The organism is Micrococcaceae bacterium Sec5.7, from assembly GCA_039636785.1.
Taxonomy (GTDB): Bacteria; Actinomycetota; Actinomycetes; order Actinomycetales; family Micrococcaceae; genus Arthrobacter.
This window is the reverse complement of record CP144169.1, coordinates 287,191-1,209,936: the sequence shown is the minus strand read 5'-3', so window position 1 is coordinate 1,209,936 and position 922,746 is coordinate 287,191. Positions and strand designations below refer to the sequence as shown.

The following is a 922,746-nucleotide window of genomic DNA, read 5'->3' as shown; positions in this document are numbered from 1 at the left end:
AACGCCGCATTCGAAACCGGACTGGCCCAGGGCGTGCTGTTTGAGCGACGCACCTTCCATTCCCTCTTCGCCACCGAGGACCAGAAGGAAGGCATGGCCGCTTTCACCGAAAAGCGCCAGCCGGAGTTCAAACACCGTTAGCCGGAATCGATTGCCCCGTATGTGCCCTTTTGCACGCTTAGAACGGCAGTTGCGGAGCAGCCGATTCCGACCTGCGGTGGGCAGCGACGGCTGCCTCCAGTTCTTCAGCCATCAGATCCGCGTTAATTGCGACGGCGGTCCACGCGCCGCCCGCTGCCGAAGACAGCACCTGGGCGCGGAGGTCAGTCACGTTTCCCGCCGCCCAGACGCCCGGAACGCTGGTGGCGCCGTCGGCATCCGACTCAAGGAATTCCCCCATGCCCATCGGGTGCGGTGAAGGCTTCAGCCCCAGGCCAGCGAAGGCGTCGGTCCGTGCCATGAACTGCGGCGCCACCACCAGAGCATCGGCCGCGATCACCTGGCCGTCTTTCAGCTCAACTCCACTGAGCTTGCCTTGCTCGGCCCGGATTGAGGCAACCGGGCCGCCCACCACCGTGATGCCCCGGGCGGCCAATTGCTCCAACTCGACGTCTGTGGGATGCGTCGAGTCGTTGAGGAACAGCGTGATGTTGCTGCTCCACTGGCGGAACAGCAGGGCCTGGAACGCCGCGAATGGTCCGGTGCCCAGAATGCCGATGGCTTTGTCCCGCACCTCCCAGCCGTGGCAATACGGGCAGTGCAGCACGTCCTTGCCCCAGAGTTCCCGCAGTCCGGTGATATCCGGCAGCTCATCCACTAGACCAGTAGTGATCAGAAGCCTGCGCCCCAGCACGATGCTGCCGTCCTGCAGCGTCAGGGCGAAACCGCCCTCCGAATGCTCGGCCGACACCACCTGCCCGTTGACCGTCCGGCCGCCGTAGGACCCAGCTTCGGCTCGGCCCACCCGGAGCAGCTCCGCGGGGCTCACGCCGTCACGTGACAGGAATCCGTGCACGCCGGCTGCCGGCGCATTCCGCGGCTCTCCGCCGTCGATCACCACCACAGAGCGGCGGGAGCGGCCCAGCATCAGCGCGGCACTCAAGCCGGCAGCACCACCGCCGACGATCACGACGTCGTACAGGTTTTTGTTATCTTCAGTCATTTGTCTACCTCCTCATCCATCATCATTGCTACCGGTAAAGGGTGGCAAACAACCTTGCCGGAATGGCAAACTGAGAATATGGATGAACAGATCGACGACGTTCTCGCCGGGGTGGGTCCCCGACTCCGCACGCTTCGACTGAGCCGCGACACCACACTTTCCGCTCTCTCGGAAGCCACGGGGATTTCGGTGAGCACGCTGTCCCGGCTGGAGTCCGGGCAGCGCCGGCCCAACCTTGAGCTGTTGTTGCCTTTGGCCAAGGCACACCGGGTGCCCTTGGACGAACTGGTGGGAGCGCCCGCCACGGGGGATCCGCGGGTGCATCTGCGGCCGATCGTCAACAAGCGAATGACCATTGTGCCGCTGACGCGTCGCCCGGGCGGGGTCCAGGCTTACAAAATGGTCCTGCACGCCGGCGGTCATGACGAACCCAGTCCGCAGGTCCACGAGGGATACGAATGGATTTACGTGCTCAATGGGAAGCTGCGGCTGGTTCTCGGCGACCAGGACGTTGTTCTGGCTGCCGGCGAGGCCGCGGAATTCGACACCCGTGTCCCGCACTGGTTTGGCCGCGCAGATGCCCACGCAGTGGAGTTCATCAGCCTGTTCGGGCGCCAGGGTGAGCGGATGCACGTCCGGGCGAAGGTTGCCAACAGTTGATTCCTCGCGTTGCCCGGAACGGTCAGCTTGAGCTCTGCTCGGTGGCTGGTGGGTTCCACACGCTCAATGCCGGCCCGTGTCGCTCGTGGGTCTCCCCGTAAGGGACTTCGGTGCTGACGGCGACGGTGAAGTTGGTGTACCCATGGCGGGTAACCAGAATTCCGTGCAGTCCCGACTGCACGGCGTGCTGGCGGGCTGTGTCGACCGCGTAGTTCAAGTCCTGTTCCAGAACATGCGGTTCGTGCGCCTCCACATGAAAGGTCCGGCCTATCTCGATGGTTCTGATCATCCTGCGATTCCTGACCTATTGGGCTGGTCGAAAGGGGTGGTGGTCCAGGCCGGCTCCACGGTCGATCTGATCGGAACGGGCCCATCGTGGAGCGACAAGTTAATACCTACGGCTGTGGCGGTGATTTCCTCGAGCGCCTCCCGGATTGAGACGATGGCAAAATGATTCATTGACCTTGCGGCCTCGTCGACGAATTGCCTGGAGCTAATTAGTTCATAGCGCTCCAGCAGGCAGTTCAGCTCCGAAATGAGGACGTGGATATCCGTCAGGGGTTGATCCAGCCGAATTCCGGGAGCCTGCGATACTGTCCGATTCAGGCTGTGAGCGGGGTTACGGCCCACGCGCCGGGCTGGCCGTCTTGGACGTCCGTCTGAAAGCGTGCTGAGTATCGCCTCGCCGTGCGTCTGGACAGATCGCGATTGCGGGATGGACATGTTCTCCTCCTGGATAGCTCGCCAACAAAGGGCACTACCAGGGTCCGGGGTAATAACCGGAGTATATCCGGCTCGGAAGCAGGCGCATAGCACCCGCAGAACTCACCCACGGCGCCGCGCCGCGGGTCCTGGCGTGGATGGTCCCGTCAAGCGGGCATAAACTGTAGGAATACCAGGCGCGTCCATCATGGTTTTGATGGCACGCAGACAAAGCCCAAGGAGGCGCAGCCCCGTGCCCCGTATTTCTTGCTGGACCGATGCCTGGCAGGCGCCACTCCCGGTGGCGTCAGCGGCAGGCTTCCGTTCCGCAGGCTCAATTGAGGCGATCGTTGCCCATGGTTGATGGGATCTCGCCAAGAGAAGACCGCGCGGACGCGGGCGTTTGCTCGGGTTTCCTGCAGTCGTTGCCTATCTCCGGGGTATCGGTCTCCGTCTTTGGTGGCATGGCGCCGGAGACGATGGTCTGCGCCAGCGACGCTGTCGCGGCCAGGATCGACGAGCTGCAGTTCGACTTGGGCGAAGGCCCGAGGTGGGACGCGCTCAGAACCCGGGAACCAGTTCTCCTTCCCCACGTACGGACTTCACCGCATGACGCCTGGCCCGTCTTTGCCAAGGCTCTGATGAAACTTGATGTCTCAGCCCTCTTCGTCTTCCCGCTGGTGCTCGGTGACATGGACATCGGAGTCGTGGAACTCTATAACTCCACGGCCGGACCGCTCAGCGCAGCTGATCACTCCACAGCTGTTGGACTCGCTGACGCCGCGAGCTGGCAATTGCTCCGACAAATCATGACGATTGCATCCGGCGAAGACACCGGTCCATTGCAGACCGGCTCTCCGCTGTCCCGACGGGAGGTCCACCAGGCAACCGGCATGGTCCTGGCGCAGGCCGGTGTCTCCGCAACGGACGCACTGCTGCTGTTGCGTGCACACGCTTTTTCCCTGGGACTCACCGTCCGCGAGGTGGCCCGCGACGTCGTCAACAAGGATCTGGATCTCACACCCCGCGACGGGTGACCCGTCAGCTCTGAAGTGCAGTAGAATTCGGGTATGGCGACCTTAAGCCGCGCCCGGCGCGTCAGCGCCGCTTTCGTCAAGATAGCGGACACTCTTGTGGCGGACTACGACGTCTTCGATATGCTGCACATCCTTGTGGATGAATCAGTGGGAATACTTGACGCCGCTGCCGCCGGGCTTTTGCTCGCCGACCCTACTGGCGACCTCCAGGTCGTGGCCTCCACAAGCGAGGAAAGCCAGCTGGTGGAGGTGCTGCAGCTAGAGGCCGGAGCGGGGCCGTGCGTTGACTGCTTTCGGACCGGTTCCGTTGTCTCGGTCGACAACATTTCGCGCGACGCCTCCAAATGGCCGAAATTTCAGGCGGCCGCGCTCTCCCAAGGCTTCTCATCAGTGCACGCCGTGCCGATGCGCCTGCGCAGCCGGACGATCGGTGCTCTGAACCTGTTTGGACGCGAGGCCGGCCCGCTCAGTGCTGAAGACGCCGCCATCGCCCAGGCATTCGCGCACATGGCGACCATCAGCCTCCTGCAGGAACGCGCGCTCCGTCAAAGCTCGCTGGTCAATGAACAGCTCCAGCGGGCACTGAACAGCCGGATCGTCATCGAGCAGGCTAAAGGCGTGATTTCGCACACGGCCAACGTAGACATGAACGGAGCGTTCGCGCTCCTGCGTGATCATGCCCGCGCCCATGGCCGGACCCTCTACGAAACAGCGGAAAAAGTCGTCAGCCGAACGATCAATTTTCAGGCCCGCTGACTCACTCTGTGAAGTCCCCGGCACCCTGGCGGAAACTGCCCAGGATCCGGATCAGCTGGTCGACGTCCGGGCCAGCGAAACCGGACTGGCCGAAGATCTCGGTGTTGAGCACCGCCGTCGCGCTTTTGGCCAGGGTCCGTCCCTCAGCGGTGAGCTGGATCAGCGTGGTCCTCCCGTCGGTGGGGTGCGGGGAGCGGATCACGAGTCCGGCGTTTTCCAGGCGGTCGACGGCGTTGGTCACCGAAGTGGGATGGACCTGGAGCAGGGCGCTCGCCTTATTCATGGGCAGGGCGCCGCTGCGGGCGAAACTGAGCAGGGCCAAGAGTTCATAGCGGGCGAACGTCAGGCCGAACGGTTTGAGGGCGGCCTCGATCCGGGCCAGCAGGATCTGCTGGGTGCGCATGATCGCCGTGATGGCCGCCATGGGCGCGGCAACATCCTGCCAGCCATGCTGCTCCCAGTTCCGCTGGGCGTCGGCAATGGGGTCGCGGGGAAGCGGGTTGCCCATCCTTGGACCTTAGGCCTGGCTCTTCAGGTTCGGGAAGTCCGCTTCCGAGTACTCCGTGCCCAGCACCGGGATATCGGCGCCCTCCGGAACGCTGACGCCGCCGTGCCTGAGTTCCTCGCTGTGCCGCAGCTCAACCCGGCGGATCTTGCCGGAAATGGTTTTGGGCAGTTCCGCGAATTCGAGGCGACGGATGCGCTTGAACGGCGCCAGATGGTCGCGGCAGTACCGGAGGATGTCCTCCGCCAGCTCAGGGCCCGGCTCATGGCCGGCGGCCAGCACCACAAATGCCTTGGGCACGGACAGTTTAAGCGCATCCGGGGAGGGGACGACGGCGGCCTCCGCCACCGCCGGGTGCTCGATCAGGACGCTCTCCAGCTCGAACGGGGACAGCCGGTAGTCGGAGGACTTGAAGACGTCGTCGTCGCGGCCCACATACGTGATAACGCCGTGCTCGTCCCGGCTGGCCATGTCACCGGTGTGGTAGTAGCCGCCGCGGAAGGCGTCGGCGGTCTTTTCAGCGTCACCGTAGTACGACTTCATCAGCCCCACGGGCCGGGGGTCCAGGCGCAAGCAGAGCTCGCCGTCGTCGCCCTCTTGACCTGTGGCGGGATCCACCAGCACAACGTCGTAGCCCGGCAGGGGCAGGCCCATGGCTCCGACTTTGACCGGCCTGCCGGGCGTATTGGCCACCTGCACCGTGGTTTCCGTCTGGCCGAATCCGTCCCTGATGGTCTGGCCCCAGGCGCGCTGGACCTGGCCGATCACCTCGGCGTTGAGCGGCTCACCGGCGGAGACCACCTTGGCGGGCGGGTTCTTCAGCAGCGTCAAATCGGCCTGGATCAGCATGCGCCACACCGTGGGCGGCGCGCAGAAACTCGTGACCTTTTCGCGGTCCATCTGCTCCATCAGTGCCCTGGCGTCAAAGCGCTCGTAGTTGTAGAGGAACACGCAGGCTTCCGCGATCCACGGCGTGAACACGTTGGACCACGCGTGCTTGGCCCAGCCCGGAGAGGCCACGTTGAGGTGCACATCTCCCGGCTCCATGCCGATCCAGAACATGGTGGACAGGTGCCCCACGGGGTACGAGGTATGGGTGTGTTCCACGAGCTTGGCCTTGGAGGTGGTGCCGGACGTGAAGTAGAGCAGGAGCGTTTCGTCCGCCTTGGTGGGGGCGTCCGGGGCGAATCCGGTGGGGGAGCCTGAGGAATCCCCGTACTGGAGGGCCGCCGTGGTGACGCCGCTGCCGCCGTCACCGATTTCAATGAGTGAGTAGCTGCCCGGCACCTCGGCAAACTTGCCGATGTTGGCACTTCCGACGGCGGCCCATGTCGCCTCGCCGCGCTCCACCCGGTCCTTCAGATCCGCGGGGCCCATCAATGTGGTGGTGGGGATCATCACGATGCCTAGTTTGATGCCGGCCAGCATCAGCTCCCAGAGTTCCACCTGGTTGCCCAGCATGATGATCATCCGGTCCCCGCGGCGGACGCCCTGGCTGCGCAGCCAATTGGCCACCTGGTTCGAGCGTGCTGAGAGCTCGGCGAAGCTGCGGCGCGTGGCCGAACCGTCCTGCTCAACAATCACCAGCGCAGGATTGCCGCCCTTGGCAGGATCCGCGGCGATCTGATCAAACCAGTCGAGGGCAAAGTTGAATTCCTCGAACCGCGGCCACTGGAATTCACGCCGCGCCTGGGCGTAGTCATTCCGCAGGGCAAGCAGCCGGTCGCGTGCGGCACGGAAGTCGTCGGTGACTGTCATGGGGCCCCTTAGTTTTGAGATGCACAGACTAGTGATCCGCATCACTGAATTATCAACTCTGTGCAATATACTAGGACATCCAAGGGTTTGGAAGAGCGAAGGGACTTATGCCCGTGCAGCCACAAGGACGTGACACCGGTCAAACTACTGAGTTGGCCCCGCCGCCGGAGGCGCTCCCAACGGGGTTCACAGCTCAGCCGGCGCCGCCCTTCCCGGACGCGGACCTGATGTACATCGTGGATCTGCTTCCTGAGGGGGAGCGCACCCGCTACCTGGAAATCCGCGAATTTCTGCAGTCCCGCGTCCGGGCCGCGTCCATCGAGTACTGGAACCGTGAGGAGTTTCCCTTCGGGCTGCTGGCCGAAATGGGAAAGTACGGCCTGGGTGGGCTGCAGACAGACGGCACATCCAAGCTGTTCAAGGGCCTGATGTACGTGGAGGTGGCCCGCGCTGACGTGTCGCTCTCTGCGCTCGTGGGAATCCACAACGAGCTGATTGTCGGCATGATTGATGAACTCGGCTCCGAAGAACAGAAACGCAAGTGGCTGCCCGGCCTCACCGCCTTTACGCAACTGGGCGCCTTTGCGCTGACCGAACCGGATCATGGCTCCGACATTGCCGGCGGCCTGGAAACCTCGGCCCGGCTGGACAACGGCGAGTGGGTCATCAACGGAGCCAAACGCTGGATCGGCGCCGGCACCATCGCGGACTTCGCGCTCGTCTGGGCCCGCGATGACGCGGACCGGCAGATCAAGGGCTTCATCGTCGAGACAGACCGGCCAGGCTACTCGGCCACCAAGATCGCGAACAAAATCGGGCTGCGCATCATGCAGAACGCGGACATCGTGCTGGACAACGTCCGCATTCCGGAGTCCAACATGCTGCCCGGCGCCACGGACTTTTCCAAGGCCAACGACCTCCTGCGGGATTCACGCGCCTGGGTGGGCTGGCAAGGTGCCGGAATCCAGCTGGCCGCGTTCGACATCGCGCGTTCCTACTCTTTGGAACGCAAGCAGTTCGGCAAGGAACTGGCACGGTTCCAGCTCATCCAGCAGCAGCTGGCCGAAATCCTGGGTAACGCCAGCGCGTCACTGGCGCTCATGGCCCAGCTGGCCCGGATCCAACAGGACGGCAAGCTGGAGATGGTGCAGGCAGCCATGGCCAAGTCCACAACCACCCGGCTGGCACGGGCTTCCGTGGCCATGGGCCGCTCCCTTATGGGAGGCAACGGCATCAGCACCGATTACGAGATGGGCAAGCTGTTCGGGGACGCCGAGATCCTGTACACCTACGAGGGCAGCTACGAAATCAATTCGCTGATCGTGGCCCGGGCAGTGACCGGGAAGTCGGCCTTCGTGTAGGGTCAAAACCGGCCGGGTTTAAGCCCTTTGGCATGATCTCCCGGCGGGGTTCCAGTTTGTCCTGAAGACCATGCCGGCGGCCTCTGCCGCCGAGCGGCCTCAGAGAACCTTGGAAAGGAATTCCTTGGTGCGCGCGTGCTGCGGGTCGGCAATGACCTGGCGCGGGTCACCGCTTTCCACCACGACCCCGCCGTCCATGAAGGTCAGCGTGTCGCCGACTTCGCGGGCAAACCCGATCTCATGGGTTACCACAATCATGGTCATGCCGGACTTGGCAAGATCCTTCATCACGTTGAGGACATCACCCACCAGCTCAGGGTCCAGGGCGGACGTCGGCTCGTCGAAAAGCATCAGCTCCGGTTCCATCGCCAGAGCGCGGGCAATCGCCACCCGCTGCTGCTGGCCGCCGGAGAGCTGCGCCGGATAGTGGTTGGCGTGGTTCGCCAGGCCCACACGGTCCAGCAGCTCCAGCGCCCTGGACCTGGCCTTCGCCCTGGACTGCCGCTTGACCTGGGTGGGGGCCTCGATGATGTTCTGCAGCGCGGTGCGGTGCGGGAAGAGGTTGAACCGCTGGAATACCATGCCGATCTCCCGGCGCTGGGCGGCGATCTCTTTAGCGGTCAGGTCATGCAGGCGGCCCCGGGCCTCGCGGTAGCCGATCAGATCGTCGCGGACGTGGATCCGGCCGGCGCTGATGGTTTCCAGCATGTTGATGCAGCGCAGCAGCGTGGACTTCCCGGACCCCGACGGTCCGATGAGCACGGAAACCTCGCCCTGCTTGACGGTCAGATCGATCCCGCGGAGCACATGGTGCTGACCGAAGTACTTATGGACCCCGTCAATGCGGACGAGGGTTTCCTTCGTCATGACGTCGTTGGTGATGGTCACAGTACCTCATCTCCTTTCTTGGATGCGTGGGCTGCGGCGGCCGCCCTGGTCGCCTTGACCGGGGCCGGGACGAGGTTGTCCACGCCCTTTCCGAAGTGGCGTTCAACGTAGAACTGGCCCACCATGAGGATGCTTGTGATGACCAGGTACCAGATGGCCGCCACGATCAGCAGCGGAATGGGCAGGTAGCTCCGGTTGGCGATTCCGTTCGTCACGAACGTCAGATCCAGGGTGAACGGCACCGCCAGCACCAGCGAAGTGGTCTTGAGCATCCCGATGGTCTCATTGCCGGTGGGCGGCACGATGACCCTCATGGCCTGGGGCAGAATGATCCGCCACATGATCTTGGACCTGCGCATCCCCAGGGCCTCGGCGGCTTCCATCTGGCCCGAATCAACAGACTTCAGGCCGGCACGGAAGATTTCGGCCAGGTAGGCGGACTCGTTCAGTCCCAGCCCCAGGACCGCGGCCATGAAGGCGTTGATCACGTCCTGGGTGCTGAAACTGAACAGCTCGGGTCCGAACGGGATGCCCATGGCGATCTTGGGATAAAGCACGGAAATCAGTCCCCAGAACACCAGCTGGGTGTAGACCGGGGTGCCGCGGAAGAACCAGACCCAGGCCCAGCTCACGCCGCGGAACAGCGGATTGTCCGACTGCCGCATGAAGGCCAGAAGTATGGCCAGCACAATGGCGATCACCATCGAGAGTACTGTCAGCAGCAGTGTCCAGCCGATGCCCTGGATTACCAGCACATCCATGAAGTACGTGCCCACAATGTCCCAGCGGAAATTCGTATTGGTGACCAGGCTCTGGCCCAGCAGTGCGCCGAACAGCAGGATGAGGACGGCACCGGCCCACCGGCCTGGATGCCGGACCGGAACGGCGTTGATCAGCTCCGGATTCCGGTGTGAGGACCCGGGCCGGCTAGTGCTGGTATCGGTGGGTGCAAAAGTGCTCAACTGCCGACCGCCGGGTTCACTTCAGACTTGGTGACAGCGCCCTTGGTGTTGCTCCATTCATCCAGGATTTTCCCATATGTACCGTCGGTGATCAGTTTGTTCATGACCTTGCCGACCAGTTCCGTCAAAGCCGTGTCCGACTTGGCCACAGCAATTCCCTGCGGTGCCCCGTCATAGACGTCGCCCAAGGTCTGGAGCTTGTCCCCGGTCTGCGACAGTGCATAGCCGATGACCGGCGAATCCGCGGACATCGCATCGATGCTGCCGTTGACCAGGCGGGTTGTGACATCTGTCTGGTTCTTCAGGGTGATGATCTCGATGGCAGGTTTGCCCTCCGCCACGCATTTCCCGGACCGGTCCGATACATCAGGGTCCTCCTCGACGGTGCCGGTCTGGACACCCACCTTCTTGCCGCAGATGTCCGCCAGGGAAAAATTACGGGGATTACCCTTCTGCACGGCCCACAGCACCCCGGCGTTGAAGTAACTGACGAAGTTCACCGTCTTCGCCCGTTCCGGGTTGATGGTGAACGAGGAAATGCCCAGATCATATTTGGGGCCCAGCGCCGGCAGGATGCCGGTGAATTCGGAGGTCTGCACCTTGGTGTCCAGTCCCAGGGTGGCGCCGATCGCCTTGGCGATGTCGACGTCGTAGCCCTGCGGGGTCTGGCCGTCGGCGCCGCCCAGGAACTCGGCCGGAGCGTAGGAGGTGTCCGAACCGACCGTGAGGATGCCCCTGGACTTCAGTGCACCGGGCACCAGCGCGGCGAGGGCATCATCCTTCTGGACCGCGGAGGGGTCAAAACCGGCAGGGCCAGAGGGTGAGCCGGTTCCGGCCTGCGAGGCGGTCGTGCAGCCGGCCAGCGCCAGCGCGGCGGCGACGGCGACGGTAACGAATCTAAGCGACAGTGTGGATGAAGACGGCATCTTTTTTACCCTTGCGTTAAGAATGCGAACGGAAATACGGTTGCGGCGCTGAGGCGCCGGCAGAACCAGCTGAACGGACTGGCTGGCATGGCCGGAGAGTAGCGAAACAACCCGGAGATGGTGGTCTCCGGCCTACGGCTGGCCGTCCAGTGCACCATGTCGTGGACATCGGCAAAGCGCGTCATTGCGCCTCCCACGTTGTGTTGTCAATCACCGTGGTAACCACAGTACGGATCGGTGATGTGCATCCTCAATTGTCGAAAGGCATTCTTTTCATTGAAAAAGTGCACAAAATGCTGAGGCTTGCGATACATTATGTTCATGACTGCTCTCACCGACCTTGACCGTCAACTCCTGTCGGCCCTGCGGGAGGACGGCAGGGCATCTGTGGCCAGCCTCGCCCGGAGGCTGGGTGTCGCACGAGCAACTGTGAACAGCCGGCTCGAGCGTCTTCTCAGCTCGGGAACCATCATTGGTTTTACGGCTCGAGTCCGCGACGAGCTCGACCCCCTCGCGATTCACGCAATCGCCCTGATTGCGGTGGAAGGCAGGACAACCGACAAGGTCATCCGTCAGCTGAGGGGATTTCCAGAGATCCGGACACTTCACACCACAAACGGCGGCTGGGATCTCGTCGCCGAGTTGCGCACAGAAAGCCTCATTGGCTTCGACCAAGTGCTGGGAAGGATCCGCGGCGTCGAGGGCATCGTCAACAGCGAGACAAGCCTGCTGCTCAGCTCCGTATTGCGGTAGACGCTGGAATCGTGCCTGGCAGCGTCGAAAATGCCGCGGCATTGAACACAATGTATCGACGGGCTCAGCATTTTGCGCACTTTTTCAACGAAAAGAATGCTCTTCGGCAATTGAGCCTGCATATCGCTGCCCCGTACGGTTGTGGCAACAGTCGTTTACAACGGAAAAGGGGGCGCAAATGACGCGCTTTGTCGATGTCCACAACATGGTGCGCTGGGCGGCCAGCCGCGGACCGGAGAACATCATCTCCGAGATGATTCAGTACCTCGAGGATGACTTCCGACGCTGGGAGTCGTTTGACAAGACCCCCAGAATCGCCAGCCACACGCCGTTCGGCGTCATCGAGCTCATGCCCACGAGCGACCACGAAACCTACGGATTCAAGTACGTGAACGGGCACCCGTCAAATCCTGCGCGCGGCTTCCAGACGGTCACAGCCTTCGGCGTCCTGGCCGACGTCCATAACGGCTACCCCACGTTCATGACCGAGATGACGGTGCTGACCGCACTGCGGACCGCAGCGACCTCCGCCATGGTCGCGAAGAAGCTCGCCCGCACCGACTCGCGTCTCATGGCGATGATCGGAACCGGCAGCCAGTCCGAGTTCCAGGCATTGGCTTTCCGCAGCGCCCTGGGTATCACTACGCTCAAAGTCTGGGACACCGATCCTGCCGCGATGGAGAAATTCCTTCGCAACATGACGCCACTCGGCTTCGATATCACCGTCGCCTCCTCGGCAGCCGACGCGGTGCAGGGAGCGGATGTCATCACCACCTGCACCGCCGATAAGGCGAATGCCACCATCCTCACGGCAGACCTCATTGAGCCCGGCGTCCACATCAACGCCATCGGCGGCGACTGCCCGGGAAAGACCGAGCTTGACGCCGCAATCCTGGGTCTCGGCGACGTTTTTGTAGAGTATGCTCCCCAGACACGGGTTGAAGGCGAGATCCAGCAGATGCCCGCCGGTTTTGCTGTCACCGAGTTTTGGCAGGTCCTTGGCAACCAGGCGCCGGGGCGTACCTCCGTTGGACAGATCACGATCTTCGACTCAGTCGGCTTCGCCATAGAGGATTTTTCTGCCCTGCGTTACGTGCGTGACTCGGTTGACGGCACGGACTACTTTGAGGACATCGACCTCGTCGCGAACCCGGAGGACCCCAAGAACCTGTTCGGACTCGTCGGTGCGCTCTCCCCGGTGGGATCCTGAGCTGCCATATGTCTGTCCAAGCCCCTTCCTCGGTCATCCTCATCCGGCCGCACCGATTCACTCCGAACCCGGCGACGGCTGCGGATAATACTTTTCAGGCCTCTGGAAACTCGCTGGATCCGGAAGTTCTCGCGGCCGCCGCGCATGACGAGGTCACGGGACTCGCCCTCGCACTCGAGACCGCCGGCATCACCGTGCACCTGTTCGAAGATTACGATCAAACACGTCCGGACAGCGTGTTTCCCAATAACTGGCTGTCGACTCACGCCGGCGGCCACGTTGCCACATTTCCGATGTACGCGCCGAACCGCCGGAACGAACGCCGGACCGACATCCTCGACCTCCTGAAAACCCGCTACAGGGTACAGGAGGTGATTGATTACTCGGGCCTGGAGCTGGACGATGTTTTCCTCGAAGGTACCGGCGCGATGGTCCTGGACCACGAAGGCCGTGTCGCTTACGCGGCCAGGTCCCATCGAGCGGATCCGGTTGCCCTGGAACGGTTCTGTACGAACTTCGGATATGAGCCGATGCTGTTCGATGCAACGGACGCCTCCGGAACCGCTGTCTACCACACGAACGTCATGATGTCCGTTGCGACCGAGTTCGCGATGGTCGGACTTGACATGATCCGTTCGCAAGTCCGCCGCCGCCAGATCGTGGAACGCCTTGCGGGGGGAGGACGGGCGATTGTCGACCTGGCTCATCACCAGATCCGGGATTTCGCCGGGAACGCGATCGAGCTGCAGGGCACCAACGGACGCCTTCTGGCCTTGTCGCGTCGAGCTTTCGGGAGCCTGACAGAAGCCCAGAAGGAGGTAATCCAGCGCAGCTGCACTCTACTCCCCGTCGACGTGCCAACCATCGAACTCGCCGGCGGGTCCGTAAGGTGCATGATCGCCGGCATTCACCTCAACCGCAGGCCTGTCTCCGTCGATGGCGCATTCCAGGACCACAGCCTGCGTGATCAGCCCGGCAAAGAGGAGCAGCGGCGGGATGGGATCCTGCCGCTGCTCCTGTGACCTTGCATGGCCATCAGCCGGCCCCTCGTGGCAGTTCGGATTCTATGGCCGGGGTGAGCCGGGTAGGCTCGGGCCATGGACGTTGTGGAGTTCCTGTCCGAGCGGATCGATGAAGACGAGGCGGCCGCGCTGAAGCTGCTGCGGGATCCGTTGGTATCCGAATCCGGGAGATGGTATGAACAGCGGCTGCTCCGCGAATGTGCGGCAAAGCGACGGCTTATCGCCATCATCGAATCGGCGCGGCAGGCGGCCCTGGCACGTGTGGTGGACACTGTGTCCTGGGATATCCGGTGGATTCCGGAAGCCATTGGATGGACGTCTCTGGCACTGAATGCCCTGGCCCTGCCCTACACAGACCATCCGGACTTCCAGGACAACTGGCATCTGCCCGAACCGGCCTGATCAGCCCTCTTCGCCAACTATGTAGTGGTGCTGCTGGCCATCTTCACGCTGGTTGCCTGGAAGCTGCCCGAAACCAGGGGCAAAGACCTCACCAGGTGACCCCGCCTTTTTATAGCCGGAAGGGCAGGGCCGTTTCCACGGCCCCGCCCTTCCGGCACAGTACTTTATCCGGCACAGTACATTAACTGAGCGGCGTGACGTACGCCCCCGAGATCCCGCCATCCACCAGGAACGTTGACGCCGTGATGAACGAGGCGTCGTCGCTGGCCAGGAACGCGACGGCGGCGGCGAGCTCTTCGGGCTCCGCGAAGCGCCCCAGCGGCACGTGGATGAGGCGGCGCGCGGCCTTCTCCGGATCCTTGGCGAAGAGTTCCTTGAGCAGCGGAGTGTTCACCGGTCCCGGGCAGAGGGCATTGATGCGGATACCCTGGCGGGCGAATTCGACGCCGAGTTCCCGGCTCATGGACAGCACGCCGCCCTTGGATGCGCTGTAGGAGATCTGCGACGTGGCCGCGCCCATGACTGCCACGAAGGACGCCGTGTTGATGATGGATCCCTTGCCTTGCTCCTGCATGTACGGAATCGCGTACTTGCAGCAGTAGTAGACGGAGGTCAGGTTTACTTCCTGGACCCGGCGCCAGGCATCGATGCCCGTGTCCAGGATCGAGGCGTCGTCGGCGGGGGAGATGCCGGCGTTGTTGAACGCGATGTCCACGCTGCCGTACGTTTCCTTGGTCTGGGCGTAGAGGTTCTTGACGTCTTGTTCGCTGGTCACGTCCACCTTGACGAACAAGCCGCCCACTTCGGCGGCGGCGGCAAGGCCGGACGTCGGCTCGATGTCCGCGATCACCACGTTGGCGCCTTCGGCGGCCATCCGGCGTGCCGTGGCGAGTCCGATGCCGCTGGCTCCGCCAGTGATGACTGCGCTGCGGCCTGCGAGGCGGTTGGAAACTACTGCTTGCATTGTTGCTCCTTAGGAAGTGCGTGCCGGGAAACGGCTGGCTTGTGGGTGCTTAGCGGAGATCGGTGGAAATGAAAACGTTCTTGGTCTCGGTGAACGCGTCCAGGGCGTCGGGTCCGAGTTCACGGCCCAGCCCTGATTGCTTGAAGCCGCCGAACGGGGTGGAGTACCGGACGGACGAGTGTGAATTGACGGACAGGTTGCCGGACTCGACGGCACGGGCCACCCTCAAGGCCCGGTCCACCTTGGACGTCCAGATGGATCCGGACAGCCCGTATTCGGTGTTGTTGGCGATCCTGATGGCGTCGGCCTCGTCATCAAACGGCACGACGGCGACTACCGGCCCGAAGATCTCGTCCGTGAACGACGGCGCATCCAGGTCCGGCGTGAGCACGGTGGGCGGGAACCAGAACCCCGCGCCTTCTGGGGCCTTCCCCTGAAAGGCGACCGGGGCGCCGTCGGGCACAAAAGCCGAAACAGTACTGAGCTGCTGGGCCGAAATAAGCGGACCCATGGTGGTGGCGGCGTCGGCCGGGTCCCCGACAGACATCCCGAGAACCGCGGGTTCCAGCAGTTCCAGGAAGCGGTCGTAGACGCTGCGCTGGACCAGGATGCGTGAACGGGCGCAGCAGTCCTGTCCGGCGTTGCCGAAGGCGCCACCGGGAGCCGCGGCTGCCGCGAGCTCCAGATCGGCGTCGTCGAAAATGATGTTGGCGCTCTTGCCGCCGAGCTCCAGGGTCAGCCTCTTCACCTGGTCCGCGCAGCCCGCCATGATCTGCTTGCCCACGCCCGTGGAGCCGGTAAACACCACCTTGCGCACTGCCGGGTGGGTGACGAAGCGCTGGCCCACCACTGATCCCTTGCCCGGGATCACCTGGAACACGCCCTCAGGGATTCCCGCCTCGAGCGCCAGTTCGCCGAGCCGGATGGCAGTCAACGGAGTCACCTCGGCGGGCTTGAGCACCACCGTGTTTCCCGCTGCCAGTGCCGGGGCGAAGCCCCAGGCCGCAATGGGCATGGGGAAGTTCCACGGGACAATCACGCCCACAACGCCCAGCGGTTCGTGGAAGGTGATGTTGACCCCGCCGGCTACCGGGATCTGCTTGCCGAAATGCCGTTCCGGGGCCGCGGAGTAGTAGTTGAGGACGTCGCGGACGTTGCCGGCCTCCCAGCGCGCATTTCCGATGGTGTGGCCCGCGTTCAGGACCTCGAGCCGGGCCAGGTTTTCCAGATCCGCGTCAACGGCTGCGGCGAAGCGGCGGAGCAGCAGCGAACGGTCGGCCGGGGCCACGGCCCGCCAGGATTCGTAGGCGGCGGCGGCTTTGGCGATGGCCGCGTCAACTTCGGCCAGGCCGGCGAGCGGAACCGTTTGAATGATCTCTTCGGTGGCTGGGTTGATGACGTCAAAGGCGGTGGCGGTCATGCGGGGGACATCGCTTTCATGGTGGTGGTGCTGGAGGTAGCGGCGGCAGCATTGGTGGCGTGGTCGGAGCGGTAACCGGCGGCGGCTTCCACGAATCCGCGGAACAGCCGCAGATCATCCGGGTTCTGTTCCGGGTGGAACTGGACCCCAAGGACCCATCCGCCGTCGGTGGTTTCCAACGCCTGGACGGTGCCGTCGTCAGACCCGGCCGTGACGCGGAGGCCCTCCGGCACGGCGTCCACCGCCTGGTGGTGGTAGCAGGGCGCAGTGGCGGAATCCCCGAGCAGATCCTGGATCAGACTGCCGGGCGTGGTGCTGAACGCGGCTTCCCCGAACACGCCCGGAGCCGGCTGGTAGTTGGCCTCCGGGTTGACGTCCGGAACGTGCTGGATCAGCGAGCCGCCCAGGGCCACGTTGAGGATCTGGGCGCCGCGGCAGATGGCGAACAGCGGGAGCCCGCGCTCAATCGCGGCACGCGTGAGCACCGTGTCGTGCGAGTCGCGCAGCGGCTGGGGCGCTGTTTTCGGATGGGGCGCTGCCCCGTAAAGGGAAGGGTCGACGTCGGGACCTCCCACCACGACCAGCCCGTCCACGAGGTCCAGGACGGACTCGTCGGTGCCTACCGGCGGCAGGAGGATGGGCGTTCCGCCGGCCGCGACGACGGCCTGGACGTACGTTCCGGGGAGGATGGCCGCCGTCGTATTCCACACGCCCCAGGACGCTTCCTGGAAGTAGCTGGTCAGCGCGATCCTGGGCCGGTATGCCTCAGAGCCGTTCGAAGCCACGGACGCGCTCCCAGTCAGTGATTGCGCTGTCGTAGGCCTTCAGCTCCACGGCCGCAGCGTGGACGTAGTGGTCCACCACGTCGTCGCCGAACGCCTTGCGGGCGATGCTGCTGTCCGCCAGCAGATCACGGGCGTCGCGGAGGTTGGTGGGCAGGCGCTGTGCATCCGAATCGTAGGCGTTGCCCTTGGTGATGGCAGGCAGCGGAAGATCGTTTTCCAGGCCGTGAATGACGGCGGCAATCAGGGCGGCAACCGCCAGGTACGGGTTGAGATCGCCGCCGCCCACGCGGTTTTCGGTGCGGAGTCCGCGGCCGTGGCCAACGACGCGGAGAGCGCAGCTGCGGTTGTCGAGCCCCCAAGCGACGGCGGTGGGGGCGAAGCTGCCTTCCACGAACCTTTTGTAGGAGTTGACGTTGGGAGCCAGGAAATAGGCGAATTCCCGCAGGGCCGCCAGCTGGCCGGCCACGAAGCGCTCCATGACCGGGCTGAAGCCGTGCTCTCCGTCGCCGGGAAGGACCGGCCTGCCTTCGAGGTCCGTGAGGCTGAAGTGGATGTGGCAGGAGTTGCCTTCGCGCTCATTGAATTTGGACATGAAGGTGATGCTCTTGCCGTGCTGGTCGGCAATTTCCTTCGCGCCGTTCTTGTAGAACGTGTGCTTGTCGCAGGCGGACAGCGCCTCGTCGAAACGGAACGTGATCTCCTGCTGCCCCAGGTTGCACTCGCCCTTCGAGGACTCCACCACCAGCCCGGCGGCTTCCATGTTGGTGCGGATGGAGCGGATGACCGGCTCCAGCCGGGCGGTGGCGAGCAGGGAGTAGTCCACGTTGTACTGCGTGGACGGTGCCAGGCCGGTGTAGTTCTTCTGCCAGGCCTGCCCGTAGGAATCGTCGAACATCAGGAATTCCAGTTCGGTTCCCACGAAGGCGCGGTAGCCGAGCTTTTCAAGCCGCTCCACCTGGGCACGGAGGATCTGGCGGGGTGAGGCAACCACGGGGGACCTGTCCGTCCACATCACGTCGCACTGGACCAGTGCGGTGCCTTCCAGCCACGGGACCAGGCGGAGCGTTGAGATATCCGGGAGCATCACCATGTCGCCATAGCCGGTTTCCCAGGAGGACATGGCGTACCCGTCCACCGTGTTCATTTCGACGTCGACCGCCAAGAGGTAATTGCAGCCCTCCGCTCCGTGGTCCAGAACGTCCTCCAGGAACGAGCGTGCCCCGCAGCGCTTGCCCTGCAGCCTGCCCAGGGCGTCCGTGATGGCGACGACCACCGTGTCTATGGTGCCGGCGGCTACCAGTTCCCTCAGTTCGTCGACGCTCAGCTGGCCTTTTTGGCCGGGCTTGGTGTTTTGATCATTCATGATGGCTCCGCAACGTGGGTTCTTCAATGGGTGGGACCGCAGTTTTCGTTCTGATCACAGTTTGAGTTCGGCTTCGGCCTGTGCCAGCCGGGCAAATTCCTCCTCAGGGGCGCCGGCGACGATCCGGTGCCGGCTGTAGAACCAGTAGTAGAGGAGGGCGGCTGCGAAGATCGCTGCCGTTATGGACGCGGCAAAGACGTCCACGACGAACGTTGCCGCCACTGCCACAGCGGACAGGACCAGGGCGATCGACGTTGTGACAATCCCGCCTGGTGTCCTGTAGCCGCGTTCCAGCTCCGGCTCCTTGATGCGCAGGACAATGTGGGAAAGGTTCAGCAGTACATAGGAGACAGTTGCACCGAACACCGCGATGTTGATAAGCAGTGCGCCGTCCTGCGTGGCGGCGGCAAGCACGAAACCGATGGTGCCGGGGACGATCAGCGCCCAGTACGGGGTGCGGCGTTTTCCGGTGAGGGAAAGCCAGCGGGGGAGATAGCCCGCCCGGGAGAGCGCGAAGAGCTGCCGTGAGTAGGCGAAGATGATGGAGAAAAAACTGGCCACGAGGCCGGCGAGCCCTGCGTAGTTGATGAAGTCTGCAAGGAAAGTGTTGCCGCCATAGGCGAGGCGGAGGGCCTCCGGCAATGGATTGTCCGAGGTGCTCATCGCCTGGGCCCCTGCCGCGCCGGGCACCAGGAGCAGCATCAGTGCACCGAAGACCACCAGAATGATGACCGCCACGATGATTCCCTTGGGCATGTCCCTCTTTGGGTTGGACGTTTCCTCGGCTGCCAGCGGAACGCCTTCAACAGCCAGGAAGAACCAGATCCCGTAGACAAGCGCCGCGAGTACTCCGCCGACGCCCATCGGAAGAAACGCGCTGGACGCAGGGGATCCGTCGGGGACAATGTCGAACAGCTTGGCGGGGTCGAACTTCGGCAAGAGACCGATGGCGGCAGCCAGCAGCGCCACGGTTGCAACTGCTGTGATCCCGAACATGAGCTTCAGCGCTTCGCCTACTCCGCGGATGTGGATCCAGATGAAAATCACGTAGGTGACCAGATAGACGGGCCAGGAGTTCGTGAGGCCGAACAGCCCCAGTGCCTCGATGTACCCTCCGATGAAGGTGGCAATGGCCGCCGGCGCCACCGCGTACTCAATCAGCACCGCAATGCCGGTGGCGAACCCTCCGAGCGGTCCGAGGGCGCGGCGGGCGAACGCATAGCCTGCGCCCGCCGTCGGAAGCGTTGAAGAGAGTTCTGCAAGTCCAAAGACCATGCACGTGTACATGACCGCCATCAGCACGAAGGCAATCAGCAGGCCACCCCAGCCGCCTTGTGCAAGGCCAAGGTTCCAGCCGGCAAAGTCACCGGAGATAACGTAGGCAACGCCAAGGCCTGCAAGCAGGACCCATCCGGCGGCCCCCCGCTTCAGGCTTCGATGCTGCAGGTACTCGTCTTCACCGCTGACAGCCTTGCTGCCGCCGGATTTCGCCGTGCTCACTGCCTTGTCCGCTGATTCCATGAGTGTCCCTTAATTAAGAGGAGAGTCGCCCAAGATCTTAAAGGACTGTTTTCAGTCCAAGAGCTTGGTTGAAAGTCTGGAACGACATTCGGGTTTCGTCAAGGGTTTTCCAATTAAAAGAACGTTTTTCGGACGAAACTGGGGTAATCAATGGTTTCTTACATGACCTTTGCGGTTACTGGCAGGTAGTATTGGGGGAGCGGTGACCCGTGTTCTGCGGGGCCCTGAGCGAACTGGAGGCAACCCGGTGACTGACTCTACCTTTGGCCAGTCCTACTCGATGCTGCGTCCGGTGCGGGGCGGAAACGCGTTCGAGGAAACCATCGAGCACATCCTGCAGACGATCAAACTCGGCATCTTTGCCCCGGCTGAAAAGCTGCCGCCTGAGCGCGAACTGGCAGAGCGGCTGGGCGTCTCGCGCGCCACCCTGCGTGATGCGCTGGGGGAACTGCAGAGTGCGGGCTACCTCGAGGTGCAGCGCGGACGCTACGGCGGCACGTATGTCTCCGGCACATCAGTGAATCCGAAGCAGGATCTGCGGCCGCTGGACCCGGCGGAAGTCCAGGATGTGCTGCTGTTCCGCGGAATAATCGAGCCCGCCGTGAGTGCCTTGGCGGCAAAATCCGATCTGTCAGCGGCCGCGCGCGGTCACTTGCAGGGATGTCTTTCTGAGGTGCGCAACGCATCCAACGACACGTACCGGCCCAGGGATGCACGGTTTCACATTGCCATCGCCGAACTCACGGGATCCCCGAGCCTCGTCGGCGCCGTGGCGGAGAGCCGCGCCAGGCTCAACGAACTGCTTGACCGCATCCCACTGTTGGGTACAAACCTTGAGCACGCCAACGAACAACATGCTGACATTGCCGATGCCATCCTCCGCGGGGATGCCGTGACGGCAGAGCAGGTAACCATCGAGCACCTCGAGGGCACGGCGTCGCTGCTTCGCGGGTTCCTCGCGTGAACTGCCCGGGCCGGACTGAGCCCGGCCCGGGCAGTCATAAAGCCGTCAGAGCGGACGAATGTTCTCTGCCTGCGGGCCCTTCGGACCCGCGGTCACATCGAATTCGACTTTCTGATTCTCTTCCAGGGAGCGGTAGCCGCTGCTGGCAATTGCCGAGTAATGAGCGAAAACGTCTGCGGAACCGTCGTCGGGGGCAATAAAGCCGAAGCCCTTCTCGGAGTTGAACCATTTAACTGTGCCTGTTGCCATTGCTGCTTCCTCTACAACCTTCCCTGCCTGCTTTCTACGGCACGCAGGGTGCGGAGACTGTCTTCCGCTTACACAAACGTAGGCGGGGCGCGCCGGGGGTGCAATGGGTGCGGTAATAATCGGTCTGACAGCCTGCGGCGTCGGGCGGTTCGGAAACGCGGCAAAGAGTCTTAACGCTACGGTGTGAGCAGCACCTTGATGGCCCGGCGTTCATCCATGGCTTTGTAAGCCTCGGCTGCCTCTTCGAGCGGCATTTCCACGTCAAACACCTTGCCGGGATTGATGGTGCCGGCAAGTACATCCGCCAGCAGCTCCGGGATGTACGTCCGTGCCGGAGCCATCCCGCCCGCAACCGAAATGTTGGTCTCAAAGAGGTAGCGCAGCGGGATCTCTGCGCCGCCGGTGGGGACGCCCACAAAGCCAAGCGCACCGCCCGGCCGGACACAATGCAAGGCCTGCTCCATGGATTCCTTGGTCCCCACGCACTCCAGTACTGAGTCAGCAAGCACCCCGCCCAGCAGCTCGCGGACCTTGGCCACGCCGTCGTCGCCGCGTTCTTCCACTATGTCCGTTGCCCCGAATTCCCTGGCAATGGCCTGGCGGTCAGCGTGGCGGGACATGGCGATGATCCGCTCGGCTCCGAGCCGCTTGGCTGCCAACACACCGCAAAGACCCACGGCGCCGTCGCCCACAACAACCACGGTCCGGCCCGCGGATACCTTGGCGCCCAGGGCTGCGTGGTGGCCGGTGGCCATGACATCGGAAAGAGTCAGGAGGCTGGCCCGCAGTGCAAGGTCCGGGTCGATGATCCCCGGAACCTTGACCAGTGTGCTCTCCGCACGTGGCACGCGGACGGCCTGGCCCTGGCCGCCGTCGATCGGCAGGCCGGCGTCGTCCTTGCCGCCCCAGCCAGCCAGATAATCGCAGGCAACGGTGACACCGTTCTTACACTGCGGGCACTCGCCGCAGCTGACCACAAACGGGGCAATCACAAAATCACCCACGGCCAGGGCCGTCACATCAGCGCCGGTGCTTTCGACCACACCAATGAATTCATGCCCGATGGCGGACGGCTTGTGCGTCGGTTTCACGCCCCGGTACGGCCACAAATCCGAACCGCAGACGCAGGACGCGGTGACCTTGACCACCACATCAGCCGGCAGCTGGATGGTGGGGTAATCCCGGTCTTCGACCTTGATGTCTCCGGGGCCGTTTCAACCTCTCGGTGGGAGATGCCGGCCCGCCCGTCCGGGCATCTCCGGCACCGGCCTGCTAGCGCATCCCCTCGCGGCGTATCGCGGTTGCGATCGCTGCGGCCCGGGTTTCCACGCCCAGCTTGGCGTAGATGTGCGCCAGATGCGTCTTGACCGTGGCCTCGGAGATGAAAAGCCGCTGGCCGAGCTCCCGGTTGCTGAGCCCCTCGGTCAGGAGGCTCAGCAATTCGGCCTCCCGCGGCGTCAGCACCTCTTCTGGGTTGCGCAGCTGCTGGAACAGCCGGGACGCCACCGGGGCACTCATCACACTCCTGCCCTGGACAGCACCGCGGACGGCGGAGAATATCTCCTCCGGCGTCGCGTCCTTGAGCAAGTACCCCATGGCCCCGGCGTCCACGACCCGGACAATATCGGCATCGGAATCATAGGTGGTGAACACCAGAATGGCCTGTTTGTTGTTGCGCCGGCGCAGCTGCTTGATCGCCTCGATGCCATCCATCCCGGGACCCATGGCAAGGTCCATGATCACTACGTCGGGGGAGCGCTGCTCCACCTCGCGCAGTGCCTCCTCGCCGGTAGCTGCCTCGGCCACGACGTCGATGTCAGGCTGGGTGCCCAGGAGCGCCTTAAGCCCGCTGCGGACCACCAGGTGATCGTCCACCAGCAGCACGGAAATGGCGCTCATTCCGGATCCTCCCCATCGGCGGCATGACGGTGGGTGGGCAGCTGAGCCGCCACGATGGTCCCTTCGCCGGGGGTGCTTTCCACCGACAATACGCCGTCCAGCTGTTCCACGCGCTGGCGCATGGCGCGCAGGCCGTATCCACCGGCTTCCGACGGCGGCGCCACGGCCGAGGCATCAAAGCCGCGGCCGTCGTCGTAAACATCCAGCGTGACGACGCCGGGCAGATAGCCCAGCGTCACGGTGGAATGGGCAGCCGCAGCATGCAGCCTGATATTGGCCGCCGCACTTTGCATGACCCGGATCAAGGCATGACGCACGTCCGCGGGGACGGTCCGCGGCTCACCGGTAACCTGCAGCCGGACCTCGGGGATGTACATAGACGCTGTCTGCTGCAACGCTTCGGCCAACGGCACTGAGTCAAGCCCGGGCGAGGCCAGATCGTGGACCAGGCTGCGGGTATCGGACAGGTTCTGGCGGAGCAGGCCGCTGGCAAGCCGGACATCTTCCCGCGAAGCAGGGCTCGGCCAGGAGCGGTTTGCCGCCTCAAGCAGGAGCAGGCTGCTGGCCAGGCCCTGCGTTACGGTGTCGTGGATTTCGCGCGAAACGCGCTCGCGCTCGGCGGCACCGCCGGCCTCGCGCTCACTTGCCGCCAGCCGGCCCTGCGCGCTGGAAACTTCCGCGTGAAGCGCAAGCTGCACAGCGGCGTCGTTCTCAATGCGGTCGTAGATCAGCGTCAACAGCGCTGCCACTGCCAGCGGCCCAAGCAACATGGCAATGTCCGAGGACCCGCTCAGGCGGAAGAGCCCGACGGCGGTGGCCGCCGCCGTCGCGCCGCCCGCCAGATACGCCACCCAACCCCTGAAAGCCGAGCGGCACAGGAAGAACACGGCGAAGGAACACCAGGCGAAGCTCGGCGCGACGGTCACCAGCACGGCCCACAGCGTCACGAGCGCAAACATCCACAACACCCACGGACGCCGGCGGCGGGCCCGAACGGCTATGACGGAATACAGCGCGCAGACGGCCGCAGCCAGGGCCAGGATCCAGACGTTGTCCGCGGGGCTGTGCCGCATCACGTACCGCACCACGGACGCCACCATAAGGACCGCAAAACTGAGGTGAACTACGGCGTCTATCCGGCCAAGGGGCCAGTGTGAGTCTGGAGGGGCGGGAGGATGAGCGGGGGTCATGGGGTTCCGGTTCCGGTGGCAGGAGTCTCTTTTACCATGCTAGGGCCCGCGACCGTGCTGGTCTCTCAGCCGTTTGGCTGATATATCCGGCCCAATGGCTGAGGCAGGTCCAGCCGGACGCCCGATGCGCGCGCGGAGGCCCGGGCGGCAGCATGGAGCTGTACCCGTTTCAGGCCCCACTAACGTCTGAATCCCCTCAAAAGGAGAACCCCGTGAAGAAATCCAACAAGATTTTCGCCGTTGCTGCAGCCGGAGCGTTGCTGCTCACCGGAGGCGTCACCGCTGTGGCCAACGCCGGCACCGCCCCGGCTTCGGCAGCATCAATTGTTTCCGCAGCGGTTCCCGCCGTGGACATCCAGCCCTCGCCGGAAAACGTGGTATCCCAGAACCGGATCAGTGTGGGCGCCTCGGCCGATGCTGTGAAAGCCGCCTTGGCGAAATGCCAGGCCGACAAGCTGCCGTTTGTCACTGTTGCATTGGTTGACCGGTTCGGCACGGTCCAGGCTCTGCTGCGCGGCGACAACGCCGCCGAACACACCATCGAGGCAGCCAAGCGGAAGGCCTACACAGCCGCCGCATTCGGAACGCCCACCAGTGAGCTGGCCAAGCGCATCAACAACCCGGGCCCCAGCATCGCCGACCTCCCCGGCACCCTTTTCCTGGCCGGTGGAGTTCCGCTCAAGGTCAACGGTGTGTCCGTGGCCGGCATCGGTGTGGGCGGCGCTCCCGACGGCAACCTGGACGAAGCCTGCGCAACGGCCGGAGCCAATGCCATCGCCGGAATCGCCAAGTAGCCTCTGATCATGTGTTGGTTCACTGCTCCCGGCAGGGCCCATCGACTGCCGGCAGCGGCCGCGGCAGCGGCGTTCGCCATTCTGCTCGCCGGGTGCAGCGCGGAAGGCGGGACGACGACGGCGACTCAAGGGCCGCCGTCGTCTGCTGTTCCAGCAACGGGCCCGACGGCGGCAGCCACCCCACCGTCCGCATCCTCCGTGCCACCGTCCGCCAGCACCCGCCCGGCACTGTCTCCGGAAACGCAATCAGATCTTGACCAGCGGCTGATTGTGGCAGCCAAGGCCAACGATCTGCATTGAGGAAATCACGAAGGGCGGGCACGAACTCGACACGAAAGTTGAGAACCTACTCGCAGCGCTGGGGCTACCACCGGGGATGCTCTCAGCTAAAACAGCCTGAAGACCTCAGAACGATAACTGACATAGTGAGTATCCGGTTTGCTCAGGTGTAGCTTGGCGGTGTGACACGACCGGATTTTCCGCAGTCGATTCTGGAGTTCCGGGCAAGGTTCGGTGATGAGCAGGCTTGCTTGGATTATTTGTTTGCGTGCCGGTGGCCCGCCGGGCGGTGAGGTCCGCAGTCCGGTGCTGGTCTCATCCCCGGCCCGCAGGGGCTGCAGGTTGCGCATCATGGCCTGGTGGGCGATGACGGCGGCGTCTTTGGCGTCCGTTTTGCCTTCCCGCGGTCGAGCCGGGGCGCGTGGTGGACGATCCGGCCCCGGATGTAGAGGATGTTCTGCCCGTGGGCAAGGAGCAGGGCGATCAGCAGCGCCGGTCCCCCGTGGTTCAGGTCGGTCACCCACACCAAATTGTCCCCTCTAAAAGCGCGCCAAATACCTCTGCGATTCACAGCACTAGCACTTGTTCGGTGGGGTGGAGCGGGGTCAGCTTTCGAAGGCGGTGCGGAAGGCGGCGAGGGCGGTGTCCCCTGCCTCCGGACCCTGGCCGCCGGAAGCGCCGGCCTCGAGGCCGATGACGCCGGTGTAGCCGGCATCCCTCAGCGCCGTCGCAACGGCGCGGTAGTTGATCTCCCCGGTGCCGGGTTCGAACCGGCCGGGAACGTCGGCGACCTGGATCTCTCCGATCCAGGGCAGGGCGGCCCTGACGAGTTCGATCAGGTTTCCTTCCCCGATTTGGGCATGGTAGAGATCCAGCATCATCTTCACGTGGGGGTGGTCAACGGCCGAGACCAGCGCCAGGGTGTCCTTGGCCCGGGCCAGCGGAATGCCCGGGTGGTCAAGAATTGTGTTGAGGTTCTCCAGGGCAAAGGTCACGCCGTGCTTCTCGCCTAGGGCGGCAAGGCGTTCAAGCGTGCGAAGACCGGTCAGCCACATCTGGCCGGTGGACCGGTGGACCGGACGGACGGCCAGGCCGCCCCCCCCGAGCTCGGCGGGGTGGACCACCATCCGCTCGACGCCGAGTTCCATTGCTGTGGGTATCAGCTTTTCCGCCGAGGCCAGGACCTCGGAAGCGCTGTCCGGGTCGATGAGGCTGCCGCCGAAGTAGCCGCTCATTGAGGAGAAGCGGGCGCCCGTGGCAGCGAGGGCGGAGATGTCCCGTTCCCGGGTGTCCCAGAGCTCCACGTCGAAGCCCTGCTCGTGGATCCGGTGCACGCGGTCGATCAGGGGCAGTTCGCCGTAGACCATCTCGGCGCACACAGCCAGGCGGAAGCTCATGCGCCCTCACCCGCCGGGTGGAGGTCGGGCTCGGCGGCCCGCAGTTCGGCGATGGACGCAATATCCACCGGGGCCCCGGTTTCGGCCGAGCGCATCGCCGCCAAAGCCACGGCCAGGGCATTCCGGGCATCCGTGCCACCGGGGCCCGGGGTACCGGGGGCCTGGAGGCCGTCGCGGCGTGCTTTCACGGCGTCGACGAAGTGAGCCAGTTCCATCGTGTAGGCGTCATGGAAAAGATCCACATTCAGCCGCACGGTCGCGGCGCCGATGCCGGCCGCGGTGTAGCTCGTCGCGCTGGAGGCCTGAGGTCCGCCCGCGGTAACCATGCCTGCGGATCCGAACACCTCACCGCGCACGTCGTAGCCGTACAGGGCATTGAAGTTTGCTTCGGCCACCGCGATGGCGCCGTTGCTGTACGTGATGGTGACGACTGCTGTGTCAAGCAGTCCGCCGGCCTTTGCCTCCGGGGCGACCAGTGCGTCGGCGACCGCATAGACGCGGACGGGAACGGCGCCGGGGTTCAGCCAGTTCAAGGAGTCGAAATCGTGGATGAGGGTTTCCAGAAAGATCGTGCCCGGCGGAGTCCGCTCCGGGTTGGCGATTCCTGCCTTGCTGCCCGGGTCGCGGGTCAGGGACCGCAACAGCTGCGGGGTTCCGACGGCACCCTCGTCGATGAGCTTCCGTGCTGCGGCGAAATCGGCCGCGTAGCGCCGATTGAACCCGAACTGGACAATCACCCCGGCAGCGTCAGCCGCGCCAAGGGCCTCGTCGAGTTCCTCCACGGTGCGGCCGCCCGGCTTCTCGCAGAACACGTCCTTGCCGGCCTGCGCCGCGGCCGCGATCAGCCCGGAGTGGAACCGTGCCGGTGCCGCGATGAGGACCGCATCGATGTCCGGATCGTTGATCACGTCGGCAGCGTCTGCGCTGATCCTGGTGACGCCCAACCGGCTTGCCAGGGCCTCCACAGCAGGCAGTGCCGGATCAGCGATGGCTTCAAGACAGGCGTGGGGAATCCGGTGGGCCACGGACTCCGCGTGGAAACTTCCAATCCAACCCGCGCCGATCAAAGCGATACGGACTGGCCGGTCTTCGCTGACCGGATGCTGAAGGTAACTCATGATGACTCCTGAAATCGAGCGTCTAGATCGTTCTAGTAGCCTTATGTTTGCATGTGAGGCACGTCATTGTCTAGATCGTTCTATAGACTGATCGCAACGAGGAGGAACATGACGGAACAGCAGCGCCGCCCGACCCTCATGGATGTGGCCGATGCAGCCGGCGTCTCACGGGCCCTGGTCTCGATCGTGATGCGCGGCGCGCCGGGCGCCGCGGAACCCACCAGGCAAAAAGTCCTGGAAGCTGCCCGCGAACTCGGCTACAGGCCGGACTCCCGGGCGAGGCTGCTGCGCAGCAGCAGGACCAAGCTGCTTGGCCTGAGTTTCTCCAGCTCCCAGCCCTTCCACGCAGAAATCGTCGACGCTGCCTACGCCGAAGCCTCGGCCAGGGGATACGAAATAGCTCTGAGCGCCGTGGCGAACGGACGGCCGGAGACGCGTGCCATTGAGGCGCTTTTGGATTTCGGATCCGAAGCGCTCATCCTGATCTCTCCGACCCTCAGCAACCAGGACCTGGCCGGATACGCGCGCCAGGTGCCCATAGTCAGCCTTCTCCGGGACGACGTCGATGAGCACGTGGATTCCGTAAGCAGTGACAACCACGCCGGCATCCGGATGGCCGTTGACCACCTCACCGGTCTGGGTCACCGCCGCATCGTCCATGTCGACGGCGGAACAGCCGTCGCCGCGAACGAGCGCAGGTCAGCCTTCCGAACCGAGATGCTGCGCCATGGCCTGGAGCCCGTCATTGTGCCCGGCGGCCCACATGAAGAAGACGGAGTGAGAGCCGGCCAATTCCTAAAGGCCGACATTCCCTCTGCTGTAATCGCTTTCAACGACAGGTCAGCCCTCGGCCTGATGGAGAGCCTTCGGGCGTCCGGGCTGCAGGTCCCTTCGGATGTATCCGTCCTCGGCTACGACGATAGCCAGTTCGCCCGGCTCAGCTACGTACAGCTGTCATCCATCAGCCAGGATGCCCCGCTCCTTGCCGCTGCTGCTGTTGGCCGCGCCGTCGACCGTATAGAAGGAACCCAATCGCCAACCCGTGTCGTCAGAACACCTCACCTGGTAGTCCGCAGGACCACAGCCCCGCCCCGGTCCCGGCAAGCCGCCGAAGTGCCCGCCAAGCCGCAAGCCGCAGCACCCGGTGAAGGCCCGGCATAGGCGACACCAAACCGCCAACTCCTCCTGCGATTTAACCGCCAACTCTGGCTAACAATCCCAGCTTGACCTCCATCTGGGTTTACCCTTACTCGTCACCTGGGGACACGAATAGGAGCACCGGGCCTACCTGACACACACCGTGCGACGTTTCGGCGAGTACGTGCTCGATCTCGCTCCTCCCGCCCGAGCGCGTCGGCCTCGTCCAGCTCACGGACGACGCTGCGGGCATCCGGGGCGTTTGCAGACTGCAGCGCCTCCAGGGAGCGGTCCTGGGATTCCTTGACGTCGTAACGGACTTCGTCGTAATCGGTTGCCACTTCGGTGATTCTCATTTCTGATGTTCTTCTCTGACGGGACTGCAACATACACCAATGCGCCGGTATTCCCCTGTCAGGAGAACCCGGGGGTGGGGTTTGAAGGCCGGAGCTAGCCGACGGCCCTGACCGGGGATCCCGTGCGGCATCAACGCCGGAGGGCTGTGCCGAAGTCCCGATGGCGTGCCCGTCGTCGCGGTCGTCAGCCTTCCGTGTCTTCGGTCCAGTCCAGCGCGGCGGTGAGCCGGTCGGCGTCGGGCAGTTCGTTGCGGACCTCGGCGGGCAGGGCGTCGTAGGTGTAGGAGGCGACGGCCATGGGAGAGGTGGCGCGGCCGAGGCTATAGCGGACGGTGTGGTCGTTTTTGCTGCCGCAGATCAGGATCCCGACCGTGTCGGCATGGGCCTGACGGCGGAGCCTGTCGTCGACCAGGGCGATGTAGAAGTTGAGCTTGCCCAGATTATGGGCAGCTGCGCATAATGCGGGGCAGCTGCAGTTCTATATTGCCGTGGACGAGGACCGGAATGGTTCCATGCGCGTCCCGATACGTGATGTCCCGGGCGAGGGGGGCCAGCTGAGCAATTACGACGCGCTGGGGGCCGAGGGCCAGACGCCGCCGCAAAGCTAGAATGTCGCACGAACGCTGTCCGTGCCGATCGTGGCTGAAAGCCCTAGACCGAGCACGGCAGTTGCCCTATCGTTGGGGAACCGATCACACTCGACCGGGGGCTCCGCAGCGGAGGTACATGATGGGAATCATCTCGTCCGGTTTTCATGGAAAACGGCAGACCGGCAATCCAGCGTTACCACCGGGCCAATACGAGACGGGAAGCTTTCCGGTGCTGACCGCCGGGCCTGCACCCCACATCCCCGCGGAGAACTGGGAATTCTTCATCACCACTGAAGCCGGTCAACGTCATGCCTGGTCGTGGGATGCGTTCATGGACCTGCCGCAGGTCGAGATCCGGACCGACATCCATTGCGTGACCAGCTGGTCCAGGCTGGGCACCTCGTGGCGGGGAGTATCCTTGGACACCTTGTTCGAGGATGTGGAATCGAGCTGTGAGTTCGCGACGGCCCACTCCTATGGCGGCTATACGACCAACATCCCGCTGCCGGACCTCCTGGACGGCCGGGCGTGGCTGGCCTGGGAATTCGACGGTGAGCCACTGGAGCGCGCCCACGGCGGACCCGCCCGGCTACTCGTGCCGCACCTGTACTTTTGGAAGAGCGCAAAGTGGATCAACGGCCTCGAGCTGACGCAGGGCGATATCCCGGGCTTCTGGGAATCCAACGGCTACCACATCCACGGCGACCCGTGGCGTGAAGAGCGGTACTCATGAGGCAGGACCGATGAGCCCGCTGTGGCGTATCGCCGATGTCGTCAGCGGCGTCCCCGAAACTGAAACGTCCAGAACCATCGGCCTCCGGGTTGAGGGTTTGATGGGCAACCTCGCCGGACAGCACGTCGATATCCGTCTCACGGCAGACGACGGCTATTCGGCCGTGCGCTCATACTCAGTGGCTACAGCCGGCATGGACGAAATCATAGGGATCACCGTTGATGAATTGGCCAACGGTGAGGTCTCCCCGTATCTGGTCAGGGATCTTGCCGTCGGCGACCAGCTGGAGATCCGTGGCCCTGTGGGCGGCTGGTTCGTCTGGCGGCCGACGGACACGAACCCGGTGCAACTGATCGCCGGCGGATCCGGCATCGTGCCGCTGATGTCCATGATCCGTGCGCATGAGGCATCGGAAAACACGGCACAGTTCCGGCTGCTGTACTCACTCAAGTCACCCGAGGCGGGGTTCTACCGCGAGGAGCTGCTCACCTTGAGCAGGGAATCCCCAAAGCTCACCGTCGACTACGTCTACACACGCAAAGCGCCATCAGACTGGCAGACCGCTCCGAAGCGGCTCACGGCGGACGTCCTCCTGGCGAGTATCCTGCCGGCGGACCCTACGCCCGACACCTACATCTGCGGTCAGACGGTATTTGTCGAAACGGTCGCAGAATGGCTGGTTCAGGCGGGCTATCCCGCCGCCTCGATCAAGACCGAACGCTTCGGCGGAACGGGAGGAACCCGGTGACTGTCAACAACGGCTCCGCTTCTGCGGGAGCTGAGGACCCGCGCCTCGAGGACCAGGACATCGCCGGAATCGCGGGCAATCCAATCCCCCATCTCGACGGAAACGCGGTGGCAGGACCGCTGTGGGAACTGTTCCGCATCGACATCATCGCAGCGATCGGACGGTGCAAGCATTGCGGCGCTGTCCGGGCCTTCGGGGAGGCAGCTGTCTATGCTGACGCCCCGGGAATCGTTGTGCGCTGCAGTTCCTGCCAGGGCGTCCTGCTGCGCCTGGTGGAGACTCCCACCCAGTTCTGGCTCGACGTAAGCGGACTCAGCTACCTGCAGATCGACCGCGAGGGCTAACGGCTTTGGCGCAGGATCCGCGGTAACGCCCCTTCAAGAAGACCCGAATAAAGACTCCTACAAGCGACAAAATAAGCGCAACTCTAGTACGACACGGCCTCGAGAACGCTGACGTAGTTGGCGATGCCCACGCCGCCCATGTTCTGGACTGCTGCCCGGCGGGGGCTTCTCAGCTGCATGTCGCCCGCGGTTCCGGTGAGCTGCATGGCGGCGATGACGTGCTGGGATACACCCGTGGCGCCCACGGGGTGGCCCTTGGCCTTGAGGCCGCCGGAGACGTTGATGGGCAGTTTGCCGTCCTTGAATACCCAGCCTTCCTCGATGGCCCGGGCGCCCTGTCCGGCTTCGGTCAGCCCCATGGCTTCATACATCAGCAGCTCGGCGATGGTGAAGCAGTCGTGGACTTCCGCGAAGTCCAGATCCTCCACCCCGAGGCCGGCCATCGCCAGCGCGCGCTGCCAGGACACCCGCGTCGCAGCAAACGCCGTCGGGTCCCGGCGTTCCGCCGGGAAGAAGTCGTTCGCGTGGCCGAAGCCGGCGAGGCGTACCGGGGCGGTGGCGCCGCTGGTCGTCGAGGTGCTGAGGACGACGGCGGCGGCGCCGTCGGACACGGGGGAGCAGTCGGTGCGGCGCAGCGGATCCGCGACCATCGGGTTCTTATCCGAGACCGTGCGGCAGAACTCCTCGCCGAGGTCCTTGCGGAGCTGGGCGTAGGGGTTGTCCACGCCGTTGCGGTGGTTCTTTGCGGCGATGGAGCCGAGGACGTCGCCGAGCTTTCCGGAGCCGTCGCCGAAGCGCTTCTCGTAATGCTTGGCCACGTCCGCGAAGAGCCCGGTGAAGCCGGTGGTGGAGGCCTTGCCGGCCATGTCGTAGTCGGCGCCGAGCAGGGCCGAGCCCACCACGTCCGCGCCGGCCTGCGTCATCTTCTCGGCACCGATGACCAGCACGGTTTTCGCGGTTCCGGCCAGCAGAGACTTGGTGCCCTGCTGGAAGGCGGCCGAGCCCGAGGCACAGGCGTTTTCCACGCGGGTGGCGGGAACGTTGGCCAGCTGGTCCGAGACCTGCAGGGCCAGGGAGGACGGGAAGGCCAGGGGCATCATGCCGGAGTTGAACTGGCCGAGGTAGATTTCATCGATCTGTCCGGGCTCGATGCCGGCGTTGGAGATGGCCTCGGCGGCGACCTGGACGATCAAGGATTCGAGGGTCTCGTACGTGAGTTTGCCGAAGCGGCTGTGGCCCCAGCCGGTGAGGAGAACGTCTTTGCCGAACTGTTCGCGCAGGCTCATGCCTGGGTTCCTTCCAATGCAGGGATATCGTCGAATTCAGGGGCTGCTTCCAAAGCGACGGTGAATTCAGCTTCGGTCTTCCCGCGGATCTCCTCCACGGTGACCCCCGGCGCGAGGCGCACCAGCGTGAGCTGCCGCCCGTCGTCGTGGTTCTTGTCCAGGTCAAACACGGCGAGGTCGCTGATGATCCGGTCCACCACTCCTAACCCGGTGAGTGGAAGGCTGCATTCCTTCACGATCTTGGCCGTGCCGTCCTTGGCATTGTGCTCTGTCAGGACCACCACGCGGGGCGTGCCGGCCACGAGGTCCATGGCCCCGCCCATGCCCTTGACCATCTTGCCCGGGATGGTCCAGTTGGCGAGGTCACCGCTGCCGGACACCTGCATGGCGCCCAGGATGGCCACCTTGACGTGGCCGCCGCGGATCATGCCGAAGGACGTGGCGGAGTCGAACATGCTGCCGCCGGGCAGGACGGTGACTGTCTGCTTGCCGGCGTTAATGAGGTCAGCGTCCTCCTCGCCCTCATAGGGGAACGGGCCCATGCCCAGCAGTCCGTTTTCGCTCTGCAGGACCACACGGACGCCGCGGGGCAGGTTGTTGGCCACGAGCGTGGGGATGCCGATGCCCAGGTTCACGTAGTCGCCGTCGTTCAGTTCCTCGGCCGCGATGGCAGCCATTTCGTTCCGGGTCCAAGCCACGGGACTCTCCTCAGGTTTCGGGTGCAGATGGGGTGTTTGGGAATGCAGGTGCCGGTCCGGCTACTTCGGAATGACCGGCGGTACAAACTCGAAGGTCATCCCCAGCAGCCAGACCAGCAGCAATACAACAGGAAGGTGGAACAGAAATTGTAGGAACGTGAAGCCCACCAGATCCCGGGCGCGCAACTTCAGTACCGCCAGCAGCGGCAGCATAAAGAACGGATTGACGAGGTTGGGCAGGGCCTCCGCGATGTTGTAGATCTGAACCGTCCAGCCAAGGTTCATGTTCACGTCCGTAGCAGACTGCATCACGTAGGGCGCCTCCACCAGCCACTTGCCGCCGCCGGAGGGCACAAACATGCCGAGAATGGCGGTGTAGATGGCGATGATGACGGCGAAGCCCCCGTTGCCGCCGATGCTGGTGAAAAAATGAGCCAGATGCTCGGAGACCGAGAGTCCCCCTGCCCCGGTGGCCTTGGTCAAAACGGCCGCCATCGCCGCGTACAGCGGGAACTGCACCAGGATTCCCGCTGTGGCTGGCACAGCTTTGGTCACGGACTGCAGGAATTTGCGGGGAGTGCCATGCAGCACCATCCCCAGCACCAGGAAGACCAGCAGATAGCCGTTCAGCGAACTGACCACACTCAGAATGGGCAAGGTCAGAAGCTGCGAGGCCAGCCAGCCCAGGGTGAGGACTCCCGCGAGGATGGGGAGGATCCGGCTGTATTCCAGCCATTCGCCCGGCCGCGATCGCGGTGCCGAGGCTTCGGGCTGGTCGTCCAGGTCAATACCCAGATCGGCGGCCGTCCGGATGGCGCTTCCCCTGGGGGCGGAGAAATGGGCGATCACGGTGGTGAGCAGCATCAGGATGGCCAGCGTGAGCAGGGACTGCCACGTAAAGATGGTGGTACCGAAGTCCAGGACACCGGTGATTTTCAGCAACCCCGGCGGAATGGATGCCTTCGTCGACTGGAGCTGGGCGGCCGAGGAGGAGAGCCCCAGGGCCCAGACCGCGCCGAGTCCCATAAAGGCGGCCGCACCGAGTGCCCTGTAATCGACGGTGAGATCCTTGCGCCGCGCAATGGCACGCGCCAGGAGACCGCCGAAAATCAGGCTCAGGCCCCAATTGAGGAACGACACAGACATGGCCAGCACGGCCACGAAGCTGACGGCAGACCGCGCAGTCCCCGGGATGTCCGCCAGGCGGTCAATCAGCCGCGCAACCGGGGGAGACGTTGCCACAACGTACCCGGTCAGCACCACCATGGACATCTGCAATGTGAAGGCTGTCAGGTCCCAGAATCCGTTGCCAAAGGAATCGACAACGGCCTTGGGGGATGCCCCGATTGCCAGCGCCGCAATGGAGACCAGAATGACGCCGGCCAGCGCAAAAATGAAGGCGTCCGGAAACCATTTCTGGGTCCACCGGGCCAGCCACTGCGCCATTCGGGCCAGGCCCTCCTGCTTGACATCCTGCTGCTCGAATTGCGTTGCAGTCATGAACAAATTCCTCTCCATCGAGTGTGTGTAAGGCGCTGCTCAGGCCGGGACAGGGATCGTTTCGGCGCGCGGCCGCACAGTGCGCTGCTCGATGTCCTTGACCCGGGCGCTGGCCTGGACCAGGCGCTGGACGTAGACGCCGGGAGTGACGACGTGGTTGGGGTCCAGCGCGCCCGGCTCCACGATCACCTCGGCCTCGGCGATGGTCACGGCTCCCGCGGTGGCCACCGCCGGGTTGAAGTTCCGGGCCGTGTAGCGGTACATCAGATTCCCGTCCGTATCGGCGGTGTGCGCGTGGACCAGGGCGACGTCGGCGCGGATGGAGCGCTCCTGGACGTACGTTTCGCCGTCGAACTCCGCGAGCGGCTTGCCTTCGGCAACCAACGTGCCCACACCGGTTTTGGTGTAAAAGGCGGGGATCCCCGAGCCGCCGGCACGCAGCCGCTCGGCCAACGTGCCTTGCGGCGTGAACTCCACTTCGAGCAGGCCGGCGAGGTATTGCTCGGCGAAGAGCTTGTTCTCGCCCACGTAGGAGGCGATGACCTTCCGGACCTGGCCGGCCTCGATCAGCACGCCCAGGCCCTTGCCGTCCACCCCCATGTTGTTGGAGACCACAGTGAGGTCCTTGACGCCGGAGGCGCGCACGGCCTCGATCAGATCCGCCGGGATGCCGCTCAGGCCGAAGCCGCCCACAGCCAGGGTCATGCCGTCATGCAGCACGTCCTGCAACGCAGCTGCGGCGCTGTCTTTTACCTTTGACATCGGATCTCCTCTTTGAGTTGCCAGTCATTCCACCGGCATGCATTCCACTTTGTGGACTTAGCGTCTGGAAATTGAGCGTACGGGCGGTCTCGTGATGCTGTCAAGGCACGATTGGCGCTGAATTGTAGGCATTTCTACAGTGTGGACGGTAGGCTCTCAGGAGTCCACAATATGGATATTTTAAGGGAGTTTGGATGAATCAAGCACCAGTGCAGGGAGCGCAGGTTGTCAGCCGCATCGCGGGACTGCTGCGGATTGTTGGCCGGACTCCCGAAGGCAGCCCGCTCGTGGACCTGGTCCGCGAGTCAGGCCTCACCCGGCCCACCGTGCACAGGCTCCTGACGTCGCTGGCGTCCGAAGGCCTGCTGGACCATGATGCCCGCAGCGGCAACTGGGTGCTGGGTCCCGAGATCTTGCTGATGGGGTCGGTGGCGTCGGCGCGCTTTCCAATGGAGGACATTGCCCGGCCCAGCCTGCGGCGGTTGGCCGAGGAAACCGGTGAGAGCGCGTTCTTCTCCATCCGGCGTGGCGGCGAGACGGTGTGCCTGCTGCGCGAGGAAGGCAGCTTCCCGGTCCGCTCCTTTGTGCTGCACGAAGGTGTGCGGTTCCCGCTGGGCGTGGCCTCGGCCGGCACCGCCATCATGGCTTTTCTTCCGGAGGGCGAGCAGGACGAACTGCTGGCCGGCTGGCCCGCGCACGCCAGGGCGTTCGCCGCGGTGCATACCGAAGCGGTGGTACGTGCGAATCTGGAACGGACCCGGTCCGCCGGATACTCGGTCAATCCGGGGCTGGTGCTGGAAGGCAGCTGGGGTATGGGTGCGGCCGTCTTCGATCAGCGCGGACGCCCCGCCTGGGCCCTGTCCCTGACCGGAATCGAACCGCGCTTCCGGGCCGACCGGCAGGAGTTCCTGGGCCGGCTTTTGATGGAGGAAGCGCACCGGATTTCCACTCTGCTGCAGCGGGCGCCGGGACGTCCTTAGCCGGTTCGGGCGGCCTCTGCGTAACTCTTCGTCCTGCCCGAAAATCCCTTGCCTACGCGCCGGTAGGGGCGGATGCTGGCAGTACCGGGGTCTGCGGATCGGCCGGGGAAATGCCAGTGTGCAAACGGCTCCGGGCAGCCATCCACGGTAAGACGCAATCCCCAGCACGTCCAGGGAGCGCAAGGTAATGAGCACCAAAATCTACTTTGAGGAATACGGCGGCCCAGAGGGACTCAAGGTGGGGGAGGAGTCCTTGGCAACCCCCGGCGAGGGCGAGGTCCAGGTGAGCTACCGGGCCATTGCAGTTAATCCGGTCGACTGGCAGCTTGCTGCCGGATATCTGCGGCAATGGGTTCCCCTCGATCTTCCGGTTGTGCCGGGCAATGACGCCGCCGGAGTGGTTAAGGCTGTTGGGCCGGGCGTCAGCCGCTTCGCCGTGGGCGACGAATTGATCTGGAACGGCTTCACCGGCGGTTACCGCGCGGCAGCCAACGTTCCTGCAGCCCAGCTGACGGCAATCCCGGCCGGACTCGATTTCGAACAGGCCGCGTGCATCCCGGTGGCAGGCGGCACGGCGTATTCTGCGCTGAAGCAGCTCGGTGTGGGCGAAGGGGACACCGTCCTGATCCATGCTGCGGCCGGGGGAGTGGGCTCAGCCGCCGTCCAGATGGCCAGGGACCTCGGGACCAGGGTGATCGGTACAGCATCGGAAGCCAACCACGAGTACCTGCGCGGGCTGGGTGCCGAACCTGTCACGTACGGTGACGGACTGGTAGACAGGGTCCGCGCACTGGGAGAAGTGACGGCGGTCCTTGACGCAGTCGGCGGCGAGGCCTCTGTCACGGCCACCCAGGAGCTCCTGCCTGACCTCAGCCGCGCGGTGACCACTGTCGCGGACGAGCACTCCATGGGTGCGGGCATTGCGGCTGTGCAGCAGCTGGACACCCGGGTGGCGGATGTTGCCGGGATGGCGGCTGACGGGAAACTGACTTTCAACATCTACGAGAGGTTGCCGCTGACCGAGGCGGCCCGGGCCTTCGAGATCAGCCAGGGAGGGCATGTCCGCGGCAAGATTGTGCTGATTCCCTAGTATTACTTAGTTAGGTTGGCCCTCGTGGGTGGCAGTAGGGGTCCGGGGTCAGCGCTCCGGCGCATTCTCCAGTAGTGACAGTCCCTGACGCATGGACGCGGCGATGGGCTTGCCGCGTGTTGCCCGAATGATGAACGCTGCCAGGCGGGCGGTGAACGTGGTGGGGGTGCGGTTCCAGACAATGTCGATTCGGCTGCCGCCATCGCTCTTGCCCGTGATGGTAGCGCTGACGTAGCTTCCCGGGGCGCAGAAGTTGCTCTCGCGGACGGTCCAGGTGACGGTGTCGGTGGCGGACCAGTCGTAGTGTTCTTTCGCCCAGAGGGAGGATCCGGGCAGCCTGCTGCCCTCCTTGATGTCGGCGTGGGTCTCGCCGACGTCGTACACCTCATACAGGGATGGTTCGATGCCTGGCCAGATTTGTGGGCGCCGCTCCGAAAAGTCCAGCAGCGCGGCGCGCACCCGTTCCGGGGACGCAGAGGTGTTCACTTCGATTTTCACCTCAGGCATCGCTGACTCCTCCTGTGCCGACTGGATTAGCAGAAGACTACACCCGGGCCCTGCCGCGTTTTCGAGCTCCGTCAGTTGTTCCGGTTCTCCGTCAAGGACGGCGTGAACCATGTTGGCGGCGAGGACCCGCGCGTCGTCGCCGTGGTCGTTGGCGATGCGTACAGCGAACTCGCGGAGGCGGGCAACAGTGTCGCGGGATTCGAGCAGCTGCTCGTTGGTGTTGGTAAGGACTCTTGCTGGCATGAGGATGCTCCTGGCGTGAAATTGGCTGCAGGCCACACGGAGATTTTTCCCTCCCAGGGGCCCGCTGACCCTCATGCGCACGGCCACGATGAAAAAGCCCGACGGTTCAATCTCGGTCTCCACGATCCCCTCATCAACCGAGACCAGACGCACAACGGGAGCTTCAGCAAAAGACCATCCCGGCACCGGAATCCATGCCCCAATTTTCCCGCATCAGCCGGGACCTAAAGGGCCGAGTCGCGCAAAACGACTACTGACCCACGCACCTAGATCAGTTGAACCCTCGTCCGGCTATCAGTATTCGGGGGGCGCGGGCGGCCCGCCGCCTTCGACAGGCAGGCCGGTCGCCGACCACTCGGGGTACCCATCCTCCAGCCGGGCGGCAGCAAGGCCGTGTTGCTGCAGCGTCCGGACCGCTTCGTCGGCGAACACGCAGTACTGCCCGCGGCAGTAGGCAACCACCATGCGGCCAGCGGGCAGCTCCTTCAATCTGCCCGGGAGATCCTTCACCGGGATCGAGACCGCGCCCGTGATGTGGCCGGACCGGAACTCCGGCTCCGGCCGCACATCGAGGACCACCACGTCGCCGGCCGCCATCCTCTGGTTCAGCTCCGTGCGGGTCAGGGTGTCCAGGGCCGATCTGTCTCCAAGGTAGACAGCGGCGAGTTCGTCGAGCTCTGCGACGTGTTCGGAGGCAACCCGGCGGACCGCCGCCCAAAGCTGAACCACTGCCGGGCCGCTCAGCCTGTAGTAGATACGGGTTCCCTGACGCCGGGTGATCACCAGGCCCGAACGCAGGAGCTGCTGGAGGTGCTGAGAGGTGTTTGCGGTACTCTGCCCGATCTCCATGGCGATCTCGTCGACGCCACGTTCACCCTGGGCCAGGACGTCCACGATCTCGGCCCTGCGGCCGCTTCCCAGCACCTTTGCCACCGACGCGAACGCGTCAAACAGCGTGACCTTGGCTGCTCTGTCGCCCATGTCATCTCCTCACCAACAATGAATTCAAGAAGGTACTTGACAACGTATACCCGTTGGGTGTGATATTCAAGTATCGACTTGAATAATAGCCCGGGGCCCGCGCCCGGTCCCACGGGTCAATCGGAAAAGAGGCGAACTGCAATGGGCACCACAGCAACCATCCGCAACGGCATCGACGTCGACCGTCTGCTGGAGACGATCCAGGGCATCCAATCAGATCCGGCGCAAGGCAGCTTTACATTCAGCGCGACCAGCACCTGGCACGAAGGCACGCACAACGTGGGACAGATCCTGGGATTCACCCATGCGGGCCAGCAAGACACCAGCCGGTCGGAAAGTTTCGCCCTGGAAGGCGACGAGCCTCCCGTGCTTCTGGGAAACAATTCAGGGCCAAACGCGGTCGAGCTGCTTCTGCAGGCGCTGGGCTTCTGCTACGCCGTAGGTTACGCCGCCAACGCAGCTGCCCGGGGCATCGACATCAGCTCGCTGGAGTTCCAGGTTGAAGGCGACCTGGATGTCCGGCCCTTCCTGGGCCTTGATGGCCCGCGGCCCGGATTCACATCCATCCGCGCACACGCAAGGGTCTCCAGCCCGAACGCCACCCGGGAGCAGCTGCAGGAGCTGTGCCGGTACGTCCAGGAAACGTCGCCCGTCCGCGACTGCCTGGCCAATCCGGTCCCGGTTGAAACCACCCTCGACGTCGTGTGAATCGCAGGCAAAGCCATGGACACGGAAATGGCGGTCGTTGACCGCGGGGAACTTGAAGCCAAGGTCAAACAGGTCTACCGGGCGGTGGCGCAAAACCCCGCCGGCAATTATCACTTCAGGATGGGCCGCGCTCTGGCCGAGCAGTTGGGCTACCCGCCCCGGCTGCTTGACGCGATCCCTGAAGGCGCCGTCGAGTCGTTCGCCGGTGTGGGATATTTCTTCGATCTGGCGGGCCTCAAGCCCGGAGAAAAGGTCCTGGACCTGGGCTCCGGTTCGGGGATGGACGTCTTCGCCGCCGCCGTCGACGTGGGCGAGGGCGGGGTGGTGGTGGGCCTTGACATGACCGAGGAACAGCTCGAAAAGGCCGAAGGCCTGAGAATGATGACGGGCTTTCCTCAGGTCACCTTCACTCACGGCCACATTGAAGACCTCCCCTTCGAAGATGCCACCTTCGACTGCATCATCTCTAACGGCGTCATCAATCTTTCCCCGGACAAACGTGCTGTCTTCCGCGAGGCGGCACGCGTGCTGCGCCCCGGAGGACGCCTGGCGATTGCTGACATCGTCACCGAGAGGCCGCTGACCCAACAGATCGTCTGCAACACCGACCTCTGGGCTGCATGCATCGGCGGTGCCGCACAAGAGGACACCTACCAGGAATTGATCGCCGGCAGCGGGTTCGCCCTTGAAAGGCTCAGGAGGAATCCGTATGAGTTCCTCTCCGACAGCGCCCGGGCCGCCACCACGAAGTACGGCGTCATGAGCGTCTCGATCCTGGCACATAGCAGCTGACACCGAACATATGGGCACGGCAACACCTGGCCCTGATAAGGAGCGACGATGCCGGAGATCATTACCATCGAGACCCCCACCCTCGGGGACCGCAGCTACCTGGTGCACGACGGCGCCGCGGCCATCGTGGTGGATCCGCAGCGTGACATTGACCGGGTCTTGGACCGGGCACGGGAAGCGGGCGTGGAGATCACCCATATTTTTGAAACCCACATCCACAACGACTATGTCACCGGCGGCCTGGCGCTGGCGCAGGCCACCGGCGCGCAATACCTCGTCAACGAGGAGGATGAAGTCTCCTTTGCGCGCACCCCCGTCAAGGACGGGCAGCGGATTTCGGTCAGCCCATCCATCACGATCACGGCGATGGCCACGCCCGGCCACACCTTCACGCACCTGTCCTATGTCCTGGAGTCCTACGGCGAGCAGATCGCCGTATTCACCGGCGGCTCGCTGCTCTACGGATCGACGGGCCGCCCGGACCTGGCCGGACCGGAGCACACGCATGACCTGGCGCGCCATCAGTACCGCTCCGTTCAGCGTCTCGCCGCGGAGCTGCCCGAGTCCGCAGAATTGCTGCCCACCCACGGCTTCGGCAGCTTCTGCTCCATCAGCCAGTCTTCCGTCACTGCCTCCACGATCGGGGAGGAAAAACGTTACAATCCCGTCCTGACACAGGACGAGGAGGACTACATCAAAGACCTGTTGGAGGGGCTGGACGCGTTCCCGTCGTACTACGCACGGATGGCACCGCTGAACCTTGCCGGACCATCGGCACCCGATCTGGAGTTTCCGGACCAGGCCGACGCCGCCGAACTGCGGAACAGGATCGCGGCCGGCGAGTGGGTGGTGGACCTGCGTACCCGGACTGCATTTGCCGCCGGGCATGCGCCCGGGACGCTGAACTTCGGACTGGATGGTTCCTTCGCCACCTACCTTGGGTGGCTCATCCCCTGGGGGACGCCGGTGACCCTCCTGGGGCCCAGCGTGGAGGACGTCGCCGAAGCCCAGCGTGAACTGGTCCGGATCGGCATCGACCGTCCAGCCGCCGCTGCCACGGGGGACCCCCGGAAATGGGCCCCCGGCGAACTGGGCAGCTTTCCCCGCGCCGATTTCAGCGAGCTCTCCGGAATCCGGCACCACCGGCAAGTGGCCGTGCTGGACGTGCGGCGCTCCGGCGAATGGTCCAGGACACACATCGACGGCGCTGTCCACATCCCGCTTCATGAACTTCCCGGCCAGCTGCATCAGCTGTCGGCGGGGGAAATCTGGGTGCACTGCGCCAGCGGCTACCGCGCCTCCATCGCCGCCTCATTTCTGGCGGCCAGCGGACACCAGGTGGTACTCATTGACGACAAGTTCACCCACGCAGCCAAGGCAGGCATTCCCATGGCCGGCTCCGAAGCGTCCGGTAGCCCTTGACGCACCGCCTTCAGCGCGTGCCGGGCCCCACGGCTTCGTGTGCTTCCAGCAGCCACTCCCTGATCCTGTCGTCCAGGTCGTCCGCGGACGTGACCGTGAACCGGTGGGTGTAGACCTTTTTGGTGGTGGGGAAGCTGGCGCGCAGGGCAGGATGCTCCACCCGCCGCTGCAGGTCGATCGCGATCTCCAGCCGTCCGGACAGGATGAACGCCGCCGCGAACACGCGCTTGGCCGCCCAGGCCACCTCGGTAGGGTGGACGCGCTCCTCGCACTCGCCGGCGTCGAGCACCTTGGTGCGGAACTGCTGGAAAAGTTCGACGGCGGCAGGGGGCTTCCCCGCAAGGTACGTCCCGACGTCGTGGTTCATTTCATGCCCTCCCGGCAGTTCCGGCAAGGTCCGGTGGAGCGCGCGCCGTCCTGGGGCACTTCGACACGAACACGCCGGGACGTGAAGCCCAGGGGCCTGTTTGGGCGGTCAATGTAGCCCACGACGGCGGCCGGCCAGTACACCTGCGGGTCAGGCGCTATTTCCACCAGGAGTCAAAAAAAGTGACAGGCACGGTGCGCTTGTGCCGGGTGCGGAGGAACTTTTCCTCGATCCGGGAAGCCACGGACTCCGGGACATTGCGGCCCTCGAGGTAGTCGTCGATCTGATCGTAGCTGAGGCCCAGTTCGTCCTCGTCGGTACGTCCGGGCCTGCCGTCCAGCAGGTCAGCCGTGGGCACCTTCTCCCAGACCCGGGCGGGGGCTCCGAGCTCTGCAAGCAGGGCACGGTTCTGGCGCTTGTTGAGGCCGAACAGCGGCAGGACATCCACGCCGCCGTCGCCGAATTTGGTGAAGAAGCCGGTCACGGATTCGGCACCGTGGTCCGTGCCGATCACCAGGTAGTTATGCTCGCCGGCCAGTGAATACTGGGCAATCATGCGGGCGCGCGCCTTGACGTTCCCCTTGTTGAAGTCGGAGATGGGCGAGCCGGTGGTCTTCTCGAACTCGTCCTCGAAGGCATCCACAGCCGCGGAAATATTGTAGCTCCACTCGGTCTTGGCCTGGATAAAGTCCAGGGCAGCCTGGGCATCGTCTTCGTCGTGCTGCACACCGTACGGAAGGCGGACCGCCACAAAATCTGCGTCAACGCCCTCGGCCTCCAGCTCTTCGACCGCCAGCTGGGCCAGGCGCCCGGCCAGCGAAGAATCGAGGCCGCCGGAGATGCCCAGCACGAAGCCCTTGGCGTGCGTGGCCTTGAGGTATTCCTTGAGGAATGCGACGCGTTTGCGCACCTCCCCTGCGGGGTCGATCCGAGGCTGTACGCCCATTTCTTCGATGATTTTGGCCTGAAGTTCACGCATGTGTCCCAGCCTAGCCAGCAGTGTCAACCGCACTCAACTGTGTCCCTGAAATCAGGCCTGTTGTGGCTTTTGGGGAGGCTGCGCGACAGGAGCACTCACCGGCGCCGGGCCGGTGGACGCCCTGACTGTCAGGTGTGTGGGCATGACGGCCAGCTTCCGGCTGACACCTCCGTAGATCGGGTTCAATTGCGAAAGCAGCATGGAAACCGCCACGCGTCCTGCCTGTTCAATCGGACTCGCGATGGTGGTAAGCGGCGGGTTACAGAAGTCAGCTCCGAAGATGTCGTCGCAGCCCACGATGCTGATGTCCTGGGGGACGCGGATGCCACGTTCGCGGAGCCGCTGCAGCATCCCGATGGCGAGCAGGTCGTTAAATACGATGCACGCCGTTGCGCCGGTGCGCACCGCCGCGTCCGCCGCCGCCGCGCCGGACGTGGTTTTCGGAACGAATGGGCCGATCCGGTTGGTCTCCAGGCCCCGCTGGCGTGAGTCTTCTTCGAAGACCTTCCAACGCATGGAGTTGGACCACGACGTCGGCGGGCCGCTGACGTAGCAGACCCGCTGGTGGCCCAGGGACGCCAGGTGCTCCAGAGCCTGGATGATGGCCGATGGTGTATCGATCACCACGGTGGGGGCGTTGGCCGACGCGCGGTTGATCGTCACAAGGGGCTGGGTGCCTGACACCTCCGCCAGCTGGGCGTCGGTCAGGCGCGATGCCGCCAGGATGAAGCCGTCAGCGGACTTGCGCATTTTCTGCAGGGCATCAAGCTCCATTTCCGAAGATTCCTCGGTATCCACCAGCAGCTGCGTGTAGCCGGCAGCCTTGAGCTGGTTCTGGGTACCGCGGATGATGTCGAAATAGAAGGGGTTGGTCACATCCGGCACAAGCACGGCGACCACATTCGTGCGTCCGGAGCTGAGGGCGCGGGCCTGCGAGCTGGGCACGTAGTCCAGTTGCGCGGCCACCTGCTCGATGCGTTCCCGAGTACGCCGGTTGACGCGGTCGGGGTTAGACAGGGCGCGGGAAACTGTGGACGTGGCAACACCTGCGAGCAAGGCAACATCGCGGATGGTGGGCACCTTGTCCGCTGTGTGGCCCGGCTGGACGGCTGCCCCTTCACCGGACGCCGCCTGTTTCTCGCCTGGCTCATGCTTCTTGGCCGGAGGCATTGATACACCCTTTCACTATCGGGACGGGAGCGTCTGCTCCGGGTAGCTGGTGCTTTCACAGTCAGTTACCAATCGATTTCACCATAAATGGCAATTTATGGCAATCGCTTGCATTTTAGAGTTGCCGCTTTTTAGACTGGGGATCGAATCACCCGCAGTGATGTGCGCCACAGGAAGTTGTGGCCTTGCGGGTGTCCCAGAGGAGAAAACAATGAAGTTTGCATCGACTACAGGGCTCGCCGCACTCATCACAGCTGCCGCGCTTGCCCTGACGGCGTGCGGTTCGGGTTCCGACAGCTCCGGCGGTTCCGGCAACTCCGGAGGAGCCGTCGATGGAAAGGGAAAGACACTGAGCGTCCTCAACGGCGTACTCAGCCAGTACCCGGAAGAGCAGAAGCAGTGGCAGAGCGACATCGCCGCGAAGTTCAAAGCACAGACCGGGGCCGACGTGAAGTTCGAGACCTTCGCCTCGGCCAACGACGAACTCACGCGCATCCAGACCTCGGTGGTGTCAGGCCAGGGGCCCGATATCTACGGACTCGGCACGACGTTCACGCCGACTGCCTTCGCCACGAAGGCCTTCGTCACCCTGTCCGACGACGACTGGAAGAAGGTGGGCGGCAAGGACCGCTTCAACCAGGCGGCCTTGGGTATTTCGGGTCCGGACAAGGACCACCTCGCCGGCATCCCTTTTGTCAGCCGCCCGTTCGTGATGGCCTACAACAAGGACCTGCTGGCGGCTGCCGGCATCGATAAGCCGGCCACCAGCTGGGACGAGCTGGCAGTGCAGGCCAAGAAGATGACCAAGGACGGCACCTTCGGCCTTGCCACCGGGTACAAGGACAACTTTGATCCCTGGAAGTTCATTTGGGCCATGTCCGTTCAGGCCGGCAATCCGCTGGTGGACGGCAAGAACCTCAAACTTGATGACCCCACGGTCAAGAAGGCCTATGAAACCTACTTCGGCTGGCTGACCAACGACAAAATTGTCGACCCGGCCTCGGTCGGCTGGAGCAACAGCAATGCCGTTGCCGCGTTTGCCAGCGGCAAGGCCGGCTACCTGATGATGACGACGTCGAGCTCAATCCCCACGCTCGACAAGTCGGCGGTGGCGGGGAAGTATGCGTATACCTTGATGCCGACCACGGCTCCCGGCGAATCCAGCCCGAAGGGCGACGGTGCCAACGCCGCCAGCATCCTCTCCGGCGACAACCTGGTGGTGGCCGACTACTCCAGGCAGAAGGACCTCGCCTTTGCCTATATCAAGCTGATCACCTCTACGGAAGAGCAGCTGAACTACCAAAAGACGTTCGGTGACCTGCCGGCCAATGCGGAGGCACTGAAGAGCCTGACCGACCCCAAGCTCAAGCCGATTGCCGATGCCGCAGCCAAGTCCAAGGCCACCCCGTTTACCGGTGCCTGGGGCGACATTCAGCTGGCACTGCTGAACGTGACCGTGCAGTCGATCCCTGACCTCTCCAAGGGCAGCCTGGACGAGGCTGGTCTCGAATCACGGATCAAGGATTCTCAGACCAAGGGCCAGGCGTCCCTGGACCGCGCTTCCAAAGGATAAGCACGATGTCTGACGCTTCCAACGAAGTCCGGGTTGCGGCGGAGTCCGCCGCAACCCGGGCCGCCCGGCCAGTGGCGGAAGTCTCCGGCCCGCCCCCTGCCGAGGACCCCACGGGGCGCCGCAAGGGCATCAGCGAGCGCAACCGTCCGCTCTGGATGCTTATCCCGGGCGGGGTGCTGATGCTGATCATCATCGTCGTTCCCCTGGTGCTCGGCATCTACATGTCCACGCTCAACCTGGATCAGTACACGCTGCGTCAATGGATCAGTTCGCCCTTTATCGGAGTGGAGAACTTCGTTGAAGCGGTCGGTTCGTCGCCGCTGCTGCACGCAGTCTGGCTGAGTGTCAGCTACTCCCTGATTGCCATGATGGTGACACTGCCACTGGGCATCGCCGCCGCCGTCGCCACCCAGAACGCCTTCAAGGGGCGCGCGGTGGTGCGCTCCATCTTCCTCATCCCGTATGTGCTGCCCTCCTTCGTGGTGGCCACCGTGTGGCGCACCATGTTCCAGCCCGGCGGTATCGTCGACCAGGCGCTGGGCGCGGCCGGCATCGACACCGGACTCTGGCTCAACGGCCCGCAGACCTTTTGGACGCTGATCCTCGTCCAGATCTGGGCGTCCTGGCCCTTCATCTACCTGCTGGCCCTTTCCGGCCTGCAGTCAGTGGACCACGAGGTACACGAGGCATCGGCGCTTGACGGCGCCCTCTGGTGGAACAAGCTCCGCTACGTGGTCTTCCCCTACCTGAAGGACCCGCTCGCGCTCGCGTTCCTCATCGGCATGCTGCACCACATCAACAACTTCACACTTCCGTATGTGCTGTTCGGTGTCCCGGCACCGTCCGACGTCGAGGTGCTCCCGATCCTCACCTACGTCACAAGTTTCCAGAGCTTCCGCTTCGGCCTCAGCGCGGCCATGGCTTTCGTGTCCCTCGTGCTGATCGCCATCCCGCTGTTCGTCTACCTGCGTGCCGTCAAACTCGACGACGCCGAGTCACCTGGAGGAAAGAAATGAGCATTTCCGCCGCAACAGCACGCCGCTCCTCCGACACCGACGTATTTCGCCCGGGATCAACCCGGCAGCATGAAGTGACCCGGCTGCTGCCCCGTCCCCTGCTGGCCATCATCCTGGTGTTCCTCGGCGCCCTGGTCCTCGTTCCGGTGCTGTACATCTTCCTGGCCTCCGTGAACTCGGATATCGGCGTTGCCCGGGGCGAGTTCTGGCCCTCGAGCGTCACATTCGAGAACTATTCGAGCATCTGGACCAGCGTTGGCCTGGCCACCGGCCTGGCAAACAGCGTGCTGGTGGCGGGAAGCACCGCCATCGTCTCGGCGGCCCTGTCGGTCTCCACGGCCTTCGTCCTGGTGCGCTACAGCTTTCGCGGCAGGCTCACCATCCTGCGCGGCCTGCTGGCCCTGCAGTCGGTGCCCGGAACCCTGATGGTGCTGCCGGTCTTTGTGCTCTTCTCCTCGGCGTCAACCTACCTCGGCATCCAGGTCATCGGGACGCAGTGGGGGCTCTTCGTCACCTACCTGACGTTTGCGATGCCGTTCTCCACCTGGGTCATGGTCACGTACCTGCGCGGCCTGCCCAAGGAACTGGAGGAGGCGGCCCGCATCGACGGCGCCAGCAACCTCGGCGTCCTGTTCAGGATCGTCCTGCCGCTGAGCTGGCCGGGCATCGTCGTCTCGGGCATCTTCGCGTTCCTGTTGGGCTGGAACGACGTGCTTTTCGCGTCAGTCATGACCCGGCCGGAAAGCCAGACTGCCGCCGTGGCCCTGCAGATCTTCGGCGCCTCGCAGGAAGGCGGGGCGATTCCCTACTACGGCCAGATGATGGCCGCGGCGTTGGTCTGCGCGGCGCCGGTGGTCATCCTGTACCTGATTTTCCAACGCTATCTAGTAGGCGGCCTGACCGCCGGAGGAGTGAAATAACTATGGTTTCGAACACTCAGAATCCGTGGCTGCTGTCTGGTTTCGGGGATGAGATTGACGACGATCCCGCCGTCCAGATTGCAGTGCTGCAGGCGCTTGGCGCCAACCACATCGAGGTTCGCAGCGCCTGGGGTACCAACATCGTGGATCTTTCCGACGAACAGCTGGGCCGGCTGAAAGATCTGCTTACCGAGAAGGACATGAAAGTCTCGGCAATAGCCTCGCCGATCGGGAAAGTCGATGTCAGCCTCCCCGTCGAACACGAGGTGGAACGGCTGCGCCGCGCGATCAACGCAGCCAAGGTGCTCGGCGCAAAATACATCCGCATCTTCTCCTTCTATTACGGCGGGTCTGTGCCGGTGGAAAGCATCCGCGACGAGGTCATGGAGCGGATGCGCGCCTTGGCCGCCGTCGCCGAGGAAGGAGGCGTGGTGCTGTTGCACGAAAACGAAAAGGACATCTTCGGGGATGTTCCGGACCGCGTGCTGGACATCATCGAGACGGTGAACTCCCCGGCATTGAAGGTGGCGTGGGACGCCGCCAACTTCGTGCAGGTGGGAGTGAAGCCCTTCGACGAGGCCTACCGAAAGCTTCGCCCGCACCTGGAATACCTGCAGGTCAAGGACGCTCACTTCGCCAACGGGCATGTGACGCCGGCAGGGGAGGGCGACGGCGATTTGCTGCGCACCGTTGAAGCGCTCAAGGCGGACGGGTACACCGGATTTGCCTCCCTCGAACCCCATCTCGCCGGTGCGCACGGCCTCGGAGGTTTTTCCGGCCCCACGGCCTTCGGCATCGCGGCCAGGGCCTTCGCAAAAGTTGCCGCAGAAGCAGGAGTCCAGACAGCATGAAAGACACTCTGAAGGTCGCCATCACGGGGTGCGGGGTCATCGGACGCACCCACGCCGTCGCCCTGCAGGAATTTCCGGAGGCGAGAATCGTCGCGCTCGTCGATGCCATTCCGGACGCCGCCGAAACCCTCGCGGCATTCATCGAGAAGAGCGGACGCCCGCGGCCTGCCGTCTACACAACGATCGCCGAGGCCTTCGCCGCCGACGACATCGATCTGATGGCACTCGCCACGCCCAGCGGACTTCACATCCAGCAGGGCCTTGAGGTCCTCGCAGCCGGCAAGCACGTCGTCATCGAAAAGCCTCTTGACGTGGACCTCGGCCGAGCCCAGGAGATCGAGGCTGCCGCGCAGGCAGCCGCCGAGCACGGGGTTGTTGCTTCCGTGATCAGCCAGCACCGCTTCGACCAGGCCAGCGTCGCAGTGGCCGACGCCGTTGCCAAGGGGCGGTTCGGCCGGCTCACCTCCGCCATCGCGTCAGTCGCCTGGTTCCGCAGCCAGGGCTATTACGATTCCGGCGACTGGCGTGGCACCTGGTCCATGGACGGCGGCGGGGCGCTGATGAACCAGGGCGTCCACACCGTGGACCTGCTGCTGTGGTTCATGGGGCGCCCAGTGGAAATCCACGCGCGCACCGCACGGCTGGCGCACGACCGGATCGAGGTCGAGGACACAGCCGTAGCCACCGTGACGTTCGAAAACGGCGGCCTCGCCGTACTGCACGCCACCACCGCCGCCTACCCCGGCCTGACAGTGCGCGTGCAGCTGATGGGTTCGGAAGGATCCGCCGTCGTCGACAACGACCGGCTGGCCTACTTCCACGCCCGGGTTGCCGGCGGCGAATCCGCCGACATGGGGCTGCAGGGCGGGGGGAACCAGGCTGAGGAGGAACTGGCCAAGTATCCGGTCGAGGACTACGAGGCCAAGGACCCCACCGTCTATCCTGCCGGGCACGTGCGCCAGTACCGGGACATTCTCGGGGCGATTGCCGAGGGCCGTGCCCCCGGAGTCACTGTCAGCGACGCGGTCAACGCCCTGGCGACCGTGCGCGCCGTCTACGTTTCCGCCACATTGAACGAGCCCGTGCTTTTCGATGACGTTCTCGCAGGCAAGTACAACGATCTGGAAGTCCGGACCGGCAACACCACTACAGAAAGCGTCTGAAGCCGATGAAGTTCTCAGTATTCACAGCGTCCACGCCGGACTGGACTCCGGAGGAGGCCGTGTCCGCACTGGCTGCCCAGGGCTGGGAAGGCATCGAATGGCGGGTCACGGACCAGGCCGACGCGCCCGAACCCGGCTTCTGGGCAGGGAACAAGGCCAATGTGCCGCTGACCGGACTGGAAGACAACCTGGAACGGATCGGGCGCATCACGCGCGAGTCGGGTCTCGAATTCTCCGGGATCGGTGGGTACGCGCGGTGCGACAACCACGACGACGTCGAACGCATGCTTGCGGCCACGGCCGCGCTGGGCGCACGGCAGGTGCGCGTGACAACGCTGCCGCTCGGAACGGCGGGCTGGGGCCAGGAGGGTCCGAGCGGCACTCCCTATCCCGTCCTGTTCGACAGTGCCCGGCGCGATTTTGAGTGGGTGGCGGAGCGCGCGGCGCACCACGGGGTGAAGGCCTTGGTGGAACTCCACCACCGCACCATCACCGCCTCCGCATCCTCAGCGCGGCGCCTTCTGGAGGGCCTTGATCCGCGGCATGTCGGCGTCATCCATGATCTTGGCAACCTGCTGATCGAGGGCCAGGAGGACTACCTGCCGGCCTTCGAACTGCTGGGCGACTACCTTGCCCACATCCATGTGAAGAACGCAGTGTGGGTGCGCCAGGACGAGCCTGATGCCTCCGGTGCAGCCGTGTACCAGAACGAATGGGCGCCCCTGCAGTCCGGCCAGGGCAGCGTCCTTGAGTACTTCAAGGCGCTGGCATCGTTCGGCTACGACGGCTGGGTGACCGTGGAGGACTTCTCCACGGAACTGCCACTGAAGGAACGTACCGCCGGAAACCTTGACTACCTGCGCCGTACGGCTGCCCTGGCCGGCCTCACGACGGGCGCCGGAGTGCGCTGACACCGGCAGCCATCCGCAGGATGCACGTACCCCGAACAGCCGGGAGCAGGTGCATCCTGCGGACTGAGGAACCCCCAGACAACAACGGCAACCGGAAGATAGCCGTTCACGACCTCCCGAAAGACTGAACCATGTCACAGCCGATAGCAGCCCACCCGGACAGGCTTCTCCCCGCGGATCCCGGGGTGCGGCGGGTAGCCCGCTCCCTGTTTTCCCGCGTGGAGAGCCTCCCGATCATTTCGCCGCACGGCCATGTGGATGCGGCCGTGATTGAACAGAATCTCCCTTTCCCTGACCCCGCGGCCCTGCTGGTTACGCCGGACCACTATGTGACCCGTCTCATCCACGCCGGCGGCGTTCCACTGGATCAGCTGGGACTCGGCTCCGCGCCAGCGGACTCACGTCGGATCTGGCGCAACTTCTGCGGGGCCTGGCCACTCTTCGAAGGAACGGCTTCCGGGTACTGGATCCGCCAGGAGTTTGAGCATGTGTTCGGCCTGCCGGACGAGCCCGGCGCCGACAACGCGGACCGGATCTTCGACGCCATCTCCGCCAAGCTGGAGGAACCAGGCTTCCGGCCGCGCCAGTTGTTCAAGGAATTCAATATCGAGGTCCTGGCCACCACGGACGATCCGCTGGACGCCCTGGACAGCCACGAAGCACTGGCCGCAGACCCGGCTTTTGCCGGCCGTGTCCTGCCCACGTTCCGCCCGGATGCCTACCTGAACATGGCCCATCCCGAGTGGCAGGCGAATGTGGAGCGCCTCGTCGGTTCCGCCGGGGAGGGTGCTTCGGGCTACGCCGGCTACATCACGGCGCTCGAAGGAAGGCGGCGCTTCTTTGTGGAGCGCGGTGCCGTCTCGGCGGACCATGGCGTCCGGACCCCTGCCACGCTCAAACTGGACGACGCCGATGCCGCACGGATCTTTGAACGGGCCAGGGCCGGCAAGGCCTCTCAGGAGGACGGGGAAGTCTTCGAGGCCCACATGATGTACCAGATGGCCCGAATGTCGGTCGAGGACGGACTCGTGATGACCATCCACCCCGGCTCCTACCGCAACCACCATGCCCCCACCTTTGAGGCCTTTGGTGCGGATACGGGCCACGACATCCCGTTCGCCGTCAACTACACGGAGGCCATCCGGCCGCTGCTGCAGGACTTCGGTACCGCAAAGGACTTCCACCTGGTCCTGTTCACCCTCGATGAGACCGTATTTTCCCGTGAGCTTGCACCCCTGGCAGGCTTTTACCCGTCCGTCTACATCGGCGCCCCGTGGTGGTTCCTGGACGCGCCTGATGCCATGCTCAGGTTCAGGTCTGCGGTGACCGAGACGGCCGGTTTCTCGCGGTCGTCGGGGTTCATCGACGACACCCGTGCGTTCTGCTCCATTCCTGCGCGGCACGATACGTCGCGGCGGATCGAAGCCGCATTTCTGGCCCGCCTTGTTGCCGAGCACCGCATCAGTGAAGAGCGCGCCCATGAACTCATTGTCGACGTCGTCGATTCCGCACCCCGCAGGGTGTTCAAACTATGACGGCCGGGCAGCTTCCCGCGCTCGCCCGCGGACTCAAGGCGCTTCCCAAGGCGCCGGTGCGCATCGTGCACCTCGGGCTCGGTGCCTTCCACCGCTCACACCAGGCGTGGTACACACAGCACGCGTCGGACGCTCCGGAGTGGGGGATCGCCGCCTTCACGGGCCGGCGGCCCGATGCGGCCCGTGCGCTCGCGGCGCAGGACGGCCTGTTCACGCTGATCGAACGTTCCGACACCGGCGACTCGTTCGAAATCGTCGGCAGCATCGTGGAGGCTGTCGACGGGGCTGACATCGCACGTTTGGCTGAGCTGGTGGCGGCACCCCGGATCTCTGTCATTACCCTGACCATCACCGAAGCCGCCTACCGCCTCGGTTCTGACGGCCGGCTGGACCGCACGGCGCCCGACGTCGTCGCAGAGCTTGCGCTGTCGGCTGACGGAAGCGCCGGAAACAGCAAGCCGACGACGCCGCTTGGCCGGTTGGTCTTCGCCCTCGCCGCCCGCAGGGCTGCTGGCGCCGGGCCACTCGCCGTCGTCTGCTGTGACAACCTCTCCAATAACGGCACCGTCGCGCACAATGCAGTGGTAGGCCTGGCCGGAGCCTGGGAGGCCGGACTCGCTACCTGGATCGATGCGAATGTCAGCTTTGTCAGCACCTCGGTGGACCGCATCACGCCGCGGACCACGGAGGCGGACCTTGCCGCCGTCGAGGCCGCCTGCGGCTACCGCGACAACTCACCCGTGGTGGCCGAACCTTTCCGGAACTGGGTGCTGAGCGGGGACTTCCCCGCCGGCCGCCCGCGCTGGGAAGATGCCGGCGCTGTGTTCGTGGACGACATCGAGCCCTACGAAAACCGCAAGCTGTGGCTGCTGAACGGCGCGCACTCAATGCTGGCCTATGCGGGCCAGCTTCGTGGACACACCACGGTTGCGGAGGCGCTGGCGGACCCGCTTTGCCTGCAGGCTGTGGAGAGTTTCTGGGACGAAGCCGCCGGGCATCTGCACGGCGGGGAGCTGCAGATCCCCGCGTACCGCGAGGAACTGCTGGCGCGCTTCCGGAACGCCCGGATCGCCCACCACCTGTCGCAGATCGCCATGGACGGCACCACCAAACTGCGCATGAGGGCGGAGCCGGTGTTGTCAGCCGAGCGCGCCCATGGGCGGTCCGGTTCCGCAAGTGCCCTCATGCTGGCAGCCTGGATCGATTATCTCGGCGCCACAGCGGAGCCGCACGATCCCCTGGCCGCTCGTATCACCGCAGCCAATGCACAGCAAGGGGACCGCCGGGTGGCTTCGTTGCTCGAACTCGTGAGTCCGGAACTGGCGGCGGATCCGGACACCGTGGCGCTGGTGCGCGGCCTCTGTGGAACTTTTGCCGGCGGCCCAACATCCGCCAACCCTATTACCGTGCCTGCACATCCCGGAAGGAACAGCTAAATCTTATGAAAATTGTTGCCGCGGAAGTCTTCGTGACGAGTCCCTCCCGGAACTTCGTGACCTTGAGGATCACTACCGACGACGGCGTCACGGGCATCGGTGATGCGACGCTGAACGGCCGTGAACTGGCTGTTGCCGCGTACCTGAAGGAGCATGTGGCGCAGCTGCTGGTCGGCAAGGACCCGCACCGGATCGAGGACACCTGGCAGTTCCTGTACCGCAGCTCGTACTGGCGCCGGGGCCCGGTCACGATGGCCGCGATCGCCGCGGTGGACATGGCGTTGTGGGATATCAAGGGCAAGGTGGCCGGGATGCCGGTCTACCAGCTGCTCGGCGGCGCGTCCCGGAACGGGCTGCGCGCCTACGGCCACGCGTCCGGCTCCGACACGGAGTCCCTGTTTGATTCCGTGCGTGAGCACCTGGAGCTCGGCTACAAGTCGGTGCGGATCCAGACCGCGGTCCCCGGCATCAAGGCCGTCTACGGTGTGGCCGCGCAGGCCCAGGCCTCCGGTGAGCGCTACGACTACGAGCCCGCCGGCCGCGGCGCGTTCCCGGTCGAGGAGGACTGGGACACCCGCGCGTACCTGCGCCACCTGCCGGGCGTGTTCGAGGCCGTCCGGAACGAGTTCGGGCCGGAGCTGCCGCTGCTCCACGACGGCCACCACCGGATGACGCCCATCCAGGCCGCGAAGCTGGGCAAGGCGCTGGAGCCGTATGACCTGTTCTGGCTCGAGGACTGCACCCCGGCCGAAAACCAGGAGGCCCTGCGCCTGGTCCGCCAGCACACCACCACCCCGCTGGCCATCGGCGAAATCTTCAACACCGTGTACGACTTCCAGAGCCTGATCAAGGAACAGCTGATCGACTACGTCCGGGCCGCGTCCACGCACTTCGGCGGGATCTCGCCGCTGAAGAAGGTCATGGACTTCGCGGCGCAGTACCAGATCAAGTCCGGTTTCCACGGCCCCACGGACATCTCCCCGGTGGGCTTCGCCGCGCAGCTGCACGTGGGCCTGGCCATCCACAACTACGGCATCCAGGAATACATGCCGCACTCCCCGGCCACCAACACCGTCTTCGAGCAGTCCATGACCTTCACCGACGGCTACCTGCACCCGGGCGAGGCGCCCGGCATCGGCGTCGAATTCAACGAGGAAGCAGCCGGCACCTACCCCTACCAGCAGGCCTACCTGCCCTACAACCGCCTGGTAGACGGAACGGTGCATGACTGGTGACCAACACTGAATCTTCTCGCTTGGATGCCGGGTCCACGCCGGGTTTCGCGGGTTTCGCGCCGACGGACACCAAGCCGCGCATCGTTGTCATGGGAGTCTCCGGCTGCGGCAAGACCACCATCGGCGCCCTGGTTGCGCATGAGCTGGGCGTGCCGTTCATCGACGGCGATTCCCTTCACCCTGTGGAGAACGTCGCCAAGATGGCAGCGGGAACGCCGCTGACCGACGAGGACCGCTGGCCCTGGCTGGCCACGGTAGGCAGAGAGCTCGCCGCCTCCGGTACCGCCGGACTTGTCCTGGCGTGTTCGGCACTCAAGCGCAGCTACCGGGACGCCATCCGCGCCAAGGCCCCGGACACCCTGTTCCTGCACCTGCACGGCAGCAAGGAAGTCCTGGGATCGCGGCTGGAGGGACGCAGCGGGCACTTTATGCCCGCCGCGCTGCTGGAATCCCAGCTCGCAAGCCTGGAACCGCTCGACGCCGATGAGGCCGGCAGAGCGGTGGACATCGCCTCACCGGTGGGCCAGGTTGTTGCCGAGGCGCTGGCAGGCCTTGCCGGTCCCGGCAACGCCGCACCGTCGCAGCCGGCCGCGGCAGAGTCCCGCCCGGGCCCTTTCCTAGTGGATCTGCAGGCTGTGCCGTTCAATCTCGACGACGACGCCATCGCTTGGGTGAACTCCACCATCGGTTCCATGACGCTTGAGGAAAAGATCGGGCAGCTGTTCATCAACCACAACAATGATTACTCTCCGGAGTACCTCGATGATGTGCTGAACAACTACCACGTGGGCGGCATGCGCTACCGGCCGGGCCCCTCGGCCGCGGTGCAGGAACATGTCCGCTATGCGCAGTCCAAAACCAAAGTGCCTCTGCTGGTGGCGTCCAACCCGGAAATGGGCGGCTTCGGCAGCTGCGACGACGGCACGTTCGTGTGCACGCACCTGCAGGCAGGCTCGCACCCGGACAAGAACATTGCCCGGCAGATGGGCGAGGTCGCCGGCGTCGAATGTGCGGCCATCGGCTGCAACTGGGCGTTCGCGCCCATCGTGGACATCCACTACAACTGGCGCAATACCGTCATCTCCACCCGCGCCTTCGGCAATACGCCGGAGATCGTGGTGGAGCGGGCCAAGGAGTACTTCGACGGCATCAGCGGATCCAACATGGTCTGCGCCATGAAGCACTTCCCGGGCGACGGCATGGACGAGCGCGATCAGCACGTGGTCACGTCCTACAACACGCTGGGCTACGACGCCTGGAACAAGACCTACGGCCACGTGTACCGGGAAATGATCGGGCACGGCGTGCAGTCGGTCATGATCGGCCACATCGGTGCGCCGGAGCTGTCCCGGCATTTCCGTCCGGGCATGGCGGACAAGGACATCCTGCCCGCCACCCTCGCGCCTGAGCTGCTGCAGGACCTGCTGCGGGGTGAGCTCGGCTTCAACGGGCTCGTCCTGACGGACGCCTCGCAGATGGTCGGCCTGACCCAGGCGATGAAACGCAGGGATCTGGTCCCGGCAGCCATTGCCGCGGGCTGCGATATGTTCCTGTTCTTCCGCAACCCGGCCGAGGACTTCCGGTACATGATGGACGGCTACGAGGCGGGGGTCATCACGGAGGAGCGCCTGCACGACGCCCTGCGCCGGATTCTCGCGCTGAAGGCCGCACTGGGCCTCCACCGAACAGCCCGCGAGGAGCTCGTGGCTCCGGTGGAGGCACTGGAGCAGATAGGGAGCGAGGCACACCTTGCCATCGCCGCAGAGATAGCCGACAAGACCGTCACCCTGGTCAAGGACACCGCCCACAACCTGCCCATCACACCGAAGACGCACAAGCGGATCCGCCTGTACGGCATCTCGGGCGGCTCGGACTTCACCCGTTCGGATCCGCTGGCCTACCTGGACACGGTCAGGGACGAGCTTGAACGGGCGGGCTTCGAAGTCCACGTGTTCAAGACGGCCGCCCAGCGCGAGGCTGCGGGGGAGACGGGCATCAACTTCATGTCAGTCATCTCCGAGGAAGCCACGGGCGATTACGCGGACAAGTACGATGCCGCATTTGTGTTTGCCAACGTCAAGGGCTTCGCGCAGGAAGCGGCCATCCGGATCAAGTGGTCCACGCCGATGGCCGCGGAGATCCCCTGGTACGTCACGGAGGTCCCTACGGTGTTCGTCTCACTCAACCAGCCCAACCACCTGATCGACGTGCCCATGGTCAGGACCGCCATCCATGCCCACGCCGGAACGCCCGAGGCCATCCGGGCAACCATCGAGAAGATCCAGGGCAAGTCGGAATTCCATGGAACGTTCAACGACAACGTGTTCTGCGATTCCTTCGACACCCGGCTCTGATCGCTGGTTTTCGCTGCGGAAGCCGCCTCCCGGCCACACTAAACTGGAAACCATGACTGCCACTCTTGACGCCGCCGCTGCCCGTGCCCGCCTCCTGGAACTGATCAAGGAACTGGCCGTGGTCCGCGGCAAGGTGATCCTCTCCAGCGGCGCCGAGGCCGATTACTACATCGACCTGCGCCGCATCACCCTGCACCACGAAGCCTCCAGGCTGGTGGGCCAGGTCATGCTTTCGCTGATTGACGACGCCGGCATTGACTTTGAGTGCGCCGGTGGACTGACGATGGGGGCAGACCCCGTGGGCACCGCCCTGATGCACTCCGCCGTTGACGCCGGACGCAACGTAGATGCCTTCGTGGTCCGGAAGGCGCAGAAGTCCTACGGCATGGGCCGCCAGGTGGAGGGGCCCTCCGTTGAGGGCCGCAAGGTCCTGGTGCTGGAGGACACGTCCACCACCGGCGGCTCCGCGCTGACCGCCGTCGAAGGTGTCCGCAACGCCGGCGGCAACGTTGTTGCCGTCGCCGTGATCGTGGACCGCAACACCGGTGCCAAGGAAAAGATTGAAGCCGAGACAGGCGTTCCGTACCTGTTCGCATTCGGCAAGGACGAACTCGGGCTCGACTAGACCGCCGAAGCCAGGGTGCGAACGCCTGGTTATGGGGGCCAGGATTTGAGCAGCGGGGGAACAACATTGCGTGAGCTGATGTTTCCCCGCGCCCTCGGCCGGAACTACCACTGGCTCTGGAGCGCCGCCACCATTGCCAATCTGGGCGATGGCATTCTCCTCGCCGCCGGACCGCTGCTTGCTGCATCCCTGACCCGCGAGCCTTTCGCCGTGGCCATGGCCGTGTTTGCCCAGCGGCTGCCCTGGATGCTGTTCGGCGTTCTGGCCGTTGCCATCATCGACCGGCTGGACCGCCGCACCCTGGTGATTGTGGTGGACGGACTGCGGGTGCTGGTCCTGGGCGGTCTGGCCCTCGCCGTTGCGCTGGATGCAATGGTCTCCCGCTGCTGTACATGGCACTCTTCCTGGTGGGCACAGCCGAATCCTTTGCGGACAACGCCGGCAACACCCTGGTCACGGCGGTGGTCAGCAAAGGTCAGCTCGGCATGGCCAATGCCCGGCTATTCGGTGCCTCGGTGGTGACCAACCAGCTTGCCGGGCCGCCGCTGGGAGCGCTGCTGTTCGGCGTCGGAATGGCTCTGCCTTTCGGCGCCAACGCCCTTTGTTATGCGCTTGCCGTGGCCTTGATCGTCCGCCTTCAGGGAATCCGTGCTGGGGTACGGTGTCCACCACGGTGCGGCAGAAGGCTGTTCCCGAGCACCTGCTGGGGCGCGTTATGAGCGTGTACATGCTGGGCGGGGTGGGAGCCATGGCAATCGGTACGTTACTGGGCGGTGTCATTGCCCAGGTCTGGGGTGTCCAGGGGCCGTTCTGGTTTGGCTTCGCGGGCTCTGCAGTGGCTACGGTAGTGGTGTGGAGGTCAATGGTGCACATAGTGCAGGCGGCCGAAAACCCGGAACGGGCCGCGAGCTGAAGCAACAGCCGAGCCAGGAGCCGGGCGGGCGGCCTGGCAGGAATGAACAGCCCGGCGAATCTCAGGCATGGCTGCTTAAGCATGCCGCCGATTTGAAGCGGTTCTCGCGCCGGAGCTTCCTGGCCGGCGCCGGTGCCTCCTCCGTCCTGGCAGCAGACATGCTGTTCACCCGGCGGGTCCAGGCTGAGCGCAGGGTCAACAAGATCCTGATGGTGCCCGATGACTTTGCCGAATCCTACTTTCCGAATGCCAGCTGGATCCTCTTTCCCGGGTACAAAACCAGCTGGGAGGAGGCGCAGTGGATCCTGAACTCGCTGCGCGGGGCGCTGCGCCAGCGCGGCCAGCTGGCCGCCGTCGGATATTCCAACACCGGGCTGGACATCGACGGGCTGGTGATTGCCATCATCGAGCACGTCCGGGCGCGCAACCTCACCAAGCTCTATTTCTACGGCCACAGTTTCGGCGGCATGGTGGCCACCCAGGTGGCTGCACGGCTTCGCGAACTGCACGGCGTGGAAGTGGTGTTCATCCTGCTGGACTCCAGCCCCTACAGTAAGTTCGATGTACTGGACCAGAGCTGGTTCGAAGGTGTGGTGTTCCTCTACGAGACCGGTTTCCGGGTCCCGTCAGTGTTGCGGGGCAGCTACGAACTGGGGGAGCGGGTGGTGCACAAGGACGAGCGCAGCTGGCGGCAGATCCTGGACCAGACCATGGAGCAGCTTTCCCCGATCGCGCCATCCAGCATCCTGATCCAGTCCGAATCCGCCTACATTTACCATTTTGATGCCACCAGGTTCGCCGAGCGGCTGGGCGAAACCAGGATGGCGTTTATCGGCAACCCGCGGGACCAGACCGTCAACTATCTGACCGCCCGCGCATCCTGGGCGCGGACCTTTCCCCTGAACATGGCCTCCGCCGGGCACCGCACCGACGGCGCACTGCCGGCCCACGCCAGCCCTGGGTGGAACCCGTTTGTGTACCGGCCCATCCTGGAGGACCTGCAGAACGAGCTCTTCCCGCTGCCCGGCGGCGGATCGAGGATGACACCGTATTAGATCTGGTTCTTCAGGTCCGCCGGGGATGACCCGTTTTAGATCTGGCTCTTCAGGTCCGCCACGGAATTCAGCACCTGGTTAGGACGGAACGGGAAGGACGCAATTTCGTCGCGCTGCGTAATGCCGGTAAGCACCAGCACCGTGTGCAACCCGGCTTCCATGCCCGCGATGATGTCCGTGTCCATCCGGTCGCCGATCATGGCGGTGGTTTCCGAGTGGGCGTCGATCTGGTTCATGGCTGAACGGAACATCATGGGATTCGGCTTGCCCACAATGTACGGTTCGCGGCCCGTGGCCTTGGTGATCAGCGCGGCAATGGCTCCGGTGGCCGGCATGGGGCCGTCCTTGGACGGGCCGGTGGCGTCAGGGTTGGTGGCGATAAAGCGTGCGCCGGCCAGAATGAGCCGAATGGCCATGGTGATGGCCTCAAAGGAGTAGGTGCGGGTCTCACCGAGCACCACAAAGTCAGGGTTCTGGTCGGTGAGGATAAAGCCTGCCTCGTGCAACGCCGTCGTCAGTCCTGCCTCACCGATGGTGTAGGCGCGGTTGCCGGAATCGGATCCCTGTACCTGGTCTTTGAGGAACTGTGCCGTGGCCAGGGCGGAGGTCCAGATGTTTTCCTCCGGGATCTCGAGGCCGGACGCCCGCAGCCTGGCAGCGAGGTCCCGCGGGGTGTAGATCGAGTTGTTGGTGAGCACAAGGAAGCGCTTGGACGTATCCACCCAGCGCTGGATCAGATCAGCGGCGCCCGGGACGGCCTGGTTCTCGTGCACCAGCACGCCGTCCATATCCGTCAGCCAGCACTCGATTTCCTGGCCGCTGCGGTAAACCGCTGCCGATGCCCGTACCTGGTCTGCTTCTGCCATGACTACCTCCGGCTGTGATTGTTGATACTCTGCGTCCGGTACCCAGTCTAGTGTTGAGGGGTGACTGACCAGCCCCGAAATACCGTTCCTGCCGAAACCACCGCTTCTCCCGTTCCCCCCGAGGAGGACGGGCGCGAGCCCAAGGCGGAGGTCGGCGTCGGGCCCTGGGAAGGCGAGCTGCCCGCGGGCGATCACTGGGATCCCGATCTGCTCGCGGACGGTGACCGACGCAACGTGGTGGACCAGTACCGCTACTGGAAGCACGACGCAATCGTGGCGGACCTTGATTCCAAACGCCACAATTTCCATATCGCGATTGAAAACTGGCAGCACGATCTCAACATCGGCACCATGGTGCGCACCGCGAATGCTTTTCTCGCCAAGGAAGTCCACATCATCGGACGACGCCGGTGGAACAGGCGCGGGGCAATGGTCACCGACCGTTACCAGCACGTCCGCCACCACCCCACCGTTGATGATTTTGTGGCGTGGGCGCAGGGGGAGGGGCTGGCGATAATCGGGATCGACATTTTCCCGGATTCCGTGCCGCTGGAGACCTACGAGCTGCCGAAAAACTGCGTGCTGGTCTTTGGCCAGGAAGGGCCGGGCCTGACTCCGGAGGTCCACGAGGCCGCGCTCGCCACACTGTCCATCGAACAGTTCGGCTCCACCCGCTCCATCAATGCGGCCTCTGCCGCTGCGATTGCCATGCACGCGTGGGTGCGCCAACATGTGTTCGGCCAGCACGTGTAGTCCCGGGCCGTGCTGGTGCTGAGCCGGCACTGCCGTGAATTTCCTTCCGGGTGAACTGCCGTGAGGTGCCTTCCGGGCCAACTGCCGGAAGTGTTACCCGTCCGCGTGACCCGAAACACTGTGCTGCCGCAGAAATGGCTAGGATGGTTCCTAGCCGACGAGGTTCACTCCAGGGTCAACAGAACCCACAGACGAAATTCACTTGAGGAGTCAGCATGCCCATTGCAACCCCAGAGATCTACGCCGACATGATCGACCGCGCCAAGGCCGGCGGCTTTGCATTCCCCGCCGTAAACGTCACTTCCTCCCAGACCCTGAACGCAGCCATCCGCGGCTTCGCAGAGGCAGAGTCTGACGGCATCCTCCAGGTTTCCACCGGTGGCGGCGCCTACTGGTCCGGCGCCTCCGTCAAGGACATGGTTGCCGGCTCCCTGGGCTTCGCTGCCTTCGCCCGCGAGGTTGCCAAGAACTATAACGTCAACATTGCCCTCCACACGGACCACTGCCCCAAGGACAAGCTGGACGGCTTTGTCCTGCCGCTGCTGGCGGCCTCTGAGGACGCGGTCAAGGCCGGCAATGACCCCATCTTCAACTCGCATATGTGGGACGGCTCCGCCGAGACCCTGACCGAGAACCTGCGCATCGGACGCGAACTGCTGGAACGAGCCGCTGCCGCCAAGATCATTCTCGAGGTTGAGATCGGCACGGTCGGCGGTGAGGAAGACGGCGTCGAGAACGCCATCAATGACAAGCTGTACACCACGGTTGAAGACGCCCTCGCAACTATCCAGGCACTCGGTGCCGGCGAGCACGGCCGCTACATCACGGCGCTGACCTTCGGCAACGTGCACGGCGTGTACAAGCCGGGCGGCGTCAAGCTGCGTCCGGAGATCCTGAAGGACATCCAGGCGCAGGTCGGTGCCAAGATCGGCAAGGCCAATCCGTTCGACCTCGTGTTCCACGGCGGCTCCGGCTCCTCCGAGCAGGAAATCGCGGACGCCGTTTCCTACGGTGTGATCAAGATGAACATCGACACCGATACCCAGTACGCCTTCACCCGCCCGGTTGTTGACCACATGCTGAAGAACTACGCCGGCGTGCTGAAGGTAGACGGCGAAGTGGGCAACAAGAAGCTGTACGATCCCCGCGTCTGGGGCGCGTCCGCTGAAGCCGGCCTGGCTGCCCGCGTTGTGGAAGCTGCCCAGCAGCTCGGCTCCACCGGCAAGACCTTCTCCTGATGTCCGACGAATTCCGCAAGAACCTGATGGGTCCCGAGTCCACGCTCCTGCCTGCCGAGACCGAGGTCTACGCGCAGCTGGACGCGGGCCAGGAGGCATTGGATCTGGTGGAGAAGCACCCCACGTCTTCGCTGTTGTGGGCTGTGCTGGCTGAGGAAGCGTGGAGTGAAGGCCGCACCATCGATTCCTACGCCTACTCGCGTGTGGGCTACCACCGCGGCCTGGACTCCCTGCGCCGCAACGGCTGGCGCGGAGTTGGGCCCATCCCGTGGGAGCACGAGCCAAACCGCGGCTTCCTGCGGTCGCTCTACTCGCTGGGCCGCGCATCTGCGGCCATCGGCGAGGCTGAGGAGCCGGAACGCATTGAAAAGTTCCTCACTGACTCCGATCCCTCTGCAAAGGCAGCCATCGAAGGCAAGAACTAAAGCAACGCGGGGTCACTTACGGCCCATTCCACCCGCTGGGATGGGCCGTAGGTGACCCCGCGTTGTGGTTAAAATTACGACGGCGGCTGGTCACCTTGAAAGGTGACCAGCCGCCGTCGTAATTTCAACACCGCTGGTTGAGCTTGCCTAAGCGCGGTAAAAGCTAGCTGGCTTCCGGCCGGGCGAGGCCAGTGCGGGCCATGGCGTCGGCATATACAACGTGCATTTCCTCGAGGTACTGCTCCTGGCGGGCGGGGGTTCCGGCGAAAGCGCGGCCGCTCAGTGAGCGCACCTTGTAGGTTTTCAGGCCGCGGCGCCACAGGAGCGGAACCTCGGTCTTGAGCAGCAGGCCGGCCAGCCGGTTGGCCTCGGTGCCGTGTGCCACAATCACCGATGCGCGGGGTACAACGGCCAGGAACTTCAGCAGCGGCTTGAGGCCGGCGGAAATCTGGTCCGGGGTGAGCTTGCCGTTCGGCTCGCCCGCGATGTGCCACGGGTGGACATTCCACGGCATCACAAACTCCGGGCGCAACCCGAGCTTCCACTGCACGCCGAGCATACGCGTGGCGGCGTCTTCGTCTCCGGCGGTGATAAAACCGGACTCGTCGGCCTCGCCGATGTTGGAGAAGAGGCTGATAATGCGGCACTCGTCCACGTCGTGGATGGGGTCTACGTAGGGGACTTCAGTGTGGGGCTTGACGCTCTGCAGGGAGTCGCACAGCTCGTTGACGGCTGCGACGTTGGGTTCGTAACGGCGGCTCAGAAGCTGCTCGCGGAATGATTCAGTAGCCAAGGCTGTCATATATTGCTGGTCTCCTGCGGGGATCGGTCACGCTGCCAATCCGGAAGCGGGCGCGCCAAGTCCGGGGTGGTTTGAAATGTGGTGTGGATCGATTCCTGGTCGATCTCTTCTAGTTTAGCAAGCCCCACGAAATGCGGGGGCTGTTCTGTGCCCTTTAGTTTCCGTGAGGGGGCGCGGAGCAGGCCCCGCAGCGGAGCTGAGCGTAACGCGGAACGGGTATGGGGCATTACCAGAGGCGCTTGGTGGCCCGGCGGTGAGCGCCTGGTTGCGAGGCGTGCGGTGCCCGGCGCGCAAATCGATAAGTCATTGTGCCGGGGTCAGGCGGCGCAGGAACTGTGCTGCGGGTGCATGATTCAGCTATGAAAAACAATGATTCCTCGGATGCCGCCACTGACGCGTTTGAAGGCGTCGCTGCAGACGCGGCCGGCGCCGGTGTGGTGCTTGGCCAGACGTTCGGTGCCCGCGCCCTGATGATCAACAAAAAGGCCATGGCCTGCCTGCACGGTGACGGAATGGCATTCAAGCTGGGCAGAGACTCTCCGGAACACGCCCGTGCCCTGTTGATTCCGGGTGCCGAGCTGTTCGATCCATCCGGCATGAAGCGCCCCTTCAAGGATTGGGTGGAAGTGCCTGTGGCATCGGCGGATGAGTGGCCGGGACTGGCCGAAGCCGCCTTGGCCTTCGCCGGAGCTCAGCCGTCCCCGTAGTGGTCCCCAACGCATGGTCAAAGCGGTGCTTGCCACTCCGATCCGCTAAACTTGGGTGGTAAGAGCCCCGGAACTCTTGCGTTTGCTGAACGGCCTCCACGGCGGACACAGCACAGCGGTTGAATTCGGGGCATTCTCATGAACGGCGCTGAGCTGTACTGGATTCACCTAGGTGAAGCAACTGCGGTTCGGCCCGAACGAATGGGGGAGGATCCCATGCCAGCAATCGTGATCGTCGGAGCCCAATGGGGCGACGAAGGAAAAGGTAAAGCCACAGACTTGCTCGGTCACCGGGTTGACTATGTGGTCAAGCCGAATGGCGGCAACAACGCCGGGCATACCGTCGTCGTGGGCGGTGAGAAGTATGAGCTCAAGCTCCTTCCCGCCGGCATCCTCAGCCCCAACGCGGTTCCCATTATCGGCAACGGCTGCGTGGTGAACCTCGAAGCCCTGTTCCAGGAGATCGACGGACTGGAGGCGCGCGGCGCGGACACCTCCAAACTCCGCATCTCCGCCAACGCCCATCTGGTGGCCCCGTACCACCAGGTGCTGGACAAGGTTACCGAGCGCTTCCTCGGGAGCCGCGCCATCGGCACCACCGGCCGCGGCATCGGCCCTGCCTACATGGACAAGGTGGCCCGCCTGGGCATCCGCGTCCAGGACGTTTTTGATGAGTCAATCCTGCGCCAGAAGGTTGAAGGATCGCTGCGGCAGAAGAACGAGCTCCTCGTCAAGGTCTACAACCGCCGCGACATCGTGGTGGACGAGATCGTGGATTATTTCCTCTCCTACGCTGAGCGGCTGCGTCCCCTGGTCATCGACAGCACACTGGTGCTGAACAATGCCCTGGACGAAGGCAAGGTTGTGCTGATGGAGGGCGGCCAGGCCACGTTCCTGGACGTTGACCACGGCACCTACCCGTTCGTCACGTCCTCGAATCCGACCGCCGGCGGCGCCTCCGTGGGATCCGGCATCGGCCCCACACGGATATCCCGCTCCATCGGCATCATCAAGGCATACACCACCCGTGTTGGCGCCGGGCCGTTCCCCACAGAGCTCTTCGACGAGATGGGCCTGTACCTGCAGAAGACCGGCGGCGAGTTCGGCGTCAACACCGGCCGTCCGCGCCGCTGCGGCTGGTACGACGCCGTCCTTGCCCGCCAGGCGTCCCGCGTCAACGGCTTCACGGACTACTTCGTCACCAAGCTGGACGTCCTCACGGGCATCGAGCAGATCCCGGTCTGCGTGGCCTACGACGTCGACGGCGTGCGGCACGACGAAATGCCCATGACCCAGACCGAGTTCCACCACGCCAAGCCCATCTTCGAGTTCTTCGAAGGCTGGACCGAAGACATCACGGCCGCCCGCACCCTGGAGGACCTCCCGGAAAACGCGCGCAACTACGTGCTGGCGCTGGAGAAACTCTCCGGCACCCGCTTCTCAGCCATCGGTGTCGGTCCGGACCGCGACCAGACCATCGTGATCAACGATCTGATCAGCGACTGACCCTCCGTACCTATCCAGTCGACTGCTCCGCAACTGCCCTTTTGAGCACTCATAACGGCAGATATGGAGCAGTCGATTGCGTTGAGAAACTTTTTTGAAAGTATTTTGGATTCCGCGTAACCCTGGGCCGGTGGGTGACGATTACCCCTATGAAAGCGCCGGGCTGGAATTTGTCCCCCATCATGTTCCAGCCCGGCACTTTTTTGCTTTAACACGGGTCCGCAGGGAGCTGTGTTGGGGCGGATGCTGGTTCAGGCAGTGCAGGCACAAGGTTACTCCGGGTAAACCTAAGGTCCCGGAGGCGTTCCGGACGCCAATCAATGGCCCTAGACTGATCTAGCCATCCTCCCCTGACCGAAAGCCGTACGTCCGTGAACGACGCACTGACTGACGATGCACTGCGCGCCCTCAGAGGCCAAGGTGCCGAGCTGTTCAGTCTCGTGTACCGAACGTACGCATCACAGGTTCTGGGCTATCTGACAGCCCGCGGCGTTGAGGATCCGGAGGCCGCCATGCAGGAAGTGTTCCTGGCCGTTCTGCCGCGGCTGGAGACCATACGCGGCGGCGTGAACGGATTGCGTACCTTCGTCTTCTCAGTGGCGCATGCCCGGATGGTCGACGATTTCCGGAAACAGAGCAGGGCCCCCGTCAAACTGCGTTTCGAGCCGGAGCTGGACGGCCGTGAAGACGTGTCCGCCGAGTCGGCTGCAATGTTATTGGTGTCACCCGGCGAAGTTTTGGAGCTGCTTGATGTGCTGGTGGAAGATCAGAAGGAAGTTCTCACCCTGCGCATCATCGGCGACCTCACAGTGGATCAGGTGGCCGAAATCATGGGGAAAAGTGCAGGAGCCGTGAAACAGCTTCAGCGACGTGCTTTGAACACGCTCCGTGAACATTCGGCTGTGAAGGAATATGTGGCGCCATGAGCCTCGGGAATAGCGATTGCGGCCGGACGGTGGACGAGCTGCTGCTCGATGCCGGTCATTCCGATGCCCCCGAGTTGCGGGCAGCCCTCATGTCGCTGGGATCCCTGGCCAATCTTCCGGCGCCCGCACCGAGTGCTGAGCTTGCCGCTCTGATGGCCGGCCCGCACACCGATCTCACCCGGCAGCGCTGGCTTCGCAAACACCGGCCGGCCGTCGTGGGCATCGCAGTCCTGACAGGCATGGGGCTTGGTGTCAGCGGTGTGGCAGCCAGCGGCCCCCAGTCCCCGACGTCTGATGTACGGGTCTCCATCCAGGACCTGGCTCAGGATTGGACCCCCGGCTGGACGATCCCGGCAGCGTTGCCTCCGGCCGCGGATCCGGCCGAGCAATCGGCCGCGGCTGCCGCTCCGGCCGGGCGGGTTCGGACGCCAGCCGCCCAGGCGGCCAAGCCGTCCTCTGGTTCGCCGGGACGCCAAGCGCAGGGCAACGACCGGCAGGCGAAGGATTTGAAGACACCGGCGGCCGCCTCGTCCAGGGGGAAGGCAAAGAAGAACGACGCCGGTGCTGCCGCGGCGTCAGCCGTTCGGGCCGCGGCAATTGCCGAGGCTCTGGAGGCAGCCGCGAGGGAGCGGTCCAGCGCCCAGCGTCTTCGGATCGAGTCATCACGGCTGGGTGTCGGCGTGAAACAGCTGCTGAAAAACGCCAGCCGCCTTTCCGCCGTGGGCAACCGCTCCGTTGGGCGGCACACGGCCGATCCCGGCACGAGCTGGCTCCAGAAGTTCCGCCACTGAGCACTGTCTTCGGCCAACACTTGTTTCCGCCAGTCTCTGCTACGCCAGAACCTGGCGCCTGGAAAAAATGACGCCGGTATCAAAACCGGCCAGGTGGAGACAACCATGAAAGCCGGCATGCTCGATCTTGACGCAGCGGTCCATCACCACGATGACTCCGGCAGCCTCCGCCTTGAGCGCAACATCCTCATGCCAGGAGCCCAGTTGCAGCCAGAGTGCCTTGGCGCCGGCCCGCCAGAGGGGACACCGTGCACACTGCCGTCCATGGGCTCGGTCAGGGACCATCCCGAAGGGCCCTGCTACGCGTAATATTGGTTCACGCCTCCCGCCCGGCCTGATGCCCGTTCATTTATTTGAAGGCGACGTGGAAGCCGTCCGGCGAGGTCCGCTGAGGCGGTCAGGGACTGAGGAGCCTGCCGGAGTAGGCTTGAATCATGGCCCATCTCAACGATCCAGCAGTCATCGAACGGCTTCTGCACACCAAGGGACGGTGGGCCATCGTAGGCCTGACCATCCATGAATGGCGCGCCGCCTATGACACCGCACTCTTCATCCGGGACCGGCTGGGCATGGAAATCATCCCGGTGAACCTCCCGGGCGACTCCGTCCACGGGGAAACCGGCTACTCCGAGCTCGCCAAGATCCCGGCAGAGAAGCAGCCGATCGACGTCGTTGACTGCTTTGTGAATTCCCAGAAGGTGGGCAGCGTGGTTGACCAGGCGATCGCGGCCGGCGCGAAAGCGGTTTGGTTGCAGCTGGGAGTCATTGACGAGGCGGCCGCCGAACGCGCCAAGGCTGCCGGCCTGGACGTGGTCATGAACACCTGCCCTGCGCAGCAGGCCTGGCATTACGACGTCTGACAACGACGATGCAAACGTGGCCACGGTGAATGCAGCCCCTGCGGGCCCGCCGCGTCAATGCCACCCGGCCAAATCCGCCCGACTAAATGACGCCCCGTGAAAGTAGGCTCGAGTCATGGACGTAGCTGCTCTCCGTGAGATCTGTCTGGGATTTCCCGGCGCCTTTGAGGACTTCCCTTTCGGCCCGGAAACCTCCGTGTTCAAGATCCGCGCCGCGGTGACCGGCGGTGCCCGGCATGAAGCCAAGATGTTCGCTGCGTCCTCGATGGACCCGGACGATTGGTCCGTCAGTCTGAAGTGCGAGCCCGCGTTGGCCGAACAGCTCCGCACCGCCAACCCCGAAATCACCGGCGCCTGGCACATGAACAAGACCCACTGGAACGGCGTGCGGCTGGACGGATCGCTGCCCGATGCCATGATCCGCGACATGGTGGAGGATTCCTACGATCTGGTGGTGGCCACCCTGAGCCGGAAGCAGCAGGAGCAGCTCGGCTGGGCGTGGCTCGCGAAAGAGCCCGCCAAAGAACCCGGAGAATACAAATGACCGGACAGCGTATGGCCCGCGGCGAACTCAACTACCCAGGCATCGGTTCCACGGAACACGGCCCTCCGCCAGAGGGTTATGAGCTGTTCACTGAGCGAGTCTCTCTGGGCCATGGCATGGCCACATACCGGCGGGTGGCCCAGGGTCTTCTGACGTGGCAGCTCCAGAAGAGCTCCGGTCTGCGCGTCCGCACAGACAACGCCTCCGTTGTCACCGGCGCGCGTGTGGTGAGCGGCTTCGGCGTCGGGCCCTTTCGGATAAACGCCCCCTGCGAAGTGGTATGGATCCGGCAGCCGGTGCCGGGGGACGGCCCGCAGTCAGCAGGATTCGGCTACGGCACACTCCCGGGGCATCCGGAACGGGGAGAGGAAGCGTTCGAGGTGGCGGTGGATGCAGAAGGGCGGGTCTTCTTCAAGGTCACGTCATTCAGCAGGCACTCAAACTGGTTTTACCGGGCCGGCGGCGCACTGGCGAAACGCGCTCAAAGATTCATCACTTCCCGTTACATTGAGAGTGCACACGAACTGGCCGCAGGTGAATGCTGATCAGGAGCATGCAGATGCTGAACCAAACAACCCTTGACCAACTGTGGAACTTTGACAATCCGGAAGTGTCCGAGGCGCGTTTCCGGGCCGCGATGGAGGACAAAGAGTACGACGCCGATGAACGGGGCGAGCTGGCCACGCAACTTGGGCGGGCCATCGGACTGCAGGGCCGTTTTGAGGAAGCCGACGCCCTGCTGGATTCGATCGACGGCGAGGAGGAACCGACCGTAGGGGTCCGGATCCTGCTGGAACGCGGCCGGGTGCTGAACTCCAGCGGACACGCAGCCATGGCGGTGCCGCTGTTCGAACAGGCCGCTGAACTGGGCGATCACCTGGGTGAGGAGTTCCTGGCTGTGGACGCGCTGCACATGCTGGCCATTGCGGACGCCGCCCATGCCGAGTCATGGACCAGAAGCGCCCTGGAGTATGCCTCCACGGTGCATGATCCCCGCACCAGGCGCTGGATGGTGGCGCTGCACAACAACCTTGGCCGGACGCTTCACGGTGCGGGCCGTCGCACGGAGGCCATGGTGGAATTCCAGTTGGCTGAACAGTGGGCAGAGCGCGTGGGCACGCTGAAGCAGCAGGAGCTGGCCAGGGAAGCCATTCAGGAATGCGAACGATCGCTGGCAGCGGAAGCGGCAACGTAGTCCGGTGGCCCGCACCGCCATGGCAAAGGAGCCCGAATGATTCCGCACGCAGCATGGTTCACCGAGGCGAGGCTTGGGATGTTCGTGCGCCGGGGGCCGTAGTACTCGCTGCCCGCCCGGCATGAAGCGGTGAGGAGCCGCGAGCGGACAACGGCGGCGGATTACGAGACGTGACGGCGAGGATGTCCCATGGGTGTCCCAGAGGAAGCGTGCCAGACGCTCAACGGCAGCTGGAGGTACCGCCGTGACAACCTCGACTGCGAAACACCGGGGATACTGGTCCGGATGCTCGTGGACGGCGTCTCCAAGAACGGGAACCTGCTGCTCAACGTGGGGCCGACGGCCCGCGGTGCGCTTGATCCACGCTCGACGGCGGACGGCTGTATCTGCACCACTTCGCCTCGCCGTTCCAGCACGTCCATCTGCCCGGATCGGCAGGAAAAGTGACGTATGCCCAGCTGCCCAATGGCGGCTCTGAGGTGGCCATTCCGGTGGAGCGACCAGACATCGCCGTGGCGAGAAGACGTTTCCCTCATCGGTTCAATATGGGGTTAAACGTCACCGTTACTGAGCTGTTATGATTTTTCCTGATTCAAACTAGCCCCAAATGTTGATTTCCGAGCATGCATGGTGAAATATGTCACATAGGGGAGGCGTCATTTTCGTCGTCGCCAAATGCGCTTGACGGTCAGCCACATGCGCGGTCAGCCGCGTACGGTCAAGTCAGCCATACGAGTCACTGGAAGGTATTGAGATGAATGTTCAGGGTGTGCCGCTTGCGCGGCGTGGGTTTCTTCGCGGGGCTTTGGCTGCGGCGGTTCTTGTTCCGATGGGTGGTGCTTTGGTGTCGTGTGCTGCGGGGGGCGGGGGCGGGTCCGGGGCTGTTTCGGGCGGGGTTGTTTCCGCCACGAATCCGTTTGGTATGGCGGAGAAGTCCGCGGTTGATGCCGTGATTTTCAAGGGCGGGTACGGGATTGATTATGTTGAGTTCGCGGGGAAGGCTTTTGAGTCGGCCCAGGCGGGGTCCACGGCGAAGATCGCTGCGTCGACGGATATTGCGCAGGAGTTGCAGCCGCGTTTCGTGGGTGGGAATCCGCCGGACCTGATTGATAATTCGGGGGCGAAGGCGATCGGTTTCAGCACGATCCTGGCGCAGCTGGAGGATCTGAGTGCGGTGATCGAGGCGAAGAACCTTGAGGGCGCCGTCATTAAGGACACGTTGTATGGCGGTGTCCTGGCGCCGGGGACCTTTGATGGGAAGCTGGCGGCCTTGAATTATGTGCTGACGGTTTTCGCGGTGTGGTATTCGGCGGCGTTGTTCCAGGAGAAGGGTTGGGTTGTTCCCAGGACCTGGGAGGAGGCGCTGGCTTTGGGCGAGAAGGCCAAGGCCGAGGGCAAGTACCTGTTCTGCTGGGGCAAGGAGGCTGCCACGTATTACCAGGAGATGGCGATTGCGTCGGCCATCAAGGAGGGCGGGGACGAAGTCCGTCTGGGCCTGGAGAACCTGAAGGAGGGCTGCTGGTCGCATCCGGCGCTGCAGGGTGTCTTCACGGCCCTGGAGAAGATCGTGAAGGCCGGTTATGTCAAGCCGGGCGGGTCGGGGACTGCTTTCACGGCGGCGCAGGCGCAGTGGTCCAATGCCGGTGAGGCGCTGCTGTATCCGTCGGGTTCGTGGATCGAGAACGAGATGAAGGACCAGACGAAGGCCGGCTTCAAGATGACCGGTGCCCCTGTTCCGACTGTGACTGCGGGTTCGAAGATGCCGTACACGGCGCTGCACAGTGCCGCGGGTGAGCCGTTTGTGGTTCCGTCCCAGGGCAGGAACGTTGCCGGCGGCAAGGAAATGCTCCGGGTGATGTTGTCCAAGGAGGCGGCGACGAATTTCGCCAAGACCAAGCTGGCGCCCACGATCGTGAAGGACACGGTCCCGGCGGACGGGTTCGGGTCCACGGCGCTGGTGTCCCAGACGAAGCTGCTTGAGGATGCCGGGACGGATATCTTCTCCTGGAACTTCGTTGATCTTTATGGCACGAACAAGGACCAGCTGGTGGTCTGGAACACGTTCCTGGACGGCAAGTCCGATGTGGCGACGCTGACCTCCGGGCTGCAGAAGATCTCGGACAAGGTCCGCAATGATCCCTCGGTGAAGAAGATTGAGGTCAAGTGACCGTTCTTGATACCAGGACCCTTTCGGGCGGCGGCAGGCCTGCCGCCGTCCGGCGGCGGAGGAAGCTGACCTTTGACCGGGTGAGTTTCTTTGCCGTGTTCCTCGGGCTGCCGCTGGCCATCTATCTGGTCTTCGTGATCTCCCCGTTCATCCAGGCGTTTTACTACTCGATGACGGACTGGTCCGGTTTCACGGCCACGATGAACTTCACCGGCCTTGAAAACTACCGGAAGCTGTTCGCGGATGAGATCTTCATGAAGGCCATGGCCAACAATGTGGTGCTGTGCCTGGTGCTGCCGGTCATCACCATCATCCTGAGCCTGGTGCTGGCGTCCATGATCACGGTGGGCGGCTCCAGCCGCGGGCAGGTCAAGGGCCTGAAGAATTCCAGCTTCTACCGGGTGGTGTCCTTCTTCCCCTATGTCATTCCTGCCATTGCCATCGGCATCATGTGGCTGCAGATCTATGATCCCTCCAACGGGCTCCTGAACGGCATGCTGACCTCGCTGGGTTTTGACCAGGCCAGCTCCTTCCCCTGGCTCGGTGATGAACGGACCGCGATGGGCGCCACGATGTTCGTGATCGTGTGGGGCTTCGTGGGCTTCTACATGGTGTTGTTCATCGCCGCGATCAAGGGCATCCCGGCGGAGCTGTTCGAGGCCGCCCGCATCGACGGTGCCGGGCGGTTGCGGACCGCGGTGTCCCTGACCATCCCGCTGATCCGGGACAACATCCAGACCGCCTACATCTACATGGGCATCCTGGCCCTGGACGCCTTCGTGTACATGGCCGCGCTGAACTCCGGCGGCGGCCCGAACAACTCCACCCTGGTGATGTCCCAGCAGCTGCTCTCCACGGCCTTCACCAAGGGCCAGTTCGGCTACGCCAGCGCCATGGGCGTGGTCCTGGCCATCGTCACGCTGATCTTCGCGGCGCTGGTGTTCCTGGTGAACCGGCTCACCGGCGGAAGTAAGGACACCTCGGGCTCATGAGAACAAAAACCCTGACACAGAACCCCGCCGGGAACCCCGCCACGGGACCGGGAACAGCCACGGGACCGGGAACTTCCACGGGACCGGGACGGTTCGTTGAACGCAGGCCGCGGTCCACCCGCGGCGACAAGGTGGTGGGGACCGTCTCCCACACCATGCTCATCATCTGGTCCGTGATCGTGGTCCTGCCGCTGCTGTGGACGTTGATGACCTCGTTCAAGACCAGCAGCGAGATCTTTGCCTCGCCCTTCGCCCTGCCCGTCACGTGGAACGCGGGCAACTACGTCACGGCCTGGAACACCGCCGGGATCGGGAACTACTTCCTGAACACCGTCATGGTGGTCGGCTCGGCACTGGTGGTCGTGATGGTCCTGGGCGCCATGTGCGCCTACGTGCTGGCCCGGTTCCAGTTCCGCGGCAGCCGCGCCATCTACTACCTGATGCTCGCCGGGCTGACGTTCCCGATCTTCCTGGCCGTCGTCCCGCTGTTCTTCATCCTCAAGAACATGGGGCTGCTGAACACCCTGCCGGGCCTGACCATCACCTACGTGGCGTTCGCGCTGCCGTTCACCGTGTTCTTCCTGTTCTCCTTCTTCAAGTCCCTGCCGAACGAGATCGCCGAAGCCGCGGCCCTGGACGGCGCCAGCGAATGGCGGACCTTCTTCCAGGTCATGCTGCCCATGGCCAAGCCCGGCATGGCCTCGGTGGCGATCTTCAACTTCCTCGGGCTCTGGAACCAGTTCCTGCTCCCCGTGGCGTTGAACAGCAACGAGAAGAACTACGTCCTCTCCCAGGGCCTGGCACGGTTCGCCTCCCAGGCCGGCTACAACGTGGACTTCGGCTCGCTCTTCGCCGCCGTCGTCATCACCGTCGCCCCCGTCCTGGTCGTCTACATCATCTTCCAGCGCCAGCTCCAGGGCTCCGTCACCCAAGGCACCTCCAAATAGTGCTTTTCTGAACGCCCGACGGCGGCCGGTCGCCTTTCCACGGAAGGTCACCGGCCGCCGTCGCAGCTCCTGCCGCGGCACCACCCCGTCCGAGCCCCGTCCGCAGATCCGGGCCTTGACGCCTCGGATGCGCGAACAAGCCCCTGACGCCCGGCCTCAGCACCGGGAGCTGCCGACTGGGCCAAGAACGAGGGTCCGGGACGTCGGTGCAAGAATGGAAGCCCAGACTTAGCACAACGGAAGGCATCCGCACGTGATCTTCATCGTGGTCAAATTCAAGGTCAAACCCGAATGGTCTGAGCGCTGGCCCGATCTGGTGGCCGCCTTCACCGCGGCGACGCGGCAGGAAGCGGGCAGTCTATGGTTCGACTGGTCCCGCAGCCTGGAGGATCCCAACGAGTTTGTGCTCGTGGAAGCCTTCAAGGACGACGCCGCCGGTGATCATGTGAACAGCGCCCATTTCAAGAAGGCCATGGCCGAGATGCCGCAGGCCCTTGCTGAGACGCCCCGGATCATCAGCCGTCAGCTCGACGGCGAGGGCTGGGACCGGATGGGAGAACTCACCATCGTCTAGCCCCTTTCCGTCGACTGCTCCTTATCTGCCCTTTGAGCACCCAAAACGGCAGATCAGGAGCAATCGATGATAATTAGTGGTGTGTGGATTGGATGGATTGAGTTCGATATTCTCCTGGGCGATGTTCACAGCCTCAAGGAGAAGCGTTCCCTGGTCAGGCCCTTGCTCGCCGAGCTGAAGCGCCGCTTCGAAGTTTCCGTGGCCGAGGTGGGGGGCCACGACCAATACCGGCGCACACAGATCGGCGCTGGCCTCGTGGCAGCAGAGCGAACCCACCTCGTGGAGGTGCTTGACGCCGTCGAACGCTTTGTGGCCGCGCTCCCGGAGCTGGAGCTGCTCAGCGCCCGCCGGCGCGAGCTCCACAGCGAGGATTAGCGCCTACCCCGCCGATTGCTCCGCAAGTGCCGTTTAGGGCACCCATAAGGGCACATATGGAGCAACCGATCGAGGGTGTGGATAACTTCTGCGCGCGTGGCTGAGTTCTGCTCTGATGAAGCCATGAGGACCGCACACCCGCTTCCGGAGGAATTCGAAAGCCGCCCGTTCACCGTATCCGAGGCCATCCGCGCCGGAATCACCGCCAAGAGGCTGCGCCACGGATCGCTGACGGCAATGGGTAGAGGCATCCGCAGCGCAGGCCCGACGGCGGAGCTTCCATTGAGCGTGCGTGTGCGGCCTTCATCGTGGTCAACGAGCGTTGCGCCGCGTCCCTCCCAACCGCCGCGGAGTTGCTGGAGCTCCCGCGGCGACGGCTTAAGGAGCCTGCAGTGACGCATCACACGTGAGCCGCTCGGAAGGTGAGGCACAGCTGACGCGGCCCCGGAATTTGTCAAGGCGAATGAGGCCAGTGGGAGTTAGGCTGCTGCTTTTGTTTCGTTTTTCTCGGCTGGTTTGTTGATCCATGCCGTGTCGGGGATGACCAGGATTTTGGGGTCCTTCCTGGTGGCGAATCGTTCGGGGTTCCTCTGGCGTGCTGCGGCCAGGGTTTTCGAGCGCTCGACGGCTTTGCCGGCGGCAAGGCCGTAGTGGACATCTGCGGGGGTGTTCAGGCCTATTCCGGTGTGGCGATGAGTGTGGTTATACCCGTCGACGAAGGACGCAATGAAGGTCCTCGCATCGGGCAGCGAGCCGAAGCGTTCAGGGAACACGGGAGCGAACTTCAGCGTCTTGAACCACGCCTCGCTGTACGGGTTGTCATTGCTTACCCGGGGCCGAGAATGCGACCGGGTGACCTCCAAGTCAGAGAGCAATGCGGCAACCGTTTTACTCGTCATGGACGTCCCACGGTCGGCGTGGACGATCTCCGGGATGCCGTGAATGCCGAAGATCTCCTTCATCATCTCCACCGCCAGCTCCCCGGACTCATGGGCGTGGACGTAGGCTCCGACAATGTAGCGGGAGTAGATGTCGATCATGACGTAGCAATCGAGGTATTTCCCCTTCACTGGACCGGCGAGTTTGGTGATGTCCCAGGAGTAGACCTGGCCGGGCCCTGTCGCGATGAGTTCCGGAATCGTCCTGGGGGGATGGCGTGCCTGCCGGCGGCGTTCCTTGACCTGGCTGTTCTCGGCCAGAACCCGGTAGAACGTGGAGATTGAACACAAATAGATCCCCTCGTCCAGGAGCTGGGCGTAGATCTGGACCGGCGGCAGGTCCACGAATCGCTCCGAATTCACCGTGGCCAGGATCCGTGCGCGTTCGGCTGGGCTGATCTTGTTCAGTGGGGCCGAGGCGGGCATCAAATCGGTCACCGGTGTCCGGGGCTTACGGGTCGCTGTGGCCCTCGATATCCCGGCCAGGAGGGCCGCTTCCCTGGTTGGAATGTCCGCCTTTGTAAGGTCGGTATAGGCTCTGGTCAGGGTTTCTTGTACCAGGGCTGTTGTTCCGCGCTTTCGGAGATATCCTCCAAAAGCTGTCGTGCTTTTTCCATAATCGATAACGCAGCTTCCGTCCGTGCCAGCTTGCGTTCACTCACCTCCAGCTGCCGGCGTAGACGAGCGATTTCTGCTTGTTCAGCAGTGAGTTTGCCGATCGTCTCACCGGGCTTTTTGCCCTCGAGCACGCCGGCATCACGGAGCTTGCGCCACTCGGTGATCTGCGAGGAATACAGGCCCTCGCTCCGCAGGTAGGCTCCGCCGCCGGTGCCGTCATCACAGGCCTGCTGGTAGGCGTCCAGGTGGGCTAATTTTTGTGCCGGAGTGAACGACCTTCGAGGACTCGGGCCACCGGCGCGGGGGCCAGGATTACTCATGGACCCATCTTCCCGCACCGGGGAAATTGTGGAGATAGACATTAGTGATGTTCCTGATTCTCGCCCTACGAATTAGACGAAGTTGCTATGAGGTACTGGCCTCACCCAACCCTGACACGTAGGGCCCCACGTAATTGTTCACCGCATGAAGCTATACGGGGACGAGGCGACCACGGTCCACGGCATCCCTGTCACCGTCCGGAAGATAAACGAATGCTCCGTAACAGCCCTTATGAGCGTTCATAAGGGCTGTTGCGGAGCAGTCGATGGAAGGAGCTAGCCGAAGTACTTCGGCAGCGTGGCCTCGTTGGCTTCGCGGAGGGCCTTGAGTGACATGGTCTCGACGCCGTTGATCTCCAGAAGGCCGCTCGCGGCATCCACCACGCCGATCCGGGTGTGCGCAAAGCCGCGGGCGGTGCACATGTCCTTGAAGCGGATTTCCTCGGAGCGCGGGACGGCCACGATGGCGCGGCCCTGGGTCTCGGAGAACAGTGCCGTGAACAGGTCCACGCCGTCGCGGTCCAGGACATCCTGCAGCGCGATCCGGGCACCCACGCCGTAGCGCAGCGAGGACTCAACCAGGGCTGCCGCGAGGCCGCCTTCGGAGAGATCGTGGGCGGAGTCAACCATGCCGTCGCGGGAGGCATTGACCAGGATCTCGCCCAGCTGGCGCTCCAATGACAGGTCCACAACCGGCGGCTGTCCGCCGAGGTGACCACGCAGGTTGGCCCACTCGGAACCGTCCATTTCCGCCGCCGTCGTACCCAGCAGGTAGATGGCCTGGCCGTCTTCCCTCCAGCCCGACGGCGTGCGGCGGGCGACGTCGTCGAACACGCCCAGCACGCCTACCACGGGGGTGGGATGGATGGCGACGCCACCAGTCTGGTTGTACAGCGAGACGTTTCCGCCGGTAACCGGGACGCCGAGTTCCATGCAGGCGTCGGAGAGTCCGCGGACGGACTCGGCGAACTGCCACATGACGTCCGGGTCCTCAGGGGAGCCGAAGTTCAGGCAGTCCGTGACTGCCAGCGGCTTGGCGCCGGAGGTGGCCACGTTGCGGTAGGCCTCGGCCAGTGCGGCGCGGGCGCCCTCGTACGGGTTCAGGTAGGAGTAGCGGCCGTTGGCATCCGTCGAGAGCGAGACGCCCAGGCCGGTTTCCTCATCCACGCGGATCACACCGGCGTCGTCCGGCATGGCCAGCGCAGTGTTGCCCTGGACGTAGCGGTCGTACTGCTTGGTGACCCATTCCTTGGAGCACATGTTCGGTGAGGAAATGAGTTCGACGACGGCGGCAGCCAGTTCTGCGGGCGCGGCCGGACGGCCTGCGTCCTGGACCGAACCCGTGAATCCGTCCGCCTGGACGGCGTCCTGCCATTCCGGGCGGTGGAACGGGCGGTCGTAGACCGGGCCGTCGTGGGCGACGGTGCGGGGGTCGACGTCGACGATTTTCTCGCCGTCCCATTCGATGATCAGGCGGCCGGTGTCGGTGACCTCGCCCAGCCAGGCGAACTCCACGTCCCACTTGTTCAGGATCGCCTCGAAAGCCGAAACGTTCTCCGGCGTGACAACAGCCATCATGCGTTCCTGGGATTCGGACATCAGGATTTCGCCCGGGGTCAGGGACGGATCGCGGAGCAGGACCGAGGTGAGCTCAACGTGCATGCCGCCGTCACCGTTGGAGGCCAGCTCCGAGGTGGCGCACGAGATACCGGCAGCGCCGAGGTCCTGGATGCCTTCAACAACGGAAGCCTTGAACAGCTCGAGGCAGCACTCGATGAGCACTTTCTCGGCGAAGGGGTCGCCCACCTGGACGGCGGGGCGCTTAGCCGGTTTACCGGAAGACGCAGCGTCGAAGGACTCGGAGGCCAGCACCGAAGCGCCGCCGATGCCGTCGCCGCCGGTACGTGCGCCGAACAGCACAACCTTGTTGCCGACGCCGGAAGCGTTGGCCAGGCGGATGTCCTCGTGGCGGAGCACACCCACAGCGAGGGCGTTGACCAGCGGGTTGCCCTGGTAAACGGAGTCAAAAACAACCTCGCCGCCGATGTTCGGCAGGCCCAGGCAGTTGCCGTAGCCGCCGATGCCGGAGACGATGCCGTGCACCAGTCGCGCGGTGTCAGGGTGGTCGATCGCGCCGAAGCGCAGCGGGTCCATCACGGCGACGGGTCGGGCACCCATGGAGATGATGTCGCGGACGATGCCGCCGACGCCCGTGGCTGCGCCCTGATAGGGCTCCACGAACGAGGGGTGGTTGTGGGATTCCACCTTGAAGGTGACGGCCCAGCCGTCGCCGATGTCAACGACGCCGGCGTTCTCGCCGATGCCGACGAGCAGGTGTTCCTTCATCTCGTCCGTGACCTTGTCGCCGAACTGGCGCAGGTGGTTCTTGGACGATTTGTAGGAGCAGTGCTCGCTCCACATGACGGAGTACATGGCGAGCTCGGCCGCGGTGGGGCGGCGGCCCAGGATCTCCACTACTTTGGCGAACTCGTTGTCCTTCAGGCCCAGTTCGGCCCAGGGGAGTTCGGTGTGGGGGGTCTTGGCGGCGTTTTCAACGGTGTCGATGTTGAACTTCTTGGTCTCGCCGGCGGTTCCGGTGATCGAGCCTGTCGAGATCTCGGTCATGCGTTGACTCCCACAATCTTGTTAAGAACAGAGGTGAAGAAACCCAGGCCCTCGGTACCGTCGCCGGATTCCGGTCCGTAGCCGGCTTCAACAGCGTGCTCCGGGTGCGGCATCAGGCCCACCACGTTGCCGGCGGCGTTGGAGATGCCGGCGACGTCGCGGCGTGAACCGTTCGGGTTGAAACCGACGTAGCGGAAGACAACACGGCCCTCAGCCTCAAGGGCGTCCAGCGTCTTTTCGTCGGCGATGTACTGGCCGTCCTGGTTCTTCAGCGGCACCGTGATTTCCTGGCCGGCGGCGTAGTCGCCGGTCCAGTCCGTGGTGTTGTTTTCAACGCGCAGCACCTGGTCGCGGCAGATGAACTTCAGATGATCGTTTTTGATCATGGAGCCCGGCAGCAGGTGCGATTCGGTCAGGATCTGGAAACCGTTGCAGATGCCCAGAACGGGAAGCTTCGCTTCCGAGTTGGCCGCATCAACGATGCGTGACATCAGCGGCGCGAAGCGCGAAATGGCGCCGGCGCGCAGGTAGTCGCCGTAGGAGAAACCACCGGGAATCACGACGGCGTCAACGTCACCCAGCGTGGTGTCCGCATGCCAGAGTGCCACGGGAGTGGCGCCGGCCAGGCGGACCGCACGGGCGGCGTCGCGGTCGTCCAAAGTACCGGGGAACGTAACCACGCCGATGCGGGCACCCGCGAGCCGTGGCTCGGCGGCGACGGCGATTGCCTCGCCGATCAGGGGGAGTTCAGTCATGTCAGGCCTCAACGACCTCGACGTTGACGACGTCCTCGATCACCGGGTTGGAAAGCAGGGTCTCCGCCGCCTCACGGGCCTGGGCCAGGATTTCCTCGGTCACCTCGCCGTCGACGGTGAGTTCGAAGCGCTTGCCCTGGCGGACAGAGCTAAAGCCGGTGAAGCCCAGCCGGGGGAGTGCACCCACGATGGCCTTCCCCTGCGGGTCCAGAATCTCGGGCTTGGGCATAACGTCAACAACGATCCGGGGCATCCGGTAACTCCTGTGCGTGAGCATTGGGTAGGGGCGCAGCGGAGGGATGCCGTCTCACGCTGTTCCGCTGTGTATTGGGGACAGCATGGACGAGCGCTCCGCGAGCTTGCTAGCCCATTCTACCGGCCGGAACGCTTCACTCTGTATTCGGGGTGCGTCGCGCATGGACCGTGAAAGTCATCTGTGAAGCACGACGCCGGCTCTGGCCGCGTGCGGCCGCCGTCAGTAGGATTGCGGCATGGCCGAAAAATCGAAATCCGTGCTGTTGCCGGTGGTAGTTGTGGCCGTATTTGCCGGCCTGGGCCGGATGGTCCTGCAGAAGATCAGGGCAGACCGCGCCGCCATGGAAAACAAGCTGGCCGGCCCTGTGGACGAGAAGACGCGTCAGTGGATCAGCGATGTGGTGAGGACGCCGCGCCAGTAGGGCCGCCGACTCCAGAAGGACCATCCGGGTGCTTCCGCCGGCGCTGCAGGTCAGCAACCCACTCAGCATCCCGCGCCGCGCGGACGGTGCCATCAACCTTTGACACGGCTGCGGCAGCTCCCTGTGGCCACTGACCTGCCGGAGCGACATTTGCGATGAACCCGGACCCCGATATTCTGCCGCCTATCTTCCGCTGGAAACAGATCCCCCGATTCTATCCCGCAGCCAAGGCCGGGGCAGCCGTTTCGGTGACCGTCCAAAATGGGCCCGGCCATGAGGAGACATGCGGGGATCGATGGAGAACGCGTGAAGGCCGATTCAAACCGACGCCGTGTTCAATGATGCCGCGGACCGGTGGATTCCAAGGGCCCTCTGGATGCTCCAGCTGCTTAGCGTCCGGCAGGCAGCGCGTCCGGTACAGGGTCAGGAACGCGGGATTGTTGCTGTCTGAATACCGTTGGGGGAACCCCAACGCGTTGTGTGAAGAGGCGCGCGAAATATGCGGGATCGTCGTAGCCGATCCGGCCAGCTATGGTGCCGACGGTAAGCCCCGTTTCCGCCAGTAAGACCTGGGCGTGGGAAATCCGGGCTTCGACGATGTAACTGAGCGGGTTCAAGCCCGTGGATGAGCGGATTATGGCTCGTAATTCGGGTAGGGACACCCCGACCAACCGGGCGCGGTCTGCCATCGAGATGGGCCGGGTTACATCGCTTTTCAGTCCGGACAGGACCTGCATTTCGCGCGAGACCGGGGCATCGACTGCGGGGCTCGACGACAGCATTTCCAGGAGCAGGCGCTGGGTGGCCACCGAGGCTTCAATGCTCCAGCGCAGTCCGATGCCCGATAGGGCAGTTCGGAGTCCGGCAAACAGTTCCGTGATGCCGTCCGCCCGTGCACGAAGGCTGACGACCGGCACATCCGGGTCCAGAAGGCCCAGCTCCCGGTACGGCTGGACTCCTGCCCCGTTGAACAGGACCCAGTGTTCGGACCAGCCGTCCTCGTCTGGTCCGTATCTGTGCTCGACGCCAGGAGGAATGGAGATGAGGGCGGGGGCCCGCACCGTCCTTTTCTTCTTGTGCGGGTCTCCTTGGGTGTACCAGCCGTCTCCTGATGATATGTAGACCAGGGCGTAGCTGGGCAGCTTCCGGTCACGGGGGGAGGGCCCGGCGCTGGCCTGCTCCCCGGCCCCGAGGCACACGATGGCGGATTGAGCCAACAACGGATTGGGCGTCGAAAACAGCGACCAATCGTTCGATTTATCCAAGGTGCAATCCTCACCTGCGAAAATCCAAGGATTTATACGGATAGTCCATGGAGGAATATCCAAGTTCATCAGATGATATCAGTATGGTTACTTCAAACGGGTACGTACTGGACGCCTCGCCGGCACGGCTCGGATACCTCGAGCCGGTCCCTGAAACAGAACGCGATGACCGGGATTCCCTGTGGTCCCGCATCCGCCGGGACGGGTACCTGTACCTGACGAACCACCTTGACCCGGGCGTGGTGGGGTCGTTCCGGGAGCACTACTTTTCGAAGCTGGCCGGAACGGGGATGTTGGCACCCGGATCAGACCCGGCGATCGGAACCAATGCCCCGGGTGAGGTCGATCGTGGCCTCGTGCGGGAGATCCTCTTCGGGGACATCGTCCCCGGTGCCGCCTACGAGGCGTTGACCAGCCATCCGGCCATCCGCGGCTGGTTCCAGTGGTTCTTGGATGGTGAGGTGCACCTTCACAAGCGGAAGATCATCCGCCACATCCGCCCGGGCGAAGACGGCATCGGCACGGCCACCCAGGCACACTACGACTTGATCTATTTGCGTGAAGGTAGCGAACGGGTCCTGTCCATGTGGATCCCGCTCGGCGATTGCCCCGTGGAGATGGGTGGGCTCACGTATCTCGAGGGCAGCCATCACTGGGCGATGGCGGATGAACGCGAACGGCGCGAGAAGCGCCCTGCTGTCTCGATGACGGCTGACTTGCCGGGACTGGCCGAGGAGCACAACAGCCGCTGGCTGCTGGCCAACTACCGTGCCGGCGACGTCATGGTCCACTCCTCGTACATGGTTCATGCAGGCAGCGACAACGTTGACCCGGAGAACCGGATCCGGCTCTCCACCGACATCCGCTACCAGCGGGCCTCGGAGCCCATCGACTGGCGCTGGCAGGAGCACTGGAACTACAACGACGGCCTCTGAGCCGTCGTCAACGTGCCCGGCTCAGGCGGCCATGCAACGCCACGCAACCTCGAAGATTGGAATGTATCGTGACTGGATTCACGGATAAAGGACCCAAGGACGGTGCAATCGGTGTCCATATTGACGGCCGTGACTACGTTGGGAGAACGTGACGCTCAATGATCCGGGCGATCGGGCATGGGCCAACCCGGGCGTCGCTGTCTCGCCCGGCGACACTATCTAGGGGTGGCTTGTGAAAAAGTGAAATATCCGACGCTAAGGTTTTGCGGATCGTCGTAGTGGCCTGTATTTGCCGGGTTTGATGTGGTTAGGGCGTGGCCAGGTGTAGTCCCCGGTGAGGTTGATGTGTTCCCAGCCCAGGGGCGAGAGGAACCGCAAGAGGTCCGGGTCCGTGGTGCTGCCGTCGCTGTCCAGGGTTGTGATGGTGCGGTCGAGGTAGACCGTGTTCCAGAGCACGATGGCTGCCGTGAGGAGATTCAGTCCGCTGGCCCGGTAGCGCTGTTGCTCGAAGGAGCGGTCGCGGATCTCGCCGAGTCGGTTGAAGAACACCGCCCGGGCCAGGGTGTTACGGGCCTCGCCTTTGTTCAGCCCGGCGGTGACTTTGCGGCGAAGGTCAGGATTTTGGAGCCAGTCCAGCAGGAAGAGGGTCCGTTCCATTCTTCCCAGTTCCCGCAGCGCGATGGCGAGCCCGTTCTGGCGGGGGTAGGCGCCGAGCTTGCGCATCATCAGGGAAGCTGTCACCGTGCCCGTTTTGATCGACGCGGCGAGTCGGAGGATCTCGTCCCAGTGCAGGGCGATTGTTTTGGTGTTGATGGTTCCGCCGATCAGGGGCGTCAACGTCGAACACTCCGGATCACTGGTGGGTGTGTAGAGGCGGGTGTCGCCGATATTGCGGATCCGTGGTGCGAACCGGTAGCCGAGCAGGTTCATGAGGGCGAAGAGGTGGTCGGTGAATCCGGCGGTGTCGGTGTAGTGCTCCTGGATCTGAAGTTCGGACTCGTGGTAGAGCAGCCTGGCCGGGACTTCACCCGGCGCAATTGCCTCTCATTCGTCTTGATTCGTTCGCGTCCCAGTACAAGATCTCGGGTGGTGGAGCGACTGGCATTGTTCCGGCCTTGGGGACCATTAGTACAGCCGTTGGCGCTAAGCCCTTGATCATGGTCGTCTAGCGCAGTCGATCCATGTTGGCCCGGTACTCCTATGGATGACCCAAGGTGACAAGTAGGGGACGAGATGTCCACAGCTGGCTGCACGGCGGATGGTTATGAAGCGGGGTGTTTTTACCTGCCGGTCTTGAGGTACTGGTAGATGGTTTCGCGGCTGACGCCGAATTCGCCCTCGCCGAACTCCAACGAGAACTCATCATCGCCAACACCCGCGACGGCCTCGCGGCCGCCCGGGTCCGCGGACGAACCGGAGGAAGACGCCCCAAACTCACCCCTGACCAGGCCCACCACGCCCAACAGCTCTACGACGCCCGGGACCACACCGTTCAGCGCATTGCCGATCTGCTTCAGGTCCCGCGCTCCACGATCTACGGCCATCTCAACAAAACAAGCATCGGACGACGCCCCACCCCAGCGCCGTGACCCGGGGTAACAGCGGTGCCGACCAGAACCCCTGCTACCTGGCCCCACCGGCTTAGCATGACTTTCCCGAGCATTGGTCCTCAAGCCCCCACTCAAGCAGAGATGCAGGACGGGCATTCGTCCTCGACGCCAGCGTTCCCGTGGACGGGCTAGCCCTCGTCAGGTTGCAGTCATGGAGGTGGTCGACGGCGCTCTGACTGCGCGCGGTCAGGCCCTGACAATTTCGTCGTTATCCGGCACCCAGACGGTGCCGCTACGTGACCGAAACGCGACGGGGAGGCCTTGCGCTCTGGGCCAGTCGGTGGAGTCGGAGACCTGGACGTGGATGTGAGGCTCGGTGCTGTTGCCCGTGTTCCCGCAGTCAGCGACACGATCCCCCGCCTGGACGTGCTGCCCTGGGCGAACTCGAACCGTGCCGTGCCGTAGGTGCGCCAGGAGCACGAACGGCCCCGCCGGCCGGATCGCGATCACGACGTGGTTGCCGGCGAGCCCAGTGACCCCCTCCTTGGCTCGCTCCGCCTGTCCCAGCATGTACGGCAGGAGTGTCAGCTGAGAGCGTCGCGCCTCGTGGTCCTGCTCGTCGTCATGGGTGAGCACGACGGTGCCCGACACTGGAGCGAGGATCGGTTGACCGAACCCTTCAAAGAGTTCCGGCGGTTCCGAGGCCACGAGACTCCGCCAGGTGCGTGGAGCGGACCGCCCTTGATCGTTGATCGCGACGAAGTCGATGGCGTGTGAGGTGCCGAAGAGGCTTGTGCCGTGACTGGGCACCCGTCGAGCCGGGCTGTTCTGGACCAGCCAGCTGCCCCTGAATGGAAAGTCGAGGACCACGGCGTCCGCCGGAGCGATCATGGCCTTGCTGCCTGACCCTCAGGTGCCTGCAGCCGGTAGAGGCCGCAAGCCGCAAGGGCAGCCACTAGTAAGACATTCCTTCGCGTTGGGTCCATTGCTGGCAACCTTCCCTATTGAGAGCATCGACGGCTTCCGAAATCATCAGGTTACCTTATAAGGTATCCTCACAACATGACCGCGAGGGAGGCGCCCATGTGCCAGCAGTTGTTCCTCCCGCAATTCCTCAACGCCGCCTTCGAGCGCATGATGAGCGATCTTCACGCCCATCTGACCGCCCATGGGTACGACGACATGCGGCCCACGCACTTCATGAACGTCTTTCGTTTCATGGACTGCGATGGCACACGCCCTGCCGAGTTGGCGCGCAGGGCCGGGATGACTCCGCAGGCGATGGGCGAGCTGGTGTCCCAGTTGGAGAAGCGCGGCTACGTCAAACGCGTTGCTGACCCTGGCGACGGCCGCAGCCGAACGGTGGTGTGGGCAGAGCGCGGACAGGCCGCAGCCGACGTCGCCAATGCGTTCTTCGAAGAGCTCGACCACGACTGGGCGACCGCTGTTGGCCAGGACGACCTCAACTCCATGAAGCAGGCCCTCCGCGTCCTCGTGGCTCAGCCGCCACGGCAGTCGCCGCCGCCCTGGCCACCCACAGAGGGAACGATGTTCGCAGACGTCCGAAGCGCAGGAAAGGCGTAGGTTGATGCGGGCTGGGCGTGGCAGCAGCGGTTGGCGGGCGCCCGCCAAGAATTGGTGGAAGCCCAGCGTCCGGGCACCCTGGCCGATCTGGCCGCCGACTGGGGCTTCTCCGATTCCGCGCACTTCAGCCACGCGTTCCGCCGGCGCTACGGCCATCCGCCGTCACTCCGGTTAACGACGCCAAGATGGCACTTGGTGAGGGTCTAGGCATCGCCGACCAAGACGTGAGGTCTCTGCGATTTAGCCGGGTGTTCTTGGGCGGTCTTCGTCATACAGCTCGATTGCGGTCGAGTTCGGGACATCCGATAGAAGACGCCGATGTCGCTAGGTTGTCTCCTCTCATGGTCGTCTAGCGCAGGCGATCCATGTTGTGCGGAGGTTCGTCGGAAGATCCTCGATCGATGGGTGGGGCGGCTATTGTCGGTTCATGCCAGTGGAATTTTTGACTGATGAGCAGGCTCAGGCGTACGGAGGGTTCGCCGAGGAGCCGACTCGGCCCGAGTTGGAGCGCTTTTTCTTCCTCGACGACGAGGACCGGAATCTGATCGCGAAGCGGCGCGGTGACCACAATCGCCTCGGCTTCGCTCTTCAGATGTGTACGGTCCGGTACATCGGGCTGTTCCTGGAGGACCCCTTGGCTGTGCCGTGGCCGGTTGTTGAGCATCTGGCCGAGCAGCTGGAGATTGAGGATGCCTCCTGCGTCAAGGAGTACGTCGAGCGGCTTAAGACGGCCTACGAGCACGCGTGGGAGATACGCGACGCGTACGGCTACCACCAGTACGAGGATCCCGCCCAGGGCAGGAAGCTCAGGGCGTTCCTGCACGGGCGGGCGTGGACGCACGCCGAGGGGCCGGTGGCGCTGTTCAACCACGCGGTGGGCTGGCTGCGTCGGCACCGGGTGCTGCTACCCGGGGTGAACGCTCTGGAGCGACAGGTTTCCGAGGTCCGTACCATCGCGGAGAAGCGGCTGCATGGGGCAGTCGCCAAGGCCGCCCTGCGGGCGGATCCGGGGTCCGAGGAGGATCGGTACGGAAATTCACGCTAAGCGGTCATGCGGCGTCGCCTGCGCGTTTGATGGCACGGTAGACGGTTGAACGCGCTACCGCGAAGAGTTCGGCAAGTTCCACCGTCGTGTGCGTCCCTGCCCGGTGAACGGAGACCAGGTGTGCTTCCTGTTTTTTCGAGAGCTTGGGCTGCTTCCCACGGAGGCGGCCCTTCGCCTTGGCGACCGCCATGCCCTCCCGGGTCCGTGCGCGGATCAGGTCGGCTTCGAATTCCGCGACCATGGCCAGGACGTTAAAGAGGAGCCGGCCTACAGGATCGGTGGGGTCGTGGACGGAGCCTCCGATGCTCAGCTTGACTTCGCGGCGGGTGAGTTCGTCGACAATGTCCTTTGCATCGCGCAGCGATCGGGCCAGTCGGTCGAGTTTGGTCACGACTAGGGTATCCCCGGCCCGGCAGGCGGCCAGCGCTTCTCTGAGTCCGGGCCGTGCCCGGTTGGCACCGGTCAGGCCCTGATCTGTGAACGTCTTCCCCGGCGTCACCCCAAGAGCGACCAAGGCATTCTTCTGGGCGGTGAGGTCTTGGTCGTTCGTGGATACGCGGGCGTATCCGATGAGGAGTCCGGTCATGGTGTTGAATGTACCGTTTAGCCCACCATCACCGGGCATTTTTGCGGGCGGGCCTTACGGGAATCGACCGACCCCGCAAACGCGGCGATCGTTGTCATTTTCCGAAGGCGAGTGCACGAATGTCCGAAGTCCTGCTCACCGAGTGTTTTTGTCAACAGTGGTCAGCACGGAAATTCAGGAGACCTCAGCACAATCCGCCGGTCCGTACCCGATAATCCTTGATTTCCTGCCGGTACGGAGAGGATCGTTGGACGTGGCCCGGTACGTGAGGTCGCGGCGTCGCCCGTAATTAAGTCCGCTGCACGAGTAGGGACTGGCATGGAACCGGAATCAACACCGATCAGTGGGCACGGTTTGCTGACCATGCCGGATGCGGTCTGGGAACTGGCACGCCGGCGGGCTGAAGTCATCGCGCCGTTGGCAGGGTTGAGCATCATCGGTAAACAGGCGCTCGACGAAGCGTCCAGGGAGCTGGGTATCTCCAGGCGGCATGTTTATCTGCTCATCAAACGCTACCGTGAGGGCAGCGGTGTGGTGACGGATGTTGCCCCCGGACACTCCAGCGGAGGCCAGGGCAAAGGCCGGTTGCCTGAACGCGTCGAGGCCGTGATTGACGAGCTGGTCCGTAAGCACTACCTGACGCGGCAAAAGCTTTCCCGGGCGGCGTTCTATCGCGAGGTCGTTCAGGCGTGCCGGACCCGGGAGCTTCCTGTGCCGGCGCTGAATACTGTCACTCGCAGGATCGCCCGGCTGCATCCGGTGGAGGTCAGGCGCAGCCGCGAGGGTAGGGACGCCGTCCGGCCGTTGCAGTCGGCCGGCGGGAACGTGCCGGCCATCGTGGCGCCGTTGGACCAGGTGCAGATTGACCACACCGTGATTGATCTGATCGTCGTCGATGACCGGGACCGGCAGCCCATCGGCAGGCCCTACCTGACGGTTGCCATCGATGTTTACAGCCGGTGCCTGCTGGGAATGGTCGTGACCCTGGAGGCGCCGTCGTCGGTGTCGGTGGGCTTGTGCATCGCGCATATGGCCTGCGACAAGCGGCCATGGCTGGAAACACTGGGCGTGGACGCGGCCTGGCCGATGAGCGGCAAACCCAGGGCATTGTTCCTGGACAACGCCGCGGAATTTAAGAGCGAAGCGTTGCGCCGCGGCTGCGAACAGCACGGCATCAGACTCAACTACCGGCCGCCGGGCCGCCCGCACTACGGCGGCATCGTGGAGCGCATTATCGGCACGGCCATGCAGCGGGTCCATGAACTGCCGGGCACGACCTTCTCCAATCCCGGCCAGCGCGGCGGGTACGATGCCGACAAAATGTCCGCCCTGACCTTGATAGAGCTGGAACGCTGGCTGACATTGGCAGTGGCCGGCTACCACGGCAGCATCCACGGATCCCTGAACCAGACACCGGCCGGGCGCTGGCATGAAGGGGTGAGGGAGTTCGGAGCGCAGCCTGTCGTTGCGCACCCCGCGGCGTTTCTCGTCGATTTCCTGCCGGTCATCCGGCGCAGAATCACCCGGACCGGTTTTGTCATCGACCATGTCCATTACTTCGCGAACGTGCTCAAGCCGTGGATTGCGCGGCGGGACCGGGAGGAAAAATTCATCATCCGGCGGGACCCGCGGGACATCAGCAGGGTCTGGGTGCTGGAACCGGAGGGAACGGCCTATGTGGAAGTGCCGTACCGTACGGTTTCCCATCCGGCGGTGACGTTGTGGGAACACCGGCAGGCGCTGGCGCGGCTGCGCCAGCAGGGACACGACCAGGTCAACGAGGAAGCACTGTTCCGCATGATCGATCAGATGCGTGAGATCACCGCCACGGCGCAACGGGCAACCCGCAGATCACGCCGGGATCTGCAGCGGCGGCGCCACCTCCCTGCCTCCGGGACCGCGAAGACCCCGGCGGCGCCCCCGGATGAGATGCTTCCGCCCACGAATGACACCGCAGCAGCCCGTCCTTTTGACGAGGTCGAGCAGTGGTGAGCATCGATGACTACCCTCCGCCGGATCTCTCCCACCTCCAGCCCTGGGCCCAGGCTATGGCCCGCCTGCCGGCGGAGGAACGGATCCGGCACATCCGGGCGGACCGCTGGATCGGCTACCCACGGGCCGTCCAGACCCTCACCCGGCTCGAAACACTCTATGACTGGCCCGGCAAACAACGCATGCCCAACCTCCTGCTGATCGGACCGACCAACAACGGCAAGTCCATGATCATCGAACGGTTCCGACGCCAGCACCCGCCACACTCCGCCGCGGACCAGGAACACATCCCCGTGCTGTGCGTCCAGATGCCCTCCGAACCGTCCATCCCGCGGTTCTACACGGCCGTGCTGGCCGCGCTCGGTGCGCCCACGGGACCGCGCCGGCGCGTAGCTGACCTGGAACAGCTCACCCTCGCCGTGCTGCGCCGCGTCGGCGTGCGGGTCCTGGTGATTGACGAACTGCATAATGTGCTCGCCGGCCGGGCCGATGTCCGGCGCGAATTCCTTAACCTGCTGCGTTTCCTGGGAAACGAGCTGCGTATCCCGCTGGTGGGGGTCGGCACCCGCGAGGCCTATCTGGCCATCCGTTCCGATGACCAGCTCGAAAACCGGTTTGAGCCCATGACGCTGCCCTTGTGGGAGACCAATGCAGACCTCTCGTCCCTACTGGCCAGCTTCTCCTCCTCCTTCCCGTTGCGCATGCACTCGAATCTGGCGGCCGAGGACATGGCCCGCTACCTCCTCACCCGCAGTGAGGGAACCATCGGGGAGCTCGCATCGCTCCTGACGGAAGCGGCAGTTGCGGCGGTGGACAGCGGCGAGGAATCCATCAACCACCGGACGCTGACCCTCGCCGGCTACGACGGTCCCAGCGTCCGGCGCCGGAAGTTCGAACGCGAACTCAGATGAGACCCCCGGAACGCTGGCCCCTGCACCCGGCACCTGCAGAAACGGAATCGCTGTCCTCCTGGCTGCGGCGGATCGCCGCCGGGTACGGCCTGCACTCGTACGAGCTGCTCGAACACGGACTCGGCCACCGGGAACTCAGCGACCCCGAGCTGGATCTGGACCCGCCGACGCACCTGCTCGAAGAGCTCGCCAGGCGCACCGGTCTTGACCAACACCGCGTAGACGCCATGACCATGGCCGGATGGGTGCCTTGGCTCTTCGACAGCCTCGTCCCTGCCCCCGGCGCCTACGAAACCTATGTGCACCAGCTCTCGGTGCTCCTGCCGCCCAAGCGGCGCAATATCTACGCCCCGCGGAAGTGGCGGCCGTGGCTCCCGGGCACCGGTGCGCGGCGGGGATGCCCGGACTGCCTGGAATCCAGCCCGACGGTACTGCTCTTCTGGCAACTGCCGGTCATGGCCAGCTGCCCGGTACACGGGCGCCGGCTCGAAATCTACGAAGGGCGTCCGGCGGACTACATTCTCTGGACCACCCCCGCCCACGACCAGCGGGCGCTTCCGGAGTCGTTGTCCCTAATGGACCGGCGCACCTGGCAGGCGATAACGACCGGTTCCGTTGACCTGCCCCGCTATCCGGTTCACGCCGGCATCTGGTTCCGGCTGCTGCGTACCCTCCTGGACGAACTCACCACCGCCCAGGGACGATATGGCCGGCAACTGGACGACGTGCGTCGTGTCTGGGAACACTGCGGGCACCCGTTCCGGGCAGGGCTGTATTCGTGGCAACCGTTCGAAACCCTCCATTGGACCGCCCAGCAGCAGCTGCTCGAAGCAGCAGCAGTCGCGATGGAACTGATCGAAGCCGGCTCACTGACTGCCCGGGGAACCTCCGCGCACCTCCTCAGGCCGGAACCCTCCTCCAACATCGGCGACGGAACCCGGCCTGCCCCCCTGACAGCAACCGCCGACGCACAAGAGAAGCCGACTCTGGACGTGCTCTGGAAACGGGCATTGGATTCACTGGACGCCGCCATCGCAGCAGCGAAAGAAGACCCGGTCGTCGCGAAGCAGCTCTTCGACGTCGCACGGTACGGACTCCGGAATGAAGAATCCGTGCGCGCACTCCGGGAAACCTTCGTCGAGCTTCAGATACCTCTCGACTTCCTGTCACAAACAAAAGATCAGCAGCCCTTTGCATGACTTAGAATAAATAACGGGTTAAGTGACATCTTCAGATTCCTGCGACACTTGGAATCACGTTGTCACTTAAACGAACGTATAAATGACAAAGGAGAACCCAGTGCTCGTCGGTTACATGCGCGTCTCAAAGACGGACGGGTCCCAGACCACGGACCTGCAGCACGACGCACTCCTGGCCGCCGGAACGGATGCCGAATCCCTGTACGAAGACAAGGCCTCCGGCAAGAAGGAGGACCGCCCCCAGCTCGCTGCCTGCCTCAAAGCCCTGCGCCACGGAGACACCCTGATCGTCTGGAAACTGGACCGGCTCGGCCGGGACCTGCGCCACCTGGTCAACATCGTCCACGACCTCACCGAACGCGGCATCGGGCTCAAAGTCCTCACCGGCCAGGGCGCGGCCATCGACACCACCACCGCCTCGGGGAAGCTGGTCTTCGGGATCTTCGCCGCCCTGGCCGAATTCGAACGCGAACTGATCTCCGAACGCACCCTGGCCGGGCTCGCCTCCGCGCGCGCCCGCGGACGGAACGGCGGCCGCCCCTACAAGATGACCCCCGCCAAACTTCGTCTCGCTCTGGCCTCCATGGGCAAGCCCGACACCAAGGTCAGCGATCTTTGCGCCGAACTTGGCATCACCCGCCAGACCCTGTACCGGCACGTATCGCCCAGCGGGGAGTTGCGACCCGACGGCGAGAAACTACTTTCCCGATAGCCGCGGACGACCTTAGGCACATAGTTGTGGAACGAAGTTATGTGGCGAGCCACTTCCCGAGTGAACAGTCCCCGGGCGTCCAACTTCCTCGGAACTGGGATGCCCGCAATAATCCGCACGGTTTCCACCGGCTAGGGTTGCCAGCATGGACATCTTGATTGGGGCGGTAGCGGTGCTTGGGGTGCCAGCCGGGTTAGCGGGCATCTGGGTATGGACCTCGCGAAGGAATCGACGAAAGGGCATTAAGCGCAGGGGTAGTGGAGAACTGCTCGGAATGGCGGATGAAATTTTCCGCCCTCAAACGCATCAGGCTCAGCAGATACAGAAGATCCAACATGAACTTCCAGCGCCGGCCCCGTTTCCTGGGGAGCCTCCGGCAGCCAAGCTCTAGGGAGCCAGCGAATCGTCACTCCGTCTGGCCTACTGCTAACGGGATACCGGGCCAACGTCCAGCCGGTGCAGGCGACTTCGAACATTTCCGTGCAGACGACTTCTGAAACTGACAGCAGCGCCGGGCCGTCCGGTGGACGACCGGCTATCGGACACCGTCAAACTGTGTTTGGTGTGCTGAGACGTCGTCGCGGTGAGTCTCGGACCAGAGTTTGAGCTGTCGGACCGTTTGGTGCAGGGAGAGCCCGAGGTTGGTGAGTTCGTAGGTCACAGTCACGGGGACGGTCGCGATCGCGGTCCGCGCGATCAGCCCGTCGCGTTCGAGGGACTTTAGTGTCTGCGACAGCATCTTCGGGCTCACCCCTGCCAGGACTCGAGCCAGCTCGGAATACCGCATCGGTCGCGGCTCACCATCACAGTCCGGCCCGCTCCCTAGCGCGGACAACACCAGGGTCACCCACTTGCCAGACACCTGAGCGAGCAACTGCTGGCTCGGGCACGCGGCGAGGAACGCGTTGTACTGCGTCTTCGCCTCCGCCTTCTTCTCCGCTGCTGTCATCGTCGGCATGGGCCCTCCCTCGGGTATCAACGCACTTCCAGGTAACTACTTCCCAGCGGGTAGCAGCTCATTCAGGATGGAGGGCAGCACGTTATTCCGCAAGCACCGAAAGGCACATCCATGAGCACCAACACCACCGACCTGCCCGGCGGCACCTGGAACCTCGGCGACACCACCGTTTCTCGCTTCGGGTACGGCGGCATGCAGCTCGCCGGCCCGTGGGTCGTCGGCCCGCCAAAAGACCACGACGCAGCCCTCGCCGTCCTCGGTCACGCCGTCGAAAGCGGCATCACCCACATCGACACCGCAGAAACCTACGGACCCCGCGTCGTCAACGAACTCATCCGCGAAGCCCTGCACCCCTACGCCGAAGACCTCTTCATCGCGACGAAGGCCGGCGGACGCCGCGACGCCCAGGGCAGCTGGCCGTCCGCGCGGAAGCCCGACGAACTCCGCGCACAAATCGACGACAACCTCGAAACCCTCGGCGTCGACGTCCTCGACCTGGTACACCTTCGCCTCGGGGACGCCAACGGGCCGGTCCCCGAGCAGATCAGCGAGGCGTTCGAGACGCTCGTAGACCTGCAGCAGCAGGGCATCATTCGGCACCTTGGCGTCAGCAACGCCACCGCGGAGCAGGTGAAGGAAGCGCAGTCGATCGCGCCGATCGTGTCCGTGCAGAACATGTACAACCTCGCTAACCGGTGGGACGACACCCTCATCGACCGCCTCGCCGTAGAAGGAATCGCGTACATTCCCTTCTTCCCCCTGGGAGGCTTCACCCCGCTTCAGTCCGACGCGCTGTCATCCGTCGCTACGCGGCTTGGCGCGACCCAGATGTCGGTCGCCCTGGCCTGGCTGCTGCACCGTTCCCCGAACATCCTGTTGATCCCGGGAACGTCGTCCGTGTCGCACCTCAGGGAGAATATCGCCGGCGCCGCACTCACACTGTCCAACGACGACCTCACCGAACTCGACCAGATCGCCAGCTAGCCACAGCACGGCGCATGGCGGGCGCAACGGCAGCGCCCTCAATGCGCCTACACAGGCGCCCGTTAGGGGATCGGGTTACGGGACGCTCAAGAATACCGATGCGGATCAAATTCAAGCGCGACACGTGAAGTTGCTCGTGCGGGTCGTGCTTGTAGGGTTACCTGTGCCACGCCTGCTTACAGAAAGTCGAGCGAATCACCTATGCCAGTGCATCATTTCAGTCCGCACCTTCACCAGTCCACGGCTCCTTTCTCGCATTTCGTTCAGCACGGCGCGACGGGCTATACGCTGGAATAATTGGTCAACGAACCGATGACGGTTCGCTAGTTTCGGGCGATGTTGCGGAGCAGTGCGAGGCGATGATGAACAACCTGAAAACACTGTTGGAAGAGCTCAGATTGAGCCTTTCGGATCTCCTGCGGACCACGATCTACTTGACAGACTACGAAGACTTTGAAGCGATCAACGCTGTTTATGCCAGTTATTTGTGTGAACCCTTCCCTGTTCGTACAACGGTTCAGGTAGCGGCGCTACCGCTCGGTGCAAAGGTCCAGATCGACACAGTCATCGCCCTGTAGTACGCGACCGCTCACCCTTCCCGTTACGGGATCCTCCAGCGGACAGACTCGGAGGTGTTTACAGGTGCATGCTGAGGACTGTTCGGACGGGGATGTTCCCGCCTCGGTCATCAGCGACGCGGTGCATTCCGATTTTCTCAGCTACCCGCTCAGAGGCTCGGTTATCCGGATGGATGATAGCTATCAGTTCCTTGGCTTCAATATGTTCTCGGGCGTAGTCGCGACAAGCAGTGGCTGCTTCTGTCGCGAACCCCTGGCCGTGTAGGTCGGAGCGCACGTGGTACCCGACCTCAAGCTTCTGCACGCCGTTCACCTGCTGCCAGGTCAGCCCGCAGTCGCCTATGAACTCTCCGTCATGCGTCTCGACAATCCATAGACCGTACCCGTGCTCCGCGTAGTTCTCCTGATTCCAATGAATCCAGCTTGCTGCTTCCTCCTGAGACTTGGGTGCAGGGTAGAAGCGCATCACCTCCGGGTCTCCGAGCAAGGCGGTCATGTTGTCGAGGTCGGCATCAGTCATCTCACGGAACTGCAATCGGTCAGTCGGTTGTGGCGCTAGCATCCAATGACTCTATGTCCAGTGCGTGGCTAAGGCCCGCAAGCCGATCCCCTCAGCGAGCACCTTCGATGCGGGCGAGAATTGCCCCGTGAGATCGCTGCCCGGTAGTTTTCCTTGCGTGCGTCTCGACCACATCGAAGCCCGCGGCTACCAGCTCGTCGCAGAGTTCACTTACCGGCCACCGGTATGCCGGGACGACCGCATGATCGAACTTTTCGAGGACGTGACTATCGAAGAAGCTGATCAGCAGCGCGCCACCTGGGCTGAGTACTCGACTGAACTCCAGGAGAGGAGTGCGGATCGTGTCTGGCTCATGGTGGATCAGTGAGTACCAAGCGAGCACCCCACCAACTGCCCCGGTACTGACATCGAGGGCGTCGAGGCTGCCTATCCGGAACGGAATGCCCGGATAGGCAACGCGGGCGTGCTCGATGAACTCGGGAACCAGATCCACTCCGAGGGCAGGAATCCCAGCTTCGCTGAGAAAGTTCGTCCATTGGCCCGGACCGCAGCCGGCGTCGAGTACCGCACCCTCGATACCATCCGCCCAAGTCGCCACCAGTTGACGATCTGAAGGGTGCACAGCCCCCATTGAAGCGAAGCGTTCGACGTATTCCGCCGCCCTGCTCGAATACGCATCGCTAACAACGTTGACCATGCGTTCGAGTCTAGGCAAGCTACGGATAAATGACCGGTAGCCGATCGGCTTACGGGCAGGCTGTTCGAAGCGGTGTCAGTTCCGAAGTCGTATGCACTGGATGTCCGAAGTCGCCTGCATTCCCTCCTTATCCATCAAGAGATGGAATCGGAAGGCTGTCAGCCCCGCAAGTGAGCAGGAGATCCGCGGCCCTAACCGCCAGCGTGCCGTCATCCGGATCGAAGACGTCCGACTCCGACGTCCCCTCTGCGCTCCTCTCGAAGACGAAGAATGATTTCTGTCTGTATACGGCGTACTCTCTGAGGTCGAACCCCGATTGCTCGACGATGACGCTTTCGCCGCTTCCAGCCGTCACCCTGATATATGTAGCTGCAGCAGCGTTGAGTCCGATGCCCACGAAATACAACAGCCACGGCACAGTTGCTGCGGCGGCCGCCAAACCCACCACGACACTGATCAGCCGCCGCAACCAGGTTCGGTGTATCCGCCCGATGAACGGCGGAACCAACAAAGCCAGTGCCGTCAATGCAGTCAAGCCGCTGATGAGATGGGCACAGAAAATGAGCGCCCAATCCGGCAGGACGAAAAAAATCAGACGGGCCGGGCCAGCCTCGAGAGCCCAGCCAAGGAACGCAAGCACGGTGAGGGCCGCTAACCCGGCGAGAAACGCCGCCACGAGGCCAAACGCCAAACGCCGGCGCCCCATGATGGGGACCCGCCGTGGTTGAGCCGAAGCCTCCGCGCTCACCATGGGTTGGCTCCGACGTCTAGGACGGATCCAGTAGTTAGGCCCGCCCAGGCGTCAGTCGAACGAAATGGATCACTCCCGATGCTGCTGCCCCCTCAGGGTCTTGTTCCGTACCCGGGCATTCCGGATCAGTCGCTCGCGCTTGCCGCGGCTGGGGATCTCTGCCACAAAAGTCTAGATGGCATAGGTCAGGATACTCGGCGCCCGGTGAAGGATCCCCCTGCGGGCACCCCGCAGACCGAGCGAGATGCGGCCACGAAACGCCTTGCCTGGGTGCGGAACGACTACTACCGTTATGCGCAGTGGGCCTGCGGACCGCTGGCCCCTCGTCGAGAGGACGCGCCATGCCAACCGTGATCGGCCACCACGATGTGAAGGACAAGGATCATTGGCTTGCCTCACCGAAACGCGAAGAGATCTTCGGACCCCTCGGCGTCACCAACATCCGGACGTTCGTCAACCCACAGAACCCAACGCAGGTGGCGGTGCTGATGGACGTTCCCGACATGGATGCCGTTATGGCCCTGATGCAGTCCGAGGCCGGGGCCGAAGCGATGGCGTACGACGGCGTGCTGCCCGAGACTTTGGTGATTCTCGTCGAAGCGTAGTTTCTTTTCTCGAAAAGCACGGGTGCGCGAAAACTGCGTATCGGCCGTGAACGACCTTATCTCGTGTCGCGATGGACGATCCCTCAACGGGCAAGACTTCATTGTCTTCGAAAGTCCTTCAGCATTACAGCGAGGAACCCGGCCCCGAGTGTTCTCGCGTCTGATCGAGCACAGTAGAGCCCATGTGGCCCGGGCGGTCACCGAAACTTGCCCAAGCCACAATTAACGCAACTACGACGACTACCAGCAGAAGAGCAGCAACAAGAATTCCGCGAGGTTTCATACCGGAACACTAATCGTCATCCCGTCTGTCAGGAGGCAATCCGTCGCTCAAAACGTCGCGCAAGGCCCAGAGTCCTAGTCGTCCCGTAAGCCGGTGGATCAGGAGACGCTCCACCGCCCGTTCAGGGATCCGCTTGCGGTCAGGGCGACTCTGCCTGCCCCAAAATCGTCCTCAGCGGGTTGGCGCCGCGGACAGGTTGCCGCCGGCCTTTAGGACTCTGAAACTTATCGATGAGTGCGCGGGGAACAATGGGGTTTGCTATCGTCGCAGAAGTGAAGACTTCTTCCCTGCCCCTCACCCTTGATCCCCGCGCCGCACTGGTGATCGTCGACGTCCAACAGGCCTTCGATGACGCCGCCTACTGGGGTCCGCGCGATAACCCCTCCTGCGAGGCGAACATCGCCGCCCTGCTGACGCGCTGGCGAGAAACCGGCCGCCCCATCGTTTTCGTCCGCCACAACTCCACCGCACCCTCATCACCCCTGCACCCGGACAACCCCGGCAACGCGTTCAAGGACATCATCACCGGCACCCCGGATCTCCTGGTGCGCAAGAACGTCAACTCCAGCTTTCACGGCACCCCTGACCTGCATGCCTGGCTGCAGGAGAACGGCATCAAGGAACTGGTCGTCTGCGGAATCACCACCAATCACTGCTGCGAGACTACTGCCCGAGTCGGGGGCAACCTCGGCTACCGGGTGTACTTCCCCCTGGATGCCACCCACACATTTGACCGCACCGCTCCGGACGGTGAGAACGTTGCCGCCGCTGTGCTGTCCCGGATGACCGGGGTGAATTTACACGAAGAGTTCGCCACGGTCGTCACCACCGCCGGCTTGCTCGAACAGGTACAGCAACCCGCCACCGCCCGGTAACCGGAGCGGACAGGACTGTCTGTCGCACGTTTCCCTGCGGGACGGCCACGCTGCGAAGTCTCAACGCCAGCACGCCTTGTTCGGCGGCGCGGTCCACGACCGGCTGAGGGTAGAGCTGAAAGGTTGGCGTCTCGAACGGAGCGAGAACGTGCTCGGTCCTCCATATTGGGCCGTTACCGCTCAGACGGATTCGTTCTGTCCTGAATCCGCCAGGGTGACGCCGGCGACGGACCAGTTCTCACGAGGGAGTTCGTGCAAAACCACCCGGATGGTGTCGGGGCGGATTTCCATGACTTCCGCGTATGCGGCCGTCAGCGCAGCGAGCAGTCGACGCTTTTTTTCAGTGGAGGAAGGGGATGCATTGAGAACCTGGATAAGCGGCATGTTCAGATTCTGGCACTGTCGCGAAGGATCAGGGTGGGTCACGCCCGTAGGCCCCGCATTGGAGGCGCAACAAGAGGCGGAGAGCCGCCGAACCGATACCGACCGGTGCCCCGGTAAAGGATCCCCCAACGGGCGGCCTGTGCAGACGACTTTGGACATTCTGTGCAGTCGACTTCGGAAACTGACAGTGAAGAAGGCCCAGGGGCGGCGCCGGGACGTCCGGTGGACGACCGGCTTACGGGCAATAGGTTTGAACGCATCAGTTGGAAGGCACTGGGATAGCTGGGTATCCCGTTTCTATAGGCGACAAGCCGGGGCATGGGTATATCTCACCAGGAGCCAGTGCCGGCGGAACTCCCGCGCATTCCACTGCCGGTTGTCCACTGAACCGGGAGTTCCCGGTCCCAGAGCTGATAACGAATTCACCTACGACGGTCTTGCCGGTCACGTCATAAACGGGGATGGCGAAGTCCTTACCGAGCCGGGCTTCCTGCCATGCGAGGGCTTCTGCAGGACTCTTGAAGGTCTTGATCGCAGCGGTACCGTCGGCGTCTTCAAGTTCTGTCCGATGGACGTAGCCTCTTGTCCCGTTGGTTGCTATGACGGCGACCATGTCAGGACTTCCGTTCTCGTTTTGCGCCCCGTAGGTGTCGCCGTCGGCGTTAGTTGCCCACTGGGTGGTTTCGGTGTTGACGTACTGGGCGGTGATTTTCCACCTGGCATCTGGGCTGGTTGTGATCGTGATACTTTCCTCCCCGGGCATGAGTGGAATCGTGTAGCCGGTCCAGTCCTGCGGGGTACCTACGTCCTTCGGGCTGCAGATGCTGTTGGCGCCGTTCCCGAACTCAAAGCGTCCAGGTGTTAGGCAGTTGAGCTGGATTTCGATGCCCGTGGTTTTTTCGGGCGGCGGCCCGAGTTGCACGGTTGCCGTTCCTGTGTGAGATTCCGTCACCGGCGATGCCAACGGCGTCACCTGCGTGGATCCCGGGGTGACGAAAAGGCCGTCGGCGGCGGCGCCGACACCGCCTAGGACGCCGATGCCAGCAAGCACCGCAGTACCGGCCCACAGCCTGGTGCGCTTTCTGGCGCGGGTAGGCGAAGCTTTCTCAACTCGTGTAATGAGTTCGGCGCGTAGGGCGTCACTGAACAGGTTGTCGACGCGGAGCTGGTTCACGGCCGTTCTCCTTCCAAAACTGGGGTTGGAGCGTTGGGTGGGGATATGGACGCATTGCCCGCTAGAGCGGTTCTTAGTCGTTGTCGGGCTCGGTGCATGCGTGATTTCGCTGCGGCCGGTGTCAGGTTCAGGACGGCGGCAGCCGCGGCGGTGGTGTGCTCTTCGAAAACGACCAAGCTCACGAGCTGCAGGTCCTCGACGCTCAATGTTCCGAGGGCTTGTGCAAGATCGTGGTCGAGCTGGTTCTGGTATCTGCGGTACGGATCTGTGGTGGGGTCGCCGGCTTCGTGGTTGCGGGGCAGAGAGTTCAAGAGCCGTTGGTAGCGGAGGGCAGCGCGGGCGCGGTTTCGGGCCATGTTCGTGGTCGTGACCAGTAGCCAGGGAAGGATGGATCCTTCGACCACCCGGACGTGCTTTCGACGCCGCCAGAGTTCAAGAAAAGAGGCCGCCATGATGTCTTCGGCATCGTGGTGGTTTCCGCACAGCCGGTAGGCGTGGCGGAAGACTCTGTCTCGGTGGCGGTCGTAGAGGGCGCCAAAGGCGTCGCCCTGGCCCAGAAGGCTCTGGCCCCACAGGCCTTCTTCCCCGGTTTCTTTGCTCCCCATGCCCTTTAGTGTCCGGCAAAGCCCAAAAGGTTTCCCAAAACTAGAAAATCTTCCGGTTCATGTCCAGAGTGCCCGGGAAAGGATCGTTTACTGGGTACCTAGCTCGTCGGAGTGCGCCGGGCTATCCAGACGCCACAGCTCGTTTCGCGATGTGCGATTATCCGAGGCTCTCGAACACCAGCGTCGCCTGAATGCGGTCACCGCCGCCGATCATTCCCTTGCTCCCGCTGCTGGCGGTGGTTATGGTGTGGAGTCTATAGCCCTTCGCGGCCTGATCGTTGATGGCCTTCTCCAAGGAGGTCAGGTTGCCCGAACCGGTTCCCCACAGTTTCTCTTTGAGGATCACCTGCAGGACGACATACTGCATGACACGACTTCCTTCCGTTGCTGGCCAATTAGGAGCAATGCTACTGGGATGCGGCGGGGCGCTCCTCGGGGCGTGAGCGACGGCGCCTCGAGGGTATCGACGGTGCGCGATGTCAGCGTCACGCCAGCGACTCTGAACAAGCGGCGCGACCAGGGCGCCTTCAATCGGTCGTTTTTGACCGTAGCGAATACGGCACCTTCACTGAGTGGACACTCTGGCCGATCCCTCGCTGGGTGCTGAGCATCCAGTTAGACTGAATTGACGCTTACGAAATGGGGAAATTGTGAGTACGTCAACAGTCCGGACACAAACGGCCGCCGGCCGAGTCAACAGGCTTGCTATCGCCGCCGTCATGCTCGCAGCCATCGCCGCTTCTGGGATTTGGTTCTTTGGCGTCGGGGTTCTTGCGGTCTTTGCGGTGGGAGCAGGACACGTCTCGCTGAATCAGATCAAGCTGAGAAACGAGAAGGGCCAAACCCTCGCCAGAACTGCCCTCGTTGTCGGATATGGGCTTGCAATCTGGGCTCTGTTCAACACGCTGTCATATATCCCAGCTGCACTCCAGCAGACGGCCGTCTAGGACTCGGATCCCCCCGGCACGGTAGAGGATCGGCTAACGGGCACTGTGAGGGCCCGATGAGCCACCGGCTTACGGGCCGAGGGAAGGGCCAGCCACAACGCCAAGCGATTCCGCCTTGGCGTAGGCGCGTCGGTATTGACGGTGGTGCAAGGATGTTGAGATGTCCTTCTTTGATGATCTTCCGGCCCGGCCCGAGAGGCCACGCCAGCCGAAGCACGTGCCACCCGTCTGGGCAGGGCCACCATCCGATGAACTCCCAGCTGTTGTCTCATTGGGGCAGTTCTTTCACCGGTCCGTACAGATGGTCATGGCCGCAAAAAGTGTCGAAGTTTTCTCCACCGGTTGCTTGATTGAGGTCGTATGGTCTGTCCGGCGGGCGGATGAGTCAGACAGCGACTGGAGCAGAGTCACTGACCAGTGCTTTAACCGTGGCCCTTACAGGCTGGATTCGGGCAACGGCCGCGGTGGCACTCTTCGATTCGGTGTCGCCTTTCCCGACGGGCGGAAGGCGACGACTGCTCAGTTGCACCCAGGGATGTTTGAAGGAGCGGAACCAGTGACGGGGCCGGTATTGATGATGGCGGGCGGTGGAGGTGGGTCCGGCAATGACGACGAGCTGTTCTCATCAAGCAAGTTCTGGCTTTGGCCGTTGCCCCTCGACGGGGACACGCGAGTCGTGGCGCAATGGGATGACCTTGGCATGAAGGAGGAATCCGTTTTCGTCACCGGCGAACAACTGGGAACGGCGGCCGCAAACGTGCAGAAATACTGGGTTTCCCCGCGTTCTGGGTAAGTACCTCCCTCGGTAGGGACCTATCTGGATCAAGCGGCCTTTAGCGGTGTCCGGTCAAGGATCCTCAACCGGTACGGCACTGACGGCACTGCTGCGCCAGTTGACCGGGCCTGACGAGGCGTAGACGTTTGAAGACCTGGAATAGGGTGATGTCTACGCGAATGCCAACGGGGCGCTGCAAATTACGGTCGACAGCGAGGACGGCCAGCCCGGGTAGGCCGATTTACCTCGGCGGGGGTGTTAGCAGATTCGCCTCGTCATCACGATGTTCCATGTGCTGCGCCACTGCCGGACAATCAAACCTCATTCTTCGACCATGGACATCGGCAAGCCGCCCCCTTGAAGGGAAGGGACGATGCTGTCCAGCTGCCACCCACTCGCGGACGCCCGGAATGTAGCAATCTGCGGGACCGCGTAGCCCGACGGGACGCTGCTGGGCCCATTGGCCGCCGAGGCTTGGTGTTCCTCGGTCAATTCCTTGAAATGGACGCTCGCCGTCGACCCGGTCACCTCCACGGATTCCACCGTGATCTTCGTCGAAAAGTCCGTGTACCAGAAGCCCATTGACTTAAATCCGGCCTTTGACCGGGCCACCACGGGAAGGTCCCGCGCACGTTTGGCCAGGTAAGCCGCCGTCGCCTGCTCATCGGCGAGCCGTGGAGCCGGGGGAGTGTCCAGGACGGTTCCGTTGCGGTCCTCGACAGCAGTCTGGATGATCGCCGTGAGCTCGGAGGATGACGGGCTGGGCACACCTGCTGCGGAGGATTCGACCGTGGGCGAACGGTCAGCAGGCTGGCACCCGGAAAGAGCAAAACCAAGCAGGACCGCTATGGCAGCCCACCAATGGCGGTATGTCATCGTGTCCCCCTCGTCCTCGATGTCCTCACAGCCTGCCCTGCCGGAACCACACGGTCAATGAGGCTCGCCATGATGACTCCTTCACCTAAGTTGCTAGGTAGCCGAAGCGCCCGTTAAAGGATCCTCTAGCGGGCACTCCATAGGCATGGGGGCAAGGGCCCCAGGCCCGGCCGCGCTTCTTTCAATTCGTTGGAACTGGGACACGGGGCTTGAGGACCAATGCTCGGGAAAGTCACGCTAAGCCGCTCGGGCCAAGGTAGTAGAGGTTTTGGTCGGCACTGCTGCTACGCCGGGTCACGGCGTTGGGGTGGGGCGTCGCCCGATGCTTGTTGTGTTGAGGTGGCCGTAGATCGTGGAGCGCGGGACGTGAAGCAGATCGGCGATGTACTGAACGGTGTGGTCCCCGGCGTCGTAGAGCTGTTGGGCGTGGTGGGCCTGGTCGGGGGTGAGTTTGGGGCGTCTTCCTCCGGTTCGTCCGCGGGCGCGGGCGGCCGCGAGGCCGTCGCGGGTGTTGGCGATGATGAGTTCTCGTTGGAGTTCGGCGAGGACGGAGAGCATCCCGAACATTGCCCGCCCTTCCGCGGTCGTGGTGTCGATGCCCTGCTCGAGGACACGCAATCCCACACCACGTTCCTGGAGGTCTGCGCCGAGGGTGACGAGGTGGAGTACCGACCGGCCGAGTCTGTCGAGGCGGGTGATGACGAGCTGGTCACCGGCCCGGTTGGCGGAGGCGAGGGCCTTGTCGAGCTCGGGCCTGCTGGCTTTGGCACCGCTGGCGTGGTCGAGGTAAATGTTGGCCGGGTCGACGCCGGCGCGGGCGAGGGCGTCCGTTTGGTGGTCGGGGTTTTGGTCGGCGGTGGAGACGCGCGCATATCCGATCAACATGTGTCGATAATACCCGTACCGCAGGGTTTGCCGACGTTGATTTCCGGCGCGGGTTTTCGACATGCATTTCGCGGCGTGTCGCCGACAGGGCCGGGGTGTCGGTAGATGGTCGTTTTCCGACACCCCTTAATGCCCGGTTTCGTTCCGTTGCCTCTCAGGCTCTTCTTACGCCTCGTTGCTGTCGCGGTGGTCGGGATCGCGCAGAGTGCGCCGGCCGCCGGCGAGGTCCGGAAGTTGGAAGGAGTAGTGACCGTGGACGTTGATGTGCCGCCGCACGTACGCCGACAGGCGGATGACATCGGCATCGAGCACCGGGTAGCCCTGTTCCCGCAGCGCGGTCAGGGCGTGGTCGAGGTAGACCGTGTTCCACAACGTCACACAATTCAAGACAAGGCCCAGGGCGCCGAGTTGGTCTTCCTGCCCGTCACGGTACGCCTGGTGGAGCTTGCCCTCGCGGCCGTGGAAGATGTGCCTGGCCAGGGCGTGGCGGCCCTCCTGGAGGTTGCGCATCGCTTTCATCTCCCGGCGGTAGGCCGGGTCATCGACGAAGGTGAGGACGTGCAGGGTCTTGAAGATCCGGCCGTAGTGAGCCACCGCGTCGCCCAGATCGGTCGGACGACCGTCGCGTTGCAGGATGCGGATCACATCGTGGGCGGAGACCTCGCGGGTGTGGATCGAAGCGGCGATCCGGCAGATGTCCGGCCAATGCCGGCGGACCTTCTCAACGTCGATCTTCCCCCGGGCGGTCCTGTCGAGCCGGCCGTAGTCGGCTGACCGGTTGATCCGCCACAGCTTGGCGTCGGGCAGGTCCGCGAGGACCGGCCGGTAGTCGAACCCCAGCAAGGTGACCAGTCCGAACACGATGTCGGAGTAGGAACCCTGGTCGGTGATCAGCACCTCGGGCCGCTGGCCGCCGTCGGGGTTGTAGAGCAGGTCCACGAAGTGAAGGGTGTCCTTCGGCGTGCCCGACACCACCTTGGCCGCCAGCCCGACGGACTGATCGGAGATCATGTTCAGCCAGGTCACGCCCTTCTTCCGGTGGAAGTACTTCGGGTTTGGGCGGGCGTCGACGGAGCGGACCGGCACGACGAACCGCATCCCGTCGACGGCGGCGACCAGCCCACCGCCCCACGCCTGCGCCAGGTCGCTGGCGCCCTGGGCATCGATGAGCACCGCGTTGGCTGCGGCGTAGGAGTCCGAGCCGAGGTAGTGCTGGTCGACGTGGGAGAGCCGGTCGCGGGTCAGCGCCGGAGCGTCGGCGATCACCGGTCCGAACCCGATGTTGAGCGCGTGCGCGGTCAGCAGGGCGGCGACCGAGACGTGCAGGTCGGTCAGCCGGGAGGACACTCCGGCTGCGGAGGTGAAGGAGGCGGTGAAGTCCGGGTGCCAGCCCATCACCTCGAGCACCAGTTCGGACAGATCCACGCGCGGGATCATGCCCGCCATACGGGTACGCAGGTCTTTCAGGCTGGGCGACTCCTCCAGGGCATCGTCCTTGCCGAGGTGCATCCGGCCGTCGGTGTCCACGGTGATGTCCCCGCCGGCGGTCATCCCGCCGGACACCGTTCGCCATGCCGCATCCAAGGTCCCGGCATGCTCGGCGAGTAAAGAGTCGGGCTGCTCCGGCAGCAGCAACGCGCCCAGCGCCGGGCCCTTCGCGTTCTCCCACGCCGGGCCAGACAGCAGCCGGGCCCGGGGATCTGACCAGCGGTCGGAGGTGGCCGCGAAGATGTCGCGGTGCTTGAGCGCGGTGTGGAACTGCTCCAGGACGCAGAACACGTAGGCGTTGCGGTCCACCGTTTCCTCGGGCCTGCCGGCGGGGAACACCAGCTTCTGCCACCAGCCCTTTGGCACCACTGACAGGTCGACCTTGCGGGCATCGAGGTACCCTTTGGGCACCTTCACGCTCTCCCTCAGGTCCAGCAAGTGCGTCAGGTCCTGCATCGCCGCAAGGATCTTGTGTGCGTCGGCGGTCGCCGCGAACCCGACTACCTCGCATAGCATCTTTGCGAAGCCGCGTACGGTGGCGTACCGCTCCACGACCGCCTCCCGCCACTGCCCCTCCGGTTCGGCCTGCGGCGGCGGGATGATCTCCCGGATTCCCTCCACCGCCGCGGCGATCTGCGCCCGGGAGCCCACCTGGTGCTCGATCATTTCCCACACCAGGCCCAACGGCATGGTCTCACTCGCTCCCTCGGCCTCGAGCAGAAGTTCCACCACCGCCTTGAGTACCCGGGCGTGCCGGGCGACCACCGGCGCCCGCTTGATTGTGGCCTTCTCCGCGGCCTTGTTTGCCCGCCCGATCAGCTCGTTGGACATGAATACGTCGAACAGTTCCAGGGCGTCGTCGGTGGCACTCACCTCCAGCCACCGCACCGTGGCCAGCAGCGTGGCGATCTTCTTCTCGTATGGCAACCGGCCAAGCTTGGTCGCCGTCTCGTTCCTGCCCTCCTTCGCCAGAGCGATCAACCGCCGCTTGGGCACCCCGGCCACGTCGACCTCTCCCAGGTGCATCCCGGCGATCTCCGATACCCTGTTCAGTGCCTTGACCATGGCGCGGCCGGTCGTGTTCTTCCCTGCCTTGCGCCACATCTCCAACTGCGACCAACGGCTCCGCTCGGGCACGTGCAGCAGGTTCTCCAGCTCAAGGGCCTGCTCGCCGGTCACCGCCCGCGCCAGGGCGGCGTACAGCCTGGTTTCCGCCTTCTTGCGGATGCTGGCCACCTGGTCCCGCAACGTCGTCACCCCCGGCAGGAGCGCCTTCCGTGCGCGTAACCATCCCACCGCCGCGTAGAACAGCGGCTTCGGTTGATCACCTGTCGTCCATGCCTGTCCGTCCAGCCAGCCGATCAACTCCGCCTCCGCCGAGGCGTAGGAAACGTAACCGTATACGTCGGCGATCTCCGCCTGGTGCTCAAACCGCGTCGGCCGCCGCTCCAGGTACCTCTTCAGGCACGACGGATCGGCCACCCCCACTTGTCCGGCCACATAATCCACCACCGTGGTCGGTACGTCGAGGGGGTCCTCCAGAAACGTGCCCAGGTGTCGGACGGTCACCAGCTGGAGACTGAACCCGAGCCGGTTGTGATCACCGCGCCGATTCGCGACGAGGTCCAGATCGGCGTCGTCCAGGAAGAAAAACCGCTCCAACACCGCCTGTTCCGGGGCCTGCGCCTCGAATCGCCCGTACGAGGCCTCCTCGGCCGCAGTCAAATATTTGTGTTTAGCCATACAGGCTCAACGAACCGAGGCAACCATCGTTACCACTGGGGATCGGCTTAGCGCGACTTTTCCGAGCATTGGTCCAACCCCGAATTGCGGTTCGGCGTGGGAGGTGGCGGCGAACTGGCCGCCGACAGGAACACCTTTGGGCTGCCGGACTGTGTCTGTGGTCATGCCCTGGTTGTGTGCGGCGGCGCCCGGACAGGGCGAAGGGCCCGGCCGGAGCCGGACCTTTCATAGTCGCCCAGTGGTTATCTCTCCGTTTACCCGGGCGTTGCCCCCTACTCGCGTAAGTAGGGAGCAACGCGTTGTCGGCGGAGGTGCGATCCTGCCCGATACAATTCCTGCACTAGCCGGTTACGAGTGACCCTCCGAGAGCGTTAGCGATGGTCCTGATCGAAGTGAAAAGGACAACCCAAGAACATTTATTGACGCCCTGGTCATGAACTGAGCCACAGTTGTAGGGGTCGCCGTAGAGTTCGCCCTGGATCATGCCCGAAGCGCCGACGTGAGTTCCGTCAGCGTTTGGAACGAAGACAGGCCCGCCGCTGTCTCCTTGAATGACGGCGATCTGTCCGGCCGTTTGCTGATCGCCGCGAATGTTTGCAACGTTGCCGTACCCGTCGTTGAACGAGACATACATGGAGGTGATCTTTATGTTGCAATGTACGCCGGAGTTACCCCCGCTAGTGCACACATGGTCTCCAAGGGAAACATCCGCGTAGCCGGACACTGTCTTGTGGTAGCCGGCTGTGTTGTTCCAGGCGCCGTCGAAGACGTACGGACTTCCGGTGGCTGTCAGCACCCTTGCCGCACCATCGGAGGACACGTAGCGAGTGCTGCCGTAGGAGGTGGCCGAGTTGTCCCTGTCGTACCACGGGGTTTCAACGCAGTGCCGTGCCGTCGTCGTCCAGTTACCACCGGCAACCCTGAGCGCGAAGCCAGAGGAGCAAACGCTCGTGCCGTTTTTCATGTATCCGCCCGCATTGAAGGGCGCCCAGTCGTTAGAACGGACGGCAGCTGTCGGCCTAGCCTCGACACCGCCCTTCACACTTACCGCCGTGCCGGATGCAGTGTCGACTATCGCCTTCACCTTTGGTGCGGCAGCTCCTTCGCTGGCCGTATATGTTCCCTCTACGGTGATAGAAGGACTGTCGAGCTGAAGCCCGACGACGTCAGCGAGCTGAAATCCTGCGTTCTTGAGCTTGGCTTCATTGGCCCAAATTCTGGCGGAGATGGCCTTGATCTCCGCCATTGACTGGGGTCGATCGCTGACGCTCACCGCAATACCCCGGCGTTTGGCTTCGGCGAGGACCTGCCCCCGCATGTCCGAGTTTCCGTGCCACAGAACAGTCGTTGACAAAAGTGATGCATCGTTGATCTGGTCAAGGTAGCCGGAGTCAGCAATGCCCGGCTGGTCCAGCACTCACGACTTGAACTTCATCAAGGTTTCTTGATGTTCGACGGCTGCCGTGCCGACGCTTGCAATGTAGGCGTCGCTGGCATCGGCACCCCTACGTGTCAGGGTTGGGTGAGGCCAGTACCTCATAGCAACTTCGTCTAATTCGTAGGGCGAGAATCAGGAACATCACTAATGTCTATCTCCACAATTTCCCCGGTGCGGGAAGATGGGTCCATGAGTAATCCTGGCCCCCGCGCCGGTGGCCCGAGTCCTCGAAGGTCGTTCACTCCGGCACAAAAATTAGCCCACCTGGACGCCTACCAGCAGGCCTGTGATGACGGCACCGGCGGCGGAGCCTACCTGCGGAGCGAGGGCCTGTATTCCTCGCAGATCACCGAGTGGCGCAAGCTCCGTGATGCCGGCGTGCTCGAGGGCAAAAAGCCCGGTGAGACGATCGGCAAACTCACTGCTGAACAAGCAGAAATCGCTCGTCTACGCCGGCAGCTGGAGGTGAGTGAACGCAAGCTGGCACGGACGGAAGCTGCGTTATCGATTATGGAAAAAGCACGACAGCTTTTGGAGGATATCTCCGAAAGCGCGGAACAACAGCCCTGGTACAAGAAACCCTGACCAGAGCCTATACCGACCTTACAAAGGCGGACATTCCAACCAGGGAAGCGGCCCTCCTGGCCGGGATATCGAGGGCCACAGCGACCCGTAAGCCCCGGACACCGGTGACCGATTTGATGCCCGCCTCGGCCCCACTGAACAAGATCAGCCCAGCCGAACGCGCACGGATCCTGGCCACGGTGAATTCGGAGCGATTCGTGGACCTGCCGCCGGTCCAGATCTACGCCCAGCTCCTGGACGAGGGGATCTATTTGTGTTCAATCTCCACGTTCTACCGGGTTCTGGCCGAGAACAGCCAGGTCAAGGAACGCCGCCGGCAGGCACGCCATCCCCCCAGGACGATTCCGGAACTCATCGCGACAGGGCCCGGCCAGGTCTACTCCTGGGACATCACCAAACTCGCCGGTCCAGTGAAGGGGAAATACCTCGATTGCTACGTCATGATCGACATCTACTCCCGCTACATTGTCGGAGCCTACGTCCACGCCCATGAGTCCGGGGAGCTGGCGGTGGAGATGATGAAGGAGATCTTCGGCATTCACGGCATCCCGGAGATCGTCCACGCCGACCGTGGGACGTCCATGACGAGTAAAACGGTTGCCGCATTGCTCTCTGACTTGGAGGTCACCCGGTCGCATTCTCGGCCCCGGGTAAGCAATGACAACCCGTACAGCGAGGCGTGGTTCAAGACGCTGAAGTTCGCTCCCGTGTTCCCTGAACGCTTCGGCTCGCTGCCCGATGCGAGGACCTTCATTGCGTCCTTCGTCGACGGGTATAACCACACTCATCGCCACACCGGAATAGGCCTGAACACCCCCGCAGATGTCCACTACGGCCTTGCCGCCGGCAAAGCCGTCGAGCGCTCGAAAACCCTGGCCGCAGCACGCCAGAGGAACCCCGAACGATTCGCCACCAGGAAGGACCCCAAAATCCTGGTCATCCCCGACACGGCATGGATCAACAAACCAGCCGAGAAAAACGAAACAAAAGCAGCAGCCTAACTCCCACTGGCCTCATTCGCCTTGACAAATTCCGCACTCCCCCCTACAGAAGCGGGATCATCCGCCGCGGCCACCGGACCCACGGCCGCCGTGCCTACGATGATGGCTGCAAGAGCAAAGGACGCCGCAAATCTGCCTCGCAGGATTTTGGGCATGGATGTATGAGTCATTTTTCCCCCATCAAAATGGTTGTGCTTCTTATTTGATCAAAAACTCAGACCTAAATAGTTGGTTTGGCTTCACCGACAGGCATTAGCCGGAAGTGGTGTCCCTTTTGAATTCGACGGTTCCTATCTCGTTTTTGAGTGTGTATTTCATGCCTGCCTGCGAATATGTGATGGGCTGACTGAGGAACTTCCTGACCCACTCTTCGTGATCGCCGTCAGCGCCGAGGCATCCCTTAGCTCCCCCGGCTATGGAGTTGGCGTCAGGGGTGATGAGCGAATCCGTGACGGTAACCGGCACGTTGAGGGCGTTGCAGGGCGTGACTATGACCATGGTCCTTGTGCCGTTCATCATGGCGAAGTTCATTTTGAGCGGCTTCTCAGTCACCCATGGCATGTCCTTCGATCCGGCATCAACGCCGGAGATGGAAGCGTATGTATCGCAGCCCAATGGCTGCGCTCGGTCACAGCTTGTCACTGGCGGGGAACTTGTTGAATTCGCGCCCTGGGCTGGTCCGGAGGCTCCTGAATTACCGCAGGATGTGGATGCCAGGAGCAGAAAGATCGAAAATACCGCCAACTGCCCGTATGCAGAAGTTTTCATGGTTTCCCCCTTGTGTATGAAATGTATAGCTAAATTCGAACGTTGACCAGACGTAATTTCCGGGGCTCTAACGCAGAGTCGAAAAGGCCCGCCCTTCAGGACCGACCTTTCCCCATATACCGGTCAACTGCCGGGCCGGAAACTGATTGCTTCCGCGACGCTCACGTTCCGGTCGGCAATGATGACGGCGAAGTCGTCGTGCTCCTGGCAGTGGAAGGCCTCGTGGCTGGCGGCGTCGATGATGTCCTGGCCGACCGCGTTACCATCAACATCCCAGGCGCCGTCGATCAGCTGGTTGTCCCCGTTGCGGTGAGTTCGAAGGTGTCGATGACCGGGAACTCGGCGCAGCTCCTGGGCGGCGGGCCATACCGTTCAACGCATTGCCGACCTGCTTCAGGTCCCGCGCTCCACGATCTATGGCCACCTCAACAAAACAAGCATCGGACGGCGCCCCACCGCCAGCACCCGTGACCCGGCATAACATCAGCTCCGACCGGCCTTAGCGGACGATCCCGTTGCATACCTACCAAGACCACAACTATCCGGCCCCCACAGGCTTAGCGTGACTTTTCCGAGCATTGGTCCTCAAGCCCCTATCTCAAGGGCTTGCTCTCGGCCGAGGAGCGGAAGAATTCCTGGACCCTGTCGGAGCGGGCCGGTCAGGCGATACCGGACCGGATGCAGCGGCTGCTCTCAACCACGGACTGGGACCCGGACGGGCTGCGCGATGACCTGCGCTCCTACGTCGTGAATCATCTCGGCTGCGCCGACGGCGTTCTGATCGTGGATGAGACGGGATTTTTGAAGAAGGGCACCCGTTCGGCCGGGGTGGCGCGGCAGTATTCCGGGACCGCCGGCCGGGTCGAGAACTGCCAGATCGGGGTGTTCCTGACCTACGCCACGCCGGCTGGCCGGACGTTCCTGGACCGGGAACTCTACCTGCCCAAGGCCTGGACGGACGACCGGGACCGGTGCGCGGCCTCCGGCATCCCGGCGGAGCGTGCCTTCGCCACGAAGCCTGAACTGGCGATCACGATGATCACCCGCGCCCTGGACGCCGGGGTGCCCGCGCGGTGGGTGACCGGGGACGCGGTCGACGGCCAGCACGCCAGACTGCGCACCACGCTGCAGGAGCGCAATGTTTCGTATGTGCTCGCGGTGCCGATGAACCAACGGGTCATTGCCAAAACCGGCGCCCTCGGCAGCGAGTTCCGTGCCGATGAGCTGATCGGATCCCTGTCAGGGCGGGCGTGGCGGACCCGGTCCGCCGGGGCCGGCGCCAAGGGGGACCGCCGCTATGCCTGGGCCAGGGCCCGGATCAACGGCGGCAACGACCCGAAAGGTGAGCACTGGCTCCTCGCCCGGCGCTCCCTGGCCGATCCGACGGACCTGGCGTACTACATCTGTCACGGTCCCAAGCGCATCGGGCTGGCCGAACTCGTCCGGGTCGCCGGCGCCCGGTGGGCGATCGAGGAAACCTTCCAGACCTCCAAAGGCGAGACCGGGCTGGACCACTACCAGGTCAGGCAATGGACGGGCTGGCACCGGCACATCACCCTCTCCATGCTCGCCCACGCCTTCCTCACCGCCACCCGGTCAAAAAAGGGGGCTCCCATCCCGCCAGCAGCGAGCTCATAGCCCTCACTCTGCCCGAAATCAGGCACCTGCTCACCCATCTGGTCTGGGCGCAGCCGCCCTGCCCGGAACACACCCTCAAACGCTCCCGCTGGCGCCGAAAACACCAGCAAACCGCCAAACGGCACCACTACCGGGCCCGAAACTCGGCCCTACAAAAGCGACTGTAGTACTAGGGGCAGCTTCCTGAATGCCGGCCACTGTGCACCGGATTTCACGGTCAGAACACAATGTCGGAATCAAGTCCGGTCAGAACCAGGAAATAGTCGTTTCTGCCCATCGGTAGGGGAGGGGCGCCCAGGAGCGGACGACGGGACAGACGCCGGCCGGGTTCAGGCGCGGCACCGGGTACCAGCCGCCGTCGTGCGCGGGTCGCTGACATCGGTAGGCGATACTCGATTCATGGTTATCAACATCAGGCTCAGCGACCGACAGACCGCCGATAGCGATGATCCGCTTGGACGTGATTGGTACGGCTACGACCCTGAGGCAACACCGGAGCGGCTCTGGGCTAACAATCGGGGTGACTGGTTTCTGAGCGCGAGGAGTATCTCAGATGAGCGTTGGGCAGCACTCAACTACCAAGGCCGGGTCGTGCTGGTCGCGGAACTCAAGGACCCGGATCACGAGATCCTGGTAGGTAACACACGGGCGCCAAAAAAGGCTCTCATCGGCCGCGTCCTGCCAGCCGGACATTCCATTCACCAAGCCCTAATCGGAACGCAGGTCGAATACGCGCCTGGCAGCAGGAACTCAATTTCGTATGGCCCGGACCCTGAGATGGCCGGAGTGGTAGACGCGGACCTACCTGAGGCGTGGGATTTACCCGGTCCGGGGGGCCAAGGGCTGCAAATGGACGCCGAGGTCCGCAGGGCGATTGAGAATGCTGCACAGGATCGCCTGATGCGCTACTACCGAGACCGCGGCTGGACCGTTACAGACACCCGGCAAAATCGCCCCTACGACGCTGAAGCGGTCAGGGGTGCTGAACGGATCTACCTTGAAGCGAAAGGCACCCAGAGTAGAGGAGACTCGGTTATAGTCACGCGCAATGAGGTCGATCACGCACGCCAGTATCCTGGACTTTGCGTGATGGGCGTGTGGTCCGGGATGCGGTTAGTGGACGGCGAAGTGGAGCCTGAGACGGGAGACTTCAGGATCGTTGACTTCAATCCAGAAGACCGGCAACTCCGTCCCCGTGACTTTGATTGGACGCTTCCCGGCGACGCAACATGACGACATCAGAGTGCCCCGCCGTCGTCCGCCGGAAGTCCGCCGTCCCAAGACGCCACTTAGAGGGTGAACAGCACTGAGTGGCACGGCGCCCGTCCATGAAGTGGATATGAGCGCCTGGGAGACAGAGCCTTACGTCCTATCAAAGGATCCTTTATCAAGACGAGCCAGCCGATTCGTCGAAGGTTGCACGAAGCCCGGACGCGAAAGACGTCGCCGTCATCGGGACAGGCAAGGATGCGCCCGCGACCTGCAGCCATTGCCTTCAGGGGATGAGACCAGCACCGGGCTGCGGGTCCTCACCTTCCGGCAGGTCGACAAGTCCGCGGGGCCGGGTCCAAGCGATCAACCGTTTGCAATCCACCGGGAGCCCGGCGCCCATGTCAAGGTGGGGCGGCCGAGGACGGCGGTCTTCCAATCGCTTGCGGCGCCGAGCGTAGCCTCTTCACGCGGCCAGCTCACGCTACCGCCGCGGTCCTCTCGGGAATTCCGTCGTGGTACCGCGCGGTGCTTCGCTTGAACACTTCTGCATAGATGGAGGATCGGGCCGAGGCCACGTCTTCCCGTTTCTGAAGATCGGCCAGCAGCAGCCGAAGGTCCTCCAGAGCGGCCACCGCCACCTGCGCCGCGAGCTGCTCGCCGGAGGAAAACGCCCGCCCGTGTTACCCCCGGGCGGGCGTTTCCGGTTCCTGCAGCAGATGACGATGCGCTGCAGGAGGCTTGTTCCGGTGTCTTTGCCATTGCGGTGAAGCGATGCGGCGAAAGGTCCGGGGGGCTTTGGGGGAGCCCGTGGCCGACGTATCCGGGCTACCGGGGTAGTGGTTGTTCCTGGCCGTCCGGGTACAGCAGGGAGGATGACATCCGGTAGCAGCTGGTCTCGGCCAGTTGCCGGGGTTCGACCCAGGCTTCGTATTTCAGGGCGGCTTCGTACAGGGCGCGCGGCTGGACGCCGTCGGCGGCGAGCCAGAGGGCTGAGGCGTCGGGCATGGCGTCTTCGACTGTGCCGGTTCTGATGGTGCGGCCGTGTTGGCGGATTTCGACTGTTTGAGCCGCCGCGGGGATTTCGGACAGCGGAATTAATGGATTCTTCTACGCTGCCAGGGCTGGCTGTTGATAACCATAGTGGATTTCGTTAGGCCGTCGGTAACCGAGCGCGGAGTGCCGGCGTCGACTGTTGTAAAACCCCTCGATGTAGCGGATAACGTCGCTGCGAGCTTGTGATTTGGTCGCGTAAACGGTCCGGTAGACGCGCTCATTTTTGAGCATCGAGAAGAAAGACTCCGCCATGCTGTTGTCCCAACACACGCCCGTGCGGCCCATTGATGAGCGCATCCCCAGACTGGTCACCAAGGCCCGAAACCCGGCCGAGGTATACACGCTGCCGCGGTCGGAGTGCCAGATCGCGTCGGGCTCAATCAGGGTCGTTGCGGCGGCGTTGTTGAGGGCGTCGGTGACGAGTTCGGTGCGCATGTGATCGGCGATGGACCAGCCGACGACCTTCTTCGAGTAGCAGTCGATGACGGTGGCCAGGTAGATGAACCCCTGCCAGGTGTGGATGTAAGTGATGTCGCCGACGAACTTCACCCCGGGACGCGTGGCGGTGAAGTCACGCTTGACGAGGTCGGGCATGTTGTCCGCGGCCAACGCGTCGGCTTCGGTTGTGACCCGGAATGGCCGCGGCTGGCAGGCCAGGAGGCCCTCCTGGCGCATGACCTGCCGCACGAGTTCGGGCGAACATTCAATCTGTTCCGCGGCGAGGTCGGCATGGATTCGGCGATACCCGTAGGTTCCTTCGGACTCCTCAAAATAGTGCTGGATCCGCGCTGTCAGTGCCTTGCGCCGGGTGGACGTCGCCGATTGCGGGCGGGTCAGCCAGTGGTAGAAACCGGAGGTTGAGACGCCCAACCAGCGGCACATCTTCACGACCGAATTCAGGTTGGCGGGCTCAGTTTTTTGGGTGCGCAGAGTCTCGGGGCCGACGCCGTATGCGGTGGCCACGTCCTTCATGGGCTTGGACGTGTTGATCACCTCACGGCACAACTCGTCCTTGAACTCCTGGGTGAAACGCCGTCGTGCTGCAGTCATGCTGATCTCTACTTTCAGTAGACCCCCATTTTAAGAGGGCCCACTGTCCGAGAACTCCGCGGCAGCTCAGCTTAGGCGGCCGCATGGAGCGTTGCCAGCCCAGAGCGATCAAGCTGCGGGAACCGCTAGCAGGCACGTGGCTGGGCAATTGCTTGGTCATGACGAAGTTGGCCAGGGGTAGCGGCAGTGCCAAAACGAATACGGCGTATGACTGGTTGATAGCCTGCGGTAGCAATCATTCAGAGAAAAGAGGGGCCGTGGAGACAAACCAGTTCGAAAACCATCCAATTTGGGAGAAACCGGATCAGGTCTCGAACGTTTTGGCCACCTTGGAACCCGCCATGAGTGAAAGCCAAGTCACTGCATTTGAACGCATCCGGTTCCTGACCGGGCTGTTGGCATCGTACAAGGCGGTAGATTCTCGGCTGTTCACTCTTGAGCAGTTGCGACAAGCAGACGAGCAGTGGCAGAACTCGGTTAGCTATCTGAGTAACGCTCGCAGCAATCCTGGCCAGGAAGGGCAGGCTGTCGTCTACGCGGAAGCATGGCTGCAAACCGCGGGAGGGTGGCACAAGCCCCAAAGCCCCAAAGCCCCAGCGCCAGGCTGGCGCAACAGGCCAAACTGGAATACGAAACCCTGATCGGCTCGTATCGGGAAGCCAACACTGCCCTTAGGCAAAAGCTAGCGGAAACCGAAGAAGCTTCCGCGAAAAACCAGGCAGCATTGGAGGGACGCGTTCAAGATCTCGGGCAAACACTCGCCCAGGCCCAGCAGTCGCTAGCAGCTATGCAGACGACGATCACGTCTGATCAGGCAGTGATGCAGCAGGCCTTGACGAATCAAGCAGAAAACTTCCGCGCCGCCCAAGAGAATCGCGGAACCGAATTTACGGCATGGCTGAAGGGCCAAGGTCAGGAATTCGTGGAACTCGCGCATCCCCACCTCGAAGCCATCAAGGCAGCGGAGGTAGATAGCGCCGCCGTGCTACAGCACATTCAGGCATTAGGAGATCAGACCGATGTAGCAGCAGGTCAAACCACGGGACACATTCTGGCCGAGAACTTCAAGACGTCTGCCAAAGAAGAGCTGCAGTCGGGTAATCACGCGTTCTGGACAGGTATCGCACTCTCCGTGGCCGGAGTCGGCTGGCTGGTCTACGTTGCGATCGTTGCCTTTTGGGAACGAGGCGAGTTCAACTGGACATGGCTGTCCTTGAAGTTAGCCCTGTCCCTGGCGCTGGGTGGTGTTGCAGCGATCCTCATTCGTCGCGGCCAGCATGCCCAAGCGACTTCGCGCGCCTACAAGCGTACAGAGCTGGAGCTGCGAGCAATCGGCCCTTATCTCTCGGACATAGAGGATCGGAAGGTTGCGGAGGAAGCCAAAGTGGCATTCCTCCAAAGGACGTTCGGGCGCGCCTGGGAGGACCATAGGGGATCAACGCAGGCAGAAAGCCTGGACGGAGAACACATCAAGAAGGCTCTGGAAGCAGTGTCCACCTTGGCGGACAAGCTACCAAAAGCAGGGTAATGCAACAGGCGGGCGTGTCATCGGCAGCACTGACCGCAGGTTCGGCCCATCAGTTTCGATTGTGTGGCGCGCATACGTCATGGCTCCCTTGGGCGGTACCGGAATCCGTCTCCTGTTCGACGCCGGATGTACGGCGTCGCGATTGCCGATAACAGCGCATATGACAAAGTCGTGGCTGTGGCCTGGAATGCGAGATCGCCGCCCATCTGCTCAGCCGGGCGACAACCGTTGTCCGAATGCGTAACCCTTCTCTGCCCTTCGGAACTGCTACTCCGCAGCGCCCTCGTCACAATCTTCCGTCACAGGAGGGCTGCTAGCCTTCGCACTCGATGCAGTAAGAGTGGCCGTTGCTTTCGCGCGCCAGTTGGGACCGGTGTCGAACGAGAAAACAGAAATAGCAGGTGAACTCGTCCGCGGCTTGAGGAATGACCTGAACGATGAGCTCCTCAGCGACGATCTCTCCCCCGGGGGTAAGTCCCTCATCAAGCGCATCGGCTTCTTCCAGTTCACTGACGACGCTGCGGGCATCCGGGGCATTGGCAGACTGCAATGCCTCCAGCGAACGGTCTTGGGATTCCTTGACGTCGGAACGGACTTCGTCGTAATCGGTTGCCACTTTGGTGATTCTCATTCTGATTTTCGTGTTCGTTTCTGACGAGACTGCAACGTACACCGGTTCGCCGATGTTCCCGTACCCGGCGCTTTCGGGTCTATCTATCGCGAGGGTGACACGCAGCGTGGGGTGCTCCCGTCCCGGAGTCTTCTGGCTGGCCGCGGCCTCAATTGGCGAAGCTCCGGTCAAATAGCGGTTGACCGGAGCTTCGGTACATTATGCATCCCTGCACCTTAGGACTACCTGTGAACGCCCGAAACAGTTCTATTGGTTCGGGTCCGGTTCCGTCCATTCGAGTGCGGCGACGACATGCCCCTCGTTGGGGAGTGCCTGTTGCTCAGCCGGAGGAAGCTTGTCGTAGGTGTACGCCGCGACGGCCATGGGTGATGTGGAGCGGCCGAGGCTGCACCGGACGCTGCGGTCGTTCTTGGTGCCGCAGATCAGGATCCCGACGGTGACGGCGTGGGCTTCGCGGCGGAGTTTGTCATCGACCAGGGCGATGAAAAGGTTGAGCTTGCCGGGTATTCCGGCTGGAACTTTCCGGTCTTAAGTTCGATGACGAAATAGTTCGTTGACCGCACTAAACCGAGTGTCGCTGAAAATCATCGCCCGCACAGGACCTGGAACAGGCTTTTACTTCTTCGGCTTCGTGCGTCTCTTTTGCACCGGGGGGACGTCCAGCTGTGGCACAGCCCGAAGCATGAATCGGTCGAAGTGGGGCACCGTGAATCCGGCGTAGCCGTGCGAGGGAGTGTACAACAATCCCATATTGATGAGCTCTGACCGGGTGGGGGCCAGCTGGGTGGATTCACGCCCCATGACTCCGGCCACATCCGCGGCCTTCTGGGAGTCGGGGCCGAGCTGCGCCATGGCACGCATGTAGGCAATCTGAAGCTGTGTAGCTCTGTCCAGCCGGACCCGGAAGAACGAGGAGTCCAGTTTTGCCTCGTATGCGTCTTTCGCGTCCTCAACATCTTCGAGCGTGATGACGTCACCGTCGGCAACCGCCCATACTTGATACCCCAGCTCTTGCACGAAGTATGGGTAGCCTTCCGTCAGTTCGAATGCCCGGACAAGCGCGTCGTCGTTGAAGTGCACGTGCTCGACGTGTGCGGGCTCCGCCAGGGCTTTCTTTGCATCTTCGAAATCCAGGGATCCGATCTTTGGAAACTTGAAGAGTCGCTCAGCGTAGGATTTTGCGTCCCCGGCCAGCTCGGCGATCTGGGGCAATCCTGCACCGACGAACGTTACCGGGAGCCTCCTTTGCACCGACTTGTGTATCGCCTGGATCACGGCTTCCAGCTGAGTTTGACTCAGGAACTGGACCTCGTCGAACAGCAGGACCAATCCCGTCCCGTGTTCCTTGGCGGCCTCCCCTATAGCGACCAGTACGTCAGTCAAGTCAAGGGTGAGATTACCGTGGTCCGCGAATCCCTCTGCAGCATCAACATCCAGCGACAAGGTGGGGGCACCGGACGAAGGATCGATGGAAAGGCTGAAGGACTGCAGGACCTGGGCGGCCTTCCTGGCTTTGTCTCCCCATTTTGCCTTTGGAGAAATCTGGTAGAGCGCCGCCCGAAGCTGTGAGTATATGGTCTGGCGAAAATGGTCGTCATCATGTTTGCTGGCCTCGAGTTCGAGGACCTTCCACCTGAACTCCTCGGCTATCTGGCGGAACTCTCCTAGCAGAACGGTCTTTCCAACACCTCGAAGTCCGGTCACGATCATGGACTGATTGGTGCGGCCTCGGTCGAGTCTGCGCAGGAGCACGCGGAAGTCCTCCAGGAACTCGTCACGCCCAATGACAATCTCCGGAGTGGCACCTGCATTCGGGGTGTAGGGATTGTCCACGGGGTCCATATGAACGATCTTACAAGAGTTATCTCACTTTATTGATTTCTAATAAAACTCGGATACATCAATAAACTCCCCGCAGCCACACGGAAGTGCTGAAGTTCGTCCCGGTCCCGCTGACTGAGCGTATTTCTGTGGGCGGAGCCGCAGGTGAAAGTGCTGGACGCGTCACTACAGGGTGGGGCCGCGGCGTCCGTGGTCGGGTCCGGCGCTGGGGCCGCGGTGTGCAGCCTTACGCCGTGCTTGCTCCGCGGCCTGTTCTTCCTGGGCCTTTCGGATTTGGGCCAACTTCTCGGCAAAGTCGTTGCTGGCCGCGGGCCGTTTTTGTTGTGCCGCTGCCAACCGTTCCTGCCACGACTTCCTGGCGTCCCCGCCGGCAGCTTCGCCGGTGGAGCGCTCTGACTCCCGGCGTGCGGCAATGTCCTTCAACGCCTCGTTGACGGCTTCCGGAGCCTGCTCCGGCGCCGGTGCACCGTGGCGGGCGTCCAGGTTCTCACGGACCTTGCGGGCCGTACCAGCAACCTGTTCTTCCCGTTCCTAATCGGGCGTCAGGGTGACGCGCCGCCAACGTCGGTGGATCAAGGCTTAGACTTTCGACTGGACCTGCTGTTGTCTCAGTCGCTCCCTTCGAAGTGTGCGCTTGCCCGCACCGTGCCCCTCGGCGGATCAACGATGATTCGCCGAGCTCTTGCAGCAAATGAATCGAGGTTCCCCGTGCAACGCAATCTTTCCCTCGTCGCCGTGCAGGCTCCGCCGCAGCTCATCGGAGCTCCCCTTGAAGCCTTTGCCGATGAGGCCGCCAGGGCTCTGGAGAGCAATCCGGGCACGAAGCTCCTGGTGTTTCCCGAGCTTCATCTCTTCGGCGACGGCTCTCCCGATCGCCACCGGACCGACGCTCTCCGCGCCGCCGCCGAGCCACTCGACGGACCCCGCATGGTGGGCCTTGCGGACCTGGCGCGGAGGCTGGGCGTCTGGCTCGTCCCGGGAAGCCTGTGCGAGACCGGGCCGCGCGGCGAGCTGTTCAACACCCAGGTGGTGCTGTCGCCCTCAGGCGAACTCGCAGGAAGCTACCGGAAGATCTTTCCCTGGCGCCCGCACGAGCCGTACGATCCCGGCGACCGGTTTGTCGTCGTCGACCTCGGCGGGGCAGGACGGGTGGGACTGAACATCTGCTATGACGCCTGGTTCCCGGAGGCTACCCGCCAGTTGGCCTGGATGGGTGCCGACGTCATCCTCAACGTCGTCAAGACGACGACGCCGGACCGCGCCCTCGAACTGGTGCTTGCCCGGGCGAACGCCATCGTGAACCAGGTTTTTGTCGTGAGCGTCAACTGCGGCGGCCCGACCGGGGAAGGCCGCAGCATCATCGTTGATCCCGAGGGCGCCGTCATCGCGGAGGCGCCCGACGCGGCGCCGATGCGGCTGGCGGCAAACCTGGACCTCGGTGCTGTCGACCGGGTGCGGGCGGAGGGCACTGCTGGAGTGACCCGCATGTGGTCCCAGTTCCAGCCCGGAGAGCCTGCCATCGAGCTGCCCGTCTACGGTGGCCGCATCGACCCGGCAACCTGGCGGCCGGCCCCGCGTTCCTGAGCCCGGGGGCCGGGCGGGGTGCGTTCGGGCAAGCGGCAGGACAATCGATGGACTAACGGCGGGCAGGCCTGCCGCCGGAGGAGCGGGCCGCAATCGCATTGATGTGCCTCTTGTCACAGGTGCCCTGAATCATTACTGTATACGTATGCACCTAACTTATGCAGATAAATCGCGCCTCTCCGGCGCCGTGACCGTCGTCCGCGAACCGAACCGTCCGGATGTGGCTGCGCAGTCCGACCCAAAGGTCATCTCCACCGTCTCCGCCATGCTCTCCACGATCGAAGCCGGGGGCATCGAAGCCGTGCGCGACTACGCCGAACGGCTCGATGGCTGGAAGGGCGGCACGGCGTTTGAAATCAGCCCTGCCGACGCCGACAAGCTCACCGCAGACCTCCCCGCCGACCTGCGGGAAGCGCTAGACGCCGGCGCCGAGCGCACGCAGCGCTTCGCCCACATGCAGCGGGCGCGCCTGACAGACTTCGAGGACGAAGTCATCCCGGGCGTCGTCTGCGGCCAGAAATACGTCCCGGTCGGCACCGTGGGCGCCTACCTGCCGGCCGGAAGGTTCCCCCTGCTCGCCAGCGCCTTCATGACCGTGGGCGTCGCTCGGGCGGCGGGCGTGCCGAACATCGTCTCCTGCACCCCGCCCTCCAAAAACGGTCAGGTCCACCCGGCCGTCCTCTACTCTGCCCGGGTGTCCGGAGCAGAGCGCATCTTCGCCCTGGGCGGCGTGCAGGCCCTTGCCGCGATGGCCTTCGGCCTCCTCGACGCCAGCCCGGCGGATATGATCGTCGGCGCCGGAAACGCGTATGTCGCCGAAGCCAAGCGGCAGCTCTACGGAACGGTGGGCATTGACGTCCTTGCAGGTCCCTCCGAAGTGGCAGTCATAGCGGACGACACCGCCAGCGCCGCCATGGTTGCGGCGGACCTGCTGGCGCAGGCCGAGCATGGGCCCACGTCCCCGGCATGCCTGGTAACGACCTCGCACCGCCTCGCCGCCGAGGTCGAGATCGAGATCGAACGGCAGCTCCGGGGACTCGCCACGGGCGAGATTGCGGGCGCCGCCTGGCGCGACTGGGGCTCGATCTACGTTGCAGACTCCCCCCAAACAGCCATCGAAGTCATGGACACCCTGGCCCCCGAGCACCTCGAGATCCTGACGGCGGACCCCGACTACTACCTCGACAACCTCCGGAACTACGGATCGCTGTTCCTTGGCCAGTGGTCCACAGTTGCCTACGCCGACAAGGGCATGTCGGGCACCAACCACGTCCTGCCCACCGGCCGTGGTGCCCGCTACACCGAGGGCCTGTCGGTGGCCCGGTTCCTCAAGCAGCTCACCTACCAGCGCGCCACACGGGAGGCCACCGTGGCGCAGGCCGGGCCGGTGGTGACCATCGCCGACTTCGAACAGATGCCGGCCCACCGGGACAGCGCCCAGCTTCGCCTCGACCTCATCCGTGCGCCGGACGCGAGCGGCCTTGTGGCAGCACCCTAGGCATACATACGTATAAACATCCAGAGTGGGTCAAAGTTGCCCCACTCCCGCCAGCACAGCACAGCACAGGAGACTAAATATCATGCGATTCCACAAACACCTCCGGACGGGCGCCGCGGCGCTCGCCGTCGTGGCCAGCCTCGCCGGCGTCACGGCATGCGGCGCAGGTTCGCGCAGCGGGGCCCAGGACGCGACGGCCGTGGCATGCGACTACACGATGCCCACTGCCGACACGACCGTGAACGTCCTTGCCTACAACTCGTCGGCGATCGATCCGTTTACCAACACGATGGTCAAGAGCTGCACGCGCGACAAAGTCACGCTCAAGCACGACCCCATCGACTTCGGCGGCCAGGTCACCAAGACGACGGCGAGCCTCGCCGGCGGCTCGGGAAGCTACGATGTCCTCGAGACCTACGGTTTCGTCGTTCCCGGCTTCGCCGCGAAGGGCAATATTGAACCGCTCGATGACTACGTCGCCAAGTACGCCGACAAGTACAAGCTCAACGCACTGAGCAAACAAATGCGCTCGGCGATGTCCTACGACGGCAAGCTCTACGGGCTTCCCATGCAGGCACAGATGTACGTGCTCGCCTACCGGAAGGACGTCTTCGATTCGCTGGGGCTCAAGCCGCCCACTACATTTGCGGAGATGATTGACGCCGCGAAAGCCATCCAGGCAAAGGGAGAGATCAAGTATCCGATCGCCCTGCCTTTGAACGCAACCGCCGACATCACAACGAACTACCAGGCGGCGATGAACTCAAACGGCAAGGACTTCCTGGATTCGTCCGGCAAGCCGCAGTTTGCGTCCAACGAGTCGCGGAAGGCGCTGGAGGGGATGAAGTCCCTCCGGCCCTACATGGATCCCCAGGTGACGACGTTTGACCAGCCAAAGGTCCAGCAGCAGATGTTCAACGGTACTGCGGCGATGGCTATCATGTTCTCAGGCCGCATGAACGACCTCACACTGCCGGCCAACACGAAGCTCGCGGACAAGTTTGCGTTCGCCGCTCCCCCCGCTGTCGAAGGCGGCGCTCCGTACCTTTACAGCCGACTTTCGGTGGATGGCTGGTCGATCCCGAAGAACACCAAGCTGGACAAGGACATGCTCTTCCAGATGATGGCGGCCTCTGTCAGCGAGGATGCCTCGAAGGCTTCCGTGCCGGCCGCCTACCCCGCCCGGGAAGGCATGGTCAGCGATGACAGCTCGAAGTACGCTGCGGCAGCGAACGCCACGCTCGGCAAGTCCATGCCGACGCCGGGGAACCCGTCGGCGGCTCCGGTCACCAACGCCATCCGGCCCATTGTGGTCCAGGTCATCACCGGCCAACTGGACATCGAAGCGGGCATGCAACAGATGCAGAGCATCGCTGAAAAGACCATAGCGGGCAGTTGACGGCGCGCCGTGGCCGGCGGACTGCCCAGCAGTCCGCCGGCCACGGCCGAACACCGCTGACATACTCGACACAATCGAGAGGAATTGAACGATGCGTAGACGCGAGTTCGCGCTACTGATGGGCCCCAGCCTGCTCGTGATGTTGGGCCTTCTGGTGGTTCCGTTGGTCCGCACCATTCAATGGAGCTTCCAAAAAGTGGAATACGGATCCCCGGGGGATTTCATCGGGCTGTCCAACTACGCCCAGGCAATGAGCGATCCCCGCTTGGGGCGCGCAGTGTTTTTCACTCTGCTGCTGACGGTCATCGTGACCGCAACGATCCTCGTGCTGGGTTACCTGATTGCCACCGGGATGAATGGCCTTGGAAAGCTCCGCCCTTACATCCTCGGTGCCATGCTCGTTGCCTACGTACTGCCGAACATCGTCGGTGCGGTCTCGTTTTCCTGGCTGTTCGACCAGAACTTTGGTGGCGCGGTGAACTACGTCATCCAGGCGCTCACCGGCCAGAACATCCTGTGGTTCACGGAAACGTGGCCAAACCGGATAATGGTCATCGCACACACTGTGTGGCACCTGCTGCCGTTTTCCATGCTCATGATCCTTGCTGGCCTGCAGGGCGTGCCCAAAGAGTTGCGCGAGGCGGCCCTCATCGACGGCGCATCGGGGAGAAAGACGCACTTGTACGTCATCATCCCCACCATCCGGGGTGTCCTGGGCTTCGTGTGCCTGATCACCATCATGGATGTGCTGCGCACCTTTGACAATCTCATTCCGCTGTCCCCGCAGGCGGACGCCATCGGCAACGAATCGATCATGCTCTACGTCTTTGACACGGCGTTCCGCGACGGATCCGCGCAACTTGGCCTCGGCAGCGCGATCAACGTGCTCGCCATCCTCCTCATCCTGGTTTGCCTCTTCCCGTTCATCCGGGGACTCCTCAAGGAAGCGAAAGCCAAAGCATGATCGCTGACACCATCAAGGCCCCTGCCGGAAGCGTCATCAAACCGGCCCCTCGGGCACGACGGCGGTCCGCCGCAAGCCGCATCTCTGCAGTCCTGCTCATCCTGACCGCCGTAGTCATGCTGGCTCCGTTCATCTGGACCGCGCTCTCGGTCACCAAACCGACCGACGTTGCCTTCGCCAACCCTCCCGTCCTCACCGGCTACACGCCAACCCTCAAGGCCTTCCAGGATCTGTGGGAAACGACCTATTTCGCCCAGTACCTGATCAACACCCTCGTGGTGGCCGTGCTGTCGACCATCGTGGCGCTGGTCCTGGGGATCCCGGCGGCCTATGCGCTCTCGCGCTTCCCGGGGTATGTTTCGGCAATCCTGCTGCTGCTGGCACTCGTCTTCCGGTCGCTCCCGCGCTTCTCCGTGGTATTGCCCATGTACGAGATCAGTAAATCGCTTGGGATTTATGACACGACGTTCGCCTTGGCGGCCGCCCTGGTGGCCATCAACCAGCCGTTCAGCATCTGGCTCCTGCGGAACTTCTTCGCTGAGATCCCGAAGGAGCTCGACGAAGCGGCAATGATTGATGGTTGCACCCGGTGGGGCACGCTCCGCAGGGTGATGATCCCGCTGATGCGGCCCGGCATCTTCACGGCGGGGATCTTCGTCTTCCTCTTCGCCTTCCAGGAGTACCTGACCGCACTCGTGCTTACAGACACGTCATCAAAGACCGTGCCCGTCTTCATCACGACGCAGCTTGGCCAAACCCTTCCCATGCTCCAGCAAGCCGGGGCAGCGGCGATGCTGCTCACCCTGCCGGTCATCGCCATCTCCTTCGTGGCCCAGAAGTACCTGGTGGCCGGCCTGAGCGACGGCTCCGTCAAGGGCTGAGCGAGGGCACAGAGACCTCATGCAACCATTCACCGAGGGTCCGCCGTCACCGACGGCGGACTTCCGCGTTCCCTTGGTCCTGCTCCCCGGCATGAACTGCACGGCCGACCTCTGGTCCGGCTGCGGGGTGGAGGGGTCAATCATGCCCACCCTTGACGAACCGAGCGTGGACGGCCAGGTCGAGGCCCTGCTGGACACCCTTCCGGAGCGCTTCGCCCTGGCCGGACTCTCCCTCGGTGCGATCGTCAGCATGGCGCTGTGCCGTCGGGCCCCGGAACGTGTGACGCGCCTGTGCCTCATGTCGACCAACTCAAAGGCCCCCACGGAGATGCAGCGTAAGGGCTGGCGTGTATGGCGGGACCGGCTTGCGGCCGACGACAGCCCCGGGGACCTGCAGCGCGAGATCCTCGACGCGCTCCTGAGCGGCCCGGCGCGGGACCGGGATCCTGACCTCGTGGAACGTGTACTGCGCATGGGTGATGATACCGGCGGGGCACGGCTTGATGCCCAGCTGCGCATGCAGGCCACCAGGATCGACGAGTCATCTGCGCTTCCGGAGCTGCGAATGCCTGTACTCGTCGTCTCGGGGTCGGTCGACGCGATCTGCCTGCCGCAGTTCCATAAGGACATCGCGGCGGCGGTGCCGGGGGCGCGGCTGGCCTCCATCAACGCCGGCCATCTTTCACCCATGGAACGCCCCGAAGAAGCGGGCCGGCTTCTCAGGTCGTGGCTGACCGCCTAGCAACGTCCAGAACGCTGCCGCAGGGACCCAAAAGAACCGGCCACCCCGCCCCCGCATGAATCAGCGGGACGGGGTGGCCGATTCTCTTGTGAGCTGGTCAGGTTGAGGGGACTGGACGTGGTTCCAAGAGCGCGGCAAACTGCGTCATAAGAGCCTGCGTGAGGTTGTACGCCACCATCTGTGCGCCATCGGCATAGGCTGCCGCAGCAGCCTCCGCGTCGCCCACGAGGTCCAGCCTCAACGACCCGGCCGAGGCAAGCGCCTCGTTGACACGCGCCCGAGATTCCGGCACCGACAGGTCCCCGGGGCCGCTGGACGCGGCCAGGTCAGCGGCTCCGAGCATCAGCCCGTCGAGCCCGTCGACGGCCACGATCTTGTCCACCGCCGATACCGCGAGGGGGGACTCAATCATGCCAATCACCAGGGTCTCCTCGGCCAGCCTGGCCTTGTGCTCCGGGCCGCTGACGGCTCCGTAGGACCCGGCCCGTCCATAGGTCGCGAAGCCCCGGCGCCCGCGCGGGGGATAGTGTGCAGCGGCGACGACGTCCCGCGCCTGCTCCGCGCTGTCAAGGTGCGGAGCAACCACCCCGGCAGCGCCACTGTCCAACGCGCGCAGGACCAGGGCGTCTTCGCCTTCCCCGACACGGACCAGGACGTCGGCGCCGTGCATTGCCGCCGCAGCGATGTGCTGGCGCAGGGGTACGGCATCTGAGGGCCCGTGCTCGCAGTCGATCAGGATGAAGTCGAACCCCGCCACTGCGAGCATCTCGACCAGTTCTTCCGAGGGCATGCGGAGGAGGACGCCGCAGACCCGCTCGCCGGCGAGGACACGCTCGCGCAGGGGACGCCGTTGCGGCCTCATGCGACCATCCCCCCCGAGAGGTCCACGTCGGCACCGCAAAGCCCGGGCATGCCGAGCATGGCGACCACCGCCGCGCCGACCTCCCCTTCGGTCACCATCCGGCCCAGGGCGGCGCGGGAGACAAAGACATCCTGCGCCTGTTCGTAGCTCGCCCCGGTCCGCTCGGCCTCGAGGCGGAAGTTGCGGTCCATCCGGGGCCCGTCCACTGGCCCCGGTGAGAGGGTGTTGACGTTCACGCCTGCCGGCCCGACTTCGAATGCCAGGGTCGAGCTGAGCCCGATCACGGCCATCTTGGAGGCACAGTACGGTGTCCGGCGAATGAGGGGCCGTTTGCCGGACACCGAGGCGAGATTGATGACGTCTCCGCTGCCGCGGCTGACCATCGAAGGCAGGAACGCCCGGCACATGAGAAATGTGCCGCGGACATTGACGTCGAATACCTCGTCCCATTCATCGGGCGTGATGTCGGTCAGCGGCGCGACAGGTCCGGCGATCCCGGCGTTGTTGACGAGGATCGACACGTCAGTCCCGCGCAGGCTTTTTTCGAGCTGATCCACTGAGGCCGGATCGGCCACATCCACGAGGCGCCAGCTCGCGCCGTCCCCCAGCCCTGATGCGACTTCCTGGAGGGGCTCCTGTCGCCGGCCTGCGACCACCACGTCGGCGCCGGCGCCGTGAAGGGCCCGGGCAATGGCCGCGCCGAGGCCCGTGCCGCCACCAGTGACGAGCGCCGTGCGGCCGGTGAGCGATGTCATCAGGCCGCGCCGGCGGAGGTGGTGCCCGCCAAGGCACGGTCGATCCATTCGAACTGCTCGCCGCCGTGGCGCCAGGCGCGAACGTCGCCCGAGCGGGCATGTCCCTCGAAGAGCTCAACGCGTGCAGCCCGGCCCAGGATCCTGCCCAGCTCGGCGGACGATTCGGCATTCTCGATGGTTTGGTATGTCACGGTCTTGAGGTATTTCCCGACCCACAGGCCGCCCGTGTACCTCGCGGCTCCGAGGGTGGGGAGGACATGGTTGGTGCCGATAACCTTGTCGCCGTAGGAAACACACGTGTTCTCGCCAAGGAAGAGGGCGCCGTAATTGTGCATCTTGGTCAGCGCCGCCGCGGGGTCCGCGGTGAAGACCTGAACGTGCTCGGCCGCGAACTGGTCCGCGACACTATAGGCCTCGTCAAGGTCGTCCACGACGATGACCTGGCCCCAGTTCCGCCATGCAGATTCGGCGAAGTCCTTCGTCGGCATGTCAGGCAGGATGCGTTCGATGTACTCGAGCGCCTCACGGGCCACCTTTTCGGAGGTTGTCACGAGGATCGCGGGCGAGTCCGGTCCGTGCTCGGCCTGGGAGAGGAGGTCGACGGCGACAACGAACGGGTCGGCATCGGCGTCGGCGATGATGAGGATCTCGGTCGGCCCGGCAAAGAGGTCGATGCCGATCTCGCCGAAAAGCTGCCGCTTGGCCTCGGCGACGTAGGCGTTGCCGGGACCTGCGATCATGTCCACGCGGTTGATCGATTCAGTGCCGAGCGCCATTGAGGCGACAGCCTGGACGCCGCCCAGCAGGTAAATCTCATCGGCACCTGCGAGCTTCATTGCGGCGATCGTCGCGGCCGGTATCTCACCGCGGATCGGCGGCGTGCAGGCCACGACCCGGGGGACGCCGGCGACCTTGGCGGTGATAATCGTCATGTGGGCCGAGGCCGTGAGCGGGTACTTGCCTCCGGGAATGTAGGCGCCGGCGGCCTGCACCGGAACGTGCCGGTGGCCGAGGAAGACACCCGGCAGGGTTTCGATCTCGACGTCTTGCATCGAGTCCCGCTGCGCCTGCGCAAACGTGCGGACCTGGTTCTGGACGAAGACGATGTCGTCGATGACCTGCTGGTCGAGCGTTCCCATGATCTCTTCGATCTGGGCGTCCGAGAACCGGAAGGACTCAGCTGTCTGCTTGTCGAAGAGTTCGGCGTACTTGCGGACGGCCGCGTCGCCGTCGGATCGGATTTCCGCGATGATCTGGCCGACGCGCTCGGCCACGTCGGCGTGGCTCGTGTCTGCGAAGGACTTGGACGGTGCTTGCTTCAGGTACTTGACCACAATTACTCCTCGTTGCTGCATACGTATGTCTATACTAGGAGCGGGCCAACGCGGAGGTCAATAGTCTGATTCGATAGAACCTTGCGGCGTCCGTGGCGTCGACGAGTGTAGGGAGAAGTAGATGACTGTCACCAGCCGTGATGTCGCGCAGCTCGCAGGCGTTTCACAGCCGACCGTGTCCCGCGCCCTGCGGGACGATCCGCGTGTCTCCGAAGCCACCAAGGAACGCGTCCGCACGGCTGCCGAGCGGCTCGGCTATGTCCCCAGCGACGCCGGGCGGGCCCTGTCCAGCGGGCGGACCAGGCGGATCGGGCTCCTGCTCACGGACCTTGAAAACCAGTTCTATCCGCACATCATCGCGCCCGCGTTCCAGCAGTTGGAGGCGCGGGGCTATCAGCTCATGCTCCACACCGAGGCAGCGGATAACGACGTCGTCGCAGAGCGGCTCATTTCCAACGGGCTCGACGGCGTGCTCCTGGCGACCTCCACGATCGACTCTGTGGTGCCGCTCAGGCTGCGGGACCGCGGACTTCCCTTCGTCTACTTCAACCGGACATCCGTGACCGTCCAGGCTGATTCGGCCGTGGTGGATCCCGCGCAGGGCATGGGCGAGGCCGCCGAAGCTCTCTTCGAGCGGGGCCACCGCCGAATAGCTGCGATCCTCGGTCCGGCCAACACGAGTACGGCTATCAACCGCGAAATTGCACTGCGCGAGGCACTCTCCCAGCATGGCATCTGGATCCCCGCGCACTATGTCCATCGAGGTCCGTTCGACACGGCCACCGGCCAAGCCGGCACGGAGCGTTTCCTGAACATGCCCGAGCCGCCCACCGCCATCGTCTGCGGCAACGACGTCGTCGCCTTCGGGGCGCTTAATGCCGCCCGCAGCGCGGGCGCCGACGTCCCGGGCGACCTGTCGATCGTCGGCTTCGACGACCTTCCTTCCGCCTCATGGCCCATCATCCGGCTGACCACCATCGCCTACGATTTGGATGCCATGGTGCGCCGGGCAGCCGACCTGCTTATCGAGCGGATCGAGAGCCCCGGTCGGCCCTTCGAGGAGTCCGCCTTCAGCTCGCGGATGGTCCTGCGCGACACACTGGGACGCGTTCCCTGACCCGTCGCTGACGGAAAAGTTCAGCAAAAAGGGGTTGCCAAGGCGTTGTGCATACGCATACACTCGCTTACATCCGTAGCGAAACCAGTCCTCCTGAAAGCGAGTGCAAGCGTGTCCCTCGACCCCGTTGCCTACCAGCCCTACAGCGATCCCGACGACTTTATCCGTGAGGTCACCGACTACATTTGGGTCGAACGCCAGATCGGCTTCATCCGTGACAACTACGAGCCCGACTCGATCGTGCACGGCTCGTACGGCACGTCGACTACGCGCCAGGAAGTTATCGAAGGATGCCTGATGCGCATCTCGCAGTCGCCGGATCATATCGGACAGGCCGGTGATGTGATCTGGGAAGCCCGGGGCAAGGACGCATTCCTCAGCTCCCACCTCGTCCTTTCCGGCGAGGCCGGCTTCAGGGTTGTAGGCTCTACCATCGCCAACTGCCTGTACCGCCGTGGCCGGATGGTCGAGGAATGGGTGGTCCGCGATGAGCTTGCCCATGCCCTCGACCACGGGCTCGACCCCGACGAGGTCGCACGCACCAAGGCCTTCCGCGGATACACCGGCTCTTTCACAGAAGCAGCACCGGCCGACGTCATTGCCGTAGGCGACTCAGGCCCCCGCCCGGACGACTACCGCAACGACGTCGAGAACGTCCTCGCGATGATCCAACAGGTGTGGAACGGCCGCGACCTGAGGAAGGTGGACGAGTTTTTCGTCCGCGACCTGACACTCCACACCGTCGGCAACAACCTCATCATCCGGCCGGAAGGCTACCGCCGCCAACTGCTCCGATTCCTTGACGCCTTCCCTGGCGGCCAGTTCGAGGTCCGCGACATCCAGACCCACAACGACCCGCGCTATGGCGGCCTGCGGGTCGCCGTGACATGGAAATTCACAGGCGACTACAACGGCCAGGCCCGTTACGGGGCCACTACCGGCAAGCCGGTGGACGTCCTCGGCATCTCGCAGTTCCTCGTCCAGGACGGCCGGATCGTCAACGAGGTCAAGCTGTGGGACGACATCGCCCTCCGGGCGCAGATCAATGCCACCCGCGGCGACGGCCCGGACCCGTCCGCCAATATCTACTGACCCAGCCCCACAAGCAACTTCCTCGAGGGAGGGACCATCATGACCAGCACCACCGCCTCCGAACTGACCGTTGACAGTCAGGAGATCCAGCGGCGGACCATCCGCCGCACTGACTGGGTCGCATGCAACGCGGCCTTCATCGACTGCCGGACCCCGGGATCGGACCAGAAGGAGAACTACGCCTTCATCGGCCCCGGCGTGTCCCAGAACCCCAACCAGTACGTCAACCTGACCCAGCCGCACGGCTTCAACACCGGCGCGGCCGGGATGCCCAATGGCATCAGCAACAACCTGCACCTGCACTTCACCGCCGAGGTGTTCATCAACCTTGGCGGGGAGTTCAGGCTCCGCTGGGGTGTAGACGGCAAACAGGGGGAGTACGTCGCCAGGGACGGCGACATCATTTCCGTCCCGACCTGGATCTTCCGTGGCTTCACCAACGAGGGGCCCGACGAGGGACTTCTTTACACCGTTCTGGGCAGGGACGACACGGGTGGCATCATCTGGGGGCCGTCCGTGCTTCGGGAGGCCGAGTCGTACGGGCTGCACCTCACGGCAGACAACCGCCTGATCGACACCGTCGCCGGCGACGATCTTCCGGAAGGCGTGGCACTCATCAAGCCGATGCAGCAGCATTTCATTGATGAGCTCACCAGCTACTCTCCCGAGCAGATGCGCTCCCGCGTGGTCCAGCCCGGGGACCGCAGGTACAGCCGGCATGCGCTCCTGTGCAACGCGCTGCCGGGCGGCGGCGCGGAACTGAGCCCCGTGATCGGCTACGGCATGTCCGAGGACCGCCGCCAGGTCCCGCCGATCCACGAGCCGCACAGCTTCAACCTTGCCTGGTTGCGGGCTCAGCCGGGCGAAGGCATGCTTCGGCACCGCCACGACCGGCCGCAGGTCGTCCTCGTCAAGTCCGGACGCTGGGCCGTCACACTCAACGGGGACGCGGGCACCACGCTGGAGCTGGGCCCGTCCGATTCATTCTCCGTTCCTGCCAACAGCTGGCGAGAGTTCCGTTGCCTTGAGGGCGGCGAGGCCGCAGCGACACCCGGCACCGGGGAGCTCCTGGTGATCAACCCGGGCGACGACCGCGTACGCCTTGAATGGGCGCCCGACGTGGCAGCCTCGGCCCACGACGCCGGCTGGGTTATCGACCCCAACGGCTACGTCGCACCCACGGCCGTCATGGAAGGCGCCGCCGAGGACGACTGACGCCCGACCGATCGAAAGGGGGAGGCCGTCGCGGTCTACGGCGCCCTCCCCCTACAGCCGGAGCCCAGCTGCTGTCGGCCTCTTCACCAGACCCACACTAGGAACAGCCATGCAACTTCCAGTCACTATCCGCCGGGGAAGCAGCCCCGGACAGCTCCTGCGCACCGGCGAACACTGCACTGAAACCGGGTGGTGGGCTCCGCTGGAGCGAGGCGGCCCGCGCTTCGTCACGCAGGGGAGCCTCATGCCCTCCGTTGAGGGCCAGCCCGTCCTCTGGGGCAGCCGCGGCGAGGCGGCCTGTGCCGCGTCGTGTCCCGCCAAGGCGTGTTGCCGTCAAGCGACGGGCCACGTGTTGCCTCCAATACCTCCAGGAAGAATGATTCGTTGTCACATCTGAAAACCTCCGGTTGACGGCTTAGTAGCCTCATTGAAAGCTCCGGGTCTTCAGTTGTTCCTGGCTCTGTTGATGGGTTTGGCGGGGGCGGGTTGTTTTGCCCGGGAGAGTGTTTCGAGCTGACCTGTGAAATTGTTCTGTCGCAAGTCCAATTTTCCCTGAAGAGACGGACATTGGGACTGCCCCGGCTGTGCTTGACTCCTGACTTGTGAGGATTCACTCCTTGCAGCAAGGATGTTCAATATGCCCAAGCCTTTCGCCGCTGAGTTCCGCCGTGACGTGGTCGCGGTGGCGCGGAAGCATGAAGCCCCGATCTCCCAGATCGCCAAAGACTTCAGGATTTCCGAAGCGACCCTGCACAACTGGCTGAAGAAGGCCGACATCGAGGGTGGAACCCGTCCCGGTGTGACGGAGAAGGAAGCGGCAGAGCTCAGGGATGCGAGGAAGCGGATCCGGCTGCTGGAGCAGGAGAAAGAGATCCTGCGCCGGGCAGCGGCGTTCTTCGCCCGGGAGCTGCCCCCAAAATGACGTTCCCGCTGGTCCTTGACCCTGCCGCGGACGGTATTCCCGTCGCGGTGGCCTGCCGGGTGCTGGGTTCTCCAAACACCGGTAGGGACAGAGAGTTCATACATGAACGAGGTCTATCTCGTCAAAGGATCCTTTATCAAGACGGGATGGCCGGTTCGTCGGAGGTTGGTCGAAGCCCAGCATTCGCGGCGGTTCCCGGGACCCTGTCTTGTCTCAGCAATGTGTCTCACTTACGCTATTCTCAACAAAAGGGAACTGAGCCTTTGATGAGTTTAGGGGGAGCGGGCATGGGGAGTATCGGATATGCCAGGGTCAGCACCGTGGACCAGAACGCGGATCTACAGCATGCGGCGTTGAATGCCGCGAGCTGCCACCGGATCTTCACCGACCACGGTGTGAGCGGAACGAGGGCCAGCCGGCCCGAGCTGGACAAGATGCTTGATCACCTGCGGGACGGTGATGAGGTCGTCGTCTGGAAGCTGGACCGGCTGGGGCGCAACACCCGCAACCTGCTGGCTCTCATCGATGACCTGGAACACCGGGGCGTGCACTTCCGCAGCGTCACGGAGGGCATCAGCACAACGGGGCCGATGGGCAGGGCCATGCTCACCGTCATGTCCGCGTTCGCCCAGCTCGAGCGCGACCAGCTGGCCGAGCGGACCAGGGCCGGCATGGCCGCGGCCGCCGAACACGGGCGGAAGGCCGGACGGCGGGAAGTCACCGCCGCTCATGCGAAGGTCAAGCGCGCCCGCGACCTGAAGGCCCAGGGGCTCACGCCGGCCGACATCGGGAAGATCATCGGGGCCAGCCGCGCCACCGTGTACCGCTACTTGAGCATGGGAACCGGCGAACTGGCTTGACGGGCGCCGAATGCAACACCGCGTACGACTGAAATAGACGCCAGGCCTACGATTCCGTATATACATGAAACTTCATGGACCGGTGCCTGACCTGCCCGGCGGAGGTTCCACAAACGGAACCCCAAAAACCGCCAACTTCCGCTGCGATTTAACCGCCATCCTGAACGAACAATCACACGCAAATCGGCGGTTTGGTCCGATATTTTTAGTCAGAACCCGTTCCCGGTATCAAAGCAGGTCAGAACGCGGGAAAGATGGTTTATGACGTGTTTTCGAACATGGGACGCCCTGATCATTGAAAGGTGGCCCCGTGACTCGGAATGTCATTGGCTATGCCCGAGTCAGCACGCGGGGGCAGACCCTGGATGCGCAGGTCGATGCCCTCGTGGGCGCCGGCGCCGTCAAGGTCTTTATGGAGCATGCCTCCGGAGCGACGCAGGCACGGGCGCGGTGGCAACAGGGCAACCCTGTACCGGCACCAGCAAGCCCATTCCGGCCACGCACCCGATCAGACGAATCGGCCGTGAAGGATCAGCATGGAACTGGAAGGTCAAAGCTCCATCGACGACTTGCTTGATACCCCGAGCGTCAGAGCCGTCACCACAGTCGCTGCCGCCGACGCCTTGCGGGTGTCCAAGACTGAGCGAGAGGAACCCGCCAGCGCGGCCCAGGAACCGCCATTGAAGTGTGAAAATACCGCCATTCTCGGCTAACAATCACAGGACTGGCGGAAGCGGTCGCGTACACCTTGCTCCAAGGAACGATGCTATTGCGTCCTAGGCACGGGCATTCGGGTCAACCTCTCCGGGTTTGATCTGGCGATTGGCAGCGCTGATCTTCGGCTGGGCCGGGCCTGCCGCCGGCCGCCCCGCGCCTGATGGCGGTGCGGCCGGACGGTAGGTGGATTGATTCCGCGTTCGGGGTGGCGTTACTGCGTGCCGCCCAGGTGCGCCGCCCACGGGTAGTACACGTACGCGAATGCGGCCGGCGCGCCGGTGATCCGTTTGTTCATCCAGACGGTGTTGTCCACTTTGACTCCGGGGGTCATCGGGAGAAGCTGGTCGTGTAGCGTCGTCTCGATGTCGGCGACAAGCTGGGCCCGCTTGTCAGGATCGGCCGTGCCGCGGGCCTCGGCGAACTTCGCGTCGACTCCGTTGTAGTTGTACTGGTTGAACAGGCCGCCGGAGACGGCGGTCGTCACGAGCCAGTCGAGGGGGTTGGGGATGTTGGGCCAGAACGCCGTGTAGAGGATGTCAACGCCGGCGCGGGTCGCCGGGTCGTAAAGGTAGCTCGAGTAGCCCGTGGTCGGGACCACCGTGAGTTCGAAGTTGAGGCCGATCCGGTTGGCCGCGTCCTTGACGGCGACGCCGATCTGCTGAGTCTTGGCCGTGCCGGGGACCACCATTTGAATCTTCTTTGCTTTGACGTCGGCGGGGAGGCCATCGACGATCTTCTTCGCGTCGTCATACCGGGCCGACACCGGCTCCGGGAGGGACTTTTCGAGTGCGTCGAGCTGCGTGCTGGCGAAGCCGAAGGCTGTGGACGGCGTCTGGAGTCGGGTCGGCTGGCCAACGCCGCCCAGGACCTGCTTGGCTATGCCATTCCAGTCGATGGCCATCTGGAGCGCTTTGCGGACCTGGGGGTTGCTGCCGGCCCCGTCCGGGTTGGCCCAGACGATGGTCTCGATGAGCGGAGCCGGTCCCTGGCTCAGCGTCCCGACGGGCGTGTTCTTCAGTTGCGTGATGCTCGCTGGCGGAACGTTGAACGTGCCGTCGATCTGACCTGCGAGGAGCCCTGAGGTGATGGCCGCGCTGTCGGTCAGGAACGTGAAGTCGATCTTTTTGGCCTTCGGTTTGAGGCTGGTGTTCCAATAGGAGTCGTTCCGGACTATGGAGATCGACTGGCCTTGGGTCCACTTGTCGAACTTGAACGGGCCCGTGCACATGACGCCGGTCGAGGGTGAGCCGAAGTCGGCATGGTGGGTTTCGAAGAACTTCTTCTGGACGACGACTCCGGCGTAGCTTGCGAGTTCGTCGTTGAACAGGTAGTCGGGGCTGCTGAGCGTCACGGTGACCTGGTTCGGGCCCGTGACTGCTATGTTCGCGACGTTGCCGTACAGGTAGTTGTAGAAGGTCGTCTTGTCGCTGAGGTTGTGTTGCAGACTGAACGCGACGTCCTCGGCTGTCATGGGAGACTCGTCCCAGAATTTGACGTCTGTGCGCAGGTCGTAGACCCAGTGCAGCGGATCCGGGTTGGATGCTTTCGCGGCCAGATTGGGCTTGATCTGGAAGTCCGGAGTCTGGGTGAGGAGGTTCTCGCACAGGTTTGAGTTGATCATGTTCGGCGTGTAGTCGGCCGACTTGAACGGGTCGACGGTCTTCGGCTCGCCCTCGAAGACGTTCCACGTGATCTTGTCGACCTCGGACGCGGCCGCGGCCGTCATGATGGTCGGGCCGCTGGAAGCGGAAGTGTCTTTCGCTTTCGTCTGGCCTCCCGCCGTGCATCCTCCGAGGAGGGCGGCGACGAGGAGGCCGGCAGCGGCAACGGCTGCGCGGGAAATCGCGCGATTCTGGTTCATGGCATGTTCTCCGTGATGGGGGTGTGTTGGTTTTGTGGAGTGGTGATTCCGGGCTGCCATCCCGCGTGGGGGACGCTGTCGCGCAGAAGCCGGGTGTAGGGATCGCGGGGGTCATCGAGCACGTCGGCGGTCTGCCCCTGCTCGATGACCTGTCCATGCCGCATGACGATGACCGTGTCCGTGATCTGCCGGATGACGGCGAGATCGTGGCTGATGAACACGTAGCTGATGCCGCGTTGTTCGCGGATGTCGGCGAGGAGGTTGAGGATTTGTGCCTGGATCGATACGTCGAGAGCCGAGACGGCCTCGTCCAGGATGAGGATTTCGGGTTCGGCGGCCAGCGCCCGTGCAATCGCCACGCGCTGGCGTTGGCCTCCGGAGAGCTCGCGCGGGAGCGATTCCAACTGGCGCTCGTGGAGGCCCACGAGTTCGCCGAGGTCCCGGACCCGCGTCTTGAGCGCCGCGCCGGTGAGCCCGAAGTGCAGGTGCACGACCTCGCCGAGGCAGTCCCCGATCTTCTGGCGGCGGTCCAGGGATGTGTAGGGGTCCTGGAAGACGATCTGGATGAGCCTGCCGCGCGCACGCAGGTCTTTGATCCGTCGGGCGGGCCGCGTGTGGTCTGCCCCGCCAATCAGGATCCGGCCAGCGGTGGGCTGTTCGAGACCGATCAGCATCCTTGCGGTTGTGGTCTTGCCCGATCCCGACTCGCCGACGATCCCGAGCGAGCCGCCCGTGCGGAGCTCGAATCCGATACCGTCAACGGCAACGGATTCCTTGCGCCCGCGGCCGAAGGTCTTCCGCAACCCTTCGACGGAGACGACGGGTGCCGTCGTCGTGCGCGCCGTGTCTGGTGTCGCGCTCATCGCTGCAGCTCCTTCCCGAGGGCCGTCCCGTTGACGGTGCTTCCGTCAGGGGCAGCGCCGAGGAGGAGTCGACCGCGAAGCTCGGACGTCCGGCGGCAGCGGCTGTACTCGTCTTCGGCGAAGCGTTCGAGGACCGGGAATGACTCCCGGCATGCTTGCTCTGCGTAGGGGCAGCGTGGGGCGAAGGGGCACCCCTCGGGTGCCTCGTAGGCCGACGTCGGGTGGCCGGGTATCGCCGGCAGGCGCGGGACCACGCGGTTGATGTCCGGGCGGGCCTGCATGAGTGCGGCGCTGTATGGGTGGAGCGGATCCGTTTGCAACTTTGAGGAAGTCTGTTGCTCGACCATCGCACCGGCGTACATGACGATGGTCTGGTCGCACACGGCGGCCGCGAGTTCGAGGTCGTGCGTGATGAAAAGCATCGCCATGCCGTACTCGTGCTGGAGGCGCCCGAGGATCGACATTACTTCGCTCTGGGTGGTGACGTCGAGCGCCGTAGTGGGCTCGTCGGCGAGAATAAGCCGGGGTTTCATGGCAAGGCTCGCGGCGATCATGACGCGTTGGAGCAGGCCGCCCGAAAGCTCGTGCGGGTACTGGCGCAGGCGCCGCTCTCCGTCGTGGATCCCGACTTCGCCGAGGAGCTCGACGGCGCGGCGGTTCGCCTCCGATGCGGAGACCCGGCCGTTGACGCGCAGCCCCTCGGTGAGGAAGTCCCCGATGCGGCGGACAGGGTTCGTGTGGGCGCGGGGATCCTGGAAGATCATCGAGACGTCGCGCGAACGGAACCGGCGCAGGGAGTCGCCACGGAGGTCCAGGACCGACTCGCCGTCGAACCTGATCGTCCCCGTGGTCTTTGCGCCTGGGGGGAGGAGGCGGGCGATGCTGCGCACCGTCATCGACTTTCCGGAGCCCGACTCGCCGACAAGTCCGAGGGTTTGGCCGGCCTTGAGGCTGAAGGAAACGTCTTTGAGGACGGTCCGCAGCACACCGTTGACGGGGAGCTGGACGTTGAGGCCATCGACCTCGAGCAGCGGGTTCATGCGCGTGCCTCCGATCGTTTGATGAGCTCGTCGCCGAGGCTGTTTGCGGCGGCTACGGTAATGACGATGAGCAGACTGGCCCAGAGGGCTTCTTGCGGTTGCTGCTGCATAATGCCGGCCATGCCGCTTCCGACCATGGCCCCCCAGTCGGCTGTCGGCGCCTGCACGCCGAGGCCGATGAATGACAGGGACGCGATGTCGATTAGCGCGAATCCGAACGAGAGTGTTGCATTCGCCCAGATGAGGCCGGCGATATTGGGAAGGATGTGCCGCAGGCTGATGGCGGTACCCCGCAGGCCTTGAACGCGCAGTGCCGCGACGTACGGAAGGGAACGCTCGCGAAGGGCCGCGCTGCGGGCGATGCGGGCGATGTATGGCGTGTAGGAGATGGAGAGCGCCACGACGGCGCCCTGAAGTCCTGCGCCGAAGATCGCCGTGGCCAGGATGGCGAGGAGGAGACCCGGGAAGGCGAACACCGCGTCGATCGTGCGGGCGACGACGGTGTCGAACCACCCTCCGATCCAGACCGCAGCGAGGGCCAGCGCAGTTCCGGCGGTGGTGGAGATCGCCACGACCAGGAGGGGACCGACAACCGATGTCCGGGCGCCCGACATGAGTCTTGAGAAGAGATCCCGGCCGCTCGCGTCCTGGCCGAGCAGGTGCCCGGAACTGGGATCGGCGAACGCGCCGGATAGGTCGACGGCGTTGGGGTCCGTCACGACGAGGACCGGGCCGAGTGCGGCCAGAAGGGCGACCGCGGTGAGCGCGGCTGCGGAGCACCAGCCGAGGGTGCTCAGGCCGCGGCCTCGCACGCGGCCCTTCCAGGCGCGACGGCGGGCGTCCATGACGGCGGCGAGGACGGTCATGACTTTCCTTTCCCGACCGAGACGCGCGGGTCCAGGACCGAGTACGCGAGGTCGATGACAGTGTTCAGGACGATGAAGGATGCAACGTAGGTAAGGCAGATGGCCTGCACGACGGGGAAGTCCTTTTGCTGCACGGAGCTCACAAGAAGGCTCCCGAGCCCGTTGAGCTGAAAGACCTGCTCGACGACCACCGTGCCGGAAATCATGCCCGCCAGGGTGAGGCCGAGGACGGTAAGCACGGGCAGCGCTGCGTTGCGCAGCACGTGGCGGCGGACGACGACGCCGTAGGGGAACCCGCGGCTGATCGCCGTTTGAACGTGGTCGGCGGAGAGTTCCTGCCGGATGGCCGCCTGGCTGAGCCTCGCGACGAAGGCGATCGATGCCAGAGCAAGCGCGAACGACGGCAGCACGAGGTGGTAGAGCGCGTCCGCGGGATCGACGCCGACACCGAAGACGGGGAACCATCCCAGCTCGACGGCGAACACGAGGGTGAGGACGACGGCGGCAACGAACGTGGGGACGGCCATCGCCGCGGTCGAGACCCCAATGAGCGTGCTCGCAAGGAGTCCAGGGCGGAGACCCGCGAAGATGCCGATGGCGAGCCCGATGAGAGCGACAAAGACCGCGCTCAGGGCCACGAGGGCCACGGTCGTCCCGATCCGCTGGGCCAGGAGGGGCCCGACAGGCTCCCTGTAAAGGATCGACTCGCCGAAGTCGCCCTGGACCACGCCGCCGAGCCACCGGATGTACTGCAGCGCGAAGGGTTCATCGAAGTGATATCGCTCGTTGATCTGTGCGATGGCGTCGGGAGCCATCGACCGACCCTGCGTGAGGAATGTGAGCGGTGAACCCGGCGCCAGATAAAGCGCACCGAAGACGACGAAGCTCGCAGCAAGGAGCGTAGCGGCGAGTCCGCCGAGCCGCGCCGCGATGAAGCGGACGGGGTGCCAGATGGAGCTGCGGTTCGCGGTGCCCCGGGCTGGGGCCGGCGCAGGTGGGCGTGCGGTGCTGGCTGTCTGAGCGCTCATCGGTGCACCGCCCCTTCCGTGGCGAGGACATCTCGCCCTGCGACGACGGTACGGATGACCCTGGCCTCAAGCAGCTCCTCAGCCTCGGTCCGGAAGACGTCCCGGTCGAGGACGATGAAGTCCGCGACCAGTCCGGCGGAGAGTCGCCCGAAACGGTCTTCAGCGCGGCAGGACCATGCGGCGTCCCGCGTCGCGTGAACGACGGCTTCTTCGAGGGGCAAGGCGTAGCGGGCGATGTTGGGCGGCAACGAAGGGTCGAAAGCGGATCGTCTCGTCGCGGCGACGAACATGTTGGGCAGGGGCGCGAAGGGCGAGGTCGGTGAATCCGTCCCGAAGGCCAGGGCCGCGCCTGCATCCGTTATCTCGGGCCACGGGAAACCGCGATCGATGCGCTCGTCGCCAAGCATGGCCCGCCAGTTGCCTTGGATGGCCGGGTCGGCGTGAACCGGCTGCATGCTCGCGACGATGCCGAGCGCGGCGAGCCGCACGATGTCGGCCTGTTCAACGACCTCAAGATGCTCGATCCGGTGGCGGCGCTGCGCAGGACCATTGGTCTGGACTGCATGTTCGACGGCAGCGATCGCGATGCGGACTGCCTCGTCGCCGATGGCGTGCATCGCGACTTGGAGGCCGGCGGCGTCGGCCGCCGCGACGACGGGGGCAAGGGCGGGCAGGTCCCAGATCGGCCCCGGGAGCGAGCCGTCCGCATATGCGCGGCCGAGGGTTGCGGTGCACCCGTCCACCGTGCCGTCGACCATCACCTTGATGCCGACTACACGCAGCCACGGCGAATCGTGCCGCGCGGCGAGCTCGACGGCCCGCGCGACCTGGGCGAGGTTCTCGGCCGGGTCCTCCGAGCGGTGGATCCGCCAATGGGCGGCGATGCGGGCGGTGAGCGTGCCGGCCTCCTCGGCCCTGACCATGGCGGCGAGGTCGCCCTCGTCCAGGCCCATGTCGATCGCGGCCGTCACGCCCACCGCGCGGTATCCCGCCAGGGCTGCCTCAAGGTGCCGGTCGCGCTCGGCATCGCTTGCCGCGCCGTCGAGCGCCGGCCAAACGAGCTGCTGCATGGCCGTCTCGTCGATGTAGCCGGTCGGCTCGCCGGATTCGTCCCGGGCGATCCAACCTCCCCGGGGAGCCACCGTGTCACTGTCGATACCGAGCTCGGCCAGGGCCGCGGTGTTGAGCCAGATCGAGTGGTAGTCATACGCCTGGACGTAGACGGGGCGGTCGGCAATGACCTCGTCGAGCATGTGCCGCGTCGGGCCGTCGCCTGGCACCGTGCCGTGGAGCCACCCCTGGGCACGCACGCGGTGGGGGTCCGGGTGCGCGGACGCCCACCGCGAGAGACGGCGTTGGATCTCCGCCAGGTCGTGGGCGCCCCAGAGGTCCGCCTGCCCTGCAGCCTCCCCCGTGGCCACGATGTGGGCGTGACCGTCGACGAAGCCCGGGAGGACCAGGGCTCCGTCGAGGTCTTCCTCGACGCAGTCGTCCCCGGCGAGGCGCCGAGCCGTCGCTCCGTCACCGACGTAGGCGATCTTGCCGCCCTCGACGATGAGGGCATCCGCCCACGCGGGCCGGTCTGCGGTGAAGAACCGCGCATTCATATACAACGTTCGGGCCACTCTGGGTCCGCCTTACCTTCTCGAGTGTTCAGGTTCTGTGATTCGGACGAGGAAACCGGAGAGTTCGCGTCAACGCTGACGATGGAGAACCTCGTCGGAGTAATTTGGGCTGACATGAGCTGTCCTTGGATTCATGGAAGAAAGCCGGGAAGAAGTCCCGGAAAAACTAGCGCTGTTAGTTAAACTATAGACCCGCCGGCTTCTTTTGTGAAGTCGCTCACGTTAATTCTCCGGCCCATGTAAGCCCTCCTGTGTGGTAGGGGAAATTCGCCCCCAGGATCATGCACAGGTCGATGTCTTCCCGAGATTCGGTCACCTGTTCGGAGAGCATGATTCGAATCTCCTCTTCCAGAGCCGAGAGCAGTTCTGCGCGGATTTCTTCAGGTTCAACGGGTGAAGGGCTTGGAAGCGAGGCAGCCGCTTCAGGCGAAATGGTTCCCTGGTCTGTGAGGTAGCCGGGCAGGTTCAGTGCGACTATCGAGTTCAGGCTGGAGCTTGAGTGGTCCCGGGACGGGTAGGCGCCATGGAGCGTTTGGCAGATGTGGTGCTGGACGCGCGGACCTATGAACTGCAGGAGGTTGAGCGGTGTCATGGGGAGACCGAGCGGGTCCAGGGCGTGGTCCACCGTCGCCGGATCGGCGCCACGGTCGATGTGCATCAACACCTCGGAGAATAGTCTGGTCAGGATGCGGTTGACGACGAAACCGGGGGTGTCTTTGACGACCACTGGTACTTTGCCCAGCAATGACGCCAGCTTTTGGGCTTTGGCAAGAGTGCTGTCACTTGTTTCCTGGCTGGGGACAAGTTCGATGAGCTGGAGGACGTCGACGGGATTGAAGAAGTGGAAGCCAATCAGCTGCCCGGGGTTCAGCAAGGCGGCGCTTATATCCTGGACGGAGAGTGAGGAGGTGTTGGTCAGGAGAATGGCATCTTCGCTCAGGTGGGGTTCCACTTCTGCGAAGACTGTTCGTTTGACTGTGAGCTCTTCGAAAACCGCTTCGATCACGACGTCGCATCCGCTGAAGTCTGCTTTGTCGATAGTTCCCGTGACGAGCGAGCGGACTACGTGAGCGTCGGCGCACGTGAGCTGTCGTCTTTTGACCTGTTTCTTCAGCTCTTCGTCGATCCAGTGCATGGCGGCGCTGATCCGGTCGGCGGACAGATCGGTCATGAGGACCGGGACGCGGAGTTGTCGGGCGAAGATGAGGGCCAGCTGACTGGCCATGAGCCCGGCGCCGAGGACTCCGACGGACTGGAACGATTTTGTCTCTGTGGCTGCTGCTTGGGTCTGGCGGCGTTTGACCTTCACCTGGCAGAGGTGGAATGCGTATCTGCTTGCGCGGGATTCGGTTCCGACGAGCAGCTCGCCGAAAATGCGGGCCACGGCGTCGTCGTCGAATTGGGCCGGGGGTGTGCTCGCGGCGCACGCAATAAGGTCAAGGGCTTTGTAGGGGGCAGGGGCGGCGCCGCGGAATCTGTTGTCCAGCTGCTGGCGGATGGCGTCAAGTTCTGCTGCCGCGGTCAAGTGTCGTGCGGTGCGGGAGCGTTGGCTTTGATGCTTGAGAATGTCCGTGGCGAAGGCCAGCGATTCTTCGAGGAAGTCATCCTCGGGCAGAACAGCATCAACGACGCCGAGTTGTCCGGCTTTTTCGGGGTCGAGTGTACGGTCTGACAGTGGATCCGTGACGATGAGCCGGGCCGCGGCCGTTGGTCCGATCAGTGCGGTTACGAGGGGGATGCCGTTCCAACCGGGTATCAGTCCCAGCCTGACTTCCGGTAACCCGAGCGTGGCGGAAGAAGCAACGGTGCGGTAATTGGCATGAAGGGCCAGCTCCAGGCCCCCGCCGAGGGCTGAGCCGTTCATGAAGGCAAAGGTGGGAATTGGAATGCTCGCCAGCAGTCGGAGTGTTTCCTGACCTGCGGAGGCAAAGCTGGCGGCTGCCTCCACGGTGGTGAGCTGGTCCATGTATTTCAGGTCTGCCCCTGCGCAAAAAACCGGGCCGGCACCGGTCACGGCGACGGCGTCAAAGTCCTTCGGGTTGAGTGCTTTGAGTGCCTCGGCCAGGTTTCCGAGGGACCGGGGTCCGAGAGTCACGGGCCGTCGTGGGTCTTTGTTGTCCAGTGTCAGGATTGCTATTCGGAAGTCGTCACGGACGACCGTGTCAGTAGCGACATTGGTGATGGTCTCCTCGTACATGCAGGTTCCCTTGTTCGTGAAGCGGGGCGGGGTAACGGCGGGGCGGTGTGGGCAGTCAGTCCCTGCGCGCGGTGAGCCGGCGCAGCGGGCGGACATCAGTGGACGCGTTGCAGCGCGCGATTTGGTAATGTGGCTGGCCGGACAGGCGGCAGTCAGAAGGTCAGGACTACTTTGCCGATGGTTTCGGGTCCGTCCAGGAGTTCGTGGGCCGTTCCAGCATCAGTGACGGGCAGGCGCTTGTGAATGACGGGGACAACGCGGCCTGAACGGAGCATCGGCCAGACGTTTTCCACGACCTCCCGGACCAGTTCGGCCTTGCTCCCGGCGCCCGTGGCGGGGCGTGTCCGGAGGCTTGCGGAGTGGATGCTGCCGCGTTTGGCCATGAGCTGCGGGATGTTCAGTTCCGCCTTGGCACCGCCCTGCATGCCCAGGACAATCAGGCGGCCGTCCAGGGCCAGGGCGGAGACGTTCCGCTTCAGGTAGTTTGCTCCCATGTTGTCCAGGATGACGTCGGCGCCTCTGGCGTCCGTCGCTGTCATTAGCTCGGCGACGAAGTCCGAATCCTTGTAGTTGATCGTGATCTGTGCCCCAAGATCCCGGCAAGCATCAAGCTTGAGCCGGGTACCCGCGGTCACAGCCACGGTGGCTCCCATCACCGCGCCCATCTGGATCGCATGTGTGCCGATGCCGCTGCCGCCGCCATGGACGAGCAGTACGTCGCCGGTTGAGAGCCTGGCGTGCGTGAACAGGTTGGACCATACGGTGCAGGCAGCTTCGGGCAGCCCTGCAGCGTCCGTCAGCTCAATTCCTTCAGGAACAGGCATGAGTTGGCCTGCGGGCACAGCCACCCGCTCGGCGTAAGCCCCGCCCGAGAGGAGGGCGCAGACCCGATCTCCAACACTCCATTGCCGGACTCCGTCGCCGACTTCGCAGATGATGCCGGCGCATTCCAGGCCCAATATTTCGCTGGCACCTGGCGGGGGCGGATAGTGACCCTGCCGCTGCAGAAGGTCCGCACGGTTCACTCCCGCTGCGGCCACCTGGACGACGACCTCACCGGGACCGGCGACGGGGTCCGGAACGGAGGCCCAGACCATGGCGTCAGGGCCGCCGGGGCGGGGAACCGTAATTGCATACATACGGGGGTTACTTCACGTCGGCTGCGGTGCCGGTAACCGTGGGGAGCAGGTTCTTGGCGATCTTGCCCACAAGGGTCCTGGGCAAGGTGTCCAGCCGGGAGTAATTGCGGGGAACCTTGTAGGCGGCGAGGTGCTCGCGGCAGTATGCATCGAGTTCTTTGTCGGAAATACTCGCGCCAGGTTCCAACGTGATGAACGCTGCGACGGACTCGCCCCGGTACTCGTCAGGGACGCCGACGACCGCAGCTTCCAGGACCCCTGGAAAACGGGTGAGGACCTGTTCGACCTCTGCGGGATAGACGTTGAACCCGCTGGTGACGATCATTTCCTTTTTCCGGCCGACGATGTAGAAGTACCCGGTTTCGTCCATGGTGGCGAGATCGCCCGTCAGGAGCCAGCCGTCCCGGAGGGCTTCCTCCGTGAGGTCCGGACGGTTCCAGTAGCCCTTCATGATCTGCGGTCCTTTGACGATCATTTCGCCGACTTCACCCGCCGGCAGTTCCTCGGTTCCGGCACCGTCCTTGTCAACGATCCTGACGTCTGTCAGGGGGATCGGGATTCCGATGCTGCCTACCCTGCGGTCGGCGAACAGCACGGGGTTCACGTGGGTCGACGGGGAAGCTTCGCTGATCCCGAAGCCCTCAATGATCTTTCCGCCGCTCTTGCGCTCGAACAGTTCCAGGTGTTCCCGGGGAAATCCGGCCCCTGCACTGTTGTAGATGGTGACCTTGTCGAGCCCGCTCTGTGCGACCTCCGGCTCGCGGTTCAATGCCGTGTACATCGTCGGTACGCCGCTGAAGACATACGGTTGTTCTTTTTTGATGATCCTCAGCATTTCGGCGGCCCTGAAATCGGAGACGAGGATCTGGTTCATGCCCGAGCGGACTGCCAGCAGCGTCACCGCAGTCAGTCCATAGACGTGGCAGGTTGGCAGAACGTTGATTGTCTTCGCCCCGGGAGGGGTTTCCAGCAGCCCGTAGGTCATTGCATAGCGCTGCTCGATGTTGGCGATGAGGTTGCGGTGCGTGAGCATGACGCCCTTGGGCGCCCCGGTGGTACCTCCGGTGTACTGCAGGACGGCAACATCGGTGGGCTTCCTGTCGCATACGACCGGCTCGCCGCCAAGGTGCGACGTCAGCGCGCCCAGCGGTGTTCCGGCGTCGGTCCCGGGGGCCCCTGTGACGTCGACCCGGAGCAGTTTTCTCCCCAAGAAAGTCGCCTCCCCCGGTGAACAACGCACGACGGCTTCATCCGTGGTGACCGCGAAGGTGGCTCCGGCATCGTCCAGGATCCTGCGCATCTCCTCGGCCGGGTAGCGGACGTTGACCTGGACAATGATGCCGCCGGCAAGCGCGGTACCGAAGGTGGCAAAGATGTATTCCGGCCGGTTCGGAAGTATGACCGCCAGCCGATCGCCGGAGGCAAAACCCTCCTCGAGCAGCAAACGGGCGAACGCGTGCGATTGTGCGTAGACGTCGTTGAAGCTCCAGGTGCGGCCTTCGAATGTGAGGGCCGTCCTGTCCCCGAACCGGCTGCCGGATTCGGCGAGCATGTCGCCCAGCGTCAGGTCCGGCACCGACTGCAGGGCACGCACGGAGTCGGGATAGAGCGCCATCCAAGGACGTTCCTGGGGCGTGGGCATTGGTGTTTCCTTTTCGAGATGGGGCATATATCCGGGTGGCATCAGGAGGCGTCGGCGTCCAGGTCTTGTTGCTGTGCCGTGGCGAGTTTCTGTTCGAGAATGGCGGCGTCGCGTTCGGGGTTTACCAGGACAAAGGTCAGGATGCCTCCGAGCAGGATCGCCGCACCGAAGATCTGGTACGACAGGGAGAAGCCTTCGAGGGGTGTCACTGCATTCTCGACCAGGATGCCGACCAGGCCGGGGGCGATGAGGCCGGAGACGTTTTGAAGGGCGAGGAAGATGCCCATCGAACTGGACAGCTGGGACGCCGGGACGATCTGGGAGATCACCGCATTCATCATCGGCAGCGCGACGCTCATGCAGCCATAGCCGAGAATAAGGACGCCAACAACCATGATGGGCTCCTTGAAGAGCGGAAGGCAGGCCAGGACCGCGCCGCCCGTGATCAAAAATACTGTCGTGGTTACTACCCGGATCTTTCCGGAGGAGCCGCGCCGGTTGCCGAGACGGTCAGTGAGGAGGGTAGCCCCGAACATGAAAACCACCGCAGCGATGCTCGGCAGCCCGAACATGATCCCGGATTCGAGCTGGGAGTAGCCCAGGCCCTTCTCGAAGTATGAGGGGATCCAGGTGATGGAGGCGGACACCACCCCGTAGACCGCGAACGTTGCCAGCAGTGCCCCGATGAAGGACTTTGATCTGAGAATATGCCAGCGGCCCAGCTTGACGGCTGGAGGCTGTGCCCTTCCCGTGGCGCCTGCGATCGAAAGGCCTGTCAAGGAGCGGGTCTTGGCGTAAGGCCCCTCCCTGCCGATCACGAGCCAGGCCGCGCACCAGACGAAACTGGCCACGGCCATCACAACGAAACCGGCACGCCATCCCGCGGCTACGACGACCACGGCCAGGGCAGGAGCGGCGAAGATCTTGGCGAAGGAGGACCCCGATGTCACAAGAGCCGAAGGAAAACCGCGCTTTTCGGGGGTAAACCATTGGAACACGGCGGTGGTTGCCATCGCTGTCGCCGGTCCTTCAAAAGCGCCAAGGGTTACCCGGCACAGGAGCAGGACGGTGAACGTTCCGCTGATCAGAATCGGGAACTGCACCAGCCCCCACAGTGCGGCAAGGGTGAGCAGGATCCAGCGGACCTGGAAGCGGTCGCCCAGCAGGCCGACCATGGCCCCGCTGACGCTGAAGAGGAAGAAGAAGGCACTGCCGGCAAAGCCGATCTGCGTGGCGGTAAGGCCGAATTCACGGGCAAGGGGCTGGGCCACGATGCCCAGCAACGCCTTGTCCGACCAATTGATCGTGGCAAAGAGAACGACCATGGACGTCACTGTCCAGGCCCGCAGCCCCGGGGGCTGCGCTTTTCCGACGTCGGGTGACCTCGTCGAAGTGATGTGAGCTGACATGAGCTTTCCTTGGATTCATGGAAGAAGGCCGGGAAGAGGTCCCGCAAAGAAACTAGCGCTGTTAGTTGAACTGTAGACCCAACTCGCTTTTTTGTGAAGACGCTCACGTTTAATTCTCGGGCCAGTCGACAGGATCGGGGGCGCTGGCTGTGGGAAGGTAGAGGGCATGGCACGTCCCCGCACCCCGATACTCTCTCCCGAACGCATCGTTAAAGAAGCGGCTTCACTTATTGACGAGGCCGGTCTTTCCAGCCTCACGATCCGCCGCCTGGCGGAGCGTCTCGGCGTCAAGGGGCCCTCAATTTACAACCACTTCCCCACGATGGATGCCATCGCGGACGCCGTAGTTGATTCACTGCTGGGCACGATCGACATTGAAATCTTTGAATCGGCGGGCTGGCGCGTGGCGCTTCCGGTTTGGGCGAGGGATTACTGGAGGGTGCTTCACGAGCACTCCGAGATTGTGCCGCTGCTGGCCCGGGGACCCGCGACGCGCACGGCCCAGCTGAGGCTGGCCGACGCATTCTACGGATCTCTCGTTGACGGGGGATGGCCGCGGCGGCAGGCAACAGAAGTGGCCATCGCAGTGCGCAACTTCATCGCCGGCTCCGCGTTGGGCTCGTACTCGGGAGGGTTTTCTGAACCGGCCGAGTTCTACTCCAGGGAGTTTCCCCATCTGGCGGACGCCTATCGCCTTCCCGAGTACAAGAACGAGCTGGACATCGCAGCTTTCGAGCGCGGCCTGTCCTGCCTCATGGATGGGCTGACGCTGCAATACGCGGCCGACGTGCTTGGCCGCGGCAAAAGAACCGATTCCGGCAAAAAGGCCTAGTAAAACTTTCACTGTTAGTTTAGAGTTTAAGGGACGACCTTATCCGGTCCGGCCTCGCCGGACGCATTGATGGAGCCCCTCATGACCTACGAATACATCCGCTACGAAGTCGACGGCCCGGTTGCCACGATTTGGCAGAACCGTCCCCAGCAACGGAACGCCCAGAACGAGCAGATGCTCGACGAACTGAACGACGCCATCCTTCACGCCGGCCAGGACACGGAGGTGCGCGCCGTCGTCCTCACCGGGGCCGGGGGACACTTCTCGGCAGGCCACGACCTGAAGGAAGGACAGATGAAGCGTCAGGACTTCACCCCTGAGGAACGCTGGGACTTCGAGTCACGCTTCTACATGGAGTACTGCCTGAACATTTTCAATCTGCCGAAACCCACCATCGCGCGCGTCGACGGTGCCTGCATCGCCGGCGCCTTCATGGTTGCAAACATGTGCGACATGATCGTGGCCTCAGAAGATGCATTCTTCGCCGATCCGGTCCTGCACACCATGGCTGTCGGCGCCGTTGAGGTCCTCGTCCACCCCTGGGTTATGGGGAGCCGTAAGGCACGGGAATTCCTGTTCACGGGCGAACGGATGTCCGCCCGGGAGGCGCTCGAGTGTGGAATGGTCAACCGCGTCGTTCCCGCCGCCGAGCTGGACACCGCCGTGGACGCCCTGGCGCGCCGGGTAGCCCAGGCCCCGCCGTTCGCCACCCGGGTCCTGAAGAAATCGCTGAACCGGACGCTCGAGGCCCAGGGCTTCCACGTCGCCCTCAGCGCCCATTTCGACGCACACCAGCTGACCCATTTCAGCGCCGAAGCCGCCCGCGGCAAGGCCGATGGCGGGTTCTCGAACTCCATCACCCGCCACAAGACCGGCGCATCAGTCAAATAATCCCGCTGTCGATGCATTCGCCACGAAAGGACGGCCGTGAAATGAAGACCTTCGACATCCATGAACTGCCGGCCGACAGCCGCGTAGTCACCCGCCACCGGGTCGGGCACATTTACCTCATCGGACTGAACCGTGTACCCAAACGAAACGCCTTCGATCTTGAGATGCGCTCCGAACTGGCGATGGCATACGCCGAAATGGAACAGGACGACCACGTGCGCGTCGGCCTGTTTTACGCTCACGGCGACCATTTCACCGGCGGACTCGACATGGCCAAGGTCGGCAACGCCCTCCGCGAGGGAAAGGGCGGGATCCCGGAGGGAGGCATAGATCCCAGGCAGCTGAGCGGTACCCAGCGAAGAAAACCCGTGGTCAGCGCAGTGCAGGGCTGGTGCCTGACCCTGGGCATTGAACTGCTCCTGGCCACCGATATCCGCATAGCCGCAGAAGACGCGAAGTTCTCCCAGATGGAGGTCAGCCGCGGAATCTTTCCCTTCGGCGGCGCGACCATTCGCTTCCCACGGGAGGTCGGCTGGGGCAACGCCATGCGCTACATGCTCACGGGCGACACCTTCGACGCCGCTGAAGCCCTCAGGATGGGCCTCGTGCAGGAGGTCGTGCCGGCAGGAACACAACTGTCACGGGCCTTCGAAATTTGCGAGGTAATCGCCCGGCAGGCACCCTTGGGCGTCTCGATGACCCTGCAGTCGGCCCGGCGGGCACAGCGTGAAGGTGAAGAAGCCGCCGCCAGGCAGCTGGTGCCGGAAATGCTCCAACTGCTTGACAGCCAGGACGGCTCCGAAGGCGTTGCATCGTTCCTGGAACGCCGCCCGGCGAAATTCACCGGCCGCTAACACCTCCGGCCGGCCCATCCCGTTCCCGCACCAAGCTGCGACCTCCCATCCAAGGACAAACATGGCTCACGATTCGATCGACACCGACTGCTACCGCCTCGAAGACCGGCTGACGGACACCGACCGCGCCATCCAGAAGCAAGTCCGCGCCTTCGTGGACAACGAAGTCCTCCCCATCATCAACGACTACTGGGAGCGCGCTGCCTTCCCGTTCGAACTCATCCCTAAATTCGCCGACCTGGGCATCGTCGGAACCACCATCGAAGGATACGGGTGCCCCGGCCTCTCACCCATGGCCGCCGGCCTGATCGCCATGGAACTGGGCCGAGGCGACGGATCAATGAACACGTTCTTCGGAGTCCACTCAGGACTGGCCATGGGAAGCGTGCACCTGCTGGGCAACCAGGAGCAAAAAGACCGGTGGCTCCCCCAAATGGCCCGCATGGAGCGCATCGGGGCCTTCGCACTGACCGAACCCGACCACGGCTCGGATTCAGTGGGACTGGAAACGTCAGCACGCCTCGACGGTGACCACTATGTCCTCAACGGGGCAAAACGGTGGATCGGCAACGCCAGCTTCGCCGACATCGTTGTGATCTGGGCCCGGGACGAATCCGACGGCAAGGTCAAGGCCTTCATCCTTGAAAAGAACGAGGAGGGCGGATATCCAGAGGGCTACACCGCCGAAGTCATCACGGGAAAGATCGGCAAACGCGCCATCCTGCAACCAGACATCACCATCCGCGACCTCCGGATCCCGAAGGAAAACCTGCTTGCCCACGCAACATCCTTTCGCGACGCCACCCGTGTTCTCGTCGCAACACGGAACAGCGCCGCCTGGGAATCCGTCGGACACGCGGCCGCCGCCTACGAAGCAGCCGTAGCGCACGCCCGGACCAGGATCCAGTTCGGCAAGCCCCTCGGCAGCTTCCAGCTCATCCAGAACAAACTGGCGAACATGCTCGCAGAACTGACCGCCATGCAACTGATGTGCTTCCGCCTTGCCGAACTCGCAGAAGCCGGCCAGCAAACCTCCACCATGGCCTCCGTGGCAAAAATGCACACCGCCCAAAAAGCCCGATGGATCTGCGCCGAAGCCAGGGACATGCTCGGAGGCAACGGACTGCTGCTCGAAAACCATGTGGCCCGCCACATGACCGATATGGAAGTCGTCTCCACCTACGAAGGAACAGACTCCATCCAGTCGCTCCTCATCGGCCGCGACATCACCGGAATCGCAGCCTTCGCATGAAAGAACAATTCGATCGCGAAGCGCAGGGTCCCTCGATCCCAGCCCTTTCCCAAGACTCAGCGATGACCGCCATGATCGTCGGATACGCCCGCACGCCCTTCTGCCGGTTCAACGGACAATTCTCTGACGTAGCAGCCACCGAACTCGGTGCGCACGCTCTCAGGGCAGCCCTGCGCCGGGCACGCATTGCCCCCTCCGACGTTCAATTCGTTGTAGCCGGACACGTCCTGCAGGCCGGCCTCGGCCAGAACCCCGCACGCCAAACCGCCGTCGCCGCAGGCATTCCACTGTCCGTCCCTGCAATCACCCTCAACGCCGTCTGCCTCTCCGGCATCGAAGCCGTGGCAACGGCGACACGTCTCATAACGTCCGGGGAGGCTGAAATTGTCGTCGCAGTCGGGCAGGAATCGATGTCCCGGGCCCCGCACGCCCTCCCCGTCAGGCCAGGACGGAAGTACGGAGCCATGCAGGCTTTGGACACGCTCGAAACGGACGGCCTGACCGACGCCTTCGAACAACGCTCCATGGGCAGCTCCACCGAAGAAGGAAACACAGAGTACGGGCTGGACCGACGTCCCCAGGACGAATGGGCAGCCCTGTCCCACCAACGCGCCGAGCAACACAGAACCTTCCACGCCGGGGAAATCGAACCCTACCCGCTAGACTCACGCGGCGGACAAATCCTCGTTTCGGACGACGACGGAATCAGGGCCGGGACTACCGCAGACTCCTTGGCGAGGCTGCGCCCGGCCTTCCGGGCCGACGGCACCATTACCGCCGGTAACTCATCGCAGATCACCGACGGCGCCGCAGCCATCGTCCTGGCCAGCCGCGCAGCATCGGAACGGCTCGGGCTGTCACCGCTGGCAAGTGTGGAAGCCCATGCCTTCGTAGCGGGACCCGACGTGCGGCTTCACAAGCAACCGGCCAATGCCATCTCTGCCGCGCTGAAAAAAATCCAGACCGACGCCGTAGCACTGTCGGCCATCGAGATCAACGAAGCCTTCGCAGCCGTAGCAGTCCAGTCCCTACGGGACCTCGGCGTGAAGCCGGAAATTGTCAACCAACACGGCGGCGCCATCGCGCTCGGACACCCGATAGGCGCATCCGGAGTCCGAATCGTCGGCACGCTCGCCCGGCAACTGGCACTCACCAGTCCTGGCAATCTAGGCGCCGCCGGAATCTGCGGTGGCGGCGGACAAGGCAGCGCTGTTATCTTGAAGGCAAACTAGCACCGGGCTGCCGTCAGATGCCCTGTTCGCTGGTGTCTATCACGACGCTGGGCAAGTCGCGGCTTTGAGACTGAAAACCGCCAAAGCCAACCGTGGAAAAACCGCCAAACGAAGTTAACAGTCACACCCGAGCGGCCCCCGACAACCCACGGCGCAGATCGGGGCCATGTAGGCCTCCTGCGCTGACTAACTCTCTTCAACAACCACAGCACCAAGACAATGCAGTCCTGACCCTGTTCAAAGGAAATGGCTGCCTGATCCAGGCACGGATCAACCTCATGTGATGAAGGATTCATGACCATGCAAGTAGCGTCGGATTGTCTCGTGATAACTGTTCAGACCCGAGCAGAATTAGATGCCGCCCTGAACGAAGCGGTTGATCTGTTGAGGCCCATGGCCATGACTGAACAGGTCGGCATCTCGGTAACGCGGTTAGCCCCCGCCCGCTTTGAAGTCTGCCTGGACAGTGAAGTTCCTTGCGGCACGACAGGGGAAAAGTGGGGTGGACCTGCGATGAGCCATGGTAGAAGCGGTGGCTCCAGTGAATCGACCGGCGGCGTATCGCAGAGCGCATGCGCCCCCTCCGATCTTGCTGCTTGTTCGTTGCGGAGAGCTGCTGTCGACGTAGCATGGAGGAGAAACGGGTCCAAGAATTCGCTAACAAGATGCGAAATTGAAGACTTCCTGTCACTGGCCCGCGGCCAACGCGTAGCCGTGAAAGATCACGAAACTGGCGAATTGTGGCGGGGCTCTGTGGATACGACTTTCCCGGACCGCGGATATGTATGGGTCTTCACCGACCTCGGGGAGCGCAAGCTGCTCGATATCAGCGTTCACACGGTCTGGCGGCCCAACAAGCCTAGAGCCTGTGGCAACGTCGGCTCAGAAGCTGGTAAGTGAACCTGGGTCAGACAGTCCGCCGCTGAGAGATAGTGGCGGATCCCCGGCTCGTTTTAGGCGTTCGCCGGATTCTCTGCGGTCAGCGTCTCTGGAGGCCGTGGAGGAAGGTGCCGGTACAGGCTGGAACGGGTGATGCCGGTGGCTTTCACCAGCTCTGAAATGGACAGTCCTTGGTCGCGGAGGTGTTCCGCATAGGCGAGCTTGGCCGGGTCCACCACGCTGGGCCGTCCGATTCGCTTGCCTTTGCTGGTGGCCACGGCCCGAGCGTGCGCGGCTCTCTCGATCGCATAGGTTCGTTCCATTTGGCCGAAGAGGGCCAGCATGACCACCGCCAGCTGCGACATCGGATCCTCCGGGTTTGCCGAGTCAACCCGGATCGGATCTGCGAGGTTCCGCACTCCCACACCGCGGCCGGCCAGGTCATGGATGAGGTTCAGGGTGTCCCGGACGGTGCGTCCTAGCCGGTCCAGGGTGTGGACCACGATCACGTCGCCGTCGCGGGCCTGGTCCAGGGCTTCATGGAGTCCCGGGCGGTTTGTTGTGGACCCTGATTTCTTGTCCACATAGATCCGCTTGTCGGGGATTCCCTCGCTGCGCAGCGCGTCGATCTGCCGGTCGAGGTCCTGTTTTGCTGTCGAGACGCGCGCGTACCCTATGTCCATGCACTGAACTGTACCGAAAGTTACTTTGTACGTTTTTAAAGGGACATCGATTTGGCAATAATTTTGGAACGGCAATCGAAGGCGTGTCGTTTTTCTTTCGTGTCATTTTCCGAAGTCGACTGCACAGAATGTCCAAAGTCGCCTGCACTAGTCCCTCAGCCTCCACGTCCCACGCCGGACACGAAATGGCGGCCCCCATATCCTTATTTACGAAGACGGGCCCCCTTCACGATCAAGTGGGTGTACCCAAAGAGCTAAATCACATACTTCCGAGGCACAGAGGTGTGGCAGATGCTCAGCCGCCTGCGGCACCGCGATCATCAAACAGAAGGGCATCTCAATGACAACGCGAGACAGCTACTCAGTCGGCGCGCCGTGCTGGGTCGACACTTTCCAGCCAGATCCGCGGGCCGCCATGGACTTCTACGGCCCGCTTTTCGGCTGGAGTTTCGACGATCCCACACCGATGCCAACCGGGCTCGAGGGCGACTACTTCGCTGCGCGCCTCCGCGGGCGACTGGTGGCCGGGATCGGCCAGGCGCCGCCGCTATCACCGCCGGTGTGGAACACTCACGTGCGTGTCGACGACGTCGCGCAGACCCTGGCTCGTGCCGAGCAAGCGGGAGGAACGCTCCTGGGAGGACCGTTCGGTGCCGGCTCAGATGGCCGCCTTGCTGTGCTCGCCGACGCCACCGGCGTCCCGTTCTGCCTGTGGCAGGCCGGCGAGAGCGACGGCGGCGCAGAGCTGGCCAACGAGCCGAACTCCTGGGCGATGAGCTCGCTGCACACCACAGATGTTGAGGGAGCGCAGGCGTTCTACGGCGCGATGTTCGACTGGGAACTGGGGTCGGTGCCGGATGCTGCCTTCTCGCTGTGGCGACGCTCGGGCCGAGTCGTGGCCGTCGTGACGGCAACGGACGGCGTCGCGGTCCCGCCGCATTGGAGCGTCAATTTCGCCGTCCGCGACGCCGACTCCATCGCCGAGCACGCCATCGCCTTAGGCGGCATCATCTTGATGGCGCCGATGAACACACCGGGATTTCGTAACGCGGTGATCGGCGACCCGCAAGGCGGCATCATCGCGGTCAGCGCAGCCGCCAGCTGAGCGCAATTCTGATCGCCATGGAAAGCTGGGATGGCAACACTGTGGCCGAGAGCGACGAGGCAGAGAAACCATCGACCAAGAGGTGGGTTCGCTACACGATCCCGGTCATGGTCGAGGTTGACTGCGAGAAGGATGAAATCACGCGGATCGTGGCATTGCCCGACGAAGCGAGGGAAGACCGCGACGACTGCGGCCATTTTCTTTTCTATGACGAACAGTTCGTCCGACAAGGAACGCGTCGGCAACTACGTCTTCGGCGTGGTCTGGGTGTGCGCGGCGTTGAACAAACCTAATGAGGTCTGGGTAGACCACTTCATACAGCAATCTGAAGGTGTGCTCCCGATCAGGAGCTTGCGAAAGGTGCCTCATGCCCTATACCTATCTGCCACCCGGCTAAGTGTGTCGCACGCAGGCAATTGATGCTGGGAACCAACCGTCGTGGTCGTCCCGTTTCAGGAACGCCCACCGGACCGGTGGGCGTGCGGGCAATCTCTTCTACAGATATAGGCTCCCAATCACGTGTTTGGTTCATAATCGAGGCATGAGAGTGGCTGGAATTCTCCCCGAGGACGCGCCCGACCCTCGTGTGGAGCAGGCTGAGCGCCTGAAACTCATGCCCATCCCGGTGATGGGACTCGTTTCCCAGCCCTGCCTGGAGGACACGGATACCGTCGGTCTGGGATACGGTCAGGACGCTCGTGGATACAGTGAAATGACAGCGACCGTCACCTATACAGTCTGGCGAAACCCGATTGTCCGCTCAGACCCGATAAACCTCGCGGACCTCGAAGAGCAGATGCGGAGGGCGATCGAGGATGTTCCGCCATGGCCGCGACCCGCGTGGCTGGTCGAGCAGGTGGAGCGAATGCGATACCCGCAGCTGTGGGGGGCCGTGCGAACTACCTGGCACCGTGACTCATCCGAGCGTTATTCGATCCGCAGCGTGCTGGTCGACCACGTCAACTACATCCTCATGAATCAGTACCGGCAGGAGCTCGGACTGAGCGGCAACCCCTGGGACCAACCCGCACCCGCAGTGACCGACCTGATGGTCAATGGTCAGGTCAGTGTCCTCGTCAATGTAGTCGAAGTGCCCGGCGCGGAGGTCGATACGGACCCGTTCGTATCCCCGAGGCCGGTTTTCACGGACGAGCTCGCCTGAGACGCTCTAGGCGATCTTCTTACGGTAGGTGACCATGGCAAGGGCGTAGGCGACGACAAGGATGCCGAGGCACCAGGCGAGAGCGGTCCAGATGTTGGTGCCGACGGGCTGTTGTGTGAACAGGGCCCGGATCGTGTTGACGATGGAGGTGACCGGTTGGTTTTCGGCGAAGGCACGTACCGGGCCGGGCATGGTGTCGGTGGATACGAAGGCCGAGCTGATGAATGGCAGGAAGATCAGCGGGTAGGAGAACGCGCTGGCACCGTCCACGGACTTCGCGGAGAGCCCGGCGATCACGGCCAGCCAGGTCAAGGCCAAGGTGAACAGGATCAGGATGCCGGCGACTGCCAGCCACGCCAGCACTCCGGCCGCTGTGCGGAAACCCATGAGCAGGGCGGCGAGCACGACGACGACGAGCGAGACCAGGTTGGCCACCAGTGAGGTCAGCACGTGCGCCCACAGCACGGACGGGCGTGCGATCGGCATGGATTGGAACCGTTCAAAGATGCCGCTCCTCATATCCAGGAAGAGCCGGTAGGCGGTGTAGGCGATGCCCGAGGCAATCGTGATGAGCAGAATGCCCGGCAGCAGGTAATTGACGTAGTTCTCGGTGCCAGTCTTGATGGCACCGCCGAAGACGTAGACGAATAGCAGCATGAGGACGATCGGCGTGATCGCGGTCGTGATGATGGTGTCCATGCTGCGCGAGATGTGGCGCAGTGACCGTCCCAGCAGGACGGCGGTGTCACTGAAGAAATGATTTTTCATCGTAGTTCCTTACTCGTCCATGCCGACGCGGAGTTCTCCAGCGTCGACGTCCTTGCCGTCTCTGCCGTCGTCACCGACGATGGCGAAGAAGACGTCCTCGAGCGTGGGCTGCTTCTCGACGTATTCGACCTTGGCCGGCGGGAGCAGCGCCTTGAGCTCGGCCAGTGTGCCGTTGACGATGATCCTGCCCTGATGGAGAATTCCGATCCGGTCAGCGAGTTGTTCGGCCTCGTCCAGATACTGCGTGGTGAGCAGCACCGTTGTGCCATGTGCGGCGAGTTCCTTCACGGCCTGCCACACCTCAATTCGCGCCTGTGGGTCAAGCCCCGTCGTCGGCTCGTCCAGGAAAATGACCTGCGGGTTTCCGATGAGGCTCATCGCGATGTCCAGACGACGGCGCATGCCACCGGAATACTCCGAGACTTTCCGCGCTGCCGCGTCAGTGAGCGAGAAACGAGTCAGCAGCTCATCGGCGATCGTCCCGGAGTTCTTCAGGTGCCGCAACCGGGCGACCAACACCAGATTCTCCTTCCCGGTGAGGATTTCATCGACGGCCGCGAACTGTCCGGTGAGGCTGATGGACTCCCGCACCTGTGCCGCCTGTGTGGCGACGTCGAAGCCGTTGACGCTGGCCGTGCCCGCGTCGGTTTTGAGGAGCGTGGCCAGGATGTTCACAATGGTGGTCTTGCCGGCCCCGTTCGAGCCGAGCAGAGCGAAAATGCTGCCCCGCGCGACGTCAAAGTCCACCCCGCGCAGTACATGCAGCTTCTTGTACGACTTCTCCAGGCCCTGCACGCGGATCGCAGGTTCCTTGACCTGATTGGCGCTCATTTGGATACCTTTCTCTCTTGTTCGTTACGATTCCGCGCCCGTGACGCTGTCGATGGCGTTGGTCAGCCGCTCCCGCTCTTTGTTGATCCACTGGCCCTCGGTGTAGTTCTGGAGGAACTCCTCAGCGAACTCCACCGGGTTCTCCCCGACAACTTCGCGGATAGGGGCCCCGCTCGCCGCGCTCTGCTCGAAGAGATCGGCAAGATCCTCCAGCATCGCCACCAGGACATCCCCCTTCGTGATCGCCCCGAAGTACATCAGGTACCGTTCCAGCGCTTCGATCGCCGTGCGATAGTTCGCGGGCAGCGCTTTCGTGCGTGCCTTGTACTGCCGGTATTTCTTCTTCTGTTCGAGCGATCCTGTGATCTGCTCGACCCATCCCATGTTCATATCTATTTCCTTCCTTCGTGGAGTTGTTCCAGTCGCTCGGAGAGGAAGCCCCATGTCTTCCAGAACTCTTCGAGATGTTCCTGCCCCTGGAGATTGAGTGAATACACCTTGCGTGGCGGGCCCTTTTCAGACGGGACCTTCTCCACATCGACGAGGCCGTTCTTTTCAATCCTGACCAGGAGTGCGTAAACGGTGCCCTCGGCAATATCGGAGAAACCCTGCTCCCGCAACCGCGCCGTGATTTCATATCCGTACGCGGGCTCTCCGGCCAGAATCGCCAGAACAATGCCCTCCAGCGTGCCCTTGAGCATCTCTGTCATCTGCTTGCCCATCGGACACCTCCTTCATGCTACTCAGTGTTATTGACTACCACTACATAGTAACACTGAATAGCGACGATGCAAGGTTGGGGGTTGAGTACTATCGGTACAGCCGTTAGCGCCAACGGCTGTACCGATGGTCCCCGAGGCCGGCATTGTCCTCGTTGAGTGAGGCGGCAATCAACAGTCGGGCTGTACCGCTGCCGTGGTGATTGGGTAGCACATAGCAGCCGCTCAATTCGACAGTCGAGCGGATAGTGATGGCCGCGGCGGTATCAGCCTGGTATGGCTCGCCGAATACCAGCATCGTATAGCCGAGCAGCCGTCCGCCCTCCGCATCGACGAGCGCGACCCGCTCGTCATCCGCGAGATTCTCGACGAAACGGGACTCGGATAGGTGGCGATCGATGAAATCTGCCGCCGCCTCATCCGCGGTGTCGGGCGGCAGGACGAGCGGCAGCGTGGCAGCCGCCAGCTCGGCGAGGGCGGGAGCATCAGCGGCCGTCGCTAGTCGGATCATGATCGCTGACAACCGTAGCGCACGCCCGCAGGGCCGTGCTCGCTCGAACGACGAGGGAAGGTTCAAACGTTACGACTTGATGCTCGTGCTCACCAACCGGCACTCGGATCTCGCTAATGAGCAGGCGGGCCGCCACCAGTCCGATTTCGCGTTACTCCTCGTCGGCCAACCACCCTGCGTCGACGGCTGAAACTAGCCGTGCTGGCCTCATCCGCCTTGACAAATTCCGGCGCGCGCCGGGTATTCTCTCTAAATCACGTTTGCGGGCACATTCAAGGGAGAAGACATGTCATTTCAGGCCTACCTCGACAACATCGAAGAGAAGACTGGGCTGACGCCGCGCCAGTTCATCGCCCTCGCCCATGAGAAGGGTTTCGAAGATCCGGCGACGAAAGCCGGGGTGATCGTCGGCTGGCTGAAAGCTGACTATGACCTCGGTCGTGGTCACGCGATGGCGCTCGTGCACGTGATCAAGAACGGCGCGAAGATCGATGCGAAGCATGTGGGCACCGGCACGGCGCACAGCGATGAGTCCGACACGCTCTGGCTTGACGGCAAGGCGAGCAAGCGGTAGCCACCCAACGCTGACGCTCGCTCCTCACTCAATCACTCGCTCATCCTTGAACGGACACCAATTTTGGCCAGTCTTTCATTCTGCGACCGGGGAGATGTGTGCGCCGCTGCATTGCGTGTGCCTGCAGGCCCATCGGTGTCCGAGCTCGGTTAGTCGTAGATGACCGCAAGGCCCCGGCGCTCCAGGTCGGCGAGGCCGTCTCGCATGACCTGCAACTGATCGGGCGAATGCCCCACCCAGTCCACCAGCTCGCCGACGATTTTCACAGGCTCCTGGGTTCGATAGGACCTGGTCGGATTGCCGGGAAACTTCTTATCCGTCACGTTGGGATCGTCTTCAAGGGTGCCCATCGGTTCCACGATGTAGATCCGCCCAGGGCCCTCGCCTGCCGCTAGTTCAGCGCCCCACGTTGCGGCATCCACGGTTGCAGTCACGTAGACGTGGTTCGCGGTCCGGCCCCCGCCGAAGTTCGAACGGCGTCCGGGCCCCAAGAGATCGCCCACCGCGAGGTTCGCTTTTGTCCCGTGAAACAGCGCCCCCGACTCGTGGACTTCGAACGGTTTCGGCTCGCTCATCATGCATACCCCCAACATATTTGTACCGGATCTTTAGCTCGGTCAAGCACATGGGCGTTATCCACGACCCTGCCGCCTACGATGACTCACTGACTTCGGAGAACAGCAATGTGCGGATCCAAGAAGAGCAGACAACGGGGGCGCCCGCAAGCGGGCCTTAACCGGGCACTCCCCCGTGGATCCTGTGGCCACAGCAGATCGTAGCCACGTCAATCCTGTGACTCGCGGCGATAAATGGCGGCCTTTTCGCAACGCTATTTGACGTCTCGCAGTCCGCAAGGGGATCCTTCACCGGACACTCCTGGCAGCCACCTGCGCCGTTGGTGCTACAGCGATAAGGGGACCGACCCATACGGCATAGGGTGGATTCATCGCCACCCGTTACCTTTTAGGTAGCCCCTTAATCGAGTAAGAATTGGGGGTTGTTGGCCTGTCGGTCCCGGCATGATTAAGTCCCCCAGTCATCAATGATCCGGGGGGTGTTGTCACCAGGATTCGATAGGCGCCAGGGGATCGCTAATGGGGACCGGACCAGCGCAATGAATGACCGCGTAGGCCAGCCGTAACGTGGATGCCGGGCCTTGCCGCCGCAGGACATGCCAACAGTGATTTGACGGACACAAATTCTGGGAGGTTTGCGTTGATCAAGGACCATGAACTCGTCGACATCTTTATCGGTGTTGATGTCGGCAAGAGCAATCACCACGCGGTGGCACTGGATAGAACCGGCAAGAAAGTCCTCGACCGGGCGCTGCCCCAGGACGAGGCAAAACTCCGCTCCATCATCAAGGCCGTCGCCGGCAAGGGACGGGTGCTGCTGGTCGTGGACCAGCCCTCCACCATTGGTGCCTTGCCGGTCGCGGTGGCCCAGTCCGAGGGCATCATGGTCGGCTACCTGCCCGGGCTGGCCATGCGCCGCATCGCGGACCTGCACCCGGGCGAGGCCAAGACAGACGCCCGCGACGCGGCGATCATTGCCGAGGCCGCCCGGTCCCTGCCGCACACGCTGCGCTCCATCGTCGTGGCCGACGAGCAGGCCGCCGAGCTGTCGATGTTGTGCGGTTTTGATGACGACCTGGCCAAGCAGGCCACCGCCACTTCCAACCGGATCCGCGGCCTGCTCACCCAGGTCCACCCGGCCCTGGAACGGGTCATTGGCAAGCACCTGGACCATCCGGCCATGGCCGAGTTGCTGATCAAGTACCCGACCCCGGACAAGCTCCGCAAGGCCGGCCAGAAACGGGTCGCGACGCTCTTGTCGCGCTATGCGCCCAGGGCCGGCAATGGCTGGGCGAAGGAGGTGTTCGCCGCCTTGGGTGAGCAGACTGTCGTGGTCGCCGGCACCAACGCCGCAGGCACCGTCCTGCCGCAGCTCGCTGCCATGCTCAAGCAGCTGCGCACCGCCCGGGATGAGATGCTCGCCCAGGTTGAGGCGCTGGTGGAGGCGCACCCTCTTCACCTTGTCCTGACGTCTATTCCGGCGGTCGGGGTCAGGACAGAAGCGCGCATCATCACCGAAGTTGCGGGCAAGGAATTCAAGACCGCCGGCCACCTTGCCTCGTACGCCGGGCTCGCCCCGGTGACGTGGCGATCGGGCACCTCGATCCGTGGCGACCACCCCTCCAAGAAGGGCAACAAAAGCCTCAAACGGGCGTTCTTTCTCTCCGCCTTCGCTGCGCTGAAAGACCCCCTGTCACGGGCCTACTACGACCGGAAACGCGCCGAGGGCAAACGCCACAACCAGGCCCTGATCGCTCTCGCACGGCGCCGCTGCGACGTCCTGTTCGCGATGCTCCGCGACGGCACACTCTACGACGGGCCCGCACCCCGAACTGCCTAACCGCACCGGCGCCGCACTGACGGAATGACCCTGTCAGTGCGGCGCGCCCTGCCCGAAAACCACTCGACCCGCCCGGCAAGAAAACCGGTCCCAATTGCTTGACAAAAAACATAGGGACACCCCCCAAGCTATCAACGGGCGCTGACCCCATACTGGAGTCATGATTTGTAGGATCAGGGCATGAAATTGGGGGTGTTGTGAAGATCTACTCGATGGACGATGATTTCAACGTGGAGGGCGACGCAGCCTCTTTAACTGGGCGGATCCGGACCTCTCTAGATGGAGCGGGACTGCGGACCAACCAGATCGAATCCGGAATACGAGCTCACGCCGGTTCAGATTTTCTGTTTCGACTCTTGGGGATACCGTTGGGCTCCAGTCAATTACCAGTTGGCATTGACGTCCGCCTCACGTCCGTCGGCGACGACACGCGGGTATCAGCGACCGCCTACGATCGCTTGGGCTGGTACTTCGATAAGAAGCTCTTCTGGGGCGAAGAAGTGGTGGACCGAAAACTCACGGGACTTCTAAACATGGTCCGGTCAGCTGCCGACCAGCCGATGCTCCCCGAACGAAAAGCGACGTTCAATCCCTAGGCTTGCAGTGTCCTTTTGAGGATCCTCGCCTGGGACGGTGCCCACAGCGAATAGGGCATCTCAGCTGTAGGTGGGTGGGAGTTAAGATTCAGATATGCCCGATGCTTTCGAAGAGTTTGTTGAAGCTGCGGAGTTGGCTGTATTTGCTCGCAAGAAGGCTTCCCTTGACGCGGCGGCAGACGCGGGCTTGCCGGGCAGGTTCGAGTCATTCCACATGGGCGGATTACGGGCAAGCATGGCAACCGCGGATCAATATGGTTTCCTCAACGCCATTGAAGGAGTCACCGATCAGTCAGTCGCGGTTCTGCCCGACGTACTCAGAAGGTTTCCGGACCCGCGTCGGCCAGCCATCGTCGCAGCGTTCCCATCGCCGGAACTCATCGACTGGCTGCTAGTCGCAGGTTACAAACCGGCACCCGCGCGACCACTTACCTACCTCCGCCCGGGCACTGACTTCCCCACAGCGGAAATGAGCGCCGAGAAGTGGCAGATACGCGAAGTTTCGACCAAAGAGGAGACCATGGTTTTTCTGGACCTCCTTGACGCCGGCTACGCGGCGACGAGGGAAGTGGGGGCTTTGATCCGGGCGGAGCACGCCCTTCCGATCATTCGTGGCTTCATTGCTTCTCGCAACGATCAGCCTCTCGCCGCGGCGGCCATGTCCTTGCACGCCACCGGAGCGGTAATTGGCGGTGCCTCCACGCTCCCGACTGCGCGAGGCACTGGAGCCCAAAGTGCCCTCCTCGCCCACCGGCTGCGACTGGTGGAAACTTTAGGCGTCCCGCTGGCCACGGCGACAGCGGCTTCCGGAACACCGAGCATCCGAAACCTCGCAAAACTGGGATTCACCATCATCGAACGCACAGCCTGGCGCTTCAATCGATGAACCGCGCACAAAAATGTCCCAGCCAGTTCTGCCCGGTGTCCTGGTAGGAAATCCCGTCCCTTAAGAAGGTCCCTTACCGGGCGATGCAGCACGAGGACATCCAGTGGCTCGGGTCAGAGGCCGAGCCGCCGCGTCATCCGGTAGTTGATCATTTTCACTCCGCGGGTGATGGGATGCTGCTCATCAACCACGATGAACCCGTGTCGTTCGAAGAACGGACGTGCGGTGATGCTCGCGTTGGTGGACAGCGCGGCCGTGCCGTCCGCCACAGCCCTTTCGTAAAGATATGAAAGAAGTGCGCTGGCTACACCGAGCCTGCCGAACCTCGGGGCCACGAACATCATGTCGATGTAGCCGGTATCGCTGACGTCGGAGAAACCTGCGACCTCGCCGCCGATGTCAGCCACGAAGGTGTTCAATGACTTCCTCGCGGAATTCCACTGATGGACGTCACGCTCTTGCGGCCGAGACCAGGCCGCGATTTGCTCCGGCGAGTAGTGCGGCGCCGCCGTCTCGGTCACCGCTGATAGGAACACGTTCAGAGTCGCTGGGGCGTCGGATTCAGCGTAGGAACGGATCTCCATCCCCTGATTCAATCATTCCCAGCGAACGCCCGTAAGCCGGTCGTCCACCGGACGGCCCGGCGCTGCTCTTTGGCCTTCTTCACATCCGCGCGTTTCCGCCCTTGTCGGATTCCCGTATACCCTGCCCGAATTAATGCCCGATGAAGGTGCCTTATACGCTACAGTCCGAAGCATGCTCATCGGCTACGCCCGCTGCTCGACCAGCACCCAAGACCTCACCGCCCAGCATCATGCCCTCCACGCCCTCGGCGTCGACGCCGAGATGGTCCACGTCGACCACGGATTCACCGGCACCAAACGCGACCGACCCGGACTGGAAAAGGCCCTCGCCGCGTGCCGCGGCGGTGACACGTTCGTGGTGACCAAACTTGACCGGCTCGCACGGTCCCTGCCTGATGCGAGGGATATCGCCGACGAGCTCACACGCAAGGGCGTGACCCTCAACATCGGCGGCAGCATCTACAACCCCCATGACCCGGTCGGAAAGCTGTTGTTCAACGTCCTGGGCATGGTCGCGGAATTCGAATCCGACCTCATCCGCGCCCGGACCCGCGAAGACATGGCGGTGGCGAAGTCCAAAGGCAAGCTTCGAGGTCGACAGCCCAAACTCACCAGAAAGCAGGAAGCACACCTCGTCAGCCTCCACCGGGGCGGCACACACACCACAACGGAGATCGCCGAACTCTTCGGCGCCGCCCGCTCCACCGTCTACCGGGCCATCCAGCGCGCCGCGCCGGCCACGTGACCCGCTCCCGCCAGCGAGCCGACTCCCGACCCAAAGTGACGCTTTGTGCAGGGGACTTCGGACACCAGATGTCCATACCCGCCTGCACAACTCCCGTACTTTCGGGGCAGCTTGTGCAGACTGCACTGGATGTCAGAAGTCATCTGCACTGGGATAGTCGGTCCGCAAAGAGAACCTTTACTGGGTGCGCGCCTATGGTCCATGCACCGTCGAGGGGACGAATAATAGTGATGGTAAGTCCACTACTAAGTGCCGTCTGCTGAGCCTGTGCTTGAAGGCCGGGAAACGGACTGGCAAGGCATCACCGCCCGGTGAGTTTCCAGCGAACGGGACTCAAACCATTGTGACCGTCGCCGACATCATCATTGCCGCCTGGATAGCTGTCCGGTCGCAGCAAAGCAACATGACAGGCAGGTCCTCCACCAGACGAAGAAAGACGTTGCTGATGCCCTCGTAGTCCTCGAAGATATTTAAACACGATCTACGGCCACCTCAACAAAACAATCATCGGACGACGCTCCACATCAGCGCCGTGACCCGGCGTAACAGCGATGCCGACCAGAACCTCTGCTACCTGGCCCCACCGGCTTAGCGTGACTTTCCCGAACATTTGTCCTCAAGCCCCAACTAACTATGGCCGTCAATTCCTCATTTCCGGTTGGGGCTGGAGGCATGCCACCGGAAACTCGATCAGTGCGAGAGGTGCACGGCCCTGCCCAAGACTCACCGTTTGGGACTTTGCATATTTTGCTTAGCATTGCGTCTTGTGCTCCTGTTTCAGCGGCCGTTACCGTATTTGTATAGCCATGCAAATCGATTGGTATGGCTCGAGGAAAGAGGCGACATGACGCGGGTCAGTATCAGCGATGTCGCCTTCGACGTGGGTGTGAGCGAAACGACGGTGAGCCACGCTCTCAGTGGCAGGCGTCACGTTGCGGAGGCGACCATTGTTCGGGTCCGCGAAGCGTCCGAGCGGCTCGGGTACCGCCCCAGCCAAGTGGCCCGTTCACTACGGACCCGGCGTACTTACACCACGGCACTCATCGTTCCGGATCTGTGCAACCCCTTCTACCCCTCGCTGGCCCGGGGACTACAGGACGTGCTCTTCGAGCGCGGGTACCAGACATTGATCTGCGACGCGGACAGCCGACCGGACCGAGAAGAGAAATTCTTCGATGAAGTGATCGAGCGTCAGGTTGACGGGGTTGTGATCGCCCCGTTATTGGGGACCGTGCCATCCAGGATTCTCACAGCGCCGGAATTAGCGGTCGTGGTGATCAATTCGTCTCAGAGAGGGCCGAAGTTGGCGATTCAGGCGGACACCGTGTCCACCAATGACGAAGCCGGAATGATGCTCGCCGCGCGGCACCTGATTCGCAAGGGGCACCGTCGAATCGGCTATATCACCGCGCCGATGCACGTCGGTCCCGCCCAGCGCCGGTTCGATGGGTTTCGCCGCGCTCTCCGTCAAGCCGGCTATCAGTATGACGATGGCATCGTCGCGGCCACTACGTTCACCCGGGAGGGAGGCTTCAGAGGTCTGGAGCAGATAATGCGGGCACCGAATCCGCCGACGGCCGTCCTGTGCGCGAACGACCTCATTGCGATCGGGGCCATGGACCTGGCTGCCGCGCGCAACATCCGCATCCCGGACGATCTCGCCGTCGTGGGCTACGACGACATCGAACCCGCTTCCCTCGTCTCCCCGCGGTTGACGACGGTACAAATCCCGACCCGCGACATCGGGAAAGCCAGTGGAGACCTACTGGTAGGGAGAATGACCGGCGCCTACAGGGGCCGCCCGCGGGAAGTGCAAATCGAGAACACCCTCATCACTCGCGACTCCACATAGAGGTACACGTAGACGCACTATCCGGACAATCGCACTTATTGGTGGCGATTTATACACGATCAAGACGAAGGAGTCTCTAAATCATGCTCAAAACTACCTGGCAGCGCCCTTTTAAGTCTCACCAAATGGGGTGGAAAATCGCGGCCCTTGGCCTCGGGGCCACCGTCCTGCTCACTGGTTGCACCCAGCCAAGCAACCAGGGGGGAGGAGGAGGTGTCGCGGGCGCCCTGACTCTCTGGTACCCCCTCCCGACCGGTGGCTCGTCCGCTGACGGCGCAGCGACCTACAAGACGTACGCGATCGACCCCTTCAACGCCCTCCATCCCGAGGTGAAGATCAATGCCGTTCCGAACAGTGTCGATACGATCGATCAGAAAATCCAAGTCGCCTTGGCCGCCGGGTCCGGGCCGGACCTGATACCCACACCGGGTTCATCGAATGTCGTTCCGTTCGCTTCAGCGGGCTATCTGGCGGACCTCACGCCAACCCTCGAGAAGTCCAACCTGAAGAGCCGACTTCTGCCCTGGGCGCTCGACATGGGGTACTTCAATGACAAGCTTGTAGCGCTGCCGACGTCGTACGAGAGTCTCGTGCTGTATTACAACAAGACCCTTTTTGCTCAAAACGGGTGGAAACCTCCGACCGACCGCGCCTCACTGGAAACCCTGGCCGGCGAGATGCAGTCGAAGGGAATCACGCCGTTCGCCGCAGGGAACGCGTCATACCAAGCCGGCACGGAATGGCTCGTGTCGGCGTTTCTGAATGAGGTCGCAGGACCGCAAAAAGTGCACGACGCACTCAGTGGGAAGATTCCGTGGACCGACCCGGCCATTGTGTCCTCGATCGAGCTGCTGAAGGAGTACTTCGACAAGGGATACTTCGGCGGTGGAGTGAAACAGTACTTCTCCACTCAGGACCCGCAGAAGTATGCCGCTTTCGCGGACGGGAAAGCGGGTATGTACATCTCGGGCAGTTGGGAAACATACTCCCTCCCGGAGTACTTCCAAAAGAACGGCAACACGAACGATTGGGATTGGGCTCCGCTGCCAGCCCTTGCCCCGGGCGTACCCAGCGACGTCTACCCGCTGGCCGTAGGCGGCACCATTTCGGTGAACGCGAAGTCGAAGGACATCCCGGCCGCCACCTCCTACATTGACTGGATGTACTCGGACACGAAGACCATGTGGTCCGCCGCGGAGGCCAATGGCTCGCAACCGCTGCCCATCAAGTTCACGGCCTCAGACGTACCCTCCGGCATCGATCCCCGCTACAGCTCGCAATATCTCGCAATCAACAAAGCCTCCGAAGAGAAGAGGGTTGGTTATGTCACCTGGACATCGTTCGGGGCGAAAGCAGAGACGTACATTATCGAGCACATCGACAAGGTCCTTAACAGTGATCTCTCCGTGGGCGATTTCACCGCCGGAATTGAGAAGGAGTTCAGTTCTGATAAGGCCGCCGGACTCGTTCCGCCTCTGTTTGAAACCGGAAAGTGACGATGCGGGTCGTGGCAATCACTGAAAGAAATGGGCCGGCTCCTGCGATGGTGGAACAAATACCGACCAGGCGGGTGAGCAGCATGGGACGATCGGTCCGCCGGCGCCGCCGCACCATTGCGTTCTTGTTCCTTCTCCCCGCGCTTGCGGTAAACCTCCTCGTCATAGGCGGGCCGGGGGCGAGTAGCCTGTACTACGCCTTCACGGATTGGAACGGTTTCACATCGCCAGAGTTCACCGGCTTCGCGAACGCCGCGAGGCTGGCCGGTGACGCGGACTTCTGGAATGCCATCGGACATAACTTCATCTATATGGTCTTTTTTCTTTCCGTGCCTTTGGTTATGGGACTAGCGGGTGCGTTTATGCTGTCCCGCATCCGACGCGGGGTGACTCTCTTTCGGGTTCTCTTCTTCATCCCCTACCTGATCGCAAGCGTCGTGAACGCCCAGATCTGGAAAAACCTGCTCGACCCGGTGTCCGGTCTCGCCCCGCAACTGAACGAGTTTGGGATCCACGCCTTGGATAACATCTACTTCTTCGGGGACTCGGACCTTTCCCTGTTGAGCGTCGCATTCGTCGACAACTGGCATTTTTGGGGCTTCCTGGTTGTCCTTTTCGTTGCTGCGATGCAGGGCGTGGACGGAAGCCGCTTCGAAGCGGCCCGCATCGACGGGGCAAATGCTTGGCAGGAGTTCTGGCACGTCGCTTTGCCAGGAATCAGACCGACCCTGATGTTCGCTGTCATGATGATCTCCCTCTGGTCGTTGCTGGCCTTTGACTACGCCTACGCGCTGACCGGAGGCGGTCCGGCCGGGTCGAGCGATCTCGTATCCCTTCTGGTGAACCGAACCGCATTCGGATCACTCGAGGCCGGGTATGCCGCCTTCATTGCCTTGGCGATGTCAGCGCTCGGGGCAGCATTCCTCGTGATTTTCGCCATCATCCGCCGAAATGAGGACGAGACAAATTGAGCCTAGATACCAGCATCATGCGTCGGCTGCGCCGCCAGAGCCAGCGATCCGATTCGCGCCCCGGCGGTATAGGCCGCACACCGGCCTCATACACGTGGCTGACGCTACTCGCCCTTTTCGCCGGCCTGCCCCTGCTCGTCCTGCTCTTCAACTCCCTGAAAAGCGGCTTGGAACTTGGACAGAACCCACTCGGACCTCCCGAAACCATCGACTGGGGCAACTACTCCACCGCCTGGGAAACGGGTAACCTCGGCCAGGGCATGCTCAATAGCCTCGTCCTCGTTATCGGAACTGTCATCGGTGTGTGGATCTGCGCCGGCCTGGCCAGCTACTCACTGGCGCGACTGGACCTGCCCTTCAAGAAAGCTTTCGGGTCATACTTCTTCATCGTGATTTCCTTACCCGTGCAACTCTTCCTCGTTCCGCTCTTTTTCCTTTGGTCAAACCTTGGACTGATTGACACCCTGCCCGGCCTGATCATTATCTACATCGCGCTCAACACCCCATTCGCGACCCTGCTCTTGCGGACCTTCCTCGTCGGCCTTCCCCGCGAGCTGGATGAGGCAGCCCGCATAGACGGTGCCAACGAATGGCAGATCGCCACGAGAGTCATCCTGCCCCTTGCCAGACCCGGATTCCTCACGGTCGGCCTGATCACCGCCCTCGGCGCCTACAACGAACTCTTCTTCGCCGTTACGTTCATGCAAACCCCATCCCAACTCCCCATCGCAGCAGCCTTTTTGCAGTTCAGCCAAGGGAACACGCAACTCTACGGGCTTGTGAACGCCGCCGGTGTGGTCATGATCATCCCCGTCGTCATTCTGTTCCTTCTGATGCAGCGACGTTTCATCAGTGGAATGGCATCTGGCGGCCTCAAGGGATAGACCACGGCCGTTTCCACCCCGGACCATCGGCGCCCTCCGACGCCTGGTACAACCTCGGACGTCGTCGACAGACGAACCAAATCCACCAACTGGAGCAACTTAATGAACGACAACGCAATCAACGAGAGCCCCAGCATCATAGCTGGAGCGGGATACGCTGAGCAGGTCTATGCTGGCCTGCTCGGAAAAGTCATCGGCGTGTATCTCGGACGTCCCGTCGAAAACTGGACCTATGAAAGCATCCAAGAGCGACTCGGGGACATCGAGTACTACGTGCACGACAAGCTGGGCGTGCCGCTTATCGTCACAGACGATGACATCGCAGGAACGGTGACGTTCCTCCGTGCCGCTGAAGACAGCGGTCGGGGGTACGACACCAGCGCGATGGACGTCGCCGCATGCTGGCTCAATTACCTGATCGAGAACCGGTCAGTTCTCTGGTGGGGCGGTGTAGGGAACTCCACAGAACACACCGCATACATGCGCCTCAAGGACGGCTACCAGCCGCCCTACTCCGGCTCCATCGAACTCAACAGCAAGACCGTCGCCGAGCAAATCGGTTCACAGATCTTCATCGACGGCTGGGCGATGATTGCACCCGGGTCCCCCAAACTCGCTGCCGAACTCGCCCGACGGGCCTCCACCGTCAGCCACGACGGTGAAGCGATCTACGGCGCACAAATGCTTGCGGCCATGGAATCGATGGCTTTTGCAACAGCAGACATCAACACCATTATCGAAGCGGGCCTGGCTCAGATCCCGACCGACAGCGTCATCGCCATGATGATCGCGGACATCCGCCGCTGGCACGACACGGAACCGAACTGGCGGAAGGCCCGGGAGAACCTCCAGGCCAGCTACGGTTACGAGCTCTATGGCGGTAACTGCCACATGGTGCCCAACCACGGTCTCATCATCCTTGCGTTCCTCTACGGAAACGGCGACTTCTCCCGATCCATGATGATCGTCAACACCGCAGGATGGGACACCGATTGCAATTCCGGCAATCTCGGATGCTTGATCGGCATCATGCACGGTCTCGCGGGACTCGAGGCAGGGCACGACTGGCGCGGCCCCGTCGCCGACCGAATCTACGTGCCAACTGCCGACGCCGGAAGCGGAATAACTGACGTCGTTCTGGAATCCCTGCGGATCACCAATATTGCCCGCGCCGCAGTCGGGCTCGAACCCCTGGCTCCGAAAAACGGCGCTCGGTTCCACTTCTCCTTTCCCGGGTCCATGCAGGGGTTCACTGTTCCGGGCGCGGGATCGGTGTGCAACGCAGAGCTCCCTGACTCGTCCGGGGAGCGCGGGCTGCTTATTACTGGCAGCGAACCAATATCGGTTGCTACCCCAACGTTCATTCCCCCGGAAGCCCGCACAATGCCAGGCGGTTACGCCCTTGACGTCTCTCCGACCATCTACAGCGGCCAGGAAATGACAATGGAGTTCCTCGTCGCCTCCGATGACTTCGACACCATCACCGACGTGACCGCTTTCGTGCGTCACTACAACGGCGAGGACGAGCTGGTGGAGGTACAAGGGCCGGCTCAGGCCGTCACCGAAGGACGGAACTCCCTCTCTTGGATCATTCCCGACACCTCAGGCCAGCCAATCGCCGACATCGGAATAATGGTCCGGCCGCGCCCCGGCAAGATCGCCCGCCTCTTCCTTGACCGGGTCGACTGGTCCGGGATCCCGACCATCAGCCTGCGCCGGCCGGCCGACGGCGGCACCATGTGGCGCCGCGCTTGGGTTGACAACCTGGATCACCAGGAATGGCAATGGCCTGAAAGCTTCCGTCTCATCGCAAACACCAGAGAACGACGCGTGATGATTACGGGGTCACTTGACTGGCAGGACTATGCCGTCGAGGCCGCACTCACCCCGCACATGGCTGACAGCATGGGAATTGCCGCCAGAGTGCAAGGCCTTCAGCGGTATTACCTCCTGCGGTGCGACCGCGGTGGCGAACTGCAGCTGATCAAACGCGACGGGGAAGACCGCGTCCTCGCCCGGGCCCCGTTCCACTGGCGCCCCGAGGAGCAGGTACGCCTACGGCTGGAAGTGAACGGGGGAAGCCTGCACGGATTCGTTGACGGGACGCTTATGCTTTCGGCTTCGGATGACTTGCGACCGCTGCGTACAGGCGGGGTGGCAGTTGCTTGCGAGGCCGGTCGCGTTGGCTGCGACGAGGTGAACGTTGAACCTCTGGTCCCCTCGGTCGAAGCCGAGGTGGCCCGTATGGACCTGCAGATCGAAGCGGACGCTTCGTTGTGAGTAACGTCGCCGTAGTCGGATCGGCCAACCTTGACCTTGTCATTGAAGTTGGCCGGCCCCCTGAAGCCGGTGAGACGGTCCTTGGGTCTGCTTACTCCGAGACCCCCGGCGGCAAGGGCCTCAACCAAGCCACCGCCTCTGCACGGATCACGACCACGTCGTTCATCGGAGCTGTCGGGACGGACACAGCGGGCAAGGACCTCACCGATCGGCTATTAAGTGGCGCTGTGGGCATCGGACAGTTGCGGCGCGTGGACCTTCCAACAGGGCGCGCCATTGTAGTCGTCACCCCCGAAGGGGAGAACTCCATCATCGTGCTCCCGATGGCGAACAGCGCATTGCAACCTGACCACGTCGGTCAGGCACTCACAGCTGAAGGACCCAGCGTCGTCATGTGTCAGCTTGAGATCCCGATCGAATCCGTAGCAGCCGCCGAAAGCTGGTGTGTGAAGAACGATGCCAGGTTTATCCTGAACCCGAGCCCAGTGGCGGACATTCCTCCGGTCCTCCTGAAATCCGCAGACCCCCTCGTCCTGAACCGAACCGAAGCAGAGGAACTGCTGGGCGCCGCGCACGGTCTTCATACAGGATCCGAACTTGCACAACTACTGGCCGCCCAAGCAAAGTCCGTTGTAGTAACGGGTGGCAGCAGCGGGGCATGGGTAGTCGACCAACGACAAACAGGTCACATCCCAGGACTGGACGTTCCGGTCAAAGACACGACAGGCGCTGGCGATACTTTCACAGGCACCCTCGCCGCCCACCTTGCCCTCGGTGCCGAGCTCATCGACGCCGTCACGCACGCAAACGCCGAAGCTGCCCGAATCGTTCAACTGGATCGCCTCGCCCGGTAGAGGTGGAGCCGCACCACTCAGTTACCCCGGCACAGGCCTGAGTATGTGCAGATACTGAAAGACATCTGGAGGAACCTCACATCGAAGCGGGCGGGGCGATCGGGAGCAAACCCAGCCGATCGCCCCGCCTTCCGCATCGGAGTGTCGACCTCACGGCAACGACGGTGGCTGGATTCGAAACAGACAAGAACTCTAAGAGAGACCGAATATGAACGAGGTTGTTTGCGTCATACACGCCATATCTTCAGCAGACATGGAGCAGCAGATCGAGGAAGCCGTTGTTAGGGCCCAAAGGCAAAGTACGGAGCGGCGAAGAGAGGGGATCGTAATCACACGCCACAGTCACAGCCACTTCACTGTGGAACTGGATTCTGACATCCCCTACGGCGAGACCCATGAGGGGTCTGCCCAAGGTTTAGTTGACAGTTTGGGCTGATATTTCGGCGACCGGTTGAGAGGTCTTGTTTATTGTCTCAAACTCGATCGGTGTTAGCTTGCCGAGTCGTCGTTGGCGGCGTCGGCGGTGGTAGGTTTTCTCGATCCAGACCACGATGGCCAGGCGTAGTTCCTCCCGGGTTTCCCAGCGTTTTTGGTTCAGCACGTTCTTTTGCAGCAGGGAGAAGAAACTTTCCATGGCGGCGTTGTCTGCGCATGCCCCGACCCGTCCCATGGAGCCCTGCAAGCCCGCTGTGCTTATCAAGCGGGTGTATTTCTTGGACCGGAATTGTGAGCCTCTGTCAGAGTTAAGCCGAATTCGGCTTAACTCGGATTAAGCCGAGGAAATCGTTAAGCCGAATGTCGGGCTTGTTGCGACGTCGTTTCGGGACTCCGGGGTAGTTTTCTCGGCTTAACGATTAGGCGCTCTTTGGCCCCTCTCCATCGCGAAGGTATCCCCACCGTTTACGCCTTCATACATTCGTCACGCTGGGCATGGCGAAATATGGCTGGATACCGCCGATTCCTCCATCAGCCAGTCTCACTGACGAGAATTGGTCTGGCGACAACAACCTACAAAAGTTCGACACTCCAGATGACCCACGAAACATTAAGCCGAGGAACAAGGCACAAACCCCCGGAAATACGGGCCCACAGAGCCAGTCCTCGGCTTAACGACTTCCTCGGCATAATCGGAATGTATGAGGGTTCCTTGCGGTGCGCGTTGACTAATCGCGGCCCGGAGCGCGTCAACAGCCAAGGAGGCCTTCATCCGTGAATCGATGGAGTAGCCCACAATCCTGTTGGAGAACACGTCCTTGACCGCACACAGGTACAGCTTGCCCTCGCCGGTGTGGTGCTCGGTGATGTCCGTCAGCCACAACAGGTTCGGCACCGTGGCGGTGAAGTCGCGCCGGACGTGGTCGTCGTGGACGGGCGGGCCGGCTTTCTTTCCCGTGCCGCGCCGGCGGTGAATGACCGAGAGGATCCTGTTCTCGCTGCACAGCCGCCCCACCCTGGTCTCGGAAGCCACCAGCCCCAGCTCGTGGACGAGTTCGTCATGGATTAGCCGGTACCCGAACGTGGGATCCTCAGCATGGACATCCAAGGCGGCATTGACCAGGTGGGCTTCCTCCCAGTCCCGATCGCTGACAGGGTTCGCACACCACTGGTAGAAGGCTTGGCGGGAGAATCCCAGTACCCGGCAGGTCACCGCGACCGGCACCCGCACAGGGGCTTCCGGGGCGGCCAGTTCAAGGACCAGCGGGTACATCATTTTGGGTTGACATCACGGGAGAGGTACGCCACCGCCCGGCGCATCACCTCCGCCTCCTGCTCGAGGAGCCTGATGCGTTTCTTCGCCTCACGCAGCTCGACGGATTCTTCCTTCGTTACCCCGGGAACCACCCCGTCCTGCACGTCAGCGATCTTCAACCACCGATGCAGGGCGGCCGGGGAAACACCAAAGTCCTTCGCGATCTGGACCAGGGATGATTCGCCCTTGCGGGCCACCGCGACCACATCACGGCGGAACTCTTCAGGAAAAGCTTTAGGCATGTTCAACATCCTTTCACTTGCGAGCCAAAAACTCACAAATCAGATGTCAATCAAACCTTGGGCAGACCCAGACGGACGCTGGTTCAGGTTAGATTCTCAGTGGAATTATTTGCTGGGCGAAGATCGAAAAAGGTTGCCCGACAGCCAGCAACAACAAATCCTAACGGAGAATAGAATCGTACATTTTGTCGGTCCAACTAAGCCATGGCAGGCTACATATCCTGACGACCGCTTTCGAAAGATGCATTCGGCAGTTCATTCTGCAACACATCAGCCGAAGAACTAGCTGGCGACTTGGCACCCGAAAGAAGAGTGTCCCGCCGCCATCGGCTCCACGCATAAGAGAAACTGATCGCAGCTGGGACGATGAAGAGCAGTAGCATCGGCGAAGAGGCGATCGAAGCCAAGGCACCTGTCAGAGCTGATGCTGCGGCCGTCGCGACCAGGCTCACGGCGACCATCAGGGAATACGCTCTGGCTAGTTCACCGGGCTCAACGACATCATCGAGAAGTGTCGAGAGGATGATCGAGATCGGTGCGATTGCCATGCCGCAAAGAAACATTGCTGGGACCAGCGAATACGGCCATAGCGATGCAAGCACTGCCAGGCTGAAAACCACTGTGGCTCCGATGAGGAACACGCCCAACTGCTCACGTCTGGGCCAAGGCCATGTGCGTGCGCCGTAGACGAATGCTCCGACGACTTCGCCAATGGCTAGGAATGCAAACAACAAACCGGAAAGTGCCGGGGCGTCTGCGCGCGTAGTTATCGCGGGCAATGCCACTATGAACACTCCGGATACAACTCCTATTGCGGAAGTCGTCCCCAGAACAGTGACCAGGCCCGATGGCCACTTTGGTTTTTTCGAGGATACCTCATCACGTTTGACGTGGGGGCGAGCCGGGGGCTGTTGTCTTACGAACAGAAGACAAGCCGCTGCGATGACAACGGCAGCGATGACTCCGGCTGTATCAGGAGTCGCGAAGATCAAACAGGCACTGACGATGAGGGGGCCAATGGTTACTGCGGCTTGGAAAAGGACGGAAAGGAGAGCATATGAAGCTGTCTTGTCGTCTTCTCCATCCAGAAGTTCCGGTAGAACCGCCCGCACCGCGGACGTTACCGCTGGAATACTAACACCGGCTATTAAAGCCAGTGCCGCAATCAGCGATACAGGCCCACCGGCGTTTCCTATCATCACGAAAGCAGCGATACTTGCTGCACAGGCCCCACCCGCGATCCCAATCACTATCCGGGAACCCAGACGGCCCATGAGGGCACCTTGGAAACCCAGCCCGCAGGCATTGCCCAAGCTAAAGAGAGCACTTACCGTTCCCGCCGCAGCTAGTGAACCGGTCCATCGTTCTACTGTTAGTACCATGGTCAGCGCCAACATGCCGATCGGTACAGCGCTGAGAAATACGGCTGCAAGTCGGGGTGACACACCGTGAGATTTAAGAACGGTCGCGTAGGAAAACGAGGTCACAAAATCCCCTTCGTGATTCCCACCCACCCGGGAGGATGTCTCCCTGACTCAAGGCTCATCATCGATCCTCTGATATGAGCCTACGCTAACGCGTTCGGTGGTTTGATGCTTGTTTGTCTTAGGAATCTTTAGCTTATTGAGACATCAAGTGTCCACCATTCTTCACCTCGGACAGTTGTCAGTTTCAGAAGTCGTCTGCACGGAATGTCAGAAGCCGTCTTCACCCGTATCGGTCACCGGTACGCTTCGATGGAGATCCAGTGGGCGTCAAGAAGGGGAAGCTCCGTGAACCCTTTTGCGGCCAACGGGCAATACATAGTGTGAACACAGACAGCGACATCATCAGGCGGTCCCGGGACAGCCCCGCAGCTTTCGGGGAGTTGTACGACAGACACGCTTCAGTCATCTACAGATACGCCGCCAGACGGGCCGGCGACTTCGCCGCCGACGACGTCACATCCGAAACCTTTCTGGTCGCCTGGGAACAGCTGGAAACCTACGACCTCGACAGGGATGACGCCCGGCCGTGGCTTTTCGGGATCGCCACGAATCTGCTCCGGCGGCACCACCGTGCTGAAGCGAAGATGCTGAAAACCACAGCGAAGGCGGCATCACGGGAAGCCGTGGCCGATGCCTCGGACCGGGTTGCCGCCCAGGTGGACGCGGTTGTGGCGACCGGACGCATCGCCCGCACTCTGAAATCCATGGCCGCCATCGACCGCGAAACGTTGCTGCTCTACGCCTGGGCAGATCTGACCTACGAGGGCATCGCCCTGGCCATGGACGTCCCTGTGGGAACCGTGCGATCCCGCCTGAACCGCGCCCGCCGAACACTGCGAACCCAGCTCAACCTCGAAATACTTGATGAAACGGAGAACGACCATGAACGACTTGCAACTGCTCCGCGAAATGCGTAGCGACATCGGCTCCGCCCCGCCGGCCACGCTGGCCCGCGGCCGCACCAAACTCATGGCCAAAGTCGGCTCCGCTTCCCGTCCCCAGAGCATCACGAGCACGCGTGCCCCCGCCACGGTGAGCCCGATCCGCGTCCGGCGCCGCATCGTGATGGCCTCGGCAGCCGCGGCCTTTCTCGTCGGCGCGATCGTGGCGGCCGATGTCGTCCTGCCCAACCGTCCGGGAGCGACTGCCGAAGCAGCCGAGGTCCTGAACAACGCCGCGGCGGCAACCATCCAGACCTCCGACCCGGTCGTTGGGCCCGGCCAGTACCTGAAGATCGAAACAACCGCCGTCTACGGCGCAAGCAGTGGGGGTATTGGGGGAAGCGTGTCCTGGCTGGAGAAGACCGGGGGCCAGGTCTATGTACCGGCAGACCGCGAGGGGGAATGGGTCTGGAACCGTGAAGACCGTGTCCCTATTCAGTTCTCCAGTGAAGCGGCCAAGGCAGTAGAAGCCGAAATTAGGAAAGCACAGCCGACGGAAGGACGGCCCCTACTGGTCGGAATTCTTCGTGCCCCAAGAGGGGCGTTCTACGGGAACGAGCAAACAGTCGTTAAGGGCACGCCTCTCACCGAGGCCAGTAGTCTGCCCAGGGATCCGCGGGCGCTGCTGGACGTCATCTATGAGCGGACAAAGGGCTCAGGGAAGTCTCCCGAAATAGAGGCCTTCGTGACGATCGCGGACGGCCTGCGCAGCGGAGTCCTCACCGCCGACGTGCGCGCCGCCCTCTACAAGGCGGCCGCGCTCATCACCGGCGTCACCGTCGTGGACAAGCAGGCAACAGTTGACGGCAGGACCGGGACCGCCATCGGCATCCCATCCCCGGATGGAGGATCCCGGCAGGAGCTCATCATAGATCCCGCCTCAGGCCTGGTGATCGGGGAACGGAACGTCCTGCAGAAAGATTACCCTGACAACCCTGCCGGAACTGTCATGTCCTGGACATCCGTGCGGACGTCCGTGGTGAACGCTGCGCCCTGAGCTCTGACGACCAGGGATGGCCGCCTAGGCGGCCATCCCTCGATCAACAATCACAGGGTCATCTTTCAACCAGAGTTACAACAATGCCGAGACGGCCGGTCACCATTGGGGGTTACCGGCCGTTTCTCTGGACTCCCCTAACGCGATCGCAAAACCGCCAAACCGAGCTGTGAAAAAACCGCCATTCCGAACCAACAGTCACAGCGTTTCCTGGGCCCGGGACCGTCTCAGAACCGCGGTCAGGAATACAGCAGCAACACAAAACGGCACCTCCCTCTGTTCAGGAAGCGGCGCTTTTGAAGCTGAGTGTGTCTGCTCCGCTCTTCCACTGAAGGGTGTCCTGGCCGAATGTCATGTTGACTGGACGTTTCAGGAACTCCAGGACCCACTGGTCTCGCCGGCCGAGCTCCTCGGGGCACCCTATAGCGCCGATTGCAATGTCACCGGCAGTCATGGTGTCCCCGGTGATTTCAACTGGCCCGCTGATGGGCGCGCAATCGGTCCTCACGCTCAGGTAAAGGTCCCCGTTTACGGAGTTCAGCTCAACCCTGAGGCTGCCCGATGCCACCCAGGGCAGATCCCTGCCACCCGCTGTTCCGGAAGTGCTGGCATATATGGCACACGGGACCGATGACAGGAACGACGCGCAGCTGGGCTGGGGCGGGGTGGAGCTAGTCGGGGAGGTAGCGGAATTCATAGGGATGGTCGGAGCGGGACTGAGGCTGGTCGAGGGAGGAGCCGGTACGGCAGAACCTTGTCCGTCCGAAGTCTGGGCTCCACAAGATGTCATTAATGTGCCGATCAAGACGAGAGGAACGCCATATTTCCAGACCCGAGTGCGCTTCATTGTGCTCCCTTGAAGGTGGACGCTGCTGGGAGCCTATCCGAGCGCAGCGGCTTTGTCTTGAAGCTGGCCAGAGGACGTGTCACCAGAGGTGGACCCGCTGACTGTTGCAGCAGCAGCCGCGCACAGCTGACACGAGTCGAGAAGGCGCCCGCTCAGGGTTCCGCAAACGGAACGGCAAAACCGCCATTTCAAGCTGCGATTTAACCGCCAAACGAACTTAACTGTGACTTTCAGCGATAAATGGCGGCCTTTTTGCAACGCTATTCGGCGCACAGTGGAGCCCGTAAGAGGATCGGCTTACGGGCGTGCTTGCTTCTCGATTCTTGGCTAGGCTCGTGGGGTGTCTACCGGTTGGAATCCCCAAGTGATCGTGCTGAACGGCGGATCGAGCTCCGGCAAGTCCTCAATTGCCAGAGCGCTTCAGGAAATCCTCCCGGGCATCTGGCTGACGTTCGGCGTCGACACTTTCATCGATGCCCTTCCTGGCGGGGGTGACAGCCCGCGCGCAGGAATTACCTATGAGCAGGGCGGCACGATCGCCTTCAGCACTGAGCATCGGGCTTTAGAGCGCAGTTGGTATACCGGACTCAGCGCTATGGCCCGGGCAGGGGCCCACTTGATCCTCGATGAGGTCCTTCTCTCTGGGGATGCCGGCCAGGAGCGTATCCGGTCAACATTCGGCGAAGCGGACCTGATCTGGGTGGGAGTGCATTGCGACCCGGACGTCGCCGCATCCCGCGAGGCACAACGCCTCGACCGTGTAGAAGGTATGGCGCGACAGCAAGCCCTGAGCGTGCACGCCGGGGTTGTCTATGACTTAGAGGTCGACACCACATATCGCTCAACCGATGACTGCGCACGTGACCTCGCGAGCCAGCTCTCGGTCGATGCGCTGCCCCGTTGAGGATCGGCTTACGAGTGCTTTGGGCGCTTGGCGTCCTCATAGCAACGTGACGTTATCCGCGGCTATTCGTTAGTCTGAACGAATGCCCTACAGGATTCGCCAGGCTGCGCCTGCTGACGCCGAAGCCATAGTCAGGATGCACACGGCTGCCCACGAGGAATGCTACGGACACTTGCTTCCATCGCAATTCTTTGCCAGCCGCCGAAACAGTATTACGGAACGTGTGAATCAGCGTAGGCCGTTCTTGGATAGCAAAGACCCCCGGCTCGTGGCCCATGATGAGGCCGGAACAGTAGTGGGAGTGGCAGACGCGGGCCCGGGAAGAGACCCTGATATGGCGGGCATCCCGGAGCTTTATAGGATCTATACCTTGAGCCGGACCCACGGTTCGGGTCTTGGCGCCCACCTCATGGAAGCCGCCATCGGCGATACTCCGGCTTACCTCTGGGTGCTTGAGGACAATCCGCGTGCCAGAGCCTTTTACCAAAAGTCAGGGTTCAGTCCGGATGGGGCGCGCAAGCTGTTGCCGCCTGACTGGAGCGAGCTGCCAGAAATCAGGATGGTCCGTCCCTGAGATGCGACGGAGTACGGTGAGGGATCGGCGGATTCAGGCGGTCATTGCAACAGGAGGTTTTCGATCAGTTCGATCGGTTTCCTGAACTCTAGTCTTTTCCGCGGCCGGTCGTTGAGTTCCTGGGCAACCCAGTCGAGATCTGCGGCGCTGTGGATGCTCAGGTCCGTGCCCTTGGGGAAATACTGGCGCAGCAGGCCATTGGTGTTTTCATTGAGGCCGCGCTGCCAGGGCGAGTGCGGGTCGCAGAAGTAGATCTCGATGCCGGTGTCGATCTTCACGGTTTTCCAGTCCTGCATCTCGATGCCCTGATCCCAGGTCAGGGAATGCCGCAGCGCCTCGGGGAGCGTCTTGATCTTCGCGGTCAGCGCATCACGCATCTGCTCGGCCTTGTACCCGTCCGGCAGGTGCACGAGCATCGTGTAATTGGTGGTCCGCTCGACCAGCGTCCCGATCGCGGACTGATTCCCCTTGCCGATGATTAAATCCCCTTCCCAATGCCCTGGCACGGCCCGGTCCTGAACCTCGGGTGGGCGTTCGGAGATATTGATCATCCCCGGGATCCGGTTCTTCCGCTGGCCGGCCTTCCTGCAGGGCTGCCTGATAGCCCGCCCGGTGCGCAAACACGCGGCCAGATCGCGGTTGAGTGCTCCGCGGGACTGAACGTAGAGGGACTGGTAAATGGTCTCAGGTGACACCCGCATCTCCGGCTCATCGGGAAACTCAACCTGCAGGCGTCCTGCGATCTGCTCCGGTGAGTACTTCTTTTTCAGGTCCCCTTCCACCTTCGCACGCAACACCGGATTGGTGTGCAGTTTCGCCGGTTTCGGCCGCGAAGCCCGCTCATACGCCAGCGCGTGAGCCGACGTCGCCCGGTAGGGCAATCCTGCCACCGAGTTGCGCCGCAGCTCCCTGGACACCGTCGACGCCGCTCTGCCGACCACGGCCCCGATCTGCCGCAATGATCGTCCCTGGGCGCGCAGCACCGCGATCTCCTCTCGCTGGGCGAAGGTCAGGCAACGGCCCTTCAGATCCCGGCCCCGCCGGGGCCTGACACCCCCGGCCTCCGCGAGAACCCGGCGCCCAGTCCGCCGGCTCGTATTGATCGGAGCCACGGCTTCGGTGATGAAATCACCCGCCTGCATCCCGGACCAAAAAACCTGCAAAAGATCCGGCCTCAAATAAATTGAATACCCCGCCATGACAACACCCATCCGCTAAGTGTTGCAATCACCGCAAGAACCCAAGGATCCTCTACCGGACACTGTTGGATGCGGGTCACCCCAGGACAAGCTCCGGTGTTTATCGTGTTGTTTTTCCGGTGATGAGTTGCCATGAGTGTGGTGCGGGTGAAGAAGCGCCGGTGATGGCGGCTAGGGCGCATGCGGCGCCTTGTTGGCGAAGGTTCTGTTGAACGGTGGTCACCTGTTTCACTGACGCGGCATCGGAGGCATCCCAGCCCGTCACGGCAAGGCTCCCTGGAACGTGAATGCCGGCTTTCGATGCGGCCTCTAAAGTTCCCAGGGCTAATTCATCACTCATCGCGAGAATGGTGTCTGGAGGATTCGGGCGAGCCAGCAATCGGCCGGCGGCTCGTGCTCCTTCACCAAAACTGTTGATGGAGCAAGAAGCCACTTCAACATTCTCCCATTGGAACCCTGCCGCGGTGAGTGCGTCCTGGTATCCCAGGAGCCGGTTACGCGTGACGGGGAACGTCGCTGTCGCCGGGTCAGGACCCATGCTGATCATCTCGACTCTTTCCTTGGTGAAGGGAAAGGTGATGATGGCAGGGCGTTGGCTCTGTTGTAGGCCTAATGCTGCGACCGCTTGTGCAGCGGCGCGATCGTCGATGCCCACCAGACCGAATGCCTTTTTCTTTGGTCCGGCATGGATGATGGTTGGCCTCCCAGTCAGGGCAAGGGCCTCAAGTACCGGGTCATCGTCCGTCGTGGTCCACACAACGAAGGCATCTACCGCTGCTGCGCGGATGCGCTGATCATCGTCAGCAGATCCGTTGGTCGGGAGAATGGTCATGGCCAAACCATGTTCCGCACAGACATCTGCGATCCCGGCAAGAAAGCGTGTCGCCTGGGGGTCATCGAAGGCGTAAGACAGGGTCTCTCCCAGAACGACCCCGAGAGCGCCGCTGGTTCCCGTGCGCAGCGACCGGGCGCTGGGGTCGGGCCCTGGATATCCGAGCACCTCGGCGGCGGTAAGGACTTTCTCCCGGGACGCTGCCGAGACGCGGGAGGGCGTGCTGTAGGTGTAGGAAGCGGTCATCACCGAGACTCCAGCCTCGCGGGCTACCTCACTGAGGGTGATTTTGGATTCCGGTGCTGCAGGTGACATAGGACCAGCCTACTTGTGTATCGTTACACATATGATTCGTTCCTCATCGCAGTCCGCTCATAGGTTGGCGTGGGCGTCCTATGCGTCCTTTGCAGCGTTCGGTGTTTTCTGGGGCACCTGGGGTGCGAGTATTCCAAGAATCAGGTCCCAAGCCGGCATCTCGGACGGGCAGCTCGGCGCGGCACTGTTGTTCATCGGAGCCGGGGCGCTGCCGGCGATGCTTCTGACCGGCAGGATCATTGACCGCTTCGGAGTGCGGATCACCGCGGCCGTCACACTCATTCTGCTGGGGGCCTCCGGACTGATCGTGGCCCTTGCCGCAACGGGATTCGCCAGCCTGTGCTTCGGGTTGCTCCTGGTTGGTGCGGCCAGTGGGGCAGCCGACGTGGCGATCAATTCGGCGGCAGGGTCCGCGGAAAAGCTTGCTTCCACACCAGTGATCACCCGCTCCCATGGCATGTTCTCCGCATTCGTGGTGGTCTCCAGCCTTGTTGTTGGACTGTTGACTGCGCTGGGCACCGGCACCACCTTCTCCTTCGTCCTGGTCGTTGCCGCGTCAATGATCGTCAGCGGGTATCTGCTCCATGCTTCTTCTGCTGAAGTGCCCAGCGATCGACAACGCATTAGGGCGGAAACGGGCGACCTGCGTCATCGCCGCGCCGACCCCGCTTCAGGTGTCCCTGTTCTGGCGATCTTGCTGGTGGGAATTCTTGGGGCGATGGCCTTTGCTAGTGAGAATGCCCATCAGAGTTGGGCGGCCGTGTTCTTCGAAGACGAACTCGGCACCGGGGCGGCCCTGGGTTCTACCGCTCCTGCGGTGTTCGCTGCCGTCGTCGCCATCACACGCTTCAGCACCGGAGGACTACAACCGGCCTACGCAACAAGAACACTGGTCCTCGGTGCCGCCGCGGCCAGTGTCGGTGCAGCAATGCTCTCCGCCGCGCCGAACGTTATCGTGGCCTTGATCGGACTGGCAGTAGCCGCCGCCGGCACAGCAGTGCTGTACCCAACGTTGCTGGGTATCGTCTCGCGCTCCACCGAAGAGGCCACCCGCGGGCGGACAACTTCCCTACTCACTACGATTTCCTATCTTGGATTCCTCTTGGGCCCCGTCTATGTAGGACTGTGGTCCGAAGCCGCCGGACTGCGCGCAGCGATGGCCGCCATAGCGGCCCTGTGTGCGGTCCTACTTGCCCTCACGCCGGTCCTCCTGCGGATCCGGCGGAAGCTCACCGATCCCTCCTCGCCACCGCACATTGCGAATACCGCGAATACCGCCCACCACCCGAAACAGGATGATGATGCTCGAGAACATGATCTGGCTGAATGAACCAGCCCAATGGGAGAACAACCCGAACGAACTCACCGTGGTCTCTGATCACGACACAGATTTCTGGCGGGAAACTTTCTACGGCTTCACGCACGACACAGGGCACTTCCTCCACCGTGAGGTGTGGGCTGCTGCGGGGATTTCGGACAGCGGAGTTGGTGTTTTCTCTTACGCTGCCAGTGCCGGCTGTTGGTAACTGTAGTGGACGTCGTTGGGGTATCGGTAATCGAGTGCTGAGTGCCTGCGCCGGCTGTTGTAAAAGCCCTCAATGTAGCGGATGACGTCCTTGCGGGCCTGCTCCTTCGTGGCGTAGACGGTGCGGTAGACACGCTCGTTTTTCAGGGCGGAAAAGAACGATTCTGCCGCGGCATTGTCCCAGCACACGCCGGTGCGCCCCATCGAGGAACGCATGCCCAGGTCCTCCACGAGGGCCCGGAAGGAGGCGGAGGTGTATTGGCTGCCACGGTCTGAATTAAGCCGAATTCGGCTTAACTCTGATTATGCCGAGGAAGTCGTTAAGCCGAGGACTGGCTCTGTGGGCCCGTATTTCCGGGGGTTTGTGCCTTGTTCCTCGGCTTAATGTTTCGTGGGTCATCTGGAGTGTCGAACTTTTGTAGGTTGTTGTCGCCAGACCAATTCTCGTCAGTGAGACTGGCTGATGGAGGAATCGGCGGTATCCAGCCATATTTCGCCATGCCCAGCGTGACGAATGTATGAAGGCGTAAACGGTGGGGATACCTTCGCGATGGAGAGGGGCCAAAGAGCGCCTAATCGTTAAGCCGAGAAAACTACCCCGGAGTCCCGAAACGACGTCGCAACAAGCCCGACATTCGGCTTAACGATTTCCTCGGCTTAATCCGAGTGCCAGATCGCCTCAGGGGCTATCAGGGTCGTTGCCGCGGCGTTGCGCAGCGCGGTCTCGACGAGTTCGGCGCGCATGTGGTCGGCGACCGCCCAACCCACGACGCGCTTGGAATAGCAGTCAATGACAGTGGCCAGATAAATGAATCCCTGCCAGGTGTGGATGTAGGTGATGTCCCCGACGAACTTGACCCCGGGCGCCTCGGAGGTGAAGTCGCGCTTGACCAGATCCGGGATCAACGCGCCGGCCTTGGCATCGGCTTCGGTGGTCTTGCGGAAGGGCCGCGGCTGGCAGGCAATGAGATTTTCATCACGCATGATCCGGCGCACCAGTTCAGCTGAACACTCGGTCCCGGCGGCGGCCAGGTCCGCGTGGATCCGCCGGTACCCGTAGGTGCCGTCGGAATCGTCAAAGAAGCGGTGGATACGGGCTGCCAGGGCGTCCCTGCGGGCCGCGGTGGCCGATTGCGGGCGCTTGAGCCAGTGGTAGAACCCCGAGGTCGAGACGGCCAGCCAGAGGCACATCTTCGTCACCGGATTCGTCTCGGACGGGTCATTCTTCTGGGAATCAATGTATTCATACTTGCTCACTACCGCTGCTCCCTCGCGAAGTAAGCGCTGGCTTTTTTCAAGAATAGATTCTCAGCCCGCAAGTCCTGGATTTCCTTCTCCAGTTCCTTCAACCTGGCCACATCGGCAACGGTCGCCGGGGTCTCGGTACCGCCATTGCTTTCACGGTATTTGATCAACCAGCGACGCAGGGTCTCGGCCCCGACGCCATAGGCCTTGGCGACCTCTACGACAGGCTTGGAAGTGCTGATGACCTCACGGCACAAATCGTCCTTGAAGTCCTGGGTAAATGTACGACGTGACGCAGACATGCTGCTGTTCTCACTTTCAATGGAACCCCCATTTTAGGAGGGCCCACTGTCCGAAATCCCCATAGCAGTCCAGTCTGATTCTCCACTGGTATTTGGCCGAAGTCCGTCCTCGGTTCAAAGTCGCCGGCCCGGTCCTCTTCTGTGATGAAGGCGGAGGCAAGATGAATTCCGGATCGATCCATTACCGGTTGCTGCACCTGTGCGAAGACGAGGCCGGGACCAATGCGCGGAAACTGGCGCTAAGGCTGGTGGGCGTGTTCGGTAACGATCGTTCGCGAGACACTCCGGAGCATGTTCAGCAAGTCGCGGAAACGCGGGGCCCATTTTGTAATGCTTCCCGTGTACTCGCCTATGTAACGTCCACCAAGGTTAGTGATACGTTTTGGTGATGCGAATCGGATACGGTCGGGTCTCCACCCATGAACAGCATCCTGAGGCCCAACATGATGCGCTGCTCGCTGTTGGCTGTGAGCAGATATTCATCGACACAGCCTCAGGAAAACTGGCCCGCAGACCGGAGCTCGACAAAGCCCTGCTCTCCGTCAACCGGGCCGGCGACCAGCTCGTCGTCACCAAACTCGACCGGCTCGGCCGGTCGTTGGAAAACCTCATCGAACTCTCCAACACCCTGCAGGGGCGCGGTGTGGATTTGGTGGTTCTTGACCAGGGCATCGATACTTCCACCTCCATTGGGCGGATGTTCTTCCAGATCCTCGGCTCGATCGCTGAATTCGAGCACTCCCTGATGTCCGAACGAACCCGGGACGGGCTGGCCGCGGCCCGTGCACGGGGCCGGACCGGCGGCCAGAAACCAAAACTCGGTCCCCGGCAGGTCAAGCTTGCCCGCGAAATGTATGAAGAAAAAGGCCCCGACGGGAAACGTGCCCATACCGTCGAGCACATCGCCCAGGAATTCGGCGTCACCCGGCCCACCATCTACCGGCACCTCGCGAAACCATGATCGGCGGTTCTTCGACGCCAGAGCACGACGACGGCAGGTCCGTGGGGCAAGACCATTTAGCAGATAAGGACTTCTGAGGTGGCTCTACGTTCCTTGCTCACGGCTGCCGAGCGTGGCCAGATCCTGGCAACACCCACCGGAGACGAGGACCTGGCAGCCCGCTACACGCTCAGTGATGCTGATATGTCCTTGATCCGGCAGCGTCGCGGAGAAGCGAACAGGCTGGGCTTTGCCGTCCAACTGTGCCTCCTGCGATACCCGGGAATCGGGATGGCCGAAGATACCAAGGTGTCCCCGGAGGTCATTTCATGGATGGCATCGCATCTGGCCGTTTCGCCGGAGGCCTGGGGAGAATATGGGTCCCGCGAGGAAACACGGCAGGAACATGGGCGGGAGCTCCGTTCGTACCTGAGCATGTCTGCGTTCGGAGTCGCGGACTTCCGCGGACTCGTGGATCATGTCGGCGAGGTGGCCGCACAAACAGACAAAGGTCTGGTCCTGGTCGAAAGCGCGAGAGACTTCCTGCAGGCAAGGAAAGTCGCCTTGCCTGGGGTCGGGATTCTTGAGAGGGCATGTGCACAGGCCCTGACCAGGGCAAACCGGAGAATTGCGGTCGTCAAGTTCTTGAGACAGTTCGTGGTTGATTCGAGTTACGCGGCCAGGGGTTCCTGGGCACGGGTCTGATGGGTGGCGAGGGCTTCTGCCGGAGGGATGCCGCCGGCCCGCCGGTTTGGCCGGCGGCGGTTGTACCAGCCCTCGATATATTCCATGACAGCGGTTCTAGCGGCGAGCCGGTTGCCGAAGGTGTGATGGTGGTACATCTCGGTCTTTAGGTGTGAGAAGAAATTTTCGGCGACTGAGTTGTCCCAGCACACCCCGACGGCTCCCATGGACTGGGTGACGCGGTTCCCGGCGCACCATTTCTGGAATTCGCCAGAGGTGTATTGGGAGCCCCGATCAGAGTTAAGCCGAATTCGGCTTAACTCGGATTAAGCCGAGGAAATCGTTAAGCCGAATGTCGGGCTTGTTGCGACGTCGTTTCGGGACTCCGGGGTAGTTTTCTCGGCTTAACGATTAGGCGCTCTTTGGCCCCTCTCCATCGCGAAGGTATCCCCACCGTTTACGCCTTCATACATTCGTCACGCTGGGCATGGCGAAATATGGCTGGATACCGCCGATTCCTCCATCAGCCAGTCTCACTGACGAGAATTGGTCTGGCGACAACAACCTACAAAAGTTCGACACTCCAGATGACCCACGAAACATTAAGCCGAGGAACAAGGCACAAACCCCCGGAAATACGGGCCCACAGAGCCAGTCCTCGGCTTAACGACTTCCTCGGCATAATCAGAGTGAAACACCGTTGTTTCTGCTTCGAGATACCCGTGGTCACGGGCCATTGCCAGCGCGTCGGTACAGAGCCTGGCGCGCATGTGATCGGCCATCGCCCAGCCGATGATCATGCCCGTGCACAGGTCGATCACGGTTGCCAGATACAGCCATCCCTCGCCGGTGCGCAGATACGTGATGTCCCCGCAGAGACGGGCACCGGGCACCGTGGAGGTGAAGTCCCGCTTCCCGTCCTGATCGAGCATGTGGTTGCGGATGTGCGCGGTCTTGGCCTGCGGGTCCTGCACGGTGGTCTGCTTCCACGCCCTGGTGCGTACGGCCCGCAGGCCCTGCTCGCGCATGACCGCCCCGACCGTGGGGGCGGAGACCTGCACGCCCTTGGCATTGAGCATCAGGGTCAGCTGGTCACGGCCAGCGCGGCCCTTTTCCTTCTCGAACAGGTCAGTAACCTCGGCAACCAGCCGCTGGTGCCGGACGGCCCGCGGGGAAGGACCCGCGGGGTTGCGCCACCGGTAGAAAGAGGCCCGGGATACCTTCAGGACCCGACACAACCAGGCGATCGGATGATTCGCCTTCTCTGCTTCGATGAACTCGTAGAAATCCTCTACCGTTGCTTCGCAACAAAGAAGGCGCTGACTTTTCCCAGGAAATCGACGTCCTGCTTCAGCCTGGCAATCTCAGCCAGCGCCTTCTGATGCTGCTCCCAAGACACCGGCGCCTTCTCCTGGCCAGCGGTTACCCGATCCGGATGATTCTCCCGGTACTTGCGCACCCAGTTCCCCAGCGTGCCTTCAAGGACGCCTATCTCCAGACACACCTGTGAGATCTGACGGCCAGAGGAAATCACCAGCTCAACAGCCTCATCCTTGAACTGCTGCGTGTACTTCTTACGATCGGTCATGCGGGAAAGAGCTCCTATCAAGCTGTCTCACAAAACCATACGGCCGCACAGCGACTGGAGGCCCCGAACCGGTGGAGCCCCTGCGGGGTCGCGCTGCACGATTATGGACGTGGCTCTGAAGGACGGCTCTGGGTTGCCGATGGGTACGGCCAGAGCCTCGTTCACTGTTTTTCCCCTGACGCAGAACTGCTGTGGACCAGCGATGGACAGGACAGCGGCATCGCCTTCAAGCAGCCACATGGTATTACTGTCGGCATCCGGGCAACGCCTCCACAGCTCCTTGTCGCCGACAGGGGAAACCGGCGGATCGTGGCGATGTCACTCGAGGGCCGTTACCTCGGAACGATTGGACAGGGCATCCTCTCCAGCCCGTCGGGTTTCGCCGTCGACGGAAACCGCTTATGGGTCACTGAGCTTCACGGGAGCCTTGCCATATTCGACGCCGATGATCAGGTCATCGGGCGGATAGGCGGCGACCTCCGCCGACGATCACCTGATTGGCCCAATATCCGACGCAGGGGTGCCATCACGAGGCCAAAGACCGCCCCGGGCCGCTTCCGGAGCCCCGACGGCATCGCAGTCACGAGCGAGGGTACCGTCGTGATCACAGAATGGCAGGCCGGCGGCCGCGTCACCCAACTGGTCCCCGCGAGCGGAAAGAGGCGATCAACATAGAACGCCTTGCTGATGAAGCGAACGGCGTCTGGAAGCCCATCGGCATCATTGGCGGACTCGGGCCAGTAGCATGCGCATTTCTACGAACGCCTTACGGAGCTGGCTGCAAGTCCGTTTGACGCACACCGTCCGCGTGTAGTCATGATTTCCGAACCGGGCATACCGAGTCGATTACTACACCGCAGCGGCATGGGCCGTCGCCGGTGCCGAAGCTTCTGGAAGTCTGTCACCAGGTGATGATGCCGGCGGAGAGCTGGGAGTTGCTGACGAATCCATAGGGGGTGCCCACCGGGGAAGCCTCAATTTTCGAGGACCCGGCGATGGAGACGAACTGGTCGGCCGTGGTGGTGGAATCCGTCGAGATTTTTGTCCGCGCCAGCGCGGACCTGGAGTCCGAGGAATCCACCGAGACCAGCGCCTGGTTCGGGATGGAGAGCTGATCGATGGTGGCTGCTGCGCTGCCGTCGATCCGGGTCACCGCAACCTCAACGGTATTCTTCGTGGTCACCGTGATGGCAGACGAAATCGTGACGTTGGGAACGTCGGCAAAAGTGGAGGTGTAGCTGGAGGCGTCCGCCTGCCCGGACAATGATTTGCCGTTCAGATTGTAGGAGATGATCCGGGGGGAGTCCGTGGCGGCCTGGACGGTCAATCCTTTGCCGTTGCTCAGGGACAGCGGAGTCGCCGGGTTGATCAGCGTGTACTGGCTGGGGGTCACCGGCGTTCCGGTGCTGTCCTTGGCGGCGTTCGTTGGGGGGTCAGGAAACCGGGCCATTACCGTTTTCGCGGCCCACGGATGGCGGATGATCTTGCGGCGGTGAAGGAATGCGTCCTCACCGAGAAACCAGGTAAACCAGCCGGCAACGCGGGATGGCGGCACATTGCGTTGAACTGCGGCCCGGGAACGCTTCCCAGAGCAGGGTCACCTCCCGGCGACGTCAGCCCGGTGCGGACCAGCATCCACTGGAAGTGCGCCCGCTTCCACAATACGAAAGGAACCCCCGCCCCGGAATGGACTTTGATGAGCAGGTTCTTGGACTCTCTGCAGGGGGCGCACTACGTCGTGGGCAAAGGAGAACTGCGGACTGTTGGGGCCGCCGGCCGCGTCGGCTTCAGCCGGAAGGCGGGTGTGGATTTTGTCCCGCGTGGAACCCATCGGCCCGCAGCTGTTGTTAACGGCTTGTTAATATGCGTGACTCCCATGGATATGGTTTGTGTTCTATGTCATATCTACCTCTCAGTCTGTACTGTTGTAACGGCTGACGTTCGCTGGGCTGACAAAATCTGTCATTTCTCGCCTACCCGGCCGCATGTGCCCGGCAACGTCGCCGGGACCGTTCCTTATGAAAGGTTCAAATCACTCGTGAAATCAGCAGGAAAGAGCTTCTTCCGAAGCCAGGGGTTCCGGAAAGCAGCGGCATTGTCTGTCGGCTTGCCTTTGCTCCTTTCATCCGTAGCCGTAATGCCAGCCACTGCCGCTCCTCTACAGGGGCAGGCTGCAGCGGCCCAGCAGAAAAACATCGATCCCAAGGACTACGAGGCGGGTCGCTACATAGTGGTGCTGGCCGAAAAGCCCGCGGCCACGTATGACGGCAGCACCCCCGGGCTCAAGGCCACCAAGCCCGAGACCGGCCGCAAGCTGGACGCCGACCGGCCAGACGTCCAGAAGTACCAAGCACACCTCGAAACGAAGCAGAACGAAGTAGCCAAGCAGGAAAGCATTCAAATCAAGCGCAAGTACACCGCCGCCATAAACGGGTTCTCCGCTGATCTGACGGCTGATCAGGCCGTGAAGCTGGCCAAGGATCCAGATGTGCTGGTTGTTGCACCTGACACTGAAAACGCTCCGGACTACTCCACCACGGACTTCCTGAAGCTCAGCGGCGCCAGCGGCTCCTGGAACACCGCTTTCGGCGGACAGGCTAACGCAGGCAAAGGCGTGGTTGTGGGCGTGATCGACTCCGGCTATACCCCCTCCAACCCGTTCTTCGCGGGCGAGGACGTACAGCCGCTGACGGGGGAACCGCAGGTTGGGGTGCCGTACCGCACGGACGACGGCAAGATCGCCATGCTCAAGTCCGACGGCGACACCTTCCTTGGCGAGTGCGAGAAGGGCGAAGGCAGCGGGGCGGCCTTCGATGGCAGTGCCTGCAACTCCAAGGTTCTCAGCGCCCGGTATTTCGCTGATGACTTCCTGAAGTATGTAGCACCGGAGCACCGTGCTCCCCAGGAGCTGCTCTCCCCCGTGGATGTGGGCAGCCACGGCACCCACACCGCCAGCACTGCCGCAGGCAACGCCAATGTGCACGCCAACCTCGGCGCCCGGGACATGGGCATCACCAGCGGGGTGGCCCCGGCTGCCAAGCTCTCCATCTACAAAATCTGCTGGGAGGATGACAACCCGGACACCGGTGGCTGCTACAGCTCCTCCTCCGTTGCCGCCATCAATCAGGCAATCCTGGACGGTGTGGATGTCCTGAACTACTCCATCTCCGGGACTACTTCCACCACCACTGACCCGGTAGCCCTGGCCTTCCTTTCGGCCGCATCAGCCGGTGTGTTTGTGGCAGCGTCCGCGGGAAACTCCGGGCCCACCGCCACCACTGTCAACCATGGATCGCCGTGGCTGACCACCGTTGCCGCCAGCTCGTTCTCCACTGAGCTGCAGGGCACGGCAGAGTTCGCGGACGGCACCAAGTTCCGCGGCGCCAGCCTGATGTCAAACAGCATTCCGGCCAGCAACGTGGTGCTCGCTGCTAATGCGGCCGCAACCGGGGCCGCCAGGCCTGAACTGTGTGCTCCCAACACCCTGGACGCCACTAAGGTTGCCGGCAAGATTGTGGTCTGTGACCGCGGTGTTGTTGACCGCACAGCCAAGAGTGCCGAAGTCAAGCGTGCCGGCGGTGTGGGCATGATCCTGGCCAACGTCACGTCCTCCTCGGAAGACGTGGACCGTCACTCGGTGCCCACCGTGCATGTGAACCCGCCTGCAACCCAGCAGATCAAGGACAAAATCGCGGCCAATCCGGGCATCAAGGTTTCCCTCGTCAACAAGGACACTACCGGCCTGCCGGTTGCTCCGCAGCCGCAGCTCGCAGGCTTCTCATCCCGCGGCCCGCTGATCGCTACGGGCTCTGACCTGCTCAAGCCGGACGTTGCTGCTCCCGGCGTTGCGGTCCTGGCGGGCGTTTCGCCGATCGGTTCAGGCGGAGACCAGTTTGGCATGATGTCCGGTACGTCCATGGCTTCTCCGCATGTTGCCGGTTTCGCCGCCCTGATCCTCGCCAAGAAGCCGCAGTGGTCCCCGGCCACGGTCAAGTCGGCCATGATGACCACCGCGGCTGACGTCAAGAACGAAGACGGCACCAAGAACAAGGATGTCTTGGCCACCGGTGCAGGCCAAGTGGATGTGGCCAGGGTGCTGGATCCGGGCCTGGTCTACGACGCCACTGAGGATGACTACCTGAAGTTCATCCAGGGCACGGGCCTTGACCTGGGTATGCCGGATCTGGGTATTACCAAACCGCGCGACATGAACCTCGCGTCGTTCGGGCTGGGCACCCTGACCGGCAAGATCGAGGTCACGCGCACAGTGACTGCCCTGACTCCGGGCCTGTACCGTGCGAAGGCCAGCGTTCCGGGCGTCAATGTGACGGTCACGCCGTCGGTCCTTAACTTCAGTGCCCCGGGCGAAAAGCGCACCTTCAAGGTCAGCTTCGAAAACACCAATGCGGCCTTCGGCCAGTTCGCCATGGGCAGCCTGGTCTGGCAGGGCGCGGGCAAGAATGTTGCCTCGCCTGTCGCAGTCCGGCCGCAGCCCGTCCTCGCTCCGGCAAACATCGCCTTCTCCTCAGAAGGCGGCACAGGCAAGGGCGACATTCCTGTTGTTTCGGGCTCAAACTCGCCGATCAGCGTCAAGCTCGATGGCCTGTCAAAAGCTGATGCCTCGGCGATCGAGCTTGTTCCCGGACCGCTGGCTCTGGCCTCGGATGCTTCCAACTTTGAAAAGGAAGTTACTGTTCCAGCCGGCGCCCCGTTGGCGAAGTTCTCCGTCTTCTCTTCCGATGAGACAGCTGACTTCGACATGGTGGTCTTCACCCCTGCGGGACAGGTCCTGACGGCGCAGACGGCATCCGCCAGCGAATTCCTTTCGGTGCAGAACCCGGCGGCCGGCGTTTACACGGTCTACGTCAATCTGTATGCCAGCCCGAACGGGCGGGCTACCAAGGCATCGGTTGATGCTGCCGTGCTGGGATCCAACGTGGGCAACGCAACGCTGACTCCCAACCCGCTGCGGCTGGCCAATGGCAAATCTGGCGTCCTTTCGCTCAACTGGAAGGACCTGGCCCTTGGCTCCTACATCGGGCGTGTGACGTACGGCGGCTCCAACGCCCCGACGTTCATCTCCGTGGTTGTCACCCCTGGCGGCACTGCCGTTGTTCCGGATGACGAGCAGAACGATGGAGATACCGGCGACGGCAACAGCCACAAGAAGGATGTAAGGGATAAGAAGGACAAGACCAAGAAGGAGAAAAAGAAGCAGGAGTTGCCTGAATTCTCGGGCAACGCCAACATGCAGCTTTAGTTCATAGTCAGGCAGAGGGCCGGTGGATCTATCAGATCCACCGGCCCTCTGCCTTGGCCTGGTCTAATTCCCTGCCGGGTGCTACTAAATTTCTCCTGTGGAGCCTGCGCTGGCGCCGAACAGCGGGGCCAGCGCCCGCCAGCGGGCTATCTCGCAGCCGTCTGTGCGTTTGAAACGGGCGTTCACCTGGCGCCCCTTGAAATGCCCGGTAACAACGGCCACCTGGGGTCCGCCATATTGCTGGGTGCACAGTTTTGGCGGCCCCGGCTTCGGGAAGAAGATGTCCTCACCGAACTTTTCCACGGCCTCCAATGCGGCGTCCGGATCCAGGACGGTTGACGCTGCGCCCGGGGAGCTGCCGTCCGCCACGAGCCGGAATTCGTACTCGCGTGCCCCCGGCGCCTCCGTGAGTTTTATGTGCAGATCAATCATGGACTGAACGGGATTGCCTGCGGTGGGCTGACTCATGCTGTGTCCCTACTGCCGAAATAAGCGGCTTCAGCGCCTGGGTGAGACGCTCCCGGAGCACGGCCGCCTCGGTTGAGAACGCCCGCTGGTGTTCAACATACGCTGCTTTGCCCCCGGCAGTCTCGATACGGATTGCGGGGTACCCCCACTCCGCCAGATCGTACGGCGACGCCTGCATATCCATGGCGCGAACGCGCCATGAGAGCTCAAAGCAGTCCATCACCAGTTCGCTCGGCAACGCCGGCGAGAGCTTGTAGGCCCACTTGTAGAGGTCCATGTTGGCGTGGAGGCAGCCCGGTTGCTCCATGGTCCGCTGGTTTTCGCGGCTGGGCGTCAGCTCATTGAGCGGCACCGCGTCCGGTGTGTAGAAGCGGAATGCATCAAAGTGGGAGCAACGGATCCTGTTGTCCTCCACCACGCGGTCCGTGCCTTCCGCACCGAGCCGCAGCTGAAGGTATTCGTGCCGTAGCTGGAACTTATCCTGCCGGTACACCATTGCCCATTCGTGCAACCCGAAGCAGCCGAACTGGGCAGGGCGGGCTGCCGTCCCACGCAGGATGATTTCTGCAAAGCGGAGTGCGTCCTGCCGCTCAGCGAGAAACGCAGTGCGGTCGAACGCAACTGCGGCGCTGCCTGCCGGCAGCCCGGCAACGGCGAGTTCGCCGTCGTTGAGGGCCCGGTAGAACTTCCAGCCGGAACGGGCGGCAGTGTCAGCGCCGGAAAGCACAACACCCTGGCCCGGGTGCCAGCGCATGAGCTGGCCGGGCTTCTGGGTGTAATACGTGAAGAGGAAGTCCTCAACCGGGTGCTTTCGACCGGCGGAGCGGCGGGCAAGGTAGGGCTCGGCATACCGGCGGACGCGTTGGTGATGTGCGGACTCGGCCGCGAGCCATTCATGCTGCGCCATGATCTGCAAAGAGGGCACAGGGTCAGACAGCTCCACCGGCTGTTCCCAGGACATCCTTGGCGGCGTCCCACGCGCCGATTTGGCAGCCATCAGTCCGGGAGAAGGAAGCGTTTACGGGCGTTTCGTCCACAATTCCTGTGACTGTGGCCTGCTGCGGCCCGCCGTACTGATCGGTGCAGGCGACGTCCTTGCCGCGCGGGGCCGGGCTAAGGAGCGCGGCGTTGTTCTTCAGCGCGGTGCAGGCAGCAGCGGCGTTGGGGTGCTGGCTTTCGGCTACCGGGATGCCGTCCTTGCACACCAGGGTGTAGTTGACGGCGGGCTCAGTGTCGGATGGCTTGACCATGATCGAAAGCTCCGCATTTCCGGCCCCTGGAGCAGCAGACGGGGCCGGGGGAGCCGGCGGTGAGGGCGCAGGAACAGTTGATTCCGAGTCAGGCGCTGGAGTGGTTCCCGATGGCGAGCTGGAAGGAGTGCTCGTGGAGGTGGCACCACCCGACGGTTCCTGGGTGCCGGTGCCGGGAGTGCACGCTGCCAGCCCGCAGACAGCAACAGCGGCGAGCAACGCCTGGATCAAGAGCTTGCGCATTTCCGGGTCTCCTCAGTTTCTCCTAATCTTATCGCCAAGCCGTTCAGGCCGTACGGGTGCCAGCAATTGAAGACGTCCGGAACGGCCGCACATTACTAATCCCAGAGTCTCGATTCTCTAGCTGCTGTCAGGTATCTTTCTTACATAACTGGATGTGAGGCAAGTCACGCTGGGGGCGGCTCCGCTGCGGGGCGGATCGTCCAGTTCGTGGGACCGGCAACTCCGCCGGTCCGCCCCGATGGAAGGCAGTCCCCGAATGTCGCACCAGCAGAAGGACTTCCGCCCAGGCCGCATCATCCGTGTGGCGGCCGCATTCACATTGGGCCTGGCGATGATCGCCGGCCAAGGTCTGGTAGTGCCTGCTCTGGCCGCGCCGGGCTCCGGACAAGGTGACGGCGACACTCATAAAAGCGAAACTTCCTTCGATGCCGGACACTACATCGTGATGCTCAAAGACAAACCGCTGGCCACCTACACGGGCGGTGTGGCCGGGCTTCCCGGAACTGCCGTGTCAAAGGGTAAAAAGCTCGACGCCGCCGCCGCCAATTCACGGAAGTACTCCGAGCACCTTAAGTCCAAGCAGAACCAGCTCGCCGCCGCCAGGGGGGTGGCCGTCGCCGGGAGCTACACCCTGGCCGTCAATGGCTTCAGTGCCGATCTTTCGGCCCAGCAGGCACGGGCACTGTCCAAGGATGGTGGCGTAGCGGCCGTGGTCAAGGACACCCTGCATAAGGTGGACTACTCCAGCACCGATTTTCTAGGTCTGCCAGGCAACAACGGAGTCTGGGCCACGCAATACAAGGGCGCAGGCAATGCCGGCAAGGGCATCGTGGTTGGAATGCTGGACACCGGCTATACCCCGACTAATCCGTTCTTCGCCGGCCAAAAGGTCAAACCGCGCTCGGGCAACTCGCAGGTCGGAGAGCCGTACAAAGCAGCAGGCAACAAGATCGCCATGCTCAAGGCTGACGGCACCACCTTTGTGGGGGACTGTGAAACCGGTGACCACTTCGGCGGGAACGAGTGCAACAGCAAGGTCATCAGCGCACGCTTCTACGACGCAGCATTCAAGGCGGCTGTCCCGCCACAGCTGCGGGCACCGCAGGAATCCTATTCACCGCTCGACGTCGACAGCCACGGCTCGCACACTGCCAGCACTGCCGCCGGCAACAGCAATGTGACCCAGGTGGTTGGCGGCCGCACCTTCGGCAAGGGCTCGGGTGTTGCCCCGGCTGCGAAGATCGCCGTCTACAAGATCTGCTGGGAAGGCACCACCCCGGCGACTACGGGCTGCTTCGGGTCCAGCAGCGTGGAGGCCATCGAGGACGCCATCACCGACGGTGTGGATGTGCTGAACTACTCCATCTCAGGCAACAACGATTCCACTGAAGATCCCGTGTCCATTGCTTTCCTCAACGCCGCGGCTGCAGGTATTTTTGTCGCAGCTTCGGCGGGCAACTCCGGTGAACAGCCCAACTCCGTCAACCATGCCGGACCGTGGCTCACCAGCGTTGCGGCCTCAACCCACAACAACAGCCTGCGCGGCACGGTGGAACTTTCCAACGGCAACAAATATGCCGGCGCCAGCGTGATGAGCTCCGGAGTCACCGGCAAGCGGATCGCCTTGGCAGTGGCTGTGAAGGCAGCAGCCGCCGCGAATGCCAATGCCGCACTGTGTGCGCCGGGTACCCTGGATCCCGCAAAGACCGCGGGCAGGATTGTGGTCTGCGACCGCGGCGTTGTTGACCGTGTGGCCAAGAGCGCCGAGGTCAAGCGTGCCGGCGGCGTGGGTATGGTGCTCGTGAACCTGACGCCCAGCTCGCTGGATACGGACCTGCACAGCGTTCCCACGGTCCACCTGGACAGTCCCGAAATCAAGGCAGTCGTCCAGGCGGATCCCACTCTGACGGCCAATCTCGTGGCGACCGACACGAGCGGTAGGCCGGCACCGCCGGTGCCCCAGATTGCCGGATTCTCCTCGCGCGGGCCATCGCTCGCGTCCAACGGCGACCTGCTGAAGCCGGATGTCACGGCTCCGGGTGTCGCTGTACTTGCCGCAGTCTCACCGATCGGCGCGCGCGGCGAGAACTTCGGCTTCCTGTCAGGTACGTCCATGGCTTCCCCGCACATCGCCGGCTTCGGTGCCCTGCTGCTGGGCAGAAACCCGCTTTGGTCCCCGGCAACGGTGAAGTCCGCCATGATGACCACCGCCTACGATCTGGTTGATCCCAGCGGGGCCAAGGTCCATGATGTCTTCGCCCAGGGCGCGGGGCACATTGATCCGGCCCGCCTTGCCACACCGGGGCTGGTCTACGACGCCGGAATCGGAGACTGGGTCGGTTTCCTGCAGGGTCTTGGCAACGAACTGCATGTTGCGCCCATCGCCGCCAAGGATGTCAACCTGCCGTCCATCGGCCTGGGCCGCCTGACCGGCGCCCAGACTGTGACGCGAAGGGTGACGGCGCTGACGGCCGGAACGTACAGGGCCTCCGTGGAGGTTCCGGGCATCAACGCCGAGGTCACTCCATCCGTGCTGAGACTGAAGGAAGGCCAGACGGCAACCTTCAAGGTGGAGTTCACCAACACCAGCGCTGCACTGAACGAGTTCACCACAGGATCGCTGACGTGGACCTCTGCCACGAATACGGTCAGGTCCCCCGTGGCCGTCCGTCCCGTGACAGTCATTGCGCCTGAAAGCGTGGATGCGAGCTCCGGCGGAACGGGCAGCGTTGAGATCCCTGTCACCGCCGGTACTTCGGCGCCGATCGATATCACAGTGAAGGGGCTGGCCAAGGCCAACACCGCACCGATCAGTCTGGTGCCGGGCCCCGCCGCCAGCACCGCGAACGCCTCCAACGACGTCCGTGTCTTCAACGTCGCGGCCGGGACCTCGCTGGCGAAGTTCTCGGTGAACTCCGCGGATCCGGCGGCGGACTTCGATCTCTTTGTGTTTTCGCCGACGGGGGTTCAGCATACGTCGGCCACGGGCGCAGCCAGCGAATCGGTGTCTGTCACCGACCCGGAGGCCGGTAACTGGACTGTTGTCAGCAACCTGTTCGGCAGCCCCGGCAGTGTGGCGACAGCTGCCACCGTTGAGGCATTGCTCCTCGGCGGCGACGCGGGCAATTTGAAAGTCCTGCCGGACCCGCTGACTCTGGCCAACGGCCACTCCGGCAAGGTCACCGCCAGCTGGTCGGGGCTGGCAGCAGGCAACTGGGTTGCTGTCGTCCGTTTCGGCGACGGTGCTTCCACCCAGCTCAACCTGACGGTTAAGGCCCCCTAAAGAGCAACTCCAGCAGTACAAGTACGACGGCGGCTCGCACCTTGGGAGGGGCGGGCCGCCGTCGGGCGCTGTAAGGGTTCTTAGCCAGCGTTCTTGGCCATCGCTTCCGTCAGGAAGCTGAATTCGTGGCGGCTATCAGACCCATCATGGAGGTGTGCAGCTGCGCTACCTGTTCGCGGGTGAGGCCCAGCCTGGCCATCATGGCGCCGGGAACTTCCGTGGCCTGTTGGCGCAACGCCGCACCGCTGGGCGTGAGCTCCACAGCGAGGGACCGCTCATTTCCTTCCACCCGGCGGCGGGTGAGGTGCCCTGCGGCTTCGAGCCTGCGGAGTAGGGGCGAAATGGTGGCGGGTTCCTGGGCCAGGGCATGGCTGATTTCCCGGACGGTGCGGGGGCTCGATTCCCAGAGACACAGCATCACCAGGTATTGCGGGTGGGTGAGGCCCAGCCGGTCCAGCACAGGTTTGTAGGCGCCCACCACGCTTCTGGAAGCTACCGTCAGTGCGAAGCACAACTGGTGTTCCAGCAGGAGATCGTCATCCGTGGCCGGATTCCCGGACGTGGCTTCCGTGACATCAGTCATTCCAACTCCCTTCCAATAGTTAGTACACTAATCATTAGTGTACATTGGCGTCAGGAAGTTGGTTCTGATCAAGGAGTGGTAGGCAGTGGGAAGAGAAAACGCCTCACAGCGGTTCATGCGGGCAACCGGCAAGCTCCGGGCGATTTTCGGCCCGGCCAACCGCAGTTCCCTGGTTCACGACATGACCCAGGAAAACCGGAAGCTCCTTGCCCAGCGCGAGGCCGAAAGCCAGCAGTGGGAAACCCTGCACCGGCCGGACGGCAGCACCTACGTTGTGCCCAAGAACCCGGACGACAAATCACTCCGCTGAAGCCATCGATTGCTCCGTGACGGCCCTAATGCGGCTCCATAACGGCACTTACGGAGCAGTCGATCGCAGATCCTTTATCCGCCCCCGGGCGTAAAATAGGGGCACTGGCACCACTCGGTCCCGGTTTCGCTGGATCTGTCAGCAGGGAAGGGGGTGGGAATGTGGGACATGCATTGAGCGGCTTCATGCAGCGCACCGATAGGTTGCGGTTTTTCTTCGGCCCCGCAACACGGAGTGATACGGATACGCCGGTCGTACACAGGCATGACGACTTCGAGCTGGCCTCGGAGGAGGATCTGGCCCACTTTGAAGTGGAGACCGATTCTGAAGGCCACCACTACGCAGTCCGCAGGGACGACCCCAAGTAGCGCGGCCTAGCGGCCGGTGCCGCCGTAAACGGTTGCTTCGTCCTCGCTGTCCAGCTCGAATGCCTTGTGGATGGCGCGGACGGCGTCATCCAGGAGGTCGGCGTGCGTCACCACGGAGATGCGGATCTCCGAAGTGGAGATCATGTTGATGTTGATTCCCGCTGCCGACAGAGCAGCGAAGAATCTGGCCGAGACGCCGGGATGTGAGCGCATGCCTGCACCGATCAGTGACAGCTTGCCGATCTTCTCGTTGTACTCGATGCTCTCAAAACCGATTTCCTGCTGTGCCGCACGCAGGGCGTTCAGGGCGTCAGCGCCTTCAACAATGGGCAGCGTGAAGGAAATATCGGTCCGGCCCGTGCCGTGGGTGGACACGTTCTGGACGATCATGTCGATATTCGAGTGGGCGTCTGCGATCACTTGGAAAATCGCGGCAGCCTTGCCGGGGATGTCCGGCACGCCTACCACGGTGACCTTGGCTTCGGAGCGGTCGTGTGCAACGCCGGAGATGATTGGCTGCTCCAAGGCAACTCCTTCTTGAGTGGTGATTTTGTCATCGGCGCTGGGCATAACCCAGGTGCCTTCGTTCTGGCTGAATGAGGAACGGACATGCAGCGGCACGCCGAAGCGCCGCGCATACTCAACGCACCGCAGGTGAAGGATTTTGGCGCCGGACGCGGCCAACTCCAGCATTTCCTCACTGGAGATCCGGTCGATCTTCTGGGCTGTCGGGACCACGCGGGGATCAGCGGTGTAAATGCCGTCCACATCGGTGTAGATCTCGCAGACGTCCGCTTCCAGCGCGGCGGCGAGGGCTACGGCCGTGGTATCCGAGCCGCCGCGGCCCAGCGTGGTGATTTCGTTGGTAGCGCGGCTCATGCCCTGGAAGCCGGCAACAATGGCGATGTGCCCCTTGTCCAGGGCGGTGCGGATGCGGTGGGGATCGACGTCGATGATCCGGGCTTTGCCGTGGATGCCGTCGGTGATCATGCCGGCCTGGGAGCCGGTGAAGGACTGGGCGGAGGCGCCGAACTTGTTGATGGCCATGGCCAGCAGGGCCATGGAGATGCGCTCGCCGGCGGACAGGAGCATGTCCATCTCGCGGGCCGGGGCAGAGTCGGTGACCTGGGTTGCAAGATCCAGGAGCTCGTCAGTGGTGTCTCCCATGGCGGAGACAACCACAACAACCTCGTTGCCGTCGTTCTGGGCATCCACCACCCGCTTGGCAACCCGCTTGATTCCTTCGGCATCGGCAACAGAGGATCCGCCGAACTTCTGCACAATGAGCTGCTTGGTGACGGCGGCGGGGGCAGGCTTCTCCTGTGGCTGCGGTTCGGTTGTCATTTCGGTAGTGGGCATACTCATGCGCGCACCTTCACTGAATCTATCGGCGTTCTGGGGCCAGGCGGCCATACGGCGCGACGGCGTAACTTGTCAGCCCAGTTTATCGCCGACTGCCGCCCGGCGTTGAATTGTGACCGAATCTTAGCCCGCGGGTGGATTCCGGCGCCGGAAGGCCCGGCGTACGATCAGATAGTCAGTATGCATTGAAATATTCGGGGGACAGGTGTTCGAAGCATGGCAGTAATTGAGGAAGCGGCGGCAGGCCAGCCGCAGGCAGCCGGCAGGAAATCCGGCGGCATCACCGCGACGGCCGTGAGCCGAAGTTTTGGTTCAGTCCACGCCGTCGAAAACATGGATTTCCATGCTCCGGCCGGCAAGGTCACGGCCCTGATCGGGCCCAACGGAGCCGGCAAGACCACGCTGCTCCTGATGCTGGCGTCGTTGCTGGCGCCTGATTCGGGCTCCATCGCCATCGGAGGACTGGACCCGCAGGACCACCGCGCCGAAGTTCGCATGCAGGTCGGTTGGATGCCCGACACCCTGGGCGTCTGGGAGTCGCTGACGGCGCGTGAGATCCTCACCCAGATGGCCCGTTTCTATCGGCTTCCCAAGGCCGGAATCGCTCCCCGGGTGGCTGAGATGCTGGAACTGGTACGCCTTGAGGAGCTGGCGGACCAGCCGGCACGGGTGCTGTCCCGCGGCCAGCAGCAGCGGCTCAGCCTGGCTCGTGCCCTGATCCACGATCCGTCCGTGCTGCTCCTCGACGAACCGGCCTCCGGCCTCGATCCGGGATCCAGGGTGGAACTGCGCAATATGCTCCGTCGGCTTGCTGCTGCCGGCAAGGCAGTGGTGGTTTCATCACACGTGCTTAGCGAACTGGACGAAATCGCGGACGGTGCGGTGTTCGTCAACCAGGGCCGCACGGTCAGGCAGCAGACCGTTGAGGAAGCGTCCGCCACGGGCCGGCGCTACGCCATCGCTGCTTCCAACGGGCCGGCCCTGGCGGCCAAACTCACCGAACTCGGGCTGGCGTTCCGTAACGAGAACGGACGGCGCCCGGCTGTCAGCCTCATGCTGATGAATGACGACGACGCCGCGCGCCTCCTCCGGGAACTGGTACTGGCGGACGTTGTGGTCAGTTCCTTCGCTCCCGCCTCGGGTGCCCTTGAAGAGACGTACATGAACCTCGAAGGGGGACGACGATGATCCAGACGACCGAAATCCAGCCGCATCCGGCTGCCGCACCGTCAGGCGCGGCCAAGTACTTCGGCGGCATCCGGGACGTTGTGGTCCTGGAGCTGAAGCAGCGGATGCGTTCTCGCGGTTGGTACATCATGCTTGGCATCTGGTTCGTTCTGACCGGCATCGTCACGTGGCTGACGTGGGCCAGCTGGAATGCCAGCCAGGAGATGCAGCGCGGTTATGCGGAATACGTGCCTGCCCAGCCCGCCGGCCCCGGGTCCATGATCTTTGAGGTGGTGCTGGCGTTTGTGCTGCTTTTTGCGCTGCTCGTGGCGCCCGCCCTGTCCGCCAACGCCGTTAACGGGGACCGCGCCGGCGGTACTCTGGCGATTCTGCAGATCACGCTGCTGACCCCGGGCCAGCTGCTGTGGGGCAAGTTCTTCGCGGCCTGGCTGGCCGCCCTCGCATTCCTGGCGGCCAGCACACCGTTCCTGATCATCGGGGTGGTGCTGGGCGGGATGACTCCCGGTCACGTATTTGTGGCGCTCCTGATGCTGGCCATTGAAGTCGGTGTTGTCTGCGCCGTGGGGGTGGGGATTTCAGCGCTCGCAGGTCGTCCGCTGTTTTCGATCGTGATCACGTATCTGGCGGTCGCCGGGCTGGTGTTCGGCACGCTCATTGCGTTCGGGCTGGGCGTCGGGCTGACGCAGGGTTCGGTGATGGCCAACCAGCCACAGTACGGGAACTACGCCGAGGCCGCGCCTGGGATTGGCACGCCGGAATACACCTGTGCCGGCCCGCTCCGCGAGCAAAGCGCCGCCCATACTGAGCGCATTGCCTGGCTGCTGGCCATGAACCCGTATGTGGTGGTGGCCGATGCCATTCCATACCCTGACCGGACGGGTCAGCAGGGCTACTACCCGGGCGGCACGATCGAAAGCATCAGCCAGGGTGCACGCTTCGTTCTGGCCGGGCCTGAGGGCACTTACCCGTGTGCCAACGGAGAGCCGAAACCGCAATATCTTGGGCAGACCACACCTATGTGGCCGCTGGGCCTTGGCCTGCAGCTGGCGCTGTCCGCGCTGCTGATGTGGCTCGGCTGGCGTTCGCTGCGGACACCGGCGCACAAGCTGGCCCGGGGGACCAGGATCGCCTAGACCTTAGGGTCATTCCCCACCTCTGGACATGCCCTTGGCCCGGCACCACGATCGGACGTATGGCCAACACGTCGCTTCGTGACTGCTGGCGCTGGGCATGTCCATCGGATTGGAGGCTCGTAGGGTGGCCGAAGATCAAGACCACAATGGACCTTGGCCCTCTGGCTGGCTGCTTCCGCTGTGATACTGGCGTCCTGGGGAATGGGTGTCTTGTTCATGATGGTTATCCTGCTGGCGGTGAGGCGGGCCGCCATCAGCTGATCCTGGTTGGCCGGTCAAGGCGGTACCGCCATGCCGGCAACCCTTTACCTCCGCTGCCCTGCCCCAACGGAAAGAAATGGTCCTGGGCGAAGCCCAGACTTTCCAGCAGGTTCCGGGAAGCGGTGTTGGGTTCGTATACACCGGCATAAACCGTTCTGATATCCCGGTTCGAGAACAACCAATGCAGCATGGCAGCGGCGGCCTCCCGGCCGTAGCCTTTGCCGTGCTGGTCCGGGTGGAGGACGTAGCCCAGGCTTGAATAGTCCGAAGGAATCTTGCCTGGCAATGGCGGCTCCGAAGTGTTCCACGTCCGGCAGTCGCCTATTAGCTCGCCCGTTGCCCTCAGTACAACGGCCCAGCCGAAGTGGAACCACTCGGGTGTTGACGCCTCCGCATGTTTTACCAGTTCGACCAGCCGGGCGCGGTTTTCCTCGGGGGACAAGGCATCGTGGGACAGGTACAGGGTGGCGCCATGGTGACCGCGGAAGCGGTGGACGGCGCCGGCGTCGTCGCTCGTTAGAAGACGCAATTCCAGGCGTTCGGTGAGGATCGGGGTGATCTGGTCCATGGTCACGGCCCGCGCTATCGGATCACGTCAGGGCGTTGCGGCGGCCTTCGAAGGCTCGGCCGAGTGTGACTTCGTCCGCGTATTCGAGGTCCCCGCCCACCGGCAGACCGGAGGCGAGTCTGGTGACGGCGATACCGATTGATTTGAGCATGCGCGCCAAATACGTTGCGGTGGCTTCGCCCTCAAGGTTGGGGTCTGTGGCAATGATGATTTCCTGGATGGCGCCGTCGTTGAGCCGGGTGAGGAGTTCGCGGATCCGCAGCTGTTCCGGGCCGATTCCGGCGATCGGGTTAATGGCCCCGCCCAGCACGTGGTACCGGCCACGGAAGGACCGGGTCCGCTCAACGGCGAGGACGTCCTTGGACTCTTCCACCACACAGATGATGGACGGATCGCGGCGCGGGTCCCGGCAGATATTACACAGCTCCTGCTCGGTGACATTGCCGCAGGCTGTGCAGAATTTCACTCGTTCCTTGACCATGGTGATGGCGTCCACCAGGCGTTTCATGTCCTGGGGATCGGCTTCGAGGATGTGGAAGGCCAGCCGCTGGGCGGACTTGGGCCCCACGCCGGGAAGGCGGCCGAGCTCGTCGATCAGCTCTTGAACTGCACCTTCGTACACAATTTCCTCGTTAACTGGACTGGGATGTTTGGTGGGTCAGGCCAGCTCAGAAGCGGGCCGGCAACGGGCTGCCGTCGAGGGAACGTTCCTCGATCAGCTTTCCGCCTAGAATACGCTCCACGGCGGCCCGGCCAAAGACTCCCGATTCCTCAATGGTTTCATCGTCGGCGCTGGGGATGTCCTGGACGTACTTTGTACCGGCGACAGCCGTGCGCGCCGGGGCCTTGGCGCGTCCGGCCTCGGCCTCGGGGCTGTTGGACAGGCGTTGGTACAGGCTCTGCCGGGCGGCGGCTGCCGACGGCGAGGTGGCAGGCGCCGCTTCCAGCGGAGCTGCCGGAGCCGGTGCGGCTGCCATGGCGTAAACGGGTGCCTCTGCCGGAGCCGGAGCCGCCTGCGGCATCTGGGCTGCGGCCGGTTCGTAGTGCGGCGCGGCGGGCTCTGGCGTGGCGGCCTGTTCCGAATCTTGCACCGGGGGCCTGGAATATGAGCCGACGTTGGTGCCAGCGCCGATGAGCCACACACCCGGTGCCTGCTCTACCGCGCGGGCCCACTGATCCTGGGAGGTATCCGGCTTTTCGGCTGCAACGGGTGAAACCGACGTGGCCGACTTGGGTCTGGACGTGGTGCGTGTCCTGGCGGCAGGCTTGGCCGTGCTGGTCTTCTCTGTGTCGGCCGGGGCCGTTGCAGGCATGGATTGAACGGGCGCCGAGGGATCCCAGTCCATGGGCGGTTCCTCGTCCAGCGGCGGGGCGTCCTCGTCCCGTGGGGGGCCCCAGTCGCCGTCCGAGTACGAAGAAGATCCCGCAGTCTCGGATTTCTGATCTGGTTCCACAGATGTTGGCTCGGCTCGGGCCGCTTCGCCTGCCCCGGATGGGGATTCAGGTGCGGCTTCCGCCGGTGGTGCGGCCGAAGTCGGCGCCGCCGAAGAAAGCGAGGCCGATGGTAGCGATGCCGGTGGCGTCGCCCGCGATTCGTAAGCCGTGGCTTCTGGCTCTGCTGCGGGAAGCGGTGCTGGTGCCGGAGCCACGGGTGGAACTGCGGCCGCCGAGGGACTCTGCTCCTCGGGCGTCAGGCCCCAGCCGGCATCGGTGGACGTGACCGGGACATCCCGGCTAGCGGGTGCTTTTGGGTTTGGCTCAGAGCTCGCTGAACCCTCTGCGCCACCGGCAACCGCCGTGATCTGGCAGTCGATGCCGATGGTTTTGTGGATTGCCTGACGCAGGTTCTCGGAATGGTCGGCCCGGCCGAAGGCACCGGCGAGGCCGGGGGTAGTGAAGGCCAGCGTCAGGACCTGGCCGTCGAACTGGCCCACCTGGGCGTTGGGCTCAACGAGCGCCCAGGTGCTGCGCTTGATTTTCGAGAGCGTCTGCAGGACTTCCGGCCAGGCCCGGCGAAGGACCTCGACGTCGGCACTTGAGCTTGCTGGAGCGGGTGTGACCGCTGGTGATAGGGCTTGTCGAGATCCAGGGGTTTCGGCAGGCTCAACCACCGGTGCGGGCGCGGGCCGGGTTTCGACGTCCGGTGATCGAGCTTGTCGAGATCCAGTGGGTTCTGCGGGCTTGGTTCCAGCTGCCTCGTCCACTGGCCAGTCGTTGGTGCTGATCCGTGGTGCGGTGAGCGGCTGGCGTGTCTCCGCCGCTGGGGGTTCGACGGGCTCAACCGCCGGTGCCGGTGTGGGCCGGGCTGCGGCCTCTGGCGATCGATCTTGTCGCGGTGCGCGGGTTGCCACAGGCTCAACCATCGGGGCGGGGGTTTGCGCAGGCCGTTCCCCATCAGGCGCAGCCACCGGGGCGGCGACAGGCGCAACGGCCGTTGCGGGAGCACCGACGTCGTTCCCGGCATAGTTCAGCCGGCGCTCAACGCGGTCAATCCGGGCGGCAATGCCGCGTTCCGTCTGTTCCGAGCTGGGCAGCAGGATGCGGGCGCAGAGCAGCTCAAGATGCAGGCGGGGTGACGTGGCGCCGGTCATTTCGGTGAGGGCGGTGTTGGTGACGTCCGCGGCGCGGGACAGTTCGGCGGCGCCGAGGTTATGGGCTTGGTTCTGCAGCCGGGCGATCTGGTCCGCCGGCACACCGCGGAGGATAGTCTGTGCGCTCTCCGGCATGGCCTGCACAATGATGAGGTCGCGGAAGCGCTCCAGCAGGTCCTCCACAAAGCGGCGGGGATCATGGCCGGTCTGGATGACGCGGTCCACGGCGCGGAACACCGTGACGGCGTCGGAGGCGGCCACGGCTTCGATGACATCATCCAGCAGGGAAGCGTGGGTGTAGCCGAGCAGCGCGACGGCGAGCTCGTAGTTCAGACCGTCCGCTCCGGCGCCGGCCATCAGCTGGTCCAGTACGGACAGCGAGTCACGGACGGAGCCGCCGCCGGCACGGATCACCAAGGAAAGCACGCCAGGTGCGACCGGAACGTTTTCCTGGTTGCAGAGCAGTTCCAGGTAAGCCATGAGGGGCTCGGGCGGCACCAGCCGGAAGGGGTAGTGGTGGGTGCGCGACCGGATGGTGCCGATGACTTTGTCCGGCTCCGTGGTGGCGAAGATGAACTTGATGTGTTCCGGCGGCTCTTCGACGATCTTCAACAGGGCGTTGAAGCCGGCCGAGGTGACCATATGGGCCTCATCGATGATGAAGATCTTGTAGCGGTCGCGGACCGGGGCGTAGGTGGCACGCTCGCGGAGATCCCGGGCGTCGTCCACACCGCCGTGGCTGGCGGCGTCGATCTCGATGACGTCCAGGGAACCCGAGCCGCCGCGGGCCAGCTCGATGCAGCTGGGGCATTTTCCGCAGGGCGTATCCGTAGGCCCATCGGCGCAGTTCAGGCAGCGGGCAAGGATGCGGGCGGACGTGGTTTTGCCGCAGCCGCGGGGTCCGGAGAAGAGATAGGCGTGGTTCACGCGGTTCTTGCGCAGGGCCGTCATGAGCGGCTCCGTGACGTGTTCCTGCCCGATAACGTCCGCGAAGGAATCGGGGCGGTACCTGCGGTAAAGAGCGGTAGTAACAGTCACAGGGAAAACCTACCTATAGGGACTGACATTTAAATAAGAGACCCCTCATGCACCCGCCAGAGCCCATCTACCCTTGCTACCTTCCGGTCCTGGGGGAGTTCAACAGGATGACGCCACATGAGGGGCCGTCGACAAGCTTACCCGAAGTTCCGGCGCCCCTCGAATCCGCTGGCCCACAAGGATTACAGATGTACGACGCGGCCGGCTGCGGTCAACGGGCAAGCCCGCGCTCGAGTGGATCCTGGACCGCTACCAAGTCACCACGCACAAGGAATCGCAGATCAGCAACGACCCCAACGACTACTGCCGTGAGGTGGGCGACCCCCGCTACATCATCGACCTCATCAAGCGGATCGTCACGGTGTCGGTGGAGACGAATAGGATCGTGAGAAACTTGCCGCACTTGGAGATTGCTGAATGAATGACGAAAAGAAACCGTCGCCGGCGTCCGAACTGATCGATACGGCGATCAGCTTCGCCAGCAGATTGTCCAAGGCTCGTGGTGACCAGCTCCACAGGAAAAATCCGGACGCGTCTGTTGAGAAGCTCGTGACGATTCTGGACCGTGATTTCGTGAACCTCATGACCGGACAGGGTGTTGCCACGGGTATTACTGCGGCGGTCCCCGGGGTTGGAACAGCGGTGGCGTTGGCCGTGTCTGGCGGCGAAGCTGTCGCGACAATGAACTGGACGGCCTTGTACGTGCTGGCGCTGGCGGAGGTTCACGGCGTCACGATCACCGACATCGAGCGGAAGCGGACCTTGTTGCTGTCCGTCCTGCTCGGTGGGTCGGCCCAGGGCGCCACCGCAAAGGTGGCAGGGCGCACGGGGAAATTCTGGTCCACAAAGATCGTTCAAAAAGTTCCTACGGGGAAGGCGACCGAACCCCTGGGGCTTACCGGCTTTCCGACGTAACGATTACCGGATCGGCCCACCGGCCGCCGTCTCCCGGAGACGTGCACAGCGACATGACCGCCCTGCTCGATTTCATCAACGAGGACGTTGACCAGAACTACGAACTTCTGAAGATAGCACTTGCCCATCATCGATTCGTGTGGATCCACCCGTTTGGAAATGGCAACGGGCGCGTCGGCAGGCTGCTGACATATGCGGCAATGAGGCGGCAAGGATTCTCCGAAGCCGTGGGTTACAGAGCGCTGAACCCCACCGCGGTCTTTGGCGACAACAGAGAAATGTACTACGAGAGGTTGGGGGACGCTGATTCGCTGGAGCCTGAGGCCCTGATCCGCTGGTCAAGTTATGTTCTGGAAGGGCTGATTGCGGATCTCGGAAAATTGTCGCTTTTGGGAAAACAGGACTTTGTGACCGAGGGCCTATTGCTGCCGGCGATTTCCCGGGGTCTTAGATCAGCACGCTTCACGGCCGAAGAGGCAAAGGCTCTGGCTATCATCGCGCGCAAAATTGAGGCGAAGGCCGCCCACCTTGAAGAAGCGTTTCCGGGGTCCCGGGCAACGCGAAGCCAAAGCATCAGAAGGCTGTTAGACCGAGGCATCATAGAACCGATAGGGGACGGAAAACGCACCTACCGGCTTCGGCTGGCACCCAGCGAGCTGACCACTCTCCTGGTCCGGCAACTCGACGAAATGCGCTTCCTGCCGCGGATTCTGCGTGACGCTGAATGAACAAGCCGATCACCGACACCCGTCAACCGGCCAGCTCATGAACGCCGGCTCCTCGTAAGGGTGCGCCGCCCGGAGGGCCTGTACAACGCCGTCGAGCATTCCGTCTTCAACCACGCACTCAATCCGTAGTTCCGGCACCTGCTCGGCCAAGCCGACACGGCCGATGAAGGGCGTCGCGCCGGGCAGGGGAGCGAACCGCCCCGTGCCCGGAGTGGTAAACGAGCAGTGTGAATAGTCACCGATCCTCCCTGCGCCGGCGTCGCCGATTGCTGCCAGAACGGCGTCGGCATGGGAAGCGGGAACGTAAGCCACCAGGGCATGCAACCGGGTCATGCAGCAATACTGCCAGCAACCTGAGTGTAAGCGCTGACACTTTTCATTGCTTATCGGCTCATCAGGGCGGACTATAGGTATGTACACCGAATGGGGCAATCTCAAGATTGTGAGCCGCAGGGCCTGGGTGGGAGGGCCGGACCCGGCAGCTCAACGGTGTTACCGGAGGAATGGGCGCATTGGGGGCGTCCATTTTGACGTTAAGCAGTGAACCCGACAGTCGGCGGCCCTGATCCGAGCGATTCCCGGCCGATCCGCTCAATTGGGTGATGCCGAAAAGTTCAGGTATTCTAGTATCTGCTTTTGATTCAGAAGCAACTGGAGAATTCGCCTAGCGGCCTATGGCGCACGCCTGGAACGCGTGTTGGGTTAACGCCCTCGGGGGTTCAAATCCCCCATTCTCCGCGCTTGGCCCCGGTCCTTGGACTGGGGCCTTTCTGCGTTCGGGGCCCTTTTGCGTCCGGGGGTGTTGAACCCGCCGCGAGCTACTGCGCGAGCTACGCCGCGAGACCGAGCCGGCGGATCCGCTGCCGGGCGGCTTGCTCGCTGGGACCAACTTTCCCCAGTGCAAGATGCACGACGCCCAGAGTCACCCTTGTTGCCAGTCTCACCGGCAGGGGTATGGGACCTAGCCGCGCCGTCCGGAGTCCGAGCATCTCGCGGTACTTCGGTTCCAGGCTGGTCACCGCCGCCGCGAAGAGGATCCGGTAGCCGGGCCGGAGCGCCGGGTGTAGTGGCGGGTTGCGGATGAAGGCCACGGTCTCGGCCACCTTGCCGTCGGAGCGGAGGTCGCCGTCGTCATACCACTTATCCAGCTGTTGACGCATCTCAGCCTCGCTGAGCGGGGGAGCAGCCACGCCCATAAGCTGGCCGGCCTGTGCCCATTCGCGGACATAGGCGTCCGGGCCGCCGGGAATGCTGCGTCCCCAGATCTTGTGGGCGGAGAGGAAGGCATCGGTAAAGGCGATGTGTACCCAGCGGAGGAGCTCGGGATCGTTGGCGTAGTAGCTGCGCGGGACGCCGTGGCCGTCCACGTAGCCGCCGCGGACGGATTCATGCAGGCGCAGCACCCCGTTGGAGGCCTCGCGCGCCGCAGTTGTGGAGCCGTAGGAGACGGTGAAGATCCAGCGGATAGTTCGAGCGAGTCTGCCGAGAGAGTCCTCACGGAAGTTCGAGTGATCGTAAACGCCTGCCAGTACGCCCGGATGCAGGGCCTGCATAAGCAGTGCCCGGATGCCGCCAACGATGGTTGGCATTGCGCCGTGAACAGCCCAGACGGCCGAGCCGGGCAGGTGGTAGCCGGCGTCGTCACCCTCCGCGAGCCGCAGCACCCAATCCGGGGCAGATTCCGGGTGCCCGGTAAATGCCCGCTTGAGTTCGGCCTGCCATTCCCTCAGGAAATTGCGCATGTTCCATTGTTGCGCACCGGTGGCGGACGGGTGCAGCCATCGTGTCACCCGGCGAGATCGCGGGTGCAGCCCGCATCGTGACGTCGCGATACGGGCCGCACGCGATTTCGGGCGGTCAGTCAGCCGGGAGAACGGCCTTCCGGCGGCGGGACGGCGCCGCCGCGACCAGCAGGGCCGCAATCGCCACCGCCGCGCTCAGGATCAGGCCGGGGCGGTACTGCGCCAGCATGGCAGCCGCGTCAACGGCCGACATGGCACCGGAACCAGACGGGCCGGAACCGGCGGCGGAAGCACCGCCGTCGGACGCGTTGCCGCTACCGCTGACCAGGGCGGTGGTGACCGCCAGAACCAACGCGGCTCCCACCTGGGTACTTGTCTGGATGAGACCGGCTGCCAGGCCCTGCTCTGAATTTCTGATGCCGGCAGTGGCCTGGACATTGATGGACGGGAAGGCTAGCGCGAAGCCGATGCCCAGCAGCACCACGGAAGGCAGGATGTCCAGCGCATAGTTGGGAGTAGTCCCCACCCGCAGGAACAACACATAGCCGAGAGCGAGCGACCCCAGCCCGGTCAGGATCAGCCGGGTGGCACCAAATTTCTCAATGAGCCGGTCAGCGAACGGCGCGCTCGACGCCACCAGCAGTCCTGCCGGCAACAGGGCCAGTGCCATGTTGAGCGGACTCCAGCCGAGCACCGTCTGCAGGAACAGGGTGACGATGAACTGGAAGCTCAGGTATGAACCGAACAGGCCCACGGCGCTCAGGTTGGCCCGCGCCACCCAGCCTTCCTTCAAAATACTGAAGCGGATCAACGGATGCTTCACACGGTTTTCGATCACTGCAAACGCCGCCAGCACGGCCACGGAAACCACGAACCCGGCGATAGTTGCCACAGATCCCCAGCCCTTCTCCGGTGCCGAAACCAGCGTGTAAACCAGGCCCAGCATGCCGAGCGCCAAGGTTACGGCGCCCCAGACATCGTGCCCGCTGTCCTGCTGCTGGTCTGCCGGGTTGTCCTTCGGAATGAACTTCCGGGCAAGAAATACAACGGCGACGGCGATCGGCACCGAAACCAGGAACGTCCACCGCCAGCTCATGGTGGTCATCAGCCCGCCCACCACCAGGCCCAGGGAGAATCCGCTGGCGCCAAAGGTGGTGAATATGGAAAGCGCACGGTTGCGTTCGCGACCCTCCGCGAAGTTGGTGGTGATGATGGAGAACCCGGTGGGTGCCGTGAATGCCGCGGCCAGTCCCTTGACGAAGCGGGTTGCGATGAGGAGGGTGGGGTTGTCCACCAGTCCGCCCAGCAGCGAGGCTGCAGCGAAGACGCTGAGGGCGATGAGGAATATACGACGGCGGCCCAACAGGTCCGCCATCCGCCCGCCAAGGAGGAGGAGACTTCCGTAGCCGAGCACATACCCGGAGACGATCCATTGCAGCGAATCGGTTCCCAGATTGAGTTCGCGGCCGATGGAGGGCAAAGCCACGCCCACCATCGAGACGTCCAGGCCGTCGAGGGCAAGCACGGTGCACAGAACCAGGAGCAGCATCCACTGTGCGCGGGTCCAGCGGACGGGGGTGTGACGTTCCCCGGCTGATCTTCTAAGGGTGGAAAGTGAGGTCATAGCGATCAATGTATATGACATGTCATTCAATGACAAGGAATATTATGACGTGGATTTTATTTTCGTCATGAACTAGAATCTCTGCATGGCAACACCCCAGGACCGGCAACTCGTTGAGGAATGGCGCAGCATCCAGAGCGCCTACTTCCGGACCGCCGGTGCAATCGACCGCGAGCTTGAAGCAAGATTCAGTATCGGCCTTAACGAATTCGAGATCCTGGACCTCGTGGCGGACAGCACCGAATCGGCCTGCCGCATGAAGCAGCTCGGCGAACGTACGCCCATGACCCAGAGCGCCATGTCCAAGGTGGTGGACCGGCTGCAGAAGGCCGGTCTGATCAGCAGGCATTCCTGCGAGGACGACCGCCGCTCGCTGTTCCTGGAACTGACCGATGCCGGCCGTACCCTCCATGCGAACGCCGCGGTGGCACACCGTGAGCTGCTGAAAGAGAACCTGGCCTGACGGAAGACGAAGCGGACCCCCCGTTTTAGGGGGTTCCCTCACCATTCGTATTGTGGTCACATTGGAAGACGCCGGTAGAGATTGGCTTCTGGCGGGTCACGTTCAGGAGAATTGTGTGGGGACTCACGGCGGCATCGGTTCGACAGCGCGGATAAGCGGCCCAGGCCGTCTGGTTCTGCGCGGTCTTTCGGCGTCCGTGGTCGTGGCACTTTCCATTTTTGCGTTTGGCTTCCGGGGACCTGCGGATTCCTTGGACAGCACACGAGCGGCCCCGACCGCTGCCCCCAGCGGCGTGGTTGGCCCGGGCCTCCTGGATCCGGGGCAAGCATTCTCCGGACGTGACGTGCCGGGCGATCTCACCGCTGATTCGTTGGCGAAACTTTCGTATGGCCGTACCGCGGTAGACACGACGTCCGAGGCAGCCGTTGCCAAGTCCAACGTAACGGCCAGGACTCCGGGCGTGGCCTCTGCGGTCCTGAAGCGCCCTGCGAACGGGTTCCTGATGGCCCCGTTGGAATTGCTCAACCCCACTTCCCCTTTCGGGTTCCGGCGCAGCCCGATCACCGGCGAGGCCGGTGAATTTCATTGGGGCCAGGACTTTGCGGCTGCCTGCGGCACTCGTGTCTATTCCGCTGATGCGGGCATAGTGAGGGCTGTGGGATGGCATCCGTGGGGCGGCGGCAACCGTGTAGAGATTGACCACGGCGACGGGCTCATCACCACTTACAACCACCTTCAGGGAATCTCCGTCAAGACGGGCGATCCCATCCGCGTGGGCGAGATCATCGCCAAGGTCGGCACAACCGGCTCCTCCACCGGATGCCACCTCCATTTTGAAGTGATCAAGAACGGCAAACACGAGAACCCGCTGAACTGGACTCTGATTCCCATCAGCCAGCTGGAGCCGCTGGTGCCGACCGTCATGACGAGTTACGATCCCGCGACGGCCAGTGCCGCCGGCTGGGCCATTCCCGTGGCTGCCGGCCCGGCTGACAATAGAGCGCCAGTGGGTCCGGCAGCGTCTGCGGCCAAACCCAGGCCGGCCGCGAGCTCCAAGCCCAGTCTGTCGACAAGCTCTTCCTCCAAGCCGACGGTCACGGTGAAGCCGAAGCCCGCCACCAAAACCACGGCGACTCCGACACCGACACCGACACCGACACCGACACCGACACCGACGCCGACGCCGACTCCCGCCGTGACGCCGACCCCGACGCCGACCCCGACGCCGACTCCCGCCGTGACGCCGACCCCGACGCCGACCCCTACGGTGACGCCTACCGAGACCCCGACGCCTACCCCGACGCCGACCCCTACGGTGACGCCTACCGAGACCCCGACGCCTACCCCGACGCCTACCGTGATTCCGACCCCCACGGCCACGCCGACGGAAACCGTTACAGCCACCCCCACCGCCGCGCCTTAGCAGAGGGTCACAACACCGCACCCACGGCGCTGCCGGGCATGGGTTCGCGCACCGGCAGCAGCCAACAGGAATGCGCCGGTAGTCTTGGCTGTTGGAAACATGACCAACTTAGCGAGGAAAAGCCCTGTGACTTCCCTGTACTCCATCCCGCTCACACTCAACGACGGCACCGAAACTGACTTCGGCCGTTTCAAAGGCAATGTGGTGCTGGTGGTCAATGTGGCGTCGCGGTGTGGCTTCACATCCCAGTACGGCGGACTGGAAGCACTGTACGAAAAATTCCAGGACAAGGGCCTCGAGGTCCTGGGCGTGCCCTGCAACCAGTTCGCAGGTCAGGAACCGGGCAGCGACGACGAGATCGCGGAGTTCTGCGAGCGCAACTTCGGCGTGACATTCCCGCTGACCGTCAAGGCCAACGTCCGCGGCAAGGACCTGCACCCGCTCTACGCCGAACTCACCAAATTCAAGATCAGTGTGCTTCCGGGCCTGGTGAAATGGAACTTTGAGAAGTTCCTGGTAAACCGCGACGGCGAAGTCGTGGCGCGCTTTGCTCCCACTGTTGAGCCTGACTCGGCTGAGGTTATTGACGCCATCGAGAAGGCGCTCGGCTGACAGTAGCGGCGGGCTGCCGCCCCAGACTGCCCGGGCGTTTGCCGGCACTGCCCACCAGTATTGTTTCCACCGTCGTTACGCCGTGTCCGGCGAGGTCCCTGGCAATGAACTCATGCCGCTCACTTCGAGATTCCGCAGCCACGCGGCCACGTGCAGATTCGCGATGCCGTGGCCGCGAATACGCCATGCCCTGCGGGGAGCCGGACAGGGCACGTCCGGCCGCGTCGAGATCCGCGGCGGCGCTCAGCCGGGCTTCGTCCGCCAACGGCGCGATGATTGAACCATCCGTCCTGGCCAGCCCGGGCGCTGGCCCCGTTGCTGACGTCGGCTGAAGCCTCGCCGCTTCTTCGTGGCTGAGTCCGCCCAGCCGGCGGTTCGACGAGTCCGAGAAGACTTTGATGATGGTCTGCGCCGCGACTGAAGTGTTGGCCGCTGTGGCTGACCGCGGCGTGACGGGGGAAAACTACGCCATCTCCATCCGCCCGGAGCGCCTCAAATTCAGGTCTGCTGCGGGAGCCGAAAACGGTGGTGAAGCCACGCTTGTTTCCTCCACCAACCTCGGCGCCAGCATCCGCCACCGGCTCACTGCCGGGGGCCACGAGCTCCAGCTGCGCGAGCCGAGCCCGGACGCCGCCGTCGTCGACTTTTTCAACATGCCTGCAAGCGTTAAGACATTGTTAGCCAAATGTCTGATTGGATGAAGTGTACTGAGAGGTACAAGGGAAGCGCCGCTTCCCACCAACCGCGAAGGCAGCAATGGAGCTCATCGAGGCCGAACACCCCCGGCCACGCCACTTTTTACTCCACCTGAGCGACCCCCACTTGTTGGGAGGTCCGGACCCCCTCCATGGCGCAGTGGACAGTGAAGCCCGCCTCATCCAGCTTTTCGAAGAGGTCCTTGCCTCCGGCGCCCGCCCGGAAGCCGTGATTTTCACCGGCGATCTGGCAGACCAGGGCGATCCCGAGGCCTATGCCAAACTCCGGGCCATTGTGGAACCCGCCTGCAAGGCTCTCAAAGCCAAGGTCATCTGGGCCATGGGCAACCACGACAACCGGGCCAACTTCCGCACCGGCCTGCTGGACCAGCCCGCCGACGATTCCCCCGTGGACCACAGCTACTTCATCAACGGACTCCGCGTCATCACCATGGACACGTCGGTTCCGGGTTTTCATCATGGCGAACTCAGCGACGCCCAGCTCGAATGGCTGTCCGCGGAACTGGCAACTCCTGCTCCGGACGGCACCATCCTGGCGCTCCACCACCCGCCGGTCCCCTCCGTGCTGGACCTCGCCGTTCTGGTGGAACTCCGCGGCCAGGCCGCGCTGGCCGCTGTGCTGCGCAACTCGGACGTCCGCACAATCCTGGCGGGCCACCTGCATTATTCGACGACGGCGAGCTTCGCCGGCATCCCGGTGTCCGTTGCGTCCGCCACGTGTTACACCCAGGACCTCAACGTGGCAGTCGGCGGAACGCGCGGCCGCGACGGCGGGCAGGCGTTCAACCTGGTGCACGTGTATGAGCACACGATCGTGCATTCGGTTGTGCTGCTCGGCAGTACCCCCACAGTAGGGGAGTATGTCAGCCCGGCGGAGACGCAACGGCGGCTAGCGGCGGCCGGCATCCGCATCCCTAGGAAGGCGAAACCCGAGGGTGTGGCGAAGACGCCGTCCCGCCGTCCGATCCTCACACGCAAGTAACCTGTGATTGAGCCTGCCGAAATCGCTGGGTCTCGACGAGCTCGACCACCGGGATGGTGCCCTACTTTTCCCAGGGAGCCTTGATGGGGTAGTACTTCTCCAGGAATTCGGTGACCAGTTGTGCCCTCTCTTCTGCTGGAACCTCGGGGAAGCTGCCGTCATTGAGGCAGAAGAAGTCCATATTCCGCTTGGAAAGCAGCTTGGGCAGGTAGTTCAGCCCGGCCCGGGCGGTGGTGTCCACGTACCGGACCCTCGCAGCAGTCTGCGTCACAGCCCGCCCGGTCAGCAGGGCGTAGTAGTGGTAGAACGAGTTGGTCACCGAGATGTTGTCCGCCGCGCGGAACCGGCTCGCCGCGGTCTTCTTGAATTCGGCCGGGAACTCGCGCTCCATCCTGGCCACCACGCTTCGCCGCAGCGGCGCCGCTGTGTGCTCGAGGTGACGGGTGGTGATGCGTCCGAACCGGGTCCACAGGAGTTTGCGGTTCACGCGGGCGGCGTTTTCAAAGCCGCTGCGCTCGGCGTCGTTGTCACCCAGCCCGATGCGCGTCTCGGCTTCGATGAACTTGGTGATCCCGCCCGGTGTGAAGAACAGGTCCGGGCCAACGGGGCGGCCGAAAAACATGTCGTCGTTGGAGTACAGGAAGTGCTCTGACAGGCCGTCGATGTTGTGGAGCTGGCATTCCACGGCCTGGGAATTGTGCGTGGGCAGCACTGACGGATCCGCGAAGAATTCCTCACTCCGGACAATGGTCACGGACGGGTGGTCCGCGAGCCAGGCCGGGGCGGGGGAGTCGGTGGCAATGAAGATCCTGCGGATCCAGGGTGCAAACATGTAGACGGACCGCAGCGCGTACTTGAGCTCGTCGATCTGCCGGAAGCGGGCTTCGTGGTCATCGCCTTCCCCCACCACAACGCCTTCCATGCGGGCACGGCGGGCGGCGACGTACTCAGGCGAACTTCCGTCCACCCAGGAGAACACCAGATCAATATCAAAGCTGATATCGCTCGCGTGGTCCGCGAACATGTTCTCTATGGTGGGCCAGGTGTGCCCGTACCGCTCAACGGTGCCGCGCACGGCGTCGTGGGTCAGCATGGTGCGGCGGGTCAGCGAGTTCTCGATCGGCAGGAGCAGCTGATCGTGCTCGAAGCTCCAGAGTTCCAGCTGGACGCCGGCGGAGGAGCCGAACTCGAAGCCGCCATCCGGTTCAACGCGCGGACGGTACAGACGGAAGATCCGGGCCTTGCGGTTGGGCGAGAGTTCGCCGTCAGCCACCAGCACAGATGATTTCTTCTTCGCGTCCACGGTCATGGAGTACACGGGCTCGTCGCGGCAGGCTTCCACGAGCGCTGCCCGCAGCTTCTTGCGGTCTTTCCAGTCCAGCGCGATGACCGGCCGGTGGTTGTTTCCACGCACCAGCAGGTAGTCGATGCCGGCGTCGGCCAGCACATTCCGCAGGAACAGCAGGTCTTCAACCATGGCCTGGAAAGGCGTCCGGTTGTGGTTTATCAGCGCATAACGGCCCCTGTGACGGATAACGTCAGGACGGTTTTTAAGGCGGGCAACAGCCGCCGGGGACGTTACTTCCGGATGGCTGCGGCCGTCGTCGGATGCCGGGCCGCCGTAGTAAACATCGTCCTGAACCGTTGTGTCTGTAATGGTGTTTCTCCGAGCTGAAAAAGGGAATACGTCTCTTATTGCATGATAGCGCGGGCAGAAAAACCGGGCTGGGTCTCGACAAGCTCGACCACCGGCGGCTCAGCAGCCCAGCGCTTCGCGCCAGCTTCGCAGGAAGGCCCCGCCGGCGTCGTCGTGAATCACATCAGTCCCCAGCCCCAGATCCGCAGCCGTCAGCACCGGGTACGGCTTGACCGGCACACCGTCCGCCGGGCGGACGTCAACGTGCTTCACGGGGTGATCGTTGTGGTGCAGCCAGTCGGCCATGGCATAGTCCGTGCGCGAATCGCCTACGGTCCGCCAGGCCTGCGGGGTGATTCCCTGCGCTGCCAGTAGCTCCACAGCCCGGCTCGCACCCAGATCCTTGCCCAGCCGCACCGACTCGATGTCCGTGGAAATGATGGTGGGGTCAACCCGGTAGTCCACCTGGTCATCCGAATCCGGGGCGTGGTGGTCCAGCATCACCACACCGAGCCCGTGCCGGGCCATAAGTTCCAGGGCATCGGCGTCGAACAGCTTCTGCTCGTCAAGGTAATCGGAACTGGGAACGGCGATGTGCTGCTCCACCGACACCATGGCCCGCTTGGTTTCGTCGAAGAACATGTGCGTTGAGTAATCCTCGGCCACGAGCCGGCGGACGTCATCGCCGTATGCCTTGGGCACGGCGAGTTCATGATCAACGTGGATGGTGCCCGGACCCGCGACGGTGTAGCTGAACCAGACCGCGCCCTTCTCACAGATGGCGTGAATGACAGTCCCGGCCGGCATCCCGGCGGCGATCATGGGCTCCATCACCTGTTCGCGGATAAACGCATCGGAGCGTCCGGTGTTGAAAATGACAGGGATCCCGGCGGTGGCCAGCGCCACCATGTCCGCAATGATTTCCGGCCTCACCTCGCGGGTGACGGGACTGGCCACGGGGCCGTCCACATCCAGCAGGAGGGCAAGTGCAGGGGCCGACGGCGGACGGGTGCCGGACGGAGATTCGGCGGAGGTCTCGGATGCAGTCATGGCTCCATTCTGCCAGCCGGTGTCCGCCGCCCGAGCGAAGCCGCCCCACCGTCCGGCAAATGACAGATGGTCACTGTTTGGCTACAACCTTGGGACGCAGGGGGCAACACATTCCCTTGAACCCACAAGCTGCCTAGGCTGGGATGGTGATATTCAAAGCTGTGGGCGAGGGACGCCCTTACCCCGACCATGGTTACAACACGCCCAAAGAATGGGCGGCGCTTCCCCCGCGTCCCGTCCGGCTGGACGAACTGGTGACCACCAAGCGGACCCTGGATCTTGAAGCGCTGCTGGCCGAGGATTCCACGTTCTTCGGCGATCTCTTCCCGCACGTGGTGCAGTACCGCGGAAGCCTGTACCTGGAAGACGGGCTGCACCGCGCGGTCCGCACCGCCCTGCACCAGCGCACCGCCATCCACGCCCGTGTGCTGGTGATCGATGGCTAGAAAACCGAAGGACGTCACAGTCCTGCACGGGCACCGCGTGGTCACCGGCCCGGAGCTTCGAGCAACCTTTGAGGAGCAGGACAGCGCCCTGGACAACCCCGTCCGGGTTCGCCACCGGATTGTGCACGGTGCGGTGCTGGTCCTGCTGGTGGGCCTCATCAGCTCTGGAATCATTGCCGCGCTGGGCGTCATGAACGGACAGATCAAACTTCCGACGGCGCTGGCCAGCCACGAGGCTGTTTCGCTGTGCCCGTCTGCAACCTTCGACTACACACCCAACGCGAAAATCAACCTCAACGTCTTCAACTCCACCACCCGCCCCGGACTGGCGCGGTCAGTGGCCGATGATTTCCGCAAGCGAAAATTCATTGTGGGCAAGGTGTCCAACACACAAACGTCCTACCGCGGTGTGGCCGCAGTGGTTTCCGGCGCCGCAGGCCAGTCCGCGGCCTTCAGCGTCCAGCGCAACCTTCCCGGATCCGACTACTTCCAGGATGACCGCTCCGATGCCACTGTGGATGTCATCCTGACCGGCGACTACAAACAGCTCGCCAAACCAGAGCTCGTGGACCAGACGCCCGGGATGCTCTCCTGCCCGCGCGAAAGCCGGCGGATTGCCGATGACTCGAAGTTGCCGGTCGTTCCGACGAAGGCTGCAAAGCCCTGATTCTTAGCTAGGCGGGCGCTTGGCTGGCCGTCGCGGGTGGCCGGCTGACGCGCAGGGGGCGGCCGTCGTCGTCGAACCTGGCCCCGGCGCCCAACTGGATGAACCGCACCGTCCGCGAAATTCTGTCCTCAAGGTCCTCCTCCCGGCCGCTGCCGCGTGCGGCGCTGGAGGACAGTGTGCCGTGGACCAGCTGCGCCTGCTGCTCGATATCCGCCTCCGGCAGATAGCCCTGTGCCATGCCGTCGCCGAGAATGTCCTGCAGCAGCACGCTGAGTTCCCCTACGTGATCCGCGAGTTTGGCGAAGGAAGCCGGCGAGAGCACTGCGCCCATGGCGGGGCCGGGCGGCAGGTGCCGCCGGGCCAGATCCTCCACCTGGGCGCGGACATACACGGCCAGGCGTTCCACCGGGTTTTCCAGGCTCTTCAGTGACCCGCGCAGGTCCGTCAGGAAGCGCTCGGTCTCGTCCAGCGCGTAGGCGATGAGCAGCTCTTCGATGTCCGCGTAGTAGTTGTACACGGCGGTGCGTCCCACACCGGCATGGCGTGCGACGTCCGTCATTGTCAGGCCGGGAAGCCCGTGCGTGAAGAGGAGTTTCCCGAAGGCGGTGAGGATGCGGTGCTGGGTCTCGGCGCGTTGGGCGGCGTTGCTCGCGGCAGAGATCCTAGGCATACAGACACTTTACCGTGATCTGTCAGCAAACCTCCGGCCGCGGCTAGATGGCGCAGCCGTCCGGTCCGCACGCATTGGCATCGGAGCCGCCCACCGGTACCAGAGGGTGCGTCTCCTGCCATGCCTGGTTGAGTGCCTCAGTGAAGGTCTCGGAAGGCTGTGCGCCGGAGAGCCCGAACTTGCGGTCGATCACAAAGAACGGCACACCGCTGATGCCCAGGGCGCGGGCCTCGGCGAAATCTTGGTGGACATCGTCTGAGTATTTATCAGTCGTGAACAGCTCCGCCAGCTCGCCGGCGTCGAGTCCCAGATCCTGCCCCAACGAGGTGAGGTATGCCTGGTGGCCGATGTCCTTGCCGTGCTCGAAGTGGTCGCTGAGCAGGCGTTCCTTGGCGGCATCCTGCTTCCCGTGGGCAGCCGCCAGATGGATCAGCCGGTGGGCGGTGAAGCTGTTGGCCACCACGACGTCGTCAAAGCGGTAGTTGAGCCCCTCGCCTTTGGCCTGGGCGGCCACATGATCAAACATCTGCGTGACCTGCTCCGGAGCCATGCCCTTTCGGGTGCTGAGGTAGTCCAGCTCCGTGCCGTCGTAGTGTTCCGGGAGCGTGGGGTCCAGCTGGTAGCTGCGCCACTGCACCTCCACGGAATCGCGGTGCGGGAACTCGGCCAGGGCGGCTTCAAAACGGCGTTTGCCGATGTAGCACCACGGGCACGCGACGTCTGACCAGATCTCAATCTTCATGCTTGTCACAACCGCTGGGGGTGCGGCGGCATTCCTCCGGGGTGCTGTTGGATTGCTCACAGTGTGGCGATATCCCTGCCCTCCTACGCAGGAAACCAATGGATGAATCCAGCGCCGGGGTGGAGCCAACTCAAACGGTCATCATGTCAGGTCCCGGCCGGAAACCCGGGCAGGTACACCGGACGGAAGTGATCCGCGGGCAGGGTGTCACGGACGGGCGGGTCAGAGGTGATCGGGTCGTTGTTCCGCAGATCACCTACGGAGAACTGCACCATCATGTCGTGGTCCTCGTGCACCAGGTTGTGGCAGTGCATCATGTAGCGTCCTCCGGCGCCGGGTCCGGTGTCGAACTGCATGAGCGCCGTGATGGACTCGTTCTCGCCCGCGTAGTAGACATCCTTGGGCCCCCTCTCCCATGCGAACGGTTTTCCGCCGTTGGTGTTGCGGGCGATGACCTTGCCGTCGACCAGGTGGATGTGGACCGGGTGGAACCAGCCGCCGGACTCGTTCGTGATGGTCCACTGTTCAACGTCAAAGGGCTGGGGATTGCCGAACAGCTTGGTGAACCCGGACCTCTCCACATCGTTCCAGCGGACCCCGTTGATCGTCCATTCTCCGTGCTCTCGATTGACCTTGAGGTGCCGCTTGGCCACGGCCATCTCCGGGGTCAGGCTCATCGTGGCGACCCCGCCCTGAGCCGCATTCGGCGCCCCGCCGTCGTCGAGCGTCGTAGGGATCGCGGAGATTGAGCCGGCGCCTGAGCCCGAGTTGGCCACGACCTCGAAGCGCATGATCTTGCCCGTGTTGGCGAAGTTCACGTTGTTCTTGTTGCTTAGGTTGCGCAGCTCGATCATCTGCCCGACCCGGTATCTTCGGAAGTCCACGAGGATCTCGTAGCGCTCCGCAGTGCCCTGCCGCCACGACGCAACTGCCTGGACCTTGGGCACCATGCCTCCATCGGTGCCCACGATGTAGACCGGGTCACCCGTGGACAGGGTGGGGCGGTACGAACGGGAAATCGAGGCGGCCAGCGCCCGGAAGCGGTAGATGCGGGGCTTGACCTTCATGGTGGGCCACGGCACCCCGTTGACCATGATGATGTCACCCCACAGCCCCTTCTGGTCGTTGTCGTTGTATCCCAGCGAGCCGTCGGTGTTAAACAGGGCGTCCGAGAGCATGAGCGGCACGTCGAACTCGCCCTGCGGCAACTGCGCACGCTCGAGCCGGTCGGACAGCGGGTAGAACCCGGCCAGGCCCGAGTACACGTTCTGAGCGGTCACGTGGTGCTTGTGATCGTGGTACCAGAGGGTCCGCGCCGTCTGCCAGTTGGGATAGTGGTAGTTCTTGACGTTTCCCGGCACGGTGATGTCGTTGGCGTAACCGTCGTACTGGGGAAGCGACGCCGAGCCGTGCAGGTGCGTGACGGTTTTGAAGGCCCCGGGATACAGCAGGCCGGGCCCCGGGAAGGCGTTGCGAATCCGGACCTCGATCCGGGTGCCCTGCCTGGCCCGGATGGTGGGGCCGGGAAAGATGCCGTTGTACCCGGCCAGGGTCGTCATCAGCCCCGGCACGAATTGAGCCCGACCGAGCTTTTGGGTGAGGGCATACCGGGCAAAGGGGCGCGCCGGGTCACCGTCGTCGAGGCCCGTTGCAAACGGCGCAAGCACCGGCGGCCGACGGAATATCCCTCTATAGGGAACCGGCATGTTCCGGGGAGCCAGCAGACTCGAGGTAATGAGGGCGGTGGTAGTGGGCGGCGGGACGGCGGGGTCTGAACCCTTTATGCCGACCACGCCGAAGGCGCCCAGCGCGCCCAGCTTCAGAACTTCCCTGCGGGTGGTCATGACCTCTCCTAAAGTGGTACGTCGTGCCGGCTGTTGTGGCGGGTGAGGGAATCGGGCCGGCTTCCCAGTGGCCGCCTGACGGGGTTCAGGCCGTCCAGCCCTGGTACAACGAATTCATGGTCCACGCCGTCCAGTTCCAGGTGACGGCTTGCTCTTAGATGTTCAAATGGTGCTCTTTGGACCTTGGAAAAACACTGGGGAGCTGCCGCGCCCCTGCGGCCCATTGCTGGGAGAAGCCGCCTTCGGCGCTCGGCCGAATTCGCCCTATCGCCGTTGATGACCACGACATTCTGCTATGAAAGCTGTCGAGGGACAGATAGTGCTGACGCTTTCGCCGGGTTCGATTTGCTTATCGGTGCGGAGCTCCCGGAAGAGGTGCAACCTGACGGGTAAGAGACAGGAGTCCCTGGCCGATCCGCCTGCTGAGGGTTCTTTCGCCAAGACATACCGCACCCCGGACTAGCGGCGTAGTCTTGTCCCAGACAGCCGCGAACCAGGGAGGCCGTAATGATGAAATTACGGGCAGGTAAGCATCCTGGACCGCCCGCGGCCGAGGAGGTCCTGACGCACGCGGCCGCCAGAATCCAGGAGGCCCTGGACAGGGCCTCACCGGAAATCCGGAACAGGCTGAGTTGGATTTCCGATGAACTTGCCCAACGGGCGGACGGCCTGGCCCTTGGATTCGTGGATACTGCCGGCCAGGTGGCAGACAGAGCCGGACGGAGTATCACGCACAGACTCGCGGCCACAGCCGAACACCTGGCCGACGAACTCTCAAGAGCGACGGTACCGGTCCGCGTTCAAGGTTTCGCCGGCGCCGTCACCGGCAACAAAAAGGCCGTCAGAGACGGACAGAAAGCCCTCGTGCGCGCCGCCCGCCTGGCTTCCAAGGAGCTGCGCCGCTCCCGACGCGGCTCCAAAGCTGCCGGAAACGCCTCGCTCGTTGCCTGTATTCTGGCGGCAGCCGTCGTCGCAGCTTTCATTCTCCGGCGCGCTTTCGGGCATGTTCCGGAGCCACGCCCGGTAGATTCGGCGGAATCAAGCGCAGGGGGGCTCGGCTCAGACAATGCCCGTCCAGTCGGAGATTCGCCTGCCCACCCTCACCGCGGCGAGGCCTGGGACGGTGGCGGCGCGGGTTCGACCACACCGGCGGACGACACGGAACCTGAGGCGCCGCACCCAGATGGAAGCCGGTGATTCAGGACCGGAGTCCCGCCGGGCTGACCCTGCCCCCAAACCGGCCGAAGGCAGGCAGCAGGCGCTTCGGTACGAAAACCTGTCCATTCAGATTGCGAGGTCCCGGTGATGACAACAGACCCAACAGTCTCGGGAGGTCAGCCGCCTGGCCCTGAGCCGGTAGCATCTGCGAAGGGCCTGAAGCCCAGGACCACGCGGGCCGGCATGGCCTGGGCTGCCACGGCTTTCGGACTGGTGCTGCTGATGCTGCTCATCGCGTTCATCCTGCAGAACCAGGATATGGTCACGTTGCGCTACTTCGGCCTGGCCGGAACCGTCTCCCTCGGTATCGCACTGTTCATCGGAGCGGTGGGTGGCGGTGTCCTCGTGGCCGTTGCCGGGGCTGCCCGCATCATCCAGCTCAGGACCATGGCCCGCCGCACCCGCAAGGCCCCGATCAGACCTGAGTAACCGCCAGAGGGTGCGGAGCAAGTAAGACCCAGATCGCAACCGTTACGAACGCAACGGTCTTCCGCCTCATGCCGGGTTGGGCGGTGCGCTGACGGAACGCTCCATCACGAAGTCGTGCTCAACAGTGCTGCCCAGCCTGAAGGACTTGGTGCCCACCCGCCGGAAGCCCGATTTTTCGTAGAAGCGGATGGCTTTGGCGTTCTCACTGTTGACGCCCAGCCATACGCCGTGAGCGCCGCTGGCTGCGGCGGAGATGATGGTGGCGCGCATCAGTTCCGCGGCAGCGCCGAGTCCGTGGTGGTCCGGGTGGACGTAGCACTTGCTGAGTTCGGCGGAAGGCAGCAGGCTCAGCACCGATGCAACGTCCGGGTCCTGCGCCGGGCGCGACACCAGCAGGCTGTAGCCCCGCAGCTCTCCGCCGGCGTCGATAATTAGGACGGTGATCTCAGCATCCGCCAGGTACCCGCGGAAGTGATCCTCGCCCAGGGTGCTGGCAATGTGCGCGGCGATGTCCTCCGGTGAGGAACCCGGCGGGCACGCCAGCGGGAAGGTGGCGGCTGCCAGCTCGGCGAGCCTCCCGGCGTCGTCCGCCGTTGCCTTGCGGATGGTGTGTGTCATGAAAAAAACTCTAGCGTGCGGAGGCCTCGTGGAGCGCAGCCGCGGCTACCGGGAGCCCCTCGATCCGGCCCAGTTCCACGTCCTCGTCCGGGGACAGCCGGCGGAAGTGGTCGTCCAGCACGCCCATGGTCCTGGTGCGCAGGCTGCCAGCCTGCCGGCCAGCCTGTTGGGGGAGTACCCCAGAACGGCCGCGCTTTCCAGGACGGCACTGCGCGTGGCTGCCGAACCTTTGGCGAATCGCGCATCACGAAGGACCCGAGAGCCCGGCTGACCCCGGCCTCGCGGGCGGCGTCCTCCATGGTGACAGACCGGGTTGTGCCGGGATTCTGGCTCACAGCAGTCAACCATGCAACTGCCGTTCGGCGGCTTGCGGGCCATATAGCCGTAGGCAGGCTATTGGCTGAACGCGGCGTCGAAGGAAGTGTTCGACGGCGGGAAGTCGAACTTCTTCAGGGCGGCAAGGGCCTCGGGGGCGCCGTGGAGACGGTCCATGCCGGCGTCTTCCCATTCCACGGAGATGGGTCCGTTGTAGCCGATCGCGGTGAGGGCGCGGAAGGACGACTCCCAAGGGACGTCGCCGCGGCCGGCTGAGACGAAGTCCCAGCCGCGGCGCGGATCGCCCCAGGGCAGGTGGGAGCCGAGGACGGTGTTGCGGCCGGTGGGGCGGAGCTTTGTGTCCTTGCAGTCCACGTGGTAGATCCGGTCCTTGAAGTCCCAGATGAAGGACACGGGGTCGATGCCCTGCCACATAAAGTGAGATGGGTCCCAGTTCAGGCCGAAGGCTTCGCGGTGGCCGATCGCCTCGAGGGTGCGGACGGTGGTCCAGTAGTCGTAGGCGATTTCGGAGGGGTGGACTTCGTGGGCGAAGCGGACTCCGCATTCGTCGAAGACGTCCAGGATTGGGTTCCAGCGGTCCGCGAAGTCCTGGTAGCCGGCGTCGATCACCGAAACGGGGACGGGCGGGAACATGGCCACGTACTGCCAGATGGAGGAGCCGGTGAACCCGACGACGGTGTCCACGCCGAGCGCTTTGGCGAGCCGGGCGGTGTGCTTCATTTCCTCGGCGGCGCGGGTGCGGACGCCCTCGGGATCGCCGTCGCCCCAGACCTTGGAGCCCACGATGGCCTGGTGGCGGAAGTCGATGGGGTCATCGCACACTGCCTGGCCCTTGAGGTGGTTGGAGATGGCCCAGACCTTGAGGTTGTATTTCTCCAGCACCGCGAGCTTGGACTCGACGTAGCCGGGCTCGTCCCAGCGCCACGCGTCCAGGTGGTCGCCGGAGACGGCGATTTCCAGGCCGTCGTAGCCCCAGCCGGAGGCGAGGCGGGCGACTTCCTCGAAGGGGAGGTCGGCCCACTGGCCGGTGAACAGGGTGTACGGGCGGGGCATGTCAGGCTCCTTCAGAAGACTGCTGGTCAGTGATGGTGTCTTACCGGGCGCTGGGCGGAATGCTCAGCTGGATGATCGAGCTTTTCGCTGCGGAGCTTTCCTCCATTGCGGCCAGAATACGCTGGACTTCCAATCCGTCCTCGAACGACGGCGACGGCTGGGTCCCGGACCCAATGGCCAGCAGGAAATCGCGGATCTCGTGTGTGAAGGAGTGTTCCCAGCCGAGAGTGTGGCCCTGCGGCCACCACGCTTCCAGATAGGGGTGCTCCGGTTCATTGACCAGGATCCGCCGGAATCCTTGCTCACGAGCGGGGAGGGTGGCGTCCAGGAAACCGAGCTCATTCAGGGACTCCAGATCGAAAAGGATGGCTCCCTTGTCCCCGTAGATCTCGAGTTTGAGCGAGTTTTTCTGGCCGGTGGCCACGCGTGAAACTTCCACTGAGGCGATTGCCCCTGAGGCGAGGGACAGCGTTGCCCAGGCGGCGTCGTCGACCGTTACTTCCTCCAGGCCGGCCGGCCCCGGGCGGTGCGTGGTGAACGTGTGCGTGCGGCCGGAGACGTCGGTGACCTGGTCCCCGAGGAGGAACAGCACCTGGTCAATCGCATGCGAGGCGATGTCGCCCAGCGCCCCGGAACCGGCGGTTTCCTTGTTCAGCCGCCACGTCATGGGGGACTCGGGATCCACCAGCCAGTCCTGCAGATAAGCGGCACGGACGTGCCGGATGGTGCCGAGCCGGCCCTCGGCGATGAGTTCCCGGGCGAGCGCCAATGCCGGAACCCTGCGGTAATTGAAGCCGATCATGGACTGCACACCGTTCGCCCTGGCGGCCTGGGCCGCAACTGACATGGCCTCGGCCTCCGCCACGGTGTTGGCCAGGGGTTTTTCGACCAGCACGTGCTTGCCCGCCGCCAGGGCGGCGACCGCGATCTCGGCGTGCATAAAGCCCGGTGCGCAGATATCCACAACATGAATGTCCTCGCGGGCGATCACCGACCGCCAGTCCGTGGACGACTCCGCCCAGCCATAGCGGACAGCGGCTTCGGCCACCCCGGACGGATCACGGCCCACCAGCACCTTCTGCTCGAAGGCCGGGACGTCGAAATAGCTGGAAACGTTCCGCCAGGCATTCGAATGCGCTTTGCCCATAAACGCGTAGCCGATCATGGCTACGCCCAGGGGGGTGGTGCCGCGGTGCGGCGGCGGTGGTGCTGTTTGCGCCGTCGTCATGGTGGTGCTCCTCAACGGGAATTAGGTTGGTGGTTGCCTGTGCGGTGGCTGGCGTGGCTACTTGACGGCACCGGCGGACAGGCCGGCAACCAGGTGCTTCTGGACCAGGATGAAGCCGATGAGGACCGGCAGGCTGACTACCACGGAGGCGGCCATGAGCTGGTTCCAGAAGACATCCGACTCACTTGCATAGGACTTGAGACCGAGTGACAGTGTCTTGGTGGCTTCGTTGGTCAGCACGGAGGCAAAGAGCACTTCGCCCCAGGCCGATATGAAGGAATACACCGCCACCGCAATGATGCCCGGCTTGGCAACGGGAAGGACTACCCGGAACAGGGCGCCCATCCGGCCGGTGCCATCGATCATGGACGCTTCCTCGAGCTCCTTGGGGATGGAGGCGAAGTACCCGCTAAGCATCCAGATGGCGAATGGCAGGGTGAACGTCATGTACGTGATGATCAGACCCATGTACGAACCTTGCAGCTGAAGTCCCGTGAGGTTCCGGATCTGCGTGAAGATCAGGTACAGGGGCAGCAGGAACAGGATGCCGGGGAACATCTGGGTGGACAGCACCGTCAGGCTGAAGGCGCGCTTGCCCTTGAACTGAAGACGGGCGATGGCGTATGCGGCCAACACGGCGACAGTCACCGAGCAGAGTGTGGCGCAGACCGTGATGATCAGGCTGTTCTGGAAGTACTTGGCCAGCGGAACGGTGGTCCAGATGTCGAAGTACGGCGAAGCCGTGATTTCGCGGGGGATCCACTGGAATAACCCGGAGACGTCCTTGAGCGGCTTCAGTGAGGTGGACACCACCACGTAGAGCGGCACTGCCACCCACACGGAGAGAATGGTCAACACCACATTCCTCAGAATCCGGAAATTGCGGGTCTCAATCATTGTCGTCCCCCTTGGGCAGCACCATGCGGATGTAGAAGACGGAAGCGATGAACAGGGCGATCAGAAGCAGGACGCTCATGGCGCCGCCCAGCCCGAAGTTCCAGCTGCCGAAGGAGTTCTGGTAAATCAGCGGCGAAACCAAGGTGGCTTCCTTGGGCGATGCCGCGCCGAAGAGAACAAACGGGATATTGAATTGGTTGAACGTCCAGAGGGACATCACCATCAACAGCACGCCGTTTGCCGGGCGCACCATGGGCAGGGTGATGGTGCGGAACTGCTGCCACAGACTGGCGCCATCGATCGCGGCGGCCTCGTATACGTCTGTGGGGACGTTCTGCAGCGCAGCCATCAGCATCAGGAACGCGAAGGGCCACAACTGCCACACGTTGACAATGATCATGGCGCCGAAGGAGTTCTGGCCCAGGAGCCAGAACGGGCGCTCATCACCGAAGAGGTGCAGCGTGTCGACCAGAATCTGGTTCACGGCGCCGTCGCGCTGGTTGAACATAAAGGCCCACGCGATGGTACCCACGTAGGCGGGCAGGGCGTAGGGGACCAGGAAGAACGTGCGCAGGATTGCACGGCCTTTGAAGTTGGACGAGAGGAAAACGGCGCCGGCCATGCCCAGGATCCAGGAGAAGCCCACCACCAGAACGGTGTAGAGCAGGGTTCGGCCCACGGTGCTGAAGAAGGCCTGGCCGATGGTGCTGTCCGGGTTGAGGCCGTTGATGAAGTTCTGCAGGCCGACGAACGGGGCGTTGAGCCAGTTGGTGAGGTTGAGCTGCGTCAGGGAGATGAAGGCGATCCAGATGCCCAGCAGCATGGGGCCGATGTGGATCAGTACTTCAAGAATTGCGGCCGGGAGGATCAGTCCGTACGGGAGGAATGAACGGCGGCGCTTCCGTAGGGGCGGTGCAGTGGTATTTTCCGGCGGGCCGGGGGCGGGATCGGGGGCAGGTTCGCTGCCGGCAGCGGCGCGGCTGCTGTCCAGGGCTGAGTGTGACATAGGAACTCCTTAGCCTGGGTGCGGGGGCACTGCGGTAGGGCAGCGCCCCCGCACCCAGGAGGCTTGGTTACTGGGCCGCAGCCATCTGGTTGTTGGCGTCCTTGAGGGCCGCCTTGATGTCTGCCTCAGACACGGTTCCCGTGGCTGCCTTGGCAAAGAGGTTCTTGATGGCCGTGCCCGTCAGGGTTTCCATCTGCCCCTCCTTTGCGATCAGCGGCATGGGCAGGGAGTGGCTGGCCAGAGCATCGCGCTTGGCCTTGACCTCATCGGTCTGGAAGGCGGGATCACCGGATGCACCGGTAACCACCGGCAGCGAAGAATATGACGTGTTCAGTGCCACCTGTTCGGCATCGCTGGTCAGGAAGCCGGCCAGCTTGATGGCATTTTCCTTGTTCTTGCTGTTCTTGAAGACGCTCAGGTTGATGCCTGCAACGTGGCTCTGGGTGCCGGCATCACCGGTGGCTCCTGCAGTCAACATGGGGACGGGGGCAACAGCCCAGTCCTTGAAACCGCGGGCGCCGAAGTTCTTCAGCGGGCTCTGATCGAACAGCATGGCAGCCTTGCCATTGATGAGATTGTCGATCTTCTGGGCGCCCTGGCTTATTTCGGCGTCCGACGGCGACATCACCTTGTCGTTTGCCATCAGATCGATGAACTGCTTGACGCCCGCAACCTGGGCGTCGCTGTCAAAGGTCGGCTGGCCGTCCTTGTCGAAGAGAGTGCCGCCGTTCTGTAGCCCGCGGACGAACGCCTGGTGGGAGTTGGCCGAGACCGAAGCCCCGGCGGCGGTAAAGCCCCACTGGTCCGGCTTGCCGTCACCGTTGGTGTCTTTGGTGAGCTTCTTGGCGTCCGCCACAAACTCATCCCAGGTAACCGGTGCCTTCGCGATGCCGGCTTCCTTGAACATCTTGGTGTTGTAGTACATGTTGTACGCCAGGCCGTAGAGCGGCACCGACGTCGGAGTCTTGCCTTCCGCACCGCCGGTGGACCAGCTGGTCTGCAGGAAGCGGTCCTTGCCACCCACGGCGTCCAACAGCGCGCCTTCCACCGGCTCGAAAGCGCCGGTCTCCTGCAGGGTCACGGCCCAGGTGTTTCCGATGTTCAGGACGTCCGGGCCGTCGCCGCTTGTAACAGCAGTCAGGATTCGGTTGTAGAGGTCGGTCCAGCTGATGACCTCAAGCTGGACCTTGACGCCGGTCTTTTCAGTGAAGCGGTCCAGTGACGGCTTCAGTTTTGCTGCGGTGTCATCCAGGTTATTGCCCTGGTCCGATGCCCAGTAAGTGATGGTGTCGCTGGTGGCCTGGGGGCTGCCTCCGCAAGCGCTGAGCCCAAGGGTCATCGCAGCAGTGGCCGCCAGGGCCGACAGCATTCTGAATGGTTTCTTCATGGTTGCTCCGGTTTTTCTCGTCGTCGAGCTGGTGCTAGGTGAGTGGAACGGGTAGAGCCTGATTAAGCTGGAGGCTCAGTTGGAGAGCGTTGCTGCAGCGGGGTCCCAGTCCTCGGGGAGTGCGGGGACGGGTGCAGCGGAGCTCTGGACCTCAACAAAGGCGCGGGTGTCGATGGACTCGGCAATGGAAGCCATGGTGTCCAGAACATGGAAGGCGAGTTCGCCCTGTGCCCGGTGCGGGCGTCCTTCACGAAGTGCCCTGGCCATCTCCAGCACTCCGGCGCCGCGGCTTGCCGTGGAACCGACGGACGGGACGGTGGTCCAGTCGTCGGCACCATTGGCGCAGATCCTGACATCGCCGTCGAAATTGTTCGGATCCGGAAAGGCGATGGTGGCTTCGGTGCCCGTGATCTCCACAAACCCGGCGCGCTTGTATGGTGAATCAAAGCTGAAGATGCTCTGGGCGGATTCACCGCCGTCGAACTCCAGGATGGAGCTCACATGGGTGGGAACCGTGACGGCGAACTCTTCGCCGGCTTTCGGTCCCGAGCCGATGATCCGCGTCTCGCGGGACTTGGAGCCGAAGGCTGCCACGCGGCTGATGCTGCCGAAGGTCTGGACCAGCGCGGTGAGGTAGTAGGGGCCGATGTCAAACAACGGACCGGCGCCGTCCTGGAACAGGAAGGCAGGGTTGGGGTGCCACGATTCCGGACCAGGGGACTGCATGAGAGTCAGCGCCGTGAGCGGAACGCCGATGTCTCCGTGCTCGATCATCCGCCGGGCCGTCTGCAGACCGGCGCCCAGGAAGGTATCCGGTGCACAGCCGAGGCGCATGCCCGCGGCGTCTGCGGCCTTGAGTAGTCCGCGGCCGCTTTCACGGTCAAGCGAGAATGGCTTTTCGCTCCAGACGTGCTTGCCGGCGTTTACCGCCCGGGTAGCAACTTCAACATGGGCTGCCGGGATGGTGAGGTTGATGACGATCTCAACGTCCGGGTTGCCCAGCACAGCATCCACCCCGCCGTGGACAGGCACGTTGTACTCTGCAGCGCGGGCGGCGGAGGCATCCTCGAAAAGATCGCCGATGGCCACAACCTTGATGTCCGGGAAGCTCGTGAGGTTGTCGAGGTACTGCTTGCTGATGACCCCGGCCCCGATGATGCCTACCCCCACGGGTCCTGTCCTGAGCGCGCCGCCGTTCATGCTGACACCTTTCCGGCGCTGAGGTAGTTGTAGCTGTCCCGGACGGCGTCGAACATGTCGCCCTGGAAGTCATCCAGTTCGATCACGCCGGCCTCGAGGGAGCCGGCGGCGCTGATGACATCCCAGATGGCCATCTTGCCGTCGCCCACGGCCACCTGGCTGGACGGATCGGACGTCAGCGGACCGTCCTTGATGTGGATGAACTTAACGCGCTCGCCGAGCCGTTCAAGCAGCTCCGCCGGATTCTGGCCGCCGACGGCGGCCCAGTACGTGTCCAGTTCAAGCACGACGGCTGGATCCAGGTTGTCGGCCAGATGCTCCAGGGCGGTTTTGCCGTCGATGACGGACTCAACCTCCCACCAGTGGTTGTGGTAGCCCACACGGACCCCGTATTCGGCGCCCTTCGCGGCTGCCGCATTGAGCTGTGCTGCGGTTTCCTTGATGTCATTGAGGGAGTTCCAGCGCTCGATCGGAACGTGGGGGTCGATGACAGTGCCGATGCCGAGCTGCTGGGCAGCGGCGAAAATGGCGTCCTGGTCATCACTGAGCAGGGGCGCGTGACCGGAAGGTGCAGTGAGGTTGTTCTGCGCCAGGGCCTGCTTCAGTTCAGCGGCCTTGGCGACGAAACGGTAGGGCTCAACCATGGTGAAGCCGATCTCGGCAAGCTTCTTGATGGTTCCGGCCAGATCCTCTTCAAGAGCCTTTCGGACCGTGTAGAGCTGGATCGAGTATGACACTGTCTCTCCTCGTCGTTGTGGTGTGAGCCGCAGCCGCGGCGCCTGGTTTCCTATGAACGCTCGTGGGCACATCCAAGGGCGGTCCATATGCAGGTGAGTGAGCTGCCTCACACACCAAGCTAGAGCTACTTTTGCCGGTCGTCAAGCAAAAGTTGAAAACCAATCGACATTCTTTGTCTGGCGTGACACGCATAAGCCGTTCGTGCTATCACTTACTCATGAGTCCCGCCCCCACTAGAGAGCCAGGCAAAGACCCCGGAACCGGGGTTCCGACCGAACAGGCCGGGCTGGACGCTGCCGGCAGCCTGTCCCGCGCCGGCGATCTGTTCCAGCTCCTCCGCGACGGCAAAGCCCGGACGCGCGCCGAGCTGGCACTGACAACCGGGCTCGCCCGCTCCACGGTGGCTGCACGGATTGACGCCCTGATTCTCTCCGGGCTCGTAGGCCCTGCCGGTGAGGCGAACTCCAGCGGCGGCAGGCCGCCGTCGCGCTTTGCCTTCAACCCGGCGGCACGCGCCGTCCTCGCCGTCGACGTCGGGGCAACGCATGTGATCATTGCCGTCACCGATCTGCGCGGGACCATCCTGGCCGAGCGGCGCCTGGCCCAGGAAGTCTCCGAGGGACCGGAAGCCGTGCTGGGCCGCGTGGTGGAGGAGGGTGCCTCGCTCCTGGCCGAAGCGGGACGGGCCAAAACTGACCTCGCCGGAATCGGGATCGGGCTGCCGGGCCCGGTGGAACACGCCACAGGTAAACCCGTGAAGCCGCCCATCATGCCCGGCTGGGACGGGTTCGACGTCGTCCGTTACGTCCAGCGCTCGCTGCCCGTACCCGTTCTGGTGGACAATGACGTCAACATCATGGCGCTGGGGGAGCGGACCGCGTACTGGCCCGAGCACCAGAACTTCCTGTTCATCAAGGTGGCAACCGGCATCGGCGCCGGCATCATCAGCAACGGCGAACTCCAGCGCGGTGCGGATGGGACGGCCGGGGACCTTGGCCACGTGCGCGTTCCCCGCGGCGACAACGTCCTGTGCCGCTGCGGCAACTACGGCTGCCTCGAGGCACTGGCTTCCGGACCCGCGGTGGCTCATTCACTGGCCGTCCAGGGGCTCGAAGCAGAAAAAGGCAGTGACGTGCTGCGCCTCGTGGCGGACGGCAACCTGCCGGCCATCCAGGCATTGCGCCAGGCCGGCCGCGACGTGGGCGACGTCCTGGCAACGGTGGTCAACCTGCTCAACCCCTCCATGATCGTGATCGGCGGAAGCCTGGGCCAGGCCGGCGAGCACCTGATGGCCGGCGTCCGCGAAGTGGTCTACCGTCGCTCACTGCCGCTGGCCACCACCCACCTGCGGATCGGGCTCTCGATGGCGGGCGATCAGGCTGCCATCCTTGGCGCCAGCCAGATGGTCACGCAGCACGTCCTGTCCCCGGCCGTGATCGAGGCCACCCTGCAGGCGACCGGCTAACGCGCGTCATGTTTCCGCGGGCGTGATAGCAATGAAAGTGATGAAACCGCTTTCCAACTCCTTGCCCGCCGCGCCCGGCGCCGCCGGTTCCGCCGCATGAGCGGCCGCCTGCTGTCGAAGGTCCCCAACAGCTGGATCCTGCTGGCCTGCATCGGACTGCTGGCACTGAACCTTCGCGGGCCGTTTGTGGCTGTTGCGCCGGTGGTGGACACTATGCAGCGAGAACTCGGATTTTCACCAGTCGTGCTCGGCCTGCTGACCAGCATCCCGGTGCTGTGTTTCTCACTTGCCGCGCCGCTGGCGTCCCTGGCTGCCCGGAAATTCGGCGCCGAGTTCGCCATCACGGTGACCCTCCTGGGTGTGCTGGCCGGCGTGGTTGTCCGCTCTTCCGGCGGCCCGGGCCTGGTGATTCTGGGCACGGTGGTCATCGGTCTGGCCATCACTATCGGAAACATCGCGGTGCCGCTGATCATCCGGCGCGACTTCTCGCCGCTGCGCCAGGGCACCGCCATGGGCGTCTACACGGCGGCCCTGAACATCGGATCGTTCGTGACCTCCGTCGTGACGGCGCCCCTGGCCGAGCTTGCCGGCTGGCGGGTGGCCTTGGGATCCGTGGGGATTCTGGCAGTGGCGGCGGTTGTCTTCTGGACGTTCGCAGTGGGGCGGCGCCGAGCCTCGGTGCCTTCTGCGGCCGATGTTCCGAGCGGCCCGGGCCAGCCGGCACACCGCGGTTCCGGCTGGATCACCGCCGGGCTCACCGCGGGTTTCGCCGGACAGGCGTTCTCCTACTACGCCGTCACCGCGTGGCTGCCCAGCTACCTGAACGACGAACTGGGAATGTCCGCCTCCGCGGCCGGCGCAGGGTCTTCGATCTTCCAGATCCTCGCCATCGTGGGCGGCCTCGGCGTGCCGTTCGCGGCCAAATACTTCAGTACGACGGCGACGGCGGTCACCTTGGGGTTGCTGTGGACCGCCGTGCCCGCGGGGCTGTTGTTCGCCCCAGGGCTGTGGTGGTTGTGGTCGGTGTGCGGCGGAATCGCCCAGGGCGGCGGCATCACGCTGATCTTCATCGCCATCATCAAGCTGGCCCGGGACCAGGCCTCGGCTGGCCGGATGTCCGCCGTGGTGCAGGGCGTGGGTTACTGCTTCGCCGCGGTGGCGCCACCCCTGATCGGTTTCATCCACGATGTTTCGGGCTCTTGGAATGCGCCCCTGCTGGTGATCCTGGTTTCCGTGCTGGTCTTCTTCGTCTGCACTACTGTTTCCGCGCGGCTGGTGCCGAGGCAGCGCTGACGGGTGCCGCCGTCGTCGTCCCCGGACTGCCGCCCGATCGCCCATTGCTTCAGCGCGAAGTGACACTTGAGGCCCATGTTTGGAGTAAACATGGGCCTCAAGTGTCACTTCGATGAGTCTCTTCAGTGGTTTCCGTTACCGGGCTGCCACCCCGGATCTCGGGGTGCCTGTTGCGGACGGCTTGGCAGCCCGGCGGACGGAATCTTGACGGGCTCGATCACCGGGCCCGAAGCTTATGCGGCAACGAGCCGGCCGTCTTCGGCTTCGCTTGAGGCCGAGTCGCGGGCCTCGTGCAGGTAGCGGGCGTAGGCCGGAACCGTCAGGAACGTGGGGAATTCCTCCCCCAGGGTGACTTCCTCGAAGATGTCCCGGGCATCCTCGAAGCGGTCGCCGTCGAAGCGTTCCAGTGCCGTGAACTCCTCGTCCAGCATGTCCTGGACCCACTGGCGGCTGATGATCTCGCCCTCATCCGTGATGGCCCTGGCGTACATCCACTGCCACAGCTGCGAGCGGGAGATCTCCGCGGTGGCGGCGTCCTCCATCAGGTTGTGGATGGCCACGGCACCGTTGCCGCGCAGCCAGGATTCTATGTAGCGGATGCCAACTTCGATGTTGTTCCGGATGCCGGTCTCGGTGATGGTGCCCGTGGTCGAGGCGACATCGATCAGTGCGCGGTCGTCGGGGGTAACGTCCTCGCGGGTGCGGTCGAGCTGGTTGGGGCGGTCGCCGAGTACGCCGTCGAACACCTCGCGGCACACCGGAACCAGATCCGGGTGGGCCACCCAGGAACCGTCGAAACCGTCGGCGGCCTCGCGGGTCTTGTCGGCGCGGACCTTCTCGAACGCGCTGGCGTTCGCTTCCTCGTCCTTGCGGTTGGGGACGGCTGCCGCCATGCCGCCGATCGCCATGGCGCCCCGTTTGTGGCAGGCACGCACCAGCTGCTCGGTGTAGGCCCGCATAAAGGGCTGGGTCATGGTCACCTGGCTGCGGTCCGGCAGGACGAACCGGGGGCCGCGGGTGCGGAAATTCTTGATCAGCGAGAAGATGTAGTCCCAGCGGCCGGCGTTCAGGCCCGAGGCGTGATCGCGCAGCTCGTACAGGATCTCTTCCATCTCGAACGAGGCCGTGATGGTCTCGATCAGCACCGTGGCGCGGATGGTGCCCTGCGGGATGCCCAGCAGATCCTGGGCGAGGATGAAGATGTCATTCCACAGCCGTGCTTCGAGGTGGTTTTCGATCTTCGGCAGGTAGAAGTACGGACCCTTGCCCTGGGCCAGGAGGCGGTGGGCGTTGTGGAAGAAGTACAGGCCGAAGTCAACAATGCCGCCGGCAACGGGCTGGTTGTTGATCAGCATGTGCTTCTCAGGCAGGTGCCAGCCACGGGGGCGGACCACAATGGTGGGCAGGTCCTCGGCCGGACGCAGCTTGTATTCCTTGCTCTTGCCGTCGGCCGTGGAAGTGAAGTCGATCCGGCGTTCCAGCGCATCCGTGAGGTTGAGCTGGCCCTGGATCACGTTGCGCCAGGACGGGGTGGAGGAGTCTTCCATGTCGGCGAGCCACACCTTGGCGCCGGAGTTCAGCGCGTTGATGGTCATCTTCTTGTCCACCGGGCCGGTGATTTCCACGCGGCGGTCCTCCAGCCCCGGGGCCGGGGGAGCCACACGCCAGTTGGGATCGTTGCGGACGGACTCGGTTTCGCGGAGGAAGCGAGGATCCTGGCCGTTGCCGATCTCGGTGCGCCGGGTCTGCCGGACCTGAAGCAGCTCCTGGCGGCGGCCGGCAGTTGCCTTGTGCAGACGGGCAACAAACTCCAGCGCATCCGGAGTGAGAACCTCGTTCTGGCGGCAGATGGGCTGGGCGGTCAACGTGATCCCGTTGATGGTGAAGTTGTCAGTGAAGCTGTTCATGGGAGTGTCTCCTTGGGCAATCCTCCGTTGCCCTATCACTTTTGGTCCCCAAAGGCGGGCAATGGCAACCAAAAGTGATAGGGCAACAGGGGGAAGTTTTAGTGGAACTGGCCTTCTTCGGTGGATCCCACCAGTGCCAGTGTGGATGCGTTCGGGTTGAGCGCAGTAGCAATGCTGTCGAAGTAGCCGGTGCCGACTTCGCGCTGGTGCCTGGTCGCGGTGTAGCCGCGGGACTCGGAGGCGAATTCCTTCTCCTGCAGCTCGACGTAGGCGCTCATGCCTTCACGGGCGTAGCCGTGGGCGAGATCGAACATCGAGTAGTTCAGGGCGTGGAAGCCGGCCAGGGTGATGAACTGGAACGTGAAGCCCATGGCGCCGAGTTCACGCTGGAACTTGGCGATGGTGGCGTCGTCCAGGTGCTTGCGCCAGTTGAACGACGGCGAGCAGTTGTAGGACAGCATCTGGTCCGGGAACTCGGCCTTGACGGCCTCGGCGAACTTGCGGGCAAGCTCCAGGTCCGGAGTGCCGGTCTCCATCCAGATGAGATCGGAGTACGGTGCGTACGCCTTGGCACGGGCAATGCAGGGTTCGATCCCGTTGCGGACCTTGTAGAAGCCTTCCGCGGTGCGGACCGGCTGTCCCCCTTCGCGGAGGATGAATTCCTGGTCGCGCTCGTCGACGTCGGAGGTGATCAGGGTGGCTGCCTCGGCGTCGGTGCGGGCGATGATCACGGACGGCGTGCCGGCAACATCGGCGGCCAGACGGGCCGCGTTCAGCGTGCGGACGTGCTGCTGGCTGGGGATGAGGACCTTGCCGCCGAGGTGGCCGCACTTCTTCTCCGAAGCGAGCTGGTCTTCCCAGTGCACGCCTGACGCGCCGGCCTGGATCATGGACTTCATGAGTTCGTAGGCGTTCAGCGGGCCGCCGAAGCCGGCCTCGGCGTCGGCCACGATCGGCACCATCCAGTCCTCGACGGTCTGGATGCCTTCGGAGAACTCGATCTGGTCGGCGCGGAGCAGGGCGTTGTTGATGCGGCGGACAACCGTGGGAACGGAGTTGGCCGGGTACAGCGACTGGTCCGGGTAGGTGTGGCCCGAGTTGTTGGCGTCGGCGGCAACCTGCCAGCCGGAGAGGTAGATGGCGCGGAGGCCGGCTTTGACCTGCTGCACGGCCTGGTTGCCGGTGAGGGCACCGAGGGCGTTGGTGTACTTGCCTTCCTTGTGCTCTCCGGTGAGCTGCTTCCACAGTTTCTCGGAACCGCGGCGGGCCAGGGTGTGCTCTTCGGAGACGCGGCCGCGGAGGCGGATAACGTCGGAAGCCTTGTAATCCCGAGTGACACCTTCCCAGCGCGGGTTGGCGGACCACTCGAGCTCCAGGGCGGCGGCCTGCTCTTTGGGCGTCTGCTGGGTGGGCTCAAATGCTGCAGTCATCTTTGTCTCCTTGGTAGTGCCCGGGCCGGCCGTCCCTGCTTCCTTGCAGTTCGGGCCGGCGGATCCGGTGCGGTGTTTCTTTTCCGTAAGACTTACTTTTCTGCACTTTCAAGAGGGTTACTAGGGGGAAACTATGGAAAGAAACGCACTTCTTCGCGTATCCTCAAGAAATGACCCCTTCAAGCTGGAATCGCCAAGCCACGACCCCGCCGCCGTCGTCCGCCCCCGAACTTGACGTCATCAGCCTGGGCCGCCGCGTGCGGCACCTGCGCAAAGCGGCAGGCCTGACGCTCGATGACCTGAGTGCCGCCGTCGGGACCGCACCGAGCCAGCTCAGCCTGATTGAAAACGGCAAGCGGGAGCCCAAACTGGGGCTCCTCCAGCAACTCGCCGCTGCGCTGAATGTGGGCATTGACCAGCTGCTGGGTTCCGAGCCGCCCAACCGCCGGGCGGCCCTGGAGATCGAGCTGGAACGTTACCAGCGCAGCGCCATTTACGAGTCCCTGAAACTGCCCAAAATCCGCATCAGCTCGCGGTTGCCGATGGATGTGCTGGAGTCGATGGTGGGGCTGCAGAACGAGCTGGAGCGCAAGCTGAACGAGCAGATCGCGACGCCGGAAGAGGCCCGCCGCGCGAACGGTGAGCTGCGCGCCATGATGCGCGAACGGAACAACTATTTCCCGGAGTATGAAGCAGAGGCCAAGAAGGTGCTGGCCATGGTGGGCCACACGTATGGGCCGCTGTCGCAGCACGTCATCGCGGACATCGCCGCGCACCTCGGTTTCAGCCTCCACCACGTGGGTGACCTGCCCCATTCCACCCGTTCCGTGACGGATCTTAAGAACCACCGAATTTATCTGACGCAGAACCAGAGGACCGATCACGACCCCCGTTCGGTGCTGCTGCAGGCGCTGGGTCACTACGTGCTGGGCCACAAGACGCCCACGAACTACGGCGATTTCCTGATGCAGCGGGTGGCCACCAACTATTTCGCTGCGGCGCTGATGCTGCCGGAGCAGGCCACCGTTGAGTTCCTGCAGCGCGCCAAACAGGCCAAGGAGATCGCAGTGGAGGACATCCGGGACGCCTTTGCCGTGTCCTACGAGACCGCCGCGCACCGGTTCACCAACCTGGCCACGCAGCACCTGGACATCCGCACGCACTTCCAGAAAACGCACCAGAGCGGCATAATCTACAAGGCTTACGAGAACGACGGCGTGACGTTCCCGCAGGACCATACCGGCGCCATCGAGGGCCAGCCGTCGTGCAAATACTGGACCAGCCGCATGGTGTTCGACGTGGCGGACAAGTTCAGTGCGTACAACCAGTACACGGACACCCCGGCGGGGACGTACTGGTGCACGGCCCGGACGGAACGCTCGGCGAACGGTGAATTCTCCCTCTCCGTCGGCGTGCCGTATGCGCAAGTCAAATGGTTCCGCGGGCGCGAAACCACCGAGCGTTCCACATCCACCTGCCCGGACGAAAACTGCTGCAGGCGGCCGCCGGCCGACTTGACCTCGGAGTGGGCGGGCAACGCCTGGCCGTCGGCGCGCGCCCACTCGCATCTCCTCGCGGCAATGCCGCCCGGCGCTTTCCCCGGTGTGGACGAGACCGAGGTGTACAGCTTCTTGCAGGCGCATTCCGGGAGCTGATGCTGAAGCTCTCCCACCTGCCGAGACCAAAACGACGGCAAACCGTGACCGCACAGGCATCGTTCCCGACCGCCGTCGCTGGTTGACTGGGGGAAGGCGGAACCCCGCCGGTTGTCGAGGCCGAGCGGTCAGGGGTGGCAATGAAATTGTTGGGTTTGTTCCGGATTGCGGCGATAGTGGCAGTGGTGGCGCTGACGGCTTGTTCGCCGTCGGGTCCCGCGCTGTTGAAGGCCGACGGCGTTACACGAGTTTCGGTGGAGCGCTCGGCTTACGCAGCACAGCTGAAGTCTTTCCGTGACTCGTCGCTGAAACTGGGCGAGGCGCTGCTTGCGGACGGGGACGACGGCGGCGACGGCAACGTGATTTCATCGCCGGGGAGCCTGCTGATAGCGCTGGCGATGCTGCGAGCCGGGGCCTCCGGCGACACTGCGGCGGAGATGGATCAGGTTCTGGGACTCCCGGCCCGGAACCGCGATGAAGCAATGAACGCGCTGCTCGCGTCCCTGGAGAAGTTCGACGGCGATCCCGGCTCTGTGGATGAAAAGAAACCACCGCGCAAGCCCGTCCTGCGCGCCGCCAACGGGCTCTTTGTGGACAAAAGCGTCACCACGGGACCGGAATATCTGGAGACATTGGCCAAGCACTACGGGACGGGCGTGTACCCGGTGGACTTCCGGGATGAGGGCGCCACCAAACCGGCCATTGACGCCTGGGTGGACAAGAACACGGGCGGCCGCATCAAGGAGGCCCCGGCACAATACGATCCGGACAACTCTTTCAGTCTGCTCAACGCGCTGTACTTTGCCTCCGCGTGGCGTGCCCCGTTTGATCCGAACAGCACCGCCGACCGCCCCTTCACGAAGGCCGAAGGCGAAGAAATCCGCGTACCCACCATGCAGAATGAACTGAGCATGGCCTATGCGGAAGGCGCGGAATGGCGCGGCGTTGACCTGCCGTATGCCGACGGTTTTGTGATGCGGCTGATTCTTCCGGACACGGGTGCCGCATGGCCGGATGCGGCGGAATTGGGCGAGATTGCCAACGCTCTGGAGTCCGCCCGGCCCGTCCCTGTGGAGATCAAACTGCCAAAATGGGATCACAAATCGAACGTCGACTTGATTCCGATCCTGAACAAGATGGGACTGACCAAGACGCTGGGCCCCTCCGCGGAGTTTGATGCAATCCAGCCTGGCCTGAAGATCACGGACGCCGCGCAGGCCGCCAATATCACTGTGGCGGAAGATGGCACCATCGCCGCGGCCGTGACGCAACTGAACGGCGCGGTGTCCGGTAAGGTCCCGCTTCAGTCGCAGACCATTTCCTTCGACCGGCCTTTCCTCTACCAGGTCGTCCATGTTGAAACGGGGCTGCCGCTGTTCATGGGCAGGATCGCCGACCCCCGCACACCCTGAGCAGGTGATGGTTGAGTAGCTCTTCACTATTCACTGGACGCTGGCTTACCTGGAATCGAGCGAGCCCACCGCAGAGTGGCCTCGCGCCGTGGCTCGGCGGCGTCGACAAGTTCAATTCGTGCCGCTAGCTGGACCGGGTCGATCAAGCGGGCTTCGATCAATGCGAGAACGAAAGCGTGGTCCTTGGGCCGCGCGGCTATGAGCTTGGCGGCGCAGAGATCGTAGGGATCAAGACACAGCCCCGTGCTGTTCCGCGTGTTCTCATTCCGGACGCTGACCAGCCGATACTCCCAGTCGCGCGGGAGTATGGCCGTTTCGCGGCCGGCGCCCTGGACGTAGAACCCGTATTCGGAGTGGAACGGTGACCATTCGCCGATTGCCGCATCGAGGCTGTCAGCGAGAGTTCCGGAGTCGTCGTCGGACATTGGGGCGATATCCACTTCATCGGACATCGTCGCGGCCGCAGGCAACTGATCCTCTGTGAACGATCCGAGGATCGATTGGCTACCGATCACGATCACGCGGTCGTCACCGATGATTTCCGTGGCTGCACGAATGGCGTGTTCCAGCTCATCGCGGCGCAAGTCCCGACGCCTTTCTGATTGCGATAACCCGTTCGTCGTCGCTTAGAGCGCCGGCGAACGGGCTCATTTGCCTCAGCTCCGTTGCGAACGGAGTGTCTTCAAGCATGGCGGACTCGATCACATGCACCGGCGCAGCAAGCAACTGTTCCCAGCGGCTGATCCATTCCAGTGCTATGGCGCTGCGGGGTGTCCGTCGCATCCTTGCGATGCCCTCCCGGCCGATCCGCCGGACAGCGGCGTCGTCTTCATGAAGCTTCAGCCCGAGCTGCACATGGAGTTCATAAGGAATCCGTTCTTCGCGTCGATGAATGGTGGGGCGACGCGCTTTGGCTGCACGCACGGATGCCTGAACGACGGCGGCACTGCAACCCAGCTGTGTCGCGATCTGCCGGATCGATAGCCCGACGGCGTGGAGTGACAGGATCGCTTCCTGACGGCGACGGGCAGCGGTGAGCTGCTTCTGACGGAGCTGTTCACTCAGCTCACCTAAGTCTTTGGCCTGCTGGGTCAGGCGGGCCACATCGACTTCCTTCATAGGTGTATGGTACTCCCGTACAGCCGGTGTGGAAAGAGTAAAGAGTGGGCGGGAGGCTAGCGCGGGCCGCCCTGCCTGATTCCGCCCTGCCAGAGCGCGTCAAACGGAGCACCCGAGGCTACGCGGTTACGGATGCCTGTCGTGACAAACTCCTTGGCGGTCCGCGCAGCCTCCAGCGGAGAAGCGCCCTTGGCGAGCTCGGCAGTCACCGCGGCGGCCAGCGAGCAGCCTGCACCGGACACTGCCACCTCACCCACCTTGGGGGCACTGAGGACTTCCAGCGTTTCGCCGTCGTAGTAAACGTCGACGGCGTCCGGGCCTTCCAGCCGCACCCCGCCCTTGGCGAGCACGGCAGCGCCGCTGAGGTCATGGATGCGGATTGCAGCGGCCTTCAAGGATTCGACGTCGGTGATCTCCAGCCCGGCCAGCGATTCGGCCTCAAAGTGATTGGGCGTGACAAACGTTGCCAGGGGAAGGATCTGCTCCTTCAAAGCCTGGTCCGTGTCCAACGCATGCCCGGGTTCCTGGCCCTTGCAGATAAGGACAGGATCCAGCACCACGTTCCGGAACTGGCCCTCAGCCAGTGCGGCGGCAACGGTATTGATCGTCGCGGGGCTGCCCAGCATGCCGATCTTCACGGTGTCCAGCACCGAAGCTGCGCCGGAAGCGGCACCATAGGCCGCCGTCGTCGCCTCCAACTGGTCCGCGATGACCTGCTGGTCCACCGGTACAAACCGATGGTTCCAGTTGTCCTTCGGATCGAAGGACACGATGCACGTCAGATTGGCGATGCCGAAGACACCCAGTTCCTGAAACGTTTTCAGGTCCGCCTGCGCACCGGCGCCGCCGGTCGCTTCGGAGCCTGCAATGGTCAGGACGACGGCGGGTGTGGACCGGCGGGAGGCGGCATCAGCCGCAGTTTCAGTTGCTGAAGTCATCACCCCATCCTGCCACTCGGCGTCCGACCCCCGCCTTGTGCGCATGAACACTATGAACAAAACGACTGTGTTCCGGATCACCGGGACTAGGGTGGCGGACGGTGCTGCTTTCTAGCGGCGCCGAATCCAGGAAGGTTCATTGATGAGCACTCAACTGTCCGAAGCAGCACAGACGCGAAGAGCCGTGGGGAACATCCTCAAGGGCTCCGCCGGCAACCTCGTGGAGTGGTACGACCTTTACGTTTACACGGTCTTTGCGGCCTATTTCCAGTCGCACTTCTTCAATTCCACGGATGAAATGCAGGCCGGGCTCGAAGCCATGGCTGTCTTCTCGGTGACGTTCCTGATGAGGCCGGTCGGCAGCTGGTTCTTCGGCCGGTACGCCGACCGCAAGGGCCGGAAGGCGGCACTGACGCTCAGCGTGACCATGATGTCCGCCGGCTCATTTGCCATCGCAATTTTGCCCACTACCGAGCAGATCGGCGTCTGGGCGCTGGTCCTCCTGATCGTGGTGAGGCTGATCCAGGGCTTCTCCGTGGGCGGAGAATACGGCACCAGCGCCACCTACATGTCCGAGGCCGCCACCTCCAAGCGCCGCGGGTTCTTCTCCAGCTTCCAGTACGTCACCCTGATCGGCGGCCAGATGCTGGCGCTCCTGATTCTGGTAATCATGCAGAACACCCTGGGCAAGGACGCGTTGACCGAGTGGGGCTGGCGAGTACCGTTCGCAATCGGCGGTGTGGCTGCCCTGGTTGTCCTGTGGCTCCGCCGTTCCATGGAGGAGACCCTCTCGGAAGAGCAGGTCCGGGCTGCCAAGGCCCCGGCCGTGGCAGGCGAGGCCCAGCCCGGAACGCTCAGTCTGCTGTTTACGAAGCACTGGAAGGCTTTGCTGACCTGCATCGGAATCACCCTCGGCGGCACTGTGGCTTTCTACACCTACACCAACTTCGTCCTGAAATTCATGAACGATACTTCCGGCATCCCCAAGGAAACCACCTCGGTCATCAACTTCTGGGCCCTGTTCATCTTCATGCTGCTGCAGCCGGTCTACGGCATCATCTCCGACCGCGTGGGCCGCAAACCGCTGCTGCTCTGGTTCGGCATTACCGGCGTGCTGTTCACCTGGCCGCTGATGTCCCTGCTGGGAGGCACCAAGGATCCGGTGATGGCCTTCCTGCTCATGATGGGCGGACTGCTGATCGTGGGCGGCTACACCTCGATCAACGCCCTGGTGAAGTCCGAGCTCTTCCCGGCTTCCATCCGTGCGCTGGGCGTGGGGCTGGGCTATGCGATCGCCAACTCGCTGTTCGGCGGCACCACCCCGCTGGTGGGCGCGGCGTTGCAGAAGGCCGGACAGGTGGAGATTCTCTTCACCTACGTCACGGTGGCCATCGGCATTTCGCTGCTGGTTTACATCTTCGCCCTGAAGAACAAGAAGCCGACGTACCTGGACTCCGAGCAGGGCGACGCATGGACGCCTTCAGCTGTTGGCACCGACTCCGCCGGACGCAGGGACGACGACAGGGACGACGACAAGGACAAGGACCTCATCGACGCCTGACCCTTCCAGGAACACGTACGACGGCGGCTGGCCGGCTCAGCAGGGAACTCCGGGTTGGTGACCCTCCGGTTCCCGGGCCGGAAGCCCGCCGTCGTCGTTGACCCAGGCAAGTCCGCGCACGGCCGCCCGGCCGATTGAGGAACAGGCGCCTGTCCAAAGGATGATGCCCCACATGGTGTGCCATTGCGCCCAGCCCATCATGTAATCCGGTTCACGCTATGCCCTTGGCGATTTTCATCAGCGCACGCCCCAGCTCGGGCTGCTTGAAGATGAACCCGGCGTCCAGCAGTTTCTGCGGCTGCACCCACCGGCTCTTGAGCACCAGCTCGGCCTCGGTCCGGATCACCACAGCACCCAGCTCGAGGAGCCAGGCGGGAGTGGGAATGCCGAGGCGGGCACCGTATGCGCGGCGGACCAGCCTCATGAGCTCACGGTTGTCCACAACGTCCGGCGACGCCACGTTGACCGGCCCCGTGATGTCCGTGCGCAGGTGCAGGAACACCACACTGCGGTAGAGGTCCTCCACATGCACCCAGCTGAACTTCTGCGTTCCCGTGCCCATGTGGCCGCCCATGCCGAGCCGTGCCAGGTTCGCGAACGGCGCCATCACTCCGCCGCCCGGCCCCAGCACAATGGAGATCCGCAGCGGGATCTTCCGTGTCAGCGGCGCCGTGGCCGCTTCCAGCGCAGCTTCCCACGCATGCGCGACGTCGACCGAGAAGCCGGTGCCCGGCTCACCGTCGCGCTCTGATTGGGGGCGGTCCTCCGCCTCGCGGTAGATGGTGCCGGTGCTGGCATTGAGCCAGGTGGCCGGGGGAGCGGAGCAGCGGGAGAGCGCACGGCCAAGCGCCGCCGTGGTGGAGACACGGGAGCCCAGTATCTCCGTTTTATTCTTCGCGTTGTAGCGGCAGCTGACGGAACGACCTGCGAGGTTCACCAGCAACTCGGCGCCGTCGAGCGCCTGGATGATGCCGGCGTCGTCGTTCCATTGGGCGCTGACATTGGCGACTCCGTTCCCGGGTCCGCGCGCGATGGTGCGGACGGTCCAGCCGTCGCGCTCAAAGCGGTCGCGGAAATACGTCCCGATGAAGCCGGATGCGCCCGCGAGCACCACAATCCTGTTGCTGTTCATGCTTCCCCCTGAAGTCTTGGTGTGCTTGTGCTTACGTGTGTGGTTAATCGCGGATGCTGCGGCTTAAGCCGAGGACGTCGTCGAAGATCTTGCTGACACCCGGGATCCTGGCCAGCGACAGTCCGCGCGTGATCAGCGGAACTGCCCCGTCCACCAGCTTCCGGGAGCGGCGCTGGCCCTCGGATGTGTCGTACACCCAGTACAGCGCGACGCCCAGGTACCCCAGCCAGAGCAGCTCCGGCAGGTCCGCCCGGAGCTTCTTCGGCGCCGCCGGGCGGGCGCCCTCCACAGCGGTCCGGAAGATGGCCAGCGACGCCTCGCGTGCCGCCGTCGACTCTCCCGCGAAGGGGTTAGCGGGCGACGTCGGCCGGATGGCGGTGGCGATGAAATCGGCGCCAAACCGGTGGTACGGCGCCATGACGTCCAGCCCGGCGTGCAGCGTTGCCTTGAGCCTGCCGCTGAGGTCCTTGATTCCCTCCACGGCGTCGGCTGCCTTGGCTGCGTGTTCGGCCTGGACCTGGACGTAGAGCTCATGGACCAGGTCATCCTTGGATGCGAAGTAGTAATAGGCGTTTCCCACGGAGACGCCGGCTTCTGCTGCGATGGCACGCATGGTGGTTTTTTCGAAGCCGATTTCGCGGAACATACGCAGGGCCACATCTGCCAGCAATTGTCTGGTTTGCTCGCTCTTGGCTGCCATGGGACTTTTCGCTCCTGTCGGTTTCGCGGGTTTTGAACGTGTTCAAGAATGAGTATGACACGAGATCTGAACATGTTCAAAACTTTTTGTGCGGCGTGGATTTCCCTGCCTTGTGGACCGGGTGGTGGGACGATGGTGGTGGTACCGGGCGCTTGCCGCCGGAACCTCCAGCCAGTGCTAATAAAGCGGGGCACCGTGTCATCTCCGGCCGCCTGCGCGAACCACTACGAACGGATACACCTTGCCCTCGCTCTCCGGCTCCAGCACGCTCATCAAGCCCGCCCCCCGTTTTGCCTCGATCGGCTCCCCGTACTTCGGCATCATGCTGGCCGTCATGGCCGTGGTGCTGATTCTGTCCAACATCGGCGCCGCCAAGGGTGTGGTGCTGGGGCCCATCATCACCGACGGCGGATTCTTCCTCTTCCCGCTGGCATACATCCTGGGCGATGTCATGAGCGAGGTCTACGGCTTCAAGGTGACGCGCAAGGCCATCATCACAAGCTTCGCGCTGTCCGTGTTCGCCTCGCTCTGCTACTGGATCATCATCGCTCTGCCGGGCTTTGACGACGACTACGGAACAGCCAAGCAGGCTGCCATTGAAGGCGCATTGGGCCCGGTTCCCCAGATTGTGCTGGCTTCGCTGCTCGCATTCGTGGCCGGGCAGACCATCAACTCCTGGATCCTGGTGAAGATGAAGGCGCGCACTGGTGAGAAGACCCTGTGGGCGCGGCTCATGGGCTCGTCCGTGGTGGGCGAATTCGTGGACACCCTGATCTTCTGCAGCATCGCCGCGTCTGTGATCGGCATCAGCGACTTCGGAATGTTCGTGAACTACGTGGTGGTGGGCTTCGTCTACAAGACCCTGGTGGAGTTCCTCTTCGTCCCCGTGACCTTGCTGGTGATCGGCTGGATCAAGAAGCGCGAACCGAGCTACGGCGCCTAAGCCGCTGGCCGGCGTCGGGCCTCCCGCCTTACGCCTCCGGAATCGCCGGAACCATGCGAGTTCGCCGGATTCTTCCGGCGACTTGGCAGGCTTCCGGCGAACTCGCTGTTCGGGCAGCTACCCCAGCAGCCCACGCAGGATCCGATTCTTGAATTCCTGTTCCCTGAACAGGTCCTTCCACTCCACGCGGATGAAGCGCCAGCCCTCCTCCGTCAGGGCCTTTTCGCGGCGCCGTTCCTGGAAGATGACTTCGGCCGTGGGTTTGTAATCGAAGTACTTGACCTTCCCATCGAATTCCAGAGCCAGCCTTTCCTTCTTCCAGGCGAAGTCCAGGCGGTGGCGGCCAACCCGGGTCTGGACTTCGAACTGCAGCTGGGGCGGCGCAATGCATAGCCTGAGTATCAGCTCCCGCGTCAGTGTCTCGCCCGCTGATTCGGAGCGTGGGTCAGCAGTATCGAGCACTTTGCGGAACGTTCGGATGCCGCGCCGGCCGTCGAGCGAATCGGCCATGGCCTTAAGCACGGCCACGTCTGCTCCCAGCCTGAGGGCGTGATCCATGATGATCAGCGCCTTCCGGTAGCCCAGCAGCATGGCGCAGTCTGCAACCGTCCGTTCCAAGGACGTGGCGCGAAGACCGTCCACCATCACGATCTCGTGGTCACCGAATGGACTCGTATGGCAGCGGACGTCCTTGCCATGGCGTTCGTTTGAGGGCCGTACCCGCTGTAGCACATGAATGAGATCGTCCACCTCCCAGAGGTACAGCCGGTGCAGCCGTGCCCCGGAGGTGTGGCTGTACGCAAAGGCGCCGGCCGACGTCGTACGTGTTCCGTGAGCGTGAGCCAGGACCAGCTGCCGGCTACGGACGGTCTGTTTCTGCGCATTCCACAGGCTGGCGCGGATGTAGCAGCCGTAGCGGAGCCGGACGATGGAGCCGGAGGTCAGAAGCAACCTGATGGCGCGCGAGTTGTAACCGAGTTCAAGCAGCTGTTCGGTGCGCCACAGGTTTCCGTTTTCAGGGAGGACCGGCAGTTTTGGCGGTGTCATGAGACAAGCCTCGACCCGCGGGACCCATGGTGACAGACGCCGTCATGCCTATGTGGAAAACCCGAGGTCGCCGGAAACGTGCCAGATCGCGGGAAACTTCCGGCGAACTGGCAGACTTCCGGCGATTTCGACGGCGGGGCGCCACCTCAGCGGTAGTACTGCCCCAGAGTCTCTGCCTTGAACTCGAAGAAGCGGCCGGACTCGATGGCCAGCCGGGTGTCGTCCACCATCTTCACAACAAAGCGCTCGTTGTGGATGGAGATGAGTGTGGCCGAGACCATCTCCTTGGCCTTGAACAGGTGGTGGATATACGCGCGTGAGTAATTGGCGCACGTATAGCAGTCGCAGCCGTCCTGCAGCGGGCCGAAATCGCGCTTGTACCTGGCACCGGACAGGTTGTAGCGCCCGGACGGCGTGTAGAACGCCGAGTTGCGGGCCACCCGCGTGGGCGACACACAGTCGAAGGTGTCCGCGCCGTTTTCAACGGCCGTGAAGATGTCGTCCGGCTCCGAAATGCCCAGCAGGTGCCGCGGCTTGTCCTCAGGGAGTTCCTCGTTGCACCAGCGCACAATGGTGCCCAGGTTCTCCTTCTCCAGCGCCCCGCCGATCCCGAAGCCGTCAAAGTTCATGGCCCCCAGATCGCGGCACGCCTTGCGCCGGAGGTCCTCGTACTGCGCTCCCTGGATCACACCGAACAACGCCTGGTACGGCCGGCCCGCCCGCTCCTTGGTCAGCCGGAGGTGCTCGTCAATGCACCGCAGCGCCCACCGGCGGGTACGCTCCAGCGACTCCTCCTGGTAGCCGCGCGAGTTCTGAAGCGTGGTGAGCTCATCGAAGGCGAACATGATGTCCGCGCCGATCTGGTGCTGGATCTGCAGGGAGATCTCGGGCGAGAACCGGTGGCGGTCCCCGTTGAGATGCGACTTGAACCAGACGCCGTCGTCGTCCACGTGGGCCAGGCGTTCCTTGCCGGCGGCCACGGCGTCGTCCGGGCCCGATTGGTCCACTGACTTCATGTCGATGACCTTTTTGAACCCTGAACCAAGGCTCATCACCTGGAATCCGCCGGAATCGGTGAACGTGGGGCCGGACCAGTTCATAAAGGCACCCAGGCCTCCCGCCAAGTCCAGGATCTCCGGACCCGGTTGCAGGTAGAGGTGGTAGGCGTTGGCCAGCACTGCCTGCGCGCCCAGCTCGGCGACGGACTCCGGCAGCACGGCTTTGACGGTGGCCTTGGTTCCGACGGCGATGAACGCCGGCGTCCGGATCTCACCGTGGGGTGTGGTGATGGTTCCTGTGCGGCCCAGGAATTCGCCGCCGTTGGCGGCCAGCTGTTCCGCGGACGGCGCGCAGGTATCGGCAACGCGCTGCCCCACGCTGAAGGAAAACTCGGACTGACGGGCGGGGGCCGCGGCTGCGGCCGGGACGGCGGCTGCGGAAACATGGAGATTGGCTGGCACGGTTCAAGTGTGCCAGCTTGCGCCCGGTTTCCTTAGTGGAGCGGCAACGATGTGGGGTAGTTCTCAGACCGCCAGTCATCCCACAATGCGCGGACAGTCTCCAGACTGCCCGCGCCGAGATCGTAAGTGGAGACGATCACCAAAGAACCGCCGTCGGGCCTGATCTCCGGGATGACCGGCTGGTCCGCCACGATGACCAGCCCTTCGCCGTGCTCGGCGTAGCTGTGCACGGTCAGACCCACCTGGTGATTGCTCCGGAACCAGACCTTGCCCGCAATCTCCTCGCCGGTGGCGAGCGTCAGCGCGTAGCTCTCTCCGGGCGCCGGAACATCAGCCAGCCCCAGTTTTTCAATAACAGAGCCGGATCCTCCGGGCAGCGAAATATACGAAGTACGGCGTTTTCCGTGTGGATGGCGCTCCAACGCGAACCGGAGCTGCTGGACGAACGTCAGCCAGCCCTGCGTGATGTCCTCATCCCACGCCGCCCATTCGGAATTATGGTCCAGAGCGGCCCGGGTCACACTGACTTCGGTCCCCGTGGGCACCGGTTTCAGGGTGAACACGTCCCCGCCATCCACGGTCAATGAGGTGTGGTCTGCACCTTCGACAACCGTGGTGCTGAAGTAGATCTCGTTGATTTCGGCGGCCTGGTCGTCAGCCTCCCAACCATGCCATTGGGCCACTTTGGATGGTTCGCGCAGCATGGTCCAAACTTGCTGCGCGTCGGAATTTATCACAACGCTCAGATTGTTCGTCATGGCCTGAATCTACAACGCAAGCCCAAACCGTGCTAGGGGTATCCGGCTATCAGTTCGCCTCGCAACGGCCTCGCAACGGCCTCGCTGCGGACCCTGCCGCGGGCTCCGGCCCGGAACCAAGCCCGGAACCAAGCCCGGATCCCTAGGACCGGACGGAGTCGAGTTCGTGGCCGATCCGCCGCTGCAATTCTCCGGCCCCGATGGTTTCCGATCCGCCGTGGGCGCGCAGGAACAGCAGCGACTCCAGCCGCAGCAGCCGCCATTCACGCTCGGCCTCGTGGTTGGAGTTGTCGATCGACCGGAAGATCTCTTTGTCGTATAGATTCGGTTCGTTCAGTGAGCGCTGGCGCATTTTGGCCTTCATCCGGGCCTTAAAAGGATCCGCTTCCTGAGCTTCGGGGGAGCGCAGGAACTTTTCATACACTTCGGCACGCTCCGGCTGGCCGGTCTGGCGGCAGATGTAGCTGGACAGTGCCAGCGACGCCTCCACCGACGACCAGCGCCCCGGGTTTCCGTCGAACGGCAGGACGTTCAGGAGATCCGCCACGGCCAAGGCGCCATCGGGGTCCTTGAGCATGATGAACAGCTCATGCGCCAGATCGCTGAGGTCCTTGAGGCAGCTTCCGGACTTGGTATTGATGCCCTTGGCCAGCTTGTCGGCCAGCAGCAGGACCCCCACCGCCGTGGGGTGCGCCTCCGCGGCAGCCTCCACCACGGACTCCGGCGTCCCGGCAGGCCCGGGGATGAGAGCCTGTTCCTCGGCAGTGGGAGCGTTCACCACCGGCGCTGTGGCCGGGAGGGGAGGTACGACGACGGCGGGAGCCGCCGGGGCGGTGCTGTCCTCCTCGCTGAGGTGCTCAACCACCTGAAGCGGGGTGGCGGCGTCGGGCCCGGTAACTATTTCTTCGTCCGTTACCTTGACCGAAGAGCCGGCGGCGATGCGCAGCATTCCTCCGCCGGTGAGCGTTGCCAGGACGATCGCGGGGGAGCCGAAATCGTCGTTCTCGAGCTCCACATGCTGGATTTCGGCCGAGCGCCCGCCGTCAGGGAGGAGCAGGTGATCGCCGGTCTTCAGGGATCCAGCCTGCTGTTCGCCGTAGTGCTGGGCGGCTGGGTGGTGGGTCATCGGGAGTCCTTAAGTTCTCTTGCGGTCCGCCCAACAGTCTACAAAGGAGCGTGCTGGAAGTCGGGGATGCGCGGGAACCTTCGAGCGTCACCGTGCGGAGGTAGCCGCCCTAATTGCCTACGCCGGCGAAGGCCAGGGCTTGCCGGACGAGTGCGCCGCGGCCGCCGGTGAACTCGAGCTGGACGCCCTCGCTGAGGACTTCCTCAGGGGTCATCCACGTGAGTTCCAGGGCGTCCTGGCGTGGTTCGCATTCGCCAGTGACGGGGATGATGTAGGCCAGTGAAACAGCATGCTGGCGGTCGTCGGTGAAGCCGGTCTGGGATGGCGCCGGGAAGTACTCTGCCACGGTGAAAGGAACCGGGCTGATGGGCAGCTGCGGGAAGGCCATTGTCCCCAGGTCCTTCTCCATGTGGCGCAGGAGGGCGGCGCGGATCGTTTCCCGGTAGAGCACACGGCCGGACACCAGGGAGCGGACCATGGTGCCGTCCTCATCCGCCTGCAGGAGGGTGCCTACCTCGTTCACGAAGCCGAGGGGATCCAGCCTTACCGGTACGGCTTCCACATAGACCATCGGGAGCCGGCCGCGGGCCTCAAAGAGGTCGTCATCGGATAGCCAGCCGGGATTCGGGTCAGGGGTACGAACGTTCATGGTTAAGTTCTACCGCATCGCCGGGGGTCTGGTGGCCGGGGCAGGGGATCTCAGCTGTTGGCGGATGCGGGATCCGCCCTGATCTGCGCCCTTGGGGCCGCGCGGTCAGCCCTCGGTGTACCCGTACAGGTCCGTCTGCCGTTCCAGGATCCAGATGGTGGGGCCCGTGGGATTCTCCGGCAGGTCAGCGAAGTCCGGGTTGGCAACGTGCAGGGTGCGGCCGTAGGACTCGTCCACTATGTGGGCCGCGTGTCCCGCTGCGGTGAGCCTGTCCAGCAGGGTGGCCAGATCGCCGTCGTACTCAAAACCCAGCGGGCCGGCAGTCACGACGCCGCCGATGTGCACGCCGATCCGGCCGCCGTTCTTCGCCGTGAAGTCGGCCCAGTCGCCCGAATCCGAGCTGACGCGGGGCCGCGCTCCGATGTTAGCGAGGTCCTGCCGGGCCGCCGCGGAGTCCGGCGTGATCCACATGATGCTTGCGGCCAGGGCGGGGTCTGCATCCGGGGACGTTGCCCACGTTCCATCCGCTGCACGCGTGGCAGGGTCCGCCAGGAAGCTGAATTTGTCCTGACCGGTGACCCGGCAGGACGGGCCGTGGTCCGCCTGGATGAGCTCGGCGGTGGTGCCGCCGGTGGCCGCCCCGGCTAGGTTGGTGCGTCGAGCGAACTCGGTGAGATCGCCAACTTCGACGCCGAAGGCCGTGGTGCCGTCTTCTGCGGAACCCTGGGCTGCGAAGTGCAGCGCAACGCGTCCTGATCCGGCATCGAACTCCACCCACTCACCGCGGTCCATGGTTTTGACGAGGCCCAGATCAGTGAGGAGCTGCCCCCAACGCTGGAGGCGGGACGTGAAGTGGATGGGGCGGACGCGCAGCATTACTTCTCCTCGGGGTCATGGGTGGCGGGATTCGCGGTTTCGGTGCCGGCGAGGTATCCGCCGAGGGCCTTTTCCACCAGGGCGGACAGGCTGATGCCTTCATCGACGGCCCGGTGTTTGATGTCGCGGACCAGGCCGGGAGGCAGGTACACATTGAATTGGGACTTGCTCTCCTGAGCCTTACTACCCTGGATCATGGCTATGATGCTAGCAATCTAGCAGGTGACGGTCAAAGGCAGACCCGGTAGGCTTCGGCCATGGCTGTTGATCTCGAGGAACTGCTGGTGCCCGCTCCCGCCGAGTGGCGCGCGTGGCTGGAGCTGAACTCCGCGCAGAGCCCCGGCGTGTGGCTGGTACTGCACAAAAAAGGCGGCAGCATCACGGAACTGGACTACGACGCTGCCCTGGACGAGGCCCTCTGTTTTGGCTGGATCGACGGACAGGTGAAAGGGCGCGACGACGGCAGCTACTTCCAGCGGATGACCCGCCGTGGCCCCAAGAGTCCTTGGTCCGAGCGCAACGTGGGCCACATTGCCCGGCTCGAATCCGAAGGCAGGATGACCGCTGCCGGCCGCGCCGCCGTCGAGAATGCCAAAGCGGACGGACGCTGGGAAGCCGCCTATGCAGGGCAGGCGACGGCGGATGTTCCGGAGGACCTCGCAGCCGCCATTGCCGCCGTTCCCGAGGCGCAGGCCATGTTCGATGTCCTGACGTCCGTGAACCGCTACGCCCTGATCTACCGCACCAACTCGGTCAAGCAGGCCTCCACCCGGTCACGGAAGATCACCGGTTTTGTTGACATGCTGGCCCGCGGAGGCTCCATACCCACAGAAGAGGCGCCCAGCCGGCACCCAGTAAACGCCCCGCATACTCGCAGTTCCACGCGGCAGAATGGGGCAATGCGCCCTGCCATCTCCACAAACAGCCCCACGAGTAACCCTGCCGGGACCCCCAGCCTGAGATCGCAAGGGAGACGTTTCATTGCTGCTGTGGTCCTCCTCGTGGCGGGCGATGCACTTTTCTGGCTGATGCTTGCGGCGGTGCAGTCGGATTCGGGACTGGCCCGGCTCGATGGCCCGGTCCACAGCGCGCTGGTTGACTCCCGAACTCCCTGGGCCACTGCGCTGCTGACGACGGTCACCACCGTGACGTCCCCGATGTGGATGACGGTCATCGGATTCCTGGCGGCGCTCGGCTGGGCCGTTTGGAAGCGGGAAATCTGGCGTCCCGCGTTGCTGCTCGGCGCCATGGCTGTCACCGTGGTGCTGTCCGCCGTTATCAAAAACGAGATCGGGCGTGCGCGGCCGCCGGCCAGTGACTTCCTGCTGGGGCCCGATGATGCCCTGTCCTTTCCCTCGGGACACACATTCGGCGCGGGGGTCTTTTTCCTCGTGTTGGTCTCCTTGCTGATTTCCCGCCGAAACAGACGTACGACGGCGGCGGTGGGCTGGATCGCGTGCGCTGCGGCGGTTGCCGGAACAGTACTGGTTGCCTTTAGCCGGCTGTACCTCGGCTACCACTGGCTGACGGACGTGGTGGCCTCGATCGGCCTGGCCGTTGCCGTTACGGGAATCGTGATCCTGGTCGACGGTTTGAGGATGTCGCAGTCAGCGGTGCCAGTGAAGCCGCAGTGAAACTTGCTTACGCTCCCCCGAGGTGAGTAACCAGGGCAGGGGGCCGCGCGGACTGCGTGTCCCCGCGGGGTGCGGTGACGGCGGGCTGGTTCGTAAGCGGGATCCCCGTCAGCTCGGAATAGAGTTGAAGGTGGAGCTGGACCATGATCAGGGCGCTGAATCTCTCCTCGACGCTTCTGCGGCAATCACGGCGGTCCAGGGATGCGGCGTTTTGCAGTGCGGAGGCGAGATCCCGTTCATCGGTCCGCAGGAACCCGGTCAGCCCATCCGTCACGATTTCGGGCGCGGCGCCCCGGGGGGTTGAGACCACGGGCGTGCCGGTTGCCAGGGCCTCGATCGCTGCCAAGCCGAAGGGTTCCGGCCATTGCAGGGGACTGAGCAATGCCACCGCGTCGCCGAGAAGGCGGTATTTGGCTTCGGCGTCAAGCTCGCCCAGGTATTCGGCATCGGGTCCCAGCAGCGGCTTGATGACGGTCGCGAAGTATTCGTGTTCGGCTTTATCGTGCATCTTCGCGGCGATCAGCAGGGGCATTTGCGCACGGCGGGCGATCATGATTGCTTCGCGCAGGCCCTTGGAAGGATGCATGCGGCCGAGGAAACAGGCATACTGTCCGGACCCGGATCCTGTAGGCACTGAACCGACGTCAATACCGTGGTGGATGACGCGGGCGACCGTGAAATTCCTGGCGGTGGATGCTTGATGGTGGGATATTGCGACGACGGCGGCATCTGCGCTCATGGCCCGGTAGAGGTCATTCAGATCGGGCATAAACGGTCCGTGGTTGGTCGTGACCAGAGGGACGCCCGGCGGCCGGTGCCGGTAGAGGGGCCCGGCGAGCGTGTGGTCGTGGAGGACGTCGACGTCGGTCATGGCCCTGTAGGACCGGACAACGTGACGGATTTCTTCGCGGCCGGAGCCGAGAGTCGTTGTATCGGCGCACGGCAGACCGGGTACGCGTGGGACCGGGCAGGTGCTGTCGCCGGACGCCGCAAGCAGGACTTCGTGTCCGGCATCGGCCAGGCCGCGTGCCAGTGTGTCGATGACGGATTCCGTGCCGCCATACGAGCGCGGGGGAACCCGGAACCACGGCGGCGCAATGAGGCCGATGCGCACGTCAGTCTTCTCGGCCGAAGGCATGGTCGTGGCGCACGCGCACGCTGTGCTGCCTGTCCATGGCCCACCCCTAGAAACGATTCCACCGGCCGGCCCCCAACCTGCCACAAAGGCTACGACAATCAAGCCGCGTGCCGCAAGACCATCCTGGAAGCAGCCCAGGCGGCGGGCCAAACCGCGCGCCGCAAAGTCCCGCTAGCTGCGCTGCAGCCCGCTCAGCTGAAGCAGTTCCGCGAGTGGCGGCCTGGTCCCGCGGTGCAACCGGACACGGTCGGGGAGGCCGGTCACCGACGTCGTGTTGTCCGATACCTCGACCGTGAGCCGGGAGCCGGCGAGCGGCATATTCTCTTCTCTGAAGTGCCCGAAACTCTCTGGAAATACCGGTGACAGCCACAGCCCGTCGTAGGGAAGGAAGGGGTCGAATCTGAGCAGGATGCGGATCAGATAGATGGGTGTGGCGGCGGCCCACGCCTGGGGGGAGCAGGAGGTGGGGTAGGACACCGGCTCGGGATAGCTGCCACGGTCAAAACCGCAGAACAGTTCCGGCAGCCGGCCCCCGAAGTAATCGGCAGCCTCAAAGAGCCCCAGGGCGATCTTCTGCGCCTCCTCGACGAAGCCATACCGCATCAGCCCTCCGGCGATGAGTGCGTTGTCATGGGGCCAGACGGAACCATTGTGGTAACTGACCGGATTGTAGGCGCCCATGTCCGATCCGAGCGTCCTCACACCCCAGCCGGTAAACATTTCGGGTGACATCAGCCGCTTCGCCACCGCCGCTGCCTTATCGTCGTCGATGATTCCGCTCCAGAGGCAGTGACCCATGTTGGAGGCGCAAGCGTCCACAGGCTTCTTGTCCTTATCCAGGGCAATGGCGAAGTAACCCAGATCCGGCAGCCAAAAACGTTCGTTGAACGCCTTCTTCAGCGCCGCCGCACGCGTGCCCCAGTCTCTGGCAAGCCCGGCGTCTCCGGCGTCTACCGCCATCAGCGCGCGGCCAATGTAGGCGCTGTACACGTAGCCTTGCACTTCACAGAGCGCGATGGGTGCTTCGGCGAGGTCGCCGTTGGCGAAGTTGATGCCGTCCCAGGAATCTTTCCACCCCTGGTTGATGAGCCCGTGCTCGTTTGCGCGCGCGTATTCCACAAAGCCGTCGCCGTCGCGGTCCCCGTAGTTACTGATCCAGTCCAGAGCCCGGTCAGCATGCGGAAGGAGGGCATCGATTGCCTCGCCTGCCAGGCCCCAGCGGCTCAGCTCGCCCAAAAGCGAGACGAAGAGCGGAGTCGCGTCCGCAGTGCCGTAGTAGATGCTCCCGCCACCAAGCGACAAGCCTGCGCTGACGCCGAGCCGGACCTCGTGCAGTATCCGGCCAGGTTCTTCCTCGCTGAGCGGGTTCACCTCTTTGCCTTGGAACTCGGCAAGTGTCTGCAGAGTCCCCAACGCCAGGGACGGGTCCACAGGCAGTGCCATCAGCGAGGACAGGAGAGAGTCCCGGCCAAACAACGCCATGAACCAGGGTGCTCCAGCAGCCAGCACGGCCCGGCCCGGATGGTCCGGGTTGAAGATCCGCAGCGAACCCAGATCCCCCTGGCTTTGATTGAGGACCTTCTCGATGGCAGCGTTCTCGAGCTGCACCACCGGGGCCTTGGCGCCCCAACTGCCGAATCGGAGCGCGGGCAATGATTCGTGGGTCGCCCGGTCGGCAGAAAATGCGGCAGATGCTTCGACCCCGTTCACAGTGGGAATGACGGCTACCGCCCGGGTCCAGGCGCCGTGTGCTTCGAGCACAACCCGGTACGAAAGGGATCCGCCGTCGATCGTCGCGCCCGGAGCCTGAACAATGAGACCTCGCTGGCTGCCTTTCCACTGACAGTCCAGGATCAGGCTCCCGCCGTCCTGCCGGAGCGACTGGTCCCGGTGGTGCGGAGACCGGCCGTCCTTGACCTCGAACAGGTCCGCGAAATCCGTGCCCACGATCAGTTCCAGAGTGCACTCGGCCGGTTCCCGGGAGAAATTTCGCACCGTGATCTGTTCCCTGATCCCCGAGCCAATCACGCGTTCCCGCTCCACGACCAGAGGATTGTCGGCGGCACCGTCCGAACCTGCTGCGCGGCCTACGAACACAGCGCGATAGGGTTCCGGGGTGGTGGCGCCAAGGGGCTGGACAGGCTCTCCGTTGACTGTCAGGTTCCATTTGGAGAGGATCCGGGTGTCACTGAAGAAAGCTCCGTGGGGCCGCCCGGCATGCATGTCGCCGTTGCCGGCAGAAATGCAAAAGGACGCGCCCTCCACGAGGGTTACCGCGCCGGCCCCTATTGATCCGGCGGATGTATCGGCGTTCCAACCAGTCATCGCTTCCCCTTGGAAAATGCTCCTGCCGGTGCATCGCACCATGACGCGAGCGGTCCGGCATCCAGGCCTTGCGCCGGGGCCATACGGGTGGGATCCGGATGCTGGTTCGGATCCAGGTATTCACACGGCCAGATCAGGATACGTCCCGGATCTTCGGAAGAACAGAGCGCTACACGAGAGGGCGGGAAAATCAGGGTCAATCTTCCTCTTAGCCGGCGCCAGTTCCTCGCCGCCGGCTTCAACCGGCCGAGGTCTCACCATTTATGGTGGTTGCAGTAGCGCAAGGGCGCGACTGCACCGGAGAGGGAAACTCCGTGGAGAGACATCCAGCCCAGCGTGGCGGCCTTATCCGGGGCACATCTGCCAGGTTGGCGCGGTACCACTCATTATGGGCGCAATGCTCCGGTGGGGTCTGCAGTTCCGGCTGCTCGTTTTGGCGGTGGCGGTGGGGGTCCTCGGTGTGGGCGTCGCCTCACTGCCGAGCATGCCGGTGGACGCTTCCCCGAGTTCGCGCCCCCGCAGGTTGAAATTCAAACCGAGGCGCTGGGCCTTTCGGCCGCTGAGGTCGAACAATTGATTACCTCCCCGATGGAGGCTGACCTGCTCAACGGCGTGGCCTGGCTGGATGCGATCCGGTCCAAGTCCATCCCAGGTTTGTCCTCGATTCAACTGGTCTTCAGGCCTGGAACGGATATTTTGCGGGCGCCGCAGCTGGTTGCCGAACGGCTGACGCAGGCGCGTCCGCTGCCGAATGTTCGGCTCCGCCCGTACTCATGCGGCCGCTGTCCTCAACCAGCCGGGTGATGATGGTCCGGCTCACCTCGAAGGACGTCTCAGCCATGTCAGTCCTGGCACGCTGGACCATGAAGCCAAGCCTCCTGGCTGTGCCCGGAGTGGCGAACGTAGCCATCTGGGGTCAGCGTGAGCAGCAGTTGCAGGTGGTGGGTTGATCCGGATCAGCTGAAGGCGAACGGCCTTACCTTGGACGAGGTCATCAGGACCACGGGCAACGCCGTTTGGGTCTCACCGCTGAGTTATCTGGAGGCTTCGACGCCGGGAACGGGCGGCTTCATCGAGACGGGAAACCAGCGACTCGGGGTCCAGCGCGAGCTGCTAATCACTACGCCTAAAGATCTGGCCCAGCTGAGCCTGAATGCCGGCGGCCGCCCCGTGGCGCTCGGTGACGTGGCTCAGGTGCTGTCGGATCATCAACCACTGATCGGTGACGCCGTCATCGGTGACGACCCAGGACTGCTGCTGGTCATCGGGAAGTTTCCGGACACGAACACCTTGGAAGTCACCCGAAGCATCGACGAACGGCAACCAGCGGCGAGAACCAGGAGTTCATAGATCTCGTCGAGACTTCACAATTCACTGAATACGACCTGGATAAGATCAACGAGCAGGCGCTGGCACTCGACAAGCATGCCTACACGTCAGCCCGGGCGTCTACGGCACGACACCACCCGCAAGCGTGCAAGATTGACAGAACGGGTTCCCGCGCCAGCTCCGCCATCAGATCGAACCCCGTATCGCCTCCGCACGTGCCTGCATCACCCGCCAAGCGGACGCGCTGGAGGGCGTAGTACGGGCCGTCGGCGATCTAGAACTGGACGCTATGGGATGGCCCCGCTCCGGCGGAGGTGCGGAAGGGTCAGTCGTCCATCGGGAAAGCCACTGCCTCGCCCACAACGCGCAGGCACAGCTCCGTACCCGTGCGGGCGATGGACGCGTTCCAGTGCCGGATGGTGATCACTTCGCCGCCGCCGGGGTAGCGGTGATCAGCCACAGCGCCGGCGGCTAGTTCGGGTGGCACGGCCAACTTCAGCCGGACAGTGGTTTCCGGGCCGAAGTAGTCGGTCTCCACCACCACTCCGCGGATGGGGCCGTCTTCGGTAATGCGGATCTGTTCCGGCCGGAGCATCAGCTGAACTCGGCCCTGTGCCGGCGGCCGGCGTACGGGAATGCCGCCCAGCGAACACGTGGCCAGGGAGCCTTCCATCCAGGCATCAAGAATGACGGCGTCGCCCAGGAACTCAGCCGTGGCGCGGTCCACGGGGCGTGTATACACCACAAACGGGTTGCCGATCTGGGCCAGCTTGCCGCCGCGCATCACGGCAACCTGGTCCGCGAAGGACAGGGCCTCGGCCTGGTCATGGGTCACCAGGATAGTGGTGACGCCGGCGTCATTGAGGACCTTGGCCACCGCCCGCCGCGTGGCGACCCGGAGGCCGGCGTCGAGCGCGGAAAACGGTTCATCCAGAAGCATCAGCTCGGGCTCGCGCGCCAGTGCACGGGCCAGTGCCACCCGCTGCTGCTGTCCGCCGGAAAGCTGATGCGGCCGTCGCTTGGCCATGGAAGGATCCAGCGAGACCATCGCCAGCAGTTCGCCGACGCGTGCAGCCACGGCGCGCCGCCCGCCGGAAAGCCTGGACGCATTGAGGCCGAAGGCAATATTCTGGCCCACGGTCAGGTGGGGGAACAGGGCGCCGTCCTGGGCCACATACCCGACGTGACGTTTGTGCGCAGGCAGCCATACGCCGTCGCCCGCTACCTTGGAACCGTTCAGCGAAATGCTGCCGGTGGCGGGGTGTTCGAAACCGGCGATCAGCCGAAGGAGGGTCGTCTTGCCCGAGCCGGACGGACCCACAATGGCGGTTGTGCCGCCCTTGGCCACGGACAGGTTGACGCCTTTGAGGACGGACTGCGGGCCGAAATTCTTGGTGACCGCGTTGATCTCCAGATGGCTGTTGGTGCTGGGTGCCACCGACGCCGCAATCCGTGGTTCCGGAAGCCTGGAGGGGGATTGTTCGGTCACTGTCCGGCTACTTTCTTGGACTGCTGGAAGAGGAGATAGGTCATGGGTGCGGAGAGCAGGATCATCAGCAGCGCATAGGGCGCGGCGCCGGCGTAGTCGATCTCGCTGCTCTTGCTCCAGAACTCGGTGGCCAGGGTGCGGGTGCCGTTGGGCGAGAGCAGCAGTGTTGCCGTGAGCTCGTTGACGATGGCCAGGAACACGAGCGCCGCACCACCCGCGGCAGCCGGAGCCGTCAGCCGGAGCGTCACCCGGATGAAGGACTGCAGAGGAGGCTTGCCCAGGGCCTGCGCGGCCTCATCCAGTTCCTTGGGCGCCTGCGACAGCCCGGAGCGGATGTTCACCAGTGCCCTTGGCAGGAACAGCAGCACGTACGCGGCAATCAGGACACCTGCGCTCTGGTATACACCCGGGACAAGCCGGATGCTGACCGTGACAAACGCCAGGCCCACCACGATCCCCGGCATGGAGCTGGTCACATAGTTGGACAGTTCCAGCGCCTTACTGAACCAGCTGGGGTGCCGGACGGCCAGGTATGCCATGGGGAAGGCGACGGCGGTGGTTACCACGGCGCCGGCCAGGCCGTAGACGAGGGTCTGCAGGAGCGCCGGCAGGAACTCGTCCGCCGCCCAGATGCCAGCGCCGCCGGCAACGGTCCAGCGGAGCACGAAGACCAGGGGGAGCCCGAAGGCCAGGGCAATGAGTGCCAGCAGGGACAGCTGCGCCGGAAGCTGGTACGCATGCAGGGGCAGCCGCAGGGCCCTGGCCTGGGCGCCGGAGCCAACGCGGGCATAACGCGCGGAACCACGGCCGCGGACTTCCACCAGCAGCAGGATCAGACAGAAGAACACGAGAACACTGGCCAGCATGTTCCCGGCGGTGCCGTTGAACGTGGATCGGTACTGCACCATGATGGCCGTGGTGAACGTATCAAACCGGATCATCGCGAAGGCGCCGTATTCGGCCAGCAGGTGGAGCGACACCAGCAGGGCGCCGCCGGTCATTGCGATGCGGAGCTGCGGCAGGACAACCCGGAAAAAGACGCGCCAGGCACCCAGGCCCAGGGATGCCGCGGACTGTTCAATGGCCGGATCCAGCCGGCTCAGCGTGGCCGCTGCGGGAATATAGACCAGCGGAAAATAGGAGAGCGCAGCGATCAGCACGCCGGACCACAAGCCCTCCAGGGAGGGCACCGCGGAAACCCACGCGTAGCTGTTCACGAAAGCCGGAATGGCCAGCGGTGCGGCCAGCAGGACCGCCCAGAATTTGCGCCCGCGGAGCTTGGTCCGCTCCACGAGCCACGCGCCACCGACGCCCAGGATGAGGCAGAGCGGCACGGTGATCGCAATCAGAAGGACGGTGTTCAGCAGCAGCTCGCCCACCCGCGCCCGGAAGATCAGCGCAACCGCGGTGTCCCAGCCGGTGGCGCCCGTCATGAAGACGACGTAGCCGAGCGGGAGCAGCGAAAACAGTGCGATCAGCACCGCCACAATCGCTATTGCAGAAAAGCCGAAAGGCGGGCGGGGGCGCTTGCCCCGGCCCGCCGTCGTCGTGCTCCCGGAAATCTCGGGAGCCACCAGATCAGTGGTCACCGAATTACAGCAGTCCTGCCGTGTTCATCAGCTCGGTGACCTTCTCGGAGTTCAGCTTGGCGGGGTCAACCTTGGGAGCCTGCAGATCCTTGATGGGCACCAGCTTGTCATTGGACGGAATGTCGGAAGCAATGGCGTACTCGAAGGAGGTGCCCTGCTGAAGGACTTCCTGGCCCTTCTTACCGGTGATGAATTTCAGGAAGGCCTGCGCTGCGGCAGCATTCTTGGACGACTTCAGCACACCGCCGCCGGAAACGGAGAGGAACGCGCCCGGGTCCTGGTTCTTGAAGTAGTACTGGCCCACGTTCTTGGAGTTTTCACCGGTCTTGGCCTGGTCGCCGAAGTAGTAGTAGTGGTAGATCAGGGCGGCCTCCACGTCGCCGGCGTTGACGGCCTTCATGGCGGCGCTGTTGCCCTTGTAGTCCTTGGCGTTCTCCTTCATGGCCTTGAGCCATTCTTCGGCTGCGGCCTCGCCCTTGAGCTCCAGCAGCGCGGCAACGATCGCCTGGAAGTCGGCTCCGGACGGGGAAGCACCCCACTTCCCCTTCCACTCCGGCTTGGCCAGGTCCAGCATGGACTTGGGGAGCTTGTCTTCGCTCAGCTTGGTCTTGTCGTAGGCCAGGACCGTGGAGCGGGCGGCGATGCCGGTCCACTTGTTGGTGCTCGGGCGGAATTCGGCCGGCACCTGCTCCGTGGTGGCCTTGTCCACGTCAGCGAACAGGCCCGCATTCTCAACCTGGGCCATGGCCGGGGAGTTCTCCGTGAGGAAGACATCGGCGGGCGAGGCCTGGCCTTCCTGGATGATCTGCTGGGCCATCTCCGGGTCTTCGCCGTTGCGCAGGGTGACCTTGACGCCGGTCTCCGCGGTGAACGCGTCCACCCATTCCTTGGTCAGGCTTTCGTGCTGGGCGTTGTAGACCGTGATCTCACCGGTTGGTTTGGCATCTCCGGATGCGGAGCCTGTGGCGGCGGGGGGTGTGGCGCTGGAGCCGCAGGCTGCCAGTCCGAGTGCGGCGGCGAGTGCGATCCCGGCCAGAGCGTTGTTGCGGATCTTCATGGGGGCTACTTTCTGCGAAAAAGTCTGCGGACCAAGGTCCTGTCGAGCCGGTAAGTTAGGGGAGGCTCACTCGAGAAACTGTAGGTTAGCCAAACCTAACCATCCAAGCCGAAAACGGCTTAAGTGATTAGGATCACATCAATTACGTAACTTTTGCGTGACTTATTTACCGGCGGTCACCGTCGCCGCCGCTTCCAGCACCATCCACGCCTGCAGCTGGGTGGAAAGCTCGACGGCGGCACCCGGCGGATACGTCTGCCTCGCCGGTTTTTCCGGATGGATGGAAAAGACGTGGATTCCGCCGTATCCGGCCAGGCGTTCGTCCGCTGCCACTGTGCGGCGGCCGGACCAGAACGCCTCCGCCGTGTCCGTGACGAGCCGGGCGGCCGCGGCTCTTGTAGCTGGCGGCAGGCGTCCGTCCACCGCTGCCAGCGCAAGGTACCGTGCCAGAATCCCGGTGAACAGGCCGCCGTCGCCCGTTCCACGGCAGCGCAGCACCGTGGAGTTTTGGCCGGATCCGCCGGTCGCTGCGCGCGCTGCCGGCAGCGTCAGGCTCCGCGCCACAGCGTCCACCACCGTTGCGGCGCGGTCCAGATTGGACTGGCCGCCGAGCTCCAGCAGTGCGCCCAGCACGGGGCCCTGGTTGTACGTGTAGATGGCCCTTTCCACGAGCACTTCCCCGGTTTTGCTGATCCGCAGCCCGTCCAGATACAGGCCCTGGGCGGGGTCGAAGAGCTTGGCATCCAGCCAGTCCAGGAGCGCCTGGGCCCGGGCAGTATTCCCGGTGCGCGCGTAATGGAGAGCGACAGGTGCTGTAGCCGGGGTGTTCTTGAAGTCGCGCTTCCTGCTCCAGAACGTGCCGCCGCCGAGATCGTCCGTGGAGGCAGAATCGAACTGCAGCTTCAGGCTCCTGCGGACCGTGGCGTTGCGGCGGCGGCCGGGCTTCCGGGTCTCTTCGGCGAGTTCCTCCAGCCTCAGGGTGGACAACGCCAGCCATGCCATGTCGTCGTAGTAGCTGTTCACAAAGGTGAGGAAATTACGCAGCCTGATCCCGGTGACCAGCTGCGAGGCGAGCTTGCCTGCACTGGGACGGTCGGCGCCGTTGAACTTGAATGCGCCGCCCAGCTCGCGGCGGCCCGCATCCACCAGGCAGTCGACGTAATGCGCCTGCCACCAGTAGTGCCATGGCCGGAAGAGATTCCTGATCCGGCCGGATGGGCGTGCGACCGCGGCAACGTGGGTGCCGGGCAGAAAGAACAGCCGTTGCCCGAACAGCCCGGTCACCGAACGGGCGGCCTCGTTGGCGCGGTCCGGCCAGTCTGCACGGGCGGCGGACACGTCAGGCGAAGTCATGATTCCAGCCTATCGGGAGTGGTGCCGGCAGTGGCCGGGGGCCGGGATCCGGGGTTGGGGGGGCTGTCATGAAGGAAGGCGGAAGTGCGCAGCCGATGCAATTCAGTTAACATTCACTAACTAATGTTCACTGCCGGATATGGTTTCGCATCAAGGAGGATGTATGGACATCAAGGGTACTGTCGCGCTGATTACCGGCGGGGCCTCCGGGCTGGGCGCCGCCACCGCCAAGCGACTGTTCGACGCCGGGGCATCCGTGGTCCTGGCGGATCTGCCGTCATCTGCCGGGGCGGCTTATGCCTCCGAGTTGAACGCTTCCGGTGGTGCCGCGTCCGCTGTCGGCGCCGCTGCCCCCGGCGCAGGGAACTCCGCCGTTTTTGTCCCCGCCGACGTGACCAGCGAGGAACAGGTGCAGGCCGCCGTCGACGCCGCCGTTGCCCTGGGCGCCCTGCGGATCCTCGTCAACTGTGCCGGCATCGCCACTCCCGGCAAGGTGCTCGGACGCGACGGTGTGCTGCCGCTGGAGAACTTCAGCCGCGTCATCCAGATCAACCTCGTGGGCACGTTCAACGTGATCCGCCTTGCCGCTGCAGCCATGGTGGCCACCGAACCAGCCACCACGGAGCTCGGCGGTCCGGAGCGCGGCGTTATCATCAACACCGCCTCCGTTGCCGCGTTCGACGGCCAGATCGGCCAGCCCGCCTACGCTGCCTCCAAGGGCGCCGTGGCTGCCATGACGCTGCCGCTGGCCCGCGAACTGGCTCGCTCGCTGGTGCGTGTGGTGACAATCGCGCCGGGCATTTTCGAAACCCCCATGATGGCCGGGCTGCCGCAGGAAGCCCAGGATTCGCTGGGCCTGCAAGTGCCGCACCCGTCCCGACTCGGCCGTCCGGCCGAGTACGCCAACCTCGCCGCGCACATCGTGGAAAACGCCATGCTGAACGGTGAAACCATCCGCCTGGACGGCGCCATCCGGATGGGGCCAAAGTGACGCAGGCGCCGGTGTCCGCCGAATTGGTGGAGTCCCTTCCCACCGCCGACTTCTTCGACTTCGAATCACTCCTCAGCGCCCCGGAGCAGCGCAAGCTCAATGAGCTGCGTGAATTCCTGGAGCGGGAGATCGCCCCGTACGCGGGGGAGTGGTGGAACAAGGCGGAGTTTCCCGCGCACATCCTGCCCAAGCTCGCGGCCCTGGAACTGAGCACGCCTGCCCAGCGCGGCTACAGCTACCTGTTTTCCGGTCTGGTCATCGCCGAAATGACGCGTGTGGACACCTCGATCGCCACCTTTTTCCTGGTGCACCACGATCTCTTTGTGGAGGCGCTCTACGAATTTGGCTCCGAGGAGCAGAAGGCGCGCCTGCTCGACGACGCCTCGAGCCTCCGCACCACCGGCGCCTTCGCGCTCACTGAGCCGGATCACGGCTCGGACGTTGCCGGCGGCATGGAGACCCGGGCCCGCCGGATATCGGGTTTGACAGGAGGTGCCGACGACGGCGGTGACTGCTGGGTGCTTAACGGCGCCAAACGCTGGATCGGGAACGGGACGTTCTGCGACTACATGCTGGTGTGGGCGCTGGACGAGGCCGACGGCTCGGTCCGCGGCTTCGTTGTGGACGCCACCCTGCCGGGGGTGGGCCGGCGGAAAATCGAGAACAAGATCGCCCTGCGCACCGTGCAGAATGCGGACATCGTGTTCGAGGACGTACGTGTTTCCGAGGCCGACCGCTTTGCCGGCATCAACAGCTTCGAGGACACCAACGCACTGCTGCGCGGATCCAGGATCCTGGTGGCGTGGCAGGCGGTGGGGCAGCAGCTGGCGGCGTTCGACGTCGCCCGGCAGTACGCCGTCGAACGTCAGCAGTTCGGCAGGCCGCTGGCGAAGTTTCAGCTCATCCAGCAGCAGCTGGTCACGATGCTGGGAAACGCGGTGGCGAGCATGGGCATGATGGTGCGGATAGCGCAGCTGCAGGACGACGAAAACGATGACCTCACCGGGCACCGGCTCAGCGGTGCCGACATGCCGCAGGTTGCGCTTGCCAAGTCCTACATCAGCGCGCGGATGCGCGAAACGGTGGCCTTGGGACGGTCGATTCTGGGCGGCAACGGGATTGTGACCGACTACCGGATGGCCAAGATCTTCGCGGACGCCGAGGCCATCTACACCTATGAGGGCTCGTATGAGATCAACACGTTGATCGTGGGCCGCGCCGTCACAGGGGTCTCCGCGATCGTTTAGCGCTGGTCGAACTGTTGCCCGGTGGTTGAGCTTGCCGAGCCCTGGACTTCGCTCCCCACCCGCCCCCTGACTTCGCAGGCCCGGTCAGGGAACCCGGCGGTCGTGGCCCCGGCTCAATCGCCGGAAGACGGCTGTTTTTCGCCGGCCTCGATCTTCGCGTCGAGGCTGTTGTTCTTCACGGGCATGGGGCACGTGCCGTATGGCGTGAAGGCGCTGGGGTAGTTGATGGCCCGGTTGAAGTCCAGGATCACGGTGCTATCCGGGCGGGGCCGTGCGGTGGCGACCTTGCGCCATTCGGCTGTTTCTCCGTCTCCGTCGGGGCCTGCGTTGGTGCCGTCGTGGAACGTGACGGTCAGGGCGCCGAGCTTTTCGTCCTCTGCCTGAAGCCGGTATTCGTGGTCAGTTCCAGGGATCCGGAACACCACCTCGCCCACTGATTCGTGCATGCCGTCAACCAACGGGTTCGCCGTCCCGATCGGTACGGCAACAGGTTCCGGATACGCCTCATATCTGGCCTCGATCACCAGATCAGGGCGGTAGCCGAAGGTGGGAACGCCGTCGAACCCGGTGAGCACCGGGGACTTCGCGTCCCGTGTGCGGACGGCGTATTTGTCTGCCCTCATGGCGAGTTCCACCACTACCTGCTTGCCGTCCGCACCGCCGTACTGCACCCACATGAGGGACTCCTCGTCGGCCAGCGTCGCCGTGATGGTGCCTTCCACGGCCTCGCCGGTTTCCACAAGCGTCAGCCCGTCCTGTCCCACGGCGGTGAGTGTCGCCGTCGTGCCGTCCGTGGACCACAGTCCCGGGGCGAGTTCGACGGCGGCTGGCTGGCTTTCCAGCCATTGGAAGGATGTGAGCGTCAGCCAGCCGTGCTCCGTGGCGAGGGCCGCGTTGCGGCTGTTCCGGAACCGGTTCCAGCGGTCCAGCTGCGCGTCTGCGGGGGTGCTCATGGTTCCTCCAGGGTGATGAATGGCTGCCTTGGCGTTAACCCTATGCGGGAGTCAGGAATTCCGCCCCGCCCCGCCCCGCCCCGCCGCCAAGTAGGTAGCAGCAGACGTCCTTATGAGGGCGCCGGGCTCAAAACAGCGTCTGCTGCTACCCGGTTGGGCTGATTGGCGGCGTTAGCTCCAGATGGAGTTCGCGTACTCCGGGTGATCCACAAAGGGGTTGCGGTTGCCCTGCCACTGCTCAAAGATGCGCTGGTTCCGGCGCTGCTCGAATGCGTCCGGCGGATCGATCCGGTTCCATTCCAGCAGGACGCTCATCTTGCCCATGTACGGCGCCGTGCCGTTACTGACGGAGTTGTTCATTTCAAGGTCGGCGAAGCCGTCGCCGCCCTCGTAGCGGACAGCCATGTACATGATCATCCGTGCTACGTCGCCCTTGACAACGTTGCGGGGCTCCCAGGAATCGGCGTCGGTGTAGTTGCCGGGCGCCTCCACGGACTGGGTACCGCCCATGTCGAAGTCCTTGTTGCCGCGGTCCGAATTGACCGTTACGTCAGTGGGCCGCAGATGGTGGACGTCGGTGCCCGGTCCTGTGGCTGTGCCGAAGCCGCCGTGGGACTTGGCCCAGACATGCTCGCGGTTCCAGTCGTCCACGCCGCCACCATTGGTGCTCTTGGGCTGCGAACGCCCCGTGTACAGAAGGATGACGTTGGTGCTGTTGGCGGGGTCCTGGTCCGTGTCCTTGAGTGCATCCCACACCTGGTCGTAGCTGAGCTTCTGCTGTACCGAGATGATCTGGTGGAGGCTGCTCTTCAGCGCCGTTCCGGTCTTGCCGGCGGCCGGTCCGTAGTAGTCACCCGGCGTCGGTGTGGGGGCGGGCGTCGGAGCCGGCGTGGTGCCGCCGGCAGTGGCCATGCTGCTGGGGCTCTTGAGTCCCGGGTGCGAGAAGTATGCGGTCAGCTGGCCGGTCACCTCGATCTTTTTGCCCATGAGGGACGGGTTGCTCACCAGGCCGAACTGCGTGCGGAAGGCCGTGGTCACCTGGAGGTAGAGAATCCTGGCGGTGTTCGTCTCTGCGGCTGTGTCGGCGACCGCGATGGCTGTGTCGGCGTTGAAACCGCTCCGGATAACAGTGGTGGCCGCTGTCGGTTGCCCGACGACGTAACCCGTCACCGCCGCCGTCGAACCGTTCTGTGTGGCCATGGCCTGCAAAAAGGTGAGCGGCGGGGCCGCTTGCGATTCCGGCGCGGAAGCCGACTGCGCCACGAGTCCGGCGAAAAGCAGGCCGAAGATCAGCGTCAGTGCCACCAGCGGGCTGCGTCCAGCCCTGTCGGTTCGGGCATCAAGAGCGGGGAAGGGCGGTGCAGGGATCACGGTGGCTCCTCGGGGCGGAATGGGCGCAGAATCGGCACGGTTTGCATCGACAGGTTTTGTCAAAGACAGTTCAAGATATGTCAAATACTGTCGGCGGGGAAGAGTAGCGCCGGACCCATCCCCGGATCCGCGTCGCGGGAGCCGGGCACTCCTCAAAATAACTTGCCGGTTATATAACTGCGTAGTAGACTCATTTGATGCAAAAGGCATTCGAGATGCTGGTGGAACCCCAGCGCCGCAGGATTCTGGAGTTCCTCCTGGAGCAGCCGCGCAGCACTGGGGAACTCGTGGAGCTGCTCGGACTCAGCCAGCCCGGCACGTCTAAACACCTGCGGCTGTTGCGGGAAGCAGGATTCGTGCTGGTCGAGCCCCGTGGCCAGCAGCGCATCTACTCGCTGGCGGCCGCGCCCTTCAACGAACTCGCAGGCTGGCTGGACCGCTACCGTAGCGGCATCGCCGCAAACAAGGCCAACGAAAGCATCAACAAGGACATGAGCCGCCACCCGCTGGGCACGCTGGAACGCCTCGACGACGGCACGGTGCGGCTGACGTTCGTCCGCGAATATGCGCACCCCGTTGAAGCGGTCTGGGCGGCGATTACCGATCCCGCCCAGACGTCCAAATGGTGGGCGGCCGCCCGCGGCTCTGCCCAGCCAGGCTCCGAGTTCAGCCTCCAGTGGCTCAACGGTGAGGACGGCGAACTCGAGTGGTGGCACGGCGAGGTGCTCCGCTCGGAGCCTCCGCACCTCTTTGAACACAGCAACAGCCAGCACGGCTTGCTGCGCTGGGAGCTGGAGGCCGCCATCGTGCGTGTTCCGGACACTGCAGGCGGCGGAAGCAAGCAGGGCACCCGCCTCACGTTCACCAATATCGTTTCCGCGCCGGATGATGCCGTGACCATGAGCCTGGCCGGCTGGCATGTGCACCTGGACCATCTGCAGGAGGCGCTGGAGGGCAGGGAAGCGGACTGGCCGCCCTGGATGGAGACTGAACTGCCTGCCTGGCGCAGGATCCATGAGGAATACCAGGCGCAGTACCAGCCGGACAGTATCTGAGACGGATTCCCCACGGCGCGGCGGCTGCGGGTAACATCCCATAGGAACACGTAACCCGGCTCACAGTATCCAGCGCAGTGTACGAGCCACGTCCGAACCCTCGAAAGAAACGTTTCCATGGCTGACACTGCAATGAATTCCGGCTCAGACCTCGCTTCCGAACTGCGGGCAGACGTACGCCGGGTATCGACCCTGCTGGGGGAGTCGCTGGTCCGCCAGCACGGGCCCGAGCTCCTGGCACTGGTGGAGCAGGTGCGCCTGCTGACCAAGGAATCGAAGGAAGCCGCCCGCGGCGGAGCCGATGCCACGGGCCCCTGGAGCGCGCACGACGTCGTTGCCCAGGTCCGCGAGCTGCTCGCCTCGCTGCCGCTTGAGCAGGCAACCGACCTTGTGCGCGCGTTCGCGTTCTACTTCCACCTGGTGAATGCCGCCGAGCAGGTCCACCGGGTCCGGGGGCTGCGTACCCGCAAGGAAAAGGACGGCTGGCTGGCCAAGGCAGTTACCGATATCGCCGGCCAGGCCGGACCCGCCGTGCTGCAGGACGTCGTCAATGAGTTGGACGTCCGCCCGATTTTCACCGCGCACCCCACAGAGGCGTCGCGCCGTTCGGTGCTGGACAAGATCCGCAAGCTCTCCGATGTGCTGGCTGAGTCCACCGCCGAGGGCACGTCCGCGCGCCGCCGCCAGGACCGGCAGCTGTCCGAGGTCATTGACCAGATGTGGCAGACGGACGAACTCCGCCAGGTCCGGCCCACCCCCGTGGATGAGGCACGCAACGCCATCTACTACCTGAGCAGCATCCTCACCGACGCCATGCCGGAGATGCTCACGGACCTGTCGGAGCTGCTCAGCGAGCACGGCGTCATCCTGCCGGCCCATCATGCCCCGATCAAGTTCGGCTCCTGGATCGGCGGCGACCGCGACGGCAATCCCAACGTCACGGCCGCCGTGACCCGCGAGATCCTGCAGATCCAGAACCAGCACGCCGTCCGGATCAGCATCGCCATGATCGACGAACTCATCTCCATCCTGTCCAACTCCACCGCACTGGCCGGGGCTGACCAGGCGCTGCTCGACTCGATCGACGTGGATCTCAAGAAGCTGCCCGGCCTGGACCGTCGTGTTCTCGAGCTCAACGCCCAGGAGCCCTACCGGCTGAAGCTGACCTGCATCAAGGCCAAGCTGATCAACACCGCCAAGCGGGTAGCTGCGGGCTCGGCGCACGAACCCGGCCGTGACTACACCGCCACCTCAGAGCTGCTCACCGAACTCGAGCTGCTGGAACTTTCGCTCCGCAACCACTCCGCGGCGCTCGCAGCGGACGGCGCCCTGGCCCGGGTCCGCCGCGCCATCGCCTCCTTCGGCCTGCACCTCGCCACGCTGGACATCCGCGAGCATGCCGACCACCACCACGACGCCGTCGGCCAGCTTATGGACCGCCTGGGCGGCCCGGGTATCAGGTACGCCGAACTCAGCCGCGCGGAGCGCTTCGAGGTGCTGGGCGCGGAACTGGCATCCCGCCGCCCGCTGTCGGGCCACCCGATTAAGCTCGACGGCGTGGCTGACGGCACGTACGACGTCTTCCGTGAGATCCGGCGCGCCCTGCGCACCTATGGCCCCGACGTCATCGAGACGTACATCATCTCCATGACGCGCGGCGCCGACGACGTCCTGGCCGCCGCCGTGCTGGCCCGCGAGGCCGGCCTGGTAAGCCTGTTCGGTGAGGCCCCGTACGCCAGGATCGGCTTCGCGCCCCTGTTGGAAACTGTTGAAGAACTGCGGGCCTCCGCGGAGATCGTGGACCTTCTGCTGTCTGATCCGTCCTACCGTGAGCTGGTCCGTCTGCGCGGGGATGTCCAGGAAATCATGCTCGGATACTCGGACTCCAACAAGGAATCCGGAGTGATGACCAGCCAGTGGGAAATCCACAAGACCCAGCGCAAACTGCGTGATGTTGCCGCCAAGCACGGTGTCCGCGTGCGCCTGTTCCACGGCCGCGGCGGCTCTGTGGGCCGCGGCGGCGGGCCCACTTATGACGCCATCATGGCGCAGCCCAACGGCGTCCTGGAAGGCGAGATCAAGTTCACCGAGCAGGGCGAGGTCATCTCGGACAAGTACTCCCTGCCGGAGCTGGCACGCGAAAACCTGGAGCTTTCACTGGCGGCCGTCATGCAGGGCTCCGCGCTGCACCGGACCCCGCGCACCTCGGAAGACCAGCGCGAGCGGTACGGGCATGTGATGGAAACCGTCTCCGACGCCGCCTTTGACCGCTACCGCACGCTGATCGACGATCCCGACCTGCCGGCGTACTTCCTGGCCTCCACCCCGGTGGAACAGCTGGGTTCGCTGAACATCGGCTCCCGGCCGTCCAAGCGCCCGGATTCCGGGGCAGGTCTGGGCGGGCTGCGCGCCATCCCCTGGGTGTTCGGCTGGACCCAGTCGCGGCAGATCGTGCCGGGCTGGTTCGGGGTTGGCTCCGGGCTCAAGGCTGCCCGCGAGGCCGGCAACTCGGCCCAGCTCGCCGAGATGATGGACAACTGGCACTTCTTCCGCTCGGTGCTGTCCAACGTGGAAATGACGCTGGCCAAGACTGACCTGGACATCGCCGGCTACTACGTGTCCACTCTGGTGCCGGAAGAGCTGCATCACGTGTTCCGGGCCATCCGTGCCGAGTACGAGCTCACGGTCACCGAGATCCAGCACCTCACGGGCGAGAACGTGCTGCTGGATGCCCAGCCGGAGCTGAAACGCTCGCTCGAGATCCGGGACCAGTACCTTGACCCCATCAGCTACCTGCAGGTGGAACTGCTGCGCCGCGTCCGAGCGGAGGCTGCCGCCGGGGGGACCATCTCCGGCGCCGAGATCGACGAACGCCTCCAGCGCGCAATGCTCATCACCGTCAACGGAGTAGCGGCAGGCCTCCGTAACACCGGGTAGCCCTGCACGGTTAGGGTAGATCCATGCCGTCGTTCCAGACCAGACTCAAGATCACCGGGCTCAAGCCGGGCAACCCTCCGGAGACCGTGATGGCCGCTGCCGTCGAGGCCCTGGGCACGCGCCACCATGTGGAGGCGAACCAGCTGGACCTCTCCGGCGGTGTTCCGCAGCTGAACCTCCGCTTCCTGGTGGAACCCACCGAGTACAACGGTGAGAATCACCAGGCGCTCGAATCAGCAGCGATGATGCGCGACGCCGTCGAACGCGTTGCGCTGACCGGCTCGCTGTCCGTTCTCCGCCGGAACCGCGGCCGCTGGGCGCCCGTCTGACGTCACGGTGGCCGGGCCTGCGGCCCCCGTGGATTTCACAAGCTCAATCACCGGGAGCGGGCTCATCCACGGGGGAGCGGCTGCCCCGCTTCCGCGTGACAATGATTCCCACGACGGCGCCGATCACCAGCCCGAGGCCAACGCCTATCAGCGAGCTGGCCCAGAACGGCAGCCTGGTGGCCGATCCGGTGAAGTAGCCCAGACCCACCAGCCACACGGCCCACAGCACCGCGCCCAGGGCAGCGCAGAAACTGAAGCCGCGGGTGGAGACATCTGCGATCCCTGCGGCCGCCGAAGTGGCCAGCCTGCCGCCCGGGAGGAATCTCGCCCCGATGATGGTCCCGTACGTGGACGAGCGACCGGCCTTTGCGATGGCCTGGTGGATGCCGTGGTGAACCTTCCGCCCCCAGCGCCAGCGGTCCAGCACATGGCCGAGCCGGCGTTTGAAAAGCTGGAACACCACCACGTCGCCGATCCACGAAGCCAGCGCTGCCAGAACGCCCACCAAGAACAGGTTGGCGCGGCCTTCGGCTGAGAGCGCCCCGCCGGTGATCACCACCATTTCTGACGGGATGGGCGGGAAAATGGCGTCGCCAAGGACAAGCGGCATGATCCAGAAATAGATCGCAGCACCCCAGCCATCAGCGTTGCCCAAGTCCATTGGCACAAAGTACCGCATTTGCGTGCCGATATCCGGGCCCCGGGTACTCGCGGGCTGGGTGCAGCAGTGGAAGACTGGCCCCATGCGGATCTCGATCGTTCAGGATGACATCACCACCCGGCACGTTGACGCAATCGTCAACGCGGCCAATTCTTCTTTGCTGGGCGGCGGTGGTGTGGACGGGGCCATCCACCGGGCCGCCGGTGCGCGGCTGCTGGCGGCCTGTCGCAGGCTCAGGGCCACCGAGTATCCGGACGGTCTGTCGGTGGGATCCGCCGTGGCCACACCAGGTTTCCGGCTCCCGGCGAGCTGGGTCATCCACACCGTCGGCCCGAACCGTCACGCCGGGGAGTCTGATCCCGCACTGCTGGCTTCCTGCTTCACCGAGAGCCTTCTTGTCGCGGAAGGCCTGGGCGCCCGCTCGGTATCTTTTCCTGCGATCAGCGCCGGAGTATATGGCTGGGATGCCCGCGAGGTTGCGGAGGTGGCGTTCGACTCCGTCCGAGAGTACGCATCCGGCTCACCGCGGGCCGGATTGACGCTGGTGGAGTTCGTGCTGTTCAGCGAGGAGACTGCCGGGATCTTCCGTGAGGTGCTGGCGCTTCGCTGAGCTCAAGCCCGCTGCGGTATTCCACCGGCTCATTCCTGATGGGATCCACGAACCGGATGCCGCGGGCCAGGAGCTGGAGCGGCTTGGTGTAGTCGTCCGGTGCCTTGTCCAGCAGCTCCGGATAGAACGAGTCGTTCACGATCCCCAGCCCCAGCGACGCCATGTGCACCCGCAACTGGTGCGTCTTCCCCGAGTGCGGCTCAAGGCGGTACAACGCCCGGCGACGTGCAGAACCGGCGGAAGCGCCGCCGTCGTACGTTTTCACCTGTTCAATGCGGGTCTCGGCATTGGGTTCGCCGTCGATCACTTCGGCGAGCAGGTAGCTGCGGGACTTGGTCATCCGGTTGCGGACCACCACGGGAAACCCGACGGCGGGGTACCCGGCGGCAGGTTCGGCTGCGGAAACGCACTCGTATTCTTTCTGGACCTGGCGTTTCTCGAACAGCACCTGGTAGTTGCCGCGGGTTTCCGGGTTGGTGGAGAGCAGCAGGATGCCGGCGGTCATGCGGTCCAGGCGGTGCATGGGGATGAGGTCGGGGAGAGTGAGCTGGTTCCGGAGCCGGACCAGCGCGGACTCCTGGATGTAGGTGCCGCCGGGCGTGGTGGGGAGGAAATGCGGCTTGTCCACCACCAGGATGTGATCGTCCTGATGCAGGATTTTCAGTTCCACGGGCAGGCGGGCCTCCGGCGGGAGCGTGCGGTAGTACCAAATGAAGGTGTGGTCCTCGAGGAGGGTGCCCCGGTCCAGAGGGCGGCCGCCCTCGCCCACGATCTCGCCGGCGTCGAACCTGTCCTCGATGCCCTGCGGATCGATGTGGCCCCAGCGGTGCATCATGTAGTCCATCGCAGTGGCCCACGGCCCGTCGTCCGGGAGGCGGAGGCGGGTCGCGTTCACGCCGTCGCGCACAGGGAGGGGGGATTGCATCACCGGTCCATTCTACTTTCTCCTTCTGCGCCCCGGGCTCGCCGGAAACTCGGCGAACCCGCAGGCTTCCGGGTTCGCCGGCGGATCCACCAGCCGACGACATAGTGGAAGCATGCTGGACATCGAAGTGATTGAGGACCCGGCTGCGGCGGAAGCGTCGCTGGACCCGATCCGCACACGCATCCTCCAGGAGCTGGCCCAGCCCGGTTCGGCAACCCAGCTTGCCGCCAGCGTGGGCTTGCCGAGGCAGAAGGTCAACTATCACCTGAAGGCCCTCGAGCGCCATGGCCTGGTGCGCTGGTGGAGGAACGCCGCAAGGGCAGCGTTACCGAGCGGGTGCTGCAGGCAACGGCAGCTTCCTACCTGATTTCTCCGGTGGCGTTGGCATCTGTGGCTCCGGATCCGCTCCGGTTCTCGGACCGCTTTTCCGCCTTCTGGCTGCTGGCGCTCGCCGGCCGTACAGTCCAGGAAATGGGCAAGCTGATCGCCGGAGCTGCGGCCGCCAAACGGAAACTCGCCACCTTCGCGATCGACGGCGAGATCACGTTCCGCTTGGCTGCTGACCGCGCAGTTTTTGCCGAGGAGCTCGGCGTTGCCGTCGGCTCGTGGACAAGTATCACGACGACGGAGCCTCCACCGCGGCGGGCGGCGCGCGTAAGCACCGGCTCGTAGTCGCCCTTCATCCGACCCTCAATCCAATCAAGAATGCCGTAACTGAAAGCAAAAAGGAGCAGGACAATGACTGATAACCGCAAATTCGAGATCGTTTTCGACGCAGAACTGCCCGGCACCCCGGAGCGCGTCTGGGAGGCCGTCACCAACCACACGCCGGCCTGGATGTTCCCCACCGACGAGTGGCCCGCGGTCACCACGGTGGATGACTACCCGAATCACCGGGTCTCCCGGATGGAGGGCCCGGACGCCTGGTTCAACCAGCTGGAGCATGTGCTCGAACCGCTTGACGGCGGCCGAAAATTACCTCAGGCCACGCAAATGGGCGGGCGACACTCGGATTCGGGTATCGCAGGGTGACACTGTGGAACTGGAGCTCGACGGCGTTGGGCGGCTTTCCGGCGAAGTGGACTTCTCGAATGAGCACTTCCTGGGACTGAGGACCGGGGATGCCATGTACCGGTTCTTCGGCCGCAACTCCTTCGAGGCGCCGGTCGGCATGACCGTCCACGACTTCAGCGGCAGCGGCGACTCCGGCGCAGCTTCCAAGGCGTGGGGCGGCTTCTTCGAAAAGGTCTACGCCTAGAACTCGCCTAGTACCCCCAAAGACACGCAAATTACCTCAGGCCACGCAAATGGGCGGGCGACACTCGGATTCGGGTATCGCCCGCCCGTTTGCGTGGCGCCGGAAGGTTCGCGCGTCGCCGGTGTTGAGCCGTTACGGGAAACAGTGCGTCGACACGATCGTCGCGGCGGACATGTCAGGCAGCCCAGCCGCGGGTTACGGCGTCCAAGGCCGAGGAGTAAATGGCCTCCCACTTGGTTTCAGGCGAGCCAAGCTGTGCGAGTTCCAGGCTCACGAGCCCGTGGACCTGGCCCCAGATGGCTGAGGCCACGGTATCCACGCTGGCATTCCGGAGCGTGCCGTCGGCCTGGGCCGAAGCCACGGCCTCGATCAGCGGGACCATGGCTTCTGCGGCCACGTCCGGGCTTGGCCGGTAATCCACATAGGCTGCCAGGGCGCCGCCGAACATCAGCCGGTACAGGGCCCGGTGCTCCAACGCCCAGGCTCTGTACGCCAGGCCCAGAGCATGCAGTCCGCCGCCCGCTGCGGCCAGCTGGGAGTAGTGGAACGAGCGGAACCCGTTGTCCACCACCGCCGTGAGTAGCTGTGATTTTCCTCCCAGGAGCGAGTAGACGGCCGTGGTTGAAGTTTGCGCAGCTGCTGCGACGTCCCGCAGCGTGACCCGGGAGGGTCCTTCTCGGTCAACGAGATCTGCGGTTACCGCCAGAAGTCTTTGCCTCAGGGAGTCGTCATGCACGATAGGTCTTGCCATGCCGTTCATTGTTTCATAACCTTGTTTCATAACGTAGTTATGAAACATTTCACGATGCAAAGGAGCCGTCATGGCACAGGAGGTTTTCCCGGGACGCTTTACTGCGGACCCGGGGCGCGAATCGCTGACCGTATTCTTGATCGGCATGCGCGCCAACCGATGGTGGAAGTTCGGGACTGTCGCCAGGGTGGCCGCAGCAATGCCCAGGATGCTCCGGCACCTTGCGAATACTCCGGAGTCAGGGATGCTGGGGTGCGAGCAGTGGTTCGGGCGCACCACGATCCTGCTTAGCTACTGGGAGAGTCCGGAACATCTTCGAAGATTCGCAGCGGACAGGGAGTCTCCCCATCTGGAGCCCTGGCGGCGATTCATGAAGGAGCTTTCAGGAAGCGGGGACGTGGGCGTTTGGCATGAGACGTACCAGGTGCCCGCCAGCGGGATCGAGGTTGTTTACAACGGCATGCCGCTCTTTGGCCTGGCCAAGGCCACGGCGCACATACCCGTCGGTCCCGGAAGCAACACGGCGAAGCAACGCATGGGACGCGCAGCCGGCCCCCCGCCAGCCCAGGGCTAGGGGCGGCCCAACTGACTCGCAATTGTTGTCGTTCTGGACGCTCAAAACGACAACAACTGCGAGCTACTTGGGCGGGCAACCGTACATCAGGCGATGGCTGCGGAAGGCAGGTCTTTCAGGGTCCGCCGCAGCTGCGGGGCCGCGTCCAGACGGTCCTGGGCAGAGCGCAGCGCCAATACCGCGGTCTCCAGCTGGTCCGGCGGCAGCGTGTACGGGACGCGGACGTAGTGTTCAAATGCGCCACCCACTCCAAACCGTGGTCCTGCTGCCAGCCGGATGCCGAACTCGGGGGCAATCACAGTCAACGCCGTGCTGCAGGGTGCGGGCAGTCGGCACCAGACCGTCAGGCCGCCGTCGGGCATCTCGGTCTGCCAGCGTGGCAGGTAGGCGCCGAGCAGTTCCAGCAACGCGGACCTGTTCCCGCGGAGCGCGGCGAGCCGGGCCGGCAGCGGCTCCGTGACGTCGCGGACCAGATGCGCGGCCGCGAGCTGCTCCACCACCGGCCCGCCCAGATCCATGGTGGTGCGGATGGCGGCGAAACGCTGGACAAGATCTTCGCCGGCGCGGATCCAGCCGGTGCGGAGACCGGCCCAGTGCGACTTGCTGAGCGATCCGATGGACACCACCGCCGGGCTGAACGCTGCCAGCGGAGCCGCAACGCCGCCGTCGAGATTAAGTTCCCGCAGCGTTTCGTCCACTACCAGTACCGTGCCCGACGCCGCGGCCGCCCGGACCAGCCGGCGCCGCTGGGCGTCCGGCATCAGCCGTCCGGTGGGGTTATGGAAATCAGGCACCACGTAGGCCATTTTGGGTCGTTGCTGCAAGAGCGCGGCCTCCATGGCGTCCATGTCCCAGCCAGATTCCGGGGCACCCCTTTCCTGTGCAGGCGGTAGCGCCACCGGAACGGGCCGGAAGCCCGCCGCGCGGATGGCGTCCAACGCGTTCGGGTACGTGGGATGGTCCACCAGCACCTTGTCCTGGCGCCCGGCGGCGTGCCCGGCCAGCGCGTGCCCGGCCAGCGCGTGCCCGGGAGACGCATGACCGGCCAACGTGCGGAGCACAATGTTCAGCGCATGCTGCGCGCCCGATGTCACGAGGATCTGGCCCGCCGTAGTCGGTGCGCCGGCGGCCGTGTACCGGGCGGCGATGGCTTCGCGGAGGGCCGGCACGCCCAGGACGTCGTACCCGAAGCCCGGCAGCATGGCCGGCAGCTCGGTCAGCGCGGCAGCGAAAGCCCGGTGCACCACTTCACCGCTCGCCGGGAGTGATGCGTACGCCAGATCGATGACACCGTCCGGGGCCGGGAGGCCAGGTGCGCTGGTGGTTCCGGCCCCTCCGGTTCTGCCGGTTCGGTTTGGCAGGCAGGTGCGTCCGCGGGAGCCCTGGCCGCTGCTGAGGAAACCCTGCTCGCGCAGGTTCGCATAGGCGGCAGTGATGGTGGTGCGGCTGACACCCAGTGCTTCGGACAGCGTCCGTTCACTCGGCAGTGCGGTGTCCAGCGCCACACGTCCGTCCAGAATGAGGAGACGCACGACGTCGGCCAGCTCGCGGTAGGCGGCCGCGCCGCCGTGGTTCCACTGGCCCAGGAGACGGGCCAGTGCGGTGGGATTCAGTGAGCCGGGCATAAGGCCAGTATCTCAAACTGGCTATGGAATACAAGGCCAGTTTTCCGGAATGATGGTTTCATGATGACCCGCAGACTCGTACAGCTCTTCACAGGCCTAGCCATGTATGGCATTTCCCTGGCCATGTTCATCCGCGCCGGGTTGGGCCTGGACCCGTGGGATGTGTTCCACCAGGGCGTGGCCGGCAAGACAGGTCTGAGCATCGGGGTTGTGGTCATAATTCTCAGTTTCCTGGTGCTGCTGCTCTGGATTCCGCTGCGGCAGTGGCCCGGCTTCGGGACACTGTGCAATGCCGTGCTCGTGGGTGTCTTCGCGGATATCGGGCTCGCCCTGATTCCGGAGTTTTCGCATCTGGGCGGACAGGTCGGCATGCTGGCCGGCGCGGTGGTGCTCAATGGCATCGCCTCCGCCTGCTACATCGGAGCGCGTTTTGGACCAGGTGCCCGCGACGGCCTCATGACGGGCCTGGCCCGGCGCACCGGATGGTCTGTCCGGGTGTCCCGCACACTGATCGAAGTGGTGGTGCTGGGGGTGGGGTGGCTGCTGGGCGGGTCCGTGGGCGTGGGCACGGTGGTTTACGCGCTGGCGATCGGTCCGCTGGTTCAGCTGCTGCTGCCGAGGTTCACGGTGCCCGGGTCTGCTGGCGCGGAGGCAACGTTAGTTCGGGATGACGACGCGGCCCCCCGTGATGGCCTCCTGACGGCACGGTTTCAGCCTGACGACTCGCAGATTCCCTGCTGACGCCGGATTTCCCGTGTCGCCAGGGAATCCGCGAGTCGCCAGACAAGGAGCGCGTCATGAATCGGCTTGCGCGCCGAACAGCGGCTGGCAATTCGGGCAGAAGTAGATGTCCCGTTCCTCGGCGTCCCCTTGGCCGGAGCTGCCCGGCTTTCCCAACACGCCGCGGCGGATCGGAGTTCGGCAGCGCAGGCACGGCTGGTGTTCGCGGCCGTAGACCCAATGGGTTGGGGCACCGCCCGGCCCTTGGGCAGCCCGGCCAACCGGCAGGCCGCGTGAATCAAGGACGGTAGTCCGGCGCCCCGGGCCAAGATTGGCCTCGAGCAGCTGTTTGGCATCCGCGAACATGGCCCTCAAATCAGCAGCGCCGGGCAGATCCGCCACGGCTGACACCGGGGACGCAGGGTGCACACCCGCAAGGAAGCACACTTCGCAGCGGTAGATGTTGCCGATGCCCGCAAGATTCCGCTGGTCCAGCAGCGCGACGCCGATGGGAACTTCTGGAGCAGCTGCCACCCTGCGCTCTGCCTCGGCAGGATCCCAGTCCGGCCCCAGCAGATCCGGACCAAGATGCCCCACCACGGTGTGTTCGTCTTCGGTCCGGATTACTTCCAGCAGGCCCAGGGCGAATCCAACGACATCTGCCGCCGACGTGCGAAGCACACACCGCGCGGTGAAACCCGGTTTCCGCCAGCGGCCTCCCCACGGGTAGACATGCCAGCTGCCTTCCATCTTCAGATGCGAATGGATGGTGAGCCGCTCATTGGCAGGGCCGTGCAGGCGCATCAGCAGATGCTTTCCGCGGGGCACCACTTCGTTAACAGTCCAGCCCGTCAGATTCAGCGTGGCAAATCGCGGCACGCGGAAATCGGAGGCCGTCAGCACCTGGCCGGCCAGTGCTCCATGCAGCTGTGCGGCCGCACGGAAAACCGAGTCTCCCTCAGGCATGGTGGACCTCCGACGCAGGAATCGCAATAAGGTGCTCAGACACCGGCACAGGCACAGGCGCCGAAGGGTCAGCGCCTTCCGGCCCGGGCGCCTCAGGCACGGATCCGCAGTCCTTTCGGAGTGGAATAGGCGCCGGCCGCCGTGAGTGCGGCTGCCACCGGGGTGTCCAGGATGCCGTGTCCGTTGACTCTTTCCATGATTAGTTTGTCCACGGCTCCGCGTTTGACCACATCTACCAGGGCCGCCGCGGCTCCCGCCAGGACCGGCGTCAAGTCGCTGAAAACGAGCAAGGTCTTACCGCCGCGTTCCACATAAAGCACCAGCGCGCCGTCGACCATCACCACCAGCGACCCTGCTTTCCGCCCGGGGCGGTGGCCGCTGCCGGCTTCCACATTGGGAGCCGGCCAGGGCAGGGCGGCACCGTAAGGGTTCGCGGGATCGGTGGCGGCGAGGGCCAGCGCCACGGGGTCCGGTTTGGCCAGCTGGGTGTCCTCGGCATAGGAGCGCAGCCGGTCAACCGTGGCGGGAACGGCAAACTGCGCCGCGCCGAGGTGCTCGATGAAGTAGCCGCGACGGCAGCGCCCGGCCTCCTCCAGACGGGCCAGTACCTTGTACATCAGCCCGAAGCCGCCCAGGATCTGTTCGGCCATGACTGAGCCCCGCGTCACCACGCCGTACCTGTCCAGCAGGAGCTCGGCAGTGGCGCGGGCATGGATGGTGGGATCCAGCTCCGGGGACGGCAGCGCGGACCAGCGCCCGGCAGCCAGTGGGGGTGTGGGCGCGGTCCCGGTGACCGAGCCGTAGCGTCCGCCCGTGAGTCCTGGCGATCCCAGCAACCCGGTACCATGCGATCGCCCCAGTCTGCTCATGCGGAGGGCCCGGGCCCGGGGTGCCCGGGCAACCTGCCGGTGCGCTGTGTGGCCTCCGGCGATCAGCGCCCGTACGGGCGCAAAAGTATCGCCCGTGATCCGGCCCGCCCACGCCAGATCCCAGAGCGAGGACACCACATCCTGGTCGCTCAGGACCGAGTCCATGCCGCCGGCGATGTCCGTCAGCTGGCGGAAAAAGTAACCGCCGCCGTTGTTCTGCAGGTGGGCAAGCAGCCGTTGCTGGGAATCGCCCGGTTGGTAGTCGATGGCTGGGTTCAACGTCAGCTCGGCCGATTCAGCAATGTGCAGGGTAACCCAGCCATCGTTGCCGGGCAGGGATCCGGCACCGGACCAGAGCACTTCACCGGCGGCCATCAGTTCATCCAGCATGGCTGGCTGGTAGTTGGCGACCCGGCTCGCAAGTACAAGCGGTTCCCAGGCCGACGCCGGAACGGGCACACCGGACAGCTGATCGATGGCCGTGACAATCCCGTCCAGGCCGCGCAGCGCGGATTGCCCGCGCCCCGAACCCGGCGTCCGCACGTTCTGCCAGGCGGGAAGGAACCGCCCGTACGCCGTGGCATCCACCGGCTCCACCTCGGCGCGCAGGGCAGCCAACGAACGACGGCGGAGCTTGCGGAGCACCTCGGCGTCGCACCACTCGCTGGTATTCGCAGGGGTGGGGGCTTCCGGAGGTATGGCGGGTGTGGGGCCGGTGCTCTCAGTTCCGGCGCCATCCGCGCGACTCTCCGGTGGAGCCGCATGGGGGCGGAACTCGCCTTCCACCACGCGTCCGTCCGCGGCGAGCCGCTTCAGGGCAGTACCGACGACGGCGACGCCAAGTCCCAGCCTCGCCGCGGCTTCCGCCGAGGTGAACGGACCATGTGTGCGGGCATAGCGCGAGACCAGATCGCCGAGTGGATCCGCCACCGGCTCGATGAACGCGAGCGGCACCCCCATGGGCAGCGGTACCCCGATGGCGTCGCGCAGCCGTGCGGCATCCTCCACCGCGGCAAAGCGTTCGGCGCCGCCGATGTTCACCCTGATGGCGCGGTTGGCCCGCTGCAGGGCGAGCAGATGGGTGGAGGCGTCCGCTACGGAGGCGGTTTGGACGCCCGTTGATCCAGCTTGTCGGGATCCAGGGGCCGTCTCGACGGGTCCGGTTTCGGTAGGCTCGGATTCGACGGGCTCAACCACCGCGGCAGGTCCGGTTTCGGCAGGCTCAACCACCGCGGCACGCTCAACCACCAGCCGCAGGGCCACTTCCTCCGGCGTCAGCGGCCCCAGAAGACGAAGCAGGTCCGCAACACCCTCCACCCCGCGGGCGCGCCGGTCCGGCGCCAGCCGCTGGAGCTCAAGCTCGGTTTCCTCGATGACCTTGGCATCGAGCAGTTCGCGCAGCTCCACGCGCCCCAGCAGCTCATTGAGGAGGGTGGAGTCCAGTGCCAGGGCGGCCGCCCGGCGTTCAGCCAGCGGGGAATCGCCTTCGTAGAGGAACTGGGCCACATACCCGAACAGCAGGGACTTGGCGAAGGGTGACGGCTGCTGCGTGGTGGTCTGCAGAATGCGTAGTTCGCGCCGCTCAATGGACGCGGCAATGTCTTTGAGCGCGGGGAGATCGTAGACATCCTGCAGGCATTCCCGCACGGTTTCCAGCACGATGGGGAAGGTGGGGTACTTCCGGGCGACATCCAGCAATTGAGCGGACCGCTGCCGTTGCTGCCACAGGGGCTGACGTTTGCCGGGGGTCTGGCGGGGGAGCAGCAGGGCGCGCGCCGCACATTCACGGAAACGCGAGGCGAACAGGGCGCTGCCGCCCACCTCTGCCGTGACGATCTGCTCCAGTTCCTCAGGATCGAAGAGAAACAGCTCGGCCCCCGGAGGTTCGTCTTCCATCATGGGGACCCGCAGCACGATGCCGTCGTCGGCCGCCATGGCGGAGCCGTCCAGACCGTACCGCTGCAGCAGCCGCTGCCCGACGGCGAGCGCCCACGGAGCATGGACGGGCATGCCGAAGGGGCTGTGCAGGATGACGCGCCAGTCGCCGAGTTCATCGTGGAACCGCTCCACCACCAGCGTGGTGTCGCTGGGAACCACTTCCGTGGCCAGCTTCTGTTCGTTCAGATATTGGATCAGGTTGTTCGCGGCATAGTCGTCCAGACCGCTGGCCTTGCAGCGTTCGGTGGCGGGCCCGACGTCGGATGCTGACAGTTCGCGCACAAACGCGCCGAGCGCACGGCCCAGGTCCACCGGCCGCCCCAGGGAATCACCTTTCCAGAACGGCAGCTTGCCGGGCTGTCCGAAGGCGGGGGAGACCAGCACGCGGTCGTGGGTGATGTCTTCGATTTTCCAGCTCGTGGCGCCCAGGGCAAAGATGTCACCCACCCGGGATTCGTAGACCATCTCCTCATCCAGCTCGCCCACTCGCCGCCCGCCCTTGGCGGCCGCCGCAGCCGGGCTGGCAGCCCTCCCATCTGCCGCGCCGCCCGAGGGACCGGCGGCTCCGGACGAACCGGAGCCCTCCGTCTCGGTGCCGATGATGTACACGCCGAACAGGCCGCGGTCCGGGATGGTGCCGCCCGAAGTCACCGCCAGCCGCTGCGCCCCTGGACGGCCTTCGATGGTGCCGGCGTTGCGGTCCCAGATGATGCGCGGGCGCAGTTCGGCGAATTCGTCGGAAGGATAGCGTCCGGCAAGAAGGTCCAGTGTGGCCTCAAAGGCGGACCGGGGGAGCGTGGCAAACGGAGCGGACCGCCGGACGGTGGCGAACCATTCCTCCACATCGATGCTGCCCAGCGCGGTGGCTGCCACGGTTTGCTGCGCCAGAATGTCCAGGGGATTCGCGGGAACGCTGAGCCGCTCGATTTTTCCGCCGAGCATCCGCTCAACGGTGATGGCGGTGTGCACAAGATCGGCCCGGTGCTTCGGGAACAGCACTCCCTGGGAGATCTCGCCCACCTGGTGCCCGGCCCTGCCCACGCGCTGCAGCCCGCTCGCCACCGACGGCGGGGACTCCACCTGCACCACCAGATCAACGGCGCCCATGTCAATTCCGAGTTCCAGCGACGATGTTGCCACCACACAGCGGAGCCGTCCGGACTTCAGGTCGTCTTCAATGAGTGCACGCTGGTCCTTCGAGACAGAACCGTGGTGTGCCCTGGCGAGCAGCGGATCTGCGCCGGAGGTGCTGCCGGCCTGTGCCATCATGTGGGCGGGCGTCGCCACAGAGGTGGGAGCGGAGCCGGCCGCGGGATCATCCCCGCCGCCGCCCACGGAGATGAGCTGCCGCTCAGAATAGATTTCGTTCAGCCGGGCAGTCAGCCGCTCTGCCAGCCGCCGGGAGTTCGCAAACACGATGGTGGACCGGTTTGCCAGAACCAGGTCCACGATCTTTTCCTCCACATGCGGCCAGATGGACGCCTGTGGCTGCAATCCGGATGCGGGCCCTGAATCGAAGGCGCCCGCCGCGCCCGGCAGATCTGACATATCCTCCACCGGGACGGACACCGTAAGGTCCCAGTTCTTGCGCGACGGCGGGGCCACAATCTCCACGGGAGCCGCGCCTGCCAGGAACTGCGCCACCAGTTCCCTTGGCTCAACGGTGGCCGACAGGCCGATCCGCTGGGCAGGCTTGGTCAGCAGGGCATCAAGCCGCTCGAGCGACACGGCCAGATGTGCGCCCCGCTTGGTACCGGCCACCGCGTGGACCTCGTCCACAATGATGGTGTCCACGTCGGACAGCGTCTCGCGCGCCTTGGACGTGAGCATCAGGAAAAGCGATTCGGGCGTGGTGATGAGAATGTCCGGCGGATGGCTGAGCAGCGAGCGGCGGTCCGCCGTCGTGGTGTCCCCGGACCTGACTCCCACGGTGATCAGCGGGGCCGGGAGGCCCAGCCGCTTGGCCGTCTGCGTGATGCCGATCAGCGGGGAGCGGAGGTTGCGCTCGACGTCGACACCCAGCGCCTTGAGCGGCGAAATGTACAGGACGCGTGTTTTCCGTTTGGGGGCCCTGGCTCTCGGCGTAGCGCCCCGTCTGCTCGAAGCAGCGGCCGCCAAACCGGGAAGCTCCTCTGGCGGGGCGGGCGCGGAAACCAGCAGCCGGTCCAGGGCCCAAAGGAAGGCGGCCAGGGTTTTGCCGGAACCGGTGGGGGCCACCACCAGTGCGTGGGAACCGGAGGAGACGGCGTTCCAGGCTCCGTTCTGGGCAGGTGTGGGCGCGGAAAATGCACTCAGGAACCAGTCCCGCGTTGGCCGGCTGAACCGGTCCATGTTGTCGCCCCAAGGTGCACCGGAATCCCCGGCAGCGAGCTCCTGCCTTTGCATTTCTCCATCATGCCTTAAGCCACCGACAGGATTGCCTGCACCGTCCCCTCGGTCAGCCCTGCGGCAGGTTCCGGGTGGCGGGACCTTCGAGCAGTTGGCCCTCACTGCTGAACCGGGAACCGTGCAGGGGGCAGTCCCAACTTTTTTCGCTGTCGTTCCAGTGGACGATTCCGCCCAGGTGAGTGCAGACGGCGGACACCTCACAGAGGGCGCCGTTGACCCTTGACTTCGCCACAGGCTTGGCGCCGTCCCGGACCACCACGCCTTCGCCCTCGGCGGGTTCAGCCTTCGGGCCCCGGTTCAGCGCCATCTTGCCCCAGTCCTTGGCCAGGGTGGCCGCCACTCCGGCGTTGAGGGCAGCAGCCGAAGCGACGCCCGGAGGAGAGGTGGCGCGCCGGTGGATGGTGTTGGCCCACGGAAGCTGGCCGCCCAGAATGTCCGCCGAGATCCCCAATGCGGCGGCCACGGCATTGGTCATTCCCCACTTGTTGTAGCCCGTGCCGAAGAAGATACGACCCCGGCCGCGGGGTAGCCGGCCGAAGAAGGGCATGAGGTTGGTGGCCTGATAGTCCTGCGCAGACCAGGTGTGTGTAGCCACCGCACCCGGAAAATGCACGCCCGCCCAATGGAGCACCCCATCCAAGTGCGCCTGTGGGGATCCGGCCCGGCCCGCCGGATGACCGTTGCCGCCGACCAGCAGGAGGCGGCGGCCCTGGAATTCATAGTCCCGCAGCGACCGGGTGGGCTGCTCCACAGAAAGGTACATTCCGGGGGGAGGGGCAAGAGATTCCGGCAGTTCCAAAGCGGCGGCATAGGAACGATGCGGTTTCAGCTTCGCGAAGTACAGGCCGCGGTTCAGGATGGGCGTTCCGGTGGCAAGCACCACCTCCTGGGCGATGACGGATCCGTGATCTGTTTCCACTGCGGCCGGGCCTGTACCGCTGACATCCCTGACGCGCACCCCGGAAACAACGCTCCCGCCGTGCGACCGGATGTCCTCTATCAGCGCGTCAAGAACCTCCATCGGGTTGATCTGGGCCTGGTCGGTCAGACGAAGGGCGCCACTGACGGGGAACGGCAGCCCGGTGTCCCTGACATAGTCCACGTCAAGGCCTGCCGCGGCAGCCGCCGTCATTTCCGATCGGAGAGTCTCGGCACCCCGGGGCGTGGTGGCGTAGGTGAAAGCATCACGGAGCTGGAACGGCACATTGCGGGATTCGAAGTAGCGGATCAGCCATGCCTGCCCCTCCCGGTTGGCCTCAACATAAGCATTGACCATCTTGTGCGGGTACTGATGCGCAAGCGAGGACAGCACTGTGCCTTGAAGCAGGGTGACCTTCGCGGTGGTATTACCCGTGGTGACGGCGCCCGGGGCCCGGGCTTCCAGGACCACCACCTTCTTGCCGGAACGGGCAAGCAGCAGCGCCGTGACCAGGCCGGTGAGCCCGGCGCCTGCAACCACGGTGTCGTAGCGGCTTCCGGGTTGGAATTCGTCAGTGTGGAATGTGTCTTTGCGGTCCAACCAAAGTGAAGTCATGACACTCAACCTGCCCCTGGGCCTTGGCCCCGATGCAGGCGGACCATTTGCAACGGGTCCGGTATGTACTATCCAGAACCCTCACGGATTCGATAAGGATACTTAGGATCCTTGGGTTTAGGAACAGGACTTCTGACCGGCTGGGCTATTTGGCCTGGAAAGCGCCGATCGTCAGCAGTTTAATGTCGGCATTGGTGCAGGCATCCCTGCGCTCGGCGAAGAACAGCGAGGCCGTGTCCTCGGGCGGATAGATCCGGTAGCCGGCCGCGGGCGTCCTGGTGCAGTTCGTGTAATTGCCCGCCTGGGTGTAGCGCAGCACGGCCGTCCCTGCCTGGCCCGGCGCCAGCAGCAGCCCCACCGCGGGGGCGGACTCGTCCCGTTGCGCCGGCGCTCCGATCGGGACGCCGGTGGCGCCCGCCGTCAGGGAGACGCCTGGGAAACCCTTCAGCAGGCACGGAGCGGCGCCGCTGTTGGTCAGGATCAGCTTCATGTAGACGCTGCCGGCGGCCCCGCCGCCCGTGGCGTCCGTGGTGGCGGTCAGGGTGGCGGCCTTGCACCACGCGGGCCCCGCCGGCGCGGAAGAAGCAGACGCTGAAGCAGACGCTGAAGCGGACGACGGCGGCTGGGACGTTGAGGGTGCCGCGACGGAACTGCCGGGGCTGGCAGAAGTCTGCCCCGGCTCGGTGGTTCCCTGGGTCTGCGGCTGGCTTGGACCGCAGGCCGTGAGCAGCAGTGCCAACGCGGCAGCCGCCGTCGTGATTACCAGTCCGTGTCTGATTCGTTGAGGCCTCATGGCTACACCATTGCGTCCGCTGTTGCCCGAGTCAACGATGCCACGAGGGCGGAGCGGGATTTGATGCCCGGATTGTGATGATCCGGGCATCAAATCCGGTGCGCTACTTCGTTGCGGAAACCGGCACAGTGTTTCCGCGGCGGCTGCGGGCGAACGCCGCGCCGCCCAGCGCGAGCCCTCCCACGCCGGCAACCAGGCCGGCCCAGCTGCGTGCTGCAGCGCCGTCGTCGGACACTGCTGGGGCCCGCTCAGCTTCGGCAGGAGCGGCGGAGGCATCGTGGTACTCCGAGGCGGCCACATCGGTGATGGTGACCGACGGTGCGGGGGCCTCGAGCGAGTGCGGATCCTGGCCGGCCTTTGCGATCTGGGACCAGTCGGTCTGGCCCTGCTCGCAGTTCTGCAGCGTGGGGAAGTAGAGCGTGGTCCCCGCGGCGTCCGGCAGCTTCGCGGACAGCACCAGGGCGTCGCGGAGTTCAGGGGACAGCGGGGCCTTGGCAGTGTAGACGATCTTGCTGGTGCGCTTGGTGATGGAGCTGCCGTCGGCGAGTTTCCTGGGCCCGGGCAGCTGCTCGGTCACCTTTTCCACGCTCCAGTTGGGGTTCACCGTGGGCTGGGCGTCGTTGAGCTCGGCGGGAAGGGTGATGGTCACCTTGGTGGTGGCGGACCCGTCACAGCCATGCGGGATGCCGAACGTGAGGAGGGCATGGGAATTGGCGGCGGTCGTATCCGGGGTGACGCCCACGTGCGCGGACGCGCCGGTGGTTCCGGCGAGCATAAGGCCTGCGGTGCCGGCGGCCACGGCTGTGGCGGAGAGAGCGCGGCGGAGGATGGACTTGGTCATTATTGCCTTTCGGCGGCACCCGTTCTGTTCGAAGGCGGAGTGCCGATAAGCGGGGTGGGGGCCGTTACCGCTTTCGGCCAGCGGTACGGGCAGGGTCAGGGAAGCACGACGGCGGAAGGCGGGCCGCGCCGGCTGTCTTGCCTGAGGTTCCGCCAGGGCGGGGGAGTGGCGGCCGCCGGCTGGCCGGTCACCGCTGCTGCCGCAACGGCGTCGGGCTTTACCGCATCCGGCAGCTGGATCAGGGGCCTGAGCCAGGCAGCCAGGGCCCACAGCGCAGTTTCGCCCTTTGCGAGCAGCAGCGCGGTTCCGACGGTGGCCAAGGCATGGGCTGAGAGCATCCACACGGCGGCAACGGAGTCCAGCTGGTGGAGGTGCACGGCGGCGTCCAGCTGGCCTGCCACCGGAAGGCTCCCCGGACCCGTGTGGTGCAGAGAGGGGATGCCGGACGCGGTTGCCGGCACGGAACCGCCCAGGGCCGTGAAGACCTCGTGCAGCACCAGCTGTCCGGCGCCGAGAATTGCCGTCAGGGCAAGGAAGTTGAGTCTGAGACGTGTGGCTGCGGTGGCGGCAAGCCCGGTGAGGACCGCTGCCGCGAGCATGATGCCGGGTGCGGGGAGTTCGCCGCCGCCCACAACGTGGGCGCAGGCCGCAAGCACTACAACGCTTGCCGCCACCACGGAGGACCGGAGGAAATGGAAAGGAACCCGGGCTTGATATGTGTGCACGGAGTCCTCCCTCAAGGCTCGTTGGTGGCGGGCAGGCACTCTGTGGCCGTGGATCAGCTGCCATGGATCAGCGCAGGTGGTCCAGCTCGTCATCTGCCTCCGCGACATCAAAGGCTTTAGGGTCAAGCGTCTCACCGGCGGCCAGTCCGAGCCAATCCCGGATCTCGTCATGTTCCTCGTGGGCGGGGTCGTTGGCAGCCTCAACCTTTTCGGCCCAGCCCCATACTCCTCCACTGTCCTCGGACGGGGCGGCACCGCGGCCGCCTGTGCAGCACGGATAATCCTGACCGTTGACCGTTGGCACGATTTTCTCGAGCGTGGTCGAGCCTGGCGAGACTTCGAACGAATGCAGATGATATCCCTGCCACTCAAAGACGGACTGGATCACCTCATGGAGCTCACTGAGCCGCATGCTGCCGGGCACCAGCACGCGGCGCCAGATGGGCGGCTTTGAACCTTTCAGCTGAATTTTGAGCTGGAAGGCTGTGGCGCCGGCCGTGGGCTTCTTCCTCGGGGGCTTCTTCGCCGCCGGGATTTCTTCCACGCTTCCCACCCTGCTTTGACGCATTTGAATGACGTTCGACGGCGGTTCCGCCGCAACGCGCAGGCGGCCTGAACCGCCGTCGTGGGTACTGTCCCCGAAGTCACCGTGGTCTGCGTCATCCTCGTGGTCGATGAAGGCGCCGAATTCATCGAATTCTTCTTCTGATACGGCCAGGGCGATAGCGGTTGCCAAGCACTGAATGACAACCGGCGGGACGGTGTAGCCTGACGTGGCTTCCACCAAGCCCAGGTCCGCCAGTCCGGCCAACCTTGACTTTGCCCGCTGCGCTGCGAACGCCATGAAGATGTCGCCGCCGTCTTCAGCTTCGGCCGTACGGGGTTGTGGGATCTCCCGCCAGTATCACGCCGGGGCGATCGTTCTCCTGTCGGTCGCTGTCTGCAGGCACTGCCGCGGACTGGACTGTCTGGAGTAGCTTGGCAGCAACGCTGACAGCAATCACAGCCGGAGCCTTACCTGTGATTTCAGGAAGACCAATGGGGCAGCTGATCCAGTCAATATCTGCCTCGGAATGCCCTTCGCCCTTGAGTCGCTGACGGAACCTTGACCACTTGGCTTTGGAACCGATCAGACCCGCTGAGCCCAAATCGTCCCGACGTAGCGCGGCGTCGCACAGCAGAAAGTCCTCGGCATGGTCATGGGTCATGATGAAAACATGCGTGCCAGCAGGTAACTCTCCCAGAACTGAATCTGGAACTGGGCTGTGATGAGAATGCACCTCAGCAACGCCGCCCGTGATGTCTGCAAGCCGCTCAGGCTTCAATTGCTCAGCCCGGCTGTCCACCAGATGAAGATTCAGAGACAGCCTGGAAAGTATCCGAGCCAGCTCATGACCAACATGCCCCATCCCGAAGATGGCAACTGTTGGGCGGGAAAGAAACGGCTCAAGAAGTACGTTAACAACGCCTCCGCAACACTGTTTTCCATGCTCAGTGGCAGCATGCTCATTAAGAGAGAAATCAAGAGCCTCGGGGGAGGCCGTGCCGGATGAGATCATGGCACGAGCCCGGTCCACCACTGTCGCCTCCAGGTTTCCGCCACCAACGCTGCCCCAGAGGGCCTCGGCGCCGATCAACATCTTCGCTCCGGCCTCCCTAGGGGCGTGCCCGCGTACTTCAGTGACGGTTGCCAGAACACCTGGCAGCCCGTCAGAACGCAGTTCTTGCAGCGCTTGCAGCCAGTCCATTTTAGTGAACAGGAACCGGTGAAAGCGTAATCTCAGCAGCGGCCAATGAAGCAGCTGATGAAACAGCAACCGTCTCTGAGGCTGATGAAGAATCCTTGGCCCGCTGAACGGCCCAGAAGATACCCTCTGGGGTGGAAGGGCTAGGAAGTTCTACGGCTCCTTTGCTTGTGCTGAAGGCTGCAACAGCCTCACGCAAAGCCTCGCGAACACTGAAGGCAAGCATGAAAGGTGGCTCGCCCACGGCTTTAGAACCGTACACAACTCCGCTTTCGGTGGCCTGCTCAAAGAGGTGAACATTGAACTCTGCAGGCATCTCAGAGAAGCTCGGCAGTTTATAAGTACTCGCAGACTGAGTAGCAAGGCGCCCACGGTTCGCTCCCTCAGAAACATCCCAGCGGAGTTCCTCAAGAGTCAGCCAGCCGGCACCCTGAACAAAACCGCCTTCGATCTGCCCGACGTCGATCAGCGGCGAAAGGCTATCTCCGACGTCGTGAACAATATCAGTGCGCAACTGACGGTATGCCCCAGTGAAGCCATCCACCTCAACTTCTGAAACCGCAGCACCAAAGGAGAAGTACTTGAACGGCTCACCGTGCATCTTCACCGGATCCCAGTGGAGCCCCTCGGTGCGGTAGAACCCAGCAGCCCACAGCTGGATGCGCTGGAAGTACGCGTCGCGAACCAAATCATTGAAAGCAATTTCCTGATCAGCAATGCTGATGGCAGTGACCTTGCCCTGGGAGAAGCGAATATCGTCAGGGTGCACGTTGAACTTACGGGCAGCGGCTTCAGCTAGGCGAGTGCTGATCTGATCACAAGCATTCTTGATCGCACCACCGTTGAGGTCGGTACCCGAACTCGCGGCAGTTGCCGAGGTGTTGGGCACCTTATCAGTACGAGTTGGAGCCAACTTAACAGCTTCCAAGGGCACCCCAAGAGCTGTAGCGGCAACCTGCCGCATCTTGCTATGCAGACCTTGGCCCATCTCAGTTCCACCGTGGTTGATGAGTACGGAGCCGTCCTTGTAGACGTGCACAAGAGCGCCCGCCTGGTTGAACGCTGAGAAGTTGAAGGAGATGCCGAACTTCACAGGAGTGATGGCCAGGGCACGCTTAGTGTTCGGGTGGGCAGCGTTGAAGGCGGCGATCTGCTCTTTGCGAGCCTCAAGATCGGAACGCTCAACAAGCTGATCCCAGATGGTAACCAAACGCTCAGCATGCCTTACTGGCTGACCGTAAGGAGTGCTCTGGCCAGGTGAGTAAAGATTACGACGGCGCAACTCGGCTGGGTCCAGGCCCAGGAGCGGGGCGCAGCGGCCTAGTAAGTCTTCGATCACGATCATGCCCTGTGGTCCACCGAAGCCACGGTAGGCGGTTTGCGAAGTCTTATTAGTCTTCGCAATCTGACCGTTGACTTTAACATTAGGGATCCAGTACGCATTGTCGATGTGGCACAGTGCGCGGGCCAAAACTGGCTCGGAAAGATCAAGGCTCCAGCCGCCGTCGCTGGTAAGCGTGGCTTTCAATGCCTGGATGTAACCATCCCTATCGAAGCCAACTTCCCAGCTAGCGAGGAAGGGGTGGCGCTTTCCTGTCATGGTGATGTCCTGAGTACGGTTCAGGCGCAGACGTACAGGGCGTCCGGTAAGAGTTGCACCCAAAGCGGCAATAGCTGCAAAACCGTGCGGCTGCATTTCTTTGCCACCGAATGCACCACCCATGCGGACACACTGAACTGTCACCTCATGGCTATTCAAGCCAAGAACGTGAGCCACAATTTCTTGAGTCTCCGAAGGGTGCTGAGTACTTGACTGAACGAAGAGCTGCCCACCCTCATCAACACGAGCGTAAGAGGCATGAGTTTCCAGGTAGAAGTGCTCTTGGCCGCCAAATTCCAGCTCGCCGGTGAAACGGTAAGCAGAAGTCTCAAGGGCTGCATCGGCGTCGCCACGAGTAACTGTGGGCCGGTGGCCTTGGAAACTCTCCGCTGCAATAGCTTCAGGAACAGTGATCAGGGAGGGAAGTACCTCAAAGCCAATGGTGACCGCTTCGGCTCCCAAACGTGCGGCTTCGAGTGTGTCAGCCAAAACCCAGCACACGGCATGGCCATAAAACATGATCTCGCTAGGGAAGAGCGGCTCGTCATGCTTGATGCCCGCGTCGTTAATGCCCGGCACGTCTGCAGCTGTAAGAACTCGGACAACGCCCGGGATCTCTAAAGCTGGCTCAGTGTTCAGCGAGGTGATTTTGGCGTGGGCAACCGTGGCTTGAACAGGCCAGGCATGAAGCACATTCTGATCTTTGTAGAAAAGGTCATCTGTGTAGAGTGCAGCACCGGTGACGTGCTGGGAAGCGCTCTCATGGGAGACGGAAGTTCCAACAACTGGGTTTGCCGGACGATCGGCTAGAGATTTCACTTGCTTACCTCCAAAGTGTTGGCGGACTGTGTTTCCGCATAGAACTTGAGCATTACTTGTCCGAGCATGGTTGAGCGGTACTTGGAGCTGGCTCGGAAGTCATCAATAGGAGTACCTTCAGTGGCCATTGCAGCCGCAGCTTCGGCAGCAATCTCAGGAGTCCACTGCTTGCCAAGAAGAACTTGTTCAGCTATTTGTGCACGGATAGGTGTGGCTGCAACGCCGCCCAAACCGATCTGGATGGAGGTGATAGTGCCTTCATCCAGCTGCATTGCAATACCGATGGCAACGCTGGAGATGTCATCGAAGCGACGCTTAGCGATCTTGTAGAAGGCAGTTTTCTCCGCGAGGGGCAGCGGAATCTGCACGGTGCGGATGATCTCGCCGGGTTGTTTCACCGTCTGGCGGTATCCGGTGAAGTACTCAGAAAGTGGGACCATGCGCTCGCCGTTCGTGGACGCCAGGACCAAGGAAGCGTTCAAAGCAAGCAGCGCCGGAGCTGAATCACCGATAGGGGATCCGGTGCCGAGATTGCCACCAAAGCTTGCGGCGTTGCGGATCAACCGCGAGGCGAACTGGGGGAAGAGTTGGGCCAGCAGCGGCACTGTTCCGGCGAGCCCACGTTCGATTTCAGTGAGGGTCAGGGCGGCGCCGATCTCGATCGAATCGGTGCCAATCTTGAGCTCCCGCAAGGGCTCGAGCCGGTCAATAGCCAGGACCAGCGGAGGCCTGGTGTGCCGGATGTTGACCTCCACGCCGAGGTCGGTAGCACCGGCGACCAGTTTGGACTCAGGGTTCTGAGCGAGACGCTCAAAGAGCTCTTCCATGGTTTGTGGACGGACGAACTGTGCACCATCTGTGGTGATCTGAGTGTGCCGGGCTGCCGGTGCGGGACTGTCCTGACGCTCCAATAGGGGGTCGGTTTCCGCTGGGGCGCCGAGGGCATACGCTGCATCTCGGATGGGCCGGTATCCGGTGCAGCGGCAGAGGTTGCCGCTCAACGCATGCAGGTCGAAGTCGTTGGGACCGCACTCATGGTCGGTTTTGTGCTCCTCGTTAGGCGCTTCTGCCTTTGAGGCGTCCCGCTCGGGGCGGTAGAATTCAGCGGCCATGGAGCAGACGAAGCCCGGGGTGCAGTAACCGCACTGGGATCCTCCGCGGTCAGCCATCTCTCGCTGGACCGGGTGCAGCTCTTCCCTCACATTGGGTCCCGATGCGGTACCGAGGCCCTCGGCGGTGATGATTTCCTGGCCGTCGAACGCCAAGGCAGGAGGCAGGCACGCGTTCACTGATGTCCATCGGCTGCGGTCGGGTCCGTCCGGACGGGCCACCATCACGGCACAGGCACCGCATTCGCCTTCGGCGCAGCCTTCCTTGGAGCCGGTGAGCCCTTCTGACCGCAACCAGTCGAGCAGCCGGACGTGCGGGCTCACCCCATCGCAGCCCCGGACCTTACCGTTGACCGTTACTTTGATACCATCCATGATTTGCCCTCCTCAGCGTCCCCCTTACTTTAAGAGGACCTCTCAGCTAGTTTCTTGCGTTAGCTTTGTGGTGTACAGCGGCGGTTCTGCTTGGTATCAGTCGTACGTGACCCGTAACACACGGGAAACTCTACACGATTATGGAAGATAATTTCCATAATCCGGATATGACTCGTGCCGTGACGGCAAGTTGCCATAGCACCAGCATTGCTGGCCTGCAGTACGGCTAGCGATCGGGGCTTGCAGCAGGGGTACCCCCGGTAACTGCGGAGGCGCGCTCTGTTTCTATGCGGTCGGCTCCAGGCGGACAACAACGGACTTCGACGCCGGGGTGTTGCTTCCTTCCGCCACGCTTCCAGCGGGTCGAGGCGGTTCGCCTCCGGGAAGTAGGCCGCCGCGCATCCTCGCGCGGTCGGGTAGGCGATTACACGGAAGTTCTCCACGGAGCGATCTGCGTCATCGTGCCATTCACGGTGATGTTGACGAAGTCGCCATCGGCGATGCCCAGTTCGGCGAGATCATCGGGGTTGAGGAAGATGACCTGGCGGCCCTTCTTGATACCGCGGTAGCGGTCGTTGAGGCTATAGATCGTCGTGTTGCGCAGGACCCTTGCTTCTGCCGGACAGCTGCCGCTGCGGGTGACCGGGCATTGGCTCATCAGCCCGTCCGCGACAACTGCGGATGCCCCTGGGCAGGTTGAGCGGCCCATTGCCCTGAACAGGGAAGTCAACGGCCCCTGGTTGCGGATCGCCGGCATCAAACTCGTGGTGGACGGGGTGATCGACAGCTGCACCGCGGCCATGAAGGAGCCCTATGCCGACGGCAGCGTAGCCGGCCTGATCTGGGAGCTGGAGGCCCTGATTCCCGTGGGTACGGCGGCTGATGCCGCCGGACTTCAGATCGCCATGCATGCGATCGGGGACGAAGCGTCCCAGGTGGCCCTTGATTCGCTGGAGCATGCTTACCGGATCAATGGGGACCGCCACCGCCGCCACCGCATGGAGCATCTGGAGACCATCACCCGGGAAAACATCACCAGGCTTGCAGCTTGGGTGTTGTCGCCTCCATGCAACCCGTGCACTCGGATCCGGCCATTCAGGGAAACTGGCAGGCGATGTTGGGCGATCACCGGACGGAGCGGGCCTACCCGTGGACCGAGTTCACCGAGGCCGGGGCCACCTTGGCCCTCGGCACGGACGCGCCGACGGCGCCGCATCCGCCCTGCCGAACATGTACATCGCCACCACGCGAAAGTCCGCACTTGACCCGAGCCTCCCCGCAAACATCCCGGCGTATGCCCTGGGGCTGGGTGATGCGCTCTGCCACGCAACCCGTGATGCGGCGTTCTCCTGCGGAATGGAGCGGGATATGGGCAGGCTTGCCGCCGGGCTATACGCAGATTTCGTCGTGCTGGATGCGGATCCGTTCGCGGCAGGACTTGAATCCCTGCTGACTACTTCGGTGTCTATGACGGTGGTGGGCGGGCAGAGGAGATACGTGGCGTGAAACTCTGCAGCGGACGCCCTGGCGGATGAATGCGGTTTGGATGAATGCAGTCCTGATTGGCGCTCTTGGCCAATCAGGACCGGGCGAACCGCCGGAATGTGGCTGGCGGCGGTGGGGGAACGTTCAGCGGATCCGTTCCCGGACGCCGGCGGCGCAGTTCCAAGGCCAGGCTTTCCTGCCCCCTGGCCATGGCCCAATGGTGGTTAGCGGAAAACGCCGGTTTCATGAGCCAGCTCAGGCGCCGCAGGAGGGGCTTGGCAGCGCTGACCCGCCAGTCGTAGGTGATCACGGTTTCCGGCCCGTCCTGTGCGAATGTCCAGCGGCCTGTTCCGTTCAGGTCGCCGGCGGCTGTGAGCGCGAAGCCCCGGTTCGTGACCGGTTCGGTGGTGGTGAGTGTCCACCGCAGTGTGTAGGGCAGCCAGCCCTTGGTATAGAGATCGACAACCTTGCCGGAGCCGTCCGGGGCTCCCGGGATGACGCCTTGCACGCTGAGATAGACAGAGGGCCACCATCGGGACAGCGTCGTGGCATCGCCCAGGATCGCCGCAACCTCATCAACAGTCCCCGCAACGCGCCACACGGTCACGAACTCGTAGTCGCTGCTGCCCATGTCATCCACCGATCAGTGCGTCCGGTTTGGTCGGAACGATGCCTCAAACCGTACTCACGGAGGCGGGGCCGGTCAACAGTTCCGTAGTCCGGCTCAGTTCCTGGTGGACCGGTCATCCCACAAATCGGTCCCGGGCGGCGGTTCGTTATTTATCCGGATGCGGCTGGGTGACGTTCGACGGCGGTGCGTTGACGCGCCGGGTGCCCGCACCACCGGTGGCCACGCCGTCGTCGTCCCTTACATCCTCAATCCCCCGGAGTGACGGGGGATCCTCGAAGTCCTCCGGATCATAACCCTCCGCCGACAACAGGACCTCGGCGATGGCTGGAACGAGGCTTTGGACGACCACCGGGGTAACCGTGTAGTGGCTGTCGACTCTCACCAGGCCAAAATCGGCTAGGGCTGCCAGCTTCGACCGCGCTCGCAGAGCCGAGAACGCCAGGAAAATGTCGCCGGTATTCCCACTCGTTGCCAGCTCTGTGAGTTCCTCAACTTCCATGGGATCGGCGGTGGCACCTTTCGCGAGGATCACCGCGAGGACGCCATCCAGCTCAGGCTCCTGTCCGGACCAGCTGCTGTCCGTGTCGGTAACTGCATCGGCGAGCAAGGCAGTAGTGAACTCGCACCGGATCTCCAGCCTGTCCGCGATGTCCTGACCGTTCCACAGATCTGCCCCCGGGCCGGGTGTGGCGCGGGTTGAGCCGAGGGTGATGATTCCCGACCTGACCAGGGCTGCCCAGACGTCGCTCAACACCGGTACGTCGTGCATGGTCCCGACTTCCAAGAGGGCGCCCTGATGGCCCCCTTCCTCTTCTGCATCGTGGAAGGCCAGGCCTGCCGGACGTCGCGGAGCACGCTTTCCCACGGCCTGTACGCCCACTGCTGCGGCGGCTTCCGCAATGTCCTTCAGCCGGAGGACACCGGTGCTGGTCACTTCCTTGCCGGCGCCGATCCATTCCAGCAAGCATGTGGCCCGCTGTATCAGCGGCAGTCCGGCAAAGGCCTGATCCTGATCCTGTTGGCTGAGGTCGGGCACCTGGAAATCCGGAATACGTTGGAATTCAGAGATTGACTCGCCCGTCAGGAAGTCGTGGATATCGTTGTACTCGGCGTCCGTGCCGCTCCAGTGGCCAGATTCTTTGAGGTAGTCCACGTAGACATGAAGAGTGTCGTAGAGATCGTCCAGTGCATCCTCCCCGTCGTTTTCAATCAGAGTGCCAGCGATGGTTTCGGCAGCGTCCTCGAGCCCGGCCAGTTCCAGTTTCGTGGCCCAGCTTCGATCGGTGAGCGCATGCGTGGTGGTGATGAAGAGCTTGACCACCTCAAGGCAATCAAGGGCATCGGACGCATCACCGAAGGTGCCTTCGTACCACCTGACAAAATCGCCGGTGAGTGAGTCCACCACACGATGGTTCAACACAAGCTGTAGTGGCATCCTGGGCGCCGACGGGACGGCGCTCAAGTGACGGTTGCCCTTGTTTTTTGGCTTGTTTGTTCTCGTGGCCACGGTGATCCCTCCGATGGTGGCGGGCGGTGCAGAAGCAGTTGCTGTCGCAACGAAGCAAGCGACTGCAAGAAGCCTACAATCTTCGAGGCCGGGGCGGCACACATCTGTGGCAAAGCCATTCGGCGGGGTCTGTACGGCCACCATGTCCGGCACTAAACTGCTGGCGTAAGTCGCCAACCCACCTCAGGGAGAACATCATGAACTACTCAGGGACTGGCAACGAGAAAGCAACTCCCGCCAGCGAGCTCAACCGGACTCATGTAGGGCAGACCGTCAGCTTCGAGCCGGATGAATTCACGCTGGTTTTCGGACGGATCGTGGCCATTGCACGCAAGGAAGGCGGAGTAACCATTGCCCTTGACGGGGTGGATGGCACCGGTGGCCTGCGGTCCAGCTACAGCGTTCCACCAACCCGGATCGTCTACATTCAGCCGGACATGCTGACCAACACGGAATCCACTATCAAGGACCTCTTCGGCAAGGTCCAGGACAACCTGCGTGGACACAAGGGCGATCCAAAGCCGGACACGCTGTAGGTCCGGGCAAAGCAAAGGTCACTGCTTGCCTTGTGAACAAGGGGAAGCAGTGGCACGCCGCATCACAACAGGTTGCGCTCAAAGTGCGCTCCCGGGACTGAACTGCAAACACAAAAGGCGCCTACTTCGCTGTGTTATCAACGATGTAGACGCCTTCTGATTTCGCGGTGACGGTGGGATTTGAACCCACGTTGGCTTTGACACCAAACAACATTTCGAGTGTTGCACCTTCGGCCGCTCGGACACGTCACCAACCTGAATAGGTTACCGGAGCAGGGCGCGCATCCCCAAAACGGCAGCCTCTTCCCCGCGCGCACATCCGGGCATTAGATTCGTCAGCAAGATGACTATTTCCCAGCAACGTCCCCAGGCAACAGCGTATTGGACTACGGGTCCGGATCAAGGCGAGCTCAGAACTGAGGATCTCCCTCCCCCGGGGCCGGACGAAGCATTGGTCTGTACCCTCTACTCAGGCATCAGCAAAGGCACGGAAATCGTGGTCCACACCGGATGCGTACCGCCCAGGGTGGCAGAGGAAATGCGGGCGCCGCACCAGGAAGGCTCCTTCCCCTCACCGGTGAAGTTCGGCTACCTTTCCGTGGGCGTTGTGGAGCAGGGCCCGGAAAGCTGGGCAGGCCACACTGTTTTCTGCCTGCACCCGCATCAGGACCGCTACGTTGTTTCCATCAACGACCTCACAAGAATTCCCGACGGCGTCCCGGCCCGCCGCGCGGTGCTCACCGGAACCGTGGAGACCGCCGTTAACGCCCTGTGGGAGGCCGGCCCGCGGTTGGGAGACAGGATCGCCGTGATCGGCGCCGGACTGGTGGGCGGCATGGTGGCCACGCTCGTGCGGACCTTCCCGCTGGCGAGACTTCAGCTGGTGGACGTGGACCCTGGCCGCAAAGAGCTCGCCGACGTTATCGGTGTTGACTTCGCCCACCCGGACGATGCCCTGCCCGACTGCGACATCGTGTTCCACTGCTCGGCATCGCAGGAAGGGCTGGAACGCAGCCTGCAGCTGGTGGGCGATGAAGGGGACATCATCGAAATGTCCTGGTACGCCGACAATAAAGTCACCCTGCCGCTGGGGGAGGACTTCCACGCCCGCCGGCTTTCGATCCGCGCCAGCCAGGTGGGCGTTGTGGCCCGGGCACGGCGGCACCGGCGGACCAACGCGGACCGCCTGGACCTGGCCGTCTCGCTGCTGAAGGACCCGGTTTTTGACGTATTCCTGACCGGCGAAACGCCCTTTGCCGACTTGCCGGACGTTGTGCAGCAACTGGCAGACGGCGAGCTTGAAGCCCTGTGCCATGTGATCGCCTACCCCCGGCCCGCCGCATCCCAGCCCACCTACCCCCGGCCCGCCGAAGACAAGAGGTAACCGGTGTTCAGCCTGACCGTCCGCCGTCACTTTATGATCGCCCACAGCCTTCCGCGGGAGGCCTTCGGCCCGGCCCAGGGACTGCACGGGGCGACCTTCGTCGCGGAGGTGTCGTTCCGCCGTCGGGTTCTCAATGAGAACGCGATTGTGCTGGACATCGGCGAGGCCGGTGAGATCGTGGATGGAATTCTGGCTGGCCTCAACTACAGCAATCTGGACGAGCACCCGGATTTTGCCGGCAAGCTGAGCACCACCGAGGCGCTGGCTGAATACATCGCCAGTGCTGTTGCTGCCCGGATCAGAGAGGGCGACGACGGCCGTGAACTCGCCGGGCTGGCCGTCACCCTGCGCGAGACCCCGGACGCCTGGGCTTCCTGCTCGCTCGACTTCACCGCCCCGTAGCGCGATCCGTGTCCCGCCCTGTGACCCAGCCCGTGCGCCGCATCAGGCTCCTGGTCCCGGCCAACGTGCGCCACAAGTCCGGCGGCAACGTCTACAACTCCCGCCTGGCACGCGAACTGGCCACGCTGGGCGCCGTAGTGGAGCTGCTCCCGGTGGAGGGTACCTGGCCACGTGCCAGTGAAGACGAACGACGGCGGCTGGCCGGGGTTCTGGGGGCAGCGGGCGCCCAGCCGGGGGACACCAATGCCCGGGGTACCAATGCCCGCGCCGATGCCACGACGACCGTGACGGGGAACGCCGTGACAATCGTGGACGGGCTGATCGCCTGCGGGGCCCCCGATGAGCTGGAGGACGCAGCCGTCGCCGGGCACCCCGTGTGGATTCTGCTGCACATGCCGCTCGCCGAACACCCCCGGCTGGAGGCCCGCGCCCTCCGCGCAGCGGCCGGGGTGATCTGCACCAGTTCCTCAGCAAGCGCGAGGATCACCAAACGGCACGACATCCACGGTGTCAGCGTGGCGCTCCCCGGCACTGACCCAGCTGCGCTGGCGGCCGGCTCGGACCCGCCGCACCTGGTTGCCGTGGCCGCGCTACTGCCCAACAAGGACCAGCTGTTGACCATCGCCGCGCTGGCCCGGCTGACAGACCTGCCCTGGACGGCGGCGTTGGTGGGCTCTGACTCGGCCGATCCTGGCTACGCCGGGCTGATCCGCGCCGCCATCGGGCACCATGGGCTGCAGGACCGGGTCCGGATCACCGGCCAGCTGACGGGCAACAGGCTGGAGGAGGAGTGGGGCGCAGCCGATCTCAGCCTGCTGGTATCAAAGGCGGAGACGTTCGGCCTGGTGGTGACCGAATCCATTGCCCGCGGTATCCCGGTGGTGGTCCGGGGCGGCACCGGTGCAGTGGAAGCGCTCGCGCTCGCAGGCGCAGCGGGCCCAACAGCAGAGGCGGGGGAGAGGGCAGGTGAGAATCAAGCGTGGCCGGGTGCCGCCGTCGTACTCGATACGGATCCGGCCCCGCTCGCGGCACTGCTGCGCCGCTGGCTGACTGAGCCGGACATCCGTGACGGCTGGCGGCTGGCTGCCGTTCGAGGCCGGGAGCGCCTGCCCCGCTGGGACGCGACGGCACGGCGGGTGCTGGAAATCGTGGCCGGAGGCAGGCCGGACGCTACCGCAGCGGGTCCGGCTGATAGACAATGAGCCCATGACTACCTACGCGTCGTCCGCCGGAAGCTCCAGGACGGGAAGCCTCAACGCCGAGACCCTCACCGCCGGGTTGCTCCGGGCGTGGGCCTGGCACAAGCAGGGCCTGGATGGCTCGCTGGCCGGAGCCACCACCGAAGAGGTGTTCGCCGGTGCCGGCTGGGCACGCTCCGTAGGTGGCGCCAACCCGTACCTCACCGTCTTTGCCCGCGCCGGAATCCGCCGCGCTCAGGTGGATTCGGACCTCCTCTCGGTGAAAATCCACGAGCTTCCCACCGCCCGCGGCTGCACCTACGTGCTGGGTCAGGGCGATTACCCCTGGGCGCTCCAGCTCGGCAAGGACGCCGCCGAGGTGACTGTCAAAGTGCTCGGCAAGCTGGGCGTGGACCGCGGCGAAATCACCCTCCTCGAGGAGCAGGTGCTGCACACGCTGGCCGAGGCATCCGGGCCCATGGACCCCAAGCAGCTCAAGGACGAGCTCGGCGAGTCCGTCCGCAGCCTGGGTGAGGAAGGCAAGAAGAAAGGCGCCTCCACCACACTGCCCACCGCGCTGGGCCTGCTGCAGACCGATGGCAGGATCCGCCGCGTCCCCGTCAACGGCCGCCTCGACCAGCAGCGCTACGCCTACACCCTGTGGGGGCTTCCGACCAGCGGGCTCGACGCCGACGCCGCCCGCGCCGAACTGGCCCGCAGGTACCTCGGCTGGACGGGCGGAGCCACGCTCAAGCAGTCGCAGTGGTTCACGGGGTTCACCGTAGCCCAGAGCAAGGCGGCTTTTGACGCCGCGGGCGCCGTTGAGGTCCCCACGGCCGTGCCCACCGCCGGGGGCGAAGCGCTGTGGATGCTGCCCGACGACGTCGAACGCCTCGCTGCTTTCGAGGTACCTGGGGAGGAACAGATTCAGCTGCTGGCCGGGACGGATTCGCTCGTGCTGCAGCGCCGGAACTCAGGTGACATGTTTGCCGAGGAGGACAAGGGCAAAAAGGTGTTGGATTCAACCCTGGCGCTGCAGGCGGATCTGTCGGACCACCCCATCTTTGACCGTGGCCGGATCATCGGGCTGTGGCAGTACGATCCCGGCAAGGGACGGATTGCCTACTGGCTGTTCGGCGGGCCCACTCCGGCCGTGACGCTGCGGATTGCCGAAGTGGAGGCATGGATCCGGGATGACCTGGGCGATTTCCGCTCGTTCAGCCTGGATTCACCGGCATCACGTCAGAAGCGGATCGATGCCCTGGACTCCGCCAATTCATCGAGGTGATACTTCGCGCCCATGATTTTGAAAAACTTGGGCTCGAAGTCTCACCTCGGCGGAATGAAACCGCATTAGGTGCTCCGGTGGCAGGCGAAGAAGGCCCTTAACAGCGCGGCGCATTCTTCTTCCCGCACGCCCGAGTAGACCTCCACCCAGTGGTTGAGGCGGCGCTCGCGGAGGACGTCAAACACCGATCCGGCGGCGCCCGCTTTCTCATCCCAGGCGCCGAACACCAGCCGCGGAATCCGGGCCAGCACAATGGCCCCGGCGCACATGGCGCACGGTTCAAGTGTCACCACCAGAGTGCAGTCCTCCAGCCGCCAGCCATCACCGCGGCTGCCTTCCGCCGCTGAAAGCGCGCGCAACCCGGCCGCCGCCTGGCGGATGGCCACCATCTCGGCGTGGGCGGTGGGGTCTCCGTGCGCTTCCCGTTCGTTGCGGCCGGCACCCAGCACCGCGCCGTCGGGCCCTATCACCACGGCGCCGATCGGCACGTCCTCGGTGGCCAGCGCCCGCCGCGCCTCGGCGAGGGCGCGGCCCATCCATTGAATGTGCTGCTCATCTGCGGGGGCCATGGCTCAATGATAGTTTCGACCTTGAGGTAGCCGTTGAACACAGAACAGCAGATGAGCCGGGAGTCGACGTGAAATCCATTGCTGAGCGTTGGGGGCGTTGGGTGGTTCCGTACGCCGCCCTCTGGATCACTCTGCTGGTGGGCGGGGCGATCGTGGTGGCGCTGGCACTCATGGGCGCTGAAGTCTACGACAACGTGGTTGACGACGCAGGCCTGGCCAGCCTGGACAAACCCGCTCTCTCGCTCGCCGAGCAACTGCGGAGTCCGGGCCTGAACGCAGCCGTGACGGCCTTCACCAACATTGGCGGCGGGGTCGGCATGCCCATCCTGGCGAGCATCCTGACGGCCTGGCTCACATTTGCCAGCCGGACCTGGCGCCCCATCATCCTGGTGGGCGGCGCCGCGGCAGTGTCGGTAACAGCAACGACCTTGGGCAAGGGGCTTGTAGGCCGCACCCGCCCGGACCACGCGGATGCCGTGGCGCCGTACGAATCCTCACCGTCTTTCCCCAGCGGCCACACGCTTAATACAACTGTCGTGATCGGCGTAGTGGTGTATCTGGCGTGCCTGCAACTCCAACGGACGGCCACCCGCGTGGCCATCATCGCCGCGGGTGCCGTATTTGTGCTGGCCATGGGTCTTAGCAGGGTGTTCCTGGGGCACCACTGGATGACCGACGTCATAGCAGCATGGCTCCTTGGACTGGCCTGGCTGGGCATCGTGATTCTGGGCCACCGGCTCTTCCATCTCGCCCGCCGCAAGGAACATGCCGGCCCGGCGCCCACCTTTGATCACCCGGCCGTCCGGAAGGACCCGGGCACAACGGACGCAGGCGCCCGGGACCCAGGGAATAACGCTTCAGCCGGGTGATAGTTTTGACCCATGCGCACACTCGTCGTGGACCACCCGCTGGTCGCCCACAAGCTCACTGTTCTCCGGGACAAAAACACTCCGTCCCCGGTCTTCCGCCAGCTCACCGAGGAGCTCGTCACGCTGCTCGCCTATGAGGCCACGCGCGACGTCCGCACCCAGCCGGTCACGATCGAGACCCCCGTCGCCACCACCATCGGCACCGCGTTCACCAAGCCCACGCCGCTGGTGGTTCCCATCCTGCGGGCCGGGCTTGGCATGCTGGAAGGCATGACCAAGCTGGTCCCCACCGCAGAGGTGGGCTTCCTTGGCATGGCCCGGGACGAGGAAACCCTGGACATCATCACCTACGCGGAGCGCCTTCCGGAGAACCTCACGGACCGGCAGATCTTCGTGCTGGACCCCATGCTGGCTACCGGCGGCACCCTGCGCGAGGCCATCAAATTCCTCTTCAAACGCGGTGCCTCCGACGTCACCTGCATCTGCCTGTTGGCTGCTCCGGAAGGACTTGCCAAGCTGGAGGAAGAGCTCTCCGACGCCAACGTCACCATTGTGCTGGCCTCGATCGACGAGAAACTCAACGAGAAGTCCTACATTGTGCCGGGTCTTGGCGATGCGGGAGACCGCCTCTACGGCATTGCCGGCTAGCTGATACGCCAGCAGCCATCCGAGTTCTAGCCTTTCGTTTTTTCCGGGTCGAAGCTAGCCTGTGTCCATGGACTGGAAACTTGAACTTGTGTTTGTCCCCGTGTCCGATGTGGACCGCGCCAAGGATTTCTACGTCAACAAAGTGGGCTTCAACGCCGACTACGACGAGCGGCCCAGCGATGGCATCCGCTTTGTCCAACTGACTCCACCGGGCTCCGGCTGCTCCATCTGCATCGGCGAAGGCCTCAACGACGCCCCTCCCGGCACTGCTCCCAGCCTGCAGCTTGTGGTAAGCGACATCCAGGCCGCGCACGCCCAGCTGAAGGCCAACGGTGTGGACGTCAGCGGCGTCGACGTCCAGGACTGGGGCCACTTCGTCTATTTCGCCGATCCGGACGGCAACAAATGGGCCGTGCAGCACATTCCGAGCCGGCCAAACGGCTAGGACTGACCCCGTACGGGTTGTACCGCAGGCCGGCGGTACGGGCAGGATAGGTGGATGAGCCTGCCTGCTGAATCCGTGATGACCCTGACCGTCCGTGCCGTCCTCTTCGACATGGACGGCACCCTGGTGGACTCCACCGCAATCGTGGAACAGGTCTGGAGTGAATTCGCGGGCCGCTACGGACTGGACATCGACCAGATCCTGCGGACCTCCCACGGGATCCAGGCTAGGGATACTGTGCGCCGCTTCGCTCCGGCAGGGGCTGACATCGACGCGCTGGTCGATGAGCTCGGTGAGATGGAACGGACGCGGATTGCCGGCATCGTGGCACTGCCCGGAGCGGCGGCGCTCTTGCGATCCCTGCCCGCCGACGCCGTCGCGCTGGTCACCTCGGCCGACAGGATCCTTGCGGGCGTCCGCATGCAGGCCGCCGGCCTTGAGATGCCGGCGACGGCGGTCACCTCCGAAGCCGTGACCCGCGGCAAACCGCATCCGGAAGGCTACCTCAGGGCGGCGGCGCTGCTGGGCGTGGATCCGATTGACGCCCTGGTGTTCGAGGATGCGCCGGCCGGCATCGCGGCCGGTCTTGCGGCGGGCATCCGCACCATTGCCGTGGGGTCAAAAACGGGCGAGCTGCCGGACGGCGTGCCGCAGATCCCCGATTACTCGTCCGTGTCAGCGACGGTGGGGCACGACGAGGACGGACGGCGGACTATTTCCTTCCGGCTTTGAGGTCCTGCACCACTTTGGCGATCCGCCGCGAGCCGGCCTCCTCGGTTTCAGCCTCGCCGATCGGCTCCACATGCCGCCGCGGGGCAGTGCGGTTCAGCGCGGCATAAAACGCCCGGGCTTCCGGCCCGGCAGCCTCGCACCGGTGAGGTTCTGCACGGTGGCCCGCCCACGGTCTGCGCATTGAAGTTGGCCAACCCACGCTGCCACGGCGCTCCGCGACCCGTCCGCAAAATTTGACCACCATTGCGTCATAAAAAAATGCCTTGGGCCCTGAATCACGCGGATTCAGGGCCCAAGGCCAGCGAAAAGTGGTTGGAACCGGAGAGCAGGCTATGAGCCAGAGATGCCCGGCGCCGGGCTTGGTTTTAGTACCAGTTGTTGGCGAGGTGGAAGTTCAGTGCCTCACAGGGTGAGCCGTAGCGTTCCCCGATGTAGCCCATGCCCCAGTTGATCTGGGTGCGGTAGTTGGTGCGGTAGTCCGCGCCGGCGCTCGCCATCTTTTCGGCAGGCAGGGACTGAACCACCCCGTAGGCGCCGCTGCTCGCGTTCGTGGCCGTGGTGGACCACTCGGATTCCTTGGTCCAGAGCGTGTTCAGGCACTGCATCTGGTCCGCAGCCCAGCCGTGGGAGCCAAGCTGGCTTGCGGCATATGCCTGCGCGCCGGCGGGGTCGTTCACGGCTACTGCCACTGCGGGCTTCGCGACGGGGGCGGGCTTCGCGACGGGAGCAGCCGGCTTGGCAGCGGGAGCCTCTGCGGACTGCGGAGCAACGCTTGCTTTCGCGGGAGCAGGCTGGGCCGAGATTCGGGTCTTCTCGAAGTTCAGCCTGGGTGCTGCCGTGGACTCGGCTGCGGCAGGCTCTGAGACGGCTTCAGGGGTTTTCGGCTCAGAAGCGTGGCCTGCAGCGCCGACGCCGATCAGCACGGCGCAGGCAGTGGTGACCACTGCGGCGCGCTGCCGGAAGGACGGGGTGTTTCCCGGCCGGGCCAGCCCTGATGCGGGCTTCGCCGCGGCTTCGGTGGCTGCCGTGGCTGTTTCGTCACGGTGACGGGAGAGCCGCCGGCGGCCGTGGGACTGCGTTGACGCGCCGCCGGGGCGCGTTTGTACCTTGGATTTAGACATGGTGATTAGCCTCTCAACACCTGCGGAGTTAGCTGTCGGGTTCGGATGAGGTCATCCGGCCACACGGAACATCACGTGATGGCTTCACCCCAAGGGCGGCTGCGGAAATTGCCCGGGACCGTGGGTCCCCCGCCTCTGCCTGGTCAAGCGGAATCCGGGAAGCGGCAGAGCTTGGCGTCCATCCGGATATACGGCCCGAACGGGAGCCGTACTCAATCGACGGTACAGGAGGCGAACGCTTAAGTCACATTTTGGTAACAGAGATCACGACGCCGGTGCGTCGCCTTGTGCTTTCGACTGAGAAGGTAGTCGCAGGGCGAATTCGGTTCGTCCGGGACGTGACGTCACTTCAACAGTGCCGCCGTGGGCTTCCATAATCGACTGCACGATGGACAGGCCAAGGCCGCTTGTCCCTTCGGATGCGGCTGGTCCGGAGCAGGCGGGAAGGGTGCCTGCCCGGGCGGCGTCTGCACGGGCGAACCGGGCGAAAGCGCGGCCGACAAACTCCGGCGCGATGCCGGCGCCGTCGTCCGTTACCGTTACGACGGCACTGCCGTCGGCGGAGCGCATCACGCCGGTGACCACGGTGGTTCCGGGCCCGGTGTGCTTGCGCGCGTTGGACAGCAGATTGACCAGCACCTGGTGCAGCCGCGAGGGATCGCCGCGGACCACCACGGGGTCCTCCGGGAGCTCCAGACGCCAGCTGCGGTCCGGGGCTATGACCTTCTCATCGCTGACGGTTTCGACCACGAGCTGGGTGAGGTCCACTTCGCTGAACTTCAGTGGCTGGCCCTCATCAAGCCGTGCCAGGAGCAGGAGGTCCTCCACCAGGGTTGTCATCCGTTCCGACTGGCTCTGTACCCGTGCCAGCGACTTTGTCCCGTCCGGCGTGAAGTTCTCTGTCATGCGCAGCAGCTCGGTGTATCCGCGGATGGCCGTCAGCGGAGTGCGGAGCTCGTGCGAGGCGTCGGCCACAAACTGGCGCACCTTCATCTCGCTCTGCTGCCGCACCTCAAGCGCGTTGGAGACGTTGTCCAACATCTGGTTCAGCGCGTAGCCCACGCTGCCCACTTCCGTTCCGGGGTGGGCGTTCGACGGCGGAACGCGCACCCCGAGCGCCACCTCGCCGGCGTCGAGCGGTAGCCGCGAAACCTGGGTGGCCACCTCGGACAGCTGCTCCAGCGGCTTCATGGTGCGTCGGATGAGGACGGTCCCGGCGAGGCCGATCAGCACCAGTCCGCCGAAGGACACAATGACCATGGTCCACACCAGCGAGGTGAGGGTGCTTTGTTTGGCCGCAAGCGGCAAGCCTGTGAGAATCACCTCGCCATAGGGCGTTTCCACGGCCACCAGCCGGTAGGCGCCGGTGGACAGGGTCCGGTCAACCGGGTTTCCGTCCTCTTTGAGGTCCAACAGCACATGGTCATCGTCCGGGGAGAGTGCGGCCCTGCTGGCGTCAGAAGCCAGGAAGCCGGCACTGCTCACCTCGCCGTTCTCGATGCGGGCGAAGAGGGTCCCCACACCCTGTCCTCTCGCCTCCAGCGGATCGGGGCGGCCGCTCGGATTGCCCTTCGGAGGCTTGCCGGCGTCATTGGAAATACGGGAGGCCTGGCTAAGCCAACCGCGGAAAGGGTGGGCACAGCCTAGTCCGCCGGCTTGATGACATAGCCCGCACCGCGGACCGTGTGGATCATGGGCGGGTGGACGGCGTCCACCTTCTTGCGAAGGTACGAGATGTACAGTTCCACAATGTTGGCCTGGCCGCCGAAATCGTAATCCCACACACGGTCCAGAATCTGAGCCTTGCTGATCACGCGCTTGGGGTTCTCCATGAGGTAGCGCAGCAGCTCAAACTGGGTGGCCGTCAGCTGCAGTTCGTCGCCGGCGCGGGTGACCTCGCGGGTGTCCAGATTCAGAACCAGGTCTCCCACCACCAGTTCAGCGGTGTCCATGGCGGCTACTCCGGAGCGCTGGACCACGCGGTGCAGACGCAGGAGGACTTCCTCCATGCTGAAGGGCTTGGTCACATAATCGTCGCCGCCGGCCGCCAGGCCGGTGATGCGGTCCTGGACGGCATCCTTGGCCGTCAGGAAAAGCGCAGGCACCTCCGGCGCAAAGGCGCGGATCCTGCTCAGCAGCTCAACGCCGTCGAACCCAGGCAGCATCACATCGAGCACCAGGACGTCAGGGCGGAACTCCTTGGCGAGCTTGACGGCCGCGGGGCCGTCGCCGGCTACGGCAACGGACCAGCCGGCCATCCGGAGCCCCCTGCTCATGAGTTCGGAAAGACTGGGTTCGTCGTCAACCACCAGGGCGCGGATGGGGGAGCCGTCCGGGTGGGTGAGCTGGGGAAGGTTGTTTGTCGTGGAGTGCGAAGTGGCCATGTGACAACTCTCCGATCTGCTGGTCAGCCGGCGCTGTGGGGATCCTGTGCGCATGCTGTGAATCCCAGCCTAGCGAGCTGGACGGGGTCCGGCGGGGCTTCGGGCGTGGTTCGAGCTGACCATTGCGGGCTTTGCGGGCATTGCAGTTATCGCGGCCGGCGCCGGCGTCTCAGGGCGCAGGGCAGCCCTCTCCTGCCGCCCCGGCCGGGCCAGGGGCTCCGGCGGTCTAGAAATCTTCGTCCAGATAGCGTCATGGCTGGACTTCCCATGAATTGGGAGAGCGGAATTTTCACAATGAATTGCTTGGTGAATATTTAGAGCTCAAGAGTCATCTTTCTCGAAGATTCTTCGGAAATTAAGGTTTTCCGATCGATCGTTCTGAAAAACAACTGTTATTTTATTGGGCTTGCAGAATCGTGACTTGGACCACAAATCCGGATTCTGTCTCACGATGCGGACGCGTGGGTCCATTGTTACTTGCAAGTTCCCATTGTTACGTTGCACACTTCTAATTGTGAACAAGAACTCAACAGCACCTGCAGCCGCAGACTATTGGCCCAGCGCACCCGCTGACGCCGACATGCGTTGTTGTCGAATGCACGCCTAACTTTCCTACCCCCGAAAAAGTTTTTAGGCATTCGCCCCCTGCCCAGCGTCGGGCGCCCTCCCCAGATCTCATTGCGGGGAACCTAGCATTCGAGCCGCGATGACGGCCATTCACATTGAGGTAAGCATTCCATGTCAGTTGCATCCGGATACGTCCACATCTCCGTCCGTAACGCCAGCAAGACCGGTCAGCCCTCCGGTCTTCGCCAGGGCTTCGGCGCCCGGCCGGCTTTCGCCCCCGCCGGCCCCGGCAACAGCTTCGCGGCCCCCGGCTATGCGCCGCAGGGCTACAACCCGAATTCGTACGGCCAGCTCCGGGCCGTTCCCGCCGCAGAAGCAGCACCGATGACCGCGCCCACGCCGGTCATCGCAGGTGCCAACGGCAACTCCGTCCGGCCTGTGCCCAACGACAACGTGGCCCGCGGATTCGTCCTCTACATGGGCATTGATGAGGAAACCGCGGCCGCCGCCGGTACATCCATTGCCAAGCTCGCCCAGGAAATCCGCGCCTACGCCCAGTCGCTGGTCTCCGGTGCAGAGAGCTACGCCGCCGTTGCAGTGGCGCCGGCCAGCGCCCCCGGTTCCGCGCTCGACGTCGTCCGTTCCACTTTTGGTGATCCCACGGTCAACGCACGCCAGCGCTCCGAAAGCGCCCGGCTGCAGCAGGCCCAGGAACCCCGCCCGTCCGGCGTCCTGATTGACCTGGCCCGCCGCGAAGTCCACCTCGACGGCGAATCCCTTAACCTGACGTTCAAGGAATTCGAGCTGCTCAACTACCTCGTAGAGAACGGGACCCGGACAGTCGGCCGCGACGAACTGCTTGAGGGCCTGTGGCGCAATGCCGAAGAGGTGCCCAACGAGCGCACCATCGACGTCCACATCCGCCGCCTCCGCTCGAAGCTGGGACGCCTCGCCAATACCGTGCGTACAGTTCGGGGCCAGGGCTACCGCTTTTATGAGCACCCCGAAGTAGTGGTCTGGGCCGCTCCGGAATATTCCATCTAGTTCCCAACCACGCCTAAAGGCGGCACGATCCCTTTGCGGCTGCGCTCGTACCTCACGCAACAACGCCGCTGACGGGATGTGCCGCCTTTTGCGTTGGAGTTGGGGCCCCGCGAGCATGTGCCTCCGCGGCTGAATTACCCAACTGACTCGCAGTTGGTGTCGTTTTGACGCCCCTAAGCGACAACGATTGCGAGTCAGTTGGGATAGTAGGGTTGGGGCATGAGCGGGCATCACATTAAGCGGCTGGTCATCATGCGCCATGCCAAGGCCGACTGGCCCGGAGGCGTGGCCGACCACGACCGGCCGCTGGAAGAGCGCGGCCACCGCGAGGCGCCGCTGGCCGGCAAGTGGCTGCTAAAGCACGGTGTGGTTCCCGATTTCATCCTGTGCTCCAGCGCCCTACGTACGCGTCAGACCTGCACGTGGGTGTGTGCGGAACTCGGGGATAAGGCCCCGACGCCGAAACTGGAGGACGGACTGTACGCCACTTCCGCGCTGCGGATGCTCGCCGTCGTTAACCAGGTTCCGGACACCGTCACCACGCTCATGCTGATTTCCCACATGCCCGGAGTGCAGGACCTGGCCATGCATCTCGCCTCACGTGACTCCAGCCACGACGCCTACATGGACGCCGCCACCCGCTTTCCAACAAGCGCGCTGACCGTTATGGAGACCGACAAGACCTGGGCTGAACTGGATGGCCAGGACGCCAGGCTCACGCACTTCAAGGTACCCCGCGCACATTAGCGGATTCAGCCCCAAGGCTCCGCGGGAATCCACTTGCCTAGTGGGGCAGTCCGATTGCCAGTGCAGTTTCGCGGAGAAGGCCTGCCACATGCCGGATACCTGGGCTGGCCGCCATGGTCCTGCGGTGCACCATGCCCACTTGCCGTGCCTGCACCGGATTCACCACGGGCACGGCCACCACACCGGAGGGTAAGGCGGGCCGGCCCAGCCGGGGCACCAGTGCCACCACAACCGCGTGTTCCACGAGGGCGATATGCGTTGAGAAGTCAGGATCGTAGACCTTGATATCAGGCACCCGGCCCAGGTCAGCAAAGATCCGCAGCAGTGCCTCGTTGCAAATGGCGCCCTGCGGAGTGCTGACCCAGTGCTCGTCCAGCAGCTCGGCCGGCTCCACGGATTCGCGGCCGGCCAACGGATGGCTGCTGTGGACGAGCAGGTCCGCGATGTCCTCGCACAGCCACTCAAGGGTCATGTGTTCCGGGATGACCAGCGGCACGGAGTTCCAGTTGTGGACGATGCCCAGATCCGCCTCGCCGTTGGCCACACGCGCCACAGCCTCGCGGGGATCCTCGGCCAGCACGCTGATGTCCAGTTCCGCACCGGTTCCGGTCCCGGAGAGGCTGCCAAGCATGGGCCCCACCAGTCCACGGCAGGCTGTGGAGAAGGAAACAAGCTTCAAACGGCCGCTAGGCTTCGCCGGATCTGCCAGCAGCGTGGACTGCAGTTCCTCCAGTTCGGCCATGATCCTGCGGCCATAGGCAGCCAGTGCCAATCCGCGCTCGGTGAGCAGCACGCCGCGCCCACGGCGCTCCAATACCGCGATGCCGGTCTGCTTCTCAAGTTTTTTGATCTGCTGCGACACGGCGGACGGGCTGAAGCCCATAACGTCGGACGCAGCGATCACGGAGCCGTGCTGTTCGATCGCGGCCAGGGCGCGCAGCGAAACAATGTCAATCATGAAGTAAATGTACATGGTTCCTTAGCAAATTCAACGCTGGTGCTTCATGCTGAAGACTGTCAGAGTGAGTGCGTGAACCTACGTCATTCAGCCCTGGCAGTCCTCGTCGCCGCCCTCTGGGGCATCAACTTCGTGGCCATAGACTTCGGTCTGCACACAAACGGCAGGGAAGTGCCACCGTTGCTTTTCGTTGCCATGCGCTTTGTCCTGGTGGTGTTTCCCTGGATCTTCTTCATCAGGAAACCGGACATCAGCTGGAAGGCGATCATCGGCGTCGGGCTCTTCATGAGCGCGGGCCAATTCGGCCTGCTGTACCTGGCCATGGCACTGGGCATGCCTGCCGGGCTGGCGTCGCTGGTGCTGCAGGCCCAGGTCCTGCTCACTGTTTTGCTGGCCGCCGGATTCCTCGGAGAGCGGCCCAGCGGGCGGCAACTGGCCGGCGTCGTCCTCGGTGTGACGGGGCTGGCAACAGTGGCAGTGGGGCGCAGCGCGGTGGCGCCGATCCTGCCGCTCATCATTGTGCTGGGCGCCGCGCTGTCCTGGGCAGCCGGCAACATCATCGTACGGAAGGCCAAAGCCGCGTCCGGGCTGGGGCTTGTGGTCTGGTCCGGGGCGGTGGTTCCGCTGCCGCTTGCGGGACTTTCGCTGATCATCGACGGACCGGCCGCTTTCGCCGTGACGCTCGGGGACCTGCAGCCAGCCACCATCCTGAGTGCCATGTATACGGCCATTTTCGCTTCCCTCGTGGGCTACGGGATCTGGAACCGGCTGCTCAGCATCTACCCGTCGTCGGCGGTGGTGCCGTTCACTCTGCTGGTTCCGGTGGTGGGCATGACGGCGGCGTGGCTAGCGCTCAGTGAGGTGCCGTCACCGGCCGAATTGGCCGGCGGACTGCTGTTGCTCGGCGGAGTTGCGACGGCGGTGCTCCGCTTCCGTTCGCCGGTGAAAGCCGCGGATCAGCGGCGGGGTTCCGGCTTGGCGGCCGGTTTGCGTGCGGCAGACTTGGGCCCAGAGGCCCTGGGCACAGAAGACTTGGCCGCCGGCTTGCGGACCGAAGACGCGGGCGACGCCGGACGCTTGGCTGGCGTTGCCGCCACCCGGGAACTGGGCACCCGTGAAGCGGGCACCCGTGAAGCGGGCACCCGTGAAGCGGGCAGCCGCGAAGCGGCACCCCGAGAGGTCGAGGTTCCCTGAGCCGGGCGCTGCCCCGGCCTGGCCGCTGGACGAGCTGCTGGACGAGCCGCGGCGGATGCCGGCCGCCGCTTGGACGTTGAGATCCTGGAACGTGCACGCAGCCGCTTGCCGGCAGGCCACACAGCTCCGCCGAACAGCACCAGCAGCGTCAGGGACCCGGTGACCGCCGCCAGGTAGAAGTAGATGTCCGAATCCTTGGTGGTCACCGCCGTTCCGAGGGCTGCCGCGTCCTGGTTGAACGCAAGCCCCCACATGCGAAGGAACGCAATGGTGAAGCCGATGAACAGGCTGGTCCCCAGGCTGCCCAACACCACGGCCAAGTACCGCCGTCGGGCAAAAACTTCCGCGACGGATGCCACGTAACCAACCGCCACCACACCCAGAAACGTGAACATCACCGCTTCTTCCAGGGTGATGGCCGTCAGCACCAGCATGCCCAGGGCAGCAAAAACCGCTCCGATGGCGGTCTTCCCGCTGTTACCCATGTGGCCCATGGGACTAATCATCGCTGACGGGAAGGCTACTTCACCACGTAGCCGCGCATGATAGCCATGATGGCTGCAACACTTTGGTCACGGGTGCGCTCGGGGCTGTACGTCTGCCGGTCAAGTCCCACCACAAAGCAGGCTCCGAAGATGGCCGTCTCCAGGCTGCCGCGGGAGATCGACCGGTCCACGGTGTAAACGGCAGCCACGCCTTCGATGGCCGCGCCGATCACTTCCAGCAGCCGGCTCCGGAGTTCGGCAAACGTGTCCTGCCATTCGCTGGGCGTGCGCCAGTTTTCGCTGACCCAGAGCCGGGCAAAGGACGGGTATTCCGCCATGAAGTCCATAGCCTGGCCGATCATCGCATCCATGGCCACCAGCGGATCAGCGGAATCACCCCTCACGCTCAGAAGCCGGGCCAGCAGGATGTCCACACCATGGCGGAGCAGCTGCGCGATGAGATCGGACTTGCTGCCGAAGTTGTAGTAGACGGTCCCCTTGGAGACGCCGGCCGCAGCGGCGATTTCATCTACGGTCACTCCGGCCGCGCCGCGTTCGCCGATCAGCTCCATGGACGCCTCGAAGAGCTTCTGTTTGGTCACGTTGGTGCGTTCCGGGCGGAGCTTCTTCTCGCCGGATTCAGCGGCACCGGATTGCGGCGTGCCGCTCTCCAGCGTGCTCATACGGCGATCTCCGGTTTCAGGGTCTTCAGGGTCCAGAATTTGTGCTTGTGGACAGCCAGCGTGGACAATGCGGCTCCAAGCAAGGTGTAGCCAAGGAGGCCCAGCACGGTGGGGAGAATCATGGACAGGTCCGCGCCATAGATCAGGTGCCGCATGCCGGTCACCACATAGCCCATGGGCAGGATCTCGTGCACCACATGCAGTGGCTGCGGAGTGGTCTGCCAGGGGAACGTGCCGCCGGATGACACCAGCTGCAGCACCAGAAGAATGAGCACCACCAGCTTGCCGGGCGATCCGAGCAACGCCACCACGCCCTGGATGATGGCGCTGAACGCCATGGCTGCGGCCAGCATGAACAGCCACATCAATACCGGATGCGCCGGGTTCAGCCCCAGCCCCACATCTACCACCAGGGTCAGCAGGCTCGCCTGCACCACTGATACGGCCAGGAACGGAAGCCAGCCCCCGACGGCGATTTTCCACGCCGGCGCGTTCGACGCCAAGGCCCGCTGGGTGATGGGACGCATGGCCTGGATCAGCATAAACACACCGATCCACAGGGCCAGGGTGAGGAAGAACGGGGCGAGTCCGGCCCCGTAGGAGCTGGCTTTCGCCTGCGAGACGTTGCTGACGGCAACCGGGTCCGCAATGACCTCGGAGAGACTGCTTTTCTGGGCGTCGTCGGGGTTGGGCACCTGGCCGGCGCCTTTGGCGATCTCGGCGGCCAGGGTCCGGGAGCCCTGGGCTGCGGTTCCCGCGCCGCTCTCAAGCCTGGCCGCGCCGTCGTCGAGCTTCCGCGCTCCTTCGGCGAGCCTGCCCGCACCGTCCAGCGCGGTCTGTTCGCCCGCCGCCAGCGTGGCCGAACCAGTGTGGAGCTGGTCGGCACCGCTTGATGCCTGGACGATGGCATCCTTCAGGGCGGGGGTGGCACCCGCCAACTGGGCGGCGCCTGCACTGACGGCCGCGGAGCCGTCCGAGAGCTGCTGGATCTGGGCGGCGTCGGTCTGGATTTTTGCCTTGGCATCGGCAACCGGGCTGGACACGGCAGCCGCATCAAAGTCAGCCAGGATCTGATCCGCCTGCTCCTGGGTCAGGACCCCGGCGGCAATCAGGCGGCTGTTTGACTCCACCACACGCGTCCTGACGCCCTGGTCAGCGGCTTCGAGTTGCCCGACGACGTCCTGAACTTTTGTGTTAAGCGCGGCATTGCCGGCGGCCACCTGGGCCGCGCCGTTGGCAAGCGTCTGGGTATCGGTTGGCAGGGTAGACGTTTTGTCCTTCAGCTGCGTCAACCCGCTGCTGAGCTGGCCGGCACCCGAGGTCAGCTGATTGGCGCCGTCCCGGAGTCTGACCTGTCCGTTGTACAGCTCGCCGACGCCGTTGCTCAGCTCGGTGGTGCCCGCGTGAAGCGTCACGGTGCCGTCCCGGAGCGTGGCAACACCGTCGGCCAGCTTCCCCGCGCCGTCGGCCGCCTTGAGCATCTGTGAATGGATGGTGCCGAACCCGGTGAGCAGCTGGGTGGCCGTTTCCTCGCCCACTTCCTTGGCCACGGTGGAGTGAACGGCGGTGGTCAGCTTGTCCACGATGGTGCTCAGGAGGTAGTTGTTGGCATCGTTGGTGGTGACGTTCAGCATGGCCTGGCTGGCGGAGTCGAAGCTGCCGGGGGACACCAGATTTGTGGAGAAATCCTTGGGGATCTTGAGCGCGAACGCGTACTTGCCGCTGCTGACTCCCTGATCGGCTTCCTCCGCGGTCGGCACCGTTTTCCAGTTGAACACATGCCCGTCAACCAGGCTGTCCGCCACCTTTTTGCCTGCCTGCAGCTCGGTGCCGTCGCTCGACTTGGCACCCGCGTCCTCGACCACCAGAGCAGCATCGATCTGGTTCAGATTGCCGTACGGATCCCAGTTCGCGTAGAGGTACACGGCGCCATACAGCAACGGCACCAGGGCCAGGGCCAGGATGGTCAGCTTGGGCAGCAGCCCGCCGGTCATGCGCTTGAGTTCGGAGCGGGCCAGCCGCAGCACAGTCACTTTACGTCCTCGGTTTCGAGTCGGGTTTGATTCGGTTCTACGGGCAGGATTGCGTCGGCCCGGGCTGATCCGGCATGGCGGACTGAGTTGCCGATCACCGCGGCAGGTCCAGTCCAGTTGTCCGGGAGGGCAGTAACGGTGGCGACGACGGCGAGCGGCCGGCCGCCGTCGTACGCCAGCCTTTCGAGGCGCGGAAGCCAGTTCGCAACATCTGCGCCGTGGCGGTCGGGGGAGTCCACCACCAGGAGGTCGGTGTGCGGGTTGGCCAGGGCCAGGGCGGTGAGAAGTTCGATCCGGCGTTCCGGCGGGAGCTGCTCCGCCCACAGGTCCGCGATATCCTCGAAGCGGTTGACCTTGAGCCACGGCTTGCTCAGGAGCGCGCCGCGGTAGCGGCGGGGGATCAGGGCCAGGTCCTCGGTGACCAGATCGCGCACGCTCAGGTGCTGTTCGGGTTCGTTGACACCAGGGGAATCCACGATTGCGCTTGCGAGGCGGAGCGGCTTGATCCTGGCCTTGCCGTCCCAGCTGATGAGGCCGTCGGTGGGCTTCATCCGGCCGCTGAGGGTGAGTGCGAGTGCCGTGCGCCGGTCCTGGCGATCGCCGGAAACGAGCAGGAGTTCGCCGCGCTTGGCCTGCAGTGAGGTGGGCGGGAGCAGATCATCCTGTCGACCGTTCACATGGAGCTGTTGTACGGAGAGCAATGGTGGCCTTTCGCAGATTGTTTATCCACACCAAGGCTAACCGAACTGACTGGTCAGTTCAAATAGAATGTCTGCCATGTGACCAAACAGTCAGCATGAACGGACACTTGAGGCCCAAAAACGCACAGACATCGCCGGATTCGGGGGCCCCACGTGTCCGTTGGCGCTCCTTGATCTAGAGGCCGTAATCTTCGAGCAGCCGGAGCCAGACTTCGCTGATGGTGGGGTAGGCCGGGACCGCGTGCCACAGCCTGTCAAGCGGCACCTCGCCCACCACCGCAATGGTGGCGGCGTGCAGGAGCTCGGCCACATCAGGGCCTGCAAACGTTGCGCCGAGGAGCACCTTCCGGTCTTCGTCGACCACCAGTTGGGCCCAGCCCTCATAGTGCTCGGCGTGCAACGAGGAACCGGCAACGGCAATGGGGAGCTCCACGGAGGATACGTTGTATCCGTCCTTCTTGGCCTGCTGCACGGTACGGCCCACGTTCGCCAGTTCCGGGTCAGTGAAGACCAGGTTCGGGACGGCGTGCTCGTTGGCGGTATGGGCGTAGCGGCTCCACGCAGCCGGCGCCCCGTGCAGTTCACCTTTTGCCCGTGCCGCGATGGCATCGCCGGTGGCACGGGCTTCGTATTTGCCTTGGTGCGTCAGCAAAACCTTGCCGGCGGCGTCCCCAACCGCGTAGAGCCAAAGGCCGCTGCCGCCGTCGTTCGCTGCTCCCTCAACGAGACCGGTGGAATCGGTGGTGAGCTTCAAAGGCTTGCCGTCCGGTGCCGCCAGGCCCAGGCTTTCCAGTCCGAGTCCTTCCAGCGCAGGGTGCCGCCCGGTGGTAACCAGGAGTTTGTCCGCCGTGATCGTGGCGCCGCCGTCGAGCGTGAGGGTGACGGATCCGTCGTCGTTTTCGTAGACGCTCTTTGTCCCGGTGTTGAGGTGCAGTTCCACACCGTCAGCGCGGAGACCGGCAGCCACCAGTTTCGCTGCTTCTCCGGGGAAATTGCCCAGCAGCCCGTGCCGGGCCACCAGGGCAACGTCCGATCCCAGACGCGCAAAGGCCTGGGCCAGTTCTGCCCCGGCAACTCCGCCGCCCAGAACAGCCAGCGTTTCGGGGATCTCCTGGGCGGAGGTGGCTTCGCGGGTGCCCCAGAATTCCAGCTCGGCCAGGCCGTTTATGGGCGGCATATTGGGGGTCGAACCCGTTGCCAGCACGACGGCGTGACGCGCCGTGAGCGCGTAGCTGTTGCCGTCCAGCCCGGCTACGTCCACTGCTCGGGGCCCCGTGATCCAGCCGTGTCCGCGGATCAGCTCGATTCCGGTGTCCTCAATCCACTTGACCTGGCTGTCATCCTGCCAGTTGGAGGTGAAGTAATCCCGGCGCTTGAGGACGGCGGCGGCGTCGAGGGTCCGGGTGACTGCTTTTTTCGCACCGGGCACCGTCTGGGCGCCGTGAAGAGCAGTTCCGGGGCGGATCAGGGCTTTGGACGGCAAGCAGGCCCAGTACGAGCATTCTCCGCCCACGAGTTCGGCTTCGATCAGGACCGCCGTCAAGCCACCCTGGACCACACGGTCCGCGACGTTTTCCCCCACAGCCCCTGCGCCGATCACAATGACATCGAATTCACGCTCAACAACCTGTGCCGTCATGGCAACAGCCTACGCCCCGCCTCACCCGGGTTTTTGTCCCGATAACGCCCGGCGGTTTCTTGGAGTCGATGCAACGGATGCTTGAATTCGAGGGGGTTTCCCCGATGTTTCGAGGCTTTTGCAGAACGCTGGACGGAGCGCCGCGCTCACCGTTGAGCCGGGCTCCCGGCGTCGTTGTCGAGGCAAGGGGCCGGCCGCTGGATCCGGATCAGGAACCAGCGGTGCCCGGTACTGACCCTCGTCTCCGACGGGGTGCCTGGCGCGGCGTGAATGGCGATAATTCACAGCCAGGGGTGCCGGTCCACAGCCCTGACCTCACCTCTGCCTGCACCCCCCCCCGACCCGATCCTGGACCTCGCCGAAGCCAAAACTACTCCCCCTACCTCTACGCCAACGGCGACCCCGTTAACCAGTCCGACACCAGCGGGCTCGCACCCAACGGACCTTGGGTAACGGACGGCCCCGGGGCCGGCCAGCACCACCACAACGCCACCGTCGGCAAACCCGTAGCCTACGTGCCCGACCCGGCCCCAGGTCTTCGTGCCCACCCCGGCATTCGCGCGCCGCCCAGGCAAGCAGCTGGTGGAACTGGGAAACCGTCGGCATGGTTGCCGGAATCGTTGCCCGTGTGGCGCTCTGCGCCGGGACCGCCGGTGTCGGCTGCGTCGTCGCCGGGGCATTCGTACTAAGGAACATACGTAGGCCAGTCCCGAAACATACCCAGGCGGCTTGCAGAGCACGTTCGAGACAGAAGGACAACCGTAGACCAAGCCGCAGCGGCGGAAAGAACTGCCGTTTCCGGGGGAAAGAAACAGCGCGAAATTGTAGAACAAAGGCAATTGATGGACTTGGTGGAATCAGCAACCTCGCCAACAGGGTTAATCCGATTGGACCCAAGCGATTTGCTCTCATGCCTGACCAGCCTTATGTACGGTAGAGCCATGGACGACATTGGGTTTGAGCTGGCGCATGTTGACGACGGGATAGACCTGGTTGTTAAGGGTATCTGGACCACAGCCTGTACCGAGGTGCTGACCGCCGGTCACGCCGACGGTTTGGTGCTGAACTATGCCCTCGGGTACGCAGAGCCGGACCTCGATTTTCTCCGCGAATGGCCAATCAAACGGCTCAAAATTCTAGACAGGAGCGTCACCGATCTTTCTCCCATATACCGGCTAGCCGCGACCCTCCGCAAGCTAGAGGTCCTGACGGCGCCTTCAGCGACGCTGGACCTTTCCCTGTTGTCAGGGCTCCAAGATCTCGGCGCAGGCTGGGGGCAGGTACGCGACACGATTTCAGACGTTCCTGAGCTCAAACGCATATTTGTTCTGTACTTTGACGCTCCTGACCTGACCGTCTTCAAGGCAAACCCGCTATTGGAGAGCATCCGGATGAAGGACCGACCCAAGATCCAGTCATTGAAAGGCTTTCAGGATCTGACTCAATTGGGTGAACTCGGTATATTCCGTGGCTCACGGCTGAACGATATTTCAGGCTTTGACTCGACCACGGAGAACACGGTCCTTCACACGCTGAAATTGGAAGCCTGCCGGAAAGTCACAAGCTTGGCACCGATTCGGAACCTTAGATCGCTCAAGACCCTGAACATCGGCGACTGCGGTGACATCGACTCACTTCATCCACTCTCTTCACTGCAATACCTCGAGGAACTCTTCGCGTACGGCACAACGAAGGTCCAAGACGGCGACTTAAGTCTCCTGCTGGCGCTGCCGCGTTTGCGGGTCGTCCGTATCCGCCCCCGCAAGTCCTACCGGCCAGCGGTTGGGGAAGTTGAGAACCATGTGGGAATCTCTTAGATCGCTTCCACTGCCGACATGTGTGGATGAAGATCCCTAGGGGATTTCCATCTGGAAGCCGCAGCCGCAGTGCAGGACTTTCGTTCGCAGGTAGACCTCCAGCAGCTCCACTGCGGGTCGTGCGGTGTGCACCGGCGCGTAGATGCTGCGCAGATCGTTGCCCTGGGTCGTCATCGGTTCACCGCAGTGGATGTAGTCCCCGCCGAACTGCAGAACACCGGGTTCGGTTTCGCTGCGGTTCAGAATCGGGGCCATCTGGGCGTGCGGGATGGAGATGGTCGACATCTGTCGTGCTCCTCTGTCTGAGGGAACATGACCTGTCATCGGGTTCTCCGCGGTGTGTTCCCAGCACAAAGCTAAGCCCGGGCGCACGCGAAGACAAGCAAAATCAACAAATCTGCTTTCTGCGCCCTGCCAAGGAGGCACGCGGGAAACCTGCAAGGACGTCCCTGCTGCCGGGGTTCCGCCAGAGGTTGCAGCATAGGCAAGATGCTGGGAGTCTCGCGCCCCGCGGTCTACGGAAATCTCACATGGGTCGGACTAATGTGGGGACATGGACACCGCATTGGACACCATCCGGGACCGCCCTGTCTGTGGTGCCATTACAACGCACTGCTGAAGCTGTTGCAGGACATCGGGACGTTCGATGTTGAGGCGAAGAAAACCTCCCTCACCAAGGATCCTCTGGAGGACGGACGGATCTGACGCAGCGAGCGGGTCTCCGCCAACCGCGTCCACAATGAGATTCTCGTTGCGTCAGATGCAGAAGTCGACGCCCAATTGCGGAGCTGGCTTGGGCAGATCTACGCACTGACCGAACAGGCTGTTGACTCCCCTTGTTCTGTAGGAACAAGATGTTTTCATCCTGCCCGCCGGCGCTCTTGGAGCGCACAGGCAACGGGCACCTTTTGAAGGAGATTCCTATGCCGATCATTGAAGAAAGTGTTTTCATTTCACGTAAGCCGGAGGACGTATTCGATTACGTCAACAAGGCCGAAAACCTGCCCGCCTGGGACTCATCGATCGTCCGGGCCGGGCAAATCGGAAGCGACCCGGTCAAGCTAGGCACCCGCGCGCGCGGAACCAGTAAAATCCTGGGAAGGAATTTCGATTGGACCACCGAAGTCACCGAGTTCGAATCGCCACACCGGCTCGCTTACAAGTCTGTGGAGGGCAAGCTCGGCTTCACGCTCACCAACACCTTCGAGTCGGCCGACGGCGGAACCCGCTTCACCTACCATGTAGACGCGGCATCGGGTCTGGGTGGAATCTTCGGACGTCTCGGCGACCCGCTCGTGCAGAAAGCGCAAGCGCGCACCGTTCGGGCAAACCTTGAGACGCTCACCGAGATCCTCACCGAACACCCTCGTGACTGACTTTTGTGCAAACGCGAAGGACAAGACAGGAGGCGGAAGGCAGCCATTCCTGACTGGATCGGGACAACGGTGAGTCGTCAAACTCTCGTGAGTCATATTTTTGTCGGATAGGACCATTAGCTCGATGCTCACGACGAGTTGAAACGGCTACCGACTCACTTGCTATCGAGTTCTTCTGAATTCATGGCTCCGTCGTACTCGTAGGGACATAAACTGGAGTCACAAGTGCCACGGAGACGGGAAACCTTGCGTGCCGGGTGTCGTCCCCGAGCGCCGTGCCACGCGGAGGAGGAACTGTGGTCAGGTCTGCACAGAGCGTGCTAATCGATCGGAGACCGGAGGTAGTCTTCCGATATGTTGCCGATCTCCGCAACGAGCCGAACTGGCACGTTGACGTCGCCTCGGTGGACGCCGCGACCGATCCAGTGCCGGTAGTCGGTAAGTCCTACCCCCTAAAATTCAAGCCGTTCATGGGCAGGACCGACGGCACGTTCACGGCACTTGAAGTCGAGCCTGGCGCGCGGGTGTACAGAGCGGACTTCGCCGGGCTTCAGCCCCGGATCACCTACACGATCGAGCCGGCCGCCGAAGGGACCCGCTTCATCCGCGCCGTCGAAATGCGGCCGCGCGGGCTCAAAATGCTGATGACGCCGATGATGGCATTCATGGTTCCGCACCGGAACAAGGTCTTCGTTCACAACCTCAAGAACGTGCTCGAACGCTGACCAGCACCCGTTGTTGCAACACTCGCAGGTCATTCCACTATGCCCGCTCACTTTTCAGCGCCTGGCATGCCTATGAGCCCCAGGGCCATACCATGGTGTTTCCCGAAACACCATGGGATTTGAAGCCGGCTTTTTGCCGTCGCTGGACAAAAACCCTGCGGATGGCGCGGCGAAAAGAGCCAAAATACCTATCAAGGAGGTGGGACATCCGATATTGTATGATGTGAATCACTACATGTATTCAGCGCGCGCATGCCGTTGGCTCAATATAGACCGTACTGATGCCGGGTCCCGGGATTCATTCAACTGAATGAATCCCGGCCGGCACAGTGCTTCTGCAAGGAGAACGATGACAACCGCAAGTGTCGTTCCGCCGGCGAGGTTCAGTGCACAGGCCCGCCTCCGGGCCCTGCAGGCGGACATCATGGAACTGATCCTTGCGCGCGAGCTCGAGGCCGGGGACCCGTTGCCCACCGAGAATGAACTGTCCGTTGCACTGGGGGTCGGTCGGAACACGCTGCGGGAATCCCTCAAGGTTCTGCAGGCCCTGGGGGTCATTGAGATCCGCCATGGCTTCGGCATGTTCGTGGCGCCCAGCAACTTTGAAGCACTGGCAGACGGCCTGACCTTCCGGGGCCGGCTGTCACTTCGCCATCAGGGACTTGAAGCGCTCCAGCTCGTTGACGTGCGCCAGGTGCTCGAATCCGGACTGATCGGCGGTTCCATCGATGTTATGACCGCAGGGCAGCTGGCCGCCATCGAGGAATCCGTGGTCCGGATGGAGGGGCTGGCAGCTGCGGGCGAGAACTTCGTCGAAGCCGACGCCGAGTTCCACAGCCGCCTGTTCGAACCCCTTAATAATGCGCTCCTGATCAACCTGATGGGCGTGTTCTGGAAGGTGTACCGGAAAATCCACGTGGAAATCGGTGCCGGTTCGGATTCCGAGGATCTTGTGGCCACAGCGGCACTTCACAGGAACATCTACGCTGCCGTGGCGGCGGGGGACAGGGTCCAGGCGGCGGAGCGGCTCAACCGCCACTTCGACGGCATCCGCAGGCGGATCACGGACGTCGTTTCGGAGTGAAATTCCTGTGGTCCGGCCGTGGTGACCCAAGGGTAATCGGTTAAAGCAAAGGTCCGCACCGGCTAACCGGTGCGGACCTTCATTCTGTGCGCCCAGAGGGATTCGAACCCCCGGCCTTCTGTTCCGTAGACAGACGCTCTATCCAGCTGAGCTATGGGCGCATCTTGTGGTTCTTGGAGCATTTCTGCTGTCCCCGAACCTCGAATTACTTTACGCGAGGTTTGCCTGTTGTTCCAAATCGTGAGGGGTGTAATCTAGCCGACTAGACCGGTCTACGTGACCTTCGTCACTAATTTTTGGGATTGAAGGACGGGGATCGTTGATTTCCCGCGGATCTCAGACACCGCACGCCAGGACATCCCATGTCTGACTTCAAAAATGCCGGCGGCATGCCAAATAGCATTTAGCACACACCACTGAACCCGAGGAAGGGAACCGCAATGGGCGATCTGGCGCGACTGCCGCTGCTTGAGAAGGCACCCACCACGCATGCTGGCCTGCTGGCATGGGTTGAAGAGGTAGCTGGCCTGACCCAGCCGGACCGCATCCATTGGGTTGACGGATCTGAAGACGAAAACAATCGGCTCACTGACGAACTCGTGGCCGCCGGAACGCTGACTCGGCTGAACGAAGAGCTTTTCCCCAACTCCTTCGCCGCGTTCTCGGATCCAGCTGACGTTGCCCGTGTGGAGGAACAGACGTTCATCTGCTCCGAAAACGAGCGCGACGCCGGCTTCACCAACAACTGGATGAAGCCGTCGGAGATGAAGGAGAAGCTCCGCGGGCTCTTCTCCGGCTCCATGCGTGGCCGCACCATGTACGTCATCCCGTTCGTGATGGGCCATCTCGACGCCGAGGATCCCAAGTTTGGTGTTGAAATCACGGACAGCGCCTACGTTGTTGCCTCCATGCGGATCATGGCCCGAATCGGCACCGATGTGCTCAACCGCATCACCGAGACCAACGCATTCTTTGTGCCGGCGCTGCACTCCCTTGGCGCTCCGCTGGCACCAGGCGAGGCCGACGTCACCTGGCCGTGCAACCCGGACAAGTGGATTGTGCACTTCCCCGAGGAGCGCTCCATCTGGTCATTCGGTTCCGGCTACGGCGGCAACGCGCTGCTGGGCAAGAAGTGCTACGCCCTGCGCATCGCCTCGGTCATGGCACGCGACGAAGGCTGGCTGGCCGAGCACATGCTCATCCTCAAGCTGACCTCGCCGGAACAGAAGACCTACTACGTCTCCGCCGCCTTCCCGTCTGCCTGCGGCAAGACCAACCTGGCTCTGCTGGATCCCACCATCGAAGGCTGGAAGGTCGAAACCCTTGGTGACGACATCACCTGGATGCGGTTCGGCAAGGAAGGCGAGCTCCGGGCCAGCAACCCTGAAGCAGGCCTCTTCGGCGTGGCTCCCGGCACCGGCTGGGGCACCAACCCCAATGCAATGCGCGCCATCGCCAAGGGCCACAGCATCTTCACCAACGTGGCGTTGACCGACGACGGCGGTGTGTGGTGGGAGGGCATGACGGAGGAAGTGCCCGCGCACCTTACGGACTGGCAGGGCAACGCCTGGACCCCTGGCTCCGACCAGCCCGCGGCCCACCCGAACTCGCGATTCTGCACGCCGATCGACCAGATCGACATGCTGGCCGAGGAATACAACAGCCCGGACGGCGTGGAGCTCTCCGCGATCCTGTTCGGCGGACGCCGCAAGACCACCATTCCGCTCGTCACACAGGCCCGCAGCTGGTCCAACGGAATCTTCATGGGATCCACGCTGTCCTCCGAAACCACCGCCGCGGCGGCCGGCCAGGTGGGCGTGGTCCGCCGCGACCCCATGGCCATGCTGCCGTTCATCGGGTACGACGCCGGCGACTACCTCAGGCACTGGGTCAACCTGTCGGCGAAGGCCAACCCGGAGCGGCTGCCCAAGATCTTCCTGGTCAACTGGTTCCGCCGCACGGCCGATGGCGGCTTCGCCTGGCCCGGATTCGGGGACAACGCCCGCGTCCTGAAGTGGGCCATGGAACGGCTCGAAGGCAAGGCTGATGCCGTCGAGACCCCCATCGGTTTCGTGCCGACCGGAGACTCGATCGACCTCACCGGGCTGGACATGACCCCCGCGCAGGTGGAGGACGCCGTTCGCGTGGATCCCGCTGAATGGGCCGCCGAGCTGGCGTCCATCGAAGAGTGGTACGCCAACTTCGGTGATTCGCTGCCGCAGGCGCTGCAGTCCGAACTGGCCGGCCTGAAGGCGCGTCTCAGCTAGGTTATCTGCGCAAGCACGACGGCGGCTCCGCACCTTTTCTCAAAGGTGCGGAGCCGCCGTCGTGCTGATCTTGGGACTAGTTGGCCAGCCAGATGTCCGGGCCGAAGACCTCGTAGTGGATCTTCGTGGCGGGAATCCCGGCGTTGATCGCCTCATTGCGGATGTGCTTCATGAACGGCAACGGCCCGCACAGGTACAGGGACGCGTCGGCCGGCAGATCCACCTCGCGCAGGGACATGAAGCCCTGCCGCGTTCCGGCTTGTGGCTCCTCGAGCCAGAGCTGGAGATCGGCACCGTCCAAACGCTCGACGTCGTCCGTCATCTGACCGCGCAGGGCCCAGCTGTCCAGCGTGCTTTCGGCGTGCAGCACCAGTATCTGGCGCTCGGACCCGGATTCGGCAAGGGACCGCAGAATGGACGCCGTGGGCGTGCAGCCGATGCCCGCGGAGGCCAGGACCACCGGACCGTCATCGTCTTTGAGCGTGATCTCTCCGTACGGGTTGGAGATCTCCAGGATGCTGCCCACCTCGACGCCGTTGTGCAGCACCGGGGACACCTCGCCGCCGTCGTCCAACTTGGACGTGAACCTGCGGCTGGTGCCGGCGTCATCGGACAGCGAGTACTGGCGGACCTGCCGCAGCCCGTCGGGGAGGCGGACTTTCACGCTGACGTACTGGCCCGGGAGGGCAGGGGTGATGGGAGTGCCATCCGCAGGCTCCAGTGTGAAGGTCATGGCGCCTGTTCCGGCAGGAGTCTTCGCCGTAACTTTCCAGGGGCTCCACATGGTGCCGTTGGACTGGGCGCTGTACAAGCCCTTTTCGAGCTTGATCAGAGCATCGGCCATCAGCCAGTACACCTCGGTCCAGGCTTCGGCGATTTCAGGGGTGATGACCTCGGCCAGATCCTCGGCGATGGCCGCGAACAGGTGCTCATAAACCACCTGGTACTGGGGTTCCGTGATGCCCAGGGATGCGTGCCTGTGCGCGATTCGGGACAGCACCGTTTCTGGCAGGGTGCCGGGGTTGTTGACCAGATGGGTGGCGAAGGCTGCGATGCTGCCTGCCAGCGCCTGCTGCTGACTGCCATTGCGCTGGTTGGACCGGCTGAAGAGCCCGTCCAGCAGTTCGGGGTGGGCAGCGAAGAGCCGGGCATAGAACTTGGGCGTAATGGCGCCGATCCGGGAACCGACCAGAGGCAGGGTGGCTTCGATGATGGGGCGGGACTTGTCCGAAAGCATACGAACTCCTGAGGTAGTGACCCGGGTCTGGGTCCGGACCGCGATTCAAATACTGGTATTTGAAATACAAGTATTCCTGACTCAGTTCTACACCTCGTAGAAAACATTCCCTAATCGGGCGGAACTCAAGGGCCCGGACGAAGACCGATGGACTGGAAGAGAGGCGTCATCTGCCGTGACGTGGGCAAGGTTGCAACTATGACGTCGTCGAGTTCGCGGTAAAACGCCTCCCGGGCGCGGGAGAGCAGGGCCCGCAGCCGGCACTCGTTGATGAGCGGGCAATGTCCGGCTTCATTCAGACATTCGGCAGGATCGGTACGGTCGTCCAGTTCCCTCAGGAGTTGCCCCACCGTGGCGCGGCGGCCCGCTTCACTGAGCCGGGAGCCGCCGTTCCTGCCGCGTTCGACATCGATCAGGCCCAGTCCGCGGAGCTTGGCCATCGACTTGCTGACGTGGTTGTAGGGCGTCCCCACGGCGTCGGAAATGCTCTGTGTGGTCAGCAGGCTTCCTTCGGGGGCGGCGGCGAGCACCATCAGGGCACGCAGGCTCACATCGGCAAAGGCATTGATCTTCATGGCGCCAGCCTCCGGCCGGTCTAGTCCACCCAGATGGCGGGTTCGTTGGTATCAGCAGCGAGCTGGCCGAACTCCCACTCATGGGATGCTTGGATGGCGGCGTATGGCAGCACGGCCGCGAACACGGAGCCGTCGCGGTGTTCCGTTGCCACGTGGATGGCGTCCGAATCTTCCTCCATCAGGGTGATGTCGCAGACAATTGCGGCAGCCCGGAAGTCCTCGCGGTTCTGCCGGAGCAGCTCCGTGAGGTCGCTGATCATGGAATCAGCATCGAAATCGTCATCCGAGCCGTCGCCGGCGCCAGCCGGCGACACCGCCACAAGGCGGACCTCGCCGTCGTTTTCCACCACCAGCGCGAACGGCAGGAAACCGCCGTTGCGTTCCAGCTGTTCCTGGGCGGCGCCCATGCCGGTACCCAGCAGGTTCTCCAGATCGTCGGCCGTCGCTTCAGCAACGGATTCGCGCCAGGACGACTCGGCCTCGGTCGCGTTTGAGGCAGTTGCGTCAGTCACGCCGGGCCTAGCCTCGGACCTGTGCAAGGACGCGGTCACGCACGCGTTCCATGGTGGCCCTATCCGTGGCTTCGGCGTTGAGGCGCAGGAACGGCTCGGTATTGGAGGGGCGCAGGTTGAACCAGTAGCTGCCATCCTTGGCGGTGAAGGTGCTGCCGTCCAGGGTGTCGATCTCAACATCCTCGCCTGCGAAGTCGGCACGGACGCGTTCCACGGCTCCGGCCTTGTCCTCGATTTCGGAGTTGATTTCGCCGGAGGAGATGTAGGGTTCGTATTCGCGGCCGAGCTCGGACAGGGGGCCGTCCTGCTCGCCGAGAGCTGCCAGCACGTGCATGGCGGCCAGCATCCCGGTGTCTGCGTTCCAGAAATCGCGGAAGTAAAAGTGGGCTGAGTGCTCGCCGCCGAACACTGCGCCTTCCTCGGCCATAACAGCCTTGATGAAGGAGTGGCCAACACGTGTGCGCACTGCGCGGCCGCCGTCGTGCTCTACAAGTTCCGGCACCGCGCGGGAGGTCAGCAGGTTGTGGATGATGGTGGGAGTTTCTTCGCCGAGTGCCCTGGCCCGCGCGATTTCGCGGCGGGCCACCATGCCGGTAATGGCCGACGGCGAGACGGCGTCGCCGTTTTCGTCTATGACAAAGCAGCGGTCGGCATCGCCGTCGAACGCCAGGCCGATGTCAGCGCCGTGTTTGACCACGGAAGCCTGCAGGTCACGCAGGTTTTCCGGCTCGAGGGGGTTGGCCGGGTGGTTCGGGAATGAGCCGTCCAGCTCGAAGAAGAGCGGGATGATTTCGAACGGCAGCCCGGGCAGCAGGGTGTCGCCGAGGACTGCGGGGGTGGTGAGTCCGGCCATGCCATTGCCGGCGTCAACCACTACCTTCAGCGGGCGCGAGCCGGTGAGGTCAACCAGCTTGCGGAGGTATTCGGAGTAGTCCTTGAGGACATCGTGGACGCCGATGCGGCCGCGGGTGGCGGCGGGGGGAATGGCGCCGGCGTTGAGGTATTCCTCGGCGAGGGCCTGGATCTCCTTGAGCCCGGATTCGGAGGAGATGGGCTGGGCGCCAGCCTTGGCCATCTTGATTCCGTTGTACGCCGCCGGATTGTGGCTGGCGGTAAAGGTGGCGCCGGCAGCGTTCAGCGAACCGCAGGCAAAGTAGAGCTCATCAGTGGAAATCAGATCAAGAAGCTGCACGTTGGCTCCGCGCGTTGCGGCGCCGTCGGCAAAGGCCTTGCTGAACTCGGGGGAAGAGGGGCGCATGTCACCGCCAACCAGGACGGTCTGGCCTTCCAATTGCAGCACGTCAACAAACGCGGCGCCCACGGCTTCGACGATTTCCGCGGTGATGGATTCGCCCACAATGCCTCGGACGTCATACGCCTTGAAGGATGCAGAGAGGTCAAAAGTCTTTGTCTGTTCGCTAGTCACGCGTCTTATCTTACGGGGAACACGGGAGGTCCCTGTGGAGGGGAAGTCGTGTGTGGATATGTGTCCGGTCCGCGGCCATCCTCGGCCGGATTGTCCACATAGGGAGTCGCCAGGCTTTTGGGTGTCAGGGGTGGCTGGGATACTGAAACAATGGCCAATAACCAGAATGCTGCAGTCCTATCCTCCGATCCAACCGTTCAGCCCGTTTCCGGTGACGCCCCCGTTTCCGGAACCCGCGCGCAGTCGCTGGAGGTACTTCGGGAGCTGGTTGGCCACCCGGAGGCCGACTTCCACGACGGCCAGTTTGAGGCTATTGAGGCGCTGGTCGACGGCAGCCGGCGGGCGTTGGTTGTCCAGCGCACCGGTTGGGGGAAATCGGCAGTCTATTTTGTGGCATCGCTGCTGCTCAGGCGCCGCGGGGCCGGCCCCACTCTGATTGTTTCTCCGCTGCTGGCACTCATGCGCGATCAGGTGGCTGCGGCTGCCCGCGCCGGTGTGAGGGCGGTAGCCATCAATTCAGCCAACCAGCTGGAATGGGACACCGTTCGGGAGCAGCTGGCTGCTGACGAGGTTGACGTGCTGCTGGTGTCACCGGAGCGGCTTACCAACCCGTCATTCCGGGAGAACCAGCTGCCGGAACTCATCCGCCGCACAGGGCTCCTGGTCATTGACGAGGCCCACTGTATTTCTGACTGGGGCCACGACTTCAGGCCTGACTACCGCCGGATCGCCGATCTGATTACACAGCTGCCGGATGCCGTTCCCGTCCTTGCCACTACGGCCACGGCAAATTCACGGGTGGTCCACGATATCGAGGAACAGCTTGGCAAAGGGGTACTGACTATCCGCGGCGCGCTGGGCCGTGACTCGCTGCGGCTGGGAGTGCTGACCCTGCCGGATTCGCGCGAGCGGCTTGGCTGGCTGCTGACGCATCTCGCGGACCTTCCCGGCAGTGGCATCATCTACACGCTGACCGTCTCCGCGGCGGAAGATACTGCGCGCCTGCTGGCCGAGGCCGGCCACAAAGTACTGGCATACACGGGCAGGACCGACCCCGCGGACCGGGAACGGGCCGAGCAGCTCCTCAAGGACAACCACGTCAAGGCGCTGGTGGCCACGTCTGCCCTGGGGATGGGTTTCGACAAGCCGGACCTTGGCTTTGTGGTCCACCTGGGTGCACCGTCTTCCCCGGTGGCCTACTACCAGCAGGTCGGACGTGCCGGCCGTGGAGCGGCCAATGCGGATGTCCTCCTGCTTCCCGGATCAGAGGACCGCGACATCTGGAAGTACTTTGCCACGGCGTCCATGCCGTCGCAGGAAAAGGCCTCGGCAGTCCTGACCGCACTGGCTGAAGCAGGCTCTGCGTTGTCCACGGTCGCTTTGGAAGCGCGCGTGGACCTGCGCCGCACACCGTTGGAGCTGTTGCTTAAGGTGCTCGCCGTGGACGGTGCCGTGGAACGTGTGGGCGGCGGCTGGCGTTCCACCGGCCAGCCCTGGATCTACGATTCCGGGCGGTACCGCCGCATTTCCGAGGCGCGCGTTGACGAACAGGACTCCATGGTGATCTACCAGGACACCGCCGGATGCCGGATGGAATACGTCACGTCCGTCCTTGACGACGCGACAGCCCACGCCTGCGGCCGGTGCGACAACTGTGCCGGGCGCTGGTTCCCCGTGGATATCTCATCCTCCGCTACGGAGGCAGCAGGCCAGACGCTCAGCCGCGCCGGCGGGGTGCTGGAACCCCGGCTCCAATGGCCCAGCGGCATGGACCGGCTGGGTGTTCCGGTCAAGGGCAAGATCAAGCCGGACGAAAGCCTGGCAAACGGCCGCATTCTGGCCAGGCTGACAGATCTGGGCTGGGGCGGCTCGCTGCGGGAGATATTCGCCGCAGGGGCTGCAGACACGGATGTTGATCCCGGTATGCTGCAGGCCTGCGTCCAGGTGCTGCGGGAATGGGGAACCGGCGATGGCCGGAACCCCGGCTGGAGCGGGGCAGGCAGGCCGGCGGCAATCATCAGTATCCCGTCACGCAGCAAACCTGCACTCGTGGAGTCTCTGGCCAAGGGGATTTCGGAGATCGGCCGCATTCCGTACCTGGGGCAACTACAGCCGGAGCACGGCGGGCCTGCTGGCGGACGGGGCGGCAACAGCGCCTACCGGCTGGCCGGAGTCTGGGACCGCCTGGTGGTGGGGCCGGAGCTGCAGGCTGCCCTGGCATCGATCCAGGGCCAGAGCGTGATGCTGGTGGACGATCTTGTGGACAGCCGCTGGACGGTTACCGTGGCTGGTCGCGCCCTTCGCCGGGCCGGCGCAGGTGCTGTTCTTCCGCTGGTGCTGGGCCAGGCCGGCTGACTTCGGCACCTGCATGGCGTTGCAGCGTCAGGCTGTCCAGCGTGCTCAGCAGCATCAGTGCTGCGATGGCCAGGAATGCTCCGCGGTAGGGCCCGGTTGGGTCGCCGGCAAAGACGCCGGGTGCGTCGAAAAGGCGCAGCAGCAGGGCGGCGACGGCGATCCCGGTCCCCGTGGCCAGCTGCACCAGGGTGGCGGAAACAGCGTTGGCTGACGTCAGCTGCGCAGGCACAATGTCCGCGTACTGCACTGAGGCGTAAGCCGAAAAGCCAATGGACCGGAACACGCCGCTGCACACCAAAAGGGCGAAGATCAGCGGTTCGGGAGTGCCGGCGTCGAGCGTTGCGCACAGCGCGAAAGTCACGCCGGAGGCCAGCGATGCGAACACCAGCACCGGTTTGAAACCGAAGCGCCGGATCAGGGGGGTGGTGGCAGGTTTAATGCCGATGTTGCCAATAAAGACTGCCGCCACCATGATGCCGGCGTGCAGCGGCGTCCAGCCAAAGCCGGTCTGGAACATCAGGGGCAACAGGAACGGCACCGCACTGATGGTCAGCCGGTAAATGAAACCGCCCGTGGCCGTGGCGCGGAAAGTGCGGGTGGCAAAGACCTTCAGGTTGAAGAGCGGATGCCGGGCCCGCCTCATCCAGAGAGCAGCCCCCGCGAGCGAACCAAGACCTGCGGCAATGCTCAGTGATGCCCAGGGGCCGTCCGGGTGACCGCTCGCGAGCTCCAGCCCCACCACGAGAGCCCCGACCCCGAGGGTGGTGAGGAACAAGCCGAACCAGTCCAGCCGGCGGTGCCGGTCACCGGCACCTGCCGGAACCAGCCGGAGTGCGGCAATGAACGCTGCGAGCCCCAGCGGCAGGTTAATCAGGAAGATCCAGTGCCAGGACAGATAGGTGGTGAGCGCACCGCCCACCAGCGGCGCCAGGACGGGAGCCAGCAACCCGGGCCACACCAGATAGGCCGTGGCCCGCAGCAGATCCGCTTTGGGCGTTCCGCGGAGCACCACCAGTGTGCCCACCGGCACCATCATGGCCCCGCCCGCCCCCTGCAGGACACGGCTGAGGGTGAGCAATGTCAGGTCCTGGCTCACGGCACAGAGGAGCGAGGCCACGGTGAAGATCGCGATTGCCAGGCAGAACACACGCCGGGCTCCCAACCGCTCTGCGAGCCAGCCGCTGACGGGAATGCCCATGGCCACCGTCATGAGGTAGGCGGTCATGGTGATGTTCACGTCCGCCGCGGCCACGTTCAGATCAGAGGCGATGCTCGGAATGGCGGTGGTCAGCACCGTGCCGTCCAGGAACTCCATAAAGAACGTCGCAGCCACCAGCAGTGCCAGCCGCGGATTCCAGGGATGGCCTGCCCCGGAGGCTGCGGCGGCCGGTGGCATGCTCATCGGGACGGTACCTGCCCGGGTGCGTCCTGGCCGGCCGCGTCCCGCCCTGTCATTGGCTGCCGTGCCGTTTCCAGCACGGCCATGGCAGCATTGTGGCCGCCGATGGCGCTCACAGCGCCGCCCCGCCGCGCCCCGGAACCGCACAGCAGGATCCGGGCATCGCGTGTGGCCACACCCCAGCGGAGGGCCGGGCTGTCAAGCGGGGAACCGTCCTCCACAAACGGCCAGTCGAGTCCACCGTGGAAGATGTTCCCGCGCGGCATGCCCACGGCCCGCTGGATGTCGAGAGTGGTTTTGGTTTCGATGCACGGCCGGCCGCCGGGTCCGGTCATCAGCAAGCCCTCAATCGGTTCAGCCAGCACCGAATTCAGGGACTTTACGACGGCGGCCTGCAGCTCTGCACGGCGGGCATCGTTATTCTCCTCGCTGATCAGACGGTCCGGGATGTGCAGCCCGAAGACCGTCAGAGACTGCGCCCCGGCCGCCCTGAGCGTCGGCGACAGGATGGACGGGTCCGTCAGGGAGTGGCAGTAGATCTCGCATGGCAGGGGGTCGGGCACAGCCCCGGACTCTGCCGCAAGGAAGGCCTCATCCAGCTGCGTCCAGGTCTCGTTGATATGGAACGTGCCGCCGAACGCCGCCTCCTGGCTCACCGACTGGTCCAGCAGCCGCGGGAGCCGTTTGAGGAGCAGGTTCACCTTCACCTGGGCGCCTTCCCGCAGATGGTTTGGATTTGCTGCCGGGACCTCCTCCGGTTCCCCTTCGGCGCCGGTCCGGAGCCGGTCCAGCACCACGGGTGCCACATTGGCCAGAATCCAGCTCCCGGTTGCCACCTGGTCTTCGCCGCCGAGGCGGAAGCTGACCGCCCCGTCCGGATCCACGGCCGTTACCTCGGCGCCTGTCAGCACGGTTGCGCCGGCCTCGCGGGCGGCCCGTTCCAGCTCGCCGGAAACTGCACCCATGCCGCCGATCGGCACATCCCAGTCCCCGGTTCCGCCACCGATCAGGTGGTAGAGGAAGCAGATGTTCTGCTGCAGGTCCCCGCTGTATGCCTGTGCGAACGTGCCGATCAGCGCGTCGGTCAGCACCACGCCACGCACCAGATCGTTTTCCAATGTGCTTGAGATGACCTCGCCGATGGGCTGCTCAATCATGGATTCCCAGGCGCCGGCCCCGCCCGCGGCGGACACCAGCCGCCGTGCCTCGGACCTCGTCATCAGGGGCGAGGTCATGGTGGGCCACAGTGCCTCGGTGAGCGTGCGGCAGGTGGCGTAGAAATCCGAGAAGGCCACGGCATCTCCAGCGGACGCTCCGACGCCGGGGAACGAGGCAGCCGTGGCGTCGGCGTCGGCGTTATCGATCAGCAGGCCGCTGCCGGGCTTTGCGGGGTCCGGCGTGTAGGAGGCATAGCGACGGCGGGCCAATTTGATCCGGAGCCCGAGGTCATCGATGATCTGCTGCGGCAAGAGGCTGACCAGATAGGAGTACCGCGAAAGGCGGGCATCAACGCCGTCGAATGCCTGGGCCGAAACGGCGGCACCGCCAGCGTGGTCGAGTTTCTCCAGCAGCAGCACGTTCTGACCCGCTTGTGCTAAATACGCTGCGGCCGCCAGCCCGTTGTGCCCGCCACCTACGATGATCGCGTCGAACGCGTTGTTACCAGCCATCCGTCTATCCTGCCACCAGGGCCGGACCAAGAGCGCAGGGTGTCCGAAACCCGGACCCGCTCTCGCCAAGACCGGAAGACGCAAGAGGCCCGGGTACGCAAGAGGCCCGGGTACGCAAAAGGCCCCGGTCCAGGGACCGGGGCCAAACGCGGAGACGGGGGGATTTGAACCCCCGGTGGAGTTGTGCCCCACACTTCATTAGCAGTGAAGCCCATTCGGCCGCTCTGGCACGTCTCCAATTGCTATTACTAGCCAACCAAGGATACTCAGAACGGGCCATGCAGTGCAAAACGGCCACCTGGCAGCCCGAACGGTGCCAACACCGGGGTCAGCGAAGCATCCGTACTTCCCGCAGATTCTCCCACTCGGCCATGACCTCATCGGCGCCGTCCAGCTCGAATCCGAAGTGCCGGTAGAACTCCACAGCACGGGAATTCTCGGCAGCCACCCACAGGCTCGCGGGTTCATCGCCCACAGCAGACTCCAGCAGCCTCCGCCCCAGCCCGAGGCCCTGGTGGGACTCCAGCAGGTACAGCCCCCAAAGCATCACCGGACGCACCGGAAGCGGGAGCTGACCTTCTGCGCCCGGATGCTGGCGGCCGGCAAAGCCAACTACCGTGCCGCCGTCGCACGCCACCCAGTGGTCCGCCAACCGGGGGCCTCCGACAATCCGCTGCCACATGCCCAGACGCCCGGCGGGATCCAGCGCGTCCAGGAAACCGTCGGAGAGAATACCCCGGTATGTTTGCTGCCAGCATCGGGTGTGGACGTGTGCCACGGCTTCGGCGTCGCCTGGCTCGGCCGGCCGGACGCTCAGGAGGCCGGCTGCGCGGCCGGTTTCGGCAGCCGGCCCATCCTCGCCACCTGTCGCGCTCATGCAGTCCTGCCGGCCAGTGACCGCCAGAGGAAGTGCTGGCTGCGGCTTTGCAGGGCGGCGGCCTGGCGGTTGTCCGAGGCCCCGGCATGGCCGCCCTCGAGCGCTTCGTGGAACCAGACGTTGGGGATGCCCATGGCCTGCATGCGGGCCGCCATCTTGCGCGCCTGGACCGGGCCGACGCGGTCATCGGAGGTGGCCGTCCAGATGAACGTTTCGGGGTAGTCCACGCCGTCCTTGAGCAGGTGGTACGGCGAGAACGTCCTGATGTACTCCCACTGCTCGGCCACGTCCGGGTCCCCGTATTCGGCAATCCACGAGTGCCCGGCGGAGAGCCGGGTGTACCTGCGCATGTCCAGCAGCGGTACACCACAGGACACGGCGCCAAAAAGCTCGGGGTACTGGGTGAGCATGTTGCCCACCAGAAGCCCGCCGTTGGATCCTCCCACACAGCCGAGTCGCTGGCGCGACGTGACCCCGCGCGAGATCAGGTCCCTTGCCACGGCAGCGAAATCCTCATAGGCGCGCTGTCGGTTTTCCTGCAGGGCAGCCCGGTGCCAGGACGGACCGTACTCGCCGCCGCCGCGGATGTTGGCCACCACGTAGACCCCGCCGCGGCTGTGCGGCGCTTCGCCTGCTGCTCCCGCCGATTCCTCAGTGCGGCGCTCCAGCCAGGCGCGGCCGATCGCGCCGCTGTACGCCGGAGTCCGTGAGATCTCGAAGCCTCCGTAGCCAGAGAGCTGCGTCGGGTTCTGGCCGTCCAGGACGAGGTCTCTGGAAGCCACCTGGAAGTACGGCACCCGGGTGCCGTCTGCCGAGACGGCGAAGTGCTGCTGGACCTCGTAGGCGGAGTCGTCGAAGAATGAAGGCGACGATTTAATGACGGAGTGCGTGCCGACCACGCCGCCGTCGTGCCCGGAGTCCAGTGAGTAGCGTGCCTGCCGTCCCCGCGTCAGCGTCCCCCGGGTCAGGGTGCCCGGTGTGGTGAATCCTGTGGCCACGAGCCAGAAGTCGTCGCCGGAGCCGGGACCGTCACCGGAAACGGCGTCAGGGGCGCCGTCGGACCCCGCCTCGTCCTCATCGTCAACCGCATAGGCGTTGACGTCATGCAGTGGCGGGCACGCATCCAGCACGGAAGAGGCCCACGCACCGGCCGCGGGGCCCGAATCCGTACCAGGCTGCGAAGGATCCAGCACACGGATCTCCGAGGACACATCGCGCAGGAGGTTCAGCAGCAGGAAGTTGCGGGTCCAGCTCCAGGACTGCAGCGAGGTGTGCTGGTCTGGGGCGAACAGAACGGTCAGCTCGCGGAAGCCCGCCAGATAGCCCTCAAAATCGGCGGCAAGCAACGAACCTGCAGGGTACGTCGTCCCGTTGACCGACCAGTCGCCCTGAGGGCGGAACAGGAGCCAGTCTCGGTGGGCGCTCAGGTTCACGTCGGTGGGCACATCAAAAGCAACCCAGGAATCGTCGCGCAACAGGGAAGTGCTCCGGTTGAAGAAGTCGATCCAGTCCACAGCGAACGTCCGCTCGAAACCGGGGGTGGAGTCGTGGGCCACAGCCGCCATCATGTGGTCCTCGGGGATCTCGAACAGGCGTGCGGCTTCCGGCAGGGTCTGGCCTCGGTGCAGCTTCACGGCCGTCCGTGCGTAGGAAGATGCCGTCCGCGGCAGACCTTCGGCGGTGGTGGCCACCAGCAGCGTGTCCGCATCCAGCCACGAAACGTTGCCCTTCGCCGTCGGGAGGTCAAAACCGTCGGCCGCCGGGTCAACAAAACCGCGGGTTTCGACGTCGAACTCGCGGTAGCGGTTGGCGTCACCGCCGTCAGGGGAGAGGGCAAGCAGCGCCAGCCGGTACGGTTCGCCTGCTGCCGGGCGGAGGAAGGTGGCGCCGTGGAAGACCCATTCCTCGCCTTCGGCCGCGGCCAGGGCATCCACGTCCAGCAGCACCTCCCACTCCGGGGAATCGGTGCAGTAGCTGTCCCAGGAGGTCCGGCGCCACAGGCCCTTGGGGTTCTGCTGGTCCTTCCAGAAGTTGTAGTACCAGCCGCCCCGCTTGCCCACCATGGCGATCTTGTCCGTGGAGTCCAGCACCTCCAGGATATCGCCCTCAAGCCGTGCGTAGTCGGCGTCCTCCAGGAGGTCCTCGGTGCGGGCGTTCTGCTCGCGGACCCAGGCAAGCTGCTGCTCGCCGTAAATGTCCTCCAGCCAGATGTTCTCATCGGTCGGTTCGTGGGCTGTTCCGGAAGCGGATGCTTGGCCGGGCGCGGGCGTGTGATCAGCTTCTGTGGTGGTCATGGCCCCATCCAAGCAACATCAGCGCGTTGCCCGCAAGTCAAGAGAGCAAGTCACTTGCGGATACGCTGGATGTCGTGGGCACATCGCAAGGCATCCGGACAGCGCTGATAGGTGCCGGCCCCCGGGGTACCAGCGTGCTGGAGCGACTGCTCGCTAACCAGGCCTCCGCCGCGTCATCAGGAGCCACATCCGGGCCTCTCCACATCGACGTGATTGATCCCTATCCCGCCGGCCCGGGGCATGTCTGGCAGCCAGCGCAGTCCCGGCTGTACCTCATGAACACACAGTCGTTCTATCCCACGCTTATTCCTGAAGACCCCCGCCTGGCCGCTCCGATTGCCGGCGCCACGTTCGATCAATGGCGTGCCCGGCAGCAACAGGACCCGCTGCCCTCGCTGACCGTCGATGAACGCGCGGAACTTGCAGGCCTCGGGTCGCGCGGCTTTCCCAGCCGCGCACTCTACGGCAGGTATCTCCGCTCCACTCTGGACGAGCTGCTGGCACAGCTGCCCGACGGCGTGACCGTTGTTTTCCATAAAGCGTCCGCCACCGCCGTGCGCCGCTCCGGAAACGGAATGTTCGACGTCGACCTCGCGGGCGGCGGAGCCCTCACGGTCGGTTCCGTGGTGCTGGCGCTTGGCCATTTGGAGTCCCGGCTCAATGCGGAGCAGCGCGAGCTGAAGGATGCCGCCAGCCGGCTTGGGTTGCAGTATCTGCCGCCTGCAGCACCCGCCGACGTCGACTGGTCCAGCGTCCCTGCCGGCCAACCGGTGTTGGTCCGCGGCATGGGGCTGAACTTCTTCGACGTGATGGGCCAGCTCACGGAGGGCCGAGGCGGCAAATTCGTGGACGGCGGCGCAGGTGCGGGTGGCAGCCGTGCCGGGAACGGCCGGTCCACGCTCGAGTACCTGCCTTCCGGTCAGGAGCCGCTGATTATTGCGGCCTCGCGGCGCGGAACGCCCTACCGGGCCAAGGCCACTCTCGCCGGCTATTACCCCGTTTCCGTAACACTGCGCTACTTCACGGAGGCAGCCGTGGTCCGTTTCGTGGCTGCCGGGATCCGCCCAGGGTTTGACCATGATCTGTGGCCCCTGCTGCACCGCGACGCCCTGTGGGCCTACTATTCAACGCTGGTGCGCTCGCAGCCGGACGCGGTCACCGAACCGGCGGAGTTTCTGGAAGCCCTTGAGGACGCGCTCCATCCGCACGCCCACGCGGCCGAGAAGTGGGAGGCGGCCGTAGACGCCGTGATCGCCATCCATGTCCCTCCCCTCCACTGGCTGGACCTTCCGGGCCTGGCGGCTCCTTTGGCCAAGCGCTCCTTTGCCTCCCGTGCGGAACTGGACGCCGCCGTCGTGGATTATCTGCTCGACGATGCCCGCCGCTCAGCCCTTGGCGAGGACGACCCCGTCAAGATGGCAATCGGAGCCCTCCATCACGGGCGTGCCGTCCTCAAGTCGGCAGTGGCCGACGGCGGCATCACCGATGAATCCTGGGTGGCCGGGCTCCGGGGCTGGTTCGAATCCTTTGTGGAAGGGCTGGCCAGCGGGCCGCCTGCTCTCCGCGCCGAGCAGCTCGCGGCCCTGGCCCATGCCGGGATCGTACGTTTCGTGGGACCGGATCCCAAGTTCGGGCTGGACCGCAAAGCCGGGACGTTCACTGCGGTCTCGCCGTGGGTGCAGGGCGGCCCCGTAGAGGCCAGGACCATGATCGAGGCACTGGCCCCCGCCAACCGCGTTGCCGTCAATGAATCGCCGCTTCTGGAGCAGCTCCTCGCTGACGGGCTGGCACGGCCCCGGCTCATGATGACGGCGGAGGGCTCGCCCGTGCAGACGACGGGCCTGGACGTCAGCCCGCACCCGTACCGGCCTGTGGGTGCGAACGGCGCCGTGACTGACGGTCTGTATGTGCTGGGCCTCCAGCTGTCAGCAACCCAGTGGGGCACCGCGATTGCAGCCGAGGCCGCGCAGCAGCACGGGCCCGTGTATGCGAGCGGCCAGCGCACCCTTCGCGACGCCGACGAAATCGCCCGGCACATCCTGGGTCTCAACGGATAGCCTGGCTGTCGGGCTAAATGACTAGCCGCGCAAGCACTGCTGGTACCTGGCCCGGGCGATGGCGTACTTGATCCATCCAACAACGTCGTACCACTTGGTCGGCGGAACGGGCGCGGTGCAGACCGGCGGGACGGGGCCGCTGCAGACCGGCGGGACGGGGCCGCTGGCGGCCACTGTCACATCGGCCTTGACCACGGTTCCGGATTCGGCGGCCGTCAGGACCAAGGTGCCGGCCCCTTCGGCAGCTCCGGCCGGAACCTTCAGGTCCGCCGAGGCAGCACCGGCGGAAACCGGCACCGTCCCCAGCCAGGTGACAACGCCCTTGGAATCGGTGAACACTGCGGTGAGTGACTTGTTGACCGGGCTGCCCAGCGAGGTGAGGTCCAGCTTGGAAACGGCCAGGGTGATGGCCTGCCCGCCCTTGACCGAGGCCGCTGTGGTGTTCACAACGGCAACGGTGCGGCGGGCGAAATCCGGTGTGACCGTAGTGTGGTCCTGCAGGTACTTGATCCAGGCATCGCGGTCCACGAGGCCGGAGTCCTTGGTATAGGCACCCTCCTTGAAGATCCGGAAATTGTCGCCACCCGTGGCCAGGAAGCTGAGCGTGCCGATCCGGTAGGACTTGGCCGGATCAATCAGCGCACTGTTTACCCGGATGGACGTGATGCGGTCACCTGCGGCGCGGGCGGTGTCGTAGGTGTAGTTCACGTTCTTCGACAGTCCCAGCTGCTGGTAGGCACGGCTGGGTACCGTGCCGTCCGGGTTGGTCTGCCACTGCTGCTCAAGGAGGGTCTTGAACTGTGCGCCCGTCAGAGAGGTGGCCCACAGATTGTTCACAAACGGCAGGACCGAGTTTGCCTCTGCGTACGTGATGGTGCCGTCCGGTGCGTAGTAGAGCTCGTTGCGGAGTCCACCGGGGTTGACGACGCCGATTTCAGCGGCTCCGAGCCCGGCGGACTTAAGCGTTTCCACGAGCGAGTCGGCCACCAGGTTGCATCGGTGGACGTTCCCCGGCAGAATATGCCGCCTCCGGCCCGGGGCCCCCTTGGCCTGGTCGCTGTCAGTAGTGCTTGTTTTCCGGACAGCCACCCCAGATGCTGACCATCACCAAAGAATACCGGCCGGTAGCTTCAATTGAAGCTGCCGGCCGGTATTTTGTATGACAATTACCTGCGCGAAATAGCGCTGAGCTCAGGCTTTCGCGCCCTGCTCTTGTCCGCCCTGCCCCAGGTCCTCGACCACCTTGAACGTGGCACCAGTGGGATCAGTCAGCGTGGCCAGCCGACCGAAGGGGCTGTCCTCTGCAGGCTGCACGACAGTCGCGCCCATACCGACTGCCTTCTCGATGGACTGGTCGGTGTTCTCGACGGCGAAGTAGATCTGCCAGTTGGAGGGGATCTCGGCAGGAAGAAACGCAGACGCGTCCAGGATGCCGGCTTTGGCTGCGTCGCCCGCGCCTAGGGTGGTGTACCGGAACTCCGGGGTGTCGCTCATGACGTCCGTGTCCCACCCGAATACATCCTGATAGAACTTCACCGCAGCGTCGTAGTCCTTGGCGTGGAGCTCGTGCCACGCCGGGGTCCCGGGTTCCGCGACAATCTGGTAGCCCTTCATTTCGCGGGGCTGCCAGACGCCGATTGCGGCCCCGGTAGCATCGCCGAACATCGCCATATGGCCCTGTTCAGGGACGTCCATCGGCTCCATGTAAATCTGGCCGCCGTTGGCTGTCACTGCGGCGGCAGTCGCGGCGGCGTCGTCTGTGCGCAGGTACGTCGACCAGATGTCCGGCATGGATGCCTGGTCTTCCGGCTTCTGCATGATCCCGGCCACGGACTTGCCGTCCTTGGACGCGGAGATGTAGCCGCCGTATTTCTCCTGGTCGCCGGTCTCGAAGGTCCAGCCGAAGAGTTCGCCGTAGAACTGCTTGGCTTTGACGGCGTCCGAGGTCATCAGGTCAATCCAACAGGGTGCGCCGGGTGTGATGTCAGGGGTAGGCATTGTGTGAGCTCCTGGTTTGGTCTGTGGCTCGTGTCCACAGATTTGTGTGGGCGGTGGAGACACGAATGACACTATGCCCCGGCTCTGACACTTTCAATGCTTTTGTCCGTCGGGATGCAGACGGAAATGCCAAGGTCCGCAGAAACGACGAACCCCGGGTCACCAGCCATGCTGGCGAACCGGGGTTCTTTCGCGGAAGGTAAGAGATTCGAACTCTTGGTACGGGGTTACCGCACACTGGTTTTCAAGACCAGCTCCTTCGGCCGCTCGGACAACCTTCCCTAACGAGTAGTGTTTCATAGGCAGTTGGCTGCAACAAAAACCGGGGTCTGGCGGTTGCCGTTACTGCACAATAGCTTTGGGGCAGGAATCAGCTAGAAAACGGGAGTTCTCCATGAAAGCCGTCTACATTTCAGAGGCCGGCGGGCCGGAAGTGCTGGAAATCCGGGAGGTCCCGGCTCCGGTGCCGGGCGACGGCGAGGTGCTGATCGACGTCGTGGCGGCCGGACTCAACCGGGCAGATGTCCAGCAGCGGAAGGGCTTCTATCCGCCGCCGGCTGGTGTATCCGAAGTGCCGGGGCTGGAGGTTTCTGGCCGAATTGCAGGGTTCGGCCCGGGGGTGTCCAAGCCGTTCTCCGTGGGCGACAAGGTGGTGGCACTGCTCGCGGGTGGCGGCTACGCGCAGCAGGTGGCCGTCCCGGCAGATCAGGTGCTGAGAATTCCCGACGGCGTGGATCTGGTTTCCGCTGCGTCGTTGCCCGAGGTGGCCGCAACGGTCTATTCAAACCTCATCATGACGGCGCAGCTGCAGGCCGGCGAAACCGTCCTGATCCATGGAGCCACCGGCGGAATCGGCACCATGGCAATCCAGCTGGCCAAGGCGTTCGGCGCCAAGGTGGCCACCACGGCAGGCACAGCGGAAAAGGTCAACACTGCCAAGGCCTACCTCGGCGCGGACATTGCCATCAACTATGCCGAGGAGGACTTTCCGGAAAGTCTGCGTGCACAGAATGAGGGCCGCGGCGCGGACGTGATCCTGGACGTTGTGGGTGCCAAATACCTTCAGCAGAACGTTGATGCGCTCAATGAATACGGGCGGCTCGTGGTCATCGGACTCCAGGGCGGCACCAAGGGTGAGCTGGACCTTGGCGCGTTGCTGCGGAAGCGGGCCGTGGTCGTTGCAACCGCGTTGCGCCCGCGGACTGTCGAGGAAAAGGGCGTGATCATGAACGCCGTCCGTGAGGCCGTGTGGCCGTTGATTGCCGATGGCCGGATCAGGCCCCTGGTAGCCAGGACATTCCCGCTGGATCAGGTCCGGGCCGCCCATAAGTATTTTGACTCCGGCGATCACGTGGGCAAGATTCTGCTGGTGATGTAGACCCGCACTCAGGCCCCTGGTGTGACTGTTAGCCGATTCTGGCGGTGAATTCGCAGGATGAGTTGGCGGTTTCGGCGTCCCCCCGGCCTCAACATCCCTTGCCAAGCGGATATAGGGTTGCTCGGGAGTATCCGTCCGTCAGCGGAACGCTCACTGGGACAGCTAAACTATTGGACGTCCAGAAAACAGGACCGGGGTTGCTGCCCCGTAGGGCGGGCGCATGAATGTCGGCGCCGTACCGGTTGCGGCCCTGATCGCGGCGCCGGCCCGGTCGATTTCATTCCTGACTCCGGCGGGGGACAGCCTGGTCAGGTAGGGGTGGCTGAAGGTGTGGTTGCCGACCGTGTGGCCGGCATCGGTGACTTGTTTGGCGATGCCGGGGTTGGCGGAGGTGTTGATGCCCTGCATGAAGAAGGTCGCCGCCGCGTTCTTCTCTTCCAGGATGGACAGCAGTTGCGGGGTCGTTCTGAGTCCGGCCCGTCGTCGTAGGTCAGGGCAGCGCAAGGGACCAGATCGCATTTGACGTGCCTCAGCCCCGGGGCCGTAGCGGGCGGCGCGGCCACGGGGGCCTGGGAGCGAACCTGGCTCAAGACATTTCGGTCGAAGTCGCTGAACGCACTCCGGGCCTCGCGCGTCCCGATGGTGACCGTGACCGCTTGGGCCGGGCGGTGTTGGATCCCGGGCGTGGCCGTGGTGACCGTGAGTGCCCCCTGGGAGTCCAGGAGCACATCCGGCAGGGCCGCGCCGTCGGGCGATGGCAAAGCTCTATCGTCCGCCGCTTCAGCGACTATGGCATGAATTCCCGGGAGGGCTTCGGGCCGCAGCAGGTCCGTGGCGCTGTGGACTTCTCCGGTGCCGGTATCGGCGTAGGGCTGTTGCCGTGAAGCCTCCGGTGCAGTTTTTGCTGGCCGGCGCGCCGCCCGGTGTGGTCGTAGTTGTAGCGCTGGAAGTCTGCGGCGCCCGCTCCGCCTAGGCGGGGTACGACAGGTCCCTGGAGGTAAATTAACGCCGAAGATGTGCAAAAACCTTGAAAACTAGGGGAGAAACCGTTGTTTATTCAGTTGAATGATTGTTTCGGTTGGACCAAGACCATGCAGAAATTCGACGAGGCATTCCCGAGGCGGAAACTGCTGCCGGGCATCTGGTCGGGTGTTCCAGGGCACTGGATGGTTACGCCGCACAGGTCTACGCAGTCACTCTTCCGTAGGCACGCCGGTGCTCTGCCGGCGGCGTTCGGGGAGTGTGACGGTGATGATGGTTCCGTGCGGGCCGGTGCTGGTCACCCGGGCGTCTCCTCCCCGGCTGGCGGCTGCTTCCCTGACCAGGGAGAGGCCTATTCCGTGGCTTCGCTGTTGTGTTCCTTCACCGGTGGGGTGGCCGTGGGCGAAGCGGTCAAAGATCCTTGATGGCTCAATTCCGGTGATGCCGGAGCCGTTATCGGCGACGCTGATCCGGACTTTGCCGCCGGTGGCGGTGACGGTCACGGCGATATCCCCGCCGGTGCCGGCGTGGGCCAGGGAATTATCCACCAGTGCATAGATCACCCGGCGCAGCGTGTGGGCCGGCAGATCAACCCACGCGGCGCTGAGGCTCTTCACGGTCAGCCCGACACCGGCTTCGTCGGCCAAAGGCGTCATCTCCCGGACCGTTTCGGCAATCAGCTCAGCGGCATCAACTATCTCCGCCGGGCGTCGTGTGGTCTCGGATGTTGCCGTCAGCAGCAGGTCGTTGACTGTCCGTGTGAGCGCGGCGGCGTCTTTTCGGAGCTGGGCGACTGTGTCCGAGATCGGGGTGCCGGGTGTTGTTTGCCGGTTCGCCAGCTGAAGTCGTGAGTCGAGGACGGCCAGGGGCGTGCGGAGCTCGTGGCTGGCGTCCTGGACGAATCGCCGCTGCGCGGCCAGGGCCTCTCCGAGCGGTCGGACGGCGCGGCGGGCACTGATGAGGCCGACGGCTGCGGCAAGGATGATGCCCACGATGCCGCCGCCGATCAGGGCCAGAAGCAAGTCGCTGCTGTCGATGTAGATCCGGCCGGGCTGGGCGGCGTGTTCAAGGATTTCCCCTGGTTGTGAGCGCCTGAGGACAAACAGGAACGACGCGGCGATGACAACGGCAACCAGTGCCGCGCAGGCCGCAGCGATCTGGATACTGACCCTGCGGGACGCTGCCCGGAGGATGAGTTGATCGGCATCCGTGGGTTTCATTGCGGTTCTCCGATCCGGTAGCCGGCTCCATGGATGGTGAGGATGACGGATTTTCCGACCTTTTTGCGCAGGTAATGGACGTAGGTATCGACCACCGACGGGCCGTCCGTGCCCTCAAACACGGCGGTGAGGAGTTCGGGACGGGAAAAGACCCGGCCGGGGTTTCGTGCCAGGAGTTCAAGCAGCCCGGACTCGCGGGGTGAGAGAACCACCCGGGCCCCGTAGGCTGACGACATGATCCGACCTGACGGGTCGAAATCCCAGGAGCCCAGCGGCAGCATGGTCCGGGGGCTGTCATAGGTGCGGGTCAGGGCACGCAGCCGGGCTGCCAGCTCGTCGGCGTCGAAGGGTTTGACCATGTAGTCGTTGGCTCCGGCATCGAGTCCGTCGATTTTGTCCTGGACGGCTCCGAGGGCGGTCAGGATCAGTACGGGCGTGGAAACCTGCTTCCTGCGCAGCGCCGCGATCAGGGAGGCCCCGTCCAGGAGGGGCAGTCCCCGATCAATTACCAGCACATCCCAGTCCCCGGTCAGGCCCAGATGGAGGCCCTGCTGCCCGTCTGTGGCCAGGGTGACATTGAACTCGCCGCCGAGCAGCTGGACTGTCAGCGGCCCGAGCTGATCGTCATCTTCAATCAGAAGTACGCGTGGTTTTGCTTCTTCGTCCATGGTCGCATTCTGCCAAGAAACCGCGTCCGGGGGACACCTCACCCCCTGGTCGCCCATTTACCGGGCCGGGTAAGGGACAGGGCCAAAGCGACGCAGAACATTGACCCTGGCCAGCAAGCGGAGGGCGTAGCGGTTCCACAGGCCGGCAAAGAACGTAATTCCCGCAATGGAGACCGGGAACGACGCTGCCACATCGGTCGGGTAATGAACACCCAAATAGACGCGTGAGGCGGCCACCGCCACGGCCATCACTGCACCACAGGCAAGCGTCGGGCGCTCCCACCGGGTGCCGCGGGCGAGGAGGAAGAGGGCGATAGCCAGGGACACCGCAAGTGAGGTGTGGCCGCTTGGGAAACTATTGGAGGCGGGCTCCGACACCAGCGGATCCAACAGGGCTCCGGGATCCGGCCGATGCCGGGGCACCAGAACCTTGAAAACCTCGCTGCTCAGCCACCCGGCCGATGTGATAGCACCAACGGCGATCGCGTTGACCGGGCTGCGCCGTTCGACCAGCAGAAACAGGCACACCAGCACCAACATGATGATTCCGCCGACTGGGCTGAAAAGACTGTTCAACGCCAGCGCCAGACCGTTCAGCACGGTCGAATGATCCCGGCTCACGGCCTGGTCAATGGCAAGATCCGCAGCCGTCAGCGCCCGGACAGACTTCATGGTCAGTCCCAGGGCAAGCACGGCCACGGCGAGGACGGCCGGCAATAGAATCCAATGCCTGATCTGCGGAAGCACACCCATGCGCGTCTTCACCTCCGGTTGCCGATCGATAGTCTGACTTTTCACAACTGCCCTCCGCTCCCGCTGATTCAACGGGACTCGACTGATGATTTCTTTTTCAGTGTTCGGAACGCGTTCTAAGGAACCGCTAAGAACCCGGAACCTGCCCTTCGATTGCGTGGTCCGGGCAGTTGGTGGTCGAGGTATTCGCCATCGCCGGCCACCTGGCCTCCTGCGCCAGCCTGGCCCCGGTGACCTGGCGCTCCGGGACGTCCATCCGCGCCCGCCCCGAGGAGTCACCGTCAACATGCACGCCTGGGCCACCCTCGCCGCATGCCGCGAACGGGTATAGAGTTCCCCCAATGTGTCGACCCGCTCCACCACGGTCCATGAGACGGCTTGGCAGCAGCGGGTCAGTTGCGGACGCAATGAGAGGAGTCACCGTGGCTAAGAACCCCGGTATTGCGCTACGGGTCGGGCTGGACTATTACCACGCCTGGACGAACAAGGACCTCGATCAGGCGATGACGTACATCTCCGAGGAGATCGTGTGCGAGGCACCGGCCGGGCGCATCGAAGGCGCCGAGGCATATCGGGCCTTCCTGGGCCCGTTCGTGCAAATCCTTACCGGTTCGCATCTGATTGCCGCCTTCGGTGATGACGAGACGGCGCTGCTGATGTACGGCACCGTGACAGTCCCGGTCGCCAGCGCACCCGGGGCGGAGTGCCTCACTGTCACGGACGGCAAGATTACCCACAGCGTGTTCGTGTTCGATCGGGCCCCGTTTGATGCCGCGCGGAAAGCGGCGACCTGACTCTGGAGCGCGGCTTCGACTGCCGGCGCGAAGTCCAGTCAGGAGGGTTCGACCGCAGCCAATGACCGCCCCTCTAGCGGCCCAGGCCGCCAAAGGGACAATTCCCCGGGGTACGTTTCAACTGATTGCGGCCGCCGGATAGCTACTGCGCCATCCGTCTGGCCTGTCGGCACGCATCATCCGCCCCTGGCCGCCTCTGCTCGTCGCCGAAGCCCTTGACCGGAAGTCGCGACTGCACGGATTTTCGAGACGTATCAAACTGACTTCACCTGCGGAAATGCGCGGAATCGGCACGATGTTCGAGAGCGTCGCATTTCCAAGGAAGTGCGACGCCCTACCGGCGTCGATAAGGGTATTGGTGCCCGCTGTAAGACCCGAGAAAATACCCCAGGCCCTCCACGGGTACCGGAAATGTCTATACAAGCGTCGTCCTTCGTGTCCCATCGGGTTCGGTGATGATCTTGAAGGGTGCCTGGGTGACCTGCTGTTTCGGGTTGTTTCTGAACGCGGCGTTGTGGGCTCTAACCCATTCCTGCTCTTCCAGCCAGACGTAATCAGGACTTTTCCGGGTAGCGCCTGATCCGAAACGACCTTCGATCTGGCGGAGCATGCGGCTGAGCCTGCTCCTCGAGAGCGCCGGCCGTTGCATCGGTGGCGACGGCCAGCTGGGCCAGGGCGGTGAAGTGTTGACGGGCCAAGGCAATAGCCAGGTCTGCCAGGGCTTCTGCTCCGTTGCGCTGCATCAAATCCAGGACGACGCCGTGCATGCGCTCTGGCAGATGCCCTGGCGGTCGTGATTCCTCAGCTGTGCGTGAGAGTGACTGCGGCCAGCCCTGGGTGATCGTAAAAGAGTCCCATGGCTTCACACTACGCAGCTCACTCTCCGTCGCTGATGCTGATCAGGTGCCAGGAGAGGGAGCGGGGGGCCCGCTGCAGGTGGAATGTCCGTAGCTGCGCCCGTGAGCTAAGGCGGATTATCTGCCTTCCAGGAGCGTTAGTGCAGGTCAGCGTCGAATGCTACTGCATGGCACGTTAGCCGCGACCGGATGACGGAACGCCGGGTGCACTCGGGGTTGCCTCAGCCGGTGCGGCCCCTGCCTCATATGCAGCAGGGGCCTGGGTTGCGCGGGAGCGCCGCTTCCCGCGCCATGCTGCAAGACAAGCCCGACAGGGCGGGAAGAGCACCCCGTCGGTCGCGGCCGCCGTCAGCGGCAGGATTCACGGGGGCGGTCTGCCCGGGGCCATCCCGCCCTGATATCCGCCATAGTCCGTCAGCGGGGAGCCGGCGCCGTCCGGCTCTCCGCAGTCAGAGACTTCCAAACGCCGGATTATGGCCGGTTATCGACCTGCGGGTCGGCGATGCCGATGTACTGGGTGTCGAGGTATTCCTCGATGCCTTCCAAGCCACCTTCGCGTCCGAGTCCTGGCTGCTTCACCCCGCCGAAGGGCGCTGCGGCGTTGGAAATGACTCCGGCGTTGAGGCCGAGCATGCCAGTCTCCAGACCCTCGCCCATCCGCAGTCCACGGTTGAGGTCGCGGGTGAAAACGTAGGCCACTGCTGTTGGCCAGATGGACGGCTTCGTCTTCGGTAGCCCGGCCCGTCGACCGGGGCGCCGCCAAGCAGTACCTTGGCGCCGGAGGCAACGGCGTCGGTGACGAGTTCGTGCACCTTGTCCCGGCTCTTGGCATCAATCAGGGGCCCCACCGTGGACTCTGCCTCGGTGCCGCGGGCCGCGGTCATGCCAGCCATCTTCGCGGCGAACTTCTGCGCGAACTCGTCGGCCACGGACTCGCGGACGATGAAGCGGTTCGCGGCCGTGCAGGCCTCACCCATGTTCCGCAGCTTCGCCAGCATCGCACCATCGACTGCTGCGTCCAGGTCCGCGTCCTCGAACACAACGAACGGGGCGTTGCCGCCCAGTTCCATGGACGTCCGCAGCACCGTCTCGGACGCATCGGACAGCAGGCGGCGGCCCACCTCGGTGGATCCGGTGAAGGAGAGTTTGCGGAGGCGCTGATCCTTGATCAGCGGCCCGGTGGTGGCGCCGGCGCTGATGGTGGGGATGACGTTGAGCACGCCCGCAGGGAGTCCTGCCTCCTGCATGAGCTCGGCGAACAGGAAGGAGCTCAATGGGGTGAGGGCGGCGGGCTTGAGCACCATGGTGCAGCCTGCGGCGACGGCCGGGGCGATCTTTCGGGTTGCCATGGCCAGCGGGAAGTTCCATGGGGTGATCAGCAGGCACGGACCCACCGGCTTTTTCTGCACCAGCAGGCGGGACTTTCCGTCCGGGGAGACCGAGTACCGGCCGAAGGCGCGCACGGCTTCCTCGGAAAACCAACGCAGGAACTCGGCGGCGTAAGCTAGCTCGCCCCGGGCCTCGGCCAGCGGCTTGCCCATTTCCAGGGTCATCAGGAGCGCGAAGTCCTCGGTGCGTTCGGTGACGAGCTCGAGGACGTCATTTGGAACGACGTAGTCAACGGCCAGGTTGGAAACCGTCAACTTAGATTGACGGAGCAGCCGATATGGAAAACCCAACACGTGACTGTTAACCCAGACTCTTCATCCGATGTCTGGGGGTTGGCGCGCGCGCTTCGAGCGGCGCTCGGTGCACACGGCGCGATGGCGGTTCCTGTCGCACAATCTCGGGCAGCGGCACCGGCAACGGCAATCGTGGTGATGGCTCTGACGCTCAGCGCACCAAGCATTTCGTCGATGTAGCTTTGACCTTCCAGTTCCATACCGTTCCTTTCGGTGACCGGTCGAACATCGGATTCACCGCGAAGTACCTCCAGTCGGACCTAGGTGCGTGGGTCAGTAGTGAGGGTGCCGGTTTTTAAAACGCCGGCGGATTAACCGGGGCCTGTTAGTGGCGGCTGGGAGAATCGGGGGTATGGATACCGGTTCTTCCGCGCAGGATGGTTTGTTTGACGAGTCTCTGGTGGGGCGGGTCGAGCAGCCCGCCGATGTGCCGATGGATGCCAATGGTGGGGCCAGGAAGCGCTTCAAGGCGTTCGTGCCGGATGCGGTGATGCTGGTCCCGCCGTCGCTGGAGGAGTGGTTGCCCCAGGGGCATCTGGCCCGGTTCATTGGTGAGCTTGTTGACGGGGAACTGGATCTGACCCGGTTCTATGCCTCCTATGCCAAGGCGAAAGGCCAGCCGCCGTATGATCCGCGGTTGATGCTGCGGATCGTGCTCTACGGATACTGCGTCGGGGTGCGGTCCTCGCGGGAACTGGAAAAGGCGTGCACGGACGTCGTCGCGTTCCGCTGGCTGGCCGCCCAGCAGGCCCCGGATTTCCGGTCCATCGGACGCTTCCGCGAACGCCACCTCGCCGCGTTGGCCAACGTGTTCCTCCAGGCGCTGGAACTCTGCCGGGCCGCGGGCATGGTCTCGTTGGGCCACGTCGCACTGGACGGGACGAAGGTCCGGGCCAACGCCTCGCGGCACAAGGCCATGAGCTATGCCCGGCTGACCGCGAAGCAGAAGGTGTTGGCCGATGAGATCAGTGACCTGATGGCGGAGGCCAAGACCGTGGACGCGGCCGAAGATGCCCGCTTCGGGCCGGGCAAACGCGGTGATGAACTGCCCGTCGAACTGGCCAACCGGGCCCGGCGCGCCGCCGCGATGGCCACCGCCCGGGAATCCCTCGAAGCCGAAGCCGCGGACAAGGCCCGCCGCGAGGCCGAGGCGAAGGCCCGGGACCGTGGGGATGATGACGAGGATGTCTCCGGCAAGGGCGAAGCGGCCGCGTCGGCGGCGGAACCGAAGCCCACGGCGCAACGCAACTTCACCGACCCTGACGCCCGGATCATGAAGACCGCGGACGGTTCCTACCACTACTGCTACAACGGGCAGACCGTCGTTGATAAAGATCACCAGGTCATCGTGGCCAGCGAGTTGAACAACACCGCGGTGGACGTGCAGCAACTGGTCCCGATGGTTCAGAACGCCCAAGAGACCCTGAAGGCCATGCCCGGGAAGTGGAGCGCCGACGCCGGGTATTGCTCGGCGGCGAACCTGGAACACGTCAAAGACCTTGAAGCCAGTGGAACCACGGAGTTCTTCATCTCCACCAGGCGGATGAAACACGGACGCCCGGTCCCCGAATCACCCAGGGGCAGGATCCCGGCAAACGCCACCCCGGCCGAGCGAATGGCCCGGAAACTGAAAACGAAGAAGGGCCGGACGGTCTACGCCCGGCGCAAAGCCATCGTGGAACCGGTCTTCGGACAGATACACACCCGGCAAGGCAAACACGTTCTGTTGCGCGGGCTGGAGAAGGCTGCCGGGGAGTGGAAGCTGATGGCCGGCTGCCACAACCTGCTCAAACTCTTCAGTTACCGCACCGGCCCCGCCTGAACACGGCCCCGGGACGGGTGTCCCGGGATCGAGCCTGCACCACCGAACCGCTACCCATCGGAGCCTCCCGGCTTTCTCCCGCGAAAATGCCGGCGGCCGGCCCCCTTCCCAGGAAAAGGAGACCGCCCTCGGCCCGTCACGGCGCAAACCTGCGGAACCGTCAAACCACTACCGACTCACGCACCTAGGCATCACGCCGGCCGTATTCGGGATCTGAGGTCAGGATCCCCTGGCGGTAGCCCCAGCTATGGCTCGAGCGCTCCAACCGGCCTTCGATCCGCTAAGCGTGTTTGGGGTCCAGGGCGAGGGTAATATCCTGCCCGGCCCGTAGTGGATATTTTCCTCAGAACCCGATCCGCACGAAGAGCTTTACCCCTCCGAGGCCAGGGTGGCAAAGGCATGGCTGGCGGCGCTCTGATAGGCGCCTGCCCTTCGAAGCAGGGCTACGGTGCGGCGTGGTAGCGGCTGGGTCATGCTGATCGGATAGAGGTTTTCCTGTTCGCGGGCGATGGCGTCGGGCAGCACGGTGGCAAACGGGCCGTGGCGCACGATTTCTACGATCGCATTGACCGAGTTGGCTTCGATGACGATCCGGGGCGCTATCCCGTGCTCGTGGAAGTATCGGTCGATATGGTGGCGAGTAGCGAATTCCCTGCTCAGCAGCGCAAGCGACTGGTGCCCCAATTCCTGCACCGTCAACGGTGCCTGCTGCCCGACGCGCGGGTGCGATGGACCGACGACCAGGCTGAGGGTTTCGGGAAACAACGGCTGCGCCTCGATCGGAGACGACACTGACTCGGCGAACGCGATGCCAATGTCGAGACGGTCCTCAGCCAGCTCTGACTCGATCCGGTCCTGGGTCATTTCCTGGATGCTCAGGGTTATCCCGGGATAGCGGGAGTTGAACCGCCGCACTAGCGGGCCGATCAGGTAGGCCGTGAATGTCGGGGTCATCGCGAGCCGGAGCGAGCCCCGGCTGAGGTCCTTCACATCGTGGATGGCACGTTCGCCGGCGCTGAAGTCCAGCAGCGCCCGGCGCGCATAGCCCAGATAGATCTCGCCGGCGTCGGTCAGACGCACTGTCCGGCCGCTACGGTCCAGCAGCTGTGCGTGCAGCGAATTTTCCAGTTGTTTGATTTGCTGCGAAAGGGTCGGCTGCGAGACGTGTAGCGCCTCGGCCGCCCGGGTGAAGTTCTGGTGTTCGGCGACCGCGAGCAGGTAGCGGGCATGACGTAGAAGCATGCTACCAACTATAGCGAATAGTAATCGGTTTGATCTGAAATACGCCTTGGACACTATGGCTGCGGGCTGTCATCGTTGAATTATCACTTCAAGCAAGGGAGACACAGCATGCAGGACATCATCGCGGGCGTCCTCAAGTTTCAGCGGGATGTGGTTCCGGGGCGTGCCGAGCTCTTTCAGAGGCTCGCTACCACTCAGCATCCGGGGGCACTGTTCGTGACCTGCTCGGATGCGCGCGTGATTCCGGAACTGATGACCCAACGCGAACCCGGCGATTTGTTCGTCATCCGCAACGCGGGCGATATGGTGCCGTCCTATGCCCCGGGGCCCGACGGCGAGTCCGCGAGCGTCGAGTACGCGGTTGCGGTGCTCGCGCTCACCGATATCGTGATCTGCGGCCACTCCGACTGCGGAGCGATGACAGCCATCTCCACGGATAAGTGCCTTGATGATGTTCCGGCCGTCGCTGGCTGGCTCCATCACGCCGACGCGGCCAAAGCGGTGAACGCCGCCGGAACATATAGCTCCCCCGGCGAAAAGCTGCGGGCGCTGATCCAACAGAACGTCATCTCCCAGCTGGCCAATATCTCCACCCACCCGTCAGTGGCGCTGGCGCTCAAGCAAGGTCGGCTGAAGCTGCACGGCTGGGTCCACGACATAGAAACCGGCGGAGTCGAGGCGCTCGACCCCGCCACCGGACGGTTTGTACCGCTCATCGACAACCCGTGCCCCACTCCCACCCCCGCCCGTCTCGGACAGTCCGTCTGAGTCCGTCCACCAACCGAAGGAAATAACCGCATGTTGCACTCGCAAGCCTCCCAGGCCCCGCGGCAGGAACTCACCGCCGCCGTCATCGACGCTAAGACCCGCGCGAACCTGTCCTGGCAGGACCTCGCCGACGACACCGGGTTGAGTGTCGCCTTTGTCACCGCCGCTCTGCTCGGCCAGCACCCCTTGCCCGCTCTGGCAGCCGCCACCGTCACTGAGAAGCTGGGTCTCGGCGACGACGCGGCGCTGCTCCTGCAGACCATCCCCGTCCGCGGCAGCATCCCGGGCGGCGTGCCGACCGACCCCACCGTGTACCGCTTCTACGAAATGCTTCAGGTCTACGGTTCCACCCTCAAGGCTTTGGTCCATGAGCAGTTCGGCGACGGCATCATCAGCGCGATCAACTTCAAGCTGGATATCAAGAAGGTCGAGGACCCGGACGGCGGGTCGCGCGCGGTGATCACCCTCGACGGCAAGTACCTGCCGACCGTGCCGTTCTAAGCCGATCGCCGGTGAGGCAGGACCCCGGAGAGGGGCTCCTGCCTCACCCTCACTGATCGTCAGAGATGGCGAGATCACCCCCAGAGAGCCCGAACTTGGCGGTGCAGACAAATGACCCCGCCCGCAGAGCTACCCGATATCGGGGTCCTGACTGCGACGCGATGACGATTCAAAGGATCGTATTTGCGACAACAGGGCCCGCCTCACAGGAGACGCTGTTCAGCCAGAACCATGCCTGGGGAACGCTAGCCGGGTTTTGAGCGGTTGAGTTGGGTCATCAGCGAGCGGTTGACGGTATGAGCGGCTTGGAGGTCCGAGGAGAATGCTGTGACTGCCTGCTCCAGTTGATCGAGTTTCTGGAGTGCCTCGCGGGGCTGCTCTGAGAGGACAGTATTTTGGGCCGTCAGCTCCTGGATGCGGAGTCTTTGGGACTGGGCGTCGGTGCCGTCGATCTGGTCCCCGAGCAGTTCTGAGATGCGTTGCAGCTGTCGCTCCATCTGTTGGCGGAGCCTACGGTTTTCCAGCCGGAGGAGATCGCGTTCAACGTGCAGCGAACCGGCGGCGGAGCCGGCTGTTCCTTCCGGTGCCGGGACTCCCGTCAAAGCCCTTGTTTGTGCCTTCATCACCTGATCCAGGAGGGGTTCCTGCCGGACGAGCCACGGGCTGACCCGGGCACGGCGTGCAACCTCTGCGACGGTGATCGGAGTATGAGTGCGCTCCAGTGCATCGATCGCGAAGAGGACTGCCTGTCTCTTAGTTTTGCTGTCCTTTTTCCGTTGCAGCAGCATGGCTGCTGCTTCGGCTGAGCATTCACTGTTCGTCCTCGTTGTTGCCGGGTCTGATCCTGAGGCTTCCGACCGGGATGAAGGGTTTCTCTATGGCGGTCGGTATGCCGGAACGGAGCCGCCGGAGGACGCCGGAGGCGTCCTGGATGGATTCCCGTTCGCCTGGGGCAAGGTCAGCGAGTCTTGTTTCCTGTGCCCCGACAAGGGTCGCGAAGGGTTCGATTTCGATCCTGGTGTCGGTGATCAGGGAGGGGCGGAGGTTCTGGGCGACCTGCCAGGCGAGGTCTTCTCGCATGCGTTCCAGATGCGCTTTCAGGTCCGGCAGGTGTGAGGGTCGGATCTGAAGAAGGTGCAGCCTCCGCATTGGAAGCGGACGGGGCAGGCCGGTTAACTCTGGCTAACACTCACACCCCTGGCACGGTTGGATACCGGGTATTGCCCACGCGGTAAAAAGCGGCTAGAGTCATTCCATACGCGGTATGCACGGATCTTGGGGGTTTGTGCATACCGCAGTCTTTCCACCGCGAGGAGCAGCATGTCCATCCGCCACAGCCTTCTCGCCCTGCTGCAGGACCAGCCGCGTTACGGTTACCAGCTCAGGGTCGAGTTCGAGGACCGTACCGGTTCCACCTGGCCCCTGAACATCGGGCAGGTCTACACCACCCTGGACCGGCTGGAACGTGACGGTCTGGTCAGGAACGACGGCGGCGACGGCGAGGGCCACGTGGTCTACAGCATCACCGCGGCCGGGAAGGCCGAGGTCCAGGGCTGGTTCACCACGCCCGTTGAGCGCAGCAACCCGCCACGCAACGAGCTCGCCATCAAACTCGCGCTCGCCGTCACGCTGCCCGGTGTGGACGTGGAATCCATCATCCAGGCCCAGCGCGTGGCCTCCATCCGGGCCCTGCAGGATTACACCAGGTCCCGGCGGGATACGGCAGTGAACCAGCGCACCGCGGATACCGCCTGGCTGCTGGTGCTGGACTCGCTCATCTTCCAGACCGAGGCGGAAGTCCGGTGGCTCGATCTCTGCGAGGCCCGGATGGTGCAGCTGGCACAGACTGCCGGCACCAGGAGCGCAATACGTAAACCGTCCAACGGGGTCACTGTGGAGGATGCCTCCCCGCTCATAGCGGACACGCGCCGATGAGCGCCCACGGGCCCCATCAGGTCCTGGAACTCGCTAGGGTCTGCAGGACGTTCGGTGAAGGGGCGACGGCGGTCGCCGCACTCCGCGACGTGGATCTCACCGTCAGCGCCGGCGAGTTTGTTGCCGTGATGGGGCCGTCGGGTTCGGGTAAGTCCTCGCTGCTGGCGCTGGCCGGCGGGCTGGACCGGCCGACGTCGGGTGGTGTCTTTGTGGAGTCCACTCCCCTTGCGGGGCTGGGACTGAACGGGCTCGCGCGGCTGCGCCGCCGCGCCGTCGGCTACGTCTTCCAGGACTTCAACCTGGTCCCCACCCTGACTGCGGCGGAAAACGTGGCCCTGCCCCTGGAGCTGGACGGGATCCAGGCCAGGAAAGCGCACCGGCAGGCACTCGATTCGCTGCGGCAGGTTGGGATTCCCGAGCTCGCGGACCGCTATATGGACCAGATGTCCGGGGGGCAGCAGCAGCGTGTGGCCATTGCCCGCGCCATCGTGGGGGAGCGGCGGCTGATTCTGGCCGATGAGCCCACCGGCGCCCTTGACTCGACCACGGGCCAGGGCGTGATGGAGGTGCTGCGGGCCCGGGCTGATGCCGGCGCAGCCGTGATGCTGGTGACCCATGAGGCCCGCCATGCCGCGTGGGCGGACCGTGTGGTGTTCATCCGGGACGGCCGGATTGTGGACCAGGCCGCTGCCATGCACGATCCCGCCATGTTACTGGCCTCGGCCGGCCCCTGAAATGGCGCTTGATCTCAAACCGGTGCCCGGCGGGCGCCGGCACAGCTTCCGCGTGGCCATGCGGATGGCGCGGCGGGACATTCGCAGGCATAGGGGCCGTTCCCTGCTGATCATCCTGCTCATCATGCTGCCCGTGGCGGGCATGAGCGGAGCCGCGACGCTTGCGCAGAGCATGCAGGAGACACCGGCTGAACGCGCCCGGTTCCAGCTGGGCAATACGCAGGCCCGGTTCCGGGACATGCATGCCTACAACACGGAGATGGTCCAGGACCACGTGGTGGACACCACGTACGGAACCACGCGGAGCGATCCGGATCCTGACTTCACCCCGACGAGTCCCAAGGACGCCATCCCAGCCGGGTACCAGGTCCTCACGGAAACCCAGCTGACCCTCACCGCCAGGGTTGGCGCGGCCGACGTCCGCCTCATGAGCAAGGAAGTTGACGCACTCAACCCTGCCTTTGCCGGCAAGTACACGCTGATGGAAGGCCGGGCGCCCGAAACCGCAGACGAAGTGCTGGTTTCGCGCGGCCTGCTGGAGCGGTTCAGCCTCAAGCTGGGGGAGAAGCTCACGACGTCGGCCGGTACCTTCGCTGCCGTCGGCAAGTTGCGGGACGCCACATATTCGGACGGCAATGCCATCCTGTTCCTCAGACAAGGGCAAGGGACACCTGAGGAAGCCGCTGGAGCGGGCGCTCCTCAGGCCGGCACTGCGGAGACGCTGTACTACCTCGTGGGCCCTGAACCGGTGACGTGGGCGCAGATCCGGGAACTGAACAGGGCCGGGGTCGCAGTCCTGTCGCGGAGCGTGGCTCTCGACCCGCCGTCGCGCGCTGAACTGGGCGATACGCCGGTCTACGCCTACGCTCCGCAGCTGTGGGGTTCATACCTGATCGGTGGGCTGATCGGTGCGCTCGCGCTGTTGGAAGTGGGGCTCCTTGCCGGTGCCGCCTTCGCCGTAGGCGCCAAGCGGCAGGTCCGTGAACTCGCCCTGCTCGCCGCCTCCGGTGCTGAAGCCACTACCGTCAGGGCGGTAGTGACGGCCGCCGGGCTCTGGCTCGGTGCCGTGGCCGTTGTATGCGGGGCTGTTCTCGGAACTGCCGGTGCTGCGGCTGTGGTTGCAGCGGCGCGCTACCAAGGCTCGGTGCGCCTCCCCGGCTTTCACCCGGACAGCCTCCTGATCGCAGCCGCCATGGCCATGGGCCTTCTGGCCTGTGCTCTCGCAGCGTTGGTCCCTGCGCGCCAGGTTGCCAGACAGGCCGTACTGGGTGCGTTGAAATCGGGCCGGGTTCCATCGGTGACCGGGCGATGGCCGGCGAGAATCGGTGTGATCCTGCTGGCTTTGGCTGTATTGCTGCTGGCCTCCGGGGCCTGCCTGGGGCTGGTGGGGGATGAGCTTGAGGTGCTGATGTCCCGGGCTCCGCTGGTGGCCGGCCTGATGATCGGCGGCGCCGTCCTCACGGTGACGGCTCTGGTGCTGCTGACCGGCAGCTTCGTCGCGCTCCTGACATCTCGTACCGGGTGGTTGCCGCTGCCGTTGCGGATGGCCGCGCGCGATTCGGCCCGCAACAGGAGCCGTACAGTGCCAGCTGTGGCCGCGATCCTCGCGGCGGCCACCCTGGCCAGCGCGGTAATGGTGGTCGCGGCGAGCCAGTTGGAGGATGACAAGAGCACTCACTTCTGGTCCGCACTGAAGAACCAGGCAGTTGTGGGTCTGACGGATGCCGGCTCCATGACGGCAGCCGGATATGCCGGTGGCGGCGCTCCCATTGACGCGAAAACGATCGAGGCAACTCTCCAGCGGGAGCTCGGAACGGTGAGCTGGACGCAGGCGCTGCATGCCGCAGTGACACCGGACTGCATCATGGGGTCAGTCCCCCCGGATGCCTCCGCGGAATCATCCGGCACGGGCGACACTCCCGGCCTTAGTGCCTGCACCCAGTACCGGCTCGCCATTCCGCAAGGCAACGCGTGCCCCGTTACGACCGACGGGAGGACGAAGGATGCCTCTGACTGGCGTTGCCAGGGCGCAATGTATCCGCCCGGAATCGTAGGCCAGCTTCCCCAGCTCATAGTGGGCGGTGCTGATGAGCTGCGTGCCGTACTGGGGCGTGAACCAGGCGCGGCTGCGCTGGCGGTTCTGGACCACGGAGGAATAGTGGCAAGCAACCGGATCTTCGTCGGTGACGGACGGGCCACTCTGCAGGGCTATGACATCAGGGCACCAGTGAAGTGGGGTCCCAACGGGCCCGTCTACGAGTCTGTCAAGGATCACGCGGTGGCTGCAGTGGTCGAAGCTCCGGAAGATCCCGCCCCTTACTACGGTGTTATCTCCCCGGACACAGCGTCCAGTCTGGGTATCAGATTTGACGAGACCTCAGTTCTGGTCCAGTTGTCTGAAACGCCAGGTGCAGCGGATACGGACAAAGCAGCCTCGGCGCTCGCCGAAATCCACGGAATCCAGGGAATCGGATTCCGTGTGGAAGAGGGCAACGACCGTGACGACTCCTACTGGCTCTGGCTGATCGTTGGCCTCAGCGCCCTCATCACGCTCAGCGCGGCCGGAATCACCACGGGTCTGGCGCTCGCCGATGCCCGCAGTGACCACATGACGCTGGCTGGAGTCGGCGCCCCACCCCGTTTGCGCAAGGCACTGGCGGGCGGACAAGCCCTGATGACGGCGGCGCTGGGAACCATGCTGGGGCTCGCCGCCGGTGTGGTGCCGGCGGCCCTGGTGGTTGCTGCGACGCGGATGTATGCGGCGCCGGAAATCCCGTGGCTGCAGCTCCTTGCCCTCCTCATCGCAGTGCCGCTGACAGGAAGCGCCCTGGCCTGGCTCTTCACCCGGGCCAGGCTGCCCATGTCGCGCCGCACCGCCGGTGGTTGAGCCGGCCGAAACCCCGCTCGTCGACCCCGCACCGCCGTTCGCCGCGACGCCACAGGCAGCGCGTCGAAAGCCGTGCCAAGCAGCACCCGTGTTGGTAGGGTGCCTTGGAGCACATCACTGGAGCTGGGAATCTCAAGGAGGAGACATGGGCAGAATGTCTGATGGAAAGCTGCGCGCCACAAAACTGAAGGATCCACTCACACCGGATCCTTCGCTCCCGCCGACGTCCGTGGACGTCGCCGCCCGCGAAGCCGACGAACGAAAATGGACCCCCGCCAAGATCGCCATCTGGGCCGCCATTTCGCTGCTGGGCGGTGTGGCCTGGTTCATCCTTGCCGTGGTCCGCGGCGAAACCGTCAACGCCATCTGGTTCGTGTTCGCGTCAGTCTGCACCTACCTCATCGGCTACCGGTTCTACTCCAAATTCATCGAGAAGTACCTGCTCAAGCCCAATGACCGTCGGGCAACCCCGGCGGAGTACAAGGCTGACGGGAAGGACTACGTCCGCACTGACCGCAACGTCCTGTTCGGCCACCATTTTGCCGCCATCGCCGGCGCGGGACCCCTGGTGGGGCCCATCATTGCGGCCCAGATGGGGTACCTGCCGGGCACTGTCTGGATCATCATCGGCGTCGTGCTGGCGGGTGCTGTCCAGGACTACCTGGTGATGTTCTTCTCCATGCGCCGCGGCGGCCGGTCACTGGGGCAGATGGCGCGCGAGGAACTCGGTGCCATCGGTGGCACCGCTGCCCTGGTAGCCACGCTGCTGATCATGGTGATCATCGTGGCGATCCTGGCGCTCGTCGTCGTGAATGCCCTGGGCGAAAGCCCCTGGGGTGTTTTCTCCGTGGGCATGACCATCCCCATCGCCCTGTTCATGGGCGTGTACCTGCGGTACATCCGTCCGGGCAAGGTCATGGAGGTTTCCCTGATCGGCTTTGTCCTGCTGATGGCCGCCATCATCGGCGGCGGGGCAGTGGCCGGCACCGAATGGGGTGCAGCGTTCTTCCATCTGGACAAGGTCACCCTTGCCTGGGGGCTCATTGTCTACGGCTTCATTGCCGCTATTCTGCCCGTCTGGCTGCTCCTGGCGCCACGCGATTACCTCTCCACGTTCATGAAGATCGGCGTGATCGTGATGCTGGCGCTGGCCATCATTGTGGTCCGCCCCGAAATCACCGTCCCGGCCTTCAGTGAGTTCGCGAGCCGGGACAACGGGCCGGTGTTCTCCGGGGCGCTGTTCCCGTTCCTGTTCGTCACCATCGCGTGTGGCGCCCTGTCCGGCTTCCACGCACTCATCTCCTCTGGCACCACGCCCAAGCTGATCGAGAAGGAACGCCAGACCCGCTTCATCGGCTACGGCGGCATGCTGATGGAGTCCTTCGTGGCCATCATGGCCCTCGTGGCGGCAATCTCCATTGACCGCGGCATCTACTTCGCCATGAACGCACCTCTGGCGCTTACCGGCGGCACCGTCGAAACAGCCGCAGCCTGGGTTAACAGCCTGGGCCTGGCCGGCGTCAACATCACCCCGGATGTCCTCGCCCAGACTGCGGCCAACGTGGGCGAGGAAAGCATCATCTCGCGTTCCGGAGGCGCGCCAACTCTGGCCGTGGGACTGGCACACATCATGCAGCAGTTCATCGGCGGCACGTCCATGATGGCTTTCTGGTACCACTTTGCCATCATGTTTGAGGCACTTTTCATCCTCACAGCAGTCGACGCCGGCACCCGTGTTGCACGGTTCATGTTGCAGGATTCGATCGGCAACTTTGTGCCCAGGTTCAAGGAGGCCTCATGGCGGCCCGGGGCCTGGGTTTGCACCGCGGTGATGGTGGGTGCGTGGGGCGCGGTGCTGCTGATGGGCGTCACGGATCCGCTCGGCGGCATTAACACGCTGTTCCCGCTGTTCGGCATCGCCAACCAGCTGCTCGCTGCCATTGCCCTGGCGGTTTGTATGGCCATCGCGGCCAAGAGGGGCGCGTTCAAGTACCTGTGGATCGTTGCGGTCCCGTTGGCCTTCGCGGCGGTTGTCACCATCACAGCCAGCTTCCAGAAGATCTTCTCCGAGGTTCCGGCTGTCGGCTACTTCGCGAACAACGCGGCCTTCTCGAAGGCGCTCGAGGCAGGCAAGACCTCGTTCGGCACTGCCAAGACCGCTGCTGCCATGGAAGCCGTGGTCCGCAACACCATGATCCAGGGCTGGCTGTCCGTGATCTTTGTGGTGCTCAGCATCATCGTGATCGTCACCGCGGTCCTGGCCACCATCAAGGCATTCGGCAACCGGGCCGCGGGCACCCCCAACATGGACAATGAGGACCGGCCAAGGGCCTCGCGGGTCTTCGCTCCTGCAGGTCTGATTCCCACCGCCGCCGAGCGCGAGATCATGGCCGAATGGAAAAAACTGCCTGCGGGGCAGCGGCTCGAAAAGTCCGGGCACCACTGATGAAGACGTGCTGCAGGTGAACGCGGTGGTTGCCGGTTTCCGCGGATTTGCCCGCTATTTGACGGGCGTTATGGGCGCGGATGCGTACGCCAAGTACCTCGAGCATCATGGATCCACCGGTCATGACGCGCCGCCCATGACGGAACGCGATTTCTGGCGCGACCGGATGGATCGTCAGGACAGCAACCCGCAGGGCAGGTGCTGCTGACATGGCTGCACTGCCTGCTGGTGTGACCATCCGGCGGATCGGGCCCGGCGACGCCGTGCTGTTCAACCGGCTGTCCGAAGCCGACAACCTGTTTGATGAGGATCCCGGCGGGGAGCCGTCGGGAGCTTTAACACTCGACGGCGCCCGGGACTTCCTGGGGGATCCCACCGTTCTGTTCTGGCTGGCCGAGGAGGGCCAGCAGGTGGTGGGATTCCTGCATTGTTGCGTGCAACGACGTCGTACGGCCGGCCCTTGGGCAGAACTCCTGCTGATGGAAATGGGCACTCACGTGGACAGGCGGAGGTACGGGATCGGCAGTGCCTTGCTGGCCGGCATGGAGGCCTGGATGAAGGAGAACGCAGTGGAGGAAGTATGGGTCCCTGCCAATACCTACGCGGTCGGCTTCTACCGGAAATGCGGCTTCGCTGCGGATGAGGGCGAAATACTGGTCAAGGTAGTTCATTGACCGGACCCCTTGTCATCGGCTCGTGAGAGTATGAACGCATGAGCGATCCGAACGACACTCAGTCTGACTCCCGGACCTTTTCGGGGCCCGAATCCCAGCCGGGTGAGGACATCCCGGTGGAGGGTACAACGCTCGACGACGGCTCCCGGGCGTCCGCGGCGCAGGACAAGCCGGCGCCCGGCGCAAAATCCAAAGGCGGTAACCTCCAGGACCTTGTGGATGAGCCTGCCAAGGTAATGAGGATAGGCACCATGATCCGGCAGCTGCTGGAAGAGGTGAAGTCTGCGCCGCTGGATGATGCCGCCCGGGGGCGACTCGCCGAAATCCATGAGCGGTCCATCAAGGAACTCGAGGACGGACTGGCTCCGGAACTGGTTGCCGAGCTGGAACGCATCAGCCTGCCGTTCCCGGAGAACGCCACACCGTCGGATTCGGAGCTCCGCATAGCCCAGGCGCAGCTGGTGGGCTGGCTTGAGGGGCTGTTCCACGGCATCCAGACCGCCATTGCAGCCCAGCACGCTGCCCGGGAACACGCCGCCGCCCAGCTTCAGCTGCGGCAGCTGCCGCCCGGAACGGTGATTGCCCCCGGCGTTGTGATCGGGGAGAACGGTGAGCCGCAACGGGCCACTGCACCCCGGCCCGGCCCGGATCCGTGGAAGCCAAGGCGGCCCGAGGATCCGGACCACGGCCCCGGCCAGTACTTGTAGGTTCCGCTTGGGATTCTTTACGGCCGCCCGCCAAGGGCGCAAAGACGACACCGAACTCGGCACGGGGCTATGGCGCCGCGCCCACGACCGCTTCCACCGCGGCCTGGACCGCTATCACCAGGTGCTGGAGGGTGTGGAAGACGAACAGCTGTATGGCGAGCTGGTGGAAGTGGCGAACGAACTGGCCGGCCTCTCCTTGCGGGTCCGCAATGTCTGCATCGAGGCCCAGCGGATTTCGCCGAGTGACGGGCTGGACATCCCCGGCGCTCTGGCCGGTGTGCACCGTTCGCTGTCCAAAGCGGGTAATTCCCTTGCCACCACGGCCGAGGCAGCCGCTATGCTTCGGCTCGCCGTCGGGCCCGTTCCGGTGGGTGCGGTTTCCGTTCGCAGGCGCGCCGAATCCGTGTTTGAGCAGATCACCGACGCCGAACGCCGCCTCGCCGAGGCCGCCGCGGAAGGCTGATTCGGCCTGGTATTCCTGGTTACGCGTGTGGCTTAGAGGGGCACTTTCCCTACTGAAGCGGCCGGTCGTTTGGCAGGATAAACGGATGACACTTTCACCAACACTGACGTTCAATGACGGCAACACCATTCCCCAGCTCGGCTACGGGGTGTGGCAAGTCGCCGACGATGTCTCGGAAAAGGCTGTCCGCCAGGCCTTCGAGGCCGGCTTCCGGCACATCGACACCGCCAAGATCTACGGCAACGAAGCAGGAGTGGGCCGAGCCATTGCAGGCTCGGACCTGCTGCCTCAGGAACTGTTTGTCACCACCAAGCTGTGGAATTCCGACCAGGGGTACGAATCCACCCTGGAGGCATTCGAATTGTCCATGGACCGGTTGGGCCTGGAAACCCTGGACCTGTACCTGATCCACTGGCTCCAGCCCGAGCAGGACAAGTACGTTGACACCTGGAAGGCCCTGATCGAGCTCCAGAAGCGCGGCCGGGTGAAGAGCATCGGCGTGGCAAACTTCACGGTTGAGGGGCTGCAGCGCCTCATTGATGAGACGGGCGTTGTGCCGGCCATCAACCAGATTGAACTGCACCCGTACTTCAGCCAGGGCCCGCTCCGCGAATTCGGCGCCTCGAGGGGAATCCTGACACAGGCCTGGTCACCGCTGGGCCAGGGAGGGGAGCTCCTTGAAGATGCCACCATCGCCGGGATCGCTGCCAAGCACAACGCAACGCCCGCTCAGGTTGTTATTGCCTGGCACCTGGCCATCGGAAACGTGGTGATCCCCAAGTCGGTGACCGAGGCCCGCATCCACGAAAACTACGCAGCACTCGACGTCACGCTGGATGCATCCGACATCGAGGCAATCAACGGACTGGACCGCACTGCCGCTGGCGCAGGCCGCATCGGCCCGGACCCGGCAGTGTCCGACTTCGCCTAAGCTACCCGCCGCAGGCCAGCCGCCACAGGCCACAGGTCCGGTAAAGGGATGCCCTGCGCTCACCGCGAGCGTGGGGCATCTCCCTTCTAAGCCGCGAGCTGGTCCTGCTGGACTGCCAGCGCATCAATGGTGACCCAGCCATGCTCGTCCGTGATGCAACGGCCGGCAAAGTATTCTGCTTCTGCAGCGGCATCAAAGATTTCAGTGCGTACCCGGCCGCATTCGGCGTCGAAGTAGGTGAGGTGGAATTCCTGGTGCAGTTCGTTTTCCATAATTCCAGTGTGAAACCGAGCTCTGACATTCAAGGGTTTTCAATCCGGTGTGTTGCCAAGCCGGAGCACCCGTTCCCGTGCGAGCATGGCGGCCCGTTGGGCTTTGTCTGCGGCTCTGGCTGAAAGTCCGGTCTCGGCAGCGGCCGATTCCTGGAGCTTACGGGCACGCTCCAGCTGCTCTTCCAGGTGCTTCAGCCGTGCCCTGAGCTGTCGGGTTTCGGCTGTCAGCTGCTCCACCTCGGCTGAAGCGTCCTCCAGCTGCCCGCGCTGCTGATCAGCGCCTTCAATGGCGTCACGGGCTGCGGTGTCCGCCTCATCGAGTGCCGCATGGGCTTTCTCCAGCGCCGACGGCGACGCGTCCCGCCGTGCAGGCCGGACGGCCCGAAGGCGCGGCTTGTCCACGGCTGGCCCGGCGCGTGGCGCCGATTTCTGGCCGGTCTCCCCAGGACCCGAACCTTCGGGAACGAGGGCCGACGGATCGTGCGCCGTTGGAACCGACGCCGACGGAACAGCCACGGCGCCGTCGAGCTCCACACGGTCTACACCATCGGCCGTCAGGACCCGGAGCAACCGGCCACTCTGGACAGCGAAAGCTGCGCCTTCATCGGCCGTCAGAGCCCGCAGGGTCTGTTCGACCTCGGTTGCAACAGCCCCGCTGATCCGTCGGCCCTCGTGTTCCGCCGCCGTCCGGGCACTCTCGACGGCTGCGTTGAGCAGTTTGCGCCGTTCCTGTACCAGGCCGCGCAGCGCTGCGGCGTCCAGTTCCGTCTGGACCGCGCGCATGCGCTGCCCAAGCTCAGCAAGGTGCCGCATTGTCTCCGGATCATGGGCCGCAAGCATGTTCACCGCCCAGGCGGCAACGGATGGCTTCGGCAATGCGCGCACTTCGGCAGCCAGGGGCCGCCCAGATTCCGCCGACGCAGCCTTGGCAGCGGCCGTCCGGGCAGCCACGAAGTCGTCGAACGGCAAGGCATAGAGTCGCTTCGCAATGTCCGCCAGCTCCGTCTCCTCCATGCCAGCAATCATAGGACCACCATCCTCAACGGCGGGGAGGGCTATGAACGGGCCCACATTCAGATCCTGCGCGTTCTGCCGAACCTTCGAGCCTGCCGAAGTTCCAGATAGCCAGGCGAAAGACGGGCGGCGGCGCTGACTCCCACGGCTCAGGTCCTTGCCGTGCTTCACCTCATCCTGTCATTTGCGCTGATTCCTGGCTCCTGTAACCTTCCGGCTGCAGAAAGCAGAAACCCCGCCACTCTGTTGGAATGACGGGGTTTTTCTCTGAGCTTCCTATCAGAATCGAACTGATGACCTTTTCATTACGAGTGAAACGCTCTACCGACTGAGCTAAGGAAGCACCGCATGAAAATGACCGGGAGAACCGGCCGGATCATGCAAGAGTCAACTGTAATGGAGTCCCGGCGCCCGGGTCAAAATACGACCGACGCTCACGCCCATGGCGCCGTTGTCAGGATGTTCACCCGGAGGCCGGATCCGGTTCAAGTGGGGATGGGCCACGTGGGTGATGCTGGAGTGACTATTCTGGCTGCGTGTATCCGGCCACTCGTCGGCAAAGGGGCTTGGCAATGATTTTGAACAGCGAAACAGTAAGCAGAACCGGATACTCCCCGGTGTCAGAGTTGCCCCGCGGTTCCGGCGCGCATGAGGTCAGGCTGGCCGTCCTGGCGATGGTGGGCACAACCGTGTTCGACGGCGGTCTGATGGAACGCGCCATGTCCCGGACGCTTGTGGAACAGGGAATCGCGGCCGGGTCCGCGGAGTTCGAAAGCATGCTGGGCTACTCCCGCGATACCTCGGGTATCTCCAAGGTGACCGTCTTCGGCCATCTTTTCGGAGACCCCGCAGCTGCCGAGAGCGCCAACCGCTTCTTCGAGCTCAGCTGCGATGAACTGATTTCCGACGGCGGCATCCGCCCGGTTCCGGGGGCCGAGGACTCTATCGGTTGGCTGCGTGATGCCGGAATCAAGGTATGCCTGGCCACCGGATTCGGCAGGCACACACAGAACATGGTGCTCGAGTCGCTTGGGTGGATGGGGCTTGCCGACCTGAGCCTGTGCCCGGCGGATGCCGGTCGCGGCAGGCCCTTCCCGGACATGATCCTGACGGCGGTGCTGGCACTGGACCTGGACGACGTGAGGGAGGTGGCTGTGGTGGGAGACACCCGCGCTGACATGCATTCTGGCCTGCGTGCGGGCGCAAGCGTGGTGGCAGGGGTGCTTACCGGGGCCCACTCGGAGGCGACGCTCCGCGCCGCAGGTGCCACCGCCGTGGTGCCTTCCATCAAGGATCTTCCGGCGCTGCTGGAGCGCAGGGTGACCGGTCGGACGAGCTGACGCCCGCAAGAGTTGACCGGATTTGAGTCGTTCAAGGGACGGCTATCCCCGGAAATCCGGGGAAGCTGACGGTCGGCCGGCTCGAAAATGGTCAATAGGTGAGGACCAGGGCTAATGCAAAGTAGTGGGGTGGGTCCGGCAGGCTGGCGATGACACGCGCCCAGTGCGTGCTTTTAAAGTAGGGGAACTCCTGTTAAACAGGGTGATTGTCTAGATCACTGTGTACCAGGAGTTCCTTCATGCCATCTTCCCCTATCAATACCATTGCCCGCCAGTTGGAGGTCATTCCGGAGCCGGTGAAGTCGTCGCTGACGCCGGGGACGATGCGGGAAGTCCTTGCTTCCGTTCCGGATCCTCGGAAGCGCCGGGGCGTCAGGTACGGGCTGGCGGGAATCCTGATTTTGGCGGTTTGCGCCATGCTTGCCGGGGCGAAGTCGTTTGCCGAGATCGCTGAGTGGGCCGCCGACACGGGACGCAAACCCTTGGCCAGGGCCGGCGTCACTGTCCCGCATATGACGACCATCCAGCGGGTGCTGGCCCGGGTGGACGGAGATGCCTTCGACACCGCCCTGGGCGCCTGGGTCATGGCCCAAGTGAAACCGCAGGCCATTGCCGCGGATGGGAAGGAAGTCCGCGGGGCGAAGAACGGTGGCGGTGACCGGGTCCACTTGGTGGCCGCCGTTGACCACGGAGCCGGCACCGTTCTGGGACAGGTTGACGTCGGCATCAAGACTAATGAAATCACCCGCTTCGAGGACCTTCTGAACACCATCACGAACCTCAAGGACGTGGTGGTCACGGCCGACGCGATGCATACCCAACGCTCCCACGCGGAATACCTCCATGGCCGCGGAGCCCATTACGTGCTCACCGTGAAAGGCAACCAGCGTGCCCTGCAACGGCAATTGAAAGAACTGCCGTGGGAGGACGTCCCGGTTGGCAACAGGCAGAAGCACCGCTGCCATGGCCGCACCGGTTCCCGGGCGATCAAGGTCGTCACCATCGATGCCGGTATCCTCTTTCCGCCCAGGGAGCCCAGATCACCCGCAGGTCCCGGAAACTCAAGGGTAAAAAGTGGAGTGTTGAGACGGTGTACATCATCACGTCCCTGCCGGTGGAGACCACCAGCGCCGCAGAGCTCAACACGCTTGTGCAAGGTCACTGGACCATCGAGAACCGGCTCCACTGGGTCCGTGACGTGGTCTTCCTGGAAGACAAGTCCATGGTCAGGTCCGGCAATGCTCCCCGGCTCATGGCGTCCCTGCGAAACCTCATCATCAGCCTCTACCGGATAGCGAAAATCACCAACATCGCCAAAGCCACCCGACACACCGCCAGAGACGCCAAACGAGCCCTCAAACTCGCCAGAATCAACCCACTACCCACGACTTTGCATTAGCCCTGCCTCACCGACTGTACCGCTCAACACCTCAAACTACAGGTCAGGCACTGGCTGGGAAAGGTACGAGGACGTACCGGCCCAGGCTGGCGGGAAATACATAATTGTCAATGCCTTGGTCACAAACAACGCGAAGGCACCGATAGATTTGACCTGCAGCTTCCCCATTGACATCAAGGTCTTCAACGGGTCTTCGCAGGTATACAGCCCCATTGAGAGTCTTTACAAAATCAAGGACAACCCAGAATGCAATGCCCAGCTGCAGCCGGGTTTTGAGTCTCCTATGACCTGGGCGTTCTTGGTGCCCGCCAAGTCCACTATCGCGGGGGCAGCATTCTCTGAAGTTGATTTTGCCGTGCGTAGCTCACCTGATCCCACGATCATCTCGTTTGGTGCCGGACTAAATTGACGCTGGCGGGACATCTGCCATGGGTGCCGACCGGGCAAATTGAGCCTATAGTTTCTCTTAATCTGTCATCTGGACTGCCAGGCCACATTTCAGTGACACGGCACGGCGGAGAAACCACCCAGGGAAATCAGTCAAACGAGTTAGACAGGAACCGCAATGGCAGACAATAAGAGCGTGCCGGACGCCAAGAGTGGCGCCAAAGCCCAAGCCGCAGCGGACAAGGCATATCGCAAGGCATCGCGGCCGTGGTTCAAGAAGAAGCGCTTCCTTTTCCCGCTGATCATTGTCGCGATAATAGTCATCACTATAGTGGCTAATGCGGGCAAGAAAGAGCCTGCGCCCAGTGTCAACTCTTCCCCGCCAGCATCGGCCGCAGCACCTGCGACGGAAGCGGCGGCAGCCTTCCCGGGCGCTAAGAAGGGCGATGTCGTAGGACAAGCGGGCGCCGCCCTCAAGATCGGCGATGCAACGGTTACGTCTGCCCCAATCGCTAACGGTGATGCAACGTTTGCTGCAACTCTTTGCACTGCCACTACCCTGAGCAATGGCTCGAAGGAAACTATCAATTTCAATGCCTTCGATTGGAAACTGCAAACCCCCTCAGGCACTATCGTGACCACTGGCTTCTCAGGCAGTAAGAACATGCTCAGCAGTGGTGAGATCGCTCCGGGTGGAACAGCAAGCGGTGATGTCTGCTTTGACAACAAGAATGCCGAGTCAGGCCAGTTTGTTGTGCTCTATCAGCCAGTCTTCTCGTTCTTTTCCGATCGTGCTGCTTGGATCAATAACCACTGACGCCGTTGAGGAGAGGGCCCCCGAGTCTATCGGGGCCCCTCTTTTCTTACCATCCGTTTGAGGTTGGCCTGCGTTGGAGGCTGGCCTCGCTCCTGAAAGCACAGGCTCCCGCGGACCTGGCAGACTTCGGAATCTCCGCATCTCCACGCCGGATATTTCAGCTGGCCAATGAAAGGACTCCTAGTGGTCTGTCTCAGTTTTGCTTAACGGCTTCGAGTGAGACGCGGCCGCGGGCAACTTTTTCGAGGATGCTGTCGACGAAGGGCTTGGGCTGGTTGTTGTTGACGGCGAGGTACTCCTCGATCGCTGAGATCAGATCCGGCACGGAGTGGAAGGCGCCGCGCCGCAGGGCTTTGTCGGTGAGTTCCCGGAACCATCGCTCGACCGGGTTCTTCCAGGGCGAAACCATCCGTCAGGACACGCCGGCGCTGGTGGTTCCGGAGTAGGTGGTCCCGGAGTAGCAATCCGGCAGCGCAACGAATCAACAAAACGAAGCCCTGCCCGGAAGTTCTCCGGGGCAGGGCTTCGTTTCTTTAAGGTCCCCTTGCATTAGCCCTGAGGTGAGGACCCACAAGGCGTTGGATATCCACATACGCCAACCCGGACTGTGCGAAGGTGCAGCCGGCCCTGCGGAGTGAATCCATGGAACTTCTTGTTGCACTGGGGAAGCGTGGCGGAAGCGCCCGGCGTCAAGATCTCCTTGCTGACGTTGTTTCCGCCTGGGCCTTGCGCCTGACCGTCAGCCCCGGTCTTGTCCACGTTCCTGCCAGAGGAGTGCTGAGCCTGCCTGGGAGTGCACAGCTGTTGAGCGTTGCACACGGTCACAGCGGCGTCTGGCAGATGTGCTGGTTCATGCCCTGCAGTGTCTGCCCGCGCCGGAATCTCTGATCATGGTCCAGTGCGCCGTCACCCGGGGGGATTCAACGGTCGAGTTTTTGCGGGCAAGGCTGCCGGGCAGCCGCAACGGCCGGTCCAGGGCAGTGCTGGATCACATCGGACGGAAAGCGGATTCGCTGCTCGAGCCCCTCACCGCCATGTACTTCCGCCAGGCAGGCCTCCGCTTCGAGCAGCACGTGCAACTGGATGCCGTGGGCGAGGTGGACTTCGTCGTCGAGGGGTTTTTGATTGTTGAGCTGGACGGAAGCTCTCACTTTGAGACCAAAGCCATTAAGCGGGACCGGCGCCGGGACAACAGGAGGCAATCCGGGCCCACCGGAACGGCACAGGGCTCAACGGCTGACCACTTTGGCACCCAGGCCGGTGACCGGACCAGTGAATTAGACGGTTCCACCTCTAGCGGGCGGCAAATTGGTCAAGTTTTGAGGCCCCGGATCAGCGGCTGGAACGCGTCAACAGACCTTGTTGTCCGCCGGAGCCGTGCCGTCGACGAGGTAGCCGTCCACCGCGTCTCCGACGCAGCTGTTGGACCGGCCGTAAGCGGTGTGGCCTTCGCCCTTCCACGTCAGCAGGGAGGCGTTGCCGAGCTGTCTGCGGACGGAGCCGGCCCACTCAACGGGTGTGGCGGGGTCCCCGGTGGTGCCAATCACCACGATCGGGGAGTCGCCCGTGTATTTCACCGGGGCGGGGGTCCGGAGGTTCTTGTACGGCCAGTCCGCGCAGTTGGTGCCGCCGTACGCAAAGAAGTAACCCAGCGTGGGGGAGTCCTGCCGGAGCCGCGCTTCCTCGGCCCGCATGCCGGCGGTGTCGGTGACCATGGGGTAGTCCAGGCAATTGATGGCAGTGAACGCGAACGTCGAATTGGAGGAGTATTTTCCGTTGGATTCACGGTCGGCGCCGAGGTCCGCCAGACGTAGCATCAGGCTGACGTCGCCGCTCATGGCTGAGTCCAGCGCCTGGGTCAGGGCGGGCCAGCTCTCGTCGTTGTACAGCGGAGTGATGAGACCGCTGACAAAGAGGTTGCCGCCCACCACCCGGCCGTCCTTGGCCGCGAGCGGGTTCTCGTTGACGGAGTTGATGACGTCGCGGATCTGCTGCACGCCATCATCCACATTGCCGCTGAGGGGGCAACCGTTCGCCCGGAGACAATCGGCCACGTACGCGCGGATGGCCTTTTCAAACGCCTTGGCCTGGCCGCTGGTCAGGTCCTCGTTGCTGATGGAGGGATCCAGGACGCCGTCAAGGACCATCCGGCCCACGTTGTCCGGGAAGAGGGAAGCATAGGTGGAACCGAGGAACGTTCCGTACGAGTAGCCCAGGTAGTTCAGTTTGGCGTCGTTGACCACGGCGCGCAGGACATCGAGGTCCTTGGCCGCGCTGAGGGTATCAATGTGGGCCAGTACCGGACCGGTCTGCTGGGCGCATTTGGCCGCAATGGCCTTGTTGTCGGACAGCGCGGATGCAAGTCCGGCGTCCGTATCCAGAGCGTAGTTCTTTGCCCGGGCGTCGTCGCGTTCCTTGTCTGTCATGCAGGTGACGGGAGCCGAACGCTTGACGCCGCGGGGGTCGAAACCCACGAGGTCGTACTTGGCACGCACCTTGTCCGAGAAATGACTTCCGGCGGCGTCCCTGACGAAGTCATAGCCCGATGCGCCCGGGCCGCCGGGGTTCACCAGGAGGCTGCCCGTCTTCTTGCCGGTGCTGGCCACTTTCAGGGCCGCGATCTCGATGGTGTCGCCGTCCGGTTTCGCGTAGTTCAGCGGAACCTTGACCTTGGCACACTGGAACTCGCCCTCGCAGGGCTCCCAGACAACCTGCTGCGTGTAGAAGTCCTTGAGTCCTTCCGGTGCGGCGGCGGCGATGGACGGATCGGCTTGGCCGGTGGAGTTGCCCTTGGAAGAATCGTCCTTGGAAGTTCCCAGAAAACTGCACGACGCCAGCACCATGACCAAAACCATGGCGCCAGCGGTCCGCACTCCGATCGCCGCGGCGCGGGATCGTGCGGGCAGGGGTCGTGCAGACATCATGCGGTTCTCCTAGGAATAGGGCTAGATCAGGCTGGCAGCCATGGACTCAACGGTCAACAGCGGTGCAACGTTGGTGGTGGTGATCCGTTTGCGGGCTTTGTTGATGGCGTCCATCCGGATGAGGGTGGTTTCCGGCGCGGAACGGCCGGCAAAGTCCACCAGCTCTGCCCTCAACTCAACGTTTACCAGCTCGACGGCGTTCCCCATCTGGATGACCAGCACGTCGCGGTAGAAGGACAGCAAATCAGTCAGCGTCCGGTCCAACGAGTCGGTTATGGACCGTTTAGCCCGGCGCTTCTGGTCGTCTTCGAGCTGCCTGACCTGGCTCCGCATGGCCGGCGGCAACGTCCCGGACTCCGGGGCGCCGAGGGTGGCCAGAAGCGCGATCTTCTCGGCAGCGTCACGTTCATCGTTGGAACTGTTGGCTTCCTCCGTCGCAATCTTCACCAGTTTTTCGGCCATCATCACGGCTGCACTGACGCCTCTGAGCCCCAGTGGGAAGCGGACTGTTTCCAGCCGCCGTTCCCGGGCATCAGCGTCGCGGGCCAGCCTGCGGGCAATCCCCACATGGCTTTGCGCAGCGCGGGCTGCACGTTCCGCAAGAACCGGATCCACGCCGTCGCGCTTTACCAGCAAAGCCGCGACGTCGGCGGCCGGCGGAAGCCGCAGGGCCACCGCACGGCAGCGTGATCGGATGGTCACCAGGACATCGGCGGGCGACGGCGCACACAGCATCCAGATGGTGCGGGGGGTAGGTTCCTCGATGGCCTTAAGCAGCACGTTGGTGGTGCGTTCGGCCATGCGGTCCGCGTCTTCCACCACGATGATCCGCCAGCGTCCCGACAATGGCCGGTTGCCCGCTTTGGACACCAGCTCCCGGGCTTCGTCGATGGTGATGGTTACTTTTTCGGTGCGGACAAACGTGACGTCCGAATGCGTTTCGCCCAGGATGGTCCTGCACGCAGCGCACCCGCCGCAGCCGCGAAGGGAGACGTCCTGCTGGTCGCAGTTCAGCGCGGCGGCAAACGCCTTGGCCGCGTTGGAACGGCCTGATCCGGGCGGGCCCGTGAACAGCCAGGCATGGGTGAGGCCGTCGCCCTCTGAGGCCTGGCGCAACTGCGCAACGACGGCGGGCTGGCCCTGGAGATCGTCCCAAACGGTCATGTGGCGGTCCCGTGCCGGTAGGCCAGGAGCTGATCCACCCGGGCCAGGATCCGGGCAGCAAGATCGGCAACGGGGAGCCGTGCCGCCAGCACGAGATAGGCGTCCGGGCGCGCCCGCGCGAGCTCCAGGAAAGCGTGGCGGATCCGGGTATGGAACTCGTCAGCCTCCGACTCCATCCGGTCCTCCGCGGTGTCCCCGGCGGTCCGGCGGCGGCGCCCGTCCTCCGGCTCGACGTCCAGGAGAACCGTGAGGTCCGGCTGTAGCCCCGCGGTCGCCCACTCGTTGAGCTTGCGGACTGCGTCCGTGCCCAGATCGCGGCCGGCACCCTGGTACGCCACCGAGGAATCGATGTATCGGTCAGTCAGAACGATTTCGCCGCGTTCCAGCGCGGGGCGGATGACCTGGCTGGCGTGTGCGGCACGCGAGGCGGCGAAGATGAGGGCTTCGGTGTGGGCATCAATGTGGCCGTGGCCGTGGTCCAGCACAAGGGAACGCAGTTTTTCGCCGATGGGGGTCCCGCCCGGTTCGCGTGTCCGGAGTACCTTCAGACCGCGGGATTCGAGGCCTTCGGCCAGTTGGGACGCCTGCGTGGACTTTCCGGCGCCGTCGCCACCTTCAAACGCGATGAAAAGTCCGGGGCTCTGGGTAGTCACTGGACTAGCCTACCGACAATCACAGACAGGATTGCCCTGCAGCCCGTAACGGCTTTCCGGCGGCGCAGGGCCGCGACGTACGCTTTCCCCATGAGTCTTTCCGAACAGCATGCAGCCTCCCTCTCGGCTGAAACGGTAGTAGTGGCCGCCGGCCGTCCGCCCCGCGAACGCGATGAGCCGGTCAATCCGCCCATCGTGCTGTCTTCCACATACTTCGGCACGGGACCGCTGGGCGACGGCGACCGCGGCTACGGCCGTTACTCCAACCCCACCTGGGATCCGTTTGAGGATGCGCTGGGCCAGCTGGAAGGTGCCTCGCTGCCGGGCCTGCTGTATGCCTCCGGCCTCGCCGCAGTCAGTTCGGCACTGTCGCTTCTTCCCGCCGGGGGAGTGCTGGTGATGCCTTCGCACAGCTATGCCGGATCCCTGGTAATGGCGACGGAACTGGCGGAGAAGGGCTTCCTTGAACTCCGCACAGTGGACATCGCGGACACCGACGCGGTCAAGGAACAGCTCGCGGGCGGCGTTCCCGACGCCCCGGGCAAATCCGCCGGCACATCGGGCAAGCCTGCCAGCATGCTCTGGCTGGAGAGCCCCACCAACCCCATGCTGGGCATCGCGGACATCCCCGCACTCACGGCTGCCGCGCACGCAGTGGGCGCAATCGTGGTCACCGACAACACCTTCTCCACGCCCCTGGTGCAGCAGCCCCTGAGCCTGGGGTCCGACGTCGTTCTTCACTCGGTGACCAAGTACCTGTCCGGGCATTCAGACGTAGTCCTTGGCGCTCTGGTGACATCCAATGCGGAATTGCGCGAAGCCCTGCTGCACCACCGCAGCATCCACGGCGGGATCGCGGGCCCCTTCGAGGCCTGGCTTGCCCTGCGCGGACTCCGGACGCTGGCCCTGCGGATCGAGCGCTCGCAGGCGTCCGCAGCGGTTCTGGCGGAGCGTCTGAGCGGGCACCCGCGGATCGAGAGCATCCGCTACCCCGGGCTGCCCACGGATCCCGGGCACCAGCGCGCCAGGTCGCAAATGAAGGGCTTCGGTTCCATTCTGTGCGTCCAGATTGCCCCCGCCGGCGAACTCGACGGCGCCGACGCCGCGGACAAGCTGGTCCGTGCGCTGCAGCTGTGGCTGCCCGCCACGTCTTTGGGCGGGGTTGAGTCACTCATTGAACGACGACGGCGGCACACGGCCGAGCCGCTCAGCGTTCCGGAGAATCTGGTCCGGATGAGCGTGGGGATCGAAAACGTCGAGGACCTCTGGGCCGATTTGGAGCAGGCCCTGAACGCGCTGGACGGCTAGGCTGGGGTTGTGGACGGAAAACTCATGATCTTTTATGTCGAAACAGGCGTGTACTTCGTCCTGGGCCTCGTTGCCCTTGCACTGGAGGCATGGGCTTTCTTCGACTGCCTCCGGCACAAGGCGAATGCCTTCGAAGCGACGGGTAAGCGCACCAAAACATTCTGGCTTGGCTTGACCTGTGGCGGGTTCGCCATCGGGGTCCTGGCTGTATGGGGCAGTCTCGGTGGAAGCGGCGGGCTTTTCGGCCCGCTGGGACTTTTCGGACTGGCTGCGGTGGTGGCGGCCTCCGTCTATCTGGCTGACGTGCGGCCGGCCGTGAAGGACACCGGCCGCGGCGGCAGCCGCAACGTGGGCCCCTACGGCCCCTGGTAACCAGCGCCACGCCGGTGGCTGAGCCCGTGGTTGAAGCCCGGTGGTTGAACCGGTCGAACCGTTAGTCCGGTGCCACGGCCTCCCAGCCGACCGTAAGTTCCCCCAGGCGCCAACGCGACGGCCCGTCCTGAACCGGCCAGCCGCCGTCGAGCAGTGCCTTGCACATGGCGGTCCAGCGTTGCCTGTTCCCGAACGACGCCAAAGGCGCTGACCCAAGCCATGCCCGGTCCATCGCCTGCATCAGCGCATGGATCCGTTCACCCGCGACATTGCGGTGGATCAGGGCCTTTGGCAGCCGCTCGGCGATCTCCGACGGAAGCACAAAGCCTCCGAACCGCATGGACAGGCTCAGGCTGAGCGGCCGCTCGCTGTCGAGGGCAACCCACGTGACGCGCCGACCGATTTCGTCGCAGGTGCCGTCGATGAAGAGTCCGCACGGCGCCAGCCTGCTCTGCACCAGCCGCCAAATCCCGGCCACATCGGCTTCCTCATATTGCCGGAGCACGTTGAAGGCGCGGACCAGCACGGGTTTCCCCGGTACGGGGAGCTCGAAGCCGCCCACCTGGAAGCTCAGTCCGGGCCTTTCCAGGGCCTTGGCCACCCGGACCCGTTCCGGTTCGATTTCAATCCCGCAGACACGCACATCCGGGCGGATCGCTGACAGGCGTTCAAAGAGCTCGACGGCGGTGGCCGGCGATGCCCCGTAGCCCAGATCGATCACCAGAGGGTCAGGTGCCGACCGTAGCCGCCAGGCCTGCGGTCCGGTGAGCCAGCGGTCCAGCCGGCGCATGCGGTTCGGGTTGGTGGTGCCCCTGGTGACGTTTCCCACCGGCTTGCCGGACCTGCCACTCCCGGACCTGCCCTTGCCGGACGTCTGGGGGGCCACAACCCGTTCAGCTTTCTGCACCACGGCCCCAGCCTATGGGAATGTAACGCTAGGCGCGGTGTGCGGTCGCTCGGCTAGGATGAAAATCATGACTTACAAGCTGATTCTGCTGCGCCACGGCCACAGCGACTGGAACGCCAAGAACCTGTTCACCGGCTGGGTGGACGTTGACCTCAACGACCAGGGCCGCGAGGAGGCCGTCCGCGGCGGCGAGCTGCTGGTAGAGCACAATGTACTCCCGGACATCCTCTACACCTCGCGCCTGAGGCGGGCCATCAACACCGCCAACCTGGCTCTGGAGAAGGCCGACCGCGGCTGGATCGACGTCAAGCGCGACTGGCGCCTGAACGAGCGCCACTACGGCGCGCTGCAGGGCAAGGACAAGGCCCAGACCCTCGCCGAGTACGGCGAAGAGCAGTTCATGGAGTGGCGCCGTTCGTACGACACCCCGCCGCCGCCACTGGCTGACGACGCAGAATTCTCCCAGGTGGGGGACCCGCGCTATGCCGATATCGGCGACGCCGTGCCGCGCACCGAGTGCCTCAAGGACGTTCTGGTCCGGCTCATGCCTTACTGGGAATCCGATATCAAGGAGGACCTCAAAGCCGGCAAGACCGTCCTGGTCACGGCCCACGGCAACTCCCTGCGCGCGCTCGTCAAGCACCTCGACGGCATCAGCGACGATTCCATCGCCGGCCTGAACATCCCCACCGGCATTCCGCTGGTTTACGATCTGGACGAGAACTTCCAGCCGCTGAATCCGGGTGGCACCTACCTGGATCCAGCAGCAGCAGCCGAGGCCATCCTGGCAGTGGCCAACCAGGGCAAAAAATAGAACCTACGACGGCGGCCTGTCCCCAAGCGCTTTGGGTGACAGGCCGCCGTCGTGCGTCTTGCTGTGGCGGTTATCCTTCGCCGAGGCTCTGCGGCTGCCATTCGCCGGTGACCAGATAGGTGACCTTGCGGGCGACGGAAACGCCGTGGTCCGCGAACCGCTCGAAGTAGCGGCTGGCGAGCGCCACGTCCACAGTCGTCGCCGGAGACTCTGCCCATTCGGGCGACGCGATGGCTTTGAAGACGCTCAGGTGGAGATCGTTAACGGCAATGTTCGCTTTGAGAATTTCGCGGGCCACTTCCAGGTCGCGGGTCTCAAGCAGTTCTGTGAGCTTGGTGGCGATCAGCAGATCCAGCTCGGCGAACTTCCTGAAGGTCTCGGTCTGGGATGCCGGGATCACGGTGGACGGGTAGCGCAGCCGGGCCAGCTGGGCGATGTGGCGGGCCAGATCCCCCATGCGTTCCAGCGAGGCGCTCATCCGGAGGGAGCCAACGATCATCCGGAGGTCGCTGGCCACAGGTCCCTGGAGGGCCAGGATGTCGATGGCGCGCTCGTCGAGGCTGTTCTGGACGAAGTCGATCCGGGCGTCCGCCGCGATGACATCCTGTGCGAGGTCAACGTCCGCAACCTGGAAGGATGTTGTGGCCTTGTCGATAGCTTCGCTGACGAGTCTTGAAATTTCGATGAGCTGGTCACCCACCTGGGTGAGCTCCTCCTGAAAAACCTTACGCACGTATGCGTCCTTTCCTTGGAAATCCTGCCGGTCACCTGGGTGGCAGGCAGATTTCATGTCACAGTTCCGGCAGTCCAACTGGTAACTCTGCCAGCGTCGGGTGAACTGTTAGGCACCAATAGGTGAACGTTAGCTGAACCGGCCGCCGATTCGCAGCAGATGCACCCTTGCCGCATTTCTGACGGCATAAGCTGGAGCCGTGGATCCTATGCTCGTTGGTGTCATCGCCGGCCTGATCGGCCTGTCGTTCGGCATCTTTGGCGTGCTCGCATTCAGGGTCAGCGAAAAGCAGCGGAAGCTGGTGGACGTCGATTTCGATGAACCCGCTCTGCCTGCCGGCGCCGCTGAGGTGCTTGCCGTCGTAGGACGGGCGTTTGTTGTGGTGGACGCGATCGACGGCGTGGTGCGTGCCAGCCCGGGCGCCTATGCCTACGGCCTGGTCCGCGGCCACACCGTGGTCCACAAACAGCTTCTGGACATGACGGCAGGGGTCCGGCGGGACGGCGTCATCCTCGAGAAGCAGCTGGAACTCCCGCGCGGTCCCCTGGGCCAGGGAACCATCATTGTCCAGGTCCGGGCAGCCATGCTTGGCGAGGAATACATCCTGCTCCTGGCTGATGACCGCACCGAGATCACCCGCACCGAGGAGATCCGGAACGACTTTGTGGCCAACGTGTCCCACGAACTCAAAACCCCTGTGGGAGCCATCTCGCTCCTTGCGGAGGCGCTGGAATCGTCGGCAGACGATGAAGAAGCCGTGCGCCGGTTTGCCAAGCGTATGCACAAGGAATCAGCCCGCCTGGCCGCGCTGGTGCAGGACATCATTGAACTGTCCCGTCTGCAGGGGGCAAATGTCGCACAGCAGGGCCACCCCGTCGACATCAACACCGTGATCACAGAGGCGGTGGATCGTTCGCAGCTGCCGGCCGAGAGCAAAAACATCGAGATCGTCATCGGCGGCCGGGTGGATGCGATGGTCTACGGCGACCAGGACCTGCTGGTCACGGCCCTGCGGAACCTGATTGACAACGCCATCCGGTATTCGCCGGAGAACACCCGGGTGGGTATCGGTGTCCGCGCCAAAGAGGGCCTCATTGCCGTGTCGGTGACGGACCAGGGCGGCGGGCTCACCCCGGAGGACCAGGAACGGGTCTTCGAACGCTTTTACCGGGTGGACGCAGCGAGGTCGCGCCACACAGGCGGAACCGGGCTGGGCCTGAGCATCGTCAAGCACGTCATTTCCAACCACGGCGGCGAAGTGACCCTCTGGTCACAGCCGGGGCAGGGATCAACATTTACACTGCGGCTTCCGGAGATGGAAGGGCAGGAGGAGAACGACGAACCAGCGCCCCGCTCTACCTCCGGGCGGCCAAAAGCCATTCAACGACACGACGCCGCCGGCGTCCACGAACAAGGAGCTAGCGCTTGAGCAGGATTCTTATTGTCGAGGACGAAGAATCGTTCAGCGACCCGTTGTCCTATCTGCTGGGCAAGGAAGGTTTTGAGGTCGGGGTTGTGGACAACGGCCTGGACGCCATCACAGAGTTTGACCGCAACGGCGCCGACCTCGTGTTGTTGGACCTGCAGCTCCCGGGTCTGTCCGGCACCGAAGTCTGCCGCCAGCTTCGCCAGCGTTCCAGCGTGCCGGTCATCATGCTTACCGCCAAGGATTCGGAAATCGACAAGGTGGTGGGGCTGGAGCTTGGTGCGGACGATTATGTCACCAAGCCGTATTCCTCCCGCGAGCTCGTGGCCCGTGTGCGCGCTGTCCTGCGCCGCCAGGGCGAGCCCGAGGAACTGATCTCCTCCACCGTCCAGGCAGGTCCGGTACGTATGGATATCGAGCGCCACGTGGTCAGTGTGGGCGGGGAACAGGTATCCCTGCCGCTCAAGGAGTTTGAACTTCTGGAGATGCTCCTCCGCAACTCCGGCCGCGTCCTGACACGCGGCCAGCTGATCGACCGTGTCTGGGGCTCCGACTATGTGGGCGACACCAAAACCCTCGACGTCCATGTGAAGAGGCTCCGCAGCAAAATCGAACCGGACCCCTCGGTGCCTCGATACCTCGTCACCGTCCGGGGACTTGGCTACAAGTTCGAGCCGTAAACCGGCAGCCAGACAGGACAGCAAACGCAAAGGAGGGGCTCCCCGCCGGGGAGCCCCTCCTTTTATGCTGTGATAGCGGCCGGTGAGCCGCACTGGCGGACGGTCCTCCGCCAGTGGTTGGCGCTCGCTAGTGGTTGGCGCTCGACGTCGGCGACGGCGTCGGTGAGCTCGTTTGGGCCGGTTCGCTTTCGGCCGGCAGATACTGCTTGTAGGAATCCAACGTGCCGTCCAAAACGGGCACCCCAATGGGCTTGTCCAGGTTAGTGCCGTCTTCAGCGATCCTTACCTCGACCTGGGACCCGGGATCACCGCCTGTGGTGCTGAGGATCGCCGCATCAGTGGACTCGTTCAGCAGGGTGTAGGACTTCTGCTTGACGGAAACCTGGGTCTGCGAGCCGGATGCACCGCTGATGGTCAGCTTCACATCCTTGGAGGACGAGTTGTACACGGCACCGATGACGCGGCCCGGCTTGTCCTTTCCGGCGGAGATGATCAGGATGTTGCGGAGCTGCAGGGGGCCCAGATCTGTGCGGATGCCGTCCGAGGCAGCGTACTGGTGAGTAGTCTGCTGTGGGGTGATGTAGCCGCAGCCGGTCACGGTCAGCAGGCTGACGCCAAGGGCGGCCGTTGCCAATGCCAGCTTGCCGCGCTGGCCCCGGTTCATCGCAGTGAAACGCACGTCACTTACTCCTCGAGAGTCTCGAAACATTATTCAGCCATAGCCTATCCATAAACGGGCTTAAACAAGGATTCCGGCCGTACATATTGCCCTTGGCAGTAGTCGTTCAATGCACTATTGTCCGCATCCGTCAAGGGGTCCCGGAGGGTCGATTATCGTCATTTTCCGCGTATTCATGCGGTTCCTGACCCCAAACGGCGACAGTCATATGCCCGAATCGTGATAAACTGGTCTGCGGGAAAGGGGAAAGTCCACATGGTATTTGAGGTCGGCGAGACAGTAGTTTACCCTCACCACGGTGCTGCAAAAATTGAAGAAATCAAGATGCGCACTGTCAAGGGCGAAGAGAAGATGTATCTCAAGCTCAAGGTGGCTCAGGGTGATCTGACCATTGAAGTTCCAGCAGAGAACGTTGACCTTGTTGGGGTCCGGGACGTAGTGGGCAAAGAAGGTCTGGAGCACGTATTTGAGGTGCTGCGGGCCGAGTTCACTGAAGAACCCACCAACTGGTCACGTCGTTACAAGGCAAATCTGGAGAAGCTTGCTTCCGGTGACGTCATCAAGGTTGCAGAGGTCGTTCGTGACCTTTGGCGCCGTGATCACGATCGGGGCCTTTCCGCAGGTGAAAAGCGTATGCTGGCCAAGGCCCGTCAGATTCTGATTTCAGAATTGGCACTGGCTGAAAAGACGGACGAAGAGAAGGCTGCAAGCGTTCTCGACGAAGTTCTGGCTTCCTAAGAATTAAACCCCGGTGGCAAGAGTGCTGCCGGGGTTCTTTTTGCCCAAAATCCCCGGCTGCGTAGCAGTAGACGCTGTTTTGAGCGCCCAAAACGACGTGTGCTGCTACCCGGTTTGGGTAAGTCGGTTGGGATGGAAAGTAGGCTTATACCCATGAACAGTCCATCAACGCGCCCCGTCACCGCCGTCATTGTGGTGGCCGCAGGTTCCGGCGAACGCCTGGGCTACGGAATGCCCAAAGCCAAGGTACCGCTGGGCGGTGAAGCCATGCTCACACATGCCCTGCGCGGAGTTGCCGCAGCCGGGCTTGCCCGTCAGATCTGTGTGGCAGTGCCCAAGGGCGACACCGGGCTGCGCGGGCTCTGTGACTCATTCGTAGCGGAACTCGAGGCAAACCTGAACGCCGGGCATTCAGGCAAGCCGGCGCTGCATCCCGTCATCACTGTGGTCGACGGCGGGTCCACCCGTTCGGATTCCGTCAGGTCTGGCCTTGCAGCCTTGCAGGAAGGCATCGAAGCGGTACTGGTCCATGATGCCGCGCGGGCGCTTACCCCGGAGTCCGTCTTCCACCGGGTGGTGGAGGCGCTGGCCGCCGGAGCAGTTGCGGTCATCCCAGTCATCCCGGTGGTGGACACCGTCAAGACGGTGGCGGATACACAGGGCGACGACGCCCGGATCGCCCCTGAGCTGGTCACCGGAACAGCGCCCAGGGAGAAACTGCGGGCCGTCCAGACGCCGCAGGGCTTCGATCTGGCCACCCTGAGGCGCGCCCACGAGGCCGCGGCCTTGTTCGATGACCACCAGTCTGCCTCCGTCACCGACGATGCCATGCTGGTGGAGCTGCTCGGCGTTCCGGTACACGCCGTCCACGGCGCCACCCAATCCTTGAAAATCACCACCCCGCTTGACCTGATCATCGCCGAAGGCCTGCTCGAGGGCCCGCTGGGCGTCCGTTGGGTAGAAGGCTGAGCATGCGCGGTCAGAGTGTGGAAGGCTGAAACCATGAATCTTCCGAGGACCGGAATCGGCATCGATGTCCACGCGTACGCTCCGAGGGACCAGCCCCAGCCGCTCTGGCTGGGGGGCCTGTTCTGGGATGGAGAGCGCGGCCTCGCAGGCCATTCCGACGGCGACCCCGTGGCCCACGCGGCAGCGGACGCCTTGTTTTCGGCCTGCGGAATCGGGGACCTTGGCACCCACTTCGGCACCGACCGGCCGGAACTCGCAGGGGCTTCCGGTGCCACACTGCTGGCTGAGGCCGCCCGGATCGTCAGGGCCGAGGGCTTCGAAATCGGCAACATTGCCGTGCAGTTCGTGGCCAACCGACCCAAGTTCGGACCGCGCCGCGAGGAATCGCAGCGAGTCCTGAGCGAGGCCGCCGGCGCGCCCGTCAGCGTCGCCGCCACCACCAGCGACGGACTCGGCTTCACCGGCCGAGGCGAAGGCATCTCGGCCGTAGCAACTGCGCTGGTATGCCGCGAAGGAGACCACGCGTGAAAAAGCTGTTTGCCGCCGTCGTGATTGCAGGACTCCTGCTTACCGGTTGTGCCGGAACGCCGAAAATGAGCGTTCAGGAGAGCTGCACTTTCCTGAACAACGACACTTTTGTGCCCACAGGCAACCAGCAGCAGCAGGCGGACCAGATCGCCAAGCACTACCAGGACGTGGCGGACAAGGTGGCCCCGGAGCTGGCCGACCCGATCCAGAAAATGGCGGACGTCATGAAAAAGGTGGCCGGCACATCGCTCGGAACCAAGAGCGCCGAGCAGACCGCCCAGCTCACCGAACAGAACAACCGGATCGGCGAAGTCTGCAAATAAGCGTCTGAACCTGCATCGGCTAATCTGGAGCGGTGACCCTGCGCTTTTACGACACAGCATCCGCCGAAGTCCGTGACTTCACCCCTCTGACACCGGGCAAGGCGAGCCTTTACTACTGCGGCGCCACTGTGCAGGGAATGCCGCACGTGGGTCACATCCGCTCGGCAATTGCCTTTGACCAGCTCACGCGCTGGCTTGAATACCGCGGGTTCCGGGCCACGGTGGTCCGCAACGTCACCGACATCGATGACAAGATCCTGGCCAGGTCGGCGGCATCCTTCGGGCCGGACTTCGAGGACGAGCCCGGCTCTGTCCGGCAGGAAGAGTGGTGGGCGCTTGCCTACCGGTACGAGCAGGAATTTCTCAAGGCCTACGACACCCTGGGCGTATCACGTCCCACCTATGAGCCCCGCGCCACCGGCCACATCCCTGAGATGCACGTGCTCATCCAGCAGCTGATCGACCTCGGCCACGCCTACCCGGCGCTTGACGATTCCGGCGATGTCTATTTCGACGTGCGCTCCTGGAGCAAATACGGCTCGCTGACGCGGCAGAAGATCGATGACATGCAGAGCGCGGCCGATGCTGATCCCCGCGGTAAGAAAGACCCCCGCGACTTCGCGCTGTGGAAGGGCTACAAAGAAGGGGAGCCGACGACGGCAAGCTGGGTTTCGCCATGGGGCACCGGCCGCCCGGGCTGGCACCTCGAATGCTCCGCCATGGTCACCAAATACCTCGGCACGGAATTCGACATCCACGGCGGAGGCCTGGATTTGCGCTTCCCGCACCACGAGAACGAGATGGCCCAGTCACAGGCAGCCGGGCACGGCTTCGCGAATTTCTGGATGCACAACGGCATGGTCACCTATCAGGGCGAAAAGATGTCCAAGTCCATCGGCAACACCGTCAGCCCGGCAGAAATGCTGGAGCTCGCGTCGCCCCGGGTTGTCCGCTACTACCTCGGTCAGGCGCAGTACCGCTCCGTGCTGGACTATCAGCCCACGTCGCTGCAGGAAGCCGCCGCGGCAGTTGAGCGGATCGACGGTTTCATCAGCCGTTCGGTCCGGGCGCTTTCCGGCAACGGGGCGTTCCGGTCTGCCGGCCACGGCGCTGTTCCGGATGACTTTGCGGCGGCCATGGACGACGACCTCAACGTTCCGCAGGCGTTGGGTGTAGTGCACGAAACCGTCCGCGCCGGGAACAACTCACTCACAACAGGCGATCTCGACGGCGTTCTGCAGGCATTCACCAGCGTCACGAACATGCTTGGCGTACTCGGGATTGACAGCGCAGCAAAGCCCGCCATGGACGAACAGGCCAGCACCGCACTCGGCGTCCTTGTGGAAGCACAGCTCGCCGCACGGGCGGACGCGCGGGGCAGTAAGAACTGGGCCGCCTCGGACGCCATCCGGGACACACTCGCCGCAGCCGGCGTCGACGTCGAGGACGGTCCTGACGGCGCCCGCTGGAGCCTCCAGCGGGGCTGAAGTTCGCCGTCGTTCCCGATTTAACTTGATTCAGTAGACTTGATTGCAGACGCACTCGCTCAATCAAGGATGGAACTCATGGCCAACAACGGTCGCCGGTCGGTCAAAATGAAGAAGGGCCCCACCGTCGGAACCGGTGGCCATGGCCGCAAGGCTCTGGAAGGAAAGGGCCCCACGCCCAAGGCGGAAGACCGCCCGTACCACAAGGCCCACAAGAATAAGCAGCTTTCCGAGCGGTCTGAGGCCAAGCGCGGCACCGGCCGCAGCACCGGAGCCCGTTCAGGCCCGAAGGGCCGCGCCACGGAGGAAGTGGTCACCGGCCGTAACTCGGTGGTTGAAGCATTGCGCGCCGGCATTCCGGCCAAGGCACTTCACATTGCTATCCGCATCGAGATGGATGACCGTGTCAAGGAATCCCTCAAGCTGGCGGCCGAACGAGGCATCCCCCTGATGGAAACCGGCAAGCCTGAGCTTGACCGCATGACCGAGGACGCTGTCCACCAGGGCCTCGTGCTGCAGATCCCGCCGTACGAATACCAGGACGCCTACGATCTTGCAGAGCAGACTGTGGATCGGTGGAAAAAGGGCCACGTATCCAACGCGCCACTCTTTGTGGCCCTGGATGGCATCACTGATCCCCGCAACCTGGGTGCAATCATCCGCTCGGTCTCGGCATTCAGTGGACACGGCGTCATTGTTCCTGAGCGCCGCTCTGTGGGCGTCACCGCTTCAGCCTGGAAGACCAGTGCGGGTGCGGCCGTCCGCGTTCCCGTGGCCCGTGCCGCCAATCTGAACAGCGCCTTGAAGCAATTCAAAAACATGGGCATCTTTGTTCTGGGACTCGACGGCGACGGCGACGTCTCGCTGCCCGACCTCACCCTCGCAACCGAACCGGTCTGCATCGTGGTCGGCTCCGAAGGAAAGGGCCTGAGCCGCCTGGTCCGCGAAAACTGCGACCAGATCGTCTCCATCCCGATCGACTCCGCCATGGAATCGCTGAACGCCTCCATGGCCGTCGGTATCTCCCTGTACGAAGTCTCCCGCCAGCGCGCGACTAAGTAAGCCTGCAGCCGCGGCGAGCGGCTGGACTTTTGCCGGCTGCTGCGCTCGTTCCTCACGCAACAATGCAGCCTACACAAAAGCCCAGCCTTCGCCCCGTCCCTTAATACGGTGGTCGAGCCCGTCGAGACCCCAACCGCCGCCGAGCCGGCCGTGGGGTCTCGCTCTGGTTAAAGGTCCCGGCGGTTGGCCAGGACCGGGAGCTTCTTGCGGGCTTCCTGTACGACGACGGGATCCAGTTCCGCGAACAGGAGGCCCGGGGCGCCGTCGAGCGTGTCAAGGATCTCGCCGAGCGGGGACACGACGGCGGAATGCCCCACTCCGGTGGGGGCCGCGCCCTTGGCTTCAACGCCCTGGGTGGCGGGATCACCCTGGCCACAGGCCAGCACATATGTGGTGGTGTCCACCGCTCGGGCGCGGGCCAGCAGCCGCCACTGGTCCACCTTGCCGGGACCTGGACCCCAGGATGCACAGACAATGTTGGCGAAAGCGCCACGGGCCGCATTAGCCGTGAAAAGGGCAGGGAATCTGATGTCGTAGCAGGTGGCCAGACCGAATGTCACACCGCCGGCTTCGAAAGTCACCGGTCCGGTTCCCGGTTCCACGGTGTCCGATTCCAGAAAGCCGAAAGCGTCAAAGAGGTGGATCTTGTCGTAGCTGGCGTTCACGCCCGGGCCCGTGGCAAGCAGCGTGTTGCGGACTTTGCGTTGGTCGCCATGGGACGTTCCGGGGGTGAACATGCCGGCCACGATCACGACGCCCAGGGAGGCAGCGATCTCGCGCACCCGGGAGGCCCATGGGCCGTCGAGGGGCTCGGCAATGTCCACCAGGGAATTTCCAAAGGCGCGCATCGTAGCTTCCGGGAACACCACCAGCTCCGCGCCGCCATCCTTCGCCTGGCGGGCGTAGTCTTCCAGAACAGCAAGATTTTCGGCCGGATCGCGGCCCGTGATGACTTGAGCAAGTGCAACTCGCACAATTACCTCCAAATTGGTGTATACGTAAAGTATGCAACGACGACCGGGGGACGCGGCTACAGGCCGGCAAAAAGCCTACGAGTATTTGCGTGACCAGATCCTTGTGGACCCTGGCATGCAGGGGAAATTTGTCAACGAACAGGAACTCGCCCGCGACATCGGGGTGTCCCGGACGCCAGTCCGTGAAGCGCTGCTCCTGCTGGTCTCCGACGGGCTGATAGAGCTGATCCCCAACCGGGGAGCACTCATTCCGGTGATCTCCGGCCGCCAGATCGCAGAGCTGTTCGAGCTGCGCGGTGTCCTGGAGCGACATGCCGCCGCAACAACCATCAAATCCGGTGCAGTGCCGGTGGCTGAGATGGCCCGGACGCTGGACGAGCAGCGCCAGGCACTGTCCGCCGAGGGCGTGCTCAACGGAACGGGGCGCAATCGGGCCACCGAATTCATCCGGCTGGATCAGCATTTTCATCAGCTCCTCATTGACGCCGGCTCCAACGAACTGATTTCCCAGACGTACAGCAAGCTCCGGGCACGCCAGGTGTTCGTTGGGGTGGAGGCACTCTTCCGGACCCATGACCGGCAAAGCCGGGTTTGCGATGAGCATCAAGTGATTGTGGAAGCGCTCCGGCGAGGCGATGTGGATGCTGCACAAGCAGCCATTGACCACCACCTCGCCGTCACGCTTGATCTTTTCCTGCGGGCCTGAAACCCCGGGCCTGAAACCAGACCAGTCCGGCCGCAGGACCAGAACAAGCCCAGCGGCCTAGGCCTTGGCCGGAACCGTGTGGATGGCGGCGTAGCTCTGCAGGTAGTCTTCGTCTTCCTGAACGTTTGAGTCCCTGCCCAGCGATAGCCCCACCAAGGTGAGGGCGCACGCAACGCTCACGTAGATGGCTACGGGCACCCAGGTTCCGAACGTGCTGAGAAGCACTGTGAACATCAGCGGCGCAATGGCTCCGCCGATCACACCGGCAAAGGTGTAGGCCAGCGAGGAGCCGGTGGACCGGAGCCGCGGGGAGAACTGTTCCACCACAAACGCTGCCTGCGGTCCGTACATAAACGAATGGGCCAACAGCCCCAGGACAATGCCCACCACCAGGACCACAGGTGACTTGCCTTCCAGCGGAATGAAGAAAACATAGGCCCAGACAGCGCCCGCAACGGCTGCCACGCCATAGACCAGCCGCCGGTTGGTCCTGTCCGACACAGCGCCGGCCAGCGGAATGGCCACCAGTTGGAAAGCGGAACCCACCATAACGGCCACCAGGACCTGATTTCGTTGCAGGCCCAGGGCTGTGGTGCCGTACGTCAGGGTGAACACCGTGAACATGGCGTACAGGACATCGGGACCCACGCGGCTGAGGATGGCGGCGATCAACGGGCGGAGTTCATGCTTGAACACCTCGGTGACGGGTGCGTTGGGGCATCGCCCCGGGCCTCGATGGCCTTGAACACCGGTCGGGCCGCCCGGTAAACCAGGCGGTGACATCCGCCGGTTCAAGGGGGCATGCGGCGCGACGCCAGGCACGTCATATACAGGAAAACATCAGTCATTCGTGGCGGACGGCTAAACTTCAAGTAATGGTTATGCCTCTCTTAGACACAGCTTCCACCGTGGACGCCTCGCAGGCGATTCCTCTCGGTATCAGCGTTCCGCGCACGGGTTCCCCTGCAACGGACGACCCTTCGCGAGCCTGCGCAAACGTAGCGGTCTACGCGCCCGGTGTCACCACGCTGGAAATTGCGTATCAGGCGCCCGGCGGGAACTGGCGGCTCCAGACTCTGCCGAACGTCACCGACGGTGTCCATCACGGCATTGTGGAGGGCCTCCCTCCGGGGTCTCGGTACGGATTCCGGACCACTCCGAAGAAAGAGGCGCTGCCGCTGTCGGTCCCCACCCTGGATTTTGACGACGACGGCGGCCAACCGTTGCTGATGGACCCTTACGGCCACGCCGTGGACCAGCGCGGACGATTCCTGACGAGCGTCCGGATGTCCAGTGACTTTGACTGGGGCTCGGACCAGAGTCCCCGGCTGCCCTGGCGGAACACCATCATCTACGAGGCCCACGTCCGCGGCCAGAGCATGCTGCACCCCGATATTCCGGCGGAGCTGCGGGGCACCTACGCGGGAATGGCGCATCCGGCCATGATCGAACACCTGACAGGACTGGGCATCACGGCAGTCCAGTTGCTGCCGGTTCACTTCCACCTGGACGAGCCGCACCTGCAGAACCTCGGCCTGACCAACTACTGGGGCTACAACACAGCCGCGTTTTTTGCCCCGCATCCCGGGTACGCCACCAGGTCCGCCCAGGACGCCGGACCGCACGCCGTCCAGGATGAGTTCAAGGGCATGGTCAAGCTGCTCCACGCCGCCGGCCTCGAGGTGATTCTCGACGTCGTCTACAACCACACGGCCGAGGGCGGCCCGAATGGCCAGACGCTGAGTTTCCGTGGTCTCGGAGAAGGGGAGTACTACCGTACGGACGGCCACGGCAGATACCTGGACACCACAGGCTGCGGCAACAGCCTGAATTTCGGCGAACCCCGCGTGGTGCAGCTCGTGCTGGACTCGCTGCGGTACTGGGCGACTGAATTCCACATTGACGGGTTCCGCTTCGACCTCGCCGTGACGCTGTGCCGCGATGCATCGAACGACTTCGATCCCAGCCATCCCTTCCTCATGGCAATCGCGGCGGATCCCGTCCTTTCCAGGGTCAAACTCATCGCGGAACCCTGGGATGTCGGCTATGGCGGCTGGCAGACAGGCCGGTTCCCCACCGGGTGGGTGGACTGGAATGACCATTTCCGCGATGGGGTTCGCTCCTTCTGGGTAGCCGACCGGGCTTCCATTGACGCGGGCGGCCAGGCCGGTTCCGTGGCGCGGCTGGCGGACGCTATGTCCGGATCGGCGAGCCTCTTTGAAGGATCAGGCCGTTCACGGCTTGCCTCGGTCAACCTCATCACGGCGCATGACGGCTTCACGCTCTCTGACCTTGTCTCGTATGACCGCAAGCACAATGAGGCCAACGGGGAACAGAACCGTGACGGCCACGGCGACAACCTGAGCTACAACCACGGTTTCGAGGGCCGCACCGAGGATGAGAGCATCCACGCCCAGCGGGCCCAGACCAGCCGCAACCTGATGGCTTCGCTGATGATTTCCCTCGGCGTTCCCATGATCACGGCAGGCGATGAAATAGCTCGTACCCAGCAGGGCAACAACAACGCCTACTGCCAGGACAACCCCATCGCCTGGCTGGACTGGACCAGCACGCCGGAATCCCACGCCATGCTGCGCAGCACCAAGCGCGTCATCCGTCTACGCAAGGAATTCCTTGCCGGCCAGCCCCGTCACTACCCGGTGCGGGACGAACAGTCGTACCTGTACTGGTTCGATGAAGACGGCCAGCCCATGTCCATGGACGGCTGGAATAACCCCGGGCACAGGGTGGTCCAGCTGCTTTTGGGTTCCGACGACGGTGAGGTGGCCGGGCTCGTGGTGGTCAACGGCACCCCGGCCGACGTCAAGATCACCCTGCCCAAGGTCACCAACGACGACGGCGCCGGCAGCCGGCTATTTGAGCTCCGGTTGACCACATCCGAACTCCATGACCGCCGCCAGGGCGGCCGGGTGGCCTCAGGTGAACGGGACGTTGTGCAGGCAAACTCCATCGACATCTACCGAACATAGGTTAAGCAGGCACGTAGGTTCAGTAGGTGGGGGAGGCAAGAACATGCGCAGACCAGTCACGGTTGCCGTGCTGCTCATCGGCCTTGTTGCCTTGGCGTTGTTGGTCTCCAACAACGCACTGTTCCCCGGCATGGGAAGTCCGACGGCGGCAGAAACCTCCGCCGTCAGCCCAGGACCTTCCGCCGTCAGATCCGGTGCGCCGGCAGTGGCGCCGAGCCCCTCGACGCTCGCGACAGTCAAGGAATCGGCGCTGCCGGCCGAAGGCCGCGAAACCCTTGTCCTGATCAGCCGGGGCGGCCCGTACCCTTATCGCGCGGGCGACGGGACATTCGGCAATTTCGAACAGATCCTTCCGCAAAAGCAGGAAGGGTATTACAAGGAATACACGGTCATCACCCCCGGGGAGCCTGACCGGGGTGCCCGCAGGATCGTGGCCGGCGATGCGGGCGAGAAGTACTACACGCAGGACCACTACGATTCGTTCAAGTTCATAGCAGAAGGCAAGTAAAGCACCCATGAAGATATATTCCTCTGACACCTGGACCATCGAAGAACTAAAGCACCAGGTGAAGGACGCAGACCGCCGCAGCCTGGTGATCCCGCCCGCAGACACGAAAAAGGCTGTGCTGGAGACGTTCGGCGAAGCACTGGACTTCCCGGAGCACTATGGCGTGAACCTGGACGCCCTCAATGATTGCCTCCATGACTTTGCGGACGGCATCCCGGACCACGGCAAGGCACCGATCACGCTCATCTGGCAGATCCCCGAGGCGTTCCGGACAAACCGCACCTTCGGCATCATCTGCGAAATCCTCCAGGACGCCGAAGCCTACGCCGGCAAGGACCTCGCCGTCATCGCAGTGTTCCTATAGGCAGGCGGTCGGGTTTGTCGAACCCCCGCCTTCGCACCCCGGAGTCAGGCGTTGACGATCAGCCCCAGCTCGGCCTTGGACGCCAGGGCCTCGTGCTTGGGGAGCACCCGGACGGTGTAGCCGAAGGAGCCGGAGCGGTCGATCACCACGGAGCCGCTGAACAGGTGGCGCCCGTTGCCCAGCTCTTCCACGGAGTCGAGCTCCAACACGGTCACTTCTGCGAGCTCGTCGCCTTCCTCGGCCCGGCCGTATGCAACCTCAACGGACACATCCCCGGGAGTCAGGGTGTGCAGACCCACATAGGCGTTGACCTGCAGGGTGTCGCCGATCTGCGGATCCTCTGAAACGCCGACGGAGTCAACGTGCTCCACCTGAACCTGCGGCCAGGCGGCACGGACCCTGGAGGTCCAGCCTGCCAGGGTCTTGGCCTGGGCAAAGGAATCGGCCGCAGCCTGGCGTCCTGCAATGGCGGCAGGGCGGTACAGGATGTTCACGTAGTCCCGGAGCATGCGGTCCGCTGAAACAGCCGGTCCCAGATGCGCCAGGGTGTGCTTGATCATGGAGACCCAGTGGGTGGGAATCTTCTCCTGCGCCGACTGGGAAGGCCCGGCCGCGCCGGCGGCTTCGGACACCGTGGTGCCGTAGAAACGCGGCGCCACCTGGGTTTCCAGCAGCTCGTAGAGCGCTGCGGCCTCGATGTCGTCGCGTTCCTCGGGGGAAACGCCGTTGTCGGCCGTGGGAATCGCCCAGCCGTTTTCGCCGTCGTACATTTCATCCCACCAGCCGTCCAGAACCGAAAGGTTGAGCGAGCCGTTGATCGCCGCCTTCATGCCTGACGTGCCGCAGGCCTCGAGCGGGCGCAGGGGATTGTTAAGCCAAACATCGCAGCCGGGGAACAGCGTCCTGGCCATTGCGATGTCGTAGTTGGGCAGGAACGCAATCCGGTGCCGGACCTCGGGGTCATCGGTGAACCGGACCAGGTCCTGGATCATCTTCTTGCCGGCGTCGTCCGCCGGGTGGGACTTGCCGGCGATGACCAGCTGGATGGGGTGCCTTTCGTGCAGGAGCAGGGCCTTGAGCCGCTCCGGCTCGCGCAGCATCAGGGTCAGCCTCTTGTACGTGGGAACACGGCGGGCGAATCCGATGGTGAGGACATCCGGGTCCAGCACGGAGCCCGTCCAGCCCAGCTCCGCATCCGCAGCGCCACGCTTCTTCCACGCGGCGCGCAGCCTGCGCCTCACGTCCTCCACGAGGGAGACACGCATCTCGCGACGCAGCGCCCACACATCCTCGTCGCTGACGTTGTACGCGAGGTCCCAGCGGCCCAGGGCCTCGGCTTCTGCGCCGAATTGCTCCCTGGCCAGCTTGGACACGCGGGCGTCAACCCATGTGGGCACGTGAACTCCGTTGGTCACCGACGAGATGGGTATTTCGGAGTGGTCGAATCCCGGCCACAGGGCGGAGAACATGCCGCGCGACACTTCGCCGTGGAGCTTCGCCACACCGTTGGCACGCTGGGCCAGCCGCAGCCCCATCACTGCCATGTTGAAAACCGAAGGATTGCCGTCGGTGAAGTTCTCCCGGCCAAGGTCCAGAATCCGGGTCACGGGCACATCGGGTGCCAGCCCGGCCTCGAAGAAGTGCTGGATCTGGGACGTCTCAAAACGGTCGATGCCCGCAGGCACCGGTGTGTGCGTTGTAAAAACGGTGGACGCCCGGCCGGCCGTGAGTGCCTCTTCCCAGGTCAGCGGCTGCTCCGCTGACATCAGTTCCTGGATCCGCTCGATGCCCAGGAATCCGGCGTGGCCCTCGTTCGTGTGGAAAACTTCAGGCGCTGCCACCCCCGTGAGCTGCTGGTAAACACGCAATGCCTTCACCCCGCCCATGCCCAGCAGCAGCTCCTGCTGCAGCCGGTGGTCTCCGCCGCCGCCATAGAGGCGGTCGGTGATGCCGCGGGCGGCGTCGTCGTTGCCCGGCACATTCGAGTCCAGCAACAGCAAAGGGACGCGTCCGACGTCGGCACGCCAGATGTGCGCGAGCAGCCGGCGCCCGTGGGGGAGAGGCAGCGAAATCTGGATGGCCTTGCCGTTGCCGTCCTCGGACGGTTCCCGGAGCAGCGTCAGTGGCAGGCCGTCGGGGTCGAGGACCGGGTAGGTCTCCTGCTGCCATGCATCCCGGGAAAGGGACTGCTTGAAGTAGCCGGCCTGGTAGAGCAGGCCCACTCCGATCAGCGGCACCCCCAGGTCCGAGGCGGCCTTGAGATGGTCGCCTGCCAGGATCCCCAGTCCGCCGGAGTACTGCGGCAGGACCTCGGTGATGCCGAATTCGGGGGAGAAGTAAGCAATGGACGCCGGTGCGTCGTCGCCGAGGCTCTGGTACCAGCGGGGTTGCTCGAGGTACCTGTCCAGGTCTTCAGCGGCCGCGTGGACCCGGCGCACCACGTCCTCATCCGCAGCCAGCCGATGCAGCTCCTCACGGCTGACCAGCCCCAGGAAGGTGACCGGATCGTTGCCGCTTTCATCCCAGACGGCGCGGTTCAGATGCTCGAAGAGTTCCCGTGTGGGCCGGTGCCAGGACCAGCGCAGGTTGGTTGCCAGCCTGGCCAGCGGCCGGATGGGCTCCGGGAGAACGGTGCGGACGGTAAATCTGCGGATAGCCTTCACCTGCGCCACACTAACGGACAACATGGACCGCTGGGACACGTTTGGGTTTCTTTTAGGTAAATGACACATTGCACCGATGAAAATGCGGCAACCCTTCGCATATTGGTATTTTTCTCGCTAACGTCGAGCCTGTGACATCTAACGCGAGAACCAGCGCCGCATCAAAGCAAAAGCCGAAGGGCCAGATCACTGATGGACTTCGGTTTGGCCGCTTCCCCATCACGGCCGTGCAGCCGGTGGTGGAGGGCGGAAAGTACCCCGCCAAAGCGTTGCCGGGCGAAGGGCTTGTTGTCGGGGCCACGGCTTTCCGCGAGGGTCACGATCAGCTCGGCGTCACCGCCGTACTGCTGGATCCCAAAGGCAAGGAACGCCAGCGCGTCCGGCTGTCCCCCCCGCCCGGGGACCGCGGAAAGGGGACCGACCGCTGGGAGGGCATCATCACGCCGTCGTCCGCCGGAAACTGGTCCTTCCTCATTGAAGCCTGGCACGACCGCTACGGGACATGGCATCACAATGCCGAGGTCAAGGTGGAAGCCGGCATCGACGTCGAACTGATGCTCGCCGAAGGTGCTGCCCTTTTGGGAGAAGCGGCCGACGACGCCTCCCGGAATTCCGCCGACAGGCGCGCCCTGCGCACGGCTTCTGCCGCGTTGGGTGACTCGGTAAAAACCGCCGAGCAACGCCTGGCCGCAGGATTCGGCGCTGACATTGCCGCCGTCGTCGGACGCCAGCCCATCCGCGAAATGGTGACCGTCTCCGAGCAGTACCCGCTGCTGGTGGAAAGGGACCTGGCCGGACGCGGCGCCTGGTATGAATTCTTCCCGCGGTCCGAGGGCGCCGTCAGGGACCCGGACAACGGCGCGTGGACCTCCGGCACCTTCCGGACAGCCGCCGAGCGGCTGGACGCGGTGGCGGACATGGGATTCGACGTCATCTACCTGCCGCCCATCCACCCGATCGGGGTGCAGCACCGCAAGGGCCCCAACAACACCCTGCTGGCAGGACCGCACGATCCGGGCTCGCCGTGGGCCATCGGAGCAAAGGAGGGCGGCCATGACGCCATCCATCCCGAACTCGGCACGTTCGAGGACTTCGACGCCTTTGTAGTCCGTGCCAAAGAGCTGGGACTGGAAGTCGCCCTGGACCTGGCGCTCCAGGCCGCACCGGACCACCCATGGGTTGAATCGAATCCGGAATGGTTCAACACCCGGGTGGACGGCAGCATCGCCTACGCCGAGAATCCGCCGAAGAAATACCAGGACATTTACCCGCTCAATTTCGACAACGATCCGGCGGGACTGTCCAAGGAAATCCTGCGGGTCGTGCAGCTCTGGATCAGCCACGGTGTGAAGATCTTCCGCGTAGACAATCCGCACACCAAGCCGGTGTGGTTCTGGGAATGGCTGATCGCGAAGGTCAACAAAAAGAACCCCGGAGTGGTGTTCCTCGCAGAAGCCTTCACCCGGCCCGCCATGATGCATGCTCTGGGCAAGGCAGGTTTCCAGCAGTCCTACACCTACTTCACGTGGCGGAACACCAAGGAGGAGCTGGAGGAGTACTTCACCGAAGTCAGCCACGAGTCGCCGGCATATTTCCGGCCCAACTTCTTTGTCAACACCCCGGACATCCTCACCGAGTACCTGCAATACGGTGGACCGGCCGCCTTTAAGATCCGCGCTGCGCTCGCCGCAACGGCCAGCCCGCTCTGGGGGGTCTACGCAGGGTATGAACTTTACGAACACGTCGCCAGACCGGGCGCTGAGGAGTACATCGACAACGAGAAATTCGAGTACAAAGCCCGCGACTGGGATGCGGCGGCCGCGTCAGGCCGGACCCTCTCGCCCTACCTGACACGGCTCAATGAGATCCGCCACGCGCATCCTGCCTTCGGCGATCTGCAGAACCTCACGCTGCACCACAGCACCGACGACGCCACCATCGTCTACTCCAAACACAAAACACTCCCGGACGGCGCCAAGGACACCGTCATCCTGGTGATCAACGTGGATCCGCACAGTACTCGGGAGAGCACGGTGTCCCTGGACCTGTCGGCCCTTCAGCTGGACCCGGCCGACCTCACACCAAACGGCGGGTTCCGGGTAGTTGATCTGATCACCGGCGAAAGCTGGGAATGGGGAGAATACAACTACGTCCGCCTTGATGCCCACGTGGAACCGGCACACATTCTGAGCATCAGGAGGTAGCATCAGTGAGTTTCAGTCCGCAGAATATCGGCCAGCATTTTACACCGAAGAGCACGTTTGAACTGAACGCTCCCGGCCTCCAGCATGATCCCCTGTGGTATCGGAAGGCCGTGTTCTACGAGGTGCTGGTCAGGGGTTTCGCGGACGCCAACGGGGACGGTTCCGGTGATTTCCACGGCCTCATCGAGAAACTCGACTACCTGCAGTGGCTGGGCGTGGACTGCCTGTGGCTGCCGCCGTTCTTCCAGTCCCCGCTCCGTGACGGCGGCTATGACATCTCGGATTACAACTCCGTGCTGGACGAGTTCGGTACCATCAGCGATTTCAAGCGGCTGGTGGCGGAGGCGCACGCCCGCGGCGTGAGGGTGATCATCGACCTTCCGCTGAACCACACCTCGGACCAACACCCCTGGTTCCAGGAATCCCGCAAGGACCCGGAAGGGCCGTTCGGCGACTTCTACGTGTGGAGCGATACGGACGAGAAGTACCAGGAAGCCCGCATCATCTTTGTGGATACTGAGGAATCCAACTGGACTTTTGACCCCATCCGCCGCCAGTTCTTCTGGCACCGGTTCTTCGGGCACCAGCCGGATCTCAACTTTGAGAACCCCAAGGTAATCGACGCTCTCTTCGACGTCGTCAGGTTCTGGCTGGACCAGGGGATCGACGGCTTCCGGGCTGATGCCATCCCGTACCTGTTCGAGGAGGAGGGCACCAACTGCGAAAACCTTCCGGCAACCCACGCTTTCCTTCGCAGACTGCGGGCCATGGTTGATGAAAGTTACCCTGGCAGGGTCATCATCGCCGAAGCGAACCAGCCGCCCAACGAAGTGGTGGAGTATTTCGGGACCGAGGAAGAGCCCGAATGCCACATGGCTTTCCACTTTCCCATCATGCCGCGGCTCTACTACGCCCTGCGGGACCAGAAAGCCGCGCCCATCATCGAGACCATGCATGACACGCCTGCCATTCCGGCGGGTGCCCAGTGGGGAACGTTCCTGCGTAATCACGACGAACTCACGCTGGAAATGGTCACGCCGGATGAACGTGCGGCGATGCTTGGCTGGTACGCCCCGGATCCCCGGATGCGGGCCAACATCGGCATCAGGCGCCGGCTGGCGCCGCTACTGGACAATTCCCGGTCCGAAATCGAGCTGATCAACGCTTTGCTGCTCTCGCTTCCGGGCAGCCCGTTCCTGTACTACGGGGACGAGATCGGCATGGGTGACAACATCTGGCTCGAGGACCGCGATGCAGTCCGCACCCCCATGCAGTGGAGTCCGGACCGCAATGCCGGCTTCTCCAACGCGGATCCGGGCAAACTGTACCTGCCGGTCATCCAGTCACTGGTCTACAACTACAGCATGGCGAATGTGGAGGCCGAGGCTGCGCACTCCGGTTCGCTGCTGCGGTGGACCCGCCAGATCCTGAGCGTCCGGCGGAACCATCCCGCCTTCGGCCTGGGCAGCTTCACACACGTTGAAGCGGACCACGACGTTGTGCTGGCATACCTGCGCGAGCTGCCGGATGACAACGCGGAAAGCGTGGACGGTGAAGCAATCCTGTGCACATTTAACCTGTCCCAGCATCCGGTGGCCACGACGCTCCGCATCCCGCAATACGCCGGGCGCGGGCTGAGGGATGTCTTCGGCGGACAGCCGTTCCCCGGAATCGGGGCCGACGGGACGCTGACGCTGACACTTGGCAGCCACGATTTCTTCTGGCTGCGGGTCCGCTCCTCCACATCCAACCCGGCCTCCCCGTACACGCAGGCCCTCCCGGTCCTGCCCATCGAAGCCTGATATGACCGGACCGGCCCTGACTCCCAGCCTCGGAGAACTGTTGAGTGCGTGGCTGCCACGCCAGCGCTGGTTCCCGGTGAAATCGGCGGACTTCACGCTGGCGCGCGTCGGCGGCGTGCGCCTGGAGGATCCGGCCGGACAGGTGGGGCTTGAAGTATTCCTTGTGTCCGTGACATCCGCGGTGGCCGACGGCGGCAGCCGCACCGACGTTGTTCAGGTTCCGCTGAGCTACCGCCGCGAACCGCTCGCAGGCATGGGGCGGGCGCTTATCGGGGAAGGCGACCACTCGGAGTTCGGCCATCGCTGGATCTACGACGCCGTGCACGATCCCGTGTTCATTTCCGAATGGCTGGAGCTGATGCGCCATGAAGGCCTCCCGGCGGCCGGAACCGCCACCGGCCACCTGGCCCCATCGGGCTATCGTCTTCCGACGGCCTCCGGTACTGTCCGGGTCCTCTCCGGTGAGCAATCCAACAGTTCGGTGATTGTTGACGACGGCGGTTCCGCGGCGATCGTAAAATTCTTCCGGGTATTGTCCGAGGGCCGGAACCCGGAGGTTGAAGTTGGTGAGGCCCTCACCGCCGCCGGCACCGCCGAAGTGCCGGCGACCTTGGGCTGGGTCCGGGGAGATTGGGAATCCTGCGCGGATGCACCGAGCGGTTCCCGCCAAGTGCATGGCGAGCTCGCTGTTGCCCATGAGTTCCTCGCCGGCGGCCGCGATGCGTGGCGGCTGGCCGTCGATGCAGCACGGACGGGAGCGGACTTCACGGCTGAAGCCAGGGCCCTCGGTGCAGCCACAGCCACCGTACACCGCAGGCTTGCTGAGACGTTGGGGCTGTCCGAGGAATCCGTCCCGGGACGGGACATTGCCCCCGGGGTGGCCCAGCGTGTCCGTCAGTCCTGGGCAGAGGCATGCGCCGCCGTCGGACCGTATGACCAGGCGCTGGGCGAGCTGCTGAAGGAGCTGGAAGGCAGCCACGCAGGTGCCCTTCAGAGGATCCATGGCGATCTCCATCTCGGGCAGATTCTGCAGGTTCCCGGCGGCCCGGGAGAACCTGCCCGTTGGGCCATCCTGGACTTCGAAGGCGAGCCTCTTCGCCCCATCGCTGAGCGCAATTTTCCCGATGACCCCCTTCGCGATGTGGTGGGTATGCTGCGCTCTTTCGACTACGCGGCAGGTGCCGCGGAACGCGAGCAGAAGGCGGTCAGCGTCCCGGCGTCGTGGGTGGACGAATGCGCCGAGGCATTCCTTGCCGGCTATACGGGGGTCACACCCCGAACCATTGACCGTGGCTCGCCCCTCTTTGTGGCATTGTGGCTGGATAAGGCCCTGTACGAAGTGGTGTATGAATTGCGGAACAGACCGGAGTGGCTGGCCATCCCGGTGAATGCGTCCAGACGGCTCCTCAGCAGTAAAGGCTCCGGCGAACCGGCCGGAGCCGCAGCGGAAGGTAACAAAATGACAGGCCCAGCACGTACCGAACGGCCCCGTGTGCCGATTCATGTCGACGCAGACACCCTGGCCAGGATCTCGGCCGGCGAGCATCACGCGCCTCATTCAGTTCTGGGCGCGCACCTGGACGACCACGGCCACGTCACCGTCCGCACCGTCAGGCACCTTGCGGCGTCGGTGTCCGTTGTGACCGCCGCCGGGTCCGTGCCCATGGAACACGAGACCGACGGCATCTGGTCAGCCGTGCTTGATCCGCTGGAGCCGGGGCACGTGCCGGACTACCGGCTGGAGGTGGCTTACCAGGACATCGCACCGCAGACGGTGGATGACCCGTACCGCTACCTGCCGACGGTGGGAGAGGTGGATCTGCACCTGATCGGCGAAGGCCGCCACGAGAAACTATGGAGCGTCCTGGGTGCACACGTCCAGCATTACAAGTCCGCGCTGGGAGACGTGGACGGTGTTTCCTTCGCAGTTTGGGCGCCCAATGCCCAGGCCGTGCGCGTCAAAGGCGATTTCAACGCCTGGGACGGCAGGGAAAACTCCCTGCGTTCCCTCGGGTCTTCCGGAGTATGGGAAGTGTTCATCCCCGGCGTTTTAGCAGGGGCGTGCTATAAATTCGAAATCAAAACCAAGAGCGGTTACTGGGTCGAGAAGGCCGATCCGATGGCCTACGGAACCGAGGTTCCGCCGCTGACGGCCTCAAGGGTTGTTGAGTCGCACTACCGGTTCAAGGACTCAAAGTGGATGGCCGCCCGTGCGGCGCGCGATCCGCATAACTCCCCCATGAGCACATACGAGGTCCATCTGGGATCATGGCGCGTGGGCCTCGGCTACCGCGAGCTCGCCAAAGAACTGGTTGAGTACGTGCAGTGGCTCGGCTTCACCCATGTTGAGTTCATGCCGGTGGCGGAGCACCCCTTTGGCGGTTCCTGGGGCTACCAGGTCACGTCCTACTTCGCCCCGACTTCACGATTTGGCCACCCGGATGAGTTCCGGTACCTCGTTGACGCACTGCATCAGGCAGGCATCGGCGTCCTGCTGGACTGGGTACCCGCGCACTTCCCGAAGGACGCCTGGGCTCTCGCGCAGTTCGACGGCGAAGCCCTCTATGAGCACTCGGATCCGAACCTGGGCGAGCACCCGGACTGGGGAACACTCATCTTTGACTACGGCCGGTCCGAGGTGCGCAACTTCCTGGTGGCGAACGCCCTGTACTGGCTTGATGAATTCCATATTGACGGGCTTCGCGTGGATGCCGTGGCCTCCATGCTCTACCTGGACTACTCGCGCGAAGAGGGCCAGTGGCAGCCCAACCGCTTCGGCGGGCGCGAAAACCTTGAAGCAATCTCGTTCCTGCAGGAAGTCAATGCCACCGTCTACAAAACGCATCCTGGCGTTGTCACCATCGCTGAGGAATCCACGGCTTTCCCCGGCGTTACCGCACCCACCAGTCAAGGTGGCCTGGGATTCGGCATCAAGTGGAACATGGGCTGGATGCACGATTCCCTCAAGTACGCCTCAGAGGATCCGGTCAACCGCAAATGGCACCATGGGACCGTCACGTTCTCGCTGATCTACGCCTTCACGGAGAACTTCCTCCTGCCCATCAGCCATGACGAAGTTGTGCACGGCAAGTGCTCCATGCTTCGCAAGATGCCCGGAGACCGCTGGCAGCAACTGGCAAACCTCCGTGCCTTCCTCGCGTACCAGTGGGCGCATCCGGGCAAGCAGCTGATCTTTATGGGCACGGAATTCGGCCAGGAAGCCGAGTGGTCGGAGCAGCACGGCCTGGACTGGTGGCTGGCGGATATTCCTGCACACCGTGGTGTGCAGCTGCTGACCAAGGACCTGAATGAGCTCTACAGCTCCACCCCGGCAATGTACTCACGTGACAACGAGCCCGGTGGCTTCCAATGGATCAATGGAGGCGACGCCGACCACAACGTCCTGACGTTCATCCGCTGGGATACCGAGGGCAATCCGCTGGTGTGCGCTGTGAACTTCTCAGGCGGCCCGCACCACGGCTATGCAATCGGAGTGCCGGCCGCGGGGGAGTGGACCGAAGTGCTGAACACGGATGCATCGGCCTATGGAGGTTCGGGAGTGGTCAACCACGGTCCGTTGGTGGCGGTTGCAGAAGGGCAGGATGGCCAGCCGTCGACCCTGAGCGTCACGCTGCCTCCGCTTGGCGCCGCATACTTCAAGCCAGCGAGTTAGTTCACTCAGGCTGGAGCTGTGAACCGGGAGCCCGGAATCCCCGTGATTCCGGGCTTTTTGGCGCTCTCCAAAGGCCGTGTTGGCCTTCCGGCAAAGTGGTGGTAGAGTTTATTTCCGCGCTGCTCCCCGGAGTTGGTCGGTGAAAATGACACAGATGCCACAGGCAAAATTGAGTCAGGAACGCCGATTTGACTAGGGTGAAGCGAGCGGGTAAGCTTGAAAAGTTGCTCCGGAGCGATCCTGGACCGTTAGGGTTTGGGTGGTGCCGGGTGTGTCTGTTGTTTGAGAACTCAATAGTGTGCCAAGTTTGTTGATACCGGTTTATTTTATATGAATTGGTTGAATTTGCCGGATCCTGCCACCCCGTGGTTGGGGTCTGGTTTTTACAGCTGGTTTCAAATTTTGTGCGGCCTTCACGTCCCGTTTTCCCGGGGGTGTTGGTTGTGTCTGTTTTTGTTTTACTTCAACGGAGAGTTTGATCCTGGCTCAGGATGAACGCTGGCGGCGTGCTTAACACATGCAAGTCGAACGATGATCCCCAGCTTGCTGGGGGTTTTAGTGGCGAACGGGTGAGTAACACGTGAGTAACCTGCCCTTAACTCTGGGATAAGCCTGGGAAACCGGGTCTAATACCGGATATGACTCCTTGCCGCATGGCGGGGGGTGGAAAGCTTTATTGTGGTTTTGGATGGACTCGCGGCCTATCAGCTTGTTGGTGAGGTAATGGCTCACCAAGGCGACGACGGGTAGCCGGCCTGAGAGGGTGACCGGCCACACTGGGACTGAGACACGGCCCAGACTCCTACGGGAGGCAGCAGTGGGGAATATTGCACAATGGGCGCAAGCCTGATGCAGCGACGCCGCGTGAGGGATGACGGCCTTCGGGTTGTAAACCTCTTTCAGTAGGGAAGAAGCGAAAGTGACGGTACCTGCAGAAGAAGCGCCGGCTAACTACGTGCCAGCAGCCGCGGTAATACGTAGGGCGCAAGCGTTATCCGGAATTATTGGGCGTAAAGAGCTCGTAGGCGGTTTGTCGCGTCTGCCGTGAAAGTCCGGGGCTCAACTCCGGATCTGCGGTGGGTACGGGCAGACTAGAGTGATGTAGGGGAGACTGGAATTCCTGGTGTAGCGGTGAAATGCGCAGATATCAGGAGGAACACCGATGGCGAAGGCAGGTCTCTGGGCATTAACTGACGCTGAGGAGCGAAAGCATGGGGAGCGAACAGGATTAGATACCCTGGTAGTCCATGCCGTAAACGTTGGGCACTAGGTGTGGGGGACATTCCACGTTTTCCGCGCCGTAGCTAACGCATTAAGTGCCCCGCCTGGGGAGTACGGCCGCAAGGCTAAAACTCAAAGGAATTGACGGGGGCCCGCACAAGCGGCGGAGCATGCGGATTAATTCGATGCAACGCGAAGAACCTTACCAAGGCTTGACATGGACTGGAAAAGCGCAGAGATGTGCTCCCCTCTTTGAGGCCGGTTCACAGGTGGTGCATGGTTGTCGTCAGCTCGTGTCGTGAGATGTTGGGTTAAGTCCCGCAACGAGCGCAACCCTCGTTCTATGTTGCCAGCGCGTTATGGCGGGGACTCATAGGAGACTGCCGGGGTCAACTCGGAGGAAGGTGGGGACGACGTCAAATCATCATGCCCCTTATGTCTTGGGCTTCACGCATGCTACAATGGCCGGTACAAAGGGTTGCGATACTGTGAGGTGGAGCTAATCCCAAAAAGCCGGTCTCAGTTCGGATTGGGGTCTGCAACTCGACCCCATGAAGTCGGAGTCGCTAGTAATCGCAGATCAGCAACGCTGCGGTGAATACGTTCCCGGGCCTTGTACACACCGCCCGTCAAGTCACGAAAGTTGGTAACACCCGAAGCCGGTGGCCTAACCCCTTGTGGGAGGGAGCTGTCGAAGGTGGGACTGGCGATTGGGACTAAGTCGTAACAAGGTAGCCGTACCGGAAGGTGCGGCTGGATCACCTCCTTTCTAAGGAGCACCTACAATGTCCTGTTTTCCGTGTATGCGGGGGGCGGGGGTTGTCAGGAGTACAGCCCGTTTCGCGGACGATTGTTCCGCGGCGGGTGCTCATGGGTGGAATATCAGCGAATAGCGGCTGCCGGTTTTCTCCGGTGCTTAGTACGGTGTTTTCCTTCGGGAGGGTGCCTGGAACGGTGCGGGGGTGAGTGGGTGGTTTAGTGTTTGGCACACTGTTGGGTCCTGAGGCAACAGGGCCGCGGGTTCATGGCTTTTGCCGTGTCCGCGGGTTTTGTTTGTTTCTGGTTTCCTGGCTGCATCGATCACGCACGTGGTTCTCCTTCGGGGGTTGTGTGTGGGGTGTGTGGTTTGGGGTTGTTGTTTGAGAACTACATAGTGGACGCGAGCATCTTTTATAAGAAGCAATTTCCAAGAATATGAACCTGGATCTGTCCGTGCGTGTGCTGTCTTTCGGGATGGTGTGTGTGGGTGGTTTCTGTGGTTCTCTCGTGAATTAGTTTTTTTGATCTTTTGTGGTCAAGTTTTTAAGAGCACACGGTGGATGCCTTGGCATTAGGAGCCGAAGAAGGACGTAGGAATCTGCGATAAGCCTGGGGGAGTCGATAACCGGACTGTGATCCCAGGGTGTCCGAATGGGGAAACCCCGCCAGGCGCGCGAGTGATCTGGTGACCCGCATCTGAACACATAGGGTGCGTGGGGGGAACGCGGGGAAGTGAAACATCTCAGTACCCGCAGGAAGAGAAAACAACAGTGATTCCGTCAGTAGTGGCGAGCGAACGCGGATCAGGCTAAACCGTTCCATGTGTGATAGCCGGCGGGCGTTGCATGGTCGGGGTTGTGGGACTTTCCGTTCTGTCTCTGCCGGGACAGTGAGGTGAGTAGTACAGGCATAGGTGAACGGTCTTGAAAGGCCGGCCAGAGAGGGTGTGAGCCCCGTAACCGAAATGTTGTGTACCGCCTGGGAAGTATCCCAAGTAGCACGGGGCCCGAGAAATCCCGTGCGAATCTGTCAGGACCACCTGATAAGCCTAAATACTCCCTAATGACCGATAGCGGACCAGTACCGTGAGGGAAAGGTGAAAAGTACCCCGGGAGGGGAGTGAAACAGTACCTGAAACCGTGTGCTTACAATCCGTCGGAGCCAGTCTGATTCTGGTGACGGCGTGCCTTTTGAAGAATGAGCCTGCGAGTTAGTGTTACGTCGCGAGGTTAACCCGTGTGGGGAAGCCGTAGCGAAAGCGAGTCTGAACAGGGCGTTGCAGTGGCGTGATCTAGACCCGAAGCGAAGTGATCTACCCATGGCCAGGTTGAAGCGACGGTAAGACGTCGTGGAGGACCGAACCCACTTCAGTTGAAAATGGAGGGGATGAGCTGTGGGTAGGGGTGAAAGGCCAATCAAACTTCGTGATAGCTGGTTCTCCCCGAAATGCATTTAGGTGCAGCGTTGCGTGTTTCTTACCGGAGGTAGAGCTACTGGATGGCTAATGGGCCCTACAAGGTTACTGACGTCAGCCAAACTCCGAATGCCGGTAAGTGAGAGCGCAGCAGTGAGACTGTGGGGGATAAGCTTCATAGTCGAGAGGGAAACAGCCCAGACCACCAACTAAGGCCCCTAAGCGTGTGCTAAGTGGGAAAGGATGTGGAGTTGCGAAGACAACCAGGAGGTTGGCTTAGAAGCAGCCATCCTTAAAAGAGTGCGTAATAGCTCACTGGTCAAGTGATTCCGCGCCGACAATGTAGCGGGGCTCAAGTACACCGCCGAAGTTGTGGATTTCAGATATTAGCTAAGCCGGAGACTTGTTCTTCTGGTTCAGGCGTCTGGAGTGGTAGGGGAGCGTCGTGTGGGCAGTGAAGTCGCGGTGTAAACCAGCGGTGGAGCCTACACGAGTGAGAATGCAGGCATGAGTAGCGAAAGACGGGTGAGAAACCCGTCCGCCGAATGATCAAGGGTTCCAGGGTCAAGCTAATCTGCCCTGGGTAAGTCGGGACCTAAGGCGAGGCCGACAGGCGTAGTCGATGGACAACGGGTTGATATTCCCGTACCGGCGAAAAACCGTCCATGCTGAACAGGGGATACTAACTGCCCGAGACCTGCCCAATCGCCCTTCGGGGTGTGCGGGTTTTGGTGGAGCGCGGGACCTGATCCTGGGAGGTAAGCGTATTAACAGGTGTGACGCAGGAAGGTAGCTGAGCCGGGCGATGGTAGTCCCGGTCCAAGGATGTAGGGCGAACGGTAGGCAAATCCGCTGTTCATGATGCCTGAGACCCGATGGGACTCCCGTGAGGGGGGATTCAGTGATCCTATGCTGCCTAGAAAAGCATCGACGCGAGGTTTTAGCCGCCCGTACCCCAAACCGACACAGGTGATCAGGTAGAGAATACTAAGGCGATCGAGAGAATTATGGTTAAGGAACTCGGCAAAATGCCCCCGTAACTTCGGGAGAAGGGGGGCCCCCATCGTGAACCACACTTGCTGTGGGGAGCGTGCAGGGGCCGCAGAGACCAGGGGGAAGCGACTGTTTACTAAAAACACAGGTCCGTGCGAAGTCGCAAGACGATGTATACGGACTGACTCCTGCCCGGTGCTGGAAGGTTAAGAGGACCGGTTAGCCGCAAGGCGAAGCTGAGAATTCAAGCCCCAGTAAACGGCGGTGGTAACTATAACCATCCTAAGGTAGCGAAATTCCTTGTCGGGTAAGTTCCGACCTGCACGAATGGAGTAACGACTTCCCCGCTGTCTCAACCATAAACTCGGCGAAATTGCAGTACGAGTAAAGATGCTCGTTACGCGCAGCAGGACGGAAAGACCCCGAGACCTTTACTATAGTTTGGTATTGGTGTTCGGAGTGGCTTGTGTAGGATAGGTGGGAGACGTTGAAACCCGGACGCCAGTTCGGGTGGAGTCATCGTTGAAATACCACTCTGGTCACTTTGGACATCTAACTTCGGCCCGTAATCCGGGTCAGGGACAGTGCCTGATGGGTAGTTTAACTGGGGCGGTTGCCTCCTAAAAAGTAACGGAGGCGCCCAAAGGTTCCCTCAGCCTGGTTGGCAATCAGGTGTCGAGTGTAAGTGCACAAGGGAGCTTGACTGTGAGAGAGACATCTCAAGCAGGGACGAAAGTCGGGACTAGTGATCCGGCGGTACATTGTGGAATGGCCGTCGCTCAACGGATAAAAGGTACCTCGGGGATAACAGGCTGATCTTGCCCAAGAGTCCATATCGACGGCATGGTTTGGCACCTCGATGTCGGCTCGTCGCATCCTGGGGCTGGAGTAGGTCCCAAGGGTTGGGCTGTTCGCCCATTAAAGCGGTACGCGAGCTGGGTTTAGAACGTCGTGAGACAGTTCGGTCCCTATCCGCTGCGCGCGCAGGAAATTTGAGAAGGGCTGTCCTTAGTACGAGAGGACCGGGACGGACGAACCTCTGGTGTGTCAGTTGTACTGCCAAGTGCACCGCTGATTAGCTACGTTCGGATGGGATAACCGCTGAAAGCATCTAAGCGGGAAGCTCGCTTCGAGATGAGATTTCCATACACCCTCGGGTGTGAGAGGCCCCCAGCCAGACCACTGGGTTGATAGGCCGGATGTGGAAGCGAGGACTAACGACTCGTGAAGCTGACCGGTACTAATAGGCCGATAACTTACACCACACACCACCCGTGAACGGATCCTTCAAAAGACGTTCACACCAAGGGTGGTACAAAGAAACAAGACTGCTTGCGTCCACTATGTGGTTCCCAAACAACAAACCCTTACCGGCTTGTTGCAGGGAACACCACAACTGAATAACAACACCACAGTTGTAACACCAGATTTCCCACCCCACACCCCGGTGTGCGGGACGGGAGCAAGGGTTACGGCGGTCATAGCGTGGGGGAAACGCCCGGTCCCATTCCGAACCCGGAAGCTAAGACCCACAGCGCCGATGGTACTGCACCCGGGAGGGTGTGGGAGAGTAGGTCACCGCCGGACACTAATTACAGCTCAGGCCCCGACAACGAACGTCGGGGCCTGAGCCTTTTAACGGTCATTTCAGACCCAAACACCAGCAACCCGGATCCCCGAACCCAGAACGCCGGCACCCGGGGCAGTTTGATTCCGGCCGTTCGCCCAGGCCACAAAGGGCTGCCAGGTGCATGGGCCCACAACTCCGTCGGCTGTCTCAGACCCATTGATTTTTGGAGGGCCGCCACTGCCGTCGCCAAACACCCCCATTCTGAGTGAGCGTATGGTCCCAGCCGCCAGGCGCCTTGTGCTCTCCGGACGGACTCGACGCTTGGGTCCTTACCCGCGCTGCCGCTACGCGCCATGAAAATGACCGGATGGCAGCTACATGGGCGGCGGAGCACGTAGCGCTTGTCCCAAGGTAGTGCTATCTCAGAATGATGTGAGGCGCAGCGGTGCGCCTGCCTGAGGGAAGCTGGCTCCTCCTGCCGTCAACGGGCTCAGTGGCAGGCTCGGTGAGGTAAACATTTCCTGACACAACTTCGGAGCACGTGCCGGGTAGAGTTGGTGCCCATGGATAACCTCTTCAGCCACGCAGCCGATCTGCCGCAGGAACAGCCCGGCCCAGATAACAGTGAGGGTCCGCTCACCTTCGCGGTGGTTGTTCCTGGCCCCGTGGCGCAGGCCTTCACCGGTTTCACAGACCACACGCATCTGTGGTGGCCCCTGGAGTCCAAGAGCGTCTACGGTTCCGGCTCCTATGTGGAGTTCGAAGAGAACTTCATCCTTGAAACAGCCGATGACGGCCGCAAAGCCATCTGGGGAACCATCGACGACTGGCAGCCTCCGCTGTCTTTCCATGCAACCTGGCATCCGGGAACCACGGCGCTTTGGTCCACGGAGCTCCGGGTGGCGTTCAAGTCGGTCGACGGCGGCACTGAAGTGCGCGTGGTGCACAACGGCTGGGAGGGGGCCGAGGATCCGGCAGCCACCCGGGCGGATTACGATGCCGGCTGGCCGGAAGTGCTGGGACGGTTTGTCCGGTTTATGGGCGGCCCGGATGACTGAGCAGGTCCTGCCGGGCATACGTCGGCTCGCTGCGGCGGACTGGGAGGCGCTGCGCGCCATCAGACTCGAGATGATCGCTGATACCCCCAAAGCCTATGTTGAATCCCTCGAATCGGCCCGGGCACAGTCTGATGCGCAATGGCGGCACCGTGCGGAAATGATGGCTGGCCCGAGCAGCATCACGCTGGTGGCGGACGGGCGCGAAGAAGACTGCAGCCCACCAGGCAACGGATTTTTCGCCCTGATGCGTGTTGTGGTGAAGGTGCCCCAGGACGGGAACCTGCCGAAGCAAGCCATGCTCGTCAGCGTCTACGTGGCCCCTGGATTGCGCGGCTCAGGTTTGGCGGACGAGATGTTGCGGCAATCCGTGTGCGCGGCGGCAAACGAGCTCGGGGCGGGAGTGCTGGAGCTGGGTGTGCATGAAGACAATGCCCGCGCCATGGCGTTTTATGTGCAGCATGGGTTCACGGACACGGGGCGGCGTGAACCTTACCCCTTGGACAGGTCCAGCTCGGAAATCATCATGGAACTTCCCCTTGTCCCGAGTGTCAAAGAGGCGGGCGCCAGCTAGCTGAGTGGCGCTGCCGCCCTGCTCACCTCAGCGGAACAGGGGCACCAGGGGCACAGCCGTGCTCGTGCGGACCACAAACTCCGTGGGATACTCCCGGATGAGAATGTCAATCTGAATTGGTACCACTTTGGCAGCCTGACTTGAGCCCACCTTGTGGTGCTAGTTTTGCTGTTTCTTGGTTTGTGCGAGACGGCGGGTCAAGGACTGGATGTGGCTTCAGCCGATCAGGTCGTCCGTGAAGGACTCGCGGACGCGCTGGCCGGCAAATCGGTGTCCATTCCGTCCAAGCGGTACAAGTTCCTCGCCCGCGTCCCGGGCCCTGGTTCCTGATTCGCTGAAGCTCCGACTGGCCAGCCGCGTCCGATAAGTCCGGAGTTTGCAAAAAGAGTCAAGATTCTGACGGGCCTGTAATCCTGCTGTCACAGGACGCCCGGGCGGGCACCCAGCAAGGCCATCCGCAACGTGGATCACGTGTCGACTCGACGACAGAGATGCCTCCAGTCCAGCTCAAAGGCGCGGATTCCTGCCGATTCCTGGATTTATCCCGTCGAGACTCGGCGGGTGGCAGCGGGGATCGTTGCGGATGTCACACGACCATGGAGTGGTAACTCGGGGCCGCCCAAGGGTTACGCCATGGTCTGGAGAAAATGCATCCACATGTATTGCAATGTGCGGCGGCAATCACTGATGATCATCCTGTGCTCATGGGGGCGCGAAGCGGCTCGCTGGGGAGCACATCATATTGGGGGCGCAGCATGGCTGCTTTACGGTCTCTTGTGTCAGGTCTTGTCCTTTCCGCGGTTGTTCTGACGGGCCTGAGCGCCCCGGCAGGAACCGCTTCAACGCCCGCCGTGGTGCCGCCGCGGAGCGTGGCGCCCACGACGCTTGCGCCGGCCGTCTCGGCGCCGATGAACCTGGCGGTGGCGCAGAGCATCCCGCTCAATGACACCCTGCCGCCGGCGGCCGGACCGAACGGACACCTGTCCGGTTCCCTGTCCCCGGCCGGAATGGTCAACCGCAGCCTGACGGACAGCATGAACCTCGCCTGGAACCCGACCACCGGCAACATCCTGGTCACCGGTAAGCTCCTTCATCTCGAAGGCACGGACCGGGACATCGACCTGTCCCTTCGGTACAACAGCATCAACGACGACCGGCCCACCCTCTCGGAGGGCACTTCCGAGACGGCGGTGGCGGTGGGCGCGGACAACTCCGTCACGTACACGGCGGCCGACGGCGGGACGTATAAGTTCGTGCCCAAGACCGGGGGCGGCTGGACCATGCCGGCCGGCCTGAACGCGACCATCACCGCGTTCAGCACCACGGCGGTGACGCTGCGCTTCAACGGCTCGGGGAACACCAACTTCTACGAAAAGGTCAACGGGGTGTTCCGGCTCGCGTTCGCCGGGGACCAGTACAGCAACACCGCGGACCGGATCGCCTACGCCTACGACACCGACGGCCGGCTGGAGACCATCACCACCGTCAACGGCCGGACGGTCCTCTTCGAATACAACGACGCGGACAACACCGGCCAGCCCTCCAAAATCACCGACCAGACCCTGAACCGGATGATCACCATCGATTACGACAGCGACGGGCGCCTGCAGGACCTGACCGACGCCGCCGGCGCGCACGTCAGCTTCAACTACTCCTCCGGGCTGCTGCACAGGCTGACGGACGGCCGGGGCGCCAGGACCGAGACGAGCTACGACGTGAACGGCAAGGCCGCCCAGATCATCTACGACGCCGCCGGCAATGACCCCACCATCCACACCCTGTCCTCCGTGGACGCCACCACCGCGACCCTGACGGACACCGACAACCGCGTGACGACGTTCAAGTTCAACGCGTCCCGCCAGATCACCTCCGTCACCGACCCGCTCGGGAACAAGGTCACGAAGACCTTCGACGCGCACGACAACCAGCTGACCCACCTCGATGATCTGGGCAACCTGAGCACCTCGGCGTACAACCCGAACAACACCCTGGCGAACATCACCTCCCCGGCCGGCGCGACCGGAGGCACACCGAAGCAGATCGCCTACACCTACCCGGCAGCCACCGCCGGGGAGGCGTGGCTGGAGTTCCAGCCCGTCTCCTCCACGGACAGCGAAGGAAACCTCACCGCCTACACCTACGACACCGCCACCAAGCGCCCGTACCAGACCATCACGCCGGGAGGTGCGGCAGGCGGAGGCACCCGCATCACCAGATACCAGGGCGACGCGGCGGCCACGACCTGCGGGGCGCTCCGCGGCCAGCTCTGCAAGACCATCGACGGCAAGGGCAACACCACCTCCCTCACCTACGACGCCGCGCGGAATCCTGTCACGGTCACCCGCCCGGCACCGCTGGGGGTCATCACGAAAACGTTCGACGCCGCCGGACGGGTCGCGACCAGCAAGGACGGCAAGGGCCAGACCGCCACCTACGCCTACGACGGAAACGACCGTTTGCTGCAGATGCGCTTCGGCGCGAGCTGCGTCCCGGCGAGCTGCGTGACCTACACCTACGACGCCAACGGCAACCTCACCACCCGGGTCGACGGGTCCGGGACCACCAGTGTCGTCTACGACCAGCAGAACCGCCCGGCCTCGAAGACCACCGGGGGAGTCACCACATCCCTGGCGTATGACCACGCGTCCAACCTCACCAGCTTCACCGATCCGACCGGGACGGTCGGATACCGCTACGACGACGCGGACCGGGTGACCGCCCTGGCAGAACCGGGCGGGTCCTGCCCGGCCGTCCCGGTGTTCCCGAACAGCACAGGTTGCACCGGTTTCACCAACGACGACAACAATCGCCGGACCGCAACCATGTACCCCACCGGGGTGAAGAACACCACGGTCTACGACAAGGCCGGCAGGATCACCTCCATCACGGCGACGAACACCGCGGCAGCCGTCCTGGCCAAGCGCGCCTACACCTACACGACCAATGCGACCACGCTCAGGGACGGGGCGTTGCGGAAGACCATGACCACCGACACAGGCGCAGTCACCACGTATGGCTACGATGCCGTGCAGCGGCTGAAGTCCGCCGTCACCGGCACCGTGACCGAATCCTGGACCTATGACCTCAACGGCAACCGCCTCACCTCAGCCAAGACCGGTGGGACGACCGTCCATTCGGCCTACAACGCCGCCGACCAGCTGTGCTGGAACGGAGCCGCAGCCGCCGCCTGCGCCTCACCACCGGTCGGAGCCTCGACCTACACCTATGACGCGAATGGCAACCAAACCAAGGGCGGCACACCCACCAGCACCTGGAACACCTTCGACCAGCTGGCCTCACACACCGCGGGATCGACGACCAGCTTCGCCTACGCCGGACCCTCCAACACCGAGCGCACCGCGGCCGGAGCCACCAGCTACCTCAACGGCTCCCTCGGCATCACCCAGCAGACGACCGCCGGCGCAAGCACCTCGTTCATCCGCGACCCGGCGGGTACGCTCATCAGCATGCGCAACAGTGCCGGGGCCAGCTTCTACTACACCACCGACGCGCTCGGCTCCGTCATCGCCCTCACCGACAGCACCCAGACCAAAGCAGCCACCTACACCTACGACTCCTGGGGCAACACCACCCAGACCGGGACACAGGCCGCGGCCAACCCCTGGCGGTACGCCGGCGGCTACAAAGACGACCCCACCGGACTCACGAAGTTCGGTGCACGCTACTACGCCCCCGGCAACGGCCGCTTCACCCAACCCGACCCCTCCGGGCAGGAAGCAAACCGGTACCTCTACGCAGGCCCGAACCCTGTCAACAATACCGATCCGAGCGGACGACTGACCGGGAATGAGACAATTGGCGTGTGCTTGTTTTTCTGCGTAAATTTCGGTCTGTCCCAAGATGATAATGGTGTTTACGGATTCACTTCGGGCTTCGGATTCGGCGGTGCTGGTGCCAATTTATCGGCATCAGTTTCAAACACCAATATTTCCGAAAGTACGTCGAGCCTCGCTCTGACCTGTCCAATCGGCCCCCTTTTCTTCCGCACATCGGCATCATCTTCAGCATTCGGGATCTCGGCCACACTTGGTGCTCCCTGCACCTATGGAATATCGGCCATCACAAGACTGGGCTAGCCGGCTCATGAGGCGAGGAACAGAATCATGCAGTGGTTAGGTGATACAACATGGGTCAATGTTCTGACGGCGGTCTTCTTCGTTCTGATTCTCATCATGGCCTACTTCTTCTTTTTCAAGGGAAGAAAATGAACTGCACGGCCTGAGCACAGCGACACGGAGAGGGTGACATGGGGAATCTAGTTTGGACCGGCCTGGCGGTCGCCTTGATAGGTCTGATTGCAGTTTGGCAGCCGCGTCGGTTGGCTTCGCTTCAACAAAAGTGGGACAAGAGGATGAGTCCTCGGATGGCTCCGTACGTTCGCATGAGGCCAAGATTCATCAGAGCGGTGGGGGCCGTGTTTGTGCTGGCCGGAGCATTAACACTGATATATGCGTTGGTTGCGCATTCATGACGGTTGGAGCCGTATGTAGTCGGGACCTCACCCGCGTGAGGGCTAATAATTGGAAGGCAGGCCGTTGATGAGTGTCATTCCAAACGAAAGTCACCGAATGTGGATTGCCGTCGCGGCCCTCGGGCTAGCGCTGTACTTCGTCATAATGGCAGCCCTCTCCTTTGGCGACGGGGACTGGTTGCTAGGGCTTTTGTTTCTCGTGTTGGCTCTAGTGCTGATTGGCGCCGAACTCGCCAAGTTTCGATCCTGGAAGCGTAGACGCTAGGACGGCGACGGGTTGACTAGCATTTAGGATCCTGGTTGATTGCTACTTTCCCGAACGCAAGCAGCTAAAGGTTGACATTCTTCATGTCTCCTGCGGCAGCCTGCTCTGCGCAGCCGGCGGGTGCAACGGCCTACCCCACGACGCGAATGGCACCACAGGTTATTCAGGTCAGGCGGCGACGAGCTGGTCGCGGAGGTCCCGGAACATCCTCTTGCCGACCTCGTTTGTGACGCCGAATTCCCGGTTGTGGCGGGCCAGGACGGCGAGCCGGTCCGCGGCTTCGTTCATCTCGTTGCCCTGGTGGCCCTTCACCCAGCGGAACTGGACCGGGATGTGGCCGGATTCTTCGAGGATCCTTCGGGCGAGCTTGATCTGATTGGTCGTGCACGCGGCAGGCTGGCGGCAGGCTCCGACGGTACGCAGCAGGCGCAGAGCCGCGCAGGAATCTGACTGAATATTCGCTCTTGAGGGGTCCATGTGTGGTGCGGGTTAGCGCCGGGGTCCGAGCCCACGATTTGCGCTGGTCAGCGCCAGTGTTGGTGTGGTTGAGCGCCACCTGAAAAGCTCCTTCCACCGCGTGAGGGCCACGTGGTGGAAGGAGTACCGGTAATGGTACGGAAGATCAAGGCGAAGCTCGTCTTGCAGTTGCGTAACCAGGGCCTGTCCGGCAGAGCGATCTCGCTTGCTCAGGGCATGTCCAGGCACAGCGTTCAGGCGGTGATCGATGCTGCGGATCAGCTCGGGCTCGGTTGGGACGACGTTGCGGAGAAGTCTGAGGGCGAGGTGTATCTGGCGCTGTTTCCCGGTCGCGGGGTGCGGGAGAGCGTGTTCGCGCAGCCGGACTGGGTCCAGGTGCACCGCGAGCTGGCCAGGGTTGGGGTGACGTTGAAGCTGCTGCACCAGGAGTATCTCGACGGGTGCGGTCGGGCCGGGCAAGCGGCGATGAGTTATGACCGGTTCTGCAGGCTTTACGGCGATTACGCCAACGTCACTGGCGCGTCGTCTCGGGTCGGCCATAAGGCCGGCCGCGGCGTCGAGGTCGACTGGTCCGGGCCGACGATGCAGCTCGTTGACCCGGCAACGGGAGAGGTCTCGAAGGTGTATTTGTTCGTCGCGTGCCTGCCGTTCAGCCGGTATGCGTTCGTGGAGGCGACGTTGGATATGCGGCAGGAGTCGTGGCTGCGCGCGCATGCGGCGATGTTCGCATTCTTCGGCGGCACGGTCCCGAGGCTCGTCCCCGACAACCTCAAGACCGGGGTGATCTCTCACCCGCGCGAGGGCGAAGTCGTCCTCAACGACGCCTATCGGGAGATGGCGGCGCATTATTCGGCGGCGGTACTACCGGGCCGGGTGCGGCACCCGAAAGACAAAGCCAGCGTAGAAAACACTGTCTCCCACGTCGCCACCTGGGTGATTGCGGGTCTGAGGCAGGAGCAGTTCACCAGCCTGGTGCAGCTGCGGGCCCGGATTCGGGAGCAGATCGATGCCTACAACCGACAGCCGTTCCAGAAGCGGGAGGGCTCCCGGCTGAGCGTGTTCACGGCCGAGGAGAAGCCGCTGCTGCAACCGTTGCCGGCGGTGACTTTCGAGATCAGCACCTGGACATATGGGCGCAAAGTAAGCCGGAACGGACACGTGGTCTGGTCAAAAAACTTCTACTCCGTCCCGTTCACCCACATCGGCGCGCATGTTGATCTTCGCGTCACGGACACCGTGCTCGAGATCTATCGGGGTGATGAGCGCCTGACCAGCCACCTGCTGCTGCCCGTGACGACGACGAACCAGTATCGGACGAACGAAGCCGACCTTCCCGAGGGGCACAGCTGGCAAGCCTGGGACCGGGCCCGGATCGACGCCTGGGCGTTACGGATGGGACCGGCGACCGGGACCGTGATCGAGAAGATCTTCGAGTCTGTCCGCATCGAGGAAGCCGGCTACGACCCGGCCCTGGCGGTGCTGCGTCTGTCTCGTAGGTTCTCACCAGCCCGGGTGGAAGCCGCATGCCAGCTCGCGCTGCGCGGTCCGATACGATCGCCCCGTTACGCCCACCTGCGGCCGATCCTGGACACCGGGCAGGACAAAACCGGGCACGTCGAGGAGCCTGATGACCAAGATGGCGGATACGTGCGCGGCAGCTCCTACTACGCAGGAGGGACCCGATGAGCCGCCTGGACACGGAAACCAAACGCAAGCTGCGGGAGATGAACGCGGGCGAGCTGCTGGAGGCCATAGATACCCAAGACGAGACGCTGAGCATCAGCCTGCCGTTCGAAGATCGTCTCCGGCTGGTCGTCGATGACGCCTACGCGTCGTTCACCCATGCCAAAGTCACCGGCCTGATCCGGCGGGCGGGGCTGCGCTACCCGAACGCTGACCTGCGCCGCATCGACCTCCTCGACGAGCGAGGTCTTGACCGGCCGCTGCTGAGCCAGCTCGGCACCTGCTCGTTCGTGGCCCGGCAGCAGAACGTTGTCTTCCAAGGGTTCACCGGGTCGGGGAAGTCCTACCTGGGATGCGCGATCGCTAAACGCGCATGCGAACACCGCATCCGCGCGCATTACGTCCGCATGCCCGACCTCGAGGAAGCCTGGGTCGCCGCCCAAGACACCCCTGGCGGATCCGGCAAGTTCCTGCGCAAATATGCGGCATTCACCCTGCTGGTCATTGATGAGTGGCTGCTGGATCGGCCCACGGAATCGATGCGCACCATGCTGCTGGAACTGATGGAACGCCGCTACGGGGAGACGTCAACAGTGTTCTGCACCCAGTACTCGCAGAAGGACTGGCACCAGCGGCTCGGCTCCGGCGTTCACGCCGACGCGATCATGGACCGGATCATCCACAACACGATCTGGGTCGAGACAGGCAATTACAACATGCGCGAGCACACAGCACTCGCAACCGCCTAGCAACCGTCACGGAGAGCGTCAGCGGCGCCAGGCCCCGCGACCGCTGGCGCTCTCTCGCACGAACCCCGGCGCTGAACCGCACGAACAGGTGGCGCTCAAAGCTTCAAATACTCAATCTGACTGGACCGGTGCGCCCCAGCTTGCGGCGAATGACAGGCAGGAAGTCCACCAGAAACGCTGTGGGGTTGGTAATTACCGACGGCGTCCCGGATTCGGCGATGCCCTGGGCCCAGCGCGGCAAACGGTCTCACCTCAGCCAAGACAGGGGCCACAACTTTCCATTGGGCCTACAACGCCGCCGACCAGCTCTGCTGGATGGGTACCGCCGCTGCGGCCTGCGCCGCGCCACCGGTCGGTGCCTCGACCTACACTTATGACGCGAACGGCAACACCACCAGGGGCGGCACACCCACCAGCACCTGGAACACCTTCGACCAGCTGGCCTCACACACCGCGGGATCGACGACTAGCTTCGCCTACGCCGGACCCTCCAACACCGAGCGCACCGCGGCCGGAGCCACCAGCTACCTCAACGGCTCCCTCGGCATCACCCAGCAGACGACCGCCGGCGCAAGCACCTCGTTCATCCGCGACCCGGCGGGTACGCTCATCAGCATGCGCAACAGTGCCGGGGCCAGCTTCTACTACACCACCGACGCGCTCGGCTCCGTCATCGCCCTCACCGACAGCACCCAGGCCAAAGCAGCCACCTACACCTACGACTCCTGGGGCAACACCACCCAGACCGGGACACAGGCCGCGGCCAACCCATGGCGCTACGCCGGCGGCTACAAAGACGACCCCACCGGACTCACGAAGTTCGGTGCACGCTACTACGCCCCCGGCAACGGCCGCTTCACCCAACCCGACCCCTCCGGGCAAGAGGGAAACAGGTATCTCTATGCAGGGGCCAGCCCCTGCAATTTCACAGATCCCACCGGACTCAGCGCATGTTCTGGACTTACCGCAGCTGCAGCGGGCATCGGAGTATTCGCCGCAGGTCTGTTTGGGTTCTCTCTCTTTGTGGACTCCTCGGTGATCGGCCTCCCGGCAGGATTGAGCCTCGGAGTTCTGTCCGGAGTGGCGGCAGCGTTCGGCGCCCTGACCGCTGGTGCAGCGTTCGTGGCATGTCAGTAAGGAGGTGATTATGTGCGCTACTGGCCATTGATACCGCTCTTCGCGGCCCTACTCGTTCTAGGCGGTTGTTTCCTGTACGTCCGATCGAAGCGTTTAGCGAAAGGGAAGCCATTCCCCGGGCGAACCGTCGTCCTGTTGCTCGTACTGCTCTCCGTCGGACTGTTCCTCTACGCATTGTTCGGTGCTCTCACAACCACTCCTAGTTGAGGACTGATCCTGCCGCGGATTGACAGAACCACGTCCTTGGCCGGAGGTCTTGCTGCTCCTGGTTATTGTCGGGACAATCCTGAACCAACGCCTACTACGGCGGTCTGTAAGGGGCAGAAAAATGGAACAATCTGGTCGCAAAAAGATTTACATAGCGGCGACGGTCCTTCTGGTCATGTCGGCGATCCTTTGCCTCTTTGACGGGCGTTCAGAATGGCTGGGTTCGGCGTCAGTCCTGGGGGCTGCCTACGCGGCGTTCGGCTGGGGAAGGCGCATGTACAGAAGCCCCAGCGCCCAAGACTAGCTCCGGGGTGCCGTAATCTCGTGAATCGGCTGACAACGGAGGTCCAGTGAAATTCTGGGATTTTCCCAACGTGTGGGGTGTGGTCGGAGGCTGGGCAGCATTCGGTCTCTTTTCAGCCCTTACCGGAGCTGCTGGCGGCGGAGCAGGAATCATACACAATTGTTAGCGGGCCCTGGAGGGGTTAATGAACCGTCTATATATTGTCGCCATGTCGCTTCTGGCCGTGGCCGGAGTCATGTCCGTCATGGCAGCAACCGACACCACAGGTCGGGTCATAGGAATCGTGATCACCGCTTCCGGACTCGCCGGTGTCTTTGCAGCGATCATGTCCAGGAAGAAGAACAAGTAACAAAGGCAGCTTGCTTGATTTTTTCATGGCCGGATCACCGCCGGGAACCTGCGCCTGCCCCCGTTACCTAATGGGCTTGGAGGGGTCAGCTGAAGACTCCCGTTACCAAGGTCTTGAGCCGTCGAAAAAGATTGTCCATCTGGCCTCTCCGACCATGGACCGTAGGTTAACCACCGGGGCCGTGCTGTCGGCCAACGTCCACCGGTAACGCGAACTGTAGAGTTCTCACCTCGCGACCCGACCCGGCAGCCTCCGGCAGGGATGAGAATGCCAATCAGATGTGGAGCCGCCGAGCTCTTCCATGAGGGCGAAGCTTTCCCAGGTCGCAACCGTTCAGCTTCCGGGTCCGTCGGGTGATCTGGATCGCCTGAGTGACGTGTGGGAACGCGAGTCCGGTCCCCACGCTTACTGCCTTGATTCTGCGGGTACCGGTGCGGCAACGCTGGGTATCTCCTACCGGGACAATACAGCTAGTGCTGTTGGTTTTTGGTTTGCGCGAGGCGGTAGGAGTCGGTGCCGGTCTCGATGATGGTTCCTTTGAACGTCAGGCGGTCAACGATCGCCGCGCAGAGCCGCGGGTCGGTGAAGGTTTTCGTCCACCGGGAGAAGGATTCGTTTGTCGCGATCGCCACAGACGCTTTCTCTTCACGTTCTGTCAGGACCTGGAACAGCAGTTCGGCGCCGCGCTTGTCCAGTTCCATGTAGCCAAGTTCGTCGATGCAGAGCAAATCCACCCGCCCGTACCGGGCGATGGTTTTCGCCAGGACTTTCTCATCCTCTGCCTCGACCAGTTCGTTCACCAGCCGGGTGGCGAGGATGTACTTGACCCGGAACCCTTTCTCCGCCGCCGCGGTGCCCAGGCCGATGAGGAGGTGGGATTTGCCTGTCCCGGAGTCCCCGATCAGACACAGTGGATGGCCTTTGCGGATCCAGTCCCCGGTGGCCAGGGTATTGACCGTCGCCTGGTTGATGTTCTGGTTCGCGTCGTAGTCGAAGTCGCCCAACCATTTATCGCGCGGAAAGTTCGCGGACTTCACCCGGCGGACGGAGCTGCGCCGGTCCCGGTCATCACACTCGGCCAACAACAGCTCCGCCAGGAATCCCTGATAGGAGAGTTGCTCCTTTCCCGCCACCGTCAGTGCCTCGGTAAGGACCGCCCGGATCGTCGGCAATCGGAGGCGCCGGCAGGCATGATCCACGGCCGCGGTCGCGGCCTCCTCCGTCAGCCCGCGGCGGCGGCGCAGGGTGGTGGAGACAACAACGGGGTTGGTCGGGCTCATGAGATGTTCTCCTGCACGGTCGGGACTGGTGGCGTGGTTCTGCGGGTAAGGAGCTCGTCATAGCCGGCCACCGAGGGCAGGGGCCGGTTATCCGGCGGCAGGCCGGCTATGACGGCTGCCGGATCCGCCAGACGGCGCTGGGTGAGACTGACAATCCTGTGCTCACGCAGATCCGTTGTTGCACCGGAACCGCAATCGGGCCGGACCCACCCCGCACCACCCCGTTCAGAGGCGGCCAGGCGGGCTTCAACAGCGACCACGTCAGCCGTGACGGCGCCGACCTCCAGGGCCGCGGTGATGCCGGCGATCACATCCGCAGCATCCATGGACCGGTGGAGCAGCAGGACATCGACCAGCTGACGCGTGGCCTCCGAATCACCGTCGGTCCGCCTGGCCGCGGCCCAGAACGCGTCATGAGCGGGCGTGAACACCCCGGCTGCCCGGGCCTGCGCCAGTGCGGTGGACCCCGGCAACGCGCCGGGCTTGCGTTTGAGGACTTCAAGGTAATGATCGAGGTTCACCTGGCTGCCCTCACGGCCCGTCATCCGCGGGTGTTTGGCGATCACGGCACGGCCGTCGAAGACAACGACTTCGGAGGCTTTCAAGGAAACCCGGACCCTGTGGCCAATGAACCGGACCGGCACTGAGTACTTCACCATCCGAACCCGGATCAGCGATGACCGGTCAACCCTGGGAGTCAGCACCAGCCCGGGGTCAAAGGCCTCGGCAGGCAAGGGATTGAGCAGTGGCCGCTCGGCAGCGTAGTCATCGGCTACCGGCCGGAGTTTCCCGCTGATCCGGCGCCGGTCATCAGCCTCGTCCCAGACCATGATCTGCTCATTCAACTCAGCCAGCGACGCGACCGCCGGCACCGGGGAAAGGTGGTTGCGGCGGAACCTGCCGACCTCTCCTTCAACCCCGCCCTTCTCATGAGCCCCAGCCAGACCCGGCTGGCAATAAAACGGGTCAAAGCCGCAATGCGAACGAAAAAGCACCCACCTGTCGTTCTCCACCCTTCCGCGACCGGTTCCCAGGACAGTCTTCACCGCGGCCGTGAGATTGTCGTAGCGGATATGCCCGGTGGGGATGCCGCCAATGGTCGCGAAGGCGTCAAGGTGACCCTCCAGAAACGCTTCCTGGCCCTGCGTCGGGTAGACCCGATGGACAGCCTTTCCGGAGAAGGAGAGCCGGAACGCGAACATGTAACACTTCGTGCGGACCCCGGCCAGATCAACCCACACTTCACCAAAATCGACTTCAGCCTCAGCACCCGGGGCGTGTTCCTGAGGAATGAACACCTCCAGAGATGTTTTGCCGGCCTCATACTCGATCCGGACCCGGCGGGCCTTCACATACTGGCGCACCGTCGAATACGAAACCTCTGCCCGGTGTTCATCGATGAGGCGGTCAAAGATCCGCTGAGCGGTATGCCGCTGCTTCCGCGGCGCAACCAGATCCTGCTTCAGCATCTCGTCAATGGCAGGCTTGAACTGATCCAACTTAGGGGCGACCCGGACCGGGATCTTTCGGCTCGGCGGCTCCGCCGATGCCAGCGCCTGACGAACCGTTCGCCGCGCAACACGATACTTCTTCGCCAATCGCCGAATGGACAAGCCATCCATTCGTGCGTCCCGCCGGATCTGAGCAAAAACATCCACCCTCAACTCCATCACTGCCTTCCACCATCGGAAAAACACTCTGACGGAATCAACGGTGGGGTGGGCTCAACTGAAACTGCGATTAATGCTCCGGCGAGTCGCGAGGTGGGCTCAAGTCAGACTGCCAGAGTGGTACCCACTCAAACTGCCATAACCACCCGGACTGCCGCAGAACCGGCCGCCCTCGAGTCCTTCCAGCAAGAGCCGGACTGCCTGCGCACCCTAGCCCCGGGCGTCCTGACTGCTGGTGGTCAGGCCCAGACCTCACCCAGCTCGTGGCCGTCCATCCCGATGCCTGAAAGATCGTACGGAACTCGCTGCCCGAAGTCCCGTGCTGCAAGGATAGTGCCGATCGCCATTTCGTCCGGGGCCTCGAACACCGCGGCAGGACGTTTAACGGCGTTGTGTACGGGCGTGAGCGGCCCAGCCAGCGGCACGGGAGGTCGATGAGTCTACGGACACTGGATCATCCTATGCCTAGACTGGAGGCCGTAACGCGACGGAACTGGAGGCCGCATGAGCAGCATTGTGGACGAGCTCAGAAATATCCTGGAGCCATCAAGGGTCATCACCGACAAAGCCAGCCTGGCCACGTATGCGGTGGATCAGGCCCCGGTACTTGACTATCAGTTGCCCTTGGCTGTGGTTATGGCGGGGTCTGTTGCCGATGTCCAGGCTGTTGTGCGGATCTGTGCCGTCCACGAAGTGCCCGTGGTTGCACGGGGTGCCGGGACCGGCGTTTCCGGCGGCGCCCATGCCAGCAGGGGCTGCATTGTGCTGGCGTTGGAACGGATGAACCGCATTCTGGACCTCAACCCCGACGACGAGACCGCCGTCGTCGAACCCGGCGTGATCAACGCGGATCTCAACGATGCGGCGGCTGCGCACGGGCTGATGTTTGCGCCGGATCCGGCAAGCTTCAGAATGTCCACCATCGGCGGCAACGTGGCCACGAATGCGGGCGGCCTTCGCTGCGCCAAGTATGGCGTGACGCGCGACTCCGTTCTGGCGCTCGACGTGGTGCTGGCCGACGGCTCCCTCATCCACACAGGCCACCAGACGTTCAAAGGTGTTGCGGGCTACGATCTCACCGGCCTGTTTGTGGGGTCCGAGGGGACACTGGGGATTGTGGTGGGCGTGACCGTGCGGCTCAAGTACCTTCCCCACGAAGTTCACACCATCGCCGCGTTCTATCCGGATTTCCGCAGCGCGGCTTCCGGCGTGCTTGCCGTTGGCAAGGCCCGCGTGCAGCCGGCCATCATGGAACTGCTCGACGGCGGATCGCTCGTCCAGCTTGACGAGATCCACGGCTCGGACCTGAGCTCCCGGGGGGCATCGTTGCTGCTGATCCAGACAGACGGCTTCGGCGCGGCGGCGGAGGCAGACGTGGTGCGCGAAGTGCTGGCGGCAGGCGGTGCGGTAGTCACTACTGAGGACAGCGAAGAGGCTGAGCAGCTTGTGGAACTCCGGCGCAACAGCCGTGGCGTGGAAGTGGACGATGAATACCGGGTTGGCGAGGACGTGGCCGTTCCGCGCTCGCGGCTGGTGGACTACGTCGGCGCCCTCGAGACCCTGGCAGCTGCCAATCAGGTGAAACTGAAGGTGGTGGCACATGCCGGCGACGGCAACCTGCACCCGACGTTCTGGGTGGACCGGCTGGACAGCGCTGTCGACGAGGACGCCATGAAGAGGCTCAACACTGCCTTGGATGAGTCCATCGCTGTGGCCCTGGACATGGGCGGCACCATCACGGGCGAGCACGGAATCGGGCAGTACAAGCTGCGCTGGCTGAGCCTGGAACTGCCGGAGCCCGTCCGCGAACTGCAGCGGCGGATCAAGGAAGTCTTTGACCCGGCCGGCATCCTGAACCCCGGGAAGGCGATCTAGCGGAAGCTGCGCGCGGCGGATCCCGAAGCAACCCCCTCTTTAATTTTGGTATTCCAAATACCCTGTATCGGTAAAAACTTCCTGATATGAACGGCCGGGGGAGCCGATTTACTCTTCACCCTGCAGCGAATAGAGTCATTTGGTATACTAAAAGACTTTCATCGGAGATCTTGTGACGCAAGGGCTTTCTGCCCACCGGAAACGCCCGCTCAGGGCCGGGGTGCGAACAAGGGCTCTGGTGCTCGTGGCCCTGATCGCCGTCTCAATAAATCTCCGGCCCACCGTCACCACCGTGGCTGCAGCTATGCCTGAGATCGAACAGGGGTTTGGGCTGGCGCCGCACTTGATGCCGTTGCTGGGCGCGATGCCCGTGGTGGCCTTCGGGATTTCGGCGCCGTTGGGACCGTGGCTGGGACGGCGGTTCGGCGCCGGAGCAGCCGTGGCAATCGCACTTCTTGTTCTAGCAGGTGCGCTCCTGATCCGGGCGTTGGTGCCCGGCCTGCTGCTGCCGGGCACCTTTCTTGCCGGATCCGCGATCATGACCGCCAGCGTGCTGGTCCCTCAGATCCTAAAGGCCAGGGGCGGCAGCGGTTGGTGGACAGGTCTGTGCACCATGGGATTCGGGCTCGGCGCGGCCATGGGCGCAGGGCTCGTACGGCCTCTCGAGCAACTCCTTGGAGGAAGTCTCCCGTGGGCCCTCGCAATGTGGGCTGCTCCGGCGCTGCTGGCGGCCGGCTTGATCCGCCCGAAGGCAAGATCCCGGCCGCACGCAGGCACCAAGCCGGCCCCGCCGACCCGGAACAGGCCGGTCTGGCGGCAACGGACGGCTCTGGCCGTGGCCGCGTTCTTCGGTCTTCAGGCCTTACTGTATTTTGCCGTCACGTCGTGGCTGTCTGCCTTTCTGGTGTCCCGGGGCGTCGAAGCTGCGGACGCTGCCGGAATGCTCGCCTGGTTCAGTATCGCCGGCCTTCCAGCCAGTCTGTTGACGCCGGTACTGGCCAACCGGCCGGCCATCCTGAAGATCGCCACACCCGGCCTGGGCATACTGATAGCGGCCGGCCTGCTTGGCATCCTGGCAGCGCCACAAGGGCTGCAGTTCTGGGCTGTGGGGCTGCTGGGAGCTGTTCAGAGTGCAGGCTTCGGCCTGGGGATGGCGCTGATGGTCATCCGCTCAAACGGACCTCAGAGCGCAGGCAGGCTCTCCGCCATGAGCCAGGGAACCGGCTTCGCCCTGGCGTCCCTGGGTCCGCTGCTGGCAGGCATGTTGCAGCAACTGACCGGGGGATGGGAAACGAGCTTCCTGGTGCTGGCAGGCGTTGCCCTGCTGCTGGCGGTCGCCGGACGTTTTGCGTCGACCGGACCCGGCGTAGGGCCGTCCGGCGGGGAAGAAGCCCGGCAGGAAGAGGCGCAGCAGCTAGAAACCCGGCGGGGACCGGAGGCTGAAGCACCGTCTGTGGCCGAAATGGCGGTGGCCGGTCCCGCCGTTGAAACGGCGGAACCGGCCAAAGGTTCCTGACAGCCGGTCAGCGCCGCCTGCTAAACGAGTTGCAGCTGGTCTGCCACAACAACACCACGGTGGATAACTGTCCGGTCCTTGCCGCGGTCCATAACGGCAGATGCCACGGTTTCCCCGTCCACCAGCAGCAGTTCCGCCGGTGACCCGGGCTCCAGCCCTGGCCGGTCGGCTGTACCCTTCAAGCGTCGGCTGGAGGCATCCAGCACGCTTGCACCGCCGATGGTGGCGATGGCAAGGCAGTGCTCAATCAGCTCGTCCTGCCTGAAATTGTTGGTGAACGCCAGCTGCCACGTGCGGTCCAGCATGTCGGTGTTGCCATACGGGGACCAGTAGTCGCGCTGGCCATCTTCGCCCAGGCCGAAACGGACTCCTGCTTCAGCCAGCAGCGGCAGCGGAAGAATGCCCGAGACTGATGGAGCCACCGAAGCCATGGAGACATCCAACTCGGCGAATTCTGCGATGAGCCGGTGGGTGGTGGCCTCCGATACGCTGCCCAGCTGGTAGGCGTGGGAGAGCGTCACCTTGCCCTGCATGCCCAGCGACCGGGTGCGCTCCAGAATCAGATCAGCACTGAAGACGCCCAACTCGCCCGGTTCGTGGAGGTGGATATCGACGGCCACCTGATACTTTTCCGCCAGTCCGAAGACGATGTTGAGATGCTCCACCGGATCACGGTCAAGAGTGCACGGATCGATGCCACCCATTACTGTTGCCCCGGCTTTGAGGGCCTCCTCCATGAGCGCGGGGGTTCCTGGTTCGCGCAGCAGCCCGGCCTGCGGGAAGGCAATAATTTCGACGTCGGCCTGATCCCGGAAGCGCTCTTTGGCGGCAAGGACGGCCTCGAAGCGCTCAAGGCCGCAATCGACGTCGATCTGCGCGTAGCTGCGCACCCGGGTGGTTCCCCGCGCGATCATTGAAGCGAGCGTGTTCCGGGCTCGTTCCTGGATGGGTGCGTCTGCGTTGCGCCAGTTCTTCCGGTCATTCATCATCATCGCCCAGACACCAGGGGCGCCGGTGTGCTCGCGGAACGGCAGGCCGATCCGGGTTGAGTCCAGGTGGACATGGACATCGGAGAATGAGGGGACAAGCAGCCGGCCGCGGCCTTCGATGACGGTGTCCGCGTGCCTTTGTGGATCGTGGCTGAGGACCTCGGTAATTTTTCCATCGGCAATCAGTACGTCGCTTTGCGGACCGCCCCAGGGGCGGACGGCGCGGATCAGGGTTGTCATTGCTCTCTCCTTCGTGAGTTAAATAAAGCACGCGTTGGCCCGCGGCACACAGCCGCGGGCCAACGGGGTCAGGCTGCGCTGGTCTGCAGCGCGGGGGAAACATCCTGATGATGGCAGGCAGCCTTGTTGTGCGACGGAGGCACGGGCACCTCGGTCATGCACCGCTCCTGCCCTGATGCCGGGAGGATGGCGAACAGCGGGCAACGGGTGCGGAAAACGCATCCGCTCGGTGGATCGGCAGGTGACGGCAGGTCTCCCCGCAACCGGATCTTCTGCTGGAGCCTTGCCAGCCTGGGGTCGGGCAGTTGGTCCTCCACGGCGTCACCACCTCTATGCCCATCGCCTCCGAGGTCCACTCCGAGTGGGCAGAGCCCTACGAAGAGCTGGTGGGAATGGCGGAGTCCAGCCGCCGGCTGGGGTTGAGGGCCTACCTTGGGCTGGCGTACCGCTCCGGAATTAACGTGGTGCTCGAGAATGGCCAAAGGTCGGTTCTGTTCGACGAAGAACGGGGCAGGGAAGGCCTGGCGGACGCTGTCAGGTTCCTGGAGTACACGGAAGCGCTGGCGGATCCCTTGGTCAATGGCGCACTGCTGCCGTGCCGGATCGAAACGCTGGAACCGGCCCTTATGGACGAGACCGCCGTCGTCAGTGCCCGGCGCAATGTGCCGGTGCGCCTGCATGCCCTCCAGGGGCTCATGGAGCGTGAACTGCTGCTGGAACGCTATGGCGCCGCGCCTCTGGAGCTGCTGGAGCAAACGGGGTTGCTTAACGACCGGCTGCTGATCCCGCATGGCGTCTACACAGACCGCAATCCGGTAATCCACGGTGGGGACCGCGGAGAGCAGGGGAAAATTGCACGGGCCGGCGCCTCCATCATCCACTGTCCCCTGACTTCCATGAGGTACGGCGGTGCACTGGACTCTTTCGCGGCCTACCGGGACGCCGGGATCAACATTGCGCTGGGCACGGATTCCTTTCCTCCTGACCTGATCCGCGGGATCGACGCCGGCGTCCAGCTGGCAAAGGTCCTTTTCGGCGGTCCGGGGGCGGGCGACGTCGCGGGTTACTTCGACGCCGCAACGCTGGGCGGCGCGGCGGCTCATAAACGCGGCGATCTTGGCCGGCTGCAGCCAGGCGCCCAGGCCGATATGGTCGCGTTTTCGCTGGGAACATAAGGGACGGTGTCCACGAGGACCCCTTCCGGACACTGATCCTGAACGGTACAGCCAGGCAGGCTGTGCTGTCCGTGGTGGCGGGCCGGACGCTCATGCGCGACGGCCCGATTGCAGGCCTGGACTTGGCAGAATGGCGGCAGACGGCTCAAGCGTTGTTTGACAAGATGCGGGCCGGCTACAGCATCCGGGACACGGAACGCAGGGCCCCGGATGAGCTGTTTCCGCCCGTGTATGCTCGGTTGGAGCGCTGATGGGTCCTGACTTCAGAGCACAGGGAACCTGCACGATAGGAAGTTGACAAGTGGCGAAGTTACAGCGGGTCCCTGAGCCGGAGCACACCGCTCCGGCGGAAGCACACCGCGACGACGAAGCCCGTGCGGAGCAGATCTACCAGCTGGTGCTGGAAGGAATCGTAGCCGGGAAGTTCGCTCAGGGCATGCGGCTGCGCGAACGGGAACTGTCCGAGATGTACGACGTCTCACGCATTCCGGTGCGGGAGGCAATCCAGCGGCTGGAGCAGGACGGCTTCGTGGCCACTTTCCCCCGGCGGGGAGCCGTGGTCCGGCAACTGACTCTGACCGATGTCAACGAGTTATTCGACGTTAGGCTGTGCCTCGAATCCTTTGCCGCGCGGCGCGCGGCTGAGCGGGTGGGGGCAGGGCACCCGGCGGAGGGGCTGAAGGAACTGGTGGACGAGACACGCCGGGCCATCGATGAGAACCGGCCGGACGACGTCGTCCTCATCAGTACTGCTTTCCACGCCGAGATTGTCCGCCTGACCGGGAACACCCTCCTCATTGAGTCCGTGAAGCCGCTGTTCGGCCGGATGCGCTGGATATTCGGGCTGGCCCACAACCGTAGCAATGAGCTGCAGCGCGATGAACACGTAGAACTCTGCAGAGCCATCCTGTCGGGCCAGTCGGAGCTTGCAGCTGCGCTTTCTTACTCGCATATTGAGCTGGGGCGGGCGCCGGTCCTCGCCGGGCTGGCCGGAACGCTGGAGCCCTGACCCCCTGCATCCGGCTGCGAAAAGGCACTTAGTCGTCCGCGTCCGGGTACTCGTCCTCCGTCTCGTCGGCGCCGTAGCGTGACTCCTCGTTTTCCACTTCCAGGATCTTGAGCAGCGCGGTGTCCGGGTTGAGCATAATGGCGGCCTCGTCCCGGCGGTGCCGCAGCACGGAGTCGATGTAGGACTGGACGGCTTCCGCCAGCGGAATGTGGCGGTTCTCCTCCTCGGACATGTACCAGCGGTGTTCGAGGATTTCGTGCACGGCTTCGGCGGGTTCGAGCTTTCCGGAAAGATCGCGGGGGATGGACCGGACGATCGGCTCGAAGATCTGGCTGACCCACATGTGGGCGCTGTACTCCTCATCCATCTCCGGGTTGTTGTCCGCGCGGAAGGAGTCCATGTCATTGAGCAGGCGGCGAGCCTGGTTCTCCTGTGCATCCAGCCCGGTGAGCCGGAGGAGCCGCCGCTGGTGGTGGCCGGCGTCCACCACCTTGGGCTGCAGCTGGATGGTGGTGCCGTTCTGCGTGGTTTTGATGACGTACTCCTCGACATCGAAACCCAGCTCGTTGAGGCGGCGGATGCGGGCGCCCACGCGCCAGCGCTCTCCCAGTTCAAAGGATTCCTTCTCTGTCAGTTCAGTCCAGAGGCGGCGGTAGCTGTCCATAATGAGTTCGCTCGTGGCCACCGGGTCCACTTTGTCCTCGATCAGGCCGCCCTCGAGTAGGTCCATCAGCTCGCCTGCGATGTTGACGCGGGCAATCTCGAGATCATATTCACGCTGGCCGGTGGACAGATCCGGATACAGCTCGCCGGTCTCCGCATCCACGAGGTAGGCGGCGAAGGCTCCGGCGTCGCGCCGGAACAGGGTGTTGGAGAGCGAAACGTCACCCCAATAGAAGCCGATCAGGTGCAGCCGCACCATCAGCAGAGCCTGGGCATCGATGAGGCGAGTCAGGGTGTCCTTGCGCAGCATCTGTGAAAAGAGCGCGCGGTACGGCATGGAGAACTTGAGGTGCCGGGTGACGAGCACGGGGTTCAATGGCCTGCCGTCCGGGGTGGTGCGTCCGGTGATAACAGCCACGGGCTCCACGCACGGGACGTCCAGCCGCGCCAGCTTGCGGAGCATGTGGTATTCGTGGCGGGCAACGTGTTCCGAGGTTTCTTTGATGGCAATGACCGAGCCGCCAAGGTGGGCGAAGCGCACAATGTGCCGGGAGATGCCACGGGGAAGTGCCGCGAGGTTCTCGGCCGGCCAGTCCTCCAGCGCGATGTGCCAGGGCAGATCCAGGAGCTCGGGGTCGGCTGCTGCGGCCGTAATGTTCAGCGAGCTGGAGACCGCGGACGATTTGTCATCATTGGCGCTGGCCGCCTGAAACCGCGGGAGTTTGCCGACCTGCCCGTAGTCAGTGGGTTCGTCGTGCCATCGGGCGCTGTTTTCCTCGGTCATGGGTCAATTCTTCCGTAGGTTGGGGCACCAGGCCTAAACATCCTCAACTGCCCGCCGAAATGGCGGGAAACGCTGACGGCGGGACGGCCTGCCAATCGATGCCGGGAGAGGGGTGGAACGAAACTCCCTGGCGGTCAAGCCTGGCACCGGCCTCGCCCAGCCTCCGGGCAAAATCCGCGGTATCGCGCAGTTCCTGCGGCGTCCACCCGACCTCGGCCAGCGAGATGACCCTCGGATAGATCAGCCAGTCGGCCTGGCCGCCGCTGCGCACTGTCTCGGTCCACAAGGGCCCCTCGACGCCGAGAAGCTGGTCCTCTGAAATGCCCTGCTGGGCCGGGTTCCAGTCATAGTATTCAGCCCAGGTGAATGGTCCGCCCTCCACCCAGCTCAGGCCGATGGGGCTGGCCGCGTCATACTTCTGGTCCAGGTACGTGGTGGCCGCAGGGGACATCAGTATTTTGGCGCCGGCCTCGCGGGCCTTTGTCAGCGTAGGGGCAATGTCGCCGTGCCAGAACTGGACCACGGACCCTTCCGGGATGTCGACGTCGGCATATTCATTCCAGCCCACCGGCACCTTTCCGGCGTCCCTGGCCATGCGGCTGAATTCGGCAACCATATTGACGTAGTTGTCGTGGCCGGTCACGAGGGCCTCGTCGCCGCCCACGTGGAGGTAAGGGCCAGGTGTGATGGCCGCGAGCTGGCCCAGGACCTCCCGGACAAACTCGTAGGTGACGGGGTTGTCTGCGTCCAGCGTGGAGTAGCCCACCTCACCGCTGGTATTCATCGGCTTGGGGGCGCCGTCCGGGTTCAGTTGGGGGATGGCGGCCAGAGCGGCATTAACATGCCCGGGGAGATCGATTTCGGGCACCAGCAGCACGTTCTTGCGTGCTGCGTACTTCACCAGGTCCTGGAACTCCTGCTGGGTGTAGAAGCCCGTCAGCCCGGGGGAGAGCCCCACCCCCGGCGCATCGACGGCGCCGGTGCCGCCCAGCCGGGTGAGGTTTCCATAGTCCAGCCCGGAAGGATTGATGGCTGGGTTGTGGATCTCGATCCGCCAGGCCTGGTCATCGGTAAGGTGCAGGTGGAGTGCGTTGAGCTTGAACTGGCTCATGGTGTCGATCTGGCGCTTGATCTCATCCACGTTGAGGAAGCTCCGGGCGACGTCCAGCATAAGTCCGCGGTAGGGCAGGCGCGGCGAGTCCGTGACGGCGAAAGCCCCTATGACCCACGCTGCGTCGACCGGAGCCAGGCTTTCGACGGCAGCCGGGAACAGCTGGCGGAGAGTCTGTACGCCGTTGAACAACCCGGCCGACGTTCCGGACCTGATGCGGACCCCGTCGTCACCGGACGTCAGCGAATAGCCTTCGTCGCCCGGGTCAGAGGGCTCCAGCGCAAAAACAATATCGCCGTGAGAGCCGCAGTCGATTCCGGCCGCGCCCACGATCGGCAACGCAAAGCCCGTGCTGCGGCGAAGGATGAGTGCCAGTTCCTCGGCAGCGATCCGGCCTTCTTCGCCAGCGACGATCCGCGAATCGACCGTTAGCGTGAAATCTCCGCCGCCGTTCCGGAGAAACTTCGACGGTCGGGGAATCAGTGTGTTTGCCTGAGGCACGTGGCTCCTTGAATGAGGTTTAACGCCAACGGCGGCCCGTCCAGTAGTGGAGGGCCGCCGTCGGTTGCTTACCGGGGAACTAGTCGCCCAGGCGCAGGCCGGTCTTGGTGTCGAACAGGTGCACGTGGCCCGACTGCGGACGGACAAAAATGGTTTCGCCCTTCATCGGGGGGCGGCGGCCGTCGACGCGTGCCACGATGTCGTGGCTCTTGCCGTCCAGCGTGGTGTGGCCGTAGACGTAGGCGTCGGCACCGAGCTCTTCGACCACGTCAACTTCAACTTCCAGGCCTTCTCCGGCGGAGACCGTCTCGAGGTCTTCGGGGCGGGAGCCCAGGGTGACCGTCTTGCCGTGCGCCTCTTCGAGGACATTGCGCGGTACCGGGTAAACGGTGCCGCCGAACTGGACACCGCCGTCGACAACCGGCAGTTCCAGCAGGTTCATGGCGGGGGAGCCGATGAAGCCCGCAACGAAAACGTTCTTGGGCCTGTCGTAGAGGTTGCGAGGGGTGTCCACCTGCATCAGCAGTCCGTCCTTGAGGACAGCAACGCGGTCACCCATGGTCATGGCCTCGACCTGGTCGTGGGTCACGTAGACGGTGGTGACGCCAAGACGGCGGGTCAGCGAGGCAATCTGGGTACGGGTCTGGACACGGAGCTTGGCATCCAGGTTGGAGAGCGGCTCATCCATGAGGAACACCTGCGGGTTACGGACGATGGCGCGGCCCATGGCGACACGCTGGCGCTGGCCACCGGAGAGTGCCTTCGGCTTGCGGTCCAGGTATGGCTCGAGGTCCAGGAGCTTGGCGGCTTCACGGACGCGCTCGGCGCGCTCTTCCTTGTTGACGCCGGCAATCTTCAGAGCGAAGCCCATGTTGTCTGCGACAGTCATGTGCGGGTACAGGGCGTAGTTCTGGAAAACCATGGCGATGTCGCGGTCCTTGGGAGGAACGTCGGTGACATCGCGGTCGCCGATCAGGATACGGCCGGCGTTGACATCCTCAAGACCTGCAAGCATTCGCAGGGAGGTGGACTTGCCGCAACCGGAGGGTCCAACGAGGACCAGGAACTCGCCATCGGCGACTTCAATGCTGAGCTTGTCAACAGCGGGCTTCTCTGTGCCCGGGTACAGACGCGTAGCGTTATCAAAAGTAACTGTAGCCACAGTTATCAATCCCTTCACCGGCAGGTACGTGCCGGACGATCCGTTGTGAATGGTTATGTATTCAGTTGTGTAGAGCGTTCATACTCCCCGGCCGAAGCCGAGGAGTATCGCGTGATGCCGCACGGTTCTTGTGCGCCACATCACAAACAGAGTATGTCAGATTTATGGCGGAACCGCGAAAATGTTACAGACGTCACATGTGAGGTGCGCAACGCGGGCGACTTTTGATGCTAGTCCGAGCCCGGCTCCGCAACGACACGGGTGCGCTCCCGGAGGAGAGCCTCCAGGAGCTCGGCGACGTGGACCGGCGCCTCGACCCTGAACTGGGCCTGCGTGAAGTCAAGCCCCACCTTGACTCCCACATCGCCCTGAACGAGCCGTCCCAGGGCATCCTCGTCCGTTGTGTCGTCCCCGGCGAAGATCACCGCCGTGGCATCAGTGGCCTGGCGGAGAAAATCAACGCCTTCGCCCTTCGAGGCATTGACCACGGAGGCTTCCAGCACCCGCTTGCCGTTCTTCAGGAACACCCCTTTGCGGTCCTGAAGCGCGGCACGTGCAGCGGCCACGGCGTCTTCGGCAACGTCGTCGTCAGCCAGGCGCGTGTGCAGGACCACGCCGGCGGGCTTGTCCTCCAGGAGGGTGCCCGGGGCCAGCTCAACGACGTCTTCAAGAACCCTGCGGACGTCTGCCAGCAGCTCCTGTCGCTCCTGGTCAAGGGTCAGCTGGGAGGATCCGGGGCCAAGCCAGGCTTCGGCACCATGGCTGCCGATCAGCAGCGTTTCGGGTGGGGGCGCGGCGACCGCCCGCAGACTGGCGAGGGCGCGTCCCGAGATGAGTGCCGTCGTCGTGCGTGGAAGCGCCGCCAGGGCGGCAAAAGCCGCGGCTGAGCGGGGGAGGGGGCGGGCGTCGTCTGCGCGGTCCACGAGCGGCGAAATGGTGCCGTCGAAGTCCATGGCCACCAACAGTTGCTCGGTGCCGGCTATCCGGCGCACCGCGTCGAGCAGCTCCGGGGAAAGCGTCAGGGGTGTCCCGGCAGAGGAATCGGGGACGTCGGGGCGCGGGGCGTCAGGAGTCATCGCGGATCACCTTTTCGTTGAGCGCCGCCAGGAAATCCGCAGACCAATGATCGACGTCGTGGTCCAGGATCTGCTTGCGCATGGACCGCATACGGCGGCCGGCCTCCTTGGGGGGCATGGTGACGGCCCGCATGATGGTGTCCTTGAGCCCGTCAATGTCATGCGGATTCATCAGGAGTGCCTGCTTGAGCTGGTCAGCGGCGCCGGCGAACTCACTGAGCACCAGTGCGCCGTCGTTGCCTGTCCGGGCCGTTACGTATTCCTTGGCCACGAGGTTCATGCCATCGCGCAGGGCGGTGACGAGCATGACGTCGGCGGCGAGATACAGCGCCACCATTTCCTCGACGGGATAGCTGTGGTGGAGGTAGCGGACGGCCGTGTTCTGGATGGTGTCGTAGGTTCCATTGATATGGCCCACTGTTCCTTCCACTTCCTCGCGGAGCAGGCGGTATTGCTCTACGCGTTCGCGGCTGGGGCTGGCCACCTGGATCAGGGTGGCGTCCTCCACTTTGAGCTTGCCTTCGTTGAGGAGTTCCTCGTACGCCTTGAGCCGGTGGCGGATGCCCTTGGTGTAATCCAGCCTGTCAACGCCAAGCAAGATGGTCTTGGGGTCTCCGAGGTCCTGGCGTATCTGGCGGGACCTTTCGATGATCTCCGGCTTTTGGGCCAGTTCGCTGATCTGCTCGACGTCAATGGAGATAGGAAATGCCTGGGCGCGGGCGATGTGCGTGACTTCGCCGTAGGGCCCCTTGACGTGGACCTGCTGCTTTTTGACGCTTGCGCCCAGGAAGCGTTTGGCCGAGCGCATGAAGTTTCCCGCATCGCTGGGGCGTTGGAAGCCCAAAAGGTCTGCCCCGAGGAGGCCGTCGATGATGGATTGGCGCCACGGAAGCTGGGCGAAGATCTCCGGCGGCGGAAAGGGGATGTGGTTGAAAAACCCGATCCGCAGGTCCGGCCGCGCTTCGCGCAGCATCCGCGGCACCAGCTGAAGCTGGTAGTCCTGGACCCACACGGTGGCCCCTTCGTCAGCATGGCGAACGACGGCGTCGGCGAACCTCTTGTTGACCCTGCGGTAGGCGTCCCACCAGGTTCTGTGGAACTCGGGCGGGGCGATGACGTCGTGATAAAGGGGCCACAGCGTGGCGTTGGAAAATCCTTCGTAAAAAAGCTCGACGTCGTCATTGCTCAGCTGGACCGGTATCAGGGCCATCCCGCCGTGGCTGAACGGCCTGACGGTCTCATCCGGGGCACCATGCCACCCCACCCACGCACCGTCTGATTTGGTCATCATCGGGGCGAGCGCAGTGACCAGTCCGCCCGGTGAGCGGCGCCAGCCGTCCGAGCCGTCATCGCCGTTCTCGCCCGGGGCACAGCGGTCAACGGGCAGGCGGTTGGACACCACCATAAAGTCGTACTTTGTGGCGGCGGAGCGGCTGCGTGGTGCAGATCCGTTTTCACCCGTGGCGCTGGGTTGTTCGCGTTCCGGTCGTTGCATTGCGGCCCCCTGGGGTTGCTTGTGGCTCTCAGCCCACCCTAACGGGACGGAATCTTCCGTGCTATTCGTCCGTTGGGCATGCTGGAGGAAACTTGAAATCGCAAGCTCCCAGATTTCTCCCCTAAAATGGGTGGGGTTGCCACTGAGTGGTCCGCACCACGTCGATCGACACGAGGAACAGATGAGCCCCGCAAACGAAGTCCGCAAGTCCAAAGCAGAGCGAACCGCGGAGGCCCGTGAGAAAGCCCGCGAGATCCGAGAAGCGCAGCTGAAGAAGGACAAGCGCAACAAGCTGCTCATCGGCTGGGGCATCGTTGTGGCCGTGGTGGCCATCCTCGCGATCGTGGCACTTGTTGTCACTTCCAGTCTCAAAAACAATGCCCCGATTGCAGATCAGGGGTCCACCCCGGCGAACGGCAACGTCAACGGTGGCGTTACCCTGCTGGCAAATACCGAGGTGGCCAAGTCGGACCCCGCAACCGTGAACGTTGCCGACCTGCCGTCTGCCCCGGCAACTGCCCCGGCTGAAGTTGTTGCCCCGGGTGCAGCGGCTGAGGCAGGCAAGCCGGTGAAGGTTGTCCTTTACATCGACTTCATCTGCCCGGTCTGCAAGGACTTCGAGACGAAGTACAACGAGACCATGACCAAGCTCCGCAACGAGGGCAAGATCTCCGTGGAATACCGGCCGCTTGGCTTCCTGGACTCCCGCTCCACCACCAACTATTCCTCCCGTGCTGCCAACGCGGCCGCCTGCGTGGTGAACGAATCGCCGGAGAAGTATTCGGACTTCGTGAACGCACTTTTCGACAAGCAGCCAGCTGAAGGCAGCGCAGGGCTCTCCGACAACGAGCTGAAGAAGATGGCCACCGATGTAGGAGCGAAGAACACCGACACGTGCGTGGATGAGAAAACGTACCGCCCCTATGTGAAGTACGCCACCCAACAGGCGTCCGTGGTGGGCGTAACCGGAACACCCACAGTTTTTGTGGAAGGCAAGCAGTGGGGCAAGGGCGACAGCGCCAAGACTCCGTTCCCGGAATTCCTGCAGGCGGCAGTCGACGCCAAGGCCAAGGGCTAGCCACAGCCGCCTCCCAATTCGACGGCCCGGTCCGGGGACACTCCGGGGCCGGGCCGCCGTTTTTACCAGCAGGGCGTACGTGGGCTAACCTTATCTAGCGCCGTTTCGGCGTCTGCCGGTTCCATGAGGCAGGGCATGCCTCCTTAGCTCAGTTGGCCAGAGCACCGCTCTTGTAAAGCGGGGGTCGTCGGTTCGAATCCGACAGGAGGCTCCGGGAAAAACCGCTCCAGCACCGGGAAGTAGCTAGGCGCTGGGGCGGTTTTCTTATCCACAGTCGACCATCTCGACTAGCGGACGGGCCAACGTCGGCGCTACTGCTCCAGCGCCTTCTCCGCCTCGTTGCCGTCCACCACGCCGACGTCGACGAGCCATTCGATGGCACGTCGACGCATGGTCCGGTCATGGAAGGCAAACCACCCTTCGCGCAGTTCAGGGAATTCCAGAAGCGTGTCCTTGAAGTGCCGGAAGGGCCTCTGGCGCTCGATCGCCCGCGAGAGCAGGTCCCTGGCCTGTGCGTCGTCGACACCCGCGATGAAATCTTCCATGTCGCTGTAGCTTTCGTGCGAGCTCACCGGCTCAACCCTGATGGCACCGCGTTCTTCGAGATCCTCGTCGGATTCGTCGGATTCATCTGCGGTGCCCGAGACCCAGAAGCCGATCTCACCTGTCTGCGGGTCAAGCCACCAGAACGTATCGCCGTCGGTCCGATACTCAAGTGCGACACCAAGTGACTCCAGATCGATAGCGTCCAGACTGAGCCTGATTGGTCCTCCGGCAGTGTAGTGGAATGCTGACCATCCGGTCACTTTGGCCCGGATTACGCCCGTCTTTTGCCCGAAGCGGCGCCAGGATGCGTTGCCTCGAAGGCTGTCATACTCTTGCCGCGCGTCGTCGTAAAATGTCTGGTTCAACACACTATTCTCCAACTACCTGCATAATGACCTAAACTGCTTCACTGAGGTGCCTGAAATGGCGCTGCGCAGCAACGAAAGTGAACCACGCTATGGCTACCGATTACGACGCCCCACGCAAGACAGAAGAAGAGTCTCCCGCTGAATCGCTGGAGGCCCTTCAGGCGTCCCGCGGCGGTGGCGCCCAGACCGCTGTTATCGACGTCGACGAGAACGATACTGCTGAAGGCATTGACCTTCCCGGTGCGGATCTCTCAGGCGAAGAACTGACGGTCATTGTTGTTCCCGAGCAGTCGGATGAATTCACCTGCTCGTCCTGCTTCCTGGTCCGCCACCGGTCCCAGGTTGCCAAGGAAAAGAACGGACTGAAGTTCTGCCGCGACTGTGAAGGCTAAACAGCCCCAAACGCGCCCTAACTTCACAGCATGGCACCATCAGGCGCCGGTCACCCTCTGAGGACGGCCGGCGCCTATGCGTGTCCCGCTTCAAACGGTCCGCACCCGCATGACCGGCTCGGGCCACCAACGCTTATGCGGGCCAGGGCCGTCCACGCCACACAGAGCCTGACGACGGCCCTCCACGCCACGCAGAGCCTGGCCAGCCGCCGTGGCGACACCGTTATCCGGCATAACGGCAATGTGCAGGAAAGGCACCGAAACGGCCACGCCGGGCCGAAATGACGCCGCAGAATCACGCCGCTGTGACCGTTGGCCGGTCAGATTAACGGTTGCGTGGCGAAGCAGCCACAACCCTCGTTTTACGGAATTTCCGCTCCTAGGCTTGAGCTATCCAATCACTCGAGGGGGTGGCCAAAATGAAAAAAATTCAAGTATGGCTGGCAGCTATTCTGATGGCTGTCGGACTAGGTCTTCTGGCTCCGGGGCCCGCCTCGGCTGCCTCATACTGCGGACTTGTGTGGGGGTCGCTGAAGGAGTCCAACGCGACCATGAGTTCCGCATCCGTCACCAACGTCAGGACGGGGCAGCACTACTGCTTCGACCGCCTGGTGATTGATCTGAACGGACCGGCCAAGGGGTACACGGTCCGCTACGTTGCAACTGCGACCCAGGATGGTTCCGGCCTTCCGATCAGGCTGCGGGGCGGGGCGTTTCTCCAGGTGACAGTCAATGCGCCGTCCTACGACGCCAAGGGCAATGCAACATACAAGCCGGCGAACAAGAACGAGCTTGCCAACGTGGCCGGCTACCAGACGTTCCGCCAGGTTGCCTCCGCTGGGAGCTTTGAGGGCTACACCAGCATGGGTCTGGGCGTCCGGGCACGGTTGCCGTTCCAGGTATTCACCCTGGCAGGACCCGGCGCAGGATCGCGGCTGGTCATCGACGTGGCCCACTTCTGGTGAGCCGCTGAACTGAACACAACAAAAGCCCTGGCCGGAAAGTTCTCCGGGCCAGGGCTTTGTTGTGTTGCTCGTCCAGCTGGTAGCGTCCAGCCGCGGTTATTCCGGGACCACCAGCGCGGGGGTGTCCTGGCGGAGAGTTTCGCCGCGGAAGAAGCCGGGCCGCAGGCGTGCCATGATCAGCATGAACACAGCGCCGGAGGCCAGGATCCCGATGCCGAGGACAAACACGAGTCCCACACCGAAGATCTCCGAACCGCTGCCGAATTCAGGCGCCCAGCTGTCCACGGCCGTCTGCAGGAACACCACAAACAAGCCGACTCCGCCCAGGAGCGGGCATACAAGGCGCAGCACCACGTTCCGTGCACTGCTGAAGACGCTGTTGCGGAAGTACCAGACGCACGCCAATGCGGTCAGGCCGTAGTAGAAGCAGATCATCAGGCCCAGCGCCAGGATGGTGTCGTTCAGGACATTTTCGCTGATCACGTGCATCACGGCGTAGAAGCCGGCAGAGACGACGCCTGCGGCAACGGTGGCGAATCCCGGCGTCGAAAACTTCTTGCTGATGCTGCTGAACCGCTTCGGCATGGCACCGTAGTGGGCCATGGCCAGCAGGCTCCGCGACGGCGACATGAAGGTGGACTGCAGCGATGCAGCGGAACTCGACAGCACGGCCAGGGACATCAAAATTGCGAACGGGCCCATGACCGGGGATGCCAGCGCGGTGAACAGGTTCGATTGGTTCTCCTCATTCGTCAGGCCGATTCCGGTGTCCCCGACGCCGGCGAACATCATGGTGGCGATGGTCACCACCAGGTAGATGCCCAGGACCACAACGGCGGTCAGGGTGCCTGCCAGCCCCGCGGTCTTCTTGCCGTTGGAGGTTTCCTCGTTGACGGTGAGGCAAACGTCCCAGCCCCAGTACACAAAGATGGACAGCGAGATGCCGGCCGCAATCTGGCCGAAGGTCTCGATCTTGGTGATGTCGAACCACTCCCAGCTGAACGGGATGGCGGTCTCGGAGGTGGACCAGTTGGCGAACGCCATGGCCACAAAGAGCCCTAGCACCAGCAGCTGGAAGCCCACCAGCCCGTACTGCACGATCTTGGTGGTGTGCAGTCCGCGGTAGCTGACCCAGACGGCCAGCGCCACGAAGACCAAGCAGGTGAGAACGTTCAGCGGCTTGTTGGCCGCCAGATCGGCGAGTTCGGTGTTGCCCGTCAGCTGCGCCAGGAACAGGTAGAAGAAGTCCACCGCCACGCCGGCCAGGTTGGAGAGCACAATGATGTTCGCGGCGAGGAGTCCCCAGCCGCCCATCCAGCCCACCCAGGGGCCGAAGGCCTTGGTGACCCACGTGAACGTGGTGCCGCTGTCCGGTGAGTCCGCGTTGAGCTCGCGGTAGGCCAGCGAGACCAGGATCATCGGGATGAAGCCGATCAGGAAGATCACCGGCAGCTGAAGCCCGGCTTCGTTGACCGTGGGGCCGAGTGCGCTGGTGAGCGTATAGGCCGGGGCAATGGTGGAAATACCAAGGACGACAACGGCGAGCAGCCCCAGTTGCCCGCCTTTCAGTCCCTTGCCGGTAATGCCGTGCGCGGTGCCGGGGAGATCGGCGGAGCCGCGTTGGTTCTGAACGGATTGACTCATGTCAGGCCTTTCTTGACGGCAGCAGGCTGCTGCTGCGTAATGCAGTGAATGCCGCCGCCCCGGGCAAAGAGTTCCCGTGCGTCAACACTGACAACACGGCGGCCGGGGTAGGCATCGGCGAGGACACGGAGTGCTTTCTCATCCATGGGGTCTGAGAAGCTGCAGGCGATGACGCCTCCGTTGACCACGAGGTGGTTGATGTAGCTGTAGTCCACAAACCCCTCGTCGTCCGTAATGGCCTCCGGGGCGGGAACTTCGATGATGTTCCAGTCCCGTCCGGCCGCGTCCTGGGTGGTGGACAGAAATTGGATGATTTCGCGGCTGATCTCGAAATCCGGGTGATCCGGGTTCTGCTGCGAGTGCACCAGGAGCGTTCCCGGCGACGGGATGGCCGCCACGATGTCCACGTGGCCCCGGGTGCCGAACTTTTCGGAGTCCCGGGTGAGGCCGCGTGGCAGCCAGATGACGTGAGTGGCCCCGATGGTGCGGGCCAGCTCCTGCTCGATGTCCGCCTTGACCAGTCCAGGGTTCCGGCCAGGATCCAGCTGCACGGTTTCGGTGACCAGCACGGTGCCCTCGCCGTCCACCTGGATGCCGCCGCCTTCGTTGACGATCCCTGAGGGGAGGTGCTGGGCGCCTGTGCGGGCCGAGATCTCCGCTGCGATCAGGGAGTCCTTGTCCCAGGCTGCCCAGTCCTGTCCGCCCCAGCCGTTGAAGATCCAGTCGACGGCGCCGAGCTGGCCGTGGTTGTCCAGCACGAACGAGGGCCCGATGTCCCGCATCCACGCATCGTTGAGTTCAGCGGTAAGAACCTCAACGTCAGGGTGCAGATAGCGGGCGGCGGTCTCGACGTCGTCGGGGGCCACCACCATGGTGACCGGCTCAAATTCGACGGCGGCATTGGCGACGGCGGCCCAGACAGAACGGGCGGCGTGTGCCTCTTCGTCGGTGTCGCCCAGGGTGTACCCGCCGGTGGGGAACGCCATCCAGATACGCTCCTGGGGTGCCGTTTCGGCGGGCATGCGCCAGGCCATCATGCGCGGGCGCCCTGGGCCTCGGCAAGCTCCGCCACCGGGGTGGCCGTGATTGAGCCAGTCCTGTTCCCCGAAGATTCTGAGCCGAACGGGGCGTTGTGGTCCACCGGATCAGTCAGCCGGGCGTAGGTGTCCGGGCGGCGCGTGGACAGAAACGGGAAGAGCGTCAGCCAGTCCTTGCGCTGGTCGAGGTCCAGATCCGCCACGAGAACAGCGGATTCCTCCCGCGGGGCCTGGACCAGGATCCGGCCGTAGGGATCGGAGATGAACGAGGAACCGTAGAAATTCAGCGTTCCTTCATTTCCCCAGCGGTTGGGGGCCACCATGAAAAGGCCGTTGGCGATGCCGTTGCCCACGATCACCTGCTGCCAGAGGGGCTGGGTGTCGAAATCGGGGTGGTCCGGCTCCGAACCGATCGCGGTGGGGTAGACGAGGATTTCCGCGCCGCCCAGGGAGTACAGGCGTGCGAGCTCGGGGAACCATTCGTCCCAGCAGGTGGGCATGCCCAGCCGCGCGCCGCCGAGCTCCGACGGTGCGTGGACCTCGTAGGCGTCATCCGTTGCCGGGCCCTGGCGGAAGAACTTGTCCTCGTAGTAGCCGGCAGTGACGGGGATATGCAGCTTGTGGGTGCGGGCCAGAAGCTCGCCCTCGGCTGAGACCAGGATGGAGGTGTTCAGGCCCAGTCCGTCGTCAGTGCCGTCCGGGTGTTCCGCCCGCTGGTAGAGGGAGGCATGGATGCAGATGCCGTGGCGGCGGGCGGCCTCGGCGGCGAACCGGAAAGTGGGGCCGGTCAGCAGATCTTCGGCGATGTCCGAGGGGCGGATGCTCACTGCCGGGTCGTTATCCGGCCGGGTGTCTGCCGGATAGCGGGAGAGGGTGAGTTCCGGAAGGAAGACAACAGTGGCTCCCAGGCGGGCGGCGCGTTCGATGCCGTCATTGAGTTCGGCGCGCACAGCAGCGGCCGTGGAGTGCCAGCGGTGTTGGACGACGCCGACACGCAGCGGAGTGCGGGTGGAAGGTTCAGTGCGGGCCAGGGAAGCTGGTGTTCCAAGGCAGGTAACTTCAATCATGGGGGCATGTTCTCCAGTGAGACGACCGTCACTAAATGAATGACGTTCATTTAGTATGGACGTGAACTGCCCCACTGTGCAAGAGGGTAATGAATTCAATTCGTTTGTTTTAATCGGGAGCCCTGAGCACCGGCAGCTATGAAGCGCTGATGTCCGCCCGCAACGGTACTTCCTGCTGTCCAGGACGGGCTGCGTGCAGGCGCCCGGGTGGGGTGCGTGCTCGCCGACGAACGGCTGCAGCACTTGCGCGCGGCCGTCGCGGAATGGCCGTCCTCTGCGGTAGCGTCGGATTCACTTGACCACCCGAGGAGGATTCATGAAAGCTTCACCGACCCTGACCAACAACCTGCAGGCCGTGCTCGCCGACCTGATCGAACTGCACATCCAGGGCAAGCAGGCACATTGGAACATTGTGGGGGCCAACTTCCGGGACCTTCACCTTCAGCTCGATGAAATCATTGACGCCGCGAGGCTCTTTGCCGATGACATGGCCGAGAGGATGCGCGCCCTGCACGCCTTGCCAGACGGAAGGAGCGCCACCGTTGCGAAAACCACCAGCCTGGCCCAGTTCCCTGATGGCCTGGTCAGTACCAAAGACGCGATCGACAGGATCGTCGCGGGGCTCGAGGCAGCGGTGGGCACCATGCGCAAGGTCCACGACGAAGTGGATGACGAAGACCCCACCACCGCGGATCTCCTCCACGCATTGATTGCCAAGCTTGAGCAGTTCGCCTGGTTGGTTGGCGCCGAGAACATGAAGGCCTCGGCCAGCGTCACCACGCCGGACAGTAAGTAGCTTTGACTTGAGCTGAGGTCTCATACCGCAGTCTGAGCGTGGCGCCGATTCCCGGCCCTAGTCCGCCGTCGGGACCTTCCGGAGTACGACGGCGGCAAGGACTGCCGCCGCTGCCATCAGCACCAGCGCGATGGCTGCGGTGATGTGGACGCCCGAATCGAACGCGGCGCGGGCAGCGTCCGTCAGTGCCGCCCCCAGCGGTCCGGGCAGGGTTCGGGCCAGTTCGACCGCGCCGGCAAGGGTTTCGCCGGCCTGGTGTGCGGCTGCACCGGAGGCAAGTTCGGAGACTCCGGCAGGCAGGAGCAGATGCTGCTGATAGGACGCCGTGAGGATGGAGCCCAGGATGGCGGTGCCCAGCAGCGAACCCACCTCGTAACCGGTCTCCGAAATGGCCGCCGCCGCGCCGGACTTGGCGGCGGGGACCGAGCCCAGAATCAGGTCATTCGAAATGGTCTCCGCCGCCCCTACGCCGAGAGCCAGCACCAGCAGGGCACCCAGAAGGAGGGCAGGTCCTGGGCTGTGATCGCCGAATGCCACCAGAAAATACCCTAATGCGCTCAAGGACAGGCCTCCTGCCACCACAAACCCTGGCCGGATCTTCCTGACCAATGGCACCACCAGCAGCCCGGCCAGCACGGTGGCAACCAGGGCAGGGATCATGGCAACACCAGACGCGGACGGAGAGAGCCCTTCCAGGAGCTGCAGGTGCTGTGCCAGGAACAGGATGAAGCCATTGAACGAAAACAACGCCAGTACATTTGCGGTGATCGCGGTGCTAAACACACTGTTGCCGAACAGTGAAATGTCCAGCAACGGTGATGCGAGCCGCTTCTGGCGCCGGACAAAAACGAAGCCCATCACCAGCCCGAACGCAATGATGGCCAGCGGAAGGGCGCCAACCCCCTCGGTGGCAAGCTCCTTGATGCCATAAACAACCGGTACCATCACCAGCATTGAGAGCAGGATGCTGGGCACGTCCACCCGGCCCGGATTCGGGTCCCTGGATTCCGGAATGAACGCCCGGCCAAGAGCGAGCAGGGGCAGCATGATGGGAACCGCCACGAGCAGCACAGCCCCCCACCAAAAGTGCTCCACCAGCCAGCCGCCGAAGATCGGGCCCAGTGCGGCACCGCCGGAGAATCCCGCTGCCCAGATGGCAACGGCCAGCCTGCGACGGTTGGCGTCCGGGAAGATGTTGCGGATCAGCGACAGCGTTGACGGCATCAGCATCGCGCCGAAGACTCCCAGGCCGGCCCGTCCGGCGATGAGCCATTCTGCAGTGGGCGCAAAAGCTGTGACGGCTGAGACGGCGGCAAAGCCCGCTGTACCGATCATGAGCAGTCTCCGGCGGCCGATCCTGTCCCCGAAGCTGCCCATCGCCACCAGCAGCCCGGCCAGCACCAGCGGGTACGCGTCCACGATCCACAGCAGCTGCACCCCGCTGGCCTCCAGGCTGCGGGCAATCGCCGGCAGCGCAAAGGTCAGGGCAGTGTTGTCCACGGCCACCAGAAGGACAGGGAACATCAGCAGGCCCAGGGCGAGCCAGTCGCGCCATGAGCTCTTGCGTCCAGGGGTGTCGGAGGAGTTGTTGGTGATGGCTGCGGACGTGGTCATGAGCTTAACTATACCGTCCAGACGGTATAGTTAAGAAACGACAATGATCAAACCGTGCATGATAGGAATCATGGCCAGAACCCCAGTCGCCCGCGGCGCCGTCCTCGACGCCTTCGAAGCGCTCCTGATTGAGGTGGGGGAGCGTGCTGCCACCCTGGACGCCGTCGCCAGGCGGGCCGGTGTCTCCAAGGGCGGGCTGCTTTACCACTTCCCCAACAAGGAAGCATTGATTGGAGTGCTGCTTGACCGGCTTGATGAGTTTGCAGCGGCCGATGCAGATGCCATGGCCCAGGCGCCCGAGGGCGCCGCGGCGTACTTCATCCGGTCCTCGGTCTGGGATGATACGCCCCTTGACCGTGCGGTGGTGGCCGCCACAAGGCTCGCTGAAGTTGCGCACGAGGAGACGCGACGCAGATTCGCCCGTATCCAACAGCGGTGGCTGGAGGAAATAGCCATCGACGTCGGCCCGGCGATCGCCCGGGCCGTGCTGTACATGGGGGACGGGCTTTACTTCAATGCCATGCTCTCGATCGGGCCGTCCGGCACAGCGGTACAGACGGCGGCCGACGTCGAGAGCCTGCTGGCAGCCCTGGATCGGCTGCGCCGCTAGCCTCCGCCGGGCGGAAGTAATTTATTTGCTCCTCGGCGCCGGGCGTAGGATAATAGCCATTGTGACTGCGGTCACGAGCAATTGAATATGCCTTTGATCTGCGGCGGGAGAGTTCTGCTAGTAGGTACAAGCAGGCGCCGTAGGAGCAAATCCTCCCCAGGAATCTCTCAGGCCCATGTACCGCCGCGGCAAGGCAACTCTGGAAAGCAGCAGGCTGTCCATTCATGTGTCCAAGGTTGATCCGAGGATGCTGAACCCGAACAGGCCATGCTCACCGACGGTGCAAGCGGGGCCATGCGAAAGCTGGCTGCGCGGAAACTCTCAGGTCCAATACAGAGCGGGGAGGAACCCGAATCAATGTGGCGTACCCTGCGCCGCCTTAGTTATGGAGTTCCTTTTGACTGTTAACTCAGCCTCCACGTCCTTCGTTGACCGGCACATCGGCGCCCGCCGCCAGGCCGACGTCGACGCCATGCTCAAGGCCATCGGCTACGACACCGTCGATGCCCTGGTTGATACAGCAGTTCCGAATGACATCCGGCAGGACTCCCCGCTGGAGCTCACCACCGCGCTGAGCGAAGTGGAAACCCTCACCGAGCTGCGCCGGCTCGCGGCGAAGAACAAGACGGCCGTGCAGATGATCGGTCAGGGCTACTACGACACCGTGACCCCGCCGGTGATCCGCCGCAACATCCTCGAGGCCCCGGCCTGGTACACCGCGTACACGCCCTACCAGCCCGAGATCTCCCAGGGCCGGCTCGAGGCGCTGCTGAACTTCCAGACCATGGTGCAGGACCTCGTGGGACTGCCCATCGCCAACGCCTCATTGCTTGACGAAGCCACCGCCGTGGCGGAGGCCGTGCTGATGATGCGCCGCGCCAACAAGAACAAGGCCGCCCACGACGGCAAAACCGTCCTGGACGCCGACTGCCTGCCGCAGACCATCGCCATCGTGCGTGGCCGCGCTGAAGCGCTGGGCTTCGAAGTCGAAGTGGCTGACCTTTCCGAAGGATTGCCCGACGGCGTTATCAACGGTGTTGTGCTGCAACAGCCCGGCGTTTCCGGCCGGGTGTTCGATCACTCCGGGGTCATCGCCGCCGCCAAGGAGCGCGGCGCACTCGTGACCGTGGCCGCCGATCTGCTCTCGCTTACACTGATCACGCCTCCCGGCGAGCAGGGCGCGGACATCGCCGTCGGCTCCGCCCAGCGCCTGGGTGTTCCGTTGTTCTACGGCGGACCGCACGCCGCTTACATGGCGGTGCAGAAGGGCCTGGAGCGCTCCATGCCTGGCCGCCTGGTTGGTGTCTCCAAAGACAATGCCGGCATACCGGCCTACCGGCTGGCCCTCCAGACCCGCGAGCAGCACATCCGCCGCGAAAAGGCCACGTCCAACATCTGCACGGCCCAGGCCCTGCTGGCGATCGTGGCCTCCATGTACGCCGTCTACCATGGCCCCGAAGGCCTGAAGGCGATCGCCGAGATCACCCACGGCCACGCCAAAACCATTGCGGCCTCGCTGAAGGCGGCTGGCCTCGATGTCCTGCACACGAGTTTCTTCGACACCGTCACTGTCTCAGTGCCGGGCAAGGCCGCGGAGATTGTTGCCGCCGCCGAAGCGAAGGGCATCAACCTCCGCGGTATCGACGCGGACACCGTTGGCATCTCCGCGGATGAAACAACAACGGCGGCCATCGTCGCCGATGTCGTCGCCGCCTTCGGAGCATCCGTGGAAGGCGACGTTTCCGCGTTCGCCCTGGACACCGCCGTCGAACGTTCCTCCGATTTCCTGCAGCACCCGGTGTTCAACACGCACCGCTCGGAGACCCAGCTGCTGCGTTACGTCCGCAGGCTGTCCGACCGCGACCTCGCACTGGACCGCACCATGATCCCGCTGGGATCCTGCACCATGAAGCTGAACGCCACCGCCGAGATGGAAGCCATTTCCTGGCCGGAGTTCGCCTCGATCCACCCGTTCGCCCCGGATTCGCAGACCGAGGGCTGGCGTGAGCTGATCGCCGACCTCGAAGCCCAGCTCACCGAGATCACCGGCTACGACCAGGTGTCCATCCAGCCCAACGCCGGCTCCCAGGGCGAGCTCGCCGGCCTGCTGGCGATCCGCGGCTACCACCTGTCCCGCGGCGATGACCAGCGCAACGTCTGCCTCATCCCGGCCTCGGCCCACGGTACCAACGCCGCCTCGGCGGTGCTGGCCGGCATGAAGGTGGTTGTAGTGGCCACCGCCGCCGACGGCACCATCGACCACGATGACCTCAACGCCAAGATCGAGGCCAACAAGGATGCCCTCTCGGCCATCATGATCACCTACCCGTCCACTCACGGTGTGTACGACGCCGACGTCCGCGAGGTCTGCGATGCCGTCCACGCGGCTGGCGGACAGGTGTACATCGACGGTGCCAACCTGAACGCGCTCGTGGGCCTGGCCCAGCCAGGCAAATTCGGCGGCGACGTCAGCCACCTGAACCTGCACAAGACCTTCTGCATCCCGCACGGCGGCGGCGGCCCGGGCGTTGGCCCGGTTGCAGCCAAGGCTCACCTTGCACCGTTTATGCCGGGCAACGCCGCAGACCCGTCCAACGGCGCCGCAGGAACCCCGATCTCCGCTTCGCGCTACGGCTCCGCCGGCGTGCTGCCGATTTCCTGGGCCTACGTCAAGCTCATGGGCGGACAGGGCCTCACCGATGCCACCAAGTCGGCGCTGCTGGCGGCCAACTACATCGCCTCCCGGCTCAACGACTTCTTCCCGGTGCTGTACACCGGCGAAGGGGGCCTTGTGGCGCATGAATGCATTCTGGATCTCCGCGAACTGACAGCCACGACCGGCGTCACTGCGGAGGACGTGGCCAAGCGCCTCATCGACTACGGCTTCCATGCACCCACACTGGCGTTCCCGGTTGCCGGCACCCTCATGGTGGAACCCACCGAGTCCGAGGACCTTGTGGAGATCGACCGATTCATTGCGGCCATGATCTCCATCAAGGCCGAAATCGACCAGGTAGCAAACGGCGACTTCACAGTGGAAAACAGCCCGCTGCGGAATTCACCGCACACCGCCGCCGCGGTCATCAGCTCGGACTGGGCACGGGAGTACCCGCGCGAGCAGGCCGTCTTCCCGCTGCCCGCACTCAAGCAGGACAAGTACTTCCCTCCCGTTGGCCGGATCGACGGCGCAGCCGGCGACCGTAACCTGATCTGTTCCTGCCCTCCCATCGAAGACTTTGCGAACTGAGGACTGACAACCATGACTGAGAACTACACGGCCCTTTATGAAGAGCACAAGAAGCTCGGCGCCTCCTTCACCGATTTCGGCGGCTGGCAGATGCCGCTCAAATACAGCTCCGAGCTGGCAGAGCACCACGCCGTCCGGCAGTCCGCGGGCATCTTTGACCTCTCCCACATGGGCGAAGTCTGGATCACCGGCCCGGACGCCGCCGCCTTCCTGGACTACGCGCTGGTGGGGAAAATCTCCGCGATGTCAGTGGGCAAGGCCAAGTACTCGCTGATCTGCAACGAGGACGGCGGCATCATCGACGACCTCATCACGTACCGCCGGCCCGCTTCGGCGGACGCCGGCGAGGACAGCACCGACAAGTTCCTGGTGGTACCCAACGCCGGCAACGCCACGGTAGTTGCAGCAGCTCTCGCCGAGCGCGCCGCAGGCTTCGACGTGGTTGTTGAGGACGTGTCCGCAGCCACCTCGCTGATCGCGGTGCAGGGCCCCAAGGCAGAGGAAATCCTGCTGCGTCTGGTTCCGGCGGTGCAGCACGAGCGGGTCACCGGGCTCAAGTACTACGCTGCGGTCGAGGTTGCGTTCTCGTTCGCAGGCGGCAGCCAGGAACTCCTGCTGGCCCGCACCGGCTACACCGGCGAGGACGGTTTTGAGATCTTCGTGGACAACGACGACGCCGCTGCCCTCTGGCAGGCAATCGTTGCCATTGCCGAAGATGGGGAGCTGACGCCTGCGGGGCTCGCCTCCCGCGACTCTCTCCGCCTCGAAGCCGGCATGCCGCTCTACGGCAACGAGCTCTCCCTCGAAGGCGACCCCTTCGCAGCCGGGCTGGGACCGGTCGTGTCGCTCGCCAAGGAAAGCGATTTCGTGGGCAAGGCAGCGCTTGAGGCCAAGAAGGCAGCAGGCGCCGGTTCCACCAGCGGCCGCAAGCTCGTTGGCCTCAAGGGCCTGGGCCGCCGCGCCGGCCGCGGGCACTACCCGGTCCTGAAAAACGGCAACGTGGTTGGCGAAGTCACCTCCGGCCAGCCCAGCCCCACCCTCGGCTACCCGGTTGCGATGGCGTACGTGGACATCGAGCACTCCGAACCGGGCACCGCCCTGGACATCGACCTCCGCGGCAAGGCCGAGCCCTTCGAAGTAATAGCCCTCCCGTTCTACAAGCGCCAGAAGTAAACTTTTCACTCCGAACTTAAGGAACCAAACATGGCTAAAGTTGCCCCTGAACTGCAGTACTCCGACGAGCACGAGTGGGTTGCGCGCGATGCCGCGTCCAACGTGGTCTCCATTGGCATCTCCGCCGTGGCCACTGATGCCCTCGGCGACATTGTGTACGTTGACCTGCCCGAGCTCGGTTCCACTGTGACTGCGGGCGAGACCTGTGGCGAGGTGGAGTCCACCAAGTCCGTTTCGGATCTGTACGCCCCCGTGACCGGCGAGGTCACGGAATTGAACCCCGCCGTCGTCGACGATCCTGCGCTCATCAATAACGATCCGTACGGTGCCGGCTGGCTCTTCAAGGTGGCCGCAGAGTCCGAGGGCCCGCTGCTCTCCGCGGCGGACTACGCGTCCAAGAACGGCGGCGAGCTGTGAGCGCGGCAGCAGGGACGGCAACCTTTGAAGCGGTTGCCTCAGCGAGCCTGAACGCAACGCTTGCCGAGTTGGACCCGGAGATCGCCGCGAAGATCGACGACGAACTCACCCGTCAGCGTGACGGCCTGGAAATGATCGCCTCGGAGAACCACACTGCCGTGGCCGTGATGCAGGCGCAGGGCTCGGTGCTGACCAACAAGTACGCCGAGGGCTACCCGGGCAAGCGCTACTACGGCGGCTGCGAGCACGTGGACGTCGTGGAGCAGTTGGCCATTGACCGTGTGAAGGCCCTGTTCGGCGCCGAATACGCAAACGTCCAGCCGCACTCCGGTGCCCAGGCGAACGCCTCCGTGATGCACGCGCTGATCAAGCCCGGCGACACCATCATGGGACTGAACCTGGCCCACGGCGGGCACCTGACGCACGGCATGCGGATCAACTTCTCCGGCCGCCTGTACAACGTGATCCCGTACCAGGTCCGCGAGGAGGACCACCGGATCGACATGGCCGAGGTGGAGCGCCTGGCCCAGGAGCACCAGCCGAAGCTGATCGTTGCCGGCTGGTCCGCCTACGCCCGCCAGCTGGACTTCGCCGAGTTCCGCCGGATCGCCGATTCCGTGGGCGCCTACCTCATGGTGGACATGGCTCACTTCGCCGGGCTGGTGGCTGCAGGGCTGCACCCGTCGCCGGTGCCGCACGCCCACGTCACCACCTCCACCACGCACAAGACCCTCGCCGGTCCGCGCGGCGGCATCATCCTGACCAACGACGCGGACATCGCCAAGAAGATCAACTCGGCCGTGTTCCCCGGCCAGCAGGGCGGCCCGCTGGAGCATGTGATCGCCGGCAAGGCCGTGGCGTTCAAAATCGCCGCTTCCCCCGAGTTCAAGGAGCGCCAGGAGCGTGTGCTGGCCGGTGCCCGGATCCTGGCCGAGCGTCTGGTCCAGCCCGACGTCACGGCCAAGGGGATCTCCGTGATCTCCGGCGGCACCGATGTGCACCTGGTCCTGGTTGACCTGCGCAACTGCGAACTGGATGGCCAGCAGGCGGAGGACCGGCTGGCGGAGATCGACGTCACCGTCAACCGCAACGCCGTCCCGTTTGACCCCCGTCCGCCGATGGTCACCTCCGGTCTGCGCATCGGTACTCCCGCGCTGGCTACCAGAGGTTTCGGGGAAGCCGCCTTCCGCGAGGTTGCGGACATCATCGCCGAGGCACTGATTGCCGACGCCGGCGCGGACCTTTCCGGTCTGCGTCACCGTGTGGAGGCACTCGCCGCCGCACACCCGCTCTACCCGGGCGTGGCGAATCTCGCCTAGGTAGAATTTCTGCCCGGCGTTTTTCGTTGAGTTAAGTAAGACGCGTGCCCACCCCGGCGGTTGAGCCTGTCGAAACCCTCTGGATCTCGACAGGCTCGATCACCGGCGTCCGGCGTCGTACATCCGGCAGGACCATCTGCCGGACCGAAGCAAGACCTAGTTAGGAACCGACAATGGCCGTTGGAGTCTTCGACCTTTTTTCCATCGGAATAGGACCGTCCAGTTCACACACCGTGGGCCCCATGCGGGCAGCGGCGGTGTTTGCCCAGGAGCTCAGGTCCTCCGGCAAACTGGACCTCGCCACATCGTTGCGCGTTGATCTGTACGGCTCGCTGGCGGCTACCGGCCACGGCCACGGCACCATGACCGCAATCCTGCTGGGACTCGAAGGCTTCCACCCCGAGCTCATCCTCCCTGACGAAGTTGAAGAACGGCTTGCGGCCATCGCAGAAACCGGCACGCTGCAGCTCGCCGGCGCAGGTTTATCGGGGCAAGGCGTCCCGCTGCCGTATGCGGTCAAGGACATGATCATGCACCCGCTCACCGTGCTGCCACGCCACACCAACGGCATGAAGTTCGCCGTCTCGGATGAGGCCGGCGAGGTCCTCCACGAGGCCACGTTCTTCTCCGTGGGTGGCGGATTCATCGTCCGCGAAGGCGAGGAAGACGCAGCCCTCAAGGAACTCGACGAGTCAAAGAAGGAACTGCCCCTGCCATTCCGCACCGCTGCGGAACTGCTGGGCCGCTGCCAGTCCAAGGGCCTGTCCATCGGCGAGATCATGTTCGTCAACGAGCGTGCCTCGCGGACCGAAGAGGAGATCCGCGAGGGCCTCCTCCACATCTACTCGGTGATGGAAAGCTGCGTTGAGATCAGCATCAAGCGCGAAGGCCTGCTGCCCGGCGGACTGAAGGTCCGCCGGCGAGCCCCCGACTGGCACGAGCGGCTGCTCAAGGAGGACAAGGACCGGGACCCGAAGTACTGGCAGGAGTGGGTCAACCTGATAGCCCTCGCCGTCAACGAAGAGAACGCTACCGGCGGCCGCGTGGTCACTGCCCCCACCAACGGGGCCGCGGGCATCATCCCCGCCGTCTTGTACTACGCACTGCATTTCGCCCCCGGCATGGACAAGGCCACCCAGCAGGACCGCGACGACGTTGTGGTGAAGTTCCTGCTGACGGCCGGTGCCATCGGGGTGCTGTACAAGGAACAGGCCTCCATTTCCGGCGCCGAAGTGGGCTGCCAGGGCGAGGTGGGTTCGGCGTCGTCCATGGCGGCTGCAGGTCTGGCCGAGGTTATGGGCGGCACTCCCGGGCAGGTGGAGAACGCAGCGGAAATCGCGATGGAACACAACCTCGGGCTGACGTGCGATCCGATCGGCGGGCTGGTGCAGATCCCGTGCATCGAACGCAACGCCATTGCCGCCGCCAAGGCCATCAACGCCGCCAAGATGGCACTCTGGGGCGACGGCACACACCGGGTCTCCCTGGACGAGGTGATCGTGACCATGCGGGAAACCGGCAAGGACATGAGCTCCAAATACAAGGAAACCGCCATGGGCGGCCTGGCCGTGAACGTGGTGGAGTGCTGACGGGCTCCATCCCGGCGGTAGAGCCCGTCGAAATCGGATGGTCGAGGCTGTCAGCTGGGGCTCGCCGCCTGGCAAGGCCCGGTAGCCGGGCCGGTTGAGCCCTACCGCAGCGCCGGGAGCAGCTGCTCAGGATAGGCGAGCAGCAGCCGGAACTCGGGCTCGGCAAAAAGCCGGTCAACGAACCGTGCTGCCCGTCTGCCGTCCAGCCGGCCGATGCCCGCCGGGTAATGGGGCTCGATGGCTAGATTGTGTTCGTCGAAGTCCGACGTGACGATCCGCAGGACGCTGCGGTTGGCATTGTTGGTGTCGTAGTAATCAATGCCGAAAACCGTGCCCATGGTGGGCAGCAGATAGTCGTTGAACCAGGGAAACGGCGTGACGGCCGTGCCCGGGATCAGCCGCAGCTCACGGATTTCGTGCCAGGGAAAGACATGGCGGGCCCCCGGTTCCAGCGGTACGCCCTCATGCCGGAGTCCGTCAACGCTGAACGCCACCACACGGCCGTCGGTATTGCCGAGGAGAAGAACGTGGTCCTGGACGGACCACGGTAACGGCGTGAATCGCAGTGAAATGATTTTGAGCCTGCTTCTTTCGTTCGGAGTCAGTTGTCGAGTGCCGCCCACACATTGAGGCTTACGGCAACGACGATCCAGGAAATGTACGGGCGCAGGCGGACGGGCCGCTGCCGGGCGCCTGCGGGGTTTTCTGAGTGAAGGGCTTGCATGCTCCCACACTTGCCAAGGCGGGACCGGGAGTCAAGACGACTTTTCGCCGACCTCCGTCCTCGGTCCTCAGCTCGGTGCCGGTGGTTGGCGCCGCTGCCGGACTCTTTCGCGTGCGCTAAGGCGTGGCCGATAGACTTGAGGTTGCGCGCCCGGGGCGTGCAGCCGAAGCACCGAACGCAAAGATTGGATGTCGCACGTTTTGAACCAGGCACACTTGCGAGAATTCACTGCCCGCTTTGCCTCCGCCGAGGAGGTAGCCAATTGGGATTCGAACGTCACCGGGAATCCCAATGGCGGCAACCTGCTTCAGTCCGAAGCCTTCGCCGACGTCAAACAGCATTTCGGGTGGAAACCGCTGTACCTGGTCTACGAAACGTCCGACTACTCCAGCTACAACCTGCTGCTGGAAAAGTCCTTCCCGGTCCTGGGTAAGCTCTGGTACCTCATCAAGGGACCCGATGTGGCGGACGTCGAGGACATCCCGGGGATCGCCAAAGCAAATGCAGAGTTCGTCAAGCGTGCTCGGCTGGGCGTTTTTGCCATCAAGATCGAGCCGGACATTGTCCTGACCGACGAGGCCCGCCGGGTTATAGAAGGCGCAGGCCTGGTCAAGACCCACAACCTTCAGCCGAACGACTCCACGGCGCTGCTGGACATCTCCCCTGAGGAGAACCAGTTGCTGCGCAAGCTGCACGCGCGTGGCCGGAATGCTGTCCGCCGTGCGATCCGCGAAGGCGTGGAAGTGCACAATGTGGAGCCCACGGAAGAGAACTTCAAGGCGATGTACTCGCTGATGACCACCACAGTGGAAGCCAAGTCACAGGTGCGGGTCCGCGAATACGGCTACTACCGGCAGTTCTGGACCAACTTCATTAACCGCAGCCAGGGACGGCTTCTGTTCGTTTACGAGAACGGTGTCCCGTCCGTGGGCGCCTTTGTGATCAACTACGGCCGCAAGGCAACCTACAAGGACGGCGGCTCGCTTCAGAAACGCAGCCAGTATGGCGATTCGCACCTGGTTCAGTGGACTGCCATCAACCAACTCAAGGAACTTGGCTGCTCGGAATATGATTTTTGCGGGACACCGCCCAGCGACAGACTCAAGGACACGTCCAACCCGTTCCATGGGCTGGGGCTGTTCAAAACGAGCTTCAGCAAAACCGTCACGGATTTCGTGGGGTGTTACGACCAGATCCTCAGCCCCCTCAAGTACCGGGCCTGGATGGCGGCGGGCGAGCGCGTGGCGCGCCAGGTCTATACGCGGAGAACGGGACAACAGTTCTACTAGACCGGCTGTGATGCCATGGAGGGAAGGGCTGTATGACCAAAAAACCAGACGGCCCCGGCAGGCCGCATTCCAAGCGGCAGCACACTGACGGGCTGCCCAAAACCGAGCCACTCTCGCCTGACCAGTTGCGTCAGAACGCGGCGGCCAAGCGGATGCTGCGCAGGCTGGTCCAGGGCGAAAGCCCGCCCACCGCACCGATGAGCATTGTGGACCGTCTCGCCGGCAGTCCTTATGCCAACCCCATGATCCAGGTGGGCGGCGTGGACACGTCCGCCCGCAAGACCCTCGACTTCGCCCTTCATCTGGCTGAAACCATGTTCAGATACGGCGCCGGAGCCCTGGAGGTGGAGACAAGCATCATCGCCGTCACTGCCGCCCTGGGCCTGAAGAACATCGAGGTGGATATCACCAACCAATCGGTGGCCATCAACTATGCGCCCAAGGACCAGACGCCCATCTCCCTCCTGCGCGTGGTGCGTTCCTGGACGAACAACTACGCCGGCCTGGCCAAGGTCCATCAGCTGGTCACGGACATCGTGGCCGGGGGTGTGGGCAGGGATGAGGCCATCCGCCGTCTTGATGAAGCCATCACCAGCCCCAAACCGTTTCCGCGCTGGATGGTCACGGTGGCCTTCGGGGTATTCTCGGCTGTTTACGTTGGCGTGCTTGGCGGCGGCCCGGGGGCTTCTGCCATAGCCTTTGTCTCCAACATCCTGATCAGCCTGCTCGCGCGGCAACTGGGACGGTGGCGTGTTCCGGACTTCTTCACCACGGCATCATGTTCGTTTCTGGTCACCTTCATCGCTCTGCTCTTGTATCAGGTCGGTGTAACGGCGGCGCCGGCGATTGTTGTGGTCGGCGGCATTCTGCTGCTGCTTCCCACCGGACGGCTGGTGTCGTCGGTGCAGGACGCCATCAACGGATTTCCGGTGACAGCCGCGGGCCGGTTCCTGTCCACCATGCTGACGTTCGGCGCGCTCGTGGCCGGCATCGCCGTCGCGTTTCTGGTGGGTGCCATGACCGGAATGCAAGCGATTAACGTTACCAAAACATTCCCGCCAGCGTATGACTTATGGTTTGTGGTCGTCCTTATTGCCATCGCTGTCATAGCGATCGGCATTACAGAGCAGACCGCCTGGAAGCTGCTTCTGCCCACCGCTGCGGTGGGGGTGGTTGGTTATCTGGTGCTCTACTTTGCAGGGGTATTCGGCATCGGGGACAGATTTGCGCCCGCCTTGTCGGCGATTGTCATCGGTTTGCTGGCGCGGGTGGTGGCGCTGAAGATGGGTGCCCCGCAGCTGGTGGTTGCCGTGCCGGCAGCATTGATTCTGTTGCCCGGGCTGACCATATTCCGGTCAATGTATGTTTTGACCATTGAGGAATCCGAGATCCTGCTGGGTGCCGGAGGCATGCTCAGCGCCGGCGCCATTGTGCTGGGCGCTGCCGGCGGAGTCGTTCTGGGGGATACCCTTGCCCGCCCCCTGACCCGAAGCCTGGCGAGCAACGAGCGGCGGCGTGCGCGCCGCCGTTAGACGTCCCCGCATCCGCTGAAGCGTGCTTCAGATCTTGCCTATGGGCAGTTTCTTCTCGGCCTGGAAGTCGTCCTCGACCCTGCCCGTGGCCCAGTACCCGGACAGGGAAACCTGTTTGCGATCAAGGCCGCGCTCCACAAAAAGCACCTCGCGCAGACTCTTCATATAGCCGCGCTCCCCGTGGGCGAAGACGTCAGGACGGCCGGCGGGCCATTGCGCGTCCCGCACGGCGTTGACCAGCAGGTCACTGGCCCCCGCGGGGACACCCTTGCGTTTCAGCCACACAAGCTCCAGTCCGGCTGGCGCCGCAATTGACTGGACATCGGCGTCGCTATCCACTTCCAGAAACGCCATGCCGCGGGCGTCCGCCGGCAACGATTCAACCGCTGCGGCGATGGCAGGCAGGGCGGCCTCATCGCCGGCTAACAGGTGCCAGTCCGCCGTCGGATCCGGGTTGTAGGCTCCTCCCGGGCCGGTGAAAATCAGGCCGTCACCCGGTTTGGCCGCGGCCGCCCAAGGGCCTGCGAGTCCTTCGTCACCATGGACGACGAAGTCAACGGCAAGCTCCTCAGCGGCCTCGTCCACCCAGCGCACCGTGTACGTCCGGGTATACGGCCACTGTTCGCGCGGCATGGATTCGCGAATGGCCCACAGGTCGAGCGGCTCAGGGTACGCAATGTCCGGCTGCGGAAAGGCGATCTTGACGTACCGGTCCACAAACGCGTTGTTGATGTAGCCAGCGAAGCCGGCACCGCCGGCCACAATCCGGACCATGTGGGGAGATAATTCCTCGCGGCGCAGCACCGTGAGCTTCGTCTGGGGACGGGTGTTCCGGGTGGAAGAGGTGGCGGCGGGAACTGGAGTCATGGAAGTAAGCCTAGGCTAAGAAGTCGGGGGCAGCTCCCAGTCCACCGGGCCGGCGCCCTGCTCCTGCAACAGGGCGTTGGACCGGCTGAATGGCCGCGAGCCGAAGAAGCCCCGCGAGGCGGACAAAGGGCTGGGGTGCGCGCTGGATACCACCGGCGTTTCCCTCAGCAGGGGGCGCACGCTTGCAGCATCCTTGCCCCACAGCACCGCCACGAGCGGTGCCCGGCGTCCATCGGCAGCGAGGCGGTCAACCACAGCGGTTACTGCCGCCGTTGTGATCACCTCCCAGCCTTTGCCACGGTGTGAGCCGGCGGCCCCGGCCCGGACACTCAGGACCCTGTTGAGCAGCAGCACGCCCTGTTCAGCCCATGCGTTCAGGTCCCCGTGCACACGGGCGGGGATTCCGAGATCGGCTTCCAGTTCTTTGTAGATGTTGGCGAGGCTGCGGGGGATGGGCCGGGTGCGCCCGTCCACGGAGAATGACAGCCCGACGGCGTGTCCCGGCGTGGGGTAAGGGTCCTGGCCCACAACAAGTACCTTCACGTCGGCCAGCGGCTGCCGGAAGGCCCGGAGGACGTTCGACGGCGACGGCAGCAACGGATACCCCGCCGCCACCTCCGCACCAAGAAAGGCCAAAACACCACGCAGCTCGCACTCCACCGGGGCCAACGCGGCAGCCCAGTCAGAAGGCAGCAATTCACCCAGCGGCAGCCGCGCCATCTCAGCAAAGCCAACAGTTTCGGATTCAGGCACCGTGAGCTCGAACAAAGGTTCAGAATCAAACACGGTTCCCATTCTCGCAGGATCCAGACATAAGTCGGCGGGTGGCAGTGTTTTCTGTGTCGGCTCCGTTGTTGCATGGGGAACGAGCTCAGGAGCCGGCAGAAAGCAGTGCCGGTTGCCCAGTCGACGACCGGGCCGTGCAAATGACAACCATGTTATTCACCCGTAGCATGGGGGTGAGACTTTTGCCGGAGCCAGCGAAGGAGTGTGTTGTGGCCGAACCAGCGCAGGACCACATGCCGGAACCGGACAACAGCGGCTCGTTGCTTGCTGGCTTCCGTTGGCGCGACTCGCCTCTGAACGAGCGGGATCAGCAGATGCTGGCTCTGGAACGGCAGTGGTGGAAGTACGCGGGAGCCAAGGAGCAGGCCATCCGGGAGCTGTTCGACCTCTCGGCCACACACTACTATCAGTTCCTTAACGCGCTGATCGATACTGAAGATGCGCTGGCCCACGATCCCATGCTGGTCAAGAGATTGCGTAGACTACGTACGTCACGTCAGCGGGCGCGTACCGCGCGCCGCCTTGGTTCTGACGCGTAACGTTAGTGCTGAGCCATCAGCAGCAATCAACAAGGATGCCTCTCCACCATGACCAAATATGCTCGTGACGAATTCGACAGGGTCCCGGAGACCTCCTCCCGCCAGGGTGTCCACCGGGCAGTCTCAGAGCCGCCCCGGCGCCGGTTGCTGCCCATTCTCGCGGTTGGTGTCGCTGCCCTGGCCATAGGTCTGGTCGCGTTCCTGATTCTGCCCAAGCTCGGCTTCCAGCCACCCGTCAGCCCGTCCGCTGTGGGCGTCGGGACGCCAACCGCGGGGGCATCGCCTTCGGCTGGCGCAGCGTCTGCCAGCCCGGAACCGTCGGCGAGCCCAACGCCGTCGAGCACGCCCACACCCACCCTTGCAGGCGTGGACAAAACCAAGCCGATTGATGTCTATAACGGGTCCGGTGCGGCAGGACTTGCCAGCCGCGTCAGCGCCACGGTCGAGGCTGACGGCTGGACGCTGGGGCAAGTGGGCAACTGGGGCGGAGCCCCGCAGCAGACATCTGTGATCTTCTACGCCGGTGAGGCGCAGAAGGCCAATGCGGAGGCGCTCGGGGCGCTCCTGAAGATCACCACCCTCGTGGACAGCACTGAGTTCCAGGTCCCGGTGGTTGTCGTGCTGGGCCCCGGATTCGAATAGCGGTTTCGGTTACACCTGAATAACTATTAGGTGCCGACCCGCCTGTGAAGCTCTGCAAGGGCAAGGGCCAGTGGTTAGAGTATTTTCAGACTTCGATACGTAATTTGCGGCGCACATTGGCGTGGGCCTTACGGAAGCTACTGAAAGCGTGGAAATCATGGCATTGGGAACCGTTAAGTGGTTCAACGCCGAAAAGGGCTACGGCTTTATTACGGTTGACGACTCCGGAGATGACGTCTTCGTTCACTGGTCCGCCATTCAGGGTGACGGCTACCGCGCCCTTGACGAGGGCCAGCGCGTGGAACTCGAGATCGGCGAAGGCGAGAAGGGCCCGCAGGCCGAAAGCGTCCGGCCGGTCTAGTGACCGTTCCGGCCCCGGACGCCGCCAAGCCGGCCGTCAAACCGACTGTCCGCCGCCGTTCGGGCAGCCAGCGGTTTGTCCGCGCTACCGTGGTGGGAGCTTTGGCTGTGCTTGCCGTGAGTGCGTGCGCCGGTCCGGCAGGAAACGCCCGGCTGGAATCCGTGGATGCCAGCGGCGACGGAACGCTCCGGATCGGCCTGATTTTGGACAACACCGGCAAGCAGGGCTTCCTCAATGCCTCGCAGCTGGCCGCAGCCAAACTCGCCGTCCAGGAAATCAATGCCGCGGGCGGACACAAAGGCAAACCCGTGGAGCTGCTTCCGGAAACGGTCGGCGAGGACACCGCTGCGCAGGCGAAGGCGCTCGTGGGTGCGAAGGCCGACGTTGTGATCGGCCCTACCGACTCCAGCCGGGCGCCGGCCGCCATCGATGTCCTGTCCAAAGCGAAGATCACGCTGATATCTCCGGCGAATACAGCGGCCGGACTCAGCAAGTACAAGAGCGGCGGATACTACTTCCGCACGGGCGCCGCCGACGTCGCCCAGGCGCCCGTGCTGGTCAAACTGGCGAAGGACGGCGGGGCCAAAAAACTTGCGGTGGTCTATGAAGCGGGCGGCTACGGCACCGATGTCTCCAATGCCGTAACGGCCTCGGCCAAGGATGCCGGACTTGATTCCGTGACGGCTGCCGAATTCAAGCCGGGCGAGGCCCAAGGGGCAGCGGCCGCGGCCAAAGCGGCGGCACCGGACGCCGTCGTTGTGGTTGCCAGGGAGGGCGCCCAGGGTGCCATCGCAGAACTGAACAACGCAGGGCTGTCTGGCAAAAAGATCATTCTCAGCGACGGTGCCTACAACCAGTACGGTTCCGGGCTGGGGTCAAATGCGTTGGACGGCGCCAAGGCCATCGTCCCGGGCGTTTTCCCCTCTGCCCACTTCCAGGCCGAACTTGTGGCCGTGGACGCGGGGCTGAAGGACATGACGTTCGCCGCCGAGACTTACGACGCCGTTAACCTCGCTGCCCTGGCGGCTGCATTGGCGGACGACGACGCCGGGACCTCCATTGCAGCCAGCCTGATCGCCGTTTCGGGTGGAACCGGGGAGGACGAAAACGCTTCACAGCAGTCCGGCGACGGGGCCCGGGTCTGCAAGACGTACAAAGAGTGCCGCGACGCGATGAAAGCCGGTAAAGCGGCGGACTACGACGGCGAATCGGGCCTGATCAGATTCGATGCCAACGGCGACGTGACCTCCGCCAGCTACATGGTGTTTACATATGGGGCGGATAACAACGCCAAGATGTCAGGCAGCGAAACCGCCGCACGGCCCGCCAGCTGATCGCTGGGAGCGAATTGTGGGCCTGCTGGACCGGTTTTCCGTGTTCCGTGCTTGCACTCTCCCCGGGGGAGTGCTAATTATTGACTTAGCACTCCTGCGTACTGACTGCTAAAGCGACGCCCGGTTCCGGCCGGCGCGAAGCCCGGCAGCCGTGCATGGAGCGAAAGAAACACCTTGCTGGGGTGAGATCCCGAACCGTGCGGCATACAGAGGCCGCCGGTGAAGGATCGTCCGTCGCGGGCACCGCAGCGAAGGTTCATTCTTAACGACTGTCCCGAAAGGACTACTGCCGTTATGGCCAAGATCATTGCATTTGATGAAGAGGCACGCCGCGGCCTTGAGCGGGGCCTGAACATCCTCGCCGACGCCGTTAAGGTCACCCTCGGCCCGCGTGGACGCAACGTCGTCCTCGAAAAGAAGTGGGGCGCCCCCACGATCACCAACGATGGCGTTTCCATCGCCAAGGAGATTGAGCTGGAGGACCCGTTCGAAAAGATCGGCGCCGAGCTGGTCAAGGAGGTTGCCAAGAAGACGGATGACGTCGCCGGCGACGGTACCACCACGGCCACCGTGCTGGCACAGGCTCTGGTCAAGGAAGGTCTGCGCAACGTCGCAGCCGGCGCTGACCCGCTTTCCCTGAAGCGCGGCATCGAGAAGGCCACCGAGGCCGTCATCAAGGAACTGCTCGCCTCCGCCAAGGAGATCGAGACCAAGGAAGAGATCGCCGCCACCGCGTCGATCTCCGCCGGTGACAGCGAAATCGGAAACCTCATTGCCGAAGCCCTGGACAAGGTCGGCAAGGAAGGTGTCATCACGGTCGAGGAGTCCAACACCTTCGGCCTGGAGCTGGAGCTCACTGAGGGCATGCGCTTCGACAAGGGATACATCTCCGCGTACTTCGTCACCGACGCAGACCGCCAGGAGACTGTCCTTGAGGATCCGTACATCCTGGTGGTCAACTCCAAGATCTCCAACGTCAAGGAACTGGTTGCCGTCCTCGAAAAGGTCATGGCGTCCAACAAGCCGCTGCTGATCATTGCCGAAGACATCGAGGGCGAGGCCCTGGCCACCCTGATCGTGAACAAGATCCGCGGCACGTTCAAGTCCGTTGCCGTCAAGGCTCCGGGCTTCGGCGACCGCCGCAAGGCGCAGCTCGCAGACATCGCCATCCTCACCGGTGGCCAGGTCATCGCCGAGGAAGTCGGCCTCAAGCTGGAGACCGCCGGCCTCGAACTGCTGGGCCGCGCCCGCAAGGTTGTTGTCACCAAGGACGAGACCACCATCATCGAAGGTGCAGGCGACGCCGACCAGATCGCAGGCCGCGTTTCCCAGATCCGTGTCGAGATCGAGAACTCCGATTCCGACTACGACCGCGAGAAGCTGCAGGAGCGACTGGCCAAGCTGGCCGGCGGCGTTGCAGTCATCAAGGCCGGTGCCGCAACCGAGGTTGAGCTCAAGGAACGCAAGCACCGCATTGAGGACGCTGTCCGCAACGCAAAGGCTGCAGTTGAAGAAGGTATCGTCGCCGGTGGCGGCGTTGCTCTGATCCAGGCCGGCGTCAAGGCCTTCGCGAACCTGCAGCTCGTAGGTGACGAGGCAACCGGTGCGAACATCGTCCGCGTTGCCCTCGAAGCTCCGCTGAAGCAGATCGCCTTCAACGCCGGCCACGAGCCCGGCGTTGTTGTGGACAAGGTCCGCGGCCTGCCCGCAGGCCACGGCCTGAACGCAGCAACCGGCGTGTACGAGGACCTGCTGGCTGCGGGCGTCAACGACCCGGTAAAGGTAACCCGCTCTGCTCTGCAGAACGCGGCTTCCATTGCCGGCCTGTTCCTCACCACCGAGGCTGTTGTGGCCGACAAGCCGGAGAAGAACGCTCCGGCCATGGGTGGCGGCGACGACATGGGCGGTATGGGCGGTTTCTAACCTCCCGGCCCCCAAGCCACACACGAATGCGGCCCCTCACAGAGGGGCCGCATTCTGCTTAAGGACAGCCAGGCTACTTGCGTAAGGTGGCGGGCGCGGACTCCACTTCTTTTCTGAAGTCTGCCTCAGCTGCGTCCGGAGTCTTCCGGTCATACAGCCTCTGGCGACGCGGTGTGCCTCCATGCCCGGAGTCGACATTGCGGGAAGCGCTCTCTCGCTCGAAGACTGATCCTGGTGTGAATCATCGCCGGCGTGGATGAAAATCGGGCAAGCGCTTTCCATCCTGATCAGTCCCGTTGCGGATCCGGATGTCCTGCCCATCTGCAAGGATGGATCAGTGACGATAACTGCAGCAGCCGATGGTTCGGCTTTAGGAAACCCCGGCCCGGCCGGATGGGCCTGGTATGTCAACGACGATTGCTGGCGCGCAGGCGGCTGGCCACACGGCACCAATAACCAGGGCGAGCTGATGGCCGTACTGGATCTGTTCCGGGCCACGGCCCACGTCAGCGACGAAGGCCTCCGGATTCTGTGCGACAGCCAGTACGTCATCAATTCCGTGACCAAGTGGATGCCGGGTTGGAAGCGCAAGGGCTGGCGCAAGGCAGACGGCAAGCCCGTTCTCAACGTGGAGCTGCTCAAGGAGATCGACCGCGAACTTGTGGGACGCAAATACACCTTCGAATGGGTCAAGGGCCATGCAGGCCACGATCTGAACGAGGCAGCGGACGAACGTGCCCGGGCGGCGGCCACGGCCTTTCAGCAGGGAGTCGCCGCTCGTTCCGGTCCTGGATTTGCCGGGGCGCCGGCAGCTCCTGAAACCGGCCCGGCGCCGACCGATACCGCCGGCCCTGCCGAATCAGAACTGGGCCTGTTCAGCGAACCGGATCTGTTCAGCGAATTGGACAACGATCCGTTCGCCAGCGGACCCGCCGAACCGTCCGGAGAGCCCAGCGCCGAGTCAACCGTTGAGGCACTGGAACGTGAGCTGCTCCGGCCGGATGTCCGGAGCGATGTTGGACGTACCGGTGTTCTGCTGCATCCGGAGTTCACGGAGATTGGCAGTTCAGGGCGGATCTGGACCCGTGACGCCATGATGATGTCCCTCGAGGGGGACCCGGGGGACAGGGCCGAGCTGGAAGTTCTGGGCGCAGACCGTATCGGCACCAGCGCGGTCTTGCTGACGTACCGAAGCTACTCGCGCTCAGGTACGGCCCTCCGAAGTTCGCTGTGGGTGCTGGACGGCACTCAATGGCGGCTCCGCTTCCACCAGGGAACTCCGGAAGCCTGAGCCCCAACACCTGATTGAAGGAGGCCTCGGCTGAACCAGCTAGCTGAACCGCTGGGTGTTACCCTGTTCGGCCTGGGCGTAGCTGGAGGCCGCTGAGGCAAGCGCCAGGTTGATGGACGCCAGCGAGGCCTCCACCTTGCCCTGCGTGAGCGTCCATTCGGTGACGAGCGTCTGGAAGTTGGTTGCCGCGGATCCGCGCCAGGTGGCCTGGAGCTCGTCGAGGCCACGCTTCATGGCCTGGACGTCCGCGCTGATGCGGTCAACCGTGGCTTTGACATTGGCTGACTTGAGCTGGAGGAGTTCGGTATCGACGGAAATGATGCTCATGGCGGAGGCCTCTCGACGTGGGTGAAAGCTGGGTGTCCGGCCCGGCAATCTCCGGACCATTACCTCGAGCCTACGGACGCGGCCCCGGCCGGCGCCATGGCCTAATGCTGTATGTGGATAACTTCGATCTCGCCATGGCTGTTGGCGCCGCCGTCATGATTTTCCTCGGGGTCGTCCCGGACAGGGAGGGCGACAACCAGGGTGGCGCCGCCGCCGTCGGTCGTTTCAACGCGTACGGAGCCCCCATGTGATCCCACAATGGCTGCCACAATGGCCAGCCCCAGGCCGCTGCCGCCTGTCTCACGCGTCCGCGACGTGTCCGCCCGGTAGAAGCGTTCGAAGACCTTGGGGGCCTCGCCCTCCGAAATGCCGGGTCCGTGGTCCCGAACCTCGATGACGGACCGGGGGGTGCCGTCCTCAACCGCACGGACGCCGACAGCCAGCTCAATGGGAGTTCCTTCAGGCGTGTAACGGAGTGCGTTTCCTACCAGGTTTCCAACCACCTGCCGAAGCTTGGCTTCGTCGCCCAGCACCGGCGCGGGGGCAGCACTTCCGCCGTCGAGTCCGGTCAGCGAGATGACACGATCGCGGTCACTGGCCTGGGTGTCCACCACGGCGTCGTGCGCGATCAGCTGCAGATCCACGGGCTTCTCCTGAAGGGGACGCTGCTCATCCAGTCTGGCCAGCAACAGCAGGTCCTCCACCATGGAGCCCATCCGCTTGGCTTCGCTTTCAATCCGGCCCATCGCGGTGGAGACATCCTCTTCGGTGGCCAGGGCGCCGTGCCGGTATAGTTCGGAGAACCCGCGAATGGTGACCAGCGGGGTGCGCAGCTCATGCGAAGCGTCGGCGGCAAAGCGCCGCATCCGGCCCTCGGAGGCCATCCGGGCCGCGAATGCCGTTTCAATGTGCGCAAGCATGGCATTGAGTGAACTGCCGAGCCGGCCCACTTCGGTACCGGGGTTCTCCACTTCAACACGACGGGAAAGATCTCCGGCGGCGATCGCAGCCGCGGTCTTCTCCACCCGCCCAAGCGGCCGGAAGGACCTTGAGACGGTCCAGGTTGCAATGAAGAATGCCAGCAGAAGGGTGAGCAGGCCCACGCCCACCACAACATTCGCCGCGCGCTGCACCACTTCGTCCACAGGGTCCAGCGGCAGTCCTACGATCACCACCGCGCTTCGTTGGCTGTCCTCCAGCACGTTGACTGCCACCACCCGCCAGTTGAGGCCGTCAGTGCCGCGGATCTGATACGGCCTTGCTTGGCGGGCACTGACCTCTGCCGCCGAGATGGATTCGATATCCGGACGGATATCCTTGCTGCCGCCGAACACATATGCCGGCTGGCCGGGTCGGAGGACAATCAGCGAATAATCAGTGGGTACGCTCGGGTTCGGAATCTGCAGCTGGTCGAAGGAGCGCTGCTGCCGTGCCGAGTCCACAGCGGCCTTGAGTTTGTCGTCCACCTGGCCCTGCAGAAAGCTGCGCACCAGCGTCAGTGTGCCCGCTCCCGTCACGGTAAGGGCCACAAACATCAGGGCCATCATGATGGCGACCAGCTGCGACCTCAGCGAGGCAGACTTCCACTTGTGCAGCAACGTCAGCGCTTCTCTGCCGTCCGCAGCACGTAGCCCACGCCGCGCTTGGTCTGGATGAGGGCCGGGGCATCGGGATCAATGTCCACCTTGCGCCGCAGGTAGGAGATGTACGACTCCACAATTGAGGCGTCGCCGTTGAAGTCGTACTCCCACACATGGTCCAGGATTTGTGCCTTTGAGAGGACCCGGTTGGGGTTGAGCATCAGGTAGCGCAGCAGCTTGAATTCGGTGGGGGACAGCTCAATCACGGTGCCGCCGCGGCGCACTTCGTGGGCGTCGTCGTCGAGCTCGAGGTCGTCAACCCGGATGACGGCGTCATCATCGGTCAGCGGCTGGGTGCGGCGCAGCACCGCACGGATCCGCGCCACTACTTCGTCCAGGCTGAATGGCTTGGTGACGTAGTCGTCGCCACCCACGGTCAGGCCGGTGACTTTGTCCTCGGTGTCGTCCTTGGCGGTGAGGAACAGCACGGGGAAGTGTTTGCCCGCCGCGCGCAGCCGGCGGGTGACGGTAAAACCATCCATGTCCGGAAGCATCACGTCCAGCACCGCGAGGTCCGGGGAATGGAGCTCGGCCGCGGCCAGTGCATCGCGGCCGTTGCCTGCGGATACAACTTCAAAACCGGCGAAGCGCAGGGAAGTGGAGAGCAGTTCGCGGATGTTGGGTTCATCATCCACAACGAGGAGCTTGGCTTCTGGACCGTTCTTTTTCATAACTCCCATGATGCTCCCAGAATCTGTGAGTTATCTGGGTGGATGATGTGTGTTCCATGGATTCTTTTGGCATCAACGGGCCGAGTTTGAGGAGGGCACGGCGCAGTTCCGCAGACTGAAGGTCCATGTTTCTCAGACGGCCTTGTCCACGTCCTTGGAGTCCATGATGCGGTAGGCATAGCCCTGTTCAGCCAGGAAGCGCTGGCGCCTCGCCGCGAACTCTTGATCCAGGGTGTCGCGGGCTACCAGCGAGTAGAAACGGGCTGCCCGGCCGTCCTTCTTGGGCCGCAGCAGACGGCCCAGCCTCTGTGCTTCCTCCTGCCGGGAGCCGAAAGAACCCGACACCTGGATGGCAACCGAGGCCTCCGGCAGATCAATTGAAAAATTGGCCACCTTGGACACCACAAGGGTCTGCACCTCGCCGGTGCGGAAGGCCTCAAAGAGCCTCTGGCGTTCCTTTACGGAGGTTTCGCCTTTGATCACCGGAGCCCGCAGGCGTTCGCCGAGCTCGTCCAGCTGGTCGATGTACTGGCCGATCACAAGGAGCTGCTCGCCCTTATGCTTGGCCACGAGCTGCTCCACCACCGGGGTCTTGGAATCCGATGTGGCGCAGAGCCGGTACTTGTCCGCATCCTCTGCCATGGCGTAGGCAACACGCTCATCCCGGGGGAGGTCCACCCGCACTTCCACACAGTCCGCCGGCGCAATGTAGCCCTGTGCCTCGATGTCCTTCCACGGTGCGTCATAGCGCTTGGGGCCAATGAGGCTGAAGACCTCGCCTTCGCGGCCGTCCTCGCGAACCAGCGTGGCGGTCAGCCCGAGCCGGCGGCGGGCCTGCAGATCCGCCGTCATCCGGAAGATCGGGGCGGGCAGCAGATGGACCTCGTCATAGATGATCAGGCCCCAGTCGTTGCCGTCCAGCAGTTCAAGGTGCGCGTACAGCCCGCCGCGTTTGGTGGTGAGGACCTGGTAGGTGGCGATGGTGACCGGCCGGACTTCCTTGACCGCCCCGGAGTATTCGCCGATCTCTTCCTCCGTGAGCGAGGTCCGCCTGAGCAGTTCGTCTTTCCATTGCCGGGCGGACACGGTGTTGGTCACCAGAATGAGGGTGGTGGTGGAGCTGGTGGCCATGGCTGCCGCACCCACAAGGGTCTTGCCGGCACCGCAGGGCAGCACCACCACACCGCTGCCGCCGGCCCAGAAGTTCTCCACGGCCAGCTGCTGGTAGGGCCTGAGCTTCCAGTCGTCCTGGTTCAAAGCGATAAGGTGCGGTGTGCCGTCAACGTACCCGGCAAGATCCTCGGCCGGCCAGCCGATTTTCAGCAGCAGCTGTTTGAGCTGGCCACGCTGCGAGGAGTGGACCACCACGGTTTCGCCGTCGATCCGAGGGCCCAGCAACGGCTGGATCTTCTTGGCCCGGATGACTTCCTCGAGCACGGGGTAGTCGTTGGTGCGCATGACCAGGCCGTGCTGCGGATCCTTCTCCAGCCGCAGCCGCCCGTAGCGGGACATGGTTTCTTCAATATCGATCAGGAGGGAATGCGGCACTGGAAAACGCGAGTACTTGAGCAGGGTGTCCAGCACCCGTTCGGCGTCCAGCCCGGCCGCCCTTGCGTTCCAGAGCCCCAGCGGCGTCAGCCGGTAGCTGTGCATGTGCTCCGGCGCGCGTTCCAGTTCGGCGAAGGCCGCGATTGCATGGCGGGCTTCGGTTGCCTGCTCATGGTCCACTTCAAGCAGGATGGTTTTGTCGCTCTGGACAATCAGGGGGCCATCGTTCACGCGGCGTGATCCTTCACTGGTGCATTTCCTCCGCTGCCTCAATATCGATGATCCGGTGGATGGAAAGCACCCGCTCGGTATCCTTGGCGGGGTCAAACACCCTGACGCGTCCGCCGACCACCGATACCGGAACAACCGTTTCCACGTTGGCATTCCCCAGGCTGTCCACCACGTTCATGGTGACGCGCTGTTTGAGCCGGATGGCTTTTTGCAGGGTTTCGAGCCCCAGCTGGGTGGCTTCCTCGCCGCCAGTCACCTTTGCCGCGGCGGGCCTGCCGTTGGAGCTGCCGCCGGCAGCAGGCCCGAGGTTCCGCAAGACCGCAAGCTGGGCATCGACGTCGGCCTCCGGTGGCGCCGTCCGCGGCGCACGATAGACAGGGCGCGTGCTGCTCGGCACCGCTGTGGTTCGGCGCAGACGCACGACGGCGGGCTCCCCCTCCTCGACGGACGGCGAGAGTCCCAGCCCCCGCAGCACATGTGCCGTTTCCCTCGGCGGGGCATGGGATATCAGTACCGTTGGTGCAATCCGTGCGAGGCCCAGGCTCGCTGCATTGGACTCTCCGGCCAGTTCCATCAGGGCTGCCTCGTCGTCACTCTGGATGAAGCTGGCGGCGTTCCCCACCCGCAGCCTGCCATGCCGGGCGGCGGTGTCCTCCACGAGATATTCCAGTGGCTGGGGTACCGCCGTGGCCGAGTGCTGCCGGAGGAAATCCAGAAGGGCGGCGGCGTCCTGGCCCGCGTCCAGGGCGCGCCGGATGGACTCAACTGAGAAGCGGTAGATGGTGGCGGGACCCTGGCCTTCGGCATCGGACATCAGGAGCAGCTTTTCGCTCAGCTCCGGCGCCAGATAACCAGGTGCCACGGCCGTGAGGTCAGCCTGCAGCAGCACGTGGTTCAGGGCGGCGGGCAGGTGTTCGCCCAGAATTCCCAGAGCGTCGTCCGGTTTGTCGCCGGCAATGGCCGTTCCCAGCTGGCTCAGGGCTCCGGAGCCGATCAGCCCGAGCATTTCAGCTTCGGCCAGCACCCCGCGGATCAGGGAACTGAAGCGGCGGGCCATCCGTGGCTGTGACCATTCGGCGCGCTGCAGCACTGCGGCGGCGTCAAGCACCGGCGCTTTGCCATCCGGGGCCACTGCTTCCAGAGTGAGTTCGTTGAGGATTTCCAGAATCCGCTTCCGGATGACCGGGGCATCCGGCCGCTGAGCCTCTGCAGACAGGGCATTGATGGTGTTGCCGGCCGCACTCCGGTTGGCCGCATTCCGGTTGGCAACGTGCCCGGCTGCCGGCCCGGTGATGGGCTGACCCACCAGCGATGGGGCCCGCTCACTCGCGAGCCAGGCGTTTACCAGCCACAACCATTGTTCCTGCCGCGGCAGCGTCAGCCACTCCAGCTGCGGCGGCTGAATCCAGGCGGAGCTGTCCACGTCCAGGCGCAGCAGGCCGGCCAGGCCGCACAGCTCCAGGAGAAGCCCGGCCCGCTGCTGCTCAATCCGCAGCGTATCGGCCAGCCGCTTCATCTCCCGGACTCCAACACCGCCGCTCCGCAGGGTGGCCAGCGGCTGTTCCCGCGCGCTGAAGAGGATTTCGCCCACGAGCCGCAGGGTCTCGGCAATCGCGCCCAGGGCCGCATTCCTGCGGAGCATCGCGCTGGTGTGGCCAAGCTCGGCCACGGGGGGAGTCAGCGTGAAGTTGTCAATCACCGCGCCCCCGCGCAGCGAGACGCCAACGCTGTGCGGCAATTCCACGTGTGCGGCGTCCAACGGCACAAGCAGGCCTCTGGCCAGCAGCCAGTCGACAGGTCCGACGTCGGCTCCTTCGTTCGTCACAGACGCCTTGCGTTGCGCCTGGGGGACGGCACCCATGGCCCAGTTTCCGAACCTGGCGAGGAGCGCCGTCGTGCGTTCCGGTGCGGTGGCCAGGATTGCCCGCAGCGCATCAGGCGAAGACGTCCAGTGATGCAGCGCCAGCGCAGCCTCCATGGGGGTGGTGGCCTGGTGGATGGTGGCGCCGCTGTGGTGGAGCTCAGCGACCAGCTGGACCACACGCTGGGCGAAAGCCGGCTGCAGCCTCACCAGCTCGGTGTAGCTCCGGCCCAGACCGGCAGGGTAGATGCCCACCACGTCCTTGAGGCTTCCCACCGGCAGGTAAAAGCGCTGCCTGGATCCGGCGGCGCCGACGCCGTGCGGCGGCTCGGCCCTGTGCACGAGCGCGAGTTCCTGGAGCGAGAGCAGTATGCGATCGATCGCCGCCACGGTGGAACCGGAAATCAGCTTCTTCAGCACCGCCGCCGAAGCGCTGTGTGCGGTATCCGTGTTGGTGCACAGGTGGAGGGTTTCCAACACTTGCATCTCGGGCCGGTTGAGGCGTTCCAGCGCACGCTGCACGCTCACCCGCGCACTGGCCCTGGCGGCCAGGGCAGAAAAATCCGGAACGCCCGGCGATATCAGATCCGGCCGCGCAGCGAACAGCGCCCGCAACGAATTGTCGCTGCGGGCTTCCAGTTCTTTGCTGAGCGCGCGGATAAGGGACATCAGTCCAACGTTACCGCCCGCCGGGCTTTCCTGCCCGGCGCCTGCCCGCTACGCCGTCGAGCACAAGGAAGAGCATCAGCAGGAAGGCCAGCGGAAGCCCGTAAAGGGCTGTTGACGTCACCCACACCGGTGTTGCGATGCCGGAAAAGGCCATGGCCATGACGGTTCCAACCGCAGCAAGGGAGAGCAGTGCGGCGGCCGCTGCCACAATCATCAGGGGCCGCCGGAAACGCGTGGGTGTCATGCACGTAACGCTAACAGTCCGGCTGGCTCCGGTGCCCAAAGCAGGATTCCGACGCAAGGCAGGATAACCTTGAAGGAACAGACCAACACGGACCAGGCAGCCATACCTTGAACCCGCATATCGGTGCGGATGCGGTGGCTGCCGGCTGTGTCTCAGGAATTCAGAACGAAGAAGGTTGATTACGTGCCTACCGGCAAGGTCAAGTGGTATGACAAGGAAAAAGGATTCGGATTCCTCGCGGGCGAGGACGGCCAGGAAGTCTTCCTGCCCAAATCGTCGCTGCCCGAAGGCATAACCGAGCTTAAGGCCGGCACCCGAGTTGAATTCGGGGTAGCTGACGGCCGCAAGGGCGCACAGGCGCTTGGCCTCCGTGTGCTGGACAAAACACCGTCCATCGCCAAAGCGAAGCGGACCAACGCCAAAGACCTCGCCCCCCTGGTCCAGGACCTCGTGTCTGTGCTCGACAACCTCTCCGGAACGCTGTCCGCAGGCAAGTACCCGGAAGGCACCAAGGGCAAGGCCATCGCCGTCGCCCTGCGTAAGGTTGCCGACGAGCTGGACGTTTAGGCCCCCTCATGAATCCGGAACCTGAACAGACAAAAGCCAAAGCGGCGCCCAGGCCGCCCGCCGGTGTGCCCGTTTGGCGTACCGGGAAGCCGGACGCTGTTCTGGCCGCTGCGGTGGATTTTGCCCGTGCGGCAATCGAGGGCATCGCCCAGGCGCCGGAAATCGGAATCCACCTGGCTGCCCGGACTGAGGGCGACCGTGTGGTCACGCATCTCTTCGAGTCGCGCCTGTCCGGCTACCTGGGGTGGCAGTGGTACGCCGTGCTGACCCGCAATTCCCGGTCCAAGGTGATCACCGTCAACGAGCTGGGCCTGCTGCCATCCGAGGACTCCATCCTGGCTCCCGAATGGATACCGTGGGCCGAGCGCGTCCGCCCGGAAGACTCCCGGGAAGAGGACGCGCCTGTGGAACCGCAAGGCGAAGAACCGCTGGGGGAGGCCCTGCCGGAGGCGACGCCAGCCGAAACTCCGGAACCAGCTCCGGAGGCGGATCCGGAGTCAGCTCCGGCGTCAGACGAACACGGGTCAGACGAACACGAGTCCGACGACGACGAACCCGCCGGCGAGGCTGACTAGACAGTTGAATCCATCCGGGGTTGAGCACCATGAAGGCTGGCGATGATGTCCACCTTCAAATCCCTGCACATCCTCAACTACCGGATCTGGTTCATTGGCGCTTTGGTTTCCAACATCGGAACCTGGATGCAGCGCACGGCCCAGGACTGGCTGGTCTTTGACCATCTGACCGAGCACGATGCCGGCGCCATGGGCATCACCATGGCACTCCAGCTGGGCCCGCAGCTGTTCCTTGCCCCGGTGGCGGGCCTGATCGCCGACCGCTTCAACCGCAAACAGCTGCTGGTCATGACCCAGTCCGTGATGGCCTTGCTGAGCACCGGTCTGGGCATTCTGGTAGTACTGGGCGCCGGCCAGCTGTGGCACGTCTACGGTTTCGCGCTGTTGCTGGGAATGGTCTCGGCCCTTGACGCACCGGTCCGCCAGACGTTCGTCTCGGAACTGGTCCGGGACGACTACCTGCCCAATGCCGTGGCACTCAACAGCGCATCCTTTAACGTTGCCCGGATGATCGGCCCTGCGGTTGCCGGCATCCTCACGGTGGCGGTGGGACCGGGCTGGGTCTTCCTGATCAACACCGTTACATTCCTGGCCATGCTCCTGAGTCTGTGGAAGATCTCCGCTGCCTCCCTGCGCGCACTTCCCCGGGCGGCCCCCGGGAAGGGCCGCATCCGCGAAGGACTGCGCTATGTGCGCTTCCGGCCCGACATTGTGGTGGTGCTGGTTGCCATCTTCATTGTGGGCACCCTGGGGCTCAACTTTGTGCTTTTCATAGCTGCCATGGTGGGCACCGAGTTTGGCCTGGACGCTAGTGCGTTCGGGCTGATGAACTCCATCATGGCCGTCGGCTCGGTGGCCGGGGCGCTGCTCTCTGCCCGGCGCAGCAAACCACGGCTGCGGATCATCTTTGGCGCGGCGGGAGCATTCGGGGTGACCTCCGGGCTCGCTGCGCTGGCCCCCGACTACTTCTGGTTCGGCGTTGCGCTGGTGCCCGTGGGCCTTTTTGCGCTGACCATGCTGACCAGCGCCAACGGCTACGTCCAGACCACCACGGATCCCGTGATGCGCGGCAGGGTCATGGCTCTGTACATGGCGATTTTCATGGGCGGCACGCCCATCGGCGCCCCGCTGGTGGGTTGGGTGGCCAATGTGGCCGGGCCGCGCTGGTCCATGGCAGTCGCTGCTGCGTCCGGCATCATTGCGGCGGTGATCGGACTGGTGTGGATAATCCGGGCCAAGCAGCTCAGGCTGCAGTTCAACAAACGCGCACGCGGCCTGCGCCAGTTCCGGCTCGTCTCACGGATGGGGGACAAGGGGAACAACGCCGCCGGGGACCAAAACCCGGACGACGCCGTCTAACGCTGACGCTTCAGCGTTGGTGAAGCGGAGCTACTTTTTCAGTTCGCCGATCACATAGTCGATGCTGGCAAGCAGCGCAGAAACGTCCGACGGCTCGATCGCCACGAAAGTGGCGATCCGGAGCTGGTTGCGGCCCAGCTTGCGGTAGGGCTCGGTGTCCAGGATCCCGTTGGCGCGGAGGATCCCGGCGATAGCGGCTGCATCAATGGAGTCATCGAAATCAATGGTGGCAATGACGTTGGAGCGGTCCTCGGCCCGGGTCACGAACGGTGTGGCGTGCCCGGAGGCTTCAGCCCAGCTGTAGATGCGGCCCGCGGAATCGGCCGTTCGGGCGGAGGCGAAGCCGAGGCCGCCGTTGGAATTCAGCCACTGTACTTGTGCGTCCAGTGTCACAAGGGTTGCAAGTGACGGGGTGTTGTACGTCTGGTTAAGTCTGGAGTTGTCGATCGCGGTCTGGAGGTCAAGGAAATCAGGGATCCACCGGCCGCTGGCTTTGATCTTTGCAGCCCGCTCCAGCGCAGCGGGGGAGAAGAGCCCAAGCCACAGGCCGCCGTCGGACGCGAAGTTCTTCTGCGGGGCGAAGTAGTACACGTCCGTCTCGGAAACGTCTACGTCCAGGCCGCCCGCCGCGGACGTGGCGTCCACCAGCACCAGCGATCCTTCGTCAGCGCCGGCCACGCGCTTGACCGGTGCGGCCACGCCCGTGGAGGTCTCATTCTGCGGCCAGGCGTAAACGTCCACGCCGGCCTCGGCCCGTGATTCGGGGCGGGTGCCGGGCTCGGACTTGATGATGGAGGACGCGTCCAGGAACGGCGCGTTGTCGGTGGCAGAGGCAAACTTGGAACCGAACTCGCCGAAGGACAGGTGCTGGGCCTTCTGCTCCACGAGCCCGAAGCTGGCAACGTCCCAGAACGCGGTGGATCCACCCACTCCCAGGATTACTTCATAGCCCTCGGGGGCGCGGAAGAACTGGCTGAGGCCTTCACGCACCGAGCCCACAAGGTTCTTGACGGGCGCTTGGCGGTGGGACGTTCCCAGCAGCGTGGCGGAAGCCGCTGACAGCGCATCCATCTGTTCCGGCCGGATCTTAGAGGGTCCGGCGCCGAACCGTCCGTCCTTGGGGAGGAGGTTGGCGGGGATGGTGATGCTGGTGTCGCTCACGGTGGCTCCAATTTTCGGCGTGGACGTGCAGTTCGGCTTACGAGCCAGGTGGCCCGGCAGATAGCGGCGGCTGCAACGGAGACTCCTGTTTATTCTGCCTGACGCCCCGGTTGAGCGGGAACCCGGGCCGTCACAGTCCGGTCATTGAGACGGCAGCGAGCGCGCCCCCGGGATTATCCGGACTAATTCAAAATAGGCTAAACTTTCAACGGACGTACGTCGCCACCGACACGCGATACGGTGGGACTCACGCGAGGTACTGTGCTCGAGGAGCTGAGCTGAATGACGGATCTGATCGATACCACGGAGATGTATCTTCGGACCATTTTGGAGCTTGAAGAAGAGAATATCGTGGCTCTTCGTGCGCGCATTGCCGAACGGCTCCGGCATTCGGGTCCCACCGTCTCCCAGACCATCGGACGGATGGAGCGCGACGGCCTGGTGGTTGTTTCCGGCGACCGGCACCTTGAACTCACCGAAACGGGCCGGAAACGGGCCACCGAAGTAATGCGCAAGCACCGCCTCGCTGAACGCCTGCTTGCTGACGTGATCGGCCTGGACTGGGCATATGTGCACGATGAAGCATGCCGCTGGGAACACGTGATGAGCGAGCGGGTGGAGCGCCGTATTTTCGAGCTGCTTAATCACCCCACAGAGTCCCCCTACGGCAACCCGATCCCGGGGCTGGCTGCGCTCGGCGGCGAGCCCTCCCTTCCGTTCACTGACGGGGTGGTAAACCTACTGGAGGCCATGTCAGGCTACGGCGCGGACTCCAGGGTGAAGGTAAGCCGGCTCGCTGAACCAATCCAGGTGGAACCGGAGCTGCTGATCCAGTTGGATGAAGGCGGCATCCGTCCCGGAGCCACTGTTTCACTGGAGCGTGTGGGCGAATACATCTCGGTCCGGGTGCCCGGGATCGAGGGTGCGCTTGAATTGCCACCGGAAGTTGCGGCCCACGTTTTTGTTTCGGTCAGCTGACCGTCTGTTCATGGGATGACCTACAAGTTATGCACAGGATAGATAACGGAATTATTACCGTGTGGATTAATCGCCTATAGTTGGGGTTTAGCGCCGATACTAAAGCGTTACCTGATCTGGAGCCGAGCTCTGCCAGCGGATCAGTAGCACGAGTCACCAACTGGCAGAGGCGGGGGAACCACAACCGGCTGTTGAAAGACAGCCTTGGGGTTAAGTCCGTCAGCAGCAGGCCGCTTCCAACGCAGGATCCCCAGGGATAATTCTGTGCCGGAGTGCCTGTTACGGCGGACCGGGTCTTTGATCTCTCTGACCCGAATCCGACAGCTAACTTCGCAGGCTATCCAGAGAGGAACAGTTTTTGACCACCCAGATCGCCAGGGGCCGCCGTCGCGCGACCGGCCCCGCTTCGGAGCCGCGCGTCCCCGAAGCTTTCGCTGCGGATAGGCCGCGTGATCCGCAACGTGAGGCACGCCGGCGCCGCACCCCGTTCCGTCAGGTAACGGATTTTGCCGCTGCCAGCGGTGTGGGTCAGAAGGTCGGCATCGCACTCGCCGCCGCCGGCCTGGTGCTTACCGTCACCGTGCCCGCAACCAGCCCCATGATGGCCTCTTCCGGGCCCGGCCAGGCCACTGATGCGCTGTCGGCCGTTGCACAGCCCGAAGTTTCCGCTGCAGCAGCCGCCAAGATCGACTTTAACCGCACCGCGGTTTCCACCAAAGGTGACCCGGACGGAAAGCTCAAGCAGTTGCTGAGCGCCCAGTCGGCCGGCAGCATCACGCGTGCCGCTTCGGCAGGAAGCCTCGGTGCACCGCTTGCGGCACTGGTCGGCGTATCCCCGTTCGGTTTCCGGACCAGCCCCATCACCGGGGGCGGCGGCGATTTCCACCGCGGCCAGGACTTCGCCGCGCAGTGCGGTACATCGGTCATGGCTGCCGCCAGCGGCACCGTGACCTTCGCAGGCTGGCACCCGTACGGCGGCGGAAACCGCGTTGTGGTTGACCACGGCAACGGCCTGGAGACCACCTACAACCACTTGTCGTCATTCAACGTTGCGGTCGGCCAAAAGGTCAGCCGGGGCGATTCTGTGGCGCTGAGCGGGACTACCGGCGCATCCACCGGCTGCCACCTCCACTTCGAGGTGATGGTCAACGGAGAAGTCGTTGATCCCCTCGGCTGGCTCTAAGCCAAGCCGATGGATCACTCTCGCATTCCTGTGACATGCCGTGACCTGAATGTGACATTCGATCCCAACTGCTGTACCGTCGAAACCGCGCCAACTTTTCCGAAGTTGACGCTCTTGAGTGGATTGCCTAGCTCTGCCACCGCTCAAGGTCCGTTCGCATGACATCGTCTGGCAGGGGCGGGGGAACCAATTTTGGTCTTCGCAAGAAGACCTTGGGGTTAAGTCGCAAAGCTTCCCAGGAAGCAGCGCGGCCGGGTGACTCCCATCCGAATCCGACAGCTCACCTCGCAGGCATTGGGAGAGGCTACCTTCGTGTCTTCACGCCATAATCTTGCGCGTCATCGCGCTCAATCGGTTCGTCACAGCCCCCTGGACTCCGTGTCCAAGGCTGTTAGTGCCAATGCCGGGACCGTAGGTCGCCAGGCTGCTGTGATCGCAGCTGCCTCAGGACTCATCCTGAGCATTGGACTGCCGGCTAACGCAGCCGACACCACCGTCGGTGTTTCCGCCTCCACGGAGTCCGGGTCATCGCAGGCGGCCCAGCTTGCCGTTACCGCTGCACCCACGGCCACTGTTTCCTTCGAGCGTCCTGCCGTTACCACCACGGCAGCTCCGGTAATCGAGACCGTCAGTGCGCAGTCAACGGATGCGGACTCAGCTGAGTCGCAGTCAGCAGCAGCCGGAGCTTCCAAAGCCGGCAAGGCACACACCAAGGCCTCGGCTGCGGCGTCAGGCCTCGCAGCCATCGCCTACACCGGCCTTGGCAGCCCCTACGTCTGGGGCGGCACCACTCCCAGCGGCTGGGACTGCTCAGGCTTTACCCAGTGGGTCTACGCCCAGGCCGGCATCAGCATTCCCCGCACCAATGCCTGGAACGCCATGACGCCCACCGCCACTCCGGCGCCCGGCGACCTGGTCATGCAGAACGGCGGCGCCCACGTGGGCATCTACGTTGGCAACGGCATGATGATCAGTGCGCTGAACCCCTCGCAGGGCACGCTCCTGCACGCTGTGTCCGCCACGGGCACTTCCGCTTTTTACACCCTTCGCTAAGAAACCCGTTCGGGGCGTGCCGGCTTACCCCCAAGATGCCGGCGCGTCCAAAGCCCGCGGGCTGCCCACGCAGTCCGAGGAAAACGAAAGAGAGAAATAATGACTACACGTGCAAATATTGCACGGCACCGCGCCGAGGTCGCCAAGACCAACTCGCTGGCTGTCATTGCCAAGACTGTCGGCAACAATGCCGGCGGCATGGGCCGTCAGGCCGCGGTTATCGCTGCTGCTTCCGGTCTTGTCCTGACCAGCGGTATCGCAGCCAACGCTGCCGACACCAGCGTTCAGCGTGAATCCACCTCTGCTTCGGCTCTTGAAGTGCAGGCTGCTGCCCCCTCGACAATTTCCGCTGCTTCCAGCATCGCGATCTCCTACGAGAAGCCTGCGGTTTCCACCACGCCCGCTCCTGTTGTCGAGGCTCCCAAGCCTGTTGTTGAGGTCAAGTCAGCTCCGGTAGCCGAGGCTGCCCCGGCGGTCGCCCCTGTTGCAGCAACGGCAACCGTCGCTGCCTCGGCCGCTCCGGCTGTGGCCAGCGGAAAGGGCGCATCGATCGCCGCTGCCGCTTACGCGCAGCTGGGCGTGGCACAGGACTGCACCGCCCTGGTCACGAATGCTCTGACCGCTATCGGCGTCAACTACCACGGCTGGCCGGCAGGTTACCTGTCCCTGGGCCGCACCGTGAGTGCCGCTGAAGCCAAGCCGGGCGACCTCGCCTACTACCAGGACGGCGGCATGGGCATGGCCCACATCGCTGTCTACGTCGGCAACGGCCAGGCCGTGCACGGCGGCTGGAACGGCGGAACCACCTCGCTGTTCAGCGTCAACGTGGGCTCCGGCCCGGTCTTCATCCGCGTCGGCGGCTAAGGCTGTTGAGCCACCGCTTTTGAAGGACCCCCGCCTGCTGGCGGGGGTCCTTCTGCATTGCCGGCACGTGAATTCTCGGCGACACGGGCCAACAGCGGGGAACCGGATTCGCCGATCGAGCCTTCGGGTGTTTAGTCTTGTGGTGTCGATCCATAGCCCGGACAAGCAGAGGGCAGCCGGCCCTCGTGCCCCTGACGGGTGCGGCCGTGAAGAGGTATGTGCATGCGCACTCTCGTTCTTAATGCTGGATATGAACCGCTGGCGGTAGTCACCTTCCGCCGGGCGCTGGTCCTTGTGCTCACCGGAAAGGCAAGCGTGGTGGCCGAAGGCGACGATCCCGTCGTCGGGCCGCAGGAGATTCTGGGCCGCCCGTCCGTGATTCTGCTGAACCGCTACATCCGACCGCGCTACAACAGGATCACCGCCGTCAGCCGCCGCGGCGTGCTGCGCCGCGACGGGCACCGGTGCGCCTATTGCGGGAAAGCTGCGCACACCATTGACCATGTCCAGCCCAAGTCCCGCGGTGGGGCCGATTCCTGGGAAAACCTGGTTGCTGCATGCCTCCGCTGCAACAACGCCAAGGGCGACCACACACCGGCGGAAATAGGCTGGGAACTCCGGTTCGTGCCGGAACCGCCGCACGGAACCATCTGGCAGATCAAGGAACTTGAAAAACCCACTCCGGCCTGGGACCCGTTCCTCCTGCCCGAGTCCGCCGCCTGACATCTTCGCGCCGCGCTAGGCTTAGTGGGTGGAGTTTGATGTGGTTATTCTGGCCGGCGGCCGGTCGGTCCGCCTGGGCGGGGTTCCCAAGTCCCGGTTGATGTACGACGGCGCCACGCTCCTTCAGAGATCGCTTGCCGCTGCGCGCGGGGCAAAGTCAATTGTGGTTGTGGGCCCTGATCCGGGGACGCTTCCGGCGGGCATTCTCAGCTGCCGGGAACACCCGCCTTTTGCCGGACCTGCGTCAGCAATCGCCGCGGGGCTGGCCGCCCTCGCCGATGCCCCCTTCACCGAAGCCGGCACACCGCGGCCTGCGATCACCCTGGTGCTGGCGTGCGACATGCCCAATGTGGCCGCGGCCGTCAGGGTCCTGGCTGAAACTCTCGTTGCCCGCCCGGTCAACGGCGGCCCGGGAAGGGACGGGGTGATGGCCGCATCCGAGGACGGGCGCAGGCAGCCTCTTGTGGGTTTTTACAGCACAGCCGCGCTACAACGGGCGGTGCACGTTGCCGCGGCACGGGGGGCCTTAACGGACGGCTCGGTTTTCGCTCTCCTTGCTAGTCTTGACCTGCGGGTTGTCACCGTCCCTGCGGGCTCCACGGCTGACGTGGACACGTGGGACGATGCTGCCGCACTAGGAGTGGCCGGCCAGGAAACACAGCCAGGATCCGTGACACCGAAGCCGCAGTTGAATTGGGAGGCAGGCCATGAAGAGCCAGGATGAAACGCTCGAGGAGTGGTGCCGGACGCTGCTCCGGGCATTCGAGCTGGAGGACGTCCAGATGGACGTCAATGAGATCCTCTCCCTGGCCGGGGTGGCCGCCCATTCGGTAGTGCGCCCGGCCGCGCCGCTGACCACTTTTATTGCGGGATTTGCTGCGGGGATGGCGTCGGGATCGGGGCAGGCCACGGACGCGGCCTCCATGAGGGCTGCCATGGATGTTGCCCGGGCACTCGCCGCGGAGTACGAAGCTGACCCACCGGAATCTCCGGCGAATGACGGCTGAGCCTGAGCACGCTTCCCCGGAAACTTCGATGGAATCATCCCAGGAGACATCCCGGGAGACGCTTGCGGAACAAGCTGAACCTGGCGACTCCCCGGGCGTACCTGCCCGGCACCTGGCCCATACCTGGGAAGAAGCGCGGCAGGCGGCTTTTGACTGTGCCACACCGATTCCCGCCGGCACGGTTCCACTGACACAAGCACTCGGCAGAACACTCGCAGGAGACATCACGGCTCTGCAGGACATGCCCCACTATGCCTCTTCTGCCATGGACGGCTGGGCGGTCAACGGCAGCGGACCGTGGATCCTGGCCGAAGGCGGCCAGCGGCTGGCACCGCACCAGGCCAGCCCAATCGTTACCGGCGGCCTCATTCCGCCCGGGGCCAAAGCTGTGTTGCGGAGTGAGAGCGGTGTGATGGCCACGGACGACGACGGTCTTCCCGTCCTGGCCCTTGGTGGCGCCGCCCGTCCGGGGGATCCGCGGAACGGGCAGCATATCCGGGCAGCCGCGGAAGAAGCAGCCGGCGGCGATGTACTGGTGAAGAGCGGTGTCACGATCAATCCCGCGCATCTGGCACTGGCCGCATTGGCAGGTCACGACTCACTGCTGGTCCAGGGGAAGCCCGTGGTCAGACTCGTGCTGACAGGCTCGGAAGTGATTGCCAGCGGTGTGCCCGCGCCCGGCCAGGTCCGGGATACCTTCGGGCCGCAGCTGGCTGCCGTAGTGGAGATGCTGGGCGGCATCTGCGCCGGACAGGTCAAAATCGGTGATTCCTATTCTGAATGGCTCACGGGGCTGGAGGATGCCGCTCCCGACAACACTGCAGGGCACGACGACGCCGGTGGGCCGGGCTCCGGAACTCTGCCCGCCGACGTCGTAATTACCACAGGTGGCACCGGCCCCTCCGGTACAGATCATTTGCGCCAGGCGATAGCGGAACTGGGCGGGCGGCTGTTGATTGACGGAGTTGCGATGCGTCCGGGCCACCCGGCGGTGCTGGCTGAGCTCCCGGACGGCCGGTTTGTGCTGGGGTTGCCAGGAAACCCGTTGGCCGCCATGATGGCGCTGTCCACGGTGGGGGCGCCGCTGCTGGCTGCGCTGGGACACTGCTCCATGCCGTCGGTGCGGGAAGTGCCGTGCGGCGCCATGATCGAGCCTGATCCCGGACGGACCCGCCTGATGCCCTTCAGGCTGCTGTACGGTATGGCCTCGCCGGCGGCGTTCACCGGACCCGGGATGATGCGCGGCCTGGCATCTGCCCACGGGGTGATGGTGGTGCCGCCGCACGGTGTGCAGCTGGGTGAAACCGTACCGGCATTTGCCTTGCCCTGGGGGCCGCCCATTCCTGAACCCAAATCCGCTGAAACCAAGGCAAAAGCGTCCCGGAGAGCCGGCAACAAAGCCACCGGGAAGCCCGCCTCAGCAGACGGCCCGGTTGACTGGAGTGCCCTTCTCGGCTGAGCTGCAGGCACTGGTTTCGCGGCGCCGGGGTGCAATGATGGATGCATGAACAGGCATGCACCCAAGCAGGACATCAACGAAGATGACCTCGAAGTCCACCCGCCCAAAAACGCCGCAGCTGGCGTCAAAGCCGTGGCCGTGGCCATGGAACGAGGCTTGGCGCAGGCCGGCGTCACGCGCACGGTACGTTCCATGCTGCGAGTCAACCAGCACAACGGCTTTGACTGCCCCGGCTGTGCCTGGCCGGAATCCATCACGGGGAAACGCAGCCCGGCTGAGTTCTGCGAAAACGGCGCCAAGGCCATCGCCGAGGAAAGCACCACCCGGACGGTAACGCCGGACTTCTGGGCAGCCCATTCAATTGCCGAGCTGGAGGGCAAAACAGAGTACTGGCTGGGCAGCCAGGGCCGGATCACCGAGCCCGTGGCGATCAGGCCCGGGGAGACCCACTATTCGCCCATCAGCTGGGGAGATGCCTTTGCCCTGGCCGCCGAGCACATCAACGCCACCACACCGGACCGCTGCGTGTTCTACACCTCGGGGCGCACGGCCAACGAGACAGCCTTCATGTACCAGCTGTTCGCACGCAGCCTGGGTACCAACAACCTGCCGGACTGTTCCAACATGTGCCACGAGTCCTCGGGATCCGCGCTGAACCCCACCATCGGGATCGGCAAGGGGACTGTCTCGCTTGAGGACATCCATGAGGCTGAGCTCGTGTTCGTGGTGGGGCAGAACCCCGGCACCAACCACCCGCGGATGCTGTCCGCGCTCCGGGACTGCAAAGACAACGGCGGCAAGGTGGTTGCGGTCAACCCGCTGCCCGAAGCCGGACTGATGAACTTCAAGGACCCGCAGTCGCTCAGGGGAGTGATCGGCAACGGGACCACCGTCGCCGACGAGTACCTGCAGATCAAGGTGGGCGGGGACCTGGCACTTTTCCAGGCGCTGGGCCACCTGCTCCTTGAAGAGGAGAAACGGAACCCGGGCGGCGTCGTCGACCATTCCTTCATAACGGCCCAGACAGAAGGCTTTGACGCGTACATTGCTGCCCGCAGCACCGTGGACTGGGCCGAAACGGAGAAGGCCACGGGCCTGGGCCGGGACGAAATCACTAAGATCGCGGGAATGCTGGCGGCATCCAAGGCAACCATCATCTGCTGGGCCCTGGGCCTGACCCAGCAGCCGCACTCGGTGGACACACTGCGGGAGATCATCAACGTCCTCCTGCTTCAGGGCAACTTCGGCAAGCGGGGGGCCGGCGCCTGCCCGGTGCGCGGCCACTCCAATGTGCAGGGCGACCGCACCATGGGGATCTGGGAAAAGCCGGGGGAGGAGTTCCTGGCGTCACTGGACAAGGAGTTCGGTCTCAACAGCCCACGGGAACATGGCTATGACTCCACCGAGACGCAACTCGCATTCGAAAAGGGCGAGATCGACGTCTTTGTGGCGATGGGCGGCAACTTCGCTGCGGCCGGTTCGGACACCGGGCCGCTGGAGGACGGGCTCAAACGTGCCGGGCTCACCGTCCACATTTCCACAAAGCCCAACCGCTCCCACGTGGTCCACGGCCGAACCTCGCTGATCCTGCCCACCCTGGGGCGGACCGACACCGACGACAAACACCCGGGCGGCCGCCAGTTCCTCTCCGTGGAGGACTCCATGTCCGTTGTCCACTCCACCCAGGGCAGGCTTCATCCCGTCTCCGATCACCTGCTCAGCGAGCCCGTGATCATCGCCCGGCTTGCCCAGGCAACCCTGGGCGACGGCCACGCCGTGGACTGGAAAGCGATGGCCGGGAACTACGACGTCGTCCGGGACCACGTCTCCCGCGTCATCCCGGGTTTCGAGGATTTCAATGCGCGCATCCGGAACAAGAACGGCTTTGTCCTGCCCAACCCGCCCAGGGACACCCGGACGTTCGCCACGGACATCGGCAAGGCCAGGTTCACCGTCCGTCCGCTGGAATACCTGGAACCCCCGGCCGGGCACCTCATCCTGCAAACGGTGCGCAGCCACGACCAGTACAACACCACGATTTACGGGCTGGATGACCGACACCGGGGTGTTTCCGAGGGGCGCCGGGTGATCCTGGTCCACGCGGACGACCTCCGCGAGCTGGGCTTCAAGGACCGTGACCTGGTTGACGTGATCTCCACGTTCCGCGGCGCCGGCGGCGCGGTCAGCGAGCGCCGTGCGGATAAATTCCGACTGATCGACTACCCCACGGCCAGGGGCTGCGCCGCTGCCTACTTCCCGGAAGCCAATGCGCTGGTGCACCGCGAGCTGGTGGCGCGCGAGTCCAACACCCCGGGCTTCAAGGCCATGGCGGTGCGCTTCGTCAAGCACGGCAGCAGGGAGTAGGCCATGGGACGAATGACGCAGCGCCGCAAAGTGCACAGGTTGGTGCTGGACGGTTCGCCGGATGCCCTCGAATTCCCCGTCCGGTACCGCGAAGACGTGTTGGCGGTGGAGGAACCGCTGGAAATCAGGCTCGGTCAGATGTCGTTCTCCGTGACCATGCGGACGCCCGGCAACGACTTTGACCTGGTGGCCGGCTTCCTGGTTTCCGAGGGCATCATCTGGAGCCCGGATCAACTCCTCGCGCTGAGATACTGCGCGGGCGAGGATGAGAACGGCATCCAGACCTTCAACGTGGTGGAGGCACAGCTGCGGCCCGATGTGGTGTTGCCTGATACCGGGCGGAATGTGTACACCTCCAGCTCGTGCGGCATTTGCGGCACGGATTCGATCGAAGCCGTCCGGAAGTCGTCCCACCACAGCCCGGCGGCGGACGGACTGACGGTTCCGGTGGAAACCCTCGCCTCGCTGCCGGAGCGGCTCCGGGAAGCGCAGGTGGTCTTTGACGCCACCGGCGGTGTCCACGCTGCCGGACTGTTCAGGATGACGGACGACGGCGGCGCAGAGCTGATGTGCCTCCGTGAGGATGTGGGGCGGCACAACGCCGTGGACAAGGTGATCGGCTGGGCGCTGCGGGAGAGGCTCCTGCCGCTGGCCGGGACGGTGCTGCAGGTTTCCGGCCGGGCGTCCTTTGAGCTGGTGCAGAAGGCCTCGCTGGCCGGCATCCCGGTGCTCGCTGCCGTCAGCGCTCCTTCGAGCCTTGCTGTGGAACTGGCCGAAGCAAGCGGCATCACCCTGGCAGGCTTCAGCCGGGGGACAAGTCTCAACGTCTATGCAGGTCACGAGCGGATAATCGTTCCCGCAAAACTGACCGGATAACGGCCAGCCGCTTGGCTAATGGGCTGTAGCCGGGTAGATTTTATCCATCGAATGGGCACGTCGATCCAGCTTCAAGCATTAAAGAGGACCTACATTGCACGACGACCGCCGGATCACGGAAGTCCGACTGGACCGCTTTATGCGCGAACGGATCAACCCCGCTGTTTACACCCGCAGTGTTCCGCTGACACTCAGCAGCTGGGACGTCCCGGATGAGCCCGTGCAGGTCATGGAGGCGCTCCGGCACGACTTCACCCCGCAGGAACACGGTGCCGCATGGGGGAAGCCGTGGGGCACCAAATGGCTCCGGCTCCAAGGCGACGTGCCCGATTCCTGGGGCACCGCCGCTGACACCGCGGTGGAGGTCCTCGTGGATCTGGGCTTCACCGGCGAGGCCCCGGGCTTCCAGTGCGAGGGGACTGCCTGGCGGCCGGACGGCACCATCATTAAGGCCATCTCGCCGCGGAACCAGCACATTCCGCTGAAGTTGCTGGGGAGCGGCATGGCGGTGGACTTTTACGTGGAAGCAGCCGCCAACCCGGACCTTGCCCAGGGCTGGAGCTTCGCCGCAACGCCTTACGGCGACAAAGCCACTGCCGGCAGCGATCCCGGATACCGGCTGGGCAGGATCGCCATAGCCGAACTGAACCAGACTGTATGGGAGCTCCAACAGGATGTCTGGACCCTCAGCGGGCTGATGCACGAACTTCCCATGGAACAGCCGCGGCGACACGAGATTCTACGTGCCCTGGAACGGATGCTGGACATCGTGGATCCGGAAGATATCGGGGGCACAGCTGCGGCCGGCCGGGCTGCACTGGCGGAGGTCCTGGCACGGCCCGCCTACGCCTCCGCGCACCAGCTGCTGGCCACGGGCCACGCCCACATCGATTCAGCCTGGCTGTGGCCAGTCAGGGAAACCATCCGCAAATGCGCCAGGACGTTCTCCAACGTGGTGGCGCTGATGGATGAACACCCTGACTTTGTGTTCTCGTGTTCCTCGGCTCAGCAGCTCGCCTGGACCAAGGAGTTCTACCCCGAGCTGTTCGGGCGCATCCGGGAAAAGGTCGAATCCGGCCAGTTTGTACCGGTGGGCGGCATGTGGGTCGAGGCAGACACCAACATGCCCGGCGGAGAGGCCATGGCCCGTCAGTTCATTGAGGGCAAGAGCTTCTTCCTGGACGAGTTCGGCATTGACTGCAAGGAAGCGTGGCTGCCGGATTCCTTTGGATATTCCGCGGCATTGCCGCAGATCGTCAAGTCCGCCGGCAGCCAATGGTTCCTCACCCAGAAGATCTCCTGGAACCAGGTCAACCGGATGCCGCACCACACTTTCAACTGGGAAGGGATCGACGGAACACGGCTTTTCACCCACTTCCCGCCCGTGGATACCTACAACTCCGAGCTCAGCGGCCGGGAACTGGCCCACGCCGAGAGGAACTACCGCGACCACGGCCGTGGCACCATTTCACTCGTTCCGTTCGGCTACGGCGACGGCGGCGGCGGTCCCACCCGCGAGATGTTGGCCGCTGCCCACCGTACTGCCGACCTGGAAGGCTCGCCGAAGGTCCGGATCGGTTCTGCCGGCAGCTTCTTTGCCCAGGCTGAGGCCGAGTACAAGGCCCTGCCCGTGTGGGTGGGCGAAATGTACCTTGAGCTGCACCGCGGCACCTACACCAGCCAGGCAAAAACCAAACAGGGCAACAGGCGCAGCGAACACCTGCTGCGGGAAGCCGAACTGTGGTGCTCCACTGCTGTTGTCCGGACAGCTGGCGCCTTCACCTACCCGGCAGCGGAGCTGAAGCGGCTCTGGCGCCTGGTGCTCCTGCAACAGTTCCACGACATCCTGCCGGGCAGCTCCATTGCCTGGGTGCACCAGGATGCAGAGCGGAACTACGCCGCCATCGCGGAAGGCCTGGAAGCCATCATCAGCCAGGCTGCCACCGCGGCTCTGGGTGAGGGCAGCAATAACTTCCTCCTCAACGCCGCCCCGCATGAGCGCTACGGTGTGCCCGCGCTTGCTGCCGCCGAACCGGTCAGCTCAGACAACCCGGTGCAGGTCGCCGAGGCAGAGGGCGGCTATGTCCTGGACAACGGCATTATCAGGGCCGTGCTGGATGCCAACGGGCTGCTGACGTCCCTGATGGACCACGCCAGCGGCCGCGAGGCAATCGCTCCCGGGCAGTTCGGAAACCACCTGGAGCTGCACCGGGACACCCCCAACGAATGGGATGCCTGGGACATCGATCAGTTCTACCGCAGGAACGTCACCTCCCTCACCGAAGCGCGTTCGGTGACGCTGGAGCGCGGCGGCCGGGACGCCGTCGTCGTGGTGGAACGGCTGGCCGGGTCCTCCACGGTGACACAGCGGATCTCGCTGGAAGCGGGCGGCGATTCGCTGGGGATCTCCACCGCGGTGGACTGGCAGGAGAGCGAGAAGCTCCTCAAGCTCGGCTTCCCCCTTGACGTCCGGGCAGACCGCTCGGCGTCGGAGACCCAGTTCGGCCACGTTTTCCGGCCTACCCACATCAACACTTCGTGGGAGGCTGCGAAGTTTGAGATCTGCGCGCACCGCTGGATCCACGTCGCCGAGCCCGGCTACGGGGTGGCCGTTTCCAACTCCTCCAGCTACGGGCACGATGTCACCAGGAACATCAGGGACGACGGAGGCACCACCACTACCGTGCGGCTCTCACTTTTGCGGGCGCCGAAGTTCCCGGATCCGGGAGCCGATCGCGGCCAGCACGAACTGAACGTGACCATACGCCCGGGAGCCAGCATTGCAGACGCCGTGGAGGAGGGCTACCGCACCAACCTTGCCCCCCGCATGGTCAAGGGTGCCAACCCGGTGGAACCGTTATTCACGGTGTCCAACCAGGCCCTCGTCATCGAGGCCGTCAAGCTGGCCGAGGACGGTTCGGGCGATGTGATTGTCCGGCTGTATGAGTCGCTGGGCGAACGCTCCACCGGGCTGGTGGCGGCCAACTTCAGTGCCACGGGCGTCCACACTGTTGACCTGCTGGAGCGTGCCGTGGAGACGCCGGGTGCCGTGCCGGGACAGGATTCGGTGGAGCTCACCTTGAGGCCGTTCCAGCTGGTGACATTGAGGTTCACCCGCTGAGTCCTAAAACTCGTGCAGCAGCCGCTTCACGAACTGGCGGGTGCGTTCCTGGCGCGGGGCCCTCAGGACCTCCGCGGCCGGGCCGCGCTCAACCACAACTCCGCCGTCCATAAAAATGACCTCGTCCGCGACCTGGCGCGCGAACGCCAGCTCGTGGGTGACGATCACCATGGTCCAGCCTTCCTCGGCGAGCTCCTGGATGACGCCCAGGACCTCGCCCACCAGCTCGGGATCCAAAGCGGAAGTGGGCTCGTCGAACAGCAACAGCTGCGGCTTCAAAGCCAGGGCGCGCACAATACCGACGCGCTGCTGCTGGCCGCCGGAAAGCTCGAACGGGTACGCGTCGCGTTTGTCCGCCAGGCCGACCCTGGCCAGGAGCGTCTCCGCCTCGGCGACGGCTTCGGCGCGCTTTCGCTTCTGGACCTGGATGGGCCCCTCGATGACGTTCTGGAGCACCGTCATGTGCGGGAAGAGGTTGTAGTGCTGGAACACCATGGCGCTGCGGTCCCGCAGCTCGGAAATATCCTTCCTGGCAACCTTGGCCGAGAAATCGAGGGCGAGATTCCTGCCGGTGGCCGTATCAGCGAACGTGACAGTGCCGGCGTCGGGGGTTTCCAGTCCGTTAAGCGAACGGAGCACTGTGGTTTTGCCGGATCCGGAAGGGCCGATCAGTGCCACCACGTTGCCGCGGCGCACCTCCAGATCGATGTCCCGGAGGACCACATTGCTGCCGAAGGCCTTGGCCAGGTTGCGGACGGACAACACCGGGGCGTTGTGACCGGCGGCTGCCGGCTGGCTAGTGGGCGACATAGCGGTCCAATCTCTTCTCAAGGGCGGACTGCCCCGTGGACAGCACAAGGCAGATCACCCAGTACACCAGTGCTGCTTCCAGATACAGCACCATGAATTCCTGGCTGAACGCGGCGATCTGCTGGGCGTTCCGGAAGAGCTCCGTGACCAGGATGAGCGAAGCAAGTGACGTGTCCTTGACCAGCGAAATGAAGGTGTTGGACAGTGGCGGAACGGACACCCGGGCAGCCTGGGGGAGGATGATCCGGACCAGAGACTGCGCGCGGGACATGCCGATGGTGTGGCCGGCTTCCCACTGTCCCTTGGGTACCGACAGGATGGCCGCACGGATCACTTCAGCGGCATAACCGCCCACATTCAGGGAGAATGCGATGATGGCGCTGGGCCACGGATCCAGTTTCACCCCCAGGCTGGGGAGACCGTAGAAGATCACAAACAGCTGAACCAGCAGGGGAGTACCGCGGATGACCGAGACATAGAACCGCGCGGCACCGGACACCACGGCATTCCGGCTCAGCCGCATGAGCGCTACAAAAAGCGCCAGGATCAGGCCCAGGGCGAAGGACGCCAGCGTCAGGGGGATGGTTCCCGTGACAGCCCCGGTGACGAGCGGCCCGAAGGAGCTCCAGACCAGGTCCCAGTTGAACTGCATCTACTTGGTGACGTCCGTGCCGAAGTACTTGTCCGCGATCTTGGCAAGGGTTCCGTCGGCGCGGAGGTCGGCGAGGGCTTTGTCCACGGCCGTGGACAGCTCGGTGGACCCCTTGCGGAAGGCAAAGGCGCTCTCTGACTTTTCAGTGGTTTCGGCGGCGATTTTCAAGCCGGCGTCCGGAGTGGCTTTGGCGTAGTCAAGGTAGGTGAGTTTGTCGTTCACAATGGCGTCAACGCGGCCCTGGCGTACCAGTGTGACACCCTGTGCCCAGCCCTCAACGGACTGGACCTTGGCGCCGCTGTCCGTGGCCAGCTTGTACCAGTTGCTGGTGAGGGACTGCGCTGTGGTTTTGCCCTTGAGGCCTTCAAAGCTGGTGATGCTGCTGTTGTCCGACTTGGTCACGATCACCCCTGTCGACACCGTGTAGGGTGCCGAGAAATCGTACTTTGCCGTGCGCTCGGGGTTGATGGACACCTGGTTGGCGATCGCATCAAAGCGTTTGGCTTCCAGGCCCGCGAAAATTCCGTCCCACTGGGTTTCCTGGAACTTGGCAGCGACGCCAAGCTTGCCGGCAACGGCCTGGGCGATTTCGACGTCGAACCCGGTCAGCTCCCCGGCGCCGTTCTGGTGGAAACTGAACGGTTTGTACGTTCCCTCGGTGGCGATCACGATTTCGCCCTTGGACTTGATGTCGCTGAGTGATGTATCCCCGCCGCTGTTGGCCGGACTTTGGGAGGCTCCGCAGCCGGCAAGGGCCAATGCAGCTGCCGCTAATGTTGCGGCGATGGCGGTGCGGCGGGTGTGGAGGCGGTTCATGACGGTTTCCTTCTTCCAGACTGCGAGCGGCAGGTCACGGCGGCCGAAGCCAAATACCCCGCGACATTACCCCTCACAACGCTTTTATGAAGACCTTTTATTTCGTCATCTTACTTTGCCGTTAAACAGGCTGAGTGGGGGCGGTCCCCAACGGCCGCCACCACTCATCCCCCCAATTGCGTTCGGGCGGGCGCCACAGCATCTAACGGATCATTCCCGTTCACGAAGCCAGGCGGCAGCCGCATTCACACATTCATGATTGTTTCACGTTCTAATGATTTTGTGAAAGGTGTGACGGTTAATTTTCGCTAAACGACTTTTTTGGTCCCCGGGTCCGGGCCGCACGAACCCGGGCCAGCCAGATGAGTGCGAGTCCAGCCACAAAACACAGGATTGCCGTGTAGTTGATGATGAACTCCGCACCACCCCACTGCGGCGGAACAAAGGGAAACAGCAGCGTCAGGGTAATTGCCACGCCACCGATGGCCAGCAGCAATGCCGCCACGCGAATGAGAAGGGGCAGAGTGCCGCGGACGGCGCGCACCATCGCCGGCAGCATGACCAGCGACACATAGGCCGGGTAAGCGCGTCCTCCGGCTCCGTAGTACTCCACCAGAACCCCGTTGCGTTGATCCTTTGCCGAGACAGCCTTCAGCCCGGCTGAGGAGCCGGCCGTGTCCATCATGAAAAACAGCACCACCATAATCACCGAGATCAGTGCGAGCACAACCATGCCGGTGCGTCCCGTGATCAACCGTTGACCCTCCGGAGCGCTGAAACCCCTCGTGACTCTCAGACCCACGAAGAAGATGGCCGCAAAGATAACGAACCTGAGGACCAGATTGGCCAGGTTGATGCCGCCGAGTAGCTGGTCGATGGCCACATAGGGCGCTTGGATGCTGAGCAGGATGGCCAGCGTCATGAGCGAAAAAATGCAGAACAGCGACCTGTTCTCATTCCTCAGCGCACTGGGGATTCGGCCCACGGTCACAAGGCCACAGGCAATCAATGTGGACCACTGCAGGATCTCGATCATCCGAGGTTCTCCCAGATCTTGTCGGTTCGTTCTTGGTCTTGTTCCTGGCGCCTGAGCGCCTTGCCCAGCGACTGCAGGCGGTCGCCGGCCAGCGCAGCCAGCTCGCCGTCGGACATCCTGTCCAGCGCAGCCTCACGGGCGCCCGGCGCCCAGCCTGCCTCAGCCTCCGTGATCAGCCCCGTGGCCACCAGCCCGCCGGTGGGCCCGACGCCGGCAGCAACGGATGTGGCGACCGCCAGTTCGGGGGTGAGCCGGTTTGCGGTCAGCTGGGCCGAATAGTTCTGCGGGGCAATGCCGGTGGCGGCGGAGACGCGGTGCCGCAGCTCGCCGTCGTCGATTGCATCCACCCAGTTCTTCACGGACGTCGAGTGCGGAGCCGGGCCCAGGACGGGGGGATCCGTGGCGGGCCGGCCCGTGGGGTCCGCAGCCGAGCGGGACAGGACCGCGCGGAGCAGATCCGTGGTTGACACCTGGCTGACCAGTTCCTGCCGGGTCGGCGCGGGCGGGTTTCCTGACAGCCCCCGGTATGCGTCAAAGGATGCCAGGGCGGACACAGGATTGATGTTGAACGCGCGGCTGATGCTGACCACCGTGGCTTCCGCGACTTTGTTCCTGACCAGCTGCTGGGCGAGAGTGGTGCGCTTGACCCCTGAGATCCTGCAGATGTCGGCAGTGCTGGCCGCCGGCGCAAGACCGTGCAGCCAGCGCTGGAACGCCTTGGCGGGGAGGGGCATGGCCGGCTCTCTTCAGAACGGATGGTTGGCTAGATTTTACCGCGACATCCGGGCCCGGTCCCGGTCCGATTTTACCTGTGGGTTGGATTCTACTAGGGTGGTATGTCGAACCCGTTGGTCCGTACACCCCCCAAGTCCGGACCGGCGGGTTCTCTTATGCCCGCCCGCTTTCCAGACGGATCCGGGCTGCGGTGAGAGGATGGACTAATGACTGCAACCCTAGTTGCCAAAGACCTTTCCGGCGGTCACGATCACCGCACTTTGTTCGCCAAACTCTCGCTGACGGTGGCACCCGGCGACGTTGTGGGCGTGATTGGTGCCAACGGTGCAGGCAAGTCCACGCTGCTCCGCCTGCTGGCCGGCGTTGACGATCCCCAGGCCGGCACGGTCACCCTGTCCCCCGCTGACGCCTTTGTGGGCTGGCTCCCGCAGGAGCACGAGCGGCTCGCCGGTGAGTCCATCGCCGGGTACATCGGCCGCCGGACGGGCTGTGCCCAGGCAACGGCCGGCATGGAGTCCACGGCTGAGGCCCTTGGCTCCGGAGCTCCGGGCTCCGACGACGCCTACTCCCTGGCCTTTGATCGCTGGATGGCGTCCGGCGCGGCCGATCTCGAAGAGCGGATCCCTCCGGTGCTGGCAGACCTTGGCCTGGATGTGGGACCGGACTCGGAGATGACGGGGCTGTCCGGTGGCCAGGCAGCGCGCGTGGCCCTCGCGGCGCTGTTGCTCAGCCGGTTCGACATCGTGCTGCTGGATGAACCCACCAATGATCTGGACCTCAACGGACTGGCCAAGCTGGAGTCGTTCGTGCAGGGACTCCGTGGCGGTGTGGTGCTGGTGTCCCACGACCGGGAGTTCCTGGCGCGTTGTGTCACCACCATTGTGGAACTGGACCTTGCGCAGAACTCCGTGGCGGTTTACGACGGCGGTTATGAGGCTTTTCTGGAGGAACGCGCCGTTGCACGGCGGCATGCACGCGAACGCTTCGAGGAGTTTGCCTCCACCAAAGCGGACCTCGTTTCCCGGGCCCGGACCCAGCGTGAATGGAGTTCCCAGGGCGTGCGGAACGCCATGAAGAAGAGCCCCGACAACGACAAAATCAGGCGTGCGGCCAGCACCGAATCCTCGGAGAAGCAGGCACAGAAGGTCCGGCAAATGGAATCCCGCATTGCCCGCCTGGACGTGGTGGAGGAACCCCGCAAGGAATGGCAGCTGCAGTTCAGCATCGGTCAGGCCCCGCGTTCCAGTTCAGTGGTGGCAACCCTGCGCGACGCCGTGGTGCGGCAGGGTGATTTCACGCTGGGGCCGGTGAACCTTCAGCTCAACGCCGGCGAACGGATCGGCATCGCCGGACCCAACGGCGCCGGCAAGTCAACGCTGCTCCGCCTGCTGCTGGGAGTGCAAAAACCCGATTCGGGCGACGCCTCCCTGGGTGCGTCCGTGGCCATCGGCGAGATCGACCAGGCCCGCGGGCTGCTGGCCGGACACCTGTTTCTGGGTGACGCCGTCGAAGCGGTCCTCCCGGCCATGGCGCCCGCCGCAGTCCGCACGCTGCTTGCCAAGTTCGGGCTCAGGGCAGACCACACGGGGCGGACAGTGGACTCGCTGTCCCCGGGCGAACGCACCCGCGCCGCGCTGGCCCTGCTGCAGGCCCGCGGCGTGAACCTGCTGGTTCTGGATGAACCCACCAACCACCTTGACCTGCCGGCCATTGAACAGCTGGAGGAAGCGCTGGAAAGCTACGACGGCGCCCTCCTGCTGGTCACGCACGACCGCCGCCTCCTCGAGAACATCCGGCTGGACGTCCGCTGGAACGTGGAAAACGGCGTGGTGACCGAACTGATGGCCGGAGCGGACATGACCACCGGAAAGAAAGAGTCCAAGCGATGAGTATGGAACGCGTTGCCTGGGGCTCCCTCTACAACATCACCCGCGCCAAGAGCGGCTCGCAGCCCTTCTCCAAGGCGCTGCTGAAACGGGTCTTCGGCTTTGCCCTGCCACACCGCGGCAAGCTCATTGCCTTTGTGGCGCTCTCGATTGCCATGGCCGTGCTCGCAGTTGCCACTCCGGTTCTGGCCGGCCAGGTGGTGGACGCGATCATCGCCGGGGTTGGCACGGACGTGGTGATCCGGCTCGCGCTGCTGATCGCGGCCGTTGCGGTGGCAGAGGCAGGCCTCGGGCTGGTGACCCGGTGGCTGTCGTCCACCATCGGCGAGGGCGTCATTGTTGACCTGCGCACCAAGGTTTTTGACCACGTCCAGAGAATGCCCATCGCCTTCTTCACGCGCACCCGCACCGGAGCGCTGGTCAGCCGGCTGAACAACGATGTGATCGGGGCGCAATCGGCCTTTGCCGGAACGCTGTCCGGCGTGGTCAGCAACGTGGTGGCTCTGGCGCTGACGCTGGCGGTCATGCTGGGCAAATCCTGGCTGGTCACGGTGCTCGCCATGATCCTGCTGCCCATTTTCCTCATCCCTGCGCGCCGGATGGGGTCCAGGCTGGCGGATCTGCGGCGTGAGGCAGCCGACCACAACGCCGCCATGGGTACGCAGATGACCGAACGGTTCTCCGCCCCCGGTGCCACGCTGGTGAAGCTGTTCGGCAGGCCCGACGAGGAATCCCGCGAGTTCGCGCTGCGGGCCGGACGCGTCCGGGACATCGGCATCCGCACCGCCATGCTGCAGTTCACATTTGTCACGGCACTGACCCTGGTATCCGCCCTGGCGCTCGCGCTCGTGTACGGCCTGGGTGGCTGGCTGGCAATCGGCGGGCAGCTCGCCGCGGGCGACGTTGTGGTGCTGGCGCTGCTGCTGACCCGCCTGTATGCGCCGCTGACCGCACTGTCCAACGCCCGCGTTGAGATCATGAGCGCCCTGGTCAGCTTCGAGCGTGTGTTTGAAATCCTGGACCTCAAACCGCTCATCCAGCAGAAACCCGGCGCCATGGCTGTCCCGCCAGGGCCGGTATCCGTGGAGTTCGACGACGTCCGCTTCGCCTACCCGTCGGCAGACAAGGTTTCCCTGGCATCGCTTGAGGAAGTCTCCACGCTGGACACCCGCGGCGGCGAAGAGGTGCTGCACGGCATCAGTTTCAGGGTGGAACCGGGGCAGACCGTCGCGCTGGTGGGCTCCTCGGGTGCCGGAAAGTCCACCATTGCGCAGCTGCTCTCGCGGCTGTACGACGTCGATTCCGGCGCCGTACGGCTCGGCGGCTCGGGCGCCGGGACAGGGGTGGACGTCCGTGACGTCACCTTCGATTCCATACGCGCCACGCTGGGCATGGTCACCCAGGACGGGCACCTGTTCCACGAAAGCATTGCCTCCAACCTGCGGCTGGCCCGGCCCGAGGCCACGGACGAGGACATGTGGGATGTGCTGCGCCAGGCGCGGCTCGAGTACATGATCCGTTCCCTGCCCGATGGGCTGGACACGGTGGTGGGGGAGCGCGGCTACCGGCTCTCGGGCGGCGAACGCCAGCGGCTCACCATCGCACGGCTGCTCATCGCGCAGCCACGGGTGGTCATCCTCGACGAGGCCACGGCCGCGCTGGACTCCACGAACGAAGCCGCAGTACAGGCCGCGCTGGGCGTGGCGCTCGAGGGGCGCACCGCCGTCGTCATTGCCCACCGGCTGTCCACCATCCGTGCCGCGGACGTCATCCTGGTGGTTGAAGACGGTGCCATCGTGGAGCGCGGAACGCACACGGCGCTGCTGGAACGGGAAGGCCGCTACGCGGAGTTGTACCGGACCCAGTTCGCCGAGGCCAGCGCCGTGGCTGAAGAAGCCGTTCCGGAGGTTTAGCTTGCTTCACCGGGTGCGGGGATCAGCAGGCCATCCCGGTGCATGGATCATCGCGGTGCAATCGCCGGGAGGATGTGGTCGGTGAGCAACGGCGCCAGGTCGTCCGGCAATTCGCCGGTCAGGTCCAGCCAGCGGATCTCGGCAATTTCGGCGGACGGGTGCGCGGTCCAGACGCCCGGGGCGCTGAATACCGTGGCCTCGATCTCCGTGGCGGCCTCGTTGGCCGCATCAGCCAGCCAGACGCCCATCAGCTTGAGTTGCTCCGGGGCCAGCGCGATCCCCACTTCCTCCTGAAGCTCGCGCGCGGCTGCCTGCGCGGCAGTTTCGCCCGGCTCCGGCTTTCCGCCGGGATGCATGAATTTGTCCGTGCCGCGTTTGCGGACGGTCAGGAGCCGGCCCGCCTGGTCGAAAACGCAGACGGCGGAGACAATAATGCGGGGATTCACGTGTTTGAGCCTAGCCCGTAGGCGCCCGGCTTTTGTGGGCCTGGCTCCTGTAGCCCTGGCAGATGCCGCGAAGGTTGCCGCTGCAGCACGGTCTCCAGCAGCAGGTCCTTCCGTGGCCCCTGCACGTCCCAGCAGTAACCGAAGCTGTCCGGCCCGTGCAGGGTGTAATTCACCCGGTAGGTATCGGGATCGCACCAGTGCTGGTCTTCGTTGGCGGACGCCGCGAAGCTCATCCGGTGGAAGGGCCGGCCGTCGGGAAAGAACACCACCATCGCGTCGCTGGACTCTGCGGGACGCAGCAGGTAATCGCGGCTGGCGGGCCCGGTGAAAGAAGGCCAGCGCATGGTGCCTTCTTCGTGAAGGCGGAGGCCGCCGTCGTCCGCTTCGAAAAAGCGTACGACGCCGGTGAAGGTTCCGCGGGTGCCGGAGGCCCGGTCAACGAGTTTCCGGTCCACGGACCAGCGCCCCGTCAGATCAGCGCCGAGCAGATAGGCGCGAAGCTCGAAAACCGGGCTGGTTCCCGGGACCTGGGGTTTCAAGTGCCCTCGATTGGAATCGAACCAACGACACCGGCTTTAGGAGAGCCGTGCTCTATCCACTGAGCTACGAGGGCGGGCATCCGTAACGGCCGGCAGCGGGGCCGGCACGTCTGGACACGGTTACAAGCATACAAGGTGACAGCGCGTACTACGCTCTTGGCATGACCGCAGCAGCTGCCACGTCCTCCGCCTACGGCGGCTACATCCCCGACATAACCTCAACGCGCCAGTACATCGGTGCCTGGGCGAAGCTCAGCGTGGTGCAGTATTTCGTGGCCGAGGCGGCCGTGATCGGTGCCTGGGGCGGGCCGCAGCCGTACGACCGCCGGACCGGCTACATCAGCGATCTTGGTGCCATCCACTGCGGTATCTACGACGACAGGGACATCTGTTCACCGCTGCATCTGCTGATGAATGTCTCGTTTCTGATACAGGGGCTGGGCATGGTCCTTGGCGCAATTCTGCTGAGCTCTGCCCTGTTGTGCATCGCCGCCAGGCCGGGTGTCCGGGTATCCAGCGGCAAGGCGTACAGGGGGCCGTGGTTCACCGCGGCGGCTGTCCGGGTGCTGAGCGGGACGGCAGGTTCCGGGACCATGTTGGTGGGCCTCGTGCCCGAAGATGCGGGCTCGAGATGGCACTTGACCGGTGCCCTGATGTTCTTCATCGCGGGGGCACTGGCCCTGATCCTGCTGGGTGTGCTCTGGCTCCGGCAAACGCCGCTGGGCTGGATCATCCTGGGCTGCGGTCTGGTATCACTGGCCGCTGTGGTTACCGGCGGCGTCACCGGCATGGATGTTCCGGAACCCGGCACCCTTGAACGGCTGATGGGGTACCCCATCACCATCGGCATGGCCGCCGTGGGCCTGGTGATCGCACAGCGCGTGAGGCACGAACGGGCGCTGGCCAGGGCCCGGCGGCCAGGGGTTGTGGGGCCCGCGCGTGACCGGGGCCGGGGGCTACTTTGACGGACCCGGGGGCTTCCCGGGGGCGCGTTTGCCGAGGAACACCGCGGCGCCGCCGGCCAGCAGGCTCAGCACCAGCAGGACCCAGCCCGCAACGGTGAGTCCGGATGCCAGGGCAACCTGGCCGCCGTCGACCCTTACGGCGGACATCATCGAATCGATGGCCACATTGCCCCACACACGGACCACCACAAACAGGAGGGGAACGGCCCAGAGCGCCCAACGCAGCGGTTTGCGCGCAACATTGGTGCCGATCAGCAGAAGCCAGGTGAAGCCGAAGATCAGCGGGAACAAGGTGCCGGCGGTCTTGTGGACGTAATTGAGCTGACCAAGGGCATCACTGTTCATCACAGCTCGCAACAGCTCAACGAACCCCTGGTCAAAACCGCCGATGAGGGAATCGGGCATGGGCACGCCGCCGGTGAGCTGCGTGAGCTGATCCAGCGTGAGCACGTGCACGTACCAGAATAGGAACAGGCTGGCCACCACCCCCGCAATGACAATGAGGTTGCTGTTGTTCTGTGCTTTCCGCGGTGTGCGGCCGGTGGTGGGGTTGATCACCGGCGGCAGGTGATGCCGGGGTACGGCCGCGTTGGCGCCGTGTTTCTTGATCCGCTGTGCTGGTGTCTTGGCCATGGATCCATTATGGACTGCGGACCGAGGCGGCCTCGGCGCCGGCTGCACGGCATCGCCTGTTCACTCCCACCGGCCGCCGATAGGCTGGGACCCGTGACCGAACTTGGAAGACACAAACTTGGAAGACACAGCGCGGCTGAACTGAGCCCCTCCCTGGACGATGCCGGGCTCGCCTCGGCGCTGGTCCGCGAGGCCGGGATGCTGGCTCTGATGATGCGCCTGGGCGGCCTCGAAGGGCACCGCAAAACGTCGGTTTCCGACGTCGTCACCGCAGCCGACCACGCGGCCGAAGCCTATGTGCTGGAACAGCTGCAGCGCTGCCGGCCCGACGACGGCATCCTGGGCGAGGAGGGCGCCTCCGTCCAGGGGGCAAGCGGCCGGACCTGGGTCATCGACCCCGTGGACGGCACCTACAACTTCCTCAACGGCTCCACCTACTGGTGCTCCGCCATCGCGCTCAAAGACGAACAGGATGTGGTGCTGGGCGCCATTTTCCAGCCGGAGGAAGACAAGCTGTGGCTGGGAGGAACCGGGCGTCCCGCAACACTCAACGGGGATCCCCTCACCAGCTTCTCTGAAGGCGGCGCAGCCCGCGCGGCGCTTCCGCTGGCTGAAATCGGCGCGGCCACGTATATCCATCCCGGCTGGCTGGCCGATCCCCTGTGCGCCATGCCCTGGCACGCGGCGGCGACGTCCGCAGCTTCGCTCCGCATGCTCGGTTCCGGCTCGTGCGACCTCGGCCGTGTGGCCGACGGCGAACTGGGGTGCTGGTTCCAGCACAGCTGCCCGGAATGGGACTGGCTGCCCGGAAAGGCGATCGTCCTTGCGGCCGGCGGGGCCGCCGACGTCGTCCGCGTCAACGGACTTGAGTGGTTCATGGCGGGAGGCACGACGGCGGTGCGCGAGTTGCGCGCCGCGCTCGAGTCAGGCTCGGTGGGCTGAGTCCCTGCCGCTGTCCCGCCGGCTTGATCCACAGGGTCTACGGGCTCCACGGAATCTAAAGGCTCTACAGGCCGGAAGTCAGTGTCGGCCCCACCGCCTAGACTTGAAGGCACCATGGATATGTTGTTTGACCCGTATGCTGACGGACCGTTCAGGGCTGCCTCCAAGGCAGCCGTCCCCACTAAGTCGCGCGCCGAAAACGTGCCGTTCCCGGTTGGACCCGGGGGTGGCGGACCGGACAAGCCCGGGAAGTGGGCACGCCCGCAGCTGCCTGATGCCAAGGAACTGCTGCAGGGCTTGAACCCGCAGCAGGAGGAAGCAGTCAAGCACTCCGGCAGTGCGCTGCTGATTGTGGCGGGCGCCGGATCAGGCAAGACCAGGGTGCTCAGCAACAGGATCGCCTACCTGATCGCCACCGGCCGTGCCCACTACGGCGAGATCCTTGCGATCACCTTCACCAACAAGGCCGCCGCGGAGATGCGGGAGCGTATTGAAGCCCTGGTGGGTGCCAGGGCCAAGACCATGTGGATCTCCACGTTCCACTCCTCCTGCGTGCGGATCCTGCGCCGCGAGGCTGGAAACATCGGCCTGAACTCCAACTTCTCCATCTACGACTCCGCGGATTCCCTGCGGCTCATCACCCTGGTGTCCAAGAACCTGGAGCTGGACCCCAAGCGGTTCGCGCCCAAGGCCATCCAGCACAAAATCTCAGCGCTCAAGAATGAGCTGATCGACGACGACGCCTACGCGTCCGGCGCCAACCATAACGATCCCTTCGAGGCTGCCGTGGCCGACGTCTACAAGGGCTACACCCAGCGCCTGCGCCAGGCGAATGCCATGGACTTTGACGATCTGATCGCCCAGACCGTCTACATGTTCCGGGCCTTCCCCGCACTGGCTGACTCCTACCGCCGGCGCTTCCGGCACGTCCTGGTGGACGAATACCAGGACACCAACCATGCGCAGTACGCACTCGTGCGCGAAATCGTGGGCGAGGGACCCGGCTCGGCCGAGCTCACCGTCGTGGGCGATTCCGATCAGTCCATCTACGCTTTCCGCGGCGCCGACATCCGCAACATTGTGGAGTTCGAGAAGGACTACCCGGACGCGCAGACCATCAAGCTGGAGCAGAACTACCGCTCCACCCAGACCATCCTGAGCGCGGCAAACTCGGTGATCTCGCGGAATCCAAACCGGCCCGAAAAACGGCTGTGGACTGCCGAGGGCGACGGCCACAAAATTATCGGCTACGTTGGCGAAAACGAGCACGACGAAGCCCGGTTCATCGCCAAGGAAATCGACCGGCTGCAGGACGAGGACAACCTCCGCCCCGGCGACGTCGCCATTTTCTACCGCACCAACGCGCAGTCCCGGTCCATTGAAGACGTGCTGGTCCGCGTTGGACTGCCGTACAAGGTGGTGGGCGGCACCCGGTTCTACGAGCGCAAGGAAATCAAGGACGCGCTCGCGTACCTGCGGGTGCTGGTCAACCCGGACGACGACGTCAACCTCCGCCGGGTGCTCAACGAACCCAAGCGCGGCATCGGCGACCGCGCCGAGGGTGCCGTGGCGTCCCTGGCCCAGCGCGAGCGGACGTCCTTCATGGCCGCCGCACGCCGCGCCGAGGAGGCGCCGGGCATGGCCACCCGCTCGGTCAACGCCGTCCTGGGCTTTGTGAAACTGCTTGATGATCTGGCCGAGGTGGCTTCGGGATCCGGCGCTGCCGCGGCGCTGGAAGCAGTGCTTGAACAGACCGGCTACCTCGCCGGATTGCGTTCCAGCACTGATCCCCAGGACGAGTCCCGGGTGGAAAACCTGGCGGAACTCGTCGCCGTCGTGCGTGAATACGAACAGGAGAACCCCGAAGGTTCCCTGGGCGCCTTCCTGGAGCAGGTGTCCCTCGTGGCTGACGCAGATCAGATCCCTGACGCCCCGGGCGCGGACATCGATGCCGCCGTTGCGGAAGCCAAGCGCCTGGGCGTGGTCACGCTGATGACCCTGCACACGGCCAAGGGCCTGGAGTTCCCTGTGGTGTTCCTGACCGGTATGGAGCACGGCCTGTTCCCGCACCAGCGTTCGGCCACGGACCCCAAGGAACTCGCCGAGGAGCGGCGGCTGGCCTATGTGGGCCTGACCCGTGCGCGAAAACGGCTTTACCTCACCCGCTCCGAGGTCCGAAGCATGTGGGGCCAGAGCCAGTACAACCCGGCCAGCCAGTTCATCGAGGAGATCCCGGCCGAACTGGTGGAGTGGAAGCGCGAAGGATCCAGCCGGCAGGCCGGCGGCTGGGGGAGCGGTGCGCCCATCGGCTCCAGCCGGTACGGCGGATCGTTCTGGGGAGCAGGCGCCTCGCTGGGTGCTGCAGCCAGCCCCACTGCAGGGTTCAACGCGGATGTGCCGGCAGCCGTCGCCAAAAACCGGGTCCAGCCGCAAAAGGAAGTTGTCGCCGTCAGCGTGGGGGACAAGGTCAACCACACCAGCTTCGGCAACGGCACGGTGCTCGCAGTTGAGGGCGCCGGGGACAAAACCGTGGCCAAGGTGACGTTCGGCATCGGCGAGAAGCGCCTGCTGCTGCGGTACGCGCCGCTGACCAAACTGGATTCCTAGCTGGCCCGCCTGGATTCCCGGCAGCATGGCGGCAGGCATAATGGTTGCCATGCGACGGACTGTATTGGGGATCCTGGCCGCCCTCTTTCTGCTGACGGCCACTGCCTGCACCTTCACCGAGACGGATCCGGGTTACGTAGCGCCGCCGCCGCTGCCTGCACTGGAGCAGCTGGAACAGGCACCGGTGATCGATGGCAGCAGTTTTTCCAGCGGCGAGAACGTCCTGAACTTCGTCACCGAAGACCGGAATGTGGTCTGCTCGCTGACATCAGCCCGCGGGGAACACCTTAACCTGCCGTATGAACAGAACAGTTTCGCCGATGCGGCCAACAACAAGCTGTCGCTCGTTCCGGTGGCCCATTGCGAGCTGGCGGCCTATCCCAGGCCAAGGGCTGCGGACACCACGGACACCTGCGCCGGCACCGGACTGGGCTACCTTGGCGGGATCGCATTGCTCACTCCGGACAAGGCCAGTTACGGCGGATGCCGTTCCGGCGTCACGCAGATGGAATCTGAATTCGGGCCCGAGGGCAGCAAGGATGGGCCCATCTCCAAGCTGCCGGTGCTTCAGGACGGGCAGAACATGGAGCGCAACGGTCTGCGCTGCTCGGCATACAACGGCGGAGTAGCCTGCGGAAACCTCTCAGCGGGCGTCGCTTTCTTCATCAGCAAGGACCGTTACGAACTGATATCCGGAGGCCGTAAAAAGGCCCCGGCCACCCCTTCCGGGGCCCCAAAAACCCCGTAATCCAGCGGTTTTTCTACGTCTCATAGAATAGTGTCGTTACTCACATAACAGGTAGTGTGGAACTGGCTGAGCCCTGCAGGGGACTAGAGTTCCCAGTGGAGCATTGCGCCGTGTGGCTCGTTTCCAAAACAGCCGCAGGGTGCTTGCGTTCCGCAGCCCGGTAACCGCGATTACGTGGGGTCCGGCTGTACAGAAACTACTTCGACGTAGAAGGACACTAAACCGTGGACCTGTTTGAATACCAGGCGCGCGATATGTTCGAGGCGCACGGTGTACCCGTGCTTGCTGGCATCGTGGCGTACACCCCAGAAGAAGCAAAGGCAGCTGCCGAGAAGATCGGCGGCGTAACTGTCGTCAAGGCCCAGGTTAAGGCCGGTGGCCGCGGCAAGGCCGGCGGCGTGAAGGTTGCCAAAACCGCCGATGAGGCGCTTGGGCACTCCACCAACATCCTGGGCATGGACATCAAGGGCCACACCGTTAACAAGGTGATGATTGCCCAGGGTGCGGATATCGCCGAGGAATATTACTTCTCGGTCCTGCTGGACCGGGCCAACCGCAACTACCTGGCCATGTGCTCGGTAGAAGGCGGCATGGAAATCGAGCAGCTCGCCGTCGAACGCCCTGAGGCACTGGCCAAGATCGCTATCGATCCGGCCGTGGGCATCGACCAGGCCAAGGCGGACGAAATCGTTGCTGCAGCCGGGTTCGCTGAGGAACTGCGCGGCAAAGTCGCCGACGTCATCCTCAAGCTCTGGGACGTTTTCAAGAAAGAAGACGCAACTCTGGTTGAGGTCAACCCGCTGGTCCTCACCGGTGCGGGTGACATCGTCGCCCTCGACGGCAAGGTGTCCCTGGACGAGAACGCCGACTTCCGCCACCCCAAGCACGCACACCTTGAAGACAAGGACGCTGCTGACCCGCTCGAGGCCAAGGCCAAGGCGCAGGACCTCAACTACGTCAAGCTGGACGGCGAAGTGGGCATCATCGGCAACGGCGCCGGGCTTGTCATGTCCACGCTGGATGTTGTTGCCTATGCAGGCGAGAACCACGGCAACGTCAAGCCCGCCAACTTCCTGGACATCGGCGGTGGAGCTTCCGCCGAGGTCATGGCTGCCGGCCTTGACGTCATCCTGGGCGATCCGCAGGTCAAGGCTGTCTTCGTCAACGTCTTCGGCGGCATCACCGCCTGTGACGCCGTGGCCAAGGGCATCGTTGGCGCGCTGGCCGAGCTGGGCCACTCCGCGAACAAGCCGCTGGTAGTCCGCCTCGACGGCAACAACGTTGAGGAAGGCCGCCGCATCCTGGCCGAGGCCAACCACCCGCTGGTTACCCTGGCCGCCACCATGGACGAGGGCGCCGACAAGGCTGCCGAGCTCGCCAACGCAGCGAAGTAAAGGGACCCGTTATGTCTATTTATCTGAACAAGGACTCCAAGGTCATCGTCCAGGGCATCACCGGCGGCGAAGGCACCAAACACACCGCCCTGATGCTGAAGGCGGGCACCAACATCGTTGGCGGCGTCAACGCCCGCAAGGCCGGCACCACGGTCCTGCACGGCGACAACGAAATCACCGTTTTCGGCACCGTCAAGGAAGCCATGGCCGAGACCGGTTCTGACGTTTCCATCGTCTTCGTGCCGCCGGCCTTCACCAAGGACGCCGTCATTGAAGCCATCGAGGCCGGCATCGGCCTGGTCGTCATCATCACCGAAGGCGTGCCGGTCCAGGACTCTGCCGAGTTCTGGGCACTGGCGCAGTCCAAGGTCGACGCCGACGGCAAGCAGGTCACCCGGATCATCGGCCCGAACTGCCCCGGCATCATCACCCCGGGCGAGGCCCTCGTAGGCATCACGCCGGCAAACATCACGGGCAAGGGCCCCATCGGCCTCGTCTCCAAGTCCGGTACCCTGACCTACCAGATGATGTACGAACTGCGCGACCTGGGCTTCTCGACCGCCATCGGCATCGGCGGCGACCCGGTCATCGGCACCACCCACATCGACGCCCTGGCAGCCTTCGAAGCCGACCCGGAGACAAAGGCGATCGTCATGATCGGCGAGATCGGCGGCGACGCCGAAGAACGTGCCGCGGACTACATCAAGGCGCACGTCACCAAGCCGGTTGTCGGCTATGTAGCCGGCTTCACAGCTCCGGAAGGCAAGACCATGGGCCACGCCGGCGCCATCGTCTCAGGCTCCGCCGGAACCGCACAGGCCAAAAAGGAAGCCCTCGAGGCTGCAGGCGTGAAGGTCGGCAAGACGCCGTCCGAGACCGCCAAGCTCCTGCGCGAGGTCTTCGCAACCCTCTAGAACCAAAACAACGCGGGGTCACTTACGGCCCATTCCACTCGCTGGGATGGGCCGTAGGTGACCCCGCGTTGCTGTTTAAGTTCGGAAAGCGGTCTAGAACGGAACGCCGCACGTCAGCAGCGTGTTGGCGTAAGGAGTCGCCTCGCCCGTGCGGATGAGCAGTTTGGCACAGCCGGACAGCTCCTTGAGCTCTGAATGGCTGATATAGCTCACCTGATCGAAGCGGCCGCCGACCCACTTTTCCGCCTCAGTGCCGCGGGCCTCGTGGGCCATGACGCTGCTCTCGAATACCAGATCGTCAAGCAGGGCGGTCAGTACCTGTTCAAAGCGTGGCACGCCGTGCACCAGCGCAAGGTCCACCACCGGAACCCCTGCAGGGGCCGGCATTCCGCAATCTGCCAGCAGTATCAGGTCCCCGTGACCCAAACGGCTAACAGCCGCGTTGAGCTCAGCATGGAGAATTCCACCGCGCTTCACAGCGCCACGTCCGGGAGTGCGTCGGAGGACCGGGGGTAAGAGGTTTGGGTTCCGTGACCCTGCACCGCGAAGGCGCCGACCCTGGCTGCAAAAGCCGAAGAGTCCAGCAGCGATTCCCCGGCAGCCAGGCGGGCGCTGAGCGCGCCGACAAAGGCGTCGCCTGCACCGGAGCTGTCCACGGCATTGATCTGCGGGGCAGGCACGAGGAAAGTGCCGGCGTCGTCCGAACAAATGGCGCCTTGGGCGCCCCTGGTCAGCACCACGGAGGCGATGCCCTGTGACCGGAGTGCCGCAACCAGTTCTTCGTCGTCAGCGGGAGCTACCGCCCCCGGAACCAGCTGCGAAAGCACCAGGGCGCCTTCATGCTCATTGACCACCAGAGGATTTGCCGATCGGATGACGGCGGCGTCAACGGCCACCACCGGTGCGAGGTTCAGCAGGACCCGGCCCGTGGCGAGCCGGGCCGCTGCCGCGATGCCCCCGGCCGGAATCTCACCCTGCAGGACCACGACGGCGGCTTCCGCAATCTGCGCCGCAGCCGCCTGAACCACTTGAGCGTCCATCGAGGCATTCGCACCGGGGATGACCACGATGGTGTTCTCGCCGTCGTCCGCCACGCAGATGAGCGCCAGCCCGGTGGGCCCGTCCACCGTCCTGACCGCGCCGAGACCCACTCCGGCGGCCTCCAACAGTTCCGTCGCGAGGGCTGCAGGAGCATCGTTCCCCACCGCACCGATCAGGCTCACGCTGGCGCCCAACCGGGCCGCGGCAAGGGCCTGATTCGCGCCCTTGCCCCCCGGGAGCAAAGAGATGGAACTGCCCAAAAGAGTCTCGCCAGGAAGCGGATGACGTTCCACCCGGACCGCCTGGTCGATGTTGATGGAGCCGACTACGGTGACTTTCCCGGCCGACTGTTGCTGTGCTGTCACTTGCTGAATTCGCCAACGTTCGCCTTGTTCACGGTGACGACGCTGACCGGAACAGTGGCATCGACTTTTTCGCCCTTGAGGATCTTGGCGATCTGCTCGACTGCCAGCTGCCCCAATTTCGCCGGCTGCTGTGCGATCGAGGCCACCATGGTGCCGGCCTTGATCGCGGCAAGTCCATCCGCGGTTCCGTCAAAGCCCACAACCTTGACCTCTATACCGGCTTTGGCACCCAGGGCCTGGACAGCGCCCAGGGCCATTTCGTCATTTTCGGCGAAGACACCCGTGACGCCGGGGTGGGCCTGGAGCAGGTTCGTGGTCACATCCAGGGCAGCGGTCCGGTCAAAGTTTGCCGTTTGCCGGGCGACGATCTTGATGTTCGGGAAGACTTTCATGCCCTCGGCAAAACCGGCACCGCGATCACGGCTGGCAGACGTTCCCGCAACACCCTGCAGGACGATGATGGTGCCCTTATTGCCCAGCGCAGCAGCAAGTTCGGCGGCAGCCTGCTTGCCACCGGCAACGTTGTCGCTGGCAACCAGCGAGGTGAGGGTGGCGTCGTTGACCGTCCGGTCCACGCCCACCACCGGAATATTTGCTTTGCTCAGCGCCGTTACCGAGGCGGAGGCTGCGTCCGAATCGACAGGGTTGACGATCACGGCCTTGGCAGCGGCAGTCTGGGCGTTGGCAAGCTGGTTGGCCTGCGTCGCCGAATCGTTCTGCGCGTCCACCACCTCGAGGTGGATGTTAGCGGTCTTGGCGGCTGCCTGGGCACCGTCCCGGACCTCAATGAAGAACGGGTTGTTCAGGGTGGAGAGGGCAAGGACCACTTTGGGATTGCTGCCCGCCGCAGAGTCGCCCCCACGGTTGCAGGCGGTGGCGCCGGTGAGCAGTAGGGCTGCAGCGGCAGCCAAGGCCGCAGTGCGGCGGAGAGAGAGCTTCATTGTTCTTTCCTTTGTTTCTTGAGGGGCTGAGAAGAGTGTTGGGTGGTTGAGAAAGCTAGCTGGAGCGGGTTTTGCGGCGAAGGACGTCCACGCCAACGGCCAAGGCAATGACTGCGCCGATGACAACCTGCTGCCAGAACGAGGTGACGTTGAGCAGATTCAGGCCGTTTCGGATGACTACCAGCACGAGTGCTCCGACGATCGTGCCGGAGATCCGGCCCAGGCCGCCGGCCAGCGACGCACCACCGATGACGACGGCGGCAATCGCGTCCAGTTCGTAGCCCGCCGCAGCCTGTGGTTGTGCCGAGTCCAAGCGGCCGGCGAGCAGCAGCCCTGCCAGTGCGGCGAAAAGCCCGGCAAGGGCAAAGACTGTGACGGTGATCTGTTTGACCGGCAGGCCGGACAGGCGCGCAGCCTCGGCGTTGCCTCCGACGGCGTACATGGAACGGCCGATGACAGTCCGGTTCAGCATGAAGGACGCCACGCCGGCTGCGATGACCAGCACGACGATCGGGGTGGGAACGGGGCCGATGTTGCCGCCAAGAAAGGACACTTCCGGTGCCGTCTTGATGGGGCGTCCGTCCGAGATCACGAGGGTCAGTCCCCGGGCGATGCTGAGCATTGCCAAAGTGGCAATGAACGACGGCAGCTTGCCGTAGGCGCTGGCAATACCGTTGACCATGCCCACCACCAAGCCGGTCAGCAGGCCAATCAGCAGGGCGAGCCCGCCGGGTAAGCCGGAGGAAACGAACATGTATCCGGAGACCATGGCGCTGAGCGCCGCGACGGATCCCACCGAGAGGTCGATGCCGCCGGCCACGATCACGAAGGTCATTCCGAACGCCAGGATAGCGACAGTGGAAACCTGAATGCCGATGTTCAGCAGGTTCGGTCCGGTGAGAAAATCCGGTGTGATGATGAACAATGCAAGCGCCAGCACCAGCAGGCCGACCAAGGCGCCGTTATTGGCCAGGAACTTCTTGAGATCGAATCCCCGTTGTGGCTGGGCCACCGTCGCAGTGGACATAAGCGTGTTCCTTGTCTGTGACTTCGATATGAGCGTCATCGGTCCGTTTCCGTGTCTCTTGCAGCCAGCGTCATGACGGCGTCCTGGGTGGCATCGGCGGCATCGAGCTCGCCGGCGATTTCGCCGTCGCGCATCACCAGAATGCGGTCGCTCATTCCCAGCACTTCGGGAAGTTCGCTGGACACCATCACTATTGCGCCGCCGGCGGCCGTGATCTGGTTCATGAGTTCGTAAATTTCCACCTTGGCGCCAACATCGACGCCGCGGGTTGGTTCATCCAGCAGCAGTACAGTGGATTCGGCCATGATCCAGCGGCCAAAGACGGCTTTCTGCTGGTTTCCGCCGGAGAGCGACCTGGTGGGCTGGTCAATGTTGTGCATGCGGATGCGCAGTGTTTTGGCGATCTCTTCAGCCTTGCGCCGCTGCCCGGCAAAGTCCGCCAGCCCCAGCCGGGAACTGGACTTCAGCGTCGCGTAGCCCAGGTTTTCATTCACCGAAGCATCAAGGACCAGTCCCTGGACCTTGCGATCTTCGGGAACATGCCCGACGCCGGCGGCAATGGCCGCGCCCACGTCACCTTTGGGGAGTCTTTTGCCGCGTACGCTGACGGTTCCGGCGTCGTGGCGGTCCACGCCCGCAATGGCACGGATGACTTCGGTACGTCCCGCTCCGACGAGGCCGGCGATTCCCAGGATTTCACCGGCTTTGACGTTGAAGGAGATGTTGTTGAAGCGGCCTTTCGAGCCCAGCCCTTCGACGGCGAGAATATCCTTGGCCGCCCTGTCTCCACCGGCCTGGCGGGGAAACTGCTCGTCGATGCTGCGGCCAACCATGAGCCGGACCAGCTCATGCTCGGGGGTTGAGCCGGGCACCTCGGCGATGAACTCGCCGTCTCGCAGTACGCAGACGGAATCACCGATCTCGGCAATCTCCTCAAGATGATGGCTGATGAACAGCATGCCCACCTGGTGCGCCCGGAGCTCCTCGACCACACGGAACAGGTTCTCTGTTTCATGCTTGGTGAGGGCCGCCGTCGGCTCATCCAAAATCAGCACTTGAGCGTCAATGCTCAAGGCCTTGGCAATTTCCACCAGCTGTTGCTGGGCGATTCCCAGCTCACCGACCAACGTGTCGACGTCGACCTGGAGACCAATCCGGTCCAAGGCGGCCTTGGCCTGGCGGCGCAGTTCACGCCGATCCACCATGCCGAATTTCTTCGGGGTGCGCCCCAGCATGATGTTCTCAGCAATACTCATGCTGCCCACCAGATTCAGTTCCTGGTGGATGGTGGCAATGCCATGAGCCTCTGCCGCACGGGTATTGGGGAGCGTGACGGCTTTGCCACCAATAAGGATCTGACCGCTGTCCGGCTGGTAGACCCCGGCCATGATTTTGATCAGGGTGGATTTGCCTGCCCCGTTTTCACCAAGGAGCACCTGCACCTTGCCCGGATAGACATCGACGGTGACGCCCTTGATCACAGTGACCGGACCGAAGGACTTGCTGATGTTCTTCAGCGTGACGAGGGGCTCACCGGGACGCTGTGCGGCGTCGCGGTTGGAGGGGTGGTCAGTCATGTCAATTTTCCTCTGGGTGTTCAGCGGATCGGAAGGCGGTGCGAGGACGACTCGCGGACGATGAGTTCACTGGCCAGCGATACGGAGGCAGGTTCTCCGCCGTCGATGACTTTCACCAGCAGATCCACGGCTATCCGGCCCATATCCTCAACGCTGTGCGAAATGACGCTCAGCGCGGGGTTGAGCAGGGCGAACCAATCAATGTTGTCGAAGGCAACAAGCGCAATGTCCTGGCCGATCCGCACGCCTAGTTCATGCAATTTGGCGACGGACCCGACGGCCATGGGGCTGTCGGCCGCGAGGATGGCCGTGGGCGGGTTCTTGAGCTGAAGCAGCTGTGCAGTGGCTGCGGAGCCGCTGGCAACCTGGAAGTCTCCGAATACCGTCAGCGCCGGGTCCTGATCGAGTCCAGCTGCACGCATCGCATCAGCGAAAGCGCCGTAACGCTCGCGGCCGGTGGAAATCGATTGCGGTCCGGCGATGTAGCCGATCCGCCGGTGCCCCTGGTCCGCAAAGTGCCGGACTGCCTGGCTGATTCCTACATGACTGTCCGTGGTGACGCTGGGGACATCCAAGCCGTCAATCCTGCGGTCAACGAACACCGTGGGGATCCCGCGGTTAAGGAGAGAGCTGATGGATCCGCTGCCATTGCCTTGGGGCGCCACGATCACACCATCCACACGCTGATCAATAAGGGTGTCCAGGAACCGATTCTGCTGGGCTTCCCGTTCATTGGCGTTGCCGAGCAGGATGACGTACCCCGCTTCAAGAGCCGCCTGCTCCACTGCGTGCGCCAGATCGGCGAAAAAGGGGTTGCGCACGTCCGAGACGAGGAGACCCACGACGTTGGTTCTGGTGGACCGGAGGCTCCGGGCCTGGGCGTTGGGGCGGAAGTCCAGCTGCTCGACGGCGGCGGTAACTTTTGCCCTAGAGTCGCTGGACGTCGCGGGGTGTCCGGACAGCACCCGGGATGCCGTGGCTGGGGAGACTCCGGCCAGTGCCGCGACATCCTTGATGGTGACTGTGGTCATCGCAGACACTCCTTCGTGTACGAGTTCTTGGAATCGTTTCCATGGAATCGATTCCATGAGTGTAAGTACCGGCGTCGGATGGTGTCAAGTGTCACGAAAAAGTGAGGCTCGTGGGAATAGCGACGGCGGCCGGTCACCTTCTCCAGCGAAGGTGACCGGCCGCCGTCGTTCATTGAGTACCAACGCGGGGTCACTTACGGCCCATCCGACGGGGTGGGATGGGCCGTAAGTGACCCCGCGTTGCTGTCAGTTGGCCAGGAGCTCGTCCAGCCGCTCGTAACCCTCGGTCATGCCGCCCTCCATGCCGGATTGGGCCATGCCGTCGCGGGCTTCCTGGCTGGGATACATGGAGTGTCCGATCAGCTTGCAGCGTCCGCCGCCGAGGTCCTCGAAGGTGAGGAAGTCCGTGCTGACGATGTCCGGGTAGCCGCTGAACTCGAAGGTCTGGATGGCGAAGTCGTTCTCGCGGACCGTGTGGAAGATGCCGCTGAAGTCGTAGGCAACCCCGTCCGGGCCCGTGTGCCGGTAGAGGTAGCTGCCGCCGGTGCGGAAATCGTAGTGCTCGATTTCCACATTGGTGCCGCGGGGCCCCAACCATTGCGTGATGAGGTCCGGATCCTTGTGGGCGCGGAAGACCTCTGCGACGGGGAAGTCGAACTCCCGTTCAAAGTCGATGTACGGGACGCCGTCAGGGACGGTAAGTTTCAGGGGGTTGCTCATGATCAGTCCTTTGGCTGTTTGCCGCGTGGTACGGCGTTGGATCGGAGCACGGCATCGAGGCTGCGGAACTGCTCTTCCCGGACCAGCCGGTACTGGCCGATCCATGCGGTGAGCGCCTCCAGTCGTGCGGGGTCAAGATGGACGGGCCGGCGCTGGGCATCCCTGGTGCGGGTGACCAGTTGCGCCTGCTCGAGGACCTGGATGTGCTTCGAGACCGCCTGTTTGGTGATCGCGAAGGGTTCCGCCAGTTCATTCACTGTGGCCGGACCCCGGCTGAGCCGGGCGACGATGCGGCGGCGGACAGGATCGGCCAGGGCCATAAAGGCCGAGTCGAGGAGGTCGTCGTCGTTGTCCAGCATATGTTTAACCTTTTTGTTAATCAATCAATATCTTTATCAACCAATTGGTTGTTAATAGACTAGCCACACTGCCGTCGCAGGGCAAGGTCTCTCCGGGAAAAACATCTTGCAATCTCAAAGAGAAGTTTGTTAGTATGTCAGGACAAACTACCAAAGGAAACCCTGTGCCTCTCGTTCGAATCGATGTCAATGAAGGCCGCAGTCCGGAAGAGCTGCGTCAGCTCAGCCAGGGCATCCATGACGCAATCCTCGCTGAGTACGGAATCCCGGAGCGCGACTATTTCCACATCCTCACTGAGCACCCCCAGGGCCAGATTGTTGCCCAGGATGCCGGTCTTGGCTTCGAGCGGACCCCGGATGTCGTCATGATCCAGATCTTCACCCAGGGTGGCCGTACTCAGCAGGCGAAGCAGTCTCTCTTTGCTGCGGTTGCTGGCCAGCTTGCTGAAATCGGCGTGGCGGGGGAGGACGTTTTTATCGGGTACGTGGAAAACGCTGCCGGTGACTGGTCCTTCGGGTTTGGCCGCGCGCAGTATGTGACGGGCGAGCTGGCTGTACCCAGCAAATAGCCACACTGTTCCGCCCCGGAACCGCACCATCCGGGGAGGATTTCGGCACTTCATGCGAAGTTGTAAATATGTCAGTACAAACCTTTGACAGGACATGAAATCTAGTGCAAAGTAGTGGATGTGGCCCCGCTCACTAAGGGTCTGCCAGGCACCGGAGCTCTAACTGCGTAGAGGCAAAGAGTTCAAGAGAGAAAGGTCCACGATCACCGTGACCCACGAACTGCTCACGATCGGGCGCATCAGCGTAGATATCTACCCGAACGACATCGGGGTTGATCTGGAGGACGTTACGTCCTTTGGCAAGTACCTTGGTGGCTCCCCGTCCAATGTGGCCGTTGCCGCTGCACGCCACGGACGCCGTACGGCGGTCATCACCCGGACCGGTGATGATCCGTTCGGCAACTACCTGCACCGTGAACTGCGCAAGTTCAACGTGGACGACAGCTTTGTCACGGCCGTCAAGGAATGGCCCACGCCGGTCACCTTCTGCGCCATCAAGCCGCCGGAAGACTTCCCACTGTATTTCTACCGCTTTCCCACGGCGCCGGACCTGCAGATCAAGGCCGCGGAACTGGACCTGGCTGCCATCAAGGACGCCACCATCTTCTGGTCCACGGTGACCGGCCTGTGCCAGGAGCCCAGCCGTGACGCACACATCACGGCCCACGAAGCCCGGCCCCGGGCCGAGCTCAAGGACGGCCAGTACACCATCCTGGACCTCGACTACCGCCCGATGTTCTGGGCTTCCGAGGAGGAGGCCCGTGCAGAGGTCGCGAAGGTTCTGCCGCACGTCACTGTGGCCATCGGCAACGACAAGGAGTGCGCTGTAGCAGTGGGGGAGGGCACTCCGGACGAACAGGCCGACCGTCTGCTCGACGCCGGTGTGGAAATCGCCGTCGTCAAGCTCGGCCCCGAGGGAGTCATGGCGAAGACCCGCACCGAGCGCGTTGTTTCCGCGCCGGTGCCGGTTGAGACCGTCAACGGCCTTGGCGCCGGCGACTCCTTCGGCGGTGCCTTCTGCCACGGACTGCTCTCCGGCTGGCCGCTGGGCCAGGTCCTGGACTTCGCCAACGCCGCCGGCGCGATCGTGGCCTCGCGGCTTTCCTGCGCCGACGCCATGCCGACGCCGGAGGAAGTCACCTCTCTGCTGGCAGAACGCGGACGCCTGGTCCCCGGCGACTTCCCCGCAGCAACTTTTGTTCCAGAAGGAGCAGCACAGTGACCTTTAGTGACGATCCCTGCCGTTATGAGCACCTGAGCACTATCCGGCTGGAGGATCCGGACGCCGTCGCGCGGGCCGCAAAGTCCCGCAGGCGCCACCCGGGCCTGAAGTACGGCAAGCAGAACTTCATCGTTGCTGCCGACCACCCGGCCCGCGGCGCCCTGAGTGTCGGCAACGATCCTGTGGCCATGGCGGACCGCCGCCAGCTGCTGGACCGCCTGCAGATTGCGCTGGCCAATCCCGACGTCGACGGCGTGCTGGCCTCGCCGGACATCATGGACGACCTGCTGCTCCTCGGTGCCCTCGACGGCAAACTGGTCTTCGGCTCGATGAACCGCGGCGGACTCGCCGGACTGATCAACGAATTCGATGACCGCTTCACCGGCCACACGGCCGCTGCACTGGCGGAGCTTGGCGCCGACGGCGGCAAGATGCTGACCCGCATCTGCCTGGGCGATCCTGACACCGTCTCCCTGCTGGAGGCCACGGCCAAGGCCATCGACTCCCTCGCCGAGCGCAAGCTGATCGCCATGGTGGAGCCGTTCCTGTCCGTCCGGGAAAACGGCAAGGTCCGCAACGACCTCTCCACCGATGCCGTGATCAAGTCAGTGGCCATTGCGGAAGGCCTGGGTTCCACGAGCGCCTACACCTGGATGAAGCTGCCCGTGGTGGCTGACATGGAGCGCGTCATGGCTTCCACCACCATGCCCACCGTGCTGCTCGGCGGCGATCCGTCCGGCACCCAGGACGAGGTCTTCGCGAGCTGGCAGGCCGCCCTGGCGCTTCCCGGCGTGCAGGGCCTCACAGTAGGTCGCACACTCCTGTACCCGCAGGACGGCGACGTTGCAGGTGCCGTGGCAACGGCTGCCTCCTTCCTGCAGAAGGCACCGCTCAACTTCACCCCTGTAGAAGTATCGGAGTAACCCATGGCTACGCGCAGAATGACCGTCGCCCAGGCCGTGGTCGAATTCCTTTCCAAGCAGTACACCGTTGACCGCATCGGTGATCAGGATTACCGCGAACGGCTGATCCCGGGAACCTTCGGTATCTTCGGCCACGGAAACGTTGCCGGCGTCGGCCAGGCCCTGAAGCAGTATCAGGCCGCGGACCCGGCCATCATGCCGTACTACCAGGGCCGCAACGAACAGGCCCAGGTGCACCAGGCCGTCGGCTACGCACGGCACACCCGCCGTCGCCAGACCTTCGCCATCAGCACCTCGGTCGGTCCCGGCTCCACCAACCTGCTCACCGGTGCCGCGCTGGCCACCACCAACCGGCTGCCCGTGCTGCTGCTGCCCAGCGACACCTTCGCCACCCGTGCAGCCGACCCCGTGCTGCAGCAGCTGGAACGCCCGGACGCCTATGACGTCACGGTCAATGACGCCTTCCGGCCGCTCTCCCGCTTCTTCGACCGGGTGTCCCGCCCGGAGCAGCTGTTCTCGGCTTTCCACCACGGACTCCGCGTGCTGACTGACCCGGCCGAAACCGGTGCCGTCACCATCTCCCTGCCACAGGATGTCCAGGCAGAGGCCTTCGACGTCCCGGAAGAATTCCTCGCGGAGCGCGAGTGGCGCATCCGCCGTCCGGACGCCGACGACGACGACATCCGCCGTGCGGCCGAAGCAATCCGCGCCGCCAAGCGTCCCCTGATCATTGCCGGCGGTGGCGTCCTCTACGCGTACGCCAACGACGAACTGGCCAGGTTCGTTGAGCTGACCGGCATCCCGGTGGGTAACACCCAGGCCGGCGTCGGCGTCCTGCCGTGGGACCACCGGTTCTCGCTGGGGGCCATCGGCTCCACCGGCACGACGGCGGCCAACGCCATCGCCGCCGACGCGGACCTGATCATCGGGATCGGTACGCGCTACGAGGACTTCACCACGGCGTCGCGGACCGCCTTCCAGAACCCTGAAGTGAAGTTCATCAACATCAACGTTGCCCCGCTGGACGCCTACAAGCACGGCACGTCCCTGCCGATCGTGGCCGATGCCCGCAAGACCCTCATCAAGCTGAACCAGGCCCTGGGCGGCTACCGCATCGGCGCGGATCTGGAACGCACCATTTCCGAGGAAAAGACCCGCTGGAACGCCACCGTGGACGAAGCCTTCGACACGCGCTTCACACCGTTGCCGGCCCAGAACGAGATCATCGGCGCCACCAGCCGCGCCATGGATGCCCAGGACGTCGTCATCTGCGCTGCAGGATCACTGCCGGGCGACCTGCACAAGATGTGGCGGGTCCGCGACGCGTTCGGCTACCACGTGGAATACGCGTACTCCTGCATGGGCTACGAAATCCCCGGCGGCCTGGGCGTCAAGCGTGCCGCCCTCGCCGAAGCCGCCCGCGGCGGTGCGGACCGCGACGTCGTTGTCATGGTGGGGGACGGCTCCTACCTGATGATGCACACCGAACTGGTCACAGCCGTCGCCGAGCGGATCAAACTGATCGTGGTGCTGATCCAGAACCATGGCTACGCCTCGATCGGCTCGCTCTCCGAGTCGCTTGGCTCCCAGCGCTTCGGTACCCAGTACCGCGCGCTGGATGAGGAAAACCACAGCTTCGACGACGGCGAGACGCTGCCGGTGGACCTGGCCTTGAACGCCGAGAGCCTCGGCGTCAAGGTGATCCGGATCGAACCGGGGGAGAAGGCCATCGCCGAGCTGGAAGCAGCCGTCCGGGCCGCTAAGGATGCACCGGAAATTGGCGGGCCGATCGTCATCCATGTGGAATCGGATCCGCTGCTCGACGCTCCCAGCTCCGAATCCTGGTGGGATGTTCCGGTATCGCAGATCTCGGAGCTGGAATCCACGCAGCAGGCCTTCAACACCTATACGGAAAACAAAAACCGCCAGCGCACGCTGCTCGGCTGAACCAAGGAAGTTCACTATGACTAACACCATTAACCACTTCATCAACGGTGCCGAGACTGCAGGCGCTGGCGACCGCACCCAGCCCGTTTACAACCCCGCCACCGGCGCCGTCTCCGCAGAGCTGCGGCTGGCTAACAAGGCTGACCTGGACGCCACCGTGGCTTCAGCCAAGGCCGCTGCCGTCAGCTGGGGCGATTTCTCCCTGGCCAAGCGCACCGGCGTGCTGTTCAAGTTCCGTGAGCTCGTTGCAGCACATATTGACGAGCTGGCCGAGCTGATCACGGCCGAGCACGGCAAGGTTCTCTCCGATGCCAAGGGCGAGATCGGACGCGGCCTGGAGGTCATCGAGTTCGCCTGCGGCATTCCGCAGCTACTCAAGGGCGATTACTCGGACCAGGTTTCCACCGGGATCGACGTCTTCTCCTTCCGCGAACCGCTGGGCGTCGTTGCCGGCATCACGCCGTTCAACTTCCCCGTGATGGTGCCGCTGTGGATGGCCCCCATGGCCATCGCCACCGGCAACGCTTTCATCCTCAAGCCCTCCGAACGGGACCCCTCCGCGTCCATGCTGCTGGCCAAGCTGTGGAAGGATGCCGGCCTGCCCGACGGCGTCTTCCAGGTCCTGCACGGCGACAAGGAGACGGTCACCGGACTGCTGACGCACCCGGACGTTGACGGCATCTCTTTCGTGGGCTCTACCCCGATCGCCCAGTACGTCCACGAGACCGCCACGGCGCACGGCAAGCGCGTCCAGGCACTGGGCGGCGCGAAGAACCACGCGATCATCATGCCCGACGCCGATCTGGACAACGCTGCCGACCACCTGGCCGCCGCCGCTTTCGGTTCCGCCGGGGAACGCTGCATGGCCATCTCCGTTGCTGTCGCCGTCGGCGATGCTGCTGACCTGCTGGTCAAGAAGGTCGAGGAGCGTGCGCTGGCCGTCAAGGTCAACAACGGTACCGAGCCCGACGCGGAAATGGGTCCGGTCATCACCCCGGCTTCCAGGGAACGCATTATCCGGATCGTCACCGAGGCCGAGCTGGCCGGTGCCGCGCTGGTGGTTGACGGCCGCGACCTGGTGGTCCCCGGCCATGAGGAGGGCTTCTGGGTAGGGCCCACGGTTATTGACCACGTCAAGGCCGAGATGACCGCCTACACCGAGGAGATCTTCGGGCCGGTGCTGGTTGTTGTCCGCGTTGAAGACCTGGACGAAGGCATCGCCCTTATCAACTCCAACCCCTACGGCAACGGCACCGCCATCTTCACCTCTTCGGGCGCCAACGCGCGGAAGTTCCAGCGCTCGGTGTCCGTGGGCATGATCGGCATCAACGTGCCGCTTCCGGTACCGGTTGCCTACCACTCCTTCGGCGGCTGGAAGGCGTCAATGTTCGGCGACAAGCACATGTACGGCCCGGAAGGTGTCTCCTTCTACACCCGCGGCAAGGTTGTCACCTCGCGCTGGCCGGAACCGACCCACGCCTCAGGTGCCTCCTACAACTTCCCGTCCAACTGAGCCTCACTGCTGAGACCCGCACCGAGAAAGTAGGCGCCGTCATGACAGACGCAGCAAAGACCGACACCGAAAACAAGCTGATTATCGGCACGGCACCGGATTCCTGGGGTGTCTGGTTCGCCGACGACCCCCAGCAGACGCCGTGGGAGCGGTTCCTCGACGAGGTTGCCGAGTCCGGCTACAAGTGGATCGAACTGGGCCCGTACGGCTACCTGCCCAACGATCCCGCCCGCCTGGCCGAGGAACTCAAGCAGCGGGGCCTGTTGGTCACCGCAGGCACCGTCTTCACCGCGTTCCACCGCGGTGCCGAACAGTATGGCATCGCCTGGGAGCCTGCCCGCAAGGTAGCCGAGCTCACCGCGGCCATGGGTGGCGAACACATTGTGGTCATCCCCGCCATGTGGCGTGATGACGTCACCGGTGAGGCTGTGGAGAGCGGGGAGCTGAGCCCCGCGCAGTGGGGCGATCTGTTCGCCGGCCACAACAGGATGGGCAAGGTGCTGCTGGAGGACTTCGGCCTCAAACAGCAGTTCCACTCGCACGCAGACTCCCATGTCGGCGCGCAGGCTGACATTGAGCACCTGTTGGCGGAGACGGATCCTGAACTGCTGAATCTGTGCCTGGACACGGGACATGCCGAGTACTGCGGCGCTTCCAGCCTGGACCTGATCCGCAAGTACCCGGAACGCATCGGCTACCTGCACCTGAAGCAGATCAACCCCGAGATCCTGGCCAAGGTGAATGAGGAAGACATGACCTGGGCTGCGGCAAACCTGGCCGGGGTCATGACCGAACCGCCGAACGGGCTGCCGGATCTGCGGGCTGTCATCGAGGCAGTGGAAGGCCTGAACCGGCCGATCTTCGGCATTGTTGAGCAGGACATGTACCCGGTGGCGTTCGACGTCCCCATGCCGATCGCCAAGCGCACCCGAAACTACCTGCTCTCGTGCGGCTCCCGTACCGCGGTCCGCTGACCAGGCACCGCAGAATCTCCAAACATCGAAGGACAGAACAATGACTGAATCACTCCGCGTCGCCGTCATCGGTGCAGGCCGCATGGGCGTCGACCACATCCAGCGCCTCAACAAGCGCATTCACGGCGCAGAAGTCGCCGCCGTCGTCGACATTGACCTGGCCCGGGCGCAGGCCGCCATCGAAGGCATCCCCGGTGCCGTCGCCCTGGCCGATGCTGAGGAAGCGCTCAACAACGGCGACGTTAACGCTGTGCTGATCGCCACCCCGGGCTTCCTGCACGAGGACATCCTGCTCAAGGTAATCGCAAAGGACATCCCCATCCTGTGCGAAAAGCCGCTGACCCCGGATGCGGCGACGGCCTGGAAGATCGTCCAGGCCGAGGAAAAGCTGGGACACAAGCGCGTCCAGGTCGGTTTTATGCGCCGCTTCGACGCCGAATACGCCGCTCTGGGCAGCGTGATCCGCGACCGCGAACTCGGTGAGCTGCTGATGCTGCACCACCAGCACCGCAACCCAACCACGCCCCCCGGCTTCACCAACGAAATGCTCATCAACGACTCCGTGGTGCATGAGTTCGACGCCATCCGCTTCTTCACCGGCGAGGAAATCACCAGCGTGCAGGTGCGCCTGGGCAAGGCCACCAAGAATGCCCCGGCCGGCCAGCACGATCCGCAGCATGTCCTGATCGAGACGGAGTCCGGCGTGCTGGCCGACGTCGAGATCTACGTCAATGCGAAATTCGGTTACGAGGTGGCCACCCAGGCTTCCTTCGAGGACGGCATTGTGAGCATCGGCGGCGACAAGGGGCCGTACACCCGCAGCGCCGGACGCTGGGGCGGCAACGTCACCCCCGGCTTCGAAGAACGTTTCGCAGAAGCCTACGACGTCGAGATCCAGTCCTGGGTCGATGCTGCCCTGCGCGGCGAAATCGGAGGCCCCACCACCTGGGATGGCTACGCCACCGCAGCCTGCTGCGAGGCCGGCGTCGAGGCGCAGAAGAACGGCCAGAAGATTGCCGTTGTTCTGAACGCCAAGCCTGCGCTTTACAACTAACGAAAAGCGGGAGGGAGCGGAAGCGATTTTTCCCCCCCCTCCCGCGATTTCCCGCCTGACCCACAATGGAGTGACCACCGTGAAAATTGCGCTCGACCCCACGCCGTTTCACCACAGCCACAGCCTGCTGGAGTTCCCCCAGCTGGTGGCCGACCTCGGGTATAAGTACATGCAGCTGACGCCGCATCCGGACTTCATCCCCTTCTTCAACCACCCCAAGGCCGACGACGCCCTCGTCCTCCAGCTGAAAAATGCCTGCACCGATGCGGGCATTGAGATCGCCTCCGTGTTGCCGGTGCTGCGCTGGTCCGGCCCGGACAAGGACGCCCGCGAAGCCGCCGTCCGCTACTGGAAGCGCGCCATCCAGATCACCGTGGACCTGGGGGTCCGGCAGATGAACTCCGAGTTCAGCGGCCGGCCCGAGCAAGCGGAGGAATCCGAGCGGGCCTTCTACCGCTCCATGGAGGAGCTGTTGCCGATCATCGAGCGCGAGGGCCTGCACGTGGCCATCGATCCGCATCCGGACGACTTTGTCGAGCAGGGCCTTGCCGCCATACGAGTGATCCGCGGCGTCAACTCGCCGAACATCGGCATGGCCTATGTGGCCTCGCACACGTTCCACATGCAGGATGACCCGGAGGCCATCATGCAGGCCGCTGGCGACCGGCTGCGGGTGGTCCACATCTCGGACACCATGAACCACCATGCCTCGCATGGCCTGCGCTACATCACCAACCCGCCCGGCAACGCCGTGCGCGTGCACCAGCATCTGAAGATCGGTGACGGCGACGTGAATTGGGATGAGGTCTTCGGCGGCCTGTCCGAAATCGGCTTCCTGGACCGCGACGATACGGTCATGGTCTCCAGCGTTTTTGCCGAAGATGAGAACGTCCGCGAGGTATCCCGCTACCAGCTGAACACCATCAAGGAGTACGTCTCAAGCGTCCTGTAGCGGTCGAGATCTTCCACCATTTAAGGAACTATGACGAATTCAAGTTTAGTATTGACCCCGACCGCGGCCCCCAAGACCCCTGCCCCCAAGACCCCGGCCAACCCGAAGAAATTCATGCGCCGCGTGGCGATCTTCTCCACTTTTGGCGGCCTGTTGTTCGGCTATGACACCGGTGTGATCAATGGTGCTTTGCCGTTCATGCAGCGTGATCTTGGCCTGACGCCGCTCACTGAAGGGCTGGTCACATCGACTCTCCTCTTCGGGGCGGCTTTCGGCGCAATCGGTTCCGGCCGGCTGTCTGACCGGTTCGGCCGCCGCAAGACCATCATGGGCCTCGCGCTGATCTTTGCTGTGGCCACCATTGCCTGTTCATTAGCGCCAAGCACGGAGTCGCTCATTGCAGCCCGTACCTTGCTGGGTCTGGCGGTGGGCGGGGCTTCGGTGATTGTCCCGGTCTATCTGGCCGAAATGTCGCCGGCTGCCCAACGCGGGCGGATCGTCACGCAGAACGAGCTCATGATTGTCACCGGCCAGTTCCTGGCCTTTACCTTCAACGCAGTGCTGGGAAATGCCTTCCCGGAATCGATGCACGTCTGGCGCTGGATGCTGGTCATTGCCACGCTGCCTGCCGTTATCCTGTGGTTCGGCATGCTGGTTCTGCCGGAAAGCCCGCGTTGGCTGGCCTCGGCGGGCCGGTTCGGCGAGGTCATGGCTGTCCTGCGCAGCACTCGAGCAGCGGTCGACGTCTCGGCTGAGTTCGACGAAGTGCGGCAGGCTGCCCGCGAGGACTACCAGTCGAAACTGGGAACGGTTAAGGATCTGACAGTTCCATGGATCCGCCGTATCTTTGTGGTTGGGCTGGGGATGGCGGTGATAAATCAGATCAGCGGCGTCAACGCCATCATGTACTACGGCACCACGATTCTGTCCTCGTCCGGCTTCGGCGATCAGGGGGCGCTGCTGGCCAATGTGCTCAACGGCATCACCTCCGTAGTGGCCGTGATTGTGGGCATGTACCTGATGACCAGAATTGCCCGCAAATCCATGCTGATCTTTGGCCTGTGCGGCACAGCATCGTCGCTGCTGGCCATCGCCATCATTTCCTTCGCTGTCCCCGAGGGGCTGCTACGGGCCTATCTGGTCCTGCTCTTTATGGTGACGTTTCTGGCTTCCATGCAGGCCTGCATCGGGACTGTGACGTGGCTGACCATGTCTGAGATCTTCCCGCTGCACGTGCGCGGCGTGGCCATGGGAATCTGCGTCTTTGTGCTGTGGATGATCAACTTCCTGATCGGGTTCTTCTTCCCGCAGATGGTGTCTTGGATCGGAATCTCCGCAACGTTCCTGATCTTTGTTGTACTGCAGGCATTCGCCATCATCTGGGTGAAGCGTGTTGTTCCGGAAACCAGGGGCAAGAGCCTTGAAGAGCTGGAACACCATTTCAAACAAGCGGCCGGTGTGCCCACCAACACAGGAGTGCCCGCCAACTGACACACGCTGCGGTTCGAGCGGAAGCCGGTACTGGCCGTCCTGCTGGTGCTGTTCATTACCGGCAACCTGATCTCGGCCGTTGCGCCTGACTACGGGATGATGATGATCGGCCGCATCATCGCAGCCCTGGCCCACGGTGCTTTCTTCGGCATCGGAGCAGTGGTGGCCGCAGAGATGGTGGCTCCCACCAAGAAGGCCGGCGCCATCGCCATCATGTTTACCGGGCTGACGGCAGCCAACGTCCTGGGCGTTCCATTCGGCACCATGCTGGGCCAGGCCACCGGCTGGCGCTCCACGTTCTGGGCCATCACCGTCATCGGCGTTATCGCTTTGGCGGGCATTATCACACTGGTTCCCAAGACCGACCACGGCGACACCGTGCCCGGTGGACTCCGCAGCGAACTGCGCGCGTTCCGCTCCGGGCAGGTCTGGCTGTCCATCCTGGTCACCGTACTCGGCTACGGGGGGATGTTCGGCGCCTTCACCTATATCGCGTTTACCCTGACTGACGTCTCCGGCTTCTCCGCCACTACCGTGCCGTGGCTCCTGATCGTCTTCGGTGTAGGTCTCTTCATCGGAAACACACTTGGCGGCAGGCGGCGGACCGCAACGTGGACCGCACACTGCTGTGGTTCTCTCGGTCCTGGTGGTGGTGCTCGCAGTGTTCGCGCTGACAGCCGATAACCAGATCATGCTGACGGGCGGCTTCGGTTTCGCCACGGTTCCGGGTCTGCAGATGCGCATGATGAAGTACGCCAAAAGCGCTCCCACCCTGGCGTAGGGCGCCAAGATCGGCGCGTTCAATGTGCGCAACGCCCTGGGCGCCTGGCTGGGCGGTGTGACCATCACCGCCGGTCTCGGATACACCTCACCCATCTGGGCAGGTGCAGGCATCACGCTGCTGGGCCTCGGTGTTATGGCCTTCGCTGCGGCAGACGCAAAGCGGATCTCCGCCCAGCGAGGCCAAGCCGGAGCAGGGCTCTGAAAACCAGCCGGCCGCCGTCGAGACCGCTGCTGTTTAGCTGCAACACTCCACCCAGATGCCGTAGGAACTCAGCAACAGGTTCAACAGAACGGCAGGGTTTTCAGCCGAAAGGCAGGCGGGGATCCAGGTCCTGGCCCTCCCAGGTCTGGCGGACCCAGCCGTGGTGGGGATCGTCGCTGATGAGCCAGTCGCGGACACGGCCGGGCCCGGCCATGACATTGAGGTAGTACATGTCGTAGCCGGGTGGGGCCATTGCCGGTCCGTGCCAGCCGTAGGGGACCAGCACAACGTCGCCGGTGCGCACCTCTGCCGAGACATCGATGGGCCGTTCGTCCGAGGCATAGACCCGCTGGTAGCCGATTGCATCGGCGTCAGGGCCGGGACCGGCAACGGAACCGGCGACGGTGGCCACCCGGGTCTCGAAGTAGTAAATCTCCTCGAGACGCGTTTCGCCCTCTTTTTCCTCATCGTGCTTGTGCGGAGGGTAGGACGACCAGTTGCCTGCCGGGGTGATGACTTCGCAGACGATGAAGCGGTCGGCTTCCAGGGCTGCCGGTGTGCCGAAGTTGTGGACCTGGCGTGAGCAGTTGCCTGCGCCGCGCAGTTCCACGGGGGTTTCAGCGGCGGTAATCAGGCGCGTGGGGTACGAGACCTGGGCCGGGGCGGTGGCAATGGCTACCCTCCCGCCGTCGGACGAACTGACTGTCACGGACTTTTCCGTACCGGAATACAGCACATCCGTAGTGCCGCTGAAGACGCTCGCACGGCCGGCTAGCTGGAAGTCCTGGCCGTCCACGGTCGCCGTGAATGCTCCGCTGAGCGGGATCACTATCCGTTCCTCGCCCGCTGCGGGGAGTTCGACGGCGGCACCGGGGGCCAGCGTGGCCACCTTCAGCCCGGTGTGTGCCCACCCTTCCACCTCGATGGTGGAGTCTGCGGTTCCGAGCGAAACGTCCCAGCTGCCTTGGGCAGCGGTTCCCAGTGGATATACCCAGTCGGCCATGGAATACTCTTTCGGTCGGTACGTCCGGCGTTCAGCGCTGGACTAATGTCATTTCAAAGCTGTAGGAATCCGCACGGTAGACGTGGTGTCCCGTCTCCACCATCCGGCCGGTGTCGTCCACCGCGGTGCGCTCCATGGTCACCAGCGCAGATCCCGGCTCCGCTTCCAGCAGCGGGGCCTGGTAGTCGTTGGCCACCATCGCGCCGATCCGCTGGGAGGCCAGCCGAAAGTTCACTCCGCCATTGCGCAGGATGCCGTAGAGGCCCTGTGAGCCCAGCAGTGCTTCATCGATGGGGGTGATGTCATCCCTGACCCAGTTCTCCATCAGCGCCAACGGTTTGCCTCCCACCTTCCGCAGCCTGGTGAAGTGGTAGACCCTGGCTCCTTCAGTCAGGTGCAGTGCCTTCCGGGTGGCGGCATCGGCCTCGATATGGGAAAAGCTCAGCACGTCGGTGGTGGGCTTGCTGCCGTTGTTTGTGAGGTCGTCAAAGAGGCTGGAAAGCTCCAGCGGGCGGCGGACCTGGCTGGAAACCACCTGGGTGCCAACACCGCGTTTACGGACCAGCAGGCCGGAGCGGACCAGCTCGTCCATGGCTTTGCGCATGGTGGGGCGGGAGAGATTGAGCCGTGCGGCGAGGTCAATTTCGTTGTCCAGCCGGCTACCGGGAGTCAGGATCCCGGTGTGGATGGCGGCCTCAATGCCCTGCACCACCTGGTGGTAGAGGGGTACCGGGGAAGAGCGATCGATACTGAGATTGAGTTGATTCGCCATTGAGCTCTCCCTTTGTGCTGCGGAGGTTCCCTGCGTCCAGGATACCCACGTATGTCAGGTGCATGTTCGCTTGATAGGACATACTGCCTTATTTATCGATGATAGCAGGCTTCTTGGCCGGTCAAGGCTATGCCTCCGTACTGTCGGTCTCGGTCTTGAGGCTCCATTGAGTTGAATTACGTAAAAACATCCTAATGTCAGGACAAACTATTGACATCTGTGAGCCGAGTCACCATGATCGTTGTAGAAGGCTCATCGACCGGCGCGCTGAAGCGTACGGCTTGGCCCGGATCAAAGGAGATTAATCGTGACCAAGTTCTCGTGGCGGAAGGCAGCTTTTGTGGCCGCCGTTGTACCCATGCTGGCCCTGAGTGCCTGTTCCAGCTCTGGCGGCAAGCCTGCCGACTCAGGCAATGCTGGCGGTGGCGGGCAGGCAGTCAGCACTCCGCGGCTCAAAGTCGCACTCATTACCCACGCGGCAGCGGGCGACACCTTCTGGGACATTGTCCGCAAGGGTGCCGAGGAAGCCGCCGCGAAGGACAACGTTGAGTTGCTCTACACCTCGGATCCTGAGGGCGGCCGGCAGGCGCAGCTCATCCAGCAGGCCGTGGACCAGAAAGTTGACGGCATTGCCGTCACGCTGGCGAAGCCTGATGCGCTCAAGGATGCACTCAAGAAGGCAACCGACGCAGGTATTCCTGTAGTCAGCCTCAACGCCGGTGAGTCCGTATCCGCACAGCTGGGCGCGTTCACCCACTTCGGATCCAACGAAAAGCTTGCCGGCGCCGCCGTTGGCGAGAAGCTCAGTTCGCTCGGCCTGAAGCACCCGATCTGCGTCATCCAGGAACAGGGCCACGTGGGGCTGGAAGCACGGTGCGGTGGCGTCAAGGAGAAGGTCCCGGCCACCGAAATCCTCTATGTCACTGGAACCGACATGACACAGGTTTCCTCGACTGTGACTGCCAAGCTGCAGGCCACAGCCGATGCCGATGCCATCATCGGCCTGGGCGCTCCCTTCACGCTCACCATCCTCAAGGCTGTTACCTCTGCCAACAGCAAGGCGAAGGTTGCTTCCTTTGACATGAACCCCGAACTGGCACAGAAAATCGTCGACGGGGAGATCATCTTCACTGTCGACCAGCAGCCGTGGCTCCAGGGTTACAGCTCCATCGACGCCATCTGGCAGACCAAGCGCGGCGGCTTCAAGATCGGCGGCGGACAGCCCGTGCTGACCGGACCCTCCATCGTTGACAAAGCTGCTGCCACGGATGCCCTCAAATTTGCCCAGCAGGGCATCCGCTAAGCAGTCTTTACAGCCTGGCCCGGGGCCTGCCCCGGGCCAGGCGCAAAGGAGAAGGACCATGACCGAAACACTACAAAAACTGACAAAGCATTTGGCTGCCGATGAACGCGTAGGAAAGCGCAACCCGCTCCAAAAGCTGCTTGGCCGTCCGGAGGTTGGTGCGCTCGTAGGCGCCGTCGTCCTGTTTATCTTTTTCGCCGCAGTTTCGCAGACCTTCACCCAGCCGAATGCCTTTGCCACCGTTCTTTACGGCAGCTCAACCATCGGCATCATGGCCGTTGGCGTTTCGCTGCTGATGATCGGCGGCGAGTTCGATCTCTCCACGGGCGTGGCAGTGATCAGCTCGGCCCTGACAGCGTCACTCTTCAGCTGGTACTTCACCACCAATGTCTGGGTGGGGGTTGCGCTGGCGCTGGTGGTGTCGCTGTCCATTGGCTTCATCAATGGCTGGATCCTGATCAAGACCAAGCTGCCCAGCTTCATCGTGACTCTGGCCAGCTTCCTGATGCTGACCGGCCTGAATCTGGGCCTGACGCGTCTGATCGGCGGCTCGGTGTCTTCCCCGTCCATCTCCACCATGGATGGCTTCAAGTCTGCCCAGGCCATTTTTGCCTCCTCGGTGAACATCGCCGGCGTCGAGGTCAAGAACACCGTCTTCATCTGGATCGTCCTGGTGGCCGTGGCGTCGTGGGTCCTGCTGCGCACCCGGGTGGGCAACTGGATCTTCGCAGTGGGCGGCGACGCCAACGCCGCCCGCGCCGTGGGCGTTCCGGTAGCCAAGACCAAGATCGGCCTGTTCATGGCCGTTGGTTTCTGCGGCTGGATCCTGGGCATGCACAACCTGTTCGCGTTTGACGCGGTGCAGTCGGGCGAAGGTGTGGGCAATGAATTCCTCTACATCATTGCCGCCGTCATCGGTGGCTGCCTTCTCACCGGCGGCTACGGTTCTGCCGTCGGCGGTGCGATCGGCGCATTCATCTTCGGTATGGCCAACAAGGGCATCGTGTACGCCCAGTGGAACCCGGACTGGTTCAAGTTCTTCCTGGGCCTGATGCTGCTGCTGGCCACCATAGTGAACCTGATCGTCAAGCGTCGAGCAGAACTCAAGTAAGGGGCTGTACTCATGAACGCCAAACAGATAGACCAGCAAACGCTGCTCAAGGATGAAAAAGACGCGCTGACCCACACCCCCGTGCACCTGCTGTCACTGGAACAGGTGGGCAAGCACTACGGCAACATCATCGCGCTGAGCGATGCGACCCTGGCGGTGGACAATGGCCGGGTGACCTGCGTCTTGGGCGACAACGGTGCCGGCAAGTCCACGCTGATCAAGATCATCGCCGGCCTTCACCAGCATGACGAGGGGACCTTCAAGATCCTGGGCGAGGAGCGGAAACTCAACAGCCCCCGCGAGGCGCTGGATTCCGGCATTGCCACGGTGTATCAGGACCTTGCAGTGGTCCCCCTGATGCCGATCTGGCGCAATTTCTTCCTTGGCTCGGAACTCACCACCGGGTGGGCCCCCTTCAAGCGCATGGACGTCCAGCGGATGAAGGACATCACCCTGAAGGAACTGGCGGAGATGGGCATCGATCTGCGTGATGTGGAACAGCCTATCGGCCAGCTCTCCGGCGGTGAGCGGCAGTGCGTCGCGATCGCGCGGGCAGTGTACTTCGGTGCCAAGGTCCTGATTCTGGACGAGCCCACGGCCGCCCTGGGCGTCAAGCAGTCCGGCGTCGTGCTCCGTTACATCCTGCAGGCCCGCGACCGCGGGCTCGGCGTCGTCTTCATCACGCACAACCCGCACCATGCCTTCCCTGTGGGGGACCGGTTCCTGCTGCTCAAGCGTGGCAAATCCATCGGCTACTACGAGAAGAAGGACATCACGCTCGAAGAACTGACGGCGCAGATGGCCGGCGGCGCCGAACTGGCAGAGCTCGCCCACGAGCTCGAAGAGCTCGGCGGCCACGGCGAGGTCGTCAAGGAGGTAGAGGCCGAGCTGGCCGGAACCACCGGCCACCAGCCCGGCTAAGAATCCCGCAGAATCCCCGGCTGATGGCCAACGCCATCGGCCGGGGATTTTCCTTTGACCGAAACATTGGAAGAGCACATGTCAATCAGGGTAGGTGTCATTGGCGCCGGAATCATGGGTGCCGACCACATAGCGAGGCTGGCCACGTCGATCGGTGGGGCGGAGGTTAGTTTCGTCGCTGATATCGACCCGCGCCGTGCCGCCGCAGCGGCCACCGCGGTGGGGGCCCGGTCCACCACCTACCCATCCGAGCTGATCAACTCCGGTGAGGTGGACGCCGTCGTCATCGCGTCACACGACTCCACGCATGCCGGGTTGATTCTGGAATGTTTTGAGGCCATGACCCCGGTATTGTGCGAGAAGCCGCTTGCCCCCGGCGTGGTGGCATGCCGTGAGGTAGTGGAAGCCGACGCCGGCATTGTTGCCGCCACCGGGAGGTCGCTGCTCTCCCTGGGGTTCATGCGTCGTTTTGATCCGGGCTATGTCGAGCTACGCAGATATGTCGGCTCCCGTGAAGCGGGGGAGACGCTGATGGTCCACTGCATCAGTAGAAATATGGGCTCCGGTCCGGGGTCCACCACGGAGTCCGCCGTCACCAACTCGGCCATTCACGAACTGGACATCATCCCCTGGCTGCTCGATTCACCCATCACCGAGGTGGCGTGGCACGCCGGCCGAAGCTCAACGGCCGCCGCCGACGGCCTGCACGATCCGGCGCTGATGCTGCTGCGGACCGCCGATGGTGTCCTGACCACCCTTGAACTCTTCCTCAACGCCCGCTATGGCTACACGACCCAATGTGAGGTGGTGGCCGAGCGCGGCACGGCCACCCTGGCGGAGCCTGCCCTATTGGTCACAAATTCGGCCGGTGCCCGGTCCACCGCCTACCCGGAGGACTGGCGGCCGCGCTTCTCCCAGGCCTACCGGCTGGAGCTGCAGGCCTGGATCACGGCGCTGGCCACCGGCGAGGAGTCCCCGCTGGCCACGGCCGCGGACGGGCTGCGGGCCGCCCAGGCCGCGGAGGCCATGATCACCTCGCTGCGCAACAATGGCGAATTTGCGAAGGTAGCGTACTCATGACGCTCATCAACCAGCTCCCTGCGTCCCGGGTGCCCGATTCCCTCTCGGCCCCCGCCCTTCGATGGGGCATCATGGGGCCGGGATGGATCGCCGAGCGATTCACCGAATCCCTCCAGGCACACACCCGCCAGGTGATTGCCGCCGTCGCATCTCGCTCGCTGGAGCGTTCGCGGGCCTTTGCCGACACCTTCGGGATCGCTGCGGCGTACGGCAGCTATCAGGAGCTGGCAGCCGCCCCGGACATCGACGTCATCTACGTGGCCACCCCGCACAACTTCCACCACCAAGCCGCCGTGGTGGCCCTGGACGGGGGCAAACACGTGCTGATTGAGAAGCCGATCGGCATCAACGAGGCCCAGGCCAGGGACATCGCCGAGCGAGCCGAGGCCGGCGGCCTCTTCGCCGCGGAGGCGTTGTGGACCCTCTTCCTGCCAAAGTTTGACGTCATCCGGCAAGTGCTGGAATCCGGGACGCTGGGCGAACTCACCACGGTTCTCGCCGAGTACGGCGAGTACTTTGAACCGGGGCACCGCATTTTTGATCCCGCGCTCGCGGGCGGCCCGCTGCTGGATCTGGGCACCTACCCGCTTTCCCTGATCACGACGCTGTTGGGGGATCCGGAGCGGATCATGGCGATTGGACAGCCCCACCCTTCGGGCGTCAATGCCCAGCTCTCCGCGGTGCTCTCTTTTGCCGGCGGGCGTCAGGCCGTGATGAATACGAACCTGCATAATTTCACCCCGACGATGGCCACCCTGGTGGGTACCGCCGCAACGCTGACGCTGGATGGGCTGTTCAACATGCCCGGCGGATTCAGCGTCCGCTTTCCGGACTGCAGGGAGCTTCGCTACGACGAGCCGGCAGGGGCCCATTTTGAGGGCTTGCACTATGAGGCGGCGGCTGTCGCCCGGGCCATCCACGCTGGCGAAATGGTAGCGAGCCAGCGGCCGCTCAGCGAATCCATCCGGACCATGCGGGTGGCCGACGAGATCCGGCGTCAACTGGGCATAGTGTTCCCTGGCGAGCCGGGCGACTAGCCGGCAGGGGCTGCGGTGGTGCCGCCGATTTCCAGGAACGGAGGCACCCGCAGGTGTTCGGCCGCGCCACCGCCCAGCCGGGCCGTGGCCGCGCGGACGGCAGCTGCCGCCAGCTCCGGACCATTTTGGCCGATCGAGGTCAGGTTGATGTGCTCAAGCCGCGCCAGCCGGGAGTTGTCGTAACCCACCACGGAGATGTCTCGCGGGACGCTTAGCCCGGCCTTGCCGAGCACATCCAGCACGCCCAGCGCGCAGCGGTCATTGAAAACGACGACGGCGCTGGGCCGCGCCGGCCCGCCCGGCAGCCCGGCGCTATCCACCAGCTCCCGGGCGGCCCGGGAGCCGTCGGCCTCGGTGGTGCCGCCGGTGACGACCGAGGCACTCGCAGTGAGCCCGCTATTGGCCATATAGCTGAGGTAAGACCGGCGGCGTGCGGCGGACCCGACGGCGGTCCCGCCGTCGATATGGGCTATCCGGGAGTGCCCCAGCCCGCGAATGTGGTCCATCGCGAGCCTGATTCCCGCGTCCTCGTCGCTGGAGACACTGCCGGCCGCGTCGCCGCGAACCGGGCGGAGCATGGAAATCACCGGAACTGGCAGCTGCGCAAGCCCTGCCGCCGGCGTCGAGGGGGCGATCAGGACCAGGGCCTCGGCGCCAAGGTCCAGCAGGGATTCAACGGCCCGCTGCTCGCTGCGCCGCGGACCCGCCGCGCTCAGGGTCACGCCGTAGCCGGCCGCCTCACCGGCCTCGTAGAGTAACTCAACGAGCTCGGCATGGTAGGGCTCGGTCACGTTGAAAACCACGCCAAGCAGGCGGGAGCGGGTGCTGCGCAGCAGCCTGGCCCGCGTATCCGGACGGTAGCCGAGTTCCCGGGCGGTATTGAGGACCCTCTCTCGTGTGGCCAGGCTGGCGCCGACAGCCCCACGGATCACGATCGAAACCAGCGCCCTTGAGACCCCAGCGGCCGCCGCGACGTCCGCCATGGTGGGGCGGGGGCTCGCTGTCATGGGGCCTCCTGAGTCGTGCGGAAAGTACTGGCCCCAGTCTACTAGATCGATCTAGATTTTCTGCCGATGCTGTGCAAAACTGATTAGCAGCGCATCTTCTAGATCGATCTAGAAGGTTTCAGCACGAGGAAAGGACGGGCCCATGGCCTACATTGAAAACCAGGCAGGGACACCCGTACGAGGCATACGGCTTGGCCTAATCGGCGCCGGCTGGATGGGGGCATTCCACGGGGAAAGCATTGTCCGGCGCATTCCCGGAGCCGTCCTTGAGGCCATCGCTGACCCCGCGCTGGACGTCGCCGCGGAGCTGGCCGGCCGGCTGGGCGTCGCCAAGGTTACGGCCGATGCTGCAGACCTGCTGGCCGATCCGGAGATCGACGGCGTCATCATCGCCAGCCCGGCCCGCTTCCACGCCGCGCTCATTGGGCAGGCGGCACGCGCCGGAAAGCACATCTTCTGTGAAAAGCCGGCCGGACTGACGCTTGCCGAACTCGACGCGGCCCTGGCAGAGGTGGACAAGGCCGGGGTGCACTTCCAGATCGGGTTCAACCGCCGTTATGCGGAAGACTTCCGTGCCGCCAAGCGTGACATTTCCTCGGGGGTCATCGGGCGGCCGCAGCTTCTCCGCTCGCTGACCCGGGACCCCGGCACCGGCAGCATCGCCCACGCCGCCCGGACACCGGCCTGGACGATTTTCCTGGAAACCCTGATCCACGACTTTGACACCCTTAACTGGTTCAACGAGGGTGCCGAAGCCGTGGAGGTCTACGCCATTGCCGATGCGCTTGTCGAACCGGACTTCAAGGAGCAGGGATTCCTGGACACGGCCGTCGTCACGATCCGTTACAGCAACGGCGCCGTGGCCGTCGCCGAGGCAAACTTCAGCGCACTCTACGGCTACGACGTCCGCGGCGAGGTGTTCGGGTCCAAGGGCATGGTCCAGGCTGGGCAGAGCACCGCGACCTCGGCCCGCCGCTACACGGCCGAGGGCGTTTCCGCGCAGACACCACGGCTGAATGTTGAGCTCTTCGCCCAGGCCTACACGGATGAGCTCGCGGACTTTGCCGCCGTCATTGGGGGCCTGCGAGGCGGCAGCCCCACGGCGGAAAGCGATGTGACCCCTGGACCCGCGGACGCGCGGCGCGCCCTCGGTATCGCCCTGGCCTGTATCGATTCCGTCCAGCGGGGCGTCCCTGTGGCCGTGCGCTCCGACGCCAGGGCAACCCCCTGATGCGGCTCGCGGTCTGCGCCGAAATGGTGTTCACGGAGCTGCCGTTCATCGAACGGGTCCGGCGCATCCACGATGCCGGCTTCGATGTTGAACTCTGGGATTCGCGGACCAAGGACATCCCCGCACTCAAGGCCAGCGGCGCGGTCTTTTCCTCCATGACCGGCTACAGCGCCGGCAGCGTGGTGGATCCCTTCACGGCCCATGACGTGGTCCGCACGGCCGAGGAGCTCATTCCCACCGCCCTCGAACTCGGCGTCAGCCGGATGGTGGTGCACTCGGCCGAACTGGTGGATGGCGCGGCCGCCCGCCCCCGCTACCGCTCAACGGGTCAGATGTGGATGACCGGCCTCAGGACCCTGGAAAGGCTGGGGGTGCTGGGGGCCAAATATGGTCTGACGTTTTGCCTGGAAAACCTCAACACGATCCTGGACCATCCGGGCATTCCGCTGGCCCGGGCCAAGGACACCTTGGCCCTCGTGGAGGCCGCGGGGCACCCCAACGTCAAGATGATGCTGGACCTGTACCATGCCCAGATGGGGGAGGGGAACCTCATCGAGCTGGTCCGCTCGGCCATGCCGCATATCGGGGAGATCCAGGTCGCGGACGTTCCGGGCCGCTGCGAGCCGGGCACCGGCGAAATCAACTACGCCGCCGTCTGCCGCGCGCTTAGCGATGCCGGATATACCGGAACGGTCGGTATGGAGGCCTGGGCGCAGGGCGACAGCGACGCCGCCCTGGCCGCCTTCCGTGCGGTGTTCACCCCGCACGGATGAACCCGGGCTCCTCACCGCGGTCCCCCGCGCGACGATTCTTGGCGCTCCTGCTTATGAGTGCCGCACAAGGTACAGGAGTGCCCAATATCGTCAAGGCCTGGTAGGCCTGGGCCCGCCAGGCGCCGCGGTGCTGCCCCTGGTTTCGAGAGCCGGGGGCAGCAGCTCGTCCGCCGGCGCGGTGCTGCCGGGGACGAGCCTGGCCAGCAGCAGTTCTGCCGCGCGCCGCCCGGCGGCATGGCTGGAGTTGTCGACCGAGGTCAGGCTGATCCGGCGGAGTTTGGCCAGGGGCGTGTTGTCGTAGCCGACGACAGAAAGGTCCCGCGGCACGGCCAGGCCGCGTTCCTCCGCGGCAGACATGACGCCCAGAGCGGCCATGTCGTTCACCGCAAAAATGGCAGTGGGTCGGTCCGGGCCGGAGAGCAGCTCGCCGCCCGCGCGGTAGCCGCCCTCCTCCGTCAGATCCCCGGGGGCGGTGCGGATAAACTCCTCCAGGCCGGCGGCCGCCATCGCCCGCTCATACCCCCGCCGGCGGGCCACCCCGACGGCGGTGTCGCCCGCGCCCACGTGGGCAATTCTCCGGTGGCCCAGGGCCAGCAGATGATCCACGGCCAGGCGGGCCCCGGCGTCGTCGTCGTTGGTCACCACCGTGACATTGGCGCTCGGGGCGGAAGGCGCACCCAGCACCACGGTGGGCACTTGCTCGGCGGCGGCGGACAGGCTCGGGCTCTCGGGCATGGTCCCCACCAGCACGAGTCCCTCGATATTCATCTCGAGCAGTTTCTGCAGCAGGGACTCGCCGCTGCGGCTGTCCAGCCGGAAGTCGCCCATCACCATCTGCAGTCCACGCTCGTTCAACACCGCGTTGAGCCCCTCAACGGCCGCAACGAACCACGGGTTGCGCATGTCATTGAGGACGACGCCGATCGTGCGGCTTCTCGACTCGCTGAGCGAGCGGGCGGCCGCATTCGGCCTGTAGCCGAGCTCCCGGACGGACGCTTCGACGGCCTCGCGTTTGGCGGCGCTGACGTAGCCGGTTCCGCGGAGCACAAGCGAAACCACGGACTTGGACACTCCTGCTGCGGAGGCCACGTCGAGAATGGTTGCGGCGCGCTTCCGGGCGGGTGCGGTCACTGTTTCCTCCAGGTTGTTAATGCCGTTTGTTAATACAAAGTCTTGACTCGGATCGATGACTTCCCTTACTCTAGCAAGCAGATGTTGGAGCGTTCCAACATAGTTCGGTGCCCGGGTTCCGGGCCCCGGTTTTACTTGCAAAGGAACACCATGAAGAACGTAACTCTCGGTCTGGTCGGAGTGGGGCGCATCGGCATCATGCACGCCAACAACATTGCCGCGGTCAACGGGGTGCTGAACCCGCAGGGGATCAACGTCCGGCTCAAGCTGACCGACGTTGCTGCGGATCACGCCCGCAGCGTGGCCGCCGGACTTGGTGCGGAGTTTCTGCCTTCCGTGGAAGAGCTCATCGGCTCCGGTGTTGACGGACTGGTCATCGCCACCGGTACCGGCACCCACCCGGATCTGATCCGGACCGGAGTGGACGCCGGTATCCCTGTCTTCTGCGAAAAGCCCGTGGCCATGAATGTTCAGGACTCGCTCCCGGTGCTGGACTACGTCCGGGAGAACGGCGGAACGGTTCAGATCGGCCACCAGCGCCGCTTCGACGCAGGCTATCTTGAAGCCAAACGATCCTTTGAAGCCGGCGAACTGGGCTGGATCCATTCCCTGCGGGCCGTCACGTGTGACATGACGCCCCCGCCGGTGGAGTTCCTGGCAACATCCGGCGGCCTGTTCCGGGACTGCTCGGTCCATGACTTTGACATCCTGCGCTGGCTGACCGGCCGCGAAATCGTGGAGGTCTACTCCAAGGGCTCCAACAACGGTGATCCGGCGATCGGCGAAGTGGGGGACGTGGACACCGCGCTGGCACTGGTGACGTTCGACGACGGCACGGTGGGTACCGTTTCCGCCACCCGCTACAACGGGGCCGGGCACGATGTCCGGCTCGAAATCCAGGGCTCCCAGGGTTCGGTCATGGTGGGGCTGGATGAGAAGACGGCCATGGCCTCGGCGGAAACCGGCATCACGTTCCCTTCCGGTGAATCACACAAGACCTTTGCCGAACGTTTCGATCAGGCCTATCGCTCGGAGATGGTCGCATTCGTGGAGCTCATCCTGGGTCAGCGGGAAAATCCCTGCACTCCGGAAGACGCCGTCGCTGCTTCCCGGGTGGCCGACGCCGCGCAGCAATCCCTCGAGACCGGGGTCCCGGTCAAAGTCACCCTCCAGTCCTGAAGGAAAAACACCATGACCTCTACGATTGCCAGCCAGCTCGCCGCCGCCCCCATCTCCTGGGGCGTGTGCGAGGCGGAAAACTGGGGCTACCAGCTTCCGGCCGAACGTGTCCTGCAGGAGATGAAGGACCTGGGCATCAGGGCTACCGAGTTCGGCCCGGTGGGATTCCTCCCCGTCGATCCGCAGCCACGCGCCGAGATGCTTCGGAGGTTTGACCTCACGGCAATCGGCGGTTTCTTCCCGTCGGTGCTGCACCAGGAGGGTAACGACCCGCTCCCGGCGATTGAGCGTGAACTTGACGCCTTTGAGGCGACCGGCGCCACGGTGCTGGTGCTCTCCGCGGACAGCGGCGCGGTCTCCTACGAGGAGAAGCAGGAGATGACGGCGCAGCAGTGGAAAACCTTTGGCATCAACCTGGAAGAAGCCGTCAGGCGGGCCTCGGACCGCGGCATCCAGGCCGTGCTGCACCCACACGTGGGAACCATGATCGAGTCCGCCGCCGCCGTCGACCGCCTGCTCAACGCCACAGGGGCCAACATCTGCCTGGATACCGGCCACCTGCTGATCGGCGGCACGGACCCGCTGGACCTGGTTCGGAAATTCGCCGCCCGGGTGGGCCACGCACATCTGAAAGACGTCAAGGCCGACCTTGCCGGGCAGGTCGGCCGCGGCGAGCTTGGATTTACCGACGGCGTCAAGGCCGGCATGTTTGTCCCACTCGGCCAGGGCGATTGCGGCATCGCCGAGATCGTGGCCGAGCTCAGGGCGGTCAACTATGGCGGCTGGTATGTCATGGAGCAGGACGCCATCCTGACTGAGGCGCCGCAGGGTGCGGGGCCGGCACTCGACGTCCGCACCTCGATCGATTTCCTGCTGGGCCTGTAGGCCGCTCCGGCTCGCCAGGAAAACGCGGGCGAAGGCGACTGGATCGCGCTCGCCGTCCAACGTCTGTGGAGGCAGCGCGGGGCCTGCCCCCGGCGTTCATCCGCCGGTCCGGCAGATCTCCACAAATGCTTTGAACGGTGCCATCCTCTCGGCGCCGGAGAGTTCAATGGCCTCCGGGTGCCACTGGACCGAAGCCACCCAGCGTTCGGGATCTTCCAGCGCTTCCACGGTTCCGTCCTCCGCAACGGCCGTCACCACCAGTCCGTCGGCTACTCTTGCTACGGCCTGGTGGTGGCCGGAAGCTATCTTCGCGGGAACGATCGGCGCAGTGCCTGTTCCTGCTCCATACAGGCCTGCCACCTTGGACCCGGCCTCGATGTCGACGGTGTGCCATGCCCACCCGGCGTTGTCGCTGCCGGCAGCGGACTCGCTGTGGACGACGGTGCCGTGGGCCATGTCCTGCACCAGGGTGCCGCCGTAAAGCACGTTGAGCAGCTGATGGCCGCGGCATATGCCCAGCAGCGGCAGGCCGGCATCGATGCTCTGCCGCGCAACGGCAACATCCAACGCATCCTGTGCCACATTGACGTCGTAGCAGACGTCACGCGGTTCCTCGCCGTACAGGTGCGGATCCAGATCCCCGCCGCCCGGAAGGATGACGCCGTCGAGCGCCGGGCCGCCATCCTGCAAATCCGCGGTCAACAGCACCGGTTCGCCACCGCCGTCGCGCACCAGCTCCACGATGTAGTCGAATAGCTCATTGGCCTCGCCCACCCTGGGATCAGGATCCGAGGAACTGCTGAGGCGGACGGGAATGCCGATGCGGGGCCGGCTGGTGGCAGGCTGGGGAGGAATCTGCATGCTCAATTCTGCACCGCCTAGGCTGGGTGGATGAACAACAGATACCTGGTGTCGCGCGGTTGTTTCATTGCCGCGTCTCCCGAAGAGATTTTCGAAGTGCTGGCAACGCCGGCGCTGCACAGCGTGATCGACGGTTCCGAAACCGTCAAGGGAGTTCAGCCCCGCGGACCGGAGCGGCTGTCCCTCGGCTCAAAGTTCGGCATGGAAATGAACATGATGGTTGAGTACAAGATCCTCAACACGGTCTGTGAATTCGAGGAAGGCCGGCTTATCGGCTGGCGGCATTTCTACGGACACGTGTGGCGTTATCTGCTGGAACCAACAACGGACGACGCCGGTACTCCCGGAACGCTGGTGACGGAACAGTGGGATGCCCGGCAGGTCCGCGGCAAGATCTACCTTCGGCTGGCAGGCTACCTCCGCCGGCACCCGGCGAGCATCGAAAAAACGCTCGCCAAGCTGGACCGGCATCTGACGGAGCACCCCAGACACTGCTGGCTAGGCTGACAGCATGAACGCCTCCGGTGGTTACATCACTCGCCGCTATCGGATGCCGGCGTCCCGTGCAAGGGTGATGGCCTCGGCGCGGGACGAGACCCCCAGTTTCCTGAACACGTTCCGGACATGGAATTTCACCGTATTTTCCGTGATGCCAAGGCCCATGGAGATGGCCCGGTTCCGTTTGCCTTCCGTCAGGAGCTGCAGGACCTGCAGCTCCCGCTGAGCCAGGTTCCAGGCATTCGCGTCGGTGGCTGGCCGGGACGGAGGGTCAAGCGGCATGACCACCGAGACGTCCGACCCCCACCCGGGAATGACGCTTACGGCCATTTTCCCGCCAAGGGCGACAACACGCTGGTTTAGCCGCTGGATGCCTGCCGCCTCGCCGGACAGCTGGCCGGACCCGTCGTCACGGACGTTGATCAGGAGGTTTTCGCCGTCGCAGTCCCACTGCACCCGGACCCTTTCAATCCGGGGCTGTTCAACCATGGCGAGGACGAGTCCTCGGACCACGGCACGGGCTGCATTTGCTATCTCTCCAGGTAGGGCTCGGCCGCCGGCCGGCGGTTCGACAAACTGGACATCGATGCCGCTGAACCGGACCAGCGGGCGGAGGTCATCCTTGAGCCGTTCAAACGCAGTGCCAACTGGCTCTTCAATCATCGATATGGTCCTGTCGCTCGCGGTCCGCAGCTGCACGAGCGCCGCAGCCGCCAGATCGGTCACAGTCCTGCGCGCCGCAGCATCGTCCAGGGCTGCCGATCTCAGGGCCGCAAGCAGAGTCTCCAGGGTCGTCGAATGCTGATCCGTCAGTTCAGCGGTGATCCGTGCACGTTCGGCCGAGGCGGCCCGGGATTCAACGAGATAAGCCGGCGGGGCCTCGGAAACCTTCTCCCTGATCCGCAGCGCCGTCAGACGCCACAGTTGCTCCAGCAGGCCAAGGCCTGCCTCGCGGTCAGCCGCCGATGTCGTGGGAAACGCCGGCTCCGTCAGGACGAGCATGGCGTTGGTTTCTGAGAGCAGTGCCAATACCGGTCTCAACTCCCCGGCAATCAGCGCCTCGCCCTCAAACGGTGCCGGATAAACCAGTACGGAACGAATGTTGTCCAGTTCCCCAATGGTGACCCGGGCAATAACTGACTCATCGCCGGCCTTCTTCTGCGGCCGGCCGGTGCATTCTTCCGTGAAGATCACCAGCGCACTGTGGCCGACATAGGGCTGCGCGGCCTTATGGAGCCGCTCAGCCATGTCCATCAGCGGCGCTGCCATCAGTCCGCTCACGGCCTCAAACCAAGGTTCGGAGCACCGCAGCACTTGAGCCAGCGGCGCGACAGAAGGGCCGTTCTTGGTGAGAGTCATGGCCACAAGCCTAGAGCGTGGGTGACGGGCTGACTACCCGAACGGGTGGGAAAAACCGTCAGGTTTGGGGGTTATCACCACCCTTTCGATCGACAAGGCTTGTTTCTGACGAGAACACACCATGACGGAAGGAGTTGGCCATGACGGAGCCAGCTGTATTGGAGCACACGGACCTGGCCGGAAACCTCGCGCTCATCACGAGCGAAATTGCCGACATCATTGACCGCCTCGATATCGGACAGGCCGAACCGCTGGTCCGCCTGATCCAGCAAGCGGACCGCATCTTCGTGGTCGGTGCCGGCCGCAGCGGCCTGGTGCTGAAAATGGCGGCGATGCGCCTGATGCATCTTGGACTGACCGTCCATGTCGTGGGCGAGTCCACTACGCCCGCCATCGGGCCGGGAGATCTTTTGATCGCAGCATCCGGATCAGGCACCACGTCCAGTGTTGTCCACGCAGCGGCCACGGCAGCACGCGTTGGGGCAAAGGTCGCGTCATACACCACGACGGCGGACGCGGCCCTCGCCAGCCTCTCCGACCGTGTTTTCATCATCCCCGCGGCCCAGAAGACAGATCATCGGGGCACGCTCTCGCGCCAGTATTCAGGAAGCCTCTTCGAGCAGGCGCTTCTGATCACCACGGAAGCAGTTTTCCAAACGGTGTGGGATCTCCATGGTGTCCCGGCCGATGAGCTGTGGCCCCGCCACGCCAACCTCGAATAAGAACCAACCACACAGACCCAACCATCAACACGAAGGAACAGCATGAAACTGCAGGTAGCTATGGACGTTCTGACCACAGAGGATGCCCTCACGCTGGCCGGGAAGGTCGCTCCGTTTGTCGACATTCTGGAGCTCGGCACGCCACTGATCAAGAACGCAGGGCTCTCGGCCGTGACCGCTGTCAAAGCGGCCTACCCGGACAAGATTGTCTTCGCTGACCTGAAGACCATGGATGCGGGCGAGCTCGAAGCCGACATTGCCTTCAAAGCCGGAGCTGATCTCGTCACCGTCCTCGGATCGGCCGACGATTCCACCATCGTCGGCGCTGTCAAGGCTGCCACGGCTCACAAGAAGGGAGTAGTGGTTGACCTGATCGGAGTCCCGGACAAGGTGACCCGAGCCAAGGAGGTCCTGGCTCTCGGCGCCAAATTCGTTGAATTCCACGCCGGCCTGGACGAGCAGGCAAAACCGGGCTACGACCTGGGCGTCCTGCTGGCCGCCGGCGAAGAAGCCCGGGTTCCCTTCTCCGTCGCCGGAGGAGTCAACATCGACACCATCGACAAGGTGCAGGCAGCGGGTGCTGATGTTGCAGTCGCCGGAGGTGCCATCTACGGTGCAGCAGATCCCGCCGCGGCAGCCAAGGCACTCAAGGCCGCTATCAAGTAGCGCTCCGGATACGGAGGGGAAGGCAGCTTCCCCTCCGTATCCGCGTCTTCCAACACACATTTCAATACCTGCCCGAAAGTTCGCTGATGATCGAAAGTGATGTACTCCAGGGCGCGGAGGCACTGTTGGTCCGAAGCGACAGACGGCTCAACAGGCTCGCAGAACCATCCGCGTTGGTGATCTTTGGCGCGACCGGGGATCTCGCCCGTAAGAAACTCATTCCTGCCGTGTACGACCTGATGAGCCGCGGCCTCCTTCCCCCGAATTTCGCCCTGGTCGGATTCGGCAGGGGTAGCTCGGGAAACGATTTATTCGCCAAGGAAGCAAGAGAGTCAATCCAGGACTATTCACGCACTCCCTTTGATGAGGACGTGTGGTTGCAGCTAGTGGCGGGTATCCGGTTTGTCCCAGGCGAATTCGACGACGACGACGCGTTCGCCCGGTTGAAAACGGTCCTTGAAGACTTGGACGCGCACCATGGCACCCAAGGCAACTATGCCTTCTACCTTTCCATCCCGCCAGTGGCGTTCCCTCTGGTCTGCCAGCAGTTATCGGACCACGGACTCGCGCAGGCTCCTCGCAGTGCATGGCGAAGGGTGGTCATTGAGAAGCCATTTGGGCATGATTTGGACTCGGCCCGGGAGCTGAACGCCATCGTCGAGGAAGTTTTTCCTGCCGATTCGGTGTTCCGTATCGATCACTATCTCGGGAAGGAGACCGTCCAGAACATCCTTGCCCTGCGGTTTGCCAACCAGATGTTCGAGCCGCTGTGGAATGCCAACTACGTCGATCATGTGCAGATCACCGTGGCAGAGGACATCGGAATCGGCGGTCGTGCAGGATACTACGACGGCGTTGGAGCCGCTCGCGATGTCATCCAGAACCACCTCCTGCAGTTGATGGCGTTGACAGCCATGGAGGAGCCGATTTCCTTTAATGCAGTTGATCTCCGGACCGAGAAAGAGAAAGTCCTGGCGGCCGTCCGGCTTCCTGGCGACCTGTCCCTCCACTGCGCCCGCGGGCAGTACACCAATGGCTGGCAGGGTGGTGAAAGGGTCAAGGGCCTGACAGACGAGGCCGGATTCGATCCGAACTCCAGGACGGAGACGTTTGCCGCTCTGCGCCTGGACATCAACACCAGGCGTTGGGCTGGTGCCCCGTTCTACTTACGCGCCGGCAAACGCATGGGCCGACGAGTCAGTGAGATCGCTGTTGTGTTCAAGAAAGTTCCCAACCTTCTGTTCCCTGACGCCGGAAACGCGTTCAGTCAGAATGTTGTTGTCGTCCGAGTGCAGCCGGATGAGGGTGTCACCATCCGCTTCGCCTCCAAGGTGCCAGGCGCACAAATGGAAGTCCGCGACGTCACCATGGATTTTGGTTATGGCCACTCGTTCACGGAGACCAGCCCCGAAGCCTACGAACGCCTCATCCTCGACGTCCTGCTCGGAGATCTGCCGTTGTTTCCCCGCCACGAGGAAGTTGAACTGTCGTGGAAGATCATCGATCCATTCGAAGCGTTCTGGGCATCGGAGGGCACTAAACCTGAGCCATACGCCCCGGGCAGTTGGGGCCCGCGGTCGGCGGACGAACTACTTGAACGTGACGGAAGGACGTGGAGAAGGCCGTGATCGTTGAGCTCCGTACGACTACAACAGAACAGATCGCCAAGACGATCCGCCGGCACCGCGCACACAACGGCGTGGGGGCCCTGAGCAGGGCGCTAACCCTCATCGTCCTGACTCGGGACGGCCACGAACAGGAAGCCATTGCGGCAGCCAGGCTTGCCGGGCGGAAATATCCGTGCAGAATTATTGCTTTCGTAGCAGGGTCAGCCGCTGCATCTGACAATCTGGACGCTCAAGTGACACCTGGGGGAGAATGCGGAGCCTCAGAAGTTATTGTGCTGCGGGCTGCCGGGGAGCTGGCACATCAAGCGGAGTCACTGATTGTGCCCTTTTTGCTTCCGGATTCACCGATCGTCGCATGGTGGCCCCAGGGCTGTGAACCGCCCATGGCCAACACTCCAGTCGGCAGGATTGCCCAGCGGCGCATTTCGGACTGTGCCGCCCTCACTAACCCCGGAACGGCCCTGGAGCAGCTCAGAAACGGCTACACCGCCGGCGACTCCGATTTTGCGTGGACACGCATAACATTCTGGCGGAACCAGCTTACGGCGGCCATGAACGGACTCAGCGGCACCCATATTCTGGACGTCACTATCACCGCAGAAGAAGGCTCTCCCAGCAGCATCCTGCTCGCTGCGTGGTTGCGCTGGGCGTTTCACGTTCCAGTGACCATGATCAACAGTCCGGGCGACTCCCAGGTTCGGAGCGTAAGAATACGAACCGCCCACTGTGACATCGAATTCCTTCGCCGGAACGACGGCAAGGCTACGCTCCGGCGGGACGGCTACGCCGACCAGCAACTGGTGATCCCCGTTCGTAGCTTGGCAGACTGTCTGGCAGAAGAACTCCGGCTGCTGCAGCCTGACCATGTGTTTGGTGACGTGGTCAGCAGCGGGCTCTTGATGGATGTCAGGTCCGTTGGGGCAGACGTTTTGTTGCTGGATGCCAGCTTCAACCTTGCCTCCGCCGTATAGCCCTTGGTCCACCGTCCGGTCGTTGGCCGGTCTGGTACACGGCCCACCGTGCCACGGTGAAGAGTTCAGCAAAAGCTCAGCTTGGCTATGCTCGCCGGCGTGGTGCAGCTGCACGAGATGGCGTTGCTGCGGCGCGGAGAGCTGTGGCTGCTTGTCCTTCAGCCGGCCTTTCGCTTTGGCGATCCTCAAAGCCAGTCGCCGGGCCCTAGGCACGTGGTCACAAGGCACCGACGAACAACTGTCTTTCGAGCATCAGGTGCCTTAGCGTCCATCGTGTATCACGCAATACAGCGGCCCCATGATCAGGCGGATCTTCGAACACCAAAGCCAGACGGGCGCTTGGGTGGCAGCCATCCTACTCAAGCTGGCGTGAGGGCTTCCGGTCCGGGCTGGACTAACCCGAAGTTCCGTTGAGACCCCAAAACTGCCTCCACGAGGACTCGCGGGCCGCCGCATATGCTTCTATGACGTCGCTTGCTGATTCGGCTTCAGTTGTGGTCAATGCATCACCCACTTCTGCCCAGCTGCGACCGGCCGAGACTGCCTCCCGGATGGCCTCTCCCATCGCCTTATCCACGGCTGTTGCGGCCCGGCAGCACTCCCGCACGGTTGCCAGCGGGTCCGGGGCGGGGCCACCCGTACCCTGAGGTTCCTACCCGACCCTTTGATGCCCAGAACGGGTCTGGTCATGCCGATCATTGGTGGCCTCCCTTGACGGCCGGACACCTCAACGATACTTCTCCATGAGTATTCGCGGCCGGGACTCATGATTAGACAGGCAAGGAGCACGCCGTTTTGCCCATCAAGACCATACGACCCCAAGACCTCGAGAAAATGCGCATTAAAGAGAACATGGCCGCCAGGCCGTGCACTCCAGCTTGTCCCCCAGCTGCGGTGCCCGGCCTGACGGCTTCGGAAGCTACTTAAGCCAGGAATCGACCACCTGGGAATGGGCGTCGACCCATTTTTTGGCTGCCGCTTCAGGCTTCATGCCGGCCTGAATGTCCGTAGCCACTGAGTTCTGGTCTTCGTTGGTCCACTTGAATGACTTCGCCAGCTGCGCGGCCGGTGAGCCGCTGTCCGCGAACTTCTTCGAGACGATTTTGTTCAGCGTGTACACCGGGTAGTCACACGCAACTTTCTCCGGATCAGCGTCGCAGCCCTGGGTCCACTTCGGAAGGTTGACCTTGGCCAGCGGGACCTCGGAAAGGAACCACTGCGGTTCATAGAAATATCCCAGCAGCGGCGTCTTGTTCTTTTCAGCGGAACGGAACGACTGGATCAGTGCCGCCTCCGAACCCGAAAACACCACCTTGTAGTTGAGGTCGAGATTCTTTACCAGGGCCTCGTCGTTGGTGACGAACGCCGGATCGCCGTCCAGCACCTGTCCCTTGCCTCCGGACTCGGACGTTTTCAGCAGTTCCGCGTACTTGTTCAGGTTCTTCCCGTCCGTGATGTCGGGGTATTTTGCCGCCATCCACGGTGCCACGTACCAGCCGATGTGGCCCTCGTTGCCGGTGGGACCGGCATCGACGGCCACCGCCTGGTCCGTAATGTACTGCTTGGCCAAGTCGTCGTGGCCCCAGTTTTCGATGATGACGTCCACTTCGCCGGACCCGAAACCCTGCCAGGAGATCTGTTCCGAAAGGTCCTTCTGGACCACGGTGCAGCCGAGTTTGTCCTTCGCCACATAGCTGTACACGGCAGCGTTGGCGGTATAGCCCACCCAGGCGTTCAGCGCCACATTAACGGTCCCGCACGCCGGGCCCGCGGAGCCTGCAGCTTCCACCTGATTGACCGATGCGCCGCCGCAGCCGCCAAGTACCAAGGCGGCGGCCACGGCTGCTGCGGCCCTGGGGATAGTACGTTTAAGCAACAGTGCAGATTTTGACATGGTTCGATCTCCTTGTTGTGGGACGGGTGTTCCTGCGGACCGGTACGGTGATCCGTCAGGGCTGTTACGTTGAAGCCGGTATTCCGGCAGGCGGTTTCCTGACAGGTGTGGCGGCGGCCGCCTGGGTCATGCGGTCCAGCAAGATGCCCAGAAAGACGATGGCCAGGCCGGCCGCGAGGCCTTTGCCGAAGAGTGAGCTTTGAACAAATCCTGCGACGACGTCGTAGCCAAGTCCGCCGGCGCCCACCAGCGCACCGACTACCACCATGGCGAGGACGTAAATCAGGCCCTGGTTGGCCGCCAGAGCAAGTGATTGCCGGGCCATGGGGAGCTGGACCTTGGTGATGACCTGCCAGGGGGTTGAACCGCTGGACACGGCTGCCTCCACCACCGTCGGGGAAATTCCGGCAATGCCGTCGGCCGTGATCTTAATAGCCACGGGGGCTGCATAGATGATGCCCGCGACGATGGCAGTGAAGCGCGTCGCTCCAAACAGCCCGAGAAAAGGAACCAAATAGACAAAGGCAGGCAACGTCTGGGCGGCATCAAGCATTGGCCGCATGGCCTGGTCCACCCTGTTGGATCTGCCCATCGCCACGCCGAAGACAATGCCCAGGACAATCACGACGACGGCGGCCACCAAAGTGCCCGCCAAGGTCACCATGGCGTCGCTCCACAAACCCAGGTAAATGATCAGAGCCAGGCAGGACGTGGTCAGTGCGGCCAGTTTCCAACTGCCGATCGCATAGGCAGCGATCGCTATGACGGCAACCAGGATGAAAAACGGTGTTTCGGTGAGCAGCGCTTGAAAAGGGTTGAGAATTCCGACGGTGACGGCCTCGCGGAATGACACGGTGAAGAAGAACAGATGGGTCTGCAGCCACTCGCTGGCAGCAGTGACTCCGTCGACAACGGCCGGGCCTATGCTGAGGTTTTTCGGAAAAGCCGCCGCCCAGAGCACCGTCCGCGACAATTGCACCAGCACGGCCGTCAGGGCAAGGGTGATAGCGAGAACGATCAGCCGGGTCCGGTGGGACATCCTGCTTCCTTGGCGCGCCCCGGGTTCCGCCCGCCGGCTGGCCGCTGTTGTGACCCGGTCCAGGACAATGGCCAGCAAAACTATCGACAGTCCGGCGTTTACGGCCGTGCCGACGTCCAGTGACTGCAGGGCGCGAATGACTATCTGGCCCAGTCCCGGAGCTGCGATCAGGGCTGCGATTGTCACCATGGACAGTGCCGCCATGGTGCTCTGGTTGATGCCCATCACGACGGTTCGCCGGGCCATCGGCAGCTGCAGCGTGCACAGCCGCTGCCAGCCGGTGGTTCCCAGCGAGTCCGAGGCTTCCCGGGTGTCCTCCGGGATGCTCCTGATGCCGTGCGCCGTCAGCCGGATCACCGGAGGCGCCGCGTAGATGACGGTGGCGATGACGGCAGACGCCGGACCGATCAGGAAGATCAGCGCCAGCGGAGCCAGATAGACAAAGGTGGGCAGTGTCTGCATGAAGTCCAGGACGGGAGTGATCACCCTTGCGACGCGTTTGCTGATTCCGGCCAGCACACCCAGGGGAATGCCGATCATCAGCGTCAACAGGACAGCCGTGATGACGAGGGCGAAGGTGTACGCGGCTTCAACGAACAGGCCCTGCAGGCCGAAGAATACGAACACGGCTGCGGTCAGCACTGCCACGCGGACATTGCCGACGGCGAAGGCGACCCAGCTCAGCAACGCAACCGTTCCCAGCCAACCCACTTCCGGCAACCGAAGGCCTGTGGGACTGGCGGCAAAAATGACGACGAAGAAGTTGGCCACGGCATCGACGGCGGCCCGGAGGGGCGTGAGCAGGTAGAGGAAGACGGGGTTGTCGCTGCGGTTTGCTGCGACCCAGGCGTTGAACTGGTTGAGGCTGCGGTGCAGTTCTGTCAGCTCGGAGGCTGGCAGCGCCAACGTGCCGGTGCCGCGGAGGAACAGGAAGCCCAGCAGCCAGAGAACGGCGGCTCCCAGCAGCAGCCAGGTGCGCCGGCTCAGCCGGCGGCGGGGCTCCGGAGCGGTGACGGTGTCTGTCCGTAGCACGGATCTGTCGCGAACGATGGTGGACATCAGGCCGCAACTTCCCGGCTGCGGAGGACTGACAGGATGCTGTCGCGGTCGATCTGGCCCAGGATCCTTCCGGCGTCGTCCGCTACCATCACCGCACACGAGGAATGCATCACTGTCGGAATGGCGTCGCGGATGATCATCGTGGAAGAAAGGACGGGAGCATCTGCGGGGGCTGCTGGCGCCACCGGTCCGGTAATCCATTTCAGTGTCAGGACGTCGGCGCGCGGGACTTCGGATACGAAATCCGCAATGTAGTCGTCTGCCGGTGATCCGACCAGGTCGTCGCCCGTGCCACATTGGACCGTCTCGCCGTTGCGCATGATCAGGATGCGGTCGCCCAGTTTGAGCGCCTCGGACAGGTCGTGGGTGACAAAGACCATGGTCTTCCCCATCTCTTTGTGCAGCCGGATGACTTCTGCCTGCATATCGCGGCGGATCAACGGATCCAAGGCGGAGAACGGTTCGTCAAACAGGATGGTGTCCGGGTCTCCGGCGAGGGCCCGGCCCAGGCCGACGCGCTGCTGCATACCGCCCGAAAGCTGGTCGGGGAAATGCCGTTCGTAACCCGTGAGCCCCACCAGGTCGATGATTTCGCGTGATCTTGCGTATCGCTCGTTCTTGGCCGCTCCCCGGATCTGCAGGCCGTAGGAAACGTTGTCCAGAACGGTGCGGTGCGGGAGGAGGCCGAAATGCTGAAACACCATGGACATCTTGCGCCGGCGCAGCTCGCGCAGTTCGGCGGTGCCTGCCTGCAGGACGTCCTTGCCATCCACCAGGACCTGACCCGACGTCGGTTCAATCAGACGGGTCAGACACCGGACCAGAGTCGACTTCCCGGAACCGGACAGTCCCATGACGACGAACACTTCGCCCTTGGCGACGTCGAAATTCATATTCCTGACCGCGGCCACGCAGCCGGTACGTTCCAGCAGCTCGGCCGAGTTCAACCCGCAGAGCTCGGGATCATTCGGTATCTTTTCACCGCCGGGCCCAAAGACCTTCCAGAGATTCCGCACTGATATTTCGGGCTTGTTCATGGCTGCTCTCCTGCCGCTGAAGGCTCGAACCAGTGGCTGGGCCCGGGGTTGATGTTCTGCCAGATATGTTTGGTCTCGCGGTATTCCGCAAGGCCCTGTATGCCCAGTTCCCGGCCGTTGCCGGACTGGCCGAAGCCGCCCCATTCCGCCTGCGGAACATAGGGGTGGTAGTCGTTAATCCAGACAGTTCCGTGGCGCAGTGCCTGCGCCACCCGCTGGGCACGCGACGCGTCGCCTGTCCACACAGCCCCCGCCAGGCCATAAATCGTGTCATTGGCCAGCCGTATGGCCTCCTGTTCGGTAGTGAAAGTCTCCACGGTCAGTACCGGTCCGAAGGACTCTTCCTGCACCACGCTCATCGCGCTGTGGCAGCCGTCGAGGATGGTGGGAGGGTAGTAGCTGCCCTGGGCCAGAGGCGCAGCGTCCGGAATGAACCCGCCGCACAGCAGCCGTGCTCCTTCGGCGATACCGGCCTGAACGTAAGCGTGCACCTTGCTGCGGTGGGCGGACGAGATCAGGGGACCTGTCTGCGCCCGGTCATCAAACGGGCCGCCGAGGCGGATTTTCTGTGCGCGCCGGGCGAGCTCCGTGACAAACTCATCGTGGATCGACTCTTCGACGATGAGCCGCGTACCAGCGGAGCAGACCTGGCCGGAATGCAGGAAGACCGCTGTCAGGGCGTTGTCAATGGCGGCTTCCCGGTCGGAGTCGGCAAACACAATGTTCGGGTTCTTGCCTCCGAGCTCGAGCGCAACGCGTTTCACTGTGGAGGCAGCGGTTGCCATGATGCGTTTGCCCGTTGCCAGCCCGCCGGTGAAGGACACCAGATCCACCCGTGGGTCAGAGCTCAGGACGGCACCGACTTCCGGGCCGGAACCGGTCACAAGATTGGCGACGCCGGCCGGAACCCCTGCCTCGCGCAGCGTGTCCATCAGCAGGATGGAAGTCGACGGCGTCAGCTCACTGGGCTTGAGGACAAAGGTGTTCCCCGCCAGCAGGGCCGGCGCAACCTTCCATGAGGCCTGAAGGAGCGGGTAGTTCCATGGTGTGATCAGGCCGCAGACTCCGACCGGGACGTGAATGATCCGGCTGATTGCCCCGGGGACCCCCGTGTCGATGACCCGTCCGGCATCCGTGCCGGCAATGCCGCCGTAGTACCGGAAGCAGGCTACGACGTCGTCGATGTCGTATTCCGCTTCGACGTACCGCTTCCCGGTATCCAGGGCCTCAGCCTTCGCATAGACCGCTTTGTCGCGTTCCAGCAGGTCGGCAGTGCGCAGCAGGATCCGTCCCCGCTCCTTTTCGCTGCTTGCCGGCCAGCCGCCGTCATCGAACGCCCGGCGTGCGCTGTCGACCGCCGCTTCGGCATCGGCTGCGATGCATTCGGCAATGTCAGCTACATGTGTCCCGTCCGCCGGGCACGTGATGACCCGGATATTTCCGCCCGCCGACTGCGCCCACCCGCCGTCCAGATAGGCGCCGCGGACCAGCCCGACCTGGCTTTCGGCAAGTTGCACGCTGTTCATGATTCTCTCCGGTTCCGTGGTGCTGTTGATTGCGCCTGCGGCGTTTCCTGATGCATGACGGTTTCCTGATGCATGGCCCCGGCCAGCTGGCTTGTGCCGTGCCGATAGAAATCCGCAGCCACAGGAGCGAGCGGGTCCTGGCCGAGAATCAGGTCTGCTGCCTTCTCTGCAAGCATCATGACCGGGGCGTAGATGTTGCCGTTGGTCACGTATGGCATGGCCGAGGCGTCGGCCACCCGCAGCCCGGAGGTGCCGTGCACCTTCATGGTGAGCGGGTCAACCACCGCCATCGGATCCGATGCCGGCCCCATTTTCGCTGTGCAGGATGGGTGAAGGGCGGTTTCCGCGTCCCGTGCCACCCATTCCAGAATCTCGGCGTCGGTCTGGACGGCGCGGCCCGGGGAAAGTTCCCCGCCGTTGAACGGGGCCATGGCGGATTGCTCCAGGATGTCGCGCGTAATGCGGATCGCTTCGACCCACTCACGCTTGTCCTGGTCAGTGGACAGATAGTTGAACAGCATCGACGGGTGCACTGCCGGATCCGTCGAGGTGATTTTGATGCTTCCCCTGGCATCCGAATACATGGGACCGATATGGACCTGGTAGCCGTGCTTTGCCGCGGCCTTTTGCCCGTCATACCGGACTGCCACGGGAAGGAAATGGAACATCAGATTCGGGTACTCAACGTCCTCATTGGAGCGGACAAACCCTCCTCCTTCAAAATGGTTGGTAGCAGCGGGGCCGGTGCGGCCCAGCAGCCACTGCAACCCGATCAGGGGATAGCGCCAGAGGCTCAGGTTCGGCTGCATGGAGACCGGCTGCGTGCAGGCGTGCTGCACATAGACCTCCAAGTGATCCTGCAGGTTTTCACCGACGCCGGGCAGATCAACAACAGGCTGGATGCCCAGGGACTTCAGGTGCGCCGGGTTGCCCACGCCTGACAGCTGCAGGAGCTGTGGGGTGTTGATGGCGCCGCCGCAGAGAACCACCTCTTTGGCGTCCACGGTGCGGAGCCGGCCGTTCCTGCGGTAGCTGACCCCGGTGGCCACGGTGCCGTTGAAGTTGATTCGAGTGACATGCGCGCGGGTGCGGACCGTGAGGTTGCTGCGGTCACGGTGCGGCCTGAGGTAGGCGCGTGACGCCGAGAGGCGCTGCCCCTTGTGGACATTGCGGTCGAAGGGGCCAAAGCCCTCCTGCCGGTATCCGTTGACGTCGTCGGTCCGGGTGTAGCCGGCCTCTGTGGCTGCCCGGAAAAACGCCTGGAACAGGGGATTGCGGGCCGGGCCCCGCTCCAGCACCAACGGGCCGTCATGTCCGCGCAGCTCATCGGCAGGATCGGCGGCCAGGGCGTTTTCCATGCGGTTGAAATACGGGAGGCAATGGGCGAAGTCCCACGTTGCCATGCCTGCGTCCGCTCCCCAGCGCTCATAATCCAGGGGGTTGCCCCGCTGGAAGATCATTCCGTTGATGGAGCTGGACCCGCCAAGCACCTTGCCACGGGCATGGGCGATCCTCCGGCCCTTCATGTGGGGTTCCGGATCTGAGCGGTACTGCCAGTCGTAGAACCTGTTGCCGCTGGGGAAAGTGAGGGCCGCCGGCATCTGAATGAACAGATCCCAGGGATAGTCGCTGCGGCCCGCTTCAAGGACCAGCACCGTGTGGGTGCCGTCGGCACTCAGGCGGTCGGCCAGGACCGATCCGGCGCTGCCCCCGCCTACAATCACGTAGTCGTAGCTTTCGTTCGTCATGGTTCAAGGTCTCCTTGGACGTGGTCTTGAAATGTCACTGTGTGATTCACACGGATGGTGGTCAGCCGCGGAGGCGTTCCATCCCCGGATCCACCAGGGGTTCCGCGGCCACGGTGGCGGCGATGCGGGTTCCGAAATACTCGATTTCGACGGCGTCGCCCACCGCGGCGTCGGCGGGCAGCCACGCGTAGGCGATCGGGCGGCGGACGGTGTAGCCGTACGCGGCGCTCGTGACGTACCCGGCAGGTTCCCCGTTGAAGTACACGGGTTCCTTGCCCAGCACCACAGAAGTGCCGTCGTCGACGGTCAGGCAGCGCAGCTGCCGGGCCGCTGGCTGCTCGCGTCGCACGGCGAGAGCCTCGGAGCCCACAAACGACTCCTTGTTCTTGCCGATCGAGAAGCCCAGGCCTGCCTGGTACGGCTCATGTTCGGGCGTAACGTCGGTGCCCCACAGCCGGTAGCCCTTTTCCAGGCGCAGGCTGTTGAAGGCTCCGCGGCCGGCCGCGATGATGCCCTGTTCCTGCCCGGCCGCAAAGAGAATGTCCCAGAGCTTCAGCCCGTTTTCAGCGGTGGTGTACAGTTCCCAGCCCAGTTCGCCGACATAGGACAGCCGCATGGCCGTCACGGGAATGCCGCCAATGTGAACCGGTTTGGTACGGAAATAGCGCAGCCCGTCATTGCTGAAATCATCGGAGCTGACCTTGGCGATGACCTCGCGGGCCAGCGGCCCCCAGAGCCCGATGCAGCAGGTGGAACCGGTGATGTCCCGGATCTGGACCCACTGGCTGACGTCTGCGGCGGTCTGTCTCCGTGCCTCGGTGGTGAAGTAGTCGAAGTCGATGTTGCCGTTGGCTCCGACCTGGAATGTGGTCTCATCCAGCCGTGCGATGGTGATGTCGCTGCGGACTCCGCCGTCGTCGTTGAGGAGCAGGCAGTACGTGACGGCGCCGGGCTTCTTGTCGATCTGGCCGGCGCTCAGACGCTGCAGGAGCGCCAGCGCTCCCGGTCCGGAAACCTCCAGCCGCTTCAGCGCGGTCATGTCATAAAGCGCGACGGCGGTGCGGGTCTTCCACGCCTCGGCGGCGGAAACGGGGGAGTGGAACATGGCGGCCCACGGCTCGCGTTCCGGCGCCCTCCACTCAGCGGGCAGCCCGGCCAGCAGGGGTCGGTTGGCCTCAAACCAGTGCGGGCGCTCCCAGCCGCCGGCTTCCAGGAAGAAGGCGCCCAGTTCCTTCTGCCTGCCGTTGAAGGGGCTGACGCGCAGATCGCGCGGGGACCGGCGCGGCTGCAACGGGTGCAGCACATCATAGATTTCCACGAAGTTCTGCTGCGAGGTTTCGCTGACATAGCTTTCGGCCGTCTGCACTGCCTCGAAGCGGGAGACTTCGCATTCGTGCAGCGGAATGCGGGACTGGCCCTCGATCAGCAGCTCGGCCACTGCCCGGGCGACGCCGGCCGAATGGGTAACCCAGACAGCTTCGGCCACGTAGAAACCCTCAACGTCGGGAGACTGGCCCACCAGCGGGCCGCCGTCGGGGGTGAAGGAGAAGATGCCGTTGAAGCCGTCCGCAATCCGTGCGCCGTTCAGGGCCGGCAGCAGTTCCTTGCTGTCCTCCCAGCAGGGCAGGAAATCCGCCTCGGTGAAGTCCAGCCGGGATGGCATCCGGTGTTCGGACATCTGCGCGGCCGCGACCTCCGGGAGCTCGCGGAGATCCACCGGCATGGGGCGGTGGGCATAGGATCCGATGCCGATCCGGTCCCCGTGCTCACGGAAGTAGAGGTCCTTGTCCTGATGCCGCAGGATCGGCATCCGGGCACCGTTCGCCGGATCGAGAGGGTTTGCCAGGTCATTCTTGCCGAGCAGTTCAGGCACGGCGGCCGTCTTCACATACTGGTGTGCCAGCGGCAGCAGCGGCACGGCCATGCCCACCATGGCGCCGATCTTCGGACCCCAGAAACCGGCGCAGGAGACCACGATGTCCGCCGGGATCACGCCGTCGGGCGTCTGGACGCCGGTGACCCGTCCGCCGGATTGCTCGATGCCGGTCACCGGCGTCGAGCCCCTGAACGTCACCCCGGCGGCCGTGGCCTTGCGCATCAGCAGCCGGACTGCACGGGCCGCGGAGGCCAGGCCGTCGGACGGAACGTAGAGGCCGCCAAGCACCATGTCCTGGTTCAGCAGCGGGTAGTGCTTTGAGCATTCGTCCGGATCGATCAGCCGCCCCTCGATGCCCCATGAGGTGGCATACCCCAGCTTGCGCTTGAGATCCTGCAGGCGTTCCTCCGTGGTGGCCAGCTCCAGGCCGCCCACCTGGTTGAAACAGGAGACCCCGTCCTCGCTCAGAGCGAGGAGCTTGTCCACGGTGTAGGCGGCGAACTCGGTCATGGTCTTGGACGGATTCGTCTGGAACACCAGTCCGGGCGCGTGGGACGTCGAGCCTCCGGCCAGATCCAGCGGCCCCTGTTCGACGACGGTGATGTTGGTCCAGCCGCGGGTGGACAGTTCATCGGCCAGATTTGCGCCGACGATGCCGGCGCCGATGATAACGACACGGGGAGTTGTGGTCATGCGGGAGCTCCTGTATTTAACGTGTGGCGAGATTTAACGTGTGGCGGGGGTGTTGGGCGTGCCGGCGTTGGATAAGCCGGCGCTCTAGCGGAAGACGACGGTGCGCGAGTTGTTGAGCAGGACCCGGTGCTGGCAATGCCACTTCACGGCGCGGGAGAGTGCAATGGCCTCGGCGTCGCGGCCCGCCGTGACCAGTGACTCGGGATCCACTCCGTGGTCCACGCGGAACACCTCCTGCTCGATGATGGGACCTTCGTCGAGCTCCGCCGTGACGTAATGCGCGGTGGCACCCACGAGCTTGACGCCGCGCTCGTACGCCTGGTGGTAGGGTTTGGCGCCTTTGAACCCCGGCAGGAATGAGTGGTGGATGTTGATGGCACGCGCGCGCAGGGCGCCACACAGTTCGTCCGAAAGCACCTGCATGTAGCGTGCCAGGACCACCAGGTCCGCCTGGTATTCGTCGACGAGTTCCAGCATCCGGCGCTCGGCGTCCGGTTTGCCCTGCGCCGTGACGGGCACATGGATGAACGGCAGACCGGCGGCTTCCGCCATGGGCCGCAGGTCCTCATGGTTGGAGACGACGGCGACGATGTCCGCGCCCAGGCTGCCGGCGCGCCAGCGGAAGATCAGATCGTTGAGACAGTGCCCGAACTTGGAAACCATCACCAACACACGCTGCGGGCGATCGTCATGGAAGCGGAACGACATCCCGAACTCACGCGCCACTCCGGCGAAGTCCGCAGCGAGGGAATCCGCCGTGCTGGATGCCACGGGGCCGTTCAGAGCTGTGGCGGAGTCTGCGCTGACGCCACGGGCACCCGTGAAGGCGGTACGCAGGAAAAGCGTGCCGCTGACGTGGTCATCGAACTGCTGGTGCTCTGAAATATCAAAACCGCGCCCGGCCAGAAAGCTGGACACGGCGTGGACAATCCCAGGGCGTTCGGGGCAGGCCACGGTCAGGACAAACGGTGATGCGGTCCGTCCGGTTGTGTCCACGGCTGGAGCCGACGCCTCAGGAGAACCTGCAACTGCCCGGAGCTCGTTGCTCAGTTGAATGGTCAAGATCTTCACCTCGTTGCTTGGAATGACGTGTTGCGTGGAAGGACTTGTTCAGTGGTGAGGTGTCCCAACGTGCCGGAGGGCCTAGACATGGCCATTGACGGTCAGGCCGGGAGGCAGATTGGGTGCATCTTCGGACTCTTTGACCATGATGTTGCCGTCCACAACAACTACTTGGTGGACGCGGACCGGAAGCTTTGCCGGCGGTGCGTCAACTGCGCCGGTGCGCAGATTGAACTTCGATGCGTGCAAGGGGCATTCCACCTCGCATCCTTCAACCCAGCCATCCGCCAAAGAAGCGTCCTGGTGGGTGCAGGTGTCGTCGAGGGCAAAGAGTTCGCCGTCTTCGGTGTGGAATACGGCAATCGGCGGGGATGTATCCAGTCGAAGGGCGTCCCCGGGAGCCAATGCGCTGAGCGGACAAGCGTTGTGCATCTGATGAACCTCATATCACCGGTATCGGCTAAAGCTGCGGGCTGGTTGTTCCATGATCAACTCCGATCACAATACGCAACAGCGTGATCCACCTCACTCTGCCTTGTCAAGGGTTAAATCCTAATCCGCCGTTTGCTTGACATAGGCCTGTGAGTTCGGTCACGCTGTTTCGCATAGAGATGAATGTTGCGTAATGCGCAATTCGTTGCACTCGAAAGAATTGGGAGGTGGCCATGCAGACATTGGCGATTGTGGGGGCATCACTGGCCGGGATTTCCGCCGCGCGGGCGGCACGTGCCCAGGGCTTCCGCGGCCGGCTGCTCATCATCGGTGACGAGCCGCACCGTCCCTATGACCGCCCGCCGCTGTCCAAGGAATTCCTGGCGGGGAGGATCAGCGTCAGCGACCTCTCCCTCGAAACGCAGGACGCCGGATCAGGCGACGACCCGCTGCAGGCCGAATGGCTGCTCGGCACCCGTGCGCACAGCTTCGACGCCGCCTCCCGGATCGTCACACTCGGTGACGGAAGAACCGTGGCGGCGGACGGCGTCGTGATCGCCACCGGCGCCTCTGCCCGGACCCTGCCGGAGCTGGCTGGCCTGTCCAATGTCTTCACGCTGCGAACGCTCCTGGACGCACAGGACCTTGCCCCCGAGCTGGTGCCGGGTGGCCGCCTGCTGGTTGTGGGAGGTGGGTTCATCGGCGCCGAGGTCGCGTCCACAGCAAAGGCGTTGGGGATGGATGTCACCATCATCTGTACCGGACCGATTCCCTTGAGCGGCCCCCTCGGTGCTGAGATGGGCGCCGTCCTGGCAAGGCTTCATTCCATGAACGGCGTGGAGCTGATTTGTGACACAGGCATCGACTCGTATTACAGCGGGGAAGGCAACGTTACCGGGATCCGGCTGAGCGATGGCCGGTACCGCTCCGCCGACGTCGTGCTGGTGGGCATCGGGGCCGTACCCAACGTCGGATGGCTGGCCGGTTCCGGCCTGGAAATCGGCGACGGCGTCCTGTGTGACTCCATGGGCCGGACCAGCGTTCCAGGGGTTGTCGCCGTTGGTGACTGCGCCGCATGGCTGGACCACCGGGCCGGAAAGCACCACCGCGTTGAACATTGGAGCGGTGCCCAGGAACGCCCCGCCCTGGCGATCGCCGCTCTGCTGGACCCTGGCGCGGCGCCGCTGCCACTGAATGTGCCGTATTTCTGGTCCGATCAATACGGCATCAAGCTGCAGTTCGCTGGCCATGCACGCGAGGCCGAGCGCGTGGCCATCGAGGCCGGCGACCCCGCGCAGAACAGTTTTCTGGCTGTCTACTACCGGGGTGTGGAGGCCGTCGGTGTACTCGGGGTGAACCAGCCCCGGCTGTTCACCCGCTGGCGTAGGCAACTCAACGCCCGGCCGGCCAGTCTGCAGCCTGTCCTGGCTGCCTTGTAGCCGTCCAGCCAATACCGCCAACGCTAGTATCATCGCAAAGGAGTCAGAATGACCACTGAAGTAGTTTCCCCAAGCCTGATCCCCACTCTTCCCGGCCACACGTATGTGAGTGAAGAGATTTTCCGTGCAGAGCAGGAGCGCATCTTCGAACAGATGTGGTTTTGCGCCGTGCGGACCGCGGATCTCGAAAAGCCGGGCTCCTTCAAGACGGTGCAGATCGGCCGCGAGAGTGTCCTGATCAACCGGACCAGAAAGGGCGAGGTGCGGGCGTTCTACAACATCTGCCGGCACCGCGGCGTGAAGCTGTGCATGGAGGAATCCGGTGAGGCCAGCCGCTCGTTCCAGTGCCCGTACCACGCCTGGACGTATGACCTTGAAGGCAAACTCATCGCCGCCCCCAACCTGACGAAGATGCCGGACATCGACCGCAATGAGTATGGCCTCGTCAAGATCCCCGTGCGCGAATACATGGGGTACGCCTGGGTGTGCCTGGCCGACGAGCCTCCCTCCTTCGAGGAAGATGTCATGGGTGCCATCGAGGAGCGGCTCGGGAGTCTGCAGGCGGTGGAGGATTACGACATTGCCAACCTGAGCCTGGGCCGGCGCATCAGGTATGACGTCAAGGCGAACTGGAAGCTCATCATTGAAAACTTCATGGAGTGCTACCACTGCGCCACTATCCACCCCGAACTGACGGAAGTGCTGCCGGAATTTGCCGACGGCCTTGCGGCACAATACTTCGTGGGACACGGTGCTGAATTCGGCGAAGACGTCAAGGGCTTCACCGTTGACGGATCAGAGGGCCTGGACCGCTTGCCCGGTGTGGGGGAAGACCAGGACCGGCGCTACTACGCCGTCACCATCAAGCCCAACGTCTTTGTGAACCTCGTCCCGGACCACGTCATCATCCACCGGATGTTTCCATTGGCCGCAGACCGGACCATTGTTGAATGTGACTGGCTGTACCTGCCGAGTGTTGTCGAGTCCGGCAAGGACGTCACGGCGTCTGTGGAGCTCTTCCACCGGGTGAACCAGCAGGATTTTGATGCGTGCGAACGGTGCCAGCCCGCCATGGGATCCAAGGTCTACGCCGCGGGTGGAGTCCTGGTGCCCAGTGAGCACCACATTGAAGCCTTCCACAGCTGGGTGACCGGCAGGATCACGGATGTTCCTGACGAGGCGTGAATCGCCGGCTCAGCGCCCGGTGTAGCCCATTCTGGCGCTGATTGATTGCCCGGCCTTCTTGAGGGACGCAATGAGGCCGGGTATTTTCTCCGGGTCAAAGCGGAAGGCCGGGCCGGACAAGCTGACGGAACCAACCACCGCACCGCTGTAGTTCCAGACCGGGACTGCGATGGCGTTCAGCCCGGGTTCGAGTTCCTCGTAGACCGTGGCATACCCCGCCTCGGCCACAACCAGCAGCTGCTTTTCCAATTCGTTCCGGGAGGTGATGGTGCGAAGCGTCAGAGCGGCCTGTCCGGCCTCAGCGAGAACGCGGTTTCGCTCCCCGACCGACAAGGCAGCAAGCAGCACCTTGCCGCTGGAGGTGGCGTGCAGCGGAGTCAGCCCGCCGATCCAGTCCTGTGTACCAAGTGTCGACGGGCCGATCGCCTGGTCCACGTTCACGGCGAAGTTGGACCGGAGCACAGCCAGGTTTGCGGTCTCCGAGAACTCCTCTGCGAGTGACTCCAAATCCGCACGAGCCTCCCTGACCAGGCTGAGCCGCGCCGGTATCGCGCTGGCCAGCCGCAGGATGGTGAAACCGAGCTGGTACTTGCCCCGTTCGCTGTTCTGCTGGACCATGCCGCGGGCATCAAGAGCGCTCAACAGCCGTGACGCCGTCGACTTGTGCACGCCCATTTCCTCGGCGATTTCGCTCACGCCGGCGTCACCGTTGCGCGCCAGGATCTCAAGGACAGTGATGGCCCGGTCCACCGACTGCACACCGCCTTGGTGGGGGCCCGCTGGATCAAGCTCGTTAAGGGAGGAATCATCGGCATCCATAGTGTTCATCCTAGAGAACCCGGCCTAGAGAACGCTGCGGACACTCTCCTCGAAGCTCGTCACGTGGTGCAGTGCAAGTTCCGCTGCAAGGTCGGCATTGCCATCGGCGATCGCGTTAAGCAGCTCCACATGTTCGGTGATGTGCCCCGACACCGAGGGTATTTTGTCCAGCATCAGACACCAGATCCGGGTGGCCAGGTTGTCGCAGCGGATCAGCACATCCTCAAGGTGTGGGTTGGCTGCTGCTTTGTAGATGAGCCGGTGCACCGTTATGTCGTAGCGCATCAGTTCATGCTGCGTGGCCTCGCCGTCCAGAGCACCGATGGCCGTGGCCACGTCCCGCAGTTCCTGGCGCAACCGGGGACTGGCCATGCCCGCGGCGCGGCGGGCGGCCAGCGGCTCAAGGAGCTCCCGGATTTCCGAGACGTCCGCGAGTTCGGTGATGTCGACGCCGGTGGCAAACGTTCCGCGGCGCGGGTAGGAAACCACCAGGTGGTCACTTTCCAGCCGCTTGATGGCCTCCCGTACCGGGGTGCGCCCGATGCCAAGTTCGGCGGCAATCCGGCCGTCGTTGAGGGGATCGCCAGGCCTGATTTCGAGCATGATGAGTTTGTCCCGCAACTGCAGGTAGGCATGCTCGGCCAGGGAAGTTGCCGGCGCTCCGGCGTCCGGTGCGCTGGCCTCCAGCGATTCAGGGGCGATGCTCATGGTCCTGCTTCCAATCCTGCGGTCCGGGGCTGCCAGGCGGCCCTGCGGTCACATTGCGCCGGACTGTTGACGCCGCGTGATCCACAACATACTATTTCACTAAATCTAATATATCAGTTATAGACCAGTAGTCGAACAGTCAACACGTTTAGGTATTTCAAGGAGGAAGCCATGACAGGGCAGCTGAACCACACCCTCGCCAACGTCGACGCCGAAGTCGCCCAGGCCATTTCCCAGGAGCTCATCCGCCAGCAGTCAACGCTGGAGATGATCGCGTCGGAGAACTTCGCGCCGGCTTCCGTGATGGAGGCGCAGGGCTCGGTGCTGACCAATAAGTACGCCGAGGGCTACCCGGGCAAGCGCTACTACGGCGGTTGCGAGCACGTGGACGTGATTGAGCAGCTGGCAATTGACCGCGTCAAAGCACTGTTCGGAGCCGAGGCCGCCAACGTGCAGCCGCACTCCGGAGCCCAGGCCAACGCCGCCGCTATGTCTGCGCTGCTGGAACCCGGTGACACGATCATGGGGCTGGCCCTGGCCCACGGCGGCCACCTCACGCACGGCATGCGCCTCAACTTCTCCGGCAAGCTCTACAAAGTCATCCCCTACCACGTGAGCGAAGAAGATCACCTGGTGGATATGGCCGAGGTGGAATCATTGGCGCTCCAACACCGGCCCAGGATGATCGTGGCCGGCTGGTCTGCCTACTCCAGGCAGCTGGATTTCGCCGAATTCCGCCGCATCGCCGATCTGGTCGGTGCCTACCTGATGGTGGACATGGCCCACTTCGCAGGGCTGGTGGCCGCCGGGCTGCACCCGAATCCGGTGCCGTACGCCGACGTCGTCACCACCACAACGCACAAGACCCTGGGCGGCCCCCGCGGCGGCGTGATCCTGAGCAAGGAGCAGTACGCCCGCAAGATCAACAGTGCTGTTTTCCCCGGCCAGCAGGGCGGACCGCTGGAACATGTGATTGCTGCTAAGGCGGTGGCCTTCAAGATCGCCGCGTCCGTGGAGTTCAGGGAAAGGCAGCAGCGAACGCTGGAAGGCGCCCGGATTCTGGCCTCCAGGCTGTTGAAGGACGACGTCGGCGCCGCCGGCATTTCGGTGGTGAACGGCGGCACCGATGTGCACCTGGTACTGGTCGACCTGCGGCATTCTGAACTGGATGGGCAACAGGCGGAAGACCGCCTGCACCGGATCGGCATCACCGTGAACCGCAACGCTGTTCCATTCGACCCGCGCCCGCCCATGGTTTCCTCGGGCCTGCGGATAGGCACACCGGCACTGGCCACCCGCGGCTTCGGAGTCCCCGAATTCGCCGAAGTGGCGGACATCATCGCGGAAGCCCTCGCCGCATCAACGCAAGACGGGCAGCTCAGCGAGGAAACCGCCGTCGAACTCCGCGGCCGGGTCAGCGCACTGGCCGCAAGGTTCCCGCTCTACGCGCATCTGTCTTTTGGCAGCACCGGCAACGGCGCCGGTACCGATGCAGCGGCAACTGAACTCGATGCAGAAATGATCGGAGCAGGACAGTGACCACTCATCAGCCTCCGGAACACCCGGATTTCCTCTGGCGCAACCCGGAGCCCAAATCCTCCTACGACGCGGTGATTGTGGGCGGCGGCGGACACGGCCTGGCTACGGCTTACTTCCTGGCCAAGAACCATGGCATGACCAACATCGCGGTGCTGGAAAAGGGCTGGCTGGCCGGCGGCAACATGGCCCGCAACACCACCATCATCCGCTCAAACTACCTCTGGGACGAGAGCGCGGCCATCTACGAGCACGCCCTCAAGCTGTGGGAAATCCTGCCAGAAGAGCTCGAATACGATTTCCTGTTCAGCCAGCGCGGCGTCATGAACCTCGCCCACACCCTGGGCGACGTCCGCGAAAGCATCCGGCGCGTCGGTGCCAACAAGCTCAACGGCGTGGATGCCGAGTGGCTGGACCCGCAGCAGGTCAAGGAACTCTGCCCCATCCTGAACATCAACGACAACATCCGCTACCCGGTCATGGGCGCCACGTACCAGCCGCGCGCCGGCATCGCTAAGCACGACCACGTGGCGTGGGCCTTCGCCCGCAAGTGCGATGAACTGGGTGTGGACATCATCCAGAACTGCGAAGTCACGGGCTTCCTCAAGGACGGCAACCGGGTGGTGGGCGTCAAGACCAACCGCGGCACCATCCACACCGAAAAGGTGGGCCTCGCTGCCGCGGGCCACAGCAGCGTCCTGGCCGAGATGGCAGGGTTCCGGCTGCCCATCCAGTCGCACCCCCTCCAGGCCCTGGTCTCTGAACTGCACGAGCCTGTCCACCCCACCGTGGTGATGTCCAACCACGTCCACGTCTATGTCTCCCAGGCGCACAAGGGCGAACTGGTCATGGGCGCCGGCGTGGATTCCTACAACGGCTACGGCCAGCGCGGATCGTTCCACGTGATCGAGCATCAGATGGCTGCCGCCGTCGAGCTCTTTCCGATCTTTGCCAGGGCCCACGTGCTCCGGACCTGGGGCGGGATCGTGGACACCACACTGGACGCCTCGCCGATTGTCGGCACCACACCGGTGGAAAACATGTTCGTGAACTGCGGCTGGGGCACCGGCGGGTTCAAAGCCACCCCCGCCGCCGGACTGACATTCGCGCACACCATCGCCACCGGCACCCCCCACAAGCTCAACAAGCCCTTTGCACTGGAACGCTTCGAAACCGGTGCCCTGATCGACGAACACGGCGCCGCCGCCGTGGCCCACTAGAAAGAGGCCGGACATGCTGTTGATTTCATGCCCAAACTGCGGCTCCCGGGACGAGACCGAGTTCCAGTACGGCGGCCAGGCCCACGTGGCCTACCCGGAAGCCCCGGACACCCTGACAGACCGTGAATGGGCCGAATACCTGTTCTACCGGGACAACACCAAGGGCGCCTTCGCCGAACGCTGGCTGCACAGCACCGGCTGTCGGCAATGGTTCAACATGCTCCGGGACACCGTGAGCTATGAGATCCAGGCCGTGTACCGGATGGGGGAACCCCGCCCGGCCGGCAGCCCCGAAGCCGGCGCCACCACAAGCCCCGCAGCCGGTAACGCCGGCTCCAGCGCAAGCCCCGCAGCCGGTAACTCCGGCACCAGCAGCAGCCCCGCTTCCCCGGAAGGAGCTCTCAAATGACTACTCAGCCGCAGCCCGCCCGTCTCAGCACCGGCGGCCGCATTGACCGCAGCATCAGCTGGCGGTTCACCGTGGACGGCCAGGAGTATGCCGGACACCCGGGGGACACCATCGCCTCGGCGCTGTTGGCCAACGGCCGCATCAACGCCGGCAACTCGCTCTACGAGGGCCGTCCCCGCGGCATCATGGCCGCCGGGGTGGAGGAACCCAATGCCCTGGTGAAGATCGCTGCCCGCTTCCCGGGACACGTCGCCGAATCCATGCTTCCGGCAACGGCCGTCTCCCTCGTGGACGGACTTCAGGTCGAGCTGCTTAACGGCCTGGGCAAACTGGACCCCAACGAGGACCAGGCGGAGTACGACAAGAAGTACGTGCACACCGACGTCCTGGTCGTGGGCGGCGGCACTGCGGGCCTGGCGGCAGCCCGCGAGGCAGTCCGGACGGGGGCCCGGGTCATTCTGATCGATGACCAGCCGGAGCTTGGCGGCACCCTGCTGTCCGGTTCCACCGCACCGGGACTGGCCGAGACCATTGAAGGCAAACAGGCTTTGGACTGGGTTGCGGATGTGGAAGCCGAACTGATTTCAGCGGAAGAGTGCACGGTGCTTAACCGCACCACGGCCTTTGGCTCCTACGATTCGAACTACTTCATCGCGGCCCAGAACCGAACCGACCACCTGTCCAGCCCGGCCGCCCCGGGTGTCTCCCGTCAGCGGATCTGGCATATCCGGGCGCAGCAGGTGGTACTGGCACCGGGAGCCCATGAGCGCCCGCTGGTCTTTGAAAACAACGACCGTCCCGGCATCATGCTCGCCTCCGCCGTCCGCAGCTACCTCAACCGCTACGCCGTGGCCGCAGGCGCCCGGGTGGTCATCGGCACCACGAACGACACTGCCTACCAGCTGCTCGCGGATCTCCAGGCTGCCGGCGCCACCGTGGCCGCCGTAGTCGATGCCCGCCCGAAGCTCAGCACCAAGGCAGCGGCCGCCGTTGAAACCGGCATCCGGGTGCTGATCGGCAGTGCCGTTGCCGACACCTCAGGGACCGACACCCCCGGCGGTGGCCGCCTGAACGGCGTCACGGTCCGGAGCATGAACGACGACGGCGAACTCACCTCGGGCATCGAACGGATTGCCTGCGATCTGCTCGCTGTCTCCGGCGGCTGGAGCCCGGTGGTGCACCTGCACAGCCAGCGCCAGGGCAAGCTGCGCTGGGACGAGGAGCTGGCAGCCTTCGTGCCAAGCTCGGTGGTTCCGAACCAGCTGGTTGCCGGCTCGGGCCGCGGCAGCTTCGAACCCGCGGATTGCCTCGCCGAAGGTATCTCCGCGGGGGCCGCCGCCGCAATCGCAGCCGGTTTCAGCGCGGCCGTTGTACCTTCGCTTCAGGCCGCACCGCGGGCCTCCGCCCCCACCCGCCAGCTCTGGCTCGTTCCCGGCCAGCACGGCGGACCGGAGGACTGGCACCACCACTTCGTGGATTTCCAGCGGGACCAGTCCGTGGCGGATGTGCTCCGCTCAACGGGCGCCGGCATGCGCTCGGTGGAACACATCAAGCGGTACACCTCCATCAGCACCGCCAACGACCAGGGAAAAACCTCAGGCGTCAATGCCATCGGCGTCATCGCAGCGGCGCTCAAGCACGGCGGCGGCGGCACGGCCGGCATCGGTGAAATCGGCACCACCGCGTACCGCGCACCGTTCACGCCCGTGGCCTTCGCCGCACTGGCTGGCCGCCAGCGCGGGGAGCTCTTCGACCCCGCGCGGGTGACTTCCATCCACCCCTGGCACGTGGCGCAGGGTGCGCTGTTCGAGGATGTCGGCCAGTGGAAGCGGCCCTGGTACTATCCGCAGCCGGGCGAGGACATGGACGAGGCAGTACTGCGCGAGTGTGCGGCCGTGCGTGATTCCGTGGGCTTCATGGACGCCACCACGCTGGGCAAGATCGAGATCCGCGGCAAGGACGCCGGCGAATTCCTGAACCGTATCTACACCAACGCGTTCAAGAAACTGGCGCCCGGTTCGGCCCGTTACGGTGTCATGTGCACGCCGGACGGCATGATCTTCGACGACGGTGTGACCCTGCGACTGGACCAAGACCGCTTCTTCATGACCACCACCACGGGCGGCGCCGCCAAGGTGCTGGACTGGCTGGAAGAGTGGCTGCAGACCGAATGGCCGGAACTGGATGTGAACTGCACCTCCGTGACGGAGCAGTGGAGCACCATCGCCGTCGTCGGGCCCAAATCCCGGGCGGTGCTGGCCAAACTGGCCCCGCAGCTCGCAGCGGACGGCGGGCTGAAGACCGAGGCCTTCCCGTTCATGACATTCCGCGAGACCACACTCGCCTCAGGAGTGCAGGCACGGATCTGCCGGATCTCCTTCTCCGGTGAACTGGCCTACGAGATCAACATCCCGTCCTGGTACGGGCTGAATACCTGGGAAGCGGTGGCCGCTGCCGGGGCGGAATTCAACATCACTGCGTACGGCACCGAGACGATGCACGTGCTGCGCGCAGAGAAGGGCTACCCGATCGTCGGCCAGGACACGGACGGCACGGTCACCCCGCAGGATGCCGGCATGGACTGGGTGGTGTCCAAGGCCAAGGACTTCATCGGAAAGCGCTCCTACAGCCGCAAGGATGCGGCCCGGGCCGACCGGAAGCACCTGGTCAGCGTGCTGCCGGTGGACGGTTCCTTCCGGCTGCCGGAAGGCACCCAGCTGGTGGAGCAGGGCATCAGCCTGAACCCCGCCTACGGACCGGTGCCCATGGAGGGCTTCGTCACCTCGAGTTACCACAGCGCCGCTTTGGGCAGATCGTTTGCCCTGGCCCTGATCAAGAACGGCCGCAACCGGATCGGCGAAACCCTGGTGGCCGCCGCCGGCGACCAGCTCGTTGACGTAGTTGTGGCAGAAACCGTACTTTTCGACGCTGAAGGGAACCGCAAAGATGGCTGAGACAGCAGCACTTGCACACATCAATGGACTCCGCGGAGTCCGCCGCAGCCCGGCCTCACATCTGGCCACGGCCTTCGAATCCGGCTCCGTACCCGGCACCGTGGAACTCAAGGAGATTCCGTTCCAGACCATGGTGGGGATCCGGGCGACGCCGGGAACGTCTGCGGGCGACCGCATCGCCTCCGTCATCGGCAGGCTCCCGGGGACATGCGGCGAAGTCGGCGGGCGCGGTCCTGGCATCAGCGACCGCGGAAGTGAAGGTGTCGCTGTGCTTTGGCTGGGCCCCACGGAATTTCTGGTGGTTGCCCCGGAGAGCGCGCACGACTCGCTGGGCGGTGACCTGATCCAGGCTCTGGGTGAAGCCCTCGCTGACAGTGAAGGCCAGGTAGTGGACCTTTCGGCGAACCGCACCACCTTTGAACTCAGCGGCCAGCGCGCCAGGGCCGTCCTGGAGAAGGGGTGCTCCCTGGACCTGCATGCGCGCACCTTCGCGCCGGGCACCGCACTGGCCACGGAGATCGGCCACATTCCCACGATGCTGCTCAAGACGGGGGAGGAGACCTTCCGGGTGTTCCCCCGGGCATCCTTTGCCGATTTCCTGGGCCGGTGGATCCTGGACGCCATGCGGGAGTTTGCTTCCCCCGAGGTCCCCTGATGGGGCTCAGCGTCCTGGATCTGTTTTCTGTTGGCATCGGCCCGTCGTCCTCACACACGGTCGGCCCGATGCGGGCAGCAAAGCGCTTCGCCGATGGGCTGAAGGCTGCCGGCCAGCTGGTGTCCACTGCACGTGTGCAGGCCGAGTTGTTCGGCTCGCTGGGCGCAACCGGCCGGGGCCACGGCTCGGACAAGGCCGTGGTGCTGGGGCTTCAGGGACAGGACCCGGAAACAGTGGACACGGCGACGGCCGATGACCAGGTGGCGGCCGCTGCCCTGGACGCGGAGCTTCGGCTCGGTGGCCATCACCGGATTGACTTCAACTGGGACGAGGACGTGGTGCTGCACCGGCGCAAGTCCCTGCCCGCCCACCCCAACGGGATGACTTTCCGGGCGCTGGACCACGCCGGCGCAGTGATCCGGGAACGCAGCTACTACTCGATCGGCGGCGGGTTCGTGGTGGACGGCGACGCCGACGGCGCCGACCGCGTGGTGGCCGACGAAACCGTGCTCCCTTACCCGTTCACCACCGCCAATGAGCTCCTGGAGATCTGCCGCCGGGAAGGCATGTCCATCTCCGACGTCATGTTGGCCAACGAACTGGTCTGGCGCAGCGAGGCAGAGCTCCGCGAGAAACTGCTGGCAATCTGGGCGGTGATGCGCGAATGCGTGGACAACGGCTGCGCCGCGGAAGGAATCCTGCCCGGCGGGTTGAACGTACGGCGGCGCGCGCCGTCGTTGTTCAAGACCCTCACCGCGGACACGGGCACCACCGACCCGCTGCGGGCCATGGAATGGGTGAACCTGTTCGCACTCGCCGTCAACGAGGAAAATGCCGCCGGCGGACGCATCGTCACGGCACCCACCAACGGTGCTGCCGGGATCGTGCCGGCAGTGCTGCACTACTACTTGAAGTTTGTGCCCGGAGCCAACGACGACGGCGTGGTCCGTTTCCTGCTGGCGGCAGCCGCCGTCGGGATTCTGTTCAAGATCAATGCCTCCATCTCCGGGGCCGAGGTGGGCTGCCAGGGCGAGGTTGGTTCCGCCTGCTCGATGGCGGCCGCCGGACTCTGCGAAGTCCTGGGTGGCACTCCGGCGCAGGTGGAGAACGCAGCTGAGGTCGGGATTGAGCACAATCTCGGCCTGACCTGCGACCCCGTGGGCGGGCTGGTGCAGATTCCCTGCATCGAACGAAATGCGATCGCCAGCGTGAAGGCCATCAACGCTGCCCGGCTGGCCCTGCACGGGGACGGCAGCCACAAAGTATCACTGGACAAGGCTATTAAGACCATGCGTGAGACCGGAGCGGACATGAAAACCAAGTACAAAGAGACTTCCCGCGGAGGACTCGCCGTGAATGTGATCGAGTGCTGAGCCATGACTGCAATCCAGGCTGAAACCCGGGCAACAGAGCCGGCAACGACCGTTGAGCATGTCCTCACGCTGGACTGCCCGGAACAGCCGGGCATCGTGCACGCCGTCTCCGGCTTCCTGTTGGAACACGGCTGCGACATCGTCGACAACCAGCAGTACGGTGAACGTTCCGCAGGGCACTTCTTCATGCGGGTGCACTTCTCGGCCGACGTCCCATCGGACGCTTCAGCCGCGGCAGGAATGTCCGACGGCGGCGCCTCCACAGCGGCCGCGCTCCGGGCAGCCTTCGCACCGGTAGGCGAAAAATACGGCATGAGCTGGCAGCTCGAGCAGCACGGCTCCAAGCGCAAGGTGCTGATCATGGTGTCCAGGTTCGGGCACTGCCTGAACGATCTCCTCTTCCGGGCCAGAATCGGGGAGCTCCCGGTGGAAGTGGTTGCGGTGGTTTCGAACCATACCGATCACCAGACTCTCGTGGAATGGCACGGCATCCCGTTCTTCCACGTACCCGTCACAGCAGCCACAAAGCCGGATGCGGAGGCACGGCTGCTGGAACTCATCGACGGGTTCGACGTCGAACTGGTGGTCCTGGCCCGCTACATGCAGGTTCTCAGCGATGGACTGACCCGGCAGCTGGACGGCCGGGCCATCAACATCCACCACTCGTTCCTGCCGAGTTTCAAGGGCGCCAAACCGTACCACCAGGCCTACGCCCGGGGAGTGAAGACCGTGGGTGCCACTGCGCACTATGTCAATGGCGAACTGGACGAAGGCCCCATCATTTCCCAACAGGTGGTGGAGGTGGACCACACCTTCGGTCCTGAGGACCTGGTGGCAGCGGGCAGGGACACCGAGTGCAAGGCGCTCAGCAACGCTGTCCGGTGGCACTGCGAAGGCCGCGTGATCCTGCAGGGGAACAGGACGGTGGTTCTCAAATAGTCACTGTGCCCGCGGCTCTACAGGTCTTTTCGGCACCGGGCCTTGCCAAGCTCGTACAGGCCGTTGAGGTCGCCGGCGGCGAGGCCGTCCGGGGCGCCGATCTCCGGGTACATCAGCTGCACGGGGTCATCAACGTGCTCCAGCCCCATGACATGGCCCAGCTCATGCAGGATCACGGCAGTGGCGTAGCGGGAACCATCCGGTTGCGTCAGCTCCACGGCGATCTGCGGACCGTCCAGCTCCAGGCTTCCGGTGACGAAACTCTTGGGGCCGTCGCCGAAACTGTAGTGTGTGCTGCCGCCCGTACCGATCACCTGGCCCTTGAGCTTGGGGGCTTCTTCCGGTGTGGTCCAGGCGATGAGCAGCGGCGCCCACTTGTCTCCATAGGAGTCGGGCTGGTAGGGAGCACGCTGTTCAGAGGGCCGCTCCGTTGTGGCACCGTCGTCGATAAAACGGATTCCGGTCGCCAGCGCCACCGTGTCGATTGCGTCGGAGACCAGCTGCTCCGCGCCGGCAGGCGCCACCTCCGCGTTGACTACGTAGTGCAGCGGACGGCACGGCGAATAACCCACCGGTGTGCCGTCGTCGTTCGTGGCCAAAAACTTGTAGGAATCGCTGGGGGAGGGCGGCGCCTGGGGCGTGCCGAGCGGTGCGTCCGCCTCTTCGAGTCCGGGCGGCGGGGCATCCGTGCGCCGTTCCGCGCCGGGTTGCTGGCCGCCGGCCAGCCCGCCGGCCAGCCCGCCGGCCTGGCCGCCGGGCTCCGCTGCCTGACCGGATTGACCGCTGCCTGCTCCGATGCGGACGTCCAGCAGCCCCACGAACCTCGGATCCCCGTACACGAGTCCGGCCACCAGGAACGCGGCCGCGCCAATGGCGGCGATCATCAGCAGATTCCGGAGAATCCTGCCGGCTGCCCCCACACGGCTCGAGTGACGCGGATGCCGGCTGTCCACTAGCCCACCACAGCGCCGAATGCCATGCCCAGCAGATAGGTCACGCCAGCAGCGCCGAGGCCGATGGCCAGCTGCCTGAGTCCCCGGGTGAGGGGGGATGTTCCGGAGAGGAGGCCGACGACGCCGCCAGTCGCCAGCAGCGCGACGCCCACCAGGACACCGGCTACTACAAGCGCCGCCACTCCGGTCATGCCGAAAAGGAACGGAAGGATGGGGACGATGGCCCCTGAAGCGAAGAAGCAGAAGCTGGACAGTGCGGCACCCCATGCCGTGCCGACGGCCTCGTGCTGGTCCTGCGTCTGCGGCAGTTGCGGCTGCAGCGACAGGCTGGGATCGCAGTCGCACGCGACCAGGCCTGTTCGCTCCGCCACTCTGTGCTCGGCTGCCTCGCGGGACATGCCCCGGGCCAGGTACACGAGCAGGAGTTCATTGTGCTCGAGGTCCAGTTGCGGCGCCGCGGCCAGGGTGATCTGGGTGGGGCGGGTGGCGGCCAGGAGTTCACGCTGCGAGCGGACGGACACAAATTCGCCGGCGCCCATGGACAGTGCGCCGGCGAGCAACCCGGCAACGCCGCTGAGCAGCACCACGGAACTCGCTACTCCGGAGGCGGCCATACCCATGACGAGGGAAAGGTTGCTGACCAGGCCGTCGTTCGCGCCGAAGACCGCGGCACGGAAGGTGCCGGCCAGCCGGCTGCGTCCCCGGGTTGCCAGCCCGCGGACCACTTCCTCGTGGATCTGTTCGTCGGCAACCATGGCGGCGGTGGCCGAGGGATCCTTGGCATAGGGCGAGCGGCCCTCTGCCCGCTGCGCCAGCGCCAGGACAAAAACGGAGCCGAAATGCCGGGCCAGGAATCCCAGCAGCTGGCTGCGGAGTGATGCGGGCCGCAGTTTTTCAGCGTGCCCGCCCAGCAGCCGCAGCCAGTGCGCTTCGTGGCGGCCCTCGGCCTCGGCCAGAGCCAGGAGGATGGAGCGCTCCTCGCCGCTGCGGTTCTGCGCCAGGTCACGGTAGACGGAAGCCTCGGCGCGTTCGTCGGCCAGGTATTGGCGCCAGCGTTTGATGTCCGCGGTGGTCGGTTCATTGCCGGAGACGGGGGAGCCGGGGGGCTCGGGGGAACCGGCCGCCTCAGGGGCGGGGGCCTCGGGAGAACGGGACGCCTCGGGGGCCGGGGCGTTTGAGGCGGGCGCATTTGAGACGGGAGAGGAGGCCGCGTGGGCGTTGTGGCGCTGATCAGATTTTGCGTGCTGAGACACGGGGACTCCTGGGCTCGACGGGGCATGGTTCGGCCCCATTGCAATGCCCAGCTTACCGCGGAAATCCGCGGAATTCCGGCCGGTAGTCCTCACTGAAAAGTTTAGGCAAACCTTAAAACCGCCAACCGGCGCAGTGCGTCCCGAGCCGCTACCGGGAGACCCTTGACCGGCTCCGGTGGCGGTGCTCTGATGAAAGTGTGCCCGATGGAAAGGTGCACAAGAGTCCACCACACGGAGGTGTGCATCATGAATACCAACGGACCGAAGCCGGACCAGTCCGGCCGGCAGACTGTTGAATCCGACCCAGCCTACGACTACGCCGATGACGCACCTGCTGATGAAGACTGGGACGCCCAGGATGAATTCCTCGACTCCGAGGAATCGGTAGTGCCGCCGGCAGAGTTCATCGACGCCGAGGAACGCGTTGTGCCTGTGGACACGGACGATGTCCGTGAACCCGAAGGCTAACGGAACCTGACGAATCTCAGAACAGCAGGCCGCGCAGCGTCGGCGCGAAGCTGAAGTGTTTTTCGAGGCCGGCACGGTGCCCGGTGGCGGCAACCGTGAGCGTCAGAACCTGGGTTTCGGGAAACCACCGTGCCGGCCGGACTGCCTGGGACAGCGCCCGCGCAATCAGCCGCGGTTCGTGGAACCAGTGCCGCTCCAGCCGGTCGTTGACGACAAAAGTGACGGTGCCGAGAGTGACGTCCACGCCCGGGATCACCAGGAAATACGGCCGTGGGGGCGGCGGTGCTGCTGATTGTTTTGCCGGCGGAATTGCGGGGAGTTCGGGCGGCAGCGCCGGGGATGAGGCGACGGCATAGCGGTAGGCCATTGCGGGCTCCTTGTGGGAGTGCTCTTGCCCGGGCGGTTGTCTCTGGTCCGCGACGGGCCGCTTCCTCATCCGAACCACCCGTGAACATGGGGTTGGTGCGTGGCAAGTCGGAGCTTGGTGCCACATCTCTTGAAGCTGGTCCTACTGTACAACAGCGCCGCGGCGGCGCTTCCCCGGCGATGGTGAGGGCAGCCACCACGTCCTTGGTGATGACGGCTATAACAATGGCGACGACGCCGAGTCCAAGCACCCAGAGCCGGTTCGCCTTGACGTCGTGCTCAGGGTTGTCTGTGTCGTCAGCGTTGACGTCCTTGCCGAACCAGCTGGCAACAAACGGCAGGACGTTGGCGCGGGCCACTGTTGCAGCGGCAATCAGTGCTCCGGACGCAGTGGACATCATGGCTGCAACGGCCGCGGCGAGAACCAGGCCGCCCATGCCGATGGGAAGGATGTTCTGGGCCACTGCCGCGTACACTACGTCCTTGCCGAGATTGGCCACGTCGATGTCCGGCAGAGCCACCTTGGCGCCCAGACCGATCAGTGCGCCGGCCACACCGTAGAGGATGCAGTAGACGCCTGCGGTGGCGCCGCCCCAGCGCGCAACCGTGGGGTTCCTGGCGGTGAAGACACGCTGCCAGATGTCCTGGCCAATCAGCAGGCCCAGGGTGTAGACGTACGAAGTACGTGATGATGGTCTGGATGCCGATGCCGCCGATCTGGAAGAAGCTCTCATCCACACGGCTGCGGATGCCGTCCAGGCCGCCGGCCGCGTTGAGCGTGAACGGCAGCATCAGGAAGAAGATTCCGACGGTCTTGATGACGAACTGCACCTGGTCGGCGAGGGTGATGGACCACATGCCGCCGATGGTCGAGTAGACCAGCACGATGGCGCCGCCGATCGCGATTGCCAGGGCGCGGTCCCGGCCGAAGAGCACCACGAAAGATGGTGGCGTAGGCGCCCGTGGAGGTGGCGCAGGCCTGATTTCCACTGCTCTTTTGACGGGTAGCGAGAGGAGATTTCTCGAATTTTGCCTAATAGGCAACACTTGTTGCCATAAAGCGTATATTGTGACCGGGGTAACAATCAAGACGCAATTGGTCCAGGCCCGCGTTCCGGCGTCACGGCGCGAGTATGCGGTTAGTATGGCTCCAAAGATGGGGCCTGCATCCGGCCGTGAAAGGTTCGTACATGAAGGCGCTACCAGTTGAACCGAGCAATGTTCCTGTTGCCATCGGTTCCAGAATCCGTGCCGCCCGGCAATCCCAGCGGCTCACCATTGAACAGGTCGCGGATGCCACCGGCCTCACCAAAGGTTTCCTGAGCCGCGTTGAGCGGGACCTGACATCGCCGTCGGTTGCCTCGCTGGTCACTCTCTGCCAGGTTCTGTCCATATCCATCGGCGAACTCTTCGCTGCGCCCGAGACCCACCTGACCAAGCGCGCCGAAGGCCCACGGATATCGCTCGGCGGCGAAGGCATTGTGGAGCGGCTCCTCACTGCACGTTCGGAGCGGCGGATCCAGATCATCCAGGCCGTAATCGAGCCCCGCGGGCGTGGCGAATCAGAGCTCTACGCCGTGGACTGCGACGTGGACGTGCTGCACGTGATCAAGGGCAGCATCAGGCTCATCCTCACCAACGAGGAATATCTGCTCAACACGGGGGACACCGTGACGTTCCCCGGCCGCGAGCCGCACACGTGGGCCAACCCCACGGACGAATCCGTTGAGGTGCTCTGGGTACTGGTCCCGGCGGCCAGCCGCTAGGCGTTTCCTTGTCGCCTGAAGTTGCCGGGCCGGCTGCCGCTTGCTGACGTTCCTGCCCGGTTACTCGGCCTGTTCGCGGCGTGTCTCTCGGAAACGCCGTCGGAAATACTGATTGGGAACTCGCAACCGGGCGGGAACGTCGTCAGCGGATGATGCGTCCGTGAATGACAGCCATGATTTCAGCGACCACCCTGTCAGGTTCGGACCAGATATGCTCCGGCATGTAGCGCAGTACAGGGTAGCCGCTGAGGGTTGAGGCGTTGTTCCGGGAGGTGTCCCGGCGTTTTGCTTCGCGGGACGAGTGGAACGCCAAAGCGTCGATCTCCACAATCAGGAACCCTTCCAGCAGGAAATCCACCCGGCCGATTCCGTCCAGCTGCACCTGCAGTTCCACCTCGAGCCCGAGTTGCGAAAACAAGTGCAGGGCTTCCACCTCGACAAGGGATTCCGTACGCAAATCCACCAGCTGAAGAGCGCGGAGCGCGCTGCCCGAGCGGTCCGCCAATAACTGGGATTCGAGCAGGGCAATCGGAACTCCATGCAGCCGGACCGCCGACGTTGCGAGGGCCGTCGATGCCGGAACAGGCAGGCACGCAAGCGCGTGCAGCGCGACATCTTCGACGGCCGGTAGCGGCAGGGCGGCATGCGGGGAAAACCGCGCGGTCCGGTGCCGGACGAATCCGAATCCGTGGCCATGGTTACAGCTCAGATGGGTTGATGGCGGAGGGGTGCGCAGCCAGAGTCCGTAGTGCCTGGCCGCGCTGGCACATGACACCCTGGCCCGGTGTTTCGCAGCCATGAGGAAAGCGGGATCGCAGTCCGGAAGGGCAAACACGCCGCGCTGGGGCTGCAACGCTCCTGCTGAGGCCAACGCCAGTAAGTCGATCCTGGAGGATCCGGCGCGCAGCAATTGGCCCGTGCGGGCAATTCCACCAATGCTTCTGAGGTACTGAACTGGTTCCATCGCTTCAGTCGACGGAATGCCCCGTTGAACCGGTAGAGGTGGCTTGGCCTATGTGGACAAACCTGCCCCGTTCAGCCCCGCCCGGGCCCCGCCGCTCCTGCCCAGTTGCTGGGCGTCATCCCGGCGTGTCCATGGGAATCGCCGCCGAAAAAGCTGATTGGCAAACAGCAACCGGGCAGGAAGGGCGGGTGGCAAACAGCAACCGGGCAGGAAGGGCGGGTGGCAAACAGCAACCGGGCAGGAAGGGCGGGTGGCAGGCGCGGCATCCGGGCAGGCGGTGCTGGCAGGCCACCGGAATAGAGAATTTGTAAACAGTTGATGCACATAAGGCAACTCTGAGTGTATGATGGCTGTCACATCTATCGTTTCATCCTCGAAGGAGAGGCGTTCTTTTGGAAGAGCTGCGCATCGAAGCCAACGGCAACCTTGGCCCCATCGATTCATCCCGGATCCCGCGCTACGCGGGAGCCGCCACCTACGCCCGACTGCCCAGGCTGGACCAGGTAGCCAAAGCGGACATCACGGTGGTGGGTGTGCCCTTCGACTCCGGTGTTTCCTACCGGCCCGGCGCGCGCTTTGGCGCCAACCACGTGCGTGAGGCCAGCCGTCTGCTGCGGCCTTACAACCCGGCCTGGGATGTCAGCCCCTTCGAAAACGTGCAGGTCGCGGACGCCGGGGACATGGCCGTGAATCCGTTCAACATCAACGAGGCAATCGAGACGATCCAGCAGAACGCCCTGGACCTGACGGCTTCGGGCAGCAAACTGCTCACCATCGGCGGGGACCACACCATCGCGCTCCCGCTGCTCCGAGCGGCCGCCGAGCGTGCCGGTGAGCCCGTGGCAATGCTGCACTTCGACGCGCACCTGGACACGTGGGACACCTACTTCGGCGCCGAATACACCCACGGCACGCCGTTCCGCAGGGCCGTTGAGGAAGGCATCCTGGACACCGAGGCCATCAGCCACATCGGCACCCGAGGCCCGCTGTACGGGAAAAAGGACCTCGACGACGACCACCGTTTCGGCTTCGGCATCGTCACCTCTGCTGACGTCTACTACCAGGGCGTCCTCGAGACCGTGGCCAAGGTCCGCGACCGGATCGGCAACCGCCCGCTCTACATCTCCGTGGACATCGATGTTCTTGATCCCGCGCACGCCCCCGGCACCGGCACTCCCGAAGCCGGAGGCATCACCAGCCGTGAACTGCTGGAAATCATCCGTGGTTTCCGCGGCATGAACCTGGTGGGCGCCGACGTCGTTGAAGTTGCACCCGCGTACGACCACGCCGAAATCACCGGCGTGGCCGCCAGCCATGTTGCGTACGAGCTCGTCACCCTGATGGCGGACAATGCTGTTGAAGGGGACCGCTTCGGCGCCCCCAACGGCTACGCGGCACAGGCACTCGGCCAGGAATCCCGGCGCCAGGCGGGATTTGCCGCACCCGGCGCCAACTCCACCGAGACCAAGGAGTTTTCCAGATGATTGATTTCGATCCCGGCACAGCAGCCGCCCCCGCGGGGACAAACACCGGGACCAGCGTCCGCAACGGCGGGGACCTCGTCGTCGAAACCCTTGAAGCTCTCGGTGCCAAAACGGTCTTCGGTATTCCGGGCCAGCACGCCCTTGGTCTGTTCGATGCCATGGGCCGCGGAAACCTGCATTTTGTGTCCTCCCGCGTTGAGAACAATTCGGCTTTCGCGGCTGACGGATACTCCCGCGCCACGGGCGAAGTGGGCGTGCTGTTCCTTTCCACCGGCCCGGGCGCACTGACGTCGCTCGCCGGGCTGCAGGAAGCGTACGCGACGGGCGTTCCCATGGTGGTCATTGCCAGCCAGATCCCGCTCGAAGGACTCGGTGCACGCCGCAAGGGGATGCTGCACCAGCTCGATGACCAGAAGGCCTCGGCCGCGAACGTCACCAAGAGCCAGCGACTCATCCAGCACGCCTCCGGTATTCCGTCCGGGATCCAGGACGCCTGGACCGAGGCCATCTCCTCGCCGCAGGGCCCCGTGTGGCTGGAAATCCCGCAGAACGTGCTGCTTGACCCCATAATGGTGCCGCCGGTGGAGGATGCTCTTGCCGAAGCGGCGGACAACCCGCCCCGGGTGGAGCTGATCCGTGAAGCAGTGAAATGGCTGTCGACGGCGGAACGTCCGGCCATCATTGCCGGCGGCGGTACGCGCCGTGGCAGGGCCGAGAAATCCCTGCGCTCCATCGCGGAGAAGCTGCGGGCCCCGGTCATCTGCACCCCCGGCGGCAATGGCGCGTTCCCGTGGAACCATGACCTCTCGCTCCAGTCCTGGATTGAGGACCGCTACATGACGGAGCTGCTCGAGGATGCGGACGTGCTGATTGTGATCGGCTCGTCGCTGGGCGAGGTCACGTCCAACTACTTCACGTTCGAACCTCGCGGCCGCATTATCCAGATCGACGCCGAGCCCCGCGTGCTCGAATCCAACCGCCCGGGGCTTGGCATCCGGGCAGACGCCGGCCAGGCGCTGGCAGCGTTGGACGAAGCGCTGACCGAGCCGCACGGAGAGCGCGCCGATTGGCATGGCACCTCACCCGAGGATCTGGTCAAGGACTCGCTGGCCAAGGTGAGAGCCCGGCTGGAATCCCAGGACCTTGGCAAGGAACTGAAGTTCATGGCCGATATCCGGGAGGCGGTTCCTGCGGACATGCAGACCTTCTGGGACATGACCATCTCGGCGTACTGGGGCTGGAGCTGCTGGGACGCGCGCGACGGCCAGTTCCACTCTGCCCAGGGCGCCGGCGGACTGGGCTACGGGTTCCCGGCGGCCATCGGCGGCGCGGTGGGCCTGGAAACCACGGGCAAGTCCGGCGCCTCGGCCCGGGTGCTCGCGGTGTCCGGCGACGGCTCCTCCATGTATTCCATTTCCGAGCTGGCCACGGCCAGGCAGCACAACATCCCGGTCACGTGGCTGATTGTGGACGACGGCGGCTACGGCATCCTGCGCGAGTACATGGTGGGCGCGTTCGGCAAGGCCACGGCCACCGAGCTGGCCCGGCCCGACTTCGTGAAGCTGGCCGAATCATTCGGCGTGCCGGCCACCCGGGTGGCCCCGGAGGATGTGGGGAACGCCCTCAAGGCGGGCTTCGCCGCAGACGGGCCCAACGTCGTCGTCGTCGAAACCCTCCTTAAGATGTTCGGTCCCACCCATCTGGACAGCTGAACCGGTCCATCAGCACACAGCACCACCCGCACCACATAGCGCGAACGAACGCTTGAGGCCCCATTTCCGGCGGATTTGGGGCCTCAGGCGTTCGTTCGCGCTCGGTGTTTAAAGGCTGCGCCGCGTTGGCCGGGCACTCAAAGACCGGCGAGCCCTCGTTAGTTTCCCAAAGCAACCATTAAGGTATATAGTTGCCTAAGGCAAGCAAAAGGGGAGCGTTCCACCATGTCAGTTGCGCCGAACACGGCAGCAGAACTCGTCTGCCGGATTTTTGACCTCCAACGGGCTGTCAGATGCGTTGCCGTGTCGAACACGCGCGGGCAGGACGCCGGGATAGCGCTCCAGGGTGTCCTCAGGTTCGTGGGGGAGCGCGAATCCAGGGCCACTCATCTGGCCGAGCGGCTGGGAGTCAGCGCACCGGTCCTGAGCCGGCACATAGCTGATCTCGAGGAGCTTGGCCTGGTGGTCCGCCGGCCGGATCCTGAGGACGGCCGCGCTCAACTCGTGGCGCTGACGGAAGCCGGAACTGAACGGCTTCGGCAAATCGAGGCGCACCGGACCGCCACCCTTCAGGGTTACCTGCAGGACTGGACCCAGCAGGACGCCGAAGAAACGGCGAAAATCCTTCAGAAACTTGCGGAATCCCTCAGGGACTCCGTCCGGGCAAAGACGGCCGGATCCACGCACATCCAACAACAACCCGTTTAGGAGCAGATATATGGCAAGCCACGCTGCCGCCACCGGTCCGTCGCCGGCCCCCGCACCGGAAAAACTGCCGGCAAAACTGCCGGCCCCGCAGGCCGTTATGACCCACCGCCAGATCATGGAAGCCCTCACCGGGCTCCTGGCCGCATTTTTCACCGCCATCCTCAGCAGCACCATCGTGGCCAACGCGCTGCCCACCATCATGTCTGAGCTCAAGGGCACCCAGACCGACTTCGCCTGGGTGATCACCGCGGCCCTGCTGGCCAACGCCGCCACCACCCCCATCTGGGGCAAGCTGGCGGACCTCTTCGACAAAAAGGTCCTGGTGCAGCTCAGCATCGTGATCTTCGTGGCCGGTTCCGTGATGGCGGGACTTTCCGAGACCATCCCGCTGCTGCTGACCGCCCGCGTTATCCAGGGCGTCGCCATGGGCGGGCTCACCGCCCTGGCCCAGGCGATCATCGGCTCCATGATCCCGCCCCGTGACCGCGGCAAGTATTCCGGTTACATGGGCGCCGTGATGGCAGTGGGCACCGCCGGCGGCCCGCTGCTTGGCGGATTCATCGTTGACAGCCCGCTCGGCTGGCGCTGGACGTTCTTCGTCTGCGTGCCGCTCGCCGTCGTCGCCCTGATCCTGCTCCAGATCACCCTGAAGATCCCGCACATCAAGCGCCCGGCCAGGATCGACTGGCTCGGCTCCATCCTGCTGACCTCGGGCGTGAGCCTGCTCCTCATCTGGGTCTCCTTTGCAGGCAACCCGGACTACTACGACTGGTGGTCCTGGCAGTCAGCAGCCATGGTGGGCGGCGGTGTCCTGCTCCTGGCCCTCCTGGTGCTGGTTGAGTCCAAGGTGGCGCAGCCCATCATCCCGCTGAAAATCATCTCCGAACGCACCACCGCCCTGGCCATCCTGGCTTCCGTGGCGGTCGGTGTGGCCATGTTCGGTTCCTCCACGTTCCTGGGCCAGTACTTCCAGGTGGCCCGCGGCGCTTCGCCCACCGAGGCCGGCCTGCTGACACTTCCCATGATCGCCGGCAACCTGATCGGCTCGGTGGCATCGGGCCTCCTGATCAGCCGGACCGGAAAGTGGAAGCGCTATCTGATCGCAGGTTCATTGCTGCTGATCGGCGGGCTCGGACTTGCGGGCACCATGGACCACACCACCGAACTCTGGCAGGCAGGCGTCTTCACCGCCGTGCTGGGTCTGGGTCTCGGCATGCTGATGCAGAACCTGGTGCTGGCCGTGCAGAATACGGTCCGCGCTGGCGACATCGGCACGGCGAGTGCCTCGGTGGCGTTCTTCAGGTCTGTCGGCGGAGCAATCGGCGTTTCCGTTCTGGGAGCCGTGCTCGGCAACCGGGTCAAGGAACTCGCCATGCAGGGCTTCGCCGCGGCGAACATCGCGGTGGACGGCGGTTCCACCGGCGCCAGCATGGACCTGACGGACATGCCGGCACCGGTCCGCGAGATCATGCGGGCCGCCTATGGCGATGCGACTGCCGAAATCTTCCTGATCGCCGCCGTTATCAGCGTGGTGGCCTTCATCGCCATCATGTTCATCAAGGAAAAGCCGCTGCGGCGCACGGTGGACATCCAGCCGGAGCCCGAAGTCCCGGCGCTGCTGGAACTGCCCGAGCAGCCGGCGCTGCTTGGGGACACTGCAAACGCGTCCGACGGCGGTGCCTCGCCCCTCGCCGGCAGCTCACCTGCCGCAGAGACCACGCCCGGTTCAAGGAGTATCCCGGCGGCCACCGAAGCCGGCGATGACCTGGACCGCGAGTTTGTGGAAGTGTTCAGCAGGCAGCGCGCCGCTGAGACCCGCCGGGCACCGGGCTTCGACGGGTCTGAAGGTCCCTCCTTACGGGATCAGCCGCCCGCCAGGGCACGGACCATGCTGGCGGAGTACCGTAGCCAGCCGTCCGAGCGTACCCAGCCGGCCGACGTCGTACCACTGATCCAGGAGACACAGCAGCTGCTGGCCGAGCAGCAGGCCCAGCTGGCCCGGGCGCTCGCTGCCGTGCACCAGCAGGCCGAGGAACAGCGTGCCGTTGCCGTGGAGCAGGCCAGGGTAGCCGCCGAGCTGAAGGCCATCAGCAAGGAACTCGCCAAGGAACGGAAACTCCAGCGTGCCGCCGCGCAGTACATCGCTGCCCATGGCAAGCACGCCAGTGAGTGACTAGACGGATTGCAACCACAGGCCGGGTCTGCCCTTCACAGGGGCGGGCCCGGCCTGCAGTCGTTTAAAGGGAGCTGTGTGCGGCAAGAAGGTACGCCGTTCGGATTGGTTGGGCCCCCATCACTTCTGAACTGGGCGTTGAATGATTCGATGAATCCGTTCTGCCAGGGCGTCCCGGTCATGGGATTTGTGCATGCGAATCCCGATGAAATCCCCGTAGGCAAGTCAGAGATCGAGGCCGCTGCGCGAGAGCGTCTTGACGCATTCCGAGGAGCAAAGCCGGCCGGCACGCCCTCACCGTGCCCAGGACCCCCATGAGCGCGCTGTCGGGATCTGGCTGCACGGCCGCCGAATCCAGGCTAAGCGCGGCGCCCTGGACCTTGGACAGCTGGAAGCGCTCAAGTCCGCTGTGCCGACGTGGCGCGGCCGCATCTACGGCAGGAGGCTGGCTTGGTGTCCCGGTGCTTCGAGTTGGGTGATTGCATGGGCCTCGGTCTTGGTGGGGTGGTGCCTGGTTAGTAGATCACCTCTGGGCAGGCCGGACGGCCACCTTAGGAGCTTGTTGTCGTGGCGGTGCGGACCTGGCCCCGGTCCACCGAGACCCCGATCGTGACTGTGGCTGCGATCCCTAGGGACAACAACGACGTGATGCGTGCCCGCAGCCGGATAGCCGCTCCGGCATTCACGGGGACGAAGGTTGAGGCGGAAGGGCCGGTTCCGGTCTGCACGATCTGGGTGATGGTACCGGAGGGGCAGGTGTTGTTTGATTCGTTCCAGGACGTGCTGCAGGCCTCCACGACGGCGGCGGGCTGCGTTGTGGTGGCGGTGTAAGTCGCTCCGGTCAACGTCAGGGTTCCGGTGTTGGCGACGTTGAAGAACTTCGGCGACGGCAGAACCAGCAACAAGCCAGTGAATTGAAGGGCCAGGGGTCCGGTGCCGTAGGGTGCTGCGGTGTTGGTGGTCGCCACCGCGCCCCAGCTGCCGGCGCCGGCCTGCTGGGATACTGACCGTGCTTCGGCCTTGCCGGTTGCCTGCGCCGGGGTGACGGCGAGGCACAGCAACAGGGCGGTGGCCGGGACTGCGGCGACCGCCCTGCTGCTGATCCGCTGCAACGGCATGGCGGATGGGTCAGCTGGTGGTGTTGGCGGCGGTGCGCTGGGTCTCGGAGAACGTCCAGGTCAGCGAGGCCGACAGGCCCTGAATGGTGGTGCCGACGGGCGCGACGCCGTTGACAGTGGTCTCGGCCTGGTCCGGCAGGGTCAGGGCAATCTTCAGGTTCAGCACCGTTCCAGCGGAGACCGGGCCGGCGACGACGGAGGCCGGTGTGGCGGCCAGTGTGCTGAGCGGCGTGCTGGCGACCAGAATGGTGGTGGTTCCGCTGCAGACACCGGTTCCGGCGGTCCAGGTGCCGCCGACGCACTGGGTGACAGTGGCTTGCAGGCCGTTGATTGCGTCGTTGGTCAGTTTGTTCGCTGCCGCTGCGCTGACGCCCAGGGTCAGGGCCTTCGCGTCCAGGTCGCTTCCCTGGGTGAGGTTGACGTACCGGTTCACGGTGTCGCCGGGGGCCAGGTTGGAGACGCTTTGGCCAAACCCGTTGCCGTTGTTGAACATTGTCAGGCTCAAGGTGCCGCTGGTGACGCTCTGCGCGGATGTGTTGGAGGCCGTGGCGGTCAGGGCGGCATAAACGCCGCTTCCGGTCACGGCCAGGCCGGCCGCGCCGAGGGCGAGGGCGGCAATCAGACGGCGGTGGCTGGGGCGGGACGGGCGTGCGGTATCAGTGGACATGGGAAAGCTCCTGACTTGAAGGGGTGACGGACCTGAGGGTCCGGTCACAGGGTTGTTGGTTGCACTGTGTTTGCTGATTGTTCTGGGTTTGATGGGGCGGTTGAGGGCTGGCGTAGAATGTGTCGGATGCCGGCACTGGTCATCAACAGCCCGAGCAAGCCGACGAGAATGGCTCGAAGTGCCGGGCTCTGCGTCCAGAGCAGTGCGTAGCCGACGTACGGGACGGTGGCGAAGACTACCGGCACCTTCGGGCCGGAAAGCACGGCCTTCCACCGGTCGTTGGCGGGGTTGGCGTCGCCTTTGGTTGTCAGAACCGGATGGGCGGAGTCCCCGGTGACCGAAGTGATCCGGTGGGCGTAGGGGGCATTTTCGCCTGGAGGGGTGAATACTGCGATTTGTCCCGCGTGTAGGTCACCCACATCCGCAGGAGCTGTGATGAGAAGGTCTCCCGGGCTGAATGCCGGGCGCATGCTGCCGGTCAAGACCGGCGACAGCTGTACCTGCAGTGCAGGTGCCACGATGGTGACCGCCACAATAATCGCAATCAACGTTGCCGTCATGACGGCGCCAAGATTGCGTCCGCATCGCATTATCAGAAACCACAACGCGGGCCGGTTCCGCGGCGTCGTCGCATCTATGGTCGACATGTCTTCCTCCAGGGACAGTGACCTACGGTCAACTAGCCCATATGGCGACAATTGCGATCGACGCCGGGGTGAGACCTGGGTCAAAACTCAGACCTTCCTGAGCCTGAACCAACATTCCCACTCACTGCTCAAGATCAACCGCACCGTGCCTCAAGGTTTGCGCAGGATTTCATCGAGGGCGGGGATTCACTGACATCCGAGTAGCTTCGGCACTGATTTCTAGCCTTAGTGCCGCGGAAAACCTGCCCTACGCGGCCAGCGAGCTGTCAGGCACGACAGGTGTCTCACTGATTTCCTCTTTCAACCCTCGGCTTGCAAGACATGCGAGCGTGACCGCCAACCCAAGCTGCGATTGAACCGCCATCCCTGGCTAGCCATCACAGACGGGGTATGCGAGAATCGCCGAGGCCTTTGTACATTCGGGATTTTGCCGACGGGGGAGCGGCTGAAACGTGTCGCGTTGGGGGACTGGCTTCCGGGGCTGCCGTTGGCTCGTTCTGCTGACAGAATCCTGCAGATGAACACTTTGGACCTTGATAGCATCCCGATCCTGGAGTCTCTCGCCTGTCCTTCCTTGTGCTTGCAGGAGGTTGGATCGACGCTCCTTTAATCAACGGGAGCGTCGGGACCAGACTCGGACGCCATCCGTAAGGACGCTCGTATCGAATCCCTGTCATGAACTACTACAGCCCGGCGGCGCAGGAACGGGTTAAGGACGCCGCGTATGACGCACTCGAGAAGGTCTTGACCGGCATGTTCGAGCCGTTGAACCGCCACGCACTCACAGCAAGGTGGAACCGGGCTTGTGAGGCAATGGCGAAACATCTTGAAGGGCAAGACGATGGAGGCGAATAACGACCGCGTTCACGATCCCGGCAGCGTCCGTTCCGATCCGTATCAGGGAACCGGGCTGCCGCCCGGGCGGGGTATGCGCGAACGTGCAGAGCGTACGCACAAGCGACTTCAGACGCGGATCTCGCCAATGTCGCTGGTGCGGTGGAGGATCGGCTCGCGCGACGGCATCGGGTTTGGCTACGTCGCTGGTGGGTCCAGTGTACGGTGCCCCGGCTAAGTGGAGCTTGTACTGAAAATGATCGATATGCAACACATTAAAGCCGCCCGGCCGTGTAGGCAGCTGGGTTCCTGACAGCGGGGTGCGGCGCGGGCGGGAGGGCCTGGTCGGCACGTTTTTTCCATGGACCCGGAGCAATTGGACTTCTACACGGGGACCCAACCAGGATGATATTTGCCGTTCGATGTTTCGCTGAGGCAACGGATTTCGTAGAGTGGGAGGCCTAAGACTGTCAGACCCAGCTGCTATTACTATTCCTAACCATTTCGCGCTCTCTTCCTAAGGACCCGTGGGCATGCTTGTCACCCTCATGCGGCGCTATTCCAAGCCGTACATGCCGTACATTGTGGCGGTCGTTGTATTCCAGCTGATCTCCACGATTGCGGCGCTGTACCTACCCAGCCTCAACGCCCGGATCATCGACGAAGGTGTTTCCCGTGGCGACACGGACTTCATCTGGCGCACCGGCGGAGTCATGCTCCTGGTCGCGTTCGTCCAGGTAGGCGCAGCCATCGCGGGTGTCTACTTCGGCTCCAAGACAGCCATGGCCGTTGGGCGCGATCTGCGCCGCGGCGTTTTCCGCAAGGTGACGAGCTTCTCCGCTAAGGACGTCAACACGTTCGGCGCGCCCACCCTGATCACGCGGGGCACCAATGATGTCCAGCAGGTCCAGATGCTGGTGCTCATGGGGCTGAACTTCATGGTCTCCACTCCCATCATGTGCATCGGCGGCATCATCATGGCGCTGCGCGAGGACCTCAGCCTGTCCTGGCTTGTGTGGGTATCGGTTCCCATTTTGATAGCGGTTGTGGGCTACCTCGTGGTCCGGCTGATGCCGCTCTTCCGCTCCATGCAGAAGAAGATCGACCGCATCAACGGAGTCCTGCGTGAGCAGATCATCGGCATCCGCGTGGTCCGCGCCTTTGTCCGCGAGCCCTATGAGACGGAGCGCTTCGGCGGAGCCAACAAGGAACTGACGGACGTTTCGCTGAAGATCGGCGCGTTGTTTGTGCTGATGTTCCCGGCGATCGGAATGATTCTGCACCTGTCCACGGCCGCGGTGCTGTGGTTCGGTGGCCAGCGCGTTGATTCCGGCGCCATGCAGGTGGGGTCGCTGACGGCTTTCCTGCAGTACCTGCTCCAGATCCTGATTGCAGTCATGATGGGTACTTTTATGGCCATGATGATCCCGCGTGCTTCGGTGTGTGCGGACCGCATTGGCGAGGTGCTCGACGTCGAGCCCTCCATCCATGACCCGAAGCAGCCGGTCATGCCGGCAGATCTCGCGGGAGTGGTGGAGTACCGCAACGTCACCTTCGCCTACCCCGGGGCAGAGTCTCCGGTGTTGAGCAATATCAGTTTCACGGCCAGGCCGGGTGAGACCATGGCCATCATCGGGTCCACGGGTGCTGGCAAAACCTCCCTGCTCTCTCTCCTGCCGCGCCTCTACGATGTGGCTGAAGGCGAGGTGCTGCTCGACGGCGTTTCAGTCAGCCAGCTGGACCGCGCCGAAATCACCAAACGCGTTGCCCTGGTTCCCCAGCGGCCCTACCTCTTCTCCGGCACTATCGAGCACAACCTCCGCTTCGGCAAAACCGAGGCAACGGATGAGGAACTGTGGGAGGCCCTGCACACCGCCCAGGGTGAAGACTTCGTCAGGGAAAAGAAGAACGGCCTGGGGGCGCGTATTTCGCAGGGCGGCACCAACGTTTCCGGCGGCCAGCGCCAGCGTCTGTGCATCGCCCGGGCACTGGTGACCAAGCCCAGGGTGTACCTGTTTGACGATTCCTTCTCCGCGCTGGACGTTGCCACGGATGCCCGCCTGCGCGGCGCCCTGAAGCGGACCACCGCGGACGCCACCGTGATCATCGTGGCGCAGCGGATCTCCACCATCACCGAGGCAGACCAGATCCTGGTGCTGGACAACGGCCGGATAGTGGACCGCGGCACTCACGAGGAGCTGCTGGAGACGTCGCCCACGTACCAGGAAATTGTTGAGTCCCAGCTGAGCGTGGAGGAAATGGCATGAGCGCCGACAAGAAGGCCTCTGCACCTGCAGACGAAGCCGTGGCCGGCCAGGACGTCCTGGAGGACGAAGAATTGTTCGAGGACGAGTACAAGCCCACGGAGGCCGATGGAGATATGTTCGGCGGTATGCCGGCCAAGAAGGCTGAGCACTTCTGGCCGTCCGCCAAGCGTCTCCTGGGTCTGCTGAAGCCTGAAGCGCTGGGCATCTACGCGGTGGTCGGCCTGGTGATTGTCTCCGTGGTCCTGAACGTCATTGCACCCAGGGTGCTGGGCCAGGCCATGGACGTGATCTTCAGCGGTGTGGTAGGCAAGCAGCTTCCCGCCGGGGTGTCCAAGGACCAGTTCGTTGACGGCCTGCGCCTGCAGGGCCAGGACAACTTCGCGGACATGGTCACGCGGATGGAGCTGATCCCCGGAACCGGGATCGACTTCCAGAAACTGACCGTCCTGATTTCCTTCGTTCTGGTGATGTACTTCGTGGCCAACATCTTCCTGTGGCTGCAGGGCTACGTGCTGAACCGGATTGTGATGAAGGTGATCCGCCGGCTCCGTGACGACACGGAAAAAAAGCTGAACCGGCTGCCGCTGAACTACTTCGACACCCGCCAGCGAGGCGACGTTCTCTCCCGCGTCACCAACGACGTCGACAACGTCCAGCAGGCGCTCCAGCAGGCTTTCGCCCAGTTGATCAGCTCGCTGCTGACGGTCATCGGCATTGTGATCATGATGTTCATCGTGTCCTGGCAGCTGGCACTGATCGCCCTGATTGCCCTGCCGCTTTCCGGCGTCGCAGCCGGTGTGATCGGTTCACGCAGCCAGAAGCTGTTCGCCGCACAGTGGAAGAACACGGGCGAACTGAACGGGCAGATCGAGGAGTCCTTCTCCGGGCATGACCTGGTTCGCGTCTTCGGCCGCGATGCCGACATGCTGGAGCGCTTCGAGGAGCGCAACGAAGCCCTGTACAAGGCCAGCTTCGGTGCGCAGTTTGTCTCCGGCATCATCTTCCCGGTGATGCAGTTCGTGTCCTACCTCAGCTATGTGGGCATCGCAGTTGTGGGCGGATTGCGTGTTGCCTCGGGCTCCATGTCCCTGGGCGATGCCACCGCCTTCATCCAGTACTCGCGCGAGTTCACCCAGCCCCTGGGCCAGATGGCGGGCATGGCCAACATGCTCCAGTCGGGCGTGGCGTCGTCCGAGCGTGTCTTCGAATTCCTGGATGCTGACGAGCAGGACTCCGAGACGGCCACCGAACACCTGCCGGTCAAGACGGACGGCCACGTGGAGTTCAAGGACGTGACCTTCAGCTACACCGAGGACAGGCCGCTGATCGAGAACCTCTCCTTCACGGCCGAGCCCGGGCATACCGTGGCCATTGTCGGGCCCACCGGCGCCGGCAAAACCACCCTCGTAAACCTGGTGATGCGCTTCTACGAGCTGAGCTCCGGGTCCATCACGCTGGATGGAGTGGACGTGACCCACCTGAGCCGCTCTGAGCTCCGGTCCAAGGTGGGCATGGTGCTGCAGGACGCGTGGCTGTTCGGCGGATCCATTTACGACAACATCAAGTACGGCAGGCTGGACGCCACCGAGGAGCAGGTCATGGCAGCAGCCAAGGCCACGTTCGTGGACCGTTTTGCCCGTGGGCTTCCGGATGGTTACGACACCGTCATTGACGAGGAAGGCAACAACGTCAGCGCCGGTGAGAAGCAGCTCATCACCATCGCCCGTGCGTTCGTGGCCAACCCCTCGCTGCTGATCCTGGACGAGGCCACCAGCTCGGTGGATACGCGTACTGAGCTGCTGGTGCAGAAGGCCATGGCCGCACTGCGGACGGACCGGACCAGCTTCGTCATTGCGCACCGGCTGTCCACTATCCGCGACGCCGATACCATCCTGGTGATGGAGAACGGCAAGATTGTGGAGCAGGGCAACCACAAGGCGTTGCTGGCCGCGGAAGGCGCGTACTACCGCCTCTACATGTCCCAGTTCGCCGGCTCCGACGTCGAGGAATCCGTAGTGGATGACTCGACGGCGGTGCACAGCTGACTGCGTCAGGCTCCGCGGGCAGCCTGGATCCCCGGCGCATCGAGGTGCTTGTGCCGATGCGCTGGGGAGACATGGACGCTTACGGACATATGAACAATGTGCAGATTGTCCGGATTCTCGAGGAAGCCCGCATCGCGGCGTTCGGTCCGCCCAGAGGGGCAGGGCTCCCCGGAGTGGAGCCTCAGGTTTCCCTCTTCAACGACGTTGCCGAGGGCACCATGGCCTTGGTGGTGGAGCATAAGATCCGCTATGTCAGGACACTTGAATACCGCAACGTGCCTGCCGTGGTGCAGTTGTGGATCGGTGCAGTCAAGGGCGCCAGTTTCGACATCCACTACCTTGTGCAGGACCCCGTGACCCGCGAGGATTGCGTCAAGGCCACGAGCCACCTCGCGTTTGTTGACGAAGCCACCGGCAGCGTGCTGCGGCTGACCCCGGGGCAGAGGGAACGGCTTGCGCCGTTTGTGGCCTAGATCCGTTGGCGGGTGGCCGCCGTTTGAATGCCATTGCCAGCCAGGAGATACCCATGAAACTTGAGATTGCAGTGGTCAGTGCCGACGGCGCCGGAATCGCCGCCAGCGAGGGCGCACACCGGATTGAACTGTGCAGCAGCCTGGAGCTGGGCGGCATCACGCCCACCCAGGGCCTGATGGAAGCCGCCGCCGAACAGGTGGACGGCCGGCTGGAAATCCACCCGTTGGTCAGGTGCCGCCCCGGCGACTTCCTGTACTCCGAAGGGGAGCTGGACACCATGGCCCGCGAAGCCAGGCACCTCCTGGCGCAGGGTGCGCACGGTGTGGTGACCGGCGCCCTGACTCCCGCCGGCGGTGTGGATGTTCCGGCCACACGTCGCCTCGTGGCGGCGGCCAGGAACGCGAACCCCATTGCCCAGCTGACTTTTCACCGGGCCATCGACCAGACGCCGGATCCGCTGGCCGCCGTCGAACTGTTGATTGAGCTGGGCTTCACCCGCGTCCTGAGCTCCGGCCATGCAGCCACGGCCGGTGCCGGGCTGGGGACTCTGGAGCGGATGGTCCAGCGGGCGGCAGGTCAGCTGGAAATCATGGCGGGGGGAGGTCTCACGGTGCAGGACATTCCGGCGATGCGGCGCTCGGGGCTGAGCGCCGTACACCTGTCGGCCAAGAAGACCGTGTCCACGTTGTCCGCCGGCGCCGTCTCCTTGGGTGCTGCCGACGGCGCCGATCCCACGGCCTATCAGGTCACCGATGCCGAAGTGGTCCGGGCTGCTCGGGCGGCCTGCGCCTGAGTACTGCGCGTCTTGACTGGGCCAGGGTACTGCGCCCGTCTTGACGGGGCCCGCACCGAGCGGGATCTTGAGAAGGAACACCGGAAGCAAGGAGCTGTAATCATGGCGAAGAAGAAGAAGACCTGGAAAGAACTCTCACCGTCCGCGCGGATCGGCGTTGTTGCCGTGGGAGTGGCGCAGCTGGCGTTCCTGGTTGCAGCCCAGCGCGATATTTCGCGCCGCACCGCTGAGCAGATCCGCGGTCCCAAGATATTGTGGCGGCTTGCCAGCCTGATCAACTTCGTCGGCCCGGGGAGTTACTTCATATTCGGGCGGAAGACGAGCGCCGCCGTCAAATAGGTGGGCACATAGTCGGGCAAACAGCGGCGTCCTCAGGCAGCAGCGGAGGCTGCGGAGTCGCTGAGGCGCGGATCCCGAGCTCCCGTGCCGTGGCGGCAACAGAGCGCAATGCGTCCGATTGTGGATTGTAATACCGCTTTACAAGTCCATTGGAGCCACGAATGATGGAAGGATTCACCTCCCGTGATCACGGGTGGTGGATTCCATGAGTCGACAGCCACGTTCAGGAGTCACTGCCATGTTGCAGTCCCCGGCCATCCGCGCCCATCACGAGTACTTCGAGGGGGTTCCGGGGCATCCCGAGTTGGAGTGCGGCGTCGGCAGCTGGGACAAATTCCTTTACGGCAACCACCGTATGGTTGTTGAGGCTCAGCAGCCCCTGGCGAGCCGTGCCGGCGCCGATGAAGCCGGCGGCCATGAAGCCGGCGGCCATGAAGCCGGCGCCAATAACGCCGGTGCCGCCGCAGGCCTGGCAAACGCCAAGCAACCAAACGCCAACCGTATCCGTCTTCCCTGGCGCCGCCAGGATGAGCATCCGGGCAACGTGGACGTGATTGTGGTGTCGGCCGCCAGCGGGACACGGGTCCGGAATGTTGTGGTTACCCGGGTTGATGCCGCCGCAGGCGAGCTGATCTTCGAACCGATCGACGGCCCCGGAACCTACTGGTTCTACTACCTTCCCTATGCCATGCTCGGCCGGGCCCACTACCCCCAGGCCGGGTACCTCCCGTACCGGCCCACGGCGGATCCCGAGTGGGCTGCGGCGGTGACACCCTCCATGTGGACTGACATTCCCGAGCTGGCCCAGGCCACGGCAGTCCGGTACGAGTCCGCGAGCCCACGGGACTCCTTCGCGCCCATGAACTTCATTGCCACTGCCGGGGAAGTGCAGGCGCTGCATGATTCCCATCCAGGAGCGGCTTTCCTGGTCTTCGCAGAAAACCGGCTGAATCCGGTATCGATGCGAAACGCAGTGCCGGCCCACTGGGCTGTCAACGGCCCGTCCGGTGAGTTCCGCGATGCCGCCCAGCCCGGCGAAGACTATGTTGTGCAGCTGGGGCTGTATGCCCTGGCTGACCTCGACGGCGTCGAGGTTGATGTAGCCGCGCCGGCCGGCGGCCGCTGCCTGAACACTGAGGGAACCGACCGCCTTGGCAAGCCCTTCACCAGGACACTGACCGTGCCGCGGGGGAGTGTCCAGGCCCTCTACTGCGTGATCCCCATCCCGCGGGAGGCGGCCGGAACCACCCTCGAGTCGAGCATCAGGGTCTCTGCGTCCATTTCAAACGCAGAGCCGGATGAAGGCTGTGACGCCACGCCGGTAGCGGTCCGCCCTCCAATCGTGCCGCCTGTAACCGTCCGCCCCATAACCGGCCGTACGGTGTCCGTGACACTGGATGTGGCCGGCATCGACGAAGCAGCTCCGGAGATTCTGGCCGGCGGTTTCGGGGACCCGAAGTATCTGCGGCGGCTCACATGGCTGGACTCCACCGTTGCCCAGGACCGGGGTGTGGTGGCCCCGTACACACCTGTCACCCTGGATGCGCGGGAGCGGGAGCTGGGAATCCTGGGGCGGAAGGTGAGGCTTGCGCCGTCAGGCCTTCCATCCCAGCTGAGCTCCACCTTCAGCACCAACGTCACCGAAACTGACGCCGCAGCAACAGAGCTGCTGGCCGCCCCGATGGAATTCACCGCCGGGCCGGCCTGGACCTACTCACCGCTGGACTTTGTGGTGGACGGGCCGGGCCAGATCAGCTGGACGTGCCAGTGGACATCCAGCCAGTGGACATCCAGCCCGGACAGTTCCGGCGGGCTTGGCGTGCGCTTGCGCGGGGTATTGGAAGCCGACGGCGCCCTCAGTTATGCGCTGCGGTTGACGGCGGGCGGCATGGCTGAGTTGGAGGACATCGCACTCACTGCAGTGCTGCACACGCAGGCAGTCCCGCTGGCCATGGGACTGGGCGTGCCCGGAGGCCGCCGCCCGGACTCGCTGGACTGGTGCTGGGACGTGGCCAACCGGAACCAGGATGCGCTCTGGCTTGGCTCGGTAAATGCCGGGCTGCAGTTGTCTCTCCGGGACGGCGGCTACGAGCGCCCGCTCAACACCAACTTCTACCGTCAGCAACCGCTCATCGAGCCGGTCTCGTGGGCCAACCGTCAGGCCGCCCCTGCGGGAGGGCCCCAACATGCGGGAGACGCGCGGCACGGGGCAGAGGCCGGGCAGGAATACCCCGGCACCCACGTCAGGGGCGGGGTGACGCTCCGCACCACCGGAGAAACCGCGCGGCTGCGGGCGTTCGGCGGAAGCCGCACCATGGTGGCCGGAGAGACCCTGGACTTTGATTTCCGGCTGCTGCTCACGCCCTTCAAGCCGATCGAACCGCAGCGCCACCTGGCCAACAGGTACTTCCACGCGCCAGCGGATCCCGCGCAGGTCAGGGCATCCGGAGCCACCGTGGTCAACGTGCACCACGCCACCGGCCCGGCGCCCTATATCAACGATCCGCTCCTCCGGGCAGACAAGCTGGCCAGCTACGTAGCCGCGGCGAAAATGCACGGACTCAAGGTCAAGGTCTACAACACCGTGCGTGAGCTGACCTTCCACAGCCCGGAGCTGCTTCCCATGCTCTCCCTTGACCACGAGATCTTCAGCGACGGCCCGGGCGCCGGCCACGTCTGGCTCCAGGAACACGCGGGTGCCGGCTATGTGTCAGCCTGGTTCGCGCCCGACGTCGACGATATTTCGGTGGTGACCACCGGCGAATCACGGCTGCAGAACTCCTATGTCAGGGGGATGCAGGAGCTGGTCCGGGAAACGGGGGTGGAGGGAATCTACCTCGACGACATCGCCTATGACCGCCACACCATGCTCCGCGTCCGCAAGGTCCTGGACAGAAACTGTGCCGCACCGGAAATCGACCTGCATTCCGCCAACCAGTTCACGGCCCGCGATGGCTTTGCGTCCTCCGCCAACCTGTATCTGGAGCACCTTCCCTACATTGACCGGCTGCGGCTGGGCGAGTATTTCGACTACAACAACACCACCCCGGACTATTGGCTCGTGGAGCTTTCCGGAATCCCGTTCGGCCTGATGGGCGAGATGCTGGAGGGCGGCGGCAACCCCTGGCGTGGCATGGTTTTTGGCATGACCGGGCGCGCGCCAAGAGTGGACAACCGGCCGCTGTGGAAGTTCTGGGCCGAATCCGGTTTGGCCGAGGCCTCCATGATCGGCCATTGGGCAGCCACCCCGCCGGTCCGCACCAACAATCCCGCAGTACTGGCAACCATCTGGTTCACGGGGGACCGCGCCGTTGTTGCGTTGGCGTCGTGGGCTGACCATCCGGTTGCGGTTCACCTTGAGTTCGACGACGCCGCGTGCGCGGCCTTCGGGCCAGCACATCAAGGAGCTCAATCGCTGCGCAACGCTCCGTTTGCGGCCCCGCAGATCGACGGTTTCCAGGAAGCCAAAACGTACGACGCCGGCTCTTCCGTCACGCTGGAACCTGGCCGTGGAGTGCTGCTCACCATAGGAGAAAAGAATGACTGAAACGGCCCACGGCACCCTTTCCTTCCAGACCGCCACGCTGGAGATTGCCGAACTCGGCCCGCTCAGCCCGCTGCCGCCCGTGACTGCGTGGGACAGCCAGCCGTTCAGCTTCGGCGATGGAGTGCCGGAGGAGCTGCAGGCCGCCGGCGCCTTCGGGGGTGTGCCCAACATCTACCCGTACCAGCTGCAGGATGGCTACACGCGCCAGCGCGAACGGCGGGACGTGGCCGCCGTCGTGCTGGAAAACAGCCGGCTCCGGGCTGTATTCCTGCCGGAACTGGGCGGCAGGCTGTGGGAGCTGCTGGACAAGCGCACCGGGAAGCAGCTGCTGCACTCGCCCTCCACCCTGCAGTTCGCCAATCTGGCACTGCGGGATGCCTGGTTCGCCGGCGGAATCGAATGGAACATCGGCACCAGGGGCCATTCGCCCACCACCTGCAGTCCGCTCCACACGGCAGTGGTGGACACGCCGGAAGGGCACCGCGTGCTTCGTATGTGGGAGTTCGATCGGCTTCGCGAAGTGGTGTTTCAGGTGGACGCGTGGCTGCCGGAGGATTCAGCGGTTCTATTCGTGGCCGTGCGGATCCGGAACCCGAACGAGCTCCCGGTCCCCATGTACTGGTGGAGCAACGCAGCCATTCCGGAATCGCCGGCTACCAGGGTGATAGCTCCGGCCGAAGAGGCCTTTGCCACCGGATATCCTGCGGGCATTTCCCGTGTCCGCCCGGCCAACCACGGCGGAATCGATGCCACGTGGCCGGCCCGGAATCCGCACGCCGCTGACTACTTTTTTGATCTGCAGCCAGACCAGCGCCGCTGGATAGCTGCTGCGGATCACGACGGCGACGGGCTGGCCATGCTGTCCAGCCGGCGGCTCAGGGGCAGGAAGCTCTTCGCCTGGGGAGAGGGTCCCGGCGGCCGGCGCTGGCAGGAATGGCTCAGCCCGGCGGGTGGGACGTACGCGGAGATTCAGGCAGGGCTTGCCCAGACCCAGTTCGAGCACCTTTCCATGCCCGGCGGCGCGGAGTGGAGCTGGCTTGAGGCCTACGGCAACGCGGGACTCGACCCGGCATCGTCCCACAGCGAGGATTATTCTGCTGCGGTGGCCCACGCGCAGGAGGCTGTGGATGGGTTGCTTCCGGAACATGCCCTGGACGGAATTCTTGAGGAAGCCGTCAGGAACGCGGATATTCCGCCAACGGAATATCTCCTGCCCGGCAGCGGCTGGGGTGCACTGGAAGACGCCCGCCGACGACATGCAGGGCGTCCCTGGATCAACGATGCCGGCACGCCGTTTCCGCAGGACACCATCACGGAAGAACAGCGGCCCTGGCTGGAGCTTCTGGACGGCAAGGGTTTTCAGGGTGCGGGCAGCTTTGCAGCCGGCGGGGACTTCGAAGAGTTCCTGGCCGGAGAGGGGACACGTGCTTCAATGTTCCATCTGGCCACCATGAAACACGCCCGGCAGGACATACGCGGTGCCGTGGATTTGTACAGGCAGGCACTCGCTGCGGCACCCCAAGGCGGCAGCGCGGCGGGTTCGTCCAGGGATGGTGCCGCTCCCGATGCCTCTGCCGCGGAAGCCCCGGAAATACCGGAGGCCCTGACGCGCCGGGGCCTTGGCCTGGCGCTGATCGCCTCGGGCGACATCCGGCAAGGTCTGGACGAGCTGGCCCACGCGGTCTCACTCGCCACCAAGGCATCCTCCCTGGACCGTGCCTCCCAAGGCCCCGTCCCAGTGGCCTCTGCCAATATTCCGCTCCTGCATGAGGCCATGGCCCTCCACATTCGGCACGGGGATCCCCGCGGCGCTCTCGCCCTGGCGGCAGACGCGGACGCGCCGGACGCAAACGCGGCAGACGCGGCAGACGCGGGGGAGGCTCCCGCTGAAGGGGCCGCCGTCGGACGCGTCCTTTTTCTGAAATCGCTGGCGCTGGCCCGCTCCGGCCGGCGGGCGGAGGCGGCAGACATCCTCCGGGCGGGCGTTGAAGTGGCGGACCTGCGCGAAGGAGAGAACTCCATCTCGGAGCTGTGGCTGGAGGTTTGCCCCGGCGAGCCCGTACCGTCGCCGTATCAGTTCGGTATGCAGTAGCGCCCCGCCGCCCAGGAGCGACTGCCCGGAGCCGCCGCCGCTCGGGTGAGCAGCCAGCACGACTTCGACGAAACTAAGAAAACATACGTCATCCATTAAGGATTACCGGCTGGTAACTTCACTGCGTTATGGTGCTGGCACCCAGCTTAAGCCTGTAAATTTGAAGGCATGACCCCTGCCCCGAAGCCTGCCATGACCCGCGCCCTCGGCATTTCCAAAGAGATCGAAGACGCGGCCTGGTATGTACTCGGTGCAGGTCTGCAGGGCAAGCCGTCAGCGCTCGACGGACGCACGCTGACATGGACGTCGGACGCCGCGGCCGAGCTTTTGGAGCGCCTGGAGCGGGGCGTTCCGGACTCCAAGGCGCCCATGATGACAAACCTCAGGCAGAACCTGCAGGACGCCTCCCGGGCAGCCAAGCAGCTTGCCGTTGAGCTGCTTTTCCTGCAGTCCCTGCCGCTGGCCCACGAGGTCAAATCACTCAAGGTCAAGCGCGCGCGCGTGGCCGAGGCGGCGTCGTGGCTGGAGCCGCCGCTTGAGCTCCCGGAAGAGCTGTACCAGGGCATGACGGACCATGGAGTCATCCGTGACCGCACAGCAGAATTCAACTGGACCATCTGGGACCACCTGAAGTGGCTGTGCCGTCTTGTGCAGCACGTGGACCAGCAGCCCACCGCCGCCATCAACAAGGCGCTCAAGGACCCGCTGGCCTTCCACCAGCTCGCCACGGGGACTCCCGGGGACCAGCCGGCCATCCGCCGCAGCATCGAATTCCTGGCGTGGCCCAGCTATTTCGAGCCCGTGGTGGCGGATGTGGAACGCCAGGAGATCAGGGACGCGTTCGCGTCGCTGGTGGGCGGCGCCAAGGGCGACAGCGATGAGGACATCACCGCGGACATCCACCGCATCCGCCTGCACCTCGACGAGCAGGCGGGGCAGCGCATCGACTGGTACGCCCGCCAGCTGGTGAGCCAGTGGCGCAAGGTAGGCGATCCCGGCCGCCGTGCGTGGCTGCTGCGCACCCACCATGACAACGCCGAGCTGCTCGCCGCCTGGCAGAGCGAAGAAAAGGTGACGCTCGACGTCGAACATCTCCGCCTGCTTGACCCGGGCGTTACCGCCGGGCTGGTTCAGCACGCGGTGGACGAGGATTACAAGCACCTGGGCTATGTGGAGCGTGAGGACACGAAGACCGCCGTCTTCGCCTTCCTCACGGTAATGAAGCCCGGGGACCTGGTGCTGTACCAGCACGCCGGTGCGGCCCGGGTGGGTGTGGTGCTTGGCGAACCGGCGCATGACGAGGACAACCGCCGCTTGCGCCGTAAAGTCCGCTGGTTCGACGAAAACCACACCATGACCGACCTTCCCCGCCATGTCCAGCGGCAGCTGGCCACGCCCGGAATCATCGTGGACGTCACCCGCGTGGTCCAGGCACTGCAGGCGCTGCTCCCCGTCGAAGCCGAACCGGAAGACGAGGACGGCACCGAGCCGGCCGCCGTCGTCGAACCCGTTCCCGAAGGTTTCCGCCCGCTTACGCGCGAATTTGCGGACTCGCTCCACATGGATCTTGAGCCGCTGCAGGAGATTGCCGAACTGCTCGAAGAGAACCGGCAGCTTGTCCTCTACGGCCCGCCCGGAACAGGCAAAACGTACCTGGCCAAACACCTGGCCGCGCAGCTGGCTGATGACAGCACGGATGAGCGCGTGAAGCTCGTGCAGTTCCACCCGTCCTACGCCTATGAGGACTTCTTTGAGGGCTACCGGCCGGACAAGACAGACGAAGGCCAGGTGTCCTTCAAACTCGTGGCCGGTCCGCTGCGCCGGCTGGCCGCGGAAGCCGCAAAACCAGGCAACGAGACCAAGCCCTACTTCCTGATCATTGACGAAATGAACCGCGCCAACCTGGCCAAGGTGTTCGGCGAGCTCTACTTCCTGCTGGAATACCGCGACGACCGCATCTACCTGCAGTACAGCCCCAATGAGCCGTTCACGCTCCCGGACAATCTGTACATCATCGGCACCATGAACACGGCCGACCGTTCCATCGCCATGATGGACGCGGCCATCCGCCGCCGCTTCGCGTTCATCGAACTGCACCCTCAGACGGAGCCGGTAAAGGGTTCGCTGCTGCGGTTCCTGCAGGCCCGCAACCTGGATACGACGCCGGCGCTGCTGCTGGATGCGCTCAACGAGGCAATCGATGAGTGGGACAGGGACCTGATGATCGGCCCGTCCTACTTTATGAAGAAGGCCGCGCAGACGCCCGCCGGGCTGCGACGGATCTGGAAATATGAACTGATGCCGCTGCTGGGGGAGCACTACCACGGCCAGCTCAACCGTGCCCAGCTGGAAGAACGCTTCGGCCTGGAACAGCTCTTGGGACGCCTTGAGCCCCGCTAGTCCCGCCCGTTCCGCCGGACCCGCTGGTTCCGCTAGCCCCGCTAGTCCCGCTGGTTCCGCCAGCCCCGCCGGTTCCGCCGGACGCATTCGTGCGGGCGGCCGGCCGGGTCCGCCCGTTCGGCACCTCGTTCTGGACGAGCTGTCCGGCGGAATCGTGGACAAACTTGACACGGCCAGCGCCGCGTTCGTGAACTCCAGCGGCCTGGCAAAGGCATCACCCATGGGGATGGGCCTGTACCGGATCGAGCCCGTGGGCATGGTGGGATCTGTCCGGACACCCACGGTGCAGCTGGAGGTCCGGCCCAAGGACAGGCTGGGCCTGAGCAGGCTCCTTTTCCTGCTCAGCTACGCCGGAAACCAGGGCTTCCGCGAGGGCACCGTGGCGGCGGTGGAGGACCGCGATCTGTGGAGCGCACTGGCCGAATCCCTGGCGCAGCTGGCTGAACGCGCCCTGAACCGCGGGGTGCTGCAGGGCTACCTCACCGTTGACGAATCCCTCCGCACCGTCAAGGGCAGGATCCGGATCTCGGACCAGATCTCGCGCCGGCCCGGCATGCTGGTCCCGTTGGAGGTTTCCTACGACGAATTCACCGAAGACATCCCGGAGAACCGCATCCTGCGCGCCGCTCTGGAACGGATGGGCCAGGTTCCGCGCGTCCGGCCCGAGGTCCTCAGCCGCCTGCGGCAACTGAAGGGGAAGCTCGACGCCGTCACCCGGGTTCAGTCCGGAGCGCCACTGCCGCCGTGGCGGCCAACGCGGATGAACGTCCGCTATCACTCGGTGTTGCGTCTGTCCGAGCTGATCCTGCGGAACGCATCAGCCGAAGCAGGGGACGGCAAACAGCAGACGGCGTCGTTTGTGGTGGATATGGCCAGGGTGTTCGAGGACTTTGTGGGCACAGCCTTGCGCGAAGCCATGGCGCAGTATCCGGGGGAAATGCGGCTGCAGTACAACGCCATGCTGAACGAGGCCGTGCGGGATTCGGACCGGCTCACCGTCCGCCCGGGTGCCGTGCATCTGCTCGGTGGACGCCCGGTGGTGGTCTATGACACCAAGTACAAGGCCAGCTCGGACCTGGGTGCATCGTTGTCTGCGGACCACTTCCAGATGCTCGCCTTCTGCACAGCTCTCCGCGTTCCCACGGCCTGGCTGATCTACGCCGGCTCCGGCGAGATGAAGCTGCGGCGGATCCTTAACACCGACATCGACGTCATTGAGTTCCCGCTGGATCTGTCCCTGCCGCCGTCGGAAATCCTGGCCTCCGTCAGGGACCTGGCGCAGCAGTCCTGGGGCGAATTGGTGCGGCAGGCGAATGGCTAGACCGGCACCCGGAACGTGAACGTAGTTCCCTTTCCCACGGTACTTTGCAGATCGATGTTGCCGCCATGCGCCTCCACGATCGCCTTGGTGATGGGCAGGCCCAATCCCACACCGGGAATCGCAGTGTTCCGCACGCTGCCGGACCGGAAGAACTTGGTGAAGGCTTCGGCCTGGTCCCTGTAACTCATTCCCATGCCCGTATCGCTGACGCGGCACACTACCTGGCCGTCTTCCGGCCTGAGCGAAACAACCACGTCGCCGCCGTCGGGGGAGTACTTGATGGCGTTGGAGACCAGGTTGTCCAGAACCTGGGAGATGCGGGCAGAATCAACGTGCGCGTCCAGCCGGTCCGGGGCGTCGGCGCTCAGCCGGATCCCGGAGTCTCCGGCCCTGGGCAACGCCGCGGAAACGCTGGCGCGCACCAGTTCCGCCACATCCACCGCCTGGGGACTCACGATCAGTTGTCCGCTCCTGCTGGAGAGGAGATCCGAAACCAGGGTGAGGAGCCGCTCGGAGTTCCGCTGGATGATTTTCAACGGTGCGATCTGCGAGTCGGGAAGTTCGTTCTCGCCGTCAAGCATCAACTCCACATAACCCACGATCGAGGTCAGCGGAGTCCGGAATTCGTGCGAGACATTGGATACGAAGTCGTCCTTGGCTGCCAGCGCGTTCACCAGGTCGGTGACGTCGCTGAACACGATGACGGAGCCGGCGAAATTGCCGTCGGCGTCCTTCATGGCCCGTGCACTGGTGGTGATGGCGCGCTGTTCGCTGCCGGCACCAAGCCAGACGAGGTAGTCGGTGAAGGTCTCGCCAAGCACGGCCCGCCGGACGGGTCGCTCTTCCACCGGGACCTCGGTGGTGCGGTCCGCTTCGAATACAAGCAACTGGGACTCGTTGGGATCATCGACGCCGGCCGGCGTGGCCAGCCGGTGGTGTGCTCTCTGTTTGCGGTTCATCAGGATATCTTTGCCGCCTGCGTCAACGGCCAGGACACCCAGATGGACCGTGTCCAGCACCGTATTCAGCAGCTCCTCCTGGCGCTTGCTGTCCCGGAGCGCGATCTCCAGCTGGACGTCCTTTTCCTCCAGATCCCGTTGCTGGCGGACCATGCTGAGCGTCATCACGGTCACGGAAACGCCGATCCCCAGCATGATCATGGGTACCAGCACGGAGCGGGCGAAGTCCTGACCGGTTACTTCCCAGCGGATAAGCAGGGGAACCCAGATCATGGCAAGCGGGCCGACGAAGGAGAGGGCCACTGCAGTCTTGGGGTACACGCCGGCGGCGCACAGCCAGATGACCGGAAAAACCGCCATCAGGCCGATGCCGGTCAGGCTTTCCTGGCCGCCTTCCCGTGCCAACGAGATGGAGGCGAGGTCCAGTATGGGAACCACCAGGAAGCTCGCGAACGGCAGGCGGTCCCACGGAACGGCGTAACAGAGCCCCAGGATGAGGACTTGCGAGACCAGGAAGCTGGCGAACAGAGGATTCGCCAGCGTCTGAGGAAACAACCCTGTAATCACGACGCCGGTGAAACCGGCCGTCACGGAGAGCGGCATCTGGCTCAGGGTCACCCGTCCACGCAACGAGTACTCGTGGAACGGGCGCCGGAAAAACATCATCCGGCCCGAAGAGCTGCTCCACGTGGCGCTGGTACTCATGGGCGGGTGGCCGGGGAAGTGATCGGACGGAGAGGCATACCAGCAGGATAGCCGGAGCCAGCTATACTTCTGTCGGTATCGAGCGGGCTGAGGGGGCTTCGATGAGTGAATCACGTGTGGGTCTGGTAATAGAGGATGATCATGACATCCGGGAACTGATACGGGTAGTTCTGACCCAGGCCGGCTTTGACGTGAAAGTGGCCACCAGCGGATCCGCCGGTGTTCTGGCCGCCAAGGAGCTTAACCCTGCGGTCATTACACTGGATCTGGGCCTGCCGGACATCGACGGCTTTGAAGTGTCCCGGCAGATCCGCCAGTTCTCCGACGCCTACATTGTGATGCTCACGGCCCGGGCAGAGGAACTGGATACACTGATCGGACTGGAATCCGGTGCCGACGACTATCTCACCAAACCCTTCCGCCCCAGGGAGCTGCGCGCCAGAATTGCCGCCATGATGCGGCGTCCGCGTTCCTCGCCGGACTCGTCCCCCGGAAGTGCCTCGCCTTCCGGTGCGGAAGGCCCTGCCGCCTCTGACGGCCCGGAAACCCGGACCTTCAGCCACAACGGGCTGGATCTCAGTTACCACTCACGGACGGTGGCCATCGACGGACAGGAACTGGCACTGACCCGGACGGAATTCGACCTGCTGCACGCGTTGCTCGAGGCCGGCCGAATGGTTCGTACCAAATCGGAGCTGGTACGGCGGCTGCGGGACGAACAGTATGACGTCGGAAGTTACATCAGCGAGGCGGACGAACGTTCCGTTGAGGTGCATATGGGAAATCTGCGCAAGAAACTGGGCGATTCACCGCAGAATCCGCGCTGGCTGCAGACGGTCCGTGGCGTCGGCTACAGGCTGGCGCCCGCGGAGCGCTGAATGTCCCGGTGCCCGGTTCAGGCGGCGTTTTCGGCGCTGAGCTGGGTAAGCGTCAGGCTGCTGCACTCTTCGATCCGGTCAAAGATCGTACGTTCCAGCCGCGGGAGTTTGGTCCCCGTGGAGTCTTCCTGATCCTGGACGTGCTTCAGGGCCGTCTCAACTTCATCGGCGATGGCACCGAGGCAGCACGCACCTACCATCCGGCTTGAGGTCTTTAGGCTGAGAACGGCGTCCATGGCCGCTTCCAGATCGCCGGAAATGAGCGCGCAACGCAGCCGGCTGACCCTGCGGGGGAGCTGGTCAAGATAGTTGCGGACAAATACCTTGCAGTACGCTTCATCCGCGTCCAGCTCAGCACGAAGCTGGCGGAGGACAGCGGGGTCCACAACCGGCGTCCCGGCGTCACATGGCGGTTCCACTGCTGATCCTTTCCACCGACTGGGTGCCGACGCTGATGCTAAGAACATGAACTTTTTCCCTTGTTAACACTAGGACCGCCCGGCCGCCCGGAACGTGGTTTTGAAATTATTTGAGCCAATCTTGAGCAGACTGGCGCGGTTGGCTTTATGATCGGGTCCAGTGCTATCCGCACTGTGTGATTTGTGGCTTCAGCCACGTGCCGATTGTGGGGTCGATCGCTTTGCACCGGACTGTGAAAAAACTTCTTGTAGCCATTGCCCTGGGGATTGGCCTGACTTTGGCCGCGGTCCAGCCTGTCCAGGCAGCGTCTACCCAGATCTCGCTCAGCCCGACGTCGGGACATGCCGGTTCCGGTGTCACAGTCAGCGGGACCGGCTTCAGAGCCTCCACTGCCGGAAGCATCGCCGTTGGTTCCACCACTTTCTCGTTCCAGACTGCCGCGTCCGGCGCTTTCAGCAAGGCCATCGTCATTCCGTCAACAGCCAGCGGAAACCTGACCATCACAGCCAAAACCTCCTCGGTGAAGGCGTCGGCAGTGTTCACCGTTGCCGCGCCCGCCCAGCAGCTTCCCCCGGTCAGCACAGACCCGTTGCGTTTCGGTGCGGCCACCGAGGGCGGTCCGCTGGCCAGTGCGGAACTGGACGAAGTCTCTCAGTTGGCAGGAGAGAGCCCGTCCGTGGTCATGTTCTACAAAGACTTCCTCCAGGCGCCTCCTGTGGCTGAAATGAACGCCGTCCGCGCCCGCGGAGCCGTTTCCCTGGTCACGTGGGAACCGTGGGCCTGGGGTGGCGGACTGGTCCAGCCTGCGTACTCGCTGGACCGGATTACGGCCGGAGACTTCGATGCCCGCATCCTTCAGTGGGGCCAGGCGCTTGCTTCCTGGGGACAGCCTGTGATGCTGCGTTTCGGCCACGAGATGAACGGTGACTGGTACCCGTGGGCTGAAGGAGTCAACCGAAACCAGCCCGGCGACTATGCCCAGGCCTGGCGCCATGTCCACGATGTGGTGGCCTCCACCGGTGCCGGCAATGTTCAGTGGGTCTGGGCTCCCAACGTTCCGTACTGGGGGTCCACTGACCTCGCCGGGCTGTACCCCGGAGCCGGGTATGTGGATGTGGTTGCCCTTGATGGCTACAACTGGGGGACGTCCGCCTCCTGGAGCAGTTGGATTTCGCCGGAGGACCTGTTTGCCCCCGGTATTGCCCAGCTCCGGACCCTCGCGCCCGGTAAGCCCATCATCATTGCCGAGACCGCGTCCAGCGAGGCAGGCGGGTCCAAGGCGGCGTGGAACACGAGCCTGGTTTCCTACCTTGCAGCCCAGCCGGATGTCACCGGGTTTGTCTGGTTCCATATCCAGAAGGAAGCTGACTGGCGGATCAATAGCAGCGCCACGTCCGCATCTGCGTTCAAAGCTGCGCTGCAGGCCCGGCGGAGCTAGGGACTGCAGTCCGCCGTCGACGCTGCCTATGGGCGCACTTTGCCGCCGCGGCGGGCCAGTGCCAGCAGCGCAACGCCGATCAGCAGCACACCGAATGCTGTGAGCAGGCCTGCTCCGACGTTCAGGCCGGTGTACGCCAGTGCTGCGCCGGCGACGGGGGTGGTTGCATTCATTCCGTACATGATTAGCTGATTTCCTCTGCGGTGTATTGTGCTTCCCAGCGGTCTACGCGACGCCGGGTGATCTTGCTTGCGGGCACGGCCCACCAGGAGGCGATGAACCACCCGGACCGCAGCCACATAAAAACTTCCTGCGGAAAGAAAGATGCCGCAAGCGCGATGTCTTTCCAATCGTGATGTGGGATCCGCAATGCGCGCTTGATGTCCAGCGCCACGAACAGGATGGGAACCAGCCACCAGAACAGGACAATGCGGAACATTCCCAGCGCCAGGGACGCAATGATGACGGCGACCCACATGAGCTTCAGGAAAGTGCTCAGCAGGCCCATGGCCTGCTGGCCCCAGTCGCGCAGCGTCAGACGGTTGATGCCCAGCCGGAGGAGATCCTCCACGGTGCCCACCTGCCATTTCATCCGCTGACCCCACAGCGCCTTGATGGTCTTCATGGAATCGGTGTACGCGCGGACGTCGGGGGATACCTGACAGACGTAGCCGAGTTCACGGATGCGGTAGGTCAGCTCGAAATCCTCTACCTGCGAGGTGTAGACCCAGGGGCCCTCGCGGTCAACCCGGGCAGCGATCTTGCGGAGAACACCATTGTTTATGGCACAGCCTGTTCCGGCGAGCACGCTGGTGCTGCCGCGGCGCAGGGCCACATCGGTCCAGGTTGCGAATTCGGCCTTCTGCAGCCGGCTCAGGAGGCCCGGATCCTGCATGGTGAATTTCGACGACGAGCCGCCCAGCCGTTCGCTGCCTTCCGCACTGAATTCCTTGGCCCAGGCCTCAATGGCGTTGGGCGGCAGAACAGTGTCAGCGTCGAGGCAGATGACCACATCGGCGTCGAACGCGTATTTTGCCCAAGCCCTGTTCAGCGCTTCCGACTTCCGGTGTTCCAGGCGTGGGAGCTCCATCACCGTGACCGGGTATTTGCCGGCCTGCTGTGCAGTCTCGTCGGTGCAGCCGTTCGGAATAACCACGATCTGCCTTGCCGGCCGGGTCTGGAGCATCAGGCCCTCCAGGGTGGCGCCGATGGAGCTTTCTTCGTTGTAGGCAGGAACCAGGACAACCACTGTCAGCAGGGACGCTGCGTCATTGTTCTTGGGTTCCTCCGGAGAAGCGGCCTCCATGCGAGTGATGGCTGAAGAGATTGCCAGCACGGGAGCCTCCTGAAAATCGGATCGCCAGCCCCCTGAGCGGGACCGGCTGGATCCATTCTCTGATCGAGACCTCAACATCAGCCCCCGGATAGGCTCAAGATTTCGTCAATTCGGCCGATAATTCGCTGCGGATCGCTGCGGAGGCAGAGAGCAAGGCTAAGCGAGGAACCGCTCCAGCTGGACTTCCAGGGCTGAGCGGTTCTTGAGCTCGCATTCCCATACGGTGAGCACTGCCCAGCCTGAACTTTCGAGCAGAAGGCGCTGATCGGCGTCGCGGTTTCTGGTCCGGGACCGCTTGGCCCCCCAGAACTCGGCGTTGGCCTTGGGCGCGTGCTGGCCTGCCTTGCAGTCGTGGAAGTGCCAGAAGCAGCCGTTGACAAAAATAACCTTGTGCCGGCCGGCGAACACGAGGTCGGGGCTGCCGGGAAGTCTGCCGCCGCGGGCCTGGCCATGCAGCCTGTATCGGTAGCCCTTGGCGTGCAGGAGGCGGCGCACCAGTAGCTCGGGCTTGGTGTTTTTTCCCCTGATCCGGGACATGTTCCAGCTGCGTTGCTCAGGTGTGAGGCTGTCCGCCATGATTCAAGTCTAGGCGGCCGCAGTTGTGCTGCTCGGGTCAGAAATCCCGCTCCGGCTGATCGCCGAACTCGAAGTGCCGTCCGCTGATGGACGTCGGCACGATTTCCACGTAAAAGTCCTTGAGCGTGGGCACCCAGGACTTGAGTCCGAGCGCCTCGGCGTCGGCGATCTCGGCAGACGTGGTCAGGACGCGGGCCACACCGCGAAGGACCACAGACCATGCTTCATCGGAGAGTATGCCGTCAGTTTCGAAGAGCACCTTGGAGTTGATGGTAAGCTCCGCCAGCTTGTTGCCCGGCGCCGTCCGAAGGTAAACCTTGCGGCCGCTGGTCACGTAATTGACCGGGAAGATATCGGGTTCGCCGGCCACGGTGACTACCAGGCGCCCGTGCTTGGTGTTCTCGAGAAGCGTCCAGGACTGGTCGTCGTCGAGGTTCAGGATGGGGCTTCCGTCTCTATGGGTGAACATCATGGCCCCATTGTTCTACGTCATGTAGAAAAACACCATAGCCAGGGCGAAAGACTCTCAAGCAACTTCCGTTTTGCGTCCCCGCTCCTAAAATGTCGTAGCCCGTCCCTAGCCTGATCCTGATCGGTTTCATCGACAGTCTGTGGCTCGTCTCTCCGGGCGTACACGCCGCAGATGCAAATGAGCCTGCGTGTCTATTGGGGGCATCAGGAGCCGGACACTCGCATCAGCCGGGCACGCGCCCGGCCTTACATATGGGGTAATCATGTCTACATTCAATTCGCAGGGTCCCGTTCCCAACACCTACCCGGAGCCGGTCCGGCCGGAATCCGTTCAGCCTGTCCGCGGCAATGGCTTTGGCATCACGGCGCTGGTCCTTGGCATCGTGGCCGTTGTGTTTTCCTTCATCCCCGTGATGGGCGTTGTGGCGTTTGTCCTGGGTCCGCTCGCCGTGCTGTTCGGCATCATCGGTGCCACCCGCAAGTTCGCCAGGAAGGGCGCCGCTGTGGCGGGGCTGGTCCTGGGCATCCTGAGCATTGTCATCGCGGCGATCTGGATGGCTGTGGTTTCGGCAGCGGTCAGTTCGGCGGACCAGGCGCTCAACTCGGAGCACAAGGTTGAGTACGTGGTGACCACCAAGGGCAAGGCATCGGTGAACTACTGGACGGACGGCGGTACTTCCAAGGAAGACATCTCTGCAGCCTGGAAAAAGGAGCAGACGGTCAAGAACTCTGACTTCCTCTCGCTGGTGGTCACCGGAGACTTCTCGAACGCGGCGGCGGCCGTCAGCTGCGAGATCCTGTTCGACGGAAAATCCATCGCCAAGAACACCGGCTCGGGCACGGGTGCCATGGCGTCCTGCAGCGGTTCGGGCCTCGGCGCCGACAATAAGTAGGTTCCGGCAACTGGGTTAGCCGGGCTGGCGGCAGGGTGATCCGGCCATGGTGATGCCATGGTGCGAGCACTCTGCCGTCCAACCCGGCGGCGTGACCTGGACCTTCATCCTGCGCCGGCACCGGGCGCCGTAGCGCGGCGGCAATGGGCGCAGAAGCGCGGCGGTTCCAGCCGCAACAGCCCGCCGCAGCGGCGGTGAGAGTCCGACGCCGAACTCGACGTCTTCGCCGCGGACGCGAGTTTTGTCTTGGCCACCGTCAACATGTAACCCGTCGGAAACAGTCCGGTGACAGGGCTGTCACGCGCCGTCGATAGCGTCGCTGGGGACGTTCTGACAACGAAAGCGGTCCCGGATGAGTATTGATTCGAAGATCACCCAACTACTGGAGCCGACGGCGGGAGGCAGTACCGCCGTCGTACCTGGTCCCCAGGGAACCACCACGGCGGGCAACGCCGATGCGATAAACGCCACCAAGGAAAGTCTGGAGGATTACACCCTCAGGTTCGCCCCGCGCTCGTACCGCAAATGGAGTGCAGGTGTGGTGGCGACCAGTGCGCTCGGCGGGATTGCGTACCTTGCCGACTTCTCGATCGGCGCGAACATCGGGATTGCATACGGAACCGTCAATGCGATTTTCGGCATCATTGTGGCGGCTGTGATCATCTTCGCCACCGGTTTTCCGCTGGCCTACTACGCCGCGCGCTACAACATTGATTTGGATCTGATCACCCGTGGTTCCGGTTTCGGGTACTACGGATCCGTGGTCACCAACGTCATATTCGCGACTTTCACGTTCATTTTCTTTGCGCTGGAGGGCTCCATCATGGCGCAGGGCCTGGAGCTGGGGCTGGGCATTCCGCAATGGCTCGGGTACGCGGCGTCCACCCTGGTGATCATTCCGTTCGTGATCTACGGGATGAACACGCTGGCCAAACTTCAGGTCTGGACCACCCCGCTCTGGTTGCTGCTCATGGTGGTTCCGGTGGGATATCTGCTGGTTTCGCACCCGGGCAGCATTGATGATTTCTTGGCTTTCACGGGGAAATCGGGCGCCGAGGGCACGAACCTTGCGTCCGTGATGCTGGCCGCCGGCGTGTGTTTGTCTCTGATGGCCCAGATCGCTGAGCAGATCGATTACCTGCGGTTTATGCCTCCGAAGACTGCTGAAAACAAGGGTGCCTGGTGGAGGGCCGTGATCCTGGCCGGACCTGGTTGGGTCATCTTCGGTGCGATCAAGCAGATTGTGGGCATGTTTATTGCCATCTACTTGATTGCCAAGCTCGATCCGGCGGCATCGGTCCACGCGAATGAACCGGTGCACCAGTTTCTTGGTGTGTACCAGGAGATGATGCCGGCGTGGCTTGCCATGACGCTGGCCGTGGTGCTGGTGGTTATTTCCCAGATCAAGATCAACGTGACCAATGCCTATTCGGGGTCGCTGGCCTGGACGAACAGCTTCACCCGCGTCACCAAAACGTACCCGGGCCGAATGGTGTTTGTGGTGGTCAACCTCCTGATCGCGCTGGTGCTGATGGAATCGAACATGTTCGAGTTCCTGAACACCATCCTGGGCTTTTACGCGAACTGTGCCATGGCCTGGATTGTCACGGTAGCCTCGGACATCGCCATCAATAAATACCTGCTGAATATCTCGCCCAAGGTTCCGGAGTTCCGCCGCGGCATGCTATACGGGGTCAATCCGGTGGGCTTCGTGTCAATGTTGGTGTCCGCTGGGATTTCTATTGCGGTGTTCTTCGGTGCGTTCGGCGCAGGCATCCAGGCATACTCGCCGATCTTCGCCGTGGGTTTGGCTTTGGTGTTGCCGCCATTGCTGGCCATCCTGACGAAGGGCAAGTATTACCTGCGGCGGATTGACGACGGCATTGACCTGCCGATGTTCGACGCCGACGGCAACCCCAGCGACGCCAAGCTCCTGTGCCATGTCACGGGGTTTGAGTTCGAACGTCCGGACATGCTTCGCTCGGCCCAAGACGGGCCCGACGGCGAGCCCCAGTATGTTTCTTCGCTGGCACTGTCGACGGACAAGACAGGGGAGTTGGTACTGCCGGCGCAGAAGTAGCGTCTGTTCCAACTCGTGCGGCGGGCCCTGGCATGGTTGCCAGGGCCCGTCTGCGTTGGCGGTTGGGCCAGTACCGGTGGTTGAGTTTGAGCCCGTCGAACCCAGGACGCGTCGTTTGACTTTTTCCGGGACGCTGCCAGTGGTACAAACGTTAGGGGCCCATGGCCTGTGGATAACTTTGACCGTGCGATCTCGGCCTCAGCTACCCTTGAACCATTGTTCGGACTCAGACGTCTTGAAATCTATCGGGGGATTAGCTGCCCATGACATCTCGCACATTCACGTCCTCGCGACTGCGCACGCCCGCGGTTGCCGTTCTCGCGGCGGCGGTCCTGGCCCTTACCGCCTGCAATGGCGGTGGCAACCCCGGTGGCGGCGGGTCAACTTCGGCGTCTCCTTCGGTCTCCGCGACACCAAGCGCCACGCCCACTCCGACCCCCACGGCTGTTTACAAGCCAGCCGATGCCAAGGGCAAGGCTCAAAATGTTCCTGTTCCCGTTCTGCCCGCGGCTGCAAAGGCGAAGACAAAGGCAGGCCTAGAGGCGTTCGCCAAGTATTGGTACACCCTCATGAACTACGCTTACGAGTCCGGTGACTTGAAGCAGGTAGATGACGTTACAGGATCGAATTGCGCTTCATGCAAGCGGGTTCGCCCCACCATCGAAGCGTGGAATTCCGGAGGTCAGTGGATAGTGGGCGGCCGGCTAGCGATAGTGTCCGCCGACTCTAAATTCACGGCTGATGCTGACGGCAACTATCAGGCAATCATTCAATATCATCGCCAAGCGATTTCCTACCACCGAGCCGATGGGGGTATAGAACAGTCTTCCCCGAAGACCAGTCTTCAGGCGGACATTCTCATTGCCAAGTACGCTGACGGAATGTGGTCTGCGTCAAACGTAGACAGAATCGGTGGGTAGTTCATTGAAGTTTGGGGGCCGCCCGATTGCGTTAATAGTGGGGATTCTGGCCACACTTCTAGCTTCGATTATTGTCGCGCCATCTTCCAATGCTGCAGGCCCCATTGTCGACTGGGACGCCGACGGGGTTGGGGTCTGGCGGGAGGATCCGGCGACTGGGAATTGGATCGATATGCCTTTCGAAGTTGATGCGGTTCAAAAGAGATTCAAGTACGAGATGCTGTGCATCGTAAATGGCCAGAACGACGTTGACCCCGCGTGCATTGCTCGTGCGAACTGCAATCAAGGCGAGGACGGTCGTCCGGTGCGGTGGTTTGACCAGTTTACTTTTGGGGATCCGAACGTCTGGCAAGCAATCGAGCCGGATAGGTGCCTGTATTCGGAAAAACCGGAGGACGTTCTGGACAAGATCGCTGCCCAGATTCAGTCGAAGTTCGAGCAACTTCCGATACTGGCCGGTAGCTCCGTCGTGCAACCAAGTCCGCACACGCTCAAGGGTGCCGAGACCAACTTCTACGCGGAAGCCTCGAAGCAATCGTTCACGGTGGACATGCTCGGTCAGAGCGTCGCAGTTGTCGCGAAACCAGTCCAGTACCGTTGGGATTATGGCGATGGCGCTTCGTTTGGCCCGACTGCCACCAGCGGCGGCTCCCTTCCTCAAGATCGCTGGGGAGAGAAAACGCGTACTAGCCATATTTACCCAGCCACTGGAGACTTCCGGGTCACACTGACGACTTATTTTCAAGGGACCTACTCGGTCAACGGCGGTCCCGCCCTCCCGATCCCCGCCCAGGGTCAGTTCAGCGCTCCGCCGCAGACCATGAGCGTCTGGCGGTCCATCACCAGAAATTATGCCGACGACTGCAACGTCAATCCTCAAGGCCAAGGTTGCCCGGGTGTGGCCCCGTCAGTCCCTTAGCCAGTCACTGATGGCGGCGATTCCAGGACTCTAGGGCCCGCCGCCGTCGAGATTGGTAGTCAGTCCATCTGGCCTGCGCCGAAAACCAGTGACCCGTGTCTCATCCGGAATAGTTGCAAGCGCTCCGCAGTTGCTGCGAGTGAACCCAATTCATTCTGAAAGGTACCGCGCATGTTGTTTTCCCCTTTGACCCTCGGCGAGCTCGAACTGCCCAACCGTCTGGTGATGGCACCCCTGACGCGTGTCCGCTCAGGCAAGGAAGGTGTGCCCGGACCGCTGGTTGTGGAGTATTACCGCCAGCGCGCATCGCTTGGGCTGATCATCAGCGAGGGCGCGTACCCCAGCCCCTCCGGCCGTTCCTACCCCGGCCAGCCAGGGCTCGTCACGCCGGCGCAGCTAGCAGGCTGGGCCAAGGTCACCGGCGCCGTCCACGAAGCTGGCGGCCGGATGTTCGCCCAGGTCATGCACGGCGGCCGCGTCTCGCATTCGGATATCACCGGCGGCCACCGCATCGTTGCCCCGAGTGCCGTCCCGATTGACGGCGAAACCCGCACCTACACCGGCAAGCAGCCGTACCCCGTGCCGCACGCGCTCACCACTGAAGAGCTCCCGGCCATCCTTCAGGAAATCGTCACCGCATCGCGTAATGCTGTTGAAGCAGGGTTCGACGGCGTTGAGCTGCACTCCGCCAACGGCTACCTCCTGCACGAATTCCTCGCGCCGAACTCCAACGTCCGCACGGACGCCTACGGTGGCACGCCGGAAAACCGGGCGCGCTTCGTCATCGAGGTAGTCAACGCCGTAGTGGACGCCCTCGGCGCCGACCGCGTCGGCATCCGCATCTCGCCGGAGCATAATGTCCAGGGCATCGCTGAAACGGACGCTGCCGACGTCCGGGCTGCCTACGAATCCCTGGTGGACGCCATCGAGCCACTCAATCTCGCCTACCTGAGCATCCTCCACCACGAACCGGCCGGTGGGCTCGTCCAGGATCTGCGCGCAAGGTTCAACGGCACGTTCCTGGTCAATACGGGCTTCGGAGTAGTTACCACGCGGGATGAGGCAGTGTCCCTGATTACCGACGGCCACGCCGACGCCGTTGTTGTGGGCCGCCCCGCCATCGCCAATCCGGACCTCGTACGCCGCTGGCGCGAGGGCCTCCCGCTCAACGAAGCGGATCAGGCCACGTTCTACGGCGAAGGTGCAGAGGGCTACACCGACTACCCGGCCTACCAGAGCTAAAGCACTTACAACCCCGCTCGGGCCCGGTGGGCATAGCAGGAACATGTGGACATGGCACGAACATGTCCACCGGGACCGCCTGTAACGGGCACGTCCGGGGAATGGCAGTCCTATAGGATCTGAACATGCAACCAGCTTCCAACGGCAGCCGCTCTGACGTCCGCCCTGCCAGCCGTACCGTCAGCCGCCAGGTTCTGGCGGACCACGTGTATGAGGAGCTGCTGGCCTCCCTGATGGACGGCCGGCTTGAACCCGGAACTGCGGTCAGCATTGACGGCACCGCGCGCGAGCTCGATGTTTCGCCGACCCCAGTCCGGGAAGCCCTGGCCCGGCTGGAACACACCGGCATGGTCCGCAGGGTGGCGCTCAAGGGCTACCGGGTAGCGCCGGTTTTCACGCAGGAAGATTTTGCCGAACTGATGGAAGCGCGGCTTGCCATCGAGCCCGTCAATGCGCGGCTGGCATGCGCCCGGTTGACGCCGCAGCGCCTGGCCGAGCTGGAACAGGCCGTCACCGACCTGAAGTCGGCACCCCGGGGGCCCTCCTTTTCGGAGTTCAAGGATTATCTTGAAGCTGACGAACGATTCCACCGGCTGATCGCCGAGCAGACAGGCAACCAGTTCCTGGCGGCCGCGTACGAAGCTCTCGGAGGGCAGGTCCAACGATTCAGGCTTTTCGGCGGGGTGGGAATCACAGACGCCGAATACGCCATCTCCGAACATCAGGCCGTCCTTGAAGCATTCTCCGCGGGAGACCCGGAGAGAGCCGCTGCAGCCATGTCCGAACACATCCAGCAGGTGCGCGGCCGAGCGATTGCCGACGCTCCGCCAGAGTAACCGGCCCGGGCCCTGGCCCCGTATCCCCACGGCGGCGCTGAACAAGGCCACCGGCCACACTGCTGCCGTGACCTCGGTTATGACCCACTTCACAAGCAGCTGTCTGACATATAGGATCTTTGATTGTTCCCTAAAGTTGGCATTGTGGTCTTGACAACTTCTCACGGATAGTAAATCCTATAGGAAACAGGATTCCACAAGGAGCGAACACCAATGGCTTACACAGCTGAGAACTGGCCCATCACCGCGGCGCTGCTGCAGTTTCCGGGCACCGACGCCCGGGGCATCCATATCAACGACGCCGACGCCTCCGCCTGGGCCGAGGTCCTCACCGAGGTCAAGGAAGCAGGCTTCGCCAACGCCGATCTCACGGACAGCTGGGTCCGCCCCGGCGACCTGAGCCAGGCCCGCCTCGCAGAATTCAAGCAGACCGCGGCCAATGTGGGCATCGGCATCCCTGTCATCTCCGCCATCCGCCGAAGCGTGATCGAAGAAGGCAGCTGGGAAGACAATCTGGCGTACAGCCACCGCACCGTCGACGCGGCCGCTGAACTCGGCTGCGAGGTTGTGTCTTTCGGCTTGCACCAGGCGCTGACCGCCGAGCAGCAGAAGCAGCTGTGGTTCTGGACCGTGGAAGGCCACAAGGATCCGGTGGGGGACAAGGAAACATGGGGCAAGGCTGTCACCCGGCTCCGCGAACTGGGCCAGCACGCAGCCGAGGCGGGCATCCTGCTTTCACTGGAAATGTACGAGGACACCTACCTGGGCACGGCAGATTCCTCTGTCCAGCTGGTCCAGGACATCGACCTCGCAAACGTGGGCCTCAACCCGGACCTCGGCAACCTGATCCGCCTGCACCGGCCTATCGAGGACTGGCGCGAAATGGTGGCCAAGACCATGCCGTACTCCAACTACTGGCACATGAAGAACTACATCCGGGACGAGGAGGTGGCGCGGGATACCTATGTCACCATGCCCGCGCCGATGGAAAGCGGCCTCATCAACTACCGCGAGGCCTTCAAGGAAGCCATCTCCGTGGGCTACCAGGGCATCATCTGCACCGAGCACTACGGCGGAGACGGCCTCAGCGTTACGGCCAGCAACCAGGACTACCTGCGCCGCCACGTCCTGCCCAAGAACGACGGCTACACCCTGGGCCGGAGCCAGGTGGCCCAGGGACGGCAGCAGCCAGCCGCCGTCGAACTCGCCGGGGTCTAGTACCCGACGGCGGCCGTCCAGTAACACCTGCCTGCCGCCGACTGGTGGCCCACACCTTTCAACCACTGATTCAACCCAATACGGATTCGATGAGGAACCATGACCCAGATCTTCGACAACCCCGCTGATTTTGCGGATGAGGCGCTGGACGGCTTTGTGGCTGCCAACCGCGGGTATGTTGCCCGTGTCGATGGCGGCGTTGTCCGCTCCACAGAGGTGCCTGCCGGCCAGGTTGCACTGGTGGTGGGTGGCGGCTCCGGCCACTACCCGGCCTTCGCCGGCTTGGTGGGACCGGGCCTCGCTGCGGCCTCCGCGTGCGGCAACATGTTCGCCTCACCGGCCGCCGGGCAGGTCTACCGCGTGGCCAAGGCTGCGAACGCCGGCGGCGGCGTACTGCTCAGCTACGGCAACTACGCGGGCGACGTCCTGCACTTCGGCCAGGCCCAGCTGCGGCTCAACGCCGAGGGCATCGAAACCCGCACGGTGGTGGTCACCGATGACATTGCCAGCGCACCGCTCGACCAGCTCGAGAAGCGCCGCGGCATCGCCGGGGACCTGACGGTGTTCAAGATCGCCGGCGCCGCTGCCGAGGCCGGACTGAGCCTGGACGACGTGGAGCGGCTGGCCATCAAGACCAACCACCACACGCGCTCCCTGGGCGTGGCCTTCGACGGCTGCACCCTCCCCGGAGCCAGCGAGCCGCTCTTCCATGTTCCGGCCGGACAGATGTCGCTCGGCCTCGGGATCCACGGAGAGCCCGGCATCTCCGAACACCAGATGCCCACTGCCTCTGAACTCGCCGGGCTCTTGGTCTCGCGCCTGCTCGCAGACAAGCCGGACGGCGCCGGAGAACGCGTCGTGGCGATCGTCAACGGCCTGGGCACAGTCAAGTACGACGAACTCTTCCTGCTGTTCGGCAAGATCGAAAAGCTCCTCACAACGGCCGGCCTCACCGTGGTCGAACCCGAATGCGGCGAGCTGGTCACCAGCCTGGACATGTCCGGCCTCTCCCTCACGCTGTTCTGGCTGGATGAGGAACTCGAGCAGTACTGGGCCGCCCCGGCAGACACCCCGGCCTTCAAAAAGGGCAACCTGGCACCCCGCGCCCGCCGCGAGCTGGCCGGACCGGAGGATGCCGAAGCAGCCGAGGCAGAAGACACCGCCGCCGCCGCCGCTGGCCTGGGCCGGCTGGCTGCCGCCGTGCTCGCCCAGGTGCGGGACGTCGTCGTCGAGCATGAAGAAGAGCTGGGAAATCTTGACGCGATTGCCGGCGACGGCGACCACGGCATCGGCATGCGCCGCGGTGTGGACGCCGCAGCCGCAGCCGCCGAGAAGTTCTCGGCGGACGGTTTTTCCGCCGGGCGTGTACTCACGGCTGCCGGTGAGGCCTGGAGCGAGCGGGCCGGCGGCACGTCCGGCGCCCTGTGGGGCTCCGCCGTGATCGCGGCCGGACTCGCGCTGGGCAACCGGGACACCTACCGGGGCGAGGACGCGGCAGCCGCCGTGACCGCCTTCGTCAACGCCATCACCGAACTGGGCAAAGCCGAACCCGGCGACAAAACCATGGTGGACGCCCTCCTGCCGTTCCGGGATGCCTTCCTGGGGGAGTTCGACGGCGGTGCCCCCCTCGACCGCGCCCTCGCCTCCGCTGCCGCCGCTGCCCAGGCGGCAGCATACAAAACCGTGGAACTGCGGCCGCTGAAGGGCCGGGCCCGTCCCCTGGCGGAAAAGAGCCTGGGCCACCCCGATCCCGGCGCGGTCTCCTTCGGGCTGATCGCGGCAAAAATCTCCGCCTACATCGATTCTGAACTGGCCGTCCCTGAACTGGCCGTCCCTGAGCTGGCCACAGCGGCCGGAAATGGAGCGCACTCATGAGTAACACGGCAGGATGGCGGATCGTCATCGGCAACGATGAAGCCGGCGTCGAATACAAGGAGGCGCTGAAGGCGCTGCTTGAGGCTGACAGCCGTGTGGCGTCGGTGCAGGACGTGGGGGTGGGGGCCAACGACTCCACCGCGTACCCGCACGTCGCCGTGGATGCTGCCCGCAGGGTGGCCGACGGCGACGCCGACCGTGCGCTGCTGATCTGCGGCACCGGCCTGGGCGTGGCCATCGCAGCCAACAAGGTGCCCGGGATCCGCGCTGTCACCGCGCACGACGGTTACTCAGTGGAGCGCTCCGTGCTGAGCAACAACGCCCAGATCCTCACCATGGGACAGCGCGTGATCGGCCTGGAACTGGCCAAGAAGCTGGTGGGCGAGTGGCTGGACTACCGCTTCGATGAAGACTCCGCGTCCGCCGAAAAGGTCGACGCCATCTGCTCCTACGAACCCGAATACACAAAGGCAGTCTGACCATGACCGAAACAGCAAAATCCGCTTCAGCGGTAGACACATCCGTAGACGCCACAAGCCTCATCAACAGCGCCCGGAAGATCGCCGTCGTCGGCTCCGGTTACATGGGCGGCGGCATCGCCCAGGTGCTGGCACTCGGCGGGGCACGGGTTGCCCTGGCCGATGTGTCGGCCGAAGTGGCACAGAAGAACTACGACCGCCTGCTGGCCGAATCGGACGAGTTCGTGGCCGCCGGCCTGTTCCCGGAAAGCTCCACCGCCATCCTGAAGCAGAACCTCTGGGCCGCGAAGAACATCGAAGAGGCAGTGGCTGACGCCGACTTCATCGAAGAGGCCGTGCCCGAGGTCATCGCGATCAAGCGCCAGACGCTGGCCCGCATCAGCGCTGCGGCCCGTCCGGATGCGATCATCGGCTCCAACACCTCCACCATCTCCATCGCGGAACTGTCCGAGCCGGTCGCCAACCCGGAACGTTTCCTGGGGGTGCACTTCTCCAACCCGTCGCCGTTCATCCCGGGAGTCGAGATCATCCCTCACGCAGGCACCTCGGTGGCCACCGTGGGTGCAGTCCGCGAGCTGGTGCACGCCGCCAACAAGCAGACCGCCGTGGTCGAGGACGTCACCGGATTCGTGCTGAACCGCCTGCAGTACGCGCTGTTCCACGAAGCTGCCCAGCTGGTGGAGCAGGAAATCGCGACGGCGGAGGATGTGGACACGCTGGTCCGCACCACCTTCGGCTTCCGCCTTCCGTTCTTCGGCCCGTTCGCCATCGCGGACATGGCCGGCCTGGACGTCTATAACTTCTGCTACAAGTCACTGCAGACCGAATTCCCCGAGCGCTTTGCCACGCCGAAGATCCTCACGGACCTGGTGGACGCCGGCAAGCTGGGCACCAAGACCGGCGCCGGCTTCCTCAACGTCCCGGCAGAGCGCACCCCTGAACTCATCGCCTACCGCAACAAGGCCTACGTGGCCATGCAGAAGCTCATCGACGAGCTGGGGCCGGCGCCGATCAGCTAGCGCCGGCAGCCTTCCAAGACACCGCTTTCTTACAGATCCCAGGAGCATTCCCATGATTGCATTCCCCGCAGAACGCACCGCCATCGTCACCGGTGCCGTCTCCGAACGCGGCATCGGCCGTGCCACCGTCAACTATCTGGCCGCACAGGGCTGGAACATCGGCATCATCGATCTGGACGACGCCCTGTGCAGGGCAACAGCCAAGGAAATCGCCGCCCAGTACGGGGTCAAAGCCCGCGGCGTCGGCGCCAACGTCGGTGACGAGGCCTCGGTCCGCAAGGCAGTCGACCAGCTCGAAGCCGAACTGCCGCAGATAGTGGCGCTGGCCAACGTTGCCGGAGTCAGCTCACCGGTTCCGTACCTGGAACTGGACGCCGCCGAGTGGGACCGCGTGATGAACATCAACCTCAACGGTGTCCACTACGCCACCCGCCGCGTTGCCGAGTCCATGGTGAAGAACAGGATCGGACGCATTGTGAACATCTCGTCGGTGTCCGCCCAGCGCGGTGGCGGTACGTTCTCCAAGACCCCGTACTCCGTGGCCAAAGCCGGCGTGATCGGCCTGACCCGCGCCACCGCCCGCGAACTCGGCGAGTACGACATCACCGTCAACGCCATCTCCCCGGGCCCCATCGACACCGACATCATGGGCGGCACCCTCAGCGAGGAACGCAAGGACGAACTCACCAAGGACCTCGTGGTCAACCGGGTGGGCTCCACCCGCGACATCGCCGCCGCCATCGCCTTCCTCATCAGCGAGGACTCCGGCTACATCTCCGGCCAGACGCTGAATGTGGATGGCGGACTCTACATGCACTAAGGAAGGCCTTCCCATGTCACAGCACATCAAGGGTGCCAACGGCAGAAGCACCAGCACCGCCGGCGCAGCCACGGGCACAGGATTCCGGTCCTGGACCAAGGAACGCAAGATCTACCTGGCCGTGGGCGTTCTCGCCTGCCTCGTCGGGGTACTGATCATCGCCTTCTACCGCTGACACAGCAGCACCGAAAAGCACAGCACCACTTCAGCACCCCAAGAACACAGCACCACCTCTTCTTCACCCCGCCCCCCTGATCCATTCAACTGACTGACTCAACGAGGAGTTTGAATGTCTGTCGTTACGCCAACAACTACCAAGGAGCTCCTGGATTCGCCGGTACTGAAATCGGCCATTTCCAAAGCGTCCTTCCGGCTCATGACCATGCTGGTCATCCTCTATGTGGTGGCATTCCTGGACCGCACCAACGTGGGCTTCGCCGAAGCCGCGCTGGAGGTGGACCGCGGAATCACGGCAGGTGCGTACGCACTGGGTGCCGGCATCTTCTTCATCGGCTATGCCCTGTTCGAGATCCCCAGCAACCTGCTGCTGACCAAGTTCGGTGCCAAGATGTGGCTGGCCCGCATCGCCATCACATGGGGCATTGTGTCCGCGTGCTTCGCCTTCGTCCAGGGCGAGACGTCCTTCATCATCCTGCGCTTCCTGCTCGGTGTGACCGAGGCAGGGCTGTTCCCGGGCGTCATCATGTTCCTCGCCGCGTGGTTCCCCAACAAGGTCCGCGTCAAGATGTTCGCCATCTTCTACCTGGCCCAGCCGTTCTCCCAGATGATGGGCGCACCGCTGTCCGGCTGGCTGATCAACATCGGCGACCAGGTCCCCGGGGTTGCCGGCTGGCAGGTCATGTTCTTTGTTGAAGGCGGACTGGCTGTCGTGGCCGGTATTGCTGCCTACTTCTTCCTGATCAACAGTCCGCAGGATGCGAAGTTCCTGGACAAGGATGAAAAGAAAGCGCTGCTGGACGTCATGGCGCTGGAAGACACGGTCAAGGAAGAAAACGGCCCCCGCGGTGTCCTCGCTGCCATGAAGAACCGCAAGGTCTGGTACTTCACCGTTATCTACTTCTGCCTTCAGATCGCCGTGTACGGCGTCACGTTCTACCTGCCGCAGCAGGTGGCGCAGCTGACCGGCCAGAAGGTGGGCGTCACCGTGGGCCTGCTGGCGGCCATCCCGTGGTTCTTCGGCATCTTCGCCTGCTACTTCATCGGCAAGGCGGCCAACACGGTTCTTCGCCGCCGCATCTGGGGCACCGGCCTGTTCATCTCCACCGGCCTGTGCATCTTCGGTTCAGCCTGGGCGGGTGCGAACCACCTGCCGGCCCTGGGCATCATCTTCATCACCCTGGCGGTCTGCAGCTTCCTGTCCATCGGCCCCATCGCGTGGTCCTACCCGACGGCGTTCCTCACCGGAACGGCTGCGGCGGCGGGCATCGGCCTGATCAACTCGCTGGGTAACCTGGGCGGTTTTGTGGCCCCCATCCTGCGTACCTCCGTCAACCAGGTCACCGCCTCCGACACAGGAACCATGGGTGTCTACGCCCTCGGCGTCCTGCCGTTCGTGGCGGCAGTCATGATGTACCTGACAAAGCGCTTCCAGAACAAGGCCGACGAGCTGCTCGAAAAGTAAGGCACCGCAGCCGGATCCGGCCCACTCAGAACCACCAGCAGGAAAGCAGCAACCATGCAGCCCAGTTCGGCCACACCGGACACCGGCACCGCGGTCTACGTCGGAGCCAGCACCAAAATGTACCTGGGATACCGGGACAGCCTGGTGTGGCTGGAGCAGCTGCGGCAACAAGTGGACGCCCGTCCGGCCCTCGCGGCCGGGCGGGTGATCCCGTTTGTTATCCCGTCCTTCCCCGTGCTTCCCGCGGCAGCCGAACTGCTGGCCGTTTCTGCTGGCCAGGCCGCGTCCCCGCTGCTCCTGGGGGCGCAGAACTGCGGCTGGGCGGACGGACCCTGGACCGGTGAAGTCTCGCCAAGCATGCTTGCGGAGCTGGGCGTGAGCCTCGTGGAGATCGGCCACGCCGAGCGCCGCCGGCACTTTGGCGACGACGATGCCATGATTTCGCTCAAGGTCAGGGCCGCCGACGACGCCGGAATCACCCCGCTGCTGTGCGTCGGCGAGCAGACTGCCGGGCCGGATCCCGACGCTGCCGCCGGGTTTGTTTACGGCCAGATAGAGGCTGCCGTTCACGGCGACTGGGATCTGGGGTCCAGACTGATCATGGCGTATGAACCCGTCTGGGCCATCGGCGCTGCAGAGCCTGCCGGCGCAGGTTACGTGTCCGCCGTCGTGCGTGAGCTCCGCGGACGGCTGGCCGGCCACGGGCTGGGGGAGCTGCCCGTGATTTACGGCGGTTCCGCGAAGCCGGGGCTGCTGCCGGCGCTGAGCGCCGTCTCCGGGCTGTTCCTGGGCCGCTTCGCCCACGATGCCGCCAACTTCGGAAGGGTCCTGGACGAGGCCCTGGCGATAGGCTGACGCCATGACAGAGCATGCATTCGAGGCCAAATCAAAAACCGAAGCCGGGGCCACATCCATACCCGGGGCCAAATCCAAAGCCGATGCCGCGTTCGAAGCCGCATTCCAGGCCGCGCAGAAAAGCCTGAGCGAAGGCGGCATCCCCATCGGCGCTGCGCTGGCACGCGGCGGTCAGGTGATCGCCGCCGGCCACAACGAACGCGTCCAGCACGGCGATCCCATCGCCCACGGGGAGATGTCGGCGCTGAGGGCGGCGGGCCGGCAGCGCAGTTACCGGGACACTGTCCTGTACACCACGCTCGCACCGTGCGCCATGTGCACCGGGACCATCATCCAGTTCAAGATCCCCAAGGTGGTGGTGGGCGAGGCACGGACTTTTCCCGGCGAATTCGAGCTCCTGCGGTCCCGCGGCGTTGAAGTGGTGGTCCTGGATGACCAGCGCTGCGTGGACATGATGCGCAGCTTCCAGCACGACCACGCGGAACTCTGGGCCGAGGACATCGCGGAGTAACCAGGCGTCCCGGAGCTGAAGAAATCCCGCCTAGTCAGGCCCGCCGGCCGGGCGTAGGCTGGCATCATCGGCGTCGGTGCCGAGGGCCCCGCGTCGATACCCCAATCGATGAAGGAGGACCCATGAGTGTCGTACGTGAATTCATGACGACGAATGCCCAATGCATCGCCGAAGACAAGACTCTCCAGGAAGCCGCCGTGCTGATGAAGGAGCTGGACTGCGGTTCGCTCCCGATCTGCGGTGCCGACGGCAAGCTCAAAGGCCTGATCACTGACCGTGACATCGTGGTCAAGTGTGTCGCCGAAGGCCGGGACGCCCGCGAAGTCAAGGCATCCGAACTCGCCGAGGGCCGGCCCCACTGGATCGATGCCGACGCCAGCATCGACGCCGCCATCGACATGATGGAGAAGTTCCAGATCCGGCGCCTGCCTGTCATCACGGATCACAGGCTGGTGGGCATCATCAGCCAGGGAGACATTGCCCGCAACTACGCCGAGGAGCGCGTCGGCGAATTGGTGGAGCATATTTCTGCCCAGACGCCGATGGGCCACATGGCTTAGCAGCCGTCTGAAATGCCACCAAGCGCCACGGGGCAGGAAACGGTGGCGCTTTCTGGTGTCTACCCGGCCTACAGGAACGCCTCGCGGCCCGTCCCTTCGCGCATCATCAGCTGGCCGTCCTCTACGGACACCAGCAGACTCTTGGGCCTGCCGTGCAGTTTCATCCCGGCGGAGAGCCCGCGGTTGGTGATCTCCACGCCAATAATGGCGCCCTTCGCCGGCAGCGGCACGGACACCTCGGCGGCCATGCCCAGCAGCTTTTTGGTGGACACCCCCATATCGCGCCGGGCCTGCTTGCCGTTGACCGTCACGGTGACGTTGTCCTCGTCAAAGCCGTCCTGAAGAATGATGAGCAGTTCCTGCATGATGGGCCGCCTAGCTTGGGTACGTCCGGTGCTCTGGTTCCGCCGCCTACTTGCCACTACATCACTTAAGGCCCGTGGTGGGTAGCCCCGGCAGTCAGGAAACATCCGGCCGGGTAGGGCAAAATGTCAGGGTGACCCAACTCCCGCAGCACCCGTCCTCGCCCGTATCAGCCGATTCCGCCATCTACGCCCAGATCGCCGCAGAGCTCGGTGTGAAGACCTGGCAGGTGAAAGCGGCGGTGGAACTGCTCGACGGCGGATCCACCGTCCCGTTCGTCGCCCGGTACCGCAAGGAAGCCACCGGAACGCTGGACGATACCCAGCTCCGCGAGCTCGACGAGCGCCTGCGCTACCTCCGCGAACTCGAGGACCGCCGTCGGACCGTCCTGGAGGCGATCGCCGCGCAAGGCAAGCTGACGCCGGAACTGCAGGCGGCCGTCGTCGCCGCTGATACCAAGTCCCGGCTGGAGGACATCTATCTGCCGTTCAAGACGAAACGGCGCACCAAGGCGCAGCTCGCCCGCGAAGCCGGTCTGGAGCCGCTGGCCGAGGTCCTCCTTGCCCGACCGGAGTTGACCCCCGAGCGTGAGGCCGCCAGGTACCTGAACGCCGAGCACTCAATCGACGATTCCGTGGCGGCACTCGCGGGTGCCCGCGCCATTCTGGTGGAACGGGTGGCGCAGGATCCCGACCTCGCCGCCACGCTGCGGGAGCGGCTGTGGACGCAGGGCCGGATGGTTTCGCGCGTGAAGAAGGGCAAGGAGTCAGAGGGCCAGAAGTTCGCCGACTACTTTGAGTTTTCCCAGGCACCGTCCGGAATGCCGTCGCACCGCGTGCTTGCGCTGTTGCGCGGCGAGAAGGACGGTGTGCTGGAGCTTGATCTCGCCGAAGCAGACCCGTCCGACGACGCCGCCCTCGCCGCCGCGCGCTCGCGTTACGAATCCGCCGTGGCCAGGTGCCTCGGGGTCGCCGACCGTGGCCGGCCCGCCGACGCGTGGCTGGTGCAGACCGCGCAGGCGGCGTGGCGCACCCGCGTGCTGGCGCGGCTGACGGCTGACGTACGCGGACGCATGTTTGCCGCCGCCGAGGACGAGGCCGTGCGTGTGTTCGCCGCGAACCTGCGCGACGTCCTGCTGGCTGCGCCCGCCGGCAACCGCTCAACTCTGGGCCTGGATCCGGGGTTGCGGACCGGCGTGAAAGTGGCCGTTGTTGATGGAACCGGCAAAGTGGTGGCCACAGACACGATTTACCCGCACGCCCCGGCGCGGAAGTGGGACGACGCCCTGGTGACGCTGACGCGGCTCGCGCGGCAGCACGCCGTCGAGCTCGTGGCGATCGGCAACGGAACCGCCTCCCGGGAGACGGACAAACTGGCGGCCGAGCTGATCAAGCTGCTGCCTGCCGCTGATCAGAAACCGCAGAAGCTGGTGGTGTCCGAGGCCGGCGCGTCGGTGTATTCGGCGTCGGCGCTCGCTGCGGCAGAGCTGCCCGGCATGGATGTGTCCCTGCGCGGGGCGGTGTCGATTGCCCGCCGTCTGCAGGATCCGCTGGCGGAGCTGGTGAAGATCGATCCCAAGTCGATCGGCGTCGGCCAGTACCAGCACGATGTCACTGCGGCCAAGCTGGACCGCAGCCTCGACGCCGTGGTGGAGGACTGTGTGAACGCGGTGGGTGTTGACGTGAATACGGCGTCGCCCGCGCTGCTGAGCCGGGTGGCAGGGGTGGGGCCGCTGCTGAGCGAGAACATAGTGGCGTACAGGAATGAGCACGGCCCGTTCGCCAAGCGCAGCGAGCTGAAGAAGGTGCCGCGGCTGGGGGCCAAGGCCTTCGAACAATGTGCGGGATTCCTGCGGATCACCGGGGGAGCGGAGCCGCTGGATTCGTCGAGCGTTCACCCGGAGGCGTATCCGGTGGCCCGGAAGATCATGGTGGCTGCGGGGAGGGGTGTTGCAGGTGGCGCAGCCTCCGCGCTGAATCCGCAGGACTTCGTGGACGGCATATTCGGGCTGCCCACGGTCCAGGACATCATCGCGGAACTGGACAAGCCGGGCCGCGATCCGCGGCCGGCGTTTGCCGCGGCAAGCTATTCCGAGGGGATCGAGAAAATCTCTGACCTGAGGCCTGGCATGGTGCTGGAGGGGACCGTCACCAATGTGGCGGCGTTCGGGGCGTTTGTTGACGTGGGCGTGCACCAGGACGGCCTGATCCACGTGTCCGCGCTGGCCGACCGCTTTGTGTCCGATCCCCGCGAAGTGGTGAAATCCGGGCAGGTGGTGCGTGTGAGGGTGCTTGAGGCTGATCCCGAGCGCAAGCGGATCTCGCTGACGTTGAGGCTCGACGACGAACCATCGCCTTCCGGTGGCAGAGCGAACGGGCCCGGCGGACGAGCCGCGTTCGGATCCGGTGGTAGAGCCGCGAAGAACGAGCGTGTCGAAACCAGCCGGGCCGTCCCACCGAAGGCGGCCCCGCCGAAGGTCGTCCCGGCAAACACGGCGATGGCCGAAGCACTCCGGAAGGCCGGCTTAGGCAAGTAGCCCCAGCCCAGCTGAACGTTCAGCAGTGCAATTCCGACCGCTCGTCGCCGGAAAGCTACCGTTCGGCGCAGAACCCTCTCATCAAACTGTGATCTGCACCATGATTACCGGAGGTGCCGGGGCGATGCCGTGATGCCGCTGGGGTAGTCGATGCCCCAAAAACAGGAGGAGAAAAAATGGGCTGGCTGGACCGCGAGCGAACCATCGCACCACCCGGTTTTAACCGGTGGCTTGTCCCTCCCGCGGCACTCGCCGTGCACCTGTGTATCGGCCAGGCGTACGCCACGAGCGTCTATAAGACGGCGCTGGTCAGGCATTTCGAAGCAAGCCTGACGGAAATCGGGGTGATTTTCTCGATCGCCATCGTGATGCTCGGCCTTTCAGCCGCGATCATGGGAACGTGGGTGGACAAGCACGGTCCGCGTAAGGCGATGTTCACCTCAGCACTGTTCTGGTCCGGCGGGTTCCTGATCGGCTCACTTGGCATCTTTAGCGGCCAGCTGTGGCTCGTCTATCTGGGATATGGCTTCATTGGGGGCATCGGCTTGGGCATCGGCTACATTTCACCGGTTTCCACGCTGATCAAATGGTTCCCGGACCGGCCAGGACTCGCCACAGGCATGGCCATCATGGGCTTTGGCGGCGGCGCCCTGATCGCGAGCCCTGTCTCGACGGCACTGCTCAAAGTGTACGATCCCGCGTCCGGCGGCCAGGATTGGGTGGCCAGCGGCGACTCAGTGGGCAAGCTCTTCCTTACACTCGCCGTCGTCTACCTCGCATGCATGCTGTTCGGCGCCATGACCATCAGGGTGCCCGCCGAAGGCTGGAAGCCCGCTGGCTTCGACCCCGCCAAAGTGAGAACAGCGAAACTTGTCACAGTGGACAATGTCTCTGCAGCCAACGCGGTCAAAACGAGGCAGTTCTGGTTTGTGTGGATCGTGCTGTTCTGCAACGTGACGGCCGGAATAGGCATTCTGGAGCAGGCCGCTCCCATGATCCAGGATTTCTTCCGCCAGTCCGACGGCGTGTCCCTTGTGAGCGCCGCCGTCGCCAGCGGTTTTGTGGGTCTGCTGTCCATCGGCAACATGGGTGGCCGTTTCGCGTGGTCCGCGACGTCCGATGTCACGGGGCGCAAGCGCATCTACATGGTCTATCTTGGAGTCGGCGCAATTCTGTACACCATGCTCGCATTTAGCGGCTCCAGCGCCACTGCGCTCTATGTCGCGCTCGCATTCATCATCATTTCGTTCTACGGCGGCGGCTTCGCAACGGTTCCTGCGTACCTGCGCGACCTCTTCGGAACGTTCCAGGTGGGGGCCATCCACGGACGGCTACTCACCGCCTGGTCCGCGGCCGGAATAGCCGGGCCATTGATCGTCAACGCGTTCCTGGATGCACAGGGCAAGCCCGGTGAGCTGACGGCCGCTTCGTATCAGCCGGCCTTGCTGACCATGGTGGGGCTGCTGGTGATTGGCTTTGTGGCCAACCTGATGGTCGAGCCGGTGGACGCGCGCTTCCACGAAATCCGCCCGGACCGGATTAAGTCCCACGAACCCGCCATGGAGGCATGAGATGAATTCGGTACAACTGACGGCCGCGTGGTCGCTCGTTGGCGTTCCACTGGCCTACGGGGTGTTCCAGACCCTGACGCGTGTGGCTGCGTTGTTCGGCTGAGATGACGTTTACGCTGCCGGACCCGTTCACCACCCGTCCCACGCTGCAAGGGACGTTCGGCATGACGGCCTCCACGCATTGGCTGGCGACGGCGGCTGCCCAGGCCGTGCTGGAACGCGGCGGCAACGCGTTCGACGCCGCCACAGCCGGCGCCTTTGTGCTGCATGTGGTGGAGCCGCACCTCAACGGCCCCGGCGGGGACATGGCCGGCGTGTTCACCGCAGCGGAGGCGCCCGGCCAGCCCGTGATCCTGATGGGTCAAGGTCCCGCGCCCGCCGGTGCGACTGCCGAGCACTTCCTCGCCGAAGGCCTGGAACTGGTCCCCGGCTCAGGTGCCCTGGCCGCGGCGGTGCCCGGCGCCGTCGACGCCTGGTTCTTGCTCCTGCGGGATCATGGGACGTGGGAACTGGAGGCTGTGCTGGAGTTCGCGATCGGCTACGCGCGGGACGGTCACCCGATGCTGGGACGGGTGGGAACCACCATTGCGGCTGTCGCCGGGCTGTTCCGGGACCACTGGCCCACATCGGCCGAGCAGTGGATGCCGGAGGGGCGGATTCCTGCGGAGGGCGAGCTGGTCCGCAATCCTGCCTACGCACGGACTCTGGAGCGGCTGGTTGCCGCCGGTGGCTCGGCTGGTAAGGGCAGCCGCGGCGGCACCGATTCCCGCGCATCACGGATCGATGCCGCCCGGCTCGAATGGCGCGAGGGCTTCGTTGCCCGGGCCATGGCGGAGTCCGTTCAGGCGCCGCACCGGCATTCGTCCGGCACCGATCACCGGGGTGTGCTGGCGGTGGCCGATCTGGCCGCGTTCGAGGCTGGCTATGAGCAGGCGGCAACGCTGGAATTCCGTGGCCACACGATTGCCAAGACCGGACCGTGGGGTCAGGGGCCGGCTCTGCTGCAGACCCTCGCCGTCCTGGATGGGTACGACGACGAACACCTCGATCCGTCGACCGAGCTCGGCGCGCACACCATTCTCGAGGCGCAGAAGCTGGCGCTCGCGGACCGGGAGGCCTACTACGGCGATTCCGATGTTCCGCTGGACTACCTGCTGTCCGCCGGGTACGCCGCCGGCCGCCGGGCGCTGATCGCGGAGCAGGCTTCGCTGGAGTTCCGGCCGGGTACGGTTCCGGGCTGTCAGCCGTTTCAGCCGCCGCTGCGGACTGAGTATGTTCCGCAGCGCTCTCAACGAACGACGGCGGCACCGGGCACGGCAATGGCAGCGGCGGCTATCGCGCCGCCGGTGCAGGCGAACCGACCGTTGCGCCGACAGGGGAGACCCGCGGTGATACCTGCCATATCGACGTCGTGGACCGCTGGGGAAACATGGTGTCAGCAACGCCGTCGGGCGGCTGGCTGCAGTCCTCGCCGGCGATTCCGGAGCTCGGCTTCTGCCTCGGCACACGGCTGCAGATGACGTGGCTCGAACCCGGAACGCCGTCCACGCTGACTCCGGGCAAGCGGCCCCGCACCACGCTTACGCCGACGCTCGTGCTGCGCGGCGGAGTTGCAGTCACGGCATTGGGTTCACCCGGCGGCGACCAGCAGGATCAGTGGCAGTTGCTTTACCTGCTGCGGACGATCGTGGGCGGGTACTCGCCACAGCAGGCCATCGACGCGCCCGCGTTCCATACAACCTCCATGCCGGGTTCCTTCTGGCCCCGCACCTGGGAACCGGGCGGGGCAGTGGTGGAAGACCGGCTGGGGAGTGAGGTCATCGACGGCCTGGTGCGTCGAGGACACCGGATTACCCGGGCAGGCGGCTGGACGCTGGGGCGGCTGACCGCCGTCGTGCGTGATCCTGCCACCGGAGTTCTGCAGGCCGCAGCCAATCCGCGCGGTGCGCAGGGGTACGCCGCGGGGCGCTAAACAGGCGGCTGCTTCCGAACACATGAACGCGTCGCTGCGTGAGTTGTCCGGCGGTTTCACCTTCGCTGTCTCTGTTCCTTGGATTCTCGACTGGGGATGATGCGGTCGATACCCCGCACGAGCAGTGCGGCGGTCGCGTATCCTGCCCCCAGGAGGCTGACGGCGGCCCATCCTGCGGTGGTGTAGGGCATGGTGGTGGTGATCGCGCCGAGAGCGCTGCCGACAGAGTAATAGACCATGTAGCTGCCGATGATCCGGCTGCTTGAGGCGGGGTCTGCCCGCACGATCTGGTTCTGACTGCTCACGTGGGCGGCTTGGACGGCGAAATCGAGCACGATGACCCCGACCGCAAGCAGTGCGAGCGAGTTCGTTGCCTGTCCTGTGAATGCCCACGACACGATGAGCAGAAGCAGGGAGATCGCGGTGACTCGCTGGCCCGGGCCATGGTCTGCCCACCGCCCGGCGCGGGCCGCACCGAGCGCACCGAAGAGTCCCGCTATGCCGAACAGGCCGATCTCGGCGGTCGAGAAGTGCCATGGTTCACCGCTCAGTGGGAGCACCAAACCGCTCCAGAGCACCCCGAAGGAGGCGAAAAGAAACAGCGTCATCACCGCACGGGTACGAAACACCCGATCTGTCCGGGTCAACGTCACCACTGAGGAGATCGCCCTCGCATACGAGATCGTGGGCGCAGGAGCGCTCTCCTTGGGAAGGCGCAGCACGGCGAGGGCCGCCAGCAACAGCAACAGCACGGCCGAACCGGCGTAGACGGCACGCCAGGACGGAACGACGCTACTGCATCCACAACGAAGCAACCAGAGCCTCAAACCCCTGTGAAGTACATCAACGACATCACCAGGAGGGCTAAAGATATCGACCGTTTTCGACTTTCGCGTGGTGCGAAACTTCTCGCGGACGAGTTTTGACCTACTTCGGTCGAAACCGAGGCGATATCTGGGGGTTTCAGAAGGCTTCTGCACGAAATGTCGAAGTCGTCTGGCATTTGTCATTACTGCCACCTTGGGTGACCCGAAGGTTTTGCGGAGAGAACCGCTCCGGCCAGCTGTTGCGCTGCTCTATCGGCCGGCGGGGCGCTGTTTGGAGCGGGTGGCCACCGCCTAGGACGCTGCTGATTAATCCGGCACTTTAAGGCGCGCCTCCGGGCGGATTCCCGGGGATGGTTAAGACTTGGTGTATGCAGGGTCGCGATGATGGTCAACGTCAGCTTTTGGATGCCGATGCCCTGGCCGGGCATATGCTCCCGGCCGGGTCGGTGTTCAGGTTCCTCGCCGAGAACCGGCACGAGTTGTTCCCGGACGATGCGTTCGCGGACCTGTTCGCCTCCGGCCGCGGCCGCCCGTCGACCCCGGCGGACGTGATCGCTTCGGTCATGGTCCTGCAGACCCTCCATAATCTCTCCGACCGCGAAACCGCCGAGGCATTGACCTTTGACCTGCGGTGGAAGGCGGCGTGCGGGTTCGGCCTGGATCAGGGCGCGTTCCACCCGACGGTGTTGACGTATTGGCGCCGGCGCCTGGCGAAAAGTGACCGTCCGCACCGTATCTTCGAGGCCGTCACGGAGGTCATCGCCGGCTCGGGTGCGCTTTCCGGACGCAGGCGCCGGGCCATTGATTCAACAATCCTTGAGGACGCGGTGGCCCGGCAGGACACGGTCACCCAGTTGATCGCGCAGATCCGCCGGGTCGGCCGGGAAATCCCCGGCGCGGACCTGGTGGTAGCGGGTCTGAGCGGCCATGATTACGCCAAGCCCGGGAAACCCGACATCGCCTGGGATGACAGGGGTGCCCGGGATGATCTCGTGTCCGCGCTGGTCGCCGACGCCCTGACCCTGCTGAGCAGTATCGATGCCGAATCCCTGGACGATGCGCAGCAGGAAACGGTCGCACTCCTGGCCTTGGTCGCCGGACAGGACGTCGAACCGGCCGAAGGGTCCGACGGCACGGACGGGCGGTGGAGAATCGCCCGCAAGGTCGCCCCGGACCGGGTCATTTCCACGGTTGACCCGGAAGCCCGGCACGCGCATAAGAGCCGGCAGAAGAAGATCGACGGGTTCAAAAGCCACATCGTGATAGAGCCCGAGACCGGCCTGGTCACCGCCGCGGCCCTGACGAAAGCGGCCGGCGCGGACAACAGCGACGCGGCCCGCGGTGCCGAACTCATTGCCGCCGACACCAGCATCGGAACCGGGCAGGTCGACGTTTTGGGTGATTCAGCGTATGGCAGCGGCGATTTGCTGGCCGCTGTCACTGCCGCCGGCCATACCCCGATCATCAAACCGATGCCACTGGGCCGTGCCGTCCCCGACGGTTTCACTGTCGATGACTTCAGCATCGACGAGAGCGCGAAAACCGTGACCTGCCCGGCGAAGATCACCCGTGCGATCAGTGCGAAAGGACGGGTAAGTTTTGGTGGAGCCTGCGCATCGTGCCCGCTGATGAGCCGGTGCACGACGGCGAAGAACGGGCGGAAAATGCAGATCCACCCCCACGACCGGCTCCGCCGTGAACACCGGGCCAAGGCTACTGACCCGGAGTTCCTGGCGGACTACCGGCAACACCGGCCCATGGTCGAACGCTCGATCGCGTGGATGACCCGCGGAGCCAGACGCGTCCCTTACCGCGGGGTCACCAAGAATAATGCCTGGTGGATGACCCATGCTGCCGCAATCAACCTCAAACGACTCCTCAACCTCGGATTGACCGGCCGGAACGGGACGTGGGCACTTGGATAACACCCCGGACCAGGACCGCCACGCAGAGACCGGCCCGAACGGCGGCCAGAAGCCCCGCGGAGCGCCCAAGACTGGCGACGGACCAGGATTTCAGCCCCGCAGGGCCCCAACCGACGTCCGGCTCCGGCAAAAAAATGGCCCTCCGGAATACCCGGGCGTCATAGATCCGCCTAAATCAGCAGGCTCCTAGGGAATGAGTGCTTCTTCGTCGGAAAGTTGTTGGACTTCTATCCGCGCGTCTCTGAACCTCGAGAACAGAAGCACGAGGGAGGCCAGGAGGAGGAAGGCGGCGGCGGCCCAGAGCGCCGTATCGGTACCCGCGACGGTGGCTATGACGCCGCCCAAGGGGGCTCCGATGACGATCATTCCTCGGTTCACCGAACGCCTCGTGGCACTCATGCGGGCTATGAGCCTGTCCGGCGTCACAGCCTGCTGGTAGCCCATTTCCAGTGGCCCTTCGACTCCCATGGCCATGCCGAATAGCAGCTGCCCGAAGCCGGCCAGAGCAAACGCAGCCCACAACTCTCCCGGCCAGTGCAGCGGAGAACCGTAAATCTCTCCAGTGCGTTCCCCGCCGGCGGCGAGGGGCGCCAACGCCACCAAAGCGATAGCAAAGGGTTGGGCCAGACGCGCCGCAACCATGGCGTTGCCCGTACCCCATCGGTGCCCCAGTCGGGTGGACAGTGTGGTGCCGACGACGGCCCCGATTCCGGAACACCCCATCACCAAACCCAACCCCAAGGCACCCAAACGAAGGTCATTCAGAATCACAGTCGGCAAGACAGCCCCGAGGATGGCGGAACCGATGAACCATATGTGGGTACTCCACGCCAAGGGCGCCAGATGGGAATGGCCATAAACCCACCGCAGACCCTCCGCGACCTTTCGATGAAGTCTTTGTTTGCTTCGAACTGGCGCCTGGTCGGATGGCCGTTCCAGGGTAAGGAGAACGGCTGCCGAGAAAAAATACGAGACGGCATCCACAAGAAGAGCCACAGGGGCTGTCACCAATGCGACAAGACCACCGGCCACGGCGCTTCCCGTAGTTTGGGCCACGGTATCGCTTTGCTGGAGTCGGGCGTTCGCCTTAGTCAGCAAGGATCTGGGGACCAGTTGGGGGAGGAAGCTCTGATACGCGGCGTCACTGGTCAGCGCGAGGGTTCCAAAGGCGAACATCAGGATCATCAAAGCCGTAACCGAGATAGTCCCCGTCATCGCCGTCACGCACACGCCCGCGAGGATCAGGCCACGGCCGACGTCTCCGCCGATGAGCACCGTTCGGCGGGGGAACCGGTCAATCCAGACTCCGGCAACCAGCCCGAAAAGTAGATATGGGGTCCACCTGGCAGCATTGACCAGACCCTGGTCCAACGGCGTGCCGTTCATCGTCACCAAAATCAGAACAGAAAAAGCCAAGGTAGTTATATAGGTGCCGAAATCGGACACCGTCGAGGCCAACCAGAATCTGACGAATGCCCGATAGCGACGAAGCTTCGGCTCCATTGCAGAAGAGCCGTTGGCAGAGATTCCCACGTTTCCCCCAATCATCTCGTAGGCATAGAGCCTAGCGTGACGTAGAGCACTGGCAGTTGCAGGGCCGCAGTCGTAATGGCCACTGATTAGCTGGCACTTGACCAACTCCGTGACGGGGACACGCTCGTGGTCTGGAAGCTTGACCGACTGGCCGCAGCGTAAAGGACTTGCTGGACTTCGCCGGCGGCCTCAACGATCAGGGAATTGGCTTTGTCAGCTTGACCGACTCAATCGATACCACCACAGCGTCGGGGCGTTTCTTCTTCAACGTCATGGCATCGCTCGCCCAAATGGAGCGTGAGCTCATGATCGAGCGCACCCAGGCCGGCCTTCAGGCAGCCAGGGAACAAGGCAGGATCGGTGGCCGCAAACGAATCATGACTGACGCCAAGATCCACTCAGCCCGGAAACTGCTTAGCCAAGGGACTCCGCCAAAAGAAGTAGCCGCCAGCCTCGGCGTCTCAGTACCTACGCTGTACCGCTGGGTCCCAGCAACCAACACCGCAGCAGCTACAGCCACCGTAACGCGGTTTTGGTGCAGACGACTCTTGAAAAAGTGCACGACGGTGCACGGGACTTCTGACGATCCGATGTCAGTAGTCGCCTGCACTCGCGCCCTTCCGCCTCATGGACTGGTGCAGACGACTTCTGAAAGTGACATCCCGACGAGTGGGGGAGTGTCCCGCTGGGACCGTGCCTGCGTGGCCATCCATCCAGTGGGGCGGTCCTGTCACCCCGAAGAAGTTGTGACAGGACCGCCAACGCAGCAAAGTGACTACTTCTCCTCGAGTGCTGGAATGCCGAGTTTTGCGCAGACCTCGGCCGGGCCGGGGATGACGGAGACCCTGTTGTCTACGACGCACGCGGTCAGGAACGGTATGTAATTTCCGAACGACTTAAGGACGGGATCCGGGAAAAGGGGCTTGCCGTTCTGGTCTTTAACCCCCTCCGCAGTGGGCAGAGCACCTGGAGGCGGGGAGATGAAGCCCTCGGGGATGAGGTCGTTGTTGATTCCGTACGGGTTCATGTTTCCCATGTCCCATGCGAGGCTGCACTGGTTTATGGGGTCTTTGACCTGTTGCATTCCGGCGTTCTTATCATCCGGGTTGGGGTTGTTCTTCTCATCGAATCCGGTGATGAAGATCCCGGATGTGATGTACGGGGGCATTGTGTCCCCGGGAGAACCCTGCACTGGGTAGGTGGTGGTGAGGTCGGCGCGGTAGTAGCAGCGGATGTCGCGTTTGTCGTCCACCGGTGCCAAGGCCACGTAGACGCCGGCGGCCGTGGTGCCGGCCAGTGCCAGTCCGGCGAAGGTCAGCATTGCCGGTTTGCGCCACCGCGGGATTAGCTTGGGCGTCCGGCGGGCTTCCTGGACGAGGAGGTTCTGGACGCGGCTTTTCGTGTCTTTCGGGTAGGTCACTTCAGACAGGTTCATGACATCCTCGCTTCAACGATCGTCGTGTCGAGTTGTTCGGCGGGCTCCAGTGCCCGGTTCATGGCGGCCAGCTTGGCCCGTGCACGGTGCAGTCGCGATTTGACTGTCCCGGTCCGTACGCCGAGGGCCTCGGCGGCTTCTTCCTGCCCGACGCCGTTCATCAGGCACAGGATCACAACGTCCCGTTCCCCGTCGTTCAGCCCAGCCGTCGTGTCAAGCAGTTCGCGGACGGCACGCTCTGCGTCGAGCCTCGAGGCGACCGATTCCGCATGGTCTGCTTCAGGTTCGCCGTGCCGGGGATCGGAGTGCGGCAGCCGGCTAAGGAAATCGGCGTGCCGCCGGGCTCCCCTGGCGCGGTTGCGGTTCGCGTTCGTTGCTACCCCGAGCAGCCACGGCAGGACAGTGTCCCTCTCCGGTTTAAGCCTGTTCCGCTGCCGCCACGCCTCCAAAAAGGTAATCGAGACGAGTTCCTCCGCGTCGTGCCAGGAACCACACCGGGACAGGCAGTACCGGAATACGGCGTCGGCGTGCCTGTCGAACAGGACCCCGAAGGCATCAGCGTCGCCTGCGATGCACTTACGCCACAGGTCTTCGTCGGTTTCCCCCATTAGCCTCATACCTTGTAGTGTCCGCAGGACCCCAAAAGGTTCCCGATCCGCCAAACAGTTTTCGTCGTCCCAGGGCAATCAGCGAAAATTCTTTCCCGTTTGCTGCCCACCAACACAAAACCCCGAGTGGGTTGACTCCCTTCCGCAGCTGAAGGCGTGAAAGTTTTGGCATAGATTTCAAAGACTCAGCGGACGCTGACCTTAACGGTACCCATGTAGCGGGGGCATGCCCGGTAGGGTCAGGCAGGGACCACGCCTGAAGGGGACAGCGCCATGAAACGACTTGCCCGCATAACCGCCATCACCACGACAATCACCGCTGCGCTCTCACTCACTGCGTGCACATCAACGCCCCCACGAATCAGCGCACTCGACCGTGAAGCGACCACCGCTGACGTCCTCCCCATGCGTGTCCCGGTCATGATGCGTGGAGAGCATACTACCCGTCTTCTCGCTGCCAGAGACGGCATCCGGTACTTCGTCGCGCAGGCCACGAAGTACACGTACACGTGTGTGACGGCCGTCCCGGATGATCGGCCCGACCTGTGGATCACCGGATGCAGCGACCAGTCCGATTCGGGGAAGGAAATCGTCAGGACCGCCATGAAGGGTGTCGTCTCCGTGGTCCTAGTCCCGGATGATTACGACTCCTCACAAATCGTCAAGGAAGGTTTCGAATCCGTCACTGAGAACATCCTCGTCGCAGGGACATCGAGAAGGGTCCCAGGAGCATGAGCAGCCCCAACACCAAGGACGTGGGACCCCTACTCGAACGGGGAGCAGGGCGGTAGATGCCTGCGGTTGCACGGGTCCCGGTACACCCCGGACTTAGCGGGTCTGTCCTTGGCGTGCGTGGCCGATAAGGCCTTGCACATATAGGACCCGGTTCAGGGTGTCATGGCGCTGTTGTGCCGAACTGACCGGGACCTGCTCGGTGTAGGTATGGGGTCGGGGTCGCTTCAGAAAACGGAAAAAATCGTACGCTAAGGCCGCGTTGAGGTAAGTAATCGCTAGTCCGCGGCTTGCCCAAGGAAGACGGCGTGAGGTCCGTTAGGGGAACGGCGGATTCAGGCGGTCATTGCAACAGGAGGTTTTCGATCAGTTCGATCGGTTTCCTGAACTCTAGTCTTTTCCGCGGCCGGTCGTTGAGTTCCTGGGCAACCCAGTCGAGATCTGCGGCGCTGTGGATGCTCAGGTCCGTGCCCTTGGGGAAATACTGGCGCAGCAGGCCATTGGTGTTTTCATTGAGGCCGCGCTGCCAGGGCGAGTGCGGGTCGCAGAAGTAGATCTCGATGCCGGTGTCGATCTTCACGGTTTTCCAGTCCTGCATCTCGATGCCCTGATCCCAGGTCAGGGAATGCCGCAGCGCCTCGGGGAGCGTCTTGATCTTCGCGGTCAGCGCATCACGCATCTGCTCGGCCTTGTACCCGTCCGGCAGGTGCACGAGCATCGTGTAATTGGTGGTCCGCTCGACCAGCGTCCCGATCGCGGACTGATTCCCCTTGCCGATGATTAAATCCCCTTCCCAATGCCCTGGCACGGCCCGGTCCTGAACCTCGGGTGGGCGTTCGGAGATATTGATCATCCCCGGGATCCGGTTCTTCCGCTGGCCGGCCTTCCTGCAGGGCTGCCTGATAGCCCGCCCGGTGCGCAAACACGCGGCCAGATCGCGGTTGAGTGCTCCGCGGGACTGAACGTAGAGGGACTGGTAAATGGTCTCAGGTGACACCCGCATCTCCGGCTCATCGGGAAACTCAACCTGCAGGCGTCCTGCGATCTGCTCCGGTGAGTACTTCTTTTTCAGGTCCCCTTCCACCTTCGCACGCAACACCGGATTGGTGTGCAGTTTCGCCGGTTTCGGCCGCGAAGCCCGCTCATACGCCAGCGCGTGAGCCGACGTCGCCCGGTAGGGCAATCCTGCCACCGAGTTGCGCCGCAGCTCCCTGGACACCGTCGACGCCGCTCTGCCGACCACGGCCCCGATCTGCCGCAATGATCGTCCCTGGGCGCGCAGCACCGCGATCTCCTCTCGCTGGGCGAAGGTCAGGCAACGGCCCTTCAGATCCCGGCCCCGCCGGGGCCTGACACCCCCGGCCTCCGCGAGAACCCGGCGCCCAGTCCGCCGGCTCGTATTGATCGGAGCCACGGCTTCGGTGATGAAATCACCCGCCTGCATCCCGGACCAAAAAACCTGCAAAAGATCCGGCCTCAAATAAATTGAATACCCCGCCATGACAACACCCATCCGCTAAGTGTTGCAATCACCGCAAGAACCCAAGGAACGCTGAACGGACATTATCTCGGGTGGGCGTGACGGGCTGGTGGCCTGGGGCGCATGCGTACGGCTAGCGTGTCGTCTATGCGAATACCAGTAAGACCGTTCGGCTCGGTGGGATGCGGTGGGAACCACTCATGGCTGATCTGATTCTCCTGAACGGCCCGCCGGGAATCGGTAAGTCAACTCTGGCGAGGATGTTCGTCGATCGCCACCCGGGCACATTGAATCTGGACATCGATCAAGTGCGCTGCCTGATTGGTGGGTGGCAAGAGGACTTCCAGGGAACCGGAGAGATAGTCCGCCCCGTCGCGGCCAGCATGGCTGCCGCGCACCTTGCTGCAGGACGTGACGTCATCATGCCGCAGTTCCTCGACGCCGACGACGAGATTGCAATCTTCCGGGCCCTCGCTGAGGAGACCGGCAGCGGCTTCCGAGAGATTGTCATCATGGACACGAAAGAGCGTTCCGTCGAGCGGTTCGGCGACCGTGGCGCCGAGGATGATGTCCCGTGGCACGGGCAGATTAAGGCAATCGTGGAACAAGGCGGTGGTTCGCAACTGCTGGAGTCCATGTACGACGATCTGGTCCGCGGACTTCGAAAACGGCCGTCCGCTTCCGTCATCCACAGTAGCTCCGGAGCCATCGAGGAGACCTACGCGAACTTGGTATGTGCGCTGGCGCTATAACGCGCCAAGGCCCGGCCGTAAAGGCACCACGTCAGGTCAAGTCGATTTGCGATCCACACGCAAATCGACTTGACGGCCGACACAAAACCGTGACCGGCAGGGGAACCCACCGGGACGCCTCACCATTCCGAAAGGTGATGGCGAGTTCAATCGGTCGTTGCAACACCCCTTTTTATTGTGAGGTGTTGCCCATGTTGTCGAAGAAGGAACGGATCGAAAAGGAGGCCCGGTTCTGGGTGTTGATGGCCCAGGGCTCGACGCTGATCGCGGCGTGCGAGGCTGTTGGAGTGGATCGACGAACTGGCCGTCATTGGCGTCAAGGGACCGGCGGGCGGATCCCGCGCAAGAAACCCGAACCTTCGGGCCGGTACCTGTGCCTGGAAGACCGACTGCAGATCGCGGACCTGCACCTGGCCGGAATAAGTGTGCGGGCGATCGCAGCGCAGCTCAAGCGGTCTGCATCGACGGTCAGCCGTGAACTGCGCCGTAATGGCCCCGGGACGGGCGCGCGGGGGCGGGGAAAGTATGCGCCGTATGCGGCGCAGAAACGGGCCGAGCTGCGCGGTCACCGACCCAAGGCCAGCAAGTTCGATGACCTGGAACTGGCATCCCTGGTACAGGCCAAGTTGTGCGTGAAGTGGAGTCCCGAGCAGATCAGTGACCACCTCGCCACGACGTTCCCGGACCGGGCGGAGATGCAAGTGTGTCCCGAGACGATCTACCAGGCGCTGTATGTGCAGGGCCGCGGTCACCTGCGCACTGACCTGCACCAACACCTGCGCACAGGCCGCGCCGTGAGGCGGCCAAGACGCCCCACCGGCAAGCGGGCGGGGAAGATCCCGGACATGATCCTGATCAGCGAACGACCCGCCGAGGTCGCCGACCGCGCCGTCCCTGGCCACTGGGAAGGGGATCTGGTCCTGGGGTCGAACTGCCGCTCGGCCATCGCCACCCTGGTGGAGCGCCAGACCCGGTTTACGATGCTGGTCCACCTGCCCGATGACCACGGCGCCGTCGCTGTCCGTGACGGCCTGCTGGCGAGGATCAAGACCCTGCCGGAGCACCTGTGCAAGTCGCTGACCTGGGACCAGGGCACCGAGCTTGCCCAACACCGCCAGATCACCATGGCGACCAACATGGACATCTACTTCTGCGACCCGCACTCACCCTGGCAGCGCGGCACCAACGAGAACACCAACGGACTCCTGCGCCAGTACTTCCCCAAGGGCACCGACCTGTCCGTGCACTCACCCGAGCGGCTGCTCGAAGTCGCAGCCGAACTCAACGCCCGACCCCGCAAGACCCTGGGCGGCATCACCCCCGCCCAAGCCATGGAACGGCTACTATTTGAACCAGAAAAACCCGCCGTTGCAACGACCGCCTGAATTCGCCGATCCTTCACCGGACGCTTCGGTCACCCAGCGTCTGAGGTAAGGAGTCAACCGAACCGGGGGCAGTCCCAAATCCGAAGTCGCGTTAGGCCAGTTGCCGTTGCAACGAAGGGTCAAGGCCTGTCTTAGGACGTGTCAATGGGGATGCCGTGCATAACAAAGGCGCCCTCTGGCTAGGCGAGGTCGCCAGCGAAACCTCAGAGCACCAGCCCGCTCGGGATTGGGCGAGGATCAGGTGCCCACCTGCAGCCAAACATTAGCTGTTCGGGAGTCCCTGGTGAATTTGATATTCCAGCATCCTGACTGGTCGAGTACTAGAGCTGTGCCGTATTCGTCGCCGGGGCGGGCGTAGTTGCTTGCTGAGTGAAGTTCAGGACCCCAGGCTAAACCCGATTCGTCGCCACCGGGTCGGGTCACCGTCACGGCTAGGCGGCCCGAGCCACTGATGCGCCAAACAATCTTCTTTTCGGCTTCAGAGGCCAGAAGGAATCCTTCCGACTGAACCTGGCCATACAGCGTGATTCCGTCCTTAGACGTCCCCTCAACTTCGGTACCGTTGACAGCACTTTTTACGATCCGCGATGGTGATGCACATTCAGTCTTGGTCGTTGATGGCTTCGCGGAACCAGCTAAAGGGTTTTCAGGGGTGCACGCAGTAGCCGCTAGCGTGAGGCAAAGAAGGACAGCAGCCCTACCGCCGAAACTCAGCCCGGCAATAGGGACAATCCTGAATACTAATGGCTTTCCCATGGCATGAAGCCTCGCATGTCGAGCATCGGAAAAATAGGAAGCCCATGATCTTCACCCCCAACGAGAAGCATGTCCAAGGCATCCCAGGGTTGGAGCGGTCAGGAATCCGGCAGCAACGCACAACGGAGCCTCCGGCCGTTCAGGAATCTGCGCTTTTGAAGCTGAGGGTGTCGGCTCCGCTCGTCCACTGAAGAGTGTCCTGGCGGAATGTCACTTCTACCGGACGTTTCAGGAACTCCAAGACCCATGTGTCCTGCTGGCCGAGATCTTCAGGGCACCCCAGTCTCCGCCGATGAGCACCGTTCGGCGGGGAAACCGGTCAATCCAGACTCCGGCAACCAGCCCGAAAAGTAGATACGGGGTCCACCTGGCAGCATTGACCAGGCCCTGATCCAATGGTGTGCCGTTCATCGTCACCAAAATCAGGACAGACAAAGCCAAGGTAGTTATGTAGGTGCCGAAATCGGACACCGTCGATGCCAACCAGAACCTGACAAACGCTGGATAGCGGCGAAGCTTCGACTCCATTGCCGAAGAGCCGTCGTCAGAGACTCCCACGTTTCCCCCCATCACCTCGTAGGCATAGAGCCTAGCGGTGCCGTAAGGCACTGGGCTTGTCAAAGCGCCGTCCCAGTTCCTTGGAACCGGAACGCCCTCGGCGGGACACTCCGCTGTGACTGTTGGTTCGGAATGGCGGTTTTTTCACAGCGCGGGCTGGCGGTTTTCGATCCGTTTCCGATGGCTGCGGCAGCAGTCAAGGTTCGGCTGTGCTGCCCGTTTCTGGAGGCTGTGTGCCGGCTGGATCACGGACCGAGCCGCAGCAGTGCGTCTTATTTCGTTGGGGGAGATCCTCGTATGAAGGTCTCGCGACGGCCGCTGAAGGACGGAGGCGTCCCGAGCCGTCAGGCCGGTGTGATCGCGCCGAGTCCTGCGAGGTATTCCTGGGCGTCGAACTCCGGGATTAGCGCGGATTGGACGATGAAGCCCTGGCACACTCCCAGCATCACCGCAGCGTATTTCCCGGCGCGGGAGGAAGCTTCCGCGGGTGACAGCCCGCGGGACTGGGTGTACCAGGTGATGAGGTAACCGGCGAAGAGTTCCTTGAGCCCGGTGACCGTTCCGGCCGCTATACGGGCCAGCCCCGGATCGGTCATCGCCTCGGCCCAGACCTGAAGGAGGAGTCCGCGCTCGATGATGTCCTTTCCGATGCTTTGCAGGAATGCTTTGAGCACCTCACGGGGTTCGGGCAACGGGTCAGACGAGCGTAGCGCGTTGATCTCATCCAACAGGTGGTCCAGGACCCCATGAACGGAAACCTCGATGAGTTCGTCCTTGCCCTTGAAGTGACTGTAGATGGCACCTGCCGACAGCCTGGACTCAGCAATGATGTCGGCCATCGAGGTTCCCTGGAACCCCTTGCGGCCAAAGCAGCGCAACGCCGCCGCCGCGATCTCCAGACGGCGGGCCTGACGGTAGGCATCTGTCACTCTCGGCATGCGGCCACCTCAAAAAGAATGGTTGTTCTTGACAGGATCCCCTGCCGTCATCCACCATAGAGAATAATCATTCTTTTTACTAGTCGGGAGAAACCCATGTCCATCGTTCCTGCGGCCGCGCCGCACACCAAGTGGTCGCGCGTGGTCCTTATCGCGATCGCGGCCGCGGCCATTGTTGGTGTGGTCCTGCTCGCCTTCACTTGGTTCGGCGTCACGTCTTCGGCGAAGGACATCCCCCTGGCCGTCATTGGCCCGGACGCGCAGGTCCAGGCACTGGAAAAGGCGTTGGAGGACAAGGCAGCCGGAACCTTCACGATCACCACGGTGGACAGCAGGGACGCGGCCACGGCCCTCATACGCTCTCGGGACGCCTACGGTGCGGTGGTGCTGGGGCAGACCCCCGAGGTCCTCACCGCCTCCGCAAACGGCACCGCGGTGAGCCAGATCCTCACCGGCGTCGCCCAGCAGATCCAGAGCCAAATCAACCAGGCCGGGGCGTCCGCACCGGCGGCGGCTCCGAAGGTGATAGTGACCGACCTCGTTCCGCTCGCGGCGTCAGATGCGAAAGGCACCGGCCTGGCGTTGGCGGGCTTCCCGCTGGCCATGGGCGGGATGATCGGCGGCATCCTCGTCTCGCTCACGGTGGTGGGCAACCGGCGCCGGCTGGGCGCCCTGGCCCTGTACTCAATCCTGGCCGGCGGCATCATTGTGCTGGTGATGCAGGGGCTCTACGGCGTGCTGCAGGGAAACGTCGCGCTCAACGGTCTGGCCGCCGCGCTGTCGCTGCTTGGAACCAGTTCATTCATCGTCGGGCTCAACGCACTGATCGGCACTGCGGGTATCCCGGTCGGTGCCGTGATCACCATGCTGATCGCCAACCCCATCTCTGCCGCCTCCGCACCCATGCAGTTCCTCCCCGGACCCTGGGGCACAATTGGTCAATGGTTAGTCCCGGGAGCCTCGACCACCTTGCTGCGGGACCTCTCCTATTTTCCGGATGCCAACACACTGTTCCCCTGGCTGGTCCTGGCCGGATGGACCCTCGCCGGGGTCCTGTTCACCATGATCGGACACTTCCGCAACCAGGAAGTCGTCCACATCGAAGGCTCCCTCGACCCAGAGCCCGGGTCGACCAGGGCCACGGCTAACACTGAGGGAGTCCGGTTGCCATGACAGATTATGAGGTTGACGTCCTCGTTGCAGGAGCCGGCCCGGTCGGACTCATGGCCGCATGGCAACTGGCCCGGTGGGGTGTTTCGGTTCGCTTGGTGGATGCCGCGCCCGGTCCGGCCACGACCAGCCGCGCGCTGGCCACGCACGCCCGCAGCCTGGAAATCTACGATCAGCTCGGAATTCTCGGCGACATCGCTCCGCACGGAACGAGAGTCAACGGGTTCGTCCGCCATCAGGCCGACCGCGCGACACGGGTCAACTATGATTTCGGCGACCTGGTGACCCGGTTTCCATACATGTTCAATATCGATCAGGTGATCACCGAACGCGTGCTTCGCGGATATGCCGCTTCGGCCGGCATCGAAGTGGAGTGGAGCACCAGGCTGGAGTCGTTCCAGCACGACGCTGACGGCGTCACGGTCATGTTGCGCAGCGGCGATGGCTCCAGCGCGGGGCAGGAGACCGTTCGTGCGCGATACCTCTGGGGATGCGACGGCGGACACTCGACCGTCCGCAAGATCCTCGAGCTCCCGCTGGCAGGCGAAGCCGCCCACACCTGGCTGATCGCCGATGCAATCGTGCACACCAATCTGGAGCGAGATGGCCTGCACTCGCTGTCCCCAGCCGGCGGCGCGCTGATGCTGTTCCCGTTTCCGGATCCGGGCAAGTGGCGGCTACTGGACACGACCGGCGAAGGAGAGCCTGAGCATCCCGAGCAGATCGCTCGGCAGTTCAGCACCAAGTTGTCGCAGGCTCTGGGACGCGAGACCACCGTGGATACCCCCAGTTGGGCGTCGAAGTTCACCATCCAGCAGCGCGCGGTACCCGCGATGCACGTCGGGCGGTGTTTCGTTTCTGGTGACGCCGCCCATGTTCATTCCCCCGCGTCCGGGCAGGGCCTCAACACCGGCATCCAGGACGCGCACAACCTGGCGTGGAAGCTGGCCATGGTCGTACACGGACACGCCGATGCCGCGCTGCTCGATACCTACGACGCCGAGCGCGTTCCCATTGGCCAGGCCCTACTCGCCTCCACCGGCGCGGTCACGAACTCGGCCATGGTCGACACCACCCCCAAGGACACCCAGAACTCCGATCGTGACTTCATCCGCCAGCTCATCCGGAACGCGTCAGGTCTGAGCATCGCTTACCCCGACAGCCCACTCACGGTGCCGGACGACGAGTCAGGTGAAGGTCCACGACCCGGCCAGCGACTCACCCAAATCTCCGCAGCCGATGCCCAATCACCCGGCTGGATCGTACTGCGCGGGTCGCTCAGGACCTCAGCCTGGCATCTGCTCGTTTTCGCTGGGAGCAGGCAGTCCACCAGTCAGGATCAGGTCACCGCGGACACCAACTCCCTACCGGCCTGGTTGGACCAGGTGACGATCAGTCAGCGGCGGCTGGATAAGGATGACCGCGGGGTGTGGGATCCCGACGGCCGGGTACACGACACGCTCGCCGCGACCGAGGGGGACTGGATCCTCGTACGCCCCGACGGTTATCTCAGCGCCCGCGGCACCGGGGACACCAACCTCCGCGCTGCGTTGGACCGGCTGACCAGCCTGCGCGTGTGAGAGCCGGCACGTCCGTCCCCACCGGACGCTTTGGACACATGAGATTGATTCAACGAGAAGCCGCTGCATCCGGTCCGGGACCTGGTGCCCGGACAGCTCCGAAAGCGTCCAGGAATTCTTCCGCCCCTCTTCAGAGAGCAGCCCCTTGACGTACTCGACCGCGTAGCTATTTGAGGTGTTGAACCGGGTCAACCGAGTGGATTGTCCGGTTTTGTTCGCGGGCCAGCTCACCCAGGGCCAGGGCCAGTGGAGGCCAAGTGCTGCTGCCGTGGCGGGTGAGTGCGTAGGCGCGTAACGTGACCCCGGGTTGGGTGAGGGGCAACAGCGTGACCCCGGCTTGGGTTCGGCGGGTTGCCGGCAGCAGTCCGATGCCCATGCCGGCCAGAATGAGGTCCTCGACGAGGTCGAGACTGTCTGATTTGTGCCGTAGGCATGGCTCGAATCCGGCCATGGAGGCGATGATTCGGACGACGTCTTCATCTGCCTGGTTGCGGGAGTTGCCGATCCAGTCGTGGCCGGCGAAGGCCTTGAAGACGGCAAGGGCGTCGCCGTGCACGTTCTTCGCCTCATCAGTGAGGACTCCCAGACTCCACGGTGTGGACCAGAGCGGGAGGGAATCGAACCTGGCATCAGCATGCGCCGGGGCCAGGTTGTAGTCGTAGGTGAGGGCGAGATCAACCTCACCGGCGCCCAGCAGGGCGAGGGCTTCGGCCGGTTCATGTTCCTGGACGACAATCTGCACGCCGGGGTGGCTCTCCGCCAGCCGGATGATGATCGGCATCAGTGATGTGCGGATCGCAGTGACAAACCCCGACACGCGTAGCGTGCCGGCGGGCTCCGCACCGGGGTCGAGGTCCAGCCGTGCGGCTTGGACCGCCGCGAGGATCGTTCCCGCGTGAGCGGCCAGACGGCGCCCTGCCTGGGTCAACCGGACGTTTCTGCCTTCCCGTTCCAGAAGGGCTGTCCCGGCCTCCCTGCTCAACATCGCGATCTGCTGGGACACCGTGGACGTGGTTGTGCCCAGCAGGTCTGCGACTTCGCGCATCGAACCGGCACGGGACAACTCAAGCAACAGCTCCAGCCGACGGATCTCCACATCCCTATTGTGCAGGATCAGCGAACGATATGTCCTGAATTATCACGTGGACACGAATGAAGACTGGCTTATCTACTGATCACATGAACTCCCGTCTTCAGGCCAGCGGTTTACGTGGCGGCACCTCGATGGCTCTCGCAGCCATGTGCTGCGTCCAACTCGGATTGGCGGCATCGATCGGCCTGACAGACCAGATCGGCGCGGCAGGTGTGGCGTGGCTGCGCCTGTTCTGGGCAGGGCTCATTCTGATCGCCATCACCCGGCCCTGGCGAACCGCCTTCAAGCGCTCCACGCTGCTGACGTGCGTCTTGTTAGGGATCGCCACCGCCGGGATGACCATTATGTTCATGGCCGCCGTGACGCGGTTGCCGCTGGGCACCGCCAGCGCGCTGGAGTTCCTCGGACCCTTATCGGTGGCCACCTCACTCGGACGGGGCAGGGCCCGGTTGTGGGCCCTGGTCGCGGCAGCAGGGGTACTTGCACTGACCGAACCATGGCACGGTACAACAGACCCTGTCGGCGTCCTCCTGGCCCTGGGTGCAGCAGCCTGCTGGGCGGGCTACATCGTCCTGACTCAAAGGGCCGGCGACGAGGTGACCGGCCTACACGCACTGGGCGTCTCCATGCCTGTTGCCGCGATCGTCGCGACTGTCACCGTCGGGCCCTTTGCAATTGGTCACCTCGACTGGCAAGACCTGATCATCAGCCCCGGCCTGGCATTGCTGCTGCCCCTGATCCCGTTCAGCCTGGAATTGCTTGCCCTGCGGCGGCTGACCTCCGCAGCATTCGGAACACTGATGAGTCTTGAACCCGCCATCGCTCTAATCATCGGGACGACCATTCTGGGCCAGTCACCCCGAACCAGCGCCCTCATCGGCATAGTCCTTGTCGTAGCTGCCGGCATAGGCGCAGCCCGTACCGGCACGAGGCCCGAGGGGCCGGGCATCACGTCGAGCGATCCACGCGAACACGAACAAGAACAAGCACCTATCCAACCAGGCCCGGGCTGACACGCACCGTGTTCCCACTCTCCCGCTGACAGGCATGGGTTAAGCAAATGCCCTCCTGCCTCCCGGCAGGGGCAACATGGCCGGCGTCGAATGACTATCGGCCTGCCCAGTCGGCCGTCCCTCAATGGATCCTCGCCCGGGGCCGCAGCCATTTCGAACGAACAACCACAATCGGGGCAACTGAAGGGTGTTCCACTTCCTAGGAAGTGGAACGCCCAAGCATGCCCCTTCGAAAGATAGCGACACACCCCGATTTTTCGTTCCACAATTATCTTCTTTCAGACGTCCCGTGCGGAGCGTGCAGGATAAGTATCGGTACAGTGGTTCCATGGAAATTGGGTACGCCCGCGTCTCGACCGCGAAACAGGACCTCGACCGGCAGATCGACGCACTGCGCGGCGAGGGGATTCCCACCAAACATATCTATGTGGACAAGAAATCCGGATCCACGACAAACCGGCCCGGACTGCATGAAGCCCTCGACCAGGCCCGCGATGGAGACGTTATCGTGGTGCACACCCTGGACAGGTTAGGCCGTACCGTCCGGGACACCCTGAACCTCATCCACGATCTGGCGGGCCGCGGTGTCGGCGTCCGGAACCTGGCTGACCCGATCCGGGTTGATTCCGCCAATCCAGAAGATCCCATGTCGCAGCTGGCAGTGGTGATGCTCGCGCTCTTCGGCCAAATGGAACGAACCTACGCGATCGAACGCGCGGCCCACGCGCGTGCCGTTGCTAAAGGCAAAAGGATCGGCCGGCCCAGCGTGATCGATCCAGCGAAGCTCGCCTATGCCGTCCACCTTCGCGACCAGGAAAATCAGTCCATCTCCGAGATCGTCGAAGCCACGGGTATCACCCGCTCCAGCCTCTACCGTTACCTGCCGCCCCGTCCGCCGGAGACGCTGACCGCCGAGACCTAGCCGAACACCTAAAAAGTCCCGAACGTCGGTGGCGGTTCGTGCAGGCGACTTCAGACAGAATGACGGTTGGTGCACGCGACTTCGAACGCTTCCGTGTCAGGAGTCGTCTGCACAAGCCCCATAGTTCCGCGGGATCCAGTGCAGACGACTTCTGAAACTGACACTTTTTGAAGAGTGCGGAGCAAGATGGCGCGGCGGCCGGTGGAGGACCGGCTAACGGACGGGCGGTCACATCGCATACGACTGCGGTCTTCCGTTCAATCGCCCCGGCGAATTAACAGACGGCGGCGGCTGGCTCCGATAGATTCGGTGCATGCAGCTGAGTCCCGCCACCGTCCTGAGGGTTCAAACGACTTGGGCGCAGATCCTCGGTCTACCCCAAGAATCCTTGGCAGGGAAAGCACGAGGATCTACCGAGAGAAAAGCGATAGTTCCGTGCTCATGTTTGTTTCGTTGTTCGGGGTAGGCGTTGTGTTTGGACCAAAGTGGGCCATTGAAGGAGCCCGCGACCTTGCCGACCAAGAACTCGCAAGTCATGCAAAACTTCTGGAAATCAGCGCTCCGCATGGCGGACAGCCACTGGGCGAGGCAGGACTCTATTTCTGTGACACCGTGCCATCCGTCCCAGACCTCGTTCCGACCGTGAGCAGCGATCCAGAACATGCTTTTTCGTTGGAGCGCGCCTGCTCTCAGGACGACGCGGCAGAAGTCGGCCTGAGCGAGATGAAGAATACGTTCGTTCTATTGGACGACGACGGGCCGACGCCACTTCCGTTGGCAGGATGCGGATACGACATTTGGGAAGACAGCCTGGCGCATATGGGTGTCCTCACCGCACCTGGTCAGCGGCAGCAGGGACATGCTGCCACTGCCGTTTCGATTGCCGCGGGCCAAGCCATGGCATTGGGCCTCGTCCCGCAGTGGCGTGCCAGGACGGACAATACCGCTTCCATCCGCACGGCCCTCCGCGCGGGATTCAAGCATGCTGGAACCCAAACGACTGTGCTCCTGAACGCCTAGTCTCCAGATGACCGGTCAAGGATCCCTCGCCGGGCATCTTGGCTTGTCCCAGATGCAAGAAGCCGTCGGGACGTGTCCGATAACCGAACCCTCCGCGGGAAGGTCCGGGTGTGCCAAGGCTGGTCATGTTGTGCAGCGTTGTCGATTCTTGTCAGATTTAGTTGCGATGCGTAGCGATGGCTTCGATTTCTAGTCGGAATTTTTGATCGATGAGTGCTGAAACTTGAACTAGGTGCGTGAGTCGGTAGTGGTTTGACGGTTCCGCAGGTTTGCGCCGTGACGGGCCGAGGGCGGTCTCCTTTTCCTGGGAAGGGGGCCGGCCGCCGGCATTTTCGCGGGAGAAAGCCGGGAGGCTCCGATGGGTAGCGGTTCGGTGGTGCAGGCTCGATCCCGGGACACCCGTCCCGGGGCCGTGTTCAGGCGGGGCCGGTGCGGTAACTGAAGAGTTTGAGCAGGTTGTGGCAGCCGGCCATCAGCTTCCACTCCCCGGCAGCCTTCTCCAGCCCGCGCAACAGAACGTGTTTGCCTTGCCGGGTGTGTATCTGTCCGAAGACCGGTTCCACGATGGCTTTGCGCCGGGCGTAGACCGTCCGGCCCTTCTTCGTTTTCAGTTTCCGGGCCATTCGCTCGGCCGGGGTGGCGTTTGCCGGGATCCTGCCCCTGGGTGATTCGGGGACCGGGCGTCCGTGTTTCATCCGCCTGGTGGAGATGAAGAACTCCGTGGTTCCACTGGCTTCAAGGTCTTTGACGTGTTCCAGGTTCGCCGCCGAGCAATACCCGGCGTCGGCGCTCCACTTCCCGGGCATGGCCTTCAGGGTCTCTTGGGCGTTCTGAACCATCGGGACCAGTTGCTGCACGTCCACCGCGGTGTTGTTCAACTCGCTGGCCACGATGACCTGGTGATCTTTATCAACGACGGTCTGCCCGTTGTAGCAGTAGTGGTAGGAACCGTCCGCGGTCTTCATGATCCGGGCGTCAGGGTCGGTGAAGTTGCGTTGCGCCGTGGGCTTCGGTTCCGCCGCCGACGCGGCCGCTTCGCCCTTGCCGGAGACATCCTCGTCATCATCCCCACGGTCCCGGGCCTTCGCCTCGGCCTCGCGGCGGGCCTTGTCCGCGGCTTCGGCTTCGAGGGATTCCCGGGCGGTGGCCATCGCGGCGGCGCGCCGGGCCCGGTTGGCCAGTTCGACGGGCAGTTCATCACCGCGTTTGCCCGGCCCGAAGCGGGCATCTTCGGCCGCGTCCACGGTCTTGGCCTCCGCCATCAGGTCACTGATCTCATCGGCCAACACCTTCTGCTTCGCGGTCAGCCGGGCATAGCTCATGGCCTTGTGCCGCGAGGCGTTGGCCCGGACCTTCGTCCCGTCCAGTGCGACGTGGCCCAACGAGACCATGCCCGCGGCCCGGCAGAGTTCCAGCGCCTGGAGGAACACGTTGGCCAACGCGGCGAGGTGGCGTTCGCGGAAGCGTCCGATGGACCGGAAATCCGGGGCCTGCTGGGCGGCCAGCCAGCGGAACGCGACGACGTCCGTGCACGCCTTTTCCAGTTCCCGCGAGGACCGCACCCCGACGCAGTATCCGTAGAGCACGATCCGCAGCATCAACCGCGGATCATACGGCGGCTGGCCTTTCGCCTTGGCATAGGAGGCATAGAACCGGGTCAGATCCAGTTCCCCGTCAACAAGCTCACCAATGAACCGGGCCAGATGCCCCTGGGGCAACCACTCCTCCAGCGACGGCGGGACCAGCATCACCGCATCCGGCACGAACGCCTTGAAGCGCTTCCTGGCCCCACCATTGGCATCCATCGGCACATCGGCGGGCTGCTCGACCCGCCCCACCAGAGACTCGTCAAACAAACCATCCTGCGCGGAAGAACCGGTATCCATACCCCCGATTCTCCCAGCCGCCACTAACAGGCCCCGGTTAATCCGCCGGCGTTTTAAAAACCGGCACCCTCACTACTGACCCACGCACCTAGGTAACTCGTTCCCCTCCGGTTGAATGGGGGTCGGCAGATGGGAATCCATCGGTTTGGATGTTGCAGGAACTGTCGGATCAGGCGCACCCGCGGTCGAATTAGCGCACCCTGTGAGGGCGCTGAGAGCCATTGCGACTGCCATAGGTGTCGCGAGAGTGATGCGCCTGATCCGATTCATTTTGATCCTATTGGGCTGGGGATACGCCGAAGATTTGCTGCTGCAGACCCGAGTCCGCAAACCACACTGTGTTGCCTCCGTTTGACTGACCGCTGATCGTACCCGCGATCTTTACGCCATCTGAGACTTTGAACACGACCGGGCCGCCACTATCCCCAGACTGCACTATCATTGTCGGTGCATTGGCAGAGTCAAGTCCACAGACGTGAGTTCCGTCCGTGTTGGCCGGTACCGTCCCACCAGCCCGCGCAATAGCCGCCAACAGCGAAAAGCGCCCCCGTGGACCGAGCGTCTCTGGGCACCCTCGCCGAGCGGGCCTTCCTGCTCCAGCCAGTCGTCGACAACGAGGCTCGCAAGGTGACTAAGCCGTGATCCACCGACGGACCGGCTTACGGGCAGGCGCTGCCGCGCTCATGATCACGAGTCCCACGTCGCGGATTGCCCGTGATTCCATAAGAGGCAAGGACCTGGACCCTAATCCAGCAGGACCAGCGATGCCAGGAGTCAAAAAGGCCCGGCCAACGTAGTATCACTTCGCGTCAGAACCCGTAGAGGTGCCGCCGTGCCCTGAACGCTTCTTCACCGCCCTCAAGAATTTTTTCTGCGTACTTCCGAATAGGCGCTTCATCGAGAGAGCCGACGCCATCTGCTGCGGTCCGGCCCCGTCGACCATCGCTCTCCAAGACGACAACAAGCTCAGCGTCTCCGAGAACGGGTACGTTGGCGTTGTGTGTGCTCACTAGGATCTGCCGAGTGCCCTTGAGGTCCCGGAGGTGCTGGACGATGCCGTCGTAGACGAACCGATTGTCGAGATCGTCTTCCGGCTGATCGATGACCAGCGGTGTTGTTGAAACGCCAAGGAGTAGTAAAAGAAGAGCTGTGGCTCGCTGCCCCTTCGACAAATCATCGAGCTTTCGGAGCTCCACGCCATCGGTCGCGACGTTGAGGAAGACATCCACGGCCAGCCCGACAGTATGCTCTTCCATCTCTCTCAGCAACGGTTCGCCGTGTCCAACTAGGTTGGCTGCCTGGGCGCCTGTGATGCCGTAGCTCAACAAAGCTGGAACGCCGCCGCGCACTGCCTGCACAAAGCTTGCAACAGAGAAGTCTTCGGCTTCTATTGCAGCCATTATCTGAGTCCGCTGTGTTCTGAAATACGTCTCGATCACTGACCTGATCAAACTACGGTCCGGATTCGGGACGGGTCGAACATTCACTTTGCCTCGGGTCACTGCGTTGGTTGCAGATATCGCCCTGTGAAGATCTGAGACGATCTCACTATCCAGAACGGCCAGCTCGCCGAGTAGTGCTTGCCGGTCGACTAGGAGACTTTTATGACGAAGGTCAAGCGCTTTGCGCTCCTCCGCGCGAAGGGTTAGCGCCGTGAGGGCCGCCGTGGTCTTCAGATAGGTGTCAGGCTCGTAACCTTGCGCGACTAAAAAGCGCATAGTCGACGCATGGGTTTGAAGATCTGGTTCCACAGCGTTTGCCCACGAGGTCCTCGATACCGTTAGTTCCGTACGAGCGGTGTGGATAGCTCGAGTTATTGCAGCGAACGCGGTCTCGATGACATTCGCCGCATCAGTTACCGACTTTGCCGCTGCTTCCAGGTGCTCGCGTCTGCTGCTCTCGGCGGACTCGGGGAGTTGTGTCCGAAGTTCTTCGACGAGCGAGTTAGAACCGACGGAGTCCATCCTGTCAGTGACAGCTTGCACTCGTCGGTCGAATTCATCAAACATCGCCCGTTCGTGAGTGATGTTGCGTTGTGCAGCTAGTTTGGAGCCCAGGTCAGTCTCGTTGAACTTGTTTGCTTGCTCCTGCAAGCGGGGGATTGCGGCCAGCTCGGCTTCAAGCGCTTCCTGGAGTCTTTCAGTCTCGCTGAGCTCGGCACGATTTTTGACCGATTTCTCAACTAGGCCTGGACGTCGCCGTTCGGAGGCGAAATCACCCCCGAGCCGGCGGATGAGAGCGGCGAGCATATTCTTGTCGTGAGCCAGTTCCGCTAGTTCATGCTGACCAAATGCTGAATATTCGCTCTTGAGGGGTCCATATGTGGTGCGGGTTAGCGCCGGGGTCCGAGCCCACGATTTGCGCTGGTCAGCGCCAGTGTTGGTGTGGTTGAGCGCCACCTGAAAAGCTCCTTCCACCGCGTGAGGGCCACGTGGTGGAAGGAGTACCGGTAATGGTACGGAAGATCAAGGCGAAGCTCGTCTTGCAGTTGCATAACCAGGGCCTGTCCGGCAGAGCGATCTCGCTTGCTCAGGGCATGTCCAGGCACAGCGTTCAGGCGGTGATCGATGCTGCGGATCAGCTCGGGCTCGGGTGGGACGATGTTGCGGAGAAGTCTGAGGGCGAGGTGTATCTGGCGCTGTTTCCCGGTCGCGGGGTGCGGGAGAGCGTGTTCGCGCAGCCGGACTGGGTCCAGGTGCATCGCGAGCTGGCCAGGGTTGGGGTGACGTTGAAGCTGCTGCACCAGGAGTATCTCGACGGGTGCAGTCGGGCCGGGCAAGCGGCGATGAGTTATGACCGGTTCTGCAGGCTTTACGGCGATTACGCCAACGTCACTGGCGCGTCGTCTCGGGTCGGCCATAAGGCCGGCCGCAGCGTCGAGGTCGACTGGTCCGGGCCGACGATGCAGCTCGTTGACCCGGCAACGGGAGAGGTCTCGAAGGTGTATTTGTTCGTCGCGTGCCTGCCGTTCAGCAGGTATGCGTTCGTGGAGGCGACGTTGGATATGCGGCAGGAGTCGTGGCTGCGCGCGCATGCGGCGATGTTCGCATTCTTCGGCGGCACGGTCCCGAGGCTCGTCCCCGACAACCTCAAGACCGGGGTGATCTCTCACCCGCGCGAGGGCGAAGTCGTCCTCAACGACGCTTATCGGGAGATGGCGGCGCATTATTCGGCGGCGGTACTACCGGGCCGGGTGCGGCACCCGAAAGACAAAGCCAGCGTAGAAAACACTGTCTCCCACGTCGCCACCTGGGTGATTGCGGGTCTGAGGCAGGAGCAGTTCACCAGCCTGGTGCAGCTGCGGGCCCGGGTTCGGGAGCAGATCGATGCCTACAACCGACAGCCGTTCCAGAAGCGGGAGGGCTCCCGGCTGAGCGTGTTCACGGCCGAGGAGAAGCCGCTGCTGCAACCGTTGCCGGCGGTGACTTTCGAGATCAGCACCTGGACATATGGGCGCAAAGTAGGCCGGAACGGACACGTGGTCTGGTCAAAAAACTTCTACTCCGTCCCGTTCACCCACATCGGCGCGCATGTTGATCTTCGCGTCACGGACACCATGCTCGAGATCTATCGGGGTGATGAGCGCCTGACCAGCCACCTGCTGCTGCCCGTGACGACGACGAACCAGTATCGGACGAACGAAGCCGACCTTCCCGAGGGGCACAGCTGGCAAGCCTGGGACCGGGCCCGGATCGACGCCTGGGCGTTACGGATGGGACCGGCGACCGGGACCGTGATCGAGAAGATCTTCGAGTCTGTCCGCATCGAGGAAGCCGGCTACGACCCGGCCCTGGCGGTGCTGCGTCTGTCTCGTAGGTTCTCACCAGCCCGGGTGGAAGCCGCATGCCAGCTCGCGCTGCGCGGTCCGATACGATCGCCCCGTTACGCCCACCTGCGGCCGATCCTGGACACCGGGCAGGACAAAACCGGGCACGTCGAGGAGCCTGATGACGAAGATGGCGGATACGTGCGCGGCAGCTCCTACTACGCAGGAGGGACCCGATGAGCCGCCTGGACACGGAAACCAAACGCAAGCTGCGGGAGATGAACGCGGGCGAGCTGCTGGAGGCCATAGATACCCAAGACGAGACGCTGAGCATCAGCCTGCCGTTCGAAGATCGTCTCCGGCTGGTCGTCGATGACGCCTACGCGTCGTTCACCCATGCCAAAGTCACCGGCCTGATCCGGCGGGCGGGGCTGCGCTACCCGAACGCTGACCTGCGCCGCATCGACCTCCTCGACGAGCGAGGTCTTGACCGGCCGCTGCTGAGCCAGCTCGGCACCTGCTCGTTCGTGGCCCGGCAGCAGAACGTTGTCTTCCAAGGGTTCACCGGGTCGGGGAAGTCCTACCTGGGGTGCGCGATGGCTAAACGCGCATGCGAACACCGCATCCGCGCGCATTACGTCCGCATGCCCGACCTCGAGGAAGCCTGGGTCGCCGCCCAAGACACCCCTGGCGGATCCGGCAAGTTCCTGCGCAAATATGCGGCATTCACCCTGCTGGTCATCGATGAGTGGCTGCTGGATCGGCCCACGGAATCGATGCGCACCATGCTGCTGGAACTGATGGAACGCCGCTACGGGGAGACGTCAACAGTGTTCTGCACCCAGTACTCGCAGAAGGACTGGCACCAGCGGCTCGGCTCCGGCGTTCACGCCGACGCGATCATGGACCGGATCATCCACAACACGATCTGGGTCGAGACAGGCAATTACAACATGCGCGAGCACACAGCACTCGCAACCGCCTAGCAACCGTCACGGAGAGCGTCAGCGGCGCCAGGCCCCGCGACCGCTGGCGCTCTCTCGCACGAACCCCGGCGCTGAACCGCACGAACAGGTGGCGCTCAAAGCTTCAAATACTCACAAATGCCTCAAAATCACCAACTATGTCACTTGGCAGCTGCTGCGTTCTTGTTCCACTCGCGTCGAAGACCAACGGTGGGTCACCAACGGTTCGCTGGATGACATATTGAGCCGGAGTGGGCTCGTACTTCTCTATTTCTAGGCGCACGATGGCTCCCGCGCCGAGTACCTTTTGCACGACGCCGGTGTGGTCATGTAGCGCATCTTCGCCGATAGGTGGTTGGTCCAGCGCGAAGCGCAAGCTTTCAATCACCGTAGATTTGCCGGTGCCACGGCCGCCGATCAGTGCCGTTAGTTCAGGACCGATTGGGATCCGAAGACCGTCAAGGAATCCTCCAATCCACGAAATAGCGCAAAGCCGCGTGCCGCGAAGGGGCGGCGGTGACGTCAAGCGAACTCGAGTCTCAGGCGTGCGAAGCGCGTGCTGCAGTCCTCGTAGAGAGGGACGTGCCATCTTGAACCAGGTGGTGGCACCGACGCTGCTCAGCGCTGATGGGTGTGAGACATCGTCGGCATAAATTTCCACAAGTCGATGTGCTCGCCGGTAAGGTTTCTTGTTCTCAAGAATCGCTTCTTGATCCCCGTGCGGAATTTGTCAAGGCGAATGAGGCCAGTGGGAGTTAGGCTGCTGCTTTTGTTTCGTTTTTCTCGGCTGGTTTGTTGATCCATGCCGTGTCGGGGATGACCAGGATTTTGGGGTCCTTCCTGGTGGCGAATCGTTCGGGGTTCCTCTGGCGTGCTGCGGCCAGGGTTTTCGAGCGCTCGACGGCTTTGCCGGCGGCAAGGCCGTAGTGGACATCTGCGGGGGTGTTCAGGCCTATTCCGGTGTGGCGATGAGTGTGGTTATACCCGTCGACGAAGGACGCAATGAAGGTCCTCGCATCGGGCAGCGAGCCGAAGCGTTCAGGGAACACGGGAGCGAACTTCAGCGTCTTGAACCACGCCTCGCTGTACGGGTTGTCATTGCTTACCCGGGGCCGAGAATGCGACCGGGTGACCTCCAAGTCAGAGAGCAATGCGGCAACCGTTTTACTCGTCATGGACGTCCCACGGTCGGCGTGGACGATCTCCGGGATGCCGTGAATGCCGAAGATCTCCTTCATCATCTCCACCGCCAGCTCCCCGGACTCATGGGCGTGGACGTAGGCTCCGACAATGTAGCGGGAGTAGATGTCGATCATGACGTAGCAATCGAGGTATTTCCCCTTCACTGGACCGGCGAGTTTGGTGATGTCCCAGGAGTAGACCTGGCCGGGCCCTGTCGCGATGAGTTCCGGAATCGTCCTGGGGGGATGGCGTGCCTGCCGGCGGCGTTCCTTGACCTGGCTGTTCTCGGCCAGAACCCGGTAGAACGTGGAGATTGAACACAAATAGATCCCCTCGTCCAGGAGCTGGGCGTAGATCTGGACCGGCGGCAGGTCCACGAATCGCTCCGAATTCACCGTGGCCAGGATCCGTGCGCGTTCGGCTGGGCTGATCTTGTTCAGTGGGGCCGAGGCGGGCATCAAATCGGTCACCGGTGTCCGGGGCTTACGGGTCGCTGTGGCCCTCGATATCCCGGCCAGGAGGGCCGCTTCCCTGGTTGGAATGTCCGCCTTTGTAAGGTCGGTATAGGCTCTGGTCAGGGTTTCTTGTACCAGGGCTGTTGTTCCGCGCTTTCGGAGATATCCTCCAAAAGCTGTCGTGCTTTTTCCATAATCGATAACGCAGCTTCCGTCCGTGCCAGCTTGCGTTCACTCACCTCCAGCTGCCGGCGTAGACGAGCGATTTCTGCTTGTTCAGCAGTGAGTTTGCCGATCGTCTCACCGGGCTTTTTGCCCTCGAGCACGCCGGCATCACGGAGCTTGCGCCACTCGGTGATCTGCGAGGAATACAGGCCCTCGCTCCGCAGGTAGGCTCCGCCGCCGGTGCCGTCATCACAGGCCTGCTGGTAGGCGTCCAGGTGGGCTAATTTTTGTGCCGGAGTGAACGACCTTCGAGGACTCGGGCCACCGGCGCGGGGGCCAGGATTACTCATGGACCCATCTTCCCGCACCGGGGAAATTGTGGAGATAGACATTAGTGATGTTCCTGATTCTCGCCCTACGAATTAGACGAAGTTGCTATGAGGTACTGGCCTCACCCAACCCTGACACGTAGGGGTGGGGCAATTGAGAAGGTGTCGTTCCCATTGCCAAGATGTAATCGGACTTGATGATGTTCTGTAGCGGTTTGCCTGATTCACGTGCAAGCAAGCCTGAGGTCGCGACGTTGACGTGGGCGGGAATGATCAATGCGCCTTTACTCGCCATCTGCGCAACTATGTCCGCAAACGATTTGTCCCCAGGGCCATGCGGGTCATCTGCAGGTAGTCCGCAGGCGCCAATGGCCGCAGTGATGAAGTCGAGATCGGTTCCCGCCTCGAAGATAACCAGCAGGTGAAATCCCTCACTACAGTTTGCTTCAAACCCCGGCAGAACAGTGATGTTGCGCTTTTCTGCATCGGTGATGAGGCCGGCCGCAGTGCTTGCCTTCCAATGGTCCGTGACGGCAAGCACGGAGATGCCTTGTGCCTCACATTCGTCGAGCAGTGCGGCGTTGTAATCGGCTTCGGTAGTGAAAGTCTGGCTTGGGGCGGGGTGGCCAACGTATCCAAATGGATTGACTTGCAGTGCAGCTCGGAACCACCTTGCACCGTGAGAGACCGTTTCAACCTTGTCCACGCTAACACCCCAATTTTAAGAATAAATGGGCGCGCTACTAGGAGATTAATCAGTTCAGCACTGCCCCGCGATGCACAAAGTAGCGTCACCACATGCATGACTAGACGTCATGTCGAGTTCATCCTTACACGGCAGCGACTGTCGAACCCGCATTGTTGGGACTGTCGCTCTAAGCAGGAGCAGAAGGCTTCCATAGTCTGTGTCGTTCCTGTTGCCCTGATCTTCGCGACGCAGAGCGGGATCCGTTCTTAGTAAGCCCCAAGGTGTCCCGGTAAGGGATGGCGAGTTCAATCGGTCGTTGCAACACCCCTTTTTATTGTGAGGTGTTGCCCATGTTGTCGAAGAAGGAACGGATCGAAAAGGAGGCCCGGTTCTGGGTGTTGATGGCCCAGGGCTCGACGCTGATCGCGGCGTGCGAGGCTGTTGGAGTGGATCGACGAACTGGCCGTCATTGGCGTCAAGGGACCGGCGGGCGGATCCCGCGCAAGAAACCCGAACCTTCGGGCCGGTACCTGTGCCTGGATGACCGACTGCAGATCGCGGACCTGCACCTGGCCGGAATAAGTGTGCGGGCGATCGCAGCGCAGCTCAAGCGGTCTGCATCGACGGTCAGCCGTGAACTGCGCCGTAATGGCCCCGGGACGGGCGCGCGGGGGCGGGGAAAGTATGCGCCGTATGCGGCGCAGAAACGGGCCGAGCTGCGCGGTCACCGACCCAAGGCCAGCAAGTTCGATGACCTGGAACTGGCATCCCTGGTACAGGCCAAGTTGTGCGTGAAGTGGAGTCCCGAGCAGATCAGTGACCACCTCGCCACGACGTTCCCGGACCGGGCGGAGATGCAAGTGTGTCCCGAGACGATCTACCAGGCGCTGTATGTGCAGGGCCGCGGTCACCTGCGCACTGACCTGCACCAACACCTGCGCACAGGCCGCGCCGTGAGGCGGCCAAGACGCCCCACCGGCAAGCGGGCGGGGAAGATCCCGGACATGATCCTGATCAGCGAACGACCCGCCGAGGTCGCCGACCGCGCCGTCCCTGGCCACTGGGAAGGGGATCTGGTCCTGGGGTCGAACTGCCGCTCGGCCATCGCCACCCTGGTGGAGCGCCAGACCCGGTTTACGATGCTGGTCCACCTGCCCGATGACCACGGCGCCGTCGCTGTCCGTGACGGCCTGCTGGCGAGGATCAAGACCCTGCCGGAGCACCTGTGCAAGTCGCTGACCTGGGACCAGGGCACCGAGCTTGCCCAACACCGCCAGATCACCATGGCGACCAACATGGACATCTACTTCTGCGACCCGCACTCACCCTGGCAGCGCGGCACCAACGAGAACACCAACGGACTCCTGCGCCAGTACTTCCCCAAGGGCACCGACCTGTCCGTGCACTCACCCGAGCGGCTGCTCGAAGTCGCAGCCGAACTCAACGCCCGACCCCGCAAGACCCTGGGCGGCATCACCCCCGCCCAAGCCATGGAACGGCTACTATTTGAACCAGAAAAACCCGCCGTTGCAACGACCGCCTGAATTCGCCGATCCCCCAACGGGCGGGCTGTGCAGACGGCTTTGGACATTCTGTGCAGTCGACTTCGGAAACTGACAGAAGTGCACCGTTGCAAGCACTGGCTGCCGACCGTCCCGTAAGACCCGTCCGGTGAACTGACCGGTGATGGGGCCTTATATGACACACTGGTCCGCATGTCTAAACTACTGGTCGGCTACGCCCGAGTGTCCACGGAAGAGCAAGACCTCACCGCCCAGCGCGACGCCCTGGCTACCCTCGGCGTAGAACCGAAACGAATCTATGTTGATCACGGATTCACCGGCAGAAACAAGAACCGCGCCGGACTGCGTGAGGCCCTGGCAGCGTGCCGGGCCGGGGATACCTTCGTCGTCACCAAACTCGACCGCTTGGCCCGTTCCGTCCGGGACGCCCACGAAATAGCAGACGACCTCGCCAGCCGCGAAATTAAACTCAGCATTGGTGGCTCTGTCCACGACCCAACCGATCCGATGGGCAAACTGCTGTTCAACGTGCTGGCGATGGTTGCCGAGTTCGAAGCCGACCTCATCAGCATGCGCACCCGCGAAGGAATGAAGGTTGCCAAGGCCAAGGGACGGCTGCGCGGGAAGCGGCCAAAGCTCTCTCTCAAGCAGGAAACCCATCTTGTCGAACTGCACGTAGCCGGCGAGCACACCATGAGCGAGCTGGCCGAGCTATTCTCCGTCGGCCGGTCCACCGTCTACCGGGCCATTGAACGCGCCCATCGCAAGAAAATCGGTGCAATCACTCGCTGACCTCCGCATGCTCACCTTCGAAAGAGGACATCCGGTCCTCAATATCCCCGGTTCCCCTTTTTTCCTTCGTTATCGAGAGGAACACCAATGCCGCGTCGTTCGATCCTGTCTGCCTCTGAGCGCGAGAGTCTGCTCGCACTGTCCGATACTGAGGATGAGGTGATCCGGCAGTACACATTCAGCGAATCCGACCTGGCAATGATCCGCCAGAGACGCGGCGACTCGAACCGTTTAGGCGTCGCTGCGCAGTTGTGTTTGCTGCGCTTCCCCGGACAAGGTCTATCGGCCGAGGCCGATGTCCCAGCAGCGCTGTTGCACTGGATCGGCGGGCAACTTGGCATCGACCCGGCCTGTTGGCCGGCGTATGCCGCACGGGAAGAAACACGCCGCGAGCATCTGCTTGAGCTGCGCACATACCTCGACATGGACCCTTTCGGCCTCACCGACTACCGCAATGCCCTGCATTCGGCCACGGAGCTGGCCCTGCAGTCCGACAAGGGCGTCGTGCTGGCCGGCAGCGTGCTCGACGCCCTACGCCGCCGGCGCGTCGTGATTCCGGCATTGGACGTCATCGAACGCATCTGCGCCGAAGCCATCACGCGGGCCAACCGCCGCATCTATGCCGCCTTGACTGATGCCCTGTCCGCCGACCACCGAAGGCGTTTGGACGATCTGCTCAAACGCCGGGAAGAACGAAAGTCCACCCGGCTTGCCTGGCTGCGCCAGTCACCGGTGAAACCGAACTCACGGCACATGCTCGAACACATTGAACGACTCAAAGCCTGGCAGGCGCTCGACCTGCCCGCCGGCATCGAACGCCAGGTCCATCAGAACCGTCTGCTCAATATCGCCCGTGAGGGCGGGCAGATGACGCCCGCCGATCTGGCCAAGTTCGAGCCGCACCGCCGCTACGCCACTTTGGTGGCCGTGGCCGCAGAAAGCACGGCCACCGTCACCGATGAAATCATCGACCCGCACGAAATATGAGCGGTGGCATATACGCATCTGTGCCCGCTGCGGCCGACAGGCCGCCAAGGCGGCGAACTGGTCGGACGGACCAATCTGCCGGACCTGCTTGGACAAAGCCACCCGCACCTACGGTCCCTGCCCCGGCTGCGGTCCCGGGCGTCTACTGCCGGGCCGGGACAGTGCAGGCGCGCCCGTCTGCCGGGACTGTGCAGGAATTGCCCGCGATTTCTTCTGCAACTGTTGCCGCTTCGAAGGACGTTTGCTCGGCGGCAGACTGTGCGAACGATGCACCCTCACCGACCGGCTGAGGACGCTGCTGGATGACGGCACTGGCCGCATCCACCCACCCCTGCTCCCGCTGTTTGATCAGCTGAGGACCATGCAGCGGCCGGTCCTAGGGCTGGGCTGGCTCCGGAGTCCCAGCCCCGGGCCCTGCTGGGGGACCTTGCCACCGGCCGGCTCGCACTGACCCACGAAGCGTTCCAGCAACTGCCCAACTGGAGAACCGCCGCCTATCTACGATCTGCTCATGCAAAGCGGAGTCCTGCCCCTCAAGGACCGGCAACTCCTGCTCTTCGAAAGATGGCTGGACACCCATCTGGCCGCCGTGGCTGATCCCGAACACGCCCGGCTGCTGCGCCGCTTTGCCACCTGGCACCAACTCCGCAAACTACGGGCCAAAGCAAACTGGACTGCTATGGGGATTTCGGACAGTGGGCCCTCCTAAAATGGGGGTTCCATTGAAAGTGAGAACAGCAGCATGTCTGCGTCACGTCGTACATTTACCCAGGACTTCAAGGACGATTTGTGCCGTGAGGTCATCAGCACTTCCAAGCCTGTCGTAGAGGTCGCCAAGGCCTATGGCGTCGGGGCCGAGACCCTGCGTCGCTGGTTGATCAAATACCGTGAAAGCAATGGCGGTACCGAGACCCCGGCGACCGTTGCCGATGTGGCCAGGTTGAAGGAACTGGAGAAGGAAATCCAGGACTTGCGGGCTGAGAATCTATTCTTGAAAAAAGCCAGCGCTTACTTCGCGAGGGAGCAGCGGTAGTGAGCAAGTATGAATACATTGATTCCCAGAAGAATGACCCGTCCGAGACGAATCCGGTGACGAAGCTGTGCCTCTGGCTGGCCGTCTCGACCTCGGGGTTCTACCACTGGCTCAAGCGCCCGCAATCGGCCACCGCGGCCCGCAGGGACGCCCTGGCAGCCCGTATCCACCGCTTCTTTGACGATTCCGACGGCACCTACGGGTACCGGCGGATCCACGCGGACCTGGCCGCCGCCGGGACCGAGTGTTCAGCTGAACTGGTGCGCCGGATCATGCGTGATGAAAATCTCATTGCCTGCCAGCCGCGCTTCAGCCAGTTCCAGAAGAGCCTCGGGATTGCCAAAAACATCCTGGCCGACCGCCTCCGCGCCCTCGTTGAGCAGGGCATCCTGACGCAGCGCAGCAACGACGGTGGTACGCGCTCGCACTACCTGCTCACGGAACGGGGCAGAGACCTCTTCACAATCCTCCTGGGCCTGCGCCAGTGGGGTGAAAGAAACGCCTTTGGCCCAGGCGAGCAGCATTCGGTGCTCGTGGAGAACGCCACCGGCACGCCTGTTCCGCCACTGCGCCCGGCAAGCACTGCCGGAACAGAGTTAGATGCCGCGACCACCCATGTCCGAAAAGTGAATCCCTGACACAGGGCAGGCGCCATTGGGGGATCGGGGCGTGTGTCAGCGAGGGCCTCGGTCAGGTGCCGACGTAGGCCGCGAGGTGCTCACCGGTGAGGGTGGAGCGGGCGGCGACGAGGTTGGCGGGTGTGCCCTCGAAAACGACCCGGCCGCCGTTGTGGCCGGCGCCGGGGCCGAGGTCGATGATCCAGTCGGCGTGCGCCATGACCGCCTGGTGGTGCTCGATGATTATGACCGACTTGCCGGAGTCGACGAGCCGGTCGAGCAGGCCGAGCAGCTGCTCGACGTCGGCGAGGTGCAGCCCGGCGGTCGGCTCGTCGAGGAGGTAGACGTCGCCCTTTTCGGCCATATGCGTGGCCAGCTTGAGCCGCTGCCGCTCGCCGCCGGACAGCGTGGTGAGGGGCTGGCCAAGGCTGAGGTAGCCGAGCCCGACGTCGGCGAGCCGGTCGAGGATGGCGTGCGCGGCCGGCGTGCGCGCCTCGCCGGCGCCGAAGAACTCCTCGGCCTCGTTCACCGACATCGCGAGCACCTCGCTGATGTCGCGGCCGCCGAGGTGATACTCCAGCACCGATGCCAGGAACCGCTTCCCCTCGCACTCCTCGCAGGTGGTGGCGACGCCGGCCATCATCGCCAGGTCGGTGTAGATGACGCCGGCGCCATTGCAGGTGGGGCAGGCGCCCTCGGAGTTGGCGCTGAACAGCGCCGGCTTCACGCCGTTGGCCTTCGCGAACGACTTGCGGATCGGGTCGAGCAGTCCGGTGTACGTCGCCGGGTTGCTCCGTCGCGAGCCACGGATCGCGCCCTGGTCGATCGACACCACACCCGCGCCAGCGGGAATCGACCCGTGCACGAGCGAGCTCTTGCCGGAGCCGGCGACGCCGGTGATGACGGCAAGCACCCCGAGCGGGACGTCGACGTCGACGTCACGCAGGTTGTTCGCCGTCGCGCCGCGGATCTCCAGCGTGCCGGTGCGCGTCCGCACCTTCTCCTTAAGGGTGGCCCGGTCCTCGAGATGGCGGCCGGTGATGGTGCCGCTGGCACGCAGCCCCTCGAGGGTGCCCTCGAAGCAGACGGCGCCGCCCGCAGTACCGGCGCCGGGTCCGAGGTCGACGACATGGTCGGCGATCGCGATCAATTCCGGCTTGTGCTCCACGACGAGCACCGTGTTGCCCTTGTCCCGCAGCCGCAGCAGCAGCTCGTTCATCCGCTGGATGTCATGGGGGTGCAGGCCGATGGTGGGCTCGTCGAAGACGTAGGTGACGTCGGTGAGCGAGGAGCCGAGGTGGCGGATCATCTTGGTCCGCTGCGCCTCGCCGCCCGAGAGCGTGCCCGACGGCCGATCCAGCGAGAGGTAGCCCAGCCCGATCTCGACGAACGAGTCGAGGGTGTCGCCCAGCGACTCAAGCAGCGGCGCCACCGACGGTTCGACCAGATCGCGCACCCACCCGGCGAGGTCGCTGATCTGCATCGCGCAGGCGTCGGCGATGTTGATCCCTTTGATCTTCGACGATCGAGTCGCCTCGCTGAGCCGGGTTCCGTCGCACTCGGGGCAGACGGTGAAGGTGATGGCCTGCTCCACGAAGGCGCGGATGTGCGGCTGCAGGGCGTCGACGCCCTTGGACAGGAACGACTTCTGGATCTTCGGGATCAGACCCTCGTACGTCAGGTTGATCCCTTCGACCTTGATCTTGGTCGGCTCCTTGTAGAGCAGGTCGTGCAGTTCCTTCTTGGTGTACTTGCGGATCGGCTTGTCCGGGTCGAAGAAGCCGGAGCCGCGGAAGATGCGGCCGTACCAGCCATCCATGCTGTAGCCGGGGATCGTGAGGGCACCCTCGTTGAGCGACTTGCTGTCGTTGTAGAGCGCCGACAGGTCGAAGTCAGTCACGCTGCCCATGCCCTCGCATCGTGGACACATGCCGCCGGTGACGGTGAAGCTGCGTCGTTCCTTCACGGTCCGCCCGGCGCGCTCGATGGTGACTGCGCCCGCTCCACTCACCGAGGGGACATTGAAGGCAAATGCCTGGGGCGAGCCGATGTGCGGCTGCCCGAGCCGGCTGAAGACGATCCGCAGCATCGCGTTGGCGTCGGTGGCGGTGCCCACGGTGGAGCGGGAGTTGGAGCCCATCCGCTCCTGGTCGACGATGATCGCCGTCGTGATCCCCTCCAGCACGTCGACGTCCGGCCGGGACTGCGTTGGCATGAATCCCTGAACGAAGGCGCTGTAGGTCTCGTTGATCATCCGCTGCGACTCCGCGGCGATCGTGCCGAACACCAGCGAGCTCTTGCCCGAGCCGGAGACGCCGGTGAACACCGTCAGCCGGCGCTTTGGGATCTCGATGCTGATGTCCTTGAGGTTGTTCTCGCGCGCACCCTGCACGCGGATCAGATCGTGGCTGTCGGCAAAGTGCAGCTCAGGCGACTGCGTGTCCGTCCTCGTGTCCGTGCTCATCGTCTCTCCATCTGTTACGCGGGGCCGCCTTCGCGGTCTCCGTCGGCGTCGCCTGGCTCCATCTGACCAGCTTCGAGCAGTACGTCTGATTCTCCTTCGTCGGCGCGGTCGCTGCAACGGTCCGCTGTCTACCTGATCGTCGGGCCCGGCCGGGGCGTCAGACCAACCAGCGGCCGCCGCGCATCAGCTCGCGGTCGGGCATCTCGTTCACCTCGCGCCAGGCCTGGATGCGGCGCGGCCATGTGCCGCGACGACGCTGAGCGCGGGGGGCCGGCCCTCACCGGTCCTGAAGCAGCCCGAGGACGTTGCCATCGGCGTCGGTGACGGTGGCCACCAAGCGGCCGCCACCGACGTCGTGCGCGGGCTCCTTCACGGTGGCACCCGCGGCGGTCACCTCAGCCAGCTTCGCCTCGATGTCCGGCACGTGCCAGTAGGCCACCGGCGAGGTCATGCCCTGCGGTCCACCGCCCGGCACCAGCCCGATGTGCTGGCCCGCGGCCTCGAAGCCGACGTAGTAGGGCCCGTCGGTCTGCGGCGGTACGCCGAGCAGGGCGGTGTACACCGCCTTGGCCGTCGCCAGGTCGGACACGGGATGCAGCACGGTCTTGATTCCCTCGGTGGAAGAGCCGGTCATGGTCACTCCTGAAGTCGTGGGTCAGATCGACCCGGGGGCTTGTCGAGCTTAAAGGACGATGGACGTCCCGGGCCGGTCGGCAGGGCCGACCGTGATCCAGCGCATCCCGCCGTATCCGCCGTCGTTGCGGACCTCGAAGCCGAGGGTGTCGCGGTAGAAGGCCAGGGAGGCGTCCGGGCGGTTGTGGGGGAGGAAGCTCGCGTGGATGGTGACGTCCATGGCGATCAGTCTAGGCATGGCTCCGTGACCGGCGCTACTCCAAAACTGCTCACTTTCGGCCGGCCCTCCACGCTGCAGGGCGGTCGAGCCACCCAGTAGGGTATCCCTCATCGGACGCTTCGTACCCCCTTCTCGGATGGCCGGATAGTGTCGGCTGTGGTGTTGCGGGTCACGCAAGAAAGCGACCTGCCGGAGCTGACCGGTGCTGACTCAGAGTTCGACGACTGGGGACCGCGCGACCCGCGGCGCACGATTGCCCGAAGCGACACCGCCGGCCCCGGTGGCCTCACGATCGCAGATGCGGCATCTGGTGAGGTCCTGAGCATTGTGAGCTGGCACTGGGGTCACTGTGCACCGAACCCGGAGTCATCCGACCCGATGATCGGGATCTGGCTCAAGCGCGCGGCCCGCGGTCATGGGGTAGGGGCGGCAACGGACGAATCCGTCAGCTACGACTGCCCGATGAGCGCAACGTCCGGTGAGGGATCCGCGGATTCTGCCGACCCTCGCATTGGCCCGGTGGCACGACATCGTCCAATTCGGTGTTGTCGGGTTGGTTGTCAGAGGAGGGTAGCCGACTGCGTGAGGCCGACCGTATAGCGGCTCCCCGAACCACTCGACGCTCCCTGGCGACAACTGGCATCCGACCCGGGCCGCGACCTCACCGCAGCACATCCCAACAGCAACTGGGTGTTCCGCGGCATGTCCCCCGGACAGCACATTCACCCGGGGCCACCTCCGGCAGCGCCTCCGATCAGTCTTCAGCACGAGCGCTGCCCGACTCGGCACCCTCCATGAGCTAACAAAAATCGCACCCGTGCCCCTCATCGCTGAAGCCCTTGGCTACTCCTCCGCCACCATCGAACGGCATGCCATCGACTCAGCTGCGTCCTACGCCGAATACGTCGCCGCAACAAGAACGGTCAGACGAACCCTCTGAAGACGCCGCGGTGATCCGTGCGGTTCGCGAACTCTTCCCAGTCCATGTTCGCGAGGTTGAGGTTGTTATCGACTCCCCAGAGTTCACGAGCGATGCATCGAAAAGGTGGCCGCGACTCTTCGCTCAAATCAACGACCTGTATCGGGTAATCGTGTTCAGGGGCAAGACTGTCCACAATGAACAGGACCGCTGCATGTTCACGCGCCGTCAGGGCCGCTTGGCGAACTTGCTCCCAGCCGGCGCGATCCCAGACACTGTCATCAACGACCTTCAAGTAGGCGCGGAAGCCGTCTTCGTTCTCGTCAAGCGCTGCGGAACGCGCATTCTCCCAACCGCCTTGGTCGCTAAAGGTATTGCGCACGAGAAGTGAACTCTCCGAGCTCGGAAGGATGAACATGCCGCTATCGAAGCACACAAACCCGCGACGACCGCAGCGACGCGCGCCCTGAGCACTCGGTGACTCCTGATTTCAGTCTATGGCTGAGGCCAGCTTTCGCTGCGCCGACCGAAGCACTCTCAGCGTTCGGTCGTCGTCCATGCCCGTCGTTGTGGACCAGTCGATCCCTGAACCCACAACATCACTAGCGAATGCGACCTCGGTGGCAAGGAGGGCGCGGCGCCAGTCGCATCTTGTCAGGGCCCGTCCCGCCTTCAGGTCGTCGGCCATTCTCTGGCCTTCCTCCAGCAGATCAGCGACTCCGCGAAATCCCAAGGCGATCGCCATCGCCTCGCTGCATCGAGCCGGCCCGCCCCACTCCAGAAGCCCGCGCCACAGCAGCTTCCGCTCCTCGTCAACAAGGTCAATTTCAACTCTTGCCGTCGAATTCATGTGCACACTCCATAGGTCGGTTCTTGGGAGCCCGCGTGCGGCAGCTTTGAACTGGTCAGAGGTGTGCTTCACCCCACCACGGCTCCGTAACCACAACGTCGACGCCATGGCACAGGCCAGAGCGAATGTGACGGAGAAGAGCCACTCCCTCTCCAATCCACTCAGTATCGCCCGGACCTTTGATCGGTATCTTGCCCTCTTCGTACTGGGAGTTCCACAACCGGACCCGCTCAACCAGTCCAGGCGGGAAACCCAGCGATGGCAAATCGACGGGCTTCCCTTCTTCGGTCCATAACGGTCCCGGACCGTAGTCCGGCCGGAACTCCAGTCGCGTCATGATCCGAGTATCTCTCGACAACGATCGGAGTGGGCTAACCGGACACGCCGCAAGCAGCGCGCGATTTGGCCCGGCTACTCCCGGCTCTTCAATAACCGTGTCTGCCAGTCTTTTCGCGTTTCGTACTTTACGTACGAAACGCTAGAAATGGCGCAAGCTGTGTGTATGGAAATCGACTCGAGCTCTGTCACTGTAGGCGCTTTGCGCGAACATCTGCCCGATGTTGTCAACAGGGCAAACTATTGACGTGAGCGCGTGCAGATCACCCGCCATGGCAAGCCTGTCGCCGTCCTGATAGGTGTGGAAGATTTTGCGCGCCTCGAGGAACTCGAAGAGGCGGTGGATCTTGTCGAATTCCGTGCGGCCAAGGCCGACGACCATGGCCGGCGCGTGAGCCTGGCCGAGCTGCAGGCTGAGCTCTAGGCGTGGCCGGCTACACGGTCGATTTCACCACAAGGGCTGCCAAAGAGATCCGCAGGCTGGACGCCAGCACGCGAAGGGGAATTCTGGTCTCGATCGCCGAACTCGGAATCGATCCCCGCCCAACGGCGTGCAAGAAGCTGACCGGTGAACAAAGTGCTTGGCGGATCCGGATCGGGGACTACCGGGTGCTCCTCGAGACCGAGGACACCATCTTGACCGTCACCGTCGTCCGGGTCGCGCACCGGCGCGAGGTTTACAAGAGATGAGCTCGCGCCGTTTATTGCTCGGGTAGCTCCTCCCCGCAGGGGACGCATTCTGTACCATCGCAGCCGGCCCCCGGCCGCATAGGGTACCGTTCAATCCCGGAAAGTCGATACAACGGGAAAGAGAATAAACCAGTGGCAACCGATTACGACGAAGTCCGATCCGATGTCGCGGAAACACGCAACGCCTCCCTGGCGGCCCTCCGCTCCGCGAACGCCCCGGATGCCCGCAGCGTCGTGCGCGAACTGGACGAGGCCGACACCTCCGAAGGTGTCGAGCTGCCCGGCGCTGACCTGTCCGGTGAGGTACTGACTATCACGGTCATACCGCAGAAAGAGGATGAGTTCACCTGCTACTCATGCTTTCTGGTCCGGCACCGTTCGCAGATCGCCCGCGAAAGGGCCAGCCATGCTTATTGCACCGACTGTGAAGGTTAGGTCTTTGGTCGCTTCCGCACTGCGTCGCTTCCCCGGCCATGAATGATGACCGGCACTGTCGGGGATGCCGCCTGGAAGCGGATCGAGACCGAGTTCACCCTTCCGTTCATTGAGCAGGTACGCGGGCAGCGGAGGGAGCAGGCTCCTTCTGCCAAGGCCACCGTCCGGTGATTTCGAGCTCGAGCGAGAAGCTCAGGAACGTCCGGATGAGCACGATGATCGCCAGCACGCCCACGCTCTCAAAAGTGGGGGTGACGGCGACGGTGCGGATGATGTCGGCCGCCACCAGGAGTTCGAGTCCCAGCAGGATGGAGCGGCCCAGCAGCTGGCGGTAGGAGCGATAGACGGACAGGGACTCGGCGCCCTGCGGCAGGCGCCGGGGCTGGTAGCCGCGCAGTGCCATGGGGATGGAGACGAGGGCGCCGATCACCATCACGGCCACGCCGGCAAAGTCCATAAACCGGCCCACGGCCTCGATAATGTGCTGAAAATCCATGGTTCCCCTTCATCGAGACCGACATCGAAGAGCCGCTCGACGTTCCCCTCGACGTTCAGTTGTAGCCAGCTTACGGGTGCCGTACTCCGGTCCCGGCAAGAATCTCCCGGTACCCTTCGCGGAAACCCGGATACGTGAACTCAAAACCGGTGCCGCGCAGCAGCGCGTTGCTGCACCGTTTGTTCCCGCCCCGCGCTGGTGGAACAACGCCCGACGGCGGGGCCTCCAGTCCCAGCTCGGACGCCAGGAACCGCAGGACGTCGCCAAGCTCGGCGGGATCATTGTCCACGCCAAGGTAAACAGGAGAGGGGCTGGCGGCCATGGTGCACAGCTGCACGATCGCGGCGGCGGCGTCATCCCGGTGGATGCGGTTGGTGTACCGCGGCACGTCAGGAACCGAGTCAGGAATCACAGCAGTCCCGCCGCGCACCTGGTCGATCAGCCGCGTCCGCCCGGGGCCGTAGATCCCGCCCAGCCGGAGCACCACAGGCGCAACGGACGTCCCGCGCAGCCGCTGGAAAAGCAGATCCTCTGCCTCACGCAAGATGCGGCCCGAGAATCCGCCGGGTGCCGCCGTCGTGCTTTCATCCACCCAACCGCCGCCGGCGTCGCCGTAGACAGCGGTGGACGAGACAAAAAGCACCCGCCTGACAGACAGTGCGCCGTCGCGCTCCAGCGCATCCAGAACGTGAGCAAGCCCGTGGACGTATGCCGCCCGGTAGGCGGCTTCCGTGGGGGAGTCGGCAGCAAGAACGACGACGGCGGCGGTAGTGTCCGCCGGGATGGTCGGCAGTTGGGCAGAACCCAGGTCAGCCGCGACGCCTTCGATTGCTGCCGGAAGTTTCGCCGGCGAGCGCCGCCAGCCCACCACGCGGTGGCCGGCGGCGGCAAACCGCAGCCCTGCCTCAGTGCCCAGATCGCCGCAACCGGCCAGCAAAATGGTCACGGGCAGGCTTAGAGGGCCGGAACCGGGAAGAAGACGCGCGGATCCTGCAGCAGGGCCGGGTAAACGAAGGCCGAGCGGTCCAGGATTTCGCTGACCTCGAAGTTGCGTGCGAAGCGGCCCTCCACGGTGATGGGGCGGCCCTGGACGGTTCCGAGCGCGAAGGTTCTGCCGCCGTCGAAGGGGACAGCCACCTGCGTGTTGCCCGGGAGCGTGGAGAACGCGTCCTCCTGCTGCTGGCGTTTCCGTGTGGGCTTCTTGACGAGCTGCTTTGGCGGCAATTTACGGGGCTTCTTGGAGGGGCGGCGGGATCCGTCATCGGCGTAGACGGGCGAGTAGTCGTCGGCGTCGGCGCTGCCCGAACCAGCGCGCCGAATGGGCGGGAGGCTGACGGTGTCCAGCTGCTTGGGATCGCCTTCGCCAACGGGGGCGCGGAGGATCCAGAGGCGTTCGCCGATGGGATCCTCGGGCAGGAATTCGTGCCGGGGCTCCGGCCAGATGTACTCCACGTCAGGTTCCGTGCCGGGGAACACGGAGGCGTAGAAGCGCGGTTCCTTGTGGAGAAGCTTGGAGCGGTGGCTGAGGTGCAGTTCGGGATCGCCCAGCCATTTGGGCATGGGGATCTTGTCCGCGTAATCCGGGTGGGCGGCCTGCGGAGCGAACTCGGTGATGTTTGCCCGGGTGTTGTCCGGGTGGCCGCGTTCGGTCCATTCGTCCACCATGGCCAGGCCGTAGAGGGTCAGCGCGGGGACGTTGCCCATCCACATCCGGACCGCGGGGTGGGACTGCCAGCCGTACTCGGGGATCACCAGCGCGCGGAGGATCTGCAGCGCTTCGACGCGCTGCTTGCCGAGCCTGGCGGTGTCGAGTGCGGCGGCGCTCTGCCGGAAATCGGGGTACGGGAGGAAAGTCTGCATCCCTTTAGTCTGGGGCCCCGGAGCGGATGTGCCAATTGCAGTGGCCGCCGCCACACCGCCATACCACATAAAGGTGTTCACATCGTGGACCTCTGCATACAGCGTGTCGTTCCAGCCACTAGGATTACCGGACTCACCCCAGCGTCCTGGAAGCCCTGTCATGACAAATACGCCCGCAGCAACAAACGTTCCCGCAACCGACGGACCGCAGCCGTCAGCGCCGAAGTACGGCCTGATGCTTGGCCCCGAGGCGAACGGCGTCCTGGTGCTGGACGAATTCACGATTGATCCGGCGGCAGCGCGGAAGGAACAGCACGGATTCCGGGCAGCGATGGGTGCTGTGGCGCTGACCGTCCGGCGGCTCGTTGCGCTGCGGCTGGTGATTGCGCTGGTGGCCATTGCCAACCTGCCGCTGTTCCTGTTGTCCACGGGCTGGTGGATCTACGCCGTATCGCTGACGCTCGTGGTGGGGGTGCACGCTGCGGTGTCCTGGCTGAACCGACATGAACCGCGGCTGCGTCAGCGCCGGATGCTCGAGCTGCACCTGCACCGCGAACGCAGCGCCAATTACCGAAAAATGCGCGACGCCGTAAAGTTCGTGATCGATTCCCCGGCCCGGATGAACGAGCACCTCTATCTTGAACTTCTGGCCGTCAAGCGGGTTGCGCTGCACCTCGCCCACGGAACGGTGGCACTGCTGGACACGAGCGACGACGCCGCGTGGAAGGTACGTATCGTCCGGGAGCTGAAGGTGGCGCCCTAGTACTACAGTTGTGTTTATTTTGTTGCTTGTCGGCGTTTTAATCGGATTTCCTGTCGCTGCCGTGTTAATCCTTGGCGGTGAGCGATGATATTTGTGTGGCTGAGGTGCAGGAGTGGGCGGATGGGCTCGAGGAAATCCGGGAGCTGATCGGTGGCCGGTTTGCCAGGTCGGAGCCGCGGGAGAACGCGGTGGCATATCTGAAGGGGCTGCTCTCGTCCGAGGAGCGCAAGAATTCCTGGACACTCTCGGAACGGGCCGGGCAGGTAATCCCGGACCGGATGCAGCGGCTGCTCTCGAGCACCGACTGGGACCCGGACGCGGTGCGTGATGACCTCCGCTCCTACGTCGTGAAGCATCTCGGCTCCGATGACGGGGTGCTTATCGTGGATGAAACAGGCTTCCTGAAGAAAGGGGCCCGGTCAGCCGGGGTGGCCCGGCAGTATTCCGGGACGGCGGGGCGGATCGAGAACTCGCAGATCGGTGTTTTCCTGACCTATTCGACACCGGCGGGGCGGACCTTTCTGGATCGGGAACTGTACCTGCCCAAGGCCTGGACCGATGACCGGGAGCGGTGCATGGGCGCCGGCATCCCCGAAGAGCGTGCCTTCGCCACGAAGCCTGAACTGGCCATCACCATGATTATCCGAGCCCTGGACGCGGGCGTGCCCGCGGCCTGGGTGACCGGCGACGCCGTCTACGGCCAGCACGCCAAGCTACGTAAATCCCTGGAGGACCGCGGCGTCTCCTATGTCCTCGCGGTGCCAATGAACCAGCGCGTCATCGCCAAGACCGGCGCCCTGGGGACCGAGCACCGTGCCGATGAGCTGATCGCGTCCCTCTCCGGCCGGGCCTGGCGCACCAGATCCGCCGGCCTGGGCACCAAAGGGGACCGTCGATATGCGTGGGCCAGGGCCCGGATCAACGGCCGCAACGACCCGAAAAGCGAGCACTGGCTCCTGGCCCGCCGCTCCCTGGCCGATCCGACGGACGTGGCCTACTACATCTGCCACGGACCGAAACGCATCGGCCTGGGTGAACTCGCCCGCGTCGCGGGCGCCCGGTGGGCGATCGAGGAAACCTTCCAGACCTCCAAAGGCGAAACCGGGCTGGATCACTACCAGGTCAGGCAATGGACAGGCTGGTACCGGCACATCACCCTGTCCATGCTCGCCCACGCCTTCCTGACCGTCACCCGGTCAAAAAAGGGGGCCCTCATCCCGGCGACGGCGAGCTCATAGCCCTTACCCTGCCCGAGATCAGGCACCTGCTCACCCACCTGATCTGGGCACGGCTTCCCGGCCGCGAACATACCCTCGGGCGTTCCCGCTGGCGCCGAAAACACCAACAAACCGCCAAACGACACCACTACCGGGCCCGAAACTCAACCCTACAAATGCGACTGTAGTACTAGTCCGGCGGCCCCCACTCAGACCTTAAACACAACACTCAGGACGTTAAACACAACGCCGGAGTGCCCCAGCAGTGCGGGGCCCTCCGGCGTCGTTCATTTAGCGCAGGTTCCTGGAACGCTGAACAGCTGTGGCTCTGCCTATCAGTATCCTGCGCCAAGTTGTTGGCGTCGCAATGACGCTAGGCAGGCAGCTGCAGCACCTGGCCGGCGAATACCAGATCCGGATCGGTGATGGTGTCCGCGTTGGCGTCGGCAAGGGTCTGCCAGCCACCGGTGATGCCCAGCTTGTCGGCCACCTTGCTCAGCGTGTCGCCGGCCTCAAGCGTGTAGGTCTCGCCGCTCAGCGGCACCTCTGCAGCGTGCCGCGGCTCAGCCACACCGGTCTGGGCGGGGGTCTGCGCCGTCTGGACGGGAGCCTGCGGGGCCTGCGCGGCCTGGACGGGTGCCTGGGCAACCGGCGCGGCCGGAACCGGAACGCTCTGCACCGTCGCACTCTGCGGGGCAACCGCCGTCGCGCCGCCGCTCAGGCCGAGCCCTGCTGCACATGACGGCCATGCGCCCCAGCCCTGGCTGGCCTGGATCTTTTCGGCGACGGCGATCTGCTGTTCGCGGGAGGCGTCCGCAGCGGAGCCGGTGCCGCCATGGGCTGCCCACGTGCTGGCGCTGAACTGCAGGCCGCCGGAGAAACCATTACCGGTGTTGGTGGCCCAGTTGCCGCCGCTCTCACACTGGGCGAGCGAATCCCAGGTGGATGTGCTGGTGGCGGTGGGGGCGGCTGCGTTGGCGGCAGTGGCCGATAGTGCCAGGCCGGTGACCGAGACGGCGGCAACGGTGACTCCACGGCGCGCGGCAGTACGGAAAGTGGTGTTTTTCATGGTCCCAGATGCTCCTGAAGGTCACCTGCGCTCGGTCCGTCCCCGGACGTTATCGCGCCACTGCCCGCCCCTGACGAATAGAGGTCATTCTGCGGTGTCTGCCGGCCGGGCAGTTCTGGTGGAGGCAGCACCGGGCATTCGTGTGCCCGATGATCGGGCATGCCTTCCACGCTAAGACACTCTGCTGCCGCTATCAAATCGAGATTCATGGCCGTGGCTGGATTGTGGCCCGGGCTGTGGCGTGCAGCCGGCCGGGGTGCTTATCCTTGCCAGATGAAAACGTACGACGACGACGGCGCTGCGGTGCCGCTTTCAGTCCCGGATCCGGACGGCGTAACCGTGCCGGGAATGCTTCCGGTGGCGGAACTGCACCTGCATATCGAGGGGACGCTGGAGCCGGAGCTGATTTTCGAACTGGCCGAACGCAACGGGATCACGCTGCCGTATGCGGGGCTGGATGAGCTGAGGGCGCGGTACAACTTCACGGATCTGCAGTCCTTCCTGGACCTGTACTACGCCAACATGGCGGTGCTGCAGACGGAAGAGGACTTCGCGGACATGACGCGGGCGTACCTGGCGCGGGCTTCTGCGGCGGGGGTGCGGCATGCGGAGATCATGGTGGATCCGCAGGCTCATCTGTCCAGGGGCGTCTCGCTGGCGACGTGCATGAACGGTGTGGCCTCGGTGCTGGCTACCTCGCTGGAGGACTTTGGCGTGTCCACGTTGCTGATCGCGGCGTTCCTGCGGGACCTGTCCGAGGAATCGGCGCTGGAAGTCCTGGAGCAGCTGTTGGCCATGGATGCCCCGATAGCCGGGATCGGGCTGGATTCGGCTGAGGTGGGCAACCCGCCGGCAAAGTTCGAGCGGCTGTTCGCGCGTGCGCGCGACGCTGGATTGCGGAGGATCGCGCATGCCGGCGAGGAGGGCCCGCCGTCGTATATTTCCGAGGCGCTGGACGTACTGGGCGTGGAGCGGATCGACCACGGCATCAGGTGCATGGAAGATGCTGTCCTGGTGGAGCGGCTGGTGGCGGAGCTGGTGCCGCTGACCGTGTGCCCGCTATCCAACGTCCGGCTGCGGGCCGTGGATACCATGGCTGAGCACCCGCTGCCGGCGATGCTGGCCGCAGGACTGAACGTGTGCGTGAACTCGGACGATCCCGCGTACTTTGGCGGGTACGTGGACGACAACTTCGCACAACTGGAGTCGGTGCTTGGCCTGTCCGAATTCGACCGGGTCCGCCTGGCAGCGAACTCCATCCGGTCATCGTTCGCCAGCGAGGAACGCAAGGCCGAGCTGCTGAAGGAATTGGCGCAGTCCGGGGGCTGAGCGCGCCGGTGGTTGCAGACGCCTGGCCTTAGCTCCCTTGTATGCTCGGGTCATGGGCGTGGGGGCGATTGGTGATGATCTGTTGAGTGGTCCGAGAGGCCGGCGCTTCTGCTTGAGCGTTCTCACGTCTGCGCGAGCCGAAATGTGGACACTGGCCATCCGCTCTGCCATGTCGCCCGGAGATGCAGGTCTTCTGGATGACCTCACCGAAGCGTTGGGCCGCTCTGACTCAATGGCAGCGGCCGCGTCGGCCGGTGATCATGAACTGCTGGCCGGACTCGCGGAGGCAGTTGATGCCGCCCGCTACTGGCAGGAGCCCGACGAGACGGATGCTTTGCTCGTGCTGCCGTCCGTCCATGCGGCTCTCAGGCCCGTTGCCGATGAGCTTTGCAAAACTGTGGCTGCATCGTGGTGGTCAAGCCTCATGGCTCCGGACCGGCAATGCTACGTGCAGTGGACCGATGAACAGAAGCTCAAACCGCCCGGCCTCACCGGCGCCGCAGGGAACCTGGGCAGGTGGAGAGACGCGACATTGGCCGATGAACGTCAGGCGGCGGAGCGTCCGAGGGACCCCGCCGCTCCTTGGAGCGGGCAATGGTGGTCGACTCCGGCCCTATCTGACCTCGTGACGACAACCAGGAGCCTGGGCGGGCTGGGGGCCGCAAAGTTGATGTTCGTCGAAGACAGTCTCGGTTGGAAGCGGGCCCGGGTGTGGCCACTCAAACCCGCGGCCGGATCCCGTATCTACGAAATAACGGGGCCAACGGCATGGACGGACCTGGTGGCCAACTATCCCATGAATGTCAGCCTTTCAAAGCGCCACGATTGGTGGCGAACAACAGGCATTGACAGGACCTGGCTGATGCCGGACTGGTCCGCCGTGGCCTCCGACTACGACGCCGTGCACCTCACAACCGTGGGCTACCTCAGTACGGCCGGGCGAGCCCTGTCCGTCGGGAACTCAGGCACTGTGCTGGCGGGGTGGAATCCTGATGAAACATATTGGCTCGCCGATGTTCTTAGCCAGGCGGCACCGTCCTCGGAGTGGCAAAGCGTTGAATCCCTCCCGCCCGGATGGACGCTCTCCAACAAAGACTGATCACGCCGATCGCAGATCCGACCGTGCCCTCAAGGGCCACGGTGTGCTAGATCGCTGGTGCGTGCGGGCAATGCCGAGCTGGATTCCCTTGCTGCGACGCGGGAACAGCGGATCCGGGATGGCTGCTACCGCAGTTCGCGCACGACTTCCTGGAACGCGGTGTGCGACGGATAGCCCTGGTTGCTCATGGCGAACACCATTGCCTTGGTTAGCCAGTCCTGGGGCAACCAGGTCCGCCCCGTCATCTGCGGATGGGTCGGATTGCAGACGGACGCCCACAGCATGAAAACGAGCTCGGCCCAGTGGGAATTCAGAATCCATTTCACCGGGCCGTTCTCTGACATGCCATCGATGGTCAGCTGCCCGGGTCCGGTCAAGGACGCCATATGGATGCCATCCCACGCCCAGGCATGGATGCCGGTGGGTGAGTGCAGGTAGAAGCCGAAGTTCCCCACAGCCAAGGTTCCGTGGTCGATCGGTATCCAGCGTGGCTGGGCCATGTCAGCTGCCTGCCTGCGCCGGGAGGCGTTCCCTGCCGCCTGCACAGCGGCAAACCCAGCCATCATGGCGAGTCCGCCTTTCCCGGTGGCGAGCATCATTCCGTTGTTATGCATGTATGAACCGTCGCCGGGGGAGGTCCAGGCCAGCAGCTGAAAGCCGCCGTGCGCGACGATCCTTTCCTCAGTTCCGCCAAGGCGCATGGCGAAGGGAACAGGAATTGCCTGGCGTTGCTCAAGTTGACCGCGGGAAACGAGAACTGCGAGTTCCGCCGTCGTCCACAAGGCCTGGTCCCGGGCTGTCCACTGATCGTCGTCTGTTGCCTCGCGTTTTTTCCCCACCAGTCAAAGCTAGCTGATGCCGGAAGCAGGCGCCCGCGCTTGCGGCGGCGTGTGGATAAGTCCGGGTAGCCTGGTCCCATGCAGCTGGGGGAGACCGGGAAGCCGTGGACGGAAGCCGAAGTGGCGCTGACCGTCGACACGTACGGAGGTAAAGATCGATCGCGTTTCGGCGCCACCAAACCCGGGCGGTGCGCGCTTTCCAGGGCTGCCGGATGAGATCTGCCGGCCGGACGCGACTGTGCATGAGGGCCTGCAGCGCCGACGGTTGGATGGCACCTCGGGGGACTAGCGGGCACCATCAGATCCTCCGTATCCGAGACCCCCGACTCACTTCCGCTGTAATCTTCGTCACAGTCGGTCAAAACACACAAAATTAACCGTTTCTAGTCGCGGGATTTAACACTTTCTTGGCACACTTCAGTTGGAACAATCGCTTCTGAAGGAGACCCATGGGCACGAACACTGCAGAGAACACCAACCTTCGTCTGAAGGCTGTGCTGGATATTCTTGCAGAGGGGGTGTTGCAGGGGGAGATCTTGAACGCCGGCGCTGTGCTTGCAGAAGCAACCGAGCGGGTGCCGTTCAACGATCATGAGGCCGAGCTGCTCAGCGGAGGAATTCCGCGCGGCCACAAGACCCTCACCACGGCCACGGCGAAACTGGTCAAGGCCGGCTGGCTGGTCAAGGGCCGCTCCGGCTGGGCCATCCCGGAGGAGGGACTGCGCGCCACTGTCGCGTTCCCGGATGCGGCCACGTTTGCAGCAGCGCTCGACGCCGGTACTCCGGTCCCAGCCAGCACTCCCCTTCCGACGGCCCCGCCGGCGAAGCCTGTGACGCGTGCGAAGAAGGCCGCCGCCAAGACTCCCGCAGCGGAGCCTGCTGCGAAGCCGAAGACGGCGGAAAAGGTAATGTCCAGGGCGGCCAAGGCCGTGGACAAGGCTTTGGACAAGGCTGTCGAGCTCGTCGAAGAAGCAGCCAAGCCGGTTACCAAGGCTGTGCGCACGCGGAAGGCCACGCCGAAGTCCGCCCAGGCTGAGGTTCCTGCCGTCGAGACCATTGACCAGCCTGGCGCCGTCGCAATCGTGGGTGACTTCAACACGCTGCTCGGCGCGCCCGAGAACTGGAATCCGAAGCACGACGAAGCCCAGATGGAATTGGACGTCCTGGATCAGCTCTGGAAACTAAGCGCTGATCTGCCGGCCGGTTACTACACCTTCAAGATCGCACTCAACAGGGCGTGGGAAGAGAACTACGGCGCATTCGGTGCTTTTGATGGCGCCAACCATGAACTGCACCACGACGGCGGCAGCGTCACCGTCATCTACAACCACCGGACCCGGGACATCACTGTCAACTGACCTGGTGGTCGAGCCTGCGGCCACGACGGCCGGGTGCCGGCTTTCCTGAGTGAGCCTGCGGCCGAGACGGCCGGGGCTGGCGGGGAGCGAGACCCAGCGTCGGTTTCCCCACGCCCTAGAACCGGGTGGGGTCCGGATTCGGGCGCACGGGACCGGGATCAGGAATAGGCAACGGGCCAGGACCGGGTGCCGGATCAGGGTCCGGGCCGGGCGGATACGGACTCGTGGGATCCGGAGAGCCCGGCGTGGGCCCCGGCTCAGGCGGAAACGGGTCGGGCTCGCGGGTTGGCGGAATGGTCATCTTGTACTCCCTACGTAGCTGTTCTGGTGGTGCGGAAAACCTTCAGCTCCCACGGCCGCAGCAGCAGCCCGCGGACGGCGTCCGGAGAATCACCGGCGGGATAGTTGCCCAGGACGAGTTCGTAGTGCGCCAGCCCGTTGCCTGCCAGTCCAGCCCCCTCGAGGTCCACCGTGTGGTCCTGTCCCGAGAAGTTTCCAAAGACCAGCAGCCCGGAACCCGTCAAGGAGCGCTGGAACGCGTAGGTGTGTTCGTCCTCAGGCAGCAGCATGGTGAAGTCGCCGTCGGAGACCACAGGGTCCGAGTGGCGCAGGGCAATGACCGCCCGGTAAAAGCTGAATACGGAGTCGGGGTCATCCGCCTGGGCGCCTGCGTTGATGTGGTTGGCGTTCGGGTTCACGGCGATCCACGGGGCGCCGGTGGTGAATCCTGCGTGGCGGCTCGCATCCCACTGCACGGGGGTGCGGGCGTTGTCGCGGTTCAAGGGTGCCAGGGCGGCGAGGACCTCGGCGTCGGTGTGGCCCAGGTGCGTGGTGGCTTCGCGGTGATGGTTCAGGACTTCAATGTCGCGGTAGTCGCTGATCGCCCCGAAGCTCATATTGGTCATGCCCAGTTCCTCGCCCTGGTACACATAGGGTGTTCCGCGGTGCAGGTGCAGGATGCCCGCCAGCATTTTGGCCGACAGCTCGCGGTAGTGTCCGTCGTCGCCGAAACGGGACACCGCACGGGCCTGGTCGTGGTTGCCCCAGTAGAGGCTGTTCCAGCCGTGTTCGGCCAGGCCGTCCTGCCAGCGGCCCAGGGACCTTTTCAGATCCGTTAGCAGCAGCTTCTTCGGCTGCCACTTGTTGCCGCGCTCCTGGTCCAGCGCCACGTGCTCGAACTGGAACACCATGTCCACCTCGTGCCGGGCCGGATCGGTGAAGAGCACCGCGTCCTCCACGGTGACGCCGGGCATCTCGCCCACGGTGAGCAGCGGCTTGTCCCGGCCGGCGAAGACCTCCTGGTGCATCTCGTGGAGGAACTCGTGGATGCGGGGACCGGACAGGTAGTGCGGGCTGCCGTCGCCGAAAAGCTTGCCCTCAGCCCTGGATCCGTCAGGGAGGGAGGTGTCCTTGGAGATGAAGTTGATGACGTCCATGCGGAAGCCGTCCACCCCGCGGTCCAGCCACCAGTTCATCATGTCGTAAACGGCGGCCCTCACCACCGGGTTCTCCCAGTTCAGGTCCGGCTGTTTCCTGGAGAACAAGTGGAGGTAGTACTCGCCGGTGGCCTCGTCGTAGTGCCATGCCGGGCCGGAGAAGGCCGAGCCCCAATTGTTGGGTTCTGCCCCTGGCGTCCCGGGTTCCATCCCATCCCGCGGCGGCCGCCACCAGTACCAGTCGCGTTTGGGGCTGTCCTTGGAGGAGCGCGATTCCGCGAACCACGGGTGCTCGTCCGAGGTATGGTTCACAACCAGGTCCATGACCAGCTTCATGCCCCGCGAGTGCAGACCGTCGGTGAGCTCCCGGAGGTCCTCAAGGGTGCCGAAGATGGGGTCCACGTCACGGTAGTTGCTGATGTCGTACCCGTTGTCGTCCTGCGGCGAGGTATAGACGGGGGACAGCCAGAGGACGTCGACCCCCAGCTTGTGCAGATAGTCCAGCTTGCTGATGATGCCGGGGAGGTCGCCGATGCCGTCGCCGTCGGAATCGGCGAAACTGCGGGGATAGATCTGGTAGACCACCGCGCTCCGGAACCAGCCCGGGTCGGGGGTCAGCTCGTCCTCGGTGTCCGAAGATTCCTGGGTGGGGTACGGGCTGGCGGACCCCGCATTGGTGGTCATGGGGCTGACTCTCCTTCGGTGCTTGCACGCAGTTTGATGATGGAGCTCGGTTCGATTATTGACCAGATGCGGCAGGCAGGGAAGGGCGCCCGTGATCCCCGTGCGCGATGATTCCGCCGGCGCTAGATTGGGAGCATGGCTGAATACTCAGATCAGGACTCAGCGGCGAACGTCCGCCTGAAGGCCCGCGTCACGGGCGTTGTCCAGGGTGTCGGGTTCCGCTACTGGACCGCACGGAAGGCCGACGAGCTGGGATTGACGGGTTCTGTGAGGAACGACGACGACGGCTCGGTCGCCGTGGTTGCCGAGGGTCCGCAGCCGGTCATCATCGAATTCCGGCGCTGGCTCAGCTCCGATGCCCCAGGCCGGGTGGCTCACGTGGACGAAGAGCTGTCCCCGGCTGAGGGGGACTCGGGGAGTTTCCGCGTGGTCGGCTGAGTGGACGCGGCATCGGGCTTGCGCCCGCTGTGGCCGGTCTTCCCGGGGCTGGGTTCCAGGGGGCCGTGCGGGTAGGCATGCTTGCGGCCGGCCAGCACGATGAAGAATGCGACGACGACGGGCACGGCTGCGGCCACGGGCACCAAAAGCGGTCCCGCGGTGGTGAGGGCGGCCGCTCCGTAGACCGCGCCGATGGTGATGCCGATCTGGATCGTCAGCACGGTGAGGCCGTTGGCGGCTTCCTTGTAGTCCCGGCCTGCACGCAGGATGGCGGACTGGTTGTAGATGCCGATCGCACCCAGCCCTGCGCCCCAGACGGCCATCAGCACCATGGCGCCGGGGATGGTGACCCCGGCGACGGGCAACAGAAGCATCGATGCGGCGATTGCCGCCGTCGTGATCAGGAGCGAACGGCGCGGCCGCGAATCCACGGTGATTCCGGCAAACCAGATGCCCACCAGGCCGGCGACGCCAAGGACGGTCAGGGAGAGTGTGATGCTGCTGTCCGGCAGGCCGGCTGCGCGGATGAACGGCGCGATGTAGGTGAACAGCGCGAAGTGGGCCATCAGCAGCAACGGCCAGGCAATGGCGACGGATTTCACCCCGGGCTGGGCGACGGCCTTGCGCAGGGAGGGGCGTTTGGCATCCGGGATCCGCCGCACACTGGGCAGCAGCCACACGGCCAGCAGCGCCAGGACAACGCCGGAGCCGGCGAGGCTCAGGAACGAGGCGCGCCAGCCAAGCAAACCGCCGAGTGCCGTTCCCACCGGTGCGCCGATGGCCAGGCCCAGGCTGTTGCCGCTGAACACAATGGCAAGGGCCTTGCCCACTTTGGGCGCCGGGACAATCCTTGCCACGAACGGCGCCATGGTGGACCAGAGCAGGCCGTGGGCGATGCCGCCGATCAGGCGGGCGGCCATGGCGGCGCCAAAGTCGGACACGAGGCCCACCAGGGCGTTGCTGATTGCGAACGTGAGCACCAGCGCGATCAGGAGGGCGTTCCGGGGCACGCGCGCCAGCAGCATGGTGGCCGGAATGACCGTGGCCACGATGATGGCAGCGTAGCCGGCCGTGAGGTAGCCGGCCACGGGTTCCGCGACGTTGAGGTCCGCGCTCACCTGCGGGAGCAGCCCGGACGGCAGGAGCTCGGTGGTGATGGCGGTGAAGCCGATGGCCGCCAGGATCAGCAGCGCGCCGAGCGGGATACGGTCAATTGCGGGCGCAGGAGCAGCGGAAGACATGGGGAGGGATCCATTCAAAGGGGTGGCTGTGGGACCCTGCGTTGGTGGCCTGAATCCCACTTCTTGAATTTACCTGATTTATTCGGCGGTCTTCGATTCGCTGAGCCCGATGAAGGCGCCCAGTTCCTCCAGTCCGGCGGGCTTCGTCGGCATGTAGTGGGTGAGTTCGGGAGAGCGGACTATCACAGTCCGCCACTGTCCCCGCGAAACGGCCACGTTGATGCGGTTCCGGTTCAGCAGGAACTCAGCCCCGCGCGGGGCCTCGGCGATGGCCGAACAGGCCATGGACACCAGGACCACCGGCGCCTCCTGGCCCTGGAATTTGTCCACGGTGCCCACCCGGGCCTCCGGAAGGCCGGCGGCATCCAATACCCGCCGGATCAGCTGGACCTGGGCGTTGTATGCGGCGACCACCAGCACGTCGCTTGCGGCCAGAGGCCGTGAAACTTCGTCCCTGCCAGGCGTCCATTCCAGGCCGATGTGCCGCAACGCCTGACTGACAACCTCCGCTGCCTCCTCAGATGAGGACGTGGTTCTTCCGCTGTGTTCCACGAGCACCGTTTCCACCCCGGCGGGCAGCCCGTCCAGGTGGCGGAGCAAGGCTGCCGGAGCCGATTCGAGCTTGCCGTCGTAGCTCAGGCGGGACACGGCATCGCAGAGCTGGGGATGCATCCGCCAGGAGTCGGCGAGGAAGTACCCCAGTTCGGCCGGCAGCGTGGGGTGGCCGGCGGACAGCCAGCCCAGCGCGGACTCGTCCACCGGCTGCGGATGCGAGCCCTGCGTGACCTGCGGCAGCTGCTGCGGGTCACCGAGCAGCAGCAGCCGCCTGGCCGAGCGCGCCACGGCAAGAGTATTGGCCAGCGAGAACTGCCCGGCCTCGTCAATGACCAGCAGGTCCAGCGAGCCGGCGGGCACCGAGCCCCCCGTCATGGTCCAGGCGGTCCCGCCCACAAGGCACCCACCGTCCGAAGCCAGCAGTGCGGCGACGTCTTTGTCCGTGGTCCGCTTCCACGGCACGTCATGGGGAGTGGAGAGTTTCTTGGCTACCCGTGCAGGATCAACGCCCGCGGTGCCGATGGCTGTACAGAGCATGTTCTCGACGACGGCATGGGACTGACCCACCACACCCACCTTCCAGCCGCCCTCAATGAGCAGCGCGATGACGTGCGAGCCCACATACGTCTTGCCTGTCCCGGGAGGACCCTGCACCGCAAGGTACGAGCGGTCCAGGTCCCGGATTGCCGCGGCGATCGCCGTGATGTAGTCGGCCTGGCCCTGTTGATCATGCCCCACGGCGGGCAGGGATGCGAGGGTGCCCAGGCGCGGACTCGCCTTGCGCAGGATGTCCAGCCCGGCGTGCCTGGGCAGCGAGGGCAGGGTCCCGCCGACCTGGCGGGCAAGCTCTGTCAGCGCTGCCTCGATGCTGGCAGTCGGGACGGGCTGATCCTCCGTGAGCGCCATGGGGAATTGAGAGTAGGGAGGGACTTTCTTGCTCGCCTTCTCCGCGATGGTGATGTGCGTGAGGCGAGGATCAGTGACGTCGGCGGCAACCTCAAGGATTTCCGTGGCGAATATCCCGGACCGGGCCAGCGGCTCGCCGTCGAAGTTCTCGAGGCCTTCGGGCACAGGTGCATCAAACATGCGGAACCATTTGGAACCCGCGCGGAAATCGGAACCTTCCGTCATGGTTCCGCGCAGCCGGGCTACCCGCGTCAGCATGCGTTCCGCCGGCTTTGCCTTGGCCCAGTCCTGTACAATGCGGCCGTCTTCAACGAGGAAGACATTCCGCTTTTCCGACCAGCCGTCCACGTCGTTGTCGATCCGGTCGAAGTGTTCCCACCAGAACTGCTTTTTTTCGCGCCGGTGGTAGCCCGTTGCAGCGGCCACCATGGCGATGGCCTGCTCATCGTCGGTCCACGCTCGGTTGTCCGGAAGGCCGGCCAGATACTCCTGCAGCCGCAGCTCCTCGGCGATCGGTTCGGAGGCCGGGGCCGCGGGGGTGCCGGCTGGCAGGCGGGTCCCGCCGTCGTTCGCTGGATCCTGGTCTTTCGGTTTCACCGCGGGGCGGGGCAGCTGCAGCAGCCAGTCGCGGAGGCGCAGCGTGGAGAGGCAGTCGTACTGGTTGTAGTCGGAGATGGAGGCGAGGACCGCGGCGGCCTCCGCTTCATCTCCGCCGTCCCGGGCCCCGCAGTAGGCGGCATAGGCCACCACGGAGGCGCCCGCGTCCTTGACGTCACCAGACCGCAGGTTGTCGCCCATGTACAGGGGCTCGAGCTTCTTGATGGAGTACGAGGCTTCCGAGATCCTCAGTGATTGACGCACCGTGGCATAGAGGTCCACCAGCAATCCGTCGCGCAGCCACGCGTCCACTGTGTCCTCGCCGGCCACGTGGGCCAGGGAGAGGTTGCGCAGGGCCGATTTTTCATAGGCGGCATAGTGGTAGACGTGCATGCGAGGGTACCTGGTCCGCCGCTGCTCAACGTAGGCGAGGAAATCCAGGAAAGCCTGCCGTTCGCCTGCCCGCGAGTGGGCCCAGAACGGCCTGAACAGCGGGGCGGCATCAGGCTCAGAGCCAGGCTCCGGCGCTTCAATCACGCCGAACAGGTACTCGAGACCCCACTTGCCAGCGGAATCCTGCCAGAGTGGATCGCCCTCGAAGTCGAAGAAGATGTCCCCGTGGCTGGGCGCCGGGATGCCGGCGAGCGCGTTCTCGGCCAGGACTTTGTAGGTGACGGTGTGCTCTTCGCCGTCCTTGGTGAACGTGCGGGAACCGTCGGGATCCTCGCGGCCGGTCTGCATGCGGGCCTGGGACCGCAACCGCGCCAGAGAGCCCTTGGCCCTGGAGACCGGCAGCTCCGCCAGGGCGTCGATGGTGGAGACCTTGTGATCGTTGATCAGCTTTTTCCGCTGGACCGAAGTCATGCCGCCGACCATGAGGAGGTCGCGGTGCTCGGCAACCTGCTCGGTGCAGTAGTCGCACCGGCCACAGTGCGACACTCCTGGCTGCTGCCAGTGCACCGGAGAATCGGAGGTGCGGTGGGCGGCAGTGAGTGCGCGGAACCGGTCCCGGCGCTCGCGGTAGACCGGAAGCAGGTCGGTAAGAGAGTGGACACTTTGTTCCAGGTTCCCCAAGACCAGGGTCACCCGCGGGGCCGGCTCCAATCCCAGTTTGATCAGCTGATCACCGTAGGCGGCTAGCTGCAGCAGTGCGCCCACCTTGGCGTGGCGGGCGAGTTTGGTGTCCCAGACGGCGTAGCGTCCGGGAGCTTCCTCGCCCTCGGCCTGCCTGACGATGAAGTCGGCGTAGCCAATGAACTCGCCGTCGAAGAACGTCGCCTGGAAAACGACGTCGGCACCGAGGCTCAGAGCCTCGGCGGTCTCCGCATTCTTTGCGAGAAGTCCCTCGCGGTCAGTGGTGCCGCGTTCAACCGAGTACACGCCCGCCCCACGCGTGGGGTCCCATTCGCCGTACCTCGTGATCAGTCCGTCCAGTACTCTGCGCTCGTGGACGTCACCCAAGGCACCGGCGCGTATTTGCATCTCGTCGGCTGGAAAGTCTGCCTTGGGGGAGCGGCCCAGCTTCTCGTCCAGAATGCGGAGGCTGCGGTATTCGCACTCGCTGGCGGCCACCAGATCACTGGCGGAAAACACCAGATCCTGGGTTCCACCGCTAATGAGCGGTTCGAGCAGAAACATGGGGCCTCCCCATTGGCAGCCTCGCCGCTGGATGGTTCCAGAGCGCTCATTCGAATCTAGCAACACCCACGGACATTCTGGGCGGTTCCTGTCGGGCGGCTCGCGGGTACGGTTGTGGCATGCAGAAAATATCGATCGTCGCCCTGGCTTCCCAGCAACTCGAGGCTGCGTCCGCGGCCAGCAGCGGGCGGGCTGCCGACACGGTGTATGGCGGGCACGAGAAGGTTCTTCGCCAGACCGTCATCGCGTTGAAGGCGGGCAGAAGCCTGAGCGAACACCAGAACCCGGGGGAGGCCACCATCTTTGTCCTCCGTGGATGTGTCCGACTGCGTGCCGGGGACGACTCATGGCAGGGGAAAGCCGGAGATCTTTTGATCATGCCCGAGGGGCTCCACAGCCTGGATGCGGAAGAGGACTCCGCGGTCCTGCTGACAGTTGCGAAGATCGGCTGACCTCGGTTCACGGCCCTCCGCCCATAGACCCCGACGGATCTGCTCCTCTAGACTGACCAGACCCTCCAACAGCCACACTCGGCCAAACGCCCTCAAGGCTGCCGGGCAGATGCCTGCCCCCGGAGAGTGCATCAGAACGCTTCATGAATCAGAGCCGGCCCTTCAACGAGGAGGGTCTGTGAGACCAGGAGGAAGAGATGACAGGCAACAAAGCCGTCGCATTTAAGGGGCCGGGCAAGGTCGAACTCATCGACATTGATTACCCCAGCTTCGAACTTAAGGACGGGCCGGGCGTTAATCCGGCCAATGTGGGGCGGGCGGTGCCCCACGGCGTAATCCTGAAAACCGTTGCAACCAACATCTGCGGGTCCGATCAGCACATGGTCCGCGGCCGCACCACAGCTCCGCCCAATCTGGTGCTTGGCCACGAAATCACCGGCGAGGTGGTGGAAGTTGGACCGGGCGTCGAATTCATCAAAGTGGGTGACATCTGCTCCGTCCCGTTCAACATCTCGTGCGGCCGGTGCAGGAACTGCAAGGAACGCAAAACGGGTATCTGCCTGAACGTCAATCCGGACCGGCCCGGCAGCGCCTACGGTTACGTGGATATGGGCGGCTGGGTGGGTGGCCAGGCCAACTACGTCCTGGTGCCGTATGCGGACTGGAACCTGCTGAAGTTCCCGGACCGGGACCAGGCCCTTGAAAAGATGCTGGACCTCACCATGCTCTCCGACATCTTTCCCACGGGATTCCACGGTGCGGTGACCGCCGGTGTGGGCGTCGGTTCCACTGTCTACATTGCCGGTGCCGGTCCAGTGGGCCTGGCTGCGGCGACCAGTGCGCAGCTGCTGGGTGCCGCCGTCGTGATTGTGGGTGACATGAACGAGGAGCGGCTGGCACAGGCGCGCAGTTTCGGGTGCGAAACCGTCGACCTGACCAAGGGCGGGCCGGCAGAACAGATCGAGCAGATCCTGGGCATCCCGGAAGTCGACTGCGGTGTGGATGCTGTGGGGTTCGAAGCCAAGGGCCACGGCTCCGGCGCCAAGGAAGCTCCGGCCACCGTGCTGAACTCCCTCATGGAGCTCACTGCGGCGGGCGGTGCCCTGGGCATTCCCGGACTGTATGTGACGGGCGATCCGGGCGGCGTGGACGAGGCTGCGAAAAAGGGGTCCTTGTCCTTGAGCCTTGGCACCGGCTGGGCCAAGTCGATGAGTTTCACCACAGGTCAGTGTCCGGTCATGAAGTACAACCGGGGCCTGATGATGGCGATCCTGCACGACAGGGTAAGCATCGCGAAGAACGTCAATGCCAAGGCGATCCCTCTCGAGGCGGCGCCGCAGGGCTACGCCGAATTCGACGCCGGTGCTGCGACAAAGTACGTGCTGAACCCGAACGGCTACCTCAGCTGACCCGGCTACCTCAACTGACCCTGGGGATTCGCTAAAGTGCCCTGCCGGTTCGCTGCTTCCAGGCAGCGAACCGGCAGGGCGCTGCAGTCCGGGGTGCGCCGCTGTTAGGCCTTCGGCAGCTTCAGGCCGTGCCCCTCCATGAGTGTCCGAAGACGCGTGGGGTAGTCCGTGATGATGCCGTCCACACCGAGATCCATCATGCGCTCCATGTCCGCCCTGGCGTTGACGGTCCAGGGGATGACGGGCAGGCCCAGCCCGTGGGCCTCGGTGATCATGGCAGGTGTGACGGAGCTGAAGTCGGGGGAAACGACGTCGTAGCCCTGGGCTGCCGCGGCCTTGGCGAGTGAGCCGTCGTAGTCGTCGATGTCGATTCCGCCGAGATCGGGGCTGGCGCCGGGCTGGCCGACCTGGAGCCAGGCATCACCGCTCGAAAGGGCCACCAGGGGAAGCCCCGGGGCGATCTTCTTGGTCAGGTTCAACGAGGACCAGTCAAAGGACTCCACAGTGGTGCGGCCCGCCATGCCGGAAGCCTGGATCTCCGCCACGACGGCCCGGGTCAGCGCCACCATGCCTTCGCCGCCGGACTTGCCGTCCTCCACCTTGGTCTCCACATTGAACCGGACCTTCTTGGCGTGGTGGTCGCGGGCCACCTGGTAGACGTCCTTGAGCTCGGCGATCCGGTTGCCGTCCACCACGTCCTGCTCCGGGAACCCGGGCAGCTGCGTGAAGCCACAGTTGAGGGTCTTGACCTGTGCCAGGGACAGCTCCGCGACGCGGCGGCCCACATACGGGAACTCGGGGTCTCCAGCAGTGGCCGGTGCGGTGTCGATGCATTTGTTCGCCTGGATGGTGTCGTCATGCCAGACGATGACCTTGCCGTCGTGGGTCAGATGGGTGTCCAGCTCGAGGGTGGATACGCCCAGCTTCAGGGAGTTGGCGAACGCCGCAAGGGATTCCTCGGTCCATTCGCCGCGGCCTCCGCGGTGGGACTGCAGGTCAAAGGAGCCGTTGCGTTCGTTCGTCTTGATTTCCGACCCGGCGGTGCCGGCGGCGTCCGACGACGGCGCGGGGCCGGCTGCGGCGTTTGGGGCGGCGACGGCGGGGCTCGCCAGGGAGGCGATGAGCGCGGCGGCGGCCGCGGCGGTAAGGACTGTGCGCATGGTGATGGTTCCTCCTGGATGACGGTTACCGGCGCTGCGCCGGCAACCGTCCACGGTAGGCGGGCTGGATGGCCTGCCGTGTGCCGGGAGTTGGACCGCAGGTTAACAAAGGTGCAGCTTCTCCGGGGCTGCCGACGCGATTCTTTTCTTCCAGTGGCGGCAGGCAAAGGGCGGAACGGAACGCTACCACTCCGCCATGGTGGGCCACGCCGGCACCAACACCCGAATCTTCCACGAAGTGACCCAGCTCGGCAACGAACTGAAGGCCCTGGTAGGCCTCACGGGCACCCGCTCCACCGCCAAAATGGCCATCGTCTTCGACTGGGACTGCTGGTGGGCGCTGGAGCTGGGGAATTCGCCCCGCTCCGACCCGAACTACGCCCAGGAAGTGCTGCGGCTCTACCGGCCGCTGTTCGATGCCAACATCACCGTGGACTTCGTGGACACCACCCGCGACCTCAGCCAGTACAGCCTGGTCTCATGCCGGCTGCATACCTGCTCACCGATGAAGCCGCCCAGCGGTTTGAGGATTACGTGTCCGACGGCGGCCGCCTGGTGGTCTCCTACCTCTCCGGCATCGTGGACGAGTCCAACACCATCCGCCTGGGCGGCTACCCGGGCGCGCTGCGTAAGGTCCTGGGCGCCTGGAGCGAGGAAATGCACCCGCTCGCGGGTGAAGGTGAGTCAAACTAACAACGGCCGACGGCGGCACCGCCTCCGCCAGTTACTGGACTGAGCACCTGCACACCGAAGTGGCGGACGTGGTCGCCAGCTACGATTCCGGCCGGCTCGCGGGATCACAGGCGGTCACCCGCAACTCGTTCGGGAACGGAACAGCGGTATACCTGTCCGCGCGGGTGGACTACACCCTCCTGAAGCCGCTGCTGGAATTTGAATACGAGGCAGCGGGGGTCCAGCCCGAACTGGCGGCCCGCTGGGAGTCCAGGTCCGCCGTCGTACCGGCAACGGCAGCTGGGCTCAGGCAACCCGGTGCAGCCCGCGGTCCGGATCGCGCTGCTGGTGCTCGGACTGATGGTGGCAACGGCTGTGGTGACCGCCCTGCTGCTGCTGTCCCGCTTCACCTTCCGCGCCCGCGACATCTACCGCCTTTCGCTGTACTGCCTGGGCGCGCAGAAGCGGGTCTCGCTGGGCAACGCCGGCATCTTCTTCGTCACCGCGTTCCTGCTGACGGTCACCAGCGTGGCGCAGGTCCTCTTCATCGCCGGCCCCGTGGTGTACCTGATCTGCCTGAACTCCCGGCCGTTGCTGAAGTTCATCGAGCAGAAGTTCACGGTGGCGGCGGGGTGACCGCGGAGTTTCCCGGACAGCGGATTTCCCGGGAGAGTATTCGGTGTCCGGGGCATTTGTCGGGCTGACTGGAGCTAGAGCTGGCATAGTCTCCGCCGCACTCGGTGGCTATCAGACAACTTTGCCCCGGGCTACGTCTCGTTGCTGGCCTATCAGGCCGATGCCGGCGGTGGAGAACATAGAAGTCATTGGGAGCCGCATCCTGCTTCATCCGTCCGAACCTGAGCGGAGCCACCTTTTTTATCGGGACACGTTGGGCCTGGCGATCTACCGGAGTTCGGGAGTCGTGATGCGCCAGGCCTGGTGTTCTTCCTCGGAAACGGTTTTCTCAAGGTCAGTGGACCGTCGGATCACCCACCCCCCACCCCCTGCAACGCGACCAGCGGTGATCATTTCTTCTCTCGCTGCCGCCGTCCCGACGGCATCCTTTGCGGCGGAACGGATGTTCGAAGGGCCGGGTCTTAGCATTGGGTGTATGAAGGTTGGTAAGGTCCAGGGATGCTCAGGGCGGAAACTGCAATGACCGGTGACAGGGATCGGGATGCTTCAAGACGCCCGCGGCAGGCCCGGCCACGTGACGCTCTTGGGCGGCCGCTGCCGTACGGAAGCGCTGGCGTCGAGCCGGTCTCGGAAGAGCCGCTGCCGCCGGCGCAGACGTTGGTCTCGGCCCGGAGTCTGGTGGAAGCTGGCCGGGCCTTCGCCGCCCACGAGGTACTTGAGGCCCGCTGGAAAGCCGGGCCTGCCGAAGAACGCAACCTTTGGCAAGGTCTCGCCCAGATCTGCGTCGGGCTCACCCACGCCGCCCGGGGGAACAGCGTTGGCGCGCTCCGGCTCTTCGAGCGCGGTGCGGCCCGACTCGAGGAGTACGGTTCCGGCGAAGGGCCGACCTACGGGCTCGACTTGTCCGCCGTCGTGAGTTGCGCACGTGATCGGATGCGCACCGGCCACTGAGCTGGCGACCAGCATCCTCCCGGCAGGCGGCGGAGAATCCTTATGGATGCTCTCCTGTCGGAGCAATCGAGGCCTCGTCGGAGGCTGCTCGGGTCTGTGCACGTGTCGCCGATTGTCCAGTGCGAAACAGGTGCCCGGGGATCAGAATCAGCATCCGTAGGCCGGTAAGCTCAGAACGATTCCCAGGGAAGTGAATCGTGGACGGCCAGGATACGTTCCGCTGAATCAACGTCGGGAAATCCGTAGGTCCCGATGCTGCCCACAGCGGATACTCCGGTCGAGTTTGCAGTGAAGGATCCGGTGAATTCGGAGAGGTCTCCTAGAGTGACTTTTTGCCTTAGTACGGTGACCCCGCGGGCTGCAAAGGCTGTATCCAGCGCCTGCCGGGTGATCCCGTAAAGCGCGGGGGCCGAGGGCCAGATCACTGCAGAGTCCTGCCTGATGAAGCCTATGTTGGCGATTGATGTTTCGGAAACCTCCCCGGTATCCGTTGTGAGCAGGGCGTCACTAAATCCCTGGGCTCCGGCCAACTGGCCGAAGTGGACCTGGGCAAAGCTGCCGACATGCTTGATATGGGCCATGGGGCGCTGATAGGAGACTGGCAGCAGAGATTGCGGGCCTGTTGGTGCATCCACCGGGGGGCGAAGAGCAATCATCACCATTACCCGTCCAGGGGTGGGCTCAAACAAGGTGACACGCAGATACGAATCAGGGGCCTGTGCGACAGCCAGGCGTATCTGCTCTTGCACGTTTCCGACATCAATAGATGTCCCGTACAGCTCAGCGTGAGCAGTGCGCAAGCGCTCCAGATGCTGCGCGGGAGAACGCACCTTCCCATCCCTGATCTGCATCGCTGTGAAGTGCCCATAATTCACCGCGGCCAGATAGGCGAGACCGTCGCTGCTGACTTCCGAGCCGTCCAGTAGTACCCGTATACCGTTCATCACGAGTCCAGCGTATGACAGCGCGTGAAAAGCCCTTCGATGAAGACATGTGGTTGGGGCCCGGAGCAGCCGGAACTGCCCACGGGGGTCTAACCACAGGTGTTCGCAGGATCGGGGACACGAGGCGGGCGCGGTCGGGCAACGTCTTGGGTCAGGGAATGATGCGTTGTTCCCGCAGGTCGGTGAAGATTTTCATGAACATGCTCTCAGTTTCAACGTATTCATGGAATCCCGCGCGTCGCGCTTTTGACCCGTCCGCGAGCATGTCGTAGTCCCAGGCGAAGACGAAGTCGCCGAACGGCCATGACGAGACGTCGGCGTAGGGTGTCGGCCGGAGCCCGTGCCGGGTAACCATCCGGTCCCACAGTTCTTGTTTGTCTGCCATGACTTCGTTCAGGGACATGGGCAGGGGCGGTGTGACATCGATGTCGAAGAATGCGGCGATCTTCGGCCACATGCTGCTCCACCGGAAGATGTCCCCGTTGGTGATGTTGAACGCCTGGTTGGCTGTGCCGGGGCCGGTGGCAGCCCACACTGTGGCCTTCGCGAGGATGCCGGCGTCGGTCATTTCGATCAGAGTGTTGTAGGCGCCGGGCTTGCCGGGGAAGCGCAGCGGGATGCCGAGTTCCTTGCTGATCGACGCGTAAATGGCTATTACCATCGCCAGGTTCATCGGGTTGCCCAAGCCGATCCCACACACGACGGAGGGGCGCAGCGCCGACCAGGTCCATGTCTTGCCCTGCTGCCGGGATTCGAGGAATTGCTGTTGGTCGACGTTGAACTCCGGCGGCATATGCGGCGGATCATCCTCTTTCGCCGGAGATGCGAACGGACCCAGATGGGCGCCGTAGACCTTGTATCCCTGCATCAGGCTCACATGCTGAAGGTCAGCGGCAACGGGCTCTATTGCATCGATGGTGTTGACGAGCATGGCGAGGTTTGGCGGGACGAGTTCGGCCCAGCCCGGGCGGTCCTGATAGGCCGCATAGAACACGTGGGTGACATCCGCAAGGCCGCTGAGCTTGGCTGCAGTGTCTTGCTTGTTCAGCAGGTCGACGCCGATATGCCGGACGTTTTCTGTGTCCTCACCGCCTCGTCGGGAGAGCCCGACGATCTTCCAGCCGCCCTCCTTCAGGAGGTGGCTGATCAGATTTCCCTGGCCATGGCTGCCGCGGCCGTCCTGGTGGTACTGGCCGCCTCCCGTACCCGTGTGATGCCGAGGTGGACGCGCGCGTTGCAGATGCTGGGCACAGTTTCCTACGCCCTGTACGTCTGGAACTATGTCGTCATTCTCTGGCTCAATGGCGGATCGACAGCCGATCTGCCGCCGCTGGTGGCTGTCTCGGCAATCCTGCTGACCCTGCTACTAGCGGTCATGAGCTGGCACACTGTAGAAAGGCTGGGACGGATCGCGCGCGATCGCTTCGACAAGCACTATCCGGACCAGCGGCGGGCTGTCAACGGCGTTGTTTCCCAGCCCAGACCTGGCGGGAAAACACCTGCGGATTAAGCACGCTGGCCGGCCGCTGCCCTGCGGCCACGGCCATGATGGACGCCAGCGCACTGCCAGACGAGGCGAGTGTGACTTTATGCCGCGACTCGAGCCGTTCCCGATGCGGATGACACAGACGTTTGCGACGTCTTGGCGAAAACGGAGTATCCGGGTCTAACTGGATCTGAGGTTAATCGCATCCTGGGCACTATCAATATCCACAAGCAAGACCGACCCTGCTGTTGAGCTGGGGGTATCGGCTGAACCATTTTTCGATCCCGGGCATGCCGATGAGGATCAGGCCGGCGGCTCAGGACCTCGGTCGCAGGCCGTCGAGCGTAAGTTGGACGAGTCGATTCAAGGCTGCCCTCGACGGCGACTCTGCGGCCGCTGTGAGGGCGTGGAGACAGTAGCTTGCGAGTTCCTCTGGTGCCATGTCGTCTCGGATAGCCCCGGATTCGGCGGCGCGACGCAGCACGTCCTGAATGAATAAATCTTGTCGTTGCCGGACACCGTCGTGGTGCATGATCGCGGCCATGGCCGAATCGTGGTGCTCGTAGGTCATCACGGCGTGGATGTGGAGCACTGCCTCCAGCTGGTGGCCCGCATCGCCTCCCGCCTGCGTGACCGCGGCGAGGTGTTCGAGGTGGCCGGCAACCTGGCGGTCGTGCCGGGCGAGAAGTATTGCTTCGACATTCGGGAAGTACTTGTAGAGGGTCGCGCGCCCGATACCGGCCTCCTGGGCGACCTGCGACATGGTCACCGACAGCAGCCCGCGCTCGGACACCAGGGCCGCCGCGGCGTCCAGGATCGCCTGCCGCACCGCACCGCGGTGCGCCTCGATTGTCTCGTTCCACAGCTTCGGCACCACCCCAGTATACGAGACGGCGACGGCGTGACACTCTGTCTTGATTAATACAGAGTGTCACGATAACGTAGTGTCAGCGCAGTAAAGACCACGCATGGCAGAAGAGGATACCTCCATGGCTGACTTGCCCCCTGACCGCGACTCCAAGGATGGCCACAACCCCGACACCGGAGTGAGGCGCCGTCGCGGACCGGTCGCCGGCCCGCCCCGCTGGGTGAAGGTGTTTGGAATCATCGCCGTCGTCCTGGTTCTGTTGTTTGTCATCAGTCACCTGGCCGGCGGCGGCATGGGCGGCCACACGCCGTGAGGAACATGACACCCCGCCTCCGCAAGGTCGCGCTGACCGCGCATGTCCTTTCCTCAGTCGGCTGGTTCGGCGCGGTCGCTGCCTTCCTGGCTCTCGCCGTCGCCGGTCTGGCCAACCCGGATGCTCAGGTGGTGCGGGCCGCCTATCTCGCGATGGGGTTGATAGGCTGGTTTGTCCTTGTCCCGTTGGCACTCGCATCGTTGTTCACCGGGGTTGTCTCTTCACTGGGCACCACCTGGGGCTTGTTCCGGTACTACTGGGTCCTGATTAAACTCCTGATAACCGTCCTGGCCACCGTCGTTTTGCTGGTGCACATGGGCCCGATTAGCGGTGTTGCAGACGCTGCGGCAGAAACGACATTGTCCGGTGCCAATCTCCGCGGGCTGAGAATCCAGGTCGCTGTCCAGGCCGGTGCCGCCCTGCTGGTTTTGCTCGTGGCCACGGCGCTGTCGATGTACAAACCGCGGGGTATGACCCGCTACGGGCAACGAGCGCAGCGTAGAGTGCTCCAGCTCGCAACCGATGCCGACCAGGCAATGCAGAAGCACCACAACCCCAAAGGGAGAATCCAATGACCCTCAACAGCAATCCAAGCGAAACCGCCACCCATGTTGTCGGCATGATCGCCGTCCTCTCCCACATCGACAGCGCTGGCTTCCATGGCATCGACACGGCGCTCCGGGGAGAATCGCCCATCATCGACGAGTTTTGGTCCAGCCGCGCACGGGCCGCCCAGATCGCGGCCGCCTCCATTTCCTGGCCAGGCGAACTCCAACCGCAGGCGAAATCGTTCAGTGACGCCGCCGGGCGGCTGGCCGCGGCGCTCAGTGCGGGCGACGCCAAAGCTGCTGCTCAGCCCGCAAGGGAAGCCCACGCTGCCTGGCACACCCTCAACACCCCGGCCTGGAACTACCTCGCGAAGACCGCCGGACTTCAGAAGGCAGGCGACGCGAACCAACACCAGCATCAACATCAGGCGCCGTAAGTGATCGAACCGTTCCCCACGCGTCCTTTGTAAGGCTGGTCCAGTCGGCTGAAGTTTCATCTTCTCGGACCCAAAACGACCGTATATGGGACACCGCTACTCATGTCTGAACCACTGCTCGGCTACGGCAGGGGACTGACCTCCACCGGGGTCAGCATCTGGCGGTCGAAGCCCACCACGCGCCGCGGACCGTCCAGAATCAGCTCGTGGGTGTGGACGTCTTTGGTGCTCGACGTAGCCACGTGCAGCTTGATGAGGCCGGGCGTCACCACCCGTTCCAGCCCCAGCCCCGTGAAGGGCCTGAGCATTCCCAAAGACCTGAGCATTGTCGGCTTTGACGATATTCCGGCGGCCGAGTGGATCGAGCCCGGGCTGACCACCATCCGCCAGCCCGTGGTCCAGATGGCGGAGGCGGCCACGCGGGCCCTGCTCCGGCACCTGGACGGGGACGAGGAACTCCCGCAGCGCATTGAACTCGGCACCGAACTGGTGGTCCGGGGCTCCACCGCCCCGCCCGCCACGGGGTAACTGCGGTCAGTTAGCGGAATTGCGACGGCGGCGCCTGGGTGGTGCGGTGGTGCGGTGGTGCGTCAGGTATACATCAGCGAGCCCGGAGTTGTAAGCAGTTCGCCGGTCTCCAGCCAGGTCTTCAGTCCGGAGAGGATCATGGGCCAGCCGCCGAAGAGCTGATCGTTGGCGCCCTCGCGGAGCTGGTCATGCGTGACGGTCAGGTGGCAGGAGTCGCCCACCGGCTCGATCTCCCAGGTGATGCGGGAGGTGCCTTCGGCCTTGACGTCGTCGTCCCAGAGGGCGCGCATGGTCTGCACGAGCCGTCGCGGGGGATCGACCTCGAGGTTCTCGCCCTCGCCGAGGAGCTCGCCCGCTTTCGGATTGCCCATCTCAAAACGCGAGCCCGGCGTCCAGTCAGACTTGAGGGTGTTTCCGAACTGGTACTTGCTGCGGATCTCACTGTCCGTGATGGCTTCCCAGAGCCGTTCGGGGGTGGTCTTGATATAGATTTCGAAGATCTTTTCCATGGGACTTTCCAATCTGGTTTTGAGGTCGCTGAGTCCAGCGGCCCATGGTTCTGCGTATTTGCTCACCCAGCGGTCGTGGACGAGCCGGATCGGGACCGGGTTCAGGAAGTGGAGCTTTTCACGCCCCCGACGGCGGGTCACCACCAGGCCTGCTTCTTCCAGCAGTTTGAGGTGCTTCATGACCCCGAACCGGGTCATGCTGAACCGCGTTTGGAGCGCGGTCAGGGTCTGCCCGTCTTCTGTGAAGAGTTCATCCAGCAGTTCCCTGCGGGTGGGGTCTGCCAGCGCTTTGAACACGGTGTCCATTGGATCAGAATAGGTGACCATTTGGTCACATGTCAATGGTTTGCGGCAAAGCCTGACCGCCAACTCCTTGACTTACCGCGCCGGCTGAATGAGTGTGGAGAGCACCGGTTTAACCGGATTTTCGTCGACTTAGGAGATGTGAAATGGTTCTTCCCACAGGCCTGGCCCCCGGCGTCTGGACGCTCGATATGTCCCACAGCGAAGTCGGTTTCACGGTGCGCCATGCCGGGATCAGCAAAGTCCGCGGACGTTTCACCGAGGCTGCGGCTGAAGCCCGCGTCCGCGAATCCCTGGCCGACGCATCGCTGCACGCCACCGTTCAGACTGCCAGCTTCGACTCCGGAGATGCCAACCGCGATGCCCACGTCCGCGGGGCCGACTTCTTCGACGTCGAGAAGTTCCCGGAGATGACCTTCAAAGCCACCGGGGTGGAGGGCGACGGCGAGGATTACACGCTCACGGGCGATCTCACCATCCGCGGCATCACCAAGCCCATTGAACTGGAAGTGGAGTTTACCGGTGTGGCAGTGGATCCCTTCGGTGCCACCCGGGCGGGCTTCTCCGCCGAGACGGACATCAGCCGCAAGGACTTCGGCCTGACCTGGAATGCGGCGTTGGCGGCCGGCGGCTTCCTGGTCAGCGACAAGGTCAAGATCACGCTCGAGGCGGCACTGGTCCAGCAGAAGTAAGCAGTTAAGCCACCCGGACCACACCGGTTTCAGTGGCGGCCCTGAGTCGAGGAGAGTGCAGCATGACGCGCAAGAATCCGCCGGTGGAAGAAGCCGACGAAAACAACCTTGAAGTGGGAAAACCCAAGGACTGGGCTGCCGGCATTCCGGGCGTCTACCACTCCATGCAGCCTGCACTCAAGCACATGGGTGTTGGCCGGGCCGGGAAGACGCTGCTGGGACTGAACCAGAAAGACGGCTTCGACTGCATGAGCTGCGCGTGGCCGGACCCCGGCCATCGCAAGACCTTCGAGTTCTGCGAACAGGGGGCCAAGGCCGTCACCTGGGAGGCCACACCGGTGGTGGTCGCGCCGGAGTTCTGGGCCGAGCACAGCGTCAGCGAACTGCGCGGGATGTCCGAGTACTGGCTGGGGTTGCAGGGGCGCCTCACCGAACCGGTATACAAGCCGGCCGGCGAGGACCACTACCGGCCCGTCAGCTGGGACGAGGCGTTCTCCATCCTGGCACGCAGGCTAAAGAGCCTGGCCAGCCCGGACGAGGCGGCCTTTTACACGAGCGGGCGCACGTCCAACGAGGCCGCCTTCCTGTACCAGCTGTTCGTCCGCGCCTACGGGACCAACAACCTGCCGGACTGTTCCAACATGTGCCACGAGTCCTCGGGCTGGGGCATGGGCCAGACCATCGGCATCGGCAAAGCCACCATCACCTATGACGACTTCGCCAAAGCAGACCTGATCATCATCATGGGCCAGAACCCGGGCTCCAACCACCCGCGCATGCTCACGGCACTGGAAGAAGCCAAAGAGGCTGGCTGCCAGATCGTCGCCGTCAACCCACTGCCGGAAGCCGGCCTCATGCGGTACAAGAATCCGCAGAAGGTCAACGGGATCATCGGACGCGGAACGCAGCTTGCCGACCAGTTCATGCAGATCCGGATCGGCGGGGACATGGCGCTCCTTCAGGCGGTCTCGAAGCGGGTTCTCGACGCCGAGGCGAAAAACCCCGGAACCGTGCTGGACCATGACTTCCTCAAGAAGCACTGCCAGGGCCTGGAGGAGCTCAAGGCGCACCTCCGGACACTGGACGAAGAGGCCGTGCTCGAGGCCACCGGACTGCGCCGCGAAGAGATCGACGAGCTGGCCGCCCGCTACCTGAAGGCCGAGAAGGTCATCATTACCTGGGCCATGGGAATCACGCAGCACAAAAAGGGCGTTGCCACCATCAAGGAGATGATCAACCTGCTGCTGCTGCGGGGCAACATCGGCAAGCCCGGCGCCGGCGCCTCGCCCATCCGCGGGCACAGCAACGTCCAGGGGGACCGCACCATGGGCATCTGGGAGCAGATGCCGCCCGCGTTCATGGATGCCCTCGGCAAGGAATTCAGTTTCGAGCCGCCACGCGCTCACGGCGCGGACGTCGTCGAAAGCATCCGGCGGATGCGCGACGGCGGGATCAAGGTTTTCGTCGCGCTGGGAGGCAACCTAGTGGCTGCCATCTCCGACACCCATGCTGCGGAATCAGCGATGGAGAACACCGAGATGACGGTCCAGATTTCCACCAAGCTCAACCGCTCGCACACCGTGACCGGCAAGGAGGCGCTGATCCTGCCGACCATGGGACGCACCGAGATCGACATGCAGGAGTCGGGCCCGCAGTTCGTGTCGGTTGAGGACACCGTCTGTGCGGTTCACGCATCACACGGCACGGTGGAGCCCGTCGCGCCCCGTCTGCTCTCGGAGGTGGCCATCGTCAGCAGGCTGGCCGGCAAGGTGGTGAGCCCCGGGATCCAGGCGGACTGGGCAGGTTTCGAGGGGAACTATGACCTCATCCGGGACCACATCTCCCATGTTGTGGCGGGCTGCGAGGACTACAACGCGCGGATCCGCCAGGAGGGCGGCTTTGTCCTCGCCAACGGGCCGAGGGATTCGCGGACGTTCCCCACGCCCACCGGCAAGGCCATGCTGACCGTGAACCAGCTGGAGCACATCGAGCGGCCGGCACGGACCCTGATCCTGCAGAGCATGCGCTCGCACGACCAGTTCAACACCACCATCTACGGGCACAACGACCGCTACCGGGGGATCAAGAAGGGCCGCAACGTCGTGTTTGTGAGTCCCGAGGATCTCGCCGAGCTCGGTCTCAGCGACGGCCAGTTCGTGGATGTCCACGGCGTGTACAAGGACAACGCGGAGCGGGTGCTGAGGAAACTCCGGGTGGTTTCGTATCCCACGGCCCGCGGATGCGCAGCGGCCTACTACCCGGAAGCAAACGTGCTGGTTCCGCTGGAGAGCGTGGCGGAGGGAAGCCACACGCCGGTGTCAAAAGCCGTGATCGTGCGGCTGGAGCCGAGCCCGGCCAGCTGAGCCGGCAGCAGACTCCGACACATCCTGATCTCGCCGTCCGTTCGTATGGAGCCGAGCCACCACTGCAAGGGGGCGCCAGGGCGGACACCGCAGCGGCGCCGTCGGCGGTTTCTTGCGCCAGATATTACATTCAGATTGTTGACAATAGTACATTCCCGTTCTAGCTTTGTGTAACAGAAGTCACAGGAAGATGCTGTTCCTGACAAAGCACCGGCTGGTCCGGGTGAATGGAGTAGGAATGATTGAGAATCTCTCACGGCGGAATGTTCTTCTAGGTGCAGGAGTGGCCGCACTCGGTGTGGCTGTGGGGGGCTGGGCCACCGGCTGTTCCGCTGTCCCGGCCGGGGGATCCGCCTCCGGGGCCGCCAGCAATCTGCTGGAAACCGCCAAATCGCAGGGATTCCTGCGCGTGGGCATCGCCAATGAGCCGCCGTACACCCAGGTCAGCGCCGATGGAAATGTCACAGGCTGCGAGCCCGACGTACTCCGGGCCGTCTGCAAGCGTCTGGGCATCGGCGAGGTCCAGGGCATCATCACCCCGTACGAGTCCATGATCCCTGGCCTCAACGCGAACCGCTGGGACGTCATTGCAGCAGGCCTCTTCATGAAGGAGTCCCGTTGCGGCCAGGTGCTCTACTCGGAGCCGGTCATCGTTTCCACTGAGTCCTTCGCGACACCCAAGGGCAACCCGAAGGGCATCACGACGGTAGCCAGCATCATCGCCGACAAGTCAATGCGCATCGCGGTGCTGCCCGGCGGGTTCGAGGAAGGTGTGCTCAAGACGGCCAACGTCCCGGCCTCGCAGCAGATCAAGATCAATGACGGCCGCAGCGGTCTCGAGGCCCTCAAGGCCAACCGCGCGGACGCATTCATGCTTCCCACCCTGTCGCTGGTGGCCCTGGCCAAGGACGATTCCAGCTTCGACATCACCGAACCCCTCAAGGACGCACCGCGGACGGGCTCCGGTGCCGCGTTCCGGAAGTCGGACACCACGTTCCATGAGGCCTACAACAAGGAACTTGCCGAATTCAAGAAGACGCCGGAGTTCGCCGGGATCCTCACCAAGTGGGGATTCGATCCTTCCGTGGTGGAGGGCGTCACGGCGCAGGAGCTATGCCAGACCGCCGGCTGACCCGCCTCACTCGGAAGGGGAACAGTGTATGTCCGCAATAATCGAATATGCACCCCTGTTGTGGCAGGGGCTCCTGACTACCATCCTGGTCGCGGTGCTCAGCGGCGCTCTCTGCCTGGTGGTCGCGTTCGCCGCCGGCCTGGCCCGTCTCTCGCGCCACCGCTTCCTGCGCTGGCCCGCCGGCATCTTTGTTGAAGTGTTTCGCGGGACCTCCCTGCTGGTGCAGATGTTCTGGCTGTTCTTCGCACTGCCGTTCTTCGGGATCCAGCTTCACCCGCTGACCGCTGCGGTCCTGGCGCTGGGCCTGAACGAGGGCGCCTACGCCGCGGAAGTGGTCCGCGGCGCCATCGCCAGCCGTGCCAAGGGGCAGACGGAAGCCTGTATCGCCTTGGGGATGGAGCCGGCCCTGAGGCTGCGCAGGATCATCATTCCCCAGTCCATCCCGGCCATGCTGCCCCCATTCGGCAACGTGATGGTGGATCTTTTGAAGAACACCTCCCTCGTTTCACTCGTGACCGTCGCGGACCTGACCTTCCGTGCCCAGATGATCCGCAGCACCACAGGACAGACGACAGCGATTTTCCTCACCATCCTGGTGATGTACTTCGTCCTTTCCTACCTGTTGACGCTGCTGACCAGCTGGCTGGAGCGCCGGTTCGCCCTGGACCGCAAGGCGTTGGCTGCCCAGCGTAAGGAAAGCCGTCTCATGAAGGTGGGTGCGGCATGATCTGGGACAACGACTTCGCCATCTCCGTCTTTCCGCTGCTGCTGAACGGACTGTGGGTGACCATCGAGATCACCCTGCTGGGAACGCTGCTCGCGGCCGTGCTGGGACTGTTCTTTGCCGTCCTGAGAAGACTGGCCATCCCGGTGCTTTCCCGGGCGGTTTCCTTCTTCGTGGTGTTTGTCCGTGGAACCCCGCTGCTTGTCCAGGCATACTGTGCTTTCTTCGTCCTGCCCGCCTACGGCATCAGCTTTGACGCCTTCACCACCGGGGCGGTGGTGATCGGCATCAACTACAGCGCCTACATGGCAGAGGTCTACCGCAGCGGAATCCAAGGGGTTCCCCAGGGCCAATGGGAAGCGGCAACAGCGCTCGGCCTCCCGGGTGCACGCACCTGGAGCCGGATCATCCTCCCGCAGGCTGTGCGCACGGTGGTACCGATGCTCGGCAACTACCTCATCCAGATGTTCAAGGACTCCGCAGTGTTGTCAGCCATCACCGTGGTGGAACTGATGGCTACGGCCCAGGCGATCGGAAGCTCGAACTTCCGTTACCTGGAACCCCTCACCATGGCCGCCGGCCTGTTCCTGGCCATAAGCTACCCGGCCTCGCGGCTGGTCAACAGATTGGAGCGGCGCTATGCGCCCCAGCACTGAACCGAAACCCCTCCCCACCGACATTGCAGTGGCGCCGGATCCGATCATCCGGTTCCAGAACGTCAGCAAGAACTGGGGCTCAAACCAAGTCCTCAAGTCGCTGAACTTCGAAGTCGCACCCGGCGAGAAGGTTTCCATCATCGGACCCTCGGGGTCCGGCAAGACCACTATTCTGCGCATCCTCATGACACTGGAGACTCCCAGCGAGGGGCTTGTGAAAGTGGAAGGAGACGTGCTTTGGGATGTCACCGCAGGCCAGAAGATCCGGGAAACGCGGCAACTGCGCGAAACGCGTCGAAAAATCGGCATGGTGTTCCAGCAGTTCAACCTGTTCCCGCACATGACAGCCATGGAAAACATCATCGAGGCACCGATCCACGTGCTCGGCATGAACAAGGTGGAGGCGCGGGAGCGGGCGGCCGAGCTGCTCAACCTGGTGGGCCTTGGCAAGCACATGAACCACACGCCGCCTCAGATGTCCGGCGGACAGCAGCAGCGCGTGGCCATTGCACGTGCGCTGGCCATGCGGCCCAAGGTCCTGCTCTTCGACGAGCCCACCTCGGCCCTCGATCCGGAGCTTATCGGCGAGGTTTTGAACGTGATCCGTAATCTGGCGCACACCACCGACATGACCATGTTGATGGTCACGCACGAGATGCGCTTTGCCGAGGAAATTTCGGACCGGGTGGTCATGTTCGACAACGGCGCTGCCGTGGAGAGCGGACCCCCAGCCCAGATTTTCAAGAATCCGCAGCAGGAACGGACCCGGACTTTCCTCCGGGCCGTCCTGCAGCACTGAGCAGCAATCCACTATTTCGAAGGAGAGTCATGGACAGCAGGGCCGCGGAAGCGCAGGCCGTCGCTACGGGCAGCGAAGAAATCAGCGGACCCCCGGCGCAGACCGGGATCGGTGTCATCTGTCCCTTTGACATGGCGCTGGACCGCGAATTGTGGCGCTGGATGCCCGAGGACGTCTCCCTGTACTTCACCAGGACCCCGTTCGTGGACATACCGGTCAGCCTGGAGCTGGCAGAGGACATCAGTGATGACGCAGACATACTGTCGGCGTCGCGGAACCTGAGCGTTGTGCGCCCCAGCGCCATGGCCTACGCCTGCACGTCCGGCAGCTTCGTCAATGGGGTTGCCGGCGCCCGCCACCTCTCGGAATTGATGGAAAGCGGAAGTGCCGCCAGCGGGGTCACTACCTCGGAGGCACTGCTGGAAGCACTGGATCATCTGGGAGCGTCGAGCGTGGTGGTCATTACTCCATACATAGCCGAGCTGACACTGAGGCTGGGCGACTTTCTCATGGAAGCGGGACACGCGGTGGTAGCGCACGCCGGTCTTGGGCTGGAAGGCGGAATCTGGGAGGTGCCGTACCAGGCCACCTGCGAACTCATCCGGGCTGCGGATGTCCCCGAGGCGGACGTCATCTTCATCAGCTGCACCAACCTGCCCACGTACGACATTATTGCGCCCCTGGAACGGGAGCTCGGCAAACCCGTTCTGTCGGCGAACCAGGTCACAGCCTGGGCCTCGCTGCGCCTGGCGGGCAAGTCTGCTGTAGGTCCGGGCCAGCGCCTGTTGGCCTGAGGTCCCCGGGCCCGGCCGGGCCCCCCGGGGCTGGCCGTGACCCGTCCGGTGTTGAGTCTCATGTCTTAGAGATTCCGCCAATAGGCCAGGGGCGGCGTTTGGGCCGTTTGCCCCAGCGGCGGGTGGTCCAGGCTTCGCGGATGAGCCTGCCGGTAATGATGATGGCGTTGGCCAGGGCGATGAAAGCCCGGATGACTGTTGCACGTTTTCGGTGCAGATCTGCAGCCTGTGGAAGCCGCGGTTGTGCCAGGAATTCGTTCGCTCGACCACCCATCTTTCCCGACCTGGGGTGGTGAGGGGATTCCCTTGGTGGCGACCTCTGCATCGCAACCAAGTTCCTCAAGCAGGTCACGGTTTTTCTTCGAGTCGTATCCGGCATCCAGGTGCACGGTCATGTTCTCGGGCAGGTAGAAACCGAACCGTGCCAGACCCTCCAACGTGGGGCGTAGCAGGGGCGAGCCGTGCCGGTTCGCTGGTGCCATTTCCGTGTACAGCGGGGGATGCCGTTCCCGTCAACGAGCAATGAGCGTTTGGTGGCTCGTTTTCCGCGGTCTACCGGGGATCTACCAGCAACTTCACCACCGCACGGTGCCTTGACGATGCACCTGTCCGCGGCGAGGTCTTCGAAGTCGATGCCGACCACCCGGTCATAGGATTCAAGGCAGATCTGCACCAGTTCCTCGAAGATCCCCGCCTTGTTCCATTCGTCCCGGCGACGACGGATCGTGGTGGCTGAGCAGGTGGCGTCGGCGATCTTTTGGTAGGCGACACCGAAGACGAGAACCTGGACGATTTTATCGAAGACAACGCGGCCCGGCACCCCGGGGCCGACGGCAACCCAACGGGTGGGAATCGATCACCGGAGGGATCAGAACCTCGAATTGGTGCCAGATGGGTTGAATGATGCAAGATTTAACGGCGGGCACAAGCTTCCTGTTCAACGATGCGTTCTCGACTAGTGGAGGAAGCTTCAATCCTGCCATTGCCGGCGCCAGCCGCTCGGGTATACATCGAGCGGCCCCCGTGGAGTACCGCGGCGAGTCCCCCGCTGGCTCGGTGCTGACGAGCACGAGAGGGGGTGTGAGGACGGTGCTGGCACCGGCGGCACGGACATCGTGATGAGGGAACACCTGTCGTCGGCTTCGGAAACAGGGGCGCCGGGCATTATGGATCAGGTAGCTCCACGGGTTGTCCGCGGCCGGCAAGTTGACGAACAGTGTGCTCCGCGACGGGCATCAGGGGCTGGAGGTCAGGCGTGGGGCGAGTTCGTCAAGGGCGCTGATGGTGATGTCGGGTGCCGTGAAATATCCCGGGTAGGGTGTGCCGGTGCGGTTGATCCATGCTGTGCGCATTCCGGCACCGGCGGCTCCGTGGATGTCCCAGGGGTGGGCGGCGGTGAGCAGCATCCGGGCCGTTTCCACCCCGCATGTTTGTGCGGCGTAGTCGTATGATCCACGGAGTGGTTTCCAGCCGGGGCCGTTCTCGACGGAGAGCAGCCGTTCGAAGTCGCCCAGAATGCCGGCGTCGCTGAGTAGCTTTTCTGCCACCCCGGCCGAGCCGTTGCTGAGGGTGGTCAACCGGAATCCGGCGGCTTTAAGGGCGCGGACCCCGCCCGCCGCGTCCGGATGAAGGGTTAGGGCTGCGAACCCTTCCATGATGTGGTCGATGGCTTCCTCTACGGTGCGGTTCAATGGCAGCCCCGTCAGTGTTCCGCGCAGTGATTCGGCCGCTATCACGGCGAACTTTTCACCGCCGCCCGTAGCAGCCAGGGCAAAACCGTCCCGCAGCAGTCCCGCGAACCACACTTTAGCCAGCAACGCCGGGGCCCCCGTCTGAGCGAACCGGTCCGCCATGGGTGACATATCCGAGAGGGTTTCATTGACGTCAAAAACAATCACTGCCACTGGATCGTTCATGAACGGCTCCTTTTATCTGTTCGGTGGAAGGATCGGAAATTAGCCCACACGCTCAGGCTCACAGCTGACCGCCGCGGCCGGCAAGTGCGAGCCCACGGCCAATGCAGCTGCCGGCTCGTTGGGTCTGCCCCGCCTGCGGTGACCTTGACCGCCGCGGTGGCCAGCCCGGACATCCAAGCGACAAAACGTTGTCGCGCCGGACCTGGTCCGGTCGCTCCAGACTGCGCCGCCGACATCGGACTGTCAAGCCAACCCCATGCCCCGGTATCGGTCGTCAGTGACTGTGGCCATGACCCGGTCCGGCAAAAATCGACAAAGGCCTCCACAGGACCCGTCCAGGGGGATCCCTCGACGCTGCCCCACGTGTCGTCTTGGTATTGGAATCGTAAGCATTTTCTCCTTCCCATACCAGCACCGCCCTGCTGTCAGGGACGAATTAGAAGGTTTTGGACGGCTGCTGCGCAAGATCTTAGGACGGCTGCGGCGGATTAAATCGACCATAACCCTGGAGGGCAACCACCACCTTAAAGGCGCCCTCGGTGTTGCAGCATTGGCGGCGTCCAGGTCCAGGAGCACCTATTTCTCAGCCGGGAGTCGACTATTTCACCCAACGCGCCCCGGTAAATACGAAGTCCCGCGCAATCAGCCAGCTCCAGTCCCACAGCAACACTCCGCATAACCCCGCGGAGTCAATGAACCAGAATCAGGAATGTCACCACCCGTGCTCACCTAATCTTCTTATCAGGCACGCACCCCATTTCGCGAGCACTATACGTGAGTCTCGTCGGACTCTTCCCTCCGGAAACACGATCGCGGTATTCTACTCCTGTCATCGGTCTCATGGTTGTAACCTATGGCAGGAGCACTCAATGTTCGACCAGCAATTTATCAACAATGCAATGAGCCGCAGCGCGGAGGACAGCCTGGACCGCCGCCGGCTGTTCAGAGCCGCGGGTGCAGCAGGGATTGGCGGCGCCGTCGCGTTGCTGTCCGCCACCACCGCAACCGCCAATGACGATGCGGGCAGCCCCAGTGATTCCGCAATCCTGAATTTTGCGCTGAACCTGGAATACCTTGAAGCAGAATTCTATCTGCGCGCGGTGACGGGCCACGGCCTGAGGGATAACCTCACCGAGGGCAAGGGCACACGGGGCAGGGTCACCGGCGGCCACCAGGTCCCTTTCAAGGCCGGAAGCCCGATCCAGAAGTACGCCTGGGAAATCGCGGCCGACGAAAAATCCCATGTTGCCTTCCTGCGCAGCGCTCTGGGCAGAGCCGCGGTAGCCCGCCCGAAGATCGACCTGGACGCCAGCTTCACCGCTGCCGCCCGCGCTGCGGGGCTCATCACCGCACACCAGACCTTCAGCCCGTTCAAGGACGAAACGAGTTTCCTGCTCGGGGCGTTTATCTTCGAAGACGTCGGAGTCACCGCCTATAAGGGAGCTGCCCCGCTCATCGACAACAAAACATACCTGGAGGCGGCAGCCGGCATTCTTGCCGTGGAGGCCTACCACGCCGGCATTATCAGGACCACCCTGTACGCCAGGGATCTGCAGGCACCGGCGCAGGCCATCTCTGACGCCCGCGACAGCCTGGACGGCAGGACGGACCTTGATCAGGGCATCGGAACCCCTAAGGTGGCCAACCTCGTGCCGACCGACCGCAACGGTCTCGCGTTCAGCCGCACCGCCGCGCAGGTACTGAACATCGCCTATCTGACACCGAAATCGGTCACATCCGGCGGGTTCTTCCCCGACGGAGTCAACGGGTCCATCCACAGGAGTGGCGGCCACTGATACGCTCCCATCCGGATATGCTGCGACGGCCGCCGCAATACCAGACCCACAAGGAAGACTGATGTCGCCGGGACTGCCCGCTCAACCCGCGGGCCTGGCCTCGAACAGTTGACGGATGGGTTGTCGTGGTCGTCGGCATGGGCGGAAACATGGTCTCCGCCGTCGAAGTCGGCGATTTTCCAGGCCCGGGCACGGCAAGGGTTCTAGTGCTCATCGGTGGCTCCTTCAAGATCGCCGTCAACGGCGGATGCGGTCATGGGTGTGGCGGTGCCGAAGTTGGCCCAGCCGGCGGTGCCCAGGACCTTCGCCAGGGTCACTGAGCGCTCCATTTTGTGCCGGATTTTCGCGGTCCCGGCTGCGGCGGCTTCCGTGAGCCAGAGAGCGGTCCCGGCGCCGAGGGCCAGTAGCTCTTCTTCGCCCCGGTTAGAGGGACGGATTATCCGATCAGGGCACCGGCGGAGGCTGCCGGGAAATGGGCGTCGATGATCGCCGGCACCCCGGGCCGGGTGAGACGGGGGCGGGCAACCTCGTCCGGTCCTTGTTCCCCGGGCAGGCGGCCGCCCCCTCCCGCCCCCTCTCGCGGCCAGGGGAGCATGGCCATTACTTACGCGCACCGCATCCAAAGCGGGTCCGGATGCACCTGCAGGGACTCAGCGGCCGGAACGGGGGCCTCGGAGGCCGTTTGTCCCCATACCGTAAGGAAATCGGCGCGAAGTTTGCTGCCGGAAACCATAGCGTAGAAGGATGAATCAAACGCCCGGGCCCAGTGTGGATGTTGTGCTGCCGTGCCTCGATGAGCGCGGGGCCCTGCCCTGGGTTCTCTCCCGGATGCCGGCAGGGTACCGGGCCATTGTGGTGGACAACGGATCGGCCGATGGATCAGGTGAACTCGCAGCGGATCTTGGTGCCATGGTGGTCCGGGAGGAGCGGCGGGGCTTCGGCGCGGCGGCCCATGCCGGGCTGCTCGCTGCGACCGCGGACTTTGTGGCGTTCTGCGACTGTGACGGGTCCCTGGACCCGGCCCAGCTGCCGGGCCTGCTGGAACCTGTGATTGCGGGCGCGGCTGACCTTGTCCTGGGCAGCCGGCAGCCCCAGCGCGGTTCATGGACTTTTCATGCCCGGGTGGCCAACATAGTCCTGGCTTGGCGGCTGCGCCGCCTCACCGGCGAGTCTGTCACCGATCTGGGACCCATGAGGGCCGCCCGACGCACTGAGCTGTTGTCTCTGGGGCTCGAAGACCGCCGGAGCGGCTATCCGCTGGAGATGTTCCTCAAGGCCAGCCTTTGCGGCTGGAAGATCGTCGAGCTTCCGGTGGCATACGTCCCGCGCACAGGAAAATCCAAAGTCACCGGAACCGTCCGGGGAACGGTGACGGCAGTGCGCGACATGTCCGTCCAGCTCAAGGCTGCAGCAGCAGCCCTGGCGGCCGGACCGGTCCGAAATGCCAGCGGCAGCGAAGAACAGCTATGAACATCACGATGGATCTGGCTGTTGCGGTCATCGCCAAGGAGTGCCTGCCCGGGCGGGTGAAGACCCGGCTCACACCGCCGCTGACACCATCGGAGGCTGCCTACATTGCACAACTGAGCCTGGCGCGGACGCTGGAGACGGTGCGGCTCTTGCCGGCGCGGGAACGGATGCTGGTCATCGACGGGACTCCTCGGAGCCGGGATGCCGCGGGGTTCACGGTTGTGGCCCAGGCCGGCGGCTCCCTGGACGAACGGCTGGCGGCCATCTGCGATTCCGTGGACGGGCCCCTGCTGATCATTGGAATGGACACACCCCAGTTTTCAATGGAGCATGCCGCTCCCCTCCTCCGGGACTGGGCCTCGGCAGCTCCGGTTCACGATGCCTGGCTGGGCCCGGCCGCTGACGGCGGTTTCTGGGCGCTTGCTCTGCGCCGGCCCGACGGCGCCTTGATCAGGGGCGTACCGATGTCCACTGGCACGACCGGAGCCGAACAGCTCGCCCGGTTGTCCGCAGCCGGCCTATCGGTTGGACAGCTGACTGCCCTGAGAGACATGGACTATTTTGACGACGCCGTGCAGATCGCTGCCGAAATCCCCGGCACTCGTTTCGCTGCCGCGGTGGCTGCCGCCGGCGAAAACCTACACGCCGGAGCGCGGCCATGACTTCAACGGTCAGCGCCGCCCCGGCCGTTTTTGGCCAGGGCCACCGCGAACCATATGCACGCGCCTTGCGGCTTGGCGGCGGTACGCTGACGCTGCGACCCGACGGCGCCGGCCCCCGCACCGGCTCTTGCACCGGCACTTGCACTGTTGAGTTTGATGTCCTCGGCTGGTGCGCGGAGGCGAGCACGCTGGAACGACTCCTCCTGCAGAGTCTGGACGGGCCGGTGCTCGATATTGGCTGCGGTCCGGGCAGGATGTTATCCGCCGCCCAGTCGCTGGGTCTCGTAGCACTCGGAATCGATACGAGCACGGAGGCCGTCCGGTGCGCCCGCAGCCGCGGCGCCCGGGCACTTGAGCAGTCAGTATTCTCCGCGGTTCCGCAGTCCGGGCTTTGGCAATCCCTGCTCCTCCTTGATGGCAACATCGGCATCGGGGGAAGCATCAGCTCCCTGCTGCGCCGCTGCCGGCAACTCATTGCGCCGCGGGGAACGCTGCTCGTGGAGGTGGAAACGGACGACGACGTCGACGCGGCTTACCGGGCGGTGCTGGAGGACGGCGACGGGAACCTGAGCGAGCCGTTCTCCTGGGCCAGGGCAGGACTGCCGGCGCTGGAATCCCGGGCGCGGAGGACCGGCTGGGCGGTAGTGTCCACGCAGCGGATTCAGGGCAGAGTGTTCTGCCGGCTGTCGCCCGCCGCCTTGCCCCTGCGCTCCACGGCGTAGATCACCGCGGCCGCGGCCGCGGCCAGAACCGCCCAGAACCAGGCGAGGTTCGCGGCATAGTTTTCCTCGAGTGCGCTGGTGTTCCGGGCCACCGACTGCGCCTTGAGCAGCACTCCGGCAACGAGCGTGATCACGGCACCCGTCATGAGGGCGCCCCGCAGCACCGCGGCGGATACCGGGCGGAGCCCGAAGCTCAGGCGCGTCAGCCCGGCGCCGGCCAGCGTGGACAACGGGACGATCACGCCGTCGTGCAGCAGAATCGCGCTAGCCAACCAGGTCAGGAGTCCGAGCAGTTGCGGAAAGCCGAGCTGGGTGGGCAGACCCAGCAGGCCGTAAACGGCCAGCCCGGCGCCTGCCAGGCCGAGGAAAATCCGGGTCCATTTGAGGGCGTTGGACGGTTTCACAGCACCTCCACGGACTGCAGCCATTTGGTTTGAAGGACGCCGGGGCGTCCGGGCGCGATAACCCGGGCCGGGTATCCGTGATCGAGGTCCAGGACCTGGCCGTTGAGCTCGAGCGCCACCAGGGTTTTCTCGTCCTGGACGTACACTGCGGGCATATCCATGATCCTGTAGACACCCTCTGGTTCAAGGCTTGTCACGCGGAGCGCCGACTCCGCAGGAGCACCGACGGCGGCGATCAGGTCCCGCATCCGGACTCCCCGCCAATGGGCCGTCTGGCTCCAGCCTTCCACACACGCAATGGGCAACTCGTGACCCTGCTGCGGCAACGCGCGGAGCTCGGTCAGGCTGAAGGCGCGGCTGGTACCGCGGTACGTAACGGCCAGCTTCCAGTCTGCTGACCGCGCCAGCTCCGCCACTTTGGCGTCGGCCGCCGTCCGGTTGACCGGAACGGACTGCGGGCCCGTGCCCATTTTGCGCGGCGCGAACAGATTCAGCGGACTAAGCCAGGAGAAGGACTGCCCGGCTGTGGTGAGCACCAGCGCGCCGGTGGTGACACCCACTCCCGCGAGGAACGCGCGCCTGGACCAGCGCCCCGGTGCGGGAACGACGGCGGCACTCTGACCGGCAGCAGAACCTGAGGCGTCGCCGTCGCCCGCGGTTCTTTCCGACTCACGGACGGAACGTCCTCTCCAATTGGTCATGATCGCCGGCAGCTTCACGGCAATATGCAGCAGCAACGAGCCCCAGATCACCCAGGCCAGCCAATAGTGGGTTTCACGGAACGGAAACGGCCATGGATACCACTTGTAGGTGTTGATCAGGCCTGTTATCAGCTCGAGGAGTGAGGAGGATATGAACAGGGCGATCGATGCCCGCTCCAGCCCGTGGATCACTGACTTAACCGGCGGCCATTTGAGCAGCTCCGGGTAAACGGACCACAGTTTCGCCATCAGCAACGGAATCGAGGCAATGCCCGCGGTCACGTGCAGCCCCTGTGTCAGCTGGTAAATCCAGACAGGACGGGTGAGGAAGAACATCCAGTCCGGCGGGTTCTGCAGCCCGTGGCTGAAAAGACCGGTGAGGAAACAGACAGTAAAACTCACCCCCAGCCAACGCCCCAGAACAACCGTCAGACGCGTGCTTCGCGTCGGCGAGGCAAACTTGGCGGCCAACGCCTCAGTGAGCTTTTGCATAGTTCGATCACACCACCATTGCGTCGGCACCGGTGGCCTGAAACCTTACGAAACGCGGAAGCCTGCGGAAATGGTTCGGCGCCCGGGGACGGCATGGGGCAGGATCAAGGGGTGGAACCGAAATCGGCAGGACAGGCACCGGCGGGTAACGGTTTCGCGTTGTGGGTGGTGTTGCCGGGGCTGCTGGGTGTCTGTGCGGTTGTGCTGTGGTGGATGGTGCTGCCCGGCAACCCGTTTGATCCGGCGCCTGTCCTGGGATCCTGTGTGTCCTGGCTGGTTCTCATCGTTGCCGTCCGCATTCTGCGGCACGTATCACGGCGCCGGATCGGCGCCGTGATCATTGCGGGAACGCTGCTGCTGGGGGTGGCCGCGATGAGCGCCCCGCCCCGGACCAGCAACGACTCCGCCCGGTATGCCTGGGACGGAATCGTGCAGAAGGCCGGGGTTTCCCCCTATGCCTTCGTCCCTGTTGACGAAACACTTGCCGGGCACCGGCCTGCCTGGCTGTTCGCGCCGGGAACGTCCGGACCCGACGGGAAAACTCTCTGTCCGGAGGACCTTTTCGGGACCGGCTCCGTGGCTGCCTCCGGTTTCCCGTCCGGTAACCCCCTGTGCACGGCCATCAACCGGCCCCACGTGCCCACCATCTACCCACCAACCGCGGAGATCTATTTCTTCGCCGTCCGTGCGGCCGTCCCGGACACTGTGGGTTTCCTGCCTTTCCAACTGGGCGGCCTGCTGATCAGTGTGGCCGTCGCGCTGATGCTGATGAGGGCGCTGGCCCGCACCGGGCTGCCCGTCCACCTGGCGGCGGTGTGGGCCTGGAGCCCGTTGGTGCAGCTCGAAGCGGTGAACAACGCCCACGTCGATGTGCTCGGTGGTGCCCTCATCCTCGCCGCCGGGATGCTGCTGGTCACGGGCAAACCCCTCCGGTCCGGCGTCGCGTTCGGTGCCGCGGTGGCCACAAAACTCATTCCCGTGATCGCCGCACCCGCCCTGCTATTCAAACGCCCGGCCCGCTTTATTGTTGCGGCCATCGGCACTTTTGCCGCCCTGTACGTGCCTTATCTGCTGGCTGCCGGTGCCGGCGTCCTGGGCTTTTTGCCCGGGTATCTGAAGGAAGAGGGCTACAGCCAGGCCGGCGGCATCCGATTCGGACTGGCGCAGATCCTCTCCGCCGGACCGTGGCCCCCGCTGCTCAGCGCCGCGGCACTGGCCCTGGTGGCCCTGGCCGTGCTGCGCACCAGCAATGCGGGGAACATCTGGGAGCGGCAGACAACCATGATCGGGCTGACGCTGCTGATCGTCAGCCCCGACTACCCCTGGTACGCGCTGATGCTGCTGCCGTTCATCGTCCTGAGCCGGCGGTGGGAGTACATCACCGTGATCCTTGCCCTTGATGTCATCTACATGGTGCCATCAGCCACTCCCCACAAGGAGCTGATCAACCAGTCCGTGCTGCTCGCCGCAGCGTTCGCCATTGCAGCGGGGGCCTGGCTGCGGCGACGCGCGGGGATCCTGTCCGTTGCCCGAATGGCATGATGGCGTTATGCATCAGGCGCAGCACCACACCGTCCAGACACGCATCGGCATCATCGGAGGATCCGGAACCTACCGGCTGCCGGGAGCCACCGTGCAGTCAACGGTGACCATTGATACTCCCTACGGTCCGCCGTCGGGCCCTGTCACTTTGGCCGTTGTAGCCGGCCAGACGGTGGCTTTTCTCCCACGGCACGGCGCCGGGCATTCGCTCCCGCCGCAGAAGATCAACTACCGCGCCAATCTGTGGGCTCTCAAGAGCCTGGGCGTCGAGGCAGTCATCTCATCGTCGGCCGTCGGCGGCCTGCGGGCAGGGTATGGTCCGGACACCTTTGTGGTGACAGACCAGCTGATCGACCGCACCTGGGGCCGGTGCGACACCTTCTTCGACGGCGCGGTTTTCGACGGCGCCGAACCGGCCGGGGTGCAGCACCTGCCGGCCGCGGAGCCCTTCTGCCCGGCGCTGCGGGCGCGTCTGTCCGCGTCGCTGGCCGCCCACGGCCTCCTGTACGCGGCTGCGGGGACGGTGGTGGTCATCAACGGGCCACGCTTCTCGACGAAGGCCGAATCGGCCTGGTACGTGGCCGGCGGTGCCGACATCATCAGCATGACCCAGTACCCGGAGCCCGTCCTGGCCGCTGAACTCAACATGGGTTTCGCCAATCTGGCCTACATCACCGACTCCGACACCGGCCACGATGGATCAGCTCCCGTCACTGCCGGCGCCGTGTTTGAACGGCTCAGGACGGCCCAGGAGCGCATCCTCACGGTCCTGGCGGCAACCGTTTCAGCCATCGGCGATGACTATGTCCCGCCGCGGCTCATGGACCAGGCAGCTGTGGACAGGATCATGGCGCCGCCGGTCTCCCGCACATCCGTGGACGCCGGATGAGGCTCCTTGTCACCGGCGGGGCAGGTTTCATCGGCTCCCACATTGTTGACGCCGCACTGGCCAAAGGATGGCAGGTGCGTGTGCTGGACTCCCTGGACCCCGGCATCCATCCGGGCCCGCCCCGGCTGGACCCCCGTGTTGAACTCGTGACCGGCGACTTGGCGGATGCGGACACCGTCAGGCACGCGCTGGATGGAATGGACACCGTGTGCCATCAAAGCGCCAAGGTGGGACTCGGTGTCAGTTTCGCCGATGCACCGGACTACATCCGCAACAACGACTACGCGACGGCGGTCCTGCTTGCTGCCATGGAACGGCAGGGAATCCGCCGCCTGGTGCTTGCATCCTCGATGGTGGTCTACGGCGAAGGCGCCTACACCGACCCCGGCACCGGGCTGCCGGTCCGGCCCGGGCCGCGAACGGAGGCGGACCTGCGCGCCGGAATCTACGACCCGCGGAACCCGGAGACCGGAGCGATCCTCTCCCCGGCGCTGGTCACCGAGGACGCCAGGCTTGACCCCCGGAATGTCTATGCCGCATCCAAGCTGAGCCAGGAACACCTCGCCGCAGCCTGGGCCCGTTCAGGCGGCGGCACGGCGATCGCCCTGCGGTACCACAACGTGTACGGCCCGCGGATGCCGCGGGACACCCCCTATGCCGGGGTCGCTTCACTGTTCCGGTCCGCCCTGGCACGCGGCGAGGCTCCGAGGGTCTTCGAAGACGGCGCACAGCGGCGCAGTTTCGTCCATGTAAGGGACGTGGCAGCCGCGAACATCATGGCCGCGGAGTCCCTCGGCCTCAATCCGGACTCCGGCCCAGGCGCATACTTCCGGGCCTACAACGTCGGGGCCGACGAAGTGCACACTATCGGTGACGTGGCCACGGTACTGAGCACACTCAGCAACGGCCCGGCTCCCGTGGTGACAGGGGAGTACAGGCTGGGCGACGTCCGGCACACCACCGCGTCATCGCAACGCATCAAAGACGAGCTGGGCTGGTCCCCGGTTGTGGGCTTCGACGACGGCATGCGCGAGTTTGCCACCGCGCCCCTGCGAGGCGCCTGACGCGCCCTCTGACCAGCACCTCCGGCCCCGCCGCCGCCTTACATCCGATATCTGGAGCTCACCATGCCCTATCCATCCACATCCAGCCCGCGGCCGGCGGCAGTTCTGACCGCCAACCCACTTGACCTGATCAGATCCTCCGACGGCGGCACCACCTTCCAGCCCACCGACGCTTCCTGAACCCATGCCTGACCCGTTCTTTGTCCTGTTCGGTGGATTTCTCGTTTCAGCCGCCGTCGCGCTTTGGATCGCCCTGAACCGGGGCGACCGGATCGGGAGCGAGCCGGGGCGCAACGATGAACAACCGCCGCCGCCCAAGAATGCCGCGACCAGCGTGCGCCGGCGGGGGCAACTTGCAGGCTGCATCGCCCTGGGCACCATCGGCCTTGACGTTGCCGTGGTTTACGGGGCAGGCATCCCTTCTTCAGGGGGCACGGGCATCACTGTGGAGCTTGGCTTTGCGATGATGCTCCTTGCTGTGGTGTGGTTCATCTTCCGCCGGGAGGCAGTCCTGTACCAGGTCCGGATTGCAACGGCGATGTACGGTCTCCGGACCCCGGCCGAACCCCGTCTGATCAAGGCTGCCGAAGCAACCGGTGCGTTCATCCGTCTCCTGCTCTTCCTCCCGGGACTCTTCATCGTGCTGCTGAAGCTGATACTGCGCTAGCGAGCACGGCAGGTCTGGCGCGGCGGATCCGGGGGCAGACAGCGGAGCACCGCGGGACTAGGTGGGCGCCAGAGCCGGGAACTGACGGCCGCCCCATCACCCAAGAACGGAGCCGCATCATGACCCACCACATCAGCGCAATGCTCGATGCCCACCCCCGGGGCCCGCACACGGTCAACAAGAACCAACTGACCCGCATCACCACATGCTTTCAATGCGCCCAGGCCTGTACCGCCTGCGCCGACGCGTGTCTGGGCGAGGACATGGTCGCCGACCTGACCGCATGCATCCGCACGGATCTGGACTGCTCTGACATCCGTGCCGCGACCGGCAACGTTCTGTCCCGCCAAACCGGTGGCAACGCCCACACCATCCGGGCCCTGCTCGAGGCCTGCCGGCCAGCCTGCGCGGCCTGCGCCGAGGACTGCGAGCGGCACGCCGGCATGCACGAACACTGCAGGATCTGCGCCGAGGCCTGCCGCCGGTGCGAAGCCGCTTGCACCGCCCTCCTGGCAGCGCTGGCCTGAGGACCCGGCAAGGGGGCATCCGGGAAACGGCCGCACCGGATGCTCCGGGTAGCGGACGGTGTGGCGCGGCTGGCGGAGTATTCAGCCTTTTGGTGCCGCCCACCGGCGCAGTGTCGCTGGCACTTTGCCCGCGCCTCGGCCAGAGCGGCGGCGACCGTGAAAAGCTTGGTGTTGTTGGGGGCTCTGGGTGCGAAGAACATGGAATACCCCTTCATCCCCGACATCCAGGACTCCCAGGATGATGCCTTTGGCCTGTTTGATAACACTCCTGTTGGCGAAGGCGCGGCGGACCGCTTCGGCGGCAGCCTGGGGTCCCTCCCGCGCCACCGTCCTGGTCAGATAAAGGGTGAATCCATGGAGCCCACGGCGGCCTGCTTGTCCGGGAAGGACCGGGAGAGGGCGCCAATGTGTCCATGCCGCTGGAACCGGCACCCGGGGAGACTCATTCGGAACGTGCACCGACAAGTTCGGCGTCGCCTGGCTGGTCGACATCACCACCGCGATGCCATAGCCACCGCTTGCCGGGTCGCTGCTTCCGCGGCGATCCGGCGGCTACGGCCGTGGCTGGCAATACCCCGCGGGGGTCATGAGGGGCGGAAGAGCCAACGGGTAACAGCTCCCATCAAGGCATCGGTCTACAGAGCAACGAGAGGCAGCTCGCGATGGACGATGTAATCCGCAGACGCAGACCCTGTCATTGCCAGACCCGGACACCGGCCGCGCCGCACCGGGTTGATCTTCGCCTCCCCTAAGCCTGCTCTGAATGCCCGGTCGGACGCGGGTTCCGTCTCCCTCAGGACACACCAGCTGACGTAGAGCCCGTACAGCTCCTCCAGGGCGAGTCCGTCATGGTCCGGACTGCGGTCGACGCACTCGCACAAAAACTCGTCCAACGGCACCTTCGTCATGCCGGTCTCCTGCCTCCTGGGATGGAAATGCGTTACTGCAACGGCGTGAATGGGTCAACGAAAAGCCCCAAGACCACCCGGTCCGCCTTCCAGCGTTCCACAGGCGCGGAGCCTCCGGCGGAGAAGTGACGGCCGGTCTGTCAGTGACCGGCCGGGGCTGCTCCGGAACCGGTTTCGTCCCTGGGTTTATTCCGGGCCTCCAGCTGGTGTTGCCTAAGCTTCTCTTCAGCGTCCTGGCGCCGCTGTCGTATCGCCCGCATCTGCTCAGTGGACAGGATTTCGTGATGGTAACTGTGCCCGCCGTGATCGGCCGTTCGCGCTCTGCTGTCCGCGGGGCGGGCCGGGCCGGGCCCAGGAGGAAAGATACTGGTCGGCAGGCTGCCCCAAATCCAGCGGTGCAGTCCTTATCTCTCCGGGTATCCCTGGTCCCGCAGATGATCCAACATCGCTTGTAGGGGACAGTCGGGGTTCTCAGCGAGGTGCCGCAACAGGTGGATGCGGACCCCGGACCGGGGCCCGGACGTGGAGAGGACATCATCGATGATGTCCAGGACCTGTCGGTGGAGTCCGGACTCATCGATGATGACGTACGAAGCCGCGCGCGGGCCCGGGAACGCCGTTCGTTTTGAGAAGACGGGCTCCTGAAGATTGGCTGAGTCCCTGCGCATTTCGGGCTCCTTCGGTTCTGTGGGCTGTCTGTTCGCGCCGGTGGCGCCGGTGTCATAGTTGCTGTCGATCCTGCACGATTACTGCCCGGCATGGACAGCTTCTTCATCGAAATCGTCTGCTCCGGAGCTCCCATCTTGAACCGCAAGTGTGAAACCAGAATGAGACGGGGATGAGGGCCTTCTCATGCACCAGCCTATCGGCCGCCCACGGCGGATTGTCCGGATCGGCCAAGAACCTGCGGGGAAATAACCGGCACCCTCGTCCGAGCTGCGGGCCCAGATCGATGCGTTCGACTGCTACTACAACACCGAACGCGAACACCAGGCCCTGGCCCCCGGGCCTGACCCCGCAGGAGGCCTGAGACGCCACTCCCAAGGCGCCCGGACCCACACCGCCGGAACCCGGCGCGGCCGCCGGCGCGGAACCCCGCAGCACCCAACGGCGCGTCGACCGCCAGGGCTGCGCCACCGTCCTGGGGACCCACTTCAGGATGGGCAAGGAACACATCGGCGCAACCGTGCACGAGGCCACCATCTTGTTCTTCGACCCCCACAGCACCGAGATCATCAGCCACCCCAGACCCGCCAAGGGAACAGCCTACGTAAGCAACGGCAAACCCTCAGGCATCGCAGCCGACCCCGTCGGAGCACGCAGGAAAAGAAAACACTACCCCCTAAAAACCGGCGCCCCGCCAACACCACCCGACGGCCGCCCTCAGGACAACCGTCTACATGGTCATGAGACACCAAGTGCCCAGGACAACATGAGACATGAACCGTCTACGAGCTCCTGAGATATGACAAGGGTCCCCGCCCGGACTCTCCTGCCGATCGATGCGTCCGTGGCCCTAAGCCCCGACGGGGGGGTCTGCTGTCTGGCTGAACAGCCGGCCCAATGCCGGGCAAGGACGCAGGGCGCCGGCAAGGCGCAGTCCCTGCCATACGGTTACCTGGTTCGCCGTCAGTACCGGCTTGCCGAGTGCCGACTCAAGCTCATTGATCCAGCGTGCGCTGTGCAGTGCCGTGTCCGGAATCAGGATGGCCTGGGCCTCGGGGCTGTCGTTGCTCCGGGCCAGTTCCAAGACTCCTTCGCGGTCCAGCTCGCCGGCCAGGGCGGCCGTGGGAATGTCGTGGCTGACCAGCTGGGTCACTTCGATCCCGCCGCGGTTGAGCAGGCCCACGAAATGCCGGGAGACGTCCTCCGGGTAGGTGGCTGCCACGGCGACCTTGTCCAGGCCCAGCGCACGCACCGCGTCGACGAAGGCGAGCGACGTGGAAGAGACGGGGACGCCGAGTGCTTTCTGGACTTCGGCGGCCTGCTGCCTGGCGCCGTCCCAGCCGAACACGAAGCTTCCGGAGGTGCACGCCCACATGACGGCATCTGGTTTGCTGGCGCGAAGCGCCTCGGCGCCTTCGAGCAGCCGCTCGCTCTTGCCGAGGTCCAGTAACGCCTGTACTTCGTGCGCGTCCACGCCCACCGACGTGTGGATAAGGGGAAGCAGGATCCCTTCGCCCAGCAGTTGCTCCATGAAAGGGTAATCGTCTTCGGCTCCGAAGCCCGGGTACAGCATGCCAATGGTGGCGCCCATTAATTCTCCTCAAGGTAGGCAGGGGCTATGGCGCCCCGCGAATTGTTCACAATCGTACGAACTGCGGCAAGCAAAAGATAGGGTCAAAAGATAGACCAGTAGGATTGTTGACAATCGTGACGCGGGCCACATAGCCTGACGGCAGTGATGTTGGGACCGACAAGGAGCTTTGGCGTGATTGATTCACTGGAATGGGCTACGGCCGTGGAGCTGGTCTCCGCCTACGGCCGCCGGGAAGTTTCCCCCGTGGAAGCCACCCACGCGGCGCTGGACGCGGTTGACCGCCACGATGCTGACATCAACGCCTTCTGCCTCGTGGAGGCCGCGTCCGCTCTGGCTGAAGCCCGGGAGTCGGAGGCCCGCTGGCTCCGCGGCGAACCCCGGGGCTTGGCTGACGGCGTTCCCACCTCCATCAAGGACCTGATGCTGACCAAGGGGTGGCCCACTCTGCGGGGCTCCCGGCTCACCTCGGCCGAAGGCGAATGGATCGAAGATGCTCCATCCGTGGCCCGGCTGCGCGAGCACGGCGCTGTGCTGCTGGGCAAGGTAACCAGCCCCGAATTCGGCTGGAAGGGTGTCACGGACAGCCCGCTCTGCGGTGTCACCCGCAATCCCTGGGACGTTTCCCGCACCTCCGGCGGATCCAGCGGGGGCAGCGCTGCCGCGGTGGCCAAGGGCATGGGCCCCTGGTCTGTAGGGACCGACGGCGGCGGCTCCATCCGCATCCCCGCCGCCTTTACCGGCGTCGTCGGATTCAAACCCACCTACGGGACGGTGCCGCTGTACCCGGCCAGCCCGTTCGGTACGCTGGCCCATGCGGGCCCGATCACCCGGACGGTGGCAGACGCTGCGCTCATGATGGACGTCCTCTCGCAGCCCGATGCCAGGGACTGGTCCGCCGGCCCTGCGCCGACGTGTTCGTTCTCCGCCGGCCTTGACGAGGGCATACGCGGCCGGAAGATCGCTTTCAGCCCCAACCTCGGCTACGGCAGCAACGACCCCCAGATCGAGGCAGCAGTCCGTGCCGCAGTGCAGGTCCTGACCGAACTGGGTGCGGACGTCGAGGAAATCGACCTCGGCTGGGCGGATCCCGTGGACGCCTACCATGTGCTGTGGTTCAGCGGCGCGGCCAAGGTGGTGGAGGGCTATGGCCCCGGCGCAATCGAGCAGATCGATCCGCTGCTCGCCGCGGCACTGGGCAGGCACGCAGATTTCAGCGCCAGCGACTTCCTGGATGCCACCGCCGTGCGGATGAGGCTGGGCAAGGAGATGGGGCTGCTGCACGAGCGCTATGACCTGCTGGTCACGCCCACCCTTCCCATCCCCGCGTTCGAGGCAGGACGGGATGTGCCGGCGGGGTGGCACTCGGAGGACTGGACGTCCTGGACGCCGTACACCTATCCGTTCAATCTGACCCAGCAGCCTGCCATCAGCGTTCCGTGCGGATTCACGGCGGAAGGCCTGCCCGTCGGGCTGCAGCTTGTGGGCCCGCGGCACGGCGATGCCCGCGTGCTCTCGGCCGCTGCAGCGTACCAAAACGCGAGCGCCTGGCACCTCAGCCGCCCGCGCAGCAAATCACAGTTGTTCACCCCAACCAGCAAGTGAGGCAGAACATGGCCCGGTACATCAACATCACCCTTGAGAAGCGGGGGGTGACCTGCAAAGCCCTCCTGCACGACGACGCGGCACCCCGAACCAGCAACGCGGTCTGGGATGCCCTGCCGCTGAGCGGCCAGGTATTCCACGGCAAGTATGCCCGCAACGAGATCTACAACCTGGTGCCGGCTTTCGCCCATGCCGAACCGGGCGCGGAGAACACCACGGTGACCCCCATCCCGGGGGACGTCTGCTACTTCACGTTCACCTCGAATGACCTGAAGACGCCGTCCCATGGCTACGAGCAGGATTCCGGGACGGATTCGGTTCAGACGATCGTTGACCTTGCCGTGTTCTATGGCCGCAACAACCTTCTGCTCAACGGTGACACCGGCTGGGTTCCGGGCAACGTTTTTGCCACGATCGTTGAGGGCCTGGACGAAATGGCCGAGGCCTGCCAGGACGTCTGGATGGGCGGTGCGAGGGACGAAACCCTCACCTATTCCCGTGCGGAGTGACTCAGCGGCTGCGCAAATAAAGTAGGATTGTAGACAGTTTTGGTTTTGGTCCGCAGGAGCGGACGTAGGAACGGGTTTCGTTGTGTGCGCGAGGGCCGCACGGGACCCCAAGCGGAAAAGTGGTCACCCGATGCAGAGATTTGAGCCCTTGGTGCAGGAATCGACGCCGTCAATAATTGCAGGCAAATTGCGCACGGCAATAGGGCTGGGCCAGATTCCCCCGGGGGCGCAGCTGGGCGAGGCCGATCTGGCCAAAGAGCTGGGCGTTAGCCGCGGCCCCCTCCGCGAAGCGATGCAGCGCCTGACCCAGGAAGGCCTGCTCATCAGCATCCGGAACCGTGGCCTGTTTGTCATCACCATGACGAACGAGGAAGTCCGGGACATGTACGTGGCACGGACCGCCGTCGAACGCGCAGCCTCGGAGGTCATCCTGCAAAAGGATCCCAAAAAGGTGGCGCTGGAGCTGATGGCCATTGTGAAAGCCATGAAAAAAGCGGCCGAAAAAGGCGACATGGACGCCATGTCCGAGGCGGACATGGACTACCACGCCACCCTCGTGGCCGCGGCCGGAAGCCCCAGGCTCACCCGCATGCACAACACCCTGCTGACCGAGACGCGGATGTGCCTGACGGCGCTGGAGAAGAGATATCCGGACCCCCAGGCCAGGGTGGCCGAACACCATGCAATCGCGGAAGCCCTGGGGGGCGGCAGCGAGGACCAGGTGGGAAAGCTCCTGATCAGCCACATGGAAGACGCCCTGGAGCGGCTCACCGGCGCCGAGGACTTTGCGGAGGAAGAGCCGGCGTAGGCCTGAGCGGCAGCAAGCTGAACGGGTAAGAGTGGCCAGCTGCACGCAGAAGTGCGGCAGCCGGCCGGCAATCAGTAGCTGTGGCGCAGGCACATCAGGGCGTAGGCGCGGGCGGCCGCGACGAGCTCGGCAATGCTGACGGATTCGTTCACCTGATGGGCCTGGTCGTTGAGCCCGCCGGGCCCCATCACGATCGTAGGTACGCCAAGGTCGCGGGCAATGAAGCCCCCGTCGCACGCCGCCGTCCAGCCGCTGATGGCGCTTGCCACGCCCGCGTCCGCGAGCGACGCCACGGAGTTTGCCACCAGCGGGTGCGTTTCCGGGGTGCGGAACCCCGGCATTTCCATGGTCACCTGTGCGTCCACGGAGATGCCGTTCGAATCAATGCCGGCCTCGCTGATCCGCGCCCGGAGCTTGTCCGCGATCAGCTGCGCGTCGTCATCGGGCATGAGCCGCCGGTCCAGGGAGACGCTGCATTCGGCCGCCACCATGGAGGTGCCGGTGCCGCCGCGGATGAGGCCGATATTCCAGCTTCCGGCGCCGAGCAGCGGGTCCTGCCCGGCTTGCAGGCGCTCGTGGTCGGTGCGGATCAGGTCCAGGATTTTCGCTGCCGCGTCAATGGCGTTCCGGCCGTCCGCAGGCCTGCCCGAATGGGCCGACTTGCCGGTGACGGTCAGCTCGATGTAGCTGTCGCCGCGGCAGCCGATGACCGTTTCCAGATCAGTGGGTTCGGCCACGACGCATGCTGAGTAGGAGGCGGCGGGGTGGGCAAGGGCGGCCGCAATGTAGGCCCTGATCCCGAGCCCAAGGTCCTCCTCGTCCACCGTGCATGCCAGTGCCGCGTTGCCGGGCAGCCGGGCGCCGGCCTCCTTGAGGGCCTTCAAGGCGACGACGACGGCGGCCAGGCCTCCCTTCATGTCCGTGGAACCGCGTCCGAAGAGCCGGCCGTCACGGACATGGGGTTCGAAGGGGGGACGTTCCCAGCCGGTCCCGGCAGGGACCACATCCGAGTGGCCAAGGAACAGGATTCCGGGCTGCCCTCCGCCGGGCAGGACGGCGGTGAAATTCGGCCGGCCCGGAGCCACGGAGTCCATGGAGGTTTCCAGCCCGGCATTCAGGCAGAACGCATTCAGGACATCGGCAGTGGCTTCCTCGGTGCCGCCGGGATTTTCCCCGCCGGCGGCCACCAGTGCCATGGTGAGCGAGACAAGTCCGGACTCGCTGATCAGACCCAGGACGCGTTGTTCAAGAGCGGTGCTCAAGCGCTGTCCCCGCCGTTCACTGCCGCAAGCTCCCGGTCCATGGCCCGGCGGAGGCGCACGATGCCTTCCTCTGCCCGTTCGGGAGTGGTGGAGGCGAAACAGAGCCGCAGGGCGTCGTCGAACTTTCCGCTGGCGGACAAGGCCGGGCCCGGGATAAAGGCGACGCCCTCTGCCAATGCCGTCTCGAAGAGCCGCCGGGTGGAGATGCGTGCATCCTCTCCCTGCAGCGTGAGCCACAGGAAAAAGCCGCCTTCCGGGTCCGTTGTAGTGACCCTGCTGCCCAGGTTGCGGCGCAGGCTCTCCTGCATCGCGTCCTTGCGGTGCTTGTATTCGGTGCGCAGCCCCGCGAGGTGGTTGTCCAGCCCGCCGCGGCGAATGAACTCGGCAACGATGTGCTGGCTGGGGACATTGGCGCAGGTGTCCATGGCCTGCTTGGCGTTGATGACCAGCTGGCGAAGGGACGGATCCGTATCAACCCAGCCCACGCGCAGGCCAGGAGCCAGGATCTTGGAGAAGGTGCGGACGGAGAACAGCAGCGGATCGCCCGGGCTCAGCGCCTGGAGCGAGGGCAGGTCATCGCCCTGGAAGCGCAGCAGCCCGTACGGGTCGTCGTCGATGATCACTGCGTTCCACTGGTGTGCCAGCTCCAGGAGCTGATGCCGGCGTGGCAATGAGAGCGTGGTGCCGGAGGGGTTCTGGAAGTTGGGAATAGTGTAGATGGCCTTGGGTGTCCTGCCCGCGGCGGCCACCAGCGCAGGCAGCGCTTCTACAATCAGCCCGTTGTTGTCCATGGGTGCCTCCAGCAGCTCGGCGCCGTAGCTCAGGGCGGTGGCGCTGCCGTTGGTGTAGGTGGGGCTTTCCACAATGACCAGATCGCCGGGGTTGATGAAGATCTTGCAGGCGAGGTCAAGGCCCTGCATGCCGCCGGCGGTGATGGTGACCCGTTCCTCGGCCGTGGGGTCGGACGTGCCTGCCAGGTAGTCAACCAGTGCTTTCAGGAGCACGGGTTCCCCTTCGGTGGCACCGTAGGTCATGGAGCTGTGGTTGATGACCTGGCTGGCGATTTCGCGGAACTCCGCGAGCGGCACGGCGTCGTCCGCCGGGGAGCCCATGGCGAAGCGGACAATATCGTGCGTCTGCGCGGCCAGCAGTGAAGTGCTGGAGTCGATGACGGAGCCTACGAGGCTGGCTGCACGGTCCGCCAAAGGCAGGCCGGTCCGGGATTGGGTGGCAATTTGGTCAACAGTCATGGCCTAGCCGCCTTTCTGGATGAGTTCGCGGGGGAAGCTGGTGAAGGTTTCCACGCCGTCAGCGGTGACGCGGATGGATTCGGAGAGTTCGTAGCCGTAGTTGTCCATCCACATTCCGCCGATCACGTGGAAGGTCATGTTTTCGGCGAGGATTGATTCATCCTCGGAACGGATGGACATGGTGCGCTCGCCCCAGTCCGGCGGGTAGCCGACGCCGATCGAGTAACCGATCCGGGACGGCTTTTCCAATCCGTATTTCGCCAGCGTCCAGTTCCAGGCGCGGGCAAGTTCCCGGACCGGAACGCCCGGCTGCACCTCGGTCAGTACCGCATTGAGTCCGTCCGCGACGGCGTCGGCCAGCTTCGCGAGACGCTCCGGCCTTTTGCCCAGGGTAAGGGTGCGTGCCAGCGGGGTGTGGTAGCGGTGATGGGCGCCGGCGAGCTCGATAACAACAGCCTGGCCTGCTTCAAAGCGGTCTTCGCTCCAGGTAAGGTGCGGAGTGTCGGCCGCCTCGCCGGTGGGCAGCATCGGCACGATTGCCGGATAGTCGCCCCCGATCCCTCCGGCCCCCTTGATCTGGGCCTGACTGATGGCAGCTGCGGCATCGCACTGCCGGACGCCGACGTCGATGGTTTCAACGGCAGCTTCCATGGCGGCCATACAGACCTGCGCTGCGCCGCGCATGAGCTGCACCTCGGCGGGGGACTTGATCGAGCGGACCCAGTTGACCAGCTCGAAGCTGTCCACGAGCGTCCATTCGGGAATGGCGTTGACGAGTGAGCGGTAGGCCTTGGGGGAGAAGAAGTGCGAATCCATTTCCAGCCCCACGCAACCCTTGGCGGCCGGGGCAATGAGGTAGCGCTCGCGCAGCGCAAAAGCCACCCAGTCGAAGGGGTGCACGTGCGGCCGGTGCACATACTGTTCCGGATAGCCCACGATGCACTCCGGCGGCAGCCAGGTGGTGCGGAAGGCGCCGCCGGCATCCATGGCGCGGGTGAACAGCAGCATGGACCCGTCCGCCGGAACAAACAGCAGTTGCGGCGTGTAGAAGGACCACGCGTTGTAGCCGGTCAGGTAGTAGATGTTGGCCGGGTCTGTCACCAACAGTGCGGAGAGGCCCTGCCTGGCCATCCGTACACGGACGCCCGCGAGCCGGGCACTGTATTCCTCTTTGCTGAAGAGCAAGAAAGACACCTCCGAAATGAATAGTAGATTGTTTACAATCTAGTGCATGTGGCGTGGCTCACACAAACTGCGGCTGAGCTAGCGGCGGCCGCCTGCCGTTCCGTACCGCCCGCCTGCCGCCTGCCATTCAGCTGCTGCTGACGTACCCGCGTTCCTTGTCCACCACGTTCTTCAGCTGCTCGCCGGATGACCAGCGGCTGAGGTTGTCGAGGAACTGCGTGGCGAGGGCGTCGCGCCAGCCCACCACGTCCCCGCACATGTGCGCGGACACGTGCACGTTGTCCATGGTCCAGAACGGGTGCCCGGCGGGCAAGGGCTCCTCGTTGAAGACATCGAGGGAGGCGGCGGCGATCTGCCCCTCCCGGAGGGCTCGGACCAGTGCCGCTTCGTCCACCAGGGCGCCGCGGCCGACGTTGATCAGATGTGCAGAGGGCTTCATGGCTGCCAGCACCCGGGAGTCCACCATGTTGCGGGTCTGTTCGGTCAGCGGGGCAATGAGCACCACGTGGTCCGCCCAGCCGGCGTGGTCGGCGAGGTCCGCGCTGGCGGCAATGGTGCCGAAATCCGGATCGCTCTCGCGTGCTGTACGTCCGATTCCCCGCACGTCGAGGCCAACGGCGCGGAGCAGCCGGGCGGTGGCCCGGCCGATGCCGCCCGTCCCCACCACCAGCGCACGGGAGCCGCCGGTGCGGGCGAGCTCGCGGTGCTGCCAGACGGATTGCCGCTGCAGTTTCTTACTCACATGCAGCTGTTTGTCATGGGCCAGGATGGAGGCCAGGGCAAACTCGGCGATGGGTGCGTCGAAGGTGCCGTGGGCGTTGGTCACCACCACGTCGGAGGCGCGCAGTTCCTCGAACATCATCGCGTCCACGCCGGCTGCGGCCACGTGCACCCACTGAAGCGAATCCGCGTGCGGCCAGGCCTCGTGCAGTGCAGAGGAAAAGAAGTCCCAGAGGAACAGCACATCGGCTCCGCGGGCGGCGTCGGGCAGCCCCGCAGCGTCCGTCAGGACGACGTCGGCGCATGCCTCGATCGCGGCCAGATTGTAGGGACGGGGCTGGCCCTCGGCGACGAGTACTACCACCCGTGGCGGACGGCCCTGATTACTGTTGCTCACACCACTACGTTACGTGATCGCAGGATTGTTGACAATAAACAGATGTGACGTGCACCATGGAATGCATGACTTCCCTCAGCCCCGCACTCAAGCAAGCAACCCCCATCGTTGTGGACTATGCCCTCGGCAGCTGGATCCACGGCACGGACGGCAAGGACTACCTGGACTTCACCACCGGCATCGGCGTGACCAGCACCGGTCACTGCCACCCCAAGGTGGTGGCAGCGGCGCGCGAGCAGGTGGGCAAGATCATCCACGCCCAGTACACCACCGTGATGCACAAGCCGCTGCTTGAACTCACCGACAAGCTCGGCGAGGTGCTCCCCGCGGGCCTGGATTCCGTCTTCTACGCCACCTCCGGCTCCGAGGCAGTCGAGGCCGCCGTCCGCCTGGCCCGGATGGCTACGGCCCGCCCCAACATTGTGGTGTTCCAGGGCGGCTTCCATGGCCGCACGGTGGCCGCCGCATCCCTGACCACCGCCGGGACGAGATTCTCCGCAGGCTTCGCGCCGCTGATGGCCGGCGTCCACATGTCCGCCTTCCCCTACGCCTACCGCTACGGCTGGGACGAGGCAAGCACCGTCAGGTTCGCGCTGCAGGAACTGGACTACCTGCTGCAGACCCGCACGGCACCGAACGACACCGCGGCCTTCCTGATCGAGCCGGCCCTGGGTGACGGCGGCTACCTGCCCACGCCGCCTGCCTTCCTGGAAGGACTGCGGGAGCGTTCGGACAAGTACGGCATCCAGCTGATCTTCGATGAGGTGCAGGCCGGCGTCGGACGCATGGGCAAGTTCTGGGGACACCAGTTCTCCACCGCGACGCCGGACATCATCGTCACGGCCAAAGGCATCGCCTCCGGGTTCCCCATCTCAGCCATTGCCGCTTCCACCGAGACCATGTCCAAGGCCTGGCCCGGATCCCAGGGCGGGACGTACGGCGGCAACGCGGTTTCTGCTGCTGCCGGCGTTGCCACCCTGGAAGTGGTCAAGGAAGAAGGCCTGGTGGAGAATTCCCGCGTGCGCGGTGAACAGCTGCAGGCAGGGCTGAAGGAGATCCAGGAGCGCTTCCCTGTAATCGGCGACGTGCGCGGCCGCGGCCTGATGCAGGGCATTGAATTCACTGCCGAGAACGGCAATCCGGATGCAAAAACGGCTGCCGCAGTCCAGCAGGCCACCACGGAGCAGGGCCTCCTGTCCCTGACCTGCGGCCCCGCCGGCAACGTGGTCCGCCTGATCCCTGCCCTGGTAGTCACCGCGGAGGAGATCTCCACTGGACTGCGGCGCTTCGAAGCTGCGGTGGGCGCCGTCGTCGGTGCCGTTCCCGCCACTGCCGGAGCCTGAGTCCGCCCATGAGCGAAGCTTCCCTGCCAGCCACGCTGCTACCGCGGTCCGCTCCGTCCGCCACTGTGCCTGCCGGTGCGCCTGCTCGGGCGCAGCAGGCGGTCCTTGACCGCCTCGCGGCGGCCGGGATCAAGGCCGACGGTTCGCCGCGGCGGCTGGCGGAATACTCCTACGACGCCTCCAACTACCGGGTGCCTCCGCTGGCTGTTGTCTTTCCGCGGTCCACGGAGGAGGTGGTGGCGGCGCTGGCCGTATGCCGTGAAACCGGCACCCCGCTGATCAGCCGCGGCGGCGGGACGTCCATGGCGGGCAACGCGATCGGGCCCGGCGTCGTATTGGACTTCTCCAGGCACATGAACCGCATCCATGGCATTGACGAATCAGCGGGCACCGTTGCCGTGGACCCCGGTGTGGTGCTCGCCGTCCTCTCCCGCGAGGTGGAGCAGGCAACAGGCAGCCGGTTCACGTTTGCACCGGATCCGTCGTCGAAGAACCGCGCAACGGTCGGCGGTTCGCTGGGCAATGACGCCTGCGGAAACCACTCAGTTCGCTATGGCCGCACCTCGGACCACGTGGTGGAGCTCGACGTCGTCACTTCCGACGGCGCCCGGCTCACCGCCACTGCCGCGGGACTGCGCGCCACGCACCCGGATGACACGTCCTCGGTTCGGCGCGCGGCGGCGCTGACCGCTTCGCTCAAGGAGCTGGCCCACAACAACCTGGCCGATTTCCGCACCGAACTGGGCCGCATCCAGCGGCAGGTTTCGGGCTACCACCTGGCCAACCTGCTGCCCGAAAAGGGCTTCAACGTGGCCCGCGCCCTGGTGGGCTCGGAAGGAACCTGCGTCATCGTGACCGGCGCCCGGATGAAGCTGGTGCCGAAGCCTGCCAGCGCTTTGCTGGTCTGTCTCGGCTATGCGGACGTGGTGGACGCTGCGCGGGACATCACCACCATCCTTGAGTTCTCTCCCGCCGCGGTGGAGGGCATCGACGAGGCAATCGTGGACACCATGCGCTTCCGCCGCGGGGAGGGCGCGGTGCTGGGATTGCCGGAGGGCAAGGCCTGGCTTTATGTGGACCTCGATGGCGAGGATCCGGCCGAAGTGCACGCCGAGGCAGGCCGCCTGCTGGCCCGGCTGCGGAAAAACGGCCGGCTCGTGGACGGCCGCCCGGTTCCGGATACCGTGGAACGGGCATCACTCTGGCGCGTCCGCGAGGACGGCGCCGGACTCTCTTCCCGGCTCTCAACAGGCGGGGAATCGTGGCCGGGCTGGGAGGACTCAGCCGTCGCCCCGGAAAAACTGGCCGACTACCTGTCCGACTTCCGAGGGCTGCTGGCCAGCTACGGCCTCCACGGCGTCATGTACGGGCACTTCGGCGCCGGCTGCATGCACATCCGCATCACGTACCAGCTGCGCACTGAGGAAGGCCGAGCGGTCTTCAAGAAGTTCTCCAGCGACGCCGCCCGGCTGGTGGTCCGGCACGGCGGCTCGCTCTCCGGCGAGCACGGCGACGGGCGTGCCCGGTCCCAGCTGCTGCCGCTGATGTACTCTCCGCGCATGCTGGCAGCCTTCGCCGCCTACCGCCGTCTCTGGGATCCGGCCGGCATCCTCAACCCGGGCTCGCTCACGGACCCGGATCCGATCGACGCCAATCTGGCACTGGACGGCGTGCCGCAGCGCGAGTGGCGGACCAGCTTCGATCTCCGTCCGCTGGGCACCGGCGGCGGATCCTCCGCGGAGACGGGCCATACCGCCGATTCCGGCGGAAGCGGAACCGATCCGTGGATCCAAGCCGTGCAGGGCTGCATCGGGGTGGGCCGCTGCCGCACCGATTCCGGCGGCGTCATGTGCCCCAGCTACCGGGCCACCGGCGATGAAAAGGACTCCACCCGCGGAAGGGCCCGCGTGCTCCAGGACATGGTCCGCGGAGCCCGCACGGTCGAGGAGGGCTGGAAGTCGGAGGAGGTCCGCGAGGCCCTGGATCTGTGCCTGTCCTGCAAGGCGTGCTCCAGCGACTGCCCCACCGGTGTGGACATGGCGAGCTACAAAGCCGAATTCTTCGACCACTATTACAGGGGACGGCTGCGCCCGCTCTCGCACTTCTCCCTGGGATGGCTGCCGCGCTGGCTGAAGATCACGGGCCGCACGGCACCGCTGGTCAATGCCCTGCTGGCCACGCCCCTCGGCAAGCTTGCCGCCGTGCTGGGCGGCATGACCACGCACCGCTCCCTGCCACGGTTCGCCGGCAGCAGCGAGTGGCGCAGGGAAGTTGCGGCGGCCGGCGTGAAGCTGCCCGGGCAGCATGACGGAGCAAAGCCTGACGGAGCAGAGCACGACGACGGTACTCGGCCGGGTGCCGACGGCGCCGTGGATGCCAGCGCCGACGGCGTGGTGTTGTTCGTGGACACCTTCACCCGCGGCTTCCGCCCCGAGGTTGCCGGCGCCGCGGCGCGGGTGCTGGCCGGCACAGGGGAGAGTACCGAATGCTCGGCGGACGCCTGCTGCGGCCTGACCTGGATTTCCACCGGCCAGCTGGACACCGCGAAGAAGCTCCTGGCCAACGCCGCGGAAGCGCTGGATGACGGCACGGACCGCCCCATCGTCGTGGTGGAACCCAGTTGCGCCGCCGCGCTGCGCAAGGACCTGCCCGAGCTGGTCCACACAGAGCAGGCGCGCCGGGTGGCAGCCAGGGTGCGCAGCTTCGCCGCGCACATCAACGAGCTGGCCGGCACCGGATGGACGCCCGCTCCCGCGGAACCGCTGCCGGCACAGGTGGTGCTGCAGACGCACTGCCACGAATACTCCGTTTTTGGGGCCGGGACACAGCGCGCCGCCCTGGCAGCCGTCGGCATCACTGACGTGGTGGATGCCTCCGGGTGCTGCGGCGTGGCCGGCAACTTCGGCTTCGAAAAGGAGCACTACGAGGTCAGCATGCAGGTCGCGGAGCAGGCGCTGGCTCCCGCGCTGCGTGATACGGACACGGACACCGTGGTACTCACGGACGGCTTCTCCTGCGCCATGCAGGTCCGGCAGCTGCAGGTCCAACAGCTCGAGGCCGAGCGGCCCGGCCGGCACCTCGCCCAGCTGCTCGATCCCGGCTAAACCACCGCGGCCGCTACCGGACCCTTGGCCTGCCCGGCCTTCCCACCCATCAACGAAAAGGATTCCAGATGACTACCCAGACCACCAGCAGCACCCGAGCCGGCCGTACCTCCCAGCGGGCCCTGGACGCCATCGCGAAGGTCAGCACCGGCCTGTTCATTGACGGCGAATGGGCGGAAGCCGCCTCCGGCGCCCGCTTCGACGTCGTGAATCCCGCCACCGAAGAGGTCATCGCCACCGTGGCCGACGGCGGTCCCGAAGACGCCCGGCGGGCCATTGAAACGGCCGGCCGCGTCCAGAAGGAATGGGCAAAGACCTCCCCGCGCGAGCGCAGCGAAATACTGCGGCGCGCCTTCGATCTGATCATGGCCCGCCAGGACGAACTGGCCCTCATCATGACCAGTGAAATGGGCAAACCGTTCGCCGAGGCAAAGGGCGAAGTTGCTTACGCTGCCGAGTTCTTCCGCTGGTTCTCCGAGGAAGCCGTCCGCATCGGCGGCGACCTCACCACCACTGGCGACGGCAAGAACCGGATCCTTGTCTCCAAGGAGCCGGTGGGCCCGTGCGTGCTGGTCACGCCGTGGAACTTCCCGCTGGCCATGGGTACGCGCAAAATCGGCCCCGCGATTGCCGCAGGCTGCACCATGGTGTTCAAACCGGCCAACCTGACCCCGCTTTCCTCTCTGGCGCTCGTGGACATCCTCATCGAGGCCGGTCTGCCCAAGGGCGTGCTGAACGTTGTCTGCACCACCAGGGCCTCACAGGTGGTTTCGCCCTGGATGTCCAGCGGAATTGCCCGGAAGGTCAGCTTCACCGGTTCCACCGAGGTGGGTGTCCGCCTGCTGCGGCAGGCCTCCGAGCACGTCATGCGCTCGTCGATGGAACTGGGCGGAAACGCGCCCTTCATCGTCTTCCAGGACGCAGACCTGGACCGTGCCGTCGAGGGAGCAGTGGCCGCCAAGATGCGCAACATGGGCGAGGCCTGCACGGCAGCCAACCGGTTCTTCGTCCAGAGTCCCATCGCTGACGAATTTGCCCGCCGGCTCGCGGCTCGCCTCGAGGCACTCACGGTGGGCGACGGCGCCGAGCCAGGCACCGACGTCGGCCCCCTCGTGGAAGAAAAGGCGCTCACTAAGGTGCAGCAGCTAGTGGATGACGCCGTGTCCAAGGGCGCAACAGTGGTCTGCGGAGGCTCCCGTCCCGAACGTCCCGGCTACTTCTACACGCCCACCGTACTGTCCGGAGTCAGCCCGTCATCGGACCTGATGAGCCAGGAGATCTTCGGGCCCGTGGCTCCGGTGGTGCCCTTCGATACCGAGGAAGAAGTCATCCGGATGGCCAACGACACCCCCTGGGGGCTCGTGGGCTACCTCTTCACCCAGGACGTGGACCGCGGCTTCCGGATGGGGGACGCCCTGGAAGTCGGCATGGTTGGCTTGAACACGGGCATCGTCTCCAACCCTGCGGCTCCGTTTGGCGGGGTCAAGGCGTCCGGACTCGGCCGTGAAGGCGGCCGTGTGGGCATCGAGGAATTCCTCGAAACCAAATACATGGCCATCCCGCGGGGCTGATCATCCGGTCCGGATAACCCTGGAGAAACAGCACGCGGCCGTTGATGCGGCAAGACCGGAGTGGGAAGATTATTGGACGGTCTCATCTACAAAGGTGTCGGAAATGGCTGACGGGACTGGACTAATCAAGCGTTTTTACAAAGAGGTGATTGGGTCTTCAGAACGCCGATGGCGGCTTCACCCGGGACGTCCGCCGACAGAAACGAAACGGCGATGAGATCATCGGGCGTCACGCAATTCACGACGTCAGGCGCGTCTCCTCCGCCGGAGCAGGGCCCCACCCCCGGCTCTCCGGATCCAACCAACCCGTTTCCGCCTGGCCCTGCCCCGGCTCCGAACCCGGCACCAGGGCCATTGCCTATTCCGGATCCAGGGCCGGTGCCGCCACATCCGGATCCCACCCGGTTTTAGGCGCCCGGCAGAAGATGACGAAGTACTACACCTCCAGTCGTTGGACGGTGAAGCCGGGCCATGAGCAGGCGTTCGCCGAGGCATTCGCGGCGTCGGGAGACGTCAGTCCGCCTCTTCGCGGACTGGTGGAGCGTCCGCGGTTGCTACGCGACCTCGGCCACCCGGGGAGTTATCTCAGCTATGCGGTCTGGGAAAGCAGGGAAGCGATCGACGAGTTCAGGTCACGCCCGGACTTCACTGCGGTGATCGCGCGCCTGAAGGAGCATCTGGACGACATGCAGATCTCCACGCTGGAGCTGGTCATCGGCGAGGACATGGATTGACGCGAAATTGTCATGGCTGCCGCCTTGATTATCAGTCAACCATGCCGGCCGGATTGCGCGGCCAGGGAGGCCGCAGAACGCGGCAAACTGCCATTGCTATGGCAACTCGGGGGTGGGATGATCGTCTTGCACTGGCCATACCACAAAGGAGTCGGAAAATGTCTGGAAGCGGTGGACTGATCAAGCGTTTTTATACAGAGGTCATTGAGGGCGGAAATCTCGCTCTCATCGATGAACTGACAACGGATGACTATGTCGATCACGAGGAGGGTTTTCCCGGACAACCGCCCGGCAAGGAAGGGGCTCGGTTCTTCGTCAATGCAATCCGGGTGGCATTTCCAGACATCAAGATCAAGACAGCCGAGCCGGCACTTTCCGACGGAGACCTCGAGGCTGCCCATGTAGTACTTACCGGAACCCATCAAGGGGAGCTGATGGGTGTTGCGGCAACCGGCCGGACTGTCGAATTCGGAGGGACCGACATTATCCGCGTCCAGGATGGGAAGGTCGCGGAGCACTGGGGAACCACCGACACGATGAGTCTTATGCAGCAGATCGGCGCCCTTCCCGAATAGCGCGGCGGGGAGGCTCCGCAAGCCGCAGTGGACCATCGAGGAGGCGCCTGACCGGCTCCTACCTGCGCTTCGCGGTGCGGCCGGGTGCCCTCCTAGCGTTGGCGTTGGTGCTGACCGCGCTGAAGAGTGTGCCGTACAGCGTGGTCGGCATTGCCTCCAGCCACGGCCTGTACGTTTCCGCGCAGCCGGCCCTGAGCAGTGTTGCCTTTGTGCTGCTGTGGCAGGAGCGGAGGGAGGCGTCATCGAGGATCTGGTCCCTGATCCATGACGCAAGGAGGGTCGTAACCTCGCGCTCGCCGTCAGGGTCGTGTCCAGGCCCCGCCCCGGATAGGTGACAGCCAGATTTCCATCCCACGGTATCCGAGTCCACGGATTCATGCCTTGTCACATCAGCCGGTTGTGGAAGCCGCCGCGGCAGCGACATCCTGAATGCCCTCGCGGCGCTGACATCTGCTCCTTCGGCCAGCCGTATCTTTTCGGATTCGTGGCGACGGCTCGTCCTGCTTTCAGGATGCGTTGACAATAGTGCTCCTGCAGCCGCGGATAAAACGTCTGCTTCCGCGGAGGTCTCCGTGCAAAAGAATGAATCGATTGCGGCTTGCTGCCGGAAAAGATCAAGTCTGCAGGCGTGCTGAATGTCGGAATGGCCAACAATTACCCACCTAACGAATTCAAGAATTCCGACGGCGCCCCTGCCGGCTGGTCAGTGGATCTCACCAAAGCGCTGGGTCAGGTGCTCGGGCTGAAGGTCAACTTTGACGTTGGCACGTTCGACAACATCCTGCCCGCCGTCAAGGCCGGAAAGGACGACATGGGGATGTCTTCTTTCACCGACACCCTGGAACGTGAAAAGCAGGTGGACTTCATCAACTATTTCTCGGCAGGCATTCAGTGGGCATCGCCCAAGGGCAAGACCGTGGACCCGGACAATGCCTGCGGGCTCAAGGTTGCCGTCCAAGCCACCACGTACGAGGACACCCATGAGGTGCCGGCCAAGTCCAAGGCCTGTACGGATGCGGGCAAGCCCGCCATCACCGTCTTCAAGTACGACGCCCAGGACCAGGCCACCAACGCCGTCGTGGTTGGGCAGGTTGACGCGATGAGTGCGGACTCGCCGGTCACGCTGTATGCGATCTCCCAGACGAAGGACAAGCTGCAGACTGCCGGGGACGCCTTTGAAGTGGCGCCGTACGGCATTCCGGTGGACAAGGGCAGCGCGTTCACCCCGGTGCTGCAAAAGGCCCTGCAGGCATTGATCGACGACGGAACCTACCACAAGATCCTGTCCAAGTGGGGCGTGGAAAGCGGCGGCATCAAGACGGCGGCGCTCAACGTGGCGTCGTCGAAAGGCTAGCCGCCAGTGACTGTTCCCAACCCCGCCGCGGTGCAGCGGGCGGACTCCGCGTCAGACGGAGCTGAAACACAGGGGGAAGCCATTACGGCGGTTCCCCTGCGTCACCCGTGGCGGATGTCGATCGCCGTCGTTCTGGTGCTTCTGCTGGCGCTTTTCATTGTAGACGCCTCGCAGCGCCCGGACTACGGCTGGGCGGAGGTGGGCAAGTACATCTTCGACCGCCGGATCAGCCAGGCGGCATGGGTGACGTTGACGCTGACCGTCTATTCCATGATCGCCGCCATCATCCTGGGGCTGCTCCTGGCCATCATGCGGCTCTCGCCGAATCCGGTGGTCAAGAGTGTGGCGTGGCTGTACCTGTGGATCTTCCGGGGGACACCGGTCTACGTCCAGCTGGTGTTCTGGGGCATTGTGTCGCTCATCTACCCCGTGTTCACGGTGGGGCTGCCGTTCATGACACCGTGGATCACCGTTCCGAACGGCGTTTTCACTAACCTCTTCGTCACCGCGGTGGTCGGGCTGGCGCTGAATGAGGCTGCCTACATGTCGGAGATCGTCCGTGCGGGGCTGCTGTCCGTGGATGAGGGCCAGGAGGAGGCTTCGACGGCGCTCGCGATGTCTTGGGGTCAGACCATGCGTTATGTGGTGGTGCCGCAGGCCATGAAGATCATCATTCCGCCCACCGGCAACGAGGTGATTTCGATGCTCAAGACGACGTCGCTGGTGGCCGCGATCCCCCTCAGCGTGGACCTCTACGGGGTGTCCCGCGGCATCTCCGCCGTCACGTTCACGCCGGTGCCGCTGCTGATTGTTGCCTCGATCTGGTACTTGCTTTTCACCTCGGTCCTGATGGTTGGCCAGCACTTTATTGAAAAGCGTTTTTCCCGCGGCACGGGGCGGCGTAAGGCAGGGCCGACGTCGGAAACGGACCCTGCGGTGACCGCAGTTACCGGCGCGCCGCTGGGCAATGAGCTGGGAGGCAAGGGATGAGCACTGCACCGATGGTTCGTGCGGACCGGGTGTCCAAGAGCTTCGGCTCCAACAGGGTGTTGCGCAGCATCAGCCTGGAAGTCCAGGCCGGGGAGGTGCTGTGTGTGGTGGGCCCCAGCGGCTCCGGCAAGTCCACCTTCCTTCGCTGCATCAACCACCTTGAAAGAATCGACGCCGGCCGCCTCTTCGTGGAAGGGCAGCTGGTGGGGTACCGGCAAAAAGGCGACAAGCTCCACGAGCTCAAACCCAAGGAAGCAGCGCTCCAGCGCCGGGACATCGGGATGGTGTTCCAGCGCTTCAACCTGTTTCCGCATATGACGGCCCTGGAAAACATCAGCCAGGCACCCATGCGGGTCAAAGGCATTCCGAAGGCGAAGGCCACCCAGCGTGCCATCGAGCTCATGGAGCGTGTGGGACTCGGAGACAAGGCAGACCATTATGCGGCGCACCTGTCCGGGGGACAGCAGCAGCGCGTGGCCATCGCACGCGCGCTTGCCATGGACCCCAAGCTGATGCTCTTCGATGAACCGACCAGTGCCCTGGACCCGGAGCTGGTGGGTGAGGTGCTGGATGTGATGAAGGAACTGGCAACGAGCGGGATGACAATGATTGTGGTGACTCATGAGATGGGTTTTGCCAGGGAAGTGGCGAACTCCATCGCCTTCATGGACGGCGGCGTGGTGGTTGAATCAGGACCGCCCCGCGACTTGCTCGGCAATCCCCGGCATGAGCGGACGAAGGCGTTTCTTTCCAAGGTTCTGTAGCTTCGGCTGCCCAGCACCAGTTTCTGGCACCTTGGGGCCCGTCCGAGCTGGAGGTCCGCGGCGCCTATCGCCGGAGTCCCTCTCCGAAATTACCTGATTTATTCGGCGTGAGGCAGGCGAACAGCCCGTGAGCGGTGATCGCGAACATGGTGCAGATGTGCCTGCCGCCCGCGGAGTTTGCAGCGGCCGTTGTCAGTGGGCGGAAGAGAGCCTACGCTGTGCGCACGGCCCCACTCCGGTGACCGCTCCAGGACCCTCCGCCACGTGTGTCAGGCACACCCTCGGGTGCCCGCGTCCTGGATATCACGGAACAGGAAAGACCATGACCAAGTATTTGTTTGAAGCGAATTACGTGGGCGAGGGAATCAAGGGACTCATGCACGAAGGCGGCACGAAGCGGCGTGCCGCGTTGGTCGACGCCCTCAATTCCGTGGGCGGATCGCTTGAAAGCTTCTATTACGCCTTCGGAGACACCGACGTCGTGGGCGTCTTTGATGTCCCGGACCAGGCGGGCGCCGCAGCCCTTTCTCTGATGATCAATTCGACGGGCAACGTGAACGTGCGTCTGAAGCCGCTTATGACGCCGGAAGACATCGACGAAGCGGCCAAAAAGACGCCGTCATACCGGGCCCCCGGGCAGTAGGGCGGTTACGCTTGCTGGACGGCAGCGATGGTGTCCTGGTCATCGAGGATAAACGACTCGTCCGGTGTGGCCGGGATGCCGATCTCGGCGCGGGACCGGCACGTGATGGCTTCGTCAAACCAGACTTTTTCCACAAAGGTCGCATGCTTCACCAGGCCGAGCAGCGTGGTCCGTGATGGCATCAGGGACCGGCGCGCCTGCTCCTCGCCCAGTCCGTTCAAACAGGAGTTGAGCATGCTGCGGTGCTCATTGAGGAATGCCTCGAACTGGACGCGGGCCGGCTGATTGATAACGTCCTCGGCGAAGGTGGCAGGGAGGAGAGCCATGTGTGAAGTATCGCAAGGCCGTCAGCCCGGGGCAACGACCGGGTTCCGGTGGCGTAGCTTCCGTGCGAGCATGGGCTCACCGAAAAATGCACAGTGAGGAGACTCGATGAAATCCAACGAACTGCTGCTGGACGCCTTCGGCCGGATCCGCGAGACCGTGGCTGCCACTCTTCAAGGGGTGGACGACGAGGTTCTGGTCCGCCGGCCCGCCGGCACCGGAAACTCGATTGCGTGGTTGATCTGGCACCTTGGCCGGGTGGAGGACGCTCAGGTCGCCGCCGCCGCCGGCCTAAAACAGGTCTGGACCTCTCAGGGGTTTGTGGGCCGCTTCGACCTGCCGCTTCCCGAGCGTGACACCGGGTACGGTCATTCGAGCGACAAAGTCGATTCGGTGAAGGCCCCACCGGCGCTGCTGCTCGAATACTACGACGCCGTTCACCGGCAGACCGTGGACTTTCTGCAGACGCTCGGCGACGAGGACTGGGACCGCATCGTCGACACCCGGTGGGACCCGCCCGTCACCCTCGGCGTGCGGCTCCTCAGCACGATCGCCGACTGCCTCCAGCACGTGGGGCAGGCCGCGTACGCCAAGGGCTTGAACCCCTGACAGCTACTGTCGCGCTGCTGATGTGAGATCCGCCGTCGTGGGCCAGACAGCATCGGCGAGATGAAGGCATGGTGAAGATGTTGAACATTCCCCGATAACTATCAAATGTTCATGATCTTCACCATTTGGCTGTATGTCTTGATATGGTGAAGATATGGAACACCCGGTTGAGACTCCGTTCTTTCGAGCCGTGGACGCCAAGTCGTTCGGGGCGTCGGTCCGGGTGGCACGGCAAGAACGCGGATTGACGCAGAGCGGCTTGGCCGAACTCATCAATGCCAGCCGCCATACAATTGTGCGGCTGGAACAAGGAGAGAACGTTTCCCTAGAGACGGCCTTCGCAGCGGTGCGTGCCCTCGAACGGGACGTTGCCCTCATCCCAAGGTTCTCCCGCCTGGATGTAAAGCGGTGACGCGCACCGGACGGCTCGCTGTCTGGCTTCACGGGCGGCCGGTTGCCTGGCTCACAGGGACCTCGTTGCGTCCCCGGCTCGAATACCTGCCGGATGTCGTCGCTGAATATGGTGCCGGGGCTGCTCTGCTGTCGCTGTCCCTGCCGCTGCAGGTGAAACCCATCGCTGGCCCGGCGGTCCTGAACTTCTTCGACGGACTGCTGCCGGAAGGTCAGGTGCGCGCGCATCTGGCTGATCTGCACAAGGTTGCCTCCACGGACATCAAGGCTCTCCTTTCGGCCGTCGGTGCGGACTGCGCCGGAGCGGTGCAGGTTCTTCCTGAAGGCGTGGATCCTGCTGGGTCCGGGGAATTGCTGCCCATGCCGGAGGCGGAAGTCGTAGCTGCCGTTGAGTCCCTGCCCACGTGGGATCTGCCGGAGAACTTCGCCATCACCACGTCCCTGGGTGGTGTTCAATTCAAGATCCTGCTGTCCCGCGAGGCCGGCCGCTGGTACTGGCCGGCCCGGGGCGCGGCATCCACGCACATCATCAAGCCTGACCCCCCTGATTCGCCCATTCCCCACCTTCTGGCCGCTGAGCATTGGGCGCTGGAACTTGCCCGGGCCGCAGGCCTTTCCGCGGCCAAAACGCGGATGGACCGGTTTGGCGAAAGGGACGCCTTGGTGGTTGAGCGGTACGACCGCACTGAAGAACACGTCAGAATTCACCAGGAGGATTTCACTCAGGTCCTCGGGCTCGCTTCCGCGGCGAAGTATGACCAGTCGACGGCGGTACCGTCCCGCCTTGCGCAGGTGGCCGCAGCCGCTTCGCCGCACACACGAAACCCGGCGTCCTTCAAGGCTGATCTTCTGAAGGCTGTGGCCTTCAACGTCCTGATCGGCAATGGTGACGCCCATTCCAAAAACTATTCGGTGCTGATCCGCGAGACAGGAGAGGTTCTGCTGGCGCCTCTCTACGATGCCGCGCCGACGCTGCTCCTGTATGCGCGGAGCTCCAACGCTGGGCATTCTGTTGCGGGCCAGGCCCGGTTGAACTACATCACCCTCGACCACTTGGTTCGCGAGGGCGTCACCTGGGGGATGGATCCCGGAGCGGCCCGCACGGCCGTGGGTGAGGTCCTCATGGCTGCCGCCAATGCGCATGTGGCGGTATCCGAGGGGCTGGAGCATTTGCCGGCTCTAGTCATCGACAGGGCTTCCGATTTGCTCGCCGGGCGCACTGCCCGGCGTCAGCAGGCACCGGACGGCTCGACGGCGTGACCAACCGTTCCGGCACAGCACTTTAGTCCCGTAGCACGGCGATACGCGCCGCCCGCCGCCTCGACGGCACATCGGCTTCGGTGAGGTCTGGACCTCGAAGGAATTTGTGGGCCGACTTGTCCTGCCGCTTCCGGCGCGTGACACCGGGTACGGCCATTCGACCGACGAAGTCGACGCGGTGCGGGCACGGCCGGAGCTGTTGCTTGAGTACTACGATGCGGTTCACCGCCAGACCGTGGAGTTTGTGCAGACTCTTGGCGACGAGGACTTCGACCGCATCGTCGACAAGCGTTTTGACCGCCCGTTACCCTCGGCGTGCGGCTCGTCAGCACCATCGTCGACAGCCTCCAGCACGTGGGGCAGGCCGCGTACGCCAATGGATTGAACCCCGAGCAGGGGTAGGGCGCGGCGATTGCGCACACCTCAGAAAGGCGATAGAAATCCCCTATTTCCGCAGGCACAAATCGGTTCCATAATGGCCACATAGGCTTCGGGGATCCTCGCGCCGATGATGACTGGCAGGGGCGTTGCAGAGTCCCAGGTGACCGCCCGGCGGGTCGGCGGAACGGGCGCCACGCGGCCCCGGGACAAAAGACGTTCCGGAACCGCTACCGGGGGGAGAGCATCGCCATCAACGAGAGAACAATGCACAAAGGAAATCATCATGTTCAAGGATTTAGAGATCATGGCTGTCCTTCCCGCGAAGGACATCAACAGGGCGAAGGATTTCTATCGGGACAAGCTGGGGTTGGAACCTTCCGAGACCCCTGAGGACGACAGCCTGATGTACCGCGCCGGCAAGGGAACGGGCTTCCTCGTTTACCAGACAGAGAATGCAGGGTCAGCCAAGAACACCCAGATGGGCTGGGAAACGGACAACCTCGAACGCGAAATGGAGGAGCTGCGGGGCCGCGGCGTCGTCTTTGAAGACTACGATTTTCCCGGGCTGAAGACGGAGAACGGCATTGCCACGAATGAGTGGGGGAAGGCCGCCTGGTTCCTGGACAGCGAAGGGAACATTCTCAACATCGCCCAGCGCCCGTAACAACCAACGCCCGAGCGGAGCAATGCGGCGAGCACCACAAGAAACGGCGTCGCGGCGTTCATGCTGAAAGAGAACGACGTCGGCGCTCGCCGCTGCGCTCCCCTCACAGTTGTACCGGCCGCCCTGAATGGCTTGTGCACCTGGTATCCGCGGCATACGACGACAACGGAAAGGACGATCGAAGGAGACTGATCAGAGCGATGCGCCGCGGGGCCGCGGCACGAGTTCTGGACTCCTTAGGTGGATGATGCCGGGGCGCTCTCAATACCGAAATGCCACAGGGCAGCGTCCAGGTTCTCAGCGCGCCACCCTCGTGAGTCTGCAGCAGCGAGGATCACGGCCGACATGTTGGCGTAAGAGGTGTCCTCGATGCCGGCGGCCTCGGCCACTCTGCGTATCCGCACATCAACAGCAACCCCCGTTGAGAGTCCACTGAGAACGTCGATGTAATCCAGCGTCTTGGGGCTCACATGACGTACAGCTGCGAGGGCGTCACGAAGAACCGGCCTTCTTGCAGGGTCAGTGAGTCTGGCTCGGAGTTCCTCTACAGTTTCGATGCCCTGATCCTCAAGCACGCACGTTAGGTCGTCTATCTGAGCAAGACGGCCCGGTGATGGCCAATCGATGACTTCCGAGAGGGTTCCCGTAGCAAGACGTTTCCGGAACCCACTCGTGGTTCTTGCATCTGGCCATGCGACAACCAGAGCGTCAACGCGCGGCTTCACGGTTGCCTCGTAATTTTGGCGTCGCTGCAAGGAGGCATCGACAATAATGGCTCCGATGGAAGCCCAGCCACGACTGACCTCAGTCGAGGCGTCGATGCCGTGGGAGTCCATGAAGGCTAGGAGTTTGGCGGTGTCGCCATTGATAGTCATAAGTGAATACTTGCACGCGAACAAGGCGGCATCGGAGCGCCGCCGCCATCCAGGCGATCGAACAGGGGGCTCTAGCGGTGTGGCATCAGGCAGGGGTGGATTGGGTTCCGCCGTCCGTCAGGCCCATGAACATCGTCCTGTGAATATAGGTCAGGGACGGCGTGCGGACCGGGTGCACCAGCGACGGGTTGCCCGGGTCTCGCCGCTAAGGCATGATTCAGTTACCCCGCCACGGCCGCCTTCGCAGCCTGCGTGGCGTTCATCCACTCGCTCATCCACGGTGCCCGGACGCTCGACGTGATCCGGCAGTCGGCCACGAAGGTTCCCTTGGCGCCTGCGTCGATCCAGTCCTGAAGGGCAGCAAGGTCTGCAAGCGAGCGGATGATCGCCGAGTCGGCACCGAGCGCGCGGGCGATCCCGCTGAAGTCCACCTCGGGGATCAGCATAGGCTTTTCGGTCAGGCCCTGGGAACCGTACTGGTGGATTTCGGCTCCGTAGGCGGCGTCGTTGTAGATCACCACGATGGCGCTGCCCGCCGCAGCAATGAGTGATTCGAGGTCGGACAGGCCCATCAGGAAGCCGCCGTCGCCCGAGGCGAGCACCAGCGTGCGGCCGTCCTCCAATGCACGGGCTGCCCCGACGGCGCTGGCAAGGCCCAGCCCGATGGCCTGGTACGCAGTCCCCACCATCACCAGGTCCTGCGGCCGGGGGATATGCCAATACATGGGTGCCCAGCCGACGAAGTGCCCTCCGTCCTGGACCACCGTGCGGCGCTCCGGCAGCACGGCATCCAGTGCCATGGCAAGCGCGCGCGGGTCCAGTCGGCCGTCCGGGGTTTCCGCGGAGCCTGCATGGTGGCCAGGTCCTTCGGCCAGGCGCTTGCGGGCTTCCGCGCGCCAGGCCTCAGCCGCAGCCTCACCATCAAGCAGCCGGAGGAGGCGCCCCGCAGCGGACTTCGCGTCAGCGCTGACGAAAACGTCCACCCGGGGGTGCGTGGGCTGCAGGGCGGTGTCGATCTGGATGACGGTGCTGTCCGGGCCGAGCAGGTGCCCGAACCGCATGGTGAAGGGGCTCAGGCTCGCCCCGGCCACCAGGACCACATCGGCCTCGCCCATGAGCCCGGCCGCGGTGTCCGTGCCGAAGCCGCCCGCGACGCCGAGGTATCCCTCGCCCTCCAGGAGGTTGAGCGCGAGGGCGGTTCCGGCGGTCACTGCACCCAGACGGTCGGCGAGCTCCCCGGAGCTCCGGGCCGGCTTCGGCGAGATGCGCACCGCGCCCGGCGAGGATCAGCGGCCGCTTCGCCCCGGCGATCAGGCGGGCTACCTGCCCAAGGCCGCCGTCGACGTCGTCCCTCACGTTCGGTGCCGACGGCGCCGGAAGTTCCTCTTCCGCAGCCTCGAGCGCCGCGAGGTCGAAGGGAATGGCAATTACGACGGCGGTCCGCTTGGTGAGTGCGTATTCCACCGCCTGCTGGGTGATGGCGCCCGCGGCGTCGCGGGTGACGGTGAAGGTCGCCGCGCCGAGGCCGGCCGCGATGGCCGCCTGGTCCACGTCCTGCGGCCGGGCACCGCTGCTCGGCGCATCCCCGGTGACCAGCACGACTGGGATCTGCGCCTGGACTGCCTCGGCGAGGGCGGTGAGTGCGTTGGTGTAGCCGGGGCCGTAGGTGGTGGTGCCCGCCGCGAGGCGTCCCGACGCCCGGTAGTAGGCGTCGGCCGCGGCGATGGCGGCGCCTTCATGCCGGACGGGGGAGAAGCGGAGGCCCTGCTTCTCTGCGGCGTCCAGGAAGTAGACGTTTCCGTTGCCCATGACGCCGAAGACATCGCTGACACAGCTACTGAGAACCTGCGCCACACGGCCGGAGACGGTAAGTGAAGTCATGCAGGAATCCTGCGGGCCGGGCTTCAGATAGGCAAGAGAGCTGGTGCGGACTGGGACTTTTGGCAGTAGAGGGTTGGAGAAGTGACAAAATGCCCCCTTGTGGCGCCCGTCACCCGCGGTTAGTCCGAAGCGCGGGATTCCTGCTCCGACAGCCGGCTCAGGAGGCCGTCGTAGCGGGGCGGCATGAGTTCCAGCACGGAGATGGCCGTGCTGGTCCGCTGGACTCCGTCGATTTCCAGGATCTGGTTGGTGATGCGGTACAGGTCAGCAGTGCCGCGGGCCACCACCTTGGCCATGAGGTCCGCGTCCCCGGTGGTGGCGTGCACCTCGATGACCTCCGGGATCGCCGCGAGCCCGTTCTCCACCGAACCCGCCCGCGTCTGGCTGATCGCCAGTGACAGGAAGGCCATCAGCTCATAGCCCAGCGCGGCGGGGTCCAGCCTGCGGCTGAAGGAGCGGAGGGCGCCGCTGCGCTCGAGCCGTGCCAGCCGGGCATGGACCGTGTTGCGTGCGACGCCGAGCGTGCGGGAGAGTGCCAGGGCGCTGGCTTCGGGGTCCTTGTCCAGGGCCAGGATGATCCTGCCGTCGAGGGAATCGAGGGCGCGAGCGTTCGGGATGGTCATATTTTCACCAGACACTGTAGAAGTTGAGCAGAAGTCCCAATGCCTTGAGCGTATCTTGCAATGTGGGCCGGATCACAATCATGATCGGTCCTTATGACCCGTGATCAGCTTCTGACCGCAGCCACCGCGCTCCCCACCCTTCGTGGCGCTGTGGCCGGCCTTCCGTCCTACGTCCCGGGGCGGCGCAGCGCCGGCCTGGACATCGCCGCCCTTGCCAGCAACGAAAGCCATCACGAGCCACTGCCCGCCGCCACCGCTGCGGTGGCCGAAGCTGCCGGCAGGATGAACCGCTACCCGGACATGGCCGCCGTCGAACTCCGCGAACGGCTCGCCCGCCACCTGGGCGTCACCGCCGGGGAGGTGGCGGTGGGGCCCGGCAGCGTCGGCGTCCTCCAGCAGATCATCACCGGTCTGTGCGATGCCGGGGATGAAGTGATTTTCGCGTGGCGCTCCTTCGAGGCCTACCCCATCCTGGTTGAGCTGGCCGGCGCCCGGCCGGTCCGCATCCCGCTGGACGACGCTGAGGGCCACGACCTGGACGCCATGGCCGCTGCCGTCACCGGGCGCACCAGGGTCATCCTGCTCTGCACTCCCAACAATCCGACGGGCGTGCCGATCAGCCACGAACGCATCGAGGCCTTCCTGCGATCCGTCCGCTCCGACATCCTGGTTGTGATCGACGAGGCCTACGTGGAATACGCCGAAGCGGGCAGCGGCCCCGATTCGCTGGCGCTCCACCGCCAGTACCCGAACGTCTGCATTCTGCGCACCTTCTCCAAGGCCTACGGACTCGCCGGCCTGCGCGTGGGATACGCTGTGGCGGCGCCGGACATCGCTGAGGGGCTGCGCCGAACCGCCCTTCCCTTCTCGGTGAGCGCGCTGGCCCAGAAGGCGGCCATCGCTTCGCTCGACGCCGGGGAGGAGATGGAAGCGCGCGTCGCCGCGGTCAAGCAGGAGCGGGCGCGGATGGCGGCACAGCTGGCAGCCCAGGGCTGGAAACTGCAGGAGAGTCAGGGCAATTTCCTGTGGATCCGTGCGGATGAGAGCCTCCTGGCGAGGCTGGTGGACGCATTCGACGGTGCGGGCATCCTGGTCCGGGCATACCAGGGGGACGGCGTGCGGATCACCGTTGCCGACCCCGCCTCCAACGACCGCGTGCTCCGGCTCCTCGAAGCCCACGCGGCCTGATAACCGACCGACCTTTTACCATTCCGTTCCACCTACAACCAGAGGAATCCCCATGGAACAACAGACAATGACGTCTGCCCGCCCACTCGGCGCCGCCCTCAAACCACGCCAGCTCACCATGATGGGCCTCGGAAGCGCCATCGGCGCGGGCCTCTTCATCGGCTCCGGAGCGGGCATCCAGGCTGCCGGCCCTGCCGTGCTGATCTCCTACCTCGTGGCCGGCACCCTCATCATCCTGGTGATGTGGGCCCTGGGCGAGATGGCCGCCGCCAATCCGGACAGCGGCGCCTTCTCCGTCTACACCGCCAAGGCCTACGGGCCGGTGGCCGGTGCCACGGTGGGCTGGCTCTGGTGGCTGCAACTCGTAGTTGTCATCGCCGCGGAAGCGCTCGGTGCGTCAGGCCTGCTGTCCACCATCTTCCCGGCCCTGCCGGTGTGGCTGATGGCCTTCGTGTTCATCGTGGTACTCACCGCCGTGAACCTCACCAGCGTGAAGAACTTCGGCGAATTTGAGTTCTGGTTCGCCCTGCTCAAGGTGGCGGCAATCGTCGCGTTCCTCCTGGTGGGCGCCGCCCTGCTTTTCGGCTGGCTGCCGGGGGTCCAGTCGCCGGGACTGGCGAACTTCACCGGAGACGGATTCGCGCCCAACGGTTTCGCCGGGATCGCCACGGCACTCTTCGTGGTGGCCTTCGCGTTCGGCGGCACCGAGATCGTGTCAGTGGCGGCAGCGGAGACCGCAGAGCCAGCCCGCAGTGTGCGGAAAGCCGTTCGCACGGTGCTGTGGCGCATCCTGGTCTTCTACATCGGTGCGATCTTCGTCATCGCGGCCGTGGTTCCCGTGGGTTCGGCGGGGCTGAAGAGCCCGTTCGCCGCGGTACTGGAGGCCGCCGGGATGCCTGGCGCAGCCACCGCCATCACCCTGGTAGCCGTGGCAGCACTGCTGTCCGCCCTCAACGCAAACCTCTACGGTGCCTCCCGGATGGCGTTCTCCCTCGCCGAGCGGGGTGAAGCACCACGCCCGCTTGCCTTCGTGTCCAAGGCCCGGGTTCCGGTTGTCGCAGTCCTGGCCAGCGTCTCCTTCGGTGTTGTCACGGCAGTGCTCGAGGTGGCCTTCCCCGAGAAGGTGCTTCCCGTCCTGCTCAACATTGTGGGTTCGACGTGCCTGCTGGTGTGGACGTCCGCGCTCCTCGCCCAGCTCGCGCTGCGCCTCCGCGCCGACCGCGACGGGACGGAGCTTCCCCTGCGGATGGCCGGTTTCCCCTGGCTCACGGGCTTCGGTCTCCTTATCCTCGCGGCGATCTTCACGGTGGGCTTCCTTGGCGAGGACTCGCGCCCCCAGCTCCTGAGCACTTTCGCACTCGTGGCGCTTCTGGCGGTGGCGAACTGGCTCCATCACCGTTCGGGGAAGGTTCCCTCCGCTGTTGAATCTTCGGATAGTGCCAAGCAGTCGGTGCTCATCGACTGAACCAGGCGCTGTGAACCTTTTCGTGGGGTCCTTGCGAACCGAAGGGCGCGCCGGTCTGGACGGGCGCGCCCTTCGTGACTGTCCGTTAGCGTCGAGGTCCAAGTCGGCGCAAGCCGCGAGGCTGCAAGAACCTAGTGACAATTCAAACTTGTTGAATCGCCAGAATCCGGCTTGCCGAGTTCGCCAGTCCCGCTCGCATTCTCGGCCTGCTGCTTATTCCTCTTGATCCGGGCCCGGTGGTGCCGTTGCGCCGCGCACCGGATATCCGGGAGGCCGCCGTTGAAGCGTACGGTGATATCGGCGAGTCTTCCGTTGTGTCCCTGCATGAGCTTGTCGGGGCAATTGGTGCCCACGAGTGGCGGCGGAATGGCGTCTACGTCGATGCCCTGCAGGGCCGCATCCACCCGTACTATGGCACGTTTTTCCCAACCCGGAGTGAGTATGTGGATCTCGTGGCCACCGCTGCGTTGCCCTCTGACACGTTGGCGTTCGACGTCGGAACCGGCACCGGGGTGCTCGCTGCCTCGCGCGCCGTGGCGTCCACCACGTGGTCGCGATGGACAATGAACCGCGTGCAATCGCCTGCGCCGGTGAGAATTTCCGGAGCCTCCATGTCCAAGACCTACGCAAACGGTTTACGTAAACGGTTCCGTGACTTGCCTCATCAACGATAAGGGGCGGGGTAGGGGATCGCCTTCCATTTCGTAAACGATATGTGCGGCGAGGCGCTCAGTCAGGAATGTCACCCTGGACACCGATGCAGTACGCATGGACGTGAGTGAATTGGATGGCCATGGCCTGATACTCAAGGAATGATCATGGGTCAGCCTTTTTAGGGGGCACATCATCGTTTTCAACGGGAGAGCCGGTGACCCAAACCGTGGCATAGTCTTTCGACGCCAAACGGGCGCATAAAGTGTCCCTGGCTGGCGATTCCCGCCTCCGACATCACGCAATCCGACCCGGGGCAGAGACGCAGATCGCCCGGCCATTGGTCCAGGATGCTCGAAGGTAGGCGACGCTAAATGAGTGGGGGCCTTACATGAACTTCACTGGAGACGAGCTCATCGAACCACTGGGCTTTCGTTGTCCAGCTCAGATCTCGCCGCCAGTCCACCATCCGCACTGGATACAACGGGCTTCGATGTACTCATCGTCTCGTGCGTAGTCTGTTTGAGTGCTCACGCTTATGGCTTCCAGCCCAGCTCCACAGCCACCGCAGCCTGCAAGGGGGCCAATTCCTGGGTAGCTCTCAATCCGAATGCTCCAGGACTCAAGCGTATTTTGGACCGCTTTCAGAAGCTTGGCTGGGCTGGTCAAGCCCAATAGCTCCCTTGCTACAGTGCTGACGTCCATCCGCGCATCAATCCACTTTTTCGATGCGAGGAGAGCTGGGACCGCCGTGTCGTCAAGCCTTACTACAATGAAACGCTCCGGCTCTTTTACAAACTTCCAGTGCGCCGCTGTCCATTCAGTCTTGACCCATGGGGCGGATGCGGCGTCCGCTGACCAAAATAGGGCAAACAAGCTTGTCGCTTCTAGAGCCGTGTCGATCCAGTCGCCGATTATTTGTCCGTTTAGCACACCGAGCTCATCAAAAAATGTTTCGGCGCCGAGTAAGGCTAGTTCAGCGTTTACTCGTCGAACCACGGCCTTATCGACCCCAGTGTGGGACAAGAATACTTTCTCCACTTTCTTTCCTTTCAAGATCACTATTTAGTGAGTGGTAGCGAGCTACATGCGCAGACACGGCGAGAGGCAGCTTTCGTTCTAGGGGGCAACTGCACGAAATTCATCGGGCGGCTACGGGTCTCCGGCCGAGCCGGTGCGGCAGTCTTTCGCCGGGCGATGGGTTGCGAGCGGCCGGCACCGTCTCTAGCCCATGCGTTAGTGGCATCTAGGCGGGACCGTCGTGAAAGTTCCGATTATCACTGCCCATCGACAGCCTCCCTGATGCTGAGCATTCTAACTGCGGCGAGTCCGCGAAAATTCGAATTTCACCAAGTCTTTCACAACTCAAGGGGTCAGCGAGGTGACGTTCCGACCAGGGGCTATTGTGAATCTGAACTTCATCTGACTGGACTACGAGCCTGATAGCCCGTCCACGAAACCATCCATGAACAGTCCATACTGCCTCGACGCGCGGACTGTCGTCTGGCGTAGTCACGGAACGGAAGCATGGTGCTATAACCTGGCAGCATGTTTATGGGAGAAACGGGTAAACCGTGGACTGACGATGAAGTTAGTGCCACAGTGACAAAATATTTTGACCTGCTTGTGATGGACGTCCGGGGGCAGAAATTCGTCAAGGCCGGTGTTTATCGCGACCTATCAGAACAATTCGGTTCGCGAAGCTTGAAATCAATATCATTCAAAATGAGCAACATCAGCGCAGTGCTGGTGGGTCTCGGCTACCCACACCTGCGTGGCCTGTCGCCTCTGGCAAATTATCAGCGCAGCCTAGTAGAGGCCGTTCTTGGCGAGCTGGAACATCGAAAATCGCTGGATGAGATATTGGAGTCTAGGCTCTTAGATAATGCGCCGTTAGGGCCGATTGACATCACACGTGAGGCAGACGCGCCGCCCGAGGTAATCACTGACCTTCTGCATGGCCGGGTAATGGCGCGGCCCTATAAGAGAGACTATCTTCAACTGGAAGCAGCCAACCGGGCGCTTGGCTTGGCCGGCGAGCTGGCCGTGGCAAGGCGCGAGCGAACCTTTCTTCACAGCATCGGACGAACGAAGCTTGCAGACCGCGTTGAGCACGTGGCTCAAACGAAAGGGGATGGCCTTGGCTACGACGTACTTTCATTTGACCACTCAGGCCGCGAAAAGTGGATCGAGGTCAAGACTACCAAGTACGCGATTGACGTGCCCTTCTTCGTCACGCGAGGGGAAGTCCGGGTCTCGGGTGCTGCTCCAGAGCTCTACCACCTGTACCGGCTTTACGGATTCGGTTCGCCCAAAGGACCTGGCTTATATCGGCTCCCGGGAGACCTGGCAAAATCGTGCAATCTGGACGCTGTCTCCTTTGAAGCTGCGCCAAGGCAACAGCTAGGCGTTGCAATAGTCTGAAAAACGTATGAGCGCGCACCGCGCGTCTCTCTCATGCTTCGGAAAAGCTACTCGAGAGCCTAAAGCTAATTGGCCACACCGGCGAAAGTCGCTCGGAGTGGCCCATTGATGTTGCAGTCCAGATTCCGGAGGATGCGGTTAGGTTCGTAGTACCGTGGAACGGATTTTCCTGAGGATCTCTTCGGGATCGCCGGTCATCAGGTCCAGCCTGATGCAGTGTATTTTGAGCTTCGGCTTCTGAGTGTATAGGACGGTGTCCGGACCCGATCCCATTCCGACTATTACACCAACGTCGGTATCGTAGGCTTCACAGTAGGCCATCATCTGGTATATATCGGAACGCGATGGATGGCCGCTCAAGAACTTATATTTAGCATCAATAATGGTTAGCTTTGCATTGTTGCTGTTGGTTCCCACGCATATGTCCGGCATTAAACGAAGTTCTTCTTCTGCATCCAAAAACTGAGCTCGACCTCTTCCCTGAACCTCCCACCCCAGGCCTGACCGTTGAGCCTCATCGATAACTGTCCGAGTCACGAAAGACTCGAACACCCTTGACATTTGGAATAGTAATCCATGGCTCGCTAAGTCGCCGGCGGTGGTCACTACACCGGCCCCGGCCAATATCAGTGCACCCGTTCTGATGCAGTTGGAGTAAGGGGCATCGGGAGAAAGTTCTAGAGCGAGCTCGATGTCGTTTAGGGCGGAATTCGTTGGTACGACGCCCAGATCTTCCAGGCTGAGTTTGGCCATCCTTCCCGTGGAATTGCCCAGGCCGTAGCTGTGAGTAATCTGGGACAAGACAGCGGCTAAGAATGCGTTGAGCGTGTTCCTGGACGTGAACTCGTCGTGGTGATAGGCAACTGGGGACGGAAGACCATTGCCCAGTCTGGAGAAGTCAATCTGGCCACGAGGGCGGGTGCCGATAGAGCGCCGTCTCTGATACGTCTCGAAGTGCCCTTCAGCTGAGGCTTCCACGAACTGCTGCAGGAATTGGTTGGCCAAATGGTCCCGGAGGGAACCATCATCGAGGTGCACTGTTCCGGTAGCTGAACGGACTTTGGGGACCGCAGCTGCGAGCATCATGCTCAGCCGATCGTTTCCGCATTTAGGCTCAATGACCACTTCGATGTCGCCAACCGTGAACGCTCCCACGATTTCCTTCGCGGCGAGGTAGTACTCTCCCTCGCGCCCCCCGGGAAGAACCTCAACTACTTTCGAACCCTTGCTTTGTGCAGTAGATCCGTATCGGATATTCCGAATCGATTCCATCTCACGAAATTTCAGTAGGACGGGAATATTCGAAGTCTCGGTTTCCCTAAGCTTGATTTGCATCGCCGAGCGCGGCCTCAGTAGCCGAGTCCGTAGACTGGGTAATTGGGTCACTGTATCGATTCCGCGCTACATCGGGTGAAAGGTTGAGCAGGAATTCAAAGGCACTTGAGGAGCCGAACTTGCCATGAAGATACGGAGTCAACTCAAATTTAAATATCCTAGATATTTCGTCGTCGCTGAGTTCAATGCTTCCCATGAAGAAGGACGCGCCAATAGAGAAATCAGGATCCGGTATGAGCTCATTGATCTCATTGATCCAGTTTGCAATCCAGGCTTGATCATGGTCTTTAGATTCGATAAATTTGCGCAAGACGGACCGAAATGGCTCTTCGGTAGGGTAGCAGTCGAAGAACCCAAAACGACGGCGCAGGGCTGCGTCGAAGTTACCGGCCGATCTATCAGCGCGGTTCATTGTGGCCACAATGTAGAAGTTGTCCGGGACAATGAACTCACCGCGCTCATCATAGGGCGATCCATACTGCAACCGTACTGGAATGCCTCTATATTCAAGTGCAGTCAACAATTCTCCAAAAACTGCCGATACGTTTGATCTATTTATTTCATCGATTATCAGTCCAAATCGCACATCACTCTCCGCAGACTCCGCGTCGTGAAGTATGTCAAGGAGCGGTCCGGACGAAAGATCATATTTGAGTGTCTCCGATTCAATCGACGGCCGATAGCCAGAGACGAAGTACTCGTAGCTATAAGACGGATGAAATTGAACGAAATCAACATTTGTACCGAACATGAATTGAGAAATTTCACGAGCGATATAAGTCTTGCCGACTCCAGGGGGGCCCGATAAAATTAGTGACTGCTTCTTTTCGAGAACCCAGATCATTTCAAGAACGCTTACCACCGGTAGGTAAAGGCGCTCCGCTAGTTCCTCGACCGTCTGAGGAGGCCGAGCGGATGCTTCACTCCGGCGGGATTCGGTGCTTGTAGCTTCGCGGGGCTCCCACTCCGGATCGATTGGCGGAACCAAGTTGCCCAACTCGGGATCTTTCAAAGCCAATCGATCAGAGAAACCGGGGTCAGCTCCTTGAAACGTCCCAAGAATCGAGCGCACTTGCATGTCGATCTCTTCCGCGGACCATTTGTCCATATAGCACTTGAGGATGTTCTGCGCAGGAGTCTTGCCACTGAAACCAAATGCTGGCACGTGCAACAACTCTGATGGACCGAACCACTCTTGGGCCTGGAGTACTCGCAAATCGATCAGAGGGTTGAAAGCGACGATGCGGGATACTGTCATTTTGCAGCGCTCGGACGGTCCCTGTCCCGAATACTCAAGGTCGGCAACACGACCAACCCCGACGACGCCTCTTTTGTTAGTCGATCCTCGGAAGTCTGTAGCACCCAAGAGCAGGATGATCATGTCGTCTGTTGCCAGAGTATGACTATTCTGACGTTTGGGTGGCTGGCCGAACTCAACGGTCAATTGATCTGGCAGCGTCCCCTGCATGACCGTGGAGGTGAAATAGTCGGATTGATCCGACGAACCGGGGTTTATCGGATCAATCAGCGTTCCGCGGGCCTGACCCTTTACTACAACCCTGGGTCCGAGTCTGCAAACGAAGGCTTTCATGCAGTCAGAATTTCACTTTGTAACCCGACCGCCGTTTCAGTCGCTGTCGGCATCGAAATTGATGCTTTGATGCGATCCGCTAGCCAAGCGATGACTGGTACGGACACGGCGTTTCCCAAGGCGTGATATCTAGCGCTGTCTGATGTCGAGTCGTCACTCCAGCCGAGGGGGAGCGTCCATGAGTCGGGGAACCCCTGGAGCCCTTCACATTCGGCAGGAGTCAGCCTCCGCGCCGCTGCGTCGTAGGCCACGTAAGTTCGACTCCAGTCTGTACCGGTGTGGCGACCAGTCGTTGCAGAGAGGCAGAATGACAGCTTTGGGACGGCTAGTCCGCTGCCGTCGAGGTTTTCTCTGCCATCTTTTGAAGCGCGCTCCATAAAGGGGGAAATAGTTTTCTCCCCTGGCTTTCTACCCGTCTCAAGATGCCCTGTGCCGCGTTCGGGCTCAAAAAGTATCGAAGCGGCACGTTCTGGGTTGTCACGACATCCAACAATGTAGACTCTTTGACGACTCTGGGGGACTCCGAAGTTTTTACTGTTAAGGACGCGCCACGCCACGCCATACCCGAGTTCGGCCAGCGTATGAATGACGATTCCAAAATCTCGTCCTTCGTGCGATGAAAGTAGGCCTGGGACGTTTTCAAGGAGGACAGTTTCGGGAAGAGCTCCTCCAAGTAGTTCAGCGAAGTCGTAAAAGAGTCCAGATCTTGCCCCTTTAAGCCCAGCTCTTTCCCTTGCTCGTGCCAATGAGACATCCTGGCAAGGGAATCCGGCGCTCCAGATATCGGCTTTGGGGATTTCACTTAGGACCACTTCCTTAATATCTCTGTCCCGCTGAACAGCAGGCCAGTGGTGAGCGAGTACTTCAGAGCAGAACGAGTCAATCTCGCACTGGTAGACCGACTTAATGCCGGCCTGGTGGAATCCGAGGTCGAACCCGCCAATTCCCGCGAAGAAGGATGCCAACTTCAGCGGGGGACGCCGCTTGGTGATGGGTTCCGCAGTTGTAGTTTGCACTGGCCTGGATTCCTTACTGTGGCCGCCGCCTCGGGCCGAACCTGAGTCCGATTCTCCTTGGCGGTGGAGTTTTCAATCGCCTACATCGCTTTGAATAGGCTACCGGATCCGGCAACCCGGTCCCGGCACAGTAGAGCGCCGTGTTGGCTAGACTCCGTTTAGCTAGCACGGCTACCGTGATGAAGGTAGTACGGTGACTGTGTCGGACGGCGCCCCGCGATGCAGGTTTTTCTGTCGACATCGAAGCTACGCCATGGGTATGACACCGACTTTCTTGAGGCTAGGGCGCTGTCTGCAGAGCGTCGCCGGTGTCAAGTGTTGAAGACGCCGGGAGTCGAATATGGAACCCCCCCCCACAGCAAGGCCCACCCCCGATGTGTTCTTTCGCACAACGCGCATCTCATGATCAGCCCGCATTGGTGCCGATGCCGGCGTCGGACCAGTCGGCCCCTTCGGAGAACTCCAGCCGGTCCGCCCGCCGCAGCACCTCCGGGCTACCCACACGCCACAGGCCCTCGCCGCGGGCGTCGGTGAGCACCAGCTGGTGCCGGCCGGAACTGGGGTCGTCGGCCAACTGGTCGTTCAGCGCCGGCATGACCGGCTGCAGCCGGTGCTCGCGCCGGAGTTCCAGGACGTTGGCCACGTCGTGCAGGTGCCGCGGGCAGTGAACTTGTCGCTGGCAAGAAGAAACGTGTTGTTGAACGAATCAACTACAGCCGTGGCAAACAACGACTCATCGCATTTTTCCTTATTAGACACTCCCGGGGCGACTCACGGCGATCAGGCTGCGGTGGTTGATGAACGACTCGGGCCCCTGCATTAGGTCATTCCTTCGGATTCTGAGGTGCAGCGGAACGCCGGCAGGTGGTTGCCCGGCGTGTGTAAAGCCAACAAGATCCTGTTCCCCCGGCATCGAGGCGGTCGGGTCTCCTCCTCGAGAAGAGGTAGCGCCAGGTCTGCTTAGGAGTTCCGAGAAAAGCGAAGGCACTAGGAGGAATTGGAGATACCGCCGCATTCATCAGCCCCAATTTGCGCCTGCTGCTCCGCCTGACCGGACTGTGCCACGACGTTGGCACGGTGTGATGTCACACGTCATCGAGAATGCTCTGTTCTATGACGATGTGGAAGCTCTCCGGCGCGAGTTCCGTGCGTCCCTCGGCCGCGATTCCTTGTTGCAGCTCTCGGAAATGGCGGCGTTCTATATCTTGGGCAGCGAGCCGTTCGCCCGTCTTCTTGCCGAAGCGCTGCGCGTCGCCGAACTCGCAGCGTCACTGGTAAAACCGGAGGAAATGGCGCGGGCTGTGGTTGGTCAGCCCATGAACAACCAGTACCCGCAGCTCCACGAATTGATTAGCGGCCCCTTCGACGCCGACAAGATGGACTATATGGCCCGCGACGCCAAGATGTGCGGAGTCCCCGTGGTCACTGACTTTACACGGCTGACCCAGAAGGTCAGGGCCGCATTGGTCAGCAGCCATGACCTTCCCCCGGAGCTCGGACGTCTCGTCGACGCCTGCGGCAGCACCGGCCACCTCATAATCGGCATTGCCAGCTCAGGGGCTGCCACACTGGATGAGGTGGCGCTTGGACGCTCGCTTATGTTTGACAAGATTTACCGCCACCATAAGGTCCGGGCAGCCGAGGCGATGGTTGCCTCAATTTGCAGTCGCGCACTCATCTACCTGCACGAGAACCCAGCCATGGTTCCGTTTGCTCTCAACGATGAGCAGCTACTGGATATCACTGTCGAGTGGCTCGAAGCTCACGCCCTGCAGGATGGTCAGGAGCGTGCCGACATGTTCTCAACGGCGGCTGACATCGCCGATCGTCTTCGCAAGCGAGACCTCTTCGTCCGCGCGTTCGCCTTCGCGAGCGTCCTGCCCAACAACGACTACCGCGGGGCGGAGGAACAGCGGGTCGCCTTCGACCAGCTATTCCGGGCGGCTGGCGACCCGGAAAGCCGAGCTGAAGTCATCGCCAGCATTGCTGCAAATACCCGTGAAATCGCTGGATTGGCTAACTTGTCGGGGACGTTGGACCGCTACGGTGATCTGGAAGCGTACATCGCCCTCGACCCGCCGGCGAACAAGACTATCGACCGGAAGCCCGATCCGAGCCGTGCTTACCTGATCGACAGCGTTGGCCAGCTCGCCCCGGTCGACCGGATCCAAGCAGATACACGTGCTTGGGTTGACGCTTACGTCAACGTTCGCGACCTTGGGTACGTGTTTGCCCCCAGGGACATCGCTGATCTTGTGCACGTTGCGACCGAAGTAGTGTTCCGTACAGAATTTGAATTGCGGGTGCCCCGCGGCCACCAGGCGTACTCACGGCACGACCCGGCGATCGTCGACAAGCTGAAGCGGACGCTCCAGGCGGAAAATTTCTACCAGAACAAACCACGCGACCTCGAACCAGTTCCGGGCCGCCTCCTGAAGGCCGACGTAGTGCCTTGGCTCGGACGAATCCGCGCCAGACTTTCAGGATACGCAGGCCCGGTCACCGAGCAGGAGAGTGGCCGCGTGAGTGAAAGCAAGCTCAACGACGGCCGGCTGCTGGACTGGCTGGCTCAATTCCCCGAAGACCTCATCGACTGCGCTCTGATCGTGCTCGAAAACATTCAGTTCCTCGGCCGCGACGAAGTCGCCGTGGCGCTGAACGCGTTCCACCTGTCCCGGCCGGAAGTTACAACGGCTGCGCTAACGTCCTTGGGCGCGCCCAAGGACGGCTCCTCCGTCCTGACTTACTTCGCTAATGACTTAGCATCAGCAATAAACTGGACAGTGCGGACACTGGAGGACGCCCTCATTTCAGGGGACCCAATCATTTTCGTGGACGACCTTCTTGGCACAGGTCGGTCCGCGATGAACATCCTCGCCGGGTGGCTCGGGGAGACTGCACCTGATCCCCTCGATGAGGAACGCCCGCCATTGGAGGAACGCCTCCGCGACTTGCTTCGCAAAACACCTTTGCATTTTATTTTTCTCGCGTCACTGTCCGGAGGAAAGGCTTACCTGGAGCAGGGCCTAGACAAGCTGGGGCTTACGGGGACTGTCTTCGTCGCGAACGAAGGGGCTTCGGTGGAGACGATCCAGTCGTTGAGCGTCAAGTATCCCCAGCTCCCATGGGAGGATTTCCGAAACTTCGCCGGACGCGTCGGATATGAAGTGCTCCTTGACAAGAGAGCCAAGCCCGAGGACTGGCGGGAGCAGCGCAAACTCGGATACGGCAACGAGGGCGTTATTCGCCTCAGTGCGTTTAATACGCCGACGGCGACGCTGACTGCTGTGTGGAAGGCCGGCTAGTTCGAAGGACGCCAATGGGCCCCGATTTTCCCTCGACGAACAAAACATTGAAGTGAACTTGAAGCCGGCGGAATATGGCTGGAGCGAACACGTTCGCATACACAGCTTTCAGCAAGAGCAAAGGGAGCCAAACCGCTCTTGAAGCCCGGTCAAGGACAATCAGCACCACTCCGTGGTCAGCATTCTTGAACTGGTAGTTAGTATCGGAGACGACGACGCGGCTATGCCGGCAATTTCGCCGGACGAAGGATGCTGTTTGTCGCGGTCGTCATCGTAGAATACGTACGCGATCTATCAGGCTTACCGAAGCTGTACACATCGCAGATGAGAGTCGGCCCTCGCCGCTACTGGGCCGCGAGCATCGAGGCTACCTTTGCTGCCGATTGACCGCAGCCACCTCATCCTGAACCCCGGCGTCCCGGAACTTCCGTACCTGCTCAGGGCAGGCGCCGTCGTCCGTCACCAGGGTCCAGGGAAGCGCAAGCCGCGCGCGTCGCGGGTGATGCGCCGGACCTCGGGAAAGTCCGACGGCGTCGCTCGCCTGAACGCGACGCTCACCGTGCGCCCTCCCCGGCGACCGCGGTCCGCTCGACGTAATGGCTCAGCTGTGCCAACTCCGGCTGGGAGGAAGGATCGCCCACAGCGTCAGCACCCACCGCGTTGGCCACGGCCAGGGCCCGGGTATAGTCCAGCCCGTCCCGAAGCGCCAGGACCAGGGCGGCGCAGAACGCGTCGCCGGCGCCGATGGTGTTCGCCACGCTCACCACGGACGCCGGGGCCTCGGCCACCTTCCGCCCGTGCTCAAACATCGCCGAGCCGTCCTTCCCGTACGTCACCGCGACAAGCTTTGCCTCTGCCAAAGCGGGGATCAGGGCGTACTCGCTTTCATTGACGATCACCAGATCGCACCGCTCGAGCAGCTCCGCGGGCAGGTCCATGGCCGGGGCGGCATTCAGGACGAAGTACCCGGCGGAGCGTCGGGCTGCTGCCAGCACTACGGGCAGGCCGACCTCCAGTTGGCACAGCACCGTCTCGTCCAGCCCGAACTCCACGCCCTCCAACGAGAACCTGGCGTTCGCGCCCGGGCAGACCACGATCTGGTTTTCTCCGTCGCGGTCCACCACGATCAGTGCGGTCCCCGTCGCGTCGCCGTCGTGCACTGCTACACCAGTGGCGTCCACTCCCGCACCGGAAAGTGACTCCAGCAGCAGGCGGCCCTGGGCGTCGTCACCCACGGCACCGATCATCCTCGCGCTCCCTCCCAGGCGCGCGGCCGCAACTGCCTGGTTGGCGCCCTTGCCTCCCGGCTGCTGGTGAAGAGCACCTCCGCCGATGGTCTCCCCGGCGGTGGGAAGCCTGTCGGTGGTGGCGATGATGTCGAGGTTGATGCTGCCGACAACGGTGACGGCAGGCAGTTCGCGCTTGCTCATGGGAAGTCCTATCGGGGTGAGCCTCATTGGGCGGCTGGATTAGGAAACAGTGTACTCATGGTTGTACTTGTTCGTCATACATGGTTGTATAACAACTCACATCCCAAATGCAGGGCCGACGCCTGCAGAAACAAAGGAGTTTGATGTGAACACCCAAGGATCAGTTGCCACTTCGCCACCACAGGTGACCAGGGAGCAGGCCAAATTCGGCGGCCGCCGCGCCGCCCTGCTGATTTCCACCCTCATGCTCGGAGTGCTGTCCTTCCAGATCAACGCCAGCATGGTTACGCCGGCGCTGCCTCAGATCGCAGCGCACTTCGGTCAGACCGCTGACGGCGCGGCACCGGTGCAATCAATGTTCTTCCTCGCTGGCGCAATTGCCGGCCCGGTGATCGGACGGTGGAGCGACTTCATCGGGCGCCGCGCTGCACTCCTGCTGGTGCTGGCCGTCATGGCCGCCGGAACCGTTCTCTGCATCGCCGCCCCCACGCTGCCCCTGCTCATCGCGGGCAGGTTCCTCCAAGGCGTTTCCAGTGCGGTGTTCGCCCTCGCCTACATCGTCCTCAGCGAGAACCTGCCGGCCCGCGTCTTCGGCACTTCCGTGGGGATCATCGCCGCCATCAACGGAGGAATCGGCGGCGTCGACGGCTATGTGGGTGGCCTCATGGCCGAAACCCTCGGATTCCAGTCCATCTTCGTCGTCGTGCTGGTGCTGACCGCCATCGCGGCCGCGTGCATCATCAAAGTCGTCCCGAAGGGACGGCCTGAGGGAGTCCGGGGTGCCATGGACTGGTGGGGAGCGGGGTCGCTGTCGCTGTTCCTGGTCTTCGTTACGTATTTCGTGTCCGGCGGTTCGGCAGCCGGTTGGACATCCCCGGCCACTTTGGCCCTGCTAGCGGGCACCGTTGCTTCCTTCGCCGCCTTCTGGATCATCGAGAAAAAGCGCAGCCACCCCCTCATCGCCGTCCACCACCTGCGCTCCCGCCAAGTCTGGCCCGTTATCGCCACCACAGTCCTGACGCTGGCCGGCATCTTCGCAGTCATCAACTTCACGGTGGTTCTGTTGAGCCAGGACGCCAGCCACGGGTTCGGGCTAAGCGCGTCTGTTTCGGCCCTGCTGTTCCTGACCCCGGCCGCGCTCATCGGTGTATTCGCGGCACCGCTCGCCGGCTGGCTGGCCGACCGCCGGGGCTGGATCAAGACGCTCCGCGCGGGCACCGGGCTGAGCCTGGCGTGCGCCATCGCCGCAGCCGTTTTCGCTGACAACCAGGTGGCGGTGATGATCGCGGTCGCATCCCTGGGCATTTTCTACAACGGCTTCTTCCTGACCGCCATCAACGGTCTCTCCGTCCTGCTCTCTCCCAAGGAAGCCCCGGCCGCCCTGCCCGGCATCAACGGAGCCGCCTTTGGCATCGGCGCGAGCCTCGGCGTCGTCCTCGTCGCACCGTTCGCCGCCCAGGCCACGTCCGCCGGCTACGCGACCGCCCTCTGGATTTCGGTGGCAATCACGGCGGCCGCCTTCATCGTCAGCCTCTTTGTCGCAGCGCCAAAAGGCGAATCGCTCTGAAACCCCATGCCAAACCCCGCACCAACGAAACGAGAACCACCGGAATGACCACGCCCATCAGCCACCCGTTCTACCTCGACTGTGACACCGGGATCGACGACGCCCTCGCCCTGGCATACCTGCTCGCCTCCCCGCTTGCGGACGTGCGGGGCATCGGCACCGTCAGCGGCAACGTCAGTGCCGCCGTCGGAGCCCGGAACACGCTGGACCTGCTCCAGCTCGCCGGGCACGCCGACATTCCCGTGGCCGTCGGCAACCACGATCCCCAGACGGGTACGTTCCATGGCGGGGCGCCGCACGTCCACGGGCACAACGGCATCGGCGGCGTCGAACTGGACGCAGCCGCCGCCGAACTGGTGCCAGGAACCGCAGCGGAGATGCTGGTGCGGCTCGCTCATGAGCATCCCGGCAGGCTGCGCGTGCTGGCGATCGGTCCGCTCACCAATATCGCCGAAGCGCTGCGGCTGGAACCCGAGCTCCCCCGGCTGGTGGAGGAAATCACCATCATGGGCGGCGCCGCGTTTGCCCCCGGAAACATCACGCCTGTGGCGGAGGCAAACATCGCCAACGACCCCGAGGCCGCCGCCGAAGTCCTCGCCGCCGACTGGAACGTGACCCTGGTTCCGCTGGATGTGACCATGTCCAATGTGCTGGAGGAATGCCACCGGCAGGAACTGCTGTCCACCGGCCACCCGGTTCCGCAGGCCCTGGGCGAAATGCTGGGCTACTACTTCGGCTTCTACGAAGGCATCTTCGGCCGGGCCTGCTCCGCGATGCATGACCCCCTGGCGGCGGCAGTGGCGGTGGGCGGCATCAGGGCCGCTGTGGCGCCGGTGGTCCATGTCGACGTCGATACCACCGACGGCCCCGGACGCGGCCAGACGATTTGCGACCTCCGCGGACGGTACATGGACTACCCCGAGCAGGCCGGCGCGCGGTGCCGGGTCGTGCTCGAGCTCGATGGCGAATTCGCGCCGCACCTGGTGGAAACGCTGCAGGCGTTCCGGAATTACGGTGATTCGACGGCGGCGCCGTCCCTCAGTTCTGAGGTTCCGTCCCTGGCTTAAGGCAAGGTGTCCGGCTCAGGACTGGATGGGCTGCATGACCGACAGGTGCCCGGCCCGGTCCGCGATCAGGCACTTTGCCAGGTAGAAGGGCCGGTTCGCGTGGCGGACGTACTGGGTCAGGACCAGCACCGGATCGGAAGGACGCAGGTCGAGGAGCTTGGCGCGGCTCGGCCCCACCTGGCTGAGGCTGATCTGGCATTCGCCCGGGCCAAGCCCGCGTCCTGCCATCTTGTTCAGGGCGGCAAACAGGGTGGTTCCGCCGTCGTCGTCGAGCTCCAACGGGGCGGCGGCGGCGGAACTGCTGCCGAAGCGCACGGGCAGGGCGGAGATGTTTTCCTGCAGATGGGCGATGGCTTCGCCGTCCCTGATCAGGACGGACTCCCAGAGCCAGCAGTCTTCGCCGGGATCGATGCCCACGCCGGGTGCCGCGAATTCGGAGGCCGGCTGGCGCACCACCTGGACCCGCTTGATTTCCACCTGCTGCCCGGGGCCGCCGAGGACTTCCTCGAATGGCCGTATCCGCTCGATTCCGATGCGGGGGAGTGTGTCCGCGACGAACCGGCCGACACCGCGCCGGGCCCGGATGAGGCCGTCCTCCTCGAGCAGCATCAGGGCCTCGCGGACCACGGTGCGGCTGACCTGCATGTCGGTGCCAAGCTCAGTCTCCGTGGGGAGCATCGAGCCGGGCTGCAGGAGGTTGTTGCGGATTGCCTCCGCGATCCGCGAGTAGACGGCAACCCGGAGCGGAGAGCCGGGCTGGGCCGCAATCGGCTGGGACAAGAACCGGACGGCGTCCTCGTGCACGTTATGCCTCGCTTAGTGGTCTTCGGGAAATCAAGCCTACTTCAGGTCTAACACGTTTGTCGGACAAGCAAGGGCTAGCATCGGTCCCATGCAAGACACTTACGACGGCTGCGGCCACTTTCAGCCCTGCACGCCCGGTGCCAGCGCGGTGATCCCCGCCTCGACCGCCGCGGCAACCAACTCCTGGTCATACGCCACCAGCACGTCCGCCTGCAGCCGGATTGCGGTGGCCAGGTGGATGGCGTCAGCGCTCCGGAGCCCGCCGGGCAGTGCGGCCGCGTACATGAGGTCCGAGCGAGCCAGATCCACCAGGTTGATTCCACCCAGCACTGCATTGATCACGTCGGCAGGAAGGCCGCGACGGCGGGCGGCGCAGTGAAGTTCCGTGTACAGAAGCATGGAGGCGACCAGGTGGTTGCCCTCTGCTGCACTCCTCGTGAGATACCCCGCAAGGGCGGCCGATTCAGTCTCCTCGACCACCAATTTGAGGGCCGCGGACGTGTCGAGGTAGACGATCAACGGTCGCCGCGCAGATCTGCGATTATCTCCAGGGTCCCGGCGCTGCTATTAACGCGCGGCAACGATTGGAAATCGACGGCATCCTTGGCCGCCAGCCGAACATTTCCGGACAGCAGCAAGCGTTCGAACGGAGACACCGACGGCGGTATCAGCGTCGCGGCGATCTCGCCGTTGTTGGTGACGTCGATGGTTTCACCGTTCTTTACGCGTTCCAGGATTTTGCTGCTCTGGTTCCGGAGCTCGCGGTGTGGGATCGTAGTCATGATTGCCTCCGTAGCAATCGTAGCACCGAGGCAGAATCCCCGTAGGCCAGGGTTGCACCCGCACTGTGCTGAATACAGTGTGGTGACCCCGCGGCGCCTGACGATGTCCGCCAGCGCCGCGACCCCCTGCTGACGCTACGCCCGCGCTTGGAGGCCCGGGACGCCGTCGTTGATCTGGAACGACGCCTTGGTGCTGACAGGGGATCCCGGCGTCGTGACGTAAAGCTGGCAGCGACAAGCAAGAATGCCTGCCGCATCGCCGGAACCTGCCCGGGCAAGCTGCAGTTTCCTTGGAAAGGCAGGCATTCTCGGCTCGGTACGTTGATGCGTTTCCGCGTCAGCGCGTGCCCTGCGCGTGCGACCTGATGTGCTTGACGCGACTACTGGTTAGGATAAGTGCAAGTGCGATCATGGCGACGCCCAGCAGCAGGTGGAGCCAGTTGTCGTAGCCGTTCAGCGGGACGAAGTTTCCGGCCGATTCCTTGTCAACAACCAGTCCGTAGATCCAGAGAACAAGGTAGATGATCCCGCCGTAGAGCAGGTAGGAGCGGGAGCCTGCCGCGGTCCTGGCCAGGGCAATGCCGGCGACGCCGAAGAGCAGGTGGACGATGTTGTGCAGCACCGAAACCTGGAACAGGCCCAGCAGCATCGCCCCGGAGTCGTGTCCGGCGAATTGCAGCTGAGCGTAGTTGCTGGTCATGCCGGGGACGAAGCCGAGAACTCCGACGAGGAGGAACACCGCGCCGACGGCGAGCGTTGCCTTCTGGACGTTGGTGCGGCCCGCGGTGCTGGTGTTGTTCATTGTGGTCATGATGGTCTCCTATCTAGATACGACGGTTGTTGCAGCCGTTCCGTGCGTCCGGTGGCGGCAACAGCATGTACCTGCTATTCGGACCAGGCTGGGCTGCGGATGGGCCCGAGATTACGTCTTTGCTGCCGCCGGCTATGAACACGCCGATGGCCCGCCTCAGCAGAGGCAGGCCATCGGAAACTCGATTGTGCCGGTCAAAGCCGGGTAAGGCCCCAAGCGCGCTCAGTGACGCTTGAGAACGCCGCAGGCAGCCGGGTCGGTCGCCTCTGCAGGGAGCTTCGGGTCAAGCTCGCTCGCGCCTTTACTGAAGCTGTACTTGCCGTCGTGGTCATAATCCACTCCGTGGATCACCAGAACTCCTTCACCGTCCCGAATGGCTTCGGCGATCTCCTTTGCGGTGCCGAGCCCGCCCGGGCCGGGGTACCCCGTCCCGGCAACGTCCGTGAACCGGATGTTGTTGCGGCTGTAGTTGTATCTGCCGTCCTTAGAGATGGGGAATCGTGTCACATCCAGGAAGCTGGCAGGAGTGGTGTCACCAGTCGTGTTCAGCGACACCACGACGGGCCCGTATGCTGGAACACCCTCGAGGGTGTTCAGCCGTCCGTCTTTGTTGGCGTCCAGCGCTATGGTCGGGCACTCATTGAGGGCCTGGTTGCCGTAGTGGATGTGCTGGGCGTGCGGCGCGTCTGGCGTCAGACCCCTGGCGTGCACTTCGATGTGCTTTATCTTTTCATCGCGGACGACGGCGGTCGCGGTGCCGGAGGCACCGGAGCCGTTGAGCTGTTTCAGGTGAGCGGTCAGGGTGACGGTTTTGTCATTGTCATCTGATTTAGGACTATGGGCCTGCACCGGCCCCGCTGCCAGTGTGGTCGCAGCGATCAAGGCCGCGGCTGAGGCGCCGAGAGCCACCATAGGATATCGTTTCACAATTCGCTCCTTGGTCAGTGGCCAGGGAGGAGATCCCACCGGCCAATTGTGATTCGGAGCACATTGGAGTGCGGATTGGTCCGAGACAGCATTTGCTGCTGCCCGCGTTAGGGCAGGAGCCGCTCCAGCGCCCAGTCCCAACGGATCAGCTCCTGCTCGAGGTGGACGGCCGGTCCATAGCCGTCGTTGCCCAGAGACGTGTAGACGGCGGCTTCCTCGTCCGTCAGCCTCGTCAACATTGCCTGCGACGGGGACGGTTCGCTGCCCCACGCGTCGCGGTGCGCCAGAAGGGTCGCCTCGTCCATCAGCACGCTGTTCACGTGTGGGTGCACCGCGCGGAGCTGATCGAGGATCCGGAAGCCATGGGTATCCAGATCGCCCCAATAGAGGACTTCGCACTCCCGCAGCCAGGCCGCATCCCGCAGCGCCAGAAAGCCGTAACCGCCACCGAAGATGGCCAGTGTGCGGGGCCGCTGCGGCAGGGACAGGAAATTGACGAGGTTTTCGGTGACGATCACCGCCGGAAGAGCCGGCCGTGGTGGAACATTTGGCAGCATGCGGCAACGTGCGGCTGGAACAGGAACGCATCGACTGGAAGACTGCACTGGCGGCACTTGTTCCGACACAGCGTTGGCCGGCTGCACTTCATCTTCTTTCGCTCAGCGGTCCAAGCTTGCGCGGAGGCGCGCCAGGAGCGAGTCCTTGGCAATTCGGTGCAGGAAGCGCACCGCAAATCTGACCACCTGCATCTTTTCCGTGTCTATGTGCGACAACAAACCCTCGTCCACGAACACCGCGCTTGCCTGGAGCTCACATTCTGGCGCCCCGCACACGTCAGTCCGCACCAACGTCGAGTCAACCGCTGACAAGATTCCCGGCCCGGGCACCGACTGGGTAAATGGGCGGGTGAACGCAGACGGCGCCGTCCGATACCGGTGAGGTCACCGGCCAGCAACTGCGTCCACTTTCAGGGCTGGTCCCCGCCGCGCCGACAGTGAACGTTTGTGCAGATGCTCCCGGCTGTCCACTGGCCAGGCTCCCGGAGCAACTAGCTACTCACCAGTAGAAATGGGTGAATCAGGGTGTTTCGCCGGTGGGGAAGAGGCGCCGCTGGGCGGCCCGTTTACGCGCGCATTTGTGCAGTCAACGCCGCTTGGGCTACCAGGCTGCCTAGCATTTAAGGACCGCGGCCACGACTTGCTTGGCACGACGAACCAGCAGCCGCGGCTGGTCCCACCCGCTGACACACGAACAAAGAGGTTTCTATGTCACTGCTCACCAGAACCCTGTCCATCGCCGCCGCCGCGGTCCTCGCCGGCTCCCTTACCGTGGCTCCAGCCCAGGCGGGCACCCTTGACGTTTCCCCGCCCGGCGCCAACGACTGGTCCTGCAAGCCCTCCGCCGAGCACCCCTATCCCGTCATCCTGGTGCCTGGAACCTTCGAAAGCATGGCGAAGAACTGGTCCACTCTGTCGCCCTACCTGAAAAGCTCCGGGTACTGCGTGTTCGCCCTCAACTACGGCGAGACGAACGGTGTGTACGCCACCGCGCCGGTGACCGAATCGGCGAAGGAACTTGCCCCGTTCGTGGACGCCGTACGGGCTGCCACCAGCGCCAAGAAAGTGGATCTGGTGGGCCACAGCCAGGGCGGCATGATGCCCCGCTACTACATGGGCTTTCTGGGCGGAGCCAAGTATGTCCATAAGCTGGTTGGCATCGCACCTTCCAACCACGGCACGAAAGGTGTGATCGTCCCGCCGCCGGGATTCGTCCCGCCTCCGGACTACACCGCCCTGGACTGTGCTTCCTGCGCCGACCAGCAGGCAGGATCGGCATTCATGCAGAAGCTTAACTCCATCGGCGACACCGTTGCGGGACCTTCCTACACCGTCATTTCCACGGTCTACGACGAAGTGGTCATTCCCTACAACAGCCAGTTCCTTAACGGCCCGGCACGGCAGGTCACCAACATCACCATCCAGGACAAGTGCCCGGCCGATCCCATCGAACATGATCAGACGCCGAACGACCCCGTGGTGCACCAGATCGTGGCCCACGCACTGGGACAGGCCTCCGGCCCCGCCGATCCGGCCTACCAGCCCAGCTGCATTTAGTCGGCTTCAGCGCCCCGGACAACGGCCGGGAGACTACGACGGCGGGACCCACCAGATGGTGGGTCCCGCCGTCGGGCGTTGGCGAGCGTTTGCCCAGGGGACCGTCGGGTGCGCCGATTACCGGCCCTCGGCCGCGATTCTTTCGGCCCGCGCCCAGTGGTCCAGGAGCATCGCGGCCAGGCGTGCGGGCTCGATCCGGTGTGGCGGGTCGAAGTGGTGGCGTTCCGCGAAGACCTCAAGCCGGAAGTCCGGGAAGACGCTGGACAGCCGCTGTGCCACCTCGCCGTAATCGTCAGGGTTGCTGAGCGCGCCGAGGGCGAAGAACACCGGCCGGCGGAACTCTTCGAGCCTCCGTCGGTCCAGGTCAAACGTCCTGAACGACTGCAGGAAGGCCCGGATCCCTGCCGGCCGCTTGGCCATCCATGGCGGTGGGTCGCCCCGCGGCGGAAGGACGACGTCGGGCTTGACCCCCAGTCTCATGAATGCGGGCATGAATTGCTCAGGCGGGAGCTCCTCCAGCTCCTCGTACTGCTTCCAGAGCCGGGCATGGGCGGGGCTCCAGTCCCAGTTTCCGGCCCAGGCCGGCTCGAGCAACGCCAGGCTGAGGAGCCGTTCCGGGTGCCGGGCGGTGAACGCCAGCGCGGCCGCTCCGCCACCGGAATAGCCCACAAGGTGGAACGTGTCCCAGCCGCGGGCATCGGCCTCACGGAGCGCCCCGGCAACCTCTGTGTCCAGGCTCCAGCCCGCCGTCGGACTGTCTCCCGCATAGAGTTCCAGGTCCTTGGCGACGGCGTCCACTCCCGGCCCGAGCGCCGCAAGCAGGGCATCGTAGGCCGGGCCGGCGGGAAGCACGCTGCCGGGAAGCAGGATGGCTCGTGACCGTTCCATGGAAAAAGCCTACGCCCGTAGGCCTGGAACGCATCCGGTCACCGGGCCGCGATGTGCCCTGCCACGAACTCCGCATCGTCGCCCACCACTGACAGCGTGGCCGACAGGTGCTTGGTGAGCCAGGGGAGGCCCACGGCGTAGAGGCCCGTGACCTCGGTGAGGCCGCGGGTGTGGCGCGGGTAGTTCCACTCGTCGAGCACCGGGATATCCAGCATGCTGAAGTCGAGGCCGTAGCCGGTGGACCAGATGATCGACGTGACTCCCTCGGCATCAGGGTTGAGGCGTGCTCCCGATTCTGCAGGCAGCCATTCGTCCGCCGGCACGGGTTCAGCGGCAGGTGCGTCTATGCCGGCCGCATCGATGTAGGCGTCAGTCATGAGCTTCAGCCGCTGGCCGAACCCCGCCCCACCAGTGCGAGGCGTCCGGGGAGGTCGTTACTAAAGACGAGTCCGCCGTCGTCCGCTCCCTCAAAGCGGCCGTGGAGCCGGACGCCGCGGCGGCCGAGGTCCCTCAGATGGATGCTGTGGCCGCCGTCGTTGCCGGAGATCAGCGGGTCGCACATGAAGCGCGCCGCTGGGGAGGGGAGCTGATCCGTCTGGAGGCCGTTGATGCCGTACTCGGGGCCGCGGAGGTGGAGCTGCAGGAGCCAGTAGATGTCCTGTCCGCGGTACCGTCGTGGGGCCTCGGGGCAGGCCGAAACGGAAAGGTGGACCTCCCGGCCGGCGTCGAGCAGGTCCTAGTGATCTGCCCGCCGGACTGCCCGGTGCCCACCACCAGCACGGCGCCATCCGGGAGCTGTTGCGGGTTGCGGTAGTCATGGCTGTGCAGCTGGCGGATGTGCCCTGGCATGGCGGCGGCTGCCGGTGGGATCCGCGGGAGCTGAAAGGCGCCGTTCGCGAGGACCACGTTCCGTGCCTGCCAGCGGCCCTGTTTGGTGTCCACGGCGAAGCCGCCGTTTGCCGCGCTCACCCGGGTCACCTCTGTGCCGAGCCGCACCTGTGCTGCGATCCTCGTGGCGTAGTCACGGAAGAGTCCGATCACCTCGCCCCGAGGGAGGAAGGCGTCCGGCTCGGGGCCGTCGTAGGTCAGTTCCGGCAGCATGAGGGAGAAGTTCGGGGTGTTGAGGTAAAACGAATCCCAGCGGTCCTGCCAGGCTCCGCCGAGTGGTGGACGCCGTTCCAGTAGTTGGTGCTCCACGCCGTGCCGGGTCAGCCAATAGCTCGTGGCCAGGCCGGCCTGCCCCGCGCCGATTACCAGAGTGTCGACCTCGTTGTCTGGGTATTCGGCGGGGGAGGGCATGGCTGCTACTTCGCGGCCTTCGCCTTCGGAACCTTGGCGGCCTTCGGCGGCAGCCCGGCCACATGCTCAAACGCCTTCGCCACCCACGCCCTGGCCCGCGCCTCATCGCCGTCGCCTTCGGCATTCCAGATCTCCGGCAATCCGGTATAGCCGCCCATGGGTCGCTCGGCCGGCCCGAATGGAATGGTCCGCTCGGCACTTTCGAGCATCTCCCTGTCCGCCTCGGCCAGCTTCACACCGATGGTGGGGCCGAAAAGACCGGCGAACATGTTGCCGTTCACGAACGCCCCGAGGTTCCCGAACATCGGCTTGATGACCACCTCGGGACGGTCCGGCATCACTGAGCGGAAGTGATCCTTGTCGGCGTCGGACGCTTTCGGCATTTCCATGAGGTACCTCCGGGAACTGATGGTCGACGGACGGGTCTTCCTGCAGGATATGCCCGCGGCTGCGCACGGTATAGACGCCCGGTACACGCGCTGAGCGGTGGAGCTCATCGACTGGATGGGGAGCATGGGAGTCCCAGAAGCCTGGAGCGGCACACGAGCTGCCCGCGACCTCGACGCCACGGCGTCCCGCACGCCTACAAAGAGTGCGTACCGCAGTTCTGGACGCCGAACTCGACGCGGAAGACGCCGCCACGGCTTTCGAACGCGGACTGGCCGAAGCTCCCTGGCAGAACGCAACCTGTCAACAGGGCTGCAGGGTTTTGACGATGCGCCATCCGCACCATCGCGCAGACCTCGATCCGGAGCCGCCACATCTTTGGAACTCAGCGGTAAGGGACTGATGACAGAGCGGCTTCGTCTCGGGCCACGGCCCCTCAAATATAACGAACTGGTAACATAGGGCTAATGCGGAATCAGTCTGGCCAAACACGAGTCACGCAGCTGGATGGCCTCAGGGGGATTGCCGCCCTGGTGGTTGTTGCCTGCCATGTAGTGTCCACGCTCCCGGGAATCGGGGGTGTATTCAGCAACCGATCTGTGGGACTCAGCACCGCGGGCATGTGGGCTGTTTTCTCTCCCCTGCACGTCCTCTGGAACGGGACCCCGGCGGTCCACGTCTTTTTTGTGCTCTCCGGCTTCGTCCTGGTCCTGCCGTTCACCAGGCCGGGCGCGGTCCCGGGCTGGGCACGGTACTACGCCAAGCGTTTCTTCCGCCTTTACATACCGGCGTGGGCATCCTTGGCGGTGGCCGTTGCGTTGATTGCGATCCTTCCCCGGTCGGCATCCCCGTTGCAGAGCCCCTGGGCGGACATATATGTAATCCACCCAAGCATGGGCCAGGTCTTCAAGGACGCACTGCTCCTGCTGAACGCGAGCACCATCAACACCCCGCTGTGGTCGCTAAAATGGGAAGTCGCGTTCTCCCTCCTGCTCCCGGCCTACGTCCTCATGGCCCTCCGCTGGAGACGCTTCTGGCACGTGAAGATCTGCATTGCACTGCTGCTGGCCGTGGCTGGAGCCGTACAAGACCTGGAGTGGCTGTCCTATCTCCCGATCTTCGCCATCGGGGCCATTCTCGGCGCAGAGCGTGAGCGGATCCGTGAACTGACCCGATCCTGGCCGCGCTTCGTCTGGTTCTTCGTGGCCGCCGCTGGCCTCTTCCTGGCGAACGCCGAATGGATCAGCCCCGAGCAACCGATCCCCGGCGTCGAGGCCGTTGTTACAGTGGGCGCGACGCTGATCGTCCTGCTGTTCGTGTCCTGCAGCTCGGCCAAGAGGCTGGGAGACACGGCCGCCGCTCAATGGCTGGGACGCGTGTCCTTCAGCCTCTACCTGGTGCACCTTCCGATCATTCTTGCCGGCGTCACATTGCTTCGATCAGTCTCGCTTCCCCTGGCTCTCGCGGTCTCCGTCGCCGCCTCGTTCGCGGCGGCCGAGCTGTTCTACCGCTACGTGGAACAACCCGCCCACCGGCTCTCGATGGCCGCAGGACGTGCTGTGGGGCGCCGGATCCGCCGCGATGCCCGCACGGACAGCCCGGATGGCCCAACCGTCCGCCCCATGGCGGAGGCGACGTCGGGCCACCGCCGGTAAGTGGCCGGGCGGGCACCTGGAACTCATCGCGCTTGCGCTTGACCTCTGGTCTTTCCCCCGCCGAGAAGCCGCTCCGAAGCCCAGTCCCAGCGGACCAGCTCCTGTTCCAGCCGGACTGACTGCCCGAACTGATTACTGCCCAACGCGTCATAGAGCGCAGACTCCTCGGCGGTGAGCCTGCCGAGCGCGGCCCGGGAAGGAGCTGGCTCGCTGCCCCAGATATCACGATGTGCCAATAGGGTGGCCTGGTCCATCAGCACGCTGACCACGTGGGGATGGACCGCCCGGAGCTGGTCGAGGATCCGGAAGCCGTGGGTATCCAGATCGCCCCAGTACCAGACCTCGCAGTCGCGGAGCCAGCCGGCGTCCTGCAGTGATGAGAACCCGTATCCGCCGCCGTAAATGGCCAGCCCGCCGGGCACTTCCGTTAGGGCCAGGAAGTTGACCAGGTTTTCGGTGACGATCACTCGTTGGAACGGCAGGTTCAGGGTGCTGAACGCCTCGGCCGTGACGGTCAGATCCCTGGCCTCGCCCAGCAGCGGCATTCCGGGGTCCAGGGCCCGGAACCTGACGAGCTCGGGCGGGTGCAGGAAACCGTGCCGCGCGGCGAAGCGTGCCGCCGGCGTCCGGGCCGGTGCCTGGCCCAGCAACGCCCCTGGCTCTGCGGCCACTTCCGGAAGGACGGCATCTTCCGCAGCGTCCACTGGGAGCCGCGGGTCTGCGCGCTGCTCCGCAGCCAGTTCATCAATCACTTTCCGGTGGTGCTCGATGAACTTGGTATGTACTCCGGGCAGGCTGAGCTGCCGCACGTAGACGCCCGGTTCCGGGTTGTCCCGCAGCCACAGCGCAACCCGGGCCGCGGTCAGAGCGTCACCGCCCAGTTCCAGCAGCCGCAATGGCCGCCTCAGTGCCCACGCGCGGAAGGCAGGCTCCATGGCCGACAACCCCTCGACGAGCTCACGGAACCGGGCCGCGTCCTTCGACTTGCCCACAAACGCAATCTCATCACCCGTGGAGCCAAACACTGCCGCGGCAGGCAACAGGTTGGGTCCGATGGTTGTGCGGCCCACCTCCGCGGTGTCCAGTGCGAAGTGACCAGTGGCCGCAAACAACTCCGCCGCCCACGCTCGTGCCGCCGTGTAGTCGCTCCGGAGGGTGGCCGCCGTCGGGCGTTTCAGCGGACGGCGGCGCGGATACACACCCGAGGGTTCCAGCAGTTCGCGCAGCAGCGCTCCGCTGTCCCAGGCCTTCTGCGACTGGGCGCGGAGCATCGCCAGCGTGGTCCAGCCCTGTGCCCTGCCGGCCGACGACTCAGCCGGCACGCCGGTCCCGCTCGTCCCGGTATTCCTGGATGGTCATGTTGCGCAGCTGGGAATCGTCGCCGTTGGTGTTGGCCACGAATCCCACGTGCGACACGAACGGCTCGATCACATGGATCTTCTGCAGCGGGGTGACGATCAGCAGCTGCAGCTTCATCCGCTGGAACAGTTCCAGGCCATACCGCGCGGACTCATCCGAGCCGCGGCCGAACGCCTCGTCAATGACCACAAACCGGAAACTCCGCCCGCTGCCCGCGTTTTTGCCGGCATTCTTGCCGGCATTCTTGCCGGACGCCAGACCGAACTGGAACGCCAGGGCCGCGGCGAGGATGGTGTAGGCGAGCTTCTCCTTCTGGCCGCCGGACTTGCCGCCGGAGTCGGTGAAATGCTCGAACTCCTCACCGGTCTCGGTCCACTTCTCCGAGGCGGAAAACGTGAACCAGTTCCGCACATCAGTGACCTTGGCGGTCCACCGCTCGTCGAGCGTGGTGTAGCCGTCCCGGCCCCGGAAGCGCTCGATCAGCCGCTCCACCTGCAGGTACTTCTGCTCCGAGTACTGGTCCTCGTCGCCGATGGTCCCTTCCGAACAGGCCCGCAGATCCATCCCGAACTGGCGCACATCCAGGTCCGTGGTGTTCTGGTGCTCCAGCTGGATATGACGGCCGGGGTTGTACTCAATCCCGGCCAGGGACAGGTTGATTTCGCCGATCCGGTTCACGATATCCTGGCGGCGGCTGTCCAGGAACGCGTTGAAGGCCACCACCTCGTGGATGGTGTTCTGGTTCAGCGACTCCTTGAAATGCGCCTCGAACCGGGGCAGGTCGTTGCTGACCAGCTGCTCCAGGAGCCGGTTGAAGTCCCCGGCGGACTCGAGCGCGGCGTCGATGTCGGTGGTCTCGTTCGGGTACTTGTTCCGGAAATCGGCCATCAGCCGCACGGTGGTTTCCGCCGCACGGGCAATCCGTTTGGACAGGGCATCGATGGTGTCCGTCAGCCCGGACCGCACGGCGCTTTCCACCGTGCCGGTGTTCTTATAGGTGAGCGGCTTGTCGCCGAGGACAGCGCCGGCGAGCTTGGCGACGGCGGCCAGCACACCGGCGTCGTCCGCCTCTTTGGAGTTTGCCAGGGGAGTCTCCGCGAGAATCCCGCGGCATTCCTCGATCGCCTCGGCGATGTCCTTGGCGGCACCCTCATTGGACCCGACGCGGCGCTGGACGTCATCGGCCCGCGACTCGAGGCGCCCCAGCCGCGAACTTACCTCGGCTTCCTTGGCCGTCAGCTGCCGCAGCACATCGCTGGCGGACTCGAGCTCGCGCTTCTCCGCCTTGAGGTCCTCGATGCGGCGGGCGGTGAGCTGCCAGCTGATCTCGGCGAAATCGGCCACCCCGCGGATGGTGCCCAGTTGCTGGTTCTGCCGGCCGAGCGCGCCCAGGGCAGCATTGACCTTGACGAGCTGGCCTGCGACGACGCTGAGCTGGCCCTTGACCTCATCCTGTTCGGCGCGGAAGCGGCTGATTTTGTCGTGGTTGTCCCAGCCGAGCACATAGTTGCGCCGGTCCGCCAGGTCCCGGCGGTCATCCTTCTCGTGCCGGCCCCTGCCGCCCTTGAGCTGGCCGTTGGCGGTCAGCGCCTTGGGGTAGCGGCGGAAGTCCGCCAGATTATCGCAGCAGAAGTAGTCGAACCGGCTGCTGAGTTCATCAAGCAGGAAATCGCGGAACGGCGTGCCCTGCTTGATGGCGATCTTCGCGGCCAGGGTCCCCGGCTCGGCGGCCTTGGGCGCGTACGATTCGCCGATCTTCAGGTACACCAGCCGGCCGCGGAGGTTGTTGCCGTCCACCCAGCTGCTCACCGCGGCATAGTGCTCGGAAGGCACCAGCAGCGAGAGTGCAAAGCCGTGCAGCGTGCGTTCCGCGGCGCCCTCCCACGCGGCTTCGCCGTCGCGGACCCGCAGCAGCTCGCCGGCATACGGCAGCTCGGTCTCCTTGATTCCGGTCCCGTCACACAGCCGACGGCGGAGCTCCAGTTGCGGACGCGGCAGCAGGTTGGGGCGGGACTGCAGGCTGGTCAGCTCGGCAGCGATGTCGCCCGCATGTCCCGTCAGCGCCGTGCGCGTCATGGTCAGCTCGGTGCGGCTGTCCTGCAGCCCATCCGAGCGGGTGCCGAGCTCCGCCTCCACCTCGGTGAGCCGGGCCCGGTTGGCGTCGAAGAGCACCCGGTCCTCCGGGACCTGCAGGCCAAGGTCTGCCGCGGCGGCGGTGTAGTTCTCGAACCGCGCCCGCTGGCTCCGGGATTCCTCGCCGAGCCGGGCGGCTTCGGCATCGATGGCGGCCAGGCGCCCGCCGCCGTTGCTGCGGATGTCCTCCTGGACAGCGGACAAGTCGTGGCGGAGCTGGGTGATTTCGGTGGCGAGTTTGCTGCTGTCTTCCTGCAGTCTGACCCCCGTGCTCCGCAGTTCCGTCTGGTGTTCGAGGCTCAGCTTCAGGCGCTGGTCGGTGAACCACGGATGCAGCTTGTCCCGCTGCGCGCGGGCCAGCTCGTCCTCGCCGCTCAGTTTCGCGTGCTGGGCGGAGCCGTCCTGGATGGGCGTCAGCAGGGCGATCTGGTCCTTGGCCCGCAGCACCGCGTCGTGGGCTTTTTTCAGGTCATCAAAGTGGTGGATGAGGTTGCCGATCCGGGCGGCGACGTCGTCCTCCTCGAGCATGTTGGTGCGCACGAAGTGGGTGATGTTCTCCACCTGCTTCATGGACACCGTGCGGTGGAACAGGTCCATGGCCTGGTTCCCGGTGATGCCGAACTGCCTCTTGAACGCCGCGGCGTAGGGGTCGAAGGAATCGTGGACAACTACGCCCGCGGCCTTGAGTTTCTTCTTCAGTTTGGCCGGGTCCTGGCCGAAGTTCGCGAAGTCCTCCGCGATGGACTGATCGGTTTCGGCCAGCGAGTAGAAGCGGTTGGGCTGGCCCGCTTCCTGCATGGCCCAGAGCGTGATGGCCAGGGTGACCGACTTGCCCAGCACGGCGTTGTGGAAAACGCCCAGCACCACGGTCAGCTGGCCCGTCCCGCGCAGCGCCACCGGCTTGGAGTATTCGCCGCCGGTGCTGCGGGTGCTCTTGTGGAACCCCCGCACATAGGACATCAGGGTGCGTTCCTTTTTCTGCGCACCCGCGGCCTTGTTGTACTCGATCCGGTTGGCAGGCAGCAGCAGGGTGGTGATGGCGTCCACCACCGTGGACTTTCCGGAGCCGATGTCACCGGTGAGGAGGCTGTTGGAGCCGTCCAGCCGGAAGGTGCGGATCCCCTGGTGGAAGGTGCCCCAATTGAGCAGCTCCAGACGGTGCAGCCGGAAGCCCGGGGGAGTACCGGCGTCGTCCGCTTTTTCATCCAGGCTGAAAAGGCTGTCCTGCAGCTCAGTGTTAGTCAGCTCAGTGTTAGTCAGCTCAGTGGTCATTTGCTTTCCACCTCCGTTTTCCCGGTGCCGGCAGCCGCCGTCCCTGCGAGCGACGAGCGGTAGTCCGCCAGCCGCGCGTCGAACTCCTCCAGCCACTGGGCGTCCACATAGGCCTTGAGGATGCGGGCCACCTCGTACGTGCCCGTCTGTCCGCGCAGTTTCCGCAGGAAACCGAGCTCCACCACCTTCTTGATGTTGGCCCCGAGCTGGTCCAGGATCCGGGCCTCGTTGCTGGATTCGGGCAGGAAGACCGAGACCATGTCCGCAATGTCCTGCTCCGTCATGATGAGCCGGAGCTCGCTGCTGTTGGTGTCAAACTCCAGCATCCGGCCGCGCAGCAGTGCCAGCAGCAGGCTGACATTGAAGGTCAGAGGGCGCCGGGGGATCAGCCGGGGGAGGGTGCCGTCAAGATCCTCCCGCGACTTCAGGAACGCGTAGCCCTCGGACTCGTCCAGGATCAGGTCCAGGCCTAGCACGGCAACGTAGTCGCGGACATGGGAGGCCAGGCCCAGCAGCGACTGCCAGACCTTTTCATCGCCTTCGGCGTAGACCACCCCCTTGAAGAGCCTGGTGACGACGCCGGGAAGCTCCTCCGGTGTGCGGGCTTCCGTTTCTGCGGCGGGGTTCATGCGGGCCTCACAAAGATGATCTGGTCAATGGTGGCTTCCCGGATGCTGCCGTCCGGCAGGGACCAGGACAGCTGCTGGGACGATTCGGGGTTGATGCTGGCCCAGTCTGACTCCGTGGCCAGCTGGTAGTAGGCGACGATTTCGGCCAGGCCCTGTGAGAGCGGATGGGCATCGGCGATCTCCGCGAGGCTGGCCTGCTCCGCATCGCCAAGTACGGCGTCGATATTGGATTTCAGCCGCTCCGTGTCCACATGGAACTGACTGAACAGCGCGCCCGCGTCCACATCCGTGTCATCGGCGGCAACCGCGTTGTCATCCACCATGATCCTCCGGCTCGGTTCATACAGGGGCCGTTCAAAGGGCAGCGCGACGTCCACGGACGGTGCGGCCACTTCAATAAAAACGCCCGACGGCGGCGCCTCCCGGGTGGCCAGCGCACCCGACTCGACGCTCCGGATCAGCTGCATGATGCGTTTGTTCTCGAGGAAGACCTTGTCATCGAGCAGCCGCCGCATCTGCTGGGAGAGCTGGCGGACCGTGGCCTGGGTCTGCTCGACGGCGGGCAGCCAGTCCTGGTGCAGATTGGCCACGGCGTTGAGGTTGTCCATGTTGGCGAGGGCCTCGATCTGGGTGGCCCGCTCCAGCAGGTCCCGCAGTTCAGTGCGCAACTGCGGGGACATCAGATAGTCCCAGAAGCCCTGGAAGGTCCGGCCCTGCAGGGAGCTGCTGATGTCCTGCTGGTTGGCGAAGATCGAGGCCAGCAGCTCGCCCTGTGTCCCGTCCCAGGTGGCGATCTGTTCGCGGACCTGGCGGTCCAGCTTGCGGAAGTTCTGTTCGACCTCCCGGAAGTCGGAGAGCAGGTCCTTGGCGAGTGCCGTCAGTTGCTGGAAGTGGTCCAGGGCTTCGGGGGCGCTCATGACGCGGATGTTGCCGTCGCGGATCCGCTGCATCTCGGCGTCGATCCCGTCGCGTTGGCGCTGGAGCTCTTCGAGCCGGACCTCGGGGTCCGTTTCCGACTGCTGGACGAGCTGTTTTAGTACGGCGAAGATGCTGGTCAGCCGTGACTGGGTGGCCACAAAGTCCCGGCCGCGCAGGCTCTCCACCCAGCGGACTACATCCTCCGCGGTAGCTGTGAGATCGTAGCGCGGCTCGTCCTGGCCGGGAAGGTAGTACTTCCGCAGCCAGGCCTTCTCCGGTGCGGCCCAGTCGTCCAGGTATTCCGATGCCTGGCGCGGGAACTTCTCCTCGCCGTAGGCATCCCGCAGTCCGAACAGCACATCATCCAGGACATCGATGAGCTGCTGGCGGCCGATGTTGCGCTGGTTCGGCCCTGTGAACGCGGCCATGAAAAGGGACACGGCCAGAGGGGCGTTCTGGGCGCGCAGCAGCTGCCAACCTGCGTGGTTGTCACGCAGCGAACTGATTGCGTAGTAGTCCATCCGATCCTTGGTTGCAGGGGTTTCTGACTTCAGCGTCAGCTCTTGGGCTGCTTCCAATGATAATTGCACCCGGGCGGCCCGAACGGAACGGCGGCGGCATGCCTTGTGCCGCGCTCGCCTTGTGCCGCGCTCGCCTTGTGCCGCGCTCGCCTTGTGCCGCGCTCGCCTTGTGCGGCGCTCGCCTGGGGCGGCCGGCGGACACCAGCTTGGTGGAGGATTAGTGCTGAACGGTGTGTTCACCCCGGGCTTTGCGTTCCGTCCGATGATGGGATTCGTGTGTTCTCTCCTCATGCACCACCACAACAGGACAGTCGGCATGCGATACGCAGGCGGAGCTCACCGACCCCAGATGCAGGCCCCTGAAGCCGCCGCGGCCTCGCCGTCCCACCACGATCATCTGGGCCATGGAGCCCTCTTCAACGAGCTTTTCCGCAGCGGGCCCCCGCACCAGTTTGGTAGCGACATCAGGGGCCGTTTCGGTCCCGAATGCCTTCGTCACGACCTCAGAAAGTCTCCGGGCCGCGGCGCCCTGGTAGGCTGCGAAATCCGGTGGGACATAACCTGCGTAGATTTGGGGGAAATCCCAGCAGAGCACTGCGTGCACCTGTGCGTCGAGCGCCGGTGCCAGCCGAGCCGCCAGGCGCAACGCGGCGACTGAGGACTCGGATCCGTCAACCCCTACAACGATCCGGCTTGCTTCCGTATCCATCAGTGTTCTCCTTTACTCCTGCAGCGCCGCCTGCTGGCGCTGACGATTCATGGTGGAATGGGTGCCCGGACCGGCGGTGGAGATGCGTGTACGGTGCGCGGTTCGGGGCCCCGGCGGGCGGGTCTCTGTCCGGATTTCTGGGTAATTCGTTGATCTTCTTTGCTCTAAGAATGGCAGAGCGGGACCGGTAATAACAGGGATCAAAAGGGGCCGCGCGGCATTCTTGGCGACCGCCCTCGACATGGCTCTCCCGTACGATCTGCCGCCGTCGAAAGGGCGGTGATCACTTGGTGGGAAGGGGCGGTGGGAATCTCGTGTACAGTAGAGACCGTTGTTGTGTTTGAGTATTTGGTAGTTCAGAGCATTACGCGCGGTTGCAAGACCGCGTTCTTCTGAAGTAGCGGTGAAAAACACCCCACACCGGAGGACCCGACAGTCGGGACTTCTTCTCCACCTTCACGAAGGACAAAAATAATGGCTACAGGTACCGTCAAATGGTTCAACGCTGAAAAGGGCTTCGGCTTCATTTCCCCCGATGACTCCTCACAGGACGTCTTCGCACACTACTCCGCGATCGCCTCTTCCGGCTTCCGCTCACTCGAAGAGAACCAGAAGGTCTCCTTCGAAACCGAGCAGGGCCCCAAGGGTCCTCAGGCCGTAAACATCCAGGCTCTCTAAGACTTAGTTTCTAACTAACTCTTCTGAGTCCGGAACCGCAAGGTTTCTAGCAGGGCCGGTCATTGACCGGCCCTGCTTTTGCGTTAAGCGGTGATGACGGGTTTCGACAAGCTCAACCAGCGGAGGTTTCGACAGGCTCGATCACCTTGGTGTAGCCGGACGTGAGCGGGCCGGCATCACCGCACGCGCCGTCCCGGCGGACCTGGACCGCCGCAGCACGAGGCGACTGGCAGGAATCGGCCGACCACGCCGTCGTCGAGCTTAACTGCTCGTCAAGGCCTTCAAAGCTGCGGGCCTGGCTGCGCAGGGCGATGTTGTTAACGGTGAATTGTGTCCCCATGCCGTACATCGTGCCAGTTCAGGGCTGAGGTCCGCTGCGGGAAATCTGCGCCTGTGGATAACGCCGGGGGACTGGGTAAGGTTGCGGAAGGCGCCTGTTCGAACCGCAAGGTTGGACAGGTTCAACCACAGGGAACGTCGACGAGCTTGATTTCGACAAGCTCTATCACCGTACACAAGCTCAATCACCGTACAGAGGACACATCAATGCCTGCACGCACCATCGTCATCACCGGAGCCAGCGACGGCATCGGGGCAGCAGCCGCGCGGGCCCTGGCGAAGGCAGGGGAGCGGGTGGTCGTCGTCGGGCGGTCTGCGGAGAAGACTAAGGCGGTGGCGGAAGAACTGGGTGCCGACTACTTCGTCTGCGACTTCGCGGACCTGTCCCAGGTGCGCTCGCTGGCCGTTGCGCTGAAGGAAAAGTACCCGCGGATCGACGTCCTGGCCAACAACGCCGGCGGCATCATGGGCCGGCGCGAACTCACCGTGGACGGGCACGAGAAGACCTTCCAGGTCAACCACCTGGCACCGTTCCTGCTGACCACCGGGCTGATCGATGTGCTCACTGCCAGCCGCGCGACGGTCATCAACACCTCCAGCGGCGCCAACTCCTTCGGCAGGCTGGACCTGGACGACCTCGACGCCGCCCGCAAATACTCCACCAACCGCGCCTACGGCAACGGCAAACTTGCCAACATCCTCTTCACCTCGGAGCTCCGCCACCGCTACGGCGAGGCAGGAATTTCGACGGCGGCGTTCCACCCGGGCGGGGTGGCCACCAACTTCGCGGCCGAATCCACCAGCCCCATGCGGTTCGCCTACAAGACCGTCCTCAGCCGCTTCCTGCTCACGCCCGAGGAAGGCGCGGACACGCTGGTGTGGCTCGCCAACGGCAAGGCCGGAACTGACTGGATCTCCGGCGCGTACTACGCCAAGCGGGCGCTCGCCAAGGCCAACCCGCAGGCCTACGACGCGGATTTGGCGCGGGAGCTGTGGGACCGGAGTGCCGAGATGGTCAGGGGCTGATCTCGACAGGCTCGATCACCGGGTGGCAGGCTCGATCACCGGGCGACAGGCTCGATCACCGGGCGGCAGGCTCGATCACCGGGTCCCGCGATCAAGCACGCGCCGAGCCAGCTGCCGCGCCCATCCGCGCTCCCTCCAGCGCGCCGATAGCCTCGACTGATTTCAGCACGGTCCGTTCCAGGCCCGCGGCCGGGGACGGACGGGAAAACAGGAAGCCCTGCAGGGAATCGCAGTCCAGGGCCCTCAGGTACTCTGCCTGTGCTGGTGTCTCGATTCCTTCCCCCGTGACCTTCAGCCCCAGCGTGTGGGCCATGTTCACCATGGATGTCAGGATGGGCAGCTTCTCGGTACCGGTTCGCACCATTGACACAAAGGAGCGATCGATCTTCACAGCGTCCACCGGGAGGTCGTGCAGCCGACCCAACGAGGAATATCCCGTGCCGAAATCGTCCAGGGCCACCCTGACGCCGGCGTTGCGCAGGCTTCCGAGCTGCAGAATCACGTGGCTGTCGGCGTCGAAAAACACGCTCTCCGTCACCTCCAGCACCAGCTGGTGCGGATCCACACCGCAGCCGGCGGTCATGCTCAGCACCCCCTCGGCAAAATCCCTGTGCTGCAGCTGCGAGCCGGAGACATTCACCGCCAGCGACCTGCCGGGATCCCCTGCCAGCCACGGACGCAGCTCCGAGCAGCTGCGCCGCAGCACCTCCGTGCCGATTTCGCTGATCAGCCCGCTGCGCTCCGCCGTCGGAATGAACAGCGCCGGGGGCATAAGAACCCCGTCCCGCTCCCACCGGGCCAGCGCCTCAAACTGAACTACTGCGCCGCGCCGCAGGGACACCACCGGCTGGTAATGAACCGTGATCTCGCCAAGCTCCACGGCATGCCGCAGCCCGGCGGTCATCGTGGTGCGCTCCAGCAGGGCCGCCAGCATCTCCGGCCTGAACCGCCTGTAGCAGTTCTTTCCGGCTTCCTTGGCGGCATACATGGCCACGTCCGCCTGGCGCAGCAACTCCGACGAGGTCACCGCCATGCCGTCCCGCGACGCCACCCCGAGGCTGATGGCGGGACGGATCAGCGTGCCCTCAATGGACACCGGGACTTTCAGGGAGTCCACAACGCGCTGCGCAACGGTGTCCGGGTCCCTGCAGCCCACCAGGAGCAGTACGAACTCGTCGCCGCCCAGGCGGGCCACTGTTCCGTGCGGACCCACGCAGGCGCGCAGCCGCTTGGATACTTCCACGAGCATTTCGTCGCCTGCATGGTGCCCCAGCACGTCGTTGACTTCCTTGAAGTCGTCAAGGTCCAACAACAGCACATCCACCGACTCGGACGTCCGCAGCGCCGCAGTTGCCTGCTCCTTGAACAGGGTCCGGTTGGCCAACCCCGTCAGCGGATCCTGAAAGGCCAGCGCCTTCAGCTCGGCGAGCTCGGCTATGGCGCGACGGGCCTGGTCCTCCGCCAGCAGCCCACCCGGCATGCCCCACCTCGGGAAGGACCGCTCGTTCACACCGGTGATCCGGCCGTCAGGAGCCAGCACCACGATGCCGTCGGCAGTGGGGTCCAGGGTCGGGTCCAGCAAGGTGACGGCCCGGCGGCGGCCGGCCCGACGGCGCCCGGTTCCCCGGCGCCCGGTTCCCCGGCGCCCGGTTCCCCGGCGCCCGGCGTCGGCGTCCGGCCGGTGAACCGCGCCCCGGACGGCTACCGCCATTGCAGTGCCGTCTCCCGCGCTGATCAGCGAGCAGGTGACCTGCAGCGGGATTTCCGTCTGGTCGCTCCGGAGCCCGACGCATTCAATCGGCGGCCGGCCGTGCAGGGGCGTCCGCCGTCCCAGGCTGCTGAAAACCCTCGGGAAACCCCCGCGGCAATCCTCGGTCAGCAACATGCCGTGGTGTGCCCCGAGGAGCTGCTCACGGGGGTAACCAAAGAGCTCCGCTGCGGCTCCGTTCAGGAAGGAGATGGTTCCGTCGGCGTCGAGCAGCAACAGCGCATCGGGGCCCTTCTCCAGAAATGTTTGTGCGAATCCAAGTTCCACGGTGTTTGCCGGCCCCCAAGCAATGGACATGAGTGCCGGCACGCTGATGAATGCAGCGTGCCGGCGTTTCAGAAAGCATAGGTTCCCCTGAGAGGAAAGTCACAATGGCGGACAATTTCCTGAGTCGTGTTGGGGCCGGAGCGGCTGCCGTTGAGTTCGGGGAGCCGTGGAGCGGAGCTGCATGAAACTGGCGGTCATCACCTGCGTGCCGATCGCGGAGATCAGGCCGCTGCGCTCCGCCGTCGGAATGAACTGCGCAGGAGGGATCATTTCGCCGTCCCGTTCCCAGCGCGCCAGCGCCTCCAGCTGCACCACTTCGCCGAGCCGGGGCGAGATGATGGGCTGGAAGTGGACCGTGATGTGGCCGCGGTCAACCGCCAGCTGCAGCCCGGCCTCCATATCCGTGCGCTGCACCAGGGCCGCCATCATCTCCGGCTGAAATCGCATGTACCGGTTCTTGCCGGCCGCCTTGGCTGCATACATGGCCACATCTGCCCGCCGCAGCAGTTCAGAGGCGCCCACGGCATCCTGGCTAATCGAGGCGAGCCCCAGGCTCAGGCTGGGGCGCAGCATGGTGCCGTCCATCCACACCGGCTCGTTCAGCGATTCCACGATGCGTTCCGCCACGGTATCCGCCTCCGTGGACCCGGTCAGGAGCACCACAAATTCGTCGCCGCCCAGCCGGGCGACGGTGTCGGCGGGGCGGACGCAGGACCGCAGCCGGCGGGCCACCTCGATCAGCATCTGGTCGCCCGCATGATGGCCCAAGATGTCGTTGACTTCCTTGAAGTCGTCCAGATCCAGCAGGAGGACGTCGACGGCGGTGCTGGACTCCCCGCGAATCGCTTCGGACAGCTGATCGTTGAACAGCTTGCGGTTGGCCAGGCCCGTCAACGGGTCCTGGAACGCCAGCGCCTTCAGCTGGGCTGCCTGCTCGGCCAGATCAGCCATGGCTCGCTTGGCCTGTTCCTGCGCGAACCGGCGCGGGGTGACGTCACGGAAACTCCACACTCGGCCCACCACGCTATCCGCCACTTTCTGCGGACGCGAATACCGTTCAAAGGTGCGGCCATCGGTGAAATCCAGCACATCGTTGCTTCCGCCAACGGGTTGGCGTACAGCTCCTGGACCTTCTCGAGGAAGGCAGCCGGATCCGAAAGCTGGCTCAGCACGAAACCCATCACGGCTTCGTCATCGTGGGTGGCCAGCAATTCGCGCGGAATACCCCACATCGAGACAAACTGGTCATTGATTCCGGCGATCTGCCCATCGGTGCTGACCACCAGGATCCCGTCCGCAGTGGATTCCAGCGTGGCGCTCAACAGGGACATCGCCTCGCGCAGGCCGGCATCCGCCTCCTCCGTGCGAGGTGCCGCGCACGGAGACGTTCATGGAGATGCCGGCGTCGCGGCGCAGGCTGTTGAACAGCTTCCGGAAACCTTCACGGAAACCCTCGGCCAGCAGAATGCGGTGGTCCTGGCCCACCAGCTGGTCCCTCGTGTACCCGAACATCCGTTCAGCAGCAGCATTGACCAGGCTGATGGTGCCGTCCTCGGTGACCAGCAGCAGGGCATCAGGCACAGAGTCGATCACGGCCTGGTAGCTGGGTCCGGAACCGGCGCCTGGTGCCGGGGGCGGCGATGGCACCATCACGTCACCGGGCACAATCACTTGAGACCACAAATGTTCCATTCAGAGTCGTCCCTCTGGAAATCATAGAGGTCTCCGGGGCGCGCCGAGACCTCGAATATTTCGGGAATGGGCACCTGGATGACCTGCAAGGACCTGATTGAACGCAGCTCGGAGCGGCCTCCCCTTGACGTGAGCCTTTGATGCGAGCCTTGGGGTGACATGAACTGTCTGACCGAAAGGACTAGTATCGCTGAGGTGGCGCCGCTCGGCGCACGCAGTATTTGAGGAGCATGGCGATGGATCTGGGGGCCACACGCGTAGAGGTGTTCGCCGACGGCAAGGTGACTGTCGGCGGTGAGCAAATCGCACCGCCTCCCGGGATGGACCCGTACTCGGCGGCCATCGCGGTCCTTGCCGAGTACGCCCGCAGTTCCGGTGCAGCGGCACTCGCCCACGCTGTTGACCACTCCAGCGGCCAGGAGGGCCGCTTCCAGGTCCTGCCGGACGGCACTGCAGAAGCCATCGCGGACGCTCCACAGATTCCGGCCCCCGCGGCACCTGCCCCTGAAACGGCGGCCCCCCGGGTCCAGGCTTTCGACGCTCTGGCGCCGGGCCTGCCGATCGAAAGGATCCCCGGCCCCGGCGTCGCATCAGTGCCCCAGTCCGCATCAGTCCCTCCGTCCGCACCAGTGCCTTCCTCCACACGGGAGGCGTTTCCGCGGTTGGGCCCAATGTCTCCGCAGAGCACGACGACGGCGGGCGGGGCTGACGGCGCAAACTCGCCTTATGCAACCCCGCACGCAGAGACCCAGTTCGTCAGGCCGGACCGTCCGCGGCCAGCCACGGGGGTCAGGGGAGCGTTGTACTCCGCCACCGGAGGATTCGTTAACCTGGGTCCCAGCGCCAGGGACCAGGACGAGGCCGAGCTGGATCGGAGGATAGCCCGCCCGCTGTCCGGCAGCTTCAACACGGCCGTTCTTAGCCTCAAGGGAGGCATCGGCAAGACGTCAACCACAGTGGGCGTGGGCATGATTCTTGCCGAGTACCGTGGTGACCACCCCTGCGCAATCGACGCCAACCCGGACAGCGGAGACCTTGCCGAGCGGGCGCTGGGGGAGATGCTCTACCAGAAGGTCAAGCCCCGCACTGTCACCGATATTGTCCGGGACATCGATGCCATCAGTTCCCTCACCGCACTGACGGACTACATGCACCACGCCAACAGGCTGCACCTGGTGGCAGGGGAGCAGGACCCGGCGCTGTCCGACGCGCTGACAGCGGACGAGTATTCCAAGATCCACCACCTGGTGTCGCAGTACTATTCGGTCACTTTGACGGATTGCGGCACAGGAGTCTCACACCCGGCCATGGCAGGCGTCCTGCCCAGGGCAACCAACCTGGTCATCGCTTCCGGATATGCCGTCAGCGGTGCGAAGCGTGCCCGCAATACCCTGCAGTGGCTTGCTGGCCACGGCTATGAAAACCTCGCCCGGAACGCGATTGTGGTAGTCACGGACAAGGACCAGGTGTCCACCCGGGTGGACAAGAGGGCAATCGAGCAGCATTTGGCGGGATACTGCCGCAGGCTGATCACCGTCCCCCATGACCGCGGGGTGGCTGACGGCGACAGGATCTCCCTCGAAAAGATCTCCGGCAATACCCGCCGGGCCTACAAGGAGATTGCTGCGGCAATTGTGGACGGCTACGTATAGGCCCGGTTGCCCCGCCGGGAGTCCGGCCGCTGCATCTGGAAGGTTCCTTGGCGCAGCGCCTGCCCCCGGCCTCCGTCCCACGCACTGACCAGCGGAAACGTCACAGCCAGGTGCTGAAAAGGGCGGGCACCCAGCAGCGCCAGGCCCACGCCTTCCAGCGCTTGTGCGGTGAGGTCCATGCCCTTGACGAAGTCCGGTCCCAGCACCGTGCCCAGCGGAACGCGGTACCCGTCGGCGCCCGCGTGGACTCCCAGTTCATCGGCCCCGAAGTGCAGGTCCATGCTGAAATCCATCGAGTTCAGGGCCGCTGCCTGCTGTATGGCGGCGTCCCGGACAGCCTCACCGAGGGGGCTGCCGGTGGTGACTAAAGCGTCGAAGGACTCCACAACGCCGGCGTCTGTCCGCACTGCGGTCAGCAGCCCCGTCACGTGGTTGCCGGAGAAGATGAGGGCGGACCAGGGCATACGCTCGTGGAACCAGCCCGTAATCGCGTCGACTTCCCACTGCCAGGCGAGGGGTTCAGTGGCTCCCGTGCGCAATGGTTGTACCTGGAACGGCTCCAGCATCCGGCCCGTATACGCGCCGATCCGTGAGGTGCGGTTGGCAGGATGCAGGACACTGCCGGTGACAGCGAGGCCGCCGGCGGCAAGGGGGGCGTCTGTGCCAAGAAGAGTGCCCAAGGCATTTTCCACACCCTGGCCGTCCGGGGTGGGTCTGACCCAGGCTACGTTGACGGCCTTCAGGAAGGCGATGAGGCCGTAGCTGGGCTGGGCATCCCCGGCCGTGGCGAAAGCGGGGAGCTTGCCGGGCGGGACGTTCCTCAGGGCACTCTCCAGAGCATGGGTCTTCCACGGCCTGGCCCCGGGAGCGGTGATGAAATGCAACGGCACCGGCTGGTTCATGAGTCCAGCGCATTCAGAATCTCATTGCTCTGGGGATCGATCACCAGGCCGCACGTGTCGAGCACAGCGATCATGAGGAACGTCCGCGCGGCCTCCGCGGTGTCCTTGTCATCGGGGCAATTGACCTCGGAGACCCAGGCAGTTGTCCCGAGCTGGCGCGCCACGCTTTCCCCGTAAATGCGCAGCAGCTCATCGTGGTCGGTCAGGCTGGGCATGGAAACCAGGGCCAGCTGCTCGTCGGCAAGGCTGAGTATGAGGTGCGCAGAATCGCCAGCCGGTTCCAGCCGGAACTTATCCTCAAAAAATGAGCAGGTCCTGGCAAAGTCGCCTTCCCTGGGATCTGTTGCGGCGATCAGGTAGAAGTCGTAACTCACTCGGCCCCGTCCTTATCGAGATGCTGGAAAGTCTGTATCACCAGCGGACGCCGGCCCGGACGCAGTATCCGCGCCCGCCCCGCGGGGAGGTGGACCGGGCGCTCGCCGTATGCGATCACACCTTCTGACCTGTCGCCGGAGAACATGGCCACGGGTCCGCCTGCTGCTTTGACAGCACCAAGGAACGGGTCATGGATGGCGACGGCGGCCCCGCTGATGCGGCTTGCCACGACTGTGTGCAGGCCCGCGTCCGCCCCTGCGGGAATGCTTGCCGCCAACGTCCGCAGCGGTTGGTTGCCGGCCGCACTGAGAATGTCGTAGTCGTCAACCAGCACCACGATCCTGGGGGTGGTGAGCGCTGGCGTGCTGCCGTCTCCCAGCCGGTCCTGGATCTGGCCCGCCACGAACTCGGAGAGCTTGGCCGCCACCAGGGCGTTGGGAGCGTATTGACCCAGATACTCATCCGGAATGAAGCCCCGCAGTTTCTGCCGGGGATCGAAGACAGCAAAAACGAGGTCCCCCGGAGCATGACTGTCCAGCAGCTGGGAGGCAACGGATTTCAGCAAATTGGTCCTGCCGGTCTCCGGATCGCCAAAGATGATGAGGCAACGGTCAGCCCCGAAGAGCTCCAGGGATTCCGTTGCCAGGTCCTGTTCCCGGACGCCCAGTTCGATGGCCGACAAGCGTTCCGGCAACGGGGGAAGAACGACGGCGGTCGGCAGCACCCGGACTGCGGGGGCTGTGCTTTGGGCACCGCTTCGGACAGACTGGCACAGCTCGTGAAGATCGCGGGCGGCTTCATCAGGTTCAGGGTGGCTCTCCAGCGAGGTGAGCGCGAAATGCCCGATGGTCTTCTCCAGGGTGAGCGCCCTGCCGGGCCGGCCCGCACCAAGGGTGGTGGCGAGCCTGCGGTCGATAGAATCTGCAGGGTCCGAGATATGGAGTTCGATCCGGTTGCCGAGCAGGGACTGCCGGGCCATCCGGATTTCGGACCAGGTCCGGACGCTCACGATGACGTGCACGCCGAAGGTGCTGCCCCGCGTCATCACGTCATGGACCAGCTCTTCGATTTCGGGAAACTCCGAGGTCAGCGCCCCGAAGCCGTCGATGAAGAGAAACACATCCGTGCAACCCAGTTGCTCAAGTCCGCCGCGGGCGCGGGCCGTCCGCATGGCGTGCACTGTGTCTATCCGGTGCGCCTCGAACACATCCTGGCGGGCGTTCACCAGCGAGTGGACTTCTTCGATGGTTCGGCGCAGATATTCACGGTTGCCGCGCCCGGCCATGCCGCCGCTGTGCGGGAGCGCCGCCAAGCCCGTCAGGGAGTTGCCGAGCAGGTCGATGCCGTACAGGTTCACTTCCTGCACGGTGTGGCTGAGCGCCAGGGCCGCGGCTATGGTCCGCAGGGCGGTGCTGCGGCCGCTCTGAGGGGCACCGATCACAGCCAGGTTGCCGCCCCGGGCAGTCAGGTCCAGGTGCCACGGGCCCTGCCACTGGCGCGAAGGGTCGTCCAGCACACCTACCGCCGGGCAAAGATGGCCGGGTTGATCCAGCCGGGGGCCGGCGGAGGTGAGGTTCAGCGACGCACCTGTCCCGGACAACGAGACGGCGAGCGGCAGCGGCGGGAGCCAGACGGGCGGTGTTGACCGTTGAGCAGACGAGGAAAAGCCAACCAGCGTCGAAAGGATAGTGGGGGCGTCGGCGGCCGGGCTGGAACCGGATGAGGGTGCGGGTGCCGGGCGGGCCGGCGTCGTCTGTTCCTGCGGGCCGGGCCGGCGCAGACTGAAGGCTGTCACCGGCAGGATGTCCGTGGCAGGGCTCTCCTCCTCGCTGTCCGGCAGCGGCAGCGGCCCGGAGACGTAGGAGGCTTTGAAGCGGCGGAACACCGTGGTGTCCACCTTCAGAATTCCATGGCCCGGGGCACTGGGGAGGTAGTAAGCGTCCGGAACGTCAATGACGGTACGGCTTTCACTCTCGGAGTTGGTGTGCAGGGCAATCCGGTAGGCCAGGTACGTTTCCAGGCCGCGCAGCATCCCGGATTCCACCTTCTGGCTGGACAGGAGCAGGTGAATGCCGATCGAGCGTCCGATTCGTCCGATTGAAAGGAGGAGATCGATGAAATCGGACCGGGCGGTGAGGAGCTCCCCGAATTCGTCGATGCAGACGAAAAGGTAGGGGAGCGGCCGGCTCAAAGCCGGATTGTCCGGGGTGCGGTCGCGGGCGCTGCGGTATTCGTCAATGTGCGAAAAGTCCCCGCCGGACTTCAGGAGTTCCTGGCGGCGCACCACTTCACCGGACAGGCTGGCGTAGATCCGGTCAACCAGGCTCGCGTCACTGACAAGGTTGGTGATCAGGCCGGACACATGGGGTGCTTCAGCGAAGGGCGCGAACGTTGCGCCGCCCTTGTAGTCCACCAGCACCATGTTCAGGTCCTCCGGGGAGTGCGTGGTGAGGAGGGACAACACCAGCGTCCGTAAAAGTTCCGACTTGCCGGAGCCGGTGGCCCCCACACAGATGCCGTGCGGGCCCATGCCCTGTTTCGCCGGCTCCTTCAGATCCAGATAGACCAGCGAGGCGTCGTCACCGGTGCCTATGGCCACACGCAGGAAATCAGGGCCCCGGGGGGTGACCCACAATTTGTGCACGGAGTCCGCGGTGTACCCTTCCAGCCCCAGGGACTCCGCGTAGCTTCTTGATGCTTTGTGCTCCCCGAACTCGTGCGACAGTTCGGAAAGGCGGAGCGGAGCCAGGGCGCGGGCAATGGACTCGGAGACCGCAGGGTGGACGTCATCCACATACCCGCTGACCGTCAGGCCGTTCGCGGTGTGCTCCAGCGTGACCTTGCCGGAATCGACGCTGAGCCGCAGGTCCACGCTGTCGGGTTCCTGCTTCTGATCGGTGAGGAGATGGATCCGTGTCACAGCCAGGTCGGCGAGCGAAACGTCCGCCGGGAGGCCCGGAAACTGCCGCGCATTTTGCCCCGGCAGATCGCTGATGATCACCAGCCGTTGCAGGGCCTCGGCCGGCACATGCTGGAAGTTCCGTGACGCGGCAGCCAGCGCCGCCAGCCGAAGATCCAAGCTTGAGCGAAGCAGCCGTGCCATCTCGCTGAGGTCAGAAGATTGCCGGGGGTGCCCCGTCCGGTCCAGCAAATGCGGCAGCCATTTTGCCCACTCCCAGCTGGCATGGTGACCGTCAGCCACCACAAGTGCCAGCTCCACGTCTTCGGGTGACTGCGAGGCCGCTACGCGCGTCAGGATGCTCCTGCAGACAGCAAGGGCTGTTTTCCGGTCTCCGATGATGGATACGTTTGAAACGCCCGCCAAGGGCAACGTCAGCGGCATATGCGGGCCTGCGGTGAAACGCTGCCGGAGCTGCTCAGCCTCGGCCAGCATGAAGGTGTCAGGCCGTTCAACAGCATCTCCGCTGTCCTGGACCGCGATGCTTCGCTGGGGCACAACGCCCGTTCCGATGCGCGTGAGAAGGAAGTCAGGGCTGGTGCGGCGCCTTTCCCACAATCTGTGCGGGTCCTCCACAACCAATTCAAGGAGTTGCTCCGCCAGCGGGTGGCTGCGGTTGGCCGAAATCCTTGCCTGGCGTTCGTCGGCCTCGAATTCCTTGTGCCGCCTCCGCAGATACTCCATGTAGAGCCGGCGTTTCTGGCTTCGCTGGCGCGAGGACTTCCCCCGTTGCGAGAACGCGAGTGCCAGGGAGGCCAGAACGGTGACCACCATCATGATGGCGCCGATTCCTGCCAGGGACGAGCCACGGAAGAGCATCATGACTGTCACTGACGTAGCCGCCCCCAGCATCGGCACCAGGGCCAGGAGATTCATGCCGCCGCTGCCCGTGGGCAGTTGCGGTGGCGCGTCCAGCACTGCCGCCGGAGTCGGAGTTTGGGGCGGGGCCGTCCGCGCCGGACGGTGGATGATTTTAGTGGTCATTGTCTACCGCCGGTTGGCCGCGGACAGTGCACTGCCGGCGATCTCGGTGGCGGCGATGCGCGTCCGGGCTCCCAGCTGACTGAGCTTGATGGGGCCGCCGTCGGCAAGATGCCGGTCGAAGGGCAGCGCGGCATCGTCCTCCGCCTGTTCACCCAATTGGCTGGAGCGGGTCCGTACGGTGATTACGGGTGTGCGTGGGTGTGCGGCAGCAAGGACGGCCCGGACGGCGGCTTCCCTGGCAGCTCCGAAATCGGTATCGGGCGCCACCACCACTGCTGCGTGGGCCGTTTCCAGTAACGCTGCGGTATGCCGGGAACGTGGGGAAGCACCGGCGTCCACCACGGTCACTGCCACAAACCGCGAAAATATGGCGGAAAGATCCGTCCACTCGGCGGAGCCGATGGTTGCATCCGAGGCTGCGGGCACGTCCGCGCGTCCGAGCGCGAAGACCTGGTTCCCGCAAGGCGCCGCCGGTTCAACCACATCCGGCAGGGTCCGCACGGGCTGCGCTCGCAGCTTGGCCGCAGCCGCGGAGAGGAGAGAATTTTGCTCGGCACCGGCGTAGTGCAGGAGGCGGCCGGTTTCGTCAGTGGCATCAATGGCCATGACGGCTTCCTGCCTGATGCTTCCCAATAGTTTGGCAATCAAGGCGGCCACTGTTGTGGTTCCGATGCCGCCGGCTACACCTAACACAACCACACGGCGGCCGGTGGTGATGGGTGCTTCCACAGCAGACGATGCCCGAACCAGGCGTTCGGAGAGAGCTCCCGACGTCAGCGCGTCCGTGGCTTCGAACCGGAGCCGTTGCCACCAGGTGTCTCCGGAGGTCTTGCGGACGGTTTTCGTCGGCGGCTGCCGGTGCTGAGCAGCAGGCGGGGCACTTGGAGGGAGCCAGGGCGCTTCCTGCCCCACCCCAGCGCCTGGCTTATGAGCGTGGTGCGGGCGTGGGGCCATGCCGGGAAACCCGGGTGGGGCCTCCGGGCCAGGGGCTTGGTCCCCGGCAATTGGTGCCTGCGGACTCAATGGAAATCCCAGTCGAGGTTGCTCAGCCAAAGGTCTGTCCTAGTTGTGTATAGGTGCCGGACAACCCCAGTGCAAGTGGGATGGTGGCCAGCACGCAGATCATTTCTGCGCGCGCGGCAAGGACACGCAGCCTGGCCCCCGTCTGGGCTCGGACTGTGCCCTGGGCGGCCGCAAGCACCAGCACACCAACCACGCCGGTGATCAGCAGGCAGGCGGGCTGTTGGAAATGGAGCGAAACGACGATGGTGGTGGCCAGCAAGCCTCCTGCCGCCGCCGCGTAGACCCCGGCTCGCTGCCAGAACAGCGGCAGCGAGAGCCCGCGGAAAACTACTGATCCCAGCAGCGCGGCAGCCAGCAGCAATCCCCATACCGCGCGGTCCCAGGCCAGGCAGATGACCGTCGCGGCGACAGATGCCATCACGGCGGAAACCAGAGACCAGCCGGCGAGCGTGCGGTGCGCCATGTGAAAGGAGTCCAGAGTCCCCTGCCTGTCCGGCCGCACTCCTTGGCGCTGATCGTCGTCGAGCCCGCTCAGGCCGGCCACCACCGTGGCCAGTCTGGGCGCAAGCCCGAGCGTGAGCACACTGACTATTCCGGTGACGGCGGCAGCAAGTGCCGCATCACGGGTGCTCAATTGCGCCAGCACCCACAGTGCTCCGAGGACGGCGAGCAGCGCCGCAGCCGCGAAGAAGGGTATGTGTTGTCGAGTCCCCAGGCCTCCCGCGGCAAGCGCCAGGACGGTGGCGCACAGCAGCAACGCTCCGGGCGCAATGCCGCCGGCAGTGATGGCAACGGAAACTCCGACCATCCAGCCGGCCACCAGCACCGCCAGCCCCGCCGGCACTGACCAGAAGCGGCCCAGCAGCGATCCCGCCAGCAGCAGGGCTGTAACCAGCACGATCCCGAACGGCGTTCTGGCCCCTGGATGCTGGAACAGCACCGCTGCGCTCCCGCTTCCGGCGATGAGCAATCCAGCGACGGATGCCAGGCCGACAGTGCGCAGAGCGCCAGCCCAGAGCCCGGGGGACCGCCCGGTTGATTCGGCAGCGAAGGACGCCACATCATAAACTTCGGGCGACGGCGGGATGGCCCGTTTGTCGCGCAGGTAAAGGCGGGCGCCGTCGGGGATCGTAGCGGACCGGAGCGACTGGGAACCTTCGATGACAACGCCGACGGCGGTGGTAAGGACGGTGGGGGCCGGCCGCTCCCGGGCATCTTCAACATCGGCGAACAGGAGGTCCCGGATCTGGGGAATCAGGGATGCTACCGGCTCATCGGAAGGCAACCGCAGATCCAGGTGTCTGCGCTCGCCAATGACGGTTATCCGGGTCAAGGCGTTTGTCATGCTCCGGGCTCCGTCCAGAGCGCTAGGAGGGCAACGGCTGCGGAACTGTTCCGCTCGCTGAGCAGGTGCTGAACGAAGCTGAAGCCAACGCAGACCGCGGCCACAAGGGCCGCGATGAGGAGGGAATACATGAGTCTCATGGTGTTGGTGGAGTAGCTCCGCTCCTGGGCATTGCCACCGAACAGCAGGGCGTCGTCGAGCTGGTGTTTGCGGACTTTTGCGGATTCCAGCAGCCGGGCATCATAGTCTTCACCCACGCGTGACTCCGCTCCTTTCCATGGCAAATAACGGCACAGACAAACCTACCCCGGAAGAGATCGCGCTTTGCAAGTCAAATGGTCTCTGTCCACATGTTTGTGCATCGACTGGACATATCGGGTGCGGTTGCACATGCTGGATAGCGTGATTGCCGTCAGCCGTCGGCAATGCATCCGGACAACAGTGATTGCGGGGCACTCTCATATGGCTATCTTCGACATGGGCGCAGAGACCGTCGGAAACCTGAACAGGCAGACCGACTCAGCGAACCAGGACCTTGGCTCACTCGTTCGCCGTTTTGTTGAGGCGGTGACTCCGCTGGAGGGCCGCTTCAGCGGCGCGGGCAAGGCGGCGTTTGATAATTTCAAGAACCGTTCGGATCTTGTGGCGTCTGAGCTGAATACGGCGCTGGCGGGCATTGTGCAGGGGCAGGGTGGCATGAACGCCGCGTTCCAGCAGGGCGATCTCGCCGCGGGTGATAACGCCCGCCGGGGTGAAGGGTCCGCTGATTTCGACGGCGCCCGTTTCCAGGGCCGCGCCTGACGGGCGTTTTCCGTCTCGCAGGTCTGTGTTCAATCTACGGAAATGGAGTGGGGGCCTTGGCTGGCTCCGCAAAATCATGACAGCTAACAGAATCGCTTTTGATACCAACGTTTCTGCCCAGGTGCAGGGCGACATTCAGGCGCTGGCAGCGCAGCTGGAGTCGTTGATCGGTCAGCGGCAGGCTGATGTGGGCCAGGCTATGGCTGACTTCAGGGCGGACGGGGTTGATTCCGAGTACCAGGCGGTGGAGTCCCGCTGGAACGCGGCCGCCAATGAAACAAAGGCCATTGTGGCGCTCGTGAAGAGCACTCTTGGCCTGAATGACGAGACCGCGTCAACGGCTATCAGCTCGGCCAGGAACGCCGTGCAGGGCATCGGGTAACGGGGGCAGTTATGGCGGGTGCGTGGAATATCGACGTCGATGCGGCTGCGGCGACCATCAAGGCTACTGCGGCGCAGGTGGAAAGTGTTGGCCCGGCATTGGCGGGGATGGCTGCGGCTCTGGAGTTGGCGGCGTCTTCGATTCCGGGGGAGGCTCCGGTGGTTCTGACGGCACTCAACGATGTGCTGACCCTTGGCATTACGACGGGGACCAATGACGCGGTGCACAGGTCCGGGACGATCATTACCTCTACGGTGCAGGCCGTCAGTTTTTACGCGCAGGGGGATCTTGCCATGGCAGCACACGCCCAGCAGAGCGCGGCGGCCGCCGAGGCGCCTGCGGCCGGGACTGCCCGCGGGCCCGTTCCGCAGTAGAGCCTGTACCGCAGTAGAACCGCTTACCGTGGCCCCCATTATGTGAAGGACTGGAAACTGGTATGGCATTGCTTCCCGAGGTCTGCGTTGCGGTCGGTTCCTCCGGCCTGGACCCCAGCGGTGGTTTCCGGCTGCCTGACGTGGATTCCTTGGATGTTGCGGCCCGGGACTTGACCTCGCATTCTGCCGATTTTCAGGCGGGGATGGCGAGGTCCGCGCAGTTGTGGGCAGGATTGGGCTCCTCGTATTCCTCTGAGGAAGCGTCTGCCGTGCTCGCCGCGTTTGGGAAGGTGACCCCCACAGTTGAGCGTGTATCACGTGATGCGTCATCGACATCGGCGGCGCTGACCGCGTTTTCGGTGTCGTGCCGCGACCTGAAGCAGCGTCTGGAGGCCTACGGCCGGCAGGTTCATGTTTTGGACGCGGACATTGACGCGTTCCCCACCTCGGTGGAGAAAATCATCATGGTCAGGGGCGAACAGGTAATCAGCCATGAACAGCAACATTGGAGTGGTGATGCTGATCTGACAGGGCGCCGCAACGCGCTTGCCTCCGACGTCCAGGCCATCGAAAACGACTATCACACAGCGCAGAACACGTGCGCGGCGGCTTTGGCCAGGGTCTCGGGCGGGCATGCCCACACATCCGAGACAGCCCCGCAGACAGACAGAAGTTCCGGGAACTGGGTGGATGACTGGATGTGGGATGCCGGCACATTCATGGGTCTCGACCATGGCGGTGAGCAGCAGCCCTGGGGCACCCAGACCGTTCCCTACCGTCCCAACGGCTTCTTGGGGACACTGCAGGGGTTCGGGGCGGGGGCGGTTGAACTCGTGGACGGGCTCTGGTCGCTGACCGGGACCTCTAACGCCACAAAGCGCGACCAGGCCTGGGGCGGTGTCAACACCTTGGTCGGGGCCGCCGGGATGCTCGCGACCGTGCCGTTTACCTGGGCTTTGAGCGGGGTCAACAACCAATGGGAGAACGACAAGCCCCAGATTCAGCAGGCACTGGATACCTTCGGTGCCATGGGGCCGGCATTTATTCACATGGATGAGGCTGGCACCAACCCGAACTGGGCCGTTGGTGCTGCCTCGTTCAATGTTGTCTCTACCGTCTTCACCGGGGGTGCCGGGGCCGGTGTGAAGGCTGGTTCCCTGGCGAGCAAGGCGGGTCTCACGGCTGAGAAGCTGAGTATCGCCACGATGGACAGTGCCCGGCTGGGGAAAGTTTCAGGCCTGTTGGGCAGTTCTGCCCAGGGGCTTTACAAAACGGGGACGGTCTTATCCAAGCCGGGTTCTTTGGTTTTGAAGGTCTCCGACATTGTCATGCCCCAGACGACGGCCAAGGCTCTTGATGCTTTGACCGGCTTTAAGGTCAATTCCTGGATGGCGGTATCGAAAGCGCCGGGGGCTGTTTGGGAGCATGCGGTTGTTCGCCCGCTGGAGGGCGCCTCTACGCTGCTGCGGGCCACTGACCAGGCGTTTCCGAGGGTTGCCGTTTCCCCTGGCGGTGCAGTGGGTCTTGGGCATGGATCAATGGGCAGGATGGCGGATGGTTTGGACTCTGCCGCCGCTAAAGTCCGGACGGACCACGTGCCGGTGGCTGCGAAGCTCCAGATGATTGCACCTGTTGAGTATTTCCCGAAACCTGGCCATATCGAGCAGACCATAGTGTTCAGGCATGGTGAAGCTAATTTTCCGGTCAGTAAGAGGGATCACTTCGCTGACCGTGGGGGGTTGAAGCCGAACACTGAGTATGTGATCGAGCACCGGACCAAGATGCATCAGGTGACCGGGTCCGCTGTGGATTCGATCGAGAAGTACTATACGGATGCCGCGGGCAAGGTGGTCCGGGTGGACACGTTTGCCGGTGTGCGTGGTGCGTGGTCGCCGGAGTTGAATAAGCCGGTGGCGAATGTGACGTATAACGTGGTGGCGAAGGTCGACGGCGGTTTGGAGAACACTTTCACGTACACGACGGATGCTTCCGGGCACGCCCAGGGCGTGTCGGGGAGGGTCACGTCGACCCTGGCGGGGGATATGAACCGGAATGCGTGGCAGCAGTTGCTGGCTGGGAAGCGTGTGGGTGGTCTGGGGTATGAGGGCGGGCATTCGGCGCCGTCGTTTCTGGGGGCTCCCGGGGAGCGGATCGGTTTGTTTGCGCAGCATCAGTTCCAGAACCGCGGCGCGGGGGCGCCGAATGTCAGTGATGGCGCGGCTTTCTACAAAGAAGAAGCGAAAATCATGGACGAGGTGAAGAGGCGTTTGGAGGCGGGGCGGCCGGTGGATTTGAACTGGTCGATGGACACGCCGTCCGGGGCGAAGCCCGGGTTGCCGGAGAGTTTTAAGCTGTCGTATGCCTTTGACGGAGACGACTTCGTTGACGTGCCGTTCAGTAACGTGCCGATGAAACGAGGTTAGAGAGTATGCGTGCGAGTGCCACGGTTGACGATCCGTTCATCAGGGCCGGGCTGGTTCGTCTTCAGCAGGAGGTCTTTGCGGAGGGCGGTCTTGGTTACGGTGCGGATGAAGTTGTCAGTACCAGTGTTGCGCGGCAGGGGATGGCTCAGCGTCGCGTTAGGATTCTGCGTGACGGGGCGTGGGGTGGGCGGGACTTTCACTTGGATTTCTCTCATGAGGCGATGGATGCCTGGGTGCTGGAGCTCAGGCGGCATTTGTATGTGGTCGGGGCTGGGACGTGGGTGACGTACCGGTTTCATGTGTTCCCCGCTGCTGATGGCCGGCTTGAGGTGTTCGATGAGGAGATTTTCCCGCTGGACCAGAATGGAAAACGGGTATGGAACTCTAGTCCGGCGGGGGCCGGTGACTTGCATGCGGAGTTGGTGGCTTTCCCCCGGACCGTGGATAACATTCCGGCGTGGATGTGGGAGGTGTTCCGGGCTGAGGGGGTGATGCCGCCTGTCTATAACCCTGTATTGAGGACGGTGGATTGGAAAAACAGGCGCCTGCCGGTTACGGAAGACGGCACCGATTTTTCGGTGGATGACATGGTTATTGATCCGTCGAAGGAGCCTGGGTTCTTTTCGAAGATCGGCAGGAAGCTGTTCGGGAGCTGAGCGCGGCAGGGTGCAGGGTACCGGGTGCCGCCGTCGTCGTCCTGTCATTTACGGGGCGGCGGACCCGAAGCTCCAGGTGATTGCACCTGTTGAGTATTTCCCGAGGCCGGGCCATGTTGAGCAGACCATAGTGTTCAGGCATGGTGACGCCAGTTCTCCGGTCAGTAAGAGGGATCACTTCGCTGACCGTGGGGGGTTGAAGCCGAACACCGAGTATGTGATCGAGCACCGGACCAAGATGCATCAGGTGACCGGGTCCGCTGTGGATTCGATCGAGAAGTACTATACGGATGCCGCGGGCAAGGTGGTCCGGGTGGACACGTTTGCCGGGGTGCGTGGTCGCCGGAGTTGAATAAGCCGGTGGCGAATGTGACGTATAACGTGGTGGCGAAGGTCGACGGCGGTTTGGAGAACACTTTCACGTACACGACGGATGCTTCCGGGCACGCCCAGGGCGTGTCGGGGAGGGTCACGTCGACCCTGGCGGGGGATATGAACCGGAATGCGTGGCAGCAGCTGCTGGCGGGGAAGCGTGTGGGTGGTCTGGGGTATGAGGGCGGGCATTCGGCGCCGTCGTTCCTGGGGGCTCCCGGGGAGCGGATCGGTTTGTTTGCGCAGCACCAGTTCCAGAACCGTGGTGCGGGGGCGCCGAATGGTGACGGGGCGGCTTTCTACAAAGAAGAAGCGAAAATCATGGACGAGGTGAAGAGGCGGTTGGAAGCGGGGCGGCCGGTGGATTTGAACTGGTCGATGGACACGCCGTTCGGGGCGAAGCCCGGGCTGCCGGACAGTTTTAAGCTTGTGTATTGGTTTGACGGACAAAAGGTGCGTGCCGTGCCGTTCCGTAACTTGCCGATGGAAGGTTAGAGGGCATGCGTGCGAGTGCCACGGTTGATGATCCGTTCATCAGGGCCGGGCTGGTTCGTCTGCAGCAGGAGGCCTTCGCGGAGGGCGGTCTTGGTTACGGTGCGGATGAAGTTGTCAGTACCAGTGTTCCGCGGCAGGTGATGGGTCAGCGCAGCGAGGACATTCTGCGCAATGGCGTGTGGGGGTATCGCAATGGCTTCTTGGATTTCTCTCATGAGGCGATGGATGCCTGGGTGCTGGAACTCAGGCGGCATTTGTATGTTGTCGGGGCTGGGACGTGGGTGACGTACCGGTTTCATGTGTTCCCCGCTGCTGATGGCCGGCTTGAGGTGTTCGATGAGGAGATTTTCCCGTTGGACGAGAGCGGGAAACCGGATTGGGCGTCGAGTCCTGCGACGGCAGGTGACTTGCATGGTGAGTTGGTGGCTTTCCCCCGGACCGTGGATAACATTCCGGCGTGGATGTGGGAGGTGTTCCGGGCTGAGGGGGTGATGCCGCCTGTCTATAACCCTGTATTGAGGACGGTGGATTGGAAAAACAGGCGCCTGCCGGTTACGGAAGACGGCACCGATTTTTCGGTGGATGACATGGTTATTGATCCGTCGAAGGAGCCCGGGTTCTTTTCGAAGATCGGCAGGAAGCTGTTCGGGAGCTGAGCGCGGCAGGGTGCAGGGTACCGGGTGCCGCCGTCGTCGTCCTGTCATTTACGGGGCGGCGGACCCGAAGCTCCAGGTGATTGCACCTGTTGAGTATTTCCCGAAACCGGGCCATATCGAGCAGACCATAGAGTTCAGGCATGGTGACGCCAGTTCTCCGGTCAGTAAGAAGGAGAACTTCGAGGAACACCTTCCGCGCATGGGCAACGGCCGTTGGTATCCCGGGGGAGAGCCCGCTGAGGCAGGGACGTGGGTGCAGCAGCTGTTGGCGTATCCGCGGACGGTGGATAACATTCCGGCGTGGATGTGGGCTGTTCTGCGTGCGGGCGAGGCGACTCCTCCTGTCTATAATCCTGAGTTCCTGAGTGTGGATTGGAATAACCGGCGGAGCCGGCGGTAATCGATCCGTCGTTGGAGCCTGGGTTCTTCGCGAAGATTGGGAAGAAGCTTTTCGGCGGGTAGCACCTGCCTGCCGAGGGCAGCGCGGGTAGCCGGGTTCCGCCGTCGTCGATGCCTTATCCAGGGGCGCATGGTCGCCGGAGCTGAAGGAACCCGTGTCGAACATGACGTATAACGTCATGGCGGAGGTCGACGGTGGTTTGGAGAACACGTTCACGTACACGAGTGAATATTCGCTCTTGAGGGGTCCATATGTGGTGCGGGTTAGCGCCGGGGTCCGAGCCCACGATTTGCGCTGGTCAGCGCCAGTGTTGGTGTGGTTGAGCGCCACCTGAAAAGCTCCTTCCACCGCGTGAGGGCCACGTGGTGGAAGGAGTACCGGTAATGGTACGGAAGATCAAGGCGAAGCTCGTCTTGCAGTTGCATAACCAGGGCCTGTCCGGCAGAGCGATCTCGCTTGCTCAGGGCATGTCCAGGCACAGCGTTCAGGCGGTGATCGATGCTGCGGATCAGCTCGGGCTCGGGTGGGACGATGTTGCGGAGAAGTCTGAGGGCGAGGTGTATCTGGCGCTGTTTCCCGGTCGCGGGGTGCGGGAGAGCGTGTTCGCGCAGCCGGACTGGGTCCAGGTGCATCGCGAGCTGGCCAGGGTTGGGGTGACGTTGAAGCTGCTGCACCAGGAGTATCTCGACGGGTGCAGTCGGGCCGGGCAAGCGGCGATGAGTTATGACCGGTTCTGCAGGCTTTACGGCGATTACGCCAACGTCACTGGCGCGTCGTCTCGGGTCGGCCATAAGGCCGGCCGCAGCGTCGAGGTCGACTGGTCCGGGCCGACGATGCAGCTCGTTGACCCGGCAACGGGAGAGGTCTCGAAGGTGTATTTGTTCGTCGCGTGCCTGCCGTTCAGCAGGTATGCGTTCGTGGAGGCGACGTTGGATATGCGGCAGGAGTCGTGGCTGCGCGCGCATGCGGCGATGTTCGCATTCTTCGGCGGCACGGTCCCGAGGCTCGTCCCCGACAACCTCAAGACCGGGGTGATCTCTCACCCGCGCGAGGGCGAAGTCGTCCTCAACGACGCTTATCGGGAGATGGCGGCGCATTATTCGGCGGCGGTACTACCGGGCCGGGTGCGGCACCCGAAAGACAAAGCCAGCGTAGAAAACACTGTCTCCCACGTCGCCACCTGGGTGATTGCGGGTCTGAGGCAGGAGCAGTTCACCAGCCTGGTGCAGCTGCGGGCCCGGGTTCGGGAGCAGATCGATGCCTACAACCGACAGCCGTTCCAGAAGCGGGAGGGCTCCCGGCTGAGCGTGTTCACGGCCGAGGAGAAGCCGCTGCTGCAACCGTTGCCGGCGGTGACTTTCGAGATCAGCACCTGGACATATGGGCGCAAAGTAGGCCGGAACGGACACGTGGTCTGGTCAAAAAACTTCTACTCCGTCCCGTTCACCCACATCGGCGCGCATGTTGATCTTCGCGTCACGGACACCATGCTCGAGATCTATCGGGGTGATGAGCGCCTGACCAGCCACCTGCTGCTGCCCGTGACGACGACGAACCAGTATCGGACGAACGAAGCCGACCTTCCCGAGGGGCACAGCTGGCAAGCCTGGGACCGGGCCCGGATCGACGCCTGGGCGTTACGGATGGGACCGGCGACCGGGACCGTGATCGAGAAGATCTTCGAGTCTGTCCGCATCGAGGAAGCCGGCTACGACCCGGCCCTGGCGGTGCTGCGTCTGTCTCGTAGGTTCTCACCAGCCCGGGTGGAAGCCGCATGCCAGCTCGCGCTGCGCGGTCCGATACGATCGCCCCGTTACGCCCACCTGCGGCCGATCCTGGACACCGGGCAGGACAAAACCGGGCACGTCGAGGAGCCTGATGACGAAGATGGCGGATACGTGCGCGGCAGCTCCTACTACGCAGGAGGGACCCGATGAGCCGCCTGGACACGGAAACCAAACGCAAGCTGCGGGAGATGAACGCGGGCGAGCTGCTGGAGGCCATAGATACCCAAGACGAGACGCTGAGCATCAGCCTGCCGTTCGAAGATCGTCTCCGGCTGGTCGTCGATGACGCCTACGCGTCGTTCACCCATGCCAAAGTCACCGGCCTGATCCGGCGGGCGGGGCTGCGCTACCCGAACGCTGACCTGCGCCGCATCGACCTCCTCGACGAGCGAGGTCTTGACCGGCCGCTGCTGAGCCAGCTCGGCACCTGCTCGTTCGTGGCCCGGCAGCAGAACGTTGTCTTCCAAGGGTTCACCGGGTCGGGGAAGTCCTACCTGGGGTGCGCGATGGCTAAACGCGCATGCGAACACCGCATCCGCGCGCATTACGTCCGCATGCCCGACCTCGAGGAAGCCTGGGTCGCCGCCCAAGACACCCCTGGCGGATCCGGCAAGTTCCTGCGCAAATATGCGGCATTCACCCTGCTGGTCATCGATGAGTGGCTGCTGGATCGGCCCACGGAATCGATGCGCACCATGCTGCTGGAACTGATGGAACGCCGCTACGGGGAGACGTCAACAGTGTTCTGCACCCAGTACTCGCAGAAGGACTGGCACCAGCGGCTCGGCTCCGGCGTTCACGCCGACGCGATCATGGACCGGATCATCCACAACACGATCTGGGTCGAGACAGGCAATTACAACATGCGCGAGCACACAGCACTCGCAACCGCCTAGCAACCGTCACGGAGAGCGTCAGCGGCGCCAGGCCCCGCGACCGCTGGCGCTCTCTCGCACGAACCCCGGCGCTGAACCGCACGAACAGGTGGCGCTCAAAGCTTCAAATACTCACACGAGGGATGCTTCCGGGCAGGCCCAGGCCCAGGGCGTGTCGGGTACGGTCACGTCGACGCTGGCGGGGGATATGAACCGGAACGCGTGGCAGCAGTTGCTCGCGGGGAAGCGTGTGGGGGGGTCTGGGGTATGAGGGCGGGCATTCGGCGCCGTCGTTTCTGGGGGCGCCCGGGGAACGGATCGGTTTGTTTGCCCAGCACCAGTTCCAGAACCGCGGCGCGGGGGCGCCCAATGGTGACGACGCGGCTTTCTACAAAGAAGAAGCGAAAATCATGGACGACATGAAGCGGCGGTTGGAGGCGGGGCGGCCGGTGGATTTGAACTGGTCCATGGGCACGCCGGCCGGGGCGAAGGGTCCGCTAACTTCGACGGCGCCATTCGCCCCGGCGGGCTGGATCACTCTGGCTGCGACGGGCCAGATGTCGCACGGCAGGGTCGGCAGAGGCTTGTGCGGGCAACGCGCTGAGCCGGCCGGAATCCGCCCCGACTTTGGGATAGCATTCATTTACCCTTCGCCGACGAGCGGCTTGAGGGTTTCTCTATGGGGGAGTCCTGTTTCATATGCGCGTCAAAAAAGTTCTCGCGGCCTCGCTGGCCACCGCCGCCCTTTTTCTCACCGTGTCAACGGTGCCCGCCAATGCTGCGCCGTCGCCGAAGTCTTACAAGAACTGCACGGAACTCAACCGGGTTTATCCGCATGGTGTTGGCAAGAAGGGTGCACGGGACAGGACCACCGGAAAAAGTGTTACGAACTTCACCGTGAATAACACCGTGTATGCCTACAATGACGGCGGCCCGAAGCGCTACCTTCGCGAGTACGACCTGGACCGCGACAACGACGGCATCGCCTGCGAGAAGCGCTGACAGGATCAGGGCTTGACTGGTTCCGACAAGCTCAACGAACGGGCGCGGGACCGATCAGCGGGCGGCGGGTTTCGACAGGCTCAACCAGCGGGCGGCGGGTTTCGACAGGTTCAACCACAGGGCGGCGGGTTTCGGCAGACTCAACCAGCGGGCGGCGGGTTTCGGCAGGCTCAACCACCGGGGCAGGCTCGGCCACAGAGTTCGTCCCGAGCCCCCGCACCGTCCAGCCTTGCGCTTGCCAGGCCGCAGCGTCCAGCACGTTCCGCGCGTCCAGCACCGTCCGGCGTCGTACCAGACCTCCCGCAACCGCCGGCGAAAGCGAGCGGTATTCGTCCCACTCGGTGAGCAGCAGGACCAGCTCGGCACCTTCCAGCGCACGGCGGGTGGAAGGCTCGAAGCGCAGCTGCGGGTAGCGCATCCAGGCGTTGTTGATGGCCTTCGGGTCCGTCACCGTCACGTGCGCGCCGGCCGCGGCCAGCTGCAGGGCAACGTCCAGGGCGGGGGAGTCGCGGATGTCGTCCGTGTCCGGCTTGAACGCCGCGCCCAGCACCGTCACCGTCCGGCCGCTCAGGAACCCGCGGCAGAGCTCCCGCGCGATCTCCACCGTCCGCAACCGCTGGCCCAGATTGATGGAATCCACCACGCCCATCCAGTCGTTCACCGAGCTGACATCCAGGGCAGCCGCCTGCGCCCGGAAACTCCGGACGTCCTTGGGCAGGCAGCCGCCGCCGAAGCCCAGCCCGGCGTGCAGGTACCTGTTGCCGATCCGCGGATCCAAGCCCATTGCCTCGCTCAACTCGGTCACGTCAGCCCCGGACGCGTCGCACAGCTCAGCCATCGCGTTGATGAAGCTCACCTTGGTGGCCAGGAACGCGTTCGACGCCGACTTGATCAGTTCCGCCGTGGCGAAGTTGCACACCAGCCGCGGGATCCCGGCGCCCAGCAGCGGCTCATACACCGCATCCAGCGCAGCCGTCACGCCCGCGCCCTCAGCAGAAGCCTTGCCCCCCGGCACCCCGTAGACCAGCCGGTCCGGCACCAGCGAATCCTTCACCGCGGTGCCCTGGCGCAGGAACTCCGGGTTCCAGCCGAGCAGCACATCCGGCCGCCGGGACAGGATCCCGCGGAGCATGTCCACCGTGCCCACGGGCACTGTTGACTTACCGACGACGGCGGCGCCCCGGCTCAGGTGCGGGAGGAGCGCCTTGGTGGCGGAGACCAGGAAGGTGAGGTCGGCGCCGTCGGACGTTTTGGACTGCGGGGTGCCCAAGCACAGGAAATGCACCTGCGCGCCGGCGGCGTCCCCGAAGTCGGTGGAGAACGTGAGCCGGCCGGTGGCGCGGCCGTCCTGCAGGAGTTCGTCCAGCCCGGGTTCATGGAACGGCGCGAAGCCGCGGCCCAGATGGTCCACCTTGTTGGCATCGACGTCGATGCCCACCACGGTGTGGCCCATGGATGCGAGGGTCGCAGCATGCACGGCACCGAGGTAGCCGCAGCCGATCACTGAAATCTTCATAGGGTGACTCCTTTTCGTTTTTCGAGGGCTTCGAACGTTTGGATTCCGGCAGGCTCAGGCACCGGATCCCGACGGGCCCGATCACCGAAGGCCACCGTCTTGTAATGCCGCACCAGCTCGGCGCTCAACGCCGGCCACGTCCGCCCCTGGACCGAAGCGTGGGCTGCCGCTGCGAACGCGCGCCGCTTGGCGTCGTCGCCCATCAGGTCCATCACATGCGCACGCAACCCGGCCAGATCGCCCGGTTCATACAGCCAGCCGGTGCGGGAGTTCTCCACCAGGTCCAGCGGCCCGCCGCGGCCCGTGGCCACCACCGGAACCCCGGACGCCATGGCCTCCTGGATGGTCTGGCAGAAGGTCTCGAACTCGCCGGGATGCACAAACAGGTCGAAGGACGCCACCGCCCGGGCCAGCTCCCCGCCGCCCAGGAAACCGGTGAAGACGGCCCCGGGAAGCGCAGCCTCCAGCGCCGCCCGCTGCGGCCCGTCGCCCACAATCACAAGCCTGGTGCCGGGCACGTCCGCCAGCACCGCCAGGTCCTCCACCTGCTTTTCAATCGCAAGCCGGCCCACGTAGCCGATGATCCGCTCACCGCCGGGGGCCACGGAAGTCCGCCAGCCGCCGTCGCGCTTTTCCGGGCTGAACCGCGCGGTGTCCACACCGCGGCGCCACATGTCCAGCCGCGGAATCCCGCGCCCGCGCAGCTGGTTGTGTGCGAACGTTGACGGCACCAGCGTCCGGGACGCCAGCAGGTGGATGTTCTCCACGCGGTTCCAGGCCCAGTTCTCCAGGAACGGCACCCCGTAGCGGGCGGCGTAGCTGGGTACCTCGGTCTGGTAAATGGCTATGGTGGGGATCCCCAACTGATGCGCGGCCTGCACAGCCCGCCAGCCGAGCACAAAGGGCGACGCAAGGTGAACCACGTCCGGTGCGTAATCGGCAAGGATTCTCTTGACCCGGTTCACACCGCCCAAAGCCACCCGCACGTTTGCATACCCGGCCAGCGGCACGGACGGGAGCCGGTGCACGAATGCACCGTGCACGACGCCAAGAACATCGGTGTCCTGGGTTGACGGTGCAATCACCAGCACCTCATCGCCCCGTTCCTGCAGATGCTCCAGCACCCGCAGGATGGAGTGCGTAACCCCGTTCATCAGCGGCAGGAACGATTCAGCAACAATTGCGATCCTCACCCCTCAACGGTGCGGGCGGCGGCTGACGTTGCGGGGGAATGGGCGTTACTGGGAGGGGAAGGTTTGGTTAACAGCGGGGCGGGCGGCGATGGAACATGACAGTTCGCACCGGAGCCATTGTTCCGTCGAGGATACGGGAGGACAATAACCGCTGTGGCGGACCCGCCACGGAAGATCAACTGTCGATGAGTCCGGGATCGGCCAGGATGGAGTGAACCATGGGCAGCTATGTGGACATTGACGGGCACCCGACGTGGGTCGACGACCGCAGCGGTCCCGGCGCACCGCTCCTGCTGTTGCACGGCGGACTGAGCAACAGTGACGCGCTGCTCAATAGCATTGGGCCAGGTCTCGCCGAGCGTTACCGCGTAGTCGCGTTCGATCGCCGTGGCCATGGCTATACCGCGGACACCGCTGCAGAGTTCCACTATGCGGACATGGCGACCGAAACCGTTCGGGTGCTCGAGCAGGTGGTTGGCGGCCCGGCCCATCTCGTGGGGTGGAGCGACGGTGGGATCGTTGCGCTCCTCGTCGCGCTCAAACGCCCCGATCTCGTGCACAAGCTTGTTGTCATTGGTACGAACTACCACTACGACGGCGTCGTGCCCGCGGAGATGGACCCGGAGTCGCCGCTTGCACAGGAACTGAGCAACGCATACATCCAACGATCGCCCGACGGAGCCGAGCATCTGGAGGCCGTCTTCAGCAAGAGTTTCACCATGTTTGGTTCGGAGCCGACGCTCACCACCGCCGACGTCGGGCAAATCACCCGACCGGCACTGGTCGTAGTTGGTGACGACGACGTGGTCGCATTCCCCCATACCTTCTCGCTGTACGAAGCTCTGCCCGAAGGCCAGCTCGCCGTCGTCCCCGGAGCTTCTCACGCGGTCCCAATTGAACAACCGGACGTCCTCACCGCACTCATCCTCAAGTTCCTGGACGCAGCCGAGCCGCCCCGCACGCTCATTCCCATACGCCGCGCGCGGCCTGCCATCGTCTAACGGGCCAATCGCGGGGCGGTCCCTCGCTACGTGGTCCTCGGGATGCGGTCCCCCCCGAGGCGGCCCTCGGCCGAGCAGCCAGCGGACCCGGAGGGATCCACGCAGACGGGCGAGGCTAGTCCTGCCGCAGGATCCGCTGGGCGTCGCGCTGGGCCTCCAGTTCCCCGGGCCCCAGCGTTGAGCCGCCCAGGAACCCGGCGCCGGCGATGATCCGCCGCAGTTCCGCCACGGTGCGCGGTGTGCTCACGCCCTGGTGCGCCATCGCGTGGCAGTTGGCGCAGAGCGGCACCAGGTCAGTGATCGGATCCAGCTGATAGCTGCTGCCGAGCTGTGAAGCCGGCACGATGTGGTGGACATGGATGAAGTCCTTGCCGATCTCCCCGTAGGCGATTTCGAAGGAGAACCCGCACGCTGCACAGCCGGGACCATGATGGGCGATGCATGCCCGCCGTGCCTCCGGGCTGCGTTCGTAGCGGTTCACCTCGACCCTGCTCACGGACTCTTCAGGGTACGTACCGGGCACAGGCTGCGTCGGGTCCGATACCGACGCCGGGCCCAACCTGCTCCAGAGTTCACGGATTTTCGCCTCATCGGACGGGCCGATGGTCAGCCCGGAGCCGTAGACCCCATCCCAGGGCTCCGCAGGCAGGGTATCTTCGAGGATCCCGAGAGGGAGCTGTTCGCCCAAGGGCAGGAGGGCATCGAACACTGCGCGGACCTGCATTGAGGTCTTTCCGGGCTCGGCCTGCTGCGGCGCGGCGTGCGGTTGTTCCGAGACAATGACGCCGTGGCCCAGCAGCCCGTTCCCTGCGCGGCCCTCCACGACGAGCCAGGCTTCTGCTCCGGAGGGTGTGTCCTGGAGGCTGCCCACGTTCCAGCTGGCTAGGAACTGGCCGGTTTCAGCTACCTGCTCTACCACGGCGGCATAGTTCCAGCAGTTCCAGCGGTCAGGGTCCCACCCCAGGATGATGGCTGTCATGGGCCCATTCTCGCAGGGTTCTGTTCCGGCTCCCGCAGGGTCTGACGGCATCTATGTTCTAGTTTTGAGAACATCCGGCAGTTCATCAACATAAACCGTCTGGGGCGGATCAAGGTAGATCACCAGCACGTCATCCCCTACCGCGAAAACGCTGGTCCTATCAAAGGGATGGGCGTGGAAGGCGCTTGTGCCGCCGTGGAACGGAAGCATGACTTCGCCAATGGTGCCGGGCCCGATGCGTCCGGTGACCCGGCCGATCTTGCCGGTGAGGCTCCGGTCAACATCTCTATGCATCGGGAGCTTTCGGCGGTGGTTTTGTTGCCTGCCTGCCGTTCTTGAGGGCGGAGGCGAGGGCCGGGAGGTAGTCGCCCGCCTGGGTCAGAATTCCGCCGATCATGCGGTTGATGCCTTCGCCGCCGTTCAGGACAGTCAGCTGCCCCACGTGGGCAAACGGCTCGGCTGCGGCCGCGATGATGGCCGGCATGTTCTCAGCCAGCTGCTGGGAAATGACAGCATCCTGATTGGTCCCGAGCGCTTCGGCGCGGGCTTTGATGCCCTCTGCCTCGGCCAGCGCCTTGGCCTTTACTGCGGAGGCGGTGGCATCGCCGCGTGCCTTTGTTGCTGCCGCCTCCGCTTCGCCGGTAACACGGGTGGCTCCGGCAGCGGCTGCCGCAGCAGTGGCGTTGGCCTGGGCCTGGAGTTCGGTGCGCCGGGCATTTGCCTGCGCTTCCAGTTCCGTTTGCCGGGCGCGTGCTTCGGCGGCGCTGATGTCGGCAGACTTTTGGCCCTCGGCGTCGGTGCGCTTTGCGTAGGCCTTGGCATCGGCGGGCTTGCGGACGGTGGTCTGGAGTTTTTGCTCCTCACGGTCCGCCTCAAGCTTGGCCACTTCAGTCTCCTGGACCACCACCTGCTGGCGGGCCGTTGCGTCGGCCAGGGGTCCGGCCTGGGCGGCATTCGCCTTTGCCCTTTCGGCATTGGCCTGCGCCACAGATTGCCTGATCGCAGAGAGGCTCTGCGCGTCGGCAATCAGGGCCGCCGCCTCGGCTTCCTTTTCCGCCGCTTCGCGGTTCCTTGTGGCCTCTGCGATGCGGGCCTCCATCTTGACCTGGGCAATATGCGGCTTGGCAATGTTTTGGATGTATCCGGTGGGATCCTGAAGGTCCTTGATTTGGAGCGAATCGACCACAAGGCCGAGCTTCTCCATTTCAACGCCGCTGGCGCTGCGGACCTGCGAAGCAAGTTTGTCGCGCTCACGGATGATTTCTTCAACCGTCATGCTGCCGATGATGGAGCGCAGGTGTCCTTCAAAAACGTTGTAGACCTGGCTCTCCATTTTGGGCTGCTGGCCGAGAAATCTTCGCGCTGCATTGGCGATGAAGGGGGCGGCGTCGCCGATTTTGTAAATGACGACGCCGTCCACGATCACCTGGATGCCCTGCGAAGTCACACAGGAAACCTTAAGCTCTGTTTCATTCAGCGTCAGGGCCAAGGTTCTGACAGTTTGGAGCCCGGGAAGCACCAGGGCGCCCTTGCCGGTGACGATCTTAAAGTCCATTCCGTCCCGGGTGTCCTGGCTTCCCCGGGTCAGGCCTGAAATTATGAGCGCTTCGTTGGGTTCGGCCACCTTCCACATCAGTTTTATTGCCAGCCTGATAACTCCAACAATGACCACCGCCCCGATTAAGGTGGCAATAAGCGGGATGAAAGCTGATAAGTCCGGCATGACCAGGTCCTTTCAATGTTGGAACAGGCGTAGCGGTGGAGACCCAAACGATGCAACTGCTGGAACACGGCCGGATTAAACGCAGGAATTACACGCCAAGCCAGCTGTTGTAAACAGTCTTATTGGCTCCCGGCGTGTAAGTCCAGCAATTGGGTGTCCTTCTTCCTCGCAGGGCGCGATCTTTCGCAAGTAAGTAAAAATATTCACAGGAGGACGGTTTCTGCTCCGGTGGGCCGCTTGGGCTGACAGCAAAAAGCTGGTGCAGCTGTCTGCGAGACCCGCAGAGCACCTGCACCAACCAGTAGGACGAATATTCAGACTGCTATGAATCTTCACTCATTCGCGGCTCCTAGTTCCCGGCTTCGATGGATCCGGGTTATTTCCTGTCCGTGGCTGACATCCGTGAGAACATCCAGCCTGCGGCAACCATCAGTACGCCCAGGATCATATGGGTCCAGTTGTCCGCAGTGTTCAGCGACAGGAAATTGGCCACCGAATCAACTCCGACACTGAGCCCGAAGATACTGAGGACGATGTACAGCGCACCAAAGCCCATAAGGAAGTTTCGTGCACCCATTTCCTTGCGGGACATAGCCCACCCGGCCGCACCGATGGCCAGCTGCACAATGTTGAGCAGCATGGACACCTGGAACAGGCCAAGGAACATGGCGTGCGAATCAGGCCCCAGGAACATCATTTCGCTGTACCGCGCGGTGACGCCCGGGATGAATCCGAGCACACCCACCACCATCAAGACGATACCTACACCCATGCCGACGTTCTGGACATCTGCCCGCCCAAAGTGAACGCCGTGCGCATGTGGGGATGCGGTAGTCATTTCTGCCTCCAACCACTGATTGCGGACATTCCAATTTTACGTCTGGTTTATCGAAAAAGCACCGGAATGCGCCGGTGCTCGGGCCTGTCGAAACCGGGATCTCGACGGGCCCGATCACCGGAGGATAAGGGGTTCTGCCCGGACTGAGAACCCCCGCGCTGCCGGACCGGAGCGCTACGGCGGCTGTGCACGGACAACCACGAACGGCGGTAATTGAGCCCTGCTGATTGTGCCTGTCGAAACCGAGGGACGCGGCCCGAACATGGCACCATGGAACACGATGAAACTGCGCGCTGATCAGACCGGAGAACGTGGCCTTCCCATGCCCTTGTGGCTGCAGGGAGCGCTCGAATCGGCCCAGGCCGCCATCATTTCCGCGCTGGTGGTGGTGGCGCCGGTTATCGCGGTGTGGGCCACAGCCGGTTTCCAGAACAGCCATTTCGACGTCCTGGCACGCCTCGCCGGCCAGGCCTGGCTCCTGATCCACGCTGTGCCGCTGGAGCTCGCCACCATCGGCGCCGGAGTTGCAGGTCAGAGCGCATCCGGCACACTTTCGCTCATCCCGCTGGGCCTCACGCTCATCCCGTTCCTCCTCGCCTGGCGTGCGGGCCGCCGCCTCGCCCGCGCCTCCTACACGGACCAGCTGTGGCAGGCGCTGCTCGGCTCCTGGGTCATCTACGCCGCGTTCGGAGCCGCCACGGGCTTCGTGTGCCGCACGTCGGACGTCGTTATTAACCTCTGGTTCGCCATGCTGATGCCGCTGGTCCCGTTTGCCCTGGGCATGGTGATCGGCGCCCGCCGCGAGGCGGGCTCCTGGAGCCGGCTGATCGGCGTCGACGCCGTTGACTGGATCGCCCGCACCAGCCAGCATTCGCGCTGGGCCGGCTCGTACCTTGCGTCCGCAGCGAAGGCGGGATTTGTGGCGCTGATGGCCGCGCTCGCGCTGTCCTGCGCCCTGCTCGCCGTTGATCTGTTGATCCACTGGAACCTGATAGTCGCCGTCTATGAAGGGCTCGACGCCGGGGCCATGGGAGGCGGCGTCCTCACCATTGCGCAGCTCGGCTTCCTGCCCAACCTCGCGATTTTTGCGCTCTCCTGGACATCCGGCTCCGGCTTCGCCCTGGGTGCCGGCTCGCAGGTTGGCCCGCTGGGTACAGCCGTGGGGCCGCTGCCGTCCATCCCGGTGTTTGCTGCCATTCCTTCCGGGCAGCTGGACTACGGGTTCGTGGCGCTGGTGGTGCCGGTGCTGGCCGGTCTGCTGGCTGGCTGGTGGTTCCTGCGCGAAGGCGAAAACCACTTTGACGAATGGCTTTCCATCAAGGTCCACGCCCGCTGGTTCACGGCTACGGCGTCCACCCTGGCACTCGGCGTGATGGCGGGCGTGGCCGCAGGAGCACTGGCCGGGGCGCTGGCATGGATGGCCCGTGGCTCGGCCGGAATCGGCCGGCTGACGGACATCGGCCCCGACCCTTTATGGACGGCAGCCTGGGTGGCAGCGGAAGTGGGCACCGGCGTCGTGATCGGTTACGCTGCCGGGCCGTGGCTGGAACGCCAGCAGGAACTTCACGAGGCGGACCTCGAAAACGCCTAGCATCGGTTTGGTGTCAGCGGAGCCCTCGTCTAGCGCAGCTGGAGGGGGAGCGAGTGTTCCAGCTGAACCCGGCAACCGGACATTGCCTGATTCGTGAGGGCAAAGCGGGAGCACTGCTGGAAGTCGCGGACCTGGTTGAAGAAAAAAGCCGATGTCAGCACCAGCAGCACCATCACCAGGGAGACCACCAGCCCGGAGATGGTCCCGAACAGCACGAGCCTGGACTCCTTGAGCCGGATCGTGCGGATCAGCACCATGACACCCAAGGCAACGCTGGCCGCGGTGAGAATGGCGCTCAGCCACAGGTAGTTAATGTCCAGCTGGAACACAAAGAACGCACCCAGCACCGCCACAATAAACACGCGGAACAGGTTATGGGTCTTGGACAGGGAGGTCTTGGCTGCCTCGCTGAGCGGTGTCTTGGTCCGCTGGGGCCCAGCCGGGTCCGGGGTGGTGTTCATGTTTTCCAGCCTACGCGAGCCTGCCCATAAGCTAGACCCATGCGCATAGTTGTCCTCGTTTCCGGTACCGGCTCCAACCTGCAGGCCGTCATCGACGCCGTGAACGAGGGCCAGCTGGACGTGGAGATCGCCGCCGTGGGGGCGGACCGGCCCGGCACATATGGTGTGAAGCGCTCGGCGGCCGCCGGATTCCCCACGTTTGTTGTTGATTTCAAGGCCTACGAGGACCGTGCCGACTGGAACGCCGCGCTGACCGAGGCCGTGGCCGCGTACAGCCCGGACGTGGTGGTTTCGTCCGGATTCATGCGGATCGTGAGCCCCGGCTTCATTGAAGCGTTCGACGGCAGATACCTCAACACCCACCCCGCCCTGCTGCCCGCGTTCCCCGGCGCCCACGGCGTCCGCGACGCCATGGCATACGGCGTGAAAGTCACGGGATGCACGGTCCACTGGGCCGACGCCGGCGTGGACACCGGGCCCATCATCGCCCAGGAAGCCGTGGTGATTGCTCCGGATGACACCGAGGACACCCTGCACGAACGCATCAAGGTGGTAGAGCGCCGCCTCCTGGTCTCCACCTTGGCTTCCCTCGCCGCCGAGCAGCCCAACTAACTCGCAATTGTTGTCGTTTTGGGCGCTCAAAACGACACCTACTGCCAGTCAGACGTGATTGGCGGATGCAGACCTGTGGATAACTCTCCACGCCGCCGTTGCGTTTGACACGATGGGGCGATGAGGACCCCACGACCCCTGCCGGAGCCACTGGATTCCGTCCCATTTACTTTCCGGGAAGCGTTGGCCGCCGGAGTCGGCCGACGCCGGTTGAGGCACCGCGCGCTGTCCGCTCCAAGCCGCGGCATCAGACAATCCGCAGTGCTGGCAGGCCCGGGCCAACCAAATGACGTTCCGCTTCAGTTCGCGGTCCGACCCTTCACCCTGGTCACGAAGTTCTCGGCTGCTTCGCACACCACCGCCTTTTTGCTCTGGTCATTTCCCGGTTTCCTGCCGCGAAGCAACGATCCGGGCATCCACATCTCACGCCCGGATACGATGGCAATTCCCCGCCGGACAGGCGTGGTTGGCCATGTGGGCCAATTCTTCGGCGACGAAATCACCAGCATCGACGGAATGCTGGTCACGAGCCGGATCCGCACCTGGCTGGACTGCGCTCGGAAGATGAGTGTGGACGAAATCACCGTGGTGGCGGACCATCTGCTGCGGATTCCGCGGCCGGACTTTGAAGGGCGGACGAAGCCCCACGCCACGCCCGTGCAACTTGCGGACATGCTCGACCGGCACAAGGGAACGCCCGGAATCCGGAAGGCCCGGCTGGCCCTCGAACAGGCACGCGTCGGTGCGGATTCAGCCCCTGAAACCCGGCTCCGGCTGTCTCTGGAAAGGGCGGGACTGCCTGAACCGGAACTCAACGTTCCCACCCAGCTGCGGGCCGGCGTCGTACGTCAACCCGATCTGGCCTTTCCCGAACACCGCGTTGCCGTGGAGTACGACGGCGAAGGGCATTCCGAGGGTGCGCAGATCGTCCGCGACATTGCGCGCGAAGAGGACTTCAGCCACGCCGGTTGGCTGCTGGTCCGGGTTTCGAAGCGGCACATGGGGAACGACGCGCGTTCGGCCGTCGCGAAGATCCGCACCGCGATGCTCAGCCGCGGCTGGTCGCCCAAGTAGCTCGCAGTAGGTGTCGTTATGAGGGCTCAAAACGACACCTACTGCGAGCTAGTTGGGCACAAAGAGGGTTACTCGAGCCTGCGCTGCCTGGTCTCGGGGGAGAGGAACGCCATCCACAGCACGGCCAGCAGCACCAGCCCGCCAGCAAGCGCGAAGGACGTAGCCAGGCCGAACTCCGGCCAGAAGTAGGAGGCAAACACCAGCGGCCCGAACCCTGCACCAAGCCGCGAGAACGTGGACGCCCAGCCGAAGCCCGTGCCGCGCAGCTCGGTGGGATAGAGCTCCGACACATACGCGTACAGGACCGGGATGGCGATCTGCACCACGAAGCCGAACACCAGCAGCCAGAACACGGCAGCCGTGGGGATGTCCACCACAAACGCCACAATCACCAGCGTCAGCGCGGACAGCGGACCCGTAATGGCCAGGATCCACTTGCGGCCCACGCGCTCCACCAGCAGTGCGGCCACCACCACACCAAGGAGTCCGACGGCGGCCATGGACGCCGTGGTGACGAACGCCTTGTACTCCTCGAAGCCCGCACCGATCAGGATCCGGGGCATCCACGTCAGCGCAAGGTAGTAGACCAGGAGGATGCTGAAGAACAGGGCCCAGGCCGCCGTCGTGATCTTCCAGTTGAACAGCCACACACGGCGCAGCTGCTGCCAGGCGCTGCCGGCAGAGAGGCGTGGAGCGGCCTGGGGATCGGGCAGGCTGTACGCGCGGGGCTCGGCGCCGGTGGCGAGGACAAGATCGTCGATCACCTTGGCGGCTTCCTCCCGGCGGCCCTTGCGGATGAGGAACAGCGGCGATTCGGGCACGCTCCGGCGCACCCAGAAAACGAGCAGCGCCGGCAGCACCATCACCAGCATGGTCAGGCGCCAGTCGGCGAACGCCGCCACGAGCCCGGCGGACACGAAACCGCAGAGGGCAGCGCCCACGGGCCACCAGCCGTCCATTGCGGTGAGCACCCTGCCGCGCTGCTTCCGCGGCGTGAACTCGCCCACCAGCGCATAGTCCACGGGGATACAGCCGCCCAGCCCGAAGCCGGCCATGAACCGGAACACGCAGAACCAGATGAAGTCGGGGGAGAAGGCGCCCAGCACTGTGAAGAGCGAGAAGATCAGGAGTGTGGCCGTGAACGCCTTTTTGCGGCCGATGGTGTCCGCGATGGTGCCCCACACGAAGGCGCCGATGGCCATGCCGATCAGGTTGGAGGTGCCCACCCAGGCCACCTCGCCGGCGGCCAGCTGCCAGTGCGTGGACAGCAGCGGAATGAGGATGCCGTTGAGCGTCACGTCCCAGGCGTCGAACATGAAGCCCAGCCCGCCGATCATGAAGATCCGTCCCTGGACCTTCCACCGCCACGGCAGTTCCTGGACCACCTGTTCGCCGCTGGGCACAGTGGTGTACGTATTCATCTCGGCCTCCTGAGAAAACTCTAACGCCCCGGGACGGTCCGAGCGGAGCGTCAGTGCCGGGCTTTGATCGCCTGCCGAAGAAAGCCGCCGGCCTGCTCCAGCGCAGCCGCAGCCTGACCCGGTGGAACGTCGGTCAGCAGCACCAGGATGGCCGCCTTCACCGAGCCGCCCACCGATTCCAAGGCCTCAGCGGCCGCTGCCGGATCCGCCCCTGTGGCCTGCTGCACGGTGCGCTGGGACCTCGCCCGCAGCTTCGCATTGGTGGCCTGCAGATCCACCATCAGGTTCCCGTAGGTCTTGCCCAGCTTCACCATGGAGAGCGTGCTGATCATGTTCAGCACCAGCTTCTGCGCCGTGCCGGACTTCAGCCGCGTGGACCCGGCCACAAACTCCGGCCCCACCGCCACCTCGATGGCCACCTTCGCCACATGCCCGATCGCCGAGCCCGGATTGCACGCCAGCGCCGCGGTAAACGCCCCCTGGCTGTTCGCCTGCTTCAGCGCGCCGATCACATACGGGGTCCGCCCGGACGCGGAAATACCGACGACGGCGTCTGCCGCGCTCACGCCGGCGTCGCGGATGTCCCGCGCGCCGGCCTCGAAATCATCTTCTGCGTTCTCCACGGCCTGCTCGACAGCCTTGCTGCCGCCGGCAATGATGCCCACCACCATCTCCGGCGGTGTTCCGAAGGTCGGCGGGCACTCGCTGGCGTCCAGCACGCCCATCCGGCCTGCCGTTCCCGCGCCGAGGTACAGCAGCCGGCCACCCGCGGCGAGCTTGGCCGTGACGGCATCCACGGTGCGGATGATGTTGGCACCCGCCAGCCCCACAGCCGCGGCCACGCCGGCGTCCTGCGCATTCATGGCCGCCACCAGCTCCGACGTGCTCATGGTGTCCAGCAGGCCCAGCTCGGGGTTCGAGGCCTCGGTGATCAGCCCGGCAAGTTCCGAGCGCAGCCCGGCGAGGTCGTCTTCGGGGAGGCCTGCGTTCATGGGGTGTTCAGTGTTGTCCGGCACGGTGGATGTACCTTTCCTGGAGAAGTTCGCGGCCGGTGGCGGCGAGGGAGGCGCCGGTCAGTCCATCGCCCTGCGCCGCCACCACCTCGATCCCGGCCCGGGTGAGTGATTCGGTCAGCAGACCGGCGAAGAACCCTGATTGCACCACGCCGCCAAGCAGGGCCACCCGAGGGAACGTGGTGGTTGCCGGGGGCCCGGCGTGCGTGCCGACCGCACGCGTCACCGTCACCGTCAGGATCCGGCAGGCTTCGTCGACGATCCCGCGTGCGACGGCGTCACCCGCCTCCGCTTCGGCCAGCACCTTGGGCGCGAAGCGGGCCATGGCACGCGACGGATTGGTCTGTGTGGCGAGCCAGCCGGGCAGATTTTCCGGTGACGGGTCCTGTCCGGGCAGCTCCACCAGCGCGGCGGCCTGGGCACTCAGCGAAGTGGCCCGGCCGCCGTCGTGCGCTTCAAGAACTGCCTGCAGGCCCTGCTGGCCGATCCACCGGCCGCTGCCGCGGTCACCCAGAAGCGGACCCCAGCCGTCCGCGCGGTGGAGGGTGCCCTCGCGGTCAAAACGGAACGCCACCGCGCCGGTCCCCACAATCAGCACGGTTCCCGGCTCGCGGTGGAGCGCTCCGAGGTGGGCCGCCGTCGCATCGGAGAGCACCGCCGCGGGGACTCCGAAGTACCCGGCCAGCAGCCGGGCAAGTTCCTTGGATTGCCCGGAGGAGGCTTCCACCCCGGCCACGGCGGCGCCGGCTCCGGTGAGCGGGCTGAAGTAGGGCTGCGGGCCGTCTCCCGGGATCCTGCCCGGAACGAGGCCGGGAGGCGCCGGTGGCTGCAGCCGGGCCGCGGTCTCCGTGATCAGCAGGAACGCTTCCGCGGCGCCATTGTGAATGCCCAGCCCCGGAAAGCCGGCGGAATCGGCGGCGGCCAGGACTTCAGAACGCCAGGTGCCGGCGGCCAGATCCACCACACCTTCGCGCAGCTCGACCCGGCAGCGGCTTTTGCCGATATCGGCCACGAGGACCATGGCATTGCTGTCCATGCCTTCACCATACTTCGCGCCGCAGACACCGGCACGGAAGCCCTGTGCTGCAGCCCGCCACGCTTCACACTCCCGCAGGCACGCGGGGCGGGCCCCGCAACGCGATAAACTGGCCGTATCCCCACCAACCGCGGCGCATTACCGCGAGATAAGACGGAGACTTTTGTGAGCTTCACGCAGCTTGACCGTGTTCCCATCCGCCGGGCCTTGATTTCGGTCTACGACAAAACCGGTCTGGAGGAGCTCGCCAAAGGCCTGCACGCAGCGGGGGTGAAGATTGTGTCCACCGGTTCCACCGCCAAGACCATCGCCGCGGCCGGCATCCCGGTAACCGAGGTCGAGGAAGTCACCGGCTCTCCCGAGATGCTGGACGGCCGCGTCAAGACCCTCCACCCGCGCGTGCACGGCGGCATCCTGGCCGACCGCCGCGTCCCGGCACACATGGAAACCCTGGCCGGCATGGAAATCGAGACCTTCGACCTCGTGGTGGTGAACCTCTACCCGTTTGTGGAGACCGTGAAGTCCGGCGCCGAGCAGGACGCCGTGGTTGAGCAGATCGACATCGGAGGCCCCGCCATGGTGCGCTCCGCCGCGAAGAACCACGCCGCCGTCGCCATTGTTGTTGACCCCGCCTTCTACGGCGAAGTGGTTGCCGCCGCCGCCGAGGGCGGTTTTGACCTGAAGACCCGGCGCAGGCTGGCCGCCAAGGCGTTCGCGCACACCGCCACGTATGACAACGCCGTTGCAACCTGGACCGCCAGCCAGTTCCTGGATGAAGACGGCGACGGCGTGATCGACTGGCCTGCCTACGCCGGCCTGGCGCTGGAGCGCTCCGAGGTCCTCCGCTACGGCGAAAACCCGCACCAGCAGGCCGCGCTGTACGTGGACAAGGCTGCCCCGGCCGGCATCGCGCAGGCGGACCAGCTGCACGGCAAGGCCATGAGCTACAACAACTTCGTGGACGCCGACGCCGCCCTCCGCGCCGCGTTCGACTTCGCCGGGCCTGCGGTGGCCATCATCAAGCACGCCAACCCGTGCGGTGTGGCCGTCGGTGCCGCTGGCTCCGCCGACCCCATCGCCGACGCCCACGCCAAGGCCCACGCCTGCGATCCCGTCTCCGCATTCGGCGGCGTGATTGCCGCCAACCGCACCGTCACTGCCGGCATGGCCCGCACCGTGGCGGAGATCTTCACCGAGGTGGTCATCGCGCCCGGCTTCGAGCCGGAAGCCGTGGAGATCCTCTCCAAAAAGAAGAACATCCGCCTGCTCACCCTGCCCGAGGGCTACGGCCGCTACCCGGCCGAAATCCGCCAGGTCTCCGGTGGCGTTCTGGTGCAGATCGCGGACAACGTGGATGCCGACGGCGATACCCCCGCCAACTGGACCCTCGCCGCCGGCAAAGCCGCAGACGAGGCAACCCTCGCGGACCTCGCCTTCGCCTGGACCGCCTGCCGCGCAGCCAAGTCCAACGCCATCCTGCTCGCCGTTGACGGGGCCGCCGTGGGTGTGGGCATGGGCCAGGTCAACCGCCTGGACTCCTGCAAGCTGGCCGTTGAACGCGCCAACACACTGGCGGGCGAAGAGAACGAGCGCGCCCGCGGCGCCGTAGCGGCGTCTGACGCGTTCTTCCCGTTTGCCGACGGCCTGCAGATCCTGCTCGACGCCGGCATCCGCGCCGTGGTCCAGCCCGGCGGTTCCGTCCGCGACGAGGAAGTCATCGCCGCGGCCAATGCGGCCGGCATCACCATGTACTTCACGGGTGCACGCCACTTCTTCCACTAGGCAACACACGAACGACGGCGGCTGCCCCCTGAGGGGACAGCCGCCGTCGTTGTTTATTCAGTTATTTTCCCTCAGACCCATGCCGGGTTTCCTGGCGGCAAGTTTCCTTGTCCGGTAACCGGATTTCACGGGGCCTGGCTTCTTTCAGCCGCTCGGGCGTCCAGTACTCGAGGATTTCCTCCGGGCGCTGGCTCGACTCACTGTGGCTGACTGGCTCATTGGCGGGTGAAACGTCCTTAGGATGCGGCCGCATTCGAATACGCCTGCTGGATGACTGAGCCCCAGTACGGGCCGTACATCACGGTAGACCGGCTGCCATATCCGTAGCTGTTGATGGAGTTCTGGTAGCCGTTGGAGCCGGTGCCGATGAACCACGGGCCGCCGGAGGAGCCGCCGGTCATGTCGCACTTGATGCCCTGGGCGTTGAACTGGGGGTTGTTGGGATCGTTGCTGGCAACCCCCGTGCAGCTCTTGAGCGACTCGCCGTTGAACGGTGTTGCAGCGGGGTAGCCATAGGACTTGTAGGTCAGGCCGCGCGCTGCGTTGAACTGGACACCCGAAGCGCCGACGACGTCGGCCAGGTTCTGTCCGCTGAGCGGGGAAACCACGGCGAAGCCGGTGTCGTACTGCATGTCGCCGGCGGAGCTCCACTGGGTGGTCGTGTACAGGGCCTTTGCTGCCCACTTGCCATACGGTGCCGCGCCGTTCAGGTATGCCGGCACGAACACGAAGTTGGTGGCGAAGGCACCAGGGCCCTCGTTGACGCAGTGGCCGGCGGTGGAGACGGTGCTCTTGTTGGTGGCGACCACCGAGTTGCCGGAGCACACATAGTTGCTGCCGCCCATGGAGAAGAAGACTTTTCCAATGTGGGAAACCGGGGTTTCGTCAGCGTGCAGGGTGGGCTTGGCCTGGCCGGCCTTGCCCGCGATCCTGGTGCTGGAACCCTTCTCTACGGTGCCGGCCTTGGAGCTGTTGCCGCGGTCCAGGGCCTTGTTGGCGAGAACGTCGCCGGGGATGGCGGTGCGCATGCGGTCCGCTGTCCAGTAGTCGGCCACGCCCGAGCTCTCGATTGTTGCGCTCGCAACCTGGGGTGTGTCCTTGTCCTGCGACGCTGCAGGGGTGGCAGTGGCGCCGCCGGCGGCACAAAGCGCCAGCAGGGCTGCCGCGGAAAGGCTCAACAGGCTGGTGGCCAGAGTCTTGGTGCTTGTCATTATTGTCCTACCTAATTGGGGTGGCGACGGACGTTGGTGGTGTCCGTTGAGTGACGAAACTGAACCTACCCAGATATGACAAATTTGTAAATAGTAGTGTCATATCGTGTATTTCACCGGAATCGTGGGCGTCCGTCCCTGCTTCCCATCAAATTTCTGCATGTCGTACTGGCGCAACGGGGGGCGTTTCGGGGTAATTTTCATTCATCAGCTATACGAATGTCTGACTGGGCTCCGGGCAATTACCGATTCGGGGCAATCGTCATGACTCCATTTGGGAAGTCCGGCAAACCTTCAGCACCGCTGCACGGCCGCCACCTCGCGGTCGAGGAAAAGGCCGCCAAACAGTCCGGGACCGCGGCTCAACAGGGTGCCAGCGCGTCCGTGGCCGCGACCAACCAGCTGCGCGATGTGGACCCGATCCTCTCCTTCACGGCCACGGAGCTACTGCGCAACCAGGACGCCAAGTACGTGTTGCTGTGGCCCAGCGATCTCCCGCACAAAGGGCGCTGACCACCGCTCCGTAGAGGAGCCTGGAGCACCGTCCGGTGCACTGACTACTGCACGACGACGTCCTGCCGCCTGGGCGCGCACCGCCGTCGTACGCTTTACTGCCCTTTTTGCAGCGGTCACGGAAAGTGTTTCAGGGCACAGCGTGGGGCTCATTCCGGCGTCCTCAGGTAAGTTAGACGTGGTGAAATAAGACCGGATTTCCACAAGAAGCAGACCTCCAGGGAGACGCCCAAGCATGTCCAAGATTATCTATACCCACACCGACGAAGCGCCGATGCTGGCCACATATTCGTTTTTGCCGATCGTTGAGGCCTTTGCTTCGACTGCAGGTGTGGAGGTGGAGACCCGCGACATCTCGCTTGCCGGCCGGATCATCGCCGGTTTCGGCGATTACCTCACTGAGGAGCAGCGGATCGGCGATGCCCTCTCTGAACTGGGCGAGCTGGCCAAGAGCCCGGACGCCAACATCATCAAACTGCCCAACATCAGCGCTTCCGTTCCCCAGCTGAAGTCCGCCATCGCTGAGCTCCAGGCCAAGGGCTATGAGCTCCCGGACTACCCGGACAACCCGTCCTCGGATATTGAGACGGGCGTCCGCTCGCGCTACGACAAGATCAAGGGCTCGGCCGTCAACCCGGTCCTGCGCGAAGGTAACTCTGACCGCCGCGCACCTCTTTCAGTGAAGAACTACGCCCGCCAGAACCCGCACTCCATGGGTGCCTGGTCGTCGGAGTCCAAGACCAACGTCGCCACCATGGGTACAGACGACTTCCGCTTCAACGAGAAGTCCGTGGTTATTGCTGCCGATGACACCATCTCAATCCAGCTGGTCCGCGAAGACGGCACGGTAAAGGTCCTGAAGAAGGCCTTCCCCGTGCTGGCCGGTGAAGTTGTGGACGGCACCGTGCTCCGTGCCGCGGCCCTGGACGAGTTCCTGGCCGCCCAGATAGTCCGTGCCAAGGAAGAGGGCGTGCTTTTCTCCGCACATCTGAAGGCAACCATGATGAAGGTCTCCGACCCCGTCATCTTCGGCCACGTGGTCAAGGCCTACTTCTCGGATCTCTTCGCGACATACGGCAAACAGCTCGCCGCTGCGGGTCTGAGCGCCAACAACGGGCTTGCTTCCATCGTGAACGGCCTCGAGGATCTTCCGGAGGACGTCCGCGAAGGCGTGCAGGCCGCCATCAAGAAGGGCCTCGAAGACGGCCCGGCGCTGGCCATGGTGGATTCGGACAAGGGCATCACCAGCCTGCACGCCCCCAGCGACATCATCGTTGACGCTTCCATGCCCGCCATGATCCGGACGTCCGGCAAGATGTGGGGCCCGGACGGCAAGGAAGCGGACACCCTCGCTGTGATCCCGGACAGCTGCTACGCCGGGGTCTACCAGACCGTGCTCGATGACTGCCGTGCCCACGGCGCCTTCGATCCCACCACCATGGGCACCGTACCCAACGTCGGCCTGATGGCGCAGGCGGCCGAGGAATACGGCAGCCACGACAAGACCTTCGAAATCCAGGCAGCCGGCACCGTCCAGGTCGTGGACAGCTCCGGCGCCGTGCTGATCCAGCACGAGGTGGCCCCCGGCGACATCTGGCGCGCCTGCCAGACCAAGGATCTGCCCATCCGCGACTGGGTCAAGCTGGCTGTCACCCGTGCCCGCGCCTCCAAGACCCCTGCCGTTTTCTGGCTGGATGAAGGCCGCGCACACGACGCCAGGCTGATCGCCAAGGTCAAGGAATACCTGCTGGACCACGATACCGAGGGCCTGCAGATCGAGATCATGACCCCGGAGGACGCAACTGCCTTCACGCTGGAGCGTATCCGCAAGGGCGAGGACACCATCTCGGTATCCGGCAACGTGCTCCGTGACTACCTCACGGACCTCTTCCCGATCCTTGAGCTCGGCACCAGCGCCAAGATGCTCTCCGTGGTTCCGCTGATGAACGGCGGCGGACTTTTCGAGACCGGTGCCGGCGGATCCGCCCCGAAGCACGTCCAGCAGCTTCTGAAGGAAAACCACCTCCGCTGGGACAGCCTGGGTGAATTCCTTGCCCTGGCCGTCAGCTTCGAGCACCTGGCCACCACCACGGGCAACGCCCGCGCCCAGGTCCTGGCCGACACCCTGGACCGCGCCACCGGAACGTTCCTGCTGGAGAACAAGTCCCCAAGCCGCAAGGCGGGGGAGCTGGACAACCGCGGAAGCCACTTCTACCTGGCGCAGTACTGGGCCCAGGAACTGGCCAGGCAGACTCAGGATGCCGAGCTGGCAGCCGCGTTCTCCGCCGTTGCCGAAGCGCTGAAGTCCAACGAGGAAGAGATCGTATCCGAGCTTGCCGCCGTGCAGGGCGCCCCGGCCGAGATCGGCGGCTATTTCCGCCCCGATGCGTCCAAGACTTCTGCGATCATGCGCCCCTCCGCCAAGCTGAACGAGGTTCTGGCCACGCTGAAGTAGTCCTCAGGATTTTCAGCCGGCCCATAGCCGGCGTACCGGGATCTCCTGGTGCGCCGGTTGTGCTTTAACGCCTGTGGCTGTTGCGGTTCAGAGCCAGTGGCAGGACGGATGTTCCGCATGCCCGGGCGCGGAGCGGAGTTGCTCGTGCCCTGAACCAGAGGAGAACGAGTGTCTGAAAATATGACCAGGGACCAGGCGCTCCTGGCGGGCCCGGACCAGGCGCACCTGACCACCGAGGACTTCCTCGCGGCCCTGGACGAGCACCTGAAAGAACGCCTGGGTTAATTCCCAACGGGGTAGCAGCACACGTCGTTTTGGGCGCTCAAAACAGCGTGTGCTGCTACCTGGATTTAGCCCTCACGGTCGTCCCGGAACAGAAGGACATAGACAGCCCAGATCGGCGGCCTCGTACGGAGTATCGTGAGCCGCATGGACAACGTCGTCGAGATTGCCGGGCTGGTCAAGAGCTTCGGTAGAACTTTGGCTCTGGACGGGCTGGATCTCGCCGTTGAACGTGGCGAAGTCCACGGGTTTCTGGGCCCCAACGGCGCCGGTAAAACCACCACGCTGCGCATCCTGCTGGGTCTTCTCAGGGCCTCCGGCGGGTCTGCCATTCTGCTCGGCGGCGACCCGTGGCGCGATGCCGCCACGCTGCACCGCAGGCTGGCCTATGTGCCGGGCGACGTCGTTCTGTGGCCGAATCTGACCGGCGGCGAGATCATCGATATTCTCGGCCGATTCCGCGGCGGCTTGAGCAAACGCCGCCGCGATGAGCTCATCGGGATCTTTGAGCTCGATCCGCGCAGGAAGGCGCACACGTACTCCAAGGGCAACAGGCAGAAAGTCGGCCTGGTGGCGGCATTGGCGTCGGACGCCGAACTGATGATCTTTGATGAACCGACGGTCGGGCTGGATCCGCTGATGGAAGCCGTCTTCAAGTCCCAGGTCCGCGCGGCACGTGATGAAGGCGGCTCCGTGCTGCTCTCCAGCCACATGCTGACCGAGGTCGAACAGCTCTGTGACCGTGTCAGCATCATCCGCTCCGGGCGCAATGTCGAGACCGGCACGCTGGCTGAGCTGCGTCATTTGGCCAGCAGCCGGGTCACCGCCGTGCTCGGCTCCGTCCCTGCGCAGCTGTCCGCGATGGCGGGCGTTTCGGACGTACGCGTGGATGGCCGGCGTGTGTCCTTCCATGCCGACGCCGAGGCCCTGGACGCCATCATGGGACTGCTGGCCCGGCATGAAATACGCTCACTCACGATCCAGCCACCCACTCTGGAGGAACTATTCCTGAGCCACTACGGCACGGACATCGGCGCGCCCGGCGCGCCCGGCGCATCGGCCGCGGGAGGACGCAGGAGCCGGGCGGCGTCATGACCCCATCGGTGGCCCGCGGGCAGGCAGCGGCTGCAGCCGCAGCGGATCGGGGTGCCGGCTCGTTCTTTGCCGGTACCTGGCAGTGTGCCAGGCTCATCCTGCGGCGGGATCGTCTCCGCCTTCCACTGTGGTACGGCCTCGTCTTTGTACTTGTGCTGATGGTTGCCGCCGTCATTCCGGCGGAGTTCCCGACGGAACAGGACCGGACCATCCTTGCCGGCCTGAGCAACACCAATCCGGCCGAACTGCTCTTTTTGGGCCGGGTTCACAGCGCCTCCGTCGGCGGTCTCACCGCTTGGCGTGTCACCGCATTCGGCATCATCGGTCTGGGCTTGGCCAGCCTGTTCACCGTCCTGCGCCATACCCGCAGGGACGAAGAAGAGGGGCTCCGCGAGCTCCTCGGGGGTGCGGTCCTAGGACGGTGCGCACCCCTTGCGGCCGCCAGCGCAGTGACCGCGGGCGCCAACCTGATGCTGGCGGCCGCCACCGGCGCGGCCCTGACTGGTTTGGGGTTGCCGGCCGCCGGGTCCTGGGCACTGGGGCTGCAGCTGGCCTCTTTTGGGTGGACAATGACGGCTGTCGCGGCTTTGGCGGCCCAGCTGAGCAGCGGCTCGCGGATGGCGGCCGGTATCGGCGGTGCGGTGCTGGGCCTGCTGTATGTGCTGCGCGGCCTCCCTGACATCGGCGGTCCGGACTGGCCTGGCTGGTTAAGCCCGTTTGGCTGGGCCGACGCTGTGCAGCCCTACGCCAGGGACCGGCTGACTCCGTTGCTGCCGGTCCTCCTCTTCCTGGTCATTTCCGTGGCGGCCGCTCTGGGTCTGGTGCTGCGCCGCGATGTCGGCGCCGGACTCCTCACGGACCGGCCCGGACCGGGAGAAGCGCAGGACTGGCTGGCCGGTCCCTTCACCGTTGCCCTGCGCCTGAACGCCGCCGCCCTGGCGGGCTGGGCCGCCGGCGCCGCCGCGGTCGGGCTGCTGATGGCCGGCACCGCCCAAGGGGCCGCAGCCCAAATTGCCGCGAGCCCCGTCCTGAAGAACATGATCAGCGGAGGCGAGCCGGTGTTCGCGTTTTACGCGCTGGTGACCGATGAAATGTGCCAGATCTTCAGCGTTTTTGGCATCTCCGTCATCCTGCGGCTGCGTAGCGAAGAAACCTGCGGACTGGCGGAATCGGTCCTCTCCACGCCCCTGCACCGGCTGCGCTGGGCCGGTGCAGGTCTGGCCGTCGCGGCCGGAGGCGCGGTCGTCGTTCTTGGCATCTTCGGTGCGACACTCGGTGCCGGCAGCTCCGCGATAACCGGCCACACCGGCGATTTCTGGGTGCTGCTCGGATCCGTTCTCACACGCCTGCCCGCGGTATGGGTCATGACAGCGCTGGCCGGCGCACTGTTCGGCCTGACACCAGGGCTGGCAGCTGTTGGAACGTACGCCGTGCTGATCTTCTTCTTCGTCCTGGACGTCATCATTGCGATGCTGCGCCTGGACACCGGACTACTGAAGATTTCCCCGTTCGTCCTGACCTCTTCCCTGCCCGCTGCCGCGTTCGACCCCGGGCCGCTCATCCTCCTCACGGTCGTGGCACTGGTCCTCGCCGTCATCGGGCTCTGGGGCTTCCGACGGCGGGACGTTACCTAGCGGCCGCCCAAACCGGAGGCACCGCCGAACTGCAATCCCAGCTGTGGCCCGTATCTATTCGTTGAACAGGGGCGACCACAGCCACCGTCGTCTCCGCTGCAGCCATTGGTGACAACGCGGGCCGCACCGACGACGTCGTCCCGGCAGGGACGAGATCCGCTCCAGCCGGACCCTCATCCGAAGGTACGGCGGCAAGTAGACGGCCCGGACGGGGCGGGCGCAACCCGCCCACACCAGACAACAACAAATCAGCCACTAAGGAACCCGAGGTGGACCTGGATCAAGCCGTCACGGTGGTCCTGAATGAGATTGACATAGACAACTAAGTGTGGCGACCAAAAGTCATAATCCAATGGAGAGGGCAGACGTCAGTGGCCCTTGCCTTTGCCGTCTTTGTTCTTACCGTTGTTGCCTTCGGCGGGCGCTTGAGCGGGAACTCCTTTGGCTTCGGCAGCGGCCCGAGCGGCTTCCGCAGCAGCGGCGGCCCCAGCGGCGACTCGCGCGGCTTCCTTCGCTGCCGTGAGGTCGGCCCGGACCGCGATCACTGCGCCCAGAATCTTCTGGTGCCGTTTGAAGGAAACCTGGCCGCTGGATGCGGCGGCGTTAAGGTCAGCGACAAGCGCGTCCAGTGACTTCAGTGCCGTGGCAGGATCGTTGCCGGCAGCGGCCCGGCTGACCGTGAGCACACGCTGCTGGAACTGTGTGGCGGCGTCGCTGCCCAGATCCGGTGCGGTAGCGCCGCACCCGGCAAGCACTGCTGCCAGTATGCAGCCGGCGATAGCAGTGCCCGGACGGCGCGGCCTGATGCCCTGTGCGGGAATCTGTTTCACCGTATTCATGGCTCCACGCTCTTTTGCAGTTCTGCCAGGTGATCGCCCAGAGTTCCGGCCACCGTGGGGTAAGGAACGACGTCGGGGGCTGACGGGGCGGTGACTGCCACTGCGATTGCGGCGGTCCCCGCGATCAGGGCAACGATAAACAGCACGGCGGCGAGCCATGCACGCTGGCCACCGCGGCGCAGCCGAACCAGCAACGGGACGCGCGGACGCCTGGCCGGCAACGCAGGCAGGACCCTGGTCCGTTCCTCCACAAGCACTCCGGGCGTTGACGCAGCTGACACCAGGGCCTGCCGCAGGGCGACTTCAACGTCTGCCGCCGTCGGTCTTTCCAAGGGCTCGGTGGCCGTCATGGAGCTAAGCAGTTTCGCCCACTCAGCCGGGACATCGTCAGGAAGTTCCGGCGCGCGGTGAAGCCGGGCCACGGCTGACTCGACGGCGCTGCCGGGGTACTCCACTTTTCCCTTGATGCATTCAACGAGCACAAGTCCCAGCGAATAGATGTCCGAGGCCGGCGACAGGGGAGAGCCCATGGCCTGTTCGGGGCTCAGATAGGCGGCTGTTCCCACCATGGTTCCGGTTGCGGTGAGGCGGGTGCCGTCCACGATTCTGGCGATGCCGAAATCCGTCAGCTTGGGGCGCAGAGGTTCACCCGGACGGACGTGGACCAGCAGGATGTTGGCCGGTTTGATGTCCCGGTGGATGATGCCCAGGTCATGAACATAAGCCAGGGCATCCGCAGTGCCGGCACCAATCACGGCCAGTTCGTCCAGCGGGACGCGGCTGTGCCTGAGCCGGGTGCGCAAGTCCTGCCCGTCCACCAGTTCCATGGTCAGGAAGGGCCGGGGCTCGTCCGGGATGCGCGTGTCAACGCCGGCGTCGAAAAGTGTCACCAGGCTGGGGTGGTTCAGCGTTGCCAGGAGCTCGATTTCAGCTTCCTGCCGCTTGAGTTCGTCGGCGTCAGGAGCCTGCGGTGCGAAAAGTTTCAGAGCCACGTCACGGCCAAGATTTTCATCGCGGGCCATGTAGACCGAGGACATTCCGCCACGGCCGATCACATCACCGAGCCGGTAGCGCCCTCCGAGTACATCAACACTCACCCCGATGGGTGAACCTTCCAACATGTCCCCGTCCCTCGTCCGCACTTGGTCGAAGTGCACTCCCAAGGATAGTGGGCTGCGCGGGAAGGCTCCACCCTTGCGGGCACACCGACGGCCCGGCCGCGAGCCCCTGGAGGAAGCTTCGCAGTCGAACCGCCGATGTAACAAGGAAATGTGCTGGGTGTTCCGCCTCAGCGGAAATTAATACCTCCTTCCCTAGTGGCTGGCCTGCAAGCGACAGGAGCCAGGTTGTCGATGGTCGGAAGAACGTCCGCCACAGACAACCGGGCTACTTGTGTGCCAAGGCCCGGGCCTTGCGTCCTGCGGCCAGAAAATGGAGGCCTGAAAGCAATAGGATCCCCGCGAGAGGAGCCCACTCAGAGTTGGCTCCCGTGGAAGCCAGGACGGGCGGGTTGACGACGGGCGGGTTCACGACGGTAGCCGTGGAGTCCCCCACGACCCCCACAGACGTTGCGCCCAGATTGATCGGCACTGTTACGGGTGCGACTACCTGGGTTCCGGAGGCGGTGCCGTCGGTTCCCGAAGTGGTGGCTGCCGGAGTTGCGGAGGGTGTGGTGGTTGTTGCTGTTGAGTCGCCGAGCAGGCCCAGTGATGTGGCGCCGAGGGTGATGGGGGCTGTTACGGGTGCGACGACCTGTGAGCCGGACAGAATGCCGTCCGAGCCGGAGGTGGTATCCGCTGCTGTTGCAGCGGTGGCGCCGAGGGCAAGTAGCACGCCGGCCAAGAGGGTGCCGAGCAGCCCCTTGCGAATAATTGTGTGCATTGCGACGTCTCCTGAGAAGTTGTTGTCGGGCGCTCAAGGCAGCCCGGTTGCCGTGTTCTGCGCCAAAAGGGCAGAGAGGACCGAACTAGTCAGGAGATGAGCCGGGATCGAGCGAGACCGGCGAAGGGGCATGCTGACGCGGTCCGCGGGCCGGGACGGCACCCGCCGGCGGAGCGGGGAAAAAGTCGCTTGATAGCAAGGCTGCGGGGCCTGATGAGCCCGAGGACTGCTGGCTGCTTCCGGAACCTGAACCAGGAGCGGCCGGGAGAAGGGCCTCGCCCAGCAAGGCGGTCAGCGCCCCGGCCCGTGATTCTCCGACATTGACGGGTCCGCTGGAGCCTGCTGCTGGAATGCTGACATGTTTGGCCGGCGCAGTGTCACTTGTGGTCGGCTGGCCAGCTGGATTCGCCGGCTCAACCGGGATCAGAGGGACGGTGACGTCAGGCGTAGACGGCACCACTACCGGCACGGTGCCGGGCAATGGAAGTGGAAGAGGCCTGGCCCCTGTCACCAGATCCTTAGCGGGCTGAAGGACGGGATCCAGAACGGGAACCGCAGCACCCACAGGGGTAAGAACAGCCGCCGCCACTCCGCCTGCAGCCTGGTCAGCCACCGCGGCAACAGGTGCAGCCACGGCCGTGACTGTGCGCGCGGGGACAATCTGATTCACCGCCGGAACGGCAGCAACCAGCTGATCCACCGAGCCAGCCGACCCACCAGGAGCCGGTTGGCGGAGCCCGGGTTTGGCAGGGGCAGGGGCCGAAGCAAGGCCGGGGACGGGGGCAACGGTGGCGCGAGGCGGGCTAGCTGCTGCCACAACGGGCGCCGTCAGGGAGCTGGCGGTGCTTCCAGGCGAAGTCACCGTGCCGCCGACTGACGACGTCGTGGAAACATAAGATGCGGGGCCGCCGAACAATGATCCGGAGTCGGGCGTATCGGCGTTTGCGGCCGGGGCGGAAAACGCCAGCCAGGCCAGCGCAGCGGCTCCTGCAAGCAGAACAGGCCGGAGGGGCCGAAGCGCACTCCACGCAGAATTAGATCCAGCCACGAGCAACACCCCCCAATTCACCGAAAAATCGACGATTGCCTAAAGCTTAAGACGATCCGGGTGGGGAGTCCAGAGATCTGGCAATAGATCCCTCGTTTCGACAAAGTCGCAGAGAGGCCCGCCGGGATGTTCAGCGGGCGTCGTTCGGGTAGCTGACCCCAAGCTGCGCCCTGACTCCGTCGAACAACCGCATGGTGTTGAGCGAGTCCTCCAGCGGCATGACCGGGCTTTCGCTGAGGCCCTGCTGGATGCAGCGGGTCACTTCGCGGAGCTCGTAGGCATAGCCGATTCCGACCACGCTGAACTGCTCCGTCCGAGGCTCATCACGGCCGATGCCCACCACGATCTCACGCGGATTGTTGACGGACCCGATGGTCTGCAGATAGCCCAGGCTGCCTGCCACGGTGGCCGTGCGCGGACCGTGAGCCAACAGCGAAGAGGTCAGCTGGACCTGGGCACCGTGATGGTAGCCGAGAGTCAACGCATTCTGGGCGTCCACGCCGTCGTCGTTAACATAGCCCGTGGCACTGACCGTTTGTGGGAATCCCAGGGTGCCAAGAGCCCACAGCAGCGGGTACACCGTCAGATCCAGCAGCGCTCCGCCGCCATCCTCACGCGCCCATATCCGTGCGGTGGGGGAGTACGGGGCAGGGAATCCGAGATCCGCGCTGACCCACTGAACGTCACCGAGCTCTCCCGAGGCTGCGATTTCGAAGGCACGCTGCATGCTCGGCAGGAACCGGCTCCAGACTGCCTCCATCAGGAAGAGCTTTTTGTCGCGGGCCAACGAAATGAGCTCGGAGGCTTCGCGGGCATTGATGGTGAATGCCTTTTCGCACAGTACGTGTTTTCCCGCATTGAGCGCAGCGAGCACGATTTCGTGGTGGTGGGCATGCGGGGTGGCAACATAGACAACGTCAACGGCATCATCGGCGAGCAACCGCTGGTAGCCGGGGACGCCGCCGTCGTCCCCGTATGCTTTCGCGAAACCATACTTTGCCGCGAATTCATCGGCGGAATCCTGCCGCCGCGAGCTGACGGCATGAAGCTCGGCGTCAGCAAGCAGCGCCAGGTCCTGCGACACTGCCTGGGCGATTCCCCCGGTGGCAATAACTCCCCAGCGCAGCGGGGTTCCGGTGGCGGAACGGGGGTCCTGATCGGACTGGCTGAAAAGCCATGGCTTGGCAATGTGCGGAGTCATGCCGACATCCTCTCATTTATGCCGGGTCCAGCCGGAAACCACGGACATATTTATTGCCCATCCTCATACCCAATATGTAGATACTACGTATAGTCTGGGGGTGCATCCTTCGCAGCAAGGGTCTGTGGGGAGATACCGGATGGAGCAGGATGAGAATTTTCAGACGCATCGTTATGCCTGTGGCGTGGTTGCTGGTGTTCGCCGTCGTCGCGGTGGCGCTGGTGAAGATAGCATTCGTGGACGGACTGACGCCGGAACCTGGCCAGGCCGGACCCGATGCCAAAGTAGCCATTCCGGTGGTCCAGGCAACACGGGCCACCGTGACCAACACGGTCCAGATCAAGGCCACCGTCCAGGACGACTCCGCTGTGGGCGTCCGGAGTACTGCGGCGGGCAAAGTGACGCACATTTTCCTCGAGCCGGGCGTGAAGGTGGGCCTCGGAGACCCGCTGTACCAGATCCAGACTGAAGTTCCGGCCGAGCCGGGGTCCGTTGAGGAACCGGCGCTGACGGCGGCCGGCCAGCCCGGCGGCCAGCCTGCCTCCCAGCCCGCCAAGCCGGTTTACGCGTACACCGATGTGCCGGCACCCGCCTCCGGAACGCTTGAAACCCTGACGGTGCTCATTAACCAGCAGGTAAGCGTCGGCGAGGCCACGGGCACGGTCAATCCCGGAACCTTCACCGTCTCCGGGCCGGTGGACGCATCGCAGCAGTACCGGCTGCTCGGCAAGCCCGGCTCTGCGCAGATATCCGTCGTCGGCGGGCCGGCACCCTTCCAATGCCCGTCCGTGGTGCTGAAAAACAATGCCAGCAATGACACCGCTGGCTCGCCCGGCGGAAGCTTGTCCGGTGGTCTGTCCGGTGGTCTGTCCGGCGGCGTGGGCCGCTCCGTGCCGTACGCGGCGGCTATTCCCGGCGGAGGCGGGGCACCCGAGCAGGGCGGCACGCCGACCGGAACGCTCAGCTGCGCCATTCCCTCCGGCGTGCAGGTCTTTGCCGGGCTGGGAGCCACCATGACAGTCACCGCAGGCCAGTCCAAGGACGTGGTCACCGTGCCGCTGACATCCGTTAAAGGCAGCGTCAAGGAAGGCCTTGTCTGGCTTGCCGCAGGGAGCGGAACTCCGGATGCGGGCACGGGCAAAAGTGGTACCGCGGCCGGCGACGGCGGCCGGCCCGGACAGCGCACGGTCCAGCTGGGCCTCAACGACGGCTCCGTAGTGGAAGTTGTGTCCGGACTGGCAGAGGGCGAGCAGATCCTGGAATTTGTCCCAGGCGCCGAAGCACCCGGACCGGGCGGACCCGACTTCGCCGGGCCGGGCTCCTACCCGGCGGGAGGCTAGCCCGTGGAAGAGCTCGTCCGGCTCACCGGCGTCACGCGTACCGTACGGCTGGCGGACGACCATGAACTGCATATTCTGCGGGGCGTGGATCTTGCCGTCCACAGCGGCGACCACACCGCCGTCGTGGGGCGTTCCGGCTGCGGCAAATCCACACTGTTGAATCTCCTGGGTCTGCTGGATGCGCCGAGCAGCGGTGAGCTGCGCTTCCTGGGAACCCCGGTGGAACAGCTGCGCGGCAACGCGCGGGCCCGCCTGCGCGGATCCACCGTGGGATTCGTGTTCCAGCAGTTCAACCTGCTGCCGGGCCGGAGCGCACTGGACAACGTCATCACCCCGCTGCTGTACGCCGATGGCCGTGACTTTTGGCGCCGGCGCCAGCTCGCCATGGACATGCTGGACAGGGTGGGCCTGGCACAGCGCGCCGACGCCCTGCCGAACATGCTGTCCGGCGGTGAACAGCAGCGGGTTGCCATCGCCCGGGCACTGGTCCGCCGGCCGCGGCTGATCCTGGCCGACGAACCTACCGGGGCGCTGGACGTGGACACCGGGCAGTCGGTGATGGCGCTGCTGGACACTGTTGCCACCGAATCAGGCGCTGCCCTGGTCACCATCACCCACGACGTCAACGTGGCTGCACTGGCCCGCGCCTGCTACCGGCTGGACACCGGCGTACTGACAGCCGCGGAAATCCCGACGGCGCAAATCCCGACGGCGGTGCCCTCATGACCGGCTTCGTTTCCGCAATGGTGGAGGCCTGGCAGGAACTGCGGATCAATAAGACCCGGATACTGCTTGCCCTGGTGGGTGTGGCATTGTCGGTCGCTGCGCTGACCTCCGTGGTGGGTGTCGGCAACCTGGCACGGGAGGGCATCAAAGCCAGCTCCGAACGCGATGGCGGCCGCTCCGCAACCCTTGGAATCGGTGTCTATGGACCGAGCCAGCCTGATCCGCAAAAGCTTGAGGCCGCCTACCAGGGAATCATCCAGCGCTACGGAATCACCTACTACTCCCGCGTGGCCCAGACACAGCAGGGCTTCCAGTTCCCGCGCGGCGTCCAGCAGGTCCAGCTGCAGGTGGTTGACCCCGGCTATGGGGTAATCCACCGCCTGGATGTCCGCCAGGGGTCATGGTTCGCGGCCGATGATGAACAGCGGCTGGCTCCCGCCGTCGTCGTCTCCGAAGGCTTCTACAATGCGGCAGGCCGGCCGAATCTGGCCACGCATCCCCAGGTGACGCTGCTCGGTGCGCAGGAGACAACAGCAGTGATGATCGGTGTGGTTCCTGACATGTTCCCGGAATCGCCGCCGTCGGCCTTTATGCTGACCGGGGCAGCCGAGCGCGCCGGCGTTCCCCGCTCCCAGGGCGGACAGTTCAAGTTCTGGGTGCAGGATGGCCAGGCGGATGCGCTCAAAGCAGCAATCCGTACCGACCTTCAGCTGCAGTTCCCGGGTATGCAGGCCCAGGCCGACCGCATGGACTATGCCAGCCAGGGCGATCCCTTCGCGATGGTGCAGCTGGCGGTCGGCGGGGTTGCGGGACTGGTGCTGCTGCTCGGTGCCGTGGGAATGCTCAATATCTCCATGGTCACTGTGCGCTACCGGGTGCGGGAGATCGGCATCCGGCGCAGTTTCGGAGCCACCTCCGGCCGGGTCTTTCTGGGGGTCATGATGGAGTCAGTGGTGGCGACGGCGGTGGCCGGCGTGGCCGGGGTCATGCTGGCGGTTGCGGTGGTGAAGAACCCCTGGATCGAGTCGAAGATCGCCCCCGGGCTCAGCGAGTATCCGGCCTTCCCCATCGAGGCAGCCATGCTGGGGCTGGGCGCAGCGGTGTTCGTCGGGGCGCTCGCCGGAGCGATTCCGGCGCTCGTTGCGGTGCGGGTCAAGGTGATTGACGCCATCCGGTTCTGAAATTCAGCACGAATTCCAGCCCAGGATCCTCACCGGCCCGTCCGCCGGCGCCAAAGGCGCGGGCAGAGCAAGGAGAAGCCCCGGCCACCCTTGCGGGGAGCCGGGGCTTCTCCTGGAAGCGTTCCCTGAACGGGGACTACTTGGTGATCGGTCCGAGTACCGGATCGTCCACGTAGGCCGTCTTCACGTTTTCCTTGGTCACAATGACCGGCTCCAGCAGGTAAGCCGGGACAACCTTGACCTTGTTGTTGTAGGACTTGTCGTCGTTGATCTCAGGCTTCTTGCCGGCCTGGATGTCCTTGACCATGGTTATCGCGTGCTCAACGAGCTTGCGGGTGTCCTTGTTGATGGTGGAGTACTGCTCGCCGGCCATGATGGACTTCACGGACTCGACTTCGGAGTCCTGCCCGGTGATGACCGGAAGCGGCTTGCCGGCTGCCTTGACGGAGGTCAGGACTGCACGGGCCAGAAGGTCATTCGGGGACAGCACACCGTCCAGGGACGCCGTCGTGTAGCTGCCGGCCAGGAGGGTATCGGCACGCCTCTGGGCGTTTTCACCCTTCCAAGCCTGGGTGACGGCCTGCTCGAACGACTTCTGGCCGGAAAGTACCTTGAGGGTACCGTCGTCGATCTTCGGCTGGAGGACGCTCATGGCGCCGTCGAAGAAGACCTTCGCGTTGGCGTCGTCAGGGGAGCCCGCGAACAGTTCGATGTTGTACGGGCCGGAAGGCTTCTTGGCCTTCATCCCGTCCAGCAATGCCTGCCCCTGGAGCTCGCCCACCTTGAAGTTGTCGTAGGCCACGTAGTAGTCCACGTTCTCGGTGTTCAGCAGCAGACGGTCATACGCGATGATGGTTGTCCCGGCGTCCTTGGCCTGCTTGAGCTGGGTACCCAGCTGGGCACCGTCGATTGCACCCACGATGATGACCTTGGCGCCCTTTGTGATCATGGCACTGATCTGGTTCTGCTGCTCCGAAACACCGCCGTTGGCGAACTGGACATCGGCCTTGAAGCCGGCACCCTTGAGTCCGTCGTTGAAGAGCTTCTCGGCCAGAACCCAGTTTTCGCTGGTCTTCTGGGGCAGCGCGACGCCGATCGAGGAGTCCTTGGGGAATGCCTCGCCGCCGCCTGTGGAACCACCGGTGGTCCCGGTGTCGCTGCGGCCGCAGGCCGTCAGCGCCAGTGCCGCAATGGCAGCGATTGCTGCTGCCTTTCCTGCTTTACCAATCATTCGCATTTGCTGGGTTCACTTTCTTTAGGGGTGAGGTGGTTCCGGGGAGTTGGAATAGCTCAGGATTCCCTGGAAATCGTTTCTTTGGTGGAAGTCACTTCGTCCGGCTGGAGGGGGTTGCTGGGGCGGCTGAAGTTGCTCATCATCATGCCGATGATCGACTTCTTGCCCTGGGTTTTGTTGTAGACATCGAAGGCCACGGCGATGAGCAGCACGAGGCCCTTGATGATCTGGGTAAGGTCGGCTCCGACGCCCATCAGCTGCAAGCCGTTGTTCAGGACGGCCATTACCAGGCCACCTACGATCGAGCCGATCACGGTGCCCACGCCTCCGGTCACCGCTGCGCCGCCGATGAACACGGCCGCGATGGCGTCCAGTTCCCAGCCGACGCCGTCGAACGGCCCGGATGCTGTGGAGCGGCCCACGAAGATCATGCCGGCCAGGCCGGCCAGGATGGACATGTTCATCATGACCAGGAAGTTGACCTTCTTGGACTGGACGCCGGACAGTTCCGCGGCGTGCCGGTTGCCACCCACGGCGTAGATGTGACGGCCCACAACGGTCTTGGATGAGATGAAGCCGTAGATCAGGACGAGCACGGCAAGGATCAGGCCCGGGACCGGGAAGGAGGTGCCCGGACGGCCGGTTGCGAACAGGTACGTAGCGTAAAGAATGGCGCCGGAGATCAGCACCAGCTTGGTCACCATGACCCAGCCTTCGGGAACCTCGGCGCCCAGCGCCTTGGCCTTGGCTCGGGACCGGAGTTCGCCGAAGACCACGAAGCCGACGGCCAGCAGGCCCAGCAGGAGCGTGAGGTTGTTGAAGCCCGTGTTCGGGCCCACTTCGGGCAGGTAGCCGGAACCGAGGAACTGGAAATCGGCCGGAACCGGGATGGTGTTGGACTTGCCCACGAACTGGTTGAAACCCCGGAACAGGAGCATGCCGGCCAGCGTCACGATGAAGGCCGGAATGCCCACATAGGCAGTCCAGAACCCTTGCCAGGCGCCGATCAGGGCTCCCAGCAGCAGCCCGAACAGCACGCCCGCATACCAGGGGATACCCCAGTCCCGGATCATCAGCGCCACGGAGACGCCCACGAACGCGGCGATCGAGCCCACCGAGAGGTCGATGTGGCCGGCGATGATCACCAGGACCATGCCGATGGCCAGGATCAGGATGTAGGAGTTGCCGTTGAAGAGGTTGATGACGTTGCCCGGAGTCAGCGTGCGGCTCTCGGTGAAGATCTGGAAGAAGACGATCAGTGCAACGAGGGCGAAGATCATGCCGAATTGGCGGGTGTTGCCGCCAAAAAGCTTCTTGAGCGCGTTCATTGTTTCAGTCCTTGTGTCTGGTTTCTGGAGGATTCCAGAGGGTCAGGCGGATTTTCTGGTGGAAGTCATGAGTTTCATGAGGCTTTCCTGGCTGGCTTCGTCCTTGTTCACAACGCCGGTGATGGCGCCTTCAAAGATGGTGTAGATGCGGTCCGAGAGTCCCAGCAGCTCGGGGAGTTCGGAGGAGATGACAACAACTCCCTTTCCCTGGTTGGCGAGCTGCTGGATGATGCCGTAGATCTCGTACTTGGCGCCCACGTCAATGCCGCGGGTGGGTTCGTCCAGGATCAGCAGGTCCGGATCCGTGAACATCCACTTGGCCAGGACAACCTTTTGCTGGTTGCCACCGGACAGCTTGGACACGCCCTCCTCCACCGACGGGGTTTTGGTCCGCAGCGACTTCCGGTACTGCTCGGCCACCATGAATTCCTGGTTGGTGTCCACCACGCTGTGGCGGCTGATTTTCTTCAGGTTGGCTGAAACCGTGGTGGTCTTGATGTCATCGAGCAGGTTCAGGCCCAGGGACTTGCGGTCCTCCGTGACATAGCCGAGGCCCGCGTCAATGGCCTGGCGGACGCTTTTGAGGGTGAGCTCCTTGCCGTCCTTGTATACGTGCCCGGAGATGAAGCGGCCGTAGGACCGGCCGAACACGGAACGCGCCAGCTCGGTGCGCCCGGCACCCATGAGCCCGGCGAAGCCGACGATCTCGCCGCGGCGGACGTGGAAGTTCGAGTTCTTGCAGACGAGCCGGTCCTGGATCTGCGGGTGTCCCACGTTCCAGTCCTTGATCTCGAAAAACACCTCGCCGATCTTGGGCTCGTGATCCGGGAAGCGTGATTCCAGGGTGCGTCCCACCATCCCCTTGATGATGCGGTCCTCGTCCACGCCGTCGGCCTTGACATCCAGCGTTTCAATCGCCTTGCCGTCACGGATGATGGTGATGGAATCGGCGATCTGCTCGATCTCATTCAGCTTGTGGGAAATGATGATGGACGTGATGCCCTTGCCCTTCAGGCCCAGGATCAGGTCCAGCAGGTGCTGGGAATCGGATTCGTTCAGGGCCGCGGTGGGCTCGTCGAGGATGAGGAGCTTCACGGACTTGTTCAGGGACTTGGCGATCTCAACAAGCTGCTGCTTGCCCACGCCGATTTCCTTGATGGGGGTGTCCGGATCTTCGCGCAGGCCGACCCGGGCCAGCAGCTCGGTGGAACGCGTCCGGGCCTGGGCCCAGTCGATAATCCCGCGTTTGGTGGGTTCGTTGCCCAGGAAGATGTTCTCCATGATGGAAAGCTCCGGAATAAGCGCGAGCTCCTGGTGGATGATCACGATCCCGGCGTGTTCGCTGGCGCGGATGTCCTTGAACTCCTGGACTCCGGACTGGAACACAATGTCGCCCGAGTAGCTCCCGAACGGGTAAACGCCGGAGAGCACCTTCATCAGCGTGGACTTGCCCGCGCCGTTTTCACCGCAGATCGCGTGGATCTCTCCGGCCTTCACCCGAAGGCTTACATCGGCCAAAGCTTTGACGCCGGGGAATTCCTTAGTGATAGAGCGCATCTCAAGGATGACCGGATCGCTGTGCGTGTTGAGGGACGTCATGTGCCCTTACGCCTCCAATGCATGACTTCGTTGTCTGACCCCGCAAACCGCAGGGCCGTCTGATGAAAAAGTAAACTGGATCACATGCCTTGTCGTCAAGTCTTTAACGCAACGGGCCGGTAACAAATAATTTCAGGAGCGCCGGATTCCGGCATGCTGGAAGACCAACGCGGCTGCGCCAAGAGCCTCGGCGCGGTCTCCGAGCGAGGACATTGTCAGCGTGGTGGTCTCGCCGATGACAGGTACGGCATGGCGTACCAGCCCCCGACGGACTGGGTCCAGGAGCAGGTCGCCAAGGCCTGCCAGCGGACCTCCAACCACAATGACCTCGGGGTTGATCAGGTTGGCCACGTTGCCCAATGCGCGTCCCACTGCCAAGCCCGCATCGTCCACAACGCGCAGCGTGGCCGAATCCCGCGCCAACGCCTTGCGCACGATGTCCCCGGGCGTCAGCGGTCTCGCCTCGCCGCGGCTGAGGAGCTCGATCATGGTGGTGGTTGATGCGATGGTCTCGAGGCAGCCCCGGTTGCCACAGCGGCAGATGAGACCGTGTTCATGAATAGTGGCGTGGCCTATTTCGCCGGTGATGCCCACGTTGCCGTAGTAGGGGGCGCCATTAAGGATCAGGCCGGCGCCGATGCCCGAGCCGATCTTGAGGAACATCAGATTGTTCACGCCGCTGTGCGGCCCCCACGTTACTTCGGACAGCGCCCCCAGATTGGCGTCGTTGTCAACAAAGACGGGGAAATTCAGGGTTTCCTCGAGGTGTTGGAGGATGTTGATTCCCACCCATTCGGGGAGGATGGCGCCCTGCGCCACGGTTCCGGTTCTGCGGTCGATCGGGCCTGGAATACCGACGCCGGCACCCACCACGGCGCTGCGTTCCACGCCGCTTTCCTCGAGCAGCCGGGCCAGCAGCACAACGGCGGCTCTGATGCCCTCTTCCGCATGGTGCCCCAGAGGCAGCAGGACGGATTCTTCAGCAATGATGTGATAACTCAGCGAGGCCAGCACCACCCGGAGGTGCCGGCGTCCGAAGTCGATGCCGACGGCGACGGCGCCGTTGCTGTTCAAACGGACGTTAAGTGCCCGGCGTCCGGAGCTGGTGATGGGCTCCGTAGAGGCGAGGCCGGCATCCTGCATGATCCTGACGATGTTGGATACTGTGGCGGTTGACAGGCCGGTCTGACGGGCCAGTTCAGCCTGGGTTGAGGGCCCGCCCAGGAGGCACTCGATAATCCGCTGCTGGTTGAGGTGTCTCAGCGCGGATTGGGAACCGGGGTTTTTGGGCTTGCTCCTCGTTGAGCGTGATGTTGCAGGCATGCAATGAAGCGTGCACCATGGCGCCCTTGTAGTCAAGAAGTTAACGCAATATTCACGGTGTCTGCTTAATCGTTCCAGCATTGCGCAGGCTGCCCGTCTTCCGGGTTGATACGCCCCGGATGATGTTCCGGCGGGTCCAAACGTCCTGCCTCTTCCGGGGGTCCGCTGACTACGCTTGAATTAAAGACAATCCAGGGGCGCGGATTACGGAAGCCCCCGAGTATTGAGGTGGTAATGATGCTGCTTGCCCTCATGCAGGCTAATGCCGTGGTGCTGGACGTCGATGCCAACGTGCGCACTATGGACGGGCATGCCAGGCGTGCGGCCGAAGCCGGCGCCGGGCTCCTGCTGACGCCGGAGCTGTTTCCAGTTGGTTACTCCCCGTTGAAGGTACGGCAGGGGCTCGATCCTGCCCGGCTGCCGGCGATCCGGGCATCCCTTGCCGGCATTGCCCGCCGCCATGGCGTGGGGATGGTGTACAGCCTGCCCGCGGTGACGGATGAAGGCGAATGGCAGATCACCGCGACGCTGCTCGATTCCCAGGGTGCCGAACTCCTGAACTATTCGAAAGTGCACCTCTTTGGCGGCGAAGAACGTGAGGCGTTCGGAGCCGCGCAGTCCGCTCCCCGGGTTGTGGACTTCGCTGGACTCAAGACGTCCTTGCTCATCTGCTACGACGTCGAGTTCCCTGAGGCGGTCCGCGCCGCGGCCGATCGCGGAGCCGAACTCCTGCTGGTACCCACCGCGCTGTCCAGCGGGTTCGGCTCCGTGCCACAGGTGCTGATCCGTGCCAGGGCGATGGAGAGCCAGGTGCACGTGGCTTACGCGAACCACTGCGGCAGCGAAGGTGCCTATGAATTCCTCGGCGGCAGCGTCATTGCCTCCCCTGACGGCACGCTGCTGGCTGCCGCCGGTGGCTCAGCAGAAATGCTGCTCGCCGAAATCAGCACCGATTCCGTCCGCGAGGCCAGGGCAGCCGTGCCGTATCTGCGCGAGCGCCGCCCGGAGCTCTACCGTTCCTGGGAGGACTGAACCAGTTCATCGGTGTATTGCAGGGCGATCCACAGTTCCGCACGGACCTGTGCCTGGTTCAGATCGGTGCCCAGGAGTTCCGCCAGAATGCCGATCTGGCGGCGGACGCTGTTCCGGTGCAGCCCCGTGACTTTGGCCGAGCCATCCCAGCTGCCGTTTTCGCCGAGCCAGGCGCGGAGAACTGCCAAGAGCGGATCACGGCGCTCCGGCTCGAGGGTCAGGACCGGTTCCAGCATCCGGGCCGCCAGCATGGTTCCTGCCTCACGGCCCAACAGCCCGGTGACAGACCAGGTGACTTCGCCAACCCGGGTGCTCGTGCCGGTGGTCTGCACACGTCCCCGCAATGACGTTGCCCGTTGGTACGCCGCAGGCAGCCCGGCAGGCTCCGTCGGGTCTCCGATCACCAGGCGCCAGCCCAGCCTTTCGACGTCGGCGAGCAGCGCATCGTCGATCTTCAGCCGTGTAATGGCTGTGAAGCCGTAATCGGTGATTTCCACCAGTTTCGTATCAAAAATCCTGCGCCATTGGAGCAGTTCCCGGACGGGACCCTCCCCGACGGACCGGTCCGGGGAATCAAGGTTGATTCCCTGGATAACGCGCATCGGCGCGGACCGGGTTGAGGACAGGCTCTGCGCCAGCAGGTCCCGGAAGACGTTGACCTGGCGGGTTCCCCCGGAGGCAAGGCTCTCCGGGTGGAGCAGCAGCGCGGCGGCCAGCTGGCTGGGTGCCAGGGAACCGCTGGTCCGCTGCCTGACAAGTAGCTCCAGCAGGCCGACCGCCGAGGACACTACATTGTTCTGCGCGGGGGTAAGCGCCGCATCTGCTCCCAGGACCAGGGCCCCGAGGTTCGCATCCCTGGTACTGCGCAGCGGGTGGCCGAACACCAGCGCGGATCCCGGCGACTCGAAGCTGTCCATTTCCACGCGGGGACCGCTGCCGGAAAGCAACCGCCCAAGCAGCGGTTGCAATGCGGACTGTTCGACGCCGGGATTGCCGCCGCGGGCGCGCACCCTTCCGTCTGCCCCCACCAGCAGGGCCCAGACCGGAACCTGCTGGACAAGCGCGGCCAGCAGTTCATGCTCAGGCCGCGGAGACAACACCGCCCGCATCAGCTGGCGGTTGGTCTCGGCCAATTGCCGGAAGACCCTGGCATTTCCGGACTCCAACAGCTGGGAAAACTCGAGTCCAATGGCGGCAAAGGGGACAGCTGGGGGAATCTCCACCAGCGTCAGATTGTGGCGACGGCAGGCCTCGAGAAGGGCATCCGGTACGGCGTCGTAGTACGGCTGGAGGCCAAAGCCGAGAGCCCCGACCTTGGCCTCCACCAACCGTTGCACATACGCATCCACTTTGGCATCCGTCCCGCCATCGCCGGCAAACGGCAGACCAGCGGTGAGCAGGAATTCCCCGTCCAGCAAATAGGGGGTGGGATCCTCCAGTTCGCTGGGCTCAACCCAGCGCAGCAGCCCGCCGCCGCTTCCGCCGTCGTGCAGTATTTTCAACTCCGGCGGCAGCTGGGCCAGAAATTGCTCCAGCGTGACGAAGCTGAGTCTTTCCGCTGCCGACTCAGGCGACATCGGAATCTCCGGTTTCCGGGCCCTGGTAATCCGGGCATTCGTAGGCCCGCGGCAGCCGGGGCGCAATCCGGTTGATGATTTCATCGCCGTGGCTGCCGATTGCGGAGCCCCACTTATCCGCGGTCGCCGCCCCGAAGCCGGGGTCGCCAAATAGCACAGCCGTGTCACTAACGGTTACGTCCATGAGGTCCGGGCCGAGATCCACCATGAACTGGTCCATGCAGACCTTCCCGATCACAGGAACCTTGCGGCCGCCTATCTGGACTACGCTTCTGCCGCTGATTCCCTTGGGGATGCCGTCTGCGTAGCCCAGCGGTATGAGTCCCAGGAATCGGGGCTCATAGGTGATGGCCTGGTGTTCGTAGCTGACGCCGGTGCCGGCGGGGACCTTCTTGATCATCACCAGCGGTGCAGTGAAGGAAAGAGCAGGGCGCAGGCCAAAATCAGCCGGTTCGAGGTGATCGGCCGGTGCAAGCCCATAAATGGCCAGCCCTGCCCGCACCATGTCGAAATGGAATTCGGGGCGCTCCAGAATGTTGGCTGAACTGGAAACGTGCCGCAGTTCCGGGTTCAGCCCGGCCTCCCGGGCTTCAGCGACGGCCAGCTCAAAGGCAGCTACAGCGGCCGCATTTCCGGGGTGGGCAGGAACGTCTGCCCAGGCCAGATGGGTCCAAACGCCCCTGACCACCACCGTGCCGGCCAGCTCGGCCTGCCTTGCCCGGGCCACCAGTTCCGGCCAGTCTTCGGCGCGCGCACCGCCTCTGCTCAGCCCGCTGTCCAGCTCCAGATGCACGTACGCGGGGTGGCTAAGGTCCTTTGAAATCCCCGCGAGGACCTCAAGCTGATCCAGGCTGCCGAGGGACACGTCGATGTCGAATTCCAACGCTTCCCGGATCACATCGCTTGTCTGGGATGCCAGATACAGCCAGGAAAGCACCGGCGATTCTATGCCGGCGCTGCGCAGTGCGATGGCCTCGGAAAGCTGCGCGGTGCCGAGCCAGTCTGCCCCGGAATCCAGTGCGGTCCGGGCTACGTCCAGTAGTCCATGGCCGTAGGCGTTGCCTTTGACCACCGCCATGAAGTGCGGAGCGGCGGAGCGCTTCCGGAGCGCTTTGACATTGTCTGAAATTGCAGACAGATCTACGTTGACCTGCCCGGAAAGTGTGCACTGGGGCCCGCTTGTCAGTTGTGCATTACGTCTCATGATTGAACATCATAGGACACTTTGCACAAGGTTGAGAGCCACATCACAGGCCTAAGCTGGTCTGGGGAAACCGAAAACTACTCATGAATGGACGTCGACGATGACTGTGCCTACCTTCACCGGCCAAAGGCCCGCCGGTGCCGTGACCAGGCCCGGCCTGGCATCCCAGCTGCTGCGCCGCAAGCCGATCGGCCAAATGGTCAGCGAGGCCGAAAACGGCAATGGCGGGCCTCGGCTCGTCCGGAGTTTTGGTGTTCTTCAGCTGACCATGATCAGCGTCGGAGCCACACTGGGCACCGGCATCCTGGTGATTCTCGGCGAGTCCGTGCCGCTGGCAGGCCCGGCCATCTGGATCTCCTTTGTCATCGCCGGCCTGGCCGCCCTGTTCTCCGCAGTGTCCTACGCGGAGATGGCCGGCCTGGTGCCCGTCGCCGGTTCCAGCTACTCCTACACATACGCCACCATGGGCGAGGGCATGGCCTGGATCTGCGGCTGGTGCCTGGTGCTGGAATACGCGGTGTCCGTTGCCGCGGTGGCTGTTGGCGCGGGCCAATACGTCAACGAGACGCTGGCCGCGTTCGGACAGTTTCTGCCTGACGCCGTCTCACAGCCACCGGGTGGCGGCGGGGTTGCGAATGTGCCGGCCATGGTCATCGTGGTCCTGGCCATGATGCTGCTCGTCCGGGGTGCCCGGGAGAGCGCCTGGATCAATACTGCGATCGTCATCATCAAGGTGGGCATCCTGCTCTTCTTCTGCGCTGTCGCCTTCACCGTATTCAACTCGGGCAATTTCGAACCGCTGATGCCGATGGGTGCAGCGGGCGTCTCGGCTGCCGCATCCCGGGTGTTCTTCTCCTTTATCGGATTCGACGCCGCCTCGACTGCGGGCGAGGAAGCCCGCAACCCCAAGCGTGACCTGCCCCGGGCCATCATGCTTTCCATGCTGATTGTTACCACCATCTACGTTCTGGTGGCGGTTGCCGCGATCGGAGCCCGCCCGTGGGGATGGTTTGACGGCACCGAGGCTGCACTGGTCCAGATTCTGAATGAGACCACGCACCAGCCCTGGATCGCCCTGGTGTTTTCTGTCGGGGCAGTCCTCGCCATTGCCAGCATCGTCCTGACCGTGCTTTACGGCCAGACCCGCATTCTGATGTCCATGTCCCGGGACGGCCTGATCCCGAAGATCTTCGGCCGCGTCTCCCGCAGGACCGGAACACCGGTTGCCGGAACGCTCATAGTGGGCACCGCCGTCGCACTCACCGCGGGACTTGTCCCGCTGGGGGCGCTGGCCGATGCCACCAGCATCGGCACACTGTTCGCCTTCGCACTGGTGAATGTGGCCGTCATCTACCTGCGGCGCAGCAGGCCCGACATGAAGCGCAGCTTCCGCGTCCCGCTGTATCCGCTGACACCCGTCCTCGGCACCCTGATGTGCGCCTATCTGATGGCCAACCTCGGCGTGGACACTTGGCTGGTTTTTGCAGTCTGGATGCTGGTGGGCCTTGCCGCCTACTTCGGCTATGGACGCCGCAACTCGCGGGTGGCCGCCCTGAGCGAGGAGGACTATCGTGAATTATCCACCAGGGCCGCCGGCCCGGAACCCGTGAAGGCAGAGCTTCCATGACCATCGCCACCGAATTGCCAGCCGGGGATCACGCCAGCACGGCGGCAACCGCACCAGCCGATGCAGCGGCGCCTATCACCATGCTTAACCCGGATTTCCCGTTCAGCTATGACCACTACCTCGCGCATCCTGCCGGCCTGGGATCGGTTCCGCCGGAGCTGTACGGCACCGAAGTGGCTGTGGTCGGTGCCGGGCTCTCCGGGCTCGTCACCGCTTACGAGCTCATGAAGATGGGTCTCCGCCCCGTGGTCTACGAGGCCGATCAGATCGGCGGGCGCCTGCGGACGGCCAGTTTCCCGTCCGCGCCGGATGTCATTGCCGATCTTGGCGGGATGCGGTTCCCGGTTTCCGGCAAGGCGTTTTACCACTATGTAGACCTGCTGGGCATCCAGACGCAGGAATTCCCCAACCCGTTGGCGCCATCCACATCCAGTACGGTCATCGAGTTGGCGGGCGAGAAGCATTATGCCACCACCTCCGCCGAGCTTCCGGAGTTCTACCGCGAAGTCGCCGAGGCCTGGAAGGCGGCCGTCAACGACGGCGCCAGCTTCAGCCAGATGCAGGAAGCAATCCGGGTCCGGGATACCGGCAGGATCAAGGAACTCTGGAATGAACTGCTGCCGCTTCTGGACGAGCAGTCGTTTTACGGCTTCATTGGGTCCAGCAAAGCGTTCAAGGAAGCCGGGTTTGCCCACCGGGAGGCCTTCGGCCAGGTGGGGTTCGGAACCGGCGGCTGGGACACGGACTTCCCCAATTCCATCCTGGAAATCCTGCGCGTGGTCTACACGGACGCGGACGACCAGCACCGGCTGATTACCGGCGGGGCGCAGCGGCTCCCTGAGGCACTCTGGCGGCACGCGCCGTCGGGCATGGCACACTGGCCGGCGGGAACCTCACTTGCCTCGCTGCATTCCGGTTCCCCGCGGGGAGCGGTGGACCGCATCAGCCGTGAAGGGAACGGCGATCTGCTGGTCCGCGAACGCTGGGGCCGCGAGGCTGCATACCCGGCCGTGGTGACCACGTGCCAGTCGTGGCTGCTGTCCACCCGAATCCATACGGAAGAGGCGTTGTTCCCTTCCGAGCTGTGGACGGCGATCGAGCGCTCCCACTACATGCAGTCGTCCAAGACGTTTGTCATGGTCGACCGGCCGTTCTGGAAGGACATCGACCCGGCAACCGGGCGCGAGGTCATGTCCATGACCCTCACGGACCGCCTGAACCGGGCAACCTATCTGCTCGATGACGGGCCGGACAAGCCTGCCGTCATCCTGTTGTCCTACACGTGGAATGACGATGCCCTCAAATGGCTGGCGCTGGATGCGGATGAACGCGTGGAGCTGATGCTGCATTCGCTCAGGCAGATCTACCCCGGCGTTGATATCGCCAGCCACATCATTGGCCAGCCCATCACGGTCTCGTGGGAAGCGGACCCCAACTTCATGGGGGCGTTCAAAGCCAATCTGCCCGGGCACTACAGGTATCAGCAGCGGCTCTTCACGCACTTCAAGCAGGACAAGCTGCCGGAGGGCCAGCGGGGCATCTTCCTGGCGGGCGACGACGTTTCCTTCACCGCCGGCTGGGCAGAGGGTGCCGTCACCACGGGGCTGAACGCGGTGTGGGGTGTAGTCAACCACCTCGGCGGCCGTACGGCGTCCGCGAATCCAGGGCCGGGTGACCTGCTGGATGAGCTGGGGCCCATCAGCCTCGACTGATCAGGAGGAATGCAGTTCCCGGTGCGCTCTGGCGAGTTCCTTGTAATGCGCGGCGTTGTGCTTAACGCCTTCGAATTCCTCGTCCGTGAGTGCCCGCCGGACCTTGGCGGGCACCCCGGCGACCAGCGAACGAGGCGGGATCACGGCGCCTTCCAGCACCACGGCTCCGGCCGCTATGAGGGAGCCGGCACCGATCACGGCACCGTTAAGGATGGTGGCGCTCATACCGATCAGGCAATCGTCCTCCACCGTGCAGCCGTGGACCACGGCGCTGTGACCGACACTGACGCGGGCGCCCACGGTGCACGGGAATCCCGGGTCAGCGTGCAGCACCACGTTGTCCTGCAGGTTGGTGCCGGCACCCACGGAGATGGCGGCGGTGTCGGCGCGGACCGAGACGCCATAGAAGGCACTCGAGTCTTCGGCCAGGGCGGCTTTGCCGATGATCGAGGCGGAGGGCGCTACGAACGCGGATTCGTGGACAGCCGGTGTGTCGCCGGCGAAGGAGTAGATAGGAGCCATGGCTCCAGCGTAGAACACGCCGCGGCCGCCCATGTAGGTAGCAGCACGTGCACTAGCCAGCGCTCAAAACGGCGTTTGCTGCTACCCAGTTGGGTTAGGAGGGCGTGCGAAGAATCAGAAACTGGTAGTGCTGGGTCCACTTTCCCGCTCCGGGTCCGGCTTCCTCTCCTGATCCTTCGGGCCACGTCACAAACGACTCCACCGTTCCGTGACTGCCGAAAACGCGCTGCACGGCGTCATCGCTTCTTCGGCTGAAAAATCTGCGGGGCTCAACCGCGTCTTCCGGGTTGAGGCACTCATCATCCTGCCCGGACCAGAGCCCAACGGCGACCGGCGCCCCGGGCACCGCCACACGCACAAGTTCGCTGACCACGCCGTCAATGTCTGCGTTGGGGATGTGCAGCAACGTGCTCATGGTCCACACTGCGTCGAACGAGCCTCCGGCGAACGGCAGATCCCGGCCGCTGGCCACGGAAGCTTCCAGGCCCTTCGCCCTCGCCATCCAGACGTGCTCCTCCGAAAGATCGACACCCGTGTAGTGGATCCCGGTCTGGACAAACTGAATCCCTTCAATGCCGGGGCCGCAACCGAGCTCGAACACGGAATGCCGGTGTTCGGCCTTCAGCATTGCAATGAATGATTCCTGCTGCGCCACACGCTGCGGAGTCATGGGCCTGGAACCACGCAACGAGGCCTGCCGGTCATAGAACGCCGCGAGATTCGCCTCGCTGCTCTCATCCGCTCCGTGCATCATGGCCTAGTTAAAAACGACGGTCCGGTTGCCGTCAAGGAGCACGCGGTGTTCTGCATGCCACTGCACAGCCTGGGCAAGGGTGCGGCCTTCGACGTCGCGGCCCATCTGGACGAACTGATCGGGTGTCCGGGCGTGGTCCACGCGGATGACTTCCTGTTCGATGATGGGCCCCTCGTCCAAAGCCGCCGTGACGTAGTGGGCGGTGGCGCCGATGAGCTTGACTCCGCGGGCGTGTGCCTGGTGGTAGGGCTTGGCGCCCTTGAAGGACGGCAGGAACGAATGGTGGATGTTGATGGCCTTGCCGGTGAGTTCGATGCAGAGCTCGTTGGAGATGATCTGCATGTAGCGCGCCAGGACAGTCAGCTCAATATGCTGCTCGGCCATGATGGCCCGGAGTGCGTCCTCGGCCTCAACCTTGGTGTCCGGGGTGACCGGGATGTGGTGGAACGGGATGCCGTAGAAGTCAGCCAGCCCGGCCAGATCCTGGTGGTTGGACACAATGGCGGGGATCTCGATCGGCAGGGTGCCGGAGCGCTGCAGGAACAGGAGATCGTTGAGGCAGTGCGCGGACTTGCTGGCCATCAGCAGTGTGCGGACCTTCTGGCCCACGGCGCTGAGGTTCCACTGCATGCCGAATGCCTCGGCCACCGGCTCAAGGGCGGACTGCAGCTCAAGCCGCGATGCCGCCGTCGTGGCTTCCACCCGCATGAAAAAGGTGCCGGTAGCCTGGCTGCCGTACTGCTGGGAATCCGTAATATTACAGCCGGCCACCAGCAGTGCTCCGGCCACAGCGTGCACGATTCCGGGGCGGTCCGGGCAGGAAAGGGTTACTACATACGCTTCGCTCAGCTGCTGTTCAGTCACGAAGAACAGCCTACCCGCGCCGCGGCGCCCGCTTTGGTAGTCTGGTGAGGTCGCAACTGGCGTCGGGTGGTTAACCACCAGGGAGCGGCAATCACGAAGACCACGGATCGTCCGCCTGGGCCGAGGGTCATGTTTTACCGGTACTCAACGGTGCGCAGACAGGTGCGTGCCACGATCTGGTGCTGTTCCGTCGCCGTCATCAAGGGGCGGTGTAACGTGTCAGCCGGTAACCTGACCAATAGCCGTGCCCGTTCCCTAGCCAGGAGTTTTTCGTGACTACTACCGCCACCACGTCAGCCGCAGTCAGCAACCAGTCGCTGGCTGAACTCGATCCCGAGATCGCCGCAGTACTGGACCAGGAGCTTGGCCGCCAGCGCGGCACCCTGGAAATGATCGCCTCAGAGAACTTCGCACCCCGTGCAGTGATGGAAGCCCAGGGCTCCGTCCTCACCAACAAGTACGCCGAAGGCTACCCCGGCCGCCGCTACTACGGCGGCTGCGAATACGTGGACATCGCCGAGCAGTTGGCAATCGACCGCGTCAAGGACCTGTTTGGTGCCGAGTACGCCAACGTCCAGCCGCATTCCGGTGCCCAGGCGAATGCAGCCGCGCTGTCCGCCATGATCATCCCCGGCGACAAGATCCTGGGCCTCTCCCTGGCCCACGGCGGCCATCTGACCCACGGCATGAAGCTCAACTTCTCCGGCAAGCTCTATGAGGTTGCCGCGTACCAGGTGGAGCAGGACAACTTCCGGGTGGACATGGACAAGCTGCGCGAGCAGGCCATCGCCGAAAAGCCGAAGGTCATCATCGCCGGCTGGTCCGCGTACCCGCGCCACCTCGACTTCGCCGCTTTCCGCTCCATCGCTGATGAAGTGGGCGCGCTGCTCTGGACCGACATGGCCCACTTCGCCGGACTCGTGGCGGCCGGGCTGCACCCGAGCCCGGTGCCGTACTCCGACGTCGTCACCTCCACGGTGCACAAGACCCTGGCAGGTCCGCGTTCCGGCGTGATCCTGGCCAAGCAGGAGTGGGCCAAAAAGATCAACTCCAACGTGTTCCCGGGCCAGCAGGGCGGGCCGCTGATGCACGTCATCGCAGCCAAGGCCGTGGCCTTCAAGATCGCAGGCACCGCGGAATTCAAGGAGCGCCAGGAGCGTGTCCTGGAAGGTGCCAAGATCATCGCGGACCGCCTCAACCAGTCCGATGTTGCCGGGGCCGGCGTCTCCGTCCTGACGGGCGGCACCGACGTTCACCTGGTGCTGGTCGACCTGCGGCACTCACAGCTGGACGGCCAGCAGGCCGAGGATCTCCTGCACTCCGTGGGCATCACCGTGAACCGCAACGCAGTGCCGTTCGACCCCCGCCCGCCGATGGTCACCTCAGGCCTGCGCATCGGTACGCCGGCTCTGGCCACCCGCGGCTTCGGCGCCGAGGAATTCACCGAGGTTGCGGACATCATCGCCACCGCGCTGAAGTCCGGCCCCGCCACAGACATCGAATCCCTTCAGTCCCGTGTGGACAAATTGGCAGCCGACTTCCCGCTGTACCCGCAGCACGAGCAGTGGTAGCAGCATGACCAGCGCCGACACTGCACGTACCGCACGGATTCTCGACGGCAAGGCCACCGCTGCCGCCATCAAGGCCGAACTGACCGGACGGGTGGCCGCACTCCGGGCCAAGGGCATCACCCCGGGGCTGGGCACCATCCTGGTGGGCTCCGATCCCGGAAGTACCTGGTACGTAGGCGGCAAGCACAAGGACTGCGCCGAGGTGGGCATCACGTCCATCCGCCGCGACCTGCCCGAGGACGCCACCCAGGACGAGCTCCTGGCCGTGGTCCGCGAGCTCAACGAGAACCCGGAATGCACCGGTTACATCGTCCAGCTTCCGCTGCCCAAGCACATCGACACGGACGTCATTCTGGAGGCCATGGACCCTGAAAAGGACGCCGACGGCCTGCACCCGATGAACCTGGGCCGGCTCGTGGCCAACGTCAGCGGACCCATGAAGTCCCCGCTGCCCTGCACCCCCAAAGGGTGCGTGGAGCTGCTGACCAGGCACGGGATCGACCTCAACGGCAAGCGCGTCCTCGTGGTGGGCCGCGGCGTCACCATCGGCCGTCCGGTGGGTCTCCTGCTCACCCGCAAGGACGTCAACGCCACGGTCATCCTGGCCCACACCGGCACGGTGGACCTGCCCGCCGAACTCCGGCAGGCCGACGTCGTGATTGCCGCGGCCGGCCAGCCGCACATGATCAAGGGGGAAGACCTCAAGCCGGGCGCCATAGTGCTCGACGTCGGTGTGAGCCGCGTGGACGACGGCAACGGCAAAGCGGTGGTCACCGGAGACGTGGACCCCGCTGCTGCGGACGTCGCCGCCTGGCTGTCCCCGAACCCGGGCGGTGTGGGTCCGATGACCCGCGCCATGCTGCTGGCCAACGTGGTGGAAACCGCAGAACGGCACGCCGGCATCGCCTAGATCATTCCGGTGGCCGAGCTTGCCGAGACCCGGTTTCGACAAGCTCGACCGCGGTCGACGGGAGCAATCACCGTTTCAGGGTGCCTACTTCAGCGGGAGTAGGCACCCTGCGCCGTTAAGCAGACGACGCGGGCCCCGCCCGCGGCTAGGCTCGGACTATGCACCGCCGTTTTCAGGGACCGCCCATCGCCGTCATCGTGATTGTGGTGGCCCTCATCCAGGTGATGGGAACGGTGTTCGCCTCCGCCAGGCAGCCCGACCACCGGCCGCTGGATCTCCTGGCCGTGGCCTTGCTGCTGCTGGGCCCGGCCGCGCTGTCCTTTCGCCGCCGCGCGCCGCTGCTGATGTTGCCCGTGGCGGTGGTCGCCACCGTGGTGTATCTGGCCCTGGGCTACTCGTTGGGCCCGGTATTTCTTTCGTTGGCGCTTGCCATTGTGTTCTCTTCGGCCGCCGGAAAGCGCTGGCAGACGTGGACGGCAGTGGGCGTCTGCGCGGCCGCGCTGCTGGCTGCATCCCTGCTCAACAGCGACGGCGCTTCCCTCATCCGCGCTTTTGCCGGCACATCCTGGCTCGTGATCCTGGTGCTGCTCGGCGAAGGGGTGCGGCTTCGGCATGAACGCGCGGCAGAACGCCGCAGGCAGCACGAGGCCGGCGAGCAGGCGGCGCGGGACGAATACCGGCTCACCCTGGCCCGGGACATCCACGATGTTGTGGCGCATTCGCTCTCCATGATCAATGTCCAGGCCTCCGTGGCGCTTCACCTGGGCAGCCAGGATCCGGAGCAGTACCGCCCGGCTCTTGAAGCCATCAAGACCGCGAGCAAGGAGTCGCTGGCCGAGGTCCGCCAACTGCTGGGTGTGCTCCGGGACGACGCCCCGTTGACACCCGCGGCCACACCCGGGCTGGCGCGTCTGCCGGAACTCGTGGAGAACACGCGGCGCGCCGGACTCGACGTTCAGCTGGACGTGAACGTCACCGGGCAGGTGGCGGGTGACGTTCAGCTGACGGTCTACCGGATCGTGCAGGAGGCACTGACCAATGTGGTGCGGCACGCCGGAGCGCGGAAGGCCGCCGTCGTGCTTGAAACAGTGCCCGACGCCAGCGGACAGCAGGTGAACCTGACATTGACGATTGACGACGACGGCGCTGGTTACGCCGGAGCGCCCGAGGGCAACGGTGTGAAGGGCATGCGCGAGCGCGCTGCCGCACGGGGAGGCGCCTTGGAGTTCGGGCCGCTGGATCCGGGCTGGCGGGTCAGGGCCGTCATCCCGCTGGCCGGCCCGGGAGCTGCAGCCGCGCAGGCCCCGCAAGCTGCGCAGGCCCCGGCAGGGGAGGAACCGCGATGATCCGCATACTGCTGGCTGACGATCAGACCCTCATCCGTGCTGGCTTCCGGGCCCTGTTGAACGCCGAACCGGACATGGACGTGGTGGCCGAATGCGGAAGCGGACGTGAGGCCGTGCGGCTGGCCGCCCGGGAGAAACCCGACGTTGTCCTGATGGATATCCGGATGCCCGACGGCGACGGACTCGCCGCAACAAGGCAGATCATGGCTGCCCCCGATCTTGCCGGCACCCGGGTGATCATTCTGACCACGTTTGAGCTGGACGAATACATCGCCGAGGCCGTCCGCGCGGGTGCGGCCGGCTTCCTGGTGAAGGACACAGAGCCGGAGGAACTGCTCCGGGCTGTGCGCGTGGTGCACGACGGCGACGCACTCCTCTCGCCATCGGTGACCCGCCGCATCATGGCACAGCTGGCGGTGCAGCAGCGGGCGGCCAGCCGGCCGGTGGCGCTGGACCAGATCACCGGACGTGAACGCGAGGTCCTGCAGCTGGTGGGCGAAGGGCTCAACAACGCCGAAATCGCTGAGCGGTTGTTCATCACTCCGCTGACGGCCAAAACCCATGTCTCCCGGATCATGACCAAGCTGTTGATCCGCGACCGCGTGCAGCTGGTGGTGCTCGCCTACGAATCGGGGTTGGTGCGGCCCGGCTGGGCTGGTTAGCGGCGCTGCGGGCAGTCTCCCCGGGGAGTAGCAGCCAGGCTACAAGTGACTCCCGACGGCGGACGCACCCTCAGGCTACACCGGCAAGGCTTGATGCAGAGCCGAAAAACGGCCCTCACCGAGAGTCTGGATTAATGACATGTTCACTTCACTGGCAACCACCGTCGCAACGCACGGCCCGTGGAACGGAGACGGATTTTCGCCCTGGTTCCTGTTGTTCCCGCTGTTCTGGATTCTGGTCATCGGGCTGTTCATCTTCATCGGGCGCCGCACGTGGCGCCGCAACCATGTCTGGGCAGCCGCCCGGGGCGGCGAAAGCGTGCTGCGCGAACGCTACGCACGCGGCGAAATCGACGAAACCGAGTACCGCCAGCGGCTTGACGTGCTGCGGAGCGGAGAGAAGTAGCAGCTCAGGCCCGGCCAATCCAGCTCCTGCACCCGTGCTGGCGACAGGAAATCAACACGGGACTATTAGCCCCGCGCCTTGGCCAGGTAAATCTCGATGCCAAGCCGGAAAACCCGGATTGGTTCCGGTGGGGGTTAACGGCGCACCGGACCGATACCGCCCGGCTGTCGGGGCCCTACTGTGGTTGCACGCTGGCTTTCTCCACCGAAAAGAGCCTGCCGTAGTTGAGGCACATGCTCACGTCTTCGTTGGCTGGAACACTCGCGCCATCCAGGACTACGGTGGTGCCGTCGGAGACTGAGGACCCGTCCGGGAGGGCGACTGATTCGCCCTTGAAAGTCGTGCCCTCGGGGAAGACCAGTGTTCTCGTGTCTCCGTCTTGAGCGCGCACGGTGATGCATCCGGCCCCGTCCGACAACAGACTGCCGGTGAGCCGGCCCTTAAACTCTGGAGCCGATGACGGCCCGGAATGGACTACGGCTTTCTTGCCCCCGGCACTGACCACCAGGTCGATCGGCATCTCCGGCGCGGCCTTGGGGGAGGCAGACTGAATCGGAGCTTCGCTCTGTGGCGTTGCCGTGCACGACGCCAGGGTAAGAGCAATGGCCGCCGCCACGCCAAATCTTGTACGGTACTTCATGGCTGGCCCCCACCTAGGCTGATCGGTTGGCCCAGCATAAGGGACCATCCCGAACTGCTCTAGGGCCTGGAGCAGGATTTAGCTAAACGGGAGCCATGGCAGCTCCGTTGACTGGCTGCCGGCTGAGATTCTGACGGCAGGGACCGCTGGCGGTGAGGAAACCTGTTCGTATCGCACACGTGGGGCCTCAGGCGGGGGGATGACATCTTCGTCACGTTCGAGTCGACCCGCGAGTCCGACATCGGCGACGCGTGGGCCTGCACGGCCACATGACGGAGGGCCAGCGACGACCTGCTCCGGTTCTGACCCCTAAAGAACTGGACACCGCCGTTAATGCCCTCCGTCAATTCCTCACCCCTCAGTATCACCGGCGCGAACAGCCACCCCACAGGCGGATTTCGCCCGGCGGCGATTGGGCAGTCCTACTTGTAGACGCGGACCCAGTCGACCTGCATCTGGGAGGGCTTGGTGGCGGAGCCGTCAGGGAACCAGTCGAGCTGCAATGTCTGGTGCATGCCGACCGAGGGCAGGTGCGCCGGGTTCGTGTCGGTGAAGGTCTTCACTCCGTCGACGTATCCGGTGATGCCGGCCGGGGTCCACTGCACCGAGTAGTTATGCCACTGCGTGGTATCAACCGGCCGCGCCGCTGTGGTTTGGAAATCCCGGCCGCCGCAGGCGTAATGCAGGAAGAACTTGATCTTGGCGGTCTCCGCGTTGCCCTCGGCATAGTCGATCTCGGCACAGTTCGGGGAAGCGTTGTTATTGGGCCAGAGGATCAGGACCGGGTGGTACTTCGGGTCCCGTGCACTGGTTTTCATACGCGTTTCCCAGCGACCGTACTTTTGCTGCGCGAACTTTGCCGACATGCCGCCAGTGGTGCCGGCTGAGTCACCGCGTACCGTGGCCACGCCATTGGCGACGGACCAGGCCGCGGGGCTGCGGACGCCCTTGCCCGCATGCCCTGCACCGTTGTAGACACCCCACTTTGTGCGGTCAGGTGCGCCGGTGTTGGAGAACTCGTCGCCGGCAAGGACCGGACCCCAGCCGAAGGCGGTGGCTGCCTGCGTGCCGTCGCCCGTCGTGGCGGCCGCTACATGGTTGGCAGCGGGTGCGACGGCCACCGGGGCTGCAGCAGCGGCGGCCGAAGTGCGGGCTGCGGCAGCCGGAGCCGTGCCCGGAGAGGTTGCTGCCGCTGCCAACGCTGCGGCGGTGGGGGCTGGGTCCGTGCCAGAAGCGGCCGGGACCGGCGCCGGGGTTGCCGCGGCTGAAGATGCCGGGGCTGCGGCGGCAGGGGCTGAGGCCGCCCGGCTTGCCGGGGATGGGGCTGACGCCCGGCCCGTCGGGGATGGCGCTGACGCCGCACGGTCTGCCGGGGATGGGGCCGACGCCCGTCCTGACGTGGGAGCGATGCTGCACCCGGTCAGGGACAAAGCGCCGATGGTAATTGCTATGGCTATTTTCTTCTTGAACAAGAGAGACCCCTTCGGGGTTAGGACTGGCGCAAACGACAGTCACAAATAGGGTGATTACGAATGCGGGACGCTTCTTTCGGTCCCCTTCACAGGGGCCGGAGCTACTACGGCTCCGCTCTGCGCATCCGGGCCTTGCGTTCAGGCATCCCGGCCCTGCGTACGGGCCAGGCCTTCAGGCCCAGCCGCCAACGTTACCTGATCGTTACCTTTGCCTGCAAACCGATGACTTCGGGGTGAGCCGGTGTCCAGGGCCAGGGTTACACCGTTCCGCATCCCGGTGGCAGGAGGCAGTAGACGCTTCACCCGCCGGCCTTTCGAAGGGCTTGTTCGCCGGCGGTGGAAGCGCCGCCAAGACCCGGCACTGGTTTGAGACAATGGATCCATGCAATCTGTGGGCAACTCCAAGTCTTCGTCCAATCCGGCATCGTCAAACCCGGCCAAGGGCGGATTCTCCATGTTCCGAATCGGCGGACTGGGCATGAGCGTTTTCATCGTCGCGTTCCTCGTGGCCGTCATCTTCGCGGCCAACCAGAACGACGTCGTGGGCTGGATCGTGGCCGTCATCGCGCTGTTCTGGCTGCTCCTCGCATCGTTTGTGGTGTTCAGCATCCAGAAGGCGGCCAAAAAAGCCGGCGCCAAACTGGCCCAGGCGCAGAATGCCTTCAACTCAGCAGCCGGCCGGGCGCCGTCGTCGGGCTCTGCGGATCACGGCGGCACCCGCCTGGTACGCGAACGCAGCGAAGCGGATGAAGTCCGCAACCTCAAGCTGGACCACTCCTTCAAGATCGTCCAGGTACAGGTGCGCGTTGTTGCCCAGGAACGTGCCAAGGGCGATGCCGCCGACCAGGACACCATCCGCAGGGCGCTGGAGACCATGGAGATCACTGCCACCAATGCCCGCGACTTGATCAAGTCCCCTGGTGGCGCCGGCGAGCCCGTCAGCGGAACCATCATCGACTAGAGTGGTGCGGGTGAGATCGGCATTGAAGAAGGACCACCTTCGCATCGCATCAGTCAACGTCAACGGCCTCCGTGCTGCCTACAAGAAGGGCATGGCGGCATGGCTTGAGCCCCGCGGGGTGGACATCCTGTGCCTCCAGGAAGTCAGGGCGCCGGACGCGATTGTCGGCGAACTCCTCGGGGAGGGCTGGCACATCCTCCATGCGGAAGCTGAAGCCAAGGGACGCGCCGGAGTGGCCATTGCCTCCCGCGAGAAGCCACTGGCCACGCGAAACGGCATTGGCGATGACTACTTCGCCACCACCGGGCGCTGGGTCGAGGCTGACTTCGCTGTGACCGACGCAGCCGGCAAGGATTCCCAGCTGACAGTGGTGAGCGCCTACGTCCATTCCGGCGAGGCGGACACCCCCAAGCAGGTGGACAAATACCGTTTCCTGGACGTCATGATCAACAGGCTTCCGGAGCTGGCCAAGCACAGTGACCATGCCTTGGTAGTGGGCGACCTGAATGTGGGTCATACGGAGCTGGATATCAAGAACTGGAAGGGCAACGTCAAACGTGCAGGATTCCTTCCGGGCGAGCGCGCGTACTTTGACCGCTTCTTCGGTGAGGAAATCGGCTGGAAGGACGTCCACAGGGGCCTGGCGGGTAGCGTCGACGGCCCTTACACGTGGTGGTCGCAGCGTGGCCAGGCCTTTGACAATGACACTGGCTGGCGCATCGATTACCACATGGCCACCCCGGCCCTCGCGGCAGCTGCAGTGTCGGCAACCGTTGACCGGGCGGCGTCATGGGACACGCGCTTCTCTGACCATGCACCGCTGGTAGTGGACTACCGGCTCTAAGCCCTGAAGGTTTTCACCGAATGACAATCCCCGCCGCAACTGAACGCAAAAAGCGCATCCTCTCCGGTGCCAAACCCACGGCCGACTCCCTTCACCTGGGCAATTACATCGGCGCCGTCCGCAACTGGGTGGACATGCAGGCAGAGTATGACGCCGTGTTCTTCATCCCGGACCTGCATGCCGTCACCGTCGAGTTTGAACCGGCGGAACTGGCCAGGCGGACACGGATCGTGGCGGCACAATACATTGCCGCGGGAATCGATCCGGAAAAGTGCACGTTCTTTGTGCAGTCCCACGTGCCGGAACATGCCGAGCTGGCCTGGGCACTGAACTGCATCACCGGTTTCGGCGAAGCGTCCCGCATGACGCAGTTCAAAGACAAGACCCAGAAGGCCGGAGCGGATGCCGCCACCGTCGGGTTGTTTGCGTACCCCACACTGATGGCTGCCGACATTCTGCTGTACCAGGCGGATCTGGTTCCCGTGGGCGAGGACCAGCGCCAGCACCTTGAAATGACGCGTAATCTGGCTCACCGGTTCAATGCCCGTTTCGGTAAGACCTTCACGGTGCCGGAAGCCACCATTTTGAAGTCCAGCGCCAAGATCTACGATCTCCAGAACCCTTCCGCCAAGATGTCCAAGACCGGTGAATCTCCCAACGGTGCCATCCAGCTGCTGGAGGACCCCAGGGTAGCAGCCAAGCGGATCAAATCAGCCGTGACTGACGCCGGCACGGAGATCCGCTTCGACGCGGAAGCCAAGCCCGGTATTTCCAACCTGCTCACCATCTACTCCACGCTGACGGGCACGTCGGTTGCGGATCTTGAGCAGCAATACGAGGGCAAGATGTACGGCCACCTGAAGGTGGATCTGGCCGACGTGCTGGTGGAGTTCATCACGCCTCTGCGTGACCGCACCAACGAGCTCATGGGCGATCCGGCCGAACTGGACCGGCTGCTGGCCCAGGGCGCCGAGCGGGCACGCGAAATCGCCTCCGTGACGCTCGCCCAGGCCTATGAGCGGATGGGCTTCCTGCCACCACTGCGCCGCACAGGAGCCCGCTAGTTCAATGTCGGCCACCAGCAGTGTCAGTGAAGGAATGAGCGTTGGCGTCATTCTGGGCTTCCCGCCTGCCATTGCCGAGGAACTGCAGCGGTGGCGGGCATCCTTTGGCGACCCCATGGCCGGAGTGATCCCCGCCCACATCACGCTGATCACCACAACCCCCACCAACGACTGGGAAGCCACCCGCTGCCATGTCCGCGACGTGGCCCGCCGGCAGGAGCCGTTTACGGTCACCATTGCCGGGACAGGATCGTTCAGGCCAGTCTCGCCGGTGGTGTTCATCAATGTCGAGGACGGCTTCGGGGCGTGCGTCAACCTGCATGAACAGCTGCAGGCAGGACCGCTGGAACGGGATCTGCCGTTCGCGTTCCACCCGCATGTCACCATTGCCCACGATGTCGCACCCGAGAGCCTTGACGAGGCGGAAACGGTGTTGAAGGACTACAGGGCAACGTTTCCGGTGGCTAGCATGGGACTTTACGAGCACGATACCGACGGTATCTGGCAGCTACGGGAAGAGCTGGACTTTGGCATCGAAACCGACAGCGAACGAGACTCACGCCGGGCTAAAAGATCCGATGGAGCCTCCGCTTCCCACTGATCGCGCCAGCCTGAAACGGGAAGTCATCCGGAAAAGGGTGGAGTGGGGCAAAGCCAGGCGGTCCGGTAACGGCCCGCTCGCGCGGCCCCTCGCGATGTTCCAATGGTTGCTGGCCAAGCTCAACGCATTCAGGCCCATGCGTGCCTGGCAGCACTACAGCCTCCAGCATGGCCCGCTGATGAGCGCCGGCATCGGCTTTAACATGTTCTTCTCCATCACAGGACTGTTGACCACCGGATTCTCCATTGCGGGGCTGGTGCTGCGGGGGCAGCCCGAGCTGCTGGACCGGATTATCGGCAATGTGTCCGCGAGTGCCCCCGGGCTGCTGAAAGTGAACGGCGGCGAAGGGCTGGTCGATCCGCAGGATCTCCTGAACCCCCAGGGACTGGGCTGGACAGCCGTTATTGCCGCCGCGGTCACCATCATCACGTCACTGGGCTGGATCGCCGGTCTGCGTGACGGCCTCCGAGGCGTGATGCGGCTCGGTCCGTTGAAAATGAATCCTGTGGTCCTGAAACTGCACGACGCCGGAACTCTGCTCCTGCTGGGAGTGGCCCTTGTGATCAGCTCCGGTGTGTCGCTGTTGTTCGGAACCGCATCAGGCTGGGTGATTGGACTCCTGCAGCTGGATCCTGCGCTAGCCGGCCCGGTGGCGGCAATAATCAAGATCGCAGTGCCGCTGCTGCTCAGCTGGGTAACGGCCGTGGTGATGTTCCGGCTGGCCGGAGGACTCAAGCTCTCACGCCGCGCATTCCTGGAAGGGACCATCCTGGCTGGAATCGGCACCACCGTCCTGCAGGTTTTCAGTACCGAGCTGCTGGCGGGTGCGGGGCGGAACCCCATCCTGGCGCCGTTCGCCATCATCATCGGGCTGCTGATCTGGTTCAACCTTGTCAGCCAGGTCTACCTCGTGGCCGCAGCGTGGTCCGCCATCCGCGAGGAGGACCTCAGCAACGCCCCTGAGGCCAGGAAGGCGGGCCGGGGCTCTCGCCAGATCCAGCCCGGTAAGACTCCCGCGGACCGTGACCGTCCCGCGGTTCCTATTGCCCGGCGTCGAGGTATTGGTCGGCCCAGGCAGAAATGATCTTGGCTGCGCGGGCGGCCTGACCCTTGCCGGTCAGCAGATGATCGCTGCCTTCGAGGGACACAAAGTTCCGCGGATGCCGTGCAGTCATGAAAATAGTGCTGGCGTTCTCGATCCCCACCGTGTTGTCGGTGGGGGAGTGCAGCAGCATCAGCGGCGTGTGCAGCCGGGTGATGCAGTCTGTGAGGTCGGCATTCTCCAGATCCTCCACAAAATGCTTGCGGATCTCCAATCGTTTGCCGCCCAGGTCCACTTCAGCGCTGCCTTCGCTGAGGATCTTATCCAGTGCCGCGTCGAAAACGTGGGCCACATGCTTCGGTGAGAACGGCGCGCCCACTGTGGCGACGGCGTCGAGCTCCGGGATCTGGTGCGCTGCCGCCAGCACGGCCGCGCCGCCGAACGAATGGCCCACCAGCAGCGAGATGGCCTTGCCCTCGGCGCGCATGAATTCTGCGGCCCGGACTGTGTCCGCCACCTTGTGGCTGAACGAGCCCTCGGACCAGAGCCCGGCGGAATCGCCCAGGCCTAGGTTGTCGAAGCGCAGCATGCCCACGCCGTTGTCCGCCAGCGCCTTGCACATCCGCGAAGCAGCAGGGCTGTCCTTGCCCAGGGTGAACCCGTGCGAGAACACACCCCAGCCCTTCATCGGTCCCCCGGGGATATCCAGGATGCCGGACAGCAGCTCGCCGGTGGTGCCTTCGAAACTGACCCGTTCGGAACGTGACATCGCACTCCCTTTCGCCTGGAGCTTGTGAAACTGTGGAAAACACGACGGCGCCACCCACCACAATGGTGAGCGGCGCCGTCGTCCGCGGTGAACTGGATTAGATCCTGCGGGAAAGAATTGCCTGTTTGACCTCGGCAATTGCCTGCGTCACCTGGATGCCGCGCGGGCATGCTTCGGTGCAGTTGAAGGTGGTGCGGCAACGCCACACACCTTCTTTGTCGTTCAGGATCTCCAGGCGCATGTCGCCGGCATCATCGCGGGAATCGAAGATGAAGCGGTGCGCGTTGACGATCGCCGCCGGGCCGAAGTACTGGCCGTCGGTCCAGAAAACCGGGCACGAGGACGTGCACGCGGCGCAGAGAATGCACTTGGTGGTGTCATCAAACCGTTCGCGGTCTTCGGCGGACTGCAGGCGTTCCTTGGTGGGTTCGTGGCCCCTGTTGATCAGGAACGGCATAACCTCGCGGAAAGACTGGAAGAAGGGTTCCATGTCCACAATCAGGTCCTTCTCCACCGGCAGGCCCTTGATGGGCTCAACGGTGATGGGCTTGGACGTGTCCAGGTCCTTGAGGAGGGTCTTGCAGGCGAGGCGGTTGCGGCCGTTGATGCGCATGGCATCGGAACCGCAGACGCCGTGGGCGCAGGAGCGGCGGAAGGAAACGGAGCCGTCGATCTCCCATTTGATCTTGTGCAAGGCATCCAGCACACGGTCGGTGCCGTACATGGTGACCTTGAATTCGTCCCAGGTGGACTCCTCGGAGACCTCCGGGTTGTAGCGGCGGACCCGCAGCGTGACATCAAAGGAGGGGATTTCTCCGCCGCCTCCGATGTGGGCAGGCAGTTCGATCTTGGAGACTGGCTCAGCAAGTTCAGCGGTCATTTTAGTACTTCCTCACCATCGGCTCGTAGCGCGTAAAGACAACCGGCTTGGTGCCAAGCCGGATCCCGGCGGTTGTTTCCGCGGTTCCCGCCGTCCCGTCCGCCGGTGCAAGGTCCTCTTTGTACGCCATGGAGTGCTTCATGAAGTTCTCGTCGTCACGGTCCGGGAAGTCCTCGCGGAAGTGGCCGCCGCGTGACTCTTCACGGTGCAGTGCCGCCACGGTCATGACCTTGGCGAGCTCCAGCAGGAAGCCCAGCTCAACAGCCTCGAGCAGGTCAAGGTTGAAGCGCTTTCCCTTGTCCTGGACGCTGATGCGCTGGTACCGCTCCTCGAAGGATGCGATGTCGGTCAGGACCTGGTTCAGCGTCTCAGCCGTGCGGAACACCTGCATGTTGGCATCCATGGTGTCCTGCAGTTCCTTGCGGATGGCAGCAACCTTCTCGGTGCCCTCCGAAGTCCGGACGTGTTCCAAAAGCTGCAGGGTATCGGCTTCCGGATCCGCCGGCAGATCAACGAACTCGGCTGTCTTGGAGTATTCGGCGGCTGCGATGCCGGCGCGCTTGCCGAACACGTTGATGTCCAGCAGCGAGTTGGTGCCCAGGCGGTTGGAACCGTGCACGGACACGCAGGCTACTTCACCGGCAGCGTAGAGGCCAGGGATCACGGTGTTGTTGTCCTGCAGCACTTCGGCGCTGATGGTGGTGGGGATGCCGCCCATGGCGTAGTGGGCCGTGGGGAAGACCGGAACCGGCTCCGTGTACGGCTCAACCCCTAGGTAGGTGCGGGCGAACTCGGTGATGTCCGGCAGCTTGGCGTCGATGTGGGCAGGCTCAAGGTGGGTCAGGTCAAGGAGCACATAGTCCTTGTTCGGGCCACAGCCGCGGCCCTCGCGGACTTCGTTGGCCATGGAGCGGGCCACGATGTCGCGTGGTGCCAGGTCCTTGATGGTGGGGGCGTACCGCTCCATGAAGCGCTCACCCTCGGAGTTGCGCAGGATGGCGCCTTCGCCACGTGCCGCCTCCGAAAGCAGGATGCCCAGGCCCGCGAGGCCTGTCGGATGGAACTGGAAGAACTCCATGTCCTCCAGGGGGATGCCGCGGCGGAACGCGATGCCCATGCCGTCGCCGGTCAGGGTGTGCGCGTTGGACGTGGTCTTGAAGACCTTGCCGGCACCGCCGGTGGCAAAGATGACTGACTTGGCCTGGAAGACGTGCAATTCTCCGGATGCCAGGTCGTAGGAGACCACACCGGCAACACGCTTCTGCTTGTACGGCGTGCCGTCCTCGCGGACAGCATCCTCTTCAACAGTCAGGAGGTCCAGGACGTAGTACTCGTTGTAGAACTCCACGTTGTGCTTGACGCAGTTCTGGTACAGCGTCTGCAGGATCATGTGGCCCGTGCGGTCAGCTGCGTAACATGCCCGGCGGACGGGGGCCTTGCCATGGTCCCGGGTGTGCCCGCCGAAACGGCGCTGGTCGATCCGGCCCTCGGGTGTGCGGTTGAACGGCAGACCCATCTTTTCGAGGTCCAGCACAGCGTCGATGGCCTCTTTGGCCATGACTTCAGCGGCGTCCTGGTCAACCAGGTAGTCGCCGCCCTTGATGGTGTCGAAGGTGTGCCATTCCCAGTTGTCTTCCTCGACGTTGGCCAATGCCGCACACATGCCGCCCTGCGCCGCACCGGTGTGAGAGCGGGTGGGGTAGAGCTTGGTCAGTACTGCTGTTCGCGCACGCTGACCGGATTCGATCGCGGCGCGCATGCCGGCGCCACCGGCACCGACGATGACGACGTCGTACTTATGGACCTGCATACCAGACGCTCTTTCTCTCAAAATTCGCTATGAAACAACGGGCCGGCGAAGCCTGCTCCGCAAAATCGCTGCCCGCACTACGCTGCAGACAAAAACAGAAAACCGCTACGGCGCGGGGCAGAAGCCGCCGGGCAGGGGAACGCCGTCCACCATGGGGCACGGGTTGAACGTGAAGATCACCAGGGTGCCCAGAACGATGATGACGGTGGTTGCGGCGTAGAGCACAATCTTGAGCCACAGCCGGGTGGAGTCCTTCTCGGCGTAGTCATTGATGATGGTGCGCACACCGTTGGTGCCGTGCAGCATGGCCAGCCACAGCATGGCAAGGTCCCAGAACTGCCAGAACGGGTCGGCCCACTTGCCGGCAACGAAGCCAAAGTCGATGGCGTGGATACCCTCGCCCACCATGAGGTTCACAAACAGGTGCCCGAAGATGAGGACAATGAGCACCACGCCGGACAGGCGCATAAACAGCCAGGCGAGCATTTCGAAGTTGCCCCTGGAGCTGCCGTGACGGCGGTACTTCGGCTCGATCTTCCCGCTGCGCGGGGACTGGATCTCAGTAGTAGTCATGACTTAGTGACCTCCGAAGGCGAGGGACAGGTGACGGATAGCGAAGGCCACCATGGTGACAATCCAGAGAGCGAGGACTGCCCAGAGCATCTGGCGCTGGTACTTCGCGCCCTTTTTCCAGAAATCGACGGCGATGATCCGCAGGCCGTTGAAGGCGTGGAACACAATCGCTGCGACCAGGCCCGTTTCACCCACGGCCATCAGCGGGTTCTGGTAGGTGCCGATCACCGCGGTGTAGGCATCGGGGGACACCCGCACAAGGGATGTGTCCAGCACATGGACCAACAAGAAGAAAAAGATCACAACACCTGTAATGCGGTGTCCAACCCAGGACCACATGCCTTCACGGCCGCGGTACAAGGTGCCAGCTGGTTTTGTCGGCACTGAATAAACCTCCCTGCAACACAGCGGCGCTGGCATGGGATCCACGCGGGGGGAACGCCTGCTGCGAGAGCACTCATAGCTCAGGCCTAAATCTAGGCTTCGCTCACAGCTTATTCAATTTAGGAGTTCCTTGGTGACGGCGCCCGGCGCGGTTTTTGGCCATTTTTGAGATCAAGGCCACATCCTGCGCGCCCAACTTGCACCCGGAATCCCCTCCGCGGTGATTCCCTGAAGCCGTCAGCTAAAGTAATCGTGATGAGTACAGACAAAATGACAAGCCAGGATTCCGCGCTGAGCCGCTTCATCGCGGTCATTCCGGCGGGCGGTGTGGGGACCCGCCTCTGGCCTCTGTCACGTGCAGCAGCTCCCAAGTTCCTTCATGACCTCACGGGTTCCGGCAGCACTTTGCTCCGCGCAACCTACGACCGGCTGGAGCCCCTTGCGGGCAACCGTGTCCTGGTGGTTACCGGCACGGCTCACCGCGCCGCCGTCTGCCGCCAACTGCCTGAGGTTCAGGACTCGGATCTGGTGCTTGAAAGCGAACCCAAGGATTCCGGCGCGGCCATTGGCCTCGCAGCCGCCATTCTTCACCAGCGGGACCCGGACATCATCATGGGATCCTTCGCCGCAGACCAGGTCATCAGCCCGGACAATCTGTTCCAGGAGGCAGTCCGCGAGGCCATTCACACGGCCGCCGCAGGGAAGATCGTAACCATCGGCATCAAGCCCACCCACCCCTCCACCGGATTCGGCTATATCCGTTCCGGCGAAAAGCTGAATATTCCGGGTGCGCCCAGCGCGCAGGCCGTGGTGGAATTCGTGGAGAAGCCGGATGAAGAAGTGGCGCAGCAGTACGTGGACAGCGGCGAGTATGTCTGGAATGCCGGCATGTTCGTGGCTCCGGTCTCCCTCATGCTCAAGCATCTGGAAGCCAACCAGCCCGAGCTCTTCGCGGGTCTGCAGGAGATCGCGGAGGCCTGGGACACTCCGGAACGCGATGAGGTCACTGCCCGCATTTGGCCCACACTGCCCAAAATCGCCATTGACTACGCAGTGGCAGAGCCGGCAGCGGCTGCCGGGGACGTCGCCGTCGTGCCTGGTACTTTCCGTTGGGACGACGTCGGGGACTTTGCTTCCGTAGGCCGGCTCAACAGCGCCAGGGAGGTGGACGACGTCACAGTCCTCGGCGAAGGCGCCCGCGTTTTCACTGAAAATGCCAGCGGGGTGGTGGTGTCCGATACCAAGCGTGTCATTGCCCTGATCGGCATCAAGGACGTGGTCATTGTGGACACTCCGGACGCGCTGCTTGTCACCACCAAGGAACACGCTCAGCGGGTCAAGGGTGCGGTTGACAGGCTCAAAGCCAGCGGCGATACCGACGTTCTCTAGGGCCGCAGGAGTACCGCACGCTTCATGCGCAGCCTGCTCTGAGAAAAGTCCGGAATCCGTAACGCGCCGGCAGCGATGCCGGTATTCTTTGCACGCTCGATAGAGTTATTCTGTGCGCAATTACACTACAGAAGCTCAGCCCACCGCTCTGGTGGGGCCGTGGCTCGAGCCGCTGCTGCCGGAACTGATCGATTTCCGCCGGGACCTGCACGCGCACCCTGAGCTGTCGTTCAAAGAGTTCCGCACCACCGACAAACTGGTGGAACGACTGCAAACCGCAGGGCTGGCCCCGCGCCGGCTTGAAGGCACGGGGCTGACGGTGGACATCGGCGAGGGTCCCATCGCCACCGCACTCCGCGGGGACATTGACGCGTTGCCTATTATCGAGGAGACCGGGCTTCCCTTCGCCTCCAAAAATCATGGCGTAACCCATGCCTGCGGCCATGACATCCACACCACCACCATGCTGGGTGTGGCCCTGATCCTGCAGAGCATGCATCAGGAATCACCCCTGCGCGGAAGGGTGCGCATCATTTTCCAGCCCGCAGAGGAAACCATGCCGGGCGGCGCTCTCTCCTGCATCGAACAGGGTGTCCTGGACGGTGTGCCGCGCATCCTGGCGCTGCACTGTGATCCGAGGATCGACGTCGGGCGCATCGGTACCCGCATCGGGGCCATCACCTCCGCCTCGGACACCATCAAGATCGAGCTGAGCGGCCGCGGTGGCCATACTTCGCGTCCGCACCTCACCGAGGACCTCGTGTTCGCGCTGGCCCAGATCGCTGTCAACGTTCCGGCAGTGTTGTCACGCCGTGTTGATGTGCGCAGCGGTGTTTCGGTGGTCTGGGGCCAGATCAACGCAGGCTCGGCGCCCAACGCCATTCCGGGGACCGGATACATGGCCGGCACCATGCGGTGCCTGGACCGCGATGCCTGGCACAGCGCCGGCGAACTGCTGGATGAAGTAGTGCGGCAGGTGGCGGAGCCCTATGGCGTTGACGTCCATCTTGAGCACACCAGGGGAGTGCCGCCGGTGGTGAACTCCGAGCACGAGACGGCCCTGATCGAAGCGGCCGCCCGTGCCGAAATCGGTGAAGGCGCCGTGGTGCTCACGCCCCAGTCCATGGGCGGCGAGGACTTCGCCTGGTTCCTGGCCGAACTTCCCGGAGCCATGATGCGCCTGGGCACCAAGACGCCGGGCGGCGAGGAATACGATCTCCACCGCGGCGACTACATCCTGGATGAGCGAGCCCTGGGTTTGGGCATCCAGGTGCTTACCGCCGCCGCCCTGCGCACCATCCGGGACCTCTGAACCCTCCCATTCCCTGGCGCAAACGGACACTTGAGGCCCTGATTTCGGAGTCCTGATCTCGGAGATTTCGCGGCCTCAGCTGCCCGTTATGCGCTCGTGTTTGACCAATGGAGTTGTGCACAATTGAATTGTGCGCTATCGTTTTAGACGTGACCGATGCCCCCAGACTGGACCGCCAGGTGTGCTTCGCCCTCTACTCGGCGTCGCGGGCGGCCACTGCCGTTTACCGGCCCATGCTCGACGCAATGGGCCTGACGTATCCTCAGTACCTCGTGATGCTGGTGCTGTGGGAAAACGAACCGCGCGGGGTCAAAGAGCTGGGCGATGAACTGGGCCTGGATTCCGGCACACTGTCACCGTTGCTCAAGCGGCTCGAGGCGCTGGGGCTCGTGGAGCGACGCCGGTCCGCCGAGGACGAGCGCAGGGTGGCCGTCCAACTGACTGACACAGGCCAGGCACTCAGCAGCAAAGCCACCGGGATCCCGCAGCACCTGGCTGATGCAGCAGGCCTTACGGCCGCGGAGCTTGACCAGCTCCGGGACACCCTGGGCAGGCTCACGGCCGCCCTCCACGACTCACACTGATCCCAATCCAACAGACTTCCAATCCAATAGAACGGACAGCACATGAAGACTCTTTACACTGCCGAGGCACTGGCCTCCGGCGAAGGCCGCGACGGCCACGCACGCACCAAAGACGGCAAACTCGACGTCGGTCTGGCCAGCCCGGTAGAGCTCGGCGGCAACGGCGAAGGAACCAACCCGGAGCAGCTTTTCGCCGCAGGGTACGCGGCCTGCTTTCATTCAGCCCTCCGGCTGGTGGGCCGCAAGCAACGTGCCGATCTGAGCGATTCCGCCGTGGCTGCCAAGATCCATTTCGGCGCCCTCGACAGCGGTGAAGGCTACGGCCTGGCGGCTGAGCTGGAGATTGCCCTGCCCGCCCTGGACCGGGAGACTGCGGAGGCGCTGATGGCGAAGGCCCACCGGATCTGCCCCTACTCCAACGCCACACGCGGCAACATGGACGTCGCCATCAACCTCGTGGAGTTCGCAGCATGAGCGACAACCAGGCAGTCCAGCTGCCGGCGTCAACCCGCGAAATCCGGCTCGCGTCGCGCCCCGTGGGCCGGCCGGTTCCGGAGAACTTCCGGTTGGCCGAGGCGCCGTTGCCGCAACTCCAGGACGGCCAGGTTCTGGTCCGCAACCTTTACCTCTCCGTTGACCCGTACATGCGGGGCCGGATGAATGATGTGAAGTCCTATTCAGCACCGTTTGCCCTGGATGCAGCGCTCGACGGCGGAGCGGTAGGTGAGGTGATCGCGTCCAGATCCGAAGGACGCAAGGTGGGGGACGCCGTCGTGCATCAACTCGGCTGGCGCGAATACACGGTAGTGGATGTCGGAGCAACCACACTGGCGCGCACGGATCTCGCTCCGGCGTCGGCGTTCCTCGGGGCGCTGGGCATGACCGGCCTGACAGCGTATGCCGGCCTCCTCAAGGTGGCCGAATTCAAGGCCGGGGATGCAGTCTTCGTCTCGGGCGCCGCCGGGGCCGTGGGTTCGCTGGTGGGGCAGATTGCCAGGGCCATGGGCGCTTCCCGGGTGATCGGGAGCGCCGGCACGCCGGAAAAAGTGGCCCGGCTGCTCGAGCTTGGCTTCGATGCCGCCTTCAACTACCACGACGGTCCCGTTCGGGATCAGCTGAAGGAAGCCGCCGGAGAGAACGGGATCGACGTCTACTTCGACAACGTCGGCGGGGACCACCTTGAGGCCGCCTTGTCGGTGCTGAACGTGGGCGGACACGTGGCCATGTGCGGTGCCATCTCGCAGTACAACTCCACCGAACCGCCCGCCGGTCCGCGGAACCTGATGGCAGCAATCGGCAAGCAGCTGACCCTCCGCGGATTCCTGGTGGGCGGCCAGCGGAAGCACGCTGCCGAATTCGCGGAAAAGATGTCGGCCTGGCTGGCGGACGGAACCATCAGCTACGACGAGACCATGGTGGACGGGCTGGAGAACGCTCCGCAGGCCTTTATGGATCTGCTGGACGGCGCCAACACCGGCAAGATGCTGGTGCGGATCTAAGCGGGACCATGCTGTCAGCAGCAGCAGCAGCGGGCGCCGTGTGACTTGGGGCGCCCGCTACTGCTTGGTAACAAGTTCTCAACAATCTTCAGGTCTCAGCCCGCATGTGGTACTGGACGTGTCGCAGGCCACTAAAGTATCTTGCATCAGTGCGCCTCGGCGCAGTGCTGCGAAACCATCAGTGAAAACAGAATTTCAGTGTAGAAACGGACACTCATTGAATCCCCGTCGTGGCGCCTATCTCTTTCTTCCTGGAGGAAAATTGAAGAACTCACTGCGTGCTAATCTCAAGCGCGGTTCAATGGCCGGCGTGGCCTCCGTTGGTGCCGCAGCGCTGCTGCTCACCGGCTGTGGAGCTGCCCCGGAAGCCGGTGGCCCGTCCGCCACGGCAAGTAACTACACCGGCTGCATTGTCTCCGACTCCGGGGGATTCGATGACCAGTCATTCAACCAGTCTTCCTACGAAGGCCTGAAGAAGGCCGAGACGGATCTGGGAATCAAGGTCAACCAGGTCGAGTCCAAGACCAACAACGATTTCGAGCCCAACCTGCGTGCCATGGTCACCGCCGGTTGCGACCTCACGGTAACGGTGGGCTTCCTGCTGGGCGACGCCACCAAAAAGCAGGCCACAGCCAACCCGGACAGCCACTTCGCCATCATTGACTTCGGCTACAAAACCCCCATCAGCAACGTCAAGCCCATCATCTACGACACCGCCCAGGCAGCTTTCCTGGCCGGCTACCTCGCAGCCGGCTCCACCAAGACCGGAACAGTGGCCACCTTCGGCGGGATCAAGATCCCCACGGTCACCATCTTCATGGACGGCTACGCGGACGGCGTGAAGTACTACAACGAGCAAAAGGGAAAGACCGTCAAGGTCCTTGGCTGGGACAAGGCCAAGCAGGACGGCAGCTTCACCGGCGACTTTGAAAAGCAGGACAAGGGCAAGCAGTTCACCCAGAACTTCCTGGACCAGGGTGCAGACATCGTGATGCCCGTTGCCGGTCCGGTTGGCAAGGGTGCCGGCGCGGCCCTGAAGGAAGCCAAGGCAGCAGGCAAGGACGTGAAGCTCATCTGGGTCGACTCCGACGGCTTCCTGACGGCTCCTGACTACAAGGACCTTATGCTCTCCTCTGTGATCAAGCAGATGGGCGAGGCCGTTGAGACCGTTGTGAAGGACGACAAGGACGGCAAGTTCTCCAACACGCCGTACGTCGGCACCCTCGCTAACGACGGAGTCAGCCTGGCCCCGTTCCACAGCCTCGAATCCCAGGTTCCGGCCGAGCTCAAGACGGAGCTGGACCAGATCAAGAAGGACATCGTTGACGGCAAGCTGAAGGTTGAGTCCGCAGCCAGCCCCAAGGCATAACTTCCCACGCCAAGCGCCACCACCCGGATGGTCATTGACTCGCCGGGCGGTGGCGCTTTTCGTTGCGGATGGTCCGCTCAACCAAGGACTGCAGGCACTAGGCTGGTGCTGCAGCCACATATCCCGCTCGGGTTCATTGCCGGGCGCTTCGAGATTGGTCAGAGTTTTGAAACTTGAACTCAAGGGGATCACCAAACGCTTCGGCTCCCTGGTGGCCAACGATCACATAGACGTGGTTGTTGAATCCGGACAGATCCACTGTCTGCTGGGCGAGAACGGTGCCGGAAAATCCACCCTGATGAATGTGCTGTATGGGCTGTACGAGCCCAGCGAGGGTGAAATCCTGGTCGACGGCAAGCCTGTCACCTTCCGCGGCCCCGGCGATGCCATGGCCGCGGGGATCGGCATGGTGCACCAGCATTTCATGCTGGTGCCGGTCTTCACCGTGGCCGAGAACGTGGCGCTGGGCGCCGAAACAACCAAAGCGGGCGGCTTCCTGAACCTGGACGACACCCGACGCAAGATCAAGGAGATTTCTGACAGATACGGGTTCGACGTCGACCCCGACGCCCTCGTGGAGGACCTCCCCGTGGGCGTCCAGCAGCGTGTGGAAATCATCAAAGCACTGGTGCGCAACGCCAAGGTGCTGATCCTGGATGAGCCCACTGCCGTGCTTACTCCGCAGGACACCGACGAACTGCTGGACATCATGCGTCAGCTGAAAAGCCACGGCACCTCGATTGTGTTCATTTCGCACAAACTCCGTGAAGTGAAGGCAGTGTCCGACACTATTACGGTCATCAGGCGCGGCAAGGTGGTGGGTACGGCGGACCCAGGCGCCTCGACCACTGAGCTGGCGTCCATGATGGTGGGCCGTGCGGTCAGCCTGACCCTGGACAAGGCCCCCGCCCAACCCCAGGAAACTACGTTCCAGGTCAAGGACCTCACCGTTATCGCACCAAGCGGCCAACATGTGGTGGACGGCATCAGCTTCGGCGTCGCCCGCGGTGAAATCCTTGCCGTGGCCGGTGTCCAGGGCAACGGCCAGACGGAGCTGACGGAGGCCATCCTGGGGCTGCAGGAACGCTGCCACGGCTCCATCCTCCTTGACGGGGAGGAACTCCTGGGCCGCAGCGTCAAGGAGGTGCTCAAGGCAGGCGTCGGCTTCGTTCCGGAGGACCGGACCGTCGACGGACTCATCGGCACCTTTTCCATTGCGGAGAACCTGGTGCTGGATCTGTACGATCAGCCGCCCTTTGCCAGGGGCATCAGCATGAGCCCCGCCAAAATCCTGGAGAATGCCAGGTCACGGATTGACGAATTCGACGTCCGTACACCCTCGGGCTCCTTGGCCGCAGGAACGCTGTCCGGCGGCAACCAGCAGAAAGTGGTGATGGCACGGGAGCTCTCCCGGCCGCTCCGTCTGTTCATTGCCTCCCAGCCCACCCGTGGTGTGGACGTGGGATCCATCGAGTTCCTGCACCAGCGCATCGTTGCCGAGCGGGACAACGGCACACCGGTCCTGATCGTGTCCACCGAGCTGGACGAGGTTATGGAACTGGCTGACCGCATTGCCGTGCTGTACAAAGGCAAACTGGTGGGCATAGTCCCGGCAGGGACGGGACGCGACGTCCTGGGCCTGATGATGGCAGGGCTGGCGCCCGAGGAAGCCCACACGGACCGTCCGGTGAAGATTCCCTCCTCCCCCGCCGAAGGAGGCGACAATGTCTGACAAGCAACCCCACAGGCACGCTGCCGAGCAGCCTGCCGAGAAACGCCACAAGAGCAAACCTGCTGCTGAAGAAATAGCTGCAGCAGCGTCCCTGGACACAGCCGGCGGAGCAATTGAGCCTTCAGCTGTCCCCATGTCGGCCCAGAGCGGCACCCTGCCCGGTGGCCCGGACACACTCCTGCGCAAGATCTTCACCGGCAGTGGCACGGTGTCCGTTCTGGCTGTGCTGCTGGCGCTGATACTCGGAGGATTGCTCATTGCCAGCACGGACAAGCAGGTGGGGGCCACGGCAAGTTACATCCTCGCCCGGCCCTCGGACTTCCTCTCAGCTGTATGGACCGCCGCCACCCGATCGTATGTGGCCCTGTTCCAGGGCTCGGTCTTCAACCCGCGCGGTGCCGGGCTGGCAGGCCAGTCTGCCCCGCTGATGGAAACCCTGACCATCGCCACCCCGCTGGTCACTGCAGGCCTTGGCGTTGCCCTTGCCTTCCGTGCGGGACTCTTCAACATCGGTGCGCAGGGCCAGATCATCATGGCCGGCATCCTGGCTGCCTGGGTGGGCTTCGCACTGCATCTCCCGGTAGGCCTGCACCTGCTGCTGGTTCTGGTGGCCGGCATCGTCGGCGGCGCCATCTGGGGGGGACTGGTGGGGCTTCTGAAGGCTCGGACCGGCGCCCATGAGGTCATCCTGACCATCATGTTCAACTACATCGCGTTGTACTTCCTCCGGTACCTGCTGGATACTCAAGCTTTCCAGCGGCCGGGGGAGTCCAATCCGATCTCCCCGATCCTGGATCCGAACGCCGTCTACCCACAGATCCTGGGTACGCAGTACCGGCTCCACCTCGGCTTCATCCTGGCCATCGCCGCCACGGTGCTGGTGTGGTGGCTGCTCAACCGCTCCACCGTGGGCTTCGAGTTCAGGGCCGTGGGAGCCAACCCCAAGGCCGCGCAGACGGCCGGCATCAACGTCTTCCGGTCCACCATCCTGGTGATGGCAATCGCCGGCGCCCTGGCAGGCCTGTCCGGTGTGGCCCAGGTTGCAGGAACCGAGAAGGTCCTGACCGACGGCGTTGCGGCAACCTACGGGTTCGACGCAATCACCGTGGCGCTGCTGGGACGCTCGACGCCGTGGGGGACTTTCGCAGCCGGCCTGCTGTTCGGCGCCTTCCGCGCCGGAGCCGTCCAGATGCAGATCCAGACCGGCACCCCGATCGACATCGTCTTGGTGGTCCAGTCGCTGATCGTCCTGTTCATCGCGGCTCCGCCGCTGGTCCGCGCAGTGTTCGGGCTGAATCCGCGCCGCAGGAAAACGGCAAAAGCCGGCACGTCCCACAAGGCCGCAACCACCGGAGGTGCCGCATGAGCGCAACAGCAACAGCCCCCCGGCCGGGGACCCCGCAGCCGGAAACTGAAAACGTCCCGGTCACGTCGGCAAAGCCGGTCACGTGGCAGACCCCCGTCCTGCTGGCGGGCCTTGGCATTGTGGCCTTCATCTTCTTCGGCCTGATGGGTCCCAACCAGACAGCCAGGTTCGGCATCTCCTCAGGCGGCGATTTCTTCCAGCTTCCGGCCCTCGAGGTACCGGCGTTCCTGGGCGGCATTGTCCTGTCCGTGATCATGCTCGGCCTGGCCGGCTACACCGTGTACCTCAAGACCAGGAGCCGGGCCGCCCCCGGCTGGCTGTCGATCGCCTTTATTGTGCTGTTTGTGGCCGCATTCCTGATCTGGGTTGTGGGCGGGGCCCGCACTCCCAGCATCTCGCTGGCTGGCCTGATTGCAGGCTCCGTGACATTGGCCGTGCCGCTGGTCTTCGGTTCCCTGTCCGGTGTGCTGTGTGAACGCGTGGGCGTGGTGAACATTGCCATCGAAGGCCAGCTCCTCGGCGGCGCCTTCACCGCGGCCATGGTGGCCTCCATGACCAAGAGTCCCTTCATCGGCCTGCTGGCCGCGGCTGCGGCGGGCGCTGTCGTCTCCATGGTGCTGGCACTCTTCAGCATCAAGTACCTCGTGAACCAGATCATTGTGGGCGTGGTGCTCAACGTGCTGGTTTCCGGTGTCACCGGCTTCCTGTTCAGCACCGTGATGCAGGCCAACAAAGAGCAGTTCAATTCGCCCGGCCGGCTGCCCATCATCGACATCCCGGTGCTCTCCAGCATCCCCGTGCTCGGGCCCATCCTGTTCAAGCAGTCCGTGGTGGGCTACCTCATGTACATTGCAGTGATCGTTGTATGGATCGGGCTGTTCAAGACCAAGTGGGGTCTCAGGGTCCGTGCAGTGGGCGAACACCCCCAGGCTGCGGACACCATGGGCATCAGGGTCAACGCCACACGGTTCTGGAACGTGACCCTGGGCGGCGCAATTGCCGGCATCGGCGGTTCCTTCTTCACGCTGGTGGCGATCGACAGCTTCACCAAGGAGATCTCCGGCGGGCGAGGCTTCATTGCCCTGGCTGCCCTGATCTTCGGACGCTGGAATCCGATCGGCGCCTTCTTCGCCGCGCTGCTGTTCGGCTTCGCGGACAATCTGCAGAGCATCGTGACCATCATCGGCACCCCGGTGCCCAGCCAGTTCATGGCCATGCTTCCGTATCTGGTGACGGTCCTGGCCGTGGCCGGACTGGTTGGCAGGTCCAGGCCGCCGGCGGCCAGCGGCATACCGTACGTCAAGGGCTGATGGAGGTGCCGGATGCCGAAGCCCCGTCCGTGCCGGACAACGCTGCCCCGGCAACAGGGGACGTCGACTGGCGTGCCCTGGCAGAAGCGGCGTACAGCGCCATGAAAAACGCCTACGCCCCGTATTCCAAGTTCCCGGTGGGGGCAGCCGCCCTCACCGCGGACGGCCGGATTGTCAGCGGCTGCAATGTGGAAAACGCCAGCTACGGCCTGACGCTGTGCGCGGAATGCGCCATGGTGGGCAATCTCCGGATGACCGGCGGCGGGCTGCTGCGTGCCTTCTACTGTGTGGACGAAGGCGGCAACGTTCTGATGCCGTGCGGGCGTTGCCGCCAGCTGCTGTATGAATTCCGGGCTCCCGGCATGGAGCTTATGACCACGCACGGAATCAAGACGATGGACCAGGTGCTCCCCGATGCATTTGGTCCCCAACACCTGGAGGAACCCCGGTGACAAGCACCACAAATAAAACCGAAGCGTTCGACGCCGTCGACATCATCCGCATCAAGCGGGACAAAGGCATGCTGAACCCCGAGCAGATCGATTGGACCATCGACGCCTACACGCGCGGTGTCATCGCCGACGAGCAGATGGCGGCCCTGAACATGGCCATCCTGCTCAACGGCATGGACCGGTCGGAAATATCCCGCTGGACCGCGGCCATGATCGCCTCCGGCGAGAGGATGGACTTTTCCAGCCTGCGGCGCCCCGACGGCAGTGTGAAGCCGACGAGCGACAAACACTCCACTGGTGGCGTGGGGGATAAGATCACGCTGCCGCTGGCGCCTCTGGTGGCTGTTTTCGGTGTGGCAGTCCCGCAGCTGTCCGGGCGCGGACTGGGCCACACAGGCGGAACACTGGACAAGTTGGAGTCCATCCCGGGTTGGCGCGCAGACCTGAGCAATGAGGAAATGATGGCCCAGCTGCAGGATGTCGGTGCAGTCATCTGCGCAGCCGGTGCCGGCCTGGCTCCGGCGGACAAGAAGCTTTATGCCCTCCGGGACGTTACGGGAACTGTGGAAGCGATTCCGCTGATTGCGTCCTCGATCATGAGCAAGAAAATCGCCGAAGGCACCGGCTCGCTGGTCCTGGACGTCAAGGTGGGCAGCGGCGCGTTCATGAAGGACGAGGCCCGTGCCCGGGAACTCGCAGAGACCATGGTGGCCCTGGGCAAGGATGCCGGCGTCAACACGGTGGCCCTGCTGACCAACATGAGCACTCCGCTGGGCCTCACGGCCGGAAACGCCATCGAGGTGGAGGAATCCGTGGAGGTGCTGGCCGGCGGGGGACCGGAGGACGTGGTGGAGCTCACAATCCGCCTGGCCGAGGAGATGCTCGCGTGCGCCGGAGTCCACGACGCCGATCCCGGGGCTGCCCTCAAGGATGGCCGCGCCATGGACGTCTGGAACCGCATGATCGAGGCACAGGGCGGAGATCCCCGGGCCACACTCCCTGTTGCCAGGGAGTCCGAGGTCATCTACGCCCCGGCAGACGGTGTCCTCGTGGAACTCGATGCCCTGTCCGTAGGTGTTGCTGCCTGGCGTCTCGGTGCCGGACGTGCCCGCAAGGAAGATGCCGTCCAGGCTGGCGCCGGCGTGCGGATGCATGCCAAACCAGGTGCCATGGTCAGGGCGGGCGAACAACTAATGACGCTTCTGACGGATACCCCGGAGAAGTTCGCCCGGGCAAAGGAAGCACTGAAGGACGCGGTGGTCATTGCTCCCGAGGGTTCCCGCCCGGCGCAGAAGCTCATCATCGACCGCATATCCTGAGCCAATGCAGGCGATCAACGACTTCATCCTGGCCGCCGCGGGGCAGCCCTGGGTGCTCTTCCTGGTTCTGGCCAGCTGCATCATTGATGGTTTCTTCCCGCCGATTCCCAGCGAATCCGTGGTGGTCGGCCTGGCGGCAGTTTCCGCAACGGCAGATGTCCCCAACCCGTGGCTGCTTATTCTCGTCGCGGCGCTGGGGGCCTTCTCGGGCGACAACATTGCCTACCTGATCGGCCGGCGGGTCGGGACCGGCAGGTGGCGCTGGATGCGGGGTCCCCGCATGCAGAAGGCGTTTGACTGGGCCGGCCGCGAACTCAGGAAACGGCCCGCGTCACTGATCCTGGTGGCGCGCTTTGTCCCGATCGGGCGGGTGGCAGTTAACCTCACGGCCGGGGCCACGGGTTATGCCCACATGCGGTTTGTTGGCCTGACGGTACTTTCCGCCAGCCTCTGGGCCGGGTATTCCGTGGGGATCGGGTTGTTCTTCGGGCAATGGTTTGAAAGCAATCACCTGCTCGGAGCGGCCATCGCGATTGTGTGTGCGATCGTGCTGGGAATCATCGTGGATCTTGTAATCAGCCGTCTGCGCGGGAGCGCCCCGGATCCCTCCGGCGACGAGATTACCGGACGCAAAATCTAGCGGCGTCTCAGCCCACGGGTGGACGCCCCAGGGGCTCGGATATCAGCCCGCGGGACGACGACGGGGGAACGCGCGCCAGCGTACCGTTGTTTTTGTGTTCCCCGGCTCAAGGCGTAGCGAACGACGCCTTGGCCGTGGGACACTGAAGAGCGATTTACATCACTTCCGTCTGCGTTATTTTTGTATGCAGCATTTCGTCTAGGAGCAACACCCGCGTGGAGTTTATTAATTTGGCCGTGCTCCATGCAGCTAGTCAGTGGTGGATCTACCCCGTTCTCCTGGTGTTCTTCTTTGTGGACGGCTTCGCGATGATCCTCCCGAGTGAGACGCTCATTGTGGCCCTGGCGGCGTTTTCCCGGAACAGCGGGGAGCCCAACCTCTGGATTCTTGGTATGACCGCCCTCATCGGCGCCATTGCCGGTGACAACATGGCATTCCTACTGGGCCGGAAAATCGGCCTCGAGCGCTGGAAATGGATGCGGCGGCCAAAAGTACAGAAGGTCTTCGGCTGGGCACGCTACGAACTGGAAAAGCGGGGCGCCGTACTCATATTCACGGCCCGGTACATCCCGTGGGGGCGCGTGGCAGTCAACTACGTCGCCGGCACCACGGGCTTTCCGCACCGCAGGTTTTTCCTGTTGGACGCCTTCGCCTGCGCCACCTGGGTGGTGTATTCCATCGGTATCGGCCTTCTGGCAAGCTCCTTCACATGGCTGCACGAGTACCCGCTGCTGAGCGCGGGCATCGCTGTGGTATTCGCCATTGTCCTCGGCATCATCATCGATCATCTTCTGCGCTGGTGGCATAAGCGGCTCGGCCGCCATGACGCCGCGCCCGCCACCGAAGGTGTCACGGAGCCGAAAGCCGCCTCTGACATCGCCGTCGCTGAAGCTGAATCCGGACGCTGAATTCACCCCGTAGGCGAACGGCTGGCATTGCACGCCCTGCGACCCTAAAGTTGGAACGTGACTGAGCCTATTCCTGACACTGCCCCTGCCCTCGACTTCGACCTGAAGAGCCTTCCCAAGGTGTCCCTTCACGACCATCTGGACGGAGGCCTGCGCCCGGCCACCATCATTGACCTGGCCGAGGCCGTCGGCCACACGCTGCCGTCCACCGATCCCGTTGCCCTGGGCGAATGGTTCCGCGAGTCGGCCGACTCCGGTTCGCTGGTCCGCTACCTCGAGACGTTTGACCACACCATCGCAGTGATGCAGACCAAGGAAGGTCTGCTCCGCGTGGCGAAGGAATTCGTTGAAGACCTCGCGGACGACGGTGTGGTGTACGGCGAGGTGCGATGGGCGCCGGAGCAGCACCTGCAAAAGGGCCTGACGCTTGACGAGGTTGTTGAGGCGATCCAGGAAGGCCTTGAAGCCGGCGTTGACGCCGTGGCCGAAACCGGCCGTGAGATCCAGGTGGGCCAGCTGATCACTGCCATGCGCCATGCCGACCGAGGCCAGGAGATTGCCGAACTCGCCGTCCGCCACCGCAACCGGGGCGCCGTGGGCTTTGACATCGCAGGCGCCGAGGACGGCTTCCTGCCGTCCCGTTTCAAGGAAGCATTCACCTACCTGGCCGAGAACAATTTCCCGGCCACGGTTCATGCCGGAGAGGCTGCCGGTCTGGAGAGCATCCAGTCCGCGCTCGTTGACGGCCGGGCCCTGCGCCTCGGCCACGGCGTCCGCATCGCCGAGGACATCACGGTGGACTTTGATGACGAGGACGCCGAGCCCGGCGATGATGACGGCATCGGCATGGTCACCCTGGGCGAGCTTGCCAGCTGGGTCCGGGACCGCGGCATCGCACTGGAAATCTGCCCCTCCTCCAACCTGCAGACCGGTGCAATTGCCTCGTTCGGAGAAGGCATCGAGAACCACCCGCTGGACATGCTGTACCAGCTCGGATTCAACGTCACCATCAACACGGACAACCGCCTGATGAGCGGTGTGACCCTGACGGACGAGTTCGAGCTCCTGGTTGAGACGTTCGACTACGATCTCGACGATCTGCTGGAGCTCACCCTCAACGCTGCCGAGGCATCCTTCCTTCCGCTGGAGGAAAAGGAAGCCCTGGTTGAGTACATCAACGACGCCTACTCAGGCCTTGGCTAAAGAGCAGCCTGCCGCAACCGATGGGCCCGCGGCGGACGGGCATGACCCGCTGCCGGGGCTGATCGGGACCATCGCGTCCCTCCGCGAGCACTGCCCGTGGATGGCGGCGCTGACCCATGGATCCCTCGTGGAGTATCTCCTCGAGGAGGCCCATGAGGTGGCGGAAACGATCGAAACCGGTGCCGACGACGCTGAGCTGAAAGGCGAGCTGGGGGATGTGCTGCTTCAGGTGGTGCTTCATGCCCGGCTCGCCGAAGAGCGCGGCACGTTCGGTTTCGACGACGTCGCGCGCGGCCTGACTGCCAAGATGGTCCGGCGTAACCCGCACGTCTTCCGGCCGGACGGCTCACTGCAGGATTCCTTCCCGGCCACCGTCGTGGAGATTGTGCGGAAGTGGGACGCCGTGAAGATGGCAGAAAAACCCGAACGGCAGGATCCCTTTGATGGAATCCCTGGAGCACTGCCGGCCCTGGCCAAAGCGCAAAAGTCCCTTGACCGGGCAGCGCGCGCCGGCCTGGCACATCCGGTGGTTGAGCCTGCTTCCCCGGTGGGGAGTGAAACCCGCGGGTCCGGGCGCGCCTTCTCAGAAGACGTCAGAACCCCCGACACCGAAGAGGAGCTCGGGGAGCTGCTGTTCGCCGTCGTCGGCTCCGCCCGGAGCAAGGGGTTCGACGCCGAACGCGCCCTCCGCGGGGCCGTCCGGCGGTACCAGGAGAGCTACCGCGCGCCATAATGACGTCCGGGGGCTGGATAGGTTTCCGTAACCGGCAACACTCTCGACTACGCTGGTACCCGACGAGGACGTCGAGTTTTTCCGCTACGTTTCCCAGCTGTCAGATCCCAAGCAGATCGCTTCACCATAAGGAGCATATTCATGGCGCTTATCGATGCCATCCACGCCCGCGAGATCCTCGATTCCCGCGGCAACCCGACCGTAGAAGTTGAAGTTCTGCTCTCCGATGGCCAGATTGGCCGCGCAGCAGTTCCCTCCGGTGCCTCCACCGGTGAACATGAGGCCGTTGAACTCCGCGACGGAGACAAGGGACGCTACCTTGGCAAGGGTGTCCAGAAAGCCGTTGACGCCGTCATCGACCAGATCGCCCCGGCCCTGATTGGCTTCGACGCCACGGACCAGCGCAGTATCGACCAGGCCATGATTGACCTGGACGGAACCCCCAACAAGAGCAAACTGGGCGCCAACGCCATCCTGGGTGTTTCCCTTGCCGTTGCCAATGCTGCGGCGGCTTCCGCGGACCTGCCGCTGTACAAGTACCTGGGCGGCCCGAACGCCCACGTGCTGCCCGTACCCCTCATGAACATCCTCAACGGCGGCTCGCACGCCGATTCAGACGTCGACATCCAGGAATTCATGGTTGTCCCGCTCGGTGCCGAGACGTTCTCCGAGGGTCTGCGCTGGGGCGTTGAGGTCTACCACGCACTCAAGGCTGTCCTACAGGAAAAGGGCCTGGCCACCGGCCTGGGCGACGAAGGCGGCTTCGCACCGAACCTGCCGTCCAACCGTGCAGCCCTGGACCTCATCCAGGAAGCCATCAAGAACGCCGGGTACACCCCGGGCACGGACATCGCCCTGGCGCTGGACGTTGCTTCTTCCGAGTTCTTCACGGACGGGGCCTACCAGTTTGAAGGCAAGGCACTGACCTCGGCCGAGATGAGCGCCTACTACGCCGAACTGGTTGCCGACTACCCGCTGGTTTCCATAGAGGATCCGCTGGATGAGAACGACTGGGACGGCTGGAAAACACTCACGGACGCCATCGGCGACAAAGTGCAGCTTGTCGGCGACGATCTTTTTGTCACCAACCCGGTCCGCCTGCAGCAGGGACTGGACACCAATACGGCCAACTCCCTGCTGGTGAAGGTCAACCAGATCGGTTCGCTGACCGAAACGCTCGACGCCGTTTCCCTTGCCCAGCGCGCCGGTTACACCACCATCACCTCGCACCGTTCAGGTGAAACCGAGGACACCACCATTGCTGACATCGCCGTTGCCACCAACGCGGGCCAGATCAAGACCGGTGCCCCGGCCCGCTCGGAGCGCGTTGCCAAGTACAACCAGCTGCTGCGCATCGAAGAGGAACTCGATGACGCTGCACGCTACGCCGGCCGCAGCGCCTTCCCGCGTTTCAAGGGCTAGTAGCCGCGTAAACAACTGACCGGTGGCTATGGTGGAAAGACCATAGCCACCGGTTTTTGTTGTTTTGAGTCCGTTCTTATTTGAGGCCTGCGCCAAGCGCCACATGTATCAGGAGTGTCATGGCTACCCGCCGTCCCAAAGTTCCGAGGGTTGCCCCAGCGTCCCGGCAGCCCAAGGAGGCCATCGATGACGCTGACGTCATCCGTGCCGATTTCGGCGGCCCAAAGGCAGGCGCGGCCGCTCAGCAGGCGCCAGAACCCGGCCCAAAACCGGCAGATCCCCGGGCCGGTGCACTGGCGGCCGCCAAGGCCGGAGCCGGGTCCAAGGCCGGAACTGCCGGCCGGCTGAGCGCGTCGGTCAAGGCAGGCGTGGCCGCCGGCAAGCAAGCGGCCAGACCGGGTGGCGGACAAAGTTCCGTCCGGGACGAAGAGAACCAGGATCCGGTACCGGCCAAGGCGTTCTCAGGCCGGATGCTGGCACTTGCCGTGGTGGTGATTGCCATCACCATCATGCTGGCGCCCACCGTCAAGATCTTCATCGACAAACGGGCCGAGATAGCGGCCCTGAACGCAGATATTGCCGCCAGCAAGGCAACGCAGGACGGCCTCAAGCAGCAGGTATCCCGCTGGCAGGATCCGAACTACGTGAAACAGCAGGCCCGCGACCGCATTAACATGGTTATGCCGGGTGAAACAGGCTACTGGGTGTTCGGCAGCGATCTGCCGGCAGGCACAGCCAGTGACCAGCCTGGTGCAGCAGCACAAAACCCCGCCGACTTGCCGTGGGTGGATTCCCTGTGGGAATCCATCAGGCGTTCGGCCACAGACTAGGAGCGGCGCCCGCCGCCGGACTGACCTCTCGGAAACGCAGGTCGGCCATACCCGGGCAGGAAGGATGGCCGCGCCAGTGGAAGAGAACACGGCAATTGCGCCGGAGGAGTCCCGCCAGCCCTCAGCACATGACCTGGAGGTCCTCAGCCGCCAGCTGGGACGTCCGGTCCGCGACGTCGTCGAGATCCCCGCCCGCTGCATCTGCGGAAATCCGCTGGTGGCGGCCACCGCGCCGCGCCTGAGCAACGGGACGCCGTTCCCCACCACGTTTTACCTCACGCATCCGGTGATCACCGCAGCGGTGTCCCGGCTGGAGGCAGCCGGTGTGATGAACGAGATGAACGAACGGCTCGAGGCCGACGCACCGCTTTCCGGCAGCTACCGGGCGGCCCACGAGGCTTATCTGGCGGCACGCGCCTCCATCGGGGAGCGTTGCGGGATCGGCGCCGTCCCCGAAATCGACGGCATCTCAGCCGGTGGCATGCCCACCCGCGTCAAGTGCCTGCACGTCCTGGTGGGCCATTCACTCGCTGCCGGCCCCGGGGTTAACCCGCTCGGTGATGAAGCCGTTGCCGGCATCAGCGAATGGTGGACCCGGAACCGCTGCTACTGCAACGGCGCCTGGGACACCGGCGGCGAAGCCCCTTCGCGGGACCTGAGCCGCCACGGCCCCCAGGGGCTTCCGGGTATTGTGGGCAGGCCGGCTCCGGTCCGTAAATCCGCCGGCAGCAGCGAGGCCGGCCAATGACCCGGGTCGCGGCGATCGACTGCGGCACCAACTCCATCCGTCTCCTGATCGCCGACGTTGACCGCAGCGGCGGGGGAGCACGCCTCACTGACGTCTGGCGCGAGATGCGCGTGGTCCGGCTCGGCCAGGGAGTGGACGCCACAGGCGAACTCGCTCCGGAGGCGCTCGAGCGGACGTTGGCGGCTACCGCGGACTATGCCGCGCTGATCCGCGAGCACGGCGCGAAGAAGATCCGCTTTGTGGCCACCTCGGCCAGCCGGGATGCCCGGAACCGGCAGGTATTTGTGGACGGCATCCGTGAGTTGCTGGGTGTTGAACCGGAAGTGATTTCGGGTGATGAGGAAGCAGCGTTGTCCTTCGCCGGTGCCAGCAGTGTCCTGCCGATCGCGGGGGAGGACCAGGTATTGGTGGTTGACCTCGGCGGCGGGAGCACGGAATTCGTGCTCGGCGGCGCCAGAGGCGTCGTCGCCGCGAAATCTGTCGACGTCGGGTGCGTCCGTCTGACCGAACGCCATCTGCGGAGCGACCCGCCGTCACCGGAGCAGATCGCTGCGGCGGAGGCCGACGTCGACGCCGCCATCACGCGTGCGGGCCTGGACGTTCCGCTGGAACGCGCCACCGCCGTCGTCGGGGTTGCGGGGTCAGTCACCACCATCGCAGCGCATGCGCTGCGGCTCCCCGAGTATTCCCCGGCAGCGATCCACGGCGCCGAGCTGTCCACCGGGGTGATCAGGGCGGCGTCCACCGAGCTGCTGGACATGACCAAAGAACAGCGTGCGGAACTGCCGTACATGCACCCGGGCCGGGTGGACGTGATCGGGGCGGGTGCCTTGGTGTGGCGGCGCATCCTGGACCGCATGGGTGAGATCACCGGCGGCAGGATCATTGCAGCAACCTCCAGCGAGCACGATATTCTGGACGGAATTGCCCTGAGCATCGGTTGACCGAGGCATCAGCCAACCCAGGCAACAGCCTACCGATTTCAGCCAACGAGTATTGGATCCCGAATGATCAGAGCAACAGCCCGGTTCCGCCGGACCGCCTCCGCTCTATTGGCGATGGTTCTTGCCGGTGGCAGCCTCGCCGGGATGCTCGTAGCGGCACCTGCCGCCCAGGCAGATTCGTGGCGGGACAAACAGTATTGGCTCAAGGAATCCGGAATCACCAAGGCGTGGGAAGTCTCCAAGGGCGCCAACGTCAAGGTTGCGGTGATTGACAGCGGCGTGGATGGCAGTCATCCGGATCTGAAAGGCGTTCTGGTGGGCGGGCACGATGCCTCCGGCGCCGGAACCGTTGACGGGAAGAAGAGCATAGGCGCCAAACCTGAACACGGAACCCTCGTGGCCACCATGCTGGCAGGCCGGGGCCACCAGCCCGCGGCTTCCACAGCCAATGCAAGTCCCAGCGGCAGCCCGTCCGCCAAAACGGGTCCGGACGGAATAATCGGTGTTGCACCGGAGGCCCAGATCCTGACCGTTTCGACGTGGCTCGGTTCGGCAAACCCCGGCGGCAAGAGTGATCAGGACCAGATTCCGGAGGCTGTCCGCTGGGCGGTGGACAACGGCGCCAAGGTAATCAACATTTCGCTGGGCAGTACCTCACCGGAGTGGCCGCAGAGCTGGGACGCCGCGTTCCTCTATGCCGAGCAGAAGGACGTCGTTATTGTTGCCGCGGCCGGTAACCGCGTCGGCGGCAACATCCAGGTGGGTGCACCGGCAACCATCCCGGGTGTGCTGACGGTGGCCGGCCTGGACCGGGACGGCGCGGCCAGCGTCGACTCCTCGTCGCAGGGTATCAGCATCGGCGTGGCGGCTCCTGCGGAAAACCTGATTGGGGGCCTGCCCAAAGGCGGCTACGCCGAATGGGCCGGTACTTCCGGCGCCACCCCGATCGTTTCGGGTGTCGCAGCGCTGATCCGTTCCAAGTGGCCGGAGATGAGTGCCAGCCAGGTCATCAACAGAATTGTCACCACTGCCAAAGACTCCGGGGCGCCGGGCAAGGATCCCATCTACGGGTTCGGAGTGCTGAACGCTGAGGCGGCTCTGAAGGATAGAGTCCCCGAGGCCAAGACCAACCCGCTCGGCTCGATCTCAGACTGGATCCGGGTCCACCGCCGCGGAGACCTCGCCGCGCCGGCACCGGTTCCCACCGCCCAGGTGCCCAGCGCTGTTCCCACCCTTCCGAACGCGACAGTTCCTGTGGCGGAACAGCCTTCTCAACTGGACAGTGCGCTGCCGGCTGCTGTGGTCATTGGCTTTGGCGCACTCTTTTTGGCGATTATTGCGGCCGCGGCGTTCCAGCTCCGCAGGGCCCACCGGAATCCACGGAGTGCGCCCGATGAGCCCGATACCGGAGTGCTTGACGCGGCGGATTCCGGCGGCAGAAGGTAGTTAGTGAAGATTTTCACAAACTACTGTATTCTTGACTCATGGCAACCACCCCAGAGCTCCAGGACCGTCCCCGGGTACTCGTCGTCGGCGGCGGATACGTCGGCCTGTACGTAGCACTCAAACTGCAGAAGAAGATCGCAAACGCCGGTGGCATCGTCACCCTCGTCGATCCACTGCCCTACATGACTTACCAGCCTTTCCTGCCGGAAGTTGCAGGCGGCAACATCGAGGCACGCCACGCGGTTGTTTCCCACCGCCAGCACCTCAAGCAGACTGAACTTATTCAGGGCCGCGTCACGTCGATCGACCACGCGAACCGCACCGCTGTTGTGGCTCCGGCCGATGGCGGAGACAACTTCGAGGTCCCGTACTTCGACGTCGTTGTGGCGGCCGGCGCCATCACCCGCACCTTCCCCATCAAGGGCCTTGCGGACAAGGGCATCGGTCTGAAGACCATTGAAGAGGCTGTTGCACTGCGCAACAAGGTCCTCGAACGCATCGAGGCCGGCTCCATCATGACCCATCCCGCGGAGCGCGCACGCGCCTTGACCTTCGTGGTCGTGGGCGGCGGCTTTGCCGGCATCGAATGCATCACCGAAATGGAAGACCTGGCACGCGCCGCCGTCAAGAACAACCCGCGCGTCAAGCAAGAGGAAATCCGCTTCGTCCTGGTTGAGGCCATGGGCCGGATCATGCCCGAGGTCACCGAGAAGCAGGCCGAATGGGTTGTGGAGCACCTCCGCAGCCGCGGTGTCGAGGTTCTGCTGAACACATCACTGGACAACGCCGAGGGTTCCCTCAAGCTCATTAACCTGCCGGACAAGTCGCTGGCGCAGGATTTCGAAGCCGATACCCTCGTGTGGACTGCCGGTGTGCAGGCCAATCCGATGGTCCGCTCCACGGACTTCCCGCTGGATGAGCGTGGCCGTGTCCGCGCCCTGCCTGACCTCCGCATCGCCGGTGACGAAGGCATAGTCGAGAACGCCTGGGCTGCCGGCGACGTCGCTGCCGTTCCCGATCTCTCAGGCGGCGGTGTGGGCGGATTCTGTGTCCCCAACGCACAGCACGCTCTCCGCCAGTCCAAGCTCCTTGCGAAGAACCTCTGGGCCTCCCGCTGGGACAAGCCGCTGAAGGACTACAAGCACAAGAACCTTGGTGCTGTTGCCGGATTCGGTGAGTGGAAGGGTGTTGCCAACATCATGGGCATCAAGCTCAAGGGCGGGCTCGCCTGGATGGCCCACCGTGGCTACCATGGCCTGGCCATGCCCACGGTTGAGCGCAAGGTCCGCGTCATCTTCGGCTGGATCCTGAGCCTCATCATGGGCCGCGACACCACGCAGCTTATCGACCTCGACAACCCCCGCGGCGCATTCGTCATGGCAGCGTCCCCGGCGCCCAGGCCGGCCGCCGCCCCTGCCCCGGCTGCAGCCCCTGCTGCTGAGAAGCCTGTTCTTGAGAAGCCTGCTCTTGAGAAGCCTGTTCTTGAGAAGCCTGCCAAGGCTGGCGACACGGCAAAGACTGACGCTGCAATGGCTGATGCCGTGAAGGCTGAATCAAAGGAAAGCGTTGCGTCTGACTCCAAGTAGTCTGCAGTAACTTACGACGGCGGCCGTTCCCCTTCAGGGGAACGGCCGCCTTTGTGTTGGCAGGGGGGGCCAGCCTTCGGAGCCGCCCAGCAGGCCGATATCCGGCTCTGCGCCCCCGGAACCGGTTCTGCGGACGGAAGCTCCACCGCCCAGTCCACCACGGCGTGGTGGCCATGGGGCTCGACTGCAGTTTCGAGCAGCCGGGCTTGATGTGCGCGCATGCCTCGAGCCTAGACTGGCTCAATGAACGGTGAAAAGAACGTCCAGGCACTACTGGCCTCAATGCATCCCGTCCTCCGCGAAGGAGACTATGTCTATGTCCTGTGGCCGCACGGCATGCCGCTGGTGGCAGGAATCGAAGCGGCAGTCAGGGAGGCCGAGGGGCTGACCGTTGTCCTTCCCCGGGCGGAGGCAGACAGCCTCGGCCTGCCCTACGACTTCGTGGCGGCGTGGATCACCCTGCAGATCCACTCGGAATTGGAAGCTGCGGGGCTCACAGCTGCGGTCAGCACGGCCCTGACCGACGGCAGGATCAGCTGCAACGTGCTGGCCGGCTTCCACCACGACCACCTGCTGGTCCCCGTGGCGGATGCCCCGCGGGCGCTGGAGATCCTCGCCGAGCTGGCATCGGTGAGCGCACAGCAGCCACAACCGGAGCTGGTCCTGCGCAACGAGACCCCTGCGGACCGCGAACGCATCCTGGCGCTGACCGCCGAGGCATTTGCTGTATCCCCGGTCACGGGGCTCCGCGTCGACGGCGAGCCAATTGAGGTGGAGTTGCTGCGGCAGCTTTTCGAGTGTGAAGAGTACCTGCCGGAGTTCAGCATGGTGGCAGAGCTCGACGGCGAAATAGTGGGTCATGTGATCAGCACCAGGGGTTGGGTGGGGGACCTGGAGTTGCTGGGGCTCGGGCCTCTTGGCGTGACACCAAGGCTGCAGCGGCACGGCATTGGCTCGGCGCTGGTCAAGGAGAGCGTTGCGCGCGCCAACGCGGCGGGGGAACGCGGCATTGCCCTGCTGGGCAGCACCGAATATTATTCGCGCTTCGGCTTTGTCCCCTCCACATCCCTGGGTATCGAGCCGCCGGAGCGGATATGGGGCGATCAATTCCAGTTACTGCCCCTAGCAGTCTGGCGGGGAGGTATCCACGGAACGTTCCGGTACGCCGGACCGCTCGCCCGGATGTGACGGGATATCATTGACCGGGCGCCCCAGTAGCCCAATTGGCAGAGGCAGCGGACTTAAAATCCGCGTGTTGCGAGTTCGAGTCTCGCCTGGGGCACTTTTCCCCCGTCCCCAGGGCCTCCGAAACGGAGCCGGGCTCCCGGCAGATTTCCCATATGCAACGAGTGTTATAAGGATGTGACCTTAGTCACTTATGTTCCGGGCGGATTTGCATTAGCTTGAAGTTAAATCAGGAACACCTGATCATTCGCATCAAAGGCCGTTCGCACCTTTCGATCGAGGAGACTCTAAATGATTGCACTCCCCCAGGCGGCGCCCCGTATCGCTAAGCTCACAGCGCTTAGCATCGGCGTCGCCCTTCTGGCTACGGCTTGTGGTGGCAGCTCTACCCCAACGTCGACAGGATCCGCTTCCGCCAAGGCCGCAGGCATCTCTTGCCCGGCACCCAGCGCCGGAGCCGGAGCCGGAGCCAGCCAGGCCGCAACCACCGGACCTGTCCCTGCTGCAACCACTACCACCGAGACTGCCCTGAAGATTGGATCGCTCCTGCCGACAACGGGGTCGCTGGCGTTCCTCGGGCCGCCCGAAATCGCCGGCGTCAACCTTGGCATCAAGGAAGTCAACGATGCCGGCGGCGTGCTCGGCAAGCCTGTCGAGGTCATCCACCGCGACTCCGGTGACACGAAGACAGACATCGCCACGCAGTCCACCACGGCACTGCTCGGCCAGGGCGTCGGCGCAATCGTGGGTGCAGCTTCTTCTGGCGTCTCCAAGACCGTGATCAACCAGATCACCGGTGCCGGAGTCGTCCAGTTCTCGCCGGCAAACACCTCGCCGGACTTCACTGCCTGGGATGACAAGGGTCTCTACTGGCGCACCGCCCCCTCGGATGTGCTCCAGGGCAAGGTCCTCGGAAACTACATGGCTACCTGTGGGGCCCAGACTGTTGGCATGATCGTATTGAACGACGCTTACGGAACCGGCCTTGCGAAGAACGTGAAGGCCGCGTTTGAAGCAGCCGGCGGTAAGGTCGTTGCAGAGGAACTCTTCAACGAGGGCGATTCCCAGTTCAGCAGCCAGGTGGACAAGGTCATCGCAGCCAAGCCGGATGCCATTGCCCTGATCACCTTTGACCAGGCCAAGAGCATTGTTCCGCTGATGACGGGCAAGGGAGTCAAGCCGACTCAGATGTTCATGGTTGATGGCAACACCTCGGATTACAGTAAGGACTTCAAGGCAGGCACCCTGAAGGGCGCCCAGGGCACCATCCCGGGCACCTTCGCCAAGGACGCCTTCAAGAAGTCGCTGTTGGCCATTGATCCCGCACTGAAGGATTACAGCTACGCAGGCGAGTCCTACGACGCTGTTAACCTGATCGCGCTGGCCTCTGAGGCTGCCAAGAGCACCAAGGGCGTAGACATCGCCGCAAAGCTCAAGGAAGTTTCTGAGACAGGCGAGAAGTGCAGCACCTTCCCGTCCTGCGTCACGTTGCTCCGCAACGGCAAGGACATCGACTACGACGGCCAGTCCGGTCCGGTGACCTTCTCCGATGCGGGTGACCCCACAGAGGCCTACATCGGCATCTATGAGTACCAGGATGACAACACGTACAAGCCCCTCAAGGAAGAATTCGGCAAGCTGTAAGCCGCTTCCTCCTCCTGACACACAGAAAGCCCCCGTCCAGTCCGGAAGGGGGCTTTCTGTGTGCCTGCTGGCGGCCGGGCGTCACGCACAGCAGGCTTTTGACTCAAGCCCGGGCGCCCGGCGGCGGGAATCCGGCCCAGTGCCCCAGCGGCCGGTAGTAAAGACTGCGGCGCGTGACGCCGTCGTCGTTCCCTCTGGAGGCGCCCGGGGGGATCACCTGGACACGAAGGGCCGCCACCGGATGGTGACGGCCCTTCTGGCTGGGTTACTGCCCCGGAGGAAGGATCCGGGTCAGGCTTCGTCGGCCAGGGTGCCCAGATACAGGTGGATGACCTTGGGATCCCTCATGAGTTCCCGGCCCGTGCCTGTGTACGCATCCTTGCCCTGGTCGAGCACATAGGCGCGGTCACAGATCTGCAGGCAGCGGCGCGCGTTCTGCTCCACCATGATGACGGATACGCCGGCCCGGTTGATCTCATGAACCCGCAGGAAGGTCTCGTCCTGCCTGACGGGGGAGAGACCGGCGGAGGGCTCATCGAGCAGCAGAACGGCCGGCTCCATCATGAGGGCCCGGCCCATGGCCACCATCTGGCGTTCCCCACCGGAGAGCGAGCCCGCCCGCTGGGCGCGCCGCTTGCCGAGTTCCGGGAACAGGCTCGTGACGAAGTCGAACCGCTCGGAAAAGTCCTTGGGCCGCTGGAACATGCCCATCTGCAGGTTTTCCTCGATGGTCAAGGTGGCAAACACGTTGTTGTTCTGCGGGACAAAGCCCACACCCCTGCTGACGAGCTTGTTCGCCTTCAGGCCGGTGATGTCCTGACCGCGGACGACAACCGAGCCCGAGTGGACCTTGACCAGGCCGAACATCGCCTTCAACAGCGTGGACTTGCCGGCTCCGTTGGGGCCGATGATGCCGATCAACTCACCCGTGCGGGCTTCGATACTGCAGCCGTTGAGGATGTTGACGCCCGGAAGGTATCCGGCCACCAGATCGGTGACCTTGACGACCGACTCGTCAGCGGGTGCGGGCAGTGCGGCGGGCGCCGCACTGGTGGCGCTCATTCTGTTTCCTTCTCTTTGCGGCTCGGTTCTTCGTCGCTGTGCTTGCCGCGGCCCATCCCGTTGTCTCCTCGGCCGGTAGCGCCGGGCTTGTCCAGGCTTGTCACCCCGGGGCCCTGCTCCTCCCACTCAGGCGCAAGAACGTCGACGGCGATGATGCCGGCATTCTCGGTGCCGACAATCGATTCCTCATCGGCCACCAGTTCCGCGGCCAGCTCCTTGATGCCCTGCGAGTCGCCAAGATCCACCTCGTGGTGGGCCCCCAGGTAGGCGTCAATCACGGCCGGGTTCTTCATGACGTCGGCGGGTGGCCCCTCGGCCACGATCCTGCCCTCGGCCATCACCACGACCCAGTCGGCGATGTGGCGGACCATGTTCATGTCGTGCTCGACGAACAGCACGGTCATACCCTCGGCCTTGAGGTTCTTGATGTGGTCCAGCAGGGACTGCATCAGTGCAGGGTTGACGCCTGCCATCGGCTCATCGAGCATGACCAGTTTGGGCCGGACCATGAGGGAACGGGCCATCTCGAGCAGCTTGCGCTGGCCACCGGAGAGGGACGCAGCGTAGTCGTCCTTCTTGGCGTCCAGCTTGAACTTCTCCAGCAGCACGTTGGCCTCGGCCGTGATCTCTTTTTCGCGGCCGCCCCAGATTCCCTTGAACAGGGCCTTGGACAGCCGCTCACCCGACTGGTGGGACGCGCCCAGCCGCATGTTTTCCATGACGGTGAGCTTGCCCATGACCTTGGTGAGCTGGAAGGTGCGCACCATGCCCATGCGGGCAACCTTGTAGGAGGAGACGCCGGCAATGCTGTTGCCCTCGAACTGCCACTTGCCCGAGTTCGGAATATCGAAACCCGTGAGCAGGTTGAACAGGGTGGTCTTGCCGGCACCGTTCGGGCCGATCAAAGCCGTGATCTTGTGCCGCGGGATCTCCAGGTAGTCGACGTCGACGGCGTTGATGCCGCCGAAGTTGCGGGTGACGTTTTCCGCCACCACGATGGGATCACGCTTCTTGCAGCCGGGCGCAGTCTCGCCGGCGGCAATCGGGCGGGTATCCGTCATGTAATCGATCTTTTCTTCTGTTGACTTTTCGCTCATGCGAACGCCAGCTCCTTCTTGTTGCCGAAGACGCCCTGGGGCCTGAAGATCATCAGCAGCATCAGCGCGACGCCCACCAGGATGAAACGAAGCTGCCCGGCCTGGACGGTGTTCAGCCAGGTGACGGCGCCGGACTCGATTAGGCCGGACAGGATGCCTTGCGTGAGTGACAGCACGACCCAGAAGATCATGGCGCCCACGACCGGTCCCAGCACCGTGCCGAGACCGCCGAGCAGCAGGACCGTGTAGAGGAAGAACGTCAGCTCGGTGCCGTAGTTCGCCGGCTGGACAGCGCCGCGGGGGAGTGTGAAGACCATGCCCGCCAGGGCGCCGAGGACGCCACCGATGATCAGGGCCTGCATCTTGTACGAGTACACGTTCTTGCCGAGCGAGCGGACGGCGTTTTCGTCCTCGCGGATACCCTTGAGGACGCGGCCCCAGGGGCTGCGCATCAGCAGCCACATGAGGGTGCAGCAGACGATGACGAGTCCCCAGCCGACAACGCGGATGAAGAAGTCCCTGTTGTTCATGCCCAGATACGAGCCTTCAGGGAACGGATTCATGGAGTAGAACCCGCCCTCGAAGGCGGCGAGGCCGTTGGCCGAACCGGTCACGGAGGTCAGCTGGTTTGTGGTGACGATGTAGCGGACGATTTCCGCTGCCGCGATCGTGACGATGGCCAGGTAATCGGCCCGGAGCCGGAGGGTTGGAATACCCAGGAGCATGGCGAAGATCGCTGAACAGATAATGGCGATGAGTAGGCCGAGGAAGAACGGGACCTTGAAGGTCAGCGTGGAGATGGCGAAGCCGTAGGCGCCCACCGCCATGAAGCCGGCCTGGCCGAAGTTGAGCAGGCCCGAGTAGCCGAAGTGGACTGCAAGGCCGAGAGCGGCAAGGGCGTAGGCCGCCGTCGTCGGGCTGAACAATTCAGCGGCTGCGCTTGAAAGTATGAATCCGAAGTTCATGGCTGCCTCCTAACCCACACGCTCGCGACGGCCCAAAATGCCCTGAGGCCGGAACAAGAGGACAACAATCATGATGAACAGCGCTCCCACATATTTGAGGTCGGCGGCGAGGCCGAACACGGTGGTCAGCTCCACGAAGATGCCGACGATGACGGATCCGATCAGGGCACCGAAGACCGTGCCGAGGCCGCCCAGGGTGACACCGGCGAAGATGAGCAGCAGGATCTGCGAGCCCATGTCGAAGGCGACGCCGGGACGGTAGTACGCCCAGAGGATGCCGCCGAGGGAGGCCAGCATGCCGCCGACGACCCAGACGATCCGGATGACGGAGTCGACGTCGATCCCGGAGGCCGCAGCCAGGGCCGGGTTGTCGGCCACCGCGCGGGTGGCCTTGCCCAGCCGGGTCTTCAGCAGGACGATGCCGATCAGGGCGATGACGACCGCACTGATGCCCAGCGACCAGAGGTTGTTGGGGGAGATGGAGACCGGGCCGATCTGGATTTCCGCGCTCTGGGCGAAAGGCAGTTGCTGGGTGGCGCCGCCGAAGTAGAACTGGATGATGTAGCGGACCGCCAGGGCCAGGCCAATGCTGACGATCATCATGGGAACCAGGCCGGTCCCGCGGCGCCGCAGCGGCTTCCATAGTCCGGCGTCCTGGACGTAGCCAAACAGCCCGCCGCCCAACAAAGCCAGGAGGATGGCCAACCAGAAAGGCAGGTTCATGGCGCTGAATCCGAACATCAGAACCGCGCCGAGGGTCACCATTTCACCGTGTGCGAAGTTGGTGAGGCCGGTGGTTCCGAAGATCAGGGACAGGCCGACCGATGCAAGCGCCAGCAGGAGACCGAAGCTCAAGCCTGCCACCAGACGGTTGAGCAGGTTCTGCCCGAAGTCCTGCTGCTGCACCACGATGCCCTTGCCGAAGGCGAAAATAACCGAGAGGTTTGAAGTCTGGCTGAACGTGACGTTGCGGGGGTTCTCCTGGCCGTCGGCGAGTTTGACCCCTTCCGGCAGCGTGGACTCGTCCAGCTCCACTTCATAGGTTCCCTGGACCGGGACGCCAATGGTCCAAGCGCCGTTGGCACTCGATTTGGCGGTCCCGGTGAAGTCGCCGCTTTTGGCGGTGACGGTGACATCAGCCAGGGGGGCGCGGTCGTCGCCGCGCAGGAAGCCGTTGATGCTGTTCTGGAACGTGGTTGACGACGGGGATGGTGTCGGCGAGGGGGTTGTGGCCTGTGATGCCGGAGCGAGGACAAGCAGAATTGCCACCGTGGTGGCGAAAATAGCCCCCACAGTTTTCAGCAATCCGCCAAGCCGCCGGGGCGGCAGGCCTCTAGTTGTGCTTCTCAAATTGAAAACCTCCACATGGGGGTGGTCTGGGTTGCGCCATTGCAACCGCTGCGAACGGAGAGAGTGACGAATGATGGTGCGTAATGCGATGCGAGATACATGGATTCCTGTGATATTCGTCACCCTGCTTGGCCTATGTTACAGCCCGCGACGGGCAAAAATTGCAGGTAGAACCGGCCCGTAGATCGCGATCGGATAACAACCGTGAAGCCGCCGCCATCCGTTGCTTCAGGCTAACTAAAGTAAACTTTTGTTGATTCCGAGTATTCCTAAACAATCGTTCAGGAAATGACGCGCAGAACCGGGCCCACAATGGTGCGATTCATGTCACAGTTGCGTTGCGGGCCCACGCCAGGGGAACTTTACCTGCCCGTGAAGCGTGGAAATTGGTACCGTGAAGTATACGGATCACCACTCACCCCCTTTATCTGGAGGACACCCGCAATGGCACTTGGCGGAAACCCGATCTTCAACGGAAAAAACTTCCGTGGAGCCACCCAGGCACCGCCTGTCCCGCAGGGCCAGTATCAGAACCAGTACGGCCAGACGCCTGGCCGCGCGCCGGGGCAGGTCAGGGATGCGCAGGGCGGCTGGATGTCCCAGCAGCAGAACATGACGCATGACCAGCTGCAGCAGATGTACAACCAGCCTGCAGCAGGGCCAGCCGACACCGGCCGGATGACCTATGACGACGTCATCGTCAAGACCGCCACGTGCCTCGCCGTGCTGATGGTAGGCGCAGCCGTCACCCTCTTCGTAAGCCTGCCGCTGGCATCCGTGCTGATGCTCGTCGGCGCACTCGGCGGCTTTGTGCTTGCACTGGTCAACACGTTCAAGAAGCAGCCATCGCCGGCACTGATCCTTGCCTACGCCGGGCTCGAAGGGCTGTTCCTTGGCGGCCTGACGCGCATCCTCGACGGTATGTACCCGGGCGTCGGGCTCCAGGCTGTCATCGGAACCCTGTCCGTTTTCGCTGTCACGCTGTTGCTGTTCAAGAGCGGCAAGGTGCGTGCCACCCCGAGGGCCATGCGCTTCTTCATGATCGCCACCATCGGCTACGCGGTCTTTGCGCTGATCAACATGGTGATGATGTGGACGGGAGCCGTACAGGAGCCGTTCGGCCTCAGGACCAGCTTTGAGATTTTTGGAATCCCGCTGGGAGTCTTCATCGGCATTCTCGCCATCGGTCTGGCTGCATTCTCGCTGATCATGGACTTCACCAGCATCGAAGCCGGTGTCAGGAGCGGAGCCCCGCAGCGGTTCTCCTGGACCGCAGCTTTCGGCCTCACCGTCACGCTGGTCTGGCTCTACGTGGAGATCATCCGCCTGCTGGCCATTCTCCGCGGCGATGACTAACGGCAACGCCGGCTAACGTCGTCGTGATCTGACGACAGAAGAGGGTCCTGCCGAACGGCAGGACCCTCTTCTGTGCGGGGTTTGTCCAGATAAGGAAGCCGGGACGTCAGCGGAGGCGTTCCAGAACCACTGCCATGCCCTGGCCTCCGCCCACGCAAAGCGTAGCCAGACCCAGGCTGCCGTCCGTCTCACGGAGCCCGTTCAGCAGCGTGGTGCTCATGCGGGCGCCGGTCATTCCGAACGGATGGCCCAGCGCAATGGCGCCACCGTGGACGTTGAGTTTGCCGTGATCGATCCCGAGTTCCCGCGCACTCGCCACCACCTGGACGGCGAAGGCCTCGTTGAGCTCCACAAGGTCGATGTCCCCGATGCCCAGACCGGCCAGGGCCAGCGCGCGCCTGGTGGCCTCGACCGGCCCCATTCCCATCAGCTCGGGGGAGAGGGCGCTGACGCCGGTGGACACAATCCTGGCCAACGGCTCCAGTCCCAGCTCCCGCGCGCGGGTATCGCTCATGATCACCACGGCGGCGGCACCGTCGTTGAGCGGGCAGGCGTTCCCCGCCGTGACGGTTCCCGCACGGCGGAACACCGGCTGCAGGGTGCTGACGGATTCGAGGGTGACACCGGCGCGCGGCGAGTCGTCCCGGTCCGCCACAGTCCCGTCCCGTCGCGCGTAGGGCGTGATCTCGCGGGCGAAGAAACCCGAAGCGATGGCGGCCTCGGCCCGGTTCTGGCTCAGTACTGCCCAGGCGTCCTGTTCGGCGCGGCTGATGCCGTAGGTGGTGGCAACATTTTCCGCGGTCTGGCCCATGGCGGTGTAGATGTCCGGCATCCGGCCGCCCAGCCGCGGATCGGTCCAGGGAGTGTTGGACTCTGCACGGGCAACCGTGCGCTTCGCGGCAGCATCAAAGCGCGGGTTGTGGTTGCCGGCGTCGGTTTCTCCCGCGCCGGCCCAGTTCTGGTACCGAGACACCGCCTCCACCCCGGCAGCCACGAACGCGTGGCCTTCACCCGCCTTGATCGCGTGGAAGGCCATGCGGATGGCCTGCAGGCTTGACGCGCAGAAGCGGTTGACTACGGCGCCGGGAACGTTGTCCAGTCCGGCGAGGATGGTGACTACCCGTGCCATGTTGGAGCCGGCCTCCCCGCTGGGTTCGGCACAGCCCAGGTAGAGGTCATCAAGCCCCGGCCCGTCGTCGCCACGGGGATCGAAGGCAGGCACTTTCGCCAGCGCGGCGGTGACCATGGCAGCGGCCAGATCGTCCGCCCGTTCGTCCTTGAGCGACCCCTTGAAGGCTCGCCCGATTGGGCTGCGGGCAGTGGAAACTATGACGGCTTCTGACATACGCCCAGCCTACGCCGGAGCTATGCCAGCCGCATCGCCCCGGCCGCCGGAGTAACGGTGAAAATGTCCGGAGCCATGAATCCCGCATCGGAAAAAGCGCGGACGACGGCGCTGCGCACCTGTTGCTCTGCCGCCGCCGGGGTGAGCGCAATAGCTGCGCCGCCGAAGCCGCCGCCAGTCATCCGGGCCCCGATGGCGCCGTTGGCCCGGGAGGTATCAACGGCGAGATCCAGTTCGGGGCAGGAGATCTCGAAGTCGTCGCGCATGGAGACATGGCTGGCGTCGAGCATGGCGCCGATCGACGCTGGGCCTTCACCGGTCAGCAGCTCTACGGTCTGCAGTACGCGGTCGTTTTCGGTGACAACATGCTTCACGCGTCGGAACGTCACTTCGTCCAGAAGCCCGCTGGCTTCCTCAAGATCGCCCACCTCAACGTCGCGCAGCGCTTTGACACCCAGGACCTCGGCACCGAGCTCGCAGGACGCACGGCGGGAGGCGTAGCCGCCGTCGGCATGGGAGTGGGAGACCTTGGTATCAATGACCAGCATGACCAGGCCGGCGGGTTCCGCCTCGAACGGCACCAGTCGCACGCTTTGGTCCCGGCAGTCCAGGAATACGGCGTTGCCCTTCGATCCCCGGAGTGAGGCCGACTGGTCCATGATGCCGGTGGGGGCGCCCACAAAGTCGTTTTCCGCCAGCTGCGTGGCCGTGACCATTTCTTCAGGCTCGAGCCCGGCAGCTGTGAGCTCGTTCACTGCCGAGATGACGGCGCATTCGATCGCATGCGAGGAGGAGAGCCCTGCGCCCAGGGGGACATTGGAATCCAGCAGGAGGTCCATGCCCGGGACTTCGATGCCGCGCTGCTGGAGAGCCCAGATAACGCCCAGGGGATACTTGGTCCACCCTTTGGCGGTGGTGGGGTCCAGCGAGGTGGTGTCCGCCGTAGTCATGCCCTGATCACCGAAGGTGGAGAGCAGCCTGACCATTGAGTCCTGGCGTACGCCGATGGCTACACGGGCCGTTTTGTCGATGGCGAACGGCAGCACAAATCCTTCGTTGTAGTCTGTGTGCTCGCCGATCAGGTTGACGCGGCCCGGAGCCTGCCAGACGCCGTCTGGAGTCCGGCCGAAGGCGGCCTCGAACCGCTCGGTGAGCTGGGCGGGGTCGAGCGGGGATGTCTTCGCGGCGCTCACGCGTGGGCTCCTGAGGATGCGGCCGGCACTGCGGAGGAGGTGGGCGCAGATGCCGTCACGGCCACTGTGCGGAGCCGGTCGGCGACGAGCTCCGGTGTGGTGTCGTTGATAAAGGCGCCCATGGCGGCTTCCGAACCCGCAAGGAACTTGAGCTTGTCGGCGGCACGGCGTGGCGATGTCAGCTGCAGGTGGAGGTAGCCGGCGGGCCGCAGCAGGGCGTCCAGCGGAGCCTGGTGCCAGGCCGAAATGTACGGCGTGGGTGTGGGATAGAGGGCGTCAAGCCGTTTGAGCAGATCCAGGTACACGTGCGCCAGCTCATCCTTCTCCTCGCCGCTCAGGGCAGCAAGGTCAGGAACCTGCCGGTGCGGCACCAGATGGATTTCCAGGGGCCAGCGTGCGGCGAACGGGACGTAGGCGCTGAAGTTCTCGCCTTCCATCACCATCCTGCTGCCGTCTTCCCGCTCAGCGTGCAGCAGCGAGCCTGTGAGTGTCTGCCGGCCATCGCCGGCGTCAAAGAATTTCCGGGCGGCGTTGCCCAGGACTTCTGCCCTCGGGGTGACGTAGGGGTAGGCATAGATCTGGCCGTGCGGGTGATGCAGGGTGACGCCGATGTCCGCCCCGCGGTTTTCAAAAGGAAACACCTGTTTGATGCCGGGAAGGGCGCTCAGCGCCTCGGTCCGGTGGGCCCAGGCCTCAACCACCGTGCGCGCGCGGACTTCGCTCAGCCCGCTGAATGATCCGGTGTGCTCCGGTGTGAATGCCACCACTTCGCACCGCCCGAAGGCCGGCCCGGTGGTCCCCCATCCAGGGTTCTCCGGGACCGGGCCGAGCGCCGGGCCCAGCGATGGAAACCGGTTCTCAAAAGCAACGACGTCGTAATCCGCCGCCGGGATTTCGGAGGCATTGTTGGCAGTGGTGGGGCAAATGGGGCACTGATCGGCCGGCGGCAGGTGGGTCCGGCTTTGGCGGTGAGCTGCCACGGCAACCCACTCGCGGGTGAGGGCATCAAACCTGACTTCGCCCGGTTCCCCGCGTGGCGGCAGTTCCCGGTGGTCGGTTGTTGACGCGGCCGGGCGGGGTTTCTCTGTTCCGGCGTCGTCAAAATAAAGCAGCTCCCGGCCGTCGGCAAGGTTGGTGCTGGTGATATTCGTCATGCGTTGGTTCCTTTGAGAGCTGTGGCCGGGAGCGTGCGCCGGTCGGGAAGTGGCGTGTTGAGCGGGGCGGATGGTGCCTCCGGGTCCGGAGGTATGGCAACAATCCTCAGGTCCGGAACAGCGAGCCGGAGCTTGCGGGCGGTTGATTCCCCGGCAGGCCCGGCGCTGATCCTGTCATCCGTGATCAGTGTGCTGACGGCAGTGAGCGGTGCAATGCGGGCGAGGCCAACAAGTCCGGACTTGGTGGAATCGGCGAGCACTATGAGCTTGTCCGAGCTGCTGATCATGGCTGAGTTGATCTCGGCTTCGAGCAGGTTGGGCGAGGTAATGCCGGCCAGCGGGTCCATTCCGTGGACGCCCATAAAGCACACATCAGCGTGCAGGCTTCTGAGCGCCCGCGCCGCGAGGGGACCCACCAGCGCTTCGGATGGCGTCCGTTCCCCGCCGAGGATCAGGGTCCGGACGGGATCGCCCGGGCCTAGAGGCGCCGCGGTGAGTGCATTGGCCACCATGATCGAATTCGTGGCAACCGTCAGGTCCATGGTGCGGGGGAGTATCCGGGCCAACTCGAACGTTGTTGTCCCACCGGAAATCAGCAGCGTCATGCCAGGCCGCAGGAGGTTCAGGGCCTCCCTGGCGATGGCGGATTTGGCGGCAAGCTCCTGTGTGGATTTGCTGACGAAAGCGGGTTCCAGCGCGCTGAAGCTGCCCGCCCGGGCCGCACCCCCGTGCACCCGCAGAAGCTGGCCCCCGGCGTCAAGGATGTCGATGTCGCGGCGGACCGTCATTTCAGAGACATCGAGAAGCGCGGCCAGTGCCGCGACGCGGACGGTGCCGGCGGAGTCGAGTTCCTGGAGAATCAGGTGCTGCCGTTGAGCTGCCAGCATGTCGTTCCTCCTGTCGCATGTCCATCTACTGGGGTGATGATGCAATTCTCGCACAATTCGATCAAAAACAAATACTTTCTAACAAAAGTTAACAAGGTATCTTCCGGCGGCTGCGTAATTTTCCCGCGGCCCCGCCATGACGGGCCCTGCGGCGGGATGTACCGTAGTGCCCATGGATCCCAGCACAACCCCGCCCAGACCTGGCATCGGCGAGTCCCCTCTTGATGAAGCGCCGAGGCGTTATGCGTCCGGGCGCCAATACGAGCTGAGGCGGGGCGACGCCCTGGCGGTAGTCACGGAGCTTGCTGCAGGCCTGCGGCTCTACAGCCGCGGCGGCGTCGAGTTGACCGAGACCTACGGCGATGCCGAGATTCCGCCTGGCGCAACCGGGATCACGCTGGCGCCGTGGGCCAACAGGGTGGAAGACGGCGTCTGGTACCTGAACGGCAAGAAGCAACAGCTGGACATTACCGAGGCTTCGCGCAACAACGCCAGCCATGGGCTGCTGCGGAACGCGTCCTACGGCCTTATTGCGGAATCGGAATTTTCCGTGACGCTCGAGGCCCCTGTTTTCCCTCAGCACGGATACCCGTTTCTGGTGCGGCACCGGGTGCAGTATTCCCTCGCCGAGGATCTGGGCCTGGCGGTCCGGCAGACGCTTATCAATGATTCGCAGGAGACAGCCCCTTTTGTCCTGGGCGCGCACCCATACCTGCAGCTGGGCGGCACGGCCATCGAGGATCTGGCACTCACGGTGCAGGCAGCTGTCAGGCTGGTGGCTGATGAACGACTGATTCCCCGCAGCTCCGAACCCGTCAGCGGTGACACGGATCTGCGAAATGGCCAGCGCGTTGGTGACCTCGATGTGGATGTTGCGCTCACGGGGTTAACGTTCGACGGCGGGGTGGCCCGCCATACTCTGAAGGCGGCGGACGGGCGCAGCGTGAGCCTGTGGCAAGACGAAACATGTCCGTACGTGCATGTATTCGTCACCAGGACATTTCCCGGCAAGTCCAGGGCGGTGGCCATCGAGCCGATGACGGGCCCGGCCAACGCCTTCAATTCCGGCGACGGACTGAGGTGGCTGCCCCCTGGAGAGTCCTTCACCATGGCCTGGGGCATCAGTGCATCGCTGGATGGCCAACCGTAGCTCCGTGCTCCCACCGCATTTCACCGGGGATATGCCTCCCGTTTCCCATCGGGGCGCGGCTGGGGAAGTATTAGGCTATGACGCCAGATGAGGACGCCACATCATCAGACCATCCCGCCTCTCCACTGACCGGCAACGGCCAGGCAAATGCCCAGAGCCAGGGCGTTGCCCAGGGAGTTGCGCCTGCCGCAAGCGCGACCGGTTCAAAGGTGTGGACCGACGCGGAGCTTGACCAGGACATTCCCTACGGCGTGCGCATCGCGGCGTCCTGGGCATGGCGCCTCGGGCTGATTCTGCTGGTCGTGGCAGCGCTGATCTGGCTCATGAGCCGCATCAGCTTCCTGATTATTCCGGTCATGGTGGCAGCACTGCTGGCCGGCCTGTTGAGCCCGGTGGTGAAGTGGCTCAAGTCAGTCCGGCTGCCCACCGGTGCCGCGGTGGCTGTAACGGTTCTCGCATTTCTTGGTCTGATAGCCGGCTCCCTGGCGCTGGTCGGCAGGCAGCTGGCTTCGGGCTTTGGCGAATTGTGGACACAGGCGCTCGCGGGTGTCCAGCAGGTCCAGACCTGGCTGGCAGACGGCCCCCTGCACCTGACAGCGGATCAGATCGACAAGTACCTCCAGGAAGCCACCGCAGCGCTGCAGAACAACAGCAGCAGCATCCTCAGCGGTGCCCTCTCGTTCGGCAGCACTGCCGGACACTTCGCGGCCGGGCTGGTTCTTGCCCTGTTCATCCTGATCTTCTTCCTGCTCGAAGGCGACAGGATCTGGTCCTTTCTGGTCAGCCTCCTGCCCAGGAAAGCGCGCCCGGCCGCTTACGGGGCAGGCCGGCGCGGCTGGACCTCCATGGTCAGCTACGTCCGGATCCAGATGTTCGTAGCGTTCGTGGATGCCGTGGGGATTGGTGTTGGGGCGGCCATCATCGGCGTCCCGCTGGCTCTGCCACTTGGCGTACTGGTGTTTATTGGTTCCTTCATCCCGGTTGTGGGTGCGCTCGTAACCGGTGCCATCGCCGTCCTGCTGGCGCTCGTGGCAAACGGCCCGGTCAATGCCCTCATCATGCTGGCGATTGTGCTTGCCGTCCAGCAACTGGAAAGCCACATTCTGCAGCCTCTGGTCATGGGCAAAGCCGTATCCCTGCATCCGGTGGCCGTCATCCTCTCCGTTGCTGCGGGTTCGTACCTTGCGGGTATCCCCGGAGCGCTGTTTTCGGTGC

845 protein-coding genes, 9 tRNA genes, 3 rRNA genes, 1 other RNA gene, 36 pseudogenes and 5 riboswitches (2 of these 899 cut by a window edge) are annotated in these 922,746 nt (G+C 64.0%); of the genes and pseudogenes, 487 read left to right on the top strand and 407 right to left on the bottom strand.

Features of this window, described 5'->3' with window-relative positions; all coding sequences use genetic code 11:
* On the top strand, nt 1–141 hold the final stretch of the coding sequence (locus V3C33_05710) for an enoyl-CoA hydratase (GenBank protein XAS68777.1). Its footprint begins 639 nt before the window's first position; the window shows 141 of its 780 coding nt (coding positions 640–780); its start codon lies beyond the left edge, outside the window; the stop codon is at nt 139–141.
* A 37-nt stretch (nt 142–178) separates the two neighbouring features.
* On the opposite strand, the gene V3C33_05705 is transcribed toward V3C33_05710, so the two are convergent.
* The gene (locus V3C33_05705; protein ID XAS68776.1) at nt 179–1,162 is read right to left on the bottom strand and encodes an NAD(P)/FAD-dependent oxidoreductase; all 984 of its coding nucleotides are present in this window, start codon (nt 1,160–1,162) and stop codon (nt 179–181) included.
* 78 nt (nt 1,163–1,240) lie between these two features.
* On the opposite strand from V3C33_05705, the gene V3C33_05700 reads away from it, so the two are divergent.
* Nucleotides 1,241–1,822 carry an XRE family transcriptional regulator gene (locus V3C33_05700; GenBank protein ID XAS68775.1) on the top strand — a complete coding sequence of 194 codons (582 nt, stop codon included), beginning with the start codon at nt 1,241–1,243 and terminating at the stop codon, nt 1,820–1,822.
* 22 nt (nt 1,823–1,844) lie between these two features.
* Here the strand turns inward: V3C33_05700 and V3C33_05695 are convergent, their stop codons facing one another.
* Nucleotides 1,845–2,111 carry a hypothetical protein gene (locus tag V3C33_05695; protein ID XAS68774.1) on the bottom strand — a complete coding sequence of 89 codons (267 nt, stop codon included), beginning with the start codon at nt 2,109–2,111 and terminating at the stop codon, nt 1,845–1,847.
* Nucleotides 2,112–2,880: 769 nt separating this feature from the next.
* On the opposite strand from V3C33_05695, the gene V3C33_05690 reads away from it, so the two are divergent.
* A complete protein-coding gene (locus V3C33_05690) occupies nt 2,881–3,561 on the top strand; it encodes a GAF and ANTAR domain-containing protein (GenBank protein XAS68773.1) in 681 nt (226 codons plus the stop codon).
* Between the two features lie 33 nt (nt 3,562–3,594).
* Entirely contained in the window at nt 3,595–4,317 is a 723-nt protein-coding gene (locus tag V3C33_05685) for a GAF and ANTAR domain-containing protein (protein ID XAS68772.1), read from the top strand.
* A 1-nt stretch (nt 4,318) separates the two neighbouring features.
* Here V3C33_05685 and V3C33_05680 read toward each other — a convergent pair whose 3' ends face one another.
* Entirely contained in the window at nt 4,319–4,825 is a 507-nt protein-coding gene (locus V3C33_05680; GenBank protein XAS68771.1) for a MarR family transcriptional regulator, read from the bottom strand.
* A gap of 9 nt (nt 4,826–4,834) precedes the next feature.
* Nucleotides 4,835–6,580, bottom strand: a complete 1,746-nt coding sequence (locus tag V3C33_05675) for an AMP-binding protein (GenBank protein ID XAS68770.1) — start codon at nt 6,578–6,580, stop codon at nt 4,835–4,837.
* Between the two features lie 227 nt (nt 6,581–6,807).
* Here V3C33_05675 and V3C33_05670 point away from each other — a divergent pair, with 227 nt between their 5' ends.
* Entirely contained in the window at nt 6,808–7,941 is a 1,134-nt protein-coding gene (locus V3C33_05670) for an acyl-CoA dehydrogenase family protein (GenBank protein ID XAS69660.1), read from the top strand.
* A gap of 99 nt (nt 7,942–8,040) precedes the next feature.
* Here the strand turns inward: V3C33_05670 and V3C33_05665 are convergent, their stop codons facing one another.
* From V3C33_05665 to V3C33_05655, 3 genes are all read right to left on the bottom strand, one after another.
* Nucleotides 8,041–8,808 carry an amino acid ABC transporter ATP-binding protein gene (locus V3C33_05665; protein XAS69659.1) on the bottom strand — a complete coding sequence of 256 codons (768 nt, stop codon included), beginning with the start codon at nt 8,806–8,808 and terminating at the stop codon, nt 8,041–8,043.
* 17 nt (nt 8,809–8,825) lie between these two features.
* Nucleotides 8,826–9,725 carry an amino acid ABC transporter permease gene (locus tag V3C33_05660; protein ID XAS69658.1) on the bottom strand — a complete coding sequence of 300 codons (900 nt, stop codon included), beginning with the start codon at nt 9,723–9,725 and terminating at the stop codon, nt 8,826–8,828.
* A 62-nt stretch (nt 9,726–9,787) separates the two neighbouring features.
* Nucleotides 9,788–10,717, bottom strand: a complete 930-nt coding sequence (locus V3C33_05655; protein ID XAS68769.1) for an ABC transporter substrate-binding protein — start codon at nt 10,715–10,717, stop codon at nt 9,788–9,790.
* Nucleotides 10,718–11,038: 321 nt separating this feature from the next.
* Here V3C33_05655 and V3C33_05650 point away from each other — a divergent pair, with 321 nt between their 5' ends.
* The 4 genes from V3C33_05650 (at nt 11,039) to V3C33_05635 (ending at nt 14,104) form a co-directional block, all read left to right on the top strand.
* The gene (locus V3C33_05650) at nt 11,039–11,470 is read left to right on the top strand and encodes an Lrp/AsnC family transcriptional regulator (GenBank protein ID XAS68768.1); all 432 of its coding nucleotides are present in this window, start codon (nt 11,039–11,041) and stop codon (nt 11,468–11,470) included.
* A gap of 178 nt (nt 11,471–11,648) precedes the next feature.
* Nucleotides 11,649–12,680 carry an ornithine cyclodeaminase gene (locus V3C33_05645; protein XAS68767.1) on the top strand — a complete coding sequence of 344 codons (1,032 nt, stop codon included), beginning with the start codon at nt 11,649–11,651 and terminating at the stop codon, nt 12,678–12,680.
* Nucleotides 12,681–12,688: 8 nt separating this feature from the next.
* The gene (locus V3C33_05640; protein ID XAS68766.1) at nt 12,689–13,702 is read left to right on the top strand and encodes an arginine deiminase-related protein; all 1,014 of its coding nucleotides are present in this window, start codon (nt 12,689–12,691) and stop codon (nt 13,700–13,702) included.
* 75 nt (nt 13,703–13,777) lie between these two features.
* Nucleotides 13,778–14,104 (top strand): DUF6221 family protein, encoded by a 327-nt coding sequence (locus V3C33_05635; GenBank protein XAS68765.1) that lies wholly within the window; start codon nt 13,778–13,780, stop codon nt 14,102–14,104.
* Between the two features lie 181 nt (nt 14,105–14,285).
* Here V3C33_05635 and V3C33_05630 read toward each other — a convergent pair whose 3' ends face one another.
* Genes V3C33_05630 through eat form a run of 5 tightly spaced genes read right to left on the bottom strand, consistent with a single transcriptional unit; the run spans nt 14,286 to nt 20,157 of the window.
* Nucleotides 14,286–15,068, bottom strand: a complete 783-nt coding sequence (locus tag V3C33_05630) for a 3-oxoacyl-ACP reductase (GenBank protein XAS68764.1) — start codon at nt 15,066–15,068, stop codon at nt 14,286–14,288.
* Nucleotides 15,069–15,117: 49 nt separating this feature from the next.
* Complete coding sequence (locus V3C33_05625) at nt 15,118–16,488, bottom strand: aldehyde dehydrogenase family protein (GenBank protein ID XAS68763.1); 1,371 nt, start codon at nt 16,486–16,488, stop codon at nt 15,118–15,120.
* Nucleotides 16,485–17,273, bottom strand: a complete 789-nt coding sequence (locus V3C33_05620) for a gamma-glutamyl-gamma-aminobutyrate hydrolase family protein (GenBank protein XAS68762.1) — start codon at nt 17,271–17,273, stop codon at nt 16,485–16,487. Before V3C33_05620 ends, V3C33_05625 begins: the two co-directional genes overlap by 4 nt.
* On the bottom strand, nt 17,254–18,636 hold the full coding sequence (locus V3C33_05615; GenBank protein ID XAS68761.1) for a glutamine synthetase family protein: 1,383 nt from the start codon (nt 18,634–18,636) through the stop codon (nt 17,254–17,256). Before V3C33_05615 ends, V3C33_05620 begins: the two co-directional genes overlap by 20 nt.
* Before the next feature lie 54 nt (nt 18,637–18,690).
* Entirely contained in the window at nt 18,691–20,157 is a 1,467-nt protein-coding gene (gene eat, locus V3C33_05610) for an ethanolamine permease (protein XAS68760.1), read from the bottom strand.
* 247 nt (nt 20,158–20,404) lie between these two features.
* On the opposite strand from eat, the gene V3C33_05605 reads away from it, so the two are divergent.
* A complete protein-coding gene (locus V3C33_05605; protein ID XAS68759.1) occupies nt 20,405–21,121 on the top strand; it encodes a GntR family transcriptional regulator in 717 nt (238 codons plus the stop codon).
* A gap of 45 nt (nt 21,122–21,166) precedes the next feature.
* Here the strand turns inward: V3C33_05605 and V3C33_05600 are convergent, their stop codons facing one another.
* The 4 genes from V3C33_05600 to V3C33_05585 form a co-directional block, all read right to left on the bottom strand.
* Entirely contained in the window at nt 21,167–21,370 is a 204-nt protein-coding gene (locus V3C33_05600; GenBank protein XAS68758.1) for a cold-shock protein, read from the bottom strand.
* Between the two features lie 176 nt (nt 21,371–21,546).
* Nucleotides 21,547–22,569 (bottom strand): zinc-dependent alcohol dehydrogenase family protein, encoded by a 1,023-nt coding sequence (locus V3C33_05595; protein ID XAS69657.1) that lies wholly within the window; start codon nt 22,567–22,569, stop codon nt 21,547–21,549.
* A 73-nt stretch (nt 22,570–22,642) separates the two neighbouring features.
* Complete coding sequence (locus V3C33_05590; GenBank protein ID XAS68757.1) at nt 22,643–23,269, bottom strand: response regulator transcription factor; 627 nt, start codon at nt 23,267–23,269, stop codon at nt 22,643–22,645.
* Entirely contained in the window at nt 23,266–24,459 is a 1,194-nt protein-coding gene (locus V3C33_05585) for a histidine kinase (GenBank protein ID XAS68756.1), read from the bottom strand. Before V3C33_05585 ends, V3C33_05590 begins: the two co-directional genes overlap by 4 nt.
* A 212-nt stretch (nt 24,460–24,671) precedes the next feature.
* Here V3C33_05585 and V3C33_05580 point away from each other — a divergent pair, with 212 nt between their 5' ends.
* The 3 genes and pseudogenes from V3C33_05580 (at nt 24,672) to V3C33_05570 (ending at nt 25,819) form a co-directional block, all read left to right on the top strand.
* Nucleotides 24,672–25,253, top strand: coding sequence for a heme-binding protein (locus V3C33_05580; GenBank protein XAS68755.1), 582 nt, complete (start codon nt 24,672–24,674; stop codon nt 25,251–25,253).
* A 9-nt stretch (nt 25,254–25,262) separates the two neighbouring features.
* Nucleotides 25,263–25,553: a hypothetical protein gene (locus V3C33_05575; GenBank protein ID XAS68754.1), complete on the top strand. Its 291-nt coding sequence runs from the start codon at nt 25,263–25,265 to the stop codon at nt 25,551–25,553.
* 161 nt (nt 25,554–25,714) lie between these two features.
* A pseudogene (locus tag V3C33_05570) lies at nt 25,715–25,819 on the top strand (IS1595 family transposase).
* Between the two features lie 9 nt (nt 25,820–25,828).
* Here V3C33_05570 and V3C33_05565 read toward each other — a convergent pair.
* The 3 genes and pseudogenes from V3C33_05565 to V3C33_05555 all read right to left on the bottom strand — a co-directional run bounded on the left by V3C33_05565 (nt 25,829) and on the right by V3C33_05555 (nt 28,047).
* Nucleotides 25,829–26,046: pseudogene (locus V3C33_05565) on the bottom strand (transposase).
* Between the two features lie 91 nt (nt 26,047–26,137).
* Nucleotides 26,138–26,929 (bottom strand): TIM barrel protein, encoded by a 792-nt coding sequence (locus V3C33_05560; protein XAS68753.1) that lies wholly within the window; start codon nt 26,927–26,929, stop codon nt 26,138–26,140.
* Nucleotides 26,926–28,047, bottom strand: coding sequence for a Gfo/Idh/MocA family oxidoreductase (locus tag V3C33_05555; protein XAS68752.1), 1,122 nt, complete (start codon nt 28,045–28,047; stop codon nt 26,926–26,928). Before V3C33_05555 ends, V3C33_05560 begins: the two co-directional genes overlap by 4 nt.
* Before the next feature lie 108 nt (nt 28,048–28,155).
* Here V3C33_05555 and V3C33_05550 point away from each other — a divergent pair, with 108 nt between their 5' ends.
* Nucleotides 28,156–29,208 (top strand): LacI family DNA-binding transcriptional regulator, encoded by a 1,053-nt coding sequence (locus tag V3C33_05550; GenBank protein XAS68751.1) that lies wholly within the window; start codon nt 28,156–28,158, stop codon nt 29,206–29,208.
* Nucleotides 29,209–29,393: 185 nt separating this feature from the next.
* Here V3C33_05550 and V3C33_05545 read toward each other — a convergent pair.
* Together V3C33_05545 and V3C33_05540 are read right to left on the bottom strand one after the other, a co-directional pair.
* Nucleotides 29,394–29,525, bottom strand: a pseudogene (locus V3C33_05545) (DUF4193 family protein).
* A gap of 313 nt (nt 29,526–29,838) precedes the next feature.
* A pseudogene (locus V3C33_05540) lies at nt 29,839–29,952 on the bottom strand (DUF1016 domain-containing protein).
* Nucleotides 29,953–29,971: 19 nt separating this feature from the next.
* On the opposite strand from V3C33_05540, the gene V3C33_05535 reads away from it, so the two are divergent.
* The 4 genes from V3C33_05535 (at nt 29,972) to V3C33_05520 (ending at nt 31,955) form a co-directional block, all read left to right on the top strand.
* On the top strand, nt 29,972–30,148 hold the full coding sequence (locus V3C33_05535; protein ID XAS68750.1) for a hypothetical protein: 177 nt from the start codon (nt 29,972–29,974) through the stop codon (nt 30,146–30,148).
* A gap of 121 nt (nt 30,149–30,269) precedes the next feature.
* Nucleotides 30,270–30,863, top strand: coding sequence for a molybdopterin-dependent oxidoreductase (locus V3C33_05530; protein XAS69656.1), 594 nt, complete (start codon nt 30,270–30,272; stop codon nt 30,861–30,863).
* A 10-nt stretch (nt 30,864–30,873) separates the two neighbouring features.
* A complete protein-coding gene (locus V3C33_05525) occupies nt 30,874–31,611 on the top strand; it encodes an FAD-binding oxidoreductase (protein XAS68749.1) in 738 nt (245 codons plus the stop codon).
* Nucleotides 31,608–31,955 (top strand): DUF6510 family protein, encoded by a 348-nt coding sequence (locus tag V3C33_05520; protein XAS68748.1) that lies wholly within the window; start codon nt 31,608–31,610, stop codon nt 31,953–31,955. The genes V3C33_05525 and V3C33_05520 overlap by 4 nt, the downstream gene beginning before the upstream one ends.
* Before the next feature lie 83 nt (nt 31,956–32,038).
* Here V3C33_05520 and V3C33_05515 read toward each other — a convergent pair whose 3' ends face one another.
* From V3C33_05515 to V3C33_05500, 4 genes are read right to left on the bottom strand one after another with little or no spacing between them, the layout of a single operon-like run.
* A complete protein-coding gene (locus V3C33_05515) occupies nt 32,039–33,241 on the bottom strand; it encodes an acetyl-CoA acetyltransferase (GenBank protein ID XAS68747.1) in 1,203 nt (400 codons plus the stop codon).
* Entirely contained in the window at nt 33,238–33,939 is a 702-nt protein-coding gene (locus V3C33_05510; GenBank protein XAS68746.1) for a CoA transferase subunit B, read from the bottom strand. Before V3C33_05510 ends, V3C33_05515 begins: the two co-directional genes overlap by 4 nt.
* Nucleotides 33,940–33,999: 60 nt before the next feature.
* A complete protein-coding gene (locus V3C33_05505; protein ID XAS68745.1) occupies nt 34,000–35,439 on the bottom strand; it encodes a TIGR00366 family protein in 1,440 nt (479 codons plus the stop codon).
* A gap of 39 nt (nt 35,440–35,478) precedes the next feature.
* Nucleotides 35,479–36,201 carry a CoA transferase subunit A gene (locus V3C33_05500; GenBank protein ID XAS68744.1) on the bottom strand — a complete coding sequence of 241 codons (723 nt, stop codon included), beginning with the start codon at nt 36,199–36,201 and terminating at the stop codon, nt 35,479–35,481.
* A 194-nt stretch (nt 36,202–36,395) separates the two neighbouring features.
* Here V3C33_05500 and V3C33_05495 point away from each other — a divergent pair, with 194 nt between their 5' ends.
* Together V3C33_05495 and V3C33_05490 are read left to right on the top strand one after the other, a co-directional pair.
* A complete protein-coding gene (locus V3C33_05495; GenBank protein XAS68743.1) occupies nt 36,396–37,181 on the top strand; it encodes an IclR family transcriptional regulator in 786 nt (261 codons plus the stop codon).
* A gap of 187 nt (nt 37,182–37,368) precedes the next feature.
* On the top strand, nt 37,369–38,271 hold the full coding sequence (locus tag V3C33_05490) for an NADP-dependent oxidoreductase (GenBank protein ID XAS68742.1): 903 nt from the start codon (nt 37,369–37,371) through the stop codon (nt 38,269–38,271).
* A gap of 48 nt (nt 38,272–38,319) precedes the next feature.
* Here the strand turns inward: V3C33_05490 and V3C33_05485 are convergent, their stop codons facing one another.
* Entirely contained in the window at nt 38,320–39,021 is a 702-nt protein-coding gene (locus V3C33_05485) for a hypothetical protein (GenBank protein XAS68741.1), read from the bottom strand.
* 294 nt (nt 39,022–39,315) lie between these two features.
* Complete coding sequence (locus V3C33_05480) at nt 39,316–40,002, bottom strand: metalloregulator ArsR/SmtB family transcription factor (GenBank protein XAS68740.1); 687 nt, start codon at nt 40,000–40,002, stop codon at nt 39,316–39,318.
* A gap of 141 nt (nt 40,003–40,143) precedes the next feature.
* On the opposite strand from V3C33_05480, the gene V3C33_05475 reads away from it, so the two are divergent.
* From V3C33_05475 to V3C33_05465, 3 genes are read left to right on the top strand one after another with little or no spacing between them, the layout of a single operon-like run.
* Nucleotides 40,144–40,710 (top strand): OsmC family protein, encoded by a 567-nt coding sequence (locus V3C33_05475; GenBank protein ID XAS68739.1) that lies wholly within the window; start codon nt 40,144–40,146, stop codon nt 40,708–40,710.
* 15 nt (nt 40,711–40,725) lie between these two features.
* The gene (locus V3C33_05470) at nt 40,726–41,502 is read left to right on the top strand and encodes a methyltransferase domain-containing protein (GenBank protein ID XAS68738.1); all 777 of its coding nucleotides are present in this window, start codon (nt 40,726–40,728) and stop codon (nt 41,500–41,502) included.
* A 48-nt stretch (nt 41,503–41,550) separates the two neighbouring features.
* A complete protein-coding gene (locus V3C33_05465; protein XAS68737.1) occupies nt 41,551–42,924 on the top strand; it encodes an MBL fold metallo-hydrolase in 1,374 nt (457 codons plus the stop codon).
* Between the two features lie 10 nt (nt 42,925–42,934).
* Here the strand turns inward: V3C33_05465 and V3C33_05460 are convergent, their stop codons facing one another.
* The 3 genes from V3C33_05460 to V3C33_05450 form a co-directional block, all read right to left on the bottom strand.
* Entirely contained in the window at nt 42,935–43,291 is a 357-nt protein-coding gene (locus tag V3C33_05460; GenBank protein XAS68736.1) for a DUF5655 domain-containing protein, read from the bottom strand.
* 157 nt (nt 43,292–43,448) lie between these two features.
* Entirely contained in the window at nt 43,449–44,270 is an 822-nt protein-coding gene (gene nadE / locus V3C33_05455; protein XAS68735.1) for an ammonia-dependent NAD(+) synthetase, read from the bottom strand.
* Nucleotides 44,271–44,321: 51 nt separating this feature from the next.
* Nucleotides 44,322–45,440 carry a LacI family DNA-binding transcriptional regulator gene (locus V3C33_05450; protein ID XAS68734.1) on the bottom strand — a complete coding sequence of 373 codons (1,119 nt, stop codon included), beginning with the start codon at nt 45,438–45,440 and terminating at the stop codon, nt 44,322–44,324.
* Between the two features lie 211 nt (nt 45,441–45,651).
* Between V3C33_05450 and V3C33_05445 the strand changes: the two genes are divergently transcribed.
* The 14 genes from V3C33_05445 (at nt 45,652) to V3C33_05380 (ending at nt 61,027) form a co-directional block, all read left to right on the top strand.
* Nucleotides 45,652–47,013, top strand: coding sequence for an extracellular solute-binding protein (locus V3C33_05445; protein ID XAS68733.1), 1,362 nt, complete (start codon nt 45,652–45,654; stop codon nt 47,011–47,013).
* Nucleotides 47,014–47,018: 5 nt separating this feature from the next.
* Nucleotides 47,019–48,029 (top strand): sugar ABC transporter permease, encoded by a 1,011-nt coding sequence (locus V3C33_05440; GenBank protein ID XAS68732.1) that lies wholly within the window; start codon nt 47,019–47,021, stop codon nt 48,027–48,029.
* Nucleotides 48,026–48,949, top strand: coding sequence for a carbohydrate ABC transporter permease (locus V3C33_05435; GenBank protein ID XAS68731.1), 924 nt, complete (start codon nt 48,026–48,028; stop codon nt 48,947–48,949). The genes V3C33_05440 and V3C33_05435 overlap by 4 nt, the downstream gene beginning before the upstream one ends.
* Before the next feature lie 2 nt (nt 48,950–48,951).
* Nucleotides 48,952–49,800 carry a sugar phosphate isomerase/epimerase family protein gene (locus tag V3C33_05430; GenBank protein ID XAS68730.1) on the top strand — a complete coding sequence of 283 codons (849 nt, stop codon included), beginning with the start codon at nt 48,952–48,954 and terminating at the stop codon, nt 49,798–49,800.
* A complete protein-coding gene (locus tag V3C33_05425) occupies nt 49,797–50,963 on the top strand; it encodes a Gfo/Idh/MocA family oxidoreductase (protein ID XAS68729.1) in 1,167 nt (388 codons plus the stop codon). The genes V3C33_05430 and V3C33_05425 overlap by 4 nt, the downstream gene beginning before the upstream one ends.
* A gap of 5 nt (nt 50,964–50,968) precedes the next feature.
* The gene (locus tag V3C33_05420; GenBank protein XAS68728.1) at nt 50,969–51,874 is read left to right on the top strand and encodes a sugar phosphate isomerase/epimerase family protein; all 906 of its coding nucleotides are present in this window, start codon (nt 50,969–50,971) and stop codon (nt 51,872–51,874) included.
* Between the two features lie 131 nt (nt 51,875–52,005).
* Nucleotides 52,006–53,409: a glucuronate isomerase gene (gene uxaC, locus V3C33_05415; GenBank protein ID XAS68727.1), complete on the top strand. Its 1,404-nt coding sequence runs from the start codon at nt 52,006–52,008 to the stop codon at nt 53,407–53,409.
* Nucleotides 53,406–54,845 (top strand): mannitol dehydrogenase family protein, encoded by a 1,440-nt coding sequence (locus tag V3C33_05410; protein XAS68726.1) that lies wholly within the window; start codon nt 53,406–53,408, stop codon nt 54,843–54,845. The genes uxaC and V3C33_05410 overlap by 4 nt, the downstream gene beginning before the upstream one ends.
* 5 nt (nt 54,846–54,850) lie before the next feature.
* Complete coding sequence (gene manD / locus V3C33_05405) at nt 54,851–56,080, top strand: D-mannonate dehydratase ManD (GenBank protein XAS68725.1); 1,230 nt, start codon at nt 54,851–54,853, stop codon at nt 56,078–56,080.
* 89 nt (nt 56,081–56,169) lie between these two features.
* Nucleotides 56,170–58,434 (top strand): gluconokinase, GntK/IdnK-type, encoded by a 2,265-nt coding sequence (locus V3C33_05400; GenBank protein XAS69655.1) that lies wholly within the window; start codon nt 56,170–56,172, stop codon nt 58,432–58,434.
* 52 nt (nt 58,435–58,486) lie between these two features.
* Nucleotides 58,487–59,059, top strand: coding sequence for an orotate phosphoribosyltransferase (pyrE, locus tag V3C33_05395; GenBank protein ID XAS68724.1), 573 nt, complete (start codon nt 58,487–58,489; stop codon nt 59,057–59,059).
* Between the two features lie 66 nt (nt 59,060–59,125).
* Nucleotides 59,126–59,581 carry an MFS transporter gene (locus V3C33_05390; protein XAS68723.1) on the top strand — a complete coding sequence of 152 codons (456 nt, stop codon included), beginning with the start codon at nt 59,126–59,128 and terminating at the stop codon, nt 59,579–59,581.
* A gap of 139 nt (nt 59,582–59,720) precedes the next feature.
* Nucleotides 59,721–59,972, top strand: a complete 252-nt coding sequence (locus V3C33_05385) for an MFS transporter (GenBank protein ID XAS68722.1) — start codon at nt 59,721–59,723, stop codon at nt 59,970–59,972.
* Between the two features lie 71 nt (nt 59,973–60,043).
* Nucleotides 60,044–61,027 carry a thioesterase domain-containing protein gene (locus V3C33_05380; GenBank protein ID XAS69654.1) on the top strand — a complete coding sequence of 328 codons (984 nt, stop codon included), beginning with the start codon at nt 60,044–60,046 and terminating at the stop codon, nt 61,025–61,027.
* Nucleotides 61,028–61,062: 35 nt separating this feature from the next.
* Here V3C33_05380 and V3C33_05375 read toward each other — a convergent pair whose 3' ends face one another.
* Nucleotides 61,063–61,893 (bottom strand): HAD-IIA family hydrolase, encoded by an 831-nt coding sequence (locus tag V3C33_05375; protein XAS68721.1) that lies wholly within the window; start codon nt 61,891–61,893, stop codon nt 61,063–61,065.
* 177 nt (nt 61,894–62,070) lie between these two features.
* Between V3C33_05375 and V3C33_05370 the strand changes: the two genes are divergently transcribed.
* The 3 genes from V3C33_05370 to V3C33_05360 all read left to right on the top strand — a co-directional run bounded on the left by V3C33_05370 (nt 62,071) and on the right by V3C33_05360 (nt 64,309).
* Nucleotides 62,071–62,646: a TrmH family RNA methyltransferase gene (locus tag V3C33_05370; protein ID XAS69653.1), complete on the top strand. Its 576-nt coding sequence runs from the start codon at nt 62,071–62,073 to the stop codon at nt 62,644–62,646.
* Between the two features lie 215 nt (nt 62,647–62,861).
* Nucleotides 62,862–63,884, top strand: coding sequence for a class II fructose-bisphosphate aldolase (fbaA, locus tag V3C33_05365; GenBank protein XAS68720.1), 1,023 nt, complete (start codon nt 62,862–62,864; stop codon nt 63,882–63,884).
* Entirely contained in the window at nt 63,884–64,309 is a 426-nt protein-coding gene (locus V3C33_05360; GenBank protein XAS68719.1) for a DUF3151 domain-containing protein, read from the top strand. Before fbaA ends, V3C33_05360 begins: the two co-directional genes overlap by 1 nt.
* Before the next feature lie 163 nt (nt 64,310–64,472).
* On the opposite strand, the gene V3C33_05355 is transcribed toward V3C33_05360, so the two are convergent.
* Entirely contained in the window at nt 64,473–65,111 is a 639-nt protein-coding gene (locus tag V3C33_05355; protein ID XAS68718.1) for a uracil-DNA glycosylase, read from the bottom strand.
* 359 nt (nt 65,112–65,470) lie between these two features.
* Here V3C33_05355 and V3C33_05350 point away from each other — a divergent pair, with 359 nt between their 5' ends.
* From V3C33_05350 to V3C33_05335, 4 genes are all read left to right on the top strand, one after another.
* Nucleotides 65,471–65,818, top strand: coding sequence for a hypothetical protein (locus V3C33_05350; GenBank protein ID XAS68717.1), 348 nt, complete (start codon nt 65,471–65,473; stop codon nt 65,816–65,818).
* 216 nt (nt 65,819–66,034) lie between these two features.
* Nucleotides 66,035–67,324: an adenylosuccinate synthase gene (locus V3C33_05345; GenBank protein XAS68716.1), complete on the top strand. Its 1,290-nt coding sequence runs from the start codon at nt 66,035–66,037 to the stop codon at nt 67,322–67,324.
* A gap of 371 nt (nt 67,325–67,695) precedes the next feature.
* Nucleotides 67,696–68,250, top strand: a complete 555-nt coding sequence (locus tag V3C33_05340) for a sigma-70 family RNA polymerase sigma factor (protein XAS68715.1) — start codon at nt 67,696–67,698, stop codon at nt 68,248–68,250.
* On the top strand, nt 68,247–69,041 hold the full coding sequence (locus V3C33_05335; protein ID XAS68714.1) for a hypothetical protein: 795 nt from the start codon (nt 68,247–68,249) through the stop codon (nt 69,039–69,041). The genes V3C33_05340 and V3C33_05335 overlap by 4 nt, the downstream gene beginning before the upstream one ends.
* A gap of 39 nt (nt 69,042–69,080) precedes the next feature.
* Here V3C33_05335 and V3C33_05330 read toward each other — a convergent pair.
* Nucleotides 69,081–69,269, bottom strand: a pseudogene (locus V3C33_05330) (CoA-binding protein).
* Between the two features lie 206 nt (nt 69,270–69,475).
* On the opposite strand from V3C33_05330, the gene V3C33_05325 reads away from it, so the two are divergent.
* From V3C33_05325 to V3C33_05280, 10 genes are all read left to right on the top strand, one after another.
* Nucleotides 69,476–69,901: a CoA-binding protein gene (locus V3C33_05325; GenBank protein ID XAS68713.1), complete on the top strand. Its 426-nt coding sequence runs from the start codon at nt 69,476–69,478 to the stop codon at nt 69,899–69,901.
* Nucleotides 69,902–70,016: 115 nt separating this feature from the next.
* Nucleotides 70,017–70,445 (top strand): MmcQ/YjbR family DNA-binding protein, encoded by a 429-nt coding sequence (locus V3C33_05320; protein XAS68712.1) that lies wholly within the window; start codon nt 70,017–70,019, stop codon nt 70,443–70,445.
* Nucleotides 70,442–70,990, top strand: a complete 549-nt coding sequence (locus tag V3C33_05315) for a DUF1990 domain-containing protein (GenBank protein ID XAS68711.1) — start codon at nt 70,442–70,444, stop codon at nt 70,988–70,990. The genes V3C33_05320 and V3C33_05315 overlap by 4 nt, the downstream gene beginning before the upstream one ends.
* 14 nt (nt 70,991–71,004) lie before the next feature.
* Nucleotides 71,005–71,640: a hypothetical protein gene (locus V3C33_05310; GenBank protein XAS68710.1), complete on the top strand. Its 636-nt coding sequence runs from the start codon at nt 71,005–71,007 to the stop codon at nt 71,638–71,640.
* A 189-nt stretch (nt 71,641–71,829) separates the two neighbouring features.
* On the top strand, nt 71,830–72,087 hold the full coding sequence (locus V3C33_05305; GenBank protein ID XAS68709.1) for an alpha-L-fucosidase: 258 nt from the start codon (nt 71,830–71,832) through the stop codon (nt 72,085–72,087).
* Between the two features lie 307 nt (nt 72,088–72,394).
* The gene (ngcE, locus tag V3C33_05300) at nt 72,395–73,807 is read left to right on the top strand and encodes an N-acetylglucosamine/diacetylchitobiose ABC transporter substrate-binding protein (GenBank protein XAS68708.1); all 1,413 of its coding nucleotides are present in this window, start codon (nt 72,395–72,397) and stop codon (nt 73,805–73,807) included.
* Nucleotides 73,804–74,799 (top strand): sugar ABC transporter permease, encoded by a 996-nt coding sequence (locus V3C33_05295; GenBank protein ID XAS68707.1) that lies wholly within the window; start codon nt 73,804–73,806, stop codon nt 74,797–74,799. Before ngcE ends, V3C33_05295 begins: the two co-directional genes overlap by 4 nt.
* 155 nt (nt 74,800–74,954) lie before the next feature.
* Nucleotides 74,955–75,746, top strand: a complete 792-nt coding sequence (locus V3C33_05290) for a carbohydrate ABC transporter permease (GenBank protein ID XAS69652.1) — start codon at nt 74,955–74,957, stop codon at nt 75,744–75,746.
* Between the two features lie 253 nt (nt 75,747–75,999).
* Nucleotides 76,000–76,320 carry a putative quinol monooxygenase gene (locus V3C33_05285; GenBank protein XAS68706.1) on the top strand — a complete coding sequence of 107 codons (321 nt, stop codon included), beginning with the start codon at nt 76,000–76,002 and terminating at the stop codon, nt 76,318–76,320.
* Nucleotides 76,321–76,401: 81 nt separating this feature from the next.
* Nucleotides 76,402–76,695, top strand: coding sequence for a DUF503 domain-containing protein (locus tag V3C33_05280; protein XAS68705.1), 294 nt, complete (start codon nt 76,402–76,404; stop codon nt 76,693–76,695).
* Between the two features lie 479 nt (nt 76,696–77,174).
* Here V3C33_05280 and V3C33_05275 read toward each other — a convergent pair.
* From V3C33_05275 to purS, 4 genes are all read right to left on the bottom strand, one after another.
* A protein-coding gene (locus V3C33_05275; protein XAS69651.1) for an IS3 family transposase occupies nt 77,175–78,571 on the bottom strand; the annotation gives its coding sequence in 2 pieces (ribosomal slippage) (nt 77,175–78,193 and nt 78,193–78,571; 1,398 coding nt in all).
* 276 nt (nt 78,572–78,847) lie between these two features.
* The gene (gene purL / locus V3C33_05270; protein XAS68704.1) at nt 78,848–81,196 is read right to left on the bottom strand and encodes a phosphoribosylformylglycinamidine synthase subunit PurL; all 2,349 of its coding nucleotides are present in this window, start codon (nt 81,194–81,196) and stop codon (nt 78,848–78,850) included.
* The gene (gene purQ / locus V3C33_05265) at nt 81,193–81,951 is read right to left on the bottom strand and encodes a phosphoribosylformylglycinamidine synthase subunit PurQ (GenBank protein XAS68703.1); all 759 of its coding nucleotides are present in this window, start codon (nt 81,949–81,951) and stop codon (nt 81,193–81,195) included. Before purQ ends, purL begins: the two co-directional genes overlap by 4 nt.
* A 1-nt stretch (nt 81,952) precedes the next feature.
* Entirely contained in the window at nt 81,953–82,204 is a 252-nt protein-coding gene (gene purS, locus V3C33_05260; protein ID XAS68702.1) for a phosphoribosylformylglycinamidine synthase subunit PurS, read from the bottom strand.
* A 238-nt stretch (nt 82,205–82,442) separates the two neighbouring features.
* On the opposite strand from purS, the gene V3C33_05255 reads away from it, so the two are divergent.
* On the top strand, nt 82,443–82,628 hold the full coding sequence (locus tag V3C33_05255; protein XAS68701.1) for a hypothetical protein: 186 nt from the start codon (nt 82,443–82,445) through the stop codon (nt 82,626–82,628).
* Between the two features lie 389 nt (nt 82,629–83,017).
* Here V3C33_05255 and V3C33_05250 read toward each other — a convergent pair whose 3' ends face one another.
* Nucleotides 83,018–83,893: an AraC family transcriptional regulator gene (locus V3C33_05250; GenBank protein ID XAS68700.1), complete on the bottom strand. Its 876-nt coding sequence runs from the start codon at nt 83,891–83,893 to the stop codon at nt 83,018–83,020.
* An 83-nt stretch (nt 83,894–83,976) separates the two neighbouring features.
* On the opposite strand from V3C33_05250, the gene V3C33_05245 reads away from it, so the two are divergent.
* Nucleotides 83,977–84,828: a phytanoyl-CoA dioxygenase family protein gene (locus tag V3C33_05245; GenBank protein ID XAS68699.1), complete on the top strand. Its 852-nt coding sequence runs from the start codon at nt 83,977–83,979 to the stop codon at nt 84,826–84,828.
* A 255-nt stretch (nt 84,829–85,083) separates the two neighbouring features.
* Here V3C33_05245 and V3C33_05240 read toward each other — a convergent pair.
* The 3 genes and pseudogenes from V3C33_05240 to V3C33_05230 form a co-directional block, all read right to left on the bottom strand.
* Nucleotides 85,084–85,839 (bottom strand): annotated as a pseudogene (locus V3C33_05240) (Tn3 family transposase).
* A gap of 269 nt (nt 85,840–86,108) precedes the next feature.
* The gene (locus V3C33_05235; GenBank protein XAS68698.1) at nt 86,109–86,372 is read right to left on the bottom strand and encodes a hypothetical protein; all 264 of its coding nucleotides are present in this window, start codon (nt 86,370–86,372) and stop codon (nt 86,109–86,111) included.
* Nucleotides 86,373–86,624: 252 nt separating this feature from the next.
* Nucleotides 86,625–87,269: a M23 family metallopeptidase gene (locus tag V3C33_05230; protein ID XAS68697.1), complete on the bottom strand. Its 645-nt coding sequence runs from the start codon at nt 87,267–87,269 to the stop codon at nt 86,625–86,627.
* A 171-nt stretch (nt 87,270–87,440) separates the two neighbouring features.
* Between V3C33_05230 and V3C33_05225 the strand changes: the two genes are divergently transcribed.
* Together V3C33_05225 and V3C33_05220 are read left to right on the top strand one after the other, a co-directional pair.
* On the top strand, nt 87,441–87,962 hold the full coding sequence (locus V3C33_05225) for a MarR family winged helix-turn-helix transcriptional regulator (GenBank protein XAS68696.1): 522 nt from the start codon (nt 87,441–87,443) through the stop codon (nt 87,960–87,962).
* Between the two features lie 427 nt (nt 87,963–88,389).
* Nucleotides 88,390–89,007 (top strand): DUF4158 domain-containing protein, encoded by a 618-nt coding sequence (locus V3C33_05220; GenBank protein XAS68695.1) that lies wholly within the window; start codon nt 88,390–88,392, stop codon nt 89,005–89,007.
* Between the two features lie 4 nt (nt 89,008–89,011).
* Here V3C33_05220 and V3C33_05215 read toward each other — a convergent pair whose 3' ends face one another.
* Complete coding sequence (locus V3C33_05215; protein XAS68694.1) at nt 89,012–89,593, bottom strand: recombinase family protein; 582 nt, start codon at nt 89,591–89,593, stop codon at nt 89,012–89,014.
* Nucleotides 89,594–89,911: 318 nt separating this feature from the next.
* Here V3C33_05215 and V3C33_05210 point away from each other — a divergent pair, with 318 nt between their 5' ends.
* The 4 genes from V3C33_05210 to V3C33_05195 all read left to right on the top strand — a co-directional run bounded on the left by V3C33_05210 (nt 89,912) and on the right by V3C33_05195 (nt 94,407).
* Nucleotides 89,912–91,585: a DDE-type integrase/transposase/recombinase gene (locus tag V3C33_05210; GenBank protein XAS68693.1), complete on the top strand. Its 1,674-nt coding sequence runs from the start codon at nt 89,912–89,914 to the stop codon at nt 91,583–91,585.
* A 2-nt stretch (nt 91,586–91,587) separates the two neighbouring features.
* Complete coding sequence (locus V3C33_05205) at nt 91,588–92,496, top strand: TniB family NTP-binding protein (GenBank protein ID XAS69650.1); 909 nt, start codon at nt 91,588–91,590, stop codon at nt 92,494–92,496.
* Complete coding sequence (locus tag V3C33_05200) at nt 92,493–93,695, top strand: TniQ family protein (GenBank protein ID XAS68692.1); 1,203 nt, start codon at nt 92,493–92,495, stop codon at nt 93,693–93,695. The genes V3C33_05205 and V3C33_05200 overlap by 4 nt, the downstream gene beginning before the upstream one ends.
* A 100-nt stretch (nt 93,696–93,795) precedes the next feature.
* On the top strand, nt 93,796–94,407 hold the full coding sequence (locus V3C33_05195) for a recombinase family protein (GenBank protein ID XAS69649.1): 612 nt from the start codon (nt 93,796–93,798) through the stop codon (nt 94,405–94,407).
* A 535-nt stretch (nt 94,408–94,942) separates the two neighbouring features.
* Here the strand turns inward: V3C33_05195 and V3C33_05190 are convergent.
* On the bottom strand, nt 94,943–95,365 hold the full coding sequence (locus tag V3C33_05190; protein XAS68691.1) for a helix-turn-helix domain-containing protein: 423 nt from the start codon (nt 95,363–95,365) through the stop codon (nt 94,943–94,945).
* A 111-nt stretch (nt 95,366–95,476) separates the two neighbouring features.
* Between V3C33_05190 and V3C33_05185 the strand changes: the two genes are divergently transcribed.
* Together V3C33_05185 and V3C33_05180 are read left to right on the top strand one after the other, a co-directional pair.
* Entirely contained in the window at nt 95,477–96,349 is an 873-nt protein-coding gene (locus V3C33_05185) for an oxidoreductase (GenBank protein ID XAS68690.1), read from the top strand.
* 161 nt (nt 96,350–96,510) lie between these two features.
* Complete coding sequence (locus V3C33_05180; protein ID XAS69648.1) at nt 96,511–96,927, top strand: Rid family hydrolase; 417 nt, start codon at nt 96,511–96,513, stop codon at nt 96,925–96,927.
* Nucleotides 96,928–96,985: 58 nt separating this feature from the next.
* On the opposite strand, the gene V3C33_05175 is transcribed toward V3C33_05180, so the two are convergent.
* The 3 genes from V3C33_05175 to V3C33_05165 form a co-directional block, all read right to left on the bottom strand.
* Nucleotides 96,986–97,489 carry a GNAT family N-acetyltransferase gene (locus V3C33_05175; GenBank protein ID XAS68689.1) on the bottom strand — a complete coding sequence of 168 codons (504 nt, stop codon included), beginning with the start codon at nt 97,487–97,489 and terminating at the stop codon, nt 96,986–96,988.
* A 49-nt stretch (nt 97,490–97,538) separates the two neighbouring features.
* The gene (locus V3C33_05170) at nt 97,539–98,144 is read right to left on the bottom strand and encodes a class I SAM-dependent methyltransferase (GenBank protein ID XAS68688.1); all 606 of its coding nucleotides are present in this window, start codon (nt 98,142–98,144) and stop codon (nt 97,539–97,541) included.
* A 127-nt stretch (nt 98,145–98,271) separates the two neighbouring features.
* Complete coding sequence (locus tag V3C33_05165) at nt 98,272–98,820, bottom strand: hypothetical protein (GenBank protein XAS68687.1); 549 nt, start codon at nt 98,818–98,820, stop codon at nt 98,272–98,274.
* Between the two features lie 416 nt (nt 98,821–99,236).
* On the opposite strand from V3C33_05165, the gene V3C33_05160 reads away from it, so the two are divergent.
* Both V3C33_05160 and V3C33_05155 read left to right on the top strand, forming a co-directional pair.
* On the top strand, nt 99,237–99,500 hold the full coding sequence (locus V3C33_05160) for a hypothetical protein (GenBank protein XAS68686.1): 264 nt from the start codon (nt 99,237–99,239) through the stop codon (nt 99,498–99,500).
* A gap of 555 nt (nt 99,501–100,055) precedes the next feature.
* Nucleotides 100,056–100,658 carry a cysteine hydrolase family protein gene (locus V3C33_05155; protein XAS68685.1) on the top strand — a complete coding sequence of 201 codons (603 nt, stop codon included), beginning with the start codon at nt 100,056–100,058 and terminating at the stop codon, nt 100,656–100,658.
* Nucleotides 100,659–100,838: 180 nt separating this feature from the next.
* Here the strand turns inward: V3C33_05155 and V3C33_05150 are convergent, their stop codons facing one another.
* The 4 genes from V3C33_05150 to V3C33_05135 form a co-directional block, all read right to left on the bottom strand.
* On the bottom strand, nt 100,839–101,042 hold the full coding sequence (locus V3C33_05150; protein XAS68684.1) for a tautomerase family protein: 204 nt from the start codon (nt 101,040–101,042) through the stop codon (nt 100,839–100,841).
* A 259-nt stretch (nt 101,043–101,301) separates the two neighbouring features.
* Nucleotides 101,302–102,216: a peptidase M56 family protein gene (locus tag V3C33_05145; protein ID XAS68683.1), complete on the bottom strand. Its 915-nt coding sequence runs from the start codon at nt 102,214–102,216 to the stop codon at nt 101,302–101,304.
* Nucleotides 102,213–102,821 (bottom strand): sigma-70 family RNA polymerase sigma factor, encoded by a 609-nt coding sequence (locus tag V3C33_05140; protein ID XAS68682.1) that lies wholly within the window; start codon nt 102,819–102,821, stop codon nt 102,213–102,215. The genes V3C33_05145 and V3C33_05140 overlap by 4 nt, the downstream gene beginning before the upstream one ends.
* A 157-nt stretch (nt 102,822–102,978) precedes the next feature.
* Entirely contained in the window at nt 102,979–103,188 is a 210-nt protein-coding gene (locus V3C33_05135; protein ID XAS68681.1) for a DUF4177 domain-containing protein, read from the bottom strand.
* Between the two features lie 352 nt (nt 103,189–103,540).
* Between V3C33_05135 and V3C33_05130 the strand changes: the two genes are divergently transcribed.
* Together V3C33_05130 and V3C33_05125 are read left to right on the top strand one after the other, a co-directional pair.
* Nucleotides 103,541–103,768 carry a DUF4190 domain-containing protein gene (locus tag V3C33_05130; protein XAS68680.1) on the top strand — a complete coding sequence of 76 codons (228 nt, stop codon included), beginning with the start codon at nt 103,541–103,543 and terminating at the stop codon, nt 103,766–103,768.
* Nucleotides 103,769–103,928: 160 nt separating this feature from the next.
* Nucleotides 103,929–104,561 (top strand): hypothetical protein, encoded by a 633-nt coding sequence (locus tag V3C33_05125; GenBank protein ID XAS68679.1) that lies wholly within the window; start codon nt 103,929–103,931, stop codon nt 104,559–104,561.
* 303 nt (nt 104,562–104,864) lie between these two features.
* Here V3C33_05125 and V3C33_05120 read toward each other — a convergent pair whose 3' ends face one another.
* The 4 genes from V3C33_05120 to V3C33_05105 all read right to left on the bottom strand — a co-directional run bounded on the left by V3C33_05120 (nt 104,865) and on the right by V3C33_05105 (nt 110,952).
* Nucleotides 104,865–105,419, bottom strand: a complete 555-nt coding sequence (locus tag V3C33_05120) for a hypothetical protein (GenBank protein XAS68678.1) — start codon at nt 105,417–105,419, stop codon at nt 104,865–104,867.
* Between the two features lie 294 nt (nt 105,420–105,713).
* Entirely contained in the window at nt 105,714–106,304 is a 591-nt protein-coding gene (locus V3C33_05115) for a recombinase family protein (protein XAS68677.1), read from the bottom strand.
* Between the two features lie 165 nt (nt 106,305–106,469).
* Entirely contained in the window at nt 106,470–109,535 is a 3,066-nt protein-coding gene (locus tag V3C33_05110; protein XAS68676.1) for a Tn3 family transposase, read from the bottom strand.
* Between the two features lie 340 nt (nt 109,536–109,875).
* The gene (locus V3C33_05105) at nt 109,876–110,952 is read right to left on the bottom strand and encodes a hypothetical protein (protein XAS68675.1); all 1,077 of its coding nucleotides are present in this window, start codon (nt 110,950–110,952) and stop codon (nt 109,876–109,878) included.
* A gap of 210 nt (nt 110,953–111,162) precedes the next feature.
* On the opposite strand from V3C33_05105, the gene V3C33_05100 reads away from it, so the two are divergent.
* Nucleotides 111,163–112,559 (top strand): IS3 family transposase gene (locus tag V3C33_05100; GenBank protein XAS69647.1). Its coding sequence is split into 2 segments (ribosomal slippage): nt 111,163–111,541 and nt 111,541–112,559, totalling 1,398 coding nucleotides; the frame shifts between segments, so codons are not numbered across the junction.
* 252 nt (nt 112,560–112,811) lie between these two features.
* Here V3C33_05100 and V3C33_05095 read toward each other — a convergent pair.
* The gene (locus tag V3C33_05095; protein ID XAS68674.1) at nt 112,812–113,111 is read right to left on the bottom strand and encodes a hypothetical protein; all 300 of its coding nucleotides are present in this window, start codon (nt 113,109–113,111) and stop codon (nt 112,812–112,814) included.
* A gap of 810 nt (nt 113,112–113,921) precedes the next feature.
* Here V3C33_05095 and V3C33_05090 point away from each other — a divergent pair.
* Nucleotides 113,922–114,965 (top strand): annotated as a pseudogene (locus V3C33_05090) (IS701 family transposase).
* A 399-nt stretch (nt 114,966–115,364) separates the two neighbouring features.
* Nucleotides 115,365–116,198: a DUF3883 domain-containing protein gene (locus tag V3C33_05085; protein ID XAS68673.1), complete on the top strand. Its 834-nt coding sequence runs from the start codon at nt 115,365–115,367 to the stop codon at nt 116,196–116,198.
* Nucleotides 116,199–117,002: 804 nt separating this feature from the next.
* On the opposite strand, the gene V3C33_05080 is transcribed toward V3C33_05085, so the two are convergent.
* A complete protein-coding gene (locus tag V3C33_05080; GenBank protein XAS68672.1) occupies nt 117,003–117,182 on the bottom strand; it encodes a hypothetical protein in 180 nt (59 codons plus the stop codon).
* A 102-nt stretch (nt 117,183–117,284) separates the two neighbouring features.
* Complete coding sequence (locus V3C33_05075) at nt 117,285–118,280, bottom strand: IS3 family transposase (protein ID XAS68671.1); 996 nt, start codon at nt 118,278–118,280, stop codon at nt 117,285–117,287.
* A gap of 544 nt (nt 118,281–118,824) precedes the next feature.
* Here V3C33_05075 and V3C33_05070 point away from each other — a divergent pair.
* Nucleotides 118,825–119,808, top strand: a complete 984-nt coding sequence (locus V3C33_05070; GenBank protein ID XAS68670.1) for a hypothetical protein — start codon at nt 118,825–118,827, stop codon at nt 119,806–119,808.
* A 313-nt stretch (nt 119,809–120,121) separates the two neighbouring features.
* On the opposite strand, the gene V3C33_05065 is transcribed toward V3C33_05070, so the two are convergent.
* The 4 genes from V3C33_05065 to V3C33_05050 all read right to left on the bottom strand — a co-directional run bounded on the left by V3C33_05065 (nt 120,122) and on the right by V3C33_05050 (nt 122,704).
* Complete coding sequence (locus tag V3C33_05065; GenBank protein XAS68669.1) at nt 120,122–120,424, bottom strand: DUF4193 domain-containing protein; 303 nt, start codon at nt 120,422–120,424, stop codon at nt 120,122–120,124.
* Between the two features lie 261 nt (nt 120,425–120,685).
* On the bottom strand, nt 120,686–120,916 hold the full coding sequence (locus V3C33_05060; protein ID XAS69646.1) for a hypothetical protein: 231 nt from the start codon (nt 120,914–120,916) through the stop codon (nt 120,686–120,688).
* A 138-nt stretch (nt 120,917–121,054) separates the two neighbouring features.
* On the bottom strand, nt 121,055–122,281 hold the full coding sequence (locus V3C33_05055; GenBank protein ID XAS68668.1) for an ATP-binding protein: 1,227 nt from the start codon (nt 122,279–122,281) through the stop codon (nt 121,055–121,057).
* A 165-nt stretch (nt 122,282–122,446) separates the two neighbouring features.
* Entirely contained in the window at nt 122,447–122,704 is a 258-nt protein-coding gene (locus V3C33_05050; GenBank protein ID XAS68667.1) for a hypothetical protein, read from the bottom strand.
* A 285-nt stretch (nt 122,705–122,989) separates the two neighbouring features.
* On the opposite strand from V3C33_05050, the gene V3C33_05045 reads away from it, so the two are divergent.
* The 6 genes from V3C33_05045 (at nt 122,990) to V3C33_05020 (ending at nt 129,349) form a co-directional block, all read left to right on the top strand.
* Nucleotides 122,990–123,865, top strand: coding sequence for a carbon-nitrogen hydrolase family protein (locus tag V3C33_05045; protein XAS68666.1), 876 nt, complete (start codon nt 122,990–122,992; stop codon nt 123,863–123,865).
* A gap of 145 nt (nt 123,866–124,010) precedes the next feature.
* A complete protein-coding gene (hisD, locus tag V3C33_05040) occupies nt 124,011–125,363 on the top strand; it encodes a histidinol dehydrogenase (GenBank protein XAS68665.1) in 1,353 nt (450 codons plus the stop codon).
* Nucleotides 125,364–125,445: 82 nt separating this feature from the next.
* Nucleotides 125,446–126,762, top strand: coding sequence for an extracellular solute-binding protein (locus tag V3C33_05035; GenBank protein XAS68664.1), 1,317 nt, complete (start codon nt 125,446–125,448; stop codon nt 126,760–126,762).
* 91 nt (nt 126,763–126,853) lie between these two features.
* Nucleotides 126,854–127,726 (top strand): sugar ABC transporter permease, encoded by an 873-nt coding sequence (locus tag V3C33_05030; protein ID XAS68663.1) that lies wholly within the window; start codon nt 126,854–126,856, stop codon nt 127,724–127,726.
* Nucleotides 127,723–128,607, top strand: a complete 885-nt coding sequence (locus V3C33_05025) for a carbohydrate ABC transporter permease (protein ID XAS68662.1) — start codon at nt 127,723–127,725, stop codon at nt 128,605–128,607. Before V3C33_05030 ends, V3C33_05025 begins: the two co-directional genes overlap by 4 nt.
* A gap of 19 nt (nt 128,608–128,626) precedes the next feature.
* On the top strand, nt 128,627–129,349 hold the full coding sequence (locus V3C33_05020; GenBank protein XAS68661.1) for an alpha/beta hydrolase: 723 nt from the start codon (nt 128,627–128,629) through the stop codon (nt 129,347–129,349).
* A 97-nt stretch (nt 129,350–129,446) separates the two neighbouring features.
* Here V3C33_05020 and V3C33_05015 read toward each other — a convergent pair whose 3' ends face one another.
* Genes V3C33_05015 through hisD (V3C33_05005) form a run of 3 tightly spaced genes read right to left on the bottom strand, consistent with a single transcriptional unit; the run spans nt 129,447 to nt 132,300 of the window.
* Nucleotides 129,447–130,211, bottom strand: coding sequence for an aldolase/citrate lyase family protein (locus tag V3C33_05015; protein ID XAS68660.1), 765 nt, complete (start codon nt 130,209–130,211; stop codon nt 129,447–129,449).
* Nucleotides 130,208–131,014: an SDR family oxidoreductase gene (locus V3C33_05010; GenBank protein XAS68659.1), complete on the bottom strand. Its 807-nt coding sequence runs from the start codon at nt 131,012–131,014 to the stop codon at nt 130,208–130,210. The genes V3C33_05015 and V3C33_05010 overlap by 4 nt, the downstream gene beginning before the upstream one ends.
* A complete protein-coding gene (hisD, locus tag V3C33_05005; protein XAS68658.1) occupies nt 130,966–132,300 on the bottom strand; it encodes a histidinol dehydrogenase in 1,335 nt (444 codons plus the stop codon). The genes V3C33_05010 and hisD (V3C33_05005) overlap by 49 nt, the downstream gene beginning before the upstream one ends.
* Nucleotides 132,301–132,421: 121 nt before the next feature.
* On the opposite strand from hisD (V3C33_05005), the gene V3C33_05000 reads away from it, so the two are divergent.
* The 7 genes and pseudogenes from V3C33_05000 to V3C33_04970 all read left to right on the top strand — a co-directional run bounded on the left by V3C33_05000 (nt 132,422) and on the right by V3C33_04970 (nt 138,219).
* A complete protein-coding gene (locus V3C33_05000) occupies nt 132,422–133,417 on the top strand; it encodes a LacI family DNA-binding transcriptional regulator (protein XAS68657.1) in 996 nt (331 codons plus the stop codon).
* 111 nt (nt 133,418–133,528) lie between these two features.
* Nucleotides 133,529–134,509 carry an ester cyclase gene (locus V3C33_04995; protein XAS68656.1) on the top strand — a complete coding sequence of 327 codons (981 nt, stop codon included), beginning with the start codon at nt 133,529–133,531 and terminating at the stop codon, nt 134,507–134,509.
* Nucleotides 134,510–134,548: 39 nt separating this feature from the next.
* Nucleotides 134,549–135,724, top strand: coding sequence for a cupin domain-containing protein (locus V3C33_04990; protein ID XAS68655.1), 1,176 nt, complete (start codon nt 134,549–134,551; stop codon nt 135,722–135,724).
* 637 nt (nt 135,725–136,361) lie between these two features.
* Nucleotides 136,362–136,714, top strand: a pseudogene (locus V3C33_04985) (transposase).
* 219 nt (nt 136,715–136,933) lie between these two features.
* Nucleotides 136,934–137,506, top strand: a complete 573-nt coding sequence (locus V3C33_04980; GenBank protein XAS69645.1) for a recombinase family protein — start codon at nt 136,934–136,936, stop codon at nt 137,504–137,506.
* A gap of 310 nt (nt 137,507–137,816) precedes the next feature.
* Nucleotides 137,817–137,960 (top strand): annotated as a pseudogene (locus V3C33_04975) (recombinase family protein).
* A gap of 82 nt (nt 137,961–138,042) precedes the next feature.
* Nucleotides 138,043–138,219, top strand: a complete 177-nt coding sequence (locus V3C33_04970) for a hypothetical protein (GenBank protein XAS69832.1) — start codon at nt 138,043–138,045, stop codon at nt 138,217–138,219.
* 215 nt (nt 138,220–138,434) lie between these two features.
* Here V3C33_04970 and V3C33_04965 read toward each other — a convergent pair whose 3' ends face one another.
* From V3C33_04965 to V3C33_04920, 10 genes are all read right to left on the bottom strand, one after another.
* Nucleotides 138,435–140,084, bottom strand: a complete 1,650-nt coding sequence (locus tag V3C33_04965; GenBank protein ID XAS68654.1) for an ABC transporter substrate-binding protein — start codon at nt 140,082–140,084, stop codon at nt 138,435–138,437.
* Nucleotides 140,081–140,947: an ATP-binding cassette domain-containing protein gene (locus V3C33_04960; protein XAS68653.1), complete on the bottom strand. Its 867-nt coding sequence runs from the start codon at nt 140,945–140,947 to the stop codon at nt 140,081–140,083. The genes V3C33_04965 and V3C33_04960 overlap by 4 nt, the downstream gene beginning before the upstream one ends.
* Nucleotides 140,944–141,987: an ABC transporter ATP-binding protein gene (locus V3C33_04955; protein XAS68652.1), complete on the bottom strand. Its 1,044-nt coding sequence runs from the start codon at nt 141,985–141,987 to the stop codon at nt 140,944–140,946. The genes V3C33_04960 and V3C33_04955 overlap by 4 nt, the downstream gene beginning before the upstream one ends.
* Entirely contained in the window at nt 141,984–142,853 is an 870-nt protein-coding gene (locus V3C33_04950; protein XAS68651.1) for an ABC transporter permease, read from the bottom strand. The genes V3C33_04955 and V3C33_04950 overlap by 4 nt, the downstream gene beginning before the upstream one ends.
* Nucleotides 142,850–143,881, bottom strand: a complete 1,032-nt coding sequence (locus V3C33_04945; protein XAS68650.1) for an ABC transporter permease — start codon at nt 143,879–143,881, stop codon at nt 142,850–142,852. Before V3C33_04945 ends, V3C33_04950 begins: the two co-directional genes overlap by 4 nt.
* Nucleotides 143,878–145,488, bottom strand: coding sequence for an amidohydrolase (locus V3C33_04940; GenBank protein ID XAS68649.1), 1,611 nt, complete (start codon nt 145,486–145,488; stop codon nt 143,878–143,880). The genes V3C33_04945 and V3C33_04940 overlap by 4 nt, the downstream gene beginning before the upstream one ends.
* A gap of 235 nt (nt 145,489–145,723) precedes the next feature.
* A complete protein-coding gene (locus V3C33_04935) occupies nt 145,724–147,703 on the bottom strand; it encodes a 3-hydroxyacyl-CoA dehydrogenase NAD-binding domain-containing protein (GenBank protein ID XAS68648.1) in 1,980 nt (659 codons plus the stop codon).
* Between the two features lie 152 nt (nt 147,704–147,855).
* A complete protein-coding gene (locus tag V3C33_04930) occupies nt 147,856–148,842 on the bottom strand; it encodes an NAD(P)H-quinone oxidoreductase (GenBank protein XAS68647.1) in 987 nt (328 codons plus the stop codon).
* Between the two features lie 7 nt (nt 148,843–148,849).
* Nucleotides 148,850–150,484 carry a long-chain fatty acid--CoA ligase gene (locus V3C33_04925; protein XAS68646.1) on the bottom strand — a complete coding sequence of 545 codons (1,635 nt, stop codon included), beginning with the start codon at nt 150,482–150,484 and terminating at the stop codon, nt 148,850–148,852.
* Between the two features lie 41 nt (nt 150,485–150,525).
* A complete protein-coding gene (locus V3C33_04920) occupies nt 150,526–151,893 on the bottom strand; it encodes an MFS transporter (protein ID XAS68645.1) in 1,368 nt (455 codons plus the stop codon).
* 166 nt (nt 151,894–152,059) lie between these two features.
* Here V3C33_04920 and V3C33_04915 point away from each other — a divergent pair, with 166 nt between their 5' ends.
* The 6 genes from V3C33_04915 (at nt 152,060) to V3C33_04890 (ending at nt 157,854) form a co-directional block, all read left to right on the top strand.
* Nucleotides 152,060–152,725 (top strand): TetR/AcrR family transcriptional regulator, encoded by a 666-nt coding sequence (locus V3C33_04915; GenBank protein XAS68644.1) that lies wholly within the window; start codon nt 152,060–152,062, stop codon nt 152,723–152,725.
* An 81-nt stretch (nt 152,726–152,806) separates the two neighbouring features.
* Complete coding sequence (locus tag V3C33_04910; GenBank protein ID XAS68643.1) at nt 152,807–153,616, top strand: enoyl-CoA hydratase; 810 nt, start codon at nt 152,807–152,809, stop codon at nt 153,614–153,616.
* A 41-nt stretch (nt 153,617–153,657) separates the two neighbouring features.
* Nucleotides 153,658–154,470, top strand: coding sequence for a crotonase/enoyl-CoA hydratase family protein (locus tag V3C33_04905; protein XAS68642.1), 813 nt, complete (start codon nt 153,658–153,660; stop codon nt 154,468–154,470).
* 61 nt (nt 154,471–154,531) lie between these two features.
* Nucleotides 154,532–155,722, top strand: a complete 1,191-nt coding sequence (locus V3C33_04900) for an acyl-CoA dehydrogenase family protein (GenBank protein XAS68641.1) — start codon at nt 154,532–154,534, stop codon at nt 155,720–155,722.
* A gap of 62 nt (nt 155,723–155,784) precedes the next feature.
* The gene (locus tag V3C33_04895) at nt 155,785–156,954 is read left to right on the top strand and encodes an acetyl-CoA C-acyltransferase (GenBank protein XAS68640.1); all 1,170 of its coding nucleotides are present in this window, start codon (nt 155,785–155,787) and stop codon (nt 156,952–156,954) included.
* Between the two features lie 294 nt (nt 156,955–157,248).
* On the top strand, nt 157,249–157,854 hold the full coding sequence (locus V3C33_04890; protein XAS68639.1) for a hypothetical protein: 606 nt from the start codon (nt 157,249–157,251) through the stop codon (nt 157,852–157,854).
* Nucleotides 157,855–157,907: 53 nt separating this feature from the next.
* Here V3C33_04890 and V3C33_04885 read toward each other — a convergent pair whose 3' ends face one another.
* Nucleotides 157,908–158,516, bottom strand: coding sequence for a recombinase family protein (locus V3C33_04885; GenBank protein XAS68638.1), 609 nt, complete (start codon nt 158,514–158,516; stop codon nt 157,908–157,910).
* Nucleotides 158,517–158,856: 340 nt separating this feature from the next.
* Here V3C33_04885 and V3C33_04880 point away from each other — a divergent pair, with 340 nt between their 5' ends.
* From V3C33_04880 to V3C33_04870, 3 genes are all read left to right on the top strand, one after another.
* On the top strand, nt 158,857–159,621 hold the full coding sequence (locus tag V3C33_04880; GenBank protein ID XAS68637.1) for a VOC family protein: 765 nt from the start codon (nt 158,857–158,859) through the stop codon (nt 159,619–159,621).
* Between the two features lie 17 nt (nt 159,622–159,638).
* The gene (locus tag V3C33_04875) at nt 159,639–159,914 is read left to right on the top strand and encodes a hypothetical protein (GenBank protein ID XAS68636.1); all 276 of its coding nucleotides are present in this window, start codon (nt 159,639–159,641) and stop codon (nt 159,912–159,914) included.
* A 248-nt stretch (nt 159,915–160,162) separates the two neighbouring features.
* Nucleotides 160,163–160,783, top strand: a complete 621-nt coding sequence (locus V3C33_04870; protein ID XAS68635.1) for a hypothetical protein — start codon at nt 160,163–160,165, stop codon at nt 160,781–160,783.
* Between the two features lie 6 nt (nt 160,784–160,789).
* Here the strand turns inward: V3C33_04870 and V3C33_04865 are convergent, their stop codons facing one another.
* From V3C33_04865 to V3C33_04845, 5 genes are all read right to left on the bottom strand, one after another.
* Entirely contained in the window at nt 160,790–161,551 is a 762-nt protein-coding gene (locus tag V3C33_04865; GenBank protein XAS68634.1) for an ABC transporter permease, read from the bottom strand.
* Nucleotides 161,552–161,560: 9 nt separating this feature from the next.
* Nucleotides 161,561–162,382 (bottom strand): ATP-binding cassette domain-containing protein, encoded by an 822-nt coding sequence (locus tag V3C33_04860; GenBank protein ID XAS68633.1) that lies wholly within the window; start codon nt 162,380–162,382, stop codon nt 161,561–161,563.
* A gap of 24 nt (nt 162,383–162,406) precedes the next feature.
* Complete coding sequence (locus V3C33_04855; GenBank protein ID XAS68632.1) at nt 162,407–162,772, bottom strand: DUF1048 domain-containing protein; 366 nt, start codon at nt 162,770–162,772, stop codon at nt 162,407–162,409.
* Nucleotides 162,773–162,774: 2 nt separating this feature from the next.
* Complete coding sequence (locus V3C33_04850; GenBank protein ID XAS68631.1) at nt 162,775–163,104, bottom strand: PadR family transcriptional regulator; 330 nt, start codon at nt 163,102–163,104, stop codon at nt 162,775–162,777.
* A 103-nt stretch (nt 163,105–163,207) separates the two neighbouring features.
* Entirely contained in the window at nt 163,208–163,612 is a 405-nt protein-coding gene (locus tag V3C33_04845; GenBank protein ID XAS68630.1) for a GNAT family N-acetyltransferase, read from the bottom strand.
* On the opposite strand from V3C33_04845, the gene V3C33_04840 reads away from it, so the two are divergent.
* Both V3C33_04840 and V3C33_04835 read left to right on the top strand, forming a co-directional pair.
* Nucleotides 163,611–163,802 carry a hypothetical protein gene (locus V3C33_04840; protein XAS68629.1) on the top strand — a complete coding sequence of 64 codons (192 nt, stop codon included), beginning with the start codon at nt 163,611–163,613 and terminating at the stop codon, nt 163,800–163,802. The two genes, V3C33_04845 and V3C33_04840, sit on opposite strands and share 2 nt — an antisense overlap.
* A gap of 96 nt (nt 163,803–163,898) precedes the next feature.
* Nucleotides 163,899–164,186, top strand: a complete 288-nt coding sequence (locus V3C33_04835) for a DUF4287 domain-containing protein (protein XAS68628.1) — start codon at nt 163,899–163,901, stop codon at nt 164,184–164,186.
* 149 nt (nt 164,187–164,335) lie between these two features.
* Here the strand turns inward: V3C33_04835 and arr are convergent, their stop codons facing one another.
* Nucleotides 164,336–164,764, bottom strand: coding sequence for an NAD(+)--rifampin ADP-ribosyltransferase (gene arr / locus V3C33_04830; GenBank protein ID XAS68627.1), 429 nt, complete (start codon nt 164,762–164,764; stop codon nt 164,336–164,338).
* A gap of 637 nt (nt 164,765–165,401) precedes the next feature.
* Here arr and V3C33_04825 point away from each other — a divergent pair.
* From V3C33_04825 to V3C33_04815, 3 genes are all read left to right on the top strand, one after another.
* Nucleotides 165,402–166,601: an IS110 family transposase gene (locus V3C33_04825; protein XAS68626.1), complete on the top strand. Its 1,200-nt coding sequence runs from the start codon at nt 165,402–165,404 to the stop codon at nt 166,599–166,601.
* A 212-nt stretch (nt 166,602–166,813) separates the two neighbouring features.
* Nucleotides 166,814–167,197, top strand: a complete 384-nt coding sequence (locus tag V3C33_04820; protein ID XAS68625.1) for a hypothetical protein — start codon at nt 166,814–166,816, stop codon at nt 167,195–167,197.
* 94 nt (nt 167,198–167,291) lie between these two features.
* Nucleotides 167,292–168,083 (top strand): GNAT family N-acetyltransferase, encoded by a 792-nt coding sequence (locus tag V3C33_04815; GenBank protein ID XAS68624.1) that lies wholly within the window; start codon nt 167,292–167,294, stop codon nt 168,081–168,083.
* Between the two features lie 113 nt (nt 168,084–168,196).
* Here V3C33_04815 and V3C33_04810 read toward each other — a convergent pair whose 3' ends face one another.
* Nucleotides 168,197–168,667 (bottom strand): GNAT family N-acetyltransferase, encoded by a 471-nt coding sequence (locus tag V3C33_04810; protein ID XAS68623.1) that lies wholly within the window; start codon nt 168,665–168,667, stop codon nt 168,197–168,199.
* Nucleotides 168,668–168,839: 172 nt separating this feature from the next.
* On the opposite strand from V3C33_04810, the gene V3C33_04805 reads away from it, so the two are divergent.
* The 7 genes from V3C33_04805 (at nt 168,840) to V3C33_04775 (ending at nt 177,749) form a co-directional block, all read left to right on the top strand.
* The gene (locus tag V3C33_04805) at nt 168,840–169,412 is read left to right on the top strand and encodes a recombinase family protein (GenBank protein ID XAS68622.1); all 573 of its coding nucleotides are present in this window, start codon (nt 168,840–168,842) and stop codon (nt 169,410–169,412) included.
* Nucleotides 169,413–170,256: 844 nt separating this feature from the next.
* The gene (locus V3C33_04800) at nt 170,257–171,264 is read left to right on the top strand and encodes a LacI family DNA-binding transcriptional regulator (GenBank protein XAS68621.1); all 1,008 of its coding nucleotides are present in this window, start codon (nt 170,257–170,259) and stop codon (nt 171,262–171,264) included.
* Nucleotides 171,265–171,389: 125 nt separating this feature from the next.
* Nucleotides 171,390–172,760 carry an extracellular solute-binding protein gene (locus V3C33_04795; GenBank protein XAS68620.1) on the top strand — a complete coding sequence of 457 codons (1,371 nt, stop codon included), beginning with the start codon at nt 171,390–171,392 and terminating at the stop codon, nt 172,758–172,760.
* An 11-nt stretch (nt 172,761–172,771) separates the two neighbouring features.
* Nucleotides 172,772–173,731, top strand: a complete 960-nt coding sequence (locus tag V3C33_04790; GenBank protein ID XAS68619.1) for a sugar ABC transporter permease — start codon at nt 172,772–172,774, stop codon at nt 173,729–173,731.
* Nucleotides 173,728–174,615 (top strand): carbohydrate ABC transporter permease, encoded by an 888-nt coding sequence (locus V3C33_04785; GenBank protein ID XAS68618.1) that lies wholly within the window; start codon nt 173,728–173,730, stop codon nt 174,613–174,615. The genes V3C33_04790 and V3C33_04785 overlap by 4 nt, the downstream gene beginning before the upstream one ends.
* A gap of 102 nt (nt 174,616–174,717) precedes the next feature.
* Nucleotides 174,718–176,895, top strand: coding sequence for an ADP-ribosylglycohydrolase family protein (locus V3C33_04780; GenBank protein XAS68617.1), 2,178 nt, complete (start codon nt 174,718–174,720; stop codon nt 176,893–176,895).
* Nucleotides 176,892–177,749, top strand: coding sequence for a ribokinase (locus V3C33_04775; protein XAS68616.1), 858 nt, complete (start codon nt 176,892–176,894; stop codon nt 177,747–177,749). Before V3C33_04780 ends, V3C33_04775 begins: the two co-directional genes overlap by 4 nt.
* Nucleotides 177,750–178,164: 415 nt before the next feature.
* Here V3C33_04775 and V3C33_04770 read toward each other — a convergent pair.
* The 3 genes and pseudogenes from V3C33_04770 to V3C33_04760 all read right to left on the bottom strand — a co-directional run bounded on the left by V3C33_04770 (nt 178,165) and on the right by V3C33_04760 (nt 181,228).
* A pseudogene (locus V3C33_04770) lies at nt 178,165–178,497 on the bottom strand (IS3 family transposase).
* Between the two features lie 378 nt (nt 178,498–178,875).
* Nucleotides 178,876–179,741 (bottom strand): annotated as a pseudogene (locus V3C33_04765) (IS3 family transposase).
* Nucleotides 179,742–179,953: 212 nt separating this feature from the next.
* A complete protein-coding gene (locus V3C33_04760) occupies nt 179,954–181,228 on the bottom strand; it encodes an MFS transporter (GenBank protein ID XAS68615.1) in 1,275 nt (424 codons plus the stop codon).
* 320 nt (nt 181,229–181,548) lie between these two features.
* On the opposite strand from V3C33_04760, the gene V3C33_04755 reads away from it, so the two are divergent.
* Both V3C33_04755 and V3C33_04750 read left to right on the top strand, forming a co-directional pair.
* Entirely contained in the window at nt 181,549–182,145 is a 597-nt protein-coding gene (locus V3C33_04755) for an RNA polymerase sigma factor (protein XAS68614.1), read from the top strand.
* On the top strand, nt 182,111–183,166 hold the full coding sequence (locus V3C33_04750; GenBank protein ID XAS68613.1) for a CU044_5270 family protein: 1,056 nt from the start codon (nt 182,111–182,113) through the stop codon (nt 183,164–183,166). Before V3C33_04755 ends, V3C33_04750 begins: the two co-directional genes overlap by 35 nt.
* A 280-nt stretch (nt 183,167–183,446) precedes the next feature.
* Here the strand turns inward: V3C33_04750 and V3C33_04745 are convergent, their stop codons facing one another.
* Nucleotides 183,447–183,863, bottom strand: a complete 417-nt coding sequence (locus V3C33_04745; protein XAS68612.1) for an META domain-containing protein — start codon at nt 183,861–183,863, stop codon at nt 183,447–183,449.
* Between the two features lie 514 nt (nt 183,864–184,377).
* Between V3C33_04745 and V3C33_04740 the strand changes: the two genes are divergently transcribed.
* Both V3C33_04740 and V3C33_04735 read left to right on the top strand, forming a co-directional pair.
* Nucleotides 184,378–184,917, top strand: a complete 540-nt coding sequence (locus V3C33_04740; GenBank protein ID XAS68611.1) for an AAA family ATPase — start codon at nt 184,378–184,380, stop codon at nt 184,915–184,917.
* 82 nt (nt 184,918–184,999) lie between these two features.
* On the top strand, nt 185,000–185,491 hold the full coding sequence (locus V3C33_04735) for a GNAT family N-acetyltransferase (protein XAS68610.1): 492 nt from the start codon (nt 185,000–185,002) through the stop codon (nt 185,489–185,491).
* 41 nt (nt 185,492–185,532) lie between these two features.
* On the opposite strand, the gene V3C33_04730 is transcribed toward V3C33_04735, so the two are convergent.
* Nucleotides 185,533–186,633, bottom strand: coding sequence for an IS30 family transposase (locus V3C33_04730; protein ID XAS68609.1), 1,101 nt, complete (start codon nt 186,631–186,633; stop codon nt 185,533–185,535).
* Nucleotides 186,634–186,790: 157 nt separating this feature from the next.
* Nucleotides 186,791–187,837 carry a LacI family DNA-binding transcriptional regulator gene (locus V3C33_04725; protein XAS68608.1) on the bottom strand — a complete coding sequence of 349 codons (1,047 nt, stop codon included), beginning with the start codon at nt 187,835–187,837 and terminating at the stop codon, nt 186,791–186,793.
* 64 nt (nt 187,838–187,901) lie between these two features.
* Here V3C33_04725 and V3C33_04720 point away from each other — a divergent pair, with 64 nt between their 5' ends.
* Nucleotides 187,902–189,167, top strand: coding sequence for an MFS transporter (locus V3C33_04720; GenBank protein XAS68607.1), 1,266 nt, complete (start codon nt 187,902–187,904; stop codon nt 189,165–189,167).
* Nucleotides 189,168–189,335: 168 nt separating this feature from the next.
* On the opposite strand, the pseudogene V3C33_04715 reads toward V3C33_04720, so the two are convergent.
* Together V3C33_04715 and V3C33_04710 are read right to left on the bottom strand one after the other, a co-directional pair.
* A pseudogene (locus tag V3C33_04715) lies at nt 189,336–189,638 on the bottom strand (integrase core domain-containing protein).
* A gap of 384 nt (nt 189,639–190,022) precedes the next feature.
* Nucleotides 190,023–190,909, bottom strand: a pseudogene (locus V3C33_04710) (IS3 family transposase).
* 388 nt (nt 190,910–191,297) lie between these two features.
* On the opposite strand from V3C33_04710, the gene V3C33_04705 reads away from it, so the two are divergent.
* Together V3C33_04705 and V3C33_04700 are read left to right on the top strand one after the other, a co-directional pair.
* Nucleotides 191,298–191,870 (top strand): recombinase family protein, encoded by a 573-nt coding sequence (locus tag V3C33_04705; protein ID XAS68606.1) that lies wholly within the window; start codon nt 191,298–191,300, stop codon nt 191,868–191,870.
* Nucleotides 191,871–191,948: 78 nt separating this feature from the next.
* Nucleotides 191,949–192,479, top strand: a pseudogene (locus V3C33_04700) (DUF4158 domain-containing protein).
* Nucleotides 192,480–192,520: 41 nt separating this feature from the next.
* Here the strand turns inward: V3C33_04700 and V3C33_04695 are convergent.
* The 3 genes and pseudogenes from V3C33_04695 to V3C33_04685 all read right to left on the bottom strand — a co-directional run bounded on the left by V3C33_04695 (nt 192,521) and on the right by V3C33_04685 (nt 194,121).
* Nucleotides 192,521–192,835, bottom strand: a pseudogene (locus V3C33_04695) (IS3 family transposase).
* A gap of 300 nt (nt 192,836–193,135) precedes the next feature.
* Nucleotides 193,136–193,807: an IS3 family transposase gene (locus V3C33_04690; GenBank protein ID XAS69644.1), complete on the bottom strand. Its 672-nt coding sequence runs from the start codon at nt 193,805–193,807 to the stop codon at nt 193,136–193,138.
* Between the two features lie 17 nt (nt 193,808–193,824).
* A complete protein-coding gene (locus V3C33_04685) occupies nt 193,825–194,121 on the bottom strand; it encodes a transposase (protein XAS68605.1) in 297 nt (98 codons plus the stop codon).
* 309 nt (nt 194,122–194,430) lie between these two features.
* Between V3C33_04685 and V3C33_04680 the strand changes: the two genes are divergently transcribed.
* On the top strand, nt 194,431–194,796 hold the full coding sequence (locus tag V3C33_04680) for a hypothetical protein (GenBank protein XAS68604.1): 366 nt from the start codon (nt 194,431–194,433) through the stop codon (nt 194,794–194,796).
* A gap of 226 nt (nt 194,797–195,022) precedes the next feature.
* Here V3C33_04680 and V3C33_04675 read toward each other — a convergent pair whose 3' ends face one another.
* Nucleotides 195,023–195,571, bottom strand: coding sequence for a hypothetical protein (locus V3C33_04675; GenBank protein XAS68603.1), 549 nt, complete (start codon nt 195,569–195,571; stop codon nt 195,023–195,025).
* A 687-nt stretch (nt 195,572–196,258) separates the two neighbouring features.
* Here V3C33_04675 and V3C33_04670 point away from each other — a divergent pair.
* On the top strand, nt 196,259–199,381 hold the full coding sequence (locus V3C33_04670; GenBank protein XAS68602.1) for a S8 family serine peptidase: 3,123 nt from the start codon (nt 196,259–196,261) through the stop codon (nt 199,379–199,381).
* Nucleotides 199,382–199,465: 84 nt separating this feature from the next.
* Here V3C33_04670 and V3C33_04665 read toward each other — a convergent pair whose 3' ends face one another.
* The 3 genes from V3C33_04665 to V3C33_04655 are packed head-to-tail and all read right to left on the bottom strand — an operon-like array spanning nt 199,466 to nt 201,342.
* Entirely contained in the window at nt 199,466–199,813 is a 348-nt protein-coding gene (locus V3C33_04665; protein XAS68601.1) for a serine protease inhibitor, read from the bottom strand.
* Nucleotides 199,806–200,756: a 3-methyladenine DNA glycosylase gene (locus V3C33_04660; GenBank protein ID XAS69643.1), complete on the bottom strand. Its 951-nt coding sequence runs from the start codon at nt 200,754–200,756 to the stop codon at nt 199,806–199,808. Before V3C33_04660 ends, V3C33_04665 begins: the two co-directional genes overlap by 8 nt.
* Before the next feature lie 22 nt (nt 200,757–200,778).
* Nucleotides 200,779–201,342 (bottom strand): SSI family serine proteinase inhibitor, encoded by a 564-nt coding sequence (locus V3C33_04655; GenBank protein ID XAS68600.1) that lies wholly within the window; start codon nt 201,340–201,342, stop codon nt 200,779–200,781.
* 256 nt (nt 201,343–201,598) lie between these two features.
* Between V3C33_04655 and V3C33_04650 the strand changes: the two genes are divergently transcribed.
* The gene (locus tag V3C33_04650) at nt 201,599–204,625 is read left to right on the top strand and encodes a S8 family serine peptidase (protein XAS68599.1); all 3,027 of its coding nucleotides are present in this window, start codon (nt 201,599–201,601) and stop codon (nt 204,623–204,625) included.
* Nucleotides 204,626–204,734: 109 nt separating this feature from the next.
* On the opposite strand, the gene V3C33_04645 is transcribed toward V3C33_04650, so the two are convergent.
* Nucleotides 204,735–205,208 (bottom strand): MarR family transcriptional regulator, encoded by a 474-nt coding sequence (locus tag V3C33_04645; GenBank protein XAS68598.1) that lies wholly within the window; start codon nt 205,206–205,208, stop codon nt 204,735–204,737.
* A gap of 85 nt (nt 205,209–205,293) precedes the next feature.
* On the opposite strand from V3C33_04645, the gene V3C33_04640 reads away from it, so the two are divergent.
* Nucleotides 205,294–205,518, top strand: a complete 225-nt coding sequence (locus V3C33_04640) for a hypothetical protein (protein XAS68597.1) — start codon at nt 205,294–205,296, stop codon at nt 205,516–205,518.
* Between the two features lie 161 nt (nt 205,519–205,679).
* Nucleotides 205,680–205,886, top strand: coding sequence for a hypothetical protein (locus V3C33_04635; protein XAS68596.1), 207 nt, complete (start codon nt 205,680–205,682; stop codon nt 205,884–205,886).
* A 6-nt stretch (nt 205,887–205,892) separates the two neighbouring features.
* Here the strand turns inward: V3C33_04635 and V3C33_04630 are convergent, their stop codons facing one another.
* A complete protein-coding gene (locus V3C33_04630) occupies nt 205,893–207,251 on the bottom strand; it encodes an aspartate kinase (GenBank protein XAS68595.1) in 1,359 nt (452 codons plus the stop codon).
* A 213-nt stretch (nt 207,252–207,464) separates the two neighbouring features.
* On the opposite strand from V3C33_04630, the gene V3C33_04625 reads away from it, so the two are divergent.
* Both V3C33_04625 and V3C33_04620 read left to right on the top strand, forming a co-directional pair.
* Nucleotides 207,465–208,436, top strand: coding sequence for an ABC transporter ATP-binding protein (locus tag V3C33_04625; GenBank protein ID XAS68594.1), 972 nt, complete (start codon nt 207,465–207,467; stop codon nt 208,434–208,436).
* Nucleotides 208,433–209,569: an ABC transporter permease subunit gene (locus tag V3C33_04620; protein ID XAS68593.1), complete on the top strand. Its 1,137-nt coding sequence runs from the start codon at nt 208,433–208,435 to the stop codon at nt 209,567–209,569. Before V3C33_04625 ends, V3C33_04620 begins: the two co-directional genes overlap by 4 nt.
* A 253-nt stretch (nt 209,570–209,822) precedes the next feature.
* On the opposite strand, the gene V3C33_04615 is transcribed toward V3C33_04620, so the two are convergent.
* The 4 genes from V3C33_04615 to ffs form a co-directional block, all read right to left on the bottom strand.
* Entirely contained in the window at nt 209,823–210,398 is a 576-nt protein-coding gene (locus V3C33_04615) for a GNAT family N-acetyltransferase (GenBank protein ID XAS69642.1), read from the bottom strand.
* A gap of 22 nt (nt 210,399–210,420) precedes the next feature.
* Complete coding sequence (recR, locus tag V3C33_04610) at nt 210,421–211,020, bottom strand: recombination mediator RecR (GenBank protein ID XAS68592.1); 600 nt, start codon at nt 211,018–211,020, stop codon at nt 210,421–210,423.
* Between the two features lie 46 nt (nt 211,021–211,066).
* Nucleotides 211,067–214,027, bottom strand: coding sequence for a DNA polymerase III subunit gamma and tau (locus V3C33_04605; protein ID XAS68591.1), 2,961 nt, complete (start codon nt 214,025–214,027; stop codon nt 211,067–211,069).
* Between the two features lie 33 nt (nt 214,028–214,060).
* An RNA gene (gene ffs / locus V3C33_04600) (signal recognition particle sRNA small type) lies at nt 214,061–214,157 on the bottom strand.
* 287 nt (nt 214,158–214,444) lie between these two features.
* Between ffs and V3C33_04595 the strand changes: the two genes are divergently transcribed.
* Nucleotides 214,445–214,942: a hypothetical protein gene (locus V3C33_04595; GenBank protein XAS68590.1), complete on the top strand. Its 498-nt coding sequence runs from the start codon at nt 214,445–214,447 to the stop codon at nt 214,940–214,942.
* The gene (locus V3C33_04590) at nt 214,861–215,670 is read left to right on the top strand and encodes a Fic family protein (GenBank protein ID XAS69641.1); all 810 of its coding nucleotides are present in this window, start codon (nt 214,861–214,863) and stop codon (nt 215,668–215,670) included. The genes V3C33_04595 and V3C33_04590 overlap by 82 nt, the downstream gene beginning before the upstream one ends.
* Nucleotides 215,671–215,679: 9 nt before the next feature.
* Here V3C33_04590 and V3C33_04585 read toward each other — a convergent pair whose 3' ends face one another.
* Entirely contained in the window at nt 215,680–216,003 is a 324-nt protein-coding gene (locus V3C33_04585; GenBank protein XAS68589.1) for a hypothetical protein, read from the bottom strand.
* 320 nt (nt 216,004–216,323) lie between these two features.
* Between V3C33_04585 and V3C33_04580 the strand changes: the two genes are divergently transcribed.
* A tRNA-Ser gene (locus V3C33_04580) sits at nt 216,324–216,408 on the top strand.
* Nucleotides 216,409–216,500: 92 nt separating this feature from the next.
* Here V3C33_04580 and V3C33_04575 read toward each other — a convergent pair.
* A complete protein-coding gene (locus V3C33_04575) occupies nt 216,501–217,412 on the bottom strand; it encodes an oxygenase MpaB family protein (GenBank protein XAS68588.1) in 912 nt (303 codons plus the stop codon).
* A 115-nt stretch (nt 217,413–217,527) separates the two neighbouring features.
* Entirely contained in the window at nt 217,528–218,961 is a 1,434-nt protein-coding gene (locus tag V3C33_04570; protein XAS68587.1) for an MFS transporter, read from the bottom strand.
* Nucleotides 218,962–219,121: 160 nt separating this feature from the next.
* Between V3C33_04570 and V3C33_04565 the strand changes: the two genes are divergently transcribed.
* The 5 genes from V3C33_04565 to V3C33_04545 all read left to right on the top strand — a co-directional run bounded on the left by V3C33_04565 (nt 219,122) and on the right by V3C33_04545 (nt 223,232).
* Nucleotides 219,122–219,499 carry a MarR family transcriptional regulator gene (locus V3C33_04565; protein ID XAS68586.1) on the top strand — a complete coding sequence of 126 codons (378 nt, stop codon included), beginning with the start codon at nt 219,122–219,124 and terminating at the stop codon, nt 219,497–219,499.
* Between the two features lie 115 nt (nt 219,500–219,614).
* A complete protein-coding gene (locus V3C33_04560) occupies nt 219,615–220,922 on the top strand; it encodes a M23 family metallopeptidase (protein ID XAS68585.1) in 1,308 nt (435 codons plus the stop codon).
* Nucleotides 220,923–221,048: 126 nt separating this feature from the next.
* The gene (locus V3C33_04555; GenBank protein ID XAS68584.1) at nt 221,049–221,534 is read left to right on the top strand and encodes a glutathione peroxidase; all 486 of its coding nucleotides are present in this window, start codon (nt 221,049–221,051) and stop codon (nt 221,532–221,534) included.
* Between the two features lie 398 nt (nt 221,535–221,932).
* Nucleotides 221,933–222,235 carry a TOBE domain-containing protein gene (locus tag V3C33_04550; GenBank protein ID XAS68583.1) on the top strand — a complete coding sequence of 101 codons (303 nt, stop codon included), beginning with the start codon at nt 221,933–221,935 and terminating at the stop codon, nt 222,233–222,235.
* A gap of 55 nt (nt 222,236–222,290) precedes the next feature.
* Entirely contained in the window at nt 222,291–223,232 is a 942-nt protein-coding gene (locus V3C33_04545; protein XAS68582.1) for a phosphodiesterase, read from the top strand.
* 61 nt (nt 223,233–223,293) lie between these two features.
* On the opposite strand, the gene V3C33_04540 is transcribed toward V3C33_04545, so the two are convergent.
* On the bottom strand, nt 223,294–224,709 hold the full coding sequence (locus V3C33_04540) for a stealth family protein (protein ID XAS68581.1): 1,416 nt from the start codon (nt 224,707–224,709) through the stop codon (nt 223,294–223,296).
* Between the two features lie 279 nt (nt 224,710–224,988).
* Nucleotides 224,989–225,918 carry a hypothetical protein gene (locus V3C33_04535; protein ID XAS68580.1) on the bottom strand — a complete coding sequence of 310 codons (930 nt, stop codon included), beginning with the start codon at nt 225,916–225,918 and terminating at the stop codon, nt 224,989–224,991.
* 146 nt (nt 225,919–226,064) lie between these two features.
* Here V3C33_04535 and V3C33_04530 point away from each other — a divergent pair, with 146 nt between their 5' ends.
* Nucleotides 226,065–226,364 carry a type II toxin-antitoxin system VapB family antitoxin gene (locus V3C33_04530; protein ID XAS68579.1) on the top strand — a complete coding sequence of 100 codons (300 nt, stop codon included), beginning with the start codon at nt 226,065–226,067 and terminating at the stop codon, nt 226,362–226,364.
* Nucleotides 226,357–227,031 (top strand): LytR C-terminal domain-containing protein, encoded by a 675-nt coding sequence (locus V3C33_04525; protein XAS68578.1) that lies wholly within the window; start codon nt 226,357–226,359, stop codon nt 227,029–227,031. The genes V3C33_04530 and V3C33_04525 overlap by 8 nt, the downstream gene beginning before the upstream one ends.
* A 7-nt stretch (nt 227,032–227,038) precedes the next feature.
* On the opposite strand, the gene V3C33_04520 is transcribed toward V3C33_04525, so the two are convergent.
* The 3 genes from V3C33_04520 to V3C33_04510 form a co-directional block, all read right to left on the bottom strand.
* Nucleotides 227,039–227,701, bottom strand: coding sequence for a TetR/AcrR family transcriptional regulator (locus V3C33_04520; GenBank protein ID XAS68577.1), 663 nt, complete (start codon nt 227,699–227,701; stop codon nt 227,039–227,041).
* 43 nt (nt 227,702–227,744) lie between these two features.
* On the bottom strand, nt 227,745–228,443 hold the full coding sequence (locus V3C33_04515; GenBank protein XAS68576.1) for a DsbA family oxidoreductase: 699 nt from the start codon (nt 228,441–228,443) through the stop codon (nt 227,745–227,747).
* Nucleotides 228,444–228,589: 146 nt separating this feature from the next.
* A complete protein-coding gene (locus V3C33_04510) occupies nt 228,590–230,287 on the bottom strand; it encodes a multicopper oxidase domain-containing protein (protein ID XAS68575.1) in 1,698 nt (565 codons plus the stop codon).
* A 507-nt stretch (nt 230,288–230,794) separates the two neighbouring features.
* Here V3C33_04510 and V3C33_04505 point away from each other — a divergent pair.
* Together V3C33_04505 and V3C33_04500 are read left to right on the top strand one after the other, a co-directional pair.
* The gene (locus V3C33_04505; protein ID XAS68574.1) at nt 230,795–231,484 is read left to right on the top strand and encodes a hypothetical protein; all 690 of its coding nucleotides are present in this window, start codon (nt 230,795–230,797) and stop codon (nt 231,482–231,484) included.
* 108 nt (nt 231,485–231,592) lie between these two features.
* Nucleotides 231,593–231,934, top strand: a complete 342-nt coding sequence (locus tag V3C33_04500) for a lipopolysaccharide assembly protein LapA domain-containing protein (GenBank protein ID XAS68573.1) — start codon at nt 231,593–231,595, stop codon at nt 231,932–231,934.
* A 66-nt stretch (nt 231,935–232,000) separates the two neighbouring features.
* On the opposite strand, the gene V3C33_04495 is transcribed toward V3C33_04500, so the two are convergent.
* From V3C33_04495 to V3C33_04460, 8 genes are all read right to left on the bottom strand, one after another.
* Nucleotides 232,001–232,552, bottom strand: a complete 552-nt coding sequence (locus V3C33_04495; protein XAS68572.1) for a GNAT family N-acetyltransferase — start codon at nt 232,550–232,552, stop codon at nt 232,001–232,003.
* A gap of 393 nt (nt 232,553–232,945) precedes the next feature.
* Nucleotides 232,946–233,941 (bottom strand): sugar phosphate isomerase/epimerase, encoded by a 996-nt coding sequence (locus V3C33_04490; protein ID XAS68571.1) that lies wholly within the window; start codon nt 233,939–233,941, stop codon nt 232,946–232,948.
* Nucleotides 233,942–233,981: 40 nt separating this feature from the next.
* Nucleotides 233,982–235,169: a Gfo/Idh/MocA family oxidoreductase gene (locus V3C33_04485; GenBank protein ID XAS68570.1), complete on the bottom strand. Its 1,188-nt coding sequence runs from the start codon at nt 235,167–235,169 to the stop codon at nt 233,982–233,984.
* Between the two features lie 57 nt (nt 235,170–235,226).
* Nucleotides 235,227–236,066, bottom strand: coding sequence for a carbohydrate ABC transporter permease (locus tag V3C33_04480; protein XAS68569.1), 840 nt, complete (start codon nt 236,064–236,066; stop codon nt 235,227–235,229).
* On the bottom strand, nt 236,059–237,072 hold the full coding sequence (locus V3C33_04475; protein ID XAS68568.1) for a sugar ABC transporter permease: 1,014 nt from the start codon (nt 237,070–237,072) through the stop codon (nt 236,059–236,061). The genes V3C33_04480 and V3C33_04475 overlap by 8 nt, the downstream gene beginning before the upstream one ends.
* A 67-nt stretch (nt 237,073–237,139) precedes the next feature.
* Nucleotides 237,140–238,459 carry a sugar ABC transporter substrate-binding protein gene (locus V3C33_04470; GenBank protein ID XAS68567.1) on the bottom strand — a complete coding sequence of 440 codons (1,320 nt, stop codon included), beginning with the start codon at nt 238,457–238,459 and terminating at the stop codon, nt 237,140–237,142.
* A 75-nt stretch (nt 238,460–238,534) separates the two neighbouring features.
* Nucleotides 238,535–239,659: a Gfo/Idh/MocA family oxidoreductase gene (locus tag V3C33_04465; protein ID XAS68566.1), complete on the bottom strand. Its 1,125-nt coding sequence runs from the start codon at nt 239,657–239,659 to the stop codon at nt 238,535–238,537.
* Nucleotides 239,656–240,396 carry a sugar phosphate isomerase/epimerase gene (locus V3C33_04460; protein XAS68565.1) on the bottom strand — a complete coding sequence of 247 codons (741 nt, stop codon included), beginning with the start codon at nt 240,394–240,396 and terminating at the stop codon, nt 239,656–239,658. The genes V3C33_04465 and V3C33_04460 overlap by 4 nt, the downstream gene beginning before the upstream one ends.
* A 218-nt stretch (nt 240,397–240,614) precedes the next feature.
* On the opposite strand from V3C33_04460, the gene V3C33_04455 reads away from it, so the two are divergent.
* On the top strand, nt 240,615–241,862 hold the full coding sequence (locus V3C33_04455) for an ROK family transcriptional regulator (protein XAS68564.1): 1,248 nt from the start codon (nt 240,615–240,617) through the stop codon (nt 241,860–241,862).
* A 96-nt stretch (nt 241,863–241,958) separates the two neighbouring features.
* A complete protein-coding gene (locus tag V3C33_04450; protein XAS68563.1) occupies nt 241,959–243,155 on the top strand; it encodes an MFS transporter in 1,197 nt (398 codons plus the stop codon).
* 233 nt (nt 243,156–243,388) lie between these two features.
* Here the strand turns inward: V3C33_04450 and aceB are convergent, their stop codons facing one another.
* Both aceB and aceA read right to left on the bottom strand, forming a co-directional pair.
* Entirely contained in the window at nt 243,389–245,062 is a 1,674-nt protein-coding gene (gene aceB / locus V3C33_04445; GenBank protein XAS68562.1) for a malate synthase A, read from the bottom strand.
* 98 nt (nt 245,063–245,160) lie between these two features.
* Complete coding sequence (gene aceA, locus V3C33_04440) at nt 245,161–246,492, bottom strand: isocitrate lyase (protein ID XAS68561.1); 1,332 nt, start codon at nt 246,490–246,492, stop codon at nt 245,161–245,163.
* Between the two features lie 170 nt (nt 246,493–246,662).
* Between aceA and V3C33_04435 the strand changes: the two genes are divergently transcribed.
* Together V3C33_04435 and V3C33_04430 are read left to right on the top strand one after the other, a co-directional pair.
* On the top strand, nt 246,663–248,147 hold the full coding sequence (locus V3C33_04435) for a helix-turn-helix domain-containing protein (GenBank protein XAS68560.1): 1,485 nt from the start codon (nt 246,663–246,665) through the stop codon (nt 248,145–248,147).
* 140 nt (nt 248,148–248,287) lie between these two features.
* Nucleotides 248,288–249,559, top strand: a complete 1,272-nt coding sequence (locus V3C33_04430; GenBank protein XAS68559.1) for a serpin family protein — start codon at nt 248,288–248,290, stop codon at nt 249,557–249,559.
* A gap of 26 nt (nt 249,560–249,585) precedes the next feature.
* On the opposite strand, the gene V3C33_04425 is transcribed toward V3C33_04430, so the two are convergent.
* The 3 genes from V3C33_04425 to V3C33_04415 are packed head-to-tail and all read right to left on the bottom strand — an operon-like array spanning nt 249,586 to nt 251,616.
* Nucleotides 249,586–250,143 carry a DUF6036 family nucleotidyltransferase gene (locus tag V3C33_04425; protein ID XAS68558.1) on the bottom strand — a complete coding sequence of 186 codons (558 nt, stop codon included), beginning with the start codon at nt 250,141–250,143 and terminating at the stop codon, nt 249,586–249,588.
* The gene (locus V3C33_04420; protein ID XAS68557.1) at nt 250,130–250,678 is read right to left on the bottom strand and encodes a hypothetical protein; all 549 of its coding nucleotides are present in this window, start codon (nt 250,676–250,678) and stop codon (nt 250,130–250,132) included. Before V3C33_04420 ends, V3C33_04425 begins: the two co-directional genes overlap by 14 nt.
* Nucleotides 250,679–250,734: 56 nt before the next feature.
* A complete protein-coding gene (locus V3C33_04415) occupies nt 250,735–251,616 on the bottom strand; it encodes a hydroxymethylpyrimidine/phosphomethylpyrimidine kinase (protein XAS68556.1) in 882 nt (293 codons plus the stop codon).
* Between the two features lie 142 nt (nt 251,617–251,758).
* Here V3C33_04415 and V3C33_04410 point away from each other — a divergent pair, with 142 nt between their 5' ends.
* Nucleotides 251,759–253,177 (top strand): MFS transporter, encoded by a 1,419-nt coding sequence (locus tag V3C33_04410; protein XAS68555.1) that lies wholly within the window; start codon nt 251,759–251,761, stop codon nt 253,175–253,177.
* A 211-nt stretch (nt 253,178–253,388) separates the two neighbouring features.
* On the opposite strand, the gene V3C33_04405 is transcribed toward V3C33_04410, so the two are convergent.
* Complete coding sequence (locus V3C33_04405; protein ID XAS68554.1) at nt 253,389–254,309, bottom strand: TIGR01777 family oxidoreductase; 921 nt, start codon at nt 254,307–254,309, stop codon at nt 253,389–253,391.
* A gap of 43 nt (nt 254,310–254,352) precedes the next feature.
* A complete protein-coding gene (locus V3C33_04400) occupies nt 254,353–255,009 on the bottom strand; it encodes a TetR family transcriptional regulator (protein XAS68553.1) in 657 nt (218 codons plus the stop codon).
* Between the two features lie 241 nt (nt 255,010–255,250).
* Between V3C33_04400 and V3C33_04395 the strand changes: the two genes are divergently transcribed.
* Complete coding sequence (locus V3C33_04395; protein XAS68552.1) at nt 255,251–255,952, top strand: queuosine precursor transporter; 702 nt, start codon at nt 255,251–255,253, stop codon at nt 255,950–255,952.
* Nucleotides 255,953–256,069: 117 nt separating this feature from the next.
* On the opposite strand, the gene V3C33_04390 is transcribed toward V3C33_04395, so the two are convergent.
* The 7 genes from V3C33_04390 to V3C33_04360 all read right to left on the bottom strand — a co-directional run bounded on the left by V3C33_04390 (nt 256,070) and on the right by V3C33_04360 (nt 262,065).
* The gene (locus tag V3C33_04390; protein ID XAS68551.1) at nt 256,070–256,999 is read right to left on the bottom strand and encodes a hypothetical protein; all 930 of its coding nucleotides are present in this window, start codon (nt 256,997–256,999) and stop codon (nt 256,070–256,072) included.
* Nucleotides 257,000–257,145: 146 nt separating this feature from the next.
* Nucleotides 257,146–258,459 carry a tRNA guanosine(34) transglycosylase Tgt gene (gene tgt, locus V3C33_04385; protein XAS68550.1) on the bottom strand — a complete coding sequence of 438 codons (1,314 nt, stop codon included), beginning with the start codon at nt 258,457–258,459 and terminating at the stop codon, nt 257,146–257,148.
* Nucleotides 258,460–258,491: 32 nt separating this feature from the next.
* Nucleotides 258,492–259,217, bottom strand: a complete 726-nt coding sequence (locus tag V3C33_04380) for an SRPBCC domain-containing protein (GenBank protein XAS68549.1) — start codon at nt 259,215–259,217, stop codon at nt 258,492–258,494.
* Between the two features lie 142 nt (nt 259,218–259,359).
* Nucleotides 259,360–260,343 carry a DUF6707 family protein gene (locus tag V3C33_04375; GenBank protein ID XAS68548.1) on the bottom strand — a complete coding sequence of 328 codons (984 nt, stop codon included), beginning with the start codon at nt 260,341–260,343 and terminating at the stop codon, nt 259,360–259,362.
* 109 nt (nt 260,344–260,452) lie between these two features.
* Nucleotides 260,453–260,992, bottom strand: coding sequence for an NUDIX hydrolase family protein (locus tag V3C33_04370; GenBank protein XAS68547.1), 540 nt, complete (start codon nt 260,990–260,992; stop codon nt 260,453–260,455).
* A 105-nt stretch (nt 260,993–261,097) separates the two neighbouring features.
* Nucleotides 261,098–261,868, bottom strand: coding sequence for a VOC family protein (locus V3C33_04365; GenBank protein XAS68546.1), 771 nt, complete (start codon nt 261,866–261,868; stop codon nt 261,098–261,100).
* Nucleotides 261,868–262,065 carry a CopG family transcriptional regulator gene (locus V3C33_04360; protein ID XAS68545.1) on the bottom strand — a complete coding sequence of 66 codons (198 nt, stop codon included), beginning with the start codon at nt 262,063–262,065 and terminating at the stop codon, nt 261,868–261,870. The genes V3C33_04365 and V3C33_04360 overlap by 1 nt, the downstream gene beginning before the upstream one ends.
* A 60-nt stretch (nt 262,066–262,125) precedes the next feature.
* Between V3C33_04360 and V3C33_04355 the strand changes: the two are divergent.
* A pseudogene (locus V3C33_04355) lies at nt 262,126–262,726 on the top strand (YdeI/OmpD-associated family protein).
* A 41-nt stretch (nt 262,727–262,767) separates the two neighbouring features.
* The gene (locus V3C33_04350) at nt 262,768–263,502 is read left to right on the top strand and encodes a phosphatase PAP2 family protein (protein ID XAS68544.1); all 735 of its coding nucleotides are present in this window, start codon (nt 262,768–262,770) and stop codon (nt 263,500–263,502) included.
* Nucleotides 263,503–263,509: 7 nt separating this feature from the next.
* On the opposite strand, the gene V3C33_04345 is transcribed toward V3C33_04350, so the two are convergent.
* Both V3C33_04345 and V3C33_04340 read right to left on the bottom strand, forming a co-directional pair.
* Nucleotides 263,510–264,616: a glycosyltransferase family 4 protein gene (locus tag V3C33_04345; protein XAS68543.1), complete on the bottom strand. Its 1,107-nt coding sequence runs from the start codon at nt 264,614–264,616 to the stop codon at nt 263,510–263,512.
* A gap of 195 nt (nt 264,617–264,811) precedes the next feature.
* A complete protein-coding gene (locus V3C33_04340; protein XAS68542.1) occupies nt 264,812–266,965 on the bottom strand; it encodes a glycogen debranching N-terminal domain-containing protein in 2,154 nt (717 codons plus the stop codon).
* A gap of 336 nt (nt 266,966–267,301) precedes the next feature.
* On the opposite strand from V3C33_04340, the gene V3C33_04335 reads away from it, so the two are divergent.
* The 3 genes from V3C33_04335 to V3C33_04325 are packed head-to-tail and all read left to right on the top strand — an operon-like array spanning nt 267,302 to nt 268,315.
* Nucleotides 267,302–267,769, top strand: a complete 468-nt coding sequence (locus tag V3C33_04335) for an efflux RND transporter permease subunit (protein XAS68541.1) — start codon at nt 267,302–267,304, stop codon at nt 267,767–267,769.
* Nucleotides 267,739–267,915, top strand: a complete 177-nt coding sequence (locus V3C33_04330) for a hypothetical protein (GenBank protein ID XAS69831.1) — start codon at nt 267,739–267,741, stop codon at nt 267,913–267,915. Before V3C33_04335 ends, V3C33_04330 begins: the two co-directional genes overlap by 31 nt.
* A complete protein-coding gene (locus tag V3C33_04325; protein XAS68540.1) occupies nt 267,887–268,315 on the top strand; it encodes an efflux RND transporter permease subunit in 429 nt (142 codons plus the stop codon). The genes V3C33_04330 and V3C33_04325 overlap by 29 nt, the downstream gene beginning before the upstream one ends.
* Before the next feature lie 304 nt (nt 268,316–268,619).
* Here the strand turns inward: V3C33_04325 and V3C33_04320 are convergent, their stop codons facing one another.
* The 4 genes from V3C33_04320 to V3C33_04305 form a co-directional block, all read right to left on the bottom strand.
* Nucleotides 268,620–269,783: an ABC transporter ATP-binding protein gene (locus tag V3C33_04320; protein XAS68539.1), complete on the bottom strand. Its 1,164-nt coding sequence runs from the start codon at nt 269,781–269,783 to the stop codon at nt 268,620–268,622.
* A complete protein-coding gene (locus V3C33_04315; GenBank protein XAS68538.1) occupies nt 269,780–271,372 on the bottom strand; it encodes an iron ABC transporter permease in 1,593 nt (530 codons plus the stop codon). Before V3C33_04315 ends, V3C33_04320 begins: the two co-directional genes overlap by 4 nt.
* Before the next feature lie 4 nt (nt 271,373–271,376).
* Nucleotides 271,377–272,429, bottom strand: a complete 1,053-nt coding sequence (locus tag V3C33_04310; GenBank protein ID XAS68537.1) for an iron ABC transporter substrate-binding protein — start codon at nt 272,427–272,429, stop codon at nt 271,377–271,379.
* Between the two features lie 162 nt (nt 272,430–272,591).
* On the bottom strand, nt 272,592–273,782 hold the full coding sequence (locus V3C33_04305) for a glycoside hydrolase family 76 protein (protein ID XAS68536.1): 1,191 nt from the start codon (nt 273,780–273,782) through the stop codon (nt 272,592–272,594).
* Nucleotides 273,783–273,945: 163 nt separating this feature from the next.
* Between V3C33_04305 and V3C33_04300 the strand changes: the two genes are divergently transcribed.
* Both V3C33_04300 and V3C33_04295 read left to right on the top strand, forming a co-directional pair.
* Complete coding sequence (locus tag V3C33_04300) at nt 273,946–274,773, top strand: SDR family NAD(P)-dependent oxidoreductase (protein XAS68535.1); 828 nt, start codon at nt 273,946–273,948, stop codon at nt 274,771–274,773.
* Between the two features lie 11 nt (nt 274,774–274,784).
* Nucleotides 274,785–276,020 (top strand): acyl-CoA dehydrogenase family protein, encoded by a 1,236-nt coding sequence (locus tag V3C33_04295; GenBank protein XAS69640.1) that lies wholly within the window; start codon nt 274,785–274,787, stop codon nt 276,018–276,020.
* A gap of 113 nt (nt 276,021–276,133) precedes the next feature.
* On the opposite strand, the gene V3C33_04290 is transcribed toward V3C33_04295, so the two are convergent.
* A complete protein-coding gene (locus V3C33_04290) occupies nt 276,134–276,973 on the bottom strand; it encodes a DUF1684 domain-containing protein (protein XAS68534.1) in 840 nt (279 codons plus the stop codon).
* A gap of 171 nt (nt 276,974–277,144) precedes the next feature.
* Entirely contained in the window at nt 277,145–278,344 is a 1,200-nt protein-coding gene (locus V3C33_04285) for an endonuclease (GenBank protein XAS68533.1), read from the bottom strand.
* Nucleotides 278,345–278,541: 197 nt separating this feature from the next.
* On the opposite strand from V3C33_04285, the gene V3C33_04280 reads away from it, so the two are divergent.
* From V3C33_04280 to V3C33_04270, 3 genes are all read left to right on the top strand, one after another.
* On the top strand, nt 278,542–279,399 hold the full coding sequence (locus V3C33_04280) for a metalloregulator ArsR/SmtB family transcription factor (GenBank protein ID XAS68532.1): 858 nt from the start codon (nt 278,542–278,544) through the stop codon (nt 279,397–279,399).
* A 117-nt stretch (nt 279,400–279,516) separates the two neighbouring features.
* Nucleotides 279,517–282,336, top strand: coding sequence for a phosphoenolpyruvate carboxylase (gene ppc / locus V3C33_04275; GenBank protein ID XAS68531.1), 2,820 nt, complete (start codon nt 279,517–279,519; stop codon nt 282,334–282,336).
* Nucleotides 282,337–282,359: 23 nt separating this feature from the next.
* A complete protein-coding gene (locus V3C33_04270) occupies nt 282,360–282,665 on the top strand; it encodes a hypothetical protein (GenBank protein ID XAS68530.1) in 306 nt (101 codons plus the stop codon).
* Nucleotides 282,666–282,708: 43 nt separating this feature from the next.
* Here V3C33_04270 and V3C33_04265 read toward each other — a convergent pair whose 3' ends face one another.
* Entirely contained in the window at nt 282,709–283,326 is a 618-nt protein-coding gene (locus V3C33_04265; protein XAS68529.1) for a DedA family protein, read from the bottom strand.
* 82 nt (nt 283,327–283,408) lie between these two features.
* Here V3C33_04265 and V3C33_04260 point away from each other — a divergent pair, with 82 nt between their 5' ends.
* A complete protein-coding gene (locus V3C33_04260; GenBank protein ID XAS68528.1) occupies nt 283,409–283,936 on the top strand; it encodes an O-acetyl-ADP-ribose deacetylase in 528 nt (175 codons plus the stop codon).
* Here the strand turns inward: V3C33_04260 and V3C33_04255 are convergent.
* Nucleotides 283,887–284,861 carry an RluA family pseudouridine synthase gene (locus tag V3C33_04255; protein XAS69639.1) on the bottom strand — a complete coding sequence of 325 codons (975 nt, stop codon included), beginning with the start codon at nt 284,859–284,861 and terminating at the stop codon, nt 283,887–283,889. The genes V3C33_04260 and V3C33_04255 overlap by 50 nt on opposite strands.
* 112 nt (nt 284,862–284,973) lie before the next feature.
* On the opposite strand from V3C33_04255, the pseudogene V3C33_04250 reads away from it, so the two are divergent.
* The 3 genes and pseudogenes from V3C33_04250 to V3C33_04240 all read left to right on the top strand — a co-directional run bounded on the left by V3C33_04250 (nt 284,974) and on the right by V3C33_04240 (nt 286,119).
* Nucleotides 284,974–285,607 (top strand): annotated as a pseudogene (locus V3C33_04250) (helix-turn-helix domain-containing protein).
* Nucleotides 285,600–285,893: a hypothetical protein gene (locus tag V3C33_04245; GenBank protein ID XAS68527.1), complete on the top strand. Its 294-nt coding sequence runs from the start codon at nt 285,600–285,602 to the stop codon at nt 285,891–285,893. The pseudogene V3C33_04250 and the gene V3C33_04245 overlap by 8 nt, the downstream one beginning before the upstream one ends.
* 4 nt (nt 285,894–285,897) lie before the next feature.
* Nucleotides 285,898–286,119 carry a hypothetical protein gene (locus V3C33_04240; protein ID XAS68526.1) on the top strand — a complete coding sequence of 74 codons (222 nt, stop codon included), beginning with the start codon at nt 285,898–285,900 and terminating at the stop codon, nt 286,117–286,119.
* 175 nt (nt 286,120–286,294) lie between these two features.
* On the opposite strand, the gene V3C33_04235 is transcribed toward V3C33_04240, so the two are convergent.
* Nucleotides 286,295–286,870 (bottom strand): TetR-like C-terminal domain-containing protein, encoded by a 576-nt coding sequence (locus V3C33_04235; protein ID XAS68525.1) that lies wholly within the window; start codon nt 286,868–286,870, stop codon nt 286,295–286,297.
* A 70-nt stretch (nt 286,871–286,940) separates the two neighbouring features.
* On the opposite strand from V3C33_04235, the gene V3C33_04230 reads away from it, so the two are divergent.
* Nucleotides 286,941–287,444, top strand: coding sequence for a DUF4188 domain-containing protein (locus tag V3C33_04230; GenBank protein XAS68524.1), 504 nt, complete (start codon nt 286,941–286,943; stop codon nt 287,442–287,444).
* An 86-nt stretch (nt 287,445–287,530) separates the two neighbouring features.
* Here the strand turns inward: V3C33_04230 and V3C33_04225 are convergent, their stop codons facing one another.
* On the bottom strand, nt 287,531–289,069 hold the full coding sequence (locus V3C33_04225; GenBank protein ID XAS68523.1) for a PLP-dependent aminotransferase family protein: 1,539 nt from the start codon (nt 289,067–289,069) through the stop codon (nt 287,531–287,533).
* A gap of 60 nt (nt 289,070–289,129) precedes the next feature.
* Between V3C33_04225 and V3C33_04220 the strand changes: the two genes are divergently transcribed.
* Nucleotides 289,130–289,810 (top strand): hypothetical protein, encoded by a 681-nt coding sequence (locus V3C33_04220; GenBank protein ID XAS68522.1) that lies wholly within the window; start codon nt 289,130–289,132, stop codon nt 289,808–289,810.
* A gap of 54 nt (nt 289,811–289,864) precedes the next feature.
* Here the strand turns inward: V3C33_04220 and V3C33_04215 are convergent, their stop codons facing one another.
* The 11 genes and pseudogenes from V3C33_04215 to V3C33_04165 all read right to left on the bottom strand — a co-directional run bounded on the left by V3C33_04215 (nt 289,865) and on the right by V3C33_04165 (nt 306,089).
* Nucleotides 289,865–290,755 carry a DNA-formamidopyrimidine glycosylase family protein gene (locus V3C33_04215; protein XAS68521.1) on the bottom strand — a complete coding sequence of 297 codons (891 nt, stop codon included), beginning with the start codon at nt 290,753–290,755 and terminating at the stop codon, nt 289,865–289,867.
* Between the two features lie 92 nt (nt 290,756–290,847).
* The gene (locus tag V3C33_04210; protein XAS68520.1) at nt 290,848–295,947 is read right to left on the bottom strand and encodes a DEAD/DEAH box helicase; all 5,100 of its coding nucleotides are present in this window, start codon (nt 295,945–295,947) and stop codon (nt 290,848–290,850) included.
* Between the two features lie 52 nt (nt 295,948–295,999).
* Complete coding sequence (locus tag V3C33_04205) at nt 296,000–297,484, bottom strand: FAD-dependent oxidoreductase (GenBank protein XAS68519.1); 1,485 nt, start codon at nt 297,482–297,484, stop codon at nt 296,000–296,002.
* Nucleotides 297,485–297,629: 145 nt separating this feature from the next.
* The gene (locus V3C33_04200; protein ID XAS68518.1) at nt 297,630–298,277 is read right to left on the bottom strand and encodes a DUF4232 domain-containing protein; all 648 of its coding nucleotides are present in this window, start codon (nt 298,275–298,277) and stop codon (nt 297,630–297,632) included.
* A 103-nt stretch (nt 298,278–298,380) separates the two neighbouring features.
* The gene (locus V3C33_04195; protein ID XAS68517.1) at nt 298,381–299,118 is read right to left on the bottom strand and encodes a YcnI family protein; all 738 of its coding nucleotides are present in this window, start codon (nt 299,116–299,118) and stop codon (nt 298,381–298,383) included.
* A gap of 95 nt (nt 299,119–299,213) precedes the next feature.
* Complete coding sequence (locus V3C33_04190; protein XAS68516.1) at nt 299,214–299,843, bottom strand: hypothetical protein; 630 nt, start codon at nt 299,841–299,843, stop codon at nt 299,214–299,216.
* A 67-nt stretch (nt 299,844–299,910) separates the two neighbouring features.
* Nucleotides 299,911–300,579, bottom strand: coding sequence for a plasmid pRiA4b ORF-3 family protein (locus V3C33_04185; GenBank protein ID XAS68515.1), 669 nt, complete (start codon nt 300,577–300,579; stop codon nt 299,911–299,913).
* 127 nt (nt 300,580–300,706) lie between these two features.
* Nucleotides 300,707–301,591: a xanthine dehydrogenase accessory protein XdhC gene (gene xdhC, locus V3C33_04180; GenBank protein ID XAS68514.1), complete on the bottom strand. Its 885-nt coding sequence runs from the start codon at nt 301,589–301,591 to the stop codon at nt 300,707–300,709.
* 1 nt (nt 301,592) lies between these two features.
* Nucleotides 301,593–304,007 carry a xanthine dehydrogenase molybdopterin binding subunit gene (gene xdhB / locus V3C33_04175; GenBank protein XAS68513.1) on the bottom strand — a complete coding sequence of 805 codons (2,415 nt, stop codon included), beginning with the start codon at nt 304,005–304,007 and terminating at the stop codon, nt 301,593–301,595.
* Nucleotides 304,004–305,491: an FAD binding domain-containing protein gene (locus V3C33_04170; protein XAS68512.1), complete on the bottom strand. Its 1,488-nt coding sequence runs from the start codon at nt 305,489–305,491 to the stop codon at nt 304,004–304,006. The genes xdhB and V3C33_04170 overlap by 4 nt, the downstream gene beginning before the upstream one ends.
* A gap of 285 nt (nt 305,492–305,776) precedes the next feature.
* Nucleotides 305,777–306,089, bottom strand: a pseudogene (locus V3C33_04165) (hypothetical protein).
* 551 nt (nt 306,090–306,640) lie between these two features.
* Between V3C33_04165 and V3C33_04160 the strand changes: the two are divergent.
* The gene (locus V3C33_04160; GenBank protein XAS68511.1) at nt 306,641–306,997 is read left to right on the top strand and encodes an amidohydrolase family protein; all 357 of its coding nucleotides are present in this window, start codon (nt 306,641–306,643) and stop codon (nt 306,995–306,997) included.
* A gap of 73 nt (nt 306,998–307,070) precedes the next feature.
* Here V3C33_04160 and V3C33_04155 read toward each other — a convergent pair whose 3' ends face one another.
* Together V3C33_04155 and V3C33_04150 are read right to left on the bottom strand one after the other, a co-directional pair.
* Nucleotides 307,071–307,607 carry an SRPBCC family protein gene (locus V3C33_04155; protein XAS68510.1) on the bottom strand — a complete coding sequence of 179 codons (537 nt, stop codon included), beginning with the start codon at nt 307,605–307,607 and terminating at the stop codon, nt 307,071–307,073.
* 145 nt (nt 307,608–307,752) lie between these two features.
* Nucleotides 307,753–309,009: a hypothetical protein gene (locus tag V3C33_04150; protein ID XAS68509.1), complete on the bottom strand. Its 1,257-nt coding sequence runs from the start codon at nt 309,007–309,009 to the stop codon at nt 307,753–307,755.
* Nucleotides 309,010–309,311: 302 nt separating this feature from the next.
* Between V3C33_04150 and V3C33_04145 the strand changes: the two genes are divergently transcribed.
* Complete coding sequence (locus V3C33_04145; protein XAS68508.1) at nt 309,312–309,650, top strand: hypothetical protein; 339 nt, start codon at nt 309,312–309,314, stop codon at nt 309,648–309,650.
* A gap of 165 nt (nt 309,651–309,815) precedes the next feature.
* Here V3C33_04145 and V3C33_04140 read toward each other — a convergent pair.
* Nucleotides 309,816–309,902, bottom strand: a tRNA-Ser gene (locus tag V3C33_04140).
* 91 nt (nt 309,903–309,993) lie between these two features.
* Here V3C33_04140 and V3C33_04135 point away from each other — a divergent pair.
* Genes V3C33_04135 through V3C33_04120 form a run of 4 tightly spaced genes read left to right on the top strand, consistent with a single transcriptional unit; the run spans nt 309,994 to nt 313,902 of the window.
* A complete protein-coding gene (locus V3C33_04135) occupies nt 309,994–311,034 on the top strand; it encodes a zinc-binding alcohol dehydrogenase (protein XAS68507.1) in 1,041 nt (346 codons plus the stop codon).
* A 3-nt stretch (nt 311,035–311,037) separates the two neighbouring features.
* Entirely contained in the window at nt 311,038–311,436 is a 399-nt protein-coding gene (locus tag V3C33_04130) for a 6-carboxytetrahydropterin synthase (protein ID XAS68506.1), read from the top strand.
* A gap of 8 nt (nt 311,437–311,444) precedes the next feature.
* Entirely contained in the window at nt 311,445–312,638 is a 1,194-nt protein-coding gene (locus V3C33_04125) for a glycosyltransferase family 4 protein (protein ID XAS68505.1), read from the top strand.
* Nucleotides 312,639–312,642: 4 nt separating this feature from the next.
* Entirely contained in the window at nt 312,643–313,902 is a 1,260-nt protein-coding gene (locus V3C33_04120) for a crosslink repair DNA glycosylase YcaQ family protein (protein XAS68504.1), read from the top strand.
* Between the two features lie 65 nt (nt 313,903–313,967).
* On the opposite strand, the gene tadA is transcribed toward V3C33_04120, so the two are convergent.
* On the bottom strand, nt 313,968–314,471 hold the full coding sequence (gene tadA / locus V3C33_04115; protein XAS68503.1) for a tRNA adenosine(34) deaminase TadA: 504 nt from the start codon (nt 314,469–314,471) through the stop codon (nt 313,968–313,970).
* 68 nt (nt 314,472–314,539) lie between these two features.
* Here tadA and V3C33_04110 point away from each other — a divergent pair, with 68 nt between their 5' ends.
* From V3C33_04110 to V3C33_04095, 4 genes are all read left to right on the top strand, one after another.
* A complete protein-coding gene (locus V3C33_04110) occupies nt 314,540–315,340 on the top strand; it encodes a phosphatase PAP2 family protein (GenBank protein ID XAS68502.1) in 801 nt (266 codons plus the stop codon).
* 12 nt (nt 315,341–315,352) lie between these two features.
* Entirely contained in the window at nt 315,353–315,988 is a 636-nt protein-coding gene (gene upp / locus V3C33_04105; protein XAS68501.1) for a uracil phosphoribosyltransferase, read from the top strand.
* A 67-nt stretch (nt 315,989–316,055) separates the two neighbouring features.
* On the top strand, nt 316,056–316,433 hold the full coding sequence (locus tag V3C33_04100) for a glyoxalase superfamily protein (protein XAS68500.1): 378 nt from the start codon (nt 316,056–316,058) through the stop codon (nt 316,431–316,433).
* 54 nt (nt 316,434–316,487) lie between these two features.
* On the top strand, nt 316,488–317,165 hold the full coding sequence (locus tag V3C33_04095) for an HAD-IA family hydrolase (protein XAS68499.1): 678 nt from the start codon (nt 316,488–316,490) through the stop codon (nt 317,163–317,165).
* Here V3C33_04095 and V3C33_04090 read toward each other — a convergent pair.
* The 4 genes and pseudogenes from V3C33_04090 to V3C33_04075 form a co-directional block, all read right to left on the bottom strand.
* Nucleotides 317,146–317,346: a YdeI/OmpD-associated family protein gene (locus V3C33_04090; protein XAS68498.1), complete on the bottom strand. Its 201-nt coding sequence runs from the start codon at nt 317,344–317,346 to the stop codon at nt 317,146–317,148. The genes V3C33_04095 and V3C33_04090 overlap by 20 nt on opposite strands.
* 184 nt (nt 317,347–317,530) lie before the next feature.
* A complete protein-coding gene (locus tag V3C33_04085) occupies nt 317,531–318,286 on the bottom strand; it encodes a hypothetical protein (GenBank protein ID XAS68497.1) in 756 nt (251 codons plus the stop codon).
* A 5-nt stretch (nt 318,287–318,291) separates the two neighbouring features.
* Nucleotides 318,292–318,456, bottom strand: a riboswitch (cyclic di-AMP (ydaO/yuaA leader).
* A 94-nt stretch (nt 318,457–318,550) separates the two neighbouring features.
* Nucleotides 318,551–319,903 (bottom strand): annotated as a pseudogene (locus tag V3C33_04080) (HAMP domain-containing sensor histidine kinase).
* A 26-nt stretch (nt 319,904–319,929) separates the two neighbouring features.
* Nucleotides 319,930–320,670: a response regulator transcription factor gene (locus V3C33_04075; GenBank protein ID XAS68496.1), complete on the bottom strand. Its 741-nt coding sequence runs from the start codon at nt 320,668–320,670 to the stop codon at nt 319,930–319,932.
* A 738-nt stretch (nt 320,671–321,408) separates the two neighbouring features.
* Between V3C33_04075 and V3C33_04070 the strand changes: the two genes are divergently transcribed.
* Together V3C33_04070 and V3C33_04065 are read left to right on the top strand one after the other, a co-directional pair.
* Entirely contained in the window at nt 321,409–322,281 is an 873-nt protein-coding gene (locus V3C33_04070) for a winged helix-turn-helix domain-containing protein (protein ID XAS68495.1), read from the top strand.
* A gap of 219 nt (nt 322,282–322,500) precedes the next feature.
* Nucleotides 322,501–323,028, top strand: coding sequence for a histidine phosphatase family protein (locus tag V3C33_04065; protein ID XAS68494.1), 528 nt, complete (start codon nt 322,501–322,503; stop codon nt 323,026–323,028).
* A gap of 37 nt (nt 323,029–323,065) precedes the next feature.
* Here V3C33_04065 and V3C33_04060 read toward each other — a convergent pair whose 3' ends face one another.
* Nucleotides 323,066–323,986, bottom strand: coding sequence for a LysR family transcriptional regulator (locus tag V3C33_04060; GenBank protein ID XAS68493.1), 921 nt, complete (start codon nt 323,984–323,986; stop codon nt 323,066–323,068).
* Nucleotides 323,987–324,058: 72 nt separating this feature from the next.
* On the opposite strand from V3C33_04060, the gene V3C33_04055 reads away from it, so the two are divergent.
* Together V3C33_04055 and V3C33_04050 are read left to right on the top strand one after the other, a co-directional pair.
* Nucleotides 324,059–325,180: an EamA family transporter gene (locus V3C33_04055; GenBank protein XAS68492.1), complete on the top strand. Its 1,122-nt coding sequence runs from the start codon at nt 324,059–324,061 to the stop codon at nt 325,178–325,180.
* 183 nt (nt 325,181–325,363) lie between these two features.
* Nucleotides 325,364–325,543, top strand: a complete 180-nt coding sequence (locus tag V3C33_04050) for a hypothetical protein (GenBank protein XAS68491.1) — start codon at nt 325,364–325,366, stop codon at nt 325,541–325,543.
* Nucleotides 325,544–325,700: 157 nt separating this feature from the next.
* Here V3C33_04050 and V3C33_04045 read toward each other — a convergent pair whose 3' ends face one another.
* The 4 genes from V3C33_04045 to V3C33_04030 form a co-directional block, all read right to left on the bottom strand.
* Nucleotides 325,701–326,348, bottom strand: a complete 648-nt coding sequence (locus V3C33_04045) for a TetR/AcrR family transcriptional regulator (protein XAS68490.1) — start codon at nt 326,346–326,348, stop codon at nt 325,701–325,703.
* The gene (locus tag V3C33_04040) at nt 326,345–328,381 is read right to left on the bottom strand and encodes a YhgE/Pip domain-containing protein (GenBank protein ID XAS68489.1); all 2,037 of its coding nucleotides are present in this window, start codon (nt 328,379–328,381) and stop codon (nt 326,345–326,347) included. The genes V3C33_04045 and V3C33_04040 overlap by 4 nt, the downstream gene beginning before the upstream one ends.
* Nucleotides 328,378–329,082 (bottom strand): ABC transporter ATP-binding protein, encoded by a 705-nt coding sequence (locus V3C33_04035; protein ID XAS68488.1) that lies wholly within the window; start codon nt 329,080–329,082, stop codon nt 328,378–328,380. Before V3C33_04035 ends, V3C33_04040 begins: the two co-directional genes overlap by 4 nt.
* Before the next feature lie 175 nt (nt 329,083–329,257).
* Nucleotides 329,258–330,721: an NAD(P)/FAD-dependent oxidoreductase gene (locus V3C33_04030; GenBank protein ID XAS68487.1), complete on the bottom strand. Its 1,464-nt coding sequence runs from the start codon at nt 330,719–330,721 to the stop codon at nt 329,258–329,260.
* Between the two features lie 941 nt (nt 330,722–331,662).
* Between V3C33_04030 and V3C33_04025 the strand changes: the two genes are divergently transcribed.
* The gene (locus V3C33_04025) at nt 331,663–332,538 is read left to right on the top strand and encodes a hypothetical protein (protein XAS68486.1); all 876 of its coding nucleotides are present in this window, start codon (nt 331,663–331,665) and stop codon (nt 332,536–332,538) included.
* A gap of 36 nt (nt 332,539–332,574) precedes the next feature.
* On the opposite strand, the gene V3C33_04020 is transcribed toward V3C33_04025, so the two are convergent.
* The gene (locus V3C33_04020; GenBank protein ID XAS68485.1) at nt 332,575–332,823 is read right to left on the bottom strand and encodes a hypothetical protein; all 249 of its coding nucleotides are present in this window, start codon (nt 332,821–332,823) and stop codon (nt 332,575–332,577) included.
* A gap of 638 nt (nt 332,824–333,461) precedes the next feature.
* On the opposite strand from V3C33_04020, the gene V3C33_04015 reads away from it, so the two are divergent.
* From V3C33_04015 to V3C33_04005, 3 genes are all read left to right on the top strand, one after another.
* Nucleotides 333,462–333,914 carry an SRPBCC family protein gene (locus V3C33_04015; GenBank protein ID XAS68484.1) on the top strand — a complete coding sequence of 151 codons (453 nt, stop codon included), beginning with the start codon at nt 333,462–333,464 and terminating at the stop codon, nt 333,912–333,914.
* 296 nt (nt 333,915–334,210) lie between these two features.
* Nucleotides 334,211–334,639 (top strand): SRPBCC family protein, encoded by a 429-nt coding sequence (locus V3C33_04010; protein XAS68483.1) that lies wholly within the window; start codon nt 334,211–334,213, stop codon nt 334,637–334,639.
* Between the two features lie 349 nt (nt 334,640–334,988).
* Nucleotides 334,989–335,723: an FCD domain-containing protein gene (locus tag V3C33_04005; protein ID XAS68482.1), complete on the top strand. Its 735-nt coding sequence runs from the start codon at nt 334,989–334,991 to the stop codon at nt 335,721–335,723.
* A gap of 87 nt (nt 335,724–335,810) precedes the next feature.
* On the opposite strand, the gene V3C33_04000 is transcribed toward V3C33_04005, so the two are convergent.
* Nucleotides 335,811–335,884: transfer RNA gene (locus tag V3C33_04000), tRNA-Arg, on the bottom strand.
* Nucleotides 335,885–336,163: 279 nt separating this feature from the next.
* Between V3C33_04000 and V3C33_03995 the strand changes: the two genes are divergently transcribed.
* On the top strand, nt 336,164–337,990 hold the full coding sequence (locus V3C33_03995) for a phosphoenolpyruvate carboxykinase (GTP) (GenBank protein ID XAS68481.1): 1,827 nt from the start codon (nt 336,164–336,166) through the stop codon (nt 337,988–337,990).
* 76 nt (nt 337,991–338,066) lie between these two features.
* Here the strand turns inward: V3C33_03995 and V3C33_03990 are convergent, their stop codons facing one another.
* The 4 genes from V3C33_03990 to V3C33_03975 all read right to left on the bottom strand — a co-directional run bounded on the left by V3C33_03990 (nt 338,067) and on the right by V3C33_03975 (nt 341,740).
* Nucleotides 338,067–339,227 (bottom strand): globin domain-containing protein, encoded by a 1,161-nt coding sequence (locus V3C33_03990; protein XAS68480.1) that lies wholly within the window; start codon nt 339,225–339,227, stop codon nt 338,067–338,069.
* Nucleotides 339,228–339,352: 125 nt separating this feature from the next.
* Nucleotides 339,353–339,802: an Rrf2 family transcriptional regulator gene (locus tag V3C33_03985; protein ID XAS68479.1), complete on the bottom strand. Its 450-nt coding sequence runs from the start codon at nt 339,800–339,802 to the stop codon at nt 339,353–339,355.
* 20 nt (nt 339,803–339,822) lie between these two features.
* Nucleotides 339,823–340,314 (bottom strand): hypothetical protein, encoded by a 492-nt coding sequence (locus V3C33_03980; GenBank protein ID XAS68478.1) that lies wholly within the window; start codon nt 340,312–340,314, stop codon nt 339,823–339,825.
* A gap of 7 nt (nt 340,315–340,321) precedes the next feature.
* Complete coding sequence (locus V3C33_03975; GenBank protein ID XAS68477.1) at nt 340,322–341,740, bottom strand: phosphomannomutase/phosphoglucomutase; 1,419 nt, start codon at nt 341,738–341,740, stop codon at nt 340,322–340,324.
* A 150-nt stretch (nt 341,741–341,890) separates the two neighbouring features.
* Between V3C33_03975 and V3C33_03970 the strand changes: the two genes are divergently transcribed.
* Nucleotides 341,891–344,095 (top strand): RecQ family ATP-dependent DNA helicase, encoded by a 2,205-nt coding sequence (locus tag V3C33_03970; protein ID XAS68476.1) that lies wholly within the window; start codon nt 341,891–341,893, stop codon nt 344,093–344,095.
* Here V3C33_03970 and V3C33_03965 read toward each other — a convergent pair.
* From V3C33_03965 to V3C33_03945, 5 genes are all read right to left on the bottom strand, one after another.
* Nucleotides 344,019–345,497 carry an MFS transporter gene (locus V3C33_03965; GenBank protein XAS68475.1) on the bottom strand — a complete coding sequence of 493 codons (1,479 nt, stop codon included), beginning with the start codon at nt 345,495–345,497 and terminating at the stop codon, nt 344,019–344,021. The genes V3C33_03970 and V3C33_03965 overlap by 77 nt on opposite strands.
* Nucleotides 345,494–347,164, bottom strand: a complete 1,671-nt coding sequence (locus tag V3C33_03960) for an NAD(P)/FAD-dependent oxidoreductase (GenBank protein XAS68474.1) — start codon at nt 347,162–347,164, stop codon at nt 345,494–345,496. Before V3C33_03960 ends, V3C33_03965 begins: the two co-directional genes overlap by 4 nt.
* 149 nt (nt 347,165–347,313) lie before the next feature.
* Nucleotides 347,314–347,401: transfer RNA gene (locus V3C33_03955), tRNA-Ser, on the bottom strand.
* A 91-nt stretch (nt 347,402–347,492) separates the two neighbouring features.
* Nucleotides 347,493–348,041, bottom strand: a complete 549-nt coding sequence (locus tag V3C33_03950) for a GNAT family N-acetyltransferase (GenBank protein ID XAS68473.1) — start codon at nt 348,039–348,041, stop codon at nt 347,493–347,495.
* Nucleotides 348,038–350,335, bottom strand: coding sequence for a prolyl oligopeptidase family serine peptidase (locus tag V3C33_03945; protein XAS68472.1), 2,298 nt, complete (start codon nt 350,333–350,335; stop codon nt 348,038–348,040). Before V3C33_03945 ends, V3C33_03950 begins: the two co-directional genes overlap by 4 nt.
* 74 nt (nt 350,336–350,409) lie before the next feature.
* Between V3C33_03945 and V3C33_03940 the strand changes: the two genes are divergently transcribed.
* Nucleotides 350,410–352,392 carry an FAD/NAD(P)-binding protein gene (locus tag V3C33_03940; protein XAS68471.1) on the top strand — a complete coding sequence of 661 codons (1,983 nt, stop codon included), beginning with the start codon at nt 350,410–350,412 and terminating at the stop codon, nt 352,390–352,392.
* 21 nt (nt 352,393–352,413) lie between these two features.
* Here the strand turns inward: V3C33_03940 and V3C33_03935 are convergent.
* The 3 genes and pseudogenes from V3C33_03935 to V3C33_03925 all read right to left on the bottom strand — a co-directional run bounded on the left by V3C33_03935 (nt 352,414) and on the right by V3C33_03925 (nt 354,671).
* A pseudogene (locus V3C33_03935) lies at nt 352,414–353,385 on the bottom strand (5'-nucleotidase).
* A 198-nt stretch (nt 353,386–353,583) separates the two neighbouring features.
* Entirely contained in the window at nt 353,584–354,390 is an 807-nt protein-coding gene (locus V3C33_03930; GenBank protein ID XAS68470.1) for a VOC family protein, read from the bottom strand.
* Nucleotides 354,391–354,583: 193 nt separating this feature from the next.
* Nucleotides 354,584–354,671 (bottom strand) — tRNA-Ser (locus V3C33_03925).
* A gap of 113 nt (nt 354,672–354,784) precedes the next feature.
* Here V3C33_03925 and V3C33_03920 point away from each other — a divergent pair.
* Nucleotides 354,785–355,768 carry an NAD(P)H-quinone oxidoreductase gene (locus V3C33_03920; GenBank protein ID XAS68469.1) on the top strand — a complete coding sequence of 328 codons (984 nt, stop codon included), beginning with the start codon at nt 354,785–354,787 and terminating at the stop codon, nt 355,766–355,768.
* A 162-nt stretch (nt 355,769–355,930) separates the two neighbouring features.
* On the opposite strand, the gene V3C33_03915 is transcribed toward V3C33_03920, so the two are convergent.
* Nucleotides 355,931–356,287, bottom strand: a complete 357-nt coding sequence (locus tag V3C33_03915; protein ID XAS68468.1) for a polysaccharide deacetylase family protein — start codon at nt 356,285–356,287, stop codon at nt 355,931–355,933.
* 5 nt (nt 356,288–356,292) lie between these two features.
* On the opposite strand from V3C33_03915, the gene V3C33_03910 reads away from it, so the two are divergent.
* On the top strand, nt 356,293–356,652 hold the full coding sequence (locus V3C33_03910; GenBank protein ID XAS68467.1) for a hypothetical protein: 360 nt from the start codon (nt 356,293–356,295) through the stop codon (nt 356,650–356,652).
* A 309-nt stretch (nt 356,653–356,961) separates the two neighbouring features.
* Here V3C33_03910 and V3C33_03905 read toward each other — a convergent pair whose 3' ends face one another.
* The 4 genes from V3C33_03905 to V3C33_03890 all read right to left on the bottom strand — a co-directional run bounded on the left by V3C33_03905 (nt 356,962) and on the right by V3C33_03890 (nt 359,682).
* Nucleotides 356,962–357,969: a HAMP domain-containing sensor histidine kinase gene (locus tag V3C33_03905; GenBank protein XAS68466.1), complete on the bottom strand. Its 1,008-nt coding sequence runs from the start codon at nt 357,967–357,969 to the stop codon at nt 356,962–356,964.
* Nucleotides 357,966–358,637 carry a response regulator transcription factor gene (locus tag V3C33_03900; protein ID XAS68465.1) on the bottom strand — a complete coding sequence of 224 codons (672 nt, stop codon included), beginning with the start codon at nt 358,635–358,637 and terminating at the stop codon, nt 357,966–357,968. The genes V3C33_03905 and V3C33_03900 overlap by 4 nt, the downstream gene beginning before the upstream one ends.
* Nucleotides 358,638–358,694: 57 nt before the next feature.
* Entirely contained in the window at nt 358,695–359,390 is a 696-nt protein-coding gene (locus V3C33_03895) for a phosphatase PAP2 family protein (GenBank protein XAS68464.1), read from the bottom strand.
* A gap of 127 nt (nt 359,391–359,517) precedes the next feature.
* Nucleotides 359,518–359,682 (bottom strand): hypothetical protein, encoded by a 165-nt coding sequence (locus V3C33_03890; GenBank protein XAS68463.1) that lies wholly within the window; start codon nt 359,680–359,682, stop codon nt 359,518–359,520.
* Between the two features lie 130 nt (nt 359,683–359,812).
* Here V3C33_03890 and V3C33_03885 point away from each other — a divergent pair, with 130 nt between their 5' ends.
* The gene (locus V3C33_03885) at nt 359,813–360,184 is read left to right on the top strand and encodes a nuclear transport factor 2 family protein (protein XAS68462.1); all 372 of its coding nucleotides are present in this window, start codon (nt 359,813–359,815) and stop codon (nt 360,182–360,184) included.
* A 554-nt stretch (nt 360,185–360,738) separates the two neighbouring features.
* On the opposite strand, the gene V3C33_03880 is transcribed toward V3C33_03885, so the two are convergent.
* Together V3C33_03880 and V3C33_03875 are read right to left on the bottom strand one after the other, a co-directional pair.
* A complete protein-coding gene (locus V3C33_03880) occupies nt 360,739–360,927 on the bottom strand; it encodes a hypothetical protein (protein ID XAS68461.1) in 189 nt (62 codons plus the stop codon).
* Between the two features lie 585 nt (nt 360,928–361,512).
* A pseudogene (locus tag V3C33_03875) lies at nt 361,513–362,633 on the bottom strand (aldehyde dehydrogenase family protein).
* A gap of 442 nt (nt 362,634–363,075) precedes the next feature.
* Here V3C33_03875 and V3C33_03870 point away from each other — a divergent pair.
* Nucleotides 363,076–364,545 (top strand): IS1182 family transposase, encoded by a 1,470-nt coding sequence (locus tag V3C33_03870; GenBank protein XAS68460.1) that lies wholly within the window; start codon nt 363,076–363,078, stop codon nt 364,543–364,545.
* 369 nt (nt 364,546–364,914) lie between these two features.
* Here V3C33_03870 and cynR read toward each other — a convergent pair whose 3' ends face one another.
* Nucleotides 364,915–365,787: a transcriptional regulator CynR gene (gene cynR / locus V3C33_03865; GenBank protein ID XAS68459.1), complete on the bottom strand. Its 873-nt coding sequence runs from the start codon at nt 365,785–365,787 to the stop codon at nt 364,915–364,917.
* A gap of 108 nt (nt 365,788–365,895) precedes the next feature.
* Here cynR and V3C33_03860 point away from each other — a divergent pair, with 108 nt between their 5' ends.
* Both V3C33_03860 and cynS read left to right on the top strand, forming a co-directional pair.
* The gene (locus tag V3C33_03860; GenBank protein ID XAS68458.1) at nt 365,896–366,555 is read left to right on the top strand and encodes a carbonic anhydrase; all 660 of its coding nucleotides are present in this window, start codon (nt 365,896–365,898) and stop codon (nt 366,553–366,555) included.
* Between the two features lie 30 nt (nt 366,556–366,585).
* The gene (cynS, locus tag V3C33_03855; protein ID XAS68457.1) at nt 366,586–367,056 is read left to right on the top strand and encodes a cyanase; all 471 of its coding nucleotides are present in this window, start codon (nt 366,586–366,588) and stop codon (nt 367,054–367,056) included.
* Nucleotides 367,057–367,301: 245 nt separating this feature from the next.
* Here the strand turns inward: cynS and V3C33_03850 are convergent, their stop codons facing one another.
* Together V3C33_03850 and V3C33_03845 are read right to left on the bottom strand one after the other, a co-directional pair.
* Nucleotides 367,302–367,844, bottom strand: coding sequence for a hypothetical protein (locus V3C33_03850; GenBank protein ID XAS68456.1), 543 nt, complete (start codon nt 367,842–367,844; stop codon nt 367,302–367,304).
* Between the two features lie 22 nt (nt 367,845–367,866).
* The gene (locus tag V3C33_03845; protein XAS68455.1) at nt 367,867–368,136 is read right to left on the bottom strand and encodes a hypothetical protein; all 270 of its coding nucleotides are present in this window, start codon (nt 368,134–368,136) and stop codon (nt 367,867–367,869) included.
* A 240-nt stretch (nt 368,137–368,376) separates the two neighbouring features.
* Between V3C33_03845 and V3C33_03840 the strand changes: the two genes are divergently transcribed.
* The 9 genes from V3C33_03840 (at nt 368,377) to V3C33_03800 (ending at nt 377,833) form a co-directional block, all read left to right on the top strand.
* On the top strand, nt 368,377–368,991 hold the full coding sequence (locus tag V3C33_03840; protein XAS68454.1) for a PadR family transcriptional regulator: 615 nt from the start codon (nt 368,377–368,379) through the stop codon (nt 368,989–368,991).
* Nucleotides 368,988–369,725 (top strand): ABC transporter ATP-binding protein, encoded by a 738-nt coding sequence (locus tag V3C33_03835; protein ID XAS68453.1) that lies wholly within the window; start codon nt 368,988–368,990, stop codon nt 369,723–369,725. Before V3C33_03840 ends, V3C33_03835 begins: the two co-directional genes overlap by 4 nt.
* A 1-nt stretch (nt 369,726) precedes the next feature.
* Nucleotides 369,727–372,612: an FtsX-like permease family protein gene (locus tag V3C33_03830; GenBank protein ID XAS68452.1), complete on the top strand. Its 2,886-nt coding sequence runs from the start codon at nt 369,727–369,729 to the stop codon at nt 372,610–372,612.
* A 145-nt stretch (nt 372,613–372,757) separates the two neighbouring features.
* Nucleotides 372,758–375,058, top strand: coding sequence for a carbon starvation CstA family protein (locus V3C33_03825; GenBank protein ID XAS68451.1), 2,301 nt, complete (start codon nt 372,758–372,760; stop codon nt 375,056–375,058).
* A 16-nt stretch (nt 375,059–375,074) separates the two neighbouring features.
* The gene (locus V3C33_03820) at nt 375,075–375,266 is read left to right on the top strand and encodes a YbdD/YjiX family protein (protein ID XAS69638.1); all 192 of its coding nucleotides are present in this window, start codon (nt 375,075–375,077) and stop codon (nt 375,264–375,266) included.
* Between the two features lies 1 nt (nt 375,267).
* Nucleotides 375,268–375,732: a GNAT family N-acetyltransferase gene (locus V3C33_03815; protein XAS68450.1), complete on the top strand. Its 465-nt coding sequence runs from the start codon at nt 375,268–375,270 to the stop codon at nt 375,730–375,732.
* Nucleotides 375,733–375,770: 38 nt separating this feature from the next.
* Nucleotides 375,771–376,439, top strand: a complete 669-nt coding sequence (locus tag V3C33_03810; GenBank protein XAS68449.1) for a bacterial proteasome activator family protein — start codon at nt 375,771–375,773, stop codon at nt 376,437–376,439.
* A 7-nt stretch (nt 376,440–376,446) separates the two neighbouring features.
* Nucleotides 376,447–376,902: a hypothetical protein gene (locus tag V3C33_03805; protein XAS68448.1), complete on the top strand. Its 456-nt coding sequence runs from the start codon at nt 376,447–376,449 to the stop codon at nt 376,900–376,902.
* Nucleotides 376,903–376,987: 85 nt separating this feature from the next.
* A complete protein-coding gene (locus V3C33_03800) occupies nt 376,988–377,833 on the top strand; it encodes an aldo/keto reductase (protein XAS68447.1) in 846 nt (281 codons plus the stop codon).
* Between the two features lie 86 nt (nt 377,834–377,919).
* Here V3C33_03800 and V3C33_03795 read toward each other — a convergent pair whose 3' ends face one another.
* The 3 genes from V3C33_03795 to V3C33_03785 all read right to left on the bottom strand — a co-directional run bounded on the left by V3C33_03795 (nt 377,920) and on the right by V3C33_03785 (nt 379,462).
* A complete protein-coding gene (locus V3C33_03795; GenBank protein ID XAS68446.1) occupies nt 377,920–378,105 on the bottom strand; it encodes a hypothetical protein in 186 nt (61 codons plus the stop codon).
* Between the two features lie 39 nt (nt 378,106–378,144).
* Nucleotides 378,145–379,119, bottom strand: a complete 975-nt coding sequence (locus tag V3C33_03790; protein XAS68445.1) for a hypothetical protein — start codon at nt 379,117–379,119, stop codon at nt 378,145–378,147.
* A gap of 270 nt (nt 379,120–379,389) precedes the next feature.
* Nucleotides 379,390–379,462 (bottom strand) — tRNA-Thr (locus V3C33_03785).
* A 331-nt stretch (nt 379,463–379,793) separates the two neighbouring features.
* Here V3C33_03785 and V3C33_03780 point away from each other — a divergent pair.
* Complete coding sequence (locus tag V3C33_03780) at nt 379,794–380,459, top strand: HAD family hydrolase (GenBank protein ID XAS69637.1); 666 nt, start codon at nt 379,794–379,796, stop codon at nt 380,457–380,459.
* A 215-nt stretch (nt 380,460–380,674) separates the two neighbouring features.
* Here V3C33_03780 and V3C33_03775 read toward each other — a convergent pair whose 3' ends face one another.
* Nucleotides 380,675–381,424: a hypothetical protein gene (locus tag V3C33_03775; GenBank protein XAS69830.1), complete on the bottom strand. Its 750-nt coding sequence runs from the start codon at nt 381,422–381,424 to the stop codon at nt 380,675–380,677.
* On the opposite strand from V3C33_03775, the gene V3C33_03770 reads away from it, so the two are divergent.
* From V3C33_03770 to V3C33_03760, 3 genes are all read left to right on the top strand, one after another.
* Nucleotides 381,379–381,858, top strand: coding sequence for a transposase (locus V3C33_03770; GenBank protein ID XAS68444.1), 480 nt, complete (start codon nt 381,379–381,381; stop codon nt 381,856–381,858). The genes V3C33_03775 and V3C33_03770 overlap by 46 nt on opposite strands.
* Before the next feature lie 115 nt (nt 381,859–381,973).
* The gene (locus V3C33_03765; protein XAS68443.1) at nt 381,974–382,267 is read left to right on the top strand and encodes a hypothetical protein; all 294 of its coding nucleotides are present in this window, start codon (nt 381,974–381,976) and stop codon (nt 382,265–382,267) included.
* A gap of 156 nt (nt 382,268–382,423) precedes the next feature.
* Nucleotides 382,424–383,062, top strand: coding sequence for a DUF4352 domain-containing protein (locus V3C33_03760; GenBank protein ID XAS68442.1), 639 nt, complete (start codon nt 382,424–382,426; stop codon nt 383,060–383,062).
* Nucleotides 383,063–383,255: 193 nt separating this feature from the next.
* Here the strand turns inward: V3C33_03760 and V3C33_03755 are convergent.
* The 5 genes and pseudogenes from V3C33_03755 to tmk all read right to left on the bottom strand — a co-directional run bounded on the left by V3C33_03755 (nt 383,256) and on the right by tmk (nt 387,803).
* Nucleotides 383,256–383,465, bottom strand: a pseudogene (locus V3C33_03755) (IS630 family transposase).
* 517 nt (nt 383,466–383,982) lie between these two features.
* Nucleotides 383,983–384,213, bottom strand: a complete 231-nt coding sequence (locus V3C33_03750) for a hypothetical protein (protein XAS68441.1) — start codon at nt 384,211–384,213, stop codon at nt 383,983–383,985.
* Nucleotides 384,214–384,411: 198 nt separating this feature from the next.
* Nucleotides 384,412–385,983 carry an alpha/beta hydrolase gene (locus tag V3C33_03745; GenBank protein ID XAS69636.1) on the bottom strand — a complete coding sequence of 524 codons (1,572 nt, stop codon included), beginning with the start codon at nt 385,981–385,983 and terminating at the stop codon, nt 384,412–384,414.
* A 24-nt stretch (nt 385,984–386,007) separates the two neighbouring features.
* On the bottom strand, nt 386,008–387,150 hold the full coding sequence (locus V3C33_03740; protein XAS68440.1) for a DNA polymerase III subunit delta': 1,143 nt from the start codon (nt 387,148–387,150) through the stop codon (nt 386,008–386,010).
* A complete protein-coding gene (gene tmk, locus V3C33_03735; protein XAS68439.1) occupies nt 387,147–387,803 on the bottom strand; it encodes a dTMP kinase in 657 nt (218 codons plus the stop codon). Before tmk ends, V3C33_03740 begins: the two co-directional genes overlap by 4 nt.
* A 90-nt stretch (nt 387,804–387,893) precedes the next feature.
* Between tmk and V3C33_03730 the strand changes: the two genes are divergently transcribed.
* Together V3C33_03730 and V3C33_03725 are read left to right on the top strand one after the other, a co-directional pair.
* The gene (locus V3C33_03730; GenBank protein ID XAS68438.1) at nt 387,894–389,111 is read left to right on the top strand and encodes an aminotransferase class I/II-fold pyridoxal phosphate-dependent enzyme; all 1,218 of its coding nucleotides are present in this window, start codon (nt 387,894–387,896) and stop codon (nt 389,109–389,111) included.
* 9 nt (nt 389,112–389,120) lie between these two features.
* Nucleotides 389,121–389,483, top strand: a complete 363-nt coding sequence (locus V3C33_03725; GenBank protein ID XAS68437.1) for a DUF2516 family protein — start codon at nt 389,121–389,123, stop codon at nt 389,481–389,483.
* Between the two features lie 61 nt (nt 389,484–389,544).
* On the opposite strand, the gene V3C33_03720 is transcribed toward V3C33_03725, so the two are convergent.
* Nucleotides 389,545–390,393, bottom strand: coding sequence for a class I SAM-dependent methyltransferase (locus V3C33_03720; GenBank protein XAS68436.1), 849 nt, complete (start codon nt 390,391–390,393; stop codon nt 389,545–389,547).
* A gap of 64 nt (nt 390,394–390,457) precedes the next feature.
* Here V3C33_03720 and V3C33_03715 point away from each other — a divergent pair, with 64 nt between their 5' ends.
* A complete protein-coding gene (locus V3C33_03715) occupies nt 390,458–391,204 on the top strand; it encodes a phosphoglyceromutase (GenBank protein XAS68435.1) in 747 nt (248 codons plus the stop codon).
* Between the two features lie 70 nt (nt 391,205–391,274).
* On the opposite strand, the gene phoU is transcribed toward V3C33_03715, so the two are convergent.
* Complete coding sequence (phoU, locus tag V3C33_03710; GenBank protein ID XAS68434.1) at nt 391,275–391,937, bottom strand: phosphate signaling complex protein PhoU; 663 nt, start codon at nt 391,935–391,937, stop codon at nt 391,275–391,277.
* A gap of 208 nt (nt 391,938–392,145) precedes the next feature.
* Here phoU and V3C33_03705 point away from each other — a divergent pair, with 208 nt between their 5' ends.
* Together V3C33_03705 and V3C33_03700 are read left to right on the top strand one after the other, a co-directional pair.
* Nucleotides 392,146–393,366 (top strand): ATP-binding protein, encoded by a 1,221-nt coding sequence (locus tag V3C33_03705; GenBank protein ID XAS69635.1) that lies wholly within the window; start codon nt 392,146–392,148, stop codon nt 393,364–393,366.
* Nucleotides 393,363–394,043 carry a response regulator transcription factor gene (locus V3C33_03700; protein XAS68433.1) on the top strand — a complete coding sequence of 227 codons (681 nt, stop codon included), beginning with the start codon at nt 393,363–393,365 and terminating at the stop codon, nt 394,041–394,043. Before V3C33_03705 ends, V3C33_03700 begins: the two co-directional genes overlap by 4 nt.
* 127 nt (nt 394,044–394,170) lie before the next feature.
* Here V3C33_03700 and V3C33_03695 read toward each other — a convergent pair whose 3' ends face one another.
* Nucleotides 394,171–394,707: a hypothetical protein gene (locus tag V3C33_03695; GenBank protein XAS69634.1), complete on the bottom strand. Its 537-nt coding sequence runs from the start codon at nt 394,705–394,707 to the stop codon at nt 394,171–394,173.
* Nucleotides 394,708–394,977: 270 nt separating this feature from the next.
* On the opposite strand from V3C33_03695, the gene V3C33_03690 reads away from it, so the two are divergent.
* The 6 genes from V3C33_03690 (at nt 394,978) to rlmB (ending at nt 399,829) form a co-directional block, all read left to right on the top strand.
* Complete coding sequence (locus V3C33_03690) at nt 394,978–395,460, top strand: CarD family transcriptional regulator (protein XAS68432.1); 483 nt, start codon at nt 394,978–394,980, stop codon at nt 395,458–395,460.
* Between the two features lie 153 nt (nt 395,461–395,613).
* Complete coding sequence (ispD, locus tag V3C33_03685) at nt 395,614–396,429, top strand: 2-C-methyl-D-erythritol 4-phosphate cytidylyltransferase (protein ID XAS68431.1); 816 nt, start codon at nt 395,614–395,616, stop codon at nt 396,427–396,429.
* 33 nt (nt 396,430–396,462) lie between these two features.
* Nucleotides 396,463–396,957, top strand: coding sequence for a 2-C-methyl-D-erythritol 2,4-cyclodiphosphate synthase (gene ispF / locus V3C33_03680; protein ID XAS68430.1), 495 nt, complete (start codon nt 396,463–396,465; stop codon nt 396,955–396,957).
* Nucleotides 396,954–397,280 carry a hypothetical protein gene (locus tag V3C33_03675; protein XAS68429.1) on the top strand — a complete coding sequence of 109 codons (327 nt, stop codon included), beginning with the start codon at nt 396,954–396,956 and terminating at the stop codon, nt 397,278–397,280. Before ispF ends, V3C33_03675 begins: the two co-directional genes overlap by 4 nt.
* Before the next feature lie 32 nt (nt 397,281–397,312).
* A complete protein-coding gene (gene cysS / locus V3C33_03670) occupies nt 397,313–398,767 on the top strand; it encodes a cysteine--tRNA ligase (protein ID XAS68428.1) in 1,455 nt (484 codons plus the stop codon).
* A gap of 78 nt (nt 398,768–398,845) precedes the next feature.
* The gene (gene rlmB, locus V3C33_03665; protein ID XAS68427.1) at nt 398,846–399,829 is read left to right on the top strand and encodes a 23S rRNA (guanosine(2251)-2'-O)-methyltransferase RlmB; all 984 of its coding nucleotides are present in this window, start codon (nt 398,846–398,848) and stop codon (nt 399,827–399,829) included.
* Nucleotides 399,830–399,996: 167 nt separating this feature from the next.
* Here rlmB and V3C33_03660 read toward each other — a convergent pair whose 3' ends face one another.
* Entirely contained in the window at nt 399,997–400,803 is an 807-nt protein-coding gene (locus V3C33_03660) for a carbon-nitrogen hydrolase family protein (GenBank protein XAS68426.1), read from the bottom strand.
* Nucleotides 400,804–400,834: 31 nt separating this feature from the next.
* Between V3C33_03660 and V3C33_03655 the strand changes: the two genes are divergently transcribed.
* Complete coding sequence (locus tag V3C33_03655; protein XAS68425.1) at nt 400,835–401,509, top strand: GntR family transcriptional regulator; 675 nt, start codon at nt 400,835–400,837, stop codon at nt 401,507–401,509.
* Between the two features lie 57 nt (nt 401,510–401,566).
* On the opposite strand, the pseudogene V3C33_03650 reads toward V3C33_03655, so the two are convergent.
* Nucleotides 401,567–402,261 (bottom strand): annotated as a pseudogene (locus V3C33_03650) (MFS transporter).
* 123 nt (nt 402,262–402,384) lie between these two features.
* Between V3C33_03650 and glgX the strand changes: the two are divergent.
* From glgX to V3C33_03635, 3 genes are read left to right on the top strand one after another with little or no spacing between them, the layout of a single operon-like run.
* Nucleotides 402,385–404,499: a glycogen debranching protein GlgX gene (gene glgX / locus V3C33_03645; protein ID XAS68424.1), complete on the top strand. Its 2,115-nt coding sequence runs from the start codon at nt 402,385–402,387 to the stop codon at nt 404,497–404,499.
* 43 nt (nt 404,500–404,542) lie between these two features.
* Nucleotides 404,543–405,007 carry a ribonuclease domain-containing protein gene (locus tag V3C33_03640; GenBank protein ID XAS68423.1) on the top strand — a complete coding sequence of 155 codons (465 nt, stop codon included), beginning with the start codon at nt 404,543–404,545 and terminating at the stop codon, nt 405,005–405,007.
* 7 nt (nt 405,008–405,014) lie between these two features.
* Complete coding sequence (locus V3C33_03635; GenBank protein XAS68422.1) at nt 405,015–405,371, top strand: barstar family protein; 357 nt, start codon at nt 405,015–405,017, stop codon at nt 405,369–405,371.
* Between the two features lie 44 nt (nt 405,372–405,415).
* Here V3C33_03635 and glgP read toward each other — a convergent pair whose 3' ends face one another.
* A complete protein-coding gene (glgP, locus tag V3C33_03630) occupies nt 405,416–408,034 on the bottom strand; it encodes an alpha-glucan family phosphorylase (protein ID XAS68421.1) in 2,619 nt (872 codons plus the stop codon).
* A gap of 131 nt (nt 408,035–408,165) precedes the next feature.
* Here glgP and V3C33_03625 point away from each other — a divergent pair, with 131 nt between their 5' ends.
* The 9 genes from V3C33_03625 (at nt 408,166) to V3C33_03585 (ending at nt 427,396) form a co-directional block, all read left to right on the top strand.
* The gene (locus V3C33_03625; protein XAS68420.1) at nt 408,166–410,238 is read left to right on the top strand and encodes an alpha-1,4-glucan--maltose-1-phosphate maltosyltransferase; all 2,073 of its coding nucleotides are present in this window, start codon (nt 408,166–408,168) and stop codon (nt 410,236–410,238) included.
* Nucleotides 410,239–410,243: 5 nt separating this feature from the next.
* Complete coding sequence (gene treS, locus V3C33_03620; GenBank protein XAS68419.1) at nt 410,244–412,040, top strand: maltose alpha-D-glucosyltransferase; 1,797 nt, start codon at nt 410,244–410,246, stop codon at nt 412,038–412,040.
* Between the two features lies 1 nt (nt 412,041).
* Nucleotides 412,042–415,713, top strand: coding sequence for a 1,4-alpha-glucan branching enzyme (locus tag V3C33_03615; GenBank protein XAS68418.1), 3,672 nt, complete (start codon nt 412,042–412,044; stop codon nt 415,711–415,713).
* A gap of 463 nt (nt 415,714–416,176) precedes the next feature.
* Nucleotides 416,177–417,703: ribosomal RNA gene (locus tag V3C33_03610) — 16S ribosomal RNA — on the top strand.
* A 523-nt stretch (nt 417,704–418,226) separates the two neighbouring features.
* Nucleotides 418,227–421,365, top strand: a 23S ribosomal RNA gene (locus V3C33_03605).
* A 205-nt stretch (nt 421,366–421,570) separates the two neighbouring features.
* Nucleotides 421,571–421,687: ribosomal RNA gene (gene rrf / locus V3C33_03600) — 5S ribosomal RNA — on the top strand.
* Together the 16S, 23S and 5S rRNA genes form the textbook arrangement of a ribosomal RNA operon.
* A gap of 546 nt (nt 421,688–422,233) precedes the next feature.
* A complete protein-coding gene (locus V3C33_03595; GenBank protein XAS68417.1) occupies nt 422,234–422,728 on the top strand; it encodes an SRPBCC domain-containing protein in 495 nt (164 codons plus the stop codon).
* Complete coding sequence (locus V3C33_03590; protein XAS68416.1) at nt 422,721–423,299, top strand: N-acetyltransferase; 579 nt, start codon at nt 422,721–422,723, stop codon at nt 423,297–423,299. The genes V3C33_03595 and V3C33_03590 overlap by 8 nt, the downstream gene beginning before the upstream one ends.
* A gap of 776 nt (nt 423,300–424,075) precedes the next feature.
* Nucleotides 424,076–427,396, top strand: coding sequence for an RHS repeat-associated core domain-containing protein (locus tag V3C33_03585; GenBank protein ID XAS68415.1), 3,321 nt, complete (start codon nt 424,076–424,078; stop codon nt 427,394–427,396).
* Nucleotides 427,397–428,224: 828 nt separating this feature from the next.
* Here the strand turns inward: V3C33_03585 and V3C33_03580 are convergent.
* The gene (locus V3C33_03580) at nt 428,225–428,533 is read right to left on the bottom strand and encodes an RNase H family protein (GenBank protein ID XAS68414.1); all 309 of its coding nucleotides are present in this window, start codon (nt 428,531–428,533) and stop codon (nt 428,225–428,227) included.
* Nucleotides 428,534–428,665: 132 nt separating this feature from the next.
* Between V3C33_03580 and istA (V3C33_03575) the strand changes: the two genes are divergently transcribed.
* The 4 genes from istA (V3C33_03575) (at nt 428,666) to V3C33_03560 (ending at nt 432,962) form a co-directional block, all read left to right on the top strand.
* Nucleotides 428,666–430,219, top strand: coding sequence for an IS21 family transposase (gene istA / locus V3C33_03575; protein ID XAS68413.1), 1,554 nt, complete (start codon nt 428,666–428,668; stop codon nt 430,217–430,219).
* Nucleotides 430,216–430,965, top strand: coding sequence for an ATP-binding protein (locus tag V3C33_03570; GenBank protein XAS68412.1), 750 nt, complete (start codon nt 430,216–430,218; stop codon nt 430,963–430,965). Before istA (V3C33_03575) ends, V3C33_03570 begins: the two co-directional genes overlap by 4 nt.
* A 315-nt stretch (nt 430,966–431,280) precedes the next feature.
* Nucleotides 431,281–432,102 (top strand): RHS repeat-associated core domain-containing protein, encoded by an 822-nt coding sequence (locus V3C33_03565; protein XAS68411.1) that lies wholly within the window; start codon nt 431,281–431,283, stop codon nt 432,100–432,102.
* 695 nt (nt 432,103–432,797) lie between these two features.
* Complete coding sequence (locus tag V3C33_03560) at nt 432,798–432,962, top strand: hypothetical protein (GenBank protein ID XAS68410.1); 165 nt, start codon at nt 432,798–432,800, stop codon at nt 432,960–432,962.
* Nucleotides 432,963–433,432: 470 nt separating this feature from the next.
* Here V3C33_03560 and istB read toward each other — a convergent pair whose 3' ends face one another.
* From istB to V3C33_03545, 3 genes and pseudogenes are all read right to left on the bottom strand, one after another.
* Complete coding sequence (istB, locus tag V3C33_03555; protein ID XAS68409.1) at nt 433,433–434,242, bottom strand: IS21-like element helper ATPase IstB; 810 nt, start codon at nt 434,240–434,242, stop codon at nt 433,433–433,435.
* A complete protein-coding gene (gene istA / locus V3C33_03550; protein XAS69633.1) occupies nt 434,239–435,912 on the bottom strand; it encodes an IS21 family transposase in 1,674 nt (557 codons plus the stop codon). The genes istB and istA (V3C33_03550) overlap by 4 nt, the downstream gene beginning before the upstream one ends.
* A 213-nt stretch (nt 435,913–436,125) precedes the next feature.
* Nucleotides 436,126–436,301 (bottom strand): annotated as a pseudogene (locus tag V3C33_03545) (LacI family transcriptional regulator).
* 115 nt (nt 436,302–436,416) lie between these two features.
* On the opposite strand from V3C33_03545, the gene V3C33_03540 reads away from it, so the two are divergent.
* Both V3C33_03540 and V3C33_03535 read left to right on the top strand, forming a co-directional pair.
* The gene (locus V3C33_03540; protein ID XAS68408.1) at nt 436,417–437,787 is read left to right on the top strand and encodes an FAD-linked oxidase C-terminal domain-containing protein; all 1,371 of its coding nucleotides are present in this window, start codon (nt 436,417–436,419) and stop codon (nt 437,785–437,787) included.
* A 220-nt stretch (nt 437,788–438,007) separates the two neighbouring features.
* The gene (locus V3C33_03535; GenBank protein ID XAS68407.1) at nt 438,008–439,303 is read left to right on the top strand and encodes an MFS transporter; all 1,296 of its coding nucleotides are present in this window, start codon (nt 438,008–438,010) and stop codon (nt 439,301–439,303) included.
* 20 nt (nt 439,304–439,323) lie between these two features.
* Here V3C33_03535 and V3C33_03530 read toward each other — a convergent pair whose 3' ends face one another.
* On the bottom strand, nt 439,324–440,532 hold the full coding sequence (locus V3C33_03530; GenBank protein ID XAS68406.1) for an amidohydrolase: 1,209 nt from the start codon (nt 440,530–440,532) through the stop codon (nt 439,324–439,326).
* Nucleotides 440,533–440,600: 68 nt separating this feature from the next.
* Entirely contained in the window at nt 440,601–440,849 is a 249-nt protein-coding gene (locus tag V3C33_03525) for a hypothetical protein (protein XAS68405.1), read from the bottom strand.
* A 15-nt stretch (nt 440,850–440,864) separates the two neighbouring features.
* Here V3C33_03525 and V3C33_03520 point away from each other — a divergent pair, with 15 nt between their 5' ends.
* Entirely contained in the window at nt 440,865–441,707 is an 843-nt protein-coding gene (locus V3C33_03520) for an amidohydrolase family protein (protein ID XAS68404.1), read from the top strand.
* A gap of 301 nt (nt 441,708–442,008) precedes the next feature.
* Nucleotides 442,009–442,716: a GntR family transcriptional regulator gene (locus V3C33_03515; GenBank protein ID XAS68403.1), complete on the top strand. Its 708-nt coding sequence runs from the start codon at nt 442,009–442,011 to the stop codon at nt 442,714–442,716.
* Nucleotides 442,717–442,744: 28 nt separating this feature from the next.
* Here the strand turns inward: V3C33_03515 and V3C33_03510 are convergent, their stop codons facing one another.
* From V3C33_03510 to V3C33_03490, 5 genes are all read right to left on the bottom strand, one after another.
* Nucleotides 442,745–444,163, bottom strand: a complete 1,419-nt coding sequence (locus V3C33_03510) for a DUF4032 domain-containing protein (GenBank protein XAS68402.1) — start codon at nt 444,161–444,163, stop codon at nt 442,745–442,747.
* A 43-nt stretch (nt 444,164–444,206) separates the two neighbouring features.
* Nucleotides 444,207–445,775 carry a beta-N-acetylhexosaminidase gene (locus V3C33_03505; protein ID XAS68401.1) on the bottom strand — a complete coding sequence of 523 codons (1,569 nt, stop codon included), beginning with the start codon at nt 445,773–445,775 and terminating at the stop codon, nt 444,207–444,209.
* A 79-nt stretch (nt 445,776–445,854) separates the two neighbouring features.
* Nucleotides 445,855–446,937, bottom strand: coding sequence for a sn-glycerol-3-phosphate ABC transporter ATP-binding protein UgpC (gene ugpC / locus V3C33_03500; GenBank protein ID XAS68400.1), 1,083 nt, complete (start codon nt 446,935–446,937; stop codon nt 445,855–445,857).
* Nucleotides 446,938–447,167: 230 nt separating this feature from the next.
* On the bottom strand, nt 447,168–448,013 hold the full coding sequence (otsB, locus tag V3C33_03495) for a trehalose-phosphatase (GenBank protein XAS68399.1): 846 nt from the start codon (nt 448,011–448,013) through the stop codon (nt 447,168–447,170).
* Complete coding sequence (locus tag V3C33_03490) at nt 448,003–449,508, bottom strand: trehalose-6-phosphate synthase (protein ID XAS68398.1); 1,506 nt, start codon at nt 449,506–449,508, stop codon at nt 448,003–448,005. The genes otsB and V3C33_03490 overlap by 11 nt, the downstream gene beginning before the upstream one ends.
* Before the next feature lie 181 nt (nt 449,509–449,689).
* Here V3C33_03490 and V3C33_03485 point away from each other — a divergent pair, with 181 nt between their 5' ends.
* A complete protein-coding gene (locus V3C33_03485; GenBank protein ID XAS68397.1) occupies nt 449,690–450,586 on the top strand; it encodes a DsbA family protein in 897 nt (298 codons plus the stop codon).
* 137 nt (nt 450,587–450,723) lie between these two features.
* Nucleotides 450,724–450,797, top strand: a tRNA-Thr gene (locus V3C33_03480).
* Nucleotides 450,798–450,897: 100 nt separating this feature from the next.
* On the opposite strand, the gene V3C33_03475 is transcribed toward V3C33_03480, so the two are convergent.
* Nucleotides 450,898–451,497 carry a UPF0158 family protein gene (locus V3C33_03475; protein XAS68396.1) on the bottom strand — a complete coding sequence of 200 codons (600 nt, stop codon included), beginning with the start codon at nt 451,495–451,497 and terminating at the stop codon, nt 450,898–450,900.
* A gap of 92 nt (nt 451,498–451,589) precedes the next feature.
* On the opposite strand from V3C33_03475, the gene V3C33_03470 reads away from it, so the two are divergent.
* A complete protein-coding gene (locus V3C33_03470; GenBank protein ID XAS68395.1) occupies nt 451,590–451,892 on the top strand; it encodes a DUF4193 domain-containing protein in 303 nt (100 codons plus the stop codon).
* 419 nt (nt 451,893–452,311) lie between these two features.
* A complete protein-coding gene (locus tag V3C33_03465; protein ID XAS68394.1) occupies nt 452,312–452,857 on the top strand; it encodes a hypothetical protein in 546 nt (181 codons plus the stop codon).
* 96 nt (nt 452,858–452,953) lie between these two features.
* Here the strand turns inward: V3C33_03465 and V3C33_03460 are convergent, their stop codons facing one another.
* From V3C33_03460 to V3C33_03450, 3 genes are read right to left on the bottom strand one after another with little or no spacing between them, the layout of a single operon-like run.
* Nucleotides 452,954–454,501 carry an APC family permease gene (locus V3C33_03460; protein ID XAS68393.1) on the bottom strand — a complete coding sequence of 516 codons (1,548 nt, stop codon included), beginning with the start codon at nt 454,499–454,501 and terminating at the stop codon, nt 452,954–452,956.
* Nucleotides 454,498–455,538, bottom strand: a complete 1,041-nt coding sequence (locus V3C33_03455) for an agmatine deiminase family protein (GenBank protein ID XAS68392.1) — start codon at nt 455,536–455,538, stop codon at nt 454,498–454,500. The genes V3C33_03460 and V3C33_03455 overlap by 4 nt, the downstream gene beginning before the upstream one ends.
* Entirely contained in the window at nt 455,535–456,605 is a 1,071-nt protein-coding gene (locus V3C33_03450; protein XAS68391.1) for a nitrilase-related carbon-nitrogen hydrolase, read from the bottom strand. The genes V3C33_03455 and V3C33_03450 overlap by 4 nt, the downstream gene beginning before the upstream one ends.
* Before the next feature lie 316 nt (nt 456,606–456,921).
* Here V3C33_03450 and V3C33_03445 point away from each other — a divergent pair, with 316 nt between their 5' ends.
* Entirely contained in the window at nt 456,922–457,401 is a 480-nt protein-coding gene (locus V3C33_03445; protein XAS68390.1) for a DNA starvation/stationary phase protection protein, read from the top strand.
* A gap of 57 nt (nt 457,402–457,458) precedes the next feature.
* Here V3C33_03445 and V3C33_03440 read toward each other — a convergent pair whose 3' ends face one another.
* The gene (locus V3C33_03440; GenBank protein XAS68389.1) at nt 457,459–459,015 is read right to left on the bottom strand and encodes an MFS transporter; all 1,557 of its coding nucleotides are present in this window, start codon (nt 459,013–459,015) and stop codon (nt 457,459–457,461) included.
* 70 nt (nt 459,016–459,085) lie between these two features.
* Here V3C33_03440 and V3C33_03435 point away from each other — a divergent pair, with 70 nt between their 5' ends.
* The 6 genes from V3C33_03435 (at nt 459,086) to V3C33_03410 (ending at nt 467,370) form a co-directional block, all read left to right on the top strand.
* Nucleotides 459,086–459,625, top strand: a complete 540-nt coding sequence (locus tag V3C33_03435; GenBank protein ID XAS68388.1) for a TetR/AcrR family transcriptional regulator — start codon at nt 459,086–459,088, stop codon at nt 459,623–459,625.
* Between the two features lie 94 nt (nt 459,626–459,719).
* Nucleotides 459,720–459,818: riboswitch (glycine riboswitch) on the top strand.
* 204 nt (nt 459,819–460,022) lie between these two features.
* Nucleotides 460,023–462,872: an aminomethyl-transferring glycine dehydrogenase gene (gene gcvP / locus V3C33_03430; GenBank protein ID XAS68387.1), complete on the top strand. Its 2,850-nt coding sequence runs from the start codon at nt 460,023–460,025 to the stop codon at nt 462,870–462,872.
* Between the two features lie 12 nt (nt 462,873–462,884).
* Nucleotides 462,885–464,045: a glycine cleavage system aminomethyltransferase GcvT gene (gene gcvT, locus V3C33_03425; GenBank protein XAS68386.1), complete on the top strand. Its 1,161-nt coding sequence runs from the start codon at nt 462,885–462,887 to the stop codon at nt 464,043–464,045.
* Between the two features lie 30 nt (nt 464,046–464,075).
* Entirely contained in the window at nt 464,076–464,462 is a 387-nt protein-coding gene (gcvH, locus tag V3C33_03420) for a glycine cleavage system protein GcvH (GenBank protein XAS68385.1), read from the top strand.
* Nucleotides 464,459–465,781 (top strand): serine hydroxymethyltransferase, encoded by a 1,323-nt coding sequence (gene glyA / locus V3C33_03415; GenBank protein ID XAS68384.1) that lies wholly within the window; start codon nt 464,459–464,461, stop codon nt 465,779–465,781. Before gcvH ends, glyA (V3C33_03415) begins: the two co-directional genes overlap by 4 nt.
* A gap of 173 nt (nt 465,782–465,954) precedes the next feature.
* Nucleotides 465,955–467,370 carry an L-serine ammonia-lyase gene (locus V3C33_03410; GenBank protein ID XAS68383.1) on the top strand — a complete coding sequence of 472 codons (1,416 nt, stop codon included), beginning with the start codon at nt 465,955–465,957 and terminating at the stop codon, nt 467,368–467,370.
* A gap of 101 nt (nt 467,371–467,471) precedes the next feature.
* On the opposite strand, the gene V3C33_03405 is transcribed toward V3C33_03410, so the two are convergent.
* Entirely contained in the window at nt 467,472–467,993 is a 522-nt protein-coding gene (locus tag V3C33_03405) for a hypothetical protein (protein XAS68382.1), read from the bottom strand.
* Nucleotides 467,972–468,094 carry a hypothetical protein gene (locus tag V3C33_03400; GenBank protein ID XAS68381.1) on the bottom strand — a complete coding sequence of 41 codons (123 nt, stop codon included), beginning with the start codon at nt 468,092–468,094 and terminating at the stop codon, nt 467,972–467,974. Before V3C33_03400 ends, V3C33_03405 begins: the two co-directional genes overlap by 22 nt.
* A gap of 215 nt (nt 468,095–468,309) precedes the next feature.
* On the opposite strand from V3C33_03400, the gene V3C33_03395 reads away from it, so the two are divergent.
* Both V3C33_03395 and V3C33_03390 read left to right on the top strand, forming a co-directional pair.
* Nucleotides 468,310–469,383 (top strand): peptidoglycan bridge formation glycyltransferase FemA/FemB family protein, encoded by a 1,074-nt coding sequence (locus V3C33_03395; protein XAS68380.1) that lies wholly within the window; start codon nt 468,310–468,312, stop codon nt 469,381–469,383.
* Nucleotides 469,384–469,415: 32 nt separating this feature from the next.
* A complete protein-coding gene (locus V3C33_03390; protein ID XAS68379.1) occupies nt 469,416–470,915 on the top strand; it encodes a threonine/serine exporter family protein in 1,500 nt (499 codons plus the stop codon).
* Nucleotides 470,916–470,942: 27 nt separating this feature from the next.
* Here the strand turns inward: V3C33_03390 and V3C33_03385 are convergent, their stop codons facing one another.
* Both V3C33_03385 and V3C33_03380 read right to left on the bottom strand, forming a co-directional pair.
* Nucleotides 470,943–471,782, bottom strand: coding sequence for a siderophore-interacting protein (locus V3C33_03385; protein ID XAS68378.1), 840 nt, complete (start codon nt 471,780–471,782; stop codon nt 470,943–470,945).
* 15 nt (nt 471,783–471,797) lie between these two features.
* Entirely contained in the window at nt 471,798–472,568 is a 771-nt protein-coding gene (locus V3C33_03380) for a uracil-DNA glycosylase (protein ID XAS68377.1), read from the bottom strand.
* Nucleotides 472,569–472,777: 209 nt separating this feature from the next.
* Here V3C33_03380 and V3C33_03375 point away from each other — a divergent pair, with 209 nt between their 5' ends.
* The 6 genes from V3C33_03375 (at nt 472,778) to V3C33_03350 (ending at nt 478,658) form a co-directional block, all read left to right on the top strand.
* Nucleotides 472,778–473,107, top strand: a complete 330-nt coding sequence (locus tag V3C33_03375; protein XAS68376.1) for a DUF3263 domain-containing protein — start codon at nt 472,778–472,780, stop codon at nt 473,105–473,107.
* 48 nt (nt 473,108–473,155) lie between these two features.
* Nucleotides 473,156–473,749, top strand: coding sequence for a LytR C-terminal domain-containing protein (locus tag V3C33_03370; protein XAS68375.1), 594 nt, complete (start codon nt 473,156–473,158; stop codon nt 473,747–473,749).
* A gap of 157 nt (nt 473,750–473,906) precedes the next feature.
* Entirely contained in the window at nt 473,907–474,110 is a 204-nt protein-coding gene (locus tag V3C33_03365) for a cold-shock protein (GenBank protein ID XAS68374.1), read from the top strand.
* 89 nt (nt 474,111–474,199) lie between these two features.
* Nucleotides 474,200–475,444 carry an ABC transporter substrate-binding protein gene (locus V3C33_03360; GenBank protein ID XAS69632.1) on the top strand — a complete coding sequence of 415 codons (1,245 nt, stop codon included), beginning with the start codon at nt 474,200–474,202 and terminating at the stop codon, nt 475,442–475,444.
* 294 nt (nt 475,445–475,738) lie between these two features.
* Complete coding sequence (gene groL, locus V3C33_03355; protein ID XAS68373.1) at nt 475,739–477,367, top strand: chaperonin GroEL; 1,629 nt, start codon at nt 475,739–475,741, stop codon at nt 477,365–477,367.
* Between the two features lie 337 nt (nt 477,368–477,704).
* Nucleotides 477,705–478,658 carry a ribonuclease HI family protein gene (locus tag V3C33_03350; GenBank protein XAS68372.1) on the top strand — a complete coding sequence of 318 codons (954 nt, stop codon included), beginning with the start codon at nt 477,705–477,707 and terminating at the stop codon, nt 478,656–478,658.
* 39 nt (nt 478,659–478,697) lie between these two features.
* Here the strand turns inward: V3C33_03350 and V3C33_03345 are convergent, their stop codons facing one another.
* The 6 genes from V3C33_03345 to V3C33_03320 all read right to left on the bottom strand — a co-directional run bounded on the left by V3C33_03345 (nt 478,698) and on the right by V3C33_03320 (nt 485,849).
* Entirely contained in the window at nt 478,698–478,985 is a 288-nt protein-coding gene (locus V3C33_03345) for a WXG100 family type VII secretion target (protein XAS68371.1), read from the bottom strand.
* A gap of 101 nt (nt 478,986–479,086) precedes the next feature.
* Nucleotides 479,087–480,583 carry a HAMP domain-containing sensor histidine kinase gene (locus V3C33_03340; protein ID XAS68370.1) on the bottom strand — a complete coding sequence of 499 codons (1,497 nt, stop codon included), beginning with the start codon at nt 480,581–480,583 and terminating at the stop codon, nt 479,087–479,089.
* Between the two features lie 2 nt (nt 480,584–480,585).
* Nucleotides 480,586–481,296 carry a response regulator transcription factor gene (locus tag V3C33_03335; GenBank protein XAS68369.1) on the bottom strand — a complete coding sequence of 237 codons (711 nt, stop codon included), beginning with the start codon at nt 481,294–481,296 and terminating at the stop codon, nt 480,586–480,588.
* A 132-nt stretch (nt 481,297–481,428) separates the two neighbouring features.
* Nucleotides 481,429–483,075 (bottom strand): DNA repair helicase XPB, encoded by a 1,647-nt coding sequence (locus tag V3C33_03330; GenBank protein XAS68368.1) that lies wholly within the window; start codon nt 483,073–483,075, stop codon nt 481,429–481,431.
* A gap of 13 nt (nt 483,076–483,088) precedes the next feature.
* Nucleotides 483,089–485,605 carry a helicase-associated domain-containing protein gene (locus V3C33_03325; GenBank protein ID XAS68367.1) on the bottom strand — a complete coding sequence of 839 codons (2,517 nt, stop codon included), beginning with the start codon at nt 485,603–485,605 and terminating at the stop codon, nt 483,089–483,091.
* A gap of 10 nt (nt 485,606–485,615) precedes the next feature.
* Entirely contained in the window at nt 485,616–485,849 is a 234-nt protein-coding gene (locus tag V3C33_03320) for a hypothetical protein (GenBank protein XAS68366.1), read from the bottom strand.
* A 183-nt stretch (nt 485,850–486,032) separates the two neighbouring features.
* Between V3C33_03320 and V3C33_03315 the strand changes: the two genes are divergently transcribed.
* Genes V3C33_03315 through V3C33_03305 form a run of 3 tightly spaced genes read left to right on the top strand, consistent with a single transcriptional unit; the run spans nt 486,033 to nt 488,350 of the window.
* Nucleotides 486,033–486,416 (top strand): cold shock domain-containing protein, encoded by a 384-nt coding sequence (locus tag V3C33_03315; GenBank protein ID XAS68365.1) that lies wholly within the window; start codon nt 486,033–486,035, stop codon nt 486,414–486,416.
* An 8-nt stretch (nt 486,417–486,424) separates the two neighbouring features.
* Entirely contained in the window at nt 486,425–486,991 is a 567-nt protein-coding gene (locus tag V3C33_03310; protein ID XAS68364.1) for a DUF3027 domain-containing protein, read from the top strand.
* A 45-nt stretch (nt 486,992–487,036) separates the two neighbouring features.
* A complete protein-coding gene (locus V3C33_03305) occupies nt 487,037–488,350 on the top strand; it encodes an MFS transporter (protein ID XAS69631.1) in 1,314 nt (437 codons plus the stop codon).
* Nucleotides 488,351–488,380: 30 nt separating this feature from the next.
* Here V3C33_03305 and serC read toward each other — a convergent pair whose 3' ends face one another.
* Entirely contained in the window at nt 488,381–489,511 is a 1,131-nt protein-coding gene (gene serC / locus V3C33_03300) for a phosphoserine transaminase (GenBank protein ID XAS68363.1), read from the bottom strand.
* Between the two features lie 282 nt (nt 489,512–489,793).
* On the opposite strand from serC, the gene V3C33_03295 reads away from it, so the two are divergent.
* From V3C33_03295 to V3C33_03245, 11 genes are all read left to right on the top strand, one after another.
* Entirely contained in the window at nt 489,794–490,489 is a 696-nt protein-coding gene (locus V3C33_03295; protein ID XAS68362.1) for a metal-dependent transcriptional regulator, read from the top strand.
* Nucleotides 490,490–490,599: 110 nt separating this feature from the next.
* A riboswitch (cyclic di-AMP (ydaO/yuaA leader) is annotated at nt 490,600–490,843 on the top strand.
* Between the two features lie 4 nt (nt 490,844–490,847).
* Nucleotides 490,848–491,672, top strand: coding sequence for a M23 family metallopeptidase (locus V3C33_03290; GenBank protein XAS68361.1), 825 nt, complete (start codon nt 490,848–490,850; stop codon nt 491,670–491,672).
* A gap of 149 nt (nt 491,673–491,821) precedes the next feature.
* A riboswitch (cyclic di-AMP (ydaO/yuaA leader) is annotated at nt 491,822–491,980 on the top strand.
* 70 nt (nt 491,981–492,050) lie between these two features.
* Nucleotides 492,051–492,725, top strand: a complete 675-nt coding sequence (locus V3C33_03285) for an NlpC/P60 family protein (protein ID XAS68360.1) — start codon at nt 492,051–492,053, stop codon at nt 492,723–492,725.
* 99 nt (nt 492,726–492,824) lie between these two features.
* Nucleotides 492,825–493,589 (top strand): NlpC/P60 family protein, encoded by a 765-nt coding sequence (locus tag V3C33_03280; protein XAS68359.1) that lies wholly within the window; start codon nt 492,825–492,827, stop codon nt 493,587–493,589.
* Nucleotides 493,590–493,811: 222 nt separating this feature from the next.
* Entirely contained in the window at nt 493,812–494,312 is a 501-nt protein-coding gene (locus V3C33_03275) for an HNH endonuclease (GenBank protein XAS68358.1), read from the top strand.
* A 28-nt stretch (nt 494,313–494,340) separates the two neighbouring features.
* Nucleotides 494,341–495,036 carry an NTP transferase domain-containing protein gene (locus V3C33_03270; GenBank protein ID XAS68357.1) on the top strand — a complete coding sequence of 232 codons (696 nt, stop codon included), beginning with the start codon at nt 494,341–494,343 and terminating at the stop codon, nt 495,034–495,036.
* Entirely contained in the window at nt 495,020–495,319 is a 300-nt protein-coding gene (locus V3C33_03265; protein ID XAS68356.1) for a DUF6457 domain-containing protein, read from the top strand. The genes V3C33_03270 and V3C33_03265 overlap by 17 nt, the downstream gene beginning before the upstream one ends.
* Nucleotides 495,309–496,778 carry a molybdopterin-binding protein gene (locus tag V3C33_03260; protein ID XAS68355.1) on the top strand — a complete coding sequence of 490 codons (1,470 nt, stop codon included), beginning with the start codon at nt 495,309–495,311 and terminating at the stop codon, nt 496,776–496,778. Before V3C33_03265 ends, V3C33_03260 begins: the two co-directional genes overlap by 11 nt.
* Nucleotides 496,779–496,823: 45 nt before the next feature.
* Nucleotides 496,824–499,142 (top strand): FdhF/YdeP family oxidoreductase, encoded by a 2,319-nt coding sequence (locus V3C33_03255; GenBank protein XAS68354.1) that lies wholly within the window; start codon nt 496,824–496,826, stop codon nt 499,140–499,142.
* Between the two features lie 3 nt (nt 499,143–499,145).
* Nucleotides 499,146–500,018 carry a formate dehydrogenase accessory sulfurtransferase FdhD gene (gene fdhD / locus V3C33_03250; protein XAS68353.1) on the top strand — a complete coding sequence of 291 codons (873 nt, stop codon included), beginning with the start codon at nt 499,146–499,148 and terminating at the stop codon, nt 500,016–500,018.
* A 94-nt stretch (nt 500,019–500,112) separates the two neighbouring features.
* On the top strand, nt 500,113–503,139 hold the full coding sequence (locus V3C33_03245; GenBank protein XAS68352.1) for a glycoside hydrolase family 38 C-terminal domain-containing protein: 3,027 nt from the start codon (nt 500,113–500,115) through the stop codon (nt 503,137–503,139).
* A gap of 3 nt (nt 503,140–503,142) precedes the next feature.
* Here V3C33_03245 and V3C33_03240 read toward each other — a convergent pair whose 3' ends face one another.
* The 5 genes from V3C33_03240 to V3C33_03220 all read right to left on the bottom strand — a co-directional run bounded on the left by V3C33_03240 (nt 503,143) and on the right by V3C33_03220 (nt 507,187).
* A complete protein-coding gene (locus tag V3C33_03240; GenBank protein ID XAS68351.1) occupies nt 503,143–503,949 on the bottom strand; it encodes an amino acid ABC transporter ATP-binding protein in 807 nt (268 codons plus the stop codon).
* Complete coding sequence (locus tag V3C33_03235) at nt 503,936–504,601, bottom strand: amino acid ABC transporter permease (GenBank protein XAS68350.1); 666 nt, start codon at nt 504,599–504,601, stop codon at nt 503,936–503,938. The genes V3C33_03240 and V3C33_03235 overlap by 14 nt, the downstream gene beginning before the upstream one ends.
* The gene (locus V3C33_03230; protein ID XAS68349.1) at nt 504,602–505,417 is read right to left on the bottom strand and encodes an amino acid ABC transporter substrate-binding protein; all 816 of its coding nucleotides are present in this window, start codon (nt 505,415–505,417) and stop codon (nt 504,602–504,604) included.
* Between the two features lie 298 nt (nt 505,418–505,715).
* The gene (locus V3C33_03225) at nt 505,716–506,453 is read right to left on the bottom strand and encodes a hypothetical protein (GenBank protein XAS68348.1); all 738 of its coding nucleotides are present in this window, start codon (nt 506,451–506,453) and stop codon (nt 505,716–505,718) included.
* Nucleotides 506,450–507,187, bottom strand: coding sequence for a hypothetical protein (locus V3C33_03220; protein XAS68347.1), 738 nt, complete (start codon nt 507,185–507,187; stop codon nt 506,450–506,452). Before V3C33_03220 ends, V3C33_03225 begins: the two co-directional genes overlap by 4 nt.
* 207 nt (nt 507,188–507,394) lie before the next feature.
* On the opposite strand from V3C33_03220, the gene V3C33_03215 reads away from it, so the two are divergent.
* Together V3C33_03215 and V3C33_03210 are read left to right on the top strand one after the other, a co-directional pair.
* Nucleotides 507,395–509,077, top strand: coding sequence for an ABC-F family ATP-binding cassette domain-containing protein (locus V3C33_03215; protein XAS68346.1), 1,683 nt, complete (start codon nt 507,395–507,397; stop codon nt 509,075–509,077).
* Nucleotides 509,074–510,987 (top strand): ABC transporter ATP-binding protein, encoded by a 1,914-nt coding sequence (locus V3C33_03210; GenBank protein XAS68345.1) that lies wholly within the window; start codon nt 509,074–509,076, stop codon nt 510,985–510,987. Before V3C33_03215 ends, V3C33_03210 begins: the two co-directional genes overlap by 4 nt.
* 47 nt (nt 510,988–511,034) lie before the next feature.
* On the opposite strand, the gene V3C33_03205 is transcribed toward V3C33_03210, so the two are convergent.
* The 3 genes from V3C33_03205 to V3C33_03195 all read right to left on the bottom strand — a co-directional run bounded on the left by V3C33_03205 (nt 511,035) and on the right by V3C33_03195 (nt 512,046).
* Complete coding sequence (locus V3C33_03205) at nt 511,035–511,433, bottom strand: NUDIX domain-containing protein (GenBank protein XAS68344.1); 399 nt, start codon at nt 511,431–511,433, stop codon at nt 511,035–511,037.
* Entirely contained in the window at nt 511,430–511,972 is a 543-nt protein-coding gene (locus V3C33_03200; protein XAS68343.1) for a DUF6314 family protein, read from the bottom strand. The genes V3C33_03205 and V3C33_03200 overlap by 4 nt, the downstream gene beginning before the upstream one ends.
* A 1-nt stretch (nt 511,973) precedes the next feature.
* Nucleotides 511,974–512,046 (bottom strand) — tRNA-Arg (locus V3C33_03195).
* Nucleotides 512,047–512,133: 87 nt separating this feature from the next.
* Between V3C33_03195 and V3C33_03190 the strand changes: the two genes are divergently transcribed.
* A complete protein-coding gene (locus tag V3C33_03190; GenBank protein ID XAS68342.1) occupies nt 512,134–512,937 on the top strand; it encodes a DUF998 domain-containing protein in 804 nt (267 codons plus the stop codon).
* Here the strand turns inward: V3C33_03190 and V3C33_03185 are convergent.
* On the bottom strand, nt 512,929–513,570 hold the full coding sequence (locus V3C33_03185) for a hypothetical protein (GenBank protein ID XAS68341.1): 642 nt from the start codon (nt 513,568–513,570) through the stop codon (nt 512,929–512,931). The two genes, V3C33_03190 and V3C33_03185, sit on opposite strands and share 9 nt — an antisense overlap.
* Nucleotides 513,571–513,663: 93 nt before the next feature.
* Between V3C33_03185 and V3C33_03180 the strand changes: the two genes are divergently transcribed.
* The 5 genes from V3C33_03180 (at nt 513,664) to sucD (ending at nt 520,175) form a co-directional block, all read left to right on the top strand.
* Complete coding sequence (locus tag V3C33_03180) at nt 513,664–514,512, top strand: inositol monophosphatase family protein (GenBank protein XAS68340.1); 849 nt, start codon at nt 513,664–513,666, stop codon at nt 514,510–514,512.
* A 114-nt stretch (nt 514,513–514,626) separates the two neighbouring features.
* On the top strand, nt 514,627–517,119 hold the full coding sequence (gene pcrA / locus V3C33_03175) for a DNA helicase PcrA (protein XAS68339.1): 2,493 nt from the start codon (nt 514,627–514,629) through the stop codon (nt 517,117–517,119).
* Between the two features lie 40 nt (nt 517,120–517,159).
* Nucleotides 517,160–517,867: a hypothetical protein gene (locus V3C33_03170; protein XAS69630.1), complete on the top strand. Its 708-nt coding sequence runs from the start codon at nt 517,160–517,162 to the stop codon at nt 517,865–517,867.
* 224 nt (nt 517,868–518,091) lie between these two features.
* Nucleotides 518,092–519,261 (top strand): ADP-forming succinate--CoA ligase subunit beta, encoded by a 1,170-nt coding sequence (sucC, locus tag V3C33_03165; GenBank protein XAS68338.1) that lies wholly within the window; start codon nt 518,092–518,094, stop codon nt 519,259–519,261.
* An 11-nt stretch (nt 519,262–519,272) separates the two neighbouring features.
* Nucleotides 519,273–520,175, top strand: a complete 903-nt coding sequence (sucD, locus tag V3C33_03160) for a succinate--CoA ligase subunit alpha (GenBank protein XAS68337.1) — start codon at nt 519,273–519,275, stop codon at nt 520,173–520,175.
* A gap of 93 nt (nt 520,176–520,268) precedes the next feature.
* Here the strand turns inward: sucD and rbsD are convergent, their stop codons facing one another.
* From rbsD to V3C33_03120, 8 genes are all read right to left on the bottom strand, one after another.
* Nucleotides 520,269–520,652 carry a D-ribose pyranase gene (gene rbsD, locus V3C33_03155; GenBank protein XAS68336.1) on the bottom strand — a complete coding sequence of 128 codons (384 nt, stop codon included), beginning with the start codon at nt 520,650–520,652 and terminating at the stop codon, nt 520,269–520,271.
* Nucleotides 520,649–521,581: a ribokinase gene (locus V3C33_03150; GenBank protein XAS68335.1), complete on the bottom strand. Its 933-nt coding sequence runs from the start codon at nt 521,579–521,581 to the stop codon at nt 520,649–520,651. The genes rbsD and V3C33_03150 overlap by 4 nt, the downstream gene beginning before the upstream one ends.
* On the bottom strand, nt 521,578–522,522 hold the full coding sequence (locus V3C33_03145) for a substrate-binding domain-containing protein (GenBank protein ID XAS68334.1): 945 nt from the start codon (nt 522,520–522,522) through the stop codon (nt 521,578–521,580). The genes V3C33_03150 and V3C33_03145 overlap by 4 nt, the downstream gene beginning before the upstream one ends.
* A 55-nt stretch (nt 522,523–522,577) precedes the next feature.
* Complete coding sequence (locus tag V3C33_03140) at nt 522,578–523,549, bottom strand: ABC transporter permease (protein XAS68333.1); 972 nt, start codon at nt 523,547–523,549, stop codon at nt 522,578–522,580.
* A 35-nt stretch (nt 523,550–523,584) separates the two neighbouring features.
* Nucleotides 523,585–525,126 carry a sugar ABC transporter ATP-binding protein gene (locus tag V3C33_03135; GenBank protein XAS68332.1) on the bottom strand — a complete coding sequence of 514 codons (1,542 nt, stop codon included), beginning with the start codon at nt 525,124–525,126 and terminating at the stop codon, nt 523,585–523,587.
* Nucleotides 525,127–525,146: 20 nt separating this feature from the next.
* Nucleotides 525,147–526,157, bottom strand: coding sequence for a LacI family DNA-binding transcriptional regulator (locus tag V3C33_03130; protein ID XAS68331.1), 1,011 nt, complete (start codon nt 526,155–526,157; stop codon nt 525,147–525,149).
* 246 nt (nt 526,158–526,403) lie between these two features.
* A complete protein-coding gene (locus tag V3C33_03125; GenBank protein ID XAS68330.1) occupies nt 526,404–526,877 on the bottom strand; it encodes an SRPBCC family protein in 474 nt (157 codons plus the stop codon).
* Nucleotides 526,878–526,879: 2 nt separating this feature from the next.
* On the bottom strand, nt 526,880–527,236 hold the full coding sequence (locus V3C33_03120) for a metalloregulator ArsR/SmtB family transcription factor (protein ID XAS68329.1): 357 nt from the start codon (nt 527,234–527,236) through the stop codon (nt 526,880–526,882).
* A 164-nt stretch (nt 527,237–527,400) separates the two neighbouring features.
* Here V3C33_03120 and V3C33_03115 point away from each other — a divergent pair, with 164 nt between their 5' ends.
* The 10 genes and pseudogenes from V3C33_03115 to V3C33_03070 all read left to right on the top strand — a co-directional run bounded on the left by V3C33_03115 (nt 527,401) and on the right by V3C33_03070 (nt 538,866).
* Nucleotides 527,401–527,805 (top strand): tautomerase family protein, encoded by a 405-nt coding sequence (locus V3C33_03115; GenBank protein XAS68328.1) that lies wholly within the window; start codon nt 527,401–527,403, stop codon nt 527,803–527,805.
* 208 nt (nt 527,806–528,013) lie between these two features.
* Nucleotides 528,014–529,027 (top strand): 5-dehydro-2-deoxygluconokinase, encoded by a 1,014-nt coding sequence (gene iolC / locus V3C33_03110; protein XAS68327.1) that lies wholly within the window; start codon nt 528,014–528,016, stop codon nt 529,025–529,027.
* Complete coding sequence (locus tag V3C33_03105) at nt 529,024–529,950, top strand: deoxyribose-phosphate aldolase (GenBank protein XAS68326.1); 927 nt, start codon at nt 529,024–529,026, stop codon at nt 529,948–529,950. The genes iolC and V3C33_03105 overlap by 4 nt, the downstream gene beginning before the upstream one ends.
* Nucleotides 529,951–529,968: 18 nt before the next feature.
* Nucleotides 529,969–531,897: a 3D-(3,5/4)-trihydroxycyclohexane-1,2-dione acylhydrolase (decyclizing) gene (gene iolD, locus V3C33_03100; GenBank protein XAS69629.1), complete on the top strand. Its 1,929-nt coding sequence runs from the start codon at nt 529,969–529,971 to the stop codon at nt 531,895–531,897.
* A gap of 16 nt (nt 531,898–531,913) precedes the next feature.
* Nucleotides 531,914–533,410, top strand: coding sequence for a CoA-acylating methylmalonate-semialdehyde dehydrogenase (locus V3C33_03095; GenBank protein XAS68325.1), 1,497 nt, complete (start codon nt 531,914–531,916; stop codon nt 533,408–533,410).
* 41 nt (nt 533,411–533,451) lie between these two features.
* Nucleotides 533,452–534,384 (top strand): sugar phosphate isomerase/epimerase, encoded by a 933-nt coding sequence (locus V3C33_03090; protein ID XAS68324.1) that lies wholly within the window; start codon nt 533,452–533,454, stop codon nt 534,382–534,384.
* 40 nt (nt 534,385–534,424) lie between these two features.
* Nucleotides 534,425–535,438 carry a Gfo/Idh/MocA family oxidoreductase gene (locus tag V3C33_03085; protein ID XAS68323.1) on the top strand — a complete coding sequence of 338 codons (1,014 nt, stop codon included), beginning with the start codon at nt 534,425–534,427 and terminating at the stop codon, nt 535,436–535,438.
* Nucleotides 535,439–535,517: 79 nt separating this feature from the next.
* Nucleotides 535,518–536,390: a sugar phosphate isomerase/epimerase family protein gene (locus tag V3C33_03080; GenBank protein ID XAS68322.1), complete on the top strand. Its 873-nt coding sequence runs from the start codon at nt 535,518–535,520 to the stop codon at nt 536,388–536,390.
* Between the two features lie 30 nt (nt 536,391–536,420).
* Nucleotides 536,421–537,881, top strand: a complete 1,461-nt coding sequence (locus V3C33_03075; protein XAS68321.1) for a sugar porter family MFS transporter — start codon at nt 536,421–536,423, stop codon at nt 537,879–537,881.
* 9 nt (nt 537,882–537,890) lie between these two features.
* Nucleotides 537,891–538,866, top strand: a pseudogene (locus V3C33_03070) (MFS transporter).
* Nucleotides 538,867–538,966: 100 nt separating this feature from the next.
* Here V3C33_03070 and iolB read toward each other — a convergent pair.
* Both iolB and V3C33_03060 read right to left on the bottom strand, forming a co-directional pair.
* Nucleotides 538,967–539,869, bottom strand: a complete 903-nt coding sequence (gene iolB / locus V3C33_03065) for a 5-deoxy-glucuronate isomerase (protein ID XAS68320.1) — start codon at nt 539,867–539,869, stop codon at nt 538,967–538,969.
* 31 nt (nt 539,870–539,900) lie between these two features.
* Nucleotides 539,901–540,641 carry a GntR family transcriptional regulator gene (locus V3C33_03060; GenBank protein ID XAS68319.1) on the bottom strand — a complete coding sequence of 247 codons (741 nt, stop codon included), beginning with the start codon at nt 540,639–540,641 and terminating at the stop codon, nt 539,901–539,903.
* Between the two features lie 307 nt (nt 540,642–540,948).
* On the opposite strand from V3C33_03060, the gene V3C33_03055 reads away from it, so the two are divergent.
* The 5 genes from V3C33_03055 (at nt 540,949) to V3C33_03035 (ending at nt 546,093) form a co-directional block, all read left to right on the top strand.
* Nucleotides 540,949–541,944, top strand: coding sequence for a substrate-binding domain-containing protein (locus tag V3C33_03055; protein XAS68318.1), 996 nt, complete (start codon nt 540,949–540,951; stop codon nt 541,942–541,944).
* 58 nt (nt 541,945–542,002) lie between these two features.
* Nucleotides 542,003–543,055 (top strand): ABC transporter permease, encoded by a 1,053-nt coding sequence (locus V3C33_03050; GenBank protein XAS68317.1) that lies wholly within the window; start codon nt 542,003–542,005, stop codon nt 543,053–543,055.
* Nucleotides 543,056–543,067: 12 nt separating this feature from the next.
* Complete coding sequence (locus V3C33_03045; GenBank protein XAS68316.1) at nt 543,068–543,976, top strand: ATP-binding cassette domain-containing protein; 909 nt, start codon at nt 543,068–543,070, stop codon at nt 543,974–543,976.
* Between the two features lie 78 nt (nt 543,977–544,054).
* A complete protein-coding gene (locus V3C33_03040; protein ID XAS68315.1) occupies nt 544,055–545,056 on the top strand; it encodes a Gfo/Idh/MocA family oxidoreductase in 1,002 nt (333 codons plus the stop codon).
* Nucleotides 545,053–546,093: a Gfo/Idh/MocA family oxidoreductase gene (locus V3C33_03035; protein ID XAS68314.1), complete on the top strand. Its 1,041-nt coding sequence runs from the start codon at nt 545,053–545,055 to the stop codon at nt 546,091–546,093. The genes V3C33_03040 and V3C33_03035 overlap by 4 nt, the downstream gene beginning before the upstream one ends.
* Here the strand turns inward: V3C33_03035 and V3C33_03030 are convergent.
* Complete coding sequence (locus V3C33_03030; GenBank protein ID XAS68313.1) at nt 546,090–547,100, bottom strand: LacI family DNA-binding transcriptional regulator; 1,011 nt, start codon at nt 547,098–547,100, stop codon at nt 546,090–546,092. The genes V3C33_03035 and V3C33_03030 overlap by 4 nt on opposite strands.
* A gap of 142 nt (nt 547,101–547,242) precedes the next feature.
* On the opposite strand from V3C33_03030, the gene V3C33_03025 reads away from it, so the two are divergent.
* Both V3C33_03025 and V3C33_03020 read left to right on the top strand, forming a co-directional pair.
* Nucleotides 547,243–548,331, top strand: coding sequence for a Gfo/Idh/MocA family oxidoreductase (locus V3C33_03025; protein ID XAS68312.1), 1,089 nt, complete (start codon nt 547,243–547,245; stop codon nt 548,329–548,331).
* Nucleotides 548,331–549,104: a TIM barrel protein gene (locus V3C33_03020; GenBank protein ID XAS68311.1), complete on the top strand. Its 774-nt coding sequence runs from the start codon at nt 548,331–548,333 to the stop codon at nt 549,102–549,104. The genes V3C33_03025 and V3C33_03020 overlap by 1 nt, the downstream gene beginning before the upstream one ends.
* Nucleotides 549,105–549,194: 90 nt before the next feature.
* On the opposite strand, the gene V3C33_03015 is transcribed toward V3C33_03020, so the two are convergent.
* On the bottom strand, nt 549,195–550,235 hold the full coding sequence (locus tag V3C33_03015; GenBank protein ID XAS68310.1) for a LacI family DNA-binding transcriptional regulator: 1,041 nt from the start codon (nt 550,233–550,235) through the stop codon (nt 549,195–549,197).
* Between the two features lie 150 nt (nt 550,236–550,385).
* On the opposite strand from V3C33_03015, the gene V3C33_03010 reads away from it, so the two are divergent.
* Nucleotides 550,386–551,414 (top strand): Gfo/Idh/MocA family oxidoreductase, encoded by a 1,029-nt coding sequence (locus tag V3C33_03010; protein ID XAS68309.1) that lies wholly within the window; start codon nt 550,386–550,388, stop codon nt 551,412–551,414.
* Between the two features lie 12 nt (nt 551,415–551,426).
* Nucleotides 551,427–552,299, top strand: coding sequence for a sugar phosphate isomerase/epimerase (locus V3C33_03005; protein XAS68308.1), 873 nt, complete (start codon nt 551,427–551,429; stop codon nt 552,297–552,299).
* A 96-nt stretch (nt 552,300–552,395) separates the two neighbouring features.
* Here the strand turns inward: V3C33_03005 and V3C33_03000 are convergent, their stop codons facing one another.
* The gene (locus V3C33_03000; protein XAS68307.1) at nt 552,396–553,160 is read right to left on the bottom strand and encodes a type 1 glutamine amidotransferase; all 765 of its coding nucleotides are present in this window, start codon (nt 553,158–553,160) and stop codon (nt 552,396–552,398) included.
* 30 nt (nt 553,161–553,190) lie between these two features.
* Between V3C33_03000 and V3C33_02995 the strand changes: the two genes are divergently transcribed.
* Nucleotides 553,191–553,667 (top strand): polyketide cyclase / dehydrase and lipid transport, encoded by a 477-nt coding sequence (locus tag V3C33_02995; protein ID XAS68306.1) that lies wholly within the window; start codon nt 553,191–553,193, stop codon nt 553,665–553,667.
* A gap of 36 nt (nt 553,668–553,703) precedes the next feature.
* Here the strand turns inward: V3C33_02995 and V3C33_02990 are convergent, their stop codons facing one another.
* The gene (locus V3C33_02990; GenBank protein XAS69628.1) at nt 553,704–554,927 is read right to left on the bottom strand and encodes a LuxR C-terminal-related transcriptional regulator; all 1,224 of its coding nucleotides are present in this window, start codon (nt 554,925–554,927) and stop codon (nt 553,704–553,706) included.
* A gap of 230 nt (nt 554,928–555,157) precedes the next feature.
* Here V3C33_02990 and hxlB point away from each other — a divergent pair, with 230 nt between their 5' ends.
* The 4 genes from hxlB (at nt 555,158) to V3C33_02970 (ending at nt 559,004) form a co-directional block, all read left to right on the top strand.
* Complete coding sequence (gene hxlB, locus V3C33_02985) at nt 555,158–555,739, top strand: 6-phospho-3-hexuloisomerase (protein ID XAS68305.1); 582 nt, start codon at nt 555,158–555,160, stop codon at nt 555,737–555,739.
* A gap of 42 nt (nt 555,740–555,781) precedes the next feature.
* Nucleotides 555,782–556,405 (top strand): 3-hexulose-6-phosphate synthase, encoded by a 624-nt coding sequence (gene hxlA, locus V3C33_02980; GenBank protein ID XAS68304.1) that lies wholly within the window; start codon nt 555,782–555,784, stop codon nt 556,403–556,405.
* A gap of 86 nt (nt 556,406–556,491) precedes the next feature.
* Nucleotides 556,492–558,033, top strand: a complete 1,542-nt coding sequence (gene zwf, locus V3C33_02975; protein XAS68303.1) for a glucose-6-phosphate dehydrogenase — start codon at nt 556,492–556,494, stop codon at nt 558,031–558,033.
* On the top strand, nt 558,030–559,004 hold the full coding sequence (locus tag V3C33_02970) for a glucose-6-phosphate dehydrogenase assembly protein OpcA (GenBank protein ID XAS68302.1): 975 nt from the start codon (nt 558,030–558,032) through the stop codon (nt 559,002–559,004). The genes zwf and V3C33_02970 overlap by 4 nt, the downstream gene beginning before the upstream one ends.
* Nucleotides 559,005–559,923: 919 nt before the next feature.
* Here V3C33_02970 and V3C33_02965 read toward each other — a convergent pair.
* From V3C33_02965 to V3C33_02930, 8 genes are all read right to left on the bottom strand, one after another.
* Nucleotides 559,924–560,898, bottom strand: a complete 975-nt coding sequence (locus tag V3C33_02965) for an ABC transporter substrate-binding protein (GenBank protein ID XAS68301.1) — start codon at nt 560,896–560,898, stop codon at nt 559,924–559,926.
* Between the two features lie 64 nt (nt 560,899–560,962).
* Nucleotides 560,963–562,996, bottom strand: a complete 2,034-nt coding sequence (locus V3C33_02960) for an ABC transporter permease subunit (protein ID XAS68300.1) — start codon at nt 562,994–562,996, stop codon at nt 560,963–560,965.
* Nucleotides 562,996–564,033 (bottom strand): glycine betaine/L-proline ABC transporter ATP-binding protein, encoded by a 1,038-nt coding sequence (locus V3C33_02955; protein ID XAS68299.1) that lies wholly within the window; start codon nt 564,031–564,033, stop codon nt 562,996–562,998. The genes V3C33_02960 and V3C33_02955 overlap by 1 nt, the downstream gene beginning before the upstream one ends.
* Nucleotides 564,030–565,559, bottom strand: coding sequence for an aldehyde dehydrogenase family protein (locus tag V3C33_02950; GenBank protein XAS68298.1), 1,530 nt, complete (start codon nt 565,557–565,559; stop codon nt 564,030–564,032). The genes V3C33_02955 and V3C33_02950 overlap by 4 nt, the downstream gene beginning before the upstream one ends.
* A complete protein-coding gene (gene betA, locus V3C33_02945; GenBank protein XAS68297.1) occupies nt 565,556–567,307 on the bottom strand; it encodes a choline dehydrogenase in 1,752 nt (583 codons plus the stop codon). Before betA ends, V3C33_02950 begins: the two co-directional genes overlap by 4 nt.
* Before the next feature lie 61 nt (nt 567,308–567,368).
* On the bottom strand, nt 567,369–569,876 hold the full coding sequence (locus tag V3C33_02940) for an FAD-dependent oxidoreductase (GenBank protein XAS68296.1): 2,508 nt from the start codon (nt 569,874–569,876) through the stop codon (nt 567,369–567,371).
* 84 nt (nt 569,877–569,960) lie between these two features.
* The gene (gene purU / locus V3C33_02935) at nt 569,961–570,872 is read right to left on the bottom strand and encodes a formyltetrahydrofolate deformylase (GenBank protein ID XAS69627.1); all 912 of its coding nucleotides are present in this window, start codon (nt 570,870–570,872) and stop codon (nt 569,961–569,963) included.
* A 147-nt stretch (nt 570,873–571,019) separates the two neighbouring features.
* On the bottom strand, nt 571,020–571,370 hold the full coding sequence (locus V3C33_02930) for a bifunctional 3-phenylpropionate/cinnamic acid dioxygenase ferredoxin subunit (protein ID XAS68295.1): 351 nt from the start codon (nt 571,368–571,370) through the stop codon (nt 571,020–571,022).
* 233 nt (nt 571,371–571,603) lie between these two features.
* On the opposite strand from V3C33_02930, the gene V3C33_02925 reads away from it, so the two are divergent.
* Together V3C33_02925 and V3C33_02920 are read left to right on the top strand one after the other, a co-directional pair.
* Nucleotides 571,604–572,809: an FAD-dependent oxidoreductase gene (locus V3C33_02925; GenBank protein XAS69626.1), complete on the top strand. Its 1,206-nt coding sequence runs from the start codon at nt 571,604–571,606 to the stop codon at nt 572,807–572,809.
* Nucleotides 572,810–572,857: 48 nt separating this feature from the next.
* Nucleotides 572,858–573,994 (top strand): aromatic ring-hydroxylating dioxygenase subunit alpha, encoded by a 1,137-nt coding sequence (locus V3C33_02920; GenBank protein ID XAS68294.1) that lies wholly within the window; start codon nt 572,858–572,860, stop codon nt 573,992–573,994.
* A gap of 9 nt (nt 573,995–574,003) precedes the next feature.
* Here the strand turns inward: V3C33_02920 and V3C33_02915 are convergent, their stop codons facing one another.
* Entirely contained in the window at nt 574,004–574,813 is an 810-nt protein-coding gene (locus tag V3C33_02915; GenBank protein ID XAS68293.1) for an IclR family transcriptional regulator, read from the bottom strand.
* Between the two features lie 24 nt (nt 574,814–574,837).
* On the bottom strand, nt 574,838–575,521 hold the full coding sequence (locus V3C33_02910) for a GntR family transcriptional regulator (GenBank protein XAS68292.1): 684 nt from the start codon (nt 575,519–575,521) through the stop codon (nt 574,838–574,840).
* Nucleotides 575,522–575,692: 171 nt separating this feature from the next.
* Between V3C33_02910 and glyA (V3C33_02905) the strand changes: the two genes are divergently transcribed.
* Genes glyA (V3C33_02905) through purU (V3C33_02875) form a run of 7 tightly spaced genes read left to right on the top strand, consistent with a single transcriptional unit; the run spans nt 575,693 to nt 584,607 of the window.
* Nucleotides 575,693–577,060: a serine hydroxymethyltransferase gene (gene glyA, locus V3C33_02905; GenBank protein ID XAS68291.1), complete on the top strand. Its 1,368-nt coding sequence runs from the start codon at nt 575,693–575,695 to the stop codon at nt 577,058–577,060.
* Nucleotides 577,057–578,277: a sarcosine oxidase subunit beta family protein gene (locus V3C33_02900; protein XAS68290.1), complete on the top strand. Its 1,221-nt coding sequence runs from the start codon at nt 577,057–577,059 to the stop codon at nt 578,275–578,277. The genes glyA (V3C33_02905) and V3C33_02900 overlap by 4 nt, the downstream gene beginning before the upstream one ends.
* A gap of 13 nt (nt 578,278–578,290) precedes the next feature.
* A complete protein-coding gene (locus tag V3C33_02895) occupies nt 578,291–578,686 on the top strand; it encodes a sarcosine oxidase subunit delta (protein XAS68289.1) in 396 nt (131 codons plus the stop codon).
* Entirely contained in the window at nt 578,683–581,640 is a 2,958-nt protein-coding gene (locus V3C33_02890) for a 2Fe-2S iron-sulfur cluster-binding protein (protein XAS68288.1), read from the top strand. The genes V3C33_02895 and V3C33_02890 overlap by 4 nt, the downstream gene beginning before the upstream one ends.
* Nucleotides 581,633–582,295 (top strand): sarcosine oxidase subunit gamma family protein, encoded by a 663-nt coding sequence (locus V3C33_02885; GenBank protein ID XAS68287.1) that lies wholly within the window; start codon nt 581,633–581,635, stop codon nt 582,293–582,295. The genes V3C33_02890 and V3C33_02885 overlap by 8 nt, the downstream gene beginning before the upstream one ends.
* Entirely contained in the window at nt 582,295–583,668 is a 1,374-nt protein-coding gene (locus V3C33_02880) for an L-serine ammonia-lyase (GenBank protein XAS68286.1), read from the top strand. The genes V3C33_02885 and V3C33_02880 overlap by 1 nt, the downstream gene beginning before the upstream one ends.
* Nucleotides 583,669–583,671: 3 nt before the next feature.
* Entirely contained in the window at nt 583,672–584,607 is a 936-nt protein-coding gene (purU, locus tag V3C33_02875; protein ID XAS68285.1) for a formyltetrahydrofolate deformylase, read from the top strand.
* A gap of 17 nt (nt 584,608–584,624) precedes the next feature.
* Here the strand turns inward: purU (V3C33_02875) and V3C33_02870 are convergent, their stop codons facing one another.
* Both V3C33_02870 and V3C33_02865 read right to left on the bottom strand, forming a co-directional pair.
* Nucleotides 584,625–585,491 (bottom strand): matrixin family metalloprotease, encoded by an 867-nt coding sequence (locus tag V3C33_02870; protein XAS68284.1) that lies wholly within the window; start codon nt 585,489–585,491, stop codon nt 584,625–584,627.
* Between the two features lie 68 nt (nt 585,492–585,559).
* Nucleotides 585,560–586,813: a VIT1/CCC1 transporter family protein gene (locus V3C33_02865; GenBank protein XAS68283.1), complete on the bottom strand. Its 1,254-nt coding sequence runs from the start codon at nt 586,811–586,813 to the stop codon at nt 585,560–585,562.
* Between the two features lie 246 nt (nt 586,814–587,059).
* Here V3C33_02865 and V3C33_02860 point away from each other — a divergent pair, with 246 nt between their 5' ends.
* A complete protein-coding gene (locus tag V3C33_02860) occupies nt 587,060–587,281 on the top strand; it encodes a hypothetical protein (protein ID XAS68282.1) in 222 nt (73 codons plus the stop codon).
* A gap of 16 nt (nt 587,282–587,297) precedes the next feature.
* Here the strand turns inward: V3C33_02860 and V3C33_02855 are convergent, their stop codons facing one another.
* A complete protein-coding gene (locus V3C33_02855) occupies nt 587,298–587,648 on the bottom strand; it encodes a hypothetical protein (protein ID XAS68281.1) in 351 nt (116 codons plus the stop codon).
* A 15-nt stretch (nt 587,649–587,663) separates the two neighbouring features.
* A riboswitch (SAM riboswitch) is annotated at nt 587,664–587,783 on the bottom strand.
* Between the two features lie 40 nt (nt 587,784–587,823).
* Nucleotides 587,824–588,623: pseudogene (locus V3C33_02850) on the bottom strand (sodium:solute symporter).
* Between the two features lie 214 nt (nt 588,624–588,837).
* Between V3C33_02850 and V3C33_02845 the strand changes: the two are divergent.
* Nucleotides 588,838–589,413, top strand: a complete 576-nt coding sequence (locus V3C33_02845; GenBank protein ID XAS68280.1) for a helix-turn-helix domain-containing protein — start codon at nt 588,838–588,840, stop codon at nt 589,411–589,413.
* Nucleotides 589,414–589,555: 142 nt separating this feature from the next.
* On the opposite strand, the gene V3C33_02840 is transcribed toward V3C33_02845, so the two are convergent.
* Complete coding sequence (locus tag V3C33_02840; GenBank protein XAS68279.1) at nt 589,556–590,377, bottom strand: DUF559 domain-containing protein; 822 nt, start codon at nt 590,375–590,377, stop codon at nt 589,556–589,558.
* 392 nt (nt 590,378–590,769) lie between these two features.
* On the opposite strand from V3C33_02840, the gene speB reads away from it, so the two are divergent.
* The 4 genes from speB to V3C33_02820 all read left to right on the top strand — a co-directional run bounded on the left by speB (nt 590,770) and on the right by V3C33_02820 (nt 596,454).
* Nucleotides 590,770–591,861 carry an agmatinase gene (speB, locus tag V3C33_02835; protein XAS68278.1) on the top strand — a complete coding sequence of 364 codons (1,092 nt, stop codon included), beginning with the start codon at nt 590,770–590,772 and terminating at the stop codon, nt 591,859–591,861.
* Entirely contained in the window at nt 591,858–593,573 is a 1,716-nt protein-coding gene (locus tag V3C33_02830) for a thiamine pyrophosphate-binding protein (protein XAS68277.1), read from the top strand. The genes speB and V3C33_02830 overlap by 4 nt, the downstream gene beginning before the upstream one ends.
* Nucleotides 593,574–593,798: 225 nt before the next feature.
* Entirely contained in the window at nt 593,799–594,281 is a 483-nt protein-coding gene (locus V3C33_02825) for a MarR family transcriptional regulator (GenBank protein ID XAS68276.1), read from the top strand.
* Between the two features lie 97 nt (nt 594,282–594,378).
* Nucleotides 594,379–596,454, top strand: a complete 2,076-nt coding sequence (locus V3C33_02820) for an MDR family MFS transporter (GenBank protein ID XAS69625.1) — start codon at nt 594,379–594,381, stop codon at nt 596,452–596,454.
* A 551-nt stretch (nt 596,455–597,005) separates the two neighbouring features.
* Here the strand turns inward: V3C33_02820 and V3C33_02815 are convergent.
* From V3C33_02815 to V3C33_02805, 3 genes are read right to left on the bottom strand one after another with little or no spacing between them, the layout of a single operon-like run.
* A complete protein-coding gene (locus tag V3C33_02815) occupies nt 597,006–597,572 on the bottom strand; it encodes a hypothetical protein (GenBank protein XAS68275.1) in 567 nt (188 codons plus the stop codon).
* Between the two features lie 10 nt (nt 597,573–597,582).
* Nucleotides 597,583–598,239 carry a TasA family protein gene (locus tag V3C33_02810; protein XAS68274.1) on the bottom strand — a complete coding sequence of 219 codons (657 nt, stop codon included), beginning with the start codon at nt 598,237–598,239 and terminating at the stop codon, nt 597,583–597,585.
* Nucleotides 598,240–598,283: 44 nt separating this feature from the next.
* Nucleotides 598,284–598,799 carry a signal peptidase I gene (locus V3C33_02805; protein ID XAS68273.1) on the bottom strand — a complete coding sequence of 172 codons (516 nt, stop codon included), beginning with the start codon at nt 598,797–598,799 and terminating at the stop codon, nt 598,284–598,286.
* Nucleotides 598,800–599,561: 762 nt separating this feature from the next.
* Here V3C33_02805 and V3C33_02800 point away from each other — a divergent pair.
* The 10 genes from V3C33_02800 (at nt 599,562) to V3C33_02755 (ending at nt 614,998) form a co-directional block, all read left to right on the top strand.
* The gene (locus V3C33_02800) at nt 599,562–599,741 is read left to right on the top strand and encodes a hypothetical protein (protein ID XAS68272.1); all 180 of its coding nucleotides are present in this window, start codon (nt 599,562–599,564) and stop codon (nt 599,739–599,741) included.
* Between the two features lie 512 nt (nt 599,742–600,253).
* Nucleotides 600,254–601,987, top strand: a complete 1,734-nt coding sequence (locus V3C33_02795; protein ID XAS68271.1) for an ABC transporter ATP-binding protein — start codon at nt 600,254–600,256, stop codon at nt 601,985–601,987.
* The gene (locus tag V3C33_02790) at nt 601,984–604,032 is read left to right on the top strand and encodes an ABC transporter ATP-binding protein (protein ID XAS68270.1); all 2,049 of its coding nucleotides are present in this window, start codon (nt 601,984–601,986) and stop codon (nt 604,030–604,032) included. Before V3C33_02795 ends, V3C33_02790 begins: the two co-directional genes overlap by 4 nt.
* Nucleotides 604,033–604,088: 56 nt before the next feature.
* Nucleotides 604,089–604,505 carry a thioesterase family protein gene (locus V3C33_02785; protein ID XAS68269.1) on the top strand — a complete coding sequence of 139 codons (417 nt, stop codon included), beginning with the start codon at nt 604,089–604,091 and terminating at the stop codon, nt 604,503–604,505.
* Between the two features lie 53 nt (nt 604,506–604,558).
* Nucleotides 604,559–605,299, top strand: a complete 741-nt coding sequence (locus tag V3C33_02780) for a copper homeostasis protein CutC (protein ID XAS68268.1) — start codon at nt 604,559–604,561, stop codon at nt 605,297–605,299.
* A 102-nt stretch (nt 605,300–605,401) separates the two neighbouring features.
* On the top strand, nt 605,402–605,638 hold the full coding sequence (locus V3C33_02775; protein ID XAS68267.1) for a PLDc N-terminal domain-containing protein: 237 nt from the start codon (nt 605,402–605,404) through the stop codon (nt 605,636–605,638).
* Nucleotides 605,639–605,876: 238 nt separating this feature from the next.
* The gene (locus tag V3C33_02770; GenBank protein ID XAS68266.1) at nt 605,877–609,185 is read left to right on the top strand and encodes a glycoside hydrolase domain-containing protein; all 3,309 of its coding nucleotides are present in this window, start codon (nt 605,877–605,879) and stop codon (nt 609,183–609,185) included.
* On the top strand, nt 609,178–611,277 hold the full coding sequence (locus V3C33_02765) for a DUF5107 domain-containing protein (protein ID XAS68265.1): 2,100 nt from the start codon (nt 609,178–609,180) through the stop codon (nt 611,275–611,277). Before V3C33_02770 ends, V3C33_02765 begins: the two co-directional genes overlap by 8 nt.
* Nucleotides 611,278–611,445: 168 nt before the next feature.
* Entirely contained in the window at nt 611,446–613,677 is a 2,232-nt protein-coding gene (locus tag V3C33_02760; GenBank protein XAS68264.1) for an AAA family ATPase, read from the top strand.
* Between the two features lie 130 nt (nt 613,678–613,807).
* A complete protein-coding gene (locus V3C33_02755; protein XAS69624.1) occupies nt 613,808–614,998 on the top strand; it encodes a restriction endonuclease in 1,191 nt (396 codons plus the stop codon).
* On the opposite strand, the gene V3C33_02750 is transcribed toward V3C33_02755, so the two are convergent.
* Nucleotides 614,995–616,662 carry an ATP-binding protein gene (locus V3C33_02750; protein XAS68263.1) on the bottom strand — a complete coding sequence of 556 codons (1,668 nt, stop codon included), beginning with the start codon at nt 616,660–616,662 and terminating at the stop codon, nt 614,995–614,997. The genes V3C33_02755 and V3C33_02750 overlap by 4 nt on opposite strands.
* A gap of 101 nt (nt 616,663–616,763) precedes the next feature.
* On the opposite strand from V3C33_02750, the gene V3C33_02745 reads away from it, so the two are divergent.
* A complete protein-coding gene (locus V3C33_02745; GenBank protein XAS68262.1) occupies nt 616,764–617,540 on the top strand; it encodes a response regulator transcription factor in 777 nt (258 codons plus the stop codon).
* Between the two features lie 17 nt (nt 617,541–617,557).
* Here V3C33_02745 and V3C33_02740 read toward each other — a convergent pair whose 3' ends face one another.
* Nucleotides 617,558–617,959 (bottom strand): Hpt domain-containing protein, encoded by a 402-nt coding sequence (locus V3C33_02740; GenBank protein ID XAS68261.1) that lies wholly within the window; start codon nt 617,957–617,959, stop codon nt 617,558–617,560.
* Between the two features lie 233 nt (nt 617,960–618,192).
* Here V3C33_02740 and V3C33_02735 point away from each other — a divergent pair, with 233 nt between their 5' ends.
* Nucleotides 618,193–619,398 carry a glycosyl hydrolase gene (locus tag V3C33_02735; protein XAS68260.1) on the top strand — a complete coding sequence of 402 codons (1,206 nt, stop codon included), beginning with the start codon at nt 618,193–618,195 and terminating at the stop codon, nt 619,396–619,398.
* Nucleotides 619,399–619,424: 26 nt separating this feature from the next.
* Here V3C33_02735 and V3C33_02730 read toward each other — a convergent pair whose 3' ends face one another.
* The 4 genes from V3C33_02730 to V3C33_02715 all read right to left on the bottom strand — a co-directional run bounded on the left by V3C33_02730 (nt 619,425) and on the right by V3C33_02715 (nt 621,782).
* Complete coding sequence (locus V3C33_02730) at nt 619,425–619,571, bottom strand: hypothetical protein (GenBank protein XAS68259.1); 147 nt, start codon at nt 619,569–619,571, stop codon at nt 619,425–619,427.
* An 11-nt stretch (nt 619,572–619,582) separates the two neighbouring features.
* Entirely contained in the window at nt 619,583–620,734 is a 1,152-nt protein-coding gene (locus V3C33_02725; GenBank protein XAS68258.1) for a glycosyltransferase, read from the bottom strand.
* A gap of 156 nt (nt 620,735–620,890) precedes the next feature.
* The gene (locus V3C33_02720) at nt 620,891–621,310 is read right to left on the bottom strand and encodes a very short patch repair endonuclease (GenBank protein XAS68257.1); all 420 of its coding nucleotides are present in this window, start codon (nt 621,308–621,310) and stop codon (nt 620,891–620,893) included.
* Nucleotides 621,311–621,347: 37 nt separating this feature from the next.
* Entirely contained in the window at nt 621,348–621,782 is a 435-nt protein-coding gene (locus V3C33_02715; protein XAS68256.1) for a pyridoxamine 5'-phosphate oxidase family protein, read from the bottom strand.
* A gap of 262 nt (nt 621,783–622,044) precedes the next feature.
* On the opposite strand from V3C33_02715, the gene V3C33_02710 reads away from it, so the two are divergent.
* The 16 genes from V3C33_02710 (at nt 622,045) to V3C33_02635 (ending at nt 637,650) form a co-directional block, all read left to right on the top strand.
* Complete coding sequence (locus tag V3C33_02710; GenBank protein XAS68255.1) at nt 622,045–622,674, top strand: DUF4190 domain-containing protein; 630 nt, start codon at nt 622,045–622,047, stop codon at nt 622,672–622,674.
* A 352-nt stretch (nt 622,675–623,026) separates the two neighbouring features.
* Nucleotides 623,027–624,754 carry a hypothetical protein gene (locus V3C33_02705; protein XAS68254.1) on the top strand — a complete coding sequence of 576 codons (1,728 nt, stop codon included), beginning with the start codon at nt 623,027–623,029 and terminating at the stop codon, nt 624,752–624,754.
* 263 nt (nt 624,755–625,017) lie between these two features.
* On the top strand, nt 625,018–625,674 hold the full coding sequence (locus V3C33_02700; protein XAS68253.1) for a DUF6318 family protein: 657 nt from the start codon (nt 625,018–625,020) through the stop codon (nt 625,672–625,674).
* Between the two features lie 37 nt (nt 625,675–625,711).
* Nucleotides 625,712–626,593: a hypothetical protein gene (locus V3C33_02695; protein ID XAS68252.1), complete on the top strand. Its 882-nt coding sequence runs from the start codon at nt 625,712–625,714 to the stop codon at nt 626,591–626,593.
* Between the two features lie 171 nt (nt 626,594–626,764).
* Nucleotides 626,765–627,835 (top strand): alkene reductase, encoded by a 1,071-nt coding sequence (locus V3C33_02690; GenBank protein XAS68251.1) that lies wholly within the window; start codon nt 626,765–626,767, stop codon nt 627,833–627,835.
* A 125-nt stretch (nt 627,836–627,960) separates the two neighbouring features.
* Nucleotides 627,961–628,671, top strand: coding sequence for a GntR family transcriptional regulator (locus V3C33_02685; GenBank protein ID XAS68250.1), 711 nt, complete (start codon nt 627,961–627,963; stop codon nt 628,669–628,671).
* 213 nt (nt 628,672–628,884) lie between these two features.
* A complete protein-coding gene (locus V3C33_02680) occupies nt 628,885–629,889 on the top strand; it encodes a sugar phosphate isomerase/epimerase family protein (GenBank protein XAS68249.1) in 1,005 nt (334 codons plus the stop codon).
* 99 nt (nt 629,890–629,988) lie between these two features.
* Entirely contained in the window at nt 629,989–631,764 is a 1,776-nt protein-coding gene (locus V3C33_02675; protein ID XAS68248.1) for a dihydroxyacetone kinase family protein, read from the top strand.
* Nucleotides 631,761–632,243: a ribose-5-phosphate isomerase gene (locus V3C33_02670; protein XAS68247.1), complete on the top strand. Its 483-nt coding sequence runs from the start codon at nt 631,761–631,763 to the stop codon at nt 632,241–632,243. The genes V3C33_02675 and V3C33_02670 overlap by 4 nt, the downstream gene beginning before the upstream one ends.
* 2 nt (nt 632,244–632,245) lie before the next feature.
* Nucleotides 632,246–633,262: a 3-hydroxyacyl-CoA dehydrogenase family protein gene (locus V3C33_02665; GenBank protein ID XAS68246.1), complete on the top strand. Its 1,017-nt coding sequence runs from the start codon at nt 632,246–632,248 to the stop codon at nt 633,260–633,262.
* A gap of 52 nt (nt 633,263–633,314) precedes the next feature.
* Complete coding sequence (locus V3C33_02660) at nt 633,315–634,082, top strand: SDR family oxidoreductase (protein XAS68245.1); 768 nt, start codon at nt 633,315–633,317, stop codon at nt 634,080–634,082.
* 13 nt (nt 634,083–634,095) lie between these two features.
* A complete protein-coding gene (locus V3C33_02655; GenBank protein XAS68244.1) occupies nt 634,096–634,257 on the top strand; it encodes a hypothetical protein in 162 nt (53 codons plus the stop codon).
* A gap of 114 nt (nt 634,258–634,371) precedes the next feature.
* Nucleotides 634,372–635,724 (top strand): MFS transporter, encoded by a 1,353-nt coding sequence (locus V3C33_02650; protein ID XAS68243.1) that lies wholly within the window; start codon nt 634,372–634,374, stop codon nt 635,722–635,724.
* Nucleotides 635,725–635,778: 54 nt separating this feature from the next.
* The gene (locus V3C33_02645; protein ID XAS68242.1) at nt 635,779–636,579 is read left to right on the top strand and encodes a triose-phosphate isomerase family protein; all 801 of its coding nucleotides are present in this window, start codon (nt 635,779–635,781) and stop codon (nt 636,577–636,579) included.
* Between the two features lie 4 nt (nt 636,580–636,583).
* Nucleotides 636,584–637,090 (top strand): nucleoside deaminase, encoded by a 507-nt coding sequence (locus V3C33_02640; GenBank protein XAS68241.1) that lies wholly within the window; start codon nt 636,584–636,586, stop codon nt 637,088–637,090.
* Nucleotides 637,091–637,212: 122 nt separating this feature from the next.
* The gene (locus tag V3C33_02635; GenBank protein ID XAS68240.1) at nt 637,213–637,650 is read left to right on the top strand and encodes a CBS domain-containing protein; all 438 of its coding nucleotides are present in this window, start codon (nt 637,213–637,215) and stop codon (nt 637,648–637,650) included.
* Between the two features lie 68 nt (nt 637,651–637,718).
* Here V3C33_02635 and V3C33_02630 read toward each other — a convergent pair whose 3' ends face one another.
* Nucleotides 637,719–638,015, bottom strand: a complete 297-nt coding sequence (locus tag V3C33_02630) for a hypothetical protein (protein XAS68239.1) — start codon at nt 638,013–638,015, stop codon at nt 637,719–637,721.
* 131 nt (nt 638,016–638,146) lie between these two features.
* Between V3C33_02630 and V3C33_02625 the strand changes: the two genes are divergently transcribed.
* From V3C33_02625 to V3C33_02610, 4 genes are all read left to right on the top strand, one after another.
* On the top strand, nt 638,147–640,549 hold the full coding sequence (locus V3C33_02625) for a Tex family protein (protein ID XAS68238.1): 2,403 nt from the start codon (nt 638,147–638,149) through the stop codon (nt 640,547–640,549).
* Between the two features lie 176 nt (nt 640,550–640,725).
* Nucleotides 640,726–642,120, top strand: a complete 1,395-nt coding sequence (locus tag V3C33_02620) for an OFA family MFS transporter (protein XAS68237.1) — start codon at nt 640,726–640,728, stop codon at nt 642,118–642,120.
* Nucleotides 642,121–642,224: 104 nt separating this feature from the next.
* Nucleotides 642,225–643,640 (top strand): gamma-glutamyltransferase, encoded by a 1,416-nt coding sequence (locus tag V3C33_02615; protein ID XAS68236.1) that lies wholly within the window; start codon nt 642,225–642,227, stop codon nt 643,638–643,640.
* On the top strand, nt 643,550–644,092 hold the full coding sequence (locus V3C33_02610; protein ID XAS68235.1) for a gamma-glutamyltransferase: 543 nt from the start codon (nt 643,550–643,552) through the stop codon (nt 644,090–644,092). The genes V3C33_02615 and V3C33_02610 overlap by 91 nt, the downstream gene beginning before the upstream one ends.
* A gap of 56 nt (nt 644,093–644,148) precedes the next feature.
* Here the strand turns inward: V3C33_02610 and V3C33_02605 are convergent, their stop codons facing one another.
* A complete protein-coding gene (locus V3C33_02605) occupies nt 644,149–645,102 on the bottom strand; it encodes an MFS transporter (protein XAS68234.1) in 954 nt (317 codons plus the stop codon).
* Nucleotides 645,103–645,287: 185 nt separating this feature from the next.
* On the opposite strand from V3C33_02605, the gene V3C33_02600 reads away from it, so the two are divergent.
* The gene (locus V3C33_02600; GenBank protein XAS68233.1) at nt 645,288–646,844 is read left to right on the top strand and encodes an IS1182 family transposase; all 1,557 of its coding nucleotides are present in this window, start codon (nt 645,288–645,290) and stop codon (nt 646,842–646,844) included.
* A 186-nt stretch (nt 646,845–647,030) separates the two neighbouring features.
* Here the strand turns inward: V3C33_02600 and V3C33_02595 are convergent, their stop codons facing one another.
* A complete protein-coding gene (locus V3C33_02595) occupies nt 647,031–648,347 on the bottom strand; it encodes an MFS transporter (GenBank protein ID XAS69623.1) in 1,317 nt (438 codons plus the stop codon).
* Nucleotides 648,348–648,544: 197 nt separating this feature from the next.
* On the opposite strand from V3C33_02595, the gene V3C33_02590 reads away from it, so the two are divergent.
* Complete coding sequence (locus V3C33_02590; protein ID XAS68232.1) at nt 648,545–649,261, top strand: recombinase family protein; 717 nt, start codon at nt 648,545–648,547, stop codon at nt 649,259–649,261.
* On the opposite strand, the gene V3C33_02585 is transcribed toward V3C33_02590, so the two are convergent.
* Together V3C33_02585 and V3C33_02580 are read right to left on the bottom strand one after the other, a co-directional pair.
* Nucleotides 649,153–649,812, bottom strand: coding sequence for a hypothetical protein (locus V3C33_02585; GenBank protein XAS68231.1), 660 nt, complete (start codon nt 649,810–649,812; stop codon nt 649,153–649,155). The two genes, V3C33_02590 and V3C33_02585, sit on opposite strands and share 109 nt — an antisense overlap.
* Complete coding sequence (locus tag V3C33_02580) at nt 649,809–650,420, bottom strand: RNA polymerase sigma factor (GenBank protein XAS68230.1); 612 nt, start codon at nt 650,418–650,420, stop codon at nt 649,809–649,811. The genes V3C33_02585 and V3C33_02580 overlap by 4 nt, the downstream gene beginning before the upstream one ends.
* Before the next feature lie 273 nt (nt 650,421–650,693).
* Between V3C33_02580 and V3C33_02575 the strand changes: the two genes are divergently transcribed.
* The gene (locus V3C33_02575; GenBank protein XAS68229.1) at nt 650,694–651,155 is read left to right on the top strand and encodes a hypothetical protein; all 462 of its coding nucleotides are present in this window, start codon (nt 650,694–650,696) and stop codon (nt 651,153–651,155) included.
* Between the two features lie 340 nt (nt 651,156–651,495).
* Here the strand turns inward: V3C33_02575 and V3C33_02570 are convergent, their stop codons facing one another.
* The gene (locus tag V3C33_02570) at nt 651,496–652,596 is read right to left on the bottom strand and encodes an IS30 family transposase (protein ID XAS68228.1); all 1,101 of its coding nucleotides are present in this window, start codon (nt 652,594–652,596) and stop codon (nt 651,496–651,498) included.
* Nucleotides 652,597–652,832: 236 nt separating this feature from the next.
* Between V3C33_02570 and V3C33_02565 the strand changes: the two genes are divergently transcribed.
* Together V3C33_02565 and V3C33_02560 are read left to right on the top strand one after the other, a co-directional pair.
* Nucleotides 652,833–653,384 carry an AAA family ATPase gene (locus V3C33_02565; GenBank protein ID XAS68227.1) on the top strand — a complete coding sequence of 184 codons (552 nt, stop codon included), beginning with the start codon at nt 652,833–652,835 and terminating at the stop codon, nt 653,382–653,384.
* A gap of 242 nt (nt 653,385–653,626) precedes the next feature.
* Nucleotides 653,627–654,769: an IS30 family transposase gene (locus tag V3C33_02560; GenBank protein ID XAS69622.1), complete on the top strand. Its 1,143-nt coding sequence runs from the start codon at nt 653,627–653,629 to the stop codon at nt 654,767–654,769.
* A 984-nt stretch (nt 654,770–655,753) separates the two neighbouring features.
* On the opposite strand, the gene V3C33_02555 is transcribed toward V3C33_02560, so the two are convergent.
* Nucleotides 655,754–656,083, bottom strand: coding sequence for an MFS transporter (locus V3C33_02555; GenBank protein ID XAS68226.1), 330 nt, complete (start codon nt 656,081–656,083; stop codon nt 655,754–655,756).
* A gap of 344 nt (nt 656,084–656,427) precedes the next feature.
* On the bottom strand, nt 656,428–657,021 hold the full coding sequence (locus V3C33_02550; protein XAS68225.1) for a TetR/AcrR family transcriptional regulator: 594 nt from the start codon (nt 657,019–657,021) through the stop codon (nt 656,428–656,430).
* 96 nt (nt 657,022–657,117) lie between these two features.
* Between V3C33_02550 and V3C33_02545 the strand changes: the two genes are divergently transcribed.
* Both V3C33_02545 and V3C33_02540 read left to right on the top strand, forming a co-directional pair.
* Nucleotides 657,118–658,194: an ABC transporter permease gene (locus tag V3C33_02545; GenBank protein XAS68224.1), complete on the top strand. Its 1,077-nt coding sequence runs from the start codon at nt 657,118–657,120 to the stop codon at nt 658,192–658,194.
* Nucleotides 658,191–659,771, top strand: a complete 1,581-nt coding sequence (locus tag V3C33_02540) for an FAD-dependent oxidoreductase (GenBank protein XAS68223.1) — start codon at nt 658,191–658,193, stop codon at nt 659,769–659,771. Before V3C33_02545 ends, V3C33_02540 begins: the two co-directional genes overlap by 4 nt.
* A 166-nt stretch (nt 659,772–659,937) precedes the next feature.
* Here V3C33_02540 and V3C33_02535 read toward each other — a convergent pair whose 3' ends face one another.
* The gene (locus V3C33_02535; protein ID XAS68222.1) at nt 659,938–660,867 is read right to left on the bottom strand and encodes a LysR family transcriptional regulator; all 930 of its coding nucleotides are present in this window, start codon (nt 660,865–660,867) and stop codon (nt 659,938–659,940) included.
* Between the two features lie 83 nt (nt 660,868–660,950).
* Here V3C33_02535 and V3C33_02530 point away from each other — a divergent pair, with 83 nt between their 5' ends.
* From V3C33_02530 to V3C33_02520, 3 genes are all read left to right on the top strand, one after another.
* Nucleotides 660,951–661,877 (top strand): EamA family transporter, encoded by a 927-nt coding sequence (locus V3C33_02530; GenBank protein XAS68221.1) that lies wholly within the window; start codon nt 660,951–660,953, stop codon nt 661,875–661,877.
* A 328-nt stretch (nt 661,878–662,205) separates the two neighbouring features.
* The gene (locus tag V3C33_02525; GenBank protein ID XAS68220.1) at nt 662,206–662,799 is read left to right on the top strand and encodes a recombinase family protein; all 594 of its coding nucleotides are present in this window, start codon (nt 662,206–662,208) and stop codon (nt 662,797–662,799) included.
* A 642-nt stretch (nt 662,800–663,441) separates the two neighbouring features.
* Complete coding sequence (locus tag V3C33_02520) at nt 663,442–663,819, top strand: hypothetical protein (protein ID XAS68219.1); 378 nt, start codon at nt 663,442–663,444, stop codon at nt 663,817–663,819.
* Nucleotides 663,820–664,235: 416 nt separating this feature from the next.
* Here the strand turns inward: V3C33_02520 and V3C33_02515 are convergent, their stop codons facing one another.
* Both V3C33_02515 and V3C33_02510 read right to left on the bottom strand, forming a co-directional pair.
* A complete protein-coding gene (locus tag V3C33_02515; GenBank protein XAS68218.1) occupies nt 664,236–665,705 on the bottom strand; it encodes an IS1182 family transposase in 1,470 nt (489 codons plus the stop codon).
* A gap of 809 nt (nt 665,706–666,514) precedes the next feature.
* A complete protein-coding gene (locus V3C33_02510; protein XAS68217.1) occupies nt 666,515–668,104 on the bottom strand; it encodes a hypothetical protein in 1,590 nt (529 codons plus the stop codon).
* 53 nt (nt 668,105–668,157) lie between these two features.
* Between V3C33_02510 and istA (V3C33_02505) the strand changes: the two genes are divergently transcribed.
* Nucleotides 668,158–669,711 carry an IS21 family transposase gene (istA, locus tag V3C33_02505; GenBank protein XAS68216.1) on the top strand — a complete coding sequence of 518 codons (1,554 nt, stop codon included), beginning with the start codon at nt 668,158–668,160 and terminating at the stop codon, nt 669,709–669,711.
* Nucleotides 669,708–670,457 carry an ATP-binding protein gene (locus V3C33_02500; GenBank protein XAS68215.1) on the top strand — a complete coding sequence of 250 codons (750 nt, stop codon included), beginning with the start codon at nt 669,708–669,710 and terminating at the stop codon, nt 670,455–670,457. The genes istA (V3C33_02505) and V3C33_02500 overlap by 4 nt, the downstream gene beginning before the upstream one ends.
* A gap of 103 nt (nt 670,458–670,560) precedes the next feature.
* Here the strand turns inward: V3C33_02500 and V3C33_02495 are convergent, their stop codons facing one another.
* The 3 genes from V3C33_02495 to V3C33_02485 form a co-directional block, all read right to left on the bottom strand.
* A complete protein-coding gene (locus V3C33_02495) occupies nt 670,561–671,097 on the bottom strand; it encodes a hypothetical protein (GenBank protein ID XAS68214.1) in 537 nt (178 codons plus the stop codon).
* 94 nt (nt 671,098–671,191) lie between these two features.
* A protein-coding gene (locus V3C33_02490) for an IS3 family transposase (GenBank protein ID XAS69621.1) occupies nt 671,192–672,588 on the bottom strand; the annotation gives its coding sequence in 2 pieces (ribosomal slippage) (nt 671,192–672,210 and nt 672,210–672,588; 1,398 coding nt in all).
* 85 nt (nt 672,589–672,673) lie between these two features.
* On the bottom strand, nt 672,674–673,273 hold the full coding sequence (locus V3C33_02485) for a hypothetical protein (protein XAS68213.1): 600 nt from the start codon (nt 673,271–673,273) through the stop codon (nt 672,674–672,676).
* A 383-nt stretch (nt 673,274–673,656) separates the two neighbouring features.
* Here V3C33_02485 and V3C33_02480 point away from each other — a divergent pair, with 383 nt between their 5' ends.
* The 6 genes and pseudogenes from V3C33_02480 to V3C33_02455 all read left to right on the top strand — a co-directional run bounded on the left by V3C33_02480 (nt 673,657) and on the right by V3C33_02455 (nt 678,228).
* Nucleotides 673,657–674,799, top strand: coding sequence for an IS30 family transposase (locus tag V3C33_02480; protein XAS69620.1), 1,143 nt, complete (start codon nt 673,657–673,659; stop codon nt 674,797–674,799).
* Between the two features lie 171 nt (nt 674,800–674,970).
* A complete protein-coding gene (locus tag V3C33_02475) occupies nt 674,971–675,570 on the top strand; it encodes a recombinase family protein (protein ID XAS68212.1) in 600 nt (199 codons plus the stop codon).
* An 87-nt stretch (nt 675,571–675,657) separates the two neighbouring features.
* Nucleotides 675,658–676,551 (top strand): annotated as a pseudogene (locus tag V3C33_02470) (DUF4158 domain-containing protein).
* A 517-nt stretch (nt 676,552–677,068) separates the two neighbouring features.
* The gene (locus tag V3C33_02465) at nt 677,069–677,266 is read left to right on the top strand and encodes a hypothetical protein (protein ID XAS68211.1); all 198 of its coding nucleotides are present in this window, start codon (nt 677,069–677,071) and stop codon (nt 677,264–677,266) included.
* 33 nt (nt 677,267–677,299) lie between these two features.
* A pseudogene (locus V3C33_02460) lies at nt 677,300–677,898 on the top strand (IS3 family transposase).
* Nucleotides 677,881–678,228, top strand: a complete 348-nt coding sequence (locus tag V3C33_02455; protein XAS69619.1) for a helix-turn-helix domain-containing protein — start codon at nt 677,881–677,883, stop codon at nt 678,226–678,228. The pseudogene V3C33_02460 and the gene V3C33_02455 overlap by 18 nt, the downstream one beginning before the upstream one ends.
* 52 nt (nt 678,229–678,280) lie before the next feature.
* On the opposite strand, the gene V3C33_02450 is transcribed toward V3C33_02455, so the two are convergent.
* The 3 genes and pseudogenes from V3C33_02450 to V3C33_02440 all read right to left on the bottom strand — a co-directional run bounded on the left by V3C33_02450 (nt 678,281) and on the right by V3C33_02440 (nt 681,524).
* Nucleotides 678,281–680,671 (bottom strand): excinuclease ABC subunit UvrA, encoded by a 2,391-nt coding sequence (locus tag V3C33_02450; GenBank protein XAS68210.1) that lies wholly within the window; start codon nt 680,669–680,671, stop codon nt 678,281–678,283.
* A gap of 277 nt (nt 680,672–680,948) precedes the next feature.
* Nucleotides 680,949–681,305, bottom strand: coding sequence for a VOC family protein (locus tag V3C33_02445; GenBank protein XAS68209.1), 357 nt, complete (start codon nt 681,303–681,305; stop codon nt 680,949–680,951).
* 51 nt (nt 681,306–681,356) lie between these two features.
* Nucleotides 681,357–681,524 (bottom strand): annotated as a pseudogene (locus tag V3C33_02440) (VOC family protein).
* Nucleotides 681,525–682,341: 817 nt separating this feature from the next.
* Here V3C33_02440 and V3C33_02435 point away from each other — a divergent pair.
* Nucleotides 682,342–682,464 (top strand): hypothetical protein, encoded by a 123-nt coding sequence (locus V3C33_02435; GenBank protein ID XAS68208.1) that lies wholly within the window; start codon nt 682,342–682,344, stop codon nt 682,462–682,464.
* On the opposite strand, the gene V3C33_02430 is transcribed toward V3C33_02435, so the two are convergent.
* On the bottom strand, nt 682,448–682,825 hold the full coding sequence (locus V3C33_02430; protein XAS68207.1) for a hypothetical protein: 378 nt from the start codon (nt 682,823–682,825) through the stop codon (nt 682,448–682,450). The genes V3C33_02435 and V3C33_02430 overlap by 17 nt on opposite strands.
* 108 nt (nt 682,826–682,933) lie before the next feature.
* Nucleotides 682,934–683,293 carry a hypothetical protein gene (locus V3C33_02425; protein ID XAS68206.1) on the bottom strand — a complete coding sequence of 120 codons (360 nt, stop codon included), beginning with the start codon at nt 683,291–683,293 and terminating at the stop codon, nt 682,934–682,936.
* Between the two features lie 592 nt (nt 683,294–683,885).
* Between V3C33_02425 and V3C33_02420 the strand changes: the two genes are divergently transcribed.
* The 3 genes from V3C33_02420 to V3C33_02410 all read left to right on the top strand — a co-directional run bounded on the left by V3C33_02420 (nt 683,886) and on the right by V3C33_02410 (nt 684,754).
* Nucleotides 683,886–684,053 (top strand): type II toxin-antitoxin system prevent-host-death family antitoxin, encoded by a 168-nt coding sequence (locus V3C33_02420; GenBank protein XAS68205.1) that lies wholly within the window; start codon nt 683,886–683,888, stop codon nt 684,051–684,053.
* A gap of 2 nt (nt 684,054–684,055) precedes the next feature.
* Complete coding sequence (locus V3C33_02415; GenBank protein XAS68204.1) at nt 684,056–684,319, top strand: type II toxin-antitoxin system RelE/ParE family toxin; 264 nt, start codon at nt 684,056–684,058, stop codon at nt 684,317–684,319.
* 132 nt (nt 684,320–684,451) lie between these two features.
* Entirely contained in the window at nt 684,452–684,754 is a 303-nt protein-coding gene (locus V3C33_02410; protein ID XAS68203.1) for a DUF4193 domain-containing protein, read from the top strand.
* A 106-nt stretch (nt 684,755–684,860) separates the two neighbouring features.
* Here the strand turns inward: V3C33_02410 and V3C33_02405 are convergent, their stop codons facing one another.
* The 3 genes from V3C33_02405 to V3C33_02395 form a co-directional block, all read right to left on the bottom strand.
* Nucleotides 684,861–685,250, bottom strand: coding sequence for a DUF1622 domain-containing protein (locus V3C33_02405; protein XAS68202.1), 390 nt, complete (start codon nt 685,248–685,250; stop codon nt 684,861–684,863).
* Between the two features lie 70 nt (nt 685,251–685,320).
* Nucleotides 685,321–686,196: an SDR family oxidoreductase gene (locus V3C33_02400; protein ID XAS68201.1), complete on the bottom strand. Its 876-nt coding sequence runs from the start codon at nt 686,194–686,196 to the stop codon at nt 685,321–685,323.
* Between the two features lie 8 nt (nt 686,197–686,204).
* Nucleotides 686,205–687,110 (bottom strand): MSMEG_6728 family protein, encoded by a 906-nt coding sequence (locus V3C33_02395; GenBank protein XAS68200.1) that lies wholly within the window; start codon nt 687,108–687,110, stop codon nt 686,205–686,207.
* A gap of 160 nt (nt 687,111–687,270) precedes the next feature.
* On the opposite strand from V3C33_02395, the gene V3C33_02390 reads away from it, so the two are divergent.
* A complete protein-coding gene (locus V3C33_02390; GenBank protein ID XAS68199.1) occupies nt 687,271–687,873 on the top strand; it encodes a hypothetical protein in 603 nt (200 codons plus the stop codon).
* 104 nt (nt 687,874–687,977) lie between these two features.
* Nucleotides 687,978–689,111 carry an IS701 family transposase gene (locus V3C33_02385; GenBank protein XAS69618.1) on the top strand — a complete coding sequence of 378 codons (1,134 nt, stop codon included), beginning with the start codon at nt 687,978–687,980 and terminating at the stop codon, nt 689,109–689,111.
* Between the two features lie 352 nt (nt 689,112–689,463).
* On the opposite strand, the gene V3C33_02380 is transcribed toward V3C33_02385, so the two are convergent.
* The gene (locus V3C33_02380; GenBank protein XAS68198.1) at nt 689,464–690,159 is read right to left on the bottom strand and encodes a transglycosylase family protein; all 696 of its coding nucleotides are present in this window, start codon (nt 690,157–690,159) and stop codon (nt 689,464–689,466) included.
* 348 nt (nt 690,160–690,507) lie between these two features.
* Between V3C33_02380 and V3C33_02375 the strand changes: the two genes are divergently transcribed.
* Entirely contained in the window at nt 690,508–691,488 is a 981-nt protein-coding gene (locus V3C33_02375) for an adenosine deaminase (GenBank protein XAS69617.1), read from the top strand.
* A 169-nt stretch (nt 691,489–691,657) separates the two neighbouring features.
* Nucleotides 691,658–692,587 carry a hypothetical protein gene (locus tag V3C33_02370; protein XAS68197.1) on the top strand — a complete coding sequence of 310 codons (930 nt, stop codon included), beginning with the start codon at nt 691,658–691,660 and terminating at the stop codon, nt 692,585–692,587.
* A gap of 125 nt (nt 692,588–692,712) precedes the next feature.
* Here V3C33_02370 and V3C33_02365 read toward each other — a convergent pair whose 3' ends face one another.
* Entirely contained in the window at nt 692,713–693,426 is a 714-nt protein-coding gene (locus V3C33_02365) for a hypothetical protein (protein ID XAS68196.1), read from the bottom strand.
* A gap of 78 nt (nt 693,427–693,504) precedes the next feature.
* On the opposite strand from V3C33_02365, the gene V3C33_02360 reads away from it, so the two are divergent.
* Complete coding sequence (locus V3C33_02360; GenBank protein ID XAS68195.1) at nt 693,505–693,642, top strand: hypothetical protein; 138 nt, start codon at nt 693,505–693,507, stop codon at nt 693,640–693,642.
* A gap of 233 nt (nt 693,643–693,875) precedes the next feature.
* On the top strand, nt 693,876–694,784 hold the full coding sequence (locus V3C33_02355) for a glycosidase (protein XAS68194.1): 909 nt from the start codon (nt 693,876–693,878) through the stop codon (nt 694,782–694,784).
* Nucleotides 694,785–695,095: 311 nt separating this feature from the next.
* Here V3C33_02355 and V3C33_02350 read toward each other — a convergent pair whose 3' ends face one another.
* A complete protein-coding gene (locus V3C33_02350; GenBank protein ID XAS68193.1) occupies nt 695,096–696,904 on the bottom strand; it encodes an alpha-glucosidase in 1,809 nt (602 codons plus the stop codon).
* A 135-nt stretch (nt 696,905–697,039) separates the two neighbouring features.
* On the opposite strand from V3C33_02350, the gene V3C33_02345 reads away from it, so the two are divergent.
* A complete protein-coding gene (locus tag V3C33_02345) occupies nt 697,040–697,342 on the top strand; it encodes an acylphosphatase (protein ID XAS68192.1) in 303 nt (100 codons plus the stop codon).
* Here V3C33_02345 and V3C33_02340 read toward each other — a convergent pair.
* Nucleotides 697,279–698,583, bottom strand: coding sequence for an MFS transporter (locus V3C33_02340; protein XAS68191.1), 1,305 nt, complete (start codon nt 698,581–698,583; stop codon nt 697,279–697,281). The genes V3C33_02345 and V3C33_02340 overlap by 64 nt on opposite strands.
* Before the next feature lie 78 nt (nt 698,584–698,661).
* Nucleotides 698,662–702,279: a TM0106 family RecB-like putative nuclease gene (locus tag V3C33_02335; protein ID XAS68190.1), complete on the bottom strand. Its 3,618-nt coding sequence runs from the start codon at nt 702,277–702,279 to the stop codon at nt 698,662–698,664.
* A gap of 119 nt (nt 702,280–702,398) precedes the next feature.
* Here V3C33_02335 and V3C33_02330 point away from each other — a divergent pair, with 119 nt between their 5' ends.
* Both V3C33_02330 and fdhA read left to right on the top strand, forming a co-directional pair.
* Complete coding sequence (locus V3C33_02330; GenBank protein XAS68189.1) at nt 702,399–702,731, top strand: cupin domain-containing protein; 333 nt, start codon at nt 702,399–702,401, stop codon at nt 702,729–702,731.
* Nucleotides 702,732–702,928: 197 nt separating this feature from the next.
* Nucleotides 702,929–704,140, top strand: coding sequence for a formaldehyde dehydrogenase, glutathione-independent (fdhA, locus tag V3C33_02325; protein ID XAS68188.1), 1,212 nt, complete (start codon nt 702,929–702,931; stop codon nt 704,138–704,140).
* Nucleotides 704,141–704,244: 104 nt separating this feature from the next.
* On the opposite strand, the gene V3C33_02320 is transcribed toward fdhA, so the two are convergent.
* The gene (locus tag V3C33_02320) at nt 704,245–705,300 is read right to left on the bottom strand and encodes a glycerophosphodiester phosphodiesterase family protein (GenBank protein XAS68187.1); all 1,056 of its coding nucleotides are present in this window, start codon (nt 705,298–705,300) and stop codon (nt 704,245–704,247) included.
* A 139-nt stretch (nt 705,301–705,439) separates the two neighbouring features.
* Here V3C33_02320 and V3C33_02315 point away from each other — a divergent pair.
* The 5 genes and pseudogenes from V3C33_02315 to V3C33_02295 all read left to right on the top strand — a co-directional run bounded on the left by V3C33_02315 (nt 705,440) and on the right by V3C33_02295 (nt 707,559).
* A pseudogene (locus V3C33_02315) lies at nt 705,440–705,718 on the top strand (beta-galactosidase).
* Nucleotides 705,719–705,780: 62 nt separating this feature from the next.
* The gene (locus V3C33_02310; protein ID XAS68186.1) at nt 705,781–705,993 is read left to right on the top strand and encodes a beta-galactosidase trimerization domain-containing protein; all 213 of its coding nucleotides are present in this window, start codon (nt 705,781–705,783) and stop codon (nt 705,991–705,993) included.
* Nucleotides 705,994–706,052: 59 nt separating this feature from the next.
* A pseudogene (locus V3C33_02305) lies at nt 706,053–706,148 on the top strand (hypothetical protein).
* A 142-nt stretch (nt 706,149–706,290) separates the two neighbouring features.
* Complete coding sequence (locus V3C33_02300; GenBank protein ID XAS69829.1) at nt 706,291–706,608, top strand: hypothetical protein; 318 nt, start codon at nt 706,291–706,293, stop codon at nt 706,606–706,608.
* Nucleotides 706,609–707,106: 498 nt separating this feature from the next.
* A complete protein-coding gene (locus V3C33_02295) occupies nt 707,107–707,559 on the top strand; it encodes a DUF309 domain-containing protein (GenBank protein XAS68185.1) in 453 nt (150 codons plus the stop codon).
* Nucleotides 707,560–707,729: 170 nt separating this feature from the next.
* Here V3C33_02295 and V3C33_02290 read toward each other — a convergent pair whose 3' ends face one another.
* Together V3C33_02290 and V3C33_02285 are read right to left on the bottom strand one after the other, a co-directional pair.
* A complete protein-coding gene (locus V3C33_02290) occupies nt 707,730–708,503 on the bottom strand; it encodes an aminotransferase class IV (protein ID XAS69616.1) in 774 nt (257 codons plus the stop codon).
* 151 nt (nt 708,504–708,654) lie between these two features.
* Nucleotides 708,655–709,497, bottom strand: a complete 843-nt coding sequence (locus V3C33_02285; protein ID XAS68184.1) for an SDR family oxidoreductase — start codon at nt 709,495–709,497, stop codon at nt 708,655–708,657.
* On the opposite strand from V3C33_02285, the gene V3C33_02280 reads away from it, so the two are divergent.
* Entirely contained in the window at nt 709,498–710,013 is a 516-nt protein-coding gene (locus tag V3C33_02280; GenBank protein XAS68183.1) for an acyltransferase family protein, read from the top strand.
* A gap of 205 nt (nt 710,014–710,218) precedes the next feature.
* Here the strand turns inward: V3C33_02280 and V3C33_02275 are convergent.
* Both V3C33_02275 and V3C33_02270 read right to left on the bottom strand, forming a co-directional pair.
* Nucleotides 710,219–710,296: pseudogene (locus V3C33_02275) on the bottom strand (ATP-binding protein).
* 9 nt (nt 710,297–710,305) lie between these two features.
* Nucleotides 710,306–710,863, bottom strand: coding sequence for a helix-turn-helix domain-containing protein (locus V3C33_02270; protein XAS68182.1), 558 nt, complete (start codon nt 710,861–710,863; stop codon nt 710,306–710,308).
* Between the two features lie 115 nt (nt 710,864–710,978).
* Between V3C33_02270 and V3C33_02265 the strand changes: the two genes are divergently transcribed.
* From V3C33_02265 to V3C33_02250, 4 genes are all read left to right on the top strand, one after another.
* On the top strand, nt 710,979–711,170 hold the full coding sequence (locus tag V3C33_02265; protein ID XAS68181.1) for a hypothetical protein: 192 nt from the start codon (nt 710,979–710,981) through the stop codon (nt 711,168–711,170).
* 5 nt (nt 711,171–711,175) lie between these two features.
* Nucleotides 711,176–711,745 (top strand): DUF2269 domain-containing protein, encoded by a 570-nt coding sequence (locus V3C33_02260; GenBank protein ID XAS68180.1) that lies wholly within the window; start codon nt 711,176–711,178, stop codon nt 711,743–711,745.
* Nucleotides 711,742–712,155, top strand: a complete 414-nt coding sequence (locus V3C33_02255) for a hypothetical protein (protein ID XAS68179.1) — start codon at nt 711,742–711,744, stop codon at nt 712,153–712,155. The genes V3C33_02260 and V3C33_02255 overlap by 4 nt, the downstream gene beginning before the upstream one ends.
* Nucleotides 712,156–712,257: 102 nt before the next feature.
* Nucleotides 712,258–712,683, top strand: coding sequence for a substrate-binding domain-containing protein (locus tag V3C33_02250; protein XAS68178.1), 426 nt, complete (start codon nt 712,258–712,260; stop codon nt 712,681–712,683).
* Nucleotides 712,684–712,745: 62 nt separating this feature from the next.
* On the opposite strand, the gene V3C33_02245 is transcribed toward V3C33_02250, so the two are convergent.
* Entirely contained in the window at nt 712,746–713,498 is a 753-nt protein-coding gene (locus V3C33_02245; protein ID XAS68177.1) for a metalloregulator ArsR/SmtB family transcription factor, read from the bottom strand.
* Nucleotides 713,499–713,641: 143 nt separating this feature from the next.
* On the opposite strand from V3C33_02245, the gene V3C33_02240 reads away from it, so the two are divergent.
* The 7 genes from V3C33_02240 (at nt 713,642) to V3C33_02210 (ending at nt 720,655) form a co-directional block, all read left to right on the top strand.
* Nucleotides 713,642–714,187 carry a YceI family protein gene (locus V3C33_02240; GenBank protein XAS68176.1) on the top strand — a complete coding sequence of 182 codons (546 nt, stop codon included), beginning with the start codon at nt 713,642–713,644 and terminating at the stop codon, nt 714,185–714,187.
* Nucleotides 714,188–714,249: 62 nt separating this feature from the next.
* Nucleotides 714,250–716,550, top strand: a complete 2,301-nt coding sequence (locus V3C33_02235; GenBank protein XAS68175.1) for an FdhF/YdeP family oxidoreductase — start codon at nt 714,250–714,252, stop codon at nt 716,548–716,550.
* Nucleotides 716,551–716,788: 238 nt separating this feature from the next.
* Nucleotides 716,789–717,682: an ectoine/hydroxyectoine ABC transporter substrate-binding protein EhuB gene (gene ehuB / locus V3C33_02230; GenBank protein XAS68174.1), complete on the top strand. Its 894-nt coding sequence runs from the start codon at nt 716,789–716,791 to the stop codon at nt 717,680–717,682.
* A 28-nt stretch (nt 717,683–717,710) separates the two neighbouring features.
* On the top strand, nt 717,711–718,409 hold the full coding sequence (ehuC, locus tag V3C33_02225) for an ectoine/hydroxyectoine ABC transporter permease subunit EhuC (protein ID XAS68173.1): 699 nt from the start codon (nt 717,711–717,713) through the stop codon (nt 718,407–718,409).
* Nucleotides 718,406–719,062: an ectoine/hydroxyectoine ABC transporter permease subunit EhuD gene (gene ehuD, locus V3C33_02220; protein XAS68172.1), complete on the top strand. Its 657-nt coding sequence runs from the start codon at nt 718,406–718,408 to the stop codon at nt 719,060–719,062. The genes ehuC and ehuD overlap by 4 nt, the downstream gene beginning before the upstream one ends.
* Nucleotides 719,046–719,861, top strand: coding sequence for an ectoine/hydroxyectoine ABC transporter ATP-binding protein EhuA (ehuA, locus tag V3C33_02215; GenBank protein XAS68171.1), 816 nt, complete (start codon nt 719,046–719,048; stop codon nt 719,859–719,861). Before ehuD ends, ehuA begins: the two co-directional genes overlap by 17 nt.
* Before the next feature lie 29 nt (nt 719,862–719,890).
* The gene (locus tag V3C33_02210) at nt 719,891–720,655 is read left to right on the top strand and encodes an Asp/Glu/hydantoin racemase (GenBank protein ID XAS68170.1); all 765 of its coding nucleotides are present in this window, start codon (nt 719,891–719,893) and stop codon (nt 720,653–720,655) included.
* Between the two features lie 58 nt (nt 720,656–720,713).
* Here the strand turns inward: V3C33_02210 and V3C33_02205 are convergent.
* Nucleotides 720,714–721,581: pseudogene (locus tag V3C33_02205) on the bottom strand (IS5 family transposase).
* A 309-nt stretch (nt 721,582–721,890) separates the two neighbouring features.
* Nucleotides 721,891–722,571: a haloacid dehalogenase type II gene (locus V3C33_02200; GenBank protein XAS68169.1), complete on the bottom strand. Its 681-nt coding sequence runs from the start codon at nt 722,569–722,571 to the stop codon at nt 721,891–721,893.
* 869 nt (nt 722,572–723,440) lie between these two features.
* Between V3C33_02200 and V3C33_02195 the strand changes: the two genes are divergently transcribed.
* A complete protein-coding gene (locus V3C33_02195) occupies nt 723,441–724,367 on the top strand; it encodes a ferritin-like domain-containing protein (protein ID XAS68168.1) in 927 nt (308 codons plus the stop codon).
* A gap of 203 nt (nt 724,368–724,570) precedes the next feature.
* Here V3C33_02195 and V3C33_02190 read toward each other — a convergent pair whose 3' ends face one another.
* Nucleotides 724,571–724,696 (bottom strand): hypothetical protein, encoded by a 126-nt coding sequence (locus V3C33_02190; protein ID XAS68167.1) that lies wholly within the window; start codon nt 724,694–724,696, stop codon nt 724,571–724,573.
* 415 nt (nt 724,697–725,111) lie between these two features.
* Here V3C33_02190 and V3C33_02185 point away from each other — a divergent pair, with 415 nt between their 5' ends.
* Genes V3C33_02185 through V3C33_02175 form a run of 3 tightly spaced genes read left to right on the top strand, consistent with a single transcriptional unit; the run spans nt 725,112 to nt 727,221 of the window.
* A complete protein-coding gene (locus V3C33_02185) occupies nt 725,112–725,837 on the top strand; it encodes a glycosyltransferase family 2 protein (GenBank protein XAS68166.1) in 726 nt (241 codons plus the stop codon).
* Complete coding sequence (locus V3C33_02180; GenBank protein ID XAS68165.1) at nt 725,834–726,499, top strand: DUF2064 domain-containing protein; 666 nt, start codon at nt 725,834–725,836, stop codon at nt 726,497–726,499. Before V3C33_02185 ends, V3C33_02180 begins: the two co-directional genes overlap by 4 nt.
* Nucleotides 726,496–727,221 (top strand): class I SAM-dependent methyltransferase, encoded by a 726-nt coding sequence (locus V3C33_02175; GenBank protein XAS68164.1) that lies wholly within the window; start codon nt 726,496–726,498, stop codon nt 727,219–727,221. Before V3C33_02180 ends, V3C33_02175 begins: the two co-directional genes overlap by 4 nt.
* Here V3C33_02175 and V3C33_02170 read toward each other — a convergent pair.
* Both V3C33_02170 and V3C33_02165 read right to left on the bottom strand, forming a co-directional pair.
* On the bottom strand, nt 727,161–727,625 hold the full coding sequence (locus V3C33_02170) for a hypothetical protein (GenBank protein XAS68163.1): 465 nt from the start codon (nt 727,623–727,625) through the stop codon (nt 727,161–727,163). The genes V3C33_02175 and V3C33_02170 overlap by 61 nt on opposite strands.
* Nucleotides 727,622–728,818 (bottom strand): molybdopterin-dependent oxidoreductase, encoded by a 1,197-nt coding sequence (locus tag V3C33_02165; protein XAS68162.1) that lies wholly within the window; start codon nt 728,816–728,818, stop codon nt 727,622–727,624. The genes V3C33_02170 and V3C33_02165 overlap by 4 nt, the downstream gene beginning before the upstream one ends.
* A 111-nt stretch (nt 728,819–728,929) precedes the next feature.
* Between V3C33_02165 and V3C33_02160 the strand changes: the two genes are divergently transcribed.
* From V3C33_02160 to V3C33_02140, 5 genes are all read left to right on the top strand, one after another.
* Nucleotides 728,930–730,360 (top strand): glycosyltransferase family 87 protein, encoded by a 1,431-nt coding sequence (locus tag V3C33_02160; GenBank protein ID XAS68161.1) that lies wholly within the window; start codon nt 728,930–728,932, stop codon nt 730,358–730,360.
* A 7-nt stretch (nt 730,361–730,367) separates the two neighbouring features.
* Nucleotides 730,368–731,249: an MTAP family purine nucleoside phosphorylase gene (locus tag V3C33_02155; protein XAS68160.1), complete on the top strand. Its 882-nt coding sequence runs from the start codon at nt 730,368–730,370 to the stop codon at nt 731,247–731,249.
* Nucleotides 731,246–732,313 (top strand): NAD-dependent epimerase/dehydratase family protein, encoded by a 1,068-nt coding sequence (locus V3C33_02150; GenBank protein ID XAS68159.1) that lies wholly within the window; start codon nt 731,246–731,248, stop codon nt 732,311–732,313. Before V3C33_02155 ends, V3C33_02150 begins: the two co-directional genes overlap by 4 nt.
* A gap of 184 nt (nt 732,314–732,497) precedes the next feature.
* Complete coding sequence (locus V3C33_02145; GenBank protein ID XAS68158.1) at nt 732,498–732,980, top strand: hypothetical protein; 483 nt, start codon at nt 732,498–732,500, stop codon at nt 732,978–732,980.
* A 119-nt stretch (nt 732,981–733,099) separates the two neighbouring features.
* Complete coding sequence (locus tag V3C33_02140) at nt 733,100–733,507, top strand: four-helix bundle copper-binding protein (GenBank protein XAS68157.1); 408 nt, start codon at nt 733,100–733,102, stop codon at nt 733,505–733,507.
* 635 nt (nt 733,508–734,142) lie between these two features.
* On the opposite strand, the gene V3C33_02135 is transcribed toward V3C33_02140, so the two are convergent.
* The 3 genes from V3C33_02135 to V3C33_02125 form a co-directional block, all read right to left on the bottom strand.
* Nucleotides 734,143–734,415: a hypothetical protein gene (locus V3C33_02135; protein XAS68156.1), complete on the bottom strand. Its 273-nt coding sequence runs from the start codon at nt 734,413–734,415 to the stop codon at nt 734,143–734,145.
* 404 nt (nt 734,416–734,819) lie between these two features.
* Nucleotides 734,820–735,083: a hypothetical protein gene (locus V3C33_02130; protein ID XAS68155.1), complete on the bottom strand. Its 264-nt coding sequence runs from the start codon at nt 735,081–735,083 to the stop codon at nt 734,820–734,822.
* 848 nt (nt 735,084–735,931) lie between these two features.
* Nucleotides 735,932–736,672, bottom strand: coding sequence for a maleate cis-trans isomerase (locus V3C33_02125; GenBank protein ID XAS68154.1), 741 nt, complete (start codon nt 736,670–736,672; stop codon nt 735,932–735,934).
* Nucleotides 736,673–736,846: 174 nt separating this feature from the next.
* Between V3C33_02125 and V3C33_02120 the strand changes: the two genes are divergently transcribed.
* The 3 genes from V3C33_02120 to V3C33_02110 all read left to right on the top strand — a co-directional run bounded on the left by V3C33_02120 (nt 736,847) and on the right by V3C33_02110 (nt 739,594).
* Nucleotides 736,847–738,277 carry an amidase gene (locus tag V3C33_02120; protein XAS68153.1) on the top strand — a complete coding sequence of 477 codons (1,431 nt, stop codon included), beginning with the start codon at nt 736,847–736,849 and terminating at the stop codon, nt 738,275–738,277.
* Between the two features lie 8 nt (nt 738,278–738,285).
* Nucleotides 738,286–738,786, top strand: coding sequence for a DUF3830 family protein (locus tag V3C33_02115; GenBank protein ID XAS68152.1), 501 nt, complete (start codon nt 738,286–738,288; stop codon nt 738,784–738,786).
* 130 nt (nt 738,787–738,916) lie between these two features.
* A complete protein-coding gene (locus tag V3C33_02110; protein XAS68151.1) occupies nt 738,917–739,594 on the top strand; it encodes a GntR family transcriptional regulator in 678 nt (225 codons plus the stop codon).
* Between the two features lie 71 nt (nt 739,595–739,665).
* On the opposite strand, the gene V3C33_02105 is transcribed toward V3C33_02110, so the two are convergent.
* From V3C33_02105 to V3C33_02090, 4 genes are all read right to left on the bottom strand, one after another.
* Entirely contained in the window at nt 739,666–740,856 is a 1,191-nt protein-coding gene (locus V3C33_02105; GenBank protein XAS68150.1) for a M20 family metallopeptidase, read from the bottom strand.
* Nucleotides 740,853–742,106 carry a PLP-dependent aminotransferase family protein gene (locus V3C33_02100; GenBank protein ID XAS68149.1) on the bottom strand — a complete coding sequence of 418 codons (1,254 nt, stop codon included), beginning with the start codon at nt 742,104–742,106 and terminating at the stop codon, nt 740,853–740,855. Before V3C33_02100 ends, V3C33_02105 begins: the two co-directional genes overlap by 4 nt.
* A gap of 3 nt (nt 742,107–742,109) precedes the next feature.
* The gene (locus tag V3C33_02095) at nt 742,110–743,291 is read right to left on the bottom strand and encodes a M24 family metallopeptidase (GenBank protein XAS68148.1); all 1,182 of its coding nucleotides are present in this window, start codon (nt 743,289–743,291) and stop codon (nt 742,110–742,112) included.
* 127 nt (nt 743,292–743,418) lie between these two features.
* Nucleotides 743,419–744,408 (bottom strand): D-2-hydroxyacid dehydrogenase, encoded by a 990-nt coding sequence (locus V3C33_02090; GenBank protein XAS68147.1) that lies wholly within the window; start codon nt 744,406–744,408, stop codon nt 743,419–743,421.
* A gap of 65 nt (nt 744,409–744,473) precedes the next feature.
* Between V3C33_02090 and V3C33_02085 the strand changes: the two genes are divergently transcribed.
* From V3C33_02085 to V3C33_02045, 9 genes are all read left to right on the top strand, one after another.
* A complete protein-coding gene (locus tag V3C33_02085) occupies nt 744,474–745,751 on the top strand; it encodes an aminotransferase class III-fold pyridoxal phosphate-dependent enzyme (protein XAS68146.1) in 1,278 nt (425 codons plus the stop codon).
* A gap of 8 nt (nt 745,752–745,759) precedes the next feature.
* Nucleotides 745,760–748,855 carry an FAD-binding and (Fe-S)-binding domain-containing protein gene (locus V3C33_02080; GenBank protein XAS68145.1) on the top strand — a complete coding sequence of 1,032 codons (3,096 nt, stop codon included), beginning with the start codon at nt 745,760–745,762 and terminating at the stop codon, nt 748,853–748,855.
* Between the two features lie 68 nt (nt 748,856–748,923).
* The gene (locus V3C33_02075) at nt 748,924–750,426 is read left to right on the top strand and encodes an NAD-dependent succinate-semialdehyde dehydrogenase (GenBank protein XAS68144.1); all 1,503 of its coding nucleotides are present in this window, start codon (nt 748,924–748,926) and stop codon (nt 750,424–750,426) included.
* A 149-nt stretch (nt 750,427–750,575) separates the two neighbouring features.
* Nucleotides 750,576–751,160: an antibiotic biosynthesis monooxygenase gene (locus V3C33_02070; GenBank protein XAS68143.1), complete on the top strand. Its 585-nt coding sequence runs from the start codon at nt 750,576–750,578 to the stop codon at nt 751,158–751,160.
* 158 nt (nt 751,161–751,318) lie between these two features.
* A complete protein-coding gene (locus V3C33_02065; protein ID XAS68142.1) occupies nt 751,319–751,735 on the top strand; it encodes an ester cyclase in 417 nt (138 codons plus the stop codon).
* Between the two features lie 628 nt (nt 751,736–752,363).
* A complete protein-coding gene (locus tag V3C33_02060; protein XAS68141.1) occupies nt 752,364–753,089 on the top strand; it encodes an ABC transporter substrate-binding protein in 726 nt (241 codons plus the stop codon).
* A gap of 114 nt (nt 753,090–753,203) precedes the next feature.
* Nucleotides 753,204–754,079 (top strand): amino acid ABC transporter permease, encoded by an 876-nt coding sequence (locus V3C33_02055; protein ID XAS69615.1) that lies wholly within the window; start codon nt 753,204–753,206, stop codon nt 754,077–754,079.
* Nucleotides 754,076–754,843, top strand: a complete 768-nt coding sequence (locus V3C33_02050; protein XAS68140.1) for an amino acid ABC transporter ATP-binding protein — start codon at nt 754,076–754,078, stop codon at nt 754,841–754,843. The genes V3C33_02055 and V3C33_02050 overlap by 4 nt, the downstream gene beginning before the upstream one ends.
* A gap of 322 nt (nt 754,844–755,165) precedes the next feature.
* Entirely contained in the window at nt 755,166–755,486 is a 321-nt protein-coding gene (locus tag V3C33_02045) for a GYD domain-containing protein (protein XAS68139.1), read from the top strand.
* A gap of 14 nt (nt 755,487–755,500) precedes the next feature.
* On the opposite strand, the pseudogene V3C33_02040 reads toward V3C33_02045, so the two are convergent.
* A pseudogene (locus V3C33_02040) lies at nt 755,501–755,812 on the bottom strand (DUF664 domain-containing protein).
* Between the two features lie 106 nt (nt 755,813–755,918).
* Between V3C33_02040 and V3C33_02035 the strand changes: the two are divergent.
* The 5 genes from V3C33_02035 to V3C33_02015 all read left to right on the top strand — a co-directional run bounded on the left by V3C33_02035 (nt 755,919) and on the right by V3C33_02015 (nt 759,135).
* Nucleotides 755,919–756,419, top strand: a complete 501-nt coding sequence (locus V3C33_02035; protein XAS68138.1) for a DinB family protein — start codon at nt 755,919–755,921, stop codon at nt 756,417–756,419.
* A gap of 154 nt (nt 756,420–756,573) precedes the next feature.
* Entirely contained in the window at nt 756,574–756,831 is a 258-nt protein-coding gene (locus V3C33_02030; GenBank protein ID XAS68137.1) for a helix-turn-helix domain-containing protein, read from the top strand.
* Nucleotides 756,828–758,090 (top strand): HipA domain-containing protein, encoded by a 1,263-nt coding sequence (locus V3C33_02025; protein XAS68136.1) that lies wholly within the window; start codon nt 756,828–756,830, stop codon nt 758,088–758,090. The genes V3C33_02030 and V3C33_02025 overlap by 4 nt, the downstream gene beginning before the upstream one ends.
* Before the next feature lie 106 nt (nt 758,091–758,196).
* The gene (locus tag V3C33_02020; GenBank protein XAS68135.1) at nt 758,197–758,475 is read left to right on the top strand and encodes a hypothetical protein; all 279 of its coding nucleotides are present in this window, start codon (nt 758,197–758,199) and stop codon (nt 758,473–758,475) included.
* A 279-nt stretch (nt 758,476–758,754) separates the two neighbouring features.
* A complete protein-coding gene (locus V3C33_02015; protein XAS68134.1) occupies nt 758,755–759,135 on the top strand; it encodes a VOC family protein in 381 nt (126 codons plus the stop codon).
* 236 nt (nt 759,136–759,371) lie between these two features.
* On the opposite strand, the gene V3C33_02010 is transcribed toward V3C33_02015, so the two are convergent.
* The 3 genes and pseudogenes from V3C33_02010 to V3C33_02000 form a co-directional block, all read right to left on the bottom strand.
* Entirely contained in the window at nt 759,372–760,010 is a 639-nt protein-coding gene (locus tag V3C33_02010) for a hypothetical protein (GenBank protein ID XAS68133.1), read from the bottom strand.
* A gap of 221 nt (nt 760,011–760,231) precedes the next feature.
* Nucleotides 760,232–761,891 (bottom strand): annotated as a pseudogene (locus V3C33_02005) (thiamine pyrophosphate-binding protein).
* Nucleotides 761,892–762,010: 119 nt separating this feature from the next.
* Nucleotides 762,011–762,514, bottom strand: a complete 504-nt coding sequence (locus tag V3C33_02000) for an Lrp/AsnC family transcriptional regulator (GenBank protein ID XAS68132.1) — start codon at nt 762,512–762,514, stop codon at nt 762,011–762,013.
* A gap of 93 nt (nt 762,515–762,607) precedes the next feature.
* On the opposite strand from V3C33_02000, the gene hisC reads away from it, so the two are divergent.
* The 3 genes from hisC to V3C33_01985 all read left to right on the top strand — a co-directional run bounded on the left by hisC (nt 762,608) and on the right by V3C33_01985 (nt 765,841).
* Complete coding sequence (gene hisC, locus V3C33_01995) at nt 762,608–763,702, top strand: histidinol-phosphate transaminase (GenBank protein XAS68131.1); 1,095 nt, start codon at nt 762,608–762,610, stop codon at nt 763,700–763,702.
* 52 nt (nt 763,703–763,754) lie between these two features.
* Entirely contained in the window at nt 763,755–765,167 is a 1,413-nt protein-coding gene (locus V3C33_01990) for an amino acid permease (protein XAS68130.1), read from the top strand.
* 245 nt (nt 765,168–765,412) lie between these two features.
* Nucleotides 765,413–765,841 (top strand): hypothetical protein, encoded by a 429-nt coding sequence (locus V3C33_01985; GenBank protein ID XAS68129.1) that lies wholly within the window; start codon nt 765,413–765,415, stop codon nt 765,839–765,841.
* 421 nt (nt 765,842–766,262) lie between these two features.
* On the opposite strand, the gene V3C33_01980 is transcribed toward V3C33_01985, so the two are convergent.
* Nucleotides 766,263–766,874: a toll/interleukin-1 receptor domain-containing protein gene (locus tag V3C33_01980; GenBank protein XAS68128.1), complete on the bottom strand. Its 612-nt coding sequence runs from the start codon at nt 766,872–766,874 to the stop codon at nt 766,263–766,265.
* Between the two features lie 492 nt (nt 766,875–767,366).
* On the opposite strand from V3C33_01980, the gene V3C33_01975 reads away from it, so the two are divergent.
* On the top strand, nt 767,367–768,242 hold the full coding sequence (locus tag V3C33_01975) for a DUF3883 domain-containing protein (GenBank protein ID XAS68127.1): 876 nt from the start codon (nt 767,367–767,369) through the stop codon (nt 768,240–768,242).
* Nucleotides 768,243–768,380: 138 nt separating this feature from the next.
* Here V3C33_01975 and V3C33_01970 read toward each other — a convergent pair whose 3' ends face one another.
* The 4 genes from V3C33_01970 to V3C33_01955 form a co-directional block, all read right to left on the bottom strand.
* Complete coding sequence (locus V3C33_01970) at nt 768,381–769,577, bottom strand: hypothetical protein (protein XAS68126.1); 1,197 nt, start codon at nt 769,575–769,577, stop codon at nt 768,381–768,383.
* Nucleotides 769,561–771,168, bottom strand: coding sequence for an AAA family ATPase (locus V3C33_01965; GenBank protein ID XAS68125.1), 1,608 nt, complete (start codon nt 771,166–771,168; stop codon nt 769,561–769,563). The genes V3C33_01970 and V3C33_01965 overlap by 17 nt, the downstream gene beginning before the upstream one ends.
* Entirely contained in the window at nt 771,165–772,184 is a 1,020-nt protein-coding gene (gene dcm / locus V3C33_01960) for a DNA (cytosine-5-)-methyltransferase (protein ID XAS68124.1), read from the bottom strand. The genes V3C33_01965 and dcm overlap by 4 nt, the downstream gene beginning before the upstream one ends.
* A gap of 406 nt (nt 772,185–772,590) precedes the next feature.
* Nucleotides 772,591–772,827, bottom strand: a complete 237-nt coding sequence (locus V3C33_01955; GenBank protein XAS68123.1) for a hypothetical protein — start codon at nt 772,825–772,827, stop codon at nt 772,591–772,593.
* Nucleotides 772,828–773,266: 439 nt separating this feature from the next.
* On the opposite strand from V3C33_01955, the gene V3C33_01950 reads away from it, so the two are divergent.
* The gene (locus V3C33_01950) at nt 773,267–775,489 is read left to right on the top strand and encodes a hypothetical protein (protein ID XAS68122.1); all 2,223 of its coding nucleotides are present in this window, start codon (nt 773,267–773,269) and stop codon (nt 775,487–775,489) included.
* A 367-nt stretch (nt 775,490–775,856) separates the two neighbouring features.
* Here V3C33_01950 and V3C33_01945 read toward each other — a convergent pair.
* Nucleotides 775,857–775,979: pseudogene (locus tag V3C33_01945) on the bottom strand (DeoR/GlpR transcriptional regulator).
* Between the two features lie 64 nt (nt 775,980–776,043).
* Entirely contained in the window at nt 776,044–776,919 is an 876-nt protein-coding gene (locus tag V3C33_01940; GenBank protein ID XAS68121.1) for a ribokinase, read from the bottom strand.
* A gap of 145 nt (nt 776,920–777,064) precedes the next feature.
* On the opposite strand from V3C33_01940, the gene V3C33_01935 reads away from it, so the two are divergent.
* Complete coding sequence (locus V3C33_01935; protein ID XAS68120.1) at nt 777,065–778,486, top strand: MFS transporter; 1,422 nt, start codon at nt 777,065–777,067, stop codon at nt 778,484–778,486.
* A gap of 44 nt (nt 778,487–778,530) precedes the next feature.
* Nucleotides 778,531–779,553, top strand: a complete 1,023-nt coding sequence (locus V3C33_01930) for a nucleoside hydrolase (GenBank protein ID XAS68119.1) — start codon at nt 778,531–778,533, stop codon at nt 779,551–779,553.
* Between the two features lie 15 nt (nt 779,554–779,568).
* On the opposite strand, the gene V3C33_01925 is transcribed toward V3C33_01930, so the two are convergent.
* The 7 genes from V3C33_01925 to V3C33_01895 all read right to left on the bottom strand — a co-directional run bounded on the left by V3C33_01925 (nt 779,569) and on the right by V3C33_01895 (nt 783,434).
* Nucleotides 779,569–780,357: a GntR family transcriptional regulator gene (locus V3C33_01925; GenBank protein ID XAS68118.1), complete on the bottom strand. Its 789-nt coding sequence runs from the start codon at nt 780,355–780,357 to the stop codon at nt 779,569–779,571.
* 120 nt (nt 780,358–780,477) lie between these two features.
* Nucleotides 780,478–780,876: a type II toxin-antitoxin system VapC family toxin gene (locus V3C33_01920; GenBank protein XAS68117.1), complete on the bottom strand. Its 399-nt coding sequence runs from the start codon at nt 780,874–780,876 to the stop codon at nt 780,478–780,480.
* Entirely contained in the window at nt 780,873–781,139 is a 267-nt protein-coding gene (locus tag V3C33_01915) for a type II toxin-antitoxin system prevent-host-death family antitoxin (protein XAS68116.1), read from the bottom strand. The genes V3C33_01920 and V3C33_01915 overlap by 4 nt, the downstream gene beginning before the upstream one ends.
* 135 nt (nt 781,140–781,274) lie before the next feature.
* Complete coding sequence (locus V3C33_01910; GenBank protein ID XAS68115.1) at nt 781,275–781,445, bottom strand: hypothetical protein; 171 nt, start codon at nt 781,443–781,445, stop codon at nt 781,275–781,277.
* Between the two features lie 31 nt (nt 781,446–781,476).
* Nucleotides 781,477–781,950, bottom strand: a complete 474-nt coding sequence (locus tag V3C33_01905; protein ID XAS68114.1) for a DUF4383 domain-containing protein — start codon at nt 781,948–781,950, stop codon at nt 781,477–781,479.
* A 222-nt stretch (nt 781,951–782,172) separates the two neighbouring features.
* The gene (locus tag V3C33_01900) at nt 782,173–782,877 is read right to left on the bottom strand and encodes a hypothetical protein (GenBank protein ID XAS68113.1); all 705 of its coding nucleotides are present in this window, start codon (nt 782,875–782,877) and stop codon (nt 782,173–782,175) included.
* A 107-nt stretch (nt 782,878–782,984) separates the two neighbouring features.
* Nucleotides 782,985–783,434, bottom strand: coding sequence for a DUF2220 domain-containing protein (locus V3C33_01895; GenBank protein XAS68112.1), 450 nt, complete (start codon nt 783,432–783,434; stop codon nt 782,985–782,987).
* Between the two features lie 708 nt (nt 783,435–784,142).
* Here V3C33_01895 and V3C33_01890 point away from each other — a divergent pair.
* Complete coding sequence (locus V3C33_01890) at nt 784,143–784,991, top strand: alpha/beta fold hydrolase (GenBank protein XAS68111.1); 849 nt, start codon at nt 784,143–784,145, stop codon at nt 784,989–784,991.
* A 117-nt stretch (nt 784,992–785,108) separates the two neighbouring features.
* Here the strand turns inward: V3C33_01890 and V3C33_01885 are convergent, their stop codons facing one another.
* From V3C33_01885 to V3C33_01865, 5 genes are read right to left on the bottom strand one after another with little or no spacing between them, the layout of a single operon-like run.
* Nucleotides 785,109–785,879, bottom strand: coding sequence for an alpha/beta hydrolase (locus V3C33_01885; GenBank protein ID XAS68110.1), 771 nt, complete (start codon nt 785,877–785,879; stop codon nt 785,109–785,111).
* A gap of 38 nt (nt 785,880–785,917) precedes the next feature.
* Nucleotides 785,918–786,256, bottom strand: a complete 339-nt coding sequence (locus V3C33_01880) for a hypothetical protein (protein ID XAS68109.1) — start codon at nt 786,254–786,256, stop codon at nt 785,918–785,920.
* A 5-nt stretch (nt 786,257–786,261) separates the two neighbouring features.
* Nucleotides 786,262–786,441, bottom strand: a complete 180-nt coding sequence (locus V3C33_01875) for a hypothetical protein (GenBank protein XAS68108.1) — start codon at nt 786,439–786,441, stop codon at nt 786,262–786,264.
* Nucleotides 786,426–787,178 (bottom strand): NAD(P)/FAD-dependent oxidoreductase, encoded by a 753-nt coding sequence (locus V3C33_01870; GenBank protein XAS68107.1) that lies wholly within the window; start codon nt 787,176–787,178, stop codon nt 786,426–786,428. The genes V3C33_01875 and V3C33_01870 overlap by 16 nt, the downstream gene beginning before the upstream one ends.
* Before the next feature lie 5 nt (nt 787,179–787,183).
* Nucleotides 787,184–787,567 (bottom strand): TfoX/Sxy family protein, encoded by a 384-nt coding sequence (locus V3C33_01865; protein XAS68106.1) that lies wholly within the window; start codon nt 787,565–787,567, stop codon nt 787,184–787,186.
* Nucleotides 787,568–788,032: 465 nt separating this feature from the next.
* On the opposite strand from V3C33_01865, the gene V3C33_01860 reads away from it, so the two are divergent.
* Entirely contained in the window at nt 788,033–789,220 is a 1,188-nt protein-coding gene (locus V3C33_01860) for an acyltransferase (GenBank protein ID XAS68105.1), read from the top strand.
* 23 nt (nt 789,221–789,243) lie between these two features.
* Here V3C33_01860 and V3C33_01855 read toward each other — a convergent pair whose 3' ends face one another.
* From V3C33_01855 to V3C33_01835, 5 genes are all read right to left on the bottom strand, one after another.
* Nucleotides 789,244–790,542, bottom strand: coding sequence for a Wadjet anti-phage system protein JetD domain-containing protein (locus tag V3C33_01855; GenBank protein ID XAS68104.1), 1,299 nt, complete (start codon nt 790,540–790,542; stop codon nt 789,244–789,246).
* The gene (locus V3C33_01850; protein ID XAS68103.1) at nt 790,532–793,984 is read right to left on the bottom strand and encodes an ATP-binding protein; all 3,453 of its coding nucleotides are present in this window, start codon (nt 793,982–793,984) and stop codon (nt 790,532–790,534) included. Before V3C33_01850 ends, V3C33_01855 begins: the two co-directional genes overlap by 11 nt.
* The gene (locus V3C33_01845) at nt 793,981–794,613 is read right to left on the bottom strand and encodes a DUF4194 domain-containing protein (protein XAS68102.1); all 633 of its coding nucleotides are present in this window, start codon (nt 794,611–794,613) and stop codon (nt 793,981–793,983) included. The genes V3C33_01850 and V3C33_01845 overlap by 4 nt, the downstream gene beginning before the upstream one ends.
* A complete protein-coding gene (locus V3C33_01840; protein XAS68101.1) occupies nt 794,610–796,052 on the bottom strand; it encodes a DUF3375 domain-containing protein in 1,443 nt (480 codons plus the stop codon). Before V3C33_01840 ends, V3C33_01845 begins: the two co-directional genes overlap by 4 nt.
* Nucleotides 796,053–796,269: 217 nt before the next feature.
* The gene (locus V3C33_01835; GenBank protein XAS68100.1) at nt 796,270–796,761 is read right to left on the bottom strand and encodes a universal stress protein; all 492 of its coding nucleotides are present in this window, start codon (nt 796,759–796,761) and stop codon (nt 796,270–796,272) included.
* A gap of 474 nt (nt 796,762–797,235) precedes the next feature.
* On the opposite strand from V3C33_01835, the gene V3C33_01830 reads away from it, so the two are divergent.
* A complete protein-coding gene (locus V3C33_01830) occupies nt 797,236–797,439 on the top strand; it encodes a cold-shock protein (GenBank protein XAS68099.1) in 204 nt (67 codons plus the stop codon).
* Between the two features lie 112 nt (nt 797,440–797,551).
* Here V3C33_01830 and V3C33_01825 read toward each other — a convergent pair whose 3' ends face one another.
* On the bottom strand, nt 797,552–797,779 hold the full coding sequence (locus tag V3C33_01825) for a hypothetical protein (GenBank protein XAS68098.1): 228 nt from the start codon (nt 797,777–797,779) through the stop codon (nt 797,552–797,554).
* 206 nt (nt 797,780–797,985) lie between these two features.
* On the opposite strand from V3C33_01825, the gene V3C33_01820 reads away from it, so the two are divergent.
* A complete protein-coding gene (locus V3C33_01820) occupies nt 797,986–798,804 on the top strand; it encodes an SDR family NAD(P)-dependent oxidoreductase (protein ID XAS68097.1) in 819 nt (272 codons plus the stop codon).
* A gap of 91 nt (nt 798,805–798,895) precedes the next feature.
* Here the strand turns inward: V3C33_01820 and V3C33_01815 are convergent, their stop codons facing one another.
* The 4 genes from V3C33_01815 to V3C33_01800 all read right to left on the bottom strand — a co-directional run bounded on the left by V3C33_01815 (nt 798,896) and on the right by V3C33_01800 (nt 802,531).
* Nucleotides 798,896–800,869, bottom strand: a complete 1,974-nt coding sequence (locus tag V3C33_01815) for an EAL domain-containing protein (GenBank protein XAS68096.1) — start codon at nt 800,867–800,869, stop codon at nt 798,896–798,898.
* A gap of 69 nt (nt 800,870–800,938) precedes the next feature.
* A complete protein-coding gene (locus tag V3C33_01810; protein ID XAS68095.1) occupies nt 800,939–801,790 on the bottom strand; it encodes a bifunctional diguanylate cyclase/phosphodiesterase in 852 nt (283 codons plus the stop codon).
* Entirely contained in the window at nt 801,757–802,122 is a 366-nt protein-coding gene (locus tag V3C33_01805) for a hypothetical protein (protein ID XAS68094.1), read from the bottom strand. Before V3C33_01805 ends, V3C33_01810 begins: the two co-directional genes overlap by 34 nt.
* A complete protein-coding gene (locus tag V3C33_01800; GenBank protein XAS68093.1) occupies nt 802,085–802,531 on the bottom strand; it encodes a PAS domain S-box protein in 447 nt (148 codons plus the stop codon). Before V3C33_01800 ends, V3C33_01805 begins: the two co-directional genes overlap by 38 nt.
* 230 nt (nt 802,532–802,761) lie before the next feature.
* On the opposite strand from V3C33_01800, the gene V3C33_01795 reads away from it, so the two are divergent.
* Entirely contained in the window at nt 802,762–804,183 is a 1,422-nt protein-coding gene (locus tag V3C33_01795) for a MinD/ParA family protein (protein ID XAS68092.1), read from the top strand.
* On the opposite strand, the gene V3C33_01790 is transcribed toward V3C33_01795, so the two are convergent.
* The 6 genes from V3C33_01790 to V3C33_01765 form a co-directional block, all read right to left on the bottom strand.
* Nucleotides 804,174–805,085, bottom strand: a complete 912-nt coding sequence (locus tag V3C33_01790) for a DUF6177 family protein (GenBank protein ID XAS68091.1) — start codon at nt 805,083–805,085, stop codon at nt 804,174–804,176. The genes V3C33_01795 and V3C33_01790 overlap by 10 nt on opposite strands.
* A complete protein-coding gene (locus tag V3C33_01785) occupies nt 805,082–805,459 on the bottom strand; it encodes a hypothetical protein (GenBank protein ID XAS68090.1) in 378 nt (125 codons plus the stop codon). Before V3C33_01785 ends, V3C33_01790 begins: the two co-directional genes overlap by 4 nt.
* The gene (eccCa, locus tag V3C33_01780) at nt 805,456–809,403 is read right to left on the bottom strand and encodes a type VII secretion protein EccCa (GenBank protein ID XAS68089.1); all 3,948 of its coding nucleotides are present in this window, start codon (nt 809,401–809,403) and stop codon (nt 805,456–805,458) included. The genes V3C33_01785 and eccCa overlap by 4 nt, the downstream gene beginning before the upstream one ends.
* 3 nt (nt 809,404–809,406) lie before the next feature.
* Complete coding sequence (locus V3C33_01775; GenBank protein ID XAS68088.1) at nt 809,407–810,315, bottom strand: hypothetical protein; 909 nt, start codon at nt 810,313–810,315, stop codon at nt 809,407–809,409.
* Nucleotides 810,316–810,448: 133 nt separating this feature from the next.
* Nucleotides 810,449–811,771, bottom strand: a complete 1,323-nt coding sequence (locus V3C33_01770) for an EsaB/YukD family protein (protein ID XAS68087.1) — start codon at nt 811,769–811,771, stop codon at nt 810,449–810,451.
* Nucleotides 811,768–812,028, bottom strand: a complete 261-nt coding sequence (locus V3C33_01765; GenBank protein ID XAS68086.1) for a hypothetical protein — start codon at nt 812,026–812,028, stop codon at nt 811,768–811,770. Before V3C33_01765 ends, V3C33_01770 begins: the two co-directional genes overlap by 4 nt.
* Nucleotides 812,029–812,233: 205 nt before the next feature.
* Between V3C33_01765 and V3C33_01760 the strand changes: the two genes are divergently transcribed.
* The 10 genes from V3C33_01760 to V3C33_01715 all read left to right on the top strand — a co-directional run bounded on the left by V3C33_01760 (nt 812,234) and on the right by V3C33_01715 (nt 821,013).
* Entirely contained in the window at nt 812,234–812,572 is a 339-nt protein-coding gene (locus tag V3C33_01760; protein XAS68085.1) for a hypothetical protein, read from the top strand.
* 76 nt (nt 812,573–812,648) lie between these two features.
* Nucleotides 812,649–812,954: a pore-forming ESAT-6 family protein gene (locus tag V3C33_01755; GenBank protein ID XAS68084.1), complete on the top strand. Its 306-nt coding sequence runs from the start codon at nt 812,649–812,651 to the stop codon at nt 812,952–812,954.
* Nucleotides 812,955–812,965: 11 nt separating this feature from the next.
* Nucleotides 812,966–813,328 (top strand): DUF6507 family protein, encoded by a 363-nt coding sequence (locus V3C33_01750; GenBank protein ID XAS68083.1) that lies wholly within the window; start codon nt 812,966–812,968, stop codon nt 813,326–813,328.
* Nucleotides 813,329–813,390: 62 nt separating this feature from the next.
* Entirely contained in the window at nt 813,391–815,751 is a 2,361-nt protein-coding gene (locus V3C33_01745) for a hypothetical protein (protein ID XAS68082.1), read from the top strand.
* 5 nt (nt 815,752–815,756) lie between these two features.
* Nucleotides 815,757–816,407, top strand: a complete 651-nt coding sequence (locus V3C33_01740) for a hypothetical protein (GenBank protein ID XAS68081.1) — start codon at nt 815,757–815,759, stop codon at nt 816,405–816,407.
* Nucleotides 816,408–816,603: 196 nt separating this feature from the next.
* Nucleotides 816,604–816,759, top strand: a complete 156-nt coding sequence (locus V3C33_01735) for a hypothetical protein (protein ID XAS68080.1) — start codon at nt 816,604–816,606, stop codon at nt 816,757–816,759.
* Between the two features lie 8 nt (nt 816,760–816,767).
* Nucleotides 816,768–817,274: a hypothetical protein gene (locus tag V3C33_01730; GenBank protein XAS68079.1), complete on the top strand. Its 507-nt coding sequence runs from the start codon at nt 816,768–816,770 to the stop codon at nt 817,272–817,274.
* Between the two features lie 5 nt (nt 817,275–817,279).
* Nucleotides 817,280–817,930 (top strand): hypothetical protein, encoded by a 651-nt coding sequence (locus V3C33_01725; protein XAS68078.1) that lies wholly within the window; start codon nt 817,280–817,282, stop codon nt 817,928–817,930.
* Nucleotides 817,931–818,713: 783 nt separating this feature from the next.
* Nucleotides 818,714–820,267, top strand: a complete 1,554-nt coding sequence (istA, locus tag V3C33_01720) for an IS21 family transposase (protein ID XAS68077.1) — start codon at nt 818,714–818,716, stop codon at nt 820,265–820,267.
* Nucleotides 820,264–821,013, top strand: coding sequence for an ATP-binding protein (locus tag V3C33_01715; GenBank protein XAS68076.1), 750 nt, complete (start codon nt 820,264–820,266; stop codon nt 821,011–821,013). The genes istA (V3C33_01720) and V3C33_01715 overlap by 4 nt, the downstream gene beginning before the upstream one ends.
* Nucleotides 821,014–821,380: 367 nt before the next feature.
* Here the strand turns inward: V3C33_01715 and V3C33_01710 are convergent, their stop codons facing one another.
* Nucleotides 821,381–821,635: a hypothetical protein gene (locus tag V3C33_01710; GenBank protein XAS68075.1), complete on the bottom strand. Its 255-nt coding sequence runs from the start codon at nt 821,633–821,635 to the stop codon at nt 821,381–821,383.
* 56 nt (nt 821,636–821,691) lie between these two features.
* Between V3C33_01710 and V3C33_01705 the strand changes: the two genes are divergently transcribed.
* Nucleotides 821,692–821,994: an excalibur calcium-binding domain-containing protein gene (locus V3C33_01705; GenBank protein ID XAS68074.1), complete on the top strand. Its 303-nt coding sequence runs from the start codon at nt 821,692–821,694 to the stop codon at nt 821,992–821,994.
* Nucleotides 821,995–822,025: 31 nt separating this feature from the next.
* Here the strand turns inward: V3C33_01705 and V3C33_01700 are convergent, their stop codons facing one another.
* A complete protein-coding gene (locus tag V3C33_01700; protein ID XAS68073.1) occupies nt 822,026–823,510 on the bottom strand; it encodes a UDP-glucose/GDP-mannose dehydrogenase family protein in 1,485 nt (494 codons plus the stop codon).
* On the bottom strand, nt 823,507–824,703 hold the full coding sequence (locus V3C33_01695; protein XAS68072.1) for a glycosyltransferase family 1 protein: 1,197 nt from the start codon (nt 824,701–824,703) through the stop codon (nt 823,507–823,509). The genes V3C33_01700 and V3C33_01695 overlap by 4 nt, the downstream gene beginning before the upstream one ends.
* 218 nt (nt 824,704–824,921) lie before the next feature.
* Between V3C33_01695 and V3C33_01690 the strand changes: the two genes are divergently transcribed.
* Nucleotides 824,922–825,704, top strand: a complete 783-nt coding sequence (locus V3C33_01690) for an alpha/beta hydrolase (GenBank protein XAS68071.1) — start codon at nt 824,922–824,924, stop codon at nt 825,702–825,704.
* A gap of 115 nt (nt 825,705–825,819) precedes the next feature.
* Here the strand turns inward: V3C33_01690 and V3C33_01685 are convergent, their stop codons facing one another.
* The 4 genes from V3C33_01685 to V3C33_01670 all read right to left on the bottom strand — a co-directional run bounded on the left by V3C33_01685 (nt 825,820) and on the right by V3C33_01670 (nt 829,244).
* Nucleotides 825,820–826,683, bottom strand: a complete 864-nt coding sequence (locus tag V3C33_01685; protein XAS68070.1) for an HNH endonuclease — start codon at nt 826,681–826,683, stop codon at nt 825,820–825,822.
* Between the two features lie 51 nt (nt 826,684–826,734).
* Nucleotides 826,735–826,977 (bottom strand): hypothetical protein, encoded by a 243-nt coding sequence (locus V3C33_01680; protein ID XAS68069.1) that lies wholly within the window; start codon nt 826,975–826,977, stop codon nt 826,735–826,737.
* Entirely contained in the window at nt 826,970–828,406 is a 1,437-nt protein-coding gene (locus tag V3C33_01675; protein XAS68068.1) for an SPFH domain-containing protein, read from the bottom strand. The genes V3C33_01680 and V3C33_01675 overlap by 8 nt, the downstream gene beginning before the upstream one ends.
* Nucleotides 828,407–828,782: 376 nt before the next feature.
* Nucleotides 828,783–829,244 carry a DUF4383 domain-containing protein gene (locus V3C33_01670; GenBank protein ID XAS68067.1) on the bottom strand — a complete coding sequence of 154 codons (462 nt, stop codon included), beginning with the start codon at nt 829,242–829,244 and terminating at the stop codon, nt 828,783–828,785.
* A 280-nt stretch (nt 829,245–829,524) separates the two neighbouring features.
* Here V3C33_01670 and V3C33_01665 point away from each other — a divergent pair, with 280 nt between their 5' ends.
* On the top strand, nt 829,525–830,835 hold the full coding sequence (locus tag V3C33_01665; GenBank protein ID XAS68066.1) for a DUF6350 family protein: 1,311 nt from the start codon (nt 829,525–829,527) through the stop codon (nt 830,833–830,835).
* Nucleotides 830,836–830,864: 29 nt separating this feature from the next.
* On the opposite strand, the gene V3C33_01660 is transcribed toward V3C33_01665, so the two are convergent.
* Nucleotides 830,865–831,296, bottom strand: a complete 432-nt coding sequence (locus tag V3C33_01660; GenBank protein ID XAS68065.1) for a hypothetical protein — start codon at nt 831,294–831,296, stop codon at nt 830,865–830,867.
* Nucleotides 831,297–831,335: 39 nt separating this feature from the next.
* Between V3C33_01660 and purN the strand changes: the two genes are divergently transcribed.
* The gene (purN, locus tag V3C33_01655) at nt 831,336–831,908 is read left to right on the top strand and encodes a phosphoribosylglycinamide formyltransferase (protein ID XAS68064.1); all 573 of its coding nucleotides are present in this window, start codon (nt 831,336–831,338) and stop codon (nt 831,906–831,908) included.
* A gap of 261 nt (nt 831,909–832,169) precedes the next feature.
* Nucleotides 832,170–832,982 (top strand): hypothetical protein, encoded by an 813-nt coding sequence (locus tag V3C33_01650; GenBank protein XAS68063.1) that lies wholly within the window; start codon nt 832,170–832,172, stop codon nt 832,980–832,982.
* Nucleotides 832,983–833,050: 68 nt separating this feature from the next.
* Here the strand turns inward: V3C33_01650 and V3C33_01645 are convergent, their stop codons facing one another.
* Genes V3C33_01645 through V3C33_01635 form a run of 3 tightly spaced genes read right to left on the bottom strand, consistent with a single transcriptional unit; the run spans nt 833,051 to nt 836,452 of the window.
* Nucleotides 833,051–834,403 carry an MFS transporter gene (locus V3C33_01645; protein ID XAS68062.1) on the bottom strand — a complete coding sequence of 451 codons (1,353 nt, stop codon included), beginning with the start codon at nt 834,401–834,403 and terminating at the stop codon, nt 833,051–833,053.
* Between the two features lie 50 nt (nt 834,404–834,453).
* Nucleotides 834,454–835,419 (bottom strand): N-acetylmuramic acid 6-phosphate etherase, encoded by a 966-nt coding sequence (gene murQ / locus V3C33_01640; GenBank protein ID XAS68061.1) that lies wholly within the window; start codon nt 835,417–835,419, stop codon nt 834,454–834,456.
* A complete protein-coding gene (locus V3C33_01635) occupies nt 835,403–836,452 on the bottom strand; it encodes a BadF/BadG/BcrA/BcrD ATPase family protein (GenBank protein ID XAS68060.1) in 1,050 nt (349 codons plus the stop codon). Before V3C33_01635 ends, murQ begins: the two co-directional genes overlap by 17 nt.
* A 165-nt stretch (nt 836,453–836,617) precedes the next feature.
* Between V3C33_01635 and purH the strand changes: the two genes are divergently transcribed.
* Nucleotides 836,618–838,234: a bifunctional phosphoribosylaminoimidazolecarboxamide formyltransferase/IMP cyclohydrolase gene (gene purH, locus V3C33_01630; GenBank protein XAS68059.1), complete on the top strand. Its 1,617-nt coding sequence runs from the start codon at nt 836,618–836,620 to the stop codon at nt 838,232–838,234.
* A gap of 236 nt (nt 838,235–838,470) precedes the next feature.
* Here the strand turns inward: purH and V3C33_01625 are convergent, their stop codons facing one another.
* The gene (locus V3C33_01625; protein ID XAS68058.1) at nt 838,471–839,445 is read right to left on the bottom strand and encodes a hypothetical protein; all 975 of its coding nucleotides are present in this window, start codon (nt 839,443–839,445) and stop codon (nt 838,471–838,473) included.
* 264 nt (nt 839,446–839,709) lie between these two features.
* Here V3C33_01625 and V3C33_01620 point away from each other — a divergent pair, with 264 nt between their 5' ends.
* The 4 genes from V3C33_01620 (at nt 839,710) to V3C33_01605 (ending at nt 845,424) form a co-directional block, all read left to right on the top strand.
* Nucleotides 839,710–839,958 (top strand): hypothetical protein, encoded by a 249-nt coding sequence (locus tag V3C33_01620; protein ID XAS68057.1) that lies wholly within the window; start codon nt 839,710–839,712, stop codon nt 839,956–839,958.
* A 235-nt stretch (nt 839,959–840,193) separates the two neighbouring features.
* On the top strand, nt 840,194–842,413 hold the full coding sequence (locus V3C33_01615; protein ID XAS68056.1) for an NADP-dependent isocitrate dehydrogenase: 2,220 nt from the start codon (nt 840,194–840,196) through the stop codon (nt 842,411–842,413).
* Between the two features lie 429 nt (nt 842,414–842,842).
* Complete coding sequence (locus tag V3C33_01610) at nt 842,843–843,790, top strand: ABC transporter ATP-binding protein (protein ID XAS69614.1); 948 nt, start codon at nt 842,843–842,845, stop codon at nt 843,788–843,790.
* Nucleotides 843,787–845,424: a hypothetical protein gene (locus tag V3C33_01605; GenBank protein XAS68055.1), complete on the top strand. Its 1,638-nt coding sequence runs from the start codon at nt 843,787–843,789 to the stop codon at nt 845,422–845,424. Before V3C33_01610 ends, V3C33_01605 begins: the two co-directional genes overlap by 4 nt.
* Before the next feature lie 368 nt (nt 845,425–845,792).
* Here V3C33_01605 and V3C33_01600 read toward each other — a convergent pair whose 3' ends face one another.
* From V3C33_01600 to V3C33_01580, 5 genes are all read right to left on the bottom strand, one after another.
* Nucleotides 845,793–846,263, bottom strand: coding sequence for a mucin-associated surface protein (locus V3C33_01600; protein ID XAS68054.1), 471 nt, complete (start codon nt 846,261–846,263; stop codon nt 845,793–845,795).
* Complete coding sequence (locus tag V3C33_01595; protein ID XAS68053.1) at nt 846,260–847,384, bottom strand: serine/threonine-protein kinase; 1,125 nt, start codon at nt 847,382–847,384, stop codon at nt 846,260–846,262. The genes V3C33_01600 and V3C33_01595 overlap by 4 nt, the downstream gene beginning before the upstream one ends.
* Nucleotides 847,385–847,649: 265 nt before the next feature.
* Nucleotides 847,650–848,144 carry an LPXTG cell wall anchor domain-containing protein gene (locus V3C33_01590; protein XAS68052.1) on the bottom strand — a complete coding sequence of 165 codons (495 nt, stop codon included), beginning with the start codon at nt 848,142–848,144 and terminating at the stop codon, nt 847,650–847,652.
* Nucleotides 848,145–848,229: 85 nt separating this feature from the next.
* The gene (locus V3C33_01585; protein XAS68051.1) at nt 848,230–848,844 is read right to left on the bottom strand and encodes a hypothetical protein; all 615 of its coding nucleotides are present in this window, start codon (nt 848,842–848,844) and stop codon (nt 848,230–848,232) included.
* Nucleotides 848,845–849,322: 478 nt separating this feature from the next.
* Entirely contained in the window at nt 849,323–850,393 is a 1,071-nt protein-coding gene (locus V3C33_01580; protein XAS68050.1) for a Gfo/Idh/MocA family oxidoreductase, read from the bottom strand.
* A gap of 149 nt (nt 850,394–850,542) precedes the next feature.
* Here V3C33_01580 and V3C33_01575 point away from each other — a divergent pair, with 149 nt between their 5' ends.
* The 3 genes from V3C33_01575 to V3C33_01565 are packed head-to-tail and all read left to right on the top strand — an operon-like array spanning nt 850,543 to nt 853,640.
* Complete coding sequence (locus V3C33_01575) at nt 850,543–851,733, top strand: hypothetical protein (protein ID XAS68049.1); 1,191 nt, start codon at nt 850,543–850,545, stop codon at nt 851,731–851,733.
* A 3-nt stretch (nt 851,734–851,736) separates the two neighbouring features.
* Nucleotides 851,737–852,459, top strand: a complete 723-nt coding sequence (locus V3C33_01570; GenBank protein XAS68048.1) for an ABC transporter ATP-binding protein — start codon at nt 851,737–851,739, stop codon at nt 852,457–852,459.
* The gene (locus V3C33_01565) at nt 852,456–853,640 is read left to right on the top strand and encodes an ABC transporter permease (GenBank protein XAS68047.1); all 1,185 of its coding nucleotides are present in this window, start codon (nt 852,456–852,458) and stop codon (nt 853,638–853,640) included. Before V3C33_01570 ends, V3C33_01565 begins: the two co-directional genes overlap by 4 nt.
* A gap of 136 nt (nt 853,641–853,776) precedes the next feature.
* On the opposite strand, the gene V3C33_01560 is transcribed toward V3C33_01565, so the two are convergent.
* From V3C33_01560 to V3C33_01545, 4 genes are all read right to left on the bottom strand, one after another.
* Nucleotides 853,777–854,877: a sugar-binding protein gene (locus V3C33_01560; GenBank protein XAS68046.1), complete on the bottom strand. Its 1,101-nt coding sequence runs from the start codon at nt 854,875–854,877 to the stop codon at nt 853,777–853,779.
* A 53-nt stretch (nt 854,878–854,930) separates the two neighbouring features.
* Nucleotides 854,931–856,202 (bottom strand): multiple monosaccharide ABC transporter permease, encoded by a 1,272-nt coding sequence (gene mmsB, locus V3C33_01555; protein XAS68045.1) that lies wholly within the window; start codon nt 856,200–856,202, stop codon nt 854,931–854,933.
* Between the two features lie 42 nt (nt 856,203–856,244).
* A complete protein-coding gene (gene mmsA, locus V3C33_01550) occupies nt 856,245–857,801 on the bottom strand; it encodes a multiple monosaccharide ABC transporter ATP-binding protein (GenBank protein ID XAS68044.1) in 1,557 nt (518 codons plus the stop codon).
* A 132-nt stretch (nt 857,802–857,933) separates the two neighbouring features.
* Nucleotides 857,934–859,124 (bottom strand): ROK family transcriptional regulator, encoded by a 1,191-nt coding sequence (locus tag V3C33_01545; protein XAS68043.1) that lies wholly within the window; start codon nt 859,122–859,124, stop codon nt 857,934–857,936.
* Between the two features lie 234 nt (nt 859,125–859,358).
* On the opposite strand from V3C33_01545, the gene V3C33_01540 reads away from it, so the two are divergent.
* Nucleotides 859,359–860,156 (top strand): carbon-nitrogen hydrolase family protein, encoded by a 798-nt coding sequence (locus V3C33_01540; GenBank protein XAS68042.1) that lies wholly within the window; start codon nt 859,359–859,361, stop codon nt 860,154–860,156.
* On the opposite strand, the gene V3C33_01535 is transcribed toward V3C33_01540, so the two are convergent.
* Nucleotides 860,135–861,733 carry a PucR family transcriptional regulator gene (locus V3C33_01535; protein XAS68041.1) on the bottom strand — a complete coding sequence of 533 codons (1,599 nt, stop codon included), beginning with the start codon at nt 861,731–861,733 and terminating at the stop codon, nt 860,135–860,137. The two genes, V3C33_01540 and V3C33_01535, sit on opposite strands and share 22 nt — an antisense overlap.
* Entirely contained in the window at nt 861,723–862,937 is a 1,215-nt protein-coding gene (gene alr, locus V3C33_01530; GenBank protein XAS68040.1) for an alanine racemase, read from the bottom strand. Before alr ends, V3C33_01535 begins: the two co-directional genes overlap by 11 nt.
* Nucleotides 862,938–863,037: 100 nt before the next feature.
* Between alr and V3C33_01525 the strand changes: the two genes are divergently transcribed.
* On the top strand, nt 863,038–864,564 hold the full coding sequence (locus tag V3C33_01525) for an amino acid permease (protein ID XAS68039.1): 1,527 nt from the start codon (nt 863,038–863,040) through the stop codon (nt 864,562–864,564).
* Complete coding sequence (locus tag V3C33_01520) at nt 864,561–866,276, top strand: NAD(P)/FAD-dependent oxidoreductase (GenBank protein ID XAS68038.1); 1,716 nt, start codon at nt 864,561–864,563, stop codon at nt 866,274–866,276. The genes V3C33_01525 and V3C33_01520 overlap by 4 nt, the downstream gene beginning before the upstream one ends.
* Here V3C33_01520 and V3C33_01515 read toward each other — a convergent pair whose 3' ends face one another.
* The 3 genes from V3C33_01515 to purU (V3C33_01505) form a co-directional block, all read right to left on the bottom strand.
* Nucleotides 866,277–866,798 carry a gamma carbonic anhydrase family protein gene (locus V3C33_01515; protein XAS68037.1) on the bottom strand — a complete coding sequence of 174 codons (522 nt, stop codon included), beginning with the start codon at nt 866,796–866,798 and terminating at the stop codon, nt 866,277–866,279.
* A 94-nt stretch (nt 866,799–866,892) separates the two neighbouring features.
* Entirely contained in the window at nt 866,893–867,552 is a 660-nt protein-coding gene (locus tag V3C33_01510) for a class I SAM-dependent methyltransferase (GenBank protein ID XAS68036.1), read from the bottom strand.
* A 3-nt stretch (nt 867,553–867,555) separates the two neighbouring features.
* Nucleotides 867,556–868,416 (bottom strand): formyltetrahydrofolate deformylase, encoded by an 861-nt coding sequence (gene purU, locus V3C33_01505; GenBank protein ID XAS68035.1) that lies wholly within the window; start codon nt 868,414–868,416, stop codon nt 867,556–867,558.
* A 272-nt stretch (nt 868,417–868,688) separates the two neighbouring features.
* Between purU (V3C33_01505) and glyA (V3C33_01500) the strand changes: the two genes are divergently transcribed.
* The 5 genes from glyA (V3C33_01500) (at nt 868,689) to V3C33_01480 (ending at nt 873,311) form a co-directional block, all read left to right on the top strand.
* On the top strand, nt 868,689–869,987 hold the full coding sequence (glyA, locus tag V3C33_01500) for a serine hydroxymethyltransferase (GenBank protein XAS68034.1): 1,299 nt from the start codon (nt 868,689–868,691) through the stop codon (nt 869,985–869,987).
* Between the two features lie 4 nt (nt 869,988–869,991).
* A complete protein-coding gene (locus V3C33_01495; protein XAS68033.1) occupies nt 869,992–870,897 on the top strand; it encodes a bifunctional methylenetetrahydrofolate dehydrogenase/methenyltetrahydrofolate cyclohydrolase in 906 nt (301 codons plus the stop codon).
* A gap of 158 nt (nt 870,898–871,055) precedes the next feature.
* Nucleotides 871,056–872,243: a sensor histidine kinase gene (locus tag V3C33_01490; GenBank protein XAS68032.1), complete on the top strand. Its 1,188-nt coding sequence runs from the start codon at nt 871,056–871,058 to the stop codon at nt 872,241–872,243.
* Nucleotides 872,240–872,905 carry a response regulator transcription factor gene (locus V3C33_01485; protein XAS68031.1) on the top strand — a complete coding sequence of 222 codons (666 nt, stop codon included), beginning with the start codon at nt 872,240–872,242 and terminating at the stop codon, nt 872,903–872,905. Before V3C33_01490 ends, V3C33_01485 begins: the two co-directional genes overlap by 4 nt.
* Before the next feature lie 139 nt (nt 872,906–873,044).
* The gene (locus tag V3C33_01480; protein ID XAS68030.1) at nt 873,045–873,311 is read left to right on the top strand and encodes an SHOCT domain-containing protein; all 267 of its coding nucleotides are present in this window, start codon (nt 873,045–873,047) and stop codon (nt 873,309–873,311) included.
* Nucleotides 873,312–873,486: 175 nt separating this feature from the next.
* On the opposite strand, the gene V3C33_01475 is transcribed toward V3C33_01480, so the two are convergent.
* Together V3C33_01475 and V3C33_01470 are read right to left on the bottom strand one after the other, a co-directional pair.
* Nucleotides 873,487–873,951: a hypothetical protein gene (locus V3C33_01475; protein ID XAS68029.1), complete on the bottom strand. Its 465-nt coding sequence runs from the start codon at nt 873,949–873,951 to the stop codon at nt 873,487–873,489.
* 422 nt (nt 873,952–874,373) lie between these two features.
* Entirely contained in the window at nt 874,374–875,150 is a 777-nt protein-coding gene (locus V3C33_01470) for a glycoside hydrolase family 16 protein (GenBank protein XAS68028.1), read from the bottom strand.
* A gap of 655 nt (nt 875,151–875,805) precedes the next feature.
* Here V3C33_01470 and V3C33_01465 point away from each other — a divergent pair.
* From V3C33_01465 to V3C33_01445, 5 genes are read left to right on the top strand one after another with little or no spacing between them, the layout of a single operon-like run.
* On the top strand, nt 875,806–876,384 hold the full coding sequence (locus V3C33_01465) for a hypothetical protein (GenBank protein XAS68027.1): 579 nt from the start codon (nt 875,806–875,808) through the stop codon (nt 876,382–876,384).
* Nucleotides 876,385–876,394: 10 nt separating this feature from the next.
* Nucleotides 876,395–877,228, top strand: a complete 834-nt coding sequence (locus V3C33_01460) for an exodeoxyribonuclease III (protein ID XAS68026.1) — start codon at nt 876,395–876,397, stop codon at nt 877,226–877,228.
* Between the two features lie 20 nt (nt 877,229–877,248).
* Entirely contained in the window at nt 877,249–878,292 is a 1,044-nt protein-coding gene (trpS, locus tag V3C33_01455; protein XAS68025.1) for a tryptophan--tRNA ligase, read from the top strand.
* 4 nt (nt 878,293–878,296) lie between these two features.
* Nucleotides 878,297–878,893 (top strand): 2'-5' RNA ligase family protein, encoded by a 597-nt coding sequence (locus tag V3C33_01450; protein ID XAS68024.1) that lies wholly within the window; start codon nt 878,297–878,299, stop codon nt 878,891–878,893.
* A complete protein-coding gene (locus tag V3C33_01445) occupies nt 878,871–879,977 on the top strand; it encodes a YihY/virulence factor BrkB family protein (protein ID XAS68023.1) in 1,107 nt (368 codons plus the stop codon). Before V3C33_01450 ends, V3C33_01445 begins: the two co-directional genes overlap by 23 nt.
* Here V3C33_01445 and V3C33_01440 read toward each other — a convergent pair.
* The 5 genes from V3C33_01440 to sdhC all read right to left on the bottom strand — a co-directional run bounded on the left by V3C33_01440 (nt 879,934) and on the right by sdhC (nt 884,351).
* Nucleotides 879,934–880,704: an alpha/beta fold hydrolase gene (locus tag V3C33_01440; GenBank protein XAS68022.1), complete on the bottom strand. Its 771-nt coding sequence runs from the start codon at nt 880,702–880,704 to the stop codon at nt 879,934–879,936. The two genes, V3C33_01445 and V3C33_01440, sit on opposite strands and share 44 nt — an antisense overlap.
* 97 nt (nt 880,705–880,801) lie before the next feature.
* The gene (locus tag V3C33_01435; protein XAS68021.1) at nt 880,802–881,584 is read right to left on the bottom strand and encodes a succinate dehydrogenase iron-sulfur subunit; all 783 of its coding nucleotides are present in this window, start codon (nt 881,582–881,584) and stop codon (nt 880,802–880,804) included.
* Nucleotide 881,585: 1 nt separating this feature from the next.
* The gene (sdhA, locus tag V3C33_01430; protein ID XAS68020.1) at nt 881,586–883,394 is read right to left on the bottom strand and encodes a succinate dehydrogenase flavoprotein subunit; all 1,809 of its coding nucleotides are present in this window, start codon (nt 883,392–883,394) and stop codon (nt 881,586–881,588) included.
* Nucleotides 883,395–883,499: 105 nt separating this feature from the next.
* A complete protein-coding gene (locus V3C33_01425; GenBank protein ID XAS68019.1) occupies nt 883,500–883,967 on the bottom strand; it encodes a succinate dehydrogenase hydrophobic membrane anchor subunit in 468 nt (155 codons plus the stop codon).
* Between the two features lie 3 nt (nt 883,968–883,970).
* Nucleotides 883,971–884,351, bottom strand: coding sequence for a succinate dehydrogenase, cytochrome b556 subunit (sdhC, locus tag V3C33_01420; protein ID XAS68018.1), 381 nt, complete (start codon nt 884,349–884,351; stop codon nt 883,971–883,973).
* Nucleotides 884,352–884,606: 255 nt separating this feature from the next.
* Here sdhC and V3C33_01415 point away from each other — a divergent pair, with 255 nt between their 5' ends.
* The 24 genes from V3C33_01415 to V3C33_01300 all read left to right on the top strand — a co-directional run bounded on the left by V3C33_01415 (nt 884,607) and on the right by V3C33_01300 (nt 909,972).
* Nucleotides 884,607–885,740: a sugar phosphate nucleotidyltransferase gene (locus V3C33_01415; protein ID XAS68017.1), complete on the top strand. Its 1,134-nt coding sequence runs from the start codon at nt 884,607–884,609 to the stop codon at nt 885,738–885,740.
* Nucleotides 885,741–885,852: 112 nt separating this feature from the next.
* Nucleotides 885,853–887,052, top strand: a complete 1,200-nt coding sequence (locus V3C33_01410) for an amidohydrolase (protein XAS68016.1) — start codon at nt 885,853–885,855, stop codon at nt 887,050–887,052.
* Nucleotides 887,053–887,201: 149 nt separating this feature from the next.
* Entirely contained in the window at nt 887,202–887,636 is a 435-nt protein-coding gene (locus tag V3C33_01405) for a MarR family transcriptional regulator (protein XAS68015.1), read from the top strand.
* A 42-nt stretch (nt 887,637–887,678) separates the two neighbouring features.
* Nucleotides 887,679–888,110, top strand: coding sequence for an organic hydroperoxide resistance protein (locus V3C33_01400; protein XAS68014.1), 432 nt, complete (start codon nt 887,679–887,681; stop codon nt 888,108–888,110).
* Complete coding sequence (locus tag V3C33_01395) at nt 888,107–889,135, top strand: NADP-dependent oxidoreductase (protein XAS68013.1); 1,029 nt, start codon at nt 888,107–888,109, stop codon at nt 889,133–889,135. Before V3C33_01400 ends, V3C33_01395 begins: the two co-directional genes overlap by 4 nt.
* Before the next feature lie 301 nt (nt 889,136–889,436).
* Nucleotides 889,437–890,504: a BMP family ABC transporter substrate-binding protein gene (locus tag V3C33_01390; GenBank protein ID XAS69613.1), complete on the top strand. Its 1,068-nt coding sequence runs from the start codon at nt 889,437–889,439 to the stop codon at nt 890,502–890,504.
* A 166-nt stretch (nt 890,505–890,670) separates the two neighbouring features.
* Nucleotides 890,671–892,236: an ABC transporter ATP-binding protein gene (locus V3C33_01385; GenBank protein ID XAS68012.1), complete on the top strand. Its 1,566-nt coding sequence runs from the start codon at nt 890,671–890,673 to the stop codon at nt 892,234–892,236.
* Nucleotides 892,229–893,602 (top strand): ABC transporter permease, encoded by a 1,374-nt coding sequence (locus tag V3C33_01380; protein ID XAS68011.1) that lies wholly within the window; start codon nt 892,229–892,231, stop codon nt 893,600–893,602. Before V3C33_01385 ends, V3C33_01380 begins: the two co-directional genes overlap by 8 nt.
* Nucleotides 893,599–894,912: an ABC transporter permease gene (locus V3C33_01375; protein XAS68010.1), complete on the top strand. Its 1,314-nt coding sequence runs from the start codon at nt 893,599–893,601 to the stop codon at nt 894,910–894,912. The genes V3C33_01380 and V3C33_01375 overlap by 4 nt, the downstream gene beginning before the upstream one ends.
* Nucleotides 894,912–895,364: a cytidine deaminase gene (locus V3C33_01370; GenBank protein ID XAS68009.1), complete on the top strand. Its 453-nt coding sequence runs from the start codon at nt 894,912–894,914 to the stop codon at nt 895,362–895,364. The genes V3C33_01375 and V3C33_01370 overlap by 1 nt, the downstream gene beginning before the upstream one ends.
* Nucleotides 895,361–896,683: a thymidine phosphorylase gene (locus V3C33_01365; protein XAS68008.1), complete on the top strand. Its 1,323-nt coding sequence runs from the start codon at nt 895,361–895,363 to the stop codon at nt 896,681–896,683. The genes V3C33_01370 and V3C33_01365 overlap by 4 nt, the downstream gene beginning before the upstream one ends.
* A gap of 4 nt (nt 896,684–896,687) precedes the next feature.
* A complete protein-coding gene (locus V3C33_01360; GenBank protein ID XAS68007.1) occupies nt 896,688–897,323 on the top strand; it encodes a DedA family protein in 636 nt (211 codons plus the stop codon).
* A gap of 215 nt (nt 897,324–897,538) precedes the next feature.
* Nucleotides 897,539–898,231 carry a DedA family protein gene (locus V3C33_01355; protein ID XAS68006.1) on the top strand — a complete coding sequence of 231 codons (693 nt, stop codon included), beginning with the start codon at nt 897,539–897,541 and terminating at the stop codon, nt 898,229–898,231.
* Nucleotides 898,232–898,288: 57 nt separating this feature from the next.
* Complete coding sequence (locus V3C33_01350) at nt 898,289–899,434, top strand: adenosine deaminase (protein XAS68005.1); 1,146 nt, start codon at nt 898,289–898,291, stop codon at nt 899,432–899,434.
* Between the two features lie 100 nt (nt 899,435–899,534).
* On the top strand, nt 899,535–900,167 hold the full coding sequence (locus V3C33_01345) for a MazG nucleotide pyrophosphohydrolase domain-containing protein (GenBank protein XAS69612.1): 633 nt from the start codon (nt 899,535–899,537) through the stop codon (nt 900,165–900,167).
* A 141-nt stretch (nt 900,168–900,308) separates the two neighbouring features.
* The gene (gene eno, locus V3C33_01340) at nt 900,309–901,589 is read left to right on the top strand and encodes a phosphopyruvate hydratase (GenBank protein ID XAS68004.1); all 1,281 of its coding nucleotides are present in this window, start codon (nt 900,309–900,311) and stop codon (nt 901,587–901,589) included.
* Nucleotides 901,590–901,708: 119 nt separating this feature from the next.
* Entirely contained in the window at nt 901,709–902,419 is a 711-nt protein-coding gene (locus V3C33_01335; GenBank protein XAS68003.1) for a septum formation initiator family protein, read from the top strand.
* A 76-nt stretch (nt 902,420–902,495) separates the two neighbouring features.
* A complete protein-coding gene (locus V3C33_01330; GenBank protein ID XAS68002.1) occupies nt 902,496–903,167 on the top strand; it encodes a DUF501 domain-containing protein in 672 nt (223 codons plus the stop codon).
* Nucleotides 903,164–904,111, top strand: coding sequence for a Ppx/GppA phosphatase family protein (locus tag V3C33_01325; protein XAS68001.1), 948 nt, complete (start codon nt 903,164–903,166; stop codon nt 904,109–904,111). The genes V3C33_01330 and V3C33_01325 overlap by 4 nt, the downstream gene beginning before the upstream one ends.
* A gap of 63 nt (nt 904,112–904,174) precedes the next feature.
* Nucleotides 904,175–905,557, top strand: coding sequence for a S8 family serine peptidase (locus V3C33_01320; GenBank protein XAS68000.1), 1,383 nt, complete (start codon nt 904,175–904,177; stop codon nt 905,555–905,557).
* Between the two features lie 38 nt (nt 905,558–905,595).
* A complete protein-coding gene (locus tag V3C33_01315) occupies nt 905,596–907,143 on the top strand; it encodes an FAD-dependent oxidoreductase (GenBank protein XAS67999.1) in 1,548 nt (515 codons plus the stop codon).
* Nucleotides 907,144–907,386: 243 nt separating this feature from the next.
* Nucleotides 907,387–908,331, top strand: a complete 945-nt coding sequence (locus V3C33_01310; GenBank protein ID XAS67998.1) for an N-acetyltransferase — start codon at nt 907,387–907,389, stop codon at nt 908,329–908,331.
* A 20-nt stretch (nt 908,332–908,351) separates the two neighbouring features.
* Nucleotides 908,352–908,425, top strand: a tRNA-Leu gene (locus tag V3C33_01305).
* Between the two features lie 194 nt (nt 908,426–908,619).
* The gene (locus V3C33_01300) at nt 908,620–909,972 is read left to right on the top strand and encodes an ABC transporter substrate-binding protein (protein XAS67997.1); all 1,353 of its coding nucleotides are present in this window, start codon (nt 908,620–908,622) and stop codon (nt 909,970–909,972) included.
* Between the two features lie 291 nt (nt 909,973–910,263).
* Here V3C33_01300 and V3C33_01295 read toward each other — a convergent pair whose 3' ends face one another.
* The 4 genes from V3C33_01295 to V3C33_01280 are packed head-to-tail and all read right to left on the bottom strand — an operon-like array spanning nt 910,264 to nt 914,446.
* The gene (locus V3C33_01295; protein ID XAS67996.1) at nt 910,264–911,034 is read right to left on the bottom strand and encodes an ABC transporter ATP-binding protein; all 771 of its coding nucleotides are present in this window, start codon (nt 911,032–911,034) and stop codon (nt 910,264–910,266) included.
* Nucleotides 911,031–912,131: an ABC transporter ATP-binding protein gene (locus V3C33_01290; GenBank protein ID XAS67995.1), complete on the bottom strand. Its 1,101-nt coding sequence runs from the start codon at nt 912,129–912,131 to the stop codon at nt 911,031–911,033. The genes V3C33_01295 and V3C33_01290 overlap by 4 nt, the downstream gene beginning before the upstream one ends.
* Nucleotides 912,128–913,096: a branched-chain amino acid ABC transporter permease gene (locus tag V3C33_01285; GenBank protein ID XAS67994.1), complete on the bottom strand. Its 969-nt coding sequence runs from the start codon at nt 913,094–913,096 to the stop codon at nt 912,128–912,130. Before V3C33_01285 ends, V3C33_01290 begins: the two co-directional genes overlap by 4 nt.
* A 9-nt stretch (nt 913,097–913,105) precedes the next feature.
* Nucleotides 913,106–914,446 (bottom strand): branched-chain amino acid ABC transporter permease, encoded by a 1,341-nt coding sequence (locus V3C33_01280; protein ID XAS67993.1) that lies wholly within the window; start codon nt 914,444–914,446, stop codon nt 913,106–913,108.
* A gap of 444 nt (nt 914,447–914,890) precedes the next feature.
* Between V3C33_01280 and V3C33_01275 the strand changes: the two genes are divergently transcribed.
* Nucleotides 914,891–915,802 carry a Bax inhibitor-1/YccA family protein gene (locus tag V3C33_01275; protein XAS67992.1) on the top strand — a complete coding sequence of 304 codons (912 nt, stop codon included), beginning with the start codon at nt 914,891–914,893 and terminating at the stop codon, nt 915,800–915,802.
* Nucleotides 915,803–915,908: 106 nt separating this feature from the next.
* Here V3C33_01275 and V3C33_01270 read toward each other — a convergent pair whose 3' ends face one another.
* From V3C33_01270 to V3C33_01255, 4 genes are read right to left on the bottom strand one after another with little or no spacing between them, the layout of a single operon-like run.
* Nucleotides 915,909–917,147: an acetyl-CoA C-acetyltransferase gene (locus V3C33_01270; GenBank protein ID XAS67991.1), complete on the bottom strand. Its 1,239-nt coding sequence runs from the start codon at nt 917,145–917,147 to the stop codon at nt 915,909–915,911.
* Between the two features lie 20 nt (nt 917,148–917,167).
* Complete coding sequence (gene galK / locus V3C33_01265) at nt 917,168–918,340, bottom strand: galactokinase (protein XAS67990.1); 1,173 nt, start codon at nt 918,338–918,340, stop codon at nt 917,168–917,170.
* On the bottom strand, nt 918,337–919,494 hold the full coding sequence (gene galT / locus V3C33_01260) for a galactose-1-phosphate uridylyltransferase (GenBank protein XAS67989.1): 1,158 nt from the start codon (nt 919,492–919,494) through the stop codon (nt 918,337–918,339). Before galT ends, galK begins: the two co-directional genes overlap by 4 nt.
* A complete protein-coding gene (locus V3C33_01255; GenBank protein XAS67988.1) occupies nt 919,491–920,381 on the bottom strand; it encodes a DeoR/GlpR family DNA-binding transcription regulator in 891 nt (296 codons plus the stop codon). Before V3C33_01255 ends, galT begins: the two co-directional genes overlap by 4 nt.
* Nucleotides 920,382–920,553: 172 nt before the next feature.
* Between V3C33_01255 and V3C33_01250 the strand changes: the two genes are divergently transcribed.
* A complete protein-coding gene (locus V3C33_01250; GenBank protein XAS67987.1) occupies nt 920,554–921,531 on the top strand; it encodes an aldose 1-epimerase family protein in 978 nt (325 codons plus the stop codon).
* Nucleotides 921,532–921,608: 77 nt separating this feature from the next.
* Nucleotides 921,609–922,746 carry the 5' portion of an AI-2E family transporter gene (locus V3C33_01245; protein XAS67986.1) on the top strand. The gene runs 173 nt beyond the window's last position, so 1,138 of the gene's 1,311 nt are visible here — the first part of the coding sequence; its start codon is at nt 921,609–921,611; its stop codon lies off the right edge, out of view.

Coding starts and splice junctions, on each gene's coding strand:
- V3C33_05190 (XAS68691.1), bottom strand. CDS start 95,365: ATGCCGACGATGACAGCAGCGGAGAAGAAGGCGGAGGCGAAGACGCAG.
- V3C33_05125 (XAS68679.1), top strand. CDS start 103,929: ATGTCCTTCTTTGATGATCTTCCGGCCCGGCCCGAGAGGCCACGCCAG.
- V3C33_01565 (XAS68047.1), top strand. CDS start 852,456: ATGACCGGCTTCGTTTCCGCAATGGTGGAGGCCTGGCAGGAACTGCGG.
- V3C33_01830 (XAS68099.1), top strand. CDS start 797,236: ATGGCTACAGGTACCGTCAAATGGTTCAACGCTGAAAAGGGCTTCGGC.
- V3C33_01400 (XAS68014.1), top strand. CDS start 887,679: ATGAAGACTCTTTACACTGCCGAGGCACTGGCCTCCGGCGAAGGCCGC.
- V3C33_03905 (XAS68466.1), bottom strand. CDS start 357,969: ATGAAACCCACGGATGCCGATCAACTCATCCTCCGGGCAGCGTCCCGC.
- V3C33_05665 (XAS69659.1), bottom strand. CDS start 8,808: ATGACGAAGGAAACCCTCGTCCGCATTGACGGGGTCCATAAGTACTTC.
- V3C33_03510 (XAS68402.1), bottom strand. CDS start 444,163: ATGACCGAGGAAAACAGCGCCCGATGGCACGACGAACCCACTGACTAC.
- V3C33_01360 (XAS68007.1), top strand. CDS start 896,688: ATGCAGGCGATCAACGACTTCATCCTGGCCGCCGCGGGGCAGCCCTGG.
- V3C33_04805 (XAS68622.1), top strand. CDS start 168,840: ATGCTCATCGGCTACGCCCGCTGCTCGACCAGCACCCAAGACCTCACC.
- V3C33_04865 (XAS68634.1), bottom strand. CDS start 161,551: ATGAAAAATCATTTCTTCAGTGACACCGCCGTCCTGCTGGGACGGTCA.
- V3C33_03615 (XAS68418.1), top strand. CDS start 412,042: ATGACCGGACCGGCCCTGACTCCCAGCCTCGGAGAACTGTTGAGTGCG.
- V3C33_05575 (XAS68754.1), top strand. CDS start 25,263: ATGTGTTGGTTCACTGCTCCCGGCAGGGCCCATCGACTGCCGGCAGCG.
- V3C33_03795 (XAS68446.1), bottom strand. CDS start 378,105: ATGGAAAACGAACTGCACCAGGAATTCCACCTCACCTACTTCGACGCC.
- V3C33_05115 (XAS68677.1), bottom strand. CDS start 106,304: ATGTTGATCGGATATGCGCGCGTCTCCACCGCCGACCAAAACCCCGAC.
- V3C33_05245 (XAS68699.1), top strand. CDS start 83,977: ATGGTTACTTCAAACGGGTACGTACTGGACGCCTCGCCGGCACGGCTC.
- V3C33_04390 (XAS68551.1), bottom strand. CDS start 256,999: ATGACACCGCCAAAACTGCCGGTCCTCCCTGAAAACGGAAACCTGTGG.
- V3C33_01635 (XAS68060.1), bottom strand. CDS start 836,452: ATGGACAGCAATGCCATGGTCCTCGTGGCCGATATCGGCAAAAGCCGC.
- V3C33_02645 (XAS68242.1), top strand. CDS start 635,779: ATGCAGCCCAGTTCGGCCACACCGGACACCGGCACCGCGGTCTACGTC.
- V3C33_01375 (XAS68010.1), top strand. CDS start 893,599: ATGAGCGCAACAGCAACAGCCCCCCGGCCGGGGACCCCGCAGCCGGAA.
- V3C33_03090 (XAS68324.1), top strand. CDS start 533,452: ATGACAGACGCAGCAAAGACCGACACCGAAAACAAGCTGATTATCGGC.
- V3C33_04405 (XAS68554.1), bottom strand. CDS start 254,309: ATGAACAGCAACAGGATTGTGGTGCTCGCGGGCGCATCCGGCTTCATC.
- V3C33_02080 (XAS68145.1), top strand. CDS start 745,760: ATGAGCGAAGCTTCCCTGCCAGCCACGCTGCTACCGCGGTCCGCTCCG.
- V3C33_01335 (XAS68003.1), top strand. CDS start 901,709: ATGGCTACCCGCCGTCCCAAAGTTCCGAGGGTTGCCCCAGCGTCCCGG.
- V3C33_04750 (XAS68613.1), top strand. CDS start 182,111: ATGAACGACTTGCAACTGCTCCGCGAAATGCGTAGCGACATCGGCTCC.
- V3C33_04925 (XAS68646.1), bottom strand. CDS start 150,484: ATGCCCACGCCCCAGGAACGTCCTTGGATGGCGCTCTATCCCGACTCC.
- V3C33_05290 (XAS69652.1), top strand. CDS start 74,955: ATGCTCATCATCTGGTCCGTGATCGTGGTCCTGCCGCTGCTGTGGACG.
- V3C33_04435 (XAS68560.1), top strand. CDS start 246,663: ATGACCCCTTCAAGCTGGAATCGCCAAGCCACGACCCCGCCGCCGTCG.
- V3C33_02255 (XAS68179.1), top strand. CDS start 711,742: ATGACCCTCAACAGCAATCCAAGCGAAACCGCCACCCATGTTGTCGGC.
- V3C33_03235 (XAS68350.1), bottom strand. CDS start 504,601: ATGCAGTTCAACTGGGACCTGGTCTGGAGCTCCTTCGGGCCGCTCGTC.
- V3C33_01590 (XAS68052.1), bottom strand. CDS start 848,144: ATGCACACAATTATTCGCAAGGGGCTGCTCGGCACCCTCTTGGCCGGC.
- V3C33_02570 (XAS68228.1), bottom strand. CDS start 652,596: ATGCAGGCGGGTGATTTCATCACCGAAGCCGTGGCTCCGATCAATACG.
- V3C33_02790 (XAS68270.1), top strand. CDS start 601,984: ATGAGCGCCGACAAGAAGGCCTCTGCACCTGCAGACGAAGCCGTGGCC.
- V3C33_04135 (XAS68507.1), top strand. CDS start 309,994: ATGACTATTTCCCAGCAACGTCCCCAGGCAACAGCGTATTGGACTACG.
- V3C33_03025 (XAS68312.1), top strand. CDS start 547,243: ATGGCCTACATTGAAAACCAGGCAGGGACACCCGTACGAGGCATACGG.
- V3C33_03490 (XAS68398.1), bottom strand. CDS start 449,508: ATGCAACGACCGGAACGCGAACAACCCAGCGCCACGGGTGAAAACGGA.
- V3C33_03985 (XAS68479.1), bottom strand. CDS start 339,802: ATGAAGATCAATGCCTTTGCCGATGTGAGCCTGCGTGCCCTGATGGTG.
- V3C33_01300 (XAS67997.1), top strand. CDS start 908,620: ATGATTGCACTCCCCCAGGCGGCGCCCCGTATCGCTAAGCTCACAGCG.
- hxlB (XAS68305.1), top strand. CDS start 555,158: ATGACGGAGCCAGCTGTATTGGAGCACACGGACCTGGCCGGAAACCTC.
- V3C33_04245 (XAS68527.1), top strand. CDS start 285,600: ATGACTGATAACCGCAAATTCGAGATCGTTTTCGACGCAGAACTGCCC.
- V3C33_04305 (XAS68536.1), bottom strand. CDS start 273,782: ATGACTTCGCCTGACGTGTCCGCCGCCCGTGCAGACTGGCCGGACCGC.
- V3C33_03445 (XAS68390.1), top strand. CDS start 456,922: ATGAAAGCTTCACCGACCCTGACCAACAACCTGCAGGCCGTGCTCGCC.
- aceB (XAS68562.1), bottom strand. CDS start 245,062: ATGAACAGCTTCACTGACAACTTCACCATCAACGGGATCACGTTGACC.
- V3C33_05335 (XAS68714.1), top strand. CDS start 68,247: ATGAGCCTCGGGAATAGCGATTGCGGCCGGACGGTGGACGAGCTGCTG.
- V3C33_04120 (XAS68504.1), top strand. CDS start 312,643: ATGACTACCTACGCGTCGTCCGCCGGAAGCTCCAGGACGGGAAGCCTC.
- V3C33_05315 (XAS68711.1), top strand. CDS start 70,442: ATGACCGGACAGCGTATGGCCCGCGGCGAACTCAACTACCCAGGCATC.
- V3C33_02475 (XAS68212.1), top strand. CDS start 674,971: ATGTCTAAACTACTGGTCGGCTACGCCCGAGTGTCCACGGAAGAGCAA.
- V3C33_03050 (XAS68317.1), top strand. CDS start 542,003: ATGACCGAAACACTACAAAAACTGACAAAGCATTTGGCTGCCGATGAA.
- V3C33_03345 (XAS68371.1), bottom strand. CDS start 478,985: ATGAGCATCATTTCCGTCGATACCGAACTCCTCCAGCTCAAGTCAGCC.
- V3C33_04540 (XAS68581.1), bottom strand. CDS start 224,709: ATGGTTGAAGACCTGCTGTTCCTGCGGAATGTGCTGGCCGACGCCGGC.
- V3C33_04655 (XAS68600.1), bottom strand. CDS start 201,342: ATGCGCAAGCTCTTGATCCAGGCGTTGCTCGCCGCTGTTGCTGTCTGC.
- V3C33_02260 (XAS68180.1), top strand. CDS start 711,176: ATGACACCCCGCCTCCGCAAGGTCGCGCTGACCGCGCATGTCCTTTCC.
- V3C33_03960 (XAS68474.1), bottom strand. CDS start 347,164: ATGGCTGGTAACAACGCGTTCGACGCGATCATCGTAGGTGGCGGGCAC.
- V3C33_04300 (XAS68535.1), top strand. CDS start 273,946: ATGGACATCAAGGGTACTGTCGCGCTGATTACCGGCGGGGCCTCCGGG.
- V3C33_04025 (XAS68486.1), top strand. CDS start 331,663: ATGGACGACATTGGGTTTGAGCTGGCGCATGTTGACGACGGGATAGAC.
- V3C33_05345 (XAS68716.1), top strand. CDS start 66,035: ATGCCAGCAATCGTGATCGTCGGAGCCCAATGGGGCGACGAAGGAAAA.
- V3C33_01485 (XAS68031.1), top strand. CDS start 872,240: ATGATCCGCATACTGCTGGCTGACGATCAGACCCTCATCCGTGCTGGC.
- purL (XAS68704.1), bottom strand. CDS start 81,196: ATGACCGAGATCTCGACAGGCTCGATCACCGGAACCGCCGGCGAGACC.
- V3C33_03570 (XAS68412.1), top strand. CDS start 430,216: ATGAGCCGCCTGGACACGGAAACCAAACGCAAGCTGCGGGAGATGAAC.
- V3C33_02745 (XAS68262.1), top strand. CDS start 616,764: ATGAGTGAATCACGTGTGGGTCTGGTAATAGAGGATGATCATGACATC.
- V3C33_03520 (XAS68404.1), top strand. CDS start 440,865: ATGCCCATCGCCTCCGAGGTCCACTCCGAGTGGGCAGAGCCCTACGAA.
- V3C33_02800 (XAS68272.1), top strand. CDS start 599,562: ATGAACTACTACAGCCCGGCGGCGCAGGAACGGGTTAAGGACGCCGCG.
- V3C33_05210 (XAS68693.1), top strand. CDS start 89,912: ATGGAACCGGAATCAACACCGATCAGTGGGCACGGTTTGCTGACCATG.
- V3C33_05560 (XAS68753.1), bottom strand. CDS start 26,929: ATGAGCTTCCGCCTGGCTGTGTGCGCCGAGATGGTCTACGGCGAACTG.
- V3C33_04960 (XAS68653.1), bottom strand. CDS start 140,947: ATGAGCGCGACACCAGACACGGCGCGCACGACGACGGCACCCGTCGTC.
- V3C33_02615 (XAS68236.1), top strand. CDS start 642,225: ATGACGTTTACGCTGCCGGACCCGTTCACCACCCGTCCCACGCTGCAA.
- V3C33_05200 (XAS68692.1), top strand. CDS start 92,493: ATGAGACCCCCGGAACGCTGGCCCCTGCACCCGGCACCTGCAGAAACG.
- V3C33_03690 (XAS68432.1), top strand. CDS start 394,978: ATGGTATTTGAGGTCGGCGAGACAGTAGTTTACCCTCACCACGGTGCT.
- V3C33_01875 (XAS68108.1), bottom strand. CDS start 786,441: ATGTGCGACCCGCTGATCTCCGGCAACGACGGCGGCCACAGCATCCAT.
- V3C33_04515 (XAS68576.1), bottom strand. CDS start 228,443: ATGAAGATTGAGATCTGGTCAGACGTCGCGTGCCCGTGGTGCTACATC.
- V3C33_04480 (XAS68569.1), bottom strand. CDS start 236,066: ATGATTGAGACCCGCAATTTCCGGATTCTGAGGAATGTGGTGTTGACC.
- V3C33_02345 (XAS68192.1), top strand. CDS start 697,040: ATGGCTGAATACTCAGATCAGGACTCAGCGGCGAACGTCCGCCTGAAG.
- V3C33_01975 (XAS68127.1), top strand. CDS start 767,367: ATGTTTATGGGAGAAACGGGTAAACCGTGGACTGACGATGAAGTTAGT.
- V3C33_02700 (XAS68253.1), top strand. CDS start 625,018: ATGACATCTCGCACATTCACGTCCTCGCGACTGCGCACGCCCGCGGTT.
- V3C33_05675 (XAS68770.1), bottom strand. CDS start 6,580: ATGACAGTCACCGACGACTTCCGTGCCGCACGCGACCGGCTGCTTGCC.
- V3C33_03295 (XAS68362.1), top strand. CDS start 489,794: ATGACGGATCTGATCGATACCACGGAGATGTATCTTCGGACCATTTTG.
- V3C33_02955 (XAS68299.1), bottom strand. CDS start 564,033: ATGAACAAGCCCGAAATATCAGTGCGGAATCTCTGGAAGGTCTTTGGG.
- V3C33_05495 (XAS68743.1), top strand. CDS start 36,396: ATGAATCAAGCACCAGTGCAGGGAGCGCAGGTTGTCAGCCGCATCGCG.
- V3C33_02585 (XAS68231.1), bottom strand. CDS start 649,812: ATGAACCTGTCTGAAGTGACCTACCCGAAAGACACGAAAAGCCGCGTC.
- V3C33_01890 (XAS68111.1), top strand. CDS start 784,143: ATGTCACTGCTCACCAGAACCCTGTCCATCGCCGCCGCCGCGGTCCTC.
- V3C33_05680 (XAS68771.1), bottom strand. CDS start 4,825: ATGGGCAACCCGCTTCCCCGCGACCCCATTGCCGACGCCCAGCGGAAC.
- V3C33_02125 (XAS68154.1), bottom strand. CDS start 736,672: ATGGGCGCCACCATTGGCATGCTGTACCCGGGCTTCGGAGCCGAAGAC.
- V3C33_03775 (XAS69830.1), bottom strand. CDS start 381,424: ATGGCAGCGGTGCTTCTGCCTGTTGCCAACCGGGACGTCCTCCCACGG.
- V3C33_03185 (XAS68341.1), bottom strand. CDS start 513,570: ATGGCCAAGACACCAGCACAGCGGATCAAGAAACACGGCGCCAACGCG.
- V3C33_04795 (XAS68620.1), top strand. CDS start 171,390: ATGGGGTGGAAAATCGCGGCCCTTGGCCTCGGGGCCACCGTCCTGCTC.
- V3C33_01745 (XAS68082.1), top strand. CDS start 813,391: ATGGCATTGCTTCCCGAGGTCTGCGTTGCGGTCGGTTCCTCCGGCCTG.
- V3C33_02990 (XAS69628.1), bottom strand. CDS start 554,927: ATGGCAGCGCCGCTGATGGACATGGCTGAGCGGCTCCATAAGGCCGCG.
- V3C33_05015 (XAS68660.1), bottom strand. CDS start 130,211: ATGAGGCCGCAACGGCGTCCCCTGCGCGAGCGTGTCCTCGCCGGCGAG.
- groL (XAS68373.1), top strand. CDS start 475,739: ATGGCCAAGATCATTGCATTTGATGAAGAGGCACGCCGCGGCCTTGAG.
- V3C33_04050 (XAS68491.1), top strand. CDS start 325,364: ATGTCCGAATCCTTGGTGGTCACCGCCGTTCCGAGGGCTGCCGCGTCC.
- V3C33_05485 (XAS68741.1), bottom strand. CDS start 39,021: ATGCCAGCAAGAGTCCTTACCAACACCAACGAGCAGCTGCTCGAATCC.
- V3C33_03530 (XAS68406.1), bottom strand. CDS start 440,532: ATGACAACCCTGATCCGCGCCGTCCGCCCCTGGGGCGGTCCGCAAAGC.
- V3C33_03325 (XAS68367.1), bottom strand. CDS start 485,605: ATGTCCCTTATCCGCGCGCTCAGCAAAGAACTGGAAGCCCGCAGCGAC.
- V3C33_01450 (XAS68024.1), top strand. CDS start 878,297: ATGTCGGCCACCAGCAGTGTCAGTGAAGGAATGAGCGTTGGCGTCATT.
- iolB (XAS68320.1), bottom strand. CDS start 539,869: ATGGCCGACTGGGTATATCCACTGGGAACCGCTGCCCAAGGCAGCTGG.
- V3C33_02845 (XAS68280.1), top strand. CDS start 588,838: ATGAAGGCGCTACCAGTTGAACCGAGCAATGTTCCTGTTGCCATCGGT.
- V3C33_01440 (XAS68022.1), bottom strand. CDS start 880,704: ATGTCACGTTCCGAACGGGTCAGTTTCGAAGGCACCACCGGCGAGCTG.
- V3C33_01860 (XAS68105.1), top strand. CDS start 788,033: ATGCGGAATCAGTCTGGCCAAACACGAGTCACGCAGCTGGATGGCCTC.
- cynS (XAS68457.1), top strand. CDS start 366,586: ATGTTGCACTCGCAAGCCTCCCAGGCCCCGCGGCAGGAACTCACCGCC.
- V3C33_03000 (XAS68307.1), bottom strand. CDS start 553,160: ATGCAGATTCCTCCCCAGCCTGCCACCAGCCGGCCCCGCATCGGCATT.
- iolD (XAS69629.1), top strand. CDS start 529,969: ATGACCGTCGCCCAGGCCGTGGTCGAATTCCTTTCCAAGCAGTACACC.
- V3C33_01370 (XAS68009.1), top strand. CDS start 894,912: ATGGAGGTGCCGGATGCCGAAGCCCCGTCCGTGCCGGACAACGCTGCC.
- V3C33_01915 (XAS68116.1), bottom strand. CDS start 781,139: ATGACTACGATCCCACACCGCGAGCTCCGGAACCAGAGCAGCAAAATC.
- V3C33_05255 (XAS68701.1), top strand. CDS start 82,443: ATGGCCGAAAAATCGAAATCCGTGCTGTTGCCGGTGGTAGTTGTGGCC.
- V3C33_05685 (XAS68772.1), top strand. CDS start 3,595: ATGGCGACCTTAAGCCGCGCCCGGCGCGTCAGCGCCGCTTTCGTCAAG.
- V3C33_05220 (XAS68695.1), top strand. CDS start 88,390: ATGCCAGTGGAATTTTTGACTGATGAGCAGGCTCAGGCGTACGGAGGG.
- V3C33_02130 (XAS68155.1), bottom strand. CDS start 735,083: ATGCGCAGGGACTCAGCCAATCTTCAGGAGCCCGTCTTCTCAAAACGA.
- V3C33_01770 (XAS68087.1), bottom strand. CDS start 811,771: ATGACAAACGCCTTGACCCGGATAACCGTCATTGGCGAGCGCAGACAC.
- V3C33_04585 (XAS68589.1), bottom strand. CDS start 216,003: ATGACCCGGTTGCATGCCCTGGTGGCTTACGTTCCCGCTTCCCATGCC.
- V3C33_05530 (XAS69656.1), top strand. CDS start 30,270: ATGGGAATCATCTCGTCCGGTTTTCATGGAAAACGGCAGACCGGCAAT.
- eat (XAS68760.1), bottom strand. CDS start 20,157: ATGGAATCAGCGGACAAGGCAGTGAGCACGGCGAAATCCGGCGGCAGC.
- V3C33_04520 (XAS68577.1), bottom strand. CDS start 227,701: ATGCCTAGGATCTCTGCCGCGAGCAACGCCGCCCAACGCGCCGAGACC.
- V3C33_01580 (XAS68050.1), bottom strand. CDS start 850,393: ATGACTCCGCACATTGCCAAGCCATGGCTTTTCAGCCAGTCCGATCAG.
- V3C33_01610 (XAS69614.1), top strand. CDS start 842,843: ATGGACAACGTCGTCGAGATTGCCGGGCTGGTCAAGAGCTTCGGTAGA.
- V3C33_01820 (XAS68097.1), top strand. CDS start 797,986: ATGCCTGCACGCACCATCGTCATCACCGGAGCCAGCGACGGCATCGGG.
- V3C33_03060 (XAS68319.1), bottom strand. CDS start 540,641: ATGGCGAATCAACTCAATCTCAGTATCGATCGCTCTTCCCCGGTACCC.
- V3C33_02920 (XAS68294.1), top strand. CDS start 572,858: ATGACCACTGAAGTAGTTTCCCCAAGCCTGATCCCCACTCTTCCCGGC.
- V3C33_04145 (XAS68508.1), top strand. CDS start 309,312: ATGAACTACTCAGGGACTGGCAACGAGAAAGCAACTCCCGCCAGCGAG.
- V3C33_02750 (XAS68263.1), bottom strand. CDS start 616,662: ATGAGTACCAGCGCCACGTGGAGCAGCTCTTCGGGCCGGATGATGTTT.
- V3C33_04545 (XAS68582.1), top strand. CDS start 222,291: ATGGAGCTCATCGAGGCCGAACACCCCCGGCCACGCCACTTTTTACTC.
- V3C33_03895 (XAS68464.1), bottom strand. CDS start 359,390: ATGGGTGTGCTTCCGCAGATCAGGCATTGGATTCTATTGCCGGCCGTC.
- V3C33_03540 (XAS68408.1), top strand. CDS start 436,417: ATGAGCAGCATTGTGGACGAGCTCAGAAATATCCTGGAGCCATCAAGG.
- V3C33_03945 (XAS68472.1), bottom strand. CDS start 350,335: ATGACCACCACAGAAGCTGATCACACGCCCGCGCCCGGCCAAGCATCC.
- V3C33_03035 (XAS68314.1), top strand. CDS start 545,053: ATGACGCTCATCAACCAGCTCCCTGCGTCCCGGGTGCCCGATTCCCTC.
- V3C33_02150 (XAS68159.1), top strand. CDS start 731,246: ATGAGGCTCCTTGTCACCGGCGGGGCAGGTTTCATCGGCTCCCACATT.
- V3C33_01480 (XAS68030.1), top strand. CDS start 873,045: ATGTTCACTTCACTGGCAACCACCGTCGCAACGCACGGCCCGTGGAAC.
- V3C33_03950 (XAS68473.1), bottom strand. CDS start 348,041: ATGAGCGCGACAGGTGGCGAGGATGGGCCGGCTGCCGAAACCGGCCGC.
- V3C33_03485 (XAS68397.1), top strand. CDS start 449,690: ATGAGCCCCGCAAACGAAGTCCGCAAGTCCAAAGCAGAGCGAACCGCG.
- V3C33_04210 (XAS68520.1), bottom strand. CDS start 295,947: ATGCAAAGGCAGGAGCTCGCTGCCGGGGATTCCGGTGCACCTTGGGGC.
- V3C33_02765 (XAS68265.1), top strand. CDS start 609,178: ATGACTGAAACGGCCCACGGCACCCTTTCCTTCCAGACCGCCACGCTG.
- V3C33_05525 (XAS68749.1), top strand. CDS start 30,874: ATGAGCCCGCTGTGGCGTATCGCCGATGTCGTCAGCGGCGTCCCCGAA.
- ngcE (XAS68708.1), top strand. CDS start 72,395: ATGAATGTTCAGGGTGTGCCGCTTGCGCGGCGTGGGTTTCTTCGCGGG.
- V3C33_03460 (XAS68393.1), bottom strand. CDS start 454,501: ATGAGTCAATCCGTTCAGAACCAACGCGGCTCCGCCGATCTCCCCGGC.
- V3C33_02405 (XAS68202.1), bottom strand. CDS start 685,250: ATGGATTTTCAGCACATTATCGAGGCCGTGGGCCGGTTTATGGACTTT.
- V3C33_05170 (XAS68688.1), bottom strand. CDS start 98,144: ATGGTCAACGTTGTTAGCGATGCGTATTCGAGCAGGGCGGCGGAATAC.
- V3C33_01435 (XAS68021.1), bottom strand. CDS start 881,584: ATGACCGCTGAACTTGCTGAGCCAGTCTCCAAGATCGAACTGCCTGCC.
- V3C33_02235 (XAS68175.1), top strand. CDS start 714,250: ATGACGCGCAAGAATCCGCCGGTGGAAGAAGCCGACGAAAACAACCTT.
- V3C33_02075 (XAS68144.1), top strand. CDS start 748,924: ATGACTACCCAGACCACCAGCAGCACCCGAGCCGGCCGTACCTCCCAG.
- V3C33_04415 (XAS68556.1), bottom strand. CDS start 251,616: ATGACTTCAGCAACTGAAACTGCGGCTGATGCCGCCTCCCGCCGGTCC.
- V3C33_05360 (XAS68719.1), top strand. CDS start 63,884: ATGTCCGACGAATTCCGCAAGAACCTGATGGGTCCCGAGTCCACGCTC.
- V3C33_01465 (XAS68027.1), top strand. CDS start 875,806: ATGCAATCTGTGGGCAACTCCAAGTCTTCGTCCAATCCGGCATCGTCA.
- V3C33_05400 (XAS69655.1), top strand. CDS start 56,170: ATGGGAGTCTCCGGCTGCGGCAAGACCACCATCGGCGCCCTGGTTGCG.
- V3C33_02680 (XAS68249.1), top strand. CDS start 628,885: ATGGCTTACACAGCTGAGAACTGGCCCATCACCGCGGCGCTGCTGCAG.
- V3C33_01800 (XAS68093.1), bottom strand. CDS start 802,531: ATGGAACATTTGTGGTCTCAAGTGATTGTGCCCGGTGACGTGATGGTG.
- manD (XAS68725.1), top strand. CDS start 54,851: ATGAAAATTGTTGCCGCGGAAGTCTTCGTGACGAGTCCCTCCCGGAAC.
- V3C33_04950 (XAS68651.1), bottom strand. CDS start 142,853: ATGACCGTCCTCGCCGCCGTCATGGACGCCCGCCGTCGCGCCTGGAAG.
- V3C33_02055 (XAS69615.1), top strand. CDS start 753,204: ATGTCGATCGCCGTCGTTCTGGTGCTTCTGCTGGCGCTTTTCATTGTA.
- V3C33_05425 (XAS68729.1), top strand. CDS start 49,797: ATGAAAGACACTCTGAAGGTCGCCATCACGGGGTGCGGGGTCATCGGA.
- V3C33_02840 (XAS68279.1), bottom strand. CDS start 590,377: ATGGAACCAGTTCAGTACCTCAGAAGCATTGGTGGAATTGCCCGCACG.
- ispF (XAS68430.1), top strand. CDS start 396,463: ATGAATCTTCCGAGGACCGGAATCGGCATCGATGTCCACGCGTACGCT.
- V3C33_02245 (XAS68177.1), bottom strand. CDS start 713,498: ATGGACACCGTGTTCAAAGCGCTGGCAGACCCCACCCGCAGGGAACTG.
- V3C33_01315 (XAS67999.1), top strand. CDS start 905,596: ATGGCAACCACCCCAGAGCTCCAGGACCGTCCCCGGGTACTCGTCGTC.
- V3C33_03800 (XAS68447.1), top strand. CDS start 376,988: ATGACACTTTCACCAACACTGACGTTCAATGACGGCAACACCATTCCC.
- V3C33_01790 (XAS68091.1), bottom strand. CDS start 805,085: ATGAACCAGCCGGTGCCGTTGCATTTCATCACCGCTCCCGGGGCCAGG.
- V3C33_01625 (XAS68058.1), bottom strand. CDS start 839,445: ATGACAAGCACCAAGACTCTGGCCACCAGCCTGTTGAGCCTTTCCGCG.
- V3C33_02050 (XAS68140.1), top strand. CDS start 754,076: ATGAGCACTGCACCGATGGTTCGTGCGGACCGGGTGTCCAAGAGCTTC.
- V3C33_02145 (XAS68158.1), top strand. CDS start 732,498: ATGCCTGACCCGTTCTTTGTCCTGTTCGGTGGATTTCTCGTTTCAGCC.
- V3C33_04615 (XAS69642.1), bottom strand. CDS start 210,398: ATGGACCAGATCACCCCGATCCTCACCGAACGCCTGGAATTGCGTCTT.
- V3C33_03320 (XAS68366.1), bottom strand. CDS start 485,849: ATGACACCCACGCGTTTCCGGCGGCCCCTGATGATTGTGGCAGCGGCC.
- ppc (XAS68531.1), top strand. CDS start 279,517: ATGGCTGACACTGCAATGAATTCCGGCTCAGACCTCGCTTCCGAACTG.
- V3C33_01645 (XAS68062.1), bottom strand. CDS start 834,403: ATGAATACGTACACCACTGTGCCCAGCGGCGAACAGGTGGTCCAGGAA.
- V3C33_02115 (XAS68152.1), top strand. CDS start 738,286: ATGGCCCGGTACATCAACATCACCCTTGAGAAGCGGGGGGTGACCTGC.
- gcvT (XAS68386.1), top strand. CDS start 462,885: ATGACTGAGAACTACACGGCCCTTTATGAAGAGCACAAGAAGCTCGGC.
- V3C33_02870 (XAS68284.1), bottom strand. CDS start 585,491: ATGATCGCCGCCATTGGCGCGGCCGCGTTCCTGGTGGCCGGACTCGTG.
- V3C33_02580 (XAS68230.1), bottom strand. CDS start 650,420: ATGGGGGAAACCGACGAAGACCTGTGGCGTAAGTGCATCGCAGGCGAC.
- V3C33_03190 (XAS68342.1), top strand. CDS start 512,134: ATGACCGCAGCAGCTGCCACGTCCTCCGCCTACGGCGGCTACATCCCC.
- V3C33_04835 (XAS68628.1), top strand. CDS start 163,899: ATGTCATTTCAGGCCTACCTCGACAACATCGAAGAGAAGACTGGGCTG.
- V3C33_04020 (XAS68485.1), bottom strand. CDS start 332,823: ATGTCGACCATCTCCATCCCGCACGCCCAGATGGCCCCGATTCTGAAC.
- V3C33_01690 (XAS68071.1), top strand. CDS start 824,922: ATGGGCAGCTATGTGGACATTGACGGGCACCCGACGTGGGTCGACGAC.
- V3C33_04030 (XAS68487.1), bottom strand. CDS start 330,721: ATGACGGCACAGGTTGTTGAGCGTGAATTCGATGTCATTGTGATCGGC.
- V3C33_04170 (XAS68512.1), bottom strand. CDS start 305,491: ATGGATGGTATCAAAGTAACGGTCAACGGTAAGGTCCGGGGCTGCGAT.
- sdhA (XAS68020.1), bottom strand. CDS start 883,394: ATGCAGGTCCATAAGTACGACGTCGTCATCGTCGGTGCCGGTGGCGCC.
- V3C33_04525 (XAS68578.1), top strand. CDS start 226,357: ATGGCTAGAAAACCGAAGGACGTCACAGTCCTGCACGGGCACCGCGTG.
- V3C33_02855 (XAS68281.1), bottom strand. CDS start 587,648: ATGGCCTACCGCTATGCCGTCGCCTCATCCCCGGCGCTGCCGCCCGAA.
- V3C33_03305 (XAS69631.1), top strand. CDS start 487,037: ATGTCCACCTTCAAATCCCTGCACATCCTCAACTACCGGATCTGGTTC.
- V3C33_01815 (XAS68096.1), bottom strand. CDS start 800,869: ATGTCCATTGCTTGGGGGCCGGCAAACACCGTGGAACTTGGATTCGCA.
- V3C33_03995 (XAS68481.1), top strand. CDS start 336,164: ATGGGCGATCTGGCGCGACTGCCGCTGCTTGAGAAGGCACCCACCACG.
- V3C33_04455 (XAS68564.1), top strand. CDS start 240,615: ATGAGTCCCGCCCCCACTAGAGAGCCAGGCAAAGACCCCGGAACCGGG.
- V3C33_04665 (XAS68601.1), bottom strand. CDS start 199,813: ATGATTGATCTGCACATAAAACTCACGGAGGCGCCGGGGGCACGCGAG.
- V3C33_04220 (XAS68522.1), top strand. CDS start 289,130: ATGATGACCCGCAGACTCGTACAGCTCTTCACAGGCCTAGCCATGTAT.
- V3C33_04935 (XAS68648.1), bottom strand. CDS start 147,703: ATGTACGAGGAGACCATCACCAATGTCGCTACTGACACGGTCGTCCGT.
- V3C33_02165 (XAS68162.1), bottom strand. CDS start 728,818: ATGCAAAAGCTCACTGAGGCGTTGGCCGCCAAGTTTGCCTCGCCGACG.
- V3C33_01545 (XAS68043.1), bottom strand. CDS start 859,124: ATGCCTGCAACATCACGCTCAACGAGGAGCAAGCCCAAAAACCCCGGT.
- V3C33_04980 (XAS69645.1), top strand. CDS start 136,934: ATGGGGAGTATCGGATATGCCAGGGTCAGCACCGTGGACCAGAACGCG.
- V3C33_03965 (XAS68475.1), bottom strand. CDS start 345,497: ATGAGCATGCCACCGGCCGCCGCAGCCTCCGGGGCAGGCCATCCCTGG.
- V3C33_04420 (XAS68557.1), bottom strand. CDS start 250,678: ATGAAGGAAGTCGATGTGGCCCGCCTGACCCAGCAGGCCAAAGACTTA.
- V3C33_03470 (XAS68395.1), top strand. CDS start 451,590: ATGGCTACCGATTACGACGCCCCACGCAAGACAGAAGAAGAGTCTCCC.
- V3C33_01390 (XAS69613.1), top strand. CDS start 889,437: ATGGCCGGCGTGGCCTCCGTTGGTGCCGCAGCGCTGCTGCTCACCGGC.
- V3C33_04280 (XAS68532.1), top strand. CDS start 278,542: ATGCAAAAGGCATTCGAGATGCTGGTGGAACCCCAGCGCCGCAGGATT.
- V3C33_02445 (XAS68209.1), bottom strand. CDS start 681,305: ATGACCGGCTCTTCCACCGAGGGAATCAAGACCGTGCTGCATCCCGTG.
- V3C33_04705 (XAS68606.1), top strand. CDS start 191,298: ATGCGAATCGGATACGGTCGGGTCTCCACCCATGAACAGCATCCTGAG.
- V3C33_04410 (XAS68555.1), top strand. CDS start 251,759: ATGAGCACTCAACTGTCCGAAGCAGCACAGACGCGAAGAGCCGTGGGG.
- V3C33_01880 (XAS68109.1), bottom strand. CDS start 786,256: ATGACTGACGCCTACATCGATGCGGCCGGCATAGACGCACCTGCCGCT.
- V3C33_05020 (XAS68661.1), top strand. CDS start 128,627: ATGCAACCATTCACCGAGGGTCCGCCGTCACCGACGGCGGACTTCCGC.
- V3C33_04880 (XAS68637.1), top strand. CDS start 158,857: ATGACAACGCGAGACAGCTACTCAGTCGGCGCGCCGTGCTGGGTCGAC.
- V3C33_02290 (XAS69616.1), bottom strand. CDS start 708,503: ATGAACGGTATACGGGTACTACTGGACGGCTCGGAAGTCAGCAGCGAC.
- V3C33_04255 (XAS69639.1), bottom strand. CDS start 284,861: ATGCAATCCCCCCTCCCTGTGCGCGACGGCGTGAACGCGACCCGCCTC.
- V3C33_01515 (XAS68037.1), bottom strand. CDS start 866,798: ATGGCTCCTATCTACTCCTTCGCCGGCGACACACCGGCTGTCCACGAA.
- V3C33_05215 (XAS68694.1), bottom strand. CDS start 89,593: ATGACCGGACTCCTCATCGGATACGCCCGCGTATCCACGAACGACCAA.
- V3C33_02775 (XAS68267.1), top strand. CDS start 605,402: ATGGCGAAGAAGAAGAAGACCTGGAAAGAACTCTCACCGTCCGCGCGG.
- V3C33_05635 (XAS68765.1), top strand. CDS start 13,778: ATGGACGTTGTGGAGTTCCTGTCCGAGCGGATCGATGAAGACGAGGCG.
- V3C33_05490 (XAS68742.1), top strand. CDS start 37,369: ATGAGCACCAAAATCTACTTTGAGGAATACGGCGGCCCAGAGGGACTC.
- V3C33_04630 (XAS68595.1), bottom strand. CDS start 207,251: ATGAGTATGCCCACTACCGAAATGACAACCGAACCGCAGCCACAGGAG.
- V3C33_02375 (XAS69617.1), top strand. CDS start 690,508: ATGCTTCCGGTGGCGGAACTGCACCTGCATATCGAGGGGACGCTGGAG.
- V3C33_02620 (XAS68237.1), top strand. CDS start 640,726: ATGGGCTGGCTGGACCGCGAGCGAACCATCGCACCACCCGGTTTTAAC.
- arr (XAS68627.1), bottom strand. CDS start 164,764: ATGATGAGCGAGCCGAAACCGTTCGAAGTCCACGAGTCGGGGGCGCTG.
- V3C33_05025 (XAS68662.1), top strand. CDS start 127,723: ATGATCGCTGACACCATCAAGGCCCCTGCCGGAAGCGTCATCAAACCG.
- glyA (XAS68291.1), top strand. CDS start 575,693: ATGACAGGGCAGCTGAACCACACCCTCGCCAACGTCGACGCCGAAGTC.
- V3C33_03385 (XAS68378.1), bottom strand. CDS start 471,782: ATGACTCCAGTTCCCGCCGCCACCTCTTCCACCCGGAACACCCGTCCC.
- V3C33_01295 (XAS67996.1), bottom strand. CDS start 911,034: ATGAGCGCCACCAGTGCGGCGCCCGCCGCACTGCCCGCACCCGCTGAC.
- V3C33_02785 (XAS68269.1), top strand. CDS start 604,089: ATGCGCTGGGGAGACATGGACGCTTACGGACATATGAACAATGTGCAG.
- V3C33_02155 (XAS68160.1), top strand. CDS start 730,368: ATGCATCAGGCGCAGCACCACACCGTCCAGACACGCATCGGCATCATC.
- V3C33_02560 (XAS69622.1), top strand. CDS start 653,627: ATGGCCCAGGGCTCGACGCTGATCGCGGCGTGCGAGGCTGTTGGAGTG.
- V3C33_04745 (XAS68612.1), bottom strand. CDS start 183,863: ATGAATTCCGCTACCTCCCCGACTAGCTCCACCCCGCCCCAGCCCAGC.
- V3C33_02480 (XAS69620.1), top strand. CDS start 673,657: ATGGCCCAGGGCTCGACGCTGATCGCGGCGTGCGAGGCTGTTGGAGTG.
- V3C33_02380 (XAS68198.1), bottom strand. CDS start 690,159: ATGAAAAACACCACTTTCCGTACTGCCGCGCGCCGTGGAGTCACCGTT.
- V3C33_05085 (XAS68673.1), top strand. CDS start 115,365: ATGGTTATCAACATCAGGCTCAGCGACCGACAGACCGCCGATAGCGAT.
- V3C33_01270 (XAS67991.1), bottom strand. CDS start 917,147: ATGTCAGAAGCCGTCATAGTTTCCACTGCCCGCAGCCCAATCGGGCGA.
- V3C33_01475 (XAS68029.1), bottom strand. CDS start 873,951: ATGAAGTACCGTACAAGATTTGGCGTGGCGGCGGCCATTGCTCTTACC.
- V3C33_01910 (XAS68115.1), bottom strand. CDS start 781,445: ATGCCTGCCTTTCCAAGGAAACTGCAGCTTGCCCGGGCAGGTTCCGGC.
- V3C33_04495 (XAS68572.1), bottom strand. CDS start 232,552: ATGACACACACCATCCGCAAGGCAACGGCGGACGACGCCGGGAGGCTC.
- V3C33_03280 (XAS68359.1), top strand. CDS start 492,825: ATGACTACACGTGCAAATATTGCACGGCACCGCGCCGAGGTCGCCAAG.
- aceA (XAS68561.1), bottom strand. CDS start 246,492: ATGACTGCAGCATTTGAGCCCACCCAGCAGACGCCCAAAGAGCAGGCC.
- V3C33_02895 (XAS68289.1), top strand. CDS start 578,291: ATGCTGTTGATTTCATGCCCAAACTGCGGCTCCCGGGACGAGACCGAG.
- purU (XAS68285.1), top strand. CDS start 583,672: ATGACTGCAATCCAGGCTGAAACCCGGGCAACAGAGCCGGCAACGACC.
- istA (XAS68413.1), top strand. CDS start 428,666: ATGGTACGGAAGATCAAGGCGAAGCTCGTCTTGCAGTTGCGTAACCAG.
- V3C33_03815 (XAS68450.1), top strand. CDS start 375,268: ATGGCTGCACTGCCTGCTGGTGTGACCATCCGGCGGATCGGGCCCGGC.
- V3C33_03310 (XAS68364.1), top strand. CDS start 486,425: ATGAATCCGGAACCTGAACAGACAAAAGCCAAAGCGGCGCCCAGGCCG.
- fbaA (XAS68720.1), top strand. CDS start 62,862: ATGCCCATTGCAACCCCAGAGATCTACGCCGACATGATCGACCGCGCC.
- V3C33_01670 (XAS68067.1), bottom strand. CDS start 829,244: ATGACTACCGCATCCCCACATGCGCACGGCGTTCACTTTGGGCGGGCA.
- V3C33_02340 (XAS68191.1), bottom strand. CDS start 698,583: ATGTCTTCCGCTGCTCCTGCGCCCGCAATTGACCGTATCCCGCTCGGC.
- hisD (XAS68665.1), top strand. CDS start 124,011: ATGCACCTAACTTATGCAGATAAATCGCGCCTCTCCGGCGCCGTGACC.
- V3C33_04490 (XAS68571.1), bottom strand. CDS start 233,941: ATGCCCCGCCCGTACACCCTGTTCACCGGCCAGTGGGCCGACCTCCCC.
- V3C33_05410 (XAS68726.1), top strand. CDS start 53,406: ATGACGGCCGGGCAGCTTCCCGCGCTCGCCCGCGGACTCAAGGCGCTT.
- V3C33_01395 (XAS68013.1), top strand. CDS start 888,107: ATGAGCGACAACCAGGCAGTCCAGCTGCCGGCGTCAACCCGCGAAATC.
- V3C33_03920 (XAS68469.1), top strand. CDS start 354,785: ATGAAAGCCGTCTACATTTCAGAGGCCGGCGGGCCGGAAGTGCTGGAA.
- V3C33_02685 (XAS68250.1), top strand. CDS start 627,961: ATGCAACCAGCTTCCAACGGCAGCCGCTCTGACGTCCGCCCTGCCAGC.
- V3C33_05600 (XAS68758.1), bottom strand. CDS start 21,370: ATGGCAACAGGCACAGTTAAATGGTTCAACTCCGAGAAGGGCTTCGGC.
- V3C33_05460 (XAS68736.1), bottom strand. CDS start 43,291: ATGAACCACGACGTCGGGACGTACCTTGCGGGGAAGCCCCCTGCCGCC.
- V3C33_02605 (XAS68234.1), bottom strand. CDS start 645,102: ATGACAAATGCCAGACGACTTCGACATTTCGTGCAGAAGCCTTCTGAA.
- V3C33_04350 (XAS68544.1), top strand. CDS start 262,768: ATGCGCCCTGCCATCTCCACAAACAGCCCCACGAGTAACCCTGCCGGG.
- V3C33_02540 (XAS68223.1), top strand. CDS start 658,191: ATGACAGATTATGAGGTTGACGTCCTCGTTGCAGGAGCCGGCCCGGTC.
- V3C33_05030 (XAS68663.1), top strand. CDS start 126,854: ATGCGTAGACGCGAGTTCGCGCTACTGATGGGCCCCAGCCTGCTCGTG.
- V3C33_02265 (XAS68181.1), top strand. CDS start 710,979: ATGGCTGACTTGCCCCCTGACCGCGACTCCAAGGATGGCCACAACCCC.
- V3C33_02995 (XAS68306.1), top strand. CDS start 553,191: ATGAACAACAGATACCTGGTGTCGCGCGGTTGTTTCATTGCCGCGTCT.
- V3C33_03220 (XAS68347.1), bottom strand. CDS start 507,187: ATGCCCCTCCCCGCCAAGGCGTTCCAGCGCTGGCTGCACGGTCTTGCG.
- V3C33_01715 (XAS68076.1), top strand. CDS start 820,264: ATGAGCCGCCTGGACACGGAAACCAAACGCAAGCTGCGGGAGATGAAC.
- V3C33_04500 (XAS68573.1), top strand. CDS start 231,593: ATGACAACAGACCCAACAGTCTCGGGAGGTCAGCCGCCTGGCCCTGAG.
- V3C33_04930 (XAS68647.1), bottom strand. CDS start 148,842: ATGTATGCAATTACGGTTCCCCGCCCCGGCGGCCCTGACGCCATGGTC.
- otsB (XAS68399.1), bottom strand. CDS start 448,013: ATGACTCCTGACGCCCCGCGCCCCGACGTCCCCGATTCCTCTGCCGGG.
- V3C33_01755 (XAS68084.1), top strand. CDS start 812,649: ATGACAGCTAACAGAATCGCTTTTGATACCAACGTTTCTGCCCAGGTG.
- V3C33_04660 (XAS69643.1), bottom strand. CDS start 200,756: ATGGCGCAGCATGAATGGCTCGCGGCCGAGTCCGCACATCACCAACGC.
- V3C33_02390 (XAS68199.1), top strand. CDS start 687,271: ATGACAAATACGCCCGCAGCAACAAACGTTCCCGCAACCGACGGACCG.
- V3C33_05375 (XAS68721.1), bottom strand. CDS start 61,893: ATGGCAGAAGCAGACCAGGTACGGGCATCGGCAGCGGTTTACCGCAGC.
- V3C33_03030 (XAS68313.1), bottom strand. CDS start 547,100: ATGACAGCGAGCCCCCGCCCCACCATGGCGGACGTCGCGGCGGCCGCT.
- V3C33_05440 (XAS68732.1), top strand. CDS start 47,019: ATGTCTGACGCTTCCAACGAAGTCCGGGTTGCGGCGGAGTCCGCCGCA.
- mmsB (XAS68045.1), bottom strand. CDS start 856,202: ATGAACGCGCTCAAGAAGCTTTTTGGCGGCAACACCCGCCAATTCGGC.
- V3C33_05450 (XAS68734.1), bottom strand. CDS start 45,440: ATGCCTCCGGCCAAGAAGCATGAGCCAGGCGAGAAACAGGCGGCGTCC.
- V3C33_01850 (XAS68103.1), bottom strand. CDS start 793,984: ATGACCACTGAGCTGACTAACACTGAGCTGACTAACACTGAGCTGCAG.
- V3C33_02140 (XAS68157.1), top strand. CDS start 733,100: ATGACCCACCACATCAGCGCAATGCTCGATGCCCACCCCCGGGGCCCG.
- mmsA (XAS68044.1), bottom strand. CDS start 857,801: ATGACGTCCCTCAACACGCACAGCGATCCGGTCATCCTTGAGATGCGC.
- V3C33_02950 (XAS68298.1), bottom strand. CDS start 565,559: ATGAACAGCGTGCAACTTGCCGAAAGCCAGGTCGGGCTGGTCCGCGGC.
- V3C33_01685 (XAS68070.1), bottom strand. CDS start 826,683: ATGACAGCCATCATCCTGGGGTGGGACCCTGACCGCTGGAACTGCTGG.
- V3C33_04400 (XAS68553.1), bottom strand. CDS start 255,009: ATGGCAGCCAAGAGCGAGCAAACCAGACAATTGCTGGCAGATGTGGCC.
- V3C33_01825 (XAS68098.1), bottom strand. CDS start 797,779: ATGGGGACACAATTCACCGTTAACAACATCGCCCTGCGCAGCCAGGCC.
- V3C33_01970 (XAS68126.1), bottom strand. CDS start 769,577: ATGCAAATCAAGCTTAGGGAAACCGAGACTTCGAATATTCCCGTCCTA.
- V3C33_02250 (XAS68178.1), top strand. CDS start 712,258: ATGTCTGAACCACTGCTCGGCTACGGCAGGGGACTGACCTCCACCGGG.
- V3C33_03225 (XAS68348.1), bottom strand. CDS start 506,453: ATGATCGAGATCCTGCAGTGGTCCACATTGATTGCCTGTGGCCTTGTG.
- V3C33_01445 (XAS68023.1), top strand. CDS start 878,871: ATGGAGCCTCCGCTTCCCACTGATCGCGCCAGCCTGAAACGGGAAGTC.
- V3C33_05625 (XAS68763.1), bottom strand. CDS start 16,488: ATGACCGCCACCGCCTTTGACGTCATCAACCCAGCCACCGAAGAGATC.
- V3C33_03130 (XAS68331.1), bottom strand. CDS start 526,157: ATGACCACAGTCACCATCAAGGATGTCGCGGCACTGGCCGGAGTCTCC.
- V3C33_05225 (XAS68696.1), top strand. CDS start 87,441: ATGACCGCGAGGGAGGCGCCCATGTGCCAGCAGTTGTTCCTCCCGCAA.
- V3C33_03255 (XAS68354.1), top strand. CDS start 496,824: ATGAACAGGCATGCACCCAAGCAGGACATCAACGAAGATGACCTCGAA.
- V3C33_02180 (XAS68165.1), top strand. CDS start 725,834: ATGAACATCACGATGGATCTGGCTGTTGCGGTCATCGCCAAGGAGTGC.
- fdhD (XAS68353.1), top strand. CDS start 499,146: ATGGGACGAATGACGCAGCGCCGCAAAGTGCACAGGTTGGTGCTGGAC.
- V3C33_02350 (XAS68193.1), bottom strand. CDS start 696,904: ATGACCACCAATGCGGGGTCCGCCAGCCCGTACCCCACCCAGGAATCT.
- istB (XAS68409.1), bottom strand. CDS start 434,242: ATGAGCCCGACCAACCCCGTTGTTGTCTCCACCACCCTGCGCCGCCGC.
- V3C33_03040 (XAS68315.1), top strand. CDS start 544,055: ATGTCAATCAGGGTAGGTGTCATTGGCGCCGGAATCATGGGTGCCGAC.
- V3C33_02630 (XAS68239.1), bottom strand. CDS start 638,015: ATGCAGGAACTGCTCATCATTCTTCAGGACGGCTTTGACGAGGACAAC.
- V3C33_05480 (XAS68740.1), bottom strand. CDS start 40,002: ATGGGCGACAGAGCAGCCAAGGTCACGCTGTTTGACGCGTTCGCGTCG.
- V3C33_01525 (XAS68039.1), top strand. CDS start 863,038: ATGACTGTGCCTACCTTCACCGGCCAAAGGCCCGCCGGTGCCGTGACC.
- V3C33_01605 (XAS68055.1), top strand. CDS start 843,787: ATGACCCCATCGGTGGCCCGCGGGCAGGCAGCGGCTGCAGCCGCAGCG.
- glgX (XAS68424.1), top strand. CDS start 402,385: ATGGTTATGCCTCTCTTAGACACAGCTTCCACCGTGGACGCCTCGCAG.
- V3C33_04070 (XAS68495.1), top strand. CDS start 321,409: ATGTCAGTTGCATCCGGATACGTCCACATCTCCGTCCGTAACGCCAGC.
- tadA (XAS68503.1), bottom strand. CDS start 314,471: ATGGCCCCCGCAGATGAGCAGCACATTCAATGGATGGGCCGCGCCCTC.
- V3C33_03730 (XAS68438.1), top strand. CDS start 387,894: ATGAGTCTTTCCGAACAGCATGCAGCCTCCCTCTCGGCTGAAACGGTA.
- xdhC (XAS68514.1), bottom strand. CDS start 301,591: ATGGACTGGCTGCAAGCGCTGCAAGAACTGCGTTCTGACGGGCTGCCA.
- V3C33_04845 (XAS68630.1), bottom strand. CDS start 163,612: ATGATCCGACTAGCGACGGCCGCTGATGCTCCCGCCCTCGCCGAGCTG.
- V3C33_05130 (XAS68680.1), top strand. CDS start 103,541: ATGCTCGCAGCCATCGCCGCTTCTGGGATTTGGTTCTTTGGCGTCGGG.
- V3C33_03900 (XAS68465.1), bottom strand. CDS start 358,637: ATGGACGAAGAAGCAAAACCACGCGTACTTCTGATTGAAGATGACGAT.
- V3C33_03970 (XAS68476.1), top strand. CDS start 341,891: ATGGCCAATAACCAGAATGCTGCAGTCCTATCCTCCGATCCAACCGTT.
- purS (XAS68702.1), bottom strand. CDS start 82,204: ATGCCCCGGATCGTTGTTGACGTTATGCCCAAGCCCGAGATTCTGGAC.
- V3C33_04620 (XAS68593.1), top strand. CDS start 208,433: ATGATCCAGACGACCGAAATCCAGCCGCATCCGGCTGCCGCACCGTCA.
- V3C33_02100 (XAS68149.1), bottom strand. CDS start 742,106: ATGACTGTTGACCAAATTGCCACCCAATCCCGGACCGGCCTGCCTTTG.
- V3C33_04905 (XAS68642.1), top strand. CDS start 153,658: ATGAAGACCTTCGACATCCATGAACTGCCGGCCGACAGCCGCGTAGTC.
- istA (XAS68077.1), top strand. CDS start 818,714: ATGGTACGGAAGATCAAGGCGAAGCTCGTCTTGCAGTTGCATAACCAG.
- V3C33_04375 (XAS68548.1), bottom strand. CDS start 260,343: ATGACCCACCACCCAGCCGCCCAGCACTACGGCGAACAGCAGGCTGGA.
- ehuD (XAS68172.1), top strand. CDS start 718,406: ATGATCTGGGACAACGACTTCGCCATCTCCGTCTTTCCGCTGCTGCTG.
- V3C33_01535 (XAS68041.1), bottom strand. CDS start 861,733: ATGTCGCCTGAGTCGGCAGCGGAAAGACTCAGCTTCGTCACGCTGGAG.
- V3C33_04310 (XAS68537.1), bottom strand. CDS start 272,429: ATGAAGATCCGCAACAACGCTCTGGCCGGGATCGCACTCGCCGCCGCA.
- V3C33_03075 (XAS68321.1), top strand. CDS start 536,421: ATGACGAATTCAAGTTTAGTATTGACCCCGACCGCGGCCCCCAAGACC.
- purN (XAS68064.1), top strand. CDS start 831,336: ATGCGCATAGTTGTCCTCGTTTCCGGTACCGGCTCCAACCTGCAGGCC.
- V3C33_01290 (XAS67995.1), bottom strand. CDS start 912,131: ATGAGCGAAAAGTCAACAGAAGAAAAGATCGATTACATGACGGATACC.
- V3C33_03020 (XAS68311.1), top strand. CDS start 548,331: ATGCGGCTCGCGGTCTGCGCCGAAATGGTGTTCACGGAGCTGCCGTTC.
- V3C33_05160 (XAS68686.1), top strand. CDS start 99,237: ATGCCAACCGTGATCGGCCACCACGATGTGAAGGACAAGGATCATTGG.
- V3C33_05150 (XAS68684.1), bottom strand. CDS start 101,042: ATGCCGCTTATCCAGGTTCTCAATGCATCCCCTTCCTCCACTGAAAAA.
- V3C33_03085 (XAS68323.1), top strand. CDS start 534,425: ATGACTGAATCACTCCGCGTCGCCGTCATCGGTGCAGGCCGCATGGGC.
- V3C33_03715 (XAS68435.1), top strand. CDS start 390,458: ATGACTTACAAGCTGATTCTGCTGCGCCACGGCCACAGCGACTGGAAC.
- V3C33_02550 (XAS68225.1), bottom strand. CDS start 657,021: ATGCCGAGAGTGACAGATGCCTACCGTCAGGCCCGCCGTCTGGAGATC.
- pyrE (XAS68724.1), top strand. CDS start 58,487: ATGACTGCCACTCTTGACGCCGCCGCTGCCCGTGCCCGCCTCCTGGAA.
- V3C33_02465 (XAS68211.1), top strand. CDS start 677,069: ATGCAAAGCGGAGTCCTGCCCCTCAAGGACCGGCAACTCCTGCTCTTC.
- V3C33_02335 (XAS68190.1), bottom strand. CDS start 702,279: ATGTTTCTGCTCGAACCGCTCATTAGCGGTGGAACCCAGGATCTGGTG.
- V3C33_05585 (XAS68756.1), bottom strand. CDS start 24,459: ATGACCCCCGCTCATCCTCCCGCCCCTCCAGACTCACACTGGCCCCTT.
- V3C33_05235 (XAS68698.1), bottom strand. CDS start 86,372: ATGGCCGTAGATCGTGGAGCGCGGGACCTGAAGCAGATCGGCAATGCG.
- V3C33_04075 (XAS68496.1), bottom strand. CDS start 320,670: ATGGCCACTTCGCACTCCACGACAAACAACCTTCCCCAGCTCACCCAC.
- V3C33_03635 (XAS68422.1), top strand. CDS start 405,015: ATGAAGATATATTCCTCTGACACCTGGACCATCGAAGAACTAAAGCAC.
- V3C33_04430 (XAS68559.1), top strand. CDS start 248,288: ATGAAATTGTTGGGTTTGTTCCGGATTGCGGCGATAGTGGCAGTGGTG.
- V3C33_01865 (XAS68106.1), bottom strand. CDS start 787,567: ATGGAAATGCCGAAAGCGTCCGACGCCGACAAGGATCACTTCCGCTCA.
- hisC (XAS68131.1), top strand. CDS start 762,608: ATGACCCGTGATCAGCTTCTGACCGCAGCCACCGCGCTCCCCACCCTT.
- galT (XAS67989.1), bottom strand. CDS start 919,494: ATGACGAATATCACCAGCACCAACCTTGCCGACGGCCGGGAGCTGCTT.
- V3C33_01965 (XAS68125.1), bottom strand. CDS start 771,168: ATGAAAGCCTTCGTTTGCAGACTCGGACCCAGGGTTGTAGTAAAGGGT.
- uxaC (XAS68727.1), top strand. CDS start 52,006: ATGTCACAGCCGATAGCAGCCCACCCGGACAGGCTTCTCCCCGCGGAT.
- V3C33_05615 (XAS68761.1), bottom strand. CDS start 18,636: ATGAATGATCAAAACACCAAGCCCGGCCAAAAAGGCCAGCTGAGCGTC.
- V3C33_02370 (XAS68197.1), top strand. CDS start 691,658: ATGTCGCCCGGAGATGCAGGTCTTCTGGATGACCTCACCGAAGCGTTG.
- V3C33_03915 (XAS68468.1), bottom strand. CDS start 356,287: ATGCGATCTGGTCCCTTGCGCTGCCCTGACCTACGACGACGGGCCGGA.
- V3C33_05515 (XAS68747.1), bottom strand. CDS start 33,241: ATGAGCCTGCGCGAACAGTTCGGCAAAGACGTTCTCCTCACCGGCTGG.
- V3C33_04060 (XAS68493.1), bottom strand. CDS start 323,986: ATGATTGACATTGTTTCGCTGCGCGCCCTGGCCGCGATCGAACAGCAC.
- zwf (XAS68303.1), top strand. CDS start 556,492: ATGATCGAAAGTGATGTACTCCAGGGCGCGGAGGCACTGTTGGTCCGA.
- V3C33_02240 (XAS68176.1), top strand. CDS start 713,642: ATGGTTCTTCCCACAGGCCTGGCCCCCGGCGTCTGGACGCTCGATATG.
- V3C33_03640 (XAS68423.1), top strand. CDS start 404,543: ATGCGCAGACCAGTCACGGTTGCCGTGCTGCTCATCGGCCTTGTTGCC.
- V3C33_02065 (XAS68142.1), top strand. CDS start 751,319: ATGTCTGGAAGCGGTGGACTGATCAAGCGTTTTTATACAGAGGTCATT.
- V3C33_03170 (XAS69630.1), top strand. CDS start 517,160: ATGGTTGCCATGCGACGGACTGTATTGGGGATCCTGGCCGCCCTCTTT.
- V3C33_02010 (XAS68133.1), bottom strand. CDS start 760,010: ATGACTATCAATGGCGACACCGCCAAACTCCTAGCCTTCATGGACTCC.
- V3C33_04570 (XAS68587.1), bottom strand. CDS start 218,961: ATGCTGCTCCTGGTTCTGTGCACCGTGCTTGCCCTCGACGGCCTGGAC.
- V3C33_04780 (XAS68617.1), top strand. CDS start 174,718: ATGAACGACAACGCAATCAACGAGAGCCCCAGCATCATAGCTGGAGCG.
- V3C33_04340 (XAS68542.1), bottom strand. CDS start 266,965: ATGACTGGTTGGAACGCCGATACATCCGCCGGATCAATAGGGGCCGGC.
- V3C33_01250 (XAS67987.1), top strand. CDS start 920,554: ATGGATCCCAGCACAACCCCGCCCAGACCTGGCATCGGCGAGTCCCCT.
- V3C33_05695 (XAS68774.1), bottom strand. CDS start 2,111: ATGATCAGAACCATCGAGATAGGCCGGACCTTTCATGTGGAGGCGCAC.
- V3C33_01810 (XAS68095.1), bottom strand. CDS start 801,790: ATGGCTGATCTGGCCGAGCAGGCAGCCCAGCTGAAGGCGCTGGCGTTC.
- V3C33_03095 (XAS68325.1), top strand. CDS start 531,914: ATGACTAACACCATTAACCACTTCATCAACGGTGCCGAGACTGCAGGC.
- V3C33_02600 (XAS68233.1), top strand. CDS start 645,288: ATGCAGGGTCGCGATGATGGTCAACGTCAGCTTTTGGATGCCGATGCC.
- V3C33_01510 (XAS68036.1), bottom strand. CDS start 867,552: ATGATGCACGGAGCGGATGAGAGCAGCGAGGCGAATCTCGCGGCGTTC.
- V3C33_04370 (XAS68547.1), bottom strand. CDS start 260,992: ATGAACGTTCGTACCCCTGACCCGAATCCCGGCTGGCTATCCGATGAC.
- V3C33_04820 (XAS68625.1), top strand. CDS start 166,814: ATGGACGATGATTTCAACGTGGAGGGCGACGCAGCCTCTTTAACTGGG.
- V3C33_05310 (XAS68710.1), top strand. CDS start 71,005: ATGCTGAACCAAACAACCCTTGACCAACTGTGGAACTTTGACAATCCG.
- V3C33_05705 (XAS68776.1), bottom strand. CDS start 1,162: ATGACTGAAGATAACAAAAACCTGTACGACGTCGTGATCGTCGGCGGT.
- V3C33_05550 (XAS68751.1), top strand. CDS start 28,156: ATGACGGAACAGCAGCGCCGCCCGACCCTCATGGATGTGGCCGATGCA.
- V3C33_04095 (XAS68499.1), top strand. CDS start 316,488: ATGAGCCTGCCTGCTGAATCCGTGATGACCCTGACCGTCCGTGCCGTC.
- V3C33_03275 (XAS68358.1), top strand. CDS start 493,812: ATGCGCACTCTCGTTCTTAATGCTGGATATGAACCGCTGGCGGTAGTC.
- V3C33_05140 (XAS68682.1), bottom strand. CDS start 102,821: ATGGGGAGCAAAGAAACCGGGGAAGAAGGCCTGTGGGGCCAGAGCCTT.
- V3C33_05500 (XAS68744.1), bottom strand. CDS start 36,201: ATGTCAAAGGTAAAAGACAGCGCCGCAGCTGCGTTGCAGGACGTGCTG.
- V3C33_03120 (XAS68329.1), bottom strand. CDS start 527,236: ATGCTGGACAACGACGACGACCTCCTCGACTCGGCCTTTATGGCCCTG.
- V3C33_02940 (XAS68296.1), bottom strand. CDS start 569,876: ATGACCACAACTCCCCGTGTCGTTATCATCGGCGCCGGCATCGTCGGC.
- V3C33_04910 (XAS68643.1), top strand. CDS start 152,807: ATGACCTACGAATACATCCGCTACGAAGTCGACGGCCCGGTTGCCACG.
- V3C33_04940 (XAS68649.1), bottom strand. CDS start 145,488: ATGAATGCGCGGTTCTTCACCGCAGACCGGCCCGCGTGGGCGGATGCC.
- V3C33_02650 (XAS68243.1), top strand. CDS start 634,372: ATGTCTGTCGTTACGCCAACAACTACCAAGGAGCTCCTGGATTCGCCG.
- V3C33_02200 (XAS68169.1), bottom strand. CDS start 722,571: ATGAACGATCCAGTGGCAGTGATTGTTTTTGACGTCAATGAAACCCTC.
- istA (XAS69633.1), bottom strand. CDS start 435,912: ATGGAGTTGAGGGTGGATGTTTTTGCTCAGATCCGGCGGGACGCACGA.
- V3C33_01575 (XAS68049.1), top strand. CDS start 850,543: ATGAGAATTTTCAGACGCATCGTTATGCCTGTGGCGTGGTTGCTGGTG.
- V3C33_05035 (XAS68664.1), top strand. CDS start 125,446: ATGCGATTCCACAAACACCTCCGGACGGGCGCCGCGGCGCTCGCCGTC.
- V3C33_01930 (XAS68119.1), top strand. CDS start 778,531: ATGACCACGCCCATCAGCCACCCGTTCTACCTCGACTGTGACACCGGG.
- V3C33_02760 (XAS68264.1), top strand. CDS start 611,446: ATGACCCCTGCCCCGAAGCCTGCCATGACCCGCGCCCTCGGCATTTCC.
- V3C33_04200 (XAS68518.1), bottom strand. CDS start 298,277: ATGAGGCCTCAACGAATCAGACACGGACTGGTAATCACGACGGCGGCT.
- V3C33_02810 (XAS68274.1), bottom strand. CDS start 598,239: ATGTCCACTGATACCGCACGCCCGTCCCGCCCCAGCCACCGCCGTCTG.
- V3C33_05080 (XAS68672.1), bottom strand. CDS start 117,182: ATGCCCGACGCCTCAGCCCTCTGGCTCGCCGCCGACGGCGTCCAGCCG.
- V3C33_03835 (XAS68453.1), top strand. CDS start 368,988: ATGAGCGCCCACGGGCCCCATCAGGTCCTGGAACTCGCTAGGGTCTGC.
- V3C33_03450 (XAS68391.1), bottom strand. CDS start 456,605: ATGATTGAAGTTACCTGCCTTGGAACACCAGCTTCCCTGGCCCGCACT.
- V3C33_02930 (XAS68295.1), bottom strand. CDS start 571,370: ATGCACAACGCTTGTCCGCTCAGCGCATTGGCTCCCGGGGACGCCCTT.
- V3C33_02640 (XAS68241.1), top strand. CDS start 636,584: ATGACAGAGCATGCATTCGAGGCCAAATCAAAAACCGAAGCCGGGGCC.
- V3C33_04015 (XAS68484.1), top strand. CDS start 333,462: ATGCCGATCATTGAAGAAAGTGTTTTCATTTCACGTAAGCCGGAGGAC.
- V3C33_02825 (XAS68276.1), top strand. CDS start 593,799: ATGTCAGTTGCGCCGAACACGGCAGCAGAACTCGTCTGCCGGATTTTT.
- V3C33_02085 (XAS68146.1), top strand. CDS start 744,474: ATGACTTCCCTCAGCCCCGCACTCAAGCAAGCAACCCCCATCGTTGTG.
- V3C33_03145 (XAS68334.1), bottom strand. CDS start 522,522: ATGAAGCTCTCTCTCCGCCGCACTGCGGCCTTGGCTGCCGCTGCAGCC.
- V3C33_04800 (XAS68621.1), top strand. CDS start 170,257: ATGACGCGGGTCAGTATCAGCGATGTCGCCTTCGACGTGGGTGTGAGC.
- V3C33_05475 (XAS68739.1), top strand. CDS start 40,144: ATGGGCACCACAGCAACCATCCGCAACGGCATCGACGTCGACCGTCTG.
- V3C33_01905 (XAS68114.1), bottom strand. CDS start 781,950: ATGACCACAATGAACAACACCAGCACCGCGGGCCGCACCAACGTCCAG.
- V3C33_01710 (XAS68075.1), bottom strand. CDS start 821,635: ATGAATGCTATCCCAAAGTCGGGGCGGATTCCGGCCGGCTCAGCGCGT.
- V3C33_04005 (XAS68482.1), top strand. CDS start 334,989: ATGACAACCGCAAGTGTCGTTCCGCCGGCGAGGTTCAGTGCACAGGCC.
- V3C33_02960 (XAS68300.1), bottom strand. CDS start 562,996: ATGTCCACCATCGTTCGCGACAGATCCGTGCTACGGACAGACACCGTC.
- V3C33_03010 (XAS68309.1), top strand. CDS start 550,386: ATGAAGAACGTAACTCTCGGTCTGGTCGGAGTGGGGCGCATCGGCATC.
- V3C33_05465 (XAS68737.1), top strand. CDS start 41,551: ATGCCGGAGATCATTACCATCGAGACCCCCACCCTCGGGGACCGCAGC.
- V3C33_02655 (XAS68244.1), top strand. CDS start 634,096: ATGTCACAGCACATCAAGGGTGCCAACGGCAGAAGCACCAGCACCGCC.
- V3C33_02910 (XAS68292.1), bottom strand. CDS start 575,521: ATGAGCATCGCCCCTGAATCGCTGGAGGCCAGCGCACCGGACGCCGGA.
- gcvH (XAS68385.1), top strand. CDS start 464,076: ATGGCTAAAGTTGCCCCTGAACTGCAGTACTCCGACGAGCACGAGTGG.
- V3C33_03135 (XAS68332.1), bottom strand. CDS start 525,126: ATGACTGACCACCCCTCCAACCGCGACGCCGCACAGCGTCCCGGTGAG.
- V3C33_02310 (XAS68186.1), top strand. CDS start 705,781: ATGCCGGCTGCATACCTGCTCACCGATGAAGCCGCCCAGCGGTTTGAG.
- V3C33_05110 (XAS68676.1), bottom strand. CDS start 109,535: ATGGCTAAACACAAATATTTGACTGCGGCCGAGGAGGCCTCGTACGGG.
- V3C33_03845 (XAS68455.1), bottom strand. CDS start 368,136: ATGCGAGAAGACCTCGCCTGGCAGGTCGCCCAGAACCTCCGCCCCTCC.
- V3C33_04850 (XAS68631.1), bottom strand. CDS start 163,104: ATGGGCAAGCAGATGACAGAGATGCTCAAGGGCACGCTGGAGGGCATT.
- V3C33_02670 (XAS68247.1), top strand. CDS start 631,761: ATGAGTAACACGGCAGGATGGCGGATCGTCATCGGCAACGATGAAGCC.
- V3C33_04945 (XAS68650.1), bottom strand. CDS start 143,881: ATGAGCGCTCAGACAGCCAGCACCGCACGCCCACCTGCGCCGGCCCCA.
- V3C33_04920 (XAS68645.1), bottom strand. CDS start 151,893: ATGTCAGCTCACATCACTTCGACGAGGTCACCCGACGTCGGAAAAGCG.
- V3C33_02045 (XAS68139.1), top strand. CDS start 755,166: ATGACCAAGTATTTGTTTGAAGCGAATTACGTGGGCGAGGGAATCAAG.
- V3C33_02795 (XAS68271.1), top strand. CDS start 600,254: ATGCTTGTCACCCTCATGCGGCGCTATTCCAAGCCGTACATGCCGTAC.
- V3C33_04595 (XAS68590.1), top strand. CDS start 214,445: ATGAATGACGAAAAGAAACCGTCGCCGGCGTCCGAACTGATCGATACG.
- V3C33_01725 (XAS68078.1), top strand. CDS start 817,280: ATGCGTGCGAGTGCCACGGTTGATGATCCGTTCATCAGGGCCGGGCTG.
- V3C33_02885 (XAS68287.1), top strand. CDS start 581,633: ATGGCTGAGACAGCAGCACTTGCACACATCAATGGACTCCGCGGAGTC.
- V3C33_02015 (XAS68134.1), top strand. CDS start 758,755: ATGTTCAAGGATTTAGAGATCATGGCTGTCCTTCCCGCGAAGGACATC.
- V3C33_03465 (XAS68394.1), top strand. CDS start 452,312: ATGAAAAAAATTCAAGTATGGCTGGCAGCTATTCTGATGGCTGTCGGA.
- V3C33_01540 (XAS68042.1), top strand. CDS start 859,359: ATGATGCTGCTTGCCCTCATGCAGGCTAATGCCGTGGTGCTGGACGTC.
- V3C33_03930 (XAS68470.1), bottom strand. CDS start 354,390: ATGCCTACCCCTGACATCACACCCGGCGCACCCTGTTGGATTGACCTG.
- V3C33_04895 (XAS68640.1), top strand. CDS start 155,785: ATGACCGCCATGATCGTCGGATACGCCCGCACGCCCTTCTGCCGGTTC.
- V3C33_03370 (XAS68375.1), top strand. CDS start 473,156: ATGACCAAATATGCTCGTGACGAATTCGACAGGGTCCCGGAGACCTCC.
- V3C33_05430 (XAS68730.1), top strand. CDS start 48,952: ATGGTTTCGAACACTCAGAATCCGTGGCTGCTGTCTGGTTTCGGGGAT.
- V3C33_04725 (XAS68608.1), bottom strand. CDS start 187,837: ATGTCACCTGCAGCACCGGAATCCAAAATCACCCTCAGTGAGGTAGCC.
- V3C33_01680 (XAS68069.1), bottom strand. CDS start 826,977: ATGCATAGAGATGTTGACCGGAGCCTCACCGGCAAGATCGGCCGGGTC.
- V3C33_01345 (XAS69612.1), top strand. CDS start 899,535: ATGGCGGCGCTGACCCATGGATCCCTCGTGGAGTATCTCCTCGAGGAG.
- V3C33_02575 (XAS68229.1), top strand. CDS start 650,694: ATGAAACGACTTGCCCGCATAACCGCCATCACCACGACAATCACCGCT.
- V3C33_01615 (XAS68056.1), top strand. CDS start 840,194: ATGTCCAAGATTATCTATACCCACACCGACGAAGCGCCGATGCTGGCC.
- V3C33_05320 (XAS68712.1), top strand. CDS start 70,017: ATGGACGTAGCTGCTCTCCGTGAGATCTGTCTGGGATTTCCCGGCGCC.
- V3C33_02675 (XAS68248.1), top strand. CDS start 629,989: ATGACCCAGATCTTCGACAACCCCGCTGATTTTGCGGATGAGGCGCTG.
- V3C33_04090 (XAS68498.1), bottom strand. CDS start 317,346: ATGCGCAGACCGTGGGCGGGCCACCGTGCAGAACCTCACCGGTGCGAG.
- V3C33_04645 (XAS68598.1), bottom strand. CDS start 205,208: ATGACTGATGTCACGGAAGCCACGTCCGGGAATCCGGCCACGGATGAC.
- V3C33_02175 (XAS68164.1), top strand. CDS start 726,496: ATGACTTCAACGGTCAGCGCCGCCCCGGCCGTTTTTGGCCAGGGCCAC.
- nadE (XAS68735.1), bottom strand. CDS start 44,270: ATGCGTGAACTTCAGGCCAAAATCATCGAAGAAATGGGCGTACAGCCT.
- V3C33_03705 (XAS69635.1), top strand. CDS start 392,146: ATGCTCGTTGGTGTCATCGCCGGCCTGATCGGCCTGTCGTTCGGCATC.
- alr (XAS68040.1), bottom strand. CDS start 862,937: ATGAGACGTAATGCACAACTGACAAGCGGGCCCCAGTGCACACTTTCC.
- V3C33_03265 (XAS68356.1), top strand. CDS start 495,020: ATGAAGAGCCAGGATGAAACGCTCGAGGAGTGGTGCCGGACGCTGCTC.
- V3C33_04815 (XAS68624.1), top strand. CDS start 167,292: ATGCCCGATGCTTTCGAAGAGTTTGTTGAAGCTGCGGAGTTGGCTGTA.
- V3C33_02355 (XAS68194.1), top strand. CDS start 693,876: ATGGGCACGAACACTGCAGAGAACACCAACCTTCGTCTGAAGGCTGTG.
- V3C33_02500 (XAS68215.1), top strand. CDS start 669,708: ATGAGCCGCCTGGACACGGAAACCAAACGCAAGCTGCGGGAGATGAAC.
- trpS (XAS68025.1), top strand. CDS start 877,249: ATGACAATCCCCGCCGCAACTGAACGCAAAAAGCGCATCCTCTCCGGT.
- V3C33_05445 (XAS68733.1), top strand. CDS start 45,652: ATGAAGTTTGCATCGACTACAGGGCTCGCCGCACTCATCACAGCTGCC.
- V3C33_04885 (XAS68638.1), bottom strand. CDS start 158,516: ATGGACATAGGGTACGCGCGCGTCTCGACAGCAAAACAGGACCTCGAC.
- V3C33_03655 (XAS68425.1), top strand. CDS start 400,835: ATGCAACGACGACCGGGGGACGCGGCTACAGGCCGGCAAAAAGCCTAC.
- V3C33_05325 (XAS68713.1), top strand. CDS start 69,476: ATGGCCCATCTCAACGATCCAGCAGTCATCGAACGGCTTCTGCACACC.
- V3C33_03125 (XAS68330.1), bottom strand. CDS start 526,877: ATGAGCAACCCCCTGAAACTTACCGTCCCTGACGGCGTCCCGTACATC.
- V3C33_05670 (XAS69660.1), top strand. CDS start 6,808: ATGTACATCGTGGATCTGCTTCCTGAGGGGGAGCGCACCCGCTACCTG.
- fdhA (XAS68188.1), top strand. CDS start 702,929: ATGACAGGCAACAAAGCCGTCGCATTTAAGGGGCCGGGCAAGGTCGAA.
- V3C33_02295 (XAS68185.1), top strand. CDS start 707,107: ATGCTCAGGGCGGAAACTGCAATGACCGGTGACAGGGATCGGGATGCT.
- cynR (XAS68459.1), bottom strand. CDS start 365,787: ATGCTTCTACGTCATGCCCGCTACCTGCTCGCGGTCGCCGAACACCAG.
- V3C33_01885 (XAS68110.1), bottom strand. CDS start 785,879: ATGGAACGGTCACGAGCCATCCTGCTTCCCGGCAGCGTGCTTCCCGCC.
- V3C33_01760 (XAS68085.1), top strand. CDS start 812,234: ATGGCTATCTTCGACATGGGCGCAGAGACCGTCGGAAACCTGAACAGG.
- V3C33_01750 (XAS68083.1), top strand. CDS start 812,966: ATGGCGGGTGCGTGGAATATCGACGTCGATGCGGCTGCGGCGACCATC.
- V3C33_04260 (XAS68528.1), top strand. CDS start 283,409: ATGCGGATCTCGATCGTTCAGGATGACATCACCACCCGGCACGTTGAC.
- V3C33_02135 (XAS68156.1), bottom strand. CDS start 734,415: ATGACGAAGGTGCCGTTGGACGAGTTTTTGTGCGAGTGCGTCGACCGC.
- V3C33_04100 (XAS68500.1), top strand. CDS start 316,056: ATGGACTGGAAACTTGAACTTGTGTTTGTCCCCGTGTCCGATGTGGAC.
- V3C33_01660 (XAS68065.1), bottom strand. CDS start 831,296: ATGAACACCACCCCGGACCCGGCTGGGCCCCAGCGGACCAAGACACCG.
- V3C33_03595 (XAS68417.1), top strand. CDS start 422,234: ATGGATAACCTCTTCAGCCACGCAGCCGATCTGCCGCAGGAACAGCCC.
- V3C33_02425 (XAS68206.1), bottom strand. CDS start 683,293: ATGAATTCGACGGCAAGAGTTGAAATTGACCTTGTTGACGAGGAGCGG.
- V3C33_04510 (XAS68575.1), bottom strand. CDS start 230,287: ATGACCACCCGCAGGGAAGTTCTGAAGCTGGGCGCGCTGGGCGCCTTC.
- V3C33_04195 (XAS68517.1), bottom strand. CDS start 299,118: ATGACCAAGTCCATCCTCCGCCGCGCTCTCTCCGCCACAGCCGTGGCC.
- V3C33_03140 (XAS68333.1), bottom strand. CDS start 523,549: ATGTCCACTGCGACGGTGGCCCAGCCACAACGGGGATTCGATCTCAAG.
- V3C33_03990 (XAS68480.1), bottom strand. CDS start 339,227: ATGCTTTCGGACAAGTCCCGCCCCATCATCGAAGCCACCCTGCCTCTG.
- V3C33_01845 (XAS68102.1), bottom strand. CDS start 794,613: ATGAACCCCGCCGCAGAAACGGAAGCCCGCACACCGGAGGAGCTTCCC.
- V3C33_04875 (XAS68636.1), top strand. CDS start 159,639: ATGGAAAGCTGGGATGGCAACACTGTGGCCGAGAGCGACGAGGCAGAG.
- V3C33_05055 (XAS68668.1), bottom strand. CDS start 122,281: ATGGACCCCGTGGACAATCCCTACACCCCGAATGCAGGTGCCACTCCG.
- eno (XAS68004.1), top strand. CDS start 900,309: ATGGCGCTTATCGATGCCATCCACGCCCGCGAGATCCTCGATTCCCGC.
- V3C33_04990 (XAS68655.1), top strand. CDS start 134,549: ATGACCAGCACCACCGCCTCCGAACTGACCGTTGACAGTCAGGAGATC.
- V3C33_04225 (XAS68523.1), bottom strand. CDS start 289,069: ATGCCCGGCTCACTGAATCCCACCGCACTGGCCCGTCTCCTGGGCCAG.
- V3C33_02000 (XAS68132.1), bottom strand. CDS start 762,514: ATGACCATCCCGAACGCTCGCGCCCTCGATTCCCTCGACGGCAGGATC.
- V3C33_04485 (XAS68570.1), bottom strand. CDS start 235,169: ATGACGACGGCGCAAACAGCACCACCGCCGCCGCACCGCGGCACCACC.
- V3C33_04465 (XAS68566.1), bottom strand. CDS start 239,659: ATGAACGGCGGCGCGCTCAGGACAGGACCCGTGGGGGTAGGCATCATC.
- V3C33_01700 (XAS68073.1), bottom strand. CDS start 823,510: ATGAAGATTTCAGTGATCGGCTGCGGCTACCTCGGTGCCGTGCATGCT.
- V3C33_05010 (XAS68659.1), bottom strand. CDS start 131,014: ATGGATCGACCGTGCCTTGGCGGGCACCACCTCCGCCGGCGCGGCCTG.
- V3C33_02210 (XAS68170.1), top strand. CDS start 719,891: ATGGACAGCAGGGCCGCGGAAGCGCAGGCCGTCGCTACGGGCAGCGAA.
- V3C33_05590 (XAS68757.1), bottom strand. CDS start 23,269: ATGAGCGCCATTTCCGTGCTGCTGGTGGACGATCACCTGGTGGTCCGC.
- V3C33_03390 (XAS68379.1), top strand. CDS start 469,416: ATGACCAAAAAACCAGACGGCCCCGGCAGGCCGCATTCCAAGCGGCAG.
- V3C33_02595 (XAS69623.1), bottom strand. CDS start 648,347: ATGGAGCCGAAGCTTCGTCGCTATCGGGCATTCGTCAGATTCTGGTTG.
- V3C33_01425 (XAS68019.1), bottom strand. CDS start 883,967: ATGACTACTACTGAGATCCAGTCCCCGCGCAGCGGGAAGATCGAGCCG.
- V3C33_01740 (XAS68081.1), top strand. CDS start 815,757: ATGCGTGCGAGTGCCACGGTTGACGATCCGTTCATCAGGGCCGGGCTG.
- V3C33_02780 (XAS68268.1), top strand. CDS start 604,559: ATGAAACTTGAGATTGCAGTGGTCAGTGCCGACGGCGCCGGAATCGCC.
- V3C33_04475 (XAS68568.1), bottom strand. CDS start 237,072: ATGTCACACTCAGCCCTGGACAGCAGCCGCGCCGCTGCCGGCAGCGAA.
- V3C33_02515 (XAS68218.1), bottom strand. CDS start 665,705: ATGGATACCGGTTCTTCCGCGCAGGATGGTTTGTTTGACGAGTCTCTG.
- V3C33_04625 (XAS68594.1), top strand. CDS start 207,465: ATGGCAGTAATTGAGGAAGCGGCGGCAGGCCAGCCGCAGGCAGCCGGC.
- V3C33_02690 (XAS68251.1), top strand. CDS start 626,765: ATGTTGTTTTCCCCTTTGACCCTCGGCGAGCTCGAACTGCCCAACCGT.
- V3C33_03840 (XAS68454.1), top strand. CDS start 368,377: ATGTCCATCCGCCACAGCCTTCTCGCCCTGCTGCAGGACCAGCCGCGT.
- V3C33_04085 (XAS68497.1), bottom strand. CDS start 318,286: ATGTCTAAATCCAAGGTACAAACGCGCCCCGGCGGCGCGTCAACGCAG.
- V3C33_05690 (XAS68773.1), top strand. CDS start 2,881: ATGGTTGATGGGATCTCGCCAAGAGAAGACCGCGCGGACGCGGGCGTT.
- V3C33_01795 (XAS68092.1), top strand. CDS start 802,762: ATGGCGATGGATCTGGGGGCCACACGCGTAGAGGTGTTCGCCGACGGC.
- V3C33_03440 (XAS68389.1), bottom strand. CDS start 459,015: ATGACCACGTCCGCAGCCATCACCAACAACTCCTCCGACACCCCTGGA.
- V3C33_03780 (XAS69637.1), top strand. CDS start 379,794: ATGGTGGGCACAACCGTGTTCGACGGCGGTCTGATGGAACGCGCCATG.
- ispD (XAS68431.1), top strand. CDS start 395,614: ATGAACAGTCCATCAACGCGCCCCGTCACCGCCGTCATTGTGGTGGCC.
- V3C33_04965 (XAS68654.1), bottom strand. CDS start 140,084: ATGAACCAGAATCGCGCGATTTCCCGCGCAGCCGTTGCCGCTGCCGGC.
- V3C33_04685 (XAS68605.1), bottom strand. CDS start 194,121: ATGACCGATCGTAAGAAGTACACGCAGCAGTTCAAGGATGAGGCTGTT.
- V3C33_04045 (XAS68490.1), bottom strand. CDS start 326,348: ATGAGCACGCTGGAGAGCGGCACGCCGCAATCCGGTGCCGCTGAATCC.
- V3C33_03825 (XAS68451.1), top strand. CDS start 372,758: ATGGGCAGAATGTCTGATGGAAAGCTGCGCGCCACAAAACTGAAGGAT.
- V3C33_05230 (XAS68697.1), bottom strand. CDS start 87,269: ATGATCGCTCCGGCGGACGCCGTGGTCCTCGACTTTCCATTCAGGGGC.
- V3C33_02880 (XAS68286.1), top strand. CDS start 582,295: ATGGGGCTCAGCGTCCTGGATCTGTTTTCTGTTGGCATCGGCCCGTCG.
- V3C33_02770 (XAS68266.1), top strand. CDS start 605,877: ATGTTGCAGTCCCCGGCCATCCGCGCCCATCACGAGTACTTCGAGGGG.
- V3C33_02035 (XAS68138.1), top strand. CDS start 755,919: ATGAAATCCAACGAACTGCTGCTGGACGCCTTCGGCCGGATCCGCGAG.
- V3C33_02360 (XAS68195.1), top strand. CDS start 693,505: ATGCAGCTGGGGGAGACCGGGAAGCCGTGGACGGAAGCCGAAGTGGCG.
- pcrA (XAS68339.1), top strand. CDS start 514,627: ATGGATATGTTGTTTGACCCGTATGCTGACGGACCGTTCAGGGCTGCC.
- V3C33_02395 (XAS68200.1), bottom strand. CDS start 687,110: ATGCAGACTTTCCTCCCGTACCCCGATTTCCGGCAGAGCGCCGCCGCA.
- V3C33_05555 (XAS68752.1), bottom strand. CDS start 28,047: ATGAGTTACCTTCAGCATCCGGTCAGCGAAGACCGGCCAGTCCGTATC.
- V3C33_04215 (XAS68521.1), bottom strand. CDS start 290,755: ATGCCTGAGGGAGACTCGGTTTTCCGTGCGGCCGCACAGCTGCATGGA.
- V3C33_04330 (XAS69831.1), top strand. CDS start 267,739: ATGCGGCCGCTGTCCTCAACCAGCCGGGTGATGATGGTCCGGCTCACC.
- V3C33_01675 (XAS68068.1), bottom strand. CDS start 828,406: ATGCCGGACTTATCAGCTTTCATCCCGCTTATTGCCACCTTAATCGGG.
- V3C33_04380 (XAS68549.1), bottom strand. CDS start 259,217: ATGACGAACAATCTGAGCGTTGTGATAAATTCCGACGCGCAGCAAGTT.
- V3C33_03590 (XAS68416.1), top strand. CDS start 422,721: ATGACTGAGCAGGTCCTGCCGGGCATACGTCGGCTCGCTGCGGCGGAC.
- V3C33_03240 (XAS68351.1), bottom strand. CDS start 503,949: ATGTCGCCCACTAGCCAGCCGGCAGCCGCCGGTCACAACGCCCCGGTG.
- V3C33_03850 (XAS68456.1), bottom strand. CDS start 367,844: ATGCTGCTGCAACGGAAAAAGGACAGCAAAACTAAGAGACAGGCAGTC.
- V3C33_04270 (XAS68530.1), top strand. CDS start 282,360: ATGCCGTCGTTCCAGACCAGACTCAAGATCACCGGGCTCAAGCCGGGC.
- V3C33_04535 (XAS68580.1), bottom strand. CDS start 225,918: ATGACTGCATCCGAGACCTCCGCCGAATCTCCGTCCGGCACCCGTCCG.
- V3C33_04450 (XAS68563.1), top strand. CDS start 241,959: ATGAGCGGCCGCCTGCTGTCGAAGGTCCCCAACAGCTGGATCCTGCTG.
- V3C33_02705 (XAS68254.1), top strand. CDS start 623,027: ATGAGTATTGATTCGAAGATCACCCAACTACTGGAGCCGACGGCGGGA.
- V3C33_02915 (XAS68293.1), bottom strand. CDS start 574,813: ATGGATGCCGATGATTCCTCCCTTAACGAGCTTGATCCAGCGGGCCCC.
- betA (XAS68297.1), bottom strand. CDS start 567,307: ATGACGAACGAAAGCTACGACTACGTGATTGTAGGCGGGGGCAGCGCC.
- V3C33_02565 (XAS68227.1), top strand. CDS start 652,833: ATGGCTGATCTGATTCTCCTGAACGGCCCGCCGGGAATCGGTAAGTCA.
- V3C33_01275 (XAS67992.1), top strand. CDS start 914,891: ATGGCACTTGGCGGAAACCCGATCTTCAACGGAAAAAACTTCCGTGGA.
- V3C33_02525 (XAS68220.1), top strand. CDS start 662,206: ATGGAAATTGGGTACGCCCGCGTCTCGACCGCGAAACAGGACCTCGAC.
- V3C33_01415 (XAS68017.1), top strand. CDS start 884,607: ATGAGTACAGACAAAATGACAAGCCAGGATTCCGCGCTGAGCCGCTTC.
- V3C33_03790 (XAS68445.1), bottom strand. CDS start 379,119: ATGGAGGAGACGGAGCTGGCGGACATTGCGAAGCGACTCTATGCCTTG.
- V3C33_01325 (XAS68001.1), top strand. CDS start 903,164: ATGACCCGGGTCGCGGCGATCGACTGCGGCACCAACTCCATCCGTCTC.
- V3C33_04470 (XAS68567.1), bottom strand. CDS start 238,459: ATGAAGAAACCATTCAGAATGCTGTCGGCCCTGGCGGCCACTGCTGCG.
- V3C33_03740 (XAS68440.1), bottom strand. CDS start 387,150: ATGACCGTTTGGGACGATCTCCAGGGCCAGCCCGCCGTCGTTGCGCAG.
- V3C33_02660 (XAS68245.1), top strand. CDS start 633,315: ATGATTGCATTCCCCGCAGAACGCACCGCCATCGTCACCGGTGCCGTC.
- V3C33_05355 (XAS68718.1), bottom strand. CDS start 65,111: ATGACAGCCTTGGCTACTGAATCATTCCGCGAGCAGCTTCTGAGCCGC.
- V3C33_05435 (XAS68731.1), top strand. CDS start 48,026: ATGAGCATTTCCGCCGCAACAGCACGCCGCTCCTCCGACACCGACGTA.
- V3C33_04810 (XAS68623.1), bottom strand. CDS start 168,667: ATGGAGATCCGTTCCTACGCTGAATCCGACGCCCCAGCGACTCTGAAC.
- V3C33_02110 (XAS68151.1), top strand. CDS start 738,917: ATGCAGAGATTTGAGCCCTTGGTGCAGGAATCGACGCCGTCAATAATT.
- V3C33_05470 (XAS68738.1), top strand. CDS start 40,726: ATGGACACGGAAATGGCGGTCGTTGACCGCGGGGAACTTGAAGCCAAG.
- V3C33_01895 (XAS68112.1), bottom strand. CDS start 783,434: ATGCTGCCAAATGTTCCACCACGGCCGGCTCTTCCGGCGGTGATCGTC.
- V3C33_04360 (XAS68545.1), bottom strand. CDS start 262,065: ATGATCCAGGGTAGTAAGGCTCAGGAGAGCAAGTCCCAATTCAATGTG.
- V3C33_01840 (XAS68101.1), bottom strand. CDS start 796,052: ATGGACTACTACGCAATCAGTTCGCTGCGTGACAACCACGCAGGTTGG.
- V3C33_03210 (XAS68345.1), top strand. CDS start 509,074: ATGAGTATGGAACGCGTTGCCTGGGGCTCCCTCTACAACATCACCCGC.
- V3C33_05645 (XAS68767.1), top strand. CDS start 11,649: ATGACGCGCTTTGTCGATGTCCACAACATGGTGCGCTGGGCGGCCAGC.
- V3C33_05650 (XAS68768.1), top strand. CDS start 11,039: ATGACTGCTCTCACCGACCTTGACCGTCAACTCCTGTCGGCCCTGCGG.
- V3C33_05000 (XAS68657.1), top strand. CDS start 132,422: ATGACTGTCACCAGCCGTGATGTCGCGCAGCTCGCAGGCGTTTCACAG.
- V3C33_02730 (XAS68259.1), bottom strand. CDS start 619,571: ATGAATGCAACCACCCCCGTCGCCGGCGCAGCACTGGCGTACACCGGC.
- purQ (XAS68703.1), bottom strand. CDS start 81,951: ATGACTGAACTCCCCCTGATCGGCGAGGCAATCGCCGTCGCCGCCGAG.
- V3C33_05350 (XAS68717.1), top strand. CDS start 65,471: ATGAAAAACAATGATTCCTCGGATGCCGCCACTGACGCGTTTGAAGGC.
- V3C33_04840 (XAS68629.1), top strand. CDS start 163,611: ATGATCGCTGACAACCGTAGCGCACGCCCGCAGGGCCGTGCTCGCTCG.
- V3C33_04265 (XAS68529.1), bottom strand. CDS start 283,326: ATGGACTTGGGCAACGCTGATGGCTGGGGTGCTGCGATCTATTTCTGG.
- V3C33_04575 (XAS68588.1), bottom strand. CDS start 217,412: ATGCGCAATTTCCTGAGGGAATGGCAGGCCGAACTCAAGCGGGCATTT.
- V3C33_02925 (XAS69626.1), top strand. CDS start 571,604: ATGCAGACATTGGCGATTGTGGGGGCATCACTGGCCGGGATTTCCGCC.
- V3C33_03045 (XAS68316.1), top strand. CDS start 543,068: ATGAACGCCAAACAGATAGACCAGCAAACGCTGCTCAAGGATGAAAAA.
- V3C33_02330 (XAS68189.1), top strand. CDS start 702,399: ATGCAGAAAATATCGATCGTCGCCCTGGCTTCCCAGCAACTCGAGGCT.
- V3C33_03870 (XAS68460.1), top strand. CDS start 363,076: ATGGATACCGGTTCTTCCGCGCAGGATGGTTTGTTTGACGAGTCTCTG.
- ehuB (XAS68174.1), top strand. CDS start 716,789: ATGATTGAGAATCTCTCACGGCGGAATGTTCTTCTAGGTGCAGGAGTG.
- V3C33_02715 (XAS68256.1), bottom strand. CDS start 621,782: ATGATGTTCACCCATAGAGACGGAAGCCCCATCCTGAACCTCGACGAC.
- V3C33_02185 (XAS68166.1), top strand. CDS start 725,112: ATGAATCAAACGCCCGGGCCCAGTGTGGATGTTGTGCTGCCGTGCCTC.
- V3C33_03745 (XAS69636.1), bottom strand. CDS start 385,983: ATGTCTGCACGACCCCTGCCCGCACGATCCCGCGCCGCGGCGATCGGA.
- ehuA (XAS68171.1), top strand. CDS start 719,046: ATGCGCCCCAGCACTGAACCGAAACCCCTCCCCACCGACATTGCAGTG.
- V3C33_02890 (XAS68288.1), top strand. CDS start 578,683: ATGACTACTCAGCCGCAGCCCGCCCGTCTCAGCACCGGCGGCCGCATT.
- V3C33_03400 (XAS68381.1), bottom strand. CDS start 468,094: ATGCAAGCCCTTCACTCAGAAAACCCCGCAGGCGCCCGGCAGCGGCCC.
- V3C33_05120 (XAS68678.1), bottom strand. CDS start 105,419: ATGACATACCGCCATTGGTGGGCTGCCATAGCGGTCCTGCTTGGTTTT.
- V3C33_01380 (XAS68011.1), top strand. CDS start 892,229: ATGTCTGACAAGCAACCCCACAGGCACGCTGCCGAGCAGCCTGCCGAG.
- upp (XAS68501.1), top strand. CDS start 315,353: ATGCGCACACTCGTCGTGGACCACCCGCTGGTCGCCCACAAGCTCACT.
- V3C33_02720 (XAS68257.1), bottom strand. CDS start 621,310: ATGGCGGACAGCCTCACACCTGAGCAACGCAGCTGGAACATGTCCCGG.
- V3C33_05655 (XAS68769.1), bottom strand. CDS start 10,717: ATGCCGTCTTCATCCACACTGTCGCTTAGATTCGTTACCGTCGCCGTC.
- V3C33_04900 (XAS68641.1), top strand. CDS start 154,532: ATGGCTCACGATTCGATCGACACCGACTGCTACCGCCTCGAAGACCGG.
- V3C33_01870 (XAS68107.1), bottom strand. CDS start 787,178: ATGCCCTCCCCCGCCGAATACCCAGACAACGAGGTCGACACTCTGGTA.
- V3C33_04670 (XAS68602.1), top strand. CDS start 196,259: ATGCCAGCCACTGCCGCTCCTCTACAGGGGCAGGCTGCAGCGGCCCAG.
- V3C33_04970 (XAS69832.1), top strand. CDS start 138,043: ATGGAACTGGAAGGTCAAAGCTCCATCGACGACTTGCTTGATACCCCG.
- V3C33_04155 (XAS68510.1), bottom strand. CDS start 307,607: ATGGGCAGCAGCGACTACGAGTTCGTGACCGTGTGGCGCGTTGCGGGG.
- V3C33_02320 (XAS68187.1), bottom strand. CDS start 705,300: ATGCGCACAGTCCTTACCGCCGCGGCCGCCGCCGCGCTCATCGCCTCC.
- V3C33_03005 (XAS68308.1), top strand. CDS start 551,427: ATGACCTCTACGATTGCCAGCCAGCTCGCCGCCGCCCCCATCTCCTGG.
- V3C33_01835 (XAS68100.1), bottom strand. CDS start 796,761: ATGGATACGGAAGCAAGCCGGATCGTTGTAGGGGTTGACGGATCCGAG.
- V3C33_05070 (XAS68670.1), top strand. CDS start 118,825: ATGGCTGCAAACCGCGGGAGGGTGGCACAAGCCCCAAAGCCCCAAAGC.
- sucD (XAS68337.1), top strand. CDS start 519,273: ATGTCTATTTATCTGAACAAGGACTCCAAGGTCATCGTCCAGGGCATC.
- V3C33_03215 (XAS68346.1), top strand. CDS start 507,395: ATGACTGCAACCCTAGTTGCCAAAGACCTTTCCGGCGGTCACGATCAC.
- V3C33_04675 (XAS68603.1), bottom strand. CDS start 195,571: ATGGCCCGGTTTCCTGACCCCCCAACGAACGCCGCCAAGGACAGCACC.
- V3C33_02830 (XAS68277.1), top strand. CDS start 591,858: ATGATTGATTTCGATCCCGGCACAGCAGCCGCCCCCGCGGGGACAAAC.
- V3C33_04860 (XAS68633.1), bottom strand. CDS start 162,382: ATGAGCGCCAATCAGGTCAAGGAACCTGCGATCCGCGTGCAGGGCCTG.
- V3C33_05305 (XAS68709.1), top strand. CDS start 71,830: ATGGGTGTCCCAGAGGAAGCGTGCCAGACGCTCAACGGCAGCTGGAGG.
- V3C33_02965 (XAS68301.1), bottom strand. CDS start 560,898: ATGTCAAAATCTGCACTGTTGCTTAAACGTACTATCCCCAGGGCCGCA.
- V3C33_04650 (XAS68599.1), top strand. CDS start 201,599: ATGTCGCACCAGCAGAAGGACTTCCGCCCAGGCCGCATCATCCGTGTG.
- V3C33_01595 (XAS68053.1), bottom strand. CDS start 847,384: ATGTTGGAAGGTTCACCCATCGGGGTGAGTGTTGATGTACTCGGAGGG.
- V3C33_02610 (XAS68235.1), top strand. CDS start 643,550: ATGGTGTCAGCAACGCCGTCGGGCGGCTGGCTGCAGTCCTCGCCGGCG.
- V3C33_03760 (XAS68442.1), top strand. CDS start 382,424: ATGGCAGACAATAAGAGCGTGCCGGACGCCAAGAGTGGCGCCAAAGCC.
- V3C33_01950 (XAS68122.1), top strand. CDS start 773,267: ATGTCACACGTCATCGAGAATGCTCTGTTCTATGACGATGTGGAAGCT.
- V3C33_05185 (XAS68690.1), top strand. CDS start 95,477: ATGAGCACCAACACCACCGACCTGCCCGGCGGCACCTGGAACCTCGGC.
- V3C33_04890 (XAS68639.1), top strand. CDS start 157,249: ATGACCATGCAAGTAGCGTCGGATTGTCTCGTGATAACTGTTCAGACC.
- V3C33_02030 (XAS68137.1), top strand. CDS start 756,574: ATGGAACACCCGGTTGAGACTCCGTTCTTTCGAGCCGTGGACGCCAAG.
- V3C33_03260 (XAS68355.1), top strand. CDS start 495,309: ATGACGGCTGAGCCTGAGCACGCTTCCCCGGAAACTTCGATGGAATCA.
- V3C33_03365 (XAS68374.1), top strand. CDS start 473,907: ATGGCATTGGGAACCGTTAAGTGGTTCAACGCCGAAAAGGGCTACGGC.
- V3C33_04505 (XAS68574.1), top strand. CDS start 230,795: ATGATGAAATTACGGGCAGGTAAGCATCCTGGACCGCCCGCGGCCGAG.
- V3C33_04855 (XAS68632.1), bottom strand. CDS start 162,772: ATGAACATGGGATGGGTCGAGCAGATCACAGGATCGCTCGAACAGAAG.
- V3C33_03830 (XAS68452.1), top strand. CDS start 369,727: ATGGCGCTTGATCTCAAACCGGTGCCCGGCGGGCGCCGGCACAGCTTC.
- V3C33_01940 (XAS68121.1), bottom strand. CDS start 776,919: ATGAGCAAGCGCGAACTGCCTGCCGTCACCGTTGTCGGCAGCATCAAC.
- V3C33_02190 (XAS68167.1), bottom strand. CDS start 724,696: ATGGAGCGCTCAGTGACCCTGGCGAAGGTCCTGGGCACCGCCGGCTGG.
- V3C33_01255 (XAS67988.1), bottom strand. CDS start 920,381: ATGCTGGCAGCTCAACGGCAGCACCTGATTCTCCAGGAACTCGACTCC.
- V3C33_03455 (XAS68392.1), bottom strand. CDS start 455,538: ATGATGGCCTGGCGCATGCCCGCCGAAACGGCACCCCAGGAGCGTATC.
- V3C33_04290 (XAS68534.1), bottom strand. CDS start 276,973: ATGAGCACCCCCGCAGACGCGCAGCTGGACCGCTGGAACCGGTTCCGG.
- V3C33_03860 (XAS68458.1), top strand. CDS start 365,896: ATGCAGGACATCATCGCGGGCGTCCTCAAGTTTCAGCGGGATGTGGTT.
- hxlA (XAS68304.1), top strand. CDS start 555,782: ATGAAACTGCAGGTAGCTATGGACGTTCTGACCACAGAGGATGCCCTC.
- V3C33_04870 (XAS68635.1), top strand. CDS start 160,163: ATGAGAGTGGCTGGAATTCTCCCCGAGGACGCGCCCGACCCTCGTGTG.
- V3C33_03560 (XAS68410.1), top strand. CDS start 432,798: ATGAACCGTCTATATATTGTCGCCATGTCGCTTCTGGCCGTGGCCGGA.
- V3C33_03335 (XAS68369.1), bottom strand. CDS start 481,296: ATGAAAAAGAACGGTCCAGAAGCCAAGCTCCTCGTTGTGGATGATGAA.
- V3C33_04735 (XAS68610.1), top strand. CDS start 185,000: ATGCCCTACAGGATTCGCCAGGCTGCGCCTGCTGACGCCGAAGCCATA.
- V3C33_01310 (XAS67998.1), top strand. CDS start 907,387: ATGAACGGTGAAAAGAACGTCCAGGCACTACTGGCCTCAATGCATCCC.
- V3C33_05175 (XAS68689.1), bottom strand. CDS start 97,489: ATGCTAGCGCCACAACCGACTGACCGATTGCAGTTCCGTGAGATGACT.
- V3C33_01665 (XAS68066.1), top strand. CDS start 829,525: ATGAAACTGCGCGCTGATCAGACCGGAGAACGTGGCCTTCCCATGCCC.
- V3C33_03695 (XAS69634.1), bottom strand. CDS start 394,707: ATGAACCGGGGCCAGCGCGGCAAGCTGGCATTGGCAACGGCCGCCCTT.
- V3C33_01520 (XAS68038.1), top strand. CDS start 864,561: ATGACCATCGCCACCGAATTGCCAGCCGGGGATCACGCCAGCACGGCG.
- V3C33_04955 (XAS68652.1), bottom strand. CDS start 141,987: ATGAACCCGCTGCTCGAGGTCGATGGCCTCAACGTCCAGCTCCCCGTC.
- rlmB (XAS68427.1), top strand. CDS start 398,846: ATGGCCAACAACGGTCGCCGGTCGGTCAAAATGAAGAAGGGCCCCACC.
- V3C33_03230 (XAS68349.1), bottom strand. CDS start 505,417: ATGAACCGCCTCCACACCCGCCGCACCGCCATCGCCGCAACATTAGCG.
- V3C33_02860 (XAS68282.1), top strand. CDS start 587,060: ATGAATACCAACGGACCGAAGCCGGACCAGTCCGGCCGGCAGACTGTT.
- V3C33_02710 (XAS68255.1), top strand. CDS start 622,045: ATGTCTACATTCAATTCGCAGGGTCCCGTTCCCAACACCTACCCGGAG.
- V3C33_05700 (XAS68775.1), top strand. CDS start 1,241: ATGGATGAACAGATCGACGACGTTCTCGCCGGGGTGGGTCCCCGACTC.
- V3C33_01990 (XAS68130.1), top strand. CDS start 763,755: ATGGAACAACAGACAATGACGTCTGCCCGCCCACTCGGCGCCGCCCTC.
- V3C33_05640 (XAS68766.1), top strand. CDS start 12,689: ATGTCTGTCCAAGCCCCTTCCTCGGTCATCCTCATCCGGCCGCACCGA.
- V3C33_04230 (XAS68524.1), top strand. CDS start 286,941: ATGGCACAGGAGGTTTTCCCGGGACGCTTTACTGCGGACCCGGGGCGC.
- V3C33_05075 (XAS68671.1), bottom strand. CDS start 118,280: ATGACTGCAGCACGACGGCGTTTCACCCAGGAGTTCAAGGACGAGTTG.
- V3C33_01600 (XAS68054.1), bottom strand. CDS start 846,263: ATGAATACGGTGAAACAGATTCCCGCACAGGGCATCAGGCCGCGCCGT.
- V3C33_01320 (XAS68000.1), top strand. CDS start 904,175: ATGATCAGAGCAACAGCCCGGTTCCGCCGGACCGCCTCCGCTCTATTG.
- V3C33_03880 (XAS68461.1), bottom strand. CDS start 360,927: ATGCAGCGCAACGGAGCAGAAGCCCTGGCAGACCTGGCTATTGCCTTG.
- V3C33_04235 (XAS68525.1), bottom strand. CDS start 286,870: ATGGCAAGACCTATCGTGCATGACGACTCCCTGAGGCAAAGACTTCTG.
- V3C33_03565 (XAS68411.1), top strand. CDS start 431,281: ATGGGTACCGCCGCTGCGGCCTGCGCCGCGCCACCGGTCGGTGCCTCG.
- V3C33_02665 (XAS68246.1), top strand. CDS start 632,246: ATGACCGAAACAGCAAAATCCGCTTCAGCGGTAGACACATCCGTAGAC.
- V3C33_05420 (XAS68728.1), top strand. CDS start 50,969: ATGAAGTTCTCAGTATTCACAGCGTCCACGCCGGACTGGACTCCGGAG.
- V3C33_04550 (XAS68583.1), top strand. CDS start 221,933: ATGATGGTCTGCGCCGCGACTGAAGTGTTGGCCGCTGTGGCTGACCGC.
- V3C33_05135 (XAS68681.1), bottom strand. CDS start 103,188: ATGCAGTATGTCGTCCTGCAGGTGATCCTCAAAGAGAAACTGTGGGGA.
- ehuC (XAS68173.1), top strand. CDS start 717,711: ATGTCCGCAATAATCGAATATGCACCCCTGTTGTGGCAGGGGCTCCTG.
- V3C33_02635 (XAS68240.1), top strand. CDS start 637,213: ATGAGTGTCGTACGTGAATTCATGACGACGAATGCCCAATGCATCGCC.
- V3C33_02450 (XAS68210.1), bottom strand. CDS start 680,671: ATGAGCACGGACACGAGGACGGACACGCAGTCGCCTGAGCTGCACTTT.
- V3C33_04065 (XAS68494.1), top strand. CDS start 322,501: ATGAGCGGGCATCACATTAAGCGGCTGGTCATCATGCGCCATGCCAAG.
- eccCa (XAS68089.1), bottom strand. CDS start 809,403: ATGACCACTAAAATCATCCACCGTCCGGCGCGGACGGCCCCGCCCCAA.
- V3C33_03810 (XAS68449.1), top strand. CDS start 375,771: ATGAGCGATCCGAACGACACTCAGTCTGACTCCCGGACCTTTTCGGGG.
- V3C33_01620 (XAS68057.1), top strand. CDS start 839,710: ATGACTCCATTTGGGAAGTCCGGCAAACCTTCAGCACCGCTGCACGGC.
- V3C33_01285 (XAS67994.1), bottom strand. CDS start 913,096: ATGAACTTCGGATTCATACTTTCAAGCGCAGCCGCTGAATTGTTCAGC.
- V3C33_02820 (XAS69625.1), top strand. CDS start 594,379: ATGACCCACCGCCAGATCATGGAAGCCCTCACCGGGCTCCTGGCCGCA.
- istA (XAS68216.1), top strand. CDS start 668,158: ATGGTACGGAAGATCAAGGCGAAGCTCGTCTTGCAGTTGCATAACCAG.
- V3C33_03410 (XAS68383.1), top strand. CDS start 465,955: ATGGCCGTTGGAGTCTTCGACCTTTTTTCCATCGGAATAGGACCGTCC.
- V3C33_02805 (XAS68273.1), bottom strand. CDS start 598,799: ATGACGGCAACGTTGATTGCGATTATTGTGGCGGTCACCATCGTGGCA.
- V3C33_03435 (XAS68388.1), top strand. CDS start 459,086: ATGGCCAGAACCCCAGTCGCCCGCGGCGCCGTCCTCGACGCCTTCGAA.
- V3C33_02545 (XAS68224.1), top strand. CDS start 657,118: ATGTCCATCGTTCCTGCGGCCGCGCCGCACACCAAGTGGTCGCGCGTG.
- V3C33_04205 (XAS68519.1), bottom strand. CDS start 297,484: ATGACTTCACTTTGGTTGGACCGCAAAGACACATTCCACACTGACGAA.
- V3C33_02815 (XAS68275.1), bottom strand. CDS start 597,572: ATGCCGTTGCAGCGGATCAGCAGCAGGGCGGTCGCCGCAGTCCCGGCC.
- V3C33_04915 (XAS68644.1), top strand. CDS start 152,060: ATGGCACGTCCCCGCACCCCGATACTCTCTCCCGAACGCATCGTTAAA.
- V3C33_04365 (XAS68546.1), bottom strand. CDS start 261,868: ATGCTGCGCGTCCGCCCCATCCACTTCACGTCCCGCCTCCAGCGTTGG.
- V3C33_01560 (XAS68046.1), bottom strand. CDS start 854,877: ATGCGAATGATTGGTAAAGCAGGAAAGGCAGCAGCAATCGCTGCCATT.
- V3C33_05630 (XAS68764.1), bottom strand. CDS start 15,068: ATGCAAGCAGTAGTTTCCAACCGCCTCGCAGGCCGCAGCGCAGTCATC.
- V3C33_04565 (XAS68586.1), top strand. CDS start 219,122: ATGGCAACACCCCAGGACCGGCAACTCGTTGAGGAATGGCGCAGCATC.
- V3C33_01495 (XAS68033.1), top strand. CDS start 869,992: ATGACCAGCGCCGACACTGCACGTACCGCACGGATTCTCGACGGCAAG.
- V3C33_01490 (XAS68032.1), top strand. CDS start 871,056: ATGCACCGCCGTTTTCAGGGACCGCCCATCGCCGTCATCGTGATTGTG.
- V3C33_04730 (XAS68609.1), bottom strand. CDS start 186,633: ATGCAGGCGGGTGATTTCATCACCGAAGCCGTGGCTCCGATCAATACG.
- V3C33_02530 (XAS68221.1), top strand. CDS start 660,951: ATGAACTCCCGTCTTCAGGCCAGCGGTTTACGTGGCGGCACCTCGATG.
- V3C33_01705 (XAS68074.1), top strand. CDS start 821,692: ATGCGCGTCAAAAAAGTTCTCGCGGCCTCGCTGGCCACCGCCGCCCTT.
- V3C33_03580 (XAS68414.1), bottom strand. CDS start 428,533: ATGGACCCCTCAAGAGCGAATATTCAGTCAGATTCCTGCGCGGCTCTG.
- V3C33_02195 (XAS68168.1), top strand. CDS start 723,441: ATGTTCGACCAGCAATTTATCAACAATGCAATGAGCCGCAGCGCGGAG.
- V3C33_05505 (XAS68745.1), bottom strand. CDS start 35,439: ATGACTGCAACGCAATTCGAGCAGCAGGATGTCAAGCAGGAGGGCCTG.